Source organism: Bacillus sp. PK3-067 (assembly GCF_056738645.1).
In genome coordinates, this window is record NZ_CP096490.1 from 2,411,154 (window position 1) to 3,333,899 (window position 922,746).

The 922,746-nt window shown below is 33.7% G+C and carries 899 protein-coding genes, 53 pseudogenes, 6 riboswitches and 7 other annotated features (2 of these 965 running past the window's edge); of the genes and pseudogenes, 349 read left to right on the plus strand and 603 right to left on the minus strand.

All coding sequences use genetic code 11. From position 1 onward, the window contains the following. Window positions 1-58 carry the 5' portion of a peptidoglycan D,D-transpeptidase FtsI family protein gene (locus tag M1D73_RS12390; protein WP_000903357.1) on the minus strand. 1,703 nt of this gene lie to the left of the window's left edge, so only the first 58 of its 1,761 coding nucleotides appear in the window; the start codon lies at window positions 56-58; the stop codon falls past the left edge of the window. A gap of 382 nt (window positions 59-440) precedes the next feature. On the opposite strand from M1D73_RS12390, the gene M1D73_RS12395 reads away from it, so the two are divergent. The 7 genes from M1D73_RS12395 to M1D73_RS12425 all read left to right on the plus strand — a co-directional run bounded on the left by M1D73_RS12395 (window position 441) and on the right by M1D73_RS12425 (window position 7,898). Further along, window positions 441-2,573 (plus strand): peptidoglycan D,D-transpeptidase FtsI family protein, encoded by a 2,133-nt coding sequence (locus M1D73_RS12395; RefSeq protein ID WP_481158026.1) that lies wholly within the window; start codon window positions 441-443, stop codon window positions 2,571-2,573. A 220-nt stretch (window positions 2,574-2,793) separates the two neighbouring features. Then, window positions 2,794-3,720, plus strand: coding sequence for a class A beta-lactamase Bla1 (gene bla, locus M1D73_RS12400; RefSeq protein ID WP_002164538.1), 927 nt, complete (start codon window positions 2,794-2,796; stop codon window positions 3,718-3,720). A gap of 260 nt (window positions 3,721-3,980) precedes the next feature. Then, entirely contained in the window at window positions 3,981-4,823 is an 843-nt protein-coding gene (locus M1D73_RS12405; RefSeq protein WP_000727181.1) for a metallophosphoesterase, read from the plus strand. Between the two features lie 215 nt (window positions 4,824-5,038). Beyond that, the gene (locus tag M1D73_RS12410; RefSeq protein ID WP_000548621.1) at window positions 5,039-5,290 is read left to right on the plus strand and encodes a hypothetical protein; all 252 of its coding nucleotides are present in this window, start codon (window positions 5,039-5,041) and stop codon (window positions 5,288-5,290) included. A gap of 188 nt (window positions 5,291-5,478) precedes the next feature. Further along, window positions 5,479-6,204, plus strand: a complete 726-nt coding sequence (locus M1D73_RS12415; protein ID WP_001187059.1) for an ABC transporter ATP-binding protein — start codon at window positions 5,479-5,481, stop codon at window positions 6,202-6,204. Continuing rightward, window positions 6,201-7,220, plus strand: a complete 1,020-nt coding sequence (locus M1D73_RS12420; protein WP_001266722.1) for an ABC transporter permease — start codon at window positions 6,201-6,203, stop codon at window positions 7,218-7,220. The genes M1D73_RS12415 and M1D73_RS12420 overlap by 4 nt, the downstream gene beginning before the upstream one ends. A 24-nt stretch (window positions 7,221-7,244) precedes the next feature. Then, window positions 7,245-7,898, plus strand: a complete 654-nt coding sequence (locus tag M1D73_RS12425) for a TetR/AcrR family transcriptional regulator (protein ID WP_001168184.1) — start codon at window positions 7,245-7,247, stop codon at window positions 7,896-7,898. Window positions 7,899-8,019: 121 nt separating this feature from the next. Here the strand turns inward: M1D73_RS12425 and M1D73_RS12430 are convergent, their stop codons facing one another. Then, the gene (locus M1D73_RS12430) at window positions 8,020-8,319 is read right to left on the minus strand and encodes a WGxxGxxG family protein (protein WP_000728157.1); all 300 of its coding nucleotides are present in this window, start codon (window positions 8,317-8,319) and stop codon (window positions 8,020-8,022) included. A 233-nt stretch (window positions 8,320-8,552) separates the two neighbouring features. Here M1D73_RS12430 and M1D73_RS12435 point away from each other — a divergent pair, with 233 nt between their 5' ends. The 8 genes from M1D73_RS12435 to M1D73_RS12470 all read left to right on the plus strand — a co-directional run bounded on the left by M1D73_RS12435 (window position 8,553) and on the right by M1D73_RS12470 (window position 17,738). Next, entirely contained in the window at window positions 8,553-9,521 is a 969-nt protein-coding gene (locus M1D73_RS12435) for a YbgA family protein (protein ID WP_001248640.1), read from the plus strand. 216 nt (window positions 9,522-9,737) lie between these two features. Next, entirely contained in the window at window positions 9,738-10,883 is a 1,146-nt protein-coding gene (locus M1D73_RS12440) for an acyl-CoA dehydrogenase (RefSeq protein WP_121868528.1), read from the plus strand. A gap of 15 nt (window positions 10,884-10,898) precedes the next feature. Continuing rightward, window positions 10,899-12,236 carry an acetyl-CoA carboxylase biotin carboxylase subunit gene (locus tag M1D73_RS12445; protein ID WP_000486749.1) on the plus strand — a complete coding sequence of 446 codons (1,338 nt, stop codon included), beginning with the start codon at window positions 10,899-10,901 and terminating at the stop codon, window positions 12,234-12,236. A gap of 26 nt (window positions 12,237-12,262) precedes the next feature. Then, complete coding sequence (locus tag M1D73_RS12450) at window positions 12,263-12,478, plus strand: acetyl-CoA carboxylase biotin carboxyl carrier protein subunit (RefSeq protein WP_001987345.1); 216 nt, start codon at window positions 12,263-12,265, stop codon at window positions 12,476-12,478. A gap of 21 nt (window positions 12,479-12,499) precedes the next feature. Beyond that, window positions 12,500-13,411 carry a hydroxymethylglutaryl-CoA lyase gene (gene mvaB, locus M1D73_RS12455; RefSeq protein WP_000775436.1) on the plus strand — a complete coding sequence of 304 codons (912 nt, stop codon included), beginning with the start codon at window positions 12,500-12,502 and terminating at the stop codon, window positions 13,409-13,411. Between the two features lie 4 nt (window positions 13,412-13,415). Beyond that, on the plus strand, window positions 13,416-14,204 hold the full coding sequence (locus M1D73_RS12460; protein WP_000939818.1) for an enoyl-CoA hydratase: 789 nt from the start codon (window positions 13,416-13,418) through the stop codon (window positions 14,202-14,204). Window positions 14,205-14,206: 2 nt separating this feature from the next. Continuing rightward, window positions 14,207-15,748, plus strand: a complete 1,542-nt coding sequence (locus tag M1D73_RS12465; protein WP_000886744.1) for an acyl-CoA carboxylase subunit beta — start codon at window positions 14,207-14,209, stop codon at window positions 15,746-15,748. 49 nt (window positions 15,749-15,797) lie between these two features. Continuing rightward, window positions 15,798-17,738, plus strand: coding sequence for an AMP-binding protein (locus M1D73_RS12470; protein ID WP_017673448.1), 1,941 nt, complete (start codon window positions 15,798-15,800; stop codon window positions 17,736-17,738). A 311-nt stretch (window positions 17,739-18,049) separates the two neighbouring features. Here M1D73_RS12470 and M1D73_RS12475 read toward each other — a convergent pair whose 3' ends face one another. Further along, window positions 18,050-18,487: a hypothetical protein gene (locus tag M1D73_RS12475; RefSeq protein ID WP_170879447.1), complete on the minus strand. Its 438-nt coding sequence runs from the start codon at window positions 18,485-18,487 to the stop codon at window positions 18,050-18,052. A gap of 563 nt (window positions 18,488-19,050) precedes the next feature. Between M1D73_RS12475 and M1D73_RS12480 the strand changes: the two genes are divergently transcribed. The 5 genes and pseudogenes from M1D73_RS12480 to M1D73_RS12500 form a co-directional block, all read left to right on the plus strand. Beyond that, complete coding sequence (locus M1D73_RS12480) at window positions 19,051-19,407, plus strand: hypothetical protein (protein WP_000535577.1); 357 nt, start codon at window positions 19,051-19,053, stop codon at window positions 19,405-19,407. Between the two features lie 105 nt (window positions 19,408-19,512). After that, window positions 19,513-20,046 carry a GNAT family N-acetyltransferase gene (locus tag M1D73_RS12485; protein ID WP_000990082.1) on the plus strand — a complete coding sequence of 178 codons (534 nt, stop codon included), beginning with the start codon at window positions 19,513-19,515 and terminating at the stop codon, window positions 20,044-20,046. A gap of 45 nt (window positions 20,047-20,091) precedes the next feature. Beyond that, window positions 20,092-20,661, plus strand: coding sequence for a nucleoside/nucleotide kinase family protein (locus M1D73_RS12490; RefSeq protein WP_000513268.1), 570 nt, complete (start codon window positions 20,092-20,094; stop codon window positions 20,659-20,661). Further along, window positions 20,654-21,394: an alpha/beta fold hydrolase gene (locus M1D73_RS12495; protein ID WP_121868530.1), complete on the plus strand. Its 741-nt coding sequence runs from the start codon at window positions 20,654-20,656 to the stop codon at window positions 21,392-21,394. The genes M1D73_RS12490 and M1D73_RS12495 overlap by 8 nt, the downstream gene beginning before the upstream one ends. Before the next feature lie 2 nt (window positions 21,395-21,396). After that, window positions 21,397-21,659 (plus strand): annotated as a pseudogene (locus tag M1D73_RS12500) (DinB family protein); the annotation flags it as partial. A gap of 350 nt (window positions 21,660-22,009) precedes the next feature. Here M1D73_RS12500 and M1D73_RS12505 read toward each other — a convergent pair. Next, window positions 22,010-22,147 carry a DUF3956 domain-containing protein gene (locus M1D73_RS12505; protein WP_000376554.1) on the minus strand — a complete coding sequence of 46 codons (138 nt, stop codon included), beginning with the start codon at window positions 22,145-22,147 and terminating at the stop codon, window positions 22,010-22,012. A 165-nt stretch (window positions 22,148-22,312) separates the two neighbouring features. On the opposite strand from M1D73_RS12505, the pseudogene M1D73_RS12510 reads away from it, so the two are divergent. Beyond that, window positions 22,313-22,423, plus strand: a pseudogene (locus M1D73_RS12510) (DinB family protein); the annotation flags it as partial. Between the two features lie 60 nt (window positions 22,424-22,483). On the opposite strand, the gene M1D73_RS12515 reads toward M1D73_RS12510, so the two are convergent. The 3 genes from M1D73_RS12515 to M1D73_RS12525 form a co-directional block, all read right to left on the minus strand. Then, window positions 22,484-23,500 carry a D-alanyl-D-alanine carboxypeptidase family protein gene (locus tag M1D73_RS12515; protein WP_001160054.1) on the minus strand — a complete coding sequence of 339 codons (1,017 nt, stop codon included), beginning with the start codon at window positions 23,498-23,500 and terminating at the stop codon, window positions 22,484-22,486. Between the two features lie 175 nt (window positions 23,501-23,675). Then, window positions 23,676-24,833 (minus strand): sensor histidine kinase, encoded by a 1,158-nt coding sequence (locus tag M1D73_RS12520; RefSeq protein WP_001243307.1) that lies wholly within the window; start codon window positions 24,831-24,833, stop codon window positions 23,676-23,678. Then, complete coding sequence (locus tag M1D73_RS12525; protein ID WP_001038807.1) at window positions 24,823-25,518, minus strand: response regulator transcription factor; 696 nt, start codon at window positions 25,516-25,518, stop codon at window positions 24,823-24,825. The genes M1D73_RS12520 and M1D73_RS12525 overlap by 11 nt, the downstream gene beginning before the upstream one ends. 192 nt (window positions 25,519-25,710) lie before the next feature. Between M1D73_RS12525 and yqeK the strand changes: the two genes are divergently transcribed. From yqeK to M1D73_RS12555, 6 genes are all read left to right on the plus strand, one after another. Further along, the gene (yqeK, locus tag M1D73_RS12530) at window positions 25,711-26,319 is read left to right on the plus strand and encodes a bis(5'-nucleosyl)-tetraphosphatase (symmetrical) YqeK (protein WP_000882449.1); all 609 of its coding nucleotides are present in this window, start codon (window positions 25,711-25,713) and stop codon (window positions 26,317-26,319) included. Window positions 26,320-26,332: 13 nt separating this feature from the next. Then, a complete protein-coding gene (locus tag M1D73_RS12535; RefSeq protein WP_001176117.1) occupies window positions 26,333-27,007 on the plus strand; it encodes a DUF3885 domain-containing protein in 675 nt (224 codons plus the stop codon). After that, on the plus strand, window positions 27,004-27,741 hold the full coding sequence (mtnN, locus tag M1D73_RS12540) for a 5'-methylthioadenosine/S-adenosylhomocysteine nucleosidase (protein WP_121868531.1): 738 nt from the start codon (window positions 27,004-27,006) through the stop codon (window positions 27,739-27,741). Before M1D73_RS12535 ends, mtnN begins: the two co-directional genes overlap by 4 nt. Before the next feature lie 143 nt (window positions 27,742-27,884). After that, window positions 27,885-28,733, plus strand: a complete 849-nt coding sequence (locus tag M1D73_RS12545) for a GNAT family N-acetyltransferase (protein ID WP_000617060.1) — start codon at window positions 27,885-27,887, stop codon at window positions 28,731-28,733. 191 nt (window positions 28,734-28,924) lie between these two features. Continuing rightward, window positions 28,925-29,299, plus strand: coding sequence for a hypothetical protein (locus M1D73_RS12550; protein ID WP_001059024.1), 375 nt, complete (start codon window positions 28,925-28,927; stop codon window positions 29,297-29,299). Between the two features lie 174 nt (window positions 29,300-29,473). Beyond that, entirely contained in the window at window positions 29,474-32,155 is a 2,682-nt protein-coding gene (locus M1D73_RS12555) for a M4 family metallopeptidase (RefSeq protein ID WP_086404157.1), read from the plus strand. Between the two features lie 333 nt (window positions 32,156-32,488). On the opposite strand, the gene M1D73_RS12560 is transcribed toward M1D73_RS12555, so the two are convergent. Continuing rightward, a complete protein-coding gene (locus M1D73_RS12560) occupies window positions 32,489-33,715 on the minus strand; it encodes a helix-turn-helix domain-containing protein (protein WP_000162828.1) in 1,227 nt (408 codons plus the stop codon). A 591-nt stretch (window positions 33,716-34,306) separates the two neighbouring features. Between M1D73_RS12560 and M1D73_RS12565 the strand changes: the two genes are divergently transcribed. The 7 genes from M1D73_RS12565 (at window position 34,307) to M1D73_RS12595 (ending at window position 44,926) form a co-directional block, all read left to right on the plus strand. After that, complete coding sequence (locus M1D73_RS12565) at window positions 34,307-35,968, plus strand: SpaA isopeptide-forming pilin-related protein (protein ID WP_075677047.1); 1,662 nt, start codon at window positions 34,307-34,309, stop codon at window positions 35,966-35,968. A gap of 87 nt (window positions 35,969-36,055) precedes the next feature. Beyond that, window positions 36,056-36,859 (plus strand): class C sortase, encoded by an 804-nt coding sequence (locus M1D73_RS12570; RefSeq protein WP_168732378.1) that lies wholly within the window; start codon window positions 36,056-36,058, stop codon window positions 36,857-36,859. Window positions 36,860-37,013: 154 nt separating this feature from the next. Continuing rightward, window positions 37,014-39,251 carry an MSCRAMM family protein gene (locus M1D73_RS12575; RefSeq protein WP_134207913.1) on the plus strand — a complete coding sequence of 746 codons (2,238 nt, stop codon included), beginning with the start codon at window positions 37,014-37,016 and terminating at the stop codon, window positions 39,249-39,251. Window positions 39,252-39,407: 156 nt separating this feature from the next. Continuing rightward, entirely contained in the window at window positions 39,408-39,971 is a 564-nt protein-coding gene (locus tag M1D73_RS12580) for a class I SAM-dependent methyltransferase (protein ID WP_000225721.1), read from the plus strand. 240 nt (window positions 39,972-40,211) lie between these two features. Further along, on the plus strand, window positions 40,212-40,691 hold the full coding sequence (locus M1D73_RS12585; protein WP_000559863.1) for an SRPBCC family protein: 480 nt from the start codon (window positions 40,212-40,214) through the stop codon (window positions 40,689-40,691). A gap of 79 nt (window positions 40,692-40,770) precedes the next feature. Then, complete coding sequence (locus tag M1D73_RS12590) at window positions 40,771-43,941, plus strand: ATP-binding cassette domain-containing protein (RefSeq protein ID WP_121868534.1); 3,171 nt, start codon at window positions 40,771-40,773, stop codon at window positions 43,939-43,941. 172 nt (window positions 43,942-44,113) lie between these two features. Then, a complete protein-coding gene (locus tag M1D73_RS12595) occupies window positions 44,114-44,926 on the plus strand; it encodes a MerR family transcriptional regulator (RefSeq protein ID WP_000472617.1) in 813 nt (270 codons plus the stop codon). A gap of 69 nt (window positions 44,927-44,995) precedes the next feature. On the opposite strand, the gene M1D73_RS12600 is transcribed toward M1D73_RS12595, so the two are convergent. After that, a complete protein-coding gene (locus tag M1D73_RS12600) occupies window positions 44,996-46,222 on the minus strand; it encodes an MFS transporter (protein ID WP_121868535.1) in 1,227 nt (408 codons plus the stop codon). A gap of 340 nt (window positions 46,223-46,562) precedes the next feature. Then, entirely contained in the window at window positions 46,563-47,279 is a 717-nt protein-coding gene (locus M1D73_RS12605) for an SDR family oxidoreductase (protein ID WP_121868536.1), read from the minus strand. 353 nt (window positions 47,280-47,632) lie between these two features. On the opposite strand from M1D73_RS12605, the gene M1D73_RS12610 reads away from it, so the two are divergent. The 5 genes from M1D73_RS12610 (at window position 47,633) to M1D73_RS12630 (ending at window position 51,608) form a co-directional block, all read left to right on the plus strand. After that, a complete protein-coding gene (locus M1D73_RS12610) occupies window positions 47,633-47,971 on the plus strand; it encodes a winged helix-turn-helix transcriptional regulator (RefSeq protein WP_000365520.1) in 339 nt (112 codons plus the stop codon). A 133-nt stretch (window positions 47,972-48,104) separates the two neighbouring features. After that, window positions 48,105-48,857, plus strand: coding sequence for a class I SAM-dependent methyltransferase (locus tag M1D73_RS12615; protein ID WP_001003888.1), 753 nt, complete (start codon window positions 48,105-48,107; stop codon window positions 48,855-48,857). A 136-nt stretch (window positions 48,858-48,993) separates the two neighbouring features. Further along, a complete protein-coding gene (locus M1D73_RS12620) occupies window positions 48,994-49,827 on the plus strand; it encodes an alpha/beta fold hydrolase (RefSeq protein WP_078187929.1) in 834 nt (277 codons plus the stop codon). A 117-nt stretch (window positions 49,828-49,944) separates the two neighbouring features. Beyond that, complete coding sequence (locus tag M1D73_RS12625) at window positions 49,945-50,739, plus strand: VOC family protein (RefSeq protein ID WP_121868537.1); 795 nt, start codon at window positions 49,945-49,947, stop codon at window positions 50,737-50,739. Window positions 50,740-50,855: 116 nt separating this feature from the next. Continuing rightward, the gene (locus tag M1D73_RS12630) at window positions 50,856-51,608 is read left to right on the plus strand and encodes an aminoglycoside phosphotransferase family protein (RefSeq protein WP_098212453.1); all 753 of its coding nucleotides are present in this window, start codon (window positions 50,856-50,858) and stop codon (window positions 51,606-51,608) included. Between the two features lie 78 nt (window positions 51,609-51,686). Here the strand turns inward: M1D73_RS12630 and M1D73_RS12635 are convergent, their stop codons facing one another. Continuing rightward, the gene (locus M1D73_RS12635) at window positions 51,687-52,013 is read right to left on the minus strand and encodes a hypothetical protein (protein ID WP_002006075.1); all 327 of its coding nucleotides are present in this window, start codon (window positions 52,011-52,013) and stop codon (window positions 51,687-51,689) included. Here M1D73_RS12635 and M1D73_RS12640 point away from each other — a divergent pair. After that, a complete protein-coding gene (locus M1D73_RS12640; RefSeq protein WP_226794329.1) occupies window positions 52,004-52,816 on the plus strand; it encodes an AraC family transcriptional regulator in 813 nt (270 codons plus the stop codon). The genes M1D73_RS12635 and M1D73_RS12640 overlap by 10 nt on opposite strands. A 14-nt stretch (window positions 52,817-52,830) precedes the next feature. Here the strand turns inward: M1D73_RS12640 and M1D73_RS12645 are convergent, their stop codons facing one another. Continuing rightward, complete coding sequence (locus tag M1D73_RS12645; RefSeq protein WP_098212454.1) at window positions 52,831-54,522, minus strand: M3 family oligoendopeptidase; 1,692 nt, start codon at window positions 54,520-54,522, stop codon at window positions 52,831-52,833. Window positions 54,523-54,692: 170 nt separating this feature from the next. On the opposite strand from M1D73_RS12645, the gene M1D73_RS12650 reads away from it, so the two are divergent. The 3 genes and pseudogenes from M1D73_RS12650 (at window position 54,693) to M1D73_RS12660 (ending at window position 57,053) form a co-directional block, all read left to right on the plus strand. Then, complete coding sequence (locus M1D73_RS12650; RefSeq protein WP_098212455.1) at window positions 54,693-55,286, plus strand: DUF4030 domain-containing protein; 594 nt, start codon at window positions 54,693-54,695, stop codon at window positions 55,284-55,286. 58 nt (window positions 55,287-55,344) lie between these two features. After that, on the plus strand, window positions 55,345-56,715 hold the full coding sequence (locus M1D73_RS12655) for an aminotransferase-like domain-containing protein (protein WP_098212456.1): 1,371 nt from the start codon (window positions 55,345-55,347) through the stop codon (window positions 56,713-56,715). 113 nt (window positions 56,716-56,828) lie between these two features. Beyond that, a pseudogene (locus tag M1D73_RS12660) lies at window positions 56,829-57,053 on the plus strand (hypothetical protein). Window positions 57,054-57,185: 132 nt separating this feature from the next. On the opposite strand, the gene M1D73_RS12665 reads toward M1D73_RS12660, so the two are convergent. Together M1D73_RS12665 and M1D73_RS12670 are read right to left on the minus strand one after the other, a co-directional pair. Next, window positions 57,186-58,619 carry a 4-hydroxyphenylacetate 3-hydroxylase family protein gene (locus tag M1D73_RS12665; protein ID WP_001180384.1) on the minus strand — a complete coding sequence of 478 codons (1,434 nt, stop codon included), beginning with the start codon at window positions 58,617-58,619 and terminating at the stop codon, window positions 57,186-57,188. 18 nt (window positions 58,620-58,637) lie between these two features. Continuing rightward, window positions 58,638-59,081 (minus strand): cysteine dioxygenase, encoded by a 444-nt coding sequence (locus tag M1D73_RS12670; protein ID WP_001176009.1) that lies wholly within the window; start codon window positions 59,079-59,081, stop codon window positions 58,638-58,640. 210 nt (window positions 59,082-59,291) lie between these two features. Here M1D73_RS12670 and M1D73_RS12675 point away from each other — a divergent pair, with 210 nt between their 5' ends. The 5 genes from M1D73_RS12675 (at window position 59,292) to M1D73_RS12695 (ending at window position 62,957) form a co-directional block, all read left to right on the plus strand. Next, a complete protein-coding gene (locus M1D73_RS12675; protein WP_000279689.1) occupies window positions 59,292-59,492 on the plus strand; it encodes a hypothetical protein in 201 nt (66 codons plus the stop codon). 160 nt (window positions 59,493-59,652) lie between these two features. Beyond that, window positions 59,653-60,579 (plus strand): zinc-dependent alcohol dehydrogenase, encoded by a 927-nt coding sequence (locus tag M1D73_RS12680; RefSeq protein ID WP_098212457.1) that lies wholly within the window; start codon window positions 59,653-59,655, stop codon window positions 60,577-60,579. Between the two features lie 81 nt (window positions 60,580-60,660). Further along, on the plus strand, window positions 60,661-61,518 hold the full coding sequence (locus M1D73_RS12685; RefSeq protein WP_000689433.1) for an NAD-dependent epimerase/dehydratase family protein: 858 nt from the start codon (window positions 60,661-60,663) through the stop codon (window positions 61,516-61,518). Between the two features lie 55 nt (window positions 61,519-61,573). Beyond that, window positions 61,574-62,071: a DUF421 domain-containing protein gene (locus M1D73_RS12690; protein WP_098212458.1), complete on the plus strand. Its 498-nt coding sequence runs from the start codon at window positions 61,574-61,576 to the stop codon at window positions 62,069-62,071. A 256-nt stretch (window positions 62,072-62,327) separates the two neighbouring features. Further along, window positions 62,328-62,957, plus strand: a complete 630-nt coding sequence (locus M1D73_RS12695; RefSeq protein WP_098212459.1) for a class I SAM-dependent methyltransferase — start codon at window positions 62,328-62,330, stop codon at window positions 62,955-62,957. 252 nt (window positions 62,958-63,209) lie between these two features. On the opposite strand, the gene M1D73_RS12700 is transcribed toward M1D73_RS12695, so the two are convergent. Further along, complete coding sequence (locus M1D73_RS12700) at window positions 63,210-63,911, minus strand: class I SAM-dependent methyltransferase (RefSeq protein WP_098212460.1); 702 nt, start codon at window positions 63,909-63,911, stop codon at window positions 63,210-63,212. Continuing rightward, entirely contained in the window at window positions 63,908-64,810 is a 903-nt protein-coding gene (locus tag M1D73_RS12705) for an SMP-30/gluconolactonase/LRE family protein (RefSeq protein WP_098212461.1), read from the minus strand. Before M1D73_RS12705 ends, M1D73_RS12700 begins: the two co-directional genes overlap by 4 nt. A gap of 142 nt (window positions 64,811-64,952) precedes the next feature. Here M1D73_RS12705 and M1D73_RS12710 point away from each other — a divergent pair, with 142 nt between their 5' ends. After that, window positions 64,953-65,123 (plus strand): DUF2197 domain-containing protein, encoded by a 171-nt coding sequence (locus tag M1D73_RS12710; protein ID WP_000551042.1) that lies wholly within the window; start codon window positions 64,953-64,955, stop codon window positions 65,121-65,123. A gap of 69 nt (window positions 65,124-65,192) precedes the next feature. Next, window positions 65,193-65,449, plus strand: a binding site (T-box leader). 81 nt (window positions 65,450-65,530) lie between these two features. Next, entirely contained in the window at window positions 65,531-67,084 is a 1,554-nt protein-coding gene (gene lysS / locus M1D73_RS12715) for a lysine--tRNA ligase (RefSeq protein WP_098127267.1), read from the plus strand. Window positions 67,085-67,143: 59 nt separating this feature from the next. Here lysS and M1D73_RS12720 read toward each other — a convergent pair whose 3' ends face one another. Further along, window positions 67,144-67,572, minus strand: a complete 429-nt coding sequence (locus M1D73_RS12720; protein WP_001128402.1) for a cell wall hydrolase — start codon at window positions 67,570-67,572, stop codon at window positions 67,144-67,146. A 524-nt stretch (window positions 67,573-68,096) separates the two neighbouring features. On the opposite strand from M1D73_RS12720, the gene M1D73_RS12725 reads away from it, so the two are divergent. The 4 genes and pseudogenes from M1D73_RS12725 (at window position 68,097) to M1D73_RS12740 (ending at window position 71,513) form a co-directional block, all read left to right on the plus strand. Next, entirely contained in the window at window positions 68,097-68,906 is an 810-nt protein-coding gene (locus tag M1D73_RS12725; protein ID WP_000029414.1) for an alpha/beta fold hydrolase, read from the plus strand. Window positions 68,907-69,202: 296 nt separating this feature from the next. Further along, a pseudogene (locus tag M1D73_RS12730) lies at window positions 69,203-69,708 on the plus strand (acetamidase/formamidase family protein). Window positions 69,709-69,834: 126 nt separating this feature from the next. Continuing rightward, window positions 69,835-70,542 carry a response regulator transcription factor gene (locus tag M1D73_RS12735; protein ID WP_098212462.1) on the plus strand — a complete coding sequence of 236 codons (708 nt, stop codon included), beginning with the start codon at window positions 69,835-69,837 and terminating at the stop codon, window positions 70,540-70,542. Beyond that, window positions 70,539-71,513 carry a sensor histidine kinase gene (locus tag M1D73_RS12740; RefSeq protein WP_002164532.1) on the plus strand — a complete coding sequence of 325 codons (975 nt, stop codon included), beginning with the start codon at window positions 70,539-70,541 and terminating at the stop codon, window positions 71,511-71,513. The genes M1D73_RS12735 and M1D73_RS12740 overlap by 4 nt, the downstream gene beginning before the upstream one ends. Before the next feature lie 245 nt (window positions 71,514-71,758). Here the strand turns inward: M1D73_RS12740 and M1D73_RS12745 are convergent, their stop codons facing one another. Next, entirely contained in the window at window positions 71,759-72,385 is a 627-nt protein-coding gene (locus M1D73_RS12745; RefSeq protein ID WP_098212464.1) for a DUF6518 family protein, read from the minus strand. A gap of 708 nt (window positions 72,386-73,093) precedes the next feature. Between M1D73_RS12745 and abc-f the strand changes: the two genes are divergently transcribed. The 5 genes and pseudogenes from abc-f to M1D73_RS12770 all read left to right on the plus strand — a co-directional run bounded on the left by abc-f (window position 73,094) and on the right by M1D73_RS12770 (window position 78,997). Continuing rightward, entirely contained in the window at window positions 73,094-74,722 is a 1,629-nt protein-coding gene (gene abc-f / locus M1D73_RS12750; protein WP_000661373.1) for a ribosomal protection-like ABC-F family protein, read from the plus strand. A 20-nt stretch (window positions 74,723-74,742) separates the two neighbouring features. After that, complete coding sequence (locus M1D73_RS12755) at window positions 74,743-75,327, plus strand: GNAT family N-acetyltransferase (protein ID WP_000343078.1); 585 nt, start codon at window positions 74,743-74,745, stop codon at window positions 75,325-75,327. A 258-nt stretch (window positions 75,328-75,585) separates the two neighbouring features. Continuing rightward, window positions 75,586-76,356, plus strand: coding sequence for an ABC transporter ATP-binding protein (locus M1D73_RS12760; RefSeq protein ID WP_000404284.1), 771 nt, complete (start codon window positions 75,586-75,588; stop codon window positions 76,354-76,356). After that, complete coding sequence (locus tag M1D73_RS12765) at window positions 76,331-78,262, plus strand: ABC transporter permease (RefSeq protein WP_000144180.1); 1,932 nt, start codon at window positions 76,331-76,333, stop codon at window positions 78,260-78,262. Before M1D73_RS12760 ends, M1D73_RS12765 begins: the two co-directional genes overlap by 26 nt. A gap of 67 nt (window positions 78,263-78,329) precedes the next feature. Next, window positions 78,330-78,997: pseudogene (locus M1D73_RS12770) on the plus strand (lipoprotein BA_5634 family protein). Between the two features lie 76 nt (window positions 78,998-79,073). Here M1D73_RS12770 and M1D73_RS12775 read toward each other — a convergent pair. After that, window positions 79,074-79,415, minus strand: a complete 342-nt coding sequence (locus tag M1D73_RS12775) for a DUF3914 domain-containing protein (protein WP_098212465.1) — start codon at window positions 79,413-79,415, stop codon at window positions 79,074-79,076. A 278-nt stretch (window positions 79,416-79,693) separates the two neighbouring features. Here M1D73_RS12775 and M1D73_RS12780 point away from each other — a divergent pair, with 278 nt between their 5' ends. The 10 genes and pseudogenes from M1D73_RS12780 (at window position 79,694) to M1D73_RS12825 (ending at window position 89,035) form a co-directional block, all read left to right on the plus strand. Further along, window positions 79,694-80,935, plus strand: a complete 1,242-nt coding sequence (locus tag M1D73_RS12780; RefSeq protein ID WP_000517071.1) for an esterase/lipase family protein — start codon at window positions 79,694-79,696, stop codon at window positions 80,933-80,935. Window positions 80,936-81,022: 87 nt separating this feature from the next. Next, window positions 81,023-82,048: a homoserine dehydrogenase gene (locus M1D73_RS12785; RefSeq protein WP_000701757.1), complete on the plus strand. Its 1,026-nt coding sequence runs from the start codon at window positions 81,023-81,025 to the stop codon at window positions 82,046-82,048. Window positions 82,049-82,137: 89 nt separating this feature from the next. After that, a complete protein-coding gene (gene pdxR / locus M1D73_RS12790) occupies window positions 82,138-83,586 on the plus strand; it encodes a MocR-like pyridoxine biosynthesis transcription factor PdxR (protein ID WP_098212466.1) in 1,449 nt (482 codons plus the stop codon). A gap of 4 nt (window positions 83,587-83,590) precedes the next feature. After that, window positions 83,591-84,505, plus strand: a complete 915-nt coding sequence (ddlB, locus tag M1D73_RS12795) for a D-alanine--D-alanine ligase (RefSeq protein WP_002041179.1) — start codon at window positions 83,591-83,593, stop codon at window positions 84,503-84,505. Window positions 84,506-84,578: 73 nt separating this feature from the next. After that, window positions 84,579-84,684: riboswitch (TPP riboswitch) on the plus strand. 127 nt (window positions 84,685-84,811) lie between these two features. Beyond that, on the plus strand, window positions 84,812-85,501 hold the full coding sequence (gene tenA / locus M1D73_RS12800; RefSeq protein WP_000144517.1) for a thiaminase II: 690 nt from the start codon (window positions 84,812-84,814) through the stop codon (window positions 85,499-85,501). A 397-nt stretch (window positions 85,502-85,898) separates the two neighbouring features. Continuing rightward, window positions 85,899-86,162: a DUF3937 domain-containing protein gene (locus M1D73_RS12805; protein ID WP_002082716.1), complete on the plus strand. Its 264-nt coding sequence runs from the start codon at window positions 85,899-85,901 to the stop codon at window positions 86,160-86,162. Window positions 86,163-86,717: 555 nt separating this feature from the next. Continuing rightward, window positions 86,718-87,047 (plus strand): heterocycloanthracin/sonorensin family bacteriocin, encoded by a 330-nt coding sequence (locus tag M1D73_RS12810; RefSeq protein ID WP_481158027.1) that lies wholly within the window; start codon window positions 86,718-86,720, stop codon window positions 87,045-87,047. A 145-nt stretch (window positions 87,048-87,192) separates the two neighbouring features. Beyond that, window positions 87,193-87,327 (plus strand): annotated as a pseudogene (locus M1D73_RS12815) (site-specific integrase); the annotation flags it as partial. Window positions 87,328-87,536: 209 nt separating this feature from the next. Next, window positions 87,537-88,022, plus strand: coding sequence for a hypothetical protein (locus tag M1D73_RS12820; protein ID WP_002041181.1), 486 nt, complete (start codon window positions 87,537-87,539; stop codon window positions 88,020-88,022). Window positions 88,023-88,333: 311 nt separating this feature from the next. Then, the gene (locus M1D73_RS12825; RefSeq protein ID WP_440046388.1) at window positions 88,334-89,035 is read left to right on the plus strand and encodes a pPIWI_RE module domain-containing protein; all 702 of its coding nucleotides are present in this window, start codon (window positions 88,334-88,336) and stop codon (window positions 89,033-89,035) included. A gap of 38 nt (window positions 89,036-89,073) precedes the next feature. On the opposite strand, the gene M1D73_RS12830 is transcribed toward M1D73_RS12825, so the two are convergent. Continuing rightward, on the minus strand, window positions 89,074-90,183 hold the full coding sequence (locus tag M1D73_RS12830; protein ID WP_000675852.1) for a site-specific integrase: 1,110 nt from the start codon (window positions 90,181-90,183) through the stop codon (window positions 89,074-89,076). A 303-nt stretch (window positions 90,184-90,486) separates the two neighbouring features. Between M1D73_RS12830 and M1D73_RS12835 the strand changes: the two genes are divergently transcribed. The 4 genes from M1D73_RS12835 to M1D73_RS12850 all read left to right on the plus strand — a co-directional run bounded on the left by M1D73_RS12835 (window position 90,487) and on the right by M1D73_RS12850 (window position 93,910). Then, on the plus strand, window positions 90,487-91,725 hold the full coding sequence (locus M1D73_RS12835; protein WP_481158028.1) for an exosporium leader peptide-containing protein: 1,239 nt from the start codon (window positions 90,487-90,489) through the stop codon (window positions 91,723-91,725). Between the two features lie 565 nt (window positions 91,726-92,290). Continuing rightward, window positions 92,291-93,442, plus strand: a complete 1,152-nt coding sequence (locus tag M1D73_RS12840; protein WP_139020005.1) for an AimR family lysis-lysogeny pheromone receptor — start codon at window positions 92,291-92,293, stop codon at window positions 93,440-93,442. 37 nt (window positions 93,443-93,479) lie between these two features. Continuing rightward, window positions 93,480-93,626, plus strand: a complete 147-nt coding sequence (locus M1D73_RS12845) for a hypothetical protein (protein WP_000720927.1) — start codon at window positions 93,480-93,482, stop codon at window positions 93,624-93,626. Window positions 93,627-93,781: 155 nt separating this feature from the next. Beyond that, entirely contained in the window at window positions 93,782-93,910 is a 129-nt protein-coding gene (locus M1D73_RS12850; RefSeq protein ID WP_000836786.1) for a hypothetical protein, read from the plus strand. A 35-nt stretch (window positions 93,911-93,945) separates the two neighbouring features. Here M1D73_RS12850 and M1D73_RS12855 read toward each other — a convergent pair whose 3' ends face one another. Beyond that, entirely contained in the window at window positions 93,946-94,299 is a 354-nt protein-coding gene (locus M1D73_RS12855; RefSeq protein ID WP_440046384.1) for a helix-turn-helix domain-containing protein, read from the minus strand. A 200-nt stretch (window positions 94,300-94,499) separates the two neighbouring features. On the opposite strand from M1D73_RS12855, the gene M1D73_RS12860 reads away from it, so the two are divergent. From M1D73_RS12860 to M1D73_RS12940, 17 genes are all read left to right on the plus strand, one after another. Then, complete coding sequence (locus M1D73_RS12860; protein WP_000854271.1) at window positions 94,500-94,691, plus strand: helix-turn-helix domain-containing protein; 192 nt, start codon at window positions 94,500-94,502, stop codon at window positions 94,689-94,691. Between the two features lie 61 nt (window positions 94,692-94,752). Beyond that, window positions 94,753-95,019 (plus strand): helix-turn-helix domain-containing protein, encoded by a 267-nt coding sequence (locus M1D73_RS12865; protein WP_000522028.1) that lies wholly within the window; start codon window positions 94,753-94,755, stop codon window positions 95,017-95,019. Next, a complete protein-coding gene (locus M1D73_RS12870) occupies window positions 95,019-95,183 on the plus strand; it encodes a hypothetical protein (RefSeq protein ID WP_000390285.1) in 165 nt (54 codons plus the stop codon). Before M1D73_RS12865 ends, M1D73_RS12870 begins: the two co-directional genes overlap by 1 nt. A 57-nt stretch (window positions 95,184-95,240) precedes the next feature. Then, on the plus strand, window positions 95,241-96,296 hold the full coding sequence (locus tag M1D73_RS12875) for a DnaD domain-containing protein (protein WP_440046382.1): 1,056 nt from the start codon (window positions 95,241-95,243) through the stop codon (window positions 96,294-96,296). Window positions 96,297-96,299: 3 nt separating this feature from the next. Next, on the plus strand, window positions 96,300-96,578 hold the full coding sequence (locus tag M1D73_RS12880) for an AbrB/MazE/SpoVT family DNA-binding domain-containing protein (protein WP_481158029.1): 279 nt from the start codon (window positions 96,300-96,302) through the stop codon (window positions 96,576-96,578). After that, the gene (locus tag M1D73_RS12885) at window positions 96,571-96,930 is read left to right on the plus strand and encodes a cell division protein SepF (protein ID WP_481158030.1); all 360 of its coding nucleotides are present in this window, start codon (window positions 96,571-96,573) and stop codon (window positions 96,928-96,930) included. The genes M1D73_RS12880 and M1D73_RS12885 overlap by 8 nt, the downstream gene beginning before the upstream one ends. Before the next feature lie 18 nt (window positions 96,931-96,948). Then, the gene (locus tag M1D73_RS12890; protein WP_000717821.1) at window positions 96,949-97,116 is read left to right on the plus strand and encodes a DUF3954 domain-containing protein; all 168 of its coding nucleotides are present in this window, start codon (window positions 96,949-96,951) and stop codon (window positions 97,114-97,116) included. A 25-nt stretch (window positions 97,117-97,141) separates the two neighbouring features. After that, the gene (locus M1D73_RS12895) at window positions 97,142-97,393 is read left to right on the plus strand and encodes a helix-turn-helix domain containing protein (protein ID WP_139020008.1); all 252 of its coding nucleotides are present in this window, start codon (window positions 97,142-97,144) and stop codon (window positions 97,391-97,393) included. Window positions 97,394-97,413: 20 nt separating this feature from the next. Continuing rightward, a complete protein-coding gene (locus M1D73_RS12900; protein ID WP_139020029.1) occupies window positions 97,414-97,896 on the plus strand; it encodes a nucleoside triphosphate pyrophosphohydrolase family protein in 483 nt (160 codons plus the stop codon). Between the two features lie 41 nt (window positions 97,897-97,937). Continuing rightward, window positions 97,938-98,108 carry a hypothetical protein gene (locus M1D73_RS12905; RefSeq protein ID WP_179880369.1) on the plus strand — a complete coding sequence of 57 codons (171 nt, stop codon included), beginning with the start codon at window positions 97,938-97,940 and terminating at the stop codon, window positions 98,106-98,108. Window positions 98,109-99,543: 1,435 nt separating this feature from the next. Further along, complete coding sequence (locus M1D73_RS12910; RefSeq protein ID WP_440046375.1) at window positions 99,544-100,713, plus strand: pectinesterase; 1,170 nt, start codon at window positions 99,544-99,546, stop codon at window positions 100,711-100,713. A gap of 2,280 nt (window positions 100,714-102,993) precedes the next feature. Further along, window positions 102,994-103,650, plus strand: coding sequence for a DUF6944 family repetitive protein (locus M1D73_RS12915; protein ID WP_440046371.1), 657 nt, complete (start codon window positions 102,994-102,996; stop codon window positions 103,648-103,650). Between the two features lie 160 nt (window positions 103,651-103,810). Next, window positions 103,811-103,981: a hypothetical protein gene (locus M1D73_RS12920; RefSeq protein WP_440046369.1), complete on the plus strand. Its 171-nt coding sequence runs from the start codon at window positions 103,811-103,813 to the stop codon at window positions 103,979-103,981. Window positions 103,982-104,008: 27 nt separating this feature from the next. Beyond that, window positions 104,009-104,491: an ArpU family phage packaging/lysis transcriptional regulator gene (locus M1D73_RS12925; RefSeq protein WP_440046368.1), complete on the plus strand. Its 483-nt coding sequence runs from the start codon at window positions 104,009-104,011 to the stop codon at window positions 104,489-104,491. Further along, window positions 104,491-105,033, plus strand: a complete 543-nt coding sequence (locus M1D73_RS12930) for a site-specific integrase (RefSeq protein ID WP_440046367.1) — start codon at window positions 104,491-104,493, stop codon at window positions 105,031-105,033. The genes M1D73_RS12925 and M1D73_RS12930 overlap by 1 nt, the downstream gene beginning before the upstream one ends. A gap of 300 nt (window positions 105,034-105,333) precedes the next feature. Beyond that, a complete protein-coding gene (locus M1D73_RS12935) occupies window positions 105,334-105,678 on the plus strand; it encodes a hypothetical protein (RefSeq protein ID WP_078386093.1) in 345 nt (114 codons plus the stop codon). Window positions 105,679-105,964: 286 nt separating this feature from the next. After that, window positions 105,965-106,903, plus strand: coding sequence for a hypothetical protein (locus M1D73_RS12940; RefSeq protein WP_349917159.1), 939 nt, complete (start codon window positions 105,965-105,967; stop codon window positions 106,901-106,903). Window positions 106,904-107,102: 199 nt separating this feature from the next. Here M1D73_RS12940 and M1D73_RS12945 read toward each other — a convergent pair whose 3' ends face one another. Continuing rightward, on the minus strand, window positions 107,103-108,359 hold the full coding sequence (locus tag M1D73_RS12945) for a hypothetical protein (protein ID WP_349917161.1): 1,257 nt from the start codon (window positions 108,357-108,359) through the stop codon (window positions 107,103-107,105). Between the two features lie 30 nt (window positions 108,360-108,389). Here M1D73_RS12945 and M1D73_RS12950 point away from each other — a divergent pair, with 30 nt between their 5' ends. The 22 genes from M1D73_RS12950 (at window position 108,390) to M1D73_RS13055 (ending at window position 128,513) form a co-directional block, all read left to right on the plus strand. Next, window positions 108,390-108,566, plus strand: a complete 177-nt coding sequence (locus M1D73_RS12950; RefSeq protein WP_167320414.1) for a hypothetical protein — start codon at window positions 108,390-108,392, stop codon at window positions 108,564-108,566. Window positions 108,567-108,936: 370 nt separating this feature from the next. Continuing rightward, on the plus strand, window positions 108,937-109,119 hold the full coding sequence (locus M1D73_RS12955; RefSeq protein WP_349917164.1) for a hypothetical protein: 183 nt from the start codon (window positions 108,937-108,939) through the stop codon (window positions 109,117-109,119). Then, on the plus strand, window positions 109,085-109,420 hold the full coding sequence (locus tag M1D73_RS12960) for an HNH endonuclease (protein WP_349917166.1): 336 nt from the start codon (window positions 109,085-109,087) through the stop codon (window positions 109,418-109,420). The genes M1D73_RS12955 and M1D73_RS12960 overlap by 35 nt, the downstream gene beginning before the upstream one ends. Before the next feature lie 152 nt (window positions 109,421-109,572). Continuing rightward, entirely contained in the window at window positions 109,573-109,908 is a 336-nt protein-coding gene (locus M1D73_RS12965) for a P27 family phage terminase small subunit (protein ID WP_000124848.1), read from the plus strand. Next, window positions 109,905-111,563, plus strand: a complete 1,659-nt coding sequence (locus M1D73_RS12970) for a terminase TerL endonuclease subunit (protein ID WP_349917168.1) — start codon at window positions 109,905-109,907, stop codon at window positions 111,561-111,563. The genes M1D73_RS12965 and M1D73_RS12970 overlap by 4 nt, the downstream gene beginning before the upstream one ends. 8 nt (window positions 111,564-111,571) lie before the next feature. After that, window positions 111,572-112,735, plus strand: coding sequence for a phage portal protein (locus M1D73_RS12975; RefSeq protein ID WP_414635040.1), 1,164 nt, complete (start codon window positions 111,572-111,574; stop codon window positions 112,733-112,735). Further along, complete coding sequence (locus M1D73_RS12980) at window positions 112,719-113,495, plus strand: head maturation protease, ClpP-related (protein WP_086400965.1); 777 nt, start codon at window positions 112,719-112,721, stop codon at window positions 113,493-113,495. The genes M1D73_RS12975 and M1D73_RS12980 overlap by 17 nt, the downstream gene beginning before the upstream one ends. A gap of 19 nt (window positions 113,496-113,514) precedes the next feature. Continuing rightward, window positions 113,515-114,678, plus strand: coding sequence for a phage major capsid family protein (locus M1D73_RS12985; RefSeq protein WP_098213917.1), 1,164 nt, complete (start codon window positions 113,515-113,517; stop codon window positions 114,676-114,678). A 12-nt stretch (window positions 114,679-114,690) separates the two neighbouring features. Then, window positions 114,691-114,984, plus strand: a complete 294-nt coding sequence (locus tag M1D73_RS12990; RefSeq protein WP_481158031.1) for a hypothetical protein — start codon at window positions 114,691-114,693, stop codon at window positions 114,982-114,984. Window position 114,985: 1 nt separating this feature from the next. Further along, window positions 114,986-115,339, plus strand: a complete 354-nt coding sequence (locus M1D73_RS12995; protein WP_061457257.1) for a phage head closure protein — start codon at window positions 114,986-114,988, stop codon at window positions 115,337-115,339. A 1-nt stretch (window position 115,340) separates the two neighbouring features. Further along, the gene (locus M1D73_RS13000; RefSeq protein WP_349917172.1) at window positions 115,341-115,682 is read left to right on the plus strand and encodes an HK97 gp10 family phage protein; all 342 of its coding nucleotides are present in this window, start codon (window positions 115,341-115,343) and stop codon (window positions 115,680-115,682) included. Next, a complete protein-coding gene (locus tag M1D73_RS13005) occupies window positions 115,682-116,011 on the plus strand; it encodes a hypothetical protein (protein WP_166572199.1) in 330 nt (109 codons plus the stop codon). Before M1D73_RS13000 ends, M1D73_RS13005 begins: the two co-directional genes overlap by 1 nt. Then, entirely contained in the window at window positions 116,012-116,599 is a 588-nt protein-coding gene (locus M1D73_RS13010; RefSeq protein ID WP_086401729.1) for a major tail protein, read from the plus strand. 4 nt (window positions 116,600-116,603) lie between these two features. Continuing rightward, on the plus strand, window positions 116,604-116,966 hold the full coding sequence (locus M1D73_RS13015) for a hypothetical protein (RefSeq protein WP_086401730.1): 363 nt from the start codon (window positions 116,604-116,606) through the stop codon (window positions 116,964-116,966). Window positions 116,967-117,196: 230 nt separating this feature from the next. Continuing rightward, complete coding sequence (locus M1D73_RS13020) at window positions 117,197-118,483, plus strand: hypothetical protein (protein ID WP_481158032.1); 1,287 nt, start codon at window positions 117,197-117,199, stop codon at window positions 118,481-118,483. Between the two features lie 173 nt (window positions 118,484-118,656). Then, window positions 118,657-120,816 carry a phage tail tape measure protein gene (locus tag M1D73_RS13025; protein ID WP_481158040.1) on the plus strand — a complete coding sequence of 720 codons (2,160 nt, stop codon included), beginning with the start codon at window positions 118,657-118,659 and terminating at the stop codon, window positions 120,814-120,816. Between the two features lie 41 nt (window positions 120,817-120,857). Further along, the gene (locus M1D73_RS13030; protein WP_349917176.1) at window positions 120,858-122,321 is read left to right on the plus strand and encodes a distal tail protein Dit; all 1,464 of its coding nucleotides are present in this window, start codon (window positions 120,858-120,860) and stop codon (window positions 122,319-122,321) included. Next, window positions 122,318-126,841 carry a phage tail spike protein gene (locus M1D73_RS13035; RefSeq protein WP_349917178.1) on the plus strand — a complete coding sequence of 1,508 codons (4,524 nt, stop codon included), beginning with the start codon at window positions 122,318-122,320 and terminating at the stop codon, window positions 126,839-126,841. Before M1D73_RS13030 ends, M1D73_RS13035 begins: the two co-directional genes overlap by 4 nt. A gap of 15 nt (window positions 126,842-126,856) precedes the next feature. Then, a complete protein-coding gene (locus M1D73_RS13040) occupies window positions 126,857-127,219 on the plus strand; it encodes a hypothetical protein (RefSeq protein ID WP_271143461.1) in 363 nt (120 codons plus the stop codon). 37 nt (window positions 127,220-127,256) lie between these two features. Then, window positions 127,257-127,541, plus strand: a complete 285-nt coding sequence (locus M1D73_RS13045) for a hypothetical protein (protein ID WP_000435483.1) — start codon at window positions 127,257-127,259, stop codon at window positions 127,539-127,541. Between the two features lie 14 nt (window positions 127,542-127,555). Beyond that, window positions 127,556-127,786, plus strand: a complete 231-nt coding sequence (locus M1D73_RS13050; protein ID WP_001243443.1) for a phage holin — start codon at window positions 127,556-127,558, stop codon at window positions 127,784-127,786. A 16-nt stretch (window positions 127,787-127,802) separates the two neighbouring features. Next, complete coding sequence (locus tag M1D73_RS13055; RefSeq protein WP_349917180.1) at window positions 127,803-128,513, plus strand: peptidoglycan recognition protein family protein; 711 nt, start codon at window positions 127,803-127,805, stop codon at window positions 128,511-128,513. A gap of 427 nt (window positions 128,514-128,940) precedes the next feature. Here M1D73_RS13055 and M1D73_RS13060 read toward each other — a convergent pair whose 3' ends face one another. Together M1D73_RS13060 and M1D73_RS13065 are read right to left on the minus strand one after the other, a co-directional pair. Next, window positions 128,941-129,297, minus strand: a complete 357-nt coding sequence (locus M1D73_RS13060; protein ID WP_481158033.1) for a hypothetical protein — start codon at window positions 129,295-129,297, stop codon at window positions 128,941-128,943. A 69-nt stretch (window positions 129,298-129,366) separates the two neighbouring features. After that, a complete protein-coding gene (locus M1D73_RS13065; RefSeq protein WP_481158034.1) occupies window positions 129,367-130,320 on the minus strand; it encodes an outer membrane protein assembly factor BamB family protein in 954 nt (317 codons plus the stop codon). Window positions 130,321-130,637: 317 nt separating this feature from the next. Here M1D73_RS13065 and M1D73_RS13070 point away from each other — a divergent pair, with 317 nt between their 5' ends. The 4 genes from M1D73_RS13070 to M1D73_RS13085 all read left to right on the plus strand — a co-directional run bounded on the left by M1D73_RS13070 (window position 130,638) and on the right by M1D73_RS13085 (window position 134,177). Continuing rightward, window positions 130,638-132,320 (plus strand): RNaseH domain-containing protein, encoded by a 1,683-nt coding sequence (locus M1D73_RS13070; protein ID WP_121868614.1) that lies wholly within the window; start codon window positions 130,638-130,640, stop codon window positions 132,318-132,320. 207 nt (window positions 132,321-132,527) lie between these two features. Continuing rightward, window positions 132,528-133,292 (plus strand): DUF3959 family protein, encoded by a 765-nt coding sequence (locus M1D73_RS13075; protein WP_098212942.1) that lies wholly within the window; start codon window positions 132,528-132,530, stop codon window positions 133,290-133,292. A gap of 143 nt (window positions 133,293-133,435) precedes the next feature. Further along, window positions 133,436-133,852, plus strand: coding sequence for a DUF3995 domain-containing protein (locus tag M1D73_RS13080; protein ID WP_000905568.1), 417 nt, complete (start codon window positions 133,436-133,438; stop codon window positions 133,850-133,852). A 121-nt stretch (window positions 133,853-133,973) separates the two neighbouring features. Continuing rightward, window positions 133,974-134,177, plus strand: coding sequence for a hypothetical protein (locus tag M1D73_RS13085; RefSeq protein WP_000878369.1), 204 nt, complete (start codon window positions 133,974-133,976; stop codon window positions 134,175-134,177). Between the two features lie 329 nt (window positions 134,178-134,506). Here M1D73_RS13085 and M1D73_RS13090 read toward each other — a convergent pair whose 3' ends face one another. Continuing rightward, a complete protein-coding gene (locus M1D73_RS13090; protein ID WP_098212941.1) occupies window positions 134,507-134,719 on the minus strand; it encodes a hypothetical protein in 213 nt (70 codons plus the stop codon). A gap of 209 nt (window positions 134,720-134,928) precedes the next feature. On the opposite strand from M1D73_RS13090, the gene M1D73_RS13095 reads away from it, so the two are divergent. From M1D73_RS13095 to M1D73_RS13120, 6 genes are all read left to right on the plus strand, one after another. Further along, window positions 134,929-135,933, plus strand: a complete 1,005-nt coding sequence (locus M1D73_RS13095) for a DUF1835 domain-containing protein (protein WP_000565687.1) — start codon at window positions 134,929-134,931, stop codon at window positions 135,931-135,933. 145 nt (window positions 135,934-136,078) lie between these two features. Further along, complete coding sequence (locus M1D73_RS13100) at window positions 136,079-136,483, plus strand: hypothetical protein (protein ID WP_000282687.1); 405 nt, start codon at window positions 136,079-136,081, stop codon at window positions 136,481-136,483. Between the two features lie 159 nt (window positions 136,484-136,642). Beyond that, on the plus strand, window positions 136,643-137,878 hold the full coding sequence (locus M1D73_RS13105; RefSeq protein ID WP_121868616.1) for a cytochrome P450 family protein: 1,236 nt from the start codon (window positions 136,643-136,645) through the stop codon (window positions 137,876-137,878). 267 nt (window positions 137,879-138,145) lie between these two features. Next, window positions 138,146-139,429, plus strand: coding sequence for an MFS transporter (locus tag M1D73_RS13110; RefSeq protein ID WP_000106396.1), 1,284 nt, complete (start codon window positions 138,146-138,148; stop codon window positions 139,427-139,429). Further along, complete coding sequence (locus tag M1D73_RS13115) at window positions 139,419-140,051, plus strand: Vat family streptogramin A O-acetyltransferase (RefSeq protein ID WP_098213774.1); 633 nt, start codon at window positions 139,419-139,421, stop codon at window positions 140,049-140,051. The genes M1D73_RS13110 and M1D73_RS13115 overlap by 11 nt, the downstream gene beginning before the upstream one ends. 70 nt (window positions 140,052-140,121) lie before the next feature. Next, window positions 140,122-140,277 carry a DUF1540 domain-containing protein gene (locus M1D73_RS13120; protein ID WP_000046095.1) on the plus strand — a complete coding sequence of 52 codons (156 nt, stop codon included), beginning with the start codon at window positions 140,122-140,124 and terminating at the stop codon, window positions 140,275-140,277. A 102-nt stretch (window positions 140,278-140,379) separates the two neighbouring features. Here the strand turns inward: M1D73_RS13120 and M1D73_RS13125 are convergent, their stop codons facing one another. Further along, a complete protein-coding gene (locus tag M1D73_RS13125; protein WP_000289127.1) occupies window positions 140,380-140,877 on the minus strand; it encodes a PadR family transcriptional regulator in 498 nt (165 codons plus the stop codon). Window positions 140,878-141,017: 140 nt separating this feature from the next. Here M1D73_RS13125 and M1D73_RS13130 point away from each other — a divergent pair, with 140 nt between their 5' ends. The 7 genes from M1D73_RS13130 (at window position 141,018) to M1D73_RS13160 (ending at window position 150,600) form a co-directional block, all read left to right on the plus strand. After that, the gene (locus tag M1D73_RS13130; RefSeq protein ID WP_481158035.1) at window positions 141,018-142,232 is read left to right on the plus strand and encodes a cytochrome P450; all 1,215 of its coding nucleotides are present in this window, start codon (window positions 141,018-141,020) and stop codon (window positions 142,230-142,232) included. 109 nt (window positions 142,233-142,341) lie between these two features. After that, a complete protein-coding gene (locus M1D73_RS13135; RefSeq protein WP_000954442.1) occupies window positions 142,342-142,920 on the plus strand; it encodes a cysteine dioxygenase family protein in 579 nt (192 codons plus the stop codon). Window positions 142,921-143,095: 175 nt separating this feature from the next. Further along, window positions 143,096-143,947: a Cof-type HAD-IIB family hydrolase gene (locus M1D73_RS13140; protein ID WP_000766393.1), complete on the plus strand. Its 852-nt coding sequence runs from the start codon at window positions 143,096-143,098 to the stop codon at window positions 143,945-143,947. Window positions 143,948-144,398: 451 nt separating this feature from the next. Beyond that, the gene (locus M1D73_RS13145; protein WP_001088555.1) at window positions 144,399-146,186 is read left to right on the plus strand and encodes an ATP-binding protein; all 1,788 of its coding nucleotides are present in this window, start codon (window positions 144,399-144,401) and stop codon (window positions 146,184-146,186) included. Window positions 146,187-146,420: 234 nt separating this feature from the next. Continuing rightward, window positions 146,421-148,547 (plus strand): peptidoglycan D,D-transpeptidase FtsI family protein, encoded by a 2,127-nt coding sequence (locus tag M1D73_RS13150; protein ID WP_000743775.1) that lies wholly within the window; start codon window positions 146,421-146,423, stop codon window positions 148,545-148,547. Between the two features lie 76 nt (window positions 148,548-148,623). Further along, window positions 148,624-149,154 carry a signal peptidase I gene (lepB, locus tag M1D73_RS13155; protein WP_033666239.1) on the plus strand — a complete coding sequence of 177 codons (531 nt, stop codon included), beginning with the start codon at window positions 148,624-148,626 and terminating at the stop codon, window positions 149,152-149,154. Between the two features lie 258 nt (window positions 149,155-149,412). Next, complete coding sequence (locus M1D73_RS13160) at window positions 149,413-150,600, plus strand: macrolide family glycosyltransferase (RefSeq protein ID WP_060852098.1); 1,188 nt, start codon at window positions 149,413-149,415, stop codon at window positions 150,598-150,600. Window positions 150,601-150,690: 90 nt separating this feature from the next. Here M1D73_RS13160 and M1D73_RS13165 read toward each other — a convergent pair whose 3' ends face one another. Continuing rightward, window positions 150,691-151,371, minus strand: a complete 681-nt coding sequence (locus M1D73_RS13165) for an aspartate/glutamate racemase family protein (protein ID WP_000864372.1) — start codon at window positions 151,369-151,371, stop codon at window positions 150,691-150,693. Window positions 151,372-151,524: 153 nt separating this feature from the next. Then, window positions 151,525-151,640: riboswitch (SAM riboswitch) on the plus strand. A gap of 140 nt (window positions 151,641-151,780) precedes the next feature. On the opposite strand from M1D73_RS13165, the gene M1D73_RS13170 reads away from it, so the two are divergent. The 4 genes from M1D73_RS13170 to M1D73_RS13185 all read left to right on the plus strand — a co-directional run bounded on the left by M1D73_RS13170 (window position 151,781) and on the right by M1D73_RS13185 (window position 155,078). Continuing rightward, window positions 151,781-152,329: an ECF-type riboflavin transporter substrate-binding protein gene (locus M1D73_RS13170; RefSeq protein WP_001038210.1), complete on the plus strand. Its 549-nt coding sequence runs from the start codon at window positions 151,781-151,783 to the stop codon at window positions 152,327-152,329. A gap of 10 nt (window positions 152,330-152,339) precedes the next feature. Then, window positions 152,340-154,040, plus strand: coding sequence for an ABC transporter ATP-binding protein (locus tag M1D73_RS13175; protein WP_136363429.1), 1,701 nt, complete (start codon window positions 152,340-152,342; stop codon window positions 154,038-154,040). Continuing rightward, window positions 154,033-154,833, plus strand: coding sequence for an energy-coupling factor transporter transmembrane component T family protein (locus M1D73_RS13180; protein WP_000556372.1), 801 nt, complete (start codon window positions 154,033-154,035; stop codon window positions 154,831-154,833). Before M1D73_RS13175 ends, M1D73_RS13180 begins: the two co-directional genes overlap by 8 nt. A 137-nt stretch (window positions 154,834-154,970) precedes the next feature. Further along, complete coding sequence (locus tag M1D73_RS13185; protein ID WP_000120182.1) at window positions 154,971-155,078, plus strand: YjcZ family sporulation protein; 108 nt, start codon at window positions 154,971-154,973, stop codon at window positions 155,076-155,078. 92 nt (window positions 155,079-155,170) lie between these two features. Here the strand turns inward: M1D73_RS13185 and M1D73_RS13190 are convergent, their stop codons facing one another. Together M1D73_RS13190 and M1D73_RS13195 are read right to left on the minus strand one after the other, a co-directional pair. Then, window positions 155,171-156,439 carry a sensor histidine kinase gene (locus M1D73_RS13190; RefSeq protein ID WP_121868618.1) on the minus strand — a complete coding sequence of 423 codons (1,269 nt, stop codon included), beginning with the start codon at window positions 156,437-156,439 and terminating at the stop codon, window positions 155,171-155,173. Between the two features lie 136 nt (window positions 156,440-156,575). Beyond that, window positions 156,576-156,857: pseudogene (locus tag M1D73_RS13195) on the minus strand (tyrosine-type recombinase/integrase); the annotation flags it as partial. A 114-nt stretch (window positions 156,858-156,971) separates the two neighbouring features. Here M1D73_RS13195 and M1D73_RS13200 point away from each other — a divergent pair. Next, window positions 156,972-157,160 (plus strand): annotated as a pseudogene (locus tag M1D73_RS13200) (hypothetical protein). 69 nt (window positions 157,161-157,229) lie between these two features. Next, window positions 157,230-157,657: pseudogene (locus M1D73_RS13205) on the plus strand (nucleoside triphosphate pyrophosphohydrolase family protein). Between the two features lie 263 nt (window positions 157,658-157,920). Here M1D73_RS13205 and M1D73_RS13210 read toward each other — a convergent pair. The 4 genes and pseudogenes from M1D73_RS13210 to M1D73_RS13225 form a co-directional block, all read right to left on the minus strand. Then, a complete protein-coding gene (locus tag M1D73_RS13210) occupies window positions 157,921-158,328 on the minus strand; it encodes a magnetosome magnetite crystal formation protein family (RefSeq protein ID WP_121868619.1) in 408 nt (135 codons plus the stop codon). 301 nt (window positions 158,329-158,629) lie between these two features. Next, window positions 158,630-159,094: a hypothetical protein gene (locus M1D73_RS13215; RefSeq protein ID WP_017673491.1), complete on the minus strand. Its 465-nt coding sequence runs from the start codon at window positions 159,092-159,094 to the stop codon at window positions 158,630-158,632. A gap of 1,145 nt (window positions 159,095-160,239) precedes the next feature. Then, window positions 160,240-160,968, minus strand: coding sequence for a glycosyltransferase family 2 protein (locus tag M1D73_RS13220; RefSeq protein ID WP_240691057.1), 729 nt, complete (start codon window positions 160,966-160,968; stop codon window positions 160,240-160,242). A 349-nt stretch (window positions 160,969-161,317) separates the two neighbouring features. After that, window positions 161,318-161,781, minus strand: a pseudogene (locus M1D73_RS13225) (epimerase). A gap of 1,634 nt (window positions 161,782-163,415) precedes the next feature. Here M1D73_RS13225 and M1D73_RS13230 point away from each other — a divergent pair. The 4 genes and pseudogenes from M1D73_RS13230 to M1D73_RS13245 form a co-directional block, all read left to right on the plus strand. Beyond that, window positions 163,416-163,547, plus strand: coding sequence for a DUF3983 domain-containing protein (locus M1D73_RS13230; RefSeq protein WP_121868621.1), 132 nt, complete (start codon window positions 163,416-163,418; stop codon window positions 163,545-163,547). Window positions 163,548-163,840: 293 nt separating this feature from the next. After that, a pseudogene (locus tag M1D73_RS13235) lies at window positions 163,841-164,225 on the plus strand (ArpU family phage packaging/lysis transcriptional regulator); the annotation flags it as partial. A gap of 229 nt (window positions 164,226-164,454) precedes the next feature. Continuing rightward, window positions 164,455-164,832 (plus strand): hypothetical protein, encoded by a 378-nt coding sequence (locus tag M1D73_RS13240; protein WP_001001284.1) that lies wholly within the window; start codon window positions 164,455-164,457, stop codon window positions 164,830-164,832. Between the two features lie 548 nt (window positions 164,833-165,380). Further along, window positions 165,381-165,704: pseudogene (locus M1D73_RS13245) on the plus strand (dUTP diphosphatase); the annotation flags it as partial. 453 nt (window positions 165,705-166,157) lie between these two features. On the opposite strand, the gene M1D73_RS13250 reads toward M1D73_RS13245, so the two are convergent. Both M1D73_RS13250 and M1D73_RS13255 read right to left on the minus strand, forming a co-directional pair. Further along, window positions 166,158-166,517 (minus strand): FtsB family cell division protein, encoded by a 360-nt coding sequence (locus M1D73_RS13250; RefSeq protein WP_088344389.1) that lies wholly within the window; start codon window positions 166,515-166,517, stop codon window positions 166,158-166,160. Window positions 166,518-166,997: 480 nt separating this feature from the next. Beyond that, window positions 166,998-167,234, minus strand: a complete 237-nt coding sequence (locus M1D73_RS13255) for a hypothetical protein (RefSeq protein WP_113305000.1) — start codon at window positions 167,232-167,234, stop codon at window positions 166,998-167,000. A gap of 326 nt (window positions 167,235-167,560) precedes the next feature. On the opposite strand from M1D73_RS13255, the gene M1D73_RS13260 reads away from it, so the two are divergent. After that, window positions 167,561-167,941, plus strand: coding sequence for a hypothetical protein (locus M1D73_RS13260; RefSeq protein WP_121868622.1), 381 nt, complete (start codon window positions 167,561-167,563; stop codon window positions 167,939-167,941). Window positions 167,942-168,331: 390 nt separating this feature from the next. Here the strand turns inward: M1D73_RS13260 and M1D73_RS13265 are convergent, their stop codons facing one another. Beyond that, complete coding sequence (locus M1D73_RS13265) at window positions 168,332-169,213, minus strand: protein kinase domain-containing protein (RefSeq protein ID WP_121868623.1); 882 nt, start codon at window positions 169,211-169,213, stop codon at window positions 168,332-168,334. A 127-nt stretch (window positions 169,214-169,340) separates the two neighbouring features. Here M1D73_RS13265 and M1D73_RS13270 point away from each other — a divergent pair, with 127 nt between their 5' ends. The 17 genes from M1D73_RS13270 to M1D73_RS13350 all read left to right on the plus strand — a co-directional run bounded on the left by M1D73_RS13270 (window position 169,341) and on the right by M1D73_RS13350 (window position 187,050). Next, the gene (locus tag M1D73_RS13270; protein WP_121868624.1) at window positions 169,341-169,847 is read left to right on the plus strand and encodes a GrpB family protein; all 507 of its coding nucleotides are present in this window, start codon (window positions 169,341-169,343) and stop codon (window positions 169,845-169,847) included. A gap of 165 nt (window positions 169,848-170,012) precedes the next feature. Further along, a complete protein-coding gene (locus M1D73_RS13275) occupies window positions 170,013-171,002 on the plus strand; it encodes a zinc-binding dehydrogenase (RefSeq protein WP_000644512.1) in 990 nt (329 codons plus the stop codon). Between the two features lie 247 nt (window positions 171,003-171,249). After that, the gene (locus tag M1D73_RS13280; RefSeq protein WP_121868625.1) at window positions 171,250-171,849 is read left to right on the plus strand and encodes an undecaprenyl-diphosphatase; all 600 of its coding nucleotides are present in this window, start codon (window positions 171,250-171,252) and stop codon (window positions 171,847-171,849) included. Between the two features lie 288 nt (window positions 171,850-172,137). After that, the gene (locus M1D73_RS13285; RefSeq protein WP_001170943.1) at window positions 172,138-174,276 is read left to right on the plus strand and encodes a penicillin-binding protein; all 2,139 of its coding nucleotides are present in this window, start codon (window positions 172,138-172,140) and stop codon (window positions 174,274-174,276) included. A 175-nt stretch (window positions 174,277-174,451) separates the two neighbouring features. Next, window positions 174,452-174,710, plus strand: a binding site (T-box leader). A gap of 65 nt (window positions 174,711-174,775) precedes the next feature. Continuing rightward, entirely contained in the window at window positions 174,776-176,008 is a 1,233-nt protein-coding gene (locus M1D73_RS13290) for an MFS transporter (protein ID WP_000793348.1), read from the plus strand. Window positions 176,009-176,271: 263 nt separating this feature from the next. Next, window positions 176,272-177,297 (plus strand): serine hydrolase domain-containing protein, encoded by a 1,026-nt coding sequence (locus tag M1D73_RS13295; protein WP_000598059.1) that lies wholly within the window; start codon window positions 176,272-176,274, stop codon window positions 177,295-177,297. A 225-nt stretch (window positions 177,298-177,522) separates the two neighbouring features. Beyond that, entirely contained in the window at window positions 177,523-178,155 is a 633-nt protein-coding gene (locus M1D73_RS13300) for a VanZ family protein (protein WP_121868626.1), read from the plus strand. Between the two features lie 191 nt (window positions 178,156-178,346). Then, window positions 178,347-178,499 carry a hypothetical protein gene (locus tag M1D73_RS13305; RefSeq protein WP_000353713.1) on the plus strand — a complete coding sequence of 51 codons (153 nt, stop codon included), beginning with the start codon at window positions 178,347-178,349 and terminating at the stop codon, window positions 178,497-178,499. Window positions 178,500-178,557: 58 nt separating this feature from the next. Continuing rightward, window positions 178,558-179,064 (plus strand): DUF3189 family protein, encoded by a 507-nt coding sequence (locus M1D73_RS13310; RefSeq protein ID WP_000639421.1) that lies wholly within the window; start codon window positions 178,558-178,560, stop codon window positions 179,062-179,064. A gap of 199 nt (window positions 179,065-179,263) precedes the next feature. Next, complete coding sequence (locus tag M1D73_RS13315; RefSeq protein ID WP_000831929.1) at window positions 179,264-180,070, plus strand: DegV family protein; 807 nt, start codon at window positions 179,264-179,266, stop codon at window positions 180,068-180,070. A gap of 247 nt (window positions 180,071-180,317) precedes the next feature. Next, window positions 180,318-180,812 (plus strand): helix-turn-helix transcriptional regulator, encoded by a 495-nt coding sequence (locus M1D73_RS13320; RefSeq protein ID WP_001031007.1) that lies wholly within the window; start codon window positions 180,318-180,320, stop codon window positions 180,810-180,812. A gap of 13 nt (window positions 180,813-180,825) precedes the next feature. Next, on the plus strand, window positions 180,826-181,200 hold the full coding sequence (locus M1D73_RS13325) for a hypothetical protein (protein WP_000584711.1): 375 nt from the start codon (window positions 180,826-180,828) through the stop codon (window positions 181,198-181,200). Window positions 181,201-181,760: 560 nt separating this feature from the next. Next, on the plus strand, window positions 181,761-182,186 hold the full coding sequence (locus M1D73_RS13330; RefSeq protein WP_000472909.1) for a DUF4879 domain-containing protein: 426 nt from the start codon (window positions 181,761-181,763) through the stop codon (window positions 182,184-182,186). A gap of 504 nt (window positions 182,187-182,690) precedes the next feature. Next, window positions 182,691-183,914, plus strand: a complete 1,224-nt coding sequence (locus M1D73_RS13335; RefSeq protein WP_000703280.1) for a MerR family transcriptional regulator — start codon at window positions 182,691-182,693, stop codon at window positions 183,912-183,914. 112 nt (window positions 183,915-184,026) lie between these two features. After that, complete coding sequence (locus tag M1D73_RS13340) at window positions 184,027-185,322, plus strand: MFS transporter (protein WP_071740711.1); 1,296 nt, start codon at window positions 184,027-184,029, stop codon at window positions 185,320-185,322. 263 nt (window positions 185,323-185,585) lie between these two features. Further along, window positions 185,586-186,383, plus strand: coding sequence for a MerR family transcriptional regulator (locus M1D73_RS13345; protein ID WP_000948769.1), 798 nt, complete (start codon window positions 185,586-185,588; stop codon window positions 186,381-186,383). Between the two features lie 22 nt (window positions 186,384-186,405). Further along, window positions 186,406-187,050, plus strand: coding sequence for a methyltransferase family protein (locus tag M1D73_RS13350; protein ID WP_000274258.1), 645 nt, complete (start codon window positions 186,406-186,408; stop codon window positions 187,048-187,050). A 49-nt stretch (window positions 187,051-187,099) separates the two neighbouring features. Here the strand turns inward: M1D73_RS13350 and M1D73_RS13355 are convergent, their stop codons facing one another. Beyond that, the gene (locus M1D73_RS13355) at window positions 187,100-187,804 is read right to left on the minus strand and encodes a hypothetical protein (protein ID WP_000035355.1); all 705 of its coding nucleotides are present in this window, start codon (window positions 187,802-187,804) and stop codon (window positions 187,100-187,102) included. 511 nt (window positions 187,805-188,315) lie between these two features. Between M1D73_RS13355 and M1D73_RS13360 the strand changes: the two genes are divergently transcribed. The 3 genes from M1D73_RS13360 (at window position 188,316) to M1D73_RS13370 (ending at window position 191,171) form a co-directional block, all read left to right on the plus strand. Further along, window positions 188,316-189,116, plus strand: coding sequence for a GNAT family N-acetyltransferase (locus tag M1D73_RS13360; RefSeq protein ID WP_121868627.1), 801 nt, complete (start codon window positions 188,316-188,318; stop codon window positions 189,114-189,116). Between the two features lie 45 nt (window positions 189,117-189,161). Next, on the plus strand, window positions 189,162-190,040 hold the full coding sequence (locus M1D73_RS13365; RefSeq protein ID WP_121868628.1) for a glycerophosphodiester phosphodiesterase: 879 nt from the start codon (window positions 189,162-189,164) through the stop codon (window positions 190,038-190,040). A gap of 285 nt (window positions 190,041-190,325) precedes the next feature. Next, a complete protein-coding gene (locus M1D73_RS13370) occupies window positions 190,326-191,171 on the plus strand; it encodes an SH3 domain-containing protein (protein WP_000873738.1) in 846 nt (281 codons plus the stop codon). Between the two features lie 133 nt (window positions 191,172-191,304). Here M1D73_RS13370 and M1D73_RS13375 read toward each other — a convergent pair whose 3' ends face one another. Beyond that, the gene (locus tag M1D73_RS13375) at window positions 191,305-191,766 is read right to left on the minus strand and encodes a DUF2306 domain-containing protein (RefSeq protein ID WP_000021744.1); all 462 of its coding nucleotides are present in this window, start codon (window positions 191,764-191,766) and stop codon (window positions 191,305-191,307) included. Between the two features lie 166 nt (window positions 191,767-191,932). Here M1D73_RS13375 and M1D73_RS13380 point away from each other — a divergent pair, with 166 nt between their 5' ends. Continuing rightward, a complete protein-coding gene (locus M1D73_RS13380) occupies window positions 191,933-192,463 on the plus strand; it encodes a DUF4269 domain-containing protein (protein WP_000495197.1) in 531 nt (176 codons plus the stop codon). A 45-nt stretch (window positions 192,464-192,508) separates the two neighbouring features. On the opposite strand, the gene norG is transcribed toward M1D73_RS13380, so the two are convergent. Beyond that, the gene (gene norG / locus M1D73_RS13385) at window positions 192,509-193,942 is read right to left on the minus strand and encodes an efflux pump transcription regulator NorG (RefSeq protein WP_121868629.1); all 1,434 of its coding nucleotides are present in this window, start codon (window positions 193,940-193,942) and stop codon (window positions 192,509-192,511) included. Between the two features lie 152 nt (window positions 193,943-194,094). Here norG and M1D73_RS13390 point away from each other — a divergent pair, with 152 nt between their 5' ends. From M1D73_RS13390 to M1D73_RS13460, 15 genes and pseudogenes are all read left to right on the plus strand, one after another. Beyond that, window positions 194,095-195,009, plus strand: a complete 915-nt coding sequence (locus M1D73_RS13390) for a DMT family transporter (RefSeq protein WP_000551622.1) — start codon at window positions 194,095-194,097, stop codon at window positions 195,007-195,009. Window positions 195,010-195,147: 138 nt separating this feature from the next. Then, entirely contained in the window at window positions 195,148-196,509 is a 1,362-nt protein-coding gene (locus M1D73_RS13395; protein WP_121868630.1) for a family 8 glycosyl hydrolase, read from the plus strand. A 162-nt stretch (window positions 196,510-196,671) separates the two neighbouring features. Further along, a pseudogene (locus tag M1D73_RS13400) lies at window positions 196,672-197,596 on the plus strand (nucleoside hydrolase). A gap of 76 nt (window positions 197,597-197,672) precedes the next feature. Beyond that, window positions 197,673-198,131 (plus strand): GNAT family N-acetyltransferase, encoded by a 459-nt coding sequence (locus M1D73_RS13405; protein WP_001102671.1) that lies wholly within the window; start codon window positions 197,673-197,675, stop codon window positions 198,129-198,131. 30 nt (window positions 198,132-198,161) lie between these two features. Continuing rightward, window positions 198,162-198,509, plus strand: coding sequence for a divalent cation tolerance protein CutA (gene cutA, locus M1D73_RS13410; protein WP_001160791.1), 348 nt, complete (start codon window positions 198,162-198,164; stop codon window positions 198,507-198,509). A 16-nt stretch (window positions 198,510-198,525) separates the two neighbouring features. Further along, a complete protein-coding gene (locus M1D73_RS13415) occupies window positions 198,526-198,972 on the plus strand; it encodes an NUDIX domain-containing protein (RefSeq protein ID WP_000836832.1) in 447 nt (148 codons plus the stop codon). Between the two features lie 199 nt (window positions 198,973-199,171). Then, complete coding sequence (locus M1D73_RS13420; RefSeq protein ID WP_001071389.1) at window positions 199,172-199,438, plus strand: heterocycloanthracin/sonorensin family bacteriocin; 267 nt, start codon at window positions 199,172-199,174, stop codon at window positions 199,436-199,438. A gap of 101 nt (window positions 199,439-199,539) precedes the next feature. Then, window positions 199,540-200,632: pseudogene (locus M1D73_RS13425) on the plus strand (serine hydrolase domain-containing protein). A 38-nt stretch (window positions 200,633-200,670) separates the two neighbouring features. Continuing rightward, window positions 200,671-200,814, plus strand: a complete 144-nt coding sequence (locus tag M1D73_RS13430; RefSeq protein WP_000653680.1) for a hypothetical protein — start codon at window positions 200,671-200,673, stop codon at window positions 200,812-200,814. 279 nt (window positions 200,815-201,093) lie between these two features. Next, window positions 201,094-202,302 carry an L-lactate MFS transporter gene (locus M1D73_RS13435; RefSeq protein WP_000815119.1) on the plus strand — a complete coding sequence of 403 codons (1,209 nt, stop codon included), beginning with the start codon at window positions 201,094-201,096 and terminating at the stop codon, window positions 202,300-202,302. An 85-nt stretch (window positions 202,303-202,387) separates the two neighbouring features. Next, window positions 202,388-202,717, plus strand: a pseudogene (locus tag M1D73_RS13440) (cadmium resistance transporter); the annotation flags it as partial. Window positions 202,718-202,896: 179 nt separating this feature from the next. Next, window positions 202,897-203,211 (plus strand): GNAT family N-acetyltransferase, encoded by a 315-nt coding sequence (locus tag M1D73_RS13445; protein WP_075677086.1) that lies wholly within the window; start codon window positions 202,897-202,899, stop codon window positions 203,209-203,211. Window positions 203,212-203,400: 189 nt separating this feature from the next. Next, window positions 203,401-203,844 (plus strand): NUDIX hydrolase, encoded by a 444-nt coding sequence (locus M1D73_RS13450; RefSeq protein WP_000757601.1) that lies wholly within the window; start codon window positions 203,401-203,403, stop codon window positions 203,842-203,844. A gap of 30 nt (window positions 203,845-203,874) precedes the next feature. Next, window positions 203,875-205,005, plus strand: a complete 1,131-nt coding sequence (gene dnaN, locus M1D73_RS13455; RefSeq protein ID WP_121868632.1) for a DNA polymerase III subunit beta — start codon at window positions 203,875-203,877, stop codon at window positions 205,003-205,005. A gap of 223 nt (window positions 205,006-205,228) precedes the next feature. Beyond that, the gene (locus tag M1D73_RS13460; RefSeq protein ID WP_121868633.1) at window positions 205,229-206,152 is read left to right on the plus strand and encodes a hypothetical protein; all 924 of its coding nucleotides are present in this window, start codon (window positions 205,229-205,231) and stop codon (window positions 206,150-206,152) included. Window positions 206,153-206,215: 63 nt separating this feature from the next. Here the strand turns inward: M1D73_RS13460 and M1D73_RS13465 are convergent, their stop codons facing one another. Further along, window positions 206,216-207,178 (minus strand): MBL fold metallo-hydrolase, encoded by a 963-nt coding sequence (locus M1D73_RS13465; RefSeq protein ID WP_121868634.1) that lies wholly within the window; start codon window positions 207,176-207,178, stop codon window positions 206,216-206,218. Between the two features lie 102 nt (window positions 207,179-207,280). Here M1D73_RS13465 and M1D73_RS13470 point away from each other — a divergent pair. Both M1D73_RS13470 and M1D73_RS13475 read left to right on the plus strand, forming a co-directional pair. After that, window positions 207,281-207,775 (plus strand): annotated as a pseudogene (locus tag M1D73_RS13470) (LAGLIDADG family homing endonuclease); the annotation flags it as partial. Window positions 207,776-207,927: 152 nt separating this feature from the next. Beyond that, window positions 207,928-208,323: a RidA family protein gene (locus M1D73_RS13475; protein ID WP_001169697.1), complete on the plus strand. Its 396-nt coding sequence runs from the start codon at window positions 207,928-207,930 to the stop codon at window positions 208,321-208,323. Window positions 208,324-209,046: 723 nt separating this feature from the next. Here the strand turns inward: M1D73_RS13475 and M1D73_RS13480 are convergent. The 6 genes and pseudogenes from M1D73_RS13480 to M1D73_RS13505 form a co-directional block, all read right to left on the minus strand. Further along, window positions 209,047-209,862, minus strand: a complete 816-nt coding sequence (locus M1D73_RS13480) for a YwqG family protein (protein ID WP_000799803.1) — start codon at window positions 209,860-209,862, stop codon at window positions 209,047-209,049. 78 nt (window positions 209,863-209,940) lie between these two features. Continuing rightward, a complete protein-coding gene (locus tag M1D73_RS13485; protein WP_002204774.1) occupies window positions 209,941-210,348 on the minus strand; it encodes a DnaJ family domain-containing protein in 408 nt (135 codons plus the stop codon). A gap of 24 nt (window positions 210,349-210,372) precedes the next feature. Next, window positions 210,373-211,565, minus strand: a pseudogene (locus tag M1D73_RS13490) (alpha/beta hydrolase-fold protein); the annotation flags it as partial. Between the two features lie 88 nt (window positions 211,566-211,653). Beyond that, window positions 211,654-212,019 carry a hypothetical protein gene (locus M1D73_RS13495; RefSeq protein WP_000800305.1) on the minus strand — a complete coding sequence of 122 codons (366 nt, stop codon included), beginning with the start codon at window positions 212,017-212,019 and terminating at the stop codon, window positions 211,654-211,656. 281 nt (window positions 212,020-212,300) lie between these two features. Beyond that, window positions 212,301-212,672, minus strand: coding sequence for a YxiJ-like family protein (locus tag M1D73_RS13500; RefSeq protein ID WP_000765935.1), 372 nt, complete (start codon window positions 212,670-212,672; stop codon window positions 212,301-212,303). Window positions 212,673-212,684: 12 nt separating this feature from the next. Further along, a complete protein-coding gene (locus tag M1D73_RS13505; protein WP_000789276.1) occupies window positions 212,685-213,536 on the minus strand; it encodes a patatin-like phospholipase family protein in 852 nt (283 codons plus the stop codon). Between the two features lie 179 nt (window positions 213,537-213,715). Here M1D73_RS13505 and M1D73_RS13510 point away from each other — a divergent pair, with 179 nt between their 5' ends. Then, window positions 213,716-214,093 carry a PH domain-containing protein gene (locus M1D73_RS13510; protein ID WP_000522472.1) on the plus strand — a complete coding sequence of 126 codons (378 nt, stop codon included), beginning with the start codon at window positions 213,716-213,718 and terminating at the stop codon, window positions 214,091-214,093. 121 nt (window positions 214,094-214,214) lie between these two features. Here M1D73_RS13510 and M1D73_RS13515 read toward each other — a convergent pair whose 3' ends face one another. The 5 genes from M1D73_RS13515 to M1D73_RS13535 all read right to left on the minus strand — a co-directional run bounded on the left by M1D73_RS13515 (window position 214,215) and on the right by M1D73_RS13535 (window position 218,003). Then, window positions 214,215-214,688, minus strand: a complete 474-nt coding sequence (locus M1D73_RS13515) for a GNAT family N-acetyltransferase (RefSeq protein WP_000406643.1) — start codon at window positions 214,686-214,688, stop codon at window positions 214,215-214,217. A gap of 1 nt (window position 214,689) precedes the next feature. Then, window positions 214,690-215,211 (minus strand): YfiT family bacillithiol transferase, encoded by a 522-nt coding sequence (locus M1D73_RS13520; protein WP_000999070.1) that lies wholly within the window; start codon window positions 215,209-215,211, stop codon window positions 214,690-214,692. Window positions 215,212-215,227: 16 nt separating this feature from the next. Continuing rightward, window positions 215,228-215,755 carry a GNAT family N-acetyltransferase gene (locus M1D73_RS13525; RefSeq protein WP_000409236.1) on the minus strand — a complete coding sequence of 176 codons (528 nt, stop codon included), beginning with the start codon at window positions 215,753-215,755 and terminating at the stop codon, window positions 215,228-215,230. A gap of 66 nt (window positions 215,756-215,821) precedes the next feature. Next, on the minus strand, window positions 215,822-217,141 hold the full coding sequence (locus M1D73_RS13530; protein ID WP_000482021.1) for an FAD-dependent oxidoreductase: 1,320 nt from the start codon (window positions 217,139-217,141) through the stop codon (window positions 215,822-215,824). Window positions 217,142-217,223: 82 nt separating this feature from the next. Further along, window positions 217,224-218,003 carry an undecaprenyl-diphosphate phosphatase gene (locus tag M1D73_RS13535; RefSeq protein WP_001104301.1) on the minus strand — a complete coding sequence of 260 codons (780 nt, stop codon included), beginning with the start codon at window positions 218,001-218,003 and terminating at the stop codon, window positions 217,224-217,226. 132 nt (window positions 218,004-218,135) lie between these two features. On the opposite strand from M1D73_RS13535, the gene M1D73_RS13540 reads away from it, so the two are divergent. Continuing rightward, window positions 218,136-218,342, plus strand: coding sequence for a hypothetical protein (locus tag M1D73_RS13540; protein WP_000265473.1), 207 nt, complete (start codon window positions 218,136-218,138; stop codon window positions 218,340-218,342). A gap of 57 nt (window positions 218,343-218,399) precedes the next feature. Here the strand turns inward: M1D73_RS13540 and M1D73_RS13545 are convergent, their stop codons facing one another. The 4 genes from M1D73_RS13545 to M1D73_RS13560 form a co-directional block, all read right to left on the minus strand. Further along, window positions 218,400-218,780, minus strand: coding sequence for a nucleotide excision repair endonuclease (locus M1D73_RS13545; RefSeq protein WP_001048941.1), 381 nt, complete (start codon window positions 218,778-218,780; stop codon window positions 218,400-218,402). A 77-nt stretch (window positions 218,781-218,857) separates the two neighbouring features. Next, window positions 218,858-219,421, minus strand: a complete 564-nt coding sequence (locus tag M1D73_RS13550; RefSeq protein WP_000185966.1) for a GNAT family N-acetyltransferase — start codon at window positions 219,419-219,421, stop codon at window positions 218,858-218,860. 32 nt (window positions 219,422-219,453) lie between these two features. Beyond that, on the minus strand, window positions 219,454-220,026 hold the full coding sequence (locus M1D73_RS13555; RefSeq protein WP_001103998.1) for a YybS family protein: 573 nt from the start codon (window positions 220,024-220,026) through the stop codon (window positions 219,454-219,456). A 182-nt stretch (window positions 220,027-220,208) separates the two neighbouring features. Further along, window positions 220,209-221,639 (minus strand): PQQ-dependent sugar dehydrogenase, encoded by a 1,431-nt coding sequence (locus M1D73_RS13560; RefSeq protein ID WP_000169991.1) that lies wholly within the window; start codon window positions 221,637-221,639, stop codon window positions 220,209-220,211. A gap of 150 nt (window positions 221,640-221,789) precedes the next feature. On the opposite strand from M1D73_RS13560, the gene M1D73_RS13565 reads away from it, so the two are divergent. From M1D73_RS13565 to M1D73_RS13580, 4 genes are all read left to right on the plus strand, one after another. Next, entirely contained in the window at window positions 221,790-222,047 is a 258-nt protein-coding gene (locus M1D73_RS13565; RefSeq protein ID WP_000587696.1) for a hypothetical protein, read from the plus strand. A 91-nt stretch (window positions 222,048-222,138) separates the two neighbouring features. Further along, window positions 222,139-222,318: a hypothetical protein gene (locus tag M1D73_RS13570; protein ID WP_000026315.1), complete on the plus strand. Its 180-nt coding sequence runs from the start codon at window positions 222,139-222,141 to the stop codon at window positions 222,316-222,318. A 497-nt stretch (window positions 222,319-222,815) separates the two neighbouring features. After that, window positions 222,816-223,766: an ABC transporter ATP-binding protein gene (locus M1D73_RS13575; RefSeq protein ID WP_121868635.1), complete on the plus strand. Its 951-nt coding sequence runs from the start codon at window positions 222,816-222,818 to the stop codon at window positions 223,764-223,766. Window position 223,767: 1 nt separating this feature from the next. Beyond that, window positions 223,768-224,508 carry an ABC transporter permease gene (locus tag M1D73_RS13580; protein ID WP_000964516.1) on the plus strand — a complete coding sequence of 247 codons (741 nt, stop codon included), beginning with the start codon at window positions 223,768-223,770 and terminating at the stop codon, window positions 224,506-224,508. 375 nt (window positions 224,509-224,883) lie between these two features. Here the strand turns inward: M1D73_RS13580 and M1D73_RS13585 are convergent, their stop codons facing one another. The 4 genes from M1D73_RS13585 to M1D73_RS13600 all read right to left on the minus strand — a co-directional run bounded on the left by M1D73_RS13585 (window position 224,884) and on the right by M1D73_RS13600 (window position 228,454). After that, window positions 224,884-225,543 carry a protein kinase family protein gene (locus M1D73_RS13585; protein WP_000026539.1) on the minus strand — a complete coding sequence of 220 codons (660 nt, stop codon included), beginning with the start codon at window positions 225,541-225,543 and terminating at the stop codon, window positions 224,884-224,886. Between the two features lie 358 nt (window positions 225,544-225,901). Then, complete coding sequence (locus tag M1D73_RS13590; protein ID WP_001202590.1) at window positions 225,902-226,342, minus strand: NUDIX hydrolase; 441 nt, start codon at window positions 226,340-226,342, stop codon at window positions 225,902-225,904. 216 nt (window positions 226,343-226,558) lie between these two features. Then, entirely contained in the window at window positions 226,559-227,674 is a 1,116-nt protein-coding gene (locus M1D73_RS13595) for an NAD(P)/FAD-dependent oxidoreductase (protein ID WP_000844381.1), read from the minus strand. Between the two features lie 126 nt (window positions 227,675-227,800). Continuing rightward, entirely contained in the window at window positions 227,801-228,454 is a 654-nt protein-coding gene (locus M1D73_RS13600) for a YdeI/OmpD-associated family protein (RefSeq protein WP_000110847.1), read from the minus strand. Between the two features lie 143 nt (window positions 228,455-228,597). On the opposite strand from M1D73_RS13600, the gene M1D73_RS13605 reads away from it, so the two are divergent. Beyond that, window positions 228,598-228,780, plus strand: a complete 183-nt coding sequence (locus M1D73_RS13605; protein WP_001147158.1) for a hypothetical protein — start codon at window positions 228,598-228,600, stop codon at window positions 228,778-228,780. Between the two features lie 20 nt (window positions 228,781-228,800). Here M1D73_RS13605 and M1D73_RS13610 read toward each other — a convergent pair whose 3' ends face one another. The 5 genes from M1D73_RS13610 to M1D73_RS13630 form a co-directional block, all read right to left on the minus strand. After that, window positions 228,801-229,568: an arylamine N-acetyltransferase family protein gene (locus M1D73_RS13610; protein WP_000202744.1), complete on the minus strand. Its 768-nt coding sequence runs from the start codon at window positions 229,566-229,568 to the stop codon at window positions 228,801-228,803. 177 nt (window positions 229,569-229,745) lie between these two features. Then, the gene (locus M1D73_RS13615; RefSeq protein ID WP_001058863.1) at window positions 229,746-230,249 is read right to left on the minus strand and encodes a MepB family protein; all 504 of its coding nucleotides are present in this window, start codon (window positions 230,247-230,249) and stop codon (window positions 229,746-229,748) included. 108 nt (window positions 230,250-230,357) lie between these two features. Beyond that, the gene (locus M1D73_RS13620; protein WP_000403456.1) at window positions 230,358-230,726 is read right to left on the minus strand and encodes a DUF4180 domain-containing protein; all 369 of its coding nucleotides are present in this window, start codon (window positions 230,724-230,726) and stop codon (window positions 230,358-230,360) included. A 232-nt stretch (window positions 230,727-230,958) separates the two neighbouring features. Then, window positions 230,959-232,407 carry a serine hydrolase domain-containing protein gene (locus M1D73_RS13625; RefSeq protein WP_000751397.1) on the minus strand — a complete coding sequence of 483 codons (1,449 nt, stop codon included), beginning with the start codon at window positions 232,405-232,407 and terminating at the stop codon, window positions 230,959-230,961. A 498-nt stretch (window positions 232,408-232,905) separates the two neighbouring features. Further along, window positions 232,906-233,598 carry an HAD family hydrolase gene (locus tag M1D73_RS13630; RefSeq protein WP_000540712.1) on the minus strand — a complete coding sequence of 231 codons (693 nt, stop codon included), beginning with the start codon at window positions 233,596-233,598 and terminating at the stop codon, window positions 232,906-232,908. Between the two features lie 447 nt (window positions 233,599-234,045). Here M1D73_RS13630 and M1D73_RS13635 point away from each other — a divergent pair, with 447 nt between their 5' ends. The 4 genes from M1D73_RS13635 to M1D73_RS13650 all read left to right on the plus strand — a co-directional run bounded on the left by M1D73_RS13635 (window position 234,046) and on the right by M1D73_RS13650 (window position 237,422). Beyond that, window positions 234,046-234,711, plus strand: coding sequence for a response regulator transcription factor (locus M1D73_RS13635; RefSeq protein WP_000800727.1), 666 nt, complete (start codon window positions 234,046-234,048; stop codon window positions 234,709-234,711). A 13-nt stretch (window positions 234,712-234,724) separates the two neighbouring features. Further along, window positions 234,725-236,176: a sensor histidine kinase gene (locus tag M1D73_RS13640; RefSeq protein ID WP_033689271.1), complete on the plus strand. Its 1,452-nt coding sequence runs from the start codon at window positions 234,725-234,727 to the stop codon at window positions 236,174-236,176. Between the two features lie 325 nt (window positions 236,177-236,501). Beyond that, a complete protein-coding gene (locus M1D73_RS13645) occupies window positions 236,502-237,038 on the plus strand; it encodes a DinB family protein (RefSeq protein ID WP_001167133.1) in 537 nt (178 codons plus the stop codon). A gap of 201 nt (window positions 237,039-237,239) precedes the next feature. Further along, a complete protein-coding gene (locus tag M1D73_RS13650) occupies window positions 237,240-237,422 on the plus strand; it encodes a hypothetical protein (RefSeq protein WP_000273239.1) in 183 nt (60 codons plus the stop codon). Between the two features lie 293 nt (window positions 237,423-237,715). On the opposite strand, the gene M1D73_RS13655 is transcribed toward M1D73_RS13650, so the two are convergent. Both M1D73_RS13655 and M1D73_RS13660 read right to left on the minus strand, forming a co-directional pair. Next, window positions 237,716-238,393, minus strand: coding sequence for an ABC transporter ATP-binding protein (locus tag M1D73_RS13655; protein WP_000447856.1), 678 nt, complete (start codon window positions 238,391-238,393; stop codon window positions 237,716-237,718). 11 nt (window positions 238,394-238,404) lie between these two features. Next, on the minus strand, window positions 238,405-239,829 hold the full coding sequence (locus M1D73_RS13660; protein ID WP_001010233.1) for an ABC transporter permease: 1,425 nt from the start codon (window positions 239,827-239,829) through the stop codon (window positions 238,405-238,407). A gap of 585 nt (window positions 239,830-240,414) precedes the next feature. Between M1D73_RS13660 and M1D73_RS13665 the strand changes: the two genes are divergently transcribed. Together M1D73_RS13665 and M1D73_RS13670 are read left to right on the plus strand one after the other, a co-directional pair. After that, on the plus strand, window positions 240,415-241,431 hold the full coding sequence (locus tag M1D73_RS13665) for an alpha/beta hydrolase (RefSeq protein ID WP_121868263.1): 1,017 nt from the start codon (window positions 240,415-240,417) through the stop codon (window positions 241,429-241,431). 615 nt (window positions 241,432-242,046) lie between these two features. Beyond that, window positions 242,047-243,003: an alpha/beta hydrolase gene (locus M1D73_RS13670; RefSeq protein WP_000857937.1), complete on the plus strand. Its 957-nt coding sequence runs from the start codon at window positions 242,047-242,049 to the stop codon at window positions 243,001-243,003. A 111-nt stretch (window positions 243,004-243,114) separates the two neighbouring features. Here M1D73_RS13670 and M1D73_RS13675 read toward each other — a convergent pair whose 3' ends face one another. The 8 genes from M1D73_RS13675 to M1D73_RS13710 all read right to left on the minus strand — a co-directional run bounded on the left by M1D73_RS13675 (window position 243,115) and on the right by M1D73_RS13710 (window position 262,086). Then, window positions 243,115-244,569, minus strand: coding sequence for a pyridoxal phosphate-dependent decarboxylase family protein (locus M1D73_RS13675; RefSeq protein ID WP_000162820.1), 1,455 nt, complete (start codon window positions 244,567-244,569; stop codon window positions 243,115-243,117). Window positions 244,570-244,624: 55 nt separating this feature from the next. Beyond that, window positions 244,625-251,641 (minus strand): non-ribosomal peptide synthetase, encoded by a 7,017-nt coding sequence (locus M1D73_RS13680; protein ID WP_121868264.1) that lies wholly within the window; start codon window positions 251,639-251,641, stop codon window positions 244,625-244,627. A 32-nt stretch (window positions 251,642-251,673) separates the two neighbouring features. Continuing rightward, window positions 251,674-252,651: a SagB/ThcOx family dehydrogenase gene (locus M1D73_RS13685; RefSeq protein WP_001290968.1), complete on the minus strand. Its 978-nt coding sequence runs from the start codon at window positions 252,649-252,651 to the stop codon at window positions 251,674-251,676. Between the two features lie 871 nt (window positions 252,652-253,522). Continuing rightward, entirely contained in the window at window positions 253,523-256,081 is a 2,559-nt protein-coding gene (pulA, locus tag M1D73_RS13690) for a type I pullulanase (RefSeq protein ID WP_121868265.1), read from the minus strand. 483 nt (window positions 256,082-256,564) lie between these two features. Beyond that, entirely contained in the window at window positions 256,565-258,268 is a 1,704-nt protein-coding gene (locus tag M1D73_RS13695; RefSeq protein ID WP_481158036.1) for a M4 family metallopeptidase, read from the minus strand. 340 nt (window positions 258,269-258,608) lie between these two features. Then, window positions 258,609-260,561, minus strand: a complete 1,953-nt coding sequence (locus M1D73_RS13700; RefSeq protein WP_001171083.1) for a bifunctional metallophosphatase/5'-nucleotidase — start codon at window positions 260,559-260,561, stop codon at window positions 258,609-258,611. Window positions 260,562-260,964: 403 nt separating this feature from the next. After that, window positions 260,965-261,480, minus strand: a complete 516-nt coding sequence (locus tag M1D73_RS13705) for a DinB family protein (protein WP_000379366.1) — start codon at window positions 261,478-261,480, stop codon at window positions 260,965-260,967. 129 nt (window positions 261,481-261,609) lie between these two features. Continuing rightward, a complete protein-coding gene (locus M1D73_RS13710) occupies window positions 261,610-262,086 on the minus strand; it encodes an AraC family transcriptional regulator (protein ID WP_000869612.1) in 477 nt (158 codons plus the stop codon). A 251-nt stretch (window positions 262,087-262,337) separates the two neighbouring features. On the opposite strand from M1D73_RS13710, the gene M1D73_RS13715 reads away from it, so the two are divergent. Next, complete coding sequence (locus M1D73_RS13715) at window positions 262,338-262,805, plus strand: VOC family protein (protein WP_000589640.1); 468 nt, start codon at window positions 262,338-262,340, stop codon at window positions 262,803-262,805. Window positions 262,806-263,159: 354 nt separating this feature from the next. Beyond that, entirely contained in the window at window positions 263,160-264,464 is a 1,305-nt protein-coding gene (secY, locus tag M1D73_RS13720; protein WP_000490135.1) for a preprotein translocase subunit SecY, read from the plus strand. 85 nt (window positions 264,465-264,549) lie between these two features. Here the strand turns inward: secY and M1D73_RS13725 are convergent, their stop codons facing one another. Further along, the gene (locus M1D73_RS13725) at window positions 264,550-265,467 is read right to left on the minus strand and encodes a DMT family transporter (RefSeq protein WP_000234337.1); all 918 of its coding nucleotides are present in this window, start codon (window positions 265,465-265,467) and stop codon (window positions 264,550-264,552) included. A 148-nt stretch (window positions 265,468-265,615) separates the two neighbouring features. On the opposite strand from M1D73_RS13725, the gene pdxR (M1D73_RS13730) reads away from it, so the two are divergent. Then, window positions 265,616-267,049 (plus strand): MocR-like pyridoxine biosynthesis transcription factor PdxR, encoded by a 1,434-nt coding sequence (pdxR, locus tag M1D73_RS13730; RefSeq protein ID WP_017673309.1) that lies wholly within the window; start codon window positions 265,616-265,618, stop codon window positions 267,047-267,049. 127 nt (window positions 267,050-267,176) lie between these two features. On the opposite strand, the gene M1D73_RS13735 is transcribed toward pdxR (M1D73_RS13730), so the two are convergent. Further along, entirely contained in the window at window positions 267,177-268,103 is a 927-nt protein-coding gene (locus M1D73_RS13735; RefSeq protein ID WP_098212927.1) for an NADP-dependent oxidoreductase, read from the minus strand. Window positions 268,104-268,359: 256 nt separating this feature from the next. Between M1D73_RS13735 and mleBCA the strand changes: the two genes are divergently transcribed. Beyond that, window positions 268,360-269,214 (plus strand): BCA family alpha/beta fold macrolide esterase, encoded by an 855-nt coding sequence (mleBCA, locus tag M1D73_RS13740; RefSeq protein WP_001290783.1) that lies wholly within the window; start codon window positions 268,360-268,362, stop codon window positions 269,212-269,214. Window positions 269,215-269,325: 111 nt separating this feature from the next. Here mleBCA and M1D73_RS13745 read toward each other — a convergent pair whose 3' ends face one another. Next, the gene (locus tag M1D73_RS13745) at window positions 269,326-269,661 is read right to left on the minus strand and encodes a hypothetical protein (protein WP_098212926.1); all 336 of its coding nucleotides are present in this window, start codon (window positions 269,659-269,661) and stop codon (window positions 269,326-269,328) included. An 11-nt stretch (window positions 269,662-269,672) separates the two neighbouring features. After that, window positions 269,673-270,842 carry a ParM/StbA family protein gene (locus M1D73_RS13750; RefSeq protein ID WP_000025622.1) on the minus strand — a complete coding sequence of 390 codons (1,170 nt, stop codon included), beginning with the start codon at window positions 270,840-270,842 and terminating at the stop codon, window positions 269,673-269,675. A 208-nt stretch (window positions 270,843-271,050) separates the two neighbouring features. Between M1D73_RS13750 and M1D73_RS13755 the strand changes: the two genes are divergently transcribed. Beyond that, on the plus strand, window positions 271,051-271,455 hold the full coding sequence (locus M1D73_RS13755; protein ID WP_001093141.1) for a hypothetical protein: 405 nt from the start codon (window positions 271,051-271,053) through the stop codon (window positions 271,453-271,455). Window positions 271,456-271,499: 44 nt separating this feature from the next. Here the strand turns inward: M1D73_RS13755 and M1D73_RS13760 are convergent, their stop codons facing one another. The 7 genes from M1D73_RS13760 to sleB form a co-directional block, all read right to left on the minus strand. Beyond that, window positions 271,500-272,036 (minus strand): DUF1697 domain-containing protein, encoded by a 537-nt coding sequence (locus M1D73_RS13760; RefSeq protein WP_098212925.1) that lies wholly within the window; start codon window positions 272,034-272,036, stop codon window positions 271,500-271,502. A gap of 29 nt (window positions 272,037-272,065) precedes the next feature. Further along, window positions 272,066-273,130, minus strand: a complete 1,065-nt coding sequence (locus tag M1D73_RS13765; protein ID WP_098212924.1) for an aromatic acid exporter family protein — start codon at window positions 273,128-273,130, stop codon at window positions 272,066-272,068. Between the two features lie 103 nt (window positions 273,131-273,233). Then, window positions 273,234-273,746, minus strand: coding sequence for a GNAT family N-acetyltransferase (locus tag M1D73_RS13770; protein WP_121868266.1), 513 nt, complete (start codon window positions 273,744-273,746; stop codon window positions 273,234-273,236). Window positions 273,747-273,757: 11 nt separating this feature from the next. Next, complete coding sequence (locus M1D73_RS13775) at window positions 273,758-274,114, minus strand: hypothetical protein (RefSeq protein ID WP_000976446.1); 357 nt, start codon at window positions 274,112-274,114, stop codon at window positions 273,758-273,760. 106 nt (window positions 274,115-274,220) lie between these two features. Continuing rightward, window positions 274,221-274,817, minus strand: a complete 597-nt coding sequence (locus M1D73_RS13780) for a YhcN/YlaJ family sporulation lipoprotein (RefSeq protein WP_000854053.1) — start codon at window positions 274,815-274,817, stop codon at window positions 274,221-274,223. A 26-nt stretch (window positions 274,818-274,843) separates the two neighbouring features. Continuing rightward, window positions 274,844-276,184, minus strand: coding sequence for a germination protein YpeB (gene ypeB, locus M1D73_RS13785; protein ID WP_000943727.1), 1,341 nt, complete (start codon window positions 276,182-276,184; stop codon window positions 274,844-274,846). A 15-nt stretch (window positions 276,185-276,199) separates the two neighbouring features. Continuing rightward, complete coding sequence (sleB, locus tag M1D73_RS13790; protein ID WP_001249063.1) at window positions 276,200-276,979, minus strand: spore cortex-lytic enzyme; 780 nt, start codon at window positions 276,977-276,979, stop codon at window positions 276,200-276,202. Window positions 276,980-277,123: 144 nt separating this feature from the next. Here sleB and M1D73_RS13795 point away from each other — a divergent pair, with 144 nt between their 5' ends. Then, window positions 277,124-277,456 (plus strand): DUF3889 domain-containing protein, encoded by a 333-nt coding sequence (locus tag M1D73_RS13795; protein ID WP_000793375.1) that lies wholly within the window; start codon window positions 277,124-277,126, stop codon window positions 277,454-277,456. Between the two features lie 52 nt (window positions 277,457-277,508). On the opposite strand, the gene M1D73_RS13800 is transcribed toward M1D73_RS13795, so the two are convergent. From M1D73_RS13800 to kynU, 5 genes are all read right to left on the minus strand, one after another. Further along, window positions 277,509-278,132, minus strand: coding sequence for a Pr6Pr family membrane protein (locus M1D73_RS13800; protein WP_000650955.1), 624 nt, complete (start codon window positions 278,130-278,132; stop codon window positions 277,509-277,511). A 16-nt stretch (window positions 278,133-278,148) separates the two neighbouring features. After that, window positions 278,149-279,066 carry a serine hydrolase domain-containing protein gene (locus M1D73_RS13805; RefSeq protein ID WP_000346251.1) on the minus strand — a complete coding sequence of 306 codons (918 nt, stop codon included), beginning with the start codon at window positions 279,064-279,066 and terminating at the stop codon, window positions 278,149-278,151. 119 nt (window positions 279,067-279,185) lie between these two features. Then, window positions 279,186-280,025, minus strand: coding sequence for a tryptophan 2,3-dioxygenase (kynA, locus tag M1D73_RS13810; RefSeq protein ID WP_000661957.1), 840 nt, complete (start codon window positions 280,023-280,025; stop codon window positions 279,186-279,188). Window positions 280,026-280,057: 32 nt separating this feature from the next. Beyond that, window positions 280,058-280,687, minus strand: a complete 630-nt coding sequence (gene kynB, locus M1D73_RS13815; RefSeq protein ID WP_000858074.1) for an arylformamidase — start codon at window positions 280,685-280,687, stop codon at window positions 280,058-280,060. A 2-nt stretch (window positions 280,688-280,689) separates the two neighbouring features. Continuing rightward, a complete protein-coding gene (gene kynU, locus M1D73_RS13820) occupies window positions 280,690-281,976 on the minus strand; it encodes a kynureninase (protein WP_075677120.1) in 1,287 nt (428 codons plus the stop codon). A gap of 159 nt (window positions 281,977-282,135) precedes the next feature. On the opposite strand from kynU, the gene M1D73_RS13825 reads away from it, so the two are divergent. Next, window positions 282,136-282,747, plus strand: a complete 612-nt coding sequence (locus M1D73_RS13825) for a TetR/AcrR family transcriptional regulator (protein WP_000798536.1) — start codon at window positions 282,136-282,138, stop codon at window positions 282,745-282,747. A 35-nt stretch (window positions 282,748-282,782) separates the two neighbouring features. Here the strand turns inward: M1D73_RS13825 and M1D73_RS13830 are convergent, their stop codons facing one another. The 7 genes from M1D73_RS13830 to M1D73_RS13860 all read right to left on the minus strand — a co-directional run bounded on the left by M1D73_RS13830 (window position 282,783) and on the right by M1D73_RS13860 (window position 289,632). Next, window positions 282,783-283,220, minus strand: coding sequence for an NUDIX hydrolase (locus tag M1D73_RS13830; RefSeq protein ID WP_075677122.1), 438 nt, complete (start codon window positions 283,218-283,220; stop codon window positions 282,783-282,785). A 515-nt stretch (window positions 283,221-283,735) separates the two neighbouring features. Next, the gene (locus M1D73_RS13835) at window positions 283,736-284,833 is read right to left on the minus strand and encodes an L-dopachrome tautomerase-related protein (RefSeq protein ID WP_000803865.1); all 1,098 of its coding nucleotides are present in this window, start codon (window positions 284,831-284,833) and stop codon (window positions 283,736-283,738) included. A gap of 573 nt (window positions 284,834-285,406) precedes the next feature. Then, window positions 285,407-285,664, minus strand: a complete 258-nt coding sequence (locus M1D73_RS13840) for a DUF3977 family protein (RefSeq protein WP_000873830.1) — start codon at window positions 285,662-285,664, stop codon at window positions 285,407-285,409. Window positions 285,665-285,778: 114 nt separating this feature from the next. Next, complete coding sequence (locus tag M1D73_RS13845; protein ID WP_144572662.1) at window positions 285,779-287,629, minus strand: sigma-54-dependent Fis family transcriptional regulator; 1,851 nt, start codon at window positions 287,627-287,629, stop codon at window positions 285,779-285,781. Between the two features lie 313 nt (window positions 287,630-287,942). Beyond that, window positions 287,943-288,281 carry an NIPSNAP family protein gene (locus M1D73_RS13850; RefSeq protein WP_000499992.1) on the minus strand — a complete coding sequence of 113 codons (339 nt, stop codon included), beginning with the start codon at window positions 288,279-288,281 and terminating at the stop codon, window positions 287,943-287,945. Further along, window positions 288,254-288,850 carry a GNAT family N-acetyltransferase gene (locus M1D73_RS13855; RefSeq protein ID WP_000635680.1) on the minus strand — a complete coding sequence of 199 codons (597 nt, stop codon included), beginning with the start codon at window positions 288,848-288,850 and terminating at the stop codon, window positions 288,254-288,256. Before M1D73_RS13855 ends, M1D73_RS13850 begins: the two co-directional genes overlap by 28 nt. Continuing rightward, window positions 288,847-289,632, minus strand: coding sequence for a DeoR/GlpR family DNA-binding transcription regulator (locus tag M1D73_RS13860; protein ID WP_121868270.1), 786 nt, complete (start codon window positions 289,630-289,632; stop codon window positions 288,847-288,849). The genes M1D73_RS13855 and M1D73_RS13860 overlap by 4 nt, the downstream gene beginning before the upstream one ends. 250 nt (window positions 289,633-289,882) lie before the next feature. Here M1D73_RS13860 and M1D73_RS13865 point away from each other — a divergent pair, with 250 nt between their 5' ends. Next, window positions 289,883-290,380 (plus strand): hypothetical protein, encoded by a 498-nt coding sequence (locus M1D73_RS13865; protein ID WP_000838466.1) that lies wholly within the window; start codon window positions 289,883-289,885, stop codon window positions 290,378-290,380. A 64-nt stretch (window positions 290,381-290,444) separates the two neighbouring features. Here M1D73_RS13865 and M1D73_RS13870 read toward each other — a convergent pair whose 3' ends face one another. From M1D73_RS13870 to M1D73_RS13880, 3 genes are all read right to left on the minus strand, one after another. Beyond that, entirely contained in the window at window positions 290,445-291,044 is a 600-nt protein-coding gene (locus M1D73_RS13870; protein WP_002204770.1) for a class I SAM-dependent methyltransferase, read from the minus strand. An 89-nt stretch (window positions 291,045-291,133) separates the two neighbouring features. Then, window positions 291,134-291,535 carry an Rrf2 family transcriptional regulator gene (locus M1D73_RS13875; protein WP_000877642.1) on the minus strand — a complete coding sequence of 134 codons (402 nt, stop codon included), beginning with the start codon at window positions 291,533-291,535 and terminating at the stop codon, window positions 291,134-291,136. A gap of 85 nt (window positions 291,536-291,620) precedes the next feature. Further along, window positions 291,621-292,244 carry a DUF4085 domain-containing protein gene (locus M1D73_RS13880; RefSeq protein ID WP_000873447.1) on the minus strand — a complete coding sequence of 208 codons (624 nt, stop codon included), beginning with the start codon at window positions 292,242-292,244 and terminating at the stop codon, window positions 291,621-291,623. Window positions 292,245-292,464: 220 nt separating this feature from the next. On the opposite strand from M1D73_RS13880, the gene M1D73_RS13885 reads away from it, so the two are divergent. After that, the gene (locus tag M1D73_RS13885; protein ID WP_000914434.1) at window positions 292,465-293,058 is read left to right on the plus strand and encodes a hypothetical protein; all 594 of its coding nucleotides are present in this window, start codon (window positions 292,465-292,467) and stop codon (window positions 293,056-293,058) included. An 85-nt stretch (window positions 293,059-293,143) separates the two neighbouring features. Here the strand turns inward: M1D73_RS13885 and lpdA are convergent, their stop codons facing one another. The 5 genes from lpdA to M1D73_RS13910 all read right to left on the minus strand — a co-directional run bounded on the left by lpdA (window position 293,144) and on the right by M1D73_RS13910 (window position 298,465). Then, the gene (gene lpdA, locus M1D73_RS13890) at window positions 293,144-294,523 is read right to left on the minus strand and encodes a dihydrolipoyl dehydrogenase (RefSeq protein ID WP_000041216.1); all 1,380 of its coding nucleotides are present in this window, start codon (window positions 294,521-294,523) and stop codon (window positions 293,144-293,146) included. A gap of 15 nt (window positions 294,524-294,538) precedes the next feature. Further along, on the minus strand, window positions 294,539-295,738 hold the full coding sequence (locus M1D73_RS13895) for a dihydrolipoamide acetyltransferase family protein (protein ID WP_060852070.1): 1,200 nt from the start codon (window positions 295,736-295,738) through the stop codon (window positions 294,539-294,541). Window positions 295,739-295,765: 27 nt separating this feature from the next. Continuing rightward, the gene (gene acoB, locus M1D73_RS13900; RefSeq protein WP_000198898.1) at window positions 295,766-296,800 is read right to left on the minus strand and encodes an acetoin:2,6-dichlorophenolindophenol oxidoreductase subunit beta; all 1,035 of its coding nucleotides are present in this window, start codon (window positions 296,798-296,800) and stop codon (window positions 295,766-295,768) included. A gap of 17 nt (window positions 296,801-296,817) precedes the next feature. Continuing rightward, window positions 296,818-297,816, minus strand: a complete 999-nt coding sequence (gene acoA, locus M1D73_RS13905) for an acetoin:2,6-dichlorophenolindophenol oxidoreductase subunit alpha (RefSeq protein WP_060852068.1) — start codon at window positions 297,814-297,816, stop codon at window positions 296,818-296,820. Between the two features lie 169 nt (window positions 297,817-297,985). After that, the gene (locus tag M1D73_RS13910) at window positions 297,986-298,465 is read right to left on the minus strand and encodes a DinB family protein (protein WP_060852067.1); all 480 of its coding nucleotides are present in this window, start codon (window positions 298,463-298,465) and stop codon (window positions 297,986-297,988) included. Window positions 298,466-298,631: 166 nt separating this feature from the next. Between M1D73_RS13910 and M1D73_RS13915 the strand changes: the two genes are divergently transcribed. Then, window positions 298,632-299,477, plus strand: coding sequence for an SDR family oxidoreductase (locus tag M1D73_RS13915; protein ID WP_481158037.1), 846 nt, complete (start codon window positions 298,632-298,634; stop codon window positions 299,475-299,477). A 76-nt stretch (window positions 299,478-299,553) separates the two neighbouring features. Here M1D73_RS13915 and M1D73_RS13920 read toward each other — a convergent pair whose 3' ends face one another. The 6 genes from M1D73_RS13920 to M1D73_RS13945 all read right to left on the minus strand — a co-directional run bounded on the left by M1D73_RS13920 (window position 299,554) and on the right by M1D73_RS13945 (window position 304,124). Continuing rightward, window positions 299,554-299,937 carry a DUF4181 domain-containing protein gene (locus M1D73_RS13920; RefSeq protein WP_000528448.1) on the minus strand — a complete coding sequence of 128 codons (384 nt, stop codon included), beginning with the start codon at window positions 299,935-299,937 and terminating at the stop codon, window positions 299,554-299,556. Between the two features lie 292 nt (window positions 299,938-300,229). Continuing rightward, entirely contained in the window at window positions 300,230-301,045 is an 816-nt protein-coding gene (locus tag M1D73_RS13925) for a PP2C family serine/threonine-protein phosphatase (RefSeq protein ID WP_121868272.1), read from the minus strand. After that, window positions 301,029-301,520 carry an HIT family protein gene (locus M1D73_RS13930; protein ID WP_002197849.1) on the minus strand — a complete coding sequence of 164 codons (492 nt, stop codon included), beginning with the start codon at window positions 301,518-301,520 and terminating at the stop codon, window positions 301,029-301,031. The genes M1D73_RS13925 and M1D73_RS13930 overlap by 17 nt, the downstream gene beginning before the upstream one ends. A gap of 100 nt (window positions 301,521-301,620) precedes the next feature. Further along, window positions 301,621-301,788, minus strand: coding sequence for a glycine zipper domain-containing protein (locus tag M1D73_RS13935; protein ID WP_002197850.1), 168 nt, complete (start codon window positions 301,786-301,788; stop codon window positions 301,621-301,623). Between the two features lie 301 nt (window positions 301,789-302,089). Beyond that, entirely contained in the window at window positions 302,090-302,926 is an 837-nt protein-coding gene (locus M1D73_RS13940; protein WP_001084759.1) for an ABC transporter permease, read from the minus strand. Further along, a complete protein-coding gene (locus M1D73_RS13945) occupies window positions 302,919-304,124 on the minus strand; it encodes a quaternary amine ABC transporter ATP-binding protein (RefSeq protein ID WP_000370606.1) in 1,206 nt (401 codons plus the stop codon). Before M1D73_RS13945 ends, M1D73_RS13940 begins: the two co-directional genes overlap by 8 nt. A gap of 171 nt (window positions 304,125-304,295) precedes the next feature. Between M1D73_RS13945 and M1D73_RS13950 the strand changes: the two genes are divergently transcribed. Next, window positions 304,296-305,153: a glycine betaine ABC transporter substrate-binding protein gene (locus M1D73_RS13950; protein WP_098212921.1), complete on the plus strand. Its 858-nt coding sequence runs from the start codon at window positions 304,296-304,298 to the stop codon at window positions 305,151-305,153. A gap of 46 nt (window positions 305,154-305,199) precedes the next feature. Here M1D73_RS13950 and clpP read toward each other — a convergent pair whose 3' ends face one another. Continuing rightward, the gene (gene clpP, locus M1D73_RS13955; RefSeq protein ID WP_000991610.1) at window positions 305,200-305,781 is read right to left on the minus strand and encodes an ATP-dependent Clp endopeptidase proteolytic subunit ClpP; all 582 of its coding nucleotides are present in this window, start codon (window positions 305,779-305,781) and stop codon (window positions 305,200-305,202) included. Window positions 305,782-305,802: 21 nt separating this feature from the next. Continuing rightward, window positions 305,803-306,489, minus strand: a complete 687-nt coding sequence (locus M1D73_RS13960) for an RNA polymerase subunit sigma-70 (RefSeq protein WP_000337507.1) — start codon at window positions 306,487-306,489, stop codon at window positions 305,803-305,805. Between the two features lie 142 nt (window positions 306,490-306,631). Here M1D73_RS13960 and M1D73_RS13965 point away from each other — a divergent pair, with 142 nt between their 5' ends. The 3 genes from M1D73_RS13965 to M1D73_RS13975 all read left to right on the plus strand — a co-directional run bounded on the left by M1D73_RS13965 (window position 306,632) and on the right by M1D73_RS13975 (window position 308,165). After that, window positions 306,632-306,952, plus strand: a complete 321-nt coding sequence (locus M1D73_RS13965; protein WP_001125388.1) for a 2Fe-2S iron-sulfur cluster-binding protein — start codon at window positions 306,632-306,634, stop codon at window positions 306,950-306,952. A gap of 4 nt (window positions 306,953-306,956) precedes the next feature. Then, window positions 306,957-307,619 (plus strand): ribose 5-phosphate isomerase A, encoded by a 663-nt coding sequence (gene rpiA, locus M1D73_RS13970; RefSeq protein WP_001049982.1) that lies wholly within the window; start codon window positions 306,957-306,959, stop codon window positions 307,617-307,619. A gap of 111 nt (window positions 307,620-307,730) precedes the next feature. Continuing rightward, a complete protein-coding gene (locus M1D73_RS13975; RefSeq protein ID WP_001190865.1) occupies window positions 307,731-308,165 on the plus strand; it encodes a GNAT family N-acetyltransferase in 435 nt (144 codons plus the stop codon). A 125-nt stretch (window positions 308,166-308,290) separates the two neighbouring features. On the opposite strand, the gene M1D73_RS13980 is transcribed toward M1D73_RS13975, so the two are convergent. The 15 genes from M1D73_RS13980 to M1D73_RS14050 all read right to left on the minus strand — a co-directional run bounded on the left by M1D73_RS13980 (window position 308,291) and on the right by M1D73_RS14050 (window position 319,317). Next, window positions 308,291-309,658, minus strand: a complete 1,368-nt coding sequence (locus M1D73_RS13980) for a lytic polysaccharide monooxygenase (RefSeq protein WP_001065145.1) — start codon at window positions 309,656-309,658, stop codon at window positions 308,291-308,293. Window positions 309,659-310,099: 441 nt separating this feature from the next. Continuing rightward, window positions 310,100-311,293, minus strand: a complete 1,194-nt coding sequence (locus M1D73_RS13985; protein ID WP_098212918.1) for a macrolide family glycosyltransferase — start codon at window positions 311,291-311,293, stop codon at window positions 310,100-310,102. A 92-nt stretch (window positions 311,294-311,385) separates the two neighbouring features. Continuing rightward, window positions 311,386-312,066, minus strand: coding sequence for a formylglycine-generating enzyme family protein (locus M1D73_RS13990; RefSeq protein WP_000180354.1), 681 nt, complete (start codon window positions 312,064-312,066; stop codon window positions 311,386-311,388). A 161-nt stretch (window positions 312,067-312,227) separates the two neighbouring features. After that, window positions 312,228-312,731 carry a DNA topology modulation protein gene (locus M1D73_RS13995; protein ID WP_000720556.1) on the minus strand — a complete coding sequence of 168 codons (504 nt, stop codon included), beginning with the start codon at window positions 312,729-312,731 and terminating at the stop codon, window positions 312,228-312,230. Then, the gene (locus tag M1D73_RS14000; RefSeq protein ID WP_000434080.1) at window positions 312,728-313,657 is read right to left on the minus strand and encodes a phosphotransferase enzyme family protein; all 930 of its coding nucleotides are present in this window, start codon (window positions 313,655-313,657) and stop codon (window positions 312,728-312,730) included. Before M1D73_RS14000 ends, M1D73_RS13995 begins: the two co-directional genes overlap by 4 nt. Before the next feature lie 24 nt (window positions 313,658-313,681). Next, window positions 313,682-314,068, minus strand: coding sequence for a ribosomal maturation YjgA family protein (locus M1D73_RS14005; protein ID WP_001093458.1), 387 nt, complete (start codon window positions 314,066-314,068; stop codon window positions 313,682-313,684). A 65-nt stretch (window positions 314,069-314,133) separates the two neighbouring features. Beyond that, window positions 314,134-314,841 carry a class I SAM-dependent methyltransferase gene (locus tag M1D73_RS14010; protein ID WP_000655262.1) on the minus strand — a complete coding sequence of 236 codons (708 nt, stop codon included), beginning with the start codon at window positions 314,839-314,841 and terminating at the stop codon, window positions 314,134-314,136. 21 nt (window positions 314,842-314,862) lie between these two features. After that, a complete protein-coding gene (locus M1D73_RS14015; protein ID WP_000994621.1) occupies window positions 314,863-315,216 on the minus strand; it encodes an MmcQ/YjbR family DNA-binding protein in 354 nt (117 codons plus the stop codon). A gap of 15 nt (window positions 315,217-315,231) precedes the next feature. Further along, the gene (locus M1D73_RS14020; protein WP_000288973.1) at window positions 315,232-315,636 is read right to left on the minus strand and encodes a GNAT family N-acetyltransferase; all 405 of its coding nucleotides are present in this window, start codon (window positions 315,634-315,636) and stop codon (window positions 315,232-315,234) included. A 35-nt stretch (window positions 315,637-315,671) separates the two neighbouring features. Next, complete coding sequence (locus M1D73_RS14025) at window positions 315,672-316,088, minus strand: GNAT family N-acetyltransferase (protein WP_000680537.1); 417 nt, start codon at window positions 316,086-316,088, stop codon at window positions 315,672-315,674. Window positions 316,089-316,116: 28 nt separating this feature from the next. Further along, a complete protein-coding gene (locus M1D73_RS14030; protein ID WP_000827997.1) occupies window positions 316,117-316,488 on the minus strand; it encodes a hypothetical protein in 372 nt (123 codons plus the stop codon). After that, window positions 316,485-317,261 carry a serine hydrolase gene (locus tag M1D73_RS14035; protein WP_121868273.1) on the minus strand — a complete coding sequence of 259 codons (777 nt, stop codon included), beginning with the start codon at window positions 317,259-317,261 and terminating at the stop codon, window positions 316,485-316,487. The genes M1D73_RS14030 and M1D73_RS14035 overlap by 4 nt, the downstream gene beginning before the upstream one ends. A gap of 127 nt (window positions 317,262-317,388) precedes the next feature. Beyond that, complete coding sequence (locus tag M1D73_RS14040; protein ID WP_000617522.1) at window positions 317,389-317,901, minus strand: GNAT family N-acetyltransferase; 513 nt, start codon at window positions 317,899-317,901, stop codon at window positions 317,389-317,391. 80 nt (window positions 317,902-317,981) lie between these two features. Further along, window positions 317,982-318,983, minus strand: coding sequence for an HAAS signaling domain-containing protein (locus tag M1D73_RS14045; RefSeq protein ID WP_098771352.1), 1,002 nt, complete (start codon window positions 318,981-318,983; stop codon window positions 317,982-317,984). Next, window positions 318,970-319,317, minus strand: coding sequence for a PadR family transcriptional regulator (locus M1D73_RS14050; protein WP_000380296.1), 348 nt, complete (start codon window positions 319,315-319,317; stop codon window positions 318,970-318,972). The genes M1D73_RS14045 and M1D73_RS14050 overlap by 14 nt, the downstream gene beginning before the upstream one ends. A gap of 889 nt (window positions 319,318-320,206) precedes the next feature. Between M1D73_RS14050 and M1D73_RS14055 the strand changes: the two genes are divergently transcribed. After that, window positions 320,207-320,935: a hypothetical protein gene (locus M1D73_RS14055; RefSeq protein WP_000360493.1), complete on the plus strand. Its 729-nt coding sequence runs from the start codon at window positions 320,207-320,209 to the stop codon at window positions 320,933-320,935. A gap of 241 nt (window positions 320,936-321,176) precedes the next feature. Continuing rightward, window positions 321,177-321,733 (plus strand): annotated as a pseudogene (locus tag M1D73_RS14060) (GNAT family N-acetyltransferase). A 137-nt stretch (window positions 321,734-321,870) separates the two neighbouring features. Here the strand turns inward: M1D73_RS14060 and M1D73_RS14065 are convergent. Beyond that, window positions 321,871-323,946: a HelD family protein gene (locus tag M1D73_RS14065; protein ID WP_000065173.1), complete on the minus strand. Its 2,076-nt coding sequence runs from the start codon at window positions 323,944-323,946 to the stop codon at window positions 321,871-321,873. Window positions 323,947-324,266: 320 nt separating this feature from the next. Between M1D73_RS14065 and M1D73_RS14070 the strand changes: the two genes are divergently transcribed. After that, window positions 324,267-325,112 carry a CPBP family glutamic-type intramembrane protease gene (locus M1D73_RS14070; RefSeq protein WP_001099767.1) on the plus strand — a complete coding sequence of 282 codons (846 nt, stop codon included), beginning with the start codon at window positions 324,267-324,269 and terminating at the stop codon, window positions 325,110-325,112. Window positions 325,113-325,166: 54 nt separating this feature from the next. Here M1D73_RS14070 and M1D73_RS14075 read toward each other — a convergent pair whose 3' ends face one another. Together M1D73_RS14075 and recQ are read right to left on the minus strand one after the other, a co-directional pair. Beyond that, window positions 325,167-325,547 carry a gamma-glutamylcyclotransferase family protein gene (locus M1D73_RS14075; RefSeq protein ID WP_000274908.1) on the minus strand — a complete coding sequence of 127 codons (381 nt, stop codon included), beginning with the start codon at window positions 325,545-325,547 and terminating at the stop codon, window positions 325,167-325,169. A 25-nt stretch (window positions 325,548-325,572) separates the two neighbouring features. After that, a complete protein-coding gene (recQ, locus tag M1D73_RS14080) occupies window positions 325,573-327,690 on the minus strand; it encodes a DNA helicase RecQ (protein ID WP_000494260.1) in 2,118 nt (705 codons plus the stop codon). A gap of 263 nt (window positions 327,691-327,953) precedes the next feature. Here recQ and M1D73_RS14085 point away from each other — a divergent pair, with 263 nt between their 5' ends. The 4 genes from M1D73_RS14085 (at window position 327,954) to M1D73_RS14100 (ending at window position 330,547) form a co-directional block, all read left to right on the plus strand. Beyond that, complete coding sequence (locus tag M1D73_RS14085) at window positions 327,954-328,115, plus strand: hypothetical protein (protein WP_000682743.1); 162 nt, start codon at window positions 327,954-327,956, stop codon at window positions 328,113-328,115. A gap of 686 nt (window positions 328,116-328,801) precedes the next feature. After that, a complete protein-coding gene (locus M1D73_RS14090; RefSeq protein ID WP_000287728.1) occupies window positions 328,802-329,425 on the plus strand; it encodes a hypothetical protein in 624 nt (207 codons plus the stop codon). 178 nt (window positions 329,426-329,603) lie between these two features. Next, window positions 329,604-329,960 carry a hypothetical protein gene (locus tag M1D73_RS14095; protein WP_000606231.1) on the plus strand — a complete coding sequence of 119 codons (357 nt, stop codon included), beginning with the start codon at window positions 329,604-329,606 and terminating at the stop codon, window positions 329,958-329,960. A gap of 134 nt (window positions 329,961-330,094) precedes the next feature. Beyond that, window positions 330,095-330,547, plus strand: coding sequence for a hypothetical protein (locus tag M1D73_RS14100; RefSeq protein WP_000877572.1), 453 nt, complete (start codon window positions 330,095-330,097; stop codon window positions 330,545-330,547). On the opposite strand, the pseudogene M1D73_RS14105 reads toward M1D73_RS14100, so the two are convergent. The 4 genes and pseudogenes from M1D73_RS14105 to M1D73_RS14120 form a co-directional block, all read right to left on the minus strand. Continuing rightward, a pseudogene (locus tag M1D73_RS14105) lies at window positions 330,532-330,722 on the minus strand (hypothetical protein). The gene M1D73_RS14100 and the pseudogene M1D73_RS14105 overlap by 16 nt on opposite strands. A 217-nt stretch (window positions 330,723-330,939) precedes the next feature. Then, window positions 330,940-331,770 carry a GH25 family lysozyme gene (locus M1D73_RS14110; protein ID WP_000540604.1) on the minus strand — a complete coding sequence of 277 codons (831 nt, stop codon included), beginning with the start codon at window positions 331,768-331,770 and terminating at the stop codon, window positions 330,940-330,942. Between the two features lie 443 nt (window positions 331,771-332,213). Continuing rightward, window positions 332,214-332,948 carry an N-acetylmuramoyl-L-alanine amidase gene (locus tag M1D73_RS14115; protein WP_000135290.1) on the minus strand — a complete coding sequence of 245 codons (735 nt, stop codon included), beginning with the start codon at window positions 332,946-332,948 and terminating at the stop codon, window positions 332,214-332,216. Window positions 332,949-333,239: 291 nt separating this feature from the next. Then, the gene (locus tag M1D73_RS14120) at window positions 333,240-333,689 is read right to left on the minus strand and encodes a DUF6884 domain-containing protein (RefSeq protein ID WP_000820903.1); all 450 of its coding nucleotides are present in this window, start codon (window positions 333,687-333,689) and stop codon (window positions 333,240-333,242) included. A gap of 244 nt (window positions 333,690-333,933) precedes the next feature. On the opposite strand from M1D73_RS14120, the gene M1D73_RS14125 reads away from it, so the two are divergent. Beyond that, window positions 333,934-334,122: a DUF4017 family protein gene (locus M1D73_RS14125; RefSeq protein ID WP_000789486.1), complete on the plus strand. Its 189-nt coding sequence runs from the start codon at window positions 333,934-333,936 to the stop codon at window positions 334,120-334,122. A 318-nt stretch (window positions 334,123-334,440) separates the two neighbouring features. Here M1D73_RS14125 and ppaC read toward each other — a convergent pair whose 3' ends face one another. From ppaC to M1D73_RS14140, 3 genes are all read right to left on the minus strand, one after another. Continuing rightward, the gene (ppaC, locus tag M1D73_RS14130) at window positions 334,441-335,370 is read right to left on the minus strand and encodes a manganese-dependent inorganic pyrophosphatase (protein WP_086395547.1); all 930 of its coding nucleotides are present in this window, start codon (window positions 335,368-335,370) and stop codon (window positions 334,441-334,443) included. A 159-nt stretch (window positions 335,371-335,529) separates the two neighbouring features. Then, complete coding sequence (locus tag M1D73_RS14135) at window positions 335,530-336,195, minus strand: lytic polysaccharide monooxygenase (RefSeq protein WP_000742279.1); 666 nt, start codon at window positions 336,193-336,195, stop codon at window positions 335,530-335,532. 246 nt (window positions 336,196-336,441) lie between these two features. Beyond that, window positions 336,442-336,945, minus strand: coding sequence for a GNAT family N-acetyltransferase (locus tag M1D73_RS14140; protein ID WP_001245258.1), 504 nt, complete (start codon window positions 336,943-336,945; stop codon window positions 336,442-336,444). Between the two features lie 105 nt (window positions 336,946-337,050). On the opposite strand from M1D73_RS14140, the gene M1D73_RS14145 reads away from it, so the two are divergent. Continuing rightward, window positions 337,051-337,692, plus strand: coding sequence for an HD domain-containing protein (locus tag M1D73_RS14145; protein WP_000875112.1), 642 nt, complete (start codon window positions 337,051-337,053; stop codon window positions 337,690-337,692). 65 nt (window positions 337,693-337,757) lie between these two features. On the opposite strand, the gene M1D73_RS14150 is transcribed toward M1D73_RS14145, so the two are convergent. The 7 genes from M1D73_RS14150 to M1D73_RS14180 all read right to left on the minus strand — a co-directional run bounded on the left by M1D73_RS14150 (window position 337,758) and on the right by M1D73_RS14180 (window position 345,411). After that, on the minus strand, window positions 337,758-338,150 hold the full coding sequence (locus tag M1D73_RS14150; RefSeq protein ID WP_183128499.1) for a carboxymuconolactone decarboxylase family protein: 393 nt from the start codon (window positions 338,148-338,150) through the stop codon (window positions 337,758-337,760). A 72-nt stretch (window positions 338,151-338,222) separates the two neighbouring features. Then, window positions 338,223-339,713, minus strand: a complete 1,491-nt coding sequence (locus M1D73_RS14155) for an alanine/glycine:cation symporter family protein (protein ID WP_121868274.1) — start codon at window positions 339,711-339,713, stop codon at window positions 338,223-338,225. Window positions 339,714-339,842: 129 nt separating this feature from the next. After that, the gene (locus M1D73_RS14160; protein WP_121868275.1) at window positions 339,843-341,327 is read right to left on the minus strand and encodes an aldehyde dehydrogenase family protein; all 1,485 of its coding nucleotides are present in this window, start codon (window positions 341,325-341,327) and stop codon (window positions 339,843-339,845) included. A gap of 17 nt (window positions 341,328-341,344) precedes the next feature. Then, window positions 341,345-342,241, minus strand: a complete 897-nt coding sequence (gene dapA, locus M1D73_RS14165; RefSeq protein ID WP_061113185.1) for a 4-hydroxy-tetrahydrodipicolinate synthase — start codon at window positions 342,239-342,241, stop codon at window positions 341,345-341,347. Between the two features lie 22 nt (window positions 342,242-342,263). After that, window positions 342,264-343,205 carry a proline racemase family protein gene (locus M1D73_RS14170; RefSeq protein WP_001025560.1) on the minus strand — a complete coding sequence of 314 codons (942 nt, stop codon included), beginning with the start codon at window positions 343,203-343,205 and terminating at the stop codon, window positions 342,264-342,266. Then, window positions 343,202-344,239: a proline racemase family protein gene (locus tag M1D73_RS14175; protein ID WP_000842048.1), complete on the minus strand. Its 1,038-nt coding sequence runs from the start codon at window positions 344,237-344,239 to the stop codon at window positions 343,202-343,204. Before M1D73_RS14175 ends, M1D73_RS14170 begins: the two co-directional genes overlap by 4 nt. Next, window positions 344,236-345,411 carry an NAD(P)/FAD-dependent oxidoreductase gene (locus M1D73_RS14180; protein WP_001215261.1) on the minus strand — a complete coding sequence of 392 codons (1,176 nt, stop codon included), beginning with the start codon at window positions 345,409-345,411 and terminating at the stop codon, window positions 344,236-344,238. Before M1D73_RS14180 ends, M1D73_RS14175 begins: the two co-directional genes overlap by 4 nt. A 180-nt stretch (window positions 345,412-345,591) precedes the next feature. Here M1D73_RS14180 and M1D73_RS14185 point away from each other — a divergent pair, with 180 nt between their 5' ends. The 4 genes from M1D73_RS14185 (at window position 345,592) to M1D73_RS14200 (ending at window position 349,195) form a co-directional block, all read left to right on the plus strand. Next, window positions 345,592-347,253: a sigma-54 interaction domain-containing protein gene (locus M1D73_RS14185; RefSeq protein WP_121868276.1), complete on the plus strand. Its 1,662-nt coding sequence runs from the start codon at window positions 345,592-345,594 to the stop codon at window positions 347,251-347,253. 108 nt (window positions 347,254-347,361) lie between these two features. Then, window positions 347,362-347,634, plus strand: coding sequence for a (2Fe-2S)-binding protein (locus tag M1D73_RS14190; protein WP_000182619.1), 273 nt, complete (start codon window positions 347,362-347,364; stop codon window positions 347,632-347,634). Then, window positions 347,631-347,963: a (2Fe-2S)-binding protein gene (locus M1D73_RS14195; RefSeq protein WP_000087065.1), complete on the plus strand. Its 333-nt coding sequence runs from the start codon at window positions 347,631-347,633 to the stop codon at window positions 347,961-347,963. The genes M1D73_RS14190 and M1D73_RS14195 overlap by 4 nt, the downstream gene beginning before the upstream one ends. Then, window positions 347,960-349,195: an NAD(P)/FAD-dependent oxidoreductase gene (locus tag M1D73_RS14200; protein ID WP_121868277.1), complete on the plus strand. Its 1,236-nt coding sequence runs from the start codon at window positions 347,960-347,962 to the stop codon at window positions 349,193-349,195. Before M1D73_RS14195 ends, M1D73_RS14200 begins: the two co-directional genes overlap by 4 nt. Before the next feature lie 24 nt (window positions 349,196-349,219). Here the strand turns inward: M1D73_RS14200 and M1D73_RS14205 are convergent, their stop codons facing one another. Together M1D73_RS14205 and M1D73_RS14210 are read right to left on the minus strand one after the other, a co-directional pair. Continuing rightward, window positions 349,220-349,528, minus strand: a complete 309-nt coding sequence (locus tag M1D73_RS14205; protein ID WP_000447747.1) for a YxcD family protein — start codon at window positions 349,526-349,528, stop codon at window positions 349,220-349,222. Further along, on the minus strand, window positions 349,516-349,965 hold the full coding sequence (locus tag M1D73_RS14210) for a hypothetical protein (RefSeq protein WP_000914478.1): 450 nt from the start codon (window positions 349,963-349,965) through the stop codon (window positions 349,516-349,518). Before M1D73_RS14210 ends, M1D73_RS14205 begins: the two co-directional genes overlap by 13 nt. A 258-nt stretch (window positions 349,966-350,223) precedes the next feature. Between M1D73_RS14210 and M1D73_RS14215 the strand changes: the two genes are divergently transcribed. Then, window positions 350,224-350,988: a DUF1836 domain-containing protein gene (locus tag M1D73_RS14215; protein ID WP_000447231.1), complete on the plus strand. Its 765-nt coding sequence runs from the start codon at window positions 350,224-350,226 to the stop codon at window positions 350,986-350,988. A gap of 174 nt (window positions 350,989-351,162) precedes the next feature. Here M1D73_RS14215 and M1D73_RS14220 read toward each other — a convergent pair. Beyond that, window positions 351,163-351,998: pseudogene (locus M1D73_RS14220) on the minus strand (metallophosphoesterase family protein). Between the two features lie 63 nt (window positions 351,999-352,061). Continuing rightward, on the minus strand, window positions 352,062-353,177 hold the full coding sequence (locus M1D73_RS14225; RefSeq protein ID WP_431140532.1) for an HD domain-containing protein: 1,116 nt from the start codon (window positions 353,175-353,177) through the stop codon (window positions 352,062-352,064). A gap of 277 nt (window positions 353,178-353,454) precedes the next feature. Between M1D73_RS14225 and uptA the strand changes: the two genes are divergently transcribed. Then, window positions 353,455-354,060 (plus strand): undecaprenyl phosphate transporter UptA, encoded by a 606-nt coding sequence (gene uptA / locus M1D73_RS14230; RefSeq protein ID WP_000952913.1) that lies wholly within the window; start codon window positions 353,455-353,457, stop codon window positions 354,058-354,060. Between the two features lie 168 nt (window positions 354,061-354,228). Beyond that, the gene (locus M1D73_RS14235; protein ID WP_000558689.1) at window positions 354,229-354,453 is read left to right on the plus strand and encodes a hypothetical protein; all 225 of its coding nucleotides are present in this window, start codon (window positions 354,229-354,231) and stop codon (window positions 354,451-354,453) included. Window positions 354,454-354,493: 40 nt separating this feature from the next. Here M1D73_RS14235 and dltD read toward each other — a convergent pair whose 3' ends face one another. The 7 genes from dltD to M1D73_RS14270 form a co-directional block, all read right to left on the minus strand. Next, on the minus strand, window positions 354,494-355,675 hold the full coding sequence (dltD, locus tag M1D73_RS14240) for a D-alanyl-lipoteichoic acid biosynthesis protein DltD (protein ID WP_000782309.1): 1,182 nt from the start codon (window positions 355,673-355,675) through the stop codon (window positions 354,494-354,496). A 268-nt stretch (window positions 355,676-355,943) separates the two neighbouring features. Then, window positions 355,944-356,477, minus strand: coding sequence for a GNAT family N-acetyltransferase (locus M1D73_RS14245; protein WP_000061617.1), 534 nt, complete (start codon window positions 356,475-356,477; stop codon window positions 355,944-355,946). 114 nt (window positions 356,478-356,591) lie between these two features. After that, window positions 356,592-358,214, minus strand: a complete 1,623-nt coding sequence (locus M1D73_RS14250; protein WP_000755971.1) for a peptide ABC transporter substrate-binding protein — start codon at window positions 358,212-358,214, stop codon at window positions 356,592-356,594. Window positions 358,215-358,234: 20 nt separating this feature from the next. Further along, the gene (locus tag M1D73_RS14255) at window positions 358,235-359,236 is read right to left on the minus strand and encodes a C40 family peptidase (protein ID WP_000755417.1); all 1,002 of its coding nucleotides are present in this window, start codon (window positions 359,234-359,236) and stop codon (window positions 358,235-358,237) included. Window positions 359,237-359,275: 39 nt separating this feature from the next. Further along, entirely contained in the window at window positions 359,276-360,337 is a 1,062-nt protein-coding gene (locus tag M1D73_RS14260) for a dipeptide epimerase (RefSeq protein WP_001038462.1), read from the minus strand. Window positions 360,338-360,523: 186 nt separating this feature from the next. Beyond that, a complete protein-coding gene (locus M1D73_RS14265; protein WP_000271313.1) occupies window positions 360,524-360,850 on the minus strand; it encodes a DUF3870 domain-containing protein in 327 nt (108 codons plus the stop codon). Window positions 360,851-361,147: 297 nt separating this feature from the next. Further along, complete coding sequence (locus M1D73_RS14270) at window positions 361,148-361,504, minus strand: FtsB family cell division protein (protein WP_001228738.1); 357 nt, start codon at window positions 361,502-361,504, stop codon at window positions 361,148-361,150. Window positions 361,505-361,788: 284 nt separating this feature from the next. Between M1D73_RS14270 and M1D73_RS14275 the strand changes: the two genes are divergently transcribed. Next, window positions 361,789-362,715: an aldo/keto reductase gene (locus M1D73_RS14275; protein ID WP_000559360.1), complete on the plus strand. Its 927-nt coding sequence runs from the start codon at window positions 361,789-361,791 to the stop codon at window positions 362,713-362,715. Window positions 362,716-362,734: 19 nt separating this feature from the next. On the opposite strand, the gene M1D73_RS14280 is transcribed toward M1D73_RS14275, so the two are convergent. The 10 genes and pseudogenes from M1D73_RS14280 to M1D73_RS14325 all read right to left on the minus strand — a co-directional run bounded on the left by M1D73_RS14280 (window position 362,735) and on the right by M1D73_RS14325 (window position 372,112). Continuing rightward, a complete protein-coding gene (locus M1D73_RS14280; protein WP_000981423.1) occupies window positions 362,735-363,331 on the minus strand; it encodes a DJ-1/PfpI family protein in 597 nt (198 codons plus the stop codon). Next, window positions 363,328-363,819 (minus strand): ankyrin repeat domain-containing protein, encoded by a 492-nt coding sequence (locus tag M1D73_RS14285; RefSeq protein ID WP_000400680.1) that lies wholly within the window; start codon window positions 363,817-363,819, stop codon window positions 363,328-363,330. The genes M1D73_RS14280 and M1D73_RS14285 overlap by 4 nt, the downstream gene beginning before the upstream one ends. 533 nt (window positions 363,820-364,352) lie before the next feature. Beyond that, the gene (locus tag M1D73_RS14290) at window positions 364,353-364,583 is read right to left on the minus strand and encodes a hypothetical protein (RefSeq protein WP_000789029.1); all 231 of its coding nucleotides are present in this window, start codon (window positions 364,581-364,583) and stop codon (window positions 364,353-364,355) included. 369 nt (window positions 364,584-364,952) lie between these two features. Next, on the minus strand, window positions 364,953-365,216 hold the full coding sequence (locus M1D73_RS14295) for a hypothetical protein (protein WP_000432421.1): 264 nt from the start codon (window positions 365,214-365,216) through the stop codon (window positions 364,953-364,955). A 140-nt stretch (window positions 365,217-365,356) separates the two neighbouring features. Then, window positions 365,357-365,917: pseudogene (locus M1D73_RS14300) on the minus strand (DEAD/DEAH box helicase family protein). A 101-nt stretch (window positions 365,918-366,018) separates the two neighbouring features. Then, the gene (locus tag M1D73_RS14305; protein ID WP_000490906.1) at window positions 366,019-366,780 is read right to left on the minus strand and encodes a class I SAM-dependent methyltransferase; all 762 of its coding nucleotides are present in this window, start codon (window positions 366,778-366,780) and stop codon (window positions 366,019-366,021) included. A gap of 227 nt (window positions 366,781-367,007) precedes the next feature. Then, window positions 367,008-368,747 carry a Xaa-Pro dipeptidyl-peptidase gene (locus tag M1D73_RS14310; RefSeq protein WP_121868278.1) on the minus strand — a complete coding sequence of 580 codons (1,740 nt, stop codon included), beginning with the start codon at window positions 368,745-368,747 and terminating at the stop codon, window positions 367,008-367,010. Between the two features lie 316 nt (window positions 368,748-369,063). Next, a complete protein-coding gene (locus tag M1D73_RS14315; protein ID WP_002204764.1) occupies window positions 369,064-369,906 on the minus strand; it encodes a peptidylprolyl isomerase PrsA in 843 nt (280 codons plus the stop codon). A 189-nt stretch (window positions 369,907-370,095) separates the two neighbouring features. Then, the gene (locus M1D73_RS14320) at window positions 370,096-371,472 is read right to left on the minus strand and encodes a sensor histidine kinase (RefSeq protein WP_001037255.1); all 1,377 of its coding nucleotides are present in this window, start codon (window positions 371,470-371,472) and stop codon (window positions 370,096-370,098) included. After that, window positions 371,465-372,112, minus strand: coding sequence for a response regulator transcription factor (locus M1D73_RS14325; RefSeq protein ID WP_121868279.1), 648 nt, complete (start codon window positions 372,110-372,112; stop codon window positions 371,465-371,467). The genes M1D73_RS14320 and M1D73_RS14325 overlap by 8 nt, the downstream gene beginning before the upstream one ends. Before the next feature lie 121 nt (window positions 372,113-372,233). Here M1D73_RS14325 and M1D73_RS14330 point away from each other — a divergent pair, with 121 nt between their 5' ends. Continuing rightward, window positions 372,234-372,650, plus strand: coding sequence for a hypothetical protein (locus M1D73_RS14330; protein ID WP_000591780.1), 417 nt, complete (start codon window positions 372,234-372,236; stop codon window positions 372,648-372,650). A gap of 196 nt (window positions 372,651-372,846) precedes the next feature. On the opposite strand, the gene M1D73_RS14335 is transcribed toward M1D73_RS14330, so the two are convergent. The 10 genes from M1D73_RS14335 to M1D73_RS14380 all read right to left on the minus strand — a co-directional run bounded on the left by M1D73_RS14335 (window position 372,847) and on the right by M1D73_RS14380 (window position 381,376). Beyond that, window positions 372,847-373,341 carry a GNAT family N-acetyltransferase gene (locus M1D73_RS14335; RefSeq protein ID WP_121868280.1) on the minus strand — a complete coding sequence of 165 codons (495 nt, stop codon included), beginning with the start codon at window positions 373,339-373,341 and terminating at the stop codon, window positions 372,847-372,849. A gap of 287 nt (window positions 373,342-373,628) precedes the next feature. Then, window positions 373,629-374,333, minus strand: a complete 705-nt coding sequence (locus M1D73_RS14340) for an alpha/beta hydrolase (protein ID WP_000916870.1) — start codon at window positions 374,331-374,333, stop codon at window positions 373,629-373,631. A gap of 54 nt (window positions 374,334-374,387) precedes the next feature. Then, a complete protein-coding gene (locus tag M1D73_RS14345) occupies window positions 374,388-375,047 on the minus strand; it encodes an HAD hydrolase-like protein (protein ID WP_006922102.1) in 660 nt (219 codons plus the stop codon). A 2-nt stretch (window positions 375,048-375,049) separates the two neighbouring features. Beyond that, window positions 375,050-375,763: a 5'-methylthioadenosine/adenosylhomocysteine nucleosidase gene (locus M1D73_RS14350; protein ID WP_001079734.1), complete on the minus strand. Its 714-nt coding sequence runs from the start codon at window positions 375,761-375,763 to the stop codon at window positions 375,050-375,052. A gap of 17 nt (window positions 375,764-375,780) precedes the next feature. Then, window positions 375,781-376,530 carry a WecB/TagA/CpsF family glycosyltransferase gene (locus M1D73_RS14355; protein ID WP_006922103.1) on the minus strand — a complete coding sequence of 250 codons (750 nt, stop codon included), beginning with the start codon at window positions 376,528-376,530 and terminating at the stop codon, window positions 375,781-375,783. Between the two features lie 12 nt (window positions 376,531-376,542). Next, window positions 376,543-378,126 (minus strand): M3 family metallopeptidase, encoded by a 1,584-nt coding sequence (locus tag M1D73_RS14360; RefSeq protein WP_121868281.1) that lies wholly within the window; start codon window positions 378,124-378,126, stop codon window positions 376,543-376,545. Between the two features lie 290 nt (window positions 378,127-378,416). Then, window positions 378,417-379,277, minus strand: coding sequence for a DegV family protein (locus M1D73_RS14365; protein ID WP_121868282.1), 861 nt, complete (start codon window positions 379,275-379,277; stop codon window positions 378,417-378,419). A 477-nt stretch (window positions 379,278-379,754) separates the two neighbouring features. Then, window positions 379,755-380,207, minus strand: a complete 453-nt coding sequence (locus M1D73_RS14370; protein WP_000361676.1) for a spore coat protein — start codon at window positions 380,205-380,207, stop codon at window positions 379,755-379,757. Between the two features lie 14 nt (window positions 380,208-380,221). After that, entirely contained in the window at window positions 380,222-380,422 is a 201-nt protein-coding gene (locus M1D73_RS14375; protein ID WP_000342253.1) for a spore coat protein W, read from the minus strand. A 363-nt stretch (window positions 380,423-380,785) separates the two neighbouring features. After that, the gene (locus M1D73_RS14380) at window positions 380,786-381,376 is read right to left on the minus strand and encodes a spore coat protein (protein ID WP_243341149.1); all 591 of its coding nucleotides are present in this window, start codon (window positions 381,374-381,376) and stop codon (window positions 380,786-380,788) included. An 850-nt stretch (window positions 381,377-382,226) separates the two neighbouring features. On the opposite strand from M1D73_RS14380, the gene M1D73_RS14385 reads away from it, so the two are divergent. Next, window positions 382,227-382,658 carry a GNAT family N-acetyltransferase gene (locus M1D73_RS14385; protein ID WP_121868284.1) on the plus strand — a complete coding sequence of 144 codons (432 nt, stop codon included), beginning with the start codon at window positions 382,227-382,229 and terminating at the stop codon, window positions 382,656-382,658. A gap of 314 nt (window positions 382,659-382,972) precedes the next feature. On the opposite strand, the gene M1D73_RS14390 is transcribed toward M1D73_RS14385, so the two are convergent. Together M1D73_RS14390 and M1D73_RS14395 are read right to left on the minus strand one after the other, a co-directional pair. Next, complete coding sequence (locus tag M1D73_RS14390; RefSeq protein WP_000638729.1) at window positions 382,973-383,743, minus strand: GNAT family N-acetyltransferase; 771 nt, start codon at window positions 383,741-383,743, stop codon at window positions 382,973-382,975. A 310-nt stretch (window positions 383,744-384,053) separates the two neighbouring features. Then, the gene (locus tag M1D73_RS14395) at window positions 384,054-384,833 is read right to left on the minus strand and encodes a BC_2878 family exosporium-associated protein (protein WP_000501712.1); all 780 of its coding nucleotides are present in this window, start codon (window positions 384,831-384,833) and stop codon (window positions 384,054-384,056) included. A gap of 252 nt (window positions 384,834-385,085) precedes the next feature. Here M1D73_RS14395 and M1D73_RS14400 point away from each other — a divergent pair, with 252 nt between their 5' ends. After that, window positions 385,086-385,406: a hypothetical protein gene (locus M1D73_RS14400; protein WP_001062733.1), complete on the plus strand. Its 321-nt coding sequence runs from the start codon at window positions 385,086-385,088 to the stop codon at window positions 385,404-385,406. A gap of 54 nt (window positions 385,407-385,460) precedes the next feature. On the opposite strand, the gene M1D73_RS14405 is transcribed toward M1D73_RS14400, so the two are convergent. The 5 genes from M1D73_RS14405 to M1D73_RS14425 all read right to left on the minus strand — a co-directional run bounded on the left by M1D73_RS14405 (window position 385,461) and on the right by M1D73_RS14425 (window position 390,990). Continuing rightward, window positions 385,461-386,996 (minus strand): MDR family MFS transporter, encoded by a 1,536-nt coding sequence (locus M1D73_RS14405; protein WP_000229616.1) that lies wholly within the window; start codon window positions 386,994-386,996, stop codon window positions 385,461-385,463. A gap of 24 nt (window positions 386,997-387,020) precedes the next feature. Next, complete coding sequence (locus M1D73_RS14410) at window positions 387,021-387,728, minus strand: polymer-forming cytoskeletal protein (protein ID WP_000400903.1); 708 nt, start codon at window positions 387,726-387,728, stop codon at window positions 387,021-387,023. An 18-nt stretch (window positions 387,729-387,746) separates the two neighbouring features. Further along, window positions 387,747-388,457 (minus strand): bactofilin family protein, encoded by a 711-nt coding sequence (locus M1D73_RS14415; RefSeq protein ID WP_001258384.1) that lies wholly within the window; start codon window positions 388,455-388,457, stop codon window positions 387,747-387,749. Window positions 388,458-388,470: 13 nt separating this feature from the next. Continuing rightward, window positions 388,471-389,094, minus strand: a complete 624-nt coding sequence (locus M1D73_RS14420) for a YhbD family protein (RefSeq protein ID WP_000102240.1) — start codon at window positions 389,092-389,094, stop codon at window positions 388,471-388,473. Between the two features lie 159 nt (window positions 389,095-389,253). Continuing rightward, a complete protein-coding gene (locus M1D73_RS14425; protein ID WP_000470199.1) occupies window positions 389,254-390,990 on the minus strand; it encodes an ABC transporter substrate-binding protein in 1,737 nt (578 codons plus the stop codon). 101 nt (window positions 390,991-391,091) lie between these two features. Here M1D73_RS14425 and M1D73_RS14430 point away from each other — a divergent pair, with 101 nt between their 5' ends. Then, the gene (locus M1D73_RS14430) at window positions 391,092-392,306 is read left to right on the plus strand and encodes an MDR family MFS transporter (protein ID WP_001108463.1); all 1,215 of its coding nucleotides are present in this window, start codon (window positions 391,092-391,094) and stop codon (window positions 392,304-392,306) included. Between the two features lie 170 nt (window positions 392,307-392,476). Here the strand turns inward: M1D73_RS14430 and M1D73_RS14435 are convergent, their stop codons facing one another. The 8 genes from M1D73_RS14435 to M1D73_RS14470 form a co-directional block, all read right to left on the minus strand. Continuing rightward, window positions 392,477-393,148, minus strand: a complete 672-nt coding sequence (locus tag M1D73_RS14435) for a YjgB family protein (RefSeq protein WP_121868285.1) — start codon at window positions 393,146-393,148, stop codon at window positions 392,477-392,479. A 263-nt stretch (window positions 393,149-393,411) separates the two neighbouring features. Continuing rightward, on the minus strand, window positions 393,412-393,558 hold the full coding sequence (locus M1D73_RS14440; RefSeq protein WP_000959548.1) for a hypothetical protein: 147 nt from the start codon (window positions 393,556-393,558) through the stop codon (window positions 393,412-393,414). Window positions 393,559-393,878: 320 nt separating this feature from the next. After that, window positions 393,879-394,274 carry a hypothetical protein gene (locus M1D73_RS14445; protein WP_000834883.1) on the minus strand — a complete coding sequence of 132 codons (396 nt, stop codon included), beginning with the start codon at window positions 394,272-394,274 and terminating at the stop codon, window positions 393,879-393,881. A gap of 77 nt (window positions 394,275-394,351) precedes the next feature. After that, window positions 394,352-394,594 carry a GlsB/YeaQ/YmgE family stress response membrane protein gene (locus M1D73_RS14450; RefSeq protein ID WP_000638306.1) on the minus strand — a complete coding sequence of 81 codons (243 nt, stop codon included), beginning with the start codon at window positions 394,592-394,594 and terminating at the stop codon, window positions 394,352-394,354. 180 nt (window positions 394,595-394,774) lie between these two features. After that, the gene (locus tag M1D73_RS14455; RefSeq protein WP_001223682.1) at window positions 394,775-395,740 is read right to left on the minus strand and encodes a nucleoside hydrolase; all 966 of its coding nucleotides are present in this window, start codon (window positions 395,738-395,740) and stop codon (window positions 394,775-394,777) included. A gap of 80 nt (window positions 395,741-395,820) precedes the next feature. Next, the gene (locus tag M1D73_RS14460) at window positions 395,821-396,009 is read right to left on the minus strand and encodes a DUF3970 family protein (RefSeq protein ID WP_000621873.1); all 189 of its coding nucleotides are present in this window, start codon (window positions 396,007-396,009) and stop codon (window positions 395,821-395,823) included. 69 nt (window positions 396,010-396,078) lie between these two features. Further along, complete coding sequence (locus M1D73_RS14465; RefSeq protein ID WP_000031301.1) at window positions 396,079-396,864, minus strand: class I SAM-dependent methyltransferase; 786 nt, start codon at window positions 396,862-396,864, stop codon at window positions 396,079-396,081. Between the two features lie 196 nt (window positions 396,865-397,060). Further along, entirely contained in the window at window positions 397,061-397,429 is a 369-nt protein-coding gene (locus M1D73_RS14470) for a hypothetical protein (protein ID WP_000071478.1), read from the minus strand. Window positions 397,430-397,907: 478 nt separating this feature from the next. On the opposite strand from M1D73_RS14470, the gene M1D73_RS14475 reads away from it, so the two are divergent. The 8 genes from M1D73_RS14475 to coaW all read left to right on the plus strand — a co-directional run bounded on the left by M1D73_RS14475 (window position 397,908) and on the right by coaW (window position 404,049). Continuing rightward, complete coding sequence (locus M1D73_RS14475; RefSeq protein WP_000291905.1) at window positions 397,908-398,060, plus strand: YqbF domain-containing protein; 153 nt, start codon at window positions 397,908-397,910, stop codon at window positions 398,058-398,060. A gap of 169 nt (window positions 398,061-398,229) precedes the next feature. Continuing rightward, window positions 398,230-398,664 (plus strand): exosporium protein ExsC, encoded by a 435-nt coding sequence (gene exsC, locus M1D73_RS14480; protein ID WP_000148797.1) that lies wholly within the window; start codon window positions 398,230-398,232, stop codon window positions 398,662-398,664. 295 nt (window positions 398,665-398,959) lie between these two features. Then, window positions 398,960-400,162: an MFS transporter gene (locus M1D73_RS14485; protein ID WP_000269258.1), complete on the plus strand. Its 1,203-nt coding sequence runs from the start codon at window positions 398,960-398,962 to the stop codon at window positions 400,160-400,162. A gap of 153 nt (window positions 400,163-400,315) precedes the next feature. Next, window positions 400,316-400,615 carry a hypothetical protein gene (locus tag M1D73_RS14490; protein WP_001279463.1) on the plus strand — a complete coding sequence of 100 codons (300 nt, stop codon included), beginning with the start codon at window positions 400,316-400,318 and terminating at the stop codon, window positions 400,613-400,615. Window positions 400,616-400,784: 169 nt separating this feature from the next. Continuing rightward, window positions 400,785-401,147 carry a hypothetical protein gene (locus M1D73_RS14495; RefSeq protein ID WP_000757022.1) on the plus strand — a complete coding sequence of 121 codons (363 nt, stop codon included), beginning with the start codon at window positions 400,785-400,787 and terminating at the stop codon, window positions 401,145-401,147. A gap of 341 nt (window positions 401,148-401,488) precedes the next feature. Continuing rightward, window positions 401,489-402,688, plus strand: coding sequence for an LL-diaminopimelate aminotransferase (locus M1D73_RS14500; protein ID WP_048538289.1), 1,200 nt, complete (start codon window positions 401,489-401,491; stop codon window positions 402,686-402,688). Between the two features lie 56 nt (window positions 402,689-402,744). Beyond that, entirely contained in the window at window positions 402,745-403,143 is a 399-nt protein-coding gene (locus M1D73_RS14505; RefSeq protein ID WP_000547649.1) for a 3-hydroxyacyl-ACP dehydratase FabZ family protein, read from the plus strand. A gap of 84 nt (window positions 403,144-403,227) precedes the next feature. Further along, on the plus strand, window positions 403,228-404,049 hold the full coding sequence (gene coaW / locus M1D73_RS14510; protein WP_000442504.1) for a type II pantothenate kinase: 822 nt from the start codon (window positions 403,228-403,230) through the stop codon (window positions 404,047-404,049). Between the two features lie 14 nt (window positions 404,050-404,063). Here the strand turns inward: coaW and M1D73_RS14515 are convergent, their stop codons facing one another. The 7 genes from M1D73_RS14515 to M1D73_RS14545 all read right to left on the minus strand — a co-directional run bounded on the left by M1D73_RS14515 (window position 404,064) and on the right by M1D73_RS14545 (window position 408,347). After that, window positions 404,064-404,573, minus strand: a complete 510-nt coding sequence (locus M1D73_RS14515) for a 2'-5' RNA ligase family protein (protein ID WP_121868286.1) — start codon at window positions 404,571-404,573, stop codon at window positions 404,064-404,066. Between the two features lie 117 nt (window positions 404,574-404,690). Beyond that, window positions 404,691-405,170, minus strand: a complete 480-nt coding sequence (locus M1D73_RS14520; RefSeq protein WP_481157917.1) for a CcdC family protein — start codon at window positions 405,168-405,170, stop codon at window positions 404,691-404,693. Between the two features lie 39 nt (window positions 405,171-405,209). Continuing rightward, window positions 405,210-405,881, minus strand: a complete 672-nt coding sequence (locus M1D73_RS14525) for a DUF4052 domain-containing protein (RefSeq protein ID WP_000178199.1) — start codon at window positions 405,879-405,881, stop codon at window positions 405,210-405,212. Continuing rightward, window positions 405,878-406,750: an ABC transporter ATP-binding protein gene (locus M1D73_RS14530; protein ID WP_000560921.1), complete on the minus strand. Its 873-nt coding sequence runs from the start codon at window positions 406,748-406,750 to the stop codon at window positions 405,878-405,880. Before M1D73_RS14530 ends, M1D73_RS14525 begins: the two co-directional genes overlap by 4 nt. Further along, the gene (locus M1D73_RS14535) at window positions 406,747-407,127 is read right to left on the minus strand and encodes a GntR family transcriptional regulator (protein WP_000805185.1); all 381 of its coding nucleotides are present in this window, start codon (window positions 407,125-407,127) and stop codon (window positions 406,747-406,749) included. Before M1D73_RS14535 ends, M1D73_RS14530 begins: the two co-directional genes overlap by 4 nt. A gap of 124 nt (window positions 407,128-407,251) precedes the next feature. Continuing rightward, a complete protein-coding gene (locus tag M1D73_RS14540) occupies window positions 407,252-407,740 on the minus strand; it encodes a DinB family protein (protein WP_000424637.1) in 489 nt (162 codons plus the stop codon). 13 nt (window positions 407,741-407,753) lie between these two features. Further along, window positions 407,754-408,347, minus strand: coding sequence for a DUF4825 domain-containing protein (locus M1D73_RS14545; RefSeq protein WP_000876526.1), 594 nt, complete (start codon window positions 408,345-408,347; stop codon window positions 407,754-407,756). Window positions 408,348-408,788: 441 nt separating this feature from the next. On the opposite strand from M1D73_RS14545, the gene M1D73_RS14550 reads away from it, so the two are divergent. Genes M1D73_RS14550 through M1D73_RS14575 form a run of 6 tightly spaced genes read left to right on the plus strand, consistent with a single transcriptional unit; the run spans window position 408,789 to window position 409,800 of the window. Next, a complete protein-coding gene (locus M1D73_RS14550; RefSeq protein ID WP_000156193.1) occupies window positions 408,789-408,929 on the plus strand; it encodes a YrzI family small protein in 141 nt (46 codons plus the stop codon). 27 nt (window positions 408,930-408,956) lie between these two features. Continuing rightward, entirely contained in the window at window positions 408,957-409,100 is a 144-nt protein-coding gene (locus M1D73_RS14555; protein WP_000142712.1) for a YrzI family small protein, read from the plus strand. A gap of 28 nt (window positions 409,101-409,128) precedes the next feature. After that, window positions 409,129-409,272 (plus strand): YrzI family small protein, encoded by a 144-nt coding sequence (locus M1D73_RS14560; RefSeq protein WP_000668965.1) that lies wholly within the window; start codon window positions 409,129-409,131, stop codon window positions 409,270-409,272. Between the two features lie 26 nt (window positions 409,273-409,298). After that, window positions 409,299-409,439, plus strand: a complete 141-nt coding sequence (locus tag M1D73_RS14565) for a YrzI family small protein (RefSeq protein ID WP_000669805.1) — start codon at window positions 409,299-409,301, stop codon at window positions 409,437-409,439. 52 nt (window positions 409,440-409,491) lie between these two features. Beyond that, the gene (locus M1D73_RS14570) at window positions 409,492-409,632 is read left to right on the plus strand and encodes a YrzI family small protein (protein WP_000669806.1); all 141 of its coding nucleotides are present in this window, start codon (window positions 409,492-409,494) and stop codon (window positions 409,630-409,632) included. A 27-nt stretch (window positions 409,633-409,659) separates the two neighbouring features. Continuing rightward, window positions 409,660-409,800 (plus strand): YrzI family small protein, encoded by a 141-nt coding sequence (locus tag M1D73_RS14575; protein WP_000668485.1) that lies wholly within the window; start codon window positions 409,660-409,662, stop codon window positions 409,798-409,800. A 240-nt stretch (window positions 409,801-410,040) separates the two neighbouring features. On the opposite strand, the gene M1D73_RS14580 is transcribed toward M1D73_RS14575, so the two are convergent. Then, the gene (locus M1D73_RS14580) at window positions 410,041-411,126 is read right to left on the minus strand and encodes an AI-2E family transporter (protein ID WP_121868287.1); all 1,086 of its coding nucleotides are present in this window, start codon (window positions 411,124-411,126) and stop codon (window positions 410,041-410,043) included. Between the two features lie 149 nt (window positions 411,127-411,275). Between M1D73_RS14580 and M1D73_RS14585 the strand changes: the two genes are divergently transcribed. Beyond that, window positions 411,276-412,097, plus strand: coding sequence for an HNH endonuclease (locus M1D73_RS14585; RefSeq protein WP_000189709.1), 822 nt, complete (start codon window positions 411,276-411,278; stop codon window positions 412,095-412,097). Window positions 412,098-412,325: 228 nt separating this feature from the next. Here M1D73_RS14585 and M1D73_RS14590 read toward each other — a convergent pair whose 3' ends face one another. The 22 genes and pseudogenes from M1D73_RS14590 to M1D73_RS14695 all read right to left on the minus strand — a co-directional run bounded on the left by M1D73_RS14590 (window position 412,326) and on the right by M1D73_RS14695 (window position 429,952). Further along, window positions 412,326-412,418 (minus strand): putative holin-like toxin, encoded by a 93-nt coding sequence (locus M1D73_RS14590; RefSeq protein ID WP_001289320.1) that lies wholly within the window; start codon window positions 412,416-412,418, stop codon window positions 412,326-412,328. A 195-nt stretch (window positions 412,419-412,613) separates the two neighbouring features. Further along, window positions 412,614-413,726, minus strand: a complete 1,113-nt coding sequence (gene ssuD / locus M1D73_RS14595) for an FMNH2-dependent alkanesulfonate monooxygenase (RefSeq protein WP_000422246.1) — start codon at window positions 413,724-413,726, stop codon at window positions 412,614-412,616. A 76-nt stretch (window positions 413,727-413,802) separates the two neighbouring features. Then, entirely contained in the window at window positions 413,803-414,651 is an 849-nt protein-coding gene (locus M1D73_RS14600) for an ABC transporter permease (RefSeq protein WP_000432128.1), read from the minus strand. Between the two features lie 16 nt (window positions 414,652-414,667). Then, window positions 414,668-415,654: an aliphatic sulfonate ABC transporter substrate-binding protein gene (locus tag M1D73_RS14605; protein WP_060852027.1), complete on the minus strand. Its 987-nt coding sequence runs from the start codon at window positions 415,652-415,654 to the stop codon at window positions 414,668-414,670. 17 nt (window positions 415,655-415,671) lie between these two features. Beyond that, the gene (locus M1D73_RS14610; RefSeq protein ID WP_000218576.1) at window positions 415,672-416,427 is read right to left on the minus strand and encodes an ABC transporter ATP-binding protein; all 756 of its coding nucleotides are present in this window, start codon (window positions 416,425-416,427) and stop codon (window positions 415,672-415,674) included. A 237-nt stretch (window positions 416,428-416,664) separates the two neighbouring features. Next, window positions 416,665-417,393, minus strand: a complete 729-nt coding sequence (locus tag M1D73_RS14615) for a hypothetical protein (protein ID WP_481157918.1) — start codon at window positions 417,391-417,393, stop codon at window positions 416,665-416,667. Further along, window positions 417,390-417,980: a TetR/AcrR family transcriptional regulator gene (locus tag M1D73_RS14620; protein WP_121868288.1), complete on the minus strand. Its 591-nt coding sequence runs from the start codon at window positions 417,978-417,980 to the stop codon at window positions 417,390-417,392. Before M1D73_RS14620 ends, M1D73_RS14615 begins: the two co-directional genes overlap by 4 nt. Window positions 417,981-418,219: 239 nt before the next feature. Continuing rightward, entirely contained in the window at window positions 418,220-418,729 is a 510-nt protein-coding gene (locus M1D73_RS14625; protein ID WP_001037883.1) for a ribonuclease FAU-1 family protein, read from the minus strand. A 205-nt stretch (window positions 418,730-418,934) separates the two neighbouring features. After that, on the minus strand, window positions 418,935-419,990 hold the full coding sequence (locus M1D73_RS14630) for a hypothetical protein (RefSeq protein WP_000869230.1): 1,056 nt from the start codon (window positions 419,988-419,990) through the stop codon (window positions 418,935-418,937). A 12-nt stretch (window positions 419,991-420,002) separates the two neighbouring features. Continuing rightward, a complete protein-coding gene (locus M1D73_RS14635) occupies window positions 420,003-420,476 on the minus strand; it encodes a tetratricopeptide repeat protein (protein WP_000400636.1) in 474 nt (157 codons plus the stop codon). 141 nt (window positions 420,477-420,617) lie between these two features. Next, window positions 420,618-421,307, minus strand: a complete 690-nt coding sequence (locus tag M1D73_RS14640; protein WP_000676726.1) for a phosphopantothenoylcysteine decarboxylase domain-containing protein — start codon at window positions 421,305-421,307, stop codon at window positions 420,618-420,620. Between the two features lie 15 nt (window positions 421,308-421,322). Further along, window positions 421,323-422,126, minus strand: coding sequence for an AAC(3) family N-acetyltransferase (locus tag M1D73_RS14645; protein WP_000783346.1), 804 nt, complete (start codon window positions 422,124-422,126; stop codon window positions 421,323-421,325). A gap of 230 nt (window positions 422,127-422,356) precedes the next feature. Further along, window positions 422,357-422,758 (minus strand): GNAT family N-acetyltransferase, encoded by a 402-nt coding sequence (locus tag M1D73_RS14650; RefSeq protein ID WP_001053116.1) that lies wholly within the window; start codon window positions 422,756-422,758, stop codon window positions 422,357-422,359. A 56-nt stretch (window positions 422,759-422,814) separates the two neighbouring features. Next, on the minus strand, window positions 422,815-423,753 hold the full coding sequence (locus M1D73_RS14655; protein ID WP_000644594.1) for a DMT family transporter: 939 nt from the start codon (window positions 423,751-423,753) through the stop codon (window positions 422,815-422,817). Between the two features lie 402 nt (window positions 423,754-424,155). Beyond that, window positions 424,156-424,680, minus strand: a complete 525-nt coding sequence (locus tag M1D73_RS14660; RefSeq protein ID WP_000653845.1) for a DinB family protein — start codon at window positions 424,678-424,680, stop codon at window positions 424,156-424,158. Window positions 424,681-424,695: 15 nt separating this feature from the next. Next, entirely contained in the window at window positions 424,696-425,196 is a 501-nt protein-coding gene (locus tag M1D73_RS14665) for a GNAT family N-acetyltransferase (RefSeq protein WP_000620314.1), read from the minus strand. A gap of 33 nt (window positions 425,197-425,229) precedes the next feature. Continuing rightward, window positions 425,230-425,775 carry a GNAT family N-acetyltransferase gene (locus M1D73_RS14670; protein ID WP_001102492.1) on the minus strand — a complete coding sequence of 182 codons (546 nt, stop codon included), beginning with the start codon at window positions 425,773-425,775 and terminating at the stop codon, window positions 425,230-425,232. A 15-nt stretch (window positions 425,776-425,790) separates the two neighbouring features. Beyond that, a pseudogene (locus M1D73_RS14675) lies at window positions 425,791-426,491 on the minus strand (nucleotidyltransferase domain-containing protein). 16 nt (window positions 426,492-426,507) lie between these two features. Next, window positions 426,508-427,191, minus strand: a complete 684-nt coding sequence (locus M1D73_RS14680; protein ID WP_000923448.1) for a DNA alkylation repair protein — start codon at window positions 427,189-427,191, stop codon at window positions 426,508-426,510. Between the two features lie 232 nt (window positions 427,192-427,423). After that, window positions 427,424-428,377 (minus strand): PLP-dependent cysteine synthase family protein, encoded by a 954-nt coding sequence (locus M1D73_RS14685; RefSeq protein WP_098212905.1) that lies wholly within the window; start codon window positions 428,375-428,377, stop codon window positions 427,424-427,426. 175 nt (window positions 428,378-428,552) lie between these two features. Next, entirely contained in the window at window positions 428,553-428,942 is a 390-nt protein-coding gene (locus M1D73_RS14690) for a VOC family protein (RefSeq protein WP_000800667.1), read from the minus strand. A gap of 188 nt (window positions 428,943-429,130) precedes the next feature. Further along, a complete protein-coding gene (locus M1D73_RS14695) occupies window positions 429,131-429,952 on the minus strand; it encodes an MBL fold metallo-hydrolase (RefSeq protein ID WP_000371021.1) in 822 nt (273 codons plus the stop codon). A 292-nt stretch (window positions 429,953-430,244) separates the two neighbouring features. On the opposite strand from M1D73_RS14695, the gene M1D73_RS14700 reads away from it, so the two are divergent. The 3 genes from M1D73_RS14700 to M1D73_RS14710 all read left to right on the plus strand — a co-directional run bounded on the left by M1D73_RS14700 (window position 430,245) and on the right by M1D73_RS14710 (window position 432,677). Continuing rightward, window positions 430,245-431,072 carry a peptidoglycan-N-acetylglucosamine deacetylase gene (locus M1D73_RS14700; RefSeq protein ID WP_000551452.1) on the plus strand — a complete coding sequence of 276 codons (828 nt, stop codon included), beginning with the start codon at window positions 430,245-430,247 and terminating at the stop codon, window positions 431,070-431,072. 157 nt (window positions 431,073-431,229) lie between these two features. Next, on the plus strand, window positions 431,230-431,892 hold the full coding sequence (locus tag M1D73_RS14705; protein WP_121868289.1) for a DUF3841 domain-containing protein: 663 nt from the start codon (window positions 431,230-431,232) through the stop codon (window positions 431,890-431,892). 110 nt (window positions 431,893-432,002) lie between these two features. Beyond that, window positions 432,003-432,677, plus strand: a complete 675-nt coding sequence (locus tag M1D73_RS14710; RefSeq protein ID WP_481157919.1) for a TerC family protein — start codon at window positions 432,003-432,005, stop codon at window positions 432,675-432,677. Between the two features lie 56 nt (window positions 432,678-432,733). Here M1D73_RS14710 and ltaS read toward each other — a convergent pair whose 3' ends face one another. From ltaS to M1D73_RS14765, 11 genes are all read right to left on the minus strand, one after another. Next, a complete protein-coding gene (gene ltaS / locus M1D73_RS14715) occupies window positions 432,734-434,707 on the minus strand; it encodes a lipoteichoic acid synthase (RefSeq protein WP_000808770.1) in 1,974 nt (657 codons plus the stop codon). 527 nt (window positions 434,708-435,234) lie between these two features. Further along, window positions 435,235-436,860 carry an ABC-F family ATP-binding cassette domain-containing protein gene (locus M1D73_RS14720; RefSeq protein WP_000633864.1) on the minus strand — a complete coding sequence of 542 codons (1,626 nt, stop codon included), beginning with the start codon at window positions 436,858-436,860 and terminating at the stop codon, window positions 435,235-435,237. A 299-nt stretch (window positions 436,861-437,159) separates the two neighbouring features. After that, a complete protein-coding gene (locus M1D73_RS14725) occupies window positions 437,160-440,282 on the minus strand; it encodes an MMPL family transporter (protein WP_121868290.1) in 3,123 nt (1,040 codons plus the stop codon). Between the two features lie 209 nt (window positions 440,283-440,491). Further along, window positions 440,492-441,058: a TetR/AcrR family transcriptional regulator gene (locus tag M1D73_RS14730; RefSeq protein WP_001107309.1), complete on the minus strand. Its 567-nt coding sequence runs from the start codon at window positions 441,056-441,058 to the stop codon at window positions 440,492-440,494. Between the two features lie 229 nt (window positions 441,059-441,287). Further along, complete coding sequence (locus M1D73_RS14735; protein ID WP_121868291.1) at window positions 441,288-442,445, minus strand: GNAT family N-acetyltransferase; 1,158 nt, start codon at window positions 442,443-442,445, stop codon at window positions 441,288-441,290. Window positions 442,446-442,569: 124 nt separating this feature from the next. Beyond that, window positions 442,570-443,859 carry a 3-phosphoshikimate 1-carboxyvinyltransferase gene (gene aroA, locus M1D73_RS14740; RefSeq protein WP_000664630.1) on the minus strand — a complete coding sequence of 430 codons (1,290 nt, stop codon included), beginning with the start codon at window positions 443,857-443,859 and terminating at the stop codon, window positions 442,570-442,572. Window positions 443,860-443,876: 17 nt separating this feature from the next. Beyond that, complete coding sequence (tyrA, locus tag M1D73_RS14745) at window positions 443,877-444,977, minus strand: prephenate dehydrogenase (RefSeq protein ID WP_001228139.1); 1,101 nt, start codon at window positions 444,975-444,977, stop codon at window positions 443,877-443,879. Then, the gene (hisC, locus tag M1D73_RS14750; RefSeq protein ID WP_001197280.1) at window positions 444,970-446,070 is read right to left on the minus strand and encodes a histidinol-phosphate transaminase; all 1,101 of its coding nucleotides are present in this window, start codon (window positions 446,068-446,070) and stop codon (window positions 444,970-444,972) included. Before hisC ends, tyrA begins: the two co-directional genes overlap by 8 nt. Window positions 446,071-446,088: 18 nt before the next feature. Next, window positions 446,089-447,261 (minus strand): chorismate synthase, encoded by a 1,173-nt coding sequence (gene aroC / locus M1D73_RS14755; RefSeq protein WP_121868292.1) that lies wholly within the window; start codon window positions 447,259-447,261, stop codon window positions 446,089-446,091. A gap of 53 nt (window positions 447,262-447,314) precedes the next feature. Continuing rightward, window positions 447,315-447,534, minus strand: a binding site (T-box leader). A 9-nt stretch (window positions 447,535-447,543) separates the two neighbouring features. Next, a complete protein-coding gene (locus M1D73_RS14760; protein ID WP_121868293.1) occupies window positions 447,544-448,620 on the minus strand; it encodes a bifunctional 3-deoxy-7-phosphoheptulonate synthase/chorismate mutase in 1,077 nt (358 codons plus the stop codon). A gap of 194 nt (window positions 448,621-448,814) precedes the next feature. Beyond that, window positions 448,815-449,050: a binding site (T-box leader), on the minus strand. A 54-nt stretch (window positions 449,051-449,104) separates the two neighbouring features. Next, window positions 449,105-449,340 (minus strand) — a binding site (T-box leader). Between the two features lie 107 nt (window positions 449,341-449,447). Beyond that, window positions 449,448-452,930 carry a DUF4020 domain-containing protein gene (locus tag M1D73_RS14765; RefSeq protein WP_121868294.1) on the minus strand — a complete coding sequence of 1,161 codons (3,483 nt, stop codon included), beginning with the start codon at window positions 452,928-452,930 and terminating at the stop codon, window positions 449,448-449,450. Between the two features lie 181 nt (window positions 452,931-453,111). On the opposite strand from M1D73_RS14765, the gene M1D73_RS14770 reads away from it, so the two are divergent. After that, on the plus strand, window positions 453,112-453,549 hold the full coding sequence (locus M1D73_RS14770) for a YndM family protein (protein ID WP_000997702.1): 438 nt from the start codon (window positions 453,112-453,114) through the stop codon (window positions 453,547-453,549). A gap of 150 nt (window positions 453,550-453,699) precedes the next feature. On the opposite strand, the gene M1D73_RS14775 is transcribed toward M1D73_RS14770, so the two are convergent. From M1D73_RS14775 to M1D73_RS14790, 4 genes and pseudogenes are all read right to left on the minus strand, one after another. Continuing rightward, the gene (locus tag M1D73_RS14775) at window positions 453,700-454,230 is read right to left on the minus strand and encodes a cysteine hydrolase family protein (RefSeq protein ID WP_000709539.1); all 531 of its coding nucleotides are present in this window, start codon (window positions 454,228-454,230) and stop codon (window positions 453,700-453,702) included. A 34-nt stretch (window positions 454,231-454,264) separates the two neighbouring features. Further along, window positions 454,265-454,801, minus strand: a complete 537-nt coding sequence (locus M1D73_RS14780) for a GNAT family N-acetyltransferase (RefSeq protein WP_000898768.1) — start codon at window positions 454,799-454,801, stop codon at window positions 454,265-454,267. Between the two features lie 12 nt (window positions 454,802-454,813). Then, window positions 454,814-455,032, minus strand: a pseudogene (locus M1D73_RS14785) (YfzA family protein); the annotation flags it as partial. Window positions 455,033-455,170: 138 nt separating this feature from the next. Continuing rightward, window positions 455,171-455,272 (minus strand): YfzA family protein, encoded by a 102-nt coding sequence (locus M1D73_RS14790; RefSeq protein WP_000502345.1) that lies wholly within the window; start codon window positions 455,270-455,272, stop codon window positions 455,171-455,173. Between the two features lie 101 nt (window positions 455,273-455,373). Between M1D73_RS14790 and M1D73_RS14795 the strand changes: the two genes are divergently transcribed. Further along, window positions 455,374-455,898 carry a kinase gene (locus M1D73_RS14795; RefSeq protein ID WP_086401684.1) on the plus strand — a complete coding sequence of 175 codons (525 nt, stop codon included), beginning with the start codon at window positions 455,374-455,376 and terminating at the stop codon, window positions 455,896-455,898. 9 nt (window positions 455,899-455,907) lie between these two features. On the opposite strand, the pseudogene M1D73_RS14800 reads toward M1D73_RS14795, so the two are convergent. From M1D73_RS14800 to M1D73_RS14810, 3 genes and pseudogenes are all read right to left on the minus strand, one after another. After that, window positions 455,908-456,252 (minus strand): annotated as a pseudogene (locus tag M1D73_RS14800) (hypothetical protein); the annotation flags it as partial. 110 nt (window positions 456,253-456,362) lie between these two features. Beyond that, entirely contained in the window at window positions 456,363-457,892 is a 1,530-nt protein-coding gene (entB, locus tag M1D73_RS14805; RefSeq protein WP_086401682.1) for a cell wall-binding protein EntB, read from the minus strand. 213 nt (window positions 457,893-458,105) lie between these two features. Beyond that, window positions 458,106-458,597 carry a hypothetical protein gene (locus M1D73_RS14810; RefSeq protein ID WP_001071240.1) on the minus strand — a complete coding sequence of 164 codons (492 nt, stop codon included), beginning with the start codon at window positions 458,595-458,597 and terminating at the stop codon, window positions 458,106-458,108. A gap of 174 nt (window positions 458,598-458,771) precedes the next feature. Here M1D73_RS14810 and M1D73_RS14815 point away from each other — a divergent pair, with 174 nt between their 5' ends. Both M1D73_RS14815 and M1D73_RS14820 read left to right on the plus strand, forming a co-directional pair. Beyond that, window positions 458,772-459,152 carry a VOC family protein gene (locus M1D73_RS14815; protein ID WP_000687529.1) on the plus strand — a complete coding sequence of 127 codons (381 nt, stop codon included), beginning with the start codon at window positions 458,772-458,774 and terminating at the stop codon, window positions 459,150-459,152. Window positions 459,153-459,210: 58 nt separating this feature from the next. Continuing rightward, on the plus strand, window positions 459,211-459,501 hold the full coding sequence (locus tag M1D73_RS14820; protein WP_481157920.1) for a BBE domain-containing protein: 291 nt from the start codon (window positions 459,211-459,213) through the stop codon (window positions 459,499-459,501). Between the two features lie 96 nt (window positions 459,502-459,597). Here M1D73_RS14820 and M1D73_RS14825 read toward each other — a convergent pair whose 3' ends face one another. From M1D73_RS14825 to M1D73_RS14835, 3 genes are all read right to left on the minus strand, one after another. Then, entirely contained in the window at window positions 459,598-461,145 is a 1,548-nt protein-coding gene (locus tag M1D73_RS14825) for an MFS transporter (protein ID WP_086401681.1), read from the minus strand. 20 nt (window positions 461,146-461,165) lie between these two features. Beyond that, the gene (locus M1D73_RS14830; RefSeq protein ID WP_000517411.1) at window positions 461,166-461,741 is read right to left on the minus strand and encodes a TetR/AcrR family transcriptional regulator; all 576 of its coding nucleotides are present in this window, start codon (window positions 461,739-461,741) and stop codon (window positions 461,166-461,168) included. A 134-nt stretch (window positions 461,742-461,875) separates the two neighbouring features. Further along, window positions 461,876-462,922 (minus strand): DUF2332 domain-containing protein, encoded by a 1,047-nt coding sequence (locus tag M1D73_RS14835; protein ID WP_098213095.1) that lies wholly within the window; start codon window positions 462,920-462,922, stop codon window positions 461,876-461,878. Between the two features lie 380 nt (window positions 462,923-463,302). Here M1D73_RS14835 and M1D73_RS14840 point away from each other — a divergent pair, with 380 nt between their 5' ends. Continuing rightward, window positions 463,303-464,805 (plus strand): malate:quinone oxidoreductase, encoded by a 1,503-nt coding sequence (locus M1D73_RS14840; protein ID WP_000069137.1) that lies wholly within the window; start codon window positions 463,303-463,305, stop codon window positions 464,803-464,805. A 47-nt stretch (window positions 464,806-464,852) separates the two neighbouring features. On the opposite strand, the gene lsrB is transcribed toward M1D73_RS14840, so the two are convergent. Genes lsrB through M1D73_RS14860 form a run of 4 tightly spaced genes read right to left on the minus strand, consistent with a single transcriptional unit; the run spans window position 464,853 to window position 469,310 of the window. Beyond that, window positions 464,853-465,896 carry an autoinducer 2 ABC transporter substrate-binding protein LsrB gene (gene lsrB / locus M1D73_RS14845; RefSeq protein ID WP_000823660.1) on the minus strand — a complete coding sequence of 348 codons (1,044 nt, stop codon included), beginning with the start codon at window positions 465,894-465,896 and terminating at the stop codon, window positions 464,853-464,855. Further along, window positions 465,893-466,882 carry an ABC transporter permease gene (locus M1D73_RS14850; RefSeq protein ID WP_000878521.1) on the minus strand — a complete coding sequence of 330 codons (990 nt, stop codon included), beginning with the start codon at window positions 466,880-466,882 and terminating at the stop codon, window positions 465,893-465,895. Before M1D73_RS14850 ends, lsrB begins: the two co-directional genes overlap by 4 nt. Beyond that, the gene (locus tag M1D73_RS14855) at window positions 466,879-467,832 is read right to left on the minus strand and encodes an ABC transporter permease subunit (protein ID WP_000682145.1); all 954 of its coding nucleotides are present in this window, start codon (window positions 467,830-467,832) and stop codon (window positions 466,879-466,881) included. Before M1D73_RS14855 ends, M1D73_RS14850 begins: the two co-directional genes overlap by 4 nt. Further along, window positions 467,829-469,310 (minus strand): sugar ABC transporter ATP-binding protein, encoded by a 1,482-nt coding sequence (locus M1D73_RS14860; protein WP_121868296.1) that lies wholly within the window; start codon window positions 469,308-469,310, stop codon window positions 467,829-467,831. Before M1D73_RS14860 ends, M1D73_RS14855 begins: the two co-directional genes overlap by 4 nt. A 197-nt stretch (window positions 469,311-469,507) precedes the next feature. On the opposite strand from M1D73_RS14860, the gene M1D73_RS14865 reads away from it, so the two are divergent. The 4 genes from M1D73_RS14865 to lsrF are packed head-to-tail and all read left to right on the plus strand — an operon-like array spanning window position 469,508 to window position 473,179. Next, a complete protein-coding gene (locus M1D73_RS14865; protein ID WP_063220889.1) occupies window positions 469,508-470,440 on the plus strand; it encodes a sugar-binding transcriptional regulator in 933 nt (310 codons plus the stop codon). After that, entirely contained in the window at window positions 470,440-472,002 is a 1,563-nt protein-coding gene (lsrK, locus tag M1D73_RS14870; RefSeq protein WP_063220888.1) for an autoinducer-2 kinase, read from the plus strand. Before M1D73_RS14865 ends, lsrK begins: the two co-directional genes overlap by 1 nt. A gap of 25 nt (window positions 472,003-472,027) precedes the next feature. Next, window positions 472,028-472,390 carry a cupin domain-containing protein gene (locus M1D73_RS14875; protein ID WP_000909986.1) on the plus strand — a complete coding sequence of 121 codons (363 nt, stop codon included), beginning with the start codon at window positions 472,028-472,030 and terminating at the stop codon, window positions 472,388-472,390. A 6-nt stretch (window positions 472,391-472,396) separates the two neighbouring features. Beyond that, window positions 472,397-473,179, plus strand: coding sequence for a 3-hydroxy-5-phosphonooxypentane-2,4-dione thiolase (lsrF, locus tag M1D73_RS14880; protein ID WP_000219782.1), 783 nt, complete (start codon window positions 472,397-472,399; stop codon window positions 473,177-473,179). 109 nt (window positions 473,180-473,288) lie between these two features. On the opposite strand, the gene M1D73_RS14885 is transcribed toward lsrF, so the two are convergent. From M1D73_RS14885 to M1D73_RS14900, 4 genes are all read right to left on the minus strand, one after another. Further along, the gene (locus tag M1D73_RS14885) at window positions 473,289-473,708 is read right to left on the minus strand and encodes a VOC family protein (protein ID WP_121868297.1); all 420 of its coding nucleotides are present in this window, start codon (window positions 473,706-473,708) and stop codon (window positions 473,289-473,291) included. Between the two features lie 235 nt (window positions 473,709-473,943). Further along, entirely contained in the window at window positions 473,944-474,270 is a 327-nt protein-coding gene (hmoA, locus tag M1D73_RS14890; RefSeq protein WP_000469498.1) for a heme-degrading monooxygenase HmoA, read from the minus strand. Between the two features lie 96 nt (window positions 474,271-474,366). Further along, window positions 474,367-475,587 carry an MFS transporter gene (locus tag M1D73_RS14895; RefSeq protein ID WP_000769173.1) on the minus strand — a complete coding sequence of 407 codons (1,221 nt, stop codon included), beginning with the start codon at window positions 475,585-475,587 and terminating at the stop codon, window positions 474,367-474,369. A 51-nt stretch (window positions 475,588-475,638) separates the two neighbouring features. Next, entirely contained in the window at window positions 475,639-476,682 is a 1,044-nt protein-coding gene (locus tag M1D73_RS14900; protein ID WP_016124749.1) for an ArsR/SmtB family transcription factor, read from the minus strand. A gap of 303 nt (window positions 476,683-476,985) precedes the next feature. On the opposite strand from M1D73_RS14900, the gene M1D73_RS14905 reads away from it, so the two are divergent. Both M1D73_RS14905 and M1D73_RS14910 read left to right on the plus strand, forming a co-directional pair. After that, window positions 476,986-477,477, plus strand: a complete 492-nt coding sequence (locus M1D73_RS14905; RefSeq protein WP_063220886.1) for a DinB family protein — start codon at window positions 476,986-476,988, stop codon at window positions 477,475-477,477. Window positions 477,478-477,809: 332 nt separating this feature from the next. Beyond that, window positions 477,810-479,003, plus strand: a complete 1,194-nt coding sequence (locus tag M1D73_RS14910) for a NupC/NupG family nucleoside CNT transporter (RefSeq protein WP_086401677.1) — start codon at window positions 477,810-477,812, stop codon at window positions 479,001-479,003. 49 nt (window positions 479,004-479,052) lie between these two features. Here the strand turns inward: M1D73_RS14910 and M1D73_RS14915 are convergent, their stop codons facing one another. Further along, window positions 479,053-480,300: a glutamate-5-semialdehyde dehydrogenase gene (locus M1D73_RS14915; RefSeq protein ID WP_001006608.1), complete on the minus strand. Its 1,248-nt coding sequence runs from the start codon at window positions 480,298-480,300 to the stop codon at window positions 479,053-479,055. Between the two features lie 16 nt (window positions 480,301-480,316). Then, a complete protein-coding gene (gene proB / locus M1D73_RS14920) occupies window positions 480,317-481,420 on the minus strand; it encodes a glutamate 5-kinase (protein WP_086401676.1) in 1,104 nt (367 codons plus the stop codon). Window positions 481,421-481,559: 139 nt separating this feature from the next. Next, window positions 481,560-481,770 (minus strand) — a binding site (T-box leader). 340 nt (window positions 481,771-482,110) lie between these two features. Between proB and proC (M1D73_RS14925) the strand changes: the two genes are divergently transcribed. Continuing rightward, a complete protein-coding gene (gene proC, locus M1D73_RS14925) occupies window positions 482,111-482,929 on the plus strand; it encodes a pyrroline-5-carboxylate reductase (RefSeq protein ID WP_000360723.1) in 819 nt (272 codons plus the stop codon). 178 nt (window positions 482,930-483,107) lie between these two features. Here proC (M1D73_RS14925) and M1D73_RS14930 read toward each other — a convergent pair whose 3' ends face one another. Both M1D73_RS14930 and M1D73_RS14935 read right to left on the minus strand, forming a co-directional pair. Next, a complete protein-coding gene (locus M1D73_RS14930; protein ID WP_000049572.1) occupies window positions 483,108-484,748 on the minus strand; it encodes a M20/M25/M40 family metallo-hydrolase in 1,641 nt (546 codons plus the stop codon). 74 nt (window positions 484,749-484,822) lie between these two features. Further along, complete coding sequence (locus tag M1D73_RS14935; RefSeq protein WP_000250758.1) at window positions 484,823-485,572, minus strand: IclR family transcriptional regulator; 750 nt, start codon at window positions 485,570-485,572, stop codon at window positions 484,823-484,825. 267 nt (window positions 485,573-485,839) lie between these two features. On the opposite strand from M1D73_RS14935, the gene M1D73_RS14940 reads away from it, so the two are divergent. Both M1D73_RS14940 and M1D73_RS14945 read left to right on the plus strand, forming a co-directional pair. Further along, on the plus strand, window positions 485,840-487,264 hold the full coding sequence (locus tag M1D73_RS14940) for an amino acid permease (RefSeq protein ID WP_000079991.1): 1,425 nt from the start codon (window positions 485,840-485,842) through the stop codon (window positions 487,262-487,264). 309 nt (window positions 487,265-487,573) lie between these two features. Beyond that, window positions 487,574-488,032 carry a VOC family protein gene (locus M1D73_RS14945; protein WP_121868306.1) on the plus strand — a complete coding sequence of 153 codons (459 nt, stop codon included), beginning with the start codon at window positions 487,574-487,576 and terminating at the stop codon, window positions 488,030-488,032. Window positions 488,033-488,285: 253 nt separating this feature from the next. Here M1D73_RS14945 and desA read toward each other — a convergent pair whose 3' ends face one another. The 4 genes from desA to M1D73_RS14965 form a co-directional block, all read right to left on the minus strand. Beyond that, window positions 488,286-489,317 (minus strand): Delta(5) desaturase DesA, encoded by a 1,032-nt coding sequence (gene desA / locus M1D73_RS14950; protein ID WP_000171504.1) that lies wholly within the window; start codon window positions 489,315-489,317, stop codon window positions 488,286-488,288. Window positions 489,318-489,624: 307 nt separating this feature from the next. Then, window positions 489,625-492,012 (minus strand): immune inhibitor A domain-containing protein, encoded by a 2,388-nt coding sequence (locus M1D73_RS14955; protein WP_000727440.1) that lies wholly within the window; start codon window positions 492,010-492,012, stop codon window positions 489,625-489,627. 233 nt (window positions 492,013-492,245) lie between these two features. Next, window positions 492,246-493,076: a VanW family protein gene (locus M1D73_RS14960; RefSeq protein ID WP_001028237.1), complete on the minus strand. Its 831-nt coding sequence runs from the start codon at window positions 493,074-493,076 to the stop codon at window positions 492,246-492,248. Window positions 493,077-493,548: 472 nt separating this feature from the next. Then, a complete protein-coding gene (locus M1D73_RS14965; RefSeq protein WP_000935912.1) occupies window positions 493,549-495,222 on the minus strand; it encodes an alkaline phosphatase in 1,674 nt (557 codons plus the stop codon). A 297-nt stretch (window positions 495,223-495,519) separates the two neighbouring features. On the opposite strand from M1D73_RS14965, the gene M1D73_RS14970 reads away from it, so the two are divergent. Next, complete coding sequence (locus tag M1D73_RS14970; RefSeq protein ID WP_086401672.1) at window positions 495,520-496,002, plus strand: DUF2975 domain-containing protein; 483 nt, start codon at window positions 495,520-495,522, stop codon at window positions 496,000-496,002. Window positions 496,003-496,012: 10 nt separating this feature from the next. Then, entirely contained in the window at window positions 496,013-496,228 is a 216-nt protein-coding gene (locus M1D73_RS14975) for a helix-turn-helix domain-containing protein (protein ID WP_000974619.1), read from the plus strand. A gap of 40 nt (window positions 496,229-496,268) precedes the next feature. Here the strand turns inward: M1D73_RS14975 and M1D73_RS14980 are convergent, their stop codons facing one another. The 5 genes from M1D73_RS14980 to M1D73_RS15000 all read right to left on the minus strand — a co-directional run bounded on the left by M1D73_RS14980 (window position 496,269) and on the right by M1D73_RS15000 (window position 498,956). Next, window positions 496,269-496,580 carry a hypothetical protein gene (locus M1D73_RS14980; RefSeq protein WP_000845558.1) on the minus strand — a complete coding sequence of 104 codons (312 nt, stop codon included), beginning with the start codon at window positions 496,578-496,580 and terminating at the stop codon, window positions 496,269-496,271. Between the two features lie 252 nt (window positions 496,581-496,832). Beyond that, complete coding sequence (locus M1D73_RS14985) at window positions 496,833-497,411, minus strand: HAD-IA family hydrolase (protein WP_001024236.1); 579 nt, start codon at window positions 497,409-497,411, stop codon at window positions 496,833-496,835. Window positions 497,412-497,434: 23 nt separating this feature from the next. Beyond that, a complete protein-coding gene (locus M1D73_RS14990; protein ID WP_075677222.1) occupies window positions 497,435-498,016 on the minus strand; it encodes a kinase in 582 nt (193 codons plus the stop codon). Further along, a complete protein-coding gene (locus tag M1D73_RS14995; protein WP_000506640.1) occupies window positions 498,016-498,558 on the minus strand; it encodes a GNAT family N-acetyltransferase in 543 nt (180 codons plus the stop codon). Before M1D73_RS14995 ends, M1D73_RS14990 begins: the two co-directional genes overlap by 1 nt. A 14-nt stretch (window positions 498,559-498,572) precedes the next feature. Continuing rightward, window positions 498,573-498,956, minus strand: a complete 384-nt coding sequence (locus M1D73_RS15000) for a glyoxalase/bleomycin resistance/dioxygenase family protein (RefSeq protein WP_001049849.1) — start codon at window positions 498,954-498,956, stop codon at window positions 498,573-498,575. Window positions 498,957-499,237: 281 nt separating this feature from the next. On the opposite strand from M1D73_RS15000, the gene M1D73_RS15005 reads away from it, so the two are divergent. Next, a complete protein-coding gene (locus M1D73_RS15005; protein WP_000433602.1) occupies window positions 499,238-499,483 on the plus strand; it encodes a hypothetical protein in 246 nt (81 codons plus the stop codon). A gap of 145 nt (window positions 499,484-499,628) precedes the next feature. Beyond that, entirely contained in the window at window positions 499,629-499,922 is a 294-nt protein-coding gene (locus M1D73_RS15010) for a hypothetical protein (RefSeq protein WP_000602672.1), read from the plus strand. Between the two features lie 114 nt (window positions 499,923-500,036). Here the strand turns inward: M1D73_RS15010 and M1D73_RS15015 are convergent, their stop codons facing one another. Together M1D73_RS15015 and M1D73_RS15020 are read right to left on the minus strand one after the other, a co-directional pair. Continuing rightward, window positions 500,037-500,573, minus strand: a complete 537-nt coding sequence (locus M1D73_RS15015) for a DUF2812 domain-containing protein (RefSeq protein WP_000448311.1) — start codon at window positions 500,571-500,573, stop codon at window positions 500,037-500,039. A gap of 7 nt (window positions 500,574-500,580) precedes the next feature. Further along, window positions 500,581-500,898: a PadR family transcriptional regulator gene (locus M1D73_RS15020; protein ID WP_000991882.1), complete on the minus strand. Its 318-nt coding sequence runs from the start codon at window positions 500,896-500,898 to the stop codon at window positions 500,581-500,583. A gap of 206 nt (window positions 500,899-501,104) precedes the next feature. Here M1D73_RS15020 and M1D73_RS15025 point away from each other — a divergent pair, with 206 nt between their 5' ends. The 3 genes from M1D73_RS15025 to M1D73_RS15035 are packed head-to-tail and all read left to right on the plus strand — an operon-like array spanning window position 501,105 to window position 504,278. Then, window positions 501,105-502,034: an AAA family ATPase gene (locus M1D73_RS15025; RefSeq protein ID WP_000608784.1), complete on the plus strand. Its 930-nt coding sequence runs from the start codon at window positions 501,105-501,107 to the stop codon at window positions 502,032-502,034. Further along, window positions 502,031-503,197: a DUF58 domain-containing protein gene (locus tag M1D73_RS15030; RefSeq protein WP_001014398.1), complete on the plus strand. Its 1,167-nt coding sequence runs from the start codon at window positions 502,031-502,033 to the stop codon at window positions 503,195-503,197. The genes M1D73_RS15025 and M1D73_RS15030 overlap by 4 nt, the downstream gene beginning before the upstream one ends. After that, on the plus strand, window positions 503,169-504,278 hold the full coding sequence (locus M1D73_RS15035) for a DUF4018 domain-containing protein (RefSeq protein ID WP_086395737.1): 1,110 nt from the start codon (window positions 503,169-503,171) through the stop codon (window positions 504,276-504,278). The genes M1D73_RS15030 and M1D73_RS15035 overlap by 29 nt, the downstream gene beginning before the upstream one ends. A 56-nt stretch (window positions 504,279-504,334) precedes the next feature. Here the strand turns inward: M1D73_RS15035 and M1D73_RS15040 are convergent, their stop codons facing one another. Then, a complete protein-coding gene (locus M1D73_RS15040; RefSeq protein ID WP_001186926.1) occupies window positions 504,335-505,792 on the minus strand; it encodes an MFS transporter in 1,458 nt (485 codons plus the stop codon). A gap of 403 nt (window positions 505,793-506,195) precedes the next feature. On the opposite strand from M1D73_RS15040, the gene M1D73_RS15045 reads away from it, so the two are divergent. Further along, window positions 506,196-506,456 (plus strand): hypothetical protein, encoded by a 261-nt coding sequence (locus tag M1D73_RS15045; protein ID WP_000889743.1) that lies wholly within the window; start codon window positions 506,196-506,198, stop codon window positions 506,454-506,456. Window positions 506,457-506,539: 83 nt separating this feature from the next. Further along, a complete protein-coding gene (locus tag M1D73_RS15050) occupies window positions 506,540-508,036 on the plus strand; it encodes a glycosyltransferase (RefSeq protein WP_086401669.1) in 1,497 nt (498 codons plus the stop codon). A 143-nt stretch (window positions 508,037-508,179) separates the two neighbouring features. Here M1D73_RS15050 and M1D73_RS15055 read toward each other — a convergent pair whose 3' ends face one another. The 6 genes from M1D73_RS15055 to M1D73_RS15080 all read right to left on the minus strand — a co-directional run bounded on the left by M1D73_RS15055 (window position 508,180) and on the right by M1D73_RS15080 (window position 515,663). Next, a complete protein-coding gene (locus M1D73_RS15055) occupies window positions 508,180-508,422 on the minus strand; it encodes a hypothetical protein (protein WP_000752474.1) in 243 nt (80 codons plus the stop codon). 110 nt (window positions 508,423-508,532) lie between these two features. After that, window positions 508,533-508,733 (minus strand): hypothetical protein, encoded by a 201-nt coding sequence (locus M1D73_RS15060; protein WP_001277646.1) that lies wholly within the window; start codon window positions 508,731-508,733, stop codon window positions 508,533-508,535. Between the two features lie 305 nt (window positions 508,734-509,038). Next, window positions 509,039-511,360: a glycosyltransferase gene (locus tag M1D73_RS15065; protein ID WP_121868307.1), complete on the minus strand. Its 2,322-nt coding sequence runs from the start codon at window positions 511,358-511,360 to the stop codon at window positions 509,039-509,041. 52 nt (window positions 511,361-511,412) lie between these two features. Further along, entirely contained in the window at window positions 511,413-512,930 is a 1,518-nt protein-coding gene (locus M1D73_RS15070; protein WP_086401667.1) for a glycosyltransferase, read from the minus strand. A 221-nt stretch (window positions 512,931-513,151) separates the two neighbouring features. Continuing rightward, window positions 513,152-514,174 (minus strand): hypothetical protein, encoded by a 1,023-nt coding sequence (locus M1D73_RS15075; protein ID WP_000429609.1) that lies wholly within the window; start codon window positions 514,172-514,174, stop codon window positions 513,152-513,154. A 271-nt stretch (window positions 514,175-514,445) separates the two neighbouring features. Beyond that, window positions 514,446-515,663 (minus strand): aspartate aminotransferase family protein, encoded by a 1,218-nt coding sequence (locus M1D73_RS15080; protein ID WP_001286472.1) that lies wholly within the window; start codon window positions 515,661-515,663, stop codon window positions 514,446-514,448. Between the two features lie 301 nt (window positions 515,664-515,964). Here M1D73_RS15080 and M1D73_RS15085 point away from each other — a divergent pair, with 301 nt between their 5' ends. Further along, entirely contained in the window at window positions 515,965-517,344 is a 1,380-nt protein-coding gene (locus M1D73_RS15085) for a catalase (RefSeq protein WP_001003610.1), read from the plus strand. 218 nt (window positions 517,345-517,562) lie between these two features. Here M1D73_RS15085 and colA (M1D73_RS15090) read toward each other — a convergent pair whose 3' ends face one another. From colA (M1D73_RS15090) to M1D73_RS15205, 24 genes and pseudogenes are all read right to left on the minus strand, one after another. Continuing rightward, window positions 517,563-520,199, minus strand: a complete 2,637-nt coding sequence (colA, locus tag M1D73_RS15090; protein ID WP_121868298.1) for a collagenase ColA — start codon at window positions 520,197-520,199, stop codon at window positions 517,563-517,565. Window positions 520,200-520,688: 489 nt separating this feature from the next. Then, window positions 520,689-521,201 carry a hypothetical protein gene (locus M1D73_RS15095; RefSeq protein WP_000719372.1) on the minus strand — a complete coding sequence of 171 codons (513 nt, stop codon included), beginning with the start codon at window positions 521,199-521,201 and terminating at the stop codon, window positions 520,689-520,691. 108 nt (window positions 521,202-521,309) lie between these two features. Then, the gene (locus tag M1D73_RS15100) at window positions 521,310-523,064 is read right to left on the minus strand and encodes an adenine deaminase (protein ID WP_000517625.1); all 1,755 of its coding nucleotides are present in this window, start codon (window positions 523,062-523,064) and stop codon (window positions 521,310-521,312) included. Window positions 523,065-523,420: 356 nt separating this feature from the next. After that, window positions 523,421-524,587 carry a serine hydrolase domain-containing protein gene (locus M1D73_RS15105; RefSeq protein WP_481157921.1) on the minus strand — a complete coding sequence of 389 codons (1,167 nt, stop codon included), beginning with the start codon at window positions 524,585-524,587 and terminating at the stop codon, window positions 523,421-523,423. A gap of 258 nt (window positions 524,588-524,845) precedes the next feature. Beyond that, window positions 524,846-525,352: a DUF3902 family protein gene (locus tag M1D73_RS15110; protein WP_000843838.1), complete on the minus strand. Its 507-nt coding sequence runs from the start codon at window positions 525,350-525,352 to the stop codon at window positions 524,846-524,848. A gap of 183 nt (window positions 525,353-525,535) precedes the next feature. Further along, entirely contained in the window at window positions 525,536-526,276 is a 741-nt protein-coding gene (locus M1D73_RS15115; protein ID WP_000247497.1) for a hypothetical protein, read from the minus strand. 15 nt (window positions 526,277-526,291) lie between these two features. Continuing rightward, window positions 526,292-527,401: a DUF58 domain-containing protein gene (locus M1D73_RS15120; RefSeq protein WP_001075940.1), complete on the minus strand. Its 1,110-nt coding sequence runs from the start codon at window positions 527,399-527,401 to the stop codon at window positions 526,292-526,294. After that, window positions 527,398-528,330, minus strand: coding sequence for an AAA family ATPase (locus tag M1D73_RS15125; RefSeq protein ID WP_086401666.1), 933 nt, complete (start codon window positions 528,328-528,330; stop codon window positions 527,398-527,400). The genes M1D73_RS15120 and M1D73_RS15125 overlap by 4 nt, the downstream gene beginning before the upstream one ends. A 299-nt stretch (window positions 528,331-528,629) precedes the next feature. After that, window positions 528,630-529,877 (minus strand): PoNi-like cognate immunity protein, encoded by a 1,248-nt coding sequence (locus M1D73_RS15130; RefSeq protein WP_098213084.1) that lies wholly within the window; start codon window positions 529,875-529,877, stop codon window positions 528,630-528,632. A gap of 27 nt (window positions 529,878-529,904) precedes the next feature. Next, window positions 529,905-530,111, minus strand: a complete 207-nt coding sequence (locus tag M1D73_RS15135) for a hypothetical protein (RefSeq protein ID WP_000063994.1) — start codon at window positions 530,109-530,111, stop codon at window positions 529,905-529,907. 498 nt (window positions 530,112-530,609) lie between these two features. Further along, window positions 530,610-531,137 carry a hypothetical protein gene (locus tag M1D73_RS15140; RefSeq protein WP_001278747.1) on the minus strand — a complete coding sequence of 176 codons (528 nt, stop codon included), beginning with the start codon at window positions 531,135-531,137 and terminating at the stop codon, window positions 530,610-530,612. Between the two features lie 12 nt (window positions 531,138-531,149). Continuing rightward, window positions 531,150-531,287, minus strand: a complete 138-nt coding sequence (locus tag M1D73_RS15145; protein WP_000679167.1) for a hypothetical protein — start codon at window positions 531,285-531,287, stop codon at window positions 531,150-531,152. Between the two features lie 185 nt (window positions 531,288-531,472). Beyond that, window positions 531,473-531,676 carry a hypothetical protein gene (locus tag M1D73_RS15150; protein ID WP_227599582.1) on the minus strand — a complete coding sequence of 68 codons (204 nt, stop codon included), beginning with the start codon at window positions 531,674-531,676 and terminating at the stop codon, window positions 531,473-531,475. A gap of 368 nt (window positions 531,677-532,044) precedes the next feature. Next, window positions 532,045-532,189, minus strand: a pseudogene (locus M1D73_RS15155) (RNA 2'-phosphotransferase); the annotation flags it as partial. Then, window positions 532,178-532,372 (minus strand): annotated as a pseudogene (locus M1D73_RS15160) (hypothetical protein); the annotation flags it as partial. The pseudogenes M1D73_RS15160 and M1D73_RS15155, both read right to left, overlap by 12 nt. Window positions 532,373-532,428: 56 nt before the next feature. Beyond that, window positions 532,429-532,767: a hypothetical protein gene (locus tag M1D73_RS15165; protein ID WP_000540189.1), complete on the minus strand. Its 339-nt coding sequence runs from the start codon at window positions 532,765-532,767 to the stop codon at window positions 532,429-532,431. Window positions 532,768-532,791: 24 nt separating this feature from the next. Then, window positions 532,792-533,406 (minus strand): annotated as a pseudogene (locus tag M1D73_RS15170) (polymorphic toxin type 50 domain-containing protein); the annotation flags it as partial. Window positions 533,407-533,820: 414 nt separating this feature from the next. Next, window positions 533,821-534,135, minus strand: coding sequence for a hypothetical protein (locus M1D73_RS15175; RefSeq protein ID WP_000350221.1), 315 nt, complete (start codon window positions 534,133-534,135; stop codon window positions 533,821-533,823). Between the two features lie 20 nt (window positions 534,136-534,155). Continuing rightward, window positions 534,156-535,871: an EndoU domain-containing protein gene (locus tag M1D73_RS15180; protein ID WP_098213083.1), complete on the minus strand. Its 1,716-nt coding sequence runs from the start codon at window positions 535,869-535,871 to the stop codon at window positions 534,156-534,158. Further along, complete coding sequence (locus M1D73_RS15185) at window positions 535,868-536,230, minus strand: DUF3958 family protein (RefSeq protein ID WP_000077520.1); 363 nt, start codon at window positions 536,228-536,230, stop codon at window positions 535,868-535,870. Before M1D73_RS15185 ends, M1D73_RS15180 begins: the two co-directional genes overlap by 4 nt. Before the next feature lie 40 nt (window positions 536,231-536,270). Next, window positions 536,271-536,546: a TIGR04197 family type VII secretion effector gene (locus tag M1D73_RS15190; protein WP_000503636.1), complete on the minus strand. Its 276-nt coding sequence runs from the start codon at window positions 536,544-536,546 to the stop codon at window positions 536,271-536,273. Between the two features lie 212 nt (window positions 536,547-536,758). Then, complete coding sequence (locus tag M1D73_RS15195) at window positions 536,759-537,052, minus strand: putative quinol monooxygenase (RefSeq protein ID WP_000583805.1); 294 nt, start codon at window positions 537,050-537,052, stop codon at window positions 536,759-536,761. 46 nt (window positions 537,053-537,098) lie between these two features. Beyond that, on the minus strand, window positions 537,099-537,737 hold the full coding sequence (locus M1D73_RS15200; RefSeq protein ID WP_000185393.1) for a nitroreductase family protein: 639 nt from the start codon (window positions 537,735-537,737) through the stop codon (window positions 537,099-537,101). An 18-nt stretch (window positions 537,738-537,755) separates the two neighbouring features. Then, the gene (locus M1D73_RS15205) at window positions 537,756-538,184 is read right to left on the minus strand and encodes a MarR family winged helix-turn-helix transcriptional regulator (RefSeq protein WP_000204162.1); all 429 of its coding nucleotides are present in this window, start codon (window positions 538,182-538,184) and stop codon (window positions 537,756-537,758) included. Window positions 538,185-538,449: 265 nt separating this feature from the next. Between M1D73_RS15205 and M1D73_RS15210 the strand changes: the two genes are divergently transcribed. Then, window positions 538,450-540,393, plus strand: coding sequence for an elongation factor G (locus M1D73_RS15210; RefSeq protein ID WP_121868299.1), 1,944 nt, complete (start codon window positions 538,450-538,452; stop codon window positions 540,391-540,393). A 45-nt stretch (window positions 540,394-540,438) separates the two neighbouring features. On the opposite strand, the gene M1D73_RS15215 is transcribed toward M1D73_RS15210, so the two are convergent. Together M1D73_RS15215 and M1D73_RS15220 are read right to left on the minus strand one after the other, a co-directional pair. Beyond that, a complete protein-coding gene (locus M1D73_RS15215) occupies window positions 540,439-541,104 on the minus strand; it encodes an alpha/beta hydrolase (protein WP_121868300.1) in 666 nt (221 codons plus the stop codon). Further along, window positions 541,105-541,572 (minus strand): NUDIX hydrolase, encoded by a 468-nt coding sequence (locus M1D73_RS15220; protein ID WP_000366230.1) that lies wholly within the window; start codon window positions 541,570-541,572, stop codon window positions 541,105-541,107. It abuts the gene before it with no gap. Window positions 541,573-541,765: 193 nt separating this feature from the next. On the opposite strand from M1D73_RS15220, the gene M1D73_RS15225 reads away from it, so the two are divergent. Further along, window positions 541,766-542,557: a DUF4240 domain-containing protein gene (locus tag M1D73_RS15225; RefSeq protein WP_000449119.1), complete on the plus strand. Its 792-nt coding sequence runs from the start codon at window positions 541,766-541,768 to the stop codon at window positions 542,555-542,557. Window positions 542,558-542,621: 64 nt separating this feature from the next. Here M1D73_RS15225 and M1D73_RS15230 read toward each other — a convergent pair. From M1D73_RS15230 to M1D73_RS15260, 7 genes and pseudogenes are all read right to left on the minus strand, one after another. Continuing rightward, window positions 542,622-542,990, minus strand: a pseudogene (locus M1D73_RS15230) (SMI1/KNR4 family protein). Between the two features lie 52 nt (window positions 542,991-543,042). Beyond that, complete coding sequence (locus M1D73_RS15235) at window positions 543,043-544,068, minus strand: SDR family oxidoreductase (protein WP_000697698.1); 1,026 nt, start codon at window positions 544,066-544,068, stop codon at window positions 543,043-543,045. 100 nt (window positions 544,069-544,168) lie between these two features. Beyond that, window positions 544,169-545,104 (minus strand): serine hydrolase domain-containing protein, encoded by a 936-nt coding sequence (locus M1D73_RS15240; protein ID WP_098213080.1) that lies wholly within the window; start codon window positions 545,102-545,104, stop codon window positions 544,169-544,171. A gap of 24 nt (window positions 545,105-545,128) precedes the next feature. After that, window positions 545,129-546,019 (minus strand): AraC family transcriptional regulator, encoded by an 891-nt coding sequence (locus M1D73_RS15245; protein WP_061113180.1) that lies wholly within the window; start codon window positions 546,017-546,019, stop codon window positions 545,129-545,131. Between the two features lie 165 nt (window positions 546,020-546,184). Beyond that, window positions 546,185-546,694 (minus strand): nucleoside deaminase, encoded by a 510-nt coding sequence (locus M1D73_RS15250; RefSeq protein WP_001008618.1) that lies wholly within the window; start codon window positions 546,692-546,694, stop codon window positions 546,185-546,187. Between the two features lie 155 nt (window positions 546,695-546,849). Then, window positions 546,850-547,320, minus strand: a complete 471-nt coding sequence (locus tag M1D73_RS15255; RefSeq protein WP_001266045.1) for a GNAT family N-acetyltransferase — start codon at window positions 547,318-547,320, stop codon at window positions 546,850-546,852. A gap of 17 nt (window positions 547,321-547,337) precedes the next feature. Then, window positions 547,338-547,745, minus strand: a complete 408-nt coding sequence (locus tag M1D73_RS15260; RefSeq protein ID WP_000610496.1) for a DUF3980 domain-containing protein — start codon at window positions 547,743-547,745, stop codon at window positions 547,338-547,340. 96 nt (window positions 547,746-547,841) lie between these two features. On the opposite strand from M1D73_RS15260, the gene M1D73_RS15265 reads away from it, so the two are divergent. Then, window positions 547,842-548,309, plus strand: coding sequence for an NUDIX hydrolase (locus tag M1D73_RS15265; RefSeq protein WP_000623966.1), 468 nt, complete (start codon window positions 547,842-547,844; stop codon window positions 548,307-548,309). Window positions 548,310-548,327: 18 nt separating this feature from the next. Here M1D73_RS15265 and M1D73_RS15270 read toward each other — a convergent pair whose 3' ends face one another. Then, window positions 548,328-549,239, minus strand: coding sequence for a DMT family transporter (locus tag M1D73_RS15270; RefSeq protein WP_000832977.1), 912 nt, complete (start codon window positions 549,237-549,239; stop codon window positions 548,328-548,330). A gap of 125 nt (window positions 549,240-549,364) precedes the next feature. Between M1D73_RS15270 and pdxR (M1D73_RS15275) the strand changes: the two genes are divergently transcribed. Beyond that, entirely contained in the window at window positions 549,365-550,807 is a 1,443-nt protein-coding gene (pdxR, locus tag M1D73_RS15275) for a MocR-like pyridoxine biosynthesis transcription factor PdxR (RefSeq protein ID WP_063245365.1), read from the plus strand. A gap of 189 nt (window positions 550,808-550,996) precedes the next feature. Here the strand turns inward: pdxR (M1D73_RS15275) and M1D73_RS15280 are convergent, their stop codons facing one another. Together M1D73_RS15280 and M1D73_RS15285 are read right to left on the minus strand one after the other, a co-directional pair. After that, window positions 550,997-551,464 (minus strand): GNAT family N-acetyltransferase, encoded by a 468-nt coding sequence (locus tag M1D73_RS15280; protein ID WP_098213078.1) that lies wholly within the window; start codon window positions 551,462-551,464, stop codon window positions 550,997-550,999. 151 nt (window positions 551,465-551,615) lie between these two features. Then, the gene (locus tag M1D73_RS15285) at window positions 551,616-552,209 is read right to left on the minus strand and encodes a cupin domain-containing protein (RefSeq protein WP_001255984.1); all 594 of its coding nucleotides are present in this window, start codon (window positions 552,207-552,209) and stop codon (window positions 551,616-551,618) included. Between the two features lie 376 nt (window positions 552,210-552,585). On the opposite strand from M1D73_RS15285, the gene M1D73_RS15290 reads away from it, so the two are divergent. Further along, entirely contained in the window at window positions 552,586-553,026 is a 441-nt protein-coding gene (locus tag M1D73_RS15290; RefSeq protein ID WP_000708761.1) for a YaiI/YqxD family protein, read from the plus strand. 86 nt (window positions 553,027-553,112) lie between these two features. Here M1D73_RS15290 and M1D73_RS15295 read toward each other — a convergent pair whose 3' ends face one another. From M1D73_RS15295 to M1D73_RS15325, 7 genes are all read right to left on the minus strand, one after another. Then, window positions 553,113-553,427 carry a DUF3892 domain-containing protein gene (locus M1D73_RS15295; RefSeq protein WP_000358176.1) on the minus strand — a complete coding sequence of 105 codons (315 nt, stop codon included), beginning with the start codon at window positions 553,425-553,427 and terminating at the stop codon, window positions 553,113-553,115. 80 nt (window positions 553,428-553,507) lie between these two features. Then, the gene (locus tag M1D73_RS15300) at window positions 553,508-554,332 is read right to left on the minus strand and encodes a DUF2785 domain-containing protein (protein ID WP_000141232.1); all 825 of its coding nucleotides are present in this window, start codon (window positions 554,330-554,332) and stop codon (window positions 553,508-553,510) included. 92 nt (window positions 554,333-554,424) lie between these two features. Next, window positions 554,425-554,886: a hypothetical protein gene (locus tag M1D73_RS15305; RefSeq protein ID WP_000490272.1), complete on the minus strand. Its 462-nt coding sequence runs from the start codon at window positions 554,884-554,886 to the stop codon at window positions 554,425-554,427. 27 nt (window positions 554,887-554,913) lie between these two features. Beyond that, on the minus strand, window positions 554,914-555,582 hold the full coding sequence (locus M1D73_RS15310; RefSeq protein WP_001080563.1) for a nucleoside/nucleotide kinase family protein: 669 nt from the start codon (window positions 555,580-555,582) through the stop codon (window positions 554,914-554,916). Window positions 555,583-555,752: 170 nt separating this feature from the next. After that, the gene (locus M1D73_RS15315) at window positions 555,753-556,496 is read right to left on the minus strand and encodes a metallophosphoesterase family protein (protein WP_000357656.1); all 744 of its coding nucleotides are present in this window, start codon (window positions 556,494-556,496) and stop codon (window positions 555,753-555,755) included. Window positions 556,497-556,509: 13 nt separating this feature from the next. Next, window positions 556,510-557,439, minus strand: coding sequence for an aminoglycoside phosphotransferase family protein (locus M1D73_RS15320; protein ID WP_000661756.1), 930 nt, complete (start codon window positions 557,437-557,439; stop codon window positions 556,510-556,512). A gap of 14 nt (window positions 557,440-557,453) precedes the next feature. Then, entirely contained in the window at window positions 557,454-558,251 is a 798-nt protein-coding gene (locus M1D73_RS15325; protein ID WP_098213077.1) for a VOC family protein, read from the minus strand. Between the two features lie 98 nt (window positions 558,252-558,349). On the opposite strand from M1D73_RS15325, the gene M1D73_RS15330 reads away from it, so the two are divergent. After that, window positions 558,350-559,360, plus strand: coding sequence for a sulfite exporter TauE/SafE family protein (locus M1D73_RS15330; protein WP_121868301.1), 1,011 nt, complete (start codon window positions 558,350-558,352; stop codon window positions 559,358-559,360). A 36-nt stretch (window positions 559,361-559,396) separates the two neighbouring features. Here the strand turns inward: M1D73_RS15330 and M1D73_RS15335 are convergent, their stop codons facing one another. Next, window positions 559,397-559,846 (minus strand): GNAT family N-acetyltransferase, encoded by a 450-nt coding sequence (locus M1D73_RS15335; RefSeq protein WP_000764606.1) that lies wholly within the window; start codon window positions 559,844-559,846, stop codon window positions 559,397-559,399. A gap of 320 nt (window positions 559,847-560,166) precedes the next feature. Next, a riboswitch (Lysine riboswitch) is annotated at window positions 560,167-560,360 on the plus strand. A 112-nt stretch (window positions 560,361-560,472) separates the two neighbouring features. On the opposite strand from M1D73_RS15335, the gene M1D73_RS15340 reads away from it, so the two are divergent. The 3 genes from M1D73_RS15340 to M1D73_RS15350 all read left to right on the plus strand — a co-directional run bounded on the left by M1D73_RS15340 (window position 560,473) and on the right by M1D73_RS15350 (window position 563,163). Then, window positions 560,473-561,939: an amino acid permease gene (locus tag M1D73_RS15340; protein WP_481157922.1), complete on the plus strand. Its 1,467-nt coding sequence runs from the start codon at window positions 560,473-560,475 to the stop codon at window positions 561,937-561,939. Window positions 561,940-562,053: 114 nt separating this feature from the next. Next, a complete protein-coding gene (locus M1D73_RS15345; protein ID WP_002026004.1) occupies window positions 562,054-562,359 on the plus strand; it encodes an iron-sulfur cluster biosynthesis family protein in 306 nt (101 codons plus the stop codon). A gap of 33 nt (window positions 562,360-562,392) precedes the next feature. Then, window positions 562,393-563,163: a DNA alkylation repair protein gene (locus M1D73_RS15350; protein ID WP_000521694.1), complete on the plus strand. Its 771-nt coding sequence runs from the start codon at window positions 562,393-562,395 to the stop codon at window positions 563,161-563,163. 114 nt (window positions 563,164-563,277) lie between these two features. On the opposite strand, the gene M1D73_RS15355 is transcribed toward M1D73_RS15350, so the two are convergent. The 6 genes from M1D73_RS15355 to M1D73_RS15380 form a co-directional block, all read right to left on the minus strand. Continuing rightward, complete coding sequence (locus M1D73_RS15355; RefSeq protein ID WP_098213074.1) at window positions 563,278-564,084, minus strand: hypothetical protein; 807 nt, start codon at window positions 564,082-564,084, stop codon at window positions 563,278-563,280. Between the two features lie 49 nt (window positions 564,085-564,133). Beyond that, window positions 564,134-565,369, minus strand: a complete 1,236-nt coding sequence (locus tag M1D73_RS15360; protein ID WP_000798887.1) for a HAMP domain-containing sensor histidine kinase — start codon at window positions 565,367-565,369, stop codon at window positions 564,134-564,136. An 8-nt stretch (window positions 565,370-565,377) separates the two neighbouring features. Continuing rightward, window positions 565,378-566,076, minus strand: coding sequence for a response regulator transcription factor (locus M1D73_RS15365; RefSeq protein ID WP_001035093.1), 699 nt, complete (start codon window positions 566,074-566,076; stop codon window positions 565,378-565,380). A gap of 77 nt (window positions 566,077-566,153) precedes the next feature. After that, the gene (locus tag M1D73_RS15370; protein WP_000580036.1) at window positions 566,154-568,139 is read right to left on the minus strand and encodes an ABC transporter permease; all 1,986 of its coding nucleotides are present in this window, start codon (window positions 568,137-568,139) and stop codon (window positions 566,154-566,156) included. Between the two features lie 2 nt (window positions 568,140-568,141). Continuing rightward, complete coding sequence (locus tag M1D73_RS15375; protein ID WP_098213073.1) at window positions 568,142-568,849, minus strand: ABC transporter ATP-binding protein; 708 nt, start codon at window positions 568,847-568,849, stop codon at window positions 568,142-568,144. Window positions 568,850-568,875: 26 nt separating this feature from the next. Beyond that, a complete protein-coding gene (locus M1D73_RS15380) occupies window positions 568,876-569,613 on the minus strand; it encodes a lipoprotein BA_5634 family protein (RefSeq protein ID WP_000720910.1) in 738 nt (245 codons plus the stop codon). 864 nt (window positions 569,614-570,477) lie between these two features. On the opposite strand from M1D73_RS15380, the gene M1D73_RS15385 reads away from it, so the two are divergent. Continuing rightward, a complete protein-coding gene (locus M1D73_RS15385; protein WP_000817573.1) occupies window positions 570,478-571,239 on the plus strand; it encodes a class I SAM-dependent methyltransferase in 762 nt (253 codons plus the stop codon). A gap of 180 nt (window positions 571,240-571,419) precedes the next feature. Here M1D73_RS15385 and M1D73_RS15390 read toward each other — a convergent pair whose 3' ends face one another. Then, window positions 571,420-571,944, minus strand: coding sequence for an NUDIX hydrolase (locus tag M1D73_RS15390; RefSeq protein WP_002182860.1), 525 nt, complete (start codon window positions 571,942-571,944; stop codon window positions 571,420-571,422). Between the two features lie 158 nt (window positions 571,945-572,102). On the opposite strand from M1D73_RS15390, the gene M1D73_RS15395 reads away from it, so the two are divergent. Beyond that, window positions 572,103-572,726, plus strand: coding sequence for a cephalosporin hydroxylase family protein (locus M1D73_RS15395; RefSeq protein ID WP_265736937.1), 624 nt, complete (start codon window positions 572,103-572,105; stop codon window positions 572,724-572,726). 34 nt (window positions 572,727-572,760) lie between these two features. Here M1D73_RS15395 and lepB (M1D73_RS15400) read toward each other — a convergent pair whose 3' ends face one another. Together lepB (M1D73_RS15400) and M1D73_RS15405 are read right to left on the minus strand one after the other, a co-directional pair. Further along, complete coding sequence (lepB, locus tag M1D73_RS15400) at window positions 572,761-573,282, minus strand: signal peptidase I (RefSeq protein ID WP_002094069.1); 522 nt, start codon at window positions 573,280-573,282, stop codon at window positions 572,761-572,763. Window positions 573,283-573,363: 81 nt separating this feature from the next. After that, window positions 573,364-575,517 carry a peptidoglycan D,D-transpeptidase FtsI family protein gene (locus M1D73_RS15405; RefSeq protein WP_001249191.1) on the minus strand — a complete coding sequence of 718 codons (2,154 nt, stop codon included), beginning with the start codon at window positions 575,515-575,517 and terminating at the stop codon, window positions 573,364-573,366. A gap of 289 nt (window positions 575,518-575,806) precedes the next feature. Between M1D73_RS15405 and M1D73_RS15410 the strand changes: the two genes are divergently transcribed. Then, window positions 575,807-576,388: a hypothetical protein gene (locus M1D73_RS15410; RefSeq protein ID WP_033695849.1), complete on the plus strand. Its 582-nt coding sequence runs from the start codon at window positions 575,807-575,809 to the stop codon at window positions 576,386-576,388. A 55-nt stretch (window positions 576,389-576,443) separates the two neighbouring features. On the opposite strand, the gene M1D73_RS15415 is transcribed toward M1D73_RS15410, so the two are convergent. The 11 genes from M1D73_RS15415 to M1D73_RS15465 all read right to left on the minus strand — a co-directional run bounded on the left by M1D73_RS15415 (window position 576,444) and on the right by M1D73_RS15465 (window position 585,147). Continuing rightward, the gene (locus tag M1D73_RS15415) at window positions 576,444-577,172 is read right to left on the minus strand and encodes an NAD-dependent protein deacylase (protein WP_001183793.1); all 729 of its coding nucleotides are present in this window, start codon (window positions 577,170-577,172) and stop codon (window positions 576,444-576,446) included. Window positions 577,173-577,247: 75 nt separating this feature from the next. After that, window positions 577,248-577,895: a pyroglutamyl-peptidase I gene (pcp, locus tag M1D73_RS15420; RefSeq protein ID WP_000859708.1), complete on the minus strand. Its 648-nt coding sequence runs from the start codon at window positions 577,893-577,895 to the stop codon at window positions 577,248-577,250. A 16-nt stretch (window positions 577,896-577,911) separates the two neighbouring features. Next, the gene (locus M1D73_RS15425; RefSeq protein WP_481157923.1) at window positions 577,912-578,874 is read right to left on the minus strand and encodes a DUF979 domain-containing protein; all 963 of its coding nucleotides are present in this window, start codon (window positions 578,872-578,874) and stop codon (window positions 577,912-577,914) included. Window position 578,875: 1 nt separating this feature from the next. Then, window positions 578,876-579,571 carry a DUF969 domain-containing protein gene (locus M1D73_RS15430; RefSeq protein ID WP_000593399.1) on the minus strand — a complete coding sequence of 232 codons (696 nt, stop codon included), beginning with the start codon at window positions 579,569-579,571 and terminating at the stop codon, window positions 578,876-578,878. Window positions 579,572-579,592: 21 nt separating this feature from the next. Further along, window positions 579,593-580,354: a 5-oxoprolinase subunit PxpA gene (gene pxpA / locus M1D73_RS15435; RefSeq protein WP_000207316.1), complete on the minus strand. Its 762-nt coding sequence runs from the start codon at window positions 580,352-580,354 to the stop codon at window positions 579,593-579,595. A gap of 18 nt (window positions 580,355-580,372) precedes the next feature. Beyond that, window positions 580,373-581,362, minus strand: a complete 990-nt coding sequence (locus M1D73_RS15440) for a 5-oxoprolinase subunit C family protein (RefSeq protein WP_481157924.1) — start codon at window positions 581,360-581,362, stop codon at window positions 580,373-580,375. Continuing rightward, window positions 581,353-582,066, minus strand: coding sequence for a 5-oxoprolinase subunit PxpB (gene pxpB / locus M1D73_RS15445; protein WP_000672282.1), 714 nt, complete (start codon window positions 582,064-582,066; stop codon window positions 581,353-581,355). Before pxpB ends, M1D73_RS15440 begins: the two co-directional genes overlap by 10 nt. A 14-nt stretch (window positions 582,067-582,080) precedes the next feature. After that, a complete protein-coding gene (locus tag M1D73_RS15450; protein ID WP_000026361.1) occupies window positions 582,081-582,833 on the minus strand; it encodes an IclR family transcriptional regulator in 753 nt (250 codons plus the stop codon). A gap of 155 nt (window positions 582,834-582,988) precedes the next feature. Further along, window positions 582,989-583,540 (minus strand): signal peptidase I, encoded by a 552-nt coding sequence (gene lepB, locus M1D73_RS15455; protein WP_000662501.1) that lies wholly within the window; start codon window positions 583,538-583,540, stop codon window positions 582,989-582,991. A 23-nt stretch (window positions 583,541-583,563) separates the two neighbouring features. Next, complete coding sequence (locus tag M1D73_RS15460; RefSeq protein ID WP_000895119.1) at window positions 583,564-584,241, minus strand: copper homeostasis protein CutC; 678 nt, start codon at window positions 584,239-584,241, stop codon at window positions 583,564-583,566. 198 nt (window positions 584,242-584,439) lie between these two features. Further along, window positions 584,440-585,147, minus strand: a complete 708-nt coding sequence (locus M1D73_RS15465; RefSeq protein WP_001103807.1) for an ArsR/SmtB family transcription factor — start codon at window positions 585,145-585,147, stop codon at window positions 584,440-584,442. Between the two features lie 69 nt (window positions 585,148-585,216). Between M1D73_RS15465 and M1D73_RS15470 the strand changes: the two genes are divergently transcribed. Then, window positions 585,217-585,687 carry a DinB family protein gene (locus M1D73_RS15470; RefSeq protein WP_000991275.1) on the plus strand — a complete coding sequence of 157 codons (471 nt, stop codon included), beginning with the start codon at window positions 585,217-585,219 and terminating at the stop codon, window positions 585,685-585,687. Between the two features lie 215 nt (window positions 585,688-585,902). Here the strand turns inward: M1D73_RS15470 and M1D73_RS15475 are convergent, their stop codons facing one another. From M1D73_RS15475 to M1D73_RS15510, 8 genes are all read right to left on the minus strand, one after another. Continuing rightward, window positions 585,903-587,051: an acyl-CoA dehydrogenase family protein gene (locus M1D73_RS15475; protein ID WP_086401655.1), complete on the minus strand. Its 1,149-nt coding sequence runs from the start codon at window positions 587,049-587,051 to the stop codon at window positions 585,903-585,905. Window positions 587,052-587,205: 154 nt separating this feature from the next. Continuing rightward, window positions 587,206-587,838: a YdcF family protein gene (locus M1D73_RS15480; protein ID WP_000662215.1), complete on the minus strand. Its 633-nt coding sequence runs from the start codon at window positions 587,836-587,838 to the stop codon at window positions 587,206-587,208. 329 nt (window positions 587,839-588,167) lie between these two features. Then, entirely contained in the window at window positions 588,168-588,755 is a 588-nt protein-coding gene (locus M1D73_RS15485) for a GNAT family N-acetyltransferase (protein WP_121868302.1), read from the minus strand. Window positions 588,756-589,142: 387 nt separating this feature from the next. Then, complete coding sequence (locus M1D73_RS15490) at window positions 589,143-590,471, minus strand: YjiH family protein (RefSeq protein WP_121868303.1); 1,329 nt, start codon at window positions 590,469-590,471, stop codon at window positions 589,143-589,145. Window positions 590,472-590,582: 111 nt separating this feature from the next. Next, window positions 590,583-591,461 (minus strand): aminoglycoside phosphotransferase family protein, encoded by an 879-nt coding sequence (locus M1D73_RS15495; RefSeq protein ID WP_086401654.1) that lies wholly within the window; start codon window positions 591,459-591,461, stop codon window positions 590,583-590,585. Beyond that, entirely contained in the window at window positions 591,462-591,977 is a 516-nt protein-coding gene (locus tag M1D73_RS15500; RefSeq protein ID WP_000440749.1) for a GNAT family N-acetyltransferase, read from the minus strand. It lies immediately after the preceding gene. Window positions 591,978-592,000: 23 nt separating this feature from the next. Further along, window positions 592,001-592,465, minus strand: coding sequence for a DUF2691 family protein (locus tag M1D73_RS15505; protein WP_000820201.1), 465 nt, complete (start codon window positions 592,463-592,465; stop codon window positions 592,001-592,003). Window positions 592,466-592,681: 216 nt separating this feature from the next. Then, window positions 592,682-593,116 carry a ferritin-like domain-containing protein gene (locus M1D73_RS15510; protein WP_000282829.1) on the minus strand — a complete coding sequence of 145 codons (435 nt, stop codon included), beginning with the start codon at window positions 593,114-593,116 and terminating at the stop codon, window positions 592,682-592,684. 309 nt (window positions 593,117-593,425) lie between these two features. On the opposite strand from M1D73_RS15510, the gene M1D73_RS15515 reads away from it, so the two are divergent. Continuing rightward, window positions 593,426-593,932, plus strand: a complete 507-nt coding sequence (locus M1D73_RS15515) for a GNAT family N-acetyltransferase (protein ID WP_001139523.1) — start codon at window positions 593,426-593,428, stop codon at window positions 593,930-593,932. Window positions 593,933-594,037: 105 nt separating this feature from the next. Here M1D73_RS15515 and M1D73_RS15520 read toward each other — a convergent pair whose 3' ends face one another. Then, window positions 594,038-595,219 (minus strand): YhgE/Pip domain-containing protein, encoded by a 1,182-nt coding sequence (locus M1D73_RS15520; protein ID WP_000475844.1) that lies wholly within the window; start codon window positions 595,217-595,219, stop codon window positions 594,038-594,040. A 171-nt stretch (window positions 595,220-595,390) separates the two neighbouring features. On the opposite strand from M1D73_RS15520, the gene M1D73_RS15525 reads away from it, so the two are divergent. After that, the gene (locus M1D73_RS15525) at window positions 595,391-596,008 is read left to right on the plus strand and encodes a TetR/AcrR family transcriptional regulator (RefSeq protein ID WP_098213071.1); all 618 of its coding nucleotides are present in this window, start codon (window positions 595,391-595,393) and stop codon (window positions 596,006-596,008) included. Window positions 596,009-596,111: 103 nt separating this feature from the next. On the opposite strand, the gene M1D73_RS15530 is transcribed toward M1D73_RS15525, so the two are convergent. Both M1D73_RS15530 and ppsA read right to left on the minus strand, forming a co-directional pair. Next, window positions 596,112-598,499, minus strand: a complete 2,388-nt coding sequence (locus M1D73_RS15530; RefSeq protein WP_000728991.1) for an immune inhibitor A domain-containing protein — start codon at window positions 598,497-598,499, stop codon at window positions 596,112-596,114. Between the two features lie 242 nt (window positions 598,500-598,741). Further along, window positions 598,742-601,348, minus strand: a complete 2,607-nt coding sequence (ppsA, locus tag M1D73_RS15535; RefSeq protein WP_000094186.1) for a phosphoenolpyruvate synthase — start codon at window positions 601,346-601,348, stop codon at window positions 598,742-598,744. Between the two features lie 488 nt (window positions 601,349-601,836). Here ppsA and M1D73_RS15540 point away from each other — a divergent pair, with 488 nt between their 5' ends. Further along, window positions 601,837-602,694, plus strand: a complete 858-nt coding sequence (locus M1D73_RS15540; protein WP_000368288.1) for an MBL fold metallo-hydrolase — start codon at window positions 601,837-601,839, stop codon at window positions 602,692-602,694. Window positions 602,695-603,824: 1,130 nt separating this feature from the next. On the opposite strand, the gene cotF is transcribed toward M1D73_RS15540, so the two are convergent. Further along, window positions 603,825-604,304, minus strand: a complete 480-nt coding sequence (gene cotF / locus M1D73_RS15545; RefSeq protein WP_060851962.1) for a spore coat protein CotF — start codon at window positions 604,302-604,304, stop codon at window positions 603,825-603,827. Window positions 604,305-604,803: 499 nt separating this feature from the next. On the opposite strand from cotF, the gene M1D73_RS15550 reads away from it, so the two are divergent. Both M1D73_RS15550 and M1D73_RS15555 read left to right on the plus strand, forming a co-directional pair. Next, entirely contained in the window at window positions 604,804-605,562 is a 759-nt protein-coding gene (locus M1D73_RS15550; RefSeq protein ID WP_006920793.1) for a YqcI/YcgG family protein, read from the plus strand. Between the two features lie 91 nt (window positions 605,563-605,653). After that, window positions 605,654-606,280: a LysE family transporter gene (locus M1D73_RS15555; protein ID WP_060852530.1), complete on the plus strand. Its 627-nt coding sequence runs from the start codon at window positions 605,654-605,656 to the stop codon at window positions 606,278-606,280. 52 nt (window positions 606,281-606,332) lie between these two features. Here the strand turns inward: M1D73_RS15555 and M1D73_RS15560 are convergent, their stop codons facing one another. From M1D73_RS15560 to M1D73_RS15570, 3 genes are all read right to left on the minus strand, one after another. After that, window positions 606,333-607,676, minus strand: a complete 1,344-nt coding sequence (locus tag M1D73_RS15560) for an amino acid permease (protein ID WP_118414568.1) — start codon at window positions 607,674-607,676, stop codon at window positions 606,333-606,335. A gap of 14 nt (window positions 607,677-607,690) precedes the next feature. After that, window positions 607,691-607,843: a hypothetical protein gene (locus tag M1D73_RS15565; RefSeq protein ID WP_006920787.1), complete on the minus strand. Its 153-nt coding sequence runs from the start codon at window positions 607,841-607,843 to the stop codon at window positions 607,691-607,693. Window positions 607,844-608,063: 220 nt separating this feature from the next. Further along, window positions 608,064-608,276: an alpha/beta-type small acid-soluble spore protein gene (locus tag M1D73_RS15570; protein WP_000069660.1), complete on the minus strand. Its 213-nt coding sequence runs from the start codon at window positions 608,274-608,276 to the stop codon at window positions 608,064-608,066. A 275-nt stretch (window positions 608,277-608,551) separates the two neighbouring features. Here M1D73_RS15570 and M1D73_RS15575 point away from each other — a divergent pair, with 275 nt between their 5' ends. Then, a complete protein-coding gene (locus tag M1D73_RS15575) occupies window positions 608,552-609,028 on the plus strand; it encodes a YndM family protein (protein ID WP_121868304.1) in 477 nt (158 codons plus the stop codon). Window positions 609,029-609,063: 35 nt separating this feature from the next. On the opposite strand, the gene M1D73_RS15580 is transcribed toward M1D73_RS15575, so the two are convergent. Further along, the gene (locus M1D73_RS15580) at window positions 609,064-609,579 is read right to left on the minus strand and encodes a DUF3231 family protein (RefSeq protein ID WP_001986359.1); all 516 of its coding nucleotides are present in this window, start codon (window positions 609,577-609,579) and stop codon (window positions 609,064-609,066) included. A gap of 294 nt (window positions 609,580-609,873) precedes the next feature. Beyond that, window positions 609,874-610,086: a small acid-soluble spore protein, SasP family gene (gene sasP / locus M1D73_RS15585; protein ID WP_000517671.1), complete on the minus strand. Its 213-nt coding sequence runs from the start codon at window positions 610,084-610,086 to the stop codon at window positions 609,874-609,876. 265 nt (window positions 610,087-610,351) lie between these two features. Here sasP and M1D73_RS15590 point away from each other — a divergent pair, with 265 nt between their 5' ends. Both M1D73_RS15590 and M1D73_RS15595 read left to right on the plus strand, forming a co-directional pair. Then, window positions 610,352-611,485, plus strand: coding sequence for a zinc-dependent alcohol dehydrogenase (locus tag M1D73_RS15590; protein ID WP_000649086.1), 1,134 nt, complete (start codon window positions 610,352-610,354; stop codon window positions 611,483-611,485). 233 nt (window positions 611,486-611,718) lie between these two features. Continuing rightward, the gene (locus M1D73_RS15595; RefSeq protein ID WP_086395652.1) at window positions 611,719-612,573 is read left to right on the plus strand and encodes a manganese catalase family protein; all 855 of its coding nucleotides are present in this window, start codon (window positions 611,719-611,721) and stop codon (window positions 612,571-612,573) included. Window positions 612,574-612,833: 260 nt separating this feature from the next. On the opposite strand, the gene aspA is transcribed toward M1D73_RS15595, so the two are convergent. Further along, on the minus strand, window positions 612,834-614,264 hold the full coding sequence (gene aspA, locus M1D73_RS15600; protein ID WP_001251924.1) for an aspartate ammonia-lyase: 1,431 nt from the start codon (window positions 614,262-614,264) through the stop codon (window positions 612,834-612,836). Window positions 614,265-614,317: 53 nt separating this feature from the next. Then, window positions 614,318-615,322, minus strand: coding sequence for an asparaginase (gene ansA, locus M1D73_RS15605; protein ID WP_000722302.1), 1,005 nt, complete (start codon window positions 615,320-615,322; stop codon window positions 614,318-614,320). 184 nt (window positions 615,323-615,506) lie between these two features. On the opposite strand from ansA, the gene ansR reads away from it, so the two are divergent. The 3 genes and pseudogenes from ansR to M1D73_RS15620 all read left to right on the plus strand — a co-directional run. After that, window positions 615,507-615,884, plus strand: a complete 378-nt coding sequence (gene ansR, locus M1D73_RS15610) for an HTH-type transcriptional regulator AnsR (RefSeq protein ID WP_000893569.1) — start codon at window positions 615,507-615,509, stop codon at window positions 615,882-615,884. A 57-nt stretch (window positions 615,885-615,941) separates the two neighbouring features. After that, window positions 615,942-616,157, plus strand: a pseudogene (locus tag M1D73_RS15615) (DUF1304 domain-containing protein); the annotation flags it as partial. 103 nt (window positions 616,158-616,260) lie between these two features. After that, a pseudogene (locus tag M1D73_RS15620) lies at window positions 616,261-616,347 on the plus strand (IS3 family transposase); the annotation flags it as partial. A 125-nt stretch (window positions 616,348-616,472) separates the two neighbouring features. Here the strand turns inward: M1D73_RS15620 and M1D73_RS15625 are convergent. The 11 genes and pseudogenes from M1D73_RS15625 to M1D73_RS15675 all read right to left on the minus strand — a co-directional run. Then, window positions 616,473-616,605: pseudogene (locus M1D73_RS15625) on the minus strand (excinuclease ABC subunit C); the annotation flags it as partial. 147 nt (window positions 616,606-616,752) lie between these two features. Continuing rightward, window positions 616,753-617,832: a Ger(x)C family spore germination protein gene (locus M1D73_RS15630; protein ID WP_121868757.1), complete on the minus strand. Its 1,080-nt coding sequence runs from the start codon at window positions 617,830-617,832 to the stop codon at window positions 616,753-616,755. A 2-nt stretch (window positions 617,833-617,834) separates the two neighbouring features. Beyond that, window positions 617,835-618,917, minus strand: a complete 1,083-nt coding sequence (locus tag M1D73_RS15635) for a GerAB/ArcD/ProY family transporter (RefSeq protein ID WP_000809697.1) — start codon at window positions 618,915-618,917, stop codon at window positions 617,835-617,837. A 20-nt stretch (window positions 618,918-618,937) separates the two neighbouring features. Beyond that, entirely contained in the window at window positions 618,938-620,437 is a 1,500-nt protein-coding gene (locus M1D73_RS15640) for a spore germination protein (RefSeq protein WP_000802295.1), read from the minus strand. A 360-nt stretch (window positions 620,438-620,797) separates the two neighbouring features. Then, window positions 620,798-623,203: a PAS domain S-box protein gene (locus M1D73_RS15645; protein ID WP_059303663.1), complete on the minus strand. Its 2,406-nt coding sequence runs from the start codon at window positions 623,201-623,203 to the stop codon at window positions 620,798-620,800. Window positions 623,204-623,633: 430 nt separating this feature from the next. Then, window positions 623,634-623,861, minus strand: a pseudogene (locus M1D73_RS15650) (hypothetical protein); the annotation flags it as partial. Window positions 623,862-623,881: 20 nt separating this feature from the next. Then, window positions 623,882-625,282: a hemolysin BL regulatory component HblB gene (hblB, locus tag M1D73_RS15655; protein WP_000976152.1), complete on the minus strand. Its 1,401-nt coding sequence runs from the start codon at window positions 625,280-625,282 to the stop codon at window positions 623,882-623,884. Between the two features lie 375 nt (window positions 625,283-625,657). After that, complete coding sequence (gene hblA, locus M1D73_RS15660; RefSeq protein ID WP_000591977.1) at window positions 625,658-626,785, minus strand: hemolysin BL binding component B; 1,128 nt, start codon at window positions 626,783-626,785, stop codon at window positions 625,658-625,660. Window positions 626,786-626,821: 36 nt separating this feature from the next. Next, window positions 626,822-628,042: a hemolytic enterotoxin HBL lytic component L1 gene (gene hblD / locus M1D73_RS15665; RefSeq protein WP_121868758.1), complete on the minus strand. Its 1,221-nt coding sequence runs from the start codon at window positions 628,040-628,042 to the stop codon at window positions 626,822-626,824. A 62-nt stretch (window positions 628,043-628,104) separates the two neighbouring features. After that, complete coding sequence (hblC, locus tag M1D73_RS15670; RefSeq protein ID WP_000850223.1) at window positions 628,105-629,424, minus strand: hemolytic enterotoxin HBL lytic component L2; 1,320 nt, start codon at window positions 629,422-629,424, stop codon at window positions 628,105-628,107. Window positions 629,425-630,604: 1,180 nt separating this feature from the next. After that, entirely contained in the window at window positions 630,605-631,834 is a 1,230-nt protein-coding gene (locus M1D73_RS15675) for a helix-turn-helix domain-containing protein (protein WP_001097912.1), read from the minus strand. Between the two features lie 435 nt (window positions 631,835-632,269). Between M1D73_RS15675 and M1D73_RS15680 the strand changes: the two genes are divergently transcribed. After that, the gene (locus M1D73_RS15680) at window positions 632,270-632,398 is read left to right on the plus strand and encodes a hypothetical protein (protein WP_002026045.1); all 129 of its coding nucleotides are present in this window, start codon (window positions 632,270-632,272) and stop codon (window positions 632,396-632,398) included. Between the two features lie 679 nt (window positions 632,399-633,077). Here the strand turns inward: M1D73_RS15680 and M1D73_RS15685 are convergent. The 11 genes from M1D73_RS15685 to M1D73_RS15735 all read right to left on the minus strand — a co-directional run bounded on the left by M1D73_RS15685 (window position 633,078) and on the right by M1D73_RS15735 (window position 646,566). After that, complete coding sequence (locus M1D73_RS15685) at window positions 633,078-633,308, minus strand: alpha/beta-type small acid-soluble spore protein (RefSeq protein WP_000897399.1); 231 nt, start codon at window positions 633,306-633,308, stop codon at window positions 633,078-633,080. A gap of 166 nt (window positions 633,309-633,474) precedes the next feature. Then, window positions 633,475-634,116, minus strand: a complete 642-nt coding sequence (locus tag M1D73_RS15690; RefSeq protein ID WP_001292165.1) for a GIY-YIG nuclease family protein — start codon at window positions 634,114-634,116, stop codon at window positions 633,475-633,477. Between the two features lie 165 nt (window positions 634,117-634,281). Then, window positions 634,282-635,697 carry an amino acid permease gene (locus M1D73_RS15695; protein ID WP_000067451.1) on the minus strand — a complete coding sequence of 472 codons (1,416 nt, stop codon included), beginning with the start codon at window positions 635,695-635,697 and terminating at the stop codon, window positions 634,282-634,284. A 133-nt stretch (window positions 635,698-635,830) separates the two neighbouring features. After that, entirely contained in the window at window positions 635,831-636,649 is an 819-nt protein-coding gene (gene proC, locus M1D73_RS15700) for a pyrroline-5-carboxylate reductase (RefSeq protein WP_001041302.1), read from the minus strand. Between the two features lie 324 nt (window positions 636,650-636,973). Then, on the minus strand, window positions 636,974-638,167 hold the full coding sequence (locus tag M1D73_RS15705; protein ID WP_121868759.1) for a Ger(x)C family spore germination protein: 1,194 nt from the start codon (window positions 638,165-638,167) through the stop codon (window positions 636,974-636,976). Beyond that, the gene (locus tag M1D73_RS15710; protein ID WP_000628606.1) at window positions 638,164-639,255 is read right to left on the minus strand and encodes a spore germination protein; all 1,092 of its coding nucleotides are present in this window, start codon (window positions 639,253-639,255) and stop codon (window positions 638,164-638,166) included. The genes M1D73_RS15705 and M1D73_RS15710 overlap by 4 nt, the downstream gene beginning before the upstream one ends. Window positions 639,256-639,281: 26 nt before the next feature. Next, window positions 639,282-640,856, minus strand: a complete 1,575-nt coding sequence (locus tag M1D73_RS15715; protein WP_000119234.1) for a spore germination protein — start codon at window positions 640,854-640,856, stop codon at window positions 639,282-639,284. 681 nt (window positions 640,857-641,537) lie between these two features. Next, window positions 641,538-642,482: a response regulator gene (locus tag M1D73_RS15720; RefSeq protein WP_000274087.1), complete on the minus strand. Its 945-nt coding sequence runs from the start codon at window positions 642,480-642,482 to the stop codon at window positions 641,538-641,540. Between the two features lie 4 nt (window positions 642,483-642,486). Further along, window positions 642,487-643,803 (minus strand): sensor histidine kinase, encoded by a 1,317-nt coding sequence (locus M1D73_RS15725; RefSeq protein WP_000584789.1) that lies wholly within the window; start codon window positions 643,801-643,803, stop codon window positions 642,487-642,489. Window positions 643,804-644,036: 233 nt separating this feature from the next. After that, window positions 644,037-645,017, minus strand: a complete 981-nt coding sequence (glsA, locus tag M1D73_RS15730) for a glutaminase GlsA (protein WP_000588648.1) — start codon at window positions 645,015-645,017, stop codon at window positions 644,037-644,039. A 124-nt stretch (window positions 645,018-645,141) separates the two neighbouring features. Then, entirely contained in the window at window positions 645,142-646,566 is a 1,425-nt protein-coding gene (locus M1D73_RS15735) for an alanine/glycine:cation symporter family protein (protein ID WP_000439275.1), read from the minus strand. A 956-nt stretch (window positions 646,567-647,522) separates the two neighbouring features. On the opposite strand from M1D73_RS15735, the gene M1D73_RS15740 reads away from it, so the two are divergent. Next, window positions 647,523-648,674, plus strand: coding sequence for an anion transporter (locus tag M1D73_RS15740; protein ID WP_033695827.1), 1,152 nt, complete (start codon window positions 647,523-647,525; stop codon window positions 648,672-648,674). A gap of 165 nt (window positions 648,675-648,839) precedes the next feature. On the opposite strand, the gene M1D73_RS15745 is transcribed toward M1D73_RS15740, so the two are convergent. The 5 genes from M1D73_RS15745 to M1D73_RS15765 form a co-directional block, all read right to left on the minus strand. Then, window positions 648,840-649,100, minus strand: coding sequence for a cytochrome P450 (locus M1D73_RS15745; RefSeq protein ID WP_002204756.1), 261 nt, complete (start codon window positions 649,098-649,100; stop codon window positions 648,840-648,842). Window positions 649,101-649,443: 343 nt separating this feature from the next. Continuing rightward, window positions 649,444-650,601 carry a serine hydrolase domain-containing protein gene (locus M1D73_RS15750; protein WP_033695826.1) on the minus strand — a complete coding sequence of 386 codons (1,158 nt, stop codon included), beginning with the start codon at window positions 650,599-650,601 and terminating at the stop codon, window positions 649,444-649,446. A gap of 585 nt (window positions 650,602-651,186) precedes the next feature. Next, window positions 651,187-652,518, minus strand: coding sequence for an erythromycin esterase family protein (locus M1D73_RS15755; protein WP_025687850.1), 1,332 nt, complete (start codon window positions 652,516-652,518; stop codon window positions 651,187-651,189). Window positions 652,519-653,039: 521 nt separating this feature from the next. Continuing rightward, window positions 653,040-654,629, minus strand: a complete 1,590-nt coding sequence (locus M1D73_RS15760) for a bifunctional metallophosphatase/5'-nucleotidase (protein ID WP_000913808.1) — start codon at window positions 654,627-654,629, stop codon at window positions 653,040-653,042. Between the two features lie 408 nt (window positions 654,630-655,037). Further along, complete coding sequence (locus M1D73_RS15765; protein WP_001074301.1) at window positions 655,038-655,874, minus strand: bromoperoxidase; 837 nt, start codon at window positions 655,872-655,874, stop codon at window positions 655,038-655,040. 502 nt (window positions 655,875-656,376) lie between these two features. Between M1D73_RS15765 and ycaC the strand changes: the two genes are divergently transcribed. The 4 genes from ycaC (at window position 656,377) to M1D73_RS15785 (ending at window position 660,269) form a co-directional block, all read left to right on the plus strand. Further along, window positions 656,377-657,021 carry an isochorismate family cysteine hydrolase YcaC gene (ycaC, locus tag M1D73_RS15770; RefSeq protein WP_000131229.1) on the plus strand — a complete coding sequence of 215 codons (645 nt, stop codon included), beginning with the start codon at window positions 656,377-656,379 and terminating at the stop codon, window positions 657,019-657,021. A gap of 164 nt (window positions 657,022-657,185) precedes the next feature. After that, window positions 657,186-657,830 (plus strand): hydrolase, encoded by a 645-nt coding sequence (locus M1D73_RS15775; RefSeq protein ID WP_000067162.1) that lies wholly within the window; start codon window positions 657,186-657,188, stop codon window positions 657,828-657,830. Continuing rightward, window positions 657,827-658,420 carry an antibiotic biosynthesis monooxygenase gene (locus M1D73_RS15780; protein ID WP_000806859.1) on the plus strand — a complete coding sequence of 198 codons (594 nt, stop codon included), beginning with the start codon at window positions 657,827-657,829 and terminating at the stop codon, window positions 658,418-658,420. The genes M1D73_RS15775 and M1D73_RS15780 overlap by 4 nt, the downstream gene beginning before the upstream one ends. A 13-nt stretch (window positions 658,421-658,433) precedes the next feature. Beyond that, window positions 658,434-660,269: an amidohydrolase gene (locus M1D73_RS15785; protein WP_121868431.1), complete on the plus strand. Its 1,836-nt coding sequence runs from the start codon at window positions 658,434-658,436 to the stop codon at window positions 660,267-660,269. A gap of 306 nt (window positions 660,270-660,575) precedes the next feature. Here the strand turns inward: M1D73_RS15785 and M1D73_RS15790 are convergent, their stop codons facing one another. The 7 genes from M1D73_RS15790 to M1D73_RS15820 all read right to left on the minus strand — a co-directional run bounded on the left by M1D73_RS15790 (window position 660,576) and on the right by M1D73_RS15820 (window position 667,624). Beyond that, the gene (locus tag M1D73_RS15790) at window positions 660,576-661,454 is read right to left on the minus strand and encodes a LysR family transcriptional regulator (protein WP_000423182.1); all 879 of its coding nucleotides are present in this window, start codon (window positions 661,452-661,454) and stop codon (window positions 660,576-660,578) included. A 219-nt stretch (window positions 661,455-661,673) separates the two neighbouring features. Then, window positions 661,674-662,117: a MarR family winged helix-turn-helix transcriptional regulator gene (locus tag M1D73_RS15795; protein ID WP_000111425.1), complete on the minus strand. Its 444-nt coding sequence runs from the start codon at window positions 662,115-662,117 to the stop codon at window positions 661,674-661,676. 442 nt (window positions 662,118-662,559) lie between these two features. Continuing rightward, a complete protein-coding gene (locus tag M1D73_RS15800; RefSeq protein WP_000388923.1) occupies window positions 662,560-663,510 on the minus strand; it encodes a magnesium transporter CorA family protein in 951 nt (316 codons plus the stop codon). A gap of 305 nt (window positions 663,511-663,815) precedes the next feature. Beyond that, window positions 663,816-664,841: a ParM/StbA family protein gene (locus M1D73_RS15805; protein WP_000839441.1), complete on the minus strand. Its 1,026-nt coding sequence runs from the start codon at window positions 664,839-664,841 to the stop codon at window positions 663,816-663,818. 35 nt (window positions 664,842-664,876) lie between these two features. Next, on the minus strand, window positions 664,877-665,278 hold the full coding sequence (locus tag M1D73_RS15810; protein WP_000683216.1) for a hypothetical protein: 402 nt from the start codon (window positions 665,276-665,278) through the stop codon (window positions 664,877-664,879). A gap of 85 nt (window positions 665,279-665,363) precedes the next feature. Next, entirely contained in the window at window positions 665,364-665,750 is a 387-nt protein-coding gene (locus tag M1D73_RS15815) for a YflT domain-containing protein (RefSeq protein WP_000557320.1), read from the minus strand. A 335-nt stretch (window positions 665,751-666,085) separates the two neighbouring features. After that, the gene (locus M1D73_RS15820; RefSeq protein ID WP_000516862.1) at window positions 666,086-667,624 is read right to left on the minus strand and encodes an alpha/beta hydrolase; all 1,539 of its coding nucleotides are present in this window, start codon (window positions 667,622-667,624) and stop codon (window positions 666,086-666,088) included. 554 nt (window positions 667,625-668,178) lie between these two features. Between M1D73_RS15820 and M1D73_RS15825 the strand changes: the two genes are divergently transcribed. Further along, window positions 668,179-668,544 (plus strand): YxeA family protein, encoded by a 366-nt coding sequence (locus tag M1D73_RS15825; RefSeq protein WP_121868432.1) that lies wholly within the window; start codon window positions 668,179-668,181, stop codon window positions 668,542-668,544. 87 nt (window positions 668,545-668,631) lie between these two features. On the opposite strand, the gene M1D73_RS15830 is transcribed toward M1D73_RS15825, so the two are convergent. The 3 genes from M1D73_RS15830 to M1D73_RS15840 form a co-directional block, all read right to left on the minus strand. Next, window positions 668,632-669,342, minus strand: a complete 711-nt coding sequence (locus M1D73_RS15830) for an alpha/beta hydrolase (RefSeq protein WP_000758855.1) — start codon at window positions 669,340-669,342, stop codon at window positions 668,632-668,634. A 103-nt stretch (window positions 669,343-669,445) separates the two neighbouring features. Next, window positions 669,446-669,901, minus strand: a complete 456-nt coding sequence (locus M1D73_RS15835) for a TspO/MBR family protein (RefSeq protein WP_000749756.1) — start codon at window positions 669,899-669,901, stop codon at window positions 669,446-669,448. 111 nt (window positions 669,902-670,012) lie between these two features. Beyond that, complete coding sequence (locus tag M1D73_RS15840; RefSeq protein ID WP_001179969.1) at window positions 670,013-671,443, minus strand: cryptochrome/photolyase family protein; 1,431 nt, start codon at window positions 671,441-671,443, stop codon at window positions 670,013-670,015. A 213-nt stretch (window positions 671,444-671,656) separates the two neighbouring features. On the opposite strand from M1D73_RS15840, the gene M1D73_RS15845 reads away from it, so the two are divergent. After that, window positions 671,657-672,226 (plus strand): DUF3841 domain-containing protein, encoded by a 570-nt coding sequence (locus M1D73_RS15845; RefSeq protein ID WP_000743892.1) that lies wholly within the window; start codon window positions 671,657-671,659, stop codon window positions 672,224-672,226. A gap of 137 nt (window positions 672,227-672,363) precedes the next feature. On the opposite strand, the gene M1D73_RS15850 is transcribed toward M1D73_RS15845, so the two are convergent. The 9 genes from M1D73_RS15850 to M1D73_RS15890 form a co-directional block, all read right to left on the minus strand. Then, entirely contained in the window at window positions 672,364-673,581 is a 1,218-nt protein-coding gene (locus M1D73_RS15850) for an NAD(P)/FAD-dependent oxidoreductase (RefSeq protein ID WP_000365635.1), read from the minus strand. 299 nt (window positions 673,582-673,880) lie between these two features. Beyond that, window positions 673,881-674,402, minus strand: coding sequence for a carbonic anhydrase (locus M1D73_RS15855; protein WP_001086259.1), 522 nt, complete (start codon window positions 674,400-674,402; stop codon window positions 673,881-673,883). Between the two features lie 79 nt (window positions 674,403-674,481). Continuing rightward, the gene (locus M1D73_RS15860; protein WP_121868434.1) at window positions 674,482-677,088 is read right to left on the minus strand and encodes a DUF2309 domain-containing protein; all 2,607 of its coding nucleotides are present in this window, start codon (window positions 677,086-677,088) and stop codon (window positions 674,482-674,484) included. Next, window positions 677,088-678,620 carry an NADH dehydrogenase subunit 5 gene (locus M1D73_RS15865; RefSeq protein ID WP_000908940.1) on the minus strand — a complete coding sequence of 511 codons (1,533 nt, stop codon included), beginning with the start codon at window positions 678,618-678,620 and terminating at the stop codon, window positions 677,088-677,090. The genes M1D73_RS15860 and M1D73_RS15865 overlap by 1 nt, the downstream gene beginning before the upstream one ends. A gap of 627 nt (window positions 678,621-679,247) precedes the next feature. Further along, on the minus strand, window positions 679,248-679,610 hold the full coding sequence (locus M1D73_RS15870) for a Na-translocating system protein MpsC family protein (protein WP_000798163.1): 363 nt from the start codon (window positions 679,608-679,610) through the stop codon (window positions 679,248-679,250). A gap of 367 nt (window positions 679,611-679,977) precedes the next feature. Beyond that, window positions 679,978-681,066, minus strand: coding sequence for a GerAB/ArcD/ProY family transporter (locus tag M1D73_RS15875; protein ID WP_000703146.1), 1,089 nt, complete (start codon window positions 681,064-681,066; stop codon window positions 679,978-679,980). Between the two features lie 27 nt (window positions 681,067-681,093). Further along, on the minus strand, window positions 681,094-682,281 hold the full coding sequence (locus M1D73_RS15880; protein ID WP_086692952.1) for a Ger(x)C family spore germination protein: 1,188 nt from the start codon (window positions 682,279-682,281) through the stop codon (window positions 681,094-681,096). After that, window positions 682,278-683,870 carry a spore germination protein gene (locus M1D73_RS15885; RefSeq protein ID WP_025688055.1) on the minus strand — a complete coding sequence of 531 codons (1,593 nt, stop codon included), beginning with the start codon at window positions 683,868-683,870 and terminating at the stop codon, window positions 682,278-682,280. The genes M1D73_RS15880 and M1D73_RS15885 overlap by 4 nt, the downstream gene beginning before the upstream one ends. 343 nt (window positions 683,871-684,213) lie before the next feature. Then, window positions 684,214-685,056, minus strand: coding sequence for a polysaccharide deacetylase family protein (locus M1D73_RS15890; protein ID WP_000665165.1), 843 nt, complete (start codon window positions 685,054-685,056; stop codon window positions 684,214-684,216). A gap of 395 nt (window positions 685,057-685,451) precedes the next feature. Here M1D73_RS15890 and satA point away from each other — a divergent pair, with 395 nt between their 5' ends. Then, window positions 685,452-686,009, plus strand: coding sequence for a streptothricin N-acetyltransferase SatA (satA, locus tag M1D73_RS15895; RefSeq protein WP_001054999.1), 558 nt, complete (start codon window positions 685,452-685,454; stop codon window positions 686,007-686,009). A 79-nt stretch (window positions 686,010-686,088) separates the two neighbouring features. Here satA and menA read toward each other — a convergent pair whose 3' ends face one another. The 8 genes and pseudogenes from menA to M1D73_RS15935 form a co-directional block, all read right to left on the minus strand. Next, the gene (gene menA / locus M1D73_RS15900) at window positions 686,089-687,000 is read right to left on the minus strand and encodes a 1,4-dihydroxy-2-naphthoate polyprenyltransferase (protein ID WP_000526090.1); all 912 of its coding nucleotides are present in this window, start codon (window positions 686,998-687,000) and stop codon (window positions 686,089-686,091) included. 288 nt (window positions 687,001-687,288) lie between these two features. Continuing rightward, window positions 687,289-687,887 (minus strand): annotated as a pseudogene (locus tag M1D73_RS15905) (DJ-1/PfpI family protein). A gap of 91 nt (window positions 687,888-687,978) precedes the next feature. Next, complete coding sequence (locus M1D73_RS15910) at window positions 687,979-688,809, minus strand: GNAT family N-acetyltransferase (RefSeq protein ID WP_000562832.1); 831 nt, start codon at window positions 688,807-688,809, stop codon at window positions 687,979-687,981. Between the two features lie 165 nt (window positions 688,810-688,974). Beyond that, on the minus strand, window positions 688,975-689,379 hold the full coding sequence (arsC, locus tag M1D73_RS15915; RefSeq protein WP_000428364.1) for an arsenate reductase (thioredoxin): 405 nt from the start codon (window positions 689,377-689,379) through the stop codon (window positions 688,975-688,977). Between the two features lie 20 nt (window positions 689,380-689,399). After that, window positions 689,400-690,440, minus strand: coding sequence for an ACR3 family arsenite efflux transporter (gene arsB, locus M1D73_RS15920; protein ID WP_000826551.1), 1,041 nt, complete (start codon window positions 690,438-690,440; stop codon window positions 689,400-689,402). 18 nt (window positions 690,441-690,458) lie between these two features. After that, entirely contained in the window at window positions 690,459-690,896 is a 438-nt protein-coding gene (locus M1D73_RS15925) for an ArsI/CadI family heavy metal resistance metalloenzyme (protein ID WP_001271013.1), read from the minus strand. Between the two features lie 60 nt (window positions 690,897-690,956). Next, complete coding sequence (gene arsR / locus M1D73_RS15930) at window positions 690,957-691,262, minus strand: arsenical resistance operon transcriptional regulator ArsR (RefSeq protein WP_002026021.1); 306 nt, start codon at window positions 691,260-691,262, stop codon at window positions 690,957-690,959. A gap of 457 nt (window positions 691,263-691,719) precedes the next feature. Next, on the minus strand, window positions 691,720-692,229 hold the full coding sequence (locus M1D73_RS15935) for a DinB family protein (protein ID WP_001076326.1): 510 nt from the start codon (window positions 692,227-692,229) through the stop codon (window positions 691,720-691,722). A gap of 347 nt (window positions 692,230-692,576) precedes the next feature. Between M1D73_RS15935 and M1D73_RS15940 the strand changes: the two genes are divergently transcribed. Further along, window positions 692,577-693,122, plus strand: coding sequence for a dihydrofolate reductase family protein (locus M1D73_RS15940; RefSeq protein ID WP_000529753.1), 546 nt, complete (start codon window positions 692,577-692,579; stop codon window positions 693,120-693,122). A 228-nt stretch (window positions 693,123-693,350) separates the two neighbouring features. Here M1D73_RS15940 and M1D73_RS15945 read toward each other — a convergent pair whose 3' ends face one another. The 4 genes from M1D73_RS15945 to M1D73_RS15960 all read right to left on the minus strand — a co-directional run bounded on the left by M1D73_RS15945 (window position 693,351) and on the right by M1D73_RS15960 (window position 701,177). After that, window positions 693,351-695,207, minus strand: coding sequence for an alpha/beta fold hydrolase (locus M1D73_RS15945; RefSeq protein WP_001261126.1), 1,857 nt, complete (start codon window positions 695,205-695,207; stop codon window positions 693,351-693,353). 58 nt (window positions 695,208-695,265) lie between these two features. Beyond that, window positions 695,266-695,832 (minus strand): TetR/AcrR family transcriptional regulator, encoded by a 567-nt coding sequence (locus M1D73_RS15950; protein WP_001072324.1) that lies wholly within the window; start codon window positions 695,830-695,832, stop codon window positions 695,266-695,268. A 356-nt stretch (window positions 695,833-696,188) separates the two neighbouring features. Continuing rightward, the gene (gene colA / locus M1D73_RS15955; RefSeq protein WP_121868437.1) at window positions 696,189-699,071 is read right to left on the minus strand and encodes a collagenase ColA; all 2,883 of its coding nucleotides are present in this window, start codon (window positions 699,069-699,071) and stop codon (window positions 696,189-696,191) included. Window positions 699,072-699,986: 915 nt separating this feature from the next. After that, the gene (locus tag M1D73_RS15960) at window positions 699,987-701,177 is read right to left on the minus strand and encodes an MFS transporter (RefSeq protein WP_000064481.1); all 1,191 of its coding nucleotides are present in this window, start codon (window positions 701,175-701,177) and stop codon (window positions 699,987-699,989) included. A gap of 365 nt (window positions 701,178-701,542) precedes the next feature. Between M1D73_RS15960 and M1D73_RS15965 the strand changes: the two genes are divergently transcribed. Further along, window positions 701,543-702,121, plus strand: a complete 579-nt coding sequence (locus tag M1D73_RS15965) for a TetR/AcrR family transcriptional regulator (RefSeq protein WP_001190899.1) — start codon at window positions 701,543-701,545, stop codon at window positions 702,119-702,121. Window positions 702,122-702,572: 451 nt separating this feature from the next. Here the strand turns inward: M1D73_RS15965 and pucB are convergent, their stop codons facing one another. The 10 genes and pseudogenes from pucB to M1D73_RS16015 all read right to left on the minus strand — a co-directional run bounded on the left by pucB (window position 702,573) and on the right by M1D73_RS16015 (window position 712,293). After that, on the minus strand, window positions 702,573-703,172 hold the full coding sequence (gene pucB / locus M1D73_RS15970; protein ID WP_121868438.1) for a xanthine dehydrogenase accessory protein PucB: 600 nt from the start codon (window positions 703,170-703,172) through the stop codon (window positions 702,573-702,575). Then, complete coding sequence (locus tag M1D73_RS15975; RefSeq protein ID WP_000227607.1) at window positions 703,132-704,127, minus strand: XdhC family protein; 996 nt, start codon at window positions 704,125-704,127, stop codon at window positions 703,132-703,134. Before M1D73_RS15975 ends, pucB begins: the two co-directional genes overlap by 41 nt. 17 nt (window positions 704,128-704,144) lie before the next feature. Beyond that, window positions 704,145-704,594 carry a (2Fe-2S)-binding protein gene (locus tag M1D73_RS15980; protein WP_000592341.1) on the minus strand — a complete coding sequence of 150 codons (450 nt, stop codon included), beginning with the start codon at window positions 704,592-704,594 and terminating at the stop codon, window positions 704,145-704,147. Next, complete coding sequence (locus M1D73_RS15985; RefSeq protein WP_000611958.1) at window positions 704,591-705,430, minus strand: FAD binding domain-containing protein; 840 nt, start codon at window positions 705,428-705,430, stop codon at window positions 704,591-704,593. Before M1D73_RS15985 ends, M1D73_RS15980 begins: the two co-directional genes overlap by 4 nt. Then, window positions 705,427-707,769 (minus strand): xanthine dehydrogenase family protein molybdopterin-binding subunit, encoded by a 2,343-nt coding sequence (locus M1D73_RS15990; RefSeq protein ID WP_121868439.1) that lies wholly within the window; start codon window positions 707,767-707,769, stop codon window positions 705,427-705,429. The genes M1D73_RS15985 and M1D73_RS15990 overlap by 4 nt, the downstream gene beginning before the upstream one ends. A gap of 180 nt (window positions 707,770-707,949) precedes the next feature. After that, window positions 707,950-708,150, minus strand: a pseudogene (locus M1D73_RS15995) (serine hydrolase); the annotation flags it as partial. A 499-nt stretch (window positions 708,151-708,649) separates the two neighbouring features. Continuing rightward, window positions 708,650-708,802: pseudogene (locus M1D73_RS16000) on the minus strand (IS4 family transposase); the annotation flags it as partial. Between the two features lie 285 nt (window positions 708,803-709,087). Further along, the gene (locus M1D73_RS16005; RefSeq protein ID WP_000651402.1) at window positions 709,088-709,897 is read right to left on the minus strand and encodes a class I SAM-dependent methyltransferase; all 810 of its coding nucleotides are present in this window, start codon (window positions 709,895-709,897) and stop codon (window positions 709,088-709,090) included. 860 nt (window positions 709,898-710,757) lie between these two features. Then, entirely contained in the window at window positions 710,758-711,204 is a 447-nt protein-coding gene (locus M1D73_RS16010; RefSeq protein ID WP_000577091.1) for a hypothetical protein, read from the minus strand. Between the two features lie 324 nt (window positions 711,205-711,528). Continuing rightward, window positions 711,529-712,293, minus strand: a complete 765-nt coding sequence (locus M1D73_RS16015) for an SDR family oxidoreductase (RefSeq protein ID WP_000792651.1) — start codon at window positions 712,291-712,293, stop codon at window positions 711,529-711,531. A gap of 169 nt (window positions 712,294-712,462) precedes the next feature. Between M1D73_RS16015 and M1D73_RS16020 the strand changes: the two genes are divergently transcribed. Then, window positions 712,463-712,903, plus strand: coding sequence for an Lrp/AsnC family transcriptional regulator (locus M1D73_RS16020; protein ID WP_001178565.1), 441 nt, complete (start codon window positions 712,463-712,465; stop codon window positions 712,901-712,903). A gap of 166 nt (window positions 712,904-713,069) precedes the next feature. On the opposite strand, the gene M1D73_RS16025 is transcribed toward M1D73_RS16020, so the two are convergent. After that, a complete protein-coding gene (locus tag M1D73_RS16025) occupies window positions 713,070-714,275 on the minus strand; it encodes a M20 family metallopeptidase (RefSeq protein ID WP_065484379.1) in 1,206 nt (401 codons plus the stop codon). Between the two features lie 88 nt (window positions 714,276-714,363). Next, window positions 714,364-714,465, minus strand: a riboswitch (SAM riboswitch). 76 nt (window positions 714,466-714,541) lie between these two features. Then, a complete protein-coding gene (locus M1D73_RS16030) occupies window positions 714,542-716,851 on the minus strand; it encodes an AAA domain-containing protein (RefSeq protein ID WP_121868440.1) in 2,310 nt (769 codons plus the stop codon). A gap of 111 nt (window positions 716,852-716,962) precedes the next feature. Here M1D73_RS16030 and M1D73_RS16035 point away from each other — a divergent pair, with 111 nt between their 5' ends. After that, window positions 716,963-717,355, plus strand: a complete 393-nt coding sequence (locus tag M1D73_RS16035; protein ID WP_001145268.1) for a VOC family protein — start codon at window positions 716,963-716,965, stop codon at window positions 717,353-717,355. 391 nt (window positions 717,356-717,746) lie between these two features. Here the strand turns inward: M1D73_RS16035 and M1D73_RS16040 are convergent. Further along, window positions 717,747-717,929 (minus strand): annotated as a pseudogene (locus M1D73_RS16040) (hypothetical protein); the annotation flags it as partial. Between the two features lie 409 nt (window positions 717,930-718,338). Between M1D73_RS16040 and M1D73_RS16045 the strand changes: the two are divergent. After that, window positions 718,339-719,430: a low temperature requirement protein A gene (locus M1D73_RS16045; protein ID WP_000391548.1), complete on the plus strand. Its 1,092-nt coding sequence runs from the start codon at window positions 718,339-718,341 to the stop codon at window positions 719,428-719,430. Between the two features lie 69 nt (window positions 719,431-719,499). After that, window positions 719,500-719,680, plus strand: a pseudogene (locus M1D73_RS16050) (alpha/beta fold hydrolase); the annotation flags it as partial. Between the two features lie 568 nt (window positions 719,681-720,248). On the opposite strand, the pseudogene M1D73_RS16055 reads toward M1D73_RS16050, so the two are convergent. From M1D73_RS16055 to M1D73_RS16065, 3 pseudogenes are all read right to left on the minus strand, one after another. Next, window positions 720,249-720,601 (minus strand): annotated as a pseudogene (locus M1D73_RS16055) (YxeA family protein). 270 nt (window positions 720,602-720,871) lie between these two features. Next, window positions 720,872-721,375 (minus strand): annotated as a pseudogene (locus M1D73_RS16060) (YdcF family protein); the annotation flags it as partial. A gap of 94 nt (window positions 721,376-721,469) precedes the next feature. Further along, window positions 721,470-721,657: pseudogene (locus tag M1D73_RS16065) on the minus strand (hypothetical protein). A gap of 99 nt (window positions 721,658-721,756) precedes the next feature. Here M1D73_RS16065 and M1D73_RS16070 point away from each other — a divergent pair. Further along, the gene (locus M1D73_RS16070; RefSeq protein WP_000416932.1) at window positions 721,757-721,888 is read left to right on the plus strand and encodes a hypothetical protein; all 132 of its coding nucleotides are present in this window, start codon (window positions 721,757-721,759) and stop codon (window positions 721,886-721,888) included. 1,202 nt (window positions 721,889-723,090) lie between these two features. Here M1D73_RS16070 and M1D73_RS16075 read toward each other — a convergent pair. The 3 genes from M1D73_RS16075 to M1D73_RS16085 form a co-directional block, all read right to left on the minus strand. Further along, window positions 723,091-723,870, minus strand: a complete 780-nt coding sequence (locus tag M1D73_RS16075) for a YrrS family protein (RefSeq protein ID WP_060851934.1) — start codon at window positions 723,868-723,870, stop codon at window positions 723,091-723,093. 237 nt (window positions 723,871-724,107) lie between these two features. Further along, complete coding sequence (locus M1D73_RS16080; protein WP_002164503.1) at window positions 724,108-724,542, minus strand: hypothetical protein; 435 nt, start codon at window positions 724,540-724,542, stop codon at window positions 724,108-724,110. Between the two features lie 604 nt (window positions 724,543-725,146). Then, complete coding sequence (locus M1D73_RS16085; protein ID WP_053564025.1) at window positions 725,147-725,956, minus strand: CPBP family intramembrane glutamic endopeptidase; 810 nt, start codon at window positions 725,954-725,956, stop codon at window positions 725,147-725,149. Between the two features lie 587 nt (window positions 725,957-726,543). On the opposite strand from M1D73_RS16085, the gene M1D73_RS16090 reads away from it, so the two are divergent. Beyond that, window positions 726,544-727,134, plus strand: coding sequence for a TetR/AcrR family transcriptional regulator (locus M1D73_RS16090; protein ID WP_000169655.1), 591 nt, complete (start codon window positions 726,544-726,546; stop codon window positions 727,132-727,134). 236 nt (window positions 727,135-727,370) lie between these two features. Beyond that, window positions 727,371-728,134, plus strand: a pseudogene (locus M1D73_RS16095) (transposase); the annotation flags it as partial. Between the two features lie 351 nt (window positions 728,135-728,485). Here the strand turns inward: M1D73_RS16095 and M1D73_RS16100 are convergent. The 11 genes from M1D73_RS16100 to M1D73_RS16150 form a co-directional block, all read right to left on the minus strand. Next, complete coding sequence (locus tag M1D73_RS16100; RefSeq protein ID WP_121868442.1) at window positions 728,486-730,570, minus strand: serine hydrolase domain-containing protein; 2,085 nt, start codon at window positions 730,568-730,570, stop codon at window positions 728,486-728,488. A gap of 93 nt (window positions 730,571-730,663) precedes the next feature. Next, the gene (locus M1D73_RS16105) at window positions 730,664-731,830 is read right to left on the minus strand and encodes a serine hydrolase domain-containing protein (RefSeq protein ID WP_059304306.1); all 1,167 of its coding nucleotides are present in this window, start codon (window positions 731,828-731,830) and stop codon (window positions 730,664-730,666) included. Between the two features lie 376 nt (window positions 731,831-732,206). Continuing rightward, window positions 732,207-732,512, minus strand: a complete 306-nt coding sequence (locus tag M1D73_RS16110; protein WP_121868443.1) for a monooxygenase — start codon at window positions 732,510-732,512, stop codon at window positions 732,207-732,209. Between the two features lie 196 nt (window positions 732,513-732,708). After that, window positions 732,709-733,059, minus strand: a complete 351-nt coding sequence (locus M1D73_RS16115) for a DoxX family protein (RefSeq protein WP_121868465.1) — start codon at window positions 733,057-733,059, stop codon at window positions 732,709-732,711. Window positions 733,060-733,390: 331 nt separating this feature from the next. After that, window positions 733,391-733,810, minus strand: a complete 420-nt coding sequence (locus M1D73_RS16120) for a MarR family winged helix-turn-helix transcriptional regulator (protein WP_001048563.1) — start codon at window positions 733,808-733,810, stop codon at window positions 733,391-733,393. Between the two features lie 476 nt (window positions 733,811-734,286). Further along, window positions 734,287-734,685 (minus strand): DUF1259 domain-containing protein, encoded by a 399-nt coding sequence (locus M1D73_RS16125; protein WP_000589730.1) that lies wholly within the window; start codon window positions 734,683-734,685, stop codon window positions 734,287-734,289. Between the two features lie 402 nt (window positions 734,686-735,087). Next, on the minus strand, window positions 735,088-735,249 hold the full coding sequence (locus M1D73_RS16130) for a hypothetical protein (RefSeq protein ID WP_000441009.1): 162 nt from the start codon (window positions 735,247-735,249) through the stop codon (window positions 735,088-735,090). A gap of 152 nt (window positions 735,250-735,401) precedes the next feature. Next, window positions 735,402-736,661, minus strand: a complete 1,260-nt coding sequence (locus M1D73_RS16135; protein WP_000549725.1) for an ATP-grasp domain-containing protein — start codon at window positions 736,659-736,661, stop codon at window positions 735,402-735,404. A 14-nt stretch (window positions 736,662-736,675) separates the two neighbouring features. Then, window positions 736,676-737,920: an MFS transporter gene (locus tag M1D73_RS16140; protein WP_121868445.1), complete on the minus strand. Its 1,245-nt coding sequence runs from the start codon at window positions 737,918-737,920 to the stop codon at window positions 736,676-736,678. A 613-nt stretch (window positions 737,921-738,533) separates the two neighbouring features. Then, on the minus strand, window positions 738,534-738,857 hold the full coding sequence (locus M1D73_RS16145; protein WP_025686869.1) for a PepSY domain-containing protein: 324 nt from the start codon (window positions 738,855-738,857) through the stop codon (window positions 738,534-738,536). 20 nt (window positions 738,858-738,877) lie between these two features. Then, on the minus strand, window positions 738,878-739,348 hold the full coding sequence (locus M1D73_RS16150; RefSeq protein WP_121868446.1) for a hypothetical protein: 471 nt from the start codon (window positions 739,346-739,348) through the stop codon (window positions 738,878-738,880). Between the two features lie 267 nt (window positions 739,349-739,615). On the opposite strand from M1D73_RS16150, the gene M1D73_RS16155 reads away from it, so the two are divergent. After that, window positions 739,616-740,290 (plus strand): response regulator transcription factor, encoded by a 675-nt coding sequence (locus M1D73_RS16155; protein ID WP_001264525.1) that lies wholly within the window; start codon window positions 739,616-739,618, stop codon window positions 740,288-740,290. Further along, on the plus strand, window positions 740,287-741,660 hold the full coding sequence (locus M1D73_RS16160) for a sensor histidine kinase (RefSeq protein ID WP_086395831.1): 1,374 nt from the start codon (window positions 740,287-740,289) through the stop codon (window positions 741,658-741,660). Before M1D73_RS16155 ends, M1D73_RS16160 begins: the two co-directional genes overlap by 4 nt. A 191-nt stretch (window positions 741,661-741,851) precedes the next feature. On the opposite strand, the gene M1D73_RS16165 is transcribed toward M1D73_RS16160, so the two are convergent. From M1D73_RS16165 to M1D73_RS16175, 3 genes are all read right to left on the minus strand, one after another. Beyond that, window positions 741,852-742,067: a hypothetical protein gene (locus M1D73_RS16165; protein WP_001104104.1), complete on the minus strand. Its 216-nt coding sequence runs from the start codon at window positions 742,065-742,067 to the stop codon at window positions 741,852-741,854. Between the two features lie 346 nt (window positions 742,068-742,413). Next, the gene (locus M1D73_RS16170; protein ID WP_060851930.1) at window positions 742,414-743,859 is read right to left on the minus strand and encodes a L,D-transpeptidase family protein; all 1,446 of its coding nucleotides are present in this window, start codon (window positions 743,857-743,859) and stop codon (window positions 742,414-742,416) included. Between the two features lie 637 nt (window positions 743,860-744,496). Then, window positions 744,497-745,375 carry a CPBP family intramembrane glutamic endopeptidase gene (locus tag M1D73_RS16175; protein ID WP_002183718.1) on the minus strand — a complete coding sequence of 293 codons (879 nt, stop codon included), beginning with the start codon at window positions 745,373-745,375 and terminating at the stop codon, window positions 744,497-744,499. A gap of 358 nt (window positions 745,376-745,733) precedes the next feature. Here M1D73_RS16175 and M1D73_RS16180 point away from each other — a divergent pair, with 358 nt between their 5' ends. From M1D73_RS16180 to M1D73_RS16190, 3 genes are all read left to right on the plus strand, one after another. Beyond that, window positions 745,734-747,071: an erythromycin esterase family protein gene (locus M1D73_RS16180; protein ID WP_001036231.1), complete on the plus strand. Its 1,338-nt coding sequence runs from the start codon at window positions 745,734-745,736 to the stop codon at window positions 747,069-747,071. Between the two features lie 346 nt (window positions 747,072-747,417). Further along, window positions 747,418-747,996, plus strand: a complete 579-nt coding sequence (locus tag M1D73_RS16185) for a sensor domain-containing protein (RefSeq protein WP_000842190.1) — start codon at window positions 747,418-747,420, stop codon at window positions 747,994-747,996. A 115-nt stretch (window positions 747,997-748,111) separates the two neighbouring features. Further along, window positions 748,112-749,899: a helix-turn-helix transcriptional regulator gene (locus tag M1D73_RS16190; RefSeq protein ID WP_121868448.1), complete on the plus strand. Its 1,788-nt coding sequence runs from the start codon at window positions 748,112-748,114 to the stop codon at window positions 749,897-749,899. A 161-nt stretch (window positions 749,900-750,060) separates the two neighbouring features. Here the strand turns inward: M1D73_RS16190 and M1D73_RS16195 are convergent, their stop codons facing one another. The 6 genes from M1D73_RS16195 to M1D73_RS16220 all read right to left on the minus strand — a co-directional run bounded on the left by M1D73_RS16195 (window position 750,061) and on the right by M1D73_RS16220 (window position 756,560). Next, entirely contained in the window at window positions 750,061-751,890 is a 1,830-nt protein-coding gene (locus M1D73_RS16195) for an FtsX-like permease family protein (RefSeq protein ID WP_121868449.1), read from the minus strand. Between the two features lie 16 nt (window positions 751,891-751,906). Further along, on the minus strand, window positions 751,907-752,668 hold the full coding sequence (locus M1D73_RS16200) for an ABC transporter ATP-binding protein (RefSeq protein WP_000595170.1): 762 nt from the start codon (window positions 752,666-752,668) through the stop codon (window positions 751,907-751,909). Between the two features lie 245 nt (window positions 752,669-752,913). Then, a complete protein-coding gene (locus M1D73_RS16205; protein ID WP_000800285.1) occupies window positions 752,914-753,990 on the minus strand; it encodes a HAMP domain-containing sensor histidine kinase in 1,077 nt (358 codons plus the stop codon). Next, window positions 753,987-754,673: a response regulator transcription factor gene (locus M1D73_RS16210; protein WP_000444089.1), complete on the minus strand. Its 687-nt coding sequence runs from the start codon at window positions 754,671-754,673 to the stop codon at window positions 753,987-753,989. The genes M1D73_RS16205 and M1D73_RS16210 overlap by 4 nt, the downstream gene beginning before the upstream one ends. Window positions 754,674-754,863: 190 nt before the next feature. After that, on the minus strand, window positions 754,864-755,823 hold the full coding sequence (bla, locus tag M1D73_RS16215; protein WP_071731926.1) for a class A beta-lactamase: 960 nt from the start codon (window positions 755,821-755,823) through the stop codon (window positions 754,864-754,866). Window positions 755,824-756,131: 308 nt separating this feature from the next. Further along, window positions 756,132-756,560, minus strand: a complete 429-nt coding sequence (locus tag M1D73_RS16220; RefSeq protein ID WP_000022543.1) for a DUF5412 domain-containing protein — start codon at window positions 756,558-756,560, stop codon at window positions 756,132-756,134. A gap of 550 nt (window positions 756,561-757,110) precedes the next feature. On the opposite strand from M1D73_RS16220, the gene M1D73_RS16225 reads away from it, so the two are divergent. Beyond that, on the plus strand, window positions 757,111-759,222 hold the full coding sequence (locus M1D73_RS16225; RefSeq protein WP_000798038.1) for a TerD family protein: 2,112 nt from the start codon (window positions 757,111-757,113) through the stop codon (window positions 759,220-759,222). 210 nt (window positions 759,223-759,432) lie between these two features. Here the strand turns inward: M1D73_RS16225 and cypD are convergent, their stop codons facing one another. From cypD to M1D73_RS16240, 3 genes are all read right to left on the minus strand, one after another. Beyond that, window positions 759,433-762,630, minus strand: a complete 3,198-nt coding sequence (cypD, locus tag M1D73_RS16230; protein ID WP_000412766.1) for a bifunctional P-450/NADPH--P450 reductase — start codon at window positions 762,628-762,630, stop codon at window positions 759,433-759,435. A 569-nt stretch (window positions 762,631-763,199) separates the two neighbouring features. Continuing rightward, the gene (locus M1D73_RS16235) at window positions 763,200-764,678 is read right to left on the minus strand and encodes a DHA2 family efflux MFS transporter permease subunit (protein ID WP_142927637.1); all 1,479 of its coding nucleotides are present in this window, start codon (window positions 764,676-764,678) and stop codon (window positions 763,200-763,202) included. A 72-nt stretch (window positions 764,679-764,750) separates the two neighbouring features. Continuing rightward, complete coding sequence (locus M1D73_RS16240; protein WP_000243463.1) at window positions 764,751-764,990, minus strand: hypothetical protein; 240 nt, start codon at window positions 764,988-764,990, stop codon at window positions 764,751-764,753. 114 nt (window positions 764,991-765,104) lie between these two features. Between M1D73_RS16240 and M1D73_RS16245 the strand changes: the two genes are divergently transcribed. Continuing rightward, window positions 765,105-765,701 (plus strand): hypothetical protein, encoded by a 597-nt coding sequence (locus M1D73_RS16245; RefSeq protein WP_000554420.1) that lies wholly within the window; start codon window positions 765,105-765,107, stop codon window positions 765,699-765,701. Between the two features lie 130 nt (window positions 765,702-765,831). Here the strand turns inward: M1D73_RS16245 and M1D73_RS16250 are convergent, their stop codons facing one another. The 4 genes and pseudogenes from M1D73_RS16250 to M1D73_RS16265 form a co-directional block, all read right to left on the minus strand. Continuing rightward, window positions 765,832-766,380, minus strand: a complete 549-nt coding sequence (locus tag M1D73_RS16250; RefSeq protein WP_121868451.1) for a hypothetical protein — start codon at window positions 766,378-766,380, stop codon at window positions 765,832-765,834. Between the two features lie 260 nt (window positions 766,381-766,640). Then, window positions 766,641-767,636 carry a D-cysteate sulfo-lyase gene (gene cuyA / locus M1D73_RS16255; protein WP_048558187.1) on the minus strand — a complete coding sequence of 332 codons (996 nt, stop codon included), beginning with the start codon at window positions 767,634-767,636 and terminating at the stop codon, window positions 766,641-766,643. Window positions 767,637-767,992: 356 nt separating this feature from the next. Further along, a complete protein-coding gene (locus M1D73_RS16260) occupies window positions 767,993-769,225 on the minus strand; it encodes a DUF4073 domain-containing protein (protein ID WP_121868452.1) in 1,233 nt (410 codons plus the stop codon). A 271-nt stretch (window positions 769,226-769,496) separates the two neighbouring features. Continuing rightward, window positions 769,497-769,724 (minus strand): annotated as a pseudogene (locus M1D73_RS16265) (aminopeptidase); the annotation flags it as partial. Window positions 769,725-769,861: 137 nt separating this feature from the next. Between M1D73_RS16265 and M1D73_RS16270 the strand changes: the two are divergent. After that, window positions 769,862-770,422: a hypothetical protein gene (locus M1D73_RS16270; protein WP_049108434.1), complete on the plus strand. Its 561-nt coding sequence runs from the start codon at window positions 769,862-769,864 to the stop codon at window positions 770,420-770,422. A 149-nt stretch (window positions 770,423-770,571) separates the two neighbouring features. Here M1D73_RS16270 and M1D73_RS16275 read toward each other — a convergent pair. The 46 genes and pseudogenes from M1D73_RS16275 to M1D73_RS16500 all read right to left on the minus strand — a co-directional run. Beyond that, window positions 770,572-771,432, minus strand: a pseudogene (locus tag M1D73_RS16275) (class I SAM-dependent methyltransferase); the annotation flags it as partial. A gap of 51 nt (window positions 771,433-771,483) precedes the next feature. After that, the gene (locus M1D73_RS16280) at window positions 771,484-772,275 is read right to left on the minus strand and encodes an N-acetylmuramoyl-L-alanine amidase (RefSeq protein ID WP_121868453.1); all 792 of its coding nucleotides are present in this window, start codon (window positions 772,273-772,275) and stop codon (window positions 771,484-771,486) included. A gap of 58 nt (window positions 772,276-772,333) precedes the next feature. Then, window positions 772,334-772,621 (minus strand): hypothetical protein, encoded by a 288-nt coding sequence (locus M1D73_RS16285; protein WP_042598287.1) that lies wholly within the window; start codon window positions 772,619-772,621, stop codon window positions 772,334-772,336. A 9-nt stretch (window positions 772,622-772,630) separates the two neighbouring features. After that, window positions 772,631-778,822, minus strand: coding sequence for a phage tail spike protein (locus M1D73_RS16290; protein ID WP_243341166.1), 6,192 nt, complete (start codon window positions 778,820-778,822; stop codon window positions 772,631-772,633). A 3-nt stretch (window positions 778,823-778,825) separates the two neighbouring features. After that, entirely contained in the window at window positions 778,826-780,340 is a 1,515-nt protein-coding gene (locus tag M1D73_RS16295; RefSeq protein WP_086385031.1) for a distal tail protein Dit, read from the minus strand. Between the two features lie 11 nt (window positions 780,341-780,351). Further along, window positions 780,352-783,195, minus strand: coding sequence for a phage tail tape measure protein (locus M1D73_RS16300; protein WP_121868454.1), 2,844 nt, complete (start codon window positions 783,193-783,195; stop codon window positions 780,352-780,354). A 2-nt stretch (window positions 783,196-783,197) separates the two neighbouring features. After that, a complete protein-coding gene (locus M1D73_RS16305) occupies window positions 783,198-783,470 on the minus strand; it encodes a hypothetical protein (RefSeq protein WP_061660386.1) in 273 nt (90 codons plus the stop codon). Window positions 783,471-783,490: 20 nt separating this feature from the next. Further along, window positions 783,491-783,910, minus strand: a complete 420-nt coding sequence (locus tag M1D73_RS16310; protein ID WP_061660387.1) for a hypothetical protein — start codon at window positions 783,908-783,910, stop codon at window positions 783,491-783,493. Window positions 783,911-783,975: 65 nt separating this feature from the next. Then, window positions 783,976-784,641, minus strand: coding sequence for a hypothetical protein (locus M1D73_RS16315; protein ID WP_061660388.1), 666 nt, complete (start codon window positions 784,639-784,641; stop codon window positions 783,976-783,978). Window positions 784,642-784,659: 18 nt separating this feature from the next. Further along, entirely contained in the window at window positions 784,660-785,061 is a 402-nt protein-coding gene (locus M1D73_RS16320; protein WP_061660389.1) for a hypothetical protein, read from the minus strand. Next, window positions 785,058-785,474 (minus strand): hypothetical protein, encoded by a 417-nt coding sequence (locus M1D73_RS16325; RefSeq protein ID WP_061660390.1) that lies wholly within the window; start codon window positions 785,472-785,474, stop codon window positions 785,058-785,060. The genes M1D73_RS16320 and M1D73_RS16325 overlap by 4 nt, the downstream gene beginning before the upstream one ends. Beyond that, window positions 785,474-785,806, minus strand: coding sequence for a hypothetical protein (locus M1D73_RS16330; protein ID WP_061660391.1), 333 nt, complete (start codon window positions 785,804-785,806; stop codon window positions 785,474-785,476). The genes M1D73_RS16325 and M1D73_RS16330 overlap by 1 nt, the downstream gene beginning before the upstream one ends. A 3-nt stretch (window positions 785,807-785,809) precedes the next feature. After that, window positions 785,810-786,175 (minus strand): head-tail connector protein, encoded by a 366-nt coding sequence (locus M1D73_RS16335; RefSeq protein WP_000782183.1) that lies wholly within the window; start codon window positions 786,173-786,175, stop codon window positions 785,810-785,812. 36 nt (window positions 786,176-786,211) lie between these two features. Then, on the minus strand, window positions 786,212-787,048 hold the full coding sequence (locus M1D73_RS16340) for a major capsid protein (protein ID WP_061660392.1): 837 nt from the start codon (window positions 787,046-787,048) through the stop codon (window positions 786,212-786,214). A gap of 76 nt (window positions 787,049-787,124) precedes the next feature. Then, complete coding sequence (locus tag M1D73_RS16345; protein ID WP_061660393.1) at window positions 787,125-787,721, minus strand: DUF4355 domain-containing protein; 597 nt, start codon at window positions 787,719-787,721, stop codon at window positions 787,125-787,127. Between the two features lie 92 nt (window positions 787,722-787,813). Continuing rightward, window positions 787,814-788,014, minus strand: coding sequence for a hypothetical protein (locus M1D73_RS16350; protein ID WP_061660394.1), 201 nt, complete (start codon window positions 788,012-788,014; stop codon window positions 787,814-787,816). After that, window positions 788,011-789,051 carry a minor capsid protein gene (locus M1D73_RS16355; protein WP_061660395.1) on the minus strand — a complete coding sequence of 347 codons (1,041 nt, stop codon included), beginning with the start codon at window positions 789,049-789,051 and terminating at the stop codon, window positions 788,011-788,013. Before M1D73_RS16355 ends, M1D73_RS16350 begins: the two co-directional genes overlap by 4 nt. Window positions 789,052-789,117: 66 nt before the next feature. Beyond that, the gene (locus M1D73_RS16360) at window positions 789,118-790,614 is read right to left on the minus strand and encodes a phage portal protein (protein ID WP_481157925.1); all 1,497 of its coding nucleotides are present in this window, start codon (window positions 790,612-790,614) and stop codon (window positions 789,118-789,120) included. A gap of 13 nt (window positions 790,615-790,627) precedes the next feature. Further along, on the minus strand, window positions 790,628-791,950 hold the full coding sequence (locus tag M1D73_RS16365; protein ID WP_086385035.1) for a PBSX family phage terminase large subunit: 1,323 nt from the start codon (window positions 791,948-791,950) through the stop codon (window positions 790,628-790,630). Window positions 791,951-792,055: 105 nt separating this feature from the next. After that, window positions 792,056-792,532, minus strand: coding sequence for a terminase small subunit (locus M1D73_RS16370; RefSeq protein ID WP_061660398.1), 477 nt, complete (start codon window positions 792,530-792,532; stop codon window positions 792,056-792,058). A 213-nt stretch (window positions 792,533-792,745) separates the two neighbouring features. Then, window positions 792,746-792,848: pseudogene (locus M1D73_RS16375) on the minus strand. A 1,192-nt stretch (window positions 792,849-794,040) separates the two neighbouring features. Then, a complete protein-coding gene (locus M1D73_RS16380) occupies window positions 794,041-794,250 on the minus strand; it encodes a hypothetical protein (RefSeq protein ID WP_086385036.1) in 210 nt (69 codons plus the stop codon). Window positions 794,251-794,803: 553 nt separating this feature from the next. Then, window positions 794,804-794,944, minus strand: coding sequence for a hypothetical protein (locus tag M1D73_RS16385; RefSeq protein ID WP_153595412.1), 141 nt, complete (start codon window positions 794,942-794,944; stop codon window positions 794,804-794,806). 1 nt (window position 794,945) lies between these two features. Next, window positions 794,946-795,125 carry a DUF4625 domain-containing protein gene (locus M1D73_RS16390; RefSeq protein WP_224980107.1) on the minus strand — a complete coding sequence of 60 codons (180 nt, stop codon included), beginning with the start codon at window positions 795,123-795,125 and terminating at the stop codon, window positions 794,946-794,948. 20 nt (window positions 795,126-795,145) lie between these two features. Next, the gene (locus tag M1D73_RS16395) at window positions 795,146-795,745 is read right to left on the minus strand and encodes a DUF1064 domain-containing protein (protein WP_121868456.1); all 600 of its coding nucleotides are present in this window, start codon (window positions 795,743-795,745) and stop codon (window positions 795,146-795,148) included. Then, on the minus strand, window positions 795,732-795,905 hold the full coding sequence (locus M1D73_RS16400; protein ID WP_228496055.1) for a DNA cytosine methyltransferase: 174 nt from the start codon (window positions 795,903-795,905) through the stop codon (window positions 795,732-795,734). Before M1D73_RS16400 ends, M1D73_RS16395 begins: the two co-directional genes overlap by 14 nt. A 260-nt stretch (window positions 795,906-796,165) precedes the next feature. Further along, window positions 796,166-796,345 (minus strand): hypothetical protein, encoded by a 180-nt coding sequence (locus M1D73_RS16405; protein ID WP_061660403.1) that lies wholly within the window; start codon window positions 796,343-796,345, stop codon window positions 796,166-796,168. 10 nt (window positions 796,346-796,355) lie between these two features. Further along, window positions 796,356-796,538, minus strand: a complete 183-nt coding sequence (locus tag M1D73_RS16410) for a hypothetical protein (protein WP_061660404.1) — start codon at window positions 796,536-796,538, stop codon at window positions 796,356-796,358. After that, window positions 796,535-796,738: a hypothetical protein gene (locus tag M1D73_RS16415; protein ID WP_224980105.1), complete on the minus strand. Its 204-nt coding sequence runs from the start codon at window positions 796,736-796,738 to the stop codon at window positions 796,535-796,537. The genes M1D73_RS16410 and M1D73_RS16415 overlap by 4 nt, the downstream gene beginning before the upstream one ends. Window positions 796,739-796,745: 7 nt before the next feature. Then, window positions 796,746-798,062 (minus strand): replicative DNA helicase, encoded by a 1,317-nt coding sequence (locus tag M1D73_RS16420; protein ID WP_121868458.1) that lies wholly within the window; start codon window positions 798,060-798,062, stop codon window positions 796,746-796,748. Beyond that, window positions 798,059-798,283, minus strand: coding sequence for an NINE protein (locus tag M1D73_RS16425; RefSeq protein WP_061660406.1), 225 nt, complete (start codon window positions 798,281-798,283; stop codon window positions 798,059-798,061). Before M1D73_RS16425 ends, M1D73_RS16420 begins: the two co-directional genes overlap by 4 nt. 132 nt (window positions 798,284-798,415) lie before the next feature. Next, a complete protein-coding gene (locus M1D73_RS16430) occupies window positions 798,416-798,565 on the minus strand; it encodes a hypothetical protein (RefSeq protein ID WP_172794254.1) in 150 nt (49 codons plus the stop codon). 2 nt (window positions 798,566-798,567) lie between these two features. Beyond that, window positions 798,568-798,741, minus strand: a complete 174-nt coding sequence (locus M1D73_RS16435) for a hypothetical protein (RefSeq protein WP_153593040.1) — start codon at window positions 798,739-798,741, stop codon at window positions 798,568-798,570. Further along, window positions 798,741-798,983, minus strand: a complete 243-nt coding sequence (locus M1D73_RS16440; RefSeq protein WP_061660407.1) for a hypothetical protein — start codon at window positions 798,981-798,983, stop codon at window positions 798,741-798,743. The genes M1D73_RS16435 and M1D73_RS16440 overlap by 1 nt, the downstream gene beginning before the upstream one ends. Window positions 798,984-799,281: 298 nt before the next feature. Then, a complete protein-coding gene (locus tag M1D73_RS16445) occupies window positions 799,282-799,587 on the minus strand; it encodes a hypothetical protein (protein WP_061660408.1) in 306 nt (101 codons plus the stop codon). Window positions 799,588-799,746: 159 nt separating this feature from the next. After that, entirely contained in the window at window positions 799,747-800,409 is a 663-nt protein-coding gene (locus tag M1D73_RS16450; protein WP_061660409.1) for a Rha family transcriptional regulator, read from the minus strand. An 85-nt stretch (window positions 800,410-800,494) separates the two neighbouring features. Beyond that, a complete protein-coding gene (locus M1D73_RS16455; RefSeq protein ID WP_121868459.1) occupies window positions 800,495-801,271 on the minus strand; it encodes a hypothetical protein in 777 nt (258 codons plus the stop codon). Window positions 801,272-801,282: 11 nt separating this feature from the next. Beyond that, window positions 801,283-801,858, minus strand: a complete 576-nt coding sequence (locus M1D73_RS16460; RefSeq protein WP_061660411.1) for a hypothetical protein — start codon at window positions 801,856-801,858, stop codon at window positions 801,283-801,285. Then, complete coding sequence (locus M1D73_RS16465; RefSeq protein ID WP_061660412.1) at window positions 801,855-802,397, minus strand: hypothetical protein; 543 nt, start codon at window positions 802,395-802,397, stop codon at window positions 801,855-801,857. Before M1D73_RS16465 ends, M1D73_RS16460 begins: the two co-directional genes overlap by 4 nt. A 34-nt stretch (window positions 802,398-802,431) precedes the next feature. Next, window positions 802,432-802,740: a hypothetical protein gene (locus tag M1D73_RS16470; protein WP_061660413.1), complete on the minus strand. Its 309-nt coding sequence runs from the start codon at window positions 802,738-802,740 to the stop codon at window positions 802,432-802,434. 3 nt (window positions 802,741-802,743) lie between these two features. Continuing rightward, window positions 802,744-803,445, minus strand: a complete 702-nt coding sequence (locus M1D73_RS16475; RefSeq protein ID WP_061660414.1) for a Sak single strand annealing protein — start codon at window positions 803,443-803,445, stop codon at window positions 802,744-802,746. Window positions 803,446-803,460: 15 nt separating this feature from the next. Next, on the minus strand, window positions 803,461-803,943 hold the full coding sequence (locus M1D73_RS16480) for a siphovirus Gp157 family protein (protein ID WP_061660415.1): 483 nt from the start codon (window positions 803,941-803,943) through the stop codon (window positions 803,461-803,463). Window positions 803,944-803,954: 11 nt separating this feature from the next. Next, a complete protein-coding gene (locus M1D73_RS16485; RefSeq protein WP_086385038.1) occupies window positions 803,955-804,149 on the minus strand; it encodes a hypothetical protein in 195 nt (64 codons plus the stop codon). Continuing rightward, window positions 804,149-804,424, minus strand: a complete 276-nt coding sequence (locus M1D73_RS16490) for a hypothetical protein (protein ID WP_061660417.1) — start codon at window positions 804,422-804,424, stop codon at window positions 804,149-804,151. The genes M1D73_RS16485 and M1D73_RS16490 overlap by 1 nt, the downstream gene beginning before the upstream one ends. Continuing rightward, window positions 804,417-804,656, minus strand: a complete 240-nt coding sequence (locus tag M1D73_RS16495; RefSeq protein WP_061660418.1) for a hypothetical protein — start codon at window positions 804,654-804,656, stop codon at window positions 804,417-804,419. The genes M1D73_RS16490 and M1D73_RS16495 overlap by 8 nt, the downstream gene beginning before the upstream one ends. 248 nt (window positions 804,657-804,904) lie before the next feature. Beyond that, entirely contained in the window at window positions 804,905-805,141 is a 237-nt protein-coding gene (locus M1D73_RS16500) for a helix-turn-helix domain-containing protein (RefSeq protein WP_042598360.1), read from the minus strand. A 295-nt stretch (window positions 805,142-805,436) separates the two neighbouring features. On the opposite strand from M1D73_RS16500, the gene M1D73_RS16505 reads away from it, so the two are divergent. Then, on the plus strand, window positions 805,437-806,069 hold the full coding sequence (locus M1D73_RS16505; RefSeq protein ID WP_061660419.1) for a LexA family protein: 633 nt from the start codon (window positions 805,437-805,439) through the stop codon (window positions 806,067-806,069). Next, entirely contained in the window at window positions 806,069-807,442 is a 1,374-nt protein-coding gene (locus M1D73_RS16510; RefSeq protein WP_061660420.1) for a recombinase family protein, read from the plus strand. The genes M1D73_RS16505 and M1D73_RS16510 overlap by 1 nt, the downstream gene beginning before the upstream one ends. 26 nt (window positions 807,443-807,468) lie before the next feature. On the opposite strand, the pseudogene M1D73_RS16515 reads toward M1D73_RS16510, so the two are convergent. Then, window positions 807,469-807,534 (minus strand): annotated as a pseudogene (locus tag M1D73_RS16515) (methyltransferase); the annotation flags it as partial. A gap of 435 nt (window positions 807,535-807,969) precedes the next feature. On the opposite strand from M1D73_RS16515, the gene M1D73_RS16520 reads away from it, so the two are divergent. After that, window positions 807,970-809,082, plus strand: a complete 1,113-nt coding sequence (locus M1D73_RS16520) for an LPXTG cell wall anchor domain-containing protein (RefSeq protein ID WP_025686849.1) — start codon at window positions 807,970-807,972, stop codon at window positions 809,080-809,082. 49 nt (window positions 809,083-809,131) lie between these two features. Here the strand turns inward: M1D73_RS16520 and M1D73_RS16525 are convergent, their stop codons facing one another. Together M1D73_RS16525 and M1D73_RS16530 are read right to left on the minus strand one after the other, a co-directional pair. Next, a complete protein-coding gene (locus tag M1D73_RS16525) occupies window positions 809,132-809,803 on the minus strand; it encodes an ABC transporter ATP-binding protein (protein ID WP_000202606.1) in 672 nt (223 codons plus the stop codon). Beyond that, window positions 809,803-810,867: an ABC transporter permease gene (locus tag M1D73_RS16530; RefSeq protein ID WP_000477773.1), complete on the minus strand. Its 1,065-nt coding sequence runs from the start codon at window positions 810,865-810,867 to the stop codon at window positions 809,803-809,805. The genes M1D73_RS16525 and M1D73_RS16530 overlap by 1 nt, the downstream gene beginning before the upstream one ends. 185 nt (window positions 810,868-811,052) lie before the next feature. On the opposite strand from M1D73_RS16530, the gene M1D73_RS16535 reads away from it, so the two are divergent. Together M1D73_RS16535 and M1D73_RS16540 are read left to right on the plus strand one after the other, a co-directional pair. Further along, a complete protein-coding gene (locus tag M1D73_RS16535; protein ID WP_000805785.1) occupies window positions 811,053-811,676 on the plus strand; it encodes an ArsR/SmtB family transcription factor in 624 nt (207 codons plus the stop codon). A 69-nt stretch (window positions 811,677-811,745) separates the two neighbouring features. After that, the gene (locus M1D73_RS16540; RefSeq protein ID WP_121868462.1) at window positions 811,746-813,005 is read left to right on the plus strand and encodes an MFS transporter; all 1,260 of its coding nucleotides are present in this window, start codon (window positions 811,746-811,748) and stop codon (window positions 813,003-813,005) included. 109 nt (window positions 813,006-813,114) lie between these two features. Here M1D73_RS16540 and M1D73_RS16545 read toward each other — a convergent pair whose 3' ends face one another. The 5 genes from M1D73_RS16545 to M1D73_RS16565 all read right to left on the minus strand — a co-directional run bounded on the left by M1D73_RS16545 (window position 813,115) and on the right by M1D73_RS16565 (window position 817,807). Continuing rightward, window positions 813,115-813,585 (minus strand): DinB family protein, encoded by a 471-nt coding sequence (locus M1D73_RS16545; protein WP_000820994.1) that lies wholly within the window; start codon window positions 813,583-813,585, stop codon window positions 813,115-813,117. Between the two features lie 201 nt (window positions 813,586-813,786). After that, entirely contained in the window at window positions 813,787-815,163 is a 1,377-nt protein-coding gene (locus tag M1D73_RS16550; protein ID WP_121868463.1) for a sensor histidine kinase, read from the minus strand. 1 nt (window position 815,164) lies between these two features. Further along, window positions 815,165-815,842 carry a response regulator transcription factor gene (locus M1D73_RS16555; protein WP_000781968.1) on the minus strand — a complete coding sequence of 226 codons (678 nt, stop codon included), beginning with the start codon at window positions 815,840-815,842 and terminating at the stop codon, window positions 815,165-815,167. A gap of 152 nt (window positions 815,843-815,994) precedes the next feature. Beyond that, window positions 815,995-816,834, minus strand: coding sequence for a YitT family protein (locus M1D73_RS16560; RefSeq protein WP_000747499.1), 840 nt, complete (start codon window positions 816,832-816,834; stop codon window positions 815,995-815,997). Window positions 816,835-817,165: 331 nt separating this feature from the next. Then, window positions 817,166-817,807: a F0F1 ATP synthase subunit alpha gene (locus tag M1D73_RS16565; RefSeq protein ID WP_017673671.1), complete on the minus strand. Its 642-nt coding sequence runs from the start codon at window positions 817,805-817,807 to the stop codon at window positions 817,166-817,168. Between the two features lie 289 nt (window positions 817,808-818,096). On the opposite strand from M1D73_RS16565, the gene M1D73_RS16570 reads away from it, so the two are divergent. Then, the gene (locus M1D73_RS16570) at window positions 818,097-819,128 is read left to right on the plus strand and encodes a S66 family peptidase (protein ID WP_121868464.1); all 1,032 of its coding nucleotides are present in this window, start codon (window positions 818,097-818,099) and stop codon (window positions 819,126-819,128) included. Between the two features lie 268 nt (window positions 819,129-819,396). Here M1D73_RS16570 and M1D73_RS16575 read toward each other — a convergent pair. The 3 genes and pseudogenes from M1D73_RS16575 to M1D73_RS16585 form a co-directional block, all read right to left on the minus strand. Beyond that, a pseudogene (locus M1D73_RS16575) lies at window positions 819,397-819,498 on the minus strand (HXXEE domain-containing protein); the annotation flags it as partial. A gap of 34 nt (window positions 819,499-819,532) precedes the next feature. Then, window positions 819,533-819,748 (minus strand): DUF2164 family protein, encoded by a 216-nt coding sequence (locus M1D73_RS16580; protein WP_000403244.1) that lies wholly within the window; start codon window positions 819,746-819,748, stop codon window positions 819,533-819,535. 221 nt (window positions 819,749-819,969) lie between these two features. After that, a pseudogene (locus tag M1D73_RS16585) lies at window positions 819,970-821,088 on the minus strand (MFS transporter). Between the two features lie 36 nt (window positions 821,089-821,124). Here M1D73_RS16585 and M1D73_RS16590 point away from each other — a divergent pair. Beyond that, window positions 821,125-821,427: pseudogene (locus M1D73_RS16590) on the plus strand (hypothetical protein); the annotation flags it as partial. A gap of 176 nt (window positions 821,428-821,603) precedes the next feature. Here the strand turns inward: M1D73_RS16590 and M1D73_RS16595 are convergent. From M1D73_RS16595 to M1D73_RS16655, 13 genes and pseudogenes are all read right to left on the minus strand, one after another. Next, window positions 821,604-821,888: pseudogene (locus M1D73_RS16595) on the minus strand (carbohydrate-binding protein); the annotation flags it as partial. A gap of 252 nt (window positions 821,889-822,140) precedes the next feature. Continuing rightward, the gene (locus tag M1D73_RS16600; RefSeq protein WP_000105603.1) at window positions 822,141-822,542 is read right to left on the minus strand and encodes a DUF4279 domain-containing protein; all 402 of its coding nucleotides are present in this window, start codon (window positions 822,540-822,542) and stop codon (window positions 822,141-822,143) included. A gap of 126 nt (window positions 822,543-822,668) precedes the next feature. Further along, window positions 822,669-823,415, minus strand: coding sequence for an SAR2788 family putative toxin (locus M1D73_RS16605; protein WP_000800054.1), 747 nt, complete (start codon window positions 823,413-823,415; stop codon window positions 822,669-822,671). A 16-nt stretch (window positions 823,416-823,431) separates the two neighbouring features. Further along, window positions 823,432-824,367 (minus strand): S8 family peptidase, encoded by a 936-nt coding sequence (locus M1D73_RS16610; RefSeq protein WP_000470028.1) that lies wholly within the window; start codon window positions 824,365-824,367, stop codon window positions 823,432-823,434. Window positions 824,368-825,128: 761 nt separating this feature from the next. Beyond that, on the minus strand, window positions 825,129-826,448 hold the full coding sequence (locus M1D73_RS16615) for an aromatic amino acid transport family protein (RefSeq protein ID WP_001014209.1): 1,320 nt from the start codon (window positions 826,446-826,448) through the stop codon (window positions 825,129-825,131). Window positions 826,449-826,732: 284 nt separating this feature from the next. Then, a complete protein-coding gene (gene sdaAA / locus M1D73_RS16620; RefSeq protein WP_000281785.1) occupies window positions 826,733-827,623 on the minus strand; it encodes an L-serine ammonia-lyase, iron-sulfur-dependent, subunit alpha in 891 nt (296 codons plus the stop codon). A 22-nt stretch (window positions 827,624-827,645) separates the two neighbouring features. Next, window positions 827,646-828,344 carry an L-serine ammonia-lyase, iron-sulfur-dependent subunit beta gene (sdaAB, locus tag M1D73_RS16625; RefSeq protein ID WP_001024894.1) on the minus strand — a complete coding sequence of 233 codons (699 nt, stop codon included), beginning with the start codon at window positions 828,342-828,344 and terminating at the stop codon, window positions 827,646-827,648. A 1,004-nt stretch (window positions 828,345-829,348) separates the two neighbouring features. Further along, on the minus strand, window positions 829,349-829,492 hold the full coding sequence (locus M1D73_RS16630) for a hypothetical protein (RefSeq protein WP_000366276.1): 144 nt from the start codon (window positions 829,490-829,492) through the stop codon (window positions 829,349-829,351). An 81-nt stretch (window positions 829,493-829,573) separates the two neighbouring features. Further along, window positions 829,574-830,848, minus strand: coding sequence for a diaminobutyrate--2-oxoglutarate transaminase (gene ectB / locus M1D73_RS16635; protein WP_000261661.1), 1,275 nt, complete (start codon window positions 830,846-830,848; stop codon window positions 829,574-829,576). A gap of 78 nt (window positions 830,849-830,926) precedes the next feature. Next, window positions 830,927-833,257, minus strand: a complete 2,331-nt coding sequence (hypF, locus tag M1D73_RS16640) for a carbamoyltransferase HypF (RefSeq protein WP_098212720.1) — start codon at window positions 833,255-833,257, stop codon at window positions 830,927-830,929. A gap of 10 nt (window positions 833,258-833,267) precedes the next feature. Further along, on the minus strand, window positions 833,268-834,296 hold the full coding sequence (gene hypE, locus M1D73_RS16645) for a hydrogenase expression/formation protein HypE (protein WP_000778913.1): 1,029 nt from the start codon (window positions 834,294-834,296) through the stop codon (window positions 833,268-833,270). Window positions 834,297-834,378: 82 nt separating this feature from the next. Then, window positions 834,379-834,960, minus strand: coding sequence for a cysteine hydrolase family protein (locus tag M1D73_RS16650; protein ID WP_000872526.1), 582 nt, complete (start codon window positions 834,958-834,960; stop codon window positions 834,379-834,381). A gap of 203 nt (window positions 834,961-835,163) precedes the next feature. Then, window positions 835,164-835,604, minus strand: coding sequence for an Lrp/AsnC family transcriptional regulator (locus M1D73_RS16655; RefSeq protein ID WP_000342842.1), 441 nt, complete (start codon window positions 835,602-835,604; stop codon window positions 835,164-835,166). Between the two features lie 150 nt (window positions 835,605-835,754). Here M1D73_RS16655 and M1D73_RS16660 point away from each other — a divergent pair, with 150 nt between their 5' ends. Beyond that, entirely contained in the window at window positions 835,755-837,050 is a 1,296-nt protein-coding gene (locus M1D73_RS16660) for an APC family permease (RefSeq protein ID WP_000193978.1), read from the plus strand. 862 nt (window positions 837,051-837,912) lie between these two features. Here the strand turns inward: M1D73_RS16660 and M1D73_RS16665 are convergent. From M1D73_RS16665 to M1D73_RS16735, 15 genes are all read right to left on the minus strand, one after another. After that, entirely contained in the window at window positions 837,913-838,422 is a 510-nt protein-coding gene (locus M1D73_RS16665; protein WP_000783836.1) for a DUF4303 domain-containing protein, read from the minus strand. 143 nt (window positions 838,423-838,565) lie between these two features. Then, a complete protein-coding gene (locus M1D73_RS16670) occupies window positions 838,566-839,813 on the minus strand; it encodes a DUF1015 domain-containing protein (RefSeq protein WP_071740816.1) in 1,248 nt (415 codons plus the stop codon). Between the two features lie 13 nt (window positions 839,814-839,826). Further along, window positions 839,827-840,999, minus strand: a complete 1,173-nt coding sequence (locus tag M1D73_RS16675; RefSeq protein WP_025686842.1) for a 3-phosphoglycerate dehydrogenase family protein — start codon at window positions 840,997-840,999, stop codon at window positions 839,827-839,829. 12 nt (window positions 841,000-841,011) lie between these two features. Continuing rightward, window positions 841,012-842,094, minus strand: a complete 1,083-nt coding sequence (gene serC / locus M1D73_RS16680; RefSeq protein ID WP_016124867.1) for a 3-phosphoserine/phosphohydroxythreonine transaminase — start codon at window positions 842,092-842,094, stop codon at window positions 841,012-841,014. 208 nt (window positions 842,095-842,302) lie between these two features. After that, on the minus strand, window positions 842,303-842,494 hold the full coding sequence (locus M1D73_RS16685; RefSeq protein ID WP_000670804.1) for a DUF378 domain-containing protein: 192 nt from the start codon (window positions 842,492-842,494) through the stop codon (window positions 842,303-842,305). 89 nt (window positions 842,495-842,583) lie between these two features. Then, window positions 842,584-843,651 (minus strand): glycoside hydrolase family 113, encoded by a 1,068-nt coding sequence (locus M1D73_RS16690; protein WP_000739788.1) that lies wholly within the window; start codon window positions 843,649-843,651, stop codon window positions 842,584-842,586. A gap of 201 nt (window positions 843,652-843,852) precedes the next feature. Continuing rightward, window positions 843,853-844,092 carry a cupin domain-containing protein gene (locus M1D73_RS16695; protein ID WP_000997182.1) on the minus strand — a complete coding sequence of 80 codons (240 nt, stop codon included), beginning with the start codon at window positions 844,090-844,092 and terminating at the stop codon, window positions 843,853-843,855. A 293-nt stretch (window positions 844,093-844,385) separates the two neighbouring features. Continuing rightward, complete coding sequence (locus M1D73_RS16700; protein ID WP_136363519.1) at window positions 844,386-845,213, minus strand: helix-turn-helix transcriptional regulator; 828 nt, start codon at window positions 845,211-845,213, stop codon at window positions 844,386-844,388. A 553-nt stretch (window positions 845,214-845,766) separates the two neighbouring features. Further along, window positions 845,767-848,157 carry a penicillin acylase family protein gene (locus M1D73_RS16705; protein WP_069358124.1) on the minus strand — a complete coding sequence of 797 codons (2,391 nt, stop codon included), beginning with the start codon at window positions 848,155-848,157 and terminating at the stop codon, window positions 845,767-845,769. Window positions 848,158-848,232: 75 nt separating this feature from the next. After that, window positions 848,233-849,081: a DnaD domain-containing protein gene (locus M1D73_RS16710; protein WP_100655059.1), complete on the minus strand. Its 849-nt coding sequence runs from the start codon at window positions 849,079-849,081 to the stop codon at window positions 848,233-848,235. A 376-nt stretch (window positions 849,082-849,457) separates the two neighbouring features. Beyond that, on the minus strand, window positions 849,458-851,257 hold the full coding sequence (locus M1D73_RS16715; protein ID WP_002041482.1) for an S-layer homology domain-containing protein: 1,800 nt from the start codon (window positions 851,255-851,257) through the stop codon (window positions 849,458-849,460). A gap of 334 nt (window positions 851,258-851,591) precedes the next feature. Continuing rightward, window positions 851,592-852,050, minus strand: a complete 459-nt coding sequence (locus M1D73_RS16720; protein WP_121868260.1) for a hypothetical protein — start codon at window positions 852,048-852,050, stop codon at window positions 851,592-851,594. Window positions 852,051-852,205: 155 nt separating this feature from the next. Beyond that, window positions 852,206-853,162, minus strand: a complete 957-nt coding sequence (locus M1D73_RS16725; RefSeq protein ID WP_000992202.1) for a DUF3994 domain-containing protein — start codon at window positions 853,160-853,162, stop codon at window positions 852,206-852,208. A 56-nt stretch (window positions 853,163-853,218) separates the two neighbouring features. Continuing rightward, complete coding sequence (locus tag M1D73_RS16730; protein WP_000587853.1) at window positions 853,219-853,548, minus strand: hypothetical protein; 330 nt, start codon at window positions 853,546-853,548, stop codon at window positions 853,219-853,221. A gap of 101 nt (window positions 853,549-853,649) precedes the next feature. Continuing rightward, window positions 853,650-853,988: a DUF4064 domain-containing protein gene (locus tag M1D73_RS16735; protein WP_065212265.1), complete on the minus strand. Its 339-nt coding sequence runs from the start codon at window positions 853,986-853,988 to the stop codon at window positions 853,650-853,652. A gap of 283 nt (window positions 853,989-854,271) precedes the next feature. Between M1D73_RS16735 and M1D73_RS16740 the strand changes: the two genes are divergently transcribed. After that, the gene (locus M1D73_RS16740) at window positions 854,272-854,979 is read left to right on the plus strand and encodes a DNA alkylation repair protein (RefSeq protein ID WP_000346349.1); all 708 of its coding nucleotides are present in this window, start codon (window positions 854,272-854,274) and stop codon (window positions 854,977-854,979) included. 110 nt (window positions 854,980-855,089) lie between these two features. On the opposite strand, the gene M1D73_RS16745 is transcribed toward M1D73_RS16740, so the two are convergent. The 23 genes and pseudogenes from M1D73_RS16745 to phaZ form a co-directional block, all read right to left on the minus strand. Beyond that, window positions 855,090-855,416, minus strand: a complete 327-nt coding sequence (locus M1D73_RS16745; protein ID WP_001071909.1) for a DUF3895 domain-containing protein — start codon at window positions 855,414-855,416, stop codon at window positions 855,090-855,092. Window positions 855,417-856,048: 632 nt separating this feature from the next. Then, a complete protein-coding gene (locus M1D73_RS16750) occupies window positions 856,049-856,537 on the minus strand; it encodes an SMI1/KNR4 family protein (protein ID WP_042883736.1) in 489 nt (162 codons plus the stop codon). Next, window positions 856,534-856,629 (minus strand): annotated as a pseudogene (locus M1D73_RS16755) (HNH endonuclease); the annotation flags it as partial. The pseudogene M1D73_RS16755 and the gene M1D73_RS16750, both read right to left, overlap by 4 nt. Before the next feature lie 211 nt (window positions 856,630-856,840). Beyond that, the gene (locus M1D73_RS16760) at window positions 856,841-857,491 is read right to left on the minus strand and encodes an SMI1/KNR4 family protein (protein ID WP_000611386.1); all 651 of its coding nucleotides are present in this window, start codon (window positions 857,489-857,491) and stop codon (window positions 856,841-856,843) included. After that, window positions 857,488-858,144 (minus strand): hypothetical protein, encoded by a 657-nt coding sequence (locus M1D73_RS16765; protein WP_001112754.1) that lies wholly within the window; start codon window positions 858,142-858,144, stop codon window positions 857,488-857,490. Before M1D73_RS16765 ends, M1D73_RS16760 begins: the two co-directional genes overlap by 4 nt. Window positions 858,145-858,632: 488 nt before the next feature. Then, on the minus strand, window positions 858,633-859,331 hold the full coding sequence (locus tag M1D73_RS16770; RefSeq protein WP_000435842.1) for an SMI1/KNR4 family protein: 699 nt from the start codon (window positions 859,329-859,331) through the stop codon (window positions 858,633-858,635). Between the two features lie 13 nt (window positions 859,332-859,344). Further along, entirely contained in the window at window positions 859,345-859,851 is a 507-nt protein-coding gene (locus M1D73_RS16775) for a hypothetical protein (protein ID WP_395940477.1), read from the minus strand. Between the two features lie 27 nt (window positions 859,852-859,878). Beyond that, window positions 859,879-859,953: pseudogene (locus tag M1D73_RS16780) on the minus strand (hypothetical protein); the annotation flags it as partial. Window positions 859,954-860,416: 463 nt separating this feature from the next. Continuing rightward, window positions 860,417-860,884 carry a DUF2004 domain-containing protein gene (locus M1D73_RS16785; protein ID WP_000700048.1) on the minus strand — a complete coding sequence of 156 codons (468 nt, stop codon included), beginning with the start codon at window positions 860,882-860,884 and terminating at the stop codon, window positions 860,417-860,419. A gap of 14 nt (window positions 860,885-860,898) precedes the next feature. Then, complete coding sequence (locus M1D73_RS16790; protein WP_000258631.1) at window positions 860,899-861,519, minus strand: HNH endonuclease; 621 nt, start codon at window positions 861,517-861,519, stop codon at window positions 860,899-860,901. A gap of 229 nt (window positions 861,520-861,748) precedes the next feature. Next, window positions 861,749-862,066, minus strand: a complete 318-nt coding sequence (locus M1D73_RS16795) for a DUF6572 domain-containing protein (protein ID WP_000268335.1) — start codon at window positions 862,064-862,066, stop codon at window positions 861,749-861,751. Window positions 862,067-862,079: 13 nt separating this feature from the next. After that, window positions 862,080-862,703: a hypothetical protein gene (locus M1D73_RS16800; protein WP_000769507.1), complete on the minus strand. Its 624-nt coding sequence runs from the start codon at window positions 862,701-862,703 to the stop codon at window positions 862,080-862,082. A gap of 6 nt (window positions 862,704-862,709) precedes the next feature. After that, window positions 862,710-864,446, minus strand: coding sequence for a hypothetical protein (locus M1D73_RS16805; protein WP_121868258.1), 1,737 nt, complete (start codon window positions 864,444-864,446; stop codon window positions 862,710-862,712). Between the two features lie 33 nt (window positions 864,447-864,479). Beyond that, window positions 864,480-864,806 (minus strand): hypothetical protein, encoded by a 327-nt coding sequence (locus M1D73_RS16810; RefSeq protein WP_001198201.1) that lies wholly within the window; start codon window positions 864,804-864,806, stop codon window positions 864,480-864,482. Further along, window positions 864,806-865,525, minus strand: a complete 720-nt coding sequence (locus tag M1D73_RS16815) for a DUF5081 family protein (RefSeq protein ID WP_000514125.1) — start codon at window positions 865,523-865,525, stop codon at window positions 864,806-864,808. Before M1D73_RS16815 ends, M1D73_RS16810 begins: the two co-directional genes overlap by 1 nt. Window positions 865,526-865,547: 22 nt before the next feature. After that, complete coding sequence (locus M1D73_RS16820) at window positions 865,548-865,853, minus strand: WXG100 family type VII secretion target (protein ID WP_121868257.1); 306 nt, start codon at window positions 865,851-865,853, stop codon at window positions 865,548-865,550. Window positions 865,854-865,879: 26 nt separating this feature from the next. Further along, window positions 865,880-866,302 (minus strand): hypothetical protein, encoded by a 423-nt coding sequence (locus M1D73_RS16825; RefSeq protein ID WP_000883465.1) that lies wholly within the window; start codon window positions 866,300-866,302, stop codon window positions 865,880-865,882. Between the two features lie 645 nt (window positions 866,303-866,947). Further along, a complete protein-coding gene (locus M1D73_RS16830; RefSeq protein ID WP_000241986.1) occupies window positions 866,948-867,679 on the minus strand; it encodes a M15 family metallopeptidase in 732 nt (243 codons plus the stop codon). A gap of 48 nt (window positions 867,680-867,727) precedes the next feature. Beyond that, window positions 867,728-868,963: a CapA family protein gene (locus tag M1D73_RS16835; protein ID WP_000887591.1), complete on the minus strand. Its 1,236-nt coding sequence runs from the start codon at window positions 868,961-868,963 to the stop codon at window positions 867,728-867,730. Between the two features lie 599 nt (window positions 868,964-869,562). Continuing rightward, the gene (locus M1D73_RS16840) at window positions 869,563-869,763 is read right to left on the minus strand and encodes an NETI motif-containing protein (RefSeq protein WP_000166303.1); all 201 of its coding nucleotides are present in this window, start codon (window positions 869,761-869,763) and stop codon (window positions 869,563-869,565) included. Then, window positions 869,747-870,943 (minus strand): MFS transporter, encoded by a 1,197-nt coding sequence (locus tag M1D73_RS16845; protein WP_098213255.1) that lies wholly within the window; start codon window positions 870,941-870,943, stop codon window positions 869,747-869,749. Before M1D73_RS16845 ends, M1D73_RS16840 begins: the two co-directional genes overlap by 17 nt. A 118-nt stretch (window positions 870,944-871,061) precedes the next feature. After that, window positions 871,062-871,289 carry a hypothetical protein gene (locus tag M1D73_RS16850; protein WP_000549500.1) on the minus strand — a complete coding sequence of 76 codons (228 nt, stop codon included), beginning with the start codon at window positions 871,287-871,289 and terminating at the stop codon, window positions 871,062-871,064. A gap of 61 nt (window positions 871,290-871,350) precedes the next feature. Further along, on the minus strand, window positions 871,351-872,253 hold the full coding sequence (gene phaZ, locus M1D73_RS16855) for an intracellular short-chain-length polyhydroxyalkanoate depolymerase (RefSeq protein WP_000594877.1): 903 nt from the start codon (window positions 872,251-872,253) through the stop codon (window positions 871,351-871,353). 189 nt (window positions 872,254-872,442) lie between these two features. Here phaZ and M1D73_RS16860 point away from each other — a divergent pair, with 189 nt between their 5' ends. From M1D73_RS16860 to M1D73_RS16870, 3 genes are all read left to right on the plus strand, one after another. Continuing rightward, a complete protein-coding gene (locus tag M1D73_RS16860) occupies window positions 872,443-872,859 on the plus strand; it encodes a MarR family winged helix-turn-helix transcriptional regulator (protein WP_000343680.1) in 417 nt (138 codons plus the stop codon). Window positions 872,860-872,874: 15 nt separating this feature from the next. Next, window positions 872,875-874,074 (plus strand): MFS transporter, encoded by a 1,200-nt coding sequence (locus M1D73_RS16865; protein WP_001190318.1) that lies wholly within the window; start codon window positions 872,875-872,877, stop codon window positions 874,072-874,074. Window positions 874,075-874,174: 100 nt separating this feature from the next. Beyond that, on the plus strand, window positions 874,175-875,434 hold the full coding sequence (locus tag M1D73_RS16870) for a serine hydrolase domain-containing protein (RefSeq protein ID WP_121868256.1): 1,260 nt from the start codon (window positions 874,175-874,177) through the stop codon (window positions 875,432-875,434). A gap of 91 nt (window positions 875,435-875,525) precedes the next feature. Here the strand turns inward: M1D73_RS16870 and M1D73_RS16875 are convergent, their stop codons facing one another. The 3 genes from M1D73_RS16875 to M1D73_RS16885 are packed head-to-tail and all read right to left on the minus strand — an operon-like array spanning window position 875,526 to window position 877,452. After that, window positions 875,526-876,314, minus strand: a complete 789-nt coding sequence (locus M1D73_RS16875) for an ABC transporter permease subunit (RefSeq protein WP_121868255.1) — start codon at window positions 876,312-876,314, stop codon at window positions 875,526-875,528. Continuing rightward, entirely contained in the window at window positions 876,311-877,216 is a 906-nt protein-coding gene (locus M1D73_RS16880; RefSeq protein ID WP_208755724.1) for an ABC transporter ATP-binding protein, read from the minus strand. The genes M1D73_RS16875 and M1D73_RS16880 overlap by 4 nt, the downstream gene beginning before the upstream one ends. Next, window positions 877,213-877,452: a PLDc N-terminal domain-containing protein gene (locus M1D73_RS16885; RefSeq protein WP_121868253.1), complete on the minus strand. Its 240-nt coding sequence runs from the start codon at window positions 877,450-877,452 to the stop codon at window positions 877,213-877,215. Before M1D73_RS16885 ends, M1D73_RS16880 begins: the two co-directional genes overlap by 4 nt. Window positions 877,453-877,577: 125 nt before the next feature. On the opposite strand from M1D73_RS16885, the gene M1D73_RS16890 reads away from it, so the two are divergent. Beyond that, window positions 877,578-878,123 (plus strand): transcriptional regulator, encoded by a 546-nt coding sequence (locus M1D73_RS16890; protein WP_001060889.1) that lies wholly within the window; start codon window positions 877,578-877,580, stop codon window positions 878,121-878,123. A gap of 250 nt (window positions 878,124-878,373) precedes the next feature. Here the strand turns inward: M1D73_RS16890 and M1D73_RS16895 are convergent. Further along, window positions 878,374-878,855 (minus strand): annotated as a pseudogene (locus M1D73_RS16895) (hypothetical protein). A 348-nt stretch (window positions 878,856-879,203) separates the two neighbouring features. Here M1D73_RS16895 and M1D73_RS16900 point away from each other — a divergent pair. Further along, on the plus strand, window positions 879,204-880,550 hold the full coding sequence (locus M1D73_RS16900; protein WP_000490030.1) for a short-chain fatty acid transporter: 1,347 nt from the start codon (window positions 879,204-879,206) through the stop codon (window positions 880,548-880,550). A 40-nt stretch (window positions 880,551-880,590) separates the two neighbouring features. Here the strand turns inward: M1D73_RS16900 and M1D73_RS16905 are convergent, their stop codons facing one another. The 4 genes from M1D73_RS16905 to M1D73_RS16920 form a co-directional block, all read right to left on the minus strand. Continuing rightward, the gene (locus M1D73_RS16905; RefSeq protein WP_001006479.1) at window positions 880,591-880,944 is read right to left on the minus strand and encodes a hypothetical protein; all 354 of its coding nucleotides are present in this window, start codon (window positions 880,942-880,944) and stop codon (window positions 880,591-880,593) included. After that, on the minus strand, window positions 880,941-881,516 hold the full coding sequence (locus M1D73_RS16910) for an NAD(P)H-dependent oxidoreductase (protein ID WP_001101572.1): 576 nt from the start codon (window positions 881,514-881,516) through the stop codon (window positions 880,941-880,943). Before M1D73_RS16910 ends, M1D73_RS16905 begins: the two co-directional genes overlap by 4 nt. 23 nt (window positions 881,517-881,539) lie before the next feature. Next, window positions 881,540-881,929 carry an SWIM zinc finger family protein gene (locus tag M1D73_RS16915; protein ID WP_000271531.1) on the minus strand — a complete coding sequence of 130 codons (390 nt, stop codon included), beginning with the start codon at window positions 881,927-881,929 and terminating at the stop codon, window positions 881,540-881,542. Between the two features lie 261 nt (window positions 881,930-882,190). Next, window positions 882,191-882,448, minus strand: coding sequence for a hypothetical protein (locus tag M1D73_RS16920; RefSeq protein WP_000171476.1), 258 nt, complete (start codon window positions 882,446-882,448; stop codon window positions 882,191-882,193). A gap of 100 nt (window positions 882,449-882,548) precedes the next feature. Then, a riboswitch (SAM riboswitch) is annotated at window positions 882,549-882,647 on the minus strand. Between the two features lie 131 nt (window positions 882,648-882,778). On the opposite strand from M1D73_RS16920, the gene M1D73_RS16925 reads away from it, so the two are divergent. After that, complete coding sequence (locus tag M1D73_RS16925; protein ID WP_000554032.1) at window positions 882,779-882,970, plus strand: hypothetical protein; 192 nt, start codon at window positions 882,779-882,781, stop codon at window positions 882,968-882,970. A gap of 30 nt (window positions 882,971-883,000) precedes the next feature. On the opposite strand, the gene M1D73_RS16930 is transcribed toward M1D73_RS16925, so the two are convergent. The 7 genes from M1D73_RS16930 to rraA form a co-directional block, all read right to left on the minus strand. After that, window positions 883,001-883,723: a YwiC-like family protein gene (locus M1D73_RS16930; protein ID WP_481157926.1), complete on the minus strand. Its 723-nt coding sequence runs from the start codon at window positions 883,721-883,723 to the stop codon at window positions 883,001-883,003. A gap of 182 nt (window positions 883,724-883,905) precedes the next feature. Then, a complete protein-coding gene (locus M1D73_RS16935; RefSeq protein WP_000044904.1) occupies window positions 883,906-884,607 on the minus strand; it encodes an ECF transporter S component in 702 nt (233 codons plus the stop codon). After that, window positions 884,580-886,241, minus strand: a complete 1,662-nt coding sequence (locus tag M1D73_RS16940) for an ABC transporter ATP-binding protein (RefSeq protein WP_121868251.1) — start codon at window positions 886,239-886,241, stop codon at window positions 884,580-884,582. The genes M1D73_RS16935 and M1D73_RS16940 overlap by 28 nt, the downstream gene beginning before the upstream one ends. After that, window positions 886,214-887,092, minus strand: coding sequence for an energy-coupling factor transporter transmembrane component T (locus M1D73_RS16945; RefSeq protein ID WP_078386288.1), 879 nt, complete (start codon window positions 887,090-887,092; stop codon window positions 886,214-886,216). Before M1D73_RS16945 ends, M1D73_RS16940 begins: the two co-directional genes overlap by 28 nt. Before the next feature lie 22 nt (window positions 887,093-887,114). Next, window positions 887,115-887,951, minus strand: a complete 837-nt coding sequence (locus M1D73_RS16950; RefSeq protein ID WP_121868250.1) for a DUF4430 domain-containing protein — start codon at window positions 887,949-887,951, stop codon at window positions 887,115-887,117. Window positions 887,952-888,008: 57 nt separating this feature from the next. Continuing rightward, complete coding sequence (locus tag M1D73_RS16955; protein ID WP_121868249.1) at window positions 888,009-889,847, minus strand: DUF4430 domain-containing protein; 1,839 nt, start codon at window positions 889,845-889,847, stop codon at window positions 888,009-888,011. A gap of 339 nt (window positions 889,848-890,186) precedes the next feature. After that, entirely contained in the window at window positions 890,187-890,666 is a 480-nt protein-coding gene (gene rraA, locus M1D73_RS16960; RefSeq protein WP_000266037.1) for a ribonuclease E activity regulator RraA, read from the minus strand. A 200-nt stretch (window positions 890,667-890,866) separates the two neighbouring features. Between rraA and M1D73_RS16965 the strand changes: the two genes are divergently transcribed. After that, entirely contained in the window at window positions 890,867-892,297 is a 1,431-nt protein-coding gene (locus tag M1D73_RS16965) for a YfcC family protein (RefSeq protein WP_025686826.1), read from the plus strand. A gap of 157 nt (window positions 892,298-892,454) precedes the next feature. On the opposite strand, the gene M1D73_RS16970 is transcribed toward M1D73_RS16965, so the two are convergent. From M1D73_RS16970 to M1D73_RS16980, 3 genes and pseudogenes are all read right to left on the minus strand, one after another. Further along, entirely contained in the window at window positions 892,455-893,282 is an 828-nt protein-coding gene (locus tag M1D73_RS16970; RefSeq protein ID WP_121868248.1) for an endonuclease I family protein, read from the minus strand. 499 nt (window positions 893,283-893,781) lie between these two features. After that, entirely contained in the window at window positions 893,782-894,138 is a 357-nt protein-coding gene (locus tag M1D73_RS16975; RefSeq protein ID WP_001229415.1) for a hypothetical protein, read from the minus strand. A 287-nt stretch (window positions 894,139-894,425) separates the two neighbouring features. Then, window positions 894,426-894,512: pseudogene (locus M1D73_RS16980) on the minus strand (transposase); the annotation flags it as partial. Between the two features lie 139 nt (window positions 894,513-894,651). On the opposite strand from M1D73_RS16980, the gene M1D73_RS16985 reads away from it, so the two are divergent. Beyond that, window positions 894,652-894,981, plus strand: coding sequence for a hypothetical protein (locus M1D73_RS16985; protein ID WP_000566269.1), 330 nt, complete (start codon window positions 894,652-894,654; stop codon window positions 894,979-894,981). A 671-nt stretch (window positions 894,982-895,652) separates the two neighbouring features. On the opposite strand, the gene ybaK is transcribed toward M1D73_RS16985, so the two are convergent. Beyond that, entirely contained in the window at window positions 895,653-896,129 is a 477-nt protein-coding gene (ybaK, locus tag M1D73_RS16990; RefSeq protein ID WP_000710860.1) for a Cys-tRNA(Pro) deacylase, read from the minus strand. A gap of 340 nt (window positions 896,130-896,469) precedes the next feature. Between ybaK and M1D73_RS16995 the strand changes: the two genes are divergently transcribed. From M1D73_RS16995 to M1D73_RS17005, 3 genes are all read left to right on the plus strand, one after another. Further along, on the plus strand, window positions 896,470-897,747 hold the full coding sequence (locus M1D73_RS16995; RefSeq protein WP_121868247.1) for a histidine--tRNA ligase: 1,278 nt from the start codon (window positions 896,470-896,472) through the stop codon (window positions 897,745-897,747). A gap of 160 nt (window positions 897,748-897,907) precedes the next feature. After that, entirely contained in the window at window positions 897,908-898,219 is a 312-nt protein-coding gene (locus M1D73_RS17000; protein ID WP_000860725.1) for a hypothetical protein, read from the plus strand. A gap of 256 nt (window positions 898,220-898,475) precedes the next feature. Further along, window positions 898,476-899,075 (plus strand): hypothetical protein, encoded by a 600-nt coding sequence (locus tag M1D73_RS17005; RefSeq protein WP_121868246.1) that lies wholly within the window; start codon window positions 898,476-898,478, stop codon window positions 899,073-899,075. 82 nt (window positions 899,076-899,157) lie between these two features. Here the strand turns inward: M1D73_RS17005 and M1D73_RS17010 are convergent, their stop codons facing one another. After that, window positions 899,158-899,538 (minus strand): winged helix-turn-helix transcriptional regulator, encoded by a 381-nt coding sequence (locus tag M1D73_RS17010; protein ID WP_000340580.1) that lies wholly within the window; start codon window positions 899,536-899,538, stop codon window positions 899,158-899,160. 129 nt (window positions 899,539-899,667) lie between these two features. Between M1D73_RS17010 and M1D73_RS17015 the strand changes: the two genes are divergently transcribed. Together M1D73_RS17015 and M1D73_RS17020 are read left to right on the plus strand one after the other, a co-directional pair. Continuing rightward, on the plus strand, window positions 899,668-900,351 hold the full coding sequence (locus M1D73_RS17015) for an NAD(P)H-dependent oxidoreductase (RefSeq protein ID WP_121868245.1): 684 nt from the start codon (window positions 899,668-899,670) through the stop codon (window positions 900,349-900,351). 154 nt (window positions 900,352-900,505) lie between these two features. Beyond that, window positions 900,506-900,787 (plus strand): DUF1292 domain-containing protein, encoded by a 282-nt coding sequence (locus M1D73_RS17020; RefSeq protein ID WP_002026117.1) that lies wholly within the window; start codon window positions 900,506-900,508, stop codon window positions 900,785-900,787. A gap of 50 nt (window positions 900,788-900,837) precedes the next feature. Here M1D73_RS17020 and M1D73_RS17025 read toward each other — a convergent pair whose 3' ends face one another. Continuing rightward, entirely contained in the window at window positions 900,838-901,896 is a 1,059-nt protein-coding gene (locus M1D73_RS17025; protein ID WP_000151079.1) for a pyruvate kinase, read from the minus strand. Window positions 901,897-902,178: 282 nt separating this feature from the next. Here M1D73_RS17025 and M1D73_RS17030 point away from each other — a divergent pair, with 282 nt between their 5' ends. Both M1D73_RS17030 and M1D73_RS17035 read left to right on the plus strand, forming a co-directional pair. Further along, complete coding sequence (locus tag M1D73_RS17030) at window positions 902,179-902,655, plus strand: hypothetical protein (RefSeq protein ID WP_001056353.1); 477 nt, start codon at window positions 902,179-902,181, stop codon at window positions 902,653-902,655. A 71-nt stretch (window positions 902,656-902,726) separates the two neighbouring features. Next, entirely contained in the window at window positions 902,727-903,665 is a 939-nt protein-coding gene (locus tag M1D73_RS17035) for a hypothetical protein (RefSeq protein WP_121868244.1), read from the plus strand. A 62-nt stretch (window positions 903,666-903,727) separates the two neighbouring features. On the opposite strand, the gene M1D73_RS17040 is transcribed toward M1D73_RS17035, so the two are convergent. The 5 genes from M1D73_RS17040 to M1D73_RS17060 form a co-directional block, all read right to left on the minus strand. Continuing rightward, entirely contained in the window at window positions 903,728-904,444 is a 717-nt protein-coding gene (locus tag M1D73_RS17040; protein WP_121868243.1) for a hypothetical protein, read from the minus strand. Between the two features lie 338 nt (window positions 904,445-904,782). After that, on the minus strand, window positions 904,783-905,541 hold the full coding sequence (locus M1D73_RS17045; protein ID WP_000716965.1) for an SDR family oxidoreductase: 759 nt from the start codon (window positions 905,539-905,541) through the stop codon (window positions 904,783-904,785). Window positions 905,542-905,598: 57 nt separating this feature from the next. Continuing rightward, on the minus strand, window positions 905,599-907,257 hold the full coding sequence (locus M1D73_RS17050; protein ID WP_000036884.1) for a putative ABC transporter permease subunit: 1,659 nt from the start codon (window positions 907,255-907,257) through the stop codon (window positions 905,599-905,601). Then, window positions 907,250-907,975 (minus strand): ABC transporter ATP-binding protein, encoded by a 726-nt coding sequence (locus M1D73_RS17055; protein ID WP_086692880.1) that lies wholly within the window; start codon window positions 907,973-907,975, stop codon window positions 907,250-907,252. The genes M1D73_RS17050 and M1D73_RS17055 overlap by 8 nt, the downstream gene beginning before the upstream one ends. 88 nt (window positions 907,976-908,063) lie before the next feature. Next, window positions 908,064-908,258 carry a hypothetical protein gene (locus M1D73_RS17060; protein ID WP_000958863.1) on the minus strand — a complete coding sequence of 65 codons (195 nt, stop codon included), beginning with the start codon at window positions 908,256-908,258 and terminating at the stop codon, window positions 908,064-908,066. Between the two features lie 179 nt (window positions 908,259-908,437). Between M1D73_RS17060 and M1D73_RS17065 the strand changes: the two genes are divergently transcribed. Continuing rightward, window positions 908,438-908,797 carry a DUF3796 domain-containing protein gene (locus M1D73_RS17065; RefSeq protein ID WP_121868242.1) on the plus strand — a complete coding sequence of 120 codons (360 nt, stop codon included), beginning with the start codon at window positions 908,438-908,440 and terminating at the stop codon, window positions 908,795-908,797. Then, complete coding sequence (locus M1D73_RS17070) at window positions 908,785-908,985, plus strand: helix-turn-helix transcriptional regulator (protein WP_000896307.1); 201 nt, start codon at window positions 908,785-908,787, stop codon at window positions 908,983-908,985. The genes M1D73_RS17065 and M1D73_RS17070 overlap by 13 nt, the downstream gene beginning before the upstream one ends. 79 nt (window positions 908,986-909,064) lie before the next feature. On the opposite strand, the gene M1D73_RS17075 is transcribed toward M1D73_RS17070, so the two are convergent. The 6 genes from M1D73_RS17075 to M1D73_RS17100 all read right to left on the minus strand — a co-directional run bounded on the left by M1D73_RS17075 (window position 909,065) and on the right by M1D73_RS17100 (window position 914,873). Then, window positions 909,065-910,030 carry a tubby C-terminal domain-like protein gene (locus M1D73_RS17075; protein WP_069355961.1) on the minus strand — a complete coding sequence of 322 codons (966 nt, stop codon included), beginning with the start codon at window positions 910,028-910,030 and terminating at the stop codon, window positions 909,065-909,067. Window positions 910,031-910,359: 329 nt separating this feature from the next. After that, the gene (locus tag M1D73_RS17080; RefSeq protein ID WP_078438847.1) at window positions 910,360-911,070 is read right to left on the minus strand and encodes a YjjG family noncanonical pyrimidine nucleotidase; all 711 of its coding nucleotides are present in this window, start codon (window positions 911,068-911,070) and stop codon (window positions 910,360-910,362) included. 44 nt (window positions 911,071-911,114) lie between these two features. Then, window positions 911,115-912,029, minus strand: coding sequence for a phosphotransferase family protein (locus M1D73_RS17085; protein ID WP_121868241.1), 915 nt, complete (start codon window positions 912,027-912,029; stop codon window positions 911,115-911,117). 121 nt (window positions 912,030-912,150) lie between these two features. Next, the gene (locus tag M1D73_RS17090; protein WP_000437797.1) at window positions 912,151-913,170 is read right to left on the minus strand and encodes a tyrosine-protein phosphatase; all 1,020 of its coding nucleotides are present in this window, start codon (window positions 913,168-913,170) and stop codon (window positions 912,151-912,153) included. A gap of 89 nt (window positions 913,171-913,259) precedes the next feature. Continuing rightward, entirely contained in the window at window positions 913,260-914,099 is an 840-nt protein-coding gene (locus tag M1D73_RS17095; protein ID WP_098213138.1) for a hypothetical protein, read from the minus strand. A gap of 51 nt (window positions 914,100-914,150) precedes the next feature. Beyond that, the gene (locus tag M1D73_RS17100) at window positions 914,151-914,873 is read right to left on the minus strand and encodes a GNAT family N-acetyltransferase (RefSeq protein ID WP_000207419.1); all 723 of its coding nucleotides are present in this window, start codon (window positions 914,871-914,873) and stop codon (window positions 914,151-914,153) included. A 123-nt stretch (window positions 914,874-914,996) separates the two neighbouring features. Between M1D73_RS17100 and M1D73_RS17105 the strand changes: the two genes are divergently transcribed. Together M1D73_RS17105 and M1D73_RS17110 are read left to right on the plus strand one after the other, a co-directional pair. After that, window positions 914,997-915,836: a DUF2785 domain-containing protein gene (locus tag M1D73_RS17105; protein ID WP_000355451.1), complete on the plus strand. Its 840-nt coding sequence runs from the start codon at window positions 914,997-914,999 to the stop codon at window positions 915,834-915,836. 17 nt (window positions 915,837-915,853) lie between these two features. Further along, on the plus strand, window positions 915,854-916,300 hold the full coding sequence (locus M1D73_RS17110; RefSeq protein WP_000540459.1) for an NUDIX hydrolase: 447 nt from the start codon (window positions 915,854-915,856) through the stop codon (window positions 916,298-916,300). 8 nt (window positions 916,301-916,308) lie between these two features. On the opposite strand, the gene M1D73_RS17115 is transcribed toward M1D73_RS17110, so the two are convergent. After that, the gene (locus M1D73_RS17115) at window positions 916,309-917,307 is read right to left on the minus strand and encodes a tryptophan--tRNA ligase (protein ID WP_098213137.1); all 999 of its coding nucleotides are present in this window, start codon (window positions 917,305-917,307) and stop codon (window positions 916,309-916,311) included. 44 nt (window positions 917,308-917,351) lie between these two features. Then, window positions 917,352-917,559 (minus strand) — a binding site (T-box leader). 138 nt (window positions 917,560-917,697) lie between these two features. Here M1D73_RS17115 and M1D73_RS17120 point away from each other — a divergent pair. Further along, window positions 917,698-918,855, plus strand: coding sequence for a 1-deoxy-D-xylulose-5-phosphate reductoisomerase (locus M1D73_RS17120; protein ID WP_000241787.1), 1,158 nt, complete (start codon window positions 917,698-917,700; stop codon window positions 918,853-918,855). Between the two features lie 29 nt (window positions 918,856-918,884). Here the strand turns inward: M1D73_RS17120 and M1D73_RS17125 are convergent, their stop codons facing one another. Beyond that, a complete protein-coding gene (locus tag M1D73_RS17125) occupies window positions 918,885-920,006 on the minus strand; it encodes an AI-2E family transporter (RefSeq protein WP_000411484.1) in 1,122 nt (373 codons plus the stop codon). A 63-nt stretch (window positions 920,007-920,069) separates the two neighbouring features. Next, on the minus strand, window positions 920,070-920,318 hold the full coding sequence (locus tag M1D73_RS17130; RefSeq protein ID WP_000539733.1) for a GlsB/YeaQ/YmgE family stress response membrane protein: 249 nt from the start codon (window positions 920,316-920,318) through the stop codon (window positions 920,070-920,072). 209 nt (window positions 920,319-920,527) lie between these two features. Between M1D73_RS17130 and M1D73_RS17135 the strand changes: the two genes are divergently transcribed. After that, entirely contained in the window at window positions 920,528-920,989 is a 462-nt protein-coding gene (locus tag M1D73_RS17135) for a GNAT family N-acetyltransferase (protein WP_000601228.1), read from the plus strand. A 38-nt stretch (window positions 920,990-921,027) separates the two neighbouring features. Then, window positions 921,028-921,170, plus strand: a riboswitch (cyclic di-AMP (ydaO/yuaA leader). Between the two features lie 96 nt (window positions 921,171-921,266). Beyond that, window positions 921,267-921,410: a hypothetical protein gene (locus tag M1D73_RS17140; RefSeq protein WP_000945243.1), complete on the plus strand. Its 144-nt coding sequence runs from the start codon at window positions 921,267-921,269 to the stop codon at window positions 921,408-921,410. Window positions 921,411-921,483: 73 nt separating this feature from the next. On the opposite strand, the gene M1D73_RS17145 is transcribed toward M1D73_RS17140, so the two are convergent. After that, window positions 921,484-922,746: the 3' portion of a BC_3345 family exosporium-associated protein gene (locus M1D73_RS17145; RefSeq protein WP_481157927.1), read on the minus strand. The gene runs 1,251 nt beyond the window's last position; 1,263 of the gene's 2,514 nt are visible here — the last part of the coding sequence; its start codon lies off the right edge, out of view — the gene reads right to left on this strand; the stop codon is at window positions 921,484-921,486.

The following is a 922,746-nucleotide window of genomic DNA, read 5'->3' on the forward strand; positions in this document are numbered from 1 at the left end:
AAATCAAACCTACAATAGAAAGAACCGCAAATAATCTCCATCTTTTTGTATGTAACATATAACCCTCCCTTATGTAGCCTACTTCATCTTATATTTAATTATTTTTTTTGTAAATGTGGAACAACTGTATTGTTTAGGTTGTCTATTAAGTATTACAGCATGAAGAAAGGAATAATTAGCATGAAAAATTACTAGCACGTCTATATGTAAGTTTAATAAGAGTCATTATACAGTTTAGCACTTCTAATGCAAGTGGCAAAAAATAGAGAGTAAACAAGAAGGGAGAGTTATTAATTCCATAGTTAAACGAAAAGGAATGGATGCTTACAAGGATTAAGCAAAAAAATGAGGCGATATTTATAACCGATTATCGGTATCTAATATATAAGGAATGCTTTTAGTATTTGTAGCAATTCCTGAAAGGATTAAATGGAGGATTTATGAAAGAACAAAAAGGCAAGAAGCAGAAGACATATATATCTATTCGATTAAATATAATGTTCCTTTGTATATTTGTACTATTCTCAGCTATTATTATGCAGCTAGGAAAGGTACAAATCGTTGAGGGAGAGGCTTATAAGAACCAAGTGGAAAGTAGTCAAAATGCAATAACTAGTATTCCAGTTCCACGTGGACAAATTTTAGATCGAGAAGGGAAAACAGTTGTTAATAATAAATCTCTTCGCACAATTACGTATACAAGGGTGAAGGGAATTACGAGTGAAGATATTTTAAAAACAGCAAAAGACTTGGCGAAAGTACTTGAAATGCCTGAACAAGATATAAATAAATTAACAGATATCGATAAAAAAGATTTTTGGATGCAGTTGAATTTGAAACGTGCGGAGACAAAGATTACTAAGAAAGATATAGAAAAGTTTAAAGAAAAGGGTATAGAGGGAAAAGAGTTAGATAAAAAAATAGAAGACTTAAGACGAGGTCGTGTTACAGAGGTAGAATTAGCAGAATTAACAGCACAAGATTTAAAGGTGTTAGCTATTAAAAGTAAAATGAGTTCAGGTTATCAACTAACACCACAAATTATTAAAAAAGATGTAACAGATGAAGAGTATGCGCGGATAAGTGAAAACCTTGCGAATTTTCCAGGAGTAGATGCAACTGTTGATTGGGAACGTAATTATATAAATGGTAATTTATTTCGTTCTGTATTAGGAAATATTACGAGTAGTGAAGAAGGATTACCGAAAGAAAATTTAGATTCTTATTTAGTACGTGGATATAACCGTAATGATCGTGTTGGAAAAAGTTATATTGAACAACGATATGAAGATGTATTACACGGCACAAAAGAAGAAGTGAAAAATATTACTGATAAATCAGGAAACATTGTTAGCACAGAAATAATCTCTAAAGGAAAAAGTGGTAATAGTTTAACATTAACGATTGATATGGAATTACAAAAGAAAGTGGAAGAAAGTATAGAGAAAAACTTGAGAGCTTTTAAGAGTTCAGAGCCACTGCTCGATCGAGCTTTTGTTGTCATGACGAATCCAAATAACGGACAAATTTTATCAATGGCAGGCAAAAAGATTGTAGAAAAAGAAGGAAGAATAGAGGTTGAGGATTTGGCATTAGGTAACATGACAACTTCGTATGAGCTAGGGTCAGCTGTAAAAGGTGCTACTTTATTAACTGGATATGAGACAGGGGCAATACATCCAGGAGATCAATTTTATGACGCGCCGATGAAATTTAAAGGTACACAAGCTAAGAAATCGTGGAATGTATCCGGATTTGGTAATATTAATGATTTACGGGCTTTACAAGTATCTTCGAATGTATACATGTTCCAAACAGCTTTAAAAATTGCGGGAGTTAATTACGTACCAAATGGCTCATTGGATATTAAACAAGGAGCATTTGATACGATGCGCTATTATTTCAAGCAATTTGGTTTAGGTGTCCCAACAGGTATTGATTTACCGAATGAAATAATTGGACAAACGAGAAAAGTAGATAGTCAACCTGGTTTTTTACTAGATTTTTCTATCGGTCAGTATGATACGTATACGCCGTTGCAATTAGCGCAATATATTTCAACGATTGCGAATGGTGGTTATAGAATGCAACCTCAAATTGTACAAGAAATACGAGAACAATCAATAAAAGAAGAGGTTGGCAAAGTTATACGTTCCATAGAGCCTGTCGTATTAAATCGAATTGATATGAAGAAAGAACATATTGATCGGATAAAAGAAGGGTTTAGATGGGTATTCCAAGAAGGTGATGGAACTGGCGTGAAATATTTCAAAAACGCGCCATATAAACCAGCAGGAAAGACAGGAACAGCCCAAACTGTATATGGTGGAGATGACCCGATTGGTAGAAATGCAAAAGGAGAACGTATGGAATGCTACAACTTAACGTTAGTTGGATATGCTCCATATGATAATCCAGAAGTAGCATTTTCCGTAGTAGTTCCATGGCTTCATGATGATAAAAATGGAATTAATTCTATAATTGGAAAGGAAGTATTAGATGTATACTTTGATTTAAAACAGCAACGTATACATGGTGAAGCTACTAGTACAGGTAGTTCTAAGCAAAATTAAGATACTTTTCTCAGGGAAGAGAACCTGTTTGTATAAAGCCATTTATAAGAAAAAATGAAATGTGAAATAAGAGATAGCGGCGATCATAGCTACTATCTCTTATTTTGTTAATAACTCTCATACTAGCTATAAAATTTTTTTCAGTTTATGGAACAAATTTGGTTCGGTGATTGTCTATTATGTGTACGTATAAAAAGGTACTAAAAATTTGGAAGGAATGATGATTTTGAAAAATAAGAGGATGCTAAAAATAGGAATATGCGTTGGTATATTAGGTTTAAGTATTACAAGCCTAGAAGCTTTTACAGGAGGGGCACTGCAAGTTGAAGCGAAAGAAAAGACTGGACAAGTGAAACATAAAAATCAGGCGACGCATAAAGAGTTCTCTCAACTTGAGAAAAAATTTGATGCTCGATTAGGTGTATATGCGATTGATACTGGTACAAATCAAACAATCTCTTATCGATCTAACGAAAGATTTGCCTTCGCATCAACCTACAAGGCTTTAGCAGCAGGAGTATTACTACAGCAAAACTCAATTGATTCATTAAATGAAGTAATCACATATACGAAAGAAGACTTAGTGGATTATTCACCTGTTACAGAGAAACATGTAGATACTGGAATGAAACTAGGAGAAATTGCTGAGGCAGCTGTTCGTTCAAGTGATAATACTGCAGGGAACATTTTATTTAATAAAATAGGAGGACCTAAAGGATATGAAAAAGCGCTTAGGCATATGGGGGATCGGATTACTATGTCTGATCGCTTTGAAACAGAATTAAACGAAGCTATTCCAGGAGACATTCGTGACACTAGTACAGCGAAAGCTATTGCTACGAATCTTAAAGCTTTTACGGTCGGAAATGCACTTCCTGCTGAAAAACGTAAAATTCTTACAGAGTGGATGAAAGGAAATGCTACAGGAGACAAACTTATTCGTGCAGGCGTACCAACTGACTGGGTAGTTGGAGATAAATCAGGTGCTGGCAGTTACGGGACAAGAAATGATATTGCTATCGTTTGGCCTCCAAATAGAGCACCAATTATCATCGCAATTTTATCTAGTAAAGATGAGAAAGAGGCAACTTATGATAATCAACTCATTGCAGAGGCAACTAAAGTTATAGTTAAGGCTCTTAGGTAATAGTATTTTAGTTTTCGCATTTTTAACATGAAAGTATTAAAAGTATAAAGTTAGAAAACGACTCTTTTCGTGTGATAAGAGTCGTTTTTGTATTCTTATTATTAAAAAGGTAAAAGTAAAAATATAACGAATATATATGACATATCTCATATGAAATTTCATGTACTGTATTATTTTATTAATTTAAATAAATTTCAAGAAAGTATAATATAATTCAGTTAGCATATAGAAGTGTTTGATGAGAATGTAAAGGAGAAAATATGAAAAAGAAGATTAATAGAATTGTAATGATTATTTGTATATTAGTAGGTTTTACAATCTTTTTATATTTACAGAACAATTTAATAAGTATAACTGAGATTAAAATAACCTCTAGTAAAATACCATCCTCTTTTAAAGGGTATAAAATTCTACAAATTTCAGACTTACACAATAAAAAATTTGGCGATAATCAAGATGTGTTAATTCAAAAAATGAAAAGTATAGACCCAGATATTATTGCAATTACGGGTGATTTAATTGACAGTAAATCATACGATGCAGAAGTTAGTATGCAATTAATACGAGAAATGGTAAAGAAGTATCCTGTATATTTTGTGACAGGAAACCATGAACAATGGTCTGGAAAGTATAACAGTTTAGAAAAAGAGTTGAAGAAATATGGTGTCAATGTTTTAAGGAATGAACATGTAGGCATTCGAAAGGGTGAGCAAGAGATAAACTTGCTAGGTATTGATGATCCAGAGTTTGGTACTGGAAACCGTGATGAAGGAAATATTATAATAGATGAAATTAAAAAAGCAAAAATTGAAATGCAGCCAGATAGATATAATGTATTATTATCCCACAGGCCTGAATTTATAAAGGAATATACGAATGAGCGGTTGGATTTGGTTTTATCGGGACATGCTCATGGAGGGCAAGTTAGATTGCCATTTATCGGAGGATTAGTTGCGCCAAATCAAGGTGTTTTACCTAAATATACAGCGGGTTTATATGTAGAACAAAATACATCAATGGTAGTGAGTAGAGGATTAGGAAATAGTATCATTCCGCAAAGGATTTTGAATAGGCCAGAAATTGTAGTCGTGCAGCTAAATTAAGCTGTACGATTTTTTTTATACAAAAATGAGTAAAGGGGCTTTCTGTATTTTGCAGGAGTAAACATTACAATTTTGTTAAAAATTTTCTACGTTACATAAAGTAACAAAATTTGACCCTCAGTGTTTGTTATAGTGTAAATAATCAAAAAACTTAAAATTTGTCGAGTGAAAATTGTGATAAGTAATTCATATAAAAAACTTAAAGGGGTGTACACATGCATAAAGAATATGAAATTGAAGAATACACGGCGATTGAGGAACAAATCCATTATTATTGTAAATGTTTATTAGTAAGTCATCCTGATCAAATAATAAAGTATTTAGAAAAAAGGTTAGAAAAATATGCAGAAACATTACAATATGCACATTTATATCCTGACACAGTTATTTTACCGTTACAGCAATTAGTTATCGAATATTCTTTAGACGTTGCTAGAATTCGGAAGTATATGAATTTAAAAACGTAAAGTGAAATTTATAGTTTAAATGAAACAGAGTCGACTTTAGGAAATGAAATTCTAATGTCGACTCTGTTTCATTGTTTAATATCGGTGATTGAACATACATACTAATCAACGAAGTTTGACATATAATTAAGCAAGAGTAAAATAAAAGTGAGTACTCACTCATTTTTATTGGAAAAGGAGGATGAAACGTGCAACAACCTTCAATTATTTTACAGACTGTATCAAAAAGTTTTGGAAAAAAAGAAGTGTTACACAATCTTTCATTGCAAGTTGAAAAAGCAGAGATTTTTGGTTTTGTTGGACCTTCTGGATCGGGGAAAACAACGCTCATTAAAATGATTGCAGGTATTAATGAGGCAACGAAAGGTGAAGTGCTTGTTAATAATACTAATATGCCTAATTTAAATGAGATGAAACGAATTGGTTATATGGCCCAGGCGGATGCATTATACGAAGAATTATCAGCATATGAAAATGCAGATTTTATAGCAACGATGTATGGACTAAAGGGAAAACGTAAAAAGACAAGAATTGCAGAGGTTTTTGAACTTGTACAATTGTCACAGTATATGAAAAAGCAAGTACAACAATTTTCAGGTGGAATGAAAAAACGCTTATCATTAGCAATAGCGCTCCTTCACGAACCAGAAATATTAATTTTAGATGAGCCTACAGTGGGGATAGATCCGCTTCTTAGAAAAACGATTTGGGAAAAATTTTATGATCTTAAAAAGAAAGGCACAACGATTATTGTAACGACGCACATTATGGATGAAGCTGAATTTTGTGAGCGTCTAGGGTTAATTAGAGAAGGGAAACTAGTTGCGGTTGGAACAACTGAAGAATTGAAAAAACGCGTGTCATCTGGACGGATTGAAGATGTCTTTTTGCTAGAAGAGGTGGTGCCATCATGAGAGTTACTGGTGTAATCATACGTATTATTCGTCAATTTTTTCGAGATAAGCGTTCGTTAGCAATGATGTTTGGAGCACCGATGTTATTACTTTGGCTTTTGTCACTAGTGTTTACACAGAAAGACTATATACCGCAAATTGCTGTTGTTGATATGCCCGCTCAAATAGTAAAAGTGATGAAAAATCAAGAAGCGTCAATTTATGAATACAGTAAAGAAAAGGCGATTTTTGAGTTGGAAAAACAAAAGGTAGATGCAGTATTTCGAATAGAGAATGGAAAAATGAAACTTCTGTTGGAAGGTAGTGATTCGTCAAAAAATCGTGCTGTACTTCAAGTATTGCAAAAAAGCACAGAGAAGAATGATGTATCGATTATGAAACCTGAAGTAAATTATTTACATGGCTCTAAAGACTTTACGATGTTTGATGGGCTTGGTCCTGTATTAATTGGTTTCTTTACATTTTTCTTTGTATTTATATTATCAGGTGTATCTTTCGTAAGAGAACGTTTAAGTGGTACGCTAGAAAGGTTATTATCCACCCCAGTAAGAAGATGGGAAATAGTCGCAGGTTATATTATTGGTTTTGGAATCTTTGCCTTTATACAATCCATTATTATCGTAAGTTTTTCCGTTTATATTTTAGATTTATACGTAGCTGGCTCCATATGGCTAACGTTACTTATTACATGTATGCTCTCTTTGACTGCACTAACATTAGGTACGTTTTTATCGGCATACGCAAATAATGAGTTTCAAATGATTCAATTTATACCGCTTGTTATTGTGCCACAAATCTTCTTTTCTGGATTGTTTCCAATGGAATCTATGAATAAGTGGCTACAAATGTTAGGGAAAGTATTTCCACTCACATACGGCGCTGACGCAATGAGACAAGTGATGATTCGGAATCAAGGGTTTACAGAGGTTGTATTAGATCTTACTGTATTATTACTTTTTTCACTATTATTTGCAGTAGGAAATGTATTTGCTTTAAAGAAACATCGCAAAATATAATAATGAAAAAAAGGAGCTTTATAAATGCAGAAGGATTGGCTGGAGGAATTAATAGCTGCAACTAATACGGATAAACGAAATGAACGTCAAATGCGAATATTAGAGGCGGCTGTTGATATGTTTGGAGAAAAAGGATACGCTTCAACTTCAACAAGTGAAATTGCAAAGCGTGCTGGTGTAGCGGAAGGAACCATCTTCCGCTACTATAAAACAAAAAAAGATTTATTACTAGCGGTCGTAATGCCAACTTTAACTAAGTTCGCTGCACCATTTTTCGTACAAACCTTTGCAAAAGAAATATTTAAATCGGATTATGAATCATACGAAGGACTTTTAAGGGTTGTAATTCATAATAGGTTTAAATTTGCTCAAAAACACTTTCCTATGATAAAAATATTAATTCAAGAGGTGCCATTCCAACCAGAACTGAAAAATGAAATACAGCAATTAGTAGAAACAGAACTGTTTTCACATTTCAAAAAGTTGATTGTGAAATTTCAAGAAGAAGGGGAAATTATTGAGATACCACCATCTTCCGTACTACGTCTTACTTTATCAGCTGTATTAGGTTTATTATTAACACGATTTTTATTATTGCCTGAAGAAAAATGGAATGATGAAGCGGAAATTGAAAATACGATTCAATTTATATTGTATGGATTAACTCCACGATTTTAATCGTTGAAGTGTGAATTACATACATTACTTTTAAGTAAAAATAAATCGCCTTTAAAAAGGCGATTTATTTTCATTATATATTTTTGATAAATAAGTACTTGTTTACTAAAAACATTCTAAATCAGCGTGTTTCTTTGTCTCTTCTTCTAAGACCTAATAATCCTGCTAGTCCTAATAAACCAAGCCAAGCCCAATTATTATTTTTATCACGATTATCATTTAAATCATTTGTTGTATTTACATTTCGAGTTCTTACATCATTATTAACTCTGTCTAAGTTATTGTCATTTACTCGAGTTGAAATATCAGTGTTATTAACTCTATTCATATTATTTCCATCGTATTCAGCTTGCGTAGATGTACCTAAAAACATAATAGATAGTGCTAAAACACTTAAGATAGATGATAATTTCTTTTTCATAACAATCCCTCCTTTCTTAATCATTAATTTCTCCGAAGCATGTGTGTATTATTCATTTCACAATATCTAAACCCTCATTAATAGGGCGCACATTTATAGAAAATAGAGTTGAATGATTGTTAATATATCATTGGATATATATTTCTCATAAAAATAACTGAATCAAACTTTGCTTAAAATGTTAATCTTAGTACAATTTATATTATACGGGCTAGCAATAAGGAGGTAATAAGATGCGACAATTTGCAAAACCTACAATCGTCGTAAGTAAGTGTTTAGAATTTGATGCTTGTCGTTATAATGGAGAGATGATTCCAGATGTAACAATACGAAATTTGCAGCCATTTGTTACATTTATACCTGTTTGTCCAGAAGTGGAGATTGGATTGGGGACTCCTCGTGAAACGATACGAATTGTAGAAGAAAATGGTGAGAATAGACTTGTGCAACCGTCGACACGAGAAGATGTAACTGAAAAAATGGAGCAGTTTTCAAATGACTTTTTACAAACGATACCGGATGTGGATGGTTTTATTTTAAAGAATCGTTCACCAAGTTGTGGTACGCGTGATGTGAAAATTTATTCTGGTTTTGAAAAAGCGCCAGCAAAAGGAAAAGGAGCTGGCTTATTCGGCGGAGCAGTAGTAAAAAATTTTTCGCATCTTCCTATTGAAGAGGAAGGTAGATTGTCGAATTTTATTATTAGAGAGCATTTCTTTACAAGGTTATTTACAATCGCATATTACAAAATGATTAAACACAATAAAAATATGAAAGAACTTGTATCGTTTCAGTCGGACAATAAATATTTATTTATGGCATATAATCAGGTGAAACAAAAGGAATTAGGTCGTATAATTGCAAATCAAAAAAATGAAAAGATTGAAGTGGTATTTGAAAACTATGAGAAGACTTTATATGAATTATTTATGCGTGCGCCCCGTTATACATCGAATGTAAATGTATGCGAGCACATTTTTGGATATTTTAAAACAAAGTTAAAAAAACAAGAAAAAGATCATTTTATAGAACTGTTACAAAAGTATGCAGAAAAGAAAATACCACTTAGTAGTTTACTTACAATATTAAAATCATGGGCTATTCGATTTGATGAAAAGTATTTATTAAGACAAACGTATTTCGAACCATACCCTGAAGCATTAGTAGAAATTTCTGATTCGGGAAAAGGTAGAGATTATTAAACAATAAATTACATAATTCGACACAAAATCTCCTATGTTGTTGTAGAACAATGTAGGAATTTTTTTGTGCATTAGTACAGAATCTGTTTTAAAATTAAGTTATGACAGAATTGTAGGAATTGTCTAACTAATATTCTTGTCTTTTAAGTTGTTATGTTTGTAGTAGAAACTCGCACGCTGTCGAAACTCAATATTCGATAAGGGGTGTGTAGCGGAATGGAATTTACTCTAACTCGCGAAAAACAAATGATTAAAGAAATGGTACGTGACTTTGCTGAAAAGGAAATCGCACCGAAAGCTGTATATTATGACAAAACTGCAGAGTTTCCATATGAAACATTTCAAAAAATGGGCGAACTAGGATTATTAGGCATCCCATTCCCAGAAGAGTATGGAGGTTCAGGTGGCGATACGGTATCGTATGCGTTAGCAGTTGAAGAAATTGGTCGCGCTTGTGGTGGCACCGGTTTAAGCTATGCTGCAACAATTTCATTAGGTGCTTCTCCAATTTATTATTTCGGTACAGAAGAACAAAAACAAAAGTATTTAGTTCCGATGGCGTCAGGTATAACATTAGGTGCCTTCGGATTAACGGAGCCGAATGCTGGATCAGATGCAGGTGGTACTCAAACGAAAGCGGTATTAGATGGTGATGAGTATGTAATCAGTGGTGAGAAGTGTTGGATTACAAACGCAGAGTATGCAAATACAATTATTGTAACCGCTGTCAACGGTATTGAAGAGAATGGTAGAAAACGTATTTCTGCATTTATCGTGCCTACTACGAGTGAAGGATTAACGATTTCAAGTCCTTACGATAAGATGGGTGTTCGCGCTTCTAATACTTGTGAAATCGTACTTGATGGCGTTCGTGTACCGAAAGAAAATATTCTTGGTGATGTAAATAAAGGCTTTAAACAATTTTTATATACACTTGATGGAGGGCGTATTTCAATCGCAGCATTGGCAGTTGGTATTGCGCAATCAGCCTTTGAACGTGCATTACAATATGCGAAAGAACGTCAACAATTTGGAAAGTCAATCTCTAATTTCCAAGCGATTCAATTTAAATTAGCTGATATGGCGACTGAAGTAGAGCTAGCACGCAATTTAGTACATAAAGCAGCTTGGTTAAAAGATAACGATAAACCTTTCGGCAAAGAAGCGGCAATGGCAAAACTATTTGCATCGGAAGCAGCAAGCCGTATTGCGAATCAAGCAGTACAGATTCATGGTGGATATGGTTATATGCGTGAATATGAAGTTGAACGACATATTCGTGATGCGAAACTATTAGAAATTGGTGAAGGAACTTCTGAAATTCAACGTCTCGTAATTGCTAGGCATTTAGGATGTAGATAAAAGGGAGGAATCACTATGTTTCAAAAAATATTAATTGCGAATCGCGGGGAAATCGCTGTTCGTATTATGAAAACTTGTCAAAAACTTGGCATTCGCACTGTTGCTATTTATTCTGAAGCAGATGAAAATGCCCTTCATGTGAAAATGGCAAATGAAGCTTACTTAGTAGGTGGACCGCGTGTTCAAGAAAGCTATTTAAACCTTGAAAAAATTATTGAAATAGCTAAGAAGACAAATGCAGAAGCCATTCATCCGGGTTATGGTTTATTATCAGAGAATCCGTCTTTTCCGGTTCGCTGCAAAGAAGAAGGAATCGTATTTATCGGTCCTTCAGAAGAAATCATTACGAAGATGGGAAGTAAAATTGAATCACGTATCGCAATGCAAGCAGCAGATGTCCCAGTAGTCCCAGGTATTACTACAAATATTGAAACTGCTGAAGAAGCAATTGAAATTGCAAAACAAATTGGTTATCCATTAATGCTTAAGGCATCCGCAGGCGGCGGAGGCATTGGTATGCAGTTGATGGAAACTGAGCAAACGCTCACCAAAGCGTTTGAAAGTAATAAAACAAGAGCGCAAAACTTCTTCGGTAACGGGGAAATGTATTTAGAGCGATATATAGCAGATGCGCATCATATTGAAATTCAGCTTTTAGCAGATACACATGGTAACACAGTGTATTTATGGGAGCGTGAATGTTCGGTACAGCGCCGAAATCAAAAAGTAATCGAAGAAGCACCTTCACCATTTTTAGATGAAGGTACACGAAAGGCGATGGGAGAAGTTGCTGTACAAGCTGCCAAAGCACTTGGCTATACAAATGCAGGTACAGTTGAGTTTCTTGTAGATAATCAGAAAAATTTCTATTTCTTAGAAATGAATACGAGATTACAAGTGGAGCATCCAGTGACAGAAGAAATTACGGGATTAGACCTTGTAGAACAGCAACTCCTTATCGCAAGTGGAGAGAAACTATCATTTACTCAGGATGATGTAAAACGTAGTGGTCATGCCATTGAAGCTCGTATTTATGCAGAGGATCCGAAAACATTCTTCCCGTCACCTGGGAAAATTACAGATTTAACATTACCGTCAAATGTACGAATTGATCACTTCTTAGAAAATCATGTAACGATTACACCTTTCTATGATCCAATGATTGCGAAAGTCATTGCACATGGCGAGACTCGTGAAGAAGCAATTTCGAAATTACATGATGCTCTAGAAGAATTAAAAGTAGAAGGTATTAAAACGAACACGCCAATGCTACTGCAAGTTTTGGAAGACGAAGTGTTCAAAGCGGGTATTTATACAACGGGTTTTGTAACGAAACAACTCGTTAAAAAATAAGATCTAACAATATTAAGGGGGAAAAAATGATGACGAAAGTATACGCATCGATGGCAGGAAACGTTTGGAAGATTGTTGTAGGAGTAGGAGATACAGTAGAGGAAGAGCAGGATGTCGTCATTTTAGAATCTATGAAAATGGAAATTCCAATCATTTCAGAAGAAGCCGGCACAGTTATGAAAATTAATGTGCAAGAAGGCGATTTTGTAAATGAAGGAGATGTATTATTAGAAATTGAATAGGGAGATATAGGGGGAAGCGAATTGAAACTACCTAATTTTGCTGTCATTAAAGAAGTAGGACCACGTGATGGTTTACAAAATGAAAAAAAGATTGTTGGCACAAAAGATAAAGTAAAATGGATTCAACTACTTACAGAAGCAGGATTGTCGTATGTTGAAGTTTCCTCATTCGTTCACCCAAAATGGGTCCCAGCATTAGCGGATGCAAATGATGTGTTTTCTGAGCTGAAAAGGGATCCAAATGTTACATATGCTGCGCTTGTTCCGAACCAAAATGGTTTGGAACGAGCTTTTTTGCAAAATGTAGATGAGGTGAATGTTTTTTTATCAGCAAGTGAATCTCATAATAAAAGTAATATTAATAAATCGATTAAAGAAGCGTTAGTTGTAATCGAAGATATAACAAAACAGGCATTATTCGAAGGGAAAAAGGTAAGAGGCTATGTTTCTACTGTATTTGGATGTCCTTATGAAGGGGATATAAGTGTCACAGCAGTTGACGAATTATGTAATCAACTATTTTCATACGGCATTTATGAAGTTTCTCTTGGGGATACAATCGGTGTAGCGAATCCATTACAAGTAGAACAAGTATTAGAACATCTATTAAAGAAGTATGATGCTTCGCAGTTTGCCATGCATTTTCATAATACGTATGGAATGGCTCTAGCAAATGTAGTTAAATCATTAGAATACGGTATTACAACATTTGATAGTTCTTGTGGTGGACTCGGGGGCTGCCCTTATGCACCAGGAGCATCAGGTAATGTTGCTACTGATGACCTAGTACATATGCTCCATAAATTAGGAGTTCAAACGAATATAGACGAAGAAAAGTTATTGCGAGCTAGTCAATTTATTCAAAGTAAGCTAAATATCCAATTACCGAGTCATGTGTATAGAGCGCTTCAACATAAAACGATAAGTAGGTGAGAAGATGCTACAATTACAAAACATTTCAGTTGATTATGTAACACCTCACGTTGTAAAGATTTCGTTATATCGTGAAAGACAAGCAAACTCATTATCTTTAGCGTTATTAGAAGAGTTACAAAACATATTAACTCAAATAAGTGAAGAGTCCAATACGCGTGTAGTTATTCTAACAGGTGCTGGTGAAAAAGCATTTTGTGCTGGTGCTGATTTAAAAGAACGTGCTGGTATGAATGAGGAACAAGTTCGCCATGCTGTTAGTATGATTCGCACGACTATGGAGATGGTTGAACAATTACCACAGCCAGTTATTGCTGCTATAAATGGAATCGCACTTGGTGGTGGTACGGAATTAAGTTTAGCTTGTGATTTTAGAATTGCTGCTGAATCTGCCAGTCTTGGTCTTACTGAAACGACACTTGCAATTATACCAGGAGCGGGTGGTACACAGCGCTTACCGAGATTAATTGGTGTTGGTAGAGCGAAAGAATTAATTTATACAGGTAGACGTATTTCAGCGCAAGAAGCAAAAGAATATGGTTTAGTAGAATTTGTTGTACCAGCTAATTTACTTGAAGAGAAAGCGATTGAAATAGCAGAGAAAATTGCTAGTAATGGACCTATTGCTGTTCGATTAGCAAAAGAGGCAATTTCAAATGGTATTCAAGTTGATTTACATACCGGATTACAAATGGAAAAACAAGCGTATGAAGGGGTAATCCATACGAAAGATAGATTAGAAGGATTACAAGCATTCAAGGAAAAACGCACACCAACGTATAAGGGGGAGTAAATATGTTAGATCAAAAACAACAATCTAATTCATTTGAAGAACGAGTTGAAACGATTAAACAAGGCGGCGCACCAAAGTATCATGAACAAAATAAAGCAAAAGGAAAATTATTTGTTCGAGATCGTTTAGCGCTTCTATTTGATAATGGCGAATATGTAGAAGATGCATTATTTGCTAACTGTGAACAAACAGGCTTACCTGCGGACGGCGTTGTAACGGCAACGGGTAAAATACATGGTCGTACTGCATGTGTAATGGCCAATGATTCTACTGTAAAAGCTGGATCATGGGGATCACGCACAGTTGAAAAGATTTTACGTATTCAAGAAACAGCTGAAAAACTACGTGTTCCGTTATTTTATTTAGTCGACTCTGCTGGAGCGCGCATTACAGATCAAGTAGAAATGTTCCCAGGGCGCCGTGGTGCAGGAAGAATCTTCTATAATCAAGTGAAATTATCAGGTAAAGTTCCTCAAGTATGCTTATTATTTGGACCTTCTGCAGCTGGTGGTGCCTATATTCCAGCCTTTTGCGACGTTGTAATGATGGTAGAAGGAAATGCATCTATGTATTTAGGATCTCCTCGTATGGCTGAGATGGTTATCGGTGAGAAGGTAACTTTAGAAGAGATGGGCGGAGCTCGTATGCATTGCTCTGTATCAGGATGCGGAGATGTTTTATGCAAGACAGAAGAAGATGCGATTACACAAGCAAGACAATACATTTCATATTTTCCAAATAACTACTTAGAAAAGACTCCATTGGTTACACCTCAAGAACCGAAACAATTCGATAAAACGTTAGAACAAATCATTCCAGAAAATCAAAATGCTCCTTTCAATATGAAAGATCTCATTAATAGAGTTATTGATGAAGGTTCCTTCTATGAAGTGAAAAAATTATTTGCTCAAGAGCTAATTACAGGCTTAGCACGTATTGATGGTAAGCCTGTTGGTATTATTGCAAATCAGCCGCGTATGAAGGGCGGCGTATTATTCCATGATTCAGCTGATAAAGCTGCTAAGTTTATTAATTTATGTGATGCATATCATATTCCATTATTATTCCTTGCGGATGTACCAGGATTTATGATTGGAACAAAAGTAGAGCGTGCTGGTATTATTCGCCATGGTGCAAAAATGATTTCTGCAATGAGTGAAGCAACTGTACCGAAGATTTCTATCGTTGTTCGTAAAGCATATGGTGCTGGTTTATATGCGATGGCAGGTCCAGCATTTGAACCAGATTGTTGCCTGGCATTACCGACAGCCTCTATTGCGGTAATGGGTCCAGAAGCTGCGGTTAATGCTGTATATGCAAATAAAATTGCAGCTTTACCAGAAGAAGAGCGTGCTAGCTTCATTGCTGAAAAACGTGAAGAGTATAAGAAAGATATTGATATTTATCATTTAGCATCAGAGATGGTGATTGATGGTATTGTTCATCCAAACAATTTACGTGAAGAATTAAAAGGACGTTTCGAAATGTATATGAGTAAATATCAAGTATTCACGGATCGTAAACATCCTGTATATCCAGTTTAAAAGCCCTATTTAGGGCTTTCTTGCTCAAAAAGTTAAGGAGGGGAAAACATTGAAACAAGCAGTTTGGTTTCCAACAGAAGAGTACAAGGAAAAAACACGTTTATATGGTTGGATGAAATCATTGGGATATGAAGATTATGAAACTTTTTATAATAAATCTATCGAGGAAACAGCTTGGTTTTGGGGAGAGGCAGAAAAGGCAGTAGGCTATCAATGGATGAAACCTTATACAGACGTGTTAGATTTAGAAAATGGTACACCGTTTGCACAGTGGTATAATGGCGGAACATGTAACGTTGTAGAATCAGCTTTATCCCGCTGGCTTGCGGATGAAGAGACGAGAATACAGCCAGCACTTCAGTACGAAGGGGAAAATGGAACTTCAAAATCATTTACATATGAAGAGCTTGACAACTGGGTAAGTCGTGTTGCAAATGGTTTGAAACACGCGGGTATTGAGAAAGGTGACCGTGTAACAATTTATATGCCGATGATTCCAGAAACAGTTGTTGCGATGCTAGCTGTAATGAAAATCGGAGCAATTATTTCACCAATATTCTCAGGCTTTGCGTCTGATGCAGTCATGACACGTGTGCAAGCGGCAGGTTCAAAAATGATTATTACCGCAGATGGATTTTCACGCCGCGGTAAAATTGTTTCTTTAAAAGATGAAGTAGATAAAGCTTGTGAGTATTGCCCAACTGTTGAAAAAGTTGTTATCGTTCGTCATGCAGGAAATGATTTTACACCACATAACTATGATTTTTCGTGGAGTACGCTAGAAAAAGAAAAACCATTCATACATGCCGAGGAAATGCAAAGTGATGATCCATTAATGCTCATTTATACATCAGGAACGACTGGTAAGCCGAAAGGAACAGTACACACGCATGCAGGATTTCCTTTGAAAGCAGCTTTTGATGCAGGATTTGGAATGAATATTAAACAAGGTGATCGTGTATTATGGGTAACTGATATGGGCTGGATGATGGGGCCGTTTCTATTATTCGGTTCACTCATTAATGGAGCAACGATGGTTATGTACGAAGGTGTTCCAGACTTCCCAGAAGCAGACCGGTTATGGGAGACAGTTGATAAATATGAGATTACTCATCTAGGTATTTCGCCAACGTTAATCCGAGCATTGATGGCAAAAGGTGATGAGTATGTCAATAAACATTCTTTAAAGAGTTTGGAAGTATTCGCATCAACAGGAGAACCTTGGAATCCTGATCCATGGATGTGGCTGTTTGAAACAGTTGGAAAAGGAAATGTCCCAATCTGTAACTACTCAGGTGGAACTGAAATCTCTGGTGGGATTTTCGGTAATGTTCTTATTAAGCCAATAGCACCGATTAGTTTTAACGCATCTTTACCAGGAATGGCAGCTGTCGTACTGGATGATCAAGGTAAACCAATTCGAGATGAAGTCGGAGAATTATGCTTAGAGAAACCTTGGGTAGGTATGACGAAAAGCTTCTGGGAAGATGATGAACGTTACGTAAACACATATTGGTCGCGTTTTGAAAATAAATGGGTCCACGGTGACTGGGTCATTTACGATGGTGAACAATATATCATCACAGGGCGTTCAGACGATACGTTAAATATTGCAGGTAAACGTATTGGACCTGCTGAATATGAATCTATTCTTGTGAAACATAACGATGTAATCGAAGCTGCTGCAATTGGTGTACCTGACGAAGTAAAAGGTGAAGTTTGTCATTGTTTTGTAGTGTTAAGAGATCATGTAACATTCACAGGAGAATTAAAGAAAGAATTAATGAGTTTAGTAAACTCTCATATTGGAAAAGCGTTGTGTCCTAAAGACATCCACGTTGTAGAAGATTTACCGAAAACACGTAATTCTAAAGTAATGCGCCGTGTTATTAAAGCAGCTTACTTAGGAAAAGAATTAGGTGATTTATCATCGCTTGTAAATCCTGAAGTAGTTCCGTTTATTCAGGGGTTACAGTCTAGTAAATTATAAAGTTAGAAAGGATCTCTATATAAATAGAGATCCTTTTTTTTATGTTTATAAAAAGAAAAGAAGTGAATTTGATGAAGAAGAAAAATTTTACTATTAGTGTTAAGTATGTTTTTTAGTTTTAATCAAAATACGATATTATGGAATGTCTATTCAATGTAGAAATACTAATTTACAACAACAAGGTGATGACAAAGCGTGACTGCTTATATGTCTGTTTAAACCTTTACGTGTTAATATATAAAAAGCTGACTATAAGCAGTCAGCTTTTTATATATTACATTCTAGTATTTGCCGGGCAGTAATGCCCCCATCTAAAAATTCAGCAAAAGCAAGGAAGTAGGTGAGGGATCAACTTTCCGGAAAAGCCCGATTGGTTCCAAAAGACATATTCTTTCCTTTACGTTGACATTAAAAATATTACCAATTTTTTCTTTTACAATGGCAACAAATAAAGAAACATTTACAACGACACTTATTTCGTTTAGAACTCCAATCATCATCACGATGACACTTTTCTTTAGATTTCCACCAATCATCATTACAATGTTTTTCCTGAGAACTCCAATCGTCATCACAATGACACTTTTCTTTAGATTTCCACCAATCATCATTACAATGCTTTTTCTGAGAACTCCAATTATCATCACAATGATGCTTTTCTTTAGATTTCCACCAATCATCACAACAATGCTTTTTCTGAGAACTCCAGCAATCATTTTTCCAGGACATTTATTTCTACCTCCTTTCAATAGTGTTCATATTATTCTATGTTTTAATAAAAAAATGGCTTGTTTATTAACCTACTATTTTATCTTTATATGATAGAGTGTCTTCTACTCGATATAGAATTCATACAAACTATGCTAATTTTTAAGAGAAAGTGGAGAGAACTACTACTAGTTATGGTATTTTTCAATAAACACTTGTTGAAGAAAATGTTCTGATTACAAATAATATCTTATTTTCGAGTACGCTTTTTAAATGTATATTTCACAATGAAAAATGGGAAATCCACAAATAAAGTCTATGTATATGTGAGTTAATGGGGAAATCTAGTGTGTTTTTAAGGGGCGTCTTATTTAAAAGAAAAAAGGTTTGTTTTAGAAAGTGGTGTCTAAACATTAAATGGAGTAGGACTAAATTCACGGCCGCTCATTAAAAAGCTTTTAATTAGGAGAAGCCTGTTTTTATAATGAATAATGAAAAGAAAGTTTGGTACAATTGTTTGTTTTTTTCTTTTTATGTGTTTGCCTCGTACCCTTTTAAGCTAGTGGACATACTTTACTAATAGAAAGGATTAGGGGGTGAGGTATTGGGTTCTCGATTTAATAATTGTAAAAAGAAGTGTACATGTAAACAAGATGATTGTTGGGAAGTATTCGAAGAGTGTAAAAAAGAACAGCATGAGAAATGTGATAATTCTTGTGTACAAGGAATTAGAGATGAACTTAAGAAATTAATTAATCGAACAGTTCAAATTAATACAGAGGGACGTACTTATGTAGGTACTGTTTCGTCTGTAAGTTGTGATGTAGTTAGGCTTGCGGCTATTCCTGGATCGGTTGGAGTAATTATTTCCATTTGCAAAATTGAAGCAATTTTCCCACCGGTTACAACGGTTACTGCTGACTTTGATTTTAATGGTATTGATGTAGCAAACAAAGCATAATTATGCTGCTTTTTTGTAAAGCCATTCACATGAATGGCTTTATTTTAATTTTATATAAAAGGAGAATATATTCTTTATATAGAAATAAGTTTGAGGTTATAAAGTATGATGTACGAAAGGAGCAAGGAAGTGATTAAACTAGAAAGTTTTAAGAAATCTGATTTTAAACAATTAATAAATTGGATTAATTCCGAAGAATTTCTAATACAATGGTCAGGAAATGCATTCACATTCCCTTTAGACGAACAGCAATTAGAGAAGTATATAGAAAGTGCAAATACACTCGCTTTCAAAGTGGTAGATGAAGAGACTTCAGACGTTATTGGTCATATTTCGCTTGGGCAAATAGATAATATTAATAAGTCCGCTAGAATTGGAAAAGTATTAGTTGGTAATACGAAGATGAGAGGACGTTCTATAGGAAAACATATGATGAAAGCAGTACTTCATATTGCTTTTGACGAATTAAAACTACATAGAGTAACTCTTGGTGTGTATGATTTTAATACATCGGCCATTTCATGTTACGAAAAAATAGGGTTTGTAAAAGAAGGCTTATTAAGAGAGTCAAAAAGAGTAGGAGAAACGTATTGGAATTTATGGGAAATGAGTATGTTAGAATATGAATGGAAGAAGTAGCAACAATAGTAATTTATAATTATATTATGTTAACAAAGGGGCTTGGTGGGTATAGTGGATAATAAAACAAAAATAATTTCAATTGCAGCTGTTTCGGGGGGAGGTAAAACTACAATTACAGAAAGATTAAAGCATAAGTTTAAAAACTCAAAAGCTCTATATTTTGATAGTTATACATTTGATAACTCTCCTGCTGATATTTGTAAATGGATTGATGATGGGGCGAATTACGACGAGTGGGTATTAACACCATTAATTCATGATATTGAGCAACTTATACAAAATAATACCTTAGACTATATTATTGTAGATTATCCTTTTGCATACTTAAATAGTGAGATGCGAAAATTCATTGATGTAACTATATTTATTGATACGCCTTTAGATATTGCGATGGCTAGAAGGATTTTGCGAGATTTTAAGGAAGGTACAATAGATGAAATACATAATGATTTGGAACATTACATGACATATGCGAGAAAAGCTTATTTAGAGGCAATTCATACTGTTAAGCCGAATTCAGATATCATATTGGATGGTTCTTTATCTGTAAGTGAAATAATTAATCACGCTGTAGAGGAACTTGGCCGAAGAGAAGTGATTGTCAATGGTTAAATGTATAGAGGAATATATACAAGTTGCTGATTTTAAAATGTATACGAAAATATTCCAAGGAAAGAAGCAGCAGCCTGTTATTATATTGGAATCAGGCTATGGTGATTATTCGAAGGCATGGAATCAAACTGCTGAAGAACTGACGGAATATGGTACGGTACTTACATACGATCGGGCTGGATTAGGCAAAAGCGGGAAGAGTTCCAAGAAACGTATTAGTTCTGAAATGGTAAAAGATTTGAGAACATGCTTAAATCTTTTACAACTGAAGCCACCTTATATTTTTGTAGGACATTCTTTTGGTGGTATAAATGCACGTTTATTTACTGATTTTTATCCTGAAGATATGTTGGGAATAGTTTTGGTTGATTCGACACCAGAAAATTATAAAGAAGCATTTTTGCCAATCATGTCTCCAGAATTTCAAGAAGCTTACTATAAACAATTTGTACATGAAAGTTCTTATGAAGAGTTTATGTTTAGTCTGGGTGAAGCAGATAAATATTGTCAGTCGACGAGAGATATTCCACTCGTCGTGTTAGCTGCTGGTAAAAAAGCTTTTTATTCGCAAGATGCACAAATAAAATGGTTACAATTGCAAGAAGAATTATTAAGATTATCAAACAGAAATAAACTAATAATTGCAGAACAAAGTGGTCATTATATTCAAAAAGATGAACCACATTATATAACAGATGCTGTTAGGTGGATAATTGAAGTAAGGGAGAGATAAATGTGTACACTTTATTTCAATATAATTGGCAAGTAAGAGATGATTGGTTTAAGTGGTGTGAACAACTTTGAGAGGAAGATTTATTTTGCAAACTGGGGGTATGTTAGAAACATGATTTCATATTGTAGATGTAGAGTATAGTTGGATTAGTGCTCTTCAAGGAGAAGAAGATAGCGAACCGCAATTTAAAGATTATCAATCGATTCAAAAAGTGAAAGCGTTATCTGATTTATATAAACGAGAACTTGAAGTTTTTTTTGCAGTCATGATCATCTAGCCTAGAATGCTAGCACACTTAAAATAAGCCGTATAAAAAGTTAATCATTGGTGCTTTGATTATATAACGTCTGCGAAATAAATAGTGTGAAGGACAGCTATTCTAACAAGTATTTTATGTAACGTTTGTATATTTAAATTTTTTTGTAATTAATCGAATTCTAATTTTTTAGAAACGGATAATGAGGTATGGGTGGTGCTCTTTTTATTGAATAAAATGAGTTTATTTTTCGGAATTTCCTTACAATATAAAAATTAAAATTTTATTTGTTGTTAAGAAAATATATGAGGAAAATAAAAAAAGAGGGCTAATGCCCTCTTTTTCTTTTAATTTGGTAATTAATCACAGATTGGTATCCCAAGCACTCTTAGAGCTAATGCTACTTGAAGGGAAATCTCTAATCTAGCAATTTCAATACCAGCTACTGAAAGAACTAAAAAAGGTTGTCCGTTTACAAATACAACGCAACTATCCATAGTTAAGCCTCCTTTCTAGTAATCTACTATAGTATATGAGTAGAACTTTAAAGTGTAATAGTTCAATTGTTGGATTTAATAGAATTAATAGATTAACCCATTTAAACTAAACAAACGAACACAACGAAAGGAAACAGAGATGGATGTATGCCTCAAAACACATAGGTTTTAAGACATGTAATGGGATATTAAATTTATCATATTGGTCAGCTATCTATATGGGCGAGAGAGTTAAACTTGCAACCAGTTTCAGCAAATTTGCTTGGAAGAGGATGATAGAATTAAAAACCGACTTGCATCTCAAGCGCAAGTCGGTTTTATATATAAGAAGATTTCTTAATTGAAATCCTCGGATTTTTTCTGACGTATATGTAAAAACATTAAGGTGGTAATGATTAAAAAAATCATTATAGTTTGTATAATTAAATTTTTAAACTGAAGCAATATTGTCCAAGATGTAAGGGCGTCTTTAAAAGCCTGGAGTGCAGAGTACGAGGAAGGATCAAAACCATACTGGAGCAACTTTTTTGTTTCAATAAATGAAATGTTTTCTTCATCTGCATCTAATATTACTGAAATTAGTCTAGTATCTCCAAGTTTTGCTGTACTGACAAAACTATAATTACCGTTAGTTGAAAAACTAGTTTGTAAGCCATCAACACCTTGAAGTTTAATGTTTTCATTAAGGGAATATATCATTTTATTCGTATTGAAAACCTGGGAATCTTTGAAGGTAAATTGGTAAGAGGTTAGTTTCGTAATATTCAATACATCTGGAAAATCTTTTACTAATCGTGCTGCTAGTTTAGCTGCGTCTATCGCTGTTGTAGTTGATTGTTTATTTGTATTATTATTAATTCCAGTAGAGTTTAGAAATGGAGATGGTTGTAATAACTTTAGTTCTTTTGCTTTTTTATTCATTAATACTGTAAAGTTATCTTCATTTCCAGCAATGTGTTCTGCTAGGGCGAGTGCAGAACGATTATTCCCTGCCAGTAGCAATGCATGAAGTAAATCACGAACCGTTGTTTTATCATTCGATGTTACTTGTATAGGGCTTGTTTCTACTCGGAAAACTTCGTTACTTATTTGTACTAAGTCATCTAACTGTATTTTTCTATCATTTAGTTGCTCCAATACGATATATTCTGTCATTAATTTAGATAAAGCAGCTGATTGTACTGGAGTTTCTTCATTTTTTTTATAAACAATTTCACCTGAATTAGCATTTATTAAAATAGCTGATTTAGCTTGAATAATCGGACCATTTACATAAAGATAAAAATATAAAACGATAAGTGCAGTAATAAAAAAAGATAATAATAAAATAGCGAATTTCTTTAAGAATTGCATAAGCGATCCTCCTATTATGACATCAATAATAGTATTGTAAAAAGGAATGCTTAATTAGGAAGAAAGAAAAGGTAAAGAATTTCTAAAGAATTATAAAGGATTATTAAATTTAGGGTAATTATGGAAAAAGTTCAATTTCTTATATGGTAAGAAATTGAACTTTTTATTTGTAATATTAACATTTGTATGGGAGTAGTTTTACAGTGAATGTTGTTTTTTCGTCATCACTATATACTTCAATTGTTCCTTTATGCAATTCGACTATACTTTTTGCAATTGCTAATCCAAGTCCAGATCCACCAGTGTTTGTAGAGCGAGATTTCTCAACGCGATAAAAACGTTCAAAAATATGAGGTAAATCCGTACTAGGAATAGGTTGTCCGTAATTTGTTATATCAATTGTAATCATATTATTGCTTTCATAAGCAGTAAGGTCAATATAGCGACCTTCGCTTCCATAAGCGATAGCGTTTATAATAAGATTTTCAAACACACGCACTAATTTGTCACCATCAGCTAATACCATGAGCTTTTGAGACGGGAAAGAAGGCCGACATTCTATATTAGCTTCTTGAAATTGTATACGGAATTGAACAGTTAATTGTCCAAGTAACTCTACAATATCAATAGGAACAGAATACAAGCTTAATTCTTTATTTTGAACACGTGTATATTCGAACAAGTCATTCATTAATGCATTAAGACGAGTTACCTTATCGTAAATGACTTGAATATAGTATCGCAATTCCACTTCATCTCTATAATTATCATGATGGATTAAATTTACGTATCCAACTATAGAGGTAAGGGGAGTGCGTAAGTCATGTGATACATTTGTAATAAGTTCACTTTTTGCTTGTTCAGCTTGTCTTTCTTCATCAATGGAGACTTTTAATTGTTCAACAATTTCATTGACCCCGATTGCTAATTCTTCTAGATAATTATGATTTACAATAGAAACTTTATGATTGAAGTTTCCATTTGCAATATAACGAATTTCTTCTATCATTTTTTTTATACAAGTTTCATAATAAAGTTTTTTCTCGTGACGATAAAAAATGTAAAGATAGGATGAAAAAATAGAAAATAAAAACAAATAAGATACAATCATCATCCATAAAGACTCTTTAATCCCTTTATACTTTTCATAACCAAAAATTCGAATGAATTCTTTACCGAGTTCGGTTAGAGTAAGTGAACTTTCAATTACACTCGTAACGAGGCGATAAATAATTAATTCAGTAATAGGAGTGAGTGTGATAGCTAATAAAAGCCAAAAAATAAGTTTCCATTTAGGAATATCTTTTAATATATCAAATGCTTCATTTCTCAATTTTATAGCCAACTCCCCAAACAGTATGAATAAATTTTTCTCCATTTATTACTGTTTCAAGTTTATCTCGTAAGTTGCTAATATGGACCATTACCGTCTTATTTGAACCATAACCATCTTCATTCCAAACGCGTTCGAAAATTTCTTCTGAACTAAATACTCTTCCTGTATTACTCGCAAGTAAATATAAAATATCGAATTCAATAGAGGTTAGTTTAATGTACTCTCCATTTACTTTAACTGTATGATTATGTTTGTGTATTTCAACAGAGCGAATACGAATAATACCATCTTCATTCTTTTGCGAAGTAGCATTTTGGAAAGAGGATCTTCGTAATAAAGCTTTCACTCTAGCTACTAATTCTAATGGATTGAATGGTTTGATCATATAATCATCGGCACCTGTCATAAGGCCTAATATTTTATCCATATCTTCTGCTTTTGCACTAAGCATTAGAATTGGTACAGTATTATTTTCACGCACTTCCTGACAAACTTCTAATCCGTTTCGTTTTGGCATCATAATATCCAAAATCATAAGGTCAACTTCATATGTAGAAACCTTTTGCAATGCTTCATCGCCATCATAAGCTTTATAAATGTTATAGCCTTCATTTCGCAAATAAACAGCAAGTAATTCAACAATTTCTTTATCATCATCAATAATTAATATGTTTTTATTCATTGTGTAGTTCCTTTCCTTACAAATCATCAACATTACTATAATATCAAACATTTATGTACTTGTAGCGATGATTCTGTATAAAATTTCATGTAACGTATTAAAAAGGAGTAAAAAGATTAATATCGAATATAAAATAACAAAGATATTTAGATTCTACATTATAATGAAAGGTAGTTATAAGGGGGATTTTCTATGTTATGTAATGATAAATATTCATTTACTCCAACTGGAAAAATAGAAAATGATATTAAAGCTTTTCTACTAAAATATAATAAAGAGTTTACATATAAACATTCAATTCGTGTGGCAAATGAGGCAAAAAAGATTGCAGAAAAGTTTCACGTAGATAAAGAAAAAGCAGCAATTGCAGGATATTTACATGATATTAGTGGCATTTTTCCAAACGAGGAGCGGATTGCAGTTGCTGAAGAATTTGGTGTAGAAATAGTGGAAGCGGAAAGAAAGTTTCCTATGATTATTCATCAAAAATTATCGAGGGTAATCGCAAAAGAAATATTTAAAGTCGAAGATGAAGAGATTTTAAATGCAATTTGTTGCCATACAACGTTGCGTAAACATGCAACGAAGATGGATTTAGTATTATTTGTTGCAGATAAAATAGAATGGGATCAAAAAGGGACACCACCATATTTAATAGAAATAAAAAAAGGATTGGGAAAATCTTTGGAAAAAGCAGCTTTTGTATATATTTCATATTTGTGGGAAAGGAAAGATACATTGAAAGTTATACACCCGTGGCTAGAAGAAGCATATTGGGATTTAAAAAGAATTGTACAGTAGAAAGGACAAGGAAATGCAATTAAAAGAATATATGAATCAAACATTTCCAGAAGTTACATTAGGACCCTACTTATTATCTCAGTGGGAAAATCATTTGCATTTTGATTTCGGAAAAGATAAATATCAAATTGTAGAAGGAACCAACGATTTAAATATGGAATACTTTTCTCAACTATATACATATAATAAATTCTTATTTGAAGACATATTTTCAAAAGAAGATGTAGTGTTTGTAGTGACAAATGTTTATAGATTTAAAAAGGAAAACATAAAAACTCCACAGAAAATAAATGTATACAATAAATATATTAAGAAAAGAGATTTAAGATTTCATATAAGACAAGAAACATTACCGTTTCTATTTGAAGATGAAGAAGCAGAGTTATATTGTACATATCAATTTTCTTTAAAATGTCTCGTAGAAGATATTAAGTATGAATCGCTTATACAAGCTGCTAATCATGAGGATTTTTCTGATTTGTATCCTCGATTTGGACGAAAAAAAGAAATTTTTTATCCAGATGTATTTCTCATTAATGCAACGAAAGATATTGTCATGTTTATGTATGATGATAGAGGATGTGAAGTAATTGCGAAGAATAAAGAAATAATACGAGATTTATATAAGAAATACAAAGAATGGATTCCAGATTATGAACGAGAAAGTATAGATAACATATTTAAATGACAATAGGGGAAGTGAATCGTGTAATGAAACGTATTGCAATTGTATCTGCATGGGAACCAGAACTGACGTATTTGCATCAACATTATCCGAGTGAACGTGTTGAAAAAAGGGCAGCTTGGGAATTTCATTTTCATACTATTAATGAGCTGGAAATTATATCAGTTGTTACTGGTGTCGGTAAAGTAAGCTGCGCTAGTTGTGTACAATTGTTAATTAGTGAGTTTCAGCCAGATGAGTTGTTTATGACAGGAATATGCGGAAGTTTATCAAACAAGGTGAAAAACGGTCATATTGTAGTCGCACTAAACGCAATACAACATGATGTTACTGCTGCTGGTTCAGGGGAAGATGTTTTTAATTTATATAACGGTAGAACAGCACCTATTGAAACAACAAAATCACTTGTAAGAAGAATAAAAAAAATACGATCGTATGATCCGATACATTTCGGTACATTTTTATCAGGAGATCAACGTATTCGTAGTTCGGAAATGAGATATTTACTCCATACCGTATATGGAGCATTGGCAGTTGATCAAGAAGTAGCAGCTTTCGCCTATGTATGCCAAATAAATAAAAAACCATTTCTCTGTTTAAAAGCTGCTTCAGATCAAGCAAATGATAAAACGAAAGAAGAACAAAAAATCTTTAAAATGCTAGCATGTGAAAGAGCATGTGAGCATTTAATTGCTTTTTTACGTGTTTATGAGGTTAATGTAGTAAATAATAGATAGTTTGTTATAAAACAAATCAATAGTGAGTTATATGTAGGGAAATGTCCGCTTATTTCAAATTAAGAGCTGAAATTTATAATAGATGGAATATATTATATGGGTACACGTTGAGTTTAATATAAGCAGTTGGAGGGCAATTTTATATGATTCAATATAAAAGGTGTAGTGAAGTAAATATTGATTTAGTATATGAAGCTTTTAAAGATGGATTTTCAGATTACATTATTAAGATGGAGGTTTCAAAAGAGGATTTTATACAACGTTTTTTGGGACCAGAAGGTAATTTGCTAGAACATTCTTTTCTTGCTTTAGAAGAAGGCAAACCTGTTGGCGTAATACTAGGTGGTATAAAGGATTATGAAAGTATAAAGACTATGCGCTGTGGAACATTAGCGGTTCATCCTAATTACCGCGGTATTGGTGTAAGTCAAAAATTATTTGAACTGCATAAAGAAGAGGCGATTCAACATGGATGTAAGCAACTTTTTCTCGAAGTCATTGTAGGAAATGACCGAGCGATTCATTTTTATAATAAGTTGGGCTATGAAAAAGTGTACGATCTTTCTTATTATAATTTAAATGATTTGACTAAAATAATGAATAAAGATTGTAAGGATAGTGAAGTAAAACAATTAGAATTTCCAACTTTTAAAGATGAAATTCAGAAATGGTTAAACTTCCATATAAATTGGCAAAATGATATTGATTATATCAAAAAAACAAATAATGTATTTTATGGTGCATATGTCGATAATGACTTAAAAGGCTCTCTATGTGTAAATAAACAAGGTAAAATTAGTTTTATTTTCGTAGACAAAGATTATAGAAATATTGGTGTTGGGATGAAATTATTACAAGTAGCAAGAGAAGAATTAAATTTATCAAGTTTATCAATTGGGTTTCCTAACAATAATTTACTGGAAGGTTTTCTTAAGAAATGTGGATTTGAAAAGAATTCTTTAGCGCAATATGAAATGTATTTATTACTCTAAGAGCGGAAAGATTTATTCTTTTCGCTTTTTATTTTGCTGTTATGTTGGTAAATGCTCCGCAACTATAATTTATAATGAGAGGGATTTTGTTTATCCTTAAGTTATTTTTTAAATTGTCAATTTCATGCTAATAATTTTCTTTGTATAATATTCTAATTTTATGTAGAATAGATACGATGGGAGGGGATGAAATGAATAATGGATTAAAGTTTAAGATTTTTGAATTGCATTGTCTCGTTCAAAAGACTTATTCTGATATTAAAATAGCGTGTGATATTGCTATTTATCAAGAAAACACTTCTAAATATTTAATTTCATTAGGATTTTTAAATAAATCATATATGACTTATATAGAAGCAAAAAGATTCTATCGCGAAAATGAAGAGCTTGTAAGTGTAGAATTTGATAATTTCTTTGATATGTATGAAAAATTAGAAAACGAATTAAAACAAGTTATTTCAACTGAAGATAAAAATCCTTCATTGTTACATAGCAGACTTGATCAGTTTCAGCAGAAAGTTGAAAATATAAATGACCTAATAAAAGTATTGCAAAATGCTCGTTAATGAATGCTTTTTTCTGTTCGTATAGAAATTATGTATTAAAAACATTTTAGGGATATTACATATTGAAGAGGTGGCTTTTGTAGATTACAAAAGTCATCTTTTTATGTTAGGAATAGATTGTATACATTTTAGCAGTTTCATATAAATAATAGAAATTTATACGAGGTAAATATCATGGGAAATAAAAAAGAAATAGCTATAGTTGCATTAACAACAGGATTCGTTTTAACAAGTGTAACACCATATGGAGTAGGTCATGCAGAGGAACCTGGTCAAATGCAAGTTGAAATTCAAGAGGATTCGTTCCGTACAGGTGATCTGACACAACCATCAAAAAAGGCACCAGAGAATGTAGTGAAAGATGCACTTAAGGAAAATACGGAGCATGCTTTGTCTCCAAAACAAGTTAGTGCAGAAACAGGAGTAGATTACAAGGTTCTTCAAAAACGTGGTTCTTATGATGGAACTACACTTGTGCGCATGCAACAAATATATGAAGGAAAAGAAGTATATGGCCACCAGTTGACTGCTCACGTAGATAAAAAAGGTATTATTAAAAGCATTTCAGGAGCTAGCGCACAAAATTTAACACAAGAAGATTTAAAGAAACCTATTAATTTATCAAAAGAAGAAGCAAAACAATATATTTATAAAAAGTACGGAAACGATACTAAATTTATTTCTGAGCCAGAAGTTAAGGCAGTTATTTTTGTTGATGAAAATCATGGGCAGGCTAGCAATGCATATCAAGTTACATTTGCTGCTACAACACCAAATTATGTATCTGGAACTTATTTAGTGAATGCTCATAATGGTGAAATGTTAAAAGATATGGTACAAGAATCAAGTTTGAAAATAAGTGAAGAGTATGTTGAATCCGTTAAGGAAAATAAAACTAGCAATTTTACATCATTAACTGGAACAGGAAAAGATGATTTAGGCGTAACTCGTACATTTGGTATTTCTACACAGACCAGTGGGAATTATGCGCTTGCTGATTACACAAGAGGACAAGGAATTGAGACATATGATGTAAATTATAGAGATATTACAAATGAAGAAAGTTATTATCCTGGTATACTAGCAACTAGTGTTTCAACAACATTTAATGATCCAAAGGCGGTAAGCGCTCATTTCTTAGCAACAAAGGTATACGATTTTTATAAAGAAAAATATAAGCGTAATAGTTTTGATAATAAAGGAAAAAAAGTAGTTTCAGTTGTACATGCATGGGATTCTGGAGGGACAAATGATCCTGAAAATTGGGAGAATGCATTTAGTACTAATATTAATAACATTAGTATGCTTTTATATGGAGATCCCATGGTAAAAGCGTTCGATATAGCCGGTCATGAATTTACACATGCAGTTACATCAAGTGAATCTAACCTTGAATTTTCAGGAGAATCTGGGGCAATTAACGAGGCATTATCGGATATTATGGGAACGGCTATAGAGAAATACATAAATAATGGGGAATTTAACTGGACAATAGGAGAACAAACTGGATCGACTTTTCGTAATATGAAAAATCCAACTGCAATTAATTTTTCAGAAGGACTACCGTATCCGGATGATTATAGTAAATATAATGATTTAAATGGAGAGGATTATGGAGGCGTTCATTTTAACTCAAGTATTATTAATAAAGTTGCGTATTTAATGGCACAAGGTGGTACTCATAACGGTGTAAATGTAAATGGTATTGGTGAAGATAGAATGTTTGATATTTTCTATTATGCAAATACTGATGAATTAAATATGACTTCTAATTTCTCTGAATTGAAATTGGCATGCCTTAAAGTGGCAACTAATAAATATGGAGCGAACTCAATTGAAGTTCAAGCAGTCCAAAATGCTTTTGATGCGGCAAAAATTACAGGAACGGTGAAAGAGAACGAAAAAACAGCAGAAAACCAAGCTCCAGAGTTAACTGTACCGTTTACGATTACACTACGTGTAGGTGATACGTTTGATCCAATGAGAAATGTAAAAGCTGTTGATAAAGAAGATGGTGATTTAACAAATAAAGTAAAGCATAAAGGCGATGTAGATACTTCAAAACCAGGTACATACATTGTGGAATACTTGGTCGTTGATTCCCAAGGGAGAAATACAACGGCTAGACAGACTGTAATTGTAGAGGGAAATGGAGAAACATCAGATTTAGAACCTAAATTAACAGTGCCTGTTGGAGCGACAATTCATGTAGGAGATTCATTTGTTCCAATGGCAGAAGTATTAGCTATCGATAAAGAAGACGGCGATCTCACTTCTAAAATCAAAGTTGATGGTGAAGTAGATACAACTAAAGCCGGTACTTACGTATTAACGTACACGGTTACAGATTCTAAAGGTCATGAAGTAACGGCGAAGCAAACTGTAACGGTCAAAGTTAGAGAAGAAGTTAAAAATGATAAACCAATACTAAAAGTACCTGCTACAACTTCAATTACTGAGGGTGATCAATTTGATCCATTGGTAGGGGTATCAGCTACGGATAAAGAGGACGGTGACCTTATTTCTAAAGTAGCGTATGAAGGAACTATAGATACAACTAAAGCTGGTACTTATGAAATAATATATAGTGTTAGAGATTCCGTGGGTAATGAGGTAAATGCAATACAAAAAGTATTAGTGAAAGATAAAGAAACTAGCAAAGCTAATGGCCTTGCTAATAAGGAAAATAAGAGTAATATCTCAAACAACAGTAATAGCGATAAAAAAGAATATACATATAAGGAGCTACCAAAGACGGGTGTAAGTACAACTAACAGTGCAGCAATCGGCATATTGATGATTATTACAGGCACAGTACTCACTTTTGTTCGCAAATTTAGAAAGATACAAAAATAATAGTAGGGATCATTCGTTTGAAGAAAAGAGTTCATTATTCAAAAGAAATAAAGTAGAAAGTAAGTAAAACAAAATATGGATTTTTTACTTAATAAGATTTTAGTAGTTAAGCGGTGCATTTGGCTTCTATAAAAATTTGTAGTTGGATCATGTTCTGTCTACAAAACTACATTACATAAAAAAACACGTTACTATTCTCATTAAAATATAAGAATAGTAACGTGTTTTTTGGTTTGGAAAAAGCATAAATCCTATAGTTCATGAATCTGGGAGTGCTTCTAATCTGCCATTGATGAGTTACTGAAAACATTTTGTTTTAATGGAAGTTTCACTCTAAATGACAACATGAGATTTCCGATATTTACCAGGCGTTTCATTGGTGAATTTTTTAAAAATTTTAGTGAAATAACTTTGATCGCTAAAATTAAGCGAAGCGCATATGTCTGATAAAGGATAGGTGGTGAAAGTTAATAATTTCTTTGCTTCTTCGATTCGTTCACGTTGAATGTACTCAATTAATGAAATACCGACTTCTTTTTTAAATAATATAGATAAATAATCTGAATTCACATTTGCAAATTTAGCAACTTGTTTAACAGATATTGGATTGTAAATATTTTTAAAAATGTAGTTTTTGCAAATAGCAATAGTCTGTGAATGTTGCTGTGTTTTTTGTGCCTTTACACGGTCTGCAAAGGTACAAAAAGCATTTTTTAATAAATCCCAAACAGATTCTTTGTCTTTTAAATCTTCTGTTCTTTGAATATGTAAATCATAAATTTTGTAAGCAATCCCAGATGGAAGTCCCCCTTTTATCGCATATCTAGTAGCGAGCGTGATGGATGAAATACAAATGTTTTTATGACGTCTTAATTGATGGAATGAAGATAAAGATGAAAGAGTCTCTTGTTGGAATTCGTAATAATATTTGAGTACGGTTTCTTTATCCCCGTGTTCTATAGAACTAAGTAGTTGCTGCTCTATATATAAATTATGATAAATGGATTCGTCTTTTTGCATTGAAATATATACATCTTCGTTTAAGATGCTGCTATGACTTATATGAAGTGAGTCACTGTTATTTGAAAAGGTGCTTACATCTGAATTTTTTTTATAGAGAATGTTATAGAACAATATCGCTATATTTACAAAGAAATTTTGATCTTTGACTGACAATGAAAAATAATGGTCTCTTGTTCTTTTATAATTTGGAATAAAATTAAGGTTACTATCCGCTTTACTTGTAGAAGAATTCACATGTGTCAAGGGCCCAATAATAACAGTACCGTTCACCATATAATCGCTCTTTATGTGAATTAAAATAAAGTGCCCTAGATATTCGTGAGTTCTGAAGATGGGGGAATTATATGTATCATTTCTCTGAAAAAGCATATGTAACTCTTCTATTTTTGATGTATATAAAGAATGTGAATCATTTTTTGATTTAAATTCTAAAAGAATATTTTTGTTACAATCTAAAAAACAAACTGGAATTTCGAAAGATTGAAAAAACATATTGCAAATGTACTCTATCTCAACTAGACTGAGTTTTTTAGTCATATTCTTCCTCCTTACAGTTATGCGTAATAGTTAAATAAACATATATTCCTTTTTCATAAGTAGATACGGAAAACCTTTATCAATAAAAAATATAAATAAAAGTTATAAACTTCTAAGAATAATACCATAATTTAACATGAATAGCACATATTATTTGAATATACAGGTAATAGTTTTGGACAGTAACGTAAAATATGAATCGTCACACTTATTTGTTGGTTATTACTTATATGTATTAAAAAATGATTAAGATTGGATTTTAAATCGGGATAGGAAGTGAGAAATGAATAGATTGACAGTAAGTGAATAGTCGAAATTAGCGGTGAAAGCTATTATGTAACAAATGTAATGATTCTTGAAATAGGGATATACGTGTAATTTAGGGGAGAAAATTACATATATCATGTGGAGAGACAACGTAATAATAGAAGATAAGAAAAGTGAATAAGTGATTGTAAACAATGGATTGTTGGACGACTATGTTTTATGTTATTCGTTTAAATCTGATACTTGGCACACTATTGCTTTTAAGAAGGTAATAGTAATAAAGAAATTTTTAAAATGATAGAAGTAGTAAAGGGGATAAGAGAAATGAAAAAAATATTTAGTGTGCTTTTAGTGTTATTCTTAACATTTTCTACATGGTCTAGTGTATTAGTAAAGGCAGATTCACCATCTAAAGGTACTTTAACGATTCATAAGTATGAACAAGAAAAAGATGGAGCGCAGGGACTAGAAGGTGACGGTTCTGCAAATCAAGAGGTGCCAAAGGATGTGAAACCATTAAAAGGTGTAACGTTTGAAGTAAAAAGGGTTGCTTCTTTTGAAAAAATTTCAAACGATGGGAAAATCGTAAAAGAAGACGTGAAACCTGTAATGGGAGCCACTCCAAATCAAGTAGTAACAGATGATAACGGACAAGCTGTATTAAAAGATCTTCCGCTAGGACGTTATGAGGTGAAAGAAGTGGCAGGACCTCCACATGTTAATCTAAATCCCAATACGTATACAGTGGATATTCCATTAACAAATAAAGAGGGTAAGGTGCTAAACTATGATGTTCACATGTATCCCAAAAATGAGATTAAACGTGGTGCAGTGGATTTAATAAAAACTGGTGTAAATGAAAAAGCATTAGCAGGTGCAGTATTCTCTTTATTTAAAAAAGACGGTACAGAAGTGAAAAAAGAGTTAGTAACAGATGCTAATGGTCATATTCGCGTGCAAGGATTGGTGTATGGAGAATACTATTTCCAAGAAACAAAAGCTCCGAAAGGCTATGTAATAGATCCAACTAAACGTGAGTTTTTTGTTAAGAACTCCGGAACAATTAATGAAGATGGAACTATTACTTCTGGTACAGTAGTTAAATTAGAAGTGAAAAACTATGAAGAACCAACAATTGATAAAAAGATTAACGGAAAATTGGAAGCGTTACCAATCAATCCGTTAACTAATTATAATTATGATATTAAAACATTAATTCCAGAAGACATTAAGGAATATAAAAAATATGTGGTAACAGATACTTTGGATAATCGTTTAGTGATTCAAGGAAAGCCAATCGTGAAAATTGATGGAGCAGAAGTAAATGCAAGCATTGTAGAGGTAGCTATAGAAGGTCAAAAAGTAACAGCTACAGTAAAAGATTTCACAAAATTAGATGGTAAAAAAGAATTTCATTTGCAAATTAAATCTCAAGTAAAAGAAGGAGTACCATCTGGTTCGGAAATTTTCAATACAGCAAAAATACATTTTTCAAATAAAAATGATGTAATTGGAGAAAAGGAATCTAAACCCGTAGTTGTTATTCCGACAACTGGAATAATTGAGTTAACAAAAATTGATGGTGCTAATAAGAATAAATTAAAAGGTGCAGAGTTTGTACTTAAAGATAATAATGGAAAAATAGTTGTCGTAGCAGGAAAAGAAGTAACAGGTGTATCAGATGAAAATGGTGTTATTAAATGGTCTAACATTCCATATGGAGACTATCAAATTTTTGAAACGAAAGCACCAACATATACAAAAGAAGATGGTACAAAAGCATCTTATCAATTATTAAAAGACCCCATTGATGTAAAGATTAGTGAAAATAATCAAACAGTTAAATTGACGATTGAAAATAATAAAAGTGGATGGATTCTTCCGGTAACGGGTGGTATAGGAACGACTCTTTTTACTGTAATAGGCCTTACTTTAATGCTTACAGCGGCATTTGTTTTCTTTAGAAAAAAGTTTGCTAGAAATTAAGATTTTAGGAACATGTAACCATATGAAAAGGGGAGAAGCAAAATGCTTTCCTCTTTTCGATATTTAAGCGTATACAGAGGTGGAAATATGAAACGAAATCTTGTTTTGGGAGGTATTTTCTTATTTGGATTAGGTATTTTTTTATATCCTACTATTAGTAATTGGTTGGCGACCCGTGCACATTATTCTGAGATTAGCTCTTACGATAAGAAGATTAAAGCATTACAAAAGAAAGAAGTCGAACGTAGGGAAAAAGAAGCAGCCGAATATAATAAACAAGTTCAAACTTCTGCGAAAACATTTACAGATCCATTTTCTGAAAAAAAAAGTAATCATCAAGCGTATGCTGATGCGTTAAATTTAGGAGATGTAATGGGGTATATTGAAATATCGAAAATTAATATAAAACTGCCAATCTATCAAGGGACCTCTGAGGAAGTATTAAGTCGCGGGATAGGTCATTTAGATTTTTCTTCGCTCCCGGTAGGTGGAGAAAATACGCACACTATTTTAACAGGGCATCGTGGTTTACCATCAGCAAAATTATTTACAGATTTAGATAAGTTGAGTGAAGGAGATCTTTTTTATATTCATTCTTTAGACAAAGTTCTTGCTTATAAAGTAGATCAAATTAAAGTAGTGTTACCACACGAAATGGAAGATCTACAAATTGTAGAAAATAAAGATTATACAACTTTAATTACGTGTACGCCTTATGGAGTAAACACCAATAGATTGCTAGTTCGAGGTGAGCGTGTGGAGTTAAACGAGAAAGAAAAACAAAAAGTGAGTACAGAGATATTTATGTTTAATAAGTGGACTGTAATAGTTCCACTCCTATTGTTATGTGTGTTTATAGTCGTAATTTATAAGAAAAGGTTTACTCGATAGAATGTATGTATTTATCCTGCATTAATGGGAAGTGGGACCGTAAATTCAGAGATAAGTAAAGAAGGTATATAGGGGATTGAAGTAAATCATCATTAATAAAAATTTCATTTTATTCGACTATAGAAAAAATACGGTAAAGGTGGGAACAAAGGAATTGAGGCTACGATTAAAGCTGGTAAGTATTCATTTTATTGTTTTGTTAATGTTAAGTGTAAGTTTTGTCATATATGTACCAAAAGAAGTATATGGATCCACGACAAACTTAGAAGGTCTAGGTGATATATCGCGCTATAATGCTGTTGTCTTTGGTAACCATAAAGCAATAGGTGGCGACATTGAAGGAGCAATTGCAGTTCAAGGTGATATGGATGCATCGGGGTATACAATTGTAGGTGCTGCAGCGGGAACATCTAATATAGTAGGTGAAAAATGGGTTGATGAGGGATATCCGTCCTTGTTATTGTCTGGAAAATTTAAGAAATCAAGAGAAGAATCTTTTATCATTCAAAACGGAATAGTCGTAATGACAAAAGAGAGTGATCCAGATCGCATCATACAATCCTCTTATGATCGTATCGTTTATAAAGAAAAACTAGAAATTGACGCGAAATTTAATGAATTTCGCAATATAGTGAACCAAGTCAGTAAAAATGCAGGTCAATATAAAACAAATACCCCAATTCCAAATATGAGTCATGGAATCGGAAAAGATATAAACAATCCTAATATTTATGTTTCATCAGAATTGACAGGGAAAATTAATTTAGATATAAGAGATGTATTTTTACCGAGTGCTAAGGACAAAGATTTTATTGTTATGTATTCGGATGCAACAGAGGTTACATTTAAAAATGGGTCTATTCTATATGACACGAACAATATTGGAAGGGCTACAGATATAGTTCCTACATCACAACCATATTCTCCTAATTCCCCGTTTACTGAGCTATATGGGAAAGTGATTTGGGTTTTTCCAAATGCGAAAAAAATTATAACAGAGGGATATGGTGTCGTTGGTAGTGTGTTTGCCCCCAATGCTGTATTAGAAACAAAAGGCGGTTCGATTAATGGACAAGCATTTGTCGGTGCGGTACAACAAACTGGTGGATTTGAATTTCACAATTTCAAATTTAACTGGCAACATTGGAACAAGCCTAGTACAGGAAAAATAAAAATAAAAAAGGTTGATAGTAATAATGTTAATAAAAAATTGATCGGAGCAAAGTTTCATATAGAAGATTCAAATAAAAAAGTAGTTGGAGAACTAGTAACAAATGAAGAAGGAGAAGCGATATCAAAAGACTTACCAAAAGGAAACTATACCCTTGTAGAAATAGAAGCGCCAAAAGACTATGAATTATTAAAAGATAAAATAGCTGTAAAAGTAGAAAAAGATGCAGTAGTAGAAATTAAAATAGGAAATAAGAAATTGCCAGATCCAATGGGAAAAATGAAGTTAGTGAAAGTAGACATAAGTGATAAAAATAAAAAGCTAGCAGGGGCAAAGTTTCATATAGAAGATTCAAAAGGAAAAATAGTTGGAGAACTAGTAACAAATGAAGAAGGAGAAGTAATATCAAAAGACTTACCAAAAGGAAACTATACCTTAGTGGAAGTAGAAGCACCTAAAGGTTACGAATTATTAAAAGAAAAAATAACTGTAAAAATAGAAAAAGATGCAGTAGTAGAAATTAAAATAGGAAATAAGAAATTGCCAGATCCAATGGGGAAAATGAAGCTTGTGAAAGTAGACATAAGTGATAAAAATAAAAAACTAGCAGGGGCAAAGTTTCATATAGAAGATTCAAAAGGAAAAATAGTTGGAGAACTAGTAACAAATGAAGAAGGAGAAGTAGTATCAAAAGACTTACCAATAGGAAATTATACCTTAGTGGAAGTAGAAGCACCTAAAGGTTACGAATTATTAAAAGAAAAAATAACTGTAAAAGTAGAAAAAGATGCAGTAGTAGAAATTAAAATAGGAAATAAGAAATTACCAGATCCGACTGGACAATTTGAAATTGAGAAAGTTGATGATAAGGATATCAATTTAAAACTACAAGGCGCTATATTTCAAGTCTTAGATAAAGAGGGTAAAGAAGTGGCTAGATTAACAACGGATGAAAAAGGAAAGGTGATTTCCAGTCAATTAGTACTTGGAAAATATACGATAAAAGAAATAAAAGCGCCAAACGGATATATGTTACTTAGGGATCCAATAGAAATAGAAATTACAGAAGCAGTAAAGACACAAAAAATAACAGTGAAAAATGCGAAGAATAATTGGGTAATTCCTAATACTGGTGGGAGCGGAACAACAATTTTTTACGTAATTGGTATTATGCTAATGTTTGGTGTGCTATATTTCTGTAAGAAAAATCGTATATTATGAACTAATTTTATAGAGTTAGACAGATTGTTACGTTAGAGAGTTTTTAGGACATGAGTTCGGTATTGTACTGGACTCATGGTACTAAATTTGTTAAAGGAGGAAGGATAATAGTAAACATAGAATATATTAATGAATTAAAATGTTTAAGAGGTGAACATGGTGGCAATAAAACAAGACGAAATTAAAGTAGTTGTCGGAGCTGGAGTGTTTAATAATAATCCAGGTTGGATTCAAACGCAAGAAGATGAACTTAACTTACTAGATAAAGCTACGTGGGAAGAAAGATTTGAATACAACTCTATTTCAGCTATTTTAGCTGAGCATGTATGGGAACACCTTACTTTTGAAGAAGGTGTAAGAGCAGCTGAAATTTGTTATGAATTTTTAAAACCATCTGGTCATATTCGGTGCGGAGTCCCTGATGCATTCTTTCAGGATGAGGCATATCAAAATATAGTTCAAATAGGGGGCCCCGGTCCGAAAGATCATCCAGCAGCAAGTCATAAAATCGTTCATAATTATATAACATTAACGAAAATGTTTGAAACTGCTGGATTCGAGGTAGTTTTACTTGAATATTGTGATGAAAATGGTCGGTTTTATTACAACGAATGGGATGCAAACGACGGTGTTATTTTCCGTTCGAAAAGGTATGATTCTAGAAATAAAGGCGATAAACTTGGTTTTCCATCGCTAATTGTCGATGCGATTAAGCGCTAATCATTCAACAAAAAAAGGAGTTAATCCTATGATTTCATAAGTCGCAAATGCGGCTTTTTTATTTGTACATAAATCTATATTTAATTTTCAATATTATATAATTCGATTTAGAAAATATTTAAGTTTTTCTCAGCACCATTCACTTTAAATTAACACTTCGTTGACATAAATATTTATTTTATATTTATATTCGTGTAAAATGAAATGGGAACATATATTCTGTATAAGGAGACAATCAAAATGATAGCTGAAATTAGGAAACTAACTGATGGATATATTGTAAAATTTGAACGCCAATTTCCATATACGGCAGAAGAAGTTTGGTCTGTATTAACAGAAAACAGTAAGCTGAAAAAATGGATGCCCAATTTACAGATTGAAAGCCTTAAAACTGCTGGAATAATAAAGTTCGACATGATGGACGGTTCATTCATAAATATTGATATTTTAGAGTGTCAACTAAACTCAGTACTTGAATTTACTTGGGATAAAGACCGTGTCAGATTTGAAATACATAATGAGGAAAATGGTACTCTTTTACTTCTTAAAGAGTACATTCATGAATTAACAGATCATACACCGAGAGATGTAGCTGGTTGGCATATTTGTTTAAATCTTTTTTCTTTCGTTTTAGAAGGAGAAGAGAAAGAATTTTCTAAAGATGAATGGCAACAGTGGTTTGAAATATACAAGGATAAGATTCATGAAGTGAGAGGATAATTGCATAATAGGTAATATTCATTATGTAATTATTATATTGTAAAAATGCTTTTGTGAATAAATAAGAATAGAGGTTAATATGAAAGTAAATCAATTAATTGCTAATAACATAAATAAATTAGATGCAACTATACCGTTTAATAAATCGTTTGGAATTGCTGGTTTATCTGGATCGGGTAAAACAACTTTTTGCCAAACAATTGGTGAAGAATCAAAAAAACGATTAGTTTCTTTATTACCAAAGGCTGAATATCAATATTTATTTCCTAACATTATGGAAACAAATTTTAGTGCCATTAAGATGGAAGAAATGCCTTTAGTACTTTTTCTAGGAAAATCATCGATTTCGTCTAATCCGCGTTCAACGATTGGTACTCATACTGGTGTTTTTACAGAGGTTCGGGAAAAACTTGCTGAAGTATTTAATCTTTCTCCAGAGGTCTTTTCATTTAATAATCAATTAGGCTGGTGTACTGGTTGTAAAGGCCGTGGTACTACAAAAAATGTTGAGTGTAAAAAATGTAAGGGAAAACGTTATAGTGAAGAAATTGAACAACATGAAATTGATTTGTTGGCCAAGCCACATTCAATTTCAAATATTAATGATTTAAGTGTTGAATCTATTCTTTCACTAGCAAAAGAGTTAAATATTAGTGAAGAAAAACAGCATATACTGCAAAATATTATTAATATGAACATTGGTTATTTAACATTAAATCGAATTATGGGTACGTTATCAGGTGGAGAGTTAACACGACTTTATTTGGCCGAATTCATGGCAGTAAGTGAAAATGCTGTAATTATTATTGATGAGATTTCAGTTGGACTTGATCATGAAACTTTATTACAAATTTTAGAAGAGATTAAACGATTAGGGTGTAAAAATCAAATTTGGCTTATTGATCATTCAGATACAGTACTAGATACATCTGATGAGCAATTGTTCTTTGGACCTGGTAGCGGAAAATATGGCGGGAAAATTGTGAAAGAATCACCAAGACCAAAGTCAATACTGTGGGATCGAAATAAAGAAATACCAACAGAATATTATACATTCTATGATTTATATTGCCGTAATATCCAAATGGAGGAGTTTCAAATTCCTAAAAACAGGCTTGTAACGGTTACAGGAGAATCAGGATGTGGGAAATCTACACTTGTCAATGAATGTCTAGCTACAGATTTCTTGAAAAGATATCCAAAAGATAAATTAGTTATGGTGGGACAAGACCGAAATCAATCAATTACAAGTCGATCAACTGTAGCAACTTTCCTAGATATTAAAAAGAAACTAACAAAGTATAGTGAAGACATTGATGATATTTTTGAGCGCTCGATTGAGGATATTATTGATGAACTTCCAAATGAAGATATCGCTTATAAACGTTTGAGCCTACTAATTAAATTAGGACTTGGCTATTTAACATTAGAGAGAAAAACACAAACATTATCGACAGGTGAGTTTCAATGTGTTCATTTAGTTTCGGAATTATTTGCAAACACTAGAAATCCACATACATTATTCATTTTTGATGAGCCTTCAAAAGGTTTATCACAAAATATTTTAAATCAATTTATCGATAGTATTAGAGGTATTCTGCAAGATGAATCAGTTTCTATCATTATGATTGAGCATAATCGTTACATGTTAGAAAGCTCTGATTATATAGTTGATTTTGGAAAAAGGCAGAATGAATCTGTAGAGCATTTGGATGTTGTTAATCATGAGGATTACTATCGTCAAAAAAGTAATGTGAATAGCACAAAGAAAATAAATATCTCTTCAATGCTTAAGCAGAAAAAAGGAGTTCACTATTTAGAAGAAAATCATATTAACTATTTTAAAAATGCCGAAAATGTTTATAAGGGCGGTATTTTAAAAAGTTTATCATCAATGGCTAGGTTAATTTATGGTGAATATGAATCTGATACAATCGCACCTGTTATTGCTATTGATCTTGAAAGACATTTATATAGTCAATATAGTTTCTTATATGAGATTGGTGGATTAATTAATCATATTGTAGCTACTCATCCAATTAATAAAGATACGAGAAGTTTTGATTTCTATTCACAGGACAATCATTGTCCATCTTGTTCTGGACGTCTTCAAATTGAAGTTTTTGATAAAGATATTGCCATTCAAGATAAAAGTGTTCCATTTTGGGATGGGCTATTCGATCCAGAAATCATGAAGGTATTAAAATTTTATCAGCATGAAAAAATAGAATTTCTATTCGAAGAAATAAAAAATGAGATTGGTCACGATTTGTCAAAGAGCTATAATGATATGTCAGAAGAAGAAAAGCATACGTTTTGGTACGGATATTTTGAAAAATCATTTTATGATAAAAAAGGAAAGACACGCAGAACATGGGTAGGATTTAATACAATTATTGGTGGATATATTGTTATTTCAAAAGCACCTATTAAAGAAGAAATTAAGAGTTCAAAAAAAATGATGAAATGTCCAATTTGTGAGGGGACGGTTTTAAATCATCATAAGCCACTTAAATTTGGTAACGTAGATATTCGTGAAATAATCAATCAGCCTATTAATAAAGTATTGAAAACAGTTGGTGATTTACCGGCACTTGTTAAATTGAAGTCTATTGTTGGTGGCGATATGGTATTGACAGAAGATGTTTCTTTATTGCCAAGAAAAGCACAAGTTGCACTGAAGATGTTTGAATTAGAACAAGCAAGCTTTTCAAACTATGAAATGGTGTTACAAAATGTCTTACCATTCTGGGGCGAAATAAAAGGAAATATCGAATCCATTAGTATTAATAATCAAGTAACTGTTTGTGATTTCCCTAATGTTTATGAAACGAGAGAAACCATTATAGATAAGTATTTCACAAATGGTAAATATAAAAAACTTACGTATGTATACGAAGCGTTTGGATACAAAAAATTAGTTACCCAAATTAATAAAATTAAAAAGAGTAATCCATGTCCATTTTGTAAAGGTAAGAAAGTGATAACCGAAGATAATCTACATGATGGTGTCTTTAAACTAACAATTCCATGTGTAACTTGTAATGCAAGTGGTATTAATGACGAAGGGTTAAAAGAAGTTGTTGAGGGCGTGGATGTACAAACGTGGTTAACTGGAAAAGTAAGTGATGTTGTGAATGAAAGCTTATTAACAGAAGCTGTTGGACAAATACCAATTTTTAATCGCATACGTGAGTTGGATAAACGAGATATGATGGCGGTTTATGAATGTCTTGAGAAAAATAACTAGTGATGGATTGTCAATTGCAGTAGTCATAAAAATAGGAATATAGGTTTTTAATTATATAAATATAACATGTTAAATTGTTATTTAAATCGTTAAAAATAGTTGACCCTCACACAATGTCATTGTTTAAGATAAAGTTGAGCTTCAAAGTAGATGTAACTTATAGGAGGAAATCATGTTTAAAATAGGGGATTTTTCAAAACTATCTTCCATTAGTATACGAATGTTGAGACACTACGATAAAGTGGAATTACTACAACCAGTAAAAGTCGATGAGCAGAGTGGATATCGATTTTATTCAGCAGACCAATTAAAAAAAGTAAATCAAATTCAAACGTTAAAAGCTATGGGGTTTAATATTGCTACCATCAAAGAAATAATAGAATGCGATAATATAGATAGCATAAAAGAGCAATTTTTAAATCGTAGTGCTCAAATTAAAGAAGACATGAATAACCTCCAAAAACAATTACGTCTCCTCGAAGACTCAATGAAAATGATGAGAGAGGATGTTGTTGAGATGAATTATCATGTTTCAATAAAAGAAATTCCAGAAAGAACTGTAGCTAGTGTTAGAAAGATTATTCCATCGTATAATTGCGAAGGTGATTTATGGAGTGTATTAATGCAAGAAATTCAAATGAAAAATATTAGTATTGCCCAACCGAGTTATAGTATTGCGGTTTTCCATGATCGTGAATACAAAGAAAATGATGTAGATATAGAAATACAGCTAAGTATTCTAGGTAAGCACGAAAATACAAAAGACGTTACATTTAAAAATATGGAATCGACTAATGTAGCTTCTATAACAGTTAATGGAAGTTATGAACAGATGACAGCTGTAAATGAGGCTGCGGCAAAATGGATTGAGACAGAGGGTTACAAATTAGCAGGCCCGATGTTTAATATTTATCATGTGAGCCCAGCGATGGAAGCGGATCCTAATAAGTGGGTTACAGAAGTTTGTTATCCAATAAACAAATAAGTAATAAAAAAGGCATGTTTTATGCCTTTTTTATTTTATGAATATCTCAAAATATATAATTTTTCCTCTTTACAGTTTTCGTATCGGACTACATAAGGCAATAAATACTTCAATTATTTTAGTAAAAGCAGCTAAAGCAAATATAAATACAGGATTGTAGGCTGAAATAATTCCACCTACTAATGCCCCCAATGGCATAGATAATCGTGTAAGTACACGAGAAAAACCTAAAACACGTCCTTGCAAATTGGATGGAACAGTTTCCTGCCGAATTGATGTAACAATCGTATTCCATGTGATATTACATGTCATCGCGATTCCGAAAGCAATTCCGGGAGCGAGCCAATATGTACTCCACAAAGCAAATGTTAATCCAAGCGCTCCCAAAAATAGGAGTAAAGGAATAAGTATACCACGTCGAAATTTCTTTTCTAAAGGAACGGCAATTAAGCTTCCTAAAAGCCCACCTATTCCTATTAAAGTATAATTATAACCACTTTGTGCGGAGGTAAGATTTAATGTCGATAATAAATAATACATAAGTACACCTAAAACAGCACTTGCTCCAAAGTTACCTACCATAGCTTGAAGTGACAAAGCTATATTTAACCGATCATTTATGAGCCATTTAAATCCATCAAACAAATCATTTAGTACATTTTGCAATGTCTTTTTATCAGTATTCTTTTTATTTAAGTTTTTCATAGAAGGTAATATAATCACAGCAATTAATGTAGCAATGAATGAAAGAACATTAATCCAAAGTACTTGAAAGCCGCCAATAAAAGATATGAAAAGCCCAGCTATGATTGGACCAAACAAACTAGCCAATTGATTAACCATTTGATATAAAGAATTAGCCTTCGTTAATAATGCACCTGCGATGTGTGGAATGACTGTAACTGTTGTTACATCAAAAAGCATGGACATAACTGCTAAGATAAAAGTAATTACGTATAAATGCCAGACTTCTAATAGATGTAATGCATGTAAAATTGGTACGAGACTTACTAAAATAATATTGGTAATATCCGCCATCCAAAGTAACTTTTTTCGATCATATCGATCAACTAGTACACCAACTAAAGGGCCAAATAAAACGATTGGCAATACGTTAACAGCAAATAAAGAACTCATAATTACAGCTGAACCAGTTAATTGATAGGCAATCCAAGGCAGTGCAAAAGTATATAGTGAATCCCCGATTCGTGAAATGAGTAAACCAAAAATAAAAATCTTGTATTCTTTTGAAAAAGTTGTCTTGACAGTTAATCTTCGTTCTTGTACAAATTTCACAATTGTATGACCTCCCTTTTTTATAGAGGAATTTGAAAATAATCCGTCCAATATGTATTAAATATAGAATTCTGTAAGAAGTTGTTGAATCCTACTTTATAATATTGATTTTATATAAAATTGTAGGGAATAGAAATTAGGGCGGTTTTTATGCGAGGAGGCGGAATGATTCGAGAACAAAAGGGGTTGCTGGATAAAGAGTTAATCTTATGACCTTTTCCGCAATTATTGTTGTTAGCAGAACTTTTGAAAGAAGATCCTACATTAATATATCCCTTTTTTAGTTAATACTAGCCTCCTTAATACTAGTTAATACAAGGAGGCATTAAATTTTTAATAATTAATGGTATGTGTATCCTCCATCAGGAAACAATACATTACCCGTAGTAAAACTATTTTGCATTAAATATAGGACAGTATGTGCAATTTCATCATTATATCCAGCTCGTTGTACAAGTGAAAGAGATTTATAAGCTTTGTAAGCAACTAGTCTATTTTCGTTTTGTTCATTTTCTCTTTGTATTGTTCCAGGAGAAACCACATTAACTCTAATAGGAGCTAATTCCACAGCTAAAGCCTTCCCTAAACTTTCAATAGCACCATTGCAAGCTCCATAGGCAGGTGCGCCTTTAAGTGGTCTTTGACTAAATGCACCAGACATTAACACAATCGATCCAGAGTTTGAAAGAAAAGGAATTGCATATTTTACGGCATAATATTGAGGCCAAAACTTTCCGATGAAGCTACTTTCAGCAATTTCCTCTGTAGAGGTAATTGGTCCAAGTGTGTAAGAGGCTCCCGGTGTGAATAAATGATCAAAGTTCCCAACTGTCTTGGAAAAATTTTGTAATTGCTCTTTATTTTGATTATCCAATATATAAGTTTGAAGATGATTGTTATTTATTACTTCTCGAGCAACTTTTAATTTTTCTTCCGAGCGTCCGGCAATAATAACATGTGCGCCTTGTTTAATTGCTTGTGTTGCTGTTGCTAATCCAATACCAGAACTCCCGCCAATGATAACAATACGGCTATTTTTTAATGTAGTAATAGACATATTTTAGCCACTCCTTTAATAAAAAATTTAGAATATAACTAACTGTGCTATGCTTTTATTATTCGCTAAAAGGGAGCAAGTGAAAAGTACGCACTTTATATGTACATAGTCGCAAATTTCGTACTAATCGCTATACATGCGGATAAGTAATAGGAAAAATTTCTAAATATGGTTTATCCGGCATTAACGGGCAGTAAAACTCTCACCTCAAAGTTAGGAAAATGCAAGGAAGTTAGGTAAGAGATCAATAGCCCGTAAAAGCCCGATTGGTTCAACTAATAATCAGTGTGGGATGAACAAAACCCCCACTGATTAAAGTTTCACTTTATGATATCTGAGGAGAGGTGAGAAAAATGGATTTACAAGAACCGAAGTTAAAAGGGGTAATAGCAACATTACAAATAATCGGTGGGAAATGGAAGCCACTCATTTTGTTTATTTTGCTAACAGATGGAATGAAACGTTTTGGTGAATTAAAGCGATTGATACCAGATATATCTCAAGGGACGTTAGCGAAGCAATTACGTGAATTAGAGCAAGATCAACTAATAAAACGCGAAATTTATCAAGAAATACCACCTAAAGTAGAATATAGCTTAACTGAACATGGAAAAACAGTCAGTACTGTTTTGGATAGTATGTGTAGTTGGGGAAGAGGGCATTTAGAATATATAGATAAAGATAAACCATAAAAATGTTATGTAAACTTATTGTAGTGTGAAGGGAAATATTGTTTTAATAATTTGTATTTTATAATATATAATTAAGGAGTGTCGTAGGTTATTATACATATTTAATTTATTTTTACAAAGGGGAAGTAATAAGATGAACGAATTAGAGTATAAAAGCTTCTATAATAAAGTAGGAAGATTAAATGGATGGGATTTTAGCAAAATAAAATGTGAAACTGTAGGAGATACATGGGACTTTTATAGTGAGGTAAAAGAAAGGTGTAAACCATCACATATTTTACTTGATGTTGGTACAGGCGGAGGAGAAAATGTACTTAACATAGCATCATCAGTTAAATTGTTGATTGGAATTGATAATTCTAACGGCATGATTGCAACGGCACATTCTAACTTGAAAAAATCAGGTGTACAAAATGTTGAGTTTCTTCAAATGGGTTCTGAAGCTTTAACATTTCCACATGCACATTTTGATATTGCTTCAAGTTGTCATGCCCCGTTTCTGGCATCTGAGTTAGCGAAAGTAATGAAAAAGGGTGCCTTTTTCTTAACACAACAAGTAAGTGAGAATGATAAATTAAACCTGAAAGAAGCATTTGGTAGAGGACAATGCTTAGGTGAACGGGATGGTACTTTAAAAGAAAATTATATGAATGAACTTATTAGTGCAGGATTTGATCTCGTGCAAGTACGTGAATATGATGTTACTGATTATTACAGTAGGTCTGAAGATCTCATTTTCTTATTAAAACATACCCCTATTATTCCTAGATTCGGAGAACAGGAAGAGGATTTTACTATTTTACAAAAGTTCATTGATACGTATAGTTCTGAAAAAGGGATTCGTACTAATTCAAAAAGATTTATGATTATTGCTGTTAAATTATAATGTATTTTAGTGTAAAAGCTGCTTTTCATTTAAAGAAAAGCAGCTTTTTGTGTGGAAAAGAATACAGGAAATACTTGAAAATAATAGAAATAAATAAAATGTAAATTAAAAAATCAAAATATGGAGGATAAATGTTTTGAAACGTTACTATATTAGCAATGAAAAAATAAATGTACATATTACTGAATGGGGGAATAATGACAAGCCCGTTATCTTTTGTTTACATGGATTAGGTAGTACGAGTTTAAGTTTTATAGAAATTGCTGAGGAATTAAAAGAAGAGTATAGATTTATCTCCGTTGATGCACCTGGACATGGTAAAACACCCCCATTTGAAAGAACAGAAGATTATGAGATGCACAATTTAGCAAATTGGTTAAATGAAATAATAAATGAATTGAGAATCGAATACTTCTATTTTCTATCACATTCATGGGGAAGTTTTGTAGCGTTATTTTATTTGTTAAATCATCCAGAAAAAGTACAAGGAAGTATTCTTATTGATGGTGGATATCAAACAAAAAGGCTTCGAGAAGAAACGTTGGAAGAAGAAATTGCTTATTATGAAAAGGACTTTGATGAATACGTTTTTAATAATTGGGACGAATTTTTCAAAAGTGAAAAAGAAGCTTATACTAGGTGGTCTTCATTGTTAGAAGTTGCTGTAAAGGATCTAGGGATCGAAATGGATAATAAAGTATGGTGGCATGCCAGGGGGAATACAGCTAGTAATATAATAAGAGGTATGCATAAAGATGAAACAATAGATATATATGAGAAGCTACCGGCTAATATTGTATTACTTCGAGCTACAGTCCCACAAGTTTGGGCGGATTATAGAGATAAGACAGCAAATGTTTTTAAAGAGAAAACGGACAGTATAGTAAAAGTAATTCCTGATACTACCCACATGTTGCACTGGGATAAACCGGAAATTGTTATAGCGGAAATAAAAAATAATTGGAGCTAACATATTCATACTAAAGTTGTAGTTTCTATATGAAAAATCCATCCTTCCGTTTGATTTTATCTATTTATAAGTGTAATACAATACGAATAGATAATAAGAAATGAAGGGGAATGTAAAGTGATTACACATATATCAGATATAAAACTACAGACGGTTTCCATAGAAGGGGTAAAACAAGTTTATAAGGACATATTATCTTTTCCAATAAAAAAAGAAACAGCATCCTTCATTCAATTTGAAGTAACAACTTATACAACAATTAGTTTTCAAGAAGTGTATGAACCAATCGCACCTGCACATTTTGCTTTTGAAATTCCATATTCAAAATTCCATGAAACAGCAAAATGGTTAAAGGACTCTGGATTACTCATTGTAAAATGGCAAAATGGAAATGTAATTGGTGAAGAAAATGGTCTATTCAATTTATACTTTAAAGACGGAGATGGAAATCTACTCGAAATTATCGCACATAGTTATGTTAAGGAGGATGTATTAGTACCACACTCACCTTTAAACATTTTATACGTAAGGGAAATTGGTCTTCCTGTTAAAAGTGTACCTATTTTTAGGGAATGGTTAAAATCAAATCTAAATATGAAAACGATGGAAGACGGGGATATTTTTAACTTTGTAGTTGGTGGCACTGCTTATGTCGTCGCAACTTGGTGGCAGCGACCTTGGATTCCAATCGCGATGAAAGCTCTATCACCGAAAGTACACGTTTCTTTCGGAACACCAGACGTCGCATTTTTACAGCGAATCCAAAATAACTTTAAGAAAAATAGTGTATCATTTGAATGTAAACGTAATGAAGTATCATTTATTGAGCAAGGATATACATTTTCAATTGTGCATACATCAGAGTTTCATTCTGATATTCCTAAACAATTAAACTTACCGCTTTCTATTTAAGGATGAAAAGCGGTAAGTTTTTTGTATATTCGTGAAGAAGGTTTTAGCTAGGGTTACAGTGAATTTAAAGAGAAGTACAAGGTGTTATTTTAATTTATGTTAAGGGGAGAAATGAAGTGGTTTTAGGTAATCCAATTGCAAAAGGGAATACTGCAGAAATTTATTTAACTGATGATAAGGTTGTAAAATTATTTAAAGATTACCTCCCAGATACAGAGTCTATGAATGAAGCAAAAAAACAAAAATATGCGTATTCATGCGGGCTGCCAGTTCCAAACATATTTGAAGTAATAAAGATACAAAATAGACAGGCAATTATTATGGAACATGTAAAAGGGGACAACATTGGTGATCTTCTGCTTAATAATTTAAATGAGGCAGAGCGTTATATCAGCCTTTGTGTGAATGAGCAAAAAAAGATCCATGCTATACATGTAAATACAGATGAAATGGAGTTAATGAGGGAAAGGTTAGAGCGTCAAATTAAATCTGTGCATAAATTGGATGAACGCAAAAAGAAGGATATATTACAAAAATTAGATTTTATTACATTTGATTTTAGGCTATGTCATGGAGATTTTCATCCATTTAATTTGATTTTGAGTAAGGAAGAGAAAGTGAAAGTTATAGATTGGGTAGATGCTAGTTCAGGTGATATTCGCGCAGATGTATTTCGAACATATTTGTTGTACTCACAATCTTCGGTAGAATTAGCTGAGATGTATTTACATATATATTGCAGTCGTACCGGCATATCAAGAGATGAAGTTTTTCAATGGGCTCCTATTATTATTGCAGCTAGATTTTCTGAAAAAGTATCACCGCAAAATGAAGTGTATTTGAGAAGATTATTGAATCAGTATTTATAAGTCATAAAAAAGGTTGTCAGCTAATTAATAAATGCTGTTGTTTAACCAAAGTTTCCTTGCAGTTAAACAACGGCATTCTTAAATATTGATATAGGTATTCTTATTTTCGATCTTCATCCTATAAAGGTTCATAATCCGTACTTGTTCCTCCGTTAATTCTTCTTTATCCCAATACATATGCATTAAGCTATATTCAAAAATCTCCTTTAATTTAATAAATAACGGAAACTTGTCTTTCATCTCTTTTGGTAGCTCATTTTCCTCTTGGTAGCCTTCAAATAGTGCTTTTGTAATAGAATACTCATAGTCAACGATATTCCCATTTCCAGCAAATGAATATTCTATCGCACTATAAATAGGAACGGCTAAATCGAATATGTAAAAATGTTTTTGGAATGAATCCAAGAGAATATCAACTTAACAAAATGCCTATTCAATCATTTGTTAAACTAAATTTAAATAAAGAAGGGGCGTTTAAAATGAATATTTCTAGAAAAATAGAGGTTGAACAGTTACGAGACAGGAAGAGTGAGCTATTTGATAAAGAGGTACTTAACATATTAAATGGTCAAGTTATGTATGAAGAATTTAAAAATAAAAAGCTAATGGGTGATTCTGATTATGCACCATTTAATGAGGCAATGTGTGTGAACTCGGCTACTACTCAAGTTTTTAATGAAGAGTTTATTAAAACAAGAGCGAAAGGACATAACAGTTCAGTAGAAAGTTATATAAAAAAGGTTATAGATCCGTTAGAAAACCTTTTTACGAAAAAGTATAAATGTATTGTTCTATGGTTTGGTGAAGATATGTTTTGCCAAATGAACTTACTTACCATACTTTCTCACCTTGAACAGTCTGCTTATGAAGGGAAGGTATACTTAAATAGCTTTAGAGAGGATGAATTTAAAGTAAATCAAATTGAACTTGAATTGGGGAATTATTCTTCTATATACAATGAAGTACTAGTAAACCATAAAAAGACCTCTCATAAGGTGCCACCTGTAATGTATCAGGCTATAGACTTATTTTTAGAAATGTTAACAGAAGATAATGCAGTAATGAAATTCATCTCTAAAAATAAAGATTTATCAACTCGTGAATTATTAATAAAGTTGTTTTATCTTTTTCCAACAATCGGATATGGAGATACTCAGTACATAGAGCTGATTAATAAAATAAAGAAGAAAGCTACACCAAAAATATAGGTGCAGCTTTCTTCTTATAATTGCTCAAGTAATTCTAATTCTTTTTCTACAAATAGCATTAGTTCTTTAATTGTTTCACCAGAAAAATCAAAACGAATACCGGCTGCATCATACACTTCTTTTATAGATTGCGAGCTTCCTAGTGATAATGCCTTTTTATAATTTTCTAGCGCTTGCTTAGGATCCTCTTTATATTGTTTATACATTTGTAATGCACCAAGTTGGGCGATCGCATATTCAATATAATAAAATGGTACTTCAAAAATATGGAGTACAGGTAGCCAACTCGTTGCTATCCAGTTTTCGTAGCCATCAATATGTATGACGCTAGACTGATAATGTTTTTGAAGTTGTAAGTATTTTTCATTTCTTTCTTCAGAAGTATGACTTGGATTTTCATACAGCCAGTGTTGAAATTGATCGACAATAAGCATAATAGGTAAATATGAAATAACATCTTTAAAGAAGTTAATTTTTGCTTGTTTTAAATCTTTTTTGTCTGTATAGAAGGTATCCCAATAATTAAGCGAGAATAACTCCATTGTCATACTGGCTAGCTCAGCTGTTTCAGCTGGAATTTCTATATACTGTCGTAATTTTAATGGTTTTATGAGTTCGTTATGAATACTATGACCCATTTCATGTATAAAAGTGACAATATCATCTTGTGTATAATTTAAGTTCATAAAAATATAAGATAATTGTGAAGCTGGTAAGTACTCACAAAAGCCACCAGCTGCTTTTCCTTTGCGGCTTGTTAAATCAAGACAATTGTGTTTATACATTCGGTTTAAAAGTGCTGAAAATTCAACATCTAGTTTATTAAAGATATGAGTGCTCTTTTCAATTAAATCATTTTCATTTGCAATAGGTTTAAGTACTTTTTGATCTGGAGTTACAGCTGATACATCCCACGGGCAAAGCATATCCAATTGCAGTTTATCTTTTTTCTCAAGCAATATTTTATCTTTAAGAGGCACAACATACTTACGTATGGATTCAGCTAGTTCATAGCAATCTTTCGCTGAATAATCAAAACGCTCGTATTTTTTGAACATATAATCGCGATAATTCTCTAGTTGAATATTTTTTGCTTTTTGATGGCGAATTTCAATTAATTGATTTAATATGTTTTGGAGTTCTTTTTCAACAGATAAAAATTGTTCAGAAATAATGGTTTTTGCCTTTTTACGGGTGTCACGATTCGAATCTTGTAAATAGGATTGTAATTCTGTTATCGTTTTTTCTTCTCCGTCCCAAATTCCACTTAATCCTCCAGTGATTTCAAAGTACTCTGTGACTAATTTGTCTTCCTGTATTTCTAATTCGATATTTTCCTCACAAAATAACTTTTGAGCATTTTTTATTTTTGTATCTAATAAACCATATACGTTAGAATCTAATTCCATTCGAAAAGGTGACTCTAAATATTTATTATCCAATAAATTTTGGTACCGCTTTAAAAGTGGCTTTACAAATTGTTGATCATGTTCAAAAGTATCCTTTATTTCTTCATCATCCGTATTACATTGAAAGGCGATGTAATGTGATCTTAATTGTTCTTCGATGTCCCAAATTACTTTTGACTGCTCTTTTAACCAATTTTCAAGGTCTAGTTTTGAAGAAATCATTTTATTTAATAAAGTCGAAAGAGTTTTTTCCAATTGTAGTACATTACTAATATCAATCGTATTTACATGTTGCATTATATATCCCTCACTTTTTATTTATTCATAGAGATATTCTATTTATTAATTGTAATTCCCTTGTTAAGTGGGGTAAATGTGAAATAATGTTAAATTTAATAATTAAAGAAGGTATTTATATGTCAAAGTAAAAAGTTTATCGTAAATGAAAATATATGGAGGGGTGCTGCATGAGAAAGGGAAAGAAGTTACTTGTATTTTTATTTCCACTTGCTTTATTATGTGCCTGTGAGAATGACATTGAAGATGCTAAAAGTGAAGAGTCTATAGTGATGGATATTGCTACAGCCGCGGTAAAGGAGGAATCTTTTTTTAGTGCTGCTATAAGAGATGAAAAAGAAAGAATATTAGATTTAGAGATTGCTGATAGCGAAGATGGTAACGAAATAAAAAATGATATTAATAAAAGATTGGTGATACAAGGTGTAACGTCTTATAAAATCAATATAACTCAAAGAAATAGAGAAGTTGTAAAGGCAGAGAGTAGATGGAATCAAGTTTTTGGACATATATTTGATGACGTATTCAGAAAAAATGGATATGAAGGGTTTGGTATTCAGCAAATAAATTATAAAAAGAATCAACCTGTTACCATTGATATAAAAACTAAGATTAGCGATGATGAAGTAGGGGCGAGAGGACTTGGACAGAAAATAGAAAAAGAAGTTGAAGGGGTACTTAAAACAGAAGAAGTAAAGAAATGGATTGAAAATGATTCATATGCTATTGGGATTTACGATATAGATGATCGGAAAATTAACTAATTGAGGAATGAATGCTATATGAATAAAAAATCTATATAATTACTGGAGGAGGTGTAATATGTATAAGTATTTACATATTTTAAACGACATAGAAAATATGATTCAAAATGGAGAAATAAGAGAAGGAAAGAAATTACCGTCTATACGGTCACTCGTTACGCAATATGAATGTAATAAGGCAACAGTTATACGTGCTCTTCATGAATTAGAAAAGCGTCACATTATATATTCTGTCCCTCAAAGTGGATACTACGTTGTTAAAAAATCAGAGAGTACTATAGAAAATAACGAGATAATTGATTTTGCCTCCTCAGCACCAGATCCAGATGTTTTTCCGTATTTAGATTTTCAACATTGTATTAATAAGGCTATTGATACGTATAAAAATGATTTGTTTGTATATGGAACGCCGAAAGGCTTACCATCTTTAATACCAGTTATTCAAAAACAACTAGCAAATTATCAAGTCTTTACAAAAGAAGAAAATATTTTTATAACATCCGGTGTTCAGCAGGCACTTGCTATATTAACTTCTATACCATTTCCGAATGGAAATGAAACTGTATTAATTGAACAACCAACATATCATCTATATATTGATTATCTAGAAATAAATAAAGTTCCTGTAATCGGTATTAAACGTACGAATGAAGGTATCGATTTGAATGAATTGGAGCAAATATTTCAAACCGGAAAAATAAAATTCTTCTATACGATACCGAGATATCATCATCCGCTTGGAACGTCTTATTCTAAAGATGAGAAAGAAAAAATCACACTATTGGCTAAGAAATACAATGTATTTATAGTGGAAGATGATTATTTAGCAGATTTAGAAACTGATTCAAAAGCAGATCCATTATATAGCTTGGATAATTGTAGTCATGTCATATATTTGAAAAGTTATTCGAAGATTATTTTTCCAGGTTTACGGGTTGGAGTTGCGGTCATTCCACCATCCATTGCAAATGCGTTCTATACATACAAAAAGATACTAGATATTGATAGTCCGATGATTTCTCAAGCGGCTTTAGAAATTTATATAAAGAGCGGTATGTTTGAACGTCATAAAAGTAAAATTAATTCTTCCTACTATAATAGATCAATAAAACTAGCAGAAACATTAGAAAAAGTGCAAAATGAAGATCCATCATTATTTACATATAATAGACAAAACACATTTGGAATACACACTTGTTTAGAAATGCAGAAAAACACAGTTACAGAAACATTTATACAAAAATTAGGTGACAGGCAAATAAGTGTCGATACTATTGATAAGAATTATATGAGGAATTTTCCTAAAGAAAAACTGTTAAAGTTAAATGTTTCGAATGTAAAAGAAGATAAGATTGAAGAAGGTATTCGTAAAGTAATTGAGGAAATCAAGCAATTAAGACAGTTTAATTTTCAGTTTAGAAAAGAATAATTTGAATTAGGAGGTTCGTTGTGAGGCGCAAAATCATTCTCTTGTTTGTATGTAGCGCTATAGTGGCAGGTGCAATTGTTGTGATTACATATTATAAAAAAGAGGATTAATGCATAGCAGTTGCAAAGTATTCAAGAGGTATTATCGTAGATTAAAATAACGAACCTATAACTAATGTGAAAATTTATGAAGATTCAATTGAAAGTAATATGCGTAGTATTTCAAATGCACAAGGTGAATTTGAAATACCACATGGAGTTTGTGGTGAAATTGCATTAAAATTAGTTACTCAGAATGGGGAAGTCTATACGAGAAAATATGATAAGAATCATGTGTAAGAAGAAAACTAAAGGTGAATAAAATGAAACCATTACAGAGAAAAGTAGCAGTTGTGGACGGAGCAACTATATATGTAACTGAATAACTATATGTTTTTTAAGAGCGCTCTTAGAAAAGAGTGCTCTTTTTCATTAATGTAAATATTTACTTAGCATCTTTTTAAAATGATTTTTATCATAATTTACATATTGCGTAGCTGTATTTCGTATTGGATCTCCGGCATAAAATCTTTCATACAATTCGTGTCTAGATCCTAATGGACTTCCAATGATATCCCAGGCTAACTTAAATAATTTTGTGCGTTGTTCGGCATCTATATTCGTTCCTTTAAAGTGCTTTTTCAATAAATTAGCTATCGGACTTTGGAAGTCATTCGAGCTCGAAGGAAGTTGAATGAACCCACCTGCTCCAATTAATTGTAAAATTTCTATTGCACGGGGATAATATTTGGAACCAAGATTCCTTGCAGTTTCGATATATTTAAAATTCGGCAAATAAGTTTTCGTTTCATTTGTAGTACCTTCAACTTCTGCAGCAATTAAAAGTGCGCGAATTGTTTCGATTTGCATAATTAATTCCCCAAGCTTCTCTTGAACATGCAAATAAGTAGTAGCACCGATCGCTTCAGCAATTTCACAAGCAATTGCAGTTATAAATTCTAGCTTTACTACTAATCGTACAATTGCTTGGTGATAAGCTAAACTACTAGAAGCTACATCTGACTTTATTGCCCATAACGCTTCAGGGTTGTTATATAGTAAGACTCGTTCCCATGGTACAAATACATTATCAAAGATTAATAGTGCATCCATTTCATCGTACTGTGAGCTAAGAGGGGAATCAACTGTAATTGAATGTGTATTCGCAAATGGTTCTCTACAAACCATATGTAATCCAGGGGAATTGGCTGCCACGATGAGAAAGTGAGCTAAATCTTTTTGAGTATCAGTCAGTTTTGCTAATGGATAGATTAATAAATCATTTGAATAAGGAGAAGCAGTACCAATCATTTTAGCACCACTTAAATAAATTCCATCAGAAGTTTTTTTCGTAACTCTTAGTAATCCTAAGTCGTTTGTATTCAACATTGATTCTGTAGATCGATTTATTTGTGGATCACGTTGAACTACGCTTAAGAATAAGTGATTATCTCTTGCTTCTTCATAATAAGATGTAATTTTATCTGGAAACTGTGCATCGAATTTTTTATAAAAATATTTTGATACGTACCAGCCAGTAAGTCTCGATCTTGCGTAATCAGATAGTCTACTCATTACACCGTCTGTAGCATAACTCCACGTTTCAAAAGCGGTTCTCCTCATTAATAATTCGTTATAGGAATTCGGAACTAAAAAGGCTGTATGGACAAATTCTTTCGTTTTTGGACTAACATATCCAACAGAATCTCTTCGTATTGGATCATCAAACAATGTAAATAAATTAGAAATGGTACTTAATGTTCCTGCAAAATGTTTGTCTGTAGTTACATCTACTTTTTGTCCATAGAGCCAAACGTTACGACCATCTTGTAAGCTCTTTATATAGTAATCTTTCAAATTTTGCATATTTCCTCCTTCTAAAGACTATTCATATATTTGGACATCTTTTAATGGTGGGGAATATACGTGGAAAGTTATTACTGCTGAATCTGTAGCATTATACATTTTATGCACAGTATCTTTTTTTACTGTGAAAATATTTCCCTCTGTAAACTCTTCAATCCGCTCGCTATTATTTTCGTACGTTATATTTTGTAACGTACCATTGACTATTAGTATACATCCTACAGATATTCCATGATCGTGCACAAAGGTCTTTGCTTTGCTGGGGAAATTTAATACTAAAATCTCTACGAATTCAGACTGATAGATAACGTTCCTTCCGTATTCAAGATTAACTGGTGAAGTAATAAAAGGAGCTATTTTATGAAGTGAAATATTTAATGATTGAATAGTGTGTATTAAATTGAACGTATCGTAGTTACATAGGTTATTAAATGCCTTTCTTATGTTATGAATCAATTGCATGTACAACTTCCTCCTAAGCATTTGCAGTGAAAGAAAGTAATCTCCTATTATATCGTGTGTAGTCGATTACATAACATTGTATTGAATAAATTCAAAAAGGTGACTGGTTTTAATTGGGTAATATTTGCTCTGGACTACATGGTAATTAATTCCTTTTTTATGGTATGCTTGAACTATAGCCCGCTTTCTATTGGAAAGGTGATGAAATAAATGGCAGTTCTTTTAGTGGATAATCTATATCAAATGTCTATTGTTTTACTGATCTTATGTTCATTTTGTTTTTATAGATATTTAAAGAAAATAAAAAGGGAAAGAAAGCTTACAGGTTTTGAAATTACGATGTATATCGTGACGCAACTTGCGTATTTCATTTGGGCGGCAACGACTTTTCTTAAAATGTTATCAGAATAGTAATCTTGAAGTATTAGACGCTGAACAGAAAGGTACAGGAGCATTAAAGGTATAAACGTGGGCAAGGGTAATTTATCATCTATTAGGTAAATAAATTTAGTCGAAATTTAGATGGATAACAATATTACTTATAACATCTTTATAAAAAGAGAGGATATAAATGGAACAATATAAGTTAATTGTAAAAGGGCCTAAACAACTTGAGTGGGAAACAAATGAAATTAAGGACATACAGGACGATGAAATTATCGTTAAAACAATCGCAGAATCGATAAGCATTGGGGCCGAGTTACCACAGTATAATGGATCCGATGTTACAGATCCGCATCCTTTTTATCCAAGAAAAACTGGATATGAAAGTTATGGTGAAGTGATTGAAGTTGGTAATCAAGTAACACATGTAAACGTAGGTGATAAAGTAGTTTCTTTTTATGGACATGAAACGATAGGGATAGTTAAGGCGCATAAAGTAATTCGAGTGCCTAGTTCTATACAACCTAAAATTGCTTTATTATCTATTCTTTCATGTGATGCCGCTAAAGGAGTATTGAAACTAAACCCGCGACAGGATGAAAAAGTACTTATAATTGGAATGGGAGTTATTGGTTTACTCGCTTGTTATTTCTTAAAATACTATGTAGGCATTGAGCACGTGGATGTTGTTGAGCCTAATAAAAATAGAAGAGATTTTGCAAAGAAGTTTGGTACGAAAAACATATATGATTCAGAAGAGAAAATAATAGAAACATATGATTATGGTTTCGAATGTTCTGCTACAAATAGTGGGTTCCATACTTTGCAAAAAGCTCTTAAAACTAATGGTAAAATATGTATACTGTCTGATGGCAATATAGAAGAACTAACATTAACTGCTAACTTTTATCAGAAAGAATTGCAAATCATTGGATCAAGTGATGGATACGATTATCAAAAGCATGCAGATTGGTTTTTTGAAGAAATAGGAAAAACACCATTTATAGAAGAGATCTTTCAACATGAAATTCATTATACTTCACTCATACAATGCTTTGATGAATTGAGTTTAGGGATAATTAAACCATTAAAAGTATATGTTTCATATGAATAACGAAAAAAATGAGAAAATATTTGTCACATACCTTACAAATGTTTCGTCACATTTATGATTATTAAATGAGGAGGAACACATATGAAAATATTTGTAGCAGGTGCAACGGGTGTAATAGGACGTTCTTTATTGCCAATGTTAATAAAAAATGGGCATACAGTTTTTGCGATGATCCGTAATACTTCGCAAGTAGAAGCAATGAAAAAGGTTGGTGCCATACCAGTAATAGCTGATGTATTTAATAGAAAGGCTGTATTTTCTGTATTAGAAGAAACAAATCCCGATGTAGTTATTCATCAATTAACGTCATTATCTTCATGGGATTTTGAGGATAATGCAAAAATTAGAACAAAAGGCACTCGTAACCTTGTCGATGCAGCTAAAAATGTAGGGGTACAGAAAATAATCGCTCAAAGTATTTCATGGGCGTATGAACCAGGGGATACATTTGCGACTGAAAAAGATTCACTACATATTACTGCTTCCATGCCTCGACAAGTCACTGTTAATGGCATATTGAAATTAGAAGAAGCTGTTACTGAATTACCTGAATCGGTAATACTTCGTTATGGCACATTATACGGACCAGGAACATGGTATGCGGAAAACGGATTAATAGCAAATCAAGTTCGTAATAATGAAATTATTGCATCAGACGGGATAATCTCGTTTATACATGTCGAAGATGCTGCAAGAGCTACTATGCTATCCCTTAATTGGCCTTCAGGAATCGTAAATATTGTAGATAATTATCCAGCAACTAGTAAAGAATGGTTACCAATATATGCAGCAGCGATAGGGGCACCTAAGCCTAAAGTTCAAGATGGGAAAAATAGTTGGGAAAGAGGAGCTTCCAATAATAAAGCACGTAAAGAGTATGGTTGGATACCTTTATTTCCATCATGGTCTGAAGGATTTAACAACTTAATAGGTAAGTAAAACACACCTTTAATGGGAATGATAGTAAAATACACCATTAAAGGATTGGGTTATTATGAATATAATTTGGGAAAGTATTATATTAACTTTTACTGGAATAATTGTTTTGAAAATGACAGGTAGTACATCTGTCAGCCAAATGACAAGAGCTGAAATCATTATAGTTGTATCAATTGGCCGTATTATTGTAGAACCTGTATTAAGTAGAAAAGTAGTCCCATCTATATTCGCGGCTATCATATTTGCAAGCATATTACTTATCATTCATTTCTTTGAATTGAAATCAAGGAAGGTGGAACAATTTTTAAATGGAAGTAGTATTATAATTGTTGAAAACGGAGAGGTTGTAAAAGAGAATTTGATGCAGGCAAAAATGTCGGAGCAACAACTATATATGCAATTAAGAGAAAAAGGAATTCATGATTTGAAGATTTTACAAAAAGTTACAGCGGAACCGAATGGTCGTATTGGTTATCAATTAATAAAAGAAGCACAACCAATAACTTTAGAAATGTTAGAAAAAGTATTAGATCGGTACAATATAAAAAGATAATTTCTCGTGAGAAAAAGCCAATACTATAACGGAAGTATTGGCTTTTTTATTTTTCTACAAACGTAAGGATTAATAAAATAGGATGGATTTTAAACCAATCATTATAATAGATATAGGCTTATAATTGTGCTATATTCAATGGACTTATAGTGAATGTGGTAAAAAATTAATTTGGCATAGGTAGAAGTAGCGTTAAGATTTATAAGTTTTTCATGTGATACTAAAAATGGATTGAAAATAAGGAGATAGATACATAATGGAATTTTGGGAATCAAGTTTTATCGAAAAACAAACGATGTGGGGATTTGAACCTACAGAATCTGCAATTTTGACAAAAGATTTTTTTCTTGAAAAGAACGTTAAGGATATATTAGTTCCGGGTATTGGTTATGGAAGAAACGCAAAGGTATTTATCGAAAATAGTATAAATGTAACAGGTATTGAAATTTCGAAAACAGCGATCGATTTAGCAAGAGAAAACGGACTAGAAGATGTTAGTATGTATCACGGTTCAGTAAACGAAATGCCTTTTAATAATAAACTGTATGATGGGATATTTAGTCATGCACTTCTTCATTTGTTGAATGAACAGGAAAGAGAGAAATTTATTGAAGATTGTTATAATCAGTTAAAACCAGGCGGATATATGGTTTTTACAACTGTTTCTAAAAAAGCTCCCATGTACGGAAAAGGAAAACAGTTGGATAAAGATTATTATGAGATAATGGAAGGTGTAAAAATGTTCTTTTATGATTCTGAATCTATAAAAAAAGATTTTAATCAATATAGATTAGTAAAAGTTTCGGAAATTGATGAACCAAATAAGAACATGGCAAATAAACCTTCAATCAATTTCTTAATGATAAAATGTAAGAAAGAACGATAACTAAAAGTTATTAAGAATGATTAAAGATGTTTATATATTGATTATGCACAAATAAAAAGGACAAGCATATAATATAAATACCTTTTAACTTTAAGTAACCTTAACTTTCGTTAATAGGGTATCTCAAAATCCCCAAAAGAGCACTTGCGGAAACAAGTGCTCTTTTATTTTTTGTTTCATAAATATTTATAGTTGCAAATTTCGTGCAATAAAAATAAATCTGAGAGAAATAATCATATCTTTATTATACGATTATTTCTGAACTACAAACGATATAGCATTTGTTTTTAATTGAATGTGTCTTTCATTTCGAACAATATCATAAGCTAATTCTTTTATTTCAACTTTTAGTTCTTTCCATTCTTTATAAATGCTTTTTAAAGTACTTATCATTTCTTCGGTTGAAAGATTAATTTCAATTAAAGCTTCTAATTCTTCATTCGTTATTGAATCAATTTCTTGTATGTTAGAGTTAATAATTAAACAATTAATACCGCCGTTTTTTGTACCTCTTTTCATAGAGTGGAGTACATTTTTAAAATCTTCTTCTGATCTGACATGTTCTAAACTTGATAGTGCAACGATATAATCATAAGCGTTAGAGTCAATATGATAGTTTTCAATTGCTGCTTCTTCTGTTTTTATAGCCTCGAATACATCATGTTCTTTGCTATAAATTTGTAGCTTTGTTAAAGCGGAATTAAGTAAATCAACACATGTAACGGTGCCGCTAGTATTTTTTATTTTTTTTGCAATGGGAATGCTATTTCTCCCAACGCCAGAGCCAAGGTCAAGTACTTGCAAGTTGTTTTGTCCGTCAAAGTGGTTCATCAAGTCCATAACCGTTTTAACTGGTTTGAAAAGCCAAGAGCCAGCTTCAAACAGTTTATATTGTTCATAGCAAAGGTCGTGATATTTCTTTTCTTCTTGTCTTATGTAATCGATACGGTTCACATTGTTTCAGCTCCAATATTTTTATTGCAAAATGAATAGGTGGGACAGCCTTTAACATTTGTTTGAATTCGAAAAATACCACCAGCATGTGGATACTCTTTTAATTCGTTATCACTCATTCTTGTTCTGGCTGTTGTAACATATAAATCTGTTAAATTAGGCCCACCAAATGTACATGATGTTACATATAACGCGGGAATTGGAATGCTTAATATTTGTTCTCCAGTAGAGGGATTCCATCTAGTTATTTTTGAACCTCCCCAATGTGCAATCCATAAACAACCTTCTTCGTCAATTGTCATACCATCAGGTAGACCATCATTTTCAGAGAAATTGATTACATCACTTGGATTATGAATGTCTCCAGTACGTATATTATATTGATAGCGAACCACTTTTTTAGTAGGTGTATCTATAAAGTAAAAGTATGTATGATCAGGTGACCAAGCAATTCCATTTGATGTATTTACATGTGAAACTTTTTTCTCTACACTTAAATTATGATGTAAACAATACAAGGAACCTGCAGCATTCATACCGTATGTATCTGTAGAACCTGCCCAGAAACGACCAGCTGGATCACATTTTCCATCATTGAAACGATTTTCTATTAAATGTGGTTCAGGGTCAAAAATATGTGTCAGTTTTTCGGTATTTACATTAATAGAATAAAAGCCTTTTTCCATAGCTAAGAGTAGTACATCCTCTAAATATGGAACAACACAGCCAATTTGTTGATTGAGAGCAATTACTCGGTTCGTATTAGCGGTAGGATTGTATATGCATAATTTTCTCTCCATAATATCAACCCAATATAAAAGTTGCTTTTTTCCATTCCAACATGGTCCTTCAGCTAAACTTGCTTTAGCATCTAAAACTAATTCTATATTACTGAACAAGATGTTCACCTCGCGTTATAAGATATTAATATAATTCGATAAGAATAGAGGTAAACCTTTTAGTCAAAGGATATTAAAATTTATACTGTAGAAAAATGACCTTCTCAAGTGATTAAAAAAGTGTATAAACAAGGAGAGGAAAATGCATATGATGTTTTATGAGATTGTTTGCTTTTCTTGTAAGAATATATTTCGTGTTTACGAAGGCAGTGAAAAATATAAGCGATTTAAAGAGAAACCAAAAGGGGCATATTGTTGTGATGAGTGTAGCCACAAAATTCAATTAGAAGCGATAAAGAATTTTTTTAGATAATTTTACGATTTCGATTCGGAAAAGTTTGACAATAAAAGTGTTATAAATTATCATATTAAAAAACTAATATTTAAGGCATAGAAGAGAAGAGTAGTTAAGAAAGAATACGTACAGAGAGCTCTGGTAGCTGAGAAAGAGCGGTATACATCTTAATGAAAAAAGACTTGGAGCTGCGCAAGGAACTAATTTATTTAGGGATGGTGCGACGGGTTCTCCCGTTATAGAGATAGGGTATAAGCATATTTTGCCGTACCTGAAGAGGTTAATATGGTGACATATTAACAAACTGAGGTGGTACCGCGAAGCTAACAACTCTCGTCCTCAAGATGAATAATCTTGAGGGTGGGAGTTTTTTTGTTGCATAAAACTGGAAATGAGAAACAAAAAATAATTGAGGTGAGTAATATATGCATTGGGCGTATGAAGTAGCACATGAATTAATTAGGAAACATCCAAATAAAGAAATGTTTGTTTGTGCATCTGGAATTAGTCCGTCAGGTTCTGTTCATATTGGGAACTTTCGTGAAATCGTAACGACTTATTTCGTAGTAAGAGCACTTCAAGATTTAGGGAAAAAGACTCGTTTTATATTTTCGTGGGATGATTATGATAGGTTTAGAAAAGTTCCAAAAAATATTGATCCATCTTTTGCAAAGTATATTGGTATGCCATACTGTGATATTCCAGATCCGTATGGATGTCATAACTCGTATGCGGAGCATTTTGAAAAAGAGTTTGAAAAATCGCTTCAAGCATTTGGAATTGAAGTAGAATTTATTTATCAACATGATGAATATAGAAGCGGAAGGTATAACGAAAATATATTAGAGGCCTTGTATAAACGAAAAGAAATATATGATATTTTAATGGGTTTTAAAACTAGAGAGTGTAGTGAAGAAGAGCGAGAGAGCTTTTATCCAGCTACATTATATTGTGAGAGATGCGGAAAAGATACAACAACTATTACACATTTTGATGAAGTATTAAAAACAGTCCGGTATGAATGTGAATGCGGAAATGAAAAAGAGTTATCCGTATTAAATACAAATAAAATGAAACTAAACTGGAAAATCGATTGGCCGATGAGATGGATGATAGAGGATGTTATTTTTGAACCGGGCGGTAGAGATCATTCATCAGAAACGGGTAGTTATAATGTATCAAAAGAAATTGCAAGGAAAATATTCAATCGAGAAGCGCCTCATTACGTTGCTTACGATTTTATTGGTATTAAAGGGAATCATGAAAAAATGTCTAGTTCTTCAGGGAATAGTATTACACCAAGCAATTTATTGAAAGTGTATATACCAGAAGTAATTCTCTTTATGTTTGCAAAATACAAACCAGGCGCTGCTTTTCATATTGGGTTGGATGAAGATGTGATTCGTAATTATACAGAGTATGAGCGATTGAAAGATAGTTATGAAAATAAAACGCTCAAAAATGAAGATTTATTTGATGCAATTAAAATCTCTAGAGTTGATAGTGAGATTAAAGAATATCCGAAATTTAATCAAGTAGCAGGAACGTTACCATTATTAAATTTTGATTCAACTATTTTACAGGGGATATTAAAGAAAATAGATAGGAGCTATGCATTAGATGAAATGAGAGCGATAAGTAATCGCGCAGAGTATTGGATAAGAAACTTTCAATCTGAAAAATTAATCGCGGTAAATGAGGAGAAAAATGCAGAGTTTTACTACACATTAGATGAAAGGCAGAAAGAATGGCTAGTAGAAGTTTGTAAAATACTTCGTTCTAATAAAGATTACTCTAACTTAATGGAGCAATTATATGCGATTTGTCATCATGAAAATAAAAAAATAATGAAAGAAAATCAAAAACAATTATTCACTATTATATATAAGCTCATTATGAATCAATCAAATGGTCCTCGTATACCATTATTAATACATGTAGTAGGCATAGAAAATTTCATCACACTATTAGATTTCTAAAACACAGTTAAAAGCAACGCAAGTACCAAAATTTCTAAGTACTTGCGTTGCAAATTTTACTATCGTGAATACATTTTCGGACATTCATCACCACTTGGTTCATAAAAACAATGGCTTTTAAACTGTCCTACAAATGGCTGATTATACCATTCAGGCGGACAAGCTCCAACTGGACGGAAATACCAAAGAGCCCATCGTGCAGGCCAGCGCCATTGACCTTGTAAAACTTTTCGTGCAATTTCTTTTTCTGATTCACGAGCGCGTTGATAAAAATATCCATATTGTACTGCTTCAAATCCGCCGGGGCTTTGATATACAGCGTCTCGTACGGTACGGAGTTGTTTAAAATCTAAGCAATCACAAAATACACGGTTTACTACAACGCATCCAACTAACTCCTCACCTTGGCGACCTTCGCCTTCAGCTTCAGCACGAATTAATCGAGCTAGTAAATCAACATCACTTTCGTTGTATGGAATAAGGGGCATAGTGATACCACCTTTCTGTTATAGTAAAGAGTGTATGTTATAAAACAATCTGCGTGCTTTTTTACATAAAAATAACATTTAATTTTAAGAGGAGCTTGTATAAAAAGAGCTAATTAGTAATAGTAGATAAATATAAAAGGGAGAGGTATTATGTATCGAATTCATAAAGACCATATTATTTACGCGATGTCATCAGAGAATAAACCATGTATGGTGTAGTTTTGAAATAAAGTTGCGATGCTGTATCTCTTTAATCAAAGAATTGTAAATATATGATCAAACTTTTTTATAAAACATAAACCTGCTGGATAAGAAACCATTTGGATTAAACTTTTTTCAAAATGGTTTCTTTTTATTCAACATAGAATACGGTTTAACACAATATTTTTAATCAAACTTTATTTTAAAGCCACACATTGCTTTTTCTTATGGTGAATTTGTTTCTTAGTTATTTCCTGCATTTTATATCATTCACCAATCATGTAATGTTAAGGGAGATGACAAAAGAAAGGAAGGATGTACAAATGAGTATAGTAAAAAACGGAACATTGCAAGTAATTGGAGCAAGCATCTATTATGAGGTGCGTGGCTCGGGTCCAATTCTTCTTTTGATTCATGGTGGGGGTGGTGATGCCGACAAGTTCCATAATATTGCCGACCATCTTGCTAAATGGTATACCGTTGTTACTTACGATCGTCGTGGTCATTCCCGTAGCAATCTCGTCAATAAAACTGAGGATTACCATGTGCAAACACATAGTGAAGACGCTCACCGGCTGCTAGCCAATTTGACCAATGAACCGGCTTATATATTCGGAAGTAGTTCTGGTGCTGTCATCGGACTTGATTTGTGTATACGCCATCCTGGGCAGGTACAGTTACTAATCCCACACGAACCGGTTTTATTACAACTTTTACCTGAAAATGAGTTGAAGCAGGCTATAAATTTCATGGAAGACCTTAAAGGGAATCATAAAAGTGAGGTCATGAAGTTATTGTCAAATATCGATGATAGCAATTCCGGACTATCGAAGGATATGCTAACAAAGCGACTACTCGGCAATTCGTTTTATTTCACTGAGTATGAAATCCCGGGAATTCTCAGCTATACTTTAAACATCGATGCATTAAAGCGCTCATTAAAACCTGCATCGATACAGGTACGTCCAGCCGGTGGAAGTATTTCACGAGAATTTTTTCCTTACCATTGCGCATTCAACTTGGCAGAACACCTCGGAACAGAATTCGCAGAGTTTCCAGGAAACCATGTGGGCTATAACACAGTGCATCATAAAGAGTTTGCTGAGAGGTTACACGAAATTCTTGAGAATTAATCCGGAAACGTATCAATCGGTAGTGTATGAGCACACCAAAGAGTTATAAGACACTTCGTAATTTAGGGTTTTGTCTTTATGTCTAAATTATAATACGATGCATGTTGTTCAAGAAAAGGGCGCGTTTGTTGAAGAATAAAGATAGAAAATGACCAAACTTTTTATAGTATAGAAACTTAAATTTGTTAGATAAGAATTCATTTTGATCAATCTTTTTTCAAAATGAATTCTTCTTGTTTACCATAAATTACGAGTCTGTGAGGTATGTTTAATCAAAGTTTATTTCAAAGCAACATATGGAAGTAGAAATTGGGAGTCGTCTTATATTTGGAACATATGATTGCTTTGAGAATCAAATTGACTCTGAAGATGTTGCGTTTCAAGAATTTGATTGAAACCGAATTAATCCGACGAGTGGACCTGTATATATCAGTGGTGCAGAACCTGGTGACATATTAGCTGTAACGATTGAAAAGATAAAAATTGCAGAGCAAGGTGTTTTAACTACAGGGGTGAACCTTGGCGTAATGGGTGAAGATCTACATGAAAATACAATAAAAATCGTCTTAATACATAATGAACATGTTTTGTTTTCAAATGAACTATAAATTCTGATTAATCAAGTAATTGGTGTGATTGGTACTGCACCGAAAGAAGAGAGCATTTCATGTGCCACACATCAGCTGCCGATGATTTAAAAGTTTGTCAAGTTGTGGATCCACTTAAAACGGCACGAATGGAACTAAGTATGGATTATGTGGAGAAGCTAGGTTTTAATTGCAGTAACTTTCATATCAAGTAAGAATAATAGAAGAAGAATACTTTTGTATAAAAGCATCCTTTTTTTAATTTACGGATTTTGTGAAAAGAGGTAGTATTTATTTTATATAAGTATATTTGAGATTGTGGATTAAAAAGGAGTTCAATAATGGTCAAAATTATGATTGTAGAAGACGATATGAAAATTGCAGAACTATTATCAACATATGTTGCGAAATATAGTTATCAAGGAGTTATTGTATCGGACTTTCAAAATGTATTAGACATTTTTTTAGATGAACAACCAGAGTTAGTTTTATTAGATATTAATTTACCGAGTTTTGATGGTTACTTTTGGTGTCGTCAAATTCGTAGTGTTTCTACATGTCCGATACTATTCATTTCGGCTCGTGAAGGTACGATGGATCAAGTTATGGCGTTAGAAAACGGTGGCGATGATTTTATTCCGAAGCCTTTTCATTATGAAGTTGTAGTGGCGAAAATTCGTAGTCATTTAAGACGTGCATATGGAGATTATGCACCGAAACTAGAAGAGCGAATGATTGAGCAACAAGGCCTTTGTTTATATCCTGAAAGACTTGTATTGAAACTTAGAAACGAAGAGATTGATATAACGAGAAACGAAGCTATTTTATTAGAGACATTAATGAAAAATTATCCGCGTGTTGTGAGTAGGGAAGTGTTGTTAAATAAATTATGGGATAGCGAATCTTATGTTGATGATAATACATTAAGTGTAAATACAACACGTGTGCGTAAAAAGTTACAAACGTTACATATAGAAGGTGCGATTGAAACGATTCGTAGTGTTGGATATAGATTGCATATTACTTGGGATACTGGTATAGAAAAATGATAAGGTTGTTTATACGTGATCATATACCACTTATTTGCTTTACTATAATTCAACTACTAGCTATATTTCTCGTATATTGGTTTGATGGGCATAATCATATTACAACGGCGTTATATGCAATGTTTCTAGGTGTTTTCTTTATGGGAAGTTATTTAGTGTTTCGTTATTTTACACATCGTTCTTTTTATGAGCGCTTAGCAAACCCGATGCAATCTTTGGATGAATCTGTTCAAAAATCTGATTTTGCAGCTGTATCGGCTGCTCTTCAAGAACTACTTGAGGTGCAATATCGACATTATCAAAATCAGCTGCAAATGCAAGAGAGAAAAAATAATGACCATTTAACCTTTATGAATCAGTGGATTCATCAAATGAAAACACCTTTATCTGTAATAGAATTAATTACACAGGATGAAGTAGATTCACGTTTTGAAAGTATAAATGAGGAAACTGATCGATTAAAAAAGGGATTAGAAATGGCTCTGTATGTCGCACGTTTAGAAGCATTTACACAAGATTTTTATGTAGAAAGAGTACAACTATATAAAATAGTGAATGATTCGGTACATGAGCATAAACGGTTCTTTATCCGGAATTTTGTATATCCAGAGCTTGAAATTGATAAGGACATTACAGTAGAAAGTGATGCGAAATGGTTACAATTTTTAATTGGACAAATACTATCGAATGCGATTAAATATTCATCTGGTAGTAGAGAGAAGATTAAAGTGAAAGCTTGTAAGGAAGGTAATAATGTTATACTTGAAATTGCTGATAATGGTGTAGGAATACCGAAGCAAGATTTACCAAGAGTGTTTAAACCTTTCTTTACAGGAGAAAATGGTAGAGATTTTAAAGAATCAACTGGAATGGGGCTATATCTCGTACATGAAATTACGAAGCAATTAGGACATAGTGTAGAAATCCATTCAGAAGTTGGTAAAGGTACCGTTGTACGTATTAAATTTTAAATGTGTAAAAATGACTCAGGCTAAAGAACTTTTGAAATAAGTTTTTTAGCCTTACTTTATATGGATTAAATAAAATGATATAAAAGACTGGTATGATCCTAATAAAAGGTCGTGTAAGTATGTGTAATGACACAATAATAAATAAGGCTGTTAAATGAGAGGTTTTTAATAATTTATTAATATTTAAATAGTTTTTTGTAAGAAAAAAGCTCGCCCTTTGATAGAGCTAGCTTCATGAATTTTAATTAAGTAAACAAACTTAATAATTTATATCCAATTAATCCTAAAATAGTGATAGGAACCATCATTAAGAAAGAAGAAATTCGATTAGCATTAGAGCGTTCTAATACAAGAATCAAGATAATCCCGACTATGACTTCGGTATATCCAACAGGTAACACGTGACTATAGTCTTCAAAATTTAAAAGAATGTGAAGTCCATCCGTTACAAAAACGCCACTAATAAGCGCGCTTCCGAATTTATGAAGTGGATCCGTAGTATCTTTCCATAGAAAACCTGCAACTCCAAAGATAGTTCCTCCTATACATGCACATACAATCCATACGGATATAAAATAAATAGAGTGAGCTACATTTTTAATAACTATTGCATAACCATAGTAGCCTAATACCATACCGAGTAGTGCAAGGATACCAGAAAGTATAGCTGTACGCTTAGAATAACTAAAGCTAGCCACAAAAAAGGATGGAACTAACCAAACGCTTCCTAGATTAGCTAATGAATTCCAATGTCCAGGAAGTATACCTTGCCCCAATTTAGTTAGTATACCAACAATTATCCCTACTATAATCGGGACGAGAAAAATCCTTAAAAACATATTTAACTTTGTGATTTTTAATGTCCTGTCCATAAATTCAATCCTTACATTAATATTTTCTGTAAAAATATAATAGCTTATTACAAGGGAATAATCAATAAAAATTTATCGAAAAACAATAAGTGATTATTGGATAATGAATAACATTTTGTTTTTATACAAAATTTATCCCGCTTTAATGGGCAGTAAGACCCCCACCTCAAAATTCAGCGAAAGCAAAGAAATTAGGTGGGGGTCGGGCTGCCCATTAAAGTCCGATTGGTTCAACTAATAATCAGTGGGGATGAAGAAAACCCCCACTGATTAAAGTTTCACTTTATATAATAGAGAGTGCTTAGAAGTTTACTACTGGGGAAATCTAAAGGACGTATTACAATCAATGTAACTTGTGCTTATTCAACATGAAGTTAAGGAATGATAAATAAACCTAAAAGAAAGCAATCTTTTTAACAGCACATATAATTGCATTTACTCATACAGTACTAGTATGGTACAATATGGTTATTAACGACGGAAAGGAATGATGGGTGGACGATGATTAACTAATCTTATTTTTAAATGTTGAAATTCAATAAATTTCAATTTCTAAAAAATAGGATTAGTCTGCCCAATTTCCATACAACGGTATTGCTATTTATATTGCGCAATAGCTTATTTGGGTATAAATAATGTAATGACTAATCCTGCCAAATTTATTTGGGAGGATTTTTTATTCTCCCTTAATGAAAGGGATCGGTATTTATGAAAGAACTATTAAAATTAAATGATGTTTATGTTGAAATAAAAGAAAATATGTTGTTAGAGAAAATGAATGTGACAGTAAAACAAGGGGATGTTATCGGATTAATCGGTAAAAATGGTGCTGGTAAATCAACGTTACTTCAATTAATAAATGGGAAGATTGAACCTTCAAAAGGTACTGTTGAATGGATGCAAATGAATATGACAACAGCATATGTTGAGCAAGAAATAGAATCTTTTATTAGTAATGATGTAATTGCAAAAGAAGCAGAACTTCTTGCAAAATGGGGCGTGCCAACGAACGATTTTCATACTTTAAGTGGTGGTGAAAAGCTGAAAATTCGATTAGCAAAAGGATTTGCTGAAAATCCTAATGTCTTAATATTAGACGAACCGACAAATCATTTAGATGAGATCAGTACGGGATTTCTCATTAAACAAATAAAAAACATGAAAGGTACAGTTATCGTTGTATCGCATGATCGATATTTTTTAGATGTTGTCGCAACAAAAATATGGTCAATTGAGGACAAAAAATTAATTGAGCATAGTGGTAATTATACGAGCTACATGAAAGCACGTGAGCAAAAAAGAAAGTCGCAGCAGCGTGAATATGAAAAGCAGCAAAAAAAGATAGAACAAGTAGAAACACATATAAAAGAATTGAGTTCATGGTCACAAAAGGCACACGCGCAGTCTACAAAACAAGAAGGTGTGAAAGAATTCTATCGTGTAAAAGCGAAGCGAATGGATGCACAAGTGAAGTCAAAACGAAAACGACTTGAAAAAGAGCTGGAGAAAGCGAAAGTAGAACGTGTGAAAGAAGAGTATTCAGTTGAGTTTTCTATTCAAGCGAACAAAAAAGTAGGAAAACGTTTTTTAGAAGTGAAGCAATTAAAAAAAGACTTTCATGGGAAAGTATTATTTGAAAACGTTAATTTTACAATTCAGCACGGTGAGAAAGTTGCGATTGTTGGACCAAACGGTAGTGGGAAAACAACATTACTGAAGATGATTATGGGAACGGAAACTGCTGAAGGAGAAATATGGATTTCACCATCTGCGAACATCGGCTATTTGACACAAGAAGTTTTTGATTTACCGCTTGATAAAACACCAGAAAATTTATTTTTTAAAGAGACGTTTGAAGAAAGAGGAAAAGTCCAAAATTTAATGAAACATTTAGGGTTCCAAGCTTCTCAATGGAAAGAGCCGATTGAGCATATGAGTATGGGAGAAAGAGTAAAATGTAAGCTAATGGCTTATATTTTAGATGAAAAAGATGTACTCATTTTAGACGAACCGACGAATCACTTGGATCTACCTTCACGTGAACAACTTGAAAATACATTAGCTGAGTATAACGGAACATTAGTAATTGTATCTCACGATCGATATTTTTTGGAGAAAACAACTAACACAAAACTCGTGTTTTCAAACAATACGATACAAAAGCAGCTAGAAGAACCTACGAAAACAAGAGATGATATTGAAGAGCTACGTTTAACGTTAGAAACAGAGAGACAAGAAGTACTAGGGAAATTAAGCTTTTTAACTTCTAACGACAAAGAATATAAAGCACTGGATGAACGGTTTATGGAACTTACGAAGCAGATTAAGGAGCTTTAATGTAAGTAAGGGGGATTAACATGGATGAAGAGAGATTCACTAAGTTATTTAAAATAGATTGTGGAGATATATACCTACAAGAGTTTACGGTCAAAGATGCAGAGAGTATTTATAACATATCCAATCAACCGGAAATAGAAAAATTTTTACCGGACTGGAAATCGATGAAAGAACAAAGGGTTAATTGGGTTGTAAATTATGAAATACCAGAAAATAAAGCGTTTCTTCATGCAGTGAGAACTACGACTAACATAGATGATCACATATTAAGACTAGGAATATTTAAGAAAACCACAAATGAATTTATTGGATGGTGCTGCACAGGTATGAAAGAAGAACTCTCTTCACCAAACAGAGAGATAATGTATGCTATCTCAAATGAACATCAAAATCATGGCTATGCTACAAAAGCGACTAAAGGTTTAATTGACTTTTTGTTTAAAGAAACAAATTTAAATGTCCTTAACGCAATTGCTTTAATTAACAATGTAGCATCAAATAAAGTTATTGAAAAATGCGGGTTTATTTATAAGAGCCAACAGAGGATAGAAAATCAAATATATAATCATTATATATTGAGAAAATCTGAGTGGATAAAAATATAACGTTGGGTAGTAAAAGACCGTTAGCAATCGGTCTTTTACTCATTTATATAATAAAGATTTATTATACATTGTATTTCCTACTACTATACAATTATTATAAGATAGTTATGCGCTAATTTTAGTTTGAAAATAGTTTTATTATCAGTTTTTTTAGAAAACTTACAAGCGTGTAAGATAAATGAAAGACGAATCAATATGAGCTGTAAGACAATTCATTTACACTCTGTTATGAGACGTGCAAATGAAGGGAGAATATACATGGAAATTTTACATGCAAAAAGTATTAGTAAAGTATATAAAGGGAAAGTACCTTATAAAGCATTAGTTGATATTGATTTATCAATTCAAGAAGGTGAATTTGTAGGGATTATGGGGCCATCTGGTAGTGGAAAAACAACGTTATTAAATATGGTATCTACTATTGATTCTCCATCATCGGGAGAAATTTTAATAAATGGTACAAATCCTTTCCAATTATCATCAGAAGATTTAGCGTTATTCCGCAGAAAACAATTAGGATTTGTTTTTCAATCATTTAATCTTCTTAGCACACTTACTGTAAAAGAAAACATCGTATTGCCGATGACTTTAGATGGTGTTTCCGTGCAAGAAATGAACAAGCGATTGGAAGAGATTGCAGAGAAGTTAAATATTACAGATATCTTGAATAAAAGAACATTTGAAATATCAGGGGGACAAGCTCAAAGAACAGCAATCGCTCGTGCGATCGTTCATAAGCCGCAATTATTACTTGCAGATGAACCAACAGGGAACTTGGACTCTAAATCTTCAAATGATGTAATGGAGATGCTTGATACTCTTAATAAAGAAGAAAAAGCAACGATGATGTTAGTTACACATGATCCGTATGCTGCGAGTTTTTGCAGTAGAGTAGTATTTATTAAAGATGGTCAACTATATAACGAAATTTATTGTGGTGAAAGCAGACAAGCCTTTTATCAAAAGATTATGGATGTTCTTTCTTTGTTAGGAGGGAAAAGGCATGACTTTTCGTCAGTTCGCATTTAATAATATTTTTCGTAATAAGCGTACATATGCTGCCCATTTTTTAAGTAGTACATTTTCTATTATGGTTTTCTTTACGTATGCTCTTTTATTATTTCATCCTGATTTACAAGGGGAATTAAAATCAACAAGTGCAACAATGAGTGCATATGGTACGATGGGATTTACAATTTCGCAAGGTTTGATTTTTGTATTTTCATTTTTCTTTATTTTATATTCAGTTAGTTCATTTTTAAAAACTCGTAAGAAAGAATTTGGCATATTAATGATGCAAGGTATGTCAATGAGACAGTTTAAGAAATTATTATTAATTGAAAATATGTTGATTGGACTTGGTTCAATTTGTATAGGGATTTTCATTGGACTCATATTTTCTAAACTAGTTTTATTGATAAGCGCAAGTGTATTAATGATTAATAATGGTTTGCCTTTTTATACACCAGTGAAGGCTGTATTATTAACAGTTATCACTTTTCTTTTCTTATTTTTCATTGTTTCACTATTTACATTTAAAATGGTAAAAATAACGGAACTTGTCGAACTTATTCGAGCAGAGGAAAAACCAAAACCTGAACCGAAATCTTCAATTTTATTATCACTGCTTTCTTTAATTAGTATAGGATATGGATATTTCTCAGTATTTCGCTTTATTTCAATTTCCAGTTTTACTACACTTGGAATGGGTGTCTTACTAGTAATTATAGGAACGTACTTTTTATATACACAGTGTAGCGTTTATATATTACATCTTGCTAAAAGGAGAGAATCTTTCTTTTTAAAAAGAACAAATATATTAACGTTTTCTGAATTAATTTACCGTATGAAAGATAATGCAACGATGTTTTTTATTGTATCTATTATTTCAGCAGTTGCATTTACAGCTATTGGTACAACAGCTGCTATTGGTAATAGAAATTTAGTGTGGATGACAAACCCATATACATTTCTGTATGAAAGCTCTGAAAACAACAAATTGGTAGATAAACATCTCTCTATTATAAAAAAGCATCTCTTGGATGCAAATATTCCGTATCGAATGGCTTCATCTTCAAGTAAATTTACAGAAAGTAACGTAAATGTATTGAAATTAAGTGAATATAACGAACTTACGAGAGCACTCGGGTACCAACATGAAACGATTGAAAAAGAAGATGAAATTTTACTAATCCCTGGGAGGGTGTCACAAAAGCAAGAATTTAAAAATGGTGACTACAAAAAAAATATTGAAGTCATTCAAGGAGATTGGACAAAGACATTTCGTGTGAAGAAAACTGTAGAGAATTTAGTTTTACCACATGATTCTAGTAGTATTTATATTGCTGTTCAAGATCATGTGTATGATGAAATTCCTCTGACGAGTAATCCAGAGGATGAAGATATTCAACATCGTACTTACGGATTTGTTGTAGATGATTGGATAAGAACGAAAGAGATTTCAAATCAATTAAAAAGTATATTCGATAAAGATCTTAGGGACAGTGATTTCTACTTTGAAGCTTTAACATTAAACTTGTTGGAGGCAAAGCAAAAAAATGGTTTATTACTTATGGCAAGTGTTTTAGTCGGAATCGTTTTCTTTACATTTGCTGCTAGCTTTATTTATTTCCGATTATATACAGATTTGGACCGTGATCAACAACAATATAAAATGATTTCGAAAATGGGATTAAGTAAACAAGAGTTAAAAAAAGTTGTAACGAGACAGTTATTATTAATGTTCTTCTTACCGATTGCTGTTGCGGTGATTCATACTGTAGTAGCGTATACGGCACTGCAACAATTAGTTAGTTTTTCTATTTTAAATAGCTCGATTTTTATTTTAATTTCATTTATATGTATACAAGTTTTATATTTCTTTATTACTCGTTGGCGTTACCTACAAAAGCTTTATAAGACTATGGAGCAATAAAGGATATCAACTAATAAAATTACAGAAAAGCATGTAAAAAATGATATGAATTATGAAAGGAACCGTGATGAAAAGAACTTTAACTATTTTTTGTTAGCTATAATACTTTTAATAAGCTTTAGTTCATGCTCTAAAAAGGATAACTCATTTCCTGCAAACGGTGTATTAATTATTGGAGATGAAAATAATATTTCACCAATTATTAATCGTTATAAGGAAATTACGAAAGAAAATGAAGTGTTTTCTGTGAAAAAAGGTGAAGTTGGAAATGGACATGTATTAATTTTAAATGAATCTACAGCACTAGCACTGATTAAAGAAAAAATTTTTCATAAACGAGGTAATGGCTCCAATTATATTTTAGATACGTTACCAAAATTCCCAAAAGAAGGATCACTATTGTTTACAAATGAAGACGAAAAGAATATGAAAAGTATTAAAATAGAAGGAAATGAGATTCCTGTTACATACGATAGTGACACTTGGATAGGAAACACTCGTAAATATCCAACGCAATCGTATGTGATTGTAGCAAAAAATAGCGTATATAAGGAAATAAAAGCAAATGAAACGAAAATGCACCTTCTTCAATTAAAGAAATCTCTAGGTGATGAAAGACCTAAAATGTCGACAGATAATACAATGGTTAATGAAAATGTCAAAGTAAAAAAGCTAATTAAAGGTTTGGAAGGAGAAGTATCTTTTCAATTTGTAACGATTGGCGAAAAACCTTAAAAAAGAGTTCGGAGTTGATAAAAATTTCATCAGCTTCGAACTCTTTTTAGTTTATAGACAAATCAATTATTATGCTTTACATTACTTCATTTAATCGAGTCTCGTTTGTTTCCTCAATCCCATTTGAATTTTGAACTGAATTATTTTGGGCTTCTTTTTCTTTACGAGCCTTTTGTAGCATTTCAAGGATGATCCATAAGGGAACACCTTTATCCTTTAACATCTTCCATAAATCTAATTCATTAAATTTATGCTCAGGCTGTTTCATTTCTTTTTCAGATAAACGAATATCAAACTTGATAGGATCACTTATTTTCTTACTTTCAAGTTTAGTAGAAGAGATAGTATTATGCTCAAGATGAGATGGAGTTATTTTAGTAGGTTGAGACAATGTATGAATATTTGATCCGATTTGCATGATTTTTCCTCCTTTTCAAGCAATGAGATTAGTTTTCTTATGATTTTTAAATCTTTTTAACATGAGGAAACTATATCTAATTATAAATCTAAATAAATAGATTTACAAGTTATATTGTAAAAAGTAAATACTCACTTGAATTAATATTTATCAACATTTTTATATGTTTTCTATATATACAACGTATATAAAATACTTTACATTATGTTTAAGTTGTTAAATTATTCTGTTAATTTTTTAAAAAGAAAAATGTAAACGTTTTATTAGGGGGAGAAAGTATGGGGAAGTTATTTTTAAAAATATGTTTTTTTGCATTAGTGACCGTATGTTCATTCGCAGCGAAAATATCATACGCTGAAGAGAGGCAACAAAATAATTATCCTATCATATTGGTGAATGGATTTGCTGGATGGGGTAGAGAAGAAATGCTTGGCGTAAAATATTGGGGTGGTGTTCATGATATACAGGAAGATTTGAAACGAAATGGTTATACGGTACATACCGCAGCTGTTGGACCTGTTTCTAGTAACTGGGATCGTGCATGTGAATTGTATGCACAAATTAGCGGTGGGACAGTAGACTATGGTGCAGTCCATGCTGAGAAACATGGACATAATCGTTTTGGCAGAACTTATAGTGGTTTTGCGCCGAATTGGAGTGAAACAAATAAAGTTCATTTAGTTGGACATAGCATGGGTGGACAAACGATTAGAACATTAGTACAGCTATTAAAAGAAGGTAGTTTTGAAGAAAAGAATTATGTAAAAAATCACCCAGACACCAAAATATCACCACTATTTGAAGGCGGAAAATCATACGTTCATAGTGTTACAACATTAGCAACCCCTCACAACGGTACAACACTTGCGGATGGTAGTCTTCTACTGCCGTTCGTTAAAGATTTACTCATTACAGCTGCAAGCTTTGGAGGAAACAATAATTTATCATTATATGATTTTAAATTGGATCAATGGGGTATAAAGAAGAATGCTGGAGAGTCCTTTTTCCAATATAGTAATCGTATTCTAAATAGTTCACTTTGGAAAAATACAAAAGATATAAGTCAATGGGATTTAAGTACAGATGGTGCAAAGGAGTTAAATAATTGGGTAAAGACGCAACCAGATGTGTATTATTTATCCTATAGTGGACATGCATCACAAGCAGCACCTATAACAGGTTTACATTTGCCTCATATAACGATGAATAAAGTGTTAATGGGAAATGCATTTTTCTTAGGTTCTTATGCGAGATATGAAGAAAACCGTCCACTAGTTGATACTTCTTGGTGGCAAAATGATGGTGTAGTAAATACAAATTCTATGATTGCACCCTCTTCTAATGTTACTGTAAATAATAATGAGTCATTACAGATTGGAAAATGGAATCATATCGAAACGAAAGCGAATTGGGACCATCTCGACATGGTAGGGTTAAGTGTTTCAGACTCGTTAGGTTTTTCTAGCATTCAAGAGTTTTATAGAACAATTGCTGAAAAGCTATCACGTTTACCGAAATAGGTAATAATAAAGCGCTCTCGATGGAATTCGAGAGCGCTTTATATTATATTGAAAGAGGGATTTGGTAGAAAAATATGGGGGGATATTATGAAAATTCAAGTTGTATTATCAGGATACGGAACAGTAGGCAGAGAGTTTATAAAATTATTAAATGAAAAATATTCATATATATATGAAACATATGGGATTCAATTAGTTGTAAGCGGCGTATTAGGGAGAAATATTGCAATACATAATGAAGACGGCTTATCACTTCATCATTTATTAATGTATGGTGGCGGTACCGCTGCAATTGAAAAATATTTAGAGTATCATCCGAAGGAACGTGCAACAACTAGCATAAGTGGTACTGTATTGGTAGAATCAACAGTTACAAATCTTAAAGATGGAAATCCAGGGAAACAATATATGAAACAAGCGATTGAAAAACAGATGGATATAGTAGCAATTTCTAAAGGTGCGCTCGTTACAAATTGGAGAGAAATAAATGAAGCAGCAAAAGGCGCAAATATACGAATTCGATATAGCGGTGCAACAGCCGCTGCACTACCGACACTAGATATCGGACAATTTAGTTTAGCCGGTTGCAGTATTGAAAAAATAGAAGGAATATTAAATGGAACAACTAATTATATTCTTACGAAAATGTATGAGGAAGATATGACATTTGAAGAAGCACTGAAAGAAGCACAAAATAAAGGAATTGCTGAGACAAACCCTATATTAGATATAAGTGGTTCAGATAGTGCGTGTAAATTGTTACTTTTGACAAACAGCTTAATGGAAACAGAGAAAACACTTACTGATATACATATAAAAGGAATCGAGCACGTTACAAAACAGCAAATTCGAAATGCTAAGGAACAACATAAAATTATTAAATTAATAGCATCAACATATAAGGATGAGGGAGGCAATGTGAATTTAAATGTTGAACCGTGCCAAATAGAAAAAGATCATCCGTTAGCAAAAGTAAATGGAACCGAAAAAGGAATTACGTTCTTTACAGATACGATGGGACAAGTTACTACAATTGGTGGGGCTTCTAATCCAAGAGGCGCTGCAGCTGCAGCTTTAAAAGATGTAATAAACTTATATCGAAAAGATTTGTAAGACCGTACCGCCCTTTATAAAAAATACATATGCCGTGGACCTTTTGAGAATGAAATAAATATGCAAAAATGATTGCAGGGGGTAAGAAATTGTTTAAGGATTTTAAAGTTGTTAAAGAACGTCCCGTTTATATTCAATTGAAAGATTATTTGAAGAAAATGATTATGAAAGGGCATTTGCTCGGGGATCAAAAAATCCCATCAACAAGGGAACTAAGTGAATTACTAAGTGTGAGTAGAAACACTGTACTCGCTGCTTATGCAGATTTAGAGCAAGAAGGACTCATTTATGCAGTTAAAGGAAAAGGGAACTTTGTTGCCAAGGTGGATATATCTAACACTTCGTCTGTTGAAATAGATTGGAAAAATAAACTTAATACAGTGACCGCATTAGCGGACGAATTAGATTTAATGAAACATGGTGTTCGTTGGGAAAAGGGAATGATTGTTTTTAATAGTATAGCCCCGGATGAGAAGCTATTTGATGTTGAAAATTTCAAAAGAGCTTTTCTTACTCGTATGTCCATTGAAGGGGACATCGTATTGAACTACGGATATGCAAAGGGATATAGACCGTTAATGAATTATTTACTTCATTACATGGAGATGAAAGGTGTAGACATTTCGAATAAAGATATTCTAATTACAAATGGATTTACAGAAGGATTGGATATTGTACTCTCTTCTTTATCAAAAAAATCCGGTCGTGTCATTTGTGAGAATCCAACTCACCATGCTGCACTTAAGCTTTTCCGTTTGCATGGACTTGAAGTTCATGGGATTGATATGCATGAGGATGGTATTGATACGAATGCAGTTGAAAAAAGTTTGCGTGAAAAAGATTTTGATTTTGCTTATTTAATTCCTTCTTATCATAATCCAACCGGTATTGTTACGAGTTCAGAGAAAAGAACGGAATTGATGAGGTTATTCTCAAAATACAACGTTCCTATTATAGAGGACGGATTTAATGAAGAATTACGTTATTCAGGTTCACATTTAGCTCCATTATTAACTTTTGCGGGAGCTGGCAATAATGTGATTTATATTAGTAGCTTTTCAAAGGTACTTTTCCCTGGTTTACGTGTAGGCTGGATTATTGCAGATAAAGAGCTGATTCATTATTTAGAAAGCGTAAAAAGAGCAAGAACGATTCACACATCTACGCTAGATCAAGCTGTTCTGTTTCAATATTTACATGAGGGATATTTTGAAAAATATTTAAAAAAGGCAAGGTCTGTTTATAAGAAAAAATATGAGTTAGCTGTCGGGGCATGTAACCAGTACATTCCTTTTAAAAGAATGACTGGAGATGGTGGACTTCATTTATTTATAGAGCTAGAAGAGCATATGAATGCCCGCACACTTTTACAAAAGTGTTATGAGAAAGGCGTTACGTTTTCACCTGGAGATGTTTTTTACTCTGATGGAGAAGGAGCAAACACTTTCCGATTAGGGTTTTCGCGCTTGAAAGAAGAAGAAATAGTTCGTGGAATTAAAATAATTGGTGATACATTAAAAAATGAAATTTGGAGTTGAGAAAATGAAAATCGGTGTTATTATGGGCGGGGTATCGTCTGAAAAACAAGTTTCAATTATGACGGGGAATGAAATGATTGCTCATTTAGATAAAAATAAGTATGAAATAGTTCCAATTACATTAAACGAAAAAATGGATTTAATTGAAAAAGCGAAAGACATTGACTTTGCATTGCTCGCATTACACGGAAAATACGGAGAAGATGGGACAGTTCAAGGAACACTGGAGAGTTTAGGGATTCCTTATAGCGGAAGTAATATGTTATCTAGCAGTATATGTATGGATAAAAATATTTCGAAAAAGATTTTACGTTATGAAGGTGTAGAAACACCAGATTGGATTGAACTTACAAAAATGGAGGATCTAAATCTTGATGAGTTAGATAAGTTAGGATTTCCATTAGTGGTAAAACCAAACTCTGGCGGATCGAGTGTCGGGGTGAAAATCGTTTACAATAAAAATGAATTGATCTCAATGCTAGAAACTGTATTCGAATGGGATTCTGAAGTAGTAATTGAGAAGTATATAAAAGGTGATGAAATTACATGTTCTATTCTGGATGGAAAACAGTTACCTATAGTTTCAATTCGACATGCAGCCGAGTTCTTTGATTACAATGCAAAATATGATGATACTAGTACGGTTGAGGAAGTTATCGAACTTCCAGCAGAAATTAAGGAACGTGTAAATAAAGCTTCACTTGCTTGTTATAAAGCATTAAAATGTAGTGTTTATGCAAGAGTTGATATGATGGTGAAGGACGGAATTCCATATGTAATGGAAATTAATACATTACCAGGGATGACACAATCAAGCCTATTGCCCAAAAGTGCAGAAGCAGCGGGAATTAGTTATAGCAAACTATTAGATATGATTATTGAAACATCATTAAAAGTTAGAAAAGAAGAAGGGTTTTAAGGGAATTATATAACGAATTTTTTTGACAGTTTCACGAAGTATGCTATGATGAATACATTATAAAAACAAAATATTTATCCACTAGGGGGGCCTTTTATAGGCTGAGATCAAATGTGATTTTGAGACTCTTAGTACCTGATCTGGTTAATGCCAGCGTAGGGAAGTGGGAAAGACGTTGCTATTTAATGAGTAAATAAATACTGTCAATTTCACTTTCTTTACGCCTGTAAAGAAAGTTTTTTTATTTTACAGCTTTAATAATTGTGGATAAATACTTATATTTTATACATTATTGGAGGGATTTAAATGACTTTTTCACAATCATTACGTAAAGAAGTAGATTCAATTTGGGAAGCGAGTTTTAACCATCCTTTTGTAAAAAAACTTGGTGAAGGAACATTAGATTTAGCTAGTTTTCGCTATTATGTGCTTCAAGATTCATATTATTTGAGTCATTTTGCTAGAGTACAAACTTTAGGAGCTGCAAAAGCTCTTGAATTAGAGACGACAGCTCGTATGGCACATCATGCTCAAAATACATATGAGGCCGAGTTATCTTTACATGAGAATTTTGCTAAAAAACTAGGGATAACGAAAGAAGAAAAAGATAATTTTATTCCTGCGCCAACTGCATATGCGTATACTTCACATATGTATCGTGCTGCGTATGAAGGGCATTTAGGAGATACCATTGCAGCAATTTTACCTTGCTATTGGTTGTATTATGAAATTGGCGAACGCTTAAAAGAGTGCCAGCCGGAAGAGCCAATTTATAACGAATGGATTTCTGCTTATGGATCTGATTGGTTCCGTACGCTAGTTGAAGAACAAATTACACGTTTAGATATTATCGCTGAAAAAGTAACAGAGGCAGATCGCAAACGTATGAAACAGCATTTTATTATTAGCAGTCAATATGAATATTCATTTTGGGAAATGGCTTATACATTAGAAAAGTGGCCAGTGGATACAGACGTAAAAGACGTAATTGGATAAAGAATAGAAGTAATGTTATAGATAGGTATGGATCATACCTATCTATATATTTTTTCTTGTCAAATTTGCGTAAAGTCATTAGTGCTACGGAAATGGCGAAATAGAATATCGATAATTTAGCTCATTTACTTGTCTACGCATTAACTGGATAAACTTCTGTCACATTTATTTTACAATCAAAGAACGTAAATGTTGGTGGTATGAAGTTAAATAAGAAAAGAAACCCGAGCTGTTAGCTGTAACGGAGTTGTTTTTTCTTTGCAGGAATTTCTATATTATCATGGAGTGTTGTTAATACGATATGCAAATATGCATATCGTATTTTTTTGAGTTCCTCATGTGTTAAAATTAGATATAAAGATATAAAAATATAAAGAAGCAAAAGCAGGAATATCCAATGAATTTTGAGAGGTGTTATATGTTTACAAATAAGAAATTAATTCGATTTGGTTTATCGTTGTTTGTATTTTTAGGAATCATTAATTTTACAATCAGCTATTTCCAAACATATCTTGAAACAGCAGCAGATATCAAATGGGTAATTCCAGAAATTTGGAAAACTATTTTGCTAGATGTTCCTCAAGGTATACTTGTTCTTTTAGGCGCAATTGCTTTATATGATTTCACAAAAGAGGCATCACAAAAAGACGCATCAATCTAAGTGTGTCTTTTTTCAATTAGCAATTTCATAGAGAGTTTTGCTGGAGAAATAGAATGAAAAGCCCTAATTAGGGTTTTTTTTGTTGGAATTTCATATCCGTCATAGAAACCGGTCACTTGGAGGTGTTATAGCGAAAGCCATTTACAGTACAGAAAAATCTAAGCAGCAGACGGAAATATATAGGACATGGCATCATAATTATTGAGAAATTAATTGAACTTAGTAAGTATGAAGATATGACGCTAGAATTCATATTTTTTAATTTTTATTTATCCCGCTATTTGCCGGGCAGTAAGCCCCCCACCTCAAAATTCAGCGGAAGCAAAGAAGTTAGGTAGGGGATGAACAAAACCCCACTGATTAAAGTTTCACTTTATAAAAATGAGCCCATAGTAAAAATAGGTATATGAACAAGGTGCATCATCTAGTGATAAGTCATACTTTGTTGGTGTACGTATTGAACTTAGTTTATAGCGCTATTTCTACTTAGATGTAACGAACAGGAATATAGGGAAGTATCGATGAGGTTGTATTTTATAAACGGAGGTTATGAAAATGAATCAGTTTCAACAAGAACTACAAGCGTTAAGCCTTAATGATTACCGGTCTGGAAATATTGTCTATTGGGACCAGCAAAACCAATATCCATATTACTATATTGAAGATGCTGCTCGTCGCTGTGGCGGTTGTGGTCGTTGTGGCGGTTGTGGTGGAGGTCGTTGTGGCGGCTTCCGTTGTGGTGGCTTCCGTTGTATTGGTTGCTTCGGTTGTATTGGTTGCTTCGGTTGTTTTGGTTGCGGAGGCTGTGGCGGCTGTGGTGGTTGCTCTAACTGTTTTGATGGTTTTACTGATACTACCGGTACTATTGTAACGTATGAATATTGATAACATCTATCTTGCTAGTTGCGGGCAGTAACATCCCCCAAAAAATTCAGCGAGAGCAAAGAGAAGTTAGGTGGCGGACTGCCCATAAAAGCCCGATTGGTGAGAGCTGATTAAAGTTTCACTTTATCAATAAAAAAACATTAGTTATATGTACGTGCCGACAAAGAATATAGCCATTATTAATGGACATATTCAATCATTCAAGTGAAAGAGTAACAATAAGATATATAGATGTAATCAAGATGTGATGGATAAAGCAATGACTAGATTTAAAATCTAATCATTGTTTTTTTCTTATGGTTTTGTCATTAAATATCTGTCTAGTTTGGGCATTGCTTCCTTCTAGCTAACGAATTTATTACAACTTTGTAAGGTTAATGTAATGTTAATCGATAGTAAATGAAGATGCTTGAGTGTAATTTAAATAAGATTAAAAAGTACTGTTTATCTATAAAATAATCGGGTAAATAATATGTAATTAGGAAGTGTATGAATATGATTGAACTAAAATCTATTATCCATTCGTATAAACTAAAGAGAAAAATAGCTAAAGATTTATACGGAAAAAGAGATGAATTGACACTGTTATTAAATGAATTTAATAAAATGAAATGTACAGTAACATCTGAAAAGAAGAAAAACAATATATTATCTCGTTTGCAACTAATTTATCAAAATATGAAATTAGATAAGCAGTATCCTCTATCAGTTGCTTTTGATAGTAAATTATTGGAGCGATTAGAAAAAGAACCTCTACATACTATTGAGGATGGTGTAACATGTTTACATCTAATGTTAGATGTGAATTATGAGAAAATAAAACAATATGGTTCGAGTACAAGTAGGTCATTTGTTCCATTATCACAGTCTTCTATTTGTCTTGCTGATTGTATTTGTTTAACAGGAGTTGTAGTAGGTTTACTAGGAGCAATTTCATTTGGGGGATTACTGTTATCTATATGTTCAATTACATAAAGGTTGATATTTGTAAAAAGGGCACCGAATTAAGGTGTTCTTTTTTGGTTTTTTTGTAAAGATATTGTAAATGATAAGTACAATGCATTAATTATAATGTATAATTTGAATGTATCGAAATTCAAATATAGTAGAGGTGTTATACATGATAATTACTTTGAATTTTTAAAAGAGTCGGTTTGATAATAATTTATGTAGATAAACAGTTTTTACGTTTCTTTTAAATACTTGGTTTAAATGGATTAGATTAAGTAACTATTGTTCTAGCTTTTTGATAATCAAGACAACTGAAGAAAGGAAGCAATCATTTTATGAAAAAATTAAGGCTGCTAACATTTGAAAATATAGTAGAACCCCTTTTAAATGAAAAGGTATCATTTATATACTTTCCTATTGAATGGCTGGACATCGTAGAGATACATTATAAGACATTTTTATTAACGAGTAAGTTGAAACGTTTGAATGAAAGATTGTATGATATGTTTTCGGATATATTGTTTATTCAGCATAACCCGTACGTATTAAATGAAAATACACCATGGATTGTATCGAAAGAACCTATTAGACAAGAGCAGCTCGATTATATTTTTCAAAGTTGGTATGAGATTATTCATGATTGGAAACCAAATAGATTAGTAGAACCACCAAAATATGAATGGCAATCCGATTTGATTTCTAATTTGCCAGTACTACAAGATAATGAAACGTATTCTAAGTGGGTGCCCGCTTTAATCTCACATATTTTTTGTGAGCGTCCTATATATTTAAAAAATACAAATGAAGAAGAAATCTATTTTTCCCCTCTTAGATCACAAAATATTTGTGAGGCGATGTCAGGGCCGATAAAAGATGAAAAAACACAAGATTTTTTCTCCTATGTATATCGATTCGAATGCATAACCCGCGGTGGTGAGAACGCTCCATTATTAAATATTTCAATAGGGATTCGGAGATTTTATCAAGAATATAAGATGATAGGTCAAACAAACTTTGATATGACAACGTTTGTTTGACTTTTTTTGATAAAATGCAAACATTTTGCAAACATAGGTTATCCAAAGATACTTTTACCGAAGTTTTTAACTGCTTCTTCCTGCATATTCGGTAAAACATGTGAATAGACACTTAATGTCATTGAAATATCTGTATGACCTAATCGCTCACTGATGATTTTAGGGTTAACTCCTTGTTTCAATAGTAGAGTTGCGTGTGTATGTCTTAAATCATGGAATTTAATTTCTTTTATACCTACTTTGTGTGTCATCCTAATGAAACTTTTTCTGAAATGTGCTCTTTTTATTATTCTTCCAAACTCATTACAATTTATTAAATCTTGATCTAGATAAGCAGAACCAAACCTTAATTTCTCTTTATTGATTAAAATTTTATGTTTTTTTAAGGCTGCTATTGTTTCATTAGGTACAGGAATTGTGCGTTTTGATGAATTTGTTTTTGCAGTTTTTTTGATTTTATTGTCATGACCAGATGTTTGATTTATTGTAACAGTATGTTTTTCAAAATCAATGTCCTGCCATCGTAAACCTAGAACTTCTCCTAAACGCATACCTGTAGTTATTGCAAGTAGATACCCAATGTGATATCGTGATTCTTGTGAATGAGCTAAAAACTTTTTTACTTCTTCCTCTGTCCAAGTCTGGATAGGGGTTTTTTCTTTTTTAGGTATCTCAGCAAAATCTGCTGGATTTCGAGAAATAATATTTTGTTTTACGGCTAGGTTTAAAGCGCTCTTTAAAATTCTATGCATAAGCAGAATAGAATTGTTTGCAATCCCTTTATCTATCGCAGTCTTATAACATTTTTGAATGTGTATAACATTTAGTTTATGGAGCGCAACCATTCCTATACTAGGTATAACATGTTGGTTGATAAATGCCTTATAGCCAGCAAAGGTACTCTTTTCTATGCTCATACTTTTAATTTCTAGCCAATGATTTAGATAATCTTTTAACGTAACTTTAGATGGTTCTATAAAAGTTCCTTCATTCAACTCGGTAATCTTCTTTGCCACATCAGCCTGTGCTTCTTTTTTTGTCTTATATCCAGAAAACCACTTCTGTCTTCTTTTTCCTGTCTCTGGATCAGGACCGATATCAATAACGATACAGTATTTATTTCCTCTTTTTCGAATATGCCCTTTCACTTAAAACACTCCTTCATTTGTTTTGAATCATGTTGTATAAGTCTAGTTGTAATTTTGCTGCTATGAAAATTACATGTTTGGACATATCAGCGATGGATATATTTTACCATATATGAACAGAATTGATTATTTAATATATTTGTTGTTTTTTACAAAAATTAATTTTATAAAAGAATTTTGTATATTTAAGGAAATATTTTCATTTAGAATATTTTATTTGGAATAGTACATCTTATATATATCATATTTTGTACAATTAATATTTTCTTAATTGAGAAATGATTTTTATTTGGAGTGAGATATATGGAGAGGAAAAAGAAATGGGAAGGATTAAACTCTAAAAATCTATCTGCTAGTTCAATGGATTCGAGTTTAATAGGACCGACATTGCCACCGATTTCCTCATTTACTCTACCAACGGGAGCAAGTGGAGCAACAGGTCCAACAGGTCCAACGGGAGCAAGTGGAGCAACAGGTCCAACAGGTCCAACGGGAGCAAGTGGAGCAACAGGTCCAACAGGTCCAACGGGAGCAAGTGGAGCAACAGGTCCAACAGGTCCAATGGGAACAAGTGGAGCAACAGGTCCGACAGGTCCAACGGGAGCAACTGGAATAACAGGCTCAACAGGTCCAATGGGAACAAGTGGAGCAACAGGTCCGACAGGTCCAACGGGAGCAACTGGAATAACAGGCTCAACAGGTCCAACGGGAGTAACCGGAATAACAGGCCCGACAGGTCCAACGGGAGTAACAGGAGTAACAGGTCCTTCAGGAGGCCCGGCAGGTCCAACAGGTCCAACAGGTCCTTCAGGAGGTCCAATAGGTCCAACGGGAGCAACTGGAATAACAGGTCCAATAGGTCCAACGGGAGCAACTGGAATAACAGGCCCAACAGGTCCAACGGGAGCAACTGGAATAACAGGCCCAACAGGTCCAACGGGAGCAACTGGAATAACAGGCCCAACAGGTCCAACGGGAGCAACTGGAATAACAGGCTCAACAGGTCCAACGGGAGTAACCGGAATAACAGGCCCGACAGGTCCAACGGGATTTGAATCTGCATTCAGAGCTTTCAAATCTACTGATCAGTCCGTTACTGCTAATACACTGTCTATAGTAACATTTGAAACTACACAATTCGATTTAAATGGTGAATATGATGGTGTATCAACATTTATACCGCAACAAGATGGAGTATATTTAATTATTACTACTATAATTTTTAGTCCTACTGATGATACTCTAAATTATGTAACGGAAGTGTTTATAACAGTTAACAGTGCTTTAATAGCAGGAGATGATAGCTTTTTTGGTGGAAATACTGGGCTTTTAAATGCGGTAACAGTTTCTACCATTGTACAATTGAATGCAGGGGATATGGTGCAAGTCCAAGCCGGTAGTACCATAGATGGCGTTATTGCATCTCCGCTTCTTACAAATTTTCAAGCTGCGAGGTTTCCATCACCAGTTCCAAATACACTTTTCTTGTTAAATAATGTATCTGCAGATTGGAGTAAAAGGCCGTTTAGCAGAAAATCATAATTATATTCATTTTAAAAATAGCGTGAAGAAAATGATGAATTTAAATTAATATTGTTTATTAAGAATAAGAAAAGCCACTTAGGTGAGTGGCTTTTCTTATTTTTAAATTATGGGATATACATGTAAAACTAGGCAATCCTCTACATATAAAGTTTGAGTTAAAAGAAAAATATAATTAGTGTGGTTACAACGAAAAGGATTATCAAATGCAATATTGCATAATTTATTTGAAAGGGTAAAAAACTAGGTGTTTATAACTATATTTAACTTTCTCAAGTTTTTTCAGAATATGAGAGAATAGCTGTTTGGGTTATTTGTGATAGAATATTCTTAATAATATAATTTGATGGAACGAAAAAGACCCATAGCGTGTGTAATTGTGCTGGGAACACTTTTACACCGTTTGCCCTAATTGTAGTAGGGAAAACATTTGCCATGAGCCTTTCAGTTACGACTATACGTAACATATACGGCTAGTATAACACAACTTTTAGATGTAATTCATCATTGAGGTGCGTTTTCATGATAGGGAAGTGTGTCTTGTTCCAATAAGGGGGGACAAAACATGTGGAAAGCTCTAAATCAAATTGAAAAAGAGTTATGTGCAGCTGGAATAAGGAAAAATAAACTAGCAGATTATTGGGGAGTTAAGCCTAGTACTGTTACAAAAATTTTTAAAGGTAACACAGACATGAGTTTTGGTTTTCTTTCCAAGACCATCATCCTATTAAACAAAGGCATACAGGTTCAAGAAAAATTATTAACAGATTATATACATATAACGAAACCGAAATCAGAAAACTTACGTGAGGCAATGGAGGATTTAGCTTTAAGAGGAAAGTTTAATCTATTAATTAATATTATAAATAGTGAATCACAATCAAAGGTAGCAGAAAATAGAGAATTCGCTAATGTGTATCGAATTATATATAGACGATATATAGGTGAAATTGATGCTACACAGTATCATAAGGCATTAAGCTTGGAAAGTAAATCAATAAAAACTTCAGAGATGGAGGTGTTAATTGAAATTTTATTATGCCAAGCGCAATATCAATCGGGTAACTTTACTTCTTTAAATGAGCGGTTAAAATCTCTTGAAATAAAAATAAATACAATAAGTAATAGGTACATTCAAGAATGTTATAAATTACGATATAAAGAGGCCATTGCCGTTACTTCGTTGCAGGGTGGTGAAGTCATTGAAGCAAGGCATGTTAGTAAGGAACTATTAGATGATCTTGAATGGGATAACTTTTTTTCTTTTCCAAAAGTAAATGCATATTTAAAGTTAGGAGAATCGTATATTTTTTCAGCGAATGAATATGAAAGGGCGAAATATTATTTGGAAAAGACCTTAGAAGTGATAGGGGATAGTAAGACTAACGGAATTGAGAGAAAAAGAAAAATGGTACAACATACATTATCATTTCTAAAGATTCATCATGATAAAGAAATTAGTAGCTTAGATGTTGTTCATTCAGGTGAACTAGCATATTTAAGGATTAAACAAGGTAAGAAGATGGAAGCGAGAAAACTTTTGGATCAATTAAAAGAGAAGAATGGAAGATTAACAGACATACAGACTGCATATTTAGGTTTAACATATGAAGGTACTAAAAAAGAAGAGTTAATGAAACGATCTCTTTTGATGTGTCAAAAATCAGGTAATATATTTTATTCGAATTTACCAAAAATACACTTGGGTTTAATTTGAATAATTGGTATAATTGTCTTTGGAAAGAGGTGAAATAATGAAAAAAATAATTACAATCCTTCCTGCACTATTAATAGCTGCTACATTATTCATTAACACTGATTCTATTAAAGAAAAACCTAGTACAAATGATTTAAAACCTACAGTCCAACACATGATGGTTGACCCTGGTGGCGGTTGGTAAAATACATAATAAAGGTTTATATATATTACAAATGGCATCGTCTTAATTGACGGTGTCATTTGTAGTTTTAGGAGAAATTTCTTTTTTTGCTAAAAGAAGAAAAAAGAAATTTTTGTAAAAAAAATACAAAAATACAAAGAGGGGGATCGTAGAAGATGAAGAGCAAAGAAGGGGAAGTTAATCTAATTAAACGAGCTTTATTACTTTTAAAAGAAGAGGATAATCCGAAAGAGAAATTATTTTCTATCTGTTTGAGTGAACCAAAAAAAGAAAAAGTTATGTAAAAAAGACTATCTAACTTTTGGATAGTCTTTTTACACTACATATTTTCTTTAGATTTCTCGTAGTTCACAAACATCTCTAATTGTTCTAATGCTTTTTTTCGTTGTTCTTCAGGTAAGTCATTAATGATCTGAAGAATTTCGTGTGCTTCTTTTGTTAACTGTATATCCTCGCCGGCTGTTAAATCTGGTGAATCAGATAAATCTAACAAATAATCCGTTGTTACTTTTAAATAATTTGCTATCTTCTGAAGTGTACGTGTACCGGGTGCTTTTTTCCCCTCGACATAATTATAAACAGAAACATGACTAACACCAATTGCATCAGCTAACTGTTGTTGGGTAATGCTCTTCTTTTCAATTAATGATTTCAACCTCTTATGACTAAACATAATAAAAAACACCCCAAGTTTATTTTATATGAAATTATTGTTTCTTAATTACTATTATGGTGTCACACTGTCATTATATATTAACTATCAGTTAAGTGGAAAGGTAATTTTTTTGGAAAAAGATTTGGGAAACACTTGAACTTAACCTAAGGTTAAGTTATTATGTAATTAACAACAAAAACGGAAGAGAGGAGTTGTTTATGAAAACTCTAAAGCAGCTACGTGTAGAGCAGGGGTATACATGTAGGGAAGTAGCTGAAGCCGTGGGTATTACTGAAGTTTATTATTGGTATATAGAAAACGGGAAGCGTCGACCTTATTATGATTTAATTGTGAAAATTGCTGAGTTTTTTAAAGTGAAGCTAGATGCAATTAAAATTTTTTGTCCTTAACTTAACTTAAAGTTAAGTTAAGTTATGGTTAGTTAAGTAAATAAGAAAGGAGCAAAACAAAATGGGATTAGATCAAATCATTAAAGAGTCAATCCGCGAAGTTGTTCGCGAAGAAATTCAAGCAGCTTTAGCGTCATTCCAACAACAATCACAACCAAACAAGGTAATGCGAGTGAAGGAAGCAGCAGCTTTCTTAAACATAGCAGTTTGTAGAATGTATGAATTAGCAAATCATCCTAAGTTTCCAGTAATAAGAGAAGGGCGTAAACTACTTTTTTTACAAAAGGATTTAGAAGCCTGGCTTGAAGCACAAAAGGAGGTGATTTAGTGGAAGATACAACATCATTAGCTATATTAGCGATATTAATTGCATGTGGTTCATTTTTATTTTACATAACTTATGAGCCAATAAAACAATGGGCTTGGAGTGATGTGAAGCAAAGTAAAAAGACCCATGGCAGTGGGTCCTTTTCAAAAAACAAGTTGTTATAAGTATACCACGGAAAGTAGGAAAATAGCACATTGGTTTTATTGAAAGGAGTGAAAGCTATGAACAACAAGGTATTACAAATAGGGCAAATAAATTTTCGTGGAAATGTTATAGATCATGGATGGTTTAAAACACTTACATTAGGTAATGGTAAACCTAATATTGTTGCAATTACTATCTTAGGAGAAATTGTTTATTGGTATAAACCTACTGAAGTAAGAAGTGAAGAATCTAGTCAAGTTCAATATAAACAAAAGTTTAAGGCAGACACGCTTCAAAAGAGTTATCAACAATTAGCAGATTCATTTGGATTTACAAAAAGACAAGTAAAAGAAGCATGTGACTTTCTGAAAGAACGTGGACTTATAAAAATTGAATTTAGGACGATTCTTGTTAACGGAACTAGGTGTAATAACGTTATGTATGTTGAACCTGTACCTGAAATGATTCAGAAAATATCTATTATGTATTGGGGAAATGCTAACCCTCCTACACTGAAAAGTAATAGTCCTATTACTTTAGAAAGCAAGAGTGTCTTACATTCTAAAGTAATACCCTCCTACGATAAAATGGAAGAGTCTCTTACACTAGAACGTAAGACAAATACAGAGATTACTACAAATATTACTACAAAAATAAATGATGATGATGCTACTTCATCTCAGAAATTAATTGATCAAGAATTTAAAACTAGTTACAACTTTTTACTTGACAAGGGGATTCCGTTAAGTGAAATTGCAATTCAAGAATTAGGTGAGTTTTGCGATAGATTCGGTAATGAATTAGTTATTCACGCTGTTAATAAAGCAATTGATGAAAATGTGCCAAAGTGGAGATATATTCGCAGTATTTTAAGTAGTTGGGAAAAGGAAAAAGTAAAAACATTAAATGATGTTGCTGCTTTAGATACTCGATTTGAAATGAGTAAGAAAAACAACAAACGTACTGGTAAAGGTTATTCCAAACGAACGGAAGTTGTACCAGATTGGTTACGTAAACAAGAAGAACAAGAGCCAATACAGCAGCCACACCAAACTCAAAGTGATGATCTTAAAGATAATAAGAAACGTTTGGATGAGATTCTAAATAAATATAAAAATCCTAAAGGAGAGTAAGGTATGAAAAACACAGGCGTTGCAAGAAAAGTGGACGAGCTAGGTCGTGTAGTAATTCCAGTAGAGTTACGCAGAACTTTAGGGATTGTCGAAGGAACGGCACTAGATTTTCTTATCGATGGTGAAAACATTGTTTTAAGAAAACATGAAAAGTCATGCTTTGTAACGGGTGAAGTTTCTGAAACCAACATAGAGTTGCTAGGTGGCCGAATGTTTTTAAGCAAGGAAGGGGCAAGTGAATTACTGGATTTTATTCAGAAGAGTGGGCTGGCGCATGGCTAAGCAACTAAATATTTTTGATGTAGAGCCAGCAATTTGTGAGTTCGATGCAATGAAGGCAAATGTGAAGAGAGGAACTGGACGCACTACATACGCTGACGTACGCGTCCAAGTTCCAACGAATGCAAAGTGTACGGATGAATTACCACGCACAACTAAACAAGATGATCGCTATGATATTTTTGAACAGTATGTAATGGCAATATGGAGATTTCAAAGAGCTGTAGATAAGTTTTTTAATTGGGATACAGCTGAAGAATTGTGTAGGGCAGCAAGGGATAAAAAAGAAATAATTCCGGTACGGGTTTATTTAGGAAGTGGTTTTAAACCTGATGTTGTCGAGTACATGCGGTAGTAAAAAGGAGAGGGACATATGAAAAAAATAGAAATTGATGTTAGTAGCAACAAACTTTTAATAGTGAAGGATGGAAATGTTACAGCATTCAATCCACCGGAGAGTGGTTTTGGTGAGCAAGTTGCTGTTTGGATAAACGGTAAAGTTGATCGTGTAGATACTAAGTTTACTGAAAAGATAAAATAATCATTTTAAGAAAGAAGGTTCGCTTATGAGTGTAGCGAGAAATCATGAAGTGATGAAGGAATCACGGTTGAAGGTATACATCGCTTTAGAAGAAGCTAACTTCATTTGGGATGAAAGAGATGTAGTTCGTTTTCGTAAAATGTGGAGTCAAGGTATGAGTTTGCCGAAGATGGCAAAAGCGTTAAGGAGACATCAAGCGGAGGTTGCTCTCCTTGTAATAGATCAGGCTGATAAGTATTTAATTGAAAATCGTCCGATAGGATTAGGAATTTGCTAAATAGGAAGGGGAAATCAAAAGTGAACATTATGGAAAATGGTGTATTAGAAGCAACTAAACTAATGAGTGAAGCAAAAAATGAGGATCAAGTTATAAATGAAGCTACAGTTTTACAGATTGCAAGTATCTTATCGATTGATGAATTAAATGATTATCAGGAAGCAACTTTACGAACTTGGAATAACAAAACTGATTTTGGAGGACGAGTTTCAAATGCAGCTTTAGGACTTACAGGCGAAGCTGGTGAAGTTGCCGATATTGTTAAAAAAGCAATTTATCACGGACATGGTTTTCAACCATCGCATTGTCCAGGAGAAGAAGACGGAAACACTTATAAGTTAGCCTTAGAGCTTGGAGATATTCTTTATTATTTATCAATTATGGCGCATGAACTGGGATATACGTTACAAGATATTGCTGAAATGAATATTGCAAAATTAGCTAAAAGATATCCTGATGGTTTTAGTCGAGAAGCAAGTCAAACACGTGTAGATGTAAAGTAAGACAAAATTTGAATTTTGTATGAAAGTAGGTGGGTAAGGCTGTGAGCAGAGAAGTAGAAAAACTGTTAAATAGAGCAGGTCTTTGGGAGACGAAATCAAAGAAAGCGGCTTTAAAAGGAGATCATGATAGAGCGGGGAAACTCCGAACAAAATCCCTGCAATTAGCAACTGAAGCTCGCAGGATTGAAGAAAGAAATAAAGCTGATAAATGAACTTAATAAGCGTTAATTTTTAAACAAAAGCGTTATTTTAATCGAAAAGAGAACCATTAGGGCGAATGGTTCTCTTGGACCAAGAACTATAATGTTTATTTTTTATAGTCCGTATAAGTATATGTACTTAAAAAAAAACAGTGAATCAACTGATATGTATTAACAGTTTACTTTTAATTAATGACTTTTTGCTTTCTTGCAAACAAAGTAAATTGACCCAGCAAATACTAATAAAATGGGAATCTATGCTCCAACTGACATTTCTGAATCTCCTTAAATTATACTGTTCTTATATTTTAATACATTTGTATTTTGAAATGTAAGAAAATAAAAAAAGAGAGTTTTTAACAAAATAGTTATTTTGTGTTTATCAAAAAATAGAGAGCTCTTTTTAAAGAGCTCTTGACCAAAAGTGATCTTGAATATGAATACGCACAATATTGTATGCGTGCTATTCAGGTAGGTGCAAATTTAAAACAAAATTCTTATTGTATGAGCAAAAATAAAAGAACCCGTTTGTTATAAACGGATTCTTCCCACAAGGTGTGCAAGAAATTCAAGGTAACTGGACCAGAGCTATCTGTGGAATTCCTTGTGATAATACTGTATGCAAAGGAATCAATAAGGTTAATGAAATTTAAACAAAATCTTTATTTAAATGAAGAAGCTCTAGAGTTAGGGCTCTAGAGCTTCTTGTGTTGGTATATCTCACACGATTTTATAAAAAGAATAGAACGTACTGAAGATAACACATGAATGTTTCATAAATATATCAAAAAAGTGAAGAAAAGCGTTATTTAGACATAAAAAAAGAGCACATATATATTGTGCTCTTGGACAAGAAAGGTAGATTTTTATGAGTGGAGAGTTTCTCCATACAATAACATATGCTTGTCCAGTTAAAAGGTGAAAAGTATTTTTCGAAACCAATAATAAATGAATAGAGCGCCTTGGGAGAACTAAAACGAAAACTTTATTTGAAAGTAAATAAAAAAAGAGCACACATATAAGTGTACTTTTAGCCTAAAAGGTTTGAACGTATGGACTGGAGTGCCCTACACAATAATATATGCTTGTCTAATTAATAGGTGAAAAATTTTTTATAAAAACGCTATTTTGTACTCAATAAATGATAAAGTAGCTAGATTAATGAGCTAAATAGAAAACATTATTTTAGAGTAAAGGGGGAGTTGAGCAATGGAGTTAAAGGAGTGCGCTCAACATTTGAGCGTACTTTCTAAGACAATCCTCTATTATAAAATAACAGCTAATAGAAAGAGAGTGGCCAGTAGAAAGAAAGCTCGTAATTATTTAACTGTTACGCTGTTAGCCGAGGACGAATATGAAAATTTTATTTGCATCTAATTGGTTTCCCGGCTCATAAGATATTAATGTGCAAAAACGAAATAAAGGATGAAAGGGGAAATAACGGTAGATGAGTTTACAAGAGTTGCTAATATCAAGGACCAATACAGCGGTGGTCATGAAATCGGGAAATGATTCAACAGCATTTATTGGAGGGAACCCTTTTAAAACAATTAATGGTGCGATTACAGCGATTAATACTACAGGAGCTACAGGGATTACAATTTTTGTGTTTCCTGGAATTTATGACGAAAAGGTAGTTATCCCTAATGGAAATTCATTACGAGGAATTAGTCTATGGACAGTAATAATTCGTCAACAGAATGCAACATCAAATACTACTGTACTCACAATGGGAGAAAATACAAGAGTAGAAGATATTACGGTATTAGGAACCTCTTCTATCCATGTGGATTTAACAGGGATTGCTTTTCCTGGAACAACATCACAAACTTCTAGATTAAGAACAGCAGTTATAACTGTGGATAATTCTACAGCATCAACAAGTGGAACTTCAAATGTTTATGGAATTCATTCTTTTGGAACAGGAATTCCAGATGAAAGTATAAGTACTGTAAGAGCAACAACGATAACAGTAAAATCAGCCGGTTTAGGGAATAAAAGAGCCATATTGGTTAATACAAATTCACATAATTTTCATTGCCGTGATGTTAATTTAACCACTACTAGTTCAGTTGGAGCAGGATCTTATATTGGGGCAGAAGTAAATCGAATAGGAGCGCAATTAAGTTTGCGTTTAGCGTCGATTCAAGGCACTACAGCGGATATATCACAATCAGCTGGAACATTGATTTTAAGTTCAGCGAATCTTATAAATTCTAACGCTAATAATTTGGGCTTTTCTACAGTTTTACAGCCTACTACTATTATTTGGGCAGACCCGTCAGGTCTGCCCACTGGTGGGACTCGTTTTTATAGACCAGGAACAGCAGCTGTTTCAAATACAGAAGTATTTATCCGATTAAGTCAAAAATCTGTTGTAAAATCACTATCGATACGTGCTCGAGTTGGTCCTGGAGGGACAAATACTGATACTTGGACTATTCGAAAAAATGGTGTGGATACACCTCTTGTAGTTTCATTAACTGGTGCTCAAACTTCTAATATAACTAATAATATTTCAACAACATTCCAAGCGGGAGATAGTATCTCGTTAAAAGTAACGGTTTCTACGCTAAGTGCGATAACCGATACTGTAATCCAAGTTGATATTTTTTGAAAATTAACAAATGAAGTGTTGTGTTAATGCAATGTCAAGTAATGAAACATATTCCTTTTAAAAAATACATTTATATAAGTGAATCTTTTAAGAGGGATTCTATTAGACGATAATTTTTGTATCATAATCTATAAGAAATATATTTAAACATGAAAAATCAATAAAAATTTCATTTTATCGTAATGAAAAAAAGAGTACATATTCGATATGTACTCTTGAAAAAAAGGAATGTGATGAAACGTAACACTATAACATATGCTTGCCTCGTTTGAAATTGTAAGGAATGTAACAAAATGGTTATTTTGTTACATAAAAACATGCAAAAAATTTGTGTATGTTTAATAAAAAGCTATGTCTTGTCTATGTAAATATATGCTTAATTTATATAAATCGTGTGCATGTTTGAACGAAATGGTTATTTGCAAATATAAAGAGCTTTTTTAAGGTGCTCCATGACCAAAACTAATATTGAAAAAGAATATTGCATTATATTTTATGTATGTTCTCAATACATGTGCAGATCTTTCTTTTGCACAATAAAGCAGCTAGTTAATAAAACTAACTGCTTGTTGTATAAAAGAAACGCTGCGCTTACAGAAATAGTTTGTAACTTTAAGTTACAAAAATAGTATGAACAAGGTTGAAAATGTTATGCGGAAATGAAAGAAAATAAAATGAAAAAGAGCATCGTTTGTAGATGCTCTTTGACCAAAACTTTCAGGAGAAAACAAGTAATGTGAGTTCACTCACTATAAGGTATGCGTAATATTCTTTTCTTGTGTAGTGAATATAAAAAAGAGCACCTTTAAATGGCGCTCATACGATAGGAGGTAACTTTTGGGGCTAACTGCTGAGGTTAAATTTATATGTTTTATCAAGAAAAAAAGAACAAAATTTCATTATTATTTCAATGTAAAAGAGCAGCCAGAAAAAGATAACTGCTCTCACAAGCACTGCCAAAAAGGACTACTTTGGGGAAAAAGTAGGTTGCACTTAGTGTTACCGTAATATTGGGATTTATTCGAGAAAAAGAAAAATTGAATTATTGAATAAAGTCCATATAAATACCAACACCTACTATTCCAATTAAAAAGATAGTCCCAATTAAGAAGCAAAGAATTTTAACCATGTTCAATAAAAATTTCATTTTATATGCTCCTATTTAGATTAGTACTGAAAAAGAGCAGCTAGTAAAAGCTAACTGCTCACCTCTCGACCAAGAGAGCTAGAGTGGGAAGAATTTAAAATAACCTTTTAAATTCTTTCATAGTATCGGAATAAAATAGAATTCTATTCACTTAATACTTAAATTAGGAAGTTCAATAATTGAATGTATCTATAGCATAGAGCGGATCTCAAAATTTTTTAAAGGTGAATAAAGAATGGGTACTTATTGGGAAAAAGGTAGTCAAGGAGTATTTCAAGAAGCGAGAGTTGGAACGCAATAAAAAAGCAGTTAGCAAAAGCTAACTGCATAGTGAATAAGAAGTACATAATGGTCATTCGTATTCAACCTTGGTGTACCTATATTATTAACATGTTCTAGAAATTTATTCAATAATAGAGCAGCTAACAAAAGTTAACTGCTCACGTAAGGAAATCAGAGAAAAGATTACCGTGTCATTTGTAGTATTGACGGAATGTTGAGTTCTATTCAAGTGTAGAAACTCTCTTTAAAAAAGGATATGATTTATCCTAGCAATTCATATAGGGTATACGTACATGGACGAATTTACTAATATTATAACGCAATAACTCACTGTTCGAGATGTTAATGTTATTAATTTTTTGTGAGATAATTACATTTGTAAATTGGGAGTAAAGTTAGAACTGAACAAAATAATCCTTTTAATATGAGCGGTATGTAACTGAAAGTTACATTTAGAGTATAAACAGAATTGGAAGAGTTATATGGGAATAGAACTTAATGAAAGGTTTATTTTATAAGAAAGTGGTGATACAAATGTATATCTGTCCAAAATGTTTAGATTGTTTCGCTGATCAGTATGAGTTATTTGAACATTTAACATTGTGTGGAGTGGATAATGATTCTTACGTATTTTAATAAATTTAAAGATGTAGTTGGTTTATGAGGTTGATTCAGTAATATGTATAAAATCAATATAGAAGTATGTTTAACAAATTCGCATAATTCCTAAAAATACTTTTATAAGACGTTATTATAAAGTGAGAAAGTAAAGAGAAATTTAAAATTATTAACAGTGAGATGGGGAATTGAATAGGATTATATTAATTACTTAATGCTGGGATATGTTTTTAATGGAAAATCAATTTAAAGAGATATTTGGTGCATGGATAGCAGCAATAGGAACTATTACTTCCGCTATTGGAAGTACGCCTTTTGAGTTTATAAGCAGTAATGTAAGGAAGGATTTAAATGTTTATGGAAACGTATTGCAGGCTGTTGGAAATGCTTTAGAGGCTGATGGTCAAGGAGAAGTGTCGCTTGAACAAATCGGTAATGAAATCCAATCAATCGGTAATGTTACTGTAATATCCGGATTGATTATTGAGTTTAAAGAAGAAACACAAATTAAATTAGTGATTGCTGGGAATTGGACACAGGCTTTGGGTGGACTTACAGCATTAGCAGATGAATTTGAGGATACATCCGATAAAGATGAATCCTTAAATATTATAGGAAACTTATTACAATCAATTGGGAATTCATTACAGGCAATAGGAGGTATTGAAGAATTAAAAAGTATCAGGAATGAAAACCGGTCTAATATAGAAGGTAATGTAAATGATGTGGAGAAAGATATAGACACTCAGGTAAATAAAAAAACTAATGAAAATGAAGAAGGGAAACTAATAGATATAATAGGAAGTTGGGTTCAAGCAGTTGGTTCTGTAATTTCATTAATTGGACAAATTCGTGAAGAGAGTGAGGAATTGGAAGGAAGCGATGAATAGAGTGAATTAATAGAACAGCTAACAAATAATTATTTTAAAGTGAAAGCAAACAGAATACAGTCCCGCTAGAAAACTAGAGGACACCAATTCATTAAAGCAGCAATTAAAGCTGTTTTAGGAATCGGTGTCCTTTTTATTTTGAAAAGGGAGATGGGGGAATATGAAGGTACTAAAGGACCAATTACGTGAGTGGAAAAAGCAATTGAATCATACAAAAAAGAATACTAAGAAAAAACGAAAAGAGAAGTTAAGCACTCGTGACATTGAAGGTTTAATGGGAATTCATGGCCCGCGTTATGAACGTAGACGTGGAGCATTAAGACAAAAGTGATTAAAAAATAAAAAGGAGTGGTCTTACATGACTAAACAATTATCTTTCTTACCAAAAATTGATAGAACAGCGACACAAGAGGAATTAGAAGGTTTGTTGGAAAGCGTACGTATACATAGACAATTTGGGGTTATGCGTAAAGAAATGAAAGTCACTCCTTCTTATGAAATACGTGAGCACGGTCCTACACATACTGTTGGTAAGCCATTAGAAGGTGTTGCTATAGCAAATATCCAACAAAGTAAACGAGAAGAGTGGCTAGAAAGAATGTCAGTACGTGTTGATCAGTTTCTAAATCGATTAGGAAACGGACGTGCTGGAAGCATTCAAAGAGATATTATTTTTAAACGTTATTTAGAAGAAGAGGACGTATGTGATTACATGGTTTATAACGAAATAGGAATGTCAGAGCGTACTTATCGACGTTGGAAGTCTAAAGCATTTTATAAACTTGCTTTTGCACTTGGATTAGAAGTTTACGAGACAGAAGAAACGGGAGGTAATGAATAATGAATTTTGTTCAACCGATACGTGATCCGGAGCAAATACAGCAGTTAAAAGATTATTTTAAGGAAAAGAGCTTACGTAATTACATTCTCTTCATTATGGGCATTAATACAGGTCTTAGAATATCTGATATTTTGAAATTGAAGGTAGGAGATGTCAAAGGCAATCATATATCTATGAGAGAAAAGAAAACAGGGAAACAGAAACGAATACAAATTACTGCAGCACTGAAAAGAGAACTTAAATGGTTTATTGAAGAAAGAGAAGATAAAGAGTATTTATTACAAAGTAGACAAGGTAAGAATCGTCCAATTGGCCGTAGCATGGCATATAAGATATTAAGTGGAGCAGCAGCAGAGTTTGGATTAGATGAAATAGGTACACATACGCTTAGAAAGACGTACGGTTATCATATGTACATGCAAACAAAAAACATAGCATTACTTATGGAGATATTCAATCATTCGTCAGAGAAGGTCACGTTACGTTATATAGGAGTAAACCAAGATGCAATGGATAAAGCAATGACTAGGTTTAAAATTTAATAATTGCTTATCTCTTTTTAAATCTAGAGTTATTGCAGCATTTTTGAAAAAACTACGCTAAGAGTATGTAAGGTTTTATACAGTTCCAGTAACAAACAAGAACCCTAAAAACGTGTTAGGATAGGAATATATATAAAATGCATAGATCCATAGAACAAAAAAAGAAGGTTCCTTGGTGAGCGTACGGTTTTCTCTTTTCAGTGATACCGATAATATTGCGTTATGTTAACTTTCTATGAATATCATATTCAACCAAAATTTCCCTTATTGATGGTATAATTAAAGTCTTGGAGGGGTATTATGGAATTTATTGTGGATATTGTATTTTATTTTGGGTTTTATTTTGGATCACTGTTTCTTATAATTGGTACCGCATTAGTTTTATTTATTATGGCTGCATTACCAAAAATCTGGAGTAAAAATCTATCATTCGTAATGCTCGGTTTAGGGATAAATATAATTACTATTCCGTTGTCTTTTTTTATAGGTGGGATGGCAACAGATTCTCCTGATAGTACTAGGTTAGATTTTTGGAAAGGATTTTTCTTTATTCAAAAAATACCGCTCTTTTTACTGATTTTTTTATTATTTTTAACTGTGGTGTTGTGGTTTATTCGTAAGAACAAGAAAAAAGTAAACATGTAGAATTTTAAAACGACTTCCAATAACGATAATTATTTAAGTAAGCTGTCCAGGTGGACAGCTTATTTTATTTTTCCGCATAGCGTAGGTTGTTTTGCAAAATGCTGATGGTATCCCTATACAGTTACTCATAATTTTCGTACTGTGTAACTCAAAAGAGAAAGTGAAACGAAATCAATGATACCAAACGATTCAGAGAAGGGTTCAGTTACACACAATATAAGATATGGGTAACTTAATCAGTGATATGGTAATATTTAATTATTATAATGAAAGTGGTGAAAGAGAAATGAATAAGGAATGTCCAATATGTTCAAATAAAAATGCAATGATTTATCCTACAGACAGAGGTAAAGAAATAGATTGCCCAAGCTGTGGTCTTGTTATGCTGCCAATAAGAACAGAGTTGAAGTTAAATGTGGATAAAAGTAAATATATAAAATTAGCCTCTGTATTAAGAAAAAGAAGTATGAACAATAGGATGGAGATATGCATATTTGTTGAAGGTAATAGTAAAGAGGGGCTACAAGAAAGATATCCAATGGTCTCTTTAGATGAATTATTGAGTGCATTTCCTAACAAAGTATCTGATAGAATTGATCAGTCTTTAGTTAATCTTGCGAAACTTTCTGAGTATCCAGGACATGAAATTTATATAGGGATTTCAGATTCAACTTTATTTTTTGTACAAAGTGAAAATTTAGGGGAGGTGGAATTTCTAATGCAGCAGTTAAAAGACGATGGCTATATTACTGGCTCTGTAGCTGGACTGCCTACTTCTTTGAAACTTACAGTTAAAGGGTGGAATAGAGTTGCTGAATTAGAGAGAAACACTATTAAAAATAATGAAGACGCATTTGTAGCGATGTGGTTTGATACAGAAGTTGAAAATGCTTATGAGGAAGCAATTGTGGTAGCGATAAAAGAGGCTGGATATAATCCTATTCGAATCGATAAGGTAGATCATAATAATAAAATATGTGATGAAATTATCGCGAAGATTCAAAGAAGTAAGTTTGTAATAGCGGACTTCACAGGACAAAGAGGTGGGGTTTATTTTGAAGCAGGATATGCGATGGGTTTAGGTAAACCCGTAATATGGACATGTAGGCATGATCATTTAGATAAAGTCCACTTTGATACAAGACAATATAGTCATATCGTTTGGGAAACAGAAGAGGATTTAAAAGAGAAATTATTTAATAGAATTAGGGCAACAATAAATTAAAAAAATAGTGGCAGAGCCGTGACCGCTTTTTGGCAGTAAATATGCCGGTTGTTTTGGAATTATCATGTTATATTTGTATTGTGAGAAGTGGTGGAAAACAATTTTGTTCTATAATTAGTACATTTATCAAAAATAAAAAAGTACAACCCCTTTATTTTATAAGAGGTTGTACTTTTTTTTATAATCCTACGAATAGGTATTATTTAATAAAGGGCATGATAAAGTTGATAAAATCGTCATATTTTTCTTGAGTTGGTTGTTTATTTTCAATTTCTTCTGACTTGTTTTTATGCAAAATTCTTATATTTGCGGTATTAAGAGAAAATTCTAAGTTCACTATAGCTGTTCCAGACTCTAATCTTTTTATAATTTTTAAATATTCAATTGCCCTTCTGTTTAAGAGGACAGGTAGGTTTAGCCAATAAAGATTGTTAGAAGATATACATTTATCACCATTGTCAGTGATTTTTATCTCAGCATAGTTTAAATCTCTATCACTTTTTGCATTTCGAAATCTTATCCCTACTACATCACCTAAATCACTAACATCCAGAGTTGTTGCGATAATTGATAACACGCCATTTGAAATATAATCTTTAGGAGATATATCCGTGTTATCGGGTGGAGTAAATTCTTCGCAAACTATATTTGTGAATTTCTCAATTTCTGTATCAAGTATTTCTAATTTTTCATATGCTTTTTTTCTTTTGTTACTTAATAGTGCTTCTTCTAAAGAAAAGAGATTGTTTCGGAAGCTTTCAACTCTTGAATAATTAATTGCTGGCTTAAAATGATCTAAAAAATTCAAGGTATTTTCAACTCGTCCGGACATTGTACTAAGTTCGGAGGACTCACTTACTATATTATCTACATCTCTTAAACGAATGTGTAGTAATTCTCTTCTAAAATCAATGTCTACAATAGTTGGGAAAATAATTTGTTTAGAATCACCGTTTTTGAATTTCGTACTAACTATCTTTGAGTCTAATAGAAGAATTCGAAGAGTGTCTAACTTTCCATCATTCAACTCTCTATATCCACAAATAACAAAATCTTTATCAACAGATAGATTATTGATGTTACTTAGAATTTTATGTTGCTGTGGTATACCCCAAGATTTTAAAAGTTGTTTGGAAAAATTAACATCATCTAAATTAAATGCACTTGTATTAAGCTTAAATAAATAAGAATTTAAAAGTGAATCTTCTAAAAGCGCAAAGAGGAGATCATCTAAATCTAATTCGTCAATAATTTTCTCTTTTATTCCGTGAACCAATGTCTTAGCTATAATATCAGCTGTTGAATCATCTTTATTTTCTTTTCGTATACTAACATATGTTGAGTTGAAGTTAGGGAATTTATTACATTCATTAAATTGTTCTGAAACTGTATTCTTTTTCAAGTAAGGATAAAAAAGTAATATTTTTTCTAATGTATCTAGTTGCTTTTCGTTCATAATATCTTCCTTTCATAAGGTGGTGAGAACATGTGTCCTCAAGTTTTTAGTAATACAACTTTTTTAGGAGAACATCCAATTCAAAGTATTTGTCGTGAAGATGGTGTTGTAGCTGTTGGAACTGTGTTACAAATTCACAATAAGTCTTATTGTGTTGGCAATATAATGATAAAAACGGATGGTACAATAATTATTGAGGTTTATTAATCACCTCCTAAAAGAAGGTTCTCCTAAATATGTTATAATTCGACAAAAAAATATTTTCACCTTTAATTTTAATATTAATATAATAGGAATTTAAAAATGTGGGATTTCCTTCTGCTATATCTTTACTTTAGGAGAATAGTTTATGAATGATATAGTTGTTATTAATTTTTTAAGGTCATATGTGTACTTCGTGCGTTTACTCTTAAATTGATTCCAAAAAAATTGCATGATTCAAAATAAACAGTATCCATTTGGGTGCTGTTTATTTTGAAGAGAAAAGGAGTGAGGATAAATGGAAGACTAGTTAAACTTGAGAAGAATATTACCTTTGACACAATGCTGCATATCGTTAATAGGGATGCAGAATTGCGTGAGTCTAGAAAAATTGCCAACATTAATTGAAGTGCTAAATGAATTACGCAATAATACGACACTAAAAGAAAAGAAAGAAGCTACAGCAAGTATAATCAATAAACTGCTTGATGATTTATTAGAAGAGAAACGATTGGTGGAAAATGATGAAGGAATACAAATCCAAACAACAGAAGCGTAAATTCTATGATAGTGGTGAATGGAAACAGTTACGTGAACAAGTAAAGAAGCGCGACAACTATGAATGTCAAGAGTGTAAGCGAAACGGTCGCGTTCAAACTGATACGAATGAGTACAGTGAGAGTGCAAAGCGTAAGAAGATTCAACTCGTCGTCCATCATATAAAAGAACTAGAACATCATCCAGAACTTGCATTAGAAACAGATAATCTAGAAACAGTATGTGTGGATTGCCACAACAAAGAACACGGAAGAACATTTAAAAAGAAACAAAATAAATGGGAACATGATGAAAAGTGGTAAAAATGAATCAGAAACAATCCCCCCCCTTAAAATATTTCAGCAAAAAATGCTCTAAGGGGCACCGGAGGAGGGGGTCGATTTTTCAAATTTAGAACCAAATTCGCGCGTTATATCAAATTGGAAAACGATGTAAATCAGAAGGGAGGGATATTGTGGCTAGAGTGAAGCGTGAAACAATGAGAAAAAGGATTGAAAAGGATCTAACAAATCAATTAAAAGAAAAAAAGATTGTAGGTAATCATTATACTGACTTAATTCAAGACTATTTATCGTTGTGGGATTTAAAGTGTGTTCTTGTTGATGATATTGAAGAAACAGGAATAAAAGTATCTGGCATGCATGGTCCGAAATCCAATCCTTCTATTAATGATTTACATAAAACAAATGATCGAATGATAAAGATTTTAGATGCACTTGGATTAGAAGCATCGGCAGAAGAAAAGAAAGTTCCTTCAAAACCTGTGCGCTCAGTTAAAGATTTAACATGATTCAAAATAATTATGTCACTGAATATATTGAGATGTATCGCGCAGGGAAAATTAAGCTGAATAAAGAGCGCATAATGCTAATTGAGTACCTGGAGAAATACATTTTAATACGCGATGATTTGTATTTCGATAATGAAATGCATGATGACTATATAAAATTCACTGAGAAATGGTACTTTGAATTGCAAGCATTTCAAAAGTTCCTAACAGCATTCGTTTTTCTTTTCTATAAAGAAGATGATTCTGTTTTTTACGAGCAATTTTTAATTATGATGGCTCGTGGTGGTGGTAAAAACGGTTTAATTTCATCATTATGCCATTTCTTTATTAGTCCGCTGCACGGAATAGATCGATACAATGTTTCAATTGTGGCGAACAACGAGAAACAGGCCAAAGTTTCTTTTCGTGAAGTCTATGATGCTATTAAAGGAAAAGAAATACTAGAAGATATGTTTTATCGAACCAAGGTAGAGATACTGAGTAACGATACGCAAAGCATTATTCAATATCATACATCTAATGCTGGTTCTAAGGATGGACTTCGTGACGGTTGTGTTATTTACGATGAAATACATCGATATGAAAACTTTGATGTAGTAAATGTATTCTCTAGTGGACTTGGAAAAGTGCCAAATGCTAGAGAATTTTTTATTGGTACAGATGGCTTTGTCCGCGATGGATTCCTGGACAAAACAAAAGAGCGGGCGATGAATATTCTAAAGGGGAAAGATTTAGAAGATCCATTATTCCCTTTCATTTGCAAGATAGATAATCCAGAAGAAATTGATAATCCTGATGTATGGGAAAAAGCGAATCCGATGTTTAGCGAGCCGAGAAGTTCTTATGCTAAACAATTATTTAAAAAGGTATTAACTCAATATAAACAATTAGAAAATAATCCTTCAAACCGTGAAGAATTCATAACAAAACGTATGAATTATCCTGAAACAGATTTAACAAAGTCTGTAGCTTCATGGGAAGAAATCATGCGTACTGGTTTTGAAGAAGATGGGGAAACGCTCAGAGAGGTTCCAGATTTAAAACATAAAGTAGCTGTAGGCGGACTCGACTTCGCCAGCATTAAAGACTTTGCTGCGGTTGGTCTACTCTTTAAACATGGTGAAGATTATATATGGAAAGGTCATTCATTTGTACGTAAAGGATTTTTGGACAAGGTGAAATTAAAAGCACCTATATATGAATGGGCTGAAAATGGCTTACTAACTATTGTGGATGAACCAGTTATTAATATCTCTCACATTGTAGATTGGTTTGTAAAAATGCGTGAGTTATACGGTGTTAATACGATTGTAGCCGATACATTCCGCCTTGATCTTGTCAAAACGGCACTTGAAGCTGAAGGATTTATATTGTTGTATATCCGTAATCCAAAGGCAATACATTCTCTTTTAGCACCAAGAGTTGAAACGTTGTTTGCAAACAATCGCATTATTTTTGGAGATAATCCATTGATGCGTTGGTACACTAACAACGTCTACGTCCACATCAAAAAAGACGGCAACAAAGAGTATCTGAAAAAAGATGAATTTAAGCGTAAAACAGATGGATTTCAAGCTTTTATTCATGCGCTATGGCAAGCGGATAACATTCTTGTGGATGAATTCGACTTTATGTTAGATGGTATTAAATTCTAATAAAGGGGGTGATAATCATTGGATGGCTAGATGCAGTATTTAAAAGAAATAGTGAAGTAGGATTTATGTTTGATGTGGAAATGTTTATTGAGAAAGCCAATAGAGTACACATGAAGCGACTGGCGATTGATACCTGTATATCCTTTTTAGGGAGAACAATTAGTCAGTCAGAATTTAGAGTGAAAAATGGTGAAGAATTTGAAAAGGATGAGCTTTACTATCGATTAAATGTCAGACCGAATAAGAATATGACAGCAAGTACCTTTTGGGAGAGTTTCATTTACAAACTTATTTATGATAATGAAGCTTTGATTATACAAGCGGATGATGGTGATTTACTTATTGCTGATGACTTTGAACATAATGAATATGCTGTGTTTGAAGATACTTTTACAAATGTCACTGTAAAAGATTATCAGTTTAAGAGAAGTTTTAAACAAAGTGAAGTTATTCATTTAAGATACAGGAATGATAAGTTATCACCTCTTATCGATGGTTTGTTTACTGATTATGGTGATTTATTCGGTAGAATATTAAGTTCTCAAAAACGTAAGAATCAAATTCGCGGAACAGTTGATATGGACATGCTCGCTGCAAAGAGCAAAGAACACCAATCAAAACTGCAAGAGTTTATTGATAACATGTACAAAGCGATTGGAGAAAAAGATGTCGCTATCATTCCACAACAACCAGGTTTTAAGTATGCTGAAACGTCAGGTGGAGCGAGTTCTGGGCAGAGTGTGGAGGAAATTAATAAAGTAACAAATGGCTTCTTAAATCAAGTAGCAATGGCTTTTGGTATTCCAACTGCTTTGATATATGGCGAAATGGCTGATGTGGAGAAGCAAACGAAAAATTATATGCTTTTCACAGTGAAACCTCTATTAAAAAAGCTTTCTGATGAAGCAAACGTTAAATTTTTTGAAGAAGAAGAGTATCTTTCAGGACAAAAAATTGAAGTTAAAGCTGTTTCTTATCAAAGCATATTTGATCTTGCGACAAGCATCGATAAACTCATTTCTTCAAGTGCATTTACAGGGAATGAGATTCGATTAGAAGTAGGATATGAAGTTTCTGATGATCCTAACTTAAATACACATCATATTACGAAAAACTATACGAAACTAACTGAATCTGAAGGAGGTGAGAATACAAATGACGGTGAAAATTGACGTTAAAGGGCCAATCATTTCGAATGATGAAGCTTGGATTTATGATTGGTTTGAAATGGATGCGACAAGCCCAGGTAAGATTACAAAACAACTGGATAATGCAAATAGTGAGGATTTAATTGTATCAATCAATAGTCCTGGCGGTTATGTAGATGAGGGTTCGGAAATTTACACAGCATTAAAAAATTATCCTGGTCATGTAGAAGTTCAAATTGTTGGTTTGGCAGCAAGTGCAGCTTCTGTAATTGCGATGGCTGGTGATAAAGTTCGAATTTCTCCAACAGCAAAAATCATGATTCACAACGCTGCTAAGTGGCATGGTGGAGATCATCGTGACATGGAAAAGGCAGCCGAGATGTTAAAAATAACAGATCGAGCAATTGTAAATGCCTATGTCATTAAAAGTGGTAAATCTGAGGAAGAACTACTTAACATGATGGCTGAAGAAACTTGGATGGGTCCGCAACAAGCATTAGAAAACAATTTCGCGGATGAAATCATGTTTATGGAGAATCCAGTTAAAATGACGGCTTCAACGGCTACTACTGCCATGCTTCCGCAGAAAGTAATCGATGGCTTTAGAAATGGAACCATGAACAAAGGCCAAGGAATTACAAAAGAAGATTTAAATGCAGCATTATCAGGATTGAAAAATGAAATCCTGAATGATTTACAAAACAATATAGAAGAACAACCAAAGGAGCCGAATCCTAAACCTGTAAAAAACAGTGGGATTAAAGGGCTCCTTTTAAAATTATAAAAAACGGAGGAAACACATAATGGTTATTAAATTTAATAAATCTGAAGCATTTAATAAGGCAAAAGCAAAATTGACGGATACTTTAACTAACGCGGAAAGCACAGAACAAGAACAGACGTCAGCGTTTGAAGGTTTCTTTGATGCACTACAAACAGATGTAGCAAATACAGTTCGTGAACAAGTAAATAACGATATGCTTGATCGTTCCATTTTACAGCAACGTGGTCAAAATGTTTTAACTTCATCAGAAACAACATTCTTTAATGCAGTTGTTAAAGAAGGTGGATTTACAGATGGCTCAATCCTTCCTGTAACGACGCAAGAGCGTGTGTTTGAAGATTTAGTTACAGAACATCCCTTATTAGCTGAAATTGGTTTGCAAGACTTAGGAGCAGTTACGAAGTTTATTTACTCTGATGCAACGAAGGCGTATGTATGGGGCGAATTATTCGGGGAAATCCGTGGACAAATTGATGCTATCTTCAAACAAGAAAAAATTGGTCAACTTAAATTAACTGCATTCGCAGCTATTCCGAATGATATGAAGGAACTTGGGCCGGAATGGATTGAACGCTATGTTCGAACTGTTTTAGTAGAAACATATTCTGTTGGTCTAGAATTTGGTTTTATTAATGGTGGCGGATCTGTAGCACATCAACCAGTTGGTTTAATGAAAGATGTAAATCCAGAAACAGGCGCTGTTACTGATAAAAAATCTTCTGGCAAATTAACATTTGCTCCGTCTGATAAAGGGGAAATTGTAGCAGGCGAACTTTATGAAGTAGTAAAAGCTTTATCTGTTGATGCGAAAGGGAAATCCAGAAAAGTATTAAATAAAATTGTAATGGTAGTTAACCCGATTGATGCGATTGGCGTACAAGCACGTAATACAATCCAGACCGCAACAGGTCAATGGGTAATGGCATTGCCTTATAACATTAAACCTGTAGAGTGTGAGGAAGTTCCTGTTGGTAAAGCATTATTCTTTGTAAAAGGACAATATATTGCTGCAATCGCAGGTGGATACAAGCTAAAAGAATTTGATCAAACATTAGCTTTCGAAGATGCTACTCTTTATACAATTAAACAATTTGCTAATGGGAAACCGAAAGATAATAAAGCGGCTCTTGTTTACGATTTAGAAATTTCATTTACACCACCAACTCCACCAGCAACTAAATAAGGAATGATGTAAATGGAAACAGTAATTTCAAATGAAATATTACAGGAATTTAAAGATAGGATGCACTTAGGAGATGAGGAAGACGATAACCTAAAGCGTATCCTTTCTACGTCCAATAAGGCTTTATTAAGAGTTTGTGGCGATTATGGTTTAAATAATAACGAGGAGTTCAAGGAATTAGTCTTTGAACGCTCTCGTTATGCCTATAACGATGCCTTAGAGTATTTTGACAAGAATTTTTTAAGTCAGATTAATAGTTTAGGTGTTGATAAAGCGTTAGAAGAAATTAAATTGGACGGTGATTAATATGCGTCCTTTTCAGTACAAAAAACCACTGAATACAGGTGATTGTAGAAATCGAATTATCATTGAGCAACCTGAAGTAATAAAAGATGATTTGAATCAAGAAGTTGAAACAGGTAATTGGCAAGAAGTAAAAAAAGCATGGGCAATGATAAAAACGGTAAAAGGTTCAGAGTACATTGAAGCTTCGGCTTCACAGTCTACACGAATTTATCGGTTTGTAATTCCCTATACAACAGGAATTACAGAATTAATGCGAATTAAAATGAAGGATCGTATCTTTGACATTATCGAACCGCCAATGAATGATGATGAATTGTATCAAACATTGACTATTATCGCAAAGGAGCATGTTTAATATGAATGATTTTGCGAGCGAACTTGCTAGAGAATTGCAAAGATATGCAAATGTTGTGGAAGAAGAATTACTGACAGCGCAGGAAGAAGTTGCTGATGTTGCTGTGAATAAATTAAAGCAAAATAGTCCTAAAAAAACAGGTGCTTACCGTAAAGGGTGGCGTAAGAAAAAAGAAGATAATGGTGTTGTTATTCATAATACTCAAGGAAAATTAACACATCTTTTAGAAAAGGGACATGCGAAAGTTGGCGGTGGACGTGTTCCGGCTCAAGTGCATATTCGTCCAGTTGAAGAGTATGTAATTAATGAATTACCAAGACGGATTGAAAGGGCGCTTGAATAATGACATTAGGTGAATTAATAAAAATTCTTGAAGCTACAGGATATCCTGTGGCTTATTCGCATTTCACAGCAACACCAGGTAACCCAGTTCCAGCGCCACCATATATATGTTTCCTTGTGGATGGATCAGCAAATTTAATGGCTGATAACAAGGTGTATCACAAAATAAATGATTTAAATATAGAGCTTTATACAACTAAAAAAGATGTAGTCACAGAAGCAAAACTTGAAAAGGTCCTGGACGATCATGAGATACCTTATGACTCGTATGGGACATTTATTGAATCTGAAAAAATGTATCAAAAAATATATGAAACGAGGTTGATATAAATGAATGAAAATAAAGTAGCTTTCGGTCTGAAAAATGTCCACTATGCACTCTATGACATTAAAGATGGTGTAGTTACATTTAGTACACCGATACGATTACCAGGTGCGGTTGAATTAACATTTGATCCACGAGGGGATTTAATTGAGTTCTATGCAGATGACATGCTTTACTACGCAGCAAGTAATAACCAAGGTTATGATGGGACGTTATCTATTGCGACTATTCCAGAGCAATTTGCAGTTGATGCATTAGGAGAGGAATTAGACGCAGAAGACGGTGTATTAAATGAATTAGCTGACGCAAAAGGAAAACCATTTGCTTTATTGTTTGAATTTGATGGCGATGTACGAGCGACTCGACATGTTATGTTTAACTGTTCAGCAAGTCGTCCAACGATTGCATCTAAAACGAAAACTAATTCAGCGGAGCCAAATACAAATGAGCTTAAATTTGTATCAAGCCCTATTGATATTAATGGAAAACGTATGGTTAAAACGAAAACTACAACAAAATCAAAACAAGAAATCTATGATAATTGGTACAAAAAAGTGTATACAAAAGTACCTGCATTAGCAAAAGGGGCGTAAGTGAATGGAAAAGACAATTACAATAGATGGAAAACAAGTTAGATTAAAAGCTACAGCAGCAACAGTTAAACGATATAAAGCACAATTCAGACGTAATTTATTTGCAGATTTGATGGGTTTAGGGGCAATTAGTACATTAACTTCACCAGATGGCTCACAACAACCTCTTGATATGTCTAATGTTGATTTAAGTAATGTAGATTTTGAACTTATTTATGACCTAACTTGGTTATATGCTAAAACGGCTGATCCAAATATTCCTGATCCTATGACATGGCTAGATGGATTTGAAGAATTCCCAATTGAAGAAATTATGCCTGAAGTTATGGAATTAGTTCAGGTCACTATGGGAGCAAAAAAAAAATAAAGAAAAACAATGGAGAGCAAGGGACATTCAGTGATGAAGAATTTACCACTGAATTGTTTCTTGCTCTTTGTTATAAAGCAAATTTAACACATGGTGACTTAGAAGAAATGACCGTAGGTGATTGCTTTGATTACATTGCTGAATTCGCTGAGTTAGAGAATCCAGATAAAGAAAAAGTTAGAAAAGCAGGTCAAAAAGACTTCGATTCATTCTAAGAAAGGGGTGAGAAAATGGCAGGAAGAATTAAAGGGATTACGATTGAAATTAATGGTAACACTCAACCGTTACAAAACGCTCTAAAAGATGTTAATAAACAAAGCGATTCTTTAGCTAAGGAACTAAAAGATGTCGAGCGTTTGTTAAAGTTCGATCCTGGTAATGTGGAGGCACTTTCTCAAAAACAAAAATTACTTACACAACAAATAGAAAATACAACGCAAAAGCTAGATAAGTTGAAAGCAGCGGAACAACAAGTACAAGCTCAATTTCAAAACGGTAAAATTTCTGAAGAACAATATCGTGCATTCAGACGTGAAATTGAATTTACAGAAGGATCGCTTAATGGTCTGAAAAATAAACTTGGAAACATGAAAGCTGAGCAAGAGAATGTAGCGAGTTCTACAAGGCAATTAGAAACATTGTTTAGAGCTACAGGAAAAAGCGTTGATGATTTTGCAGGAGCATTAGGAAATCGTCTTGTGAATGCAATTCGAAATGGAACAGCTACAAGTCGTCAGTTAGAGCAAGCGATTGGAATTATTGGCCGTGAAGCGTTAGGGGCAGAAACAGATATAGAGAAATTACAGCGAGCACTACGATCTGTAGATGCTGGTAATTCAATTCAGCAAGTACGAAATGAACTGAGAGATTTACAACAAGAAGCCGGAAGAACTGAGAAGAAGTTTGAAGGTCTAAAAGTTGGATTAGAAAATGTTATCGGTGGAATGGCAGCTGGTGGCGGAATGGCAGCAGCTGTTGAAAAAGCACTTGATATGTCAAAGTTAAAAACAAAAATTGAAATAGGATTTGATGTTCCTGAATCCTCAAAAAAATCAGTAGAGGATGCTGTGAGAGGAATTTCAGCCTATGGATTAGATGCAGAAGAAGCACTTGAGGGTGTAAGAAGACAATGGGCTTTGAATAAAGATGTTAGTGATGAAGCAAATGCTTCTTTCGTAAAGAGTGCAGCTGTTATTTCTAATGCTTATGCTGGCATTGATTTTACTGAATTAATTCAAGAAACGAATGAAATCGGTAATGAATTAGGCATTTCACAAGAAGGCGCTCTTGGTATGGCTGATGCCTTATTAAAAATGGGTTTTCCACCGGAACAATTAGATATTATCGCCGAATATGGTGGTCAGTTAACGCGAGCAGGATACAACGCTGAAGAAGTACAAGCTATTATGGCAGCTGGGGTTGAAACAGGAACCTGGAATATCGATAATTTGCTAGATGGACTGAAAGAAGGTCGTGTAAAAGCGGCTAATTCGGTCAAGGTGTCGATAAAGCAATGACAGAAGCCCTTGAAGGTACACAAATTTCAGCAGAACAAGTTCAAAAATGGGGTCAAGCTGTAGCTAATGGTGGTAAAGAAGGTTCAGTCGCAATGACCGAGATTGCACAAGCTCTATCGCAAGTTGATGATGAAACAAAGCGTAATGAATTAGGTGTTAAGTTTTTCGGAACAATGTATGAAGATCAAGGGCAAAACATAATTAATACTTTGCTAGGTGCGAAAGAGAAAACAGTAGATTTTGGGAAGCAACAAGATAAACTGAATGATTCTATTAAGAAAATGGATGCAAACCCAGCAGTTAAATTTCAAAAAGCGATGCAGGATTTACAAGTTGCGCTTCAGCCAGTTCTTAGTGTCATAGCGGATGTCATCTCCAAAATAGCTGAATGGGTTTCAAACAATCCAAAGTTAGCAGCCACATTAACAGCTGTCGCAATGGCTATTGGTATAATCTCAGGTGCAATTATGGCGCTTGCTCCTATAGTCATGACAGTCATGAGCTTTTTTGAAATTGGAGCTTTAGCAGCAGCCGGACTTGTTGCTATTGTCCCTATTATAATCGCAGCTATAGTGGCTCTAGGAATTGCTATTTATAAGAATTGGGATTCTATAAAACAGTGGACAATAGATACATGGAATTCTATTAAGGAATATTTAATAGAGCTTTGGGATGGGATAGTTCAATCTTCTAGTGAAGCTTGGAATTCTTTCTTAGAAACAATGCATTCATTCTTTGATCCAATAGGGCAATTTTTTAGCGATTTATGGACAGGGATAGGTGAAATATGTAGTAGTACATGGAATTCTATTGTTGAATTCTTTTCAGGAGCTTGGGCCTCATTCACTGAAATGATGCATAGTTTCTTTGATCCAATAGGTGAATTCTTTAGTAATTTGTGGTCAGGTATTGTGGAAACGGCGTCTTCTTGGTGGACTTCTTTAGTTACAACAGCTTCTGAATTGTGGGGGACACTTGTACAAGCTTGGCAGGAAACGTGGAACACTGTACTTACGGTCTTAGACCCTATCATTTCATTGATTTCTACGGTCCTTGAGGCTGGTTGGTTATTAATCCAAGCAGGGGTACAAATTGCGTGGGCAGCGATAAGTCAGTATATTATTCAACCAATCCAAGAAGCTTACAATTGGGTGAGTAAACAAATTGGCGAATTGGTTACATGGCTTGGTACACAATGGGAAATTGCAAAAGCCGTGGCTCAAGTTGCATGGGGATTACTTAAGCAATATATCATTCAGCCAGTCCAGGAAGCTTGGAGTACAACAAAAGAAAAATTCAGTGATTTGATTTATTGGTTAAGCTCACAGTGGGAACTTGCTAAATCGTATACTCTTATGGCTTGGAATTTGGTTAAACAGTATGTAATTCAACCAGTTCAAGACTTGTGGAATACAACCAAGCAAAAACTTGGTGAATTAGCAAATTGGATATTAAGCAATTGGGAATCTATAAAATCCTATACACTTTCAGCTTGGAATTTAGTGAAGAAATACGTGATTGATCCAGTAACTGAAGCTTACAATTCAGCGAAACAAAAATTTACTGATTTATATAATTCAGCGAAAGAAAAATTCGATTCCGTAAAGAGTGCAGCACAAGAAAAATTTGAAGAAGCTAAACGATTTATTATTGATCCAATAAAAGATGCGGTTGGGAAAGTAGAAGAATTCATTGGGAAAATAAAAGGATTCTTTAGTGATTTGAAGTTGAAAATTCCAAAACCTGAAATGCCACCTCTTCCACACTTTAGCTTGCAAACTAGTACGAAAAATATTTTAGGGAAGGATATTACATTCCCTTCTGGACTTAATATAGATTGGCGTGCAAAAGGTGGTATCTTCACTAAACCGACTATCTTTGGAATGAATGGCGGAAACTTGCAAGGTGCAGGAGAAGCTGGCAAAGAAGCGGTTTTACCTTTGAATAAAAAGACACTTGGAGATATTGGCGCAGGAATCGTAGCAGCCATGCCACGACAACAATTTGCTATATCAGGGGAAATAAATCAACTAATGAGCGATATGAGCCGTATGATGACTAATTCTGCAAACCAATTAGCGGGATTAAAAACCGTTATGAGTGGTGTGTATGGGAATATGTCAAACAGCAGACAAGCCATGACAAACAGTGTATCAAATCAAGTCATTAATAACTCTTTTGGTTCGTCAGGTGGTGGAGTCATTCCAATGCTTGGTGGTGATTTAGTTGTGGAAGTTCCTGTTAGTTTAGAAGGAAGAGACGTGGCGCGCGGTACTTATCGTTATACAACCGAGTATCAAGAAAGAGAAACAAAAAGAAACTCAGACTTTTAGGTTTGGGTTTCCTTTATTTTATAAAGAAATGGGGTGACAGTATGAGCTCTTTTACATTTAACAATATACGTAAGGATTTTATTCAAATAGAAAAGGGATGGAAAAGACCAGCGTGGGCACCGGTGAAAAGGAATTTTCTAAGTGTCCCAGGATATACAGGAGCAAGACTATTAAACACCCAAACGGAAATGCGTGTTTTATCTATTCCTGTAGGAATTATAGTTCCTGAGGGTTCAGATTTGGAAACTATGAAAGAAGAAATTGCAGAATGGTTAATCACAGGCCAACCAGCAGAACTTATTTTTGATATAGAACCAAATAGAACATATTTAGCAGTTGTGGAAGATAGCTTTGATCCAGATGAATTTGTAACACTTGGAATAGGGACAATTAAGTTCATTTGTCCAATGCCATATAAATTAGGCCCTACTCGAACAGTAGATTTTCAAACAGGTGCAAGCGGGTTAATAGCAAATGTTCAAAACAAAGGCAGTGTAGAATCCAATCCAATTATAGAAGTTGAAGTAACGAATCCTTCCACATTTCTTGATGTATGGAATGGAGACAATTATTTTCGTATCGGATGGCCACTTAGCGTAAATCAGATACCTGTCGAAAGAAATCAGCGGGTAATGTGGGATGAAATGTCTACCACTATAGGATGGACGGATGTTCCGAATGCAGAAGATATGGTAGGGGGCGGGGCTTTTAAAGTGGATGCAGGCTCACGCCTAGTTCCGGTTTATTTAGGTGAAACAAATATAAAAGGATGGCATGGTTGCATAGCTAAAAAGAACATCCCACAAGGCCCACTACAAGATTTTATTATGCAGGCGTATGTTGGGTTAAGAAGCTCTCACCCCGATCAAATGGGGCGTGTTGAAATAGGTTTATTAGATGAAAATAGCGACTATGTAGCTCGTATTTCTATGAATGATGTTCATTGGCAAGCAGAACAGAATACAGGGTTCGCTAAGCTTGGTAACAAAAAGAAACCAAACGGCGAGCGAGTGCTTATAAATGAACCTGGAGATCATCCTACTACATGGAATCAATATCGTGGTCGATTATGGTTAGCACGTACCGGCAATAGGTGGGAAGCTTATATTTCTAAGTTTTTATGGAATACCGAAAAGGATGATTCAGAGCGCTTTGTCGTGTGGGAAGATGAAAACAATGTGAATATGGACAAAGTAGCACAAGTTCAAATAAGCATCAGTCAATTTTCGGATAACATGTTTTGTACAGACATGAGCATCGATGATTTGAAAATTTGGAAAGTCAATATGAATACCCAAGATAATCCACCTTATATTTTTGATGTTGGAGATAAAGTAATTATCGATACCGAGCGAAGCCTTGTATCAATCAATGGTAAAAAAGCTATAAACTTAAAAGATATATTCAGCGATTATCCCGTTATTCAAAAAGGAACGAACAAACTTGAGATTATGCCTCCTGATGTAGGAATAGCCAAAATAACGTATAGGGAGCGATTTAGATGAGAACACCAAGCGGAACATTACATGTTGTTGATTTTAAAACGAGTCAAATCGTTTCTAATATACAAACAAAAGATTATTGGGATGATAAACGACATTGGGAAATTAAGAACAATATAGATACATTAGAATTTAAAGTGTTTGATAATACGGAACATGCAGCTACACTCATGCAGCAAAATTTAGTATTAAAAGAAGTGCGTGACGGGCGTATCGTTCCGTATGTTATTACTGAAACCGAAAAGGATTCTAATGATAGATCAGTCATTGCTTATGCATCTGGTGAATGGATTCAACTTGCGAAAGCTGGCATTATTACTCCGCAGAAGGTGGAAGGTAAAACAGTAAATGAGTTTATTGATATGGCTCTTGCAGGTACGAAGTGGAAAAGAGGTAGAACAGAATACGCTGGTTTCCATACAATGACGATTGATGAATTCATAGATCCACTGAAATTTTTAAAAGATATCGCTTCTTTGTTCGAGTTAGAAATCCAATACCGTGCTGAAGTAGTTGGTTCTCAAATTGTCAGTCGCTATGTGGACATGGTAAAGAAACGCGGTCAAGAAACAGGGAAAGAAGTAACACTTGACAAAGATTTAGTAGGAATTAAACGTGTTGAGAACTCACAAAACATTTGTACAGCATTGCTTGGTTTCTCCAAAAAAGAAGGGGAAGGGTTTATTACAATCACCGACATAAATGACGGTATTCCTTATCTTGTGGACAGTGATGCTTTCCAACGATGGAACGAACGTGGTCAACATAAATTTGGCTTTTATACACCAGAAACAGAAGGCGATATAACACCGAAACGTTTAATGACTCTTATGAAAACAGAATTAGCCAAACGGATAAATTCCTCTATTTCTTATGATGTTCAAGCACAAAGTATAGGTCGTGTATTCGGACTAGCTCACGAGCTGATTAATGAAGGTGATACAATCCGAATAAAAGATACAGGATTTACTCCTGAACTGTATTTAGAAGCTCGTGCAATCGCTGGAGATGAGTCATTTACAGACCCTTCACAAGATAAATATGTATTTGGTGATTATCGTGAAATTACCGATCCGAATGAAGAAATGCGAAAACTATACAATAGAGTACTTGTTTCTTTAGGTAATAAAGCCAATAAAGAACTATTAGAACAACTAGAAAAGTTAGCAGAAGAAGCGAAGGGTACAGCCGAACAAGCTCAAAAAGAAAGTAAAGCAGCAAAGGATATAGCAGAAGAGACTAAAGATTATATGAATCAAAACCTTGTAGATATCATAGTGGGAGCTAATCCACCTATTACTAATCTCAAACCAAATAAAACATTATGGCGTGATATTAGCAATGGTAAGCCTGGTATTTTAAAAATATGGACTGGCACAGCGTGGGAACCTGTCGTCCCTGATACAGGACCATTACAGCAAAGTATTAAAGATGTTAAGAAAGATATTGAAACAGCTAAAACGGAGCTAAATCAAAAGGTTCAAGAAGCACAAAATCAAGCGACAGGACAATTCAACGAAGTGCAGGAAAACTTACAAGGTGTCACCCGTACAATTTCTAATATCGAAAATAAACAAGGTGAAATTGATAAGAAAGTAACTAAGTTTGAACAGGATTCTAATGGATTTAAAACTTCTATTGAATCGTTAACAAAAAAAGATACTGAAATAAGTAATAAATTAAATACGGTTGAATCAACTGTAGAAGGTACAAAGAAGATAATTTCTGATGTGCAGCAAACAACAAGTGAGCTTAAGAAAACAACAACTGAAATTAAAGAAGAAGCTGGACATACCAAAGAACGAATGGAACAAATTAATAGTAAAGTTGAGAATATTGATATTGGAGTTAACAACCTTGTTATCAATTCATCTTGTGATAACGAAAAACCTCGAATGTTTGACCAGCCAGGCGAAAGTCAAGTTGGTGGTGTTGATGATATTCGATACAACGAAAAACATCTTGCTATTAAATGCAACAGATATACAGATGCATTTTACCAAATTGGCGGTTATGAGAAATCATTACATGGTTTAGAACCTGGTAAAGAAGTAACCATCTCTGCTGATATCAATTGTGAGTCAGTCGATTATCACTTCGAAATGTTCTACGCAACAAATGCAGAGGGTAGCAACTGGAGAGCATTTGTTGGCGAACTTTACAAAGAATTGAGGATTTGGAAGAGAAGAAGTTTCACATTCAAAATCCCTAATGACACCACTTCTATTATGTTTCGTATTTATTTCGGACGCGTAGTAACATCAAACGGCACGTGGCTTAACTTCAAAAACGTACAGATAGAAAGAGGTAATATTGCGACAGGATATAAACGAGCTTACCAAGATCAAGTAACAACTGATGAATTCACCAAGAAAGCAACCGAGATTGAGAAAAGTGTGGATGGTGTAAAAATTACTGTATCAACTGTTCAAAAAGATCAAGGTACAATGCAAACTACCTTGAATCAAGTTAAACAAACAACAGATTCTAATTCACAAACCATTACAACTCTATCTCAAACACAAGGCAAACAAGGAGAGGTTATTCAACAAAACACGAGTGATATCACACAGTTGAATAATCAAATCAAATCCAAAGTAACAGATACTCAAATGCAAGAATATGTAGGTGGATTAGGAAGCACGAACTTACTGTTTAATGCTGCATTTGAAGACCGAGTAATAAACGCTACTACAGGAGTTGTAACAAGCAGAAAACCGAGTATTTCTAAATGGAGTGTCGGTCCAAACAGCAGTAACTTTACAGCTGTACCAGAAACAGCGAGAAACCATGACGGTATGAATTCCGTTAAATTAGAATCGTCCGGGCAAACGGTAGATAGAAATGCATCTTTCTATCAATCATTACCTGTATCTCCTAACTCCGGTGATTATGTGTTATCTGCATGGTTTTTCACAGATGCAGTTGCTACGATAGATAATACAGCATTTGTAATGATTGAATTTTACAATGGTTCTACTTGGGTTACGAATAAAGTTGTACAACTTGTACCATTACTGACTAATGGATCATGGAAATTTGTTAGTGTAACTATGCCAGCTCCTGCATCAGGTGTTACAACAATACGTTTCGTAGTGGTTATCAGAAAAAACGGTAGACTTTGGGTATCACAACCACAATTACAACAAGGTATTACACCTTCTAGTTTCATGGAGAATCCGAAAGACTATGCCAACTATGACCAACTTGTTGGTGAGATTGCCAAGAAAGTAGCAACTGCTGATTTTGATAGTAAAGTTTCTAAAATGGAAACTACAATCAATCAGCAATCTAACCGTATTGATTTTAAGGCGGAAACTGAAAATGTTTACTCGAAAACAGATGCTGACGGACGTTTTGGAAGTAAAGCAATGGTAGAGAGACATGAAAGTTCTATTACATTAATGTCTAATCAAATTAATTCTACAGTCAAAAAAGGCGATATTATTTCATCTATTAATCAAACAGCAGAGAAAATAACAATTGATGTTTCAAAGCTTGCTATTAATGCTGATACAATGGTGCAGTGGTTAACTGCAAAGGGTATTGATACGAATATTATCAAAATTAATGGCGATAAGATTACCATCGATAAAAACGGCGTTACTATTAAAATGTTAGACTTCCTTTTTGAAGATGAATGGGGAACGAAAACAACCGTTATGCCAAAACGAAATTTAATAGCCGATCATGATTTTTCTAGTGTTCCAAAATTGAACATAGGTAACCCCAATTATCAGGGGTTTGGTGCTGGATACGGTTTACCTTGGAAAGTACAAGGAAACAGTGTAGTGATAGAAAATAACACTTTTATATTTAACTATGAACAAATGGTAAATGCAGTCCGTGTCGACACGTATAATTATCCAGAAACAAAGGTTCAAAACGGGATTCATCCAGGAAACTCTTATACTTTGTCAGCACATTATAGAACTGCACAGATTAACGGTGTGCGTACAACTGCAAAACCACGATTGCAGGTATGCTTTGTTACGCCATTGGATGAAGTGAGTTATAAAATTTGGCACGAAATATATAAAGATTTTCCAGAGCCATCTACATTTTATGGTGAAATTAGAAGGTATAATTTCACGTTTACCGTTCCTAACAATTACAATCCACAAGAACATATGATTGTAATTAAAGTTACAGCTGCAAATGCGCAAGTTTCTGCGGGTAGAGCTGTTTGTGTTTCAGGGATAACATTAGTTAGTGGTAACTATGCTTGCATGTATAACTGGGATCGTACGGCAGCGGAAAGAGCAGACGGTATTCAGCCGTTTCGTAGGATTGCGCTAGGTGATGCCAATACGAATATAGGCATATCTGATGATGGATACACAGTGGATTTCACTACCAACAAAGAGTTTAAATTTTTTACCAATATACGAGCAGTCCAAGGAGTAAATATGGGAGGCAATCAGTTCCAAGGCTGGGGTCATATCCGTTTTGCAGATGGTAATCTTGGACCAGGATTTTATGTGAATACTCCAAATGGTTGGAAATTTAACGCACTTGGATAGGAAGGGGAAGTAAGAATGAATGAGAATCAAATGATGCCACTCCAAGCAGGTGAAAGCTTTCCTTTTATGGGGAGGCTGGTAGGTGCAGAGCGAACAGAGACAGGGATTTCTGTTCAAATACCTGCTGATATGTTAAATAATGCAGGTATTCCAAAAGGTATTAGTAGGGTTGAAGTATGGAGAGAGATGGATGGGACAATAAAGTTTCGAATTGCTACGCTATGTGAAATATGTAAACGCGGAGCTCGTCTGTACGCACTAGATATGGGGTTTGCGAAAAAGAATATTTGTTTAGAGTGTTATACATCACTTACAGGGAATTATCCGTCACAAGAAACTCAAACAACTGAAAATACAACGCAAATAGAGCAGTCATAAGCTGGTCTTTTTTTATTGCCTAAAAGGAGTGTTCGCCATGGAACAAAAGGAGTACGAACGTATTACAAAACTTGAAGTAAAGATTGAATCAATGAACGAAACTATGATGCGAATTGAAAAAAACTTAGAAAGAAATCACAGCAACTATATGGTTCGTACAGAAGTGATTGAGATGTTTAAACTTCGTGATCGTGAAATTGACGACTTAAAACAAGAGCAAGAAAAAAATGATGCTAACAAAAAAGCTCATATATCCATGTGGATTTCAGGACTGTCATTGGCGGTCCTGTTTTTATTTAACATCTTAAATTACATGAAATGAAGGGAGGTGAGAGGATGAGGAACTTTGATACAGCTTCAATTAGCCGTTATGTCGTATTAGTAATTGCTGTAATTAATAGTGTTTTAAATCTTGTCGGATACCAAACGATTGATGACAAAATCACAAATGATTTAGTAGCCGTTATTACAGGGGCATTCACTTTGTATATGGCGTGGAAAAACAACTATTTAAGCAACAAAGGATTACAACAAAAAGATGTATTAGAAAAAAATGACTTACACTAAAAGGAGATGTTCAATAATGGAAATCAGAAAAAAATTAGTTGACCCAAGTAAATATGGTACAAAGTGTCCTTATACAATGAATCCGGAATTCATTACAGTCCACAATACGTACAACGATGCTACAGCAGAAAACGAAGTATCTTATATGATTCGTAATGACAACCAAGTATCGTTTCATATCGCGGTAGATGATAAGGAAGCTGTACAAGGAATTCCTTTAGAACGTAACGCCTGGCATACTGGCGACGGTAACGGGAATGGTAATCGTAAATCTATTGGGGTTGAAATTTGCTACTCTTTAAGCGGTGGAGATAGATATTATAAAGCGGAAGACAATGCAGCTATCGTTGTAGCTCAACTAATGAAACAGTACAATATTCCAATTAGTAAAGTCCGTACACACCAATCGTGGAGTGGAAAGCATTGTCCTCATCGTATGCTTGACGAAGGACGATGGAATAGCTTCATTGAAAGAGTACAAAATGCATATAAAGGTGGAGGTAGTAATATGAAATGGACAATGAGATCAGGCGGATTAGGAGTTAGCTTAGCTCAAGAAATTATGGATAAACTCGCTGAATTCAAAGTGAAGGGGAACTTAGTTTATGAAGCAGATGGTATTTTCTATCTGCAATGTGAACCTGTTGATGACCGTAATAAATTAGGTGCTATCACATGGTATTTTAGAGATTATAAAGGATGGTATTGCGAAGTTTATCAAGTATAAATTGAATATAATAAAAGAATAGTTTGATAGGGAAAATAGGAGCCGTCCTGTTTGAAGTGCACCCCAATTGTTAGACACGAAAGAAAATTGGAGGTGTACTTTTTTATGGTTAAATTTTCACCAGAAGAAAAGAAGCGTCCGATAAACGAACGCCCCAAACACAAGGAAGGTAAAATCATTCCTCTTCGCATATTCTATTATAACCTTAAAACCCAATACATATTAATATAAGGTACACAATAGCAAAGGTAAACCATACTATGTAAAAGCAATGAAGCCTATGTATATGTGAAGTAAAAGTATATTGTCTTGTATTTGTATTAAAATTACTTAGTATTAGGAAGCATCCTTCTTCAGTATCTTCCTGGATAACAACATTTTGTGGTTGCTGATTTTATGAGACAAAATATTTTATAGTATAGGGATTTTATTTTTTTGCTAATTTATTTAAGGTGTTTAAATCTTCTGTTAAGCGTTCTTGAGCTCTTTGGATTTCTTCAGATGTAAGGTCACCATTTTTCATTTTATATTCAAGCCATTCAATATAGCCATTTCCTTCAGTTGGGGTAGGGCAAATATTATCAGTGGTTTTACCTATGGACATAATCGTATTATACGATTTACTATTATTATCTTCTAGCTCTTGAGCGAACAAATAAAGATTTCCTAATTTATCCATAGACAAAGAATTATTATTAGAAAATACAGCTTGTGAAGAAGAAAGGTCAACTTTCCATTTTAGCGAACCATCAGGATTTAATACGTGTATCCCATCGTTTCTCACTCCAGTATAGATTATCCCATTATTATCTAGAAGTGGAGAAAGAGTAACCAAATTATTAGTCGGGTATTTTCATTTGATAGATCCGTCTTTGTTTAATGCAAATAAATTTTTAGTACCACCAACATATATTACTTCATCTTTTTGGGATATGATAGGAGTTCCATATAAATTTTCATTTAAGTCCCATTCAGCTTGTATCGTCCCAGATGGGGAGACAACAAGTATTTTTTTAGAAAGGGTAATATAAATTTCTCCGCTTAAACCTATAGAATAGTTACCTTTTATCTCTTCAGGTAGTTTAAGCTTCCATTTTTCTTCACCGTTATTTTTATGTGCATATAAATAACTTCCAGTTATGGTATAGATTGTTCCGTCAGCAGCAATTAAATTTCCTGTAGAATATAAAGTGCTCCTCCCTAACATACTATTAGATTTCCATTTAAGTGAACCATCAGGATTATATGCTTCTAAACTAGAACCATTAGTACTATAAACATAAATAGTCCCATCTTTTCCTATAGCAGGAGTTTGATAAAACCCTTTATTTTGAGACTTCCATTTAAGTGAACCGTCAGAATTTAACGCATACAAGGGGCCAGCAGAGAAATAGATAGTATTATTTGCCCCAATAGATGCTGGGGATTTTATATTAGATTCTTGAGATGTATATTCCCATTTAAGTGAACCATCAGAGTTTAACGCATATAATTTGTGATTCATATTCCCAGCATAAATAGTTCCGTCATTTCCTATTACAGGTTGTCCTAGAAATGAATTCATACCAGTTATTCTATATTTCCATCTTATGTTATTTACATCCGTACCGTTATATGGTGAGTTGTTGGACCAATTATAAGCTAAAGGTTGATGTGCTCTAGAATCATATTCTCCTTGTTCATATTGAGAACCTTGTGGGAAAGAATTCTCGTATTTTTCTTTTTCGGCACTAATATTAGAAGAATGCGTAAAAGAAGTAATTAGTATCATTACTAAGCTTAGTAATATAATTTTTATTTTTTTCATTAATATACTCTCCTTTTTTATTTTAATTTTTATATTTTAACATTTTTATATAGAGATTTAAATAAGAGAGAAATTAATGAGAATTTTATTATTTATCTGTACCGCAATTTTAATAAAAAAAGTGCTAACAAATTTGCAAACAAACTTGCTAACACCTATAAGAAATAGACATAAATTATCGCTGATATGTCTTCTTTGAAAATAGCTTTAATCAGTAAAATCACACTTATACGAAATGTTCATAAAAATCGTCTTAATATCAAGAATATAATCATCCAGATATTCCTTTACTTTTAAGACGAAAACGAGGCATGATATTGATTTCTACCTCAGAGTTTGCGTCAAATAATAAAAAAATACGGTTTGTAAAACTAAAAATACAACAAGCTACAACCGGCATGAAATGGATTAAGATATTTAGAAATTTAAAAGATGATTTTCAAATAGGGGGAGAGGTGGATTTAGACCATATTCTCCAATATCCGAAAGATTATATTGTAGGAGAAAATAAAAGGGTGTTATTTCCATACAATGAGAGAATTTATAAAGTTCAAGGTACTAAAATAGAACCGGGTATAACAGTAAAGGAAAGAGAGTATTTATTTAAAGAATTTCAGCGTAAATTCTCTTATTTCACAATACTTCCAGAATGTAAAAAGGTAGCTACAAATAACAAAAATGAATTATTTCCTTTATTTGCACCAAAAGGATTAGAGACATTAACATTAGAAGTTTGGTCTGAAGATATAGTGCTGGAAATAGAACAAACATTACTTGAGAGTCAAATTGTTTTGACTAAAGTTGGTGAAAATTCTTATGTATTGAATACAGATTTTCCAGTGTTATTAAAGATTGTGAGATACAATATTGAAAAGGTGTTACAAAATCCATATAAAATGCAATATTGCCAAAAATATAAAACAAATCTTGTAGATGATGTTACGAAAGCTGTCTATGCTACCGCGGGCGAGCGCAGTGATGCGACATTAGCATTAATCGCATTGAAAAATTGTGATGGACGAGAAAAAATTGATCCAAAACAAATCATTAGAGAGGGATTTGCACGAGCAAACCGTATTTCAACATTTATTAATTTATTTATAGGCCAAAGTGTATCTCGTAAAACAATTGTAAATAGTGTTTTTAGTTTATTAGAGCAAAAAGGATTTTTGAAGCGTAGTTGGAATAAGATAAATTTACCTTGTATATATGTTAATTTATCAATTGAACGAATATCGAAATTTGATTTCTTACCTATTCTTTCAAAAATAAAAGGAAAAGAAATTTTATATAAATTATATGGGAATACAGAATGGCAAACGATTGATTACGTATTATTAAATATAAATAAACATAATGCATTTTTATCACAACCATCAAAGAGAAATGATATGGGAGCTCTTTTTAAACAATATGTTTCCGAAACATTAATGGAAATTGTACAATATGCAAAAGAACAAAATGAACAAGTTTATTTCATTGTAGATGCAAATTTGAGAAGGTATTGGATAAAAGAGTTACAAAATAAAGAAATTAATACAGATATTTTACCTGATATTGTTCCAGAGGTGTTAAAGGTTCCAAATTTAAATATTATTAGAATAAATACAGGTTTTGATGTACCAAGTTACGGTGTAATAGAATCTGATGATGCTCTAGATAGCATTGGCTTATATACAGATCAAAAAGGGATGTATTATAGCACTGGTGAATATTCACTTAATTGTAGTGGGATTTTTCAGCGATATATACTTGAAATTTTACCATTGGGTGTAAAACCTGTAGAAAGGGATTATATCGCTAAAATGATACATTACATGTGCTGTAATTCTAGTATGCTTTCGAAAAAGAATGTACACATTACATATTCCATGCATATGGAAAAAGTAATAAAGAGTTATATTACTGACATAGATGCAAGAGAGTTTAAAGAATTTGATGATGAATTGGATGTAGATGTAGTAAAAGTAGAAAAGAAAGATTCAATTATTCTACTTTAAATACTAGTAAACAAATCCTGCTCGTTATATCGATCAGGATTTGTCATTTTTTTATGTAAATAAGGATATCCTTTGTCAAGTATCTTTTCGTTTACATATTTACTTTATGTGCAGACAGGATTAATATGTTTTTTAGAAATACAAAAACTATTTCATATGGAAAAACGATTTTTATTAATTGAAAAAATTTGAAAGGAATGGGGAATTGTGAAGAAATTAGATGTGCTCTTAATGCTATTGAGCGGCCTCTTTCCAATTGCAGGAATTACAAAGCAAATCCCTCTAGAACAATCTATATATATTGGAGGGCTTTTATTTTTTACTAGTTTCGGTAGTTATTTTGCTAAAAAGATGTATTCACGTATATGCAGTTGGATAGCGTATGCGCCATTTATAACACTACTGTTAGTTATTTGGCATCAAGATATTGCAACAAGCTCAATCATAGCAAATGCGAAAATTGCTGCATGTGTCGCGTTAATTCCATGTTTATTCCGTTTTCGTACATATGGACTTACTTTGGGCTTATTCTCATTATGGGCCGCTTTACTATGGGATATAAAAGAAGTACAGTCGTTAGTCATACTTGAACGCATAACGAGTTTAATGACAAGCCATTATGTATATATATTGCTATTAATTGGAGGACTTGTATTAGGAGGATTACTTGCGATGTTCATTCACCGCAAAGAGAAAGATAATCAAGAAAATATAAATCTACTTGGACTAAAAAAGAAACGCAAAAGATTATCAATTAAGATTCGACTTCCAAGATTGCCGAAATTAAAGATGAAACTATTTAAGTTTGGTGGGAAAGAATCTAAAAGTAAAATGCCAGAAAAGATCCATGAGTATAAGTACGAAGAACCAGTTGCAACATATGAAATGACAGAGCAAATAGATCCATACAAAGAAAATGCAGTTCAAGGTCAAACAAGGATGGAACGCCGAAGAAATAGGTATAATGCATAATGAGGTTTAATAACCCCGTAATGACTTATCTTAATATTGATAAATCATTACGGTTTTTTTATGTAATGAAATGAAGGTTGCTAATGTGGGGGGAACAGCATATTTTATAGGTGGGAACCAAAATGAAATAAGGGGAGGATAAAATGCTTATCATTACATATATATCTGCTTGTATATTATTCTTAGTTAGTTTTTTACATGTATATTGGGCTTTCGGAGGTAATTGGGGGACAAATAGTGTTATTCCAACTAAAGCAGGGGAAAAGGCGTTTACACCTCGTGCCGGAATGACATTGGTCATTGCATTATTATTAAGTATGGCAGCAATAATTTTGTTGCAACAAGCAAATATTGTTCATTTTGCAGTTCCTAATGTTATTATTCAAGTCGGTTCCTGGATTTGTATGATCGTCTTTTCTATTAGAGTAATTGGTGAATTTAACTATTTTGGTATCTTTAAACGACAAAAAGATACGCACTTTGCAAGAATGGATACCGGTTTATATATTCCACTTTGTGCATTTTTATCTTTATCTTTCTTATTAGCAATAATTTTGTGAGTGAATAATAGTAGTTTCCGTTCTCAAAATATATATAAACGTGAGAAATCTAAGAGGTAAATAAAAAGGATGTAAGCGCCTTCTTGTCGAAATGTAAATTATTATGAAAGGCGGTGACACTATGAAGTATGTAAAAGTTAGTATGAATGGTGGAAGTGAACACAAATTCTCAATGACTTTAGATCGGTTTGAAGAACTTATTACTACAGAGAATGGGATATTAGAAAATAAATTAGTGTGTATTGAAAATGTAATGATTAATCCTACTAATATATCTTCTGTAGTTGAAAAAATTGGTGTACCGGCTAAGTTTATGGAAGCTTAAAATCGTTAGATAAAAAACATCCATTGAGGATGTTTTTTTAATTTATAATTATGAAATTGTGCAGTGAAATTTTGAGTAGATTTTTTAGCAATGACTATGCATATATTAAGTACCTGAACATGTTGCTTAATACATGCACGAAATAATAAGTACAAGCATATATTATGTAGTAGGACAAGATCTTCGTGTCCTACTTAATACTCAGAAAAAACCTCTAATCACATAAGAGCAGCCAATTGCAGGGTGCTCTTATTTTTTATGAAAATCTACTATGAGCCTTATTTTATAGTAGGATGCAATAATAAAGGGCTATTTTGAAATAGTGTTTTTTAGCCTTTAATTTTAAATTTATCTTTAATGTTAATAAATATTAAAAATAATATGATAGCAGAAATTAAGTTAGATAAGTAGAAATTTTGATGAAACAGTAGTTCAAAGATGACATCGAAAGTAACGAATAAGGCAATAGCAGGTAGTATGCAAATAAATATAAATCTCCAATTTTTTAAGTAATGTTTATAATTTGTAAGTACTTTATCCATAAATATAGCTCCTATATTTTTGTTTTTATATAATTATACATTTAGATACAAGGATTTTCAAAGTAAAAATATTTAGCAATTCAAAAATATAAGGAGAGCTTTTGTTGAAAATCCAGATTGCTGTAGTAATCTGGATTTGACTTTAAAGAACTATACTAAAATGATACACTATAATCTACGTTATTTTTGAAATGAATAGAGGGATTTGTGTGATAGATAAAATTAAAAATGCTGTAGAGGATATGTACGAAGATGAGGCTAAAGATTTACTTCAAAGTATTCTCATACAGTTAAACTTATTAGAAGAAAACTATAGTGAAGATACAATTAAAAATTTGATGGATATTCCGAAACAATTAACAAGTAATCCTACTTATAAAAGGAATGTAAAAGAAAGTACGCACGTACATATTGCTTTTGATGATTCAACGGCTGGTTGCTTAAAATATATGTTAAGTCAAGAAGAATTATTTGAAGAGAGTGTTGTTGCTTTTTCGGAATTTTTTTCAATTGGACCGATATATAGGTTGCATACGAATGAGGGGCAACTAGCAAGACAGGAGTGGTTAATAAATAACTTAACTGCTTATGATAGTTATTTTGAAGAAGAATATTTATCAAGATTTATAGCAACTATAGAAGAACTACATACTATTCCTGTTGAAACACCTATTACAATTTGGAAGGCTGATAATGCACATGAACATGTAGGCCTAAGTTTTGTAATAGCACAATTAAAGGATAAGAAAAACATTCGAGTTATTAATACGTCTGAAGCAAGTAGAGAAATATTAAAACAAGAGTATGATATTCGTGGAACGGGAGAATTACCACCTGAAAGTTTAGCTCTATTCCAAAAAAGTTTTATAAAGTTACCTTATTTAACTGAAGAGAAGCGAATGAAGTTTGAACATGAGTGGGATAGATTATCGGAAAGCATAGAATGTTTAAGAGTGTGGAAAGAAAATGAAGTGCATTTTGTACAAGAAGATTATTTTGATCAATTTATAATTGAATGCGCGAAAAGTGTGGGTGCTGATCGAGAGTTCCTCAAAGCTCCTAGAGTAATTGGTGAAGCACTTGGTCTTGTTGAACAATTGGTTGGAGATACATTCTTAGAATATCGCTTGAAACAATTAATTAAACAAGAAGTATTTGAATTTGAAGGTTCGTTAGATGAAATGCGTTTTTATAGTGTGAAGTTAAGGAAATAATAAACACATTCTATTTTTGAAAGGCTCGTATTTTTAATAATACGAGCTTTTTAAGTTGAATTTGGGCTATACATAAGCTTCCTAGAGAGGGCATATCACATATGAATGATAAAGGTAATGAATGAAAAGAAGGTGATTTGTTAATATGTATAACCAACAAAATTATCCATATGATCAAGCGATGTATTATAATCCACAAAACTACGGGTATGAACCTACAAATGAAGTGAGAGATATTGAACAAGAAGATTACAGACCAGATGATGCGGAGGATGCTCCAACGTCACCACCACCGTCACAAGCGCCATCGTTACCGTCTACATTTGCTTCTCCAGCACAACCAGGCAATATGAAATCATGGATGTGTAACTGTTTAGGAAGATGGGGCTATTTACGTTTACATCGTCCTGGACCTTTTGGAAGGGATTTATGGTTCTTTCCGACTGAAGTGAGAAGAAACGGAGTATCAGGTTACACTTGGCAAGGTGGTCGTCGTCGTAAAGTAAGTTATCGCTATCAACAAATTAGTAATTTTATGTGCTTCGCATAAAGAGAGGTGGGAGAGTAAAACGATTGTACTCTCTCACTTTTTTATTTTTCAATATACGAAGTAAGATTTTGATTAAAAATTTACAATTTTCACGTTTTTATTAGAGTATAATGCATATGTTGGTTGGTTTTCAAAAACAAATGAGAGTGAGGGAATACATTGTCAATGAAAAACAAAGTTGGGTTAAGCATAGAGGATGGCATTAATTTAGCTTCAGCTCAGTTTAAAGAAGATGCGTATGAAATTTATAAAGAATCGCGAAAAAAACAACCTATATTATTTGTAAACCAAGTTGAAATCGGTAAAGAATGGCTCATTACTAGATATGAAGATGCTCTGCCACTTTTAAAAGATAATCGTTTAAAAAAAGATTGGACAAATGTATTTTCTCAAGATACAAAGAACATGTATCTTTCCGTTGATAATAGTGACCACTTAACAACACATATGCTAAATTCAGATCCACCTAACCACAGTCGTTTACGATCTTTAGTTCAAAAAGCTTTTACACCGAAGATGATTGCACAATTAGACGGAAGAATTCAGAGAATAGCAGATGATTTGATAAGTAATATAGAGCGAAAAGGTACATTAAATCTTGTGGATGATTATTCATTTACATTACCGATTATTGTAATAAGTGAGATGCTCGGTATTCCAAAAGAAGATCAAGCGAAATTTAGAATTTGGTCTCATGCTGTTATTGCATCACCAGAAACACCTGAAGAAATAAAAGAGACCGAAAAACAACTATCTGAGTTTATTACATATCTTCAATATTTAGTTGATATTAAAAGAAAAGAGCCAAAAGAAGACTTGGTGAGTGCTTTAATACTTGCAGAGAGTGAAGGGCATAAACTTAGCGCTCGGGAACTATATTCAATGATAATGCTATTAATTGTCGCAGGACATGAGACGACAGTGAATTTAATTACAAATACGGTATTAGCACTTCTTGAAAATCCAAATCAATTACAGTTATTAAAAGATAATCCCAAACTAATTGATTCGGCTATTGAGGAAGGATTGCGTTATTATTCTCCAGTTGAGGTTACAACTGCAAGATGGGCAGCGGAACCTTTTCAAATTCACCATCAAACAATACAGAAAGGAGATATGGTTATTATTGCATTGGCTTCAGCGAACCGTGATGAAACAGTATTTGAAAATCCAGAAATATTTGATATTACACGGGAGAACAACCGTCACATTGCCTTTGGTCATGGTAGTCATTTCTGCTTAGGAGCTCCACTTGCGAGGTTAGAAGCAAAGATTGCTATTACTACTTTGTTTAATCGAATGCCTGAACTACAAATAAAAGGGAATCGTGAAGAAATTAAATGGCAAGGTAACTATTTAATGCGTTCTTTAGAGGAATTACCTTTAACTTTCTAGAATAGTTAAAAGGAGACATGCATACATCAAAAATGATTTACATAGAGTATGTATGTGTTATTTAAATTCGAAACGGAAGGGTGAAGACATCCCAATGATCAACTAATTCTATTTGTAAGAGATCTTCGTTAAAAAACGAAATATTCTTCTGAATAGGGTTAGTCTGTACATTTATAGAAAAGGGATGTATTTCGCTCTGCGAATATATAGTCTTTTTATATGATTTGTGCTGCCTCCTGTTCAGAACATGAAATAGGAGGCTTTTTTATGTCGACAAATGTAGTAACGAAACAAAACAATGGGGTATCACAAGTATTAAAAAATCGGTTTGTACAAGGGATTTTAGCATCAGCATTATTTTTACAAATAGGAATATGGGTTCGAAACTTTGCGGTATTACTATATGTAATGGAAATGACAAAAGGTGATGCTTTTGCTATTTCTATGATTTCAGTTGCTGAATTCGCTCCAATTTTTATTTTTTCATTTATTGGCGGTACCTTTGCTGATAGGTGGAAGCCAAAGAAGACAATGATATGGTGTGAAACGTTAAGTTCCATTTCAGTATTCGCTGTATTAATTACGCTTATGTTTGGAACGTGGAAAATTGTGTTTTTTGTGACACTCATCTCTGCAATCCTTTCACAGTTTTCACAACCATCTGGAATGAAGTTGTTTAAACAACATTTATCAACGGAACAAATTCAATTAGCGATGTCTATATATCAAACGATATTTGCAATATTTATGGTATTAGGACCAATTCTAGGGACATTTATCTTTCATAGTTTTGGAATTTATATTTCAATCATCATAACAGGTATCTCGTTTTTACTTGCGGCAGTTGTATTGTTATTTCTTCCGAAAGATCTTGAAAACGACGTAGAAAAGAAAGATATCACTCTGCTACAGGAGATGAAGGATGGTATTAAGTATGTCAAAAAGAAAAAAGCATTAACTTTGCTAGGGCTTTGCTTTATGGCTGCAGGACTAGGTATAGGATTAATTCAACCATTAGGTATATTTATTGTGACTGAGCAGCTAGGATTATCAAAAGAGAGTTTACAGTGGCTACTAACAGTAAATGGTGCGGGAATGATTGTTGGCGGAGCATTAGCAATGGTATTTGCGAAAAACGTTGCTCCGCAAAAGATGTTAATTATCGGTATGCTTGGTCAAGCAATTGGTATTGGCATTATAGGATATTCTACAAATTTATGGGTGACACTTACAGCTCAGCTTTTTAGTGGCTTAGCTCTTCCTTGTATCCAAATTGGTATTAATACGCTTATTATTCAAAATAGCGATACCGATTTTATAGGTCGTGTAAATGGTATTTTAAGTCCGCTTTTTACCGGTTCAATGGTAGTAACGATGAGTATAGCTGGTTCATTAAAAGAGATGTTTTCATTAAGTATGATGTATGAAGGGACGGCTTTACTTTTTATAATTGGATTATTGTTTATTTTACCTATATACAATTTAAAGCCAGTAATAGCGGTAGAAAGTGAAATAAGTGGTAAAGGAAGTGCCGTACAAAATGAATCCTAATCCAAATGTTAAATACCCTATTGAAGGAAATCAAAACGTTCAATTTATAAAAAATATAATAACAAAACCTAATATACTTGTTGGTGACTATTCTTATTATGATGCGAAAGATGGAGAAACATTTGAAAATCGAGTATTACATCATTATGAATTTCTTGGGGATCGCCTTACTATTGGAAAGTTTTGTTGTATTGCATCTGGAGTTAACTTTATTATGAACGGAGCGAATCATCGGATGGATGGATTTTCGGCATATCCATTTAATATCTTTGGAAATGGGTGGGAGAAGTATACACCTAGTTTGTCTGATTTACCTTACAAAGGCGATACAGTTATAGGAAATGACGTTTGGATTGGTATGGACACAACTATTATGCCCGGAATAAAAATAGGAGATGGTGCAATCATTGCAGCTAAATCTGTTGTGACTAGAGACGTCGCACCATATACAATTGTTGGTGGAAATCCAGCAAATAAAATAAAAGAGAGATTTTCAAATGAAATAATAGAAGAATTATTACAAATTCAATGGTGGCATTTTGACATTGAAAAAATAACTGAAAATATAGATGTGATTGTACGAGGAGATATTGAACCATTAAGAAAGCTAAAAAGGGAATAAAAAATGCATGACAAAGAGTATCATACCTCCGAATTTTGTTAATGATAATAGAACAAGGAGGTGTGATACTATGGCACAAGACGTTTTATGTGAAGTAAATAACTGTAAATTTTGGGCGAACGGTAATAAATGTAGTGCAGAGGCAATTTACGTAGTAAGTCATAAAGGTAAACATGCATCTACAACGGAAGAAACAGATTGCAAAACTTTCGATCCAGAAGTATAAATGTTTGAAGGGTAGCCAAATCGTGGTTGCCCTTTTATTAATTATAGTATTGATAATAAATATCATTTTCATTCATTGTTTTTAACTTTTCTTGTTATTTTTTCATATTTTTTTCATAAGTGATGTAATCCAACTCAATTCATGTTCAATTCGTGATTTACTAAATTCAATGACTTCAGTAATAAAAGATGAGGTAACATCTAGAGACTGAATAGCAGTAAGCTGATTATATAGTACGTTTTGACGTACAGTCAAAATCTCTTTTCTATCCTCATAGTCAAGTTTTTCAAATAGCGCAATACGAACAAGAAATTCTGTATTGTTTGTCGCAAGTTTTTCGGGAAACTCTCGTAACATTTCAGAAAAAATTTCTTCTCCTGTTTCTGTTATATCGTACATATTTCGGTTTGGTTTTCCGACTTGTTTATGTATTTTTTTCGTTATAGCACCCATATTTTCAAAGCGCCGAAGGGCAGGATAAAGCATGTTGTGATTTAATTCGAAATTTTCACCTAAACGATTTTGAACATTTTTTTTAATTTCATATCCATGTTTTGGTCCTGTCGTTAATTCTGCTAGTAGTAAAATGTCAACGTACATAAAAATCCCCCTTATATATTTCTCAAGTTCTCTAATGAAAAATCCCCTTTGGTATATGTTAAAATAACATATGATAGTTTATACAACTTTGGACTGCCGACCTATCACTTTTATTGTAAAAGAAAAGGGAGGAAAGAACTATGGCTTCACCTGAAAATGTTATTTTAGTTCATGAAATTTCAAAGCTGAAAACAAAAGAAGAATTATGGAATCCATATGAATGGTATCGTTTGATGAGGGATAATCACCCAGTTCATTATGATGAAGAGCAGGATGTATGGAATGTTTTTTTATATGATGATGTAAATCGTGTTTTATCAGATTATCGCTTATTTTCAAGTAGAAGGGAGCGCAGACAATTCTCAATCCCTCCTTTAGAAACTAGAATAAATATAAACTCTACAGATCCACCAGAACATCGCAATGTACGTTCCATTGTTTCTAAGGCATTTACTCCAAGAAGTTTAGAACAGTGGAAACCTCGAATACAGGCTATCGCAGATGAACTTGTACAACATATCGAAAAATGTAGTGAAGTTAATATCGTTGAACAGCTTGCTGCACCTTTACCTGTTACCGTTATTTCCGATTTATTAGGAGTCCCAACAACAGATCGTAAAAAAATGAAAGAATGGTCTGATATTTTATTTATGCCGTATAGTAAAGAAAAGTTTAATGATCTGGATGCCGAGAAAGGGATAGCATTACATGAATTCAAAGCATACCTTCTACCGATTGTTCAGGAAAAGAGATATCATTTAACCGATGATATCATTTCTGATTTAATTCGAGCTGAATATGAAGACGAAAGATTAACCGATGAAGAAATTGTAACCTTTTCATTAGGTTTACTAGCGGCTGGGAATGAAACCACTACAAATTTAATTATTAATAGCTTTTATTGCTTTTTAGTAGATTCACCTGGAATTTATGAAGAGTTAAGAAAAGAACCTAACTTAATTTTAAAAGCGATTGAGGAAGTATTACGCTATCGCTTTCCTGTTACATTGGCCCGGAGGATTACAGAGGATACAAATATATTTGGTCCTTTCATGAAAAAGAATCAGATGATTGTTGCGTGGGTTAGTGCAGCGAATTTAGATGAGAAAAAATTTTCACAAGCCTCTCAATTTAATGTACATCGAACAGGAAATGAAAAGCATTTAACCTTTGGGAAAGGTCCTCACTTTTGCTTAGGAGCACCACTTGCACGTTTAGAAGCTGAGATTGCATTAACTACCTTTATAAATGCTTTTGAAAAAATAGAGCTATCTCCATCTTTCTGTTTAGAAAAATGTATATTGGAAAATGAACAAACATTAAAATACTTACCTATTCGATTGAAAGCCAAATAAAAATCTTAACAAGGTGCATACATTTGCATCTTGTTTTTTTGTTTCTCAATTGTGAGTTTTCGGCAATTACCTTAATATGGAATTGTATAAAACGTAGAGGAGGATTCTTATGTTGACTTGTAATGGAAGTAAATCATTTCAAAAGTTTATTAAAGGTGTTACAAATCTTATGGAAAACGGTTTATTTGAAGAAGAAATAGTGTGTGGCATTGAAAAGTTACTAGAAGAACTTTTAGAAAAGAAAACATGGCTTCCGTTAGATAAACAGAAGGCCAATTTGACTCAATATGCACGACATTTATTGTATGAAGATCCGCTCAAACGTTTTGAAGTACTAGCTCTCGTATGGAAAGATGGACAATCTACACCTTTACATGACCATGACGGCACATGGGGAGTAGAAGGCGTTTTTTCAGGAAGGATTATGGTGAAGAACTTTATACAAACGAAACAACTTGGAAATTCACTTGTTTATTTAACACATACAGGAAATCTTTATTTGGGAGAAGGAGAAACAGATAAAGTAATTCCACCAGCGGATTGTCATATTCTTGAAATTAGCAAAAATGAAAGCGTTATTACGATTCATGTCTATGGAAAACGGCTAGAAAAGTTTAAAGTATATATCCCAACTGAAGAAAAAAATGTGTACATGTGTGAGACAAAATACATTAGTTATAATTCATAGTTTAAAATCCAAAGCTTTTTTAAAAAGAAAAGCTTTGGATTTTATTTTTAATTATTTCTTGACCTGAAACGCTTTTCATAAATTATAAATAAGAAGTACCTCACGAGGATTGTATGAAAACGATACCTAATAATTAATTAGAACTCGTGTATTTATAGAAAGTGGTGAAGAAATAATGAAATTAATCGCAATTGATTTAGATGGAACTCTTCTTTCGGGGAATAAAATGATAAGTAAAGAAAATGCAGAAGCAATTCGAACATGTCAAGAAGCTGGCCATGTTGTAGCAATTTGTACAGGACGTTCTATTGTTGACATTGAGCGATTATTGTTAGAAGTTAATTTAGAGTGTCCAATCATTGCGGAAAATGGGGCTCTTATATATAAAGATAAAAAAATGATGAAGAGATATCCAATTCAAAATATGCAGGCACTTGAAATTGTAGAATATCTTGAAGAGAATGGTTTATATTATCAGCTTTATACTGATAAAGGTGTGTATGTACCGGATTATGGAGTAGAGAGTGTACGTAATGAAATTGAGTATGTGAAGAATTCAAAAGAAAATTTCGACTTGAAAGAGTTAGAAACAATCGCAGCATTATATCTTGAGCATACAGCGTTTCATAGTGCGGAAAGTTGTAAACCAATTGTAGAAACAGATATACATGTGCATAAACTATTACCATTTTCTTATGATATTGAGAAATTAAAAAAACTAAAAGAAACATTTCTTCATAATACAGATTTAGCAATTACATCTTCATATTGGCACAATTTAGAGATTAATCATCGAGATGCTCAAAAAGGGAATGGATTATATACTTTAGCAGAACATCTTAATATTCCGGTTGAAAATACTGTAGCGATAGGTGATGGACTAAACGATGTTTCTATGATGGAAAAAGCGAACATATCAATTGCAATGGGGAATGCAGTAGAAGAAATAAAAGCAATGTGTAAATACGAAACGTTATCAAATGAAGAACATGGTGTGGCACATGCTTTATATAAATATGTAATGTAAATAAAAAAGAAAAAAGAATCCATTTGGATTCTTTTTTCTTTTTTATTAGGGGTAAGGTATTCTATGAGATTCATAGAAGCCTTATTACATTTTATTATATAGAATATATTGGAATAAATGTTTATATTTTTCATAAAAATTGTGAATATTTTATGAACTTTATACTTATTGCATGTTTATATCGCTATTAGTAACGTGTATGACTCTCGAGTAAAAATTCAGTGAATGTAAGAAGGAATTCAAGTTATCTAGATAATAAGTGAGGAATCAACGAAATATATACTAATTAAAGGTATATTCAGTATATATATTCTTTTCTTGTTTTAATTGAAAAATAAAATTTGTTCGAATAATTATTCTACAGCTATATACCTACACTAGCTTTCTTCGTATAATGGAGAAGTATGAATTTTAGATTTGTATTAATTTTACATATTGAGGTGAAAAAGGAATGAATTCGCGGCTAATGGAACTTATTGATGTGAGTACAATAGAAACCATGGCAGAACAATTTTATAAATTAACTAACATATCACATCAACTTCTTGATGCTGAAAAAGAGTGTGTTTTTTCATTCGGAATGAATGAGATAAAAAAGAGTAAACTTCCAAAGATTGAAATCCCCATTTTCTTATACAATCAACATTTAGGATCTTTTGTTGTATGGTCCAAAAAAAGTGAAATTTTCAGTTGTCAAAAATACTTTGAAATGCTCTCAAGTTTAATTTTAGATGGTGCAATAAAAGTATTTCAAAGTAAAAATACAACGTTGCTTTCTCGGAAAGAAGAGGAACTACATACGATTTTACAAAACATGCCTGTTATGGTCGATGCGCTTGATTATAATGGAGATTTTGTTTTGTGGAATCGAGAATGCGAAATTGTAACAGGTTATACCGCTGAAGAAATAATTGGAAATCCCAATGCACTGCAATTATTGTATCCTGATCATAATTATCGCCATCAAATACAAAAGAAATTTTTAACTTGTGGAAAAAATTTCAGAGATTGGGAAATGCACTTAACATGTAAAAATGGTGAAATCAAAACAATAATGTGGTCGAATATATCAGAACAGTTTCCTGTAACAGGATATAGTTATTGGGCTGTTGGTGTAGATATTACACATTTAAAAGCGATAGAAGAGCAGTTAAAACAACAAACATCTGAACTGGAATTAATTTTTAAAGCTTTACCAGATTTATGTTTCTTAACAGAAGATGATGGCACAATTATAGATTACAAGGCAGGATCTCCTACAAAGTTTTACGTACCCGCAGAAACTTTTATGGGAAAAAAGTTTTATGAAGTATTACCAACGTCAGTAGCACAGCAGTTTCAGGAAGCCATTAATCAAGTGAAGGAAAAAGGAACGAATGTAATTGTAGAATATCCACTCACACTTAATGGAAGTATTGATTTCTTTGAGGCTAGGTGCTTACCATTATTACATGATAAAATTATGATTATTGTACGCGACATTACAGAGCGAAAAAAGACAGAAGAATTGCTAAATAAATCAGATACGCTTGCAGCAATTGGTCAATTAGCAGCTGGCGTGGCTCATGAAGTAAGAAATCCTTTAACTGTAATTAAAGGTTTTATACAGTTATTCCAAATTAATAAAGAAGATCAAGAAAGATATTTTGATCTTATGCTTTCTGAAATTGAAAGGATAGAAGCAATCCTGCAAGAATTTCTATCAATCGCTAAAACAGATGAGATAAATACAGAAAAGAAAAATATTTATCGAATTTTTAAAAATGTCGTATCGTTAATGAATACAAAAGCAATTATGAAAAATATTCAAGTTGAACTATTTACGGATGACAAAGATATAATTATTGAATGCTCAGAAAATCAATTGAAACAAGTATTTATTAATATTTTGCAAAATTCAATCGAAGCTATGCCAAATGGTGGGGAAATTTCAATTCACATAAAAGAAATAAATGATGATGGTGTCATCATTCATGTAATAGATGAAGGAATAGGAATACCTGAAGAAAGAATTAAGAGATTAGGTGAACCTTTTTATAGTACGAAAGAAAAAGGGACTGGTATTGGATTAATGTTAAGTTATAAAATTATTGAAAGTCATCGAGGGACAATTAGTATCATGAGCGAGGTTGGTGTCGGGACAACAGTAACTATTTACTTACCGAAAGTACTAAGTAAACAATCTCTTTCTAATTGTGACGACAAATGTATAGCAATACGCACTAGTAGTAATTCTTAAATCAATTAATACCCAATAACAAAGCGATTAGTGAAAACTAAGCTTTTTGTTATTGGGTATTTTTTATATTTAATTTAGTAAACTTTACCTTTTCTTTACCTTTGTTTTAATTTCTATTAAGTTTTAAACATTATATTAATATTTGTACAAAGCAATGTATAGAAATTGTACATTACTTTTAATATAGAAATGTGATTATTATTTGAAATATTGTAAGGAGGAGATTATGACAAGGTGAAAAAGCAAGAGAAGAAAAGTGGTAGAGTAGTACCTCTCCGGTTAAATATTTTATTCCTTTGTGTATTTTTATTATTTTCTGGCATTATTATTCAGTTAGGGAAAGTGCAAATTTTTGATGGAGAAACATATAAAAATGAAGTAGAGAAGAGAGAAAATGCAACCGTGGGCCTTTCTGTACCACGTGGGAAAATATTTGATCGTGAAGGAAATCCAGTAGTTGATAATAAGTCTTTACGTACGATTACATATACAAAGGTGAAAGGTGTAAAACAAGAAGAAATATTAAAATCAGCAAGACAACTTGCAGATATTATTGAAATGCCACAAGAAGATATAGATAAGTTAACTGAGACTGATAAGAAAGACTTTTGGATGCAATTAAATCCAGAACTTGCTCAAGACTTAGTATCAAAAACAGAAATAGATAAGTTCCGAGATAAGGATATTACCGGAAAAGAGCTAGACAAAAAAATAGAAGATTTAAAAAGGAAACGCGTTACAGATAAAAATCTTCAAGAACTAACGGCTAAAGATATAGAAGTGTTAGCTATTAAAAGTAAAATGACCTCAGGTTTTCAAATGGCACCTCAAATTATTAAAAAGGACGTTAGTGAACAGGAATATGCGGTGATTAGTGAAAATTTAGCGAACCTTCCAGGAGTAGACGCATCAGTTGATTGGGAGAGAATCTATGTAAATGATGGATTATTCCGTTCTGTCCTTGGTAACGTTTCAAATGCTGATGAAGGATTGCCACGTGAACGATTAGATTATTATTTAGTGCGTGATTATAGCCGAAATGATAGGGTCGGCAAAAGTTATATCGAACAGCAATACGAAGATGTACTTCATGGTACAAAAAAAGAAGTAAGAAGCATTGCTGATAAACAAGGAAATACTATTAGAACGGAAACGGTTTCGGAAGGGAAAAGCGGTAAAAATTTAACTTTAACAATAGATATGGAATTGCAAAAAAAAGTAGAGGAGAGCATAGAAAAAATATTAAAACAATATAAAGGATCAGAATCAATGTTAGACCGTGCTTTCGTAGTAATGATGAATCCGAAAAATGGCCAAGTATTATCGATGGCTGGGAAAAGGCTTGTAGAAAAAGACGGGAAAATGGAAGTTGAAGATTATGCTTTAGGCACGCTGACAAGTTCATATGAGCTTGGATCAACGGTTAAAGGTGCGACAGTGTTAACAGGGTTTGAAACAAATGCAATAACTCCTGGAACACATTTTTATGATGCACCTATGAAATTTAAAGGAACTAAGGAAAAGAAGTCTTGGAAAAATTTTGGTGATATAGACGATCTAAGAGCGTTACAAGTTTCTTCAAACGTTTATATGTTTAATATAGCATTAAAAATTGCTGGCGTGGGTTATGTGAAAAATAGTTCACTAGATATTAAACAAGAATATTTTGATAAAATGAGGTATTATTTCAGGCAATTTGGACTAGGCGTACAAACTGGTATTGATTTACCAAATGAAACCGCAGGGCAAATTGGAAGAAAAGATAATCAGCCTGGTTTCTTATTAGATTATTCTATTGGACAATATGATACGTATACACCACTTCAGCTTGCACAATATATTTCGACTATCGCAAATGGAGGGTATCGAATGAAACCACAAATTGTTCAAGAGATTAGAGAACAAACCGTTCAAAAAGATGAGGTTGGTAAAGTAGTACAATCAATAGAACCCGTTGTTTTAAATAGAATCGATATGAAACAAGAATATATTAATCAAGTAAAAGAAGGATTTAGAAAAGTATTTCAAGAGGGAGATGGAACGGGAGTAAGAGCATTCCAAAAAGCACCATATAAACCAGCTGGTAAAACAGGGACCGCACAAACTGTATATGGTGGAGAAAATGAAATTGGGCGAAATGCGAAAGGTGATCGTAGAGAATGTTATAACTTAACATTGGCTGGATATGCGCCATATGATGATCCAGAAGTAGCATTTTCTGTTGTAGTACCATGGGTTGAAAATGATAAATCGGGCATTAACTCCGATATTGGAAAAGAAGTTTTAGATGCTTATTTTGATTTGAAAAATAAGAGATTAACTGGTGAAGCGCCAAAAACAGATGCCTCTAAAGAGAATTAAAATGTACGAAACGTCTCTAGCATTCCTGTAAACTAGAGGCGTTTTTATCTGGGAATAGATTAGAAATGGGGTATATATGAAGCTGTTTATTCTAAAATATTGGAGGAACATATGTAGCTACATATTCATTATAATAGGGGTTATTTTTATTAATAAGTCCTTTTTATTTTGTATGGTAGAAGGAATTTCGATGCAACCTACTTTGAATGAAAAAGATTATATACTTGTTAATAAGGTAAACGTCTGTTTATCGTCTTTTCATCATGGAGATGTTGTCATTATAAAAAAAGAAGACGCGCCTACTTACTATGTGAAACGAATTATTGGATTATCGGGGGATAACATACAACTAAAAGAGGATGAGGTATTTATTAACGGTAAAAAGCGTGATGAGTCGTATATACATTTAGATATGTCACAAGTATCCAATCGTTTTTCAAATTTTAGAGAAATAAAAGTTCCTACGCATAAATTATTTGTGTTAGGTGATAATCGTAATCATAGTAAAGATAGTAGGAATACACTTGGACTTATTGATGAATCAAATATAATAGGTAAAGTAGAAATGGTATTTTATCCATTTGATCATATAAAATGGATAAAATAATTCTATTAACGATTCACATTTTATAAAATAAATCATATATTGATAGCATAGGACAAGCAGAAACGCTTGTTCTAACCTCACAGAACACTCCTTATCACGGTTAGGCATCTACATAGGTAGATGCTTTTTTTATGTTGATGACTGAAAATTATTTATCAATATAATGTAGCAAGCATATTAGGACTATTAGGGGAAGATTACTTGTACAAATAACAGTATGCTTAATTAAAACAGTGAAATGTAAGGAGTGAGGAATAAGTGCTAAATATTTTAGTAGTTAATTTTCCAGCAGAGGGGCATGTAAACCCTACATTAAATTTAGTAAAAGCCTTTACTGAACGAGGCGATAACGTACATTATATTACAACGGCAAACTTTAAGGATAGAATTGAAGATTTAGGAGCTACTGTACATACTCATCCGGATCTATTAAAAGAGATTTCTATTGATGCTGAAACCTCATCTGGGTTAAATGCTTTCTTTCATGTGCATGTTCAAACTTCTTTATATATATTAGAAATTACGAAACAATTATATGAAAGTATAAATTTTGATTTCGTAATTTATGATATATTTGGCGCAGGAGAGTTAGTAAAGGAATATTTACAAGTTCCAGGTGTAGTGTCCTCACCTATATTTTTAATTCCGCCAGAATTTTTGAAGACATTACCTTTTCATCCAAATGCAGATATGCCATTTCAACCAGAGGAAATCTCTGAAAAATTACTAAATCAGATGGAACATAAATTTGGAGTAAAACCAAAGAATAATCTTCAATTTATGAATAATAAGGGTGATGTTTGTCTCGTATACACAAGTCGTTATTTCCAACCTAATAGCGAATCGTTCGGGGAAAATAACATTTTTATTGGACCGAGTATTTCAAAGCGTAAAACAAATATAAAGTTTCTACTGGAATCACTTAAAGAAAAGAAAGTTATTTATATTTCAATGGGAACACTGCTTGAAGGACTCGAACCATTCTTTAATACTTGTATTGATACTTTTTCAGATTTTGATGGGATAGTTGTAATGGCAATTGGTGATAGAAATGATATTTCTAAAATTAAGGAAGCACCAGATAATTTTATAATTGCTCCATACGTACCTCAATCAGAAATATTAAATGAAGCAGATGTTTTTATTACACATGGTGGTATGAATAGTGTACACGATGCCATTCATTATAATGTCCCATTTGTAATAATACCGCATGATAAAGATCAGCCAATGATAGCGCAAAGATTAACTGAGCTTGAAGCGGCACATAGACTATTGAAAGAACATGTTAATGTACACACTTTAAAAGAGGCCGTAACAGATGTACTTTCAAATGAAAAGTATAAATATGGTATAAGAAAACTTAATGATAGCTTTTTAGAATGTGGTGGTTCAAAAGAAGCGATTGCAGTTATTGAATCTCTTTTAAATAAAGTAAAACTTTAATTGGTGGGGCTTTACTGCCTGCAAATAGCGGGATAAATAGTCGTAACTGTATACAAGCATAGAGGTTCTCACCTTTATGCTTGTGTATTCTTATCCAGCAAATTGTACAGCAGTATTTGCATGTAAAAAAGCAGTATCAAAAACGGGAACAGTAAGATCATTTTGGGAGATGAGTAAAGGTATTTCAGTGCAGCCTAATAATATACCTTCAGCACCGTTTTGAATTAATGATTTTGTAATTTGTAATAACCTTTTTTTAGATGTTTCTGAAATGATCCCTCTACTTAATTCATCTAATATGACATGGTGGATAAAAGTTCTTTCCTCGTCATTTGGGATAATTGTCTCAATGTTATATTTCGCTAATCGTGATTTATAGAAATCTTGCTCCATCGTTTGTTTTGTTCCTAATAGTCCGATACGTTTTATATTCTGTTCTACCATTTCTTTAGCACTTACATCACCAATGTGAAGAAGCGGGATAGATATTGCTTGTTCTACCTCCTCGGCAAATAGATGTACAGTATTTGAACACATTAATAAACATTCAGCCCCAGATTTTTCAACTTTCTTTGCAACTGTAACTAGTTCATTTTTCACTTCTTCATATTGATGGTTTTGTAATAAAGTAGTTACTTCACCAAAGTCCATACTATATAAAATTAGCTTCGCATTTTGATCGTATTGAGAGAGTGTAAGTGTATTAATATGTTTATAGTATAATGATGTAGATTCCCAACTTAATCCTCCAATCAAACCAATAACTTTCATAATGCAGTCCTCCCGAAACGATTTTGAATTCATTATTTCATAATTCCGATAAGAATACAATGATTTAAATGTGCTATTTAATAAAAAATAAAAATAGTAAGAAAAGTGTTGAAATTTACATTCTTTAGTGCCATAATACGAATTACAAATTAATACTTATCCAGAGAGGTGGAGGGAACGGCCCTAAGAAACCTCAGCAACCCCTATGCAATTTTATAGGAAGGTGCTAATTCCGCAGAGGACACGATGTGTTTTTTGAAAGATAAGAGGATTCTTGAAAGTGAAAGAAAGTGACCTCTTATGTAAGAGGTCATTTTTTTGTTGTATAGAAAGGGAGTGTCGATGCATAATTCATTTTTAAATTAAATATAGAGTAATAAAAGTTGACTAATATGAGAGGGGAATTGTCATGAATAAATTATCAACAAAGTTAGTAGTAGCAATCGGTATTGGAGCAGCATTATACGGGATATTAGGACTTTGGGGATTTTCTATTGCACCGAATACATTTATTAAACCAGCATTAGCTATATTAACTGTTTTTGGAGCATTATTTGGTCCAGTGGCAGGACTGTTAATCGGACTTATCGGTCATACCGTAACAGATACGATTGCTGGATGGGGTATTTGGTGGGGATGGGTTATTAGTTCAGGAATTATTGGTTTTTCAATGGGGCTTATTCAAAAAAGAGTTGGTTTTAGTGTGAAAAACGGGTCGTTTAACAAGGGGGATATTTCTTATTTAGCAATTACTGGGCTAGTTGGTATTGTCATTGCTATTATATTTGCTGGGGCATTCGATATTATTGTGATGGGAGAACCATTTGACAAAATTGTTATACAAGTATTAGGAGCAACAATTTCCGATGTCATCGTTTTCTTAGTACTTGGATTGCCACTTACAATTGGTTTGGCGAAATCCAATAAGAAACATACACATTTAAAAATTGAAAAGTAGGGATGTTAACATGCAACCAATTATTTCGTTTGAACAATTCACCTTTCAATATGGGCATGCTGCGCAGCCTACTTTAAGTGATATTACCTTTCATATATACCCTGGGGAAAAAGTGCTAATTGCTGGACGAAGTGGTTCAGGAAAGTCGACATTAGCTCATTGTATAAATGGGCTAATCCCATTTTCTTACGAAGGGAATAGCACAGGTAACGTTTTAATTGCCGGTAAAGACCCAAGGGAAGGAAGTATTTTTGAACAAAGTAAACAGGTAGGAACAATTTTACAAGATCAAGATGCTCAATTTATTGGTCTGACAGTAGAAGAAGATGTAGCTTTTTATTTAGAAAATGAATGTGTAAAGCAAGATAACATGAAAAAGATTGTTTCGGACTCATTAAGAAAGGTGAAGATGCATACGTTTCATAAACAAAGTCCACATGAATTATCAGGAGGTCAAAAGCAAACAGTTTCTCTTGCTGGTTTATTAACAACAAATGCGGATATATTATTGTTCGATGAACCATTAGCGAACTTAGATCCACTAAGCGCCATACATACGATAGAACTTATGAAAGATATACATGAGCAGTATAATAAAACGATTGTTATTATCGAACATAGGATAGAAGAAATTTTAAAACTGGATTTAGACAAAGTTATATTAATTGATGAAGGTAAAGTCATTGCGATGGGAACACCAAAAGAAATCTTAGCGTCAAATATATTACCACGTATTGGCTTAAGAGAGCCTATTTACATCGAAGCATTAAAGAGATTACATTTTGATCGTAATAATGACGTAATATATCCAATGGAAAACCTTCAAAAAGAAAAGGTAAGCAACGTTATAAAAGAGTGGATGGAGAAACAAGTCATATTAGAAAGGAATGCTAAAAACAAGGAATTACTTAAAGTGGAGAATTTATCATTTTCATACCCTAATAAACAAAAAGTATTAGAAAATGTAAACCTTTTAATATATGAAGGAGAAATTGTGGCACTGTTAGGACATAATGGAGCAGGGAAATCAACATTAGCTCATAGTCTTATAGGTATAAACAAAATGAAAAATGGGAAAATTGCGTTAAAAGGTGAAGATATTAGTTCTTGGTCTATTCGTAAACGTGGGGAAATCATATCTTACGTGATGCAAAATCCAAATCATATGATTACACAGCCTACTGTTTTTGAAGAAGTTTCATTTACATTAACATTACATAATTTTTCTAAGGAAGAAATTAAGAATAAAGTAGAAGGGATTTTAAAAATTTGTGGCTTATATCCATTTCGTAATTGGCCAATTCAAGCACTAAGCTATGGGCAAAAAAAGAGACTAACAATCGCATCTGTATTAACAACAAATCCTAAGCTTATCATATTAGATGAACCGACAGCAGGACAAGATTATTATCATTATAAACAATTTATGTCGTTTATTAAAAACCTAGCTAAAAAGGGAATTTCATTTGTTGTTATCACTCACGATATGAATCTCGCGCTAGAATATACAGACCGTGCAGTAGTTCTACATGAAGGGAAAATTATTGCGGATAATACAGTGTTTGATGTATTAGGCAATCAAGAAACGTTACAAAGAGCCAACTTAAGAGAGAGTTCTTTAACCAAGTTTATTAAATTTAGTGGGATTGCATGTCCAGAAAAATTTATGGAGCTTTATTTAGACAGTAATAGGAGGGAGGAAGGTGCATAGTACATATTTTCATCGTATGGATGGGGTAGTGAAATTGTTTTTATTTATTTTTTGTATGACGCTTACTTTTTTGTTTTTTGATTTTCGGGTGTTGCTAATATTATTTATTATTGGGTGTATCGGACTCAGCATTGCTAAAATTCCATTTCGTAAAATTTTAATTGTTTTTAGTGTCATATTTACATTTAGTTTATTAAACTCTGTCATGATTTTATTTATTACACCAACTCATGGATCTGAATTAACTGAATCATATACCGCGTTTTTACATGTTGGATATGCAACGATTACATATGAAACATTATTTTATGCAGCTACACTTTCATTAAAGTATTTTACGTTATTACCATTTACACTTCTTTTTATTTACACGACAGATCCAAGCGAATTTGTAAGTAGCTTAAGTAAACTTGGTATTCATTATAAGATTACATATGCAATAAATATTGCACTACGTTATATTCCTGACATCCAGTCTGAGTATAAAATTATTAAACACGCGCAAGAAGCGAGAGGAGTGGCTTTTGAAAAAGGAGAAGCAAGTTTATGGGTTCGTATGAAGAACCGTGTTTTAATTTTCTGGCCACTAATCATTCATTCTCTAGAAAGAATAGATACGGTTTCAAATGCAATGGATTTAAGAGGATTTGGAAAGAAGGATAAACGTACATGGTTTTATACAAGTAAGGCGAAACGTGAAGATTTCATCGCTTTATTTGCCGGTATTTTCATATTTATTGTTGCGGTATATTTAAAATTAAACGTATTTCAAAACTTTTGGTATCCATTTTAAAGCACTCTTTAAACGAGTGCTTTTACTTATTTTTATGTAGACATGCTCAAAAAAGGGATATATACATAATGTATAATACGAACCAGTTTAAAATGATCAACTACCTATTAGTTTTCAAACCAAAAGGAGGAGAAAATATGAGTTACGGTGGTTCTTGTGGTTTTGGTGGAGGTTTCGCTTTACTAGTTGTGTTATTCATTCTATTAATAATTGTAGGATGCAGCTGCTGGGGCGGAGGATACTAATTTTTAATTAGTCTTCACAAATGTAAACTAAAAAAACATTGAAGATACTTATGTATCGAAACAAATAAAAAAGGAGCAACTATGCTCCTTTTTTATTTGTTTAAATGCGTATTCTCACTATATTTCGGGAACGTAATCGTTAAAGTCGTTCCTTTACTAACGATACTCCGGATCTTTAAACTTCCATGCATCGTCTCAATAATCTTAACAGCAACCATTGTACCTAAACCGGTTCCTTTTGTTTTTGTACTAAAATACGGTTCACCGAATCGATGTATTTGCTCCTGTGACATTCCAACTCCGCTATCTTCAATTCGTATTTCAACTTTACTATTATTGATAGATGAGGAAATATTTAAGGTACCACCATTAGGCATTGCTTCAATACTGTTTTTTATTAAGTTTAAAAAACATTGTTGAAAGTGCTGTTTATTACCAACAATGGTTGCCTCAGAAAAATCCTGTGTAATATGTATCGTATTCATATTACACAATGGCAATATCATATTAATAACTCGATTTAACTCTTGTTTTACTGAAATTTGATCTAATTTTTCTGGAGCAGGTTTGGCAAACGTTAAGTAATCATCGATAATTTCTTGGGCACGATTTAACTCTTCAAGTATATGTTTAATATATTCGTCTCTTGATTCAGGAGTTAAATTTGGTGTTTTTAAAAGCTGTGTAAATCCTTTTACAACCGTTAAGGGATTCCTTACTTCGTGCGATATACTTGCAGCGAGTTGGCTAACAATCTCCATTTTTTCCATTTTAATTAATTTTGAGCGCATTAATACAGCATCCTTTATAACTTCATTTATATAAACAATAAATAACATTAAAGTAGTCGGTAATACCATGAAATAAATAATATACAAATTATTCACTTCAAAATCTGATAAAGTTAATACAATTAAAGTTGTAAATATTGCTAGGAAAAAGGTTAAAAACATGGAAAAAGCTACTTTAAGTTTTCTATTATATGTATTAAATTTTGAAGATGCGAGTGCTGTAACGATGAACATTATTCCGTAAACAACGACTGTTAGCATATTAAATCCATAAAATATAAATCTTGTAATTAATAAAATTGTAAATAATATGATACCGACAGGGAATCCACCATAAAGCGTAGCTATTATGACCGGAATTTGTCTTAAATCATGAATACAACTTTCATCCATATAGATAGGGTATCGCATACATAAAATAAGCGGAATACTAGAACAAAGGGTAATCAGTAGTATTTTATATTTCTTTAAATAGTGCCGGCTATCATATATGAAATAAAAAACAAATATACTACATAAAATGTATAGAAGATTATTTAACACGTTTTGATTAATATAAACAAAGTCCATAATATTTGCCTCGTTATTCTGAATTTACTTAACATATGTATTATACATGATAACATATGTTAAAGTGAATAAACCTTGTTAATACAAGATTTGTTTGGCTTTTTGATATAAAATGCAAACATTCTGCAAACGTTAGCTATCCAAAGATATTTTCACCAAAATTTTTTACGCCTTCTTCCTGCATGCTCGGTAAAACATGAGAATAAATCTTAAGAGTTAATGAAATGTCTGTATAACCTAATCTCTCACTGATAATTTTAGGATTAACTCCTTGTTTCAATAGTATAGTTGCGTGTGTATGTCTTAAATTATGAGTTTTAATTTTTTTCACTGCTGCATTTTTTATTTCCTTATAAACCTTTTCCCTGAAAGCATTTCTGTATAACCCCCCACCCGATTTATTACAATTAATTAAATCCTAATCTTGATAAGCAGAACCCATTCATAATAAGAAACGTTTGGATGAGATTCTAAATAAATATAAAAATACTAAAGGGGAGTAAGGTATGAAAAAACAGGTGTTGCAAGAAAAGTGGACGAGCTAGGTCGTGTAGTAATTCCAGTAAGGGTTTACATTGATTTAGAAGAAGCTAACTTTATTTGAGATGAAAGAGATGTAATTCGTTTTCGTGAAATGTGGAGTCAATGTATGAGCTTGCTAAATATGGAATAAGCGTTAAGGACGTATCAAACGAAGGTTGCGCTCCTCGTAATAGAATAGGCTGATAAGTATTTAATTGGAAATCGTCCGATAGATTAGGGATTTGTTAAATAAGAAGGAGACATCAAAATGAAAGCAATAGAAAACGGTGTGTTTGGAGTAACAAAATTAATCAATAAATCAAAAGGAGGACCAGCTGTAATGAATATCAATCAGATTAGTGAATTAGATCAATATCAAGAAGCCGCATTACGTACATGGAATACAAATAACGATTTTGGTCGACGTGTTTTAAATGCAGCATTAGGGCTTACGGGAAAAGCTGGAGCTGGTTAGGTAGCTGATGTTGTAAAAAAGCTATTTTTCATGGTCATAGATTTGATCGAGCTCAGTGTCCAGGAGAAGTAGGAAATACGCATAAAATCGCTTTAGAGCTAGGAGGGGACATCCTGTACTACATTTTAATCATGTCTCACGAAACGGGATATACCTTGGGGTATATTTCCAAAAAGAACATACCTAAATTAGCAACAAGATGCCCAGACGGATTTAGTTGAGAAGCTAGTCAAAATCTTGTAGATGTGAAGTGAAAATCGTAATAAAAAAGAGCCATGAGTGGAAAGGCTCATAACTCCTTGTATGAGGGTAATGATATTATAGTTAAATATTATCATGAAATCCCAAAAAATTCAATGTTAGTCAATTAATTGGTATGAAATTGGATTTTATTAAAAAGAAGGAATGAAGGAAGATGTAAAAGATTTTGAAAGAGCCATAAAAAAAGAATTCAGTAAAACTCTGAATTCTTCTACACATATTTTTATTTGTTAATCCATTTAGAAATAATAGGATAATGAAAGTCTTTTTCTTGTAGCACATATAAAATTCCTTTTATAGGTCCAAAAATTAACAAGAGAAACAGTATTAGATATAAAGGAGCTACCCCGAAAATAAACAAAGCGTTATTTGAAGCCAAGTCTAAATTAGACCAAAATAGCATTAAGATTCTTATTATAAAAAGATTCCAAATTACTGTAATTATCCAAATGAATAGTTGGTAAAAAACAGCTTCAAGGATATTTTTTCGAATGTTTTGTGATTTACATACAAAATAGAAAACCAAAGGTATATAAAAAATTGTGACACCAAAGAAAATAAGAATAAAAAAAGATAATGATGTAAGAAAATGCATAATTAATTTTATGTTCTTTTCTTGAGTTAGGATCATTAAGGTCCTCCTATATTTATGAGATTTGTTGTGCCTATTAAAATATGTACTGTTGGTAATTATAACATGAAAATGAATTGTAATAGAAAAATGCATTAAAAAGAACAAGTAATAAATTAAACAAAAGCTTTATTTTGTTATAGATAAATAGGTGACTCAGCTATTGTGCTAGCCGAGTCACCTATGACTATCGAACCAAATAATGTTCTTTTTCTCTATGTAGTTATGTGGAGTTCTTAGAGGCTAGCACAATAGACAGTTAAGGGACAAATAAAATCATTTTAGAGAGTTTTACATTTTATTATGTTAATGCTACAACAGCAAGAGTTAAGCCTAATGTATTTAATGGACTAGAATATGGGCCTACATTAACAGTAAGTGTACTTGGTAAACCTGGAGGTGTAGTGAAAATGGCGGGTGCTGATACAGAAGTAAATCCTGCAGTATATCCTAGAGAAGTACCTGAGCCAATGATTGGATTATTATTCAGATACATAGTGATACCTGCCGAATTACCTCCTGGTTGAATAATAACTTGCACTTCATAGATTACCAAATAGGTTCTTCCACCTTCAAGTAAAACAGTTGTTGGTGGTGTGAATAAGATTGCCGTTCCATTAGAATTTACCACGGTATCTAGTGGAATTGCAGAATTTACAGAAACTATTGTTGGGGTAGTTTGAACAACATTTAAACTGTTAGCCGTGGGAGATGGACAAGAACAAGGTTTGTGAATGTTAGAGTTGTTATCATTTTGATAATTCACAAATAATCAAGCTCCTTTACGTAAGTTAATTTTTTATCCTATATAAAATGTACCTTTTTTGTATCTAAGTTATTTTTAATTAGTTTTTAAAGATAAGTCGAATATTATTGGTCAGTCAACTCTTAAAAGTATTTGATACTCTGGGATTTAAAAGTGCATCTGATAAATATATATGAATGTTTTTTAAGGACATTACTGTAAGTTAGGAAACATAATAAGATAGTTATTTGGGCATAAAAAAGAGCACAATATATGTGCTCTTGGATAAGAAAGATAGATTTCTATGAGTGGATGCCTCCATACAATAACATATGCTTGTCCAGTTAAAAGGTGAATAGATAAAAGAACCCGTTTGTTATAAACGGATTCTTTCCACAAGGTTTGCAAGAAATTCAAGGTAACTAGACCGGAGCACTTATTGAATTTCTTGTGATAATACTGTATGCAAATGAATTAATAAGGTTAAAGAAATTTAAACAAAATCCTCATTTAACAACAAATAAAAAAGAGCGCTAATCAAGAGCACTCTTTATACCTCATTATAACGAAAGTGACGAACTCATATAATACAGAAAGGTAGTATTAAAGTATGTAAAAGTATGAAATTGGTGAATGGGTTCAAACAAACTCTTTATTTAAATGAAGAAGCCCTAGAGTTAGGGCCCTAAGGCGTCTTGTGTTGGTATATCTCACACGATTTTATAAAAAGAATAGAATGTACTGAAGATAACACATGAATGTTTCATAAATGTATCAAAAAAGTGAACAAAATCGTTATTTTAATTAGTTCAGCCCCTTGAAGGGCGCTCCAAGGGACTAAGATTCGAGAACTTGTAAACTCTTGTTTAATTACATGAAAACTCCCTAAGGAGAATCTATGATATTTTAACACTCAACAAACTATTTTGACAAATATATATTGATAAAAGAACCCCCGATTGTCGACGGGGCTTCTAAGGGTAAGTGCCAAGTAATGATGTACTCGACTAATTAACCATATCATGAATTTTCCCGGTAAAAATACTGGTAAATTTGCCTAATTTTATGGTCGTTAATTTGAACAAAAACACTATTTTAATAAGAGTTGGTACTCACTCAAAAGCAAGGGTTGCATAGGGAGTTCCAAAATGTTCTTTTTAGATGTATTAATGGTTAGGGAAACATAAATCTGGGAATAAAACTTGATATTCTGAGATTAATCGAAGGTCAACAGTTGTACTTGCAAAGAATTTATATTTTGTTTCTAATTCAGCTAGTGTAACTAGGTGATGCGTACCTAATCCCTTCTGTATGCTATGTTTAGAAAGGGTTGGACCAATTTGTAATTTTCGATTTTTCATAGCTATGTTCCATGGACTGTAAAAGAATTTTAAAACGAAAGCAGGGCACATGTAAACGATAAAGGAATGATTTGACCAATGCCTTCCGGCTATATAGTTACCATGCGAATAATTGTGGATTAGTCTACCTCCGTAGTAAGGGGCAGGTGGAGTAGGGTGGAGTATTCTCCCATGATAACGCTGTTTGACAAGGGGAATTCCGTATCTCGGATTGGAATAACCATGAGTAGGGTCATCTACCATCAGAATAGTCCTAATAGCATACATGTTTTTCCTTAAAGTGACAAGAGATGAGAAAAAGGCTTCCTTATCAAAACAGCAAAGAAATTCAGTGGTATTTAAAACCATTTTCCACCCCTTAATTTCTTTTTCTATTTCCATTATCTCTTTATCAACTAATATAGCATCAAACTCTAATACTTTTGAATCTCGGATTTCCCAATGAGGCGCAAATAATTTACATATTTCTACTGAGCGATCAGTAGATCCTCGATTAATAAGAATACCGTGATCAAATAGTTTTGTATGGTGCATTAGCCACCATGGGAGTAGATACTCTTCATTGTAGAAATGGGAAATTAAAGTTGTCTTAATAAAAACCCCTCCTTATAAACATGGATAAAATAATTCTTGCTCTAGTATAATGCTTATCCTAGTAAATACATATGTTTTGAGTATATTTGAGCAAAATGTTTATTTACAAATAAAAAGAGCGCTTTGGGAGGAAGGTGCTTTATAACCAAATCTTTTTTTGAAAAAAGGGTTCATATCATATTGTATGTATGTTTCTTAGATAGGTGTGGTTTTATACAAAAATCTGTATTTCATAACAAGAAAAAAAGAGCACATGTTTATATGTGCTCTGAGATAATCTTTTTAATATCTATTCAAGTGTTTCATTAGCATAAGTTGTATCAAATTTATCAATCAGTTTAAATAATGTCTCTAAAAGAATTGTAGATAAAATCGCAAAGATTAACACGGCATGTGGTGTTAATTGCACTGCTGTGAAATTAAGTTTTACTAGCCAAAAATATCCGACATACATTGTCAGGAAGGTACTAACAATTGAAATTGTAAACCCTAAGAAACCTAATTCTTTTAGCTTTTCTTCAGATAGTTTGAATACGCGTAATACGAAAGAGAAGGTGATCCCAACTATGAAAAATCCAATACATAATGTCAATAATGACATTATGTATTGGATTTTTCATTAGGCATTAATTGTTTCATTCCAATAATAATAACTGAAGAGACCAAGATAGGTATTAATAGTGGTGATAACAATAGGGAATTTGCCAATAGTCTATTGATTTTGTTTGTTTCATTGTTGTTTTGATTATTCACAAAGCCTCCAAAAATAAATTTCAAATAAATATCCTAGTGGATTTTAATACAAAAGTATTAGTAAATTCAAATTCAAAAAAAAGGTGAATTTAAATAAAAAAGCTATTTTAATAGGGAGCAAGTTTAAAAGGCCCTGATTGACACAGGACCTTTTAAAAGGGAATAACATTTGACATGTTAAAAATTATGACTGAAAGTTACTTTCATATTACCATTATTGGGATTTTAATTCCAATAATGGTTGTTGAGAAATAAAAATCTTCTTTTGCACAACAAAGCAGCCAGCTCTAATTAGCTAACTACTTGTTGTACAAAAGAAATTAGGCCCTACAAGTTTGGATATGTAACTTTAAGTTACAGTTATAGTATGCACAAAACTCAACATGTTATGTGGGTGCAACTTAATAATAATTTCATTTTGTAGAAATAAGGAAATTAAAAAAGAGCACCATGCATCAGTGCACTTTCAGATAGGAGGTAACTCTTATGAGCGTAACGAGTAGGTATGAAGTATGTGGCTTGAAAAAGAAATAAGAACAAAATTTTATTATTTGCTCAATACAAAAGAGCAGTTAACAAGCGCTAACTGCTCATCCCTCAGAGAAAGGGAAAGAACATTACAGAGGTCACTGCGAATTCAAGCTGTATCAGCTCATTTATAGTATGGGACATAATTTGAAACTTTATTCGGGTAAACTAAAAAAAGGCAGCTGCAAGAGCTAACTGCCCTAGTGAATAAGAATAACGAAATGGTCATTCGTACTCAACCTTGGTGTAGTTATATTGTTAACACTTTTTAGAAATTTATTCAATAAAAGAGCAGTTAGCCCAGCCTAACTGCTCCATACAGAGGTAAAAAATCTAGATGCATAGATATTATATGCCAAATTATTTATTTTATTCGAGACGGATTAAAGAATTTGTCCTTATTAGGGAAATATAGTTAAAGAATTTCTTTAAGAAATAGAAGCAGTAACTAAATAAAAGAGTAGCTAATAAAAACTAGTTGCTAAGCCCTCGGGTATTAAGGGAAATCAGAAACTGTATTTACATTATTAATGGAATAGTGGGTTTTATTCAGGGGGGGCAGAAATAGTATATGTACAAACTGTAGACTGAATTAAATAAAAAATAACAGAGTTGCAGCGTAGCAAGATAAAACTGAAATGATAGAAAACCTGGTTTTAAGTTTTAGGCGTTCTTTTTCATCTTCCGTGGCAAACAAAATATATTTTCGTATTCCAAATACGAATAGTCAATTGCCAAAGGTTAATCCGAACATGCCAACAAAGAAATGAAGATTAGGGAATGAAGTAGAGATAGTAGCGGATAAAAGTACAGTTTTAATAGATAAATAAGAAAATGTTGTTAAAAGAGAACAATACATGATAGCGATAATCGATTTTTTCATAATATTTTCTTTTACAAAAAATAGTTGATTTATGTAAAAGAAAATATTATATCATGAAGCACGTTTATTGTATGTAATGGAGACAACTGAACAAAATAATCCTTTTGAAGTTAAATAGGTACCATTCACATTCAATCAGTTTTTTGAATGTAATAAGGTATTAAATTAATGAAAACACCCAAAAATGGAGAGTAAAAGTGTTTCGTAAGAAGGAGTGAGAGGATTGAATAATTTAAAGAAGAAGAAATTAAAAAAAGCAATTTCTCGTCGCACAAAGGCTATACAAAAATATGAGAAAGAAAGATTAGATAAAGCATGGATGAATCTTTTCATACAGTCAATTATCCCAAAATAAATACAGTCAGGCTAGAAAATTAAAGGAAACTAATTCATTAAAGCAGCAAGTAAGGCTGTTTTAGGAATAGGTGGTCTTTTTATTTTGAAAAGGGAGATGGAGAAATGAAGGCGTTAAAGGATCAATTACGTGAATGGAAAAAGAAATCTAAGTAAGGAAAGAAGAAAAAACGAAAAGAGAAATTTAGCACTTGTGAAATTGAGGATTTAATGGGGATGCATAGACCTTGTTATGAACTAAGACGTGGAGCATTAAGACAAAAGTAATTAAAACATAAAAAGGAGTGGTCTTACATGACTAAACAATTATCTTTCTTACCAAAAATTGATAGAACAGCGACACAAGAAGAATTAGAAGGTGTGTTGGAAAGCATACGTATACATAGGAAACTTGGGATGATGCGTAAGGAAATGAAAGTCACTCCTTCTTATGAAATACGTGAGCACGGTCCTACACATGCAGTTGGAAAACCATTAGAAGATGTTGCTATAGCAAATATTCAACAGAGCAAACGAGAAGAGTGGCTTGAAAGAATGTCGTATTGATCAGTTTCTAAATCGATTAGGGAACGGACGTGCAGGAAGCATTCAAAGAGATATTATTTAGAAACGTTATTTAGAAGAAGAGGACGTATGTGATCATATGGTTTATAACGAAATAGGGATGTCAAAGCATACGGTTTCCTCTTTTCATTGCTACCGGTAATGAGACGTTATGTTAATTGGGTTTGAATATTGTATACAGGCTAAAAACAGAGAAAACTACCTGTCGTGTAGGTTGTTTTTTCTGTTTTTTTGATGATAGTTGTTAACTGATGTCTCACATTTCAAAAAACAACTTTTTTGTTTGCTTGTCCACACCATTTCACCTCTTTATGAATTATATAGTATTAAAGGAGGTGAAAAGAATGAATGAAGATATTATTTCAATTGGGGCAAATTGTATAGTGAGAATTAGAAACAGATTCTTTCTTCTAGTAGAAATTGAAGTGGAAGTTGGAAATGTAGCCATAGAGGAATTTGTTTTTATTCGAATATCTGAGCAAGAAGCTAGAACATTGTTAGCAGGGGGTATTCAACGTTGTACTATTTCTAATTGTATTCCTAGGTCTCATGATGATTTAGAAGTAGAATTCATTTGTGTTTTAATCGTGGGTGGGGAAGCATTTGCGGTTTTTGATGTAGAAGACGATGTTGATGAAGCTGTACTTGTTCCAATTTCATTAAGAGAAGCCGAGCGTTTAATCTGTAGAGGAGCAAGACGATGTACAGTTATCAATAGATAAGAGTAAACCTTTTGGGAGCTAAAGAGGTTTCATTTTGTGTGGCTTCTTTTAAGAATAATTATGTAAATATAAATATCCTCCAGAGTACTTAACTGGAGGATATTTTTGTAGACTTCTAGATGTATTAACTACCAATAATCGATAATTATGTAAATAAGCTGTCCATATGGGCAGGTTATTTTATTTTTCCGCATAGCGTAGGTTATTTTGCAAAATGCTGGTGGTATCCCTATACAGTTACTCATAATTTTCGTACTGTGTAACATGAGTGATGGACTCTTTTTTTACTGTCTACCTATAGGGGATAATACCATAGGGCCTCTTTTTTACTGTGTTCATGGAAAAAAATTAAAAGCGTTTGATAAATAGCTGCAATAGTACATGTGGTTTCTAAAACACTAGCTAACCATCTTGGAGCATGTGCTTTTAACATTAAGACATAAACTAATCCAAAAGTAACCAAGCAGAGGTTTCTCTCCTTGTAATAGATTAAGCCGACCAGGATTTAATTAAAAATCGTCCGATAGGATTAGGGATTTGCTAAATAGGAAGAGGAAAAATCATTTTACAATTTAATCCTTGCTTTACAACTTGAAATTGGAGAGCTTGCAAATGAAACAAGTTGCTTTAAGCATTGGAGTAATAAAGGTCCTAGTGAAAAAGAAGTCATTTTAATGGAATATGTAGATGGATTCCATTTTATAGCTTCATTAGGGAACCGCATTGGATTCAATCATAATGAATATAACCTGAAATTATTAGAACATAATGCAAACATTTATACCGCAAGTACGTTAGTCAATTAATTTAACAATGTATATGTACCTGTGTCGGAATTTCGTGCAACTCAAGATACTGAGCTTTATGAAGAATAGTTGTACTCGTTCTTAGGTTTAGGTAAGAAATTAGAATAGTAAATGTAGATGTTAAACAAGGTGAAATGGACAAGTGAGGAATTTAGCAATGAAATTTTATAAAAGCGTTATTTTAAAATTAAAGAGTATCTTGGAAGAAAGGCGCTTGATGACCAAGGAGTGTAGTGAAAATGATACTCAATGAAAATAATGAGATGATCAAGAGTATTGTATGTATATTTCTAATGTATGTGAAGTCTTTATATACATTCAAAAAGAGCACGCATATAAGCGTGCTCTTGGACAAGAAAGGTAGATTTCTATGAGTGGATGACTCCATACAATAATATATGCTTGTCCAGTTAAAAGGTGAAATGTTTTAATAAAATAGTTATTTGATAGAATTTTGATAAAAAGCGATGATCATTAACTCACTCCTTAATTCATGACAATCGCTTATGTATTGAAAAGTTATTCAGCTATTTGAAATATAGTTTCATTAGGTCTGGAGAATCCATATAGTTTCCTTGCGAACTTTAAAATACCTTCTTCGCTCTCTGTTAAAGTTTCAACATCGTTTTCAAAATAACGTCCTATTAGTTCTAATTCAGACAATTTTTTCTTTTCTTTATTAATTGTAATTTGTTTTTCTTGAATCATATCTTCTTGTTTGTAAATGCAGATTTGAATGGAAATAACCATAGGTAGCATAAAAGCAAGTGTTAATAACAGACGACGTCTTAGCTTTTTATTCGTTTGTTGATTCTTATTAGGGTTCATTTGTTTTTTTGAGATTGATTGTTGTGGTGTTAAATTTGGGACACTCCCCATTTTAAAGCCTCCATTACTTATGTATAGAATTTAAATTGTTTAAAAGTATTATATATGCTAAATAGATAATTTTGAATCTATTTGGATAAAGGGGGGGATTAAATATAAATAAAAACGTTATTTGAATAGAGAAGTCCTAGATTTAGGGGGGCTAGGGCTTCAAATCTGAGCATATCTCACACGGCATTATAAAGAGAAAAGAACGTACTGAAGATAACATATGAATGTTTCATAAATGTAACAAAAAAGCGAACAAATTCTTTATTTCAAAACTAAAGAGCGCTTTTTAAAGCGCCCTATGACTAAGATGTATATTGAAAAAAAGGTTCACATCATATTTTATGTATGTTTTTTATGATGGTGCAATTTTGAAACAAAATCGTTATTTGAATTATCAATGCGAGTTTTACATTATTAAAGGAGGGAGAAGGGTGGGATAGAAGTATAATTCTACTTTTCCCTAAGAATAAATAGATTTGATTAAGGTTGAGTTATATTCGTTGTGACGCAACTTGCTTCGGAATTATTATTAAATACAAGTGTACCTTCACCAGTAAATGGCACTCTAATAACTAGATTCTTACTATCATAATCAAATTCTGTTGATAGTGAACATGATCCGCACTCAACGGAGGAGGATACAAGTTTACCGTTAGAAATATTATAAATAAGAGTTAAACAAAGTGGCTGAGTTAACCCTGTGATAATGCAAGACATTCTATTTACACCTCCTATCTTCTTACTTATTAATAGCGTATGCAAATAGTACAAGCTTTGGCACAGTAGAAGCAGATAGGGAATGATGTAAAGATAGAAACTTTTAATAAAAGCGCTATTTTAATCAAAAGGGAGAATGAACATTGATCGTAAAGGAGTACGTCGTTTATAAAAGTTAGAGAAATGGTGTGATTAAGTACGGACATTGAATACGGAATGTTTGTATTAAAAAAGAGCAGACTTTAACCTACACATAAAAGTGCTGAAATTGTTCTAAAGGAAGGAATATCTGAAATATAAATATAATTGAGAGGAGTGAAATAATAATGGAAACTAGTTCTTTTTTAGGGCTGTTCTGGGGATGGATGACGGTTATCGTATCGGGAATACTTTTCGTCCGTCCATCGGTGCTACGTGACTTGAAAAGATTAGTGGTTGAAAACAGAGGGTTTGGTATTATATATGGTTTTCTATCGATTTTCCTAGGATTAGGTACTGTAATTCTACATAATGTATGGGGATTCAACTGGCAGGGATTCCTAACGGTTATTGCATGGCTTGCATTATTAAAGGGAATTTACATAATTGCATATCCTGAACTCTCCAAGAAAACAGACTTTGAAGTAAGGATACTATCTACACGTATAGTACTCGCTATTATTGGTGCTTTGGCTTTATGGATGCTTATAGTAATCTACATAAAATAATCTTTTTTTATAAATAAAAGAGCCTGATGTGAGAGAATAGGCCTTTTCAAAAATTGCAATAGAAGGAAAAAGAAATATTTATATTGTCATCACCCTGTACCATCCATTTTGTTTAAAATATGGGGAGTTAAACTCACACATTAGTACACAATTGGAAGTATAATCAGTATGTAAAGAAAGAATGTGTGAATTATTTAAACAAAAAAGTGCTAACAAGTTTGCAAACGAACTTGCTAACACTTATACAAAATAGACATAAATTATCGCTGATATGTCTTCCTCAATAATAGCCATAATCAATTAGAACACACTAGTACGAAACGCTCATAAAACTATTTTTAATATACATGACAATAGTATAAACTCTATATTTCTTTTAATAATTTAGGGTTATATCTTTACTGCGTTAGCTGCTTTTAACCACGCTTCGTAGAATTCTGTAACTGATGCATACCGTTCTGCGCGACCTTTATTTACAGCACGATACGCTACCTCATATAATTCCTTACTTGCTTCCCATTTTATAAAAGAACGATCTTTTTCGCCGCCTAAAAGTGAGAAAGCCATTGCTCCCATATTAAATACATTTGTTCTTTCATCAATTGTTGCGTTTAGTTCAAATTCCTCTGGTGACATAAAACGGGAGGAACCCCATAGCCGGCCCATTCTATTTATGTAAGGTTTCTTACTGTATAAATCTATATCACAAATTTTTGTCTCGTTTGTATTAAAATTATATAAAATACTACCGTCATAAAAATCTATTGCTACATAGTTTTTCTTTTCTACATAAGTATGGAAAGAAAAAATGGAATGTAAGGAATGAATTCGTTCTATAGCAGATAAATGTCTAAATTTATAAAATGGAGAGTTTGGATTTTTATATTTTTCAGGAGGTGGGAAACTCCAATGCGAATGAAGACATTCACCATCAAACCAATCGAAAATTAATACATATCCAGATTGAACTGGAAAATGATCAATTAGTCTTATGAGCGATTCATGCTTTAAATCTTCATAGATAGTAACTGAATTTTTTAGCCTTTTAATAGCATCACCCGTTGTTCCTTCATATGTAATTGTTTGTGCTCCTGCGTATTTGATAAATTTCTTATGCCCATCTTTTTCTACACCAAAACTTATATTCCCTGAATCTTGCTGGTCAAAAACTGCAAATACGGTCCCTAATTTAATAAGCCAATCAAAATTATGATATTCTTTTAATTGGAATGTTACGTTATTTAACTGAATTTCGACTGAATTATCTTTCATAGATTACCTCACATTTAATATAATTAAGTTGTACATTCCACTATTCGACATATTTTATGGAAATCCTATGCTAATAATATAAAATTTTATAAATATAATGATAAATACTTATAAAGAGGTGAATACAATGGATCAACAAATTGTTATTAAAGCATATCAAAAAGACTGGGGTGAAGAGTATATAAAAGAAAAAGAGAAATTTTGTTCCTTGTTAGGACAAGAAATAATTGCTGTTGAACATATAGGGAGCACAGCAGTAGAAGGATTAGGAGCTAAACCTCTTATTGATATGATGATTGGCGTAACAGGATTGCAAATAGCTGAAAAGTGGATTGAAGTTCTATCGGAAATTGGATATGAGTATGTTCCAAAAGATGCAACGAATTGGCGTTTTTTTAGAAAGGGAAAATGGAGAGCGGGTACTCATCATTTGCATATTTATATTTATAATAGTGATGAGTGGAGAAACAATATTTTATTTCGTGACTTTCTAATAAGCAATGAATGGGCACGTAAAGAATATAGAGAATTAAAAGAGAGGCTTGCTATTACATATGCTTTTGATCGTGTTTCATATACAAAGGCAAAAGCGCCGTTTATTCGAAAAATATTAGAATTGGCTAGAATTCAATAAATTTATAGATTCTTATCTAACTAGTTTTGAAACCTCTTCCTATACTTTTTATAGGGAGAGGATTTTTTTCATAACAAAATATATAATTTCTAATTATTGGAGGCAAACTATTTTATTTATTTTGATATTTCTAGTACATTGGAAATATTAAGGGGGAATTAAGCAATGAAAGCTATTGTACATCAATATGAAAAAGGATTAGAGGGGTTAGAATATAAATTTTCACCTGAGATAAGTCCTAATGCAGGTGAAGTGAAAATAAAGTTAAAAGCTGCAGGGTTGAATCATAGGGATTTATTTATTATAAACAATAGAAAAGAAATGGATCTACCATTAGTAATAGGTTCAGATGGCTCAGGAATTGTTACAGAAATAGGAGAAGGAGTTTCAAATATTACACTACATACAGAAGTTATTATTAATCCTAGTATTGGATGGGAACATGCTACTGAAGTACCGGAGTTACCGGAAGTACTAGGTGGGCCGAAAGATGGAACGTTTGCTGAATATGTAATTGTACCAGCTGAAAATGTAGTAGAAAAGCCGTCATATCTTACTTGGGAAGAATCAGGTGTTTTATCTTTATCTGCATTAACTGCATATAGAGCGCTTTTTACAAAAGGGAGATTGAAGTGCGGTGAACACGTTTTAATTCCGGGAATAGGCGGTGGTGTTGCTACATTTGCCATGTTATTCGCGAAAGCAATCGGCGCAAAAGTGAGTGTTACTTCAAGGGTAGAGAATAAAAGGGAACTTGCTGAAAAATATGGTGCAGATATTTCTTTTAATAGTACCGGAAATTGGGAAGAGAGCTTACAAGGTGAAAAAGTAGATTTAATAATAGATAGTATAGGCCCGGCAACTTTCTTGAAATATTTTGATGTATTAAAACCAAATGGAAGAATCGTGAATTTTGGTGCAAGCTCAGGAGATAAAATTGAATTACCATTACGCGCATTATTTTATAATCAAATTGATATTATGGGAACATCCATGGGTAGCCGTGAGGAATTTAATGAGATGATAAAGTTTATTGAAAAATATCAAATTAAACCAATTATTGATAAGGTTTACTCGTTAGAAGAAGCAATTCGAGCACTAAGCCGTATGGAACATGGGGAACAATTCGGAAATATTGTACTTCAAATGAATTAAAAAATATGATTTTGCAATTAGTATATTTAAATGAATATGTTATGTATTTCAAACATGAAAAAAATACGAACCGCCTTATTATAAAGGCTTACCGGCTTTATACATAAATAGCGTATAAAATTTGTTTAATAATTGTCACATGAGTAATAGTAAAATGAGAATTAGATGAAAAAAGTTTAAGCCTATTTTCATAATGGTATTGTATACTGTGTAAATCAAGAACACTTGTATGTAAGGAGAGAGTTTAATGAATTACACAGTATTTCAGTGGTTTAATAATTTTGCTGATTCATCCAAACTATTAGATACGTTAATGATTGCTATTACAAATAGCGCTGCATACGTAGCCGTTCTATTTATGTTTATCTTATGGTTTAATAATGGAAAGAAAGAAAAGGCAATTAGAAAACAATATACAGTTTTATATACGACGCTTTCGGTTATTATTGCATTATTAGTAAATGTTCTTATACACGCGGTATATTACCATCCGCGTCCGTTCGTATCACATGATGTACATCAATTAGTACCACATGCAGCAGATTCATCATTCGTTAGTGATCATTCTGTACTTGTATTTTCAATCGCCTTCGTATTTATTCTTAGAGGAGAAAAACTGAAATATATCGCGCTATTATGGGCAGTACTAGTCGGTATATCACGTATGTACGTAGGTGTTCATTATCCTTTAGATATACTTGGTGCAGCATTCTTAACACTTATTACGAGTGCTTTAGTAATGCAAAGTACACGTATGTTTGAACCAATAGCGAAACTTGTATTCAAAATGTATGCATTAGTAGCGAGACGAATTCCTTTCTTAGCGAAATATAAACATATCGCATAATTTTCCTATAAAAAGTTCCCCTTTGGACATCCAGAGGGGAATTTTTTTATAGGAAATACGAAAAGAGTTTAGAGTGCTCTGTAATCAAGTTGTACTAATTAATATTCTGAAATTTCACGCACCGTATTTTAAATATATAAAATAATAACACAAAATAACAACAGTTAGTTTTGCATTGTTTTAAAGGAATTAAAAAGAAAACTTCGAAACATATAGTATCGTAAACAAAAACTACAAATTTTAAAACGGATCTTCGTACGAATCCATTCCAAAAGAGAGGAGATAAGTATGCAAAAACTCCAAACGAATAAAGGCGCTCGATATATGATGATTGCTTTTATTGTTTTGTTTCTTATTATGATTTTGCGTATATTCTATATTCAGGCAGTAGGAGTCGTGCATAATGTGAATGTAAAGGATCTCGCGAATGAACAACATAATAAAAAAGGTGTTTTAGAAGCGAATCGTGGCACTATCTATGATCAAACCGGAAAGGTGTTAGTACAAGATTCTACAACGTATCGAGTTGTTGTGAATTTAAAAGGAAAAGATAAAGTGAAAAATAAAGATGAAACCGCACAACAATTAGCCGATGCGCTTGAAATTGATAAAGAAGAAGTATTAAAAAACTTTCATGAAGGGCGTACGCAAGTTGAAATTGGTAAAATTGGTCGGAACTTATCTAGGGAAAAGAAGGAAAAAATTAATGATTTAAAAATACCAGGTGTATCTTTTATGTCGGAAAAAGCAAGAGTGTATCCGAATGAAGACTTTGCATCCTATATACTTGGTTTTGCTAGACCAGATGATAAAGGGAATACGGAAGGGAAGTTTGGGCTTGAAAAGAGTTTGGATAAATATTTGCACTCTACAAACGGAAATATAGAATATGTGGGTACACGAAGGGGAATTCCGCTTACAAATGATATAGGTAAAGTAGAACCAGCTAAAAATGGGAATAACGTATATTTAACGCTTGATAAACAAATTAATAGTTTTTTAGAAGAAGCGATGAACAAAGCGCAAGAACATTATGATCCTTCTATGTTAATTGGCATTATTGCTGATCCAAAAACAGGAAAGGTTTTAGCGATGTCTAGTAAACCTAGTTACAATCCTAATGTAGGTGATATCGAATACTTTTTAAATGACCCGATTGCAAATGCATATGAACCAGGTTCAACAATGAAAGTTTTTACATTAGCAGCTGCCATTAATGAAGGTGTATATAACGGAAAAGAATATTTTCAATCTGGAAAATATTCCGTTGGTTCATCTGATATAAAAGACCATAATGGTGGATTTGGATGGGGATCAATTACATTTGATGAAGGATTTGAAAGGTCATCAAACGTAGCTTTTTCTATTTTAGAAGATCAGTTACTGAAACCAAATAAATTTAAGCAATATATGAATAAATTTGGATTCAATCAAAAAACAGGGATAGATTTACCTGGAGAAAGGAAAAATACTTTATTATTAAATACACAAATTCAACAGGTTACAACTTCTTTCGGTCAAGGTTCTACAGTAACTCCGATTCAATTAATCCAAGCGGCTACTGCTATAGCAAATGACGGGAAAATGATGCAACCATATATCGTTGATAAAGTTGTAAATCCAACAAACAAAGAAGTTATTATGGAAAATCAACCGAAAGAAATTGGGAATCCGATAAAAAAAGAAACAGCGGACAAGGTTAGAAGCTTAATGGAGCGTGTTATAACATCTTCAAAAGGAACTGGTACAATGTATAAAGTGGATGGTTATCCAATTGGAGGTAAGACAGGAACAGCACAAATCCCGAATCCTGAAAATGGCCGATATATGGAAGGGAAAGAGAATTACATTTTCTCCTTTTTAGGAATGGCTCCAATTGACGATCCGGAGTTAATCGTATACTTAGCTATTAAGCAGCCAAAGTTAAAAGGAGATGAGTATGGAGCTCAGCCTCTTGCTGAAATATTTAAACCTGTTATAAAAAACAGCCTTGAATATTTAAAGGTGAAACCGTATACAGAAAAACAAATAGCTGATGCAGCGAAACAATCTCAATTAAAAGTACAAAATTATGTAAATCAATCGATGGATACAATAGAGAAAAGTGTAGAAAAAGAGAAGCTACAGCCGGTAATTTTAGGAGAAGGAAAAATAATAAAACAATATCCACAGTCTGGCGAGGTAATGAGTGAAGGTGATCGTATATTTTTATTAGGGAATAACGCACAAATGCCAAATGTAAAAGGGTGGTCCATGCGTGATGTTATGCATTTCTCTAAACTTTTGAAATTAGATTTGAAAACTTCTGGTACGGGTTATGTAACGAGTCAAAGTATTGAAAAAGGACAAGATTTACAAGAAGGAGATACACTAGAACTAGAATTAGAACCGCCGTTACAACCGTTAACAGAGGCGAATACGAATTAATCCAGGCATTTGGAAAGAGTTATATGCAAATAGCTCTTTCTTTAGAGTTGCGAGTAATTTCACGCACCGTAATTTTTAGAAAAAATAATAAATAAAAGAACTAACAGTGACACGTTGTTAAATATCTGATTATTGTTTATTTACAGTTAAATTTATATGTGATAATATGGAAAAAATAAATGCAGTGAAGAGAAGAGTAAATAAAATGAATTTTTCACAGAGAGCTCCATGTAGCTGAAAAGGAGTAAAAATTCTTTATTGAACCAAGCCTCTGAGCAGCACATCGGAACCTATTATTAGGGGATGGTGTGACGGGAGCTCCCGTTATAGAGCTATGGTATAAGCATGAATTAGAATGCAGTACCTGATAAGGTTAGTATGGTGACATATTAACAAACTAGGGTGGCACCGCGATGATAAATCTCGTCCCTAAGATTAAAAGTCTTGGGGGTGGGATTTTTTTATTGTTGTAAAACAATTTTGAAAGCGGGGGCCAAAAATGAAAAATTTACTTAAAGATTGGAAATATCCTTTATTACTATTGTCCGGAGTTGGTATTGCGAATTTAGGGGCATGGATTTACTTAATAGCACTGAATGTACTTGTCTATAATATGGGTGGCTCAGCCTTAGCTGTTGCTACTTTATATGTAATAAAACCATTAGCCACTTTATTTACAAACGCTTGGTCTGGGAGTATGATTGATCGTTTAAATAAACGGAAATTAATGATTCACCTCGATATATATCGTGCGTTATTTATCGCTATTTTACCTTTACTTCCGTCACTTTGGATTGTTTATGTATTCGTATTCTTTATAAGTATGGCCAGTGCAATTTATGAGCCAACTGCTATGACGTATATGACGAAATTAATTCCAGTAGAGCAAAGACAACGTTTCAACTCATTACGTACTTTAATAGGATCTGGTGCATCATTAATTGGACCAGCAGTAGCGGGGGGATTATTAATTGCAGGTACACCAGAGTTTGCTATATATATGAATGCTATAGCATTTCTCTTATCAGGATTCATTACATTACTTTTACCGAATCTTGATAAGAAAGAAGATTCGGATACAACTAGTAATACATTATCACTTACAGTATTAAAAAAAGATTGGAACACTGTTATAAATTTTAGTAGAAAACATGTGTATGTCGTATGTGTGTATTTCTTATTTCAAAGTATGTTCGTATTAGCAACTGCTACTGATTCACTTGAACTATCGTTTGCGAAAGAGGTATTACTACTAACAGATAGTGAATACGGTTTTCTAGTTAGTATAGCTGGTGCAGGATTTATTTTAGGTGCCATAACAAATACAATTTTATCAAAGAAATTAGCACCTTCATTTCTAATTGGAATAGGATCATTATTCATCGCAATTGGTTATTTAATTTATGCTTTTTCAAATGTATTTTTAATAGCTGCTATTGGATTCTTTATTTTATCTTTCTCTATGGCATATGCAAATACAGGATTTTATACATTTTACCAAAATAACGTTCCCGTTCATATAATGGGACGGATCGGGAGCATATATGGACTTGTTATTGCGTTAGTAACAATCTTTATTACAATACTATCTGGTGTTGCGACTCAGTTCATTTCTATACAACTTGTAGTTATTGTAGGGTCATTAATAATGTTATTTATTACTATCGTCTTGTGTGTGTTTACTTTATTCCCATCACAATCTAAGTTGTATTCTACTGAGTCAATAAAGTGAAATTTTAATCAGGGGAGCATCCCCCACTGATTATCAGCCCTCACCAATCGGGCTTTTACGGGCAGCAGTGTCCCCACTTAACTTCTTTGCTTTCGCTGAATTTTGGGATGGGGGTCCTACTGCCCACAAATAGCGGAGTACATTCGAAATGAACTTTGTGTTCTCATTAACAATTTATCGTATTTAATAAAAGGGTTCTTTCCCCTTTATATGGAAAAATTAATAAGGGTAAAGAACAATACCGAAAGACAAGGGTGGTTGTCGTGATAAAAACAAAAGATGAAATTAATAGAATTGTAAAAGAAATACAAAAGAAAATAGATTTCTCTGGAGTAGTTTTAGTAAAAAAAGAAAAAGACTTAATCTATGAAAAAGCAATGGGTTACGCAAACAAAAGTGAATGTATAAACAATACGATACAAACAAGATTCGGCATTGCCTCAGGATGTAAAATTTTCACTGCAATTGGAATCTGTCAACTTGTTGAAAAAGGTGTTATTTCTTTTCATACAAAATTAAAGGATTGTCTAGAGATAAAACTTCCAAACTTCGATGAAGATATTACAATACATCAACTACTAACGCATAGCTCTGGTATACCAGATTATTTTGATGAAAGTATTATAGATAACTTCGAGGATCTTTGGAAACAAACACCTATGTATCTATTAAAGAGCTTAAAAGACTTTTTACCATTATTTCAAAACAATAATATGATGTTTGCACCTGGGAGTAAGTTTCACTACAACAACGCAGGTTTTATCATACTTGGATTAATAATAGAAGAACAGACGGGACTTAAATTTACGGAGTATATAGAAACAAACATTTTTAATTCGATTGGCATGAATGATTCTGGCTATTTTTCATTAGATAAATTACCAAGACATACAGCTCTAGGATATATAAAGGACGAAACCAACCAAAATTGGAGAACAAACGCTTACTCTATACCAATAAAAGGAGGGGCTGATGGAGGTGCATATGTTACTGCACCAGACATGTTGAAATTTTGGGCGGCACTATTTAATAATGAAATTTTAGGAAAGGAATATACAAAGTTACTTTTAACTCCCCACATTTATGTAAATGATAAACAGTCTTACGGATATGGAATATGGATTGAAACACGAGAAAACAAGGTATTCAAATATCATGTAATGGGATATGATCCAGGCGTCAGTTTTCGCTCGGCCATATATCCAGAATTAGGAATCACTTTAGTTATTCCATCGAATAAAGAGGCAGGACCTGAAAAATTAATGACAGAAATAGAAAGAGCTTTTTAATTATATGGATATAAAAGAAGAGATACGAAAATAATTTAAACGGGTTTATGATTGTTTCTGTTCTGAAAAATATTTTAGTTAACGAGGAACCCTTTATTTATTAAATAAGGGGTTTTTGTAATTCTGCACAATTACATATGTTTATATGGATTTTTAAATTAAAAAATATTACTATATAATTGTAAATTTAAATTATTAATTCATATGAAAGGATGTGTTAACAATTTGTATATGATCAACGGTAGTTTGTTTATTATTTTAGGGGTTATTTGTTATTTAATTGTACGTGGAATATTAATTGGTACCAAAAATAAAAAACATGTGATTTGGTGGAAAGAAATAGTAAGTTTTTTATTCGTGGTTTACATTTGTATGGTTGTTGCAGTAACTTTATTCCCTTTACCAATCGGTTTTCCTTCTAATATTGAAAATCTGAATCGCTCGGTCAATATAATACCATTTGCATCAATTATTAAAGACATCAATCAAATTGGTAGTGCTTATGATGGAGATGCCCTATTTATGATTGGGCTAATTGTAAGAAATGTAGGCGGGAATATTTTATTATTAATGCCTTTAGGATTTTTAGCACCTATCCTATGGGATAAATATAAGAAATTCAAAAATACAATTTTATTAGGATTTTCTATATCAGCTAGTATTGAATTGCTACAATTAATTGAGTCTTTATTTAGTGGAGTGGGACGTATTACTGATATTGATGATGTGATTTGTAATGTTCTAGGTTCTATTTTTGGATATTGTATTTATAATATCTTTTTAAAAGCCATTAATAAATTTAACATTCGAGTGTTGGATAAAACTAATTCTAAAGGTGTGGAATTAGTTGATAAATAGGAGTTTAAACGAGTTATTAAAGGCGTACGAGTAAAAAGTACGTCTTTTTTATTTTTATAAATAATGCTTAAGGCTGATGAGAAATCACATTTTCCATCTTACACTTGAAAGTAGCTATCGTATTTCAAGTATGGAGTGAAAAGAGGAGAATATAATCTTTAAAGATAAGCAAGTTTATAGGAGGATTCTAAATGGATATTTTACTTGTTGTTCTTATTATTGTTTTGATGCAAAGTAAAGAACGAAAAGTGAAAATAAACCGTATTTGGCTCATTCCGGCTTTGTTGTGCTTTGTAACAATCCAGTCCATTATTCATATGGGACAAATAACATCCCTTGTTTAACATTGCTAAGAACGGTAATACTAATTAACATTGAACTTTTACAACAAGGGATGATAATATGATATACATTTACACAGATTTTGGTGGAACACATACTACCTCACTAGCTGCAGCGTATCATTTAAATAAACTACCAACGGATCGTAAGTTAACGAAAGAAGAAATTTTGAATGTAGATTACTTTAATAAATTGAAAACAGAAGATATGGGAAAAATTATTTTTCATGGAATCGATGAACATGGTCATCCTGTATATACGATTGGATGCGGCGCATCAAAAGTTGTTGTACCTGCGATGAAGCATTTAGGAGAAATCTTGCAAAAACATTATCAAAGCCATGAAAAGATTATATTTTCTAATACATCACCAACAGTGCCTTTACCGATGACTTTCGGTGGGCTGTTTTCTAGAAGGTTCCATATTGATTTTATTGGCGTACCGTTACTCGTATGGGGAGCAAAAATTTGCTGTGATAATATACAAAGGCTTGTTAGTTATACAAAAGAAGCTGGACGATTAACGAATGATTATGTAGTAATTTTAGATAATGAAACTTTTAAATAGTATATGATAAGAAGAAAATCGAGCAAATTCCTTGATTTTCTTTTTTATTTGTGAAATAGACAAGAAATAGTCACAATTAATATGCATCTACTATAGCCAAAACAATAAAGTCCTGTTACTATTACAGGGATATTCTCTTTTCGTAACATAAATATATAGAAAAGTCAGAAAAGAGGAATTGAATTAAGGGAGGAACAACATGAAGCGTGTTGCTTGGATTACTGATAGTACAACTGCGAGTTTTAAAACAGAAGGAGATAACTTTGTTATCCCAATTGAAGTTATTATTGATGGTGTGTCGTACAAAGATTGTGAAGAAGGTGTGCGTGAGCGCGTTTATAATGCTTTGAATGAAGGTAAAACTGTCACTACATCACAGCCTAACATAGGGGAAATGGTAGATTTATTTTCGAAATGCAAAGAAGAATATGAAGAGGGATTTGCAGTTGCTATTAGCGGAAAAGTAAGTGGAACCTATCAAAATATGAAGCTAGCTGCAGAAATGGCAGGTTTTCCATTAACGGTATTAGACAGTGAAACAACAAGTTATCCAATGGATGAACTAATTAGAAAAGCGAAATCGTTATACAATGATGGTATGACTTTACAAGATATACACAAAACATTAGTAGATGAAAAAAGAAGACCTTTCCACGTATTCCCGAAAAGTTTAAAAGGCCTTTATGCAAGTGGTCGTGTAAAGGGCATTCAATTTTTACTTGGAAGTTTATTAAGTGTTAACTTAATATTAGAAGTAAAAGGTGGAGAGCTTTTACTTGAAAAGAAAGTTCGTAAAATCCAAAAATGTCGAGAATATATTAAAAATGAACTTGAAAAAGAATTACCAAAAGTACTTCATATGTTCCATGCTAATGATAAAGATGGAGCCGAGGAATGGATTGCAGATATTAGACAAGCATTCCCTGAAATGGATTTCAAATTATATCCATTACCAATTTCATTTGCGGTTCATGCAGGTGAAGGTACAATTGCAATTAGTTATTAAAGTAAAACCCGTGAATAATTCACGGGTTTTTTATTTAATTAAAATGAAATGTGATCTCGACATATCTCCATCGAGGTTAGAAATCGATGGTCGAGCTACCTTCTCATAGATAACTGTGGAATGCCTTTTTTATGACTTATCCAATTATTTCTTACAAGATTTAAGGAGGATTGAGTTGAAAATGAATTGATTAAAGTGTAAAATTACACTAAATAACACATTAGTTACTTTTTGAGGGGGAGGTAAAGTGAATAAGGAGCATGCAATTGAACTTATTTCAACGAAAATAAAGTTAATACGCACTGAAAAAAGATATACACAAGATAAAATGGCTGAAGTTCTCGGCATATCAAAAAAAACGCTTGTTCAAATTGAGAAAGGGAGAACGAATGCAGGTTGGACCAACACTGTTGCTATTTGTGCATTGTTTAGAGATAGTGAAGTTTTACAGAATACTCTTGGGGATGATCCATTAGTAGTAATCGAAACAATGGCCCACAATAGCACTAACAACTTCAAAGAAAAAACATTGGGAGGAAAAGTCTGGTGGAAACAGATTCAAGAAAAAGGGAATTTTCGCTTACAACAAAATCTAATTAGTCAGCATTATCGTATTCTAGACAGACAGGATTACCGTTGGTTTAATTCGTTTGATTTAGAAGAAACGCTAAATCAACTTAATAAATTAGCAACGAATTCAGAACATCAAATAACCAGAACTACAATGAGCGAAAATAAATAGGAGGAAATTACATATGATCATCTTGCATTTTCTTTGGATTTACTTTATGCCAATTTACTGGTTATGTGGATTTATAGGTGGAATCTATTTAATTATTGCAGGTATCAAATATCTTAAATTACTTGTAAGTGTAATGGGATTACTTTGTCTTACCCTTGTCGTGTTACCTATTGTTTGTTGGGGGACAGGGATTAATGCGGAATTTCTTCTTACACCCGTTTCCAACTTTTCACTATTCTCTTTAAGTGGGTTAATAACAGGATTTATTGGATTTTGGTCAAAAATTAAAGGCATAAGAAATATGGGAGTTACTATTTTTACTTGTGGAGTAATAGGTGCCCTATTCTATTATTTAATGTCTATACCCGATTCATACTATATAGGATAGTTTTTCAAAACTCAGTTCATTTACAAACAAAAGGATAGTGAAACAAGAAAAACATTATTTCTATTCTTTCTGTCTAACTTATTAAATAAAAAGGAGATGCTATAGAACTGGTAGCGTCTCCTTTTTCACATGAATCATTTACCTATCAGATAGGTTGCGCTCCAGTACGTAGTAGGTAACATATCAATAGCTAGCTATAATTTCTACATTCTCTGACTTTAAATGATAAAGGAGATGTTATCACAGTTGTTCCTGCAAAGAAAAAATGAATAGCTGTAGTAAAAACATTCTAGAATACAGAATCTTAGGAATGTTGGATATAAAATATGATAAATACGAGGCGTAAGCCAGTTTACAATTTTTATGTCAACACTACAAACTTGACATGTGTGTATTTCGTTTTGCACTGTAAATCATTCATATTGAGTAATGGAATTGTAGAAATATATAATAGAATATTCGCACTAATATTTATAAAACTACAATCTATTTACATATAAGGTTATTAGGATTATATTGAAAATGAAAGAGAAAACAATAGATGGAAGGGGATGTTTTTTATGTTTAAAAAAGCAGCACTAGGGATTTCATCGTTAGCAATCACAGCGTTCGTCGGATTAGGAATGGCAACAGAAGCTTTAGCTGGACCAGCAGCACCACTTACTTCACTAAACGTCGTACAAGTAGAGTCTGAGCTAGGCGGGGTAGAAACAATTAATCAGAACAGCTTCAGTACATCGCGTAACCACGGGGGAAAATACTTATATATTACAACGAAAGAAATGGGCTATGGCCAAAACCCATTTGCTAAAATGAATGGTTCTAATGTAAAAAGTATTGATTCCACTATAATTGGCGGAAGACCAATCGTTGGCTGGTATTATAAATGGGATGCGTCTGGACACCAACAAGGAACTTTTGAGTACCAAAAGACATCTATAAATGCCCCATTTAATACAATGCGTACATCAATTTATATCCAATAATTTTGAAAGCGTTCGCACATGTAGAATAGTAAAAAAGGTACTTCTAGGAGTACCTTTTTTTGATTTGAATCACGTTCATCTATATTTACAATCCTGATTTCACAGCAAGAATACTTACCATAAAACAAAATCCTTAAACGTCTATAAAATTAATATGAACGCGTAGTACAAGTCCGCTACAGTTAAAGTACGTAACTTTACATATTTCAACTCAATGAAAAAGGAAGAAACTGCAGTACTTACGCCGCAGTTTTAAATTCATCCATGAACTCACAGTTTTTAGATATATAGACATAAACGTAATACCTGCGCCTCTTTTTTAAATTCAAGATTAAAAAAGAGGAGCTAAACTTATATAAGCTTAGCTTAATGGGGATGTGGCGGAACTTTAAAATTAATTACATCTTTTTCATAGCATAAATAATTTTGTATAGGGAGATGAAAGGATTTTTTAAAGTAATAAAGAAGTATGTATAAACAAATATATAAATGGTAGTGATTAGGATGAAAATCAGTAAGTTTGCAGAAGTAAATAATGTAAGTGTAGATACGATTAGACATTATATGGATCTCGGACTCGTTATTCCTGAGAAAAAAGGAAGTCACTATTTTTTTGACGAGTATTGTCAAAAGGATATAGAACTTATATTAGAGTACAAATGGATAGGGTTTAGCTTGAATGAAATTAAAGAACTGTTTCTTTATAAAAATTTAGGGAAATCCTTAGACTATGAAAAGGATATTTTTTATCAATCTTTATTTAAAGTAAAATATGAAAAGATTGAGCAAGAGATAAAAACCTTAAAGGAACGAAAAGATAAATTAAAGAAAACGTTAAATAATTTATCTATAGAAACTGAAATTTCGAGTTCAATTTTAGGGGTAGATTTAAAAGTACTTCATTTATTTAAATGTGTTAAGTGTAACGGAAATTTAATTCTTGAAGATGGCATTATTAATAAAAATCAAATTGTTGAGGGGAAATTAATTTGTAATTGTGGTGAAGAATACGCGATTACTTCCGGAGTTTTAACAGCTGGAAAATTATTTGAGGTGTATAAGAGGAAATCACTTGAAGATTCTATTTCAGATTATATCCATGAAACGGATACTGCTTTTTTGGAAAATGTTCAAAGAGGAGGAGAATGGGCGAAAAAGAAACTAATGCAATTAGATTTAAATGAAAAAATACTACTTGATTTAGGGTCTGGTATTGGGTTCTTTTTACGAAATATTTATGAAGAACTACCGGAAGAGTGTTTATATATTGCTGTTGATCGAGATTTGAATAAACTTTTACTTTTAAAAGATGTAATTGAGAGAAGAAATGTGAAAAGAAATATTGTATTTATCTGTGCCGACTTTCTAAACATACCTATTCAGAATAATTCTGTTGATATTGTAATCGATCAATCAGGTACAAGTAATTATAGTTTTGAATATGAGGAGTTCTTATTGTGTGAATTAAATTCCCTTTTTAAACACAATTGTTATTTATTAAGTTCATTTATTTTATTTAATAAATTCAGCATAAATAGCCAAATTGCACCTAGACTCAGAGAGAATTTTACATCTGCAAAAGTAACAAAAGAAATCGAAAATTTACAGTTTCAATCTATTGATGAAAGTACTTCAAATTATTTGATACGAGGGGGAAGGTACGAGGATTTCTTTGTTCAAGGAGAAGAAATTTATACATATTCATTTTTCGGAAAAAGATGGGGTTAACCCCATCTTTTATTTATTTCCCCTTAAAACTTTTCAAATCGTACATATTGCTATTGGGTTGACCCAAGAACTTACAATGTACGTAACACAAAGTTAGGTAGGGGGAAAAGTGATGGGAAGTTTACGATTACATATAGAAAATAAAAAAAGAAACCAAGAACTAAGAAATATGTGTCTCTATTCATTCGGGAAAACAGTATCAATATTTGGTAGCTCTATTTATAGTTTTGCATTAGGATTATATGTTTTACATATAACCGGATCAGCATTAAATTTTGCCATTACGCTTATTTTAGGAACTATTCCGATGATTGTTATGAATCCATTTGCTGGTGTAATTGCAGATAAAGTTAATAAAAAGAAATTGGTCATTTGTATGGATTTACTAAGTGGAAGCTTATTAATTACTGTTTATATATTTAGCAGTAATTATGGATTAGACTTATTCACCATTTATGCTACTACCTTTCTTATAACGGTATTTACAACATTTTTTGGAATAGGATTAGAAGCTGCAAAACCAAATATCGTCTCCAAAGAGAGGCTAATGAGTATTAACTCTATAAGTAAAATTATCGATTCTATATCTTTAATTCTAGGTCCTATGTTAGGTGGTATTGTTTTTGCAGTCTTTGATATTAAAATTTTTATAATTATAAACGGTATTTCATTTATCCTTTCGGCTATTTCCATATTATTTATTAACTTTAAATTGTTTGAGCAAAACATAAATGAGGAATGTTCAATTAGAAAAATTAATTTTATTGAAGATATAAAGGAGGGATACTCTTACTTAATGGAGCGGAAAAGCTTAAAAAATACGTTCAGTATTTTAATTTCACTTAATTTCTTCTTAGGGTTTGCTGTAACTGTTCCATTGCCATACATTATTAATACAGTTCTCGATCTTGGTTCTAAACAATTTGGTATGATTCAAGGGACTTTTCCAGTAGGCATGATAATTGGTGCGATTTTAGTAAAAAAGATAACCGATCGTTTTTCTTACGCTTATCTTTTGAAAAAGTTAAGCTTTATGTTGGCGGTTTTTATGATTATTTCAGGAATTCCAGTTTTATTCAAAAGTTTTGAGGTAAATGATTTTGTATACGTTATTACCTATTGTGTTGTTATGTTCTTTTTAGGACTAATTATAGTGCTTATTGATATACCTATAGCTTATTTCATGCAAAAAGAGATTCCTGATGAATATAGAGGGAGGGTTCTCAGCATTGGATTAAGTATAAGTAAAATGATGCTTCCTATAGCAATGGCGCTATCCGGTCTATTATTAAATTATATTCCAGCCTACATGATTACAATTGTAGGGGGAATCTTATATTTAATAGTAATTAAAGTTTCATCGAATTGTTTCATATTAGAAGTTCATTCGAAAGATTATAGCGCTTAGTAGATCTTAGATTATTTATATAATGGATACTGCTACATTTTTCAAGATAAGAAATGCAAATACTATAAAATGAAAAAATCGGCTGATTTCCCATGAACAATTTTGAAAAGATTACATATTCGTTTTGGAGACTACTTTAAAATTGTAGGTTGAGGGGGATGAATATCGTTCTAAATACAATAAGAAAATTTAACTTTGTTGATTGACCTTCCCCTTACAGGAAGCAGTATATTTAAAATAATTAATTACAGGAGGGGAGTGTTATGCTTTCAATTGGAGAGTTTTCAAAAATATCTCATCTTACAATGAAGACGCTGCGCTATTATGATGAAATTGGGCTTTTAAAACCAGCTTTCATAGACCCTAAGAATGGATATCGCTACTATGATATTTTCCAATTAGAAATAGCTTTATTGATTACACGATTAAAAACTTATTTATTTTCGCTGGAAGAAATTAAGGATATTTTAGAAAATCGGGAGAAAACTGAATTGCTTAACTCTAAAATGAAAACCAAACAAGAAAATCTAACACAGCAGATAACATATTATTCTTCTTTATTAAAAAAATTAAAGCGTGATATTCAACAATTAGATGAAGAAGAAAGTATCATAGGTTACTTAAATCATATTGAGATTAATCTTGTAAATCACTTAACCTATAATATATCATCTCAGCGAAAACAAATTAATACCGTTGATTTCCTAACACACTTTAATGAGTTGTTTAGTAAAATTTCATTTGAAAATTTATTACCTATTGCAAAACCACTTGCTATTTTCCATAGTTCAGAATATGTACCTGAAAATTATGATGTGGAAATTGCGATTCCCCTTGCAGAAGCCACAAATAAAACAAAAGTGTTTAATCCCGGTCTTTGCGCAATGGCTACGCTTATTGGTTCTTACGAAGAATTACCTTTTATTCATACAAAGCTACACGTTTGGATTGAAGAAAATAACTATAAACTGAATGGAGCTCCGTTTGAAGTTTATAAAACGAATCCTTATAGCACACAGGAGGAGAATAATATCATAGAAGTTTATTTTCCTATAAAATGAATAAAGGGAGGAGCGTATCACAATGTATGGTATAAACCGGCCAACAATAAAAGAAAAAATATTAATTTTAGTTACTGAGATTATCTATCTAATCATTGCGTATTACTTACTTTTCATTACTTATTTCAAACCAGGCATTTCAATAGGGCTGTTTATAGCTTTAATTATCACCGCTTTACGATTAACGGCTATGATGTTTATATGGTTGCCTAGAGGGATTTCATGGCAAGAAGCCATTATGAACAGTATTGCTTTTGGAATTTATTATTTAGGTTTTCCAATCTTAATGATTACTAGTAATCAGGATCCTAATTTAATATTACTTACAATAGGTTGGATATTGTTTTTAGGAGGAAGTATGTTAAACACAGTTTCAGAGCTACTTAGAAAATCCTTTAAAGACAATCCTGTAAATCAAGGTAAGCTATATACAGGTGGTTTATTTAAATATGCGATTCATATTAATTATCTGGGGGATTGCCTTTGGGTGTTAGGTTTAGCATTTATCGCTAGCAATATTTATAGTTTATTTATACCTCTAGGCCTGTTCTTTGTATTCGTTTTTGAATATATTCCAAAATCTGATGGTTACTTACAGAAAAAGTATGGAGAACAATTTACAGTCTATAAACAGAAAACAAAAAAATTAATACCGTTTATTTGGTAAATCAGTTTCATAAATTATAAAAAGCGCAGGATTAGCATCCTGCGCTTTTCTATCGTAATTCAGCGGTTTTTCTAATGACAATCTTATCAATATCATCTTCTTCATCACCAATAAATAATCCGCGTTCTTTTAAATATGCTTCAAAATATAAATCTGCTTCAGCACGTTCGTCATATGGCTTTACAGAGAGAACGAAACCTAATTTGTTTTGTTCTTCTAAGTGAGAAGTGGAGATGTAAGCCGGTACATTATGGCGTAAAAAGAGTTCTTTAACTGGAATAATCATATCTTTCATTAATTTCGTTAGCATACCCATTTCAAACTCGAAATTAAAGCGATCTATACTAGATAAATCAGCGAATACTACACCGATAAAACCTGTATTAAATACTTCTTGATATTCTACATCTTCATCATGGCCGCCATAAAAATTCTTTTCGATTAAATAATTTACAAAATAAGCAACGCCATCACTTTGTTCAAATGGTTTCGTTGAAAGAACAAAACCAATTTTCTTTTGTTTATGTAAATACACACATGACATGTATGCTGAAATGTTATGTTCTTTAAATAAAGCACTTGTTGCTCCAGAGAGACCATCTAGTACGTGATGAACAATTTGAAGTTTTTTACGAGCGAAATAATAGGATTTCTTTTGTAACTCCAATGTATCAATAAAGACAGAGCCGATAAAGCCTGTATTTGAAATAATAGGTGCTTGCTTTTTTCTTCCTCTGCGCTTTAATGGAGCCATTGTTAAAATCATCCCTTCATGTACGTTTAAAATAAAAAAGAACATTTGTTCGTATATTTATATTTTACTATTAAAACGCTATAAAGTAAAGGGTTTTTGATGAAAATATAACAAAAAAGACACCTTATAAAAGGTGCCTTAAACGCTGTAAGGGATAGGGTTTACCCTAACTATTTATATTATGATACAGAAACAATCTCTTCTGTATCTTCTACATCTAAATGACAGTCCATAGTACGAACATCTTGATCTTCATGACTTCCGAAATAAATAGTAATTTTCATATGTATCGCTCCTTTATTCTAGGAATACCTAAAATAATTACTAGTAATGTTAATATTTATTATATACCACTTTTTTCATTCCGACAACGTTATATCATTTTTAATTATTTTAAACTATAGAGCACAATTTAAAGAGGTACTTTTTATAGAAAATGGTAAATTTCTAATATGTTATATTTAATATAGAAAAATTCGAGTGTTACTTTTTATGAAAAGGAGAACTATTGATGAATTATAAACAACTACTACTAGATAACTTTGCATTTAAAACTTCATATGTTGCACAATTTGTGCCCGGAATGAGTATAAAAAAAACGAAAGATTATATTGCTGTTGATTGTGGATTACCTGCCGATACATTTAATATCATCACTCTACTAAACAATAATTTAACGGAAGGGGTCCAGAAATTATATAAGGAGGTAGAATACTATAATCAAAAGAAATTTCCAATGAGTGTTTGGTTATGGGATGAGGAGCAAGAGCGGGATATAAAAAGTGAGTTAATTAAAATCGGTTTAAAAGAAGTGGAACAGAATATTGCGATGGTAGCAGACTTAAAAACAATTTCCCCAACAATAAACATGCCAGTAAGTTTTACTATTCAACAAGCATCTTCACCTGGACAAATAAATAAATTTGGAGAAACGTTAGCTGATCTATTCGGTACATCAGAAGAAGGTATACATGTACAAGCATTCTATAATCAAATTTCTAATCTTGATATATGTAACAGTGAGAATCTGAAATTATTTTTAGGGTTATATGAAGGTGAAGTCGTAACTGTTGGTTCATTGATATGTTCAAAAGATAGTATTGGTATTTATGACATAGCAACGAAAGAAGGAATGAGAGGACGAGGGTTCGGATCTGCTATGTTCAATTTCCTGCTGCAAGAAGCACATAAATTTAAAAATACGTATTGTGTATTACAAGCTTCACCCGATGGAATCAATATTTATAAAAAATCGGGATTTCAAGATATCGGCAAAATGACTGTATTGGAAAATCGACATTTAATTGAGTAAATCATTCAAGTTAAATCGTCTTTATATAGGAGCTTATAAATCGTTATGAAAAAGATATATCTCGTTACAATAATTTGTGCATTTATAGTAATAAGTATCTTTGTTTTTCAGAAAATAAATGAACATAAGTATACTAAAGCTATGAATCAATCAAATCATATAAAAAATATCGCACATAGAGGTGCTTCTGCGTTCGCGCCTGAACATACAATAGCAGCATATCGATTAGGCCAACAAATGAATGGAGATTATATAGAAATTGATCTCCAAATGACAAAAGATGGACATTTAGTGGCTATGCATGACGAAACCTTAAACCATACAACAAATGGTACAGGGCTAATGAAAGAGCATACATTAGAAGAAGTAAAGCAACTAAATGCAGGTTCTTTTTTTAATGAAAAATATCCGAACTTAGCAAAGAAAGAATTTGAAAATGTTAAAGTCCCAACATTAACAGAAATTATTAAAACGTTTGGGCATAATGCGAACTATTATATCGAAACAAAATCACCTAATGAATATCCAGGAATGGAAGAAAAATTATTAGAAATTATTAATCATTATGAAATACAGGATAAAGTTATTATTCAATCGTTTAGTGAAGAAAGTCTACAAAAGATTCATGGCTTAAATAGTAATATATCCTTAGTACAATTATTATCTTATAAAAAAGCAGTTCAATTAACAGAATTAGAGATAGAAAAGTATAAAACGTACTGCATAGGTCTTGGTATGAATTACAAATATATTGATTCAGATTATGTAAAGAAAATAAAGAAAAGCGGATTAGAAGTTCATCCATTTACAGTAGATAATGAAAAAGATATGAAAAAGTTACTTTCATGGGGAGTCGATGGGATGTTTACTAATTATCCAGATCGTTTACATTCAATATTATTGGATTTGAAAAGTCATGAATAAGAAGTGTTATTCATAAAGGGAAAATTTACAAAACCTGCATATTAGGATTATCAATGCAAGAAGGCATGTAGCATATAAAAAGAAAATACCAAAAACCGCAACTTGAAGACTTAGGTTGTGGTTTTTTTATTGCCTCGATTTCAACTTACAAAGTTTGAAGCTAGAAGTGAAAACCTTTTTAGCTGAATTGGCTTCCTATGTATTTGTACTTCGTATCGTTCTAGGTATATGTACAACCCGTGAGACGAGTTTTGCATAGGATAATAGAAAAGGAGATGTTGCATATTGAAATACCACAATAGAAATGTAAGTAATCTGAATAAATTAGCGGATAATACGAAAGCTGCAGCTTTTAAGTGGTATCAGTACTGTATCGACAATGGAATTGAAGTATTAATTTATGAAACAATCCGTACAGTCGAGCAACAACGTGAATATGTTCGTAAAGGAGCATCACAAACGATGCGCTCATATCACTTAGTAGGACAGGCATTAGATTTTGTTCCAATTCAGTCGAATGGTACAGAAGATTGGAATGGCTATAATAAAGAACCGTGGGCTTCAGCAATTCGTTATGCTAAACAAATTGGTTTCGAATGGGGCGGTGACTGGAAAGGATTTGTGGATAGCCCGCATTTGCAATATAACTACAAAGGGTATGGAACGGATACTTTTGGAAAAGGTGCTCAAAACGTAGTGACTCCTCCCACGTCGAATGATAATGTAGGGGTTGCTTATATTAACGGTAGTAATGTAAATTTACGAAAAGGACCTGGTACTGGATATGGCGTTATTCGTCAATTAGGGAAAGGAGAGTCCTACAAAGTATTTGGACAAACAAATGGTTGGTTAAATCTAGGTGGCGATCAGTGGGTTTATAACGATCCATCATACATCCGTTATACGGGAGGAAATGTACCAGCAACTTCACAATCATCAAATGATGGTGTAGGTGTAGTTACTATAATCGCGGATGTATTGCGTGTTCGTACCGGCCCTGGAACAAATTACGGCATTGTGAAAAACGTGTATCAAGGTGAAAAATATCAATCGTTTGGATATAAAGATGGTTGGTATAATGTTGGTGGAAATCAATGGGTTTCTGGTGAATATGTTACGTTTGTAAAGTGAAAATAAGAGCCGTCCAGTTGGGCGGCACTTTATTTTAAATATTCATAGGGCGAGCACTTATAATATCATTCGTGATGCATAGAGTATAATTTTTCATTCTAATAATCAGAAAGTAATCAAAATGTAATTAATTTCAACTACGCTTTTTATATTTTTTTGATACACTGGCTACGAGGGGGATACCAATTAAGGTCGGTAAAAACCAAAACCATATTGGCGGAAGTAAATTTATAATGGGAATATGGATGCCGACATTTACTAAAAGTGCGGTGACTGCACCAATATAAGAACCTAACATGCCTCTAATGTGGTGATGGAGCCAATTTTTCCAACGTTTTTTTCGTGCAAGGTATCCATAAATCGCAAATGAATAAGAGAAGATTGCTACATAAAATAAATATGCGATTTTATCCCAGTTGATAATGGATAATATTATTGCCGTAAGGGTAATGACAACATAGGATGCATGATATATTTCGCCCCATTCGGTATGTTTTCCTTTCTTCTTTTGGGCAACCATCGCTACAATACCAGTGATTAAGCATATTGTTCCAAATAGGATGTGTATGGTTAAAAGAATGTTAAAAATGCTCATAATAATTCCTCCTTTTTTATTTTTATAGTATTGCAGTATAGGAGAAAAGTTGAAAAATATAGTTAGTTCGGCTTAATATATTGAAATAAAGGTACTCCTAGAACAAAACCCAATGATTTAAATATTTAGTGAGATGATTATTATGTTAAATGAAGGAGAGACTTCTATGTTTACATCTATTACATATTTACAATCTGGCAATGAGAAACAACAAAAAATATATGATGTTTTGAATAGCCTAAACATAATGGAGGATTTAGCTTTATATAATCCCGTTCTTTGCGGGACAATCCCTATAAGAATTGATACTCCTCAATCTGACTTAGATATTGTAATGGAAGTATATAATTTTGATGTTTTTGAGCAGGAAATGAGATCTTTATATGGTTCTTATGGAGGGTTCAACATAAAAAAGAAAAAAATTAAAGGTACTGAATCGATAAAGGTGAATTTTGAATTCGAAGGTTTTGAATTTGAATTATTTGCTCAACCGAAGCCAGTGCGTAATCAAAATGCATATAGACACATGATAGTGGAGCACATGCTATTAATGCAGCACCCCCATATAAGGGAAGAAGTTATTCGCTTAAAGGAACAAGGTTTAAAAACAGAACCTGCTTTTGCTCAAGTATTAAATATTGACGGAGATCCTTATGAAGAGCTTATTTTATTAGGGCAGGAAATGAAATTGTGGTAAATAAGATACATAAAAAAATCCTCCAAAAACAAAAGAGGATTTTTTTTATGCCGTTAACTTCCGAATTAATTCACTGAGCAATTTAATTCCGTTAGTCATTTGTTCTGGAGTAGCATATCCATATGATAAACGAATGTACTGATTTGATTCTTCTTCATAAATACGTCCCGGATTTAAAAGAATTCCTTTTGATAGTGCCTCTGAAAATAGTTTTTTCATCGGAATGTTATGTATAACCTTTAGCCATATAAAAAATCCACCACTAGGAATATCCCATGATGCAATATCTGCACAATATTTATTTAAAGCTCGTATCATTATTTGTCTTCGTTCTTTCAGGTTCATTCTTACGTTTGCTACATGTTCTTCATAAAAACCTTCATTTATCCATTCAGCAGCTACTCTTTGAGATAAAGAGCTGGATCCATAGTCTGTTTGCATTTTTATATCTGACAATCTATCAATAACAGGTTCTGGTCCGATTATCCATCCAATTCTAAGTCCTGGGCTAAGTGTTTTAGAGAGACTACCAATATATAATACATGTCCATGTTTATCCATCGACTTTAAAGGAGCTGGAGGTGATTCATCAAGCCATAACTCTCGGTATATATCATCCTCGATGATAGGCAATTGCTCTTTTCCACATATTTTTAATATTTCTTTTCTTCGCTCTTTGGACATCAATATCCCCGTTGGATTTTGAAAACAAGGGATTGAATATAAAATATTATTCTTTTGACTATATTTAATTCGTTTTAATAAGTCGTTAGGTAAAATACCGTGATGATCCATTGATATACCGGATAAATTTATATTTGCTGATTGAAAAACATGAAGTGAATATAAGTAAGAAGGTTGTTCAAGTAAAACAGTTGATTTTCTATGTAAAAGACCAATCGATATTAATTGTAATGCTTGGAGTGCACCAGAGACTATTAATATAGAATCCGGTGATGCATGTATTCCAAATGATCTTACATATTTGCTTATTGCTTCACGTAACGGATAAATACCTTTTTGTTCTTCGTATCCGAAATAATCTAATTCCTCACTGACGTTTTTTATTATAGATTGCATAGTTTCGAGCGGGAAAAGATGAGGTGCAAGTTCACCTTTACTAAGATGGATAAGCGTTTTATTTGCTTCTGCTTCATTTATTTCTCGCACCATTAACTTACTTGGTTTATGAATACCGGCTTTTACATATTCACTCCAATCGGGCGGAGGATTAGTTGCTAATAATGACCATGTATTATTCATTACAATTGTTCCTGCTCCGATTTGTCCTTGAATTAAACCATCTGCTATAAGTTCATCTAGCGCAGTAATTACAGTACTTCGATTTACATGAAATAATTTTGCTAACTGCCGCTGACTAGGGATTTTACTTCCAATTGGCCATTCTCCGTTTTCAATTTTTTCTTTCATATAGTCTATTATCTGCTGATATTTGGGCACTTTTTTATCGGTCGTCATATAAAAAACTCCTTCGTTTATTTAAAAGATTCAAAGTGGTTGGTTTTTCCGATAAATAACTGGTTGAAGACATTGTATCAACTATTAAATATGATGAAAAGAAATAATTGGTAATTTAAAATTGGTTGGTTTTTTAGGGAAGGAGAAAAAATATGCATAATAAAAAATGGGATTTACGCATTATATGTGCTCACGCTTTTACAATTCTTATATGGGGAACTGCTTTTCCAGCAATTCGTATGGGGCTTGAATCTTATACGCCTGAACACCTTACTTTACTACGCTTATTAATCGCTTCATTTATACTTTTGTTATTTTCATTTATATACAAACTACGACTACCGGATTTAAAGGATATCCCAGCAATTTTTATATTTGGTGCTTTAGGGTTTACTATTTATCACATCGCATTAAATTACGGCGAAAAAACAGTAAATGCTGGATCTGCAAGTTTAATAATTTCAGTCACTCCAATAGTAACGGCAATTCTTGCTTCTGTTTTTTTGAATGAAAAAATGAAATTAAATGGTTGGCTTGGTGGTGTAATTAGTTTTGCAGGAATTGCCTTAATTTCATTTAGCCAGGGCGATGCTATTCAATTGAATAGCGGGGGATTATTTATATTATTAGCGGCGATTTCAGAAAGTCTATTTTTCGTTTTCCAAACATCTTACTTAGAAAAATACGGCTTCTTACCATTTACCATATATACAATTTTGTCTAGTACTGTATGTATGCTTATTTTCTTACCCGGAGTTTATCAAGAAATACTAGCAGCTCCTCTTGAAGTTAACTTGAGCGTTATATATTTAGGTGTCTTTCCAACAGTACTCCCGTATATTGCATTGGCCTATATTATATCTCGTGCTGGTGCTTCTGAAGCAACAAGTTCTCTATATTTAACGCCAATAACTGCGTGTTTCATTGCTTGGATATGGTTAGGAGAAGTGCCAACTTTAGTTTCGATAATTGGCGGAGGAATTACTATACTTGGAATTGTGATTGCTCATATACCAATATTAAGAAAAGAAAAACATAGGAATTTAGCAAATAATCAATCCGTATAATGTAATTCAATAATAATTTTATGATACTTTTTTATATAGTTTCTTTCTTATGTTGATAAATATAATATTTTGTATTTCAGTTAAATATTGTATGTTACATTTTATGTAGTAAGCATTTTAAAAGGAGCTGACAACATAATGAATGGAAAAAGAAATATTTTTACATGTATTTCTATTGTAGGAATCGGACTAGCTAGTTTTTCTAATTCTAGTTTCGCAGCAAGTGTAACGGACAATTCAATACAAAATTCTATTCCCGTAGTTAATCAACAAGTAGCTGCTGCAAAGGAAATGAAACCATTTCCCCAGCAAGTTAATTATGCAGGTGTTATAAAACCGAATCATGTTACACAGGAAAGTTTAAATGCTTCTGTAAGAAGTTACTACGATAATTGGAAAAAGAAATATTTGAAAAATGATTTATCTTCTTTACCTGGTGGTTATTATGTAAAAGGAGAGATTACAGGTGATGCTGATGGGTTTAAGCCACTTGGAACTTCAGAAGGTCAAGGGTATGGGATGATAATTACAGTATTAATGGCTGGTTATGATTCGAATGCTCAAAAAATCTATGACGGTTTATTTAAAACAGCAAGAACTTTTAAAAGTTCTCAAAATCCTAATTTAATGGGATGGGTTGTCGCAGATAGTAAAAAAGCACAAGGTCATTTTGATTCTGCTACTGATGGAGATTTAGATATTGCGTATTCTCTTCTTCTTGCTCATAAGCAGTGGGGATCTAATGGAACAGTTAATTATTTGAAAGAAGCACAAGACATGATTACAAAAGGTATTAAAGCTAGTAATGTTACAAATAATAATCGACTAAATTTAGGAGATTGGGATTCTAAAAGTTCACTTGATACGAGACCATCTGATTGGATGATGTCACACCTTAGAGCATTTTATGAATTTACAGGTGATAAAACTTGGCTTACTGTTATTAATAATTTGTACGATGTTTATACGCAATTTAGTAATAAGTACTCTCCAAATACAGGACTTATTTCAGATTTCGTTGTAAAAAACCCACCACAACCCGCACCTAAAGACTTCTTAGATGAGTCAGAATATACAAATGCATATTATTACAATGCTAGTCGGGTACCATTGAGAATTGTAATGGACTATGCGATGTACGGCGAGAAAAGAAGTAAAGTCATTTCTGATAAAGTCTCTTCATGGATTCAAAATAAAACGAATGGAAATCCTTCTAAAATTGTGGATGGTTATCAATTAAACGGATCCAATATTGGTAGTTATTCAACTGCTGTATTTGTTTCACCGTTTATTGCTGCAAGTATAACGAGTAGCAATAATCAAAAGTGGGTAAATAGTGGTTGGGATTGGATGAAGAATAAGAGAGAAAGTTATTTTAGTGATAGTTATAATTTATTAACTATGTTATTTATTACAGGAAATTGGTGGAAGCCTGTACCTGATGATAAAAAAACACAAAATCTAACAAATGATGCGATTTATGAAGGATACGATAATTAATTAAATTTGAGAATGGTTACTGAAGAAAGGAATTAGCATTCGCTAGTTCCTTTTTAATGTTTTGTAAAACATTATCCATTCTAAAATTCGCATAGATATACTTGCTTTTTTCATATACATAGTTATTGATGACTCTATGTTTTTATGAAGGGAGAGTATTTCTTGGAAAAAGTATTATTTTTCGGAGATCCAGGTATTGATGACTCATTTGCCATTATGTATGGTTTACTGCATCCCGAAATTGAAATTGTCGGTATTGTAACCGGATACGGAAATGTTGAGCATATACATGCTGCACATAATGCAGCGTATATTTTACAGTTAGCAAATAGACAAGACATTCCTGTCATTAGTGGTGCAACAAAACCACTGACAGAAGAAATCACTACGTACTATCCTGAAATTCACGGAGCAGAAGGATTAGGGCCCATCCATGTTCCAGGAAATATATTATCTATTCCAATATATAATTTCGGCAGTATTGCTGCGATTCTTATAAAGTACGGAAAAGATTTAACGATTGTTGATGTAGGAAGATCTACCTCGTTAGCAATTGCTTTTAATTTATGGAATGATTTAATGCTAAATGTAAAAGGAATCTATTTCATGGGTGGTGTTTTTTTAGAAGTAGGAAACGTTACGCCATTAGCAGAGGCAAACGTGTATGGAGATCCGATAGCAAGTAAAATTGTTTTCCATCAAGCAAAGAATTTATTCATATTCCCTTTAAATGTAACAAACAAAGCTGTGTTAACACCAAATGTATTTAACTATATTCAAGCTAATGCAAAGAATCCATTTCATATGATAATGAAACCAATGTATGACTACTATCTATCCGCATACCAAAAACTTAATCCATCTATGGAAGGACCTTTGCTACATGATGTGGTTGCAATAAGCGGATTAGTAAAATCCAAGTTTTTTTGAATTTGTGCATCGTACAGTAAATGTAGATACATACGGAGATACGAAAGGACAAACATTTGCTGATTTTCGCCCTAACTCTAAATCTGAAGGAGCCCGTATAGCTTTAGAAATAGATGCAGAAAAATTCATTCAAGATTTTATAAAAATTATGTTATAAGTTGCTGTCGAAAAAGGGAATTATTTCAATGCGTTGAATATAAAAATACATCCTCTAGATAAAGGAGCTTACAATATTGAATGTCCAGTTAAAGGTTGTTACGAGAGACAATTGGGAAGATGCATTAAAGTTACAAGTTAAAGAAGATCAAAGAAAATTTGTCCCCGCTGTAGCAGTTTCACTTGCTAAAGTATATATAAAACCAGATGGTGACAATGTAGAGTACATACCATTCGCTATATACGATGGTGACCTTATGGTTGGTTTTGTTATGCATGCTGTTGTAATAGAGACATCGGATATGTATTGGATTAACGGATTTATTATTGATCAATCGCAACAAGGTAATGGTTATGGAAAAGCAGCATTACAAGAAAGTATTGATATAATAAAAAATACTTTTAAATCGTGTAAAGAAATAAGATTAACCGTACATAAAGATAATCTCTCTGCAAAGAAATTATATGAACGATATGGTTTCATATCATTAGGACAGGAGTATGATGGTGAGCAAGTATACCGTTTATTTGTTTAACTATTAAGAAGTAAAGGTGTGAAATGAAATATGCAATTTACTGAAGTGAAAATTGAAGTGTTCATTCCTGAAGAATATATTGAAACATTAAGGGATGAATTAAATAAAATTGGAGCATGTAAAACGGGCGAATATGACCATTGTCTTTCCTATAGTTCAGTGAAAGGATATTGGAGACCTTTAGAAGAGGCATCTCCTTTTAATGGAGAAATTGGTCAAATATGCGAAGGACAAGAATGTAAAGTTGAAATAAAGTGTAAACGAGAACTTGTAAAAGATGCTCTTGAAGTTATTAATGATATTCATCCGTATGAAACACCTATGATTTATATTATACCAATACTAAATGACTATTTTGAGAAACTATACATTAAATAACTAGGAGGAATATCAATTGAAAAGTAAATTTCATCATATTGTACGAGCAGTCATGATAAAAGATGAAAAATTATTAGTTGCTGAATATATCGGCCATCATTATTTTTTACCTGGTGGCCATGTTGAAATTGGAGAATCAGCAGAGAATGCATTAAAAAGAGAGTTAAGAGAAGAACTTGGAGTAAACTGTAGTATACAACAATTTTTAGGCGTCATAGAAAATCAATGGCAAGATAAAGAAGTGCTTCATCATGAAATTAACCACATTTTTGAAGTAGAGTCACAAGATTTACATACGGACTTAACACCGAAATCTAGCGAGTCTCATTTAGCATTTCACTGGATAGATTATAATAAAGAAGCCTTAAATCATTATGAAATCATGCCAATGCCTTTAGTGAAGGAATTACTAGAAAGAAAGTTAAGTGATGAACTACTAAATTGTTGGATTAGTAATTTTTAAATCACTTTATTTATAGTAAATACGTCCATCGAATGAATATAAAGAAAATAGGCTGAAAAACAAGGTACATCACCTAGTGTAAGTTCATATTTTGTTGATGTACGCATTTAGTCTATAGTCTTGTTTCTACTTTGTTTAAAAGAATTTATTAACTTTAATATTTGGACGGAATTTACATTTATAAATGGAGGGTTTCATAATGAATCAGTTTCAACAAGAACTACAATCATTAAACCTTAATGATTATCAAACTGGCAATGTTGTGTATTGGGATCAACAACAAAGTCAATATCCATACTATTACATTCAAGACGATGCACGTCGTTGCGGCGGATGTGGCGGTTGTGGTGGACGTTGCGGTGGATGTGGCGGTAGATGTGGTGGTTGTGCAGGTCGTTGCGGCGGATGCATAGGATGCGCAGGATGTTTCAGTTGCTTTAATTGCTGGAACTGGTGGATTATTTAAGTATAGAAAATTCAAGTTATTTTATATGAAAGAAAGGTGTAAAAACTATTTTGCACTTTTCTTTCATGCTGTAATTTTGATGTGTATTAAGGGGGATTTATTTGTATACATATGATAAGTTGATTTCTTGGGTAGAGGATATAAAAGAAAAAAATCATAGTTCTGCTACAGCACTTTGTATTATAAAAGATAATAAAATCGTACTAGAGCATTATAGTGGTTATCACTCAAATACATCTACAACCAAGAGAGTAACAGCATCTTCACAATTTAACGTTGCTTCTGCTAGAAAAAGTTATTTAGGATTAATGATAGCGTATGCGCTTTATGAGGGGAAAATAAACTCTATTGATGATGAAGCGATAAAATATTTTAAAGACTTTGATCCTGCATTGCTTAGTAAAACGACGATAAGACATTTAGTAACACATTCGCATGGATTAGAAGAAACGAATGACAGGACAATTTTTCGTGAATTTGCATCGGGGCAATCATGGGCGTATAGAGATATTAATGTAAGAATGATGACACGTCTTATTTATCAGCTATATAACAAAAGTTTTCCTGAATTGTTAAAGGAGCGTGTGTTTAAGCCTGCTAATTTTCAAGAAACAGGTTGGAGAGTTCAGCGAGATGAAAATTTAGTTGACGTTGTTAATAATCCAAATGAAGACGCAATTAGTGAAATTGGTACGGTAGATGACGGTACTGAAAAAAATTTGTTTGTCTCAGCTAGAGAATTTGCGCAGTGGGGCAATCTTCATTTAAATCAAGGTGGGATAGATGGTAAACAAATTGTTCCAAAAGAAGTTATAAAAATCGCTACGAGTTTGCAGAGTCCAACATATAAATCAAGGTGGGATAGATGGTAAACAAATTGTTCCAAAAGAAGTTATAAAAATCGCTACGAGTTTGCAGAGTCCAACATATATAAACAAAGAGCTACCACAAAATGGATTGTTTTGGTTCATCCAAAATGAGCCTGCGCAATTAAGCGAACTTGGTGAACGTGTTCCAAAAGGGTCGTATCAAATATTAGGGATTACTGGATCGACCATTTTAGTAATACCTGAATATAATGTAGTTGTTGCAAAAATGTATAATAAAAGATATAACTACGGTGGTGATAATTACTTATATTATTTACGTGAATTTAGTAATTTAGTCGCAGATACATTTAGTAACGGTAAATAGGGCATAATTACTCCTATAACGAAAAGGAGTGATTGGAAGTGAAAGATAAAGTGAACAAAAATAAAAAGCAAAATATAAAAGATGTAAATACAGAGCAAAATGCAATTTATAGCGATCCTAAAGATGCAGCTAATATGCAAACTGTACCGCAGCCGAAAGATTTTGATGAAATCGAATATTAATTTTTCATCCGACTATATGATGAATGAAAAATACGTCTTAAGTCTCATAACATTTAAGAAATTATTTGATAACATATATACATAAGCATTTGAAAATGTCTTATCTTAACAAAGCTTTCTTTAGAAATATCTGATATAACCTGCAAAAGGCACTTCTTTATGAAGTGTCTTTTTGTGTATATGAACTTAATTACCATTTTCCGTACAGTATCTTGCAATTTATGATGGATATACTAACTGTGAAAATTCATGTCAAGATAAAAGAAGGGGACAGTTAGCATGAAACAAACTTCTATAAATCCGTTACTAATTGTTCTAGGTACAATCATTGTTCAAATTGGACTTGGAACAATTTATACATGGAGTTTATTTAATCAACCCCTTGTAAGTAAGTTTGGATGGAATCTTAATGCAGTAGCGATAACTTTCTCTATAACAAGTTTTTCTTTATCATTCTCAACTTTATTTGCAGCAAAGTTACAGAAAAAATTAGGACTTCGGAAACTTATTGCTACTGCAGGAATTGTTTTAGGACTCGGCTTAATACTTAGTTCTCAAGTTTCTTCTTTACCACTATTATATTTATTAGCTGGTGTCGTTGTTGGTTATGCGGATGGAACAGCTTACATTACATCACTATCTAATTTAATTAAATGGTTTCCAAATCGGAAAGGGCTTATTTCAGGTATATCTGTATCAGCGTATGGAATGGGCAGCTTAATCTTTAGATATATAAACGGAAATCTTATCGATAACCTTGGTGTATCACAAGCATTCTTATATTGGGGTATTATCGTGTTACTTTTAGTGTTAATCGGATCGTTCTTCTTACGCGAGGCAATTGTAAGTAATGCTGTAACTGAAACATTACACAATGACTATACTCCGCGTGAAATGATGCGAACGAAACAAGTATATCTGCTATTTTTTATGTTATTCACCTCGTGTATGGGTGGTTTGTATTTAATCAGTATGGTAAAAGATATCGGTGTACAACTCGTTGGACTTAGCGCAGCAACCGCTGCAAACGCCGTTGCTATGATTGCGATCTTTAATACAGTAGGTAGAATCATTCTTGGGACGTTATCAGATAAAATCGGCCGAATGAAAATTGTCTCTGCAACGTTTATTATTATAGGTTTGTCAGTCTTTACTTTAAGTTTTATTCCGCTAAATTACGGAATCTATTTTGCTTGTGTAGCAAGTGTCGCCTTTTGCTTCGGCGGTAATATAACTATATTCCCAGCTATTGTCGGAGATTTCTTTGGATTAAAAAACCATAGTACAAATTACGGGATTGTCTACCAAGGTTTCGGATTTGGTGCGCTTGCAGGATCATTCATTGGAGCGATACTTGGAGGATTTCAACCAACTTTCATTATAATTGGTGTTTTAAGTGTTATTTCCTTCATTATTTCAATATTAATCCGTCCACCAACTGCAGAGAAGACAAAAGAACTAAAACATCTACATCGGAAAGTGGCGTAATACTAAAAAGAGTCCTAATATAGGGCTCTTTTTAGTATAGAGAGAATAGAGTTATTTAATTTAAAATGAAATGATTTGAGAAGCCTCGATTCGTTCTAACAAAAGTAATGAAGTCATTGATAACACTTCTGAGTCATTATTTAAAGTAGCTACGATTACATTGGCTAATGGAGCTGACAATATCTCAATTTATATACCAATGTTCGCTAGTCAATCCTTGGAAGCAAATATCGTTACATTAATAATCTTTTTTTCCATGATAGCGATATGGTGTTTTATTAGCTACAAATTGATAAGAACTCCTATTCTAGTTAAAGTACTTGAGAACAATTGTCATATTATTGTTCCAATTGTTCTAATTGGTTTAGGAATGTTCATTCTTTTTCGCAGTGATACAATTGAATTATTGTACTAATATGTTGAAACTTGAATTAAAAAGAATCAAACGCGGTAAAAAGCCATACTACAGATAAAATGTAGTACGGTTTTTTAAAATTTTAGTGAAATGAAACAGTGCACTACGACTATTAAGTTAGACAGGATATTACGATTATTAAATTGAATAGATACTTTAAAAGGAACGTGATAATTAAAATGAAAATAGTAAAACAATGGGTCCAAGAAGATAGTGATTACATAAGAGAAAAAGTAATTGAATATAACCAAAAACATATTTCAGATGAAGAGAAAAAGCCTTCAGAAAAAATTAGTTTTATAGTGAGAAATGAAAAGGGAAAAATTGTAGGTGGAATAACTGCAATTACATTTTGGCACCACGTACATGTTGATTTCCTGTGGGTTTCTGAAGAATATAGACACGAAGGTTATGGAACCAAGTTAATAAAACTTATTGAAGAATTTGCAATTGAAAAAGGGTGTAGGTTAATTAATTTAGATACTTTATTCTAAAACTGCAAGAACGTACTTTGGATAATCTTCCTAAGGTACGTTCTTTTTTTATATCAGTAGCCTATTCTTATTAACTCCACTAATAGTGGTAAAGGCAAGACTTAACTAACTTATATATATTAAAAGGAGTTAATGGTAGAATGAATAGAAGACAGAAAATTCCTTTTATTAAAAATAGAGGAGGTACATATGAAAAAAGTTAATGTTACATACGCGATTTTGTACGATAAAACTAATGAAAAGATTTTAATGGTAAAAAACAAAGGGGAAAATGGTTCTTATTATACATTACCAGGTGGCGCAGTTAAATTAGGAGAAACATTGGAAGAAGCAGTAATTCGAGAAGTAAAAGAAGAAACAGGATTACATATAAACGTAAAAGGGATTTGTTCTATCAGCGAAGCCTTTTTCGAGGAAAGAGATCATCATGCAATTTTCTTTAATTTTCTAGGTGAAATAATTGGCGGAGAGACATATATATCAAGGCCGAAAGAAATTGAAGAGATTACTTGGATGGAATTACATATAGCAGCTCCATATTTACGCATACCAGAACATTTACTAGATTTATTACAAAAGAAAGAAACAGTACCTTATTTTTTTAACGGAACAATCGTTCATCAATCTTCATAAAAATATTATCTCATGTAAGGCGGGGAAAAAATGGAGTTTATCGTTAATCACAAACAATTCACTCAAGCACTTTCAGAAGTCAACAAAGCAATATCAACAAAATCTTTAATTCCTATATTATCTGGTATAAAAATAACTGCAGATCAATCTGGAATTACTTTAATTGCAAGTAACTCGAATATTTTTATTGAAAAATTCATTCCTGTTTTAATTGAAGACGAAAAGATTGCAACTATTTTAAAGGCAGGAACTATTGTTGTACCTGCAAAGTATTTTATTGAAATAATAAAGAAAATGCCAAGTGATATAGCAATAAAAAGTAAGAATGAGCAAATTATTAAGATACAATCAGAAGAAATCACATTAAGTTTAAATGGATTTCCTGCAGATGAGTTTCCGAATGTACCGCTTATAGACAATCATGCAGAAATCAAAGTAGAAACAGAGCAATTGATTGAAGTATTTAAACAAACAGTCTTTGCGGTAGCAAAAAATGAATCTAGACCTGTTCTTACTGGGGTGCATATAGAGTTATCTAATAATAAGTTTATTTGTGCTGCAACTGACTCACATAGACTAGCGATACGTGAAACGCGACTTTCCTCAGATGTAAAAGCAAATTGTATTGTACCAAGCGCAACCATTAATGAACTTCTAAAATTAATGAACAGCAATTCGAAATTCGTATATATCTACCTTTCAGAGAGTCATATTATATTTACGTTTGGAACAACTACATTATATTCAAGACTAATTGAAGGGAAATATCCTAATATTTCTAACCTTATTCCAAATGACTTTAAAACGATTATTAACATAGATAGAAAAAAGATATTACAAGGTGTAGACCGATCAAGTTTATTAGCAAGTGAATGGGCCAATAACAATGTTAACTTAGAAATCATAAACGAATCTACAATTAAAATTTCTTCAAATGCTTCTCAAATTGGGCAAATATCCGAAACGCAACAAATAGATGCGATTCAAGGTGAAAAACAATTAAATATATCTTTCGATGGGCGTTTTATGGTTGATGCTTTACGAGCAATAAAAGAAGAAACGATTACTTTAAGCTTTGGCGGTTCTATGAGACCGATATTGATTGAAGCAGGAGAACAATCTGCAGCAGTACATCTTATATCACCAGTAAGAGCGTATTAGGGATAGAGGAAGGAATTACATTATGTACAAGCAGACTATTGATTTATGAAATCATAAATCAATACATTATAAGAATGATGTATTAGTAAAGCAAACAGTTTACTAAATCCTACATAATATAATTCAATCATAGACAAAGCAGCAATGGTAATCTGAAATACAAAGCAAAATAATAATAACCTCAATATAAAAGCCATAGATTAATCGATATGGGGTGAGTATGATGAAGAAAATAATTGTTTTACTCATTGGTATAGTTTTAATTACTTTTGCTTTTTATCAATACAACAAAAAAGACTATGCAGCTAAAAGTACTAACTTGTATGTAGAAAACTTTAAAGGGGAAAATGATTCAATAAAAATACAATCTGCTATTAATAAAGCAGAATCTAGTAAAATTAAAACGGTATTACTTGATGATAAGAAGTATAAAATTACGTCACCAATCATTGTTAAAAAAGGTGTGAAATTATTATTTGGTTATGGATCCCAATTTGTAGTTGAGGGAAACTTTAGAGTTCTAGAACTGGAGAACAACGCATCCATTGAAGGAGCGTATATAGCTATTGACGATCCTAAATTTAGCTCTGAAGTTATTTATTTAGACGGTAAAAATAAATATTATAACACTTGGAACAAAACACAAATAAAAGATATAAATATTATCAATTGGACGGAAACGAATAAAGGTACCGGAATTTCTTTATACTCTGCTGGAAAAGAAAATGAAATTTCGTTTGTTAACTTCGAAAACATTAAAATTGTAGGAATGGAAACCGGACTAAAATTAGTAGCAAAAAAACCGAGCACCGGACAAGCTTGGATAAATGCCAATCGTTTTATGAACTTTTCTTTAGAAGACTGTGTAAATATGATTTATATGGATAGTCAAGTAACTACGCCAAATGAAATTAGTGGGAATCAATTTACAAATCTTCAAATACAGCCTTCAAATAAAACAAAAAGCATTATACAGGTAAGTGGTCAGCATAATGAATTTCATGGGATGGTGTGGGATTTAAATAAAATAAAACATGAAACCGAACTCATTGAACTGACTGATAAGAGTATGAATACAGTGGTTGAAATGTCCAGTGTACCAGCAAATAGAGTTTTAGATAGTGGGAAATCCAATATTGTGAAATAAGTTTAAATACAGAAAAAAGAGCGAATTCTTTATAAGAGGATTCGCTCTTTTTATATTTTAAAATTAAATTTCCTTCCACCAAGCGGATGAAGGATAATTTGTAGATTTTAACGTAATAGATTCACCAATTTGAGGCGTTGTAATTTTAACTCCTAAACGGTTAGCTTCTTTCGTAACACGTTCTATCGGGTCACTCCATTCGTGTAATGCTAACGTAAAGGCACCCCAATGAATCGGAAGAAGTAATTCTCCTTTCACATCAATATGAGCTTGTACCGTTTCTTCAGGCAACATATGAATAGCAGACCACCTCGGATCATATTGCCCGCATTCCATTAATGTAAGATCGAATGGACCGTATTTATCACCAATTTCCTTAAAGTGAGGGGCATAACCGCTATCACCACTAAAGAAAATTTTAGTCTCTTGACCAAGAATAAGCCATGAACACCATAATGAACGATTTCTATCTGTCATACCACGTCCCGAGAAATGCCTTGCAGGCGCACATACTAACTTAATATTATCAAACGTAATTTCGTCCCACCAATTATGTTCACTAATTTTACTAGGCGAAACACCCCATTTAATAAGATATTGTGCAACTCCAGTTGGAACATAAAAGTGCTTTGCGCGATCTTTTAACTGCATAATACTTTTGTAATTCAAATGATCATAGTGATTATGAGAAATGATAATCGCATCAATTTCTTGAAGGTCATCACGTTCTAAAGAAAAAGTACCACTATAGCGTTTACTATTAAACAAAGGAAATGGGGAAGAGGCATCTCCAAACATAGGGTCTAATAATAGTTTTTTACCTTCTATTTTCAAAAGAGAAGCAGAATGGCCAAACCATGTAACACTCTCTAACGATTCATTATCTTTATTTGATAAAACGATAGGCAAATCCTTTATAGGACGCAGCTTTGATTTTATTTTAAAGTAATCCGTCATTAAACTTATAATATCTTTCGGTTTAAAACTCATATCAGTATGAATTTGATTTGTATATTTCTTATTCATTCGTTCTCCTTTTTACGATTAACAATTTATGTATGTTGTTATTGTAGCTATTTGTAGTTTAAACTATATTATTTTACCTTTCATCTAAATTGCCTTGTATTTCATATTGTTCGTGGATATTTTGATGGGGATGGTTACGTCAAGTATGAAACTTATACAGTTAATTTCGTAGGTGGATCATATAACTTTATGAATTCTTTACATCAAATTCTTCAAAATCGCAATTTACGAGCCGATTTACTAAATCAAAACAAACATTATCGTGTTATTTTATCTGGAAGAAAATCAATACAACTATTTTCAAATTGGATTTATAAAGACAAAGATATTTATTTGCATAGAAAATATGAAGTGTTTCAGAAAGAAAGTCTGAGTTTAGATCAATTACAAGATCGAAAATTAAAACAAACTCAAACTGCTGTTAAGCAAAGAAAACAAAGTTTCCTTGAAGAATATATGAAAAATAAATGTAATGCTATAACTTGTTCAAATTTAGAAATAAGCGAATCGGCTTTCAAACGTTGGCTAAAAAATGATAATCAATTTAAAAGAGATTATGAAAAGATTAATTTAACAATGTCCACTAGCGATAACTAAATATAAAATCCTAAAAAACCTTAGAATAGGTATGAAGATAGCTATTCTAAGGTTTTTTATTTTTAAATCATAAAGGATTCTTAATTTTATTGATTGAATATAGTAAATACATAGATTTTACAATTGTCTTGATAAAAAAGGAGAGAGCCACCTTGCAAAAGAAATTTATCAATCCAGAAACGATCCCACCAACTTCTGGATATTCACATGTAGTGGAAGTTAGTAACGCTAAACGAACAATTTACATATCTGGACAAGTAGCGATTAACACTGATGGTCAAATAGTTGGCATTGGTGATTTAGCTACACAAACGCGACAAGTTTTCGAAAATATTAAAAGTGCATTAGAAACTTCGGAATTAAGATTTAATGATGTAGTAAAATTAACATTTTTCCTAACAGATATTTCTCAAATGGCCACTGTTAGAGATATACGAGATCAATACATTGATACTAAAAATCCACCAGCAAGTTCAGCTGTAGAAGTTAGAAAGTTAATTAACGATAACTTTTTAATTGAAATCGAAGCAATTGCTGTAGCAAACTAATTTTAAAAACTTATTATGAATCATATCAATGCAATTCGTTTAATGTGTTCAGTTAAAATGAATTGCATTTTTTATTGTCTTAAATATAATTTATATCTGGAGACATTTTCATCAACAACTTATAAAACAAATAACTAAACAATCCATCACACAGAATGATTAAAAAGAACGAGGGGAGGCTAATCACAAAAAATAACTTACCTATAATGAGTTTATTATTTAAAGTTAGTTAACATAATATATATTATAGGCAGTTGTAGAAACAAAGCAATACCAGGTATCAAAACCCAAGTAAACTATACTTAATGAGACGAAACGGAGATTTTTGGTGAGATTTACATTAAATCTTATCTAAACAAATTTCTTCAGTTTTTATCGTTTTTATTTGTTATAAATTCATCACAGCAAATCTTAATCAATAATCGCTTAAGATTTAACGAATTAAAAACATTTTTGATTGGCAAGAAATTTTTATACAGAAAAATTATTTCTATACAAAATATAAATTAGTAATTTTATTTTATGTTTTACTTAATGAATTAATTGCTATTTGCACATGTTTTACAACTTTACATTATTTGTTGTTATTTCTGTCATTTAGACTTGACTTTCATTACACTCATTGTTTTTTATTCTAGTTAACATAACGCTTATTTTTAACATAAAAAAATCCTCCTCACCTTCAGGAAGATTTTTTGTTTGCTATTATTTTATTTATATCTTCTAGTAACAATCCCAATTGTAAATGACATTGGAAAAATCTAGATTTAACAAATCTTCCTTACGTATAAAGAAATTAGCAACCCCAGAATCACCCCACATAATATTTAATGAATCGTCTGTATCGATTTGCATCAATAATATGTCATGTTGCTGGTATTTTTCTTCCCATTCCCTTGGATCTGTCTGTGTGAAAAATGGATAACCACCAATTTTATGTCCTTGATCCTTACATAAATCATCATACAGTTCGCCTAATTCTGTATTATTTTCTTCATCAACAATTTCTTCCCAATCAATGTTATCATTAAAAATCATTTCAAATCGATAATCTCTTGGTGTTACTGGTTGATATGCCAACTCAAACTTTAGTTTTGCTGCTTTGGGTATGATAAAATTCTCTAAATCTAAAGTGTTTAAATAACTAAAATCAGTAATCACCTTAGTTAAATCCGCTGTGATTGTAGAATGATAAACAATTCGAAAGTCTTTTTGGCTTGTGGGATGATCAAAATCTGCTCCAAAAAGATCTTCTTCAGCACTTATGAAAAACTGTAACATTCCATGTTGAGGCATATGTTCAATGTTTGGTATTTCTTCAAGGTTTAACTGCGCAAGTAGCATCATAGGTTGTCCGTTTGAGTCTTTAGGATGCTCTTGATCTATAGGTAAATACGGATATCCACCAAACTTACTTTCAAAAAGCGTTGTCTCTGCTAATGTTCCAGACACTTTAACATACGGTTTCACACTTTCTTCTAAAATACTACGATACTGTTCTAGTTCTTTCGGAATTTGAAGTTGATACGTATTCTTCACTATATTTGCCTCCTTTTAGTAATGAATTGAAAATACCTAACTTAATTATATAGTAAGCGATAGCTTAATTGAAAATCGTTAAAAATCCATTTTCACCCTCATTTTTTGCGCGCTTGGTGGACAAAGTAGATTATGTTCTAATACCTTTTTATTAATAGTTCGAATTAAATCCGCTGCTTCTGCAGTATTTGTATTTTCTTTTAGCTTTTCTTTTAAATCATCAATTTCTTTTGAAAGCTCAATCCACCTAGGTAAAACGTGATTATTTGCTAAAGTTCTATAAAGTTGCTTTTCAGGATTGTACGAAAGATCTTTATCAAGATTAAGAGGTTTCCCTTTACCAGGTAAATGATCAAAAGCTCCTTTCTGTTCTGCTTGTTTAACGATAGAACTAATATGATCCTCATACGTATAAGACCAAACTTTCTCATCTTTTACTAAAATCTCTTGTTTTTTTAGTTTTTTATCTAGTTCTTCTTGATTCATAGATTCTCTCTCCTTTTTATTTTCTAATGTCGTTTTTGTAAATTCTAATGCCCTTAATCCATCGAATAGCTTTTCTCGCCACCATACGCTATCATGTCCACCTTGAAACTCTTCGTAAGTGGTTTGGTATTTCTTTGCTTCTAAAGCTTTATATAGCCGTCTATTAGCCGTTAAAAGAGGTTCGTTTTCGAGTTCGCCTACTGCTATGTAAGAATGTAGATGAGTCGCATTAGAATTTATTGATGAAATTTGATTTTCAATCCAAGGAATTGTATTTTCATAATTATCCTTTTTCCAATGTACGGATCCAGACATTGACAACACATTTCCGAAAATATGTGGATTTTGAAGTGCTGCATAAAAAGCTGCTAAGCCACCAAGACTGAAACCAGCAATTGTTGTATGATTCTTTTCTTGATAAACGTGATACTTAGCTTGAATCCACGGAAGTAATTCCTTCGTTAAAAATGCATTCATTTTATCGTTATAAGTTAGCTCTTCTAATCGATCGACAGGATCTATAGCAACAGCAATGCAAGATGGGATTTCTTTTTCGTAAATTAAATAATTAAGTGTTTTTTCAATTGAAAGGCTCTGAATGAATGAATGAATTCCCATCAAATACAATGAGAAGTTCTTGAAGATGTGGAGTGTGAGAATAATCATGAGGCGTATAAATATGAATTTTACGTGTGTTATTTAAAATCGAACTATGAAAAGAATATGTTTCAATTCTCCCAGATGGATAATGATTTGAAGGGAAACGACTGCTATACTGCATGTCCATACTTATTTTTAACACAGACGCTTTATTGGTACCTTCTCCAAATGTATTTTTATTAAATGGGTCTAATCGATACTGTTCACTACGCTTTATCCAATTATTTTCGAAAAAATCATTTACTGTAAAATAATAAGTTGAAATAAAACTCTTATTTGTTCTAAACGTAACATACCAAATATCTGTCTGTAACAATCGTTGTAATTGATTTACAGACAGATCCCAACCAGGAAAACTACCGAATACATAAACATTTTCAGTATTTTGATTGCCTAACCATATATACGTTATAAGTTTATACTGATTATCTATAGGGCATAGTTCTATTAGTGGTGTATGATTTGATTTCATGCAAAAAAGTATAAAGAGCTTTTTCGTTTCCATTCTTTAATTGATTTTTAAGCTGCTCTAACTTATGACTAATGATCGAAGTCACCTCTCTTCCTCTTTTGTAGTACTCTATATGTAGTTTTTTCATTAGAATCCCTATATAAAAGTAGTCGTAAGTTATTTGTTTAGCGAAGTTATTTATTAGAAAAATAATCAATTGCCTGAATAGAAAGTTCTAATGATTTTATTCTTCTTTCTAAAAGCGTTCTTTGAGGACTCCCAAGCTTTGACTTAACGTAAATCTTTTCAATTGATGGAAGCAAACCAATTAGAACATTACGAGCTTCTGCTAAATCTTCCTGAGTATAATGATGAGTTTCTTGCTTCCAAACACTTTCTAACATAGCTAAGCCGATACTAGCTGCTTTGAGTCTTTTTTTCACTAAAGTAGTATTTGATCCTTTTTGAGTCATCTGTGATAAGGCATTTTCAAGTTTACTAATTGTTGACTGTAAAGATTTTATTGATTCTACTTTATCTATATTTGATACGTTTTTCATGTTAATGTTATCCCTTCTACGTTGCTAACTTGTTTTGTTTAATGTTTAATGAAATCCTTAAAAGCTTGATTTCACTCGAAATATTTTAACATAAATAACTAACTGTATTCGAGTTGGACAATAACTTAAAGTAAAACAGCTATTCCTCTCTCCTCCCCTGTATCATTCTATTATCTTTACTTCTTTCTTCTCATTAGAATTCCTATATAAACTAGTTGTTAATATTGAATGTTTTATGAACAAAAAAACGTACAAGTAATGTAACCTGTACGTTTTCGCTTTTATTCAATAAGGTAATAAAGTAATAGCTTCCTGGTCTTCTCATAACTTATGAAATCTCTATACAAAATGGGATAATTCACAATTTCTGTTTCTAGAAAACGATATTGCGGAAACCACTCAAAAAACGATTTTCTTAACCACTTTATTTGTTGAAACGTAATGTTCTGTTCGTTTCCATTTAGTATAGAATTTAAAGTAGCTGCTGTATGCATCCAATAATGATTAAAATCAGCGTTTATACAGTCATCTTCGGTAAATTTACTTTTTAAGTCTCGCTGCAATTTTGCTGTAGCACGATAAGGAAACGGTTTATGAAGTGGACTATGCATTTTCTGCAATTCCTTAAAAATAATTCGTTTTCCTAACTTCAACTTTCCACCCCTTTATTTATCTATCCAATTTAATAAGTTTTCATAATGATATTGAGCATCGATATACCCAAGATTATATAGATTAACGAGCTTTTCCTTATTTCTTTCTATTCCGCTTATAGGAAGCTGTACACTTGGTTGAATTACATAAAAATTATCTTTTTGTTCTTCTCGATTCATATAAGATATCGTCTCATTATAAAAACGATAATGGTCTACTAAATTCTCTGCGATTTTCGGATATTTTCTATATAAAATTTTAGCCAGGCCTGAAAATTTATTTCGCTGCTTCTCATATCCTTCTGGCTTTGTCATAATGACAACGTTCTTTTCATAACCATCCTTTTGGGCTTTCAAAACTGGTATAGGGTCTATAATCCCTCCATCTAATAATTTTCGATTATTATATTCTACAGCAGGTGCTATAAACGGTACAGAGCTTGAGGCGCGAATGATTTTTAAAATATCATTTCCATGTTCTGCTTTATTATAATAAATGGCTTGTCCTGATTCGCAATCAGTCGTCCCTATGACAAACTGTTCATTACATTTTAAGAAAGTTTGAAAATCAAATGGTACAATTTTATTAGGTACTTCATCAAATAAAAAATCCATTCCGAATAATTCACGTTTTCGAATTAAGTTTCGATAAGATATATACCTGTAATCTGATACTAGCTCTGTATTTACTTTCTTATTTCTACCTTTTTGACGTGACAAATAGGTTGCTCCCATACAGGCTCCAGCTGATACGCCGACTACATACGGAAAGAATAAGTTCTTTTCCATGAAATATTCGAGTACACCTGCAGTATATAAACCTTTCATTCCTCCGCCCTCTAATACTAAACCAATATTCTTCATGTTATATCCCTCTGCTTCTTTTTTCTTAATTTCATATTAGCATAAGATTTTAAGATGAGGTTATATAAACTAATTACAACAATAACCAGAAACTACTAAAGTAATGTCATAATATCTTTGTGAGTAACATGTTACAATATAAGTAATTCATTCCACATATATTAAAGGAGGAATTTAATATGGGTTTATTTAGCGGTATTTTAGGAAATGCATCAAATACGAGTTCTGAAAGTGTAGAACGTGATTTAGAGAAGATTATGCTAGATGATGAAAAAGTAGAGCATGCTTATAAATTAATTCGTGATCTAATCGTATTTACAAATCGTCGTCTTATTTTAGTAGATAAACAAGGAGTAACTGGCAAAAAAACAGAATACCATTCTATTCCTTATAAAAGTATTACACAATATAGCATCGAAACGGCTGGGCATTTTGATTTAGATGCAGAACTTAAAATTTGGGTGTCTAGTATGGAGGATCCAATTACGAAAGAATTTAAAGGTGACGATAGTATTTTAAGCATTCAAAAAGCGTTAGTAACCTTTACGACAAAGTAGTGGTTTTTGTATTTTTATTCATTTTTTAAAATTACTAACCCGAGTATTTTGGAAGAACATACATTGTTTTTGTATATTTAATCTAAAATAACATAAAAAGGTAAAGCGTATTTTATATGCTTTACCTTTCTTTTTTGTAATAAATAAGTGTAGTTTCATCATTTAATTTCTTTATAACTTCTGTTCTTTTATACTCCATCTTTTCATACAAAAAACAATTTTTCTCTTCTTCTAAAATAGTAGCAAGTTCCCAGCTCGTTGCTTCAGGAAACATTTCCTCAATTAATGTAAGTACCTTTTGGGCAATTCCTTTTCCTTGATAACTCGGGTGAATAAACATTGGACTGATCCAAAATTTAGAGGGTGTTTCTTTTTGTGAAATGCATATCGCTCCAACAAGATTCATTGCCACTATTATTTTATAGAAGCCACCGTCTACATGATTTATTCTACAAATAGTTTTTTCGATAGTTTCATTTGCTGGATTTGTTTCATAGTCTTTATATTTATGTAATAAAGGGCTAAATGAGTCTATTTGCATTTGAAATATAACTTCTGCATCACTTTCTGTCGCCTTCTCTAATGTAATCTCCATGTTACCAATTAAGTCGCTTTCTTAACGAGGTAATATGAGCGGTATGATGACGACCATGCCATGCGTATAGTCCTATTGCAACAGCAAGTTTTGTTTCACCAGTTTCAGGATGGTTAAATGTCTTTTCTAAATCTTCAATTTCTAGAGAATATAAAAGGTTAACCCATCTTTTATGTAATGAATCTAGCATTACTAGTGAAACATCTACCGGTAATTTTGAATCGGGTAACTCTGCCCACTTCTCTTCTTTATACGGCTTAATAGTGGGATTCTTTTCTGTCAGTGCTAATTTAAAGCGTATGTAGCTATTCATATGACTATCAACGACGTGATGAACTACTTGACGTACAGTCCAACCTCCAACGCGATATGGTGTATCTAACTGCTTCTGATCTAAATCTTTAATTGCCTTTGTTAGTTCATTTGGTAAATCTTCAATTTCTTGAATCCATGTATCAATCATTTCTTCAGTTATAGGACGTTTGTATGTAAATTGGCCAATTGGATAACGTAAATCATTCATGAATAAGTCCTCCTTATTATAAGCGTGAAGTATTTCTCCAAATATAGTGTACAAACTTCACATGTTCTCCATTTAATTCTACAGAAGTTGTATCTGATTCGTTTTGATAAGAAGAAAATCCGCTTTTTTCTAGTACAATTTGTGATGCGAGATTATTAGTCGTTGTTTTAGCATGAACTTCAGTAATTTCATTATTTTTCGCTACATCTAAAATTAATTTTACGGCTGCTGTAGCAACTCCTTTTTTAGTAAATTTTTCTCCGACCCGATACCCTAGCGAACTAATTTGAGTTTCCGTATCTATATCTACTAAATTAATTCGCCCTACAATTTCTTTTTCTTCATTACGAATTAAATAAAAATAAGAATCTCCATCTGCTTGTTCTATTAATAAATCGTCTAGTAGTTTTTGGAAATATTCAAATTCAAAATATTTTGAGCCACGATTTGGCACCATTGTTTCAAAAAAAGATTTATTCGTAAGTTCAAACGTAAATAAATCCTTAGCATCTTGTTTCTTTAGTTGCTCTATGTATATTTCCATCCCGTATTCTCCTTCTAGATTTACTAACTGTTATACATTCTTTTTTAATCAATTATATTCCTGCTATTACTTTCGATTAAGTAATACAGATAGTAGCACTTTCGGATGAAAAAGATGAAATGGACTACGAATTAAATTCATCACTCGTACTAACCGAATATAAACATCAGAATTACTTGCGGATAGTCGATATATTTGTTTCGTATACCATAGCTGAAATTTTTGTTTTGTAGTTAATTCTCTCTTTAGTTGCGGATGACGTGATATTTCCGTTGTTGTCATATCCCATGGGGTTTCTATTATATTAGCTGCCTTTTTATAAAATTGTTGTGTAAATGTTTTATCAAGTTGTTTTCTACCTTGCAGAAGTAATTGCAACTGGTGAGCCTCCATAGCAGCAACTGATACGCCTTGGCCGAAAACGGGATCAAAACGACATTGCGCATCTCCAACAACTAATAAGCCTTCTGGTACATTATTCACTAAATCAAATCGCCGGCGTACTTGATAGGGAATTTTGTATGTCTTTATATCAGTAATTCCCTCAGCCTTGTTTAGGAAGTCTGTAACATTAGAAATTGATAGGTTTTCAGCAAAATCATAAAACTCATCATCTGTTTGTGGTGCTTTCTCGTTTGCGTATCCACTGAAAGTAACAAAATAACGATTATCTTCTATCGTTTGAATAAGAACGCCATAAGGGTTATCAGGGAAACTCGGAGACATTAGCACATTGCAACAGTCTAATTTCTCATTTTCTTTAAGTTTGAACATTTTCGTTGCGTAAAATAAATCAATACGAACTTTCTCTTCTTGTACTTCAATTTCGTATTCTCGTAACCACTCTATACTTTTTGAGCCAAATCCACTCGCATCAACTACAAGGTCTGCATGAACTTCTTCTTGTATGTCTGTCTCTAAATATTTAACTTTTACTCCACACACTTTGTTAAGCTTTGCATCTACCAATAACCCTTTAACCAATGTTTCATATTTAATGGTAATATTTGAAATTTGATGTATTCGTTTTTGAATATGCCATTCTAGCAAAGGACGACTTTGTTGAATCATATGTACTTCCCCTATGAATGGCTGTTTCCATAAACCAAATTGATGCCATTTTAAATCACGAGTAAAGTTATTTACGATACTACCTGCTTCTATTAATTCATTCGTAATATTAGGAAACAATTCTTCAATTGCGTTTTCTCCACCTTTTAATAACACGTGAGGATGATTACTTTGTGGAACTCTTTTTCTCGAAGACTTTCCATCCCACCTTTCACCAGCTTCTATAATGATTACTTCTTTAAAAGAAGTTGATAATGCTTTTGCTGCAAACTTTCCTGCTATACTTCCACCAATAACGATAGCCTTATTAAACATATTTTCCCCCTTAATAAAAAGAGATCCTGCCTTGTATGAATGAAACAGGATCTTAAACTAATTAACTTCTTTATCATTATACTTAAAATACATCAGTAAATTGCAACATTAAAATTAAAATACCTAATCCCCATACGTAATACGCGAATACTTTTAAAGAGTGACGTTTTAAATATTGAATCATCCATGAAACGGCTATGTATCCAAAAAATGCTGCTGATAACGTTCCGACAATTAAAGATGTACTAGAAATAGATTCTGCTTTCCCTTGAAAAACGTCTACAAATTGCAAAATGATAGCTCCAACAATGGCTGGTGTCGATAGTAAAAAAGAAAAGTAAGCAGCAGTTTCACGGTCTAATTTTCTCCATAATGCAGCGACAATTGTCATTCCAGAACGGGAAATGGCTGGAAAAATAGCAGCAGCTTGAAATGAACCGATAATTAATGCGTCTTTATATGTTATGTCATCCATTTTTTTACAACCATTCTTTTGTTTATCTGCCGTGTAAAGAAAGAATCCGGTCACTAAAAACTCCCAACCGATCGTGATTCCTGTTTTTGAAATATCTTCAAAGAAATCTTTAAACAATAAACCAATTACAACTGCGGGTATTGTCCCAACGATAAGTAATAACATGAGCTTTGAAAATGGGTTTTTAATTAAATATATAAATTCTTTTTTATAATAAATAAAAACCGCAAGTAAAGTCCCAATATGCAGCATCGTATCTAAAAATAAGCCAGCCTCATCTAATCGGAACAAATGCCTTCCTAAATAAAGATGTCCGGTACTACTGATTGGTAAAAATTCTGTTAAACCTTGAATTATACCTAGTATGAAAGCTTCTAACCAATTCATGATGGTCTCCTTTCTCTTTTGCTTGTACCAATATATGAGGGTTAAATTTTCGATATGAAAAAAACTATATTTCTCTATGAATTTACTTTTCATTTATGGATATATATGTAAAGAGGGTTAAGGAGGGTTATTATGTGGAAGCACACAAAATTCGGTAATGTATTACTTTGGGTGGGCCCTATCCTTGTATTTTTAGGACTATGTATGACAAAGGTTATTTCAGATATTCCTTTCTTTGAGGGAAAACATAAAACGGTTGGTATTGTACTTATATTTATAGGTGTAATCTGTTTTGTTGCTGCTAATCATTTGAAAAAAGGAGAAAGATATGAAGAATAAATCTAAATAAAAAACAATCCTGGCATATTAGCTAGGATTGCTTTTTATTAATGTTGATTATTTGTAGAATACTTTATCAACGTTATATTTCGCTTTGTATTCATTAATGATATATGTTTCGTAAATTTCTCTTTCTGTTGGATCTTCTACGATACATGCATCAATGCGGTATACTTCATCACGGTGATTTTTAATTGGTGAAACATTATCTTCAAAATGCTTCTTAATACGTTGTCTAATTTTACGAGCTTTACCTACGAAAAGAAGTTCGTCATTAATATTGTAAAACATAAAAATGCCGCCTTTATCTCTAGGGAACAAGTGGAAATCGATAAATCCATTAATTGGAGTAATGATTGGCTCGTCTCCTTTAATAACTTGTTTACGTTCAGTAATTGAAACATCAGCTTCAGGAATATTAATTTTAATCAAGTTCATTCACGTCCTCTTTTATTATAAAGATAAATAATAGCATACATAAGTAAGAAAAGCTATGTTCAGAGGCATATTTCATTTTATAATTCAAATATTATAGGTGTATCATGTAAACTTTTCTTCCAAATCATATGATCGCTGGATTCTCCCCAGTAATCTTTCAATACATAGCTAGGTTTTCCAAACTTTTTCGTCCATATACTTTGCGCATTTTTATATCCACTATCTAAACAATATTCTGTTATCCCTCTGCTAAGTAATGTAAGAAACATTGTATGTAGTAATAAACTCCCTATTCCCTTTCTCTGATACTCCGGAAGTATGAATACAGTTCCTATTTCATACAAATTTTTAAGTACACCACCTGTACAACTATTAATCAATGTACTTGCTGGACCGATTTCGATTGTTCCAATGATTTTATCGTTACTTGTATCAATTGCTAATAAAAAGTAACGACCTTCTCCGTTACTATCAAAATCACTTTTCAAATACTGCTTTTTTGAGTTAATTTCATTTTCTATGTCATCCAATGATTGTGACAATCCTTCATTTTTGTATGTATTCGTAATAACGATACGGAAAAATAAATATAGTTCATCTACATCATTCAAATTCGGTCTTCTAACTGCAACGTTAGTCATGAATTCAATCTCCAATCCTCATTATGCCATTGTCAATACAACACTTTATATAATCTATTCATCATTATTCTGCAAAAACCTGCATAAATCCAACAGTATAGAAAGCTCATTATAGATATTGATAAAATAATTTTTATATCCATAGTTGTATGAACAGCAGGACCAAGTACCGGAAAACGGAAAACATCGAGAACAATCATAATACCAATAATTAGACAAGTTGCTGAAAAGGAAACAATCCAAATTCTCCTCTTTAATTTTAAAAAGGATACTCCTAAGGCTAGACCTAATAAGCCTGTAGTAAAAGGAAAGACAATTAGTTCACTTGGCTCAATAATAAATAATAGAAAAATAGTAAGAATATAAGAAAGTATTCCCTCACGAATAGAATAGAAAATAGCAAAAAAAATCGGTAATGTCGAAAATGGACTAATGAGCAAACCTATACCAGGAACTAGGTTTCCTGCTGCTTGAAACATGGTGGCTAATGTACTCATCAAAGCTGTAAGTACTAACTTATTCGCAAGGGACAATTTTCTTTTATGAACAAAGCTCGTATCATGTTCTATCATCAGTTGATACCAATAACGTACAAACCAATTCATCAATATCTCCCCCTAAAGATGCCTCATTCATTACTTTCTATATTATTCATACACTAGTGGTTTATGAGCTGCTTTCTACTTGTTATGAATTACTATATAATAAAAGGCTTTTAGGGGGATAAATTGTGCGTTTTGAAACAAAATAAATTCCTTGGATTATTAAACTACGAGTGTGTATCGTATCAGGGAATAATTTCAAAAATGGTACCTTTATTAAAATCAGTTACTTTCATAGAACCGTAAACTCCTAAATATAATTTAGTTTGATTCAAATTTGTTCCTAAACTCATATAATAAGCTGCTTGCGTACCAAAATCATAATTGGTTTCAATAGCATGAAAGTCAGTATGTTTACCGTCTGTACCTGCTCTAGTATAGGCTAAAACACCTTTAACTGGCGGTCGAGAATCTTCTTTCTTAGCAAGGTCAGTAAACACTACGCTACCTGTTAAATTTGGAATTGCATTTCCCATATATGGCTGAACTCCTGTAAGGGAAGTTCCTCCAAACTTATCGGGTCTGGAATCTTGATGAAAATAACTAAGTAGAGGCAGAATACGCCTCGCTGAAGTTTGTATTGTTTCATCATAATAAGTCATTGTTCTTTCATCCAAAGTCTGATTTTCGGAACAATGCCGTATAAAAGAAGTAGGTAAATCCCCTTCCCATCCTCGCCACCCAAAATTGATAACCCCATCTTGATTGGGAGTTAACCTCATAAAATGCATTTGAACAAGTTCTGTAACCGGTATAGGTTTATATTGAATAAATGAAAAAATAGACTCTACAATATCTTGTCCGACATTTCCGGCGTATTTGATATATTGATTATAAAACCTTTGAAATGAAATGCCGGTTATATTACGTACTCCTTTTGCAATTACTGTAAGTGTTTCTTGTATAGATAAAGGGAGTTCATTAAAGCGTGTAACTACAGGAGGGTTATTTATAAATGTATTTTTACTTACATCGATTTCAATTATTTTACCTGCTATTTCTAAATCATCTTGGCTTAAATTAAATGGATCATAACCTGATCCGCCATCTCCATTTGTAAAAACAAGTTTTCCAGTCTCAGGTGAAAAGTTTAAACTATTGACTCCGTTATGATTAAAAAATGGTCTTCTTACATTCAGTAATGTTCGTCGCTTTTGAGCTTGACCATTAGATTGTAAAGTCCATTCTTCTACTGTATCAATGTGATCATATTGCGTATTTCTATTAACCCACTTTAAATTTAACGTTTTAGGGTCACAAGGATTCGGTTTAAATTGCTCAGAAAATGCACCTGGTCCTTGAGTTCCAGCTACTGAATAATGAAGATAAAATAACCCATTTTGATAAAATTGTGGATGGAACGCAAGTCCAAGCAATCCGCGTTCATCATAACCGCTACTAGAAACACCTTCTTCAAATGTACCTAATTTAATAATTAGGTGACGAATATCTAAAAATATCTTTATAACTCCATTCCCTATGTAAAAAATCTCTCCTAATTGGGTTGCGATAAATAGTCTTTCGGTCGATTCGCCTGGAAGTATTGTTGTTTTCAATACGGTTGGTAAATTTATATTATGAACAATGGGTCGTAAACTAACTTTAACTTTTGTCAATTAACTGTACACCCCTTTTTCTTCTTTTTATAGAAGAATATGATTAGAGTAGTTCTGTTAGTATCAAATAAGTCGTATTCCTTTTTATTACAATTTTGTATATAATATAATTATAAATAATATAATTATAAATAATATGGGGGACGAACTATGATAATCGTACTACAAATCATCTTACCACTAATTTTCGCAGTCTATTTATTTACCCTCTATCATAACGGGACGTATGGATCAGCTTCATTCATTTTAGCAGTCATGATAGGAATTTTCGGTTTAGAGAATATTTTTCAATATGCTAGTCTAACAGATCATGCTATTTATCCATATTGGGGCAGTTTGAAGGCTGTTGTTATCGTTTTATCAGTCGTATTTCTATTTAAAAAAGGTGGTTTAACAGGGAAATATTGATTTTTAATGCGTTACATATTTTCTTGTTAAATTGCTTTTATTTTATAAAAGCAGAAATATTTATGTAAAAACACGAAGGGATGTGTTACATATGTCTATAAATATTATTTCAATAGTATCTATCATAATATGGATTTTGTTAATTACAGAACTTATAAAACCTTCAAAAGAACAGAATGGACGAAAAATAGTAACTTTAGTAACTGCTGGTTCCGTATCAACACTTATTTTAACGGTTTCATTTATTCAAAATATCCCGTTTTGGAATTGATAGTGATATAACTAACAAAAATATGTATAAATAAAAAGATTAGGATTCACTCCTAATCTTTTTATATTTTGAGGTAGCACCATATGCCCAGTAAGCTAAGATTTTAAGACACCCCCTTAACGAGAACTTTACATTTTCACAATTATTTATGAGAATTCGGCTCGTTTTTCCGTTTTGGGGAAGAATCAATTTCTTAAGTTGATGACGATGTGGATAGTATCCCAGGTATCACAAAATGATGTGAAAAATGACAAAACTGTAAGATAACGAACTATTTTGTAAGGGAAATCACTCGTTTCATTCGCCAATTTTTTCTATAGTAAGGATAAGAAGAAAACAAATAAGATGATATGAAAATGAGTGTTAATGAAGTAAAAGGTTTAACGAAATTTTATCAATCAAAAGGTGCGGTTGCGACAAATCTGATTTTTCTTTACAGGCTGTTCTTAATGAATTCATGAAATGGGATTGTACTTATATTGTAAGGAGTGGGACTATTGAAAACAGTACTATCGGTGCAACACCTAACGAAAGAAATCAAGGGCAAGTTGATTGTACAAGACATATCGTTCGATATGGTAGCGGGAGAAATTATTGGACTACTTGGTGCGAACGGAGCGGGCAAGACAACCACGATGAAGATGATAGTTGCTCTAAGCACAATAAGTGCCGGGGACGTGCAAATTGCAGGTTACAGTATTAAAAGTCAGTTTTCTAAAGCAATCCTCAATGTAGGGGCTGTGATTGAAGCACCTGCATTCTATCCTTATTTGAGTGGGTATGAAAATTTACGACAATATCAGCGTTTGCACAAAAATGCAAGTAAGGACTGGTTGCTGGAGGTAGCCAGTCTAACCGGCATAGAACATGCGCTTGATCAGCGAGTAGGCACGTATTCCATGGGAATGAAACAACGCTTGGGAATTGCACAAGCACTACTGCGAAAGCCAAAGTTGCTTGTGTTAGATGAGCCGATGAATGCACTTGATCCTGCTGGTGTCCGTGAAACCCGGAACTATTTAAATAGAATTGCGACAGATTTGGGCGTAGCAATTGTGATTTCCAGTCATCAACTGTCTGAGATTGAGCAGATGGCACGTCGAGTGGTTATTATGCAGAATGGCTGCTTAGTGACAGAGCAAAGGATTGATGATGGCTTAAATGATGGGGAATTCTGTATCACTCTTCACATTGATAATGTTGAGCTTACAAGCGAAGTTTTGGTTAACTTGTTTGGGGAAGATCATCATGCATTGGATTATATGCAGACAGAGAAATTATCTAACGGTGTGCATACTATAACAGTAGCTCTTGATGAAGGGCAAGTTCCAATGTTGATTCGAGCATTGTGTGCTGCCGGGGTGGAAGTTCATCGGGTGTTGTCGACACATACGAGTTTAGAGGATAAGTTTTTAAAATGGACAACTGCGCGTGGTGAGGTGAGTTAAGTTGTTATGGAATGAATGTTTGAAGATAGTGAATAAAAGAATCTTTATTCTTTCACACATTGGTTTTATTGTGATGACGGTACTGTTATCTTGGGCATACACCAGTGATCTCAAGGCTGATGATACGGTGGCTCAAATAGTAAATGCTTTGCTTGGCCTATCGGGAATGCTTGTTATTCTACCTTGGGCGATTGTTTTGTCACCTCTTATTTGGACGGATGAGTATCAATATGGAACTTTGAAACAACTGTTCCTGCATACGTCCTCGCGCTCACGGTTGTATGTTGCAAAAATTGCTGCGATGATTTTGCTCATCATTACGGGTATTGTTAATATATGCATTGTTTCTTTGTTAGCGAATCTTCTGATGGCTCCCCAAAACATACAATGGGGCGACATGACGGATGTTATATATTCTATTGGAGCAATCGCATTGCAATGTTGCCTATATGCAAGTCTAGCATCCTTGATTGGCGTGTGGACGAGATCAGCTGCTATCGCAGTAGGCAGTAGCTTAGTGCTATACTTTTTACAAATGATATTTGGAGGTAGTCTCTTATCTACATCATGGACACACATTCTATTCATTCATCATGATGATTTAAGTGTCTATTGGAGCACGTCACAATATAAATCGGAATTAGTTGGCTTACTTATGTCGTTAGCGATAGATATCACCTATATTTTGTTTTTCTTTGCAATTGGATTATGGATGTTCGTCAAAGAGAGAGGAGCAGACTAAACATAACACGGAGCTAAAAATGAGCAAAATAGAATACAGTTATGTCGCTTATACCAATACTCGGGATAAGGATATGGAAGATAAAATAATGAATGTGAAACAATGATAAGTGATAAGTGATTACGCTAGTCTAGTTAACCAGCAGCAATCTAGTACTTTATTTTTTTGTCAAAGACTACCGCTGATTTTACATTAAAGTCAATAATTGAAAAGTTAGAGAAAAAGAATAAAGAGTTTGAAGAAGAAAATAAAGCCTACTGATTACTTCATGAAGTTATAAAATTAGTACCGTACATATTAGACATATCTGAAATATACGGTACTAATTTTACTATTGATTCACTTATCTAACTTAAAGATAAGTATGTGGTCCTTTTACAATTTGAATTTCTTTTTAAGCTTCTTATATTTTCTATACGAACGTCTAACAATGTTTAACATAAAATACGGTATTTTAACCGGGAAAGGTAATTTATATATGAAAGGAAAATAAAAGGTGAAATATGCCTTTTCTAGGTCTCTCCACTTACTATCTTCTTTTGTTTTTAAGAAATCAGATACATCGACTACATATCCCCTTCCTTTTTCCATCATCACATTTTTCCCGTGAACATCACAAGGAGTTAACCCTTGTTCCCTCGCATACTCTAAAGCCTCATTAATATCAAGTATTACTTGCTTAGGAATTTTAATACCCTTATGAATAGCATCGTATAAGGTAATTTCTTTTAAACGTTTCAATACTATGAAATTTTCTCCTTTATATATAAGCTTTGAATAAGAAGGATGATTTCCAATTCTTCGGTATACTTCTGACTCTTTTTCAATTCCTTCTCCTTCTCGCACGTAAACTTTCACTACCCAATCTTTGTATTCTCTGTGCATGAATACTGCGGCATAATTACCTGTTCCTAAACACTTCCAAAGTCTAGGAATATCTTTAACTACTACAGGCTCGAATTCATCCTCACTTCGGATGCTTACCTCTTTTAATAATTCGTCATTTATCAATCCCACAAAACTATTTATACTCATCATTCCCACTCCGGTTTTGCTAAAAGGGGGCCCACCCACATTTTAACGAAAATATACACTAAGCGAATTTTAGCATAAAACGAGTCATCTTTCTTCTTAAAATAAAAAGCTAACTCGTTTTATTTAAACTGTTGAATACTTAATATTTATTCCGTTATTCATAGCCAAAAACCGTACGATATAAAAATATTTCTAATTATTTTCATTTTTTCAGAGTCAACTGTATAGGGCTTTTCTTAGTACAAGTTCTCTTCGTTCATTACCCATGCCAAATCTATAAAACATTGTTTAGAAGTGTAGCAAAGGTTTGTTAATGGTTCAATTCTTGTTCCACTACTATCTTTGTTAGCTAAAACTTTTATTGTTTTAATAGTCTTTTGTTTAATTCCCACAATGCTGTTTTGTTGCTATCCCATTTCAAAAACGTTACTGCTTCCTCAAAGCATAACCATTTATAATTGAAGTGTTCTTTAGATAATGATATGTTTTTTGTAGGGACTTTAACTCCAAAAGAAAATTCTTTTATTACATAAACCTCTTCTCCCCAAAGGAATCCTCCAACTACATCTTCTACTGATAGTGAAGACACAGAATCTAATTGTATATATGGACATTCTCTTGTAATACGAGCCTCTTCAAACGCTTCCCGTTTTGCTGATTCAATAGGAATCTCACCGTCTTCTCCGCCACCAGCTATTCCTTGCCAATAACCATAATCACTTCGGTTAAAAATGGCATATTGAATAGAATCGGCAGTTTTTATATAAGGAAATATCAATACTTGATATGGTGCTCTCATTACTTAACCTCCTCTCGAAAATAAGTTTTAAATCAATATGAATAAAGAGCCGCCATCACAATTCTACATTATTAATGCAGGTTTATAATGTCGGCCCTCTATTTTTAAATAATTTTATTTTTCATAAACAGGCTTACTCTTAACAGAGGAAAAACTGATTATTTCTTGTCGAATTTGTTTAGCATGGTTTTTCCTAAATGTTAGCAGTACCCTATATTATTCAATTGCGCCAGCAACATCATAATCATTTAAATCTAATTCAATCGTTTGTCCGAGCGCTAGTTTAGCAAGTTCCGCTCCTAGATATGGACCAGCTGTTAAACCCGAAGCTCCTAATCCATTCGCAACGAGAATTCCTTCAAAGTTAGGTAGCGGTCCGATAACAGGTAAGAATCCTGGTGTAAATGGTCTGAATCCAACTCTCGTTTCAAGCATTGTAGCATTTTCTAAGCCAGGTGCAACTGTTAATGCCTTATGAAATACTTCATGTAAACCACCTGCTGTTACACGATGATCGAAACCAGTATCATTCTCATGTGTTGCACCAATTACGACATGCCCATTGTCAAACGTTAAAATATATTGATCGTTCGGTGGCATAACAACTGGCATATTTTCTGTTGCTGTATTCTCGATTTGCAGATGAACAATTTGTCCTTTTTGGAATGTAACTAAGAAATTAATTCCTAATGGTTTCAAGATTTCATTCGCCCATGCGCCTGCAGTTACAATAACCTTTTCCGCTAAAATTGTTTCATCGTTTACTGTAACTCCCGTAATATGATTTCCTTCACGGACTAATATAGCATCGCCTTTTATGAAAGTTGCACCATGTTTTTTCGCAGCACTTATTAATGCATTGCGTAATAATCTTCCATTTACTCGTGCAGCACCACTAATATGAACAGAACTATATTCGTCTGATAATGCTGGGAATAATTTTTTTGTTTCTTCAGCTGATAAGCGAGTTATTTCACCAATCTCCGGGGCATCTTCACGTCGTTTATAAGCTCGCTCTTCCATTTGATCTAACTTTTTCTCGTCAGTATGTAAACTAATTGCACCTACACGATTATATCCTGTGTCAGTTTCACCGTCTTCTTCTAATTGCTGAATTAACGAAGAATAGTAACGTGCACCACCTTTAACGATTTTATACCATGCTTTATTACGGCGCTGTGATAGCCATGGACATACAATACCTGCTCCTGCATCGGTTGCTTGCCCTAATTGTTGGCGATCCACGATAGTAACATTCGCACCTGCCTTAGCAAGATGATAAGCAGTAGACGCTCCTAAAATTCCTGATCCAACTACAATATACGATTTCATTTCAAACACCTTTTCTCTTTTGCTAATTATATAAATATAAGAACATTCCTTAGTATAATGGAAGGAATGCTTTTTTCAATGTACTCATCACAATTAATTGTTGCAGCATTGTGACTTCCTTAATCATTATTTTTTCTTCTTACGGAATAATTCAATTGTTTTATAGCCTTGTGAAAGGATTTCTATCATTTTCTCTAGACGTTTTTCACGTGTTTTTTCTTGTTTCACAGAAAAAAGATTACGTGCCCAATCTTTTTGGTATCCAGGCGTTAAACTTTGATAAAACTTAAGTTCATTCGGATGATTAGCTAATAATGCTTCAACATCTTTAATTCGATCGGTATAATCGGCAACACATTGACTCATAGCAGATGTTTTTGTTGTTTTTTTCTTTTCACGTTTTAAACCAACAACAGTAAAGACTTCATCCATACTTACCATTCGTGCAAATTTAATATCGCTTTCTCCCACATAACCATCTTCTCCAACGTTTAATGCCGGAAACATTTCATCACGGTGAATAAACGTACTATAACGCGCATTACCTTTTTTCGGATATGCGAAGAATACGTAACCTTTTTCAATTAGTAATTCTTCATTACTAATAATAAAATTCGTTTGTTTCACCATTTCATCAAGCGTTTCTACAAATATAAAGATAGCATCGTGTTCTTTTGAGAATGCAGTTTCTTTACCTGTAAAAATGTCATAATCACTTGGTTCGTTAATAACGACCATATTTGTATACTTATTAAGTTTCAATTTATCAATAACTGACATAATAATCTTCCTTTACATTCAAAATTCATTGTACATACTTTTTCGTACTGTTCTAGTGTATTATATGTATTAAGAAAATCAAACTTTAAATCGTATTATTCTGCTGCAAAAGAACATAATTCTTTACTAGATGGGGTGGTTTTATGCCATATGTAATCCGAGATGAAGGGCTAGTTTTACAAGGGGATGATGGAAAAGAACCAATTTTTCATACATATGAAGAAGCTGAGGAAACATTAAAAACATTAACTATACCGCAGTTTCCGAAACATATTAGAAGAAAACCATTTACACCAAAAATAATAAAGATAGCCGCTTCTGAATAAGAACCGGCTATCTTTATTATTCATAACTTAATAGCAAATAAAGTATATAAAAACTCTTTATATTGATCTTCTGTAATTTCACGCTTAGTTTTTTCCCCATGAATAATTTCGGTTAAACTTGTATTCGTTAATGAAATATGGCCAGAGTTCGTCAACTTTACTGCAATTGGTCCTTTATTAAAAATAGACTTCTCATCTTCTATCACTCTTCTTTGAACATCATTTACTACTATCTCATCAATAATATGTTTATAAAAAGCATGACAAACTTTCCATTCCCCAGCAGCATCTATTCTTTCTAAAACATAATTTCCTTTATTCGTATCTTTCCGTCTCACCCGGTACGAACCATTTTTTGAAGAAACCGACTCGCCCGTAAAAGGTACAGGAACAAGAGGTACTAACGAAGCTATACCTACATCAATTAAATACTGTACATTATCATAAGTTAAAATAATTGTTATATGGCCATCCTCAAGTGCCCATGCATTTATATCGTTTTTATAAACCGTACCTAATGCCAGTTGTACATCATAGCCACAGTCTCTTAAGAAATAGTAAAAAAGAGTATTTAATTCGTAGCAAAGTCCACCATGGGAACTAGTTAAAATTTTCTCTCGTAAGTTTTCCAGAGAGATTTGATTCGTATTTCGTGCTATAACATCTAAATTCTCAAATGGTATAGTGTGCGCAAACGAAAAGAGTATGGTAGGTAATTCTTCAAACGTTACATCATTACGTTTTTTAAGATTTAATCTTGTGAAAAGCTGATCTTGTAAACTTGTCATATTTAGCACCCCTTAAAAATTTATAAGTTTAAATAATATATGCTGATTGTAAATTTTAAGGGGCACTGTAACAATGTACATTTCATTTAACTGTACCGGTACAAAAATTACGATTCACATAGGAGGTGTCATTACACATGTTTTTTGTAATCACTTCTTTTTGGGGCAAATCAAAAGCTACGAATATAAATTTAATAGTTTATCTATAGGCAAATTATTACTATCACTTAAATCAACAAAATATTGAAGTTGCCACGTTTGGCTCTTTTTAGCTTGATTACTAACAGTGGTATCCCAAACAGGATAAATTCTCATTGCCATTTTCCCTGTTTGACTTTGTGTTCTCAATATTTTTTCTTTAAGAAGAATCTCTTTAGGAAAAATAAATTGCCCTAGTTTATTATCAGCAATACAAGTGATTACTAATAAATCAGGAGCAGCTTCATAAGAGAAAGCTCTATTTCGCATATTTTCATCTTTCTCCCAAAAAGAAACAAATTGACCAATTTTATTAGGTGTAACTTTTGATTTTCTAAAACGAATGGTTTTGTTATTTAAGTGGAATAAACATCCGGCATATTCTGCGTTTTGCTTTTCTTCTTTTAGATTCGTAATCATTAAGTTGTTAGGTTTGTAAACTATATTATTTAAATTTTGGATTATATTATTAAAATTGTTCAAAAAAACTCCCCCTTTATTCATCTCTTAGTTTACCACAAACATCAGTTCTTCTATATCGTATATAATTATGAACTAAGTGAAATGGGGGAATTTAGCAGGATATAATTATTACTTTAATGTACTTAGTTTTTCAATTGCTTGTTGTTCAGTTGCTAAGTAAAAAATGTCATTTCCTTTATTACATTCATAAATAAAATCTTTTAAGCTTTTACTAGTATACATAGAGAAATCTCCAACAATAGCAATCTTTACCTTATAGTTTATAAACTTTTGAAGGATATCGCCCGCAAGCCGTGTTTTTAGGTCAAAGAAATCTTCACTTATTAAAGATTTATGGATAATAATATGTTTCGCATCTACCTCATTTTGAACTGTTGCCATAGTATCTAATGCAGACTGAACATCCGATATTAATACCTTATCGTTCCTAATGACCGCAATATTGATTCCATCGATTACTACTTTCTTTATTTCCATAGTCCCACCTGTACAGAGATAATAAAGTTGTTTAATTTACAATAAAGTCATTTAAAAAATAATATAGTAGTTTAAAAATCCTTCTTCTACTAACGAGGCAGGTTAGTGGAAGAAATAGCAAGTGGGTTTAACTAGGAGAAGTGTCGATGACATTACAGAAGACACCGAGGTGTCTTCTGTTTTTTAAATTAAGGATATCGATAAATTAAGATTTATTTACTTAACATTGTACTTATTTTCGGACCGAGGCATCTAATCGGTGAGTATATACAAACCAAGTAATGCTTGCTGTTAATAATGTTGACGAAATTAAAGCTGTAAGAACACTATATGTTTGCCAAATAAGTATCGTTGACCAATCGAAGGCAAAAAACATTATACACTGGGCAATAGTAGCGATTAGGAAAATAATTGTTACGATTGTTCTCTTTTTTGTCATTGGCTGCTGCTCATTCGTTTTCCCTTTTCTTAATCCTAAGAAAAATAACAGAACGGCTAATAGGCAAAGAATAATTGTGGTAGACGACAAAATGATGTCCAAAAGCTGTGTGCCACTTATCTCATATGACTGAGTTAGATTGCCGTTTAATATATTTTTAACTTGTAGTACCAGGTTTATATTGGTATTTGCGCCGTTGCTCAGTAAGCAGATGGCTGTTCTTTCATTTGGCAGTATGGCTACTTTGGTACTAAAATTTGGATTACCCCCAGTGTGTTCTATAAACGTTTGTTCGGCGTTTACCGACCAACCTGCCGCATAATACATATCATTGACAGCCGAAACAGACATATCACCTCTATGTGATTTTTCGATGGCCCTGTGAAATATTTCGGGTATGTCCTGCACGATACCCATCTGTATGCCCATCCAACGCGCCATATCTTTTGTATTAGAAATGATATAGCCGGCAGGTTTATTCCCGGTATAATACGGAGCGTTAAATGGAGTTGTTATAAAAAAGGAAGAACGGTAACCCTGTGCTAACTGTCCAGTGGCTTGAGCATCTTCTTTATAAACATACGTCTGGTGAAGACCTAAGGGTAGAAATACTTGCTCCTTCATAAAGTCTTCATAGCTTTGTCGTGATACAATCTCAATAACCAAACCCAATACGTCATAATTAACGGTTCCATAGTTATATTGTTCACCAGGAGAGAACGCCAATTCTGCATCTACCAGCGTTTCCACAGTCTTTTGCAACATATCAGGCGTATTACCTTGTGGAATATTTTGAAGATGTCTAATATTTGTTAGGCCGCTGGTATGGTGAAGAAAGTTATTTAGTGTAAGGTTTTGCATATCAACAGGTTTACCTTGATACTTTAACGTAAACCAAGGTAAATATTTTTGGATAGGGTCAGTCATTGATAGCAGCCCTTGCTCTTCCAATAGCAAAATCCCCATACCAGTAAAAGCTTTACTCACCGAGGCCAACTCATAGAGTGTATTTTCACTTGCAGACAGTCCCTTTTCAAGATCTGCATACCCAGAAGAAAAGTAGAACACTTCACCATCAGCAAGTATTGAGAGTGACATTCCAGGCACACCTGACGTACGACAGGCATCATCTAGCAATGCTTGTATTGCCACAGATTTCGAATCTGACAACGCATAACTTTGTGTTACGAATCCTGAGAATAATATAAATATCGTTAATACAAAAACAATAGTCTTTTTCATACACTCTCCTTTCTGAAGAATTATAAGGGTATAAATAACTTGTTTTTATAACTATAAACTAAATTCTGATTTATATTTCTATTTATCTATATAATATCAAATAATTGTGAAGAGTTACACTTAAACTAACGGGGGCGTTAGTTTAATAAGAAGTAAACAACTTTATTATTCATTTTTTAAGCATTACATAAGCAGATGGATATAATTTGAAACAACTTTAAAGAGCCTTGCTGCATATAGAATGTAGTAAGGCTCTTATCTTTTTTAATCAAAATTCAATAACTTTATTATCACTATACACCACCCCTTTATAATTTACACAGTATGAGTAAAATTGTTTTACAAAACTTCGTATTAATCATAGATTAAATTAGCCACAGCTATTAAAATCGCCTCTATTTTTTGTTGTAAATATCTATTTTTTATTACTAATACGGTCAATGAAATTAATGATAGTTTCTCTTTTTTATATTTTTTAATATATATATGGGATTACTTTTACTTGTTATAAAAATATTGTGGAGTAACATAACTTAACAAACTATCCAAAGTGTTAATCTCGGCATATGGTTGTATTTTGGTAGTATTCTTGATTTTCTGAGGGTTAAACCACACACCTTTTATATTTGCATTTTGAGGACCAGCAATATCCTTTTCTAAGTCATCCCCAACAAATAAAGTATTTTCCGGTTGTAAATTTAACTTATTTAATGCTAGTTCGAATATACGTTTATCAGGTTTACTAAATCCCACTTCTTCAGAAATAATGATTGTTTCAAAATACTTATTTAAATTCGTGTTAAATATTTTAGCTTTTTGCCTCTGAGTTGAGCCATTTGTTATAATTCCAACTTTACAGTGCTTCTTTATTTGATTTAAGAAATGAATAGTATTTTGGTCTATTGAAAAACATCTAGGGAAATTATTATTCCAAAAATCTTGGATGTAATTGCGTGGCAATCTATACCTTGGCGTGAATTCATCAAACAATGATTCTAAAACTGTCGTTTTATTACTTATGCCATATTCTCTTTTATCGTATTCTTTGAATTTCTGTAACATGTTGCTTTTAGCCGCACCATCTACATTTTCATAACACTTTTCTAAAACAATTAAAAATAATGCCTCTACTGCTTTATCCCTATCAAGTAATGTATCATCTAAATCAAACAGCATCGCTTTATAACCCATCAAATCATTTCACAACCTTTCTAGCATTATATAAATCTCTCCAAGTTTGTACCTTTAAACTTTTGGTTTAGCAAGAACATTGTTATGTAGTGATTAACGATTAAATAGAAACTAGATGAAAGAAATCCAAAGTTCTCGGCGCACACTCTAGTATTACGGTAGCTTCTTCTATATTGAAATTCCTTTTCCTCTTTTGGTAAAGAAGCAAAAGTATATTTTCGCGAATTTTAAGAAACTACATACAATTCACGTTATTATACATTAGTTTTTCGTAAATATTAATCGTACATCAATTCATACGATAAGTTTTTTAAAACAATTATTTCTCCATAAAAAAGTAATATAGCTAATAATATTTTTTAGTAGTAAACGTCCTATGAAGTTTACTACTGTATCTCCACATAAACTCCAGATAGTACGGCTATAATGACTACCAGAGGTGATATTATGAAAAACTATCATATTCTCGTGGTAGAGGACGATCAAGAAATTCAGGAATTAATTAAACAATTTTTAATGACACAGCATTATACAGTGGTAGTCGCTTCAGATGGACTAGAGGGTATGACACAATTTAATAAGCAATCATTTGATTTAATTCTTCTAGATGTCATGATGCCCAATCTTAATGGGTTTGAAGTTTCTAAAATGATTCGAAGTCAGTCAAACGTACCAATTATTATGCTAACTGCGTTGGAAGAAGAGGAAGATCAAATGAAAGGATTCGACCTTGGGATCGATGATTATATAACAAAGCCCTTTTCATTTCATGTTTTGATTAGACGAGTCGAAGCTGTACTTAGAAGAAGTTATGATAAAAATGTAAATAATCATTTGATATTTAAAGAAGTGCGTATCGATGTGGATGCATATAGAGTATATGTAAATGACGTTGAAATTATATTAACGACAAAAGAGTTTGAAATTCTACAACTACTATTTCAAAATGAGAGAAAAGTACTTACAAGAGAAAATATCGTAGAGAAGGTTTGGGGGTACGATTATTTTGGAGAAACACGAATAATTGATACACATATTAAAAATCTACGTAAAAAATTAGCTATCCCTTATATTAAAACAATAAAGGGTATTGGTTATAAAATTGATGAATAGTATTGTGAAACTCATGAAGATGAAGCAAATTACTTACAAACTCTTTATGACTACATCTCTCATTTTGTTATCCTTTGCAGTATTGATTTATTTAACTTTATACTTCTTTCTCCCTACGTTTTATGAGCAATATAAAACAGATCAACTTCAAACAGGGATAAACGAAATCATTGATAAATCTAAAAATCTTACGTTTCAAGATGCGATACCACTTTTTGATGAATACGCAAAAAAAAATAATGCGATGCTTTATCTTCAAAATAAAGAAGGAGTAATTATTTACTCTCCTTCATTTTCTTTTATTCAAAGTGGTACGCAAAAAACAGTAGTTACTAAAGCAACACGATTCGAGAATGCAAGTACCCTTAGCAATTCATATAACGCTACGAAACCAATTCAATTTCAAGATGGTAGTTTAACGCTTGTAGTGTTTGCTACATTTCAACCGATTGATGAAGCTTCACAGGTTTTAGTACGCTTTCTCCCCTATATTAGTATCATTGTGCTCGTTATTGGTATAGGGAGTGCTTATTTTTATTCCAGGTTTATTACAAAGCCACTTATTTATATTAATGAAGGTGCACAAAAGATGGCAAATTTAGATTTCTCCGAAAAAATTGAGGTTCGCTCTACAGATGAGTTAGGAGAATTATCTAATAGTTTGAATGACATGTCTATTAACTTGCAACAAGCTATGTTTGATTTAAAAAAAGCAAATGAACAATTAAAAAATGATATTGAAAAAGAAAGAGAAATAGAAACAAAACGCAGAGAGTTTTTTGCGATTGTAGCACATGAATTAAAGTCCCCTCTTACTGTAATGAAAGGATACTTAGAAGGAATGATATACAATATTGGCCCTTATCAAAATCGCGATCAATATTTAAAGAAGAATCATCAAATTATTGAAAGTATGGAACAATTAGTTCGTGAAATTTTAAGCGTATCGAAATTAGAACAACACACCTTCAAACTAAAAGTAGAGAAAGTTAATCTTTCAAAATTAATAGGGACAATTACAAAAGATCTCGAATTTTTTGCTTCTCAAAAAAACATCGAAATAATAAAAGAAATTGATTTTGGCCTTGCTATTTATACAGATTGTGCCCTTTTAGAAAAAGCATGTAAAAATATTGTCCATAATGCGGTTATGTATTCACCACATAATGAAAAAGTCTATATAAAGTTAAGTGAGGATTCTAAACAAAGTCAAATCGAAATGCAAATTATAAATACAGGTGTCAATATTAAAGATGAAGAGATACAACAAATTTTCAAACCATTTTATCGAATTGAAAAATCAAGGAATCGAAATACTGGAGGAAATGGTTTGGGGCTATATATTGTTAAACAAATTCTTGAAACGCTAGATATAAATTATTCAATAAAAAATATGGAACATAGTGTACAATTTTGCATGAGTATTCCATTATCTAAACACAAAAACAAACAAACTCTCCTTTAAATAGGACGAGTTTGTTTGTTTTTGTGGTAAGTATAAACTTATTAACAGGTTTTTCGTTTAATGATATATATTGCTTCTTAAATGGTAATTATCATAAGTGGTGACAAACTGTATTCAATTTACATATTTATCTTTTACTATAACAGCAAAAACGAAATTCCGCTTAGCAGCAAATTAGATTCTCTTATTTGAGATGCATTTCATCTATGAAACTGAAAAGGAAGATGAAAAATGCATATTTCCCTCCATTTTTCAGATTAATTTAAAATTCTTTTATGGTAAGCTATATGTAAAGATTAAACATAAAACATAAAGGATGATTCGTATGCAAATAAGGCCACAAGTAAGTGAATATAACTCCTATTATGCAACGTATACCAACTTGGTATCAGACGGAAATATCATACATATTCTAGAACAACAAATGAAGGAAACGAATCTCTTATTAAAGGAAATTTCTGATAGTGAGGGACTTTTCCGGTATGTTCCTACTAAATGGAGTATAAAAGAAGTAATGGGTCATATAGCAGATACAGAACGGATTATGGCGTATCGATTGCTATCTATCGCTCGAGGCGAGACAGCAGAACTTCCAGGCTATAATGATGATATGTATGTTCTTAGAGCTGCTTTTGATAAGCAATCTATGCAAGATCTTCTTGAGAATTTAATAGTTGTTCGCCAATCTACCCTGTATTTACTTAGAAGCTTAGATAAAGAAGCTTGGTCACAAAGAGGAAATGCGAATAATTCTGAAGTTACAGTTCGTGCATTAGCATACATCATTGCTGGTCATGAGCTTCATCATCTTCAAATTATAAAAGAACGTTACCTTGGTTCTGATGTATATCCAGCAACTTAATATTTGAAGAAAAAGAGTCCTATTTATGTAGGGCTCTTTTTCAGAATTTATAACGGATTAGCGCTTAGAACCATGGCAATTAAATGTCTTTATTTATAAAATTCACCACATAATATATATGTTATCCCCTCTTATTCTGTACATAATTTTATTTAGGCTGATATACTATAAACACAATAGTTCTGGAAAGGTGATGATATTATGTATGAACAACAAAATAATAGAGATAGAGATCAAAAAATGATGTTTTCTATGCAAGGAGTTCCCACAAATAAAATTAACATGAATCAATTACCTAAATGGATTAGTATTTTTGGCTATTGTGCCTTTGGTTGGATGATAGTATTTAGTTTAATTATGATTGTAGGTTTGATTCTACAATAACTATACAGATACACAGGTAAATGGGACAGCATTTAGATTATATATCTAGGTATTGTCCCGTTTTTTATGTGTAATTATCCCATGATAGGTAACCAATTATAATAAAAAGAACTTGTAGAATATCCTACAAGTTCTTTTAAAAATATTATTAAAACGGGAACGACAAACTATTTTAACATTCAGTACAGGGAGACCATTTTGATTATGGCTTGATTTTATTATAAATCAAATATAAGCTTTTGAAAGGTCTAGTTTTTGAAAAATATGTGAATTAAACAGCTACGATGTTTATATTAGATTTCATTTATGACTAACTTCTTCTTACTTAAATACACTGCACGATCTGATTTTTTAGCAACCTCCTGTGAGTGAGTCACAACAATAATGCATTTATTCTCTTTATGTGCAAGTTCTTGAAACAGTTCTATTATATCCATTGCGGTTTCCTCGTCGAGGTTTCCTGTCGGCTCATCTGCAATCAGTAAATCAACATTACAAGATAGTGCTCGAGCAATTGCTACACGCTGTTGTTGTCCACCGCTTAGTTGCAATACGTTTCGTTTCGCTTCAAGTTCTGTGAGTCCTACCCTCTTTAATAATTCTAATGCTCTTGCTGTTTTATTTTGCACTTTAACACCTGTAATTTCCATTGCTGTTAAGACATTTTGAAGAGCGGTCATATAGGTAATTAAGTTATAAGATTGGAAAATTACAGATACATTTTGATTACGGTATCGATCCAAACCAATTTTTCTAATATCTTTGCCATTATACAGTACATAACCATTTTTAGGGACATCCAGTCCACAACCTAAGCTCAGAGTTGTGGTTTTACCAGATCCAGATGGTCCTAAAATCGTGTAGAAATGTCCTTTTTGAAAAGAAAAGTTAACATTATCTAGTATCGCTACATTTTTCCCATTACTTTCATAATAATAATCCAAATTTTTAAACTGTAAAATCGTCTCCATATCGAGCCTCCTCATTCATCTTTTAAAAGAATTTGTTTTGGGTTTAAACGTAGAATAGATAATGCTGGAAGAAGCGTTGCTATTATAGCAATACCTAGTCCAATCCCCCCCATTTTCCCTACATCTTCTCCTGTTACACTTACATCAATTTTATCAATTGGATCTTCTTTTTGATTTTGTAGAGTACCACCAGGTCCAGCCATCATTACAGTACCATGTTGCGAGGTATCTGTTTCTTCGCTCGCAGTAGCTATTTCATTCGAAAGTAAATTATCCCCGATATATTGAGAAACTTTAGCTCCTGTTGTTATGGATAATCCAAATGCTAAAATAGCGACACATACTACTTCTACTACGAACTGTGCCATCAGTTTCCACTTTTTCTCTCCAATGGACAATAGAATTCCCATTTCTTTACGACGTCCTTTAATTGATAGCATAATGATTAATCCTAAAATAATCGCACCTGCAATCGATACAATATAAATAATCATTTGAGAAGTCGAAGAGATATTTTCGATAGGACCAATCATTTGCTTGTACAATGAATCATGCGCATCTAATTTATAATAATTAAAATCAATATTAGATTTTTTTGCTTCTTTTTTAAATGCATCAATATATTGTGGGTCATTCAAGAAATACACGACTTGAACACTACTTATACCTTGATCCACTTCTAATTTTTTCATAGTTGAATGTGGCATATATAGTTTATTAGCCGGATCCATTATAGGAGGAGCCTGTTGACTCATTGCTTGCTCATTGGTTTCGTAAATACCGATAATTTCAACCTCAAGGGTTTCCTTCTTATCCCCTGATTGTACTTTAACTTTGTCTCCTACTTTCAAATTGTTTAATTCCGCTAATCGTTTTTCCATTAAAGCTACATTCTGATCCTTCATTTGCTCTGTAATTGGTTTTCCATCAATGATTTTACTTTTTCCGTTTTTAAAGCTTTCTTGTAATGCAGTCTTGCGAACTCCCTCAATCATAAAAGAAGCATTCATATCTATTTCTGTACCAGAGCTTGAACCGCCTCGCACAGCCGCCATTCCCGCTTTACCTTCTTCTTTTCCTTCTGAAGCTCCTACTAGTTTAAGTCCATCAGAAATACCGAAAGTGTTAGCTATGTAATTATAGTCTTTTACATACTTGTACTTTGCTAATTGATCTGTTTCTTTTGTATCGAGCTGCGGCGGATTTGGCATTTCTCCAGTTTCCTTAGCTTTTTGACCTAATTTGTCGAAATCAAGACCTAAAGTAACATCTGCACCAAGTTTTTTTCTTGCAGCATCCGCTGCTTTTTTTGATGCATTTTGGATTGTGTAACCTGAAAGAACCAAATTTGTAACAATCAGAAAAACTGCCATCAAAATTAATGATGTTCCTATCCTTTTTTTCATACTGAGAATTGCTCGTTTCATAAAATTCATTTTTTCTTACCTCCTTGATATCTTGTATTCTATATAGGTTATCTAGAGTTTATATGGAGCTAATCGGTAGTTTAACTAGAGATATAAGGAGTTTATGTGTAGTTATTTACCTGTTTCAGAAAAGCTAGAACACAAATTCAAAAACGCAGCCGTTTTTGAATATTGGTAAGGAGTTATTCCGTTTAATAAATTTATATAAAAGAAAAGGTTAAGATTAATTTAATGTATGTAGCACAAAAAATATTTACTGTGTAATTTCTATACAATAAATATAGAGAAACCTATTTGGATATCTATAATAGGGATTTTAATATAGTTACTGTATCTCATACAAATCACGTCACTTTAAAAGGTGCATCTTTTAATACGAAAATAAGCAATTTAATATTCTTTTATATGAATAAGAATATTAAATTACTTTTTAGATTTTAGTATAATTTATTTATAGTTTTATTTTATTGCAAGCTTTATAATATGATATGCAAATTTATCACCTACTATTAGGAAAAGAGAATATTTTATAATTAATTTACACCATAAATTTTGTCCATGTTTTAAACAATATGTATTTTGGAGGAGGTTAATTTGATTTTTTCAAAACTCATTGATCGGTACGCCTTATATGATTTACACAAAAAAAGAAGTGTAGCGTTTCAGTATACTTCCCTTTCTAACACTTCATTAAATATAAAGGACATAGAATCTTTTTATAAAGTAAAACCATCACATATTCATTTTGACATTAAGCATTCAAAACAGGAAAAGGAATACATGGCTGGGCAATTCAAATATAAAAGCTCAGTTCAATCCGGTGATTCACGCAACGACTCTGTAACTGGGGAATTATTCTTACATAAAAATGAAAATGCACCTCATATTATCTTTGTTCACGGTTGGAGAATGGATTCTAACGAACGTGTAAAAAAAATATTCCACGACCATATGACCAACCTGAAGTGGAATATGTATTATTTCACTCTACCCTATCATTTTGAAAGAAAACCCGATCAATCCTTATTCAGTGGAGAGTATATGGTAAGTGCAAATATTGAACGAACAGTACAAGCAACTAGACAAGCGATAGCTGATTTACGAGCTTTGATTAAATGGATTAAAGCAAATAAAAATGGTCCCCTGATTCTAATAGGGATTAGTTTAGGCGGATTTATTACTAACTTAACCTCTCTTGTTGAAGAAGAAATTGATGTGTTAGCATCCATTTTCTATGCAAATCGACTTTCTTATTCTATTTGGAATACAATTCCGGGTAAATTTATTAGAGAAGACTTGGAACATCATGGTGTTACGTATGATGATTTAATAGATTATTGGAAAATCACTGAACCGAGTCAAGCATTGCCAAAAGTAAAAAAAGAAAATATTTTATTAATTTCAGGTAAGCATGATCTATATGTGCATTCTGAGGATACAGACTACTTGTGGGAATCTTGGGAAAGACCTCCACGATATATTTATACATGCGGGCATGCCGGGATCGTTCTTAAACGTAAAAAAATTGCAACTGATACTATTGATTTTATTCAAAATCGATTGAACTCCCCACACTTATCAATGTCATGCCTTAAATCGCGAGATTACTAAGTACAAAATCTTATACTTGTATTGTTATATTTTTTACTAGTCACCTTTGTAAATCTTAGCCCCAAGCCTTACACGATTGAAAATAAAATAAAATAAATAACTAAGGAACTAATTTACCATATGGAAAAACATTGCTCAGCATTTTCACCAGTGGTCCCTGTATATGAAATATTACATACAAAAATCTTTATGTATTACGTTATTAATTTAAAAATAAATTATTCATCCATTAATCTATACCATCCATATTTACAGTTATGGATACCCTAATTACATATGAAAAAGAGAGAAGAACATTGGTTAGTTCTTCTCTTTTTGTTTATTTTTAAGATAACCATCTATAAAATTTTGCTTTTCATAATTCTTCATGAGTCTAGAAAAGAAATTTTTCTAATGTACATAATTACAACGACATTAAACCTCTTTGCTCTTAAATCCACTACTTGTATTATTGATTGCATGAAACTCCTTCTTGAGAAAGGTTTTAATTTCCGAATATTCTGTTGACCGTTATAACATATCCAATTTACAATTTAATTGTGGTGTTCTTTCACAATTAAACTACTTAGAATACACTTCATTTATTTGAAAACAATTACAAATAGAGGTGCTAAAATGAAAACTAGAGTAAATCCAGAATTATTACAAGGGTTAGAGATGTTTCCGGATCTCGATTTACGCCCAGAAAATTTGCAATCAATCAGAGAAGGAATAGCTCAAATGAGACCACCTACCGTTGTTGATGACTCTCTTTCTTTAACAGATAAAGTCATTGTTGGGCCTGATGATAATCTGTTACCATTACGAATTTATCGTCCAAAATCAAATCATGAATCTTTACCTGTCTTATTATGGATACATGGTGGAGGTTATATCTTAGGGTCTATAGATGATAACGATGATACTTGTATGAGGTTTGCAAAAGAAGCTAGCTGTGTGGTCGTGTCTGTAGACTACCGCTTAGCACCTGAACACCCTTACCCAGCACCAATTGAGGATTGTTATTCAGCTTTAAAATGGATTGCTGATAATGCAAAGTCATTAAACATTGATTCGAATCGAATTGGGGTTGCAGGAGTAAGCGCTGGCGGTGGACTAACAGCAGCATTATCATTATTAGCACGAGATCGAAAATATCCTTCAATTTGTTTACAAATGCCACTATATCCAATGATTGATGACAGAAATGATACACCTTCAGCGAATGAAATTAAAGAGGGATTTGTTTGGAACCAAAAGGCAAATGAAGCTGGCTGGAAAATGTATTTAGGAGAAATGTATGGAACGGATCAAATCCCTGCCTATGCAGCACCTTCTCGAGCTGAGGATTATAGTGACTTACCGTATACTTACACATTTGTTGGTCAATTAGATCCATTCCGCAGCGAAACATTAACCTATGTAAGCAAACTAGCACAAGCTGGTGTTGATGTGGAGTTTCATTTATATCCAAATGCCTATCACTGGTTTGAAGGGTTAAATCCAAATGCCGATGTATCTATTTATGCTGTGAACGAAATAGTACAAGCAATAAAGACTGGTTTCAAACGAGTATCCAAGGTTGAGGCTTAATCCCATTACAAGAGAAACACTTATAAATAGTATATATGTATTTATCATTTAAATATAATAGCCGATTCTAAATAAGAATCGGCTATTAATATGTAAAATCCGCCTAATATATCAAGGTTGAGAAACAGATATAAGATGTTTAGGCGATGTGTTTATTTCCTCTGCTAATGCTTTTATGTTCATCATGATTTGAAGTATTTCTTCTTTTGTTGTTCTTGGGTTGATAGAGCAAAGTCGAATTACTACTTTTTCTTTTAATTTAGTCGTACTTAGCATAGCAAATCCTCTTTGATTAATTTCTTCCACCAATTTTTTGTTTATTTCATGAATTGTATCTGTAGATGTTAGCTCACATGGAATATAACGAAAAGTAACAATTCCTAATTGGGCAGGTGTTACTACTTCCCAATCTTTTTCTTTCCTTAAAAACTCTTCAACTTGTTCAGCTAGCATAATGCCATGATCAATTGCCTCACGAAAAGCTGTAACTCCGAATGCTTTAAAAGAAAGCCATACCTTTAATGCTCTAAATCTACGAGAAAGTTCAATTCCACGCTCCCCAAAATTCACTTTTTCTTCTATATTAGTTTCTGTATCCTTAATATACTCTGGGATCATACGGAATGTTTCACTTAAATATTGGCTATTTCGAATAAGTACACAACCAACATCATAAGGCTGAAAAAGCCATTTATGCGGGTCTAACGTTAAAGAATCGGCACGATGAATTCCACTTAATAACTCCCTTCCTTTTTCACTGAGAATTGCTGCAGCCCCATAAGCCCCATCCACGTGTAGCCATATATCTTCATCACCACATACATCAGCCAATTCATCGAGGGAGTCCACCGCTCCGCAATTCGTTGTCCCTGCATTAGCAATAACACAGAATGGTTTTTTCCCTTTTAATCGATCTTCTTTTATTTGTTTTCTTAAAGTACTAACTGAAATTTTTAAGTCTTCATCTGTCTCAATTCGGCAAATTTGATGCTGTTTAAAACCTAATACTTTAAGTGCTCGATCTACAGAAAAATGAGTTTGGTTAGAAAAATAAACAATCGCATTTTCTATGTCATTATTCAGCTTGACCTGTCTCGCTACAGTAAGTGCAGTCAAATTAGCCATGGAACCACCACTGACAAATAATCCTTCAGCTGAATCAGGGAATCCTAGCATTGATTTTAACCAGTTAATTGTCGTTAATTCAATTTGTTCGGCACCTGCACCTACTATCCAAGCTGTAGGAAATACATTAAACCCACTTGCTAAAAAATCTGCTAATACACCAACATAATTATTAGGACCTGGCACAAAAGCCATAAAATGAGGATGATCCACATGAGTAATTTGATTAAACACATTGTTATTAAGAAAATGAAGTAATTCTTTTGGATTAGATCCGTTTTCCGGAATCGTTTCAATTAGCTTGTCTCTAAAAATATTACTATCAATCGTTTCTGAAACTGGTTTACTTTTTAAATGATTCATATGATCAACAATTAAGTCAACCGCTTGATATCCTAACTGACGCATTTCTTCGGCTGATAACTGTAATTTTTTTGTCATTTGATTTACTCCTATTCTATTTAAAAAGGCGAGTTCTTGCTCGCCTTTTCATTTTTTATAATTTGTAATCACAAATTGTTTGTATTGGATTTTGAAGAATCGTGTTGATTAACCCCTGGATGTGATTTAATATTTCCTGTATTTTCTCTGTTTCATATACCATTTGATCATATCCAAACTTTATTGTAAGTCTTTCTTCAGGGAAGCACATAATTCCATACTTTACATGTGGCTCATCAACAACTTCGTAATCCGTGATAGCAAAATGTCTGTTTTCATTTGAAGAAAAGATTGCTGGATTAGTTGGATAGTTTTCAAAAACCCAAAGATGGTCAGTCAACTCAGTTTTTAATTCACTTTGCTTTTGTATATCAACAAATGAATAGTATGCATACTCATTACATTTCAATGTCTCTAGTTGTACCTTTTGCAGGAAGTCCACAAAAGATTGCGTTTCTGTCCATGCTAATCGGATAGGCAAAACATTTGTGAACAGACCGAACATATTTTCAATTCCTTCTACTTCGGGAGGTCTGACTGATACTAGGTTAGGCAATACTACTTCTCTCGTTCCGTTGAATTTGCCAAGCAATATTCCCCATACAGCTAGTAATGCCGTATTCATAGTTATATTATTTTTAGTTACAAATGTTTGTAACTGATCAGTCAAATCCTTGTCTAATGTTAAATCCATAAAAGTGAAGTTTAACCCTTCACTTTTAGATGGGACTTTCTTTTTAGGAATACTAATTTTCTGATTGTATCCTGATAAATAATCTCGCCAAAAATGACGTGCTTTCTCATGATCTTGTGCCAAAGTCCAATCTATAAATGTTTCAAAAGGTTTTACTATGGGTAACCCCGCCGTAGTTCCGGCATTTGTAGTTTCGTAGAGCTGGAATAATTCGTCTATCAAAATGCTGACGCTCCAACCATCACATAATAGATGATGGGAACTCCAAATTACTTTATGCTCGTTATTACCTAGTTGGAATATACAGAGACGTGTCATAAGTTCATCATTTTTAAATCCTCGACTTAAATTTTCATTCATCCACTGTTTTAGGAATTCTTGCTGTTCTTGTTTCGTCATCTCAATCAAGTTTTTTATTTCTGAATTTATTTGAACATCATATAGAACAGCTTGCCAAGGTTTTGCTTGTTCATCTTGCACAATTATTGTTCTTAAAGAATCATGACGATCAACTAATTGTTGGAAACACTGAATAAAGAGTTTAATATCCAGCTCCCCCTCAAGTGCCCAAATTGTTTGTTCAAAATATGCATTTGTATCAGGTTCATTCGTAGCATGCTCATAAATAACTTCCTGGAAAGGTGCTAACGGGTAAATACGTTCTATTTTTATATCCGGCATTTTTTCTTGTATTTTGTTAAGTGTATGTTGATTAAGTTGTTTATCTTTAACATTTAGTAATGTAGCTTTATTATCGTTCATTATGTTTACATCATTTGTTTGTGAACTTGAAAACTGGTCTAGCTTTTTAACAAATTGAACCATGTCCCTTAATATAGGAAATGAAAATATATTTTTTGGTTCAAGCTCGAATCCTTGTCGATACAGTCTGACGGACACTTGAATCGCTTTTATCGAATCTCCACCTAAGGCGAAGAAATGATCATTTACTCCAACTTGATCTATTTTGAGTACTTCTTGCCAAATACTAGTTAATATTTTTTCCATTTCAGTTTTTGGGGCAATAAATACTTCATTTTTTTGTTTCTCCGGAGTAGGGAGCGCTTTTCTATCTAATTTCCCGTTTGGAGTCAGGGGTAATTGGTCCAAATAAACAAAATAAGAAGGAATCATATAATCTGGCAAGTGATCTTGCAAATGCTTTCGTAGTTCTGTTGTACTAATATTTTGCTCAGTTACCACATATGCAACTAAAAATTTTATTCCGTTCTCATCTGTTTGATCAATTACGACAGCATGTTCGACTTGTTTATAAGTTAGAAGACAATGAGAGATTTCTTCTAACTCTACTCGATATCCCTGAATTTTCACTTGGTAATCTTGGCGGCCTAAAAATTCAATATATCCCTCAGAATGCATTTTTCCACAATCCCCTGTTTTATATATAAGACCAAAATCAGGATGTGACACAAACGCTTCATTTGTTTTCTTTTCATCATTTAAATATCCTTTAGCAAGGCCCACTCCCCCGATATATAAATCTCCAATTACACCAACAGGGCACATTTTCTTTTCATAGTTCAACACATAATACGTTTGGTTTGCCAAGGGCATCCCGTATGGAATACTATTCCAATGTGATTCCACCTGTTTGACCGGATAATAAATTGACCAAATCGATGCTTCTGTTGCCCCTCCTAGTGAGACTACTTCTGCAATCGGAAAATGTCGTTTTATTTTTTCTGGTAAAGAAAGCGGAATCCAATCTCCACTATGTAAAACTAAACGTAAAGAAGGATATTCAAAATGAGAACCTACTTGCTCCAATGCCAAATCCATGATTGCAGGCACTGTATTCCAAATTGTAATCCCTCTACGTTCGACAGTGCGGATTAATTCTTGCATGTCTCTCGGATCACGAATCATTACTAACATTGCACCTGTGCTTAAAGCTCCGAAAATATCGTATACAGATAGGTCAAAACACATGGAAGAGATACCAATAATACGATCATCTTCATTCACCTCATATTTTTGATTTATGTCTTGAATAGTATTTGTAACCGCTTGGTGAGTAATAATTACTCCTTTTGGTTTTCCTGTACTTCCTGAAGTGTATATAATATAGGCAATATCTTCTGGACCAGCAATAGCGGGCATATCTTCTGTTGTATAAAATGACAAATGATTTTCTTCATAAAGACTAGGTTCTAATAAAAGCTTGCATGAGCTATTTTTTAAAATATATGTTTGGCGATCTAAAGGATGATCGGGATCAATCGGAACATAAGCGGCACCTGATTTTAAAACACCTAACATATTAACAATTGTGTCAACTCGCCTTTTTGCTAAAAGACCCACTTTGTCACCTAGACCAATACCTTGCTCTTTTAAGAAGTGGGCAATTTGATTAGAACGTTTATGAAGTTCCGAGTATGTTAACCATTCTTGTTCAAATACCACTGCTACTTCATCCGGTGTACGTTTTACTTGGTCTGTAAATAATTGATACAGAGTAGTTGAAGGTATTTTTTCTGTTGTTTCATTGTATTGCTTAATTAAAGTTTGATCCGATTCTTTCATCTGCAAAGATGTTATATCGCTTTGTTTCACCAATTGTTCCAATAAGTCAACAAATTGGGAAAACATTGCTTCTATTACATCAACATCAAACAACTCTTCAACATAGTTCCAGCTAATTAATAACTCTCCATTTTTTTCAATTACTACATTATCCAAATACACTTGTGGAGTCTGAGCATGAATATAGCGAAGAGAACCAAGTTGTTCCCAAGAGAAAGCACCTGCACCTGCTAACATCGAGGTGAAAACGATTGGCATAACTGCTTTTGGCGTCATTTGATGATATCGAGTAAAATCTCGAATAAAGTTAACTCCATCGTAATGACGATGTTCAAGGCCATCTAATAAAGTAGCTTGCGTTTCTTTTACTCTAGTAAAGAAAGTTTGCTCTGGTTTTACATCAACATCCAATAAAATAAGTGATGTGAAATCTCCAACAATCTGTTCTACTTCATCATGAACAGGATAACGGTTAAATACAGTCAAGTTAATTGCTAATCGACGTTGATTACTCCAATGTGCCAACACATCACCATATATTGTACAAAGTAGAGCGGAAGGCGTTACCTCTTTCTCTTGTGCTAACTTTCGTAGCTTTGTCCATTTTTTATTATCCAGGATTTTTGTAAGTGATTGGAATTTAGGAGTAGCAATCTCTGCTGGATCCTTTTTTAACAGCAAAGAAGGTGCAAACGGAAAGTCAGGAAGCTTACTTGTCCAATAATCTTTTGCTGTTTTATATTCTTCACTTTGTTCCATTTCATCATAGATAAACATATAATCTTGAAAATCAAAAGATAAAGATTCTAATTTTTGATTTGGTTTATAATAATAATGCAACAAATCCTGTCCAACAATGTTCATGCTTGCTCCGTCCATTAATAAAGCATCGTATCGAAAACATAATAAATACGTGTCTTCTTTTAAAAGAAAAGCTTTCAATTCAAACAAAGGCCATTGCCCCAAAGGGAATACATGGTTAGTCATTCGAGAACGCTCTTCTTGTAAGCGAGCATGTTGATTCCTATCATCTAAATCTATGAGACTCACTATTTCAATCTCGTAATCAGGAACGCTTTGTAATATTTGCTGTTTTCCCTCTGGTAAAATTACAGCTCGCAACATTGGATGACGATGAATTACCTTTTGAAAACTTTTTGAAAGACGATTGATATCCAAAGCTGTTTCATATTCAAAATATGTTTGAGGGGAAATACCACTTAATTCAAACTGTGAATTCCGTCCTATCATATACGCTGTCTGAACTTCTGTTAAGGAAAATGGCTTAGACAAATCTTTAACATGAGTTGGTCTACTTTCAAGGTTTTCCTCTTTATGCTCTAGCTTTACACAAGAACTCAGTTGAGCGATTGTGGGGTGCTTAAAAAAATCTGTTGTACTTATTTTTAAGCCGTCTTTTCTTAATAAATTAATTACCTGAAGTGCTTTAATAGATTCTCCTTTTAATGCAAAAAAATTATCATGAATACCGATTCCCTCGATCTCCATAACTTTTTCCCATGCACGCACTAATTTTTGTTCAATTTCATTGCGCGGAGCAACGTATGGAATTGATACATAATCCGTTTGTGTTATATCCAACAATCTTTTTCTATCCACTTTTCCATTTGGATTCAATGGAATCTCTTCTACCTGAATCATTTTTTCAGGAATCATAAACTCAGGTAATTTATCACTTAAATATTTTCTGATTTCATCAAAAGACACCTTGTTATCCGATACATAGTAGGCAGCTAATAATTTCCTATTTCCATACACTTGATCAACAACGATAGCCTGGTTTATTTCTGGATATTCCCTTAATTGAGTTTCGATTTCTCTTAATTCAATCCGATACCCCCGAATTTTCACTTGATGATCCATTCTACCTAAATATTCAAGTTCTCCATCAGGCAACCAACGAACGAGATCACCTGTATGATACATCATTTCCCCTGCCGCAAAAGGACTCGGTACAAACTTTTCATCTGTCAGTTTATTTTTACCAAGATACCCTCGTGCTACCGCTACGCCAGCAATGCAGAGTTCACCGGGAATTCCAAATGGTTTTAATTGGCCATACTTATTCAATATATAGGAATGATAATTCGGGTTAGGTTTGCCAATCGTAACTTCTTTGGAAGTGCTCAAGTCTTTTACTGTTGCGCAAATGGTTGTTTCTGTGGGACCATAAATATTTAAAATTGTTGCTTCACTGATACAACGAATTTTTTCAACCAAATCAATGGAAAATGATTCTCCTGCTAATAAAATAGATTTTAAATCTTTTAGAAAAATCGCCCCTTCTGGATCACTCAAAATCACTTCCATTCGCGATGGCGTTGATTCCCATAAATCCACCTTATGTTTTTTGACCAAATGAGCCAATTCTTTTGTTGCAAACTGGTCCTCTGTAGCAATTACTACTTTTGAACCTTGCGTTAAAGGAAGACATATTTCTAACAAGGAAATATCAAAAGATACACTAGCAAGAAACAAGAATGATTGATTAGCTTTTACTTTTTCTCTCATTACATTTAAAAAATGAACTAGTGATTTTTGTTCTATCATTACCCCTTTTGGATTTCCTGTCGATCCTGATGTGTAAATAACATAAGCTAAATCATTAGGATTATGTTCTCGTACTAAATTACTTTCTTCACCTTGAAAAAGATATTCTTTATCAAGATACAGTACTTCACCTGCAAATTGTGGCAATACTTCCTCTGTTCGCTTACTAAGTAAATATTTTGCTTGACTATCTTGTAACATATATTCAATTCGTTCAGTTGGGTAGTTAGGGTCGATTGGTAAATACGCTGCTCCTGCTTTTAAAACCCCCATCATACCAATAATCATTTCTAATGACCGATCTACCATAACGCCAATAATACTTTCTTTTGAAACACCTTTACTTTGAAGAATAGAAGCCAATTGATTCGCTTTCTTATTCAATTCTCTATATGTCAAAGATTGATCATTACAAACAACAGCAATTTGTTCTGGAGTTTTTAATACTTGCGCTTCAAACAAATCTTGAAATGATTGAAACAAGTCTATGCCCGTTTGAAAAGTATTCAATCCTTCTAACAACTCTTTTTCTTCTTCTGCAATAATACAAATATCTTTCAATGCCAAATTCGGATTTTGTGAAACTTGCTTTAAAACATAACAATACGAATTGGCAAACTGTTGCAAAGAAGAGAATGAACGGGACTTGCAAGAAATTTGAAATTCAAATTCATTATGTATTTCATTCCATTTTCTTCGTATCCATAGGGCTAAATTATTCTCTGCGTATTCTTCTAGCGAATTTTCATTATGTAATCCTTCCATCCCGATTACAATTTGAAAAGGAGTTAAATTGTGTTTAACTAATAATTCAGAGAGCGGATACTCCTGATTTTCATACCCGAATAAAGTCGTGTGTTCAATCTCATTTACTAATTGTTTAAAGGTGTGATGCGGCTGGATTTCACTTCCTAAAGGAATCAACTTATTAAGATTCTCACTTTGTTCAAGATTCTTTTCAATTATAGGAATACCAATAGTAATTCTTTCTTGATCTGTATAATGTGCCAAACAAACCCTTAAAGCGGCTTGAAACCAGCTAAATAATAATAAATCTTGAGACTTACTTATTTTTTGTATACTTTTACTAAATTCTACATTCACTATGACTTGAACGTATTCACAAGGTGTTTCTTTATTTAGTCGGTAATCGCTATTAAATTTAAATACAGAAAAATCGAGAATCTCGGAAGATAATTGCTCCTTCCAAAACGCTTCTACTTCTTTATTTTCATGAATCGAACTTCGATCTTTAATGTGCATTTTTATCTTTATCCCCCTAATATTCATTTCTTCTACTCGTTAATTTTCAAGCCAACTTCAAGCCCATGGAGAAACACTTGATGATTATCCAAACATAAAAATTGCTGAATCTCTTCAAATTTCATATGACCGACTGAACAAACCCCTAAATTTAATGTCTCAGCAACCATGTTTAAGGTAGCAGTGATAATGCCTGACTCAATACAAGCAAATAAATATCCATCTGAACCGTATTTCGGGATGGAAGCGTTCGCATTATAAACCAAATAAACTGAGAAGGCAGATTGAGTAAATAAATCCTGATTAATTAACTCATGATCACTTTTGATTACTTGATCAATGTTGTTTACAATCACAAGACTATTTTTTGATGGGTTATAATAATAAAATCCAGCTTTCATATCCTCTATACGTTTTGGTTTTACATAAACAAAGATATCAATGGGATAGAGCCCGCCTGCACTTGCGTAATGATAGTATATTTTTTCTTCCCTAACCTGTTTTAGAGTTGATAAGAATCGGGAAAATTCCGAAAAACTAATATGTTTTTCCATATCAAATTGACGACAAGACCTACGTTCCTTGATTATAGTAGGTAGCTCATTTGTTGTTTCAAGTTGAATTTCGGTCGACCGTGCAGCAACGTGCGTGCGATTTAATTGTTTACTCATATACTTATCTAACTTTTCTTTAGAAAAGCGAATCTGGTTGCTATATGGATTTGAAAAAATCTTTTCTTGTGAAGAAAATACTTCTCTTGGGTGTAATATATTACTTACTAACACACGATTTTTTATCATGAGCTCTATGTTTTTTTGTGTCTCTTCTACATTTCCTAACGAAAAGCGCTCTACTAGTTCACTAATTTTCACACCTTTTTGAGCCATAAAATAAAAATCTGGAAACCACTCAGACAGAATACCTGTAAATCTCATTTCCCCTATCAAAACTTCATTATGCAACTTCTCCCAATGCTTAATCGGAGACCAGTAATAAATTTTCTCGCTCATATAACCCTCCATAAACGTTTAACTTATTTTTGAAATGCAATTTTCTAATTTACAAAAATTTTTTCGGATTCTGCTCCTTGTCTCATAGTGATTATAAATACATGCACTTTAACGAAACTTGAAAATAATGAAATAACTTTTTCTTCATTAAAATTTTTTATTTCATCATAAAAAATGATTTCTTTTTGGATATTTCACATCCTTTCCCATAGTAATCCTATAAGGTATAAACCATTTATAACATTGAGAATATTCATGTATTTCCAATGTGAAATTATTGTAATGGATTGGAGAGCGGTTGAATATAGTTATTAAATCAAATAATGTTGAGAAAGTTTTATTTATTATATCAATAAAATTTTATGATGTAATTTATTACAAATAGATTAAGAAAAGAGTTTTAAATTTTTCTTAATCAGTTAGTGTGAAAATATCACATACTATTACATACAATCGAGTTACTTACATTTCATATTCAAAATAGAGAAAAGACACCTTGAATGGTGTCTTTTCTCTATTTTAATTCCATATACTTTTTACGCCTTTGTTATTTTTAAACGATTTGTAGGAGTTAATACAACTCGAACATCTAGTTCGTTATATGTTCGAATATATAATAAACATTATATGAATTACGAATGTATTTCAGGTAATTTTATAAATAAACTCAAAGATATCTTCTCCTCCTACTGTCATAAAAGAAATAATCTATTGCTTATTTCTTTTATTAAATTGTAATATAATTACAGTATGTGAAATTATATTACATTAACTTTAAAAGCGAAGTGAGAATAATCTTCACTTCGCTTTTTTCATTTGCAATCCTTATTAACTTTGCTCAATTCAGTATTTATTTCCACACTCTTCGCTTTTATTTAATTGGTTTTTCTGATTTTAAAACAATGGAACTTAATGCAGGAACTTTAATTTTATTGTCATGGACAACATAAAGTGGTTTACTTCCCGCCTGCTTGCCATCTACTAGTACTTTCCAAGGCCCTTTCGATGGAAGTGTTATTTCAACAGCTTCTCTATTTGCATTGTGAGCCACTGTAAAGTATTCATGTTTATTCCCCTCTATTATATAAGCTACAGTATTTTTTGGAGCATCAATAAATGATACGTGTGTTTTTATTTGCTCTGCAGATGTCATTCGAAAAGCTGAGTACTTTTTGCGTAATTCTATTAAACCCTTCATATAATCTACTTCATTATTAAACGTTGCACGGCGCAGCCAATCCATCTGGTTAATTGAGTCTGGAGATTTGTAACTATTATGATCACCGTATTTCGTCCGCATAAACTCTTGCCCTGCATGTAAAAATGGAATTCCTTGTGATGTTAATAAAATCGAAGAAGACAATTTGTGCATTTGTGTTCGCACTTCATCGCTGTCACCTGGATTAGTTAACTCAAGTTTATCCCATAATGTATGATTGTCATGTGCTTCCACATAAGTTAGCACCTGTTCCGGATCTTGATAGGTAGACGAATTTGTATCGTAGTCAATACCTGCCGTAATACCTTTTTTAATACGATCTTCCATATTTTCCTTTCCATTTATAAAACCATTTTCTTTTTCCTCAAATACACTACCTTTTAACCCATCACGTATATTATCGTTAAAATGAGCAATCCCTTTCATTTTCTCTGCATTTTTTTGATTTGCTTTCAGCTCAGCTGCAAGAGGTGTATTTAAATCCCATCCTTCTCCGTGTAGTATAATAGAAGGGTCAATTTGATTAACAGCTTTACGTATTTCATTCATCGTTTCATAATCATGAATACCCATTAAATCAAAACGGAATCCATCTAAATTGTATTCTTTTGCCCAATATGTGACGGAATCTATCATAAATTTCCTCATCATTTTTCTTTCTGAAGCAGTATCATTTCCTACTCCAGTTCCATTTGCAAATGTTCCATCTTCATTGTAACGATAATAATAACCTGGAACTAACTTATGGAAATTAGATTCAGCAGCGTTATACATATGGTTATATACTACATCCATCACCACTCGAAGATTATTATCATGTAGTGTTTGAACCATTTGCTTTAATTCAGTTATTCGCACAGTTGGCTCATAAGGATTTGTAGAATAGGAGCCTTCTGGAACGTTGAAATTTTTAGGATCATATCCCCAGTTATATTGCGGTTCATTTAAAGTCTCTTCATTTACAGAAGCATAATCAAATATCGGTAAAAACTGAACGTGAGTAACACCGAGATCCTTTATATGATCAAGTCCTGTTTTTACACCTTCTGGCCCTTTTGTTCCTTTTTCTGTTACACCTAAATACTTCCCTTTCTGTTTAATACCACTTTCAGGTTGAATGGAAAGATCGCGTACATGTAACTCATAAATAATAGCATCTTCCGGATTTTTAAATTTTGGCTTTTTGTTTGCTTTCCATTTTTTCGGATTTGTTTCTTCTAAATTAACGACTGCACCTTTATCCCCATTTACAGAAGCAGCACGCACATATGGATCAACCGCTTCAGTCCACTTATCACCAATTTTGACCTTATACGTATAAAAGAGCCCTTTTTGGTTCCCCTTTAGTTCTGATGTCCAAGTTCCCTTTTCACCTTGTTGCATGTTTATTTCAGCACCTATTTTATCGCTCCATTTTTTATATGTAACTAACTTCGCTTCGCTTGCAGTAGGAGCCCATAAACGGAACTTTGTATGTTGCGGAGTATATGTATTTCCTAAATCGTTACCACCATAATAAAATAAATTATCAAATTCTTCGCTACGAATGACTTTACCAATTTCAGTATTCGTATCAGCTAAGTTTTCTATTTTAACTTTGTATGTTTGTTTTAAATCAATTTTCTGTTCCGTAATTATTTTGACCTTATTAGTAATATCGCCACTGTTTATATCATAAGGAGTAATATTCTTAATTTTAATGCCTTCAATTTCAATTTTCTTTTCCTTAATATTAAACGGGACATTAGTCGTTACAGTAATTTCATGGAAACCATCAATAGTTGCTTTTTGAATTGAGAGATCCGATGAAGGCTTAGAGTTATATACTTTTTCATCACCCGAAAGGATCCATACTTCAGCACGACCGTCCTTTATATTTTCAATCCAACGATCCCCACCATCTTTTTCCCATTCATTTGTTCGAACTATAAATCCTACACGATTATAGTCACCGTCTATTTTTATCTTAGCGTATTTTCCAAATTCATCTTCACCAGTAAATTGATAAGATGTACCATTTGCATTTTCTCCCCATAACCAAAGATTCCAGTCTTTTGTATTTCCAAGCTTTTCTTTGTAATGAATGATAATTTCAGTTGTTTTCGAATTTGAAACTGCCTTCACACTCTGAAAGGAGAAAACAGATGATAACATAACGATTAAAGTAAGTAATAAAACTGTTTTGTTAATTAATCTTTTTGTAATTTGCATCACATACACCCTTTCTTCAAATATTACTAACGATTTATTATGCTTACACTGAATAACACTGCTTAAATTAATCTAGAAATCTCTTTTACTTCACCTCCATATCGGCTATTTTCACGTATGTATTTCAATGACCTTTTAATACGAAAACGTTTGCATTATTACTTAAAAAAATAGATTTGTTTATGCCTTCATATATTTGTAAATACTAAAAGATCAGGGAAAACATTTTAAAGCAATCGTTTGTTATCGCTTTCATTTTATAGACTTTCTATCAAGAGGTCAATATATTATTAATTTTCTGTTTTTATATATTTTAAACCTTATTTATTTGTCACAACTTCTTACAGATAAAGTGCCTCATTATTGCTTAGTCAGTTTATTTTCAACGATACATTGCCACGTAAAAAACAGCTAATATCCTTAAAATGACATTAGCTGTTTTTCATAATGTATTAATATATGAATGATAACTATATTTCTAAATTACTTAATTTTTGCTGCATCAAATGCTTTTTGAACTGCTTGAACTTCAGCTGTATTCGCACCATATTTATTAGTTGCCACTCGAATACATGCTGATCTCAATTCTTTGAAATTAGAAGTCATGTTTAACTCATCTGTATTTGCATAATAGAAAATATCAAACATTTTATCTTCACCAATTCCTTTAACAGTTACTCCGTTATGAGTTCCGCCTTTTGCAATCAGATACGCAACTTTATTAATAATACTTGAATTAAAATGAACACCGCCTTGATCCCATCCATTAAAATCGTTAAATTCACTGTAATCATCTGGATAAGGCACTCCAAGTGAAGATGGAACAGAAGCTGGGTTTTCCATATCACGGAAAACAGATCCCGTTTGTTCTCCCATTGTCCAGTTAAAGTTTCCATTATTTACGTATTTCTCAATAGATGTTCCCATAATATCAGATAGCGCCTCATTAATCGCACCGGATTCCCCGTAATATTCAAGATTAGATTCGCTAGAAGTAACAGCATGTGTAAATTCATGTCCAGCTACGTCATATGCTTTAACAATAGGATCGCCATATACAAGCATACTTCCATTATTAGCACTTAATGCATTCTGCCAATTTTTCGGATCATTCGTCTCTTCAGAATCCCAAGCGTGTACAACTGAAACTACCTTTTGTCCCTTATTATCAAAGCTATTACGCTTGTATTTATCTTTATAAAAATCAAATACTTTTGTTGCTAAGTAATGAGCACTTACTGCTTTTGGATCGTTAAATGTTGCCGAAGTACTTGTCGCTAATGTACCAGGATAATAGCTTTCTTCTTTAGTAATATCTCTGTAATTCACATCATATGTTTCAATGCCTTGCCCTCTTGTATAATCAGCAAGAGCATATTTGCCATTACTTTGTTTAGAGATACCAAATGAACGATTAATACCTAAATCATCTTTTCCTGTTCCGGTTAATGATGTAAGACTGCTTTGTTTACTTTTCTTTAAAGCTCCAACTAGTTTGTCACTGGCCTTTAAGTTAGATTCTTGTACCATATTTTTTAACATATCACCATTTTGTGCATTTACTAAATAAGTACCAGAAACATAGTTTGGTGTTGCAGCTTTGAAGGTAACTTGGTATGCATTGCTAGCTTGTCCATTATTTTCATCAACAAAAATAACCTCTTTAACTTCTGGCTCAGAAATAAACTTGATATCGTTCCCGTATTTCGTATAAATATATTGTTTTGCTTCATCTTTTGATAGATTAATAGGTTTTTTCAATTCTTCTTGTTTTAAATTTTGCGCGCTATCACCTGAAACACTTTTAATAACACCCTTATTATCTACGTGTGCAGTTAATTGATGTCCATATACTTCTTTTCCTTCGTATGTTTGCTGCATACGCACAAGTGTAGTTCCATCATACGAACCACGTTTTTGAAGGACTTTATAATCTACTCCTGCTTCTCCATTGACTTGTTTTTGGGACAGAGCTTGTTCTGTTTTCTCCTTAAGTGCATCCTTTACTACATTTTCTGGTGCCTTTTGTGACGGCTGTGTAAGTTCACCCGAACGGAACGATTCCTCCTGAATTTGAACTTGTAGTTGATCTGTTTCCTCTGCATGACCTACCCCATATGGTGCCACAGCTGTTAAAGCTAATCCTGTTGTTAATGCTACCTTAGTTAATGTCTTTTTGTTTTTCATTATTTCACCTCGTATAATTTTTGAAATAAAAAGCTTGTACAAAGTATACTGTCTATTAATGTCTAAAAAAAGAGAAAATACACAATTTATGTAACATTATGCAAAATTACATAAATTGTGGTCAATATTATAAATAATGAACGGAACACATATGTACATTAATTTGAATAAAAGAGAGTCCTTATAGGTGCTCACCCAATTGGTTAGTTATTAATTATCTATATTCATTGTAATAAAAGTATACTTACCTCTAAATAACAACATAAAAACCCACTCTTTACTATTGTAAGAGTGGGTTTAATGTTATTAAAATAACAATTACTATAAGAAATTTTATAATTTATATTCTTTTAGTAATCCTACTAAGTTTTTTGTAAAATTCACCTTTTGTCTTTACATGATTAAACTGATTTGGATTAATATTTGCTTTTTGTGAGAGTAATATAATCTCTTCTTTTGAAATTGAGTCTTTCGTATTTATAGATGCTATATTTGTGTATTTTCCGTCTTCTGTTTTTGGAATTTCTAAAATCCCTTTATTCACAAGATCAACTACCGCCTTATGCTCTGAAGAATGTAAATCTACACCAGTAATTTTCCAATTATGCATAACTTTTGGTGTGTATACACCGTTCTTTACCTCTTTTAAATATGTAATAGCAAGGTTACGAATGGTTCCGCCTGTTTCTCCAAATGCATTCTCTTGTTTAGATGACCAAATTTGTTCAAACTTACGCCCCTCTAAAGCTCCACCTTTTGCCTGAAGAGCCTCCATTCTATATGCATTCATTCCCAACGTCATAACATCGCTCATTTTGATTGGTTTGTTTGTACGAATAGAGCGTAAATTTGTAATTCTGCTTCCATATGGTTTTGTTAAGTCAATTTCGTATTTTACGCCTCCAAAGAAATCGTTCGTACTGTATTTAGATGCACGGCGGGTTTTATCAAAGCTAACGGTTACATCTCCGGCACGAGATGAGTTAAAATATCCTGCTGCCCATTCCATATAGTCTTTTAAATCTTTTCCAGAAATCTTATATACTGTAATTTCTCCCAAGGCATATTGGTAATTGTACGCAATATCTTTTTTCTTAATAGGGCCTGTATCTAAACGGGCATAATCATTATCAATTTGATGGGCTACTACATCTGCTTTACTGTAGTAGAGCATAACTTCATGAAAGAAATCTGATAAAGGTGTTTCTTGAATCTGAACACTTGGAATACCCTTTATTTCATTTTCAGGAACAAGATTTCTACCCTTTAATTGAGCGACTACAACATTTGCATCTCCTCTCGCATATTCGTGAAAAGGTGTTAATGTTTCTTCAAGTGTAGGATCGGATAATATCGTTGTCCCATCAGCATTTTTTACAGGTATAGCGGTAGCAGTTTTATTTTTTAAAGCCAACTTACCATCTTGCTTTGTAAAAGTAAGGTCAATACGTGAAATATGTGTTCCATATTTATCTGGTTCTGTAATAATTACGCCATTTACAACTTCTTTTTTTACAAGTTTATGCATATGAGCCGCAAAAATAGCACTTAGTTCCGGACAAGCATTTGCAATATCTTGAACACCAGTACCAGGGATACCATTCTCATTTTCTAGTCCCATATGCATAACTCCTACCATTACATCTACTTTACCTTCTAATTCCTTAATTGCCTTTTTCGTCTCTTCTACCGGATTTTTCACCACTAAACCATTTAAGTGATCTGTCCCTTTTTCAAAATCACTAATCATTGGTGTATTCATACCAATAATCCCAACTTTAATTCCACCTTTTTCTACAATTGTATATGCAGGAAGAAAGCGCTCTCCATTTTCCTTATAAATATTTCCTGCTAACGTTTTTCCCTTATATTGCTCACTAACTTTTTTCAATGTATCTAATCCAAAGTTGAATTCATGATTTCCAAATGCCCAGGCATCATATCCCATTGTATTCATCGCTACCATCATTGGCGATTGTGGCTTATCGTTGAATAATTCTACTGAGTTTCCTTGAATTGTATCCCCGGCATCTACTAATATGGTATTTGGATTTTCTTGACGGATCTTCTTTATAACCGTATAAAGCTGCGTCAAACTTCCACTCATATTTGCTCCATCAAGCGCATAATCCCAAGGCATAAATCTACCATGAATATCTGCAGTACCTAACAATGTAATATTAACTTCAGATTCCTCAGCCTTAGAGATAGATGGTTTGACTATTACTGCCGTTCCAAGCAGTAATAAAATTACAAAGTAACATACATAGTTCTTCCATTTCATTTTTTGCATAATAATTATATTTCTCCCCTTTTTGTACTTTCATAAAGTTGCTTGAACTTTAAAAATGTAACTTATTATTCAGGAAACTTCAACTACAAAAGATAATTTTGAAGGTGGTTCTGTTGCAAAAATAAAGAGAATAAATTGCATACATCCCCTAACAGAATTGTATTTTATCGTTTTCTGACAGAATACTCCTTCCTTAAGCGTGTGAAGTGTACTTTCAAAAAAATAACCCCGCTCTTCATTTAAGACGGGGTTACACTTATACAGAAAATCGGATAGTTTCATATTTTCTTAAGCTTATTGGTCACTTTCAACTAATTTTATTCTATTTTTGTTTTCTTCTGAATCAATATGAATCAACCGTTTCCCCTGTTTATAATACGTATCAATAAATAGGGAATAATTTTTACTTTTCAATTTCACAAAGCAATTTTATCTCTTTTATTTGTGAAATATGACGCTGTTCATGTAAATAGATCAATTCTATCCACTGATCAAGGGATAATTCTCCAAGAGCTGGATGCATCACTGATTTTTTCGCTAATATAGACTCATCTTCTATTGTACTCAGGAAACGCATCAATTCTTTTCTTGATTCGTTTAGCATATTGAGCATTTGCTCCACTTCAAATGGTTCTATACTTGGTTCAATCATTTCTGGAGCTATAAACTTTTTCGTTCTATCTAATAAAATAGTGTGAATTTCTTTACGCTCATTTTGGGTACTATCTAACTTTTTTAACCCTGAGGAAATAACTGTTATCACTCTCTCATCTAATAAAACTAAATGATGACAAACTTGTGCAATACTCCATTTATCCTTATCTGGTTTCCTATTAAATTGAGCATCACTCAACAAAGTAATTTCCTCAAATAATTGATCTCTCGTTTCATAAAACTTGTCATTTACAAATGTATCCATGTGGATTCTCCTTTCATTGCAACCTACATACTTAAATTTCTACGCTAGAGATATTATCTTCAAAAAAAGTTTTTCTTTCACTACTATTCCAATTTTATTTTAAAGCCACAAATGAACTTATTTGTTTTTTTATATCTTTTTAATTGGCACAAATAAATCAACCTTTAACTTTCCGTCTAGATCTTCAGCAACATTATTTAAGCAAAACTCTAAATTATCTCTATCATAATCTGCATCATACTCACTATTTGGTAACCACTCTACATACATGTATTGATACGCTTCACTTAATTTATGAGGTTCATCATAGAACTGGTATAGACCATATGTACCTCCATCTAATTTTTTAAATTGCACATCATGATACTTTTCTTTATCGAAGTTTTCAGGAATCGTAACACATGCATCATGCCGGCACTTATGACTTGCAACAAGTTCAGGATTATCCAATGATATTCCGATAAATGATTGCTCTGGTGGATACAGTTTATTTTCAATTGACCAATTCAGTAACTTTCCCCAGTGATCTTGCGGTTCAAAGTAGCTACCAGTTCGTCTTATATACGCTACTTCTAATGGTGGTAATTTTTTTATAACAACTTTCATTTATATCTTCTCCCCTATAAATATGTACACTGTTTAATTAGCTTTCTTTAACATTTATTCCTTCTTAAATAAAAAGAATTCTCTAATCATATAAAGTGAAACTTTAATCAGCGGGAGATGAATTTGAATTGAAATATAATTGATTACTATTACTACTAAAGTAGTATGTACTTTCATACTTTTATTTGATTTTACATTCTTTTTAAATCGATATATTAATTGTAAGAAAATAAAAAGGTGGAGGATTTTAATTGATTAAAGGAATATACGAAGCGCATTTACCAGTGAGTAATTTACAACAATCTATCGAATTTTATGAAAAACTAGGGCTGAAGTTAGCCTGGAGCGATGAATCAACAGCATTCTTTTGGATTGAGGAAGGGAAAAGTTGGCTAGGATTATGGGCGGGCTCTGAATACGAAACAAAATATCATCCTTCTTTACGTCATATTGCATTTAGAGTTTCCTATGAGGATTTAAAAGAATCATTACATTGGTTACACTCACTTCAAATTAAAGCTGTTCCGTTTGGGAGTAATGAATCTATTGAACCCTTTGTCCGTCCACATCAAGGTAATGCATCTGTTTATTTTATTGATCCAGATGGTAATAGCTTAGAACTTATTTGTCATATTGTTGTACCTAACGCACTAAAACATATAACTGATAAATTATCCTTTAAAGATTGGGAGACGCTATTAGCTGACACATTTGAATGAATATTAGTTATAAATCATAATGGCTCGCTTTTATTTTTATAACATGTATAACAATCTTGAATAATAATGTCCTATCAATTTATCATTAAATAAATGTAAAAAATGACCCTATTTATTCATTTTTAATGCGTATGTATGTACATTTGTTAATTTATTCGATATATTATGGGTATTGAATGATTACGTAAAGTGTATAGGTCGCTTATATAACACCTTATATTTTTATATCCGTGAAAACTACAAAGTGTATGAAAATCCATTTGTCAAATGAATTTAGTGCGGAAGGAGGTTTGTGGTTACTTCATAGGGTATAATAATCAGTTTTTTACTGATAAAAATATAGGAGGCGACATAATGTTTCGTACGATTTCAAATTTCATGAGAGTAGCTGAGATAAGAAGGAAAATCCTTTTTACACTAGCGATGTTAATCGTTTTTCGAATTGGCACGTTTATTCCAGTTCCTCATACTAACGCAGAGGTATTAAAAGTACAAGATCAAGCTAACGTTCTAGGTATGTTAAACGTATTTGGTGGAGGAGCATTGCAACATTTCTCAATCTTTGCTGTAGGTATTACACCATATATTACAGCTTCCATCATAGTACAATTACTACAAATGGATGTTATACCTAAGTTTTCGGAATGGGCAAAGCAAGGAGAAATGGGCCGTAAGAAATCAGCTCAATTCACTCGATACTTTACAATCATTCTCGCATTCATACAGGCCATCGGAATGTCTTATGGCTTTAATAATATAGCAGGTGGACAATTAATAACAGATCAAAGCTGGACTACATACTTATTTATTGCGACAGTTTTAACTGCAGGTACTGCATTTTTACTTTGGTTAGGCGAACAAATTACCGCTAACGGAGTTGGTAATGGTATTTCGATGATTATCTTCGCAGGTCTCGTTGCCGCGATTCCAAATGTTGCAAATCAAATTTATTTACAACAATTCCAAAATGCTGGCGATCAGCTATTTATGCACATAATAAAAATTGTTTTAATTGGACTCGTAATTTTAGCGATAGTTGTTGGTGTTATTTACATTCAACAAGCTGTACGTAAAATACCGATCCAATATGCAAAAGCTGTTTCAGGAAACAATCAATATCAAGGAGCAAAAAACACTCATTTACCGCTTAAAGTAAATAGTGCTGGTGTTATACCAGTTATCTTTGCTTCTGCATTTTTAATGACGCCGCGTACAATTGCGCAGCTCTTCCCTGATTCAAGCGTATCAAAATGGTTAGTTGCAAATCTTGATTTCGCACATCCAATTGGAATGACACTTTATGTCGGTCTTATCGTTGCTTTCACATACTTCTACGCATTTATTCAAGTAAATCCTGAACAAATGGCTGAGAATTTGAAAAAGCAAAATGGATATGTTCCTGGTATTCGTCCTGGTAAAGCAACTGAACAATATGTAACTAAAATTTTATACCGTTTAACATTTATCGGTGCAATTTTCTTAGGTGCTATTTCTATATTACCGCTCGTATTCACGAAAATTGCTACGTTACCACCTTCTGCTCAAATTGGTGGTACAAGCTTACTTATCATTGTCGGTGTAGCACTAGAAACTATGAAGACGTTAGAAAGCCAGCTTGTAAAACGTCATTATAAAGGCTTTATTAAAAAAGTGAATTAATTATCAAAAACACAGTTGGTTATTTTTCCAACTGTGTTTTTGATTTTATCAGTCCTGTAATATACAGGGCTGTTGCTTTATTAAACTACATCTCCTTCTCTAATAACCGCCCTTTTTTGAAATAAGTCCGTAGCGTTGAACGATTGGCCAAAAATACACCAATCAATATAAGACAAGCCCCCATTCCCATTGTAGGATTTAAAGGCTCTCCTAAAATGATATATCCCACAATTATTGCAATTAATGGTGATACATATAACCACGTCGATGGAAATACTGGATTTGTTTTTGATAAGAGCCAGTAATATAATCCGTGTCCACCAATCGATCCGATAAATATGAGATATAAAATAGGCCATTGCACACTCCATGAAGTTAATACAGTTACATTTGGTTGTTCTACAATAATAGATGCGATTAGTAGTAAAATCCCTCCATAAAACATTTGAATTCCGTTAATAAGAAATGGTGATACATTTGATAAATCTGAAAGTATTTCTTTCGAACGAATAGAGCCTATTCCGTAAAATAACTCTCCTATAACTAAAACAATACAAGCAATACTCCATATGAAACTTACTTGTTGATGCATTCCTGGTAAAGAAACAAATATAACACCTATCAGTGCAATAACTAAAGCAACGAGTTGTTCCTTTTGTAATTTCTCCCTATTCCTCTTTGCTTGTATTAATAAAATCATCATTGGTCCCGTAGCAGAAAGAACAGCAGCTAATCCCGAAGAAATATATTGTTCTGACCAATATAAACTTGCGAATGTCATAAATGTTAAACAAAATCCAGCATACATAATACGTTTTGAAAATATATGTGGCATAATTTCTTTTCGCTTTAATTTAAAAATAATCATAAGGATTATACCCGCTAAAAAGAAGCGAATTCCTGCTGAAAACAACGGTGGCGCTCCTGCTTCAATTCCAATTTTAATCGTTAAAAATGTTGTCCCGAAAATAATACATACTAAAATGTAATTAAAAATGACCATTTTACTTCCTCCTTTTTACTCTTAAAATGAGTATAGAGGCTATGGTGTATAACAGTGTATCGGTACATATAACAGTTACTTCAAGTTGTAGTTGATTCCCTATATATTTTTCGCTTTAATTAAATTAAAAAGAAAAATAGGTGAACCTATGAAGATTGTATTGCGTAAAGAATCAAACATACCGTATTACAAGCAAATATATATGCAAATTGTTGAAAGAGTACAAAGTGGTATGCTTTCACATGGTGAATCCCTTCCTTCTTTACGTTGTATGGCCACAGATTTACAAATCAATGTATTAACTGTTCGTAAAGCTTATAAACAGTTAGAAACGAAAGGGTATATACGCATCGAACAAGGAAAAGGTGCTTACATATATAAACGTGTAAAGAAAGATTTCAAACCGATACCGTATAAATGGCAACTATCAAGATCTATTAATGTTATGCGTTCTCAATATGCAATGAATAAACACCGTAAATATTATGATTTTTCACAAGCAATTCTGTATCCCCGTCTGTTACCAAATCCATTTTTGGCAGACGAAATGCATAAATTGCTGGATAAAAATCCGATGTTGTTAGCAACTTATGGGCCAGTTCAAGGCGATTATGAATTGCGAGTTGAAATAGCAAATTACTTAAATGAACACCAGAAATTAGTGACGGACCCATCTCAATTATTAATTACAAGCGGAGCACAACAAGGAATTGATTTAATTGCTCAAACATTATTAAAACCTGGAGATACTGTATTAGTAGAAAGTCCGTGTTACAGTGCCGCGCTTGATGTTTTCATCAATAAAGGTGTTCAAATCATTCCTGTTTCTCTTGATAATCATGGAGTTCGCTCCGACTTAATTGATGATATTTGTCAAAGTAAAAATCCCGTTTTATTGTATACGAATCCGACCTTCCAAAACCCGACAGGTACAGTAATGAGTAAAGAACGAAGAATGGAACTTATAGAACTAGCGGGGCTATATCAATTTTTTATCATTGAAGATGATTCTTTCGGAGAAATATATTTTGAAGATGCTATAATCCCGCCCCCAATCAAAAGTTTTGATAAGGATGGCCACGTAATATATATAAAAGGATTTAGTAAAACGTTAGCACCAGGACTGCGTATCGCGGCGCTTATTGCCGATGGTCCTATTTTTGAATGGCTATATGCAGTAAAAGGTTCAATGGATATCGGTAGTCCTTTATTAACACAAAAGGCACTTCTACCGTTTTTACGTGCAGAACGTATGAAAAACCATTTAGAAAAATTACGTACAGCTTTACAAATGAGACGTGATTTAACAATTGATATATTATCGCCATTAAAAGAACTACACTTTGAAATACCAAATGGAGGTTTTAATTTATGGGTGACACTACCTGATTCGATAGATCCCTTTACCTTATTACAAAAAGCAAATGAAGTAGATGTCTCTTTTTTACCAGGAACAGCTTGTCTATTAAACTACGAAACAAATGATAACCAATTAAGAATTAGCTATTCAATGTTAAACGAGAAAGATATGGAAATTGGATTAGAGAAATTACATGATACAATACGAAAAAGTATTTGTTAGAAGCAATATTACATTAGCCAACAATAAATAATGCCCGCAAATGAAAATGTATAGTATGGGATATTATCTATTGTTGAGCTTTTTCGTTATTCAAATCTAGTTACTCTATAAGCTGTAATCTTTATTATCATTCCACTTTAACTACAATCTTTCCTCTAACATGTTGTCCTTCACTCAAAATATGAGCTTCTCGAACTCCTGCTTCATTAAATGGCACCACTTTACTTATGATTGGTTTGATTTTTCCGTTTACAATTAAAGCTGATAATTCTTCTAATTGTTTTCCATTTGGTTTTAGCCATAAAAATCCTGATTTTATTCCTTCTACTTTTTGTAGTGGTTCATGAACAATGGAAACTAGAACACCACCAGGTTTAATAATTCGAAAACTTTTTTCTTGCACTTCGCCACCTATTGTATCTAACACAATATCAAAATCTGATACTAGTTCTTCAAATTTATCTTTTTTATAATCAATAACGAGATCCGCTCCTAAAGACTGTAAAAATTCTTTATTTTTACTACTAGCAGTCGTGGCAACAAAAGCTCCAAATGATTTTGCGATTTGGATTGCCAAACTTCCAACGCCACCAGCTCCAGCATGAATGAATACACGGTCATTCTCTTTTATTTTTGCGTAATCTACAAGACTTTGCCACGCTGTAAGTCCTGCAAGAGGAATAGAAGCTGCTTCTTCGTAACTAATATTATTAGGCATATGTGATACTAAATCTAATTGTACTGCAATGAATTCAGCATAAGAGCCGCTTCCTATATTTTCAGGTTTCGTAAACACTTTATCTCCTATATTGAAACACTCTACATCTTCTCCAACTTCTTCAATAACTCCAGCTACATCTAATCCTAAAGTGATTGGAAATAAAAAGCGTAACTGTTCTTGTAAGTCACCTTTTCTTATTTTCCAATCAACTGGATTAACAGATGTTGCATAAATACGTATTAATACCTCATTATTCTTAACAACCGGTTTTAAAACTTGTCTTTCTTTCAATTCTTCAACACTGCCATATCGATCAATAACGATTGCTTTCATTTCCTCTCCTCCTTGCTGTTTATTTTAATAACATACAATTATTTCTCAAAATTTTTTGCCTTGAATTACCATATACTTATTTTTGGGGGTAATTATGCAAAAAGCATTATAAAGTGAAACTTTAATCATTCCTCACCAATCGGGCTCTTACTGCCCGGCAAATAGCGGGATGAATTTCAAAAAGAATCTTACACACATCTTAGAATTATTCAAAACTGTATTATTAATTAAATTCAAAAGAAATGGGGCTAACTTTATGAGTGAAAAGATATTTAAAATAAACGGTATTGATATATGTACAGAAAGCTTCGGTAACTCTAATGATCCCGCTATTTTATTAATTATGGGAGCTACTTGTTCAATGATATATTGGGATGAAGAATTTTGTGAACAGTTGGCGAACACAGGAAAATTTGTTATTCGCTTTGATAATCGCGATGTTGGACGCTCTGTTACATATGAACCTGGCACTTCAAATTATTCAGTAACAGATATGGCTGAAGATGCAATCGGAGTATTAGACGCTTATCATATTGATAAAGCCCATCTTTTTGGTATGTCATTAGGTGGTATGATTGCTCAAATTGCCGCTGTAAAACATCCCGAAAGAATTTTGACGCTAACTTTACTAGCGACTAGTGTAATAGGATCTGATAATAATACTCGCGATTTACCCCCAATGGATGAAAGGATTTTAAAACATCATGTAAAGAGCGCAAGTATAGATTGGACAAATAAAAATGATGTGGCAGAATATTTAGTTTCAGGATCTCGTCTATTATGTGGATCAGAACGAATATTTGATGAAAATAGAGTTTATACACAAGTAAAACAAGAAATAGAACGCGCAAACAATTTATTAAGTATGTTTAATCACGCTTTACTTCAAGGTGATGATGCATATGAAGGTGTACTTCACTCCATACAAGCACCAACATTGGTTATTCACGGAACAGACGATACAGCACTCCCATTTGAACATGGCCTCGCACTAATTGATGAAATTCCAAACTCAGTACTATTAACTCTTAAAGGGGCAGGCCATGAAAACCATCCAGATGACTGGGAAAGCATAATTAACGCTGTTTCTAAACATACATCTAAAATTTAGATAAATAACTAATGGAAGGGGGCACAAATTGTGCCCCCTTCTAGTTACAAACAAAAACCCATCACTGTATTCGTATGTATAGTGATGGGGACTTTTTATATTTTTCTATGTTTAAAAAAATGGACAATCTAATTGATCAACAGATTCCCATAATTTTTTTTTTGCATTTTCGGTGGATGTATATGTGTCTAGTGTCATGTTTTTAAAAGGGTTTACTTCGACTTTTAATAAGGATGAAGGCTCCACATATAATGAGAAAACATGGCTGCTTGGTAAAGCTTTTGAAACGTCAATATCTCCAACTTGTTTAAATAGTTGCTGCGCAGCAAAAAAGAAGAAATTAGTTGGATTTGATTGTTTATTCAGCCACGCAAGCATTTCAGGTGATACCGATTTATGAATATTGATTTTTACTCGATCACCACGTTTATATCGCCTAGATCGCATACTTCCACCAACTAACTTATCGTTAAGTTTGTAAATCCTAACTCTTTTTGCTTATGCTCTCTATATTTTGGCGAACAAGTATAAACTAATAATCCTCGTGCATTTGTAAATAACGGATTATCTACAAAGATTACATTTTTGAGTCGTCCTTTTTGCTTTAAAATCATTTTTAAACTATTTTTAATAATTACTGCACCCCCGCCATAAATAAACACGTATGGATCGTCTTTCATATCATCAATTTTATTTATAATATCTGTTGCAACACGTGCTGCTAAACCTAATAGCGCTGGCTGTGATTCCTCAACTAATAAGGTATTTCTCGGATGCTTATCATTTAAATAAATTTGATTGAATTCTGTAATACTATCAATCGTTTTAGTTGGATACTTCCGGTTCCATCTCGTAATGATTTGTAGTAACGTCTCTTTTACACCATAAGATAAACCTTTACTTAGTTGCGGACGGAAATTCACCCCTAATGAAACGACTTCTTCTGTCGTCCCTGCACCAATATCAAAAGAGAGTAGAGTTTTATCTACAAAATCAATTTCAGAAACTTGATTTTGCTCACATTCTATTTTATGTTTCACAACATTTCCTTCTTCATCGTATACAATGCCCCACGTACCAGAAGCGCCCTCAGGCAGGCATTTACAATACTCAATTGAAACATTAATTGTCACATCGCGTCCGTTCGGATAATGGAAAATAACCTTATGATTTCCCATATAACGTTTTGCATTTTCAGCAGCTATTTCTTGTGTAATAAGCTGCATAGGAAGAGCGACAGATAAATCATAACGAATATTAATATGGCTAGAAGTTGGACTTTGACGCATAGCGCTTACCGCCAAACCTGATAGTATTGTAATAACCATTAACTCATCCGTTGACTTATTCGATTTCTTCTCTACCTCAGTACCTTTTAATTGATCTTGAATAACTTTTTCTCCAACGATATATCGTACATTATTTAGCATTAACGATGGCGAACTTATAGTCACATCAATGTGGTTTTCTAATTCAGATAATGAAACATCTACCTCATCTAAGAGTCCTGTAGGCTCACCTATATATAAAGAATAAATACTCGGAATAAAAATAGGGTCTTGCCCTTTCACCATTAACTTCAAACCGTTGTTTCCTGCATCTGCACCAGCTTTTAAAAGTATAGACATAACTACCCCCTAAATTAATCTGACATCCCTTCCAAATATATGCGAGCCCATTCTTTTACATTCAAATGTATTGTAATTTTTTATTTATCATAAAAACAAAATATTGCATACTTACATATTGTATGTAAAAAATATTTGACATGACACTTTTCCAATTTTATACTTATATTTGTAAAGAGTTTTTTACAATCGAGGGGGCAATTATTTATTGAATACTAAAAAAACTATTTTTATAATCATTGTTTTAGCATTAATTGCAATACTAGTACATGGCACATATAAATACATAACTGAAGGTTCTATTTTAGGTGGTACGATTTTTGCTATTTCGTTAATACTTAGTAATTTAATTAATCACATTACTTGGGGAGATCCCCACGGTGTGTCAGAAGAAAGTCAAGATGAGATGGGACAACAAATTACATATAAAAGCTTTAAAATTGCGTATTTTGTGCTTGTAGTTGTAATGTTCCTTTTATTAATCTTCTCCGAAGGATTTTCTATGGGGGCTAATTTAGATGGAGTAAAAAACCTCCCCCTGTTCATCGCAATTTGCTCTTCATTCTTTATTTATCCTATTGTCGAACTCATAGTTGCAAAACAATATAAGTAAAAAGATGAGGTTTTCTACATGTAGAAAACCTCATCTTTTTATATTTACATACTCTCTACAATTGCTTTTAATTTATTCACAGTCCGCCAATTCCTAACTGTAGCTGGTGTATGTAACTTCTGAAACTGGTTCATTAATTTAGAATTTCGAATGCTATTTTTGAAAAATAAATAAACGACCTTCTCATCTATATAGCAATCTTCAAGTTCACTTTTAAATGTAAGCAATTGACTACTCTCTTCTTCAGAAAGTACATTAGCTAAAAAAGCAATATGAACACTTTCTCCTTCTAACAATGAATGAACTTCATATGGACATTGTTTAATAATATTTATAAATTCATCATGTGTTCTTAGCATGACTGGAACATCGAAATCAAATTCTTTTTTTATTTCAGATTGTATTCGGTCCTTTAGAAAGTTTATACCTTCCTCAGATTCGAACACAATATTACCACTTTGTATATATGTTTTCACTTGTTTTAACCCTTTTGATTCAAACACTCGTTTTAAATCAGCCATTTTGATTACTTTATGGCCACCGACATTGATTCCTCTTAGTAATGCAATATAAAGTGTCATATTATCCCCCCCACAGTAAAATGAACTTATCAATTGAATCGGTTTTCCCACTCATATTTCTCGGATATTTGTTTTAATTGTTTTAATTCTTCTAACATATCATGAATAGATAATACCTCAAATAAAATAATAGATTCACTTGAAAAATGGTGATGATAATGATTTGGTTTATAATCTTTTAAATCATTTTTATAACTCCAAAATTGCTTGTCTAATTCAGCAATAAGTTTGAAATGTTCCTCATCAATTTCATTACAACGGTTTCTCAATATAGCAATTATAGAATGAATTGTTCGTTGTAATATTTCTCTTTCACTTTGTGACCAGTCACAAGTCTCAATTGATACCCGAGCTAAATTATCTATATGGTAAATGATTTGCTGTAATATATGAAGTTGCTTCTGCATCGTTAAAAAGCTTCTCATTTCCTTCTTTGTATGTTGATGATATTTCCAATCTTTCTGCTCATATTGAACAAATTGTATCGCCTTATGCAATAATAAAGTCAATTTAGATAAATCCTGAGCAGTCTCCTTTTTCACACCTTTTCCTGCAACTAATGCAGTAATCCATTCTTTCATAATATTTGCTGTTTTAGCAAATAGATCCTCTGTACATCCAAAAATCATTTTCGTGTAGTGGGGTGGAAAAATGAAAAAATTCACTAAAGTAGATACTATAATACCAGTAGATGTAGTAGCTAAACGAATTAAAAATGCAGTAAAATAATGATTTGCCGTAATTGGAATCATTGCTACGGCAGTTAAAGTTGCAACTAAAGTTCCCGCATGTAACCTTAGTTTTTGACATGTAACGATCGTAAACATTGCAGCTAATGCATAAGAAATTGCTTGGTGGCCTAGGAAAAATGTGAAAGTCATGGCATATGCCGATCCAATTGTTGAGGCCGGAAAGCGAATAAGTCCTTTTTTTATTGAGTCTGTTGCAGTTGGTTCAATTGTAACAATTGCTGTTATTACAGCAAAAATAGTTGGGATGTTAAAAAAATCACAAACTAACACTGTAAGAAAAACTGCAATTCCAGTTTTAATCACTCTTCCTCCAACGATATTCCATTTTCTATCTTGATTCATTTTTTATATCCTTCATTCCTGTTTCATTTTATATATATATATTATATATTGTTAAAATAAAAAACCTACTACTTGAATATTCAAGAGTAAGTTTTCTATCTCATTATTTCATTATAGATAAATGCATTATTATTTGTTGGCCAATTGGTCCCATTCTTCTAAAACCTTTATCTTGGAAACCAACTTTTGCATATAAATTTTGTGCAGGAATATTTCTTTCATTCACAGCAAGTACAACTTCATTTTTTATTGGAAAATAACGTTTTACAAACTCTTCTAATAATATCAATGACTTTTTAGCGAATCCTTTTCTTTGTCTATTGTGATTAATAGAAAATGACGTTAAAAGTAAAGCATCCTCATTATCTGTGAACTCCTTTACTCTATCTCCCGTTTCCAATGCGAAAAGACCCACCGGTACCCCATTGTGATCTAAAATAACAATCACATTTTTTGTATGATCACTTTTTGCTTTCTCCAGTAATGCGCTTGGATCTGATGTAAACTGAACTTGTTCACTTGGTAAAGTAAATGTTTGTATAACTTCTTTATATTTCTCCTTATACGGAGCTAATTGAATTTCCCCTGTGTGTATGTTCATGCTAAACTCTCCCATTTTTTAGCTTATTAACTTATACCTTGCTGTGCTTTTGAATGCACTCTTCCATCTAAAAAGGTAATTTCAACAAATGAATTTGGATCGTTCCCTTTCCAAGCAAAAATTTGTTTAATTTGTGTAGAATGCTCTACCCCTTCTTCTATAAGTAAATCTCCTTCAAAACCAATTAAATCTTTCACTTCTGTATAAGTCATTCCTTCATTTATACTCGAGAAATGATTTATATTGATAGACTCTTTCTGTTGCCTTTCCATCACAGTAGAAGAAGTTGCTGTTTGGTTTTTCACTTCTTTTCTCTGTTCACACGCTGTCATACTGAAACCTAAGCATAAACTAAACAATATACATGCGCTTTTTTTCATCATAACAGTTGTCCCTCCCATGATAATTAAACCATATATTCCCTTAAAAATAAACTGAATATTTAATATTGTATTTAAAAACCTCGTACAATTAAGTACGAGGCTAATTTCATTTATTCAAATGATTATTTGATTGATCATCCTGTTCTTTTCTTAACTCTTGTTCTTCATCTTTTGGTAATTGTTTATCATTATCTTTAATTGGATTCGTTTCTCTATTTTCTATCATATCATTTGGAACTTGTGGCATTACTCGGCCCACAATAGCGGCTAATTCATCTAGTATACCTTCACCTGTTTTTCCTTTTTTAATTTGCTTTCCGATTTGTTTGAGGCGTTCATACGTATCAACATCTGCTACAACGACTGCATTAGCACCGTCAGGGTCATTTTTTAAACTTTCTGCAACAGAGTATTTAATTGATTCAACTCGAGTTCGATCAAGTTTTGCTTTTACATCAATACCTACAATAGCATATTTTCCAACAACGACCGCTGTTGCATCATTCACACCTGGCACACTTGCTGCTAAAGATGCTAAATGATCTGCTGCTTTTTCATTTGGCTTATTTGATTTATTCGTATAATTAACATTTTTCATTGAAACATTTTTTTGTTCCGGCTTTTCGTTTGGATTGTCTTTTTTTCCAATACTGCATCCAGTTATAACGAAGCAAAGCATCAATATATATATTAGAGTTTTCATTATTTTCACCACTTCACTATTAAGGTTTAATCATAAATTTTTTCAACAGCTTGCATTTTCTTTACCTTTTCCTCGGCCCCGCTATTAGCATTAATGAATATTTGGTACGTATCTTTTCCTAAAGTGCCTACAAATTCATAGCAAAGCACTTCATTATGCAAATCATTGACTACTAAAGCTTTACGTTCTTCCATGACTTTTACATCCGGATTGATTTTCTTTCTTGCTTCTGCTGCAGTTAGCTTTGCCGATGGAACTGTTCGCTTTTGATGTGACGCTAAGTATTCTTTTGCGGAGAACCCAACGATAGAACCATCATCTAAAGCAATTTTCATTTGGATTGCTTCTGGATAAATTCGTACTCCATTTTCATTTACTACATACGTAAATACACCAACATTATCATATTGAGAGCTATCATAAAGCTCCATATTATTAAACTTATGGTCCTTTAAAAATTTCAAACCTTTACTACCTGCATCGTTTAAACTAACTTTCTGTTCTTTAATTTCGCGGTTATTCATAACCCAAATTGGATATCCGCCTTTTCCGGTAATATCCATATAGAACTCATTGTTCGTTGCTTCATCTTTAATTTTCACACTATAGAAGGATTCTTTCGCACCTTTTCCACTTTTCTCTACATCTACTTTTTCATTTCCTTTTAAATTCAAAAACGATTTGGCAATTTTCGCTGCTTCATCTTTAGAAATTGCCTTTCCTTCCGCTTCAAATCCGCCTTTTTTATTTTTTTGCGCACTTGTAAAGGTCGGTCCGAAGTTTGTAGAAGAATATGATGTTACGTTTTTCTCTACAGTTTTCAATCCATCAATAATTGTGTTATCTGCTGGATCACGATTTGATGCAAGTGCCATTTCTACATCCATCCAGCGTAAATTATTTTTCAAAACAAGATGTTGTACTTTTCTTAGTTCATCTTGTATATTTCCTGCATTTGAATATAAAGTTTGTAGCGTTTTATATTCTTGCTCATTTAACGGCTCTTTTTCTAAATCACGAATGGCTGCACGGTAACTGAAATCACCGATATTCGCTAAAAATTCTTCCGTTTTATTAAATGGCATTAATGTTAAAGGAAGTTGTCCTACATCTGAGCGAGCTTCAGATGTTAAACGCCATACATCCGCTAATGCAGGTGATAAAGATGATCGTGAATTCATCGCAAGTGTTGTACCAATTTTATCGTGTAATAAATCGACTTCGTATGCTAAATCATGGAATGCACGTTGATAGCTATTTTCCGCTCGAATTAAAACCGCATTTTTCTCTTGGTGCTCTTTATAGCCCCAATAGCCTGTTCCTACTACACCGACTGTTAATAATACAATGATAATACCTCGTAACATTGTCCCACCTCCGCTCTATTTACAGAAAATATGTTTACCGATTTTTTTAATTTGTGGACGAGTCCAAATCCATTTACTAGTCGCAGTATCTGGATTGAAATAATATAAAGCATTTCCTGTTGGATCCCATCCGTTAATCGCATCTAAAACTGCTTTTTTTGCTGTTTCATTTGGTGTTAAATATATTTGTCCATCGGCTACCGCTGTAAATGCTCTAGGTTCAAAGATTACACCTGAAACAGTATTTGGGAATGACGCACTTGTAACACGGTTCAAAATAACAGCAGCTACTGCAACTTGTCCTAAATACGGTTCACCACGTGATTCTCCGTATACTGCGTTTGCCATCAGCTGAATATCATTTTGAGAATAACCGTTCGGAACATTTGTCCCTTTATTTTGAGGTGGTTTATTCTCTTGTGCAGTGCCACCACTATTTCCTTTATTCGTTGTCGTTCCTTTATTAGCAGTTGATTTGTCATACTTCGTTGCCTTCACGAGCATTTGCTTCGTTTTAGCTCCAGCTAAACCATCAACGGGTAATCCAAATTTCTCTTGAAAATTCCGAAGTGCCCAATATGTACCCCATCCGAAAACACCATCTACTTTTCCCGTATAAAATCCGTTATATTTTAAACGAGATTGCAGTTCAATGACATCTTCGCCCGATGCTCCTCTTTGAATGACTTGATTAGAAAATGCTTCTACATTCTTTAGTTGTATACTACTGACCATTAAAGACAGTCCTATGAACGCAAGTAAAACCGCTATTTTAAACATAGCTTTTTGGCGCATAATTTTCCCTCCTTAATTATGTAAATGATTTCTTGGTTATGTTTTGTAAAAGCCTCGCTTTTATGTAAAGAAGACAAAAAATCCAAACTAATATCGTAGAAAGAAAATGTAAACAATATAAAAAAAGGATAAAAGGAGTTCATCATGAAGAATTTGTTAAAGCGTGTCGCACTCGTCCTTCTGTTCCTAACAACATGTTCAAATGTATATACAGGCTCATCAATTGTTCAGGCGCAGCCGCCGTATGCAAAATGGGGTAAGCTTGCTGTAGAGAAAACGAAAGAACAGTACCCAAAAGCAGAGATTATTGATTACCTTCATATAGGTAGAAAACCAAAAACCGTTCAAATAACAGTTGAAAAATTCAAATTGTGGCTACGTGAAGACGGAAAAGAATATGGTGTTTTTGTTGATGTGGAATTTGAAACGAAGACGGAGAAATTTATTAAAATGTCGTTTCAGAAGACGAGTAGATAAAATGAAAGAAACCCGGCTATTTAGATTCATAACAGCCGGGTTTCTTTCATTTCTAAAATTCTTTTCTAAAATATCGATTCCCTAAAAATCTTACCAATATACAAATAGTGCCAATTACAACTGCTATCCCTATACTGTATAAAAGTACTCTACCATATCCACCTATTCTCGGATCTAAAAATGGATAAGGATACCAATTCACGATTGGACCACGAATTAAGCTATATACAACGTAAAAAAACGGGAATAAGAGCCAACTTGAAGCTTGTTTCCAAGTGATTTTCTTATTTGGTGGATTTAATATCCAATCTAAAAGCATAGCAATTGGCATGATATAATGTAACACCGTATTTACCCATGGTATTGCCGTTTGAAGTGATTCTTCTAACCCTCTTAATAATAAAAAATAAATGAGTCCAGTCGTAAGTATGTATACCGTTGCTGCACCACGAAGTATACCAAACTGTTCTGATCGACCAAATGTAGCTGTTCCGATACTACTTAAAAGGAGAATACATGCAACTAAAATGTTACTTTCGATCGTGAAGAAACTAAAAAAGTTAACTGGATTGAACGGTTTCACTTGTGCCCGTATTATAAATTGCGTAATGATTGCACTAAATGCTAGAAGGCTTAAACATAGTCTAAATAAAGATAAAATTTTTTCATCCTTCATACATTCCCTCCTTTTCTTATATATAATTAGAATTTCCCTGTACATGCTCAATAAATAATTTTAACGGAACGAGCCCACGTTTTGGCATATGACTACTTATAATAGATACTACTTCTAATTGAGGAATGATAACGATGTATTGTCCGCCGTATCCCATAGCGAAATATATACAATACGGTATGTGAAATCTTTCGTTATGTAATACCCACCAGTGATATCCATATGCGCCGACATGTTCATATGTTTCAAATTGCGCCCTACTTGACTCTTTTAACCATTTCGCTGATACAATTTCTTTTTCATTCCAATATCCATTTTGCAAACATAATTTTCCTAATTTTAATAAATCGGTAGATTTCATTTTCATACCGAAGCCACCTACATATATACCCTGCGGATCTTGTTGCCACTCGTATTCGTTAATTTTTAATGGATCAAATAAATATTTCTTTGCAAACCGCTCTGTCGACATTCCAGTAGCTTCTTGAATAATATAGCTCAGTAAATGAGAAGAACCTGAATTATAATTCATTTTTGTAGCAGGTTCTTCAATTATTGGCTTTTCTAATATGTACTGTACCCAGTTCTCTGATTCTACAAAGTCATTTGGGAATACTACTCCATTCCCAAACTCTTTCCAGTCCTCACCAGTAGTCATTGTTAATAAGTGATATAGCGTTAAATCATGTTTTTCCCCAGGTACATTTTCAATCCACTCTGTAATTGATGTATGTATATCATTTATATAGCCCTTATCAATTGCAATACCAATTAATAAAGATACGATACTTTTTGTAATCGAATTTATTTTATATAAGTTATTTGCACATTCGGGTGTTTTATAATACTCCGTTGTTAATTCCCCTTTTTGATAAACAAGAAATGTATTCACTTTTTTCTTTTCGAATTTATTTTCTAGTTGCTTGAAATCCAAAAACTTTACCTCCATTTAAATAGTTACTCCATTTATTATATCTTGTTCCTTCATTTTAAACATAATTGTGTTCAAATAAAAATAAACCTGTCAGCCATAATGAACTGACAGGTTTATTTTTATAATTTCGTACGAACATTCCAAAGCTCTGGGAAGAATTGTTGATCAAGTACTCGCTTTAAATAAGAAACACCGGAGGATCCACCTGTACCCATTTTATGTCCAATAATTCTTTCTACTGTTTTCATATGACGGAAACGCCATTGTTGTAGCCAGTCTTCAATATCAATCAATTTTTCAGCAAGCTGATATAAATTCCAATATTTTTTCACATCCGCATACACTTCCAACCATGCTGCTTCTACTGTTGCATCTTCTTCATAAGGCTGCGTAATATCACGGTTTAACACATCTTTATGAATAGGGAATCCTTCTTTTACTAATGCTTGAATCGCGACATCATATAGACTTGGTGCATGTAGCGCTTTATGAAGTCGTGCATGTAATTCTGGATCCTTTTCATAAATTTTTAATGCGTGTGGCGTTTTATAGCCAAGTGCATACTCAATCATACGATATTGATACGATTGAAAACCTGAAGCTTGACCGAGTGAATCACGAAACTCAATATATTCTGATGGTGTTAATGTCGCAAGAATATCCCAAGATTGAATAATTTGAGACTGAATTTTTGATACACGTGCTAACATTTTAAAAGCTGGTTGTAATTTATCTTGTTTAATAGATTCAATCGCCGCATTTAGCTCATGTAAAATGAGCTTCATCCAAAGCTCACTTGCTTGGTGAATAACGATAAATAACATTTCATCATGATGGTCCGATAATCTTTTTTGAGAAGATAGTAAACTATCTAATTGTAAATACTCCCCATACGTCATATTCTCTTTAAAATCCGTATGAATCCCTTTTTCCATAATTACTTTTTCATTTTCTTTCATATTAGCCAAACGCCCCTTTTATATGATTCTACTTATATTGGTCTAATAACGGCTCGAACTGGACTTCCATCTGCATCAGTTAATGCAAGTGGTAATGCAATAAGTTCATAATCACCGTCTGCTACATGATCTAGTACGACATTTTCTAAAATATGAATTCCATGTTTAAATAATTGATGATGCGCTGCTAATTCTTTATCATCTAGCGGATCAACTGATGGTACATCTACTCCGATTAAACGAATACCTTTCTCTGAAAGAAACGACGCTATGTCTGCACGTAAATGAGGGATCACCTCTGGAAATTCTTCAGCTTTTCCATGTGAAGATGTACGTAATAATAATCGTTCTACACCTTCTAAATGAAAGCTTTCTAATTCCTTTTTCCCGATGCTTTCAAGATTAGAAACGTCAATAATCCGTGCTGGGCCAACATAAACTTGAACATCTAAATCCAATACTTTCTTTCCATCATTATCAAAATGAAATGGTGCATCAATATGAGTGCCTGTATGAATACTCATCGTTAACTTTCCGACATTTACTGAGCCACTTTCTTCTTTTGACCATGAAACTTCATACGAGAACGGTGTGTCTCCTGGCCACGTTGCAATATTATTATTTAGCGGTTGTGAAATATCAATCCACTCTGATGTTTTCATATTTATGCCACAACCTCTCGCTTATTTTCAAACTGCTTATACTCTTCATTTTTCATAATTTTCTTTAATATTTGTACAGATTTCCACACTTCTTCGTATGTGTTATATAAAGCGACCGGCGCAAGTCTCACCCCATTTGGCGCTCTAAAATCTGGAATTACTCCATTTGCTTTTAGTGCTTTACATATACGTGCTGCTTCTGCATGCTCTAAATAAATGTGCCCGCCTCGTTTTTCATCCTCTAATGGATTTCCAATTGTAAATTCGAAACCTTTTAATTCATGTCCAATTAAATTCAGCATGTATCTCGTAATATGTAAAGATTTTTCACGTAAACGTTCAATACCAGCATCTTTGAAAATTTCAAGTGAACCAATTAATGGTGCTGTACTTAAAACGTGCGGTGTACCAATTTGATAAGCACCTGCATGATCAGCAGCTGTTAATGTATGCTCCATATCAAACTGCTTATCTTTTCTAGAACTAAACCATCCAGACAACCCTGGTAGTCTATTAAAATGTTTATTATTCACATAAATTCCTGCAACGCCACCCGGTCCTGCATTTAAATATTTATAATTGCACCAAACAGCAAAATCGACATCCCAATCTTTGAAATGATGCGGAATAGATCCTATTGAATGGCATAAATCAAATCCAATGTGAATGCCGCGTTTATGAGCTTCCGTTGTTAAACGTTTCATATCAAGAATTTGACCACTTCTATATAAAACAGAAGGTAATAAAATTAAAGCGATATCATCTTCCATCGTATGGATAATATCTTCTTCAGAAAGTGTTCTACCATCTCGGCTTTTCACTCTTACTAAATGCTCCTCTGGATCTAATCCTTTTAAACGAATTTGACTTTGAAGTGCATAAATATCTGATGGGAAAGTTAATTCATCCGCAAGTATTTTTGTACGTATTCCTTTTGGTTCGTAAAACGTCGCAATAACTTGGTGTATATTTGTAGTTGTAGAACCGGTTACAATAGTTTCTTCCGGTAAAGCACCAATAAGAGGGGCTGTAAGTTTACCTAATTTCTCTGAAAGGAAAAACCACGGGTGCTCACCTTCTGTCCAGCCGTCAATGCCATACTCTTTCCACGAATCTAGCAACGTAAGTAATGATTTCTCTGCTCTTTTTGAAAGTAGCCCTAATGAGTTTCCATCTAAATATATAGTACCTTCTTTTTTATAGAATTCAGTTTGAAAATCTTTCAGTTCATCATGTTTATCACATTCAAGCGCATACTCATAAGTTGGTTGAAATGGTTCTTTATACATGGTGTCACCTTCTCTTAATTTTCTTTTTATTCTAACTAATTGAAATATATCACCTTAATTGATACAACGTCAATGATATTATGTCAGTTGACTTTATATATGAACTTCTTTTACAATACAGTTATATTTTCAGATATTTCAGTATAAAGAGGTGATTCTTTGAAAAACTCTACTCTTTCATCAAGAAAACACCGCTCCTTAGAAACGAAGAAGAAACTATTACACTCTGGTTACACTATTTTTATAAATAATGGATTTCAAAAAACGACAATTACACAAATTATTAAACATGCAGAAACTGGTTATGGAACAGCATATGTATACTTCAAAAACAAAGATGATCTCCTAATTAGTTTAATGGAAGATGTTATGAATCAATTTTATAATATTGCTGAGCGCTCTTTTTCTCCACAAACAAAAGAGGAAGCACGTATAATGATCCAAAATCAAGTTAGAGCATTCCTGCAATTAGCAGATGCAGAACGCGCTATTTTGCAAGTTGTAGAGGAAGCGATAGGATTATCAAGAGAAATACGGCAAAAATGGGATGAGATTCGGGAACGTTTTATAACAAGTATTAAACAGGATATTACTTACTCTCAAGAAAGTGGATTAGCACAACCTAATTTAAATAAAGAGATTGTAGCACGCGGTTGGTTCGCGATGAATGAATCGTTTCTTTGGACTATTACGCAAAATGATAAAAAGATTAACTTAGAGGAAATTGTGTATACGTTAACGGAGATGTATACGACCGGGTTATATAAATAACACACCGTCAATAAGTAAGGTGTGTTATTTTACATCTATAAAAATATATTATCTGGGTATGGTAGCGCTAAAGTAGGCTTTTCAGAAAATGAGAAATATTGTAGTTTTAAAGATTCACCATCTATCGATTTCAGTTTTCCACTAGTAATTTCACATTCAAACACAACAACAATATATTCTACTTGATCGCCATTCGGATATATATGACGGAACCTTTCCCCTCCAAATACCCCTTTTTGTTTTTTTACTCGTACTTTCAATCCTGTTTCTTCCCACACTTCACGAACTACCGCTTCTTCTGGAGTTTCTCCAGGCTCAATTGCTCCAGCTGGCAAACTCCAGTATTCCCCGCCAGGATATTGAAACAAAATATCTCCCTGCCCATTCTTTATAACGGCAGCTACACTCGGTATTAGAATTAGTTCATGGCCTAATTGCTCACGGATTTTTTTATAATATAGCGACATCGACATATAATTCTCTCCCACTCCAATAATAAACAACTGTATTTTCTGACACCTATTGTATAATAATAACAATAGCAATTTCTATATAGAAAGGATAAGAAAATTACTCCCCTTTATATCTGCTACACTAGATAATTTATACAGTTCTAAACCTCGCGTTTTCCATTCTTGTGAATCTTGTTTAATTATCTTTTTAAAATATTTTAGTAGTGGTCATAAAGCATACTCCTTATGATCTACATAACTAACAACATCCCATTTTAACTTTTCATTAATTTCACTCATAAGTTCGGGTATTACTACTTCACCATATTTTTTAAAACATTCATGAGTTTCTTCGTAATTTTAAAATAAAGTTTGATTAAAAATATCGTGTTAACCCGTATTCTATGGTAAATAAAAAGAATCCATTTTGAAAAAGATTGATCAAAATGGATTCTTATCCAGCAGGTTTATGTTTTGGTTTTATAAAAAAGTTTGATCATTTTCTATCAATGAAAACAATTAATTGACTATTTTTATTATGAAAAGGTCGGAGCAGGAAATTCATCAATTTTGATACGAAGTAAACTATAAGGTTTCTGTCGTAAGTCTTTTCCATAATGAAATCTAGGCTGTCGATGTAATTGGTTCACAATGACATACAAATATTGATCCGGACCAATTGAAAAAGTATCCGGCCACAAAATTCTCGGATCATGTGCGATAGTTTCCATTATGCCATTTGGCAATATCTTACGGATACTGTTGTTTTCATAATCTCCAGCATAAACAGTTCCCTTTGCATCAGTGATCATTCCATCAGACGCACCTTTTTCTCCCCAATACTCCACATGATAAGGTAAATTCATGTCCGGTATCGTTCTGTTTCTCAGGGCTTCTGTTGAGATCGAGAACAAATGCCGACTGGTTAGTGGAGCAAAAAATAATATCTTTCCATCGGGAGAAATCGCAAGACTATCAGACGCCAACCTAAATGGAGAAGTTGAACCGTCTTTGTTTCGATTCATTAAAATTTGACCTTCTACTTTCGGTAAAAAATAGGGATCGGGTGAAGTTGAATTTGCTCCATTTAACCGTCTAAACGCGTTTCCATTTGATAAATCTACGACGATAATAGCTCCTGGTCCTCTCGAAGAAGAATCCGTTATATAGGCATAACCTGCTTTTCCAACACGAAAATCAAAACGGACATCATTCAGATAAGTTGTAGGCAGGACAACATCTTCTGTAAAGGTATATACTTTTCTTATTGTATTGGTTTCTAAATCAACAGCGACTAATTTTGCTCCCCCTTTAATAGGTTCAGAAAAATTGGGTGCCGCTGTATCTAATATCCAAAGCGTTCCCCTTCCATCAGCAACTACACTTTGGACACTGATGAAAGTCATTGGGATATTCTCGGGGTTAGCCAAATTGGTTTGTAAATTAGGATAAGGCTGCAATTTATCCTCAAAAATTTCCGCCACCGTAAATTTAACATCGTCTCCCCATTTCGGAAAGCAAATGAAAATACGACCGGTTTCTGAAACAGTAACACCTGTAGGCATAGCCCCATAAAATGCATAAACTAGTTCTAAATTACCGAAATATTTTTCACTAGGTAACATAGGTTTCATAATATCCTCCTCAAGCATTCAAACGGGATATCTCCTATATATGATTTATATTTTTTCTAGTGCATGTTTCTTAATAAGTTTTTCTATACGAAAAGATGATTGAATTGATTGTTTTCGAAATTTAATAAGTCTGTCAGAAGAAAGGAAGCATTTTAATTTAAAGGTCTCCAGATGAAGTAGAATTCAATTAGCAGGTAGCGAAGTTCAATATTCCCGAATCAACGTTAAGCTGGTATAAAAAATGGGGAAATTTCCCCATTTAAATTTGTGAAAAAATGTACTTAAGCTAAACTGCCCGTTAGTTTAAGTGTAACACTTCACAAACAATATTTTGAGTATTCTTATTATTCCTGTTTCCTCAACAATCTGGCCCTTTAATTGAACAATAAAATAAAGGTGAGTACATATTAGTCATGTATAATATGCGCTCACCTTTATTTTTTTAGGATTTTTAGCTTTTAGGTCTTGATAATAATTTTTAGTGGTTTTATTAACAATTTATATTTAGTAAATGTGCTTTTCATGAATTTGATATAAGTCAAAAGAATTTCCTGTCCAATATAACTACGCATGTTAGCCCACTTCTTCTTTATCCAGTCTGCTTACAATTCCAACTATAAATTTATATTCAATCCTCCTCTTCTTAACCTTTTTAAACCTTTCTTTCGTATCAAAAATTAAACACGTTTTCCGAAACCACACTCGTACATATAAAGACTCAAAATAAATAGGTTTTATAATTCCTCGTTCTTCAAATTCAGTTCCATCTTTATTTTCAGTTTCTGTTCGAACGAACCACCTATTTCCGAAGCCAATTTCAATATACTTCACACACTAACCCCCATTAGGAAATTTCCCTTCTAACAATTCTATTATTTCCCCGGTAAGCGCACATTCCGACAGAACATGAGCCCACAAAGAAAAAGTAGATTACAAAAATCTACTTTATAACTTATATTTTTGCATTCGTTTATAAAATGTACTACGGGGTACATCTAATAGTTTTGCAGCTAATGAAACATTTCCGTTTGTCTTTTGTAATGCTTCAATCATGCTATCACGCTTTATTTTTTCGCGAAAATTCAATGTATGTTCGGTTTTATTTTTAACTTGTAACTCAAGTTGTTGTTGATTTCCCATCATTGTTTGTATCAAAAGAGCGACTTGTTTTTCGCATATTTCCCGTCCTTGCGACAAAATGTAAATGCGTTCTAATGCATTTACTAGTTCTCGAATATTTCCGGGCCATGTATGTTGTAAAAATTGATTGCAAATACTCTTCGGAAATACAACATTCCAATTCTTCTGTTCGCAAAAGTGTTGTATAAAATATGGGATATCCTCTTTTCTTTCTATTAACGATGGAACATATAACGGATAAACGTGCAAACGATAATATAAATCTTGACGGAATTTCCCTTCTTCTACTAACCGTAGTAAATCTTTATGTGTGGCAGTAATAATACGAATATTTACTGGTACCTCTTTTGAACTTCCTATTGGAGTTATTGTACGTTCTTGTAAAACACGCAATAATGCTACTTGCATCTCTGGTGGTACTTCACCAATTTCATCTAAAAATAATGTTCCTCCATTCGCTTGTTCAAATTTCCCTTTATATCCTTGACGTCGCGCACCTGTAAATGCACCTTCAGCATAACCGAACAATTCACTTTCTATTAATTCTTTAGGCAAAGAACCGCAGTTAACAGCTATAAAGGGCCCGTCTTTTCTTGGACTATTTTCATGAATCGCTCTCGCGACATATTCCTTCCCTACTCCTGTCTCACCACATACATACACACTAACATCAGTCGGTGAAACAAGCTTAATTTCTTCTAGTGTGTGTTGAAATGCTTTGCTTGTCCCGGTAACTCCTGGAAAAGTAATTCCTTTTATAAATGTGAAAGCAGAATATGTATTCATTTGTTTGTTTTCCTTTAAATACATACATTTCCCGATCATTCTTTCATTACTATATACCGGTATCTCTAATTTAGTTTCCAATCCATGGTGCACTAAATCTTCAAGTTTCATTCTTGACCAATTAGTTACTCGTTCCCGAACGCTCTTACTCGCAGAAACGATAACATCACGATGATTACAAATAACTACTTGTTCATCACTATCAATGACATCTAAAAAACGATGGATTAAGTGTAATTCATTTTGATGAACTCTTATGCTACATTCACGTTCAATCGCATGTGCAATTGAAGTTACCATACCGAGCATATATGGATGTGAAAATTCAATTGGACAGGAGAAATCTAGAATACCAATTAATTTCCCGTCATCGTTATGAATGGGAGCAGCCGCACAACTCCAGCTATGAGATGCCACGGAGTAATGTTCAGTACCACTTATCATAATAGCTTCTTCAATTTCTAGCGCTGTTCCTATTGCGTTTGTCCCCACAGCTGCTTCCGTCCATTTTACACCTTCAATAAAATTAATATGTTTCGCTCGCTTTAACGTTTGTTTATTTCCACTTAAGGATAGAACATAACCATCTGGATCGATTAATAATGCCATCATTTGTAGTTCATCAATGGTTTTTCTCAAATTTTGTATTTGGGGTAATGCTATATCAAGGAAAATTTCACTCTTTTTCTTTTGTTCTCGAAAAATATTAGAAGACAAAACTTTCTGACCTTTATTCATGTGAGGATTAACATTAGCCTGTTTACATCGATGCCATGATTCTGAAATTCTTTGATTTATGCGATTTGAATCAAGAACACCTTCATTAACAAACTTTTTCCATGCATGTAAGTAAAACGGTGAAGCTAACATTGTATCATCTCCCTTTTAATTGTTTTGGAGATTTATAAAACATACTTTTATTATAAAACTGAATAAAAGCGTTTTCAATACAACTAGCAATACGACACAAATATGTTAATAATTTGAATATCCTAATGCACTTCTTTATTCTTTTTTAGTAGCACTATATTTTGTATAATGGACGCAAACAAAATACATAACCAAAACCACTTTTGTGGATTACCATTTATAAAGAAAACAATCACGGCTATTGCAAATAAAATAGCGGATGCTAAACTAAAATATAATTTTGTTTTAATTTCTATTATCCCTCACCCCTCTGTTACTTTACAGTACATACTAACTCTTCATTTTTCATCTCTACTATGTACTCCTGTAAAACATATTCTTTCCCGCCATGGTTTTCATACCATTCATGTATTCCTTTAATATGCCTCTCGTCACTTCTAATTTTCGATTCTATTTCATTATACTGTTCATAACTATCATATTCCCATATGGCAAATACTTCAGACGTACCATTCTTATTATCTTTCATCCAGCGTCCTATTAGCCTAGAACCATGCTTTAATTGATTAGGTAAGTTCGTATTATTGAAATGATCATTAAATACTTCTATGAATTCATTTTTCACTACATAGTACTTCCTTCTGTAAAACATACTTCTTCACCTCTTTCATGAAAAGTATTAGTAAATCTTCCCATCAATACCGTATTATAATACTTTCCATCCGATAGTCTTTTGTCATTTTTCAAAATGCCTTCTACTTCAAAACCTAATTTTTTATACAGATGAATAGCTTTCTCGTTTGTCTCTAATACTTGTAAAGATATTTTATTTACTGCATTTTCGTCAGCCCATTTAATAGATTGTTGTAATAGGCTCTTCCCCATTCTATATCCCCAAAACTCTTTTAAAATGCAAACGCCAAACTCCACTTTATGAGATAATCTCTTAAAATTTGATCCTTCACATCTTGAAAATCCAACGATTCGATTGTGCACTTCTGCAACTAAAAAGAGATTCTTAGTCTCTTCACTATCTGTTTTTATTATTTTTTGAAACCCTAGGTCATCTATAAATCCCTCTCCAGCATCTCTATCCATATTTTCAGTTTCTCCATCAATCTGAACTCTAATTTTCGATAACTGCTCAGCATCTTTCTCAGCTGCAGAACGAATTGTATAAGTTAATCCATTTATATAAAACTCTTGCTCTTTTACAATCATGTCAAACTCCTTTCAAATGAATATAATGGTGCTATTACAACTTGTTTACCTTGTTTCTCAAAGTCCTGAACAGTTTCTTTACTAGCCTCTTCGTCAGTTATAATAATGTCAATTTCTTTTAGAGACTCTCCTCTTATAAAACAATCTATTCCAAGTTTATTATGCGGAACTAAACAAATATTTCTTCTAGCAATTTCACTTACTCTTTTACTAAAATAAGCAACTTCAGGTGTTGCAGTACTAATACCTTGTAATGAAATGCCTCCACCTGTGGAGAAATAAAGGTCAATAGAAAATCTACTTATCAATTCAGAGGCAAGTGTATCAGTAATATTCCCTGAAGGTTTTACTTTTCCGCCAATTAAATACGTATCAATATTCTTATATTCTCGTAGATAACCAGCTATTTCTATAGAATTCGTAATAACCGTAAATGATACTTCCGGTAAATATTTCAGCATCGCATTATGAACGGGAGCCCCGCCAATAAAAATTGAATCACCTTCTTGTATATAAGATACCGCAACTCTTGCAATTGTGTCCTCATATATTGAGCTATCACTATAACGTTTAGTTGGTTCCGCAGCTAAGTTTCTCACTCGCGTAAGTTCAATTGCACCTCCGTACGTTCTTTTTAATAAACCATCCTTTTCCATAATAGACAAATCTCTTCTTATAGAATCAATAGACATATCAAATCTTTCCGCAAGATCCTTTGCTATTACTCTTCCATCTGTATTAAGTCGTTCTAAAATTTTCTCTCGACGTTCTTCAGTAAACATGTTATCACCACCGTTATTGAAGGTTCAGAAACTTAAACTTTATTTTAATTATATGCATGCCTCTTCCGTTTTACAATATTTTCAATTCTTATTTATTCCGTTTTATACAGTCTTCTCCCTCTTTCTATCCTGTTAACTTGACAACCGAATAAATGTATATCTGTATATTACGCAAAAACACTTCCATTTACCTTCCTATTGATGTAAAATTATTCCTATGTTTTACTTTTTAATACAGAAAGGGATTACTATGAAATCATTAATCAAAACGACATGTACAGCATTATTATTTACTGGAATATTAACAGGATGTAATAGCAATACTACATCAAAACAAGAAAAGAGCGCTCTCGAAAAGAATGCAATGCACTATGGAGAAATAGTTAAAAACGAATACTATAGAGCGACAGTTGAGAATGCAAAGTTTGAAAAAATAGACAAAGAGCGGCGCCTTACTACTCGTGTTATGATTAATAATGTTCGAGACGATGGACAAACTATTGATCTTTCGGAAATAAAATATTTCATACAAGATGAAAAAACTGGTGAGAAATATGAAGGTGAAGCTCATCCGATAGATGACGAGCACTATAAAAATGTTCCACACGAGTTCTCTTTAACTACTGACGTTGTATTTGAACTGAAAACTTCACCAAAAGATTTAAATAATATGTATTTATACATAGATAGCAAAGCAGCGCCGTTAACAGATACATATTGGAAGCTTGATAATTTAGTATCTAAATAGAAAGACCAGTCTTACATGACTGGTCTTTTACATTCATACATTTAACTTTCATTAACACTTATATTCATTTTCTAATAACAACTTGAATAACATCAGCTAAACCAGTGTGCCCTTTCCCTTCAATTCGCTCTTGTTCGCCATTAAAGAAATGAATTACCTTATGTTCTTCACACCAAGTAAGGATATCAATTGGATCATACAGCATATCAACATCTTTTGGTCCACCAGTACCATAGTTTATTTGTTTTTTTGAGTAAACTTCAAACATAATTAAACCACCAGGCTTTATCGTTTGTATCATTTTACCTAATATCATTTTTTTATAATCATCATGAAAATGTCCAAATACCATAATTGCTGCATCATATTCATTTTCTGCCAAACTATCAGCCAATAAATCTACTTTTTTTGTATGCACGTTTACGTTATGCTTCTCTGCCAATTTTTTTGTCTTCTCTAATCCATCTTCCGAATAATCAATAGCTGTTACTTCGTTCCCTTGTCTTGCTAGAAATACAGCATTTCTACCTTCTCCCTCCGCGAAAGCTATTACTTTATTGTGATTTGCTAAACGAAATGCTTGTTCTTTAATAAATGTATTAGGTTCTTTACCGTAAAAATATTCATCTGATTTATATCGATCATTCCAAAATTTAGTCATCATCTTCTCTCCTTCTTCATATCATTTTCTAACTAAAATTAAAGATATCAAAGAGTCTTTTTATCCTTAATTAATTTAAAAATAAAAGCAGATTAAAAATCCACTTTTATTTTTTTCGCAAGATCTACGATTTTTTGATTTCGTAACTCTTCTTCCATTTTCTCTTCTGCTGCAAGCATTACTTCATTAATTAAACATCCAGGTTTGTCATGTAAACAACATTCAAACAATGATGTTTTACCTTCAATTGCATGTATAATATCTAAAAATGAAATATCTTCCCAATTCTTACTAAGCGAGTAACCGCCCTTTGGACCAGATGATGAATGTATCATCCCTTCCTTCGTCAACTTAGTTAGTATTTTAGACAAGTACGTTGGTGAAACATTTTGCATTTCTGCTAATTGGTGAACACTAACTAACTTATTTGGTGTAGCCTTTGCCAGAAAAAGTATTGTATGAAGAGCATAATTTGTAGCTTTAGAATATTTCATAGTACAGCCCCTATTGTAGACTTCATGTATCTACAATAACTTTATTTTTTTATTATGTCAAACGTTTGTAATGCTCCATAAAAAATTATTTATTCACAAGTAATACATCTGTCGCACAAATCGTCACTTCTCTAAATGGACAGTCAAATAAAACACCTAGTTCAAAACCATCTTCAGTAATAGCTATTTCATGATATAACCACCAAGCATTTTCAAAGTTTTCCGGCATAGAACAATTTGTTACTCCTATAAAGGTTACTTCAAGTTTATCAAATTCACTAAAAGTACCACTGCAATCTAATACGATAGACAAAGTATCTTCTGATTCTCTCTTTATTACTTTAATTACACTATCGTGTAGTGATGTCTTGTGTAACTGAGCGACATTTGACGGAAGTTTTTTCTCAATGGAATTAAAATATTCTACGTATGATTGATCTAATTGTGCCATTCTTTTCTCATAATCTGTTGTCCACTCTTGCATACGTTTTTTCAGTTCACCTAATGGATATTCTGAATTAATTGTGATGTTTTGTATAATTGAGTATATCGATTCAGGAAGGAATTTTAATAAATCTATTTTCCTTTCCTCTATTTCTTCCTTTAAACTTTGTATATCCATTTCCGACCATTCTTTTATAGACTCTATAAAACTTACAAATTCTAAAACTTGCATTTTTTTATACCATTCTCTTGTAAAATATTTCAATGACACCTCTCCTAAAATATCTTTACATCCAGTAAAAGCAATACATCCACTTATTATATCATTCCAATAACCATTTTTTCTAAAGAAATAATGTAAAAATGTAAATATTCCGCCTATTATTTCTAAAACTTCAGAATATTTACAAAAGTATAAAATTAGAATACATTTTAGCTGTACAAGATTCACCTGTACAAAAATTCAAACAAAAAGGGATGGTTATATGTTGAAGAAATTAGTAGCAGGGACATTAGTAGCGGGTTTTGCACTAACTGGAGGACTAGGTGCGGTAAGTGCTGAAGAAAAAAGTAACACAATTAAGTCATTTGATTATTTAAAAGTGGATGAACAAAATGTTAATTCATTTGCAAAATTAAGTGATCAGGATAAGAAAGATATCCAAATTACTATGGTATTACCAGAGCAAAATGAAAATGGAGATTGGCTAGCTTATGGTTTTACTAGCCGTGAAACATTAGATGCGTATATTGAAAAGGATAAAAAAGCAATTAAAAATAAAATTAATCCTTTAGGTAGCGGTGCTGGTAGTACTGATTTTTATGAACATAAAGATAAAGGTGGCCAATATATTTACTGGAGTAGCGGCTTTAAAAACTTACCATCTAGCTGGAATGACAGAATTTCTTCTGTAAGTACAGCGTCACCTTCTGCAAGTTATTCAACGACACTTTGGGAGCACACTTCAACACAAGGATATGGAAAAGGCGTTTTATTTAAACATGCTGATTGGTACGGTAAAACTGCTAATTTAGCTGCTGATTGGAACGATATTACTTCAGCGATTGAAATTAAATAGTAATAAGATATTTAATTTCTTCTATAAAAATTCAAACCACTATTCTCTCTTTCGTTTAGAGAATAGTGGTTTATCATATTTCCATTTAAGCATGTACAGCATGTCCTACCGCTTGCATTAACGCTTCATGAATCGCCTCAGATAAAGTTGGATGTGCTGCAATATAATCTCTCATTATATCAGCGGTAACTTCTGTATGAATCATTACGGTTCCTTGACCAATAAGTTCAGTTGCATAAGGACCGATAATAGAAATCCCTACAATTTCTTGGTATTTAGGTTCCACAATGACTTTTACTTTCCCTACTTGTTCTCCTAAAATAAGAGCTTTTCCGTTCGCTGTAAAAGGAAATTCTCCGATGAGAATATCACCATATTGTTCTCTTGCACCTTTTTCACTTAACCCGACACTAGCTATTTCTGGAGCTGTGTATATACATCGAGGCACAGCGTGATAATTTACTTTCACGTCTTCTCCACTTGCGTGTAATGCTGCTGTCGTTCCTTCATGGAAGGCAACGTGAGCAAGCTGAATCCCACCGATTACATCACCAGCTGCGTAAATATGCGATACGTTCGTTTGCATATGTTCATTCACAGAAATCCCTTTATTTGAAAACTGAACCCCTGCCTTTTCTAATCCTAATTGTTGCACTCGTGGTTTTCTTCCTACAGAAACAAGAACAAATTCTGGAGTTACTTCGTGAGTAATTCCCTCGTACTCAAATGAGGCTTGCTTCTTATAGTTATTTAATCCTTTTAAAACTGCTCCCGTAAAAATTTTCACACCATCTTTTTCTAATTTCTCTCTTAAAATATTCGCGATATCTTCATCTTCACCAGGTAGTAATTGCGGTGCCATTTCAACTATCGATACTTTTGTGCCAAGTCTACTATAAATACTTGCAAACTCACATCCTATTACACCACCGCCAACGATTAACAATGAAGATGGTACACTCTCAAGAGACATGGCATGGCTACTATTTAAAATCCATTTTCCATCAAACGGAGCGAATGGTAATTCTGTAGGTTCGGAACCAGATGCGATAATAAAGCTCTCTCCATCAACTACTTCTTCTTTATTTCCTTGTACAACTCGCACACGATGATCCGTTTCGAATTTCGCTTTTCCTTTTACAACTTTAATTTTATTTTTCTTCATTAAATATTGTATTCCTTGGACGAGTTGCATTACGATTTGTGATTTTCTCGCCTGTATTTGATCCCAATCAATTGATATACTTCCTGTATTAAGCGTAACTCCATAATCATTCGCTTTTCTCACAATGTCATGTATTTCAGCACTTTCTAACAGTGATTTCGTAGGCATACAACCAACATTTAAACACGTTCCGCCAAGTTCAGCTTCATCAATAAGAGTGACACCTTTGCCATTTTGAGCCGCGGTAATTGCGGCTACATATCCAGCTGGTCCGCCTCCAATTACAACTAGTTTACTCATTCTCTCACCTTCTCTTTATAAAAGAATTGTTATAGGTTCTTCTAAATAATGTTTAATTGTGCGTAAAAATGCAGCTGCTGGTGCACCGTCTAGTACACGATGATCGAATGTTAAACTTAAAGGTAACATACTACCTTTTTTTAATTTTTTCCCTTTATATACAGGAACATGTTCAATTGCGCCAATACCTAAAATGCCAGTCTCAGGTGTATTTAATACCGGTGTGAAATATTCAATACCAAAGCTACCTAAATTACTAATTGTAAATGTCGTTCCGTGCATATCATCACTACTTAAGCTACCTGCTCGCGCCTTTTGTGCCACATTCTTAATCTCTTTAGACAATTCTACTAAAGATAAATTATTTGCAAAGCGAATAGCTGGAACGATTAACCCTTTTTCTAATGCGACTGCCATGCCTAAATGCACATGTTCAAATTGATGAATTGCATCATCTATATAAGCGCTGTTCATTTCTTTATGCTCTCTAAGTGCTAATACAGCAGCACGCGAGACAAAATCCGTAATGGTTAATTTATTATCATCTCTTTTTTGTACAACTTTCGCTATTTCTTTATGTAAAGCAACTAAATCTGTTACATCTACTTTCATCGTTAACGTTAATTGTGCGCTATTTTGTAAGCTTGCGTGCATACGATTTGCGATCGCTTTACGCATACCAGTAACAGGAATCACGTTACTTTCTTCTTGTTCAGATATTTCCAGAACGTTTACTCTTACCTCAAGTGCTTTTAATACATCTGCCTTTGTAATCCTTCCGCCAGGACCTGTACCAACTAATGCCTTGATATCCAGATTTTCAGACTTTGCAATTTTCTTGGCTACAGGTGAAATTTTAATTCTTTGCTTCGATACTTCTTTCCCATTTGCTTCTTGATTTTGTACATTTTGTACTTCTATATTAGATGTTTTTTCTTCTACAACATGTGTGCTTTCCTGCATTTCTACCTTTTCATTCGGTTTACCGATGTAGCAAATTACAGTACCAGGCGGCACTCCTTCATCTTCACTTACAGCTATATCAAGTACTGTACCATCAGCTGGCGCTTCAATTTCCGTTTCAATTTTTTCTGAATTAATACTAGCAATTAGTTCTCCTTTTGCTACATTATCGCCTGCTTTAATATTCCAGCTCGTAATAATACCTTCTTTCATCGCCATACCTAACTTCGGCATTACAACTTCTACAGCCATGTCTCTCTCTCCCTTCTCATCGTTTTATTACACATGTAATAAAGATTGGTCTCCGATCATTTCTGATACGGTTTCAATTACTTTTTCTGGTGTTGGCAAATACAACTTTTCAAGTGGTGGTGAGAACGGAACGGGTGTATGTGGTGCTGTAATTCGTTTAATAGGTGCATCTAACAAATCAAAACCTTTATCCGCTACAATTGCCGCAATATCTGTTGCAATACTACATCTAGGATTCGCTTCGTCAATGACGATAAGACGATTTGTTTTTTCAACAGATGATAAAATAGTATCTTCATCAAGTGGTGATAAAGATCGTGGATCAATTACTTCTACTTCAAGCCCCTTTTTCGATAATTGCTTTGCAGCTGCAAGCGCTGTATGAACTTGCTTTCCGATTGCGACAATTGTTACATCAGAACCTTCCCGTTTAATATCTGCTTTTCCTAATGGAATTGTATAGTATCCTTCTGGCACTTCACCTTTCATATTGTAAAGTGTTTTATCCTCAAAGAAGATTACTGGATCATCATCTTCAATTGCCGCTAATAATAAGCCTTTTGCATCATACGGTGTGGAAGGAACAACAACTTTAATACCTGGTATGCTCGTAAATAATGCGTACAAACTTTGTGAATGTTGAGCTGCTGCACTAAAACCAGCGCCATGCATCGTACGTACTGTAACGGGTACTTTTGCTTTACCTCCAAACATATAACGGAATTTCGCACCTTGGTTTAATACTTGGTCAAGACAACTACCGATAAAATCATTAAACATTAACTCAGCTATTGGACGTAACCCAGTTGCAGCAGCTGCCATCGCAGCTCCCATATAACCCGCTTCAGAAATTGGTGTATCCAATATACGATTTCGGCCAAACTCTTGTACAAGTCCTTTCGTAACACCAAGAACACCACCCCAAGCTTCATCATCTTGCAGGTGATCAACTTGTGCACCGCCTGCAACATCTTCACCTATTAAAATTACATTTTCATCACGACGCATTGAGATTTTCATCGCTTCATTAATTGCAGTTGACATACTTACTGTTCTAGTCATAATTTTTCACCCTCCTCTTATTTGTAAGAAACGTATACATCTTTTAATAATTCTTCATCGTCTGGGTATGGACTATTTTCACTAAATTCAATGGATCTTTGTACTGCATCATCTACTGCTTTTTCCATATCAACAAGTTCAGATTCTGTTAATAAACCTTCATGAATTAAATGCTTACGGAAATTCACAATTGCATCTTTTTCGTTTAAATGTTCTTCTTTTTCTTCTGATGTTTTATATGTTTGCGCTTCACCTTCGAAATGACCATAATTACGATATGTCATACATTCAATAATTGTTGGACCATCACCATTACGCGCACGTTCAACTGCTTCTGCAGCAGCTTTATATACAGCTAGAAGATCTTTTCCATCTACTTGAACACCTGGAATATTATAAGCTTTTGCGCGATCAGCGATAAAATCACAACTTGAAGCATATTCAAATGTAGTTGCTTCACCGTAACCGTTATTTTCTGCAATAAAAATAACTGGTAACTTCCAGATCGCCGCTAAATTAACCCCTTCATGGAATGTTCCTTCATTATTTGCTCCGTCACCGAAGAAGCAAACACTTACATCTTTTGTTCCTTTATATTTAGCTGTTAATGCTGAACCGCAAGCAAGTGGGAAACCCCCGCCTACAATGCCATTCGCACCAAGCATTCCTTTATCTAAATCGGCAATATGCATGGAACCGCCTTTACCTTTACATAATCCTGTCGCTTTCCCGAAAAGTTCAGCCATCATACCATTTAAATCACAACCTTTTGCGATACAATGTCCATGACCTCTATGTGTACTTGTAATACTGTCACTATCCGTTAAGTGGGCACATACACCAACCGCTACCGCTTCTTCACCTGCGTATAAATGAACGAAACCTGGCAAAACGCCTTGCGCGAACAATTCATGCACCTTATCTTCAAACTTACGAATTTCTAACATTTTTTCGTACATCCAACGAGCTTGTTCTTTCGTAATTTCATTCCCTTTACTTTCAGTTGTTTTTAACATGTCCAGCCCTCCTATTTTCTTGTTCGTCCTTTATATTGCAAGTATTGTGCCAATTTCGAATCCTTGTTTTAATAGGTTTTCTCTATCTTTTAACAATAAAAAAGTGGACAAAATGAGACGTTTGTCTCGTTTTGTCCACTTTTGTTCCCTTAATAAGAGAATTGTTACTTTATTCATTATCAAAGTTTTTCTGTAATTTTCGGATGTAAATAATTTGACCAATATGATATGCATTATGAGTTGTTACATTCGCTAGCACTTCCCACCACTTTGCAGAAACAGGAAATCCCACTACATCACTTTCAACCTTTTCTTCATTTATGAGATTTTGCCATTGTAACAGTTTTTCTAGTAGTTTTTCCCGTAATTCATCGAAAGTTTGATTATCTGAGAGCATAAAACTTTTGTTATTATCTCCTATAGCGGGTACTGCATTCACATTTGATTCTTTATACCTAGTTTGCCACGTAGAGTTCCAATACAGTAAATGTTGTACGATTTCAGCTATACTATTACTCTCTTCATTCGGTTTCCAGAAAGCTTCCCTCTCAGATAAATCCTTAACTGCATCTGAAAATGGCATATACCAACTGGGATCATTTGCATTCGCTAATAGCTGATCTGCTAATACAGCTTTTACATGGACCATTTTTCTTCCCTCATTTCATTATCATATTAATATACACTACTCTATATACGCTGATTCCCTATAATCCCCTTTTTTTACATACAAATTGATTTCATAATGAATGTAAGAATAATAGATTTTCTTATCATAACTCGTTATGATAAAAGAAAAAGAAAGCTGGCGAAAAATGAATAAAAAAATCGCAATAATTACTGGAGCCTCAAGTGGATTTGGACTATTAACTACACTCGAACTCGCAAAAAAAGATTATTTAGTTATCGCTACAATGCGAAACCTTGAAAAACAAGGAACCTTACTATCCCAAGTTACTCAACTTAACTTACAGCACAATATAAAAGTTCAACAATTAGATGTAACAGATCAAAATTCTATACATAATTTCCAATTATTTTTAAAAGAAATTAATAGAATAGATCTCCTTATAAATAATGCAGGATATGCAAATGGGGGCTTTGTAGAACAAATCCAAGTAGACGAATATCGAAAGCAATTTGAAACGAACCTTTTTGGAGCTATATCAATTACCCAGCTTGTTTTACCATATATGAGAAAACAAAGAAGTGGAAAAATCATTAATATAAGCAGCATTAGCGGCCAAGTTGGATTCCCTGGTTTATCTCCTTATGTATCTTCAAAATATGCATTAGAAGGCTGGAGTGAATCGCTTCGCTTAGAATTAAAACCTTTCGGAATAGATGTCGCTTTAATTGAACCTGGTTCTTACAACACAAATATATGGGAGGTTGGTAAACAACTAGCTGAAAACCAATCTGATACAACATCTCCTTACAAAGAATATATGGATAAAATACAAAAACATATTAATAGCGGTAGTGATACATTTGGTAATCCGATAGATGTTGCTAATAAAATCGTTGAAATTGCTGAAACAAAGCGTACTACTTTACGATATCCTATTGGAAAAGGTGTAAAATTTATGATCTTTACGAAGAAGATTCTTCCTTGGAGATTGTGGGAATACCTTGTTTTGAGAAGCTTTAAGAAGATGTAAATATAAAGAGTAACTATCAAGATAAATAATGGTAGCTACTCTTTTTAAATATTCATCATGAAAAACCAAAACGACATTAGTATGTAGAAAGAGGATCAAAATAAAGTAACATTGAAACCATAAAAACAAATGCAAAGAATCCAATTATAGAAAGAATATATTCCTTTGTCTCTCTGCTATACTTCCATTCCATCCATACGCGTAATAAGGAAATTGCTCCAAAATAAGTAAGTACAGCAATTCCTATATTAGCATTTTCTACTTTGAACAGATAAATAAAACTTACTATAAGATATACGATAAAAAGACCTATTTCTAATTTTACATGTAAACTATTTACATGCTTATATATCCAAGCATTGCCCTTTGGCATATTTAGTTTTTTTCTTAAAAACTTTTCTAAAAAATATCCTCCAATTATCATAATAATAACTATAATCCAAATAGTAGAGTTGCCCATTGCATTCCCTCCTATTAAATTAATTATGTTTTCGTAACAAAATGGATTATATATTTTTTAATATGTAGATAATGTATTCATTTTCTTTATCTTCTTTAGTAGTAGTTTTATCAAGACATGTTTTATGTATTGTATAACAACAATCTATTTCCCATCCCTTTTGTTTCGGGATGTTTAATCCTTTTTCTTTCTATTTTTTCAAAAACGAATATAGATAGTACCGATAAAATTAATAGAGTTATTTTTATAATTGACAGAAAACCCTATCCTTTTATTTTCTTACTTGCATTTTCTACGGCTGATCACTCGGATACGTGGCATTCCTTTTATTTTCTACGTCCCAACTAATAATTGTCGCACTATCACGTCCCAACTGATGATGCACGTGTTCTAAAACATTGTGAATATTTTCTTTAAGTGTTTTATCATTTCTGTTCATAGCATTATACAAATTTACAGGTGTTTCATATCGGCGTTCCCCGCATTCTAATACTCCATCTGTCACCATTACAATTCGGTTCTTTCCAGTACGTAATTCACGAATACCTGATGAATAACAAGGAACAGGTAAATCAAATGTGTTTACATTTCCAATCCATTCGTAAAAATGACGTTGATTTAATGCATATTGTCCTAACTTATGTAACTCTTCATGAAATACATAAACTAAACAGTCTCCAATAGATAGCCACCATATATAATTTTCTTTTCTTACACATAGTAAGCAAGCTGTTTCACCTTTAATTCTTTGACACTTTTCCTTAAATGAAGAAGATTGAAAGATAGTAAGAATATGATTTTCAATAGATCGAAATACTATATCAATTGATTCATTCATCATTTCTTTTATATTTTCATATTCTTTTTGAATTGTATTTACTACTAAATCAACACTTTCTGCACTATTATGTCCATCTAATATAGCTGCAAATTCCCAATCACCATTTGACAAAACTAACGCACCATCTTCGTTCTTTTTTGCTCCAGCACTTATATTCCCACCATATGTACCGAGCACGATGTCACCATATTGTTTTACTGAAACTTCGTCTAAACACATTTCACTACTTCCAACCCATGAATGTTGTCTATTATTTGTTGTATGCATATTCACTCACCATATACTTTCGTAATCTTTCGCATAGTTTTTTGATTTTTCCTGCGTCACCATAAGGCGCACCGTTCCATTTCGCTACTTCAGTCGGTGACCAAAACTCTTTTGGTGTATTTTCATAACGCGGTATGATGTGCATATGCATATGTGGTACACCATTTCCTGAAACAAAAGTGTAAATATGTTCCGCACCTTCACTTGCTTTTAGCGCTTTACTTACTCTACTTGTTATAAGTCCGAACGCTTTCGCTTCTTCATCTGTTAGTTCAGCGAGGCCAGGTACATGCCTTTTTATATCTATCATTACATAACCCAAGTATGTTTCTTCACTACCCCAGTGGACATGTCCAACGTAAACGAGTTCATCTTCGTAAATAGCTCCACCTGGAACTATAATATTTCCTTTATGCTTTTCACAAATAAAACAGTTTAGTTTTACTTGATCGTTTGTTGACATATTCATCACCATCCTTTTCATATATAATATCATAAAAAAAGGAAAAACAGGATTTATATTCCGAAGATTCACTCTTTTGATACAGCAATTTTTGAAATGAATTTAAACCTCATTATTTCTTCAAAACCACAACTCCAATTACAATCCCAATCACAATTCCGATTACTAAATTATTTGTAAAATAACCTTGGACTACACCGATTACAACCCCTATACCGATGCCTATTGCCAAGGCATCATTGCTTTTTTTCTTTTTAGACAAAATAGCATCTCCTCTCATAATTTCTTCTAAAATAATATCTATTTACATGACTTCACTGTCTCCTAATATATTCGCTATTCCACTTAATAATTTCCAAAAAATGTACTTTATTACTTATACTTTTCCAGCACATAATCCTCTTCTTAAGAAGAGATTTTCAAGTCGCTATTAAACAAACATATCGTTATTCATCGAAGAGTTAAATCAATGAAATAAAAAAACAAGTTTGTGCGCCAGCTGGAGGTTCTGTTATCGTTCATATGTGATCTGGATGCAATAAAAAACACACTTTGTATTATAAAAGTGTGTTTTTTGGTCATTATTTTCTTTTCGTATGGAACCCTTGTGTAATACGGTCTAATATAATTGCGATTACTACGATAGCTAATCCAGCTTCAAAGCCCATTCCGATATTAACTTGTGTTACAGAGCGATATACATCAACTCCAAGTCCTGGAGCTCCTACAAGTGATGCTGTTACAACCATCGATAACGAAAGCATAATGCTTTGGTTCACACCAGCCATAATCGTTCCGGTTGCAAGTGGTAATTGTACTTTAAATAGTTTTTGTGATGCAGTGGATCCAAATGCATTCGCTGCTTCAATTAAATCTTCTGGAACTTGTCTAATTCCTAAGTCCGTAAAACGAATTGTCGGTGGCATTGCAAAGATTACTGATGCAATAATTCCAGGTACTACACCTACTCCGAAAAATGTGATCGCTGGAATAAGGTATACGAATGCAGGCATTGTTTGCATAAAATCTAGTGTTGGTTTTAAAAATTTTGAGAAACGTTCATTTTGAGATGCTAATATACCAATTGGAATTCCGACAATAATTGAAATAATAACAGACGTAAGTACGAGTGCTAATGTTTGCATCGTTTGTGCCCAGTAGTTAATATTCAAAATGAATAATAATCCAATAAGCGTAAAAATGACTAAAGATAATTTCCTCGTTGTGTACCAAATGAAGAAACACAAGATAATAATCATCAATATGGCTGGTATTATTGTTAAAAAATTAGTTAGTAAATCAACGAATCCACCAATAATATAAGAGAATCCTCGGAATAAGCCTTCAAAGTGCTCATATAAACTTGCAACAAATGAGTCGACCCATTCCCCTAATGGAATACGTGGTATACTATTCATCGTCTTTCACCTCTTCCTCAATGTTTCCTGCAAGAGCTTGAATGACACTTTCACGTTTAATAATTCCTCTTAGCCTTTTCTTCTCATCGATTACTGGTAAGGGATATTTCATCTCTGCCATTTTTGCATATGTCTCTTCCAGTAAAGTATCCAAATACACATGCGGAATATCATTAAGTAATAAATCAGCAATCGGCCACTGTTTTTGTACTGCTTTACTCGCATCATCCGCAGTTAATATACCTAAAAACTCATACTTTTTGTTTACAACATATACAGTTGAGACGCCTGCATTCCTCATAATTTGAAGAGCCACACGAGGTCCACGATCAATTAATAAAGTTTCTGGTCGTTTTAAAATAGACTCAGCCGTAATTACTTTTCCTAAATTCACGTCCGCAACAAACTTTTCTACAAATTCATTTGCGGGGCTCATCATAATTTCTTCTGGCGTTCCAATTTGGACGATTTCTCCATCTTTCATTAATGCAATACGATCTCCAATTCGAAGCGCTTCATCTAAATCATGCGTAATAAATATAATCGTTTTTTCCATTTTATCTTGTAACTCTAACAATTCATCTTGCATTTCTTTTCGAATAAGTGGATCTAATGCACTAAATGACTCGTCCATTAGTAATACATCTGGATTATTCGTTAGTGCCCTTGCGATTCCAACGCGCTGCTGCATACCACCACTAAGTTGACTTGGATAATTATCTTTATGATGATCGAGTCCTACTAACTGTAGCGATTCTAACGCTTTTTTCTCTCGCTCTTCAACCGGAACTCCTTGTATTTCTAAACCATATGCAACATTTTGTATAACTGTACGATGCGGAAATAGAGCAAATTTCTGAAATACCATACTCATTTTCGTTCTTCTTACTCTCCGTAACTCTTCTTTTCCCATCGTTGCGATGTCTTCACCATCTATGTATATATGACCTGCAGTTGGTTTAATCAATTGATTTAACATACGAACTAGCGTAGATTTCCCGCTGCCAGACAAACCCATAATAACGAAAATCTCTCCAGAGTAAACTTCAAACGTTGCTTTTTTCACCCCAACGTTCATTCCTGTCTCTTTTAAAATTTCCGATTTACTTTTTCCTTCTTTTAATAAGGAAAGGGCTCTTTGCGGATGTTTCCCGAATACTTTTGTTACGTTTTCAACACGCACCTTTGTATTATCCATGTCACTACTCCTTTTCTACCCATCTATTCACATAGTGTTGCGATTTTACAAAGAAATATTACATAAAAATGACATTCATAAGATTTCTTTAAAATTCTCGTTTCCGTTCATAATAAGAATGCTTACTTATACATTTATTTTATAAGGCAAACGTTACTTAGGAGGTTTTCGATGCGAAAGAAAATTTGGTTTATATGCCTTGCATTATTTATTACTATGATTTTCACTTCATGTAATGCAACAAATGCAAATTCGAAAGGAAAAATTAAACTTGGTGTAACAAGTTGGAAAGAAAATATTGCAACTGCAAACATGTGGAAAGTTTTATTAGAAGAAAAAGGCTACAAAGTTGAGCTCATGTATTTAGAAAAAGCCGCAATTTGGACTGGTGTCGCTCGTGGCGATGTTGATGCGAATTTAGAAGTATGGCTACCAGTTACAGATAAACCGCTAAACGATCGTTATAAAGATGATATTGTCTTAAAATCAAAATGGTACGAAGGTACTGGACTAGGTTTAGTCGTCCCTTCTTATATGAAAAACATAAACAGTATCGAAGATTTAAATGCTCATAAAGATGAACTAGATAATAAAATTGTCGGTATCGAACCCGGTAGTAGTCTTATGAATTTAACGAATAAAGCAATGAAAGAATATGATATAAAACTAAAACTTGTCCAATCTTCTGAAGCTGCGATGATGAGTGAACTAAAGAAAGCATATACAAAAAAGAAACCAATCGCTGTTACGCTTTGGAATCCGCATTGGGGTTTTTCAGAATTTGACTTAAAATATTTAAAAGACCCTAAGAAAGTATATGGTGAAAAAGATGACATTTATTACTCCGTTCGTAAAGGTTTCGAAAAAGATCACCCGGATATCATAAAATACTTTGATAAATGGAAAATGAACGATGAACAGCTCGGTACGTTAATGGTCATGTTAAATAAAACAAAAGATCCTGAAGAAGCTGCGCGAAAATGGATTAAGAACAATCAAGCGCTAGTTGATGAATGGGTAAAAGATTAATAAAAATAGGCTAGAGGGTTCGCATATCCTCTAGCCTGTTTTTAACTTATTTTTTCGTAACAACATCATCTACAATCCCATATGCCTTTGCTTCTTCTGCGGTCATAAAATAATCTCTTTCTGTATCATGTGCTACTCTTTCAATCGGTTGCCCCGTTTTTTCTGCAATCATTTTATTAATATCATGCTTTAACTTTAATATTCTCTTCGCAGTTATTTCAATTTCTGTTGCTTGCCCTTGTGCACCACCAAGCGGCTGATGAATCATAATTTCACTGTTAGGGAGCGCAAACCGTTTTCCTTTTGCTCCAGATAATAATAGCAATGCACCAAATGATGCCGCAAAGCCCATGCACAGCGTTTGCACATCTGGTTTAATTAAATTCATTGTATCTAATATAGCAAATCCCGCTGTCGTTGATCCGCCGGGGCTATTAATGTATAAAAATATATCTTTCTCTGCATCTTCTGCTTCTAAAAATAATAATTGAGCTACGACACTACTCGCTACTTGATCATTTATTTCTGAACCGATAATAATAATACGATCTTTTAATAACCTTGAATATATATCATAGGAACGTTCTCCTAATTTCGTTTGTTCCACTACATATGGAATTGCATTCATTTTATATCCCTCCAATAATTGTTATGCTGCTAAAAGCATACAACTGTAGGAAGAAGGTTTTTTCGCATTAAATAATAAGACTGGCTGTTTAGATGGTAACTTAGTAAAATCTATTGTCGGAAGCAGTTTCGTTAATAATTCCGGTCTCTCCTCTCGAATAGACGTTACTACAACTTCCATATCATCTGTGAATTCAACTATCTCAATCCCTTCTTCACTTACAGTTTTCAGCCTATTTCTACTACGAAACAAAGAAGCTTTTACTGCCCCTTCTGATACAGAACACACTTTAGCAATATCAGCGATACTATATTGAAAAACATCTTTTAATAATAAAATTGCGGATTGCTGTACATTTAATGAAGACAATACTTTCCCTACCATTTCATGCAAATCTGCAATGTTCTCATGTGGTTCTTCAAAAGTGATTTGTTCTCTTATTTTTTCATGAACAGACTTAGACTTTATCTGATCTAACCAACGATTTCTTGCTATTTTATAGACGAGTGTCATACAAATATCTTTATTTCTATATTTTTGAAGCACTTTACACACTGTTTCTTGGGCGAGATCTTCCCCATCCCATTTGTTTTTCGTTAAAAAAGTACAGTATCTTTTTAACTCTCCATATTGTTCAATTAAAAAGTTTATATTTGAATGATTCATATCGATATGGTTCTTTAAAACATGAGTTACTTTTGTGCACAAAATAACCACTCCTTTTCAGCGCTTACTTAATAAACGATTCAACATTAAAAAAAGTTACGGGGATATAAAAAAATAATGTTTATGTTCAATAATTCGCGGTCATAAATATGTTATGTACAATTTTACGTGAGGAGGAACAAATTTGCCAAAATTAACAATTGAAGGTGCGGGAACTTTTGATGTGAAAGAAGGAACAAAGTTAGTATTAGCAATTGAAGATAGCGGTGTCAACATTCTTCATCGTTGCGGCGGGAATGCACGTTGCACAACTTGTAGAGTAGAAATACTAGCAGGTGATTTCTGTGAAGCGAGTGCGAATGAGAAACATGCAATGACGGAAAAAGGGATTGAAGATCATTTACGATTATCTTGTCAAATGCGTGTACATAAAGATATAGTCGTTCGTCCGGTACTTACAGTTGAAAATTCAGGTCTTGATGCTGGACCGCGTCCGGCGGAGTAAAGCGATGAATTTAAAACAGCTCGCTGGCGAATATGCCGCTAACTTTGTAAATGATGGCATGAAGATTGGGCTTGGTACAGGTTCTACTGTATATTGGACAATACAAAAATTAGGTGAGCGTGTAAAAGAAGGATTATCATTTCAAGCTGTACCGACATCAAAGGAAACTGAAGCATTAGCACATCAACTAAATATCCCCCTAATTTCGTTAAATGACGTACAAAGTCTTGATCTTACAATTGATGGAGCGGATGAAATTGATTCAAATTTACAACTTATAAAAGGCGGTGGCGGTGCATTACTTCGTGAAAAAATCGTTGCCTCTTCCTCTAAAGAACTAATTATCATTGCTGATGAATCGAAACTTGTAACACATTTAGGTACTTTTCCATTACCTATTGAAATCATCCCTTTTTCATGGAAACAAACCGAAAATAAAATTCAGTCTTTAGGATGTCAAACAACATTACGTTTGAAAAATAATGAAACCTATATAACCGATAACAATAACATGATTATCGATTGTATATTCCCTAATCATATTTCTAATCCTGCCCATTTACACACTCAATTAAAAATGATTACTGGTGTAGTTGAAACAGGGTTATTTATAAGTATGACGAGTAAAGTAATTATCGGCGCTAAAAATGGGATAAAGGAATTGTAATAAAAGCTAACTTTTTAAAGTTGGCTTTTTAGTATGTTCTTCTCTTTATAGCGCTTTATTATGATATACTATGAAAACACAAGCTGATTACATTAGAAAGGACTGAACATTTTGCAATCCAAACTTATAACAGAACTTGCTGATTTAGAAACTGCCTTTCATATTCGAAAAGAAGTATTTGTAAAAGAACAAGGTGTCCCTCTTGCAGATGAATTTGATACATTCGATGAAATCGGAGAGCAATGTAAACATATTTTAGTTTATTATCATGAGCTTCCTGTAGGCACAGGGCGTATACGATTTGTTGATGGTGTCGGAAAATTAGAACGTATTTGTATTTTAAAAGATTATCGTACATACGGATTAGGTAAAGTCATCATTCAAACGTTAGAAGAACTTGCTCGTAACAAACAAGTTACAAAAGTGAAACTACACGGTCAAACACAAGCTGAAGGATTTTATACAAAACTAGGTTATCAAACTTCTTCTGATATATTTATGGAAGATGGCATTCCACATATACTTATGACGAAAGTATTATCATAATAAAAAGGTAGTGTATGAATCTTATGTATTCATACACTACCTTTTTTTATTAATAGAAAAGTGAATTCTCAAGATTTCCTTTTGCATCAAAGCCCATCATCTCTTAGTTCATACCTAAGTAAAGCTTACACTGTTTTCCATAATGATAATGCATAAATCCAGTTTGGATCACCATTTCCTTGATAACTCTGGACTGCTTCATATACTTTTCCTTCGTGCAGAACTCTATCTCCCTTTTTATATGCTTTTTTTGCATCCCACGCTTCATATGAAGCGTTTTCAGTTTTTGTAGTAATTGTGAATATATCACTCTGTACGGATTCATTTCCAGCTACATCAACAGCTTTCACTACATATTTATAAGTAGTATTAGCGAGCAGATTTTTATCCAAATAAGAAGTTGTATTGGATGTTGCAATCTTTTTCATTGCCCCTTCTGTTTCTCTATAAATATCATAATGGTCTACACCAATATTATCGTCAGATGGACTCCACATTAAATCCACACTTGACGCTGTCGTTCCCATACTATGTAATCCTTTTGGTTGTGTTGGTGCTTCTGTATCAGGAGTCTCAACTGTCGTTTTTACTGTAAGCGCTGCACTTTCTTTCGATACATTGCCAGCTGCATCAATTGCTTTTACAGTATAAGAGTATTCTGTACTTGGTTGTAATTTCTTATCAATAAAATGAGTGCCTAGTACTGTATCAATCATCTCTCCGTTACGGAAGATTTGATATCCTTTTACCCCTACATTATCCGTAGAAGCGTTCCATGTTAGTTCTACACTATTCGCTGTTACTTTTTGCGTCTGAAGTCCATTTGGAATACTTGGCGCTTCTATGTCTGGTTTCACATCATTAATAAGATTAACATCAATTACATTATAGAATGCATTTGCTGTATCAGCTACATCCCATACTGCTAAAATCACATGATATCCACTACGATCAGTAGGTACATTGATTTTATGAGTTAAATTATTTGAAGCTGCAGAACCATCATGTTGTACTGTTCCAATTGGTTCAAAATCTGCTCTTGTTAGCGCTTTATTTGGATTCCATCCTTTTTTAGTAATATAGTAATGCCACTTACTCGTTAAGTGAGGCGCAGTATACTTCCAAGTAAATGTATTTTCCCCACCAGTGATTGTATTTTTAAACCAACGATTTGCTGTTTGTTGATCTAAAATACCACCAAATTTTCCGCCTGCTGAAGCAATTTGTCCATCTACTGGACCACCTTGTGGGAACCCTTTTGGAGCTTCTAAACTTTGTGGTTCATACATAACACTTCCACAGTTTACATTTAGCGCACCATAAGTTGGACTACATAAAGCAGATCGGCTACCAGGCTTTTCAACAAAACCGTGCGCATAAGCATTTTGAGGAATAAGTGTCGTACTAATAATTCCAGCTGTTAATGCTACAGCTCCTAAACTTTTTTTGTTCATTTTCATATTTTGTAGTTGTTTTAAAAATCGATTATTCATGTTCATGTCTCCTTCTTGTTATACTTTGTAGTGGAATGTGGGCTTTGATGTAAAAGAATAACAAGAGACAAACTTGTACCGATGTATGTGTTAATTATGCATACACCGTAGTGAAATTATATTTTTCTTGTGAAATATTTCACTTTATGAATATATCATGACATAGAAATTACCTGAGTATGTGCAGAAGTTGTGCAGAAACAGTGAAATTATTACTAACATGTAAAACTAAGTCCTAACATTTTAAAATAAAATTTGAATATATTTATCTATCATCTTTACTTCATAATTGACAATACATTTAACTAGTTAACTTTTATTCTTATACTTATATCTCTCAGTGCCTTAGTTTTAACCATACTAGATATTAAAAATAAGAATTATAAAGTTAAATAAAAAGCATCCTATTTAGATGCTTTTCTAATGTATAATTTCATTTTTTCACTGACCTACAAATATAAAAATTTCATCAACAGCTTCCTTATATCCATCTGATTTTTGGAAAGATTTCTTCAAATTCAAAGCAACTTCTTTAAATGACGGATTATTTAATACCATTTCTACACTTTCACTTAGTTGATCCGCAGTTAATCCTTGCATTTGTAATTTTATTCCTGCTCCAAGACTCTCCACTTGCTTTGCGACTACTGGCTGATCTGCACTTTGCGGTATTACAACGAGCGGAACCCCGTTATACAGTCCTTCATGCGCACTGTTCATCCCGCCGTGTGTAATAAATAGTTTCGTATATGTAAGCAGCTCAGTTTGGGGTACATAGTTTTTCACAATGAAGTTTTTAGGAATTTCGCCTAGATCACTTATTTTTGTTTCACTACCAATAGACATAACAATTGTATGCTCACTATTCTCAAAGGCCTTCATACACAGTTTATAAAAGTCAATCGCTTCATTAAAAACAGTACCTAATGAAATATAAATCGGACTTTTTTCTTCAATTGAAGTAAAATCAACGTCTCTGTTTTTCATTTGTGCAGAGATAGATGGTCCTACAAATTTATATATTTCATCAAAAGTATCACCAAAAGGCTGGAACTCCTTAATTGTATATACAATAGTAAGGGGTGCAGGATTACAGAAAACTTCATACGATGATTTTATTTCAACACCATATTTTTCAGCAATTCCCTTCGTTAAGTTTTGAAAATCATTCTGTATTTTATCATAAATTTCTACTGGGATATTTTTTGATAGATGACCTAACATTTGCTCAAAAGATTTTTCATCCTGCGCAAAAGATGTGCATGAATTTATGGCTGGAAGTTTAAGGATTTGAGCAATTAAATGGCCACAGCCAAACATAGAATCATGAATTATGTAATCAAAATGTTCACCTTCAATTTGTTCTAAAACGCTAGGTATTACAATATCCGCTGTATGTAGAAGGCCATTTATTCTTTCCTGTAAATAATTTCTGCCTCCAGATAGAAACGCTTTTATAAATTTTTGATCATCAATCGTTCGTACAGTAGCACCTGTCTTCTCAATCCGCTCCCTGAAAGCTTCTATTGAAAAATAAATGACCTCTTCACCACGAGAAATCAATTCATCTACAACTTGTAAAGTTGGATTTATATGTCCTTCTGATCCAGCATTAATAAATAAAACACGCGCCATAATAAACACTCCTTACGTTAAATCATTTCTATGTTGGCAAGAGTACGGATTCTCTCCATACTCTTTTCCTAGCTGTTCGTATCATGTTCCTACTAAATTGACCTAGCGAGTCTAAAACCGAGATCATCTATATGAAATGTAGGATGGCTTCGACGACGACAAGTAGCGCCGCACCCTCTCGCTGTTTCAGCCCAACTACCACCACGAAAAATACGGTATGATCCGTACACTGTTTCATCATACAAATCATAACACCATTCCCAAACGTTCCCTAGCATATCATAAAGTCCCCATGCATTCGGTTCTTTTTGGCCAACGTCATGAATCTCTCCATTTGAATTTTCATTATACCACGCTATATCATGAAGTTTCCCGTATGTATATCCGGTTGTACTTGCTTTACATGCATATTGCCACTCCGCCTCAGATGGTAATCGGTAGCCATTTGAACCTAAATTACATTTCACAATTTGACCACCATCACTAATAGAATAATATTCTTTTAATCCCGCTTTTTTTGAAAGTACATTACAAAACGAAATGGCATCGTTCCATGAAATATTGACAACTGGTTTATGATTTTCATCAAAATTATTTAATGTACTATTTGTAATAGCATCATATAGTTCCATTGTTACAGCATACTTTGCAAGAAGAAATGGTTGAATTTGTACTAGCCATTCTTTTTTTATTCGATCATCTCTTAATACTACCTCTCCAGCTGGAATATTGACCATTAATGAATTGATTAGTTGAATTAAATCGTTAGTCATTTTCTATTCCTCCAAACGTTCATTTTATATGAACTTAAAGTCATATACTCATTACAAAATAGAATTTTCAAAAAGCGTTAAATTTTTCATAATAAAAAACGATTAGTTTTATTAAACTAATCGGTAAGATTCACAAAGAATTTTTGTGTTACATTCTATAATTATATGTGCTCTAAAAATTTCCGAACCTCATTTGGAGATTTTAAAACAATAACCTTTTTCTCTTCCGGCAATTGCTCTAACCCTTTTAAAATTGTAGGTCGTTTAGCATTAGGATATTCCCATATCCATTTAAAAAATTGCAAATCAAATCTTTCTTCACATCCCGCGCCCATATCTGGTCTTGTTTTATTCCGGTATTTTACAATTCTTTTAAAAGCACGATAAATACAAATTGTTCTATGAATATCAAGGAAGATAATTGTATCAGCTGCATTCAGTCTTATACCCATCGTCCCGCCATAATTCCCATCAATAATCCACTTCTCATCTTTAATTAAGTTATTTTGAACTGCTATTTGTTCTTCTCTCGGAACACCTTCCCAATTCGGTTTCCAAAATAATGCATCAAGATGATGCACCTTAATATTTAATTTATTTCCTAACTGCCTTGCTAATGTAGATTTTCCTGAACCACCAGAACCAATTAATATTATTTTTTTCATACCTTTACGATACCTTCTATAACTTCTTCAATAGTTTCCTTATTAGCTAAAATCCAGAAGAACATTTCTTCATTTAACTTTAATGAATCTGGTAACTGGACAAAATAAGCAATAAAGATAATTTGAATTGAAAGCATAACATACCAAATGGCTTTTAGTTCTTCTTTCGTTAAATCATTTTGTTTATAATAACCTTCAAAGACTTTGCTAACGATATGTAACCCTTTCCCTCTTAATCTTTCATCACTAAATAGCTCGCTTAATATACTTGTACAGCAATAACATAAATCAAATATTTTTACATTATTTTCTAAAATCTCAAAATCTATAAACCCTTCCAGTTTATCATCTTTAAAGATTACATTTGATAGATGCATATCACGATGAATAATTTGTCTCGGTAATGGATGGACCGTTTCCTTGAAAGCTGCGTGCATTCGCTCCATCTTTTGAATTACCTCTCGATGAACATACTCATTCTTTTCTAAAATCGGTATAGCCCATTCAAATACCATCCTATATAAATCTCTTTTTATTAACTCATGGTCACTATTCACCGAATGTAATGCTTTGTGCAGATTAGCTATTTCTTCTCCAATTGTACTTGCTAGCCTTTCCAGCTTATTCGTATCTTTTATTTCTAAAACACTTCCGGCAACATACTCATATAAGCAATAATATTTTTCTTTATATAATACATATTGTTCATCATTTTCTGTCTTTACTACTCTCTGTACTTTAATTCCCTTTTCATACAGTTGCTTCAAAACATCGAATTCAACTAGAAGTTGCTTTATTGATCCTGTTTTCTTTAAAATATACTCTTTATTCTTGCATATAACCTTCGCTACTTTTTGTTGAATTACAGTAGCTGTGACATGTTCATTTTGAAACCAAAACTTTGCAATTTCCAGTGCTTGTTCCATTTACAAATACCCCTTTTACAATTCTTATGTCTTCCGAAAAATAACCTCACACAGTACTCCCACTCCAACACCAATTGTATAGGCCACTAAATCACTCCACAAAAAACCGTATCCCAACACGAGTCCGCCCAAAGTCGTTGCACGCATGCTATCTATCCATTCCGCATGATACAATTGGCTCGCTTCAATCCCGTAGCAAAACATTAAACTAATAAAAGCCAACTTCTTCGTCTCTGTTTTAGGAAACAAAAATCCAAAGCCAGTGAAAATCATTAATGCCCATAAAGCATCGCCTAAGTAATTATTTAATAGATGTGGTAGTGCAAAAGAAAACTTTCTTGAGCTAAGACCTAAAATAATAATAACTATAGTAAATAGTGCATATACTACTCTATTTCGTTTCGTATTCATTTTAAAGTCCCCTAATATGTAATGTAAAACTGTAAATAGCTAGTAAAACAAAGTTATTTTACTAGCTATTTATTAGTTGCTTTAATGATAAGAAAATGTGGATTCGTATTTAGATAATAATATGATTTTTCGTCTACTTCTTTCATTTTTTCAATTGCCTTCGGTTCTACTATCTCTTCTAATACAAAATAATTTGTAGTTTCATTTAGTATGTCTTGTAATGATCTTCTAAAAAACTTGACTTCAATAGTAATATTCGGTTTAACCCAAGTATCTATTAATAACTGTTTTTCAAAATAATTTTCACATGGAAACTTTGTGAAATCCATAAAAGGATGATGAATAGAATATATAAGTTCTCCACCTGGCTTCAATACACGACGAAATTCTTGAAATACTTGATTCCAATTTTCTATATAATGAAGAGTTAATGAACTTACAATCACATCATATGTATTATCTTTAAATGGCAATGTTTCTTGCAGATCATGACAAAGGAACGTTGCTTCTTCTCCTATATTTTCTTTTGCTGCTTTTACCATTTCAGGACTTACATCAATTGCTGTAACATTTGCTCCTCTTTTTATGAATTGAGAAGTATACCATCCAGCTGCACATCCAGCATCTAGTATCTTTTTTCCTTCTAGTTCCTTTGGAATAAGCTCCATCATCGCCGGTCTTTCATAATAACTGTTATATGGATTTGCGAAATCTAGATTTTCTTTATATGTACTCGCTAATTTATCATACGTATCTTTAATCGAATCTTTCATTACACACACTCCTAATACATATTAATCCATTAACTCCTGCTGCTTTTTCTTTGAAAATGATTGTAGTACTAAATCATACGACCAATCAATCATTTTATTAATTTGCTCCTGCACTATATCCTTATGAATATAAACAGTATTCCAATGTTTTTTATTCATATGATACCCTGGAATAATGGTTTCTGGATAATCTTCTCTTATTCTTAATGCGACTTCTGGATCACACTTCAATGTAATCGCAGCTTTTTCGCCTTCTTCATGATTTACTATCGCAAATATTTTATTATTAAGCCTCATACATGTTGCACTCCAACCATCTGGAGAATCTTCTGTCGCTTTTCTTTTCGATAAACAGTATGCTCTTGTTGCATTCATTTTAATTGGCACCTCTTATTCTTTCCCTGTTTGATTACGATGCATCACAATTTGCTTCGTTGCTTGAAATTGCTGCTCACCGTAAAACTTTATTAGCTTCTCTCCGCAAAATAGACTAACAATATGAATATGAGATATTTCTCGAAGTAATATTGTAAGCATCTTCTCTCCAATACCTTTATTTCTTACACTCTCATGTACGACAACATCTTCAATGTATGCTCGAAAAACACCATCAGAAACGACTCTAGCAAATCCAACTAATTCATTTTCTTCCCATACTCCAATGGCTATACTATTCTTTAACATTTTTTCAATATCGACTTCTTTTCTTTCTGGCCACCAACCGACAGAATCATAAAGCTTCTTTATTTTTTCTGCACAGATTGGTTGTTCTTGTTGCAATTTATACGTGTACATATTCTTTCTCCTATCAAACAGTATACATAATATTATTATAATCTCTTTTCAAAAAAGTGCTGACTATGACCTTTCGGATGATCTTCAACGACACCATACTCCCTGTAACCGTGCTTTTTATAAAATTCTGGTGCTTGAAAACTAAATGAATCTAACAATATTAATCTACACCCTTTCTCCTTCGCAATCCCTTCAATTTCATGTAAAAGTTGGCTGCCATAACCGTCATGACGAACTGATTCATCAACCCATAAAAAGTCGATATGAAGGTGATAAAAATACATCGTACCTGTTACGCCACCAAAAATTTTTCCTTCTTCATTTTTTACTACGAGGCGTACTTCTTCCATCGTCTGTCTTGCCTCATCTGTTAAGATGGACATATTATATTGAATAACTTTATTTTTAATATATTCTCCTTCAGTACGTGTACCGTTCTTTATATGTTTCATTTATATTGCTTCCTTTCAGCTTAGTAATCTACATTTTATTTTTTCTCTTTAAAATACTAATACATACGAATCCACCATATGTAACAAAGCATGAAAAGCCAATTATACCTGGTACAGAGACATATCCTACCCTTATGTAACTTATAACCGCAAAACAAACGATAGACAATAAAATAGATGGCCAAAATATAAGAGCTGTTTTTCTTCTTCCTCGTTGCGATGTACTTTCTTTCTCTCCAGAAACACGTGTGCCAAAAAGCAATACAATACAAATAAGGATCGCTGCAAAGTAAATTGTATCTAATGACAAATTGTGATCATATAGTGCGATTCCAACTTCAAGAGCAATAATCGTTAAAATTAAAATAATGATTGTTGAAGTCTTTAAGTTTCTTTTCAATCGCTCACTCCTAGCATGCTTTCACTATATTCTTTGTATATGTACTTTAAAACTGCTGCAAAAGCTTCATCTACCTCTTTATTTTCACTTCGATTCGGTAAATCTTTTCCCCCTATCACATAAAGAAGCGGAAATTCGTTAAACATTCCTATAATACCAATATTTATTGTAGCTGTGAGTAATCCACCTGTCATATGAGCTAAATGATAATATGGGATTTCTTCATACTCTCCTTTCTGTCTTACCATGCCGCTAATAATTGGTTCCCATAATTCTGGTTCTGATTTATAACCTTGAAAGGTTTGTATGAAAAGGGCAAGAACTTCACTTAATTCTCCAACATTTTTCTCATCTCTAGCATTCTCTTGTATATAAATTTTTGAAAAGTACGTTTGTGCGTACATTTTCACAGCATCCCATCCACCACAGTGCATTACAACTGACTGTGCAACGCAACTATCATGACAAGCAATCATTACCTCTACCGCTTGACTAAGTGTTAAAGAAGTTCTTCCTTGTAAATGCGGATATAACTGCGCACTATCTTCATGCGGATTAAATTTAATGTGATGAAGTATATCATTCCAATTATGTTTATTTTCCTTCACCATTTGCGTTACTACAAATCCAATGACTAATTTTGCTGCTGATGCTAACGGAATATTTAATTCATTATTATATGAAGCAACTATCCGATTATCTTTTGTAGAATAAATTGCCATTCCCACATAATTAGATTGTACCTCTTTTATTTTATTTATAACAGTTTCCATTTCCATCCCTCTTTTTATATCGTTATATTAACTTCTAATATTTCAACATTGAATGTAAAAAAACTTTTCATTAGCTATTAAAATAAGAAAAAGGTAGCATGAATTTTTTCTTGCTACCGAAAAATATTTATTCTTCTATAGGATTTTCAGGACCGTTAAGTTCCAGCTGATAAAAAGCTAAATCTAGCCATTTATTAAACTTATAACCAGCTTTTTTTATTGTTCCTGCATGAATAAATCCATAGTTTTGATGCAAGGCAATACTTTTCTCATTCTCTGCATCAATTCCAGCAATTAAGGTCATATACTCTCTTTCCTTTGCAATTTTGATTAATTCTTTCATTAATGAAGACCCAATGCCATTTTTTCTATATGCCTTATCTACATACACAGAATGTTCAACTGAATATTTATAAGCAGGCCACGCTCTAAATGGGCCGAATGTCGCAAATCCTACTACTTTATTATCTAATTCATATACGAAAATTGGATACCCTTCAGCCTTTTTTTGTTCATACCAATCTATTCTATTTTCAAGGGTTACAGGTTTATACGCATATACAGCTGTTGTATAAAGTATCGCATCGTTATAAATATCTAAAATGTATGCTAAATCTCTTTTCGTTGCTTCCCTTATCATTGTTTTCTTCCTTTCATCATGTTCATCTTATTTCACTATCTTTTCAATAGTTTTATTTTATCGAAATTTCCGATTTTTATCTACATACGAATACTAGCTTTTCGGAAACCATCAAGTATATTTATTGCAGCAGATAACATGTAGAAGAAAATTCCTCCCCCAATGAGCCACGTTTTAAACTCCTCTGGGGAAATAGTAAATGCATTTGCCAAATACGTAATAAATCCTGCGTTTAATAAATGTGGATTTACTACAATTACAATGAATATGATTGTTCCGACTACTTGAAGAATAGCATTTCCAATTGCCAACCTTTTCGTCCATTGTCCCTGTACTAACTTATAAAGTGATATAGCTACTTCGAAAACGATCATAACCAAAATTAGGGGCCAGTATTGAAGCAAAACATCTTGATTAAACGTTGGCGCGACAAACTTCAATCCGTTTTCTGTACCATGATATACGCCTACAAGATGATTCGCATAAAAGTAAAGTGTAGCCCATATTGCTGTCCACATTAAACCTCCAAAAACTTCAAACTTTGAAATCGCCTTTTTCTTCGGGATATACGAAACATTTTTCAAGTCATCTGGTGTCCATTTTTTTAAGCTTGTTGTTAATGGGTGTGGATCCTTTTCTTTATCAGTTCTTTCTAAAATAGCAAATACAAGTGTTAACCAGAAAAATACATGGAGACCCACTTCAAAAATTTCCCCTATACCTTTACCTATCAATTGTAAAATAACATTTAATACCGCTTGATCACCATTATAGCCTATAAAATTTTCTGCAACCATTGAAATGAGCGCAATAACAGCTGCAATTGGTATAATCATTTTTAATAGCGTCGTATATACATCAAAATAACGTGGTCCAATTAAATGCATTGGTCTATCCAAGTACCCATTAGCCAATGAAACTGGACTTCCCAATTTTTCGAGTATACTCTTCACATCTTCCTCATTATAATCGTCCGGTAACATATCCTCTATTGTTGACCGTAGTTCAAGTGTAATATCTTCACGATTTTGTTCAGGCAATCTCTTCGCAACTTCATGGACATACATATCAATCAAACTCATTTTCGTCCTCCTCCTTTAATAAGTTATAAAGTTCTTTCGAATCCTTTACCCACTGCTTTTTCAATTGTAAAAATATCTCTAATCCATATTCACTTAAAACATAATACTTACGAGGTCTACTCTCTGTTTTATCCCAACTACTCGTCACTAACTCCTGCTTTTCTAATCGGCGAAGTAGTGGATATAAAGTACTTTGATCAATTGTAATCCCTGATTGCTCCAATAACTGGACAAGTGAATATCCGTACTGCGGCGTTCTTAATTGACTTAAAACAGCTAACGTTAATGTCCCTCTTCTTAACTCAGTAATTAACGAGTTTAATAAAGTATCCATTCACTCACCTCATTTTCATTACTATATGTCATACAGTATGTGTTTTATACTATGTATCGTACAGTATTAATGTGACAAAAACTATAATCATTTACCAAAAAACGGATAATAAAAAGCGCAAATTATATGATTTTTGCTTTTTTAGCTAAGTTATATATCTATAGCACTCTAAAAGGTAGCAACCTTAACTACTAATTTTGAAGTTCCAGTAATGCTATATTAAGTTACAAATATCGTATACATATGATGTGAACATAACATTTCACTATAGGAAGCTATAAAAATGGCGAATTACCATGCTTGAATGATTCCCGTTTTCAGCACCTAATCAACGTTATTTCCTTCATAAACTTCATCTTGTTCAAAATCTTTATTTTTGTTTGGTTTATTAGAGAAAAATAAAAAAACAATTAAATTAGGTTAATTGTTTTTCAAATGCAAAATCTTTATTTTTTTAAATAATCTATGATATTCGAAAAGACAAACTCTCCAAATGCAAGTGGTATATAAATAAACCATAACTTTAATATTGCCTTTGTTTCTTTGTGATCAGAATCCCCCATTAAAACCAACTCTATCCTTTTTCTTCTAATATTTTCATTTTAATTCCAATAACAAGGAAATTATACCATTTATTAATGTTGTAGTCTATGTTTTCTAAAAATTAAATAAATACTAATATTTCATTACCTTAATATCCAGATAAACATAATATTTTTTTACGTTTCATCTTCAAAGTCTATAATGAGTCCTGTTAGAACTGCTACATTACCAATCAATTGGATCCCGCGACCAATAAAATCCATCTTAAATTCTTCCCACTTTAATTTATGTAATGATATAATAACACTAAATTTTCAACACGTGCTTAATAGATTGGGGACTTATAATGGATAAACCTCTCACTGCATTACAAACTATTATTATACATATGAATACAAATGAACATTGGCATGATTTTATTTGTTACTGTCAGCATCGCGAAGCGGGACTTCGAAAATTAGCTTATAAACATTTAGAGACATTTATTTCAAATGCAAAGAAATGGGAATCAAAAGATCAAGAAGAGTTTGCCATTTCGTTGTTTACTATTTTAGATGCATTAAACGAAAAAGATGAGGTCTTAACTTTCTCACTAAATAGTTTTCTAATTGACATTCTATATAGATGGACAGAAAACAACCCGATTGATTCAAGACCTTTTAGATGGATAGGAATTTATATGGACTCTAGCAATAAAGATGACGATTTAGAAAAATTCCTTCGAAAAGCGATTGAATTAGGTGGTGATACCGAACAAGAAGCTATGATATACCTAGTTTCTAATTACATCCATACTTTAGAATTTGGTACACATGAATTCCCTTCAGGTTATTGCGGAGATTTAAGCGAATGTATAGAAAAACTTCCCTATATGCTTCAATTAATTAATAGAATTCAGAATAAGAACATAAAGGAGCAAAACATTGGTCAAATACAAGAACAACTACACTTAATTCTAGATTGGTTAAAACATACACAAATTCCAGTAGATGCTGTTCGTGTACGGAAAAAAGAACAAACTAAGGAATTAGAAAAGGTCATTGTATATTATTTACACAACAGCTCAAGTCGTTAGTTCATCTTGTACAGAGATAATAAAGTTGTTTAAAACATAATAAAATTGTTTAAAAAACGCCAGTCATATTATTAAACAATCAGGCTATATAACGGAATAAATTCTTGTAAAAATTAAAAATATCTGAAATAATCGTCATTAAGTTGAAGCAGAGCGATTGAAGAAAAAGGTGATACGACTTTTTCTTACTTAATAATCGTACGATAGTTAAAAAATTCAACTAATTATATTCCGAAAGGGTGTGTGTAGTATCTTATCAACTAATGTTTTTACTTATAAATCTAAGGATGGAAAAACAATACTAATTAGAGAAGCTAAAGAACAGGATGCAGAAAGAATACTAGATTCTGCTTCAAAAGCTTTAATAAACGCTCCATACATGCTAAGTACGGTTGAGGATGTATGGAGCGTATCGATGCTATTCAAAAAACGTTAAAAGCTTATCATGAAAATCCAAATTATGTACAGTTTATTGCTGAAGTTGATGGTAAGTTAGTCGGCTCAATAGATTTTAAGAACGGAAACAAAGAAAAAATTAGTCATCAAGGGGCTTTTGCGATGACCATACTACCTGAATATCGAAATTATGGTATCGGAAGAGCTCTTCTAGAAACGTTAATCAATTGGGCTAAAAATAACAGTAAGATTGAAAAAGTTTGTCTTGAGGTAATGGAAGATAATCTAGGTGCAATCCAGTTATATAAGAATCTAGGCTTCTTTGAAGAGGGTAGAAAAGCAAAGGGTGTAAAATTAGATGATAGCTACCAAAATTTAATATTAATGGCTTTATTCGTTTAAAATTGAACATTAATTTCAATATAAAAAGAGGATCTTCATGGTCATCTCCCTGTTAAGTAGACAGTAATAGAAATCCTCTTTTTATATTTATCCCACATTAGCTTGCAGTAAAACTCCCCACTGATTATAGTTCCACTTTATTTTAATCCTTTAATTAAAGGTGACGCTTCCCCACTATGGAAAATCCATAAGTCATGAAGTGATCTCGTACATCCGACATATAGTAATTTTGCATCATGTTTTGTGTTTTTGTAATGTTCTTCATCCACATCAATTAAAAGCACCGCATCAAATTCTAAACCTTTCGCTAAATAGACAGGTACTACTGATATACCACCTTCATATTTACTTTGGTTTGCTTCAATTACGTTGACCGTTAATCCTGCATTTGTTAATTTCACATATATATCACGGCATTCATCTTCTGTTCTTCCGATTACCGCAATTGTTTTCACATCTGCATTTTGCAAATGTTTTACCGTCTTCACAATTTCAGTAAATTGATTTTCTGCATGAATTACTTTCACATCTTCTCCACTGCGGAAGACTGGTGTTGCGAGTCCTACTGGGATTTCTGCATTTTTAATTATTTCATTTGCAAATTCAATAATTTCTTTTGTAGAACGATAACTTCTTGTCAATTCATAATAACCGGTTTCTTGGAATACTTCCTTAAAAGCATTCCAATCTTCAATTCCTTGGTAATCATAAATCGCTTGCGATAAATCACCTAATATAGTGAAAGAATTACCTAATGTAATTTCTTTTAATACATAAACTTGGAAAGGCGAAAAATCTTGCGCTTCATCAATAACAACGTGATGAAACTTCTGCCCGATTTCAATCCCTGTTATACGATGATGTATGTATATTAAAGCTGGTAAATCTTCTACATACACTTCTTTTTTACGACAACTCTTTTCTGTTTCTTTAACAAGTTCTTCAGGTAATGCCTCAAGTATTTCTTTACTTTTTACTATTGAACTATACAGTGAAAGAGCACTCATTTTCGGCCAAAACTTCATATATGCGTTCAGTCTCTTAGTCGCTTCTTTTTTTAGTAATTTTTTCTCGTTTGTTTCCCCGAATTTTTTAAGCTCAATTTCAATCCAGCGCTTCATTCGTCCTACTAATCGTTCTCTTCTTTTCTGTAAAGGATAATGTTTATATTCAACTTGCATCCATTTTTTAATATCTTCTACTGGAATAATCGCGCTATCCCACGCCTCAAAATCTTTTGTCGGAACTAACTCATTTTCAAATTGGATCATTCTCTCTTCAATAAACGTCTTAAATTCCAACGTACCCTTTAATTTACCTAGCATTACCTTCTTTTCATCACGATTAATTGAAAATGCTTCTTTCAATTTTTCTTCTGTCTGCTTTAGTTTCACTGAATCATCTAACGTACGTAATGCCCAATCCGGAAACGTTGTTTGATTAATATTCCCTACACCTAATTCAGGAAGTACACTCGAAATATAGTCTAAAAACAGACTATTCGGCGCAAATACGATCATTCTTTCTGCTTCTAGTTGTTCACGATATTCATAAATTAAAAAAGCAAGGCGATGTAAAGCAATTGTTGTCTTTCCACTCCCTGCAACCCCTTGAATAAGTAATGGTAAATTTCTTTCCGCTCGAATAATATCATTTTGTTCCGATTGAATCGTTGAAACAATATCCTTTAGCTTATTATCTTTATTCTCACCTAATCGATATAGAAGAAAATCATCGGCATGCGATACATCTTCATTTCCTTTTACATATGTATCAACAACACGTTCAAGTTCTCTTTTTCGAATGGAAATGTTTCGTTTTAAATACACATCACCTTCTACTAGCCCATCTGGTGATTGATAAAATGCTAATTCGTCTCCACCGGTAAATGAATAAAACATACTTGCGACAGGTGCCCGCCAATCGATAATGATTGGCTTCATCGTGTCCATATCCGAAACCCCTACTTTTCCGATATAAATCGGCATAACTTCTTCTTTTCCATCTTCCTGAAAATCTAACCTTCCAAAGTACGGCTCTTGCACACCAATACGTAAGTTTTGTCTATTAGACTCCCTCATACTTTCAAGAATTTGCTCTTTAAAATCTTCTCCATAATAAACTGGGATTTTTTCAAGCTTATCCAATTGCTCATCCATCGTATGTAAAGTATCCTTCATTTTTTGTAACTCATCTTCAAATATGTTGCTCATTTCGACGATTCCCTCCTGTCCGTTCTAATTTTTCAGTCGAAGTATCATTGTATTAAAAATCCAATCATAAAGTCAATAGTTTCTATTTAAATTTTCCGAAAAAACTTACTTTTCATCTTTCTAATTTAAAAAGAATATGCAACATCTAAATCACACAAATACACATATAGTATAATGATGCATGCAAAAGATACTACTTTCTATTTGTCTCCTATTTAATTTATCTATTAAAAAACATTGTAAAAATTAAAGAATTTAATCAATGGGCGTTTTACTGCCCATAAATAGTAGGATAAATAAAAGTAAAGGAGGCTCTTCAAATGAATGTCGCGAAAAAGAAATCACTAAAGTTATATTTACTTATTTTTGTATTCACTGTTTTGGCCAGTGGATGGATTGGGGTATTTCTAGATTCTCTTCTAACAAATCAACCTGAAGGAAACACTTTAGGTATGGGATTATGGCTAATATTACCTTTCCTCGTAAGCATTTTACTTAGAGTTATTAGCCGAGATTGGAATGATTTTGGCATCAAACCAAATTTGAAAGGAAACTTTATATGGTATTTCACTGCACTACTTATTTATCCATTCGTTACAGTAATAACGATAAGCATATCGCTCATTTTTGGAGTAGCTCATATTTCTAGTTTTGATATATCCACGTTATTGTCACTCATAGTCATGTCTTCTATTGGTAACTTTATTAAAAACATTTTTGAAGAGTTTTCTTGGCGCGGTTATTTAACTCCAAAGTTGATTGAACTAAATCTAAACGATTGGTACATTTATATTATTTCTGGTTTCATTTGGGCACTTTGGCATGCTGCATATTATATAGTCTTTTTGCCAAATGAATATTTTGAATCTATCTCAAGATTAAATATGCTTTTATCTGGCTGTATCCTTATGGTTTGTTGGTCAATTATGTATGTTGAAATATATAGACTTACAAAATCCGTCTGGCCATGCGTTATCATGCATGCGATTGAGGATGCTGTTCCTACTGTTTTAGTTACCCTAACAGGGATTATTACCCTTACAAACAGTAGTGATTTTTGGTTAAATCCTATTAGCGGGGTCGCTGCTACTGTTTTATTTCTCGGAATTGGAATCGTACTAAGAACTATAAGAATAAAAAGAGAACGACAATTATTCACACAATAAAAAGCAGATAATGAATTCGTCATTATCTGCTTTCCAATTTTTAAAACTACCTTATTATATTTTTTGATACATAAGCCAGTCACCAGAGTCTATCACTTTCTTTAACATCTTTTTATCTTGAGCGATATACACATATGCCTCAATTTCCCTATCAGCAACATATACTGTTTGCGTGATTCGATCATATAAATCAGTCTCCGCATTACCTGTATATTCTTCTAGTTCATCTAACTTACACAATATCTCATCATTTACTACATAAACTTCTCCATACACCTGTTCTTCAATCGAATAAGTCATGGCCGGATATCCTTCGTTCGTATCAAATAATTTGCCATATGTCCAAGCTCTGTCTGCGATGCATGTTGCACCTAGCATATAATGAGCATTCGTTTGTCCTCTTCTTAACGTGCCATAAACGAAAACATGATACATAAATTCTTATCCCCTTTATATGCCTCTACTTTCTTATTTGTAAATAAGCACGAATCATAAAGTAACTCACTTCATTCGGAAGCTGTTCTTTAATAGATTTCAGACCACCATCTGCATTTTGAACAGCAGTTTCAATAAGAGATTCATACTCTGATGGAACAAAGCTTTTCCAATCTACTTCCATTCCATCCTCATAGCAGCGAATTAAATGGTTTTCGATTGTTTGTCTTGATAAGTTACGTTCTTTTGCAATCTCATTCAAATCAATACCTTGTTTATACATTTCATACGTTTCTAAATGAGAATTTGCGGACGCTTTTCCTGACTTTTTACGCTCTGAAACTACTTCTGTCTTAATCGTTTCAGCATAATTTGGATTTTCCTCAATAAAATGCTGAACTGCTTGTAAGAAGTGCGAGCCATATTTCACAAGTTTGTGTTCTCCGATACCTTTTACCGTCAACAATTCGGAATCACTTTGCGGCATTTTCACACACATATCTTTTAATGTTTGGTCAGAGAAAATAACGAACGGAGGTACACCTTCTCCTTGTGCAATTTCTTTACGTACTTCACGAAGCACTTCAAATAAAGGATGGTCTTGAACAATTTGTCTTGTCTCTACTCGTTCTTTTCGTAAAACATTCTCTTTACCAAGTAATACTTCTTTCCCTTTTTCAGTTACTTTTAACGTCGGATAAATGCCATGCTCAACTGCAATTAACTCGTCTGAAATTAAAAACTCAATAAACTCACTGACCTCTTTTACACTACGGTTCGATAAAAGCCCATACGTTGGTAAAGTATGAAAATTAAATTCAATAACTTTCTTATTCTTCGACCCAGTTAATACTTGCGCTATCATTTGCTTTCCAAAGCGTTGGTTCGTTCTAATCATGCATGATAAAACCATTTGTGATTCCCTTGTCACATCGATGCTCTCGCGATTGTCTGTACAATTACCACAGCGTCCACAATCTTCTTTCGGTTCTTCTCCAAAGTATTGCAAAATGAATGATTGTAAACATTGTTCTGTATGACAGTAATCGGTCATATTTTGCAATTTTTCAAGTTCATTTGAAAAACGTGATTCTCCAGTTGATTGATCAATTAAAAAACGCTGTACTTGTACATCTTGAGAAGAATATAACAATATACATGTACTATCTAATCCGTCACGACCAGCACGTCCTGCTTCTTGATAGTAACTTTCCATATTTTTTGGAAGCTGATAATGAATTACGTAACGAATATTCGATTTATCAATACCCATCCCGAATGCAGATGTTGCTACCATTACACTTACTTCATCTCGTAAAAAGAGTTCTTGTTGCTCATTGCGATCAATATCACTCATACCAGCGTGATATTTTGATACAGAAACTCCTGCCTTCATTAAATCTTCATATAACTGATCGACTACTTTTCTAGTAGCTGCATATATAATCCCAGATTCCTTTTGATTTTGACGAATATAATCCGCCAAATATGCATTTCGATCTTGCCCTTTAATAACAGAAAACGATAAGTTCTCACGCTCAAACGTTGTCATAATTGTATTTTCTTTATTAATTTCAAGTGTATTACAAATATCATCACGTACTTGCGGTGTTGCTGTTGCTGTTAATGCTAATACGAGCGGCTTTTCTGGAAGATAATCTAATATGCGATGTATATGTAAATAACTTGGACGGAAATCATGTCCCCACTGTGAAATACAGTGTGCTTCATCAATCGCAATCATAGGGATTTTCATATCGATAAGTTGGTCAACAAACTCCATCGAATCAAGACGCTCAGGCGCGACATAAAGTAATTTGTAATGTCCTTGTTTCGCTAATTGAATTCGCTGATTTGCTTCAGCAATAGAAATAGAACTATTAATATATGTAGCTGAAATGCCATTTTGTACCAATGTATCTACTTGATCCTTCATAAGTGATATTAAAGGAGATATAACCAACGTCGTGCCTTCAAATACTAATGCCGGAATTTGATAACAAATTGACTTACCGCCACCCGTTGGCATAATACAAACTGTATCTTTCCCATCTAGTACATTTTTAATTGTTTCATCTTGTCCTCTTCGAAACGAAGAATAACCAAAGTAGGACGCTAAAAGTTCTTGTGCTTTAGTAAACAAAAAAGAGTCACCTGCTTTTCTTTATCTTTCATCTACTTCTATTATATCAATCACTTATGCGACTTGAAAGGGATGGATAAACGCTTATTGTTTTTTCATTATTCTATATTTAATATGAATTAGCATCCGTGTTTTATATGTTTTACAACATTTATAACGTAAATCCAGTACACAAGAAGAAAGAGTTTCAATTTAAATGTTCATTTTATTTCCCTTTCTTGAATACTACTAATCGTATACATATAAATTCAGGAGGTTACTATATGAAGCATCGTAATATGAGTTCCATCACAGCGAAAACGAAAACACAAAAACTCCAATTCTCTAATAATGATGCGTGGAAATATGAATCATACTATAAGTATCAGCCATTATTCTCTTATAAAAAGCTTTTTAATTTTCTTTCTCAACTTTTTAGACGTTAATATATGCGCAAAAAATATATCATTCACAGAATTTTTCTCAATATTAAATGTATAGACTTACTACAATTCAGTTGTTACCATATATAATAATCTGTTGGATAAACCCCTTAAGTTGACCTGCTTATATTAGCAGGTCTTTTTCATGATTACATACTTCTGTGTACCTCGATCTCACTTCCAAGTCTTTTCTCCATTTTATAACCATATTTAACTCCCAACAATTCATGATAATCATGAATTGTTGGGAGTTAAATTGTTCACATATAATTATGCAATTCTTCTTTCTCAATACACAAAAGACATTTTACTTGTTACTATAAAAGTACTCCAGATGAGTTTTTTGCTCATCGACATTATCTAGTTATTGGGGCCTGCCGCGGGAAGCAGGTCCCTTTGACTGTATGAAGGTCCTAATTTCATTTGGACACATTTACCAGGGTTTTTCAAAAGAATTTTATGATAACATTACGTAGTCGAGTCCGACATCTCGGCAATACCCTTTTGAGGGTCTGCAACTTCCCTTGCAGACCCTCTTTTACTTTATATTCAATTTATTCATATATACCACAACATCATTCATTGAATTTCTCCATTTCAAATTCCCTAAAAATAATCTAGGACACGTAACTAAAAATAAATCTTCATCATACTTTGAGTTATACATGTTCAAAGGAGTGTTACTATTTATGTATTCTTATTGGCAATCGTATTACTCCCCCTACCATAACCCTTATGTAAACTATGATTTATCCGTACGGAACTACCGAATTAGTAAAAATGAGAATTTTTTAAAAGGGTATATGCGTTCTTTATGGGAACAACACGTCGCTTGGACGAGATTGGCTATTATAAGTATAGTCTTTAATTTACCAGATGTTAACGTTACTGTTGGACGACTTCTACAAAACGCAACACATATGGGACTATCACTTGAACCATTTTACGGTGAGGATGCAGTGAAAAAATATAGTGCATTAATTAAAGATCACTTAGTAATTGCAGCGGATCTTGTTAAAGCCGCAAAAGCTGGTAATCAAAATGCAGCGGCCGCTATAGAGAAAAAATGGTACGCTAATGGTGATGAAATTATTGAATTTCTTAACAGTATCAACCCATATATAGATAAAGAAGAATTTAGAAAAATGTTTTATGAACATTTAGCACTAACGAAAGCAGAAGCACTTGCCTTCCTAAATAAAGATTATGAAGCAGGAGTAAAACTTTACGATAAAATTGAAAAAGAAGCATTAGAAATGGCCGACATGATAACAAACGCAATCGTAAAACAATTCCCGCAAGTATTTCAATAAAGTGAAACTTTAATCAGAGTAGATATTACTACTAAGTAATACTTGATAAAAATAAGTCGGTTTCCAAACATAAATCGGCTTATTTAGTTTTCTCTCCATGATATTTCACCTCTCCTCTTTACATTTAGCTTATATCGATATATTTTATTAATATCCGTTTTTTATAGGAGGAAATAGTTTGATTAACGCGATTGGTCTCGTTTTTATACTTACAAATAAACACGAGAAAAAAAAGAAAGTTTACTTAAATGAAAAATTTGCACTAATAGATATTATTGATTCTAAAGAAGTATTTGATGATGAAGGGAATCCTTTAGTAGAACTAACATGTAAATACAGTATATATTTAGATGAAAAATATTACTGTAAATCTCTTGATGATTATACCGGACAAGTATTTCCTTTCTTAAGTGCAAAAATAGGAAAAGGTCTTCTAAGAAACTTAAACTACTACTTTTCTTACGTTGATGCCTATGATAAGAAACCACCAGTTAAAGAAATAAGACCACTTATGAAACAAGTAACGAACAGATAGCCAAAAATACAAAAAAAGAAAGCATCTAACTCTGGATGTTTTCTTTTTTATTGAAAACTCATTAACTTTCATCCTCTTCTAAAAGTATGTATCCAAGCATATTTTAAATTAAAAACATTGGAGGATTAGAGTGAATGAAATACTCAGAAACAATTATAAGCAAACGACTTCGAATACTTAAAATGACGGGTATGTTTTTCATGCTAGTATTAATAGCATGGATTGGCTATACAAAATTACTTTATGAAAACGGCTTTCTTCAAGAAAAAAAGAATTCAGTAGAAGTAATGAACACTAGCATTACAGGAGAAATAGAGCAGCTTTTTCATATAAACTTGCAAGGTTATCGAAAAACAAGCCTTGATGCTGTTATAGAAGCAAGCAAAACCGATCCAAGTGAACTATCCCTAATTGAACTGGTCAACAAATCCTGCTCGCGAGATTGCATAGGCGAACCAGTAACATATGTAAACTCAAACAATGGATATATCTTTTATAAGGAATCTAATGGAACTAATGTAGCTATAACGGTTAAAAAGAAAGACACATGGGTAATTGTAAAGAAATCTGTTCAAGATGGAATATAATCACCCAAAAAAAGAGTACATAATCGTACTCTTTTTTATTATTAATACCCTTCCTCTTCATGAATACAATGGCATTTCGGTTTTGTTTTACAATGACATTTTTCACACTCACATTTCGGTTTCTCTTTGCAACAACATTCGTGAAAATCATTGCGTTTACATCTACATCTCCCAAACATTAAATTATCCCAAAATGTATTACAATTTCGGGAATGCCCACAATGACAAGTATTTCCCATGAATCTGCTTCCTCCTTAATAGAATTCATCATATTCTATGTTTGAAAGTATACAAAGGCTTGTTTATTAGTCTATTTTCTCCATATTATAAGTAGAGTTAAAAGATTACATAAAAATAAAAAAACGTCACATGACGGCTTTTTATTTAGCAAACTACTCTTTTGTATAAAAATATTTAATTCCTTTCGTATCTAACCAAGCAGTTGCTTTGTCCAGTTCATTCCCTTGACGATAATCTGTTTCGAAATACACAAGCCCTTGATTATCTCCACGAGATATTATTTTAGAAGTATATCCAAGCTTATCCATCATTTGAATCATGTCAGGAATTAAATTTACACCAAATTCATAAGTAACTACTTTGTTATATTTATTCACTATAATTCCAACCCCTTCTTGTTTTTTTATCGGCTCAACAATTTGATTTGTAAACCAAGCTAACGGCTTATTTCCAATCAGCTTATTTAAATCACATTTGCCGATACCAGCCACATTGCCTGTTTCTGTGTATTGCCAAATATCACATGGATATGCCGGTTTGTTACCACCATAACGAGGAATCCATACAAAATCAGAATTGACATTTGCCATTCCAAATGGAGCATACATATGATGAGCAATATATAAACCAGCCTTCTTAGCTCCTAATCTGCGTAATTCATCAATAAAAGCTTGTGCACCCGCTCTCATATCGTTCATTGTTCTTACTTCTACGTCAGCTACCCAAACTGTTGCATTTTTATCACCACGGTTCCAAAAGTCTCTTGCTTCTATCTGTGCATCCTCTACTGAAACGAAACGACAGAACGCATAATTACCAAACGGAATATTCCGTGCTTTCATTGCTTGTACATAATTTTTATATAAAGGATCTACATAGTTTGAACCATCTTGCACACGTGCAATTACGAAATCCAATTGTGGTGCTGCGATATCCCAGTTAATGTCGCCATTCCATTTCGAAATATCTACAATATAACCCATTATTTAACATCTCCTTTTTCATTATTATATTCAAAGCTTGTTTTTTTGCTATTATCAACTAATAAATAGTATGAGAGGTAGTATATTATTGGGTAATAATTTAAAATTCGGCTTATGTATTGAGAAAACAAAATATTATTACAGGTTTAACAAGTAAAGATTTACAAAGCTCTAAACTATATAAAGTGAAACTATAATTAGTAGGAGGCTACGAGCAGTGAAATTCCCACTTAATTTCTTAGCTTCATCCGAATTTTGAGATAAGAATTTTACTGCCCACAAATAGCTAGATAAACAAAACCACCTTTCTGACAGGTGGTTTTGTTTACTAATTTACATATACATTGTCCATATTTTTATAGTTACATAATTATTAGTTACTTAATATAGTTGTTAACTAAATATAAGACAATTTTTAGTTTTTAATCAAACTAATTTTCATTTTATCTCACGTACTCATAGTACCATTTTCGTGCATCTAACCAAGCTGTAAATTTATCGATATTTCCAGACGGATAGCCATTCGTTATAGCATAACCAATGCCATCTTTCTGAACGACAATTTGTCCATCAATACCCGCATCTACCATAGCTTGAGCCAAAGCTTGTAAATTACTAAATGCTACACCACCAGTTTTTACTTTGAGCAAATCCGCTGCACCTCCTCCAGTTTGTCCTGTAAGAGCAAATACAACAGAATTAGCGATTTTATCAACATTCCATTTTGCCATATCAGATTCATTGTCAATAAATCCTAATTCTATAAGAATAGCAGGTGCTTTCGTCCCATTTAATACCGCTAAATCTGTACGCTGTTTCGCACCTCGATCACGCCATCCAATATCTTTTGCTAGTTGAGCTGAGATTTTAGCCGCCAAATCTTTCTGATCATAATACAAAACCTCAACACCCTGTCCATTTCCATCACTTGCATTAAGATGAAAAGAAATAACTAAATCCACAGCATGGGAATTGCTATTCCGAATGATATTATTTAAATTTTGTGATTGAGTTGCCCCTACCTCGTCCGTATCGTCATAAACCGTGTGTCCTAGGGATCTTAACTTAGCCGCCACAGCATCTTTAACTTGCCTATCTAAAACGTGTTCTTTCCGATTCCCAAAATTAGCACCTTGAACAATACTATTGTGTCCTCCGTGCAAACTATATCTGGCCATTATTTATCAACATCTCCTTTCTTAATATCCTATTCAAAACTTGTCTTATTGCTATTCCCACTTACAATCTTAACTGTACCCATATGTCCTACATTTTCTAGAAGTGAAGCAATTTGTTATCGATATAAAAAAGCTATCGCTTCATAAATCGAATGATTTATTCTCTAAATTACTTTTACATGAATGACGACACGAACAAAAAAAAGCATCACCCTTTCGGCGATGCCTAAAAACTCTATTTTACTTTTCAGCTCTCTAAATAAATAGAGTTTAAAATCACTGAAACTACACCTATATTTCCTCCCCTTCCTTCACAGCTTCTTTCAACCTCTGCAACATATATCCAATCCCTTTACACCCCTCTAGCGGATATGTAATCATTTCTTCTGGATATAACTTTGTCACTACTTTTTTATGCTTCTTCCCTGCTAGTAAGACGATTTCGTCAAACTGTAATAAACTTTTATCTACCATCTGTTTTTGTAATTGCTCTATATTTATTACCTCATCGCTTTTTGAATCAAATGCAAGATCATAGTTTTCTAATACAATATCATTTGGTCTTAAAAATCCATGTTTCGCCGATAATATAACCCAGTTTTCGAAAAACATAGTTGCGTACGCCTGACATGCTTTTCCGAACGGACTAATATACACATCTTTTGCTTCCATCGGTCCGTAGTCTGAATGTTTATCCCAAATTTTCTTTTTTCCACATGGAATTATACATATCCTTTTCATATATATTTCTACTCCCTTTACTTTGGTAAATAAAATTCATTATTTTGTACATTTTTCTCTCAAAATACTATATAATAATTCTGAAAAGTTTAAATTACACATTTTACCATATATGTACTATGGATCACTCTCATTGCAAATATTATAATACCATAAAAATTTTTGCATTTTTTTCTTCAAATTTTTTATAATTAAATTGAAATATTATGATTTATAAATTAAATTAGGAAGGAGGTCCATAAAAATGAAAAATATTATCCCTGCACTATTAGTCTATTTTATTGTTTGCGTTATTTCCGTTATCATCCCAGCATCTGAAGGCTATAATTATGTCGGCTGGAAGTTATTTGTTGGGCAAGTGTATGCGATACCTATTTTCTTCATTACTACGATAATCACATTTTATATAAACAAGAAAAAATCTTACGAATAAACGATTATAAGGATAGCTAACGCTATCCTTATTTTAATTCGTTAATCAAAACTTTATATCCTTTCTTCTAAAAAGTTAAACGCAACATCTGTATTTCAGCGTTTAAACGCAGTTCCTCCGAAATCCAGCTCTCTAATTTTGAAACAGATGCAATATTTTTTCAAAAAGCCCCTGTAATTTACTTTTCAATACTTCCATATCATTAAGCATACACAATGCGACTGTTTAAAAGTTAAAAATTTCTGCTTATTATAAATAAAAAAGGACAAGTAGCCAATCTGACTACTTGTCCTTACTGTTCATCTGTACGCAATACGATTAAGCTTGGAATGCTTCTGTTAATACTGGTACGATTTGTTTTTTACGAGATACAACACCTTTTAAAGTAGCTGTATTGTTTTCTAGTGATACGTTGTATGCTTTCTCAACAACGTTTGCTGCTTTACCGATCGCAAGACCGACAGAATCGTTAGTTAAGATATCAGTTACAACGAATAAGAATAGGTCTAAACCTTTTTCTTCTACTACTGCAGAAATTACTTTTTCAAGTTCCGCTTGGTGTACAAGAACGTCGTTTGTATCAACAGCGTTTACTTGTGCGATTTCAACTTTCGCATTATCCATTTGGAATTCTTTAGCGTCAAGAGAGATTAATTGCTCCATTGTTTTTCCGCTTAAGTCAGCACCAGCTTTTAACATTTCTAAGCCGTAGTTATCTGCATCTACACCAGCGATTTGCGCTAATTCACGAGCAGCTGCTACGTCTTGTTCTGTGCAAGTTGGAGATTTGAATAGTAAAGAATCTGAAATGATTGCAGATAACATTAAACCTGCAACTTCTTTACGAATTGTTACGCCATTTTCTTTGTACATTTTGTTTAAGATTGTAGCTGTACAGCCAACTGGCTCACAACGATAGTATATAGGATCGCTTGTTTCAAAGTTAGCAATACGGTGATGGTCAATAACTTCTAACACACGAACTGATTCGATATCGTTAGCACTTTGTTGACGCTCGTTATGGTCAACTAAAATAACGTTGTCCACTTCGCTTGCTACTGTCTCAACAAAACGCGGTCCTTCTACTTTAAAATAGTCTAACGCAAATTGAGTTTCACCGCTGATTTCGCCTAAACGTACAGGCTCAGCATTCATTCCTAATTCTTTTTTCAATTCTGCATAAGCAATTGCAGAACAAATTGCATCTGTATCTGGGTTTTTATGCCCGAAAACTAGTACTTTTTCCATGTTTTCCACCTCTTCATGAAAAGGATATCTTAAAGAAGCAAATATGACAATATTTAAAGCATATTTTTTTATAAATAATTGCACTTTCTTCTATATTTTTCATCATTTTCATAAAAAAATCATCTAAAATGAATTAGATGATCGAAATGTATGTTTCAATTAAAATAGTGTAGGAGCTTGCACTACATTGTTAAAAGCGAAATTTGAGGATAAGCCATTATTCAAAAGGTTTACATCTATAACTTGATAAAACGCATTTCCAGTGTCTGCAATTTCCCAAACAGCTAAAATAAGATGGTATCCACTACGGTCAGTTGGTACATTTGCTTCGTGCGTTACTGTCGTCCCTGGTCTAGCTCCACCGTCATTTTTCACATAGAATGGCACTAAATCTAAATCCGATCGCGTTAAAGGTTTATTTGGATTCCAACCTTTTTTCGTAATATAATATTTCCACTCTTTTGTACTATGAGGAGCCGTTAGTTTCCACTTGAATGTATTCGTCCCGCCATTTAACGTAACTTTCTTCCACCTATCTACAGTTTGAACATCTAAAGCGGGAAAATGACCAGCCCCTGCAATTTGTCCATCAGAAGGTCCTAGTTGCGGAAATCCACCTATCCCTTCTACGCTTTGTGGTTCATATTGAATCGGTCCACAATTTACATTTACCCCTTGCTTACATAAATAAGATCGGCTCGCTGGTGATTCTACATATCCATGAGCTGAAGCCTTTTCTGAAAATCCAAATGTTAATAATCCCGTAAGTAATACTCCACCACTTAAAATAACTTTCTTCATCTTTTGTAAACTATTCTTTTTCATACTTTCATCCCCTTCCGATAATAAAGCGAAAATAACTATAGTTGGCTAGTCATCTTCTCTACATTTATTATAAGACGAGAATCATTACTAAAAGAACCCTCTAAAAAATTTCTCAAATTCATTTAGTGCGTTAATTAGATTATAATTAACTATTTTAACACCGCCAGAAAAATATAGACTGTGTTAAAAATAGTTGTTTATTATTCACTTACTAATAATTAAGCACTCTCCCCGTTTGATTATACCTTAAATGTTTTTATAATAAATAACCGTAGCATCTAACTTACCATTCGGAGAAATTGCATACCCTGGTATTGTTCCAACTTCTTGGTAGTCTAGTGATTTGTACAGTTTATTGGAAGGATCTCCTTCTCTAGTATCTAATACTAAAAGAGACCTGTTTTCTTGCTTTGCTCGTTCCTCTGCTTTTTGCATAAGCGATCGTCCAATACCGTTACGTCTAAAGTTTGGATGAGTCATTAATTTGCAAATCTCGGCTCTATGAATTCCGTTAGGCTTAGTAACTAATTGTAATTGAATACTCCCTGCTACTTCGTTGTTTATTTTAGCCACATACAATATCACTTCTGGCGCTAATACTGTTTGCCAATACTTTGTTGCGTCTTTTTGTTCCAGTGGAGGCAAAAAACCAATTGATGCCCCATCATTTACAACCATTTTCAAAAGTTTCGAAAGTTCTTCCATATCATTTTCTAGTTGCTTTATTTCTTCAATTACTAAATTTCGCATTACTTTTCCCCCTTTTGTTTCATTGTAACAATTTTTAAAGAAGGAATAATGAAATAATAAGATGAATTTATAGAAAGATATGATTTTTTGTGAAAGGATAACGATATGAAATATATATTAGATAGAACGTACGCAAAAGAATTACTCGAATGGGCATATGAACAAAACCCGGGCCCTTGGTTTGAACATTCACTACATGTTGCTCATGCAACTGAAAACATAATTATAGAACTTATTAAAAATGGGTATAACCTAGATGCTGACATAGCATATAACGCTGCCCTTTTGCATGATATCGGAAGATACAAAGGTTTTACCAAATCGGTCATTCATTCCTATGATGGTTATATGTATATGAATGATTTAGGGTATACAGGAAACGCTGTTATTTGTGTGACACACTCATTCCCATGCAAAAATGAACATATAGATATCGCAGCGGAATGGAGTCTCGTTCCTGACCATATGAGAAGCCGGTTAGTTGAAATATTAAATGAACATTGTAACTACGACTTATACAATAAAGTAATTACTCTTTGTGACGCTCTTGCTGATGCGGGTGGCTTTACTACGCTGGAAAGAAGATTAATTTCTGTTGGTTTGCGTCATGGTACAACATCTCATACATCTTTACATTGGAAAGGGTTTTATGCGATTAAGAAAGAATTAGAAGCTTTAATCGGTAAGAGTATATACACAGTTCTTCCTGATGTAGAAAAATCTATTTATGAAGATATAGAATATTAAATTGAATACAAATTTAATTTCAAATAAAAAACGTTTTAAACATAAAGTTTAAAACGTTTTTTTATTCAATGCTTTTGATTTTTCAGTTCTGTTAAACACTCTTGCACTAAAGTTACCGCTTGACTCATCGCAGCTCCGCCAGCAAATGCTGCTGAAACACCACATGCTTCCAGAATCTCTTTATCCGAACATCCTTGATCAAGACAACCTTTTGTATGATAAATTGTACAATACTCATCTTGCGTTGCTAAACTAATTCCTAATGCAATAAGTTGCTTTTCTCTTTTTGTTAAAGCATCCTCTTGAAAACAAGCTTGCGTGAACGCATTATATGTCTCAGCGATTTCAGGAATTTGATTTGTAAAACTACCTATACCTTCTTTATAATGATGTAGAATATCATTTATCGAACTATGTTGCTCATGTTCCATCTTATTCCCTCCAGTCATATTATCCATACTTATTGTAGTATGTGATGAAATGGAGGCAATATACCTTCTTTAGAATTAAGAATTTTCAGTTAATTTAAGTTATAATTTTAAATTATCATCTACAATAACTTTTTCTCTAGAACGTTTTCTTTCAACCTCTTTACTTCTTTCTTCCCAAAAGGTTAATCCTTCAATCCCCACATTTTTAGGATTAAATACTGGATCTTTCCCTTCTTTTTTCTGCGTTTCATAATCTTTTAACACTTTTAATGCGGTTTTACTTAAAAGTAAGATTGCGATTAAGTTTAACCATGCCATACTACCAATTCCTAAATCTCCAAGATCCCATAAAAGCGACGCTGATTCAACACTACCGATGTAAACCATAATTAAAAATCCAAATTTTAAAACTGGTTTTAACCAGCCATACTTCAGTTGACGATCTAAATAAGTAAGTGTCGTTTCAGCGATATAGTAATAAGCGAGTAGCGTTGTAAATGCAAAAAAGAAAATCGCAATTGAAATAAATATTGGACCAAACCCTGTTATCACAGTTTCAACTGCTTGTTGTGTATAAATTGGACCAGCTTCCACATTTCCTATGTTTTGTACAATAGCGGTTTTCCCTTCAGGTATAACATTATACATACCTGTTATTAAAATCATAAGAGCTGTCGCTGTACATACGACAATTGTATCGATATATACGGAAAATGCTTGAACTAATCCTTGTTTTGCAGGATGCGATACTTCAGCAGCAGCCGAACTATACGTCGCTTCTCCGACACCAGCAACGTTTGAAAATACAGCGCGTTTTACGCCCCATGCAATAGCTGCACCAACAATTCCACCAAACATTTCATTTACACCAAATGCGCTAGAGAAAATTAAAGCAAACATACTTGGAATCTCCGTTACATTCGCAATTAATATGATACATGTAACAATTACATAACCAATTGCCATAAATGGAACAAGCATTTGAGAAACGCCAGCAATTCTCTTTACACCACCAAAAATAATTGCTGCTAGTAACACGACTAAAAATATACCAGTTATATATTTGCTAATACCATTAGAGTTTTCGAATCCAACTGCGATACTACTAGATTGAATACCTGGTAATAACACTCCATACGAAAGTGTTACAACTACCGCTACAATGACTGCAAACCATTTCATTTTTAAACCTTTCTCAATAAAATATGGAGTACCGCCGCGATATTCATTCCCTACTTTACTTTTGTATACTTGAGATAATGTTGATTCTACAAACGCACTCGCTGCCCCTAACAAAGCCATGACCCACATCCAAAATACAGCTCCAGGCCCGCCGAAAGCGATAGCTGTCGCTACCCCTGCAATATTACCAATTCCAACTCTTCCCGATAAGGCTAAACAAAATGCCTGAAAAGATGATATTCCTGTCTCTGAACCCTTTCCTTCAAATAATAGTTTAATCATCTCTTTAAAATAACGAATTTGCAAAAAGCGTGTTGCAATCGTGAAATATACGCCTGCCCCTAATGCAAAAACAACTAAACCGATACTCCACACTTGCCCTACTAACCATTCTACTAAATTCTCCATCCAAATCCCCCTTATCATTCTTTGGAAAAGCAATTTTGTATATAAAAAACGGACAACTATTATCAAACTTTCTAGTTGTCCGCATCTTTCATTATTTCATCCCTCAATTATTTTCAGTAAAACGTCCTATTACTTTATATTTACCCAAACACTTTTCACTTCTGTATAATTATCAAGCGCATATGAACCTAACTCGCGACCAATACCAGATTGTTTGTATCCACCAAATGGTACAGCTGCATTTTCTAAGTTATAATCATTAATCCATACTGTTCCTGCTTTTAATTTATTTGCCACTTGATGACCCATTTTGATATTTTGCGTCCATACACCCGCAGCAAGGCCATAGGATGAGTTGTTCGCTCGTTCAATTACTTCTTCTGTCGAATCAAATGGAAGTACAACAACAACTGGTCCAAATATTTCTTCCTTAACGATTGTCATATCGTCTGTAACGTCTGTGAATACAGTTGGCTTAACGAAATAACCTTTTTCAAGCGCACGTTCGCCACCAGCCGCAACTGTAGCACCTTCTTTCTTCCCTTGCTCAATGTAATGTAACACACGCTCTTGTTGTTTCTTAGATACGAGTGGACCCATTTCCGTTTCTTTATCCATACCTGCTCCAAGTTTTACGGTGTTCGCCATTTTCACAAGTGCATCTACTACAGTTTCATAATGTTTACGATGAACAAACACACGTGATCCTGCGCTACAATTTTGACCGTGATTATACATAATACCTTGGAATGCACCATTAATTGCTTCTTCCAAGTCCGCATCTTCTAAAATGATATTTGGTGATTTTCCGCCAAGCTCTAACGTTACATGCTTAATCATTTCTGCAGACTGACGCATAATATACTTTCCAGTAACAGTAGATCCTGTAAAAGCAACTTTATCAATGTCATGGTGATTTACAATTGCCGTCCCTGCTTCAGGACCAAATCCTGGTACAAAGTTTACAACACCGTTTGGAAATCCAGCCTCTTTAAAGAGTTTCGCTGTATACAGTAAAGATAAAGGCGTTTGCTCTGCTGGCTTTAATACGATCGTACAACCTGTCGCCAGTGCAGCTCCCATTTTCCAAGAAGACATAACGAGCGGAAAATTCCACGGAATAATCTGACCTACAACACCTACAGGTTCATGTCTCGTGTAATTTAAGTAATCTTTTGAAATTGGTATGGTTTGCCCAATAATTTTTGTAGCCCATCCTGCGTAATAACGATAATTTTCTACAGTCGCTGAAATATCATCATCAAGTGCTACTTGATATGGCTTTCCATTATCTAAAGCTTCTAGTTGCGCTAATTCTTCTCTATGTTCTTCAATTAAATCTGCTAACTTATAAATAAGATGCGCTCTTTCAGCAGTAGTCATTTCTGCCCACGGACCAGATTCAAATGCAGATCTTGCCGCTTTTACTGCAGCATCAATATCCTCTTCTTGCGCTTCACATACGACAGCTAGAACATCTTCTGTAGCCGGATTATACGTTTCAAACGTCTTTCCGCCAATAGCAGAAACAAATTCGCCATTAATAAACATTTTAATTTCTTCATTTAGAAACACTTCCACTTTTGGTTTCAGCTCAATATTTGTCTTTAACATTATGTTCTCCTCCTTATTTAAACAGCTGCATGAGCTGCAATATTTGATAAAATCATTTGAAGCTTTTGATCTTCGTCAGCAGTTAACCCTAGTCTTGGATAGCGAGAAGGTCCTCCGGCTTGCCCATGTAATTCCATAGAACGTTTAACGATTTGAACATATTTCCCTGATCCTTCAAGAAACTCGCAAAGTGGTAAAATAGCATCGTTTATTTCCCACGCCTTTTCTAATTCACCATTTTGAAAATGCTCATACATTTTTGTAACGAGACCGGGAACGATATTTCCTGCTACTGAAACCCATCCCGAGGCACCAACTAAATATGATTCCATAACTAAATCTTCAGAACCACAGAAGACTTGGAAAGCCCCTTCACTTTGTCTTACTAAATCTCTTGCTTTTCGAATATCTCCGCTAGATTCTTTAATATGTGTAACATTTTCACACTCTTTTCCAATACGGAGCATTAGCTCTGTACTCATATCAACACCAGAAGTAAATGGATTATTGTATAACATAATTGGTATATTTACAGAGTTTGAGATTTCTTTAAAATGAAAATAAATCTCCTCTTCCTTCGGTTTACAATAGTAAGAGTTTATAATTAATGCACAATCCGCTCCGTGCGCTTCTGCATGTTTCGTATATTCAATTGTTTCTTTCGTCGTCTCTGCTGCAGTTCCAACAATGACTGGAATACGGCCATCAATTTCTTTCAACACGGTTTCTACCATTTTAAATCGTTCTTCTTTTGATAAACTTACAAATTCTCCTGTACTTCCATTAATGATGATACCTGCAACGTTTTGTTCGATAAAGTAATTTACATTTTGTTTTACCCCATCCCAATTAATTTCCTGAAATTCATCCATCGGTGTTATTAATACTGGAAATGCCCCTTTAATTTTTTGCATATTTATCTCTCCTTATCACATTTTATTTTAATAAGAAACCTGCCGGAAATGGATCCGTAGGGTCTAATAGAAACGTCTGCATTCCTGTAATAAATCCTCTACTTTCAAAACGGAAAATGTATCCTAGTTCCTCCTTCTTCACTTTTTCCACAGTTATAAAACTATTAAATATACTTTCATTTTTAAAAGGTTTATCCGCCATATAATCATTTTTAAATAACGCATGAACATAGGAAACGATAGTAGAAACAAAACCTGGCGAACGTACGATAAAGTTATCTTCATGAAATGTAATCGACTTTATATGGTTCTTTTCTTTTTGCGAAGGATCTACTAAAATAAGCCTTTTTATTAGCGACTGTTTTTGTATAGCCTGCAGTGTAGCTTCTCCCCATCTTTTCAATTCTGAAATGTTTTCAACACGAATTTCTGGCGAATACGCACCTTTTTCTACAACTGCATATACTTTATCTGCTTGTATGAGAGAATAACTTACATTACCAACCTGTAAATTTTCCTCAATCAAATAGCATAGTTTGCTTTCAAACGAAACCGATATAACTTCATCATTCTCTACATACGCATGAACTAAAAATATTCCAGATAACGTTTCAATTTTGTATTGATTGGACTCTCTCTTTTTTAAATACCCACTTTCGAGTAACATCGTTATTACTGCAACAATGCCTCCATAATGAAGCGGAATCGAACCTTCATGATTAAAAAATAATACAGCTGCATCCACTTCATTATGGATAGATGGAACGACAATGCACCCATTCAAACCGATAAAACCACGTGGTTCATTTAATAAAAGCTTCATCTCTTCTGCTAATTCACCTGAAAATTGTTCATTTAATTGCTCCAAACTGTAGTAGTATTTGCATGGTACGTCTTTCATTACACGAAATGCCTCGCCATTTACATGTACGTCTACTGCTGTATACATTTTTTGAATGTTCATTTTATATCCTCCGTTTCATGTTCCATCGGCGGAATTAGCAAAAATCCTTCTTTAAGTGGATCCATTTCATTGTAAAAAAATCTATGCATACCCATAAGCCAAGCTGATCCCGTAATTTTCGTTATGACAGCTTCAATATTTTCAACATGTGTCGTATTCATGACATATCCTTTAAATAAAGAACCAACGATACTCTCATGAATGAACTCTTCACCAATTTCGATTTCTTTCTGAGCGTATAATACAGCTAGCTTCGCAGATGTTCCTGTACCGCATGGAGATCGATCTATTCCGCCTGGTGGTACAACAACTGTATTTTTCACATGCGCACATTCATGAGTAGGATCTGTATAAAATTCAACATGTGTTAATCCTCTTATAAACGAATACTCTGGATGAGTGATTTCAAACTTCTCATTAATTGTGTTTCTTATATGAATCGCCTTATCGATGATTGTAGATGCATTTTCTGGTACTAATTCTAGATCTACTGATTTCGCATCAATAATGGCATAAAAATTCCCTCCATACGCAATATCAGCTTCTATAGTTCCAATGTCTTTCACTTGTACAGTAATATTTTTTAATAAAAAAGCTGGTATGTTACAGAAAGATACTTCTTTTGCTTTTCCATCTTGAACAGCAATATCTACTTCAACTAAGCCAGCCGGTGTATCTAGTTTTAAAGAAGTAATTGGTTCAACTACCGGAATTAAACCTGATTCAACTAACGCTGTACATACACCGATTGTATCGTGACCACACATCGGTAAATATCCACCTGTCTCTATGTATATAACACCTATATCAGCCTCAGGATGACACGGGTCTGTTAATAATGCCCCTGACATTACATCATGACCACGCGGTTCATTCATTAACAATTTTCGAATCCAATCATACTCCTTTTTCATATGTAACATCTTCTCTGCCATCGTCTCTCCAATCAACTTTGGAAGTCCACTAATTAATGTCCTCGTTGGATTCCCACCCGTATGTGTATCAATTGTCGTAAAGACTCTTTGTGACTTCATCCGTTTAACACCCTTTCTGTAAAACGACTCAAACGAAGTGGTTCAATAGGAATAATTGTCTCTTTTTCATTTAATAACTCTTCAATTACTTTCCCAGTAACTGCTGCAAGACTAATCCCATCCCCTTCATGCCCAGCGGCAATGAAATAATTTGGAATATGTTCCACTCGTGAAATAATCGGTAAATGATCTTCTGTCCACGGACGTAAACCAGCGTAAGAACGAATTACCATCATATCTGCCATTTTCGGATAAAAGCGAATCGCTCTATTTGCAATACATTTAATGACTTCATTGTTTATTCTCGTATGAAACCCTACAAATTCACGGCTACTTCCAATTAAGAAATTTTGACTTTCAGTAGGCTCAAATACGAGCGCAACCCCGTATTTTTCAGTTAAAGCATCTACTTTTCGTTTTCCGCCAAATTTAGAAATTAAATAACCGAATTCCATTACTTTACGGCACCCTACGTGTTGTTGCCTTGAAGCTACAATAATATGCCCTTTTCTCGGTTCAATTGGTATATTTATATTTAACATCTGACCAATCTTAGGAGCCCACACACCGGCTGCATTTACAACTTGTTGTGCTGTAAAAGTTCCATTCGTAGTTTCTACAACAAATGAACCATTCGTATCTATGTTTATACTCTTTACTTCGGTCTGTTTAAAGGCTTTTGTGCCAAACTTTTGTGCCTCTGACAGAAGCGAGAATGCAAGGAGATATGGATTCACAGTTGAATCCGTCGCACATTCTAAACCGCCTAATAAATCATCAGCAAAAAAAGGCGACTCTTCTCTTATATCTTGCCTATCAAGCATTCGAAACGGTAATCCAGCTTCTTTTTGCCGATTTACCCATTGCTGCGCAGCTTCCATCTCTTCGTCTGACTCACATACGAGAATACTTCCTGGTGCCCTATATTCAAATGAATGCTCTAATTCTTCACTTAAATCAGTTACTAATTTTTGACTTACTAAAGACATTTGACTATCAAACCCTGGGTCTTTATCAATGGCCAAAATATTCCCATCACACCGTGAAGACGTCCCGCTGACAAATTCTCCTTTTTCAATGATTGTTACATCTCTTCCGTATTTTGAAGTGTAATAAGCGATAGAACACCCTATTATTCCACCACCTATAATTAAAACGTCGCAGTGCCTCACACTATACTCCTCCTTTCCCTAAACCTCTCACTTTCTTTTATGCAATTGACGTGCCAATTCTGTACATATACAATTTTTATAAATAATATTTTTATTTGTAAAAATATTTTAAATTTATAGTAAATATGTGTATTATTTTTTTATCACTGTCAAAATTTTTATACATAACAGGAGGACATTATGGCATTTTCATTTCCGACTATACAAGAATTTTTGGAAAGCGCTTTAATCAATCATACATGTAGCCTTGATCGCATTAAGAAAATAAACGAAAGGTTTTATTATCTCCCTTCTACTACAGAAGAATATAATTGCGCAATTATTTATGTAGATGACTCATTCACTGCATTAATTGACGCTTTTTCTTATGAATTAGCTGTTATCATCCTTAACGAAAACAATGAGCCGCTATGCTGTATAACTTCTCAGCAAATGATTCCATTTCTTTATAAGTCCTACAATGAACTACAGTCATTTTATGACACTGTAATACAAACAACTGACTCTTCTGTTACAGTCATTGATAGTAAAGAATACGTTCGAACTTGGACAGATGGCGCTGAAAAAATATTTTCAGTCAATCATAATGAGATTATTGGGCAACCGATTACTCGTTTTTTTGATTATAAAGACTTGGAAATTTTACAATCTTTACATGATGGAAAAAGCATAGTCGCTCAGTTCCATCAGCCTCGTCCCGATTTATTCGTATTAATTAATTCAAATCCAGTTTATTGTAATGATGAAATTATAGGAGCAGTCGTTTCAGAAACAGATGTTACAAATCAAGTCGCTTTAAATGAAAAACTATTTAATATGTCACATGAAATGCACCGTTTAGAACAAGAAGTGGCAAAGTATAAAGATGAATCCGATCCATTCCTTGCGATGAATGGGAAAAGTCCTGTTATACAAAGAACGATACAATTAGCTAGAAAAGTTTGTTCGGTAAAATCAACTGTTTTAATACTTGGGGAAAGCGGAGTTGGAAAAGAAGTATTTGCGAAAGCAATTCATGAAGCAAGTGAGGCAGCGAAGGCGCCTTTCATTTCGATTAACTGCGGGGCAATTCCAGAAGCGTTATTTGAAAGTGAATTATTTGGTTACGAGCGTGGGGCGTTTTCTGGAGCAAATAGTAAAGGAAAAAAAGGGAAAATTGAACTCGCGCAAGGCGGTACTTTATTTCTTGATGAAATAGGTGAAATGCCACTTGATATGCAAGTAAAACTGTTACGTGTACTGCAAGAGCGAAAGTATTACCGAGTTGGTGGTGAAAAAGAAATTAATATTGATTTCCGCATTATCGCTGCTACAAATCGTGATTTACAAGAAGAAATGAGAAAAGGAACTTTCCGAGAAGATTTATATTACCGCTTAAATGTAGTTAGCTTGCATATTCCACCGCTGCGCGAAAGACGCGAGGATATTATTGAATTAACTTATTCTTTCTTAAATGATTTTTCAATCAACTATAACCGACCAATTCGTGACCTACCTTCAAGCATTATGCATGAACTGCTTCATTACAATTGGCCAGGTAATATTCGCGAACTTCGAAACGTTGTTGAACGGCTTGTGGTATTCGCAACAGACGGAATTATAAAACAAGAATATCTACCATTTCATACGACTGAAACTTTAGACAACCATACAGCTCATTCCCTATTACTCAGCAACAATAATACAATCCTTTCTTTACAAGAAGAGATGGATGAGCATGAGAAAAAAGTTATTGAAAGGGCTTTACGAATTTTAAATGGGAATAAATTAGAATGCGCAAAACAACTTGGTGTAACAAGGGCTACTTTATATAATCGTTTAAAGAAACTTGGACTTCAATAAAGAATCAGTATGCACCGATCAGGCGTTTACAGGTAGCCATCTCCTCTCTATATTGGCATGATTTTTGCATATATAATTTGTGAAAATCGAACTAGAGGAGGAATACACATGACAAATAAAAACAACTTAATCGTTTGTCGTTGTGAAGAGGTTACATATGGGCAACTTCAATCGACAATTGCTGAATATAACTGCTCGGCAAGAGAATTAAAACTAAGAACACGTGCTGGCATGGGATTTTGCGGTGGGCGCACATGCAGAATAATGATAGATCGAATGATTGAAAATGCGAATCCTGACGTAACTCTTAATGAACTACCGTTAAAATATCAACCACCAATACGTGCAGTTACTTTTGGATCAGTAGGTGAAAGTAAATGAGTAGAATTACACATCACCCTATTTTAGGTACTTTACAAAGTAGTGAGCGTATTACCTTTCAATTTAACGGTCATCAATACGAAGCATATGAACATGAAACGATAGCTGCTGCCCTGTTAGCAAATGGAATACGGACATTAAGAGTTCATGAAGATAGCGGAACACCGCGAGGTATTTATTGTAATATCGGGCACTGTTCCGAATGCCGCGTGACAGTAAATAATCAAACAAATGTACGCGCATGCTTAACTGTTGTAGAAGAAAACATGGTTGTTGAAAGCGGGAAACAGCATCCGAATATCGTGAGAGAGATGGTGAAAAAGCGATGAGTGATGTAATTATTATAGGTGCAGGGCCAGCGGGATTATCTGCTTCTATCTCTTGTGCTCGTTTCGGACTAAAAGTGCTCGTTATTGATGAATTTATGAAGCCGGGCGGGAGATTGTTAGGACAGTTGCATCAAGAGCCTACTGGAGAATGGTGGAACGGAATAGAAGAATCGAAGCGACTTCATGAAGAAGCAGAATCACTTTCAGTACATATCAGGTGCGGTGTTTCGGTCTATAATTTAGATAGAGATGAAAACAATTGGTTTGTACATACTAATATCGGTACGTTAGAAACACCTTTCGTACTACTTGCTACTGGAGCTGCGGAATATTCTATTCCCCTTCCTGGCTGGACACTTCCAGGAGTGATGTCAATTGGAGCAGCTCAAGTTATGACAAATGTTCATCGCGTGCAAGTTGGAAAAAAAGGAATTATTATTGGTGCTAACATTTTGTCTTTCGCCATTTTAAGTGAATTGCAATTAGCGGGAATTACAGTGGATCATATTGTACTCCCTGAGAAAAGCGAGTTAAGTCAAAAAGCTGGTGAACCTGAAGAAGTTTTAAACTCTCTTTTAAATGTAGCTCACCTCGCTCCTTCTGCTTTCTTGCGAATAGGTAGCCACTTTATGAAATTTGATTGGATTCGAAAAGCTGGATTAACATTCTATCCAAACAACGGAATGAAAATAAACGGAACGCCACTTCACCTTCGGAAAGCAGCTCTTGAAATTATCGGAACAGATCAAGTTGAAGGTGTACGTATTGCTAATATTGACTCTAAAGGAAATGTTATTAATGGAACAGAGAAAATATATGAAGCAGATTTTGTATGTATTGCCGGGGGATTATACCCACTTGCCGAACTTGCAGCTGTAGCCGGTTGTCCCTTCCATTACATTTCAGAATTAGGCGGACACGTTCCTCTCCATTCCGAAACAATGGAAACTCCTCTTCCTGGTTTATTTGTAGCTGGCAATATTACAGGCATTGAAAGCGGAAAAATTGCGATGGCGCAAGGAACAGTTGCAGGTCTATCTATCGCAAAATATGCAAGTAAAAAACGTGATATAGTCGACCAACAATTATCTCACGCCATGCAAAACGTTCACTTTGTTCGTCAGAAAGCTGCAATTCAGTTTAATCCGATGGTAGATATCGGTAGACGAAAAATGAATGAAATTTGGCGTGATTATTCTTCTACATATGCACATACTAAAAAGAGCTGCTGAGATTATTCTCAACAGCTCTTTTCTCTACTCATCTGAGTTATTAAATTTCGCTAATGCGTAAATTCCTTCTTCATCATCTAATTCAAGTTGCAATCTCGCTGCGAATGGATTGACATTATATTCTCTGTCAAGCAATAAGCGTAAAGCTTCGATTAAGTTTGCTTGAATTAAAATTTGCTGGCGACCATTTACCTCTACTTCCGCAGAGAAACCGTAGTCATCATCATACATAAGTTCAACTAATACTTCTTCTGGACCCACTTGTCTTTTTTCAGCGATATATATACAAAGCGCATTTATAAGCTCTTGTTCAGAAATTTTTATTGTTTCCATGCTACTTCATCTGCCTTCTTCTTACGTTGGTCTTTGAAGTATTTAAATGCACGAACTGCTAACATTACGATACCAGCCATTACTAACATATTTACCATAAACGCTAATACAGAACCAAGAGCTCCCATATTTGCAAATAAGCTACCCATTAGTAAACCACCAAGACCACCTAGTAATAAACCTTTCATAAAGCTTCCTTTATTACTTTTTGGTGCTGTATTTGTTGCTTTCGTTTTTGAATCTGGAGTCGTTTTTTGAGAATTTACATTTGAGTCTTTTTTGTTTAAATCAACTTTTGACTTTTGACCTGAACTTGGTGTAAATGATTTTTTACCAGATTTGTAACTTTTCGCTGCCGCATGATCTACGAACATAAAGCTGCTAGCCCCAAAGATAACCATGAATGCTGTCATTACTGCTACAAGTTTTTTCAACATATTATATCCATTCTCCTTTTATATAGATATATGTGAAATCTATCTTTCTAGTAAATTCAGAATGATAGATTTGTTTTTAAGAACATTTTAAAGGTTCTTATGAACTTATTATATGAACTTTTGTCGAAATATGCAAGTATTATTTACTTCCGACAGTTTGGTGACAAAGGAAAAATTAAGCAAAACAGAATTGACTTTAAATGAAACAAAACATATTATAAGTTCATAAGAACTTTTTATTATTTTGGAGGTGAAAAGATGGAAACATTTCATCTCACACGAAACGAAATGGCTACCCTTCTTCTATCACTAAGAGGATGGAATACGAAAAAGCCTCTCGGTATTTTACAAGAAGCTTGGGCAAAGTCACATAAAAAAGATATTGAAAGCGGACAAAGCGTTACAGCTTTTATTACTACCGCACTTTCACCTATTTTTGAAAAGCTGATTAAAATTGACGATACTGATGTCGGTTTTTCTTTAAATGAAATAGTTGCGCTTGGCAATCAGATTGAAAACACAAGTTTCTCTGTAACTGCTATGCAAAACTGGGTGAAACGAGATATAAAAGAAATGATTGGCTCTCCTCAAAAGGGGAAAAAATATTCAATTGAACAAGCAGCCTTACTATTTATTGTCGAAGATTTAAAAACAGCACTTGATTTTGAATCCATTCGTAAGCTATTACGCCTTATTGTAAATGACCCAGCCGATCGAAGTGATGATTTAATCAATCCTGTTCATTTATATGTAGCATACTCTTCTCTATTTGAAGAACTCAATCAAGGGAATTGCTTACAATTAAATGCAACAGATACCGTTCATACAATTGAAAACATCGTAAAAGAAAAAGCTGATAAAATCGCAAGCAAGTTCGATCAAATTAATAACGAACAACGCGAAGCAATTCGTAACGCTATTATTATTGCGACCCTTTCTGTACATACCGCATATGTACAAATGTTAGCAAAACGTTACGTAACAGCAACTTTATTTTTACAGAACTTAGATGTGAAGCCTTAAAAAACAAGCATCCCCCCGTCATATACGTAGTACAGGGGGATGCTTGTTTTCAATCAATATAAAATACAAAAATCATTTTACATCTAAGTTTCATTCTACAATAGCTCTTGATTATGTAAAAATCATGACTAACCTAACATTCAACAATGTTCATTTCTTTTTATTAAATTCCCATCAGATTTTCTCAATAAACTTAATTACTTCATCTTTATAATTATATTTGTCATTAATTTCTTGTAATAATTCAATATCATGCGTATGAGTTTTTCCTGTCTCTAACAGCTCACGATATAAATCAATATAAGGAAGATTTTTATTTATGGCATTTTTATATTCCTTTTCTACATCGTAAAAAACCTTTTTAAACCTCACATCAGTAATCCCTGCCTCATCAATTTCAAGAATTGCATACTGAGCACGTAAGTCAGAGTTTAGCTTATTCCACTTGTAAAAAGTTGTCCAACTGTTCCTGGGTTAATAATTAATTGATCATTGCTACTATAGCGCAATAATTGATGGTGGGTATGAGCGTAAATCGCAATATCATAATCACGATCAAATAACCGATCAAACTGTCCCTGATTATTAGTGGGCCACAAATCTCCCCCGTAATTTTTATTTTGTAGATTATGACTAATACTGATTGATAAATCATTAACCTGTTTTGTTATATGTAATGGTAAATTTTTAACATGCTTAATATAGTTTTCATCCAAGTTTTCACATTGATACTGAACTAATCTAGAAACATAAATATCAGTTGCGTTATCAATATCAATATTTTTATTAAGAACGTCAAGAAAACTATCTTCCCAGTTTCCTTGTACATAAGTATCAACGTTAATACTTTCTAATATTTCAAATAAATCATTCGATCCAGGACCAGGCATAATTAAATCTCCTAAAAACCAATAATCAGTCACACCTTCTTTCATAGAATCTTCGATAACTGCTTTTAAAGCAGTTGCATTTCCATGTACATCTGCCAGTACAGCAATTTTATGTTTCATGTATTTTATTCCCTCCTCTAAATTTACGTTTCCATCTCATTCATTTTTTATTTTCGAACCAAATCAAATTGAATAGGCATATTCTTTTTTAGGCAATTTTACTATCTCTTGAATGAAATTTGATTTCTCTAAAATGTCCTCTAACTGCCCCTCATTATAGACGTAAATACCACCTACATATGAACTGTACGCCTTTTTCTCAGTTATTACTGCTAAGGTGCTATTTTCCTTTTTAAAATCACCCTCTAGTCCTTTTTCAAAAGATAAACTTTTGGCTTCTGAAAAATAAAGGTGAATTAACGTCGCTAATTGTACGTCCTCTGATTTTGCAAAGTACTTTATTTCATTTAAAATCATTTCATCTTGTAACGGAAGAAAGTCTTCTACTTCTAACTTCTCTCCTTTATGAAAGAAGTTTTGAAGTTCAGGAGTATAGAACGAAAGATTTTTCTCCTCTATCATTTTTAAAATTGTTTGCAGCAATATGTCTTTTCCTATCACAAACGGGTGGCCAAATCCATTATTGTAAAGCTCTTCTTTCATTTTCATTAATTGTTCGATGAAGGGGATTCCTGATTCTTCAATAACAAGTTTATCGTCAATTAAACGCATGTTAGCAATCAATTCTTCTATCTGTAAACCTTCTAATTCAAGCGATGAGTAATATAAATCTCTATTCCAAAAATCTAATTGATCCATTCCTAATGAATTAAATAAGAGCTCATCTATAATTGGAAAAACTCCATCTTCTGTTAAAGCTTTCGTTACATCATCTAATAATCTATGTGTTTGATTTAAAATCGTACGTATTTCTTCGTCCTCTTGAATGATTCGTACCGTCCACTCACCATGATCTTCACCCGATATTTGCTGAAAACAATGTGAATATGGCCCATGTCCAACATCGTGTAGAAGGGCTACAGTAGATACTAGCTTTCGTTCATATTTCGATAAATGTATGTCACCAATCTCAGTAAGATGTTCTATCACTTTATTTACTAGCACATATACACCTATCGAATGTTCTTCCCTCGTATGCATTGCGTTCTCATGTAAAAAATAAGTATGTCCTTGTTGTTTAATATTCGCCAACCTTTGAAATGCTTTTGTATCTATCAATCGAAGGATATCTCTATCACGAATAGAGATTGGTCCATAAATCGGATCTGTAATATACATACGTTCTCCTCCTATTTTTGTAAATGAAAGACCTATACCATTATACTTAATTTTCAGTCTATTATCATTGATATATGAGAAATTTTTAATAATCTTTTCATTAACTCTTCATGAAAACGCGGCTTATATCTTTTACTATAATAATTATGAGAGACATAAAAGAATTGAAATAGCAATCCCCTATGTAAATAAGGTATAATCTACATATAGTGAACCTTTTACGTCATTAAATAAAAGGTTCTTATACTCAAAAATTCATAAACTAGAAGGTGCAACAATGTTAAGTAGTTTTATTCATTCAGTATTAACGTTTTTTGAAGGATTAGGTTATTGGGGCATTATGCTTGGACTTATGATTGAAATTATCCCAAGTGAAATTGTCCTTGCTTATGCAGGATACTTAGTATTCAATGGAAGTATCTCATTTATAGGCGCTGTTGTATTCGGTACAATTGGCGGTGTTATTGCTCAAATCTTTATTTATTGGCTTGGACGATACGGCGGACGCCCTATATTAGAACGTTACGGAAAATATATTTTCATACATAAAAAACAAATAGATGCTGCAGAAGATTGGTTTAATCGTTACGGAACTGGCGTCATTTTTACAGCACGCTTCATTCCAGTAGTGCGTCATGCGATTTCAATTCCTGCTGGTATTACAAAAATGCCATTACTACGTTTCACTACATTAACAGCACTTGCGATTATCCCTTGGTCTATTATTTTCATTTATTTAGGTGAAAAACTAGGTGAAAATTGGGAGAATATAAATGATATTGCTGGTCCGTATGTGAAATCATTCGCAATTGGTGGCGTCGTACTTATACTTTTATACTTCGTTATAAAAAAATGGACAAAAAAGCGTAAAAATCTCGCTTAAGAATATAATAAAAACCGCTATAAATTCATTCGGAATTATAGCGGTTTTTTATTTATATATGAATTAATCTTCAGGAATTATATAATACCTTTCCATCTACATTTACATGGATAAGCAACCATTTGATCATTTCTTTCGTATATTATCTCAAAAAGGAGTGATTCCCCTATGCATTGGCAGCAAAAAATACCGTACTTAATCGGACGCCCTATCGGCATTTCCTTCATAAATGGGCAAGGAACTTCTGGTGTATTATGTTCAGCGCATGATGGTCAATTATATGTGTATGAATACCTTTATCAAGCTCAGTTTGCAATGAAACATTATGATTATAGACAGATTCAAGATATACATGCATTCCCAAATTGTCCTCACCAAAATCCTCTATACTAAAAAAATCGGAACGGCTCATAGCCATTCCGATTTCTATACTTTATTTCTCAGAATAAAATTTCTGCACTGCTTCATCAAAATAAATCCAACCTTTCCAGCCCAAATGAATCGTATCTTTTAAGAAATACTTATCATATTCATGACCAGAGAAATCAATTACTGGATATCCTGCTTTCTCAACCTGTTCTCGAACTTTTTTATAATACACTTCACGGCGTTCTTTCGGGAAGCCAGTATAATCATACCAGGGCCCATTTACAGGTACAGAAATAAAGAGTGGTTTGACATTTTTCTCTTTAAATAACTCTAAAATAATTTGTAAATCATCGTATTCTGGTGATTCATCATATGTTTCATTTGCTCTAAAGTTTTTTAAACCTTTTAGTTTTTTCTTCAGATTATTCTTATGATAATACGGATTTTCAATTCCGAATGTATTTGTAGTAGACTCAGCTTTCCCTTCTTGTTCTGCGTGTTTACGTGCGTCTTCCCAAGAAATTGAACGAAGTCCGATATTTGTTTTCTCCTTCATCGGTTCGATTTTAAATAAAGAGTTAAATATATCTCTATGATCTAAAATATTTCGATGCATATAAGCAAGTGGTTTAACTAAACCTGCTTTTATGTTATGTTTCGTATCATTATATACAATACCTTCTAATGAATTTTTTAATATATCATCTTCTTGAACAACTTTATAATCTAATAGCCGTTTCGCGATTTGCTTTTTCATTTCTGGATTTATCTTATCATTAAAAATAAAATGATATGCTTGTTGTTTGGAGAAATTATTAGTGAAATCCCCTTGTGAGACACCAGTCTTTGTAAACCATTGTGGTGAAAGAACAAAGACTACTTTTTTACCTTCTAATTCATCCATAGTAGATGTCATATTTAAAATATGAGCTAAACTTTGTGTACCGCCAGTTCCAATTAAAAACGGTGTAAAACCAGCTGGATTTACTTTGAAATAATTAGACGGATGATATGCATCCATTCGTAAAAATTCTGATGAACCGTACATCGGTAAATACTGTGAATTCTCTAACATTTTTTGCTGTAAGAAAACACTTTGTAATTTCTCTTTTTGTAAAGAAGTTGCCGCATCTTCTACCTTCTTATCACTAATAAGCGATACTAAACTTTTCGATGGGATTAGAATGATAATGAAAAAAAGCACACATGCTAAAATTATAGGACCAAAAGCATGCTTCATTTTCATCTTCTGTCCCTCTTTCTATCGTTATTAAATTGTAACCCTTGTTTTTGACACGTCATCTTTTCTCTCCTTTGTCTCTATACATGTTCCATTCTATTTATCTATTATATACATGTATGTATTTCCTTCCTTGTTCTATTAAGCCCTATATAAATAGCGCAAGAAAATGTTTCCATAGAAACATGTTAATTATACAAGATTCTACATAAATTTCACACTGGAATTTTAGTAATAATTTTATTTTTTAACAATAAAAAAACATATGAAATGTCTAGAATTCTTCGGATGATGTATGAAGTTCAAAATATGATAATAAACGCCCGCTATGATTAACTTCATGAGTATATATAAACCCGAGCTTTCGTAAAAGTTTTTTCGAGCTCTCATTTGCTACTTTAACTCTAGCAATTATTCTTGTTACATTCAAAGTCTCTATTGCATATTTAATGGAAGCCTCTGCTGCTTCTAATGCATACCCATTCCTCCAATGTTCTGGGTCAAGGAGATACATAATTTCTATTGCACCTGTTTCATCTACCTTTCTTAAACCACAATGTCCTAAAAGCTTTCCTGTTTCACTATTAAATAACAACCATACCCCGAAGTCATACTGTTCCCAATGTAAGATAAGTTGCCCAATATAATCATTTGTTTCTTCCTTCGACATTCCTCTTGATTTAGCCAACCATTTGCCAACAGTATCTTTTTTTAATATGTTATAAAACTGATTAATATCTTCTACAATTGGTTTCCTCATAAATAATCTTTTTGTATAAATTACTTTCTCTTCTTCAAACATAGACATCATTTCCCCTCCAAATACTGTTTACAGACTAATAAATTATACCATGAACTATTTTTCTAACTTTAAATAAGAAAAACAGACTATCACATACATGAAGTCTGTTTCTCCATTCTTTTATTTTTGTACATCTGCCCATTTTAAACTTGTAGCTGGACCAAATTGATGTACATATAAATCTTTCACATATGGTTTTTGTAAGTAAGATAATCCGCGCTGGAATACCGGTGCAATTACTGCATCATCAAGTAGCATTTTTTCAGCTTCTTGCATTGCTTTCCAGCGAGCCTTTTCATCATTACCTAATTCCGTTTTAATCTTCTTAATTAACGCATCATATTCTGGGTTTGCATATTCTGTATTATTGACGCTACTTCCAGAAAGGAATACTTCTAAGTAAGTCATTGGATCTGGATAATCTGGTAACCAGCGTGATAACGACATTTCATATTCTTTCTTCTTCTCAAGTGCTAATTTTTGCGTATGTGGTTGTAATTTCACATTCACTTTTAATCCTGGTAAGTTTTTCTCAAGCTGCTCTTTAATGTACTCTCCAACTTTTTTAAAGTTTTCCAAGTCATAATTTAATAGTTCTAACGTCACTTCATCTGTACCTGTTTCTTGCTTTGCCTTTTCCCAATATTCTTTCGCTTTTTTTACATCAGTTTTATTAAACTCACCTGCCGTACTTCTAAAATCTTTTTTATCTGGTCCCTTTAAAAATCCTTTTGGTACGTAATAGTTTGCTGCAACCGATCCATCATTTAAAAATGAATCTGCGAGTCCCTTCTTATCAAAAACTGTACTTAGCGCAAGACGTGCATTTTTATTTTTAAGAATCGGTACATTTTCATTAAATCGGAAGAAGTACATAACTGGATCTGTATATTGTTTTAGCTCTTTATTATTTTTATATTTATCTACGAATTCTGTAGAAATAACAGCTCTATCAACTTTATCTGTTTCATATAAATTTACCGCAGTTGAAATTTCTTTTACAATTTGATAGTTTACTTCATCTAACTTCACTTCTTTTTTATCCCAATACTTATCGTTTTTCTTCATTGTAAAGCTAGCTTCATGCTTCCACTCTGATAATGTAAACGGTCCATTATATACCGCTTTATTTGCTTCTAATCCATATTTATCACCTTGCTCTTTCGCATATTTTTCGTTAATTGGATAGAAGGATGGTAAAATTAATAATTTCGTAAAATACGGTACAGGATGTTCTAGCTCTACGACGAATGTTTTATCATCCTTCGCTTTTACTCCTAATTCATCTAGACCTAGTTGTTTTTTATTTATCTTCTCAGCATTTTTTACATCGTACGCAATGTATGCATATTGAGAAGCAGTATCTGGATTTATCAATTGCTTCCAAGCGTATACGTAATCATGAGCGGTTACTGGCTCTCCGTTAGACCATTTCGCATCACGTAATTGGAATGTATATGTTTTTCCATCTTTACTCACTTCATATTTTTGTGCGCCGGCTTCAATTACTTCATCATTTTTCGATAGACGGAATAGTCCTTCCATTACGTTATTCAAAACGTTAAACGAGACTGCATCTGTTACTTTCCCTGAATTTAACGACGGAATTTCACCTGTTTCTAGTAACTGTAATACTTTCTTCTCATCTTTCGGCTTTGTTGCAGTTTTTTCTTTTGCGCAACCAACTAAAAATGAAGAAACTAATAGAGTACTAACTAATGAGTAACGAATAACTTTTTTCATTTAAAAACCCCCTTCTATTTTTAAGGTAAGTAACGACGAGCACCAGCGTATTCTTCTATATATCCTGGTGTATTTAGCGGTATAATCTCTACCGACCTTTCAGCTCTTGGTGAGTGAATCATATTGCCATCACCAATATACATTGCAACGTGATGGACACTACCTTTCCCTTGATCATGTGCAAAGAAAATTAAATCTCCTTTTTGTAGATTTTCTTTATCAACTGCAACCCCTGCTCTTGATTGCGGTCCAGAATCTCGCGGAATTGTAATGCCGTGCGATTTATAGATCGTATGTGTGAAGCCAGAGCAATCAAATCCAAAACCACTTGTACCAGCCCATATATACGGTAAGCCTAAAAACATTTTCCCTGTGTTAATTAAATCATTGGCCGCCGGAGTTGGAATATCAGTTTGAGATCGGTAAACTGTTCCATCATTTTTTCGTAGCCATGCTTTCTGACCATTTGGCAACAATACACGGTATGAAATTGTGTCTTCACTTAATAGCGGCAGTCTTGTATTATAACTGACTTCAAGTGATTTATGTTTTTCAGAAGGATTTATATATAAAATCGCTGTTGGTTTGGTTATTAAGACAAAAGGTTCATTTGTTTTATCTGCAAATTCTTGATTATATGTTAATTGTTTTTCAGGCATCCAGCCCGGATAACCTTCTTCATTTCGTGGTGTTGGCTGTCCATGCACTAATACCTTCACCCATTCGCCTTTCTTATCAATAACAGTTACTTCTTGACCGAGTAAAGCTTGTGTTTCTAATTTATTTGCATTTGTTAACCATAGTTTCTCGTCAAGTGTCATTGATTTCGTCCATTTCCATAGATCCACTGGATTTGTTGCACTCGGTGTATCGATTGGTCTTAATGAATCAGGTGCTGTCCATAACGTTGCAGCAGATACATCTATAAATGCTTTATTATCCTTCTTTTCTTCAGCATTTGCCGATGTAAACGATGAAAATATAAATAAAGTTGTTAAAAATGCAGTTCCTACTTTTTTCATATATATCCCCCTTAAAAGATAGTTTACTTGTCTCTTCTCCTAAGATTTACTATTCACTGTCGATTGAAGGTTTACCTTTGATCCAGAATAAGTCATTCCTTCTGGCTCTTCCATTAACCAAAGCGGTGCATCAAGATCAAAATAATGAATATTAGGATGCGCTGCCGCTAAATGCGCAACAGCACTAACGGAAAGTGAAGACTCCATCATGCTGCCCACCATACACTTCACACCAGCTGTTTCTGCGATATCAGCAATACGCCATGCTTCACGTATGCCACCACATTTCATTAATTTAATATTAATGAAATCTGCATATCTTCCTTGAACGAGCTTTAATGCGTCACTTGCTGAAAATATACTTTCATCGGCCATAATTGGCGTTTGCACACGATCTTTGACGTACTTTAACCCATCCCAATTTTTCGCGTGTACTGGTTGTTCAATAAATTCTATATTTAAATTACGATTTTCCATCTCTTGAATGATAGAAACCGCTTCTTTTGGACTCCAACCTTGATTCGCATCTAAACGTAATGTCGTATTTCTTGGTACCACATTTCGAATTGCCTCAATACGTTCCAAATCTAAATGCGCCTCTTTACCCACTTTAATCTTTAATATTTGAAATCCTTTTTCTATATGTTTCTTCGCTTCTTTTGCCATTAATACAGGCTCATCCACACTCACTGTAATATCGGTATGAATTTCTTTCTTCCCGCCTAACAATGCATATAACGGCACATTTTGATATTGGCAATATACATCATATAAAGCGATATCTACCGCTGCTTTCGCACTTGAATTTCCAATACAACTCATTTGAATGCGCTGTAGTAACTGCTGAAATTGAATGATATTTTGACCAATTAAACATGAACGCATCGGCCCTAAAATCGCTTCTTCCATTCCGCTGGTGAAATCCCCCGTAATAACTGGCGTTGCGGCTGCAGCCCCCTTACCAATCACTCCTTCGTCTGTATGAATATAAACATCTATACTTTCAATTTCGGTTACAGTACGAAGCGCGGTTTTAAACGGTGTATGCAGTTTTACACGTCTACGATTTACTTTTACATCTGTAATTTTCATTTTGTTCATCCTTTCGTTCTCCAATGAAGTGAAATTTTAATCCACCGGAGATTTATACCCACGGATTATTAGGTAAACCCATTGGGCATTTACTCTCCTATCTCTCTACTTTATTTTCGTTTACTTTTAATGTAGGACGATAATGTGAAATAAAAAAATCCAGCCATAAGAATGATTCTTACGGCTGGATTTTGTCTATGATTGAGTAGACAAAGCAGCAAGCTGATTATATTTTTTCTGTGCATCTTTTAGCGCTACAAGTAACGCTTTTTGAGAAGAACCGAAATATCGGTTCTTTACTTCCATTACTAACGCCGGGTCATTTATATTTTTATGTAGAAATAAATATTTAACAAATTGAGATGTTAATGCAATTGTCGCTGAGCAGTCTGCATCTACAATTTCCCCTGTATCCTTAACAAGGATAAATGCTACGAAATAGCTTTTAAACTTTTCAGTAATGGGATTATTTTGAGGTGCTTTCGCATCCCCTACGATATAAATTGTATTTGAAGCGTACACAGCTATCTTCCTTTCTTATACGAGGATAACGGGTTTCTTAATAGTCGTATGAGCGAGGAACTCAACGTTGATTAAAAAATGTATCCGCTTACCTTGTATTATAATATAATTGACAGAATTTTAACAACATTTATTTTAGTGTATATTCCATATTTATGAAAACAGCTTAAACTCTTCATTTTTACAATATGTGATTGTTCCTTGTACCATGACATTCATACATAAAAAACTGCACCTCCACTTGTTAGACGCTGCCTAACAAGTGGAGGTGCAGTTCAATGGCTAACTGTTTTTTTATTACTTTGGCATCACAAATATAGTTTCATTTGACTTAGAAAATTGATACTCTTTTCTCGCTAACTTCAAAATTTCTTCCTCATCGTCTGTTAAATTTTCTATGTTAGTCTTTAAAGAATCTTTATCTTTCTTTAAAGATACTAATTGTTTCTTTTGATCCGTAATCGTATCTTTCTTTTTATCAATTACTTCTTGTTGTTTCGTTAAAATATATTGAACGTACAGAGTAGTTGCTGCAATAAAAAGGACCATTAAAATAAGACGCCTTAACTTCTTTTTATTTATCTTACGCTTGTCACTAGGTTGTGATGATTGTTCTGGTATATTAGGAACATTTACTCGTTTGAGTTTCCTCATTCAAATCCCCCTAACCCATATTTTTCACTACCATCGGCACGTTTTCTTACTAAACTAAATTCTATTCTTATAAAATAAACTCCTTCACAAAAATATCCCATAAATTAACCAATTAAAGATAGCATTCGACGACATTTCTACATTTACACCGTTTTTTTTTATACATGCTGCTATAAAATAGTAGTTTCTGTAATTCTTTTTCTACTATTGTAGAAGAGTTTTTTCACACACAAAATTCTTATCCCACATATCCATGTTATAACATGCTTACAAGGAGGAGAAATATGCATTACCGCACATTAGGTAAAACTGGAATAACTGTTTCTGAAATAGGTTTTGGCGCATGGGCAATCGGTGGTGATGAATGGGGACCTGTTAACGATAAACAATCTATAACCGCTATAAAAAAAGCAATTGAGTGTGGTGTGAATTTTATTGATACTGCGGATGTGTATGGTTTAGGACATAGCGAAAAGTTGGTGGCTACCGCGATTAAAGGACATCGCAATGATATTATCCTATCAACGAAAGGTGGTTTAATCGGGCATCACTACGACCCTAATGGAGTTCCTGTATATGATACTCCCGAAAAAATCATCGCCGTATTCGAAACAAGTTTACAACGTCTTCAAACAGATTATATTGATCTTTATTTTTGTCATATTTGGTGGCATAATCGTAGGGAAACAGAAGCATTTCTACGTGCATTTGACATATTAAAACGTGATGGCAAAGTAAGAGCAGTCGGTGTTTCGACTCATGATTTACAATACATTCATCATTTCAATAACAACAACGAAATTGATATCGTACAGCTTGATTACAATATATTAAATCGAAAACCAGAAAAAGATATATTACCATTTTTACAAGAGAAAAATTTAGGAGCTGTTATTCGTGGTCCATTAAAAATGGGCATTTTAACTGGAAAATTCACAAATAAAACAATTTTTCCGGATGGAGATTTACGCAAAGATTGGCCAAATGAAACTTGGTTTCAAGAAGACTTACAAACTGTAAAGAAACTTCGGTTGCTCTCAAATAAAAATCAGACCTTAGGGCAACTTGCACTTCGCTATGTACTCTCTCATCCGGCAGTAAGTGTTGTAATTCCTGGTGCCAAAACAGGAATACAAGCACAAGAAAATGCAAATGCATCTGTTCGCCCTATGTTGAGTGATGAAGAGCTTAACTATATTCATTCAATATAAAAAGCCCAATTCGGGCTTTTTAATTTGGGAAACTAATATCATACTCCATTCGCTTCGCTGTGTCCTCCGCAACATGCACACCTAACAAGTTTTTCACAATATGAAATGCCATATTAATTCCAGCTGAAATTCCGGCAGATGTTATAATATGTCCTTCATCTACAAACTTTACATTTTCTATAACTTCAACATTTTGAAACTCATTTTTAAACTTTTCAATACTAGCCCAATGTGTTGTTGCTTTTAAACCTTCCAGTAAACCTGCTTTCGCCAGTAATAGCGCTCCTGTACAAACTGAAGTCATCAGCTTTACTTCTTTCATTTGTTGGCGAATCCATTTTATTACTATTTCATTTTTTATTTCATATTCTCTAGCACCTAGCCCACCCGGAATTATTAAAATATCCACTGGTGGTAAATTTTCAATACTATAATCTGGCTGTACCTTCAATCCGTTCCTTGCTGTAATCATTTCCCCATTCTCGCTAACTGTATAAACAGTAAATGGTTTTTCTTCATTCACCTCAGTTACAGAAAAAACTTCAAATGGCCCTGCAAAGTCTAACACTTCTACTTCATTAAATAAAAATATACCAACACTCCATTTATTCATCATAAGTTCACTTCCTGTTTCAAATGATGTAATAGATGATCATATCCTTTTTCTAATGCAATATCATACGCTGTTTTCCCATCATTTTTCTTTATCATCTTATTAGCTCCATTTTTAAGGAGTAACATAATTATTTCTTCATTTCCTAATAATGCCGCTTCGTGAAGTCCTGTCCAGCCACCACTTTGCATAATATTTACATCTAATCCTTTTTCAATTAAGAAAGCAACAAGTTCACTTTGCTTGTTCGCAATTGCTGCTTGCAAAGGCGTATTTTCATTTTCGTTTTTCGCTCTACTATGTATATCTGCACCACTTTCTAAAAGAAAACTCGCTATTTCTTTCTGTCCAAAATAAGCTGCTAAATGAAGTGGTGTCCATCCATCTTCACTACATTCGTTAACAATACTTGGACTCGCCTTTATAAACTTCACTACTTTTTCCTTATTACCACTTATAACAGCTTGTGCTATTGATTGTAAATGCTCCATAATAATCTCCCATCCTTCAAAATATTTAAGCATCTCCTTCTACATGTTCTATTCATTATTATATTTTCCTTTTAAAACCTTAAGTTTACATAATAATATTATATATCACTTTTTGTGCTTAATGCTGAATAGCAATAATGTTAAAAATACTGCCTTTAAACAATGAAGACCATGATTTCATTAGAATGACTGAAAAAGCAAGCAAAAAACTATACACATAGTTTTCATCATATTTGTTCAGTTGCATGAACTAAAACAGGTAATGTTTATTCTGCTATTTATGCTTTCAACATATCAAATAATATTATTCCAATAAAAAAACAATCCATTTTAAAAATGGATTGTTTTTTTATTTCTGTTTTATGCGGTTTATTTTATTTTTGTATTTTCAATGATAGAATAATTATATTTACAAAAATGAAACGCTACTATCTTAGCCCCTCTTATAGTAAATTTTTCGTTCGAAAACAAAAATACAATTTCACCTTACAATTGAAAAAACATATGTAAAAGTTTCTAAAACAGCTGCCTTATCATACTAATCTATAGCAATTCTGTCTTCTTCCCTTACCTGTTTCCTTTAACACATACGATTTTAAAACTAGCGCCGTTAATGCATCTGTTAATGTTTTATATGATAAATTTGATAATGCCAATAGATCGTTCGTATATAACATTCTATGCTTCTCTAATAATAATAGTACTAATCGTTCAGACGGTTTTAATGCCTCGTCACTTTCTAGTATAAAGTCTATATTTTTCATTTCTCTAATTACTACTCCTTATATAAAAAAATACTTTAGGTGCTAATTTAATATGAAAATAATACATAACAAAATTATAGATATATTAAAATAGTACCATCTAAAAACACTATTATACTATAACATAGAAGTAGTGTTTCCCCAAATAGGAAATGCTTTTTTATATCGCTGTAAGATTCTTGCAAATGTACATAATATTTTGTACCATTACCCGCCAAGTTTTCTTCTAATTTCGCTGCTCATCTCGATGTATTGGTAATCAATGAAGTTCTTCTAAATTTATAAACAAATAAAAAACGGTTCGTCTATCATGCCCTAAACATGAATGACAACCGTTTTCTAGTTTCTTCTTAATTAACATGCTCTATCTTAAATATTTCTTGCAATATGCGGCTTACTGTAATGACTTGTTCCACCGCCACCTACAACTACTTTACCGCCTTTTTCAAAAATTAATAATTTACTTGAACCATCTGCAAGAAGCACTATTACTTCAGCATTATTACTTGTTGCTATATAAATTACATAACCACTCTTTGATATACAAGTTTCCCAATTCGCATCAAATTCTGATCTTACTACACGATTTGAATACACTTGATTTTCAATTCTATCTTGTTCTACGTTTTCCAAATTTATTCTCCCCTCTTCCCTGCATAGTTATATATATTAAAATAGCACCATCTAAAATAGTGACCGATTTTAACATAAATAGTATATGTAATTAGTAGGAGAATGCTTGGACAATAGAAACGAAATAGACTTCGGGAATTTTACAATTGAAACTTCTCTTTAATCATTTCCGCTACTTCTTTTGCACTCAAATACGTGTTATTAATTTTTATATACTCTTCTTTTTCAATTTCACCATGAAGAGAGTTTAATCTATGCATTTTCATCGTTTCTTTCAAATTATTTTTAGACCACTCAATATCTCTTTTTTTCGGTTTATGTTCTAATCTATTCGGGCTTTTATTTCGTTCTAATCTTTCATCTAATTCCGCTTCCGGCTCTACAAAATACACTGTCCCACCTTTTGATTCAAAAATACTTTCTACATGATGTATATAATCCTAATCCGCTTGGAGGTCAAATGCCCATATATACGTAAAAATCATTCCAGATAAATCACTTTTAGATACTTCTTCAAATATTTTATTACGAAATAAACTTACTAGTCTTTTTGCTTCTTTCGTACTGTAATCAAAAATTAGACTTACTAAATCAATTGTCATGTGGTTATGAAAAAATTTTAAACCGGTTAATGTTGCTAATTCTTGCCCCACTGTCATTTTTCCAACTGCTTGTGGGCCAAATATTAATATAAGTTTCATTTATTTCCCTCCAATCTTTCTCTATAAACCACTACATAAAATTAAAAATAAGGCAGCCGATTTTTAATCGATTGCCTTATTTTTTATTCATAGTTTTAGTTCTATTCTTTTCGCACAGCTTCAAAAGTAATCATTTGATTTGCATTTGACGGTTCTTTTTCATAAACATATTCAGCAGAGCAAGTAATGTTTGAGAAACCTATACTTTCTAAAAGAAGTATAAACTCTTCTATTCCATACCAGCGCAGCGCAAAGCGTTGCAATTCTGTTTGTACTAACTGTCCTTTACTCCACTTTTCATATTTCAAATATGATACAGTAACTTGGTTCAGCCAATCTATTTCAATTGATTTATTTTCTAATGTGATTCCGTCTCCGCTTGGCAAAGAGAAAGTCGATGTATGAATTTCCCCAGTCTTCCATTTATGCGGGAGCATAATATCTACGATTAATCGTCCACCTGGATTAAGATGTTCATAAAAACATTCTAATGCATTTATAGAATCCACACGATTTTCAATTAAACAAAAAGATCCAGTAGGAATGATAATTGCGTCATATTTATGCGGAAGTGAAAATTGTTGCAAGCTTCCTTCATACAAATTAGGATGTAAGCCTCTCTCTTTACAGCGCTTACGGCAAGAATCTAGCATTTCAGGTGAATAATCTATCCCATCCACTTTAAAACCAGCCTCTAGAAGCGGAATGATGACACGCCCTGAACCTACTGCAGCTTCGAGGATTCTTCCTCTACAATCTTTTAAACGTTCTTTGTAATACTCAATATCACCATTTAAAGAATAACCGACTGGTTTTGTGTAATCATACAGTTCCGTACAAAGTGTACTATAAAAGCTAAACATTTATTTTCTCCTCCGTTTTTACGTACGGAAGATTTCAATTCAACTAATCTTCCTGTACCTCTAATTTTAATGAGATTTCGAAAGAGCTGACTGTCATAATATATCACTCACTTTCCATAGAATATAATGATATTGTATTACATAACCTTCCAATTTGAAATATAAAAATTAAAAATTCAGACTACAAATTAAAGAGCTTACTTTAGTAAGCTCTTTAGAAAAAATATTTATTTCACAATCGGCAATGTCACTTCACTTAATTTCACAGTAAGTTTTGTACCAGCTTTCGGTCTAATTGTATAATCATAATCACTTGCAATTAAAACAACTCCGATTTGATGCCCCGCTTTAAATACATAATCATCTGGCTGCATGTCCCATGTGAATGTATAATCTTTGCCCGGTTGAATCGCTGTTGAATTTTCTATACTCTTTACGTTTTGTGGGTCCATCCAGCCTCTCGTTACGATTTCCGGCTTCGCTCCTCCATAGTCAACAAGTAACGCTGTTAAATTTGATACAGATCGATCAATATTTCCTGTAATTGAAATCTTTGGTGTACCACTTATACGCGTATCTTTTTGCAGTACAGGCATTGTATATACTAATCGATTTGCTACTTCTAATTCTGGGTTTGCTACTAATTGGTTTGATTTTATTTGTGCATCATCTAAGAATGAGAAAACTTTATTAGCCGATCCCATACTTAGTGGCAAATTGACTGATTTATTGCTTAAATACATACGGATTTTTGAAGGTACAGCTGCTGGATCTGGCCAATTTTTTATCTTTTGCCACGTTTTATTTTCTCTTTGCACATCAACCATTGGTTCATCCATAATTCCATTTTCAATTCCGTACAACCAATAATCTAACCATTTATTTTGTGTTTGCTGCCAGTTATTACTTGATGTCCCACCATGACCACCTTGGTGTAGCCACATTTTACGCGGAACATTATTTTCTCCAAGTGCTTCCCACCATTGCGCGAACTGTTTCGTTTTAACATTCCAATCGTTTAAACCATGAACAACAAATACACTCGCTTTTACATTTTTAGCATCTTTTACATAGTTACGTTTATCCCAAAAATCATTATAATTACCTGTTTTTCGGTCTTGTCCAGCCGTTAACTCTTTTATAACTTGTCCGCAAACTTCAGGGTTTTCCCTTGTCAGTACTGCTTCTGCCATATTATCTGTATCTTCTCCTTGATATCCGCCTGGAGCAATGACTGCACCATTTGCACGATAATAATCATACCAACTACTAATTGCTGCGATTGGAATAATTGTTTTTAAACCTTCAACTCCAGTAGTCGCAACAGCATTTGGTAATGTACCATTATAAGAAACTCCAGTCATACCTACATTGCCTGTAGACCAATTTGCCTGAACTTCCTCACCCTGTTCTGTAAATGCTTTCGCGCGACCGTTTACCCAATCAATAACAGATTTTGTCCCGAGTATCTCTTGTTCATCTCCAGTTGTAGAGCATCCATCTGATTTTCCAGTACCGATACTTTCGCCTAAAATAACTGCATAACCTCTTGGCACGTAATAGTTCCCATACGAACCAAGATTAATCGCTCCATACGGTTTTCCTTCATACGCATACAATTCTTCATCTACATTATATACAGGAACATCTTTTAATCCAGATCGATATGGACTCATTTCATAAATAACAGGAACTTTCACATTCGGATCTGTCTTTGGACGCATAACTTTTATCGATACTCTGTCTTTCTTACCGTCTTGATCACTATCAACTTCTGTCTCTACATATAAATTTTCGATAATAGCTTCATCGAGAGAATAAATCGGTTTTGTCATCCCATTTTCTAATTCAATTTTCGTATTTTTAGTCTCTTCCTTCTTCTCTGCATGCACATCCATAGTAAAGCTAGGTATAATTGTTGCAGATAGCATTGCTGACAGTGTAATTGCCATTTTCTTTTTACTCAAAATATTCCCTCCCCTTATTCGTTCTCTTTTACTATATAACAAAATAACTGAAAATTCAGTTTTATTTTTATATAAAAGTTGAGAAACTCAAAGATTTCTTATTAAGTAAAATTTAATGGAGGTGTGAAATTATTTTCCCACTCCCACCTTCTTTAAAGTGAAAATTTAATCAGCCCTTATCAATCGGGCGTTTACGAGCAGCAGGGCCCCACCTAACTTCGTTGCTTCCGCTGAATTTTGAGTTGAGGGTCTTACTGCCCGGCAAATAGAGAAAAAGACAACCGATATTTCTATCGCTTGCCTTACATTCCATTTATTATTTTTCTAACTCTTTAAAGGTATCTTTCAAGTCTTTATCAGATACCTTTATATCTGCATTTTTAAGCAGTTCTCTAGTAACTTGTTGATGGAATTGAGGATCTTGTATACGTTGCTGTTCTAATTCTTTACGAATATTCTCTTTCTCTTCCTCATACGGTTTAAGCTCTTTTTTATCCGTTAGCTTAATAATATGATATCCGAAAGAAGATTTAACAGGTTCACTCAATTGACCAACTTCTAACTTATACGCAGCATCCTCAAATTCTTTCACCATCATACCAGGTCCAAATTCAGATAGTTCCCCACCTTTTTCTTTAGAACCTGGATCCTCTGAATATTGTTTAGCCAATGCCGCGAAATCTTCGCCACTATTTAATTTTTCTTTAATTTCTTTTGCTGTCTTTTCATCTTTTACTAAAATATGGCTAACTTGAAGCTTTGGCTTATAATGATCTTTAATATCTTTTTCCGTTACGGTTGCTTTAATAGCTTTTTCAAAAGCAAAAGTAAGCTTTAATTTCTCTTTCAACTGATCTTCATTTTTCACACCATTGGATTCCATATATGTATTAAAATTATCGCCCATCTTGTCTTTTAATTCTTTTAGTTGTTTCGTTACCTCTTCATCCGTAACTTTATATTTATCATGTAATACTTTTTCTACTACCATTTCAGATAAATTCTGTTTACCGTAGTTTTCTTTTAATTTTTTGTTAAAATCACTTTCTGAAATGCTTCCTGATTTTGTCGTTACAATATTATCTGATGAACCACATGCAGATAAAGATAACGTCATACCCATTAAAATGCTACCAATTACTAATTTCTTTCTTTTCAAATCTGAATACCTCACTTCATTAAATTCAAATATAACTATGTAAATATAACGTTTTCCTGTGAACTTCACGTGAATTTAATGAAAGTAGAACATTTGCTAATTCTCCATTTAATACATCAATTTCGAAAATTATGGTGATTCATCCTATATCGCTAATCTCTAAAGCTGCAAAAAGGACTAATATTTTCATTAGTCCTTTTTCACATTTATATAAAATTGAATTTCTCCATCTATAGAGGAAACTCCATATTCAAAACCATGCCTTTCTAAAATACTTTTCACTATCGCTAGTCCTAATCCTGTACCTGATTTTTCTTTACTACGAGAAGATTCTAGTACATAAAAAGGCTCCCAAATTTTCTCGATATCCTTAATTTTATCCGTAGGAATGCCGTTTTTTATTTGGAAATATATACTTTTATTTCTATCTTCTAATGTAATTATTATGTTTTGATTTGCTGTATATTTTATCGCATTAGAAATTAAATTTTGAAACACCATTCTCATTTTATTTAAATCTGCATAAACGATTGTATTGCCCGTATTACAATTTACTTGCAAGTTAATTTCTTTCGAATCCAGTTCAATCTGATGCTTATCTAATATACTCTGAACCAGTGGTTCAATGGGGAATTCTTCTTTTTGTAAAATATCTCTTTCTAGTTTAGAAAATCGTAATAGTTCTTCAATTAAGTTTGATATTTGATCTGTTTGTTTAATAATTGTATCTACATAAGTCCCATCATCTAATCCATCTTTAATCCCCATAGAGTATGCTTTTACTAATGCGATCGGTGTCTTTAATTCATGCGTTACATCACCCATAAATCGTTTTAAATGTTCATTACGATCAGTTAAGTCTTGATGTGCTTCATGTAGTTTTTCACTCATGATATTAATACTATTGGCCAACTCTCCTATTTCATCATTCGTTTTCACTTTCGTTCTTTTAAACTGCAAATGTGAAATATCCTGAGCCACATCACTTAACTCTTTCAGTGGTGTCGTTATTATTTTTGAAAGTATCCACACAAGTAAAATAATAAGAAGGAGCGAGAAACATAGGATATATAAGTAAAATGTATTTAACGTATTTATAATTTCATTTGAATTCGCAATGGAAGTCCCAATTAAAATTATCGTATCATCTTTCGCAATATATTTAGCAAAAAAACTCGCTTTTACCTTTCCTTGATCATACAGTTTATTCGATTGCCCTTCCGTCTTCACTTTCATAACTTCGTCTTTCGTAATCCAGAGCTTATTTAACGTTACTTTCTTTTTCGTAAGTTGCATGCGTAACGCGTCGTTCATAGCATCTTCTGACTGATTAATTGGCGTATACGCAATTGTAACGTTATTTTCACTTTCAATTGTATGAATAACATCTTCTAAATCATTGACTGGCGCATTTTGTATTTGAGTTGTAAATTCATTTAAGTTTTCACGTGTTTTATAAATATTATATTTCGGCAGGAGAAAGTTAATTAATAATAAAGAAATTGTAAATATAAGAATAACGGTTAAAGAAATGCTGAGAAATAGCTTTTTCCCAAGTTTATTCACTTTGTTCCTCCAAACTATAACCCAGCCCACGATGCGTCTTAATAATATTTTCTCCAATTTTTTTACGCAGCCTTCTTACATGTGTATCAACCGTTCTCTCTTCTCCAAAATAGTCAAATCCCCATACAATGTCTAACAATTTTTTACGAGTTAAAATCGTTCCTTTATGATTTAAAAAGCATTTTATTAATTCGAGCTCTGTTTTTGTAATTTCTAACTCTATATCATTTTTATATACTTTATTTTTGGCGAAATTTATCTTTACATCTTGTACTTGAATAATATCATCATGCTGAATAAGTTTTTTCGCTCGCGTAATTAGTACTCCTGGATGAAATGGTTTTTTCACGTACTCATCTGCCCCACTTTGAAGCGCTGCTAATTCATCTTCGCTTTCACTTTTCGCCGTAAGCATTAATACTTTCACGCTTGAATTCTTTTTTATTTCCTGACAGACAGTAATACCACTATGTTTTGGCATCATCCAATCCAAAATAGCTAAATCAATTTTTTCATCATAAAATATTTGAAGTGCTTCCTCTCCGTCTTTTGCTAAAAAAACTTCGAATCCTTCTTTTTCAAAATAAGCTTTTAAAATCCTTAACATATCTTGTTCGTTATCTGCAATTAATACTTTCATATTTTTTCCTCCATTGCTTTTAAACAAAAACCAATTGTATCATACAACATCTTTGTTACATGAATGTGACAGAAAAATATTTAAAGCTTTTGAGGGGATAGTAATGTTGAGGTGTTGTATTATGATAAAAAAAATCGGGGTCATTTCTCTTCTTTTATTTCTATTATCAACAAATGTGTTTGCAAATACAAATCAACAAATTGAAGTATTTGATTGTCAAAAAGAAATGGTCATTCAAAAACAATCTTTAGATCCAGTAATCCAAAAAGAAGCAGTTCAATACGCTAAAGCAATAACTGGTCCATTTAAAAACTTAAATGTCGTTCCAAAAGATGGCTATATGATAAAAATCCCTTTATCTAAGCCAGTTTCTATTACTAATCAATGGTTACACACTACAATAGACGAAGTACTTATACTGCTCCCACTAAATGAAAAGCCTTATATTATGCTTTATGATGATGAAAATAATCCGCATTTTTATTATGTAAAAGGTAAACCAAGATTATTATTGAAACAAATGAACGTTAAAACGTAATTGACTGAAAAGGAGTCACCTTATAAGCTAAATTTTAAAAGCTAAGGTGCTCTTTTTTATAATAACAATTTAGTAAATGAAATTATAAAAGTTGGTTTTTAATATAAGGATCGCAACTTCATATATCAGCGATTTTTAAGATATATCGATTTACCAACAAAAAACCTGTTCGTAGCTATTCTTTGGATAGCAATTTCTATAATAGTTTGTAGTGACTCGATCCCTTATATAATCCCCCTTTTACAAATCCATTCGCAGTATAAAACACATCCCCTTGCTTCGTGTCAGTATGTAAAACAATCACTTCAAAATACTTTTCCGCATGACATAATAGTTGGTTTAATAATAAGTTCCCTAACCCTAAACGCCGATAATCCCTTGAAATATAAAATCTCCTTAACCGCCCAATCTTATTGTCTTTTGTGTACGGATCCTCATTTAAACCTCCAACTCCAATTAACATATCACCTTGAAAAATACCATATAAACATTCTCCAGTTTTATTGAATACATTTACTTTGTTTTTATATTCATTTATTAGTCTTATAAGGAAATTAAACCCTTCTTCTTCACTGTCTTGAACGAGATGACTGAATTCATATTCCATTAAATTTTCTATTTGTTGAATATGTATATCTTTCAAGTCCATTCCCCCTAAGTACGAAAATACATAAAAATGCTCGAGAATCATTTATTCTGAGCATTTTTATGGTTGTTACTTTATTTAGTTCATAGTATGCATATACTTCACTTCATATGTAAATCGATAATACAGTTAATTAATTTTATTATGAAAATATAAGAGCCTTGCTACAATCTAGTGTGTGGTAAGGCTCTTTAAAGTTGTGTAATTCTTATTGAACTAAAGCACCTGTTTACTTAAATGAATACATATACATTTATAATGTCTCTCAAATATAATATCAGTTTATAAATTCACCATTCTTCTCTAGCAGGTATAAGTTAAATTATAATTTGTTAATTGATATGCTTGTGTAACCACTGTTCAAATATTTTCAACTGTTCTTCAGTATGAAAGTAATGTTCACCCGTCTCCATAACTTCTAATTCACAACGATGTTTTTTTGTAAAATAGTTAATAGTTTCAAATTCGCACAGCTCATCCTTAGCTCCGTACATAATATATGTATCTGTATTCCATGTACTAATAGGATGCTCTTTTACATAGCATAAATAATCCCAATATAACTTTTGACCAATAGGTGTCTCTATAGTCATTTCTTTTTGTAAAAGCTCCGGTGTTACATTAAACCATTTCATCATATTTTCGATAATTCGTTCCATATTAACTACTGGTGATAAAAATAATGCCTTTTCTAGCACATCATTTTGATAAGCTAAAAGACTAAAATACGCTCCCATACTACATGCAAACACATTTATTTCTTTCCAATGTACTTTTGCGTAGTTCATAATTATAGATAATTCACTAACACAAAACTGTACTTTGCAAGGAGTGTTATCATTTTTTCTTTCTCCATGCTCAGGTAAATCAAAGCTTAATACTTGATAGCCTTTTTGATTGGCTTCTTCAGCTAATATTTGAATAACTATATCTTCCTTATTTGACATATTTCCATGTACTGCAATAAAAACTTTTTCACTCTTCTCTCCCCATAAAACCGCAGGAATATTACTAATTTTAAAATTATTTTTAAGCATACTCCCTCCATAAAATAAGACATATAGGACTTGGAAAAAATGCACACACTTTATTTATCTCTGTACAGCAGGCAGTATCCGCTTTAACTCTATTAAATCATCTATTACTATATCAGCCTGAGCAAGTTCCTCTTCTTGCGCAAAATCAAAATTGCACCCAACTGCAAGTAAACCGTTGTCTTTCGCTGCATTTATATCAGATAGCCGGTCACCAACTACCGCTGCCTCTTTTATATCATATTTGTTCATAATACTTTTAACTAAATCACCTTTATTTAGCGATTGTATTTGTTCAATACTAAACGTTTCAGTCACCCACTTGTCTAAAGCATAATACGTTACGATTGCTCGTAAATATTCTTTCAAACCATTACTAGCAATGTAAATGGAACAATTATTTTCTTTTATATATGTAAATATTTCTTTTACATTTGGATATAAAGCGCCTTTTCCGCTTTTTATGTTTTCAATTAGTCTATCTAAAAAATATGCATCTGTTTGTTCTCTTATTTCAATAGAATGGTCCGGTAATAAAGCTTCCCAAACTTTCGGTAGCGGCACACCCATAATTTCACGGTATTTTTCAATCGGTGTTACCGTATCCCATAATTGAAGTGATCTTAAGTGATCAAAAGTATCATCTAACGATAATTCTAAAATTTTATCTGTTTGAAATAATGTTCCATCCATATCAAAAATTAATGCTTGTAACATTCCTATCTCTCCTTTTGGACTATAGTTTTACCAGATATATTTTTAAGCATCTCAATAATAATTTCTGAGCAATAATTCGCAGCAGTTTTCGCGAAATCATCATAAGAAACTTGAGCTTCATCATCTGCACTGTCAGAAATACATCGTATAACAAGAAACGGTATATCATTTATGTAGGCAACATGTCCAATTGCTGCACCTTCCATTTCTGTACAATGAGGTGCGTATTCATCTATTAATTTTGCCTTTAACTTTGAATCTTCAACAAAACATTCACCACTTACAATTCTTCCTTCGTGAGCTTGAATATTTGAACTATTACTGTTACATGCTTTACGTGCTAACTCTATCAATTCCTTACTTGCAATAAATTCCTCTTGGAACGGAAATAAGTTTTTCATTTGAGTTTTACTTACATCATGATGAGTAACATTCGTTGAAATAACTATATCGCCGACTTTTACATCTGAATGTAATCCGCCAGCAACGCCCGTATTAATGATAGAGTCTACATCAAATTTATGAATTAATGTTTGCGCGCATGCAGCTGCATTTACTTTCCCTACACCAGAACGTGTAATAATTACTTCTATTCCCATGAATTCTCCAATATAAAAAGGCATTCCCGCTATTGTCTGTTCCTCTTGTATAACTAGTTTTTCTAAAAGTAAATCTATTTCAATTTGCATTACTCCAATAATGCCGATTCTGTTCATGTATGTAGTCCCCTTTATTAATTAATCCCTTTAATCCTCTCTGACATAACCGACAATAAAAATTTCGGAAGTACAAGTTGTCTCTTTAATCTTTTCGGCTGTGAGAGTAACCTATACAGCCATTCAGTTCCAGTATCCCTCATTATTTTCGGTGCTCTTTTTACAGTACCAGATATTATATCAATCATTCCTCCGATACCAATAGATAGCGGAACGTTTAATGTTTGTATGTTTTCATAAATGAACTCTTCTTGTTTTGGTGAACCTAGTCCTACAAGTAATAAATGCGGCTTGAATTGCTTAATTTTCATTTTTATTTCTTCTATTTCTTCACCATTTACAAATCCATGCTGTCCTTTAAATTGTGCTCCTGGGAACTGCTCATTTAATTTTTCTAATGCCTTTTTATTACTTTCTGGCGCAGCTCCAAAAAGAAAGACACGATATTCATTGTCGTTACAATATTTTATTAAATCGTGAGTTAAATCCGCCCCAGTAACACGTTCTTTCAAAGTTCCTTTTAATATTTTCGAGCCAATTATGACACCAATCCCATCCGCTGTTATTAAATCCGCAGATAGTAACATCTTTTTAAACTCCTTTGATTTTTCCGTATTTTCCTTTGCAGACATAACAATTTCAGGATTTGCAGTTACTACAAACCTTGGTTTCTCTTGTTGTTCATGTACCCAACCTTTTAATAAACTTATAGCTTTTGCATATTCTAAAGTTGAAAAAGGTATACCTTTTATAAACTGTTGATCCACTATACTCTCCCCTTATATAAGCTGCAAATATTCATCAATGTCTTTAGAAATTTGAATAAAAGCTTTATTCCAAAATTCATAATTTCTTATATCTATTTCAAAATGTTTTTTCATAAGCTCCTCTACTGGAGTCTTTCCTGTTTCTCGTAAGAACTCTTTATATTTCAAATGAAAAGTACTTTTACCTTCTTGAGCTATTTCTAACAAGCTAAAACTTACTAAATATCCAAACGTGTATGGATAATTGTAAAAAGGAACATCTGCTATATAAAATTGAATATATTTCATCCATACAAACGGCTGGTATTCACTTAAAGCATTTCCATAAGCTTCTTTTTGTGCAATTATAGATAATTTCTCAATTTCATCAGCACTTAAAGGACCCTCTTTACATTTTTCATAAAATGTTTTTTCAAACTGATACGATGCTCGTATTGCCATTACATAATTAAAACTATTTCTTATTTTCCAGCTAAGTAATGACTTTTTCATATCTTTACTATCCGTTGTTTCAATTAGATAATTTAAGAGTACCGTTTCAAAGAAAATAGATGCTGATTCAGCCGTACTCATTGGCAAATAATCATCTAAAAAAGATGTAGATTGTTCAAAACTCATATTATAAAAATGCCAAGCATGTCCTAATTCATGAGCGAGCACTCTTACACTATTTATACTCCCATCATAACGAATGGAAATTCGCGATTCTTTCTCACTGAAAAATGAAGCACAAAACCCGCCTGGTGGTTTATTCTCTCTCGGTTCAGCATCTACCCAACCACTTTCTATCGCATTACGTGCAAATTCTGCTAATTCTTCATCAATATTCTTCCATGCATCATAAACGTTTTGTATTGCTACTGAAAAAGGAATCATGACCTCATTACTTTCCTTTACCGTCATAAGTGCATGCCATGTAATTGAAGCTTTCCCTTTCTTATACACGTTTAAAGCACTTACTAATTTATCAAGGTTTTCTTCTGTCGCATTCCACATTTGGAATAATACAGTTTCTGAAATGCCATTCGCATGAAAAGATTGTGTTAAAATCTCTCTATCTTCTATTTCATTACTCTTTGCATTACGCAATCTCCCTACTTGATTTAATACAGTAGCAAAGATTTCTTTTTCCTTATGTAAAGCACATGTTAATGACTCGAATACTTCTAATCTTTCCTTTTCATTATCACTATTCATTGCAATAGTATTTGCTTGTCCAAAGGATAATAGTTTATTATTGTGCTCTATTTCTATCCTATCCCGTAATTGTATGTACATATTTTCCCACGCATTAAGTTCATCTTTTATTAACTTAGTATTATCTGAAGTTTCCACTTCGTTATGTTTTATTACTTGCTGTAATTCACTTTTTAGTTCCTTCACTTTCACGGTCAATTTAGTAAGGTCAGATGGAACACTTTCTTCAACCGATCGACAGTACAAATAGTATTCTGCTTTTTCAATAGCTTGTATAAGCTTTGAAAGAATCTCTACATCTTTTGTTACAAAATATTGCTCTTTCAACTCCAAAATCGGAAATAGAATATCCTCATTCAAATACAAGCGATTTAAATCCCATCTAGCACTTTCTTGCATTTTTATAGCCGCCTCCTATTTTTACAAATAGTTACAGATATTTCTCCACACACAATTATATATGAAATGGAAAAATTTTGATATCTTCAAATATTTAAATTCCTATAAATATATTCTTATTTATACTCTTTTCTTCTACCATTAAGTATCATTACACATATAAAAAATAATCCCTCTACAAGATTGCATTTGATATAGGAAAACTTCAAAGATTTTATCTTCATCAATACCATATCGACCGATTATCACAGATTAAAAAATAAAAAAGGATTGATCAAAAGATCAATCCTTTACTCTACTTCATTTAAGAAAAATAACGTTATAACGCCAGGTCCTGTATGTGCACCGATTGCTGCACCAATTGTATTTACGATAAATACTTCACAGCCAAATCTTTTCGTAATTAATGATTTTAATGCTTCCGCTGTTTCTAAATCGTCACCGTGAGTCATACCGATTGTTTGACCTTTAAGGTCTTTACCACGTTCTTCCATAATATCAACAATACGGCTTAATACTTTCTTTTTCCCTCGTACCTTTTCAAGTGGTACAAGTTTTCCTTCTTCCACGTTTAAGATCGGTTTAATGTTTAGTAAACCACCGATAAATCCTGCGACTTTGCTTAAACGTCCACCTCTCACTAAGTACTGTAAGTCAGCTACAGTGAAGATATGTTCCATATGGCTCATTAGAAAATCAACACGCTTTAAAATATCTTCTTTTGATGCGCCGTCTTTTGCCATTTTAGCAGCTTCTAAAACGACAAGACCTTGACCAAGCGAAGCACATTTCGTATCAATAATTTCTAAATCTAAGTTAGCATATGTTTCTTTTACTTCCTCTTTAATGACAACTGATGATTGATATGTACCAGACAGTTCAGATGAAAAAGCTAAATATATACAAGGATTACCTTCTTTTGCATAAGAAACAAATTTTTCTTGGAACGTTTCAAGTGAAGGCAATGACGTTCTATAAACAGCGCCTTCTCTCATTTTTTGCAATAATGTAACTGACTCTAATGTTACTCCATCTAAATACTCTGTTTCTGCTTCATCATATACACGGAGTGGAATTAAATCAATATCATATGCTTGCAGCAATTCTACTGGTAAATCCGCCGCACTATCCGTAATGATTTTAACACCCATTTTTAAACCTCTATTCTGTTATAAATATAAAATAATAAAATAAAAATAGTACTTTTAAATTATATACGTAAAACTTAAATGAAGAAAGGAAAACACTTTATATTGTATGCACTATTCTTCAAAACTTGAACTATTAATGAAAATGATTCTATTTTAAACACCTTTTTCTTATTATTTTTCTAAAACACGAATAATTTTATAAGTATTTTGTATCATTATATTTTAATTCTTTATCTTAATATAATCTTTTCAAATTCATACTGTTTAAAATGTAAAAGCCAAATCCAATAAAGGAAATGGCTTTTACATTTTCATAAAATAACCAAACTTTATTTTCCATCAAATTGTTTGTTTACATTCATACTTTGGTGATGTTGAATATTAGTCCAGTTATGATAAATATTTATAGCCTGTACTATAATTAAAACAGTGAATATTCACCTGTAAGAATCACTAGATAAAAACAAGTTAAACATTTTATAAAATATTTAATTTTACTAGTAAAGCTAATAAAATTTGGAGAAGAATTTGAACATTTACTGCTATGTCTGTATCCGTAGTCGTAACTGTAACATTTCTAGAATTTCTAATAACAGTTTCTTGTTTATTAATTTGTTTAATAGATGATTTTTGAAACAATTCTTGTGCTACACGGTCAGCTTTTTCACTATCTGCTATAGAAATACTTATTATAACCACGATAGCTGCTTGTAATGCTGCTTGAATAGATAAAGCAGCTTTTGTATCTGTAGTAGTAACTTCTACATCTGCGGAATCTACAATTGTAATAGATTCTTCAGAAATTTGATACGTTTTACTTTCTTGCGCAGCTGCTTCTGAAACGCTAGCATTTTTAAAAGATGGATGAGGATTTGAGGAATCTAATGCACTCCACTTTTTATTTTCATCTGAATGACATGTTTTGTCCATGTGTTCACCCCCTTTCAATCTAAATAATTATTAACTTGTGATTGTATTTCAGAAACAATACTTTTAATTTGCTGCTTTTTTTCTGGTGATAAATTTTTTAGTTTTTCTTCATTTATCCCATGCCTATTAAAAATATCTGAGAGTAAAAGGTCTATAATTATATTCTTTTGATCCTTATCAAACTTAAAGGAAGAAAATTTATTTAAATCATCCATTTACAATATTCACTCCAATCAATTTTCTATAAAAATTTTAAATATCTACGAGCATTATATGTAATGAAATAAAAATTGCTTGGACAAGTAACTTAATCTTCTATTTTCACTTCTTTTTGCTAATAAAATCAAAAGCTGACTTCTAATAAGAAGACAGCTTTCCTTCACTTCACATAAATATAAGTTTCATTACTGTTAAATCATGTATTTTATCTTTATTTGTAGTTTTCCACACTTGCCTTACCATTAATCTTGAATATTAATTCAGTCATAATAAAAAGTCCAAGCTTGTACCACGTATTACAACAAAAAACATTTACTTAGAGTGAAAACTTATAGCTAAATATCAATAGAATAGACACTTTATAAAATGTTTAGTTTAACTAATAAAGCTAATAAAATTTGAAGAAGGATTTGAATATTCACTGCAATATCTGTATCAGTAGTTGTTACGGTTACGTTTCTAGAATTTTTAATAAATGTTTTTTGTCTATTAATTTGTTTAATAGCTGATTTTTGAAATAATTCTTGTGTTATTTTATCTGCCTTTTCACTATCTGCTATAGAAATACTTACTACAACTACGATAGCTGCTTGTAATGCCGCTTGGATAGATAGCGCAGCTTTTGTATCTGTAGTAGTAACTTGTACATCTGCTGAATCAACTATTTCAATATATTCCTCAGAAATTTGATCGATTTCATCTGTTTGTATAGCTTCCTCTAAAAAATTTGCATTTTTACTAAACGAATAATCATTTAATGATTCGCAATCTTCTTTTTTCGGATCGCAATCCTCTCTTTTTAGCTCACAATCCTCTTTTTTTGGCTCACAATCCTCTTTTTTTGGCTCACAATCCTCTTTTTTTGGCTCAGGAACTCGTTTTTTCGGCTCAAACTCCCGGTTTAATGGATCCCGATTTTTCTTTCGTCTACAAACTTCACATTCACACATAAAATCACCCCTTTTAGTCTTAAAAATTAGCAATATTAAAATATTGACTAACTAATAGCATTTTATGTATTTTTTAAAAATTTGTTTGGACAAGTAACTTAATCTTCTACTTCTTTTTCTAATAAAAAAAGCTGCCTTCTAATAAGAAGACAACTTTCTTTGTGACTACTCTAGAATAGATTTCATACAATATAATTGTTCCTTCCTTATAACCTGAGTTCGTCACTTTAGTTATAAAAATGTGGGTATATCCTATACCTTTTTTAGGGACCATCCATAATTTATTTCATAAAAAGTGCTTTGTTTTACTGAAAGGTGGTTGCGGAAACAACCGCCTTTTTATTCGGAACAAAATAAAACTTTTATATAAAAGCCCCATACTTAAATACACTAAACTTCATATAATATATTGCATCCTTTCTTTTTAGAATAAGTAGTCGTTTACTGAAGGGCACTTTTCGAAGTGCTCTTATCTTTAATCCCCCTCTTTTTCAGGAAGAGTTTTTTTACTAAACCCTAATATGATTTGTATCACTAAGGCTAGGGATTACGACATTTCCTTAATAACTTCAATGAATATAGTAGCTACTAATTAAAATACCCCTATGATCTTCTCTACACTTAAACCATCGTGCATTACCGAACACATGAATTAATTTTTATTTTGACTATGTAACACTAAATTCACAAGATTATTATCCTATGTTTGATGAAGCCATCATTTCAATGCCAGCAACCCCACACTTTTAACTAATAACTTAAACAAATGGGCTACCTCAAGGTTCCTTTGATATAGTATGTTATGTTCTATATAATGAAGAGAGCGCTAGTATTCCGAAGGAGGATATATATGAGTATTCAATTGGCCACATCTAACGATTTAAAATGGATTAATAGTCAATATGACTCAATAGGATTTGTACGAAGTGATTTAAAGAGAGATAAAGTTGCAATTATTACATATAACAACGAGTATGCAGGTGTTGGCCGATTAGTCCAAATAGATGAAGATACTTTAGAAATGGGCGGGATTTTTATTCTGCCTCAATTTAGAGGGCTTCAATTAGCTGGTGAGCTTGTTTCATTTTTAGTAGAAACTGCGAAAAAATCACAAATACAAAATGTATATTGTCTTCCTTTTGAGGAATTAGAAAAATTTTATAAGAAATATGGATATACTGAAGTCGATACTACGACAGAAGCAGTCCATCCAATTATTCTAAAAAAATATAATTGGTGTTTGGAGAACTACGATAAACACGTTCTACTATTTAAATTGTAAATGTAATAAAGTGAAACTTTAATCAGTGGGAGTTTTAATCAAACCCCTTACCAATCGGGCTTTGATTAAAACTCTATGTTCCGTCAATACTATAGATAATATGATTGTATTTCTCCATTCCCCCTGAGAGAGGAGCAGTTGGCTTTTGCTAGCTGCTCTTTTATTTTTTCAAAAAGTCACATAAATATCTTTAATTCCAAACATTCAAAAGATAAAATATGATATGATTGTTATGAAGATATTTACCAACTAATAAATGCGCCCTAGACTTACGTACTAGGGCGCATTTGTTTTTTAGTATGTAACTCCTTCACTCATCTATTATCCACAAAATAAGTATCATATGCCTTATCAAATTCATATCCTAACTTTTCTGCTAGTTTAGCAGATGTAGTATTCGCTGCGTCCCAGTTTGGATACTTTCCATTTTCTAAGCAATCCAATATAAGAGCTGCACTTACTACAGTTGCCAAGCCCTCTCTTCTATGATTGTGATTAGTCGCAACTTCAATTTCAATCCCATCATTATAAATACTATACGAGGATGCACCGCATACAACTTCTCCGTTATATAAAATGCTATAACCTATACCACGGTTTATATAATCTTCTACCGAATGAAATTGACTTGTGAAATCTTCAGATATCTTATGTAATGTAGGGCTATTTGCGATATGCTCGTCTATTCTTCTTAACTCATATTCTTTTGGAAGTGCTGATATAAAAGATTTTAATTTTGAACGATTAAAAACTTCTGGATTTCGTTTGAATTTATAACGTAAAAACTTATCTATTTTTCTTTCATGGAATGTTTCTAAGCGTTGTTTCCACTCTTCACTATTTACGATAACTAAAATTCTTTCTGGAATATTACGTAATAACTCTTCTGTTTCTTTCGTATTTGGGTCTCCAGCGTAAAATGTAAAAATCCCTACCGTAACTTGTGCTACTTTTGGATTTTCAAGATCATTTACCCAAGCAGTACCCATATGCCCTTGTAAATAAGAAAGTAAAACAACGTTATTGAAATCCTCAAACATAGAAACTAGTTTTTTTCTTGTATGTATATTCGCTTCATATATCATTTACATTCCCGCCTTCTTTAGAATCAACTACTCTTAACATTTTCATGAGCGCTCCATAATTCGTATTCATATACATACCCACCTGTTCATCATAAAAGCAATTGACTATTAAATTAAAACTTCGAATATTTATAAAATATCAGTAAACATAAAATGATTATAACATCTACTAACTATGAAATGATCAACATATAAAATAAGGCAACAATAAATATATTTCTTACCCGTTAACAAACGGTTTGAAGGACCAACATAATTAATTATGTAACAACCCTCAACAATAGTTTGAGGGTGCATTTAAATACATGTGTTATAACTCATTTTTATAAATAAAAGATTCCGTCTCACCGTTCTTATATACTTTAGTCAATTTAACAAATGATTTGTACGTGTTAACGTCATCCTCTATCATTTTTTTCATCTCTTCTATTTCGGCATCACCAGTTCCGCCCTCTATTTTTAAACAGTTCGAAATGGAAAGGTATCCGCTTGATGCCAATATAAAAATAAAAATCGTATCAGGAAAATTAATAAATAATAATCCGTAGTTTAAAGGGTCTCCAGCTGGATGTGATAAAAGTAATCGAAAACCTACCAGTTCAGGTACTTGAACAAAATCTCTAGAAACTCTCGCCTCACCTACTATAGTAATTTGCTTTACTACATTCCCGAGATCATCTGTAAATTCAGTACATCTAGGTGGATTAATTGTTGTTGCTTGGAAAGACACATTTAATTCAGGATTGTTAAAATCGAAAAAGATTGTACTCCCCTCTGTTAAACAATGCGGGCAAACATTTCCTAGCAAGCTAAAGTCCTCTTCAATATATTTAACTTTTGTTTTGCAGCTACATACTTTCCCTATTCGAATTGCATCAATCTTTGAACAATCGACAAATATAACCTCATTGTCTTCTTGTACGAATGATACGATACCTGTTTTCTTATTAAATGAAAGAAAATAAGATACAGCAATTTCGTTTCCTTCTATTATGATACTTTCAACTTTAGTATACGGTTCTAGACTTTGTAAAAACTCACATATACTATTTTGGCAACACCCACAATTACGTTTCGGTTCACACCCCACTTACACTCCATCCCTTCTCTATATAGAATTGCTACTACATATATATGAGAAGAAAATAAGAAAAGCTTGGACAATATAACGTTAACGTAGCAATATCGTTACCTAATCGTACATTTATATGGAAATCACACCATTTTTGAGTAAGGACACATAATTTTTACTATAAATACATATAACAATTTCATCTTTCATGAAAAAAACGTTATAATAAGGTGTAGCCTCTACGATTACGTTATAAAGGAGATTAAAACAATGGCTAAAATTAAAGTATACCAAGCAAAAGAGGAAAATATGGAAGCAGTAAAAAACATCATTGATGTTGAGGAACAAAACCCAACTGCTGAAAACTTACAAAATCTATACGCATGTGTATTAGATACTGAAGATATGGCATTGCCTGAATCATACATTGAAGAAGATATCTTAATTGATTCTATTGAAGTTATGGTTAACGCTTCTCAAAGCAAAGTAAGAGACTTAGGTGCTTACGATGTAATCGAAGTTCAAAACAAAGGTAAGAAAACACAAATTTTACTATTAGCAGACGAAGAATACGAAATTATCGAAGGCTAATCTAAATCCGTACATACGAAAAAGCTCCTTTCCAATTAGAAAGGAGCTTTTTCATTATGCTTTTGATGTTTCACTCTTTTTATTCGTTTGTTGTTTCTTAATTACCATGCGCTCATTTCCCATAAAGAAAATGAATATGAATGCTAATCCAGCTGGTACCAATGCCCACATGAATGTTTGAACAATTGAACTAGAAAGAGCGTCAATAATCTTATCTAATATTTGCGGAGGGATTTGAGATCTTGCCGATTCTGATAGAATAGCTCTTGAATCCCCTAAAGCGTTTGTATTCATTCCCCCGCTCATCCCTTTAAATGCTTCTTCTAATTGATCTTGGAAACCTGTTCTTTGGATCATTCCGAAGATTGTAATGCCTAGTGTCATTCCTAACGAACGAATGAAGTTACTCGTTGAAGTCGCAGACCCGCGCTGTTCCATACCGAAGTTGTGAATAGCTGCCATACTTAGTACAGAGAATGAGAAACCGACTCCAAATCCGATAATAATCATATAAACTGTTAATAATGCACGACTTGTTTCTGGTGTTAACGTGCTTAATAAGAATAGTCCAATTAGCATAATAACCGCAGAAATAATCATAATGTTTCGGTAGCTAAGTTTAGTTGTTAAAAATCCGCCTAACTGCGCTGTTACGACTGATCCTAACATCATCGGTAAAAGTAATAATCCTGAGTTTGTTGCGGTACCACCGTATACACCTTGAATAAATAACGGAATGTACACAGTTGCTGACATAAATGCAGCACCGTAACATAAAGCAATAATTGTACTCATTCCGAATAAGCGCTGCTTAAACATCTCAAATGAAATAATTGGTTCTTCTACTTTTCGTTCAATAAAAATGAATGCGATGATTAAAATAGCGAATCCACCAAATAAGCTTAAAATAAAGCTAGAATCCCAATCATATTTTTGTCCGCCTAGTTCAAGCGCAAACATTAAAGAAACTACTGCACCAACTAAAGTAATTGCACCAAACCAATCAATCTTTTGCTTCCTATGAACGCGTGATTCTTTATAAAAGAATGTAATAAAAATAAGTGCTAAAATGCCAAGTGGTAAGTTAATATAAAATACCCAGTGCCAGCTAATGTAGTCGGTAATATATGCGCCAAGTAATGGCCCGAAAATACTAGATAATCCAAATACCGCTCCGAATAAACCACCCATTTTCCCGCGTTTTTCAGGTGGGAAAATATCAAAAACGATAGTAAACGCGATTGGCACTAATGCCCCGCCGCCAATACCTTGAATGGCACGATAAATACCTAACTGTGTAATATTTTCAGCAGTACCACAAAGTGCCGAACCAATCATAAAGACAATTAAACCGAAAATAAAGAATCTCTTTCTACCATACATATCTGATAGCTTACCGAAAATCGGCATGCCTGCCATTTCTGCGACCATATAGGCAGAAACGACCCATACAAAGTTTTCGAGGCCTCCTAAGTCACCAACGATTGTTCCCATCGCCGTTACGACAATGGTATTATCCATCGATGCCATTAAAATACCTAGCAATAAGCCCGCCACAACAAAGCCGAGCTTATTATTCTTCTCAACCATATCTCTTGCTCTCCCTCATACTACTTATATTTGTTTATGTTCTTTTACGACTGCATTACCTTTTTGATTAAAACTAGTATGATATTCTACAACACTAATTTCACATCCAGGACCAATTGTGACGTTGTTGCCTCTTACAACTTCAGCAATCGTATGTTCTAAATAGATATCATCTCCTTCAACAATCGAAGTTTGGAGGTTTCCAGCATGACTAGTAAAAGGAATAAATCTCGCTTTTTTACGCACAGTAATCTTTTTACCACCAATTTCTCTTACCTTACTGCCTTCATAACGAAGTGAGATTTGAATATTTTCAGCATTAAGTAATCCATCACTTTCAAGACCACCAGTTAATGATAAATCTTCTACTTCAATATCTCCCTTCACATTTAAAGCACCTTTTACATCTACGAAATCACCTGAAAACTTTCCTTCAATATCTATCATACCTCTAACTTTTGTTTTTTCAATATGAGCATCACCATGAATTTGTGTATTACCATATACTTTTACATATTCCGCATCTACATTTCCTTGTACTTCGTTATCTCCATACACGACATAGTTTTTCACTTTCACATTACCGTGTACATCACTCGTTCCGTACGTTTTAAACTCATTGCAACTCATATCATTGGTAATTGTTCCTTCACCGCGAATCTTCACTTTATTATAATCTCCGCCTGCTGAATTACCAGAACCATTTACTGTGAGACTATGTGGATGTTCCATACTGATTTCTCCCTTCCGTTAAACCTGCTTAATTTCTTTTACATTTGCATTTTTATCAACAGTAAGAACACCGGTATATTCAATCAATTCAATCTCACAGTTTGCTCCTACTGTAACATTGTTTCCTCTTACCGTTCTTATGTGAGCATAATCAATATCGATATTGTCACCTTCTAATAGTTCAGCTTCTAACTGCAAGCCAAACACTGTTTTAAATAACCTACTAAATGTACCTGATCTATGTCTTACTTTAATCGTTTGACCACCAATTTCTTTCGCTCGACATGTACCGTGAATATTTATATTAATTTCATCTGCGCTTAATAAACCACCGATTGTAAATTGTCCTTCTGAAGAAAAAGTATCCACTTCACAATTACCGTCAATTGTAGCTTGACCATTGACTTTAAATTCTTCACCAGTGACATTTCCACCTATCGTACCTTTTCCTGCGATTTTCAAACTGTTTGCTTTTACATTTTGCGTAATTGTTGCTTTTCCATCAATTCGCATCGTTTCAGCATGAACTGTACCATCAACTTTACCAGATCCGCTAATTCGTGCACTGCTACTTTTCAAATCACCAGTAACTGCACCGTAACCGTTACATTCAAATTGCTCACATTCAACATTTCCATTCACAGTTCCTTTTCCGTTTAATTGCACTTTATGAAACTCGCCGCCATTCGATGAACCGTAACCATTTATAATCAAATTATCTGTACGCATACTTTCTCCTCCACTAGAACAATTTAGTTTTTAATGCTTCGGTATATTTCATAATCGCTTCGCGTAAAACGATTTTGGTGCCTTTTTCAAAAATTAAATCGTCCACGTTTGAAACTAATAAACATGTAGAAATCCCTAACTTTCGGACAATGATTAAGTCACAAGTTTTATGTTTCATTGCTTCATAATTTTCACGTAAAACTTGCAAGACCATTTTTCCTTCTTCTAAACTAATCTCTCCTGATTGTAGTAATTCTTCTAACATGTACACATAAAGAATGTCTACAAATTGAAACTCTGCTGTTTTATTCGTTTGTTCTATGAAAAATTGTAAAACTGGTTCTGATGCAATCCCCTTGCATAAAATGTCTTCCTTTGTTAAAAGAATTTCTCTCACACTCGGTGAAAACATGTTAGCTAGTTCATCAAGTGATAAATCCTCTTTCATCGTTTGGATTTTATCGATACGCTCTAATATCTTTTCTTTCGGAAAAAATGTCTCTTGACCTGTAAACGTTGATTTTCGTACAAACCAATCTTCCGGGATTAAATTTTTTCTTTTCCACCTATATAACTGTCCGTATGAAATACCAGTTAGTTCTAATAAATCTTTTTTTGAAATTAAATCTGTACTCAACTGTATAACACTCCTTCCTGATAACAATGTAACATAACACTGTTACGCTGTAAATAGACTTTTATCACAAGTAGCGTAACAATGTGTAAAACAAACCTATTCCTACATACAAAAAAGGCTCTTACACACCTTATGAAAATGTGCAAAAGCCCTTATATATCAAGACTTAAACCAAATATTATAAAAATCAATCCAACCTTGTGAATTAATCATTATATTTTGAACTTTTTCATGTGTACTTACCTCTTGTTTATTACGATATAAAGGAATAACATGAATTTGACGTAACAAAGTATCCTCGATATCGCGTAACAGTGTAACTCTTTTCTCTAATTCTTCTTGTCTAAAATAAGGAGACAACTTTTCATGAAAGTCCATGCTGCTTTGTCCATGAATAAAACTATTTTTTGTAAGAAACATATATAATAGACTATCTTCTATTCGTTCACTAATTGTGGCACTATCATGCATCATATCGGCCTTTTTTATCGTACTTATTTCCAATAGCTCTTCTATATCAAGAAAATTATTTTCTACACGAATCCCGTATTTCGCACACTCTTTTTGTATCCACTGTGCATCTTCAACATGATCTCGTCCTGTAAATGTGTAGAGTTGTAGCACTTCATTATGATAAGTACTCCTTTTAATTAAACTTTCTACATCTTCCTCAATCTCTACAATGCTTTCATTTGCTAATATTAGTTTTTTTGCCACTTCTCCACGTTCTCCGCCGAGTTCTTGAACGATTGTATAACCATGAATGATGTTATATAACGCTTTCCGAAATAACGCATCTTGCATTGGTCCTTCTTTCGTAAGATTACATGTTATATATGTCACGTTCGACTCAAGCCGGGACAATTCTTTATTATGTTTTTCTTTATCTTTATACTGCGCCTTTACTAAAACATCGTATGTACTTACACCTTGTTCTACATTCCACAACTCAACACGATCTAAAAAAGGTCTTTCACGAAAATATAAAGGATGTCCTTCTAAAATGAACAGATTTTCATTACTTTTATATAATTGAAAAGGCCCGGTTCCAATTAGCCCTCCTGCTTCATCTTCATTCAAGATAGAACACTGTTCTGCACTTAGCATATGTAAAAACATTCGATTTTCTGTATGTAATTGAATTTCGAAAACGTAGTCATCCACTGAACGGATACTTTCAACGTGTTGTAACATCCATGCGTGTGCATTATTTTCCAGCTTCATAAATCGATTCAACGAGTATATAACATCATGTGCAGTAAGTTGTTTTCCATTATGAAAGTGAACTCCTTTTCGTAAGTAAAACGTCCATATTTTTTCAGCGTCATTATATTCCCAGTGAAATGCAAGTCTTGGCTCTATAATGTTTGTATTACCGTCTACATACACGAGTGTGTCGAATATATGTTTTACCATATGGCATTCTGAGCGCATTGTAGCGTATACAGGATCTAATGTGATATCTAAATTCATTTGTACTTGCAACCGGAGTACATCTCTTCTCCCTTCAGATGTCATTTCAACCTTATGACCAAATATTGAATCCACCCAGGAGTGATATTCTCCCTTTACCGATGGAAAATGTGAGCTATAGCGTTCCACAAATATGCTTCCGCTTTTCACATCCCCTTTTTTCGTTATTTCTTTTCCTCTATCTAAAATTAAAGATATCGGGTGCTTTTGAAATATTAACTTAGACCGATTTCCTCTGCCGCGACCTGGAAACCACTTAATCCAATTTAACTCATCTAATTTTTTTATAATTAATTTACTATTGCGCTCTGTACAAAATAATGTACCAGATATATTTTGCACTGTTACTTCCAATCGTTCTCCCTCTTTTTTTCCTTTTCCATAAGCAATCCATAGTTCAATGTATTGATCTAAAATAAACATCATACTCCCCCTAAAAGGTGAAAAATTCTCCCTATAGTTTCTACCCTTTTTCCAACTCTCCTTTCATCTTATCATTTCAATATAGAAAGGAGGAATTAATATTGAATTATCTCTTACTTCGTTACAATAAACCTATTTTCATTAGATTGTGTGGTGAATTATTAACCCGAACGACTGAATCTATGTTAGCTCTCATTATGATTATTTACGTCAATAAAATGTTAAACGGCAATGTAATAATAACTATGCTAATTTTCGGATTACAGCCACTTTCAGACATTTTATTTACACTTATTGCTGGAGGAATTACTGATAAATATGGCCGAAAAAAGATTATGTTACTCGGATTATTACTACAAGGTGTTGCAATCGGTAGTTTCGTTTTCGCTCAATCCGTTTTTATATTTGCACTGTTATATGTCATTAATGGTATTGGCCGTTCCTTATATATTCCAGCTCAACGTGCACAAATTGCTGATTTAACAAAACAAGAGCAGCAAGCAGAAATTTTTGCTCTCCTACAAACGATGGGAGCAATCGGATCCGTAGTCGGCCCTTTAATCGGTGCAAGTTTTTATAATACTCACCCAGAATATTTATTTATCGTGCAAAGTGTAACTCTTACGATATATGCCGTTGTTGTTTGGACCCAGCTCCCAGAAACTGTTCCACCTATAAGTAAGTCGAAACAAACAGTTGAGGCAAGTTCACCAAAGCAATTTGCTTTTAAACATTACGCCATATTCGGTCTTATGGTTTCTACACTTCCTATTAGCTTTTTTTATGCACAAACTGAGACGAATTATCGTATTTTTGCAGAACATGTATTTCCTAATCTCGTATTCATACTCGCATTTATTTCAACATGCAAAGCCATTTTGGAAATCATTCTACAAATCTTCCTCGTAAAATGGTCTGAACGATTTTCTATGGCGAAAATCATCCTTATTTCTTACGCCTGCTATACAATAGCTGCAGTTGGCTTTAGTTATTCAACGACGATATTGTCGTTATTCTTCACCTTACTCTTTTTAGTCATTGGAGAAAGTATTGCTCTAAACCATTTATTACGATTCGTTTCAGAAATTGCACCTCATGATAAACGTGGTTTATATTTTTCAATTTACGGTATACACTGGGATATATCTCGAACGTGTGGACCAATTATTGGTGCAGTTATATTAAGTAAGTTAAATGGAAGTATACTGTTTTATATTTGTGCTAGCTTCTTATTAGTTGGAGGTATTGTTCAAGCGCTATTTGTTCAAAGTTTGGAACGTAAAAAAATCGTGAACCATCCTACACATAATTTATAGGTTACTACTTTTTCAGTAGATCAATATTTCTTATTGGATGAATATTAAAAAACAAAAGTGAAGTATTTTGCATATGAAAGTATGTTTTATATGACAGGAGACGTTCCTTGTTTACAACTAAAAACACCTCACTTCAAGAAAGTGAGGTGTTTTTGAAATCACTTAATTTCTTATCCTGCCATTTTATTCATACTATCCTCTGGCGAAAATACGGAAATATGATCGACCTTACCAGTCGATTTTGGAATGACAAATTTCAATTCATACTGGTTATTTACTTTGTATACATATATTTTATCTTCACCATTCTCTTTAACTGAAGATGGTTTTCCTAATGCTTTTTCAATTTCTTGTAATGTAATCAATTTTAGTTCTGCATGATATGAGCGTACATCAAAAACTTGTGACCCTTTATTAAATCCGAAAACAACATTTTTATTTGTAAAAGTTGCGTACATTCCATTCCCTGCATATTCGGTTTTATTTGCTTTCCCCCACGCTTTTTCAATTTCTTCAATATCCCCTGTATGGGCTCCAAATGGCACATTAGGTACCTTTCCTTCTTTTGCTAGTTCAAACAAATCTTTAACGTGGTTAATTGATTTTTGATTAAGTGTTCTATCTTTCGAATCTTGCTCAGCTGATGGTTTTATTGTTTTTTCATTACTTGGTTTTGCTTCAAGATTTTTCTTTTCTTCTGAAGAATTGCTTTGTTCATTTTTATTATTTTCCGAGGCTGGATTTGCTTCCTTTTTTTCGTCTGTCCCTTTACATGCTGCTAATGCAAATGTGCATGTAAAAGTAAGAAATAACATAACTATTTTCAAATATACCTTCATCATTTTTACCCCCTATTGTATTTTATTCATTTCGATAATCAACCGGATGCGAAGTATAGTATTAATTAAGGACTTCTAATTCTAAATCGTCACTTTCCCATAATTTTAAAAAACTTGGAATTATATTGTTAATCATCGTATTCATCTCCTTCTTTAAACCTTCTCTTCTCAATGATAATATCCTCTATCTATACTGTCACAACAGCTCCTTGAAACAAAAAAACCAGTAGGAAGTGATTACTCTTTTCCTACTGGTTGAAATGAAATTAAACGGTAAATCTTAGCTTCTTAAAAAATGTAGCGATAGTGTTTTTTACTGTTTCAAAATTATAAGCAAACGTGTTATCTCCACTTAATGATGAAATACATGTTAAACCTGCAGCTTTAATAAAAGCTTTTACATCTACAAGCATAGAATTAGCCTCCAAGAATTTAATTACAATCATTATAACAGGTGTTTTACGACGCTAACATGAAAGTAATAAATAAATTTCTATTATTAATTTATCTCGCTATTTGCCGGGCAGTAAGATCCCCACCTCAAAATTCAGCGGAAACAAAGAAGTTAGGTGGGGGCCCTGCTACCCGTAAAAGCTAAATTGGTGAGGGCTGATAATCAGTGGGAATGAACAAAACCCCCACTGATTAAAACTTCACCTTATTTAGCTTACAGTACACCATTTCAATGTCATATAAAAAAGCTGCCCAAAAAGAGCAGCTTCAAATATGTATATTACACTTCGATTGATTTACCATCTTCAACAATATGATAAAGTAAATGCGCTAAATGATGAATTGGACCGTATTCTTCCTCTTCCTCATCTGTTTCGCCTTGGAATTCAAGATCGTTTAAGTATAGTGCTAAAAATTGATAGTATAGTTTTAAATCAAATCCGTAGCATGCAGTTGGTTCTTCATGATCCCCTTCATATTGTAACATTAAGTATTGATCATTTCCTTCTGCATCTTCTGCATCAAAGAATACGAAGAAGCCAACGTTTGTATCTAAATCAAATAAATGACGAGTACCTTTTTCAGTTGCTTTATTGAAGTCCTCTTCACTTAATTTATGTACTGTTGTCGCTTTTGCATTATCTTCTTGATGGAAATTTACTGTAAATGATTTCAATGCTGACACCTCCTGATTGTATAATACTAGCATAACATATAAAAAGGACTGCTTACAAATGTAAACAGTCCTTACATTCATTTTCGCATTGCTCGTAATAAGAAGCTTACGATGAAAATTAAAATAATCGCACCGATTAAAGCTGGAATAATTGCATATCCGCCAATGACTGGACCAAAACTACCAAGTAATTTCGAACCAACCCAAGAACCGATAATACCAGCAATAATATTACCAATTACACCACCAGGTACGTCCTTTCCAGTAATTAAGCTCGCAAGCCATCCTAATATACCACCGACGATTAAAGACCAAATCATATAATAACCTCCTTTACATTTCACCAATCAAAATATAATTAGAAACAATTGCTTACCATTAGTTATGTGACATTTTTCATAAGTTATTCATGTTGTTCAACTTTAAGATTTTTGAGAATAATACACACAGATTAAACCTTTTTTTGAACTAACGATTTATCCGACTTGTTATTACACACATTAAGAACAATCTGGCTTCAATATTGTTCGCATAAACTCTTCTTTAAAAGCTGCATAGTTAAAACCAACAGCAATTCTTTGAATCGGCCGATCATCAAACCTTGTTGGCTCAGCTATTTTTCTAAAGTCTGCTACACTTTGGCCCCTAGTCACATCATTTGTCGTACTAATCCACACTGCCGATTTTTTATATTCGAAAATACTGTCATTTATAAACGAGATAAACGGTAGTAAATCGTGTATAGGACTTCCACCAATACCCGGATATTCTTTTTTATAGAAATTCTCATAATAAAAATCAATCATTGGTTTAATGAGTTTCGCCTGTCCAGTTCCTTGTTTATCTATTATATTGGCCATTTCAGGCGTAATAAGCGCGCCCTGTGTTACATTTAACGGGTATATGCTAGCGTTTTTCGCATATTTCATAACAATATTTGCTGCAATTGGATCACCATAAAAATTCGCTTCAGATACTGGTGTAACATTACCTGGAAATAGGAAAGCGCCGCCCATTATATAATACGAACAAATACGATCCATTATATTTGGATACAATAAAAATAACGTAGCAAGCGTCGTTAGTCTCCCTGTCGCCACAATTATAATATCTTCTGGACAAGGTTCGATTAATTTGATTAATTCACAAAAATTTTCTCGTTTACAAATTCTCATCTCAGGTGGAATAATAGGACCTAAACCGTGATCCCCGTGGATTTCAGGGAAAAACAAAGGCTCTTCAGCTGTCATCGGTCTACTCGCACCTTCAATAATTTTCACTTGTGTAGCATAGTACCTTTCTAAAAAATAAACATTTTCCGTAACGATATCTCGTGATACATTCCCGTACTCAGCAACAATACCTAGAATATCTAATTTACATGTTTTATTTGCATAAATTAACGCTACGGCGTCATCAATACCAAAATCTCCAAAAAAGATAATTTTCTTATTAACTATTCTCACCCCTCTTAAGCATAATCTACTATTATTATTATTATGTGAAAAAGACAAGGCGGTGAAACAGCGCAAACTAAAAAAGTCGCCTATTTATTGGCGACTTCAATCTTTTTATAAGACAAATATGCAAGTACATTTTTACTTGAATCGTATTTCGGGTTATTTCCTTTTCTCGGCTCTCTCATATGTGTCTTTTCAAATCCAGGAATGTCTGGCATTTTCCCCATAAATTCAAGCATTTCTTCCTCAGAACCTTCAATGCGTACACGAATCATTATAACTATTCCTCAATTCTCAGTTTCTCTGTACTAAGTATATCGTACTTCAGAAAGACTGCAACACATTTATCTTTTTAACGTTGTACTTTTTTTACATATAAACATAGCCATTTCAGTATAGAACGATTCTACTTTATTATTTTTAAATTGAATATTAAAATATCCCTTCATTTCGTTTGGTGCTTTCATCATACATTCTGTTAATTTTTCACGCTTTTGTAAAGGGACATCCATCATATTACACCACCAGTCAAAATCAAACTTCTTATCAAAAGTAAGACATGACTGCATTTGCAAACCGTTTTTTTCTAATAAAGTAAGCCATTCTGTCTTTTTTAGAGCTCGTTCATGACTTGGGTCTCGCTTTTTTTCTATAAAATTATAAAATGTATCATATTCATTATTTTCTGGCGAAACATTATCTGTTAAGATGAATAATCCATTATCCTTCAATGTACGATTTACTTCATAAATAAATTGAGCCGGATTCGTAAAATGATGGGCTGCAATCCGGCATGTGATTGTATCAAAAAAATGGTCTGCAAATGGTAAATCCTCTGCGTTTCCTGCTACAAAAGATACATTTTCATGCCCATTCTGCTTTATAAAAACTTTTGCTTTTTCTAACATCTGTTCTGTTAAATCAAGTGCAACTACTTCTTCAAACATGGGTGCTAACATATTTGCCACATGTCCGCCACCAGTAGCAACATCAAGAAGACGATTATTATGACGAGACTCAACTTGTTGAACTACATATTGTAAATCCAGTCCTTTAGCATGTATTTTACTATTTACATATTTATCTGCATTACTGCCAAACTGTTTTTTCACAAGCTCTTCTTTACTCATATTATCATCTTCTTTCTATTGTTATTTACATATACGACTCATATAATTATTACAATTCTCTTCATGTATTTTCAAATCCTCTTTTCATCTCACTTCTCATCACGTTCCCGTATAATCAAAATAATATGATTATACGTTATTTCATTAAACAAAAAAAGGCTACGGGAACTTGCCCCCTAACCTGACTAAATATTTACTACATTTTTATTTCTTCATATATATCTATATAATATAAATCCTCTTTCAACTTCATAATAACATCTACTTCGTTATAAGTAGCCTCACGAGCATGTAAACCAAATTGATCCATACCAATCCATATCCACCCAGGTGTAAGATATAAAACATCTATATTAAAATAATCTAACTTAGTAAGCTCCGATGTAATAAATTTATCTTTATTAGCGATTTGTTTATCTATTAAACCATATTCTTTTCCATTTTCAAATAGCGATATAAATTTCCCTACAATCGGATGTTCACGAACAATAAAATGATATTCTTTTTCCTCTATATTTACCACAATCAAACGAGAAACAGATAAATCAGGCCCTGAATTCGACATATTTGTTTATTCACCTCCTTATATAGGCTTCTTAAATATGATAACAAATGAATATTCAAATCAAGTTAATATAATGTAAAAAATAAAAAAGCTGAATCCCCTTTAGAAATCAGCCTTTATAATTCGATCAACTTTATTCTTTTACAAATTATTATAATGTTTCTTTTTCCTCATCATTTCCGGAAACTAAATTTCCTATAGCATCCGCTGTTACTTCTACTATAAATTCACAAATACCTGCTACAACTTCTCCAATTACTTCATCCATCTTTTTACCCCCTTATTTTATGTAACTTATTTGTAGTATAGAAGAAATTAGCGAATGTAAACTATCGAAAAAGGTGACATAAACCTTACAGAATTGTAAGCTCTTTCATCCCTCTGCTTATCCCCTTTGAAACTCCAAGTATTTTTAGCAGACATATAGGCCATCATAAATATGAAGCAAGTAATAATCTAGTGTCAGGAGGCGTTTAATATGTATTACGTAAAATTAATTAAAGGTCAATCTTTCTACGCTTTTGATCATCGTTTCTTGGTGTCTGAAGAAGAAGAGGTTTCAGAGAAAATTTATAATTACTTACGACGTAATGAATTTTTTGAAGTACGTAAAGAAGAATACTCTGCTTAATTACAAAAAGCATTAAGAAGAATATCATCTTATTGTGATATATTCTTAATGCTTTTATGTGAATTTCTTCTTTTCAATAATTGTTGTTGACTCTATTAAATAATCTAGTATTTGTCCAAGCTAATTCTTCACTATTTTCATATTCTAGTATATGAAAATAGTGAAGAATATGACTCATATCATTGATTACCAAGCTACTCAACCTATTAGTAAAACTGGTGAAACAACTTTTGCAATCCCAGCTTCTCCAAATAAAGCAATTTTAGCAAATTTGAAATTGAGAATTTCAAGTAGAGATTCACGTAATAATCGAGTAGAATTAATCGCTACAATTGGTGTAGAAGGTATAACTGAGACTTCACAAGTTTTATTCCGAATTTTCCGTGATAACATTGAAATTTTTAATGCGCAAGTAGGTATTGAATCTACAGATTCTGAACAATTCTACGTACAAACATTTCAAGCTATAGATCAAAACGTTAGCAGTGGAACACACGAATATTCATTAACTGTAGAAAACCTTACTAGTGGTGCAAGCGCAGAAGTTGTTGGCCCACTATCTTTTAGCGCTTTAGCTATTGGACAAGAGCGTAAATGTTGCTAAGTGAATCTAATATTTAATTTTGTACTTGAGAAAAGCGAGGCGTAGTTATACGTTCTTGCTTTTTTATATGTATCCTTACTTTCTATTAGCTTTAATCATAATTTTTTTACGTTTTGATTCACTTATTTCATCAATTAACACATCAAATTTTTGACAAATCAAAAAGATTGAAATCCACTTATGAAACACGTAATATAGACTCTGACTCTAAAAAAGTTCGTATAAAAACACTACATAAATAAGGAGGTTTTATATACGAGTTTTTCATTTTAAAAGACGGAGAGGTTTTAATGTTATGTGGCGTAATAAAAACGTTTGGATTGTTTTAATTGGGGAGTTTATTGCAGGTCTAGGATTATGGCTTGGTATTCTTGGGAACCTTGAATTTATGCAAAAATATGTCCCTTCTGATTTCATGAAATCAGTTATATTATTTATCGGACTATTAGCCGGTGTTCTAGTTGGACCTATGGCTGGCCGTGTCATCGATCAGTATGAAAAGAAAAAAGTTCTTCTTTACGCTGGGTTTGGTCGAGTTTTAAGTGTTATTTTCATGTTTTTTGCTATTCAATTTGAAAGTATCGCATTTATGATTGCATTTATGGTTGCTCTTCAAATTTCAGCAGCATTTTATTTCCCTGCATTACAATCTGTAATTCCACTCATCGTACGTGAGCATGAGTTATTACAAATGAACGGTGTACATATGAATGTTGGTACAATTGCTCGTATTGCAGGTACTTCACTAGGTGGAATTCTTTTAGTTGTGATGAGTTTACAGTACATGTATGCCTTCTCAATGGCAGCATACGCCTTATTATTCCTCTCGACTTTCTTCCTACAATTCGAAGACAAGAAATCAACAACACCAAGTAAACAAGCTGCAAAAGATAATAGCTTTATGGAAGTATTTCGTATTTTAAAAGGAATTCCTATTGCTTTTACAGCACTTATATTAAGTATCATCCCTCTATTATTTATAGCTGGGTTTAATTTAATGGTTATTAACATTAGCGAAATGCAACATGATCCTACGATTAAAGGGTTCATATATACAATTGAAGGTGTCGCATTTATGATAGGTGCCTTCGTAATTAAACGTCTATCTGATCATTTCAAACCTGAAAAATTACTATATTTCTTTGCAGTTTGTACTGCTTTTGCACATCTGTCATTGTTCTTTAGCGATATAAAATGGATGGCTCTTACATCATTTGGGTTGTTTGGGTTTAGTGTTGGCTGCTTCTTCCCTATTATGTCGACGATTTTCCAAACGAAAGTGGAAAAAAGTTATCACGGTCGCCTCTTCTCATTCCGTAATATGTTTGAGAGGGTTATGTTCCAAATCGTCTTACTTGGCACAGGCTTCTTCTTAGATACAATTGGGTTACAATATATGGTTCTCATCTTCGGAGTCGTTTCATTATTGATTATTTCTATTTCCCTCTCTAAGCAGAAACATTATGAAAAACAGCATTCGCAATCTGCGAATTTATAAAATAAACAAAGAAGTATGGATCTAATATTGAATCCATACTTCTTTGTTTTATAATACGCCTATTTATTACGTTTATTGAAATTACCTAAAGGAGTATCCTCCTTTAATTTCGAATAGATTATAAAAAGTACTCTTTATAAAAGGAGTGGTAAAATGTCTGATGGCATCGAAGTATTTATTGTCCTTCTCTTTGCAATTGCTCTGTTTAGCATCCTAAACTTTTTAGCCATTTCCTTATCTGGACATAGTTTTAAAAAAAGAATCGTGGCAGGTTTCATATTTTTACTACTGACTCCCATTATCTTTTTGACTATCGCAACATTTGCTTCTATATTCGATAAAGCAGGATTTGGCGCAGGTACGTTAGCCTTTATGATCGCAAGCGTATATATATTAAATGGAATAGTGATTCTGCTTTCCTCTTTATTTATGCTCAAAAAAGACATAACATAGGCTATGGTACTAGCATGAATCTGACTTTACACTAGATTCATGCTTATTTAATTTCTCCTAAATTTTTATATGAAATTAAATAATTCTTTAAAAAAATTTAAACTTTATTTATTATAATATCCCTATCGTATTCGCACGTTTATTCAAATTTAAAAGAAAGGAGCACAAAATGAAAAAGGTTCTACTTACAATTCCTATACTAATCATCCTACTTAGTGGATGCAGCAATAACGATATATACGGTTCTTGGGAAGTCGTTGACAATAAAAATGGTGAATGCCCTGTATATTATAAATTTGAAACAGTTGTCAAAAAAGAAAATAAAGAGGAAATTGTGCAAAATTTAGTAGAAATGCAAACAACAAAGAATAAAGACGATTTATATAAAGGCTCATTTGTCAAAAATTCTAATGTATATCACATTGATTATGGTAATTCATTTACATCGGACCAAACTTTAAAAGTTGCCGACGGTACACTAAATGTATACTTTTTGACAGCCGAAAAATTATGCACATATAAAAAGAAATGATTACATTTCAGAGGAGACGCAGAAAATATTTTCTGCGTTATTTCACTTTAGAAATCGGCCACAAAAATAGCCCTTGTTTTCGTATTCTTTTTCATTCAAAACATGAGAAATATACTTAATAAAAACTAGAGAATACCTTAAGTTATATAAAATGAATCCTATAATAGACATTTCAATTAACGCATCTACGCTATTTACATCGATACTTTTCAAAATAGGCTAATCCTTCCTCTAAATTTGTCAATCATTTTAATTTTCATAAAAAAATGATAAAATATAAACATGTGTTTTCAGAATAATTAAAAATGCAGAATGAAAGCACTGTTTTAGGAGGGGTTTTGATGACTTACACGTTAGCAACTAGAATGAAAGCATTCCAATCTTCTATATTTAGTGAATTAGGAGCCTATAAAAAAGAAAAAATTGCAGCAGGTCATAACATGATTGATTTGAGCATCGGAAATCCTGATATGCCGCCCGCTGATTTTGTAAGAGAAACAATGGTACATACAGCGAGTGAGAAAGAGAGCTACGGGTATACATTATCAGGTATTCAAGAATTTCACGAAGCTGTAACTGAATATTACAACAATACTCATAACGTTTTATTAAATGCGGATAAAGAAGTTTTATTATTAATGGGTTCACAAGACGGGCTCGTTCATTTACCTATGGTTTATGCAAATCCAGGTGATATTATATTAGTTCCTGATCCAGGATATACAGCTTATGAAACAGGTATTCAAATGGCTGGTGCAATATCTTACTACATGCCTTTAAAGAAAGAGAATGATTTCTTACCAGACTTAGAAGTCATCCCTGAAGAAATTGCCGATCAAGCGAAGATGATGATTTTAAACTTCCCAGGGAATCCCGTTCCAGCAATGGCTCATGAAGATTTCTTTAAAGAAGTAATCGCATTCGCGAAAAAGCATAATATTATCGTTGTCCATGATTTTGCTTATGCCGAATTTTATTTTGATGGTAATAAGCCAATTAGCTTCCTCTCTGTACCTGGTGCTAAAGAAGTTGGCGTAGAAATCAATTCTTTGTCAAAAAGTTATAGTTTAGCAGGTAGCCGTATTGGATATATGATTGGAAACGAAGAAATTGTTCGTGCACTTACTCAATTTAAATCTAATACCGATTACGGTGTATTTTTACCAATTCAAAAAGCGGCATCTGCAGCACTAAGAAATGGCGCTGCATTTTGTGAGAAAAACCGCAATATTTATCAAGAACGGAGAGATACTTTAGTCGATGGATTCCGAACATTTGGCTGGAATGTCGATAAGCCAGCTGGTAGTATGTTTGTCTGGGCAGAAATTCCACAAGGATGGACTTCTCTAGACTTCGCTTATGCATTAATGGATCGTGCGAATGTCGTTGTTACACCTGGTCATGCATTTGGACCTCACGGAGAAGGCTTCGTACGTATTGCACTCGTTCAAGATAAAGAAGTGTTGCAACAAGTTGTTGAAAACATTAGAAATAGCGGCATTTTCGTCCTTGAAAAAGTAAATGAATTAGTTAAAAATTAATTCCGGCTCCCCTGCTTAACTTTAGCAGGGGTATTATTAATTGGAGGTACTTTCATATGCATATTAAAGACACACTTCCCCATCGTTATCCATTTTTAATGATTGATAAAGTAACAAATGTAAAACAAGATGAATTCGTTACAGGATATAAACTCATTACAAATAACGAATGGTTTATAAATGATAGTCACAAACATATGCCTCATATGTTAATTGTAGAAGCACTTGCTCAGCTTAGTGCATTTGTACATACAAGTGATTCTGAAGGACTAGGATTCCTCTCCTCTTTAGATGGAGTTGAATTCCACGGAAAAGCATATCCCGGTGATAAACTTGATTTACATTATGAGCTAACGCGCAATCGCCGAGGTTTTGTTCTTGGTAAAGGTATTGCAACTGTAAACGACCAGCCTATTGTAACTATAGAAAAACTATTAATATATCAAGCAGATTAAAGTGTTCCTTATATCAGTTGGAAATATCTATTCTCAACCGATTAAGTAAATAGGAAAACATATTACGTAGTTAGGAGCAGGAAAATGGAACGTACTATCGGTATCGATGCTGGAGGCACATTAACGAAAATAGCTTATTTTAACAAAAAAAAGCTATTAACTTTTGAAAAATTTTATTCGCATGAACAACATAAAATAATAGATTGGATTAAAAACAACAATGGCATAAAACAAATATGTATTACGGGTGGTAAATCGAAACTATTACAGCAACTGCTTACAGGTTCATATAAAATAATAGAGCTAAGCGAATTTGAAGCTACTCTTGCAGGTGTCCAATTCATATTAAAAGAAGAACAACATACTATAAACAATTTTATTTTAACCAATATCGGTACAGGTACTTCTATCCATTATGTTTATAATGAACAATATATTCGCGCTGGTGGAACCGGAGTTGGCGGTGGGACTATTATGGGACTTTCAAAATTGTTAACAAATATAGATCATTTTGAAGATGTAATCCCTCTAACAAAGGTAGGATCTAGAAAAGAACTAGATATTACGGTTGGAGATATTTATGGTGGTATTCTTTCCCCTATCGATAATAACTTAACTGCTAGTAACTTCGGAAAAGCAGCCATTACAGAATCAAATAATAGTAGCTCCGATATACTAGCTACTGTACAAGGACTTGTTGGTGAAGTCGTTACTGCATTAAGCCTTCAATTCGCTGAAACAAAAAACATTGAACATATTATTTATATTGGTTCGACTTTATGTAATAACGTACAACTTCAACATATTATTAGTAGCTACACCGAATATCAAAATAAAACACCAATCTTTTTACAAGATGGTGGTAATAGCGGTGCAATTGGTGCATTACTTCATGCTACGAAATAAAAAGCTGACTTTTGTCAGCTTTTTAGAAATGGCACTTCAAATTCAATAATTGATTCCCCGTTCTCTCCAATTCGCTCCACGCTTATTCTATCAATCACACAATTTAACTTCCCAGGAAAACTAGGAATCTCCTTCACTACTTCAGCAGCTAATTCGGCACTTTCTTTTCTTCCGACTGTTACATGCGGGATGTACGGAATGTCTTCTTTCAAAAATTGTAATAAAGGTCCTGTATATAGAATATTATGTAGTTCCTCTATTTGTTCTTTCCCCTTTTCAACTCGTAAAAACAAATATTCTCTTTCACTTGTAATTTGATTCGTAAATTCAATTTCTATATTCTGTATCGGTTTTGATACATTTATAATATGTAATTTCAGCTCATCATTTGAAATCGAACTTTCAAATGGGAATACAATTGTAATATGCGGTGAAATTAATCCAAATAAAGGATCATATTTTTGCCTAATGTCCTCGATTTCGCTAATGAACATGTTGTTTAGAAAAAGTAAAATTGTACGCATTTTTATCCCCTCAACTTTTCCTCATTATAATATGTATCATATTCTATGACAGCCTGCCCTTCAACAACTTGTTTTGCTTACCTGTAAAAATAAAAAAACTTCTCAAATGAGAAGTTTTCATATAGCATGATTATTATTTTCCCGGCAAACTTTTCTAAACTTTATATAACAGGCAATTCTCCAAGGAAAAATATACGATACTGCAACAACATAAAATAATAAACCTATTGTTTGCTGATCTAAGTCAACAATATATTTTCTTGAACTGTATCTCAAAACGACAAGTGCAATAAAAGTAATTAAAAAAGCTGCACTTTTTTTCGTATAAATATTCCCATCATCTCTTCGTTCATAATTTGCTAATACTATAAGCGGCACAGCAAAAAGTACACCAATGAATACCGCTATAATTACTTGCAATATAGCTGGATGTACGGGACTTAAAAACCATACAATACCTGGTGTTAAAAATAGTAATGGCCATAAAATACGTTTTCCCGATCCCTTTATTGACTTATGCATGGAGCGATAACGACGCCAAAATATTAGTAGTGCAATGCATAAAAAGACGGTTATTAGTGAGGACGTGTCTCCCATATATTTTCCTTCTCCCTAAAAAAATAATCTATCACTATTTTAAACTGTTCGTTCAAATGATACTTTACGAATAAATATACTACTAGTTATGATATAAAGAATTGTTAATCCAATTGAAATAACAATAAAATAAGGGATATCTATTAAAGATACATCATTTGTAAATAACAATCCTTTTATCCCTACTTCTCCATACAGCACACTATTTGTTGAAAGGAAAAGCGACCCACCAATCATGAGACCAATCCATTGAAATCTTTGCTTAAAAATTACTACTACTTGAAAGAAACATGCTATCGTAACATAAAATAAAAATTGTAAAATAAACTGTTGTATTAATTGCTCTCCAAAGTTAATATTTACTAAGTTATATTTTATATCTTGTAAAAACAGTATTTGAAGGAATGAAAACAATGCGGATTGCAACACAATATAACAAATCGCTCCGATAAAATATTGTATTCTCGTTATACCAAATGAAACTGCTAAACGAAATAAATCATCTTGAACAATGAAAACACTCCCTACTATAAAAATCATAATTGCAATTGAAGGATTATTGATAATTTCGGGTAAATAACCAACTTTCGCTTCATTTAAATGAGCAGCATATAAAGCTCCTTTTATTAATAAAGCTACAATCCAAAATATTAAAATTGCTTTATAATGAAAATTTATATGTAACCTCAATTGTTTCATTAACATCGTCATTCCACTTCACCACCAGTCATGTGAATAAATAGTTTTTGTAATGTAATTCTATCAATTACTAAACCTTCTTTTTCAAGAGAGTAACAATCTTCATTAGAAAGCTCTTCCCATATAACAGCAATGCCTTTATTCCCATAAATTTCTTTATTTATAACTTTTTTATTAATCAAGAACTCCTCCACTTTACCTTTTTGCCCTGAAATAATATGACCTTGTTGCAATAAATCTTCCACTGTTGATTGAACAACAAGTGCACCTTCTTTTATGATAATTACTTCTTCAATAACATGGGTTACTTCTTCTACCAGATGTGTTGATAATATAATTGTTCTGGGATACTCCCCGTAATCTTCTAGTAGTAAACTATAAAATAACTCACGATGTGCTGCGTCTAATCCTGTAGTTGGTTCATCAAAAATAGTAATTGTCGCTCTGCTTGCTAACCCTTTAATAATTCCTACAACTGTTTGCATGCCATGAGATAGTTTATGGTATTTCTCTGTTATATTAAGCTGAAATTTACCCGCCAGTTCTTCAGCAAACTTCTGATCCCAATTTTTATAAAACATGTTACATATCTTAAAAATTTCTTTTACGCTATAACTTAAATGAGACTCTTCTTTTACTCTAACGAAACAAATATTTTGCATCGCTTTACTATTTTCAAAAACATCTTCACCAAATATTGATACACTTCCACTACTTGAAGTAATTTGTCCTGCTAGTAAATTTAATAAAGTCGTTTTCCCTGCTCCGTTCCTTCCAAGCAAACCATATATTTTATTCTCTTCCAATGAAATCGTTACTTCATTTACAGCTATTTTCTTTTTATACTTTTTCGTTACATCTTTCGTTTCAAGTGCAATCATCCCTCTTTCCCCTCCTTCGTAATCTTTTGAATCATATCCATCAATTCATCTTTTGATATTTCTAGTACTTTCGCTTCTTCCCACACTTTAGGTAAATATTCAGTCATAAAAGTATTTTGTCTTTTTTTTAGTACAACTTCTTTTGCTCCTTTTGCAACAAACATCCCGATCCCTCTCTTTTTATATAAAATCCCCTCATCCACTAATACATTCACCCCTTTAGCTGCGGTAGCCGGATTTATTTGTAACATCTTCGCAAATTGATTTGTCGATGGAACTTGTTCTTCTTCAAGCAATATGTCTTTTAAAATATCAGATTCAATCGTTTCTGCAATTTGTATGTATATTAATTTATTTTGTTCTAGAGTCGGCTTCACATTTTCACCACCTTAGGTTCATAGGTTCATTACTTATGTAATTAACCATATCACATAGAATTATTTTTTTCCATAAATTTCTTTTACAAAAAAGAGAGTCATTCAATTAAGAATGTCTCTCTTTCTAAAAATTCGAAGTTTCAACTCTTGTTCTCAAATTCTTTTCATTTATACCATTTTGACAAAAATTAAACTGTTGTCCCTCAATACATTTTGTACGATCTACTACTTGCCCTAAATGATAGCTTGTATGCTCAACCAAATGTAATAGACTTTGAAGATCAATATGCCTTTTTTCTTCCCAGACCTGTATATATGCTTTGCCCCACTCATCAAATATTTCTTCAACAGTTTTTAACAAAGCTTCAGAGCTTATTTGTTTCACTGGAAAATATTCTTCAATTCCATTTTCAAAAACTGTATTTGGATCCTTATAACGCCTTGTATTTCTCTGTAAATGTTCACAAATATGTAGTACGATTCCACCAATTGAATTAACAGAGGTCTCTTTTTTCCACAAATCTTCTTCACTAACGAGCCTAATTGCCTGTACTAATTTAGGTAAATAATGATCCTGCATTCTATGATAAGAAATTTTGTATACTAACTCCATCTTCTCCCCTCCATTATTTCAACTGGCTCACTGGATATTTAGCAAATAAAGACTTCCGAAAATCTTTATCTTCCACAAGCATTTTAATTTTTTCTTCATTGCCGTTAAAGAACTTTATAACTTTATTTTTATCCCATATATCTTTTTCTTTTGGAAAATCATCGAATTCCCTATGCAAAATTGATAACATTTCTTCCCTCGTTATCTTAAAGTTTTTATTTTCCATTTGAAACTCATAAGCTTTTGCGTTTGGTACTAAAATTACTAGATAGGTAGCATTAAAGAGAAAATTCTTCTTCATCGTATCTTTCTCATCAAACCAATACGTCTCAATCATTTCTTCTGTAAGAGCTCCACTCTCTTTTGCACCATAGTTCACTTTTATATTTTCATTTTCTAAACTTATACTTTGAACTGTTCCACCACCGGGTAAATGATTAACAATTGCAACCACATCTGAATTATTACCAACGTATGTCCCAGTATATTTCTTAAAATCATCTGACCTAACATCATATATATCTTTTATTCTTTCTCCGTTAGAACAAGCCGCAATGAATAAAAAAATTGTTAGCATAACGATTATGTTATGATGCATATATTTCATTTAGCATCCCCCATTTTTATCGATATTTCGTTAATTACAATATTTACTTTCAAATCCCTTTTTAAATATACGCATTTTAATCAAAATTAAAAATTTTCATTTTTTATGTTTACAATTATCCATTAATTGTATATACTTACTAACGTAAGAAAAAAATTCTAAAAGGAGGTCGAAGGAAATGATGAAATTACAATTACATGCATTAACTTTAGCGTTAACTGCACCTGTGTTTTCTGGACAATTAAATATGAATTCGACCACCCTAATGGAGAATTGAAAATCGTACTTTATTTCATTTAATTCATAAATTCGCCACAGGAGGTCGTATACTTTCCTGTGGCTTTTTCACGCCCAGCCATAGGAGAACTGTATCTTCCTGTGGTTTTTTTGCGCGATTTTTTAGTCTCTTACATTATTTTTCTAAGAAAGGAGCAACATTCAATGACTATTAGCGTATTGTTTTTAAGTATTACGATTCAAAGAAATACAATTTCCAAAGATGAAATTCTTCATAATGAGCAAATTGAAAAAGCTATGAATGATGTTAAGGAGCGCCAAGCACTTTACTGTGATCACCTGTAATTCCTTTTTGAAAGGAGGAATTCATTTATGACTTTTCATATTTTCTTTTTTACGACTGTGCTTCAAAAACATACTTTATCTGAAACTGAAATCAATCGTAAACAACAGTTAAAACAACTGACTGATAAAATAACTGACATTAAAAGTTCATACTACACTCAAATGTATTAAAAATATATTTTAAAGGGGTAATATATTCATGAAATTTAAAGCATTCTTTTTAACAATCACCATTCAAAAACGTAAGCTTTCACAGAAAGAGATTTTACGTGAACAACACATCCAAAGCATTATGGACGAAGTAAAAGAGCGCCAATCTTCTTATTACACTCGTCTTTTCTAAATCACTTATAAAGGGGTAATTATTTTATGAAATTTAAAGTATTCTTTTTAACCATTACCATTCAAAAAAATAAATTTTCCGAGTCTGAAATGCTTCATGAGCGACAAATTAATCAGGCTATGGATTCTGTAAAAGAAAGACAAAGTCATTACTGTAGTCACCTATAATTTCTTATTACACTCGTTTTTTCTAAATCATTTATAAAGGGGCAATTATTTTATGAAATTTAAAGTATTCTTTTTAACCATTACCATTCAAAAAAATAAATTTTCTGAGTCTGAAATGCTTCATGAACGACAAATTAATCAGGCTATGAATTCTGTAAAAGAAAGACAAAGTCATTACTGTAGTCATCTGTAATTCCAATTCGAAAGGAGGAATTCACATATGAAGTTTCACCTTTTCTTTTTAACCATTATCATTCAAAAAGAAACAATATCTCAAAATGAATTAAAACAAGAAAGACAATATAAACAAGTTATTAATGAAATTCGAGATCGTAGAAGCAAATACTACACTCACCTTTAATCGTTTAACTATATGGAATTGAAAGGAGTCGATTATGATGTTGATAGCACGCTGTAAGGAAATGATTTGGATAGTTCAGAGGGATTCCACATAGTTTTATAGAGCTTATACCACACAAGTTTATCACTGAATTTGATGTATAAAAAATATATAATAAAATCAAATCAACCCAATGTTAATTATTTATTTATAAACAAAAGATACACCACTTAAAAAGCGGTGTATCTTCCTCAGTTTTTACTATTTTCGGTTACTTCTCTTCGTCTTAAACAATCTCATTAAGTTCGAAACAACTGTTTTTGTTACTGCATAAACTGGTACTGCTAAAATCATTCCGATGATTCCAGCAAAGTTTCCTACCCCTAAAATTAGGATAATAATTGTTAATGGGTGGATGTTTAATTTCGAGCTCATAATACGTGGTGAAATAATATTACTTTCAAACTGTTGTACAATTGTTACGATAATAATTACGTATAAGGCTTGCATCGGAGATACGAACAGTCCTACAATAACAGCTGGTGCTGCCCCGATAAATGGACCTAAGTTAGGAATGATGTTTGTAAATGCTGCGATAATTCCTAAAACGAAAGCGTACGGTAAATCGATAATTAAATAACCGATAAAAGTAAACGCACCTACAAATATACAAACGAGCGCTTGCCCTTGAATATATGCAGATAATGTTTCGTTCGTTTCCTTAATGATACGAAGCCCCTCTTCACGGTAAGACTCTGGTAATAAACTTACCGCTTTTCCTGGAAAGGCATGTCCATCTTTAAACATGTAAAATAAAATGAACGGTACAGTAAATACAACTAATGCAACGTTCGTGATAATACCAAATAAAGCCGTTGCACTCGACGTAATTGTATTTGGTATATCTTTTAAGTATTCAATCGCATTTTTTTCAATTGTTTCAATGGAAACGTAGTTTTGTGTAGATAACCATTCAAACAACCTATGATGTGATAATTCTTGTATGTATACTTTTCCCTCTTTTATGTAGCCTGGCATATTTTTTACTAAGTCCATTAGCTGTTGTGAAATCGTAGGAACAACTACTCCAACGCCAACCGCAGTTAATGTTATGATAAAAAGATATAACAGCAATATCGCTAAATTTCTAGGTACTTTTTTATTCTCCAAAAAGATTAATACAGGATTAAATATGAAGTATAAAAAAAGCGCGATTAAGATTGGGAAAAATAATGTTGATATGAAGATACCAATCGGTTGAAATAAAAATGATATTTTTGTGCAAATAAATATGATTCCTACAACCATTAGCACTTCTAATGTCCAAAAGTGCACTTTTGATTTCAAAAAAACGGCCTCCTTTAAACTAGCACTTCTCTTCATTGTACCAAAATAAGTATGAATTTCACATAATATTTTCCTTTACAATATTCCAAAATACCGATAAATACACTACAATGAGATTACATACAAATTTGCAGGTAAAGGTGATAAAAATGACACAATGCATCATATGCAGAAAAGATACGAAAGAACTTAGTGAACAATATGTCATTCCAGAAATATTATGTGGATATTATTTCACAAACTCAATTTGTGATACTTGTCATGAACAAATGACAACAAATATTGATCGTCCTTTAATTAGGCATAAATTGAGTCAATTTAAGATTGAACAAATGAAAAGACAAATTGATTCCCCACTCTATACGAATGAGCACGGTGAGGAACTTGCGGCTGCTGAGACTGATGTTGTCGAAGTAAGCGACGAAATTCTTTATTCTAATGCATTAATTATGAAACTATGTAAAAAGCACGATATTTCCTTACATAATGAAATTTGGAAAGAGGAACGTGTAACGAAAGTAGCGAGTTCTATTCAACGGGAATTACTATTAGATAACCGTAAATATAAAATGAGTATATTAAAAATGGCTTATACATTCGCTGTACAAGCAGTTGATGGCTACTTTGAAGATCAAGATGCGATTGATATTTCTACCATTCTCTCAAATGCAGATTTCGTGGAACTAAAAGAAAAAAGTATTGTACGTGATTTAAGCAAAAGTTCTTTATGGAATACGTTAAATACAAGTAGTGAAAATCATTACTTTATTTTACTTAGCGATAAAGACGGTCTGTTTTGCTTCATTCGTTTGTTTGACATCTTTGATGTTGTCGTTCATTTATCAGAAAAAAGATTTGACCTTCCATCACCCATTGTCGGTGTAAATAATGTGAATACACAGAAATTTTATGTCCAAAGTTTAAAACAGTATATGGATGGGCTGTTCAAAGAAAAAGCACCTACTATATAATAGATACCAGAACATACGGTCTCCTTTCTTGATGAAAAGACACTGTGTTATAATGAGTATGAAAAGAACAATACAATCACATAAACCAATTATAAATTGTATATAAATAAAAAAGACTAGTGTGCGGCTACACACTAGTCCACGTAACTTAGCAGATTGGATTGTTCATTTATCCTATTTGTTTCTTACAAACAAAACAACCCACATTCTATAGGCATAGGTGGGTTGTTATTTTTTGAGCTTGTCTATTAAAACGACGACGAACGTTAACAATGCAACGAGAAACAGTCCACCCTGCAGTAGCAACGCTATTTCACTCACGTATTATCACCCCCCTCCTACTCGGAGAAGTGATAATTGAACAACCAACCGCACCTTAAGTTACCCTTTGATTTTACCATATTTTCTAATAATTTACGATGAAAACCCGCAAGCGAATAACTTGCGGATTTTTTATACCCTATTAACAGGCAGTAAACAAAATGAAGCAATAAATAAGTGAAACTTTATTTCTCACTATTTTTTTAATGCATATGCATCAGCAATCATTTCACCAACAATTTTATTTTCTTCTTTCTTCTTGTCTTTCAATAATGGGAATAACAATTCTGCCACTTCATACGCTTCTTCTAAATGCGGATATCCTGATAAAACAAACGTATCAATTCCTAACGACTCATATTCTTTTATCCTTTCTGCTACTGTATGCGGATCGCCTACAAGTGCAGTACCTGCCCCACCTCTTACAAGTCCGATACCAGCCCATAAATTAGGGCTTATCTCTAACGACTCTCTCGTACCTTTATTTAAATGTGTCATCCGTTTTTGACCAACCGAATCATATCTTGCAAATGTCTTTTGAGCAAGCTCAATTGTTTCATTATCCACATATTGAATTAAACGTTCGGCCTCTTCCCATGCTTCTTCTTCTGTCTCTCTTACAATTACGTGTAATCTAATGCCAAATCGGACTGTACGCCCCTTCTCTTCTGCAAGTTTTCTTACTTCTTCTACTTTTTCTTTTACTTGCTCTGGCGGCTCTCCCCACGTTAAATATACATTACTATGTTCAGCTGCTACTTCTTTTCCAGCAGCTGATGATCCTCCGAAATATATAGGAGGATATGGCGTTTGAACTGGTGGGAATACAACTTTACTATCTGTAACTTGAATATGTTTTCCTTCTAAAGAGATCGTTTCACCTTGCAATGTCGATTTCCAAACTTTTAAAAATTCATCCGCTGCTTCATACCTTTCATCATGATCAAGATATAATCCATCTCCTTGTAGTTCAACTGGATCTCCTCCAGCTACTACATTAATAAGCAGTCTCCCATCTGAAATTCTATCAAATGTAGATGCCATCCTCGCTGCAACTGTAGGGGACATTAGTCCTGGTCTCACTGCTACTAAAAATTTTAATTTTTCTGTTTCAGCAGCAAGAGCTGAAGCTAACACCCAAGGGTCTTCACATCCTTGACCAGTTGGAAGTAAAACACCCGTATATCCTAAATAATCAGCTGCCGCAGCAACTTGCTTATAATAACCATATTCAGCTGCTCTTCCTCGTTTTGTCGTTCCTAAATATCGACCATCTCCATAAGCCGGAATAAACCATAATAATTCCATGCCTTTACACACCCCTTATTTATTTTGAATCGTATACTAACACATTCTATATAAATTACCCCTAATAATTTATATGTTAATTCCCAGTCTCACCTTTAAAATTATCTCGCCATCTTAAAAACTTCGCTTCTAGTAAACGTACTAGAGAGTCAGAAAACTTCCCAACAAATGCAAAGATAATTATGCCGACAAATACGATATCTGTATTTGAAAATTGCCTTGCATCCATAATCATATAACCAATACCTTCTGTAGATCCCATAAGTTCTGCTACTACTAAACTCACCCATGCAACACCTAACGATAACCTTGCTCCTAGTAAAAGGTTAGGCAATGCAGATGGTAAAATGAGTTTCGTAATTAGTTTTCTTTTGCTAAACTCTAACACTCTCGCTACATCAAATAACTTTGAATCCACACCTCTAATACCTAAAAATGCGTTTACGTATAAAGGAAAAAATGCACCATCTGCAATTAATAACACTTTCGATGTTTCACCAAAACCGAACCATAATACGAAAAGTGGCGCAACAGCTAGATGAGGTACAGTTCTTAACATTTGCACAGATGGATCTAAATATTGCTCACTTCTCGTTGAAAATCCAACAATCGTTCCTAAAATGATTCCTAAGCCCCCACCAATAAAGAAACCAGCCGCAGCCCTGAATACACTAATACTTAAATGGCCGAATAACTCTCCTGTTTTAATAAGCTCTTGGAAAGCTAAAAAAATATCTAATGGTGTTGGTAAAACTGTTTTAGAAACAAGGCCGAATACGCCAGCTAACTGCCAAATTATTAATATAATAACCGGTATAGTAATTGCCCTTACTAAAACTTTTACATTTAACTTTCGCACATTCTTAACTCTGTTTTTCTCAATCGTTATACTCGCTGGTTTCATAACAGCTTTCGTATTTTCCACTTTACAAAACCTCTTTTCACTTCGCTTTCAATGCTTTTTCTACGAAAGAATTATCTACAACTTTTTCCGCCTTAGTTTCTTTCTTTATAGAACCAAGCTTATATTGAAAATCCGCTGTCTTTTGTTGTTCTGCTATTATTTCCTTCGTTACCGGAACTAAAATTGGTTTGTCGTGATTAAACACTTCTTTTACGATCTCCGCATCTATCTTTTTTACAGAAGTATATACTTTTATTGCTTCATCTAAGTTAGCATCTTGCCATACACGTGCTTTCTCATAAACTTTGAGGAATTTCTCAACTAATTCTGGATGTTCTTTCGCAAATTTTGTTCTCGTAATTAAAAATTCTGGTGAAGAGACATTTAATGTTTCACCGTCTGCAATCACCTTCGCACCTTTATTTAACGTATGTAATGATATGAAAGGGTCCCAAATCGCCCATGCATCTACTGATCCTGATTCAAATGCAGGCTGCGCTTCATCTGGTTGTAATTGAATGACATTTACCTCTTTTGCATCAATCCCTTCTTTATCAAGTGCTCGATACAATAAATTAAAGGCACTACTTCCTTTTGCTACTGCAATTTTTTTACCTTTTAACTCTTTTACACTCGCAATCTTGCTATCTTTTTGAACGAGAATTCCAGTTCCTTTTCTCGCATAACTTGTATTGGCGATTTCGGTAAATCCAATACCTGCTGCTTGCGCTGAAATGACTGGAGAATTCCCTACTTCACCAAAGTCTAATCGGTTTGATGCGATTGCTTCAAAATAAGGAGGTCCACTTTGGAACTCTGTCCATTTCACTTTAACTCCTTCTTTTTTAAACTCCTCTTCAAACCACCCCTTTTTCTTTGCTAGTAATAGCGGGCTTAACCCTTGCTGTATACCAATTTGTATTGTTACATCTTCTTTCTTACTACTTGCTGTACTTTTTTCACATCCTAATAAACATACTGATATAGCTAAAGCAAAAGAAAGAATTTTAAATTTTTTATACATATAAAATCACCCTTTTCCTATATACTTGTTTGAATCAACCCTCCATATTCAAACTGCTGTAATACTTTCGTTCGAAGTTGTTGGAACGATTGAGAAGTTTTATTTCGCGGATAAGGCAAATTATTTTCAATCACTTTATGTATTTTCCCTGGTTTTGCACTCATAATGATGATTCGGTTTGAAAGATATATCGCTTCGTCTATATCATGTGTAACGAATATCATTGTTGTTTTCTTCTGCTCCCAAATATTTAGCAATACTTCTTGTAAATGACTTCGAGTAAAAGCATCCAGCGCTCCAAAAGGTTCATCAAGTAATAATACATTTGGATCTCTTAATAACGCTCTCGCTATCGCAACACGTTGTGACATCCCGCCTGAAATTTCTTTCGGATACGATTTTTCAAAGCCATCTAACCGAACGATTTCAACCCATTCTCTCACCTTATCTTTCACATACTTATCTTTTAACGACAAATCTGCCGCTATATTTTCTTCAACTGTTAACCATGGAAAAAGCCTATGTTCTTGAAAAATAAAACCTTGTTTCTTGCTCGTTTTTAAGATAGGCTCCCCGTCAATAACAACTTCACCTTCAAAATCATTATCTAGACCTGCAACAATTTTTAGTAATGTACTTTTTCCGCACCCACTCGGACCAATTACTGTAACAAAATCCCCTTCCTCTAATTGAAAATTAATATTCTCTAGCACTTGAACCGTACCAGTTTGTTTCAAAAAATATTTTGATACCCCATCAATTGAAACAGTCATTTCTTCCCCCCCTTAAAATGATTCATATAAATGAACAGATTCAGTATTTGTGCAATAAAAAAACCAAAGGCATTTTATCTGTTGATAAAATGCCTTTGGTTTCTCCAATCAGCAATACGTTATGGAATTAAGTACATATTATACAAATATTTCCGATAAGTCAACTAGGTTTTATTAAAACATACATATGATTTGTTTGAACATTTTACTTTTGTTTATTTAAACGACGTTTACTTACTATTTTTTCTGATCTTTAATCCACTGTAACCAATAAGAAAACTCACACGCTAAATGCATTTGATGGGATTTAATTAGACTATTAGGACAAAGGGCTGGGAACTCAACAACTAGACTTACTTCTATCCCTGTATCAGTATCTTTAAATTGATGTCGAACTCCACCAATAGTAGTACCATCTTTCATACGTGCAACACCTGTTGATTGGTATTGATAAGATTTATCTCTCGGTGTTTTCAATCCGGTTTCGTCACCAAAAACAATGAAAAATTGAACTGGAAACGGAGAATTACCAGTAGTTTCGATAACCTCTAATTCATTTTCCCCAAAGGGTCTTAGTACATAGTAATCAGGACAAGCAGATAAATTCACTTTGTTATTTTCACGTGATTGTTCAAGCATCAAACTATCAATTCCATGTATGGCTTCTTCTGCTGTAATCCCATCTAAATAAATACTAGTTTTTGAAAATTTTCGTCTATCGCCAGATAAAAGAGTACAGATACGCATACCTATTGCACTTAATCTAAGTTTTGATTTCAACTTTTCGTACATTTCATTGTATGTATATCGCAACTTTATTTCCGTTAGCTGTTTTATCATGACGTCTGTATCATTTATTTCAGGCTCTTTATGTCCTAATATATATAATACTTTTTTTATCCGTTCTCTTTTCCATTTTATAAGTTGCTCTTGGGAGATATTATTTCCATCGATAATAATTTTCATAAACTTTCTCCTTCCTTTTGATTGTATCGTAGTGTAGTTAATACTAAATTAACCATTTCATGTTTTGTATCTAGATTCAACTTTACTTCTGAATGAGCAATACTGCTAAGACCGTATAGAATAAACCCAGAAGCTAATAATGAGTTATCAGTATAAAAAACCTCTATGTTTACTCCCTCTTCAATTACTTGTCTAATTAACGGTTGCATACGTGCGAATAATTTCTGTTCCAGTTGAAAATGTTGTTCCGTCTGAAACGAACTCACATTTTTATAGGGTGCTAACTTTTCAATAAATGTCCAAAATATATCTAGTGAATCTTTCATCTTTTGCATGACAGACCGTTCATTTGAAACAAGTATTTCTTCAATTAACTCCATATTTTTCACAATACAGTCATTTAAAACTTCATCAACAAAATTCTCTTTAGACTTGAAGTAATAATAAAATAAGCCCGTTGCTACACCTGCATGATTCACAACATCTTTTATGCCAAATCCTTTCATACCATTTTTCATATATAGTTCAAAACCAATATCCATTAACTCTTGGCGTCTTACATCTGGTTCTTTTGATATTCTTTTCATACGTCATCTCCTACAATGTTTTCACCACGACTGAATCTGATTCAATCATAAACGACTGAACTTGATTCAGTCAATATTATTTCATAAATTTAAAATCGATTTAATAACTAAGCGACGAAATTTCTACAAAAAAAGAGTAATCTCAAGAGATATGCTACTAACCTTAGATTGATCAAAAAAGTTAGATCATATAACTTGAGACTACTCATTTCCATTCAAAATATTTATGTAATTAAATTTTATTTCCTCCGCACCCTGGCTGTCTCCAAAACTATTGGTGGAAGCTCTTTTTGAATGATTTCTTTTAATTCATAAAGAGCTTTCTTCACATAACCACCTTCGAAATTTCCTAATGGTTCTGGTAATTCATCCTCATCCAATATGAAATATTCTCCATTTGGAAGTACCATAATATCGATGATTAAATCTTCAAAGGAAACCACTTCATCTTTTATTTGTGTGTTTTTTACGATATTAAAATAGGAACCTAAATACTTTCCTTTTATATCTCTCCATACGTATAAATTGTACGGACGATCTCTCCAGTAATATGCGATTGTATAACTCCCTTTTGGGATTGTTAACTTAGTATCATTTGCAGTCATTGTAAATGAATACTGCACCTCGTGAAATAAAACGATACTTTGTGATTGCTTTTCAAGTAATAAGCAATTGTGATCTACTATTGTTGAGTTATACCGGATTTTTCTTTCTATAATTTCAATTTTCGATGTAAGTAACTTATTCATTATTTTGTTTCCCCTTATGCTAGTTCTATCCTCAATTATATCTATTTATGTAGTGATAAAGAAGTGTATAGTTTTTTATATAATGATTTATACAAGTACATAATAAAAACTCCTTCTTATTTAGAAAGAGTTTTTCACTATCCATGTTTCATATTTTTTCACTTCTAACGGAAACTCATTTGTTTTCATGCAACTAACAGTACTATTACTCATGTTTTAACTTTTCCTTAACCGCATCATAAAATTTTCGTTCTTCATCAACATTTAAGTAAACACGACTTACTGTTTTAGAAAAGCCGTATAACAACTGCGCTTTCACTGGCTCTTTTAATGTTATTTCAAAAGTAGCAGGTTCTTTTATGAACTCCATAACAGTTGCATCCAATACCTGCTTCCCTTCTTTTGCCGTTAGCAATTCACCCTTGTAGAACGCAATATTATCAATTTGTGTAAATGGCATAACAATTTTCTTTCCTAATCCGATTTGAATGATTACTTGTTCTTCTGTTACGACAAGTGGATTTTTGCGCATCGCTTGTATTTCAGCTATAAAATAAATCATCGCGTATACATTTAAAATAAGTAAAATCCATGCTATTACTGGATTCCACTGATGTAGTAAATAATGAAAACCAATGCTTTCAATTGCTGTTGCGTGAATAATCATGATATACACACCTATAGCACCAGTCTTTTTATGATATGAGTATACAGATTTACCTGTTGGTACTTTTTCACGCCACGATAAAAACGCATAATAGATTAACTTACACTCTGTTAGAATGACATCTATTAACTTACCTCTTTTCATAGTAGTGTCAAACGCTGCATCAATTGCATAAGAAAAGGAATAATTTTCTCTTCTATATTCTTTATATTTTTTTATTATTTTAGGAAGCACTCTAACAATTTTATAGAGAAGGAATAATTCTAGACCTACAAATGCAATTTCAGCCGCAACAATAATATAAGAGATGAATGAAAAAGCTTGTAAATAATCACTTGGAATAATAAATCTTGCAAAAATATAACCAGCTATTACAACAGGAACTATATATGTTAACGAGTATCTTTTTCGAATAATGAAGAAATATGTGATGATTGGAATGACAAACAAGCAATCTAATAATGACCCAAGCACAACTTCTTTCGGCGCAACTGGTACAATTGGAAGGGCATACAATAAATAGTTTGATAGCATAATTAAAGAGACGAGTCCAATCCAAATACCTTTTCGCCTTCGTGATAGTGTAACCTTCATACGTTCACTCCTTTATTTAAAAACCTCATTTAAATGGTCTTTATAAAATGAAATGGCACGTTCAAATTCTTTTACTTCCTCTACTTTCACGACAGTTTCAAGTAATAATTTCATCGCTGATTCGTGATCGTTTACGTTATATTTTGCTAATGATAAAAATACTTTCATCGGAGCGTTCTCTGGAAATTTTTTCACCCCAGCTTCTAATACTGTAATTGCCTTTTCATATTCCCCTATACAACGATATGTACTTCCTAAACCAATATAAGCACCGCAAAGCGATTCGCCATCAAGTCCATTTGCGATTGCCTGCTCATAATACGGAACTGCTTCTGTTTCTAGCCCCATTACATCATGTATCCACGCACACTGATACAGTACTTCTGCATCCTTTGTAAAGTTTGTTAATCCTATAAGCATCTCTTTAGACTGCGCATATTTCTTTTCATTTCTAAGTTTAATAGCTTGCTTTAATAAATGTTCCATAGAATCCACTCCTCACCAATTATTCTGTGTATAGCTCTTGATTGGTATACGCTTCACATTCGTGTAAAAGTAAAATTCCCACCAATTAAAGTTTCGCTTACTTATTACTATGCGGATTCATTCTCATCTAAAAACTTAATTTTAAAAAGCAGTGACACGATTACATAATACCTCTAAGCTTTTGACAATTTCTTTCGCTGTTTCATCTTTCCCATTACACAACTTCCCTTTACCATCCTGTCCAATTACATAATGCACAGCCCCGCGCGAATATAAAGAATGTGGTGAATTCGCAATCATTACATTCGCCCTTGCTTCTTTCATTCTATTTTTTGCTCTTTCAAACAGTTCTTCTTCATTTAAATCACTTTCAAGTTTAAAACCAACAAGTACTGTTTCTGGGTCCCATTCTTTTATTTGTTTTAATACCTTTGGAGCCTTTTGAAAGTGAATAATCGGTGCTATATCACTTGAAATTTTTCCGTTCATATTAAGAACATTACCATCTTGATCACAAATTTTCTCTACAATCCAATCTGATCCAGCCGCTGCCATAATGACTGCATCAACCTTTTCATGTGATATGATACTTTTCATTTTATCTTGTAAATCAACGATTCCTTCAAATGGATGTAATTCTAACCCTCTATGTACATCACTCGGTTTCTCCGCAAAATAACCGTGTAAATATATAACATGTGCCCCTTTAGCTAGAAGTTCTTCTGCGATTATCCTTCCGATTGTACCTTTGGCCATATTCGTATGCCCGCGTACTTGATCCCATTTTTCTAGACAACCACCGCTCGTAATTAATACCTTTTTCCCCTTCATTGTAACCATCCCTTACTAATTTTTCTTACGAAACCATTCTGTTCCAAAGTCAACTATATCACGCTGTTTCATTAGACGACACGTTGCATTCCCTATCTTCCCATTTTTTACAGTTCCTTTTCGCTCAAACTCCACACCAATTTCTACAAACTTCTCAGATTCGTAATCCATTTCAACAAACTCTTTCCACACTCTTTCACCGTTTTCTATAATAGGTGCTCCTACTTGTATTAACTCACATGCACCAGAACGCACCTCGGATAAATGAACAGACGTATTGGAATCATATCCAACACCAATTAATAATACGTACCCGTCTAAATCATATATTTTTCTTAATGGAGATTCTTCTCCAAAGCTCATTGATAACGAATGGTTCATTGTTATTTCTACTGCATGTTTTCCCCATGCAGCAAAACTTCCTAACGGATGATTACTACGTACTACATTCGGATATGTACGAAAACATTCAACTATTTCACCCATTCCCCTTGTTGGGGTTATACGTGAATCAAATGCTGGGACGTTATCTCGGATAATTTGCCACCAGTCTTCCGGTACAGGTGGTCTTGACCAATGTTTCGGATCGGACAAATCCGAAGATTGCGTTGGCATTATTATCGTTCCTTCTTCCGTAACAACTTTCATTAATGCTTCTACTACAGCAACGGCACCACCAGATATCCACCCGATAGAACTTAGTGATGAATGAACGATAATTGTCATTCCTTTTTCGACTCCTAATGCTTTTAAATCTTTTGTTATTGTTTCGATTGTATTTGGAAATTGTGTACTTGCTACTATTTCATTCATTTTCATATTGGTTCCCCCACTAGCCACGTAAATTTAAACTTTTATATAAATATATTATCATATTTTTCTTAATTTTTAACTTAATCATATTCATTACTACAAAAATATGTATATTATTATACTGAAGCCTCAAAACTCTATTAAAATCGTAGATAATGATGAGCGAGAGTTTTTTTGAAATGAAGAAAAATGTAAATCCTATTTTTTCAAACTATACTCCATATGCATATTTTATACTATTTTTCCATGTAACAATGAAGTCTTTCTATCCCTGGATATTTTTCTCCTAAACTTTTAACTTGAAAACCAATTCTTTTATAAAATTCTACCGCCCCATCGTCTGTCTCCGCTTCTATATAAGTCAATTGATATATCCTTACCACTTCTTTAATCATTTGCAGTGCAATTCCTTTTTGACGATAATCTGGAGCCACTGCTATATGACATATGCGTGCTTTAGTTTCTCCGATTATTTCAATACCTAGACAAGCTTTTTCTTCATATTTGTACAAAGTCCCTTTATTACTTTGATAAAATATTACTGCTTTCTTTAAGCTTATTTCATTTGGACCGACGGCATATTGTAGCACATTTAATATTGAATCTTTCTCAATTTGTTTAACACACTGTAAATTCATACTTTCATCCCTTTCTATGAAAAAAGACTAGCTCTTAATAAAAAGAGCTAATCTCATTACGCCGTTATTTTTTCTTCTTTTTTTACAACGACAGCCACATAACTATGAAGTATCATTCCAATAATAACGAGACTCATACCAATCCAAGATAATGATGATGGAATTGGTGCAGATAACCAAATCAACTCTCCTACTAGCGCAAATAAAACTTCACCAGACTGCGTCGCTTCCACTGTTGCTAATTTTTGCGGATCATCTTTCACAAGATCTGTTGCAAAGAAAAATAATACTGTCGCGATTAACCCAGAGCTAACTGCTACAATAAAACATTGAAAAACTTGGCTACTTGACGGTAATCCGCCTGTTGATACTTCGTAACCAGATAATAAAAACCAAAATGGTAAACTTGCTAATGTCATACCGAGTACTCGCTGAAATACATCTAATTCCCCTTTACAAACTTGCATCATTTTTCTATTTCCAAGAGGATACGCAAATGCTGCAATAAGTACAGGAACTACACATAAAACGGTTTCACGAATACCTAATGAAGAAGCATGTTCTACTTGCATGAGAACGACACCGAATAAAATAATGCCCGACATTACTAATTCCTTCATCGGAAGTTTTTTATGTAGTGGATCCACCGCAAAAAATGGTGTTAACAAAATCCCTGCAACGATTGTAATTTGCCATGTTGATGCAACGAGCCAACCTGGTCCGAACGCTCCAGCAAAACTAAGCGGTGCATAAAAGAGACCAAATCCAACGATACTCCACACTAACCATTCTTTCGGATTGTTTTTCATATATTGAAAGAGTTGCTTTAAGTTCCCTCTATACATAACAATAAGTAATAGCATTGGAACCATAAAATAATACCGTAATGATGCACTCCAAATCCAGCTTCCACCTTCTAAGTCCATTGCCCTGTTCAAAACAAAAGTAAAGGCAAAGAAAAATGATGCCAGTATTCCTATAACAATTGCTTTCATTGTAAAACCCCTTGTATTTAATTTTTTATCTCTATGACATATATTTTAGTATACGCGATGAAAAATCTACATTCAAACTTACATTTCACTTTGGGATGATGAAGGAATTGTAGTAGATTTACATGGGAATAAAGTGCATTGGTATGAAATCGAGGCCATTACATGTCAAAATTTTCAAGGGTCAAAATCTACTTTAATCTCGACCCACTATACTCACCATGAAAATATACGCATCCGCTATAAAAGATGGCTACCAACTATTGCACATTCAATTTACTGGTTTTCTATTGAGAAACCAAAAGATTATCATAAAAATTTAATGATAGCTTGGGAAGAAAAGCGAACGAATAAAAACAAACGCCTCCTTTAATTATTATTTAGGGGCGTTCGTTCATTCAAAAATTAAAGAATATGTAGTTTATATTCTCTGTATAATTTCCTCAATCGACTTATATGAGCTTGATGATACCGATTATGATCTGCTATATGCCATATTCCCCATCTTATTGTCGCAGTTTCGCCTTTTTCATACAAAACTTCCCGCGTTAAATCAGTTTCTGTTAGTTTCATACATTCTTCATAAAACAATTTTTGCACTGCTTCATAATCTTGCATTAACTCTTGCAATGTGTTTTTTCTTAAACTTGGTAATTCTCCTACTTCATTTAACATAGGACCATATTTATTTTCAAATGCTGGCGGAACATCTTCTCCCTTGAAACGATACACCCAATGTAAATCAACAACTGCTAAATGCTGAAGTAACTGCCCAATACTATTTTCATTATTTTCAGACCCTTTATAGGATAGTTCGTTCTCTTCAGTACCTTCGACTAACCTTTGCAATCTATTAAACGTATCAGCAACCGTCGCATACAAAATCGCTACTTGAGGGTCCATTTTTCTTTCTAAATGGAGATCTTTCATACAAAACTTCCTCTCTTAAAAGAACAACACCATATGTTCATCATCACTATACACACCATTCATTTTTATAGCCCTTTTTTCAATTCCGTATGTTTTAAATCCCATTGATTCATATAATCGTTTGGCTGGTTCGTTCGTTGACACAACCCCTAAATTCAATTGCTCTAGCTTCATCTCTTTTGCCCTTTCAATTGCTTTACGTATTAAATCACGTGCAAGACCACTTCTTCGATTTTCAGTATCTACATACATTGCAACGATATGTCCTTTATGCTTATATGCGTCTTTTTCTTCTGTTAATAAAGTAACAACCCCAACTAAACGATTTTCATTATTAAAAGCACCAAATGTAAAACTACTGTTGGATGAAAGATTACTAGCAACTCGTTCAAGAGGGTTTTCTTGACGTACTGCTTCTTCATAAGTCGTTATAAATGCTTCTGGATTTACTTGTAGTGCTTGTAAACGCAACTCCCAATATTTTTTTGCATCCGCTTTTGTAAGTAATCGAATCATTTTATTTTCCCCTTTTTAATTTACATAATATTTTTATAGGTTATTATTTTTTGATTCATACTCTTCTTTTAATATACTGTAACGATAGCGATGAATGAACTTTCCCTGTCTCAATCGATCATTTCTCATTAACCCTTCGCATACAAATCCGGCACTTTCATAACTCTTTTTAGCTTTTGTATTATCTTCATCTACACGTAACCAAATTTTCTCCAATTCAAACTGAGAAAAACCTATTTGTAACATGCTGTTTAGAGCTGCCATTCCAAATCCTTTACCCCAATAGTCTTTATTTCCAATCGCAATTCCTAGTTCAGCATTTTTATTTGTTTTATCAAAATTTTTAAGGTCTACCCATCCAATATGTATACCTGTCTCAGTAACGATTGCCCTTTGTTCATAACCATTTTTTCGGCTTATACAAGCTTCAATCCAGTTTCTCGTATCTCCACGAGTGAACGGAGGATATTGATCTGGTAAAACTAAATGCTTTGTTACATCTCTATCTAATGACCATTGATAGCGATCTTCTACATCATCTAGTGTCAATTCTCTTAATTGAACATATGGTACATTCATTTTTTTCTCCTCTCTTTATTTACCAATAGAAAATCCTTCGAACACTCTTCCACCATACTGTTCTAACGTCTTTTCTATAAAATGAATTAATTCATTTTTCTCTCCCGTTTTATAAAAATGATCAAAAGCGGCTACAAATTTGTTTGCATATTGCTCATCATATCTTTTTAGCACTCTAATAAACCATTTTGAACTCCCAAGCCACTTACCATTTACTCTTAATACATATTCATGTACTAAATCGGCTAATAAATTAGCGATAAACAATTCTTCTTCTCTTTTTGTTGCACCAATAAAGTCATCTAAAGTATCCGTAATAAAATATCGCTTCTGCTTAATCGTTTCTTCGGTCCATTTAGCTGGTCCTTTATGTAGTAAATCATTCGCTTCTTTTTTAATTTCCCAACAATTTCCTGTTCCCCTTTTAAGGCAATCCCTTCTGAAACTAATTGTGGTAACGACGGCCTCCCTCGATCACAATCCATTTTGAAAAAGGTTTTATATGTTTCGAAATTATGAACAAACACCTCAACAGGCCATCCATTACTATAGAAAGATTCTCTATAGCAAGAAGTTAAACTTTGATCGACTATTACAATGTCAAGGTCAGATGTTTTCGTCGCTTCTCCTCGTGCAACGCTTCCGCCGAGTAAAGCTACATCACAATTCGGAAATTGTAATGTAATTATGTTTTGTGCTGCTTCAATTGGTTTCATAACCGATCCTCTTTTCTTATTTCACTTTCTTTTTTTCAGCTCTTTCTCTCGCTTTTTTTATATAGCTTTCTGCATCTGGTGTTTTACATGATGTTGCACCATGATCAACCTCTATTTTTCCAATTTCACTTGCAATTTCAATCGCTTGTCGCTCTAAGTCTTCATTACGAATTCCTATTGCGATTAAAGCACTATTCATCGCTTCTTTTTTTCTATTTTTTTCATTATGTATATTTTCTTTAATCTCTTCTAAGTACGGAGAGAAGAAATCATCATGTAACGTTTTATTTTTAATCGCTATATTTGCTAATAAAGACCAGCCAGCTCTTCCAATCCATTCATCATTAGACTTTATCCACTCTTCCATTCTTTCTATTGCAATTGGCGAAGTACATATAGATGTCATCAGAACATCCATTAAACAGTAATAATCAACATCCTGAATCCAACTATTAAGCTGTTCTGTCGTTATTTTTTTCGGGTCTAAAATATAAGTTGCTAATGTCATTGCGTCCATATTTTTCGTTTCCCACAATTCAACTGCTAAATCGTGATCTTTTTTTATCTTCTTTTTTAACAATTTTAAATTCGCAAAACTAACTCCAAATAACGGCTCTTTCGCTCCGTGGTTTTTATACGTTTTTCGATTTTGTTCTGTTCCATATTCCTCTAGTTGCTGCATTACTTCCTCAAGTAACATATACCCACCTCTTTATCTTTTATGTTGACTGTATATATGTATGTACGATATATTCTACATTACTTTTTGTTTTTCCTATATTCATTTTTAAAATACGGTATGTGAAATTTCTAAACATTGCACAGCTATACCATCAAAAAACTGTACATGTTAAACATACAGTTTTTTGATGGTATCAATTTTGCGTAGAATAAAATATAAACTACGAAAGAACTTTTAATGGTCCTCTCAATCACCTATTTTTTTCAACTGAATTTTTTACATCTGACCACTCTTCTATTGACCCTGCGTCCGGAAAAACTGTAACTACATTAAAATTCGCACCTTTTTCTTTCCCAATTTGTTTAGCTGCTAATAAATTCGCTGCCGCAGAAGTTCCTATTTTTATACCAGTATCTTTGTAAAAACGTGCCATTTCATACAGGGTATCTTCATATGAATAAGTCCATTGTTTTTCTATCAAATTTTCTTCCTGTTCTATGAAATGTTGTTTCCTTCCTAAGCCGAACCCACCTGATCCAGCATATTTCTTTAAATCATTTGGTGGTTGTTCCGAACCATAAGGCAATTCAGCAGGCATTACTAAATGTAGTTCAACATTTTTTGTATAATTCTTTATTGCTGTATAGACTCCCATTAGAGTTCCACCAGTACCAGCAGATGCTACCCATGCATGTATTGGTTTTCCAATCATTTGTGCAATAATTTCTCGCCCTGTACCTTCTATATGACTTACTAGATTTGCATTATTATAATGTTGGAATAAAAAATATAATTCTGGCTTTTGTTTGCTAATCTCTATTGTTTTCTCAATTACTGCGTAGAACCCTTTACATTTATCAACTAAGATTACGTTAGCACCATAACGATCAAGTTCATTTAATAGAGATTTATCGGTTCCAGAACTTAAAACTAACGTGCATTGAATCCCTAAATAATTACAAATACACCCAATTGACCTCGCTAAGCTTCCACCACTATACTCTAAAATATTTTGTTTTTTGTCCGCTTCTTGTAAATATTTATTAATCATTCCAAGTGCTGCCCTATCCTTAATCGATCCTGTAGGGTTATGCCATTCACATTTAGCATAGATAGAAAGATCCTTCGTTTCTTTGCATTCTAATTTCACGAGCGGTGTATTTCCAACATGTTTAGAAAACGCTTCAAAATGGTTTACTATCATACTTTTATACCTCCTTCATAAATTATGTTTACTACATTTGTTCTTAGCCAAAATACTTTCTACATTTTAATAACTCTCTCAATAAAAATTTCTTATATAAAAATCCCTACAAACACTGTAGGGATTTATGTCTAAATCATTTTGTTACACTCTATTTCATATGAAAATAGTTTTCTTATTCAGATGCATTCATAAGCACAATTCTCCAACCGTCTGGATCCTCTATTGTGGTTCCTTTCTCTATCCAATACGGGTTTTCAGGTTCTACCTCATGATAGCCCATATTACTTAATCGATTCACTATCTTTTCAATTTCATCTTTAATAGGCATATAAAAAACTAGTAAATTATCTTTTGTCGGTGCCGGACATGGACTTCCATTAACATGTGTAGTAAACTCCAAATGATACTCTTCATCTGGTAAGCCAAACATAACCCCATCATATCCTTCATGATTGTGAAATTCCCCTATACGTTTTAAACCTAATCCTGTTTCATAAAAACTTATCACTTCTTCAAATTTATCTGTTGGTCTTGCAATTCTAAATTGAACCCAATTCTTCATGCAAATCTCCTCCTTTTCATTTTCCAAAGCTTTATAGTAATTAGTATAGGTTACATATATTCCCTTTAACATCCCTCATTAGTGTGAACTTCCTAAGTTGAAAGACCTATTAGTTAATAAACAATAGGACTTTAGTATAAAATTCATATAAAATTAGTTATATAAATATAGAGATGAATTACAAGCTATTACGTATGAAATAGTTCTCCTTGCAGGGCCTTTATATACCGATCAGCAGATCTTTGTACAGCTTTATTCGCATCTTCCACCACACCATGAAATGCATTATATAGTCGACTAAATTGGATATCTTTTACCTTCTCTGCCATATCTCTAACTTTATTCGCTGGTAATGGAATGAGATTGGGATAACTATACATAAAACTTACCCATTTCCGATCCGAAACTACTTGTATAATATCACCTGATAACAAAATACCTTTCCCTTCATTACCGTCTTTCCAATGTATAACAGTTCCACCCTTAAAATGGCCTCCTAAGCGATGCAATGTAAGTTCTTCCGATAATATCAGATGCTCCCCAGACCAAAATTTAATTTGCTTACTCGGACGAACCACCCACTCTTTATCATCTTCATGAATATAAATAGGTACATTGAATGTTTCCGCCCATTTAACTTGTGTAGAGTAATAATGTGGATGAGAAAGTGCTATTGCTTGAATACCACCTAAATCATATATACGTTGTATCGTTTTATCATCTAAATAACTAATGCAATCCCACATAACATTTAGAGTTTTACTTTGTATTAAAAATGCTGTTTGTCCAATCGCAAATTTAGGTTTAGTAGTAATGCTATACAAACCGCTTTCTTCTTTTATTATTTCGTTTTTGTATAAATTGCTATTTTGCATCGTTTCTAATGTTGTCCATGACTGCCCAATTGGATTAACATATTGTCTTTCCTCATTACAAATTTTACAGCGAGAAGGTGCTTCTTCATTTTCGGGATACTGTACTCCACATGTAGTGCAAATATAATTATCCATATTCCCACTCCTTTTTTCATGTAATTGTTTCTTTACCAATATTTTAATAAAAAACAAAAATATTCGAATCAATAATTGGAACGAAAATGAAATGATACGAAAGTATGATTTGGTGATTGAAAGTTTAAATAATAAAGTTTAAATTCATCCTATTTTTCAAAACTGCAATTGATATAAAATCTTGCATACTTTTGAGTAAACTTTTTTACACTTGTAAAAAAGTTTTTTTGCATTTCCCTACCTATAATTGCTAATATAGTAGAGTAGAACTTTTATAGAGAGAAGGAAAATTATGCACAATGGAATTCGAATGACAACTTTAGTAAAAAGGGCTATGTTAGTTTGTGCGGGGGTATTATTCACATACGAAGTGGCTTTTGGATCAGTACATACTGCTCTAGCTAGTACAGAGGATGAAGCAAAATCTGTTCAACTTGTAAGTGAGATTCAAACATCTCTTGCTCCGAAAGAAGCTCCAAAACATTATAACGGGCAAGTTAGAAAAGTCGCTTATTTAACATTTGATGACGGTCCTGGAAAATACACAGCTGAGCTTTTAGATATGTTAAAGAAAGAAAATGCAAAAGCAACATTCTTCCTAATTGGTTCAAACGTAAAAGCTTTCCCTGATCTTGTAAAACGCGAAGATGCTGAAGGTCACTACGTTGGGATGCACAGTATGACTCATAACTACAAGAAACTTTACACTGAAGGTCATTACGTAGATGAAATGAAGGAAGACCAAGGCTTAATCGCTGGTGTTTTAGGTAAATCACCAGTATTAACTCGTCCATCTTACGGCTCTATGCCAGGATTAAACGAAGCTCTTCGCAACAAAGTTGTAGAAAATGGCTTAAAAGTTTGGGATTGGACAATTGATTCTTTAGACTGGAAATATAACAAAATGCAAGTTGATGCTGCATCTGCTAAAATTGTAGAAAACGTGTTACATGGTGCTACAAATCCAACAGAAGTTATCCTTATGCATGATATTCATCCACAATCAGTAAAAGCAGTTCCTGGAATTATTAAAGGACTGAAAGAAAAAGGATATGAATTAGAAGCATATAATGAGAACGAACACTTCCCATTAAACTTCTGGCATGATAATCGTATGTAATGAAAAGACTTGATTTCCTTTAGCTGGGAATCAAGTCTTTTTATCATTTTGGGAATTACTCCTCGTATATTCGACTCAAACTCCCCCTTCTCTAATATCAATAAAAATTCAAAATCACATGTTATACTATAATTTAGTTTAAATAAGTAGGTGCCATATGATCGTATATACAGTACAAACTGAAGAAGCATGGAAACAATTTAAGAAACTTGGTTATTTAGAAGGTAATAAAGAATTCATCGATCCAGACGATGTATATTCATATGACTGGATGGTGCGCGTCGCTAAAACAAGATTGCCTCATTACGAAGGTAACTATCCTATTTCGGTCTGGGAAGCAAATAATTACCCAAATCGAAATCATAAAGCTTGGGGTAGAACAAATTCAAAAATGGTAATTTTAACACTAGATGTACCGAAAGAATGGGTACTATGGAGCTATTTTGACTATTGGTGCTGTGCTATGACTGATGGATCAACATATTTACATACAAAAAATAAGTGTACTTTAGATGAATGGTATACATATATGGATAAAGAATACGGGATAATATTTGATTTCGACTATTTATTATCTCATCCTGATTGGTGTCTAGGTAAAGAGGATTCGTTAGAAAAACAAGGTGTTATCGGCAAAACACCCCTTTCCTTCGTGAAAAAAGTAAGACGTTTTCGTGCTAAGACAGATAAGTCTATTAGTAAAATTCGAAGTGATAACTGGGATAATAGAAAAGAAAACCGCATTAAAAAGATGAATCGAAAATTAAGAAAGCGAAACGATAAACAAAAAAGAATACAAAAGCGACTTATACGAAATTAAAACATATATCAAAATACAGTAAGAAATTATGGATTGAATATACAAATTCAATCCTATTTTTTATATTATCAACACTTTAGCACATATTACTCTTAAGGAGTGATGTGTATATGGATTTTCTTTCAGCCGAATATTTGTCCGCCCTACTTGCCATCATTGTAATTGATTTAGTGTTAGCCGGTGATAATGCCATTGTAATTGGATTAGCAGCAAGAAGATTACCGAAAGATCAGCAAAAGAAAGTTATTATATGGGGAACTATCGGGGCAATCGCGATTAGAGCCCTCGCTACCTTAGTTGTTGTTTGGTTGTTAAAAATACCAGGGCTACTTCTAATTGGTGGTGTACTCCTTATATGGATTGCTTATAAATTAATTGCTGAAGGCAAAGATCATGATATTAAGGCCGAAGAAGGATTTTGGTCTGCTATTAAAACCATTATTATTGCTGATGCGTTAATGGGCATCGATAATGTACTCGCTGTTACAGGAGCTGCCCATGGTAACTTTTCTTTAGTAATCATCGGATTATTAGTGTCTATTCCAGTAGTCGTATGGGGCAGTACATTGATTTTAAAATGGGTAGATCGTTTTCCTGTCATCATTACGATTGGAGCAGCCGTTTTAGCTTATACTGCCGCGAAAATGATTGTAGATGAGAAATGGTTCGCTGGATTTTTCGAAAGTAACCCTTTGGTTAAATGGGCATTTATCATTATTATCATCATCGGCGTAGTTTTCTTCGGAAAGGCTAAACAAAAAGCAACAGCTGGTTCTGTCTCATAATGATGGTATATTTACAAATAAAAGGCGCTATTCATATGAATAGCGCCTTTTATTATTTATTTAGCTTCCCCTTCCGGAGTCGTTTTTACCTTCGTTTTGTTTTTATCGCGGTTGTTATAGTTATACTTCGAACGATCTACTGGAGTGAATCCTTCCGGTGTGTAGAATCGTAATAAGTCACCATTCACGACTTGGTCAGAGTATTTTAGTGAGTTTTGAACCATTTGTTCATTTTTCTTTATTTCATCTGTAAATTCTACAGGTTTTCCAGTAGTTGTATCATAGTATTTGCCGTTTAGTGCAGTAACTGTTGGGCTTACGTAGTTACCGTTACGGAACGCAACGACTTGTTTATGATCTGGTGATAATAAATCAGAACCGAATTGAACATAATTCTTTGTATCTGTACCTAGTAAGTGTAATAGCGTTGGAAGAACGTCAATTTCACCACCGTATTGATGTTGTACGCCACCTTTCACTCCTGGTACACGAACGATTAATGGTACACGTTGTAACTGTGCATTTTCAAATGAGTTCATTTCTTTACCCATTACTTTTGACATTGCTGCGTTATGATTATCTGAAATACCGTAATGGTCTCCGTACATAACAATAATTGAGTTATCATATAAACCAGATTGTTTCAAGTAATCGATGAAGCCTTTTACAGATTCATCTAAATAGCGTGCTGTTTGGAAGTACGTATCTACTGATGAATCACCTGTTGTTGCTGGTTCAATCGTTGCTTCTGCCTTATCGATTGGATAAGGGAAATGGTTCGATAACGTAATAAACTTCGTATAGAACGGTTGTTTCAACGTTTGTAATAACGGAATAGATTCATTAAAGAACGGTTTATCTTTTAACCCGTAGTTTACTACGTCTTTTTCATTCATATCGTAGTATGACGCATCAAAGAATTTATTAAAACCAAATGATTTATAAATATCGTCACGGTTCCAAAATGTTTTGTAGTTACCGTGGAATACTGCTGATGTGTATCCTTGTTGTCCTAAAATAGCTGGTGCTGATTGATACGTATTATGAGATTTCGTTGTAAAGACAGAACCTTGCGGTAAACCAAACATTGAATTCTCTAACATAAACTCCGCATCAGATGTTTTCCCTTGTCCTGTTTGATGGAAGAAGTTATCAAAATAAAGTGTATTCGCATCTTTTGTAAATGAGTTTAAGAACGGTGTAACTTCTTGACCATTTAATTTGTAATCAATTAAGAAGTTTTGGAATGACTCTAAATGAATGTAAATTACGTTCATTCCCTTTCCTTTACCGAAATACTCAGGATTTGGACTTGCATAAGTTGATGTTAAATAATTTCGTACTTCTGTCATATTATCGCCATCAGCTAATGCTCGTTCTGTCGATGCTTTCGCACTTTGAATTCCATCATAAATTGTGTAGTTGTATGCACCTAAATATTTCACAATATAATTACGGTCAAACGTTCTTGTTAATAATTCAGGACGGTCAGACTCTGCAAGACCTAAGTTAACACTGAATAATAAAATACCTGCTACAAATACTAGAGATAATTTATGCTTCGCAACACGAATTGGTTTTGGATTTGCAAATTTTGTTGCGACTAACACAATTAATATAATCGTGTCTAAGAAGTATAATGGATCATAAAGATGTAGCAACGCAAGAATACTACCACCTAAATCTCCAAAGTTATTCGTTTGTGTTAATGTCGGGAACGTAATAAAGTCACTGAAAAAGCGATAGTATACTACGTTTGCGTATAAAAGAATCGACAATAACAAATTAATGATAATTAACCAAATATAAGATCGTTTCCCTTTTGCAAATAATGCAAGTCCTAAAAATAGAACTGCTGAACTAAGCGGGTTAAAAAACAGCAAGAATTTTTGAATTGTGTTTGAAATTCCTAAATTGAATTCCGTTACATAAGCTGCATATGTTTTGAGCCACAATAAAATAACGGCAAACAGAAAGAATCCAAAATGATTGCTTAACACGCTTTTGCTCTTTAATAAGAACTGTTTCATTTCTCCACCTCTTTTGATCATCCAAGGCTTATTTTTTTATAAGTCTGTCTCTCTATTCAAATTTTCTTCTTCAAATAGATTATCTTTATTTAACTATATGAAGAATATTAGTAATTATAATTTGAAGCTAGTATTTATTCAACTATTTCTTTCTAGACATTTTGACCTTGGTTTCTATTTAACAAAATAAATTTGTAACATTTCCTGTTTTCTCCCAAGATTCATCCACTAATTATGACAACCCATACTATATACCTTTATAAACTCATTCGCAAACTATTCTATCTCCAAATTTGGTACATATTTCACATGACAAAATAATACGATTTGATTATATTACTCTACTTACATTTCCCTTCTTCAACTAACTCTTTAAATCTTAAAGTCATTACATCCCTTCATACATGAAAAAATTCTCCTGTTCATTAATATTATATTTGAATAATTATTCATTTGACCGACCAGCGATGTTACGTTTTCTCGACAAAAAAACTCGCTCTAAAAAGAGCGAGTTTTTTCATTATATATTATTGACCTTTGTACATTGCATCTACTTGTTTTTGAAGTTCCTCATTTTCTAAGAACTCATCATAAGTAGCCTCTTTATCGATTACACCGTTTGGTGTTACTTCGATAATGCGGTTTGCAATTGTTTGCACGAACTGATGGTCATGAGATGTGAATAAGATTGTACCTTTGAATGCAATTAAACCGTTATTTAATGCTGTGATTGACTCAAGGTCTAAGTGGTTCGTTGGATCGTCAAGTGTGATTACGTTCGCACCACTTAACATCATTTTAGATAACATACAACGAACTTTTTCGCCTCCAGATAATACAGAAACGTTCTTCTTAACTTCTTCACCTGAGAATAACATACGGCCTAAGAAACCACGTAAGAAGCTTTCAGACTCATCTTGTGGAGAGAATTGACGTAACCATTCAACTAAGTTGTAATCACTGTTCTCAAAGTACTTAGAGTTATCTCTTGGGAAGTAAGATTGAGAGGTTGTAACACCCCATTTGAATGAACCGCTATCCGGCTCCATTTCACCCATAAGAATTTTAAATAATGTTGTCATCGCAATATCGTTACGGCCGATAAATGCAACTTTATCACCTTTATTTAAAGTGAAGTACACATTATCTAACACTTTTTCACCATCAATTGTTTTAGAAAGACCTTCAACAGTTAATAAGTCATTTCCTACTTCACGCTCAGGTGTGAAGCCAACGAATGGGTAACGACGTGATGACGGTCTAATATCATCTAATGTAATTTTGTCTAATAATTTTTTACGAGAAGTTGCTTGTTTCGCTTTAGAAGCGTTTGAACTAAAGCGTGCAATGAAGTTTTGTAACTCTTTTACTTTCTCTTCTTTTTTCTTATTAGCATCTTGTGTTAATTTTAAAGCTAATTGGCTTGACTCATACCAGAAGTCATAGTTACCAACATAAAGTTGAATTTTACCGAAATCAAGGTCAGCCATGTGCGTACATACTTTATTTAAGAAGTGACGGTCATGGGATACTACGATAACTGTGTTTTCAAAGTTCATTAAGAAGTTTTCTAACCATTGAATCGCTTTTAAGTCCAAGTGGTTGGTAGGCTCATCTAATAATAGAATGTCAGGTTGACCGAATAAAGCTTGAGCAAGTAATACTTTTACTTTCTCTGCCCCAGTTAATTCTGACAATTTCTTATCATGAAGATCTTCACCAATACCTAAACCTTTAAGAAGAATTGCAGCTTCTGACTCAGCTTCCCAACCGTTAAGCTCAGCGAACTCACCTTCAAGTTCAGCAGCGCGCATTCCATCTTCATCACTAAAGTCTTCTTTCATGTAAATAGCATTTTTCTCTTGCATTACTTTGTAAAGTTGCGTGTGACCCATAATTACTGTTTCTAATACTGGGAACTCTTCATATTCGAAATGGTTCTGTTTTAATACTGCTAGACGCTCACCTGGCGTAATATGTATGTCACCTGTTGATGGTTCAATTTCCCCAGATAAAATCTTTAGAAATGTAGATTTACCAGCACCGTTTGCTCCGATTAAACCGTAGCAGTTACCTGGCGTGAATTTTATGTTAACATCTTCAAATAATTTGCGATCCGCGAAACGCAAACTAACGTTACTTACTGTAATCATTTGTGTCCTCCTACTAATACCGCTTATTTCAGCGTTTTCTCACCGATTGTCTTAAAAAATCGCATATTACGACTCAATTATTGTAGACTATAGCTATTATATAGTAGAAGCTGGATGAATAGCAACGGTTGATTACCTTTCTACAATGAAATCGGATAGTTTTTGTCCATTCCCCTAGCTATTGTATGTATATCATCGACCTCTTTCTCATATAACCTTTCACTGCTCATTCTGTCATACATCGGATTCATTTTCATCTGAAATATTATATACCGAAAAAACTGTAGAGAAATCATTCCCTACAGTCTCTTCTTATTTCTTATTTTCTCTTTGTAACTCTTCATTTTACTCGTTAACCCTATTAACGCCGGTAATAATATCGGCATCACAATTAAAGCTAATAGAAGAAGTGCAACGCCAACTACGGATGCTACTTGTATAAGCGTTAATACACCTGAAGGGATTAATGCAGCAAATGTACCACCTAAAATAAGTGCCGCTGATAATACGACTCCTCCGATATGACGAGAAGCAGTTACAATTTTCGTCGCTGGGTCCCCTTCTAACTCATTGTATCTCATCATTACAAAAATACTATAATCCACTCCTAAAGCGACAATCATTATGAAACTAAAGAATGGAACATTCCAGCTTAATGAATCTACATGTAAAATATGCGTACTAATTTGTTCACTTATCCCTAATGATGCAAAGTAAGCTATTAGTAACGATCCAATAATAAAGATGGTGTTTAATAATGAACGTGTAATCACAATTAATACAATCGCGATTCCAATTAACATAATTGTAGCTGTACGTAAGAAATCTTGCCCAGTTACTTCTTTTAAATCAACGTTTCTAGCTGTCGTTCCTCCGATTGCTGTTTTCGCATGATTTAATTCCGACCCCTTCAAAGTACCATCTATTGTGTTATTGATTTCTTGAATAATTGGCATCGCTTCTTTTGAATACGGATTTACATCTAAAATGATTGTCATTTTAGCAGTCTTTCTATCATGTGACATGTACGTATTCAAAGCTTTTTGGAAATCTTCTCCCTCCAAAACTTCTTTTGGAATATAGAATTTCTCAGAGCTTTTTGATTCGTTCAGTTCTCCTAAATATTTCTGAGCATCCCCTAGGCCATTACTTACCTTTTCAAGGCCTTCTGTACTTTTAGTTAGTCCGGATTGTAATTGACCCATCTGTTCTTGCAAGTCTTTCAGTCCGGTTAATAGCTGACCTTGCCCATCGTTTATTTTCGTTAATCCGGTTTGTAACTCAGATGACTTGTTCGCAATTTGTTTTGAACCTGAAGCACCTTCATTTAATCCATTTTTAAGATCAGCTGCTCCTTTTTGTAACTTAGTAACTCCATTGTTCATTTCTTTTAAGCCATTATCCACTTTCAATAACGATTGATTCGCTTCTTTAAATGATCCCATCGCCGCATTATGCTGCGCTTTCAATTTATTTAATTCATTTGAAAGCCCACCTAATTGCTTTTGAGCCTCTTTAGCAATTCCTATCGTCTGCAGAATGTTAGGATCATTTGCTAATTCTGGTTTCGTTTGAATGAAATTGGTCATTAACATTTCAATTTGTTCATAACCTTTCTTCGCACCGTCAATCGCTTGAGAAATACTTCCGAAGTATTGATCGTAAGAACTTAAACCTTTTTCTAACTGTGTATAGCCAGCATGAAGTTGTGAAGTTGCTTGAGATAATACACTTATATTTTCATTTACTGAAGTTAACCCACTCTCAATTTGCCGCGCACCTTGTGCTCCGTCATTTATGCCATTGGATAGTTGATTTAAAGCTGTTCCTAATGCTGATACACCACTTTTCGCTTCATTTGTTCCATCAATTAACTTTTGAACGTTCGCAAGACTATTTGAGTCCTTATTACCCATCTTATCTTTCGCAGTAGTTAATCCATCATTAATTTCCTTTATACCACCATTGGCATCTCCTAAACCTGTATTTAGTTCACCCGCTTGTTTATTTATATATAGTTCTTTAATCCTATCACCAGTTGCACGTGTCGGTGAATATACTTCTGAAACACCTTTTACTTTCAAAATCTTATCAGTTAGTTCATCTAAAGTTTGAAGCGAACTCGCCTCATCTAACTTGTTATTCGATTGAATGACTAACGTACTTGGTGAAGAAAAACCAGGTGGAAAATGTTCTTCTATTACGTTAATCCCCATTTTCGACTCATATTTATTGTCTACTTCAAATAAATCGTTGTAATTAAGTGTATTAGAATACTTTAATATAAAAGGAATTGATATCACGAATACAATAATTAAAGCTACAAATGGTCTCACTACTGAGTTTTTCGCAAAGAATCCCCATAGACGACTGTCTTCATGACCTTTAAATGTTTTAACGGGATAAAACATCCCTTTTCCTAAAAGCACCATAAAAAACGGATTTAACGTAGTTAATACTAGTAATAAAACTGCGACACCAATTGCTACCGCTGAAGTAGATTGATATAGTTTAAAACTCGCTAAAGCAAGAGATGCAAAACCAATTAGTACTGCTATCCCGCTATATAAAACGGTTTTCCCTGCCGATTTAAATGTTTCTTTCGTAGCCAAAAATGCGTTTTCTTGTTTACTTAATTCTTCTTTAAATCTCGTAAATAATAAAATGTTATAGTCTGTTCCAACCCCAAACAGGACAACAACGACAAACACTTGTGTAAAGTTAGAAAATGGAAAATTAAATTGATCTACTAAATGAGCAATAATCCCCATTGAAACTAAATATGATACCCCAACAGTAAGAAGAGAAACAATTGGAACAATAGGTGAACGGAATACAATGATTAATATTACAAGAATGAAAATGATTGAAATAACTTCAGTCTTTTTCACTCCCTCTTGAGAAGATGTAAGGAAATCTCCTGCTATTAAATCACTTCCTGTTAAGTACGTTGTTACCCCTTTCGTTTTCACTTTATTATGAAGGTTATTTGTAACTTTCGATATTTCACCATGCTTTTTATCTATCGATATTTGCGTTAAAATAGTCGTATTATCTTTAGAAACTAATTGTTTCTCTAATTCTTTATTATCTAAATGTGAAACAACTTCTTTAATTCCTAATTGTTCTTTTTCATTTTGCAAAGCGTTGATTGTTTTTATTATTTCCTCTTTTTGCTCAGTCGTTAAAGCTGTTTTACTGTCACTATTAAAAACAACTATAATGTCATACTTTTCTGTCCCGTCTTTATCCATTTCTTTTATCATTTTGTCAGCAATACTACTTTGTTCTGTATTAGGAATCGTAATGTGCCCTTTTTCTTTCACTAATTTATCCATATTAGGCATCGTTACGATCATTGTAATGGTAATAACTATCCATAATAGAAAAGATAAACTTCTCCAATTTTTCAGCTTGCTCATTTGCATCATCTCCCGCGATTAAAATTTACATTAGTTACGGAATGAATATTCATTCCTATTATTCTATTACATTATTTGTAAACTCTATTGAACTAGTCTTTCCGGAATGAATATTCATTCCTTTAGTTGCACAAATACCCTCTCCTACTCTCATTTTTTAATTCTATTTAGGAATGAATATTCATTCCTGTCCTTATAAAGCTATAGAATCAAATGATTCTAATAGCGTTCCAAGAGCTTTCTTCCAATTCTTTTACTAACTCTTTCGAGTATTCTAATTGCCCTGTTGCAATTACTTTCGTTAATTTTTCTAACGGTTGATATACAATAATAATTAAAGCAACTGGAGGCAATGGACGAAGCAAACCTTTTGCGATTCCATCTTCAATAATATTCATAAAGAAGCCTATAAAATCGTCAAATATTTTCTTACTCTGCTCATCAAGAAAATAACTATCACAGTGAGAATTTGTAAATAAAAAAGCATCCACATTGTTTCTCGCAAATTCAAATAAACGGTTATACGTATGACTAAACTGTTCACGAATATTTGCTTCAACAGGAAAATCCGTTTTTATCATTTCAGAAAGCTGTAACATACTTTTTGAAAATAATGAGTTAACAAGCGCCTCTTTATTTTCAAAATAGCGATAAATAGTACCCGCACCGACATTTGCTTTTTCAGCGATCATTGGAATTGTCGTACCATCGTAACCACGCTCTGCAAAAAGTTGCATCGCAGCATCAAAAATATCCTCTTGTTTGTTTTTAGCCATTTTTTCCACCTCTATTTTCAGGAATGAAAATTCATTCCGTTTTTAATTATAAATTACAGGGAATAAAAGTCAAGTGCGTGACAACGTATAGTTGCGATTCTATTCTCTTGTATGTGAATAAAATTATATCAGCGATTTTCAGGATATATCAACTTACCGACAAAAATTAATACAATGAGATGGAGCTATCCCAAAATTTTGTTCGAAACAACTCCATCTTATATGCAAATTAAAAGAAATCATAAATAAACGACTTGCGCACTGGTACTACATTCTCAAATGCCCGTATTTCCTCTTCGCTTCCGCTAATTAATTCTAATTCATTTAGTTCTAATGGGCGTTTGTATCCAAGCAGTATTGTAGATAGTGCATTTATATCTAGGTTGATCCCTTTATCCATTGGTTCTTCTATAATTGCTATTTCATAATTTGCAAGTCTCACCGATACATTATTCCACGGTGCAAATGAATCTGTAATATGTAAAATGACTTCTTGTTGTACATTGTTCCAGTTTAACTCATACTGTTTTAAGAACTGCTCTACATCTACAATTCTTCCCATAAAATATGGTTTTATTTCTGTTTTCACACGTGGTTCTTGCAATGTATATAACAACTGTTCGTTTTCACTTACTGTCATTTCAAGCTCTTTAATCATAGAATCATGCTGGCAAATAAAATTCCATAGACCATTTCGTGCTTCATTATGCAGTGGAACAAATTCATCTACTGTCATTTTATAGTTTTCTATTTTATATAACATATAGCCGGCTGCAGTTTTATTTTCATCGTAATAAATTGCTAATGTTAAATCCTCATAAACAGCTTGTAACCACCATTTTTCATTGCGAACTAGCATACCAGAAAAACGTTCTGCAAATGTTTCATAAAGCTTCTCGACCTCTTCTGGGTGATTTTCTTTATTGAAACGTTTCACAGTACCATTCACTTGTTTTTTCATAACTAAATCACTCTTTGTCAAATGACATACGAGAAGATTCGCACAAAGTTCCCAGCCGTATTTACGGTAAAATGTAACAGCAAATGGGTGTAACATAGAGACTGTAAAGCCATCTTTTTTCATTGTTTGAAGTGAATGTTGAAGTAGCTCTTTTACATACCCACTTCTTCTGTACTCTGGATACGTCGCTACTCCTGCAACGCCACCCATTTTAAATTTTTCTTTACCTATGTAAATATGAAACGGGATGAGGTGTAGTTTTGCAGCTAAGTCCTCACCTTCCATAATACCGTATACTTCATGACTTTCCTTCATTTTTGTAAGTTGTTGCTGTAATCGTTCCTCATCTACTTTATATTGAAAAGCGTATTCTGATAAACGTAATGCTTCTCTGAATTTATCTTCTTTTAATTGTATGACATTCATATAATTCTCCTCCATTCCCTTTTTGAATTGTATCATAATTCTCACTATTATAGTTCGGTAAGTGAAATTACAAGGACGTTTTAACAAAAAAGCAGATACATCACGTATCTGCTTTCCACCCTTTTTATTTAGCTAACTTTTGAAGTTCGTCAAAGAATGTAGGATATGATACACCTACTGCTTCTGCATCTTCAATAATTGTTTTTCCTTCTGCTAGGCAGCCAGCAATTGCAAGCATCATTCCGATACGGTGATCACCATAACTATTTACTGTATTGCCTTTTAGAGCTGATTTTCCGTAAATGATCATACCGTCATCAGTTGCTTCTATGCGAGCTCCTAGTTTCGTTAACTCAGCAACTACTGTATCAATACGGTTTGTTTCTTTTACTTTTAATTCGTGTGCATCTTTAATTACTGTAATTCCTTCTGCTTGCGTTGCCGCTAATGCGATTACAGGAATCTCATCGATTAATCTAGGGATAATATCTCCGCCAATTTCAATTCCTTTTAATGAAGATGTTTCGATTGTAATATTTGCAGCTGGTTCTGATGCCCCTTCGTTAATTAGGTCTACAGTGAACGTAGCACCCATTTTTTCTAAAACATCAATAATACCTGTACGGGTTGGATTCATTCCTACATTTTGTAATACTAGTTTACTATTTGGGATGATTGCACCTGCTACTAAGAAAAATGCTGCTGATGATACGTCACCGGGCACTTGAATATCTGTTGCTGTTAATTTTTGTCCACCTGACAGCTTCACTGTTTTCCCTTCGCGAGTTACTTTAACACCAAATGCTTCGAGCATTCTTTCCGTATGGTCGCGTGAAATATGTGGTTCTGTAACAGCTGTTACACCTTCTGCACGAAGACCTGCAAGTAAAATAGCTGACTTTACTTGTGCACTTGCAACAGGAGAAATATATTCAATTGCTTTTAAATCTCCGCCACGTATTGTTAACGGTGTAAATGTTCCTTCTTCTCGGCCGTCTATATTTGCGCCCATTTGTTTTAATGGGTTTGTTACACGCTTCATCGGTCTTTTTGCGATAGATTCATCACCTTGTACGCAAGAGAAAAATGGTGTGTTAGCTAATATACCTGACATTAATCGGATTGTTGTACCAGAATTACCAACATCTAATACAGCTTTTGGTTCTTGTAAACCTTCTAATCCTTTACCAACTACAGTAACCTCATCACCGTTTTGCGTAATTTCTACTCCCATTTCTTTAAAACATGAAATCGTACTTAAACAGTCTGCACCGGGCAAGAAACCTTTAATTGTTGTTTTCCCTTCTGCAATAGAACCGAACATAACAGCACGGTGTGAAATGGATTTATCACCTGGGATTGTAATATTGCCATTCAATCCGTTATTAACAGGTTGTATTGTTCTTTCTTTCACGTTTTTCACCTTCTCATTTAAATTGTTTCATAAGTTTGGTATTCTTCTTCTCCAAGCGCTAGTTTTGCTTTCATACGATCTTCTTCCCTTTGGAAGCTAATACGTAATACCCCAAGCAGTCCTTCACGCGCTTCTAATATTTGCAAGTTCGTAATACTAATTTCCTCGCGCGCCAAAATACTCGTAATATGAGCCAATGCCCCCACCTTATCTAATACATCGACGTATAAGTCGTGATAGGCAGGAATTGCCCCTCTCTTTCTTACTGGTAAAGAATCACGGTATTCTTTCGCATCTGCAAAATAGTTTTGAATCTCGCATGCATCTCCGGTAGAAACTGTTTTATATAAATCTTCCATTTCAGAGATCCACTCTTTTAATAATACCATTAAATGCTCACGATTTTGCTTTACAATATCACTCCACATTTTCGGACTACTAGATGCGATACGTGTAATGTCTTTAAACCCTCCAGCAGCTAGCTGATGAATGAGCGGATTATCTCCTGCATGTTTCTCTACTTGCTTCACTAAACCTGCAGCGATAAGGTGCGGGAAATGACTAACGATCCCTGTTACATAATCATGTTCTTCTGTATTTAAAACAAGGAAATGTGACCCTGTTCCTTTTAACCAATCTTTTAACTCTTCCACTTGTTCATTTGGCACATGATGCATCGGTGTTAAAATGTAAAATGCATTTTCAAATAAATGCGCTTTTGCACTTTCAACTCCCGTTTTATGAGAACCTGCCATTGGATGTCCACCAATGAAAGATACTTCCTTTGAAAATAAAGTTTCTGCTTCATTCATAATCGTGCCTTTTGTACTACCAACATCAGTCACTATAACATCTTCTCGTAAACGGAATGACGCAAGTTTGTGTAATAGCTTCTTCGTTTCTTCAACTGGAGAAGCAAAAACAATTAAATGTGCCTCTTCACATGCATGCTGTAAATCAACTGCTATTTCATCTACTACGTGTAATTCTTTTGCACGCTCTACTTGTTCTTGAAATATATCATAACCTGTTATCGTTACATCGTGCTCTTTCTTAATTGCTAATGCGAGAGAGCCTCCGATTAAACCAGTTCCAATTAATACTACCTTTTTACGCATTTTCCTCATCTCGAGACTTTCTTTTTTTATTTTCAAAGTGTTGTTGTAACACTGAAATCACCCCTTCATTTTGCTCCCTTGTTCCGACTGTAATACGGATACCATTCGGGAACGGACGAATAATAAATCCTGCATGTGCACAAGCTTCATAAATCTCTCCAGCATTCTCAACTGGCAAGAAGATGAAATTTGTTTGCGATGGATAAAATGGAATATCATTTTCCCTACAAAAGCTCTCGTATTGTTGTAATCCTTCTGTATTCACACGAACTATTTCTTCAATAAACTCGTCATCACCAAAAGCAATCGTCGCTGCTTTTTGCGCTAATGAAGATACGTTAAATGGCAAACGAACGACATTTAATTTTTCGATTAACTCTTCCTGTCCAACCGCATATCCAACGCGGAAAGAAGCTAATCCGTACGCTTTAGAAAATGTTCTAAGTACAAGAATATTTTTATGTTTTTCTAAAAGCGGTAATGTCTCTGGGAAATCTTTTGCTGTTACGTATTCATAGTACGCTTCATCAATGACAATTAACGTATTTTCACTAATACCTTCAATGAATTGAGTCAATTTTCGGTCATTCACATATGTGCCTGTTGGATTGTTCGGGTTACAAATCCATACAATTTTTGTATCGTTATCTACTACTGAAGAAATTTCTTCTAAGTCGTATACACCGTTATTTAACGCAATTTCCTTCACTTCGCAACCTTCTATAATGGCATGATGACGATACTGTGGGAATGTTGCACCTGCTGTTACAATGTTATCTCCCGCTCGTAATACGGCGCGGCTTATTATTTGAATGATTTCATCTAAACCACTACCACAAAGTACTTGTTCCATTTTCACATGTAACTTATCTGCGATTGTTTGACGGAGCGTTGTAGCACCTCCGTCAGGATATAAAGCATGTTCCAACCACGATTTTTGCAACTCATCTAAAACACGTGACGAACAGCCGAATGGATTTTCATTCGATGCTAATTTCACAAACGAATGATCTCCGTACACTTCTTTCATTTGTTCTGGTGATTTACCTGGTTTATATGGTTGTAATGATGATAGTTGATCTTTTACTTGCACGTTAAACCCACCTTTTTATTAAAATTCTTTTGCGTAGTTATTGTGTTGCATAATGTTTTGTTTTAATAATTCCATACGATCTTTTCCGAATTGTTCGACTAGTGCATCTGCAAGTTCCCATGCCACAACAGATTCAGCTACTACACCTGCTGCTGGTACTGCACAGCTATCAGATCTTTCAATACTCGCTTGAAATGCTTCTTTCGTATCAATATCAACACTTGCTAACGGTTTGTATAATGTAGGTATTGGTTTCATTACACCTCTTACGACAATTGGCATTCCCGTTGTCATACCGCCTTCTAAACCGCCGGCATTATTCGTTTTTCTCTTGTATCCTTGTTCTTCATCCCATAAAATTTCATCATGCACTTTACTTCCTGGCTGTCTTGCTGCTTCAAAACCAACACCAATTTCAGCACCTTTAAATGCATTAATACTCATAATTGCACCAGCAAGTTTTGCATCTAATTTACGATCGTAATGGACGTAACTACCGACGCCAATCGGCATACCTTCTGCAATGACTTCCACAATACCACCGATTGAATCTCCACTACTTTTTGCGTTGTCAATCGCATTCATCATTTCTTGCTCTACTTCTTTATCTAAACATCGAACTGGTGAGTTTTCAGTAATTGTTTGAATTTCTTCAATTGATAAGTTTGAAATATGTTTTGCTTTTACTCCACCAATTTCAAGAACATGTCCTGCAATTTCCACGCCTAATTCGCTTAAAATTTGTTTTGCAACTGCACCAGCAGCTACACGAACTGTCGTTTCTCTTGCAGATGACCGCTCTAATACGTTTCTTATATCACGATGACCATATTTAATTGCTCCATTTAAATCTGCATGTCCGGGTCGTGGTTTTGTAATTGTACGTTTCATGTCTTTACTTTCTTTTTCCGAAATTGGCTCTGCACCCATTACTTTCGTCCAATGTTTGAAATCATCATTTTTTACAATTAACGTAATCGGTGATCCAAGTGTCATTCCGTGACGAACACCACTTACAATTTCAACTGTATCTGTTTCAATTTGCATACGTCTTCCGCGTCCATGACCTTTTTGTCTTCTTAATAATTCTTTATTAATATGTTCCGCCGTAAGTGTCAAACCTGCTGGTACACCTTCTAAAATAACTGTTAACTGCGGTCCATGTGATTCTCCAGCTGTAATGTATCTCATTTCTCTTGCCCCTTTACTATTTTTTTGTACAAAAAAGTCCCTACTGAGCGCTCAGTAGGGACGATGTTTATCGCGGTACCACCCTAGTTGTAGACTTCTTTCGTCTACCTCTCTTCTTCTTTAACGATCGTTTGACCGTCTTCCCCTCCAAAAGTTGTCGGGAAAGATGCTCCAAGGCTGTAATTCATGCTTACCTTTGTACTGATTCACACCGACCATCAGCTCTCTTTAACAGTGAGATAAGCACTACTGTTTCCTCTTCAACGCATATATGATATGGAATTAAGATAATTTATTTTTGAAACCTTTTAACGCTTCCATGAATTTATGGAATTCTGGAATATCCATTTGTTGTGCAGAATCTGATAATGCAACTGCAGGGTCTGGATGTACTTCAGCCATTACTGCATCTGCGCCAATTGCAAGAGCCGCTTTCGCTGTTGGTAATAATAAATCTCTACGTCCAGTTGAATGCGTTACGTCAACAACAACTGGTAAATGTGTTTCTTTCTTTAAGATCGGTACTGCTGAAATGTCTAATGTGTTACGTGTTGCTCTTTCGTATGTGCGGATACCGCGCTCACAAAGAATAATTTGGTCGTTACCTTGTGCAATGATGTATTCCGCTGCATTAATGAACTCATCAATTGTTGCTGCTAATCCACGTTTTAATAATACCGGCTTGTTAACTTTACCTACAGCTCGTAATAAATCGAAGTTTTGCATGTTACGTGCGCCAACTTGAATTACATCAACGTAGTCTAATGCCATTTCAACATCGTTCGGATTTAAAATTTCACTAATAATTGCTAAGTCAAACTCGTCTGCTACTTGACGTAAAATTTGAAGTCCTTCTACTCCTAAACCTTGGAAATCATATGGAGAAGTTCTCGGTTTGAATGCACCACCGCGCATTAATTTTAAGCCTTGGTCTTTCATCGCTTGCCCTACTTGACGAACTTGTTCTAAACTTTCTACTGCACAAGGTCCCATGATGAACGTTTGTGTTCCGTTTCCAATCAATTCACCTTTTACATCAACGATTGTATTTTCTTGTTTCTTTTTACGTGATACTAGTAACGCTTTACGGTTATCATCTTCTTGTAACTCTAAGCTTGCTTTGAAAATCGTTTTGAAAATATGTTGAACTGTTGATGTTTCGAATGGTCCTTCGTTATGCTCTGCGATCATATCAAGTACTTCACGCTCACGTACTGGATCAAAGCGTTTCGTGCCTTGTACTTGCTTTTGCTCTCCAATTTTTTGAACAATTTCACCACGTTTGTTTAAAAGGTGTAATAGTTGTAAATTAATTTCATCTACCTGTTTACGTAATTGATCTAATTCATGATTTGCCATTTGGAAATCCTCCTCTAATGTTTTAAAAGTATAGTAAGAGAATAAAAAATTCTCTATTTTCTGAACTGACTAATTATACAAATTTATAGCGGAATCGATACCTCTTCTTATTTTAAACTAATAATTCGTACACAGACATAAACTACTAGTTAAAAATCCACTTTTTTGTACAAAAAAGCCCTACTGATCCAATCAGTAGGGACGATATTTATCGCGGTACCACCCTAGTTGTAGACTTCTTTCGTCTACCTCTCTTCATTGTTAACGATCATCTGACCGTCTTTCCCTTCATAAAGACAATACTATCTTTACTACGAAAAAGATGCTCTAGGACTGTAATTCGCTCTTGTTTATGTACTGGTTCGCACCAACCACCAGCTCTCTGTTACAGGGAAACAACAACTACTGCTTTTCCTTTCAATGCATGACTATTTAATTTTCAAGTTGGACCACTATAATACAAAAAGTCCCTACTGAATAAATCAGTAGGGACGATATTTATCGCGGTACCACCCTAGTTGTAGACTAACTTTCCGTCTACCTCTCTTCACTGTTAACGATCAATTGACCGCTTTTTCCTCATAAAGAAAAACTATCTTTATTACGAAAAAGATGCTCCAAGACTGTAATTCATGATTATCCCTGTACTGGTTCACACCAACCACCAGCTCTCTGTTACAGTAAGACTAACCACTACTGTGATCTCTTCATTGCACTTTGTTTATTCAAATGTTTTTGAAATTGAATAAGTATGATTCGTATTATAGAACGCTTTTCAAAACACTGTCAACAACTTTTTATATATTTTTTAAAATTCCACTTTCGTCCTATAATTCTTTTTGTAAATCACCCATTACAATTCCTATGCGAATTATTTCATTTTCTAGTAAATGTAAAACATATTCCTCTACTTCATACTGAACTAATAATTCTTTTATTTGTATGATTTCTTTTTCAAATAAAACGGCTTCATGACATGTTTGTAGTAAAATAAAAAACACATTTGCAAATATTTCTTTATGCGCTTTCATACTTTCTTTTTTATGAAGCATTTCAATCAATAACCGCTTCATTTCCTCACCTGCACATTTACCATGTACACTTGAAAATGCACGAGACATAATACATAATCCTTTTTCTAATATTTCATCCATGTATAAAATAATACGTAAAAGCATTACATATTCTCTTGCAGTTATCTCACCCATTTTTGGTCGTTCTCGCAAAAATACACTGAGCCAAGCTGTCCAAAATTTTTGTTGTTCTTTTACACTTAATGTTTTGACGTAATAGCATAAAAACTGCATAAACTTAATTTTATTTTCTTCATTTTCTAGTATGAGTAACGGGTATAACCAATCTGTTTTTTGCTCCCAATATAGTACACATTTAATAAATACAAAGCTAAGCCATTTCAAGAAAGCTTCTCTCGTATGCGGATGTAATACTTCCAAATGTTCTATCGCATACTTAATAAATCGCTTCATTTCTGTAAATAAAGGTAGATTTATTTGCGTGTAACATAAGCCGGCCCATGCATATTCCGTAATCTCATTTTGTTTTTTTAAATCTAAGTATGGTAACAAATATTTTCGGCACCATTGTTTTTCAATATGATATAGGAATGTAATATCTGCTATTAAACGAGCAAACATAAAGTTTGTTCGTTCCGAATTAACTCTTACTTGTTCTTCAAATAAAAATAAATATTCATATACATTACGATCGTATAAATGATCATATGATAACAACTTTAATAATACAGCCGTCATTTTTCCAACTGGATGCTGAATTGATTCATTATAAAAATCTTGTTTCCCAAGCTTAAAGTCTGTATCACTCTTCATAACTTGAGGAAACACTGAAAAAGCAAATCGTTTTACAACACGTATACTATTCTCTTCTAACTCTTCTAGTCGATTACTAATTTCATATAGAAAACTACTAATTAACCAATGAAAAGCAGTATTTCTAACAAATTTCTGCAATAGCGGAATAATTTTTTGGATTTGCTCATTCGTCAATCCCCGATTATTTCGCCATTCTCTAATACAAACAAACCATACTTCATTACTTATTTCTTGCACTCCTACTAATTGGTATGCAAATGAAATACTCCACTCTGTGTTTAATTTACATGCTTTTGATAACATCTCTAAAAAATGGCGTTGTTCAAAAACACCATCTTGCGAAAATTGCTGAACTTGCTTCATAATTTCAACATCTTTCAGCTGCAATAATCCGTCAGCAGTTACATTACAAGTAATGCTTTCTGCTGTATCCTCTTTCTTTTGTACACTGTATCGTTCAGAATGAAAATGAGGATGCTTTTGCTTCATTAACTCATACCCATTTGCCGTAGATGGGCTATTCGAATCACACTTGAATAATAAGTCTAATACGAGACATGCATCAAATACCCTCTCTTCTGTAAGATGCTTTATTACAGTTCGAGTGACTTCTTCTTTTGTTTTTTCTAAACAATGTGCATAATGCCTTTTTAAAAGTTGAAAAACTTCGTGTTTATAAGTGAAATCTAAAAGAAGTCCTTCATGTAACAACCATTTCATTTTGTCATCTACACGAACAAAAATATTTTTATTCATCGCATCAATTGCAATTCGCTTTTGAAGTACACTATTTGCTTCTATCATTTCTGTAATATAATAATCCGCTTTTTTCTCATTGTTTTCGCATAAATAAGTTAGACACTCTTTTACAATTCGTATTAAAAATGCAAGGTCATTTTGATGAAACTCTTTCTCTACATTTTCCTTATTTCTTTTTTTCAGTGCCGTTTGTCTTAACGACAACATTCTCAATTTTTCTAATCCAATCATCATAATTGGAACAGCATAATAAGCGATATATGGCCTCATCTTTTCGTTCCAAATTTGCTCCACATGAGAAAATGTAGATACTGGTAAGCGACTCGATTCCTCGAGTTCTATTGATTCTTGCGTATCATTTCCCCATTTCCTTACACGTTTCAACTTCAGTTTTCCGTCTAAAATAAAAGTTAGTAACAATAAGGCAATTTCTTTATGCTCAGGAAAAGAACATTTTTGCAGTAACTTAGAAATCTTTTCTATAGAGCTACTATCTTTTTCAGCTGTTTCTAATAAAAGGAGTGTCCACCTTGCAAACAACAACGGGTCCATCTTACTCTTCGTTTCGTTTAAGTAGTTACAAATTGTTCTCCATAATAACGGTGATATTTTAGAATAGTTTTTATAAATTAATTGAAATAATTCTTTCTGATGACTAAAAAGAAATTGTTCCACTAACCATTCTGCAAGTAATTCATCTACTTCATTATAGTTTGGCGTAAGCATAAACAAATTTTGTAATTTACCTTCTGCTTCTAACCATTCGACCCATTCATAATCATGAGCAAATTCCACAAAGTAACGTACTGTTTCAATTTTTTTAATTGATTGCTTTATGTATGATAATTGTTCCTGTTCTACTGACGGGGGAACCGTTACAATATCCCGAATACGCATTCTTTTCGTAATATAATTATCACCCATTAATTCAGCCCAGCGTTTTACCGCTTTTACAAGGGATTGATGATTATTCACCTTATTCGGATACACAATTGGTCTTATCCCTAAATGTTCCCAGTGGTATGTATTTTCTCCTTGTGCGACAAAAGCAAATCGTCTTGTACTTGGCGGTAAACCAGTTGCTAAATATTTCATTACTGGGTCATTATGACTATATCCAACGAATAAAACGGTGTAATTTGAGAATAGATCAACTAAAAACCTTCTCGCCCACCCTTCCGTTAAGTAAGCCCTTCCAAAATCACCATCTGTTAAAATTAAAGCCTCTTTCTCCTGTTCTACATTACCATGTATGTAAGCAAGACCTTTAAAAGCTCTCCCAGTCGGTAAAGCTGGAGCGTAATAAACATTGATATCTCTATTTATTTCTTTAATTGCAGTTGTAAAATGTTGATCAAAATTTGTTGTTACAATGCGGATATCTGTATCTAAAGGAAATAACCTTGGAATTGCATAATGCAATGGATTCGGTTTTGATTTCTCTATATGAACGAGATCTCTTGCGACTTGATGTACATCTTTTGTTTTCGCAATTTTACCAAGATAATAATCATGTGGCTCTGTTATTTCACGTTTTTCGACATATAACGTTTTTGCAATTTCATCAACTAAATCATCAAAATTCGGTAAGTTTGATTTCCCTTTCATAGAAACTCCCGCTCCAACAAATAACACTAACTTTCCTTGCTCAAGGTGATCAATTAACTCATCTGGAATTTCTACTTCTGAAGTAATCCACATCTTGGATTCCCCCTTACCTAAAAATGTCATACACTCTCATTTTACTATAACATTTTTTCATTGTTTTTATAATATTTAGACTAAATTCCGAACATGAAAAAGTTTTATGTAAATAAATCCGTTACAATGTATGAACTCCAGAATTTATTGAAAAACTATGTATAAATCGGAGGTGTAAATTTTGAATGATTTCACAGTAGTGCTTATCAAGTTTATATCGTGCATTATCGCATTTAGCATTGGGCTTGCTTTATTTTTCCCTGCAACGTTTGTTCAAATTATTTCATTCAGTCTCTTTGTTACAATCGTATCCTACATGTTCGTTGATAAAATTATTTTAAATCGAATTGGCAATACTGGTGCCATTATGTCGGATTTCTTATTAACATATTTAAGCGTATGGATTTTCGGTAATATTTTATTAGACAACTATATGCAAATTGCATGGGGCAGTATCCTTTCTGCCATCGTCTTCACTTTATCTGAAGTAATCGTTCATCGCTTCTCTAACTCTCATACAAGGCACAACAATGATAACATTCGTATTAATCGCCGCTTTGCATATGGTACAGAGTTTGCTGAAGAACAAAATATATTGGATAAAGATAAGAAAAAGTAACGTTTTAATGCAGGAGCGCCCTTTTTAATTATGTGGTGCTCCTTTTTTGTATTTTTTCATTATGGTACGTGAAATTATATAAGTGATTATTTCAAAATACCGACTTACTAACAATATTTGACGCTATTTTTTCTAATAAAAAACTGCCTCTTATTTAGAGGCAGCCACTTTTAAGTCTTTTACTGCAACAACATCCGCAAACGCTCCCAATACTGCGTTATGATGTTTCACAATATCTTCAGCACGTAACACTTCTGTATTAAATGTACTATGCGCATCACTCACTAACGTTACTTTATACCCTTCACTACATGCTCTGCGCGTTGTCGTATCTACACAATACTCTGTTTGCATTCCCGAAAGAATAACGTGTTCAATTCCTTTCTCTTGTAACACTTCGCTTAAGTTTGTATTATGGAATGAATCTGGAGTTGTCTTTTCAACTATATTATCTCCTTCTTGCGGAGCGATGGCCGCATGGATTCGCCATCCATCCGTACCTTTTTCTAACGGATGGTCTTTAGGACCGTTATGTTGGATATAAATAACTGGAATATCATTTGAACGACATTCCCTAATAAGCTCTTGCAATGTTTGTAAAAACTTTCCCCCATTATGTACTGGCATTCCAGCTGTATACATACCCGCTTGCACATCAATTACGATTAATGCTTTTTTCATTTCACACATCCCCCTTTATTTGTATAAGCCATTATTATTGTTTATATTCCATCATCCAACAATCTTCTAATTTCCCCTCATGCAACTCATGTTCCTTTAAAATCTTTACTTTTTTAAATCCACTTTTTTCATAACACTTTATTGCTCGTTCATTATTTACTTTCGGATCCATTGCAATTGCTTCTGCTCCCATTTCACCCATAATATATGTAATTGCTGCCTGAACGAGTTTTGTTCCAATTCCCTTTCCCCAATAGGCTGGTTCACCGATAAATTGGTCCATACCCCATACATTTTGTGATTCTTTATAGCCATATAACGCTTTCCACTCTGAATCCACTGGGTACATTTGTATGTAACCAATCGGAATGGTATCAAATTCTATTAAACATCTTTTTTCATTACTGTCTGGACTATGTATAAAATGATCAAGCACCTTTTCTACAGATTGCGGATTATCTCGTCCTTCGTAATACCGCAGGACTGCTGGGTCCGTTAACCATTTAGAAATGATAGATGCATCATCTTCCATTACGTATCTAATCAATAAACCTTCTTTTTGAAAAAGCATATTATACCTCTATTATTTCTTTATATTTTTTCTTGCTGTTACATCTTTCATTGCACCTACTAATGCATATGGTAGTAATGTAATCGCAAAAAATGCTGTAAATACGTTAAGTTGCGGGATTGTATAGAGTGTGAACCATTCAGTGAAAAATTGAGAATTTAATATTCTATTAAAAAACTCTCCGCCTGGCCTAAAGTTTGGCGCCCACGCAGTGATTTCACACAAAATAAAGTGAAACTTTAATCAGTGGGGGTTTTGTTCATCCCCCACTGATTATTAGTTGAACCAATCGGGCTTTTACGGGCAGTTGATCCCCCCACCTAACTTCTTCGCTTTCGCTGAATTTTGAGGTGGGGGTCTTACTGCCCTTTAATGCGGGGTAAACAGTAACTGAACAATAAAAAATGCCCCTAGATAACGAAACCAAGTCCGTTTCCATATAGGTTGTGCATTTTTTAATATATCTCCCATCTTACCCCCTCCTTAAATATCCATCATATTAATTATACACTTTCCTCACTTTATTTGTTAAAATTTTCTATATAATTAATGCTGTTGGGGGGAAATACATTATGTCTAGTCCTATACTTACATCCACTTTAATCATTCTTAGAGGAAACTCCGCAAGTGGTAAAACAACGATTGCAAAACAACTACAAGAACATTTCGGACAAGGAACACTTTTAGTATCACAGGATGTTGTACGTAGAAATATGCTTAGAGTACACGACACAATGGGTAATTTATCACATGATTTACTATTTGAAATTACGAAGTACGGAAAAGGAAAATGTGAATTTGTTATTTTAGAAGGTATATTGAACAGTCATAGGTATGGTGAGATGTTAAAAGAATTAATTCGTTATTTTGATGAAAATGCATTTGCATATTACTTTGATTTATCATTAGAGGAAACTATTAGACGACATAACACAAGAGACAAACGACATGAATTTGGTGAGGATTCCCTACAAAAATGGTATAATCCGCACGATACAATTGAGGTTGCCAGAGAAACTATTTTTACAGATAACTTTACGCAAAAAGATATATTTGATGCGATTCTTAATGATGTTGCGATACAAAAACAAGACTAATATAATATGTTAGGCTTGTTTTGTATTTTGTATTTCAGTTTTTATAATTAAACAATCTATACATAAATAATAGTATATATTCATTTCCCCAAACTGGAAATCAACTACTGAAATAAGTCCACGTTCCTCAATATCTTGAGTAATTGTAGCAACATATTTCATCTCTTTCGCACAAGTTGGACACGCCAAATCCTTTGGAAGATTATCATATAACGGTACCCCTAATAATCTACATACATATTCAGAACCGAACAAGTCAAAAGCTTCCCAGTAACTATCTTCATCTGTAGGTATATCTTCATTTTTCATATTTATAAGCTTTACCGTTGTTTTTGGTAATGAAGCTGGTAACTTAATTACAGATTTAGTAATAAGCCCTTTAAAAATCCTATTATCCTTCTACTAACAAAATAAAAGCCAGCCTCAATAAAGAGAACTGACTTCTATTTGGATAATTATTGTTATTATAAAATTTTCACTTTAACAGTTTGTCTTCCCCAATTCATAGCTTTACTTTTTGAACCCATTAAAACATCAATACGATTACCTTTAATTGCACTTCCAGTATCACCAGCGATCGCTTCTCCATAGCCTTCTACCCATACTTTAGATCCTAATGGGATTACTTTCGGGTCAACTGCAATAATTCTCATATTCGGATTTGCCGTTAAATCATGCCCCATCGCAGTTAATACGCGTCCACCATATGTACCATTTTCACTTGGATCAGCAGTATACGCTGTCGCTACTACCGTTAATTCACGTTTAGCAGACTGTATGTTGTTTTTAGATACTTCTTTCGCTCTCTCTTCTTCTTTAGCCTTTGCTATTTCTCTTGCTTTTTCTTCTTCTTTAGCTTTTGCTATTTCTCTTGCTTTTTCTTCTTCTTTAGCTTTTGCTATTTCTCTTGCTTTTTCTTCTTCTTTAGCTTTTGCTATTTCTCTTGCTTTCTCTTCTTCTTTAGCTTTTGCTATTTCTTGCGCTTTTTCTTCTTCTTTAGCTTTTGCTATTTCTTTTGCTTTCTCTTCTTCTTTAGCTTTTGCTATTTCTCTTGCTTTTTCTTCTTCTTTAGCTTTTGCTATTTCTCTTGCTTTTTCTTCTTCTTTAGCTTTTGCTATTTCTTTTGCTTTTTCTTCTTCTTTAACTTTTACTTCTTCTTTAGCCTTTACTATTTCTTGCGCTTTCTCTTCTTCTTTAGCTTTTACTTCTTCTTTAGCCTTTACTATTTCTTGCGCTTTCTCTTCTTCTTTAACTTTTACTTCTTCTTTAATTTTTGCCTCTTCTTTAGCCTTTGCTATTTCTTGCGCTTTTTCTTCTTCTTTAACTTTTACTTCTTCTTTAATTTTTGCCTCTTCTTTAGGTTTTACCATTTCTTGCGCTTTCTCTTCTTCTTTAACTTTTACTACTTTTGCCTCTTCTTTAGGCTTTACTATTTCTTGTGCTTTCGTTGTTTCTTTCGCTTTTGCTACTTTCTGCGTCTTTATTTCTTTCTTTTCTTTAACTGATTTTTGTACTTTCGCTACTTGCTTCGTTTTCTCTTCAGTTTTCTTTTCAGTTGGTGCTGTACTTGATAGGAAAGAAACGTTTGCATAAGCAGTTTTTCCTTTATACTCAAATTGCAGCCATCCGTCTTTTACTTGATGCGTTGATTCAATTACATCATCTTTTTTTAGTCTGCCAAGAATTTCTGAATCCGTGTTTGCTTCAGTACGTACATTTAACAAATTCGCCGTTACATGATATACATCTTTTGTAAACTCCGAACTTACAAACACTTCTTTACCATTCAACTCAATTTTTGACCAGCCATCTTCGGTATTTATGACTTTTAACTCTTGCCCATTCTTTACTTTTTCGACCACTTTTGATTCTGTAGTCGGTTTTTCACGTACGTTAAGTACATCTGCTGTTACGATTGTTTCTGCGGTAGCAGTTGTGGTAAACGCTCCTAATCCAAAAACAGTTGCTGTTGCTGCGCCAATTACTTTTTTCATATTAGCCTCCATTAAATTTTTTTGAATTTTATCAAATGCCTCCGTAAAATTGTATAATTTTACATAATATCAAAACATTTGCAACAGTATATTAATACGGCTTAATATACTGTTATTAAAAATCCTCACTTCAATACTAACAAATTCTTATTTCTAATTCTATATATTATAAATCTCCTTATCTTTTATAAAAGCTCCATGCCCTTCTTCACACTAAATAGTTGTGGCAATTCCCGCCAAAAATAAACTTACGATTGCTAAAATTTGAGTAGCGACTATAGCCCCTCTTAAATGAAACTTATAATCTTTATATCCTTTCATACCTTCCGTACTAGGAATCACAACAAACCTTGGAGTAATCCAGCAAAAAATTAGCCAATCAATTATAAGTAAATCTACTAAATTGAAAATCATTAAAATACCAAAAGTGTGTAAATAGGCATCCATATACATTAACTTTTCATGCTTATGTAGTATATATGTAGAAACGAAAGGACTACCGAAAAGAATAGTATTATATACAATATTAAAATAAATGGTTTGCTTTTTTTCATGAATCGATTTTGGAAAAACTACTTTTTGAATATCTTTCGGATAATCAGTTAAAGAAAGTCGTGGATTATAATATAAGGACCCTAAAATCATTACGGATAGTACAATAGACATGATGACACCAACGTACATCATTTGCTCAAATTGATTCATAAGCTTCATTCACCCTTTTCTGTAATTACTATGATGGTCATTCACTTAATTACATATTGTATGTACGTACATAATCAAAAATTAACAACTAGCTTTAATAGCGAAGCAAAATTGTTGCAATGCAAATTTAATACAGTGGAAGCCTAATTGATACAGATAGGATTGGTGAAACCTATGAAAATTGAACATATTGCAATTTGGGCAAATGACTTAGAATGTATGCGTGATTTTTATATGAAATACTTTAATGGTAAAGCAAACTCTTTATATTATAATAAAACGAAACAATTTGAATCTTATTTTATTACGTTCGAATCTGGAGCAAGACTTGAACTTATGCGTAAAAAAGGGATTGAAAATAAGCCTAATTTAAACATAACTGGCTATGCTCATATGGCTTTTTCTGTCGGTAGTGAAGAACGTGTGAATGAACTGACAAAGGTGATAAAAGATGCTGGTTATCCTTTATTAAATGGACCACGTTTTACTGGAGATGGCTATTATGAAAGTGTAATAGGCGATCCAGAAGGCAATCAAATAGAAATTACGATTTAACTTACCCTTTTCCACCACCTCCGTATTTTTCCACGGATTAGGCGGTGCTGTTGCTGAGGTGCCAAATGAGGCAACTGCTTACTTTTACCGAAAAGCACTATCAAACATGTCAATATTCGCTACTTGGGAGCAACCAGAAGGTGCCGCTGGAAGTATTCGATGGGTTGAAGACTTCCGCTTAGCGATGCTTCCATTTACAAAAGGTGTCTACGTTAATACGCCTGACCTATCCATTAAAAATTGGCCAGATGCATACTTCAGTTGCAACTTTGACCGATTAATGAAAGTAAAAGCGGAATATGATCCGAAAAATGTCTTTAACTTTCCGCAAAGTATTCCGCTTTTTTAACTGTTTAAATATTTTTTCAAACTGCTAAATAAACATTCATTTTATATTGTTTATTTAGCAGTTTAGTATAAAGACTCTTTTGTTTACATAATAATATTAAGGATTATAAGATATTACTCTTTTACTTCTCTTTTTACTTATAATTACTCTTCCTATATTAAAAGCAAAAGCGATAAAAAAGATAATACTACCCATTAGAAACACTTCATTATAACTACGAATAATTCCTTGCTTATATTTCTCCTTTAGTTGTTTGTAAATCTTGCTCTCCTCATCAGTTTTTAATACTATCTGTTGTTTTTTATTTATTGCTTGCAATACTTTTTCCCTTTCTAAATTTGACAAATCACTTTTTTTAATCACCGTCACTACTTCCCTATTTATCTTCTCTTTTTCAACTAACAACTGATGATTCAGAAACATCACCAGTATTGCTACCCCAACAATACTTCCAACTGTTCTAGAAATATTACATACACTTGCAGCAACACCTGACTTTTCAATCGGTACACTTAAAACTGCTGTTGTTGTATACGGTGCTAATGTGCACCCAGTTCCAATCCCAACGATTATTAATCGCCAAATATAATCCCATGTAGTAAAATTTGAATCTATTTGACTAAATAAATATGATGCTACGATAAATGTTAATAGCCCTATACTACCTACTAATGAGCTTCCCCGATTTGCTGCAATTGGTGTTACGATTACTGTAACAAGCATTGAAACAATCGCTAGTGTGCTAATTATTAAACCTGACTGTAATTCAGACATACCTTCTACTTGAACGAAATAAAAAGCAAGTATAAACAAAAAGTTCATTAATCCCATTCCAACAAAGAATAAAGAAAAATTCGAAATTGAAAACTCTTTATTTGTGAATAACTTTAATGGCAACATTGGATTTACACTTTTCTTTTCAATGATAAAAAATAATATAAAACCTATGAGTGAGAGCATAAAAAGAAGTATTAAGCTTATCGTGCTTAAATGGTTTGTATTTACTTGTATGAGTGCATATACAAGTAAGCATAGTGCAGATGCAGAAGTAATCATACCTGCCCAATCTATTTTAGAGCTTGCAGCATGATCATAGGATTCCTTAATACAAAGAATCACGAAGATGAAAGATAATATACCAACTGGAACATTAATAAAGAACACCCAGCTCCAATTCAATTTGTCAGTTAAAATGCCTCCAAGTGAAGGGCCAATTGCCGCTGCTAATCCCCCAAAAGCTCCCATGATGCCTCCTATCATACCTTGTTTCTCTCTCGGTACTAAATTAAGACCTAGCGGCATAGCAACTGGTACGATAACTGCTGCGGAAATTCCTTGTATTATCCTAAAAGCTACTAATGTATGAAAAGAAGTGGCTATACCACACATAAACGAACTAATAGAAAATCCCAATAAACCAATAATATATAGCTTCTTGCGACCAAACTGATCCGCCAGACGTGCTGCAATTAATAAACACGATACAAAGGCAACATTATAAGTATTAGCAACCCAAGAAATTGTATCAATTGAAGTATGAAATGTCTTTGTCATTTCTGGTAATGTGATATTCACAATATTTGAATCTAAAATCGCCATAAAAAATCCTGCAATTAAAGCTATTAATGCAAATTTATTCCTCATTTCTGCCACCCTTATTCGTTTTATTGATTTAAAATGCCACTCACAAATAAACTTACACATGTCTCTATATACTCTTCTAATTGAATTTCTTCTTCCGATATACTTACATTCATAATGTATAAAAACAATTGTCCATAAAACATATTCGCTATCAAACGGTAATTACAGGTAGAAATGTGTCCCTTCTCACCAAGTTGCTTTAAATATTTTTCTAAGTGATTCACTAGATGTGAATTCAACTCATGTAGTAATGCTTTCATCTCACTATTTTGTCTTGATTCTATTAATGCAGCCCAAATATAATTTAGCTTTGGTAAATTGGTTTGAATATATGTTTCCGCCACTTTCGTAAGGTCCTTATGTAAATCACCAGTAAATTGCTCTTCTATTTCCTCTAGCAAAGCAACTGGTGTCGTCCGTAAAATAATACTCTCCCTAAAAAGATTTTCCTTATTTTTAAAATTACGGAATATCGTTAATTCGCTTACTCCTGCTTTTTCTGCCACTTCACGAATGGTTGTCGCTGTATACCCCTTTTCCCCGAATAATAAAGTAGCAGCTTCCATAACTTTTTCTCGTGCTGTTAATTTCCCCATCTATATTCCTCCATTCAATATGTAAGTAAGTAATTACTAACATATTATCACAAAAGAAAAATGAAAGTAACTAGTTACTTTCATTTTCTGGAATTTCATTATCTAATTTCTTGAAAATAAAAATTTCTCAAATATTAACAAATCGTCTCATTTCCAATCTTCCAGCTAAACCATCTCCCGTGCCCTTCTGTTTCTCCAACCGTTTCACGATATTCGTTTCCGTTAATATAATAATCAATATGAAGGTCACGATCCCACATGTTGTTATACAGGTGGAATACATCACGTTTTGCGCCAATTTCTTGTATTTGTTTTTCTAACTTATGTTTTACTTGTTCTGGTATTTGATTTGCAACATGTGTATGGAAAATACAAATAACAGCTTCTTCACTTATTTGTTCAATAATAGATGATAATAGCTCTACACCGTCTCCTTCTATTAATTGGACAGATTCATTTTTCACTAAAGATGCAGCTTGATCAAACATCTCAAGCCTTTCTTTATGTTCTGGCCAAATTAAAGCACGTAACCATAAATAATCTTCCTCATTATGTAAATCATTCACATGTAAGTCCAGTCCAATTCTTTCTACGACAGATGGGCTTTCTTTTAGAAAATGCGGCACATTTTCCCCTCTTATTTCAGAAGTTACATGCACATTTGAATTTATATTTCCGTACATTTCATCCGTCCCGTACGAATAACTATATTGGTCCCAGAACAGTTGCAACCCAGAACTTGTCCCAATTTCAATTAACGCTAACGGCTTCTTCACTTTGTTAAATATGTAGCAGAAACTTGGGTATAAGTATGCGCACCGTCTTACTTCATTTGTTTGAACCAGTTTCGTTTGTAACAAAGTAATGATTTCTTCTCGGTACTCTTTACAGAAATCTTTAAAATGATTAAAAGCTTTATCTAAATTTGTATCAGCATTTTCAACTAAACTACTATAATACGTTTTTAAATGATGTTCTTTCCCTGCTAGCAATAAATAATGTACTGCACCTAATAGTAAGTTTGGGACTGGTTGACCTACCTGAGCATAGGACGATAGTGTAAGTACTTCCTCATCTTCAGCAATTTTCATTGATAAATATTCATATAAATCACTTGACCCTTTACATTCCTTTATTGAAAAGTTTCGAAATAAGTTTGAAATTTGTTCTTTTGTACACATTAGAGTCCCTCCTTTTTATTTTTCAGAATAATCTTACCATTATAGAAAGAATAATCCTATAAAAAGGTACTCGATTTAGTCACTTAAGGATACGTAAGCTTTTTCGAGATAATTTCAAACTGTAATTTTTTTCTATTTATCACCTTAAAAGAGCTTGTTAAATAAGATTTTTAGCGAATAAAACGTTAAATAGTTTAAAATTATCAGATAACACTAGATATTTTAGTCTATTAATTATTATAATAGAGTATGAGATGGTTATATAATTGAGACAAAAAAGGTATACACCTAGGTGGGGCCTAGGCGGTGTTTCTCTTTTACGGCTTAGACATAGAAAACACCTACACTTTTTTGCCAATATAGGGGATGGAGAGATTATCATGAGCAACATGCAGCAAAAAACAGACGTTATCTTAATTGGTGCAGGAATTATGAGTGCAACGTTAGGCTCATTACTAAAAGAATTAGCACCAGAATGGGAAATTAAAGTTTTTGAAAAACTCGCAAGTGCCGGGGAAGAAAGCTCTAACGAATGGAATAATGCAGGTACAGGGCATTCTGCGCTATGCGAACTGAACTATACTTCCGAAAAAGCTGACGGATCTATAGATATTAGTAAGGCTGTAAAAGTGAATGAGCAATTCCAGCTTTCAAGACAATTTTGGGCATATCTTGTAAAGAGCAAATTAATTCGTAATCCACAAGATTTTATTATGCCACTACCTCATATGAGTTTAGTACAAGGGGAAAAAAATGTTGAGTTTCTAAAAAACCGTTTTGAAGCGCTTTCAAAAAATCCACTGTTTCAAGGAATGGAATTTTCTGATGCTCCTGAAACATTAAAAAAATGGCTTCCACTCATTATGGAAGGCCGCACATCTAATGAACCGATGGCGGCAACGAAGATTGACTCTGGAACAGATGTTAACTTCGGTGCATTAACACGTATGTTATTTGATTACTTAAAAACAAAAAATGTCGAGCTAAACTACAAGCATAGTGTCGAAAATATTAAGCGCACGAAAAATGGTTTGTGGGAAGTAAAAGTACACGATATGAATAGTGGTAAAATTGAGCATCATACTGCTAAATTCGTCTTTATTGGCGGCGGTGGCGGTAGCCTACCTCTACTTCAAAAGACTGGTATCCCTGAATCAAAACATATCGGTGGATTCCCGGTAAGTGGACTATTTATGGTATGTAAAAACCAAAAAGTTGTAGAGCAACATCATGCGAAAGTGTACGGTAAAGCTAAGGTTGGTGCTCCGCCAATGTCTGTACCTCATCTAGATACGAGATATATAGACAATAAAAAAGCTTTACTGTTTGGACCATTCGCAGGCTTCTCACCTAAATTCTTAAAAACAGGTTCAAATCTTGACTTAATCGGTTCTGTAAAACCGAATAACGTCTTAACGATGTTAGCCGCTGGTGTAAAAGAAATGGGACTTACAAAATACTTAATTCAGCAAGTTATGTTATCACATGAAAAACGTATGGAAGAATTACGCGAATTCATTCCGAACGCGAAAAGTGAAGATTGGGATATTGTAGTTGCTGGGCAACGTGTACAAGTAATTAAAGATACTGATGCTGGTGGTAAAGGGACACTTCAATTTGGTACAGAAGTAGTAAGTGCAGCTGACGGCTCAATCGCCGCATTACTAGGCGCATCACCAGGTGCTTCTACTGCTGTTCACGTCATGCTTGAAGTATTAGAAAAATGTTTCCCAAGCCGCATGATAGAATGGGAAGAAAAAATAAAAGAAATGATTCCTTCATATGGCATTTCACTAACTGAAAATCCAAGATTGTTCCAAGATCTTCACACTTCTACTGGTCGTACACTTGGATTAAACGAAAAAGAAACTGTTCATAATTAATGAAGAAATAAAAAAACGTCCGATATATTCGGACGTTTTTTTGTCTACTAAAAATTATACTTATCAATATTATCTTTCGTAAATACAACTCGTTCTGGTAATACGATAATTCCATTCCCTTCTGCCTCATAATCATATCCTTGAATGGAGTTTGGCTCTACCTTCACTTTTCCAATTCCTTTTACTTCGAAGCTATCCCCTACTTTTAACTTCTTCCCTTTTACAACAATTTCATTTGCTACATACGTTGCGAGAGCACCTTGTTGTTTTACATCCCATAAACCAAATTGTGCTACTGTTCCTCGTTTTACGTAATCACGCATAACGTTTGGTGTAGAGAAGCCAGTTACGACAACCTTTTTATCCATTTTTAAATTTTCAGCTGCTTGTGCCATTGCCGGAAGTGCCGTTGCATCTGGACAAATGACTGCATTAATATCAGGATACGTTTTTAAAATATTCTCTCCTACTGACAAAGACTTTTGCGCATTATTTTCACCGTACTGCGTCGTTACAATTTCCCAGTTCGGATATTTCTTTTTAATAATTTCTTTCGCTTTCGTTACCCATTGGTTTTGATCCGTTACTGTCGGGCTAGAATAAAAGAAGGCTACTTTTCCTTTATCTCCAATTTGCTTTGAAGTCATTTCTATTAATAAATTAGCAAGTTGGTCTGGTGTTCCTTGGCTGATATAAAAAGAACGATCTTTCGGATTCACATCAGAATCCCATGTTAACACCGTCATCCCTTTTTTCTTAGCACGTTGCAGTGATTGCGATAACCCATCCACTGACGTAGATGAAACCATAATCGCATCATAGTTTTGATTAATGAAATTGTTTATATATTTAACTTGCCCTGAAACACTCGCTTCAGACGGTCCATCATACTTCACTTGCACGCCTAACTTATCTCCCATCTCTTTTGCCCCTTCACCACCCGATGTGAAGAAACCAACTCCTGTTAATTTCGGAATAAATGCAAATTTCACATCATCAACCTTTTTCTTATCTGCTGTTTGGCTAGAACACGCAATTAAACCGATTAAACAAATACATACAATCAATACAATCCCCAGTTTTCTCTTCATGACATTTCCCCCTTATGCAAATTCTTTCTTTTCTCCGCTAAGAATTGATGTAATTTGAAATGTCTCATAATAACTGAAAGAATAAGGATAATACCTATTACTACATTGGATTGTTCATTTGTTAAACCCGTCATTTGCAAGCCATACTGCATGAGCCCAATGAAAATACTCGCCAGTACAGTACCAATAATGCTTCCTTTTCCGCCTGTAATAAGTGTACCGCCTAAGACGACTGCTGTAATGATTGGTAAAATTGTTTCACTTCCCATATCAGCACGTGCGGAACCGAAGTAGGCAGTTAAGAAAGCGCCTCCTAATCCACCTCCTAACCCTGAAAGTATGTAAGCAATAATGACTACTTTTTTCGTTTTAATCCCGGTGTATTTTGCTGTATTTTCGTTCGCACCTGTTAATTTTACATGGCGCCCGTATATAGTTCGGTGAAATAATACAGTACATAAAACTGTTAATACGATCAGTAGCCATAATAAATTCGGTATTCCTATAAAACTACCATTTGCCAGTTGTACAAATGTGTCAGGTAAACCGCTTATTCCTTCGTACCCAGAAGCACCTGCCCCTCCTGAAATGACGAGGGCAATTCCCCCGTATAAAAACATCGTTCCGAGTGTAACGACGAGTGGTTCTACATCCGTCATTTTTATAATGAGTCCGTTTAAAGCGCCTGCTAAACAACTAATTATTAGGGCGATTATAACAGCAAACAAAATAGGTATTCCGTTCATCCAAAGTACACCGATTAAGATTGAAGTGAGCCCCATTATTGAGCCGATCGATACATCAATTCCTCCTGTTACTATAACAAAAGTCATTGGTATCGCCGCAATTGCGATAAATAGGAAATCATTTGTACTAAAAAGGAGATTACTAATATTTAAGAAATCACTATTTATTAAACTAAAAAGGATGAATTCTACAAGAAGTAATACAATTAGAACCCCTTCCCATCTATATACATACTTCATAGATTCATCCTCCTTTCTGCCTTCCACTTTTTCATAACACTATCTAATATGATGATAAGTAATAATAAAAAACCTGAAATAGCATTATTCCAAAATGCTGGTATTTTTAAAAAGACGAGTGAGCTACTTATTGTTTCTAAAAATAACGCTCCTAATGCAGCTCCAAATAAAGATCCTGTTCCTCCTTTTAACTGAATTCCTCCTAGTACAGCAGCTGCGATTACTTGTAATTCTAATCCTGTACCTGTTTGATTTGGCACGAAACCGATATTCATAACAAATATGCAACCAGCGAGCGCAGCGCTTATGCCTGAAATCATAAACGCATATATCTTCACTTTATTAACAGGTATACCAATAAGCCTCGCGCCATCTTCATTATCACCTACCGCATAAAAGTATCTTCCCAATGGCACTTTTCTTAAAAAGAAGTATAGTAGTAGTAAAATAATAAGAACGAACCATACAGTTATAGGTAAACCAAGAATGATGATAGATGACAGCTGCTTAAAATCGTTTGGAATATCTTCAATCCACTTCCCGCCTGTGAAAATTAACATTGTACCTCTAATAATTCCTAACATGCCTAATGTCATAATAATGGCTGGTACCCGAAACTTCGCAACTCCAATACCATTTACGAAACCAATAATGGCCCCAAGTATAATAGCTACAAATATCGACAAGAATGCACTATACCCATTCGTTAACATCATTCCGCAAACTGCTGCACTTAACCCCATGCTTGAACCAACTGATACATCTATATTTTTCGTAAATAAGACGAACGATTGACCGATTGCTAGCACGACTAAAATAACGCTTGATTTCATCAGTAAAGATAACGAGTTAAATTGAATAAAACTAGGGTTTATCATTCCTACAATAGCTATATAAATTAGTAGTAACAGTATGATAGACGTTTCATGCATTTTTAACATATGTTTCATTCCGCTACACCTCCGTATGCAAGGCGTGTAACTTCATTCACACTCAGTTGTTCTTTTTCCAAATGAGAAACAAATTGCCCATTTCTCATTACATATACACGGTTTACTAATTGGACAATTTCTTCAACATCTGAAGAGATTAATAAAATTGCGAGTCCTTCCCTTTTCATTTTTTTTATCGTCTCATACACTTCAAGCCTTGCTTTCGCATCAATTCCTCGAGTCGGCTCATCAAGAATAATAATTTTAGGATTACATGCAAGATACTTCGCAAGCACGACCTTCTGCTGATTACCTCCTGATAAAGATGCCAGTTCTTTATTCATATTCTGTACAACAATTCGGAACTGTTCTATAAATGAATTAACTAAAGCGCTTTCTTTTTCTTTATTTATAAAAAAGCGATTATTTTGATATAAACTTGCTGCTGCAATATTTCCTTTAACAGAAGCAATTGAGAAAATTCCATTCCTCGCCCTATCCTCTGGCACATAAACTAGTCCTTCGTCTAGCCTTTTATGCAAAGAACACGTATCAATTGATTTTCCACCCAATAAGATAGACCCTGATTTTATAGTTTTCAATCCAAATATCGCTTCTGCTAATTCCGTTCTGCCAGATCCTATAATGCCAGCAACACCTACAACCTCACCCGCATGTACAGTGAATGATATATTTTCGAATGCGTGACCATTTATATCAACCACTTCTAATATTTTTTTCGTCTTTACTGTCTCTTGAACTACTTCTATTTTCTCTTTCTGTTTATATCCTTTTGGCAATAGTCCCTCCATCAGCATGTCATATGTATAGTCACATACATCACCTTGGCTTACAACCATTCCATCACGTAGTATTGCTACTTTGTTGGCAATTTCAAAGATTTCTGGAAAACGATGCGTAATATAAATCATCCCAATTCCTTTTTCTTGTAAACTTTTCATCAACACAAAAAGACTCTTAATTTCGTGTGTTGTTAATGTCGATGTTGGCTCATCTAGAATAAGAATCTCAGCTTCTCTTATTAATCCTCTAACGATTTCTACTAACTGTTGTTGCGCAATCGATAATGTTCCTCCTAGTTTATTAAGGTCAATATCCCATCCTAAGCTGCTAATCAATTGCTGAATCTGTACTTTTAGTTTCTTTTTCTTTTCTTTTAACCCGATACATATATTTTCTTCAATAGTCATATGCGGAAAAATGAGTGGTTCTTGCGGTATTAAATAAATACCTTTTCGGTGTGCTTCTGATGGATTTGAAAACTGTTGCTTCCTTCCTTTTACATACATCTCTCCATCATCATACGAATATAACCCCGTTAATATTTTCATTAATGTTGATTTCCCGGCGCCATTTCCCCCCACTAAAGCGTATATATCTCCGCGCTCTACTTGTAAGTTCACTTCTTTTAATACAAGTTGATTTAAAAACGCCTTACTCATTTTCTTTACTTGTAATAAAGGTACGTTCTCCACATGATGTCACCTGCCTTTATCCAGAACATTTTTTGAGAAAATGATTATTTGTTCTACTTGTTTTGTAGCATTGTATATTCCTTTTTTTATATCTAGAACACTTTTTTCTACGTACTATTAATCGTTTCAACTGGAATAAACAAAATATATGGTACATATGTTTAAGCTGTGGTCAATTGTTGAAAGGGATGAAGAGTATGACTCAGCTGAACTTTGAAGAAAATTTATTAACTAAAGTAGCTTGGTACTATTATAAAGACCAATTAACACAACAGGAGATCGCGTCACTTCTTCATATTTCAAGAAATAAAGTCGTCCGGTTATTAGATAAAGCGCGAAGTGAAGGTATCGTTACATTTCACGTAAAAGGGACTGGTTTGCACTGTTTAAGTATTGAGCGTGACCTAATGAAAAAATTCCACTTAAAAGATGCTTTTATTATCCCTACCCCAGTAAACAATTATCACGCTTCTCTCGGAAAAGCTGCTGCACAATATTTAGAAACTCATCTCCAGCAAGGCGATTTACTCGGTATTGGCTGGGGAGAAACAATTAGCAAAATGCTAGAAAACATTCATTTTGAAAGTTCTATCAACCTTTCAATCGTAACGCTCACAGGCGGGGTAAATCACTATCTCCCGAGAAAACAAAACTATTTACACTACATGCAAGGCGAACTTCACATTATCCCTACGCCGTTTCTAGCGTCTACAACCGAAATGGCACAAAGTATTCTATCAGAACCGAGTGTAAAAGATATGCTTCAAGTCGCTTCACTTGCTCATACGGCTGTTGTCGGTATTGGGGGATTATCTCAAGACGCTACGATTGTAAAAGAAGAAAAATTAACACTACGTGAGATGACATATATTCGTAGTCAAAACGGTGCTGGCGATATTTTAGGACAGTTTTATAATACAACTGGCGATTTATTAGAACTCTCGCATCACAATCGTCTAATTGGCACGCCCCTCTCTATTTTGCGCAATATGAAGCATGTCGTCGGTGTTGCTGGAGGTACTGAAAAGATAGATGCAATTTATGGTGCCTTAAAAGGAAAGTTTATTCATTCATTAATTACCGATGAGGAAACTGCCCTCTCCTTATTACGAAAGGATGGTGATTGTTAATGTCCCATTTATTAGCTTTCGATGCTGGTACAGGGAGCATTCGAGCAGTTCTTTTTGATTTACATGGTAATCAAATTGCAGTAAGTCAAAAAGAATGGATTCACAAATCTGACCTTCGTTATCCAGGCTCTATGAACTTTGATGTAGTAGAAAATTGGAAGCTAGTACAAGAATGTACGAAAGAGATGCTTCAAAAAAGCAACACTCCTGCCTCTTCTATTCTTGCTATTAGCGCTACAAGTATGCGAGAAGGATTTGTTTTATATGATCAAGATGGGCAAGAAATATGGGCGTGTGCAAATGTTGATGGGCGCGCATCCGTCGAAGTTAGTGAATTAAAAGAAATTCGGTCACATCTTGAAAAAGATTTATATACAAAGTCTGGTCAAACTTTTTCATTAGGTGCTTTACCACGCCTACTCTGGATAAAAAAACATGAACCCGACGTCTATAATAATATTTACTCTTTTACAATGTTAAACGATTGGATTTTATATAAACTAAGCGGCGTACTACAAATTGATCCCTCAAACGGATGCACGTCAGGTATTTTTGACTTACAAAATAGAGTGTGGGATAACGATGTCGCTAAGGAGTGCGGTCTATCTTTGCCATTTTCACCAACAGTAAATGAAGCTGGTACAGTAATTGGCAACGTTACAAAAGAGTGTGCAGCATTAACTGGATTACGTGAAGGGATTCCTGTCGTCGCCGGGGGTGGAGATGCTCAAATGGCATCGCTCGGAACAGGAATCGTGAAACCAAATCAAACGTTAATATGCGGGGGTAGCTTTTGGCAACAAGAAGTGAATGTTACTGAGCCAATAACAGATCCACATGCTGCGATTCGAGTAAATTGTCACGTCGTTCCGAACCTATGGCAATATGAAACAATCGCCTTTTTCCCAGGTCTCGTTATGCGCTGGTTTCGAGACGCTTTTTGCCAAGAAGAAAAGAAACTTGCTGATAAACTTGGTGTAGATGCTTATGAATTACTAGAAGAACAAGCGAAAGACGTACCTGTCGGTTCACATGGCATTATCCCTACTTTTTCAAACGTTATGAACTACATTTCTTGGCGTCATGCCGCACCTTCATTCTTAAATTTAAGTTTAGACGCTGACAAATGCGGAAAAAAAGAACTGTTTCGTGCTATTGAAGAAAATGCAGCCTTCATTACACTTGGAAACTTAAAATTAATAAAAAATCTAACTGGCACATTCCCTTCTGAAGTTATTTTTGCTGGCGGTGCTGCTAAAGGAAAACTATGGCCACAAATTCTATCAGACGTACTCGGTATTCCTGTAAAAGTACCTGTTGTGAAAGAAGCAGCTGCTTTAGGAACTGCGATTGCTGCTGGAGTTGGTGCTGGCATATATTCATCTATGGAAGAAACTGCCGAAGAGTTTGTACAGTGGGAGCAAACATTCGAACCAGTTACTGAAAATCACGAACTATATAAAGAGTTCTATGAAACATGGAAAACTGTATATGACAGTCAGCTCGCTTTAGCTGATAAAGGGCTCACCTCACATATGTGGATTGCGCCTGGTGCACTGTAACACATTACATAAAGGAGTGAACTGTATGTTAAAAGCGAATGAAAATGACTTCTCCTATCGCTTCGGTGATAACGGGCCGAAATATTTAATACAAGGGCCAAATATTGATCTTGGCCTTGTTGTCATTCAACCGGGCCAGGAGTTTCAAAACCATTATCATACGACGTGCGAAGAGGTCTTTTATGCATTAGAAGGTGAAATAGACTTCTATGTAAATAACGAAAGAGTTCCGATTAAACAAGGTGATGTCCTGCAAGTTCGCCCTCATGAATCTCACTATCTGATTAACCATTCTGACAAACCTTTTAAAGCTGTTTTTATAAAGTCACCACATTTACCAAATAAAGATACGGTACAAACGGAAAATCCAACATTAACGAAGGAGTGATTTTGAATGACTTGGGGATTTAAAAATCGATTAAATACAATTTTACCTGATGGTAGAGCGGTTATGTTAGCAATAGATCACGGCTACTTTTTAGGGCCAATTCACGGGCTAGAACAACCACTTGAAACAGTTAAAAACTTACTTCCGTATACAGACTCCCTCTTTTTAACACGCGGTGTACTTAGTTCCTGCATTCCTGAAAACTGCAGCACACCGATGGTTATGCGTGTATCTGGTGGCGCTACTGTCGTCGGTAAAGATTTAGCGAATGAAACAATTGTTACACCTGTAAAAGAAGCAGTGAAGCAAAACGCAATTGGCGTTGGCGTTTCTGTTTTTGTCGGATCAGACTATGAAACACAAACTGTTACAAATCTCGCAAATGTAGTTTCTGAAGCTCATGATTACGGCCTACCAGTACTCGGCATTACCGCAGTCGCAAAGGAATTACAAAAACGTGAAGCTCGCTTTCTAGCACTTGCTTCCCGCGTATGTGTTGAAATGGGTGCTGATATTATTAAAACGTATTACTGCGAAGGATTCGAAAAAATAACGAGCACATGCCCTGCCCCAGTCGTCATCGCGGGCGGCCCAAAACTAGATTCAATTGAAGACGCATTAAACATTACGTACAATGCATTGCAAGAAGGAGCAATTGGAGTAGACATGGGCCGAAACATATGGCAATCCGAGCACCCAGCTGCGATGATCCAAGCAATACATGGCATTGTGAAAAATGGATTGAATGTGAAAGAGGCACTTGAACTTTATGATGATGTGAAGAATTAATGTGAAAAGACAGACTATTTATTAGTCTGTCTTTTTTACTTTACAGTGAAACTTTCATAATCCGTCTTCTAATATGATACATACTTAAATTTTATACACCTTCAAATGATTACTCTTGTTGATCGCTATTAAGCTTTGAAACTTTCTTACCTTCTCTATAATCAAGACAAGACACTTCAATTAATAAGCCATTAAATACTGTAAAATAAAAACCATAACTACTACCTCGCATCGAATAAGGTTCCTTATCTATTTCAATGCCGCCTGCTACTAAACGATTATACGCTTGATCAACTTCATTTGAAGTATCCACTAAAAAACCAATATGAAAAGCTTCAGGATACATCACTTCCTTACTCCCCTTAAATGCTTTGGGGTCGCTTAGCACCAGTATAAATCCACTCTCATCACTCATTACTAATAATGCCTTTCCCTTTTGCTCTAAAAATTGAAAATCAAAAAATGTTTCAAAGAAATGTCTCGCTTCTGATAAATCATCAACACATAAATTCAAATGATTTAACTTCATTCACTCATCTCCTTTTAAGCAGAGGGTATGTAGACTCATTTTCATAACACTTAAATATGAAAGGTAAGATATTCAAGCGTTCCGTCTAAGACTATGCTTTATAAGTCTAATACTTTTCTCCATAGCCTAGAACGTTTTTTTAAATGAATGAAAGATTTCCTATCATTCCCATCCCCCCAGTCATAAAAAAGAGGATACATGATTGCTTCTACAACATGTATCCTCTACTTATATATTACGACTGTTGATAAGCCGATTTCGATGATTTCACATAATAAACTGCATGATCCACATTAATAATATGATCTGGCTTTGGTTTACCACGGCCCGCTCTATGTCCAGCTAAGTGTTCTTCACTTGTTTCCCAGTTTTTCCATGCTTCTTCAGATTCCCAGCGAATCATTACGACAACTTCTTCGTCGCCGCGTCTTACTTTTTTCACGAGAACACTTAAATCGATGAAGCCTTCAAATTTTTCAATAATACCTTCTCCAGTGAAACGTTCTACAACTATATTTGATGTACCTTCTTTTACTGTAAATGTTTTCGTTTCGATAAACATATATCCCACTCCCTCTTTGTTATACGAATACTAGTATTCTTCTATTATAATTGATTATGATAATTATTTTCAATTGTAAAGTTTTAATTTTTTGAATTATGCTGATTTCTTTTCTATCGCCTCATCTAAAAATTTGAAATATGGAAGTAACATCCCTATTAAAGATGTAACACATATAATTGCACCGATGATTACATATAGCGCTCTTACTCCCCACATTTCACTCAATATCCCCCCTACTAACACACCTAATGGCATAGCGGATCGTATAAAAAATAAACGCACTGAAAATACTTGTCCTATCATATTATTTGGGACGGTTTGTTGGCATATTGTCGTGTTATGAACATTGAAAAATGCAATACAAATCCCTGCTATTACTTCAATTATTATTGCAATGATAATACTATGATTGAATCCTAATGAAATGTATGTGAGTCCCCCTATAAACAATCCTCCAAGCATAAGTATACGCCGGCTTTTATATGTTACTTTTCCGACTAATACTGAGCCAATTACGTAGCCAAGTGGAAAACCTGCCATGAAATAACCGTACTCTGCATATCCCGCTGACAGCTCGTCTTTTATATAAGGAAGATTTGTGACCATCGTTACCCCTACTCCAAACTGCACGAAAGTAAGAAATATACCGAGCCAAACGATGATTGGTTTTGTGAAAAAATATGTAAAACCGTGAAAAAACTGTTCTAGCCACGTTTTCCGAATAGGTTGCGACGTTCTATTTTCTTTTATATAAAATAAGAAAGTGCCACTAACAAATAAACATATGCATACGAAAGATAATGTAAGTTCTGTTCCAATCAAATGAATGACTACTCCGCCTAATACTGGCGCAAGAAACATCATAAGGCGAGTCATTCCATCAATGTACGCATTTGCATCTTGAAGTTGTTCTTTCCCTACAATGCTCGGTGTAATTGCTTGACTTGCAGGTGTATAAAGTGGTGTAATAAGTCCCACTACAATTTGAACAACATAAATGTGCCAAACTTCTATACTACCCGAAACTAGCATCACCAAAGGTAATAAAAATACGGACGCTCGTATCCATTGTGAAAATATCATAATCCACTTCCGGCTCCATTTATCAATAAATGGGCCACTTATTAATTGCAATATGAGTGATGGGATGAAATATAATAACCACATACTACTTAAAGCCATTTCTGATCCTGTTAACTCATATACTAGAATTGAATTACATAACGTTCCGAAAGCCCCTCCTAATTCAGAGATTGCACTACCAATCCACATAAAAAAGAACGAACGATTTTTCAATATATTTTTCAATTTCACACACCAACTTTTCTTTTATATTCCTCCCTTTATGTACATTCTCGTTGTTAATTATCTATTCAAAAACATATCTAATTCTTTCGCTAACGACTGCACTGCTTTCTTCCTTAATACATACTTTCCATCATGTATATCAACTAACTTCGCTGCACGTAACAATTTCAAATGATGGTGTACTGTCGATTTACCAAGCTGCAATCTTTCCGTTATTTCCTGTAATGTACGTTCTTTTTCAAACAACATTTTTACAATTCGCAATCTCGCCTCATCCCCAAGAGCCTTATGTTTTTGAACTAAAAAATAATTCGGTTCATACGGATCTTCAGGATGAATGCTTTCATTCGCAACTGGATAATGAAATACTTTCGTATCATCAATATCTGCTTCAATATTCCACGGTCTGTACGTCATTTGCGGAATAAGAAGTACGTGATGAACACTTGGCTCTGGCATATAGTTTACGCCACCAGTCGCCCACTCGACAAACTCTTCCGGCTTCATCTTTTTATTCATTTCATTTTTTGCTTCATAATCTCGTTTTAATATAGAAAGTATTTCTTCTTCCTCACTCTTAATTACACTCTCATACCAACCTGTCATTACAGCAATTAAATGAGATTTCAGCACTTGTACATCTACATCACATATAAAGCGAATGTACGTAGAGAAAAACTGATGATCATGTGTTAATTCCTTTAGTTCATGTATTGCAGTTCCATCTCTACTTGCGGCTAAACGTCTTTTTTTCTCATATTTCTCCCCTAAAAACGGTAAACATATATACTTCAAATCTTCTTCTGAAAGTGAATCGATTTTAACATGAAACTGTGATACATCCTGTATGTCTTCTTCATACAACAATTGAAGCAATGCTTTCCACGTATTATTTTCTTCGACAAATTGTAAGTGCTCTCTCATTTCTTCTGTTAATGATTTCTTAATTTCTTCCCATTCATTTTGACTCTTTTCAAGTGTATCAATTAACCTCTTATGAGTAATTGCTGCAATGCCAAGCGCACATTCGAAAAGTATCGAATATTTCACTTGAACGTTATAAGTTTCCCTCTTTCTACTCGTTATGTGATAGACCTCCATTTTTATCCCCTCCTTGTTTGCTATATATCAAATTCTATTTTTATCGAATTTAACCTTCTATATTTTTAGAATTATTTTGCGACTTCAAAAAAACTCTAATCCATGAGCAAATAGAGAAAGGTTTATACTCTTTTTCATTCTGACTCAATTAAAGCCTTGATTATTAAGTATCATATTAAAAAGAAGTTTTTTAATGGCTCTGTTATAAGTTGTCTTTCACCCTCTTGTGCAACTATAGAAAAGGTTTATTGAAGAGAAAAGAGAATTGGTTTTATTAAGAAAAATGAACAGGAGGCTATACGAATGGGAAGAAAAGAAATGTTGCAAAATGGAGTCCAACAAGTTTTTTACGAAGAAGAATGGTACCCACCAATATCAGAAGCGGTAAAGAATCTTACGGTTGAACAAGCATGTTGGCAACCAGAAGGTGCTGCCAGTAATACGATTTGGGAAAATGTGAACCATTTATTAATCTTTAAAAAACGCCTACTTTCCCGCTTACATGAAGACGACACATTTGTTGCTCCACAAAATAATGATGAGACGTTTATCCAAGGTGGACCTAATGATGATGCCGCTTGGCAGCAAACCGTAAAGCGAACGCTTCAAGTACATGATGCCTTACAATCTTCATTAACCGCCCTTCAAGAAGCAGAACTAGATCAACTAAGTCCTTCTCTACCAGTTTGGCAACAATATATGAATATCCTTTTGCATGATGCTTATCATACAGGACAAATTATACAGCTTCGGAAACTTCAAGGTTCATGGCCAACTCACCGTTCTTATTTATAAAGTGAAATTTTAATCAGCTCTTACCAATCGGGATTTTGCGGGCAGCCCATCCCCACCTCACTTCTTTGCTTTCCTTGAATTTTGAGGTAAAAATCTTACTGTCCGTTAATCCGAAATAAACGATGTTTAAAATCGCATACGTTTAATATCCAACAAAACAATTGAAAACAGCTAATTGTTCGATAATTACTGCGATTTCTCAAAATAAAGCAAATTAAAATACATTGATTCCTAACATAACTTACATGCTTCATAACTTCTAATCATAATCCAAATTTGGAAGAATAGATGCTTTTTTATATACAAATAATAACTCTCAAGGAGTTGTTGACATGTATTTCATATTGAATATGTTAGGGATTTTCGTTGTCATATTAATCATTTTCTTATGTTCGCCTAATAAAAAACATATAAAATGGAGACCAATTGTAATTCTCATCCTATTGGAGCTTTTTATTACGTGGTTTATGTTAGGCACAAAGCTCGGCAGTATTATCATTAATAAAATTGCGTCATTTTTCAGTTGGCTACTAGCATGTGCGAATGAAGGTATTCGATTTGCATTTCCTTCAGCTATGGAAAGTCAGCACATTGATTTCTTCTTTAGTGCGTTACTTCCTATCATTTTTGTTATTACTTTTTTCGATATTCTTTCTTATTTCGGAATCTTAACTTGGATTATTGATAAAGTAGGTGCAGTTATTTCAAAGATTTCTCGTTTACCAAAGTTAGAAAGTTTCTTTTCGATTCAAATGATGTTTTTAGGAAACACCGAAGCACTTGCGGTTGTTCGTGATCAATTATCTGTTTTAAAAGAAAATCGATTATTAACTTTTGGAATTATGAGTATGAGTAGCGTTAGCGGATCCATTCTTGGTGCTTATTTATCAATGGTTCCAGCAACATATATTTTCAGCGCAATCCCATTAAACTGTATTAACGCATTAATTTTAGCCAATGTATTAAATCCTGTGGAAGTTTCGAAAGAAGAAGACGTTGTTTACACACCTTCAAAACATGAAAAAAAGGATTTCTTTTCTACTATTTCAAACAGTATGTTAGTTGGGATGAATATGGTTATCGTTATTTTAGCTATGGTAATTGGTTATGTAGCTTTAACAGCATGTTTAAATGGGATTTTAGGATTTTTTTTAACAGGGTTAACAATTCAAAAAATCTTCTCCATTATCTTTAGTCCTTTTGCATTTTTACTCGGTTTATCAGGCAGTGATGCTATGTATGTAGCTGAATTAATGGGGATCAAAATAACGACGAATGAATTTGTTGCAATGATGGATTTAAAATCAAACTTAAAATCACTACAACCGCATACGGTTGCGGTTGCAACGACATTTCTAGCTTCTTTTGCTAACTTTAGTACAGTAGGTATGATTTACGGAACTTACAATTCATTATTTGGCGGAGAAAAATCATCAGTCATCGGTAAAAATGTTTGGAAGCTTCTTGTTAGCGGGATGGCTGTTTCTTTATTAAGTGCTATGCTCGTTGGGCTATTTGTATGGTAATTAATTTTTATAATAAAAGACACCCAAGCCAATTGAGTGTCTTTTATTATTATTTTCGAATTTGCCCATTTCCACGAATCACATATTTTGTAGAAGTTAATGCTGGAAGCCCCATTGGTCCTCTTACGTGTAACTTTTGTGTACTGATACCAATTTCCGCTCCGAATCCAAATTCGGATCCATCTGTAAAACGAGTCGATGCATTATGATAAAGTGCCGCGGCATCTACAGAAGTAAAAAACTTGCTGACGTTTTCCTCGTTTTCAGTAATAATTGCTTCAGAATGCATAGATCCATACGTATTTATATGATGAATCGCATCTTCAACAGTGGAAACCACTTTCACTGCTAGTGTGAGAGATAAAAACTCAGTTTCCCAGTCTTCTTCTGTCGCAAGTAAGATAGAAGAATCAATCGCCACTGCTTTATTATCACCACGTAGCTCCACTCCTCTTTCCTTCAAGGAAGAAAACAACTCGCTACCATATTGCTCTGCCCAATTCTCATGAAGTACAATCGTCTCAATTGCATTACATACAGATGGACGCTGTGTTTTTGCATTTATAATAATATTAAACGCCATTTGTTTATCTGCTGTTTCATCAATGAATATATGACAATTTCCCGCACCTGTTTCAAGTACTGGAACAGACGCTTCTCTCACAACAGTATCGATTAATTGTTTGCCACCTCTTGGAATAAGAACGTCTAGATAATCCTTCATTGTAAACAACTGCTTCGCGCTATTTCGCGTTGTATCTTCTATAAGCTGTACACTTTCTTGAGGTAAGCTTGTTAGTTTGAGCGCTCTGTGAATAACGGCAACGATGGCCTTATTAGAATGAATAGCAGAAGAACTACCACGTAATATGACTGCGTTTCCTGTCTTCAAACAAATTGTAGCTGCATCCACTGTTACATTCGGTCTTGCCTCATAAATCATGCCTATAACACCAAGTGGTACGCGCATCTCCTGAATAGATAGTCCATTTGGCCTTTCCCATGCACTTACACATTCTCCTACAGGATCACGTAATTCAATTAGCTGCTTAATCCCCTCTGTCATATCAATAATACGATTTTCAGTTAGCAGAAGACGATCAAGGAGTGAATCAGAAAATCCTTTTGCCTTACCTTCTTCAATATCCCTCTTGTTTTCTTCTAAAATATAAGCTGTTTCTAATATTAACTGATCAGCTATTGCGGAAAGTGCTTCGTTTTTTTGCTCTGTAGATTTAAGCACAAGCTCTCTAGCAACCTCTTTTGCTTTTATCCCCTTTGCCAACACTTCATTCATTTTTATTTCCTCCTTTTTAAAGTGAAACCCAATGATCCCTATGGATGACTTCATAACTATGTCTCTCGCCTCTTACTTGAATATCTTGGCTTTGCATACCTTTTACATCTCTTAGTTCCTCTGCACTATATGTGCATTGTCCTTTTCCTATTACGCGCCCTTGTTGCGTTACAACCTCTACAACTTCACCCACTTGGAAAAATCCTGATACATTCGTAACACCAGCTGGAAGTAAACTCTTACCATGCTGAATGATGGCAGTAGCTGCCCCAGCATCTACTTCAATTTGTCCGCTAACAAGCGAATGTAAGGCAATCCATTGCTTGTTCATCTTCATTTCTTTTTGAGGAGCATTACCAACATACGTTCCATCACCCTTACCCTTCAAAACATCTACAAACTTTTCCTGTCCACGTCCTGTTCCGATAAATACACTCACACCAAGAGAGAGCGCTGTCTTTGCAGCGTCGATTTTTGATTTCATACCGCCAGTCCCAAGTTTTGAGCCAGCATCTCCTGCAAGAGAAGAAATTTCTTCCGTAACTTCAGGAAGAAAATAATATTTTTTTGCATCCGGATTTTTCTGAGGATTTTTGTCATATAACCCGTTCACATCCGTAAAGATCATAAGCATATCCGCCGAAACAAGCCCGCTTACTAAAGCTGACAGCATATCATTATCACCGAACGTCAGCTCCTCTAAAGAGATGGAATCATTTTCATTAATAATTGGAAGAGCGGAGCGGTTTAATAATTCTCCTAACGTAGCGTAAGCATTACTATATTGTTCTTTTCTAGAAAAATCACTCCTCGTCAGCAAAAGTTGCGCAGTAACGATGCCATATTTACGGAATTCCTCCGTGTACGCCTGCATTAACAAACTTTGTCCGACAGCTGCTGCAGCCTGTTTCCCTTTAATCGTTACAGGTCTGCTAGGATATCCTAGCGCTGAAAAACCTGCAGCGACGGCTCCAGATGTAATTAACACAACCTCGTGCCCATCTTCTTTCAACCGAGCCAATGCGGCAACGTGATCTGAAAGCTGTTCTGTAGAGATGCCTCCGTGACTATCTGCCAAGGAACTACTCCCAATCTTTACAACAACTCGTTGTTTTTTCACTTTTTTATCCCCCAAGTCTAAAATCAAAGTTTTTTATAAATTACACTTCATTCACTTTGTAACTATATCTATTCTCATCAATGCTGCAATGAGGTATTTAAGAGCAAAATAAAAATGACCGCTTCGCCCTTAATAAAATAAAAAGGACGAAACGGTCATTGTTCCGCGGTACCACCTTAATTGATATACATAGATATCCACTTGGTGCCTATAACGCAGGCGAACGCCTAAACTTTCATTTAAGACTCAGGGATAGGTTCGATATATTCTATACGAGGAATCTTTCAGCCGGTGAATTCCACTCTCTTTCGCAAGAAGACATATGTACTAGTTCCCTTCAACGATTTTCAATCTAATTTTTTTATATTATGCGATATAGTTCGATTCGGTGTCAAGAGGTATTTTTAAAAATAAATAGAGCCGCAAGTTATTTGTATGAAATTATCGCCCTACTGAATGAAAATACAAAATGATATAAGTTTAACTCATATTCATAAACATAAAACCTTACATTATAGTGTATATATTTACATAATGTCGAATATAATTAATTTTTATCTTTTAGTGTTGCAAAAAGGAATATATTCTCTTAGAATGTTTCTTTATATTGCACAGGGATGTTATTCTTATTCTAAGAAAATAATATCAAACAGATATAATTGATTATAAAAGGAGCAAGATTGAGTTATTATGGATAAACAAATTGGATTCATCGGTTGCGGAAATATGGGAATGGCTATGATTGGCGGAATGATAAACAAAAATATAGTGTCTTCAAATCAAATTATTTGTTCAGATTTAAACACTGCTAATTTAAAAAATGCTAGTGAAAAATATGGGCTAACTACAACTACCGACAACAATGAAGTAGCTAAAAATGCTGATATTTTAATTTTATCAATCAAACCAGACCTATACGCGTCAATAATTAATGAAATAAAAGAAATAATCAAAAACGATGCTATCATCGTTACGATCGCTGCTGGGAAAAGTATTGAAAGTACTGAAAATGCCTTTAATAAAAAAGTAAAGGTTGTAAGGGTAATGCCTAATACTCCTGCTCTTGTTGGAGAAGGAATGTCTGCATTATGCCCGAATGAAATGGTGACAGAAAAAGATTTAGAAGATGTACTAAACATTTTCAATAGTTTTGGTCAAACAGAGATCGTAAGTGAAAAATTAATGGATGTTGTAACATCTGTAAGTGGTTCTTCACCAGCTTATGTATATATGATTATAGAAGCGATGGCAGATGCTGCTGTACTAGATGGTATGCCAAGAAATCAAGCATATAAATTCGCTGCTCAAGCTGTGTTAGGCTCTGCAAAAATGGTACTAGAAACAGGAATACATCCAGGTGAATTGAAAGATATGGTTTGTTCTCCTGGCGGAACGACAATAGAAGCTGTAGCAACATTGGAGGAAAAAGGACTGAGAACAGCGATTATTTCAGCTATGCAGCGTTGTACGCAAAAGTCTGTTGAACTATCTGGTCAAACTAAAAAGTAAAACTGTAAAAGAGATCGCGTTAGCTATGAATTCATATGAATTTAATTAGAAATTCACTACATGATAAACGGCCAAACTCATATATAATTGAGTTTGGCCGTTTCAGTTTTAATTATATTAAAATAATTTTATTCAAATCTTCTTTACAGGTTCTGTTTTATCCCTTACCTATTCCCTACTATGATTGTGTAATTTTATTAGAAACTAATAATTTTTCAATGCACTTCGGTAACATATCTAATAGCGTTTCAAATGCGTAGTTTACATCTAGACGTTCTGTCCATTGATGTGCATCTTTTCCTACCGGCCCCATATTTAATACTGGAACATCAAACTCTTCTAATTCCTGAAGCGGAATTGAATAACCTTTATCCCATAATGGCATATTGTCTACAAGCGAACTCATTGAATCCAGTGGATACTGCAAGCCTACATAACTTAAATCTGAAATCCCCCCAAAATAATTTTGGTTTTCAAATGTAATTTTATGATTGTAGTGTGCATACTTTTCCATTTCTACAACTACCTCTTTTATTAAAGGATTGTTGCGTGAACTCACAGCTGGATAGTACGGCGGAGCGAAGAAAAGTACAATCATCGGTGCCTTTTCTTTACATAAAATCGCTAATTTATCTACTAAATCAATGGTTACCGCACGATCATCTTTATCTCCTCTATTTTTTATAATATTAGATTGAATATGATTTATTTTTCCTCGTCCATGTTGCTCAATTGCATATGTGATAAGCTCTTCATAAGTTAATACATTTACTTTGAGATTAGGTGGTATAAATGGATTATATTTAGAAAAACGATATGCATGTTTTTCATACGACTCTTCTATTTTCTCTGCTACTTTCGTTACTTTTTGACGTAACAATGAAACTACATCTGTCATTGATTTTTCTAATAAAAACAAATTAAATAATGTAACTGCACGATGCGGAATTTGTACAGAATAATCCTCTTTTAAGTCCCTTTGAAGTAAGTTAGTTGGCGGAGGACTCGCTTCCCCTTCTACAATATCACAAAGGTCTGTGTTTAACTCTAATTCTGCTGTTATTAATGAAGCCATATAACTCCCATTTAACCCTGCAAAAGGTTCACCTACATGTGTCTCTTTTCCGTAGCAAAGAAAACCAGGTAACACTTTACCAATAGAGCCAGTGTAAATATACTTATTTTGGTCACCAGGATGTCTTGAAAACATAGGCTCTGAGTTTAGTACCGTTTTATACTCTAAATCATGTTCTCTTGCTAACTCTAGTAATCTTGGAACAGCAGCTCTCATCCCTACAGAGTTTACTTCTTCATCTGGTACAGCCAATAAAAGAACATTCCCATCAAATCTTTCTTCGCAAGCTTGCTCAATCATTGCCATTTGTAATGCGAGGCCGCATTTCATATCCATTGTTCCTCTACCAAACAGCCATTCTCCATGTTCTATATCTTCACGTACATGGTCTGGAAGTTCATCTTTATGAGAATAAAACATAGATGTTAACTTTTTAGGATTAAATGCATCTTCTTTCCACATTCCGTAATCTTGTACATCTACAACATCAAAGTGACTTACTAGAATTACAGTATTTTTTGTACTATCGCTTTTCTTTACTAGTGCTGTAACAAAATATCGTCCGTCCCCTGTCGGATTTTTTTGCAAATGGTGCGGGTTTTGTTTGAAATACTGTAAGTCAGATAATTGTTCCACAACAAAGTCTGGCAATATTACTTCAGCTTCTGAACCGGTAATACTAGGAATTTCAACAAGACTGCTTAATAATTGAACCAATTGTTCTTTTGATTGCCACTTTGACATATAAATCCCCCTATTTTCCGCATTATGAAAACTAATTCCAGTATATGAATAAAAAATGACGACAGCTATCAAAATTATAGTTCTGATGTACTGCCGATTTTTATTGATATTTCATGAGCCGCTTGTTTTACCTTGCTAATAAGAAAAGATAGTCGATCATCATTAATACGATGACTAATTAACCCAACACTTAATGCTCCTACTACTTTATGATTAAATCCGATAATAGGTGCAGCTACTGAAGCTGTCCCTTCTGTTTTTTCACCATAACTGACAGCATATCCTTCATTTTTTATTTGCTTTATTTGATTAAGAAGAATTTGCTTTTGTTCTGGTAATGAAGGAAGTAAATACTCTACAATATGTTCCATTTCATTCGTTTTCATATTGGCAAGCATCGTTTTATTTGCAGCACCAATTGAAAGTGGAATTTGTTCTCCTAGATTATCGATAACTCGAATTTTTAAAGGACTATCAATTCTTTCAATGATAATAGAATGTGTTCCGTTTGGAATATTCAAATAGACACTTTCTTCCACTTCAGAAGCCAAACGTTTCATCACTTCTCTTGCAACAGATCTATAGTCTACCTTCTCCAATTGACGCAACCCTATTTCCATCCACATTGGTCCAATTTTGTACTGTTTTGTCTCTGTAATTTGTGTAACTAACCCATGCTCCATTAGAGAGTTAAGTAATCTATGTACTGTACTAACCGGGAGATGTGTTCCATCAGCTATATCAGAAATAGCCCAATACTCTTTTTCATTTGTAGAATTCAATAATTTAATAATACTTATCGCTCGATCAATGGACTGTACCATAACTCGCCTCAACTTTACTCGTAATATGTTAGTACGCTTAATTAACTATCAATTTAGCAAACATTCGAAATGAAATCAATATATTTATTTAATTTTCTAACAATAAAAACATATCACTAACAACGAATTGAAAACGCAAACAAAAAAATATTGACTTTTCTTTTTAATTATCTGAAAATTATAACAAGATTTCACATCACGGAATACATTCCATAATACGGAAAAACATCAAACGTTATTCTATCAACTACGAAAGTGAGGAAAACAATGGCGCAAGTAAGCAATACAAACAATGAATTAAAACGTACGATGAAAAGTAGACACTTATTCATGATTGCACTCGGTGGTGTGATTGGAACCGGGTTATTTAACGGATCTGGCTTTATTATAAGTCAGGCTGGACCTGGTGGATCCGTACTTGCCTTTATTGCTGGTGGATTATTAATGTATTTCGTTATGCTATGTCTTGGTGAACTTGCTGTAGCCATGCCTGTTTCAGGTTCCTTTCAGGAATATGCTACTAAATTCATCAATCCTGCAACTGGCTTTACAATCGGATGGTTGTATTGGTTAAGCTGGGCGAATACGACCGGTCTTGAATTTACAACTGCCGGTATTACAATGCAGCGCTGGTTTCCTGATATTCCTGTTTGGGTTTGGTGTTTAATATTTGGCGTTACCATCTTCACTATTAACGCATTATCTGCTCGTAGTTATGCAGAAACAGAATTTTGGTTTTCAAGTATAAAAGTATCTGCCATTATAGCTTTTATAATTCTTGGTGGCGCCGCTATGTTCGGTTTTATTGATTTAAAAGGCGATGAACCAGCTCCACTTCTTTCAAATTTCGTAAATCATGGTGGTTTATTTCCGAATGGACTTGCAGCTATTCTATTAACAATGGTTACAGTCAATTATTCCTTCCAAGGTACAGAGCTTGTCGGAATCGCAGCAGGTGAAAGTGAAGATCCAGCAAAAACTTTACCTCGTTCTATTAGAAATATTATATGGCGCACAATGTTTTTCTTCGTCTTAGCAATCTTTGTTCTTGTTGCTTTAATTCCTTGGGAAGAAGCTGGATTAACAAAGAGTCCATTCGTTGCTGTTTTTGATAATATCGGTATTCCATATGCAGCTGATATTATGAACTTTGTTATTCTTACTGCTGTTCTTTCTGTCGCAAACTCAGGACTATACGCTGCTACTCGAATGCTTTGGTCTTTATCAAAAAACGAAATGGCTCCAGCATTTTTAAAGAAATTATCATCACGTGGGATTCCTCTCAACGCTTTAATCATGACAATAGCTATTTCTGCTTTTTCTCTTTTGACAAGTGTAGTAGCTGCTGAAACTGTTTACTTGTGGCTCATTTCAATTTCCGGAGTCATTACCATTATTGTTTGGATGTCAATTTGTGTTTCTCAATTCTTTTTCCGCAAACATTATTTAGCAGACGGCGGAAAATTAGAAGACTTAAAATTTAAAACGCCACTTTATCCACTCGTACCAATTCTTGGTTTTGGATTGTATGGCATTATATTAATCAGTCTTATTTTTATCCCAGAACAACGACTTGGAATCTATTGCACTGTCCCATTTATCATCTTTTGCTACACTTACTATCACTTTAAAGTTAAGAAAAGAAATTCTACTAACACTCATAGTGAAACTAAAATTAGCGAGACTTCGTAATATTTGACTATACATAAAAGACTACACATGGCGTTTCACTTCATGTGTGGTCTTTTTTCATCATTTTAATATGATTTCATCTGAATTTAATGAATATATCCCCTTTCCTACAAAAGTAGTAGAGTGTTCATTTAAACACTTACTACCTCAGTGGGATTTATCACATTCCAATTTCAATATAATAGTAAATAGGTATATCGGATATAGATGTACATTACTAGGCTTATACATATTTCAACTTTAGAATTATATTCACTATTGAATTGGTAGTTACCAATAAAGAAAGAAAGAAAGAAAGGAATGATCATAATAATACAGAACATATACGAAACTCATTTACATGTAAGAAATTTAGAGAAGGCAATAAATTTCTATCAAAACAAGCTAGGATTAACGTTAGCAAGAAAACTCTCCAAAAGAAGAGTGGCTTTCTTTTGGGTCGGAGAAAATAAACAACAAATGCTTGGACTATGGGAAGTACATAACATTGAAGACTTTGAGCCGAGACATTTTGCTTTTGGTGTAAATTTAGAGTTTTTAATGACTTCTAAAGCGTGGCTAGAGGAACGTGGAATAGCAGTGATAGGAAGTCAAGGAAAAGGAAATCAAGAGCCAATTGTCCAAAGGTGGATGCCTGCTGCAAGTGTATACTTTCTAGATTGTGATGGAAACAAATTAGAATTCATTTCTATGTTACATGAGAATCCAGATGAATTAGAATATGCGCCCTATTTAAGTGTATGGAATGCGGAACACCAAGAAAAATGAATGGAATTTTCGTTCAAGTCTTTTCTTATTTTTGGATATAATGTTGTACGATCCCCCCTTTTACTATGAATTTGTTAACATAATGCATTTACTGTCATCTTATATTTGTACTTACGTACGAGCAATTCCTAATCTGCTTCAATTACAATTTGAATTATGTAAATTTTCCTCTTATCTGGTCTGGCATCTACTCTTTAAACACAAACTCCCCTTAAATCGAAAATGATTAAGGGGAGTTTTATATACGATGCAATTATAGTTCAGATTTCACTCGAACAGAAACATTATTTTTAATTATATTTTTGACATCTTTAAAGCTAACAAAATTGTTACTTTTCTCATCCCAAAGACGGAAACGTAGTGATTGTAAGCTTGTAGCAAGCGTAATCGTTGGTACATTTTTTAACGGAAGCGTATTATTGTGTGCCTCTTCTAGTTTATAGTTAGGTACCCTTGGGCTTAAATGGTGAACATGATGGAATCCAATATTACCAGTTAAGAATTGCAAAATTTTAGGAAGCTTATAAAAAGAACTTCCTTCCACTGCCGCTTTCACATATTCCCAATCTTTATCCTCTTCAAAATAAGAATCTTCAAATGTGTGCTGTACGTAAAACAGCCAAATCCCTACTGAACCTGCTATTAAGAATATAGTACCATGTACTAACAGAAACGATTGCCACCCAATTGCCCAGCAAAGTATAGCTACTACAGCAACAATTATAATATTCGTCAAATAAGTATTCATACGTTCTTTCTGCCTTGCACCTTTTCGGTTAAATCTATTTTTAAGCAAGAAAACATAAATCGGACCTAATCCAAACATAACGAATGGATTGCGATATAAGCGATATGCTAAACGAAGTCTAAATGGTGCAGCTACATATTCATCAACTGTAAGCGTCCAAATATCCCCTGTACCCCTCTTATCCAAATTACCACTCGTAGCGTGGTGAATAGAATGTTCATGCCCCCACTGATCAAATGGGAATAATGTTAAAACACCCATACACGTTCCAACTATTCTATTTGCACGTCGACTTTTAAAGAACGAATAATGGGTGCAATCATGAAAAATAATGAAAATTCTTGTCATAAATCCAGCGGCTAACAGTGCTGGAACTAATGTTAACCAATAAGAAACTGACAAACTTTTATAAGCAAGGTACCATAAAATAATAAATGGCACGATTGTGTTGATCAGTTGCCAAACACTTTTTTTAATCGTTGATTTTTCAAAAGGAGCAACTTGTTTTTTTAAATTTTTAGTATTTTCTAAGGTCATTGTTCTAATTCCTTTCCTTTTTGTTGCTAATTCATATTATAGCACACTATTAGTATCAGGTGTTAAAAGTAGCTATAATAAATATTATATACTATGAAAATCTCTTTTTTCTTACTCATTACTTACAAATTACTTACGCCCAAAATAGCTTCTATAATTGGACAGGCGGAGTATTTTATTTATAAAAGAAACTTCGAATTTTTCCAATAAGTACATAAAAAAACAGCAAGTTTTTTCACAAGAAGAAAAAAGCTGCGATAAGTCAGTTTCACCGACTTATCGCAGCTCCTCTTCGTTTTACCTTATTTTATCGATGAAGCCACACTGCACCTGCAGACTTGTCTTCAGCTTGGCCTACCACTTCAAACTTCAGTCCTAGTTTCGGTAACTTACGTCCTGCATCAGGAATAATGCTGTTGATGTATTGCTTAGAATCATCAAATTTTGCCACTCCTGGTAATCCTTTATAATCGAAGATACCGCGAGTTGGTGAATTTACTTTCCATGCTGGTGTTTGATCAAATGAGAATGCCGCATCGGCAATTTGGTAACGCGTACTGCTCTTCACAGTAGGTTGTCCGTTTAATGTCCCTACAATTGCCTCTGGATGAGAATCTACTACTCCTAAGAACCCTTCACCTGGATGAACGCCTACCCAGTTATCTGTAAAGCTTTGATCCGCATACCATACAACCATTCCTGTATTAAATACTGGACCACGTGCATGTTGTAACGCAGTGTCAGAACCAGCGTAATTTCTCCACTCTACATAGTAATTATGTTTTTTCTGTTCAAATCCGTTAGACACAGTAAAGCCTTTTAACGTCATTGCTGGCTGACCTTCTGCATCATCAGAGAAAACAACTTTTCCATCTACAGTTAATGCTGCATTATCTAACGCAAACCCTTTATAAGCTACTGCAATATCTGTTAAGTACTCAAATTGCAGTTTTACTTTTTTTCCTTTGAATTGGCTTAAATCGTATGATTTATCAACCCACTTACCATCAGTTGTATCCGCGCCGCCTTTTACATCTTTTTCGCCCATTCTATCAATGCGTGTCTTCGTTCCATCTTCTGCAATCGCATATACGTCAAGGAAATCATACTTCGCTTCAAGTTCGTAAAATGCCTTATAATCGAACTTAGCATCCTTTGCATTTGTTAAGTCAAATACTGGTGTCTCAAGTGTTGTATGAATGTCATTTCCTTTTGTACTGTAATAGAACTTCTTACCAAACGCTGATTCGATATTTTTTATATCTTTGTCCGGTAAGTTAACACGAACGATTCCAGGTCGTTTAGATTTTGTAGTACTTTGATCTACATATGTCGCAACACCGATTCCTTTGCTAAGTTTGTCATAATCTACTTCAAGGATATTCGCCCAGTTCCCCTTCATATTCTTTTGGAAAAATTCTTTATTTTGTGGTGAGAAACTCGTTGGCTCTGTTCCTGCAATTTTTCCAGCCCAGCTACCACCACTCATAATAGACCATGACTCAACAGGTTCACCTTGTCCTGAGTACTTTGTATCATATTCATCTGGTAAGCCTAAATCATGGCCATACTCATGTGCAAACACACCAACTGCCCCGTCTTCAGGCTCGATTGTATAATCATATGCAGCCATCTTTCCGCCCCAGTTCGAAACAGAAGATTTCGTGCCATCAATTGCATATGGTTTTGAACCTAGTTTTGAACGATGTGACCAAATCGCATCATCTTTCAATTTACCGCCGCCAGCTTCTTGACCAACGCCAGCATGTACAACCATTAAATGATCAATAATGCCATCTGGCTCATTTTTATTTCCATCACCATCTTGATCGTATTGATCAAATTGGTCATAGTCTGCTAAATTGATTCCTTTTGCTACCGCTGCTTTTAATGCTTCTTTCACAAAATCTTTTGGTCCTAAAGGCCCCTTGTTATCATGCCCAGTACCCGCATCAGCACCATAATCTGATGCTTTTCCTGGAACAGTAAGCCATTCTGTTACAGTCCCATCAACTGTGTAGCTACCACCAGATTGTTCTTCATAATATTGCTTAAATGTGTTAATCTTCGATCCATCAAATAAAGTAAATGGTTCATCACCAAATAACATTTTTTGATAATGTTCACGATTAAAGTCTTTAGAATACATGTATCCTGGCTCTTGATCAATATTGTTATGCTTAAAATCGCTAAATTCTACAAGTAAAACAAGTACTTTATCTTTTCGAACAGCTCCATTGTATTCTTCTTGCTTCGCTGATGTAGTAGGTACTTTTCCATTTAATTTCCCAGGGTTCAATGCTGCACCTTGTCCAGCTACTGGGCCTACTTCAGGCTGCTGCGCCTGTTCATTTTCCTTCATTTTTGCATCTTTTACTTTTTTCATAAAATCAGAAGCTTCTTGCGTAAGACTATCTCCTGTTAAAATTTCTTTCCCAGGGTTTTCCCCTTTCTTTTTCTCAACATATTTTTCGACAGCCTTTGACGTCTCAGCTTGCGATGCAGATTGATCAATTACCCCCCGTTGTTTTAGCGCTTCAGCCAAGCGCTCCTCCGGTATTAAGTGCTCATCTATTGGTAGAGATGATGTTGGTGTCTCAGCATGCGCTGCGTGACCTCCAAAAGCAAACGTACTACTTAGTACTGCTGCTGTTGTTAATACCGCTAATGGTTTTAATTTCTTTTTCTTTTTCAATGTATTTCCTCCCCAGTGTCTGCAAATTATCGTTTTTTGCCGATAACAACATAATATTCGTTATAATACGAATATTCAATCTTTTTCAACAAATAAAATGTTGAGAAATATTTTTTATGAAGGGTGAAATACATACGATAGAAAAACAAACTCACCTATAAATAACAGTGAACTTTTTTAGTAAAAATAAGAATTAAATATTCTCTATACTATTTAATCTATGGGTTACCATATTACTCACTATTCTCATTATTACAAGCTAATAGTGGTTCGTACATCATTATAGCGTGATTCTCTGTTACATATTGATCTTCTATTAACTGTTTCTGTAGATTATATACTTTACGTTGAATCACATTATGTCGTATATAACCGCCCCAGTATGCAGGTTGAATTGAGTGTTCTTTCTCATACACTTCATATTGATAAAGTTGCGGATAGACTGTTCTCCATTCACCAACTAAATGTTCATCTGTCATATAAAGGTGAAGTTGATACGGTTGATCCGTTTCATTTTTAATTTGTAAATCCAAATAGTTATAGGAACAAGTTGCCCCACTCCCAAACGGTTGAGTTCGCCTAGAATCAGGAAAGACATCAAAGCTATGACGATATCGTTCGGTTACTGTCAGTGGTGTATGTAGAGTCATCCAATATATTAAATTTGAAAGCTGACAAAGACCTCCTCCAATACCTGATTGAAAAGATCCGTAGTGTAATACCATACCTTCTACATACCCTTTTTTCCTCGTTGGCTTACCTATTAAACGCCAGTAAGAAAATGTTTCTCCCGGTCTAATGACGATACCATTTAGTTTTTTAACAGCAATTTTCAAATTAACAACCTTATTCTGTTGATACCACATATCTACATCTTTAAGCTTACGAAGTAATATTGTTTGGTGCTGAATTGCTGTACAAGGTAGCTTTTCTTGTTGGAACCTTTTTGCATATGTTTTTCCGTCTGCTAACCACTGAATGTGCCTCTTTGTAGAGTAATACCACTTACCTAGCATAATGCGATACTTAGACCGCTGTTTAGGACGTAAGTGCACTATATTCATTTTATTCCCTCTCTCTTTCTTCAACTAAATTCTAATATATTTCTAATTCAATAAATTACAGTTTTCTTAACTGCATAATAATTTCCGCAAAAAAATAATAAATTTACTCTAGTGGAGATTTTATTTTGATGATTGCTTTATAATTATATAAAACTGAGCTTCAATACAATAAATTGAAATAAACACATTATAAATATAACGGATAACCTTAAATAAAAAATAATGAACATTAAAGAAATTCTAAAGTATTAATATATTTTTCGTAAATATTAATTGATAACCCATTAGACTTTACTATATGTATAACTTCTTATTCTACAAAACGAAATTTTTTAATGTAAGAAAAAACTATACTTTCCCTTTAACATTGATACCAGTCTCATATGGAAAACTTTACAAAACAATTCGAACACTTGCATTTAGAATAAACACAAAAAATTGCCACCAGTTAGCTTAACTGGTTGGCAATTTTTTAACGAGAATGCTTTACAAATAGTTGAATTGCTTCTTCTGGTACATAGCACTTTCCATTACTCTCTACAATAATACTTCTTAATTCATACCCTTTACCATTGATACGAATTATATTTTTGTTACCAAATAATTGTGCTTCTACTTTATTATGTTTTACTACGAGTAACGGGTTTGCTCCTTCGGTTTTGTTGGCTGTTACAGTTGCACCGATCTTCTTAAAGGCTTGTTCACTCTCTAAAAATATTTTATTCGTTACTTCTTCTAAGTTAAAGCCCATCGCTTTCGCCATCGTCTTCGCAATGTCTGTATTTTGGATTAAGCCTTCTGGTTTTTGAGGTCCATAAGAATGTAAGAATACATCCTCACCTGTATGTCCTCCTGTCGTAAAGCCGATATTTGCACGATTAGCCAATAATGTAGTAAGAATTCGTCCTACATCCATTTTCTTTTTTGCCGCTTTTAATTTTTCTTTTTCATCATGAGTTAGATTATCCAAACCGTATAGTTTAGCTACATCTTCTACATTTGATAAATCAGATTTCAGTTTATTTATAGTTCCTTCAAGTGTCATTTTCGCCTTTTTCAATGGATCAATGTATGCAGAAACCGGTGTAGTATTGTATCCTTTTGTCGTATTCCTATTCCCTATAGAGATGCCGCTGTTACCATGATCAGTTAAAGCGATGAGCATCGTATCCCCATCTTTCTTCGCAAATTGTAACGCCTTTGCTACCGCTTCATCAAATGCCAATATATCACTAATCATCCCAATTGGATCATTAGCATGGGCTGCCCAATCAGGCTTACTACCTTCTATGAATAAAAAGAAACCATCTTTATCTTTTGATAATGTTTGAATTGCTTTTTCTGTCATTTGAGAAAGTGTTGGTTGTTCTGGGTTTGTTGCTATACGATCCGTATCAAACGCAAGAGCATGATGTGAGAAAGAGCCCCAAATTTTATTAGATTTGGAGTTCAATAACGCATCTTTCGTTTCAACAAAATCGTATCCTTTGTTTTGAATCACCTTTACTAAATTTTCACCATCTTTTCGGATTCCATTACTTTTCATAGGTAACAGCGCCGCTTTTCCCCCGCCTAATACGACATCTATATTTTGATATACTTGCTGCTTCGCAATTACGTCAAATTGCTTGCGATTGACATGGTGAGCCGAGAATCCCGCCGGAGTAGCATGCTGAATTTCAGATGTAGCAACAATTCCAGTTGCACGGCCAGTACGTTTTGCACCTTCCAATACGTTTGCGACCGGCCGTAACTTGTCCTCTTCTTTTATTGGCTTTAAGCTAGGCGAACTTACAATAGAAGGTAGTACGCCTACATATCCTGAATTCGATTTATTTCCAGTTGCTAATGCTGTTGCTGCTGGCGCTGAGTCTGTAATAGCTGATTCCGCCGAAAACGTACGAACTCCTCCTGTTACAATTTGATCTAACGTAAGCGGTGCCCCTTTATACCAGCGAGCCAATGTTGTCGCCGTTGAACTCGTTCCGTCCATAACCATCATAATTATATTTTTAGGCTGATGTTCTACTTTTTTCACCTTAGCTTTGGCCGCATGATAATTCATCATACTTTCCATACTTAATACGCTTACTATTATAGCTGCCACTAATAGCAACTTTTTCATCTTCACACCATAATTCAACATGATTGTTCCTCCATAAACTTTGCATTCATTTAAATACACACTATTTCCTTTTCCATACCAAAACCTACATATGTTTTATTAGTTCCCAATTCTCATAAAGCTAACAATAGTTACTTTCCCTTTCTTTCCTTTATTAAATATCGGTATGTATCATCTATCTTATAAAAAAGATTTAACATCCTTTTCATTAATTACTTGTTTAACAATAAATCCTCGATCAAAAGAAATAAAAATTTATTGTTAAACAATAAATTTCGTGTTAAATTAATAAGATATTAAATAAATGAGGTGCTTTTTATGAAACAAGGATCCACACTCTTTTTAAAGACCGTTGTGATTCTGATCGGAATCCCCGTTCTTGCTATGTGCATTTTTTTAGTCCCTAAAATAGGAGCTTTCGCTGCAGAATTATATCCAGATATTGCATATATTAAATATCTTGTATTTATCAATTTATATGCAACAGCAATACCTTATTACTTCGCACTGTACCAAACATTTAAGCTTTTAAACTATATTGATAAAAATAACGCATTCTCAGAGTTATCTGTTCAAGCTTTAAAAAATATTAAGTACAGCGCATTGGGAATTAGTGTATTATATGTATTAGGTATGCCACTTTTCTATCTCGTGGCAGAGAGAGATGACGCCCCTGGCATTATTATTATCGGAATGATTATGATTTTTGCTTCAATGGTAATCGCGGTCTTTGCTGCCGTTCTCCAAAGACTATTAAAAGATGCTATAGATATAAAATCAGAAAATGATTTAACGGTCTGAGGTGAATAATATGGCAATTATTATTAATATTGATGTAATGTTAGCGAAAAGAAAAATGAGTGTAACAGAGCTTTCGGAGAAGGTTGGAATTACAATGGCTAACCTTTCTATCTTGAAAAATGGAAAAGCAAAAGCAGTCCGTTTTTCAACTTTAGAAGCAATATGTAAAGCATTAGAATGCCAACCGGGGGATATTTTAGAATATCAACCTGAAGATACCGAGTAAAAAGAGTCCTTCATACGAGAAGGACTCTTTTTATTACACATTACGGTGCAAAACTAATTTGACCAGTAAACAATAGGATAATTGCTATGATCCAAAATATAAAAAATGATGAGGACAGTATTAATGAAAGAATAGCAATTCCCTTCTTCTCTGTTCTTTTCGTCATTGTGATTATTGAAAGTATGATACCTACACCTGTCAGGGCAATTGTAATATAATCTCCAACTATATTACCTGCATTGGCTATCCTTGTTGGCGTTATAAAAACGAATAGAAAACACAAAATGCCGATGAGTAAAGATACATAGCTTATTATACTGTACTTCTTTTTAGGAACTATTTCAGTTTTCATACTAACCCCACCCCTTCTATATAGCTATGAGTTTATATTAGCATGAATAACCATAATTTGGTTATGATAAAAAGCAGATAAAACGGACACTATCACTTTATCTGTCTATTTCTATCTAACAACTAACCTGACTATTTCTTTACTAAAGATATACAATCATTCTTTAATCCACGGCAATTGGTATATAGTAGCTCTAAAAAATAAAGACTGTACCTTTAAAATGAAAGATACAGTCTTTATTAATAACTTTTTTTATAAAGAAAACTCTCTATCACTCACTACCTTAAAAAACTCCGAGTAATGTGATAAAGAATAATCCGCTACATCACAATTACCTTGAAACATACATGTTGAAATACCTAATTCTTTTGCAGGTAATAAATCTAATTCTCTATCTCCAATAGCTAAATCAATATTGTATTTTTTATGCAGATGATTATAAGCTAAAGAGTTTGGCTTTCGAGGAAAGCCATCGTCAATTGTAACCATATCTACGAAGTATTTTTCCCAGCCGTAATATTTTAAAATGCCCATAACCCCTTCCCTATGTTTATGGGTCATAATCACATTTTTATTTGCAAATTTCAAAACCTCTTCGACACCTGCAAAAGGTTTCATATCTTTTGGCGTGAATTTCTCCTTCAAAACTTTAATCTTTTCTTCCTGCTCGCATGAAATATTATAATACTGAATTGCATGAGAGTATGATATTTTTAAGTTTTTGTATATTTCTTGTTTTTCTACTGAGTCACCTAATATTTCAGAAAGCATCATTGTATATGCAGGATACGTATCAAATAACGTCCCATCAAAATCCCATAAAATATTCATTCTATTCACCTTCTATTTTCAAATCATTCAATGACTAAATCCGCCCTATCCCTCGGCAATTCCGTTTCTAAGTAATAATCCTCTGCTTTCCAATACCTATTTTCAAATTTTGAAAGGTTTTTCTGTGTCTCCTCACTCTCACGTAGAAACCTTGTCTCTCTTGGACAGTCCAAATAGACCATATAATGAAAGAAATCTCTCCATTCTTTTCGCTGCAGAAAAACTCCTTCAATAACAATTACGCCTACAATAGGAATCTGTACTTTTTCCATTTCACATATATCTGTTTCTTCATGAAAGAAAGGTAATTTCAATTTTGTTTCATGTTGTAGCTTTTGAAAAAATTTCCGCCTTAGCCATTCAATGTCCCATTGTAAATAATAATACTCATACCATTCTTCATATCCAGTATGATATCGTTTATTACGCTCCACTATATGATCATCAATATGGAAAATACGAAACGGAATGCCTTCTTGTTTCATATTTTCTTTTAAATTGGCTACGAATGTTGTTTTTCCAGATCGACTTAAACCATCTATACCTAAAATGAATCTATTTTCCCTATGCTTCTTCATAATCGTTATAAGTTCGTTTGTACTCATTACTTCTTCCACTCTTCTTTTAATAAAGAATATAAAATGGTATCATGAGCAACTCCATTTTGAATCATATGTTTTCGAAGGAATCCTTCTTCTTGAAATCCTGCTTTTATTAATAACTTTTGAGAAGCATTATTTTCTACATATACAATCGCTGCGATTCTTATTAGTTGCAGTATTTCAAATCCGTAAGCTAAAATTGCTTGTAATGCTTCCAATGCATATCCTTGTCCCCAATATGTATCATCTAATTCATAACCAATTTCAGCTCGTTTATGATGATTATTAATTAAATGAAATCCGCACGTTCCGATTAATTGGCCCGTCCCTTTTTTCTCGACTCCCCAGCGAAATACACTGCCCTCTTCATAACGATTTTTGAACGTTTGAATCGTTGTTTTCGCTTGCTCAATATTTTGGAAAGAATCCATTCCGAAATAACGTATAACTGATTCTTTCGAAAAATATTGGAACATCGTTTCTGCATCTAATAGTGTAAGTTCTCTTAAGAATAAACGTTCTGTTTCTAGTTTCGGAAATCCCATCTCTCTTTCTCCCTCTATTCTAATGAACTGCAAATTTCAATATAATTTCCATCTGGATCAGCGATGTAGGCAATTGTTTGTCCCCACGGTTTTACAATTGGCTCCACTAAAATTTTTATACCTTGCTCTCTAAATTGCTCAATCGTTTCTTGTACATTCTCAACAACGAATCCTAACTCGAAATGAGAAGACTGTAATTCACCTTCTGTAAGCGGTAATCCTGTTAATTCTTTCACATCTTGCCGCGTATTCATCGCTAAAATGGTAGTTCCAGTATTAAATTCAATATATGTTCCGTGCTCTGCTTTTATAGGTAACTGTAAAATATCTTTATAGAACTTTAAACATTCCTCAAACTTTTCTACATATAAAATGATGTACTTCATTTTCAAATTCATTTTACATCCCCCTTTGTATCTATCCCTAAAATTTCGACAAAAGTCTCATAAAAACCTTGTTCCTTGTAGTAATGAGCAAAAAAAATGAGGCCGATTTCTCGGCCCCCCAGCTTATTGGCATAAAACAGGAGATTTGGTTTGGACATAACCAGTTCGTACTTTTATTATATTTTATTTTTTCTGAATTTTAAATACATTAAACACCTATTTATATTGAGAAAGTTTTTTGCTTGCATAAAATTAAAGATTTTAAGAAATGATACAAATGGAGGTGTATACATATGGAACCAATGCTATGTCCAAGTTGTAAAACGAACCGTACTCGCTTTAATATTCTTGAGCAACAAGTAAAACCAGTCAAAATAAATCCACAAACTGGTCAAGTGGAAGAAGAATACACAAATGAAACGATGAATGCTTTTCATATGGCTTATCAAGGACCTACATACCGTGTCCAATGTGCTGTATGCGGACTTGTTGAAAACCCTGAACAATTTATTAAACCTGCGCAAAATCAGTCTTTCTAATAAAAATATGGTTATCCCTTGTAGAAATAGATTTTTCTATAAGGGATTTTTTCGTTTAATACGTTAATTAAAAATGTATTTCTTCCTTATTATATTTTAAATTCCACACCATTTTAGTAATATTTATATAAGGGAGGTGAAACAAATGATTTTAAATAAAAAGATAATGCTTCCATCAACATTTCTACTATTAACTTGTCACATAATCATCTTTTACTTTTGGATTTCCGATTGGAAGAAAATCTCGAGTTCTTACGGTTTAGCTATATGGATACTTTCTACTATTTGTGGTCTTTTACTTTATTTCCTTTATAAAAAACAAAAATCTAATAAAGTGATATTCATTGCTAGTTCGTTATTATTAATTACTTCTTCATTTATGATTTTTTTAGGTATTGTTACTGGTATCATCTTTGTAACTGTTAGTTCTATGCCTTAAATATACAATATTTTATTATATAAAAAATACCCAACAAAACAAGGATATATAGAAATTAAAGAAGATGATTTCCATTCAATATACAACCATCTTCTTTAATAAACCCAATCTTTGTTACAATATTTCATTTTTTAACTTTTTAATCTTCCAATATACATTAATAAATATATATAAATACATACAACCTATAAATCCTATCATGCCTTTAAATATATAAGGAATTCTAGATTCTGATGGTCCAAGAAAACATAAGTAAAGCGCTGGCATTATTGTTACAAACATAATTACAAAAAACTGTAACAACTCAGTAAGTTTTTGTATCCTCGTTTCCTTCTCTGAATATATATCAGGTAACTCATTTTCCTCTTCTACTTCTTTACAAAAGTAATTCCACTTCGCAAAACTCGTTACATGTTTCCAGCCACACATTTCATATATTTGGATATATTCTTTTTGTTTTTCTGTCGAATCTTTATACTCTAATCTAAAGTCTGCTTTATATACTACATCTTTCGGCTCAGTTTTCTTAAACGTATACATTACGTTATACTTTTGTAACGCCCAGCCTTGTTGATGCATTTTACGTAAATACGCTTCTTCTTTTTCTAAGCTCCATACTGCGAAAGGTTTGAATATCTTCTTTGTCTCCATCTCTCATTCACTCCCCTAATATACTATTTCCATTCCTTACAGATCTCTGCAATCTGTTATACTCGAGCTCTAACACTTCTCTCCCAAACGGCGTTAACTCATAGCACTTCTTTCTGTCTGTAGAGGCAACTTCAACAATTAACTTCTCTTTTAGTAATTTCGTCGTATTTCCATATAAAGTACCAGGGCCGAGCTTTACTTCCCCATTTGTCATCTCTTCTACCATTTGCATAATTCCGTAGCCATGCAACGGCTTCACGAGTGACAATAATATGTAATATGTCGCCTCAGTTAACGGAATATATTTTTGCGCCTTCGCATTCATTATAACTACCTCCGATACATCGATATACGATATATCGACTCACGATACATCGTATATCGATATTGTATAATTATATTCCAAAATATGCAAGAGTAATTTAATAATTAAATATCCATTTCTTTGAATTAAAAAATCATACCAATTTTCTGAATAATTTGTTAAAATATAGAAATATTAGCTCTTTTATAATGAAAGGAATGGTACATATGATAAATAAATTGAAAGAAAACATCGGATCTGTGTTTGTTGGTAAAGAAAATGTTATTGATCTACTGCTCGTTTCACTTCTTGCTGATGGACATGTACTACTCGAAGACGTGCCTGGTACTGGGAAAACGTTACTGGCGAAAACCATTTCAAAAAGTATTGGTGGTAGTTTTTCTCGCGTTCAATTTACCCCTGATGTACTTCCAAGTGATGTAACAGGTATTGAATACTTCAACCCAAAAACAAGCGAATTCGAATTAAGAATTGGACCAGTTATGACAAACATTTTGCTAGCAGATGAAATTAACCGTGCAATGCCGAGAACGCAGTCGAGTTTGTTAGAAGCGATGGAAGAACGACAAGTGACGCTGGAGAAGCAGTCAACTCCTCTTCCGAAACCGTTCTTTGTTATTGCGACGCAAAACCCAATTGAATCACAAGGGACTTTCCCTCTTCCAGATGCACAGCTTGATCGCTTTTTAATGACGATTTCAATCGGTCATCCAACTCCTAAAGATGAGTTACAAATGATGCGACGTTTTCGGAACGATTTACCATTAGAAAGTGTCACATCTGTCATCTCATTAGAAGATATTTTAGAAGCTCAAAAACGAGTAAAAGAAATATTTGTTTCGGAACCGTTAGAACATTACATTATTAAACTTGCTCATGCTACAAGAAATCATGATTATATCGCTAACGGTGTAAGCCCACGTGCCACATTAGCTTTAGTACGTGCTGTTCAAGCTTTAGCCTTTTTACGCGGGAGAGAATATTGCACACCAGAAGATATACAATTGTTAGTTCCTTCTGTTTGGAATCACCGTATCGTCTTATCAATGGAAGGTGCCCTGCGTACGACAAAGAATGATATTATGCAAAGTATTTTAAAAGAAGTTGACGTACCTGTGGAGATTGAACAAGCATGAATGGACAGCGTGTTGTAACTGTGCCTTTATTTTTTCAACTCCATATTATTCAACTAACCGTTCCAATCGCATTACTTTTCACATTCTTTTTCCCGCAACGAATGCTTATGTTTCTCTTTTTCTTCTATTATTTATTTGCGATTTTTATTTATAAATATGTCGCTTTCATAGAGAAGAAGTTTCAAATCATAAATGAGAAACAAACTACACGGATTTTTCCTGAGGAATCTGGACAGTTTTTTATTCATTTAAAAAATGGAGCCAGCATACCAATCGTTAATGGTGTTTGTTACTTTCATTTAAATTCGTCCCTTATACCGCATAAAGAGCAAGGCATTGAACAAATATCAAAAACGTTATTCTCTTTCCCATTTTCACAACCTGCACATTCGGCACAAAAATGGGGGTTAACATTAACCGCCACGAAGCGTGGTGTGTTTCAAATTGAACAATTTGAATGTGTATTAAAAGATCCATTTCATCTATTAACTGTACATTTACCTGTTTTTGATAAATTAAGGACTGAAATTATTGTGTATCCTTCTCCTAAAGAAGTAGCAGGTTTGCAAGAACTTCAGCAACTTTTGAATGGATCTTATCGAACGAATTTTTCTTTTTACAATGATGAAACATCTATTATCGGTGTAAAGCGATATGAGCGTGAGTCTTTCCGCTCTATTCATTGGAAGGCATCTGCTAAAATGCAACAATTACAGGCGAAGCAATATGAACCTGTAAAAAATTATAGTTGGACGATTTGTCTTTCTTTAGCTGCCGATCGTGGATTTGGTTGGAAAGATAATGTAGAAGAACTTATTTCATATGCAACATACATTTTCCAGTATGCAACGAAGCACCACATTCCGTTTGAATTGTTTATTAGTGTATTAGCAGAAGGCGGTGCATTACATGTACCGTTAAATGAAGGACAAACACAATATGCAAAAGCTTTAGAAGAATTAGCCCGTATTTCAGATGATAGTACGTTACTTCCGAAACAAGGATTCCTTCATTATGTAAAGAGAAAAAGAGAACGATCGTCTACAATGATATACATTGGTTTACAAAGAAATGAACTCCCTCTTCTCTCGCAGCCAACGTTTCTCATTACTAGTGAAGGGATGGTGGAACCAGTTGAAAACTTGGCTATATCACATTCATGATTTCATTCTGCTCCTTCTGCTTTCATTATTAACAGAAAGAGATGAACTAATTAGTATTGCAATATTTTTAACAACAGGCTATATTGGAGTATTTCTTATTCATAAATTTATGCAAAAAAAAACAACAGGATTTGTAATACTTTTAGTTCTTCAAATCGTTCTTTTCTCTTTATTTTTACCTTTTTCTCTATTTGGCACAATCATATTACCACTATTTTTCTTTATCGTACATGTGGTCGGACCTGGATATCCAGTTCAAAAATCTTTAGGTGGTATTGTATGGTTTTTCGTTTCAGCTATATTTTATGCACCCTTTCCACCGTTGTGGAAACTATTAATGTTAGCCTTGCATCTTATGATTACATTTTGGTTAACCGGGGCCAATCGCAAACAACAACTATTACGTTTTTCTTCTATCATTACGATTGGCTTAATGAGTATATTAATTGTTCAAGTATTTCCTTTCATTCGACTTATTTTTGGTTTTATAACGGAAGTAGTCGCATTAGGCGTCGGCTATGCTTTAATGCCATTAATTAAAGCAGCGGAATTAAAAGATACTGAAGATGTTTGGGCAAATAAAGGACATCTCTTAAAACCAAAAATTGAAGACGGAAAAAAAATTCCTGATTTTGATCCAATACTCATAAATAGCACTACAATAATAGTCTGTACAGCTATCGCTATTTACGTCGTTTGGAAAATAGTAAAAAAACGAAAACATTTAAGTTTACCAAATATGCCCGCCTTCGAATCTACTATCATTACTGATAAAGAAGGAATGAGCCAAAATCGTTTTAAACGAAATAAACCGCCACATAACGAAATTCGGAAGGAAATTTTCAAGCTAGAGAGTAAGTTAACCCCTCCTTTAAATAGAAAACGGGGAGAAACTGTTGAAACTTGGCTAGAAAGAATAAACGATGAAGAAGATGTAAATATTCAAAGTGCTATTATTATAGATGCTTATAATACGGTGCGTTATTCAAATAGTGCAAACACTGTACTTCTACATGAATTTAAGGAAGAGATTCATAAGCTTTATGCATATCAAAAAAGTTTGAAGAAACGAAAGAAATAACGTAACAAAAAGACTCCTATATTCATAGGAGTCTTTTTGTACTTCTACGTTGCTTTTTAAATGGAAGCATTCTTCCCTGCTTCAATTTCTAATGACTCTTCATGCCACCAAAGTGTTTCTTCAGGGTCTTCTTTAGCGATTTGGTGTGCTTCTTTTTTCGTTTCTACTGTAGGATATGAACCTTTTAGCGCACGCCCTGAAGTTGTAACGAATAGTACACTAAATACAACTAATCCAATAATACTTACACCTGCTAAATAAAATGCCGGTGCGAGCGGGTTACCAGTTGCATGAACTAAGTATGAACATACAAGCGGTGTTGTTCCACCGAATATCGATACAGAAATATTAAATGAGATCGAAAGTGCTCGATAACGTACATCAGTGAAAAAGAGTGATGGTAATAATGAAGGTAATGTTCCTTCATATACACTTAAGAAGAAACCTAGTACGAAAATACCTGCAAATATAGCTGCAATATGTCCGTTACCTATTAGTAAAAATGCTGGAATTGCAAATACAGTTAAACCAAGTAAACCAATTTGCACAACGCGTTTATTACCAATTTTATCACTTAATTTACCGAAATATAGTGCTAGTGGAATCATAAGTGCCATCGTAATAGAAATAATTAATAAGCCTGTTGTTTCTTCGACTTTAAGTACTTGAGTTAGATAAGAAGGAATATACGAAAGAATCATATAATTTGTAATATTAAAGAAGGCGACAATTACTGTGCTTAATAAGAAGTCTTTTTTATGATATTTAATAATATCCATGAATGAAAATTGTTCATTGTCTTCAGATTCCTCTTGTGCTTTTTCCATCTCTTCAAAGATTGGAGATTCATCTAGATGACGGCGTAAGTATAAACCGACCAAACCAATTGGTGCAGCTATTAAGAACGGAATACGCCATCCCCAGCTGAGCATTTGCTCATCTGTTAACAATAACGTCAAAATGGTAACAATTACCGATGCAGCAATGTAACCTGAGAGTGTTCCAATTTCAAGACCACTACCGAGTATACCACGCTTTTTATCTGGAGAAGATTCTGCGATATAAACCATTGCTCCTGAATATTCGCCGCCTGTAGAGAAGCCTTGAATCATTCGGGCAACTAAAAGTAGTATTGGTGCCCATACACCAATTTGTTCATAGGTTGGTAGTAATGCGATGAATAATGTAGAAAGTGCCATTAAAATAATAGTAGTACTTAACACGATTTTTCGGCCGTACTTATCTCCTATTCTACCAAAGAATACACCTCCGATTGGTCGAACGAGAAAGGCTGCTGCAAATGTACCGAATGTAAGTACAAGTTGCAATCCACTATTATCAACACCAGAGAAGAATAATTGACTTAAAATTACCGCTAAATACGCGTATAATCCGAAGTCAAACCACTCCATTGCGTTCCCTATACCAGTAGCAATTACTGCTTTCCTGGCTTGTTTAGGATTAACAATATTAACGTCTTGAGGTTCAAAATTTAAATCATTATTTTGTTGCATATAATAAAACAGCTCCTTATTTAATTTAACTTCTTTAAGCACACCTTCTCTTATTGAATAAAATTAATTCGAAGCACTTAAGGAAAAGCAACGTCTCCTTATCTGTTATTATTATTTCACATAATTAATTATTTGTCCAATTAAATGCTCTTTTTATATAAAATTAAACCCTGTTTAACTTGTTATAGAATGACGTTCAGCTTATATAACACATACCTTTACACTACAAATGAAACTTTCATTTATTTATATTTATAACGTTTCTATAATTGCTTCCTTTAACCTAGAAATTAGTAACTTTTACTAAAGATTTGCATATATTTAAAAAGTGAACTCATTAGCTCGAATTTTGTCTTATTACATTCAACTATAGTATTATTATAGATTTAAAGGAGGCTATTTTATGTTGGAAATAATACTTTTACTTGCTACTGTTTCTTTTCTCTTCATTATTTCTGGATTTTTCATTACCTTAAAACAATATAAAGAAATAAAAAATATAAAGACTATATTAACTACAAAAAAAGAAAATGAGAAAACTACATCCAAAAACTCAATCCCTATGCAATTAGACCTTAGCGTTCTCAATAATTTACTCGCGTCTGGAATAAATAAAGGTTCCAATTCAAGTAATGAAAATTCTAAGTCAGATAAAACTAAATAGTGGTTACGTATATAATAAAATATATATCTCCTATTTTATCTAACCTTGTTAATAACTACCTCTGATTAAAAAGGAGACTACTTATGTGTAAAAATCCGATTTCTATTATTATTCGTATACAGCATAACATAAAAGTTTTACCTGAAATTTTGAAAGCCTGTGAACAACTACAGCCTTTAGAAATTATCCTTACTATTAACGGATGTATCGATGATTCCATTGATATTTCACAATCTTACAATTGTAAAATTATCACACTAGAAGTACCGACAGAATCAAATAATTGTTATGTAATTGGTGCAAAAAAAGCAAAGGGTAAGTACCTCTTATTTTTAGATGCAAATTACATTATCCAATCTTCCTTACTTACACAATTTCTTCAACCATTACTAGACGAATCAGCTGACATAGTATTAAACAATTTAGATGACTTTTTTTATCAAAAGCAAAAGCCAACTATAGAAATGATTTGGCAGCAAGTTACGAATCATTTTTTTCATCGTCCAGATTTACATGTTAACTCACTATTATTTCCTCCCTATGCAATAACAAAAGAGATTCTTGATGCAATTACTCCAGAAAGTTTATTAAATCCGATATTAGCACAAATGAAAATTATTAAAAATAAATTTCGCATTAGCAATCATTTCAAAATTTCTATACCGCAAATTCCCTCCTTCCCCTCAAAACAACTCATTCGTTATCACCTAGAAGCAATTGAAAATTGGGTAAATATATTACAAGATTCAAGAGGAAACTATACTGATAATAATCGAAGGCGGGATGTTATTTTAGAACTTCAAAACGGCGAACAAAGAGCTATATCCAAAATAATTACAGGTAAAGAGTTTTATTCAAATACTTATGGAAATAAACAATTATCCATCATTATCCCTGTTCAAAATGAAGAAAAAACGATAGAATCTATCATTTTTGAGGTGCAGAAATTAAAACCTTTAGAAATCATCATTATTGTTAATGGATCAACAGATAAAACAGAGGAATTGGCGAAGAATTGCGGTGCAACAGTTATTACTTACAAAGAAGCACTCGGCATTGATACCGGACGTGCCGTTGGTGCATATTTTGCAAAAGGTGATATATTATTATTTATTGATGGTGATTTCTTAATTCCTAGTTCTGATTTATTACCATTTGTACAATCTGTTCAAAATGGAACCGATTTAGCTTTAAATAAATTAGAGCACTACTACATGTATCGTGTTCCTTATACTATCGTAACTGCATGTAAGCATGTTGTTAATTTAGCATGTAATCGAAAAGATTTAGGTATGGGCTCCACAACTGCTGTCCCTCATGCTTTTAGTCGAAAATGCATTGATACAATTGGGTTTGATTCTCTTCTTTCACCAACCTTAAGTCAAGTTAAAACAATTTTAGCAGGATTGCATGTACAAAATGTTCATTCTATCGACGTTGACAAGATAAATCGAGTTCGACCAGAAAAACACTTCTCGCAGGAAGGCTACCTTTCATTAGCAACGCAACAAATCATTGGTGATCATATAGAAGCAATTTCTTACCTCATTGAACAAAAAAGAAACACTGAATGCTTTTAATTGTATATTCTTACCACCAAATAATATATGAATTCATTTTAAATATATAGCAAAATAAAAAAAGATGGTTGTAACCATCTTTTTTATTTTTACATTAGATCAAAAGAAAAGTAGCAGGCAGGCTTTTCATTTCTGTATCTTTCTTAAGAAGTTTGAAAATAGAGGCTTGTTAATGAAGAGTCAACACTTAAATCATCTTTTAGTGCAATTGAGAAACATGCAACTAATGGTAAAGTAATAACAATTGATCCACTAGGACTAATTACAATAGTAGGACTTGTCCCACATGTGCCTCCACAATCGACTACTGCATCAATTCCACTACCAGGGGTAATTGTAATTTTAAGACACACATCTAAACAAACATTATTCGTAGTACATGCCATAACTCTCCCTCCTTTCTTTTAACAATATATGCAGTTAATTAAATTCGGACACGACTCTCTTACTAAGTCTTATAAATTAGATGTTATTTTATTATTAACTGCATAGAAAATTAACGTTTTATTAAACTATCTAAATCAACTAAAAAACTCAAATCATCCTTTACTGAAATAGAAACACATGCAATAAACGGTATTACATTAAAATTAGATAAACATTCATCATTGCACCTTACGAATATTTCTGCCCCACCATTTGGATTGACTTTAGTTTCTAAAGAAATATGAAAACAACTTTTATTGATGCAAGACAAGATATTCCCTCCTTTCTTATATCTAATATCAATTTATCCAAAAATAAAAATACCGTTACAACTTTATTTACTCTTTACCTTCCATACTTAAAATAAAAAAGATAAAAGCTTCTTCATATATATAAAGAAGCCTTTACCTTTTAGTTACTTGTTCATTTACTATCAGTCAGTGAAACATGCTCTTCACTTGTACCTGAGCTAAAAATAATAAAAATTTTTGATTTTAGTTTCATTGCAATACTAAATATCGTCAAGTTGCATAAATGAAATGTTTAAGTTACTCATTCAATAGACAAATTTACCTTTTAAAATAAATCTTTAAAATCCTTATTCTTCAATAAATATGAAAGTCCTTCTAAATGATCCCCAGTAATTCTCAATACAGCTGGTGGATGTCCTATCGTCGCAAAATGCTCTTGTGGCCGAATACGATTTGGTTTCATTACATCTACAAAATGGACACATTCGACTTTATACCCTTCTAATATTGCCTTTACTTGTGCAACACACGCTGTGTGAAGAGTGTCCCAGCCAATTCCCTCTAAACATTTTCTACTAATAGCATGGGGAACAGCAATTGTAGATCCTACCCCTAAATCTTTACGGTTACAAGCAATATTCAACATATATTTATATAAACTTACAATATATAGAGGAAATCTAAGATTTAAATTTAAATCATTTAAAACCATATCAACACCATCCGCAACAGCTTGCGTTAACGGATGAAGATCTTTTGCTGGAATAGCAAAATCAGCATCAATAAAGAGAAGTATATCTCCTGTCGCTTCTTGTGCACCAATTGCCCGTCCTACATCATGCCCTAATCTTTCTTCATAAACAATTACTGTTGCCCCTGATTGCTTAGCAATTGCTTCTGTTTGATCTGTTGACCCATTAATGACAACAATTATTTCTTTCGGTTCAATTTTTCTTGCCTCAAGAATAACTTCTTTAATCGTTGATTCTTCATTTTGTGCTGGTATAATAATTGATAACTGTTTTCCATTATAAATAGAGGAATTCATTCCCCATCCTTTATGGAAACGTGAATAATTCTTTTGGTTTTTTAACTGCTCTATAATTTCTCTTTTTCTTCCTCCATCTGTATAATTACCTCTATCATCTTTTCGTTGTAACCAACTCTCCAAAGCTTTTATATTTTCTTTAATCTCATATACTTCTAATTTAGTTAATCCATTTTTATAGAAAGAGGTTTTGTTTGCAGGCATATTATTCAAGGAGGTGTTAGTGATGGCTGACGAGGATTGTAGTCGCCACCCTTTCTCAATAAGAGTTACTTGGGACAGAATAGGGTTCTGCAAGATATCATATCCAATGTCTTCAATTGCTTTTTTAGTAATAGCATATGGCATAGATAACATCGAATCATATTTTAAATCCATACGCCCCAATACATCGTTTACTATTTTTTTATACACCATAGCAATGCTTGGCCATTCTACTCTCATCTTTTCAAAACAAACCGAGTCTATATTATTTAAAATTACATCCTGTTCCTTTTTTAGTAGCGGTTCTATAAATCGTTCTAATTCTACCGAAAAAATAACATCTTCTCCATTTAAAAATAAGACTACATCACCATTGGCGACTTTTGCCCCATGAACTGGTGCTTTCCATTTACTTTTCTCCTCAATCACAACAACGTTACTTTCAACAAATGTTGGTATAGATTGTATCGCACTCATTCTATCATCAGCTACAATAATAATTTCTAGTGGTTTTATATGCTGCACTTTATTTAAAATTTGATTCAATTTTGATTTTTCTTCTCCTAAAACTATAACAACTGATAGGTCCACTTCTTTTTGTTCTTCTTTTACAGTCTGATTAGGTTTTACTTTTTTTATATATTCAATTGTTTCACTCTTCCCTACAGCTGCATGCCCTGCTTTTTTATCAAAATATAAGTCAATTATAATTTGATTTACTTCCGTGTCTTTATCAAGTTGCTCTAATTCGGAAATAAATGGTAGCAAATGATTTTGCACATCAAATTCACACGCGAAATTTTGCAAAAAATAAATATTCGGTACATATTTAATGTGATTAAAAAATTTCATAACATTAATTCTTTCGCCAAATTTCTCTTCAACTTCTTCTCTTGATAAATTTGGATAAGACAAATCGAAAACTAGATTTATTGGTACAGGTATCCATTTTAATAAATTTGTTTGAGGATTATTAATGAAAGCTGTGGAGCCCTTAACGAATCCAGCTAAAATTAAAGACATAAATCCTCCCCCAGAACTGCCATAAAACAACACATTTTTCGAATCAACTTTTAACTTTACAAATACTATTTCTAAAATATTTGCTATATCTTGTAAATAAAATCTATTTAACTCTCCCTGTCCCCAACCTAAAGATAATTTTCCAAGATATAACGTAGGGTCATTATAATATATAACAGTATCTTCAAATTCATCCATCCAAGAATGTCGATGAAAAATAGGTGGACCAATTGGCTGTTCTTGAAACCCACCTGCTCCGGATCCAAAAACAATAGTGTTAGAAGCATCGGGCTTAATACGAATTAAAAATTCATACGTTACTTTATCCCAATCAACCTTGAGTATAAATGGTTCTGTAATTTGAAAATCCATTTGCCATAATTGTTCATATGAAATGTTAATTATTTTATACTGGTCTAACAGTTTAATCACCCTTTCCATCCATTTCGAGTTGTTCTATCAAGTAAGAGAGAGCTTCAACGTGATCACCAATGATTCTTAATACTGCCGGAGGATGCCCATTGTGACTTACATTCTCCATTAAACGAATTCTATTCGGTTTTACAACATCAACGTAATGTACACATTCTACTCTATACCCTTGTAATATTGCTTTTACTTGTGCAAGACTAGGGCATAGTAAGCTTTCCCAGCCTATTGCATCTAAACATGATCTACTCATAGCATGTGGAATTGCTACTAATGAGCCATTGCTTAATTCTGGACGATTATATGCTAAATTAAGCATATATTTTACGACGTCTACAACATAAAACGGAGGGTGTAACATCGGATTCAAATCATTTAATGCTATGTCTACACCAGCTGAAACTGCTTTTGTAAAATGATGCAAATTACTTCCTGAAACACTAAAATCACCATCAATAAATAAAAGAATATCTCCTGTAGCTTCAAGCGCTCCAATAGCACGTCCAACATTATGACCAAGTCGTTCGTTATATTCAATAATAGTAACACCAAGTCTTTTAGCAATATTAGCCGTTTGATCTGTCGAACCATTTACAACGACGATGATTTCTAGTGGTTCTATTTTTCTCGCCTCAAGTATTACTTGTTCTATAGTCTCTTCTTCATTTTGTACTGGTATAATGACAGAAAGTTGCTTCCCATCATAAATTGAAGAATGCATTCCCCACCCTTGATGATAGGAAGGGTATCGCTTACATTCACCTAGTTTTTGAACAATATCTCTTCTTTTTCCTGCATCAGTAAACCCTACTCTTCTTCCTTTTTTCTCTATCCATTTAGCTATACCGCGTAAATATCTTTCTACTTTCTCTTTTTCATTTTTGGATAACTCTTTTTTTATTAAATATCCTCCTTCCTCTATAGTCTCATCTTTAGATAACGTATTGATTGCATATTGATCGTTAATCCGCCACCCTTGATTCACAATCTTCATATGAGATAGAACGATATCTTCCATATAATTAAAGCCGATATTTTCCACTACTTCCTTCGTAAGCGCATATGGTAACGAAAGTATTGAATTGCTTTTTAAATCTGGTCGACTTAAAATTTCATTTAACATTTTTCTCCATACAATATCCATATTTGGACATTTACCTATTTCTATCAATTTATCTATTTTATTTAAAACTACATCGGCTTGATTTGTAACAATTGGCTCAATAAATCTCTGCATTTCATTTGTGGATAATAAAAAATTACTATCTACAAATAACAATACATCTCCTTTTGCTGCCTTTACAGAAGCTTCATACCCATCATAATACGTACTATATTTATCCATCAAAACAATATGGCATTTATGTTTCTTTGCTATTTCATACAAATTACTTCTATCGTTAGGAACTAAAATTATAATTTCACGAGGATTTAGCTTCCATATAGATTGAATTGACTCTTCTAATATTTGCTCTCTTTCACTGTACAAAATAATAACCGTTAACGATTTCATTACACGCCCCCTTTACACATCATGTGACATAAAATATTAAGTATTACCATTTCCTATGAATTTGCTACTTTATTAACATATTCAAAAGTGAATTATACTGTGTGAAAACAAACGTCTATTTTTAAAAATATAATTCTGCACTTACCTCCTTTCTCTTATCATTGTTTGTTACAACTCTCACCATAAAAAACAAAAAAAGTCCTAATTTCTTTAGGACTTTTTTAAATAAATTTATCAATATTATTAATTTTATATACTACCTTTTTCCATGTTATACCGCGATCTTTTGTAGTAAATATTTCTTTTTTATTACACGCCCAACCTTTACGCCGATTAAAAAAATGCAAACAAAATACATTTTTTAACAATGGATTACTTGATACTTTAATCCATTTTGCTCCTTTTTTTATTATTTGATACACACTTCCATTTTCACTATTTATAACCCAGCCATAATAGGAACTAAAAAACGAAACAGCCACTTTACTAGTATTTATTGTTTTATTTGAAATATGCCACGAATTCCCCTTATCAAATGAGTAATTCATTAAAAATACATCATCATTCTTTTTAGTTGGTATTACTAATAAGTTATTTTTATAGATTGCTTTATAAGCCATAGCAGTCCCATTATTAATTCCTTCAAGACTTGGAATATCTTTTATAGGATGCCAACTTTCCCCACCATTTATTGTTTTAAATACCGTTGATGTTTCATAATGTTTTTGTAATGAAATAAACCCAATTAGATCGTTTATAAATGTTATCCCTGAAATACTATCACTAATACTTATATTTTTTATTACTTTCCAAACTTTCCCTTTCGTTTTCAAATAGTATAAATTATGTTCAAATTTATTTGATGCGAGCTTTCTAGATAATACAATCCATATACTATCCATATTCGTAGCATGCAATTGTACTTGAACATCAGTCGATTTCTCCCAATCTTCTTCAACCGGTAAAATAAACTCACTCCACCTTTCTCCTCTATTAACTGTATAAAATATAGCTGGCAATAAATCGTCATTCTTTTTTGTTAAACCATATGCCCAAGAGCTTCGAGCGTTTATTGGATACCCAAATAATACAATTGAATTAAGAGGATTGACAACATCCCATTCTACTCCTCTATTTTGAGTATATAAGATAGCCTGCTTTTTATTTGTATATTGAATACTAGCCCAACCATATTTATCCGTTCTCATTTGTAAAGAAGTAAATTGAATATCATTATTTTCCAATATATCACCTCATTCTTATTATTTATATATTCGTATGCTATTATTTTCAAAACGTTCTATCATTAGTTATTTAAACCACCTGCTTTATCTACTATCTTTATACTTACTTTCCCTTTTCTTCACCACTCAAATATAACGAAATTCCTTCTATTTTTCCGTTATCATATACAAACGACTGTATTTTACAAAATTCAACTATAAAAAATGCACCCCAATTGTAAACTATCCCCAACAATTAGAGTGCACTTTATATAAAATATAGCTTTAATTTTTAAGCACTTACTACAGCAGCAACTTTATCTAAACAAATAATAAACTGATTCATAAATGCGTCAATTTCCTCTTTCGTAATAATATACGGCGGAAGTAATCGAATAATATTCCCTTGTGTTACATCGACTAACATTCCTTTATTCATTAGCTCAACCTGTAATTTCTTCACATTTTCATTCGTATCATTCAGACTAATTCCAAACATCATGCCAGCATGACGCACTTCCTGTATATAATAAGAATTTTCTTTCTGAATGTCTTGCAGTTTGTCATTCAAATATAGTGACGTTTCATAAGCTTCTTGCATTAACCCATCATCAAGTAATGTATTTAATACCTTTAAACCTAAAGCTGTTCCCATTGATGAATGAGCAAACGTTGTCCCGTGATCTCCTGGTGAAAATACATCACATAACTTTTCACCTACAATAATTCCTCCTAGCGGTATCCCGCCTCCTGCTCCTTTACCAATTTGAATAATGTCCGGTGTGATATTAAAATTTTGATAAGCAAATAGTTTTCCCGTTCGACCCATACCACTTTGAACTTCATCAACGACAAGAAGTACATTATATTTTTCACATAAATTTTGAACACCATGCAAATATTTACTTGATAAAGGATAAATTCCCCCACTTCCTAAAACAGGCTCTAGCATAATCGCAATTGGTTTTTCTTTAATAATGGTCTCCTCTAATTGGTCTATATTCTCACGCTCTACTTCGTATACAGGAATAGATGTTTTAGGGAAATTTTGATATACCTTTTCTTGTCTCGTAAAATGTAGTGCCCCTAACGTCCTCCCGTGAAAACTATCTTTTAACACAACTACTCCGTCACGCTCTTCATTCGCAATAGATCTATATTTATCAATTAATTTTAATGTCGTTTCTGTCGCTTCCGTACCAGAGTTTGTAAAAAAGACTTTTCCGCTTTTTAAAGTACACTCTACTAATTTCTTTGCATACTCAATTGCAACTGGGTTTAAGAAATGAAACGGTAAATGCAACGATTTCACAACTTGCTCCATTGTCGTTTGTACAATTTTAGGATGATTGTATCCTAGTACATTTACTCCTACGCCAGAAAATAAATCTAAATACTCTTTACCATCTACATCATATAGTTTACATCCTTCTCCTCTTTCCATTGCAACCTCTGTCCGACAATATGTAGACATCATATATTCTTTATCTAATTGAAACCAATCCGACATGTTAAATTCCTCCTAGTTATTTTTCCTTTTTTAACGTTTATTCTCTATATAATCGTTTATAAATTAAGTTTTAAGATTGAAATTTTAATAGTGGTTTTCTTCCACATTTTTTATTAAAACGTGTGCTTTCTCTTCCCGATATTCATTTTTCCATAATTTCTTCTATTTCAACAGGTCCACTACATATGTGTTTTTTTCATCTAGCGGTATGTTACTGCTTTGAACTTTGTATGTCATACATAATCGAGACTATAAAATCATATTTAGTAACAATCGACGAAAAAATTTGGAGGCTATATCGATGAATGAAAAATATGATAAACATAGGAAAGAATTATTAGAAGAAGACTTTAATAAACATCGAGAACTTACTGAACCAGCTAAATTTCACTCTCAAACAGTTGGTTCACGTGGACCTGTACTAGAGCAAGATAGTGTACTGCATGAGTCATTACAACAATTTATTCATGAAAAAATTTTAGAAAGACCTGTTCATGTAAAAGGATTTGGTGCGTTCGGTTATTTTCAAACGATATATTCGATGTCTGAACATACTAAATTAAGTTTTTTACAAAATTCTAATGAGAAAGTTCCTGTTATGGTTCGATTTTCGTTAGCTGTTAGTACGAAAGGAACACCGGATACTGCTAGAAATGTACGCGGTTTTTCCACAAAATTTTATTCAAAAGAAGGCATTTTTGACCTTTTATGTAATCACATTCCTGTTTTTTCTGTCCGTGATCCAATGCGTTTCCCTGAAACGATTCAAGCATTATTGCCTTCACCTAAAAATAACTTAATAGACCCTAATAGATTTTGGAGTTTTGTCGCTAAAGCACCTGAATCTATTCATTTTGTTGTCCGTTTATACTCTAATAATGGTACGGCCAAAAGTCTTCGCCACATTCCAGGACATAGTGTTAATACATATGTATGGAGAAATGCGGAAGGTAATCGAAAGTATGTAAAGTATCATTGGTACCCATTTGAAGGTGTACAGTACATTACTAGTAAAGAAGCAATTAAATTAGCTGCTGAAAATCCTGATTATAGCGGGAAAGATTTATATGATGCTATTGAAAATGGTAAACCAGTGGAGTATGGTTTATACGTCCAGCTCATGGATCCGAAAGATGAAGCGCACCTTTCTTATGATCCTTTAGATGACACAAAAGTATGGGATGAACAGACGTATCCTCTCATACCAGTCGGGAAAATGGTATTAAATAAAAATCCTGAAAATTTTATGGAACAAGTAGAAAAGGTCGCATTCTCTCCTTCTAATTTACTGGATGGTGCAGAACTATCAGATGATAAAATGCTGCAAGGGCGCGCTAACATTTACAGTGATTCACAAAGAAGAAGAATTGGTCCAGAATTTCGCAAATTAACGATTAACCAGCAGCAAGATTGGACACCTGCTAATCAAATTACAACCGGTGAAGGAAGGTACGTTGAAGGTAAACTTGAAAGAACTTCTATAATGAAACAGGATGACTTTACGCAGGCTGGTGAATTTTATACGAAGTTACAGCCAATAGAAAAAGAACATCTCGCTGAAAACTTAGCTAGTGATTTGAAAGTTATATCCGATGATATTAGGGAGATCGTTTTGGGGTATTTCAATCAAGTATCAACTGATTTGAAAACAAGCATTGAGACAAAAATGAAAGAGCATTAAGAAGATTAAAACATGCTTTACGAATGAGAATTCAAATCTATATTAATTATTTTCTTGTCAAAATCCAATGAGGTTATTTAATTTGAAAATATAAAGCCAACATATCCCTGTTCTATAATTAGAACAGGGATATGTTGGCTTAGTTTAATGTTTAACATTACATACTTTATTTCGCTAAAAAATGCGATAAGTAGCCTTTCAAAACAAACTATAGTAAACTATTTTACTTGTACCGTATAATTCCCTGTTCCACCACCATACTTATATACACTTAAGTAATATTTCCCTGACTTTGCATTATAATTTCCAAGCAATTTGTTTCCATCACGTTTTGTTGCATAAGCTACATAATTATTTAAATCTGATTCAGAATATAATACCCAGTTCAGTCCAAGATTTTGTTCGTTCGTAACAGAAATTTGTAAATCTTTTTGATCCTTTACATCAATAACAAATTTATCCCCCTGATCTTGATCGCTCAAGGTTCCTCTTAACAAAATATTCAAAGATAGTGGGTTTGCTGTTTCAAATGAATTATTTGGTTCTTTTTCTACAGCCGTACCTTCTTCCGTATTCACTCCGCTAAACACAACATCATATTCAAATTGCCCAGCATTATTTACACGGTAATTTACAAAATAAGCAGTCAATGTTTTATATCCAGTCCACTCTTTTCCTGAAAGACGTTTCAACATATCATTTGTTGCTTCATTCATCACTTTCCAGTCCTCAACTTCTCCTTTAGCCACACTTCCTGTATATGTTCCCTGTAGTGTAAATGTATTAAAGAATTGTGATTTATTCTTTGTTACTTTCACATCTTTTAATTTCGCTTCATTCGTAATATCTGAAGTAACGTCCGAAAGCGATTTTGGATCATGTTGAGTTAAATATTCATCTGATACTTGTGGAATCGTATACTTATCGCGATTATCAATAAGCATTTGCATATAAGATTGATATTCTTCATTTAACTTATTATCTTTGCTTAATGTAGCACGGTATGCATCGTAACTTGAAACATCATTTGCGCGAATTAAATCATGTACTTTATCGAACATTTCTGGGCGCTTATTATACATATATGATTGCAGCGCAAACGAATAATTATAAAAATCCCACGTTCCATATTTCGCATTTAACGTTTGTGATGCTGTATAACGTTTTGCAGGATCATTAGATAACCCGCCAATTATACTTTTTCGCGGTACTACACTATCTAATCGAGTTGCACCTGCAAAGAACTCTGCATTCCCTTCTTCAAACCATGTTAAACGTTCATTTTGATACATTTCCCCTTGGCCCCATAATTCCTGAACTTCGTACCTTCCCTGTAAGTAGTGCGTAAATTCATGGCGGAACAATTCTTCCAGACTATAAATACTTTGCTCTGGTGTACGTTCATATGTAAAGAAAGTTCCTGTCCCTTCAATATAAATCCCACCATTATTCGTTTCATATCCGTACAGTTGACGATTAAATTGATACTCATCTGGGCTATTATAAATAACCATCGTTAACACATCATCAGCATGTCCACTTTCAAGTGGTTTATCGCTACCAACTGTACGATAAAATTGAGAACGCACCTCTTTTGCCGCCCAGTATAGACGTTTAATTTTCTCTTCGCTAACTTTATCCCCAGCTTTAAAGACAATTGCTCCATCATCAAACGTATACGTTTTCGGTAAATATTTCTTTTTACCTTCTTCTCGAATTTGATCTAAATTTACAGTTTTTCCATTCGCATCTATTCCTCCATAATTTGTAGTAATTTGTTCTGCCGCAACAAAGTATTGCTCTCCTAAATATGGGTAAATTCGCATTGCATCTGTAACAACTTGTTGTCCTTTTGTCGGCGTGCTATGAAGCTTGCCCAATCGGCCAGCATAATAAATTCCATTATTAATTAACCATCCGTTTTTATTTGTTACTGTACCAAGTAGTGCAAAACGATTTACTTCATTAATAAAGTTATCGATATTCCGAAACCACATCGTATCTTTTGGCTCTTTTCCAGTCGTGTACATATCCGTCTGAATATCAAAGTCAATTCCCTTCATCAACTCATATATAGCGTCTCCTTTTGTTCGGTCTTCAATGAAAGTTGCAAGATTATCGTTATATTGTTTAAAAATTTCACCTGCATATAAAACCGTTTCAACATCTGCTGATGCATTTCCAATTAATTTTCCATATGATGCAATTATTTTATTTTGTTCTGATGTACCAAGTTTGAAATTTGGATTTTTTGCAATTGTTTTTAAAGCTGGTAAACACTTATCATGGTAGCTACGCTCATTTAGTTTGCTTAATTCATCATGGTAAAAACCTAAATAAAATGCTGCACGTAGAGCTTCTACTAATGTTTCAATCCCTTTTGAATCATCTTTCGTATAAGCTTGTCCTTGTTCTGCTAGTTTATTAATAATTGCTTGCATTCGGCTATCATCTTGATAGAATTTAAGACTATCACTATTAAACTGAAATAATTCCGGAATTTGATACCATTTAATTGTCACAAGAAGATCAGTTAATTGTTTATTATTTAATTGATTTAACTCAGCCATTGAATACTTTTTTTCTTCAGCTAACGGTTTAATATTATCGGTTGGTGCTAGTGGGCGCTGTGATAAATCCGCTAATTTTAACCGTTTTGTAAAAGATGCATTTTCTTGTACTTTTGAAGGGTGCGCCAATTCATCAACAGATTTCTGTATTCCTACCGGCTCCATTTGTAATACGTTCTTCACATTTTGCTCTTTTGTCTCTGCTTGAATTTGCAAACCATTACATGTTATTGTCACTAATCCAACACCAAGAATCCACTTAGAAATTTTCGAATATTTAACCATCCCATTGCCCCCTAATAACTTAAAAGAAAATTCAGAATTTTAAATTCAAAAAAACCACTTATTTGTATGTATTTACAGTTCCGCTATAAATACAACTATGATTAATAATGCAATAGTAGCTTGTTTTATACTATTACGAGTACAGATTCCTTACATACAATCTCCCTTCCTTACATGTAATACAAGCAAAAACCGTGCCAATCATATTTCTTATGAATAGCCAACATTCTTTTATAAATACTGTAGAATAAAATATACATAGGTGGTTCGGTAATGTATAAATCATTTGACACAAAATCTAATGTTTATGAAGAACAAATTCATTGAATATTATAAGTTCATTAGCCAGTAAATAATCCCCAATTATTAAATCTCTCAAAAAAAGGTAAACAAACATATTCCATAAAGCTAATATGTTCGTTTACCTTTTTCTATTTCACATCAACAGCAAAATATCGTTGAATAAAAACAGTATGAATAAGTATTTTGTTATTCATTTCTCTTTTTCATATAATCTTTTTCACATTGCAACAGCTTGAATTTCACTTTTTTCCCTTTCTTCTTTTTCGTTTTTATAACGAGCCATTCCCCTTTTTCAACGTCTAGTTTTAGGCGTTTCATTACATTGATATTATCTTTTTCTTTATAAAGTAAAAATGCTTCTTGTGCCCTCACAAATAAGCTGGGCTGTTCGCTAAATCCACCACTATCATAAATTTTAGTTAGCGAATTATAATAAGAATCATTTTCCTTTCCACCATACATCAAATGAGCAGCCTCCAGATCTCTTTTACTTACTTCCCAAAAACTATGTTCATCAATATTTAAATTAAATGTGGATTTAATGTCCTGTATTATATTCTTCACATGCTTTTCATCTCTAACTTTTCTTTCTTCGAGACAATCCGAAGATAATTCTGGTGCATCTGATTGGGAATGTACAACGTGTTGTATCGATACACACAGAATAAATACGCTTAAAATGTAAAATATTTTTTTCATATTTACATATCACCTCAAATGATTTAGATACTATATCATTTGAGGCTTACAATATTCTTATGCTAATAATGAGAAAGATCCTATAAAATTTTTATAGGATCTTTCCTTTTAATATTGCTTTATCAAATTCACGGGCGGGGCAACTACCTTACTACTTTTCACATCATATAATCCTATAGGTGTTACTCGTATAAAAGGCAAGTGCGTCGCAGAAAAGAATAAAATTGTAAATGCTGGATCATCATGCGCGTAGCCACGCTCTTGTAGTAATTTCACCATCTGTTTCTCTTCCTGTATTAATTCTCTCATTTTTAAATTAGACATAATCCCGAGCAATGGTAATGCTATTTCGTGTAACACTTCATTGTTTTCTGCTATGACCATTCCACCACCGAGCTCTTTTACTCTACGAAAAGCTGTGAGCATATCTTCTTTTCTTTTTCCGATAAGAATGATGTCACCTGTACCAGAATAAGAGCTAGCAAGCCCACCTAGTTCTTTCGCAAAACCTTTCACAGCTATATTCACTTGCCAACTGCCATCACGAGCAATCATCATAAAGAAACATTCATCATGATCTGTGGACAATTCATCACAGTCTATATTAATTTCACTAGTGTATGGTTTTGTAATAACGTTGTTTAATAAGTGTATCCCCGTTTTATTAGAGAAAATCATATCCTCTTTTTCTATTGACCAATCTAATAATAATGGAGTTACTTTATGTTTACTCCAGTCTATATGTAATGCTTCATGTGTATTTACACCGTCACGCTTCACCCATTTCCCCTTTGCAAGGACACTGATTGGTACTGGGTTTTCTTTACTTTCTAAAATATTGATATTAGCAATTCTACCTGTCGCAATCGAACCATGTACATGTTCCATATTATAATAGCGAGCAATATTATAACTTGCCATATCGTATGCATCTATTACTGGCACGCCTTGTTTTATCGCGGTAGAAATCATAACGTTTGTCATTCCATTCTCATAAAACGAAGGATGTGAGCCGTCTGTTGTAAAAAAGAATCTATCAAACTGCTTTACGCCTAGTTCCAACAATTCTTTCAGTAAAACTTCTAAATCTGGGCGGATTGAAGAATTTCTTAGGGAAACAGTGTAACCTTGCATAAGACGAGTGAAAACTTCCTGCCCTGTCATCGCTTCATGATCACAATCTGTACCTAACAGTTTTAACTTCGCTAAAGTCGTTTCAGATGCACCCGGAAAATGTCCTTCTACTTTCTTTTGCAATCGCTTTGTTTCCTGCACCCAAGTTAACATTTCATCATCGCCATGTAATAGTTTTGGCCATGCTGTTAGCTCGCCGCCTTGAAGAACCGCTTCATGCTGCAGCCACTCTATTATTTCTTCACGATTAAACAAAGATTCTCCGTTTTGCAATTCAGTCTGTCCATCAAAACGGCACCACCAATACATACTTGCTGGAATCTTATTGAATTCATCTAATAAACGAAATGCTTCTTCACGCTTTAATGTGAAAAATAAAGTTAAATTATCATTAATAAAAGTTGTTGTCCCAAACTGCATCGCATGATTCGCTAGCGTCTCTGGGTTATACAACTGATACGGATGTGCATGTGGTTCTATGTAACCGGGTACGACATACTTTCCTTCGCAATCAACAACTTCACACTCCGTTAATTGCTCTGGCAGCTGCTCCCCTACGTATACAATTCGATCATTATATATCCAAATGTTCGCTGTCATCCACTCGCGCATATAAGAATTTAAATATGTTGCATTCTTTAATAATATGTGTGTGCTTCTCTTACCATCTAGTACTTCAACATGTTCTCGTAATTGTTTATTACTCCATTTATAATGATTTTTCCCCATTGTATTCAACTCCAAATCAACTCATAATTATTTTGATTAAAACGAGTAATATTTAACTAACTAAAGTATTTTCCATTCATAACTCCCCTATTGGTGCCCCTATATCCTTCATTATATGTAAAAATTTAAAAAATAACAATTTTCAGAACTATATACATACCTCTTTTATCCAAAATAAAAAGAATGTCATGTAACTGACATCCTTTTTTATTTTGTCGTAAGCATTAAGATTGATTTTCACTTTGGAATACACTTGATGTCATATCATAAATGCAACTACTGTCCATAGTTGCGAACTTAAAAAAGCACCTCTTTTAAATACAACTATAACAAAATTCTATTCATTTTCTTTTCATCTATTTATTAAATTCAATTTGCATCATTTTATTTAACTGCGGAACAATATCGACCCCACCTATTGAGTTAAGACTGATAGCTAATGTATGTTTGCCTCCAATTACTCCCCCAGCAAAAGTTGCAAATCCAGGAATTCCTCCTCCATGCCCCCAAACTGAAACACCGTTTGGAAGTTTAGTCTCATAGATTCCAAGACCGTATGCGTCACCAACCCCTTTGCCTTCTATAGGAACTGTAGTAAGCATTTCTTTTAGCTCGCGTTCCTTCAGTAACTTACCACCAAGTAAAGATGAAAAGAACTTATTTAAGTCATCCGCATTAGAAATCATATCTCCAGCTGCATTAGCTAAACTCGGATTATAATACGTAATATCTTTGAACTCGCCTGTTCCTTCCATTTTCACATATCCACGAGCATGATTCTTTCCTGGGATGACGGGTGAATTTCCTGGTAAAAACGTATTTGATAGATCCAAAGGTTCAATAATTCGCTTTTCGATTTCTTCCGCATAACTATTTCCAGTTATTTTTTCAATAAGCATTCCTAGTATTACGTATCCTGTGTTTGAATACAACCAATCTTTACCCGGCGAGAAATCTGGAGGCAGCGAAAGGCCTATTTTCACTATTTCTTCTGCTGTATACGTTTTTTTCGAATTCATTATGTCCGCGTCTTTTGACTTTAAGTATTCAGCGATACCACTCGTATAATTCAAAAGTTGTCGTATCGTAATTTGATTACCATCATACCCATTTCCTTGCACGAGACCCGGTAGCCACTTTTCAATTGGATCGTCAAGTTGTAAGCGATTTTCTCCTACTAATTGAAGCACAGTCGTCGCAGTAAACGTCTTCGTCACACTACCAATCCGAAAGCGATAATCCGAATTCACCGGTTTCTTTGTACTTAAGTCCGCCACGCCAGCAGTAAAACTACTAGTTTTTCCGTTGTTAGACGCCTTAGCTAATATTCCTACAGCACCAAGCTGTACTGTTTCCTGCATTACTTGTTTCCAGCCATTACGATTCTTTTGATCATGTACTTGTGACGAACTAGAAATATTTTGAGTTGACTCTGCAGTCACAGTAAAACCAGGTGTGAATAGAACCGTACCCGCTAATAAAACTGCAAAACTTGCTAACTTAATTGAATTACATTTTTTCATAAGGCTTTCTCTCCTCCATTAATATCGGATTGATTCAAGCTATACTTTCATCCTATATGATAAATCTCTCTTTTTTCTTATCCATTCCTTACGAAATACTTACGTTTAAATTTAAATACGGTAAACTGAGGAAGAGTTATGCATGCAAATAAAAAGAGAACATGTTTTCATTTTTTATGTAAACATGTTCTCTTAAACATTTAAAATTCTATATCAACTTTTCATCCTATTCTTTACACAACTAATTTATATTCCTTTTTACCAGCCCGCACTAGCATTCATACCATTTCCAATAATAGAAAGTAATAGCGGCCATAATACTGGTCCTAGTGTAAGAAATATATTTAGAAGTATGAGCATTCTATATCCAACGGTGAAATTGTGATTTTTACGATTAACAAATACTAAACTGATTAATGATATTATAGTTGTTAAAAATAATACTAACATTAGCAACCAATACCACACCATTAAACTAAGACTCCACGGTGTTAATAGCTCATGTATGATACAAAATGAGATTCCTAATACAGCAAAACTAAAACTAGTCACCGATGTTTTTATAAGCCATTTATTTATTTTTTTATCGTATGTATTTTTACAATATAAATCTATTAAAGTATATAAAGATAAATATGCCATTAATACACCTATCCAAGACAATAACCAGTCTCCGTCTCCTTTGAATAATACGTACAGTAACCAACACATACCTACTGCTGAAAAAACAAAGGAAATAAGTATGCTTTTTAATACCGATTTCATTACATTTTCACACCCTTAAAAAATCAAAAATTAATTATAATTTATAAAAATTAAGTATAGGTTAACATGTAATGAAGTATAAGTAAATAAAGTTAATTTTGTTTACCTATTTGAAGACGGTTTCATATAAGAAAATAATTCATGTTAATCAAATTTCCGTATAAAAATAGAAAAGGTGGATATTTATGTATCCACCTTCCCGTCTCCCTCTACCCACTTCATTATTTCTTCCACATCTAAATCCGTATACGTCTTTTCACCATAACGAACAGACTCATATAACGAGATAATATCTCTTGTTCTACAAATTCTTTTTAACCATTGTTGTATCGTTTCATAGGACCTTCTCTGTTCATGAAATGGTAATGTTCTTTCCCATTCAACTAACGTTTTTCTTATCTTATCTGTCGGTAACGGCCGTTCTAACTGATGAATGACTTTTTCATTCTTTATGCTTCTTACCGCAGTTTGCTTTGTGATCGATTCTTTCTCCTGTACTATTTCTGTTCTCATCAATTTGTTCCTAATATACTTGTAGATGGCATATATAATTAATATTGCGATTATCACATAAAAAACTATAGTAATCCATACATTTGAAAGAACAGAAAGCACGTCACTCCATAGACTTTCTCTTTCGAAAGGTTGAAATTTTTTACCCGTTTTCGTTCTTATACCCGTATCTTTTACTTCTTCATATTCATCTTCATCTATTTTGGAATCATCAAAATTTTCACCTATACTAGTAAAGTCATAATTTCTTTCCGATATTGTCTTAGTCTTACTGAAAAAACGCTCTTTTACTATGTCTTGTACATACACAATACCTTGTGATAACGTTATCGCACTAATCGCAAAGAAAAGTATGATTAAAGTTCTCACACTCCATAACTTCACTTTCATATGTCGCTTTTTATTCACCATGACATAAGCCCCTTCTTATTCTTTCATTACAATCCATTTATTCGTTCTACTGTATTTCTTTGGTGAAGTACCAATAATTAAAGGAACCGCATCCAGTTCCTTTCGACGAAAGCCTGCTGTGTAAAAGTAAGAAGAAGATATAGGCGTATCTTGGTCTGATATCGAGGCAAGTATCCTTAATACATTTTGCAAATGTTTCCGATTATCCCCATTTTTTATATGTAGCAAACCGTTATCTTTTACACTATTGATCCATACTTCAAACGAACAGTTTTGCATAAGAAGTTGTTTGCATATACCTGCTGTTAATTCAATTAGTTCCTCTATATCATTTCGCAAAGAAACACCACTTTTATTTTGCAAGTTGAGATAAATCGCGTATTTATCACATTGTGTTCGCTCATACTTTTTCGCAATTATCGTCCCTGTTTTCGCTGTTGCACTCCAGTGGATGGAACGAAAATCTTCATTTTCATAAGACTTTACTCCCATTACTTTCGTTTCATCATATAAGGGTGAAGACATCGCTTTTCGAAATCCTCGTGACCATTCTTGTAATTCAGGAACTTGTATTTTCGGAACAGCTGGTAAGACTAAATAAGAGGGCGTATCAACTTGTTTATATGTTATATGGTTCGTTATAAATCCAAAGAGATCAGTAATAACAATTTCAACTTCTTCCCATTTCGCGATGCCTCTTTTTAACGCTACAGCTTGCAAATCAAATGAAACTGACTCCCTTCCTTTTAAATTAAAATTCATATAATAATTTGAACCTGTACTATGATTTTTGTTTATTTCATCATGATTCCAAGTTAGCTTATTTTCACATTTAAATCGAAATACGATATTAAGAATAGGAAATATCGACTTGTTTGAAATTTTCATTTTGCACATATTCGTTTCACCTATAAAAACATTCGAATTCCCTTGACTGTATTCCCATTCAACACGAGATACTTTACGTATATATACATGCATAGCACCTATTAAAATTACATATAAAAATACGAGAGATAAAAACAGTAGATTACTTGAAAATACACTTAAAATAACGGCTACAACTGACATAACCCCCATTACGAAAGGCTCCGCTAAAGGTGTATACACAAGCTGTTGATTCATCGTACATTCTCCACTGGCACACTAATCGTATGAAGAATTTCTTTCATAATTTGTTCTTTCGTCGTTTTCATCTCTCCCTCAATCGTTAACGTTAAACGATGAGCACAAACTGATGCAGTGAGCGTCTTAATATCATCTGGCGTACAGTAATCTCTTTCATTTAATATTGCCCGTGCTTGAATCGCTCTCATAAATGCCAACGTTCCCCGAGGGCTTACACCAATTTCAATTAACTCATGGTTACGAGTTGCTTCAATAATTTCAAGAAGATAATCTTGCACATCATTCCCTACTAACACTTCTCTTGCACGCTTTTGCATCGTAATAATTTCTTCACTTGAAATAATAGAGTGTAATGTTTCTAACGGATCATTCATTTGAAACCGATTCATCATTTCCTTTTCAGCTTCTCTCGTAGGATAACCTTGGCGAATCGTAAGTAAAAATCGGTCTAATTGAGCATCTGGTAAAGGAAATGTGCCCGCTGATTCGAGTGGATTTTGCGTTGCTATAACTAAAAAAGGTTCTGGTAATGAATGTGTCTGTTTCGCAATTGTAACCGTACGCTCTTCCATAACCTCAAGTAACGAAGATTGTGTTCTCGGTACAGCTCGATTAATTTCATCCACTAATACGATATTTGCAAAAATGGGTCCTAACCTTGTTTTAAAATCCGATTCCTTCACATCAAAGTATTCAAGGCCAATAACATCCCCAGGCAAAGTATCCGCTGTAAATTGTATTCTTTGAAATTTAGCGTCCACACTTTTAGCCAAACTTTTCGCTAATGTTGTTTTTCCTGTCCCAGGTACATCCTCTAATAAAATGTGTCCTCTTGCTATAAGAGCTATAGCTGCCAGTTCAATCGATTCATCTTTTCCTATAATAACTTTCGAAATATTGTTAGTAATCTTGTTTAATGTACTCATATATTATCTACCACCTTTTAATTTTCTAAAAATTAAGAATATATTTTTCCAAATTATAACATGTAATTCAAATATGAAATAGAGCAAAAAGAAAACTTATATTTTTTCTTCACTGCACGCAAAAAAGCACCTATTGTCGTATATTGACAATGAGGCGCTTAACTCAATCCAACAGCCTTCTTTCCCTCTAATTTTTAGTAACAATACATCCTTTTTTCTCCCACGCATGCATTGTTTTCAATTAACTAGTAAAATGCATTCTAATATTACATATAATAAAAACCATTTCGATTTGTTCGTTATAGAACTTCCTCTACATCGACACTCTCAATCTTCACTTCATACATATTTGGGATGTTTGCTTCTTTTGGTACCCATGCATAATAATTTTGATCATTCTCTAACATAAATTGAATTAACTTTGTTTCTGATCCATTCCAGAAATTTTTAAGATTATCAATGTAGTCTTCTAAATCTTCTTTATAGTCCAGTTGTAATATATAATCTCTTACCGTTAGGGCAAACACAATTAAACTTCCTAATAGATTTTTTTGCTCATTTTCTTCTTCATACTCTTGTGGTAAGAACCACACTTGACCTATTCCTATCGTTTTTTTGTATTTTTCATAAAAACTACTATCATCCATATTCTCATAGTCATGTATTAATTCATTGACCAATGAATGCCATCTTGGCGGAATAATATTTTCCAATGTAGGATTATGTTCAATTCCTTCTACTATATCCTCGATTTCTTCTGTCTCATCTTCATAGTGATATTCACTTAGGTCTATATGCTTAAATTTCATTTCATTTTTATAATGTGCCAAATCATATGGATAATGGTTATTACCTTTTAAACTTGTATCATCAAGTCCGAGTATCTTTACTATTGCAGCTGTCTCAAAGCTCCAATACCCCACATATCCAGGTTCTTTATGTGCATTTTTCCATTCATAATCATAATGGCCTTTAAACCATTCTTTCTCCATGTACGTTTGCAATCTTTTAGACGCTTCTTTTTTATCTGTTTGTGCAAGTTCTATAATCTCTCTTGTTTTTGCATATGGATTTTCTTTATAATATCTGTTCGTCATGTTTGTGTATCCAATATCACTAGCGCATAAGAGGAAATCAATTACTGCGTCATTCATATTTTTTGTATCAACTATCTTTTTTAATCTTTCTATATTCTTTTTATCCGTTTCTAACAAAATTCCTAAGGAAATCATCCAAATCAGACTTAAATATCCAATTTCCCTACTTCCTGTATTCTCTAAATCATAAATTGCATTATGAAAATCTTTTTCTATTACACTAACATCTTCCCCTAAAGAATACTTTGCCCTAATATCCTCCATCTCATATCTAAAATTGGCTAGATATGTCCCTTCTATAATACTCTTATTATCTTTAGAATATCTTTGAATTCCATTTTTAGTATCTTCTTCTAAACTTTTAATATCTTCTCTATTTTCCTCTATAAACTCTTTATGATATTCAATTCCTTCTCTACACTTTTCTTCTATACATAAATAATCTCTCATACCATTCAATTCCTCCTCGCTTCTAAATTATGGCCATTCTCCAACAATGTTACCCTTTGCATCTATTCTAAATGTTTTCACATTTCCACTACTATCAACCTTTGATAACACTCTCTCAACTTCCTGATCTTGTAATGCTTTCGTAATCTTTGATGCTAATTTTGCATCTCCATCAACTGCCTTCAATATTCTACTTTTTCGGGTCTTCGCACCATTCAACCAATCATTTGACATTTGTCTTCCATCTTTAGTTTTACTTAGTTTAGCACCACCACATAATCAATTTGAACAGACGAAAGGTGAGCCCACATTTCTCGCAAGCCCACCCTGTCTATTTCTGATGCTTCTTCATTCATTTTTGCGCAATTAATTTCTTTATCTCTAAAAATATACATCGAGTACAATCCTTGTTCTTCACAGTATACTTTAATTTCATCTTTTTAATATCTGAAGCTACATCCACCTTTAACTTGCCCTAGTGTTGAAACTGGTTTATCCCTAGAAATTTTTAACTTTCATCTTCCTATTACATAAATTGTAATTTTCGTAACGATTTTTAACAAATATTCGGACATTTACCCTATGGAGTACACTCATAAAAGTTTTCTAAAGAGGGTCACTCTTTTTAATGAGACTACATTTTCGAACTGTACTCACTTCTTAACAACTACTAATCTACCTCTATTATTTGTATCCCTTCTTTGGTTTCTGGACAATCATTAATGCTTCTTTTTAATACTCATCTTCAAATAAACAATTATATATAGTAACACCTGTTTCCTTTAACTCTAACGAAACATCCTCCACTTCAATACTTAACGTTTCTTTATCAAGATTCTTTATTCCGTTACTATCTAATAATTTTAAAATACTACTTCCTATTTTCTTAGATTCATCATTGTATGGCGAGGACTCTTCAACTAGCTCGATTGTACCATTAGTGTATCTATATCTTAAATATTTAACCACTGCATATGGCGCGATTGCCGAAATCATTAGCATTACACAATTAATTTCTGATTGCTTCCGAACATACTCACTGAATTCTACACTACCAAAACGAAATTTCACATCTAGTGGTAGAAGAATGTAAGAAAAACATGATGAATAACTAAAATCAGTAATATTATCAACGTTTATATTTGATATTTTATTAATTTCTCCATCCCAGAAATGTTTATCAACAAATTTCCCCAAAACATATTGGAAATCACCTTGTTTATATAATTTATTAACAACTTTTAGTATCTCATCACTCATAATTATTCTCCTTTATTGTACAGGGTATCCATGTATATTTCCTTTACCATCCATATGAACCTTTACCCTCGTTTCTCCATTTGGACCTATTGGCTTTCCAAAATCATGCACTCTAACACTTCCGTCTGGCTTTACTGGTGTTCCTTTCACCCATGCTTCTTGTGTCTCTACTACTCCATTTTTCCCTGCTCCCCACTGCGATTTGGTTGAGACATTATTCCCATGACCAGGAACATGTTTACCCTGTTTTCCTGCATCAACTTTTGGAGCACCTGAAACGCCAGCATCAACATGCCCTTGACTTGCTAGTTTATCATTTTTCCCAATGTTCCCTGCTACACTGGCTCCCTGACCATCAACACCTGTACCCTTACCCCACCAGAAGACTGGATTTTTTGAAGAGTATCCTTAGCATTTTGAATCGATTTATTCCAAACAAATCCACCATGCGCAAAAAGACTAGCCCCAGCAGCTGTTGCTGCTATATCTAATGGAATAACAATTGGTGATGCTAACCCGCCAGTTCCTACTTCTGCCACGATAGTTAAGAAATTAGATCCGCCTATGAGCGAGATACCTTCAAACATTTCTAGAATGGACCCGGCTATTTAATAATTTTGCCCTGTTTTTTTTAATGTTTTTTGACATTGAAAAACATACTATATAGCATCAATTGAAGCCTATGTGCCTGTGAAATGCAAGGTACGAAAGTGCATTCGCTCAAATAATAATTTTCAATTTAAATCAACAAAAGAGACCTCAAATGTGAAGTCTCTCTTGTTGATTATTTTCCATAAGTAACTCGCCATTTATTTGTTTATTTTAAGACAGATAACATGGTTCATTCAAATATATATCCTAAAGAAAAAATTTTTCCTGCCGTCATAATCTAGTAGAATAGATTCAATTAATTCTTATTAATTGCGATAAACTCACTAGGAATCTCATCTGCTAACCAAACTTTTTCATTTCCTAAATAAAATTTAACGCCTTCTTCTCTAGCTTTTTTCAGTATTAACTTCTAAAATAATAGGATGCTTATCTTTTCTTTGTTCAAAGCCTTCAGAAGCAAAATCATGAATAAGTTGAACTTTACTTCCTTTGCCGATTTCAAAACATGCAGTATCATCATTATCAACTCTTTTAGCAAAAGGAATCAGCTTACGATTAGGATATCTTTTCTTCATACCAGAGTATATGTTAGTAGCCTGTTCTGATTCCTTTAAAAACCATATATCAAAATTAACTAGATCTAATTTGACTAATAAGGTAACAGTTTAAATGCCACCTATTATTTACACATTTTTCTTTCCCATACTCTTTTTCCGTCAGTTAAAAACACTGCACTTGGCGGATCATCATAGAGAGAAATTTCAACCAATGAACTTTTTTCTTGTTTTAACCAATTATATACAGTACCTTCGTTTGTATTAGGTCGAGATAAAATATTATTTACTCTAAATACAGCTGCATCATATTCTGTATAATTTATATCATCCTCATCTAGTCCATTGTCTGTTTCAAAAACTGTATCTAGTTCTCCAATAATCCTCAATCCACTTTTCCATTCTAGTATCATGTCACTATGTTCATAATTTATTAATGTTCCAATTAAAGAATCGTACCCCATTTGCATCCTCTTTTCTTATGATTTTTATGGTCTTGATGGTACTATATGAGCGCCATCTTTTCCATAATGGATCAACCCTTTAGTAGTCTCATAGTATTCACCAGTATTGCGGTCATAATATTTTCCTATTGGCTCACCAAAGTCTACTCTTTCTCTACCGTTTTTTAATAGTTCACCTTTCCCGGCGAACTTATCAAGCAATTCTTGCGCTATTTTATTATCGCCATAGAAAATGCTCTTATTTTTTCCATTTGCTAATTCTTGTTTATAGTTCGGTGTATCAGGAATATGCTTTTCTTGAGCTCCTGCTTTCACTTTTATTGGATAACCATTTACTTCACGGTATGGGCCTTTAGGTACAGAATCTTTTCCATAAGAAGGTATTCGATTACTCGCACCCTTACCTCCACCAGAAGACTGGATTTTTTGAAGAGTATCCTTAGTATTTTGAATCGATTTATTCCAAACAAATCCACCATGTACAAAAAGACTTGCCCCAGTAGCTGTTGCTGCTATATCTAATGGAATAACAATTGGTGATGCTAACCCACCAGTTCCTACTTCTGCCACGATAGTTAAGAAATTAGATTCGCCTATGAGCGAGATACCTTCAAACATTTCTACAATGGACCCGGCTATTTAATAATTTTGCCCTGTTTTTATTAATGTTTTTTGACATTGAAAAACAAACTATATACCTGCAATTGAAGCCTATGTGCATATTCTGTTAGCTTTAATTCATAAAAATAATTTCGATAAATTTATAGCTTACCTTTCAATTAAAAAAGCACTTATTGTCTCAAATAGACAACCAAGTGCTTTAAGTTCATATATTTTTAAGTAGCATAAATTTGTAAATTTTTTCCCATTCCAAGTCTTTAATATTCGTCGTACAGTAAAATGTCATCTCGCCTAAGCTCGTACCTCGTTTTCTATTTTCTATCATTGCACATAACACTCTATGATGGTACAACCATCATGATCTATGAATTTCAAGAAAGTATCATTATATCCCATGGTTCTATACTTAAGCACACCAACTATTCCTTTAATTTAAGGATTTTCTATATAACTTTCTGCAATATCAATATCATTTGTCATTTCTAATTCTGGAAATTTTCCATCTAATTTTCTTAAGCAATTAATTAGTTCTTTACTTTGTATAATTTCTACTATATCTTCCAAAACTTCACTTATCCAATATAACTCTTCTTTACTACAGTTCTCTAAATATCTTATAGTATTTCCCTCATTTTCTGAGAGAACTTCTATTATTTCATTCCAACTTTTTTGTATCCCATAGTCATCATTCAAATTTAATTTTTTTCTTTCATTTAATATAACTTCCATTTTATTTGCTATATCCATATTAATCCTCCAAACTCTATCTACGGTTGTTTAGTCGCATCTGGAAAAATAGTCCCTATCTCTCCATTTGTTTTTATAACTCCAACCCTAACCCCATTATACTCTCCAAAAATAGCCACACCATTTTCTGTATTCGCAAATCCGGGCAATTCAGCAATCTTAGCACCTGCTGCTGTAATATCAGACTCTGTCCAGCTTTCTGGAAACCATGATTGATTGGAACCTGTTCTTTTTGCTTTCACCTTGTGTCCAGGCACATTACCTACCCTAACACCGTTTTCGTATACTTTATTTATATTATAATCTACATTATTTTTTTCCAAAAATTCAATATTACTTTGTCCATGTCCTCCACCCTTCATTTTTGAAATATCTCCTGTTTTAGGATGTGTTGTAAAGTCACCTACATTTGAATGTTTAATGCTACTTTCGGGTATATTAACCTTGTTAGCCCGACTAGTTCCATTACTGAATCCACCCGTACCCTTACCACCATCTTTAGACTTCGCAAACTTATAATAAGCTTCTATCAATTCACCTTGTGGTATTTTGGTTATGATAGTTCCACCAACACTAGAGAATGCATAGGAAGCCTCTCTCTTAAATGATTGTAACATTTCAAGCGTAGGCTTCAATTCTTTTGCTAGTTTTACTGCATTAGCAAATGTACTTACTCCACTTGATGCTTTTGCTCCTTTTGTGATATGGCCTACTTTATTTAGTGCCCTATCGCCTAATATTGTGGTAGCTATTTGTGTTAATCCATAGGTAGTCAATTCTGTACGACTCTCTGCATCTCCCTCTATCATATCTCGTTTTATTTTATTTGAAAATGCATGCCACATATTTTTTACAGTTTCATCCAAATGGAAAAGTGCATAGGTTACATTAATAAAAGTTCCTATGTCCATATTACTTAAAGCTATTGCGGACTCGATTTCATCACCAATAGCTTTCCCCGAGCCTCTTTGAATAGCTTCCCACATCTTTTTCGCTGTTTCAAACGTGCCAACTATACCGTCTGCCACATCGTCCCAAGCATTTCTAACCGGAGATTTCTCCTCAATTATGTTATTTGTTTCTATATCTTTAATTGACTGATCATTTTTTCGAGCTGTTTCTTCTATAATCCCCTGAATCGAACTCACCCAATCCATATTCAATCCTTGTATACTAAACGTCCCACTCACAGGGCTAAATCCTTTCCCACTTTGCACTTCAGCGAGTCCGGCTGTGATGCTAGCTGCTAATTGGAGAGCGGTGCTGTAGTTGTTGCTGGATGAATGATTGAATTCATATAAATGCTCTAGTTTTTCTTCCAGTTTTTTTCTCATTGCACCTAATACCGTTACAATTGCACCTACTCCGGGCATTGGTGTAAGTACTTCTATTGCTTCTATACTTGTAATCGATTGATTAATTCCCCTTATTTGTTCTCTTATTTCTTGTTCAATCACATCTGTCGAAGCAACTTTCGCTTGGAACTCATTTGGAAATGCTTCGTTTTGGCGAATTAATTCTTCACATAAGCATATAATTCCTTGCGCTAATGGCCGAAATGTTTGGACAAGGTAGGATTTTGCACTACTGTATGTTTGTCCTTGTAATACTGTGTCTATCGCAAAGGCATCAATAGATTGAATGACTTGTTCCATACTTTGAATCGTAGCATTACATATAGCGTTCATACTTTGAGTTTGACTTTGTACTTCTCCCAAATACATGTTTAAACTCATGTATTGGCCTCCCTTTGTAGTTGCTGCTGTTCATAGGAAAGGTCGTTTTCTTTCTCACTGAGATGCCGTTTTTCTTTAAGCAACGTCTCTTTTTCATTTTCTAATTCGAATGTAAGTTTTCTTTCATACTGTCCGATTTCTTGCCGCATATTCGTAAAAAGGTGAAACACTTCTTTGTCGCCGTGCCAAGTTTCTAGTATTCGGTTAAATAAACGATTACTTCTATTTTTCCATTCATGAAAACTAGCCTCAGCTCGTTCTTGATTTTGCAGCGCGATTCGGTTTTCATTTTGTTCTTCAAATATAATTCGTAATTTTTGATTACATTGATTGATTCTCGTTTCAATTCCTTGACTCATCTTTTCCCCCTACCTTTTCCCCTTTACGTAGGTTGTTACATTATTGAAAAGTCTTTTGAAGTCCTGTATCCATTTTCTCAAATTCATTTGCTACGGAATGGATATTATCAATTGTTTGTTGAAAAGCAGTACAAAATTGTTTCGTGATCTGTAAATTTTGTTGATTTGCTTCTTGTGCCTTGAAGTTCGCAGATAGTGTAGTACGCGTTGCCTTATTTATAGAGCGACTAGTAGCACTTTGCATTCTATCTGAAGCATTTCTCATTTTCGTTGCAAGTTGCGTTGCCGTATGCAAATTACTTTGAAATTCTCCCATTACTTACTCCCCTCTACCTTTTATTTACAAGAAAATTATACCACGGAAAAATATCCCAATAAACCGAATGTTCGAATTTAACATACAATTCAGCACTGTTACTGAGGATGCGAGCAACGCTTATCTATCAACATAACTGAGTCCAAAATGGATTCTACTTATACAAAAAAGATGACTTCAGCCATATGCTAAAGTCATCTTTTTCTACCTTATTATTTTACTAATTCTCCATTATAAGCTTTTATATTAAGCGGAGCAGTTAAAAATTGTGCTGCTTTACTAACGAAAGATGTGAAGTGTTCACTCGTATTATGGCTCGCAACTGCTGCTTCATCTTTCCATACTTCTACCATCGTATAAACACTTTCTTTTTCTGTATCTTTATATAAGTCATAAGATACATTGCCACTTTCTTCTCTTGAACCATGAATGAGTGGCTGAATTTCTTCTAAAAATGCTTGTTGTTTTGCTGGGTCTACTTGAAATATTGCGTGAATAATAATCATGGTGCTTCCCCTCTCATCTTTCACTTATTGAAGTTCTTTTATAAAATTATTTCCACTCTGCAACTTTTTCAATTGGAAGACGTACTGATTGGTAACCACTGTCTGCAGCTTTCCCGATTGAAATTAACATAACTGGTACGTAGCTTTCTTTATCTAGTCCAAATGCTTCTGCGATTTGATCTTTCTCAAATCCACCAATTGGACAAGTGTCATAACCGTGCGCACGAGCTGCTAGCATAAATTGCATTGCTACAAGACCACCGTCAATTAATACCGTATCTTTCATTACTTCTGGTGTAACCATAGAGAAGTAAGCTGAAAGTTTTTTCATTTGATCTTCTTTTACTTCTGCTGGCATAAGTCCACGCTCTACTGCTGTACCGTAAATTTCTTCTGCGTTATCAAAGTTGTTTAAATCACCAAATAAAGCAATCATTGCTGAAGACGTTTCTACTTGAGATTGATTGAATTTCGCAAGTGGCGCAAGTGTTGCTTTCGCTTCGTCACTTTCAATCACTACGAATCTCCATGGTTGCATGTTTACTGAAGATGGTGCAAGTGTTGCTTCTGTAAGAATTTCTGTCATTTCTTCTTTGCTAATTTTCACTGAAGGGTCGTACTTACGAATTGAACGACGTCCTGTTAAAATTTCGTTAAAATCATTTGTTTTTACTGAGTTAGTCATAGTTGTATTCTCCCTTTTTTATAATTCTTTTATATTTTCTTGAATGTGATTTAACATATTTAAAAGATTATCGCGTTCTTCCTCACTTAATCCTTTAAATGCAGATGCGGCAAAACGTTCTTTTTCCTCTTGAAACGCCTGAATTTTATTTCGTCCCTCTTCAGTAAGAGAAACTAACGTAATTCTGTTATCATCTGGATTTTTACGTCTTACAATCATTTCATTGGCCTCAAGCTGCTTTAAATGCCTTGTTATCGCAGCATTATCAATATTCACTTCTTGCTGAAGTGCTTTTTGACTAATTTCACCTACTTCAAATAATTGAAGTATAAGCTCTAATCGAGACTGGCTCATACCCGTACACCCTTCAAATTTCGAACTTACTTCTTTATTTAGAAAGTGTAATTTATATAAAATAATCGCTTCTTTTGAGCATGAACTTGTCAAATTAACCCTCCTTTACAATCAAAATAAAAACATTTGATGTATCAATAGTTGATATGTCAATTAATATAATCTATATCGATTTAGAATGCAAGCATTTTGTTTTCATTTTATTTTTTCCAAATTAAGGCGCTTTGTAGCGTTACAAATAATGTTAATTGCACTATAATAATACTAATTTAAAGAACTGGAGAGTGATTGATAATGCGGCAATATACAAATAGAAATGAGGAATTGAAAATGGAAAATGAAATGAGGATATTCACAAATGACAACAATAAATATAGGGATTGTCGCGCACGTAGACGCTGGCAAGACGAGTTTGACTGAGCGTATTCTTTATGAAACGAATGTGATTAAAGAAATTGGCCGAGTTGATAGTGGTAATACACAAACTGACTCAATGGAATTAGAAAGACAACGCGGAATTACGATTAAAGCATCTGTCGTTTCTTTCTTTATTGATGATGTAAAAGTAAATGTCATTGATACACCTGGACACGCTGATTTTATCGCTGAAGTGGAGCGATCATTCCGCGTTCTAGACGGTGCGATTTTAGTTATCTCTGCCGTTGAAGGTGTGCAAGCACAAACAAAAATTTTAATGCGAACATTACAGAAACTAAACATACCGACTATTTTATTTGTTAATAAAATTGATCGTAGTGGCGCAAACACTGAAAAAGTTATGAAACAAATAAAAGAGGTTCTTTCAAATGAAGCATTCCCCTTCTATTCTGTTCTAAACGAAGGAACGAAAGAAGCCCGGATCATTGAATACAAATCATATGACGGTTGTATGGAACTGTTAGCATCATTTAATGAATCATTACTTGAATCATATGTAAATAACGAAATAATACCGGACGCACTATTAAGAGAAAAACTAGAACAGCAAATACAGCAAGCAAATGTGTATCCAATCTTTTTCGGTTCAGCAATGACAGGTATAGGAGTAACTGAAATACTTGAAAAACTTCCGGCCCTAATGCCAGCTCTTACATCGGCACAAGAGGAACCATTATCCGGTGTTGTTTTTAAAATTGAACGTGAACCTTCTGGAGAAAAGGTTGCGTATATAAGAGTTTTTTCAGGTAGCTTACATGTTAGAAAATATGTTGATATACAGCGCGATGAGTCTCTACCACATAAAGAAAAGATTAAAAAAATGTGTATGTTTCATAGAGGAAATGCTGTTCAATCTACTATCGTTCCTAGCGGAGAATTTTGCAAAGTGTGGGGACTGAATGATATAAAAATTGGTGATATTATCGGTGAACGTACGGATTATATAAAAGATATTCACTTTGCCGAACCACAAATGGAAGCAGCGATTGATGCGGTACCTAAAGAGCGAATTCATGATTTATACGCTGCACTTATGGAACTCTGTGAAGAAGATCCACTTATTAAAGTGTGGAAAGATGATGTTCATAATGAACTTTATATTCGCCTTTTCGGTGAAGTACAAAAAGAGGTTATCGAAACAACACTTTATGAGAAATATAACTTACAGGTTACTTTCTCAAATACGCGAGTTGTATGTATTGAAAAGCCAATTGGCATTGGGAATTCCGTTGAAGTCATGGGTGAAAAAGCGAATCCATTTTACGCAACAATTGGTTTTAAAATTGAACGTGGTGAACTTAACTCTGGCATAACGTATAAATTAGGTGTTGAGCTTGGTTCATTGCCTTTAGCATTTCATAAAGCAATTAAAGATACAGTATTTCAAACGTTAAAACAAGGTTTATATGGTTGGGAAGTTACAGATGTTATGGTCACGTTAACACATACTGGTTATGCTAGTCCTGTTACAACAGCGAGTGACTTTAGAAATTTGACACCGATCATATTAATGGATGCTTTAAAGCAAGCTGAAACATATGTATATGAACCAGTAAATGAGTTTGAATTAACTGTACCGGAGCAGGCAATTAGTACCGCAATATATAAGCTCGCTGCCGTTCCAGCAACTTTTAGAGAGCCTATATTAAGTAATAACTCTTACCAGTTAACAGGATCATTACCTGTTGCGAAAACAGGGAATTTTAAACGCATGCTTCATTCATTTACAGAAGGAGAAGGCATATTTACAACGAAGCCAGCTGGTTTCACAAAGCTTATGGCTCCCTTCCCTACTCGAAAACGTGTTGATTATAATCCGCTGAATCGTAAGGATTATTTACTTCATGTTTTGAAGGCTTATTAAAGTAAAAGAGGTGCAATTCGCACCTCTTTTGCATGTATTAATAGGTTAGTTTGTCCTAACAACTTCTTTAAGTTTTCCTATTATTTTCGCTATAGCCTCAATTGAATTTTCCGTTTCATATCCCCCAACATTTACAGAATGATTTACATTTTTGACAACTTCAATCTGTAAATTCGTTTTATATAACTGATCAATTTGACCTGCATTGTATTGGTGATCTTTATCCCCAATAACTAAAAACCCTTCGTGTCGACTATGTAAGATAGAATCAAAAATTGTATCAAACGTCAGTAAAGGTGTAAATAGTATCATTTTTGACTGCGCGAATTCTTCTCTCCTCATTAAATCATTTGCAATCGGAATTGTTCCGAGTGACTTCCCTAAAAACATAGTCTCGTTGTATTGCTCATCTTTTAATACTTCATTTATTACCGGATTAATATCATCCATCATTACTTTCGTTACTTCTTCCATTGGTTTATTCATTAATTGTCCATCATAAGAATAATGAATATGTACAACATCTATTTTATGTTCAAGCATTAACATCGTCGCGTAATAAAATAACGGCTTATCATAATTGTATCCTGAACCTGAAAACATAAAGCAAACGGTACTAGAACCTTTTTCGATATGTGTGTAATAAATTACTTTGTCATTTATATGTACCTCTTTTTTAGTTCCCTTCACCATTTTCCCCTCCGAATACATTTACTTTTGTAATACGATATGTTCTGTGTGAACTGATACATCCTTTACTTTCTCTTTTATAAATGCAGGCTGTAAGTTATATGTATGCAGTTCTTCTACTGGCACCCATCTAAACAAATACGTTCTACCCTCTTCTTCCAAAATATATTGATCCGCTCCACTCGCAGGTAACTCATGTAGCTCTACTTCATAATAAAAACTAATTTCATGAAACTTTCGCTCAGAAAGTGTAAAGAAATTTTCTACTGACCATATTAACCTTTTCCTTTTAATAGGAACACCTATCTCTTCCGCAAGCTCTCGTTTTAATGCATCTTCACTATTCTCTAGCATTTTTACTCTACCGCCGGGTACATACCAAAAATCTTCACCGTCACCTTGCAGAATGAGTATTTTATTATCATGTTTACAAATTGCTCCAACGCGGTAATTAAAACATGTTTCCTCAACTTTAAACGTAAGATCCATCCGTAACGCCCCCTTATATAAATATCGAATTATTACAAAACAATTATGTAATTACTGTACAAATAAGGTTACTAAATTTATCCACTCCATTCAATGGTTTTTGAATTTTCTAAACTATTATTTTTCATCATTACAAGTGTATATACATATGTTACAATCATATTGCACACTAGAAAACATTATGGGGGTACGGATGGAAACGTTATTAATCCAGCAAACTGAGAAATCAAATAAGTTTTGGAAAATCGTTGTGAAAGAAAAAGACTATGTTGTGTTTTACGGAAAAATTGGCACAGCTGGCAGTGTGAAAGCGAAAGAGTTTGAAACAGAAGAAGAATGTATGAAAGAAGCTAATAAACTAGTTGCTTCCAAACGTAAAAAAGGATATACAGACCCGTTGCCTGGGGAAGATTACATAAAAGAAAAAACGATAACCGAAGAAGAATTTTGGGAGCTACTTCATCGTGCAAAAACGAAAGGTGAGGACCAAGAAGAACAAATAGAATGGCTTACTTCTCACCTTGCTAAACGTACAGTACATGAAATTGTAGCTTTTGATACGCATATGCATCGCCTTTTGAAAGACTCCTATACCTCCCGTTTATGGGCAGCAGCCTATATTATTATGGGTGGCTGTTCAGATGATACTTTCGATTACTTCCGCGGATGGTTATTATATCAAGGAAAAGAGACATACGAAGCTTGTATTGAAGATCCAGAACGATTAATTCCTGTATTAGAAAATTTGAGTGAGTATGACGTCCCAGAGATTGAAGAACTTACTCTATATTTCGGGCAAGAAGTTTACATGGAGAAGACTGGGGATGAAGATGATACATACTTTACACTATACCATGTCTTAACAAATGAAGAGTTTGAGGAAGTTGATATCGAGTTAGATTGGGATGAAGACGATGAAGAAGGTTTAAAAAAGATGTTTCCTAAGCTATGGGAGATGTACGGGGAAGAACCGATTGAGTGGTAGATTAATTATTCGTGAAAAAATGCCTTGTTTCTTTAGTAACAAGGCACTTTTTTTGATACTATATTTAAATTATCATCTTTCCCTCTCCCACCACTCCATAAAAGTCTTTAAAGAAGGAGCAACCCACGTTCTACTATCATTTTCATGGTTCCATACATATATGTCATCTCTTTGTACTTTTCCATTCAAAATGGAATAGCCAAACAAATCACCATTTCCCCCATCAGCAAAAAATAATAAACAGTCAAAAGGCATGTATAAATCCTTAAAATCAACTATATTTCTCATACTCATATTTTCAGTTTTAATTTTTGAAGCAGACCATATAAAGTCACCGTATTCACCTTCTATACCGTTTGTTTCCTGTAATAATTGATATAAATCATTCGGTAACTCCATTTGATGAGATACTGTGAATGGTGTCTTTCCACATCACCTTTTCCCCCTTATGTGCAATCAAGCATATTCAAAGAACTCCGCTAAATTTATTGATACCATCTTTCTAACAATTCCTTCTCCCTCTCGCCTGAAATACCTGCTTTTAATTCCCATTCTTCCGTACTCTCCATCCACTCATACACATCTGTAACTGTCTCTTCTATTCTTCTAAAAGTAAGCCCTTCATTAACCGCACTTTCGATACAAATAGAAAACCCGCCTCTCCACGGCTTCGTCTCACCATCTAATGGGAAAGTTTCTGGAATCCACAAAGGCATTTCTGTCCAAGGCTGCACATTATGTTCACTCATAAACGCTTCGTCTACCCAAACAAATTCAGCATCGCTATTCGTAACCTTTTTACACGTATTTAATAGCTCTTCCATCGTCAATTCATCATTCGGACCTGTTATATTAAATGTTCCTGCTTTATGATGTTCTGCCATATTTAGCCCCCATCTCGCGACATCTTTTATATCAACTAATTGCACGGGACGAATTTTTCTTCCTGGTACTAATACTTTCCCACCCTTTGCTACACGCTGAATCCAGTATGGAAGTCGATCTGTATAATCAAACATTCCTGAAAGAAGACCTGCTCTTACATGTAACACACGCCCCGGCCAATACTTCTCTGTTTCTTTTTCACATAATACTTTCAGTGCACCATAATACTCATAAGGTGAAACTTCACCATTCTCTATAGCCTTTATTTGATCATCCGTCGGTTCGGGCTGTAATATATAATCTTCTTTTATGTCATGCGGAATCCAATCTTTATATACGGAAAGGCTTGAGATGAATACATAGTGTTCAATATTATCTTTGAGCACTTCTCCAACATTCCTAATATGATGTGGAGAAAATCCACACGTGTCTATGACAACATCCCACTTTCGATTTTTTAGACTTGATACATCGTTATTTCTATCACCGATTAACTGCTCCAATTCAGGAAAAACTTCTTTGTTTGTTCCGCGGTTAAATAACGTAACTTCATGCCCTCTCTGTAAAGCCTCATCTACAAATGCTCTTCCTAAAAATCGTGTACCGCCTAGAATTAATATCTTCATAGTTCTCCCCCATTCGTGATTAATAACCCTTCCTAATGTTTAACGATTTTTTATTGAGGAAAGTTACGGGGAGCGTTTAAATTTTTCTACAAGCTCACCATTACTCTGTTAAAAGTATATACTCTTTGATTAATCTCCATCTATCCTTTGCTTCTGGCACAACTTCAGAAGCCATCACCACCACCAATTCCTTCTCTGGAATACAACAAATCATATTCCCCCCATCACCCATAGCACAGTATGAAAAGATTCCATCTTCTTCTCGTAACCACCATAAGTAACCATATTGATTTTGGTTCATTTCTGTCGATTCTTTTATCCATGATTTTGATAGAACTTGTTTTCCATTATGAATACCTTCATTCAAATACATCTGTCCAAACTTAGCCATATCCCTAACCGTTAACGTTACTCCCCAGCCGCCCGTCGAAATACCATTTGGATCGTGAACCCATCCTTTCACATCTTTTCCGAATAAGTCATCGAATCCAAATGCTTTCATATTGTAGTTTGGAATTTCGCTCATGCCGAGTGGTTGAAATAAGTACTCATTCGCAAATTCACGTGCACTTTTCCCTGTTGCATTCGTAATAATTGCTGATAGTACATGCGCTCCTGCAGATGAGTATTTAAAAGATCCAATTTCTCCACCGTTCCCCATTCTATTAAGTGTATGCTGTACCCAATCCTCTTGTACACATAGTTCTTCTAACGGTTCCTGCCAGTCTACAAAAGGATATGGCGCTGTCATTGTTAGAAGATGGCGTACGGTTACTTCAGATTCCTTACATTTATATTCCGGGAAAAATTCTATTACTTTTTGATCAACACTTTTTATATAGCCCTTATCTATACATATCCCAATTAACGCAGAGATTATCGTTTTTGTAACTGACGCTACATGAAACGCATTATCTGGACTGTAACCATTATAATAATTTTCAAAAACAACATTACCTTTCTGCACTACTAACATGCCATTCATATTTTTATATTCTTCTTGTATAATTTGATCTAACTTTTCAGCAGTTTTCATTATTCCTTCCCCTTTAACCTATAATTAAAAAGGTTCGATAGGTACATATATATCAACTATATGTTTATTTTCCGGGTGCTGCTTTGGATCATTTCTATATACTTCAAAAGGATACGAGTCTCTCGGTTTATATCCGCTATTTGGCAGCCATTCACCGTATAAGAAATCCCATGCTCCTTTATATTCATTTTGAAATATTTCAAAATGTCCTACTACATACTTGCCTGAAGGTATTACCATTATTCCTATGTCGTTCGTTTCTATTGCGGACGCCTCCGGAATTGTTATACATAAACTTGTTCTTAAATGATAGTCCTCAGTAAATTCATGATGATCGTGGTAAATGGTTAATACTTTAATATCATCAAATACATGATAGTTTTGCTTAGCTGCGTAATGAAATAGTTTTTCTATCATTTTTGGAAAAGCTATAGTTAACTCTCCATATGTACCGATATGTCTTATGTATGCGACGTTTATATCGTCCGCTGTTACAATTTCAACATTTCCTCGAACCTTCTTACATTCATTGTATTGAGAAGTTCTTCTTACGTCTTTGCAATTCTTGCTATTATCGTTTCGATATTGAGATGGACTTACGCCGTAATAATTTTTAAATGTTCGGGAGAAAACTGCTGAATCTGTGAATCCGAAGTGATACGCAATATCTGTAATCGTCATATCTGTCCGATATGTAAGTAGATGTGTGGCCCTTTCTAACTTCAATCGGTTTACATACCGTGATAATGACTCGTTTACTATCCCCTTAAAAATCCGATGAAAATGAAACTTTGAAAATCCTGCTACATCCGCTAACTCTTCAATTGAAAGTGAATCATTTATGTTTGATTCTATATAATCTTGCACTTTATAAATGCGTCGTAAGTATTCATTTCTACTTTGTTTACTCTCCATACTTTTAGCTCCTCACAACAAAAAGAACCATCCTAGAATACTTTTAGGACGGCTTTCTATTCGTAATAGATTCTTCCATATTTTATTGTTAAATCGATATAATTTCACTATATTTTTTAAGCTGATGGTAATGTGGCGTTATCCTAATTTAATTTAAAGAAATAACTATTTTTTTATAGCCCTACGCAAGTTAATAATATTATTGGGATTTAGCTCCCATTGTCTCATAAGTTCTCTTTGTCTTGTTTTTAAGTCTTCAAATGGTTCTTCCACCATGTCGATTTTATTAAATTTCCCTTCGAAAACTAAAGCATTTTTTATCTTTTTATATCCACCAAAACCTAAGTCATCATTTAGTAACCAGACTACTCTCTGTATTTTTGCAAATAAAATACCACCTGTACACATTGGGCACGGTTCCAACGTGCTATAAATAGTAAACCTCTCATTTTTTATTTTTGCATCAAACATTGCTTCCCCTGCATTGCGAATAGCGTCTAACTCTGCGTGAGCTGTTATGTCTTTTTCTGGATGCACTCTATTCCTTCCTCTTGCAATGACATTATTATTTCCATCAACAATAACTGCTCCTACTGGATATGTGTTTTCTTTTAATGCCTTTTCTGCTTCTTCCAATGCCATCTGTAAAAAATATCTATCCCTCTCAAAATTCATATAGATCCCTCTTTTTTAGATGAAATTATGTTATGGAAATTCCTTTCGACTATCATACTAGCTTCTATCAAGCTAACAAAGTCAGCTATTCTTTATGCAACGGATAACATTTTCATATACATTTAACTCAGTGGGTTTTGGTAAAGCTTATTTTTCTACACATTTTTCAAAAATAAAACTCTACTACCGCCATTCCCATCATAATTTGTATGTACCGATACACCCTCTATCTCATCATCCCCAGCCTCAATTTGAAAGCCAATCTCCCTATGAAACTGTATCGATTTTTTATTAACTGGTGACGTAATTGCTTTTACAACTTTACAATTATTTGCACGTGCGACATCAAAGAAATACGAATACAATGTCGATGCAATTCCTCTTCTTCTATACTTCGGATTTACCCCGATAAAATGAACGTACGCTTCCTCTTTATGCGTTTGCGAAAAGAATCCGCATAAGAAACCTAACGTTTCGCCATCTTCTTCAATGATAAAACTCGTTTCTTGAAAGTGAACGAAAAACAATTTTGGCAACATGGCAGCCATGTCTCTCCCGCCCCACCAATCATTTAAAACAGAATGAATCTTTACATAATCTTCCCCTTGGATGTTTCTTACTCGCATATGTTTCTCCCTCTCACTCACTTCATTTTTTCATAAATTTTAATGACTGTTTCTACTAAAAGGATGAATACCCATATCCCGCAAAATACAAGAACAGACTGGAATAAAGAACCTAGCATAACAATACTTATTAAACCTAATTCTGGGCCTGAAATGGACATTTCATCAAATCCTATATTATGTATAAATGGACCGGTTGAAAAAGCCATTAAAATAGATGCTATTAAATAAATCACACTCATTATTTTTAATATTTTTATAGAAAGATACGAAGTTTGTTCTTGCTCCACTTGTGATAATTCGATTTCACCGCTCGCAATTCCTTTTTGTAAACAGTCCTCACATAGAAATTCTTCCTTAATTTTTTTACCACCGTGCAATGTACCTGTAATTTCTTTACAGCGCGAACACTTTCGATTTATCATTTTGTTATCACTCCAATCTCGTAAGATTATACTTATACAATTCTATTTTTACCTTATTATTCCTTTTGTGTATTTTATAGAGAGGTGACGTGTCTTATGATATCTAAACTTATTTTTGGTTATAAAAAGCCTACTGAGCAATATGTATTACGGCCTAGTTGTTATGCAATTATTTTTAACTCAACTTCTTCAAACATTGCTATTATCCAAAAAGGAGACCGTTATTTTTTACCTGGTGGCGGTATGGAAGGTACCGAAACAAAAGATGAATGCTTACATCGTGAACTACTAGAGGAATTAGGATGGGCAATTGAAATTAATCAATATATCGGTAATGCAATGCGATATTTTTATGCAGAAAAAGAAGATACATATTATTTAAACGATGGATTTTTTTATATTGCGAACATGGTGCAGACACAAACTGAAAACTGTGAGGAAGATCATGTTTTGCGGTGGATGTCTCCTTTACTTGCTGTAGAGCTTCTCATTCATGATCATCAAAAATGGGCTGTTGAACAAGCGCTTTTATTACAAAAACCAAAAGGATCTCCTTCTATATGAAAGAAATCCTTTTTATTGTTAACTTACTTTTTTCAAATTGAGAGCTGGCTTTTTGATTCCACCTTTTTTTACAACATATAGACCCACAAAGATAATAAGTCCGCCAACCAGTTGCATCATATTGATTTGCTCCCCTATTGTTACTGCCGCAAAAATAACTGCGAACAATGGTACAAGATACATATAAACCATTACTTTCGTTGAGCCTATTTGACTAATACCGACATACCACATTGCAAGTCCGAAGATTGTCGCGAAGACGATTGAATATGCTAGAGACCCCCAGCTTGGCATGTCTACTGGCCACGTTAATGTATTTACGTTGAATAAACAATATACAACGAGAGGTACAATTCCAATTAAAGTTGACCAAGATGTGACTCTCATTGCGGAATATTTTGTTATAAGAGGTTGCGCTAATATTGGATACCATCCCCACGCAATCGCTGCGACTAATCCAATTATGTTTCCGAGCCACGCATATTCGTAAGTAGTTCCTCCTGTATGTCCTGTTAATAAAACGAATGCTGCACCAATAAACGCTACTATTGAACCAATTTGTACTTTCATCGAAAAACGTTCTTGTTTGTGCAATACTGCTAATATCCCTGTAAAAATAGGTGACATCGCAATTAATAATGAGGCGTTCGTTGCTGAAGTATATTTCACAGATAGCATAAACATCGTTTGATACATTGCCGTACCAACGATACCGACTGCTACTAATCGTAACCAATCTTTTTTTTCAATACGTAATGAGCGTTCCATCATAAAAGTGATAAGTAATAATACCGGTGATGCTACTAAAAATCGTAAACTATTAAATTGAATGGATGACATATATGCCACTCCATACTTTCCTATTGTATAATTTGCTCCCCATACTAATGCAACTGATACTAGGAGCCATTCCATTTGCCATCGTTTCATCCGAATCTCCCCTTCCCTATTTAGCATAGTAAAATTGGCTGGATATAACACCGTCCAATTGGCTGTTTTTTTACCCAGCCAATTTGCTATACTTGATGTATATAAGAGATACGGAGGCGTTTTTTATGGAATGGAAACTAGATAGTGACAGTAAAATCCCTATTTATCAGCAAGTTGTTGACTTTATTGAAAAACGTATTACATATGGAGAACTTCCTCCAGGAAGCTTCCTCCCTTCAGAACGGAAATTAGCTACGCAGTTAAATGTAAACAGAAGTACAGTAACGACTGCTTATAATGAACTACGTGCTATGGGAATTGTAGAGAGTACGACTGGTAAAGGAACACGCGTGAGTACACATATGTGGGGTGTTTCTCCAACATTAACGCCGAACTGGAGAAATTTCGTAGAAGGTGGTACTTTTTTACCAAACTTACCACTACTTCGCCATATTCGGGCAGAAGTACAACAAAATGAAAATATTATTGATTTTGCAAACGGAGAGCTCGGTTGTAATCTTTATCCCCACGATCAACTACAAGCGATTTTACGTGAACAACCGTTAACGCATTCATTAAGTTACGATCATCCGCAAGGCTATCTCCCGCTAAGACAAGCGGTCGTAAAATATATGAAAGAATATTTAAAAGTTGAGGCGACTGAACAATCCATTATGATTACATCTGGCGCACAGCAAGCACTTCATCTTATCGTACAATGTTTATTAAATCCAGGTGATGCTGTTGCTTTCGAAAGTCCTTCACACTGTTATTCCCTGCCTCTATTCCAATCAGCAGGTATTCGTATTTTCCCATTACCTGTTGATGAACATGGGATTAACCCAGATGATGTACAGGAGTTATATAGAAAACACCGTATTAAAATGATCTTTTTAAATCCAAATTTCCAAAACCCTACGGGAACGATGCTTCATCCAAACCGTAGAAAAAAACTATTATCACTTTGTGCAGATTTACGAATTGCAATCGTTGAAGATGATCCGTCTAGTTTACTTACGCTAGAAAAGAAACAACCTTGTCCTACTTTGAAATCAATAGATGAAAACGGAACTGTCATTTATGTACATTCTTTATCAAAAATGATTGCACCAGGCTTACGAGTTGGTTGGCTTGTTGCCCCGCAGTCTGTAGTAGAAAGGTTATCCGACGCAAGACACCAAATGGAATTAGGTATGAGTATTTTCCCGCAGTGGCTTATGCAGCAATTTTTCGAAACTGTGCCATTTCAGTCGCATATCGTACCGTTACGAAAACAATTAGCGGAAAAAAGAGACGTTATCGTTCGCGCCTTAAATGAGCAACTTCACGACAAAATCTCTTTTTCAAACCCTACTGGTGGTATATACATTTGGGGGAAATTAAAAGAACCTATAAACGAAAAACAACTCATTATGCAAAGTTTAAAACAAGAAATCGCCTTTATGCCGGGTAGTATTTTCGGCGCGAAAGATGGTTATATTCGTTTATCTTATGGAAAAGTGAATATTGATCAAATTGAGGAAGGGATTTCTCGTTTGCGGGAGGCTATTTTGGTTTGTGGGAAATAAAATAACTTTTTAATACATTTAAAACTTCTTTATTCATTAACTCCAGATAATAAGTAAGCAAAAAATAATGAAAAGAAGCTTCATTCCAAAATTAAATTATAAGAAAGCTCCTGATGATTGATACAGGGGCTTTCTTTTCGAAATTTTTCGTTTTTCTTTATCTTTCTTCCCTACTTCTAAGAATGATTCTTATAAATTGTAACTCATTATGATTAATTCACCTTTCCGCCCCATCCTTCTAACCCCATTATCACAAAAACCACATTTTTCATATAAAGATTGTGCAGCTACATTTTTAACGTTTACTGCTAAAATAATTTCATTTATACCTAAGAAGTTATTTCGGACAAAGTCAGGTAATATCTTTAAAGCTTGTTTTGCATATCCTTTCCCTTGATGGTGAAAATCTGTTGAAAATGCTCTTATTAAAATAGATTTTTCATTATTTGTATATGGTTTAACCCCGTCATTTTTATGTAAAACAAAAAACGTTACAAGCTCATTATCTTTCATAGCTAAAATTGAATACCGATCTGAATCCTCACTCGATAGTTTTACAAGCTTTTTAGGTAAACCTGTATAACAAAGCTGCTCTTCTGACAATGTATATTGATTTATTGTATTTCTGAAGTTTTCATTATAAAAATATAACTGCATATAAATATCGCTCTCCTCAATAAATGGTCATTTCTATTTCGTTGTCTACAAGTTAAATAATAAAACCCACCCCCTATTTTCTGTAAAATATTCCTCTTTAATATTCTTAACTACATATCTATTATAAATACAGAAAAGCAACTCTCCATTCTCACAATCTAGCTGTATACTTAATAAATACTATGGGATTTGAAGTTTTTATCTCCACATTCTCACCCTCAAATATATACATTTGTTTATTTTCGATATCAATAAACACCATAAGTCCATTCTCATTATATGCTTCTGAATATTCACCATCTATTTTTATTCTTTCAAAAGAAGAAAAAGGGGAATGTACTACTTGATATTCGGAAAGCTTCATTATTCGCTTTTCTTCCGGTACGTGCACAATTTTTGGATCATCATCAGGTAAATATTCTAGCCCAATTTTATTCGGCGCAACGAAAATTAATAGATGCAAGGGTTCTGTTTCATTATTTTTATAGCCATGTATATGGTTCTTCCACCCAAACACAATCTCTCCTTTTGATGCACGAATCATTATTTTATTTGAAATATAATAATCCAAATGACCTGACAACACAACTGCACAATCTTCTCCAAATGGATGGCTATGAGGTGGTATGCCTTCATGCGATTGAAAAATCACTTCATACACCCAATACTTATTATCATTCGTTTTATAAATAAGATCATTTTTTGATATATTAATAGTTGTTTGTGATAAATCGAAACTCCTCATTCGGCCCTCCTGATTAATTTCAGACTTACTTATCTTTTGAAACCATTGCATAGAGCAGTAACATGAAATGATCCTCTAATTTAAAATACATTTTATTTATATATTCTATTGCTATTTTATCCAAATAAACACTATTAAAAATCAATCCGCAGAATGAAATTCAAATAAAACTTCCTAATACTTTCGTATTAAGAAATTTTCACATCACTACATATAACCACTTATTAAAATCTATAGTACATTCGTTATTTAGTTCGAAATATCCGTTTATTTTATAAAAATACATACGTATTAAATTGAGGAAGATATTACTCATTTGACAAAACCTAAATCTACCATTATTATCAACACGAACCTATTTATAGGAGTGATAAAAATGAAAATTTACGTTGATGCAGATGCTTGTCCTGTAAAAGATGTAATTATTTTTGAAGCTACGAATGCGGAAATTCCTGTTACACTCGTTACTAGTTTTTCTCATTATTCTAATGCAGAGCAGCCGAAAGGTGTGGAAACAATATATGTTGATTCCGGAGCAGATGCTGCTGATTACCGAATTATGCAGTTAGCAAAAAAAGAAGATTTAATCGTAACACAAGATTACGGTCTTGCTTCGCTCGCTTTAGCAAAAGGCTGTATCGTACTACACCATAAAGGCTATAAGTATACGAATGATAACATTGAACAATTGTTACAAACACGATATTTAAGTGCAATGGTTCGAAAAAGTGGTAAACGTACAAAGGGACCGAAACCATTTACAGCAGAAGATAAAGAGAAATTTAGAGCGCTCTTTAAAAGTATGATCGCACTTTAAAAATGAATCGTCTATTTGCTAGGAAAACTTCGCAAAACAAAGAAGAGAATATCGTAATGAACATTCTCTTCTTGAGGTTTACCCGTTTAAAATGAAGGTAAATTATCTAAGTTATTTTCTTTTATTCCATCCGGTTCACTACGTATAATATCTCTGCCATACTTATGAAATACGTCCACATGAGCTAACTTCCCTGATTTCGCTTCATTAAGAGCAGTCATATAATCTAACTCTCTCCCGCTACTTGTTTTAAACGCTATTAAATCTCCATCATCATTTTTACGAACAGCAACAATTTGTTCTGCTCCTGTATTGACTTCATGGCCTACTTCAAATTGAGCTTGCTCTTCTCCTTGATGTAAATAATCATTATACACCTTTTCAAAGTCTTTTTTGTCCATAAAACTCACCTCCAACACATTTTATTAGTATGGTTGGGAGGTAGTGGTTTTATGTACTTTTCTCTTAGAAAAACGTATTTTTAATACCTACGCAACCCTTTCAAAGTCTCCAATATATCATCTGTAAAGGCTGTGCTACCCTCTGTCTCTAAAACTCTGAAATATAAACTTCTTAAGAACGATCTAATATTTTGTACTAAAATAGCATGCTGCGGATGTCGGATGTCCTCAACAGTTGCTATACTATGTAACCAGTTGCTCCACTCTTCTTCAGTTAAAAGATTTTGGTTACGTAACGACATAATTGGTGCTACTAATCTCTCATCCTCAAAGTGAATGTAAACGTAGTCATGTAAGCGTACCTTCTGACGAACGGCAGCTAGTATTGCATATGAGAACTCACGATTTTGTATTGTACGTGCTAAAGCATCAAGTGCATCTGCTGCATGTGCAGTAGAGTGTGCCCAGCCTTTTCCTTCTACATAGCCCCTTACATCTTCTTCTAAATATACATATTCCAACACTTGTTCTGCCACACTGTACAATTGTTCTTCCGATAACAACGGTTCTCTTTCATGAACAGATAAAATAAGTGGTGGAATTAATACAGAGAATGCACGTTTAAAAACAGAGTCTGTTCCCTTTTCACCGATTTTATAAAATAAATAATCAGGGCTAATTGCTTGTAGCATTAACCCTCGTAATTCTTTTTGTCTAAACACATCATTTGTAATCCATGTATGAAGCGTACTATAAATTAAATCATCACGTAATTCAGCATCTGGTGATCCGATATAATCTAGCATCCACTGCGCATATGGATATGCATCTACGTCTTCTGGTACAGCATAATTATTATTTTTAATTTGTAGTAGTTCTTCTTTTAGTTCTAGTACTTCTGTCATTTTTTTATCCCCTTTAAATTTCTCTTCCTAAATTATTCCCTATTAGTATCATAAAATTAAACCCATTCTTAACGCAATATAAAATGGAATCATTAATTATCTTCACTATGTAACAGTTCTTCCAATGTTACTTTAACTTCTTCTTCTAATTCATTAATCGTTCCGCTATAAAGTGTTCCTATGCTACTACTTTTTCGATATCCTTGGTGATAGTACCAAAGCGAAATAGTACAGACTTCCCATGATTTTGAAGCATCATATTCAAAATTAATTTCTGATCTATATTCATAGTCTAAACAATTGTTAGATGTTAGTCCTTCTAATTCATCACCGTCTATATCTCTTTTAATTGACAGCTTCAAATTTAATTTACCATTTTGCGCAAAACGTTCTTCATATATTTTTTGATACTTACTGCAAATGTCTTCACTTATACTCTCTAGTTCCATTATTTTTTGTTTTAACTGTTCATTTATCTGTTCATTTTTGATTTCTAAATATTGTCCATCCTTCTCTTCATTCACTTTATTATTTTTTTGAAACCATCTAAACAAATGTTCATTCCTCCTATATAAACTGTATTAATGTCTTTTAAATAGAACTACTGGATCATCAAATTTACTATTTTCAAATAAAACATCTGCAAGTTCTTTCGGATTATGCTCATCTATATACAACTTACAGGCCGCATGATATCTGTTCAAAAACATCTTCTCTGCTTCTTCATAACTTCCAAAAGCTTCAGTTTCCCGCTTAGCACCACGTTTTCTCGCAATCTCAAAATTTGTATCTACAAAGATTTTGTAATCAAATAAATACGCAACGTCTTTTTTCAATAGAAACGTTCCATCTACTATTAATATCATATTTTGCGTGGCCAATAGCGGCTCATTATGTACAGACATATCCGTTATTAAGTTATGAGAAATCGTTTCATACTGTAAATTCCCGTTAGGTCCTAAAGGCATTAATAATCTTTCTTTGAAAGCTGTATAATCGTGTGCATCTTCATAATACCCTCTTGCAGATTCTTTTCCTTTTGCATAGCGAATCACTCTTGGATTATGAAAATCATCAATGCTGGCGCGTGTTACTGGTAATCCTCGTTTTTTTATTTCTTCCGCTAATTCGTTTGCAAATGTTGTTTTTCCTGATGCTGTAATACCACTTACTCCAACTCTTGTTGGATAGGTTAAGTTTAGCTTTACAATATGATCTGCAATTTCTTTGATTCGTTGTTTTCGGTTCATGATATCTCCCTTTATAATTAGTTTACATAATATAATTATAAGTAACAATTCATGTCACTATTTGTCGGTAAATCGATATCCTTTGTCGAATCGTTGATATATCGAAAAAATCGTTGATATATTTTAAGTTATGATAGATATATTTGAAAAATCGTTGATATATTATTAGCTTACTTCCCCTTAAACCCCCGATATAAGGCCGTCCGTAACTCTTGCTTATACTCTTCAATTTCTGGCATTTCGAGTTCTTCTGCTAATCTGATAGCTAATTCAATATCATACGGTACTCGTACAAGTTGAATAGAAAAGCTCGCCGCTTCTTTTTCATTATATGTTCCTTCAAATATTAAATAGGAAGCTTGCGTTATTTCAAGTGGGTTTCCTACGCTACCGGCATTACATAACGTTTTCCCTCTGAAATTTTGAACGAACGCTTGGTGAACATCGCCGTAACAAACGACATCTGGTTTTCTTTCTCCTTCTATATTTTCTGTCAGATCACTATTTTCGAACATACTAATACGTTCTTCTCTTGAAGCGTGTGGTTGAATTCTTTCATATAAACTTCTCGGTGAAGCGTGAAACATACGAATGAGTTTTCCACTCATAAAAAATTCGATTGAAAATGGTAAACTTCTTAAATAATCATTTTGTTCTTCCGATAATTGTTTTTGATGCCATTTTAATGCTTCAAATTCAGTCGGCTTTGTAATAAAATCATCCCAGTTTCCCATTACGACTACTTCACATTCTTTACGAATGATTTCAATTGCTTCACTGGAATGAGGTCCTTTTCCTACTAAATCTCCAAGGCAAATAATGCGCTCGATTCCTCTTAATTTAATATCATTCAACACGGATTCTAATGCTTGAATATTACCGTGAATATCTGAAATTACTGCTATTTTATCCATATAAATTACTCCTTTATTTATTAAATTCGCTTGATTGATACCATTTTGGAATATAGGATGAAAAATCATTATGATCTTCTAAAATTCCATTTAATCTTTCCTTCATATCATCTAATAAATATGGTGTGCTTCGGTTTGTCCATACGATATCAGCCGGGAATATCATTGCTGCATATAATGAGTACAGTTTCCAAAAATGTAGATCAGGTTCTCCTCCGCAATAACCGTGAACTTGTCCAACCGCAAATGGTTTGCTTATATTCGTTGTAAATAGTGCTACTTTATAAAAATCATGAATAGGATCACCAATATCGAATCTAGCAAAATCAATGACAGCCCGAAACTCATTTTGGTCAATCATTATATTAGCCGGATGAAAATCGTCATGTAAAAATACGATGGGACGATTTTTTAATAAATCTTTATGATTTCCTACAAAATCTATCACTGTATTTAAACGAAAAAAGTCTACTTCATATTCTTTCAACGCTTCTAAGTATCTCTCATATTTACTCCATATAGACATTTCCCATGAATTACTTTTATCTTCTTTTTCAACTAAATGAATCTTTTTTAGTACTTCTCCAGCCTTTTTTCCAGCCCTATACTGCTCTTCTGTAGACAACGTTCTTAATATATCTTCACCATCTAATCCATCAATCCATTCAAAAACTTGTACACATTTATTGAATTTAGTAAGACTAATAAAATGAATTAATTTTGGCATAGGAATATGTAAAGAATCTAGCTGCTGCATATATTCATATTCTTCCTGCTTCCGTTCAAAATATGATGAATCGCATACTTTAATAAAATACGAGGCCCCACTCTCTAATTCAATTTTATATTTCTCATCGAATGAAAAGCCTTTTGAAATAACAGTCGCTTTTAACATACGAGGCCATTCTAGTATTCTCTCTATCTCCCTAAGCATTTCTTTCACAACGTTCACCTCTATTAATATATGTACAAACTACCTAGCACTTCATGCTCTCGTTTATCTCCACCTTTAAACTCTACTGCAAATGGATATTCGCCATTCTTATTCAAATGTTCTAGTACTAGCCCTTCTCCAATCGGTTCACAAAACTGCACATGAATATTTCCAAACACTACACTTTGACTCTCAGCATTCCATTTTTCATTTTTCACAACTGAGCTTGTAGATAGTCCCATTACTTTTTTCCATTTCCTTACTGTTTCTCGAACGTTTTTTACTGCGTAATGAATCGTTTCAATTTGTTGCACTTTGTTTTTATGTTCAGTGATCATCCCACTGTTACGTAAATCGTTTCTTCTTTCTTCGTCCGTTTCATTCCACTGTATAAAGAAAGGTAATTTCGGTCCGTTCTCTTCTTGCTTAACAAATAACATTTTCCATTCTAAAAGCCGGCCATCTTTTCTCATGCGTTTCCCTTCAAATGGCCCTATCGTATGTAAGCCGTACTTATTAAAGTTAACTGCTAGCTCCTCAATTGCATCTGTTCGGATCGCGATTTGTAGCATTCCTTCTCCATTTTGTAGTTTCACCACTGTTTCTTGTACTAATGGATTTTCTGCTTCTTTCGCTTTTTCTTCATGCTGAACTACTAAAAATTCTATGTATGATAAGTCAAAATAACTTAAACTATTCCAAGTACCCCAAGTAGTATGCTCTCCGCCTAATACAGTATGAAATCCAAGCTCCTGCATTTGTTTTGCCGCTTCCTCCGGTGTATATTGCACTGCGTGAACGAGATGATCAAATGCTAACATATTCTTTCTCCCCTTTCTCTCCATCCTTTTATTGTATATTTTATTTTTCTTTCATTCAATTCAAAAACTTTAAAACCTAGTTGATTTATACGATTAATATGTATTATAATGAAACAAATTTAATTATTGCTGATTGGAAAAACCAAAGGCACTTTTCTCATACGGGAAAAGTGTCTTTTTCATTTATTATTACAGGGGGATTATTTATGCAGAAATTAATTGTCTTTGCTATTATTGGATTTTTCGCTCAACTGATCGATGGAGCACTCGGAATGGCGTATGGGGTAACGTCTACTTCACTATTATTAATGTTTGGTATTGCACCGGCTGTAGCTTCCGCATCGGTTCATTTAGCTGAAGTCGTTACAACTGCAGCTTCTGGCGCATCTCATATCAAATTTGGAAACGTTGATAAATATACAGTTTCCAGGCTTACATTACCTGGGGCAATCGGCGCATTTGTTGGGGCATGTTTTTTAAGCAATTTACCTGGTGATGTAATTAAACCGTACATTTCCGTATTTTTATTTACTTTAGGGGGTTATATTTTATTACGATTCATCATTCAAAAACAAATTGTCACTTCAAATAAGCGTATGTCTGCAAAACAACTTGTGCCGCTTGGTTTATTCGCTGGATTCGTTGATTCAACTGGTGGCGGTGGTTGGGGGCCGATTACGACACCTGTTCTTCTAGCAAGAGGAAATGAAGCTAGAAAAGTTATTGGATCTGTAGATACGAGTGAATTTCCTGTTTCACTCGCTGCAACAATCGGCTTCTTCATCTCACTTGGCTGGGAACAAGTAAGCTGGATTTGGGTATTTTCTCTCATGCTCGGTGGTATCGTAGCGGCACCAATCGCGGCATGGCTAGTTCGCATCGTTCCTTCTCATTTACTTGGCGTATTAGTTGGTGGTCTTATTATCTTTACAAACATTCGTACACTGCTTACTACATTTAAAGTGGATCCAACTATTATTTCACTTTCTTACGTTGCAGTTGGTCTTGTCGTTATTATTTCTATTTTCATTGCTGTTCGTAATCATTCCAATCGTCCTAATACGTCAACGGCTGAGTATCCGAATGATCAGAAGCAAATGCTACCATAACTATAAAAAATACCGCTCAATTTAGAGCGGTATTTTTTATTTTTCTATTTTCCAATTAATCATCATTTCTGTAGCATTTACTCTCTTCATATGTAACTTTTCTAAAACACGCATCGAACTATAATTATCTAGAAGTGTCTCTGCAATTATTGTTTCTACCTCACCTGTTTTGAAAGCCCAATCGATTAGTTCTTTTACAGCTTCTGTTGCATAGCCCTGATTCCAATATTTCTCAATGAATCCATAGCCAATTTCTACTGTTTGATTCTCGTTTGGTTTCCCTTTAAACCCAATATCACCTAAAACGCTATCATCTTCTTTTCGAAGAACATACCACGCCCCCCATGGTAATAAAGTTGCATCTTTTTTTACATTCTTTACATGCCCTACAATATGCGGGCCGCTATTGTATCCTTGCTCGTTAGCGACTTGAATCCTCTCTTCTGTACACGGCACTATATAGAGCCTTTCTGTTTCTAATTTCATTTTGATTTCCCCTTTTTGCTTAAACGTTACCCTAATTATAACAAATAATATGACTTTATTATGAATGTCGAATTATATTTTTCTGAATTTTCTTTTAATTTAGAGGGTTTTTCAATATTTTTTGCGAAACATTTGTATAACAATTTTTTCTTTGCTTATTGCTACATAATAGTAGGTTCGGGTGGAGTTTTGCAAGCGTTTCCTATACAATAACCGATATTTTTTGACTTTTCCTAACAAAATATCTTGCAATATATTCAGAAAGTCATTACAATTGCCATATATTAAAAATCTTAGCAATATATAAATCCTCATCAATCCGATGAGGTAGAGGTTGCGACTTTTAATAGTAAAACGGACGAGACACAGAGAATGTCAGCTGACTCCGTTTGAAAGGAAAAGTTGCCGAAGTTTATATTTCTTCTCTGGAAATATGAGCTGGGGCTGTCTCCGAAAGGAACAGAACTGTCACGTTTACAAAATTACCGTGTAAACGTGGGGTGCTATCTTAACGGAAGGGTATGATGGGGTGGTTATTTGTGAAACGTTCCGCCAAATTCCTTTGGCGGTTTTTTGTATTTTTCTCCCCCGCTCCTTCCTAACCTACAAGAAAAGGAGTGTTGAACATGAATAGCGCAACAAATCAATCTACCTCTAAAACGCAAACTACACAAGGACAAGGTGAATTAAAACGCGGATTAAAATCTCGTCACCTTACGATGATTTCTCTCGGTGGTACAATTGGTACCGGACTATTTCTTGCCAGTGGTGGTGTCATCCATACAGCTGGACCTGGTGGCGCATTAATTGCATACGCCGCAATTGGAATTATGGTTTATTTTTTAATGACAAGCTTAGCTGAACTTGCAGCTTACATGCCTGTTACTGGATCTTTTAGTACGTATGCAACAAAATTTGTTGATCCATCACTTGGCTTTGCACTTGGATGGAACTATTGGTATAACTGGGCAATTACGATTGCTGCTGAACTTGCAGCCGTAACATTAATTATGAAATTTTGGTTCCCAGATACCCCTTCTCTTATTTGGAGCGGATTATGTTTAGCTATTATTTTCCTTTTAAACTATTTATCTGTTAAAGGGTTTGGTGAATCTGAATATTGGTTCGCACTTATTAAAGTAGTTACGATTATTATCTTTTTAATTGTTGGTTTCATGATGATTTTTGGAATTATGGGCGGTGAAACGGTTGGATTTAAAAACTTCACTGTTGCAGATGCACCATTTAACGGCGGTATCATGGCAATTATCGGTGTGTTTATGGCAGCTGGTTTCTCATTCCAAGGTACTGAACTATTAGGAGTAGCTGCTGGTGAAACTTCTGATCCAGAGCGTAATATTCCGAAAGCGATTCGTTCAATCTTTTGGCGTATTCTTTTATTCTATATCCTTGCAATTCTCGTTATCGGTTTATTAATTCCTTATACAACTGAAAGCCTTGCTGCAAGTGATGTTACAGTAAGTCCGTTTACACTTATTTTTGAAAAAGCGGGCGTTGCCTTTGCTGCTTCTGTTATGTACGCTGTTATTTTAACGGCAGTACTATCTGCTGGTAACTCTGGTATGTATGCATCAACTCGTATGCTTTGGGATTTAGCTCGCCAAGGAAAAGCACCAAAGTTTCTTGGTAAATTAGATAGCCGCGGTGTACCTGTTAACGCATTAATCGTAACATCAATTGTCGGTAGTATCGCTTTCATTGCTTCTTTATTCGGTGACGGTGTTGTATACATTTGGTTATTAAATGCATCAGGAATGTCTGGCTTTATCGCTTGGGTCGGCATTGCAATTAGTCATTACCGTTTCCGTAAAGCATATATTGCACAAGGAAAAGATTTGAAAGACTTACCATATAGAGCAAAATGGTTCCCATTTGGTCCAATCTTCGCATTTACACTTTGTATCATCGTAATTTTAGGACAAAACTACGGCGCATTTATGGGTGAATCAATCGATTGGAATGGCGTACTCGTTTCTTACATCGGTTTACCACTCTTCTTAGTACTATGGTTAGGATATAAATTTACGAAAAAAACAAAAGTGATTCCACTTGATAAATGTGAACTAAAATAAAGTGAAACGAGCAAACAAATTTGTTTGCTCGTTTTTTGTTGCAAACCTCTTTCCTTCCCTATTGCTCCTGTTTTTGCCATAATAGAAGAAATATAAATAAAAGGTTGGGATACAATGAACATTCGCATTACTGATGAAGCAAAAGCAGCTATACATAGATTAGAACGTGAAGACAAAAAGATCATTCGCATTAGAGGAACAATGACAAACTCTTGTAGTATTTTCGTTGATGTCGATTTAATTTGGGATACATTTAACGCAGATGATGTTGTATATGAAGATGCGGAGCTTATCGTACAAATGGATTCATTTACGAAAGACTACACTGGTGATACAGTGAAGCTTGACTATAAGACGACAGGTTTTAGTATTACGACTCCGAGTGAGACTTTGGTTTATGGATTGTCGATTAAAAAATAAAAATTGTTTTCATTTGACCACCGAGGTGAAAAAATGGGTAAATATGTTCCGTTAAAATTTTTATTTAATGAAGAATTAGCAGAAAAAATAGCTGATTCTATTTGTAAACACGATCCTTGTTTCTCTAAAAGCATCTTTGTAGATTCTGTAGCTTGTAAAGTTGAAAATTTAGAGTTAAAACAGCGTATTGAAGTAATTGCAGATGAATTACACAATGCTTTACAAAAAGATTTTAATGCCGCAATACATATATTACTGAAAACATTAGGACCAGAAAATACAACCGGAGTAGGCACATTTACAAATGGATATATGTACATGCCTGTTGCAAAATACGTTGAAAAATATGGGCTTAACGATTTTAAAATCTCGTTTAATGCAATGTATGAAATAACGAAAAGGAATACTGCTGAATATGCCATTCGGCCCTTTCTTGAAACATACCATGAAGATACACTAAACATATTACAACAGTGGATTCATGACGAAAACAGCCACATTAGGAGATTAGTTTCTGAAGGTACAAGACCAAGGCTTCCTTGGGCTAAAAAAATAGGAGCTCTAAAAGGTGATTTTCAGTACAATTTACAACTTCTTGAACCATTAATGAATGACCCTTCTAAATATGTTCAAAAATCTGTAGCCAATCATATTAACGATATTACGAAAGAAGATAAAGAACTCGTTTTTCAGTGGTTACAGCAATTACGTGATAAACAGCATCCTATTAATCCTTGGATTATAAAACATGGGTTAAGAACAGTTATTAAAAATGGTAATTTACCAAAAGATTTTTGTTTTTGAGTATATTAAACAAAAACGCTATCTTTTCCTATGATTCTAGAAAAAGAATAGCGTTTTTTTACTCGTCCAGTATTTAGTAGGTATAACTTTTTATATTTCAAAAGACTTTTCTCTCTAAAAATATTTTTCATACAAATTTTCACATTCTAAAAAATCTATAAATTTCTTATAATGTGTCACTGTTCTTTCTAAAGCAATCATTAAAACAAAAATAAAATAAATTGCTTGGATTCCATTCATATAATTAAAGAGTGATTCAAATATATATACAATACTTGCAATCATAGAACAAAACCATAAATAAAACTTCATTTTCAGCTTTTTAATTTTTTGCTTAGTTGTCTTACAATACTGGCCATGAACTCTTATAAACAAATAAATTGCTGTATGTAAAATAATAATTGAAAATTGAAAACTTCGATTGTCCTCCGAACTAAATTCAGAAAAATCTATTTCTAATGAATGTAATACTATCCAAATAGAAAATAAAGATAGCAGAAATACATATAAAAAACCAATTAATAATTCAAAAATAAAGAGCCAAGGTTTATTTATGATTGAGTAAAATGGATTTAGATATTTTATGGTTAATAAAAATTTTCTCACTAAATCAGTAATAATAATTGATGTATTAGTTATATTCATATAGAAAAGTAATGTTATTGGAACTAATAACATTATAGTGATGCCCCAAACAGTAATCTTAATGCCTGATATAAAGAAAACAGCTCCATAAATTATAACTGAAAAAATAAAAGTTGATACTGGAACAAACACTAAAAATGTAAAAGTTCTTATTAAGATTAAATCCCCTAAAAAATCTTTTATTATGGAAACGTGTATTTTTTCCTCCTTGTATTTTTTCACAGTATCAACTATGTCTTTCTCAGATAAAAGAAAACACTTCAATCTATTAAACATAAAAAAACCCCTTTATATTAAAAAGATTAAAATATATACCAAACTGTTATTAAAATTTCATAAAAATAATTGTAAATCTTGTATAAGCATTTTTTTCACTTTCAACTGTAATTAAGGCGTGATGTGCCTCTATAATAGCTTTGACAAGTGCCAATCCAATTCCGGTCGATCCGTGCTTTTTAGAACTACTTGATTTATAGAATCGTTCAAAAATATGGGGTAATTCTTCAGCTGAAATTCCCTCTCCAAAGTCTTGGATTACTAGTTCTGTATAGATTGGAGAATTTTTGGCCTGAATCATTATTTTACCACCGGGTTTAGAATGTTCGATTGCATTCTTCAACAGGTTTAACAAAGCTTCCTGCATCCATAATTTGTCGTGAATAACGACTATTTCTCTTGGTGCATTCCAATCAATCAAAATATTTTTATCACTTATCATGCTTTGCAAGCGATTTAGTACTTCCTCAGTCGTATCTACTAAATTCCCTGGCTCTTTATCAAACGAAATCGCTTTTGCATCAATTTTTGCTACTTTTAACAAATTCTGAATTAAGATATTCATTCTAGAAATCTGAATATCATTATTTTGTAGTAATTGAGCTTGTTGCTCTCGGGATAGTTTCTCATTTAACAACATTTCATTATAGATAGAAATAGTTGAAAGCGGCGTTTTTAACTGATGAGATATATCCTGCAACATTTCTCCTAAAAACCGTTTCTCTTCAAGCAAATCATGCATATTTTTTCTAATGATATCCCTCATTGAACGAAATGAAATCGCCAGTTTCGCGAAATCCCCCTCTTTATTTTCATTGATGACAACCGAGTAATCTCCCTCGATTATCTTTTTTGCAGCTCTAGTAAGCTGGCTAATCTTATTGAAAATAATTTTTTGTTGCATGTAGTTTGCAACAAAAAGTAAAAATCCAAAAGCAATCAATCCCCACATCATAAATTGATTGTGATTAATAATTAGATTATTTAAGTGAGGAAAAAATTTTGAATCCAAGTCTTCATATAATCCATATTGCTTTAGGATCTCTGTCCCTTTTTCCTGATATTTACTTGAGTGAGACGAATGACTTGATAAGACTTTCATAATTTCCGCTTCATTTTCTGGATTCTGCTCTACCAACCTAGCTGTAATTTCCCCCCATGTTGCAATAGAGTCTCTTTTCAAATGATCATAAAATAATTGTTGAATAATAAATTGGTAAATCACAAATATAGATAAAAGGACGGCTAGTATCGTCATATAGCTTTTTAACTCGGTATTTTTCATTATCTTGCTCACCCAATCACGTCCTTGCTCCAACGATAACCATATCCTCTTTCGGTAACGATAAACTGTGGTTTTTGAGGATTGTCTTCAACTTTAGCTCTTAAACGCTTTATGTATACAGATAACGTGTTTTCATCAAAAAAAGCATTTTCTCCTTCTGTTATTTGTTGTAGGAGTTCATCTCTTTTTAATGCTTTGTGAGAATTCTTCATGAAATTCAATAGCAGCTTGTATTCTAAATTCGTCAATGTAATACTTTCACAATTTTTATAAACCTTGACTAGGTTCGTATCGATTCTTATATTCTCAGATCTTAAAATTTGAGATGGCGTTTCTAGCGACGCTTGTTTACGCAATTGTACTTTCACTCTGGCCATGAGTTCCCTAACCCGAAAAGGTTTGGTTATATAATCATCACCGCCTATATCCAGCCCCATTACCACATTTGCTTCTTCATCTAGTGCAGTTAAGAAAATAATAATCGAATTCTCGTTTTTCTTTTTAAAATACAAACATAAGTCATAACCATTACCATCTGGTAGGCCGATATCAAGGATGGACAAATCAAATGTATTGTGAACAAACTGGTGTTTAGCTTCTTTTACACTGGACGCTCTAATCACCTCATAACCTTCATTTCTCAATGAAAATTCGATGGCTATGCCAAGAGCTTCATCATCTTCAACTAGTAATATTTTTTTATTCAAGTATGCCCTCTCCTTTTTTCCCCTAGCTTATACTCCAATTACAATAGCCTGGCTATAATCTAGCCAGGCTTATAATATTATTGTTCTCTAATATTATCAATAATATTATCTTGTTGAATTTTTTTCAATGGATTTAAGACTGATAAATAACTAATTATTAAAGCTGAAACAAACGTAATGATACAAGCCTCATAGGGAATCGTCCATGTCATTTTCAACATATCAGATATAGCTAAATATATAATATAAGACAATATACAGCCAAAAAAGATTCCTTGTAAACTTCCAGAAAAACCGTAAATCAAAGCTTCATAGGTAATCATTTTTTTCAAATCCTTTTGTGACATACCAATGGATTTCAAAGCGGCCAATTCTTTTCGTCTAGTCATGATACTTATAGTTATAGTATTGAGGATATTAACGCTACTAATTAAAGAAATGACTGTGATGAAACCATATGCAAGCACTTGTAAAGTAAGTTTTTCTTCTTTTTTTGTTTTATTTTCTTGATAATTATTTACGATTGTAATGGTATAGCTTTTTCCAATCGTGTTTTCTATTTCCTTTACTGTCGCGGAAGATTGAGTTACATCCTTTAATTTAGTTTCAAAGCTATTCTCCTGTTTTTCGTATACTTTAGATATATTTTCAAGTGATTTCAATTGATGCAAAACTTGTTCACTTTCAGCTAAATGATCTGGATTATTATCCACTATCTTAATTGTAATATCCGATTTAACAGATAACTTATCAAAAGATTTAGATGCAAATGCAACACTCATTAAATACGAGAAAGTAATAAATAACACACTACTTATAATAATTGATAAGATTGTAATGGTATAGCGATTTTTATTTCGCTTAACATTTTTCATAGCCATGCTCAAAGGAATAGATAAAGGTTTTTTCACCATGGAATTCTTTTGTTTTTTGATTTGTTCCTTTTTAATTGACAACCTGCTACTAATTGCCAACAAAGGGGAGATTTTCCCTGCAAAATAAGCTGGGTACAAACTTGATGCTATTACAGAAAGCAAGGTAATAATCGAACTGATTATTAAAATATTCCAATCAACATAAAATATCGAGACCGCTTTACTATTTTCCATTAAAAGTGAAAAAGTGAACTGCAGAGAGGCAAGTGCTATTAGGCTACATATAATTCCAATTGGTATAGCGATAACAGCCAGAAAAGTAGCTTCTCTCAGAACGATTTGTCTAATTTGCTTTCGTGTTGCACCAATGCTTCTCAACAAGCCAAACTGCCTCGTTCGTTCTACGACACTGATTTGAAAAGCGTTGTAAATCACAACAATTGTCGCTATCACAACAATGCTGATTGTAATAATTAGCGTAGCCATAATCGAATTATTGTAACCTGGTTTCTCTAATTGAATTAATTCATTACTTATATTAATATTATTTTCTCCGGAAATGGCCTTGAGTCCCTCTAAAACCTCATTAAAGTTTGCTTTTGAGCTAATTCCAACTAATATTTTTCCTTCACCAGCGCTAAACTTACTCTTATAGGTTAGTAACCGTCCCACCTTATTTTCCTGTGTATATGTACTATCACTTAGAAAACCAACCAATTTGTATTTTTTTTCATTTAATTCGAATGAATCACCTATTTGAATATTTTCTTTTATATAAGGTAATACCCAGGGATCAACAGCAACTTCTTGATCATTAGATGGCAATCTGCCCTTAATAATACTGTATTTTAAAAATTCCAAGGCGTTATCATCAGCAAAATTCATTTGTACAGCAGCCTCTCCAACTTGGACTGTTTCTCCCTGTGACATTAAACCAAATGATTCAATTTGCGGGTTATATTTAATTTTTTTCAATATCGATTCATCGTAATTTAATACAACGGCATGAAAAGAATACCCTTGCCTCTTTTTCGTATTCTCGATTTGAGAAATCTGAGTACCGTTCATAAATAGGCCGATTGTAGAAATTAACGATACAGAGAGTACGATTCCTATCAAAGTTAAAATTGTTCGTTTCTTATTTCCCTTTAAGTATCTCCTGCTTAATTGTTTATAATTACCAATCAAGATTAGTTTCCTCCCGTCTTAGGCTTATTCGTGGATAGCCACTGATCGGAAATGATTTGGCCATCTTCAATTGTAATAATACGGTCAGAAGTTGATGCAATTTTTAAATCGTGAGTAATCAATACAATAGTTTGATTATATTTTTTTGCTGTCAATCTTAATAAATCTATGACTTCTTTTGTATTTTGAGTATCCAGATTTCCTGTAGGTTCATCAGCTAAGATTAAATGTGGGCGATTTATAAGTGCCCTCCCAATCGAAACCCGTTGTTGCTGACCTCCTGATAATTCAGATGGTAAATGATTTCGTCTTTCATGAAGTCCCAGAATTTCAATAATTTCGTCCATATAAGGATTATCTACAGGTTCATTATCTAGTAAAGTGGGTAAAGCTATATTCTCTTGTACATTCAATACAGGAATTAAATTAAAGAACTGAAATATAAAACCAACTTTTCTTCTTCTAAATATCGAAAGTTCATTATCTGAATAATTATAAATATTGTTCTCTCCAATAAATACTTGTCCTGAACTCGGACGGTCCAACCCTCCCAAAATATGTAACAATGTACTTTTACCTGAGCCAGAAGCTCCTACGATTGATACAAATTCCCCTTGCTGTATAGAAAGATTTATGCCCTTCAAAGCATCTACCCTACTATTTCCTTCACCATAACTTTTGACTACATTTTCTATTCTTACGATTTCCATTTATATCACCTTCTTATCATTTTAAGTTAGTCTTGTACCTCTACAAAGTTTATTTTATACTGATTATTCGATGAGACCTTATCAATCTGTTGTAAAACTTTATCTACTTCTTGTTTGTTTTTATAATCAAAATCACGTTTTTTAAATTGAATTAATTTCATTATTGACTCTGATTCAGAAATTGCATTATAGTCTTGGTCTTTTAGAATAACAAGGTTCATTGGGGCATACCCAATCCAAATTTGCTGTTTAACATACTGGGCAGATACCATCTTACCGTTCAAATTCAACTGGTTATTTTCAAAATTATCAACCATAGAATCCTTAGCCGCATAAGAAAATAATAGATTCTGATCACTAGATACTTTATTTTTATCTTTCACCCTCTCAGAAATAATAGATGCTAAATTTGGATCTTTTCTAGCTCTTAGAAGTCCCTTATTAAATAATTTTACCGCGGTAGAACTATTAATAACTGCATATTCTGTAGTGTTGATTTCAAATTCTTCATTTGTATCATTTTGTTTCTTATCTTCTTCTGATAATGGACTCCTTTTTGTTGTTGTGACGTACTTTACCTTATAGTCTATTGATTGTTTAGTGTCATCTTTAAACTCTTGTTTAACTTTTTCTACGTCAGTTGCAGTACCACTAACTAGAATCCCATCGACTGGTTGTCCTGGACCTTGCACATAACGTTTTACTCCTAATCCTATTCCTATAAAAATAGCAATAACAACCGTATAACTTATAATTTTTTTCATTAGAATACTCCTTTAGTAAATGATTTATATCTGGATTATAGATGAGTTTTTTTCATAAGTTAATGACTTCTATCTAACTATGTGACTTCTAATCTTACAATTTTGTAAGATTAGTATTCCTCATGCTCAACAAGCTAAATTTATATAATAATAATCTTATACGTTATTATTCTCTTTTTTTATTGAAACGGGTCGAATCACAGGCAATAACCCGACCTATAATGATTAATGTTACAGATAATAACTTAAGGCCCGTCTTATATATAATCTAAATCTTTAAAATAAACAAAGGATATTACTCCTAATACAGCACCAACTACCCCCAGCATCAAACCCTTATACTTTTGTATAAACATCTTATTCCTCTTTTCGTACAAATAAATTATTCCATATATAACAATACTAAATTATGGAATGTTTCAAAGAATTAAAACGTTTTTATATTCAGTTTATATGTCTACTTCTTTACTTATCCCATAGATAAGTAAATACAAAGGGATACAAAAACGTCACTTCTTTTATAAACAGTACGACTTTATTGTTACTTAATAGTAGTGAGAAATATCACATATCTCATAAAAGGGCTGGGCGGAAATTTAAGTTTACTAAATACCTTTTCTAAAGTTTGAGTGCAACCTTTTTCTGTACACTCCATCCAATCTTTCATCAAACAACTACCTTATCCCATAATTTCAAAGGATTCCCACTCGATTATCCCGAATATATAAATTACTATTCTCACAAGGAGCGAATTTATATGAATCTATTCGAACACGAAATGTAAAACCGTTCCCCTTTCATAAGAGGTCCTCCTTTTTTCTTTTCTCACCATATCATTTACTTACAAAATAGGAGGATACAATTATGAAACGTGATCCATTATTTTTAACTTTATTAGAAAGTGCAAATACACATTTTAGCGGTTGGGATTTTTCTTTCATTTCAGAAACGGGTCGAATGAAGAGCGAGCCTTTATCGTGGTCGTACGGCAGTACTGCTTTCCAACTTATGCAACGCGCTAAATCAATGCTAGATATGGGAACTGGCGGCGGAGAGTTTTTATCTATGTTACAACCGTTCCCGTCAACTATTTATGCTACTGAGGGCTACGCTCCAAACGTGCCAATTGCTCGAAAGAAATTAGAGCCTTTAGGGGTTACTGTTGTAGAGGTGAACGATGATACTGCATTGCCATTTCAAGATGGTCAGTTTAATCTAATCCTAAACCAACATGAATCATATGCTGCTTCTGAAGTAAAAAGAATCCTTTCTCAAAATGGGATTTTCCTTACACAACAAGTTGGTGGTCTCGATTGTGTGGAACTTAATGAGCAATTTAACGCACCGCTAAATAACGAATTTGCAAGTTGGTCACTTGAAGCAGCATGTAGTGAGTTAGAGGAAACTGGATTTACTATTTTAGAAGCAAAGGAAGAATTCCCTTTCCAACGCTTTTATGATATTGGCGCTATCGTCTACTATTTAAAAGCGATTCCGTGGCAAATTCCTGATTTTACTATCGAAAGGTATTATGAGGAGTTATATCGTATACATGAAATTATCTTACAAAAAGGATATTTTGATGTGAAGCAACATCGATTTATGATTAAGGCGATTCACAGCTAACAAAAAGGAGGCGGCAAAGCCACCTCTTTTTTGTTCCGTTTACGTATGTTCTCTACGCTTTCACCATAAGAAAAGTTATATCATACATATTACAATTCTGACCAATAAATTGTATTTCTGAAACATATAATCACTTCGTATATATAATGAGAACAAAACGTGATTTTTCACTATCCTCTTCTATTGAGAAATGAGTTGTTTTTCATATCGCTTGTTCGCATCATCTTCTGTCAAACATGCAGTTGTGTAATTAATAATATTCCGGTTATCGTACGTGAATATATGTTTTAACTTATTTTCTTCTGTTATTACTGTCGGTAAGTATTTTGGTAAGTTGCTAACTACACCTCTATTATCACCATCTAATATCCAATCAATTTCTTTCCATTCTAATAATCCTTCAGCCGTACGTAATGGTGTATTCATTTGCATTCCATCTGGAAAATCAGCAACGAACACATACATTCCTTCACTAGCCTGGGGCTCATCTTTACCTTTAAAAACAACAGTCCCTTTATACGTTACACTTGAAAGTTCTATACCCGTTTCCTCAAACGTTTCTCTAATTATTCCTTCGTATGGCGTTTCATTCTCTTCTATTTTTCCTCCAACACCATTCCACATCCCCATATTCGGCTTTTTATTTCTATTTAATAGCAGTATTTTATCGCTTTTTCTAATAAAACAAATTGTGTATTTGTACATACGATCATTTCCTTTCATTTTCCACATGAGTTATTTGGCTTATTTTCAAGTAAAAACACTCGCCTTACAATTCCTTACTACATAATATATAGTACAACTTTCATGCGTAAACACTTTACGTCAAACGAGAGAATCCTTTTTAGAAAGGAGAATTTAAAATCGATAATATAAGCAATGAATTTCTAAACCAATATTACAACAGCCTCGTGTGGTTAAACGATACACACTGGTTCGGGGTTCCAATCTGTAAACTTCCCTCTGATCTCTTTTTGTATCAAGAAATTATTTATGAATTAAAGCCCGATTTAATTATTGAATGCGGGACTTTTCACGGTGGTAGTGCACTGTATTTAGCTTCTATGTTAGATTTAATTGGAAAAGGTCACGTACTTACTATCGATATAACTCCGCAGCCAAATCGGCCATCACATAATCGGATTACGTATTTAACAGCATCTTCTGTTTCTGTGCAGGCCATCCAAACAATTGTAAGCATGCGCAAACCTGATGATGTGGTTTTAGTTATTTTAGATTCTGATCATAGTAAAGAACATGTCTCCAAAGAACTATTACTATATAAATCTATCGTCACTACTGGCAGTTATATGATTGTAGAAGATACCTCCATTAATGGAAATCCGCTTCTTCCCGATTGGGGTCCTGGCCCGATGGAAGCTGTGGATGAGTTTTTAACTAAAAATAATAACTTCATAATCGACGAGTCTAAACATAAATTTTTCATATCATTTAATCCAAAAGGTTTTTTAAAGAAAATAAAGTGAAACTTTAATAAGTGGGGTTTTGCTCATCCCCCACTTATTCTATCATTTTCATTTTTGAAAAAGGATAATATACAAATTCCACCTTGCCTATTATGTTATCTTCTTCAATATATCCTAAGCCATTTCGACTATCTCTACTTACTTCGCGGTTATCTCCCATTACAAATAACTTATTTGGCGGAATTTTTGTCTTTTGAAAATTATAAAACACTTGTGTGTTGTTAAATAAATCTTTGTTTGTATATGGTTCTTCTTGCTTTTTATCGTTCACATATACCTTTCCGTTCGTTATGTTAATTACATCACCAGGAAGCCCTATTACACGTTTCACATAATATTTCGATTCATCCTCTTCTTTTATAATGACAATTTCTCCGTGTTGTAAATTAGAAAGACGTACTACCGCTTTATTTACAAATACGTAGTCTTCTTCATATAAAGTCGGCTGCATCGATTCCCCTTCCACCTTACATAAAGTAAAAGAATGGTAGCCTATGACTATCACCAATATAAATAGTATGTACTTTCCCCAGCCTCTCTTAATCTCCTTTTTCATATCCATTCCCACCTTATAAAGCGCTTTTTAACTCAAAAAATATATCACTGCACAATATGTTTCCATGCAGTGATACTATTTTTACTGTGCCTTGTTCGGTTGTTCTACTGGAATTGAATTTGCATTTGATCTATTTGTTTTTAATTCAAAATACGCATCCAAAATCTCTTTACCAATCGCAGAATTAATTCCTGATTTATCATCATTCACCCATGGTACAACAACTGAAAAAGCTACTTCCGGATCAGCATCATATGGTGCATAACCGGCAAGAGTTAAATTATAACATTTTTTTCGGTTGTTGTTCTCATCTCTTCCAATATCACTTTCTCCACCATATACTGTCTCAGCTGTTCCTGTTTTTCCCGCTGGTTTATATGGTAGACCTTTAAACGTTCCGGTACCTGTTCCGTCAGCTTCTTGAAAAACTCTTCTAAATCCTTCTTTTACATGATTAATGTACGAAGTGTCCATATCCACTCTATTTAATACAACTGGTTCAATCGACCGAACGACTTTTCCTACATCCTCTGGTCTATTCGGTTGCTCTCTAACTTCTTGTACAATTTGTGGTTTCATTCGGTAACCGCCATTTGCAATTGTGGAAATATATTGTGCAAGCTGAAGCGGCGTATATGTATCATACTGTCCAATCGCGTAATCAAGTAAAAATCCGGGTATGTTATCAGTTCTACCTACTTGACCAATTGATTCATTTGGCAGGTCAATACCAGTCGACACACCTAGGCCAAATTGTCTAAAATAGTAGCGCATTTTATTAAATGTTTCTTGTTTAATGTCTAATGGATTGTTTGGGACATAATTAATGCCTGCCATTTTTAAAGCCGTATTAAACATATAAACGTTCGATGACACTTGCAAAGCTCTTAAATCATCAATATCCCCAAATTCTTTCCACGATTTCTTCGGCTTAGAACTTCCTTTAAAATACATTGGCGCATCAAAGAAATGTGTATACGGCTTAATCGCTTCTGTTTGATATCCAGTTAATAAAGTAGCCCCTTTTACAGTTGACCCTAACTCATAAGAACTTGTCATCGTTCCTAATGCATAATCTTCTATTTGCATACCGCCATCTTTATTTACAATTTTCTTTCCTGCCATTGATAAAATTTGACCGTTTTTCGGATTCATCATTACTACGAACGCACGATCCATCATTGGCTCTGCAGCATGAAAGGCTCGTAAATTCTTTTCAAGGCTGCCCTCTACTCTTTTCTGTAAATCCATATCGACTGTTAACATCAAGTTATTTCCACTTTTTCCTTCAGTCACTTTTTCTGTTCGAACAATCTTCCCTGCTTTATCCATAATATTTTTAGACTGTTCCTTCGTTCCATGTAGTGCATCTTCATATTGTTTTTCAATGTAACTTTTACCAATACGGTCGTTTCGATTATAATCACGAACTAAATAATAATCTAATTGTTCTCTTGGCAATCCTTCATTTTCATTAGAAACGCTACCTAGTATAGAGCGCAGTATTTTATCATTTGGGTATTCACGTTCCCAATCTACTGTCGTATCTACCCCTGGTAAGCTTGCCAACCTTTCACTAACGACAGCATATTCATTTTGACTTACATCTTTTTTAACGATTTGCGGCGTCATTTTATATCCCGCATTCATTTTGCTTTTAATTACTAATACTTCTATATCTTCCTTTGAAAGCTCATTTAGTTCTTCTTGTGTAATTCTTTCCCGGCGCAGTTCTTCTACTTTTTTATCTAACTCTTTTCCTTCTATTTCTTGCTTTCTAAATTTACTCTCATCTTCTTTCGTTACTTTCGCCGCTGCCCGCTTTTCATTTAACTGCATCCAAAAATCTTTCTTATCTGTCTCTGTTAACTTATCCATGTCCTCTTGCGACATTTCAATTAGCTTAGCTAAATCTCTTGCTACTTGTAAAACTTCTTTCGAGTCTACTCCTCTCATTTTCGTATATGTAACGGTTCGTAATGGTTTATTATTTACAATAACGTGACCTTGCCGATCAAACATTTTCCCTCTAGGAACGGGAGTACTTACCGTTACATCTTCCTTTTTGTTTACTTCATTTCTATACGTTTCTCCATCAATGATTTGTACTTTACCTAATTGAATTATAATAGCTGAAAATAAAAGAAAGACAATAAAAAATAGTACATTTAACCGAAATGGAATATGAGTCTTTTTCTTTTTCGATTGTTTTTTCTGCTCCTTTTTCTGTCTCATTTCGCTCCCTCGCTTCATTCTATTAACATTTCTACGCAAAATCATTATGTATCAAATTTATTTATATGATATATATAGAATTTTATATTAATTATAAAAGAAATAAAAGATTTAATTTTCAGTTTTTTGTTTTTACATCCTATTTATTACCATTCCCTTAATGCACAATAACATGAATATTATTCTAAAAGAAAAATGGGGCAAATTGATTTTTATACCATTAGTTTACATTTCTTTGTATACTAAAGAAATAAATTCATAAAAGACATTTCTTAAGGAGAGAACGGAAATGACAGATTCGTTTATCATACATACTCATACACCACATTGTTTAAACTTTATGATCTACATTCAAAATATTTATCTCAATCAAAAAGGAAAAAAAGAAAATTTTCGTTTTCCTTACATAACAAAAACATTACATTTCTCCACTGACTTTAAAACAAATTTCAAAGAATTATGGCTGACTCTTCGTAAACAAACTGCTAACGACAGATATGATTTACAAATTTTTCACGAGGAGAATCATATATTTTATAAGAAGCTTTTTGACGCTAATTTATGTGATGAGGAATCATTTAAAGAATTAATATGTAGTTTTAAAGTATGGTGGACTAGCATAGCAGGTCAGCTTTCAATAGAATATTCCGTAAGTAATTATAGTGAACAACTTTATAATGACTTAGTTTTATACTTAAAGCAAAACGAAATAAATCCTTTACAACAGCTACATATTAGCTTACTTTATGACGATTGTGTATTCGCTAAAGATAATATTACTTCTTACTCTGCTATTTTACCTACGAAACAATTTTTTATAAATTATAGAGATGTTGTTACTACGTTATCAAAATGTTTTCATATGGCTTAAAACAGTGATTACTCAAATAAAAAACTGAGGCAGATACCTCAGTTTTTTCGATAACTTATTTCATTGAAGATAACCCTTCAACAAACTCACCAATCTTATTTTGAAAAACAAAATCAAAGTTATATTCCTGTCCTGTTAACTCTTCATTTACTAAAATAGTTGTTGCTCCTACTTCCCTCTTTGCAATTTGCGGGAATGAAGCGACAGGCTGTACTTTTAGTGATGTTCCCATAACGATAAGCACATCTGTTTCATATAAACGTTTGATAGCATTTTGATATTGCGGCAATGTATCTCCGTATAAAACAACGTCTGGATTTAAAATGAAATTACACTTCTCACAACGCGGTACTTCATGATCAATCATATACTGTAAATCATAGCCTGATTTACATTTTGGACAATGTGCTGTTTGAAGTGTTCCATGTAAATCGATGACATGCTTACTGCCACCTAATTGATGTAAACCGTCAATATTTTGCGTTAAAATCGTAATATCTTTCCCTTGTTCTTCTAGCGCAGCTAAAAAGCGATGTCCACGATTTGGTTTATATTGATGGAACGTATTAATTTGAAAGATTTCTTTATAATGCTTCCAAAACTCTTTCGGACTTCGATTATAATACCCTCTTGATAAATACATCTCCACATTCGCATCAGCATACAACCCATTTGCTGAACGAAAATCTGGAATACCACTTTCCGTACTTGCACCAGCGCCTGTTAATACTGTAATTTTCTTCGCTTTTTCTAAAATTGAACGTACTTCTTCAAATTGTTGCACAAAAATCACCTCTATGTATTTTCCTATTCTTATTATACCAGTTGTTTACAGGAGGTGTTGTACAATTCATTTTACTTAATGCGTTGCGCCCCCAACCTCTACAATATCTACCTTAACTGTCGTCGTTACTTCGATTGCCAATTCTATCCCCTTACGAATAGTAGAAAGTGACATACTCGGTTGCCCTGGATAATTACTCGCTTGTTCTGGTAAAAACGGAATATGAATGAATCCGCCTTTTATTTTCTTATCATGTTTCTCTAGTTCATGCATAAGTCCATAGAATAAGTGATTACAAACGAATGTGCCTGCCGTCTGTGAAACAGATGACGGTATACCCTCTTCGCGAAGTTTTTTTACGATTGCTTTCATTGGAAGTGTAGACCAATACGCAATCGCTCCTTCTTCTACAACCGGTACATCTACCGGCTGATTCCCTTCATTGTCAGCGATTCTTGCATCATCAATATTAATTGCGATACGTTCTATCGTAATATCTGGTCTGCCCCCAGCTTGTCCAATGCATATAATAATTTCCGGCGCTAGTTCTTCTATATACTCTTTTAATACGCTTATTGATTTATGAAATACAGTTGGTACTTGTTTGCTTATTATCTTGTATTCTCCAATTGTTTTTTCATGCAAACCTTTTGCTACTTCCCAAGCTGGATTGATATTTTCTCCGCCGAACGGATCAAACCCTGTTAATAATACTGTTTTCATAGTTTTATCCTCCTAATTAGAAACGATATACTAGGCCGTACATAATAAACATATTTATGATAAAAATTGAAAGAGCAATTGGTACTTGCGCTTTAATAACCGCATTTTTATCCTTTAGCTCTAAAAGCATCGCAGGTACGATATTAAAGTTTGCTGCCATTGGAGTAAGCAGCGTTCCGCAATATCCAGCAAACATACCGAGTGCTGCCATAATTGCTGGGTTTCCGCCGTGCATTTGAACTATTAAAGGTAAGCCAATTCCGCCAGTAATAACAGCAAACGCTGCGAATGCATTTCCCATTACGACTGTAAATAGCATCATGCCTAAACAGTACGCCATAACGGCAACGAACGGATACTCTGTCGGTAGCACTTGTCCGACTAAGTCTGAAACAACTTGTCCAACGCCAGACTTCGCGAATATACCGCCAAGTGCTGCTAACATTTGTGGTAAAATTACAGCCCAGCCAACAGCTTGTAATAGTCTGCTTCCTTCTTGTACAGGTGTTGTTATTTTTGATTTTGTAATACGCATCGCCGCAACAAATGCGAGTAATGCACCAAGCGCTAGTGCAACTAATGTTACTTTATCTGGATCAACAAGAGAGACATTTCCCCATTTAATTTTCCCTAAGGTCAACGTACCGATAATTGTAAAAATAGGAATTAATAGTGCAGGCATAAAAATTTTATTTTTTAATTTCTCAGCATGTTTCACACGTTCTTGTACTGGAACTTCTTTTTCCTCTGATTTTGTTACTTTATTTAGCGAGGCTAAAACGACCATAGCGAGCACGATACAGCCAACGTAAAACGAAGGAATTACATTTCCAAATAAAAATGTAACTGCAAACAATGCCCAAAATAAACTAGAACCGAATCTGTTTGGATGTTCACGATCGAATGCGATACAAACAGCGATAAAAGCAACGATTATCCCTAATACATAATAGATTGTATCCATTGTGATGATGTTCATATTAGATTGCCTCCTTCTCTTCTTTTCCTTCTGCCTTCATTGTTTTCTCTATATATTTATCAAACCTTCTAAATCTAATCCAGCTTACAATAAGTGCAGATATTGCTGTCGGAATGCCCCAAAGTGCCATATCCCATACTCCGACATGCATACCTACTGAATCGAAGAATCCTTTCATTAATAAAATAGCTCCAGTTGCGATGAAAATATCTTCTCCGAAAAACCAAGCTGTATTTTCAGCAGCTGCTGCGTTTGCTTTAATCTTTTCTCTTAATTTTTCAGGAAGTTTACCGTATTTACCTTGCGTGGCCCCTTCTGCCATCGGTGCAACGAGCGGCCTTACTGTTTGCGCATGCCCACCAATATTAAGCCCTAGTGCTGCTGATGATTCTCTTATCGTAAAATATGACATTAATACTCTTCCAGTTGTTGCTCCTTTTGATTTCGTTATAAGTGCTTCTGCTCTTTCTTTTAAACCGTAACGCTCTAAAATTCCGATTACCGGTAAAGTTAATATAATTGGCATAGACATATATCTATTTTCTATGAAAAATTTACCGAACATGCTGATCACATCATAAAAACTTAATCCTGAAACCATACCAGTAACAATACCTGCAACCATAACTACTAAAAGTGTATTTAATCTAAATAAAAAGCCCACTGCAACAAGTAGTATTCCGATTAATTTAATCATCCCAGCTCTTCCCCCTATTTTTTATTTCGGTGCACAAATAGAAATATCATTAAGTTTGAATGTTCTGTATATTTTTTTTGCAAATTGCACTGCTTTTTCCCCATCACCGTGTAAACAAATTGTTTGCGCCTGAACTGCTACTTTCTCTCCATTGACCGCATTTACATGGCCTTCTTTCACCATTTGAAGTACTTGCTTTATCGCTTCGTCTTCATCTTTTATAAGCGCATTTTCTTCTGTACGGCTCGTTAATGTACCATCTTGCTTATATGTACGATCCGCAAAAGCCTCTTGTACAAGAGTTACTTTGTATTTTTCTGCAGCCTGTATAAACGCCTCGCTATTTGCTAATCCATAAAGTAATAGACTTGGATTTATATGATAAATTGCCTTTGCAATTGCATCTGCAATTTCCGGATTAGACGCCGCCATATTATATAAGGCACCGTGCGGCTTTACATGCTGCATTTTCCCGCCTGCCGCTTTCACAAATGCGTCTAATGCGCCTGTTTGATATAGAACATAATCGTATACTTCACTTGCTGAAACATTCATGTTTCTTCTACCAAATCCAATTAAATCAGGAAATCCAGGATGCGCCCCTATTGCTACGTTATGCTCCAAAGCTTTTTCAACAGTTTGACGCATAATAGACGGATCACCCGCATGAAAACCGCAAGCAACGTTTATAGAGGAAACGAACGGAAGAATCTCATCATCATTCCCCATTTTATAAGCGCCAAAACTTTCTCCTAAATCACAGTTTAAATCGATTGTAGTCATAATGTATTCCTCCTAATTTCAGCTTCGTAAAGCGATGAATTTCTTTAATAAATTCATATTTACTTCTTGTTCTATGTACAATTGTTCCGCTTCTTCAAGCGTAATTTTCTCAAAAGAAACATAGTCCCCCGGCTTTAGCTGGGCAAGAAGAGGTAAATCTACTAAAATGATATTTCCCATTCTCGGATAGCCACCTGTCGTTTGCCTATCTGCCATTAATATAATCGGCTGTCCACCATTAGGAACTTGAATGGTTCCAAATGTAACAGGACTCGATAAAATCTCTTTTTCTTCATTCCTATTTAAAACCTCTCCCTCAACCCTATAGCCCATACGGTCAGCATAATTAGATACCTTATACTCTTTCGTAAAAAATGCCTTTCTACTTTCTTCTGTAAATTGATCGTATTCAAAGTCAGTTATGACACGAAGCTTTGGATGTTTCTTATACTTTGGTAGTACGCTGTTGCTAATTGCCCATTTCGTTTTTATTCTCGCATCTTTTTGTAAGTCTAGAATGAAACGACTCGCCATTTCTGGTTGTGCACCAATTTGGAAGTAGTCACCCTTTTTCAGCATTCTTCCTTCTATACCACCAATCGCAGCACGTATGTACGTACTTTTGCTTCCCATTGTACGCTCAATATGTATTCCACCCGCAAAGGTCACATACGCTCTGCAACCACTTTTCACTTTTCCAAAACAAAGCATACTACCTTCTTCCGCTAAAATGGGACGCCATAAGGGGATACGTTCTCCATTCAATAACGGTTCCATATCTGCTCCGCCAATCGCAAGTAAAGTCGTTTTCTTTATTAACAATTTAGGTCCCATAATCGTCATTTCGAGTCCCGCTTCATTCTCTTCATTACCAACTAACATATTGATCATCCGAAGTGTACTTTGATCCATCACCCCGCCAACTGGCACACCGTATTGTTGATAATGAGATCGCCCTAAATCTTGGACTGTTGTAAACATTCCCGCATGCAAAACCTCTACATCCATTTTTTAGCCCCCTCAAGCGATACGTACTCTTCCTTCGTTATTGGGATAAATCGTAAATACATACCGCTTTGAATAAAGGTTGGTGTTTCTTCTTCCGGATTAAATAAGGAGATTGGTGTTCGACCAATAATATTCCATCCACCCGGTGTTTCAAGTGGATAAATACCTGTTTGATTTCCGCCGATTCCTACCGAACCAGGTGAGATTTGTAACCGTGGTGTTTTTTTTCTAGGTGTTTCTAATTCTTTTGAAAGTCCTCCTAAATACGGGAACCCTGGTGTAAAACCTAGCATATATACAAAATATGTAGTTTCACTATGTATTCGAATCACATCTTCTACTTGTAAACCGTGATAATGCGCGACTTCTTCTAAATCAGGTCCATATTCTCCCCCGTAGCACACTGGTATAGAAATATGTTTCACATCCTGTTTTACTTCTTCTTTATAAGAATCACACAGCTCCTTTATATACTGGCGAACGTAATCATGTGACCTTTCACTTCTCTCATTTCCCTTCCATACTTCGTATACATTGTAGTAAACAGCTAATGAAGTAAACGACGGAACGCACTCTATCATTCCTGCAAACGGATGTTGCTGCAGTGCTTGAAATAACCGCTGTACTTTCTCATATATATCCCTCTTAATTTCTTCACCAAATGTAACAATAATTGCTTGATCCCCTAACGCAGAAAATTTCATCCTACTCCCTCTTTCTATGCCAAAAAGCCGAGTTCTTTCGAAATGCGATGCGCTGTTTCTTTCACCTTCGCAATAAAATATGAAATGTTACTTTCGTTGTACTCAATTGCTAATCCCGAAATACTAATGCCTGCTACAACCGTTCCATCGCTCGCGAAAATGGGTGCTGCTATCGCGGCTGTATGATTTTCTAACTCAGAATAACTAATGGTGTAGCCTTCCTTTTTTGCCATTTGCAACACTTCTAACAATTGTTTCTTATCCACGATTGTTCCATCTGCAAACTGTTTTAAATCCACTTCCTCTATGTATCTCCGTTTCTCTTCCTCAGAGAAATACGATAGTAAAATTCTTGGACATGCGCCAGCATAAAGCGGTGCTCTTCTTCCAACCGCCGTATACACGCGTACCGGCTGAACACCTTCCATTTTTTCAACATAAATTGCGTCATTTCCATCCTGAATTATTAAATTAACTGCCTGTCCTAAACTATCTCTAAGTTCTTTCATATAAGGAATTGCTATATTTCTTACTGATAATCGGTGTGAAACAAGTTGACCGAACCGTAAAAATACGACCCCTAAACGATATTTCCCCTTTTCGTTTTTTTGTAAAAACTCCATCTCTTCCAACGAACCAATTAAACGATAAACAGATGTTTTCGGCATATTTGTAAGCTGAACCATCTCAGTTAAACTTAGCTCTTCATGCTCATAAAACAACTCTAAAATATCCATTGTCTTAACTGCCGTTTTATTTATACTCATTCTATCTCCCTTTCGTTCCGAATTACGGAACTTAAATTCCGTTTTTCGAAACAAACATATAATTTAAAATTATAAAATATTCTTTCAATTCAATCAATAGATTTTAAGCAAATAAAAAAGTATGGAAGAATATCTCTCCCATACTTCACCACACTTTATAACGCTCTTACTTGTTCCAACGGCCAGAAAACAGCTTGTCCTTTTCCGACAATTTCATCTTCTGAAATAAAGCCAAACATGCGACCATCCTTAGAAACTTCACGATTATCCCCTAAAACAAATACTTGGCCTTCTGGCACTTTCGTTTTCCCAGTGATTTGTTCTAACGTAAAGTCTGGAGTTAATACACGGCCTACTGCTTTTTCTTTAAACTGTTTTAAATATGGTTCTTCCATCGCTTTTCCGTTTACATATAAAACATCATTTTTATACTCAACTGTATCGCCTGGCAAACCAATTACTCGTTTTACTAAATCGTATCCTTCTTTCCCGTGGAAGACGATAATATCAAAGCGATCTAATCCACTTATACTATAACCAATCTTATTCACGAGAACTCTTTCGTTATTTTTTAAAGTGGGCATCATTGATTCACCTTGTACTAAAGAAGGTGTAAATAAAACACCGCGAATAATAGCAATTAATACAAGGGTAAAACCTATCGTTTTAGCCCAAGAGAATAATTCTTTCTTCGTATTTTCCTTCATCGTTTCTCCTCTTTCTTAAGCACTTATTTTATTATTTCAACTAATTCTTGTACTAAATTAGGATCTATTTCAGAAAAACATGATTTTCCTTCTCTTACCGCTGTACCGACATGCGCCTGCGTGATTCCAGTTTCATCTAGCAATCGCTTTATATTTTCTTTCGTCACGCCAGCTCCAGCTACAAGCTGAATTTGACCATCACTTACCTTTTGCATTTCTGTAAGCACCGGAATATTCTCTACTATATTTCCTTGTCCACCTGAAGTTAAAACGTGAGTCACTTTATGAAACTTCTTTAAAGTGCTCATCGCTTCTACTGGATTTTTTATATCATCTATCGCACGGTGGTACGTTACATTTATTCCATCTACAACAGATAGTAAATCCGCTAATTTCTCTTCATCCACTTCATTTCGTTCGTTTAATACGCCTAATACTACACCAGCTGCTCCTAACTTCTGTGCAACTATAATATCTTCTTTCATCATTTCAATTTCTTCTTCCGTATATGTAAAAGACTTCGCATGCGGACGAATCATAACATGAATTGGTATACTTACCACTTCTACCGCTTTTTTTATAAAAGCATAACTCGGTGTTAAACCACCTTCTGTATAAGATGAAATTAATTCAATCCGCTTCCCGCCAGCACTTTCAATTCGTTTTACATCTTCTAAACATGTTGCAATAACCTCTAGCATGAGATGACCTCTTTTCGTGCTTTTTTCTTATTATAACATTAGTAAAAATAAGAAGCCTAGCTTTCTCCTTTAAAACTTAAAAAAGAAGAATGAAAAGAAAGATTTTTTATTGGCAACGATTATTGGTAACATCCTATTATTCATGTACACTCCTACCATAATGAAAAAAGCCCTTCATTTTGACGGATTTTTCTAATTTCAAGCTTTTCTTTCCTCAGTTTTCATATCAATGCCTAATTGATCTTCCAATAACTTTACACCTTTCTTTGTAAGATGGACAGCTCGGTTCTTATCCGTTTTCGTAATCCATCCCTGTTCAAAAAGCAGTTTTGCAATTGCAGACCCTAACCAACCAGAAATATGGTAACGCCGTTCACTCCAATCAAGGCAAGGTTTTGCAAATACCCTCCTTTTTGTATCTGCCTCATCAACATTTATTCCAAAATTCAGAAACCATTTCTTACCTTGTTCCGTTACAATGTATTCTCCATCCTCTAAAATTATAAATTGCCTATCTAGTAATTTTTCAGTTATCTCTACACCGAGTTTGCCTGCAAGATGATCATAACAAGTTCGAGCATAACGAATTTGTTTTAGTTGGCTTGATTGTTTTAAAGAGCGAACTTGAACTGTTGGTGCAATTGTCCCTAACTTTTCAAGCACTTCTGCAACTTCTTGATTAGCAAGTCGATAGTAACGATGTCTACCATGTTGTTCAACTGTAAGTAAATTCCCTTCTACTAATTTAGAAAGATGCGAACTAATTGTTGGATGTGACACTTTTGCCATATAAGCCAATTCACTAGCAGGTAGTGCCTGATTATTCATTAGACAATCTAAGATGATTGCTCTTGTAGGTTCAGCAATTAGTTTAGCTATATATGAGATATTCGGATATACATTCATATTTCGATGATACCCTAACTATTAAATTGATACAATTATTTTAAGTTTAATAGTAAAGGAGAATGTATTATGAATGCAATTGATCTTAGTATATTAAATTTAAAAGAAACGAGAAGGCGCTCAGAAAAATTATGGAATTCTCTTCCCGATAATTTTCTTAATTGGAAGCCTGATTCTGAGGCTATGTCCTTTGGTGAAATGATTCGTCACGTATGGAGCTCAACTTTTTACTATCATATGATTATAAAAAACAACGGTTCAATAAACGACATACGTACCCCGTATGATGACGAGCCAATTACTTGTGTAAAAAAAGAAATTGAATTGGCACAATCACACTTTACTGACTTCATAGAATATGTTCAATCAATAAGCATAGCCGAGCTAGATTCAAGACTTATTGATAGAAGTGATGTTGGCTATCAACGATATTTAGGTGATATGCTATTACGAATTGCCTATCATGATGCGGTCCATGCGGGTCAATTTTTACAATATTTGCGAATGGTTAACTTGGAAAGACCTTTAATTTGGGATTAAATACGAAAAATGTTTATACAGCCTCCAAACTGGCATTACAATAAGAATTTTTCAACAAGAAACAATCACAACACCATGATAATCATTTATATTAAAAACCTACATCTCCATTAAGTACTTCATACACATAAAAAGCACGGGTTTGATTACTAATCAAACCCGTGCTTTCAAAACAACTATAATATCCATAAACAATAAAATGTAAACTTCAAAAATCACGACCGAAACGCCGCATCCGCCAGCATAGACAATGTTGCATCATCCATCGGTGGATTGTGTAATCCTGCTCTGACGTTTAAATAGTAACGATGGAGCGGATTTTTTTCTGATAAACTTTTTGCTCCTACGATGCGCATCGATTTATCCACTATAGATATCGCCGCATTTGTTACAGCATATTTCACAGCTGCTAATTCTGCTTGCAGTGATAGTTTATCTTCTGCCTCATCGTACTTTTTCGCAATTTGATATAAAAAGACACGAGCTTGCATAAGCTCAAGTTCTAACTCTCCAACTAATTTTCTAACATTCGGCAATAAACTAATAGAATGATTTAAACTATTTGGCTTGTATGATTCCGCAAATTGAACTGCATAATTTCTTGCTGATTGTGCAATTCCTAAATAACATGCTGGTATATGTAGCAACCAGCCAATACCCTTTTGTTTCACTTTCCCGCCTTTTACATCCGTAAAAAAGCGGTTGTCTATCTCTACATTTTGTAAGACAAGGTCGTGGCTAGCAGTCCCTCGCATTGCAACGCTATCCCACGTTTCTTCAATAGATACACCGAGTGTATTTCTTGGAATAACAAACTCACCAACTTCTTCACGGCCTTCCATACTTGCTGAAATAATAAAATAATCAAGTACTGGCGCCATCGTTGTAAAATTTTTTCTTCCATTTATAACCCACTTCTCGCCTTGTTGAACCGCTATTGTTTCTGGTTTGCCGCCACGCGTCGGACTCCCTGTTTTCGGTTCTGTTGCTGCCCTGTTAAAGAGCGCACCATTACGTACTTCTTCGCAAAACCATTTGAACATCTCATCATTCCAAGAGCGATTTTCCGCTAGCTCCTTCACAATGCCAAGATGCCAGCCAATCGATAATGCAGTAGCTCCACAGCCTTCCGCGATTTTCTCTTGAAATAAAACGAAGTCATATAAAGAAATGGCACTACCACCAAATTCCTTCGGTAACGTTAATTTCGTATATCCGATATCTTTCAAATCATTTATATTTTCATACGGAAATGATCCTAATTCACTTAGCTGATGCTCCCTTTCCATGAACTTCGGAATCAATTTATTTATTTTCTCAATAATTAAAGACTGTTCTTCTGTTTCAACAAATGAGAGTGCCATACTATAATCTCCTTTATGCTCGATTCATAAACCGTTCATTTTGTCATTATGATTATATGAAGCTACCTCTCTATTGTTTCACTATTCCGATAAAAATACAATGTTTTTGACTAATAAGAAAAGTTCCTATTTAAGGATAGATCCTTTTCTTATATTAGTCCCCCTTCAATGCTTTTAATGGCAAAGAGGTTACATATCCAATATACGAGAATAATTCTTTAAAGAAGAATGGTATTTCTGTATCTAACGTTTTATATGCTGATGTCGGCGTTGGTGAAGCATACGCTTCAATATTAATATGTTTTGCGATTCTCATTGCGCGTTTCATATGAAGTGGATCACTTACAATCGTGTATGTTTGTATGCCGTTCTCTATTCCAACTTGCTTCGCATTTTTTAAATTTTCTTCAGTGAAAAGGGATTTAGTTTCAATTAAAATATCTTCCTCTTTTACACCTTGTTTCATTGCATATACTCTTGCAGTACGTGCTTCCTCAAGTTCTGCCTCGAACTTTGTACCACCTGTAAAAATAATCTTTTTAATATTTCCGTTCTTATATAAAGAAATCGCATGATTAATTCTTTCTTTAAATACAGGAGATGGTTTTCCGTTCCATGAAGCTGCTCCTAGTACGATACCAGCATCCGTTTTCACGTCATCATTTGCTTTAAAACGATAACTCCAAATATCGTAAGCTGCATAACTTACATATAAAATAGCAGAACAAATCATTAGTAAAAATACTTGAAAGATTCGTCTTTTCTTACTCTTCTTATTTTCTTTCATTTGTAATTGCCTCCGTACATCATCCATACTTCTATAAAAAACATTTATATCAAATCGTTTTGTTTGAGTTTATTTAAAAGAAGGAACTTTACTTGTTATTTATGTATAAAAGGGTTTTCATTTAAAATTGAGGATTATCAATTCATTTTCATTTGCGGTTTTCATTACATTTTTTAAATTCATAAGTTTATTACCATACAACTACATTGTAACGAATTTTTTCTCAGAAGGGAACGATGAAACAAAAGGAATTAAAATAAAGTAGCATTTTGTAAGAAAAAAGGTATATTTTTCATATCTCACGAACAATATACCTTTCAAAACACGAATTATAACTTTTCTTTATACAACTCTAATTTTTCTAACAATTGTTCTTTTACGCCTGGCCATTCACTCGAGATAATACTGTACACCACCGCATCTCTCACATAACCATTCGGTAATTTTCTTTCATTTCGAAGCACACCCTCTTTTACTGCGCCTAACCGTTCAATTGCTCGTTGTGCTTTTTCATTTCTTGCATCCGTCTTAATTTGCACTCTCAGCATATGCAATTTTTCAAAAGCATACTGAAGAAGCATATACTTACACTCTGTATTTATACTCGTACGTTGCACACTCGGATGATACCACGTTTGCCCTAACTCAACTGTCTTATCTTCTACTGAAATATTATATAAACGTGTACTTCCTACAATCTTATTCGACTGTTGATCTACGACTATGAAAGGTATTTGAGTACCTCTTCCGTAACCCTTTATCGCTTTTTGAACGTATTGTTGCATATCTTGCACACTATCCATTTTAGAGATTAAATACGCCCAAATATCCCGATTTCCTTCTACAATCGAAAACAAAGTTTCGACATCAGTATTATCCATTAACCGCAACTTTGCTCTTTCCTGAATAATTTCCATTTTTAAGCCCCCTTTGTTGTTACTATATCATAAGAATCAAAAACGCATTATAAGAATAAAAAAATATAAAGAAAAGAATTCTTTTCAAATATATTCTTCTCGTATAAGGTAGGAAGACTCATCAGTAATCATTATATAGAATTTTTTGATAATTTCTAATAAATGCTATATAATGATAAACGGGAGGGGATAAAAAATGCTAGATCAAATTACTTGGGGAACGCCAGGCAGCTTATTATGCTTAGGATTCTTTTTTGCAGGACTAGGAATCTTCTTAAGAAGCGTTACGTCATATACGAAAAATAAATAAGAATATCCCGCTTTTAAACAAAAGAAGCCCTCTTTTTACAGACGGCTTCTTTTGTTTAACTTTATCTTATTAAAACTTCAAAGCAACAAATAAGCAATCGGCGTAATAATAAGCAACGTTAAAATCGTTCTCTGCACATATAAAATAATGAGTTCAGATACTTTTAACGGAATATCTGTTGATAATATACAAGGAATGGAAGCGGAGAAAAACAAAATAGATGATACGGAAACAACTGCAATAACAAACTTTGTCACGAGTGGTGCACTTACTACTAATAATGACGGTAAAAACATTTCTGCAATGCCAACTGATGCGGCTTTAGCAGCTAAGTCTGCTTCTGGTAATTGTAATAGCCATGTAAACGGATAGAAAATATAACTAATCCAATCAAATGTTGGCGTGAACTTCGCTAAGACGATACCAATTAATCCTACTGACATAATGGATGGTAAAATTCCCATTGTCATAATAAATCCGTCTTTTAAATTCATTGCAATATTTTTCATAATGCTCGGTGCAGACTTTGATACTTCTAACGCATCTTCCCAAGCACGTTCTAACATTTTCTCTTTATAAACAGGCTCTGGGAACCCTTCTTCTGTTACATATGTATCTGGTTTTCTACTAAGGGGCGGGATTCTTACGGTGATAGCAGTCACGATGAATGTTACAACAAGTGTAGTCCAAAAATAAACATTCCATAAATGCATAATATCTAATGTTTTTGCGATGATGATCATAAATGTAGCGGATACTGTAGAAAATCCTGTAGCGATAATCGCCGCTTCTTTTGTCGTATACTTTCCTTCTTTATACACGCGATTCGTAATAAGGAGAGCAAGCGAATAACTTCCAACGAAGGACGCAACTGCATCAATCGCCGATCTCCCCGGCGTATTCCATAATGGCCTCATAATTGGACGACAAAATGTACCGATAAATTCAAGTAATCCATATCCGACTAATAACGCTAAAAACGCCGAGCCAATTGGAACGAGCAAACTTACTGATATGACTAGCTTCTCATATAAAAACGGTCCAACATCTGGCGCAAAGAACCAAGCTGGTCCTACTTTTAAACAATATAATATGCCAAAAACAACGCCAACTACTTTTAAAATAGAAAAACAAATGTCTACGATAGATGCATTCCATTTCTTCGTATAAAATGGATAAATCGCACCAATCGCCATAACAAATAATGCATAATAAGGTACTACGCCAGGAACCGAAGCCCTAATCCACGATACGATATGATCAATCATAATAGACGATGCACCATTTATCGTAACAGGAACGAAAAACATAAACACCCCAACGAGACTAGCAAGTATAAACCGAAGAATAATCCCCTTCTCTTGCCCTGTCTTAATTACATTACTCTTTAATTCAATTTCACTCAAAATTCGACACCTCCTATTATCTAAATATTCTGTATAATAATGTTGTATTCCTTCTTTCCATTTCTACTATTTAATCATATGAAAAAGCCTATTTTAAAATAGGCTTTTCTATTACCTCTCATAATCATCCACAAGCACTTGAATGATACGATAAGATTCTTCTGCTACTTTTTCATTACTATCCCTATTCGTATCATATGTAATTAACGCCTTCCAAAGTGCCCATCCTCTCGCTCTATTCCACGTTTCTTCATCCATGCGTAATACTTCTTTAAATACATTTCTACTATTTTCATCAAAAAACGTCCAAGCCATCGCTGCATCACAAGCAGGATCTCCTACACCTAAAATACCAAAATCAATTACAGCACAAAGTTTTCCATCTTTAACGAGTAAATTCCCCGGTGCTACATCTCCATGAATCCAAACTGGCTTACGGTCCCATATTGAACTAAGTGCTACATTCCAAAGGTGCTTTAATAATGCCTCGTCAAAAACATCCTTATTATTTTCAATAGCAACTCTCGCCTCTTCATCATATACAGATATAAGTCCGCCTCGGTAAAAATTATGTGTTCCAGCTAAAGGTCCGTTACTCGCATTAATAGATTGCAATTCTACTAAAAAAGATCCTAAGTCCGCCGCAAATTCATTTAAATCCCGAACGTTTTGTTTCGTAACTGTTTCTCCCTCTATCCACTTATTAATAGACCAAGGCAATGGATACGCTTCAGACGGATTTCCTTTCGCAAGTGGGGTAGAAATCGGTAAAGAAAGCCCCTTATTTAATATAGGAAGCCAACTATTTTCTTTCTCTACTTGCGGTGCATATGCCACATCACTTGGCAATCTTACACTCATCTCATCCCCTAAGTGAAACGTCCTATTATCATACCCACTAAACTTTACAGGTTTCACTTCTAAATGGGCCCATTCAGGAAACTGTTCCTGTATTAACTTTTCAACTAAACTTACGTTAATTGGATGCATTCACATTCTCCTTTTCTTTTGAAACTTACTAAGCCCATCCGTACTTCCAACATATTCAAAACTATTTTTCTTATAAAAATCATTCAACGTACGATTATGCCCCACGCAATCTAACTTCAAATACTCTTTATCACATTGCACATTCTCTTCTACCCACCGTAAAATCCATTCTCCTATTCCATTTCCCTTATACTTCCGTTTCACCGCAAATCTATGAATATATAATGAATTAGAAACTTCCTCTTTACCAAAAATATGTTCATCCCATTCATTTTGTTTAGGAGAAACTGTAACCGTACCAACTATTTCAGCTTCTTTCAGAACAACATATGTATATTTCTCTCTTATACATTCTAGTATTTCAGCCGTAGCTTCCTCTCCTAAAAGATACTGCCACTGATCCACTTCTTTATATTGTAGCCATTGTGCTACCTCTTTTAATAAAAGGATAATACTATCACTTTCATTTTCAGTAGCAATTCGAATTGCATATTCTTTACTTATATTTCTCTCCATATTGCCTTTCCCCTTTCAAATTGCTACCATACTGACAAACGAGTCCTTCCATCATTTTCATCTGTAATATATTCTACATAAAATCCTTGATTCACTGCGTTTTCATACATTAATTCAATCGATTTTTGATCTTTCGCATAAATTTGTATGTATTGAGCATCCACCGCTAATACAACTACCTCACACTTGCTTTCCTTAAACTCTTCGTATGTTTCAATATCTATCGCTATTTCTCCTTTAGGATATGCTTTTAAATCTGCAAAAATAAGATAATATATGTTGTCTTTAACTAACTTTTTCAACGCTAACCCTTCCACTACACTTGGTTCTTCTGGAAATAATGCCTCATCCAATTCACCACGTGCTATTAAGTAGGACTCCTCATCCCTCACTCGCCAATCAAATACAGTAATATCAATTGGCTTTAATACTTTCCAAAGTAAATTATCATATCCATCTAGAATATCTACTGTAATCCCTCTTTTCATATGCTTGCTCCTAACTTATTCATTTTCGTTTCATACATTATATATGAAATGTAATTACTATATTTTGTCGATACATAAGTACATCATAACAAAACCGCTCCACGACTAGCGAAACGGTTTCCTTCTGCTTACATTTAAATATTTCATTTAATTGTTGCACTACGTTTTAAAATATTTTTTAATATATGCACCACATCAGTCGTTCATTCTTAATGCTCACTTCGACTTTACAAAGTAATATAAAAACCATACTGCATGATTTTGTTCATCCGCAGCTATTCTCCGTAACAACTCTTTCAAATGTACATCCGATGTCTCATCTGAAATTTCCAAATAAAAATCTACTGTTTTTTGTTCATCTTGTATAGCGAACTCTAATCCTTGTAAATACGTATTTGGGCAGTCTTCAGTAATTTGTGGTTTTGGCTGCCTACCAGTTAAGTTCATATAAATTTGTACAAAGTTGTGGAAATGCTTTATTTCATCATTACGAATTTCAAGAATTTGTTTTTGTTCTACTTGATTTGGAGCCATATTCGCTAATTTTGCATAGCAGCTTATAGCGCTATACTCTCCATTTATAGCTTTTTCAATATCACTAATTAACTTATCATTCTGCCTATACCAATCATAATAATTCGAATTATACATCATATCCCCCCATACTTTCGCTTAACATTTTATGCATTTAGAAATAGTAGGAGCCTGTGTATATAACGGGACGGCTTTAGATTGAAAGAAAAGTTTGAGAAAAGGGTCTATTTTGTAAAGGAATTGCTTATTCATAAAGTGAAACTATAATCAGTGGGGATTTTACTACACGGCAAATAGCGGATAAAATATCACTATTTTTTTGTACGCTGTTGCTATAAATTCGCGAATGAATCAGGTTTCCAACCAGATGTGGTGTTGAGATGCGAAGCTATTATGAATCCAGTCATATAACTAGGAGGTACCACTATGCCATCTTTATTTAAAACTATGGCCTTCCAGCTGAAAACCGAAAGACTTGAGCTTAGTATGTGGGAGGAATCCGATTCCGTTTGGCTGAGCAAATTAATTGGCGAACGTGGCGTGGACATTCCAGCCGTTGATTCCGTTCGTAACCGGCTTATTGAGATGCGCAAGAAGGCAGACGAAAATGGTATTTCCCTTCTCACTATTCGAAGGAGAGACGAAGGCGATTTCATTGGGTACTGTGGCTTAATTATCGGTCGTTCCACACTTGAAGAGCCGGAGATTGCATACGAGTTGTTCCGCAGCGCTCATGGTAAAGGTTATGCGACTGAGGCCGCATCTGTTGTACTGGACGCGGCGATTGCTACTGGGCGCCAAAGACTTTGGTCGACTGTAGGTGCTTGGAATATCGCTTCCCTCCGGGTACTAGAAAAGATAGGATTTAAGCGACATCACAGTACGTGGGATGATGAACGTGGTGAGATTGTTTGGAACGTACGCGATCTTTAAAGATTTCGCCTTAATTCTAAACACTACACTTTTCAACAATCAGGCATTTACATTGAGAAAAAATCACAAACAAGCCGTTTCACTAATTAGTGAAACGGCTTGTTTTTAAGCGTTCAATTCTGTTTTATGCCCTTTTACTACACTACGTTTGAGTGCAGTTGCTAATATAGTAACCATACTTACTATACCAATCCAAACGAGTACAGTAACAGGTGTATTCCAGCTTAACCCTTTTCCGAAGAAGAAGATTTCTCTTAGGCCTTCAATCATAAATTTCATTGGTAACCATGAGTAAACCCAGTCTTGATAAAACGGAGACAACATCTCAGGTGCTAATGATAATAACGGTGCCCCGAAGAATAGTAATAAAGCGAATAAACCGATTCCTTTTAGCCCAACTAATGATAGTACTGCAGATATCATTAAGAAGAAACTAAAAGAAGTAATGGATAAGAATAGAGCTGTATCCGTGAAGTTCGAAATATTTAACCCTACCATCCCATCTGCAATCCATGTAAGACCAAACCCAATTACAAGTGTCGCAATAGCTCCTGTTACGATTTGTTTTACTTTTAACAGAAAGTTTTCTTTTCTTGAGCTTACTGGCATTTTACTAATCGCAATAAAAATAATCGCTGCACTAGCTAAACTTGCAATCCATAACGGCTGGAATAATGATATTGGTGAGTTACCGTTCGCACTATTTTTGCCGACCTCATTCACATTTTTCACGTTCTTTACAATAGGTGTTACTAATTTCTCAGCTTGATTTGTTGTTACAGTAGCTCCTTTTGCTTTCAACCCTTCTAATATTTGTGTACGAACAGTATTGTTCATATTATCAACAATCGCCTGTAATATTTGCCCTGCCATAGTTGATGCAGCCGTATTCATTCCTTGATTAATATATATTTCTATCTCAGGTGAAGATGGCTGTGGTGTTCGTAACGACGCTTGTTTTGCGCTAAATTCTTTCGGGATGACTAATGCCGCGTAATACTCTTTATTGTTTAATCCCTTTTGAACGGCTTCTTTATTTTTTACTTCTACCCACTTCACTGCGGGTTCTTCCTCTGATTTCGCTGTTTTTTTCATGTTATCAACGATCGTTTGCCCCATATTCATTTTCGGTTGATTTGGAATTTCTACACCTTGATCCTCATTTACAATTGCAATTGGCAAGTTTTTCGGCTGCGGTTGAACAGTTGGAAATAGCGTTAATGAAAAAATAAAAACAACAAGTAGTGCAATAACTGGTGATAAAAATAAAAGTTTATTTTTAAACATTTTCTTTTCTCCTCCCTTAATTTGATCTATAATAACCAACAACGTGTTGTTTATTTATATTTTGAATTATATGTTCGAGTTGAACCTTATACAATAATCAAAAATCGTGAATGTGTTGGTTATAAGACACATTTTCCAAATGTGTTGAGTAAAATTAAGGAGGAATATGCTTTGCGCGATAATAATTTAGATTTGCGTGTTGTTCGTACGAAAACTGCCATACGAAATGCATTGGTGGAGCTAATTGAAGAAAAAGGTTTTGACGCCATTACAGTGAAAGATATTACAACGAAAGCAAACATTAATCGCGGTACTTTCTATGCGCACTATCAAGATAAATTTGATTTAATGACAAAATGCCAAGAAGACATTATGTACGAGTTTTCTAACATTGCTAAACAGAAATTCCCGGAAGTTATTGCTGACCTTGGATCAAATCCTTCTCCAACAATGCCATTTATACTTATCACTTCTATTCTTGAATTTCTAAATGAAAATAGTGATTTTATGAGAGCTGTACTAAGTCCGAAAGGAGATTTATCTTTCCAAACAAAACTGAAAGACTTTATGTGGAAAACATTATTTGAAGATACGAATGGTCCTCTCATTAATAAGGACAATTTACTTGTTCCAAGCGAATATTTAACTTCTTATATGGCATCTGCACATATAGGTGTCATCCAACAATGGTTAAATAATGGACAAAAAGAAACACCTGAGGAGATTGCTCGCTTTTTATCAACAATCGCAGTTCATGGACCTTTTTATGCTGCTGGCTTAAAGAAATAAGCCCGCTTGCTTAGTAATTTCTATTATTTTATTAATAACTTGAAATTTATGTTTCTGTAAAAAAAGCTGTTGAAAGGACTCCCCTTCAACAGCTTCTACATTATTAACGATATAAACGAACTGCACCTGCCGAATTATCATCTGCTTGTCCAACTACTTCAAATTTCAATCCAAATTTCGGTAATTTACGTCCTGCATCTGGGATTAAATCATTTATATACAATTTAGAGTCATCAAACTTCGTTACACCTGGTAATCCTTTGTAATCATATGTTCCGCGTGTTGGAGATACCACTTTCCATGCTGGCGTTTGGTTAAGGGAGAACGCAGCATCTGCGATTTGGAATCGTGTACTATTTTTAACAGTTGGTTTGCCGTTTAGTGTTCCAACAATTGCCTCTGGGTGAGAGTCAACAACTCCTAAGAAACCTTCACCTGGATGTAAACCAACCCAATTATCTGTAAAGCTAGAGTCTGCATACCATACTAGCAGACCTGTATTATATGGTACACCACTGCTATATTTTAACGCTTGATCAGCACCAGCATAGTTTCTCCACTCTAAATAGTAGTTATGCTTCTTCTTATCAAAACCGTCTGCTACAACAAAACCATTTAATTTAAATTTCGTTTCGCCTTCTGCATCATCAGAGAACACAACATTTCCATCTACAGTTAATGTAGCATTATCAAAAGTAAAACCGGTCGGCGCTAAACCACCATCTGTAATGTATTCGAATACTAATTTTACTTTTTGACCTTTAAATTTGCTTAAGTCATAAGACTTATCTACCCATTTACCATCTGTTGTGTCTAGACCATTTTTCACATTTTTTTCACCAATTCGATCCACTAACGTTTTCGTACCATCTTCTTTCACTGCATGTACTTCAAGGAAGTCATAATCCGTTTCAATTTCATACATTGATTTATAATCAAACCTCGCATTTGTTGCATTTGTTAAATCAAACACTGGCGTTTCTAATGTTGTATGAAGGTTATCACCTTTTGTACTATAGTAGTACTTCTTACCGAATGCAGGCTGAATACCTTTCACCTCTTTATCTGGTAAGTTAACACGAATCAGACCAGGACGATTTGATTTCGTTACACTTTGATCTAAATACGTCGCATAGCCAATACCACGATTTAATTTATTATAGTCAACCTCTACAATATTGGCCCAGTTTCCACCTATGTTCTTTTGAAAGAACTCTTTGTTTTGCGGAGAGAAACTCGGTGGCGTTGTTCCTGCAATTTTACCAGCCCAGCTACCGCCACTCATAACAGACCAGGAGTTAATTGGCTCACCTGCTCCTGTGTACTTCGTATCATACTCATCTGGAAGACCTAAATCATGACCAAATTCATGTGCGAATACACCAACCGCTCCGTCTTCTGGCTCAATTGTGTAGTCGTATGCTGCCATCTTACCGCCCCAGTTATCAACTTTTGCTTTTGTTCCTTCAATTGGATATGGTGTTCCAAGGTGCCAACGATGTGACCAAATTGCATCATCACCTAGTCTACCACCGCCCCCATCTTGCCCAACTCCAGCGTGAATGACCATTAAGTGATCAATCAGACCATCTGGTTCATTTTTATTGCCATCACCATTATTGTCATATTGATCGTATTCGTCAAATTCAGATAAATCAATACCACTTTCTACAGCCGCATTTAATGCCTCTTTTACAAAATCACGAGGTCCTTTTGGTCCCATATTATCATGACCGCCATCTCCTGCATCTGCGCCATAATCTGCCGCATTACCAGGAACTGTCAACCACTTTGTTACTGTGCCATCTACTGTATAACTACCACCAGATTGCTCTTCATAATATTGTTTAAATGTTGGTACTTTTGAACCATCAAAGAGTGTAAATGGCTCATTACCAAATAACATTTTTTGATAATGTTCTGGATTAAAATCATTTGAATACATATAACCTGGTACTTGATCAATATTGTTATGCTTAAAGTCCGCAAACTCTACTAGCAATACGAGAACTTTATCTTTACGAACATCACCGTTATATTGTTTTTGCTTCGCTGAAGTAGTTGGTACTTGGCCGTTTAATCCCCCTTTAACCGGCTCTTGTCCCGCTACTGGACCACTAGCAGGTTGATCTGCTTTTTCTTTCTCATCTGCTTTTGCATCTTTAACTTTTTTCAAAAAGTCAGCCGCTTCTCTCGTAACACTATCCCCCGCTGCTGGTTCTTTTCCCGCATTTTCTCCTTTTTTCTTCTCTACGTATTTTTCAACAGCTTTTAATGTGTCTTCTTTCGACGTAGATTCATTAATTACACCGCGTTTCTTGAGCGCATCTGCTAAACGCTCCTCTTGAATTAAATTTTCATCAATGGGACTTAAAGTTCCTCCATTAGACGGCGTTGCCGCATAAACAGATTGACCCCCATACCCAAATGTGCAACTAAGCACAGCTGCCGCCGCAAGCGTAGACAGCACTTTAAAAGGTTTTTTCTTCATCCCTATTCCTCCCCAATATTAAATACGATACAACGTTTATATATTACGGAAAATTCAGAAAATTATCAATGCATTGTCTGAATTTGTAATATTTTTGAAAAAATCCTTTGTTTTAGATGAACATACATTCTGATTCATCAATATTTCAGAAAATATTGATGAAAGTTGATAAAACTATTAAAATCATAAAGAAATCGTCCACTATATTTAGTGGACGATTTCTTTATTTATCTAAAATACAACTACAACACTTCAATATATCCTTCTGTTCCATGTACCCGAATTCGTTGCCCGTCTTTTATTAGTTTCGTAGCGTTCTCTACTCCAACAACTGCTGGCAGGCCATACTCACGTGCAATCACTGCTCCGTGCGTCATAAGCCCGCCGACTTCAGTGACTAACCCTTTTATAGAAACAAACAAAGGTGTCCACCCAGGATCGGTAAATGCCGTAACTAATATATCTCCATCTTCCAAATTCGCGTCTTCCATGTTTAAAATAACGCGTGCTCTCCCCTCAACCACTCCAGAAGAAACAGGCAAACCTACAATTGCTTCAGCCGGGAGATTTTCGCGTTTGTACTTACCTGTAATGATTTCTCCATCAGACGTGATAACACGCGGAGGTGTTAGTTTTTCATATAATTTGTACGCATTTTTTTGTTTATGAATAATCTTGTAATCTAGTTTATTTGTGCGGACGACTTCGTGAAGTTCTTCAAAAGTTAGATAGTATATATCTTCTATTTCATCCAGAACATTATTTTGCACAAGTTTCTCTGCTTCTTTCAGTAATGCCTGCTTATATATGAAATAACGATGAATCATGCCGTATTTCGGATATTCACGATAACCGATGAAATTGCGGAGGTTACAAATCATTCTCTTCGTCTCTTCTACTTTTTGTTCCCCATCCGGCAAGTGCTGCAATCGCTCTAACAACTCTTTTTCTTTTTTCAAAGCTTCCTGTAGCCCTTCTTCAAACTTCCGCTTACTAGCACCATATTCAAAGTCTCTTATATGATTTAAAATCATCGGTATAATTGTAGCTGGCTGTTCACTCCAGCGCGTTTTCGTAATGTCGATTTCTCCGCTGCATCTCATTCCATATTTATTTAGAAAAGCATCGATTGCATCCCGAACTTTTTCCCCGCCTTTAAACTGAATTAATTCATCTAAAAAGCTGTCATCTTCTACATGCTGTAAATACGCAATGACTTCCAGATACGGCCGAATCACATCTGCCACATCCAATAACGCTAGCCCCATTTCTGACGTAATATTATGTTGTACAGATTGTGAAAGTACATCTGCTGCATTTTTTTCTCCTAGCCACTGCTCCATCTTTTCATTAATCCATGATGAAGCATTCATACCTGCCATAATGATAGCTATACTTTGCGAGTTAAATAATACTTTCTTTAATTGCTGAATGTCTTCTAAAATAAAATCAAGTACATCCACCCCTGATTTCGTTTGCATGTTTCGTTTTAATTCTTCTATTGATAATTCACTATTCTTTATTAAATTCGTAACGATTTCCGGATCGTTTTCAGGTTGTTGTTGCGAACTTGCAGGTGGCACATTTTTACTAAGATCCTTTTCTTTTTCATCATCCGATAACAATTTAATAAAATTCTCTCGCTCAATTACAGTCGTTAATGCATCTCGTATGAGCGGATCCGATTTACCTAAAGTGTTTATTAAGTAATCTCTGCTAGCAGGTGAAGCTAGTCTTTGCGTAGCATCAACAAATAGTCTTCCTCCGGCTTTACACATAGGTGCACTAGTCGTTAACAGGAAAAAAGATAAACCTAATGGTTTCATCGCATCGGTCATCATTTGTTGGTGACCAACTGATATATACACGTGATTTTCCCCATCATTTACTTCTGGAATTGGATATAAAGTCGTAATCGGTCTGCTTTGGACTATATAAATTGTATCATCAACTAAGCACCATTCAATATCTTGCGGACAACCAAAATAAGCTTCGATTTGTCTTCCGATGCGTGCTAGTTGTAAAATCTGTTGTTCAGTAAGTGTTTGAAATTTTTGCTGATTAGGAGCAATTTTCTTTCTCTCTGTTCCGCCTTCTTTTCGTCCATAGATGGCTAATTTTTTCGTTGCGATGACCTTTTCGACGATTTCGTCTTCTTTTACCTTATAATTATCGGCAGAAACCAATCCAGATACTAGCGCCTCGCCAAGTCCAAAGCTGGCATCGATTGACAACACCTTCCTATTCGAAGTAATCGGATCCGCAGTAAATAAAATCCCTGAAGCCTCAGGGAAAACCATTTTTTGAATGACAACACATATAGAAACTTGATTATGATCAAAACCGTTTTGCATTCGGTATATAACCGCCCGATCTGTAAACAAAGAAGCCCAGCATTTTTTAATATGCTGCAAAATGTTTTCTTTTCCAATAACATTTAAATACGTATCTTGTTGACCAGCAAACGAGGCATACGGTAAATCTTCAGCAGTAGCACTCGAACGCACTGCATATGCATGTTCATCGCCAAAGTGCGAGAGATAATGAGCTACTGATTCCACTACATCAACTGGAATTTCCACCGCCATAATGACTTCTCTAATCTGCTTACTAATTTCACCAATTCGATCTCGTTCCTCAATTTTTAGCATTGCTAATTGATTCAATAAAGTTTGAAACGCTCCATTTTTTCCGATGACCTGTTCATACCCTACCGTTGTAACACAAAACCCTTCTGGCACTTGTATCCCTTGAATATTGGATAACTCCCCTAAATTCAATCCTTTTCCACCAACGAGAAAAAGCTGCGTTTTTTCTATTTCCTGAAAATCGAGAACGAAAGAACTCATTTGGCACCTCTCCTTACTATTCATGTGTTCTTGATTGTAACAGTAGTAAATGAGAAGAAACAGTCTATTTCGAACGTAAATTACATGATATAATTAAGTTAGGAAGAGATCATCACTTCTATTTCCCCTCTAATTCACTTCAATTACATCACCAAACTTAAACATTCTTTTATTATGAAAAGCAATCATTAGACATAATGGATTTCTATCGAACTTTGTTATGTATTTTTTATATAAATCCATATTGTAATATCTTTATAAATCTTTTATTAAGCCATAAATTCGCCTCAAAAAATAGTAGAATCTGTGACTTTAAAAGCAATATTTTTTGTTTGCACTTTATATAAATTGATATGAATCCCTCTTAATTCTAGGACTAAATTATTGTTTTTAATCCCACATTAATTCTTTTCTCAAATTCGCCAAAATGAATTTTCAAGATTAGGGAACTATAATGTCGTATTAAAATATATTAAGGGGGAGAAAAATTGGACAATGAAATGAATTACGGAAGCGATTACAAGTTTATTCCAGCAACTTCAATTGAAAGTGGTCACGGCATCGAAGTATTACGTGATTTATTTTGTTACACGATTCAAATCGTCAATATATGCTTTGTTGGAAATCCTGAGACCAATGATTTTGTTTTAGTTGATGCTGGAATGCCTAAATGTGCAAATGAAATTATCTCTATCGCTAAAGATCGATTTGGTACCAATAGTCGCCCAAAAGCAATTATTTTAACTCACGGCCATTTTGATCATGTTGGGGGAATAATTGAACTCATCAAGCATTGGGATGTTCACGTCTATGCACATCAAATGGAGATACCGTTCCTGACTGGACAACAAAGCTATCCAGAACCAGACCCAACAGTTGAAGGTGGTATGGTAGCGAAAATGTCTCCTCTGTTCCCAAACGAACCAATTGACTTAGGAAATAACGTAAAAGCGCTACCTACCGATGGAACTGTTCCCCATATGCCAGAGTTTAGATGGATTCATACACCAGGACATACTCCAGGGCATATTTCATTATTCCGAGAAAAAGACCGAACTTTAATCGCTGGGGACGCTTTTGTTACAGTGAAACAGGAGTATCTATATAAAGTAATAACTCAAGAACAGGAAATAAGCGGTCCGCCTCGTTATTTAACAACAGACTGGAAAGCCGCTAAAGAGTCAGTTCTTAAGCTAGAAAAGTTAAAGCCTCTAACCGCCGTTACTGGACACGGGATACCGATGTCGGGTGAATTGCTATCAACAAGCCTCAAAACACTCGTTCAAGAATTTGATAAAATTGCTGTACCTGATTACGGAAAATATATAGATAAAAAGATGCATTAAACGCGGAAATACTTTGTTTATTTTTATATTAATGAATCAAAGTATAATGCAAAATCATCCTTTAAAAGCTTTTAAACTTAATCTGTTAAAAAACTGAATGTAGGCAATATCTATTTTCTAAGAATAGCACTACTCTTTTGGAATAAAAATTGAAATTTCGCAAACACTATATATAATAAAGTCTGCTTCTTACCCAGGCTTTATTTCTTGCCATTAAAGAGCAGTCATAATCAATAACTGCTCTTTTTAATTTTTTAGTATAAGCTCAATTTTTTTGTTCATACTATACTTAACCCATGAGATAGTTATACTCCTTAATTTCATGGATGTAAATTTCTCACTGCAGTTAGCTTTTGCTAACTGCTTTTTTATTTATAGAACAATTACATAAAATTTGTTTTTGAAAATAGAATTATAAGTAGATTGTTATTGAGGGGAGAATCTTAATTATGAAAAACAATATACATGTTTATGTAGGATTGATTTCATCTATAAGTATCTTTTTACTTTCGCTATTATTTCTATATTTTAATCCGTATAGCGATCAACTATCTAATAAAGACTTTTTCATCACGGTTCTTTTCATGTTATTACTCCCCTCTTTTTGGGCGTTCATTTCAATAGTTAAAAGAGAAAATATTTTGATTTTAATTTGCAGTATTTGGTTATTACCTGGAGGAATCTATTTCGGAATATCTACAATTCCAAGTGTTTGGAATTTATATATTTTATTTCTACTTTTTTATTTTTTGTTTGTTTTTCAAATGAAAACTAAACAAAGTTAATTCAAAATGAATGACTCTCCTGTTTAAAACATGTACAAACATCCGTTATAGCTTGTACTAAAAATTCTAGTTCAAGAGATTCCCGATAACAACTTTTTTTACCAATAATCACCACATATTATACAAACATCTATTTCTATTTAGAAAGTAATTCTCTAACAAGTTCTTAAATAGGGGGGCTCGTATTCTAAAACAGACTTTGTATAATTTCTTAAATATTTTAGAATGAATTTATATTAGTAGAATTTAATCAATTTATTAACAATGGAAATTACCATTTAGTCTTAACTGTTTGACCTATATAAACTATAGTTTTTCTCTAAAGATAATTTCCATATCTTCATTTTAATATTGCATTTGTATCGCCTTTTGCACATTCTGCACATCATTTTTTAATAGCTGCTTTAAATCATAAGCTGGATAGTAACCACGTTCATACATAAAATTAAAAACCTGTGCGTGTAATTGTATAGCACTATTTATTTGACGGGTTAAAACTTCTCTAAGTCGCGGTGTTGCAGTTTCAGTAATCGCTATTGCATAATTTCGAACAGATGTCTTTGCTAACCCAAGCAAATCTCCAGCGTAAAATCCAGTGTCATCACGATGTTGCGATTGAAATCCAGGAGCATATGGATAAAACTGTACTAACTCTTGTAAATTGTTTTGTATAGCATTTATAGCTTTAATATATAACGATTGAAGTGCTTGATCTGGTACATTTCTAACTGATTTTTTTAATTTAATTAAACCATTCGCTTGGAATGCTACTAATTCATGTAAATCCAATGTTTCATGCCAAGCTAATTGATTAGGATAAGACATAGATGTTCCTCCTTAATATGCATTCATTCTACATTATGCAAAAAAAATTCAAAAAGGGCCTATACTATATGAATTCATTTCAACCTAATTTATCATTTTTTCCATTCTTCTATGTTAATCACAATAAAATAGACCTAATTCCTCTTCCCTACTTTTTTATATCCTTAATTTTGATTTTCAAAATGACTTCTTCGCCTTTACAATCTATAAATTTAATTTTTTCTTCTTTAAAAATCCACATCATAATACATCCTTTCTTATTTCGTTATAAACCATACTAGTTAGAAAATATAAATGTGAACATTGTACCTACATATTTTTTCAAATTTTATAGTTACTTAAATTTATACATTATTAGATATTAAAGTAACTCGTTGCAGGGGGTACCCATTAAATTATTTCATTTTAATAAAACGAAAAACAATTATTCTTGCTGTGTTAGTCACCTATTTCTAAGTAATTAATAGGCTATATATTATGACTTAGGAGGGATAAAAAGATGACTATACTTTATGATAAAGACTCTTTACAAAAAATTTTTACTACCCTTCCACATTGGCAACAAGAAGCTTTTCGTTCTTTCAAATTGAAAATGACAGATAAAAATAAACCTTTCCCTTGTATACCAGCCCAACACGGTTTTACAGCCAATCACCTCAGATACGGATTCATTGGTGATCCTAGAGATATGAGTACTAGTGCGGATTTTGCTGCATTACTTAAAGAATATACTGAATGTTCTAGAGAAACAGGTCAATACGCCTCATTTATTGTTTTTATTCATACACCAATAGATTTAGAGCGAGAAACTACAGTTGAAGATTTTGAACATATTTATTGGTCTCTTCTTAATACAACTAGCCGTTTGGACGAGATGGAATGGCCTACACACATTCCAAATGACCCTATGGAAAACACTTGGGAATTTTGCTTTCATAATGAATCATATTTCGTTTACTGCGCTACACCCGCCCATGTCAATAGACAAAGTAGACATTTTTCATGTATGATGCTCGCTTTAACCCCTAGATGGGTTTTACAGGGGATTATGAGCTCTGAGAAACGCAGTAGAAAACTAAAAAACTTAATACGTCAACGTCTAGCCGCTTATGATAAAGCTCCTATTCATCCTTCTCTCAAAGATTATGGTCAAAAAGATAATTATGAATGGCAGCAATATTTTTTACGTGATGATGAGACAATTCCATCAAAGTGTCCATTTTCTCGAATAATAAAATACTTGCATAAAAATAAATAATCCCCTCTGCTTTTTATTATTTAGTTGTACAAACTTTAACCACTGAATAGATTTAATATAGATCAAATTTAGTGGGAGGAGCATGTTATACGTGGGGATATTTTTAAGCTATGTTTTCTTGGGTTTATCATTATCTGCTCCAATGGGGCCTATAAATGCTGCACAGTTAGAAAAGGGTATTAGAAGTGGGTTTTTTCACGCTTGGATTCTCGGCATAGGAGCCTTACTTGCAGATGTTATCTACATGGCACTTATTTATTTAGGGGTAATTCATTTCCTTGAAAAAGATATTATAAAACTTTTCTTATGGTCTTTCGGAGCTTTTGTTTTAATCTATACAGGCATCGAAAGTTTAAAAAATGCGAATCAAATTAGCATTAGTAATACTAAAAATGACGATTCAATTATTAAAAGCTTCTTTTCTGGTTTCTTTATGTCTTTATCTAATCCATTAACAATCCTATTTTGGCTTGGCATTTTCGGCTCGATATTAGCAAAAGCCGCTTCTTCTTATAATAAAGAGCAGCTTTTGTTATATAGCTTAGGGATTATTTTAGGTATTTTTATATGGGATATTACGATGGCAAGTACATCTAGTATGTTTCGTAAAATTTTGAATGCTCGTATATTGTCTCTTATAACGGTAGTATCTGGCATATCACTTATTATTTATGGATTATATTTTGGTTTTCAAACTTACCAAATTATTTTTCAATAACTTCTATTATTTATTTCTGACATACTATTCCTATTGTGAAAAGAAAGATACTTCATATAGCTGTATTTCTTTTTCTTGAGATAAAATGAACAATTATAGTAACAAGAATAACTATTCCTAAAAACAACAAACTCACTAGGAAACCGAAACGGGTTGTTTTTTGCAATAATGTTCCACTAACAGCTAATGCAATCATAATAAGACCAATAATACTTTTTATCTGCATCCAACCTTTGGGATTCATTAATTTCCAAAATGAAAGAAGAATTAAACTCCATGTATATAACAACATTAATCCAGCTGCAGTTGTTACATATTCATATATATTTTTGGGTAGGAATAAAGCACTAAGGATAGAAGCACCAAGTCCAATTATAATAAGAATTAAGGCTGGAAAAGAGATGTTTTTTTTATTTTTTTTAGCAAACATTGCAGGTGCATCTCCCTCTTCAGCTAAATTCATTAATACACTTGTCACTGCAAATAATGAACCAACTAATGTTGAAAAACCCGCTAAAATTAATACCACATTTAAAATAAATGGCACGTACGGCAAATTATAATCTTGTAATGCTATTACAAAAGGACTTTCTTTCGTATTAAACTGGTTTAATGGAACCATCATAATTGCCAACCCTAAAGAGACTACGTAAATAATCGTTAAAATCATTAACATTACTCTTCCTGATTTCTTTGCATCTTTAGGGTCTTTAAGCCTTATTGTCATTAACCCCATAATTTCAATTCCTCCAAATGCATAAAATGCATAAATTAGAGAGGACCATGTGCCTTTTAATCCATTTGGAAACCAATCTTTAAAATTCCGCGGAATTTGTGCTTTATATAAACCACCCTTTATAAATCCTAAAATAACCAAAATAGCAATTACAATAAACCCCATAATAGCAGCAATCTTTATAATAGCCATCCATTTCTCTAAACGTTCGAATATTTTTACCCCTATAAAAATAATTAATATAGCCGCTACTCCATATATAGTAGCAAATATCCATAATGGTATTTTAGGAAACCAATAGCGTGAAAAGATTCCTAACGCACTTAACTGGCTACCCATAATAAGCAGTTCAGAACACCAATATGTCCACCCATGACTAAAACCCGCCCAATTTCCAAAAGCTTTTCTTGAATAAATGCGAAAAGATCCTTTTTGTGGATCTTCTACAGCCATTTTTGCCAATGCCTCAAATACAATATATGTAGTGAATCCAGTTAAAATAAGAATAAGAATAATTGAAGAACCACCTATTTTAATTCCTATACTAGATCCTAAAAAAAAGCCCGTCCCTATCGTACAACCAATCCCAATAAGTGAGAGTTGCCACCATTTTAAATCTTTTTTTTCTTTCGTTTCATTATTAACATCATGACAGGTCATATTACTATTCTCCTTTATTCATTTCGAGAATGTCCCTCATGATTACTTAAATACTTCTCAGCAAGCTTTTCAACAACATCAACGACATCATGAGCCTTTATTTTATGGTTTGCTACTCTTTCACTTCCTACAGAAATCTCAACTGTAAATAACGCTTCATATTTCATTTTTTCTGCCCCTTTCGCATCAAATATAACCTCTTATCTTTTATTTCACAAAAATTAATTATGTATTTAAAACCTCGAGAGTATAAAATTTAAACAAATAAATTCGAGTTATAGTTGTAAATCTAAAAAAATTCTAACGCTACTAAGCTTATTTACTAAAAAAATGTATGAGAAAGGAGAGACAGCATGCCTCTCCTCTATATCCATTTCGTATATAAAATTAACGAGTAACGCCACCGCCAAGTTGTTGCTCAGCTAATGATACAAGACGTTTTGTAATTTCACCACCAACAGATCCGTTTGCACGAGCTGTTGCATCTGCACCAAGTTGCACTCCAAATTCTTGAGCAATTTCATATTTCATTTGATCAAGAGCTTGTTCAGCGCCACGTACTAATAATTGGTTGCTGCTTCCACTGTTATTGTTTGACATGTTAATTCACCTCCTTCTTTCTTTAATATGTTAAATTACATGATAAAATATATAGTTAATTAATTGGTAATTACGACCACGAATTCAAAGGTATAATTGATGCTCTTTAAGCCCAAAATAATAGTGTATAGGAGAACGAAATATAACATACGTGCCATGGGATATCATAAATAGACCTCCATTACAATATAAAACGGGTTACGCTATATAAAAGCATAACCCGTTTTTAATGGAATGTTTTATTCAATATACTTTTAAATAGTGGAGGAAAAAAGATGAAACATATTGTTGCTTTATTAATTAAATATACAGCCGTAACTGCGGTATTATTAGTCATACTCGGTATTTTCCAAGGCATTTCAATCCCTAGAGTATTACTAATTTCTCTTTTTCTGACGGGAGCTGCCTATTTAATCGGAGACCTCTTCATTTTACCTAAATACGGAAATATGATTGCTACAATGGCAGATTTCGGCTTAAGCTTTTTCGGAACTTGGTTACTAACATCCTTGTTTACTAATTTAGATGCTACTCGTAATATTGGATTTTCTTCATTTTTAGCTGCTTTAATTATTGGCGGAATAGAAGTTTTCTTCCATATTTATATGCAGAAGTTAGTACTGCGTAATGACAATGAATTAAGAGAACATAATCATATTCACCATGATAAATACGCTATGGAGATATCAGATGAATATATGGATTCTTCCACAATAAATAAGTCCAAGCTTGAGGATACACCTAAAAAATAAAAAAGTGGCCAACGCCACTTTTTTATTTTTGTTTATTACGCTTGGTCAGAATTTCTTACATGTAATGGAGGTGGAACTACCCATCCCTTTTTCTTACTTAAACGTAGCAGAGTTACACCTGCCTGCGCTTTTTTCATATGAAATTGTCCGAATAGCATACCTACATCTTCTCGAAGGCATTTTCCCATTACTTGACTACATGTCACAAGTCCAGCTGCTAATCCTGTAGAAACAGCTGCAGCAATTTCAACATCATTAATACGTGCTCCAGGAGGAATGTCTTCGATAGATGCAACTGGTCGTTCTGGAGGAGCAGGCGGTAAAGCGACCCCATTAATCTTTAAAAGAGCTTTTAATTCTTCTATTTCCGAATTCATATCATTTTCAATTAAGCCTTCTAAAAACTTCTTCAAATCTTCATCACCTGTGTGATTCATAAACACTTGATGGCTTGCAATTGCACCCTGTGCAGCAAGAAGATAACTCCAAATGTCAAATACTTCTCCGTAATGTAAAGGTTCATTTTGAGGATTTCCACTTAATATACCCATTTTTAAATTCCTACCTTTCGAAAATATCATAATAAATATTGATTTCAATATTGAAATCAAATTTTTAAGTATGCTTTTTCCTGCAAAAGATTTTCTACTATGCATGGAAAACACCTTTCCAACGCTGCGTGTTTATTGTTTAGGAAAGTAGTTTACAAATTAAATACTCAAAGATTATGAAAGAAGATTATCAATAATCTTTGAGTGAGAATCTGTTTAATATAAGGTTTTTTATTTTTATGAATACACAAAAGAAATTGATTTACATATTTGCTATATTTTAAGCCAATTTACTTAGCGGTTAGCTCTACCACCAAGTTGTTGTTCTGCCATTGCTACTAAACGTTTTGTAATTTCACCACCAACAGATCCGTTTGAACGAGCTGTTGTATCTGCACCAAGTTGTACACCAAACTCTTGTGCAATTTCATATTTCATTTGATCAAGAGCTTGTTCAGCGCCTCGAACTAATACTTCATTACGACTTCCACTATTATTTTTTCCCATATTGTTTCACCTCCGATGTTTTTAATATGCTACAAATTATGAAATAATAATTATCCTTTTTATGGAAATTAGATTATGAATAAAAATTGATTTTTTTCTTAAAGTAGGGCAAAACATATAAGAAAGAATAACTGATATAACATACTTTCATAACAACACTATGTATACTTTCTAATTCCCTTCAGTAAACAAAAGAAAGATTTCTATTTCACCAAGAGATTAAATAAAATTATGTTTTGAGACATAATCCAAAAGGAGATATGAGATGAAAGCTGTAACCTATCAAGGACCAAACCAAGTACAGGTTAAACAAGTGGATGATGCAAAATTAGAGAAAAAAGATGATATTATTGTAAAAATTACTTCAACCGCTATTTGCGGTTCTGATTTACATTTATATCAAGGCAACATGCCCTTACCTCAAGGATACATTATCGGCCATGAACCAATGGGAATCGTTGAAGAAGTCGGGCCAGATGTCACTAAAGTGAAAAAAGGCGATCGTGTTGTCATCCCATTCAACGTTTCTTGTGGACATTGTTTCTATTGCCAACATGAAATGGAAAGTCAATGTGATAACTCAAACCCTCATTACGATTCTGGTGGATACTTTGGTTATACAGAGAAATTTGGTAATCATCCGGGCGGACAAGCAGAATATTTAAAAGTTCCTTTTGGAAATTTCACTCCATTTGTTATACCGGAATCATGCGAACTTGAAGATGAATCCCTACTATTTCTATCAGATGTTTTACCAACAGCCTATTGGAGTGTAATAAACGCAGGCGTTAAGCCAGGTGATACTGTTATCGTCCTTGGTTGTGGACCTGTTGGATTAATGACACAAAAATTCGCTTGGATGCAAGGTGCTAAACGTGTAATTGCAGTGGATTACTTAGATTATCGGATGAATTATGCAAAAAAGATTAACAATGTTGAGGTATTTGAGTTTACAAAATTCCCCGATATGGGAGAACATTTAAAGGAAATTACACGTGGCGGTGCTGATGTAGTTATTGATTGTGTGGGGATGGATGGAAAAAAATCGCCTCTAGAATTTCTGGAACAAAAATTAAAATTACAAGGTGGAACTCTCGGTCCTATTCAAATCGCTACGAAAGCCGTAAGAAAATATGGAACGGTTCAAATGACCGGCGTTTATGGTGGCAATTATAACGCCTTTCCACTCGGTGCATTTTGGGTTAGAAATATTAATCTTAAAATGGGACAAGCACCTGTCATTCATTTTATGCCGGAACTATTTGAAAAAATAACAAATAAAGAATTTGATCCAAAAGAGATTATTACACACAAAATTCCCCTTGAAGAAGCGAGTTATGGTTATCAGATTTTTAATAATCGTGAAGACGACTGTATAAAAGTCATTCTGAAGCCTTAAAGCTACAATTCATTATTCTTAATGAAAAGATAAGATTACATTTCGTAATCTTATCTTTTTTTATTAAATGCTAAGTATCTATCCCCTATTTTCATCTCACATCTAAAATAGTTATTTTCAAAAACTTTGCATTTTGAGGTAATAAATAATTGGTAAAAACATGAATTAAAGTATTAAGTAACCAAATAGCGGACACGATAACAATGTTAACTAACTTAAAAGAGGTGTACTTCATGTTTTATTATAAAGAAGAACTGATTAATATTATCAAGCCGGACAAGCCAGATCCAGCTGCCGCAAAAGTTTTACAAGAAATATTAGGTGGGCATTATGGCGAAATGCGTACAATGATGCAATACTTCTTCCAAAGCTCAAATTTTAGAGGGAAAGAGAAGCAATATCGTGATTTACTTCGAGGTGTTTTTTTAGAAGAAATAAGCCATGTAGAACTTGTACAACATACAATTAATCAACTATTAACTGGATCTGGTGAACCTACACCAGGAAATGCAGGTGTTGACACAGCACCACTTGATGAAGCGGTTAAACATGCCAATCCTCATCACTTTATTGTAGGTGCTCAAAGTTCATTGCCCGTTGATGCAGCTGGCAACCCATGGAATGGATCTTGGGTATATAGCCATGGGAATTTAATTAGCGATTTATTAGATAACGTAGTACTTGAATCTACAGGTGTACTTCAAAAAACTAGAATTTATGAAATGAGTTCCAATCAAACTTTTAGAGAAACACTTGCATTTTTAATTGTACGTGATAATGCACATCAAAATGCTTTCGCAAAAGCTTTAGAGACATTGGGTGTTGAATGGGGGAAACTCTTCCCTGTGCCGAACTATGATATTAATAAATACCCAGAGTGCAGAAAGTATGTAGACATGGGATTCCATAACGCACAATTTAATTTTAGCTTAGATCCAACAAGAATGGGAGAAATATTCCAAGGTGAATCACCAAGTAGAAACAAAGGAACATTAGCAGTAACGGACCCGCCAAAAGGTTTTCCTGTACCAGAACTTCCTGAAATGCCAAATGAGCATAGTCCTGGATTAAAAGATATGGGTCTTTGAGATTATTATGGCCAACTATTGATTCATGGTTGGTCATAGTTTTTTATAAAGATTCATGTAAACTTGTTGTTAACATGATAAGATGTTTTAATAAATCCTCTTTATTTAAAAGTGATGTTGATTATATTGCTGCTCCTCTTAATTTTGTTTCTATGAACTATTAAACGCCACTGTTACTTACTTATAATCTCCCTACCTCTATTCACATATAAAATCCCTATATTGTAAACAAAGAGGAGGGACTTGTCCCCCCTCTTCTTTTAATTTTTCTTTAAAAGAGTTGCTCCTGCAATCCCTGGATGTGTCATTTCGAATGGATCTAGAATTAACTCTAAGTCTTCTTGTGACAATACACCATTTTTCACACAAAGTTCTCGAACGGATTGCCCTGTTGCAATTGCTTCTTTCGCAACGCGAGCTGCTGCTTCATAACCGATATGAGGGTTCACGGCTGTAATAATTCCTACACTTTTCTCAACATACTCTTTTAAGCGATCTTCATTCGCTTCAATTCCTTTTAAGCAATTATCTGTAAAGGCACGGAAACCGTTATTCATAATGCTAATTGATTGCAGTAAGTTGAAAACAAGTACTGGTTCCATCACGTTTAATTCTAATTGTCCTGCTTCTGAAGCAAGGCAAATTGTATGATCATTACCTATTACTTGGAACGCAATTTGATTAATAACTTCTGGCATAACAGGGTTTACTTTCCCTGGCATAATAGATGAACCTGGTTGACGAGCTGGTAACATAATCTCTGCTAAACCAACACGTGGACCTGATGCCATTAAGCGAAGGTCATTCGCAATTTTAGACATATTCATCATACATACTTTCAGTGCTGCAGATACTTCTGTGTATGCATCTGTATTTTGCGTTGCATCTACTAAGTCTTCTGCACCAACTAGTGGTAGTTCACTAATTGCAGCTAAATGTTTTACAACTGCTTCAATATATTCTGGGTCTGCATTTAAGCCTGTACCAACTGCAGTTGCTCCCATGTTCACTTCATATAAGTGTTGACGTGATTGCTGAATTCGTTTCATATCACGTTCAAGTACACGAGAGTACGCCTTAAATTCTTGTCCAAGGCGAATTGGCACAGCGTCTTGTAAATGTGTACGACCCATTTTAATCACATGATCGAACTGTTCTGCTTTTAATTCAAATACATCGTGCATATAACCCATCGTTTGTAATAAACCTTCTAATGCGTTTAATGTAGCGATATGAATCGCTGTTGGGAATGCATCGTTTGTTGATTGCGCCATGTTTACATGACTATTTGGACTAATATAATGATAGTCTCCCTTTTCCATCCCTAATAATTCAAGAGCACGATTGGCAATGACTTCATTTGCATTCATGTTCATTGAAGTACCCGCTCCGCCTTGGATTGGATCTACGATGAAATGATCATGCCATTTTCCATCAAGAATTTCTTGAGCAGCCTCTGCGATCGCACCGCCCTTGTTCAATTCCAATCTTCCTACATCTGTATTCGCAAGCGCTGCTGCTTTTTTTACAATTGCGAACGCTCTAATTAAACTTTCATGAATTTTATACCCTGTAATCGGGAAATTTTCAACAGCGCGTAAAGTCTGAATTCCGTAATATGCCTCAATAGGTAATTCCTTTCCTCCCAAAAAATCATTCTCCACTCGCACGTTCTTGTTTGTCATTGCCATTTTAATTTCTCCCCCATATTAAATGTAAAACCTAAATAAATCATATGAAGTCATTACCAATCCTTATCAGATTTTATTGTTAAATCGTAGGCTAAAGGCTCTTCAATAATTTTTTTAATCTCTTCTAATTTATTAGTTTTCCCAAGCGCCCACATCAATTTTGCTATGATGGCTTCCGTATTCATATCTCCAGACAATATTACTTGATGTTGCGCCACTTTCCGTCCTACTTCATAGAGAAGTATGTCTTCTCCTTCTTCCAGGCATTGAGTAGTAATCACTACAGCAATCCCCATTTCAGTCAACTCTTGAATTTTCGAAAGCAAGTTCCTTCCTTCAAAAGGTAATCCACCGTTTCCAAAACTTTCAATAATAATCCCTTTATACAAATCTTTTAAACAATCAAATACCTCAGGCTTTGTACCTGGATACAATTTCATAAGAAAAACATCCGTACATAAATTAGTATTTATTGAAAGTTCACTATGTGAGGAAGTTGGCTTCCAATGATATTTCACTTCATCTTCATTTACCTCAGCAACATATGGATAATTCACACTTTCAAATGCATCATAACTTTTTGTTCGCATTTTAACTGCTCTCGTCCCAATAATCACCCTACTATCAAAAACAATAAACACACCGCCAACATCCTCACAGGCAAACCTAAGAGCATCAGCTACATTTTTTTTTGCGTCTGTCTTTTTAAAACTAATAGGTACTTGTGAACCTGTTAAAACAACTGGTTTTCTTAAACCTTGCAGCATATAAGATAACGCAGAAGATGTATAAGCTAACGTATCCGTTCCATGTGTAATCACAAACCCGTCATAGTCATCATAGTGATTAAAAACAGCATTAGCTATTTCTTTCCAGTGCTCAGGTTGCATATTGGTACTATCAATATTCATTAAGATTTTGCAATCTATTTCTAAGTTTCGAGAAGACTTCGAAAAATAATTCAATAATTCCTCAGCGGACAATCCTGGAACAAGCCCCTCATTCCCCTCCACAGATGCAATTGTCCCACCAGTTGCAAGTAATAAAATTTTCTTCATACACAACCCCTCCATAAAATAAACAACGATATATCGTTCGCGTAATGCGTATTTATATTTATCATTATAGAACTTAATTTGAATTAATCAAGATTTTGTATTCAATACGCGTACTTTTTTTCTATTCTTGATTCTTTTTCTATGTTATAATTAATTTAATAAAATTAGATGGGGTATGAGACGAATGCTGGAACGTTTATCTAAATTAAGAAAAAATCAAAAATGGTCCTTACAAGAGACAGCAGATCGACTTGGGATTGCGAAAAGCACCTATGCCGGGTATGAAAATGGTTATAGATTACCTTCATTACAATCTTTATCAAAAATAGCCGATTTATTTGATACATCTGTAGATTATATATTAGGCCGAATTGAACATTCACATCAAAACAAAGATGTAATTGATATTACAAGACTCCTAAACGATCCAGATCCAACACTTTTAATAGATGGAGAAGCACTGTCAACAGAAGAGATAATAGATTTTATTGCTTTTGTGAGAAGTAAACGAGAACTAAGTTCCAAGAGAATAGAAAATATTGAACCAACATGTAAAAGTTGATTCAATAAAAAACGAAGACACTGTACTCTTTAAACTTAGAAATACTTAGACAATTAATTTGCAAACGGTTTATATAATGAATTCTTAGCAGCTGGCCTCATTCGGGGACTTATACTTGGAAACAATCCCATTGGTTATATGATTCAATTATTTTTCATCATTTGTATAGTGGTAGCAGCTATTTTCGGAGGTTTCACATCCAATAAATCAATTATCATGAAACAAGGATTTCTCGCTATTTTAGCGTTACTTGCCCTTTTATCTGTCATATAGAACTAAAACTTTTCAATAAAGGAACTCACTTTTGAAGAATACGCCATTCTTTCTGTAGATTTATAAGAAAGAATGGCGTTTTTGTATGTCTATTTCTGTATCGAAAGAATTTGAAAGTATAACAGAATTTAAACAAGAATTAGCAAAGTATATAAAATACTATAATCATGAAAGAATCAAGGAAAAATAAAAGGAAATGAATCCAGTATTGTACTAGGCTCATTCCCTAGAGGCTACTTAATAAACCGACCTTTCTAACTTTCGGGGGCACAGTCTAGCTGAAGTGCTACAAGCAACGAATTTACTACTTTAAAGTTAAGTGTTTAACCTTGAAGTACTGAAATTCTTTTTTTCCAGACAAAACATACATTATATCTTGATGCTTTATTGTCCTCTTATAATTATGTAGTATCGGGAATTTGTTTCGTTGTTCTTTTATTATAATTATGATTACTATAAGTGATAAAGCTACAGGTATAAAAACGATTAACAAAGCATCTTACTATTTATGAAATTCTTTGTTAATCGTTTCTCTTCTCCCTAATCTCCTGCGAGACTATATTTTTTTGTTAAAATTTTCCATATCTTATTTGATTTATTCTGTAACACCAGATTGGGTTACTTTTACATCAGCTGTTACACGAAAACGTAAATGTTTATAGGATTCTTCCCATTCTTGACTGTTCCATTTTCTTACGTGAGTTCTACCAAGCTTTCTAAGTCCTATAGGATCTGTGTCTTTTTTAATAAATCTCTTTATCAATGTAGTTGCTTTTTTTTCTATTTCTTTTTCCATAATTTTTTCTAATTTTTTTATTTCTTTAGGATTATCTAGATTTTTTGTTTTTGTAAATTCTTGAATTTCAGCTTTAACTTGAATATGAGCATTTATGAATGGATGCTTACTATTCCCCTCCATCTTATATTTTGTTCTAGCTTTTATATTCTCTATCGTGGCGTAAGTATTTGAGGAACCAGGTAGTTTGAATTGGTATGTACCTTGTTTAAAATTATCTGTCAACAATTTAAATACAAATAAATCTTTAGGGTTTACTTTATCAACCATTTTACATCTTTTAAAAAGTGCTATTCCATCTAACTCCAACACATTACCTTTTTTAGATACTATCGGTAAATATGAATCTCTCGCATCATCATTAAGTTGGTTTAAAAACATAAAAAAATTTGTTTTTGGCTGCGTTCCATTATCCATATTTTGCTCCAGTAAAGAGGATAGATAGGAAGCAATTTCTTTTTCTTCAGAATAATTCCCCTTTAATAGTGATTCCCCTTTTACATTTGTAATTGCTAAATAAATTGCATTTCCTACACTAGGATTTCGGTTCAAAGTCTCTAAAATTTCCTGCATTCCCTTATCAATTATTTTTTCATTAAATATAATAACACGCAATTGCCCCAACTCTAGAGGTCCAGAAGATTTTTCGGATGCTCTTGCAAGAACTTCTCTACCAGTCTGGCCTGATGCTGAATAGATTTTCGTTTCACCTTCCCCGCCTCCTTTATAAGCTGAAATCGCAAAGGTTCCTTTTAGCTTACCTTTTGCTTCGGTATCATATGCCGCAACTTGAACTAAGTCAATGTCATCCACAATTTTCGTTTTAGCACAACCTATTAAGAAGACACTTACTATAAGGAAAAGTATCCATCGCTTCATGTTTATCTCCTTAACTTTATTTTGGCGGTTTGAATTAGCCATAATATAGGTAGGTATACATATATATATACAAAGCCAATTTGACCTGTCCAAGTATTTAATAAGTTAATTTTATTACGGTTATTCAAGAAAAATGATAAAACAAAGATGAACAGGATGATAACTGGCAAAACATATTTTTGCTTTATTCCCAGTGCCTCTTTTATACCACGACTTACTCCCCATAATGTAAAGGAAACATTGGGTAATATAAAAAAAGCCCAAACAGAAACAATAATGTATTCAAACCGCTCTATAAAGGGAAATTGTATAATTTTAATCATGCTTAAATATGCCCATATCGCGCTCGCTAGTTGTTTTTCACTAAAAAACGCAAGAGTTAAAATCATAAGGTATGTGTAGACAATAGTCGTTACTAAATTTGCATAGTGCGCATATTTTTGAGACGTTCTTGCCTTTTTAATAAATGGGTAGTATAACAATAACATTTCAAATCCAAAAAAACTAAACATATTTCCTTTCATTCCTTTCATAATTTCTAGGAATGAATGCTGTGCAATTGGAAATAAATTTTGGAAATCTGCATACTGCAAAGGATAAAAAAATGTGAAGATTAGAATGCTTGGGATAACGATTCCAAAGAAGCCGATTCCAGCAACTACACGAAATCCTCCAGTCACAATGTAATAACATAGACCCAAAAAAGCCCCTGCTATAATCCAAGATGAAATGGAAGGAAACATCCAAACATGTACTACTTCGATATAGGTATGTAGTGTTGTTGCACCTAACAATACAATATAAGATAAAAAAATGAAGTTGAACAATCCACCAATCCATTTTCCAAGTACGTCTTGATTGATTGCAATGATATCTCCATTACCCTGATTTAAAATCTGATATATGATCCAAATCATAAGATTAACAGATATTCCAAAAAGCAGCGTGCTAATCCACGCATCATTTCCAACTAATTTTGCACTAATCCTTTCAAAACCAAGCATACCAACCCCCATCTGTATAGTAATAATTAAAAAAAACACCATATATGGAGAGACTTGATACTCAATTGGGATCTGTTTCATAATGCTCCTCCCTGTTAATTTCAATCATCAAAATCATTTCGTGATTTAATTTTATTTTTCTCTACCTCTTCTGGATTAAAACGAAAACGCTGTTTAGATCTTGAAAAAATAGGACGTCGAAACATCGCTGAGATCGGCAAACGGATAATGCTGTCTTTCCAATCTGTAGGGCGTGTAGGATAAAAAGGAAACAAATAAGGACGTCTTAATGATTCTGTACGTAATAAACGTGCTAAAAGCAAAGAGCTTGTTAAAACAATTCCTAATAAACCCAACAGGTGTGCAGATATTATAAAAGGAAAACGAATTACTCGAATTGTATTACCAATTCGATATATTGGTGCTGTAAATGAGCTAAGAGCTGAAAGTGCAACAATAATAATAAGTACATTACTTGTAAGACTTGCCTCTACAGATGCCTGTCCAATTACAATACCACCTACTATACCGACAGTTAGACCCACTTTAGTTGGTAAACGTGCCCCCGCTTCTCTCAGTAATTCAATCGTTATTTCTAAAAAAAGCGCTTCAATTAATGGAGGAAAAGGTACTTTACTTCTCGATATGATTAACGTTTCAAGAAGTTCTTTTGGAATAAGCTCGTAATGATATGTTAAGATTGCAACATATAATGGAGTCGTTAAGACAGAAAACATAAAAGCAAAAAGCCTTAATAGACGAAAAAAAGAGGCAATAATCCAAGGCATGGTGTAATCTTCTGTGGTAGAAAAAAAGTCAATTAATGTTGTTGGAAGAGTGATTGCATAAGGTGAGCCATCTACAAAAAGTGCAATTTTCCCTTCTGCCAATACAGCTGCTACACGGTCTGGTCGTTCTGTATTCAAAAATTGAGGAAATATAGAATTCGGGTTGTCTGCAATTAACTGCATCAAATACGTGCTATCCAAAACGTGGTCTGTTTTTATTAGACTCACCCTTTTTATAATTTCTTGTAGATTTTGATCATTTACAATTCCCTCAATATATACAATCGCAACGGTTGTGTTAGATAGAGAGCCTACTTTCAATTCCTTCATTTGTAAATAAGGTGTTGGAAGCTTTCTACGTACTAAATTTAAGTTTACATCTAAATCTTCAACAAACGCGATTTGTGGACCCACGATATTGTATTCAATTTCAGCTTTTGTAATATCTCTTTTTTCTTTCTTTGCCACATTGATTAACAAGCCATTTAATTTATCTGTATCGAACTGAATAAGTATATAGCCGTTTAAAATACTATCCTGAATATCTTCCATTTGATTTGTTATTTTTGAATTTTCAAAGGGTAAGACAGACCGAATATCTTGTAATGAATCGAAGCTCTTCTCTTTTATATAAGTTAAAACCTCTTCATGAAATATATTTACATCGATTAAGGTTCTAAAATATGAAATGACTATAGAGGATTTGTTTGAAGCGATCTCCAACGTTATAAAATCTTTAGATTTTTTTAGTAATTGCATTAATTCCTGCAAAGATTTTATAGAGTGAACAGGTACTTTTTCATGTGGTTTCAATTGATAATACCCTTCCTTTCAAAAAGAACCTATATATAGTTTTTAGAAATTTCTATTTTAAAAATGAGGGATATTTATATGTCAATATGCTCCTTAAAAACAATGCCTTTTTAACTAACTTAACCAAAATTAGTTAAAAAATGTATTACAAGTAAAAATTTGAAATGTCTCCAAGAAAAATTACAATATTAAAAACATCCTTTCTTTTGGTTCTAAAGAAAGGATGTTTTTATAACAGGCTTTTTCAAGTGTCTATTCTATAGGGTACATTTACCAGTGTTCTTCTCTTTATTATTTCATTAAGTAACATTGGCATTACATTCTGTATGGTTTCTTAAAAAATTTCAGTAAGAGAATATCTTAATTTTGAAGTGTACAAATAGGGAGAGTGACTTCAACTGTAGTCCCCTTATTCATTTCACTCTTAATAAATATCTTTCCCTGATGTGTTTCAATGATTTTATAACAGATCATTAATCCTAAGCCAATCCCCTCTTCTTTAATACTATAAAAAGGTTCTCCGAGGTATGGTATACGTTCTTTTGGAATCCCACACCCTTGATCGATAAAACGAATGCTTACTTGATTATTATCAAGTATATTTATTTGAATCAGAATTTCCCCTCCCATCGGCATAGATTCAATTGCATTTTTTAATATATTAACAAATACTTGTTTTAATTGATTTCCTTCACATGAAATCAATGGAATACCAGGGTTAAGATCGATTCTAAATTTTATATTATGCATCATTGCTTGAGGTTGTAGTAGCATTAAAACTTGATCCATTAGCACACTAATGTTATTAGGTTGCATTTTTACTACCTGTGGTTTGGCTACCGCCATAAATTCAGTTGTTATGCTCTCTATACGCTCAATCTCTGATGATACTATATTAATATAACCCTGATTATTCTCATTTTCCGTTGATTTTAGTAATTGCATGAACCCTTTCATTGCAGTTAATGGATTATTAATCTCATGAGCCATTACAGTCGCTAATTGTCCTACAACAGCAAGTTTTTCAGATTTTCGTAATAATTCTTCTGTTTTTAGCCGTTCAGTGATATCACGAGAAATACTTAGAAAAACTTTTTTACCATTTAAGTTAAAAACACGAACACTAAACTCAGTTGTTATTACTTTTCCTGTTGGAAAAACATATTCATCTTGCAAAGTGAAGGAAGTTTGTCCTTTTTTAATTTTTTCTAATAACCTTACGATTATTTGAGAATCTTGTGGTACTATATTTGAAAATGATAATGAAAGCAACTCTTCTCTACTATATCCAAATCTTCTACACCCAACAGGGTTTACCTCAATAAATCGACTTGGAGTATTATCTTCATTCAGCTCTACTACATATACCGCATCAGTTGCTTGTTCGATTAGTGCACGGTACTTCATTTCACTATCTCTTAATTGCTGGTGTAATTGATGCCGTTCTCTTTCTGCTTGTTTTCTTTCAGAGATGTCTCTACATATTGCTGATAAAGCTATCACATTTCCTCTTACATCTAGTATAGGAGAAACTGTCAGACTGATATCAAGAAGACTCCCATCGCTCCGTTGTCTAACAGTTTCTAATCTAGTAACCACCGATTCTCCTGTTAGAATTTTCTGAATATTTTCAAGTGATTCTTCCATTAAAAAATCTGGTACACAAGGTAATCTCTTACCTATGATTTCTTGTGATGACCACCCAAATATCTTTTCATAAGCTTTGTTGGCTTGTAAAATATGCCCTTCTCGATCAGAAATGGTAATAGCATCTAGATTGTGCTTTATAAATGATTCCAATAATTCTTTGGTAGCGCTTAATTCTGATTCTACCTTTTTTCTTTCGGTTATATCAACTGTAGAACCAACAACTTCAATAACTTGTCCATTTCGTTTAATCGGCCTAAGCGCAATAAGAATAATAGTTTTATCATTTGGCCAAGGTAATTCAAATATAATTTCTTTTCCTTCCCATGCCTGAAGATAGTACTTCATCAATTGTGGAACTAAATGTGGAGGAACAATAGAAGCATCAATAGTACGTAAGCTTTTTCCTACCACCTGTTCAGAATAAAATCCGTTTTGATAATAAAACTGTCCATCACATAAAGTGTGTATAAAGTGCTTATCCACTTTTTTAAATTTAAAAATTCCTCCTTGAAGCTCATGTACGGTATCTGCAAGTTCTTGCTTCGATTTTTTTAATTCTCGATTCATTTTAGATAAGTCCTGTGTTAAATAATACAATCTCTGGTAGGCTTCCATAAGAAATAGCCCAATTAAAAGTCCTAACGCTATATATAATAGGCCTCCTGTGTAAAGTAATGTAGTATTAAATAATACGCCAACTAACCACTTTATTCCAATAAAAACAGAAAAATATAACGATGCACTTTTAAAAGGATGTAGTTTTTTAAAATAAGTTTTAAAAGTAGAAAATAGAATCCCCATACATAAATAAGCAATCACAGGAGGTTCCCAATACTCTCCAATGTAAAAAATACGCATTAATATTATGCTAATTAGCGTAATCCAACCAGCAATACGACCAAAGTAAATAAAAGATAGAATAAGAGGAACAACTCGAAGATCGTAAGAAAATCCCATGTATGGAAAAGAAAAGAACATTAACGTAACTGCAATAATCCCTCCATAGAGCTTTTCGAAATATCGACTAGAATTAATTGTAAACACTTGAATAAATATTGCTGCGCTAACTAATAAAGAAAAAATAGAAAGGTTGATGAAATAATCTTTAATAATCATGTAATGTCCCTCCTTGCATTAAGTGTATTCGACAAAAAAGCTAAAAATCCTACAAATTGTATAAACAGTTCAAATGCATAAATTTTAAACTAGGATAAAATCTGGAAAAGTAAATAAGGAACACAGCAGATGGGATATTTTAATGAAAAATAGTTCAAAAAAGATAATAGTAACCGTTGACTACTATTATCTTTTTTCTTTAAGTTATCGTAATACGTATGAAACTCTAAGGGACGTGGTATGTCATTTCATCAAACAATGATTATATACTGAGTCATGAATATAGAAATTTCAGCAGTAATTTTTGAAAAATAACATAAAAAACAAAACTATCTTTGAAAAAGGAAAAAATCTATATGAATGTCAACTAATCTATGTACAAAAACGTTCACTTAATTTTGCATAAAATCACTCGACTTAGGAAGCTAAGTAGTTCTTCAAGGTCGATAAGAACACCTGTAGATGCTTCAGGATAACTACATAATTGTATGGGTAATGTACTTGAAACCTTTCGGTAAAACCATACACATAATACAACTAACTCCTTGGTTCAATATTTACTTTTTCGCTGAACAAATTCTTTTTCTTGAGCAAAATATTCTAGGATATAAGGAGATTTTTCGATTAACTTGGTGTCTAGTTTATTCTCCAGCTCCAATTACTTCGTTACTTTCAGATTCAGTTCATTATATTTTGTACTTTGTCTTTATACACAACATATTCTTTACCATCCACTACTGCTACTACCGCAAATTCATCATTTGGATTGAATGAAAGCCAATCAGCCCACATGTTAGTATTAGCCCCTCCACTCCACATATTATGAACAGTGTTTTTCGTTAAATTCATAACTTTATAAGACGCATTTGGCGCATTTGTTCCAGTCTTTATTTCAAAAGTGTATGCGTTATGAATTTTTTTATAAAAGTAGAAAACGTTTGATGGACGAAGCTGATTCAAAAAATCCTGTTCTTTTTTCTCTGCAATTTTTATCCCTTCTTGCAAAGTGACAACATCTGTTTTTAATGTTTTCCAACTGTTTTTCGCTGCATTCAAGCTAGGGGTTAAGAATTTATATTTATTTTGATCAGCTTTTTGATCAGCTTTATCAATATGTCCCAGTACACCCGAATATTGAGAATCTAAATCCTCCCATTGCGTAGACATATAAGTAAGAGCAGTGATAGCACTATCAAGCATACTATGCATATCACTAATATTATGAAATGCAACTCCAACTACACGATTCAATGTTATTTTATAATCTACAGTCTGACGCAATTTTGCTAATTCAGGTTCTAGCCAACCTAACTTACCTCTTGCATCACCTATCATTATGCCACCAGCAATCAAGGTTGGAATAAAGGGGATTTTCACCATGTCTAACCCCTTAGATTCTATGTCTTTCTGATATTTTACTTGTCCTAAAAGGTCCTCTAGACGCTTTTGGTCAGCCTCCACATCGGCACCTTGGTTTTTTAAAATCGATTGCAATGTCTCTTTATGACTTCCAAATGTTCTAACATCTTCTCCAATAGCATTTTTTAATTGCATTAATTCTTCTATTAATGCTTTTGCAGACTTTTGATTTTGTTGAATTCCTCCCTGTAAATCTGTAATCCCTTTTTTTAAAGTATCTCCATTTCCAGTATTGATCGCCTCTACTAATGTTTCATAATAATTTTCAAATTTTGTATCGTATTCTATAATGCCTGTCAATGTATCTAAAAGCTGTTTTTTTACTTGTGTATTCCATGTAACAGCATGTGCTCTTGCATTCTTTTGATCTTGTACAATTTTACTAGGTAAATCCGCATTTCCATTAATAGTTATTCCTTCAAAACTCACATCTGGATTATTAATTAGCAAATAAGAATATTCATTCATAGCTTTTGCAAATAAACCAGCATCTTGCAAAGCTTTTTTCATCTGTTCTTCATTTGCTGAAAGAGACATATTTTCAGTGTTCGTTTGTTCAATTTCAATTGCAAAAGTTTCTAGTGGTATGACTGCATAAGTAGTTGTTATAGTTAAAAACGCTGATATAGCGAGTAGTTTATTAGGGATTTTTTTCATCATTTCGTATTCCTCCTATATAAGGTATGGTTTCAAGTTCTAATCTTATTAAAAAGCGATGTCTTTCAAAATGAGTTCTACATCTTTTATCAGTATCGTTTGAACTTTCTTTAGCATCCTTCAAATCATTAAGTATTAAAGAAAATGTATATAATCTACTTCAAATTAACCGATTCTGTTGCAAATTTAAAAAAAGCAATTAAACTACAAGGTTATTTTTTATTCGAATCATACTTATATATAATTGAAAGGCGAAGTCTTTAATGAGACTCCGCCTTTCTGTTATATAAGGATTTATTAATTATTACTTTTCTGTTTAACAGTGTAATCATAGACTTTCCATGTTTTAGTTCACTTTACAACAGAATTAATATTTCCCTATTTTTGTGGAGTAACAGTTTCCACTTTTAATTCCTTTATTCCTTCTTTTAATGTAACAGCATCTGTTCGTAATGTTTTCCAACTGTCTTTCGCTGCATTTAAATTAGGCTTTAAGAATTTAAATTTATTTTGATCGGCTTTTTGAGCTGCATTCTCAATATGCCCTAGAACGCCCGAATATTGAGAATCTAAATCATGCCACTGCGTGGACATATAAGTAAGAGCGTTAATAGCATCATCAAGCGCCTTGTGCATTTCATTAATATTACTGTAAGCAACTCCAACTACACGATTTAAGGTTACTTTATAATCCACGGTCTGACGTAATTCTGCTAATAAAGGCTCTAACTTACCTAAATTATCCCTTGCTACTCCGACTATAATACCGCCAATTATTGGTAGACCCAAAATAGCACCCTTCATTACATTAAACCCATCAGATTCTAATTGTTTATAATAGTTTACTGATCCTAATACTTCTTCTAGACGCTTTTGATCGGCATCAACATCTGCACCTTGATTTTTTAAAATTGACTGCAAGAGCTCTTTATTACTTCCAAAAGCTCTAACATCATGTCCAATAGAGTCTCTTAATTTAGTTAATTCTTCTATTAGTTGTTGTGCATACTTTTGATTTTGTTGAATTTCACCTCGCAAATCTGTAATCCCTTCTTTTAAAGTTTCTCCATCCCCTGTATTAATCGCTTCTACCATTGTTTCATAATAATTGTCAAATGTTGTATCGTATTCAACAATACCATTCAATGTATCTAAAAGCTGTTTTTTTACTTTCGTATCCCAAGTAACAGCATGTGCCCTTGCATTCTTTTGATCTTGTACGATTCTACCAGGTAAATCTACATATCCATTAATGGTAATTCCCTCAAAATTCACATCAGGATTCTTAATTAACATATAAGAATAGGCATTCATAGATTTTGCAAATAATCCAGCCTTTTGCAAGGTCTCTTTCATTCTCACTTCATTTGCAGAAAGAGCCGTATCTCCATTGTTCGTTTGTTCAATTTCACTTGCAAAAGTTGTTACTGGTGAAACTACATTAGCAGTTGTAATAGTTAATAGCGTCGATACAGCGAGTAATTTGTAAGGGATTTTTTTTATCATTTCATTTTCCTCCAATTTAGGTGTTAAATTTCAGTTCTACTCCTGTTTAAAAGCAATATCTTTTGAAATGAATTCTGCATCTTTATGAATATCATTCCAACTTTCTTTAGCGGCTTTTAAATCATCTGGTATTAAAGAGAATTTGTGGTCTTGCATAGAATCGATATTATCCAGTAAATCTGTATAATTTGCGCCCATTGTATTCCATTGCTTTTGAATATTTGTTAGAGACAATATCGCTTGATCTACAGTCTGATATAAATATGCCAATGTTTCTTTCGCGTTAGTAAGCGAAAGAACTGCTTGATTAGCACGATCTGCTTTCATACTTAATTCTCCGATTTTATTAGAAATTTCATTATAGGAGTCCATATGCTTAGATGCTGTGACACCAGCCGCAGTTCCTAGACCGATACCAGCTGCACCAAGAGCCGAGAGTCCACCAACAACAGCCGGTGTTGCTGTACCGCCAGTTACAACAATAACTACCGCTCCTCCAATAGCTGCAATAACTAAAATAGCTGCTCCCAATCCACCACCAATTGACCATGCTAATACATCATCAAAATGTTTTTTCTGAGTAGAACGAAGTTGCTCAATTTCAGCTTGAAGTTGTGGAATCGTTGCCTGTTGACCTGCTAATATTGCAGTTAATCCACCTTTCCCATCTGGACCACCAACATTATTTTTAAAATCTGTAGAATTTTGATATAGTTTCCCTTTGAAGTCTTGTAGCATCTTAATCACATCTGTAACTTCTTTTGAATTTGTATTGATTGTAGTAATTAAATCATTTATACCCTCTTTTAGACCTGCCTTATCTTTCTTTTGTACAGTTTCTACTAATGTGTCGTAATAATTTTGAAATTGTTCATCGTAATTTACAATATTACGAGCAGTTTTTTGAATCTGTGGCTTCGCTGTATCTAACCAGTAATTCGCATTGATTCGTGACAGCTCTTGATTAAGGTGAATATTTTTGAGCAACTCTCCCCCCTCTGAGCCTAAATCGATATTAGATAAATTTACATTTGGTTGCTTAATCATTGTTTTTGCGTATAAATCCATTACTAGAATATGAGACCCTGTTTCAGCTAATGCTTTCTTCAGTCCTTCGGGGCCTAATGCATAATTGCCTATTTTTTGTTCTTGAGCGGTCGTTTCTTGTGCAAATGCATGAATAGTGTTACCGGTAGTAGCAGTTATAACAGTTGCTAATGTAGCTAAAGTTAGTACTTTGAATGGAAATTTTTTCATGACTATTCTCCTTCTTTCGCTAAATGCTTATAATCTTTATGAATTCCGAAAAAAACGAAATATTAAAATTTATATACTTGTTCTTCAAGGTAACTTATTACATTTTTTAATTGTCTTAATGTATCTTTTTGAGACTGCTCGCTAGTTGTATCAACATTAGTAGATAATTTTGTAATGCTATTTTTTATTAGATTTAAATCTTCTTTATAGCGCTTTAGTAGATCAAGTTCTACATCTACTTGATTTGCAAACGTATGCAAATCATTTTGTGTAAGAAGAAGCATTGATTTTTGTAAATCAGCTATTGATAATTTCGTTGTTAAATCATATATTTTTTGATTTTGTTTCTCTAAATCATCTAAATATGCTCGCTGTTCTGCTGTTAATTTATTTACTTCAGCAAAAACGCCAAATGTTTTCTTAATCTTTTCGGTATCAATGACCTTCATCAGGTCATACTCTTGTGTTTTTGCTGCGGCTGCGGCTGCTATTTCACCTTGTTTGCTTTTCTCAATTGCTTCACGAGCTGCTTTTTTTGCTGATTCAATCTCTAGAGCAGTTTTACCTTGTTCTGTCGCTTCTTGCGCCGCTTTTTTCTCCGCTTCTAAAATAGAGTTGTTAATTTCTTTTCCTTTGTTATACGCTGCCACCCCTGCTTGAGCAGCCGGTTCAATAATTTCTTTTGAAAGACTATAAACTTCTTTGAATATAGCAAATCCCTGTTCATTTAAAGCCCCTGGTATTAATGCAATTTGCTGTAAATCATTTTGAATTGCTTTTTTGGTATTTAATATTTCATTTTTTAACTGGTCTATTTTTCCTGTTCCGTCTGTACTTAGTATGCCTTGAGCAGTTGCCACATTGGTATCAAAATCTTTTAATTTTTTATCAAGCTGTAATTTAAGATCTGTTAATTCATTGATTTGCCGTTGCGTATTTTCTTGATTCGTCATAGCCATTTCTTGAAGTACTTCAAGTCTATCCGAAAACCCTTCTCTATCTTCTTTATTGTCTACAAACGATTTTAATGTCGGGTAATAGCTATTAAATTTTGTTACAAATCCTTTACTTTTTGAATTTAATAGAATTAACTGTGGATAGAGTTCCGATGACCATTCCTTCATATCTTGTTTGATTAGGAATTGATTGGTATTTAAAGCTGGGACTTCCTCTAGCTGTACATTAGGACTCATTAAAGATTGATCAATATACGTTTGGATTAATTTAGATTGCGCACCTAATTTTCGTAATGATGAAGAAATATCCATGCCTTCCTGTTGAGTTTCCGCTTGAACGATTGGTGTTGCGAGAGTATTGATAGGAATAGTTGCTCCAGTTACTATGGATGTTATTAAAAATCCTGTCATTATTTTAGTTTTCATTCCGTACACTCCTTTACCATTGTTTTTATAACTTAATTCATATAACTTGTACGACCGCTCTCGTTGTAAACTGGATAAGAAGGAAAAATCTTTCAGATACGTTAATATCGTTGTTTTTTATTTCTAATAGGATGTAAAGATTTTATTTATCTCTCATTTCGATACTCTATTTTTTTAAATATAAATAACAAAAATTTATTAACTATATTTGAATCAGGCACCCTATGAGTAGTAAATTATTAATTCTTTCCTAAAGTTGCGGTTTAACTTACAGAATCGTGAGGATCAATAAACCAATGCTTACAGTTAATCTTGTCATAACATTGTTTAATTTAAATTTAATAATATTACTCTTAGTTTTATCAGCAAACTCCTTACTAGACTACAAAAGATGGAATTATGCTGTACATCGCTTATACTTTTATTGCGGAATAACTTCACTTTTGTTATGCAGAAACTTAGAACACGTTTATTACAAATTTGATTCTTGACCTCTTGTGGATAAATTTACTATTTAGAAAATTATTAACAACATAATGTTACTTACAACTTCACTATAATTCCTATTAGCGTAACCTTCTCCTTTCTGTCTGGTCATACCAGTTATGTTGTTCATTAAAACATTAAATTTTTAATGCGTAAATAGAAAAATTTTGTCGATTAAGCTCGATAATTTACTGTTAAATAAAAATATGCCCCGAAAAAAATTATATAAATATAGTTATTCATAAATTTCATTTCTGTAATTGTAATGATTACAAATTAATGTGTATACGGTTAAAAATAACTATTTTAGCTCAACCAAGAAATTTTATTTTAGAAAAAATACTTATAGAATAATATAATAGGTCTTTTTATACTTTTTTACCTTTATTTAGTTATGTATAATTGCATAAAATGTAGATATATTTAGTAATATATGTTATATTGTTGATTTTTTTACAAAACATTTTAATATCATTATTAACAAATATACAATATGAAGATATTAGTCTATAAACTTATCATCGTTATAAACATAGGTTTTAAATTACAAAAAAGCTGCAAAGCTTACTTGGAACACTTTGCAGCCTTCTGTCTTTTTGTTTTCTTTAGCAAAATAATGGTTAGTGTATTTTCATTTTTTGGGATACTTATACCCATGTTTAAGTCTTTACATTGAAGACAGCAGATAACAAGCTTATATTACTGTATATTTTTCACGGTACTGCCTAGGAGTCATACTAGTGATTTTTTTGAAAACTCTTATAAAATAACTTTGGTCATTAAAGTTAAGCCACGCACAGATATCTGATAACGAATAAGTAGTGAGTGTTAATAATTTTTTTGCTTCTTCCACTCTTTCCCTTTGAATATATTCGCTTAAAGTAATTCCCATTTCTTTTTTAAATAGTTTAGACAGATAAGTAGGCGTAATTTCTAAATGATTAGCAAGTTCATTCAGAGATATTCCATCGTAAACATTTTTATTAATATGTTTTATACATGTAGTAACCGCGTAAGAATACTTTTTTGCATTGTATTCTTTCACACGATCTGCAAAGGTACGTAAAGCGTCCCCTGACAATCGCTTTACAGATTCTACATTATCTAATTGTTCTAGGGTTTGTATATATAAAATACTATGGGCAAAAGCAATATCTGGTGGCAGGTTTCCTTCTATTGCATATCGAGTGGCTAAGGTAATCGCAATAATTCCAAGGTTTTTTTGATTCCTGAGCGGATCCTCTATTAGCATAAGTTCAACATCTTCTTGCGAAACCGCATACATATACTGTATTAACTTTTTTTTATTTCCTTCTTTAATAGTCGAAAAGAAATCATTTACTAATGCCATATTGTGCGTTTTAGGTTTGTTTTGTCGGCGTTTTAAAATATATAAATCCGGTTTCACAATTTTATTAGGAACTTCCTCTAGTACTTTATTTTTTTCCAAGACAATATCTACATCTAACTTTTCATTGAAAATCATGTAATGTAATAAAATTCCCATATCAATTAATGTAGTTTTTTTAATCTCAGATAAACACTGATAATAGGCAAGTCTTTCTTGAATGTTATCATTTGCTTTAAATTCTTTCTGAAATTTTATGATCATATCATCTGAATCTTTTGGATGTATAGTAGGACCGATTATAATAGTCCCTTTAATATCATCATGATTTTCTATATGAATTAGAACAAAATTTTCAAGATAGTTGTTACTTCGGAAAAGTGGCAAGTTAAAGGGATCGTTTTCTTGATAAATATCAGTAAGATGTTCTTCTTTTGAAGAATAAAAAGGACTACAAACATTATCAGATGTAGAATGATATAAAATTTTTCTGTCTGCAGATAAAATATGTACAGGGGCATTAAATGCTTTATGTGCAAGATCACACAAGTGTTGTATATCGATAGAAGTATTCATTACATTCTCCTTTATAGATCTATAAAATATATTCTGTTAGATATAATTCACGACAAATAATACTATAAAATATCAAATTAGTACAATTCACAACAAAATATTACTATATCTTTTTTATAAAAATCATATATTATTTAATTGTAGTTAGCATCTAAATATCAGAGTAGATAAGATAAGTAAAGGAAATAAGCTAAGTTCTTTTCTTAATTCTACAAGATATAATTATTGAACTTGAGAAAACAGTGAAATACTACAAAATACAGTGGTAGTCAATGCGAGGACCAAGCTGGAAAAAGATTTAAAATACAGCGAAAATAACAGGAGATACTGTACCACCGCAAGAAACAACAGTCAAAGTTCCAATTCAATCACTTATACAAATTGAATTCAAAAAAATAAATACTGCTAATTTAAATATGAAACTGAAAAACTATTTTGCTCCAAATTTTAAAAAAAGATAATAAAGAAGTTGTGAAATTGGAAACAGATGAAAGCGATATGGCTATTTTTGAAGCACTATGCTTTGAAAAGTATAAGGTGGAGGAAATTCAAGTACTCAACTAAACATTTAATTGAGAGAAAGGTCTTTTCATCAACTAAAAATAAAAAAACGAATGGAATTTTCAAAAAAATGACACTATATTACTGGTCGCAACATTAGCTTACTTTCCACAAAAGAGGAAAATATATATAGACTTTACAAATACTAAAAATAGCAAACTAGATAGTTTTATTACCGCATCACATAAAGTGAAACTTTAATCAGTGGGGGTTTTGTTCATCCCCACTGATTATTAGCCCACACCAATCGGGCTTTTACGGGCAAATAGCGAGATAAACTTATTATTAATTTCCAAATACAATAGTTGTTAATCAACCAAAAACTTCAATAACCAAGGTGCACAGTAAATTGACATCAAAACAATTCTTACTACAATATCAGGTTTTGCTTATTCTATAAAAAAAGAAATATCACTTAAAAACTATTCCTTTATATCGATTTAGACATAAAACATTTTATTATATCGGCTTAAGTATTATGGAATTAAAATTGCAAATAACACCAAAACTCTTTAAAGGGTTCATACATCGCTCGTATCGAATTTATCACCTTTCGATACCTACGTCATTAACATAACTAAAAAACATCATTACAAAGGAATCTGAGAGGTTTTTTCAATTCCGAAATTTATTTTTTTGTAAATTAAAGGAAAAATAATCCGTATATATACGGATTATTTTCTTAGTGTAGTCTGTATTGACCTGTTAACTGTTTTTCAGCCATTCGAACTAAGCGTTTTGTAATCTCTCCACCGATCCGAACCATTTGCAGATGATGTGATGTATCAGGTCCCAGTGTGACTCCTAGTTCAAAAGCAATTTCATACTTCATTTGCTCAATAGTACTTGTAGTAGCAGAAATAAGAATTTCATTTGTATCACTTTCGTATCTTTGAATATTTATAAATAACATGTGCCTAATTATGCTATTTATGCATGATCAACCTAATTTATTCCAGTATTTTTATAGGAACCCTTTCCCTCCCCTTATTCCACCAATTAAATTTGAAACACAAATGTACATTGCATTTCAATATAACAATAAAAGCTACAAAAGCAACGAATTTACTACTTTAAAGTTAAGTGTTTAACCTTGAAGTACTTAAATTCTTTTTTCCAGATAAAGCATACATTATATCTTGATGTTTTATTGTCCTCTTATAATTATGTGGTATCGGGAATTTTTTTCGGTATTCTTTCATTATAATTAAAGTTTGAAGTTCTATGCTCAATACTTTTGCGAGGATATGATAGTTATATCCATTGTTTAACAGAGAAATTATGTCATAAAACATAGTTTTTCCACCCACTAATTTTACTAATTTATTCTTTAACTCATCCCCCTTTTCTTTAGCTTTATCAATTTCTAACAACATAGATTTTTTATTTGTCTGCTTAATGTATTGAGTATACAACTCTGGGAATTCTTTTTGTACTTCTTTGTTTAATACTGGTCTATATTTAATCATATAAGTAACTTGTAACAAAGAGCGTTTTAACAAACTATCTTCAATGAGATACGCTACTTTATTAAATAAATGTACATATTCCTCAATATTGGAATAACTATTAAAATGAGCTAATACTCTACTTTTTATACTAAAAGCCTTGCCTACATAAATAATATTGTCATTATAGTCTTTAATGAAATAAATACCACTGTCAGATTTTTTCAATTTATTATCCAATTCTTCTATACTCATAAAATGCAATTCACTCATACTTCTCTCTCCTTAGCAGTGTTAAATCGTAAAAAACAAGCAAGGTTTCTAAAAAAGTACTTAGCTGCCCTAGCATCTCTTATTTTATCTCTTGCTAAATGTCAAAAAACTGTTTCTATGTTACTCAACTATCAATATGATTATTAATAAAATTTTTGATCGTTATTATCTCGCAATTTTATCATGTAATTTCGAGATCGTTTCCTCATTTAAATTACTGTATTTTATCGAATAAAGGAAATATACTACTACCCCAATAGTAATCCAAATACTAAAGTACACCCATGTCCTTAACGGTAAATTTAGCATTAAAAACACACAGCATACAATTGCAACGCATGGTAATACAGGTACAAAAGGTACCATAAATCCACGTTTTAAATTTGGGTGTGATTTACGAAGGATAATAACTGATAGACAAACTAACGCAAATGTCACCAAACTACCGATATTAACTAAATTAACTAATTCTTTCAAATCAATAAACCCAGCTATTATAGAGCTCCCTATTCCTGCTAATCCAGTTATAAAAGTGGGTGCTCCAGTTTTCTTATTAACTTTCGCAAATGATTTCGGTAACAATCCATCACGACTCATTGCAAAGAATACTCGTGTTGCCGCATACATATTGGAAAAAATAACAGCCATAAGGCCAATTACAGCACCTGCAGCAATTGCACCAGCGACTTTTCCTTGTCCTACAACTTCCATTACATAAGCCATTGCCTCAGGAACATTTAATTCTTTATAGGAAACCATTCCTGTCATAACAAGGCATACCATAACATAAATAATTGTACATATGATTAATGATGCAATAATACCGATGGGAAGATTACGTTTCGGATCTTTTACTTCTTCTGCTGAAGTTGCTAATATATCAAAACCCGTAAAAGCGAATAAAATAGCTGCTCCACCCGTAAAAACTCCACTTAAACCGTATGGTGCAATTGGTATCCAGTTCATTGGTTTTACATAGAATATACCAACCGTAATAAACAACAAAATCATTCCAATTTTAATCAATACCATTATATTATTGATTCGTTTACTTTCTCTCGTACCACGAGATAACATCCATGCCAATATCAATGTAATAATTACTGCTGGTAGATTCACAATACCACCATGCGAAGGAATCGTTACTAGAGCTTTAGGTATCTCTAATCCAAATCCCTTTATTAAATTGTGGAAATAGCCTGTCCATCCAGCAGCGACAGCTGCTGTTGCCACGATATATATTAACAGCAATGACCAACCTACTAGATGAGCAACAAACTCACCAATTGTTGCATATGAGTACGTATATACACTACCAGACGCCGGGAGTGTAGAAGCAATTTCCGCGTAACATAATGCTATAAATCCACATATAATTGCTGCAAGTATAAATGAAAAAACAACTGCTGGACCAGCATTTCTTGCTGCTACTAATCCAGTTAACACAAGAACACCCGTTCCAACTATCGAGCCTACCCCTAACATAATTAAATCAAATGCTCCTAATGTTTTCGTTAAAGTCTTGCTTTGATTATGCTCTAACAATTGTGTAACGGATTTCTTTTTTAGTAAATTACTCATATTTTCTGTATCCCCTTTAAAATAAGGTTTGTTCTTCTCGTTAGTGTTGTATATAAATTTACTTAGTTATTAACTAGCCTCATAATATTTCTTTTACATTAAATAGATTTGAAATATTATATAAATTCGCTTCTCACTTACTAGTTAAACTAGACATTTCCATAGATTTTTGCGTACAACGTTTCATAGCTGAAATGATAGCTGTTCTTAAACCTTTTTCTTCTAGCGTTACTACAGCTTCTATCGTCGTTCCACCTGGAGAACAAACCATATCCTTCAATTCACCTGGATGTATTCCTGTTTCCAATACCATTTTTGCAGAACCTAATACAGCCTGAGCCGCAAATTTATAAGCTTGTTTTCTCGGCATACCGCCAAGTACAGCAGCATCTGCCATGGCTTCTATAAACATATACACATATGCTGGAGAAGAACCACTAATAGATGTAACAACATCCATTAGTTTTTCATTTATGACCTCCGTCTGGCCGAAAATATTAAATATGTTCAGTACCTCTTTTATATCTTTTTCTGTAACCATTTCATTAAAACATAACGCAGACATTCCTTCTCCAACAAGTGCCGGTGTATTAGGCATTACTCTAACAACCTTTAACTTTCTACCAAATTCATTCTCAGTGCTCTTAATACTTTTTCCTGCAGCAATAGTTACAACGATTACATCATTTTTTATTTGATCTTTTATTTGGTTAATTACCGATGAGTATAAATCTGGTTTGATTGATAAAATTAAAATGTCAGCACTGTTAGCGACTTCATTGTTGTTAGTAGTTATAGTTATGCCATATTCATTACTAGCATTTTTTAAATTAATGACGTTTAAATCTGAACAAATTATTTGATCTGGAGAAACTATATATTTTTTTATCATCCCACCTATCATAGCGATACCCATGTTTCCACATCCGATGAATCCTATTTGTTTATTCATAATAATTTGCTCTTGCTCCTTCTACTCTAAATTTTATTGATTTTGAAATTATTATTCTAAATAAGGGCTATTACAATTACTTGGTTTATCAATAGAATTTCAAAATTCTCCTTCCTATATAGAGCTTACATATACCTCTAATAACTTCTTTGCTTTCGCTGAATTTTGAGGTGGGGGTCTTACTGCCCGGCAAATAGCCGGATAAAATCATTTCTTTAATCTATAATAAGAAGGACATAAAAAAACAAAAAGTTACAAAAATTTTCAAATTAAAACTTTTATAACTTTTTGTTTTGATGCAAATATAATATTAATTAAGGTATCTCACCGTTTTAAACTTGACGCTCCATAATCTTGTATAGTTACATTTATATGATATTTAATCGGTACCTTACTAAATGTTTGATCCCAATTTTTTTTGACTTTCTCCCATGTTCTCGGGTGTTTAATTCTTAATTGGTTGCCAAAACCCGCAATATCGACTTGGTATTCTTTTTGTATTTTTTTTGTAACATGATGTACTAAGTGCTTTACTTCTTTTTCAATAGCTTTTTCTTCCCTTTTTAAAAATTCATTTTCAAAATCTTTTCCTGATTGCATCCAATTTTCAGACAAACGCCCTTCTGATTCAATGTTTACATCAAAGGAAATATTATTTCCGTTAACATGTGGTATGATTTTGCTTTTTATTGACTTTATTTCGTATATAATGAGTTTCTTTGATTCTTTATCAAAAGTTTTTACCACACCACCATTCCTTTTTCCGTTTATCCATACTACTCCTTCCAATTCCTGCTCATTTAAAAAGCCCATCAACTTTTTTGTCTTCCCTTTAATTACAGCAGCTCCTGCAAATTTTGTTTCCCCATTTATCGAGATTACATTTTGCAAAAGAAAACTGGCCCCTGACCGCATCTTTCCTTCCAATTTAGCGAGCGATACAGGAGGTAAAATCCTTGTTGTTCTATTTCTATTATCTGCAATTCCAGACAAACGAAATGCTGGGATTTCTCCTTTTTTGTTTGATTCCAGTACCTCCTTCGCTAGACCCTTGCTAATTAAGAGCATACAGCTAAGCCGAACTTCATTGTCACGGAGATACTGTTCAAGTAATTGTTCTAAACTGTATGTACGTACAAGACTATCGCTAATAACAATATTTTTTAAATGTGGGCTGAACATTGTGCTCTCTCTTTTCAATGAAAACTCACGAACAATTTGATGAATGGAATCACCGGTCTCAGAAACATTTATATAACGTTTTTGTTGTCCATTTCCTTTACTTTGTGCTTGCGAACTAACAATTTGATAAGTAGCTGTTATAAGGTTTCTTTTAGGATAACCTCCTTCCTCATCCTCTTTCTCAATTGTTGAATCCTTCCCTTTATCTAGTGCTATACCTGCAGTTAAACTCAATTCTTCTACTTCTTTACTGCTCCAACACCCTGTTAAAAATAGAAGAAAAAGCGTCCATAACAAAGCCAAATAGAACCGCATATAATTAAATTTATGTTTCACACTACTCCTCCTTTTAATCGCGTAATAATAAGAAGAAGCAGTGGCAGTAAACCAAATAAAAATAAAGCAGCATTACCGAGCATATCCCCCAATTTAAGTAAGTCATTTATATTTTTCGAAGTCATAGCAATGATGTAAATGATTGGAATCAAAGCAAAAATAAATGGATGAATACTCTTTTTAAAGAGTTGCGCTAATCCTAATGCAGCTGCATAATAACTAATCGTATAGGTAGCAAATATTTGCATAATCCATATTACAAGCAGTAAAGATTCAAAACGTTCAAATATCAAACCAGAAATTTCAAAACTGCGCATAAGGTCAATTGTCGGCCATGTTCTTGTTACAACCCCATCAATTGATAATGCACCAATGACCATTACAACAGTTATTACATAAAAGATTAACGGAATAGAAATTCCAACTAAAATAGCTTTTACTGCTTTCTTTCGTTGTTCCATAAATACCAAAAGAATTAACATAATTTCAGGACCTGTATATGCGAGAGACGTTGTTTTTATCCCATCTAACACTGGTTTAATTCCCAAACCTAATACGGGACGGAGATTATCTATCTCGAATATTCCGATACTCATAAAGGAAATGATTAAAAAAATAAAAACAGTAATAGGAAATATTATTTCAAACATCCGTGCAATTGAATTAATACCACCCATAATCAAATAGAGACCTATCCACATAAAAGGCATAACAATAGCCCATGTGGGGGTTCCTTCTAGTAAAAAAAAGCTTATTACTTCTGCCATTGAACGAATTTGAAATGCTGAAGTTGTAAGAAAATACCCTATAATAAGAAAACTAAGCAATCTCCCTATCCATTTCCCTACAATATCTTGACTGTATTGGTAAAATGTTTTTTCTGGAAACTGCTGACTTAATTTGACCATAATTACTCCTGAAACCATTGCCAGTATCCCACCTAATATCACACTTAACCATACATCTGGTGTTTTCACTTTTTCCACAGATGCTCTGGGCAAAGTAAGAATTCCTGTCCCAAGTATGTAATTTACAATAATAACAACTGCTTGTGAAGTTGTTATTCGGTCTTTAGGTATAGTAATCACTGAAGGCCACTTCCTTTCGTCATCAGCTACCTTTTGCGGATAGTTTTTTTGGTATGCATTATTTTCGGTCGACGTCTCATTATTTTTAATGGCATGCGAACCATAAAATCTTTCCAATCACTGAATCGATATGGAACAGCAGGGCTGGTATAAGGAACGCCAAAACTTTTCAGTTTCACTAAATGACTGCAAAGTAAAAGAAAGAAGAGAATAACTCCATACAATCCAAATATCGCAGCACAAAACATAGCTACAAAACGAAGAATGCGTAACGTAATTCCCACACTATATTGCGGAATAGTAAAAGAAGAAATAGCTGTTACCGCAACAACGATAACCATTATTGGACTAACAATTCCTGCTTCTACGGCAGCCTGACCAATTATTAAACCGCCCACAATTCCCATTGCCGGTCCAATCGGTTTAGGCAGACGTAAACCTGCTTCTCGTAAAACTTCGATAGCTACTTCCATAATTAACGCTTCTATTAAAGCGGGAAAAGGAACTCCTTCTCGCGATCCGATAATAGAAATAGCGAGCTTAGTGGGAATTAATCCTGGATGAAATGAAATAAAAGAAATATACAGTGCTGGAGCAAATAATGAAACAAAAGCTGTCATGAAGCGTAATAAGCGGAGAAGCGTACCAGGAAGCCACCTTTCATAATAATCTTCTGGTGATTGCAGCAGCATACTAAATGTAACTGGAGCAATTAAAACAAATGGTGTTCCATCTAACAAAATAGCTACTCGACCTTCCATCAAAGCACTAATAACACGATCAGGTCGTTCTGTATTTTGAATCTGCGGAAAAGGACTGAGATAATTATCTTCAATAAGTTGCTCTATATAACCAGATTCGAGTACACTGTCTATGTCAATTTTCTGAATTCTGTTTTTTATTTCATCCACCAATTCTGTACTAGCAAGATCTTTAATAAATGCGACGACTAACTCTTTCTTTGCACGTTCTCCTACTGGTAGCTTTACTAATGATAAGCTCTCATCCGCACAGTGTCGTCGCAAAAGTGAGGTATTATCACTTAATACTTCAGTAAAACCGACCCGTGGCCCTCTGACTAATGCCTCCGATACTGGTTCTTCAATGTTTCGTTTATTTGCTTTTGTTGTACCAAGAATAAACACATCTGCTAAACCATCAATTAAAAGAGCTGTTGAACCTATCAATACTTTGGGTATTAAATCTTTTATGTAATGGACTTCTGCTACTTCACTAATTGTAAGAACTTTATTTTTAATATATTCTTTTGAAACAGTCCCCTCCACATAAGAAGATTCATTTTTATATTCATCAGAAAAATCATCCATTAGTAATTTCATAATATGTTTGTCAATTATCTCTTTATCTGATAGACCATCAACAAAAACGATCCCAGCCTGAATATCTGTGCGTCCAATATTAAACTTCCGAAATCGAACATCAGAATTATGTCCGATTTGTTGCTTTATAAGTTCTAAGTTAGAGGCAAAATCATTTGTGAAATGAACGTTTGTATTTTGAGATGGTTTATGCTCTTGTTTCGTTTTACTTTGAATATTATTTTTTTTCACTTGTTTGTCTCTTGACTTCCACCAACTCATTCTTCCCACTCTTTCTCTGACATACGAACCCAATGAAAAAATCTTGAGATAGTATACGGAATTAAAAACAAGATAAAAGCTTGTACAAAGACTTTCCAATCTGGAAGATAAGAAGTAATTATGTTCCACATTTTTATCACCCAATTTATATACTCTGCTAGGATTGAGATTTCTAAAAAACGATATGTACTTAATAAAAAATAACGATAAGATTAAAGAGCAGAAAAGCGAGACATTATGCTTATTTAGTACCAATAACCTAATTAGTATAAAAACATTTCTGACCTAAAATACCATTTCCAATTATAATTTGTTAAATATTATCTCCTTTTCCCTTATTTATATGCCCGCATTTGAATTTCAAATAATATAAGGATCAATGATATTTCCTCTTAAAGAAAAAAAGATGCCAGAAGATAGCATCTTTTTTTCAATTCAACTTACTATGTATTTATATTTTATTGTGAAAATACTCGTTTTTTTTAATGAATATTAATGTGTAAAAAATACATATTCTTTTGTTTTAAGTTCATACACTTCTACCGAATCGATACGGAATTTTCTGATTTTAAAGCCAATATGAAATAAAGGAAAATCCTCTCTTAGAAAAACTATATAAAACCAATAACATAAAAACAATTATCAATCTATCAATTGAAAATAATACTTAGCAAGAGTTTATCATCTTAACTCCAAGTGTATTCGTTTTGCTTCAAAATAAAGAACTTGAATAAATTTTTTCGTATCAATACGAGCAGGTAATGTTGGTTCATTATTCAATTCTGTCATCTTTCTCCTTACGGTAGTAAAATCAAAAAATCTAGAAGCATAATTTTCGAACTTCGGGTTTAAAAAATCAGTAAGTCCAAGGGATGCTAAATGGTTTAATGATTGATAAATTGCTCTCCGAATCCGTTGTTTGGAAGCTTCTATGAACCTTTTTAATTCGGCATCTTCAGCTGAATCCCCAAGTTTTTTTTGAGCTAAATTCATAAAAATCTCTTTTAGTGAGGGAAAGCCTTGTTCCAACGTGTTATCTTGTTCATATTTATATAAATAATCTAGCATATCCATTAAATCTTTACTTCCACTTTCACTGGCTATTCCTAATTCAGACAAAAGAAAATGAATGGAATTTTGAAAATGATTGAAAGTATTTAAATGTTTTTCATTACGGTATTTTTCTTGCACAATTGAATTACTATCCAATTTTAGTACCATATTAAGCGATTCTTGAATGTTTTTTATTGATTTTTCCAAACGAATTCGTTCAATGACTTTCCGAACAACTGTTAATACTTCAATCCGGTTAATTGGCTTAATAATATAGTATTCAACACCAAGCGAATAAGCTTCAGCAATTAATTCTTTTGATTCTACTTGAGAGACCATGATGATTTTCCCTTTAAACGAAGGCTTTATTTGACGAATTGTTTTTATTCCATCTTGATTCGGCATTAACAAATCGATAAATAAAATGTCTATATTTTTAAGGATTACCATTTGTTGCTCTAAAGATAAACCATCCTCAGCTTCTCCTATAACCTCCCCAAGATCTTCATCCTCGATAATTTGAGCCAACATTGAGCGAACCGCTTTTTCATCATCTACTATATAAAAATACATAGAATCACCCTTTCGAAATTATATGATCAATCCCTAATCTAATTATAAAAATTGATCCTTTTCCTTCGGTTCTGTCCTCAAACGTAACATCACCTTCAAGTTGTGCGACCATTTCTTTAACATACGATAATCCGATACCTGTCGATGGGTTGCCTAAATCATCATATTTAGAAGTAAACCCAGGCTCAAAAATTGAATCTTTATATTTTGAAGAAATACCAGGACCATTATCGCCTATTTGAAATTCAACAAAATGGTGGTCTTTATTAATGTCAATTGTGATGGTTCCCATACCTTGGATAGCTTCTACAGCGTTTGTAACGATATTATTTATAATAGATAAGATTGTGTAAATATGATAATGAGGATGCACACCATCAATTTTATACACAAATTGGATGTCTTTCTCTAGCAACCGTGCATATTTCGTATTTGCCCGTATAATGATATTTACTAGTTCATGCACAGACATATAATCTGTAAAACTTTCATCAGAAATTAATTTTGAAAGTCCCGCAAAAATACGTTGGTTATCCTTTTTAACATCATGGACCTCACCAGCAATTTGTAATGCCTGTTGCCTTAAATCCTCAAACTGAAAATCCATCTGTTTGTGCTCAAAAGAGTCTAAGGTTTTATATAAATCATAGGATTTTTTTGTTATATTCTCAGCATCTTGTAATGTTTTCTTTAAATGAACAGCATCTTCATATAAATTAGAGATGAGCATGAGCATGTGTTCATTTTGCTTCTTTATATGTCTCTCCCTTGATTGTGCTTCATACAATTTCATCATATTGAAAAAGCTTAGAACTATAAAACTATGGGAACATGCGATAACAATGATCTCATTTATTGCCTCGGATGTGATCGATGTTTTTAATACGAAATATTGAATCATTAATTCCACACAGTCTGACAGTATTTCAATCATGCAACCAATAAAACCAATCATTAGTGGTTGATGATAAAAACGTTTAATTTTTGCTAAATGAAAGAGATACGAATAAGTAAAATAAAAGAAAAAACTAGGATAGTGAGTATGAAAAGCGGCTAGCCAATCCATATTTCCCTTTATAATGACATCCATTGAGATACGAAATACTACCACGACTATCGCTGTTAAAAAACCCGGTAAAAATGCTGGAATTCGTCGAAACAATAACAAAAAAAAGAAAAATGTTGGTGCGCCAAAGCTCATTCTAAATGTTTCATTTAAAGGAAATGACTTTATTTCACCTACTAAGGGTACTGTAAGTATCATTAAAACGAGAATATAGATGTCTTTTTTTACTAAATTACTAAGATTCAAAATAATCACTTCTCACTTTCGCCTAACAGTCAGTATACAAACCTATTTGCATTAATACAATACTTACTCTATTTTTTTCAAAAGCTGATAAATAAGATATAAACGAAAGCATTATAGATTGTGAGTATTCATTACACCCTTCTACTTTAGAAAGATACTTTATAACTCAAAAATGTTCAGACACAATATAAGGTCTGAACACTTTTGGACTCGCTCTAACACCAAAATATCTGTGCTCCTTTTTAAAATATACTTAAATCCCATTCTTTTGCAATATGTTCTAACAACATAATTCCTGGTAAACTATTCCCATATTCATCAATGGCTGGTCCGTAAATACCAATACCACATCCATCTTGGAACGATAAATCCTTCCTAGATTTTGAGGGAACAAGTGTCATAATTCCGCCGGATACCCCACTCTTAGCTGGTAATCCAATGAAAGCAGCAAATTTTCCAGAAGCATTGTACATTCCACAAGTTAGCATTAAAGCTTTTGTTAACCTAGCTACTTCTTTAGGGAGCACTTGTTCTTTGCGAATAGGATGATATCCATCATGTGCTAGTATAAGCCCTATTAAGGCAATATCTTCTGTATTTATTTCAATCGAACATTGTTTTAGGTAAACCTCTAGTGTCTCCTCCACATCTGATTCTAGAAAACCATTCTCCTTTAAATAGTATGCTAATGCTCTATTACGATGAGCCGTTTCCCATTCTGATTGAAATACTATTTCATTAATAGCGGGACGCTTCTCTATCATTTTTTCAATTAATACGTATAGAGATTCTAATTTTTCTTGCACCGATGTCCCTGGCAAAAGTGAAGCTATCGTAATCGCTCCAGCATTGATCATAGGATTAAAAGGTTTTCCTGGTTTATGTATCTCTAAACGAATAATTGAATTAAAGGCATCTCCAGTTGGCTCTACGTCAACTCGTTCTAATACATAAGAAATACCGCGACTTAAACAAGCGGCTATAAAACCGATTACTTTTGATATACTTTGTAATGTGAAAGGTATCTCCCAATCTCCTGATTTTATCATTGTTCCATCTGGCTTTACTATACAAATACCTAACTGCGATACATTTATTTCCCCCAGAGCGGGAATATAACTGGCGCTTCGTCCCTTAGCTGCATACGCTCGATAATGAGCTACCCATTGATCTAAGCAAACTTTTTCTTGACCCTCAACTTGAACGCTAGAATCCTTTATCATTTAATCATATTCCCCCGTACTATTAACTTTATATAGAATGATTTTTTCTTTACTATAATCAATAATATTTGCACTAGAACCAAGAAAAATATTCAGACATATTGCAGTCTGAATATCCTTCTTATTACACACTTTTCTTTTTTGAAGTTTTCTCATAACTATCCCAACATTCAATATTTTCAAGCCCTTTAATGTTTTCTTTATAAAAAATAGGATCTTTACCAGCTTTTTTCTGGTTTATATAATCTTGTAACGCCGCAAATGCTACTTTTGAAAGTAAGGTAATAGCAATTAAATTAATAATAACCATAAAGCCCATAAATAAGTCCGCTAAATCCCATACAATTTGAATCTTTGCAACAGAACCAAATACAATCATAGCCAACACACTTATTCTGTATATCATTAACCACACTTTACTTGTATGTAAGAAGCGAATATTTGTTTCACCATAATAATAGTTGCCAATTAACGCACCAAATCCAAATAAAAAAACAAAGATAGCAAGACAACCCGATGCCCAAGGACCTATGTGTTCACTTAATGCTGCTTGTGTAAGTGCAATACCATTTAATCCCGGTTGTTTATATGCATCAGACAGCAAAATAATAAAGGCAGTGCTAGTACAAATGATCAGTGTATCCGTTAATACACCAAATGCTTGAATCAGTCCTTGTTTCACCGGATGACTTGTTGTTGCTGTTGCGGCAACGTTTGGTGCACTTCCCATACCAGCTTCATTTGAAAATAAACCACGTTTAACTCCATTCATAAGTGCTGCACCAATTGAACCGCCTGCTATTTGTTTAAAACCAAATGCGTTTTGAACAATAAGAGAAAGAACTTCCGGCATTTTTGATATGTTGGTAACTACAACAAATAATGCAACTCCAATGTATAATACCGCTAAAAATACCACCTTGTATTCAGCCATTTTTGCAATACGTTGTACACCACCAAAAATAATCGCAGCGAAAGCAATGGCCATGATTATCCCAACTGTTAGACGATCTGTACCAAATGAGTTTTGAAAAGCAATTGTAACTGTATTTGATTGTACTGAATTGAATACAAGTCCAAAAGTAATTGTGATTAAAATAGAGAATAATACTCCCATCCAACGTTTATTCAACCCTTTTTCCATATAATAGGATGGACCACCGCGGAAACCAGTTTTATCTTTTACTTTATATATCTGTGCTAATGTGCTTTCGACAAAACTGGAGGCCGAGCTAATAATAGAAATAATCCACATCCAAAATACAGCTCCAGGACCACCTAATGCAATTGCAATCGCAATTCCTGTAATATTCCCTGTTCCAACGCGGGCTGCCATACCAATACAAAACGCTTGAAAAGGAGAAACTTGATCTTTAGCACCACTTTTTCCCTCCATTAATACACGGACCATCTCTTTTAACATTCGAAACTGTACAAAATTCAATTTAAATGTAAAATAAATTCCGCAAATAACAAGCATAATAATTAACAATTTAGACCATAAAAAATCATTTGTTGATCCGACTAAATCTACAAAAAACCTTTCCATATCATCACTCCATACCAAAATTTATCTATCATAATCTATATAAAATCACCTATATTTCCTGGTATAAATACCTCTTTCATATTCAAATACAACAAGGATAAAAATTTTCTATATGAATCGGATTGGCCTGTTTAAGCAAACATCACAACATGTAACCGTAAAACTGAAATTTTGAAGTACTTAACAATTATACAAACGGATGCTCTACCCCTTTCTGCAAAACTAATATTTTTATCCACTAACATTGTTGTACTACTATGTTTGTTTCGTTTACCGGTGATTTAAATCATAATAATCAATAGTGATTAAGTGGTTTTTTGTTAATCTTCTCAAGAACATGGAAATATCTCCTTTCTCACTACTAATCTCAAAAATAGGCTAGGTAAAAACTTCGCGAAAAACTCTATAAAGCGCTTTCACTATTCAACTAAGAAAATCTTGTCTTTAATTTATAATTAAAAGTACAGAATGTTACGAAAAAGTACAGATTTTTATAAAAACAAAAAATATTTTAAGTTTTTTCCATCTAAAAAACACTGAGATTTTGTAAATTTTATACAGTATCCAAACGTCGCAGATTCTGTTCTACCTAACCTTTGACAAGCCTCTATTTTCTTCATAAAAAACATGCATACTTTTTCTCTTTTAGAACTTCTTATAAAGTATTTGAAATCAAGAATCAATAGAATATTATAAGAATATTAAAAAAATAAAGCATTTAATTTATTTATGGTATCATACAAAAAACATTTGTTTTCTCAATTAATCCCCCTAGCTGGATTCGTCTATATTGCACATATTTACAACATGAAAGACACTAAGCAAAAAAGGATTTTATTGAAGGGATGAAACATTACAAAACTCTTATTTAGGAACTTATGACATCCTCTTTTCTAGCAATATCGAGTTATCCCAAAAAACGTATATTTACTAACATAGATTACAGGTGGTGTATTGTGAAAGAAATAGTATTCGTTCAAAATAAAAAAAGACTCCTTATGAAATTCGGATTTTTAAAAAAAGATTTAGTACTTACCATTTCACTAATACTAGCAATTGTAAGCTGCTTAATACATTCGCCAAAGATCGAATATATTAACTTTGAAGTGTTAATTAGCTTATTTAATCTAATGGTGGCCATTAAGGCCTTGGAACAGCTAAAGATATTAGACAAACTTGCCGTTGCCATTTTAAATAAATGCAATAACAGCAGGTCAATATCTATTATTCTAATTTTGTTATGCTTTATTTGCTCCATGTTTGTAACAAATGATGTCGCTCTTCTCACTTTTGTACCAATAACACTTGTCATTAGTAAAAAAACACAAATGAACATGATGGATACAATCATCCTGCAAACAATTGCGGCAAACATCGGTAGTAGCTTGATGCCTATGGGAAACCCACAAAATTTATACCTATACTCTTACTATGGAATTAAGCTCATCCCATTTTTAGGTTCAATCCTGCTTTTAGCTGTACTTGGAATTAGTTTGTTATTTATATGTACTCAAAAACTTCAAAAAACAGATTTGAAAATAGAACTACCTGTTATTACCGTGAAAAATCGAAAAAAAGCTACCGTCTGGATTTTAATACTTATCACTATCATTGCATCTATTTTTGGTGTCATTAATTATTACATTGCGCTAATAGTTACATTAGTGGCAGCATTTACATTAGATAGAAACTTACTATTTAAGATCGATTACTTTCTTCTAATAACCTTTGTCTGTTTTTTTATTTTCATCGGAAACATTTCACATTCGGATGCACTGGAGACATTTGCTCGCGCTAATTTAAGAGGAGATACTTCAGTCTTCTTTAGTTCCATATTTTTGAGTCAATTGATTAGCAATTTTCCTACTTCAATTCTTCTATCAAACTTTACTTCTGATTGGAAAGCTTTATTACTAGGAGTAAATATTGGAGGGCTTGGAACAATTATCGCATCTTTAGCCAGTGTAATCTCCTATAAACTATTCATTCAGGCCAATGTTAAAGAGAGTAAGGCGTATTTAATTAAATTTAGCATTTACAACTTTTCATTTTTAATCATACTTACATGTATACAATACTTTATGTTTAAATTTCTAAAAATTTTTTAAAAAATTAATTCCTTTAGAAAAACCCAAATTTCTCAATTTAATGCTGAGATATTTGGGTTTTAATATAGGTATGTTTAAAGAGCTACAACAAAGTTACCATCAATTTAATATTTTGAGATGTTCTCACAGCGAAAATCTTTTAGCTTTTACGTTGTTTATTAGATTTCAGTTCATTTTTGAAGTCTTCTTCACAAAATCCTTAATGTCCCTCAATTTTTTCCTGCTAATATTATCTTTAATGGTTGAATCTATTTCAATTTTTAATTTTGCAAATGCTGCTCCTACACAATTATAGATACTTAATCCAAAAGCAAGATGTCTTGCAGTACCACTAAATGCCTTTTTAATATCAATGTCAGGACGATAAACGTTGAATTTATCAGGCCTTTCAAATACGTTAGAGTCACAATTTGTTGCACCAATCATACAGTAGTATCCACATAACTAGTTACATTCTCCTTTTTTCTATTGTTAATAGCTTCGTAATAAAAGCTGTTAAACAGCAAAAGTGCGAAGTCTTAAATTAGACTTCGCACCTTATACAAATTTACAATCCGTGAAGATACCAATACAAATGCAATACTAGATACATACTAATCACTCATTATATCTGTTGCTCTTTTAATTGGCCAATGTATAAACAAATCCTTTTACTTAGCCATTCTTCATGATTGGCTTGATTGTTTCTAGATACTTAATCCCTCTATACTCTTTCAAGCGGTAATCCATTCCGATGGAAATTACAAATGACAAAATTTATCCGTTTTTCCTACTTTCTAAATTCAGCAAGTAAAATGTTCTTAAAAACTTCCGGGTTATTAAGGTTTAAACTGTTCGAATTGATAGCGAGTGTATGTTTACCTCCAAGTGTTCCACCAGCAAAAGTGGAAAACCCTGGAACGGCACCCCTGTGTCCCCATACCGAGACACCGTTCGGAAGCTTAATTTCAAGTATTCCAAGACCATATCCGGTTCCCTCTCTATTTGTAGGAACTGTAGTAAGCATTTGTTTTAACTGCTGTTCCTTCAGTAATTTGCCACCTAGTAAGCAAGAGAAGAATTTGTTTAAGTCGTCAGCAGTAGAAATCATATCTCCATCCGAGCTACCTGGGTTAATATAAGTAACATCTTTTAGCTCACTCGCTCCGTCTAGTTGCAAGTAGCCACGGGCATGCTTGGTGCCTGGAATCACGCTTGAATTACCAGGTAGAAATGTATTTGACAAATCAAGCGGTTCAATAATCCGATTTTCAACCTCTTCCGCATAGCTGTTTCCTGTTACTTTTTCAATAAGGATTCCTAGTATTACATATCCTGTATTTGAATAAGACCAACCCTTTCCTGGTGCAAAGTCTGGGGGAAGTGAAATCCCCATCTTTACAAATTCTTCAGCCGTATACGATTTTTTTATATCCGTAATATCGAAGTCTTTTGAATTTATATAATCAGCAATACCACTTGTATGATTCAATATTTGACGGATCGTAATCTGGTTACCATCATATCCGTTTCCTTGAATAACGCCAGGTAACCATTTTTCAATGGAGTCGTCTAGATTCAAACGGTTCTCTCCAGATAATTGAAGTAGAACTGTTGCAATGAACGTTTTCGTCACACTGCCAATGCGAAAGCGAAAATCTGCTTTCATTGGTTTCTTAGTTCTCAGATCCGCTATCCCAGCCGTATAACTCCAAGTTTTACCACCCTTAGAAATTTGAGCGAGTATTCCTGGGTATCCAAGTTGCAGTTCATCTCGCATTGCTTTCTTAACGGAAGTACGATCGCTTTGCGTACTTGTTTGTAACGAACTAGATACATTTTGCGTAGGTTCTGCTTTTACAACTGATGTTGGTGTTATGTATAACAGGGAACTTCCACCTATTAAAAGTGCTAGACTTGCACATGTAATTTTACTGCGTGTTTTCATAAAGAATTCCTCTCTTCTATTTAAATTGTATTGATGGCTAATAGCTGTCTCATATACGAACCACACAGCTATCAACTCTCCCAATGATAAAAGTCAACACTGAATTTGCAATCAACGTACTAATCATTATTTTCACAAACACCATTGTGTTCTAACAATCTCTAAATCACTCTTTTTCCACATACATATTAATCATAGAAATTACTTCTTTTCCTTAAAACACTCTTGTTACTGATTATTTGTTTTATATGTAGGCCGTACTTGTTCCCCCCTTCATGCCTCCTTATATTTTTATCCTACACAATGAAAATCTCTTTTTTCTTACCTATTCCTTACAAATTCCTTACATACAAAATCACTTCTACAATAGGATTGAAGTAGCATCTGTGCCCGAAAGCGCAAAAAACACCGATGCTTTTCGCTTCAGTGTTTTTGCGCTTTACATATTGTAAGATTCGTTTTACTCTTAACAGGTTAAACTGCTGATTTTTTCTAATGCGATTATTCTTCTTGCTATATAAAACAAATTTCATTGTGTTATATGAAACACTATGAAATTTGTCATTAAGGCACATGATTCTAAATTTATTGATGTACTTGAGATGGACTCACTTTTTGAATTTGAACAAGTATATCAAACGCTTTACCTAATGATATATCAACAGTTTTTGGTATATCAGGCCCTTCGGTAGTTATTCCAGCGAAAATTGGATGTTGTTCGTTTAACCAAGTTTTTGTCACGCCGTTCGCCTTACGTAAATCAATAAAAAATTGATCTTTTTTAACTTGTCCAAAGATGTAGTTATAACTGTTTGGATCATCCGATTTTAATGTTCCATAGGGGCCAAATTCACCATTGCTATTCTTCACATTGTATTGTCCTTCATAAACTGACGTTCCAATAGATACGTACCGTTTTCCGTAATATTCTGCTAAATGCTGCCCTGCTACTTTAGGGTATATAAAAGAAAGCATATTTGTTTTCGAAACGTGTCCATTATGTCCCCATACAATGGTTTTTCCTAAATGTTCTTCAGTCCACTTCGCATTTTCATACATTGCAATATCATGTTTCAAATAAAAATCCGCTGGTTTATCAGGAGGTGTCGCTAACATTGTAGTAAACTGTTCAATAATACGAGCATTTTGCTTTATCCATACGAACTCTTTAGATTTCCCATTTAAATGACTTTTATTTTCCTCTAATAAAGCACTAATTTGTTTAGCATCTAAAACATACTTTTCTTTTTCTTCTTTCGTAAGGCTTTCAAAAGTATTCATATCCTTTGTTACAGGAATAAGCCCTTTTATCTTCTCTTCTACTCTAGGCAACAGTTTTGAATTATTCGCTTTAATATATTCTATTATATTATTATAAACATTTTCGTTTACTGATTGAATGTCCATCCCGATGACACGTACTTTCGATTTATGTTTTGGATTAGCATTATATTGCCGAATCCAATCAAGTAAATCTAGCATTTCTTTCGTCTTAAATACAGGTGTTAGATGTTGGCTTGGGTTTCCCTTACCAGTAAGAACATATCGATCAAGTTCCAAGGCCCTGTCCCATCCCTCTTCTAAAACTAGATTGGTAAAGCCCTTTTCAGATACTAAATACTTAACAATGCGGTGTTTCATCGTAAAAACTTCATGAGCCCCATGCGTAGCTTCACCTAAACCTACAATTGAAGCTGAACCTACCATATCCTTAAGTGGTTTCAAATCATTAAGAGATGCAGTTGGATTAGTTGTTTTTAAAGGCTTTGCATGTGCTTCTAACCATTTCGCTATTTGATTTGTATTATAGGGAGCTGTAACAGAAACCTCTGTTTTCGAATCTGCATAAGTATTTCCTACAAAATGAGTCATTGTTATAGCAGAAACAACAATTGCAATAATCATTTTCTTTTTCATAAAAAACCTCCTGAAATATTTACTTATAGCTTTTTGACATACTCTGCCAACTTCCGTTTAAAACATTCATTTTCTTATTACTGTTAAGATACATTTATTCTAGTTCCTAAAACTCACTTATTTCTTAATAGGTTCTTAAGAAATTCTTAATTCATTTATACGAATATAAAACTAAATAAGCTTCAATTCATTGTATTGTAAATTCCTCATTGCATAACATTATAATGTACAGATATTCGTTATAAATGATGTTATCTAAAGTATTCAATTTCAGTATGTATTATTAACGTAGTTAATATATGGTTAATATGAAGTTCCAAATTTTGATTGTTTGTAGTCTCTTTATCATAGAGTTAATTTAGGGGTTATTTTTTGTTCACTTCATTTTTTTCGGCACTCTGCATCTAGACGGTATACCCATTGGCCACAGTTAGACTATTTCAAATCAAAAAAATAGATTACCTGCACACTAAAGAGTATAGCGCACAGGTAATCTAGTTGTTTTTGAGATTAATAAAAAACTAATTTATCTTTTGAATTCTTCCATCAATAATAGACTGAATTGGTTCTTTTGATTTTTTTATATAATCTACTAATGCTTCAAAATCAGTTGGTCCTGTTTCAGCATCTTTACCGTTTTTAAAGGATACAAATCCATCTCCACCTGAAGCTAGAAATGCGTTCGCAACGACGCTGTAAGTTTTAGAAGGAATAATTTCTTCTCCATTTGTTAAGCGAATACTTGTTACTTTTTCTCCATTAGGCTTGTTCGCATCCCAAGTGTATTGGATACCTGAAATTTGAAGCATTCTTGTTATGTCTTTTTGCCATTGTTGATTTAAAATATCACGAATGTCTTGACCTGTTAAATTTACTTTTATTAATTGATTTCCGAATGGTTGAATACCATATATCTCTCCCCATGTAATATCACCAGCATCTAAGTCATTACGAATACCACCAGGATTCATAAGTGCAATTTGGGATTGCATTGTTGTACGCTGAGCATCAGCAACTAAATTTCCAAGAGTAGATTCACCAGCCATATTTTGTTTGCGATCTAGTGGAGCGATAGACTTACCTACAACTTCATTAACAAGAGGTGCGATTTTTGCTTGATATTTCTCCATCTTCTTCTTTATTTTTTTATCAGGCTCTATGCCTTCATGATAAGTTGTAACAATTTCTGCTTTTTTCTCAACAATATCTTGTGTCTTACGATCAATCTTTACATCAACATCAGCAAAAGCCATACCATAAGAATTTGCTTGTACGACAAGTTTATTATTAACAGTTCCATTTACATAGGTGTGGCTATGGCCACCAAAAATAACATCGACTTCTGGATCAGTCTCATTTGCTAATCGGACGATATCACCATTTGTTACGCCGTTCCCATCTGTTATACCTCCGTTATGTGCAAGAACAACGATAGATTTAACGCCTAGTTTTTTTAATTGCTTTACGGATTTGTTAATAGCTTCAACTTCATCTGTAATTTCTACATTCTTTAGCATAGTAGGCATAACAAGGTTAGGAACATCCGTTGTTACGACTCCGATAAAGCCAACAGGAACTCCTTGTACCTTTTTTATAGTGAATGGTGGTAAAAATAAACGACCGGTGGATTTATTATAGAAATTTGCAGCAACATATGGGAATTTTGCTCCTTTAAAATTTCCTGTTTTCTCATGGTATCCACCATAAATAAGGCGGTTCATTTCTTCAACACCTTCATCAAATTCATGATTTCCTATCGTTCCAACATCGAATTTCAAATCATTTAGAAATTCAATTGTAGGTTCGTCTTGTAATAATGCTGAAACAGGAGTACTTGCTCCAACAACATCTCCAGCATGTACCTTTAATGTATTTGGATTTTGTTTTTCACGATCACGTAAATAAGCCCCTAAGTACTCAATTCCCCCTGCATCTTTATTGTTAATTTTTTTTACAGTGTCTAGTTGCCCATGAAAATCGTTAATACCGAGCATTTGTACATCTATGTAGCGATTTTGTTCTGTACTTGCTTGGATTGAAGGCGCAACAAATACACTAGTAAAAGTAACTGTACTTAATGCTAAAGCAACTGGAATAATTTTTTTCAACATAAAATTTCTCTCCCCTAATTAAAATCTGACATAATACGATGTTATTTTAATATATTAAGAGAATTATTTCCATAAAAATTCTACCAATTATAAAAATTAATAAGATTTTATTGTTTTCTGACAAGATATTTCTTCCTCAAAAAATGTACATTTCTTTGTTTTGAGGATTATTCAAAATATTATCTTGACAGTAATATAGCAATACATCTAAAAGACCTAAAAAACTCTAAACAATAAATTTTTGCTGTTAAGAAGAATATTCAATTCGAAACTAATGAAGATTTATCAACCTAACATATCAATACCACCATTTAAAAAGATGCTCCTGGATTTATCCAAGAGCATCTTTTATAAAGCTTTATTTTTTACTTATTTATAATTTATCAACTAACAATTATATAGTTGTAATCAGTCCTTTAAAAATAATAGGAGTGCTTCATTAAATTCTTTAGCATGCGTTGCATTTAGCCCATGTGGACCACCCTTTATTAAGGCTACTTTAGAATTAGGAATTGCTTCATGTGTTAATTTCCCACTATATTCATATGGTACAGTTGCATCAGAATCACCGTGAATAATAAGAGTAGGTATATTAAACTTCTCCAAGTCTTTTCTAAAATCTGTCTTACTAAAGGCGGTAATACAATCAAGTGTTCCTTTAGGTGATGCACTGGCTGCAATATCCCAATTATATAAACGGAATGGCTCACTAACTAAATCTGTTCGATTACCAGCCGCGAAAAATCCCTTAGTAAATTCATCAAGAAATGCAAGGCGGTCATTTATCACACCACTTTTGAATGCTTCAATTGTTGCATCATCTAAGGCCCCTTCAGGATGATCCTCTGATTTGTATAAATACGGAGGAACTGCCCCAGCAAAAACAGCCTTTTCAATACGATCTGTTCCATACGTACTAATATACCGGGCTACTTCGCCTCCACCCATAGAAAAACCAACAAGTGTGACATTTTGAAGCTCTAAATGTTCTAATAGTTGATGTAAATCAGAAGTAAAGGTATCATATTCATACCCTTCCCACGGCTGAGATGATTGTCCAAATCCTCGACGATCATATGTTATAACTCTGTATCCAGCCTCAACAAGAGCGGGAACTTGGTATTCCCAAGATCGACCACTTAACGGCCAACCATGAATGAGTACAACTGGTTTTCCTGTGCCATGATCCTCATAATACATCTCAATTGGTTCTTGCTTTTCGGTTCCTACAGTAATTTTAGCCATGCTTCTACCTCCTAAAAATATTCCAATATGTATCCTTTTCTTCAATAATCTGGATGAACGTCATAACCTATTCATGCACGTTTATGTTGTGAATTCTAAGTATGAAACTCTATTGTTCCAATGCATTCATTTTCTCCTTTTGGAACAATCCCCCCTCTAATACCTTTTGCATCATAAAATAATTACTGAACATTACTCCTATTCAATTGTAATAACAAAAATAGGTGACTATCAATATCGTTCTATCTATAGGATGTATAGGTAAAACCAATCTATTTTATAGTGAAAACAACTATAGTTACGACCTATACAAATTATAGATAATTTAGAATTGATTAACGAATCAGTTTTCAAATACTATAAATTTGTATAGCACTTCATGTTCTGTGAATGCTGCTATAACCAATATTATTGGTCAGCTTAGTTATAAACGAAGAAACTTATGATAGTATCCGACTATTTAAACTTTCTTCGATTACTTAATTTTTAGGAGGAATACATAATGACTGATCTCTATTCTCGTATTAACAAAGATGATGCTGTTGTGCTTTTAGTAGATCATCAAACTGGTCTTATGTCCGGACTAGTACGTGACTATGGTGTTGATGAATTCAAGAACAATGTTTTAGCTCTTGCTCATACTGCTAAGTTTTTTAATTTACCAGTTATTTTAACAACAAGTTTTGAAAACGGGCCTAATGGACCTTTAATGCAAGAATTGGTTAATCTCTTTCCTCATGCACCAAAAATAGCTCGACCTGGACAAATTAACGCATGGGATAATGATGATTTTGTAAAAGCAATCGAAGAAACTGGAAAAAAACAACTTATCATCGCAGGCGTAGTTACGGACGTTTGTGTTGCTTTCCCGGCACTTTCCGCTATAAAAGCTGGATATGAAGTATTTGCTGTTACTGATGCTTCAGGAACTTTCAGTAAACAAGTTGCAGATGCTGCCAATACACGTATGGCACATAGTGGCGTGCAACTTATGAACTGGTTTAGCGTAGCTTGCGAATTACAACGCGATTGGCGCAACGATGTCGAAGGTTTTGGCAATTTGCTTGCTAGCAATCTTCCAGGCTATCAAAATATAATTGGAAGCTATAGAGGAGCTCAGCGAGATCTTAGTAAACAAAATGCATAAATGTATCTCAAGGAAATAGCTTTAAATCACCTTTTTTAAAGTAGATAGTATAAATTTAGTGCTGATTAAATCAGCACTAAATTTAAATTAAAAAGTATAGTAGAGTTTCAATTGACAGAAGATACATTACTTTCAATAAACAATTGAAAAAGGAGCGTTTTATTATGAGTAATTTAGAATTGTTAAATCCGGAGAACAGTGCCTTAATTTTAATTGATTTTCAACCTCAAATGACTTTTGGAGTTGCAAGTATTGATAGACAAACATTGATTAATAACGTTATGCTACTTGCTAAATCAGCAAAAACTTTTAACGTACCTACTATTCTTACTACAGTTGAAACACGCAGCTTTTCTGGTTATTTTTGGCCACAAATTCTTGATATATTCCCAAACCATGAAATTATAGAACGTAGTTCAATGAACTCTTGGGAAGATCCGAAATTTGTTGAGGCAGTTAAAGCAACCGGTAGAAAGAAATTAATATTTGCAGCACTTTGGACTGAAGTTTGCCTTGCATTCCCTGTGCTTGAAGCAATTAAAGCTGGCTATGAGGTATATGCAGTTGATGATGCTTCAGGTGGTACTAGTTTGACAGCACATAACGCTGCTATGCGTCGTGTAGAACAAGCTGGTGCAATTCCAGTGACAGCAATTCAAGTTTTACTTGAATACCAACGTGACTGGGCACACAAAGACACTTATGATGCTGTAATGGAGATTGTAAAGGAACACACTGGTGCTTATGGTCAAGGTGTAGAATACGCATATACTATGGTGCATGGCGCGCTTCCAAGCAGGAAAATATGAAACAAGAAGGAGTAGCTGTCGAAGAGACTTATACAGGGAACACGATGGATGCCGGCAATCCAGTAACAACGATTGTTACATGGGAAATTCAAGAAGGTAGAGAAAAACAGTTTGAAACATGGAGACATGAAATTGAGGCTGCGGCTACTAAATTCCCAGGACATTTAGGTGTAAATCTAATAGTCCCAAGTAACGAATCCAGAGAGTATACTGTTATTTTTCGCTTTGATACGTATGAGCATCTACGTACTTGGCAAGAATCAGATGTTCGCCGGGATTTGTTAAAAACGGCGGAGCAATTTCAAGCCACTAATCCAACTTACAAAACTGAAAGCAGTTTGGCTTATTGGTTTGTTACTCCGAAAACGCCAGTTCCACCGCCAAAATGGAAAATGTCTATCGTTACCCTTCTGGGTGTATGGCCTCTTAGCATGTTAGTTCCTAAAGTGATAGGACCTATTATAAAACATATGAATCCTATTATATCAGCTTTTTTTGTTTCTGTATGTATAGTGTCCTTGCTATCATGGGTAGTCATGCCGATTTTCGGTAAATTATTTCATCCATGGTTACAAAATAATAGAAAGTAGACGAGGTGTGAACATGAATTTACCGGATATGATTTTATATAACGGAAAAATTACTACCCTTGACCCTTCTCAGCCTGAGGTATCTGCTATCGCCATAACTGATGGTTTAGTCACTGCAGTAGGTGGAGATGAGCTTCTTAATAGTGCCACGGAAAAAACAAAAAAAATAGACCTTAAAAGAAAGAGAGCTATTCCAGGCCTGAATGACTCCCATATACACGTGATTCGTGGTGGTCTGCATTATAATATGGAATTACGTTGGGAAGGCGTGCCATCACTTTTTATTGCTCTAGAAATGCTCAAAGAACAGGCAAGGCGTACACCTGCTCCTCAGTGGGTAAGAGTAGTTGGAGGTTGGTCTGAATTTCAATTTAAAGAGAGACGGATGCCAACATTAGAAGAGATTAATGCTGTTTCTGAAGACACGCCTGTCTTTGTGCTACATCTTTACGATAGAGCACTTGTAAATCGTGCAGGGCTACGTACACTGGGATACACGAAAGATACCCCAGACCCTCCAGGCTGTTTAATTCAGCGGGATAAAAGAGGTAATCCAACGGGCCTTTTAATTGCTAACCCTAACGCTTCTATTCTTTATTCAAGTTTGGGTAAAGCTCCAGTACTTAATCTTGACGACCAGATTAACTCAACTCGCCATTTTATGCGTGAATTAAATAGATTAGGTATTACAAGTGCCATCGACGCAGGTGGTGGTTTCCAAAATTACCCTGATGACTACAAAGTTGTTGAACATTTAGCCGAGAAGGAACAATTAACTTTGCGTATTGCTTATAATCTATTTACGCAAAATCCTAATCATGAATATGAAGACTTTGCTTCATGGGCAAACATTGTTTCTCCCGGTCAAGGAAATGATAAGTATAAAATGAATGGTGCCGGAGAAATGTTAGTATTCTCGGCAGCCGATTTTGAAAAATTTCAAATGCCACGGCCCGAACTAGCTACAGTAATGGAAGCCGACTTAAAGAAAGTAATTTCTCTATTGGTGGAAAACCGTTGGCCATTCCGTTTACATGCAACTTATGACGAGTCAATCACACGTTTCTTAAATGTATTTGAGGAAGTTAACAGAGAAATTCCTTTTAATGGGCTACGCTGGTGGTTTGATCATGCAGAAACAATCTCAGATCGTAGTATGGAACGTGTTAAGGCTTTAAATGGCGGTATTGCCATCCAAGACCGCATGGCTTTTCAAGGTGAATACTTTGTTGACTTATACGGAAAGGAAGCTGCAAAGCATACTCCTCCGATTTATCGTATGTTAGACCTTGGTATACCTGTTGGCGCCGGTAGTGATGCAACCAGGGTTTCCAGCTATAACCCTTGGGTTGCTCTTTACTGGATGGTTGCTGGAAAAACCATTGGTGGGCTTTCCATATACGATGAAAAAAATAAACTTGATAGAAAAGTAGCCCTGGAATTATATTCAAAAGGAAGTGCGTGGTTCTCTGGCGATGAAGGTAAAAAAGGAACCCTGGCAGTAGGTCAGTTTGCTGATATTGCTGTATTGTCTGCTGACTACTTTACTGTGCCGGAAGAAGAAATCAAAGACCTTGAATCATTGCTCACCATTATGGGTGGGCAGGTTGTTTATGGAAATAATGAATTTAAAAACTTATCACCTGAATTGCCGCCAGCATCACCTGATTGGTCACCGACGGGCGTTTATGGTTATGGTGGTGCTAACCTAGCCAACACTATACTTTCTCACGATTCCCATGATAACAAGTTACATAGTTGTAGTAACCCTCTCCATCAACACACTCATACCGTAATAGGAAAAGATGGAACTAAATGGGGTATTGGTTGTACTTGCTTTGCTTTCTAAATCAAAACCACCGGTATAATGCCGGTGGTTTTCTTTCTACAATAAGGATATATAAATTCAAAATAGCAGTGTATATCCCTACATGGAATCTGTTACTATGCGATAAGACCGAAGAATTGATTGATTAACTTAACTTGTTTTTGATAGCCTTCTCTCCTTGCAAAGTCTGTCCTTTTTTCCTTAATTAAAAGTCAATGGTATCCCCCTTTTTGATCGACTACACCACACATATAAATCCACTGTCCTTCGACTTTAATATAGATTTTAATTTTTTCAATTGTTACACTAGGATCATTATTATTTCTATTACACTGATACTTTTTGAGAATCATTTAACTTCTGCATAAAGATGCGTGCTGCAAAACTTAAAAATTTATCATCAAAGTGTATAAGATTAATATCTTGACTTGGTGTTGGATCAGTAATACGAACTATGCTCAAAGTATCATTATTAACAAAGTTAACCAGTGAAAGAGGTATTATGGCAACACCATGTCCATTGTATACAAGGCTCAATAGAGAAATAGAAGATTTTGTTTCTATATTTGCTTCAGATAAAGATAACCCTAAACTCTCACAATATATCTTAATAGATTCACGACAACTACATGAAACCATTACTCTACTGAGCCCTACTAATTCTCGAAAAGAAACAAATGATTTTTCATTCAAAGGATGATTTTTGGGAATTACAAGGACGAGCTCTTCACTATACAAAAGGGTGTTTGTTAATGTGTCTGGAATTTGAGCACTACGTGTAATCCCGAAATCAATATTTTTGTCAACGATTTGATTTACAGCAACTTCGGATTCTATAATCTTTACTACAATGTTGGGATAATGTTGTTGAAACTTCATAATATAGGGTGTTAAATAAGTGAGATCCTCTAATAAACCTCCTATAGTAATCACACCTCTTTTTACACCCTTTAATTCAAAAATTTCATTATAAACGTCATCAAATTGTTTCATGATAAATTTTCCTTTATCAAATAGCAGCTTACCCGCTTCTGTCATTTTGATACCTCTTCCAACTCGATGAAACAAGGGTGTATCAAGTTCACCTTCTAAAACTCGTATTTGTTGACTTAAAGTCGGCTGTGAAATACCTAGAACTTCCGCAGCTTTAGTGAAACTATTATTATTACAAACTTGAATAAAATACTCTAAATGACGTAATTCCATTCTTGATACCCACTCTCCGCTTTATGAAAGATTTATAATTTAAAGGACGATATGTATACATTAACATAACAACTTTATTTCATATTATACCGATTGAAATTACACGCTTTATTCATTTTGTATTATAATAAATTTACTACCATTTATTAATTTTTCCTCCTATTTATTTAAATTATATTTAATTAGGACATTACTAATTCGAGATATATTTCTAAAGATTTATAGTTCTAGTGCATAATACCCTAATTTTTTCAACTTTTCGATTATCATTTTTTTCTCAGTATAGTCCAAACCACCAAATATTTGCTGAATCGCCTCTTTATGCTGGGGAAAAATAATATCCATTAGTTCAATACCTTCTGAAGTAATTGACGCATACGTGACACGGCGGTCTTTAGGACATGGTTTTCGTATTAAGAACCTCTTCTTTTCCAACTTATCCACTACATACGTGATACTACTACTTGCAAGTAATATTTTGTCTCCAATTTTTTGTATAGGCTGATCGCCTTTACTATACAGTAGCTCAAGCACTGCAAATTCAGTTGGATTAAGTCCATAACTTTTTATATCCTCTTCAATACGCTTAGTAATTGACTGTACTGCCCTTGATAATATAACAAATAACTTTAAAGATAAGCTCTCATCGTTAATCACGCTCATAATTACCAATCCTTTACAAGTTATCTTGAATTCGAGATTCATTATATTATCGTCAAAATATTATGTCAATCATTCATTTTAGCTTTATCAATCCATTTATAATTTATTTCTCAACATATGACATATGGAATTAGAAGAAAACAATTGTTACTATATAAGTATCTCAATTACGTTATTTCTTTTAAAGAGAGCTTGTTTTTAATCGCAAGTTCTCTTTTGCCATATTCTAAATTGAATCCGGACAAATTTCAGAGTATATGATATAGTTTTTAAATAAAGATTAGAGCTCTCCTACAGGAAGGAGAGCTCTAATCTTTCATATAAATATTCACCATTTTTATCATTGTGAGGACATCAAAACTTTAACTTGATGGGGATATGGTGCTATCTCAATTAATAAATATTACAAACCATATATCTATCATATTTTTTATAAACAGGATTAATTAGATTTAAAAAAAGATTTCTTTTTCTTTACTCGTAATAAGTCACCTGTCCATCCTTTGAATCGCATATACATATACATACCCGCTGTTGTGAAAATAATAAATAAGAGAGCGATTAAATAGCTATATTTCCATTCTAGTTCAGGCATGTATTTAAAATTCATACCCCATAATGCTCCTAAGGCTGTCAAAGGCGTACTCACAGCAGTTAATACAGTAAGAGCTTTCATAATTTCATTCCCACGATGAGAAGAAACAACTTCTTGTAAATGAATCATCGTGTCTAATTCTTCTTGGTACTCTTTAACAAGTTGTAATCCACGCTCTAATTTTACGTATGTTTGTTTATAACAAAGGGTGTTTGTTAGTTTTTCTAACCAAGCTTCTTTTAGGCCTTGTAACACTTCTTGTATTAAGCGAAACACATGTGTGTTCATAAATAATTCATGACGAATATGATAAATCCTTTCTAAAACTGCTATGTTATTATGATGATAAAAATCCCATAATACATTTCTGAAATTGTTTTCAAAGTAGTCAACCTTTCGCAAATAATGAGATATAAACATTGATAAGATAGCACATAATCCTTCAGCGGAACTATTACAATTTTTTGTACCCATAGGGAAATTATGTATTATTTTTTGGAAATCCTCTTCCTCTTTTTCCTGAACTGTTATCAGTATTCCATCAGCTACGAAATAATGAAGAAATTTTTGAATTTTGGCGTCCTTTTTATCTTGATCATATAAAAACGAACCATATACACAAGTTTGACTTGGTGATAACGTATAAACATATAATCCATTTTCACAAGGAGAACTTATTTTCTTTACAAATTGAGCGAAATAAGATGTTACATCACGAGGGATTATAGAAGAAAGTTTTTCAAGCTCACTAGTTTTCACATGATACCAACTCCATTTCGTCATTTTTATGCATTCCATATTATTCTTCCTTTCTAAATAGTTTTATGTTTGATTGAATCATATCCGTAATACGAAATTTGTATGTAGGTATTCATGTCTTGGAGGAAGAGTTTTTAGATCATCTAAATTACAAAATAAATAACATAGGAGGTCTTATTCTTTTAAAAGGAAGACCCCCTATATATTAGTTATTTTTATTTTCAATTTTAAACATTTCCTCTATACAAGCACTTTTTATCTTTTCTTATAAAGAATTTATTATATGTGGAAAATAAGCTACATAATTTGGCACGTCTATTCAACGAACTCCATTTCATTCGTTATTATAATTTGGATTCATATGCAGATTGATTGGTAATGTCCTCAAATACTTGACTCCCAATAATGTAGTATCCATGGAGTGCAGCCTCTTTCGAAGCGTCTACCATACGGAAAGAAGAAATTTCACTTTGCATTTTTTCAATTCGTTTTTTGTGGAGATCTACTATTCCTCCTGTCCAAATAATAGTGTTATACTGTTCTAACTTAAATTGTTCTTGTAATACACGCATGACGTCTTGGAAGTGTGCATCCAACTCTTTTTGAATCAAAGTATGAACCTGACTTGTCTCATGATTTTCTTCTCGACATTCATATCCTTTTTCTAATATGTTTGGCATGTCGTTAATATGCAATTGATTACTTTCACCCTCATGATTCTGCACGATATTCTTAATATTTTTCAAAGGCTTGCTACATCCTAGTTCCGCCTCATAATGATTTAAAATGACATTCTGTTTCATATCTGTCATTTCTACTGTACGAAATCCGCCATCAATAATTAAGATGCGATCTCGTTCCTGAATGATTCCCTCTTTTAAGAAATAGGCATGTAAAGCGACCGGTTGCTGAAGAATCAAAGCATTTTCCACCGTAATATGAATAAATTTCCCATCAATTTGTACGGAAGTCTCTTTTTTTAGTGCACGTTGTAATTGCTCATGCTGACTACCAAAACAAGTAACGGGGAGCCCAGTAACAACTAGAGGTAACACGACATTTTCTTTATAATCCTTTGCAATGCAACCAAATATTTGTTGTTTAAATCGTTCGCTTTCATAATAATTTTCTATTTCTTCGTCAAATGGAGGAAGAAACGAAGCGTCAGATTGATGTGCTTCATTTCCCATGTAGTATGCAAAATCTAAGTCTATAAAACTTACCTTTGTTAAATCTTCACTTTCAGCATGATTAGGTACAGGGGCTAGTGTGGAAGCTTCACTCTTGATTGTCATCTCAGAATCTACATCCTGTCGATATGCCCTTTTGGTAAAGCCAATTCCTACATCAATTGCATACAGAGATTTCATACTTTTTTCCTCACTTTCTATTTTTAGAATTAAATCTAGGCACTCTCTTCTTTCCCTTCTTTCACATATTTCTTTTCATTTTTCGTTTTTTCCCCGTCTAAGTTCTTACTATTTTCATTTATTTCGTAATCCTTTTCACCTGTTTTCTTTTTATTATTTTCGTTTTCTGTTAAGTCTTTAATGGTAGAAATGACAACTGGTGTGGCTGTAAGCAGTTGTGGTAATGTTTGTTTTGCAACATTAGCTGCAGTTACAGAAAATTGTTTACTTGTCTCAGTTACCTTCTCCAATGTTTCCTTTATGTTTCCTTCTTGTAGTTTTTCTTTTACGCTTTTTCCTTTTGTTTGTATAGCTTTCCGATTTTCTTTTTTTAATAGGGAGACTATGACTCCGGTCGTAATTCCAATCACAGCATATTTAAATATTGTATGTTTCATTTTTCTCATCCTTTTCTATTTTTATTTTCTTCCATGCTACAAACTAAAATAATTCCCTTACCTATTTATCAGATGTTGCAATCTATTACAGAGAATGATAGTTTTGCGGCTGCCTAGCATTCGCCATTGGTACTTCAGCTGTTACTAGGAGTAAAATCTTCCCTTGATCTAGTTTTTCTTCATATAAGTTAGCTTCCTCCTTCGACAACCCCATTTCTTCCATTTGATTTCGAAGTTCGTCCCCTTTTTTGGAGAAAAAGTTGATAATACTTGTTCCCAATCCTTGTTCTTTTACTCCAATCGTATTTGTGTTTGTATCATCCGCAATCCTTTTTGTTATATGTTTTTCATGTGCTAAAACATAAATGTCATCGTGGCGAACCCCTTGCAATTCTAGCTCTTTTACTTTCATAACTACTTCCTGTTCATTTTGATATTCATAAACTACCGTTTTTCTTTCATTCGTATGCATCGTATCTTTCCTCCTTTAGATTTTTTATTTTTTTATTTAGTTGTTATGTAATATGTAATACACCTATTTTAAAGATGTTAAACCTAAATTTTCAAAAAATTTTACACAATAGGTTATTCATGTTTTTAATATCAAAGAAATGTCACAAGCACTTTGCTTTGATAAAAGCGCTCCAAATAACGATTTGTTTGGAAGGTAAGCCCATTGTTTTATAGAAATCATAGCAAAATAAAAAAGCACTCCTTTTCAAAGAGTGCTTTAAAAAAACATACAACCTAATCAAAATATTTCTATTTTGATTACGGAAAGAAAGTCCTTATTAAAACATATGGTTGCTAATTTAATTGCGATCTGCCTTGCACCCAAGCAGCAATATCATTTATAACATACTCAGGGATATTAGCAGGACTATAATATTCATCTGGCTTACTTATTTCCCCATCACCCTCTGTAAAGAAATGATTTAACTTTGGATATAGTCGATAATCTACGTTATCTCGTTCTTTTAATTGTTCTTTCCAAAGAGGAATTTCAATTTTTGATTGAACTTGATAGTCTCTTTCTCCTTGAATAATAAGAAGCGGTGTCTTTTGTTCTTTTGACATTTCTGCCGCTTTAATTTTCCGTATAGAATCCCAAAATACTGCTGACCCTAAGTAAAAATCTTTTGGGGGATTCTGACCAGAGAAATTGGGATCATTTAATAATTCAAATTGCGATTTGTAGAATTTATATTGATCCAGGTTCATTGCTCCAATAGAGAAAAGGTACTCAAATTGATCTAAAACAACGTCTTGGATCGTACGAGCTGGCCCTCCCATTACAATTGCTCCAGCAATATTTTTATTTTGGTCTTTTTCAATCATTTTCGGAAGCATCATTCCACCTTGACTATGACCAAGAATATATATTTGATTCTTATTTATTAGAGGCTCATTTTTAAGAAATTGAGTTACAAGAAGAGCATCATCTGTTGTCTCTTTATCAACTGTATAAAAGGGACTGAATTGTGTTTTCAACCCATGTTCATACGTTCTTTTATTATAGCGAAGGACAGCAATTCCCTTCGATGCAAGACCTTCAGCTAAATCGCGAAATGGTTTTAAAGCAAACGCTGTTTCATCCTGATCAGTTGCTCCTGATCCTTGAACAAGAATAACCGCTGGAAAAGGCCCCTTTCCTTTTGGAACCGACAATGTTCCTGGTAATGGAAATGCACCACTTCCAACTACTACTTCTTTATCAACAAATGACTCAGGCTTACTATATGATGGACGCTCTGCAACAGGACTAAACGACATGCTGAGTTGAAAATCGTCTATTTTTCCAGATGGATCTAGTTTAATTAGTAAAGGTACAGTCATTTTTTCAAAAACTAATTGAATCTCCACATTTGTATGAACAGGATTTGTCTCTTTTTGTGTAACCTCTCCAATTTCTATAAAAGAACCTGCTTGTAATTGCACTGGGAGTCCCTCCCAATAGCTTTTCAGCCATTCTTCGGATATTATTTTCTGTAATGACCTTGAGGTTAAATCAAATGCAGATTTATAATCTTCACTATTCATATGGCGAATAAATGAAAGAGTAGTAGATATAATAGGATTTTCATCATCACTATTGTCTACTTTTTTTATAGTTGTGTTTGCTTCCTTTAATTTCGAACTAAATTGGTAGTTAAACGGATAGTTATATGTATCAGGATATAAGCTTGTTTTCAATACTTCCGTATTCCGTCCCTCATACAAACTTGAAGAACTCGTAAAATTTTCAGGTGAAATTACTTCCTCCGCATATGTGACTGAAGGAATTGCTATTGTAAAAATTGCACTGACAAGTAATAACTTATTACTTATTCTTCTTTTCTTACCCATAATTATTGATTCTCCTTCCAAAATTTAAAATTTCTAATAGAACATGCCAACTATAAGGAAAATAAAAATTATTAAAGAGATTAATAATCTATTTTACGATCCCCCCTAACTAGTTAAAAATCTATCATTAACAAACTTCAATAAAAAATGCCTTCCCCCTCTTTTTTTATCATTGGATTTTTCAGTGACATAGAAGCGCAGCGCTGCATTACATGTAACTGACCCATGGGGTTCTCTATTCTAAAAGAAAGCAGCACCCCACAAGATACTTTCTTTAATTGTTCTCACTCTAATTTATTTAGATAATTCTCTTATTACTGTAAGATACATTTATTCTAAATCCTAAAACTCACTTATTTCTTGATAGGTTCTTAAGAAATATCAAAAAATAAAGAAAAAAGTTATTTGGTTATTCATTCCGCAAGCTTAATGCTCAAGTTAGTTTTTTTCACATGGTGAAACTTTATTAAGAAAACTTTAAGGAATTTCCCTCTATATTTATAAGAATTTTTTTCTATACTGAAGCATGTAAATGAACAAGAGGAGAAACGATAATGAGAAAATTTGTAATTTGCATATTAGGAATAGGCCTTCCTATATACTTACTACCTTTCATATTACGCGGGGATTTAGACAGATTTAATCCGTTTGCTGAAGAAAAAAATGTATATGCCGTTGCGAAAGGATATGGTGTTCCGGATTATCATCAAAAAGGAAAAGCTATGTACTCACTAAAAGCTGTTGATGAATTAAGCAATGAAAAAGAATATAATGTTGGAACGAACACGCCTAATGATTTTATAAGAAAAACTTACTTAAAAATTCATGTGAAAGGAAAGTATGTGTATTCTTACGATATTATTTCTAAAGAGGATATTCCGGAGAAAATAAGGGGACAATTGGAGATAGCAAATAAATAAAAGAGCCAATTCATACGATTTGGCTCTTTATTCTCTCTCCCATCTACCGTTTGGATAATTCTTTCGGTAGATTTATTAAATTCGTTATCATTGTTTCAATAACCATTCTTCAATTACTTTCACTGTTTCATCTCGTTGTGCTTTTGCCGTAATTAAACTCGCATTATCACCTTTTTGCTCACCATACATGCCAAAATGAGCATGATTGCCCCCTTTTATCATGTGCATAGTTGTATTCTTTGACATGAACTTTTTATTGTTCTCTATTTTTTCTACAGTTGCTAAAGCATCTACTTCCCCGTAAATTGATAACATTGGAATCGACTTAGTAGAGAAGTCATCTGCAGGATACGAACCTAAGAAAATAATCCCGTCTACCTTTTCTTCATGTTGAAAGGCATACCTAGAAATCATAGCTCCACCCATTGAATGCCCAGCAACATACCATTTTTGAACTTCCGGATACTGTTCAATTACACTATCTACCTCATTTATTCCAAATATCGCTAAATTTAATGGTAACTTAGGCATTACTACAAAATGCCCATCTTTTGCAAGAGCTTCTCCTAAGTAACTATAAGCCTCGGCTTCTACTTTAGCTCCTTGATAAAAAATAACTCCTATTTTTGCATCTTTCTCTCCAAAAACTATATAATCTGCATCTTTTTTATCATCTACTAAAGACAAAGCCTCTTTCGTTGGTTTATAAGTAAACTGAGACCAAGTTAAAAAAGTAATACTTCCGATCATTAAAATACCTACTACAGAGTACAGAACAATTTTTATCCATTTCTTCACACATATGACCTCCCTAAGATGTGTATATTCTATACTTTAGATTATCATTAATAAACATAAAAACTCGAGCATTTTCTTTGTGCTCAAGTTTTCATTTACGTCTTTAATTTATACTATAAATTGTCCAAGATAAATATGTAGCAAATGCAGACCATAAAAAATATGGGATTAGCAACCATGCCGATACTTTAGATAAATTGGAAGAAAACATAATGAGAAGTAACGTAGTAATAGCGACTAGTAAACAATCTACTGTTGCTAAAAATAAATTTTTTTCACTAAATTGAAAGTAGCTGAACGCTTGATTACATATATAATTTAAAAGGAATAAAAACCAAAATGTTTTTGACTTGAATCCATAGTTGTTGTAAATAATTGCAACTGATAATGCAATAAGTCCAAATAATACAGCCCATATCATTCCGATTGTCATACCAGATGGTGTCCAAGACGGCTTTTCTAACGCATCATACCAAGTACGATCAATAGGGAATAAAACACTAGAAACATAAAACAAACCATATGTTAGTAAAAATACTATAATACTAGATTTTTTCATAAACATTCTCCTTTTTACTAGAAGATTATAGAAACTTTATATGATTAGTATGTCCTTGTAATGGATAAAATTCTAATATTAAAATTCAAAATACATATTGTTTAACCTATTTCATACAAATTCTTTCATACTTTTATATGCACAAAGGGCTCTCTCCCGTGCTGCCTTATGATCAACAATCGGAAAAGGATATGTATCCCCAAGTTTTATATTGGATTTTTGTAAAATATGCTCAGGTGCTTCCCAAGGCTTATGTATATATTTGTTTGGGATATCTCTTAATTCTGGTACCCATCTTCTTATATACTCTCCATTTTTATCAAACTTTTCTCCTTGTGTGATTGGGTTAAAAATACGAAAGTATGGTGATGCATCTGCTCCACTTCCAGCAACCCATTGCCATCCCATTGTATTATTTGCAATATCAGCATCTAGTAGTGTATCCATAAACCATTTTGCTCCTTCTTGCCACGGAATTAACAAATGCTTTACAAGAAAAGAGGCTACAGCCATTCTTGCCCGGTTATGCATAAAACCTGTTTGCCATAGTTCTCGCATTCCCGCATCAATAAACGGATAACCCGTTTTCCCCTTTTGCCATACTCTTAATAACTCCTCTTCCTTATCCCACGGGAAATTTTCAAAGCTCTTATTAAGAGGTTTATATACTGTAAATGGATAATGATATAGTAAATAATAAGAAAACTCTCGCCAAATTAATTGACGTATAAAGCTATTAACTTGTTTTTCAAAAAGACTACATTGTCTTTCGGTACTTTTATTTATTAAGTAATGAAACATTAGCTTTACTGATATTTGACCAAATGAAAGATACGGTGCCAACATCGAATGGACATTTTGACCTGGAAAATCTCTTCCTTCACTATAAGAGACTAATTTACTAGAGAAAAATTTCTTGAATGTTTTATATGCCCCTTCTTCTGTCGGATCCCATATTACTTCCATATGAGATGTCCACGGTATAATCGGCAACAATTGTAATTCTGAAACAGATAAGCTTGCTGGTAAAGAGTTCCCCCACTTTATACTCTGCACTCTGCTAAAAGGTTTAGGTATTACCTGCTTTTGAAATGCATTGTAAAAAGGCGTAAACACCTTATATTCAGTGTTATCTTTCTTTTTAATAATCCACGGTTCTAATAATAAATGCGAATTAAATTCTTTACAGATAATACCTTTATCCTCTAACATCATTTTCATTTTTTGATTAGATTGTAATCTGTCCGGATCATAACAAATATTCCAATATACAGCCGTTATATCTAATTGCTCTATGAGAGAAAGTATTTCTTCCTCCGTACGTCCTTTACGAATTATTAAAGTAGAGCCCAATGCCTCAAGTTGCTTCTTTACATCTATTACAGCATGGTGCAACCACCACTTTGACGCACTTCCTATTGAAAAAGTTTCATCTTGTATATATACAGGAAGAACCTCACCAGACTGAACAGCCTCAAATAGAGCTGGGTTATCATATAAACGAAAATCTTTTTGAAACATAACAATAATTTTATTTTGCATGGCTATCCTTTCTAATTCTTAAAGCACAATTCATTCTTTATTAGAACAAATACTTCTGTTATTTTTAAATGATTATAAGAATCATTTTTTGTAATTGCAAACAAACTCTTCTATCTTTAATGGATTTTTCCAACTCTTAATAAAGATAAAAATATAATGCACTTTGTACTTATCTTAAACTCTTATAAAATAAAAAAGAAAATGGAGAGAAAGATGAAAAAACAATTTTATAAACAATCAAACTTAAATACATCTATAGATTCAACAATCCTATGGACTTTTCAAAACCAAAATGCCATAAATACACTTTTGAATGAAGGTAAGCTTATAGCCGATCCTATTTTTGTTAGTAAAGAAGATTGCACAGCATATAAATACATTGTAAGACGCATGAAACAGAAAGGTATTGACTTTATTATAGATTTACCCATTTGGGCATGGCATTCATGCAATGGTTACCAAAAGAAGCCTACTTATGAGACTGCAAGAGAATTACTATCAGATATTCAATTAGAGAAAGAAATATACCTCATCGAATTCACATGTCCTAATTTTTTATTCATGTTAACAAACTATAGCCGATGGTGCGACATTTATTTTAAACTTACTGGCAATCCTAAAGCAAGTGTAACAAATGATGAAGAAAAATACTTATTTAATCTTTACCCTACCATTGAGGAAGAATGGGAATATCATCATATCCAAGCAACTCTACCCTACCTAAAAAAAGAATGGATTATACAAATAACTGAACTTAGTAAAATGAATGGATTTAACAAATAATATTGTTTATGAATGCTTTATTTAAGCATTCATAAACATAACAAATAGTCACATGAAACTAATACATTTAAAATAGCTTTTTTTATAATGGAATCCTAAATAAGCTCCTTACTACTATGATTTTGTATACATGCAGTTTACTCATTTAGTTTTGGTCTAGTTTGTAAATATAAACTCAAATCTGGACTTGAACCGTTAATAATTATATCTCGAACAATTTTAGAAAGTACCATACTATAAACTAATCCATTATCTCCATACGCATAGATAAAGTGACAATTTGGAAACTCTTCATACATTCCAATTATAGGTAAACCATCATGAGTACCACCATAAAAAGCACTTAAATAAAATTCAGGTTCAACTGTTATATTGGGAAAGAGCTTATTAAATTCATTCACTAATTTCTCTTTTTTATGGATTAATTTTGAATCTCTTTCTTGAGCAATGTTTGTATCTTCATCTAATCCACCTATAATAATCCTATTATCTACAGTAGTTCTCATATAAATATATGGTCTCGCAGTTTCCCAAATGAGAGTGCGTTTATACCAAGAAGATAAATCTTCCACAGGATTAGTAACAATTGCATATGAGCTAATCAGTGTAGCGTTCTTTTCCTTTTTAAATTCCAATCCTTCATATCCTGCAGCCACAATTACTTTATTGGCAGTAATAGAATTGCCCTCCTTTGTATAAAAGATAGCACATTCTTTCTCTAACTTTTTGCCAACAATCTCTGTATCTTCATAAATGTGAACTCCTTTATTAGAGGCTTGTTCTAATAAACTATGTGTAAATTTATAAGGATTTATTTCACCATCATTATACGTATAAATAGCTGCACGTTTTTTAAATGGATATCTCTGTCCAATTTGTTTTTCTGATAACCAAGCCGCTTTAAAATCATGCTTATGTAAATAATACAGTTCCTTTTCTAATTTCTTTATATCCTCTTCATAACTTGCATAATATAAGCTGTCACGTCGTTTAAAGTCAGAACAATAAGGCAAGTTTTGATCAGCATATTCAATATCATTAATAGCTTGTTCACATAATTTCATATGCTTAACTGCATACTCTTCCCCAAATGTATTTACAAGTTCATAAAACATCTTATCACCTAAATATTGAATAAGTGCTGTATTTGTAAGGTTACTTCCATGTCCTACCTTTCTTTTATCAACGATAACAATATTTAAATCTGATTCACTCAAATAGTATGCTGATTGAGCACCCGAACTTCCTGCTCCTATTATTAGTACGTCACATTTTATATCTTCGTCCAAACGAGGATAAGAAGGTGTATTAGAAAAAGTCGTGTTCCAATATAATTTCCCTTTCTGTAAATCCATTTTAATTGCACCGTCCTAAATAAAATAGTTATATCCCCATCGGTATCTCCAAATCATTCTTACTATATACTTCTTATCAAAATTATCTTGCTATCATGAATAAAGGTTTTCATAAACCTAAAAGCCTTGTCTTAAAAATTTTTTCGAAAAAACGTCAAATAATTTTTTATTTTTATTATAAAAAGAGCAAAAGATCTCCATTTATAGAAGATTTCTTTTACTCTTTTTAAAGGAAATAACTCCAAATATTTAACATATTATAGTATCTACCAAATAAAAGTTGCTTATCTATCGATAACTTACACATAAGAATACATTTGTTTCACTACTTTATTAACAGAAACTTTAACAACCGTTTCTTTTTCCCCTGTTCTATCAATCTTGAAACCATGAACTTTAACATCAGACGGTACTAGTGGATGATGACAAATCATATCTATACTCTTCTCAATATTTTCACTAACATTTTCTTTTCCACTTAGCCATTCATCAAGGCTACCACTTGAAAATTCAGGCATGCAATTTTCAAAGAGATAGTCTAGTTCCCTTTTATTTTTTATGGAATCACGTTGAATTTGTAGATTAACTACCTCAGTTTCTTTATCCTCTATTCCTACAACAAAAATTTCTTCAACATTTTCTTGATAAATAGCAATAATAATAGATCTCATTATATCTCCATAAGGATGTACAATTACAGAATCGTAGCTGTGTATAGTCAACATGTTTTCTTGTTGAATGTTAGTTACTTGTTGGATAATAGGCTCTATTTCATGTTTAATGTCTGTTAACAATAAAACTTTTTTATTCTTTGAATTCATATGGAGCACTCCTTCTTCATTATTGTATTTATGCAACTTTTAAGTTAGTAACAATAGTTGATAATTCATTACATGATTGTTACCAGTTTTTCCAGTGTCCCTCTGGATCAACACTTGCAAGTCTAACCCATCCATTTTGAACTTTTTCTCGAAATGTGAAATCATTATTTAGCAAACGTTCTATATATTGACTAGGCGCTTGAATTACAATTAGTAAACGAAGTGGTGAATGATACGTCTCACTATCTGACTGCATAACGGATTGCCAAGGTAAGCCTGGCAACAAATCACTTGCATTTCCCTGCATAACACCTAGACCCGCGGTTACGGTTTGGGTTGTTTTGTTTCCACTACCATAATAATGAGGAGCTACAGTTGAAGCGTAATATTGTAGATTTATCCACTGAGCTACTGTTCCTGGTCCTGCAATAATGTTAGCTAATATATCGCCACTTTCATCCTGTTTCCAATCATAATTATGAAGGAAAGCCCTACCGTCTAAGTCACAATCCTGAGTTAATTCTCGTTGCCCGATAATAAAAGATGCATTACGAGCTAATCCCCATTCTGGACGTATTTCACTCCAATCTTCTGCAAATCGATGTGCCTCTTTACTCGCATTTTTTATTTTCGTTTTAAAATTTGGTAATTGCGTTAAACGCTCTCTATTTGCATGTTGGCTCACATTTGGCATAATCGATTCGATACAATCAAATGCTTCTTGCGCAGTTTCCGAAAGTTCTGGGACGTAAATCCATTCCAATTCATCCACTGTTGTTTTATGTTCAGCTGCTGCAAAAATGGTATCCTCAGGAATTTTAATACCTTCCACAAACAACGCCTCTCTCACTTCTGGGAGATTACATAAAGTAGCAAAAACTCTTGCATTGAATCCTCCTGCTGCTCCGCCACAAGCACCACACTCAAGTGCTGCAGCATAAGGATTGTTCGTACTTTGACTACTATGTCCGCACATTACAACTAAAGGAGCAAATTTTTCTGTCAGTCCCACCATTTTTAAAGCTTGACGCACATAGTTCACTTTTTCTTCTTTCGTAAAACCGATAGGTATCTCCCCCTTTGTGTCATGAACATGATTAAGCGAGAATGTTGTATCAGGTTTTTGTAACATAGTTTTACGAAGGTTACGAATGAAACCACCAACTCCTCTTGGGACAAAGCTTCTTGTCACCATCTGTAGACCAAGTAAAGGACCACTTAACTCAGGTAGCGCCATACTTGTCAGTACGTTCTGTTTCATCGTTTTAAAAGTATAACGTACCGAACTGCCTACCCTCTTACGTTGCTCATAAGATTTAAGTTCATTTTCATTTGTGAGCTCTTTTATTTGATGTTTCGGTTTGAGTATAACTGGCAAAGAAGGATGGTTGTTATTACTACCTAGTTCACTAGTTGCAATTGGTAACCCAAAGAAACCAGCTATTCCAAATGTTTCAAACGGACCTAATTTTTCAAGGTGGCGACGAAACGGTTCTGAACGTACATCAATACAGAATGCTAATTGAGCTAATACACGCTTTTTATCATTGGTTGCACGTTGTGTAGAAGCAATCTTCTCCCTTAATTGCTCTGCATGCGTTTGTTCCCAAGCTTCCAGCCAAAGTTTCTTGCGAATATTTTCATCAAAACGATAAGCGAATACTAATAATTCACTTTGTTCAGTAGCAGGCATTTGTAACCATTCCCGTGTTGAAATATTCCCCCAATAAATCCAAGAAGCTATAAGTGGGACGATCGAAACTTTTTTCTCAACCTTTTGATTTTTTAAAGGTAAATAAGGTTTTACAATAGCCAGCTCCATAGAAATTCGAACTGCTAAATATTCTATGAGAAGTTCCTGTTCCTGAATTGATTGTTGTGAGCGCCATCGTATCATTCCTGCCCACCCAGGCAAAGAAAGTAAGTGCCCTTCAAGGTAAGATTGTATGTTAGATTCAGAAATTCCTAGTTCAGATAATGCTCTCGCTAAAGCTACTTCGGCATCTTGTGGCCAATTTTTTAAAACTTTACGCTCATTTTTACTGAGCGCTGGATCAAATTTAATAAGGTGTTGCCATGCGCGATAAAAACCTTTCTCACGATTTGGCATCGTCCAATTTGATCCGGAGTCATCAAGATATAATTTACACCATTTAATGATATGATAATTAAGAACATCAGATAGGTTTTCACTATTTTGATTCTCTATAAGCGAACTTATTGGCTGCATAACAGAGGCTTTCATACTTGCTGTATTTATATAACTCATTTCTTCTGCCAATTTATTTAATTCTGGCGATGATAATAGACTAGAAGGTAATTTTTCTAACTTTAAAGCTGCTTGGCAAAATCGCTCTGCTTTCTCTCGCGGAATATTAAAAGATTGTGAATCCAGCCAACGAGACAAACTCATTTGTAAAAATGATTCCTCAATCTCACCTTTTGCTTTTGCCGAATGAATCATGGAGGCACTAGGATAAATATCCACATTACGAGCTTCTTTTAACCAATTTGCGACTTGTTCAAATGATTGCTTTTCAAGTCCCATCCAAGGGTGGTGAGCTGCAAACGTAGAGATAGGCCAAAGTGGTGCAATAACTCGGCTAGCAGATGCAACTAAATCATTTATATTATTTTCTTGCATATCAATGTTTGTATCTTTCTTTAATATTGACGGTATGCTCATCACGAATTACCTCCCTTTGATACATAATGTTTCAGATAGCTTGGGTGACTTTCTACTGACTTTCGTCTCGCCTCACCTACTCGAACTAACCAAAGATAAAGTACAGCGAATAAAGTAGAAGATTGATGACGAGTAACGAAAGTACTAATAACACTACTAAATAGTAAAATACATATAACAAAGATAACGGCTGGAGCTGAAGGTTGAACACTTTGATAAATATCAGTATGCAACCATTTATAAAGAGAATTATGAACGGTAAAGTAAATGAGAGAAAATCCAATCAAAACAATTACGCCAGCAATTCGTCCCATTCTTCCCTCTCCAAAAACAACAAGCTGTTTCCATGAAAAGTATAGTGACCAGCCTAAGATTAACGCACTAACTAGTTGATACCCCTCTCCAGAAGTCATAAACCAGAAAGTAATTGCTATAAATAATCCTAAAACACGCCCAACTATAATCCATAAATTGGACATCTTTTCATTAGACTGATTCACTACCCCAAAACGTTGCACGGAAGAACCAGCTTGTAAAAATAGTGTAGCTTTAAACAAACCATGTAAAATTAAATGAATAATAGCCGCTAAATAGGCGCCTAATGCACATTGAATAAGCATAAATCCCATTTGTGCAATAGTTGAACCTACTAGCTGACGTTTATAATCAACTTGGACTAAACTAATTCCTGTACCTATTAAGATAGAAATACTAGAGAAAATTAGTAAAATTATTTGTGCAATATCATCATGAAAAAGAGGTGAAAATCTAGTTAACATGATACCACCAGCATTTACTAAACCCGCATGCATAATAGCTGAAACAGGAGTTGGAGCAACAGCAGACTCAATTAACCATCTTTGAAAAGGCCATTGTGCTGCTGGAATCATCACCGCTAATATAATTAATAAGTTAATTCCTGTTCTCTCCAATGTTCCATGTAGCACTACATTTTCATTCGTTAAAACTGATGTTAACTGCCACTGTCCTGTTACTTGAAAAAGCCAAATGATAGCTGATAGTAAGGCAATCCAACTTATTGTAAATAGGTAGCCAGAGATTTTAGTTGCTTCACTAACTACTTTCCACCCTTTATTTAGCCCTATAAGTAGAACCAATCCTATAAGCGTTGCTCCCCAACAAATGAGCATTAAGCGAAGATCATCACTTAACCATGCAACCGAAGATACACCTGTAGTAAATGTAAAAAGTGCAAAGTATTTTCGATATGAACGATCTCCCATTAAATAACGTACAGAGAAACGCTGAATGATTAAACCAATTGTAAGAACAAAGAAAGCCATTAACCAAGCTAAAGTATCTAGATGCCAAGGCCCCACAACTCTATCTCCATTGTTATTAACAAGTGCGAGTAAAGAAACCAATGAAGGTAAAGCAGCGATACCAATATGGATATGAACAAAACGTAAAGGTATCCTTGCATTTAAAAATAATAATCCACTTAGCCAAGAAGCACTAAGCGCCATAAAAAATAAAGTTAACAGTGTTGATGAACTCAGCGAAATTAACATGTTAAATACTCCCTTCTAAGCGAAAATAGCCTATAAAAATTCCTTTTCATTACGATAGTTTTTTAAATTTCAATTTTCATTCACTCTTTTTCGTGCATCGTTTTTTCCCATAAAAAAAACCGACAACTTCCATAATTCAATGATTTTATATCATCATTGAATTATGGAGATTGTCGGTTTCACTTCAACTAACTTCAATAAAGTTTTTTGAAGAGCTCCCATTTTATAGAGGATAGTAATGTATGTATTACTCCTATTAAAAATAACAGTATATCTCTGATCTCCTAGATTATGCAATCAATATATCAATTTATGTTATGCGCTATCTTTCAATTAAGAAACTTTTTCATTTAGTCAATATTACATATTAAAAAAATGCTAAAGCCTTAATTATAGCAAACAGTTAAAATAAGCATCTATTAATTTTTTAAAACAATTATAAGATAAACTATATTAAGCAGTTTGTCAATTTATTTATCAGTTTTTTTGAGCGTTATTCCAATTAAAATTCAGTATACGTAAATAATTTCAAGTTATTAATTATTATCATGTTAATAAATTTAAATAAAGCGCAAAACTTTTAGGTTTCTTAATTATCTCCCACTAACCCTACGGTGGTTTTAATTTTTAAAATTTTCCCTCAAGATTATGAAACAATTTAAAAATCATTACTCGTTCACCAGTACGGGAGCTTATATCCGTATGAAAACTTTTCACTTTTTCTCCAGTTAATTCTAGTATAATCTCTTTCAAATCTTCAATTCCAGATTCAACTAGCTCCGAACGATTTTTCTTTATCGTTAGCATACCGTCTTTTGTTTCGCAAACCGTATATTCAGCCGGCGTTAAAATACCTTGTAAATTTACGATAATCATATCCCGTAATATATCTGTCTTAACGGATATAGACCCGCGTCCTAGGTAGTCCTTTTCCCAGTGAGTAATTGCTTTGCTTATCTCTGATTCAATAGAGCCTTTTGAGTTTTTCATCTTTGTATCCTCCTTCAATAAAATGTAATTACATTTATAATTACAATAACAATATAATAATCTGGATTGATTTTATTTTCAATTATTGAGAAGAATTTATAGGAATCGTTGTCATGTATCCTTTAGTATTAAGATGAATTTTTATATTGTAATATACATTTTTTTGATTATTCCCCGATAAAATACTCTTACTATAAAGACTCTGTTGCATAGATTTCAAAAAAGGACATTCCAGAGAAAATAAGAAAACTCTTGTAACGTAATATACAAACAAAAAATCCTACACTTATGAGTAGGATTTTTCTCTTTTTATATTAGTCAAAAAACTAAAAGTATACCTGCCCTCCAAACATATTACCGATTGGGTTTATGCATATTTCCTTCGAATTTTGCCAACCACCAATAACAGTAAAGGAATCCCTAGCTCATAAACAGGAAATGCAATTGGAATTACGAAAAATATGTAGTAATAATGGGTAAATGTTTGGATATTTTTAACTGACACAGCTATGATGAACGAAATAGGAGCAAGAACTAACGCTACTTTTCGCCAATCCTTCAAATGAAATATTTGTGCTGTTCCATAACAAGCGATAAACATGTATAACGCCAATTTCACAAAAATACTAAAAAACCAAATAATAACTATCAAAATATCCACATTTTGAATGAACTCCATGACAGATATGTATCGGCTCAAATCGTAAACCGGATACAAAAAACTTGAAGATAAATTCGGACCGAATGTTAAAATGACCGCTAATGTTCCAATCGTTACCATGAAAACGGCTAATCCTACCCCCAACATCGCCCTTGATGACGCTTGCTCTGGTTTATCCATAAAGAAAACGAACATCATCATCATAACAGCCTCTCCAAAAAATGCGGCTACAGGAGTATAGGAACCTTTAAGGATGGGAAGCCAGCCAGAATCGTGATAAATAGGCCGCATATAATCCCAATTCATATTGCCAACATTCAAAATGATTACAAACGTTATCATTAAAAGTACAATTGGCCCTATGATTTCACTTAAACGTCCAATACCTTCCACCCCTCCTTGGTAAATGATAAAAATGAGCAATAACATCGCAGTAAAGACAATGACCCACAAAGGTGTATTATGAAACAAAGCGATAATAATGAACTCACCAAATTCACGGACGGTTATCCAAATTATCATGTACCACCCAAAGAAGTAAGGAATCATCAGTAGCTTTCCTAGCCATTTACCAAGAATAGTTTGACTAAATTCAATGAGAGTTTGTTTCGGATAAAGCGAACCAAGTGTAGTTGCCAAAAAAGTAAGAGCAACCCCTATCACTCCTGCAATCAAAATCGAGATCCACGCATCTTGTTTGACAGTACGAATCGTCGCTGGAATAACTAGAAGGAGTGATTGTCCCACTTCAAATGTGAACATCATCCAAAAGATTTGCCTGCCAGAGATTTTCATCGAATTTCTCACACTCTATATTCCTCCTTATTTTTTCATTTCATTTTTCTTCAACTGCAACGGTGGTCCAGTCAGTCCTACTCGCCGAATAGTAAGCTTTGTATGAAGAGAAACCTCCACTTTTCGAAATTGTTTACTCCAATTCTTTTTTAACTCTTTCCATTCGGATGGATATTTTTGATGAATGGCTTCTCCAAATCCAAAGATATCGGTTCCGTATTGTTTTTGAACCTTTTTAATAGTTTGGAGAGCTTCCTTTTCGGACTGTTTTTCCAATACACGTTCTAAAAGAGTAAGATTTTTTGGCTGCGAAAGATCTAAATTCGTATTGTTCTCCTGAATTGTTCCTTCACCAGAAAAAACAATGTCACACTTAATTGTGTCCCCTTGTATAGTAGGTATGATTTTTCTATTGATCTTTGTCATATATAAACTTGCACTACCATTTCCTTTAGAGGCCGTTGCTGTAACTGTCTGTTTACTTAAACGATTCACTATCCAAAGAGTAGTTAACCATTCCTGCATGTTCAAGTATCCTACCAATTTGAAATCGTTGTTAAATATAGCACCGCCTACAATTTGAAACCCTTTGACCTCAGTTTTTCCTTTTTTATGAGACATATTTAGTTTAATAACGGGTAAAATCGGAGTGATTCCATCACTCGTACCAGCAATAAGAAAATTTAATAAAGACATATCTCCCGCTGCCTCTATTTGCATATGCTCTTTAAGTGCCCCAAGTGCCGGGATAGACTCTAAAGGGATGGATGCTTTCAGAAAATCTTTTGCAGTATTCCCTTTTATGACAAACACACCTGCTCGTAATCGAATATCAGGATCGCGGCTATATGCATCTAAAACTGGAGCAAGACCACTTTTAGCCATTTTTTCTCCAATCAATATTACACGCTGGTGCCCTCGAAAAATTTCTCTCGACATTTTTGTTTGCATCATTTGTATAGCTTCATGTGTATCCCTTCCCGTTCCCGATTCTGTAAAAAACGCTTTTCCTGCATTACTTCTTCCGCTCTGTCCCATCCCCATTTTTGATGGAATAATAAACTGAGCACTAATTTCAATCTTATTATTCTTCGCTTGATCAAGTCCCCATCCTAATTCTATTGCCAAATCATTTAATTCTGTCCGATCCCAACATCCCGTCAAGAAGCATAAAGAAATGACCAGTATCATACAGAGTGCCTTGTGCAGGCTCATTCTGTTTCCCCTCCCCGTTTCTCATCTGGCTTTTGTCCACCTGGAAAACGGACTTTCTCTTCACCAGATACCATTATTGGGCGGTGGGTCATATTCCAACGAGGTGTTCGGAGAAAAACATCCTTTAAATCACGAGGAGTCTGTGGTGCAACTGGACTTAAATACGGAATGCCAAAAGAACGAATGTTAGTTAAATGAATCAAAATCGCAAGGGTACTTATTGCAACACCGTATAGCCCGAGCATCCCTGCCAATAACAGCATCGGAAAGCGTAACATCCGGTAAGCTGTTCCTAAGTTGTAGCGCGGGAACGCAAATGACGCAATACCGGTCGTCGCCACAACAATGACCAAAGGTGCGGAAATAATACCTGCTTGCACAGCAGCTTGCCCGATAACAAGTGCTCCGACAATACTAACTGCTGATCCAACAGGTTTTGGTAACCGAACCCCCGCTTCCCTCAAGCCTTCAAATAAAAACTCCATCATTAGCGCTTCTATGACAGCCGGGAACGGAATGCCTTCTCGCGCAGCTGCAATACTAATAAGCAAATTTGTCGGTATTAATTTAGGATGAAAGGTTGTAATAGCAACATAGAGAGAAGGAAGAAATAATGAAATATTAATTAATATTAAACGTATCCATCGAACAAAAGTTGTGTAGATGGAGCGTTCATAATAATCCTCCGCTGCTTGTAGACCAGTCCAAAATGTCATAGGAACAATCAAAACGAAAGGTGTGTTATCTACTAAAATGGCGACTTTCCCCTCTAATAAACTTGCACAAACCGCATCTGGCCGCTCAGTATTTTGAATTTGTGGAAAGGGTGAAAAGGGTTGGTCCTCAATAAACTCTTCAATGAAAGCTGACTCCAATACTCCATCAATTTGAATTCGCTTTACCCTTTGGCGAACTTCATCCAAAACCGAATCAGGTGCAATTCCCTCAATATAAGCAATTACCACATCTGTCTGTGACAATTCCCCAATCGAATAAGGTTCCATTTTTAGTTTTTGGCTTCGAATTCTTCGGCGAATCAGGCTCGTATTGACCCTTATCGTTTCCGTAAACCCGTCCCGAGGGCCACGAACAGAGATCTCGGCAGCCGGCTCTTCAATACCTCGTTTTTCAAAACCTTTTAAATCAGCGACTAGAGCTTGACTTTCTCCTTCTGTTAAAATGACAACATTCGCTTTCAATACTGCTTCTATAACCTCACGAACTTTAGAGATTGTCTTTACTTGAGAAACCGCAATTAGCTGATTTTGTATAATTTCTCCTACCGAATCCACACTCTTTACTCCACTAGGCAGACCTTCGAACATCATTGGTTTCAAAACAACTTGTTCCACAACTTTAGTGTCAATTAATCCATCTATATAAATAAAAAGAATTTTATTTTGACTATCTATGATTATTGGACGAAAAACAATATCGGAACAATTTTCAAAAACTTGTCTCAAAACTTCTTCATTCGCAGATACACTCTGCTTGAGTTCGCACTCTTGATCATTTTGGAGCAGCATACTTGCACTCTCAAGTTCCTGAATATCTTTTCTCAAACGCTTTCTACTAAGTTTTTTCATCATACTACCCCATTTATCGAGTGGTTTATGTTTTGAACCCAATTGTTAGTAATTTCTTGACAGAATAGCTTTAAAAAACCGTTCCACTAAATGTTTTTTTGTAAGTAATCATTTATCTAGAAAACAAAAGGAAAATATCCCCTCTATATCCTTCTTAAAATTTCCTTACACATGAAAATTATTCAATTTTTTCTATAAGTTAGTTATTCTAAAATGAGGTATCCATAAAGTAACTTGTAAATTCTGCTTTGTTAAATTGGTAGTAATAAGCTTATAGAAGCGAGCAAAAAAAGCATGTTCTGAAGAAAGATAAATCAGAACATGCTCTTAATTTATTTATTTGATACTATAGACGTTGATCTTTCTGGAAGTTTAGTTGAAAATGATCCGCTTCATTGTATACCCCGAATTCATATCCTTTTTCCTTATAAAATTTAATAATTTCCGGAAGCGCTTGTAATGTCTGTAGTTTTTCATGCATTAGAACTACTTCCACATCTTCTGTTGTTGTACGCTTTACATTTTCTATAATTTGCTGTGGGTTACCTTTTAATTTCCAATCATTTGAATCTATCGTCCAATCCCAAACTTTTATTCCTGCTTCTACAATTTTGTTACGAATGTCCTGCCCCTTTAATCCTGGTGCAGATCCGTATGGGGGACGGACTAGTTTAGGGGTTGTACCTGTAATATTATGAATAAGAGCTAACGTTTCTTTCATCTCCGTTACAAATTGTCCTTTTTTGTATAGCTTATCACTATTATGTGTCATACTATGTGCACCAATATAATGTCCTTCTTTTACTGCTCGTTTTACATTTTCCTGAAAACCGGTATTCTGTAAATTGCTACCTTGCATAAAAAATGTCGAAGCAACATGTTGCTCTTTTAGTACATCTAAAAATTTGCCAGTTAATTCGCTAGGACCGTCATCAAATGTTAAATAAACAACCTTTCCTACTGGTTTTCCATCAGCTCTTTTCTGTTTTGCCAGCGATGTGTCTTCTTTCTTTCCTTGTTGTTGCGTATTAGCTAGCCTAATATTTTCATTAGCTACCCCTTTCGCTGGGATAGAGTTCCATTTCCCTATTAAAAAGAACGTGAAAAAGGTCGTTGCTAAAACAACTCCTAGAGATAGTATTGCCTTAGTTACTACACTTGTTTTTTTCTTATTTTGTGATTCTTTCATTATGTTTCGATCCTTTCCCTACTCATTTTCATATTCATTATTTATGCAGCTAAACATTAACTTCAGCTGATATTTACAATAAATAGATTAATAGAGGAAGGTGAAGATAAAATGCAGATAATGTCGAAATTAGTTAAAGAATAGCCTATTACATCCACTCTTTAAAAAAATATTTGTTTCTCTACTACAGTTAAATTTGAAAACTGGATATACATCCAAAATAAAAAATACTACTCTTTCTAAATAACATTTTCACCTCAAGATAATAGCATACCGGTATAAAGATAAAATACAGAGATGGCCGTACTATTGAAATTCTATTATAATTTTGTAATTGGAATTCATTTGAACCAAATGAAGAACTAGAAGAAATATTATTATGTGGAGGTACTCCGATGAACCTTGTAATTAGAGAGTTAGAAACAAATGATTTAGATAATCTCCCGGAGATTGATGACAGTTTTATAGTGAATGCTCGGTTAATTCTTTCTCTTTCCAAAGGAAATAGACGCATAGAATATACAGTAGAAGACGTTCCAAGTTATGAAAAAAGTTATTTACAAAATCAAGATGATAATGAAGAACTGGCTTACAATGAATATATGAATAAACCTAATCAAGTCATTTACATAGCTCTGTTACATAACCAAATCATTGGATTAATGGTATTAAAAAAGAATTGGAACCACTATGCTTACATAGAGGATATAACGGTAGATAAAAAATATCGTACAATCGGAGTTGGCAAAAAATTAGTTGATCAAGCAAAGCAGTGGGCAAAAAAAGGAAATATGCCAGGTATCATGCTTGAAACGCAAAATAATAATGTCGCAGCATGTAAATTTTATGAAAAATGTGGATTTGTAATTGGTGGGTTTGATTTTCTTGTTTATAAAGGTTTGGATAAGACAAGTGATGAAGTTGCAATTTATTGGTATATACATTTCAAATGATAATAGTTTATAACGTAAAAAACTCAAAATAAAACCCCAATTTCTCTATATTAAAATCGAGAAATTGGGGTTAAGTTATTTAAAACAAATAACTAATTAATAATCCTGCTGACAACAAGAAGCCGAAAATCGTATTTGTCATCGCTGTTGATTTCATTGCGATGCGCATATATCCAGGATCCTTTGCCCCTTTTTGGAAACTTTGAATCGCAGAAATTGGCTTTCTCAAGCCTAAGAACATAACTAATGCCCAAGGGCTTATATAACCCATTAATACAATTACGGCAATCCATAAATACGCAATGAAAAAAGCTACCGCTAGTGTTACCACAGCTTTTTCTCTCCCAAGGAGGATTACTAATGTCTTTCTTCCACCTTTAATATCTTCTTCGATATCTCGGATGTTATTTGACATATTGATTGCACCTACTAAAATTCCAATTGGAATGGAAATCAATACACTTTCAATCGTTACAGTATTCGTTTGAATAAAGAAAGCAATGAGCACAAAACATGTCCCCATTAACAACCCAGAAACTAATTCTCCAAACGGGGTGTACGCAATTGGTAATGGACCGCCTGTATATAAATAGCCAACTGCCATCCCAATTAAACCAATAACCACTAACCACCAACTACTATTCATACAAATATAAATGCCAATAAAAGCTGCTACGACATATAATAAAAGCGCAACTGTTAACACATTTTTTGGCTTCAATCCATGACGGACAATTCCGCCACCGATGCCAACGGATTCAGCGGTATCTAATCCGCGTTTGAAATCATAGTACTCATTAAATAAGTTCGTTGCTATTTGCAGCGCTAAACATGCAAGCATCATCGCAATAAATAAAAGCCAATCAATTTTGGCAACATAAAGTGATGCCACTGTCCCTAAAATTACAGGAGAAAACGTCGCCGTTAATGTATGCGGGCGCGTCATCTTCCATATTAATTTAGCGGAACTAATTTCCTTTTCATTCCCCATAACTCTGTTCAATCTCCCTACATTTTAAGTATAAATTACTAGCAGTATCTTTCTATCTATTTCCTGCCACGCATCCATTCATTATAGCAATAAATGATTATCCTTTCTAACAAATCAACTTTTAATAAAGTAAAATTTATAAAATGAAACTTTAATCAGTAGGAGTTTTGTCATCCCCACTGATTATTAGTACATATCCATTGTTTTTTTACGGGCAGCCCTCCCATTCGCTGAATTTTGTGGTGGGAGTCTTACTGCCCGTTAATGCGGGATAAAAAAGAAGTCAAATTACTTCCAAACAACACCTCGCCTCTCATATTCCATTCTGTATTCAACAGCAGCCGCAATTTTAGGACTTGCGAATCTTTCCGTGATCCAAAGTCCCAAATCAACTCCTGAAGTGACCCCTCTTGCAGTGATAATATCCCCTTGATCCGCAATTCTGTAATGAAGAAGCTCTGCCCCGTATTCACTCATTTCATCCTGTGCAAAACAGTGCATCGTTGCCTTTCGACCGTTCAATATACCAGAGGCAGCTAATAGCATCCCCCCTGTACACACACCAGCAACGATTGTTCCTGCATTGTGCATCTCGCTAATCATTTTAGTCAAAGTTCCAAGCTCTGCTTGTTTTCGTGCCCCATGCTCTGCTTTATGATTCCAGCCACCACCAGGTACAATTAACAAATCTGGACGATTCTCCTTCGTAAAAAATCATGTAGTTTAACTGTAACTCCAAACGAGGTAGTAACTTCCTTCTTTTGTTCACTCGAAACGAATTCAACTATAAATTGAGCCCCTTCTTCTATCGCTCTTTTCAGTACCTCAAACGGTGCGAAAGAGACAAGTTCTCCGAAACCATCAAACCATACTATTTGTATTTTCATTTTCGCACACCTCATATGCTTTCTTTTTTAAATTGTAGATATATATAATAATTGGACAATCTCAAAGTGTAAATTGTAAAGTATACCTAGATTATTCAAATAAAAAATAATATCCCACATAGTTAAATACATTTGTAAACCCTACATTTTCTACAACTGCAACAGAAGGCTTGTTCAATTCCATACAGTCCCAATATGGAATAATATCATTCTCCAAACAATCTTTCACAAAACTATGCGCTATCTTTTGAGCTAATTTTCTCCCTTGGTGACCTTCTATCGTTTCAATATCTATACAGTGTATATTTTCAAAGACGAATCCTGAAAAACAAACACTCACAATTACATCATCATAAACAATGCAATAGCCAATCCCCTCATTGAAAAAAGAATCCGGTGAAGACCAAAACTCTAAAATTTTTGATTGTAAAAAATCAATGTTCTTAAATGTATTATTATTATTTTCATAGAGAGCTTTACTCATTTTCAGTACAGTATATCTCTGTTCAAATTTAGGCTCATGATGATTTTCATAATCCTCTTTTCCTAGCATATACACTCTTTGATTCCAACTCTTTAATTTACGATGCTGAAATATTCTTTCGATTGTTTTATTCCACTTCGAATGATTCCCGATTCCTTCAAAGCAATCTAATCCTACTTTCCTCGCCTCAGGTACTATTACATGATTAATAAAACGATTCACTTCTTTATTAAACTCTTCATTTTCAGCATCTCCAATAAAGAAGAAGCCATCATTATTACCTAACCAAATGAGTCCCGAATTAGGAGAAGTCACGTTATCTACAAATATACGACCAGGATTCACTCCTGCAATTACAGCACGTACCTCTAATTGACCTTGTTCATTCACTAAACGATTACACCTATAAAAATCATCCTTGCTTAGTTCACAGATCATACGTTACACCCCTTTTTTAAACTGTTCTATTCTAACTTTACCATTTTTACATAATATTCTGTATTTTTACTAAGAGTAGTTTTAAAGCGATGCGATAAGTAAATGAAATACATAATAAAAAAGAGCCAATCTCCAACACAATAGAAGATTGACTCTTTCCTTTATTTACTCACCTGTTTCAGAAAATCGTTTTATACGTTCACCAATTTCATCGCGAACACGTTGAAATTCAGACCATTCTTTTCCTGCCGGGTCATCAAATCCCCAGTGAACACGATTTACGTGCGAAGGTGTCGAAGGACAAACAGAATCCGCATGACTACAAAGTGTAACGACTAAATCAGCATTATTTAAAATGTTTGTATCAATCATATCTGATGTTTGATTTGTTATATCGATATTCACTTCATTCATTGCTTTAATCGCATTGGGATTCACTCCATGTGCTTCGATTCCTGCAGAATATACATTCCACTTACCTCCTAAATATTGTTTACCCCACGCTTCTGCCATTTGGCTTCGGCATGAATTTCCTGTACATAAGAAATAGATTGTTTTTTTGTTTTCCATGTTGTTTTCCACCTTTGTTTTTAAGTTGATTGATCATTAAAATATTTACGTTTAAACCAAAAAGCGACATTTACAAGTGCAATCATGACAGGTACTTCGACTAACGGTCCAATGACAGCTGCGAATGCTGCGCCCGAATGAATACCAAACACACCAACTGCTACAGCAATTGCTAACTCAAAGTTATTACTACCTGCTGTAAATGCTAACGTTGTCGTCACCGGATAGTTTGCACCAATGTTTCTTCCCATAAAGAAAGAAACAAAAAACATTACAATAAAATAGATTAATAACGGAATCGCTATTCTTACCACATCTAGTGGCACGCTAACAATCATCTCTCCTTTTAAAGAGAACATAACGATGATTGTAAATAGCAATGCAAGTAATGTAAGTGGACTAATTTTAGGTATAAACACTTTTTCATACCACTGTCTTCCTTTTAACTTAACTAGTACAAAGCGTGTCAACATACCTGCTATAAAAGGAATTCCTAAATAGATACATACTGATTTTGCTACTTCTATCATTGTAATATCGACAATAGCACCTTCAATCCCTAACCATTCTGGAATTACAGTTACAAATACGTATGCATAAACTGAGAAAAAGAGCATTTGGAATACCGAATTAAAAGCAACTAAACCTGCCGCATACTCTTTATCCCCATCAGCAAGATCGTTCCAAACAATTACCATTGCAATACAACGTGCTAACCCAATCATAATGAGACCAACCATGTATTCTGGTTTATCAGGAAGAAAAATAATTGCTAACACAAACATAAGTATCGGACCAATAATCCAATTTTGTACTAAAGATAGCACTAACACTTTTACATCTTTAAATACTCGGCCCATTTCCTCATAGCGAACTTTCGCTAACGGTGGATACATCATTACAATTAAACCAACAGCAAGCGGAATAGACGTCGTTCCAACCTGTAATGTATTCAGTCCGTCTACTACACTAGGGAACACAAACCCTAAACCAATCCCAACAGCCATCGCTAGAAAAATCCATAGTGTTAAATATCGGTCTAGAAAAGATAAACGTTTCATTTTATTTTCCATCTCCTATTAACAACAAGAATTTTTAGCTACCTCATTTGAAGTCGCGCAACAAGATGACTCTTCAATTTTGTGAACATTACTATCTGCTTTCGTATAAAAGAATTCCCACTCATTCCCATCTGGATCTGTTACCCAAAACTTATCTTGCACTGCATAGCAACAAGTCGTATCCATCTCATCACGCGCGAAGAAACCTTCTTTTTCTAATCGTTCTTTATGCAATGTAATTTCTTCAGCTGTATCCACTTGGAAACCAAAATGATTTACCTGATTTCCCTTCACTTCATCTCGCACGTTCAGCGTAAAATTAAGTCCTGGCGTCTCTAATAAAAATTTTGCATAATCTGTTTTCACTTTAACTGGTGAAACACCAAATACCTTTTCATAAAATTCAATAGACTTCTCTAAATTCGTAACGTTTATACCGACGTGAACATATCTCATACCTTATTCCTCCTTTTTATATATCATTAATCAATTTTTTTTGATTAATAACTCAAAATTTTAACAGCAACTACCTTTCCCTGTTTTTCTAAAGATACAGCACAATTCTTCTGATAATAAATTATTCACTTCCGCATCATTTAAATCATAATAACTCCACGTACCTTTTGTTTCTTTTACAATCAAACCTGCATCTAATAAAATTTTTAAATGATATGATAATTTAGATTGCGTCATTTCAAAAACTTCTGTTAAATCACATACACACGTCTGTCCTCGCTGGCAAAGTTCATACATGATTTCTAAACGTTTCTGATCCGCCAACGCTTTAAACTTTTTCTCATAGAGCTGAAAATTTTGTGCCACTGTAGTTCACTTCCCTTCATCAACTTTTTTTGATGTTTATAGTATATACGTAGATGAGTTCTATATGCAACTTATTAATCAAGTTTTTTTGATTTATCTAAAAAACTTCCTCGCATCATATCTTTGTTACAATTAAAAAAGACCATAACCTTTTCAAAAATGAAAAACTATGGTTCTTTTTACAACTTAATAGTTACAATATTTCCGAGAAATGGAGTCTCTATAACTATTTTAAATTTTAATTTGATCATTATAGAGTAGTGCCCCATCACCCTCAATCTAAGAAAAACAAATACCCCAAAATGAGAAAAATCGATATGCTCTTGTTTTTGGTGCATATTCATAAAAATAGTCTAAATCCTTAAGTTGATGGTTGTGGGGCGGGCCCCCCATAAGAACGGTATCTAAAAGATTGTATGATAGGTGTTAGTTCCATTCCAATGGCCTCAGCCGGCGATTAACTCAAATACCGATTTCGGATGACCGCCATGTGATGAAGTTCGTGTCCTGCGACGCCGTATGCGAGGGCGCGCGCCGTAATGCTTAGGTTGTTGGCTGTGCCCTTGCGGGTCCACGCCTCCGCTGGTAGCCCGCGCAACAATGTAAGCGTTGATTGCCGTACGGCCCGGTAGTCTTCGGCCAATTGCGCGGTTGTCCAGCTTCCGAAAGGAGGTATGAATAATTCCTGATCGAAACCGGTCAGAGGCGTCTGGTCCCCTCTTGCGAACCGGAGCAGGCGGTAGGTCATGACGCGTTCCGCGTCTGTAATGTGGCCCACGACTTCTTTCAGCGTCCATTTTCCTTCCGCATACCGATATGTGGCCTGGCTTTCGGTCAACGATGCCAGGAGCTCGGTCATTTGCTTTTCCTGGGCGAGCAGAATATCGATGATGTTACCGTCCGGCACCAAACGGATATATTCGCCGGAGCTCCCGGCATATTCTACTTCTGACGGTCTTTGATTCATGCGTAGTCACCTCTTTATGTAGATATAGAAAATTATAGCACTCGTCTATGTCTAATAAATTCGCGAAATAATAGAACTTCCCTTCTAATAATTGAGGATAAGCAACTATTTAGTCAGTCGCCACACTATCCTGATTCGTTAGCACAATAAGCAACGCTAATCAATAATGCATAAAAATTAGAAGTTATACAATATTTCAAAGTTATTAATATATATTAGATTATTCCGAAACATATATAAATACATTTTGTCGAAACTATTAAAAAGGGAGAATTTCTCTAGCTGGAGAATTAATAATTGTGTTACCAATATGTAAAAATCTCAATTTAAAATTAAAGGAGAACAAAATGGGACAAATAATTGTATCGATGTACCTCTCACTAGATGGTGTCATGGAGGAACCAGCTTGGACTGCTCCATACTTCAATGAAGAAGTAGCAAAGTTTCAATCCGATTTACTGTTTGAAAGTGAAGCGCTTCTACTAGGGCGAGTAACCTATCAAGGTTTTGCAGCTGCCTGGCCTTCTATGACTGATGAAGAGGGTTTTGCTGATAAGATGAACAGCATACCTAAATTTGTTGCTTCAACAACTTTGGAAAAAACCGAATGGAATGCAAATCTTATCAAGGGTAATATTGTAGAAGAAATATCGAAACTGAAGGAACAGCCCGGTCAGAACCTTTTAATTTATGGTAGTGGTGAGCTTATACAGACATTGATGCAACACGACCTCATTGATGAATATCATTTTATGGTCAATCCTGTTATCGTGGGAAGCGGAAAGCATCTCTTTAAAACCGGAAACGATACAAAGGCTTTAAAACTGATCGAAACAAGAACGACCAGTTCAGGTGTCGTTATTCTTTCCTATCAGCCGGAGAAAAAAGAATAATTATTGATAAATTATATAAACAAAAAAAGATTGACTCTTTCAGATCAGGAAAAGTTAAAAATAACTTCCAATAACAAGAATAATGTAAATAAGCTGTCCATGTGGACAGCTTATTGTTTTTTTGCTTAGCGTGCAAAATTCGCGTCTTGTTCGCGTGACCCCAAACAGTACGATTTTATTTCAAAGACACAACGATCTTACTACACACTTTTTATTTATCCCACACTCTCATCTACTAATATTACTATTTTTTATTACTAATGTTGCCGTTTCACTCGGATGGCTAAGAGGAAAATGATGGCCATATGGAACAAAATCAACCTTACCAAGATGCGATGGAGCAGAATAGCCTCTGTCATACTCCCCCCAAATAATGTGAAGATTATACTTTGTTACTTCATTGAAATCACCTTGATCATTTTTTAGTAGTAAACTGTTAAGCTGAACCGTAGTATTTAAAATTCTAGGAGAAGTAAAACTGTTTCTTATTTTTTCAATATAATATTCAGGGATGCTCTCCATACTTTCAAACAAACCATTACTTAATAAATATCGCCCTATCAAATTAGTAGTTGCCAGTTTTAATTTCCATTTGTTCATAAATTGAGGAACTTTTAGCGATTTAGCATTTTTTTTAACAACAGGCGGCTGAAGTAAAGTGATTGAATACTTCTTATCTATGTACTCTTGTACCAATGCTTCCAGAAGAATAAACGCACCGAATGAATGGCCAATTAGATGTGCACCATTAGTAGCTTTCTCCAATAATTTTTTCACTACATTCAAATAGATATCTAGAAGATTTTTCTCTCGTTTAAAAGGAGAACGTCCCAAACCTGGAAGATCCAAAATCCATACAGGTTGACCAGTTTTTTCATGAAGCTCTTGTGCTAAAGGAAATAAATCCTCTCCATCACTCAATAAACCATGTAATAAAATAAACGGTTTACCCTTTCCTTGTAATTGGTAAAGGGTAGTGTTATCGCATAATGTTCGTTTAAATAAATGATTATGCCGGCCATTTTGATACATCATTCGATAATCCAGATCAGCTACTACGGCAGGGAAAAATTTCATTACACTCGTCTTCTTAAACCAATCTCCTCCCATAATTTTTTTCGCTGAAACATTTAAAAATTTTTGTCTTGTAATAAAATTCAGTCCATCAGAAGGAATTTTTGTTATTTTACTTCCTCCACTATTCATAATTGCTTTCATAAATGGCATTGGAACAGAGATTTTTGGTGCCCTCATATTCATACTTTCCGACATAATACTTAATAATTCAGCAATGTTCTGATCGTGCTGTTTGTCTTCAACAAGTGTATATGTTTGAATAGTCGGTTGCTCCAATCTGAAAACCTGCACAATAAACTTCGCAAGCTCATCGTTTGAAATAAGTGGTAACCTATATCCCTTACCTCCAGGAATCACTGGCATGAGCCCTCTTCGCATACTCATCACAAGCAAACCTAACCCTGCTATCTGCTCTGTACTCCCTGTTTTACTACTACCGACTACAGTTGGCGGATTAATTACAGAAAGCGGATAACCTACTGCTGATGCCTGCTGACGGATATAAAGATCTGCTAAAAATTTTGTTCTCTCATATGGATTTTTTATTTTCAAATAATTGTTTCCTTCTTTAAACACATCAATTGCAATCTTGCTATTTTTATCATCAAAAGGACTCATATAGCCTACAACATGAATAAATTGTTGCAAACCCTTCAATTGATGAATACTTTTAGCTAATTCACTAATATGTTTGGCGCCATTTAAAAATACGGAAGCTGCCTCTTTACTTGTCGCTTGAATATCCATGGGGCCTCCTGCGTGAATAATCACATCCGTTTTCAATACCCTCTCCTTATCTTCAGCACTTAGACCTAAATCTATTTTCGTCAAATCACCTTCAATAAAGTGCATAACTTCCTTTTTTAAGATGCCTCTTTCTTGAAAAAGGCGTGTTGCTTTATTTTTCGACCTCACTAAAAGAAGAATTTTAACATCCTCTTTGGCTAATTCTTTTACCAATTGCTTTCCAATAAAGCCTGTTCCGCCAGTTAAAAATACTGTTCTCATATAAAATCCCCCTTTTAGTACTACTTAGTACTAATTTGATGTAAAAAAAATGCTTCTTTTATCGAAGCAATTTTAAAAAATGATCTGCTGTTTTCGTAATTACAGTTGCATCCTTCAATGTTTCTGAAATAAATAACGCTCCTTCAAGATTTGTAATAAAAAGTGATGCAACCTCATCAATATTAATCGTATTTCTGAATTCTCCATTCTCTACCCCTTGTTTAAGTAATAGAGAAACTTTCTTTTGTAATCCTGTAAAAAAAAGACCTATTTTTTCTTTTATTTGCGTGGCCTGTGTAGGACTTTGAATATAAAGAGTAATAAATGGACAGCTTCCCTTATACTCTCTCGATTGAACTCCTTGTGATAATTGCTTTAAAAACAGTTGGATACGATCTTCAACTAAAAATTGGTTCTGAGAAAGTACGTCATCAATTGCAGATTGATACATTTCAATCCAATAATCAACAACCCCTTCTAATAATACTTCCTTATTAGAAAAGTGATAATACACATTAGACTTTGAAACTTTGCTTACACGTACTAATTCATCCATACTTGTATAAGCAAACCCTTTTTCTAAAAATAATGTTGCAGCTACTTCAATCACACGTTTTTGATTCATTAATTTTACCTTTGTCATAACTAGAACTATATAGTACTAATTTAAATATTGCAAGTATTTATGTTAATTTAGAAAAAAGTTGAACTGAACCCCGAAATTGTTCATTCACTATCGTCTAATAGAAGTCACCATACATGCCCATCAACTTAAGAAAAAGAAATGCCCCCAAAACGAAAAAATGAGCGGCTTCTCAGAATAATTATCTGTAGAGAAAGAAAATTTTAATTTAGGAGTATATGAAAATATTAGCTTGATGGTGATGTGGTGCTCCCCCAATATGTAAATAAAAAGTAGGAGGAGCCTATATTAACAGACTCCTCTTTAAAATAGCCATTCTATACATGTTAGAAATAAATTCATTTTACTAATAATGAATATTCACCGTTTTTATCATCGAATTTATATACATTTAAATAATATTTACCTGGTTTCGCTGCGAATTTCCCCTTTATAACATTTCCTTCATCTTCACCACAAGCTACATAATTTTGCATGTCTGATTCATGATAAAGCACCCATGTCATCCCAATATTTTGTTCATTTACCACAGAAATATCTACTTCTTTTGGATCTGTAACATTAAACGTATAAACATCTGTTTGATCAGGAGTAATCAGATTTCCTTTTACAAGCGTATTAAACGGGAGTACCTTCTCCTCTTCATAAGATTCACTTGTTTGCGGATCTTGTTTTACAGTAACTTTTGTTTGTTCTTTGCTTTCTTTTCCTCTACTATCTTTTACTGTTAGTTCCACAGTGTATGTTCCTTTTTCTCCATATACATGGGTAGGATTTGCTTCTGTACTTGTAGTACCATCTCCAAAGTTCCATAGATAAGAAATAACTTTTCCATTTTCACTTTTTGTACCATCGCTATGAAATTGAATCTCTTCATTTACTATCCCGCTGTATGGTCCATTCATATTTACTATAGTAGTTGTTTTTTCCTTTTCCTCTGTCGCAACACCATGAAAAACAATATCATATTCAAACTGGTTAGCTGCATTCACACGATAGTTTACGAAATAGGCTGTAACTGTTTTATAACCACTCCAACCTTTTTGGGATAACTGCTCTAAAGTTTGGTTTACTTGTTTACTCATCGCTTTCCAATCTTCAGACTCACCTTTTGATGTACCACCTGTGTACTTGCCTTCCACGGTAAATGTATTAAAGAATTGCGACTCATATTTTGTAATTTTGGCATCTTTTATATTTGCTACATCCACAATTTCGTTTTTCACTTCAGCTAGCGGCTTTGGTGCATGTTGAATTAAATAATCATTTGTTACTTTCGGTACATTATATTTATCTTGATTATCAATCAACTGCTGCATATACGCTTGATATTCTGCATTCAATTGTGTATTGTTGCTCAATGATTCACGATATGAGTCATAATTTTTCACATCGTTTGCACGGATTAAATCTTGAAGCTTATCAAATGTTTCAAATTGATGATTATACAAATATGACTGTAGTGCAAAGGAATACTTATAAAAGTCCCATGATCCATATTTTGAGAACAAAGTTTGCTTTGCTGTATAACGACTTGCTGGATTAGATGATAAGCCACTTATCATACTTTTACGCGGAACAACATTATTTGTACGTGTAGATCCTGCAAAAAATTCTGCATTTCCTTCTTGGAACCAAGTTAATCGTTCATTTTGATACATTTCTCCGCTTCCAAATAAACCAGGAACCTCATACCTTCCTTGTAAATAATGAGTGAATTCATGACGGAATAACTCTTCTAAACTATAAATACTCTGCTTTGGCGTACGCTCATATGTAAAGAAGGTCCCCTTCTCTTCAATATAAATTCCACCGTTGTTTGTTTCATATCCATATAATTGTCTATTTAATTGATATTCATCTGGATTATTATAAATTACTATTGTTAGTACATCATCAGCGTTACCTGGTTCTAGCGCTTTATCATTACCAATTACACGGTGATATTGTGCTTTTACTTCTTTGGCTGCCCAATATAATTTCTTAATTTTTTCTTCTGTTACTTTATCTCCCGTCTTGAAGACAATCGATCCGTCATCAAATGTATATGTTTTAGGTAAGTATTGTCGTTTCCCTTCTTCACGTATTTTCTGTAGATCTACTGCATTTCCACTATAATCTTTTCCACCATAGTTTGTTTTCATTTGTTCTACTGCTACAAAATAAGGTCCACTTAGACGAGGATACAAGCTCATCGCTTGTGTAATAACTTCCAATCCTTTGTATGGATTACTATGAAATTTCCCTAAACGACCTGCATAATAAATGCCATTATTAATTAGCCAACTATTTTCATTTGTTATATTCCCCACGAGAGCAATTCTACTAACCTCATTTATAAAGTTATCAATCTTTCCATACCACATTGTTTCATTAGGTTGCTTATTCGTATCCTGCAAATAAGACTGTATATCATAATCAATTCCTTTTACAATTTCATATACGGCTTGTCCTTTCGCATAATCGCTTACATACGTAGAAAGATTATCATTATAGTGTTTTAAAACATTTACCGCATACTGTACTGTTTCAGTATCACTAGAGGCATTACCAATTAATTTTCCATACGCAGTTACTACTCTATCTTGCTCAGCTGTACCTAATGTGAAGTTTCGATTTTTCGCGATTGCTTTCAATGCTGGTAAACACTTGTCATGGAAGCTTCTCTCTTTTAAGTAACTTAATTCATTATTATAATATCCCACATAAAAAGCAGAACGTAATACTTCAACAAATGTTTCAATGCCCTTTGAATTTTCTTTCGTAAACGTCCTTCCTCGTTGTCCTAATTCATTAATGATAACGTTCATGCGTTCTTTATTCTGATAAAATGCTTTCGTATCTTGATTGAATTGAAATAAATCCGTAATTTGATTCCAAGAAATTTTTGATAATGTATCAATGAGTTCGCTATTAGGCATTTTATTCAGTTCTGCCAAAGTATAGCTTTGCTTTAATTGAATTTCATCACGTTTCATAACCAGAGTAGGACGTTGTGAAAAATCTCCTATTTTTAAACGCTCTTCAAAATTCAAAGTTTCGTCCGCTTTTGTAGCATGTACAATTTCATCTTTTGAAGTTTCTGTCCCCATTGGTTTCATCTGTAAGATATTATAGGGTGCTGTTTCTTCTGCTGATACCTGTGTTTGAATACTTCCAAATGATAATGCCATTGTACTAATCCCAATCATCATTTGGGTAAATCTTAAATTCTTGTTCATTACATTTCCTCCATTTATATATTCCACCCAAAAATATAACATTTTATCTTAATAAATTATTATAATATGTATTATTTCATATTTAATTACATGAATTTCCCTATAAAATGATATTAAATAAAACATTATAGAATTTTTTTCTTTTTTCATTCTTACTCATGAATTGGGTATATCTTTTGTTTGAAATTTACGAGTTCATCGCAAGAAACCAAACTCTCTGGCAAAATTTCGTAAGATATTTGACGATAAAAATCTTTGAATTTCTTAAGTAAATAGTTGTAATTCATCGGATACAGAAATAGATATACAAAAACGTCATCCTTTCTTATAATTTTACAAAAAGAATAACGTATTTTTTTATAAAAAATACTCGTCAAAGTGTAAAACAAAAAGGGCTATCTCAGCCCTTTTTGTTTTATAAATCCTCTATATTATATTCGGTATATTCCTCATAATAGTAACTAATATTAATACTTTTCATGAATATTTCATGACTATTTATTTCATCTACTAATGCATTTTGGAGTAAATGCTTAATTTCAATATCTTTAATTGGGCTGCGTTCTATTGCAGTAAATAATCTTCTTTATCAATTTTATTGCAGTCGATCACCTGATGAAGTTCATTTTTAAAGATTAAATCTAGCCATATTCTATTCGCTCTACCGTTTCCTTCTCTAAAGTGGTGGCTATATTCATTTCAACTTAAAGAGAGTCTGTGTTTTGGCACAAGCTCTTTTTTATTACATTTCAAATATATTCAACAAGGTGAGTCTTTTGCAATTACAGCAATATAGAAAAAAAGTCTGGTTCTGATATAAAAACTTCAAAATAAACGCAATTAATCTATAAAGCTCGGACATACCAATGAAGAAGCATTCAAACGAATCCGGGCTGTTTAAATTTGATTATAAAACTATTCTTCTCTAGCAAAATAAAGCAAGGCTATGGTCGGAAAAGCGATTCCTATCCATAATGTTAGATTCCATCCTCCTAAGGCATATGCCCATCCTCCAATAAAGGATCCAACAGCACCTCCTAAAAAGAAAATAGCCATAAATAGCCCATTTAATCGACTACGAATTTCTGGACTCAACGAGAAAATTAAACGTTGGCTAAGCACAAGGTTTGCAGATACTCCCATGTCCAACAGAATTGCAGCAATTACTAAAACAGCTATTCCAAAGGACGAGCTACTTTGAATAAAAAGTGGGAGTATTAAAGAAATAATAACAACAGTGAGAGCTATCCCAGTGGCGGGTCGTGTCCAGCCAAGATCAGCTAGACGACCACCTATTGGAGCGGCTATTGCACCTGTAATTCCGACAAGTGCATATAATGCTATGGCAGTCTGAGAAAAATGAAAAGCAGGACTAAATAATAATAATGGAACAGTGGTCCAGAATAAACTAAAAGCCCCAAATACACAAGCATGATAAATGGCGCGACGGCGTAAAATTGGAGTAGTACGTAGCAGTTGCCACATTGAATTAAGTAAGGCTATATAATTTGTTTTTGCCTTTGGTTTCCTAGTAGGGAGTACTTTCGATAATACAAACGCTAAAACAATAATTACAGTAGCAGATAAAGCAAATATTGCATTCCATCCCCACATATCGGCTACTAGACTAGAGATCGGTCGCGCAAGCATAATACCTAATAACAGACCACTCATGACATTGCCAACTACGCGACCGCGTGCATTCTCAGATGAAAGATATGATACAAGAGGTACGAGCACTTGCGCTGCGACCGAACCCAGTCCGATAAAGAATGAAGCAATTAACAACAAGGTTGCGCTTTTTACAAAAACCATAGAAATGAGTGCAAATGCACTTAAAAATAACAATATAAGTATCAATTTTTTATTCTCAACAATATCCCCCAAAGGCACAAGAAATAATAAGCCAACAACATATCCAATTTGAGTTAGCGTTACAATTAATCCAGCGCTACTATTAGAAAGCCCAATTTCATTACTAATTAGCCCAATTAAAGGCTGTGCATAATAAAGATTAGCCACAATAATACCACATGCAGTTGCTAAAAGAATGATTAAACCTGATGAAATGTCCTTATCAATTGCTTTATTTTTAAAATTAGACATAAGTATTTCCTCCCATACTTTTATTTCAAAATTACTAAATCACTTTGGCAAGTACTACTGCGATGCCATTTTTTATTGTAATAAATTAAGTCTGAGCTAATTTCCATTCTGCTTTTAAAAGGTCCAATTTCCTCTCTTTTCCCCCCCCTTTTCTAAATGTTTTTTAGCAATGTAATTTGTGATTTTTGGAACCTAAATATATCCATACCATTACAAGATGTTAGTTAATTAATAAACTGAACGTACAGTTCATTAATTAACTAAAATATATACTAGACGTTCAGTTTTGTAAATAGGATATTTCGTTTTTTGTTTGTATTAAGTATACTAAACGTATAGTTTATGTTTTGAAAGGAATGATTAATGTGCAAAGTAAAAGAGGTCGACCACGTAATATTGAAACCCAAAAGGCCATCCTGTCTGCGTCCTATGAGTTATTATTGGAAAGTGGCTTTAAAGCAGTCACAGTCGATAAAATTGCAGAACGTGCTAAAGTCAGCAAAGCTACGATTTATAAATGGTGGCCAAATAAGGCTGCTGTGGTAATGGATGGTTTTCTTTCTGCTGCTGCCGCCAGATTGCCTGTACCTGACACAGGTTCAGCGTTGAATGATATTTTAATTCACGCCACAAGTTTAGCCAATTTTTTAATCAGTCGAGAAGGAACCATTATCAATGAGTTAGTTGGCGAAGGACAATTTGATTCGAAACTAGCAGAGGAATATCGTGTTCGATACTTCCAGCCACGTCGACTGCAAGCAAAGCAACTTCTGGAGAAGGGAATTAAAAGAGGAGAATTAAAAGAAAACCTCGATATTGAATTAAGCATCGATCTCATTTACGGACCAATTTTTTATCGTTTGCTAGTAACTGGTGAAAAGTTGGATGATTCCTATGTACATGATTTGATTATAAACGCCTTCGAAGGGATACGTTTGAGGTAATTAACATATAAACAAAGATTTAGATTTCCACTGTTTCCTATACTGATGTAACTAGTATTAACTTGGTAAATAAAGTATCTAATGTTTTAAAACTGATGTATATGGGGTTTTCCCCCATATGCATCAGTTTTAAAAAAGGCTTAATCTACAAGCTATTTTGATAACGTAGTATTAACACATCCAAGCTTTATTTAATACCGTTTTTATCATTATCAAAAACCCTGATTTTTGCTAACACAATTAAGTCTTATTGCCGTTCTTGTTCCATTACTACAAAGACCCCAAGTTCCGCTATGATATATTGGAATGAAGTGAAAGATAACATGTTTGTAATAAAATTGTGTACAATGCTAGGATTACCAAAATTAACATTCTATCTTTTGAAAACACTTTGTGATTTTTGAATGATAATTAAATTGTATAGACTCGAAATTAAACATATAAATATCCTTTACAATAGCGAATTCTTAATTACATTATAATCCTCTATTGTATTCACATCATAAAATAATTTAGCATCGCTATATACAGTAATCTTACCTTGGAAATATTTGTCAAAGAAAATGGAGCGCGCACCTTGATCCCCTTTTAGTTTTTTTAAACTCGGAAAAATCCCCTTTGAAAATAAAATTGGTGGCTGTGGGATACCTTGAAAGCTAGCAGCTACATAATCAAGCTGTGGGAGGTGCTCATAACTATCTATTAATGAATTTAAAAGCTTAACTGTAATAAAGGGTTGATCTGCAAGCATTACTACTACTCCATCAGCATTCATACTTTCTGCCTTTTCTAAACCACAATGGAGAGAGTAAGATTGACCCAGACATGATTTTTCACAAGAAAGAATATGAACCCTTTCAACTTGTGTATAATGTAACAACCAAGACGGTTGATTTGAAACTACTATAACATCACTCAAATTGGAAGAAAGTGATGTATGTAATGCTTTATTCCCAAGTAATGTATTTCCAGTTGGAAGGTACAGCTTATGTAACCCCGGACCTGTTCTTCTACTCTTTCCAGCTGCTAGATATATTCCTACTATTTTCATCGTTCTTCATCCTCATTATTTGTATCATTTCTGCCAGAATGCTTATAGCAATTTCCATTGGTCCCTCGGATCCAATGGATAAACCAGCAGGAGAGAAAATCCATTTAGGTTTATCCAGTCCTCCTAGCAAACGTACGGTACGATATCGGGACCCTAAAATACCTAGGTAACGACAAGGATGGTTCTGCAATAGACTAAGTAGTTCTTGATCCCGTTTGAAATGATGTGTCATTATCATTATAAAATCCTGTTTCTTTATAGATATCCTGGATAGAATCTTTTTTGGAAAACCGACAACATGCCTATCCGCTTCTGGAAACCGTAGCGGTGTGCATAATCCCTCTCTCCAATCACAAATAGTAACAAAAAACCCTGTTTTTTTTGCTAAGGAGACAAGTGGCTTGGCATCTTCTCCTGCACCAATTACAAACAATTTTGGTCGTGGTTCGAAGCAATATACATATAGATGTTCATACCAACCATTTTTCAATTCAGGAAGTGCTGGAATTTCTCCTTCCCAATCTCCAAATTCATCTCCTTCTTCGCTAAAAAAAAGAGTCTTCGATTTTAATAAATCTTTTATCATCCAGACACGTAGCCCTTTTTCTGTATATTCTCTTACTTTTCGTAAATACTCTTGATATATATAATTCACTTTTTCTAATAATATATAAATAATTCCATTACACCCTACTCCCCATGATAAATCATTTTCTTCCCTCATATCGAATTCATGTATGCTCCATTTTTCATTAATTAAATCTTTAGTATAAAGATAAAGTTCTTCCTCAATACACCCCGCGCTGAGCATTCCAACCTTTGTCCCATCTTCTCCAAATACCATCATTGAACCTTCTTTCCGGTATGATGAACCGGCTACCCGAAGGATGGTTGCAATAGTGTAACCTTGTGGGCTTGCTATTACTGTCTCTAATATCTCATGTATATCAACCATCACAATTCTCCTTTCCTTTAACTTTGAAGAAGGGATTTTACTGCTTCTCTAATTTCTTGATAGCTTGTACATCGGCAAATGTTTGATTCTAACCACTCCTCAATTATTTTGTCTGTTACTTTGGGATAATTTACTATAAGAGCATGACAGTTTACAATAAACCCCGGCGTACAGTACCCACACTGAAATGCCCAATGTTCTATAAATGCTCGTTGTACAGGAGATTCATGTAAACCTTCAATTGTTGTTATCCTTTTTTCTGTTGCTTCTACTGCAAGCATGATACAAGATTTTATCGGCCATCCATCCACTAAAACCGTACAAGTTCCACAGTCCCCATTTTCACATCCACGTTTTGCACCTGTTAGATTAAATTGATCTCTCAATGTATCTAAAAGGGTATCAGCTGTTCTCACTATTCCCTGCCGATTTTCTCCATTTATATAAAGGGTAAGCTTTTTAATCAAAATATCCCTCCTTCAAAATGCTCTAACATGTCCCGTAATATATTTCTTAATACAAACAACCGATATTCTCTTGATCCACGAATATCATCTAGTACAGGTGCTGGAATACGTAACACAGTATTTTCTATCCTCTCTTCAACTGACATCTGATTATTATTAATAGCAAATTCCATAGCAGTAGAACGAAAAGGAAAAGCACATAATCCACTAAATGCCATACGAATTTTATTTCCTTTTTTCAAAGCAGCTAGTGTAATTAATGGGTAATCAATTTTTTCAAGTTTTCTCTTTTTCACACTATAAAAAGGTAGTCCAACATACTCTATATCAGTTAAGACTTGTAAAAGAAATTCTCCCTTACTTAATTGTAGTCTTTCTATAAATAGAGAATGGATAGAGACGTAACGTATACCTTTCATTCCTACAATTCCCAAAGTGCTGTCTGCTAATAAAAACGGAAGCACTGCCTCTCTATAACAGATTTCCCCTGCAATGTTTCCACCTAAAGTAATTTTGTTCCGTGCTGTACGGTCTGCTACTCTTGACGCTGTTTTACTCAAAAGTGGAAACACATTCGAATCTGAAACATGAGTTAAAGTAAGTGCTGAACCAAGAACTACATAACGCTGATACCTTCCAAGCACATTACATTCCGGAATTTCCTTTATATCAATTACAGACTTGAGAGAAAGATTCCCCAATCTACCAAGGGTAATAATTTCAGTTCCACCGTTGTAATATATCGGCGTTTTCCCTTCTTGATAAAGCTTAGAATATAGTTGTAATGCTTCTGTTATAGAGTTGGGGCGGTAATATTCAAAGTCAAATGGAATCATAATAAAGGATTCTCCTTTTTCAGTTTCGTTCGCCAAATTAGTTCTGGAGTAATCGGTAACTGATGCAAAGAAACCTGCGCTGCAACTGATAAGCAATTTGCAAGAGCCGCTGGCATTCCAAGGATGCCATGTTCGCCAAGAGCACGGGAACCAAACGGAGAATCGTCATGAGGAGTTTCTATAAATTCTACTTTATATTCAGGTTGTTGACCGTAGTGGGTTACTTTATATGAACGAAATTGATTGTTTAATACTTTCCCTTTTTTGTCATAAGTAAATGCTTCTCGTGTTGCAAAGCTAAGTCCCATACTCATTGCGCCCATTATCTGGGTCTCAGCTCCTTTCAAATTTAATACCTTTCCAGCATCTATTACACTAAAAGCACGAATTAATTTATATGTATAATCTTGCGTGTCAAATTCAACCTCTACTGCCTGTGCTGCAATTCCCCACTCCGGGCCTGGTTTTCCTTTTCCAGTTTCCTTGTCAGGTTCTGTGATTCCTTCAAACGTATATGCTCCTCTTCCTATAATCTGTTTGTTAATTACTTGTCCGTTTGAGGAGACATATCCTAACGCAATATGAGCTATTTCTATAGAAAGACCAGGAGATTCTTTAACATATACTTGTTTATTAGCAATTTCTAAACTCTCTATCGGATACCCTAATAAAATAGAAGCAGATTTTTTCAACTGCGAAATGATATCTTCTGTTGCTGCTAGCACTGCATTTCCTACTAAATATGTAGTTCTGCTTGCAGCTGTTTTCCAATGCTTTGGCGCAACTTGTGTATCCACTTCCATTTTGATATGTATATCTTCCATCTTCAATTGCATTTTTTCTGCTACCATTTGCGCAAGCACAGTTTTTGTACCCGTTCCAATCTCCACTGCACCACAATGGATATTTACACTACCATTTTCATTAAACGTTATTACCGCCCCTGCCCCTGCATCTGGTGGTGTTGTAGAGTTTTTCCATGCAAAAGCAATACCCTTTGCGCGCACTTTTCTATCTGAAATTTGTATATACTGTCCTTTATTCCAATTAATAAGTTTTTTTAATCTTTCTAAACATTGTTTCGGATTTCCCATATTACTTCTTGTTACTGGAACTTGTGTAGGTGTCATATCTCCTGGTTTGATTGCATTTTTTAATCGAAATTCAAGTGGACACATACCTAATTTGTTAGCCATAATATCTATAGTTCGTTCTACAACAAAAGTATATTCAGAATGTCCAAATCCACGGAATGCTGTAGCATAAGGATGATTTGTATACATACAAAGCGAGTCACACTCTACATGCTCAATTGAATAAGGTCCTGTACAATCTAGACCCGCCGCTTTACTGACAACTACAGCTCGATCCGCATAAGCTCCACCATCAAATAAAAAAAGGAATTCTGCAGACTTTAAAATCCCTTCTTTCGTACAACCTAGTTTAACTTTTGCTTGCAAACCAATATGAACGGGCGAAGTAATAAAATCCTCTTCTCTGCTATTACGAAGTTTTACCTTTCTTCCTCCTACAGCTTTGGAAGCAATGTAGGATAATATTTCCAATTGAACCATGGTTTTCCCGCCATATGCTCCGCCTACTAAAGGTACGCTAACATGTATATTGCCTTCATCTATACCAAATGCTTCACTCAACTGTTTTCTAATCTCAAATGGTGCCTGAGATGTTGAAGTAACAAGAACAACTCCGTTCGACTTAATCTCGACTTTTGTACATCTCGTTTCCATTGCAGCATGATCAGATTGCGAAAATGAAAAAGATTCTTCTACAATTACATCGCTCTGGTTAAATCCATTTTTAATATCACCCTTCCGAACTTTTGTCCGTGTAGCAATATTTGTATTGGGCTCTGGTTTTGCTTCTTCTATGATTCTATATTCTCCTAAACGCTCATGAACAAGAGGAGCATTATTTTGATATGCCTGTATTGGGGAATTAACAACAGGAATTTCTTTGTACGTTACATGTATTGAAAAAACCGCTCTTTGAGCTGCCGATTCACTGTCTGCAATCACCATAGCAACCGGCTCACCAAAGTATCGTACCTTCTCAAAAGCTAACGGTGGCCGATCCACTATACTACTACCGACCAGATAAGGATAGTCTCTACCCGTAACAATATTTCGAACACCCGATATTTTCCAAGCCTCACTTGTATCAATGCTCTCTATATACGCATGTGCATATTCACTAGTTAAAAGCTTTACATGCAATATTCCTGTTTCATTTTCATCGTCAATATACTTTGCTCGTCCCGTTACTTTTTCCATTGCTTCTTTCCTGGTGATACTTTTTCCAATGATATGATATTGACTCATAAGTCTCCTCCTTTTTTCCTACTCTATACTATTAGTCTTCTCCTATTTTTAGTACATGGAAGAACTTTCTCTACAAATACCTTTTATATTTCTATGCGAGAATAAGTTTTGGTTTATTTTATGCATTCCTAAAATTTAATGCTTATTTTTAAAATTGTGGGGGCTTCCTATATTTATCAAGCTAACCTTAAAGTCCTTTGACCTTGAGTATTTAACAATACCACTTGTATGGTTCAATATCTGCCGGATAGTAATCTGGTTACCATCATATCCGTTTCCTTGAATGACACCAGGCGACCCCTTTTTAATAGAATCATCTAGATTCAAGCGGTTCTCTCCAGCTAATTGAAGTAGAACTTTTGCGGTGAACGTCTTCGTCACGCCGCCAACGCGAAAGCAAAAATACTTTAATTACATTTTTCTAACATCCATTTTTTTAATAAAAAAAGAGAGCCCATATATTAGGTACCCTTTCATAAAAGAATTTTTTATTATTTTTTCTAATTTATATTTTGCTTTTAGGCATATCTTCAGGTTTCACTTCTTCGTATCTATCGATTCCATAATAAGAGTCACCGCTATATTTCCCACCTATTTCAACACGGAGATACACATTCACTTTTAATTTTTTCTTTCCATAAAACTTATCAAAAGTATTCAATGTTAAAAGAAAAATAAACGTTTTTGAAATCTTCCAGAATTGCGCGCTATTGTTGAATAAATCTTAGATTTCCAAATGACTTTATCGTTATATTTTTAAGTACAGTGAAGTATTTTATATCGAAAATTAAATAACTATATTTTAACCCCGTCCTAAATTTAGAACGGGGTTATGCTTGTTTTAGGTTTTAAAATTAAATAGTTTTTTTGTCTATTTACAGATACAAATGGTAGCTAAATCTGAACCAGAAAACTTTCGTTTTCGTTTTACAAACTCAAGTTCTCTTGCAAGTTCTTCTAAAAATACAGGTGTAATATATCGTTGTAATTCTTCCGCAAATGGTTGTAGTTCTTCTTGAAGCGAGAGATTCATAAGAAAATGTCATCCTTTCTAGTCTAGCTTTTTTAGAAAGAATAACGTTTTTTTACTCTTAGGGGTAGTGAAAATTCTTAAGTTGATGGGCATGGGGTAGCACCACATCACTATCAAGCTAATACATTATATTACCCCAAAACGGAAACAACGAGTTGCATTTATATAAATAGATTTTGGAAAATTGATAATTTTGTTTAAGGATACTTTAAGATTTTAGCTTGAATGACATATAGTGCTACCTCATAATGAATGATTAGGATATTGAACTTAAACGTGTTATTTTTAGCATTCTAAATAATCGGGTTCAATGTATTTTTCTGTTTCAGGTGAGCTTTTAATTTCTATAGGATATTTCTTAAAAGCTACAACAGTAATTCTATCTTCTTGAACTAAACTTCTGGATTCATTTATAGAAGAGAAACCTGTTCGCTTTAAAAAATTGTATAAAGAAGATTTTGTCATCCAAAAACTATTAACGTTATCTAATGATGCCCATTTTGATTGTAAACGTTCTTCTAATGATGAATTAGCAGAGTGCTCCAGCATTGTGTGCCCCTTATATTCATAATTTTTATAAAGTACTGATACATTGGGAGTACAAGTGATATGAGTATCAATTATTACAAACCTTTTGCATACTTCATACACTTTTTCTAAAAAAGGGAATACATCTGAACTGTCTAAATGATATAAAATACCAGAACATAAAACAATATCAAATTGACCGTATTTTTCAGCACTTAAATTTCTTACATCATCTTGATAAAAGGTTAAGTTTTCTAAATTTAATATGTCTTTAGCAAATATAGCTTTTTGTACGTTTGATTCTCTTCCTTCTATCCCTACAACGGTTGCTCCTTGCATAGCAAACTCAATAGCGTAATGCCCCTCTAAACAAGCTAAATCTAAGATTCGAAGATTTTTAAAATCACATTGTGTGATATCTTGAATCATTGTCACAATTTTTTTTAATGCAGGATTTGGTTGTCGAATATCTCTTGTATATAGAGTATCCGTTAATTTAATATCATAAGCGGTCCATTCACCATATTTACGAATAATGTTTTCTTTCTCGAGAACAAAATCTTTCATGATACAATTCGCCACCTTTAACAAAATATTAGTGTAATATATACCTTTATAAGATCAATATATGTGTGTATAACTTGTATTTAGACGAAGGTAAACGTTTTACGTATTCTCCGAAAGAATTCTCCTTCCTCAAGCGGGTGAAGGGCGTAGCCCAACGATAGGTGGGCGATGAATTTCGGTTTGGCATAGCCAAAAACTTTTGATAAACTAGCTATATGAAGTTCTTTGATAACTTGATATAGAAGGTTGCAGGAAGAAAATAGAGTGCGAAAACCAAGCCATTCGGTTCCTGCGTAAAATATCAACCGTACCAAAAGAGCATCCATGCGTTGGACCTAGGGGCGGAACACCCCGAAGTAACGCTCAGGGAGACGAAAGGTTACTTTCGTCGTGGAACTGAGAAGCTCCCACTTCAAGCTTTGCTAAGTGGCGAGTAGTTCACAGCTTGTCACTTTATCATGTGATATGTCAAAGATTCCTTCTTTTTGGGAGCCACTCGCAAATTTATAACAATAGGCAGCTCAAAATGAAATAACTAAATTAGACACGTTAAAGCTCTTTCAACTTATTAAAGCTATTGAAATTGTTAAAAGCATATCATTTGAACAAGATAAACAAGAGGTTTCATGAATAAGATTGTAGTTTTGCGGTACTGATGCTATAAGTGTGAGTAATGAAAAACTCATTTTTTTATTTTGGGGTAATTCTAAATTCTTAAGTTGATGGGTATAGGGTATCGCCAGTATTTTGGAAAAATCCACGCTAAGCAAAATATTAGTAACATTAAGTTATGACACCGTTTGTTATAAAAAAATCCCCAAAAACCGATTTCTAAATTAGGAAACCGACTTTAAGACATCTTATTCAATATTTAATAATCGTTTATATCTTTCTATTCTTTCCTTTGCTACCCTTAATCTTTCGTTTTTTAATAAACTCTCATGCCTCTGTTGTGATGAAAAACCAGTCACTTCGAGAATATTTATTTCAACATTAAAATTCCAATCATTTATTTTATAATCAATGGGATACTCAATTTGACCAATATCCTGTTCAGCGTCTACTGCTATATATTTACCATCTTTTAAAAAGAACTTATAGCTTAACCCAATTGTATATATCCCTAACAATTCTCCTAATTCAGAATGCGTTATCTTTAATACCTCTCCACGCACTTCAATGTCCTCATTGTTAATTAAATTATTTGCAAATGATTTTTTATCTTTAACAAGATAAAAATAATCAGTGTTACCTACAACTACAGTTTGATCTAATTCATACCAACTTGGTTTCCAGTTAAAAATCATAATACAACACCTCTAAAAGTGATTATTCAACTACTTAGGGGACTGGTGGCAAAACGCGGATTTTATCCGCTAAGATAGTTACTAAAAGTAAAATGTAATCTTTACTACTGTAAAAAAATAAATAGTTCCACGCAAAAGATGTTAGTTGACGTAAAATTCGTTATAGGAAACTAATTTTTAATATTAAAGCAAACTCTTCCCCGAACAGAGAGGAGTTTGCTTTTTTAGCATGCTTACCTTTCTATAAATTACTAGTTATGAAACAAGGATCGTTTCATAACTAGTAATTTACTTGATTATCTTGATGGGTATGGAGTAGTGCCCCTATAAACAAAACCCTCCAGAGACATCTATAATCTGCCCTGTTACCCAGCGGCTATCAGAAGAAGCAAGGAATGCTACTGCATCTGCAATATCTTCAACTTGCCCTATTCGTCCGAACACAGATGAGTTTTTAGCAAAATTTCGTATTTCCGGATCATCTAGCAATTTTGCATTGATATCTGTCTTCGTATATCCAGGCATAATTGTATTCACTGTTATACCTCTTTCTCCAAGATGTTTAGCTAGAGGCAGTGTCATCGTATTTAATGCACCTTTACTTAAGCCGTATGCAATGGACCCTGTAAAACCAAGTCGTACTTCAGCTGATGAAATGTTAATCACACGGCCCTCTGCTCGTATTAATGGTAATGTTTGCTGAATTAAAAAGAATGGTGCTTTCATATTTACAGACATAATTTCATCAAAAACTTCTTCTGTCGTATTTTCAATCGTTCCTTGTGTACCTATCCCTGCATTGTTTACTAAAATATCAATCTCTGATGTACCAACTTTTATTTGTAATTCATTCTTTAACTGTTTTACTAGCTTTTTGACACCATCAATTGAATTAAGTTCAGCTTCAATTAAGAACGCTTTTCCTCCATTAGATTCAATCTCACTAATCGTTTCATCTGCAGCTGTTTTATTTCGGCCGTAGTGAATCGCAACTAATGCTCCATCTTTCGCCAATCTCATCGCAATCGCACGGCCAATTCCACGACTCGCTCCTGTTACTAACGCTACTTTTCCATCAAGATTCTTCATTTTTTCCATCCTTCCTAAATTTCCGTTTGATAAAAACCTATACTTATATTTTCATGTAAACACCAATCATTTTAAATATAGATTTATAGGTAATTTAGTCCATTCGCTTATGATATTATAGTTATAATTCGTAATTTACTTTAGAAAACAAAAATAAGGAGGCTACACAATGCAAAACGCCGTAAAACTGGATGAAATCGATCATAAAATTATGAACTTGTTGTATGAAAATGCGAGAATTTCTGTTTCAGAAATAGGACGAATTATATCCATGACGCAACCTGCTGTAAAAGAACGTATTAACAAGCTTGAAGATCAAGGAGTTATAGCGGCTTATCGAACGAAATTTGAGCCTTCCAAAATTAATAAAAACATTCAAGCATTCATCATGTTTAAAACGAGCCAATGCTCTGATTTTATTCAATTTTGTAATGCCGCTCCTGAAGTAACAGATTTATATCGAATTAGTGGGGAATTTAATTATATGATGAAGGTCATGAGCGATTCGATGGATTCCCTCGCTGCGTTTTTAGACTCGTTAATGCAATTCGGATTATCATCTCCTTTAATTGTTTTAAAGAGTGAGTTCGAGGAGAAATTGTCATTCTAATAAAGGGATACGTATTATCCTCACTAACAGTAAAATTTTCTCTTTCTTGAGAAAAACCAACAAAATCAATGATTAGTAACAAAAAAAGAACATTGATTTTCAATGTTCTTTTTTATATCTCTACTTATTAATTAGATTGCTATTCGAAAAAAGCACCTTAATCCCCTTACCCTTGATTCCTCTGCGCCTCTCTAAACTCCTCCTTGACCTTCTCTAACAACCCTTCTTCCGTAATTAATCGATACGCCGTATTTGCTAATGCTTTTGCCGATGTAATTAATGCTTTATCTCCAAGTTCTGAACGTGCTGCTTCTCTAAATTCATTCGTATGTGCAATTAAATCATCTGGTCCGATTTTAATGTACGGATGAATTGTCGGTACAACTTGACTTACGTTTCCTGCGTCGGTTGAACCAATACCCACTCTTTCTTTACGGTTTACGTCTTCGCCTAATAATTCTAGTTCTTCTGCTACGACGTCGTTATATGTTTTTGTTACGAGTAGTTCATCGATTTCATTTTGGAATTGATGGATTTTCACTTTTGTGCCTGTTGCTAACGCTGCTCCCTGTGCGATATTTCTTACTTTTTCTGTTACTTCCGCACATCTTTTTCTCGTTGCTGCGCGGATGAAGAATCTTGCTGCAGCGTAGTCCGGAATAATGTTAGGTGCTTTTCCGCCCTCTGTAATAACACCATGAATTCTTACATCTGACGGAAGTTGTTGGCGAAGTGCGTTAATACCGTTATAGAGCTGAATAACCGCATCTAATGCGTTAATCCCTTCTTCTGGCGAAGCTGCAGCGTGAGCTGTTTTTCCGTAAAAATGAAAATCAAGTGGATCGACTGCTAGTGAAGGACTCGTTGTCGCTGTCTTTCCGCTCGGATGAATCATAAGCGCCGCATCAATGTCTTTAAATAAACCTGCCTTTACATAACTTGATTTCGCGCTACCATTTGGCCCGCCTTCTTCTGCTGGTGTACCAAACACAACAACTTCCCCGCCAATTTCTTCAAGCGTTTCTGATAATGCGATTGCTGCTGCAACACTAATTGTGCCGATTAAATTGTGACCACACGCATGGCCTAGTCCTGGTAAAGCGTCGTACTCCGCTAAAAATGCGATTGCTGGTCCTTGTTTTCCAGAGCTTTTTCGCGCGATAAATCCCGTTTCATGTCCAGCTATATTGTGCTGCAACTGAAATCCTGCACTGCCTAGCAATAAACTTAACGTTCTAGATGCATAAAACTCTTGGTTACCAATCTCTGGATTCGCATGAATATCATGACTTGTTTCTATGTACTTTTCCTTATTTCTTTCGATACTCTCTTCAATTGTTTTTCTTTGTGACGTTACTCCTGTCGCTCCCATTGTTCTTCCTCCTTTTATTTTCACGTAAAAAAGCCTCTTTCTAAAAGATAGAAAGAGGCTTCTGTATATACAGTCAAAATGAGCTTCTTTCTTATCTTTCAAGTTACCTTGCTGGAATTGGCACAGTATTCATAACGAATCCGCTGCCGAGGTATCATAGGGCCAGTCCCTCCACCTCTCGTGATAAGAATTTTCATAAAATTATATTAAATTATTTTTTATTCTAAGTTCATTCCAAGTAAAAGTCAAGGAATTCCTATCCGAATTTACCGAATATCTAAAAATCCTTTTAATACACCAATTGTTTCTGGTGCTTGCAGTCTTGCACATACGTACGGAAATTCCGTGCTACCTTCAAATATCATTTGAGATGTGAGCGGTGCGCCTGCCCAGAAGATTTCATCATCAATTACGATAAACGGGAATGCTTTATTTTGTCTTTGTAACTTTACATTTTTCAGTGGAACTGGTCCATCACTATAAACTATTATTTGTGCATTTGTACGCATGAACGCTTGCCATACTCGTTTATCTACTTGTTTTGTACTTGGAAGTGAAATAATAATTTTTCGTTTTGCGGCTAAAATATCTTTTAATAGCCCTTTCGGCTCTTCAAGATTCATTTCCATAAACCAGCGTAAACGTTTCGAAATTTTCCGTTCCCACAATTGTCTTGATGTCGTGCGATCACACACATCTCCATGACGTTCTATATGAGCTGTTAATTGCGATAACGCTTGTTTTCTAGAAAGATTTTTACGCATATAATGGCAATCTGATAATTGAATGAACTTCCCTCTCGCTCTTGTCACTGCTACATTGACGAGGCGATGGTTTTTATGGTCAAAGAATAGTACGCCAGGTCGTTCTTGTGGATAACTGTCAACCGTATCAAAGATCATCATATCTCTTTCAGAACCTTGGAACTTATGAACTGTAGCCGCTAAAACTGGTATGTGTTGATATTTCGTTCTCTGCAACATTTCTCTAATACACGTCGATAAAAAGCGTGACTGCGCCCTGTAAGGTGTCACAACACCAATTGATTGAATACCGTCTAACAATCCGATTAACATCATTTGCATCGCTACTAAACCAGACATAATGTTAAAACGTGAACCAGAAGCAGCATCTTTTAACGAAAAAGCTCCCATTTGGCTCGTATCAAATAAAACACTCGCTTCATTTGCGAACGGTTGCAATTGCGCAAGTTCTTTACGCTCTGAAACAGACGGATGATCGTATACTCTATTTTTATAAATAAACGAATTCGTAAACTTCGATATATCCGCATGCATACGTCTTTGTTCCTGCAACATAAATAGGTTTGGGTGTGCTTCTGATTTATTAACAGACTCAACAATCCCAGCGTGGTAAAACATATCTTCCCCAAGCCATTTGCGAACAAGTTCATGATTTGCCATCGCAATTGGAGGTAACTGTAAAAAGTCACCGCAAACGACGATACGTTTCCCAAGTGAAGCAGCTAATGCAATTTGCGGAACGAACGCCATACTCACCTCATCTACGACAACTAAATCAAATGTACGCTCATAAATTAGCGCATCAATGGCACATTTCGATAAAGTTGCGCCGATTACTTTCGCATTTTCAATATATTCTTTTTCTACTTCTTTAATTTTAGCCTTTTGCTTTCGAAGATCACTTTCAATCTCTTGTATACGCTTCTTATCAGCAGATGTTGCTTTATACGATAAGATTTTTTCACGAAGATCTTGGCGTGTCTCTTCTAAGTAGAGTCTTTCCTCACCCCATGATCCGTTCGTCGTTTCAACTAACTTAGATGCAAGTAACGTTTCATGATTTCGTATATGTTCATGCTGACTATAACCGTAACGAACAATTTCGCCAGGCGTCCATTTCTTTTTCTTTTCAATTTGCTTCGTTACTTCACTCATTAATACGTCTACTGCCGCGTTACTATGAGCTAACACAAGTACCGATTTTCCTTTTTGATAATGAGCCGAAATAATACGTGATAAATTGTAAGACTTCCCTGTTCCAGGTGGTCCCCATACGTACGTTGTCGGATTGTAAAACGCGCGATATGCCAGTTCATTTTTCGGATTTTTCATCTTCTCAATATGTTTCGGACTGCTCGTCCCATCAACAAGACGCTTTATACGATTACGTTTTAGCTTGTCTTTACGTGCTTCTTTCAATCGCTCTTGCAGTTGCTCTAAAAGTTGCCACGGTTCACTGTATAAAACCGCTTCTCTTATTTCACCTTGTATATAATCATTTAATTTCAGTTCTATTTCTAATCCATGTACAGATAATACTTCTCCTGTCGCTTCCTCACCATCGAACTCAATTCGAATCGGTGAACCTTCAGGTAAGCTTACTTCCGAAATAAGCTGAAATACGTATACTGTACTTTCATAATCTGTATATAAAAAACGACCATTCATGATAGAAATTTTACTACCACCTATCGTTTTCCAATGTTTAATTTCATATGCTAATGCATAATGCCACTCTTTCATCGTTTCCGATAATGAAGGAGTTTGAGTAGTTGTATTCATCGTATAATCTCCTTCCTTCTCCCCAAACATACTTTCTCACTATACCATATAACACGCTAAAATTTGTAAGGTTTTTATCTTGCTTATTTTCTTAATTTTCAATAATATATTGTATATAATTTTCAGAAAGAAGGAATCTACATGCCAGTTAGAAGAATAGAACACGTTGGACTTATGGTTGCAAACTTAGAAGCATCTATCTCATTTTATGAAGAAGTAGTCGGCTTACAGCTCCTTAAACGTATGGGGCACCCGAACCCAGACTTAAAACTCGCTTTTTTAGGTGTGGAAGAATCGAAGGAAACGATACTCGAACTCATTGAAGGTTATAACTCTTCTCTTCCGGCAGAAGGAAAAGTACATCACATTTGCTTTAAGGTAGATTCATTAGAGGATGAAATTGAAAGAATACAAAAACACGGCGTAACCTTTTTACTAGGAGAAGAAATCGAAACATTACCAGATGGAACACGTTACATATTCTTCGCTGGCCCTGATGGAGAGTGGATTGAGTTTTTTGAGACGGAGAGATAAAGTGAAACTTTAGTCAGCCCACAATAAACGGGATAATAACTTTATGATTCACATAAGGAGTAGAAACTGATGAATACAGTTTTTATTATCGTTTTTTGGGTACTTATACTATTTCCACTTCTTAATATAATTCTGATAAAGAAGTGGAATATAAGTCCCATTGATCTCATGGGGGTATTTGGCAATTTAAAAATGCTGTTTACTTATAGCACTTTTACGAATGCAAAAATAGCCAAAATACGCAAGCAGTTTCGCATAAAAACTTGCATATTTTAGGCTGTTTAATTGTACTCCTTATTTTGTTAAAGTTACCCGTCGGTTCAATTCCAAAGATCTCAGCTGACGATTAACTCAAGTACCGATTTCGGATGACCCTCATGTGATGAAGTTCGTGTTCTGTATCCGTTACACTATCTGTAGCAACAGTTGCTATCTCATTTTCTTCAACACTTGACATTGCTCGATTTATAGCCTGTTCTAGCTTTCCGTTCTTCTTGTTCATAGCTGTTACTAAGCGTTCTATAGTTGCTACATCTTTATGATAAAAAATTCTAGAATTATTATTGCTACATTCTTTCATTTTATTAATTAGTATGATATACCATCACAGCACCAGAAAGACTAATATAAGCTAGTATCATCCATACGTTATCATTTCTAATCTATCCTGTTTAGAAATGATAACGTTTTTTTGTACTTAAAGGTATTAAAATTTCTTAAGTTGATGGGAATATAGGGTGTCCCCTATATGGTGGAGATAGAATCGTAGCGGATAACAAAGGAGAAAAACTAAACGGTCTAAAAGTATTGTATTTTAATATTGAAATTTTAAAAGTAGCCAACTATATAAAATGTAACACTGACGTTCCAGGGGATTATGTTGAATACAATAATGAGGAAAAATGGTTTATGTCTATATTATTTTCTCTTCCAATTACTATATCTTTTTAGCATACTATTAACTATAAGGAGGGAGTGCAGAAATGGAAGAAAAGAAAGTGACGTGGTTAGAACTCTTTTATGATTTGTTATTTGTGGCGGCAGTGACGGCTGCGACTCATGTTTTACTTCATGTTGAAGATGGTCAAATCCATGCAGAGTATTTAGTAAAATTTGTCTTAATTTTTATTCCGATCTGGTGGGCTTGGGTAGGGCAAACCATCTTTGTTAACCGGTTTGGAAAAGATTTATTTCATCAAAGAATTTTTTTGATCCTGCAAATGTTTTTTGTCCTAATAATGACATCAAGCTTATCAGCTGATTTTGATCCTTATTATCTTTCTTTTTTAATTGGCTATATTGGCTTAAGGGTCGTGACTGCAATTCAATATCTTGTTGTCCAGCGTATAGAAGAGGGGGCTCGAAAAAAAGCAGCACTCTTTTTAGGAAGATATTTTTGGATTGGAATCGTTATTTCGTTATTATCCGTCTTTTTTGATTCTTGGATTCGATATGCTGTGTTATATTTTGGGATTCTTATCGATATTATTGTCCCACTGCTTGGAAGGAAGTGTTTAGAAAAGGTTCCTACAAATACAGCCCACTTGTTAGAGAGATTTGGTCTATTTTCCATTATTCTCTTTGGGGAAGCTCTTGTAAGCACTCTTGTGGTCATTCAACCTAAACAAGGAAATTGGGATTCAATAAGCTTTGCGATCATTTCATTTATCCTCATTATTTCGATGTGGTGGCAATATTTCGATAACATGGAGAAGAAACTCGACAAGTCTAGACAAACTTCTGGTCAAATTATTATTTACGGTCATCTATTTATTTTAATGTCTTTGAGTATGGTTGCAGCATCCATTAGATTATTATTTTTACATGAGGTCTATTATTCTTTTATCTTATATTTTGTTTTTGGTTCTGTATTGCTCTATTTCCTGTCAACTACAATTGTTTTTCATCAATACAGGTTTGAACAACACCGCTTGAACATTTATCATTTGTGCTTGTTTTTAGGAATTTTAGCAGTCTTTTTTGTTATTAATTTAATTATAGTAGTGCCGAATATTGTGATAATAGGACAATTAACCTTATTTTTTATCATCTATGCTAAATTAACAAGCACATAAATAAAAGAATCAAATAAATTAGTATCAAACTATAATACTGGTTTATATATATTGGTAAATTTTATATTTATATTAAATCTTATAATTCACGGTGACTCTGATGCAACTGTACCTTTTGAGTTAAGTGGAAACGCACATATGATTCCATTCCTGATAGTAAACTTGCTCTAATACAAGTTGTCCTCATGGATTAAACGCAACTCCTACAAAAGAATTTAATGAAGTATTATTAACATTTTTAAAAGAATAATCTTTGAGGAACTACCAGAGGCGGTTCAACAGCAATATCAAGAATAATAACACGAATTTATCGATTAGGGTTTTCCAAAAAGAGTAGCGCTATGCCTAATCTTTTGGAAAACCTTCTTTACATAGTTTTTTTAGGTCTCTTAGGGGAATCGTCACAGTGCTATCAAGTTAAAAAATACATTCTTCCCATAAACGAAAAAACGAACTGAACTTCTATGGACAACTATGAAAGAATGAAATTTTCGTTTTGGGGATAATTCAAAATCTTAGGTTGATGGCGATGTGGCAGTACCCCAAATCCAACATCTCTAGCTAGATTCTGTAAGGTATTTGGTGATAAAAGACTCTTAATCTCCTGTGCAAATAATTGTAAGTCGTCAGATACAGAATTAGACATAAAAAAACGTCATCCTTTCCTATAATTCTACCGTAAGAATAACGTCTTTATGGCGATATGGTGGTATACCTACTTAATTTAGCTTATTCTCCATTTTCGGGGATTTGGGCAAAATTACCCCACAAAAAAACAGCGAACCCTTCGAATATGTGGGTTCGCCATTATAAATCATTTATTTCACGTCTAATTTTTCTTTCACCTTCCCAGGAAGCTCGTCTTTCTTCACCTCTTCCCAAGCAGTTACACCTTTTTTTCGGAGTGGAATACGCGTAAGAATGCTTCTTTACGAAGCTCTTTAAATCCATTAAATTTCACTGTTTTTTCATTACCATTTTCGTCAAATCCTTGTAATTCATAATTATACTCTGTGTATTTATTTCCTTCTTTAGATACCCCTGACTTTATTTTCGCATCAGTTGTAATTTGAACATAGTATTCATCTTTTCCCATACGATTCACATCGCAACCAACTAACATTGTAGCAAATACAACTAGAATACTAAAAAGTGTAATATATCTTTTCACGTCATTCACCTCATGTGTTTTTTATCATGCTGTTATCATAACCCCTTTTTATTTGAGAAGAAATTCAAGAACATGACATGAAGATTACACTTTTGTAAGATAATAAAAAGACGACTACAACAGCTGCCTTTTTAATCAACATCATAACAATCACTTGCATTGTAGTCTAACATTTAAATAAACCAACCCATATAAACACAAAAAAGAGGAGTCACCCTAAGGTGACTCCTTACCTAAGATAACTCCCAAAATATAAGTTATACAACACCCTTAAAAAAATAAATAATTTACTCCGGTTGCTATGATAGAGAATCCCATAATAATTGCTATTACAATACTGTGACGTACACGATTCATAACGAAGATTGCGATATACTCTCGAATCATCGCATTTGGCCAATAATAGAAGGCTGTTTTTGAGCCAATTCCTTGGCTATTTAATCCTACTATTTTAGCGTATAATCCGGCGCGAAACACATGGAAGTTGTTTGTAGAAAAAATGCAGTTATACTGTGTTCCTTTTAATGATTCCATAATTCTCTTTGAAAAAAGCATATTTTGGTATGTTGTAGTAGAACGGTCCTCTTTTATTGTATTCTCTAGAGGAATCCTATTATTCACAGCATACTCCTGCATAGCTTTCGCTTCAGAAATATTTTCATCTGATCCTTGTCCACCAGAGAAAATAATCTTAGGTGGTGAGGAAACTGCTTCTTGTTTCTTATAAAATTCAATAGCTCTATTAATTCTGCTAGCTAAAAGTGACGTAACCTTAAATATTTAGAAATTTAAAAAGCCCCCTAATATTGTTAAAGGGGCTTTACTCATACGAATGATAATTTTTATAAATAATTGCTAAATAGTGAATTTACATAAATGCTTTTAGAAGCTCTTGAACTAATGGGATTGCTCCACCTATAAATTTTAAAACTGCCATTGCGATTTCCATATTATTTCCTCCTCTTTTGTTAATACTGGGATGTGATTAAACTTTATACCTTCATTATAGTAAACGCTTACATTTGTAACAATACATTTCTGTATGCAATATTGCATATTTATACGTTTTGACAATATTTGACCTCTATTAGCCATTCTTTAATGGTACCATAACGAAGTGAGAGTCTTTAAGGGTTCTCCTTAATAGGAGGAAATATGGAAAAAGTTCAAGATATTTACAGTAATATAAAATTTAAAAGTTGGTTTAAACAAGTATTAGCTGTAGGAGGAATATTAGGATTCTGCTACTTGGTGTTATATGGTTTTTGTTTTTTAGTTGATATGTAAATATTATACAACGATACTAGTGGAGTCTTGCCTACAGAGGTAAGACTCTTTTATTGTACTTGAGATGAACAAACTACATACAATAGCTTTCAGGTTCTTCAAATTTCTCTGTATGGTTCTTTGTTCCTCTATGTTCTAGACCCACTATTTCCTATCATTGAATATAAATGAACTTCCATTTATATTGAAAATACAATTTTATTGATAAAAAATGTCTTTTTACTAGATACATATTAAAAAGAAAAGTATAAGTTGTATTCCATTTCGGTACAATCTTTTTATCTTTGAAAAGGACTTAAATCTTATTAATAGATTTGAGTCCTTTTTGTATACATCAATCTCTATATAACCATATAAATATAATATATTAAAAATAATTTAAATGCAAGAATACTTGTAGAGGAACCGCCAGCACTTCGAAAAAAACAAGCTAAGCCAAAAAATACAATAAGCTGCCCATATGGACAGCTTATTTACACAATTTTCTTTATGGGAAGTACACTTAAGGTCATTTTTAACTTAATAGGAGTCTAATATCTCAAGTTTCTTAGCTAATACCCAGCTATTTAGGCCTAAAGATGCATAAATATTGTAATAAAAATAATTCCCGTTTCTCAATGTTTCCTATAATTCTTTAGTATCTTCATAGAACATAGGCCAACCTTGCATTAAGATATTATATATATATTTCTTACTACAAATATGGACGGTATTATCCTTGTTGCAGTTTTAATTTTAACCAAGTCTATTGTAATTACACAGATTGAAATATCTATTCAATTTTAAAAATAGTAAAGGAAATGTATATAAAAAGATCACTTGTCTTAGAAACAAGTGATCTTTTTATTAGATAAACTGCAACTTGCTAACAGCAGGTAATTGTTATCCTATTCATATGTTCAATAGATATCATAATACATTTTTTAGTTATATAGACGGAATTGTTTCTAATAAAATGAGACCAAAAATATTTCAAAAGGTACCATTAATTATTTAATGCTTTAAAAATGCAATTTTGAACCTTTCGAAGCACTAAATTAGGTAGATTTTAATAAACTTCAAACTTTGTCTGCATCAGGATCTCACAATTGAGTCTGAGTAATCAATGCTGTCAACATAACAAAAGAGTCCTGATTGAAACAAACTCTTTTATGAGTTTTTACAAGAGTAAACTTTTAAGCACATAATTACATTTCTATTATTTATTTTACCACTTGTACAGATACTGGTTTCCACCCTTGATTCTCTACCCAATCAATATTAACCTTATATTTTTTATTACTTTGTTTATCTCGTACATTACCGTAGGCTTTATTATTACCATTATTTCCAATAAAATCGAAAATCAATTGGCTCTCTGGAACATCAACAGCATAAGAGATTGCTTTTTTCATCTCACTCCAATCTACTGTTCCTTCTTTAAATTTCATATCAGGTTTTGCTCCTTGCTCTGTACCAATTGGCTTCCATGAAGGATTAGTTTGAGGATCCTTTTCTTGAGATACCGTTTTTTCTTCCTCTTTATTTTCAGTTCCGTTCGTTTTTACCGATTTTTCTACTTTTTGTTTCCCTTCTAACTGTGCTGCTTCTTTATCTTCGCTTTTCTTTTCTTCTATCTTTGCTGTTTCTTTATCTTTAGTTTTCTTCTCTTCTAACTTTGTTGCTTCTTTATCTTCAGTTTTCTTCTCTTCTATCTTTGCTGTTTCTTTATCTTCAGTTTTCTTCTCTTCTATCTTTGCTGTTTCTTTATCTTCAGTTTTCTTCTCTTCTATCTTTGCTGTTTCTTTATCTTCAGTTTTCTTCTCTTCTATCTTTGTTACTTTCTTTTCTTGAGCAATTGCTTTCGTTGATGTATTAGAAGGGGTAAACAATTGGTATGTCACTATACCAACTGTCACTAATACCAAAGTAAATGCAATATTAAAAATTGCCTTTTGACGACGATTCTGTTGTTTTTCTTGAAATCTGCTTACTTGTCCCATTCTTCAAACCTCCGTGTTTACTTTCTCCTCTACTCTTTATGTATTATCCCTAAAATTCTTAATATTTTTATTAAACAATAGAAATAAACTACACTTTCCATACAGGATTTCATATCATAATAAAATTTGTGTTTTTTCAAGTATCTGACATATGTTATTCAAAATAGTTTAATACATTAAAAATTGATAAGCTTCTGCACTTAAGAAACCTTCAATTTTATTCAAAGGTGATTCCAATTACGTCCACATTAGATCTCCTGTAGAAAGCTTTTTAACAATTAAACCTCTTCTTCCCTTATTAATAATTTTAAAATTAAATTTCCCTCTATAGTATAATAAAGATGTTTCGTTTTCTAATGGGGTATGTCGTAAAATCAAAAGAGATTTTATCTCTTTTACCTTCTTTTCAGAGTAAAGTTCACCACTAGGAAATTCTATTATTCCTAATGTAATCTTTAATTCGCTCTCATCAAAAGCCCACTCTTTATTAAGTTCTCTTATCTTTTGTATAAAGCTTCTTTTAGTTTGTCCTATATAGAGCAATGTTACATTCTTAGCATATACTCTAGAGATTGCAAATATCCCCTTCTTAGAAGCTTCTTCCCTATTATAAAAGTCATTTATACTATACATGCCATACCACTTAATATGTACTGTTTCTATGAATCTCACCTCGTTTTTAGACAATATTATAATTTCTGAATGTTCAAATTATTATGGGTACATATGCTTGATTACTTGAATTATAAATTGTGCTTTTCAATAATACATTTTATTATTACTAATTTCAATAATGAAGAAAAAATACAATATTATAGTTTAATTACAAAGCTGTATAAAAACAAAGTCATGTCGTGCCACATATTTTCTTTTTTTACAATTTCAAACTATCGTGAACAAAATTTTAAAATTTATGGAATAAAAATATAATGTGTATGTACATACATTTCTATTAATTGAAGAAACCTTCTTAATTGAGGTCGTACCACATGCCCATCAACTTAAGAATTCAGAATTACCCCAAAACGAAAAAATGAGCTTTTTTGCTACAAGTTAAAACAAAATTTCGTTCTGAGGGTATTTACCTTTCTTAGCTTGATAGCGATGGGCTTTACCTCTATTTAAAAAAGAATCCATTTTAATCAAAATGGATTCTTTTTTGCTTATATAATATTTTCTCAGTTTTCTTGTCTTATTTATTTTCTATAATATAAAATTCAGTTTTATATGTATAAATTACTTTTAATATCTTTATGATTAACTAAAGGTTCTAATCTTACTTTATATTTAAGTTTAAATCATTAACTTCAGCAAGTTTCTTCTTGCGTAAATAAATCATCGCAAATACAAAAACGATGCCTGATGCCACCGCAATAGCAATAAGAGCCTTTCTAACATCATCTCCTGCGCTAACATGACCCGTAACTTTCTCTGGATCGATGCCCATATCTTGTAATACACCACTGAAATTTATCACGAAGTGACCGATAATTGGTATTAATAGATTGTTTGTTCTTAAATACACAGCCGCGAAGAGGAAGCCCATTGCTGTTGTATAAATAAGCTGTAATAAAGTTGCATCTAAAGGTGCGCCAGAAAGTAAGTTTATAGCATGCACTAATGAGAAGAGCACACTTGACCATATAACAGCTAACAAAATACCGTTCTTTTTCTGGCTCCAAGCTTTTAACAATCCATTTAATAGAAGCCCACGTAATAGAATCTCTTCATATGAAACAGCAGCAATTGTAGATACTACCGCTATTAGATAAGCTTGCATACTTGCTTTCATTAAATTATCAAATTCAACACCTATTAAATTTAGTACAACATAACTTAATCCTGGAAGTAATAACAGAAGGCCTAATCCAATTCGATTCATCATATTTCCAAATTTCAGTTTGAATACTGTCACATTAACTAGCAACATAATTACAATTAGAACAAAACGCGCTACTAATTGCGCTACATTATCATCAGTAAATATAATCGAGAAAACTGAATCTACTACGATTGTAAGTACCATAATTACTGCAAAAAAGCTAAGTATTACACCGGCTGGTGACTTTTCAAATAATTTTTTCATTAAATATCCTCCATTTTAATATATATATAAATAATTCCTCGAACCGAACGGTTCGGTTCGGATTCTAATGATACTATAAGTTTCTAGTTTTTTAAACCCTTTCTACAAATTATTAACATAGTAAAAACTAAATGTAATTATATCTCAGTTGCTTATTTACAATCAAATTCCAGTAATCATTAATGATTACTGATTACTGATTACTCTTTTATAGAATGAAATGAAGGTGTGAGTAGCTCGCTCACTTTAGATAAACATATTAATAAAAATTATATATAATAGTTAAATGTCTATACATTAAAATTAACTATATATTTTTACTTTTTCTATGATTTTAGGTGAAATTAGTTGTATAACATGACTGAATTAACCAACTGGTCAATTATTATTGACAGAAAATTCTTTCATATGGTAAAGAATATATAATTTAATGAATCTCAAACTGTATTGTTTTAGGTTCCTATAAGATAGGGATTGATATGATAATTTTGCTTCAAACTTTTTTATACTTACAATAAAAATTCAAAAAAATTATAGTGAAAATCACCCTAAATATTAAGTTCTTTTTATTAGGAGGACCACAAAGCATGACTAAAGTCGATAAGGTAAAAGAAAAGATCATTGAAACATCTTTATATTTATTTAATACTAATGGGATAACTTACACATCCATTCAGGATATAATGACAGCTACTGAACTATCTAAAGGAGCTATTTATCGTAGATTCAAAAATAAAGAAGAAATTGTGCTTGCTGCCTACGACAAAAGTGGTGAGATTATGTGGGGGCATTTTCATAAAGAAATGGAAAATAAAAAGACAGCAATCGATAAAATCCTTGCAATTTTCCTTATATATCAAGATGCAGCTAATAATCCTCCAATTGCTGGAGGCTGTCCATTACTTAATAGCGCAATTGAAAGTACTGGAGTATTTCCAGAATTACAAAAAGCAGCAGCAAAAGGTTATGATGATACAGTAATGTTAATGGCCTCTCTCATAAAGGAAGGAATAGAGAAACAAGAACTTAAAGAAGATATAGACATTATATCGCTCGCTTCTTTTCTTGCATCTTCAATGGAGGGAGCTATTATGGCAAGTCGAGTATCTAACGATAATATACACCATCAATATTTTATTGAACAAATAAAGCATCATCTTTACTCTTATTCTAAATAAATGAGTACTTGCATCGCCTTCATTCAATTTTTATAAACTTAAATTGAATAAATACTCCTCATAAAAAGTATTTTCTGTTTATGAGGGAGGGATCATTTTTTAGCAGAGGTAGCTTACAGAAGAAATAGGGTAGTTTAATTAGACGAATAGCAATTACAGGTATTTTGGAATTTCTATACCTAGTTTATGGCTAAGTGACCAACTAAAGAAATTCACGCTAACTTTGTATCTATATGTTGAATACACGCATTTATATCAAGAACCCTGAACCAGAATACTTCAACAATGGTACATTAAAAAAGCAAACAGAATACATCCAGCTTGATATGACACAAATGATGTCTGATCTAATCCCTGGTGAAACGATAGAAATCCCCGAGGCATACATTGGCCAAAATCAGAAACTTCCAGCACGTGTTATTATCCATCGTTTAACCGATGATCAAACGCAAACACGTCTGAAAAACCAGGCTATACGTGAAAAGAAGAAAGGCATTATCATGAAGGATAAAAGTAAACGTTTAATGGGCATGAATGTATATATCACGAACACGTCGCTAGAAGAAGTACCGACGAACTACGTGCATTCATTATATTCACTTCGTTGGCAAATTGAAATTTTGTTTAAAACGTGGAAGTCATTCTTTGGAATTGATGAATGTAACAATATAAAAAGAGAACGCCTAGAGTGCCATTTATATGGACAGCTCATCGGCATTCTCCTCTGTTCTTCTACGATATTTCAAATGCGACAGTTTCTACTTGAAAAGAAAAAACAGGAGCTGAGTGAATACAAAGCGATTTATATGATTAAAGATTACTTTCCTTTACTGTTTCAAGCGATAGCCGTTGGCACAGAAAAACTTTTAAAAATTCTGCATCCCCTTTATCAGCTGCTCAAAAAAACGGTCGTAAATGTCATAGGTATAAGAAGATGACGGTCTTTGATATTCTAGGGATTGTGTATAAAACGACGGTGAAGCAAAGACAAGCTGCCTAGCGAAAAAATTACGTTTTAATAGGCTTCTTTAGCATGCCTAATTTTTTATCACTTGCTAGTTTTGAAACAAAGGTCATTTCGTATCTAGTAATTTACTTGGTTAGCTTGATGGGTATGAGGTCGTACCCCAAAAAGAGTAGAAATTTAATCTCTCTACGCTGTTAAAATTATTCAACTCAAAAAAAACTGTACATCTTCTAGAGATACTAATTTTCTAGTTTTGATGTTTTTATAGTGCTTGAGAGTGATATTATTCAAGTTTTTTCATTGATAATGCATAAATACAAACAAAACCAGTAATACATCTTTTCTGTGCCGTACTGGTTTTGTTTAGATCATCTTAAATTGTAGCTAGTTCACCGAGATTGCAAATACCGATTTCGGTGCCCCAGCGAATACGATTGTTCCGTTCTTCGGCAGTTTCGCCTTGTTATTGCCACTCACGATGCTAAAGTTGACACAAACTCCCTTCTCATCATACACCGCAAACGAACCCTTTGGTGGCAACGTCACGGTCATTCTTTTCTCTGCTGCCGCTTGCGGAATTGTAAACCATTTCGCATGTCCATTTGCTCCCAGCGTAACTTGGGATGATTGGCCTATATCAATTGGTTTTACATTTGATTCACTTACGTATAACAACCCAGCCATCTTCATATATTCATTTCCACCTTCTGTATAGAAGTGTGTTTCCGTTGTATCACGACCATTCATTACAGGAATTTGGAGCTGATGCGTTGCGGTATTCGGACCTGTAATTTTTCTGCCCCCCCAATAACCTGCTGGGCCTTCCTTGCGAGTAATTTGTGTACTAAGAAGTTTCGGTTGAACGAGATATTGAATAGAACTAAATTTCTCGTTTACAAGATAGAACTTGACACCTTCCCTCTTTGCCCATGCAGCAGCGGTTTTCTTCGATAGCACGTTGTCTTCTAGTTTCTCAGCTAAATAGTGGGTCATCACACTTTGCTCTAAACCTGGATGCGATTTATATGCGCTCTCCTTCAAATAAGTTCTTCCATTTTTCTCGGTTACGAAGTTGAGCTTGGAAGTCCCCTTCTCATTAATAAAGCTTCCATCAGTAGTATATACATATTTTTCTTCTGGATTAGATGGTAAGAACAGTTCTCCGTTATTCGTAATTTCAATTTTAAAATGAGTTTCGCTATTGCCATAAAATCCAGCTTTCTTTGCTACGCCTTGAGGCATTTTGACTTTGACCGGCTTACCAAAGGATTTGTTCGGCTTGATTTCCTTAATAGTACCTTTTTCTTTAAGCGTAGCGAGCAGCAATTCAGTTGCCATTAGCTGATTTGTAGAGCTCCGTCCACCAGATGTCAATACAGCCGCTGCTATTTTCTGTTCCGGAAGCACGACTAATATAGCATGTTGCAATGCCGTATCGCCGCCCTTAGCCAAAGCTTTGATCCCATATTCACTGAATGGGTATAGTTTCACACTATCCCAGCCAAGACCATAGTTAAAAATATTCTCGCCAGCCCCCGGCCACATTCCTTTTTTATATTCCTCTTGCTCCATTGCCTTAACTACCTTATCAGAGAGGATTCCTTTTCCCTGTCCCATAAATAGTTGTGAGAATCGCACCATATCTTCTGCCGTGGAAGATATGCCTCCCGTACCAATAACATTCACCGATTCAATTGGAAGTTGCCCTTGGTACGCCGAGTAATATAGTCCAGCCCGATTTTCATCCCTCCATTTGTCCTGTGGCGTTTTCGTATGATTCATTTTTAAAGGCCCTGTAAAGTTTTGATGTAGAAATTCAGTAAAGCTCATACCACTAACTCTTTCCACCAAAATTTCGGCCAGCGTAAAACCATCGTTACAGTATACTGAGAAAGCACCAGGGTCCGCCTTCAAGTTTTGATTTGACAATTGCTGTAACAAGGTATCATGGGCATAGGTATCATTATCGTTAAATAAAAATGCATTACCTAACGTAGAACCTTGCAATCCAGAGGAGTGATTCAATAACATACGCGGTGTAATACGTTTGTATCGACCGTCTTTCATCTTAAAATCAGGAACATAGCGGACAACAGGAGCATCCAAATCGACTTTTCCTTCATCGACCAATTTCATTACAGCCGCTGTTGCATACATTTTACTAACTGAACCAATCCCGTATAAAGTATCTTTGGTTAGCGGCTTTTCCCCTTCCATATCGTTATTGCCAGCCTGACCCGACAAAATAAGTTTTCCATTATCAATTAGTGCATACTGCACGCTAGCTGCCCCATGGGACTTCGTAAGTAGCTCCGCCTTCTCTGCTGCAATCTTCTTCAGTTCCTGACTAACTACTTCTTCACCAGTTACAACAGTAGTCTTACTTTCAGAAAATGCTTTCGCTCCTGTTGGTAGAATCATAGTTACCGCTAATGCAGTGGCTAACACACCAGCTAGCTTATTTTTCATCACGAAATTACCTCCTTAAATAATTGATCGTTTTCATCATTCATTTGTGTAACTATGAAACTATGATAAATTTTACCCGTTTTTACTTTTAGACTACTTGCTAAATTCAGCAAGTAAAATATTTTTAAAAGGATCAGGAGTATCAGCTTTAAGGCTGTTCAAATTGACTGCCAATGTATGCTTGCCTCCAAGTGTGCCTCCAGCAAAAGTTAAAAAGCCAGGAATGGTTCCTCCATGCCACCATATCGATACACCGTTTGAAAGCTTCATTTTGAAAATTCCAAGCCCGGAATCACCAAGCTCATCTACTCCTGTAGGGACTGTTGTAAGCATTTGCTTTAGTTGCTGTTCTTTCAATAATTTGCCCCCAAGTAAATAAGAAAAGAATTTGTTTAAATCATCAGCTGTAGAAATCATATCTCCGGCTGAGCTCCCCATACTTGGGTTATAATAAGTAACATCTTTCGGCTCACTTGCTCCGTCTAATTGGATATATCCACGGGCATGCTTGGTTCCTGGAATGACGCTTGAATTTCCAGGTAAGAATGTATTCGCTAATTCAAGTGGTTCAATAATTCGATTTTCAATCTCTTCCGCATAGCTGTTCCCAGTTACTTTTTCAATAAGAATTCCTAGTAATACATATCCTGTATTTGAATACGACCAGCTCTTTCCTGGAGCAAAATCTGGAGGCATGGATATTCCCATCTTTACTAATCCTTCAGCAGTATAAGATTTTTTTGTATCCATCATATTAAAATCCTTTGACCTTGTGTAATTAGCGATACCACTTGTGTGGTTCAATAATTGGCGGATAGTAATCTGTTTATCATCATATCCATTTCCTTGAATGACACCAGGTATCCATTTTTCAATAGAATCGTCTAGATTTAAGCGGTTTTCTCCTGCTAATTGAAGTATAACTGTTGCAGTGAACGTCTTTGTCACGCTGCCAATTCGAAAACGAAAATCTCTTTTCATTGGTTTCTTAGTACTCAGATCAGCTACACCAGCCGCATAACTCCATGTTTTTCCACTCTCAGAAGTTTTAGCAAGTATCCCTGGATATCCTAGTTTCAATGTATCCCGCATTGCCTCTTTGACGGAATTATGATCTCTTTGGGTGCTTGTTTGTAACGAACTAGATACATTTTGAATGGACTCCGCTTTTACACTTGAGGTTGGAGTTGTATAAAACAGGGAACCTCCAGTTATTAAAAGGGCTAAACCTGTACATGTAATTTGGCGATGCTTTTTCATCAAAATATTCCTCTCCCCTATTCATATTGTATAAATGGTTATTTGCTGTTTGGAACTAATCACACAGCTTTCTTCTTACCCCACTGCAAAAGGACGACATTGAATCTGTAATGTCTCTTTTCCTCCAAACAAGTCTTATTAATTGATTTGTTTTTTATAGAAATATATAGTATTTTTCTCCTCTCACTCTTCTTTACATTTTCATCTTACACAAGGAAAATCTCTTTTTTCTTACCTCTTCCTTACAAATTCCTTACGTTCAAAATTACTTTTATAATTGATTATTTTTTATGCGAGTCCCCTCACCATCAATTTAAGAATTAAAAAAAGAAGGGGATTATCCCCCTCCTTTTTACACTTGCTCCGACTGTCGGAATTATTTAATATAACCACGATTCAATTTAGTTAAAATTTCATTGATGTTAAAAATTCTTACTCTAATATCTTTAACACCAGCTGCTTCAAGTCTGTTCTTGTGCATTTCCGCGTATTTTTCAGCATCTTGTTTTTCTTCAAATACATAAATGCCTCCAGCTTCTTTTGTTTCTTCATTCTCAGTCCATATTTTCCAGTGGAATCCTTCTTCTTCGTTAATACTATTTGCTAAATCCCAAAATCCTTTTTCCATTTCTTCACCAAAAGGACCTTCAAACGGAAAATCAACTTGTAATAAATATGCCATTTTCACTCACTCCTATTTTTAATATAAAATTCTTGCCATTCTTTTACTGATTATGATCCGAATGATCGTAATGTCTAAATTCGTATTGCTATTATTATTCAAGCACTAATTGGAGAATCCCCCTATTTGTAACATAATCACAAAACGATAGTAACTTGAACGCATAAAGTGAAAGTTTAATAGTTTTCAGTTATGTTTAAAAAATATGATACAAACTTACCCCTAAACTAAGGACAAACAAAACAAGTGCAGGTATTGCTTTCTTAAAGGGATCTCTCGCTAATACAATTAGAGTTAATGCGGCTGCAAGCATCGTACCGCCTAATAACAATCCTGCTAATAAAGCTATTGTTGGAATCCAAATTCCTATCAACATTCCAATCGCTCCTACAATCTCAAAAGCTCCAGTTAAGAAATTAAAAAACGAAGGTAAACCAAATCGTTTGAATTCATCTGCCATTTTCCCCGATATAATTTTCGTTCCTGTCATTAAAAAGAACAGAAACAACACTACTTTTACAATATTGATGAAAATTAAAATAGTAATCACACCTTTCTTATTATTTGATAAAAACTCAGTATTGTTCAGGTAGTAGTCACTACCTTTACCCTATTTCCTGAGATTACCCGTATGGAAGTCGCTTCAATTTACATTACCCTTTTCAATATTAAAGGGCCGAAAATTATATGCTATAGCATATATAATACAAAAATTTGACTGGTACTAGGCAAAAAAGTGAACCTGAATCAGATATGATACAAAATAAAGTTATCTTTCCATTCGTCCAAACAAACAAAAATTATATGCTATAGCACATATAATACCTAAAACAAAGTTTGTTCCTTATGAATAGCATAGCATCAATAAGGAACAAATATTAATAGTGTGTATCATACAATTTGTTTAATAACGATTGTAATACTTTAATTTCTTCCTCGCTCAAATTACTCGTAACAAAATGGTGAGCGTCTTTCACTACAGGCAAGATTGTTTTCTTTAATTCGTCACCTTTTTCAGTTAAAAAAAGGTTATGTGAACGCCTATCTTGGTCATTCAAAGCCTTCTTTACAATCCCTTTTCTCTCCATTGACTGTATCATTCTAACAACAGTAGTTTGATCTTTATCAATAGCTTCCGCCAACTCTTTTTGAGTAGTGCTCCTTTGGCTACAAAGAACACTAATGATCCCCCACTGCTCTGGCGTAACTCCATACGGCTTTAATTTCTTCGTAAAATAATTGGTCATTTTCACATCAGTACGATGAACAAGATAGCCTATTAAATCATGTAAGTTCATATATCACCTCTATAAATTAAGATATAAAAGGATATAGCATACCAGTCAATCATTCACAATGAATGTATTTGTTTCACCATATATATGCTATGGCACATATAATAAAGTAGATTATTTTAATTGTCAAATGATTTACCTATTATTTTTCGAAAACAAAATCGCCCCCCTTAGATTATAGAAGGAATGACTAATTTGACGTATTTCTCTGGCGATTTCTCCCTTATCATTTTATGATATGCTAATAACATTTGATAAAATATGGTATCTACAAATAGTCAAACACCTTTAAAGATACCTCGTCCAGTTCTTGCTGTTACAAGATAAACAGCATATAATCAGTTAACCACCCACATTAGCAACGAAAACATAAAGAAAAGGCATTCCAAATATGAAACACCTTCTTTCGTTTTATAAAACCATCCAACACGCTGAACTTTTCAATTTAATATAATCACTCGTTTAACTAAAGAAATTGATTACGTGCATAACGCTCTTCTCACTTTTCTTGCAAAATTTAGTGGATCATCAACGTCTTCGATATTAACGTAAATCAAATTTGGATCATCACATAACCACTCATTGTGTATAGACGAAACGATTATTCCTTGTTTAATAATTGTCGCCACAAATTCAGTGACTTCTTTTTGTAAGAGTGCTACTCGGCCTAGGCATAATGCCCGTCCAGTTTTATTGTCTCGTGATTCGAATGAAAAGGAAGTTGTTACTCTAAAACGTTTTCCTAAGATTGTTGCTCGTATTTCATCCCTGTTTATTGTTGCCACGCATTTCCCACCGGCGAATCCTTCTTGCCCGCCGATAATTCTTGCAAACTGTTGACAAATTAATTCATCATTAAACGCCATACCTTTAATCATCCCCCCTTTTACTGTTAGGTTATGAATGAATACATAGGTCTGAAACGGTAATGAATCTAATCTATAAAAAAATGATGGCAATCTACCGAGAGCTATTAGCTCAATTATTCTTGATCGTATGAATTGTTATCAGAGTTTAAATGGTGCAGAATTTTCATTTTATGTTTAATGGGCATTGGAGACTGAAAGCAAAACTCAGCTATTATATGGTAAGACATTTTTAAAAAGCATAAAAAAGACACCCTAAGGTGCTATCCTCCGACTTGAGAATCGTATCTATGTATGGAGAAATTTTGAAAAGACAAATACAAAAGAGAAGATTCTAACTATAATTTATAGAACTCTTATGCCATGAATTACTTACATATTTCCTTATTTACCAGAAGAAGAATCTCAGTTACATTATTTTCTGAACAGTCTCGTTAAAGCCATCCCAAGAAATCCAATGCCCATTCCTATTAGCCATCCAGTTTGGGCATTACCTAACATAGATCCCACTCCTCCACCAAGAAACATACAGCCAACGAATACTAATCCTCCAATTCCCCAATTTGGCCGTTCCATAATTCAATCACATCCTTTCAATAAAACATATGCGATTAGCTCCCTCAACTTTCTTCCATAGGATAGTTCATTATTTTGCTTAGGTTTAGCACTATCAGGGAATTCTAAAATTTCTCTTTTTTATATAGACCATTTATTTGCCACATTTCTGTTTACTTATATTTTTTAAAAGAAGGTTTCCATTCTGTTAAATCCTGATAAACAAACGTTATATTGTTACATATTTCCTCTACAACTTCGTACATACGTTTCATATCACTAGTCGTAAATAATATAGATCCTTTGCGTTGAGTGCTATCTACAATAGGTGGTATGATGTCTCCCTCTTTTAGTAATAGATCAATTAATACGACCTCGGATATGTTACTTAACTCCTTATACTTGATTTCTTTTAAGCAACCTGGTTTTGGAATCAAGCTTAAAGACATAGCATGACATTTTGAAGATACACATCTAAATTCATCTATAGTCTCAGTAGCTAACGCATCATAATAGTATCCAAATTGGGATATGCCGGTTGTTAGTTCCACCATATTCCAGATATTACCACCACCTATTCTAACTTGAGATTCTATAATTATCGGCTTATTTTTTTTGTCTATCTTTACTTCTGTATGAGTAATGCCGTTTTCCATTTGCATGTCGTCCAAAAATAGCATTACTTTTTCCATAATTAATTGTTTTTGAGATTCATCTATAGGTGCTGGCATAATAGTATAGTTTATTATAAACGTACCTTCTTTAAATACTTCAGCTGATATCGCTAGTATAGAATGTTTTTTGTTATAAGAAACGGCTTCGACCGTATAAACTACATCACCTTCAATGTACTCTTCCACTAAAACAGGTAGTTGAATACCATTTTCTTCAAAAAATACCTCTACGTCATCTCCCGTGTCTAGCTTAGATACACCTTTACCACCTGCGCCAATCGGGGGCTTTATTATAATACTATCTTTTTTGTTCAAAAATTCATTAATATCTTTAATGTTATTGCAAACTGTCGAATCTATCGAAAAGTCTTTACCTGCTAGCATTTCACGCATCATGTCTTTATTGCGGGTTATCATATTAGCATTGTAAGAAGGCCCTTTAACATTAAAAATCTTTGCAATTATGCAAGCCGTATCTAATGCTGTTTCGTTGAAAGATACAACCACATCAAATGGTTTCTCTTTGAATAATTCTTCAGCATAGTATATAGACAAGGGTATATTTGTCGTGTCTAATTCTTTTTTATAGAAACATTTTTCTAAGATAGTCCCATCAAAATATATGTGTTTAGCGTACGATCCTATGTACGAAACAATATAGCCACTGTCTAATGCATCTTGTATAGGCTTTGTCCATCCCCCTATAAATAAAATGTGGGGTTTATTTTCTATGTCAGTTCCTTTTAATACCTTATGCATCACAATCATCTCCTCTAAAATGAACTCGTATATTCAATATCATTTCCTTTTGATACGCCACGTCTTAACAACGCCACTAAACACAATGTTGTTCCGAATCCCCCTATGAATAACGTAGTTTGAAGCCCAAATATAGAAACTAAAAATGCACTAGCAAAACTTCCTAATGCCCAAGCCCCCCAATTCAGCGTACGTTGTACAGCATTTACTCGGCCTAGCATGTGACTTGGTGAGGCAAGTTGTCGTATGGTTGCAGCGTAAGGGCCAAATACACCTTCTCCCATACCATGTATGATACTTGCAGCTACTATACCGATAATGGTTCCCATATATCCCATTATCGGTATAAAGGCCAAACCAGTAACTGATACAGTAGCGCTATAAATAAGCATTTTTGTATTATTAATTTGTTGACTTTTTTTCATGAGTATCGTGTTACCTATTAAAAATCCCACCGCTGCTGAGCCTACAACAAACCCTATTTCAAGTTCAGATAGACCCATTACCTTATACAGGAATATTACTAAAATACTATTTAGTATGTATTTAAAAAAACCGTAAACAGCGCCACAGGTTACAATTGGTTCTAATACAGGGTGTTTTTTAAAATATACCAAGCCTTCATATATGTTTTGGTATATGGATTTTATATTTACGTCTTTTAAAGAGCCCTCTGTATGCGGTTTAAACTTGGAAATAAATAATACAAATGCAAAACAAACAAAATACGTTACTGCGTCAATAGTAAAAGAGCCTGTTAATCCAAATAGAGTAATGATGATTCCTGCTAGCATAGGACCAATTACTACAGAAAGAGACTCCGAAAGTGCTAGTTGAGCATTTCCTTTTTTTAACTTGTCTTTATCTGTTACTATTTCCGGTAAGAAAGAAGGAACAGCAATGTTATAAAATGTAGTAAATATTCCATTTAAAAACATGATAAACACTAATAAAGGGAACGTTAAAATATTTGTTACAGTCAGTATGAATACTGATAAAAATAATACTCCTTGACATATACTACAAATTAGCAAAACATTTTTCCTATGAAAGATGTCTATCAAAGCACCGGCTACTAACCCGAAAATTAGGTAGGGTACAAATATAATCCCACGAAGCATGGCAGCATCTGCCTCGCTTGTTTGTAGCACCTCTAATGCAAAAAGAGGCAAAGCTACCATTGTAAGCTGGGTACCTAACAAACTTATAGACTGTCCTAGCCAAAGCTTGTGAAAATTAAAACGTTTGCTATCTTTCATAATATCCCCCCACTAAATTCATATTTATAAATTATCAAGTTAACGATATAAATAAGAACAGGAAAAGCCTATCTTTCAACTAATGTCTGTACCACATAAAAATTCGAAGCCTAATATAAAAGCGATTTTAGTTTCAAAATGAAGACTTGATCTTTAAAGCTCTCTTGACTATTAAAAAGCTCATTTTCCGATTTTATGTCACTTTGAATCACCTCCAGCATCAGTATAACCTTGAAGGCACGCTGTTGTATGCATTTTGGAATGTAACAGCAAGATATCAAAGTTACGATGACAAGTTTTTATGTAATTATACGTAATCAAATCTGCACGATTTGAGGAAAAGAACAATCTGTGAATCTAAGGTATCAAGTTTGAATTCAACTCGTCACAAATATACACTTGGATTGGAACGATACTTTTATAGCGGTGATATATCAAGTTACCCTTTCCTAGGATTCTTCAGAAAGAACAGCGTATTTTTTCATATTAGGTGTTATTTTGTTTTGTTAGTTTAATAGCGATGTAGCACTCCCCTTTCAAAATAGTAAAGTATAAACATGAAAAAACTCCAAACAAATTTTGTTCGGAGTTTTTTCAAATACGCGATATTTATTTAATCTTCATTATCAATTACTATTGTACCTGTCCTTGCACTAACTTTTAAAATATTTAACAGATTATCAGGTGTCTTGATTTCCACTTCATATTCAAATTTTGATTGTGCTAAGTTGTCATCTTCTAATTCGAATTCTTTTTTCACATTAATAATTTCTCCATTTGTATGAGCTAAAGAAATTTCACGAACTTGTTTCTCTGTGTAGTTTTCATTCTTTTTTGCATAATTGTAACCCATGCCATAATATCCACTAATAATAGCAATACCACTTACTAAAATAGCAATTATACTTATCATTATTTTCTTTTTATGTTTTAACATTTCCATCCACTCCTTAATGATTAATCCTCTATTCCAAATCTTGCTTCAAGTGCATTTTCTGCTTGTTCTAATTGATCTTCCAGTATATCGTGTTCTCTTTCTTGCGTTTGATATTGTTCAACAGTTATCGTTCCAGCGTGATAATCTGCTTCTAGCTGATTATCAGATAGATCTATCTTGTCATCCAGTTGGTCAATTTCTTTTTTTACTGCTAAGTACGTATTTAGGTTTTCTTCTTTTGCTCCAACTGGTTTCGTGTTATTTGCCTTTTCTACAATAGATGAGACTTCGTTTTTGAAATCTTGTATTTGTTTCTTATCATTTGTAACAGCTTGTGTTTTGTTTGGTTCTTGTTGTAGTTGAGCAACTTCTTTTTGTAATTTATCATTTTCCACTTTCAGTTGTTGTACTTCTGTATTGTTATCAGCTTGAGTAGAACAAGCTGTTAAGAATAAACAGGACATTGCTCCAATCAGCATCCATTTTCCCATTCTGTTTTCCTCCCTTTACATGTGCACCTTATCCTTGCCTTTATATTACTGAACAAACATTAAAGGAAGATTAATGTACAAAAAAATAAAGTGAAGGCTTTTACAGGCAGTTAATCCCTACCTACCTCGCATTCACCGAATTTTGAGGGAGTAGTCTTACTGCCCGTTAATGTAGGATAAAATGATATAATTAACTAGTTTCTAATCTTTCTTTAATGTTTTTGAATTATAGTGATACATACTAATAAGAAGAAAAGGAGAATGTTAATGCGAGTTCTTATCGTCGAAGATGAACAAGACTTACAAAATATATTGGTGAAACGATTAAATGCAGAACATTATAGTGTCGATGCATGTGGGAATGGAGAAGATGCCCTGGATTATATAAACATGGCTACCTACGATTTGATTGTACTTGACATTATGATTCCAGGAATAGATGGTTTACAAGTATTACAAAGATTACGCGCGGACAATAATACAACTCCTGTCTTGCTTCTTACAGCTAAAGATACAATTGATGATCGTGTAACAGGACTCGACTTAGGTGCGGATGATTATTTAGTAAAGCCGTTTGCTTTTGACGAACTGTTAGCAAGAATTCGAGTGTTAATGCGAAGAAAAACAGGAAATACATCGAATGTGTTTGAAATCGCTGATCTAGTGGTAGATTGCAATATGCATAAAGTAACACGAGGAGACCAAGTTATCACTCTTTCCAGTAAAGAATTTGCTATTTTAGAATATATGATTCGTAATAAAGAAGTTGTGCTGACACGAGATAAAATTGAGCAACATGTGTGGAATTACGACTATGAAGGCGGCTCGAATATTATTGATGTTTACGTCCGCTATCTTCGTAAAAAAATTGATAGCCAGTTTGAAACGAAGTTAATTCATACAGTGCGCGGAACTGGTTACGTATTGCGAGTAGAACCATGAAAAGACTATCAATAAAAATGAGAGTGACCCTGTGGTATACGGGGCTAATTGTAATTATTATGGCACTCGTGTTAGCTTTTATTTTAACTTCTTCAGATAAAGTTTTACTTTTTAATATGAAAGATCAATTGAAGAGCACAGTAAAAGAAAGCATGGAAGATATCGAATATAAGCATGGGCAGTTAAAGATTGACGATGATTTTGAAACCTTAGAAGATGGAGTAAATATAAGCATTTATAGTAAACAAGGTGAGCTGTTGGTAGGACATAGTCCAACAAGCTTTAATAAAAAGATATCCCTTAAATCCGATGAAATACAAACCATTAAAGACGGCAATAAAGAATGGATAGTATATGATTTTCTCCATAATGCAGGCGGCGATGAGCAAGTCTGGGTTCGTGGAATAATGACTATGAACCAATTATCCTCAACGATGAATACGCTTATCGTGGTAACAATCATTTCATTCCCATTACTTATTCTTATTGCGGCATTCGGAGGATATTTTATCACGCAAAGGGCGTTTCGACCTGTGCAACAAATGAGTGATTCCGCCAGTAAAATTGGTGATGGTAAAGACCTTTCGAAGAGAATTAATTTACAAGGTTCACCGAAAGACGAAATGTATCATTTAGCACAAACCTTTGACAAAATGTTTGTGCGATTGGAGACATCATTTGAAAGTGAAAAACAATTTACATCTGACGCATCTCATGAATTAAGAACGCCAACATCTGTTATTATTTCACAATGCGAATACGCTTTATCGCAGAGGAATAACCCGAAAGAAATGGAAGAATCGTTAGAAGTAATTTTAAAGCAATCACGTAAAATGTCCGCTCTAATCTCACAACTCTTATTATTAGCAAGAGCTGACCAAGGAAATCATAATACTTTCCAATTTGAATGTATCAATATGAGTGAATTAACGGAAATCGTTGTAGAAGAACTTTCATTAATGGTTCAAGAAAATTCGATTGAAATAACAACTAATATAGAGGAAGACCTATTTATTAAAGCCGATCAAACATTGATGATGCGTTTATTAATGAATTTACTAACGAATGCGATTGCTTATAGCAAAGCGAGTGGAACTGTGAATATGCAACTATTCCGTGATGAAACCAACATAATAGGTAAAGTCTCCGATAATGGCATCGGCATCAGCGAGCAACATATTACTAAAATATGGGACCGCTTCTATCGAGTTGACGCAGCACGAACATCTTCAAACATCGGAAACACAGGTTTAGGATTGTCGATGGTAAAATGGATTGTCGAACTACATGGAGGAGAAATTACGGTTGAAAGTAAATTAGGAGAAGGCAGTACTTTTACATTTAAACTACCAATTGAAAAAAGAGCATAATTTATACGTATCTGTCGCTTCAGAATAAAGATTGATTCAAAGGCTCTCTACAATCCTTATGTAAAAATAACTGACGCATTTTAAACATCATCGATTTTATCATTTTGGACAACCTATTCTGTTAAATTAATATACATGCGAAAACACTATCAAAATAAAACCCCAGAAATCCAATGGTCTCTGGGGCTTCATTATATATTTAGCTCTTTTTGCTTTTTGTTTTGTTTATGTCTATAGAGCAATTTACGACTTATTAGAGAAATCACTAATAAGGTCAGAATTAATAAGATAAGTTGCATAAATGATAAATCAAAATATTTAGCACCTGTAACGATTAAAAGTGTAGAAATCGTGCCTTTTACAACGAAAAAAATAATAACCCATAATCCGCCTTTTTTCCAGTTCATTTTATATTACCCTTTCCTACGTTTAAATTCTTAAAATATTTAATGATAGTTCGTAAATATGACAACTTAATAGAAATCTATTATATTAACAAAAAATTCATGTCTAATTAAATGCGACGATTCTATATTAAGTGAAAATGATATTCATTGTCAATTTTATTGATTATTTGAATACTTATTCTTAATCTCTTTCTACTTTGTTTCTTATAAGCAATACACTCTTGTATTCAAACAAAAACACCTCCATTGCATTTGCACACTTAGTATGCGAATGCAAGAGGTGTTTTTTCATATACCATCAGATAAGATTTCCTGCTTTGTTTATTTCTTGATACGTAGCTATTTTCTAGTACACGATAACTGGATCATACGTGTTCAAACTATCATATACAGTTTTTGCAACATTAGGAAGAAGGTTCACACATCCACCTGATCCTCCTGTTAAATAAGCATTATTTCCCCAGTCTTTTCGCCAGCCGGCATCGTGGAATCCTTGACCACTATTTGTGAATGGAACCCAGTAATCTACTTTAACCGCATAATCAGCTTTTCCTACTGCGTTACCTCTTAGCGTATATGGTGTTCGTTTATATAGGACGTACCACACACCTGGTGATGTATCTTCACCAGTACTATGTTTACCAGTTACTACATTTGTTGTAACAACTAATTTTCCATCTTTGTAAATCCAAATTTGTTGCTCTGCAATTGAAACTTCCGCATACGTGTCTCCGATGCCATTATTCGCTGTTGTTTTATAACCGATACCTTCCTTCTCCCAACCATTTCCGTGAATGTTAGAAGCAGAAAGCGACTTTTCGCCTTTCTCAAAGGCTTGTTGAACTTGTTTAGTTTCTTTTTCAACATCTAGTGCCCAGCCGTAGCCTTGCCCTTTTACTGATATGACTGAACCAGAATGCGTTTTAAATGAGAAATCTTTATTTAATGTTGATTTGGCATTATTAATTTCAGTAATTTTATTCTTAATGTCGCTCGCGTCAATTGTAACTTTCATATCCTTTGACATAGAAGCATTTTGAATTAAATCTTTTGCTTTTAAAGGATAAACTTCATTCTGCACTTTATACTCAACAGACTGCCCAAGAAGATTCTGTAGTGCTTTCTCCTCTTTTTTGACAATCGGATCGTCTTCTTTAATAGGTTTTATGTATGCAGACTTCAGATGAATTTCGCTTTTATATTTTTGCTTATCGTAATCTTTCAGTAGACTAGTAACGTCATACTGTTTTCCTTCAACACTTTTCGAAATAACAATTTTTCCTTGTTCTAGCTTCGCCATAGCATCTTGAGGCGCTTTTAACTTTTCATTCATTGAGATGAGCGTTTCTTCTACAAGTTTTTTCATCGTTTCACTACGATACTGATCTGCCTTCTCTGGTAGCAATGAATAATTTTCTCCCTTTGAGGAAGGGAAAAATGTCCACTGACTTTTTAATAGTTTCTTAACTTGAGGCAAATCTTTTTCCGTAAGTTCCGTTTTTGTATCTTTTTCATCTAAAATTTGTTGTTGATCAACATAGACTTTGTTTGCTAGTCCAGATGTCTTTAATTTTTGTATTGCCTGATCAGCGCTCAGACCACCAACTTTTGTGTCATTAATTGTAACATTCGAATTGAAGTGAGTTGCCTGATAATAACTCATTCCCCCAATAAGAAGTGCAATTACACCAATACCCGCTGCGATAAACTTCCAATTTGTATAACGTTTTTTTGATCTTACTCGTTTTTGATCAATTTCTTCAACTGATTCATTTGTTGTATTGTTGTTCATCAATCTTTCCCCCGTATGCATTAACGTCAAACGATTTTCAACTAAAATCATAGACTAGTGTACCTTATTTTTCCTAAAATTTCATTATTTCCGACCACATTTTATCGCAATTTAATAATTAAATTTAGATTTTTTAATAGTACGATGCATTGAACAGCCCTTTACAAGTCATAAAGTGAAACTTAAATTAACCGTCACACCAAGAGATTTAGCTTAATATTCTAGGGGAAAATTTTTCTCTTTACGTAAAATACGAATTATATTATCCATTTTTATGAACATCAATCCCTAATTTTGTCAAAAAAATAAACGATAGTCCTTCTACATTTTTGATAAAAGGACTATCGTTTTTTCAGTTAGAGTATTTGTATAATCGTTTAACTTTTTATTTCCTGAAGGTCTAATGTGATGAAGATGATGAAATTTCATCTCATAGCCTTTAAATGAAAAACATTATTTTTTTATGACAATCAAGTTTATTTTTATAAATTAAACCCTTAGCTTGATGCCTTCCATATGTCCAGCAGCCTAAGATTAAGTAAGAGTCCGTTCAACTAGATTTTTTCTAATATTTTTAGGAGTATCTTATTTCAGCCTCGTCATATTACACTAATTGAATTTAAAACAAATCCGTATGCTATTTAGTAAAATTTACGATTCGAGACATAATTATTGCAGTAGCCAAGATAATAATAGCGGTTATCAAACCAGATTCTCCAATCCAAATCTCAGTTTGATCTCCTGTACTTGCACGTGCGAAAGGTCCTTGAATAATGGCATTCCAAGTAGTATGAATGATAACCGAAGGCCAAACGCTACCTGTGATAAGTCGTAAATAAGCTGTAATATAACTGAATGGCACAATACAAAAATAGATGCCAAGTACTGAAAGTAGGGCAGATGTTCCTTCTACATATAGACCAGCAATAACAATTGGAACATGCCACGTTGCCCAAATCAATCCGCTAATAAGGATTGGGCGTGAAAACTCTGCATCGATTAGTCTTGTAAGCATATAACCTCGCCAACCCATTTCTTCTCCCATAACTGGAATTAAGTTAAGCAAGCTACCTAATACTCCGCTCAATACTACTATAAAAATGAAACTTAATGGTATCGGTAGATACTGAAATCCAAGTATATTGTAAATAGGTTCTAGCATACCACCTTGCGGGGGCTGAAACTTCGCAATTCCGCTCAACCAGGCGATAGAATAAGTAATTCCACAAATAATCATAGGTATTAGCAGAGCAAAACCAATCCCCTTCCATATCTTTAAGTTACCGAGACTAAAAGATACATCTTTAAACCCTTCTTTCAATATTATACGAGTCAAAATAGAAGAAAATGCCGGAGTAAACATATATACCACAATAAGCGGCATACTTTTAGTAATCATTACTAGTACATTTAGGATAATAGAAGTAATAGTTAAGATACTTAGAAAAAGTTGAAGTCCTATTTTAGCACGATGGATTTTATCTTTATTGTGGAACGATTTTGCGTGTAATAACATTGTAATCCGCCCTTCCCCTTTATTCATTTGTTTATCAAATTTACTTCCTGTCATTTCAACAGCTACAACTTAGAATAAAAATATTTTGACATACAGATCATTCATCTTTAAAATCCCTCCCAAATTCATAATCTAGTCTTACTTGCGATTCAACAATTTAATTATTATTTATAAACTGTCATAGCCGATAGTACAAAAGTGTAATGATTAACCTATGACTTGTGTCAATTAATCTTATGACAATATGTAACTAGAAAATATGATATGGAATAAATAACAATTGAATTAAGGCAATTGATTCGTGCAAGTACATGAATCAATCTTGCTTTTGAAAATAATTCAATTGAGGTGGGCAAAAATGAATAAGAAAAGAATGATTGCAATGGTTAGTACAGCTTTATTAGTCACAGGATGCGCGGAAGTAGGAAACGCTCAAACTGTAGCAGTCGAAAATTCAGGTCAATCAGTCCAAAAAAATATAGTTAAATCAATACAATCACAGGCTAACCCATTAAAAACGATAGAGCCGTCAAAACCATTTGAAGATTTAAAACCACTTAAGAAAATGATTGGGAACGCGCAATATGTAGGATTAGGAGAGAATACTCATGGAAGCTCTGAAATTTTTACTATGAAGTTTCGCCTTGTGAAATATTTGGTTACTGAAATGGGTTTTACGAATTTTGCAATGGAAGAAGATTGGGGAAACGGCTTAAAACTAAATGAATATATCCAAACAGGAAAAGGAAACCCTAGGGAATTTTTAAAATTGTTATATCCTACTGATGAAATTATAGCCATGATTGAGTGGATGAAAGATTATAATGCTGATCCATCCAATAAAAAAAAGATCCAATTTATTGGGCTCGACTTAAAGGCGTTGGACCAAGGTAGCTTTAATAAAGTAATTGATTATGTAAGACTGCATCGACCAGATTTGCTGGCAGAAGTAGAAGAAAATTATAAAGAATTGTCTTCTTTTACTGGAAGTATACAGGAATATATGAAACTTGCTCCTGAAAGGAAAGAGAAGTTTAAAGCAAACGCTGAGAGAGTAGCCCGATTACTAAAAGATGAGAATGAACAAGCCAACACAGAAATAATTCCATCCGAGTACATCTGGGCGAAAGCAACGGCAAGTGCAATAGAGAAATTTACCACAATGCTACTCCCTAACGACTATCCAAGTATAATAAAACTACATGAACAATACTTGGCCGATCATGCAATGTGGGCACAAGAGACATTTGGTGGTAAAACGATGGTATGGGCACACAATATTCATATAGCTAAAGGAATTATCGATGAGAAATTATACCCTTATGTTGCGGGGCAGTTTTTGAAGGAACGTTTAGACAATAATTATGTCACAATTGGTAGTACAACTACGGAGGGGAATTTTACCTTATACAGCGAATATAATCCTTCCACTGGAGGTAAGATTACAACAGACACTATTCCACAAGATGTAAAAAGTTTCAATTATACTCTCGGAAAAGTGCCATATAAAATGTTTTTATTGGATAACCGTCACCTTAAAGGACAAGCAGAAAAATGGGTTAAAGCAAAAAGACCATTACTAAGTATAGGGGGACAAATCCTCCCGAACAGTTCGGTGTATTTTGATACTTCATTGCTTGAGCAATTTGATATTATTTTTCATATTCGAAAAACAAGTCCATCTCATATTAAATAAAAGTACAAAGCAATCCCGTTCTTGCAGATGTAAGAACGGGATTGCTTTGTGGAGGAGTAATAAAGTGAAACTTTAATCAGCAGGTTTTTGTTCATCCCCCACTGATTATTAGCCTTCACCAATCGTGCGTTTACCGGCAGCCCGCCCCCCACCTAACGCTGAATTTTGAGGTGGGAGTCTTACTGCCCAGTAAATAGCGGGATAAAAGCATCTTTTTTAACCAGAAGTAAGCTGCTCTCCCCTTTTTAACATCATTTAGAACTGTCATATGACACTTTTACACTAGTGAGAATGACAAAAAAAGCAGTATGATTCGGTTATTACACAGATAGGAGCGATGAACTTTATGAAATCAAGATTCATCCATAATGGTTATTTTTTATTGCTAACTTTCGGTACAGGATTGTTTTATTTTTGTTTTTACCTAATAGCTCTGCTATTTAGTTTAACCCTTTCATTTACTGTTGTTGGGATTCCATTAATTATGCGCGTACTACAGACTACCACACCCTTTATCCAATTCGAGCGCATACAGACGAAAATTTATACAGATATTTCAACAGACTCTTACGATAGAAGTATAACAATGGATACATCGAACTGGTCTCAGGTGAAATTAGTGCTAACAGATCGTCGCACTTGGTGTGCTGTCTATTGGCTAATGCAGAAATTTACGATTGGCATTTTCAGTCTCATTAGTGCAATCATTTTTTACGTAATGCCACTTATGTTCCTGTTGGCACCACTACTGTATCGATACATCGATATGAATATTATATTTATACAAATAGATACTTTTGCCAAGTCACTCTTTGTAATGTTTATGGGTATAGTATTTACCGCCATAAGTATTAGAATAGTCGATGGTTTGACAAAGAAAATTGGGGGCTATACACGTAGTATGATTCGGCAACTAAATCAATAGAAGTTTGCAGTCTGTGAGTAGTATCGTAGTTTTAAATTAAAAAGTATAATAAGGCAGGAAGGATTAAATTATTATATAGGAAGTAAAATGGTAGGCTATTTAGGGGGTAAAGGACTTGTTAGATATGGTTAAGTATTGGTTTTGGTATGATTGGATTATGTTAGGGGTACGCCTACTTGCTAGTGTGTCTATCATTCTAGCTACATTAAATTTTCAGGATGGTTTAACATTACCACTTTGGATTATTATTCTTTGGGAAATTATTGCCTTCTCAATTCCTTGGGTAGCCTTACTATTCAATTATAAATATTATTTATTCACAGAAATACTGCTATATGGTGGACTATGTATATATTTAACCTTGTTATTTCCAGAAGCTTACAACACATTTCTTATATCGGTGTTTCTAATTGCTGCGAATAGTAAGCATTTGTCCTATTATTGGACAGCTCCAATAACGGTTTTTATAACAACTGGAATTTTCTATGCGGTTGCGCCAAGTAATAGCTATTGGATTATGGTCACCTATTATGGATTCGCATATGTAATGGGCTTCGCTTTTCATTTATTAATCGTCAATCATAAACAAAATGAATCAATTCGTAAACAAAACGCGGTACTTGAGCAATATATGTCTCAGATTGAACGCATTACACTGGCGGAAGAACGAAACAGACTGTCGAGTGAGCTTCATGATACAGTTGGTCACGCTTATACTTCTATTATTATGGGGATGGAAACGTTGCGCACCGAACTTGCTACTGAAATGGGTATACAGAGGCTAGATTCTCTGCTTGAAATGGGACGTAAAAGCATCGAGGACGTGAGAGGTTACCTACATCAAATGGAGTCTCCTTGTCAATCGCCTTCCTTAATTCAATCTCTCCAAAATCTTGGAGCCGAATTTCAGGAGCACGCTCTGGTTAATGTAAGTTTTCGGGCATACGGAGAGGAATATGAATTGTCTCGGCAAGCGAAGATAGCGTTCATTCGTTGCTTACAAGAGTCCCTTACGAATGCAGTACGTCATGGTCAGGGAACTGAAATTATAGTTTCATTGCAGTTTGAACAACAATATACGAGATTAGAAGTTCAAGATAATGGAAAAGGAAATGTAGAATGGCAAGAAGGCTTCGGTATGAATGCGATGAAAGAACGAGCAATGAATTTGCAAGGTCAATTGTCTGTATATACAAAGCCAGATGAAGGAATGCTTGTTACATGTACCATACCGCGACAAACTGAAATAAAAGATGGACTTATTCGTTTGTTAATTGTAGACGACCAGCCATTTGTTCGGGAAAGTTTGAGGACACTACTCGATAGATATGAAGATTTAAATGTAGTCGGTTTGGCCGAGGATGGCAATGAAGCCATCGATTTGTGTGGGCGCCTTCAACCTCATGTTATACTTATGGATTTAGATATGCAACACATGGATGGAGTCGAAGCAACCAAAAAGATTAAGCAACAATGGCCACATATCCGCATATTGATTTTTACCACTTTTCAGGATACCGAACAGGCGTTGGAATCGCTTCGCAACGGTGCGGATGGTTTTTTACTCAAATCTATTGAAACATTGGAGCTAGCTAATACGATCCGACTTATTCACAAAGGTGGGACACTGATTGATCAGGGAATGTCTCACAAAATATTTGAAAAGTTTGATGCGCAAAAAGAGACACCACAATCAAAAGCAACCGCTTATGAGCTAACAGCTAGGGAGATAGAAATATTGCAACTAGTAGCCAAGGGACTTCGATACACTACCATAGCATCAAGGTTATATTTATCGAATGGTACGGTCAGAAATTATGCTTCCACAGCTTATACAAAGCTAGGAGTCCGCAACAAAGAAGAAGCTGTGCAAAAGGCTCTAGAAATTGGAATTATTGAATAAAAAAACGTTTTTTGTTTCTTTACAGCAAGGTAAAATGTAGTTACAAGGTACAGTAGAAGATAAAGTGAAACTTTAATCAGTGGGGTTTGTTCATCCCCCACTGATTATGAGCCCTCACCAATCGTGCTGCCCGTTAATGCGGGATAAACAACATCATTACATTAATCTTTTTTAGGGAGTACAATTCCTTTAAATAATTGAACAGTAATCCAGTAATACATCGAGTAAATTACTACAAAAATAACAAGTGGTAACCAAATGCGAGAGTACGGATCGATTACAAGAGGGCTAAACATGTTCATACCAACTAATATATGAGTAATCCCTACAATTGCTGGGAATAAGAATATGAAGAATAACTCTTTATAAATCGATTTTGTTAATAACTCTCGGCGAACACCAATTTTATGAAGCATTTGATAACGTGTTACATCTTTTGATGCTCCCGACAGAACTTTAAACATTAAGCAGCTTGCCATCATTGCTAAAAATGCAATTCCAACGAAGAAACCCATAAACATTAGTCCGCTGGCAAAATCATGACTCATAATATATGTTTGATACTTACTACCCAATTCTTCCGCTTTCACATTTTTATATTTTGCTATCTGTAATTCATCAAGTTTTTTCCATTCTTTTATGTATGATCCAAAATCATCTGTTTTCCCCATAAACACAATACTTTCTTTCCCCTTCAATCCATTGTATATGTTATAATCTACAATTTTTATTTCATAATCAGGATATAAATAATTGGGCTGGATCGTTCTGAAAACCTGAATCCATTGTTTTGTGTCTGTCTCTCCTTCAGCCCGTTTTATTGAAAATGCACCAATTGGTATTTCCTCTGAAGCTTTCTCTATTTTCATACCTTGCAAGAAAGGGCGATTTTTCTCTACATCTTCTTTAAGATAATAAACATATCTATCATCAACTTTGTAATGATATTCAAGTTTTTCTTGAAATAAGATACTACCCAAAATTGTCTTTTCTTCCACTGTTGGATTATGAATGACTGAATCGTAAATTTGTATTTGATCTGTAATTTTTAGGATGTTGTTTTTAAATGCCATACCACAAGCAATTCCACCAGCACCAAGAGCCACTAAAATTGCTACTGTTGCAAGCGCATTTGTTAGACTATTAATGCGGAAATTTAATTGTGCAAAAGTAAAAGCATTGAGGCCTTTTTCACTACGTTTTTTATTACTCTTTAGCTTGTTAATCATAACTGGAAGAAGTGATCCAAATATAAGGTAAGTACCAACAGTTGCTGAGATTAATCCAACAGCCATTAATCCCAAAACAATTAGCGAATTTGCATATGATATATAAATAAGTGATGCATAACCAATACCCAATAAAAGAATACCAAGGAATGCAACTACAACTGTCATTTTTCCTTTTATGGCAACACGTTCTGTTTGTTCATCAGCATGTACAAGTTGCAGTACAGAAATACGAGATAATTTAATACTATTCATAATTGCAGATAATACAAAGAGTGCAAAGAAGAAGATGCAAGTAATAGCTATAGATGGCAGATAAAATGCTTTATAACCTTCGCCAGCAAACTCGAGTTGTTTCATTAATAGCTGACCGATACCTTCTGCAAGTCCTACACCAATTGTAATTCCAATCAAAAGAGAGGTGGCACCTAATATGATTGTTTCAATGAACATAAGTAAGGTAACTTTATGCTTTTTTGCTCCTAACATCATATACATACCAAATTCTTTTTGACGAAGAGCTGATAAGAAAGAGTTTGCATATAAAATATAGAAAAATGTGATAATCGCTAACAAAACGGAACCAATTTTAAAGACAGCCACAATATCCCTAATAGAAGAGTTAGATTCAAGGAACGTTTTATTGGATGCTAGCGTTTGAAACATATAAAAAGTTGAAATAGAGACAATAAGACCAACAAGTAAAACAATGTAATCTTGCAACTTACTTTTTAGGCCTGACATAGAAAGCTTAAATAACATGATTGAACTTCCTTCCTTACGCTTTTTGTGTGCCTAAGTTTGCAAGCACATCTAAAATTTCTTTATAGAATTCTTCACGGGTACTACCGCGATGAATTTCTTTATATAACTCACCATCTTGAATGAATAAAATACGTTGACAGTAACTTGCGCTGTAAGGATCATGCGTAACCATCATAATGGATACACCTTGCTCTTTATTTAAGCTTGTCATGGCATTAAGTAAACTCGTTGCATTTTTAGAATCTAGAGCTCCAGTCGGCTCATCTCCCAAAATAATTGCTGGTTCATGAACTAACGCACGTGCTGCTGCGGAACGTTGCTTTTGTCCACCAGATACTTCAGAAGGATATTTTTGAAGTATCGCTGTAATGCCTAACATATCAGCTACTTTTTCTACTTTCTTTCCAATATTACGAGATGAAACACCTTGAAGTGAAAGTGGGAGTGCGATATTTTCATAGATAGATAAATTCTCCAATAAGTTAAAGTCTTGGAAAATGAATCCTAACTTTTGTGAACGAAAATCAGAAAGTTCCCCCTGCTTCATCCTCGTAATATCCGTTCCTGCAATTTCAACAACGCCGCCTGTCGCTTTATCTAACGTTGAAATTACATTTAATAATGTTGTTTTACCAGAACCAGAAGGCCCCATAATACCAACAAACTCTCCCTCTTGAATTGAGAATGATACACCTTTTAATGCGTGTGATTGATTCTCACCTTTTTTACCGTACAATTTTTGAATGTTTTTTACATCTACAACTGGCTTTATCATTTATATCCTCCTACATTTTTTTATTTCATTACAATAAGCTACTAAATTTGTTTACTACTAACAAAATAGACATGTTTCCTCCACACTTAAGCTACAATGAAATCTTTCCTTTTATCTTCTTTGCTCACCTCATCACTTTGAATACACCCATGATAAACTATGAAAATTAGGAAACACCCCGTAAAATCCTTAAGATTTCTTAAGTTTTAAAAAAAGCTTATGGAACCTGTAGTTCCATAAGCTTTCTATCTAATTGAATGTTCAACAATAAAAGACATCCAACCATCTTTATATTCTGCATGTATATTACCATGATGAAGTTCAACAATTCTTTTTGAAATAGCAAGTCCCAGTCCATTTCCCTGGTCATCTTTTCTTGCCTTGTCCCCCCTGAAAAACCTTTCAAACAATTTATTTGGATCGCTAACAGGCGGTTTCTCGACTTTATTTGATACTTTCAACATTGCCTTGTTACCTATTAGTTCAAGACATATAGATAATTCGGATGGTTTCATGCTGTACTTTATCGCATTCATAAAAAGATTTTCATAAACACGTACCATTTTTTCTACATCTATGAAGATAGGTATTGTTTCTTGCGTAATTGATTTTTGAACGATTAAACTTTCCTTTTCAAATATAGGTATGTATTCTCCAACTATTTGTTCCAACAAACCTGATAAATCAACTTCATTAAGGTTTAACTTAGCATCTATACCTGATAAACGAGTATACTCAAACAGCTCATCAATTAAATATTTCAGTCTCTGTGACTTTGAATACGTGGTTTCAAGGTATTCCTGTAATTGTATGTTACTGTTGTATTGCCCTCTTTTTAATAAATCTATATAGCCAATAATAGATGTTAAAGGTGTGCGTAAATCATGAGATACATTGGTGATAAGTTCATTTTTTGTACGTTCTAATTGTCTTTCTTGTTCAAATGTATTCTCCAATTCCTTGGACATATAGTTGATATTTTGAGCAAGTTGGGTCAATTCGTCCTTCCCCTTAATCCCAATTGTTAAACCCAGTTTTCCATTTGCAATATCATTCACATTTTCCGAAATGAGCTTCAAATATACTATTTTCTTTCGAACCAATAGCAAAAAGATTACTATAAAGTTTAAGATTGCGAACGTAAATAAGAACAACATTGCGAGTCTCACTTCAAACATGCCAAAATCTTCGTGTTTTATAAAAAATGGATCTATGACGTATTGCACAATGAGGATTGTTAAACCAAATGAAATAAAAAAACTAATTGCAACAGCACCAAGAAGTTTTATAATAATCTTATTTCTGAAACTAACATTCTTCATATTTTATACCCAATTCCCCAAACAGTTTTAATATAAATGGGATGTTTAGAATCTTCTTCAATTTTGTCTCTTATTTTTGTAATATGCACCATGACGGTATTATCTGATTTATAAAAAACCTCTTTCCAAACTGCTTCATATATTTTTGCTACACTCAGGACAATCCCTTTGTTACGGGCGAGTAGTTCGAGAATAGCAAACTCTTTTGGAGTTAACCTTGTTTCTTTTCCCCTTACCCATACTTGACGAGTATCTGTATTCACGGTTAAGTCACCAATTTCTAGAATACTTTTATTATGTTCTATGGACGTATTGTATTTTTTAAACCTTCTTAATTGGGATTTTACCCTAGCAATTAATTCTAGTGGGTTAAACGGTTTTGATAAATAATCGTCTGCACCAGAGGCTAGGCCCTGAATTTTGTCTATATCCTCAGATTTTGCAGATAGCATAATGATAGGCATATTGCGATCTTCCCTAATTTTCATACATGCTTCAATGCCATCCATATTCGGCATCATAATATCTAAAATAATCAAATCAAATTCCTTTTCTTCTAACAGTTGTAAAGCTTGTATAGCATCTTCTACCTTTTGAGTTTTTAGGCCTTCATTTTCCAGATATACAGAGATAAGATTTCTAATCTCTTTATCATCATCAACAATAAGAATTTTTGACTCCATATTATTCCTCCACATTAAATGCAATAAGTATCCAATAAAGCATATATTTGTTGTTACTTAGTTAATAAACTTAATAGAGATGGTTTCTATCTTCTTTCTTTACTTAAGACGATCTTTTGTAAAATACACAAAAAGACCGTCACAGTATTGTGACTAAAAAACAAGAAAATTTCAATAACTAATACTATTATTATTTATTTTTAGCTTTTAAGACACCCAGCGCTATTTTGGTTGCTTCTGCAATAAGCTTATCATCGTATTTAGCATCCTCTTTATCATGATTAGAAAGTATCGCAAGAACAATTGGCTTTTTATTTGGTGGCCAAATAATTGCGATATCATTTCTGGTTCCATAAGATCCTGATCCAGTCTTATCAGCTACTTCCCATCCTCCTGGAACTCCAGCACGAATTAAGTTGTCTCCCGTAGTATTCCTTTTCATCCAATCTATTAATAAATCCCGTTTCTCAGTTGAAAGTACATCTCCTAGCGCAAAAGCCTGAAGACTAGTAGCTAATGCCTTTGGGGTACTAGTATCATGTACGTCTCCTGGATGCACTTCGTTTAACTCTGGTTCAAAACGTTCAGGATTTGTAACGGTATCTCCTATTTCTCTCAGTGATTTTTTGAATTCACTAGGTCCACCTAATTGTTTAAGAATAAGATTTTGGGCAGTATTATCACTATATCGAAGGGAAGCATCTGCAAGCTCTTTCAGAGTCATACCCCTATCAACATACTTTTCTGTAATTGGATTGTAATTAACAAGATCTTCACGAGTATACAAAACTCTTTGATTTAGATCTTCTATTGATTTCTTTTGTAAAAGTACTCCCACAGCTAAAGCTTTGTGGGTAGATGCGTATGCAAACCGTTTATCTGATTGATACGTAACGGTTTGATTCGTATCAGTGTCCAATGCATAAATACCGAGTTTAGCATCAAATTCTTTTTCAAGTTTAGCAAAAGAATCATTACCAGTAGTTTCTTGTTTGGTTTGATTTGTTTGTTTCGTTTGTTTTGTTTGTTTAGGTAATTCAGACTGAGTATTGCCATCGGAACAGCCTATAAGCGTTGCACACGAAAGAAATACTACAGGTACCATCTTTTTGTAATGTAAAATGTTAAAAAACTTGTTTAAGACTATCATATATTTTCAACCTCTTTCAAGAATATATAGTTTTTCTAGGTGTTATACATATCGATACAATTAAAGAGTGTATCGGATATCACTCTTCTTGCATCTCACTTTTCATAAAATGATTGAACTATCATGAACACCTGTTTTATACGTATACTTAATAGACAACCTAAGTAACAAGTTTGTTCCATTTTTATCAGTAGTCGTATCTAGAAACCTAAAAGAGTCCATTTAGAAGATTTAAATGGACTCTTTCACTCATATAATACTATCTATTGTTAAACAAATAAGATTAAATACATTTAAATTTTCTTGTTTTATCTACTAAACTGTTTAGGCATTTCTTTAACGTGCTTATCATCATCACGCCAATCATAGGTTTCTTTCTGCGAAACATCTAAAGTTTGATCTCCAATTCTAACAATATTCTTATTTACCCATTCAATATATGGATCGGTATCTGGATAATTCCAATATATATTTTTCTCTGAATCTGTATCAAGGTTAACTAATTCACCCCTAACAGCATCCGCACTTAATGATCCTGCATTATGAAAATAAGTCTTGATGAGATATTTTCCATCTGGAGATTTCACTGTTCGAATTAATTCCCCTTTTGGAACACCTTGCAAACTAAAAAGTTTCCAATATCCAAATCCAATTATAATTACTAACATAGTAAGTATAGTTAGTAATACTTTTCTTTTTGTTTTTTTAATTTCACCTTTTGTATTTATAATACTCATTCAACTCCATTCCATAATATATCAAAAATAAAAATCCTCCGTTAATACGGGATAAACATGAAAATTCCCATTTAGGAAAACTTTAAAAAATCAGACTGTATACTTGAATTGCTCTTCGCAAGAGAATATACTAATAAAGCAGGCTATGACGTTCCTTCCTTCTAACTTCTTTGGCGAAATAGGGATGTTACTTTCCTGCTAAACACATAGGCTATGACAATTCTTCCTTCTTTGTAGAAATTTCAAATTGTTTTAGAGTTGTCAATTTCCTATGAAAATAATTAGACTATAAAACCTCTTTCTTCTTTGGGTTTGAATAAACTTTAGTTTATCAACCATTGATGTAGAGGTTTTCTTTTCTTAATTAACAAATTACCACTTAACAACTAAATGTTACACCCCTAATTTTTCACTAAAAAATAGCTTTATACCCTCAGTGCATTTCTCTACAATTAGTGTGTTTATGCATGTAAAAATAAAAATCTACCACTGAAAGGAGGACAGTCGGACTATTCCCCTCTTTTATAAGGAGTGAATAATCGGCGTTCTCATGAAAAATTCTATTTACATAAGAAGAAGTTTGAAAGTAATTATAAAAAGAGAAGAAAATAAACTACCGAACATGTATTTAGCCACTGCTTTAAAAAACTTGGAAAGTTTAGGATTTACTTTTTCTGAGCCTTTAATAGAAGAGTTGCAAACACTTTCGGTTGGTGCATTCACATCGTTTTACAAAGAGTTGGTAAAACATTTAAAAGAAATGGTTGGTGCACATATTCAGTTTACTCCTATGTATCCAAACTTTCCGCAACAAATGATGGATTTAAGTGACGCTGATTTATACATCAATGCCGTTATTCATTATGTGACGTTGCGCCTACCTGTATCAAAAGTAGAAGAACGACTTCCTCTTTTAGATAGCGTTGATTTGAAAGTTATTGACTTAGGAAGTGAAGAAGATTTCAATCAAATGATTTCTCAATTGATTCGTGCAAACAGCTCTATTTCCTCAACTGATAAGACAGATGTAGAATGGGCTATTACACACACTGAAGATGTTTCCTGTTTTCTACCTAATGTAATTCCCCATAAGGAAAATATGTCTTTTATAATTGGGGTTTTATTAATAAACAGAAAAATATCAGCCGATGCTGCTGCAAAGTATTTTAAAACAGCAACTGATGTTCTTCGCCTTGCAGTTGCTTTATCTGAAGGTGATGTGAGTTTAGCATCCTCCGTTCGATTCAAGAAGTTTAACCGAGTAGAAAGACGCTTTCTTTTAGGATTGTTAGAGCAATGCGGAAACATTACCGAAGATATGATTCGATACAAAAAACGTTGGATTCGTTTAGGTGAAATTCTTCATCCAGCAGAATATCATACTCGTTTCCCAAAAACCCACCGAGCATTTGAGATGCTTCGCAACAACATTAAAGTTGAAACATTTAATGGAAAAATAGAAGCAGCTTTGTTGAATCGTGATATCATGACAGCGAAAAATCTTTTAAAAACTCGCCCGGGGGAATTTGCCAGACGCTTGGATCATTTAATCCGTTTATGTAGTGATACGTCAACAGATGTTTTCAATATTCTCGAAGAGTTTCTAAATATAATAGGAAATGTTTCTACTCCTGTATTACTTCAACTCACGGCTCATTTTAAGCATCGAAATGATAAAAATGAATTTCGCACCTTTTTTCCAAAGGGAAATGTAGCAAAAGCTATAGGTATTGAAAATACACTTCCATTTATCTCAGAGGATATTTGTTTAATGATTGTAAAAATGTGTGAAGATACTTTAAAAAATCGCTTCGCAGAACTTCCAAGTCTCGGAAAAGTATTTTTGGATGAACAGTTAAAAAATCACTTAGTTCCCTTCTCTCAACGTTCAGCCAGCAAAGCGCTTCGCACATTATCTCGAGGAAGTAAAGTAGATTTGCCAGAAGGAGATACGATTCGTTTTTTCCTATGGTGGAAAGAAGGCTATGTGAATGGACAACATACAGGACGTGTTGACATTGATTTGTCTGCTGCAATGTACGACGAAGATTGGCAATACAAAGAACATGTATCCTTCACGAACTTACGTTCAAAAAATTTCAAAGCCTACCATAGCGGAGATATTACTTCTGCACCAAAGGGGGCATCTGAATTCATTGATTTCGATATTCCGTCTGTGCTGAAATATGGTGGACGCTATGTAGTTATGACTTTGCTTTCTTACACAGACCAACCATATAAAGATTTACCAGAATGCTTTACTGGTTGGATGGTTCGTCAATATCCTGGTTCAGGTGAAATATTTGAACCTTCTACTGTTCAAGATAAAGTGGATATTACTGCCGACACCCAAATCTCTATTCCAGTTATTTTAGACTTAAAGGAACGAAAATTGATTTGGACAGATTTGTCTCTTACAAGAGATCTAACTTATGATAATACCATCGAGGCTAATCAAAAAGGTATGATACTAGTTGGAAAGGCTTTAACTAATTTAGTTAAACCAAATTTATATGACTTGTTCCGATTACATATTGAAGCTAGAGGTGAACTCGTTCAAGACATCGAAGAAGCAGAAACTATTTTCTCTTTGAATAAAGGGATTACTCCTTTCGATATCGAAAAAATAATATCTGATTTTATAGCTGACTCAAAAGGCTAACTACATTACAAACATTGATAATGTGTGGAAAATATCGATGTATAATGTCTATGTGAAACAGGACCTGATAGATGTTATCAGGTCCTGTTTTTTATTTAGTAGATACTAAATAATCTGGTTAATCACTATTCATCTAAATACACTATACTAATAAAGTGAAATTTATTCGAAAGAAGTTCATTAGTTAATATGTATCTAATTAAGAAACATTCATATACCAGCCCAAACATCTTTTCCATATCGCCCTTCATCTTGCACACGATTCAACCAATTTCTTGCTTCTTGTTCACTGACTTCATGAATTTCTTGATATGCTTGACAAAGGGTATCTTCTACATCCGGAGCCATTTTACTTCCATCACCACATATATAAAGATGAGCTCCATTATCTAATAACGAAATTAAATTGATTCTATCTTGTTTTATCAAATGCTGTACATATGTTTTTGGATGTCCCTCTAAACGAGAAAAAGCTGTGTGTAAAGAGATTAATCCATCTCTTTCATCATTTTCTAGTTCTGTACGATAAAGATAATCTTTTTCAGGATGACGACAACCAAAATATAGATGCGCTTGTCCTAAGTTCATACCTTTTTGCTTTTGAACACGACGCGCTTGCAAGAATCCACGGAATGGTGCAATTCCAGTACCTGGCCCAACCATAATAATTGGTGTTTCTGGATCTTTAGGTAATTCAAAGTTTGATTGTGGCGTTCGAATGAAACAGATAATCTCATCTTTATTATGACGCTGAGCTAAGTAATTAGAAGCGACTCCTTCATATGTCCCTTCCCCACTCCATGCAGGTGCATTAACAACACCGACCGTAATGCTCAGACGATTGTGTGCAACGAGTGGAGAGCTTGAAATAGAATAGTAACGCGGTTTGAGCGCAGGGAGAAGTTCTAAAAAGCGTTCAAATCGGATTTCACAAGCCTCATACTTTTCAAGAAGGTCCAACATTGAAATCCGTTTCTTTAATATTTGTTCATGATAAACTCCTTCTTCTAATAATGCTTCCAATTCTTTTTTATGAGGAGGACATGCTGTGAATGTTACCATTTCTCGTATTTGTGCTCGAGTGGCAGCTTCTTGAACTTCAACACTATAACTAAGAAGGTCCAATAAACTAACAGGACTGTCTAAAGGTATGTGATTTATACTTCGTCCACTTGCACTCAGTATAACTTGATCCTTCCCATTTAATCCAAAACGTTTTAAAATTCGGTTGATATTTTTCTCGCTATTAACTGGCAACACTCCAAGGTGGTCTCCTTCTTTATATGTAGCGCCTTCTGGCAAAGATACCTCGATATGTCGTGTACTTCTATCACTGCTGGATGATTGGAGTTCACGATTTTCTAGTATAGATGCATAAACTGCTTCATATGTTCGTGCAAGAGGAGATCCTCCAAGACGACTGACAAATTGCAGACTCAAAGTACTGCGCTCTTTTTCCATATTTTTGTTGAGCTCCAATCCAAATGCCTTCATCGCATCAGACCACATGTTTTGTTTCCATTGCTCAAGCTGTTCCTCGAAATCACCACTTGCATCTGCTTCTCCGCGTTTAGAAAATCTTGTTGCTCCTTTTTGAGCCATTTGCTCATCAATGTATCTTGGAATCCGTTGGTAGGTACTGGCCCAATTATGATCTCCACAACCAAAAACTGCGTATTGAACCCCTTTTAGCTCATCTGGTTTTAGTTCCTCCAACCATTGCACAAACTGCCCTGCATTACTTGGCGGTTTTCCATTATAAGAAGAAGTCACAATAAGTACCGCTCCTTCTTTTGGCAAACTTCCAATTCGATCGTTAAGAGCTACCACTTCCGTTTGAACTCCTTCTAAACTAGCTGTATCTGCTAATTCTCTTGCAATACCTTCTGCTACACCTGTATCCGAGCCATACAGAACAAGAAGTGAAAGATTATCGGCCCCAATAATAGAAGGTGTCTTCTGGACGTGTTGCTTAATTTCATCGTTTTTCAGCTTGTCCTCTGTAGGTGCAAGAACAGTAGGATGACTAATAGTTTGTTTTCGGGGTAGAATCCTAATCTTAAAATCACCGGGCTTTAGCGTTAATGTTTGTTTTACGTCCAGCTGATAGTTTTGATAATCGATTAATTCAAAATGTTGAAGAAGCATTCCCATTACAAGAGTGGCTTCATGAAGTGCAAATTGCATACCGATACATGCTCTCTGGCCATTTCCAAATGGCTTATAAGCATGATGAGGAACCTTATCCAGCTCTTCAAATCGTTCAGGTTGGAATTCTTCCACATTGTCTCCCCATGCATCTTTATCCCTATGTAGCTGTGGAATAAGAACAGAAATACGATCTTCTCCTTTCTTAATTGGGTATTTCCCGCCAATCACTGTATCTTCTTTTGCATAGAGACTGAATGCTGGAGCGGTAGGCCATAGACGTAGCGATTCATTTAAAATCATCCGTATATACTTCAGTTTCATAACTTGTTGGTATGTTGGAGTAGGATCTGTCAAAACACGGTCTACTTCTTCATAGGCTTTTTTCAATTTATCCGGATTCTTTAATAAGAAGTAAATTGCAAAAGATAACAATCCACTTGTTGTCTCATGTCCAGCTATTAAAAAAGTAATAATTTGGAAACGAATGTTTTCATCATCTAATTTTTCACCAGTTTCCGGATCTGGCACATTTAGCATACGGGAAAGTAAATCATTTTCTTCCTGATCTCCACTACTTTTACGTTCAGCAATAATATTATCTACTAAAGAAAACATAGATTGAATATCATGCTGAAATTGACGTTTCGTTCTCCACATAAGTTTGTCTTCTATATCCAGCCGCTGCAATTGGTGCATCGCCTCATCTAGAGCACGGGTCATGCTAGTAATAAAAGGATGAGGGGTCTCACGATAAAAGCTATTGAATCGGTAATTAAAACCACATAGACCAATTGTATCTAACGTAAGACGAGTCATATCCTCCGGAACATCTACGTTTTCATTCGGATTAAGCCGTGCCCATTTTTGAACGAGTTGTACAGCAATATCGACCATCATGGCATGGTAATCTTTCATTGCCCGTTGGCTGAATGTAGGCATCAAAATATTATGAGCTTTTTTCCAGTTAGGCTCGTGAGTCTCGCTAGTAAATAATCCGTCCCCAGCAAAGGCACGAACTTTTGCTAAAGCACCCTCTATACTTTTATCGAACCGCGTTTCGTCACAGACTTCTGCTACCAATTCATGTCCAGAAACGACAATGATGGTATCACTTAAAGTTTGAATTTGAAAAATGGGACCATACTCTTCCGCTATCTTGATAAAGGATAGGGTCGGTTTATCTTTATCGATTAATGGGAGATTACCCAGCGGTCCATATGTTTTCGGCTGAGGAATGGCAGATACTTTTTTTTCCATTTAAAACACCCTTTCAAAAAAGCATGAAATAAAGATATGTAATTGATTACCTTATTTTATCTTTTCCCTAACTATTCATGATTATGATATTGCGTATAAGCTTGGCAATTAGATTTATAACTTGTAGAAAAATACTAAATTAAAATGAAGCGAATAAATATAGTTGGAGCCTTTTAATGTTGGTATTAAAAGATAATCTAAACTTGTAATGTTTATGAGAAATTGCAAACGGATCTCATCTCTTGTATTTGTTCATAAAAATGATTATTTTGATTCATTTTCTTCTAAAACACCCCAAAATAGAGAAGTTGACGAGCTTAAGATTGTAGTATTTGAAAAATCAGTGGTTTAGTTAAACCAATACAATAAGCAATATACCGTGTTACTAATGAAAGAGGACCTGATATGAACATCAGGTCCTCTTTCACTATATAATTATGTCACTGCTTCTTTCAGTTCTTTTCCCATTTTAAATACCGGCGCCTTAGTAGCAAAAATTTGTATTTCTTTATAGTTTATCTAATCAGCAAACAACTTGTAGGAATCATTATCTAACGTTTTATTCTTCTCTACCGATTTAACTTCTCGACGGCTTCCGCACTTGTGTCTACACGTTTAACGAAAAAAACTAATAGTAGTGCAACAACATTCATGCCAAGCGCTACATAGAATGAATATTGAATTCCGGATAATAAAGCCTTCTGAGTTACTATTGCCTTCGTAGTTTCTGTGAAGGTTGTTGGATCTATATGAGACATTAAACTTTCAGCTTTTGTTTTTGTTACAGAGTTCATAATCGTAACAAGAATAGCAGTACCAATCGAACCGGACACTTGTTGAGCTGTATTATTAACAGCTGTACCGTGTGGATTTAGGCGAGTTGGCAATTGATTAAGACCATTTGTCATAAGTGGCATCATCACCATCGCCATCCCAAACATCCGCAGTGTATAAATAAGAATAATATGTGTGTGACTAGAGTCAATTTGCAGATTTGCCAACATATAAGTTGAAACAGCTGTAATGGAAAGCCCTACTATGCCAAGAATCCGAGGACCATATTTATCAAATAGTTTACCTGTAATTGGTGACATAATCCCCATTATTACCGCACCTGGAAGCATCATCAGCCCAGAGCTCAGCGGCGAAATGCCACGGACGTTTTGTACATAAGCTGGTGTTAAAATCATACCCGAAAACATGGCCACCGCGTTAACAATTGCAATTACAGACGCAAGTGCAAACATTGGGTACTTGTAAACACGTAAATCCAATAACGGCTCATCCATTTTTAATTGACGGATAATGAAAGCAATTAAGGCAATAGCGCCTATGATTAAGGCTGTTAAGACAACTTTATTCGTCCAGCCATCGGAGCTTGCAGAACTGAATCCATATAACAGACCGCCAAAACCGACAGAAGATAATAGTAATGAGAGATAATCAAGTTTTGCATTTTTGTTTTGTTTCATGACATTCTCAGATTTCCAAATCCCTAACAGTAAGCTAATGATTGCTAACGGTAAAATCATTTCAAAAAGCAAACGCCAGTCATAATACTCTACAATATAACCTGATAGTGTCGGCCCAATTGCTGGAGCTGTAATCATAACTAGTCCAAAAACCCCCATTGCTGTTCCCCTTTTTTCTCTCGGAAAGCTTACTAGCATAATATTCATTAACAAAGGTCCCATAACTGAAGAGCCTGCCGCTTGAACCATCCGACCAGTAAGTAATAAACCAAAATTCGGTGCTACAGCCGCTAAGGCAGTACCAAGAATAAAAATCACCATAGATGTAATAAATAGGCTCCTATTTGAAAAACGCGTTATTAAAAATGCTGAGGCCGGAATTAATATACCACTTACAAGCATATACCCTGTAGAAAGCCACTGGATCGTTGAATAATCTTGAATGTTTAAATCTTTCATTATTGATGGCAAGGCTACATTTAAAAGGGAGTTATTTAGAAATGAAACAAATGCCCCAATAAAAAGGATTACAAGCATTAAATATGGTGGTTTTCTTTTATGTAATGTTTCACTCATATATTTAATTGCCCCTTCATTATAAATTTCATTGATTCGTTTAAATCGTTTACATATTTGCACAAGAAAACATTACCCTTGCAGTATTTTGCCAAACTCTTCGAATGGATATTCTCTTTTTAGCAATTCCACTTGCTCAACATACCATTTTAAAATCTTTTTGTTGATGAAACCTTTATAAAAACGTTTGTTAACGGAATTTAAATTAGGCTGAAATACAAAAAGAAGCAACTGAAAATACCCTTCTAAAATAAATTGAAACTTTAAATCAATGGGAATTTTACAGGCAGTGAGAAAAATCAACAAGACCACGCACCCATTCCTTTAAATACAGGCTTGTAGATCTAGTTATGTAACCATCCCAAAAAAGGAATATTACATAGGCTAAGTCTAACATTACATTTTTAAAGTGAGGGGAATTAGCGTATGCACCAATATTGGTATTTGAAGTCACAGGGAAACGGGGAACAATATAATAACCAAATTTCATTATATTCACAGCCCGAAATAACTAAATCTGAGGTAATGAATGATTTGAAGCTTCCTGAGAATTGGAGTTACCGAGTTTATCCAGTTAGTTGGGATTCATCAGCCAATTATACGGGGTTCAATCCCCAACCTCCTCCTTTCTCTTTGGGGCAGCAGCCAATTAATTATGCAGGGATAATACCACAAGGTCACCCTGCTAATTGGACTCCATTACCAGGTCATGCAGGTTTTAATTTTCAAAAACCTCCCTTCCCCTGGGCGCAACCATTCAATCATACAGGGATGTTCGCACAAGGTCATCTTGCAGCTTTACTATCGCCGCCAGCCAAGCCTTTTCATTTCAATACCAATAACTCGGGTGTTTTTGGAAACCCTCCAGGATGGGGTGGTCCGTGGGCCCCAATAGGATGGGGAAATAACGGAGGTAACGGTCAGCTAGGACTGCTTGGAAACTTACTTACAGCAGGAAAAGGCACCATGAGTGGAATAGGAATGATCAGTAGTTTAATCGGGATGGGGAAGTTCTTCTTTTAGTTAATTAGAACAGGAGAATGTGGCTGTAGCTTTAATCAGCCACATTTAAGGACAGTAATCTCCCACCTAACTTCCTAGCATAGCATTCGCGGAAATTTTAGGTGGATATGTATTGTTACAAGTTACTGTTTTACTTTGAGTACTCCTTTACTTTCTTATCAAGTGCCTTACTATAAGCATCTTTGTTTTCCTGTGATAACTCATAAACTGCTTTTTTCCAATGCTCTCCGTCTACACCTGATAAAAATTCAGTACCTTTCATTGCAGCTTCTTGAATCTTCTGTTTATCTTCTTTACCAGCATCCTTAATTAACTTCGTTGCTTTTCTTGCCTCTGTTACCCCTTCTTGTATGGATTTGTGAATGTCTTTGTATGTATCAGGTACTTTTATGTGTTCCATATTATCTAAAATTTTATCTATCTCGTTTGATGTTTTTAAAACAGCTTTTGCTTTTGCTTTATCCTTTAAGGATTCTCCTAAGTTTAGTAATAGTTCATCCTTCTTAAATTGGAACTCTACCACTTGCTCACATATGTAGTACGGATACTGTTGTTCGGAAAGTATTGTTATTGCTTTACTAGTTTGCTCAGTCTTATGAGTAGAATCTTTATCTCCTACCTCGCATCCGACTAACAGCATAAATGGAACTGCTAACGTTACTAGTTTCTTTGCTCTCATTATGTATTCTCCTTGTGGAAAGTATTGTAAGTAATTAACATATCAAACTATAACATACATTACATTATGGTTCACTTCCATTACGCTTTTAAAATGTAAAATAAGAATACACCCCATAAGCCACAAATAAGATTAATAGAATAGAAATGCCGAGTACCGTATATATAATCCATTTTAAATTTGAATTCATATCATCCTCCTACCTCTCAATAATTCCAGTATATAACAAAAAAGCATTGGATACCCAATGCTTTTTACACTTACGCAAATAAAGAAGTATTCGCATATAAAGCTGGTGAACCACCTGAATGTACGAATAAAATATTGTCTTCCTTATTAAAATTACCTTTTCTAATTAAGTCGATTAATCCCGCTACTGCCTTACCTGTATACACTGGATCAAGTAAAATACCTTCTGTTTTCGCAAGTAACTGAACTGCCTCTACCATTTCCGGCGTTGGTAACGCATAGCCTGGTCCTACATATTCATCAAAGCACGTAACAGCGTCGCGCGAGATAAAGTTTGGAATACCAACATGTGCTGAAGTTTCATCTACAAGTTTTGCTACTTTCTCTTCTTGCTCAGCTTTTCCTCTACTTACATTAATCCCGATTACAGGAATATGGCTTTGTGTTCCAGAAAAACCAGTAATTAAACCAGCATGCATACCGCCGCTACCACTTACACAAACAACTGAACTGAAATCAATTCCTTGCTCAAATGATTGCGCCATAATTTCTTGCGCACAAGCAACGTATCCCATAGCGCCTGTAGGGTTTGATCCACCAACTGGAATTACATATGGTGTATTTCCTTTTTCACTTACTTCTTTTGCTACTTTATGCATTTCTTCCATCAGGTCTGCTCCGTTCGGTACAACAATGACGTTTTCAGCACCTAATAAGTGATATAAGAAATAGTTTCCGTTAAAGTCTCTCTTCTCTTCTGGCTCAAGCCCTTCCTCTAATACAAGAATACATTTCATTTTTTCTTTTACCGCAGCTGCCAGTGTCAGGCGGCAATGATTTGACTGAATACCACCAGCTGTAATTAACGTATCTGCACCCTTTTCCTGTGCATCTGCAACTAAAAATTCTAATTTTCTCGTCTTATTGCCACCGGCTGTTAAACCAAGTAAATCATCTCGTTTAAAATAAATAGTCGGACCACCAAGTGCTTCAGAAAAATTGTTTAACTTTTCAATTGGTGTATATAATTCTGTATATTTTTTTCTCGGGAATTTAGCTAAATTCATTGTAACGCTCCTTTTGTACTTCTTTCACAATATATGTAACGTTACTATTATTACACGTAAAAATGGTGAAGTCATCTTTCTGGGTTAAAAATGTATTAGAATTTCATTTTGATAAGTAAAACCGTATTAATGATTTTAACTCAATTACGGTACATGAAATTTATATCAACGATTTTTTAAATATATCGTTCATTACTTACAATATATCAACGATTTTTCAAATATATCGATCGTAACTTGCAGTATATCAACGATTTTCTTAATATATCGATCTATCGACAAAAAACGACAGACAGGCAACCCCTTTCTCATCAACAAAAAAAGAGCCCACACATTCAAATGCAGACTCCCTCCAATCACTTATTTACCGAAAAACGAAGTAACTGCGTTAATCCCGGCTCTAAATTCATTTCACCTTTATGGCGTACGTATACGACTTTATCTCCATCAAATTTCGGAGGATTTGCTTTACTATACGTATGCCACTTATTCGTTCCTTCTATAGAATACTCCATATATTCAGTTGCTCCGACAATTATATTTTTACTATCATCTGCCGTTACATTTGGTGCCATCTGCGCAATTTTTGAATCACTAATTAATAACTTCTTTATATCCTTATCACGTTTGTAATCGTAAGCTGTCACAATTACATCGTTACCATATGCTTTCACTTGTAACCCTTGTTTAAATGAATAGCCATCTGGAGCAGTTTTCTCTCCTCCATTTGGTCCTGCTGACATCCAGCCTGTTTCAATCCCGCCCGTATTTACAACAGTGAAACCTTTTTCATCTCCGCCTTTAATTTTCTTTTTACCAGCCCAGTCCGGTAAGTTTAAATCCCAATGCGTATGACTCGTAAAGAAAACAACTTGCGGATAGTCTTTTAATATATCGTACAACTTATCGATATTTAAATAATCTTGTAAGTACGGTGATTGTCTTGATCCAGATACTGTATCAGGTAAAACGTGATGAGAGAAAATAAAGATTGGCTTATTTTTATCTTTTTGACTATACTCTTCTAAATTTTGTTTTAACCAACCTAATTGCTCATCACTCATATATACTTCGTCCCACATTTTTGAATCGTGGTATTTCATATATTTTTCAGTTCCTAAAAATAAAAGTGGATACCCATCTAATTCTTTTTTATGATATACCCTTTCTTGTCCACTAAATTTCAGATAGCGGTTAAATAAAGTTTCCTCATTTACACCATTTGGCCATGTACTTTGGGAGAGTTTTCCATCTGCTGTCCATTTACCAGCATAAAACTCATGATTCCCAACAGTAGACCATACATTTTCTGGATGCTTATTTTTATTTAACACACGCTTTACATCATCATATTGTGACTGTTGTCCAGTCGGCGTTATATCCCCATTCATAATAAGCGCTCTAGAAAGTGGCGTCACTTTGTTCATATCTTTTAGCACATGATCAAAATCCCCTAAATCCCCTTGAATATCACTAATAACGTTTAAAGTTGTAGCTGATTTTCGGACTTGCTCTTTCCCTTCCGCATGCACTGAGAACGTCGGTAATAATGCCGCCATAACTGCTAACGAAGCAACTGTCTTTTTCATACAAATTCTCCCCCTAATAATAGAATGTACAAACTGACATGTTCTGCTTTCTCTTAGGTGCTTGTCCAATTCACATTATAAAGAGAGATTGTAAAGATAGATGGAGTAAAAATTTAAGTTTTTTTTAAGAGATTTTGTCTTTTTTACACACTCCATAGCGCTACCTTTTCAAGTATCCTATTAATATTAAATGAATGTAAAGTTACACGATAAATCTCTTGGTTTGGTATGTTGTATTTTAATCTATTTTACACTCTCTCAATAAAGCGCTTTACCCCTTCAAATTTTCTTCATTTAATCTGAATAACTCTTGTAAAATAAAATGTCCATTTTTTCTTATCAGTACATCATCAAACCAAATTTCACCACCTCCATACCCTGGTTTTTGAATGTTTACTAAATCCCAATGTATCGATATTCCCGTTGTCTGCATCATATAATAAATCTCGCATATTATTCATGGATGTAGTATATAAGGATTAAAAACTAGAGCATACTCTACAACTAGATAGATTTATTAAATGAAATAATTTTCCTACAGGGCGAAAAAATATTTTACACTGAATTTTCTGTTTATTTACCCCTTTAAGTTATATAATTAAGTAGTAATATACTTCACAAAAAAAGGATGGTGCCATGTATATGCAAAAGGAAGAATGGGTTCAAAGATTAAAAGAGGGTCGATATTATGTAACTTCTTATGAAAGTATCATGAAAAAGATACACAAACGTCCTAGCCGTATACCTGGGATATTAATTGCATTCGTATTATTGATGATCTTACCAGGAGGATTATTTAGTTATAATGATACAAGTAGTATGTTTATTATGTGGGTTTTTTTAATTGTATTTGTTGCTGCGTGGCCATCTATAATACACGTGTTTAGAAAATTTACTGCTTCTAAATATGACCCTCAAATTCAAGAATATGATCAAAAATTTCAAAGTAGTATACCAATCCCAATTAAGTATTTTTCAGTCAAAAAAATTGATGCATGTATAGTAGCGCTAGAAAGCGGAGCAGCAGATGATTTAAAAGAAGCTTTAGCAATCTGGCAAGTTACTGAAACAAGTACAGTGCAGCATACTTTGTTAGAAGAACAAAATACTCTTTTGAAACAGCAAATACGTACAACAAAACAGGCTGCAAATGCGGCAAGGGATGCGGCAGATGCTGTAGATCAACTCCGCCGTTAGTAATAGAAAACATAAAAAAAGATTCCTTCTGACAGTAGCACTCTACCATACTTTCTAACTCAGGACTTTTCACGTTGGTTAAAAGTCCTGAATCCGGTTATATCATTAGAAAAAAGACACAGAGATTCCTCTCCATGCCCACAAATCATCTACCTCTTCACCGCATGCACATAATATACCGTCTCGAAAGCTTTCAAATAATCATTTCTTCCGGCAAAATATAATGTATTTATATCCTCTGGTGATAAGTGCTCATAAATGAGTAAACCTGAATTCTCTAACAATGCTTCCATTTCGCGATAAGAATAACATGACTTCATCGGTTCTCCGCCTATTGCAGCCATTTTTACCATATTTTCAACTCGGTTAGACAACCCTTTTTCCGTAAATAAATTTTCATCGGGATAATCGAAAACGATAGAACTCCCTTCTGTAACCATCTCAAACAAGCACTCTATTAAACTAGCAAGTTCCTCTTTCGTTAAATAGTACGTAACACCTAAAAGGCTAAAGAAAGTCTTTTTATGTTCAAATCCTTCATTGCGTAACTGTTCATAGGAAAATCCTTTCGTAAAATCCATTGAAACAAAATGAAGGTTTTTTGGAACTTCAAGTTCTGTTTCTTTTATTCTTTCCTTCTTAAACGCCTGCGTAGAAGGATGATCCACTTCAAATATTTCTATTTTATTTTCTAATTCTTGGTGTCTAAAACTGAACGTATCTAAGCCTGCACCGAGTATGACGTATTGTTTCGCTCCCAGCGTAATCTCGTGTAGTAATACTCTTTCACAATATGCCGCACGTGCTAAAGGTGTTGGTGATAATTGCACTTGTGTAATCCATTTTAATATTTCTTGTGGATTATCTTGAAACTGCTGTGCAATGTCTGTATTGAAGAAATGTATTCCTTGAACCATATTCGTTTCAATATTAATTCGTTCTTTTGGCGAAATGAACTCTTTAGCTACATAATCATCAAAGATTTTCGGATTATCAAATTCACTAGTAAATGTATTATTAACCCAAAAAAAAGAGTCTTCATTATGAAGACTCTTTTTCTTTTATTTAAATGACCCCCAATAATCTACACGCTTTCCGTTTGCGCTCTTACCAGTTGCCATGTAACCATATGTTCCGTTTGCTCGTGGTTGTCTGATCCAAACGTGACCATCTTGCTCAATGCCATAGCCATCATATGAAACTGATTGACCCTTTGAAAGAGTCGCGATTAATGGCGCGTTACTGAATGGAGCTGTACGTAAATTGATAGTTGTATTCAACGTGAATGCTCCGCGCTCCCTAGCAAACCAACTAGAGTCATATTGTCCAGAAGGTAATTGTGGTTGAGGTTGTGGTGTTGGTTCAGGTGGTACATAATCGCCAGAAACTAACTGTTGTTTAAACCACTCCACACGACCCTCAGCCAACATACGATGAGGACAATATTTTCCGTTTCGTTCCTGGTGTGTTTTAACGCGGTCGATTGGAATATTGAACTGATCCATTAACTGTCTAATGACAATGATCGCATTTTTTACAGCCTGTTCATAGCGTGAGCCACCAGATTTAGAATAACATATCTCAACTCCAATAGAATGGCGGTTACCGTGTCCGTTTGCGCCGTCTCCAGCGTGCCACGCGTTGCGATTGAATGGAATTAATTGAATTGCTTCATTATCGTCTACAGCAATGTGAAAACTTGTTCCGGTTGAGTTATTAGCGACATTGTTTCGCTCATTAATTGCTGGGGCGTCATTATAAGTATTATGGAAAGTAATTTCCGTTGGCATCATAGGATTAGGACATAAAGTAGGGTAACGGCTTTCTGGTACTAACATTTGTTTGATTTGCATGTAATCAACCTCTCTAATTTCGTTTAATAGAATTGGATTAAAGTGCACTGATATTAAATCAATGCACTTCGTCCACTTCTTTTTCTTTCGTTTTAATTTGTAATATATGTTTAATCTCGCCAATATCTCGAATTGATTCGGCTTGTTGTTTCATAATATCTTGATTATCTCTAATGACTGTTACATATTCTTTTTCTCGTTCGACACCTCTTTCGATAGTGTTTTCTAGTTTTTCTTCCCTTATCTCGTTACGCTTTAAGACATAGCGGAAAAGCCAGGCAAACCCACCGATACACAAGCCGACAACACCACCGCTTGCAAGTTGCTCCATGATGAAATTTTCCATTTTAGTTTCTCATTCCTTTCCTAATAATTCTAACACCTGGTTTAACTTTGTTTCTAGAGTGGAAATTGTATCACTTTGATTTTTCATAGTAATTTCTAAATCTTTCATTCTAGTTTCTTGATCATTTAAACGTTTGTCTTTATCTTGTATATCTTTGTGATTCTCCTGTATTCCTTTCCAACCTAGTGAAATCATCGCGTAAAGATCGACAGCAGAACCATCTTCATTAGCAATTAATTTTGGCGCGAATTCGGAAATAACACCTACACGAACAGGGCCGTATGCTTCGCCGATTTCTTGATCTGATTCAATCACATTCCCTTCCACATCAACAAACGGGGCTGACTCAATGTTCTTGTAACGGTATGTCATGATGTCAGTTTCTAGAATTATTTCTAATGCTGATCCTTCAAAGTTGCTAATGTCTTTTTTCCAAACTAGTGAAGACGCGTTTTGGAATGATCCCGCCGTAGCGTTAGACCAACCGCCGTCGTCACCTGTACGGAATTCAAAACGTCTTGCATTATTTTGCCATTTGAAAATGGCGTGTGTTCCAAATTGTTGCATCCAGTTAGCGCCTTGAATCCACATTGCACAAAGGCGTGTTCCGTTGTGGTTAAACGCATGACCGCCACCATATGAAGAGTATTCCGTTGTTTGCGATGATCCGACACCGACGCCCGTTATATATTTAAGTCTACCTTGTGCGTCTTTGATAGACCATGTAGACCAATCCTTTGCATATTTACCGCCTACGATATTTCCGAATCCATCAAAGTAAATGGCTTCTGGAGGGTTGAATTGGATTGTTGGACGCGTTGATCCTTGCGTTGCTTGTACCATGATTCCCTCTGGAGCAGTTAAACGCAACCCGTAACCATCAGTTGCAAGCGGTACTTCACCTAATGCGATTGTTGCCAGGTTATTCGGGGCCCAGATTCTAAACTCACTAGGCTCTATAGCTGAAGACCAGCGATCACTAGTAACATTTAAACGGCCCGGCAATGCTTCAACATGCTTCCCGCCATAAGGTGAACCGTTCGGCGCTACTTCGTAAACCTTTAGGCCACCTTCTTTTAACTCGGCATAGTTTTGAGCGTTTCTAGATTTGTCCAACGGGCCAAAACTTTTAATGATACTGTTGAATATTTCAACTCTGTTTGTTGCGTCTTTAGCGTTATGACTTTCATATTTAACACCCTTGATAGTGTTAGCCTGGAAATGTTGGGCCGTAATTGCACCGATAAGGTTTATCTTACTTGCCTGGATTGTTGCTGTTTCTTTTGTCAAGTTAATACTTGCGATTAGGTTGTTTTCTTTTACTGATAGATTGATATTTTTTTCGTTAACCTGGATTCTACCCTCTAACGTTTTTACATGTGCGTCCTTCGCAAAAGTTCCGTCAGCTTGTACCCTTGTGTAAACTTCTGTTTTCGTTGCCCTTAGATCAATGCCGTCTTTATTTGCTTTGATTGATCTTTCTAACTCTGTGACCTTCTGGTTGTATTGTTCTGTTGCGATACGTTTTGCAAGTTCTTCACGCAGATAGTCAACGTCGGTAATGTCTTTTGGGTTTTCCATAAACTCACTTGCAACTTTACCACGTTGCAACATAGGGCACGCCATCCAAAAACGGCCGTTACGCTCATTGTAAACACGGAATCTTATGAAGCCTGTATTAGCTGGCGCTTTCGTTGTTATTTCGAACCTTCTCCAAATGTGATTAGTAAGCTCAACCCTAGTTCTATTTGTCGCTATTCTAGTTTTCTTGTCAGCGCTCCACCATTCTATTTCAATAAAACAACCTGTTCCAGCGTCGAAAGCTGGTGGTTTTCCGTCAGTAATGAAATATGCAGAAGAAACAAAGTCTTCGCCAGATTGACAAGGTATAAACTCACCAGTAATGCCGAACCACCTGTTTTGTGTTAGCCCTGTAGAAGTGAATAAGAACGACGCATTCCCTTTGTATGTTAGATTTTTATCTATACTAGATGTTGCGCCTTCTGTTTTATTGAATATCCAATACTTTTCGTTTTGTGAAAATGATGCATTTCGCAATTCGTTTGTAGAGCCAACGCCCGCAACGTAGTCTTCAACCTGTTTAGATGTCATTTTTGCGCTCAATTCATCTGACAATTGTTTCATTTGAGTTTCTGAACTTGTGATCTGTTGCCCCTGTTTCGTTGTTAGTTCAGTCAAGTTTTTCACGTTCGTTTTGATCCCGTCAGCGTCCTTCGTGATCTCCGTTACTTTTTCGTTGAACAATGTCTCTTTCACTCCGTCTTCTGGTGAGGGCGCGAACGTTTTCGGCATTAATCCTTTTAATACAGATACATTTTTGAAATAGCACTCACTACCATCATTTGAACGATCACCGTAAACATATAAATTAAACGCCTTCGACATGTCTGTTCTGGCTTCTAATTTTCCTGTAAAATGAATTCTAACCCACTTTTTAACAGGGTTAATCATTAGTTCTGGACAACCACTGTAGAAACTTTGTGTGTTATTTCCAGTAATAAAGTGATGGAAGCCTATTGCCAGTTTATTGTTTGCTGTTTCTGTCCATACATCTACAGCGATTGTAAATGTATCACCTGGCTGGAAATCGTTGACGAAACTTTTTGGCATGCCTTGAGATAACCCAAGCCACCTTTTACCGCCTACGATCGGGCCATTCTTATTAATTACAGCAACTACAGGATAACCAAACTTTTTATCATTTACGTGCATGTGATAACCCTTTGTAGGGTCTGTAGTACCGTTGTTATAACCTGTAGACCAGTTTCCAGAGCGCAAATTGCCGTTTAGGGCTTTGTCCCAACCTAAATCATTGTCAGCCCAATAGTGCGTAAAGTCTCCATTGCGTACATAGTTTCGATCACCAGCGTCATTAACAATAGACTCTGTTTTTGTTATACGCTCTGTTACACCGTCAACACTTTGTTCTAACTCATAAGTTGACTTGCTAAAGTCCGTCGGTACTGATCCCTTTTCCAGTTTAGGACGTTTAAAGCCGAACTTCTTACCTTTAGACGCTTCTGATCTCGCAAACCTTAAACGCATACCCCAACCCGTGGCGCGTCCGTCTATCTGGAATGTAAATGATCTTCTTGACCAACCGCCAGCAGGGAAGCCAGTTTGAAGGTTTTCTGTCCATGATCCATTGATAAATTGGAATACAAGAAAATCAACATGAACATCATTCTGTAGATCGACACTGAATGTCATATCTTTCCCTTTTTCATAGTCTCCCATTTTCGTATTATCTAAATGGAATTGATAGAAAGAGTCGGTTTGATCTGTACATTCGACAATCATGTAATCCTCGTGGAACGAGTGGCCAGCCTTATTAAGCATTGCACCGCCGACCATTCCGATTGTTTGTGGTCTTTGATTTCGACCTGTATTAATGATCCAGTTTTCACCGCCGACCGTGCGCGCTTCAACTTTTTCTAACTTTGTAGAAATTCTTCCCGCTTCTTCTTTGATCTCTGTTGTAACGCTTGTGAATTTCCCCTCACTTACTGTATCTTCTGGCGCTTGTCTCCACGGGTACGCCTTTTTAGTTACTGATAACATAGGACTAGACTGTTGATAAACCCACCCTTTAGCGTGCGAACTTTCCCAGGCTTCAACACGAATAACATTATCTTTAGAGTCAAGGTGTTTTTGTTCAATCTTAAATGATCCACTAACCTGTTTCCATTGGTTTGTGGCGCTCTCTACCTCTGGGCCGAAACCTAAACCATCATACATGCTTTGTTGCATTCTCTCGCCATCTTTAGCGCCTTTTATCCTAACCCAAACGGAATATGTTACCGTGTCGCCTAAATTCAATTTACCTTCATTTTTAAGGGTTGTGAAGTGATAGGCCAGGCCGTGCCATGCTCCCAAAATATCGACTACAGCATTATCATTAAAACGATCTTTAGAAAGGGCAACTGATTCACCTTTAAAATAAGTTGGTGGTATTAATTCCTTTGTACCTCTCATAAGGTTAATTACATCAGTGTCCATGTTCTTGACGTCTGTTTCAACTTTCTGGATCAACTTTTTATTTCCGTCAACTGTACTTTCTAGCGTGTTTATTTTTTGCGACTGACCACTAATGTTTTTGTTAACTTCAACAATAGAATTAGAAATACCCTTGATCGACTGTTCTTGTTTTACGGTGATTTCTTTTAGTTCTCCGTCAGTTTTCTTTAACTGGCTGATCTCATTTGTGAACCCGTTTAAAGATTGCTGGTGTTTAACTAACGTTTCGTTAATTTCTCCATCTTTCTTTTTTAACTGGCTGATCTCATTTGTAAAACCATTTAAAGATTGTTGCTGTTTAACTAATGTTTCATTGATCGTTTTATCAGTGGTTTCTAGTTTCTGAATAGACTGACTAAAGCCGCTTATTGTTTGTTGCTGTTCCGCTACTGTTTTGCTAGTCGTTTCCGCGTCTTTCTTAATCTGACTAATAGAAGTGTTGAAACCTTCTAAAGACTTTCCGATCTGTACAATTGTTTGATCAACTTTTTGGCCGTTAACCTTCAATTCCTTCAATGTTTCTTGTGTACCGCGTTCCGTTTCTTTTATCTCTTTTGTGATCTGATCTAAAGACTGTACACCACCCTTTAAACCTTCTATTTCTTTGTTTAGATCGTTAGCTTTAGTTTCTAATGATTCAGCTTTCTTTTCGACTTCTCCAGCGCGTTTTTCCATATCTGATACACTTTTGTTTAATTGATTTGTCTTTTCTTGCACATCTTTTGCAACCTGGTCACGGATTTCCTTCTCCAGTCCAGAAAAATCTTCTGTTACATCTTCCCACTTACCACCACGCCAGATTTTCAGAATGCCAGGTTTTCCGTTTGAAGTGTCCAACCATAATGATTTCCCTTCTTTTAACCCTTCTGTTGGCGCGTTTGGGCCGTCGTGGATCGTAACTGAATTATTTGTAACCATTTCATTTAACTTCTCTGTAATCTCTGTTACACGCTTGTTAGTTTCAATAACTTCATTCATTTTGCTTTCTTGTTCCTGGACAAGTTTGTTGAGCTGATCCAGCATAGGTTTACCAGCTTTATTTTCAAGTAATCCTTGAACACGGTTATACATTCTTCTCATTTCCGCGTCATAATCAACGATTTCATGATATTCACCGAAAGTATATTTGTTTCTATCTGGATTAGTATTAGACTCTTTCCCACCGATCGCTCGCGCTTCTAAATACAAGGCAGGTGTAAACGCCGTGTCTTTAATTCCGATCGTATCACCTTTCATGATCAATTCATGACGTAGGCCGAACACTTCAGCAATATCTAACGCGTCCACCTCATAACCGACTGAAGAATTCTTTCTTTTCTCCATTTCAGTTTTCATAAGAGTCATTAAACGTTTTGCGTCAATTTCTCCTTCTGTTTCTGGTTGATAGAAACCGTATTTATGTTGGCCGTTCTCACTCCAGCGCTGAAATGCTTCATTATCAACAATGTAAGGTGATCCGTTGTTGATCTTTTCTATTGTGATAACTTCATTATCTTCACCACGCGCGAAACCAAGCAGGGCCGTACAAATATTTTTAGTGTGTTCAATACGTGTTACATTGATCAAGTCTTTTCCTAGTTCGATTTCTTTTCGTGTAACGCGTCCAATCTTTTCGACTAGATCAACGAACCAACCTGTTATAGTGTTTCCGTCTACTTCTACACGATAATTCAATTCTAAGTTAAATAAAGTTGCTGTTTTCTTTAATAGAGTTAGAGGGTCTGTGAATTCGTCTAGTGTCATTGTTCTAAAGGAAGCATAAGCAATATTCCCTGGTTGCCACTTAGTACCAGCAGTTGCAAGCGCTACATATTGATGTGCTGTTAACCCTTCTAACTTTTGTGGACGAATAAAGTTGGCCTTTCTTAATCCTGTCCATGATCCGACCGCCCTAACTGTAATAGAACGATCACTTGCCGTTTTTTCAACTTCGTCTTCAATAGTGTATGGAATTACATTTCCTTCACGATCCTGGCGCAACACTAAGTTTTGTTGCTGTAATGCTATAGCCTGGCGCGTTCCGTCAAAGACTTTGAATTCTAGAATGTCAACATTGTTTTTTAATTCCCACTCGCGCATATCATCCCAATAATCTTGATCCTGGAATGTTGCCACGATTGATTGTGTTTTAAAATCTATTATGTGAAGTTCGGTATTTTGCATTTATTATCTGTACCTCTCTCTATATGTTACTTTTGCCTTTATATCTGGTGGCATAATTGAAAGTCTGTTCTCCCCTCTTATGATCTTAGGGAATGAACTAAAAATATCTTTAGCGGAAATAGCGTCCTTTCCATTGATCGTAACAAGCGAACGCTCTGTATCTATTATAATTTTGTCGCCAGTGTCTAGCAAATAAGGCTTGCCACCTGTTCCGACCTTATTAACCTTCCAAATTTTCAGATCATCAATTCTCATATCATTGACAAACCTGTGATCTTGCCAGCGTTGAATACCAATAGCGATTTGGGCCACTCTTCGGCCTGTTACCGTCATAGGGTTGTTTTCATCGTCTGTAAAGAATTGCACCGCGCTTGCGTCGTCTATTTCCGTTCCTGTTCTAAACCTAGCAAAGTATACAGACCACGTTTTCCCGCGTCTAGCTAAAGAGATACGGCCATAAAAGTTATTGAATGCTGTATTTCCACCACCAGCAGAATCATACATTTTTCTAGTGTTGTTCGGTTGCATACTATTTCCGATCCTTGCATATCCGTGCGCGCGTTCTACAGTCCAATAAAGATCATTCATGTTAATATCGGCCACTAAATCACCTTGTTCATCCAATAAGAATAGTGATACACGGCCCATTTCTCCAGGGTCTTTACATTTTAGCGTTACGTATGCTTCAACTTTAAAGTCTGTTAACGGCCCGCCTGGAATTGATCGTTTTAAAATAGGGCCTGTGAACGCTCCCTGTTTAGGCGTCCCAAAATCTTCAACTTCAAATGCATATCTACCAGAATTAACTCTAAATTTACCCGTACTTTCCATTCCTGGTACTGTCTTCCCCGCGTCAGTCCATCCGACCAGGTTGTTCATTTCGTCCCACAATACGCGTTCATTCTCCTGGACAGGTTTGTCATTGATCGACATAGGTTGACCGATACGGAAATACTGGCGTTCTTGTGGATATTTACCAAACCATACATCAAGATTTGTCGCGGGCTTAGTCATTTCTAATTCGATAATAGGCTTAGCTTCTATTGTACCTTTATTGCGAAAATATGCGTTTTGTTCCGTCGTCCAGTCCTGTTTAAAATCAATGGTTTGTACAGCGCCTAATTTATAAGGCATAGGACATATGAACTTCAACGTACCTTGTCCAATATCGACTAATTGATCTGGATCAAGTTCATCGTCAATAACAGCTAAATAAGTACGATCTTTTTCGTCATCGAAAATTAATTCGGCTGGCTGATCCGTATAAAGCCAATCGGCCAATTCTTCTTTTAACTTTTCACCTTGTTCCGATGTTTCATACATAAATGCTACTGGTATTAAAATTTCTCTCATTTTCGTTTCTGTACGCAATAAGCGCCCGCCAGGATAATGTGGTACTTCTAAGAACGATCGTTCAATAGGCGCCCATGCAGGACGTTTAACGCCCTGTAATGGAATCACCTTATCATTTCTTTTTCCATTAAAACTAAAGAATGCTAATTTATCAAAACACTTCATTCTTTCACCTCTTAAAATAGTTTTCTAGTTTCTTTCTTTCTAGTGTTTACACGTTCTACAGTGTCGGCCACCAATTCACCTACAGCCTTTCCATCCATTTCTACAGTTGCTCGCAAATGAATTTCCTTGTCTTTGTCGCTAACACCGCCTAACGATTCCGCTACACCGTTTCCGATCTTCTGGAATACATCGTCATTTAATGGCATGATCGCTTCATCGTAGCCTTTAGCGTCACCGATTTTAACCATACGTTCCATACCTGGTTTAAATACACCACCGTTTGCGAAACCGCCAACACTAGCGGATACAGCCATACTACGGCCACCACCAGATGCAGGAGCAGGAGCAGAAAAACCTAGAGCGCCAGCGACAGCACCGCCAACAGCCTTTGCAGAATCTGCTATACCACTTATGAAACCTTTCACTTTATCTACAGCTTTTCCAATCCATCCGACAACTTTATCAACAATCTTCCAAGCGTCTTCAAATGGCCCGCCTATAGCTTTTGTTACAACTTTGAACACTGTACCTATTGTGTTAACAGTACCCTGAAAAAATGATAACAGGCCGTTTAAAACACCGTCAGCAACATTCACTATCGTATCCCATGTTTGTTGGAAGAATGTAACTATTGAATTCCAGACACCTTCCCAATTTCCAGTGATCAAGTTTAAAACAAGTGATATTACTAATTGTATCGCGTTCATTACCGTTTCGATAATACCACGAACTACAGGAAAAACAGTTGTTATAATGCCCAGGATAACGTTTAGTGCTGTTTGGAATACTACCGAAATTACACCCCAAATAACTTCAGTTATCTGTTTTATTGCCTGGTTGTTGTTATCCCAGAATGATTTCACACGGCCGATTACCGATGTTACAACAGAATTCACCTGGTTTACTATAGTTGTTACATATGGAGAAATGGCACCCCAAACAGCATTAGTAACCTGTAAAATGCCATCCCAGCACATAGATATGAATGATCCGATAGGGCCGATAAGAGACATTACACCGCTAGCTAGGTTTGTTACAATACTGATAACGCCTGTTACAACGTCAGCTATCGTTTGTTGAGTTTCTGGCGTTAGTCCGATCTTTTCCGCTATCTTGCTAGCTTCTCCCCAATCACCCGTAACCAGGGCCATGATCAAATCAATACCCTGTTTAACACTTTCAATAACAGCCATTGCCATTTCTTGCGCTTCTGGAGATAGCCCCATTTGTGTGAAAATCTCTTTTGCACTATTCGGGACACCTTGACCAGACTTTGCATTCCATAAATCAACAAAGGCAGTACCTAAAGTTTGCAAAGGCCCCATGATCCCCTCAATTACAGCAGACCATTGCGCTTCCTTCTCCTGGGCCATTTGCACGGCTTCAGCGCGCTTTTGCATTGTTACTTCAGCTTCTCGCATTTGTTGGTCATATTGCTCTTGTGTGATCAATCCCGCATCAAGTTGCTGGGCCAATTCTTGTTCTTTAGTCGCTAACATACCTTTTGCAGTTAGGTTTTCTTGCATGACCTGTTCTGCTTGTCTCTTTTTCTCTGTGTATTCGTCTTCATTTATGATCCCTTGTTTCAGTTCATTCTGTAAAATCAATTCTTCCATTGCTAACTGGTTTTTTGTACCCGCCAGCAATTGCGTTGCTTCTACAGCTTGTCCAGTTGGGTCAAGGTAGTTAGTGATCGTTCCGATAAGTCCAGTCGTTCCGTTTGTGGCGCTTAGTAACGCTGGCGTCATTTTGTCATATAAAACTAACCCCAGGTTTGACGCACTTGACATCATGCCTTTAGTCGCTCCATCAAGGTTGTTTGACATGACTTTGGCCATCATATCAGCAGACCCGCTTGACATATCCATGTAACGTTTTAATCTATCAAATTCCGCTGTACCACCTTTAATAACTGGCAACCATGCAGAAAAGGCTTCTTGTCCAAAAATAGCTTTTGCAGAAACGATTTGTTGTTCTTGTGATAAATTGCTGAAACCTTTTGATAAATCGCCGACAATATCACGTATATTTCTCATTGATCCATCAGTGTTAGTTGTTGAAACCCCCAACGCGTCAAGGGCTTTGCTCGCTTCTTTAGGTGGCCCAGCTAAACGAGATAAACCAGCACGCAAAGCAGTACCCGCCATTGATCCTTTTGTACCAGCGTTAGCAAATTCCCCCAGGATAACGTTTGTTTCTGATAAGTTCATACCGAACGCACTTGCAACTGGCGCAACATATTTCATTGCTTCCCCTAATTGATCAATACTTGTATTTGTTTTTGACTGTGTAACCGCGAATAAATCAGACGCTTTTCCAGCTTCGTTCGCTTGCATGCTAAAACCAGTCATCGTATCGGTTACAATATCGGTTGCCCGTCCTAATTCCATGTTTCCAGCCGTGGCCATGTTCAACAGTGGGCCGATCGCGCTAATCTGTTGACTAGCATTCCAACCAGCTAAAGACATAAATTCGAAACCTTCAGCAACTTCAGTAGAGCTATAGCGTGTTGACTTACCTAATTCACGGGCTTTTGCGGTTAATTCTCCCATTTCATGGCCAGATGATCCACTAATAGACTGTACTTTACTCATTTGTTTTTCAAATGACATACCTTCTTTTACAGCGCCAACCAATCCAGTTGCTAAACCTAAAGAAGCGCCAGCAACTCCAGCAAGGCCAATCCCCATTGCTACAGTGCTAGCGCCTACCATGCCAAATGTTTTATTAACAGGATTAAAGCCATTAGAGATAGATTGAGAGGCTTTTCGCCCCTCGTTCTCACTCCTTCTTAGGCCGTTCCTGTATTCAGTATCTTTTAAACCTAGTGTTCCAAATATCTTGAATACTTCCAACCTTATTCCCTCCTAAACTGTTTACTTAACTCACGCGCGTTTTTCATGACTTGTTCAACAGGGATTGTTTCTTTTTTGTATTTGTTACCCCTATCGCGGTAACCTGTTTCAATTAAGTAATCACTAAATGACTTATCACGGAAAGGATTATTTATATAAGCGTCCCAGCGCATATCGTATTCAATAGCCTTGTCCGTTACAGTCATATATAAATCTATTAAGAAACTCCAGGGAAGTTCTAACACATCTTTTAACGATCCGTAACGTTTGGCCATGCGATCAATAATAGTACCTATTACATGCTTAGGTTCGTCACGGATTTCATAAAAGCCGAAATACCACCAACACGCTTAAATGCATTGAATACAATGTCAAAATCTGATCCACATAACTCTTTCATTTCACCTTTAGGAAGGTCTGACATACCCGCCATAAGGTTGAACATTGCTTCAGCATCTTCACCCATCATCATCAGAATTTTGTTGTTTAACAGCATTGCAAAGTTGAACATACTTGAATTCTCTTTATCAGTTAGCTTTTTCCCTTCAGCTTGCTTTCGCGCACTTTTAAAGAAGTTATCAACGTCACTCGCAGGTACGTCACCTAATAATTGATGTTTACCAGCTAAACCAGCAATAACCATGCGTTGCATTGCGTTAGGCTCTTTCATATTGTATTTATTACCGTTTAATAGTTCGAATTGTACTGATTCCATTTATATAACACCCTTCTGAGATAAGTATTTTAATATTTAGAAAGAGGGCCTAAACCCTCTGTTATTTATTCTTCGATCTTTTCAGCGTCTATAAATACGCGCGCATGATTTTTTTCAAAGTCTGGCCCGCACTTACCGTCTGGCTCAAAGATTTCAATTTCAAATGGTGGTGTCATTGGATCGTTTGGATCGTTATGTCCTGTGAATTCCACCTCTGGAGCAACTTCAGCTTCACTGAATACAGCTTCAAAACCAGATGTAGGTAACGCGTTAAACATCGTGATTCGATAAACGTTACCGTCATTACTTCGACCAATTACAGTAATGTCATCAATGTAAACATCATCCCCACAAGCGTTCATAAGGTTTTCATTTCCACGAATGATTACGCCTTTACCTTTTACTTTTCCTGGCCCCGTTCCATCTTGTGTGTACTCTTGAATTTGGGCATTTAACAAGAAGTGTTTGATTAAATCTTTTCTGATCCACTCCAGGAAGCCCGCTTTCATTTTTGTTTCTGATTCAGATACATATTGTAGGCCTTTCACCTTACCGCGCACACCGCGTGCTTTAATAGCTTCTAAAGAAGGTGCGTAAGTAAATGACAAGTCACCTTGTGTAGCGCCTACGTCGATCATTTTTTCTTCGCCTTGTTTCCAGTTAAAGAAAATGCCTGTACCAGATCCCAATACAATGTTTTCTGGCGTGAATTTATTAAATTGTGCAATCATGCTTTGTCACCTCGTGAGTTATTTTGTGTCGTGTCCCGACGTTCTATATTTAACTAGGCTGAATCTAACTTCTTTACACCTCATTTCGAGATCATCGACAGGAAGATTCATTCTAGATATAAAATCAGTTTGGATCGTTAGCGATTTACATGCATTGATCAATGTACGATTTACAACCGCGTCATAGATTTCCTGGCTCGCAACGTCCAGTTTGTTGAAGTGTTCTGAAACACCCCATATATTTACGGTTACCGTAAACTTTTCACTGTACTTACTCATAGTAGCGTCACTTTGCAGATCAAATACCATGTAAGGTAGTTGTATATTTTCGTCTACAGCTTCCTCATAATGCACATCAATTCCGAGTGGATCAGCAATGTCCCACAACAATTCATTGACGTACTCAACAACCTGGATCATTTATCCATACCACCCTTCATTGTTTGCGCAATAATTTGTTTTACTTGGCCTTTTGAACTCTCTCCAGCTTTACGCATGGCCCGTGTTCCTTTTTTACCGCGTGTAACGTACCATTTACCTGTGGTTTTATCCTTGTACTTCCACGGTGTTTTTCGACCATTTTTTTCGGAATAAATACCCGTTCCGAATTCTTCGTATATTAAATTGTCATCGTTCCCGCCCACAATCGCCTGTAAGTTTTGACCTTCACCAGTTACTTTGCTTGTAATTGTTCTGGCTGTTGCGCCACTCTTTTTCCTGGTGTTTATCTTCGCTTGCGCTTCAATATGTTTGATCGCTCTTTGAAGGGCCACTTTTTGCAATTGCGCCGTTCTTCTTTCACATTCAGCGCGCCTTGATATGAATTCGCCCATTATGACCACACATCCAGCGCGACCTCTATATGATCGTTAGAGTTATAAGGGTTTGACGCTTTAGTTGCACGGTACTCTTTCCCATCTTGTATAACTTTATCGCCAGCCCTTACATCAATAACGGAACAATACATAATAGCGTCAGTTGAGTTAACAATGCGATCCTGTTTAAAGCCCGCTGGTGATCCTGTTACCAATTCATCAACAATGGCTACAACCTCATTAATCTTCTTAAATTCGCCTTTGTCATACGGGTTTTTCTTGTCCCGTTCGCCTTTACGCTGTATTTCCGTAGGTTTGCCGTGTTTGGCCAGTAATCCCGCGATACGCATTTGTTACCTTCCTTCTGGCCTACGTCCGCGAATACGCACACTTGGTGTTCTCATTCGCCTTGATAGCCCTGTTAATAATGTTTTGGGATAAATCCCTTCTGGCCCATATTGAACGCGATACGATCCCATTTGTTCACTTACAACGTCAGCACCTTCGCCAGATAAGTGATAAGTTATTAATCTAAACGCTACAACCTCATAAGATTTAGGGAATTCACGCCCTTCAGCTTCAAAATCAACGCCAGTATAACCAACGATAAACTCTGTCACTACAGGGATAAGAATGTCTTCAATGTATTCCTTTTGCATGGCCGTATACTCTTTTTGAGTAGATTTAGCGTAACGATCAAAAGTAGTTATCATTTTCATGTGTTAATCTCTAAAAAAGGGAGAGCCAAAACCCTCTTAATTTTTAGCAGTAGCCTTTTCAACTTTTCCAGCGTGTGCATAGATTGCGTTTTTCTTCATGTCTAACACGAATGCATCATAGTAGAAACGGCCCTCTACTAACGTTCCAGAAATTCCTGGTGGATCAAGGTGTACTTTTGTTTCAGCCAATTTAACAGGCGCAACAGTTGCCGACTTATGAGTGATAATGAATTCTTGACCATTCATAAATGACTTTGGTGTTTTGATGATAGCAACGCCGTCAACCTCACCGACTTGACCTTTTAAAAGGATTGTTCCTTGTGCTAAATCACTAGCTTTCGTGTAGTTATCGTCTAGCTTTAATTTATTGATATATGCAGGTGTTGCATGACACACGCGGTTTTCTGGTACAAAGTGATCATCCAACGTTTCTTGGCCAGCTAGGAAGGATTCATAAGCATTTGTCTTAGTAATAGCACCGTCTACTTTTGTTCCAGCACCTTCAGACATAACTTTTAAGCGGTATGTTTCAATTTCTGGAATAACAACTTCACGCATTTGACGCGCGATCGCTGGCGCAACCTTTACTTCACTTTCTTCTTCGTTCATTTTGTCCATTGTGAATGTGAATGAGCGGTCTTTTTTCATGATTTCTTCCTGTAGATCGTTGCCTAATTCATCAGCTTGACCGTATCGACCTTGACCAGAACGCTTATAATCATTCATTTCTACAGTTTGAACAGATGTAATTTTGATTCCTTTTGCTCCAGTGAATTCATAATCCTGGTTTGTTGAAGCAGTTGTAACAGCAGACGGCGCGAAACGCTCATCTACTAAAGGTGAAAACTTATGTGTTAGATTTAATGTAGTCATTCTATAAATCCTCTCTCTTTGTTTAATAGTTTTGGAATAGCTTTTATAATGACGTCAATTCCGTTGGTCATTATCCTTATTGCCACTCTTTCATGAAAGCGTCACGGATCGGATCACTACCGCCTTTGTCACCAGCGCCTTTTGATCCACCTGGTGTTTTATCAGCTAAACTCGTTTTAACACGCTTAGTTAATTCACTGTCAAGATTTGCTTTGAATGCTTCTACATTCTTTGCAATCTCTTCTTCAGTGTCGCCGATCACGTTCATAGCAAAGCCAGCACCAAAACCAGCTCCTGCTAACTTAGCAACGGCAACGTCTTTCATTTTAAGATTGTGGGCCGTTTGCTTCTCCTGGTCACGCTCTGTTTTGATCTGGCGCATTTCGTCCATTAATGTTTCCACTTCTGTTTTATTCTTTTCACCGAATTCCTTTTCGGCACTTTCGCGGGCTTTTCGTTGTTCCTCTTTTCGGATTTTACCCGCAACGCGATTTACTTCAGCTTGAATTTGCGCTTCCACTTGCTCTTTAGTAAATGTTTCTGGTGTTCCTCCACCATCTCCAGCAGGGTCATCACCTTCGCCACCTTCAGAAAAGAATTGTAGGCTGTTCTTAAGATCAGATAATCGAATTGCAGGTTTTACAATCCCCGTACTAACTAAAAATTTTTTCATGATATTACCTCCACATTTTAAGTCGGTGTGTGACTATGTTTGCCTCGGTTTTTCGCGTCCGTTTCCACACTTATTATATAAAAATTATATAGTTATAGACTTTCTAATAAGTTAGTCGTAACTTTTTTAATAGTTTCTCTACGTTGTTTCGGTGTTGTTTCGTCTGTCATTTCGTTTAACACAACAACTTTGTCATTAAATAAATCTTGATCAATTTCTTCCTGGTGTTTTCCTAGCACTCCTAAAAGTACACTAATCAATGCCACCTTCTCTTTTTGATCTAAGTTTTTCATGTTATCACCCCTTTTTTCGGCTGGAATAACTTGTCATATTGCTGATAAGTCATTTCCACATCGTTTGTTTCGACGCTCTTTCCGTTCTTATCTCGTACCATACGTATATTTGCGTATCGTATGCCCTCAAGGTATGGAATAGCTAGCGTTCGACAGCGTGCATGTAATGGAGGGTAGTTGCTTCCTGGGCTTGCATCAGCCGTTATATAAATCTTTCCAGTGTCTAACGATCTACAGCGGGTAGAAGTCCTAGCATCGAATATTACATGTAGTTTGTATTTATCAATGTCAGCTTCTTCATAACTGTCTAACGTGGCCTTTCCGTAGAAATAGGCTTGTTCTGTATAGATCATAGTAATGGCATTACGCAACGGCGCTTTCATCTTCTCCGCAAACCGTACAGCTATTTCATCAGCGTGTAGGCCCTGTAAAACACCTTGTGTCATTTCGCCTCGTAAATGGAATAATAGTGTTCTCTTATTCTCCCATAAACGATCACTGAATTGGTTACCACTCCAAGGGTGACTTAACACATTTTCAATCATCTTGTCATTAATTTCATAGACCTTACTTTGTATACCATGTCTGTAAAAGTCGTATTTATTACTGATCAAAGTGTCCTTAAACGTTGTTGTAAATAGGCTGCAAAGGCTTTTTTCTTCTGTCAACGCTCTTTTTCCTAACTTGATTAGCATTTCACTTTGTACGGCTTCTAATCTACTAAGTTTTTTCATGTCCAGATGGGCTTTCACATCCTGGGCAATGTTCGGCGCTATGATCTGATCACTATTCTGTAATTCATTCAGAAACTCTACTAAACTAATACGCCTGTCATGTTTCTCACGCTTATTAAGAGCCTTGACCAATTCGCTATAGTCAAAACCCTTTCGCGATAGATAGGCCCTCATTTCGGCCGTTACTTCCTTTTCAGCGCGTGCGAATGATTGACGCATACGCTTTTCTAGTTTCTCGGCTTCAATGTATCCTTTCGCTTCCTGGGCTTCAGCACGTTTGGCCCAATATGCTTCACTGTTCATAGGCCACCAGCACCAGCAAGGGCAATAATAGAATCAATCTCTTTTTCTGTAGGTTCGTAGCCTAAACTATTTCTGATTGATCTTTTTACTGTCTCCCTGTCCTTTTCCTGGCGTTTGATATTTGTCACCGTCAGATAGTTGTCGCTCTTGTGTAGCATCGTTCTTTCCTTGTTCTTCCACGTTATCATTTTCCCCACTGAAAGCATCTTTGTACGAGTCATACTCTTCTTCCTCCTGTTCTTTCTTCATTTCTATTAAGTGTTCAATGTCTTGTACAGCAGATAGATATTGATAGATAAACTTATCTGGCAGTCCAGCTTGACGCAATTTCACAACAAGATCAGCTTCTTCTAAATAGTTAGCTGGTAAGTTAGGTGTAAATTGGATTTTAACGTCTTTTAATCCAAACTCTTTTGATCCTGGTAATTTATCAAGGTATCCTTTGATGATCCCTAATTGATCTGTTAGCGCACGATTAAACATACGCTCTTTTTGCCCGCGTACTTGCTCCAGGGCCAACAATTTATATTTAATAGCGATCCCAGACAGGTTACCGCCGAATTCCTTGTCATTCATGTTCGGAACGAATGTATATTTGTGTATATCGTTTTCTACACGGGTTTTCATGTTTTCGTTGAACGTGTCATTGATCTGTTTTACAAGCCATTCAGCATCCCCATTTTCATCTAACAGCATTACTTTATCTTCTTTTAGGCTGTTTATATCATCCTGGTTTGTTTCGTTCATGTTAACTAACTTTAGGATCGCGTCAGTGAAGTCAGATAAGTCTTCCATTGATCCAGATTGCAGATCATTATACGCGTCAATAATCGGAAGAATATCTTCATAGTCTCCTAATTCAAACTTATTGTTCTGTATCTTAATAACTGGAATACGTGGGTTTCCGTCTTCATCTACAATGTTGTGTGCCTGTTCTTCTTGGCTCATGTTCTCAATGGAAATGTCCAGGATTTCGTTTAATGGTTGTCCTAAAATCTTTCCTTCATACACAAACGAGTATTTAATGTATTGCACTTTGTCATAGATCGTCATTTCTACCTTGACTTCATTATCTTTCGTTACTGTCTCACTAAAACGAATAACGTCTGTAATCTTAGGTTTGATAGAGTCATCATAGACAGCAATCGTATGACGCGGATCAATGTCTTTATAATTCAATTCGCCTTCTTCATCGTGATAGAACAAGCGGAATGCACGGCCATAAATAGACATATCAAGGGCATTATCATAATCTACTGTCTGTCCGTCGTTTTCATCCATTATGTCAAGCGCTGGCTCTAACGCTTCAGTTTCCGTTGTATTATACGTTACAGGCATTCCCATGAAATAACCCGTGCTGATCGTTGCTGTGTACTTAGGGAAGTTGTGAACGATCCTAAACGTCTTGTTACCGTTCTTCCTATCCTTCTTATTCTTTATTTCATGATGTCCCATGTAGTATTTGTATAGTTTTTGCAGGGCCAAATACCCCTTACTATTCCCAACTCCTTCTTTGATACGAAAATCAAAGTAAAATTCTTTTGCTTCTTCAAATGTAAGCATCTTATCTTCCTTTCTAGAATCCTAATTGTAATCTGGACATACTTCTTACTTTTCCTTGTTTCTTCATGTCCTTTTCCATTGCATAACGCACCATATCAATTGTGTGATTATCTTTATCTTGTAATCGTGGTCGCGGGTTTCCGTCTTTGTCCGTTTCCCAATCAGCATTTTCAAACTCTTTTAACGTGTTAGGGCAACGTTTCGGATCAATAACGATTGCGTATAGATCGCCTAGCCATTCTGTGCCGTACTCAACGCTATCTGGCCCTTTTTTAGCGCCTTTAACCTTTCGTATGTCATGTTCATTCTTTAACTCGGCTATAGACTTCGGCTCGGCGCTATCACATGTTATTTCAATGTCCTGGTATCCCTTTTTCTTGATCCATTCAGCCAGCTTTCTATTAGATATTTGAACGCCGTATAATTCATCGAATATGTATAACGTGTTCTTCTTTTTATCAAAGTGCATACGGCCAAAAGCTAGCGGATCGGTTGCATAACCAAAATCGACACCTTGACGAATGTTATCAAACTGACTAATCTGTTCGTCTGTTATTTCAGCGCTAACAATATTATCGAATGGTACAACGCCAGACCCTATTGCTTCACCGAGATATTCCCAGCGATATTTTAGCGGGTTCATTTCCTTTTCAATTTCAGCTTCTTCATAGAATGCCTTTGTTAAATGCTTGTTATCTAAATACGTTGAATGATTTACGTGTGTGTTATCTGGTATGAAAGAACTGTTATATTTCTTGTTCAGCCAGTGCGCACGGCGTTTAGGTGGGTTGTAGCTGTAGAAGAATGTATATTCATAGTTTGGTAACTCTGGTCTATGCTCTGGATTGATTTCGAATTCACCACGTAGCACCGACTTTTCAATGATAGATATTTCTTCTTCCGTTCTAAACTCGCCAATTTCTTCCACCCATAAGCCCATGATAGGGAATTTAGCGTCTTTAATAGACTTGATCCTTTCTGGTTCTTCACATCCGAGAAAATATATCTTATTTCCTCTGGGCTTGTATTCAATCACCAGGCGTGACGGAATGCAACGGAATAGATGACTAATGTTTAATATCTCCATTGCTTCTTTTAGCTGTTCAAATACCGATCTAACAACTGTATTCTGTACTTTACGTAATACCAGCCAACTAATCGGATATTCCATAATGTCCATCAATATGCGGAATGGTATGAAGTAACTCTTACCTGAAGCACGACCACCTTTCAATATATACCGCAGGTGTTTCTTCATTTCTGATAGATAATAGACTTTCTTGAAACGCGGTGAAATAACGTTTCTCATGTCAATATGATCAACGTTTTCGTTCATGCTCTTCCCGCGCTTTCTTTTCGTATTTGTCTATTAGCGCCATCGGTACAGTTACTATCAATAACGCAGAGAGAGTTAGTAGCAAGCCTTGATAGTTTTCAATCATTAGCATTCACACTCTTCATAATGTTTTCCGCACTCTTCGCACGTATTACCAATAGAACCGTTGATAATAACTTGTGCAACACCTTCAATTTCGTGTTTTTCAGTCCATAGTCGATAACGTTTACCCAATTGGACAGCAGCATCTTTCCGTTCTCCAATTGACGGCTCTATATCACTGATAACTTGTTCACCCATGCCCACACCCCGTAACGTCTTTCCTGTTGCTTCTCCGCGCATTACCGATGTAAGAAACTCTAAAACTTCATTTGCATCAGCAATACGTTTAGAATCCACGCCAGCCATGTGAGAATCAATATATACTGAAACATTAACATTCGCTAACAGACGAGAAGAACCAGCGGTAATAACCTTTTTATTATCGCTCTTGTATCCCGCCCGCATGTAAGCTTCTGAAGCGTTCCCTGTTTCAATGTAATAATCCGCGAAACGTTTTTGACGTTCGTTTAATTCATGCATGTTACCACCTCTCAATATTTAGTTATACGTTCTTCTTTTCAATATAACTCATATCGTTTAATAAAATTGAATATTTTCCATCATTGTTAAATAGATTTAAAATAGGTTACACATTAAGTGCAACCTATTTCTTTTTATATCCTCCTTCTGATAAAGAAAAGAAACAGAAATGGCGAAATCTCTGCTTCTCAACTTGTAACTATAAAAGATAAAAGCCCACGACTGGAATCGAACCAGTATAACTATAATCATTGACGCTTCCCAGACATTGCCCCAGATGTTTAATTATTCGCGTTACCAAGTTGCGTACATAGGCACGATAAAGGGTAATTAGCCCCTTCAATCGGTTTATAGTCCGTAGACTCGCAATTCATACCGTTATCGTACTTCATGCAATTTAAGTGATGTTATATTCGCTTAGTTATCATATTTTGCAGCTTCATTGCTGCTCTTTTATGATATTTAACTACCAATTGTTTGATAATAACCTTTGATAGTTATTTCACTTTTAAGGGAAGTGATTACCCGTTTTGTGTTTATAAGTCAGTAATCAGGTATCTGAAAACAGCTTAAAAGGCTTCCACGCCTCATTAAACGCATAAGAGAAAAAGGAGGACGGCTCTATGCCCAAAGCCGCTGTTCACCGTTCCGCACAGCAAACATAAAAAACTCTTATACGCTTAATGAGAAGAAGAAGAACTTCTCATATATGTGTTGGATTCAATAAATGCAGAAACTCTACATCAAGTAATAAAAACTACCTTTACTAACTTTTACAAGTAGATATTCAATAGTTTTATTTGAAGTTATTCACTTCTTTGAAAGTAGGAAGGATTTTAACCTTCTATGCATTGCAATGCTCATTTTTATTCTACTCTCAAAGAAGGGAAGAACCCTTCTCACAATTTAAAGGAGTTTTTACAATGTTTAAAACAAGTATTGAAGTAAGCAAGTTTATCAAAACAGATAGATTGGAAAGGTGTTATAATCCCCCTGGAAGGTACAAGTACGGTTATGTGTGAGCAAAGTAGGTACTTGAAAGATTAACGTTCTTTTGGAGGTGAACAAGTTTTCAGTACGCCTTATACCTTCCAGGCAGCTTACAGACTGCCTTTTTTGTCAGTTCATTCAATCAGCGTGTCCACTGCTCAAACTAATGACGACCCATTGTGATAAAGACCTGTTAGTTAAAACAAGAAATCAAGACTATTTACATAAACTTAGAACATTTCAGAACAAAGGATAATTTATGTATCTACACTAGTAAGAATGTGAGTAATTACCATGTATCAATAAGAGCAAGGAACCACGTTTATAAAGAAATAGAATAATTTGTATGATACAAAATTTATTTTTATTTACGCGTTTTCCGACGCTTGTAAGATATCCTCATGTCCTACAGTTACTATTGTATAACGTTCCAAATCTATTTAACAAAGATTGTCTAATGATATCTATTGCGTTTTTCAGAATAGGTTGAAAAGCTTTTTGAAAATAAAAAAGAGTCCTCAGACTCCCCCGTTGCTTTCGCCTTCTTTATATTCAGTATAAGTAGGTAAATTAAAATATAGGATAGACTCTATTCTCGCTATATCTTCATTATACTTTTTGCAATAAGCCATCATTATTTTCATCATATCGAACTCACTTAATTTATCTTCATAAATGTAAACATTATATGTATGTTGCAATTGTTTAAAATCTTTTTTTTTGTCCATTATTTTCTCCTTTTCCTCTTAAACCTTGATATCATGCATTTGTTCACTGTTTTTAATTGTTTTCTTAAAAGAATAGAGTTGTCCTTAAACCGTTAAAATATATGATGGTTTCACCTCGTTCTAAAAAACTTAAAACATTTAAGGTCAAAAGAACGAGGAAAGCACAATATTAAGACTTTCCTCTAAACCATTATACATAAGAATCTAGGAACTCATTTACTATTTTGTATCGTTGAAAATAGACAACATTTGTTAAATAGAATTGGATTGCGTAAAATTATACATCTTATTTTAATAAGTTAGCCCATAAAGTCTATTTCCACAATGAACATCACAAAAGCCATACTTCACTTGCTACCCGTTTCTCGATCCCATTCGTTCCCTGCATTGCTCACAAAATATAGGTATCTTAGTAAACATATAACGTTTGTTTTTATATTGGCTCCAATCACTATCACTCATAATCATTTTTTTACCCATTCTCTCATTTCCTTGATATCTTTCATACTAGGTTTATTTGTTCTTTTCGGCAACTCTACTTTAATTTATCTCATTAAAAACACCCCTCATGCACTTCAAATATAGAATAAATACTAATCTCTTTATCTCGTTTATCTAGTGGTTTCCCACACTCTAAACAAGGATATCGTTTACCTTTCGTGAAATAACGTTTAATTCTCGTTCTTCTATTCATCCTATCTCCTCCATATAGCCTTTTGTGCTAACTCACGTTGTTTAGCTGTTGTTTTTTTATCTAATCCACCATGATAAACATAACGGAACATTACGAACGTTTTAGTTAGGTCCCAGTCTTCTATTTCTTCACGGCGCTCCCATCCTAATTTATCTGTTAAATAGACTTTCATGTGATACATATGCCTTTCATCCTGATAACTCAATGGAATTTCCACCCTTCCTTTTTATCAGGTGTAACAATAACTAACTGTATTCCGTATTTAGATTCAAATAAGTGCCTTCTTAATGACAGGTCACGCGGTATAGATTTGATAGAACCTTTAACTTCAAATGCAATTTCTTCACCTGCCATTAAACATACGAAATCAGGCGTATAACGTTTTTCGCTGACTTTCCTAACACCTTTCTTATTAACGATGCTAGGTATTTCATAACCGTCTAACAGGTGGTATCTGTTATGAATTTCTATGCGCTCGGCTAATTTATTGTTTTGTAGATAGATATAAAAATCACGTTCTGTAATAGAATCAAATTCTTTTCCGTCATACTCTACTTTTGTAGACATTACACGCCTACGTGGTAACTTTTTAATCTTAAATTGACCTTCTATATCAAAATGCTTCTTTAACTCTTTCCGCGCCTGTTCCTTGCTTGTGAAACCATCCACAACGCTGTTCTCATTACCGTTTGCCGCTATAATAACCGCATACTCGTAATGTAAAACGTTTTTATCCCTCCTTTCCCTTATCTCGAATGTTAATTGACCTGTAGCATTGGTCCACGTTTTATTCAGTTTCAATTTTCATTCTCTCCCCTATAAATCTAGCTACGTCCACAGTTAGACCATTCCCAGCCTGTTTGTATAATTGATTGCTAGATGTAACTTTTTTCGCTCGATTGAAATACTCATCAGGTATCCCTTGTAATCTCCACGACTCTCTTTCTGTGAGCCACCTCATACGCCCGTCCTGGATTACGATTTGCTCACGAGAAGTAAGTAATGTTTGTGCTACCCCTTTCTCTACATGCCCACGCCGTGTCTTCGATTTAGGGTTTGATACGTTTATTGCATCACCTTCACGTCCGATATCCCATCATTCATTGTTTTGTAGCCTGTCTGACTTTCACTTCTTTTCCATTAAACTCAAGAATGCAATCGTGACCGCTTGTTCGAGTCCGATTCGCATCATGCCTACACCTCCAAAGAAATCCATAAACCTCATTTGATTTTTCCCTCGCATCTAAACACTGTTACAAATGGATCGTATTGCATAAATTTAGCCCAGGCATTAAACATATCTAATGCTTCTTTACCTGTTGGTGCATTTACCTTTACTGTTTTAAATTCGCTGCTTGCATCATTTTTGTTTACTCTAAAATTAATATGCCAATTCTTCATTTTTTTCACCTTAGTTAAATAGATTTGGATATATGTCTAAAATTTTATCTCGTCTTTTTTTAAGAACCCTAACTTCTCTAAGTTCGCGTTCAGTTTGTTCTTTGTAGAACTTATGCGCTCTATCATGTTTTATAATCTTATCAGTTAACTGATTTACTTCAACTTGTAACTGTACCTTTGTTTCTTCCTTCATGCTGCAATACCTCTCTTTCTCATTTCATTTATTATAATCCTGTTCCATTTCTCTTTATTTGTACTCATATAGAACATTAAAAGCCCCGAATCATCTTTCCACTTTATCTTTCCATGCTGTAATAGTAAGTCTATGATAACGATTAAAGACATAAGTTTATCTTCCTTCGCGCTCATATAGACTTCTTTAACCGTCACCACAAATGTTTTACTCCTTATCTATAAATATATTTGTCACGGTGTCAAACGTTTGAATAAATGTTCCAGCGCGTCCGTTTCTGTACTTATCAACGATTATCTCCATTTCTTGGTATCGTTCACCTTTTGTTTCGTTGTCGTAATAGTTCTCTCTGTGTGGCATTATAATCATGTCAGCAACCTGTTCAATTTCTCCACACGCTCTTATGTCTGCCATTGTCGGGCGCTTGTCTTCTCTGTTTGTATTCGCTCTGCTCAACTGCACTAGTAGAATGATAGGCACTCCTAATTGTACCGCTGTATGCTTCAACTCGCGTACGATGTGAGCGAACTTGATAATATCCTCTTTCACTCCATCTACGTTAATATGCGAAATATGGTCAATCATAAATACGTGTTTCTTGTCAGGATTATTTTTTACTTCTTTTCTCATATCCGCTTTTATCATGCGTAAATCTTTTTCTTCACTAATATCTAAAGGCATTTGACTTAAATTACCTACAGCCATTTGATACTTAGCAAAAGCCGTTCCTGGTTCGCTGTTCGTATTCTTATCGAATATTGGTAGAAATCTATTAGGATTCTTCATACAAGCTACAGGAAGTTGCGACTGTCCCGCTATCCACCTATCAATACACTGACCTTCAGGCATTTCGGCGGAATAATATTTCCCTTTGTAAATACCTTTTTGGTCCCGTCCGGCGGCTCTGCGCATACTATCCAGGGTCCACGCTGTTTTACCCATACCAGGACGACCGCCAACTATAATCAAGTCGCCTTCTTGCCAGCCATCTGTAAAGTTGTTGAATTTATCCCACCCTGTATCGACTCCTGACAAACCATCTACTTTCATTTGCGCATGTTTGTCTACACGTATAGACAGCTTTTCCATAAACGTTTCCTTACTTACTACCTTTTCTTCACTCGTTTTCATAACACTGTTTATAAAGCGTTCTGAAGCTTCTAAAACATTTCTTTCTTCAGTGTCGCTCAAAAATGTTGCTGCCAGCTTTCTAATCTCTTCTATTTCGATGAAATCAAACATTTTTCGTTGGTAAAATTCAAAGTTAGAAGTCAGAGAGCCATTTGACATAACCCTCATAACATCTTTAATTTCTAATTCACTATGACTTATAATCATTTGCGGGTTGATATCAATCTCTTTATCATTTAATTCGCAAATTGTTTTATAAAGTTCTTTGTTCTTACTGTCCAGGAAATGCTTTTGATTCAAACGACATTCGTCAATCAAAGTATTATCCTCTAGCATTGCTTCCAGGACGCTTATTTCCATTTCCTCATGATTTGAGTATTTAGTTGCGATCATTCCATCACACCTTTCATCATTCTAGCTTGTTGGATTGCTCTGAAGTTCGCCGCGTCTACATCATTGTTAATACTAAATATATCAATGAATAGCCCTATAAAAAAACAGTTAGCTGTAAATAATTTTGTAATCGCGCTAATAAAGTTCCCTGTATAGAACTTGTACGCTCCGAACACTCCTAAGAATAACCATAATAACCAAGCTGTACTTTTTTGTTTCAATGTAATTCCCTCGGATGTATGTAACAGTCATCGGCTTATAGGTTAACGATTGCCCAACTTAATGCATAACCTGCCGCCCATAAAACTGCTAACATACCTGAACTGACAAATAAAGCTTCTTTAAAGTCTTCTTTAATCATTATCAATTACCTCTTGCATATCTATCGTTCTCTCGTAATCACATTCTATAAGTTCGCATTCAAAATGTGCTTCTTCTCCATCAAAATGAATGTATAAGCTGTTGCTACATTTAGGACAAGATAAAGCTGTTGGTTCCCACATAATCAATTCCCCTTTCCGTTCACAATGCTGTATTCTATTTTGAATCCACGGTCAAAATCTATTGATTTACACCAGACAATAAAGTCATTCATTGACTCGACACTTTCGTTTTCTTGTGTATCATAGTATTGAATCTTTCCGCTTTCTAAATCGACTTGTTTAATAAATTGCGCCATTATGCTAACCACCAATCAGTGTTTAAATCTTCAATAATGTCAAACAACGTATTCTTGCACACACGATTGTTAGCCCTTTCAAAATCTTTAGAAAATACATCTTCTGCAAGAGCTACAGCCTTACGCGGCTGCACCCCAACTCTTATTCCAGCGCCCATTAATACCTGAATAAATTGCGCCCTAGTTTCCACTACTTCACTAACTGCTTTACGGATAGCTTTTATAATTTCGTGTTTTCTCATTGTATATTTCTCCTTTTAAGTTAAATAGAATTAGATTTATTCGGTTAACTTGCTATGTATCATTTCTAAACGCGGCTGATCAGTGCCGCCGATACTTCTAAAACGCCTTGCATACTTTCCTGAAACCGAATAAATCTCAAAGTGTAGTTTCTTTTATTACTTCGTTAACTCACTTCTGTGATACGCCATAAAATACCGCTATATCTTTCACACTTACCATCATATCCACTCGAAACCAATCAGGTTGTAATTCCATTACGTTCGGTCCTTCAAGTTCAATATAGTTAAATAGATTTGGTTATTCAGCCAATTCAAGTTGATCAGGTTCAAATGGAGCCTTTTCTTTTTCCTTGATTTCCTTGCGTGGACCCCCAGCCTTTTGTAGAACATCTACTTTCCAATAGTCCTGTTCAATTGTTGTAATGTGTTTAAAGCCTTCATTACCTAACTTTAAAACCAATGAACCGCGTTCTTCTCTATGTTTACGATCATACATGTTGTATTTAATCGTTGTTACCGTTGTTAATTCATCTATATGTTTTGTTTGCACTTCTACCTTCATTTTCGTTTCCTTCCAATTAAGTGAGTGGCTTTTCTTGTCCATAACCACCCAGGCATTTAATTACCTTGTCCTTTTGACAAGATTTATCTTACACCACTTTTTTAAACATGTAAACCAATATATTAAACTTCTTACCCAATTAGTTAAATAAATTTGGAATTGACTGTATCTTAGCCTAATCCGAAATCTATTATATTTTATTTAAAACAAACTAGGACGCCACGCCTTAGCGTAATTAATGGCTTCTTCAAAGTCTTTTGCTGCAATATCTCTGTAACTAGAAACAGCGAATGCGTTCTTTAAATCTTTACCAAACTTAGCATACATTTTCCTTTTTGTATCATAGACACGAATCCCTCCGAACTCTTCCCACATCTTTTCAACTCGTTGCATTTTAATATTGTTTAAAACTTGCTGCTGTCCATAATCAATAGTCATAGTGTTCCGTAATATTGCAACGTTACTTTCTACAGTAGATAGACGTTCTTCAGTATCTAGTGAGTTCGCCATTAATAATTTAATCTGATCAATTGGTTTTAGTTGTTGTGGTTGTTTAATGTGTTCTTCCATACGGTTAAACTCTTCTATATAAGCCATTTTAAATTGAAGTGCTTCTTTGCCATTGAATCCCATAACAAGCAAAGTGAAGCCGTCTTTTGTTAAGTCGTATTTCAGTTGCTCTCTATTGAAACTATCTTTGTAAGAGGTCGGCTGAAAAATCAGCTTACCTTTTTCTCCTAACTCGGAATGTAAATTATGTATTGATTGGATAACATTTTTATGCTGTTTTCCGAATACTTCAGCCACCATTAAAGAGTCTGTTACCGCTTCATTGTTGTTGTTTAAGAATACTAAGTTTGTCATTTTGCTTACCGCCTTTTTATTTATTTTTATTTTAATTTCGTTTAATAGATTTGGATTTGTAGAGCCTACTCATCCATTGAATAACCTACCATAATGTTATTTCAGCTCCTTGTTTAGCTTCTGCTACTTTTTGTTTCACTTCGTCCATACGTTTATATTCTAAGTATCTTTCATCATTTAGGAAGCCTTCTAACATCTTTATATACTGCATATCTTTATTCGTGCATTCTTCAGCGTATTTAGTTACACCATATAGAATTACCTCATGACTATGATGTTTTGCTCTAACTTCATTATATCTCTGATAAGCTTTAGGTTTGTTTCTTTTTTTAGGATATACAGACCATACTTCTTCAAATTCAGGAGAATAAGTTTTCTTGTTTCTTTTCGTTTTAACATCTTTAACGTTTATATTAGAAGTAGTTTCTGTTATTCTCTGTGTAGTTTCTGTTATTCTCTGTGTAGTCTCTGGTAATGGTTTAATCATATTGAGCATATCCAATTGTTCATTTTGATTAGTTGCCATTTTATCATTTTGATTAGATGGATTACTCAATCTTTTATAGTCGATAGAATACCATTTTGTACGGTCGATTTTTAATTTATTATAGTTTCCCACCAGCAATAGCCCACTGTTTTCTAACTTTGTGAATGTGCGTCTTATAGTTGCGATTCCCCAAAAAGGAAATTGTTTCTTCCATTCTTCTGCTGAATTGTAAATCCATTTACGCCCATCATATTCATGATTAGATTTCTGAAGCCAGTAATGTATTTGCTGCACTATAATAGCTTCATTTAATCCAATCTCCACCGCTAAAGACGGTAATACAATTAATGGATGTTCATTTAATAAGTTGCTCATTGTGATTCTCCTTACTTGCTTTTAATCTCTTTGTAAACTTTGTACCCTACCTGGTCTTTGTAAACTACGCCTTTGTTACTTCCCATTTCAAAGGTTAAATAACCGTCACTAACTAACGCGCTTAAAGCTTTTCTTACACCCTGTTCCGAAATAATATCCTGGGATTCTTCTATTAAAATTCTAACTAAAGCCGCTTCGTGTAGTTCTATTTCTTTAGGGTAAAGATCACACAAAAGATTATGAACGTAATTACGTTTAATCCCCTTATTAGAAAGGTATTCAACATGAATGTTATTGTCAGGATTCACACGCTCTTTTGTGAGTTTGAAAGAAGGTTTCCTATGTTGACCTGCTCCTTTTTTTAAAACTCCATATCCAGTGTCATGAAGCTTCTCAACAGTATTCTTAAAATGTATTCTGTTGTCCATGTATTCAGGTATTCCAGGTAGAATACTTTCTTTGTAATCAATCACGATTTCAGGACCTTCAACCTTCGAACGTTCATGAAACCTTTCTAATAATATTGCTGCATGTACAGAAAGTGTTTCCTGTGCTACTACTGAACTGAACCATATATATTTACTCATGCTGTTACCTCTGCAATTTTGAACTCAATTCTTTTACCACTTATTCCACTTCCCTTTTTCATTTTTGTTGCATCACGTTTTAACAACTCGCCTTTTCTAAACATGCTGTTTAGTGCCGCATTAGCTGCGTCTTTTGTAAAAATACCTTCAGATGCATCGCCTACTTCAACAGAATTCATCCAACCACCATGTTCATGAAGGATTGTCAGTATCAGCATTCTTTTGGGTGAAAATTGACACTTTAAAGGAAACTTCAACAAATTATTATCAGCTTGAGGAGTTTTTTTGCACATTCTAAAACAGAACTGATTTTTATTAGGATGTGAAGAATATGTAAACAAGCCCGTGTCCCTAACTTTTCTCAATGCCCTTTCAGTTGCTAGTGGTTTAATCCCCATTGCTTCCTCAAATTCTGCACCGGTAATTGTTACCTTCTTTTTCCCTTCTAACTCACAAATATCCCTAATGTATTCCGCTAATAAAGCCGTTGTTAAACTCGCTTCTTTTGCTAATTCAGTGTTAAAATATAGTTCATTCATTGTATTTCCTCCTTTTTAGTTGAATAGAATTGGATTAATTAACTTTAATCATCATGCATTCATAATACATAAGTTCTTTTAACATTCTTGTTCTTATTCCAACATCGCTATTATGTCTAGAAGACTGGTTAAAACGTCTTCTATTTAAACCAACGTTTTCGTTACGTCTAGTTTCAATAACTTGATAGAATTGTGTTTTAAAATCATACCCGCGTTCTAGAAGTGCATTAGTTTTCTTAATCAGTTCCGGAACTGTCGCACCCGTTACAGCAAACGGCAAACCTTTATCATTCGCTGGATTCGATTTACCTCTATTAGAATAGTTTCTTACAACTGTCTTCATTGTTTACACTCCCCAGGATTGTAATAAGTCTTTAGCTTGCTGTAATAATGAAGGGTCTTTAGTATACGGAACCCAACCTACAATATTTTGTGCTAATACTTCATTAACTTCTGTTTCTGTTTTTCCGTGTTTCTGTTCTAATGCTTTTCGTTTTGCATAAACTATTTTCCCTAACTTCTCCTTATCATCATTACGAGAACCTACATTAGCCTTTTCGCTAATAGTCTTTTTGCCGCCTTCTGTATCTTCAGGTAAGTCTTCGCCCGCGTATATATAAAGACCTAAACCGTGTAACGCGATAGCTTTAACCAGGCAACGTTTCTGATTTTTATTTAGTTCAAACGCGTTAGGATTTGCAATAGGTTTATTTCTGTGATCAAGTACAGGTAACATTTCTGTTTCTGTATGTCCATGAATAGTAACCGATACTTGAACAAAATAACCATTAGGCGTTTTAAGATAAGGTACTTGAATATCATGATTTCCTTCATACGGGAACCAGTGAATTTTTTGTACTGCAAACTGATCAATTTTTTTGGTTTCAGCCCATGCCCACGCCCATGAAAGATAAGTTAAATTTTGTTTCTTTTCTACTACATCATTTACATTGATTCCAAACATTCTTTTGAAGCTATAAAGTTCTTCATCTGTTACCCCCACTTCATCAGGTTTGACTTCTTCAACCGCATTTTTTTCTTTAGTCATTTTCATTTCCTCCAATTATTTAATTTGTAATGTTTTAGTTCGTTTTGTTGTTACACCTTCTATTTGAATACCTTTTTTAACCGCATCTAGCAATTGCTTTCTATCTAATGAGGGTTCAACTGACTTGTAATACATTTGCGGTATTTGAGCACCTTCAGCTATGTCTAATGACGGTGCGTTAGTTCTGAATTTAAGTGTGAGAGTTTCGTTTTTCACTTCATCCATTTCAGCCGCTTTTAATGATTGTTCTAAGAATGAATGTAAGTTTTTCGCATTATTTTCTAAAGTTCTTCTTCTTGCCGCTAAACGTTTTTCTTCTATTTTAATAGTTTCTACGTTTCCCTCAATAGATTTGATGATGTAAGCCGTGTTTAAAGCCTTTTGTTCAATAGCTTCTTCAACCGCTTCTAATGTATCTTGAATCACTTCAGGGTCTACTCCGTCAGTAATCATGTTTTGAATGTTTAAAAATTGACCAGTTAAATTATATAAGTTCATTTTATTTCCTCCTAGAATTCAATATATTTGTTTGGTTTACCAGTGATAGTTGATAGAAGTAAATGTAGTTGCACTGCTTCAGCCTTAACTTGAAAGTTACTTCCGAATAACTTTTCGTTTTTAGCTAATGTTTCAAGACGTATATTTATTTGACGTTCAGCTAAATCAAGACGTGCTTGCATGCATTCTTTTTCGAAATTTTTCATTACCTAATCAAATCCTTTTTGTAATTTTCAGATGATACAACTAACTTTTTAGCTCCCATACCGCCACTATGTAGCACTATGTCACCTGTTCTATGACCTTGCACAGCGACACAATCAACAAACCACGTTATTTCCCTGTTTCTATATTCAACCGCTAGGTGATCACAACCCACATCCCAAGCTTCTTGTAATGTGGGTTGTTTATGAATTTCAATTACCTTTTCAACTACTTTAACTTCAGGTTGTTTAGTGCAGTGACGTTTCTTCTTAGCCATTAATAACACGCTCCATTTTTCTTAATTGTAATGTTACTTGCTTCAACTCTTCATTGACTTCTCTTTCTTTGTCCAGCCAGTGAAGCATTGATTTAGCATAACCTCGCGTAACCTCTAAAGGTTCGTTTCTCGCCTTCCTTGCTTGCATTTGCACTAAACGTTGATTAGCAATGTAACTGTTTTTAGCTTGCTTTAACTCTATTACTCGTTCCCTTAATCTTTCGACTCCCATCGTCTTCTCCACCTTCGTTAAATAAATTTGGATTATCTTGTATGAACTTTATGATCGGTTTCAAAAATTGTTGCTGCTGTTCGGTTGTTAAAATTAATTTTTTCATTAAGTGTACCTAACTCCTTACATAACTTTTAGTTTGGTAGAATAATTGTGATTAGTATATAAATTATTATCTCCTAATTTGTTAAATAAAAATGGATTTCAAACTAACATAAGTTGTCGCACACTAACAGCAAGTGCAAGTGTTACCTTGCTAAAAACTCGCTTTTCACTTGTTTTATGTAATCTTCCTCTTTGCCATAATAAAGCTTGAATGGATCAATATAATAAATGTCAGCCAGCTTCTTAGCAATTTCCATTTTAATTTTAGAAGTATCGCCTTCTAACTTTTGTAAGGTATTATAGCCAATACCAGCCGCTTTTGCTGCTTCTCTTAATGATAAACCTACGCGCTGACGCGCCAATCTAAAAGTTAACTCCATGGAACTTCCCCCACTATTCTATTATTTTTGTAACATAGTGATGTTCAAATATCCCAATATCAGATATGCAAACAGACCTCGCTCGATACGAACACTTGTTCACCTCTGCTACATGAGTAATCTTACCATGCAAAAAAATCAAATGCAATACTTTTTTGTCCAAATTTATTTAATTTTTTGGGTAAAAAGTTCATTTTTATGAGTGAAAAGTATAGATTTTATTGTTCTTTCTATTATATAATGAATTAAGTAATACTGAGGTAATAACAATAGATGCCAAAAGGAGAAATTTACTATGCCTAGAAATTTCAAGACCGCCAATGATGATATGATGGCTAAAAAAATGAGTGAAAACATTAAAACCTTAATGAAAAGGAAAGGTTTAAGACAAATTGACTTATCTGATAAGACTGGTATAAAACGTTCTACTATAAGTAATTATGTTAATGGAAAAACAATAATACCGATGGTTGCCCTACAACGTATAGCAAATGCATTAGGAGTTACTAAGTCTGAAATCGTTGAATTAGATGAATCCAAAACTATTGAAGTAATTGGGATTAAAAAGGTTCCTGTATATGATGCTATAAAGAGTGAATTTGGATCCACTTCATTTAGTGACCCTATTGAATATATTGATACTCCTTTCAGTTGGATTAGTGAAGGTGACTTCTTCTATATAAATGTAAAAGATAATTCTATGCCTGGTATATTTGAAGGTCATAAAGTTTTAGTAATGCAAACATCAAGTTTAGAAAATGGGGATATGGCTCTTGTTTCTGTAAATAATGAAATTATAATAAGAAGAATTTATAAAGATGGTAATTCAATAACATTAGATTCAATTTATAAAAAAGATATTATAGATGATAGGAAAACACTATTTTCGATAATTGGACGTGTAAAGAAAGTTATTGGTGATTTCTAATGAGATGCGCTATATATAGAAGGGTCTCTACAGATGAACAAGCGGAAAAAGGATTCTCTTTAGAGAATCAGAAATTAAGACTTGAATCCTTTGCAACTTCTCAAGGTTGGGAAGTTGTTGAGGATTATGTTGATGATGGTTTTAGCGGAAAAGATACAAATCGACCTGCATTACAAAGAATGTTCAGTAATGTTGATAAATTCGATGTAATACTTGTATACAAATTAGATAGATTTACTAGATCAGTTAAAGATTTAAACGAGATGTTAGAAACAATAAAAAAAAATGAAATAGCTTTCAAAAGCGCTACAGAATCTATAGATACCACTACCGCAACAGGACGAATGATATTGAATATGATGGGAACAACCGCACAATGGGAACGTGAGACGATTTCAGAAAGAATAAAAGATGTATTTGGAAAGTTGAGAGAAAACGGCATTTTTTCAACAGGTCATCCACCATACGGTTATAGATGCAGTGGTAATAAATCAATTGAAATAGTTGAAGAACAAGCGGAAATGGTACGCTATATATATGAGCTATCCAAGACCATGGGACTATTTAAGATTTCCGTGGAATTAAACAGGAAAGGTATTAAAACAAGGCGGAATAATAAGTTTGGGCAGTCGGCGGTAAAAAGAATACTGCACAACCCTTTCTATTGCGGATATATGGAGGTTGATAACAAATGGGTTCCGATTAAGAATGAAGGTTACACGCCTATAATAAGTGAAGAAGAATTTAAGACGACTCAAAAAATATTAACGAAACGTACTAAGGCACAGACAAGATCGAGAAGCGTTTCTTATTATCCGTTTAGTGGAATTGTACTTTGTCCTGAATGTCAACGGGCAATGAGGGGCGATAGAGCTAAATACGGCGATTATTATTATCGTTACTATCGCTGTGTATACGGACGAGAAAATATTAATTGCACTAACAGAAAGCGAATTAGAGCCGAACAAGTTGACAAAGCTTTTGCTGAATACATTTCAAGGTCTTTTGAGAATACTACAATAAAACTAGATTCCAGAGATATTAAAAGCGATATAGAGTATGAACTGAAACACTTAGATAGTAAGATAGAAAGATTGAGTGATATCTATATAGAAGGAGATATCACTAAAAGTAAATACAATGAAAAAATGAACTCCCTTCTAAATGAAAAAGAGAAATTAAAAAAAGATTTGACATCATGTAAGGAACATGTTGACGCCGAATTTGTTCGGAATCAAATAAACAAACTGGAAAGTATTTGGAACTTAATAGACGATAAAACCAAATCCGAATCTATAAGAAGTATTTTTGATACTATAAAAATAAAACAAGACAAGAATACGGTGACTATTATGGATCATACCCTACTTTAATTTTAGGTTAATGGTCCATTTCCTCTATGATATGCCCTGCTGAAAGCTGATACTAACGACGTTACACTTGCTTCACCTTGTTTCACGCACATACACTCTCCTTCATTTTCACAACAAAAATAGGGTTCCCCTGGCCAGGAGAACCCTATTATACACCTTATTTTTATATTGGTAAATTATAGCATAAATAAGTTTTTTTGTCAAGTTTCCAGCCTGCTACGCTCCAACAATTTTTGTAATCTCTAGCAGGAAGACTTCGATCTACACCGAATATTCCAGTTTATAACAACACAAATGGAGGGCGTCATGAAAAGATTAGTTATCATTACAGTTGGAAAAACTACATTTGCTAAAGAGTACTCCCCTACCCCAAATAAGAGATTATAAAAATTACATAATCATAGATTATTATGTAAATACTTCCTCTAGGCGGCACAGATGGTATATAATGATGGAAGAATCTACTTCTATATGCTCAATTTTACACAAAACAGCTCATGCATATGAAAGAAAAGAGGTACAAAAATATGAAAACAAAACAAACAATTGCTGCGTCTACACTAGCTTTAGCAATGATTGCTGGCGCGAACTCTGCTCAGGCGGAAGTAAATGATGCTACTCCTCAGCAAAGTACGGGAGATCGATTAGCTGAAATTAAGCAACATAAACAAGAGTTAGATGCGAAATTGCAGCAACACAAAGAAAACGTGGATCAAACATTAAATGAACTTAACAAAGTTAAGGAAAATGTTGATACGAAGGTGAATGAACTACATGAACGTAAACAAGTTGCTGATGAAAAAATTAACGAGATTAAACAACATAAACAAGAGTTAGATGCAAAACTTCAGCAAGACAAACAAATCGCCGAAGATAAAATCGCTGAAATTAAAGAGCATAAAAAACAAGTAGAAGATAAAGTTGCTGAAGTAAAAGAGCATAAACAAAATATCGATAACAAAGTGAATGAGATTAAAGAACATAAACAAACTGTCGATGAAAAAGTGAATGAAATGAAGCAACATAAAGAGAACATTGATCAAAAGGTTAATGAACTTAAGGAAGTTAAAAAACAAGTAGATGAAAAATTAGCTGAGTTAAAGAAAGCGAAACAAACTGCTGAAGACAAACTAGCTGAACTAAAAGAAAACAAGCCGAATACTGGTAACACGTTAGAGGAACTTAAGAAAATTAAAGGCAATTTAGACAGTCTTTCCGCTAACTTAGAACTAGCTAAACAAGATGTAAAAAACAAACTAGCTGAATTACAAAAGGCTAGAGAAGATTTACTAAATAAAATTAACGAAATTAAACAATCGAAACAAACTGTTTCAGACGATTTAACAAAGAAAAAACAAGACTTAGATATTAAAATCAACGACTTTAAGCATACTGAGAAAAAAATTGACGACAAATTAGCTGAGTTACATACAACGAAGCAAAATGTTGATAACAAGATTAATGAAGTATCACAGTCTAAACAAACGCAAGCAGATAATGGTACTAAAAACAATAACGCTAAAGAACTTCCTAACGCTGGTAGCGAGCAATCAAACAATATGGCTCTAGGAATGCTATCTGTATTAGGCGGGATTTTATTACTTACTCGTAATAAAATTAAAACGTTATTCTCTAAATAAATCCATTAAAAAAAGGAAAACCGCACATACATGTACGGTTTTCCTTTTTTTATATTAACTGTCCATCTCGAAGCGTCAATATACGATCACATACATCAAGCATTCTTTCATCATGTGTAATCATAATTGCTGCTTTTTGGCTCTCTTTCACTTCACGTTTCATCATTTCAACAACTTCACGTGCGCGTTTTGAGTCTAAGCTTGCCGTTGGCTCATCCGCTAATATTAAATCTGGGTTGTTCATGAACGCACGAGCAATTGCTACCCTTTGTTTTTCCCCACCAGATAGTTGATTTGGATAATGATTTTTTCTTTCTCCTAATCCAAATGCCGCTAATAAATGATCCGCACGCTTTTCTGATTCTTGTTTACTTTCTTTTTTTAACTTAGCAATGTAAAGTAATTGTTCTTTCACATTTAAATATGGAACAAGATTTGCGAACTGAAAAATGAAGCCGATTTTTTTCAAACGAATGTCTGTCATTTCCTTTTCTGATAGCTTCGTAATATTTTGCTCACGAATGTAAATATCCCCTTTTGACGGTGATAATAGTGCACCCGCGATTGATAATAATGTACTTTTCCCTGATCCAGAAGGACCGACGATTCCGATAAACTCTCCAGCTTTCACATCAAGCGACATCGGATGAAGGGCTGTTACTTCCGTATTCCCTTCTCCGTACACTTTACTTACTTTGTCTAATTTCAATAATGAAGTCATTACATCCCGCCTCCAATTGCTTCTAATGCATCAACTTTTAATACTTGGTATAACGAAATAAGTGTTCCTAAAATACTAATTACGATAAAGATTGCTGCGTATTGTGCAATCATCGGTGTTGTTAATAAGAACGGCATACCCGCTGGTAAAATTTGTTCTAACCCTTGTACAAGAACGATACTAATTACCATCGCAACGACTGATAAGAATAACGCCTGTACGACTAAGCTATTTGCTAAATATGAGTTCTTTGTACCAATTGCTTTTAATACACCTAATTGCTGTGTTTTTTGTAGTGTAATAACATAGAAGAATACACCAATTAATAACGCAGCGATCACAAGTAAGAACGCAATGATCATCGTTAATGTTCCTTGCTCTTCTTTAAATCCTGGAATACTTTGCAGTACTTCTTTTTTATCAATAACGTGAGCATTTTTAATTTCTTTATCTGTGTTAAGTGCAATTGCACTATAATCTTTTTGGTTTGGTTGTGAAATAGATCCCCATACGTCTTCATTTACATAAACGACTGGTGTATGGCTAAACATTTGATCTTTCGTAAATCCGACGATTGTAAATTCTTTCTTTGAAACAGGATCGATAATTGTATCTCCAATATCGATTCCCTTCTCTTTAATCGATTCATCAGCAACCATCTCGTTGTTTGCTGTACCTAATTTCTCCCCTTTTACAATGTTCGGTTCTAAAAATGAATCTCGTTCGCTTGAGAAAATAGCGATATCAACCTTTTTCGAGCTATCTTTCTTTTCATATGTTGAAACTTTCACACGAAACGGAACTGCCTCTTTCTCGCCTACTTGACTTACTACGTTATCTACATCGTCTTTCTTAATTTGTGAACGAAGTAATTTATTTTCCGCATCATCTGCTAAAACGAACTTATTTGCCTCCATATTTTGAATCGATGAAGCATTATCATATGATAATCCATTTGCTAATCCTGAAATAACAAGGACTAAAAATGATAATAACACCATAATCAATCCGATTAATCCGTATCTTAATTTTGATTGTTTTAATTCACGCAGAGCTAAAAACATTTCGCTCGCTCCTTCCTCTTTCTTTCTATGCACTTATCATAAAAAAGAAATATGAACGGAATATGAACAGAAGATTACAGAGATTAAGATTAAATTTTCAGAAAGTATTGAAAATATTTGAGATCCTTGATACAATTCAGTCAAATAATATTGACCGAGTAATTTAATTTAAGGAGTTGATCATTTTGAAGCCCGTATTAACACTAACTACTTATAGCCAACTAAAAGCATTAAGCGATCCACTACGTGCCGAAATGATGATACGTCTATGCGAACGTCCTTATACTGGACAATTACTATCTGAGAAATTCGGCATTTCAAGGGCGAAAATTCATTATCATTTAAAAGAATTAGAAAAGAATGGTCTTATAGAGATCGTTTATACAGAAGAAAAGAATGGGATTATTCAAAAGTTTTATCAATCTGTCGCGAAAGGCTTCACCCCTGCTGCAGATCTATTACCTCATTTAGAAATATTAAGTAAATCAGGTCGCCAAATCTTTTTACAAATGATAGAAAGAACGAAAAGCCAAATTCTCGCTGCACCAGAAGAAGCTTTTACATTACGAAAAGAAAGCGAAGATCCTGCTGATTGGAATTACGTTTCATCTTGCTGGGAGTTTGATGCTACGCCAGAACAATTTCAAGTGTGGGTGAAAAAGTTTCATCAATTGATGGCTGAATTAAACGAAATTACAAAAGGTGCAGATAAAGATCCGAATAGTAAACCTTATTATATTTCTACTACTGCACTTCAAATCGCTGAGAGAACAATGCAGCAATTTATTAAAGAAGAAGAAAAATCGTAATACGATTTTTTTTACTGAGACGGTCAAATTTATTTTACCGAATAAATTTATTATAAAGGAGTAGATAAAGTGGACATATTAAAAAACCGGAATTTCCTCTTATTATTTTTAGGGAGAATTTTTACAAACATAGGAGATAGTTTGTATTATGTAGCCGCGATGTGGCTCGTATATAAGCTAAGTGGTAATCCTTTTTATTCTGGATTAGCTGGTTTTCTTACATTATTACCTTCTGCACTTCAATTTCTTACTGGTCCATTCGTTGATAGATGGTCCATTAAACACACCCTCGTCATTACACAAGTTCTGCAATGCATTCTTATTTTAATCATTCCTATTACACACTACTTCGATCTATTAACAGTCCAACTACTACTCATCATTATGCCTATCGTAGCCTTTATCGAACAATTCGCCTATCCCGCACAATCGAAAGCTTTACCACTTCTACTGCATAAAACACAATTATTAAAAGGAAACTCTCTCTTCACATTTGCGTATCAAGGCATTGATTTAATTTGTACGACGCTTTCTGGAATATTAGTAGCACTATTTGGCGCGATCACTTTATATGTAATTGACTCTTTCACATTCGCGATTACTGCCCTTTTGTTCTTTTCATTGAAAATACCAAAGCAAACCGAAACGGGCACATCACTTTCAACTAAACAATATTTCTCTGATTTAAAAGAAGGTTTTTCAATTGTCTTCCGTTCCTTAATGGGCGTATTCTTAATCGGTTCCGTTGTCGCTAATTTTTCAATTGGTATGACGATGGCCATACTCCCTTCTTTCGCTGATTCTTTAGGGGGCGTGAAATCATATGGCTTCTTCTTAGCTGCTATATCAGCAGGTAGTCTCATCGGTGCATTATTCAGTTCATGGGTTGGTAAACGTAATGTTGGCCGTGTCTCTATTATTGGCTTTGCGACTGGCGCTACCTTTTGGTTTCTCTCTACAATCGTACCGTTTCAATGGCTATCTATTCTCTTATTCGGCCTAGCTTGGATTCCAATTGGTGCAACCAACATATTATTTGCGACAATTAGCCAAATTGTAATTCCAAATCAATATATTGGCCGCATCAATTCAGTCATGCGAAGTATGAGCACAATTGCTATGCCGATCGGTTCTTTAATTGGCGGATACACTGCAAATGTATTTAGTAGCCAACTCATTTTCGCGCTCGCTAGCATCGGTATTTTATTTATTTCTCTCGTATGGCTACTTCATCCGAAATTACGAGCATTGCCAAAAGCTGATGAGATTACAGCGGATACTTTTGGAGTGCAGTTTAGGGAGGAGCGCGGGAAAGGTGCTGCTTTATAGCCAGCAAACATAACCCCGTTCTAAATTTGGGACGGGGTTAAAAATATAATAATAAAGTCGTTTGAATATCTAAATTTTATTCAACAAAAGCACCAACCTAAAACGGCAGTTAACGCTTTGATGGCCATGCCCCCTGCATTTTCCTTAATTGAATAATTTGGCCTGTATGATAAGCATCATGAAGCATGATGTCCAGTAATTTACCTTCAAGTGAATTTTGTTCAAGCTCTCTTTCAGAAATTGCACTTAATACCTGTCTTAAATTACGCTGAGCATTTTCAGAGCGTTCAACGACTTCCTTCCATTCCGTATCATTATTAGATTGCTTAGTCAGATAAAAGGTGTCATTACCGTCAAGATTATGTGTCCATTCACATCCTTCCAAGTTTGCAGCAAGTCTTTCTTTGTAATAAGTGAGATGATTAACATTCTCCCAAATGGTATTCGTTGTCTCTCCAGCTGGTTTCCACATAGCCTGTTCAGCTGTAAGTCCTTCTATAGCATGTTTAAACGGTGCATACCAACTCTCTTTATCGAATGTTGAATCTAGTTTATTTAATAACAAGTCAATTCGTTTCAAAGTAATTTCCTCCCTACACAGTTCAAGTTTTAATACACTTCCTCTAACTCTGTAGAGATTCTACATTTTTAAATAAACTTCCTCCTAATCCCACTCCATAAACTCATCCGATTATGCAATTAAAATGACTCATATTTTTTCATGTTACACGTATACTAGCGACAAAAAAAGAAGAGGCTGTTCCCAAACAGCCTCTTTCATCTATTTAGGAAGTTCCACCCGAACAGTAGTCCCTTCCCCCTTCGTACTATACACTGAAACGTTTCCGTTATGCAGTTCAACAATCTTCTGCACAATCGACAACCCTAAACCGCTACCTTCTACATTTCTTGCTCTTGCTGTATCCACCTTATAAAAACGATCAAAAATACGATCCATTTCTTCTTGCTCCATACCGATTCCGTTATCGGATATAGAGATTATAACGCTAGACTCTAACTCTTCGACGAAAAACTCAATGGTCCCACCATCGTTTGAAAATTTAATGCTATTCGTAAAGATATTACTCCATACTTGATGAAGTAAGTTTTCATCACCTTGTATTGTAATGTCCGGCACATCAAACTCAACAGCGATATCTTTTTCACGCCATTTCCATTCCAGCATAAAGATGACGTCTTTAATTTGTTTTTGCAAATTGAATTCTTTTATTTGTAATACTTTCTCTTCTTTATCTAAAGAAGCTAGCGTAAGTAATTGTTTACATAAACTAGACATTCGCTTACTTTCACCTTCAATAATTTGTAAGTAATAATTTCTTTCTTCTTCACTCATCTTTTCTGTTTGCAACGTTTTCGAAAAACCTTGTATAGAAGAAAGCGGCGACTGGAATTCATGTGAAACGTTCGAAACGAATTCTTGTCTCATTTCATCTAACTCTTTTATACTTTTCGTCATCTTTTGGAAACTTGTAGATAATGTGCCTATTTCATCTTTTCGTTTTACGTCTAATTCAATTTCATATTCCCCACTCGCAATTTTTTGCGTAGCCTTCGTAAATTTACGAATGGGACGAACGATATATCCTGCGGCAATTGCTATAAAGATAATGCTTAATAGTACGATAAACCCAAGTAATACCGCTAAGAAAATTCGCATCTCGCCAAATTGGTTCTGAATATCGGGACGAATAAATAAAGCGTACTGTTTATCACCGTGCTTTACCGGTACACCGACACTATTTATTAATTCATTATCGAAAAAACCGGTAATAAATAGGCGAGTCGGATATGTGGAAACACCATTAAACGTTTCGCCATTCAACACTTTACGGACGGTATCATCACTTATTGTCGTCTTACGAAACGCATTACCGATACGCTTTCCATTCTTTTGATCATCGACAATATAAATTTCATATCCTAATTTTGCGATAGAATGTAAATATGCCTCTTGATTTCCTTCACTTTGCTTTTCATATAATGACTTAACTTCTTCCGCATATGTTAAAATCTTCTCACTGTTATACGGTTTTAACTTCACTTGATAATATACGTTCGTTAATAAAAAGCCAATAATACTACTAAGTAGCATAATACCGACCGTCATAAAAACAAATCTAGAGTATAATGATTTCATTTTATTTCAACTCCAACTTATAACCGAGTCCGCGCACTGTTGTAATTTGAAAATCATCCGTTCGTTTGGAGAAACGATCTCGGAGCCTTTTCACATGAACGTCAACCGTTCGTTCATCCCCTTCAAAATCCATTCCCCATACTAACTCAATTAACTCTTCTCTTGAAAATGTTCTCCCAGGATAACTAGCTAATTGTGATAATAATTCAAATTCCTTTAATGGAAGCAAAATCGTCTGCCCATTACACTTTACTTCAACACCTTTACGATCAATTGTCGTCCCGTGAAGTGTAATTATGTCCGCACTCAGCATTTGATAACGGCGCAATAATGCTTTCATACGAAAAATGACTTCAGCTGGTTCAAATGGTTTTACGATATAATCGTCTGTACCAGAAATAAATCCTCTTTCTTTATCGACTAACTGATCTTTCGCCGTTAATAAAATAACAGGAATATCATGATACTTACGAATTTCTTCACATAACGTATAACCATCAACGAACGGCATCATAATGTCTACGATCGCAAGATGAATATTTTCCTTCTCTAATACTTCTTGCGCTACCTTTCCATCTTCTGCTTCAAAAACTTTAAATCCCTCTTTTTGTAAATGGTAATGTAACAACTCTCTAATATGCTTATCATCATCAGCTAATAAAATATGTATCATCTTCATTAAACCCTCTCTTGTTCATCCTTATACATCACTACATTAAAAAACAATTAGATTTTTTGCAAGAAAAAGAAAAAGAATCTATTTTGAAAAAAGACTATTCAAAATAGATTCTCACGTTTTAGTATTAAGATTATTTTAATCAAAAATAATTTTTAAGCCTTCGAAATATCAACAAATCCTTCTCCGAACACATCACGAACATCGTGGATAGCAATGAACGCAGCTGGATCCGTAGTTTGAACAATCCTCTTTAGCTTCACTACTTCTTGCTTATTAATAACAACATATAGAATGTCCTTCGGCGTTTTCGTGTAATAGCCATGACCTGAATACACGGTAACCCCTCTGCCCATTAAGGTTGTTACCTTCCCGGCAATTTCATCCGGATTATCAGAAATAATTGTAATGGCCTTTTTCGGATTTAAACCTTCAATTACAAATTCCATTACTTTCGTTCCTACATATAGCATAATAATTGTCAGCATCAATTTTTCTGCACCAATGATGAAATAAGATGAAAATGCAACGATTAAATCGAAGAACAGTAGACCATAGCTAATGCTCCAGCCTAAGTATTTATGTGTCATCCTCGCTAAGATGGTAGTTCCTGCTGTCGTTCCACCAACGCGAATGATAAGACCAATACCACACCCGATAAATATTCCACCGAAAATGGCATTTACGAGCATTTCATCAGAAGCAATCGTCCAGCCTTCTGTTAAATGAAGAAATAGCGAGTTAGTCACTACAGCGATAATCGTATAAATCGTTGTAATCTTATTTAAAAATTTATAACCGACTATTAACAAAATCGCATTTAAAATTAAGTTAACTAAACCTGGTGACCACTCAAATAAATAGTACGTAATAATCGTGATACCTGTTACCCCGCCCTCACCAAACTCGTTCGGAATAACAAATAAATTGACACCTAACGCAAAAAGAAATGCACCGATAATAATAAAAATAATGTCTGTCGTTCTTTTTTTCATACAGTACCTCACTTCTTATGTAAATATTTATTCTGCCATAAACTCTCACTATTATATCGTGGAATATTCAAATCGAACAGTGGTTTGTTTTTATTTTAATATAAGATAAAAAATCAACATTATTTATTATGTACTACAAATAAAGTTTTGATTTCACCCGTAATTTACTCTTAAAAAGAAATGCTGAACATTGACTTGCACAAATTTCAAATAAAAAAGTACCCATCTAATTGTCATACACAATGATAATTAGATGGGTACTGCATGATACATTTAGTTTTTACATATATTGTTTGGAGAAAATTGCAAATAACGACTTATACTCGCCTTATTAAGACCAAATCCATACATCATCATTATTTTCAACGTTCGTCTTTGCTTCATGAACTTTTTCAATATGGTCAACTGTGTTCCAGTTAATAGAACTTCCGCCCCAGCCTACATACTTCATATCAATTTCCACTTTCTCACCCACATTAAATACTTGTCCCTTTGTTAAGAAAACATCAATAATATCTTTCTTCCCATTTAACGATGGATACTCAACTACAACATATTTAGTAGCACCGTCTCCCTCATCTTCCATCGTTCCTACTTTTGATACTTCTCCAATTACATAATTAGGTGAGCCATCTTCTTTCATGTGCATACCTAACTTGTTTGTTGTATTTTCAACTGCAGTTGCAACCATATATTCTGTAAAATTACGCATCATAGATCCAGTAGCTTTTACTTCATCTCCTACCTTCACGTTTGAAAGTGAATCAATATACACACTAACAGGTTCCTCATATTGCTTAGATTTTACAACAATCACACCGTTATCTACTTCTACTACTCGTCCTTCTAACGTCGAGAAATTCGATTCAATAGAAGCTGCACTCGCTTTTGTTAGTTCTAATCCTGGTACATTTGTTCCTGATAATGCTGCGATCCCTAAAGCACCTGCTAAAATTATTTTTTTCATACCCATATGTAACATCTCCATTCATGATGATTTTATTTTTGATTGGATACGACCAATCTGTAACTATTATAGTTACAGGTTATAAAAAATAGCAACCCTCTTTCTCATGCAATGATGCATAATGTGATTTTTACATATAAATCGATTGTTTCTATATTCAACAATACTGCCAAATTCTTGCATAACAGCAGGGAAACGAATTGATGATGAAGAAACTAATGTCATGCATCATATTTTTTCAATGCTACAGTTTGTAGAATCGTAGTCCATTACATTATGTAGGAGCGGAGTTAACATGTTAATAAAACCAAAGAGGTTACAAGCAGGAGATATCGTGGCGACAGTAAGTCCTTCGTGGGGCGGCGCAGGTGATTCTGACATACGATGGCGTTATGAACAAGGCGTAAAAAGATTAGAAGAAGTTTTCGGTCTTACTGTTATTCCAATGCCAAATAGCTTAAAAGGTAGCGGATATCTTTATAACAACCCAGAGGCCCGTGCAGAAGACTTAATGACAGCATTTAAAGATTCCCGCGTGAAAGCAATTATTGCGAATATTGGCGGTGAAGATAGCATTCGCTTACTTCCCTATATAGATTTTAATGTGATACGTGAAAACCCGAAAATTTTTATGGGGTACTCTGACGTTACTATTTCACATTTATTTTGCCATAAAGCAGGTCTTTCCTCTTTTTACGGTCCAGCCATTTTAACGGATTTTGCTGAAAATGTAGAGATGGATCCATATACAATTGAAATGGTAAATCGAACTCTCTTTTCCAATGAAATGATTGGCGAAATTCAACCAGCTCATGAATGGACGAGTGAGCGTTTAGAATGGATAGAGATAAATAAGGATACAAAGCGTACAATGCGGCAAAACAATGGATATGAGTTACTTCAAGGCTCTACCACTGTACAAGGGCACTTAATTGGTGGTTGCATTGAAGTACTGGAATTTGCAAAAGGAACGGAACTTTGGCCTGAGAAAAAACATTGGGAGAATAGTATTCTCTTCTTTGAAACTTCTGAAGATCATCCAGAACCAAGTTATATAAAGTATTGGTTGCGAAATTATGCAGCGCAAGGCATTCTGCAAAAAGCAAAAGGTATCATTTTTGGTAAACCGAAAGATGAACAATATTATGAAGAATATAAACATGAAATACTGCAGGTTATGAAGGAACATCATTTAGAAGATTTGCCGATCCTTTATAATTTAAATTTCGGCCATACTGAACCGAAGTTTATTTTACCTTACGGTGCGATGGCGGAAATTGATTGTGAAAATGTATCTTTTTCTATTTTAGAGAGTGGCGTGGAATGAAGTGTAACTTTAATCAGTGGGGGGGCCATTCACATCGCTATCAAGCTAACATTTTGAAGTACTCCCAAAACAAAAATTTATTCTTTTCATAGGTAACCAAGGACATTTAGTTTATTTTTTCGTTTTAGGGAACAATTAATTTCTTAAGTTGATAGCGATGTGGCGCTATCCCAAAATATAAAAATCTCCTTCAAAAAAGAAAGGCGCCTACGCACCTTTCTTTTTTAACTCACTTGTACTCTCTTCAGCATCCAAAATCCCTTCGGAATCACTTTAATACATCATTGTACGGATCTAATTGCTTTTTAGAAAAGTAATGGATTGTCTCCTTACTTTTCAGTAACATATTTCCTTTTATAATTAAAAAAAAATGATATTATAGTTTTTCAATTCTCATATAAAGTCTATTGACTGTATATATCTTTCTCTATATTCTTTAACAACATTTCCAACCTATCCCTAGTAACTTGATTAAAATGTGGATTTAATTCCTTTATTATGAATTCAAGTAACTCATAGCTTATGTATTCACCCAATTCCAGTGAATATTGTTCAGCTAAAAAAGACTTTAATTTTTTAGAGATATCAATCTTATCCTTTTTACTAATTTTTATCTCCATTCGATAACAAACCCCTCTTAGATTAATCTGAAAAGCTAATTAAAATAACTTTTTATTACCTGAGAACTGGTCACTGTTGCATATCTTTTTTTGAAGTATCTCTGTTTTATATATTACACAGCACAATATATAAAACAAAGCCCAAATACAGAATTTTTAACTTTATCAACTTTTTTAGGAATTCCAAATAAAATTAACTTTTTCATATTATTAAATTTTTTCTATAAATTTTTCATACCTTCTACCTTTTTGGCACTTTCGTTACCGTAAGTTGCAATTTTCCTCATTTTTAAAATAATACAACCTAGACTCAATGCAAAAAGTGCAAATATCCCAAAAGTAACAGTTATAGTATTTAATGATAGACTCCAGCTAATTAAGAAAGATACTAGTGCCCCCCCCTAAACTGGCCGATGCGATAAATAGACTAGTCACTTGATCAATATTATTTTCCATAATACGGGAATCTATGATTAATGTTATTGGAAAAACACCCGCTATGACTAAACCAATAATGAAGATGACAAACAAATACATACCTGTACCTCGAACAAAGGGAAATAGAGATAAAAGAATCACTAATGTAAAGCAACTAGATGTAATATATGTCCAATAATTAAATTTATGGGCTAGCTTACCTACAAGTATTCTTCCTATAACTATTGCTAGCCAAAAACAAGATATACTTACTGAACTGATTAATTCATTCTCGGTAAGAATCATTATTGTAGATAAAAAATTTGCATTTTTCTATGCCTGCATATAAAAATGCAAAAAGTGAAATGAATAATATAACTGTAATCTTTTAAATTTTAGAGTAAATGAGGAAAGGGATGCTCCTCCCTTTCCATTATTTTGAGGAGAAAAATTTAGAAATTTTGTACGTCCAAAGATGTACCAAACAAATAGTGTAAAAATAAAGAATAGTAATATCCCATAAAGAATAAAATACCATTCATAAAATTTTATAATATAATTAACTAGTAACGGAAACCCTAGCGTCCCAACCCCAAACCATACTTCGAGAATGCTAAATTTAGCAGCACTATTCCTTTCTGCTGAAATAATAAAGGAACCCACCGTAGTTTCTAACAAACCCCTAATACAAAGCAAATAACAGTTAAACATGCCCATTCTTTAATATATATAAAACCTCCTAGAACGATGGACATTACTAAAACACCTAATGTTATTGTTTTAAAATAATGATACTTTCTTACTAGTATGGGTGAACTTAGAACACCAAATAAAAAAACCGTAAATTGAAAAAATATTAAAACGCCTAATTGATCAGGGGTTCTTCCATAATATTGTATGAATGAAGGAATTAAACTACCTATGCAAACATGTATTATTCCTACAATAAAATAAAACAAGCAACCATATCTAGTCCTTTATCCGGACAAAAAAATCGATCCAGTCAAAACTTTAAAATTGATAGTTTACCTGTAGGTACCAAAGAATTGAAATGGGTTATTGTGCCTTCAGAAAAAGATCATCCTTCTACTATCTCTTTCAATGTAATGATTGATGTTCCCCTAGGTACTGATTCTATTCGTTGGAAAAATATTTCACATGAATCTAGGACTGAAGCTTACACAAATACCAAATATTATATCGCAAGTCCAATTGGTGCCACTAGCAAATTCACTGTGCAAATTTATGCTATTACAAATTAGAAAATAAAGAATCCCAATGGAGTACCATTAGGATTCTTTTTCGATTTCATTTCGTAAACAATAGATGGAGATTAAATTTATTTGCAAATCATTTAAACCATTTGAGAATTTATATTTTGAACGGCCGTTTATTTCCAAAGAAAAATCCAAAAATATTAACTACATTTTCCTGCTTATCATTTACTCAAAACTGGCTTCCAAAGCGATAGGGCAAAAATCCAATTTGTGTCACCATTGCCTTGATAACCTTGAACTGCTTTATACACTTTCCCCTCATATACTACTCTATCACCTTTAGTATATGCTTTTCTCGCATCCCATTTTTCATATGTGGAATCCTCTGCCTTTGTTGTTACATCCAATACATCACTTCTACTAGATTCATTTCCAGCTAAATCAACCGCTGTTACTACATATTTATACGATGTATTAGCCTTCAATTCCTTATCCATAAAGTTAGACTCTTTATTTTAATACTAGTAGAATCATTTCGTTCATAGAGACTATCTTCAATTAATATTAAAAGCTACTTTCTGGTTGCTGTTGTCCATCTTCACCTATACAATTAGTTTGTAAGAACCCTCCTCTTAAGGAAGGCCCTATCTTTTATCAGAAGTAGAATTCAATTTAATGCTTAGGGCAAACATTTTATCGCAGACACTATCAAAGGTACATTGCATCATTTAACAAATATTTTAATCCTACCGCTAGACTTACAATAAGTATAGACAAATATCAATTTCCGCACCAATACTATTGATAAAACCAATAGTATGTTGATCAAAACATAAAGAAGGGACTTCATTATTTTCTATTTTTACAACAACAGATAATTTGCATTTTAGATTATGTTTACTTTGCATATTAATTATTTCATTTTTTTTATGTTCCAATATGGAAATTAACTTTTTTACAACCTCTTCTGCATTAAGAGATTCTTCATACCCTGTTTCAATACTCCAGTTTGTTTCTTCCCGAATAAATAACGAATTACCTCTAATAAACTCACCTTTTTTATAAGTCATCGTTGGTTCTAAATTAAATTGTTTAGTTAGCTCTTCTGGATTAAATATTTCTCCGAAAATGGCTAGTTCTACATTTATTAATGTACTCAAATTATTTAACACATCCCTATTAATATTTGAAGTAAAGGATAATAAATTTTATCCTTTACTTCATACTTATAATTCATTATAACTAAAAATCTAAAGTCATTTTTTCACAAATGACTTTAGATTTTTTTATTTTATAAATGAATCAGTTGGTATCGGAGTTCCTTTTCCACCTTTTAGGTAAATCCAAAGTCTTCCTGTTTTCTTATCCACATAGATATCATATTTTGAAATACTAACACTTCTACCCAAGTAGTCTCTTTTTAATTCGTGAGCATCAATACCTTTTCTTTTAAGGAATTTATCATCAACCTTATTTATACTCTTGGGAACCTGTTTCATTGCTGAAGTTACTGCTTGTTTTCCATACTTTTTTATTGCATATTGTATACCATATCTAGCCACAGCCGCTACTACTACAGGCCAAATAGAAGCACTTGCTTTTAGGGTATTAACTTCATATTCTTTTCCTGTTTCTTGATCAACGAATGTAGCTATAAAGTCATTTCCTTCAACTTCTTGTACATAAACATCAAAGTTTTGTTGGGTTTCTTCACCATTTTCATCAACCGTCTTACCGAATACAGTAATTCCCCCTGTTTCAAGGTTCATGTCGATATCTGTTGAAACTGATAAATCTGTTGTGTCTAAAGTTGTATTAACTACGACCTTTTCGTCTGTTTCTTTTTCTATATTAATCTTTAATTCATTTGAAACTTCAATTCCTAATTCTTTATTTACTTCAGATTCCACTTTACTTACATCAACGGAAGTTACTTTATCTTGTATTCCTGTATCTGCTTTTACATATTGTATATTAGGAAGTAAAGTAAGTAACATAGAAAACACTAATATTTTAACAATTACGTTTTTCATTAATCGATCTCCTCTTTCAATCTATCATTATTAATCCAGAACCATATTCAGAATCATATCCTTTTTCACCTAGATCTTTAGTTTTATCATTTAAATAAGTTTTAATATTCTGACCATTGAAAATTATATCTTTTTGTGCTAATAGGACTGCTACAGTACCCGTAACATACGCAGTAGCAAAAGAGGTACCACTATAATATGAATAGTCACCTTTATTATCAGTAGTTAAGATATTTATTCCGGGAGCTGCATAATCTATTTTCCCTTTTGCAGATACACCAGATCGTTTTAAATTTTCTTTTATTGCTGAAACAGATATTACATTTTCATATTTAGCTGGATAATCAACTGATAATCCTAATGTATTTCCTGAAGCTGCAACAATTATGATTTCCTTGTCTAATGCTTCATCTATAGCTTCTTTTAATTTCGGATTATCTGATTGTACACCGAAACTAATATTCATTATTTTCACATTTTCTTGAATGCACCATTGTATACCTTTAATTAATGTATCAATATCTGCTAAACCTTTGTCATCGAGAACTTTAACGTCATAAATCTCTGCATTAGGGGATATTCCAGTGAGACCTAAATCATCATCATGGGCGGCTATGATTCCAGCAACTGCAGTCCCATGTCCATAATTATCAACATTTTCGTTTCCTGGATTAATAGCATTATAATCTTTTACAATTTTTCCTTTTAAATCTTGATGATTTTTATTAATCCCACTATCCAATATTGCTACTTTGACTTTAGGTAATGACTTATAGTCATTAATCTTAGTCTCATCAGAATATATTGCTTTAAATCCCCAATTCTTTTGTTTAGTAATCTTTGCTTCGTCACTCTTCTCTTTTTTAGATGCGGGTTTGCTGTTTGAGCTAAAACAAGAACATAAAAAAAAGAGACAAATTATACTGATGGAACAAACTTTTTTTATAAACATCACTCCTTTATCTTGTATGTCCCAAAATATTTTTTCTCCTAAAATGAAAGGGCATACATTTTGTAGTAAAGTTAAAGTTCTTATGACCCTTTAAATACTAAGGTCAATAGAAATTAATAACAAGCCTATTATTCTCTTTCTTTTTTTTGTATAATCAATATGAATAATCGGAATATTACACCTCGTTTAATATTGTTTAATTTAAATATACAGTTTTTAATTATTTGTAAATGTACTATTTTCATATAGTCTTTAACATCAGAATTAATGAGAAATTTGCAACTATATATTATGCAACCTTTATTTTCCGACCATTTATGATGTGCTAAAAACCGAGTTTAATTTAACCTATTCCCCGAAAAAATTCTCCTTCCTCAAGGAACGCGAAATGAGTAAGTGGGAGATACAATGACTTCGGACATGTGATGAAATAAAGCCATTTTAGTTGTCCGCCATACATGGGGTACCGGCCCATTCCCATCAACCTAAGAAAACAAATGTGGGATACTTCAAAATATTAGCTTGATGCACATGGATCAGCACCCTAATAGGCTTGGATTAAAATCATAACAACCAGCTAAAAAAAGATTGCTGTAATAGAAGTTATGCATATAATCAAAAAAGGACAAACTATCCCAGATGAATAGTTTGTCCAAAACCAGAATCTCTTTGGTTTAACACTATATAATTTAGTTCCGCTAGGAATCTTTCATTCTCATTTCATATCCTATTATTTTTGCATCAGAACTAACTACAGTAAATTAGAATAATGACTTAATACTTGCTAGAACAGTAAGTATCCCTATAACAATTACAAATACATTACTCATTTTCCCTCTGTATTTTGCTAGTACTGGTACTTTACGAATCGCATACATCGGTAATAGACATAAGATAGCAGCGACTAACGGACCGCTAAGAGCATCAATGATTCCAAGAATACTTGGATTTGTATAAGCGACATACCAGCATGTTAGTACAACAAAAGTAAGAATCATTGTCTTAACTGTTTTTTCTCCTATATCTTTCCCACGTTTTTTACCAGACTTGATAATCATGTCACGCATTACCTCATACGCTCCTATATAATGGCCAAGGAAAGACTTTGTAATAGCCACAAACGCAATGATAGGAGCTGCAATCGTGATTACTGGCGAATTAAGCTCATTAGCAAGATATGATAGGATTGACAAGTTCTGTTCTTTTGCTACCTTAAGATCATCTGGAGTCAAACTTAAAGTACTGCTCCAAACAAAAAACATAACAACAGCGAATGTCATAATATAACAAACTTTTTGTATTTGAGCACACTTGGCATCAGTAGCGTCTATTCCATACGTAGCTCTCTGTTTCATAACAAATGACGAAATCATAGGAGAATGATTAAACGAGAATACGATAATTGGTAGTATCATCCAAATCGTTCCGAAATACCCTGTTCCAGTTGAAACAGTAGAAACACTTGAAAAACTTAGCATTGAAGTATTCCATTGTGGAATTAAAGATATTGCAATAAAAAGTAGAGAAGCAATGAAAGGATATACTAGCATGCTCATTATCTTTACAGTAATATCCTGACCAAAATTTAGTATAGTGATAAGACCGAGTACTAATACAAGTGATAAAATAGCCCTTGGAGGCTCCGGCATGTGCAATTGGTGTACAATAAAACTACTTGCAGTATTTGTAAGTGCGACCGAGTACATCAGCACGATCGTATAAATGGAGACGAAATATACGATGTTAAAAATGATACTTGCTTTATTTCCGAAATATTCTCTTATTGTACCTGTAATCCCCTCATCGGCAGAATTCGAAGCGTAAATCATTTTAGCAAGCGCCCTATGTGAGTAGTACATAACTGGATATGCAAGTATGGTAATTAACAGCAATGATAATAAACCACCTGAACCTGCATTAATCGGTAAAAAGAGTACCCCTGCTCCAATTGCTGTTCCAAAAAGGCTCAATGCCCAGGTAGTATCCTGTTTATGCCATTTTTTAGGGTCTAGGTATTTTTCATTTTTTACTGCCGTATTATCAGCTTGAAATTCTATGTTTTTTGCAGTATTCCCATTCATATATTAATTCCTCCTTGTTTCCTATTCTTACGTCTTTATTTAAGGTATAGGAATATAGACCGTTCTTTTTGTTTATAAAGTGCGCCACATCGTATATCCTTCTTCTAAGTTGATCAGACTCAAAAAATTAACGAAGCATCAACCTGACGAGTTTGTTACCACTTACAAAATATTTCAATTATATAGTAGGATATTTTATTGATAATTCCCCCAATATCCAGAAATCCTTAAGCGAACAATAGAGAATAGATTGTTAACTTTTTCACAATATAGACGTTAACTGTTCATTGATTTGATTGTTTCTCCCCAAATATTTTATTTTTAATGGCAATCCCTGTAGGTGTAGCCGCAATTCCACCTAAACCTGTCTCTCTTAATTCGCGAGGAATCTGTCTTCCAACTCTATACATCGCTTCAATAACTTCGTCAGCATTGATGATATTGTTTACGCCAGCTAATGCGATGTCCGCTGCTGCTAAAGCATTTGTCGCTCCAATGGCGTTTCTCTTTACACAAGGAATTTCTACCAAACCAGCGACCGGATCACAAACTAAACCGAGTAAATTTTGTAATGCAATCGAAAAAGCTTCAGAAGATTGCTGTGGCGTTCCACCTGCAGCTTCTACCGCAGCTGCAGCCGCCATTGCTGAGGCACTGCCTACTTCAGCTTGACATCCTCCATACGCTCCTGAAATACAAGCGTTGTTTGCTACTATCGTTCCAAATAACGCTGATGTGAATAGAAAATGTATCATATCTTCATGACTTAACTGCAACGTATCCTTAATACTAAATAGGACTCCCGGAATCGTCCCACTCGCACCCGCTGTTGGAGTTGCACAAATAGCTCCTAATGCAGCATTTACTTCATTAACGCCGATAGCACTTTGAATCCCTAACACCATCAAATCTCCAGAAAGAGTTTTCCTATTTTCTCGATAGTTTTTAATTTTAACTGCATCACCTCCGGTTAAACCGGTTGGAGAAAATACACCGTCGCCCTCGATACTTTTATTTATAGCATTTTGCATAGTCGCTAAATTTTGTTCCATTTTACTCCAAACTTCTTCATAAGAAGTTTTAGTTTGTTCGATTTCCTGTTCAATTGCTAATTCATAAATTGTCTTTTGACTTTTATTAGCTGCATCCACAATTTCTTTTATGGCCATATACATATTTTTTCTCTCCTTAATGTAACTAAAGAATAATAAGATTAGCTATATTGCTTAAATTCCCTAATTCCTTCTGAGCATTACCAGGCAATAGCGAATCCAAAGCGAATGCATATAAATATTTTGTTTTATCTTTCAAACTATGAAAGTTGTTAATTTCAACATCATATTGTTTAAAGATCCTGCGTAAGACAAATTCAAAGTCAGCTCTTTCTGAAATTGCAATAACAACTGGCAATGGTCCCTGCAGTTCTAAGCTAAATCCGTCAATTTCAACATGTTTGACTTCGATCAATCCACCACCGACTGAAATACCCATCGTTCTAATACTTCGACTGTCATCCTCTACATATACATCTGCCGTATTTGGATGACCCGCAGGACTATCACCTGATTTTTCAATAAAAGTAATGTCAATCCCTTTAGATTCTGCTATTTTAATAGCATCTGGCACTTTGCTGTCATCGGCAGCAAAGCCTAATATACCAGCAATTATTGCAAAATCAGTTCCGTGACCTTTATGGGTTTCAGCAAATGATTCATAATACGTTACCACAACTTTTTTTGGAAGACCTTGAAATAATTTATTAGCAACTGTTCCAATAGACAAAGCACCTGCAGTATGTGAACTTGAAGGACCTATCATTATGGGCCCAATCACATCAAAACAACTTTTGTATTTAACAACCTTTTTTTCTTTAATAGATGCTACATTTATGTTCATATAAGCACCCCCATGGTTTATTATTTTTAATTACTGTTGAATCTAAGTTATTAGCATAATCAATTCAAAATAAGACCCCTTTTGATAGCGCTTTCTTTCTTGAGTTGAATAGACTTTCCTTTTGTTCCACAACCCTCCATATAGTAATCATATCAGTATGTAAAATTTTAGAAACTCACTGGCAAGTTCTTTAGAATTTTCGAACCAAAACGAGGTTTGATATTTTCGCTAGAGGTCATATATTATCTCTCGACGCCCTCATTATAACTTGTATATTTATGAGTTCAATCTTTTTTTATTTTCAGAAAGATTGAATAGGCAGAATTTTGAATGGGTAATAAATTTCACTTAGTATGTAGCAATTATGTCCTTTGTTTGAAGCTGTATTAGTTAATAGAAAAGTAAAAATAACACAGAATTACTTTCATTAACACATTGATTATATTGAAAAATCATTATAAAGATACTTATATTGTCCTATGTTGGAACATCTTATTTTGGACGTTAAAGCTGTTGTAATAAATGATTATTGAAGATGGAAAGTAATAAGTTAATAAAATATAAAAACATTTTGTTTAATAATAAAATATCACGAATTTATATACATTATTCAGAAAAAAAGAACTTTTCTTGATGAATCCTAAAGTACTAATTTATAACTATCTACTACTATAAAACAGGATGTTAACTCTTCTATATAGGTTATATATTATTTATCCCAAAACCCTAATGAAATTGGATATTTAGAAGTGTTATCTTCATAAATAGAAATTTCACTTGCTGTTTTAATAGTTGAATAGATCATTACAATTCAACTACCTTATATATTATTCCCTCATTTATTAATTCTCTCCCCACCTATCGATTTGAGGTAAAATAAGGGGATTATATATAAATAATATCATCATCAACGTGCAATTTATAAAAGCAATTAAAAAAACAAATTCAAAACACCTTTCTTTAATGGTGAATGAAAGGTGTTTTGAATTTTAAAATATCATATATTATTTAGAATGATATACTAGCGAAAGAGATGCACTTACTTCTTCTGTGCCGGCAGATATCTCTTCTGTTAATGCAGAAACTTCTTGAATTTGACTTATTATTTTATCTAAATCTCTCATAATAGATGAGAATGTTAGATCCACTTTGTGGGCCGCTTCTTTTCCTTCTTCTACCGCAACTACTGCAAACGGTTCGCAAGGTTATTAAGTGCGAGTCGTTCAAACTTAGTGAGTTACCTCTTTTAAAATAGTAGAAATACTATCCTCTAACATTTCCAATCCTTTACTTAATCCTTCTAAGTCTATTGTTAAAGAAGGTAACAACTTAATAACTTCATCATTAGGTCCAGATGTTTCAATAATTAGACCATTTTCAAATGCAACTGAGCAAATCTTTTTAGCTATTCCAAAAGTATTACACGCTATGCCCTGCATAAAGCCTCTCCCTCGTACTTCTCCTTGAAGTTGGGGGTATTTCAAACAAATCTCATTAAGAAAGCTAGTGATTTTTTCACTTTTCCATTTTAAAGCATTAATAAACTCTATATCTTTCCAATAACTCAATGCTTCTGTAGCTGCTAAAAATGCTAGATTATTCCCTCGAAACGTTCCATTATGTTCTCCTGGTTCCCACTTATCATATTCCGGTTTAATTAGTGTAATAGCCATCGGAAGGCCAATGCCACTTATAGATTTTGACAAACAAATTATGTCTGGTTTAATGCTCGCAGGTTCAAAGCTAAAAAATGTCCCCGTACGTCCGCACCCTGCTTGAATATCATCGACAATCAATAATATATTATATTTTTTACACAGTCTGTCAATTCCCTTTAACCATTGGGAACTAGCCGTATTTAAACCACCCTCACCTTGAACTGTTTCTAGAATAATTGCAGCAGGTAAATCCACTCCACTTCCACTATCGCCTAATACTTTTTCTAAATAGGATAAAGAATTAAGGGAATCTAAATAATTTTCATACGGCATGATAATACTATTATTTAGTGGTACTCCAGCACCCTTTCTCTTAAAATGATTACTCGTTATCGAAAGTGATCCTAAACTCATTCCATGAAAAGCATTTGAAAAACTTATGATATTTGTTCGTCCAGTCACTTTTCGAGCAATTTTCAGTGCACTTTCAACAGAATTTGTACCTGTTGGACCAGGAAACATAATTTTATAGTTTAAATCACGTGGTTCCAAAATAATTTTGTTAAAGTGCTTTAAAAAATTCACTTTAGCACTTGTTCCCATATCAAGACTATGAATAATACCATCTTCTAAAAGATAATCTATTAATACCTGTTTCATTTTATCATCATTATGTCCATAATTAAGAGCACCAGCACCTGAGAAAAAGTCAATATACTCTTTTCCATCTACATCCCATAATTTATATCCTTTAGACTTAGTGAAGATCGTTGGAAAGCTTCTGCTATAACTTCGAACTTGGGATTCTAGTTCATTAAATATATCCATTTTTGAACTAACTACCATAAAAGAGCACCTCCTAATTTTTCGTTTTTACTATACTCACAAAGAATAATGAAAAGTTATATAATTGCTATTGTAAATTTATACCGAATGCATATCTTTATAGCGATGAGCTGCTATTGCTGCTTGACCAAGAGAGATTCCCCCATCATTGGTAGGTACTTGTTTGTGCATGTAAACCTCGAATTTACAAGCCTTAAGTGACTTATAGGTTTCTACAAGTAAAAACTTATTTAAAAATACTCCCCCACTAAGAACTAGTTTATTAATCCCTGTTTCTTGACGAATTTGTTTACAGGTTTCTGTAATCGTTTGAACCATTGTATAATGAAAACGATAGCTCAATTCACCCTTGGTATACTTATCTTTAAGTATCAAAGATACCAACTCTTTAAACATAGGTTTTATATCGATTTTTCTAATTCCATTCGAAGCAACTATTTCATATGATAATAAAGGATTGGAAGAATTATTGATATCAATCGCTTGCTCCAACTCAATAGCAGCCTGTCCTTCATATTGGACTGTTTCACGGACACCCAATAGTGCTGAAACAGCATCAAAAAGCCTTCCCATACTTGAAGTAAGAGGAGAATTAATTCCTTTTTGAATCATTTTTATAAGTACATCTAGTTCAAAACTATTTCGCTCTGAAATTATCTTTATTGGTAATTCTTTGACTTGTTCACCATATATTTGCGTCAATATTCCTAAAGCAATTCTATACGGTTCTTTAACAGCTTTATCACCGCCTGGCAGCTGAAAGTAATCGATATATGCCGCTCTTTGATAATTAAGAAAATCACCGATTAAAAACTCTCCACCCCAAATATTCCCATCATCACCATAACCCGTACCATCTAAAATAACTCCTAAAACAGGACCATCTAATTGATTATCAACCATACAAGAAGCCATGTGGGCATGATGATGCTGAACCTGTACAACTGGTAAAACTTTTTGATCAAATGCATATTTTGTACTATAAAAATCAGGATGAAGATCACTTGCAATTACAGAAGGACTAATTTCAAAGATTTTTTGTAAGTGAGCTATAGTATTTTTAAACGATTCATAAATTTTATAGTTTTTTAAATCACCAATATGATGACTAATAAAAGCTTTTTCGTCTTTAGTTAGGCAAATCGTATTCTTTAATTCTGCTCCTAAAGCAAGTACATTAGTTGATCCTTCTTTAAAATCAATTGGGTTTGGTACATAACCTCTAGCGCGACGAATTATTTGTAGTTTTATTACTTCATCATCTAAATCAATACCCCTAACAATAGAGTCATCTACTCTAGTGAATATCTCCCTATTGTGTACTAAATAATAATCTGCAATTCCCTTTAGCTGCTCAATTGCATCTCTATCTTTATATACAATAGGTTCATCAGAAACATTGGCGCTCGTAGCTATTAATGCAATAAAATTCCCTCTTAAAATAAGATGATGAAGTGGTGTATAGGCTAACATTACCCCATAATTATTATTATTTGGTGCAACATCTAAAGAAATAAACTCATTATCCTTTTTGTTCAATAACACAATTGGTCGTTCTTTAGAAACTAATAAAGTTTCTTCATTTTTTGTTATTTCAGCAAAATTTTTCACATCATCTAATTGAGATGACATTAAAGCAAAAGGTTTTTCATCCCGTTTTTTTCTTTTTCTTAATTCTTTTACAGCTTCATGATTCATTGGATCTACAACTAAGTGATATCCACCTAACCCTTTAATAGCTAGGATTTTCCCCTTTTTCAACAAATCAATTGTTTTTTCTATTGGATTATCAGTGGAGACATTTGTACCATCTGTTGTTTTCAATTGAACTTGTGGTCCACATTTCCAGCAAGCATTTGGTTGGGCATGGAATCTCCGATCCAATATGTCTTTGTATTCTTTATCACACTCTTTGCACATAGGAAATTTGGCCATTGTAGTATATGGTCTATCATAAGGAATATCTTTTATTATTGAATATCTAGGTCCACAATTTGTACAATTAATAAATGGATAACGAAACCTTCTATTCGTTGGATCAAATAATTCGTCTAAACATTCATTACATACATAAGTATCAGGAGATATTAAAGTTTGCCTACTACTATGTTTTTGGCTACTCAAAATATCAAAAGAGCTATAACGATTGTTGGATTCTTGTTCCTCTATTAATTTAACCTCTTGCACATAAGCCAATTCTGGGGAATTAAATTCAATATCATGAATAAAATGCGTAATATTATTTTGTTCCCCTTCTACTTCTATAAGCACTCCATTTGAATCATTTAACACCCATCCGTTTAGATGATACTTTTTTGCTATCCTATATACGAAAGGTCTAAAACCAACACCTTGCACAATGCCTTTAACTTGATACTTTTTTATAAACATATTTATTACTTTTTTCATAAATTGTCTCCTAACATAATCGAGGTAATTCTGCCCCATATAATAACTCAATGAGTTTCAATTCACCTGATTTTGCTTCCATGAGCACTTGTCTTTCTTTTGTTTGATTAACTTTACCAATTACCGCAGCTTCTTTACCATATTTAGTATTTTTTAATACCCTCACGACTTCCTCACTTACCTCTGGAGAGACAAACATACAAACATTGCCCTCATTAGCTAGATACATTGGATTAACACCTAACATGTCGGCAGCCATAATAGTTTCTGCTAACATAGGAATATCTCTTTCTTGTATTTTTATTCCAGTATTAATTGTTTCTGAGACTTCATTTAAAACTGTACCTAGCCCGCCTCTTGTAATATCTCGCATACAATGTATAGAATCACCAAAAAGATTTTTCAACTCTGATATCATATGATTTAATGGTGCACAATCACTATTTATTCTCTGTTCAAACCCTAATCCTTCTCTGATAGAAAGGATATGTATACTATGGTTTCCTAGTTGTCCTGTTATAATGATATCGTCACCTTCTTGAATAGAGTTTACCGAAAACGGTGATACATCTCCTTCAAAAACTCCTATTCCAGTTGTATTAATAAAGATTTTGTCTACTTCACCTTTTTTAACAACTTTTGTATCACCAGCAACAATATACACTCCAGCTTCTTTCGCGGTCTCTCTTATAGAATCTAATATTTCTTCCAAATCTTTAATTGGAAAACCCTCTTCTAGTACTAATGCCAATGATAGATAAAGTGGTTTTGCACCACTAACCGCTAAATCATTAACCGTTCCACAAACTGCTACTTTACCTATATTCCCTTCACCAAAAAAGATAGGATCAATAACAAAAGAGTCTGTTGTCATCGCCAATCTTCTACTACTTACCTCAAGAATGGCACTATCCTCCATTTTTCCAAGGTGAACATCTTCTAGTTTTGCAGTAATAATTGAACTAATTAAATCCTGACTCAATAGTCCTCCTGTTCCATGGTCTAAAATTATATTTTCTAAATCTTTAGTTAATTTCATTTATTAAAACTCCTTTTCATTTTTATTTTTGAAAAATAATATCACTTGCTACATAGAACAAGTGATATTACAACGTATTTACTTACGGAATTGCAACTCCATCAAAAGAAATATCTTCATTTTTAGAAATTGAATTGCAGATTTCCTCGATACTCATAATCTTTGCACAATATGAACCTAACCATTTTAAAGCTCGTTCCTTATCTTCAGCCTTCGCTGAAACAACTGCATCTTCTGGTACGATTACATTATAACCACGGAAAAATCCATCCGCTGCAGTTGTTTGGACACAAATTTGAGTTTGCATACCCGTAATAATAATTGTATCTACTCCTAATTTTTTTAAGGTTTCATCAAGATTTGTCTCAAAAAAGCCACTATCCTTATTTTTCTCCATAATAATATCTTTTTCATGAAGAAACTCAGGTAAGATTTCTGCACCTTTAGATCCCTTTGTGACTGGTAAAAAATCACCATATCGTTCAGCTTTCGGATCATCTTCTAAGTTAATTAACTGCAGGTGAATAATAGAAACATCATTTTCTCTCATAGTATCTAAGAAAGACACCATTTTAGGCGTAAACGCCTCCACAGCTGCAATTCTATCCTCATTTTTATTAACCAAATCGTACTGTAAATCATTTGTGAGCACTGCATATTTCATAATAATCCTACCTCCAATTAACTAAGAATTTAATTTTTCTAAAATACAATGTTCATTATTCCACCAGTAGTAAGAATATGTCAAATATTATTTTTTATCTAAATTTTCTAAATAATTTTCTGAAAATTAATACCTAATAGGACTCTATTTCCTATTAGGTATTAATTTAACGCTTTTTATTTTGAATAATCACTCATATGTAATTAAAGTTTTTCACTCTCTGTAAAAAATGATTTATGTTCTACTGGAGAAGAAAGCACTATTAAGGTTGTAGGCTTTCCATACTCTAAGCACAAATTAATATAGTCTTCGAGTGTATGTACAGATTCCGTGACTACCTTTGTTAGATAACTATACATACCGGCAATCCGGTGACATTCAACCACATCTGAATGTTCCATTGCAAACTTTTTATATTTATTGCAATCCCTTGGTTCCATCAAAACAAACGCAGTAATATGTTTTTTTAATTCTTTCGGATTAACAATCGTGCGATAACTTATAATTACCTCTTGTTCTTCTAGTCTTCTAACTCGCTCTGTAACAGAAGGAGAACTCAAACCTACCAGTTTTCCTATTTCAACCATACTTAAACGTGCATTTTCCTGAAGATGAGAAAGAATCTTTAAATCTGTATCATCCATTGCTTGGCCTCCCCTTGATTAATTAAGAAAACATTTAATAATTCTTAAATTCTTTAAGAAAATTATAATTAATACATAAATTATAGCATGTTATCTTTTTTTTAAACTTTATATAATTAATATCAATTAACGAAAGAGAGGCTGAGAATCTTGACACAACAATCATTGAAACGTTCAATTACTTGGGTACAGGGGACCGCATTAACCATCGGAGCTGTGTTAGGTTGTGGAATCCTTATTTTACCTTCAATTACTGCAAATAGCGCTGGACCAGCTTCAATTTTATCTTGGGTTATCATGTCTATATTAGCTTTTCCTATTGTAGCGACTCTAGCGCGTCTTGCTAAAATGATTCCCAGTGCTGGAGGAATTACAGCTTATGTTCAAATGGCATTTAATGCAAATACAAGTGCCATCCTAGGCTGGATTATGTTAGGTTCTATTCCTATTGGAGTACCTATTATTGCTTTAACAGGTGCCCATTATATTGGATATGTTTTTCCAATAAGCAATCTTAGTGTTATAGGAATTGCAGCATTAATTTTAATTACCTCTTTACTCTTACATATAAAAGGGATCGAGCTATCATCAAAAGTTAGTGTGTTTGTAATTTGTATTATTTCACTTTTAATAGTTGTCGCTGTTATCGTTTCTATACCATATGTAAAATTAAGTTCTTTTACACCATTTGTACCAAACGGGTGGTCTTCTGTTGGCGCTTCTTCTGTAATTATCTTTTTCTCATTTGTAGGGTGGGAAATGATAACCCCATTAGCTGAAGAATTTAAAAGGCCCGCTAAGGATATTTCGATTAGTTTATTTTTAGGAGCAATTTGTATCTCCATTATGTACATTGCAATATCTTTTGTAACAATAGGGACCCACTCATATGGTGATAAGGATCAGATAGCTTCCCTTAGTATTCTAATATCAAAAGGATTAGGACCGATAGGTACATATATAACAACTATTTTAGCAATTTTCATTTCGTTTAGTGCTGTACATGCTAACATTGCAGGTTTTTCAAGAATGATTTACGCTCAAGCTAGAGAAGGACATTTCCCTTCCTTCTTTGCTAAGTTACACTCTCAATTTCAAACTCCAACTAGGGTATTACTAGTTCTAGGAGGCATTTTTAGTTGTATTTTAATTTTTTACGGTATGGCACGACCAAATTTAGAAATGCTTCTTAAAGGTCCTAGTGTAATATTTATTACTTCATATATTTTTACAATGCTAGCTGCTCTTAAATTATTAAAAGTGCGTGATATAGGTTGGTGGATGGCCTTCCTATCTCTAATTATATGTATTATTGTATACTCATTTAGTGGTTGGGCTATTTTCTATCCAGTTATCTTATCAGTTATTGGTTGGATTTATATAGTTATGAATAAGAAGTATAGTACTATAACCAATCATTCAATAAATACATCAAATGAAAATTAGGTTCTACTCCTATAAACTAATACCACAACTTATATACTGTTATTAACACTATCCAAGTTGGAAGAAGTACAGTTTCAGCTGACTTATAACTAGGTCAAAGTAATTTAATAAAATATGAATGATTAATAGAATTTATTTTTCAACTTTCAAATAACAACCCTTTTTTATAACGTATCTCTGCAAAGAAATGTTATAAAAAAGGGTGATTGATTATGTGCAGACCCTCTTTCACCTTACTTCACATATACATAAGCTTCATTTGCAATTACAAAGTAGGTTTTATCCTTATTGTTGTGTATTTTAACAGTATAAATATAGGTTCTCGTGCAGCTTTTTTAAACTATAATAAACTCCGAAAAACCAACTAAGGAGCATAATAGATAAGATATGTTAAAGAAAAGTAGTTTGAAAAAGATAATATGTCTGAAATTCTAAAGGAACGTGGTATTCCAATTTATCCAACAATCATTATGCACTAAGTTCGTAAATATGAAAATTTTATCCGTTACTTTTGAAAAACAACAAAGCAAAAATACCTTTTTATCTTTATACTCAACATATTCTTTCCCCTCCACTACCGCTACCACTGCAAATTCATCATTTAAAACCAATGAACCCACATGTTTGCATTAACCACTCCACCTATAGTGATATATTTTATGCTACCTAGCCTTATCTCCCCTGCATTACTTCTTTTCCAAGTTGATTCATACATATAAACATCGTAATTATCTTTGGACGTTTTTTCATCAGGTTCTAATTGTTCAATGCTTACGTCACAACGAATGGTTACTATTAATTGGTGACTTTCTATTAAATGAAAATCGCCTCTTATAGAGCGCAGTTTTACTTATGTTCATTCTTATGCAAATTCTGAAGCATATTCTTCGTATGTCTTTAATGTATTAAGCAATCGAGCTGATTCAATCATGATTTCGTTCGATGAATCAGTTACACAAATGACAATAAATCGATTATCATCTCTATCTCCAAACAACCCTTCTGATTCAAGTTCCATTAACACATTTAACGTTTCTTTCAACAGTGTATGTACTCGTATGTTAAAGTCATCTTCGACGATATTATGATATTTCTTAATAATTTTGTTCACTTCATCAAACGTTCCAAAATCGTTCCATTCGCTCCACTCAACAGCTCCGTATCTATAATAATTGTATAAAGGGTCTGATTTATTAACTTTGATTAGTCTTTCTTTATTTGCCACTGGTCCAATGCTATTGACACAATCGTCTGTTAATATGGAGTACCCGTATATTGTGTCAACACCGCATCTTGTTAAAAGTTCGTTATAATGACAACGAATTGCATTTTTCAATTCAACATAAAAACTTTTTTGCAGCTGCATTTTCATCGTATTTCCTCCATTTTTTTGTAGCGACCTGTTGTTACATATTTCAATCTTAACATTAAAATCAACATTAAACGTTTACTGAGCCAAAATAAGAAAAACCGAAACTAAAAATCATTTCGGTTTTTCTAACTAAAGAAGTCTATTTATTTTAAAGAATGAACAAACAACCCACTACGCAGTTTCGGTTCAAACCACGTTGATTTTGGCGGCATGACTTCACCGGCATCTGCGATTGCTAATAAATCTTCCATAGATGTCGGATATAATGCGAATGCTGCTTTGTATTCGCCGCTGTTCGCAAGTCGTTCTAGTTCTTCTAGCCCCCGTATTCCGCCAACAAAATCAATGCGTGAATCAGAACGCGGATCATGTATTTCAAGCACTTGGCTTAATAAATGGTCTTGCAGAATAGATACATCTAAACCTCTAACAAGATCATTCGCATCAAACGTTTCTTCTTTCACTGTGAGCTTATACCACTTCTCATTTACATACATACCAAATGTTTTTGGCTCATTTGGTTTATACGGAGAAACAGGTGCTCCTTCTACATAAAAGTACTGCGTAATTTGATTTAAAAACTGTTCCTCTGATAAGCCATTTAAATCTTTCACAACTCGGTTATAGTCCCAAATCGATAATTCATCATGAGGGAATAGAACCGATAAGAAGAAATTAAATTCCTCTTCTCCTGTGTAATTTGGATATTGTTCTCTTCGCATAAGTCCTACTTTTGCAGCTGATGCAGAACGGTGATGCCCATCTGCAATATAAAGATTAGGAATATCTTCAAATGCGTTTACTAAAGTCGTAATTACATCTTCATCTGCAATCTTCCACGCAACATGCTTAACACCGTCTTCTGCTGTAAATGTATAAATTGGCGCATGCTCTTCTTTCCAGCTTCTAATTAAATGCTTTACTTCATCTTTTGTACGGTACGTTAAAAAGATTGGGCCTGTATTGGCGTCACACACATCTACGTGGCGAATACGATCTAGTTCTTTTTCATGACGTGTTCTTTCATGTTTTTTAATTGTATCATCTTCATACTCATCAATAGATGTACAAACAACAAGACCTGACTGCGTTCTTCCTTGCATCGTCAGTTCATAAATATATAGCGCTGGCTCTTCATCTTGTATGAACACTTCTTCTCGTATAAATTGCTTTAAATTGTCTCCCGCTTTTTCATACACGCGATCATCGTACGGTGACAGTTCAGGATCTAAATCAATTTCTGCTTTATCAACATGCAAGAAAGAATATGGATTCCCTTTTACAACTTCCCTTGCCTCTTCACTATTTAATACGTCATACGGTAAAGCTGCCACTTGTGCCGCTTTTTCCTCTACTGGACGAATGGCCCGAAACGGTCGTATTTTTGCCACATTCCTCTCTCCTTTACACAATCATTCGAACGGCTACAACACCTGTAATTTTGCTTATATTTTCTACAATATTCTCTTTTATTATATCATCAATTCCGTTATCGATATCAATCATTGTGTATGCCCAAGAATGTTTACTACGATTAATCATATCGGCAATATTAATATGATGTTCCGCTAAGCATCCTGTAATTTGCCCTACCATATTCGGGACGTTTTGATGCATAATTGTAATTCGTTTCTTTCCGATATACGGCAATTCTACGTTTGGATAATTTACTGAATTACGAATATTTCCTGTCTCTAAATATTCACGTAATTGACGTGCTGCCATTACTGCACAATTTTCTTCCGATTCAGACGTAGATGCACCAAGGTGAGGCGTCGCTGTTACATTTTTCATCTTTATTACATTTTCATTCGGGAAGTCCGTTACGTAATGTGTAATAATATCTTCTTCTAATGCTTTTTGAAGAACCTTTTCATCTACAAGTTCTCCTCTAGAGAAATTAAATAGACGCATCCCTCTTTTCATCTTCTCTACAGCGTGTTCCCCAATAATCCCCTTCGTTTGATTCGTAAGAGGAATATGCAGTGTAATATAATCACACGTTGCAAAAATTTCATCAAGGCTAAATGCTCTTTGCACATGTGTAGAAAGACGCCAAGCTGTTTCAACTGAAATGTAAGGGTCATATCCGATAACATCCATCCCTAACGCTAACGCATCGTTCGCAACTAAAGCACCGATTGCGCCAAGTCCGATAACACCTAGACGTTTCCCTGCAATTTCTGATCCAACAAATTGTTTTTTTCCTGATTCAACAAGCTGTGGTACTTCTTCACCCTCTAAGTTTTTCGTCCAACTTACACCATTAATAATATTACGTGAAGACATAATAAGACTGGCAATAATGAGTTCCTTTACAGCGTTTGCATTTGCCCCCGGCGTGTTAAATACTACAATTCCTTTTTCTGTACATCGCTCGACAGGAATATTATTTACACCAGCGCCAGCTCTTGCAATCGCCTTTAAATCTTTTGAAAACTCTTCTTGATGTAAAGAATAGCTACGAAGCAAAATTCCATCTGGATGCTTGATTCTATCTCCTACTTCATAACGTTCTTCAGTAAAAACTTGCAAACCTTTTTCTGCAATTTGATTTAACGTTTGAACACGAAACATATCCCCATCTCCCTATCTATTCTCAAGCTCAAATTCCTTCATATAATTTACTAATTGCTGTACGCCTTGTACTGGCATCGCATTGTAAATACTAGCGCGCATACCACCGACTGATCGATGCCCTTTTAACGTAACAAGTCCTCGTTCTTTCGCTTTTTGTAAAAACTCACTGTTCAGCTCTTCTGACGGTGTTGTAAACGGAATGTTCATAAGTGATCGATACGTAGGATCAACTGGTGAAGTAAACAATTTTGATTCATCTAAGAAATTATAAAGAAGTGAAGATTTCATTCTATTTTGTTCTTCAATCGCAGATACTCCGCCTTGCTCTTTCAACCACTCTAGTACAAGTTTCGTTACGTAAATACTAAAGGACGGCGGTGTATTATATAAGGAGTTATTTTTACTGTAAGTTTCATAATTTAACATTGTCGGACAAGAGCGATCTGCTTCCCCAATTAAATCTCTTTTTATAATAGCAATCGTTAAGCCCGCAGGTCCTAAATTCTTTTGCGCCCCCGCATATATAAGACCAAACTTCGAAACATCATATCGCTCTGATAAAATATTTGAGGACATATCCGCAACGAGCGGCACTTTTTCTACATGTGGAATGTCCACATATTTTGTCCCCTCAATTGTATTATTCGTTGTAATATGTACATAATCTAGTTTTTCATCACTTAATAAACCGTCCAGTTTAGGAATCTTAGTAAACTTCTCTTGCTCGGAAGAAGCAATCACTTGTACTTCCCCAACTTTTTCGGCTTCTTGCAATGCCTTTTTAGACCATGAGCCAGTTAGTACGTATCCAGCTTTTTTATACGTATTCATTAAGTTCAACGGTATCATAGAGAATTGTAATGACGCACCGCCTTGTAAAAATAAAACTTCATACTCATCAGGGATGCTCATTAATTCACGAAGTAAGTTACTCGCTTCCTCTATAATACTTTGAAAATAAGAAGATCGATGACTCATTTCCATAATAGACATGCCTGTCCCGTTATAATTTAATAGCTCCTTTTGCACTTTCTCTAAAACTGGCAAAGGGAGTATTGATGGTCCTGCTGAAAAATTATAGACTCTCTCCATTACCCTCATAACCTCCCTATTTCTCATCGGATTATTTTTTAAACTTTCTGAATTATAACCTAAAATATAATATGTGGTCAATTTGTTTTCTATTATTAGGGCGCAAGACGCGATGGAATCGCTTGCAAGTGCAGACTTTTTTATGGACATATAAAAAAGTGTTAAGTACATAATCGTACTTAACACTCTAATAATGAAAGAATAATAGCTAATCGTTCGTAAAGAACCGATCAAAAATTTGATAAATAGCAGAGAGACCAATGAGCCAATAAATAGTGTCCACAAGCGCCGGCATAGAACCAAACCATTTCTCAACTACATTGTAATCTAACGCTACAAATAACCAATTCAAACCGCCAAGAATCACCAAAATTACTGTAAGGTAAGACAAAAATTTCATTATGATTGCCCCCTAGGTGATAAGATGGTGAAAGGCCTTTCACTAGAAATATATGTAGTAAACTTTAAAACTTACCTATTTTATAAAATTTATTTTCTGTACCACCCGTTAATAACTGCCTCTGCTTCTTTACTATGTATTTGATACGCATGTGTACTATCATTAGAGCCAATAAACCAAATTGAAAAACCTTTAAAATATGGTTTCGGTTCTAATACATCGCGGTAAGCACGCCATCCATTTAATTGCACATCCTTCGAAAACACATTTGAAACATCTGGATTCCATGGATTTTGTAATCCAAGTTCACGTGCTGGAACGTTAAATCCACCGAAGTAAACTGGCTTTCCTGTTGCATTATGTAATTGTTCCAATTGCTGAACAACATTTTGCCCACGATTATATACTGTTGTCGCAAATAAACTTTGCTTCACTTCTTCATATGTTGGATTTCTTTTTCCTGAAACTTCAAACCAACTGTCTATGCTAACAATATCCACCTTTTTTAAATACGGGCGATTGATTTTCTCTTTAAACTTCGCTTCATAAGAAGGGTCCCAGCTTGCTGTTAACCACCAGTTCATTTGATACAAAACATTTCCTTTATACTGATTACGAACAAAATCAATTGTATCGCTCCAGTATCCTTCTGCATACTCCATATTCACGAAATTAGAAGCAATCTTTAGTCCATACACATTGTATTTACTTGTAATGGAATTAAAAATATCTTGCAGAATAACCGTCTTCCAATTCCAGAAGAAATCATTAATGTTACTTGGGTTCCATTCTGTCTCTCCAACATTCCCCTGCTGAATATACGGGAACGGTTCCACTATAACTTGAATATTACGCTTTAATAATTCTTGAATTAAAATAATAGCTTGTTGCTTTTGCGCTTGATTAATTACCATGTTCGTAGAAGTCACATTTGGGATATCTACTTGAATCGGTACATTTACTGTATTTAAATTTAAACGCTCTACATCAGCTAACACTTTCGCTACATTTCCAACTTCCCATACTGTTACGTTTCCTGATTTGATTTTTCCAGATTGAACAGTATTTACATCTGCCTGTACATTTCCTTGAAAACAAAAAGAAAACAACATAAGAAACACTCCTAAAAAACTTATTAAACTCTTATTTTTCTTCACAACTTTCCCCCTATAATTTTTGGCTTTCTTGATTATTTTATACAACGTTTCATATATATTCCACAAAAAATCCAATAAATTTTTATTGATAAAAATGCTATTCATCCTTTATTCACATCTTACTCATACTAAGCTCCTAAAAATAGTAAGATAAATAAAAAAGGAACGGATTTCCGCTCCTTTTTTATCTTTTTACAATTATCAATCCATTTCCCTTTTAGGCTCTACCAACATGATATGGGATTCCTTTTCAGTGAAAGGTTTATGCTCAACGCCTCTCGGGACAATAAACATCTCGCCTTTAGAAATTTTCACCTGTCCATCACGAAAATCGATGAACATCTCCCCTTCAAGCACAATAAATAGCTTATCTGTATTAGGATGCTCATGCCATATAAAATCTCCATTAGCTTTAAAAAGCTGAATTTGATCGTCATTCATTTCACCAATCACTTGTGGATACCAATAATCGTTAATTTTAGATAACTCGTCATTTAGTTTAATAGGTTGGTAATGGATAATAATCCCTCCTCAATTTCAAATTCCACTATATTACAGTAATATAAGTAAAAAAGTCGTTATTACGCTTAAAAAGAAATTGCTCCGGCCAGAACTTTTCATTCAGATAGTACAAAGGAGTGATTTCAATGAAAGTACTTTCAATCCAATGTTTCCTTTAACTCTCCATAAGTATAGAACAGTGATTTTCAAATAAGAATGGACCCCTGTTGACATTAGTATGGATTATTGATGAACTTCTCGCGATATTTAGTAGGCGAAATGCCAACTCGCTTCTTGAAAACTCTACTAAAATAAAAAGGGTCTGCGATTCCAACAGCCTGCGCAATTTGTTGTACAGGCACATCACTTGTACATAACATTTTTTGAGCCATCTTTATACGATAGTTCAATAAATATTCTGCTGCCCCCATACCTGCATGCTTTCTAAACACGTAAGAAAGACGATTTCGATTAACATTATTTTGTTCTGTAAGTGTATGAATTGTAATATCTTTATAATAGTATTTACGAACGTAACTAGATATTCGTTCGAATAAAGTATGCGACTCATAATTGCTTTCTCTATTGAAAACACTTAATAAAGCTTCATTCAACGCTTCGCGAAACAGCATTTCGGTCTGAAACATCGAAATGCCTCCACGCTGATTATATACATCCCAAAGACGCATAAGTAATTCGACAAGACGAGGAGATTGTCCTGTTAATAATTCAAAATGCTGATGAGTAAAGCCAGAGTCTTCTCGTTCTGAATTGCTTATCCGATATAAAACAAGAATATATTCCCAGTTTATTTCACCAAGCATTTTATGGGCTAATGTCATTTTTGCACCCCCATGTATAACTTTTCCTGGGGAAAGAGTATACGGCGTACCATTAAATTGAAATTGCGTCTTCCCTGTAATTGGAAATACAAATCCTGGGAAAAAATCTGTAGACTCAGCAAAAGGCACACCTGGATTTTTAGCATAACGATATACTCCTTCTACTCGGAAAGGAGTATTGGCAAGATACTCTGCTAACTCATTCACGTCTAACTTCACAATACACGCCTCATTTCAATAATAGTTTTCTTGTAATTCGCGAGATTAATTGGTGTACATTCTGGGAAACGCTAAACTAAAAATAGTACATACAACTTAACAAGATCTGGTTATTAACCTATAAATATATTGTTTTTCATTTATTGACCAAAGTATCCTCCCTATATTATTGATAATGATTTTCATTGTAGTTTGATAAAAAAACATTTGTCAAGTTGGCTGGCCTAGAAAAATGATGAAACAAGGGGGATAGAGGAACAGTTCTGTTGCAAATAATACCTAGTCTTTGTTAACTAATTCCCCTCAAAACTGGAATGATCATGTTAATAGTTGTAATGACTTTATTAGTTACAGCACTTACAGCATGTGGAAATAATCGTAATCCTGAAGAAGTTGCTACAGCGTATTTCGAAGATGGAAACAGCCTACTATCAAATTAAATGATAGTAGGCTGGCTGTTAAAATTATTTAAGAACTGGGTTATGTTCTAAATGATAAGCTTTCATTATCAAAAAGAGTATTACTAGTTCCCTCCACAAACAAAAACACCCTATCACTTCGGTTCTAAATTTAGCACCTTCCCCTCTATCCCCTCCGTATTCAATGTAGTCGTATGATACGTGCCATTTACCCAATCATCTATTTGATCATGATACCAATCGCTTCTAAAATGGCCCGACTGTCCTGGCCCTACGATATGATAACCGTTTGACATATCTTTCGTATCAATAATGAATCTCCAAGACGCCCCGTGATTTACAATGCCGTTTTCGCCGTAACTCGCTGCTTGCACGGTAACTTGGCTCCCACCAATCGGAACTGGTTTCTCACGATTAAAAGCGAGTAATGCTAACATACTCGATGATTTCGAAATTGGATGTGTAAAAGCGAGTTGATGGTAATCGCCCCACTTCCACTCTCCAATATCGGGTCCATATTCCTTCTGCAATTTCTTCATTACATTCTCGTACGATGTATGCACAACTTTTGTGAAACCTCCGTACTTCGTAAACCAAACGCTATTTTCTCCCGCTACTTCTTTTCGAATCAATTCATCAACAACTTGTGACTTCCCTTCAAATAACTCCATTACATCTTTCGGTATTTCTTTTGAAAATAACGTATTTGAAATCTCTTTCATTAACAAATGGAATATTAATGGTGCCGCTTCATCTTTACTATCGTAAAAATTCCACTTTGTTAATTGGTCTACGCCTTCTTTCTCTACCTCATTTAAAGATGCTTTATTTAACTCTTTTAAAAATATAGGAGTAAACTCTTTCCCATATAAATTCTTTTGATCCATCTGTAACTCTTCTAAATCTTTCACCGTATACTTTTCCTTCTCTTGCAAAAATTCTTGAATACGCATTTGCCTATATGGCTGCGCCCACGTATTGCTAATATGATACGGATAATCATCATCAACAATTTTATTATTCGCAGTTGAAATAAACCCTTGTTTTGGATTAATTACTTTTGGAAGTTGATCAAACGGGATATACCCTTCCCATTCATATTCATCTGTCCATCCTGGAACAGGTAAGCTACCATCACCTTTTTTACGCACTGGTATATTTCCATTCGCTTTATAAGCAATTGTGCCATCGTTTGATGCAAACACAAAGTTTTGGGTTGGTGTATGAAAATCTTGAAGAGCGGTTTCAAACTCATTCCAGTCTTTTGCTTTGTTCATATTTAATACAGCTTTTAACTCAGCTGACGGTTCTAAAGCTGTCCACTTTAAAGAGAATACTGTTTTCGTTTTCTCCTTCCCCTTATCCGCAAACTCTGAAATTACTGGTCCATGCCTCGTAATCGTAACGTTATAAGGAATTGTCTTCCCGCCTTTTACTTTAATAGACTCGTCTACAACGGTAGCTTTCTCCCATTTATCGTTATACAGAAATTCATTTTCATTATTAGGATTTCTCTTCTCAATATATAAATCTTGCACATCAGGCCCTGTATTCGTAACACCCCACGCTATTTTGTCATTGTGTCCTAATATAACACCTGGTACTCCAGCGAAAATAACGCCACTCACATTTAAACCTTTCATTTCAAGTCTCGTTTGATACCAAATAGAAGGCGTCGCAAGAGATAAATGAGGATCATCTGCTAAAATTGGCTTACCTGACGCACTCTTCTCACCGCTCACAACCCAGTTATTACTACCGTTAAACTCCGGCGGAATTATCGTTTTTGAAAAACTTTGTGCTACGTCCACATTTGTATTTTTCAGTTCAGCTAGCAATCTAGGAGCATCTTTCGGATATGCAGGAAATAGCTCATTCGCTTGCTCTTTCGGAAGATTTTTCAGCGCCCAATATCGAAATGCCTGTCCGTGCCAATGTCCTCCTAAGTCAAACGCCATATACTTCCCAATCGTTAAAGTATCAACAATTGACCACTCAGCAGGTTCATAACCTAATATAGTAAACTCAACTGGTAATTTCTTTTCCTTTTTCGCCTCACGTATAAAAGCGTTCACCCCATCAGCAAATGACTGCAGGGCATCTTTCGCTTCTCCATTATATTGACTAACTGAAGCTTCGGCCGCTCGCCGTAAACCGAGTGTTCGAAACAATTTATCTCGGTCAACAGCTGCTTCCCCAACAACTTCACTTAACATACCAGAAGCTTGTCTTCTACTTAAGTCCATTTGAAACAAACGATCTTGCGCTTGTACATATCCTTGTGAAAAATATAAATCATGTGCATTTTCCGATTTAATATGCGGGACACCTTTACTATCACGCTTCACCGTAACAGCGTGTTGTAAATCCTCTAGCTTTATCGTTCCATCTATCTTTGGCATAGATTTCAGCGTATATATGTTCAAAAAAATCGCAGCGGAAATAACTAACAAAAGAACGATACTACTAGCCCAAATAAAAATTCTTTTTCCCCTTTTTCGTTTCTTCTTTATAACGACTTCCATATAACCACCCCTTTCTCACACTATTCGCTTCTATAGTAAAAGAACCTTTTAGACTAGAAAAAATCCTTATCCAAACTATGGATCATACGAACCAAATACTTCTCTCCTATGCATTCCTTCACTAAAATCTACTCGTCCTTTCTTACACCAATTCCTCAAAATCCCCTTCACATAAGCTAACGTTTTCTTATTATTTTCAAACGCAATTTTAAGTGCCTCTAACACTTTCTCTCCAGAAAGTCTTTGTATCCAATTCTTCAATTCCTTCACAATATATGGGGATAAACTACTAATATTTTGTTCATAAAACTTATAAACTTCACTATTTGGAACGTCCTCTTCTATGGTTTCCACCTCTATCTCTTCCGCTTCTTCTTTCTCTTCAATAACTACTTGTGAACTACTATTATCCTCTTCTTTTGGCATACCAAAATGCTGCAGTACTAATGGAATCTTGTATTCTTTTTCAAGGCATTTACGTAAAAATATATGTATGAACTCATTACTTTTTATAGTCTTTAACTCACGTAATACGCACTTCTCCACATTCGTATTTGAAATAGGGTTATAGTGTAACCAATTTATTATGAATACCTCTTTCGTTTCCGTATCATATAGAATCTTTCCATACTCAACAAACCTGTTTAGCAACTTCTCAACAGTCTCCATACTATAACCTGTTTCAAGCTCTGCCACACGCTTCGGTAATATGTAGATACCACATTGCTTCGTTTTCGTACCAGTTAACAAATATATGTAAAAATAACGCTCCTCTGGCGTTAAATCTAATATGAATTCATCTTGCCAAAAGTTCACCTGCACATTACGGTATACCGCCATATGTTTCCCTCCACTCTTTGCTAGTAAATAGGAAAATTTTAATCCTTCATTATAAAGATAGGAATGCGGGAATGGTTTTGGCATTCGAATTACAATTTTTTTACTACTACAACGCCGGTTTCATTTTTTCGCGCTTGTTTTGTTCTTGTAGTTGTTTTTGTTTTTGCTTTTGTTTTTTCTTAGTGATTTATTACTTGGTAGGGGCTTATGAGGGGCTTGGAAGGGCATTCTACATTACAATCTATCAAATACAATTGTTCTTCCTACTAAATAGGAGCTATTCCAAATTATTATTTTGGATAGCTCCTTTCAAATTCTTCTTATTTTTTACTTCTACCAATGTCAGCTTCTACATACAATTTCTTCTGCTATTTGCGGGCAGTAAAACTCTCATTTCAAAATTTGGTGAATAAACTGCTTGATTGCAATGCGAGTGGCCCTCACTGATTAAAGTTTCATTTTATTTTTGCATTGAATCTAACATCTTCACAATAAAGGCAGCCGCCTGACCACGAGTTGCTGTGCCTCGAGGATCAAACTCATTATTTCCAATACCATTAACTACCTTTAAACTATATAATCGTTGAACCGATTCTTTGTATGTTATTAAATGCTTATCTGTAAATGGTAATGCTACTAACTCACCTGTAATTCCTTTATATCGTAATGCTTTGTCAATCATAATAGATACTTCTTCACGAGTAATTGGTGAGTTAGGATCAAAAATCCCTTCACCACGACCATTAATAATTCCTGCACTTGCACAACGTTTAATACCGTCATGAAGTGATGGATGTGCCTCATTGATATCTACAAATGACTTATTTCCCTCTGGTAGTTTAAGAGCATTCGAGATTAATTTCGCAAACTCCGCTCTCGTTACATTTCGATATGGAGCAAATACACCATTGCCTTCGCCTTGCATAATACCTAGACTGTTTAATTTACGAATATGCCCTTCAAACCATCCACCTGTAATATCATCTTTTGGTTTTTGTACTTCTTCCTTAGGCTTTTGCACTTCTTCCTTTGGTACATTGTAGTTAATTTTAATCCAACTTGGGTCATAGAAAATCCATTCTCCAATACCTACTTTATACCAACCATTTTTAACCGCTAATACTTTGTAACGATCTCCGTTTGAAGCTTTACGTACAACACGATGTTCAATGCCCGCATCACTACGTACATTGATGCCACTACCATTTACCACTAGTTCCATGCTAGGTTCAGCTGGATTATTTTCATTTGGATTAAATGAGTCATTTTTATCTTGTAAAGGCGTATCAATCTGCGCATTTATATTTGCATACCACTGAATTCCTTGTACGAAACCAGCCCAATTACCTCGTGAAATTAAAATGTCAGGACATTTTTTCCCGCTCCATTGTTGATGCTTGTATATATGATCTGCACCAATTCCTTCTTTGTTCATTAAATAACCTGCAAGTCGTTTTGCATTTTCTAACGCTTTATTGTAATCACCGTCTTGGTTAACCGCAATCTCGATACCGATAGACTCCCTGTTTCCTGAACCATCTCCATCTCCTGCATGCCAACCATTTTCGTTTGTTGGTAAGTGTTGATAAATTTGTTTATCATCTACAGTAAAATGCCATGAAGCTGTTCGGAAAGTGCCTTCAGTTGCTTGCTTGTATAAATATTTCGCATGATTTTCAGCATTAGCACCAGCAGCTGTATTTGCGGTCTCATGGATTGTAATGTAACGTGCTTTCATCGGATTCGCAGGACGAATATCAGGATTTCCTGCTGGAACAATCCACTCCACAAATGGAACTCCTGCAAGTGTTCCATATTTCTTCGTACTCTGTGCACTATATTGAATACCTCTTGGCTTTGCAACAGGTTTCATTTGACGATCAGATCCATCATTTCGACCATCTACAGATTCAAATGCCTTTTCAATGTTTGAAATAGCTTCCTTTTCTGCTACTTGTCCCTTCTTAGCATCTTGCATTTTGTTTAATTCTTCTGTTTCAACATGTTTATGCTTATATTCTTCTAAAAGCATTTTTTCATTTCCAGATACTTCTGCTTCGTTAATTTGTACATGATCAGGAACTTCCAACTTGAAATTAGAATAATTTAATCCGCTCGTTCCGTGTTCTCCTTGGGCAATATTAAGTTGATCAGTTTGAGATTTGTTGATCTCTTCTGCTGATGCTGATAAAGGTACGCTCCCTAAAATCACTAGACTTGTTGATAGTGCGATTACTTGTTGTTTGATTGTCTTATTCATTATTATAATAAATACATACACACTCCCACCGTGTATGTATCTCAACCTCCCTTTATTGTCACATTAATTTTTAAAAATATGAATCTACTATGTAATCCTAATATATTTTCTTTTTATTTATATATTTAAATTATCATATTTTATACCCATTAAGAAAATATTTATATGTCATCCCTACAGATGAATTTCATCTAACATACTTTTTATAAAATTCATCAACAAACATTATTTTACAACTAATTACAAATACCGTCAAAATAATCAATTTAAACTTAGACAAATAACTGGCATACAATTTCATAATAAGAGATCCTATACTATCGAAATACATCTATTACAAATTCCCTTTAACGTTTTCAACAATCTCATTTATCGTATTCCGATCAAACTTATCACTAATTTCATATGACTCACGATCTCCTACGAATTGCACGCCTACGATATCATTGCGATCCTTACCGTATTGCACTTCAATAATAGATCCTCGCTCTATTTGTTTCCAAATGAGACCTGCTTTATCTTTATTATCTAAAATAATGCAGTCTTCAATATTTTCATCAATCCCAATTAATTTATTATCATCCATATATCCAATCTCGTATTGTTGCCGTTCTTTCGCTTTGCCACTTACTAATATACCTTTGCTACCATATGAGTAATCCATATAGTCCTTTTTCTCCGTTTGTACCGCTTTCGACTTTTGTGCTTCAGTTTTTTCAGCAGTCCCACAACCTGTAATAAGACTGATTGGGATAACCACTATTAATACGAATCTAGTAAATTTCTTTATCATTTGTAACCAACCTCATATATTTAATGCAAAACTCCATTTATTACTCTATTAAAGAATAACATGATATTAAGTAAACAGAACGAAAGATAACATATTATTTACATACTCGCACTTTAATGAAGGACTAGGCCATTTAAACCTAGTCCTACATAACTTTAACTTTGCTTCACATACTTAATTGTATGAAATGACGTCTCATTAAATAATTGCAAGTTTTCCCCATCATAATCTTGAACTTTATATGCTATTTTCTTTTTTTGAATTGTATCTTCTACACCGTCTACTAAACGTTTATTGAGATGTAAATAGATTGTAAAAGCTTCCTTATCATATTCCCAAGTGCCTTCAATATAATTCTTTTTATTTGGATACTCACCTTTACCATACGTTTCAAATGTCTTATCACCTTTTAGAATAAGTGACATAATGAAACCGTCTGTTCCTTTGAATCCCCAATTACCGATTAATTCCGTACCATCTTTCACATTCTTCATAACGTTATCCGTATTAATTCCAGCTTTCTTATCTAACTCTTTCAAATCTTTCACAGATACTGTACCGTCACCGATTTTAATATCCCCTTCAAGATCTTTGAATGCCTTAAGCCAGTAAATATCTCCTTCTTTCACTAACTTTTCGGATTTCTCCATTAACTCTTTATCAGTCTTATCGCCTTTTTCTCTTTTTTCTTTTCGGGTGAATACTTCATTTATTAAAGAAAAAGACTCTCTAAAATAACCAATTGCTTTTTCAAAATCCTTTTGTTGATTTACATACTCTGCAGGGGGATCTATCGACTCAAATTTATCTAACACTTTATTTAATTCTTTCACACTATCTACTATATCTGATTTCTTTTTCTTACCGTCAAAAACCTCTCTTGTAATATTGTTATGCTCCGCAAACAACTTATCAAACTCTACCCCTAATTTATACACTTTATTAGGATAGTCTTCCTTTGAAACTTTTTCTTTCTTACTATTAGACTTCGATTCTTTTACTTTAGACTCTTCCGTTTTCTCCTGTTTAGAAGTGTTCGTTTTCTCAGAAACTCCACAACCAAATAACAACATGACCGGAACTGCTACCCCTAGTAGTTTCTTTGCATTCATGACTGATTTCTCCTTCTACTTGAATGGATTACTCTTGCTATACCCATCCTCTTTTTTTATCTTGTAATTAAAGTTACAATCGCAATAACTCCTAGAATCGGTCCCCAATATTCCATTTTTATAAAAAATAATGAGTGCTTTTTGTTAAACATAACTTTTTCACCAGTTTCGGCATCTATATAAACTTTCCCATCTGGCTTATTAATATATTTACCTAAATACCAAGACATAACCCCTGATATAATAAACATTACCGCCATTGGCCAACTATGGTCTTGAAAATATGTAGCGTCCCCCGTTATAGATCCAAAGATAGCCTTACCCAAAAGAGTATTAATAATTACAATAATTGCGACTAAAAAACCCCAACCAGACCAAATAATCATTTATTTCTCCTCCTAAAGCATACAACTTTGTGCTTTATGTTAATTTGAACTGCAAACGAAAATGTTTAAAAAACCGAATATTCAGACGTTAATAATTATATTTAGCTTACATTCGATTCTAACTGTAATGTTCTAAATGCAAATGAACCAGATATAATTTGTAAAATTGTCGGAATAAGTAAAAAGAATAATGACATAAATAACATAACTATAGGAATCACAATCATACAAACTCCATAAACTTTATTATTAACCTTGTTTACTAAACACGCTAAAATGAACAACCCTATTTGAACCGTTAAAATAATAGAGTAATAAGCTAAAAGTTCGTAATCAACACCTTCCATAATATTAAACGCTACAACTATTAATATTATAGAAATAATAATTCCCAAAATGCCACCAATTAAACCTAATACAAATTCAGGTGTTCTTTTCAATTCAATCCCCCTTTTTTGAAAAACTAACAACTTGTATATTTTTCCCATTCACCATCATACCAAATATTTATTGGAAAAACTATACAAATCATTTTTATTCTACTGTACTTTACTTCTAACTATAGATAACTTGTAGCAGTTACAAAATCAAAAGCTTCAAAATTACTAACCGGTTTCGATACTTTTAGAAAGTAGACATACCCCTTGAATACAATTAGTATTAACATATGAAATACGAAAGGCTTAAAAAGGCTTTCACATGAAGAAAGGAAGTTGCACAACTATGGATTTTAAAACAGTTATGCAAGAACTTGAATCTCTAGGTAAGGAACGAACGAAAAAAATATACATATCTAACGGTGCGCATGAGCCAGTATTCGGAGTAGCTACAGGTGCCATGAAACCAATCGCTAAAAAAATAAAATTAAATCAAGAATTAGCTGAAGAACTTTATGCCACAGGCAACTACGATGCTATGTACTTTGCAGGTATTATTGCCGATCCAAAAGCTATGAGTGAGTCTGATTTTGATCGCTGGATAGACGGAGCGTATTTTTATATGCTATCTGATTATGTTGTAGCAGTAACTTTATCGGAGTCAAATATTGCGCAAGACGTTGCTGATAAATGGATTGCAAGTGGGGACGAGCTTAAAATGTCTGCCGGCTGGAGTTGCTACTGTTGGCTATTAGGAAATCGCAAAGACAATGAATTTTCCGAAAGTAAAATTTCCGATATGCTTGAAATGGTGAAAGATACAATTCATCATTCTCCAGAACGAACAAAATCCGCTATGAATAATTTCCTAAACACTGTGGCAATCTCATATGTACCACTACATGAAAAAGCAGTCGAGATTGCAAAAGAAGTTGGTATAGTTGAAGTCAAACGTGATAATAAAAAAAGCAGTTTGTTAAATGCTTCTGAAAGTATTCAGAAAGAACTTGATAGAGGAAGACTTGGTTTCAAGCGTAAGTATGTAAGGTGTTAAAAGTATGAAGGTGTCAATCTAGGAGAGATTGACACCTTTTTAGTGGACATTACTAGACTAACGGAGCTGCAAGTTAAAGGGAACCAATCATTCATCTCCCACTATACATCTCAAACTTCTTCTTTCAATTTATATACCCTATCTCTTTTCTCATCATCTTTGATAAAAATAAGTTTTCCTTCTGTAACAAAACCTTCTAATAGTAAACATACTTGTCCATATGCTTTAGGCTTATTCGTAGTGAATCTTTCATCGGGTATTTTACCAGATCGTATTAATCGTTCACATAGCTCAAGCGCACTTATTTCTTCAGAATCAATTAATTCTAAAATATCTTTTTGTAATGGTGATAAAGGGGCTGGTACCTTACATACCTCAGCTACCTCCACCTTTTCTTTTTCTTCTTCAAATAAATCTTCAAATGAAATTTGATTCATTACATCTGTTCCTTTCTAACGATTGATTTGTATAATATGAACTGAATCCTATAGCGTATTTATTATTATGTATTGCTTACCTTTTTTCATAAATCTCAAACTCATGTACATCGTTTCATATAGTATGTTTTGATTATACCAAATATATGTTCTGTTTTCTATTGTAGAATTTTCATAACAGAAATGAAAGTAATAGTGAACATTTTTCTTCTCTTTAGTTGTATAAAAAATCACGCAAAAAGTTTACATAATAAAATTATAGTGCTCTGTTAAATTTCTACGCTAAAACGCAAAAAAACACTCGTTGCCTTTAATCGACAATCGAGTACTTTAAGTTCATCTATTTTTAAGTAGCATAAATTGGTAAGTTTTGTAGTAACAGTATGACACCTTTTACATGTCATGACAACTACTACGTTAAAACTTACGAGTTTGTACGAGTTCGTTAATTTAATATACATTCCATGCGTTTTATATTCATCACACAGTAAAATGTCATCTCGCCTAAGCTCGTACTTCGTTTTCTATTCTATCATTGCACACAGTACTCCATGATGGTACAACCATCATGGAGTATCAATTTTCAAACACCCTATTATTTTTTCTATCCACTTCACATAAACTTTATTTTTTTAATCATGTAATTTATTTAAAAAATCAGTAAATGTATCTGCAATGTAAAATACATTCTCTCTTGCACGTTCTTCCACTTGTTCTTCTGTTAATCCTTCTTCTCGCAGCAACATTTCTTTTTCACCAGCATTTTCATGTTCCCAAAATACCACAACAGGGTTATTTTTGTCATTTTTATAGTCAAAACATATTAAATTTCCCGCTGGGTCAAAAGCAAAAGGAACTAATTCTGCTGGTAGTGTATCCTTGTAATCATCAAATACTTCCATAATATTTTCATCATCTTCCATATCGTAACTTAATAACGTTCCAAAAACCTTTCTTTTCCCTTCAACTTCAAACACCTCTGGACTAACATGCGCTCCATTATTATTCATCACACATTCTATATAATCTAAAGGAAAATTAATGTTCAATTCCTGTTCAACATTCTTTACATCTTCTCGTATAATAGGTTCATCTGGTGATCTCCATTGTACCTTACTCATCTGATTCCATCCCCCCATAATGCATTTCCACCTAAATGGTTAACTTTATGCGTTTTAGACACTACTAACTGCATTTTACCAGGTACTTGATGATCCATGTCTATCTAATAAAAAAGCACTCGTTGCCTTTAGTCGGCAATCAAGCACTCTAAATTCAAATAATATTTTCAAAGAGTTTAATTTATTGATTATATAAGACACACACGGAACCAATAGCAATTTTTCAACAATATTATTTTGAATTAATAATTGTATTAAACGGTTCTTAATTCAAATACCCTCTATTTTAAGCCCTAAAATCAGTTAATCAGTACTAGATATTTTCAATATATCCCCTAATTCGCCTAACAGTTCTATGTTTTTTAAAGCCAACTCAACAGGTATGTCTTTCATTAACACGAATGGTAATTGTTTTGATCCTTTTAATAAGTCAAACAATCCCTTTTTGATGATAAATACCTCTTGTATTTTCTTTAAATCCATAGCCCCTCCTACTGGTGGACTTACCAATATAAGATTACACAGTTTTTCCTTAAACACTTCCTGTTCTTCGTCCACACAGTCAATATCTATCGCTCCGTCATTTATCCACTGTATTAAATTCTCACTTACTGTGGTTGCATAATTCGGATCCATAATCCCCGAATCAACTTGTACTAACTCTGTTGCGTTTTCATTTGCAGTCATTAACAGTATTTTGCCTCCACCATTACTTCCTACAGCAACATAACCCTTTGCATATTCATGGACTTCATATGTTTTATTCATTTCATCTATTATATCCACTCCAAATATAACGACTCCATTATCGGACACAAAACCATTTGTATGCTTTAGTAATTGTTTATAAGCATTAGGGAGTATTAATCCCATTTCCTCTTCAATTTTTTTAATTTCATTTTCATCAACTGGAGAATATAATTCATAAGTCGACAATTTTTGAACATTTATCATTTAAATCCTCCTAATCCATCAAAATATCTATATGCTTCTCGCATTACTTTTTTTGCTACTTTTAAATCTACACCCACTTCAATCATTTCTTTATAGCTAATATTAAATTCGTATATTATATCCGTACTAAAACCTTCATTCCTTCTTCTAGCTCTTTGAAGAGCGGATATTATAGCATGTGGTTCACCAGAGGTAGATTTGAGTAATATTGATGGTGCTTGTCGACTGCTATAATTATTACCGCTTGTTTTAGCCCATATCTTAGCCCATTCATCTTGTATTGCATGATGCGCTTGTACCAATCCATCATTTTTGGTATTCCGAAAACCTAGAGCACGATTCTTATTTGGACTCATTTTTTTATACAAGTCAACATCTTCAACAATATAACCTCCATTTTTAAGTTGACTCCTAGTGGACCTTTGCGGAAATGCAATACCAGCCCTTTCATTAATATTAGCATGGAGCTGTTCAGAAGTTAATTCGCCATATTTCCCTCTCAAATATTCTAATCTGGATTCTCCCGTACCCTTAACCCCACCACTCTCCAAATTCGAGATCCTACTCTGAATACTCGCCTTCGAGGCATCATGGGCTTCTTGGAATTTCCCGCTATAGTTCGTTCCAGATCTAACGACACTTCCATCTGGCATTATTTCTACACCTTTAACGAATGGGGTTACGGTTTCCGTGTCCACAACTTTTACTAATTATATAATACTGGTAATTTATGTTAACTTTAATTTACAAAAATATTTTTTAAAATTTTATAGTATGCCTATCTATAAAAAAAGCACTTGTTGCCTTTCGTAGACAATCAAGTGCTTTAAGTTCATATGTTTTTAAGTAGCATAAATTTGTAAGATTTATAAGATCTGTAAGTTTTGTATTAACATTACGACACCTTTTACATGCCATGACAACTACTAAGTTAAAATTGACGAGTTTGTACGGGTTCTTAGTTTAATATACTTTCCATGTGATTATATTCATCACCCAGTAAAATGCCATCTCACCTAAGCTCGTACTTCGTTTTTTCGACGTACAATGAATTAGAGAATCTATTCAAAGTTGTATAAACTCTACCTACTAAATTAGGATTTTTTTGTTTATATAAAAACTTTGCAACAGAACCTTTAAACTAAACTTCAAATCCAATTACTATCCATTCATCTACAATGTCCCAAAAATTTATATTATATCTAGGCTCTTTATTCGTCCACCATAAAGTCGCATTATCATTATTAGAATTCTTATAATCTACTGCAACATAACCACCCATACCACTTTTAAAGAAACCAAAAGTAGTTTGTAAATCAATTTGTAAAGGTTCTTCTAACTCCTCAATAATACCCCATTCATCATCATCAAAAAAAGTTACATTTTCTAAAGGAACTAAACCCATAGATTGACTCGCATAAAAATAGAAACCATTATGAACAGTTCGATAAAAATTTCGTATTGTTGAAGGAATCTTATCCCAAGATTTTTCTAATTCTTCATTATTAAACTCATCTTTGGGATTTCCCCCTTCATAATATAGAATTTCCCCATTATCTGTTTTGATAGTGTATAAAATTGAATATCTACCATTTGTGTTCATAAGCTCTACTTCTTCAAGGTGCTTAGACAAATAAGAAATAGTGTTTCTTAATTCCACTCCTACTTGCTCTTTCCATATCGATAAAATACTCTCAACTCTCTTGTCTACATTTTCTTCTTGAAACAATTCATACCATGAATTTGGTATTTTCCCACTATCAAGTTTATTAATCCCATGGCATGATATAAGTTGTGCATTTCTTTTATATTTTCTTAAAAAACCAAGTTTTTGTTCCATAATTCTATCTCCTTTATTTATCTATATCCTTTTTATTTCCTTCAACAAAATCATCAATTTGTTTTTGTAATTTCATTTCTAATTTTTTTTCCTTCTTTATCATTTCTTCTCTAAACTTAGGATCAACTTCAATTTTTTCTTTCTTATAAATTGTCCAATCAGAATAAGATTTAGACCCCTTAGATTTATTGGCTGCTTCACTTAATCCTAGAAAATTCTCTTCATTATTTAAAACCTTAAGTTGTTGTTCTTTCGTTAATTTATAAAATTTTTCCATATTTGCTATATTTTTCATTGATACGATATGATCAGCTTGAAGCCTGTCTGTAATATACTTACCAGGTAAAGCAGGGTCAGGCGTTCCTATTTTATCCTCAATGCCCTCATTAACTTTTTCCCGTAGCTTTGCAGTAGGCGTTCCATCTCTTAATTCATCATATAATTCCTTTGAGATTCTTCTTTCCCCGTATCGAGGCGGTGTTCCAATATCACCCGTACCCTTAACCCCACCACTCTCCAAATTCGAGATCCTACTCTGAATACTCGCCTTTGAGGCATCATGGGCTTCTTGGAATTTCCCGCTATAGTTCGTTCCAGTTCTAGCGACACTTCCATCGAGCATTATTTCTACACCTTTAAAGATTGGGGATACGGAGTCCACACCTTTTGCTAGTTTAATTTCAATTATATAATACTTGTAATTTTTGTTAGCCTGAATTCACAAAAAATAATTTCTAAAAATTTACAGCATGTTTATCTATTAAAAAAGCACTCGTTGCCTTTCGTAGACAATCAAGTGCTTTAAGTTCATATGTTTTTAAGTAGCATAAATTTGTAAGATTTATAAGATCTGTAAGTTTGGTATTAACAGTACGACACCTTTTATATGTCATGACAACTACTACGTTAAAACTTACGAGTTTCTATCAGTTCGTTAGTTTAATATGCATTCCATGTGTTTATCATCATCGCCCAGTAAAATGTCATCTCGCCTAAGCTCGTACCTCTTTTTCTATTCTATCATTGCACATAACACTCTATGATGGTACAACCATCATGAAGTATGTACTTTTTAACAGCCTATTTTAAATTGCAACGTCTTGATAACCTACTTCAGTTACTTTTTCATTTAGCAAACGAATCCCTAGCCCATTTTCTGTATCCCATGTACAATTAAATGTAATTCCAATATCCCGACCGTCAAAAATACCTGCATAGGGAACAACAATCCCATCTAAACTTATCATTTCTAATATTTCATTAGTTGTTTCAACTAATGGATAGTTTTCATTTACTTCAATATCATAACCTAGTTCCTGACGCTCTTGTTTGTAATAGTCTAATATTGATTGCAAAAAGCTTTGTTGTAATTGTTCCCAATTTTGCATGAGTGAAGTATATGCTACATATTGTTCTTCATCAAACTTACCATCCTCATCACCTTTTACTATTAGTGCTATCTCGACTTCATTTCCCAAAAATTTAATGCTAGTATCCTTAGACCACACAAAATCATATTCAAGCTCACCAAAAACCGCATCATTTATTTTCATCTTACTTCTCCTTTTTATTTTTTAGCAAATCCTCCTGGCTCAAACGCCCCTGCGTTTATCTCACCTACTCCACCAAGATGCCCAAATCTTTTATTTATCTCTGTCGGTACAAGTTGCATTATTTTCACATCATTTACTTCATGCCATGTTAATTGATTTTTTGTTCGATATTTGTCTATGTCTTTCGCGGTAATCCCACCAGGTTCCATTCCAAATTGGCGAGCTAGTTCAACTGAGTCATTTAGCTTATCTGCTAACTTTTGGTCTGCTTGAGCAAAATTGTATGTCCTAGCCTTTGTACCATAATTTCCTTTTCCTCCAAGCATATAGTCAATTTCAATTTGAGCCTTTGATACTGGTGAAAAATCAGGAACTCCGTTTTTATATTGAATACCTTTAATGCCAGCTTCATCTAATATACGTTTCAATTTAGGGTCTGGTGGTGGTTTAAGCGTACTTAAAGATTCTCCTCTGATTCCTTCAAATTCAACCTTCGAATTAATTGGTGAAGGTGTCTGATTATACCTTGCTTCATAAGAACTAGCAAAATCAGTTTGTCTAAAAGCAGGTGGAACTTCAGCCTCTCTATTACCCGTACCCTTAGTTAAAACAAAAAGCGGTAACTGGGTTACCAATTACCGCTTACTCTTCCTTACTTACAAGTATTCTCCCAATTAAAGTTAAATACTTCTTCAACATCATTTTTCATTAACTTTTGTAATTATACATCAAGCCCATCTGTTACTTTCCCTTCGCTTACTCAAAGCTAGGTAAAATAGTTTATTAAATGTACAATTCTACAAAACTTTTCCTTGTTTCAAAGATCTAACAAAATAAATTAGAACGTAAACAAGTCATAAAAAATTATTCTCCTGGTAAATGAATATTGATGAATATGTCAGTATCATTTAATTGACTGGAAACTACGTTCAGAAATTTCATTCCATTTTCCGAAATACTATGTTGAAATTTTATATCAATTATTTTTTTCTCAAAGTTGTCTCCATAATCTTTAAAATACTGCTTATCTTCAATATACACTAAGTAATTATTAATTTTTTCTTGTAGTACGTCTAGATGCATGTCTTCATATTCCCAATCTAGATAGTCTATTATTAACAACTTTAGATTTTTACCTTCTACTCCAATTGCATCTATCTGATCCACATCTATAACTGCCATATTTTCTCCTATCCTATATATGTCTATTGCAATAATCTACAATGTACTCATATATATTTTTTTCTTCATTAATAAATCTTCCATATTCGTGTTTTTCTATTAGATTTTTTGCAATACTTTTAGCTTCTTTATACTTTCCTGTATTTATTAATAATAACATATCAACAAGGTTACAATCATAAAGTTGATTTTTATCCGAAGATTTCGAGAAAGAAAGGAAATCATCAAAACCTTCAAAAGACTCTACAGTCTGCTCCAAATATTCACAGCATTTACCTATTAATTCATTAGCAACATCTCCTAAACTTTCTACATCACCATATTTTACATCATTGTAAAAAGCCTCAAATCCGTCAACTTTGTATGCACCGTTTGCTCGTAATCCAATAGGTTCATTACTATTAGATTCCATATTAAAAACTTCCCAAAAAATATCATCTGTTATATATGGCTTCACATACCCTCTAATTCTAACAATATCATTTTCCAAACCAGTCGCACCAATATGCATATATATAAAATATTGTCCTATTTTCTTATAATAAATTCCACCTCTTGATTTTAGTTTATATTTTTTCAATTCTTTTTTTATCGAGGCACTAATCCTCTTATCTAAATCTTTTCTTTTAAGTTTCATATTATATCACTCCCTTATGTTGGGTCTAACGATTTTAACAGCAGTCCCAGGCGGAATCTCGACTCCATTAATAAATATTCCCTTCCCTTCTCCTACAATAACTCCTCCACTTTCAAGTAATTCCACAAATCCATCTCTTTGATTTGAAGTTAGTGGAGCTGTAGCAGAAGATTTATATTCTTCTATTAACAATGCTCCTGTTTTTTTATCATATCCAATTGCATCTACTCTAATTTTTGTTCCGTCCTTAGTTACAATTGTTATCTGTTCTTGAACATCAGTAGCCACTTTCTTAAATTCATTTATTGCTTCTATTTCAAAATCTCTTCCTTGATTCCGTAGTTTCGCCCACTTATCAGAAGCTTCTTTCCAATCTAATCGGTCACGAATATTTTTACCAGATTTAGTATTTCTATTTACATAATCTTGATACTTAGATTCTAATACATCATCAAAAAATTTCCCACTTGAATCAAGTCCAGCGACCTTATTACCAGTATTATCTACTCTTTTACTAGCAAGAGAAGCTTCTACACCCTTAATCTTATCATCTATAATCTTATTACTTTCTGTATGATGCTTATTCACCCAGCTTTGGAAATCTGTACCACCTTGTTTAGATATTAGTAAGCCATTTCCGTCAACTTCAAAACTTGCCGATTTGGCTGTCCTATCATCTATGCTTTTGGCTATTTTTTCGCCAAGTTGATACATCTTTTCATTTCCGGATTTCTCCATTTTAAGGCTTACTAGTTTCAAACGGTCAAGCATAATAGCTTTATTATCACGCAATGATTGTACCACATTTTTACCCAAATTTGGATTAAAACCAGGCATTCCTTCTTTGAATTTTAATAATTTCGCTAAATCAGCTAATTCACTCGTGCCTTTGAATGCTTTTACTCCTTTTCCTACTGCTCCAACAACTGGGATTGCATCTAATCCGCCAAAAATGATGTTTCCTACCCGCTCTTCTTGGCTCAATTTCCTATGTGTTCCCCAGTCTTCTCCGTCGATACCACTTTTTATTTGTACAGCGCCGTATACTACTGCGGCAGCGGCCCCGAGTGGTGGACAAAGGATTGTTGTGATGATGATTCCTACGCCTATTCCTATGTCTCGCACCATTTCTAGTTTTTTCTGTTCATCTTCTATCGATTTGTATTCAAATCCTCGTGTGGATGGGACTACTTTCTTGTATTCTTCATAATTTAATTTTGCATCTGGATTTTGTTTTTTTAGTTCTTTGTATTCCCCTCTCAGTACGTTATCAAATGCAGGTGAATCTCTAAAAATATCTTCTACTGTTATTTTATCTTTCTTCTTCTGTATTGTTTGTGGTACACTTCCGTAGCCTGCATGCGCACCTGGTAATACTGTCGTTGTTGTAGAGCCAATTCGGTTATTTGTTTCAAAACTGAGAATAGATGTATCTCTCATTTTTTGAGCGAATTTATCCATTTCTACTAAAAAAGGTTTATCTATATGTTCAGACACCAATCGCCCTGCTTCTCCGCAATATTTTTGTAATGTCGTATAACTATCAAGTAATTCCCCGATTTTTTGCGATTGATCTTTAGGATTAAAATGTATACTACCATCCGAGTCTAAATCTCGTATTCTTCCATCAATTCTTTTTAATGATTCATTTGCTTCCCGTAATTTCATGAGTGCATCTTTTGTAATTCGATTCATACCACCCCCCATGTTTTGCCATGGTTCAGGTCTATATTTCACATCCATCTCGTTTTCATCCCCCCAGCCGTATGGTGATTTCTACAACTTACTTAATATTTCACGTAATTGTTCGTCCTTTTCAAGCATTTCTACACATACATTCCCTACAACTGTCGCTGACCTAGAATAGTGTTCAGCCAATTCTAGTGTTTTGTGTAATATATCAGGATATTTTTCAATTACTCTCATCGCTTCACCTTTTTGATAAAAATCACAGCTTAATAAACTCTCAATATTCGTTCCAATGACGTCTACATGGATTTTATATATATTTTCTAACTTCATTACTATATCTAGTAGTTCTTGAAAATTAACTAATACTTCTTCTCCACCACCAGAACCACTATCTCCCATTGATACTTGCATTATTGAATACCTCCTAACGAGAATTGTCTCGGGTCAATTAACTTTTTATATGGCATTTTTAACACGTCATACAATTTCTTATTAACCGCATAGAGGCTCACCCAGTCATATCGATTACGATCTACATCTATTTGAACGAAATCTTCTCCTTCAGTGAAATATAAGAAACATTCCCATTTTCCTCCTCTATTACTTCGAGGCCTCGTATACGTTTCTATCGCTATAACGTTTTTATTTGATAAATCTTTTTCCTCAAATGTTTGTTGTTCTTCTTCTGTCATTCTCTTTGAGAAAAATGTATCTTCTATTTCCCTCGGTTCTCTCAATAAGAAAGGGATGCGTGTTAATAAGGAAAAATATACGTCTGGCTTTGGTATGTAGTCGATCTCGTATTTTTTATTTGGTTCTATTTCCGTTAATACAGCCACTCGGTCTTTATCCTCTTTCAAAAAGCCAATTAATACATTATTCATTCTCGTGTATTCATGACAACTTTCATATTCCTTTAATAGTTCAATTATTTGAAAAGCTGCAGGGGTAATTCCATTTTCACTTGTAAGTAGGCCTTTTTCTTTTAAACTCGTAGTTGCTTTCGTGACACATTCTGCATCAAGTAAAATAATTGCGTCACGGTTTGGCAATCCAAATATATCGGTAACCCCAGCTGCACCTGCGAGAACATATAATTCAGCAGGTGCAAAACTCATTTCTTTCCCCATTCTTTTATCCCTCGTTTCTCCATCACAGTTGTTTTATCGCCATTACTTCCGATTTATCTCCGTACGTTTGAATGCTTTTATCTAACTCTTTCAAAGCTTTCGTATGTCCTTCAAATGCCTCTACCATTTCTGAATTATATTGAATGATCAAATCAAGATAACTTAAAAATGCATCTCTCGTTTTTCCATTCCATTTCGCACCTGTGACATATGCTTTTAAGTCTTTCGCTTGGTTTAAAGAATCCTTCATACCATTTTCAATGTTTTGTGCGTAAGAAATGGCACTTGCAGTGTTACTTCCTATAATTTCAACCTCTTTACCACTCATGTTGGTTCCCTCCATTCTTTGTATGCTTAATGGATAAGTTTTTCAAATTCCTTTTTCTTTTCTTCAAAAGCCTTGGTCGCTGCAGCGTATGCTGACGCTTTCTCTGATTCTGCTTTCGCTTTATATTCCAAATACTTTGCATAAGCTGTACTTTTTGCAGATCCAACATCGCTTAATGCACTTTTAAAATAGGATAATACTGTATTTAAGTCTTCATCCTTTTCATGACGTTTTTGTTCAAATTCAACTGCCGGAATTTTATTAGCTTCTAAGCCATTACTTTTACTCTCATACTCTCTCTTCGCTGATTCAGCCTCTTGAATGAATTGCTTTAACTCTCTTTCTTTATCTTTTAAATAATCATGTAAATCATCATACCGATCTCGTTTCCTCGCACTTTCTGTAAAACCAGACGCATTTAAAAAAGCATTGTATAATTCATCTAACATCTTTCTCCCCCTTTAGCGCAATAACTATGTAGTTAAATTCGTATATTTAAACATGAATATTCATTACATTAAGAATTAACAAATAATTATTTTTACATATTGCTATTTTATCAAAGGGATTTTAACATTTCCATATTTTATGAATGGCTTTCGCATTTTTCTTCAATAAAGTGAAACTTTAATCAATATGACTATGTATTTATGTGCAGAAATAATAAAAAACACTGCCAGGCGCAGTGTTTTTTATTATTACCTTTTATCCAATTCATTCGTATTAAATCCTTGCTTGAGAGTAAGACCAGTTCTTTCTTATTTCATCAACAACTATTTCTGGATAATCCCAATGAAGCGTACGAGTAGGCTCCCGGACTCGTTTTACTATTCCTTGGGCTGTTTTGTTTCTATATTCATTCCAATATTTTGGCTCAGTCGCGCTTAAAAGAACAATAGAAAAAGGATCTGATATGAATATCAGATCCTTAACTTTAATTTCTTAATACATACATCTTTTTACACGATAACTGGTTCATACGTGCTCAAATTATCATACTCAGTTTTTACAATACTAGGCGGAAGGTTAACACATCCTCAGATTCACCTTTTCCTGTAGCAGTGCATAATGTTTAATAAAATTACAGCATATTTTTACTTACCAGACTTAATTTTTTCGTTATATTCTTCTAAAGTTAACCCTTTTTCTTTTAGATAAACAGCAACTTCTTTTCCTACATAACGATAGTGCCATGGCTCATACTTAATGCCAGTAATATTCTCTTTATCTTTTGGATAGCGGAGAGTAAACCCATATTCTGCAGCATTCTTATCTAACCATTTGAATGCATCGGTAGTTTCAAATTTTGCATTTAAATCTTCTACAGTATTCTGCCATTCAACTGAAATAATGTCTAACGCTAATCCAGTATGATGTTCACTTGCACCAGGATACTGAAGATATTCCAATGCCTTAGCACTAGCCTCTTTATCCGACAAGCCTTGAGATTTATAGCTTTTAACTGAAGCATCATAATAAGTTTGTTGTAATTTTATAGCTCGATAACCTGATCTTAAATAAAGATTGATTCCCTCTTTTTTTGCAGCTGCTACCATATCCTGATAAGAAGTTGCAATTCTACTATCTATTTTCATATTTGGCTTCGCATTTTGGGTGATACTTGTTAATTCAATTCCTAGTTCCTTTGATAACATATGCTCTCTATTTACAAGGATAATTCTCCAATCATTAACATCAGAGATAGGTAAAACATCTTTTTTCTTCGCATGTATTTCATTTTTATTTTTATCGTTATTATTAGTAGTTGCCTGAGATGTTTGCTTTCCACTACAAGCAGCAAGACTCCATCCCATTGCTAATACCAATGCTAAAATTATAAATTTTTTAATTGTATCTCATTCCCTTTTTGTTTATTAGTCTTTATACCAATTTCCCAACACGTCTCTAGGAATCTCCTTGAAATCCTTCAAAGAAACGGGGCCGACAAATTTTTTAATTCCATGTTTTTTAGAATTTTCATCCGAATAATCTTTTAAAAATTGAATTTTAAATTGTTTCTTACCATCAGCATAGTCGGTTACTGTCGGTACGATTGCCGCTTGTCGTATACCAAAAGTTTTATCTTCATACTTAACAAATTGTACATAAGATAATCCTCCAACCAATGTTTCTAATTTTTCTTGCGCAGAAATAAGATTTCCAAGAGAATAATAGATTAGCGTTTCATGTCCATCTTTATTTTGTTTCCACTCAATTGGTTGAATTACATGTGGATGATTTCCAATTACTACATCTACACCTAAATCTGTTAAATATTGAGCAACTTCTTTTTGTTGCTTTGAAGGTGTTGAGGTATATTCTACTCCCCAATGCACCATAACAATCACCATATCAGAGCTACTCTTCGCCTTTTCCACATCATTTTGTATCGCTTTTTTATCAATTAAATTTAAAGCCCAAGACTTATCAGCTGGAATTTTAATTCCATTCGTACCATATGTATAATTGAGTAACGCAAAACGAATACCATTTTTTGTAATCGTTTTTATTTCATTACGCTCGTTTTGACTCTCATTAATACCTACCGGGATAACATCCGGATATTTCTTCCAGTATTCTCTTGTATTCGCAACACCTTTAATACCCATATCCATAGCGTGATTTGTCGCTTGCGTCACTATATTGAATCCAGTGTCCACTAAAGATTGGCCTACTTCTTCAGGTGTATTGAAAGTCGGATATCCTTGTACTTTTAAATTATTTCCGGCAATCGGAGTCTCCTGGTTCACTATAGCAAGATCGCTTGATTTAACAGCTTTTTTGATATTTTCATAAATATAATTATAATCATATGAACCATCTTTTTGTTTGCCATCTTTAATTACTGCGTCATGATATAAATTATCACCCGTTGCTATTAAATTCACAACCGATTGTACTTTTTTATCTTCCGTAAAATTAGGAGACTGTTGGATAGGACTTTTCTCTACCCAATTCGGTGCTTTTAATGATGTATCTATATTGGATTCAGCCGGTGGTAATGAAGCTTTAGATGTCTTAACATCTGTATTACCACAAGCGGTTAAAAGCACTAAAAAAATAAGACATACTAAAAAAAACTTTTTACTTTTCTGTAAAGTATCTAACATGTGATCCTCTTTTCTGTTTTATTCCTTATAACCTGTTCTAACAAATCATTCTTTAAAAAAACGTATTTTGGTTTTACCCTTAATTATGGAAGGACACTCTGTTACACCTGCTTCGGAATATATTAATAATTGTTTTCCGCTTTCTAGCAATCTATCGATTCCATCAGAAGTAATAGATTACTAGAAAAACATAATCCATCAGGATGTCGACTAGTTTGATATACCTGTTCCAATTGCAGTAACTCGTTTAATATTTAAACAAGATAGGAGAATCGTTCATATAGCCTCTTCTCTCGCTTTATGTTTAAGGTGCCTCCCAAAAAGGGGATCGTTGCTGTACCCCTTTACATAGTGCGAAATTTTTGCAACTAATTTCTTTCATTCAAGCGACAAACATTATACCGATAACAATAAGTAAGACCCAAGAACTTATTTTACCAATATACGAAAAAAGTAGCAATCTTTTGCCCCATATAAAGAAGCCAATTAGGAGAAATGAACGAGAGATTCATTCTATTCAATTCCTTCATTGATTAATAAAAAAACAAGCCACCCAACTATTGGATGGCTCTATACTATAAAGAGAATTTGTTATTGGATTACTTCAATTTCCCTTCAAAAACAATCTTCCTACCGCACGGCTCAACTACTGTTTTGCCGTCTTTCTTTACTTCATGAAAGATTGGCTCTTCCATACGACGAGACGGAGCGTAGCCTTCTTGTTCCATACGTGCTAAGCAGTCTGTAATTGTTTCATTTTCAAGTACTTCAAATTTCTTTTTATTAGGTTGTTTTGTCATGCCCTAACCTACTTTCTATTTTTCTTGATGCGAATTGATTTTTCATGTAGACCATATATAACATTGCGAGAATTCCCATTATAATCATAACCGCAATAAAAAAGCTTGTATACTGTATTTTTTCTATAAATACGCCGCCTAATACAGGTCCCATAATACTTCCTAAACTAAAAGCGATTCCGGATAATATATTACCTGCCGGTAGTAAGTGTCTCGGTAATAAGTCAGTCATAAATCCAAGCCCTAAAGAGAAGCACGATCCAATAACCATACCCGCTAAAAGCATGCAGGCAAAGACAATCCAGTAATATTGATCAAATACGGCGGCAAGTAGAAAAATGCCCGTACTTATGCTAAACGTCCAAGTTAATATACGGTCCCTTCCGTATTTATCACTTAATATACCGAGCGGAATTTGTGTAATAATACCCCCAACTGCAAATGCTGGTAACAAGAAGGATACATCTGAAACAGACCACCCTTTACGAAGTGCGTATACTGGTAAGTTACTGTTTAACATTGCTTCAAGTACGCCATATGCAAGTGGTCCCAGCAGTGCAATCCATCCTAATCCAATAACTTGTTTATAACGAGAAAATGATGATTCACTCTTCGCTTCTCTTTCATCTTGCGCTGGGAATGCATTTTTTGTTGGAAGTAGTAAAAGCCAACCTATTAGACAAAGTATAGTAGATATAATAAATGGTGTTGCAAGACCGTACTGCACAGTGCTTGCTAAATACGGACCAACGGCAAAACCAATTCCGAAGAATACACCGTATATCGATACTTGTCTCCCTATTTTACTTGGGTCTGATGTTGTCGTGATCCATGTTTGTGTTCCGACATGAAGCATATGATCTCCAACTCCAACTAGAAATCTAAGGATAAACCATACCCAAAATGAAAATGTTTGTGTAAAAAAGAATAATGAAATAATAACGAGAAACCCACCTATAACAATAATCGGCTTCATTCCAAACCTTTGCATCGGTTTTTCAAGAAACGGCGAAATAACTAATATTCCAATGTACAATGCCGTCGCATGAATACCATTAATACTTGAACTAACCCCTTCTTGTTCAAAAATCATTGCAATGGCCGGTAAGAGCATTCCTTGTGACAAACCCGAGATTGCTACAATCCCAACCATAATCCAAAAAGTAAAACGCATTGACATCCTCTGTCCCTCTCCTTCTCACGCTTCCACTTTTCATTATAAACTGTTTCTTCAAATGCGTGTACGAATATTCGCAATAAAAAACAAGCTAAAAGAATGAACCTTTTAGCTTGTTATCTTATCCTTCCCAAACTTGCGCTTTCACATTGTAATGAAAGTGTTTAAAATATGGATTTTCATAAAATGAAGGTCCATATAAGTAATGTTGCATATGAGCTGTTAGTGGCTGCTGCATTTGTAAAGGAACTACAGCTGGTGAAACTTGCATATACATCGGATCTATCATTATTTTTGTATAGATATGATGATTATATGGCGAATAAGCGATTAAGGATGGTTTATGCATTGTTAATCTCCCCTTATACATACAAATGTTATAGTATATGCAACACTTCTCATTTCGGGGATTATTTCTGTTCTAACCAATCCTCTACATGTTTTATAAATACATCTAAACAATCAATAAACGGCGAGTGTCCGCAATCTTCTAATACCTTCAACTCTGCATTTGGCAAATGTTTCGCTAATTCCTCACCGACTACTTGCGGTACGACATAATCTCTATCACCTTGTATGACGAGTGTTGGCGCTTTAATACGATGAATTTGTTTACTTCCCTCTACAACCCCATTATGTTCATCTGAAATATTAAATGTAATGAGCGCATAATTCACATCTACGAAATTACGTTGCGTTAACATATCATCTAAATACTTTTCATAACGATCCGGTTCAGGTTGATTATGTGTATATATTAATAGATTCCATACTGTACGGTAATATAGTTTGTTCATATTTTTTATCGCATCTAATACGGGAGCGATTTGTACTGGATCTTGCGCAATTTCTTCTTTCGTCTTTACTAAACTTGATACAATCGGCTGCCCATTCGTATCTTTTTTAAAGATTGGGTATCCTTTCATTCCTACTGATTCTACTAAAATTAACTTTTCTACAAAAGTTGGGTGATTCGCTGTAAATTGCATCGCAACGCCACCACCCATTGACCAGCCCATTAATGAAAATTTCTCTAGCTTTAACTCGTCAATAAATAATTTTACATCGTCTGCAAAGTCTTGTAATGAATCTATCGACTGATTATACGTTGATTGTCCAAACCCTCTTAAATCAAGAGCGTAAATATGGTATTGATCTTGCAACTTTTCAATAACTAAATCCCAATGTTGTGACGATGTCATGTTCCCGTGAATGAGTACAAGAATATCTGTATTTCGCCTTCCAACTTCCTGATATGCAATCGTTTCTCCGTTCGATAGTGAAACAAACTCCATTGTTGCAGGCTTAATCATCACAAGTTCCCCCATTCTATTTAATAGAAAGAAAATTCTTTACTTAATTAAAGAATAGCACGTAGAATATACGTTCGCAACATAAAACCTATAAGAATTTTTTACATAAATCAACATGTCTATTACTAGACAATTATTATAAAAAAGTATATAGTTAGCTAGGTAACTAATTTGAAAGGATCAACATACATGGACGAAAAACAACATTTTTTTCACATCGTCAGCCAGACTTCTCGAAAGTTTACGAAGAAATTTAATGAACGTGTATCTCCAACAGGGTTATTTAGTGCGCAATGGGCTGTTATTTTCCGCATTAATCAAACTGGTTCTTGTACGCAAACAGAATTGTGCCAGTATTTAAATGTTGAATCACCAACGATGACTCGTACGTTAACACGTATGGAAACGATGGGATGGATTATTCGTACAGAAGGTAAAGATCGCCGCGAGAAGCTCATTTCTTTATCCGAAACAGCGATAAAGATGATTCCAGTATGGCAAGAAGAAGTTGATACTTTCGAAGAAAAAACGCTAGAAGGTATTAATGAAGATGATTTACATCAAGCATTTCAAGTGTTACAACAAATTATTAAAAATTTAGATTAAATTGGAGGGATGACGATGCAAAGTGAGAAACTTTGGACGAAGGATTTCCTCGGAACTTGTTTTAGTAGTCTATTTCTCTTCTTAACATTTTACATGCTTATGACTACTCTGCCTGTCTATGTCATAGACGGCCTAAAAGGAAAACCTGAGGAAATTGGTTTAGTTGCAACTGTGTTTCTTATTTCTTCTGTTTTATGTAGACCATTCACAGGAAAATGGCTCGATGATTTAGGAAGAAAGAAAATATTATTTATTTCACTTTCATTATTTTTAGCCGCTACTGTTATGTATTTCGGTGCGCAAAGTTTATTCTTATTACTTGCCCTTCGCTTCTTGCACGGTATTGGGTTCGGGATGGCAACGACAGCTACTGGTACGATTGTAACTGATGTTGCGCCAGCTCATCGACGAGGCGAAGCGCTTGCATATTTCGGCGTATTTATGAGTCTGCCGATGGTAATTGGTCCTTTTTTAGGTTTAACAATTATTTCTCATTTTTCGTTTACTGTATTATTTATCGTTTGTTCCGTATTTTCATTACTTGCATTTTTATTAGGACTACTTGTAGATATTCCGCACGAAGCACCTGTTAGCAAACAAAAACGTGAAAAAATGAAATGGAAAGACTTAATCGAACCATCTTCTATTCCGATTGCACTTACAGGATTTGTTTTAGCCTTTTCTTATAGTGGTATTTTATCCTTTATTCCTATTTATGCGAAAGAACTCGGTTTAAGTGAAATTGCAAGTTACTTCTTTATTTTATACGCACTTGTTGTTGTCATTTCTCGTCCATTTACAGGAAAGATTTTTGATCGCTTCGGTGAAAATGTACTCGTTTACCCTGCTATCATTATTTTCACAATCGGAATGTTCATATTAAGCCAAGCACAAACTTCATTTTGGTTCCTTGGCGCAGGTATGCTAATCGGTTTAGGTTACGGGACATTAATTCCAAGTTTCCAAACGATTGCGATTTCTGCCGCTCCAAACCATAGACGTGGTTCTGCGACAGCTACGTATTTCTCATTCTTTGATAGTGGTATTGGTTTTGGTTCTTTCATTTTAGGTATTGTCGCAGCGAAATCCAGTTATCATAATATGTATTTTATCGCAGCTATTATCGTTGCGTTCACTTTACTTTTATATTATGGATTACACGGACGAAAACAAAAATTCAAGAAACAACCTACAGACGGAAAAATTTCCGCTTAACGTTAATAAGGAAAGTAAACTTCCCCGTTTACTTTCCTTATTTTGTATTTCTTTCAAGACGAGCGTATACTTATAGTAGAAATAAAAAGGAGGGCCATATATGAAACTAAAAAAATCTCCCCTACTCTTACTTATACTAACATTCATATTTGTAATTACAGGGCTTGGGTTTACTTACTTCAAACAAAATAAAACGACCCCATCAAAACATAATGTGACAAAAGAAAACTGGTTAAATGACCCTTACTTACGTTGGTCGTACACACACATGAAAGAATTCACTTTAGTTAATGACGTAAAAAACAATCCTGACCAAATTGCTCACTTCCCTTCCGCATTGCAAAACTTAGACGATTTTGCTGTGGAGCGTAGATTCGGAAATACAACTCCTCTAAAAAAACTTTTAGATGATAACAAAACAGATGCTTTTGTCGTTGTACATAATGGACAACTTGTTTACGAACGATATTTCAATGGGTATAAACAGAATGAACCTCATGGTATGGCATCATTAGCAAAAGTCTTTACCGGGGCAATTATACAATCTCTCGCTGAAGAGAATCGTATCGATTTAGAGAAAACAGCTGACACTTACATAAAAGAATTAAAAAACACACCGTTCGGTAATGCCACACTTCAGCAATTAATGGACATGCAAGTTTCAGCTGAATATCCTACTCATGGATATGAGCAACCTGGGCTAGAAAATCAAGATGCACAATTATATTTAGCTAGCAATATTTTACCCCGCGGCAAAAATTACGACGGTCCGATGAAAATTTATGATATGTTACGGGAAGCCGAAGAAACTGCACCGCCTGGTTCTTCCTTTTCTTACAATAACGGATCAACAGAAACGCTCGCTTGGATTATTAGAACTATTACTGGTAAATCACTAGCTGAAAATGTAAGCGAACGAATTTGGTCTCAAATTGGTATGGAAGAAAACGCGTATTACGTTACAGATGAAACAAAAGTAGAACAAGCTAGTGCTGGATTAAATGCAACTGCTAGAGATATGGCGAGATTCGGGCAATTACTATTAAACAACGGGGAATATAACAGAAAACAAATTCTCCCTTCTTCTATTACTAAAGATATAAAAAATGTCCAAGAAGGTGAACTTGCAATTGGCCCTGGAGCTTCCATTTCTTATCATAATCAATGGTGGATTCCGCACAATGAACAAGGTGCTTTCGAAGTGTTAGGTAGTTACGGACAAACACTTTACATCGATCCGAAAACAAATATGGTAATCGTTCATTTCTCTTCTAACGCAACGCCAAGTAATGAAATACATTCGACTTACTCAAATATGTATATTGATATTGCACATCATTTAGAAAAGCTTCCACAGTAGTGGAAGCTTTTTCTTATTTCGGTGTTTTATTTGAATCCATTATATTATTCCAGGTTTAAAAGCATTCGTAAATCTACTATACTCATCATGGTTATTCATCATTAAACTTTTTATTAGCAATCCAATAAAACGTTACGAAGAGTGTCAATAAAATCCATACTATAGTTAGTAATCCATTGATTATTGCGTTTGAATTTACTCCCCCCGTGACTAACATTTCCATTGCATACTTACTCATACTGGCTGGATTAAGCTGATCCATTATTGGATTCAAACCGACGATTACTCTACAAGCTAAAAGGAAAACAATTGAAATTAATGCAATCATACCTTGACTTTGAAAAATAGCACTTATCATTGTTGTGAAAGATACGATAAAAAGAACCCAAATTAAATAAAATAGTAATCCAGTAATTAGGTGTGCGAATGGAACAACAGTAAAAAGATAATTTACATATATATAAGAAGTAACGAATCCAATTGTTACACTAAACGCTACCATTAAATAGTTCGACACTATTTTCCCACCTACATATGAAGGAACAGTAACAGGCCTTGTTAAAATAAAGGCCAACATACCATTAGCTTTATCTGTTTGAATAGCACCCATCATAGAAATCACTAGAATCATAAGTCCAAGCTGATCAAACTGGGATCCCAAAGTACTCGCTAATACTTCGCCCCCTTTTTGCGTTGCCATACTCGAATCAATGGTAATTCCCTGTCCTCCACCTAACGCTTCTAAAATTGATGGCAAATAATGAGTTACTATCGGTTGTGTTGCGCCTAAAAATATAAAAACAATTGGTAGCCAAATAATCTTGAAATCACGTAACATTTGAACACATTCTTTTTCTATCAATACAATTGAGTTATTCATTTTTGCACCACCAATTTCAAGAAGATTTCTTCTAAAGTATCGTTGCTCATTTCAAATTTAACGATGTTCACTTTATGTTCGAGTGCATTTTGCAATAACATATTTTTATTTATTTCAATGCTTTCAACCTTCACTTTGATTTTAAGCCCAACCACTTCAACGTCCTTCACATACGGTAATTTTTTTACAATTTCAATCCACTTTTGATCTTTAGCTGTTATTTCAATCATTAATTTATTTTCACTATTACGATGTAAAAGTTCCGTAATCGTTGTATCTTCTATTTTTGTTCCATCTTTTATAATGACAAATCGTTCACAGATTTCTTCCACATCGCCTAATATATGGGTTGATAATAAAATGGTTGTATCTTTTTTTATTTCTTCAATTAAATTCAATACTTCCCGTCGGCCGATTGGATCTAATGCGGATACCGGTTCATCCATGACAATAAGTGACGGTTTATGCAATAATGCTTGTGCAATACCAAGTCGTTGTTTCATTCCACCAGAAAATGTACTAACCTTTGCGTTTTCTTCGTCCTTTAGTCCAACTTTCTCCAAAATCTTTGGAATCGACTTTGACAATTCTTCTTTTTTCAATCCCGAAAGTTGGCCCATAAAGGTAAGCGTTTCTCTCGCTGTCATCCAATGGAAAAAATTAGGATATTGCGGTAAATAACCAATTTCACTTTTCATTTTTGATATTTTTATCCCATTCAATAAAACTTCACCAGCAGTTGGATGAATAATATCCGAAATTACTTTTATTAATGTGGATTTCCCTGCTCCGTTCGGTCCAATTAATCCGACGCATTCCCCCGCTTGCAGTTCCATCGAGAAATTATTAACCGCAATTTTTCTTTTAAATACTTTTGTTACATTTTTAATCTCTAATTTCATAATTTCTCACTATCCTTTCTCCCTATAACGAAGTAGAAAATAGGTCCCAATACATTAATGAAAAGAATAATGAACGTCCATACAAGTACATTTTTTCTTGTTTTTCTATGTCGGTATAAATCAATGAATGCAATGAAAACTAAAAGTACTCCCACTGTAATAACTGGCAATATAATGGGTAGAAAAGTCATAATATCAATGTCTTTAAGATCATTCAATCCATAATGTAGTTGCATTATTGTCATTCCTCCCTAAATTCATTCTCATTATTGATAATGATAAAACATAAACGAATGAATTGCAAACTTTATTCTCATTATTTATAATGAGAATAAAAATACATAATAAATAAGGTGAGCGAATGAATAATAAAGTTGAAATTTTAATGCATCCGGTAAGAATGAAAATTTGCCAAGTGTTAATGAGAAATAAGGAAGATGGGCTAACACCATTAGAAATGGTAAAAATCATTAAAAATGTACCACAAGCCACACTATATAGACAGCTACAAACTATGGTTGATTCTGGTATCGTCCATGTAATTAAAGAAAAAAAGGTGAAATCTGTTTCTGAAAAATATTACGCAATCAATGAAGAAGATGCAAAAATTGAAGGAAGTGAATGGAAAGGATTATCTGATGATGAAAAGTTAAACTACATTTCCTATTATCAGTTATCACTTATGACACAATATCAAAGTTACCTTAAGAAATTAGAGGAACAAAACAGTCAAGAAGATACTGCTACTTTTTCTGTAGTAGAATTAAAGCTAGATGAAGAACACTTTGGAAAATTTCAAAACGAACTTAACGAATTAATGATTAAATACTACAATAGCCAAAGTAAAGGCGACGAAATAGAGACTCCGGTTCGGACTGTCGCTATTACAATTATTCCAGAAACTTAAATTTACTCGATATAAAAATGCAAATCAATAATTTGAACTAAATCCTGAAAACAGGATACCTCTCAAAACACCTAAACCATCTGCTTCCTATATTCTCTTTAGGGGCTAGGTGGTTTAATTTTTCTTGAATTCACACACAAATGTAGTAATGAATGTATTACTTTTGTTATCTTTTATAAGTAAAAAGCTTCATCTTTTTAATGAAGCTTTCTATCACTTTATTAAAAAGATAATAAATTAATCGTTTCCTTTAAAACACTTCCCTTACAAAGATTGTCTGTTCATATTGGTCGAAAATTTCTTCTATAGATGAAAATAAAGTTTCTTCCGGTATGATGAACTTTATTTTTTGATCATTTTTTAACATAAAGGAAATTGTTCCATTATCATTAAAACCTGTATGAAACGTTCATCGTTTATTAATAGTACCTCTTCAATTATATTTATTTCAATTGAAAAGTTATTCTTTAATTGCAAGAGTTCATGTACATCGCCAGTATGTATTTTTGCATCTATTTCAGTTTCTAAGTTTAATTGTTTTTTCTCAATTTTTTTGAACCAAAACAAAAACAATAGCTCTGAAATACCAGGTAATTGTTTTTTATAAGCATGTCGGCTATGAAACTGTCCGCCAATCTTTATAAAATATATACAGTCACCTGTAATAAAAACTTTATAATATATATCTGCCGTAAACATTTTAGGCTTTAAAAGATAAAAACTTTTGATCATAATTCCCCCATCAATTTTAAATGTATTTGTATAAACATTTTTAGCTAGATTTGTGCTAAAACATATTTCTCATGTAATGCAACACTATTGTATTTAATCTCCTCTCCCTTTGCAACAGTTGCTTTGAAGCCAGCTAGTAACCTTTCTCTATACTATCCCTATAAGTGCTACCCCATTTCCAACCGTTTTTCTTCTAGTATATTAAAAGCAGAATTTGATACGAGGCTCTATATCAATCTATCAATAAATTACCACTCTGTAAATATCTGAATTTTCTTTATATTGAAGGTTATCTCCTAAACAACCTCGAATAATTGTAATACATATACATAAGGAGGTTGATCTATTTTGTTTCGTTCCTTTACAAATGGTTGCGTCGCCTTAGTGCAACGCTTCTTGCCAGAACCGTTTATTTTATCATGTTTACTAACTGTTTTCGTTATCTTCTTTGGTATGTTTGCGACTCACCAAACACCTGTAGAAATGATTAATCACTGGGGTAATGGAATTTGGGGACTCCTCGCCTTTTCTATGCAAATGGCACTTGTACTCGTGACTGGATCTGCTTTAGCAAATGCTCCTCTTATTAAAAAAGGATTAACGAAAGCTGCCAGACTACCAAAAACAACTGGACAAGGCATTATTGCCATTTCAATTGTAAGTTTACTCGGTGCATACATAAACTGGGGCTTTGGAATTGTTGTATCTGTTTTATACGCAAAAGAAGTGGCAAGGCAGCTGGACGGATTAGATTATAGACTAGCAATCGCCTCTTCTTACTCTGGATTTCTCATTTGGCATGCCGGTCTTTCTGCCTCTATTCCTCTTACGTTAGCAACAGGCGGTGAAACGTTAATTAAAACGACTGCTGGAAGTATTAAAGAGGCGATTCCAATAACAGAAACGTTATTCTCACCATACGCTCTCGTTCCAGTTATTATTTTTCTCATTACGATGCCTCTCATTAATAAAGCGATGCATCCAGATGAAAAACATACGATTACAGTAGATCCTAGCGTGTTCCATGAAGAAGCTGCTGCTCAAGAAGTAGAAAAAAATACGTTCGCTGAAAAGATGGAAAATAGCATTATTATTACACTTTGCGTTGGATTGTTAGGTCTCATTTATATTTTCAATTACTTTTATACGAAAGGTTTTAACCTTACTCTCGATATCGTGATTTTTATGTTATTAATTGCAGGTCTTATTTTCCACCGTACTCCGATTCAGTATATTCGTGCTTTTTCAGACTCTACGAAAAGTGCTTCTGGCATTTTACTTCAATTTCCGTTTTACGCAGGAATTATGGGCATGATGATTGGAGCAAATAGTGAAGGACTTTCACTTGGAGGAGCTATTTCTAATTTCTTTATTAGCATTTCAAATGAAACGACTTTTCCGCTCTTTACATTTTTAAGTGCTGGCATTGTTAACATTTTCGTTCCATCTGGCGGCGGTCAATGGGCTGTGCAAGCACCAATTATGATTCCAGCTGGCGCTGAACTTGGTGTACCTGCTGCAAAAACAGCAATGGCAATTGCATGGGGCGATGCTTGGACGAATTTAATTCAACCTTTCTGGGCATTACCAGCATTAGCGATAGCTGGTTTAGGTGCTCGTGACATTATGGGATTTTGTGTTGTGAACTTACTATATGCGGGTTTTATCATTAGTCTATGTTTCTTATTTATTTAAACAAAAAGCTAGTTTTATACTAGCTTTTTTACATAATAAATCACTTATTTCCCACGCAATTTATAATCTTCTCCCACTCTGATTCCGTAAGATGTAATGACTCAAATGCAAAAAAATCTTCGCAAATTTTTCCGATCAGGTGTGGATGTTCCCTCAAAAAATTCCACTGTAACGCTTTAGGAAGAAAATATGTTTCATATTCTTTACTTCCCCTTACTACCTGATCAACTTCTCTTTCACAAATTCCTCTTATTAAATAATCATTTCTTAACTCTATTTGAATTTGCTGAAATGTTTCGCTGCATTTTTTCAATTGAAGTAAACACGTAACATACTTCCGAAAAAGTTCGCCATCATACTGAACACAGTTTATAATACGATCGACTTCATTCATAATGCACGAGCCTTTTCTTCTATTTGTAATAACCATTTCTCACGCTTTGATACTTTACTCGTTTTCACAGATTGAAACACTGACCGTTTTATATCGCGAATGCCACAAAAACGTAAAATACCTCTCTTCATCATAATCCAATCTGCTGATCGATATAACAATGCGACGTACCATAGAGGCGAGTCTAACGTATTAATAACCCATGCTTTTTTCCCTTGCAATAATCCTTTCGGCAGAGCCCCTTCATATTTATAAGCAAATCCAGCTACGAAAATACGATCGATAAATCCTTTTAAAATTGCTGGCATCCCCCACCACCATATTGGATAGATGAATAGAAGTGTATCTGCTTCTTCTACTAACGTTCTATACCGAGCTGTTTCCTCTTCATTTACTAAATCGCGTCTTTTCTTCTCTTCATTAAATACGAGGACTGGATCAAATTGTTCTTTGTATAAATCAAGTACGGTAACTGAATGATTTGTTTCCTGTAGTCCTTTTTGCACATGATTGAAAATCGCCGCGTTAAAACTTGAAGGGTTAGGATGAGCATATATAATTAGTACGTTCACTACAAAACAACTCCCTCTATACGTTAAAGTTTCTCCTTCTTTAATAACTTCTCTACAATTTGTACGTTTTTCGAACTTTGCAACAATCGATTTAATAATATAAGTAACTCTTCTTTTTCTAAATCTTTCAGTTTCTCTTTAACTGCACTCTCACCAGCACCTTGCATATCATAAACAACTGCCACCATATGTTTACAATAATTTTCATAGGGACACTCACAGTTACTTTCTGAAAAATCTTCGAGATCGATAACTACTTCATAATTCCCTGCATTTCCAGTAACGAAAGCAAACACTTTTTTATCTTGTATTTCAACATCTTCTACATGCCCATCTTCATAATATTCATATCCCTTATCTACAATGTACTTTGGGATCCATTTCGTTATATCTTTTAATAAGTAAGCGTACATAATTGTACCCCTTCCTTTAATTCCCTTTTGACTTCAAAAATCCTGCATGTTATTCTAATTACTGTTAAGTAGCAAGTCTACGTGACAAAACGACTGACACCTATTCGGCGAAGGTGTCTCTTTTCATTTGCAGCCGATATGAATTGCCTCTTTCAGGCACATTCAATTTTTGACACTACACACTCAACACCATTCCCTGTATCAGGCTGCTTTAGCAGTCTTTTACTCTACATACTCCGTTATTTTAAGAAAAAAGAGAGCTTAGCTCCCTTTTCTCGCCTTATACAATACCCCTTTTTCAGCATAGAGATATTCATCAGCTAATGTAATTTTCCCATCCAGTTTTAGTTCGTCTAATAATCTTGATAAATAAAATTGATGCAACATCTTTTTCGTGAATTTTCCTTCATGATGCGAAACGATATGTTCTTGAATATCTAACAATGATATCGGCTTATCTTGCTCTATCATATATTCATAAACTGTACTACGCAGTTTTACGTATTTTTCGAGTGTCACAGTAATGCGCAACCCCTTTCTTCTTAATATAAATTTTCGTAATCGGTTTTTTTGCAATAAAAAAACCTCTCCGATAAGAAGAAGTTACGTATATATCTTCGTCTTATCTCCCAGAACAAATATGTTCTGCTGGAATTAGCACCTGCATCGCGGTTGCTGGGTTTCATCGGGCCAGTCCCTCCACCTCTCTGGATAAGAAAATATTCACTTAATTCTTACTATACGTAATTCCACTTCAATTGTCAAACAAATATAATAAATATAACAAATTATATTTTCTTCCTTACTGTTCATACTACCCATATACGAACATGCAAGGAGGATTATGAAATGCATCAAAATGCTCGCGGATATGTACAAGATTCTTTTCAATCATTACAAGAAGCTAAAAATTGTTTAGAAGAAGCGCTCGAAACAGTTGAAAAAGATTTTAATCGCGCTCGTATTGAACAATCACTTTATGCTGTTGAACAAGCTATTCAACGTTGCGAGTACACCGTTCACATTTTAGAAAAAGATTAAAAACTTCCCATCAATTGATGGGAAGTTTTTTCAAATGGCATACTTCATAATTATTGCCGTTATGATTAAAAAATATACAGAATTAGCAATTTCTAAAATTCCTACTTTCATAATAGAAATTTTTTTGCCATACAACACAATTGCTCGAATGACACTTGGTATAAAAATAAGAGAACACCACGGATTAATCACAAATATGATTATCGTTAATACGATATGATATCCCCAAGATACAAGACGATACTTCGGGTTATTTTTTTCACGAATCATCGTTTTCACATAGAACGTACTACCTAAAAAGTATAAAAATGAAATAAGCGCAATGAATAATGCTGTATGATCGATTTGCTTCATTGAAAAGTAATAACTAATTAACCCACCGATACAAAACACAATAATCGCACAAATATCATTTAATAGTGCTCTTTCATTTTTTTGACGAGCGTAATACATATTCACTATAAATAATGGAATCATTACTATTACGAATAAAAGAATTCGCCACTCATATAATAAAGAAATCATCCCAAATAGGAACGCAATAATAAAATAAATAATGGCAACTTGTAAAAACTCTTTTTTTCGTCTTTGCTTTATGTACGTAAGAAATGGGTACGTAGCTAAATAGATAAAGAACCACGCTAAAAACAATGGAATATGATAAATAGTAGGTTTCCCAAGTATGACACTTAATAAAAAAGGAATAACAAGCATGGCCCATGCACCATGTTGTTTCGGAATAACTAACTTCATTAACTATACACCTCCCTTTTGAAAAAAGTTCTCACCTACAATTATACAAATAATTTTATATAATAGCGGATGCATATTGAATCGATTTTTTGACAAAAAAATGCTCCTTACATTATGTAAGAAGCATGAAAGAGGCAAACGAATATGTAAGTCGCGACCCTACCTTATATGAGTATGCTTTTCTATGTCACGTTATGCTCATCTAATATACCGTATTTCTTTTTAAATCTTGTAAGAATCGTAATCCATGAAGTACTAAATAGTAATAAGAAAATAACATTCGAAATCGCATGGCTCAAATCAAAGTAAAAACTTGCGATATAATACGAAATGACAGTTTCCCATGTTGCTTCTCGTATAAAACCGAGAAGGCCCCAGAAATTCATAATCCAGCCAAATAAAAAGCCAACAATTACTCCGTAAAGAAGTCTTCCCCATAGCTTTTTCATAAAAAATGTATTACGAAGTAAACCTGCTATAAAACCAATCATGCCCCACGAAAACATTTGCCACGGTGTCCATGGACCTTGTCCTAAAAAAATATTAGATACGATTGCTGCTGTAGCACCAATCATAAAACCAGTTTCACTTCCAAATACAATTGCAGAAACGATAATGACAAAAGAAGTTGGTTGTACACTTGGTAAAATAGAAAATGGCACCCGGCTTACTGCTGCAATTGCCGCTAATACAGCAACGAGAACAATTTCACGTGAAACAAACGCCTTTCTTTCAAAACGGATATAGAAAGGTAACATAATAACCGCTAATAGAAACAAACTACTTAACATGTAATAACCGTCCATAACAAGTGTCGTAAAGAGTAATGTGCCGATTATTACTGCAAAGATACATATTATGAATGCAACATATCGTTTGGACAAGCTTCGTACACATCCTCCCACGTTAATGCATATGGCAATTCTTTTCGAATGAATCGATTAATAGATGTTGTATAAAAGAAGTTGCCGCTAAAAAATTCTTTCGGTGCATCATTCATAATGACTGTTCCATCAAATAACATCATACATTGATCCACGTATTTCGCTGCAAACTCAATATCATGCGTTGCCATTACAATTGTTGTACCTTCTTTTTGCAGCTTCCTAAATAGTTCTCCTACTCTTTCTTTCTTCCATGGATCCAATCCCTTTGTCGGTTCATCAAGTAATAATATCGTTGGCTTTGATAATAACGTCGTACATAACGCAAGTAATTGTTGCTCTCCTCCGCTACAATCATGCGGATGGCGTTCTTTAAGCGAGTACAACCAAAACTGTTTTAGCGTATCTTCTGCTATTTCTTTTCCTTGTTCTCCATATAATTCACGTGCACGTTCATAAACCTCGTCCCATACTGTATCAAATGTAAAATGGTAATACGGATGCTGCGATACATACCCAATACTTTTAAACCGTTCTTTCGAATCGATTTTATGTACCACTTTTCCGTTCCACTTTACTTTTCCTCTTCTCGCTTTTTGTAATCCTGCTAAAATCGTTAACAGTGTAGACTTACCTGTACCGTTCTTCCCAACGAGCGCTACCCATTTTCCTTTTTCAATCGAAACTGATAAATCACGTAAAATAAGCGGACTATTTTTTTCATATTGGAACGAAATATGCTCTGCGCTTAAAATTACCTCTTGCTTTTCACTTTGTGCTATTGGGTCATTTACATATGATATCGCTGCAAAATCATTCATTTTCATTTGCGCCTCTCGCACTGTAAACGGAATATCTCTCACATTCCACTCTAAAAATAGCCTTGGAATTTGCGGAATAAATGGACGGAATGTTTCTACTCCCCACATATCCGTAATAACAATTTTAGGACTACCATCATACATAATACGGCCATTATCCATACAAACAACGCGTGTTGCAAGCGGGATAACTTCATCTAAACGATGTTCACTTAAAATAATCGTAATTCCAAGTTCTTCATTAATCCGTTTTAATAATCCTAAAAACTCTTTTGCAGCGATTGGATCTAACTGCGCTGTCGGTTCATCTAATAATAGCAATTTCGGCTGCATAACTAATACCGCAGCTAAATTGACAAGCTGCTTCTGCCCACCAGATAACGTATGAACAGATTGATGCAATAAATCTTGAAATCCTAAAAAGCTAATAAGCTCTGCTATTCTTTTTTGAATAATATGTGATGGTAATCCGATATTTTCTAAAGAAAATGCTAATTCTTGAATCACTGTATCCATAACAATCTGGTTTTCTGGGTTTTGAAATACCATCCCAATTTCTTGGGCAGATAACAAATCAGCTACTTCCTCTATTAAAACACCCTCATAAAATATCTCTCCAGAACGCGTACCAATTGGAAGTAACTCCTTTTTAAAATGTTTTAATAACGTCGTCTTCCCAGATCCCGATCCTCCAGCAAGTGCAATAAACTCACCTTTTTGAACAGAAAGAGAAATATGCTGTAACGCTTTTTTATTTTCATCAGCATATACAAATGATAAATTGTTTATTTCTGCATGCGCCACCATATCCATTCCCTTCCTTCCATCATAATTGGTAAACTAATAAACAGTGTAAATAATACAAACATCATTCCATCGTATTGCTGGAATAAAATAGATTCGACTTTCGGATAAATAATCAATTTCCCTCCGCCATAATTACTACATACAATAGCAGCTATAAATAAAATGATTAAATAACTGAGCGTATACCAATCACGCCTTTCCATTCTATAGCGAATATACGTCGTACGCTTCGTTACACCAAATCCACGAGCTTGCATAGAATCTGCCGTCTGCAGTGCATCTTCTAATGAACAAATTAATAATACTTGCAGCAATTGCATACCATTTTTGACGCGTTCTATTATCGAACCTGAATCTACCTGCACACCTTTCGTTTTTTGGACGAGTGTGATTTTCTTTAATCGCCTTATAAACAAAGGAATAAATCTCACTGTAATCATCGTTAACAATGCAACTTTCGGTGAAATTCTTGAAAACAAATATAAAAATTTATGACTGGAAATAATATCATTGTATGACGCAAACGTAAACATAACTGCAACTAGTAATAACCCCATTACTATTCCAAACATAATCGCCTCAAGCTTAATACGGCTATCACCTAACCAAAATAACGTAGTTCGACCTCTATGCGTTAATAACGAATTAAATAAAATCACCATAAAAAAGAAAACAATTGTGCTCGGTAACATCTTTCTTATCTTTTCGCTATTTCCTTGCATCACATTTAACATAATAATTAATACTATTGCTCCAATTAAAAAAAGAGGATGAAGACACATCGTACATAGTATCATCACCCCGATATAATAGAAAAAATTCACAAAAGGATGTAAAGAAGAAAAACTTATTTTCATAGCCCTTTACCGAATGCCTTTCTTATTGTAATACGTATACCCACTCAATTGTATCGCCTGGTTTTACCGTAGCTACACCAGCACTATGGTTTGGAAAAGCACCGTTCACACGATATTTCCATCCACTAGTATCCGCAATATCTTTTTCATATAAATCATTAATACCTTTCACATAAATACTATCTCTAGATCCGCTTGCATCAACATCTAATCCTGTACGTTGTAATACTTTATACACAGTATCGCCATCTTGTACATCCATCTTTTTCGCACCCATTATATATCCGTTATTTCCTTTTACCGAGATTGTTACTTGTTTTGCTTTAGGTACTGGTGGTACTGGTGGTGGCACTGGGTTTGGTGGTGGTACCGGTGTTGGTGGAGCTGGTACACTATTGTTCTCTTCTGGCTTTTTCTTTTGCTCCTGCTTCGGTGTTTCTTTCGGCTGATTCACAACCTTTGCTTCTTCTTTTACTTCTGGTGCTTTCGGTTGTTGTTTCTCTTCTTGTGCTTGTTGCTGCTCTGGTTGCTTATTTACAGCCGGCTGTTCTTTCGGTTGTTCCTGTTGTTTCTCTTCTTTCTTTACCTCTGGTTGTGCCTGCGGCTTTTCCTCTTTCGCCTTCTCTTCTACTTTTTGTTCTTGTTTCTCTTTCTGCTCTTCTTGCTGCTTTTGCTCTGATTCAGCTTGCTTTTCTTCTGTTTTTTCTTCCGGCTTCGCTTCATCTTTTTGTACTTCTTGTTTCGCTACCTCTTCTTGCTTCGGTTCTACCTTCTTCTCAGGCTTTACAGCTGCCTCTTCACATCCGGCAAGTAGCCCGAGCGAAAGCAGTAAAGAAATGAACCATTTCATCTTACTCATCCTATCTCTCACCTTTCATACGAAAATTAGGAGCAAATAATTGCTCCTAATTTTTTGTTAAGCTGCTTTACGTCTCCATAATACATATGCAGAAGCAATACATAATACGCCCATACCTACTTCTGTTGCTGCACTATGAGAAGATGCTCCTGTTTTTGGTAGACTGTTACCGTTTCCGATTTTTTTATTCTTAACCGGTTCGTTATCTACAACTACTTTTAGATTTTCATCTTTTGTTTCTTGTTGTACTTGTTTTTGTTCTTTCGGTTCTTCAGTAACTTCTTTTTCTACTACATTATTTTCTGGTTCAACGACCTTTTCTGGCTCTTCAATCGGTTTTGGCTTAATTACATTACCAGCGTCTACATTAGACCAATCATAAATAGATTTTCCCATTTCCTTAAATTGAAGTAATGCTAAAAGAGCCTGTTCTGTAGCCATTCCGTTACCATTTTGATCACTTGGTAACCATTTAAATTCACCATTTGAAAGTTGATATGATAATAGGTTTTGCATTGCCTTATGAAGACGATTTTGATCTACATCTTTAACAAGCGATAATCCAATAATTGCTTGCGCAGTACTATTTGAATTTTCTTGTCCATCAGCTGAAAAACCACCATTTTGCAGCTGTTCATTATATAAATATGCAACAGCTTTTTGTATAGCTGGTTTCACATCTGATCGCTCTTGATAAGGAGCTAATGCTGATAAAACCATACCTGTTACATCAACGCTACTAGCACTATCTTTACTACCTGAACTATTATAAGTCCATCCACCGTCTGTATGCTGATTATTTAACAGTGCTTCCACTAGAGCAACTCTGTTCCATTTTGATTCAACTGGAATCTCATACTTCTTCGTATCAAATGCAAGTAAAGCAAATGCATAACCTGTAACAGAATTCACTTTATCTGACTCATACAATTTTTGAACTAAATTATGTCCACCTACATTTTTAGGGTCTGCACTCATTGCATTCATCATAATAATTGTTCTAGCTAAATCTGTCGCTGAAAAACGATTAATGCGCTTTTCTACTTTTTCAGTTACTGACTTAACATAATTTAATTTCGCCTCAATTGGCACATTCTTTCCAGAACGAGAAAGCGCTACAGCTACCCAGTCACTTTCAATTCCATCTTGTAACATCTTATCTGATGTTTTAGAAATGGCTTCGTTTAATTGTGCACTTGGATTTTGAATGTTCTCTTGCTTTGGTTGTTCTGGTTTTTCATCATTTGTTTTTGTACCATCTGGTTTTTCTTGTTTTGAACCATCCGTCTTTGGTTCTTCTGGTTTTTCTTGTTTTGGATCATTCGTCTTTGGTTCTTCTGGTTTTTCTTGTTTTGGATCATCCGTCTTCGGTTCTTCTGGTTTTTCTTGTTTTGGATCATCCGTCTTTGGTTCTTCTGGTTTGCCACCGTTAGGTTCTTCTGTTTTACACGTCCCGAACTTATCTAACGTTTCTTTCAATGTTTCCTGGCTTATATTGCTCCAATCTGAAACAAAGCGAAAGACAACAACATCTCCAGATTTTAATTTATAACTATCTGCTCCGACTTCTGCAGACTTATCATTTACATCATATAGCCAAGCACTTGTAGCCCCGGCCATTAAACCATCGATTCCTTTTACATATGTTCCAAACGACATCGTTTCAGATTCTACTTTGTCCCCCATGACCTTTTGCAGCAAACTTAAAGCTGTTTCCCCATCTTTAATTTGCTCTTCTTTCGGACATAACATAATGCCCTTTTGTGATTCCCCAATAATTGCAAGTTTTGCTGTATTTCCTTCAGCAAATGTAATATGTACTGTATTCGCAAAAGAAACAAATACAAGTGTCACTGCCATTAACGACGTAAGCAGCCACTTTTTCAACATTGCCATCCCAAAATTTCCTCCCTTACTACCATTTACACAAAAAAAGGCCCTTCAAGGGCGTGCGATTGACACTCTCTTTTTGTAAGTGTCGAACAAAAATGTACAACACCTCCTACCCGCATTATTCGCGGCTATATTTGTATAGGAAAAATAATTTTGTTTATGAACGTATCATTGTGATAACATTCACTTTTCTTGGCACAACTTACTTCCATTTAAGTTATCGTAAAACGATAAACCTATACATTCTGTAAATTTTAAATTTCTGTATTATTTTACTATTGACAAAGAATTTTGTCCATGCTTTATCGGATTTATTTTCTAAGAATAATAACTTATTAACTCTTAACGATGTAAACTCTTTTCACTAATAATGACGCCATCTTCATCCGCATAGACATATTCATTTGGATTCCAATCCACTTGTCCAAAGTGCAATGAAATATTTCGTTCTCCTTTTCCTTCTTTCACACTTCTATTTGGCATCGTTCCTAACGCTAAAATACCAATATTAATATTCTTTAGTTCACTAGAATCACGAACATACCCATTCACAATAATTCCTGCTAGCTTTCTTTCTTCCGCAATAGCTGCCAAATTATCACCAAGTAACGCACAATTCGTAGACGCTCCGCCATCAACAACTAATACTGTTCCTTCTGGTAATGTTTGCAATCCTTCCTTCACTAGTACATTATCATCTTTCACTTTTACAGTTGCAATTTTCCCGTGGAATTGTTCTTTCTTCCCAAAAGACCGAAAAGACTGGCGACATATTTGTAATTCCTTTTCAAATTCATCACATAGATCAGTAGTTTTCCACATCTTGTTCCCTCTTTTCCTGTTTCTTTCTACATAACATATTCTTGGCTTATTATCGTTTCCCTGTCTAATATTGCAATAATTTGTACGTGCGGGAAAAGGATACAAAAACTATTGCCTTAAGAAGCTACCTTTATTATAATCTATTTCACAGATTAAATTCAGAATATTAAAAATTAACCAAGTGAAGAAGGAGGGATTTTATGCAAATACAAACTGAGGCAAAAAAACAACCTAGTAAACAAAAGTTTAAAATGCCTGATGCGTACGTACTACTATTTTTTATTGCCTTACTTTGCGCCATTGCTACGTACTTCGTTCCTGCTGGAGAATTTAAAAGGGTTACAAACGGGACCGTTACAACGACAATACCAGGTAGCTACCATTCTGTTCCGCAATCACCTGTAGGATTTGTTTCTTTTTTTACCGCTATTGAAAAAGGAATGACACTTGCTGCTCCTATTATCTTTCTAATTTTATTTACAGGTGGAGCTATTGCAATTCTTGAAAAAACAGGTGCTCTTGACGGTTTAATCTATCATGTTATTAACAAATTTCGTAATCAGCAATTACTTTTCATTTGTATAGTTGCTGCGCTTTTTTCTATTCTTGGAACGACTGGTATTATCGTTAACTCAGTTATCGGTTTTATCCCCATCGGCATCATTGTTGCACGCACGTTAAAATGGGACGCTATCGTCGGTGTAGCAATTATTTATTTAGGCACTTATGCTGGTTTTAATGCTACTATTTTATCTCCCTCACCTTTAGGCATTTCACAAAAGATCGCAGAACTTCCGATGTTTTCCGGGATTGGTTTACGCACCGCAATCTATATATCTTTTTTACTTGCCACTATCCTTTATATAAATTGGTACGTAAAACGCTTGAAAAAATCAAATAAAGGAAGCATCCTTGGCGACAACTGGTTTCCCAGTAACGCTCTTTCAAGCGAAAAAGAAACAGAGAAAAAAGAAGTCCCTTGGACGATACGTCATAAATTAATTTTACTCGTTTCAGCTTTATCATTAATTGCATTTTTAATAGGCGCTTTTCGTCTACATTGGACGGACGCAGAAATGACCGCTACTTTTATTTTCATAGCAATTACAGCAGGAATAATAGGTGGCATGAAAGCAAACGATATCGCATCCACTTTTCTAACTGGCTGCCAAAATCTTATCTACGGTGCTTTAATCGTCGGAATGGCTCGCTGTATTTCAGTCATTTTAGAACAAGGCAAATTACTTGATACTATCGTTAACCAGCTCGCACAGTCTCTTGAAGGACAAAGCCCTGTATTTGGCGTTATCGGTATGTACGTAAGTAGTGCTGCATTACATTTCCTTATTTCATCCGGGACAGGAGAATCGGTTATTTTTATTCCGATATTAGCTCCATTAGCTGATTTCATGCACATTACACGCCAAGTTACAGTACAGGCTGTTATGCTCGGAGAAGGTGTAGTAAACTGCTTAAATCCAACTTCCGGTGTTTTAATGGGCGTTCTCGCAGCAAGCGGGATTTCTTATGGAAAATGGATTCGTTTCATGGCTCCACTTGCACTCATTTGGTTTATCATTGGACTTGTTTTTCTTATTGTTGGGGTGAATATTGAGTGGGGACCTTACTAAATACTTAACTAGATAAATAAGTACTATCGTTCCATATAAATATCTATTCTATTTCCCTCACTAGTCCTATAAAAATCATTTATTCTAGTAAAAATATAAGAAGGGATTGATCATAATGATCAATCCCTTTTATCAAAATATAATACCTTTAAAAATCTTAGTTCCAGATTTTATTTACCCATTCTGGATGATCAATAAAAGGGTTGCGGTTATGTTGATATTTTGTAAAAATCACTTCATTACGCTTTCGCTCTAAATCATCGACCGGGTCTTGTTCATTCCATTTTAATAAGACAGATTGTTTCCCCATGTATGGATCTTTATTGTTATTCACTTTTTCATTTAGTTCTAAATCTATTTCGCCGTTGTCTCCCTCGTAACGAACAGCCATATAAAACAGCATTCTAGCAATATCTCCTTTTACACTATCACGAGGTTCCCAAGAATCACTATCATATTTACATTCTGTCGCTTCAGAATGATTTACACCACCGTTATCAAAATCTAGATTTCCACGTGAACTATTTACAGATACATCCGTCGCTCTTAAATGATGTAGATCTGTTCCAGGTCCTGCAGTCGTTCCAAAGTCACCGTGAGATTTTGCCCAAACATGCTCTCGGTTCCAGTTATTTACTCCTGATCCATTCGTAAGTTTCCCTTGCGAACGACCAGTATATAAGAGTATCACATTATTTTTATTATTCGGATCTTCATCAGTATCTCTTAACGCGTCCCAAACCGCACTGTATGATAACTTTGTATGATTATCAATAATATTATGCAATTCCTTCTTTAATTCTAACCCCGTTTTTCCTATTGCGTTATTATAATATGTATCGTCATAATTTTTTACAATAATCTCCTGTGCTGATGCAGGAACCACTTCACCATGTATAGTATCTGTGAATGATAGAGATGCAGAACCTAAAATAAAAAATGAAGATAGTGTAACCATAGCAATCTTTGTATTTCGAAACTTCATATACCCATTCCCCTTTAAAATATAATTTAAAGCTATTAACTAAAAAGTGCTTTCTAACCCCCGAAACCTTTTAGAAACCCATACCCCTTTTCTGTTTATTTAATACAAGACTCTATCCAGTCTGTATCACTTCTAAACTTTTTGTTTATTCACATTCCAAACAATTTCACTTTTTACAAGGAATATCCTTTTCTTATAAAGATTATTAACATATTCTTTACAACTAAAAAGTAGTTTAATATTAACTTATAAATTTAAATTTATTTATGCAATAATGCATATTTGATAAATACTTTAAAAAACAGTTTGAATAAAATGCATTCAAAGAAAACCGTGCCACAAAACAGATACGGTCTAAGACAGAAATAATAAAAATTAAGATGATAGCTCGACTTTTCCCTTTTCCATAACTATCTTTATTTTTGTGTAAAACCTTTCTTTCTCTGAATAATACGTACAAAAATAGATTGGATACCATGTAGGCACCAATCTATTTTAATTAAAGAAACTGTGTCAATTCTGAGTTCACAACACGTTGTGCAGTAATAATAACATTTTCAGCTGTTAGTCCATAAACACTATATAGTCCACCAGGTTGATTAGGAACAATTTGAACTTCATATTCAAATGCTTGTCCAAGAGCAGGATGAACTAAACTTAGAGTTGCAAAAGTAGAAGCATTAGAATTCACATTGAAGTTTACCTGTTCAATTAATACTAATGAACCGTCAAGTCTAAAAACTCTAGCTACTCCAGTAAGTGGGCCCGCAGTACGGTTAAGGATCTTCACCCTAACTTTATTTGCATTAGCAGGTTGATTTCCTACGTTTTCAATTGGTCCTGTAGTAAGAGCCATATAACATCACCTCCATTATATTATTATTATATTCAACGATAAACATTAATGTTATAGTCTAATTACCCAATTTACTTAAAATAAAAAGAAGCTCCAAATTCTATTATATTTAGGTCATAGATATTAAACTTAATAAAATCAAAGGCAGGAACATATTTGATATGTTCCTGCCTTTTTATTGTGAGAAACCGATAAATAGCCCTCTAGCTAAGATTTTAAAGTGCTACAAAATCAAAAATTTTATCTCACCAAAGTTTTCTATGAGAATCCAGTGAACAGCTTATTTACATAATTTTTGTTCTCAGAAGTTGATCTTGTAGCGCTCTTTCTCGTAATTCACTATGTTTTCCAAAGAAAATAGTGAAAAACAGGGCGGTGAATACATTTACAAAATGACAAAACTGTAAGAATACACGAATGTTTGTAAGAAAGTTCGATGTTTTCTTTTTCCTTTTTTTATTATAGTGAAAAAGAAGAACAAAATATTCTCTTATGTAGGAAAGGAAGATAATAATGATCGATCTATTAAATAAATGGATGTTAGAAAGTACAGCCAATTTTAATATCGTTGTAGGACTTACAGCACTTCTATTTTTTGGTTCAGTAATTGCACTTATTATTATTTACAAAAAAATTGGTAAACCGGTTGAAAGAACAAATACTATTTATTTAAAAATTACTTCTCGTATGTTTACTACTCAAATTCTAATGAATGCTATATTTATTTCTTTAGTTGGTAAAGATATTGAGAATTTTCGTCAAATCTTTATATTATTTGAAGCTTTTGTATTCTTTATTGGAGCTATTTATTCGTTTAAATTATATAGACAGGAGTACAAATGATTCACTTATAAGAAACAATAAAAAACAGTAGTGATTTTACATTACTGTTTTTTATTGTTCATTTTTAATTGTAAACTTTTCATTTTTAGTTAACTGTATATTCTATACATATGAGGTTAACATAACCCATCATTAGCGTTAGCGAGGAAAAAGGACAACCCTGCTCTCACAAGTGAACCCTTTTTTAGTTCTATGAATCTATACATATTATATACATTCCTATCCTAACGTGGTTTTAGTGCTCTTGTTTGTTACTGGATTAGCCAAAAAACTGTATAAAATCTTGCATACTATTAGCGTGTTTTTTCAAAAATACTGGCATCCCCCAATTGGTGCTTTCTTATGGATATTGCTTGACTCCTCATTAAACACTCTCCGGTTCTTTGTCTATCTTTAGGAATAAACCCTGCTTGTTTATTTCAAGTTCTTGCATCGAGGTTTTACCTTCTCCCAAAGCCAAACAAACAATTCAGATTACATGCCTATATCAAACTAAACATTCAATCTTTATCCAGTTTGTAAATAAAAAAGGACAATCAGCCCTCACCAATCGGGCTTTTACGGGCAGTTGATCCCCACCTAATTTCTTTGCTTCCGCCGAAATTTGAGATGAGGGTCTTACTGCCCGGCAAATAGCGGGATAAAACTAGAACTTCTTTTCCTATGTATATTTACTTCGTTACCTCTCCAAACTGCGCTCTCGTCACTTTCGCCAAGTCATCTACTTTAAGCTCAATTTGTATACCAATTTTCCCGCCACTTACTATCATCGTTTCAAGTGATTGGGCACTTTCATCAATACATGTAGAAAATAACTTCTTCATTCCGACTGGTGAACAACCACCGCGAATATATCCTGACACTTTCGTAATATCTTTAACAGGAATCATTTCAATTTTCTTTTCACTTACTGCTTTTGCGGCAGCTTTTAAATTTAGTTCCTCATCTACCGGAATAATAAACACATGATAATTTTTACTATTCCCTTGAGCGATTAACGTTTTATATACTTCTCTCACTTCTCGTCCAATTTTCTCGGCTACTGATACGCCATCAATTTTCCCATCGTCTGGATCATATGACATCATCGAATATTCAATTTTTTCTTTATCTAATATTCGCATCGCATTTGTTTTATCTTTTTTCATAGTGATCTCCTTAAAAGGTTATTTCATATTATTAAGTTTTATTATACACCCTTTTCCATTTCTCCTACATAACTTCACGTATATTTCAAAACTAAAAATATTGATAATTCAAAAATCATCTGATATAATTTGGAAAAACTTACGTTAAGGAGAGATTTGTAATGCGAAATTTTAATACTTCTTTCCAACTTCATCATCATACGTAACGCCGTGTATCCGAAGAAAAATTTTTCTTCGTGGGTACAGGGCTTTTCCTGTTGACCCACGAAGCGTTCATAAAGCTATGTGGGTATTTATATACCTGCATAGCTTTTTTTAATTTGAAAAAGGAGTGATTATGATGGAAATGAGAAATGTAAAGGGAACGAAAGACTATTTACCAGAGGAGCAAGTGCTGCGAAATAAAATTAAAAGAGCTTGTGAAGATACGTTTGAACGATACGGATGCAAACCGTTAGAAACACCAACGTTAAATATGTATGAGCTTATGTCATACAAGTACGGCGGTGGTGATGAAATATTAAAAGAAATATATACACTTCAGGATCAAGGAAAACGCGACCTTGCCTTACGATACGATTTGACAATTCCATTCGCAAAAGTCGTGGCAATGAATCCGAACCTCCGCCTCCCTTTTAAACGTTATGAGATTGGGAAAGTATTTCGAGATGGGCCAATTAAACAAGGAAGATTTCGTGAATTTATACAATGCGACGTTGATATCGTCGGTGTTGAGTCTGTCATGGCAGAAGCTGAACTTATGAGTATGGCGTTTGAACTGTTCCAAACGTTAAACTTAGAAGTAACGATCCAATATAACAACCGAAAATTATTAAACGGTATTCTCGAGTCTATTAACATCCCTACTGAGTTAACGAGTGACGTCATTTTGTCATTAGATAAAATCGAAAAGATTGGGATTGATGGTGTACGAAAAGATGTATTAGAGCGCGGGATTTCTGAAGAAATGGCTGATACGATATGTAATACCGTATTATCTTGTCTAAAGCTTACTATCGCTGACTTTAAAGAAGCTTTCAATAATCCACTCGTTGCCGATGGAGTAAACGAATTACAACAATTACAGCAATATTTAATCGCCCTTGGAATAAATGAAAATACGATATTCAACCCGTTTTTAGCGCGAGGACTCACAATGTATACAGGTACTGTATATGAAATCTTTTTAAAAGATAGATCGATTACATCTAGCATCGGTAGCGGCGGCCGTTACGATAACATTATCGGAGCATTCCGTGGTGATAATATGAACTATCCAACAGTCGGTATTTCATTCGGTTTAGACGTTATTTATACAGCACTATCGCAGAAAGAAACAATCTCATCTACAGCGGATCTATTTATCATCCCACTCGGGACAGAGTTACAATGCTTACCAATTGCCCAGCAATTACGTTCTACCACTTCCTTAAAAGTCGAACTAGAACTAGCAGGACGCAAATTAAAACGTGCCCTTAATTATGCCAATAAAGAGAATATCCCTTATGTGCTTATTATTGGGGAAAACGAACTTAGTACAAACACTGTTGTGTTGCGGAATATGCAGGAAGGTAGTGAGGTGAAGGTTCCGATTTCTTCTTTAAGTAATTATTTATAATACGAACCACCCTCGTTTGGGTGGTTTTTCTATTTTATAGATACCCAACAATTAGTTTACATAAAATTATTATATTCTATTAAAAATACAAATAAACAATATCCAATTATCTATTTTTTTTGGTAATATATAGATACGAATTGTTTTAGGAGGATTCACTTTGAAAACCTACATTCAAGCACTAAAGTGGACTACAGGGATCTATCATCTTTTATTACTTCCTTGTTATTATGTATTTCCAAGTCTTGTTAACCTATATGGGTTACCTTTACTACTATTGATTGTTTTACATATCAATACTATTTTATTAGCTAAAAAAGAAGGCATGAATACGTACCCTCATTATATCGGTATTATCGTTACTCTAGTTGCCTTCTTTCCTTATATAGACATCTTTCTACATATGATAGCAGCCATTTTCCTTTTATTAGATGCTGCTTCTACGAATGCAAAAGAAGTGTATGATTCATAACAGGATGAAATGAAACTTTAATCAGTAGAGTTTTGAAGTCGGTTAGCAAATTGCAAAACTTACACAATAACTTCATTGCTAACACCCAAAAAGGATTTACTTTTTAAGTAAATCCTTTTTTAAATTCCCCTCCTTACTCCAGAATAATAAAAGAATATTCTGTTTAATTTTTATAAATTTCTAAATATTTATAATACATTCGAATTAACATACATTTTAGTTATGTAAAAAATCTAAGTTTTAAGGAGATGAATCCATGCTTAAAAAGTTGGTAGCAGGTGCATTATTAACTGTTTCGTCGTTAACTGGAGGAATGGGATTAGTATCAGCTAGTACCGAAAAAGATTATACGATTTCCTCTTTCGAATATGTAACTGTAGATGAAAAGACTGTTGATTCGTTTAACAAATTGAGTGCTCCATCAAGGGAAGACGTAAAAATAACGTTAGTTCTACCGAAACAAAATCAAAATGGAGACTGGTTATCTTATGGATTTTCGAGCAAAGAAAGTTTAGAGTCTTTTATTGAAAAAGATAAACAAAGGTTGAATCATTCAATCACTCTCCTTGGTGTTGGAGGAAGCGGACCTGGTAGTACAGACTTCTATAAACTCACAAATCAAGGTAGCGAGTATTTTTCACTAAGTAGCGGTTATAAAAACTTGTCTGCTAGTTGGCAAAATCAAATTGTTTCTGTACGTACAGCAGCTCCTACTGCTAGCTATTCAACAACACTATGGGAACGTACTTCAACTGACGGATATGGAAAAGGTGTTGTTTTTAAACATGCTGATTGGTATGGTCAAACTGCAAACTTAAATAACTTTCCAACTTCAGCAGTTGAAGTTAAAAAGTAAAAAATATAGAAATAAAAGGTGTTTTCACGTATGAAAGCACCTTTTATTTCTACAATTATTTCTTCTATAACAATTTCAACTCTTAATTATTATTTTTCGTATTCCTACTCTCCAAAACTTTCTCCATATTATGAGTTGCCCATTCCATCATTAATAGAATCACTGGACGTAGTGATTCACCAAGCTCAGTTAACGAATATTCAACTTTAGGTGGCACTTCACGGTATACTTCACGATGTATAATGCCATCAGCTTCAAGTTCTCTCAGCTGCAGCGTTAACATTCTTTGTGTGATATTTGGTTTTAATCTTTTTAATTCATTAAAGCGCTTTGTACCATCTAATAAATGATACAAAATTACCCCTTTCCATTTCCCTCCAATCACCTCAACCATAGCTTCAACTGGACAAGAATATTTATTTAAAAATGGGTAATTTATATTATTTTCGTTTGGACAATCCATAATAAATCCCTTCCCTTAACAATAGTATCTTTTTTGATACTATACCACATAAATGTGCGTACTTGTATCTATGTTACTTTAAAAATATAATTTACTTACAAAAATAAATTCATGAAAAGAGGAACTTTTATGACAAATACAAACGAAATTACAAAAGAAAAGATTATGGAGGCTATTCATTTCAGACATGCATGTAAAGAATTCGATCCTATGCACAAAATTTCAGAAGAGGATTTTAAATTTATTTTAGAAACAGGCAGATTATCTCCTTCTTCTTTTGGATATGAGCCTTGGAAATTTATTGTCGTACAAAATAAAGAATTAAGAGAAAAACTACAACCGTATTCATGGGGCGCTGGTGGGCAACTTGCAACAGCTAGTCATTTTGTTATTGTTCTTTCAAGAAACATTAAAGATATGCATTATGATGCAGAGTATATTAAATATATGATGAACGATATTATTGGATTGCCTGAAGACACTCAAAAAATTAGATATGAATTCTTCAAAAAGTTCCAGGAAACAGATTTTAACTTATTACAATCCGATCGTGCTGTATTTGATTGGGCATCTAAACAAACTTATATTGCTTTAGGTAATATGATGACGAGCGCAGCTCAAATCGGTATTGATTCTTGTCCAATAGAAGGATTTGATAAAGAGGAAGTAGATTCTTTACTTCGTCAAGAAGGCATTATACAAGACGATAACTTTGAAGTATCAGTTATGGTTGCCTTTGGTTACCGTAAAGAAGAGCCAAAGCGTGATAAAACAAGACAGACTATGGATACAATTGTTGAATGGATTAAGTAATATAGCACAGACAAATAATGCTCCTAATAGCTGGATACTTATACTAAAGAACTATCAGTCGTTTTTCTTATGTATGAATTTGGTTTTTCATGGAAAGATATGTTAGTATGTATACAGTTTGAGTGCTCTATTTTTAGAGTCGAACAGGAGGAGAATGAATATGTCTGATATTGAAGTTGGCGAAGTGTTTACTCTTAGTGATGAGAATAACGAAGAGCAAGAAGTAGAAGTACTTGGAGCGATGGATGTCGAAGGTGCAGAGTATATTGCTGTTGCCTTTGTTGAAGATATCCAAACAGAAACTGAGGAAGACATTGATATTTTCTTTTTAAAAGTAGAAGAAGATAATGAGTTTTCATACATTGAAAATGATGAAGAGTTTGATAAAGTATCTACTGCGTTTGAAAAGATTTTGGATGAGCAAGAGCAAGAATAGTATGAATGAAAAACACGCGGGCGGATGTATATCCGCCCTCTTTTTATTTATTACTCATCCAGAGACTCACGCAGTAATTGCAGTACATCTTTCATCGCAAAAGGTCCATCTTTTTTAACATGTTCCGCAAATTCTGAAACGAGACGTAATGTTCTCACACTTTCGATTGGATGCTCTCCTGATGCACTTTCAGCTGAAAGCATAACTGCATTCGTCCCGTCCAGTACAGCTTGAAACACATCAGTCACCTCTGCCCTTGTTGGAATAGAATGATCTACCATAGATTGAAGCATTTGTGTTGCTGTAATGACATATGTATTCGTTCGATTACATTCCTGAATCATCATTTTCTGTAAAAGCGGAATGCATTGATACGGTAACTCTACTCCTAAATCGCCCCTTGCAATCATAATTCCATCTGCTTCTTTACATATATCTTGAAAATTCTCGATTGCTTCCATCGTTTCTATTTTTGCAATTACATTAGGTGACGTTTCTTTATACTGTTGTATAAAATCTCGTATTTCTTTTATATGACTAGGTTTTCTTACGAAAGAACACGCGATAAAATCAACATTCTCTTCTAAAAGAAACTGAATATCTTTTTTATCTTTCTCTGTAATAGCTGGTAAACGAACAGCCGCATCTGGTAAATTAACTCCTTTATGAGATGAGATATTGCCACCTGTTTTTACCTTCGTTTCTATTTTGTCCGTACTTATCTTTTCAACAATTAATTCAACTTCTCCATCATTAATTAAAATTCTACTGCCTACTTTCACATCATTCGCAATTCCTTCATAATCAACACTCGCTTCTGTATTACTCCCTGTAACTGGTTGTGTATGTAAAATAAAAGAATCTCCTGCCTGAAGTGTAATTTGCTCTCCCTTCACTTCACCTAATCTTATTTTAGGACCTTGTACATCACCCAAAAATTTAATAGAGTCATCTAATGATTTCACTAAACGAATGATGTCTTTATGACTTTCATGCGTGCCATGCGATAAATTCAGTCGAACAATTTTCATACCATTCTTTATTAACTGTGCTAATGTTTCTTTATTATTACTTGCGGGTCCAATTGTACAAATTCGATCGATTGTCATTTTTGTCACCATCCTTTTTTTAATAAGTTTCCCATATGGACTTAAAAATAACAGAGATTCTGACATGAATAGATTTAAATTTACATGAATTTCATAAAATTAAACCTGTATCCCTTGCTGGCTAAGCATTAGAAGATATATTCGCTTTTTTGCAAATGAAGACATGTTGAATCGAAAGTAAAAGAAACGTTAAGTATGGGATAAACCATTGAGAGTTTCGAAATTTTCATATATTGTATGAATTGAGTTCGAACTCAAAAATTTAAAAAGGTGGGAAAATTAGTGAATATGAAAAAATCTTTATCGGTGACAACTTTAGGGTTAGCGGTTTTAGGTTTTGGTTTTACTAATAACGCAAGTGCTTCAGAGGTCGATACTGTAGACAAGCAGCCCGTTTTAGTTGACTTTGATACAATTCAATCAACAAAAACATCTAGTGTTCCTAGTTTGACTATTGCAGCTGCACCTAAGAATGACTCTAACATTAGCGTATATACTCCCTTTTTTGGTAACCCATATGCAGTTGCTAAATCGAAATCAACTACGACCGAAGACTATGTTTATGCAAAAGCAAGAACTTTCAATGGCGATGGCTCATTAGTGAATACGAAAAGTAATAGTGCAAAAAAATCATCCTTTGTAAGTGCTACAGCGACCAACACAAGCATTTATTATGGAGATGATTACGCTATCGGTAATCATACCTATAAATTAAGTGGTTATAATGATGTGAATCACGAAACAAAAGCTTTCTGGTAAGAAAGAGAAAAAAGATATGCATCTTGCATATCTTTTTTCTCTAATATTTTACATATATTGAGGTGCTATTTATGAAACAAATATATATTATTAGCGGTGTTTTACTTATTTCATTACTTACAATTTATATTTTGTTCAATACTTCATTCATACAACCTCATCCACCTTCCATAGAAAATAAACGAGAGCAACAAACCAATACTATTTCTTACGGATTGAAGGATAATCAAGGCCAACATATTAACAATGGTAGTACAATTACTAGTGAGGATAATAAAATTAATGTAACATTATCATTCGTACATACTATTAATGAAAACCGAAAATATGGATTAATTGTTCTAGAAGATTACGAACAAAAACCTTTTAAAATAGAAGATACTACTACTGAAATATCACACTATTTTTTTGATATGAAACCAAACAGTTCAATGACTACGAAAATCTCTTTACACACTTCTCCTAATGCAAGTGAATTAACCTTTTTAATAATTAAAAAACCTGAATACAAATTAAAAGATAATAACTTAAATAAAGCAGCTATTTTAGAAGATATTCTAAGTATGCGATATTCAATGCATCCTCTTCAGAAAGAAAACGAAAAAATAAAACTCTCCCTTATAGATCCAGATGCTATTCTAAAAGATGGTCTTTACGAACCATTATTTGTTACGAACCGTGAAGAGAACTTACAAACTGTCTTCTTTGAAAAGGAAGGCAAGCAATTAATTTTATCAAACGGTAATGAAACAAATGATGAAATGACTTACGCAATCGTGGCTTTTAAAGATTGGAAACAAGTTGAAATATTTAACAATAGAAAAGTCGTTTATACTAAGGTTGCACCTGAAACGAGGCAAATCTTTAATTTCACATTGCCTTCAGTGGATCAGGAAAGTAATTTGCAACTCGTCGCTTTTCCATTTCCTTATAAAGTTAGCGAAGAAGATTATATCAGTCAACAAACATTCAATTCCTTTCGCATCGTAATTGAAAATGAAAATAAATAAGTTATACTATGCACATTACAACAACCTAAAAAAGGCCTACTCACACGAGTAGGCTTTTGAAACTATGAAAGTTTCGTCAATAACTGATTTAAATCTTTTTTCGTTTTCATCGTTAATGATTTCATTTTATTAATATCGATTTTTTCTTTCTCCGCTCCTACAATTAACGGATACATACTTTGACCGATTGTTTTAGAATCCGTCGGATGTGATGCTTCTAGCTCTTTTTCAATCACATCCCACTTTTCATTAATTTGTTTGCCAAGCTTATTCACTGTTTCCAATTTTGGATTAGCAGCTAACTGCTTGTCCAAGCTATCAATTAATGCTACAACTTCTTTAACATTCGTTTTCACAGCAACACTTTTCTTCGGATCTTTCGTTGTCTTTCCGTTATTGTTTGTGCTTGTACTTGTGCTTTGATCTGTTGTTTTCCCGCTAGTCGTTTGATCATTCGTTTTTCCTGTCGTCTCTTTTTCTTTTGTTTTTACATTTTCGTTTTGAGTTGACGTTTTGCCGTTACTTTCTGTCCCTGATGATTCTTTCGTATTTTTTGCATCCTTATCTGTTTTTTCATTTGAAGAAGTATTAGTTTCTTTTTCAGTATCTTTCGTTGTTTTTGACGCTTCATCTGCACTTGTCGTTTTTGCTTCTCCATCATTTTGCGCAGTTACTTGCTCTTTCTTTTCCGTTTCTTTATCTGATGAAGGACTACAAGCTGCCATAGTAAGCATTGTACCAATTGTTATCGATGCGATAGCGACCTTTTTCATTTTCATATAAATCCCCCTATGTTTTACATAATTTATCCTCCCCTTTACGATTCGATTCCCCCTTAAAAAATCCCTTTTCATAGGAATTATCATCTTTCCGACAGTAATCTTCATAATAATACGTACAAAAACTGATAAACTCATTTTAATATTCGAGTTTCTTCTACTTCATTTTTCTACTCGCAAGTAAAAGAAAAAGAGTATATTGTCACATTAAGAATTACTATCTTCATATGACGATATACTCTTCTATCAAATTTTTATCTTTCTTGACATTTTATTTATACAAAAAAATAAAATTTTCTTTCGTTTTTTGTTTCTCAACGTTTGTTAACATAATATTTTTATGAGTAACCACCATTCGAGTGAATGACTTGCCCAGTAACCCATTTCGCTTCTTCACTTACTAAAAAAGAAATTAAGCGCGCAGCATCCACCGGTTCTCCTACTTTACCTTGTGGGAACTTCCATACTAAATGATGCTTCAGCTCCTCTGTAATCCATCCTGTATTCGTCGGTCCTGGATCTACAGCATTCACTGTAATCCCCTTCTCCATCGCAACTGGTGCTACTGACTTTGTAAATGCTTCAATTGCCCCTTTCGTTGCTGCATATGCTAGTTCATCTGGCATTGGACCTACTGACTGTCCTGAAGTAAGATTAATAATACTCCCGCCCGTTTTAAGTGAATAATGTTTTATAAACAATGAACTTAATAGCATAGTAGCTCGAACATTAACTGTATAATGTTTATCCAACTGCTCTACATCTAATTCCTCAATCCTCGTATGAGTAGAATATACTGCATTATTAACTAGAATAGATGGATCACCTAACCGTTCTGATACCATATAAAACAAACGATTTGGCGAATAAGACTGCGATAAATTAATTTCTGCCATTTCACATCGAACATCGTAACTTTCAATTTCCTTTTTCAGCAAAAAGGGTTCTTGATCACTCATTCCCCATGGCATCGCTTTATCATACTTTGGCCAGTACGTGAAAAAAATGTCTATCCCCTTTTGAGCAAGCACCTTGCATACAGCTGCACCGATTCCATTCAGACGAGTTGCCCCTGTTACAATTGCTATTTTCTTCACCTTTTTCTCCTCCATCTATACACAGATCCCCTGCATGAATACAGAGGATCTATCTTCTTATTGAATATTTGACAGTATACGTTCAGCACCTAATTTTAACATTTTAATAAAGATATAATTTACAATCGTAAACATTACAAATAAAACGATAAACATAACCCATAGTCCGACATGAAGGAAGAAGTATAATACACTTACTCCCCCCACAATAATTAAAGCTATTAAAATATTTGCTAAAAAATTCCACAAAGTTGTATATCGACTTTTAAATAATTTCTGCTCTGTATCCCAATGAATATCTGCAGTTTGTGCGTCCCAGCGTGTTCCGATTAAATTAATTAATAACAACCCGTTCGCACTTAGTAAAAACCACAGTATCATAAAGACTGGAGAAATCCCAGCTACAACTGCCATCGTAATACCGAATACTGCTAAAATGATTACATTAATTAACCAAGCAGTGATTGCTTTCGCAAAAAAGATATCCGAAGCCTTTACTGGTAAATAACGATTCACAAACCAAGAGCTTCCATCTCGCGAAAATGACGTTGTTGCAATGACGTTACTACCCATTAAAAATAACGATGCACAAAGGCCAACACCAATTGCAAATCCCGTTGTCTCTGGATTGTTAATATACTCTGTAATAAACTTTAAATTTCCATCTTGCACAAATAAAATAAAGAACAACATAATTGGCATAACGAAAGTTTGTACAATGCAATTTAAGAAAAATTGTGGTGTACGGAATAACGTTTTAAATTCTTTTTTCACATACGCTTTTAAATGCGAACTTTGTACTGTTGATTTCTGTAAACCTTCCGCCGAAATAACTTGTTTCTTTGCTGTACTCGTTGAAAGTCCAATAACCCCTTTTAAATATGTACGCTCTGCTATGTAATAAAACAACACAAAGAAGACAAATGAAATAACTGCAAAGATTATTACATATAAAGGTCCCTTCCAATTTGCATTTTCTACTAATGCTACTGCTCCAAAATATGTAGTTGGAAAATAGTTTGTCATTTGTACTAAAAGAGAAGACTGGTTGTTTGCAAGGTAATCCGCAATTGCATCTTCAGAAAACGAACTTTTATTTTTCCACTGCAAAAATACGTTAATTCCTACAATAAATAGTATACTTACGATTCCAATAAATATATTTCCTCGGTCTTTATTTTTCGCTATATTTGTATACCTCATAATAACTGTCATCAGTAACGAAGCTAGTACTAACGGCACAATTGGGAAGAGTAAGTAAATGAAAATCATATATATGTAATATGTAATAAATGCGCCACTTTTTAAACCGTACGTAATAAAGATCGGTAATAAAATAAATGAACTCATTACGTATTGTGTAATTAATACTGTTAAAAATTTGGCTGAAATAATTTGCGCTGGTTTTAATGGTAATGGTAATAACATTTCAATGTCATTGCTGTAGTAAAATACAGTTAAAATGTTCGTAATACTCATTAAAAATACCCATATACTCGCAATCGCAAGTCCCATTGCGATAATCATTCCTGGATCTTGCCCTAAATGTATCATTCCCTCATACATTGCATGCGTGATAGAACCAAACAGTAAAAAGCCGACAAATAAAATAGCTGCAAATGAAAATACATACGCCCATCGCTTCTTCTTATCTGTTATAAAATCTGCGTAATTTAACTTTAATAGTACCTTCGTTAACGTCCAAATTTTACTCATTGCCCGTCATCTCCAAGAACATTTTTTCAAGTGATTCATTGGATTTAAAATGATCTCTCATTTCATCTAAATTTCCTTTAAACTGCAAATTCCCCTTATTAATAATAGCAACCCGGTCACATATTTTTTCCGCTACTTCTAATACGTGTGTAGAGAAAAATACAATCTTTCCTTTATCCGCATGCTCTCTCATCATTTCTTTTAAAATATATGCAGATTTCGGATCAAGCCCAGTTAATGGTTCATCTAAAATCCATACATCTGGCTCATGTACGAGCACACCAATAATAACGATTTTTTGTCTCATACCGTGCGAATAACTTTGAATTTGATCAGATAAAGCATTATAAAGATCAAACTTCTTCGCTAAAGACTCTATTCGTTCTTGTCGTACTTCTTTCGACACTTCATACATATCGGCCATAAAGTTTAAATATTCAATTCCTTTTAATCGTAAAAACATATCTGGACTATCTGGTACATAACCAAACGTCTTCTTCGCTTCCATCGGCTCTTCCATAATATTTTTTCCGTTAATCGTAATAGTCCCTTTGTCCACCCCGTGAATACCAGTAATCATCTTAATTGTCGTTGATTTACCCGCACCATTCGGTCCTAAAAATCCAAAGATTTCGCCGCTAGGTACAGATAAACTTAAGTCTTTTACTGCATAGGTAGACCCATTATAACTTTTTGACACATTCGTAATTTCAATCATTCCATCCAATCCTTTCCTTAATTACCAAATAACTATATTGATATTATAGCATAGTTCTATTTTAAGATTTTTACATTTTTCAGTATATTTAACCTTTAAAATAAATATACACCCCTAATCCAACAACTAAAACGACAGCTAGTATAATATAAATCATTGTTAAGCGTTTAATATTCCCCTTTGTCGCTTTGCTATAATTTGCATCACCATTCCGCCCAATTAACACCGTCGCAATGACAGTAATCACTACAAGTAATACAACGATCATAATCCAAGTTAGCATTTCTTCCTCCCCCTCCTTACAACCATTTTACAATATTATCCTCTTTATTTCGCAGCATATTTCCTCTTTTTACTATTATTATGAAGCAAACTGGAAAACTATTATTACCATTCCTATCCAATTGTGATATATTTGTAACATAACGTGACTTATTTCTAACAACGTAAGGAGGACCTATCATGAAAACAACTTGGATAAAATATTTAGGATTTCTCAGTTTCTTCGGTTTCCTCGGATTTTTTTATGAAAAAGGATTGTTTACTATGTTCTGTTTCTTCTCCTTTTTCACATCGTATAGAACAGTTCAACACGATGAACTGTTTGAACAAATTGTCAATAAATCGTGCCGCAATGCATTTATCATTACATTACTAACTACTGCTATCATTATATTTATTGAAATGTTATTTCCAAACTCTACGCTACAAGAGATTGATATCGCTCTTATTTTCGGCACACTCATTCTTACATTCGGTTTTTCTATGTTCTTTTATGATAAACCTGTTGATGAAATGGAAGATGCACCATGGCGTTCGTAACGAAGATAAAAGAATACCGCGCAAAATTGAACATGACACAAGAAGATTTAGCGAAGAGCGTTAGTGTGCGACGTGAAACAATTAGTCATCTCGAAAAAGGTAAATACAATCCTTCCTTACAACTTGCTCACGATATAGCGAAGGCATTACATAGTACGATTGATGAGATTTTTATTTTTGAGGATTGATTAAAGACGTCCAGTCACAAGAATCACATAAAAAAATACCGTCATTCTTTCCAAGAAGAATGACGGTATTTCTTATTGATTATCCATATAAAACCGCATGAAATACGCCTAATAGTAAGTATCGATCCTGCATGTAATCTTCATCATATACATTCATCTCAATGTAATACATATCTTCCTCAAGACGAATATTCCAATCTGCAATTACATAGCCTTTTCGTAATAATTTTCCCATTCCAAATGAAGTTTTATGAACAACATATTCTTCTGCCTTATATGTAAAGGTAAATAAGAAATTTGCATCCAATAACTTTCCGTCACATACAAGTATTTCATGCTCTGCATCATGATTATCTTTGTACATTACTAAAATCCTTCTTTGGCGCTGCCTACTTACATCCTTTGCAATGACGCGAATATTGTCCTTACTATCCTTTATTTCATAAATAATATTACTACCAATTTTCGGAATAAAATCCAGCACTCTCATCAGCGTATTTTTATAATAGCCCCTTACTACACCTACTTGCTCACTTCCATTATAAACCTCTATCGGTGTCGTATCTGCTTTGCTATCACACGGTCGTTTGTAAGAGAGCTGCATCATTCGCTCTCCTCTTAAGTACTGATCAAACGTCACAGGATATTCTATCATGCGCAGTTCTTTATTTAACTCATACAAATAGCGTTGAACACTCTCTATTAATGTTGTAGTAGCTATACGCTCTTGAAGTTCAAATTCTTGCCAGCTGGAAAAAACATTCCATTGATTATGATCCTCTTCATAGAAGAAACCAAGAATTACCTCTTCACGGTCAGCCGTTTCATATTTCATAGGCACGTTCTGCCCATGTTGAACTTGTTCCATCCACTGACCTAAATAAATCCCCAGCTCTGCAACCTTCATACATGATTTTTGAAAAAATACGCTGTCACTCGCGCAAATCGTTACATCTCCTTCGATAAAGCCCTTTGAATAAGCATCATACCGTGGCTCATCCTTCTGCGGGAGATTCTTGTCTAACTCAAATAAAAACTTTAACATTCTTTATTCACCTCTAGTTGTTACACTAATCATACATGACATCGCATCACGCTAGGAAACTATTTATATACGCATATTTAATTCACGCATTATAACACGTGAATGACCTTGTATAGTAGCTCTATTTTTTTGTTCTATATCTTAGTATATGAATTTATATGAGCGATTTTTCAAATATATCTATCGCAACTTACAATATATCAACGATTTTTCAAATATATCTATCGCAACTTACAATATATCAACGATTTTTTCAATATATCTATCACAACTTACAATATATCAACGATTTTTTCAATATATCGATTTTTCGACAAATATCAGCATGATTAAAATGAAGCTACCTTTTCTTCCGCCACTTCTACAATTTCTAAAATTTGTAGCAGACTCTCCACTTCATAAGTCGGGTTAACATCTGTCCCGTTTTCTTTCAAACTCGGATTATACCAACACGTATCAATGCCGTAATCTTCTCCGCCTTTCATATCAGAAGTTAACGAATCTCCAACCATTAGTACGCTTGATTTATCAGTAATCCCAAACTTCTCAAACGCATAATCAAAAATCTCACGTGCTGGTTTTTGATGACCAACTTCTTCAGAAATAATAATGTGATCAAAGAAATTACATAAAGGCGAATTTCCGATTCTTGATTGTTGCACCTTCGTATATCCATTCGTAATAATACCTAACTTGCAATCTTGTAGATTTTCACATAATTGTACTGCGCCTTCTATAAGATGTACTTCCTTCCCTAAATTTTCAAGGTATACATCACTAAATTGCTGCGCATCTACGTCTATATTATGAATTGCAAATAATTGTCTAAATCGCTCTACGGCTAATTCACTTAGCGTAATCATTTTATTTTCTAAATCTCTCCATAATCCATTACTAATCTCTTTATAACTTGCAAGATAATCATTATACCCTGTAGACATACCAAACTGTACAAACGCATTATGTAATGCGTGTCTTTCCGTTTCAGGGAAATCTAATAATGTATCATCTACGTCGAATAATATAACTTTGTATTTCATGATGTTCTCCTCAATTCCTATTTTAAAAGCTTCGTTCTCATTGCTTATAAATTTTTATATATTTCGTGATGAAGCGCTTTAACCCGCTCTTTATAGAATACACCTTTATCTTTTATTTTCAAATGTGCTATAAATAAGTTTGCTAGCATGACTGCTGTATCTAGTCTATAAAATAAACTAACAATATGAGGAGTAACATTAAAGATACTATCATTCTTATATCCATCTTTAAATTCATCCCAACTAACCTCATTTGTTTCAGCTATTCTCATAAGCTCCAGCAATGGATGACCAATTAAAGCGTTATCCCAATCAACTATTGCTTTAACTTCTCCATTATACCCGATTAAATTGGCTGCTCGAATGTCCATATGTAATAAACATTTTACATGATCTGCTGTACTAAGAATATATTCAATTGTTTTTGTATTCGGAAGATTAATTTTACAGTCCGTGATTGTATTAAACCCTTCTATCCGTTTCACAATTCGTTCTGCTATATACTTACTAATGGGCTCTCTAATATTTTGTTTGTAATACAAACCATCAATTGGCATACTATGAAGCTTGCTCACTAACTCCCCTATTTTGCATGCGGAAATTGGCGTACGATCAGCATACACACAATCCGAAATTAAAAAATCAAGTTCGGTTGAAAGATGCAATCCGTGTATCCTTGGTACTGGAATACCTTTTGAATGACAATACTTAGACAGCTCCGCTTCCTTTTGCAACGAAATCCGACTGTTAAATAAGTCTTCATTTATATTTTCCACTTCTCTTTCCCACGGTACTCGAAATGCTAAAGACCCCTTTTCTGAATCTCCTTGAAAAACAATATTTTGCACTCCTGTTCCAATCACCTTTAAATCTTGAATAGCTAGTTCCTTATACTCTTGACTTAGTATTGTTGCCAGCTTTTCTCTTAACCCCTCTGCTTTTACACGTGTATAAATCATTTTCTCCCCCGATTCTTAAGTTCTTTTCATCCATTTTCTCCTCGGTGCACAACATCCTCATTAACAAAATTATAGCAACAATAGTAAAAGGAGGCTAATCCGCTCAGCCTCCTTTTACTTATTAATCTTCTAGTAATAACTCTTTCATTTCCTCTAACGACTCTTTCGTAAAGCCAAGAGCCCTTTCAGCGTATGCTTCAACTGATTCGTATTGCTTTTGAATTTCACCAATCGCAGCTTGCAAGTATTCAGCACGTGCTTCAAACATCGCACCTAATATCTCTCTACTCTCATCGTTTTGTAGTTTTGCACCTAAAAAGGCCATCATTTTCTCGTTTAACTTTTCACGGAAACCGTTACTTAGTAAATAATCTTCCATTACTGTTTTCTCTGGTACACCTAGTAAAAGTAATAATAATGCTGATCCAAATCCAGTACGGTCTTTCCCAGCTGTACAATGGTTTACTAACGGTAAGTTTTCCGGGTTTTGCGCTAAGTTTAAGAAGCTTACGAACGCCTCGTTACCACTTACGAAATCTTGATTCATTTTCACAAGATACTCACCTGGTTTTCCTAACATAGAAAGGTCACCAACTTGGAAAAACTCATTTATATTTAAGTCTTTCGCTAAGTCTTGCATAACTGGTAAGCACACTTGACGAGCACCTGTAATCTCAGGATTTGGCTTATGCTTTACCTCAAAGTCTGTACGATAGTCACAAATTAACTTTAAACCAGACTTTTGTAAATAGTCGATATCCCACTCTGTTAGTCCTGCTAATTCTTCAGAACGGTATAATTTGCCCCATTTCACTTTACGTCCATCTCTCGTTTCATATCCACCCATATCACGGAAGTTAAACGCACCTTGTAATGGCAATCTACGCTCAGCTACTGTCACTGCTTGTCCATTACTTCCTACTAGTCTAAAATATGGACGTTCATTTTCACTCGGGTTTTCAATTGTATATGATAATCCTCCATTTACAGTTGCAAGTAGTTCTCCATTTTCTTCAATATGATCTGGTGAAGTACTCCAATAAATACGAACTTCTTCTATATTATTTGCCCACTTTATTTGTAACGTATTATCTTCAATTCTTTCTACAGTTGCTTGTAGCCAATTTCTTTGCTGCTCCATTCTTTCACCAACGCTTTCTCTTATAATCGAATCTCACTCTATTGTATTATACAAATATCTACTTTGTCGTTCTCATTTTTCTTTTTATCTTACAAACAGGCAAAAAGTTCTTTTACTTGTTCAAAATTTGTACATGGATTACCGCGAAATACGTATGCGATTTGTTCATTACCTAAATCTTCGTATACAACTGTTCCGCGATTAGGGTGCGAATAAAACTCTAACCCGTTTATAATTTGTTTTGGGCCATAGTTCATTGTCCATGAAGAAATAGGATAATACGCTTTGTTTTTATGTCTACAAACCCAAAGTGCATATAGTTTATTAACTTCGTCCCAGTATACATACTGCGTTTCGTCATTTCCGAAACCGACCGATTCAAGTTTCCAATTTAGTTTTTCATGAATTAACAAATTTACATAGGATACGTCATCTGGAGCATTCCACTCTCTACATCTTCCTATCTCACCCATTTCACTTCTCTTCGCTTGAAAGCTTAATAAGTGAAATGATGTATGTAATATCGTTTTCCCAAGCTCCATATTTACTGGTTGTAATTCAAATAGAAATCGTTCCATTTCGTCTTGGTTTACATATCCATGATCAACAGAAATTTCAACTTGTGTTTTCCATATAGATGTAACGTAACTTTCTTTTCCTTTATAATTTACACCTTTCCAATACACAAGCCCTTTATATTGAAAACAATCTCCTTTTGCTTGAGAAATACAGCTATCCGGAAATACTGGTTCCATTATATCGAGAAAAAATTCCTTTACTCGAAACATCCCAGTTGGAGTAACAACCTGAAACCAAAAAGTTCCCCACTTTTCACCTTCATAACGTTCTGAAACTTTGTCAACATTCCAGCCTTCTAACAATACATTTGGATACAATAACACGAATGAATGCATGGATTGCTTTAACATATATAGTCCCCTCCCGCTATACGAGTTCGAGAGTATACATCATTCATCCTCCTAAAACTTTCTCACATATCTCTCAGTTGAACTAAGCAGCTGACATCCGTTCTTTTCAAAAACATCCTTCATCCACTCATTTTGCATATTTGTCTCACCAATATAATAAGATGCACCTATTTCCTTTAAGACAAACATCGCACCTGCAAATAATGCGGCTTCATATCCCTTATTACGCACATTTGGAGTAACTGCGAAGTACATAAGTTTTCCTTCTTCTAACGTACCTCTTTCAATATGCGGGATTACAATTCCTATCGGCTTTTCATCGACACTCGCTGTTAAGCAATGTTCTTTCCATTGCTCACCAATTTCTTCTAGCATCATATGCACAAATTGATCATGAGCGACTGGTTCTCCCGTTGCTTCATTCCACAGTGAATAAAAAGCCTCTTCTCCAACTTCTTCAATAAGCTTAAAATCAATTTCACTTTCTACATCTTCTACTTCGTATATATCTTTAAATACAATCATGTTTTCCGTAACATATTCAAATGAATACGTTTCAAAACATTTTTTATACACATCATAATTTGGACTTTTTGAAGAGATTTCAAAATGTAGTTTTTCTAATCCATCTTTTTTAGCTTCAGCAACGTAATATTGCACCATCTCTTCTAATTGCTCTTCTGTAAAAACCTCTGCATTATTTTCTTTTATCATAATAGAAGAAGCACTTCTTCTTATTTTAAAATGTTTTTCTAACTGTTCTATCGTCGTCATATTCTTCCCTCATCTATATCATACTCGAATTTCTAATCGTTCTCCTTGCATGAGCAGGATTGTCCTTGAATATATAGAATACTAGAAAAGATCGCATCTTTAAAGTGCGGAGGAGGTTCTCCATTGGATATTACAGCATTGCAACAACAGTTAGAGCTTATACAACAAAATGACTACACGCAACTGCAACATATAGACGTAAATGAGTTAACTTTGAACATGCTTCAGTATATCGGAACAACTGATAGCTACGTTCGTTACCAACTTATATATAAATGTTTTGCGCATTTCATTCATCATGAATTCCTTATGGACGATCAGCTGAAATTACTTCTGCAAACTTGTTTAAGTGATGAGTATTTATATTGTGACATTTACTCCCCACATACAGATGGGGTTTTCACACGTTCTTACACTGTTTCGTTAATTGCGTTAATACTCCAATTCGCTAATTCGCACTACTTTTGTACAGAGGAGGATATCGAAGAAATAAAAAATAAACTCATTACATACACAAACTTAGAAACGGATTTTCGGGGCTATATTGAAAATAAAGGATGGGCTCATTGTCTTGCTCATGTATCTGATGCCTTTACTGAAATTGTTCATAATACGTATACAACTTTTGAATGGTACGAAGAATTAATTCATTGTTTATTAAATAAAATCTTTATTCCATCTGACCTTTTTCATAATAACGAAGATGAACGCATTGTTACTCCATTACTAGCAATGCTGTATCATGATTTTCCTCAGAACGATTTAATTTCTATTATTCATAAAAAAATAAAAAGGCTTCCTCAAATTAGAAAACGCCTTTCGCTTAATGAGTATTGTATTTTATGTGCCAATATTAAAACCTTTTTACGCACATTATTTTTCAGAACGAAAGATGACCATAACTTAGCCTTTACAGCACGTAAAACAGAAAGAATGTTAAAAGAACTTCCTAACTATTATTAAATACAAGGAGCAATGACATGGGTTATATTGAAGATATGAGAAATCTAGTAGGAAATCATCCACTTATTCTAATAGGATCACACGCCATTATATTAAATGAAAAAGATGAAGTATTGCTGCAGCTCCGTACAGATTTTAACCGCTGGGGCATTATTGGCGGTGCCTTAGAATATAACGAAACGTTAGAAGATGCTTTAAAACGAGAAGTGTTTGAAGAAACTGGACTTATTATTAAAAATCCAGAACTATTCCGTACATACTCAGGACCAGATTTCTTTCAAATCTATCCAAATGGCGATCAAGTACACGGTGTACTCGTTGTTTATATTTGCCGAGAATTTTATGGTGAACTTGTATGCGATCAAAGTGAATCAAAAGAACTACGCTTCTTTTCACTTGATGAATTACCTAATAATCTTCCTCCTGTTATCGAGAAGATTATTACAGATTATCTAAAAAAATAAGGGAACGCTTAACGTTCCCTCTCAAATCCAATCCGTTTTTTAATTTCTGCTAAATTTATCTTCGCAATAGCGCGTGCCTTCTCAGCACCGTTTTCTAATGCTTCATATAATAAATCCGGCTCATTCATATACATTGCGTACTTTTCACGAGGTCCAGCTAACTCACGATCTACAACGCGAAACAACTCTTTTTTCACATCGCCCCATCCGATTCCAGTCTCATATTTTTCACGTAATGACTGTACTTCGTCTTCTGTCGCAAATTCTTTATAAATTGTAAATAAGGTTTCTAGTTCTTTCGGTTCATTTGGAAGTGAAGAGTCTGTTTTGATTTTAAACATTAACTTTCGAAGTTTTTCTTGCTCTGCAAATAATGGGATTACATTTCCGTAACTTTTACTCATCTTCCTTCCATCAAGACCAGGTAAAATAGCTCCTTCTTCTTGCACTACATACTCCGGTAGTGTAAATGTCGTGCCAAATGTATGATTAAAATACGTCGCAATATCACGCGCAATTTCAATATGTTGAATTTGGTCTTTTCCAACTGGTACATGAGTAGCTTGAAATAATAATATGTCAGCTGCCATTAAAATCGGGTACGTGTATAACCCCATATTCACTCCCGCATCGACCTCTAACCCTGCTTCTTTATTTTGCTCCACCTTCGCTTTATACGCATGAGCACGGTTCATAAGACCTTTCGGAGTTAGGCAAGCTAAAATCCAAGCTAATTCTAGAATTTCCGGTACTTCTGTTTGCCGATAAAAAACAACATCTTCCCCAAGTCCAAGCGATAACCAAGTAGCTGCTACCTCTTTCGTATAACTGCTGAACTTTTCTGAATCATGCACAGCATTTAATGCATGATAATCAGCTATAAAGTACAATGCTCTTCCTTCATTATTCTTTGACATTTGTAATGCAGGTTTAATCGCACCAATATAATTCCCTAAATGCGGATAACCTGTCGGCTTAATTCCTGTTAACATTATTTTTTCACTCACACTAACTCCTCCTTTCTCAAAATAAAAAGAGCCCCTCATCCTTAAAAAAGGACGAGAGACTCCCGCGGTACCACCTTAATTAGCTATCATTAGCTCACTTCATACTTCAATAACGTGAAGTAACCGTCTTTACCTACTCATTTCAGTTAGAAGCTCCAGAGCCCATTCCATATTCATCCCTTACTGATTTCCACCACACATCAGCTCTCTAAAAAGTTTCGAATATGTACTCTTCTCTTTCATTGCTTTTTCGTTATTTTTTACAGTTTATCACATTTCACTTCCAAACAAACCCTAATTTTCTATTTTATATAGCAGGAATTTCCACTTCAATTGTCTAATGTTATATAGGTTTGTTGAAATATTCGAAACAACTTTGGAGGTTTTTTCATGGTAAAATATATATCAATTTTAGGTTCAACAGGATCCATCGGCACATCTGCATTAGATGTCGTTTCAGCTCATCCTGAACATTTTAAAATCGTCGGTTTAACCGCAAATTATAATATCGATCTTCTTGAGCAACAAATCAAAACGTTTCAACCTCGTATTGTAAGCGTTGCGACAAAAGACTTAGCAGACAAGCTTCGTACGCGTATTTCAGCAAATACAAAAATCACACACGGGACTGATGGCTTAATTGCAGTAGCTACTCACCCTGATTCAAATCTTGTATTAAGCTCTGTTGTAGGTGTTTCAGGATTACTTCCAACAATTGAAGCATTAAAAGCGAAGAAAGATATCGCTATTGCTAATAAAGAAACTTTGGTTGCAGCTGGACATATCGTAACTGAACTAGCGAAACAAAACGGATGTCGCTTAATTCCAGTAGATAGTGAGCATTCAGCTATTTTCCAATGTTTAAACGGAGAAAATAATAAAGAGATTGAGAAGTTAATTGTAACAGCTTCCGGTGGTGCTTTCCGTGATAAAACACGTGATGAAATGCAAACATTACAAGCAAAAGATGCTTTAAAGCACCCAAACTGGTTAATGGGCGCAAAACTAACGATTGATTCTGCCACATTAATGAATAAAGGGTTCGAAGTAATGGAAGCGAGATGGCTATTTGATATTCCATATAAAAAAATTAATGTAATGATTCATAAAGAAAGTATCATTCATTCTTTAGTAGAATTTATTGATGGATCAGTTATGGCGCAGCTCGGTGCTCCTGATATGAGAATGCCGATTCAATATGCGTTTCACTATCCTACTCGGCTGCCTTCTTCCTATGAAAAATTAAATTTATTAGAAATCGGTAGTTTACATTTTGAAAAACCAGATTTAGAGAAGTTCCCTTGTCTACAATACGCATATGAGTGTGGCAAAATCGGTGGTACTACTCCCGCTGTATTAAATGCAGCAAATGAAATTGCGAATGCGCTATTCTTAAAAAATGAAATTGCCTTTTTCGATATTGAAAAAACAATTTACAAAACAGTTGAAGCTCATCATAACGTAAAAGATCCTTCACTAGATGCTATATTAGAAGCAGATCAATGGGCACGCCAATATGCAAATGAATTGTTAATAAAAAAGCGCTAAAACAGTTCCCACTGTTTTAGCGCTTTTTTTCACGTATTCAACTTAACAAATCTATAACCGTGTGTAACTAACACTTTTAATATCGCATATCCTGGAATGGCTAAAATAATGCCCATAATCCCGAATAAGTTTCCGGCAGTTAAAATGATAAAAATGATAGTAATCGGATGAATATCTAACTTTTTACCCATAACTTGCGGAGAAATAAATTTACCTTCTGCTAATTGTACAACCATCATAACGATAATTACTTTTAACACCATTGCTGGCGAGTCGATAAATGCGATAATTAACGCTGGTGTAATCGCGATAATTGGTCCTACGTACGGAACGATATTTACAATCATCGCTAAAATCGCAAGTAATACCGCATATTTAATACCAATAATAAGATAACCAATTAATAGCATAATACCGATAAATAAGCTGACGATAATTTGACCTCTAATATACGAGCTAATCGCATAATGCATATCATCTAGTATTCTCATTGCTGCTGGTTGTCTTTGCTCTGAAATAAACTTTAAAAAGTGATTCGGCAATTGCTCACCATCTTTTAAAAGATAGAACAATATAAATGGAACCATTACAAATGTCAAAACAACCTCTGTAACAGTACTCAAAAATCCAGTTACATTCCCAGTTACTGATGATAATGACTTTGTAAAATCAACTGTGTATTCTTTTACCATATTCGCAACATTAATATTTAAATTCTCCTGAATTTTACCGAGTAAATTACTTTCCCCGAATCTACGTGCTGCTTGTTCAATCTCATGGCCAAAATACGGTAAGTTATCAATTAATGCATCAATTTGATCTTTAATAATAGGGATAACCGTTACAACTAAAAATACAAATAATCCTAGTACGATTAAATATATGGAAGCTATCGATACGATTCTTGAAACACCTTTCTTTTCTAAAAGCGAAACGAATGGATGCAAAATATAAAATAGCACGCCTGCTAATAGTACTGGGAAGAAAATTGTTTTTAAAAATACGATAAACGGTGTAAAAACAAATGATATTTTTGTTAGCAATAAAATATTAATGAACAATAACGCAAATCCAAGTAATACCGCCAAATAATTTTGTTCTCTAAAAAACTTTCTTAACTTATCTCTTTTTCTTATATTTATTTTCTCCAACGAAACCACCTCTTCGAATGATGAAAAGCCCTTATTCAGGGCTCTTCATCATAATCTATATCTCTATTTCCTTGCAGCTTTCACTACAAATGATACAATAAGAATTAACACGATTGCACCTAATAATGCCGGCACGACATGAATCCCACCAAATGATGGCCCAAAGGATCCAAATAATCTACCACCTAACGAAGCACCTAATAAACCTGCGATAATATTTCCGAACATACCACCTGGGAAATTTTTACCTGTTATAGAACTAGCAATTGCACCTATAATAGCACCAACTATTAATGTGATAATCCATCCCATTTTTAGTCCTCCATTTCTATTATAGTTTGTATGATTTAATACAAACATATGTATTTATCATTGCTAATCATATTTCACTATAGAAATATATTTACTACTATTTTACATATGGAGATACATATATTATATGCAAAAAAGAAAAATATTGTCAAACTCACCCATAAAGCAATTATATTCATATACCATATTTAAAGGAGGCTTCATTGTCTATGATTCTTAAGTTAAATTCCACTTCTTTTGAAGTAGCAACATCCATTTTACAGGTTCAAATTCCAGCTTATAAAGTTGAAGCAGACTACTTAAATAGTACTGCCATACCTCGTTTATATGATACTGTAAACGATATTCAAAATTGCGTTGAAACATTCTATGGATATTTTTCTGAAAATAAACTTGTCGGTTTTATTTCTTTTGTACAAGAAGAAAAACTAATCGATATCCATAGGCTAGTTGTATCGCCCGATTTTTTTCAAAAAGGAATCGCAACGAAACTCCTAATTTATATATTTAACATGTTTCCCTCTTCAATGGCATACATTGTACAAACAGGTAAAGCGAATACCCCTGCTATTACTTTATATAAAAAACACGGATTCATTACAGTATCAGATACAATACTTCCTGACGGTATGATTCTTACGCAATTAAAAAAGACAGAATACACAAAATAATTTGACTTGTTCGCTCCTTTATGTTATTTTTTACTTTATAAAACCTTTTGCTGAGTCCAAATTTTGGAGCGGGGGAACCATTTTTGTAGCTATGCTACTTGGGGCGAATCTTTTTTAAGTAGGGAAACTCTCACTTCCCGAGTCCGACAGCTAACCTCGTAAGCGTAATGGGAGAGGAAGGTGCTTTTTGCCTATGTTACACATTTTGCCTCCTTAATTATAAATATGGGATCGATATCAAATAGTCACCTATATTTATAGAAAAGGAGAATGTATTATGTTACGTTTATCTGATCACGCAATTAAAATGATGGAGCAAAGACTTCGAATTGAAAAACAACGCACATATCAAGCAAATAAGGTTGTAGATAACTTACATCACAAATACTTCTTTCAGCATATTTTTCAACCGAAAAGATAAAGAAAATGTTTATTTAATATTAAAAAACACAAGGTGTGTCTTACAAAGACATTCCTTGTGTTTTTTATATTCTTTATAAAATTCTCACTACATTTAAGCTTGCTGTAATCGCACCTGCTATAGTAGTCACATGCCCTACACCTAACGGGCCATTTTGTAATATTAATGTTGAATTGGCACTCGTCACATTCACAAGAAGTGTATTTGAAATGGCTGGTTCGATTACTACAGTTGATGTCGTTACGTTTTGTATAAAACTCCCTGTTAGTTGCGTTCCATTTAATAGCAATCTAACAGATACTGTCTCATTCCCACCATTTGCATCCCCTTGAAAATAGTAGCTTACTAAATATATTCCTGGCGTCGTTACTGTGACTGTCGTAGCACTAGTTAAAGATACACCAGTTCCATATACAGTGGATCCAGAATTAATTGGGATGTTGGCATTTGCTGCAATTGTGCTTGTTGATGTAGAAAAGAAATATCCGCCACCTGTCGATATAGCAGATGATCCTGTTGCTCCAGTTAAGCCTGTTGGACCCGTTGCTCCTGTTGGGCCTGTTACTCCTGTTCCCCCTGTCGCTCCTGTTATTCCTTGTATGCCTTGTATTCCGGTCGGTCCAGTTGCACCAGTCAATCCCGTCTGGCCTGTTGCTCCCGCCTGACCCGTTACACCTTGTGGACCTTGGATTCCCTGTGGACCTTGTAGACCAGTTGCTCCAGTCGGGCCGGTTGCTCCAGTCGGACCCGTTATCCCCTGTGGACCTTGGATTCCTTGAGGACCTTGTGAGCCCGTTGCTCCTGTCTCGCCGGTTGCTCCAGTTGGACCGGTTGCTCCTTGTGGTCCTTGAATTCCTTGTGGACCTTGAGGACCCGTTGCTCCCGCCTCGCCGCTTGGACCGGTTGGACCGGTTGGACCCGCCTGACCAGTTATTCCTTGTAGACCTTGAGGGCCTGCCTGACCAGTTGGGCCTTGTGGACCTTGCACGCCTTGTATCCCCTGAATTCCTTGGGGGCCGGTTGGACCAATTGGACCTTGGATTCCCTGAATTCCTTGAGGACCCGTTGCACCCGCCTGACCCGTTACACCTTGTGGACCTTGCACACCTTGTATTCCTTGAGGACCAGTTGGGCCTATACTTCCTTGTGGTCCCTGAATACCTTGTATTCCTTGAGGACCAGTTGGACCTGTTATGCCACTCGGACCTTGTATGCCTTGCACTCCTTGAGGACCGGTTGAACCACTCGGACCTTGGATTCCTTGTAGCCCCTGTAAACCAGTTGGACCGGTCGCTCCCCTTACTCCTTGCTCACCTTGTATGCCTTGTATCCCTTG

Excerpts from the sequence above, each read along its gene's own strand:
- M1D73_RS12395 (WP_481158026.1), top strand. The coding sequence starts at position 441 with ATGAAAGAACAAAAAGGCAAGAAGCAGAAGACATATATATCTATTCGA.
- bla (WP_002164538.1), top strand. The coding sequence starts at position 2,794 with ATGATTTTGAAAAATAAGAGGATGCTAAAAATAGGAATATGCGTTGGT.
- M1D73_RS12405 (WP_000727181.1), top strand. The coding sequence starts at position 3,981 with ATGAAAAAGAAGATTAATAGAATTGTAATGATTATTTGTATATTAGTA.
- M1D73_RS12410 (WP_000548621.1), top strand. The coding sequence starts at position 5,039 with ATGCATAAAGAATATGAAATTGAAGAATACACGGCGATTGAGGAACAA.
- M1D73_RS12420 (WP_001266722.1), top strand. The coding sequence starts at position 6,201 with ATGAGAGTTACTGGTGTAATCATACGTATTATTCGTCAATTTTTTCGA.
- M1D73_RS12425 (WP_001168184.1), top strand. The coding sequence starts at position 7,245 with ATGCAGAAGGATTGGCTGGAGGAATTAATAGCTGCAACTAATACGGAT.
- M1D73_RS12430 (WP_000728157.1), bottom strand. The coding sequence starts at position 8,319 with ATGAAAAAGAAATTATCATCTATCTTAAGTGTTTTAGCACTATCTATT.
- M1D73_RS12435 (WP_001248640.1), top strand. The coding sequence starts at position 8,553 with ATGCGACAATTTGCAAAACCTACAATCGTCGTAAGTAAGTGTTTAGAA.
- M1D73_RS12440 (WP_121868528.1), top strand. The coding sequence starts at position 9,738 with ATGGAATTTACTCTAACTCGCGAAAAACAAATGATTAAAGAAATGGTA.
- M1D73_RS12445 (WP_000486749.1), top strand. The coding sequence starts at position 10,899 with ATGTTTCAAAAAATATTAATTGCGAATCGCGGGGAAATCGCTGTTCGT.
- M1D73_RS12450 (WP_001987345.1), top strand. The coding sequence starts at position 12,263 with ATGATGACGAAAGTATACGCATCGATGGCAGGAAACGTTTGGAAGATT.
- M1D73_RS12460 (WP_000939818.1), top strand. The coding sequence starts at position 13,416 with ATGCTACAATTACAAAACATTTCAGTTGATTATGTAACACCTCACGTT.
- M1D73_RS12465 (WP_000886744.1), top strand. The coding sequence starts at position 14,207 with ATGTTAGATCAAAAACAACAATCTAATTCATTTGAAGAACGAGTTGAA.
- M1D73_RS12485 (WP_000990082.1), top strand. The coding sequence starts at position 19,513 with ATGATGTACGAAAGGAGCAAGGAAGTGATTAAACTAGAAAGTTTTAAG.
- M1D73_RS12495 (WP_121868530.1), top strand. The coding sequence starts at position 20,654 with ATGGTTAAATGTATAGAGGAATATATACAAGTTGCTGATTTTAAAATG.
- M1D73_RS12505 (WP_000376554.1), bottom strand. The coding sequence starts at position 22,147 with ATGGATAGTTGCGTTGTATTTGTAAACGGACAACCTTTTTTAGTTCTT.
- M1D73_RS12515 (WP_001160054.1), bottom strand. The coding sequence starts at position 23,500 with ATGCAATTCTTAAAGAAATTCGCTATTTTATTATTATCTTTTTTTATT.
- M1D73_RS12525 (WP_001038807.1), bottom strand. The coding sequence starts at position 25,518 with ATGAATAAAAACATATTAATTATTGATGATGATAAAGAAATTGTTGAA.
- yqeK (WP_000882449.1), top strand. The coding sequence starts at position 25,711 with ATGTTATGTAATGATAAATATTCATTTACTCCAACTGGAAAAATAGAA.
- M1D73_RS12535 (WP_001176117.1), top strand. The coding sequence starts at position 26,333 with ATGCAATTAAAAGAATATATGAATCAAACATTTCCAGAAGTTACATTA.
- mtnN (WP_121868531.1), top strand. The coding sequence starts at position 27,004 with ATGACAATAGGGGAAGTGAATCGTGTAATGAAACGTATTGCAATTGTA.
- M1D73_RS12545 (WP_000617060.1), top strand. The coding sequence starts at position 27,885 with ATGATTCAATATAAAAGGTGTAGTGAAGTAAATATTGATTTAGTATAT.
- M1D73_RS12550 (WP_001059024.1), top strand. The coding sequence starts at position 28,925 with ATGAATAATGGATTAAAGTTTAAGATTTTTGAATTGCATTGTCTCGTT.
- M1D73_RS12555 (WP_086404157.1), top strand. The coding sequence starts at position 29,474 with ATGGGAAATAAAAAAGAAATAGCTATAGTTGCATTAACAACAGGATTC.
- M1D73_RS12560 (WP_000162828.1), bottom strand. The coding sequence starts at position 33,715 with ATGACTAAAAAACTCAGTCTAGTTGAGATAGAGTACATTTGCAATATG.
- M1D73_RS12565 (WP_075677047.1), top strand. The coding sequence starts at position 34,307 with ATGAAAAAAATATTTAGTGTGCTTTTAGTGTTATTCTTAACATTTTCT.
- M1D73_RS12570 (WP_168732378.1), top strand. The coding sequence starts at position 36,056 with ATGAAACGAAATCTTGTTTTGGGAGGTATTTTCTTATTTGGATTAGGT.
- M1D73_RS12580 (WP_000225721.1), top strand. The coding sequence starts at position 39,408 with ATGGTGGCAATAAAACAAGACGAAATTAAAGTAGTTGTCGGAGCTGGA.
- M1D73_RS12585 (WP_000559863.1), top strand. The coding sequence starts at position 40,212 with ATGATAGCTGAAATTAGGAAACTAACTGATGGATATATTGTAAAATTT.
- M1D73_RS12590 (WP_121868534.1), top strand. The coding sequence starts at position 40,771 with ATGAAAGTAAATCAATTAATTGCTAATAACATAAATAAATTAGATGCA.
- M1D73_RS12595 (WP_000472617.1), top strand. The coding sequence starts at position 44,114 with ATGTTTAAAATAGGGGATTTTTCAAAACTATCTTCCATTAGTATACGA.
- M1D73_RS12605 (WP_121868536.1), bottom strand. The coding sequence starts at position 47,279 with ATGTCTATTACTACATTAAAAAATAGCCGTATTGTTATCATTGGCGGG.
- M1D73_RS12610 (WP_000365520.1), top strand. The coding sequence starts at position 47,633 with ATGGATTTACAAGAACCGAAGTTAAAAGGGGTAATAGCAACATTACAA.
- M1D73_RS12615 (WP_001003888.1), top strand. The coding sequence starts at position 48,105 with ATGAACGAATTAGAGTATAAAAGCTTCTATAATAAAGTAGGAAGATTA.
- M1D73_RS12640 (WP_226794329.1), top strand. The coding sequence starts at position 52,004 with ATGAATCCAAGAGAATATCAACTTAACAAAATGCCTATTCAATCATTT.
- M1D73_RS12645 (WP_098212454.1), bottom strand. The coding sequence starts at position 54,522 with ATGCAACATGTAAATACGATTGATATTAGTAATGTACTACAATTGGAA.
- M1D73_RS12650 (WP_098212455.1), top strand. The coding sequence starts at position 54,693 with ATGAGAAAGGGAAAGAAGTTACTTGTATTTTTATTTCCACTTGCTTTA.
- M1D73_RS12655 (WP_098212456.1), top strand. The coding sequence starts at position 55,345 with ATGTATAAGTATTTACATATTTTAAACGACATAGAAAATATGATTCAA.
- M1D73_RS12665 (WP_001180384.1), bottom strand. The coding sequence starts at position 58,619 with ATGCAAAATTTGAAAGATTACTATATAAAGAGCTTACAAGATGGTCGT.
- M1D73_RS12670 (WP_001176009.1), bottom strand. The coding sequence starts at position 59,081 with ATGCAATTGATTCATAACATAAGAAAGGCATTTAATAACCTATGTAAC.
- M1D73_RS12675 (WP_000279689.1), top strand. The coding sequence starts at position 59,292 with ATGGCAGTTCTTTTAGTGGATAATCTATATCAAATGTCTATTGTTTTA.
- M1D73_RS12680 (WP_098212457.1), top strand. The coding sequence starts at position 59,653 with ATGGAACAATATAAGTTAATTGTAAAAGGGCCTAAACAACTTGAGTGG.
- M1D73_RS12685 (WP_000689433.1), top strand. The coding sequence starts at position 60,661 with ATGAAAATATTTGTAGCAGGTGCAACGGGTGTAATAGGACGTTCTTTA.
- M1D73_RS12690 (WP_098212458.1), top strand. The coding sequence starts at position 61,574 with ATGAATATAATTTGGGAAAGTATTATATTAACTTTTACTGGAATAATT.
- M1D73_RS12695 (WP_098212459.1), top strand. The coding sequence starts at position 62,328 with ATGGAATTTTGGGAATCAAGTTTTATCGAAAAACAAACGATGTGGGGA.
- M1D73_RS12710 (WP_000551042.1), top strand. The coding sequence starts at position 64,953 with ATGCATATGATGTTTTATGAGATTGTTTGCTTTTCTTGTAAGAATATA.
- lysS (WP_098127267.1), top strand. The coding sequence starts at position 65,531 with ATGCATTGGGCGTATGAAGTAGCACATGAATTAATTAGGAAACATCCA.
- M1D73_RS12720 (WP_001128402.1), bottom strand. The coding sequence starts at position 67,572 with ATGCCCCTTATTCCATACAACGAAAGTGATGTTGATTTACTAGCTCGA.
- M1D73_RS12725 (WP_000029414.1), top strand. The coding sequence starts at position 68,097 with ATGAGTATAGTAAAAAACGGAACATTGCAAGTAATTGGAGCAAGCATC.
- M1D73_RS12735 (WP_098212462.1), top strand. The coding sequence starts at position 69,835 with ATGGTCAAAATTATGATTGTAGAAGACGATATGAAAATTGCAGAACTA.
- M1D73_RS12740 (WP_002164532.1), top strand. The coding sequence starts at position 70,539 with ATGATAAGGTTGTTTATACGTGATCATATACCACTTATTTGCTTTACT.
- M1D73_RS12745 (WP_098212464.1), bottom strand. The coding sequence starts at position 72,385 with ATGGACAGGACATTAAAAATCACAAAGTTAAATATGTTTTTAAGGATT.
- abc-f (WP_000661373.1), top strand. The coding sequence starts at position 73,094 with ATGAAAGAACTATTAAAATTAAATGATGTTTATGTTGAAATAAAAGAA.
- M1D73_RS12755 (WP_000343078.1), top strand. The coding sequence starts at position 74,743 with ATGGATGAAGAGAGATTCACTAAGTTATTTAAAATAGATTGTGGAGAT.
- M1D73_RS12760 (WP_000404284.1), top strand. The coding sequence starts at position 75,586 with ATGGAAATTTTACATGCAAAAAGTATTAGTAAAGTATATAAAGGGAAA.
- M1D73_RS12765 (WP_000144180.1), top strand. The coding sequence starts at position 76,331 with ATGACTTTTCGTCAGTTCGCATTTAATAATATTTTTCGTAATAAGCGT.
- M1D73_RS12775 (WP_098212465.1), bottom strand. The coding sequence starts at position 79,415 with ATGCAAATCGGATCAAATATTCATACATTGTCTCAACCTACTAAAATA.
- M1D73_RS12780 (WP_000517071.1), top strand. The coding sequence starts at position 79,694 with ATGGGGAAGTTATTTTTAAAAATATGTTTTTTTGCATTAGTGACCGTA.
- M1D73_RS12785 (WP_000701757.1), top strand. The coding sequence starts at position 81,023 with ATGAAAATTCAAGTTGTATTATCAGGATACGGAACAGTAGGCAGAGAG.
- ddlB (WP_002041179.1), top strand. The coding sequence starts at position 83,591 with ATGAAAATCGGTGTTATTATGGGCGGGGTATCGTCTGAAAAACAAGTT.
- tenA (WP_000144517.1), top strand. The coding sequence starts at position 84,812 with ATGACTTTTTCACAATCATTACGTAAAGAAGTAGATTCAATTTGGGAA.
- M1D73_RS12805 (WP_002082716.1), top strand. The coding sequence starts at position 85,899 with ATGAATTTTGAGAGGTGTTATATGTTTACAAATAAGAAATTAATTCGA.
- M1D73_RS12810 (WP_481158027.1), top strand. The coding sequence starts at position 86,718 with ATGAATCAGTTTCAACAAGAACTACAAGCGTTAAGCCTTAATGATTAC.
- M1D73_RS12820 (WP_002041181.1), top strand. The coding sequence starts at position 87,537 with ATGAATATGATTGAACTAAAATCTATTATCCATTCGTATAAACTAAAG.
- M1D73_RS12825 (WP_440046388.1), top strand. The coding sequence starts at position 88,334 with ATGAAAAAATTAAGGCTGCTAACATTTGAAAATATAGTAGAACCCCTT.
- M1D73_RS12835 (WP_481158028.1), top strand. The coding sequence starts at position 90,487 with ATGGAGAGGAAAAAGAAATGGGAAGGATTAAACTCTAAAAATCTATCT.
- M1D73_RS12840 (WP_139020005.1), top strand. The coding sequence starts at position 92,291 with ATGTGGAAAGCTCTAAATCAAATTGAAAAAGAGTTATGTGCAGCTGGA.
- M1D73_RS12845 (WP_000720927.1), top strand. The coding sequence starts at position 93,480 with ATGAAAAAAATAATTACAATCCTTCCTGCACTATTAATAGCTGCTACA.
- M1D73_RS12850 (WP_000836786.1), top strand. The coding sequence starts at position 93,782 with ATGAAGAGCAAAGAAGGGGAAGTTAATCTAATTAAACGAGCTTTATTA.
- M1D73_RS12855 (WP_440046384.1), bottom strand. The coding sequence starts at position 94,299 with ATGTTTAGTCATAAGAGGTTGAAATCATTAATTGAAAAGAAGAGCATT.
- M1D73_RS12860 (WP_000854271.1), top strand. The coding sequence starts at position 94,500 with ATGAAAACTCTAAAGCAGCTACGTGTAGAGCAGGGGTATACATGTAGG.
- M1D73_RS12865 (WP_000522028.1), top strand. The coding sequence starts at position 94,753 with ATGGGATTAGATCAAATCATTAAAGAGTCAATCCGCGAAGTTGTTCGC.
- M1D73_RS12875 (WP_440046382.1), top strand. The coding sequence starts at position 95,241 with ATGAACAACAAGGTATTACAAATAGGGCAAATAAATTTTCGTGGAAAT.
- M1D73_RS12880 (WP_481158029.1), top strand. The coding sequence starts at position 96,300 with ATGAAAAACACAGGCGTTGCAAGAAAAGTGGACGAGCTAGGTCGTGTA.
- M1D73_RS12885 (WP_481158030.1), top strand. The coding sequence starts at position 96,571 with ATGGCTAAGCAACTAAATATTTTTGATGTAGAGCCAGCAATTTGTGAG.
- M1D73_RS12890 (WP_000717821.1), top strand. The coding sequence starts at position 96,949 with ATGAAAAAAATAGAAATTGATGTTAGTAGCAACAAACTTTTAATAGTG.
- M1D73_RS12895 (WP_139020008.1), top strand. The coding sequence starts at position 97,142 with ATGAGTGTAGCGAGAAATCATGAAGTGATGAAGGAATCACGGTTGAAG.
- M1D73_RS12910 (WP_440046375.1), top strand. The coding sequence starts at position 99,544 with ATGAGTTTACAAGAGTTGCTAATATCAAGGACCAATACAGCGGTGGTC.
- M1D73_RS12915 (WP_440046371.1), top strand. The coding sequence starts at position 102,994 with ATGGAAAATCAATTTAAAGAGATATTTGGTGCATGGATAGCAGCAATA.
- M1D73_RS12920 (WP_440046369.1), top strand. The coding sequence starts at position 103,811 with ATGAAGGTACTAAAGGACCAATTACGTGAGTGGAAAAAGCAATTGAAT.
- M1D73_RS12925 (WP_440046368.1), top strand. The coding sequence starts at position 104,009 with ATGACTAAACAATTATCTTTCTTACCAAAAATTGATAGAACAGCGACA.
- M1D73_RS12930 (WP_440046367.1), top strand. The coding sequence starts at position 104,491 with ATGAATTTTGTTCAACCGATACGTGATCCGGAGCAAATACAGCAGTTA.
- M1D73_RS12935 (WP_078386093.1), top strand. The coding sequence starts at position 105,334 with ATGGAATTTATTGTGGATATTGTATTTTATTTTGGGTTTTATTTTGGA.
- M1D73_RS12940 (WP_349917159.1), top strand. The coding sequence starts at position 105,965 with ATGAATAAGGAATGTCCAATATGTTCAAATAAAAATGCAATGATTTAT.
- M1D73_RS12945 (WP_349917161.1), bottom strand. The coding sequence starts at position 108,359 with ATGAACGAAAAGCAACTAGATACATTAGAAAAAATATTACTTTTTTAT.
- M1D73_RS12950 (WP_167320414.1), top strand. The coding sequence starts at position 108,390 with ATGTGTCCTCAAGTTTTTAGTAATACAACTTTTTTAGGAGAACATCCA.
- M1D73_RS12960 (WP_349917166.1), top strand. The coding sequence starts at position 109,085 with ATGAAGGAATACAAATCCAAACAACAGAAGCGTAAATTCTATGATAGT.
- M1D73_RS12970 (WP_349917168.1), top strand. The coding sequence starts at position 109,905 with ATGATTCAAAATAATTATGTCACTGAATATATTGAGATGTATCGCGCA.
- M1D73_RS12980 (WP_086400965.1), top strand. The coding sequence starts at position 112,719 with ATGACGGTGAAAATTGACGTTAAAGGGCCAATCATTTCGAATGATGAA.
- M1D73_RS12985 (WP_098213917.1), top strand. The coding sequence starts at position 113,515 with ATGGTTATTAAATTTAATAAATCTGAAGCATTTAATAAGGCAAAAGCA.
- M1D73_RS12990 (WP_481158031.1), top strand. The coding sequence starts at position 114,691 with ATGGAAACAGTAATTTCAAATGAAATATTACAGGAATTTAAAGATAGG.
- M1D73_RS12995 (WP_061457257.1), top strand. The coding sequence starts at position 114,986 with ATGCGTCCTTTTCAGTACAAAAAACCACTGAATACAGGTGATTGTAGA.
- M1D73_RS13000 (WP_349917172.1), top strand. The coding sequence starts at position 115,341 with ATGAATGATTTTGCGAGCGAACTTGCTAGAGAATTGCAAAGATATGCA.
- M1D73_RS13005 (WP_166572199.1), top strand. The coding sequence starts at position 115,682 with ATGACATTAGGTGAATTAATAAAAATTCTTGAAGCTACAGGATATCCT.
- M1D73_RS13010 (WP_086401729.1), top strand. The coding sequence starts at position 116,012 with ATGAATGAAAATAAAGTAGCTTTCGGTCTGAAAAATGTCCACTATGCA.
- M1D73_RS13015 (WP_086401730.1), top strand. The coding sequence starts at position 116,604 with ATGGAAAAGACAATTACAATAGATGGAAAACAAGTTAGATTAAAAGCT.
- M1D73_RS13020 (WP_481158032.1), top strand. The coding sequence starts at position 117,197 with ATGGCAGGAAGAATTAAAGGGATTACGATTGAAATTAATGGTAACACT.
- M1D73_RS13025 (WP_481158040.1), top strand. The coding sequence starts at position 118,657 with ATGTATGAAGATCAAGGGCAAAACATAATTAATACTTTGCTAGGTGCG.
- M1D73_RS13030 (WP_349917176.1), top strand. The coding sequence starts at position 120,858 with ATGAGCTCTTTTACATTTAACAATATACGTAAGGATTTTATTCAAATA.
- M1D73_RS13035 (WP_349917178.1), top strand. The coding sequence starts at position 122,318 with ATGAGAACACCAAGCGGAACATTACATGTTGTTGATTTTAAAACGAGT.
- M1D73_RS13040 (WP_271143461.1), top strand. The coding sequence starts at position 126,857 with ATGAATGAGAATCAAATGATGCCACTCCAAGCAGGTGAAAGCTTTCCT.
- M1D73_RS13045 (WP_000435483.1), top strand. The coding sequence starts at position 127,257 with ATGGAACAAAAGGAGTACGAACGTATTACAAAACTTGAAGTAAAGATT.
- M1D73_RS13050 (WP_001243443.1), top strand. The coding sequence starts at position 127,556 with ATGAGGAACTTTGATACAGCTTCAATTAGCCGTTATGTCGTATTAGTA.
- M1D73_RS13055 (WP_349917180.1), top strand. The coding sequence starts at position 127,803 with ATGGAAATCAGAAAAAAATTAGTTGACCCAAGTAAATATGGTACAAAG.
- M1D73_RS13065 (WP_481158034.1), bottom strand. The coding sequence starts at position 130,320 with ATGAAAAAAATAAAAATTATATTACTAAGCTTAGTAATGATACTAATT.
- M1D73_RS13080 (WP_000905568.1), top strand. The coding sequence starts at position 133,436 with ATGCTTATCATTACATATATATCTGCTTGTATATTATTCTTAGTTAGT.
- M1D73_RS13085 (WP_000878369.1), top strand. The coding sequence starts at position 133,974 with ATGAAGTATGTAAAAGTTAGTATGAATGGTGGAAGTGAACACAAATTC.
- M1D73_RS13090 (WP_098212941.1), bottom strand. The coding sequence starts at position 134,719 with ATGGATAAAGTACTTACAAATTATAAACATTACTTAAAAAATTGGAGA.
- M1D73_RS13100 (WP_000282687.1), top strand. The coding sequence starts at position 136,079 with ATGTATAACCAACAAAATTATCCATATGATCAAGCGATGTATTATAAT.
- M1D73_RS13110 (WP_000106396.1), top strand. The coding sequence starts at position 138,146 with ATGTCGACAAATGTAGTAACGAAACAAAACAATGGGGTATCACAAGTA.
- M1D73_RS13115 (WP_098213774.1), top strand. The coding sequence starts at position 139,419 with ATGAATCCTAATCCAAATGTTAAATACCCTATTGAAGGAAATCAAAAC.
- M1D73_RS13120 (WP_000046095.1), top strand. The coding sequence starts at position 140,122 with ATGGCACAAGACGTTTTATGTGAAGTAAATAACTGTAAATTTTGGGCG.
- M1D73_RS13125 (WP_000289127.1), bottom strand. The coding sequence starts at position 140,877 with ATGTACGTTGACATTTTACTACTAGCAGAATTAACGACAGGACCAAAA.
- M1D73_RS13130 (WP_481158035.1), top strand. The coding sequence starts at position 141,018 with ATGGCTTCACCTGAAAATGTTATTTTAGTTCATGAAATTTCAAAGCTG.
- M1D73_RS13135 (WP_000954442.1), top strand. The coding sequence starts at position 142,342 with ATGTTGACTTGTAATGGAAGTAAATCATTTCAAAAGTTTATTAAAGGT.
- M1D73_RS13140 (WP_000766393.1), top strand. The coding sequence starts at position 143,096 with ATGAAATTAATCGCAATTGATTTAGATGGAACTCTTCTTTCGGGGAAT.
- M1D73_RS13145 (WP_001088555.1), top strand. The coding sequence starts at position 144,399 with ATGAATTCGCGGCTAATGGAACTTATTGATGTGAGTACAATAGAAACC.
- lepB (WP_033666239.1), top strand. The coding sequence starts at position 148,624 with ATGAAGCTGTTTATTCTAAAATATTGGAGGAACATATGTAGCTACATA.
- M1D73_RS13165 (WP_000864372.1), bottom strand. The coding sequence starts at position 151,371 with ATGAAAGTTATTGGTTTGATTGGAGGATTAAGTTGGGAATCTACATCA.
- M1D73_RS13170 (WP_001038210.1), top strand. The coding sequence starts at position 151,781 with ATGAATAAATTATCAACAAAGTTAGTAGTAGCAATCGGTATTGGAGCA.
- M1D73_RS13175 (WP_136363429.1), top strand. The coding sequence starts at position 152,340 with ATGCAACCAATTATTTCGTTTGAACAATTCACCTTTCAATATGGGCAT.
- M1D73_RS13185 (WP_000120182.1), top strand. The coding sequence starts at position 154,971 with ATGAGTTACGGTGGTTCTTGTGGTTTTGGTGGAGGTTTCGCTTTACTA.
- M1D73_RS13190 (WP_121868618.1), bottom strand. The coding sequence starts at position 156,439 with ATGGACTTTGTTTATATTAATCAAAACGTGTTAAATAATCTTCTATAC.
- M1D73_RS13210 (WP_121868619.1), bottom strand. The coding sequence starts at position 158,328 with ATGATCCTAACTCAAGAAAAGAACATAAAATTAATTATGCATTTTCTT.
- M1D73_RS13220 (WP_240691057.1), bottom strand. The coding sequence starts at position 160,968 with ATGCACCATACAAAACTATTTGATCACGGTATTCTTATTAATCGAGGA.
- M1D73_RS13240 (WP_001001284.1), top strand. The coding sequence starts at position 164,455 with ATGAATGAAGATATTATTTCAATTGGGGCAAATTGTATAGTGAGAATT.
- M1D73_RS13250 (WP_088344389.1), bottom strand. The coding sequence starts at position 166,517 with ATGGGGAGTGTCCCAAATTTAACACCACAACAATCAATCTCAAAAAAA.
- M1D73_RS13255 (WP_113305000.1), bottom strand. The coding sequence starts at position 167,234 with ATGTCTTGCATTATCACAGGGTTAACTCAGCCACTTTGTTTAACTCTT.
- M1D73_RS13260 (WP_121868622.1), top strand. The coding sequence starts at position 167,561 with ATGGAAACTAGTTCTTTTTTAGGGCTGTTCTGGGGATGGATGACGGTT.
- M1D73_RS13265 (WP_121868623.1), bottom strand. The coding sequence starts at position 169,213 with ATGAAAGATAATTCAGTCGAAATTCAGTTAAATAACGTAACATTCCAA.
- M1D73_RS13270 (WP_121868624.1), top strand. The coding sequence starts at position 169,341 with ATGGATCAACAAATTGTTATTAAAGCATATCAAAAAGACTGGGGTGAA.
- M1D73_RS13275 (WP_000644512.1), top strand. The coding sequence starts at position 170,013 with ATGAAAGCTATTGTACATCAATATGAAAAAGGATTAGAGGGGTTAGAA.
- M1D73_RS13280 (WP_121868625.1), top strand. The coding sequence starts at position 171,250 with ATGAATTACACAGTATTTCAGTGGTTTAATAATTTTGCTGATTCATCC.
- M1D73_RS13285 (WP_001170943.1), top strand. The coding sequence starts at position 172,138 with ATGCAAAAACTCCAAACGAATAAAGGCGCTCGATATATGATGATTGCT.
- M1D73_RS13290 (WP_000793348.1), top strand. The coding sequence starts at position 174,776 with ATGAAAAATTTACTTAAAGATTGGAAATATCCTTTATTACTATTGTCC.
- M1D73_RS13305 (WP_000353713.1), top strand. The coding sequence starts at position 178,347 with ATGGATATTTTACTTGTTGTTCTTATTATTGTTTTGATGCAAAGTAAA.
- M1D73_RS13310 (WP_000639421.1), top strand. The coding sequence starts at position 178,558 with ATGATATACATTTACACAGATTTTGGTGGAACACATACTACCTCACTA.
- M1D73_RS13315 (WP_000831929.1), top strand. The coding sequence starts at position 179,264 with ATGAAGCGTGTTGCTTGGATTACTGATAGTACAACTGCGAGTTTTAAA.
- M1D73_RS13325 (WP_000584711.1), top strand. The coding sequence starts at position 180,826 with ATGATCATCTTGCATTTTCTTTGGATTTACTTTATGCCAATTTACTGG.
- M1D73_RS13330 (WP_000472909.1), top strand. The coding sequence starts at position 181,761 with ATGTTTAAAAAAGCAGCACTAGGGATTTCATCGTTAGCAATCACAGCG.
- M1D73_RS13335 (WP_000703280.1), top strand. The coding sequence starts at position 182,691 with ATGAAAATCAGTAAGTTTGCAGAAGTAAATAATGTAAGTGTAGATACG.
- M1D73_RS13340 (WP_071740711.1), top strand. The coding sequence starts at position 184,027 with ATGGGAAGTTTACGATTACATATAGAAAATAAAAAAAGAAACCAAGAA.
- M1D73_RS13345 (WP_000948769.1), top strand. The coding sequence starts at position 185,586 with ATGCTTTCAATTGGAGAGTTTTCAAAAATATCTCATCTTACAATGAAG.
- M1D73_RS13350 (WP_000274258.1), top strand. The coding sequence starts at position 186,406 with ATGTATGGTATAAACCGGCCAACAATAAAAGAAAAAATATTAATTTTA.
- M1D73_RS13355 (WP_000035355.1), bottom strand. The coding sequence starts at position 187,804 with ATGGCTCCATTAAAGCGCAGAGGAAGAAAAAAGCAAGCACCTATTATT.
- M1D73_RS13360 (WP_121868627.1), top strand. The coding sequence starts at position 188,316 with ATGAATTATAAACAACTACTACTAGATAACTTTGCATTTAAAACTTCA.
- M1D73_RS13365 (WP_121868628.1), top strand. The coding sequence starts at position 189,162 with ATGAAAAAGATATATCTCGTTACAATAATTTGTGCATTTATAGTAATA.
- M1D73_RS13375 (WP_000021744.1), bottom strand. The coding sequence starts at position 191,766 with ATGAGCATTTTTAACATTCTTTTAACCATACACATCCTATTTGGAACA.
- M1D73_RS13380 (WP_000495197.1), top strand. The coding sequence starts at position 191,933 with ATGTTTACATCTATTACATATTTACAATCTGGCAATGAGAAACAACAA.
- norG (WP_121868629.1), bottom strand. The coding sequence starts at position 193,942 with ATGACGACCGATAAAAAAGTGCCCAAATATCAGCAGATAATAGACTAT.
- M1D73_RS13390 (WP_000551622.1), top strand. The coding sequence starts at position 194,095 with ATGCATAATAAAAAATGGGATTTACGCATTATATGTGCTCACGCTTTT.
- M1D73_RS13395 (WP_121868630.1), top strand. The coding sequence starts at position 195,148 with ATGAATGGAAAAAGAAATATTTTTACATGTATTTCTATTGTAGGAATC.
- cutA (WP_001160791.1), top strand. The coding sequence starts at position 198,162 with ATGCAATTTACTGAAGTGAAAATTGAAGTGTTCATTCCTGAAGAATAT.
- M1D73_RS13420 (WP_001071389.1), top strand. The coding sequence starts at position 199,172 with ATGAATCAGTTTCAACAAGAACTACAATCATTAAACCTTAATGATTAT.
- M1D73_RS13435 (WP_000815119.1), top strand. The coding sequence starts at position 201,094 with ATGAAACAAACTTCTATAAATCCGTTACTAATTGTTCTAGGTACAATC.
- M1D73_RS13445 (WP_075677086.1), top strand. The coding sequence starts at position 202,897 with ATGAAAATAGTAAAACAATGGGTCCAAGAAGATAGTGATTACATAAGA.
- M1D73_RS13450 (WP_000757601.1), top strand. The coding sequence starts at position 203,401 with ATGAAAAAAGTTAATGTTACATACGCGATTTTGTACGATAAAACTAAT.
- dnaN (WP_121868632.1), top strand. The coding sequence starts at position 203,875 with ATGGAGTTTATCGTTAATCACAAACAATTCACTCAAGCACTTTCAGAA.
- M1D73_RS13460 (WP_121868633.1), top strand. The coding sequence starts at position 205,229 with ATGAAGAAAATAATTGTTTTACTCATTGGTATAGTTTTAATTACTTTT.
- M1D73_RS13465 (WP_121868634.1), bottom strand. The coding sequence starts at position 207,178 with ATGAATAAGAAATATACAAATCAAATTCATACTGATATGAGTTTTAAA.
- M1D73_RS13485 (WP_002204774.1), bottom strand. The coding sequence starts at position 210,348 with ATGAATCAAGAAGAACTAGATAAAAAACTAAAAAAACAAGAGATTTTA.
- M1D73_RS13495 (WP_000800305.1), bottom strand. The coding sequence starts at position 212,019 with ATGAAAAACGTATCAAATATAGATAAAGTAGAATCAATAAAATCTTTA.
- M1D73_RS13505 (WP_000789276.1), bottom strand. The coding sequence starts at position 213,536 with ATGAAGAATATTGGTTTAGTATTAGAGGGCGGAGGAATGAAAGGTTTA.
- M1D73_RS13510 (WP_000522472.1), top strand. The coding sequence starts at position 213,716 with ATGGGTTTATTTAGCGGTATTTTAGGAAATGCATCAAATACGAGTTCT.
- M1D73_RS13515 (WP_000406643.1), bottom strand. The coding sequence starts at position 214,688 with ATGGAGATTACATTAGAGAAGGCGACAGAAAGTGATGCAGAAGTTATA.
- M1D73_RS13520 (WP_000999070.1), bottom strand. The coding sequence starts at position 215,211 with ATGAATGATTTACGTTATCCAATTGGCCAATTTACATACAAACGTCCT.
- M1D73_RS13525 (WP_000409236.1), bottom strand. The coding sequence starts at position 215,755 with ATGGAAATATACATAGAGCAACTAAAGAAACAAGATGCTAAGGATTTA.
- M1D73_RS13530 (WP_000482021.1), bottom strand. The coding sequence starts at position 217,141 with ATGTTTAATAAGGCTATCGTTATTGGTGGAAGTATAGCAGGAAAGTTT.
- M1D73_RS13535 (WP_001104301.1), bottom strand. The coding sequence starts at position 218,003 with ATGAATTGGTTAGAAGCTTTCATACTAGGTATAATTCAAGGTTTAACA.
- M1D73_RS13540 (WP_000265473.1), top strand. The coding sequence starts at position 218,136 with ATGTGGAAGCACACAAAATTCGGTAATGTATTACTTTGGGTGGGCCCT.
- M1D73_RS13545 (WP_001048941.1), bottom strand. The coding sequence starts at position 218,780 with ATGAACTTGATTAAAATTAATATTCCTGAAGCTGATGTTTCAATTACT.
- M1D73_RS13550 (WP_000185966.1), bottom strand. The coding sequence starts at position 219,421 with ATGACTAACGTTGCAGTTAGAAGACCGAATTTGAATGATGTAGATGAA.
- M1D73_RS13555 (WP_001103998.1), bottom strand. The coding sequence starts at position 220,026 with ATGAATTGGTTTGTACGTTATTGGTATCAACTGATGATAGAACATGAT.
- M1D73_RS13565 (WP_000587696.1), top strand. The coding sequence starts at position 221,790 with ATGATAATCGTACTACAAATCATCTTACCACTAATTTTCGCAGTCTAT.
- M1D73_RS13570 (WP_000026315.1), top strand. The coding sequence starts at position 222,139 with ATGTCTATAAATATTATTTCAATAGTATCTATCATAATATGGATTTTG.
- M1D73_RS13585 (WP_000026539.1), bottom strand. The coding sequence starts at position 225,543 with ATGAGTATAAATAGTTTTGTGGGATTGATAAATGACGAATTATTAAAA.
- M1D73_RS13590 (WP_001202590.1), bottom strand. The coding sequence starts at position 226,342 with ATGAGAGCACCATATCAAGTATTGATATTTCCTTATATAAAAACTGCC.
- M1D73_RS13595 (WP_000844381.1), bottom strand. The coding sequence starts at position 227,674 with ATGAAATCGTATATTGTAGTTGGATCAGGAATTTTAGGAGCGTCTACT.
- M1D73_RS13600 (WP_000110847.1), bottom strand. The coding sequence starts at position 228,454 with ATGTCAGTTATTGATAAATTGAAACTTAATAAGTATACAAATATGGTC.
- M1D73_RS13605 (WP_001147158.1), top strand. The coding sequence starts at position 228,598 with ATGCCATATGTAATCCGAGATGAAGGGCTAGTTTTACAAGGGGATGAT.
- M1D73_RS13610 (WP_000202744.1), bottom strand. The coding sequence starts at position 229,568 with ATGACAAGTTTACAAGATCAGCTTTTCACAAGATTAAATCTTAAAAAA.
- M1D73_RS13620 (WP_000403456.1), bottom strand. The coding sequence starts at position 230,726 with ATGGAAATAAAGAAAGTAGTAATCGATGGAATCAATATTGCGGTCATT.
- M1D73_RS13625 (WP_000751397.1), bottom strand. The coding sequence starts at position 232,407 with ATGAAAAAGACTATTGTTTTTGTATTAACGATATTTATATTATTCTCA.
- M1D73_RS13630 (WP_000540712.1), bottom strand. The coding sequence starts at position 233,598 with ATGGGTTATAAAGCGATGCTGTTTGATTTAGATGATACATTACTTGAT.
- M1D73_RS13635 (WP_000800727.1), top strand. The coding sequence starts at position 234,046 with ATGAAAAACTATCATATTCTCGTGGTAGAGGACGATCAAGAAATTCAG.
- M1D73_RS13640 (WP_033689271.1), top strand. The coding sequence starts at position 234,725 with ATGAAGATGAAGCAAATTACTTACAAACTCTTTATGACTACATCTCTC.
- M1D73_RS13645 (WP_001167133.1), top strand. The coding sequence starts at position 236,502 with ATGCAAATAAGGCCACAAGTAAGTGAATATAACTCCTATTATGCAACG.
- M1D73_RS13650 (WP_000273239.1), top strand. The coding sequence starts at position 237,240 with ATGTATGAACAACAAAATAATAGAGATAGAGATCAAAAAATGATGTTT.
- M1D73_RS13655 (WP_000447856.1), bottom strand. The coding sequence starts at position 238,393 with ATGGAGACGATTTTACAGTTTAAAAATTTGGATTATTATTATGAAAGT.
- M1D73_RS13660 (WP_001010233.1), bottom strand. The coding sequence starts at position 239,829 with ATGAATTTTATGAAACGAGCAATTCTCAGTATGAAAAAAAGGATAGGA.
- M1D73_RS13670 (WP_000857937.1), top strand. The coding sequence starts at position 242,047 with ATGAAAACTAGAGTAAATCCAGAATTATTACAAGGGTTAGAGATGTTT.
- M1D73_RS13675 (WP_000162820.1), bottom strand. The coding sequence starts at position 244,569 with ATGACAAAAAAATTACAGTTATCAGCCGAAGAAATGCGTCAGTTAGGA.
- M1D73_RS13680 (WP_121868264.1), bottom strand. The coding sequence starts at position 251,641 with ATGCACATTAAAGATCGAAGTTCGATTCATGAAAATAAAGAAGTAGAA.
- M1D73_RS13685 (WP_001290968.1), bottom strand. The coding sequence starts at position 252,651 with ATGAGCGAGAAAATTTATTACTGGTCTCCGATTAAGCATTGGGAGAAG.
- pulA (WP_121868265.1), bottom strand. The coding sequence starts at position 256,081 with ATGCAAATTACAAAAAGATTAATTAACAAAACAGTTTTATTACTTACT.
- M1D73_RS13695 (WP_481158036.1), bottom strand. The coding sequence starts at position 258,268 with ATGAAAAACAAAAAGACATTAACTAAGGTAGCATTAACAACAGGATTA.
- M1D73_RS13700 (WP_001171083.1), bottom strand. The coding sequence starts at position 260,561 with ATGCAAAAAATGAAATGGAAGAACTATGTATGTTACTTTGTAATTTTA.
- M1D73_RS13705 (WP_000379366.1), bottom strand. The coding sequence starts at position 261,480 with ATGGATACATTTGTAAATGACAAGTTTTATGAAACGAGAGATCAATTA.
- M1D73_RS13710 (WP_000869612.1), bottom strand. The coding sequence starts at position 262,086 with ATGAAAGTTGTTATAAAAAAATTACCACCATTAGAAGTAGCGTATATA.
- secY (WP_000490135.1), top strand. The coding sequence starts at position 263,160 with ATGTTTCGTACGATTTCAAATTTCATGAGAGTAGCTGAGATAAGAAGG.
- M1D73_RS13725 (WP_000234337.1), bottom strand. The coding sequence starts at position 265,467 with ATGGTCATTTTTAATTACATTTTAGTATGTATTATTTTCGGGACAACA.
- pdxR (WP_017673309.1), top strand. The coding sequence starts at position 265,616 with ATGAAGATTGTATTGCGTAAAGAATCAAACATACCGTATTACAAGCAA.
- M1D73_RS13735 (WP_098212927.1), bottom strand. The coding sequence starts at position 268,103 with ATGAAAGCAATCGTTATTGATCGATATGGCAGTGTTGAAGAATTGAAA.
- mleBCA (WP_001290783.1), top strand. The coding sequence starts at position 268,360 with ATGAGTGAAAAGATATTTAAAATAAACGGTATTGATATATGTACAGAA.
- M1D73_RS13745 (WP_098212926.1), bottom strand. The coding sequence starts at position 269,661 with ATGCGATCTAGGCGATATAAACGTGGTGATCGAGTAAAAATCAATATT.
- M1D73_RS13750 (WP_000025622.1), bottom strand. The coding sequence starts at position 270,842 with ATGTCTATACTTTTAAAAGCTGGTGCAGATGCAGGAAACAACGGTTTG.
- M1D73_RS13760 (WP_098212925.1), bottom strand. The coding sequence starts at position 272,036 with ATGACACTTTATATTGCATTACTAAGAGGAATCAATGTCGGTGGCCAT.
- M1D73_RS13765 (WP_098212924.1), bottom strand. The coding sequence starts at position 273,130 with ATGAATCAAGATAGAAAATGGAATATCGTTGGAGGAAGAGTGATTAAA.
- M1D73_RS13770 (WP_121868266.1), bottom strand. The coding sequence starts at position 273,746 with ATGGGAGAGTTTAGCATGAACATACACACAGGGGAAATTCAATTAGCT.
- M1D73_RS13775 (WP_000976446.1), bottom strand. The coding sequence starts at position 274,114 with ATGATGAAAAAAAGCGCATGTATATTGTTTAGTTTATGCTTAGGTTTC.
- M1D73_RS13780 (WP_000854053.1), bottom strand. The coding sequence starts at position 274,817 with ATGAAAACTCTAATATATATATTGATGCTTTGCTTCGTTATAACTGGA.
- ypeB (WP_000943727.1), bottom strand. The coding sequence starts at position 276,184 with ATGTTACGAGGTATTATCATTGTATTATTAACAGTCGGTGTAGTAGGA.
- sleB (WP_001249063.1), bottom strand. The coding sequence starts at position 276,979 with ATGCGCCAAAAAGCTATGTTTAAAATAGCGGTTTTACTTGCGTTCATA.
- M1D73_RS13795 (WP_000793375.1), top strand. The coding sequence starts at position 277,124 with ATGAAGAATTTGTTAAAGCGTGTCGCACTCGTCCTTCTGTTCCTAACA.
- M1D73_RS13800 (WP_000650955.1), bottom strand. The coding sequence starts at position 278,132 with ATGAAGGATGAAAAAATTTTATCTTTATTTAGACTATGTTTAAGCCTT.
- kynA (WP_000661957.1), bottom strand. The coding sequence starts at position 280,025 with ATGAAAGAAAATGAAAAAGTAATTATGGAAAAAGGGATTCATACGGAT.
- kynB (WP_000858074.1), bottom strand. The coding sequence starts at position 280,687 with ATGAAAACATCAGAGTGGATTGATATTTCACAACCGCTAAATAATAAT.
- kynU (WP_075677120.1), bottom strand. The coding sequence starts at position 281,976 with ATGTATAAAGAACCATTTCAACCAACTTATGAGTATGCGCTTGAATGT.
- M1D73_RS13830 (WP_075677122.1), bottom strand. The coding sequence starts at position 283,220 with ATGTCGATGTCGCTATATTATAAAAAAATCCGTGAGCAATTAGGCCAT.
- M1D73_RS13835 (WP_000803865.1), bottom strand. The coding sequence starts at position 284,833 with ATGAAACCTATGTTACCTAGTGAAAAATATTTCGGTAATTTAGAACTA.
- M1D73_RS13845 (WP_144572662.1), bottom strand. The coding sequence starts at position 287,629 with ATGTTAGCTTCACCGTTTTACTTACATGCATGGAAAAAGTTTGTTAAT.
- M1D73_RS13850 (WP_000499992.1), bottom strand. The coding sequence starts at position 288,281 with ATGTTTTACAGAAGGAAGTACTATGTAGTGAAAAATGAATTCATAGAA.
- M1D73_RS13855 (WP_000635680.1), bottom strand. The coding sequence starts at position 288,850 with ATGATTGTAAAAGAGCAAGAGTTTTATATAAATGGATTAACTTATACA.
- M1D73_RS13860 (WP_121868270.1), bottom strand. The coding sequence starts at position 289,632 with ATGTTTACTGAAGAACGTCGAGAGAAAATTTTAGAACGACTTAATACA.
- M1D73_RS13865 (WP_000838466.1), top strand. The coding sequence starts at position 289,883 with ATGAAATCATTAATCAAAACGACATGTACAGCATTATTATTTACTGGA.
- M1D73_RS13870 (WP_002204770.1), bottom strand. The coding sequence starts at position 291,044 with ATGATGACTAAATTTTGGAATGATCGATATAAATCAGATGAATATTTT.
- M1D73_RS13875 (WP_000877642.1), bottom strand. The coding sequence starts at position 291,535 with ATGAAATATTCTAAAGCTACAAATTATGCTCTTCATACAATACTTTTT.
- M1D73_RS13885 (WP_000914434.1), top strand. The coding sequence starts at position 292,465 with ATGTTGAAGAAATTAGTAGCAGGGACATTAGTAGCGGGTTTTGCACTA.
- lpdA (WP_000041216.1), bottom strand. The coding sequence starts at position 294,523 with ATGAGTAAACTAGTTGTAATTGGAGGCGGACCAGCTGGATATGTAGCC.
- M1D73_RS13895 (WP_060852070.1), bottom strand. The coding sequence starts at position 295,738 with ATGGCTGTAGAAGTTGTAATGCCGAAGTTAGGTATGGCGATGAAAGAA.
- acoB (WP_000198898.1), bottom strand. The coding sequence starts at position 296,800 with ATGACTAGAACAGTAAGTATGTCAACTGCAATTAATGAAGCGATGAAA.
- acoA (WP_060852068.1), bottom strand. The coding sequence starts at position 297,816 with ATGTTAAAAACAACTGAAAGTAAAGGGAATGAAATTACGAAAGAACAA.
- M1D73_RS13910 (WP_060852067.1), bottom strand. The coding sequence starts at position 298,465 with ATGGTCCATGTAAAAGCTGTATTAGCAGATCAGCTATTAGCGAATGCA.
- M1D73_RS13915 (WP_481158037.1), top strand. The coding sequence starts at position 298,632 with ATGAATAAAAAAATCGCAATAATTACTGGAGCCTCAAGTGGATTTGGA.
- M1D73_RS13920 (WP_000528448.1), bottom strand. The coding sequence starts at position 299,937 with ATGGGCAACTCTACTATTTGGATTATAGTTATTATTATGATAATTGGA.
- M1D73_RS13925 (WP_121868272.1), bottom strand. The coding sequence starts at position 301,045 with ATGCATACAACAAATAATAGACAACATTCATGGGTTGGAAGTAGTGAA.
- M1D73_RS13930 (WP_002197849.1), bottom strand. The coding sequence starts at position 301,520 with ATGGTGATGAATATGTCAACAAACGATCAAGTAAAACTAAACTGTTTT.
- M1D73_RS13935 (WP_002197850.1), bottom strand. The coding sequence starts at position 301,788 with ATGAGAGGAGATGCTATTTTGTCTAAAAAGAAAAAAAGCAATGATGCC.
- M1D73_RS13940 (WP_001084759.1), bottom strand. The coding sequence starts at position 302,926 with ATGAATAGTATACCACGTATTCCATTAGGGGAATGGGTCGACTCATTT.
- M1D73_RS13945 (WP_000370606.1), bottom strand. The coding sequence starts at position 304,124 with ATGGATAATACAAAGGTGCGTGTTGAAAACGTAACAAAAGTATTCGGG.
- M1D73_RS13950 (WP_098212921.1), top strand. The coding sequence starts at position 304,296 with ATGCGAAAGAAAATTTGGTTTATATGCCTTGCATTATTTATTACTATG.
- clpP (WP_000991610.1), bottom strand. The coding sequence starts at position 305,781 with ATGAATGCAATTCCATATGTAGTGGAACAAACGAAATTAGGAGAACGT.
- rpiA (WP_001049982.1), top strand. The coding sequence starts at position 306,957 with ATGAATTTAAAACAGCTCGCTGGCGAATATGCCGCTAACTTTGTAAAT.
- M1D73_RS13980 (WP_001065145.1), bottom strand. The coding sequence starts at position 309,658 with ATGAATAATCGATTTTTAAAACAACTACAAAATATGAAAATGAACAAA.
- M1D73_RS13985 (WP_098212918.1), bottom strand. The coding sequence starts at position 311,293 with ATGGCGCGTGTTTTATTTATTAATGCTGGATCAGAAGGACATATAAAT.
- M1D73_RS13990 (WP_000180354.1), bottom strand. The coding sequence starts at position 312,066 with ATGACTAACGATTTAATTCAACTAATCAATTCATTAATGGTCAATATT.
- M1D73_RS13995 (WP_000720556.1), bottom strand. The coding sequence starts at position 312,731 with ATGAAAAAAATAATATTAATTGGTTCTGGTGGTTCAGGAAAATCTACA.
- M1D73_RS14000 (WP_000434080.1), bottom strand. The coding sequence starts at position 313,657 with ATGGAACAAGCACTGGAAATTGCAAAGTTTTGGTTTCAAAATGAACAT.
- M1D73_RS14005 (WP_001093458.1), bottom strand. The coding sequence starts at position 314,068 with ATGAATACGAAACGAAATAGAGTAGTATATGCACTATTTACTATAGTT.
- M1D73_RS14010 (WP_000655262.1), bottom strand. The coding sequence starts at position 314,841 with ATGAAAGATTCGATTAAAGATACGTATGATAAATTAGCGAGTACATAT.
- M1D73_RS14015 (WP_000994621.1), bottom strand. The coding sequence starts at position 315,216 with ATGAATGCAACAAGAGCATACTGTTTATCGAAAAGAAAAGCGACAGAA.
- M1D73_RS14020 (WP_000288973.1), bottom strand. The coding sequence starts at position 315,636 with ATGTACACGTATAAATTGCAACAAGAACAACCAATCTGTGCAGAAAAA.
- M1D73_RS14025 (WP_000680537.1), bottom strand. The coding sequence starts at position 316,088 with ATGAAACATATAAAGAACGGTACACGTACTGAAGGAGAATATATTAAA.
- M1D73_RS14035 (WP_121868273.1), bottom strand. The coding sequence starts at position 317,261 with ATGGAAACTGTTATAAATAAAATAAAAGAGGTACAATCTAATTATGTG.
- M1D73_RS14040 (WP_000617522.1), bottom strand. The coding sequence starts at position 317,901 with ATGATAAGGGAAGCAACGAAAAGAGATTTAGCATACATTTTAGATATT.
- M1D73_RS14045 (WP_098771352.1), bottom strand. The coding sequence starts at position 318,983 with ATGAGTTTGATTGATATGTATGTCCATGAAGTTGCGAAGAGATTGCCT.
- M1D73_RS14050 (WP_000380296.1), bottom strand. The coding sequence starts at position 319,317 with ATGGATACTTTATTAAACTCGTTAATTACTGAGTTAAGAAGAGGGACA.
- M1D73_RS14055 (WP_000360493.1), top strand. The coding sequence starts at position 320,207 with ATGGATAAACCTCTCACTGCATTACAAACTATTATTATACATATGAAT.
- M1D73_RS14065 (WP_000065173.1), bottom strand. The coding sequence starts at position 323,946 with ATGAGCAACATATTTGAAGATGAGTTACAAAAAATGAAGGATACTTTA.
- M1D73_RS14070 (WP_001099767.1), top strand. The coding sequence starts at position 324,267 with ATGAATGTCGCGAAAAAGAAATCACTAAAGTTATATTTACTTATTTTT.
- M1D73_RS14075 (WP_000274908.1), bottom strand. The coding sequence starts at position 325,547 with ATGTATCATGTTTTCGTTTATGGCACGTTAAGAAGAGGACAAACGAAT.
- M1D73_RS14085 (WP_000682743.1), top strand. The coding sequence starts at position 327,954 with ATGAAGCATCGTAATATGAGTTCCATCACAGCGAAAACGAAAACACAA.
- M1D73_RS14090 (WP_000287728.1), top strand. The coding sequence starts at position 328,802 with ATGTATTCTTATTGGCAATCGTATTACTCCCCCTACCATAACCCTTAT.
- M1D73_RS14100 (WP_000877572.1), top strand. The coding sequence starts at position 330,095 with ATGAAATACTCAGAAACAATTATAAGCAAACGACTTCGAATACTTAAA.
- M1D73_RS14110 (WP_000540604.1), bottom strand. The coding sequence starts at position 331,770 with ATGGGTTATATTGTAGATATTTCGAAATGGAATGGCGACATTAACTGG.
- M1D73_RS14115 (WP_000135290.1), bottom strand. The coding sequence starts at position 332,948 with ATGGCCAGATATAGTTTGCACGGAGGACACAATAGTATTGTTCAAGGT.
- M1D73_RS14120 (WP_000820903.1), bottom strand. The coding sequence starts at position 333,689 with ATGAAAAGGATATGTATAATTCCATGTGGAAAAAAGAAAATTTGGGAT.
- M1D73_RS14125 (WP_000789486.1), top strand. The coding sequence starts at position 333,934 with ATGAAAAATATTATCCCTGCACTATTAGTCTATTTTATTGTTTGCGTT.
- ppaC (WP_086395547.1), bottom strand. The coding sequence starts at position 335,370 with ATGGAAAAAGTACTAGTTTTCGGGCATAAAAACCCAGATACAGATGCA.
- M1D73_RS14135 (WP_000742279.1), bottom strand. The coding sequence starts at position 336,195 with ATGAAAAAGAATAGTTTACAAAAGATGAAGAAAGTTATTTTAAGTGGT.
- M1D73_RS14140 (WP_001245258.1), bottom strand. The coding sequence starts at position 336,945 with ATGCGAAATTTAGTAATTGAAGAAATAAAGCAACTAGAAAATGATATG.
- M1D73_RS14145 (WP_000875112.1), top strand. The coding sequence starts at position 337,051 with ATGAAATATATATTAGATAGAACGTACGCAAAAGAATTACTCGAATGG.
- M1D73_RS14150 (WP_183128499.1), bottom strand. The coding sequence starts at position 338,150 with ATGGATAATATGACTGGAGGGAATAAGATGGAACATGAGCAACATAGT.
- M1D73_RS14155 (WP_121868274.1), bottom strand. The coding sequence starts at position 339,713 with ATGGAGAATTTAGTAGAATGGTTAGTAGGGCAAGTGTGGAGTATCGGT.
- M1D73_RS14160 (WP_121868275.1), bottom strand. The coding sequence starts at position 341,327 with ATGTTAAAGACAAATATTGAGCTGAAACCAAAAGTGGAAGTGTTTCTA.
- dapA (WP_061113185.1), bottom strand. The coding sequence starts at position 342,241 with ATGCAAAAAATTAAAGGGGCATTTCCAGTATTAATAACACCGATGGAT.
- M1D73_RS14170 (WP_001025560.1), bottom strand. The coding sequence starts at position 343,205 with ATGAACATTCAAAAAATGTATACAGCAGTAGACGTACATGTAAATGGC.
- M1D73_RS14175 (WP_000842048.1), bottom strand. The coding sequence starts at position 344,239 with ATGAAGTCACAAAGAGTCTTTACGACAATTGATACACATACGGGTGGG.
- M1D73_RS14185 (WP_121868276.1), top strand. The coding sequence starts at position 345,592 with ATGGCATTTTCATTTCCGACTATACAAGAATTTTTGGAAAGCGCTTTA.
- M1D73_RS14190 (WP_000182619.1), top strand. The coding sequence starts at position 347,362 with ATGACAAATAAAAACAACTTAATCGTTTGTCGTTGTGAAGAGGTTACA.
- M1D73_RS14195 (WP_000087065.1), top strand. The coding sequence starts at position 347,631 with ATGAGTAGAATTACACATCACCCTATTTTAGGTACTTTACAAAGTAGT.
- M1D73_RS14200 (WP_121868277.1), top strand. The coding sequence starts at position 347,960 with ATGAGTGATGTAATTATTATAGGTGCAGGGCCAGCGGGATTATCTGCT.
- M1D73_RS14205 (WP_000447747.1), bottom strand. The coding sequence starts at position 349,528 with ATGGAAACAATAAAAATTTCTGAACAAGAGCTTATAAATGCGCTTTGT.
- M1D73_RS14210 (WP_000914478.1), bottom strand. The coding sequence starts at position 349,965 with ATGTTGAAAAAACTTGTAGCAGTAATGACAGCATTCATGGTTATCTTT.
- M1D73_RS14215 (WP_000447231.1), top strand. The coding sequence starts at position 350,224 with ATGGAAACATTTCATCTCACACGAAACGAAATGGCTACCCTTCTTCTA.
- M1D73_RS14225 (WP_431140532.1), bottom strand. The coding sequence starts at position 353,177 with ATGTATATTACAGATCCGATTTATGGACCAATCTCTATTCGTGATAGA.
- uptA (WP_000952913.1), top strand. The coding sequence starts at position 353,455 with ATGTTAAGTAGTTTTATTCATTCAGTATTAACGTTTTTTGAAGGATTA.
- M1D73_RS14235 (WP_000558689.1), top strand. The coding sequence starts at position 354,229 with ATGCATTGGCAGCAAAAAATACCGTACTTAATCGGACGCCCTATCGGC.
- dltD (WP_000782309.1), bottom strand. The coding sequence starts at position 355,675 with ATGAAAATGAAGCATGCTTTTGGTCCTATAATTTTAGCATGTGTGCTT.
- M1D73_RS14245 (WP_000061617.1), bottom strand. The coding sequence starts at position 356,477 with ATGTCTATGTTTGAAGAAGAGAAAGTAATTTATACAAAAAGATTATTT.
- M1D73_RS14250 (WP_000755971.1), bottom strand. The coding sequence starts at position 358,214 with ATGAAAAAAGTTATTCGTTACTCATTAGTTAGTACTCTATTAGTTTCT.
- M1D73_RS14255 (WP_000755417.1), bottom strand. The coding sequence starts at position 359,236 with ATGAAAAAAGTAGGAACTGCATTTTTAACAACTTTATTTATATTTTCA.
- M1D73_RS14260 (WP_001038462.1), bottom strand. The coding sequence starts at position 360,337 with ATGAACAAAATGAAAATTACAGATGTAAAAGTAAATCGTAGACGTGTA.
- M1D73_RS14270 (WP_001228738.1), bottom strand. The coding sequence starts at position 361,504 with ATGAGGAAACTCAAACGAGTAAATGTTCCTAATATACCAGAACAATCA.
- M1D73_RS14275 (WP_000559360.1), top strand. The coding sequence starts at position 361,789 with ATGCATTACCGCACATTAGGTAAAACTGGAATAACTGTTTCTGAAATA.
- M1D73_RS14280 (WP_000981423.1), bottom strand. The coding sequence starts at position 363,331 with ATGATGAATAAATGGAGTGTTGGTATATTTTTATTTAATGAAGTAGAA.
- M1D73_RS14285 (WP_000400680.1), bottom strand. The coding sequence starts at position 363,819 with ATGGAGCATTTACAATCAATAGCACAAGCTGTTATAAGTGGTAATAAG.
- M1D73_RS14290 (WP_000789029.1), bottom strand. The coding sequence starts at position 364,583 with ATGAAAAATATAGACTTTATACTAGAAAGTGACGAGGCATTAAAACCG.
- M1D73_RS14305 (WP_000490906.1), bottom strand. The coding sequence starts at position 366,780 with ATGTTTAGCTTTTATAGTACACTTTGTACGGAACTGTATGATTACACA.
- M1D73_RS14325 (WP_121868279.1), bottom strand. The coding sequence starts at position 372,112 with ATGAAAGTATTAATTGCAGATAACGAACAAGATATGTTAAGGATTTTA.
- M1D73_RS14330 (WP_000591780.1), top strand. The coding sequence starts at position 372,234 with ATGATAAAAAAAATCGGGGTCATTTCTCTTCTTTTATTTCTATTATCA.
- M1D73_RS14335 (WP_121868280.1), bottom strand. The coding sequence starts at position 373,341 with ATGATTCTCGAGCATTTTTATGTATTTTCGTACTTAGGGGGAATGGAC.
- M1D73_RS14340 (WP_000916870.1), bottom strand. The coding sequence starts at position 374,333 with ATGCTTAAAAATAATTTTAAAATTAGTAATATTCCTGCGGTTTTATGG.
- M1D73_RS14345 (WP_006922102.1), bottom strand. The coding sequence starts at position 375,047 with ATGTTACAAGCATTAATTTTTGATATGGATGGAACATTATTTCAAACA.
- M1D73_RS14350 (WP_001079734.1), bottom strand. The coding sequence starts at position 375,763 with ATGAACAGAATCGGCATTATTGGAGTAATGCAAATTGAAATAGATTTA.
- M1D73_RS14360 (WP_121868281.1), bottom strand. The coding sequence starts at position 378,126 with ATGCAAGAAAGTGCTAGATGGGATTTAAATCGCTTGTATTTGAATGAG.
- M1D73_RS14365 (WP_121868282.1), bottom strand. The coding sequence starts at position 379,277 with ATGGGTGTTAAAATCATTACGGATAGTGCGGCGGATTTACCAGTAGAA.
- M1D73_RS14370 (WP_000361676.1), bottom strand. The coding sequence starts at position 380,207 with ATGGACAAAACATGTCATTCAGATGAAAATAAAAAGTGGAGTGCATTA.
- M1D73_RS14375 (WP_000342253.1), bottom strand. The coding sequence starts at position 380,422 with ATGGATGATTTAAATAAATTTTCTTCCTTTAAGTTTGATAAGGATCAA.
- M1D73_RS14380 (WP_243341149.1), bottom strand. The coding sequence starts at position 381,376 with ATGTGTGAATGTGAAGTTTGTAGACGAAAGAAAAATCGGGATCCATTA.
- M1D73_RS14385 (WP_121868284.1), top strand. The coding sequence starts at position 382,227 with ATGAGTATTCAATTGGCCACATCTAACGATTTAAAATGGATTAATAGT.
- M1D73_RS14390 (WP_000638729.1), bottom strand. The coding sequence starts at position 383,743 with ATGATATATGAAGCGAATATACATACAAGAAAAAAACTAGTTTCTATG.
- M1D73_RS14400 (WP_001062733.1), top strand. The coding sequence starts at position 385,086 with ATGGCTAAAATTAAAGTATACCAAGCAAAAGAGGAAAATATGGAAGCA.
- M1D73_RS14405 (WP_000229616.1), bottom strand. The coding sequence starts at position 386,996 with ATGGTTGAGAAGAATAATAAGCTCGGCTTTGTTGTGGCGGGCTTATTG.
- M1D73_RS14410 (WP_000400903.1), bottom strand. The coding sequence starts at position 387,728 with ATGGAACATCCACATAGTCTCACAGTAAATGGTTCTGGTAATTCAGCA.
- M1D73_RS14415 (WP_001258384.1), bottom strand. The coding sequence starts at position 388,457 with ATGCGTACAGATAATTTGATTATAAATGGTTACGGTTCATCGAATGGC.
- M1D73_RS14425 (WP_000470199.1), bottom strand. The coding sequence starts at position 390,990 with ATGTTTATTTTAGATCAATACATTGAACTATGGATTGCTTATGGAAAA.
- M1D73_RS14435 (WP_121868285.1), bottom strand. The coding sequence starts at position 393,148 with ATGATGAAGGTATATTTGAAAATAGTTATGTTATTTCTTACTTTTACA.
- M1D73_RS14440 (WP_000959548.1), bottom strand. The coding sequence starts at position 393,558 with ATGCTTGTAGATGTAAAAGCTTTTATTAAAGCTGCAGGTTTAACATGT.
- M1D73_RS14450 (WP_000638306.1), bottom strand. The coding sequence starts at position 394,594 with ATGATTTGGTCTTTAATCGTCGGTGGTATATTAGGATGGCTTGCGAGC.
- M1D73_RS14460 (WP_000621873.1), bottom strand. The coding sequence starts at position 396,009 with ATGATTCGTGTACGCATTGAAGGTTCTGAGGAAGAAATGCTTGAATTT.
- M1D73_RS14465 (WP_000031301.1), bottom strand. The coding sequence starts at position 396,864 with ATGAGTAAAGAAGAGCTTGTGAAAAAACAGTTTGGCAGTAATGCAGAT.
- M1D73_RS14470 (WP_000071478.1), bottom strand. The coding sequence starts at position 397,429 with ATGTCGAATTCAGGGCCTGATTTATCTGTTTCTCGTTTGATTGTGGTA.
- M1D73_RS14475 (WP_000291905.1), top strand. The coding sequence starts at position 397,908 with ATGTATTACGTAAAATTAATTAAAGGTCAATCTTTCTACGCTTTTGAT.
- exsC (WP_000148797.1), top strand. The coding sequence starts at position 398,230 with ATGACTCATATCATTGATTACCAAGCTACTCAACCTATTAGTAAAACT.
- M1D73_RS14485 (WP_000269258.1), top strand. The coding sequence starts at position 398,960 with ATGTGGCGTAATAAAAACGTTTGGATTGTTTTAATTGGGGAGTTTATT.
- M1D73_RS14490 (WP_001279463.1), top strand. The coding sequence starts at position 400,316 with ATGTCTGATGGCATCGAAGTATTTATTGTCCTTCTCTTTGCAATTGCT.
- M1D73_RS14495 (WP_000757022.1), top strand. The coding sequence starts at position 400,785 with ATGAAAAAGGTTCTACTTACAATTCCTATACTAATCATCCTACTTAGT.
- M1D73_RS14500 (WP_048538289.1), top strand. The coding sequence starts at position 401,489 with ATGACTTACACGTTAGCAACTAGAATGAAAGCATTCCAATCTTCTATA.
- M1D73_RS14505 (WP_000547649.1), top strand. The coding sequence starts at position 402,745 with ATGCATATTAAAGACACACTTCCCCATCGTTATCCATTTTTAATGATT.
- coaW (WP_000442504.1), top strand. The coding sequence starts at position 403,228 with ATGGAACGTACTATCGGTATCGATGCTGGAGGCACATTAACGAAAATA.
- M1D73_RS14515 (WP_121868286.1), bottom strand. The coding sequence starts at position 404,573 with ATGCGTACAATTTTACTTTTTCTAAACAACATGTTCATTAGCGAAATC.
- M1D73_RS14520 (WP_481157917.1), bottom strand. The coding sequence starts at position 405,170 with ATGGGAGACACGTCCTCACTAATAACCGTCTTTTTATGCATTGCACTA.
- M1D73_RS14525 (WP_000178199.1), bottom strand. The coding sequence starts at position 405,881 with ATGACGATGTTAATGAAACAATTGAGGTTACATATAAATTTTCATTAT.
- M1D73_RS14530 (WP_000560921.1), bottom strand. The coding sequence starts at position 406,750 with ATGATTGCACTTGAAACGAAAGATGTAACGAAAAAGTATAAAAAGAAA.
- M1D73_RS14540 (WP_000424637.1), bottom strand. The coding sequence starts at position 407,740 with ATGGAGTTAGTATACAAAATTTCTTATCATAGAATGCAGGATCATTAT.
- M1D73_RS14545 (WP_000876526.1), bottom strand. The coding sequence starts at position 408,347 with ATGAAATATATGCATCATAACATAATCGTTATGCTAACAATTTTTTTA.
- M1D73_RS14550 (WP_000156193.1), top strand. The coding sequence starts at position 408,789 with ATGACTATTAGCGTATTGTTTTTAAGTATTACGATTCAAAGAAATACA.
- M1D73_RS14555 (WP_000142712.1), top strand. The coding sequence starts at position 408,957 with ATGACTTTTCATATTTTCTTTTTTACGACTGTGCTTCAAAAACATACT.
- M1D73_RS14560 (WP_000668965.1), top strand. The coding sequence starts at position 409,129 with ATGAAATTTAAAGCATTCTTTTTAACAATCACCATTCAAAAACGTAAG.
- M1D73_RS14565 (WP_000669805.1), top strand. The coding sequence starts at position 409,299 with ATGAAATTTAAAGTATTCTTTTTAACCATTACCATTCAAAAAAATAAA.
- M1D73_RS14570 (WP_000669806.1), top strand. The coding sequence starts at position 409,492 with ATGAAATTTAAAGTATTCTTTTTAACCATTACCATTCAAAAAAATAAA.
- M1D73_RS14575 (WP_000668485.1), top strand. The coding sequence starts at position 409,660 with ATGAAGTTTCACCTTTTCTTTTTAACCATTATCATTCAAAAAGAAACA.
- M1D73_RS14585 (WP_000189709.1), top strand. The coding sequence starts at position 411,276 with ATGACACAATGCATCATATGCAGAAAAGATACGAAAGAACTTAGTGAA.
- ssuD (WP_000422246.1), bottom strand. The coding sequence starts at position 413,726 with ATGGAATTATTATGGTTTATTCCGGCTTATGGAGATGGTCGATATTTA.
- M1D73_RS14605 (WP_060852027.1), bottom strand. The coding sequence starts at position 415,654 with ATGTATAAAAAATTTAAAATTCTTTCTTTTGCTTTAGCTATATCAGTA.
- M1D73_RS14610 (WP_000218576.1), bottom strand. The coding sequence starts at position 416,427 with ATGACTGTTTCAATTGATGGGGTATCAAAATATTTTTTGAAACAAACT.
- M1D73_RS14615 (WP_481157918.1), bottom strand. The coding sequence starts at position 417,393 with ATGAAAATTATTATCGATGGAAATAATATCTCCCAAGAGCAACTTATA.
- M1D73_RS14620 (WP_121868288.1), bottom strand. The coding sequence starts at position 417,980 with ATGAAAAGAATATCAAAAGAACCAGATGTAAGACGCCAAGAGTTAATG.
- M1D73_RS14625 (WP_001037883.1), bottom strand. The coding sequence starts at position 418,729 with ATGAATAAGTTACTTACATCGAAAATTGAAATTATAGAAAGAAAAATC.
- M1D73_RS14630 (WP_000869230.1), bottom strand. The coding sequence starts at position 419,990 with ATGAAGGTTACACTATCACGAAGGCGAAAAGGTATTTGGATTGGACTC.
- M1D73_RS14635 (WP_000400636.1), bottom strand. The coding sequence starts at position 420,476 with ATGGAACATTTATTAAAGCAAGCTATTAAACTTAGAAATGAAAAGAAA.
- M1D73_RS14640 (WP_000676726.1), bottom strand. The coding sequence starts at position 421,307 with ATGAAGGGGAAAAAGGTATTAATTACGAGCGGTGGTTGTCTAGAAAAA.
- M1D73_RS14645 (WP_000783346.1), bottom strand. The coding sequence starts at position 422,126 with ATGAAAATGAATGAAATAGTAGCAAGTACACAATTTCCAAATACAATC.
- M1D73_RS14650 (WP_001053116.1), bottom strand. The coding sequence starts at position 422,758 with ATGAATTTACAGTGTGTTAAACAAATTGAGAAAGATTCAATATTAAAT.
- M1D73_RS14655 (WP_000644594.1), bottom strand. The coding sequence starts at position 423,753 with ATGAAAGCAATTGTTATAGGAATACTGGCATCATTTTTCTTTGCCTTT.
- M1D73_RS14660 (WP_000653845.1), bottom strand. The coding sequence starts at position 424,680 with ATGAAAGATCTCCATTTAGAAAGAAAAATGGACCCTCAAGTAGCGATT.
- M1D73_RS14665 (WP_000620314.1), bottom strand. The coding sequence starts at position 425,196 with ATGATTCGATTACTTACAAAAGCGGATGCAAAAAAATATTGGGAGTTG.
- M1D73_RS14670 (WP_001102492.1), bottom strand. The coding sequence starts at position 425,775 with ATGAATGTACCATATGTTCAATTAAGAGAATTGACACTAGATGATGTA.
- M1D73_RS14680 (WP_000923448.1), bottom strand. The coding sequence starts at position 427,191 with ATGTTACTTGAGGAAGTAATGCAGCAACTAGAGGAATATGGAACAGAA.
- M1D73_RS14685 (WP_098212905.1), bottom strand. The coding sequence starts at position 428,377 with ATGATAGTAAACCATTTTGAAGCGTTTTCTAAACATGTTGGAAATACA.
- M1D73_RS14690 (WP_000800667.1), bottom strand. The coding sequence starts at position 428,942 with ATGAAGAATTGGGTTCAATTTAGAATTGCAAGACCAACAGATAAATTT.
- M1D73_RS14695 (WP_000371021.1), bottom strand. The coding sequence starts at position 429,952 with ATGGATAATTATATTTGCACTACATGTGGAGTACAGTATCCCGAAAAT.
- M1D73_RS14700 (WP_000551452.1), top strand. The coding sequence starts at position 430,245 with ATGCACAATGGAATTCGAATGACAACTTTAGTAAAAAGGGCTATGTTA.
- M1D73_RS14705 (WP_121868289.1), top strand. The coding sequence starts at position 431,230 with ATGATCGTATATACAGTACAAACTGAAGAAGCATGGAAACAATTTAAG.
- M1D73_RS14710 (WP_481157919.1), top strand. The coding sequence starts at position 432,003 with ATGGATTTTCTTTCAGCCGAATATTTGTCCGCCCTACTTGCCATCATT.
- ltaS (WP_000808770.1), bottom strand. The coding sequence starts at position 434,707 with ATGAAACAGTTCTTATTAAAGAGCAAAAGCGTGTTAAGCAATCATTTT.
- M1D73_RS14720 (WP_000633864.1), bottom strand. The coding sequence starts at position 436,860 with ATGATTACAGTAAGTAACGTTAGTTTGCGTTTCGCGGATCGCAAATTA.
- M1D73_RS14725 (WP_121868290.1), bottom strand. The coding sequence starts at position 440,282 with ATGAGCAAGCTGAAAAATTGGAGAAGTTTATCTTTTCTATTATGGATA.
- M1D73_RS14730 (WP_001107309.1), bottom strand. The coding sequence starts at position 441,058 with ATGGCTAAAAACAAACAAGAGGATATTTTTGATGCTGCGATGCAACTT.
- M1D73_RS14735 (WP_121868291.1), bottom strand. The coding sequence starts at position 442,445 with ATGAATGTCATACAATTAAAAGAAGATAAATTCAGAGAAGCATTACGT.
- tyrA (WP_001228139.1), bottom strand. The coding sequence starts at position 444,977 with ATGCGTAAAAAGGTAGTATTAATTGGAACTGGTTTAATCGGAGGCTCT.
- aroC (WP_121868292.1), bottom strand. The coding sequence starts at position 447,261 with ATGAGATACATTACAGCTGGAGAATCACATGGACCGCAGTTAACAGTT.
- M1D73_RS14760 (WP_121868293.1), bottom strand. The coding sequence starts at position 448,620 with ATGGCAAATCATGAATTAGATCAATTACGTAAACAGGTAGATGAAATT.
- M1D73_RS14765 (WP_121868294.1), bottom strand. The coding sequence starts at position 452,930 with ATGTGGATTACTTCAGAAGTAGAAATTCCAGATGAGTTAATTGATCAC.
- M1D73_RS14775 (WP_000709539.1), bottom strand. The coding sequence starts at position 454,230 with ATGAAAAAAGCATTAATCGTAATTGATGTGCAAGCGGGTATGTATACA.
- M1D73_RS14780 (WP_000898768.1), bottom strand. The coding sequence starts at position 454,801 with ATGCTTTTTCAAAAAGAAGGTTTATTGATTAGATACGTAATGGAAGAT.
- M1D73_RS14790 (WP_000502345.1), bottom strand. The coding sequence starts at position 455,272 with ATGGGAGATATATTAAAAAATGCACAACCTATATGGAAACGGACTTGG.
- M1D73_RS14795 (WP_086401684.1), top strand. The coding sequence starts at position 455,374 with ATGTCTAGTCCTATACTTACATCCACTTTAATCATTCTTAGAGGAAAC.
- entB (WP_086401682.1), bottom strand. The coding sequence starts at position 457,892 with ATGAAAAAAGTAATTGGCGCAGCAACAGCAACTGTTTTTGGATTAGGA.
- M1D73_RS14810 (WP_001071240.1), bottom strand. The coding sequence starts at position 458,597 with ATGAATCAATTTGAGCAAATGATGTACGTTGGTGTCATCATGTCTATT.
- M1D73_RS14815 (WP_000687529.1), top strand. The coding sequence starts at position 458,772 with ATGAAAATTGAACATATTGCAATTTGGGCAAATGACTTAGAATGTATG.
- M1D73_RS14825 (WP_086401681.1), bottom strand. The coding sequence starts at position 461,145 with ATGAGGAATAAATTTGCATTAATAGCTTTAATTGCAGGATTTTTTATG.
- M1D73_RS14830 (WP_000517411.1), bottom strand. The coding sequence starts at position 461,741 with ATGGGGAAATTAACAGCACGAGAAAAAGTTATGGAAGCTGCTACTTTA.
- M1D73_RS14835 (WP_098213095.1), bottom strand. The coding sequence starts at position 462,922 with ATGTGTACAAAAGAACAAATTTCAAACTTATTTCGAAACTTTTCAATA.
- M1D73_RS14840 (WP_000069137.1), top strand. The coding sequence starts at position 463,303 with ATGAGCAACATGCAGCAAAAAACAGACGTTATCTTAATTGGTGCAGGA.
- lsrB (WP_000823660.1), bottom strand. The coding sequence starts at position 465,896 with ATGAAGAGAAAACTGGGGATTGTATTGATTGTATGTATTTGTTTAATC.
- M1D73_RS14850 (WP_000878521.1), bottom strand. The coding sequence starts at position 466,882 with ATGAAGTATGTATATAGATGGGAAGGGGTTCTAATTGTATTACTTCTT.
- M1D73_RS14855 (WP_000682145.1), bottom strand. The coding sequence starts at position 467,832 with ATGAAACATATGTTAAAAATGCATGAAACGTCTATCATACTGTTACTA.
- M1D73_RS14865 (WP_063220889.1), top strand. The coding sequence starts at position 469,508 with ATGACTCAGCTGAACTTTGAAGAAAATTTATTAACTAAAGTAGCTTGG.
- lsrK (WP_063220888.1), top strand. The coding sequence starts at position 470,440 with ATGTCCCATTTATTAGCTTTCGATGCTGGTACAGGGAGCATTCGAGCA.
- M1D73_RS14875 (WP_000909986.1), top strand. The coding sequence starts at position 472,028 with ATGTTAAAAGCGAATGAAAATGACTTCTCCTATCGCTTCGGTGATAAC.
- lsrF (WP_000219782.1), top strand. The coding sequence starts at position 472,397 with ATGACTTGGGGATTTAAAAATCGATTAAATACAATTTTACCTGATGGT.
- M1D73_RS14885 (WP_121868297.1), bottom strand. The coding sequence starts at position 473,708 with ATGAAGTTAAATCATTTGAATTTATGTGTTGATGATTTATCAGAAGCG.
- hmoA (WP_000469498.1), bottom strand. The coding sequence starts at position 474,270 with ATGTTTATCGAAACGAAAACATTTACAGTAAAAGAAGGTACATCAAAT.
- M1D73_RS14900 (WP_016124749.1), bottom strand. The coding sequence starts at position 476,682 with ATGGAGGTCTATCACATAACGAGTAGAAAGAGGGAAACTTATAACGTT.
- M1D73_RS14905 (WP_063220886.1), top strand. The coding sequence starts at position 476,986 with ATGGGAAGAAAAGAAATGTTGCAAAATGGAGTCCAACAAGTTTTTTAC.
- M1D73_RS14910 (WP_086401677.1), top strand. The coding sequence starts at position 477,810 with ATGTATTTCATATTGAATATGTTAGGGATTTTCGTTGTCATATTAATC.
- M1D73_RS14915 (WP_001006608.1), bottom strand. The coding sequence starts at position 480,300 with ATGAATGAAGTGTTGGCAAAGGGGATAAAAGCAAAAGAGGTTGCTAGA.
- proC (WP_000360723.1), top strand. The coding sequence starts at position 482,111 with ATGGATAAACAAATTGGATTCATCGGTTGCGGAAATATGGGAATGGCT.
- M1D73_RS14930 (WP_000049572.1), bottom strand. The coding sequence starts at position 484,748 with ATGTCAAAGTGGCAATCAAAAGAACAATTGGTTCAATTATTAAGCAGT.
- M1D73_RS14935 (WP_000250758.1), bottom strand. The coding sequence starts at position 485,572 with ATGGTACAGTCCATTGATCGAGCGATAAGTATTATTAAATTATTGAAT.
- M1D73_RS14940 (WP_000079991.1), top strand. The coding sequence starts at position 485,840 with ATGGCGCAAGTAAGCAATACAAACAATGAATTAAAACGTACGATGAAA.
- desA (WP_000171504.1), bottom strand. The coding sequence starts at position 489,317 with ATGACCTTAGAAAATACTAAAAATTTAAAAAAACAAGTTGCTCCTTTT.
- M1D73_RS14960 (WP_001028237.1), bottom strand. The coding sequence starts at position 493,076 with ATGAATATAGTGCACTTACGTCCTAAACAGCGGTCTAAGTATCGCATT.
- M1D73_RS14965 (WP_000935912.1), bottom strand. The coding sequence starts at position 495,222 with ATGTTGAATTATGGTGTGAAGATGAAAAAGTTGCTATTAGTGGCAGCT.
- M1D73_RS14970 (WP_086401672.1), top strand. The coding sequence starts at position 495,520 with ATGAAACAAGGATCCACACTCTTTTTAAAGACCGTTGTGATTCTGATC.
- M1D73_RS14975 (WP_000974619.1), top strand. The coding sequence starts at position 496,013 with ATGGCAATTATTATTAATATTGATGTAATGTTAGCGAAAAGAAAAATG.
- M1D73_RS14980 (WP_000845558.1), bottom strand. The coding sequence starts at position 496,580 with ATGAAAACTGAAATAGTTCCTAAAAAGAAGTACAGTATAATAAGCTAT.
- M1D73_RS14985 (WP_001024236.1), bottom strand. The coding sequence starts at position 497,411 with ATGAATATTTTATGGGATTTTGATGGGACGTTATTTGATACGTATCCT.
- M1D73_RS14990 (WP_075677222.1), bottom strand. The coding sequence starts at position 498,016 with ATGAGTACAAACGAACTTATAACGATTATGAAGAAGCATAGGGAAAAT.
- M1D73_RS14995 (WP_000506640.1), bottom strand. The coding sequence starts at position 498,558 with ATGGGATTTCCGAAACTAGAAACAGAACGTTTATTCTTAAGAGAACTT.
- M1D73_RS15000 (WP_001049849.1), bottom strand. The coding sequence starts at position 498,956 with ATGAATTTGAAAATGAAGTACATCATTTTATATGTAGAAAAGTTTGAG.
- M1D73_RS15005 (WP_000433602.1), top strand. The coding sequence starts at position 499,238 with ATGGAACCAATGCTATGTCCAAGTTGTAAAACGAACCGTACTCGCTTT.
- M1D73_RS15010 (WP_000602672.1), top strand. The coding sequence starts at position 499,629 with ATGATTTTAAATAAAAAGATAATGCTTCCATCAACATTTCTACTATTA.
- M1D73_RS15015 (WP_000448311.1), bottom strand. The coding sequence starts at position 500,573 with ATGGAGACAAAGAAGATATTCAAACCTTTCGCAGTATGGAGCTTAGAA.
- M1D73_RS15020 (WP_000991882.1), bottom strand. The coding sequence starts at position 500,898 with ATGAATGCGAAGGCGCAAAAATATATTCCGTTAACTGAGGCGACATAT.
- M1D73_RS15025 (WP_000608784.1), top strand. The coding sequence starts at position 501,105 with ATGATAAATAAATTGAAAGAAAACATCGGATCTGTGTTTGTTGGTAAA.
- M1D73_RS15030 (WP_001014398.1), top strand. The coding sequence starts at position 502,031 with ATGAATGGACAGCGTGTTGTAACTGTGCCTTTATTTTTTCAACTCCAT.
- M1D73_RS15040 (WP_001186926.1), bottom strand. The coding sequence starts at position 505,792 with ATGCAACAAAATAATGATTTAAATTTTGAACCTCAAGACGTTAATATT.
- M1D73_RS15045 (WP_000889743.1), top strand. The coding sequence starts at position 506,196 with ATGTTGGAAATAATACTTTTACTTGCTACTGTTTCTTTTCTCTTCATT.
- M1D73_RS15050 (WP_086401669.1), top strand. The coding sequence starts at position 506,540 with ATGTGTAAAAATCCGATTTCTATTATTATTCGTATACAGCATAACATA.
- M1D73_RS15055 (WP_000752474.1), bottom strand. The coding sequence starts at position 508,422 with ATGGCATGTACTACGAATAATGTTTGTTTAGATGTGTGTCTTAAAATT.
- M1D73_RS15065 (WP_121868307.1), bottom strand. The coding sequence starts at position 511,360 with ATGGATTTTCAAATTACAGAACCATTTATACTCAAGGTTGATTGGGAT.
- M1D73_RS15070 (WP_086401667.1), bottom strand. The coding sequence starts at position 512,930 with ATGAAATCGTTAACGGTTATTATTTTGTACAGTGAAAGAGAGCAAATA.
- M1D73_RS15080 (WP_001286472.1), bottom strand. The coding sequence starts at position 515,663 with ATGTCGGATTGGTTTCAATTAGATAAAGAATATATGATGTCTACATAT.
- M1D73_RS15085 (WP_001003610.1), top strand. The coding sequence starts at position 515,965 with ATGAATGAAAAATATGATAAACATAGGAAAGAATTATTAGAAGAAGAC.
- colA (WP_121868298.1), bottom strand. The coding sequence starts at position 520,199 with ATGGTTAAATATTCGAAAATTTCTAAGTGGATTCTTGGTGTTGGATTA.
- M1D73_RS15095 (WP_000719372.1), bottom strand. The coding sequence starts at position 521,201 with ATGAAAAAAATATTTTACATTTTAAGCGTATTTATTCTGTGTGTATCG.
- M1D73_RS15100 (WP_000517625.1), bottom strand. The coding sequence starts at position 523,064 with ATGGGGAAAAATCATTATAAATGGAGTAATAAACAATTACGAGAACAT.
- M1D73_RS15105 (WP_481157921.1), bottom strand. The coding sequence starts at position 524,587 with ATGAAAAAATGTAATTCAATTAAGTTAGCAAGTTTTGCAGTTTTATTA.
- M1D73_RS15110 (WP_000843838.1), bottom strand. The coding sequence starts at position 525,352 with ATGAAATCGGTATTAAAAAGCATACTTATTTCCTTTGTTTTTTCAGCA.
- M1D73_RS15115 (WP_000247497.1), bottom strand. The coding sequence starts at position 526,276 with ATGGTGAATAAAAAGCGACATATGAAAGTGAAGTTATGGAGTGTGAGA.
- M1D73_RS15120 (WP_001075940.1), bottom strand. The coding sequence starts at position 527,401 with ATGAATCAACAGCTTGTGTATACACCTTTAGCGGAGCCTTTCGTAATG.
- M1D73_RS15125 (WP_086401666.1), bottom strand. The coding sequence starts at position 528,330 with ATGAGTACATTAAACAAGATTACTAACAATATTTCGAAAGTTATTATA.
- M1D73_RS15130 (WP_098213084.1), bottom strand. The coding sequence starts at position 529,877 with ATGAGAGATTATTTATGTATAGAAGAAAAGTGTAGAGAAGGAATTGAA.
- M1D73_RS15135 (WP_000063994.1), bottom strand. The coding sequence starts at position 530,111 with ATGTCAAATGATTGGTTGAATGGTGCGAAGACCCGAAAAAGTAGAATA.
- M1D73_RS15140 (WP_001278747.1), bottom strand. The coding sequence starts at position 531,137 with ATGAGTGATGAGATACTAAAAGTTGTTAATAAATTATATAAACAAGGT.
- M1D73_RS15165 (WP_000540189.1), bottom strand. The coding sequence starts at position 532,767 with ATGGGGTACGATTCTTTAATTGGAACATTAATAAATTATGAACATAGT.
- M1D73_RS15175 (WP_000350221.1), bottom strand. The coding sequence starts at position 534,135 with ATGGATATAGCAAATAAAATGGAAGTTATATTAAATGAAAGAAAAAAA.
- M1D73_RS15180 (WP_098213083.1), bottom strand. The coding sequence starts at position 535,871 with ATGAGTTTAAACATGTATTTGGGAGAAGTACAAAGTCAAACTCAAAGT.
- M1D73_RS15185 (WP_000077520.1), bottom strand. The coding sequence starts at position 536,230 with ATGAGTCAAGGAATTGAAACGAGAATCAATCAATGTAATCAAAAATTA.
- M1D73_RS15190 (WP_000503636.1), bottom strand. The coding sequence starts at position 536,546 with ATGGGAGAATTTCAAAGTAATTTGCATACGGCAACGCAACTTGCAACG.
- M1D73_RS15195 (WP_000583805.1), bottom strand. The coding sequence starts at position 537,052 with ATGATTATTATTCACGCAATATTTCAAGTAGACCCAGCAAAACAACAA.
- M1D73_RS15200 (WP_000185393.1), bottom strand. The coding sequence starts at position 537,737 with ATGACTAACTCAGTAAAAACAAATGATTTTAACGAAATTTTAACAGGA.
- M1D73_RS15210 (WP_121868299.1), top strand. The coding sequence starts at position 538,450 with ATGACAACAATAAATATAGGGATTGTCGCGCACGTAGACGCTGGCAAG.
- M1D73_RS15215 (WP_121868300.1), bottom strand. The coding sequence starts at position 541,104 with ATGTATTCGGAGGGGAAAATGGTGAAGGGAACTAAAAAAGAGGTACAT.
- M1D73_RS15220 (WP_000366230.1), bottom strand. The coding sequence starts at position 541,572 with ATGGATCTTACGTTTAAAGTTGAGGAAACATGTTTTAATTACCGCGTT.
- M1D73_RS15225 (WP_000449119.1), top strand. The coding sequence starts at position 541,766 with ATGGAAACGTTATTAATCCAGCAAACTGAGAAATCAAATAAGTTTTGG.
- M1D73_RS15235 (WP_000697698.1), bottom strand. The coding sequence starts at position 544,068 with ATGAAGATATTAATTCTAGGCGGTACACGATTTTTAGGAAGAGCATTT.
- M1D73_RS15240 (WP_098213080.1), bottom strand. The coding sequence starts at position 545,104 with ATGAAAACTGCTGAAAAGTTAGATCAAATTATACAAGAAGAATATAAA.
- M1D73_RS15245 (WP_061113180.1), bottom strand. The coding sequence starts at position 546,019 with ATGGAGAGTAAACAAAGTAGAAATGAATACTTACGACGCATTTATAAA.
- M1D73_RS15250 (WP_001008618.1), bottom strand. The coding sequence starts at position 546,694 with ATGAATTTTGAGAGGGATAGATATTTTTTACAGATGGCATTGGAAGAA.
- M1D73_RS15255 (WP_001266045.1), bottom strand. The coding sequence starts at position 547,320 with ATGCGAGTAAGAAACATCCAAGGGGAAGATTATGTAAAGATTCATTCT.
- M1D73_RS15260 (WP_000610496.1), bottom strand. The coding sequence starts at position 547,745 with ATGATAAATCGAAAGTGTTCGCGCTGTAAAGAAATTACAGGTACATTG.
- M1D73_RS15265 (WP_000623966.1), top strand. The coding sequence starts at position 547,842 with ATGATATCTAAACTTATTTTTGGTTATAAAAAGCCTACTGAGCAATAT.
- M1D73_RS15270 (WP_000832977.1), bottom strand. The coding sequence starts at position 549,239 with ATGAAACGATGGCAAATGGAATGGCTCCTAGTATCAGTTGCATTAGTA.
- pdxR (WP_063245365.1), top strand. The coding sequence starts at position 549,365 with ATGGAATGGAAACTAGATAGTGACAGTAAAATCCCTATTTATCAGCAA.
- M1D73_RS15280 (WP_098213078.1), bottom strand. The coding sequence starts at position 551,464 with ATGCAGTTATATTTTTATAATGAAAACTTCAGAAATACAATAAATCAA.
- M1D73_RS15285 (WP_001255984.1), bottom strand. The coding sequence starts at position 552,209 with ATGAGGAGTTTCGATTTATCACAAACAACTATTAATATATCAAAAAAT.
- M1D73_RS15290 (WP_000708761.1), top strand. The coding sequence starts at position 552,586 with ATGAAAATTTACGTTGATGCAGATGCTTGTCCTGTAAAAGATGTAATT.
- M1D73_RS15295 (WP_000358176.1), bottom strand. The coding sequence starts at position 553,427 with ATGGACAAAAAAGACTTTGAAAAGGTGTATAATGATTATTTACATCAA.
- M1D73_RS15300 (WP_000141232.1), bottom strand. The coding sequence starts at position 554,332 with ATGACAGAAGTACTAGAACTAAAAGAAGAACTACTACAAATTAAAAAT.
- M1D73_RS15310 (WP_001080563.1), bottom strand. The coding sequence starts at position 555,582 with ATGAACCGAAAACAACGAATCAAAGAAATTGCAGATCATATTGTAAAG.
- M1D73_RS15315 (WP_000357656.1), bottom strand. The coding sequence starts at position 556,496 with ATGGATAAAATAGCAGTAATTTCAGATATTCACGGTAATATTCAAGCA.
- M1D73_RS15325 (WP_098213077.1), bottom strand. The coding sequence starts at position 558,251 with ATGTTAGCATTTGATCATCTCGTTCACGCAGTGCAATATACACCGGAG.
- M1D73_RS15330 (WP_121868301.1), top strand. The coding sequence starts at position 558,350 with ATGTATTATAATGAAACAAATTTAATTATTGCTGATTGGAAAAACCAA.
- M1D73_RS15335 (WP_000764606.1), bottom strand. The coding sequence starts at position 559,846 with ATGAAATTAGAAACAGAAAGGCTCTATATAGTGCCGTGTACAGAAGAG.
- M1D73_RS15340 (WP_481157922.1), top strand. The coding sequence starts at position 560,473 with ATGAATAGCGCAACAAATCAATCTACCTCTAAAACGCAAACTACACAA.
- M1D73_RS15345 (WP_002026004.1), top strand. The coding sequence starts at position 562,054 with ATGAACATTCGCATTACTGATGAAGCAAAAGCAGCTATACATAGATTA.
- M1D73_RS15350 (WP_000521694.1), top strand. The coding sequence starts at position 562,393 with ATGGGTAAATATGTTCCGTTAAAATTTTTATTTAATGAAGAATTAGCA.
- M1D73_RS15355 (WP_098213074.1), bottom strand. The coding sequence starts at position 564,084 with ATGTTTAATAGATTGAAGTGTTTTCTTTTATCTGAGAAAGACATAGTT.
- M1D73_RS15360 (WP_000798887.1), bottom strand. The coding sequence starts at position 565,369 with ATGAAAAATACCGAGTTAAAAAGCTATATGACGATACTAGCCGTCCTT.
- M1D73_RS15375 (WP_098213073.1), bottom strand. The coding sequence starts at position 568,849 with ATGGAAATCGTAAGAATAGAAAATGTAGTCAAAAGTTATGGTGAAGGA.
- M1D73_RS15380 (WP_000720910.1), bottom strand. The coding sequence starts at position 569,613 with ATGAAAAAAATTATAAGTTATACGGTTGTTATTGCTATTTTTATAGGA.
- M1D73_RS15385 (WP_000817573.1), top strand. The coding sequence starts at position 570,478 with ATGAAACGTGATCCATTATTTTTAACTTTATTAGAAAGTGCAAATACA.
- M1D73_RS15390 (WP_002182860.1), bottom strand. The coding sequence starts at position 571,944 with ATGTACAAATACACAATTTGTTTTATTAGAAAAAGCGATAAAATACTG.
- lepB (WP_002094069.1), bottom strand. The coding sequence starts at position 573,282 with ATGAAAAAGGAGATTAAGAGAGGCTGGGGAAAGTACATACTATTTATA.
- M1D73_RS15405 (WP_001249191.1), bottom strand. The coding sequence starts at position 575,517 with ATGAGACAGAAAAAGGAGCAGAAAAAACAATCGAAAAAGAAAAAGACT.
- M1D73_RS15410 (WP_033695849.1), top strand. The coding sequence starts at position 575,807 with ATGACAGATTCGTTTATCATACATACTCATACACCACATTGTTTAAAC.
- pcp (WP_000859708.1), bottom strand. The coding sequence starts at position 577,895 with ATGAAAACAGTATTATTAACAGGGTTTGATCCGTTCGGCGGAGAAAAT.
- M1D73_RS15425 (WP_481157923.1), bottom strand. The coding sequence starts at position 578,874 with ATGAACATCATCACAATGGATACAATCTATTATGTATTAGGGATAATC.
- M1D73_RS15430 (WP_000593399.1), bottom strand. The coding sequence starts at position 579,571 with ATGATTAAATTAATCGGAATACTACTTGTTGCAGTGGGCTTTTTATTT.
- pxpA (WP_000207316.1), bottom strand. The coding sequence starts at position 580,354 with ATGACTACAATCGATTTAAACTGTGATTTAGGAGAAAGTTTTGGCGCT.
- M1D73_RS15440 (WP_481157924.1), bottom strand. The coding sequence starts at position 581,362 with ATGGATGTAGAGGTTTTGCATGCGGGAATGTTTACAACAGTCCAAGAT.
- pxpB (WP_000672282.1), bottom strand. The coding sequence starts at position 582,066 with ATGAAATTTTCTGCGTTAGGGGATCAAGCAATTATTGTTACATTTGGT.
- M1D73_RS15450 (WP_000026361.1), bottom strand. The coding sequence starts at position 582,833 with ATGAGTATAAATAAAACGGCAGTTAAGACAATGGATATTTTAGAGTTG.
- lepB (WP_000662501.1), bottom strand. The coding sequence starts at position 583,540 with ATGAAGGAAAATACGAAGAAAGAATTATTCTCTTGGGCTAAAACGATA.
- M1D73_RS15460 (WP_000895119.1), bottom strand. The coding sequence starts at position 584,241 with ATGCTAGAGGTTATTGCAACATGTTTAGAAGATGTAAAACGAATTGAA.
- M1D73_RS15465 (WP_001103807.1), bottom strand. The coding sequence starts at position 585,147 with ATGAATGTATATCCGAATATCTCATATATAGCTAAACTAATTGCTGAA.
- M1D73_RS15470 (WP_000991275.1), top strand. The coding sequence starts at position 585,217 with ATGAATGCAATTGATCTTAGTATATTAAATTTAAAAGAAACGAGAAGG.
- M1D73_RS15475 (WP_086401655.1), bottom strand. The coding sequence starts at position 587,051 with ATGGCACTCTCATTTGTTGAAACAGAAGAACAGTCTTTAATTATTGAG.
- M1D73_RS15480 (WP_000662215.1), bottom strand. The coding sequence starts at position 587,838 with ATGAAAGAAAATAAGAAGAGTAAGAAAAGACGAATCTTTCAAGTATTT.
- M1D73_RS15485 (WP_121868302.1), bottom strand. The coding sequence starts at position 588,755 with ATGGAAATTATTCAGGAAAGAGCAAAGTTGCGGTTAATGGATAATACT.
- M1D73_RS15495 (WP_086401654.1), bottom strand. The coding sequence starts at position 591,461 with ATGCATCCAATTAACGTAAGTTTAGTTGAAAAGTTAATACAGGAACAG.
- M1D73_RS15500 (WP_000440749.1), bottom strand. The coding sequence starts at position 591,977 with ATGGAGAGAAATATAAGTAAAGAATATGCAATTCGAATTGCTACTGAA.
- M1D73_RS15505 (WP_000820201.1), bottom strand. The coding sequence starts at position 592,465 with ATGAAAAGAGGGATTACAGTAGATATTCTAGATGGATATGATAATTTA.
- M1D73_RS15510 (WP_000282829.1), bottom strand. The coding sequence starts at position 593,116 with ATGTATAATTCGAATTATTATGATTGGTATAGGCAGAATGATAAGTTA.
- M1D73_RS15515 (WP_001139523.1), top strand. The coding sequence starts at position 593,426 with ATGCCATCTTTATTTAAAACTATGGCCTTCCAGCTGAAAACCGAAAGA.
- M1D73_RS15520 (WP_000475844.1), bottom strand. The coding sequence starts at position 595,219 with ATGTTTAAAAATAAACTTTTATTTTTATCACCAGTTATTGCACTACTT.
- M1D73_RS15530 (WP_000728991.1), bottom strand. The coding sequence starts at position 598,499 with ATGAAGAAAAAACCTTTTAAAGTGCTGTCTACGCTTGCGGCGGCAGCT.
- ppsA (WP_000094186.1), bottom strand. The coding sequence starts at position 601,348 with ATGAGTTCTTTCGTTCTCGATTTTCAGGAAATAGAAAAAACGCAGCTT.
- cotF (WP_060851962.1), bottom strand. The coding sequence starts at position 604,304 with ATGTCTTATCCTAATCAATTAGCTTGGCATGAAACATTGGATTTACAT.
- M1D73_RS15550 (WP_006920793.1), top strand. The coding sequence starts at position 604,804 with ATGACTATACTTTATGATAAAGACTCTTTACAAAAAATTTTTACTACC.
- M1D73_RS15560 (WP_118414568.1), bottom strand. The coding sequence starts at position 607,676 with ATGACCTGTCATGATGTTAATAATGAAACGAAAGAAAAAAAAGATTTA.
- M1D73_RS15565 (WP_006920787.1), bottom strand. The coding sequence starts at position 607,843 with ATGAAATATGAAGCGTTATTTACAGTTGAGATTTCTGTAGGAAGTGAA.
- M1D73_RS15570 (WP_000069660.1), bottom strand. The coding sequence starts at position 608,276 with ATGTCAAACAATAACAGTGGAAGCAGCAACCAATTATTAGTACGTGGC.
- M1D73_RS15575 (WP_121868304.1), top strand. The coding sequence starts at position 608,552 with ATGAAACATATTGTTGCTTTATTAATTAAATATACAGCCGTAACTGCG.
- M1D73_RS15580 (WP_001986359.1), bottom strand. The coding sequence starts at position 609,579 with ATGGGTATATTAAGTGGAAATCCTCAAAATGAACCTTTACATTACGGA.
- sasP (WP_000517671.1), bottom strand. The coding sequence starts at position 610,086 with ATGGGAAAAAATAATAGTGGAAGTCGTAATGAAGTATTAGTTCGAGGC.
- M1D73_RS15590 (WP_000649086.1), top strand. The coding sequence starts at position 610,352 with ATGAAAGCTGTAACCTATCAAGGACCAAACCAAGTACAGGTTAAACAA.
- M1D73_RS15595 (WP_086395652.1), top strand. The coding sequence starts at position 611,719 with ATGTTTTATTATAAAGAAGAACTGATTAATATTATCAAGCCGGACAAG.
- aspA (WP_001251924.1), bottom strand. The coding sequence starts at position 614,264 with ATGGCAATGACAAACAAGAACGTGCGAGTGGAGAATGATTTTTTGGGA.
- ansA (WP_000722302.1), bottom strand. The coding sequence starts at position 615,322 with ATGAAGAAAATTTTATTACTTGCAACTGGTGGGACAATTGCATCTGTG.
- ansR (WP_000893569.1), top strand. The coding sequence starts at position 615,507 with ATGCTGGAACGTTTATCTAAATTAAGAAAAAATCAAAAATGGTCCTTA.
- M1D73_RS15630 (WP_121868757.1), bottom strand. The coding sequence starts at position 617,832 with ATGAAGCGATGGATACTTTTCCTTATAGTAAGTGTCTTCTTAATAGGT.
- M1D73_RS15635 (WP_000809697.1), bottom strand. The coding sequence starts at position 618,917 with ATGAAACAGATCCCAATTGAGTATCAAGTCTCTCCATATATGGTGTTT.
- M1D73_RS15645 (WP_059303663.1), bottom strand. The coding sequence starts at position 623,203 with ATGATTATTAAAGATTATTTCATCAACCTTTCTATTTTTTCTTTATTA.
- hblB (WP_000976152.1), bottom strand. The coding sequence starts at position 625,282 with ATGATGAAAAAAATCCCTAATAAACTACTCGCTATATCAGCGTTTTTA.
- hblA (WP_000591977.1), bottom strand. The coding sequence starts at position 626,785 with ATGATAAAAAAAATCCCTTACAAATTACTCGCTGTATCGACGCTATTA.
- hblD (WP_121868758.1), bottom strand. The coding sequence starts at position 628,042 with ATGAAAAAATTTCCATTCAAAGTACTAACTTTAGCTACATTAGCAACT.
- hblC (WP_000850223.1), bottom strand. The coding sequence starts at position 629,424 with ATGAAAACTAAAATAATGACAGGATTTTTAATAACATCCATAGTAACT.
- M1D73_RS15675 (WP_001097912.1), bottom strand. The coding sequence starts at position 631,834 with ATGAATACTTCTATCGATATACAACACTTGTGTGATCTTGCACATAAA.
- M1D73_RS15685 (WP_000897399.1), bottom strand. The coding sequence starts at position 633,308 with ATGTTATTTATAAATATTCAAAGATACGAAAGTGATACAAATGAAATT.
- M1D73_RS15690 (WP_001292165.1), bottom strand. The coding sequence starts at position 634,116 with ATGAGTGAATTGCATTTTATGAGTATAGAAGAATTGGATAATAAATTG.
- M1D73_RS15695 (WP_000067451.1), bottom strand. The coding sequence starts at position 635,697 with ATGAGTAATTTACTAAAAAAGAAATCCGTTACACAATTGTTAGAGCAT.
- proC (WP_001041302.1), bottom strand. The coding sequence starts at position 636,649 with ATGAATAAACAAATAGGATTCATCGGATGTGGAAACATGGGTATCGCT.
- M1D73_RS15715 (WP_000119234.1), bottom strand. The coding sequence starts at position 640,856 with ATGAGTTGGTGGAAGTCAAGAGACAAACAAGTGAAAAAAAATAATATT.
- M1D73_RS15720 (WP_000274087.1), bottom strand. The coding sequence starts at position 642,482 with ATGTATTTTTATATAGTAGATGATGAAAAAGCGGTTCGCTCAATGTTG.
- glsA (WP_000588648.1), bottom strand. The coding sequence starts at position 645,017 with ATGATAAAGGATTCTAGCGTTCAAGTTGAGGGTCAAGAAAAAGTTTGC.
- M1D73_RS15735 (WP_000439275.1), bottom strand. The coding sequence starts at position 646,566 with ATGGAAAGGTTTTTTGTAGATTTAGTCGGATCAACAAATGATTTTTTA.
- M1D73_RS15745 (WP_002204756.1), bottom strand. The coding sequence starts at position 649,100 with ATGATTGGTGCAACAAATTGTGACTCTAACGTATTTGAAAGGCCTGAT.
- M1D73_RS15750 (WP_033695826.1), bottom strand. The coding sequence starts at position 650,601 with ATGAAAACACGCAGTAAAATTACATGTGCAAGTCTAGCACTTTTAATA.
- M1D73_RS15755 (WP_025687850.1), bottom strand. The coding sequence starts at position 652,518 with ATGAAAAAGAAAATGATTATTGCAATTGTTGTTTCTGCTATAACAATG.
- M1D73_RS15760 (WP_000913808.1), bottom strand. The coding sequence starts at position 654,629 with ATGTTGAAAAAAATTATTCCAGTTGCTTTAGCATTAAGTACAGTTACT.
- M1D73_RS15765 (WP_001074301.1), bottom strand. The coding sequence starts at position 655,874 with ATGGCTAAAATTACTGTAGGAACCGAAAAGCAAGAACCAATTGAGATG.
- ycaC (WP_000131229.1), top strand. The coding sequence starts at position 656,377 with ATGACTGATCTCTATTCTCGTATTAACAAAGATGATGCTGTTGTGCTT.
- M1D73_RS15775 (WP_000067162.1), top strand. The coding sequence starts at position 657,186 with ATGAGTAATTTAGAATTGTTAAATCCGGAGAACAGTGCCTTAATTTTA.
- M1D73_RS15780 (WP_000806859.1), top strand. The coding sequence starts at position 657,827 with ATGAAACAAGAAGGAGTAGCTGTCGAAGAGACTTATACAGGGAACACG.
- M1D73_RS15785 (WP_121868431.1), top strand. The coding sequence starts at position 658,434 with ATGAATTTACCGGATATGATTTTATATAACGGAAAAATTACTACCCTT.
- M1D73_RS15790 (WP_000423182.1), bottom strand. The coding sequence starts at position 661,454 with ATGGAATTACGTCATTTAGAGTATTTTATTCAAGTTTGTAATAATAAT.
- M1D73_RS15795 (WP_000111425.1), bottom strand. The coding sequence starts at position 662,117 with ATGAGCGTGATTAACGATGAGAGCTTATCTTTAAAGTTATTTGTTATA.
- M1D73_RS15800 (WP_000388923.1), bottom strand. The coding sequence starts at position 663,510 with ATGGAATGCATAAAAATGACGAAATGGAGTTGGTATCATGTGAAAACT.
- M1D73_RS15805 (WP_000839441.1), bottom strand. The coding sequence starts at position 664,841 with ATGAAATCTCTGTATGCAATTGATGTAGGAATTGGCTTTACCAAAAGG.
- M1D73_RS15810 (WP_000683216.1), bottom strand. The coding sequence starts at position 665,278 with ATGAAACATACAATATTTAAATATGCTGTGATTGGAATTACGACCGGA.
- M1D73_RS15815 (WP_000557320.1), bottom strand. The coding sequence starts at position 665,750 with ATGCATACGAATGAAAGAAAAACGGTAGTTTATGAATATCAAAATGAA.
- M1D73_RS15820 (WP_000516862.1), bottom strand. The coding sequence starts at position 667,624 with ATGGGTAAGAAAAGAAGAATAAGTAATAAGTTATTACTTGTCAGTGCA.
- M1D73_RS15825 (WP_121868432.1), top strand. The coding sequence starts at position 668,179 with ATGAGAAAATTTGTAATTTGCATATTAGGAATAGGCCTTCCTATATAC.
- M1D73_RS15835 (WP_000749756.1), bottom strand. The coding sequence starts at position 669,901 with ATGAAAAAATCTAGTATTATAGTATTTTTACTAACATATGGTTTGTTT.
- M1D73_RS15840 (WP_001179969.1), bottom strand. The coding sequence starts at position 671,443 with ATGCAAAATAAAATTATTGTTATGTTTCAAAAAGATTTTCGTTTATAT.
- M1D73_RS15845 (WP_000743892.1), top strand. The coding sequence starts at position 671,657 with ATGAAAAAACAATTTTATAAACAATCAAACTTAAATACATCTATAGAT.
- M1D73_RS15850 (WP_000365635.1), bottom strand. The coding sequence starts at position 673,581 with ATGGATTTACAGAAAGGGAAATTATATTGGAACACGACTTTTTCTAAT.
- M1D73_RS15855 (WP_001086259.1), bottom strand. The coding sequence starts at position 674,402 with ATGAATTCAAAGAATAAAAAAGTTTTATTGTTAACAGACATTAAACAT.
- M1D73_RS15860 (WP_121868434.1), bottom strand. The coding sequence starts at position 677,088 with ATGAGCATACCGTCAATATTAAAGAAAGATACAAACATTGATATGCAA.
- M1D73_RS15865 (WP_000908940.1), bottom strand. The coding sequence starts at position 678,620 with ATGTTAATTTCGCTGAGTTCATCAACACTGTTAACTTTATTTTTTATG.
- M1D73_RS15870 (WP_000798163.1), bottom strand. The coding sequence starts at position 679,610 with ATGAAAAACTCAAAAGGCTCTATTGAATCAGAGATAAGCAAAGCAATT.
- M1D73_RS15875 (WP_000703146.1), bottom strand. The coding sequence starts at position 681,066 with ATGAAAATCTCTGGCAGGCAAATCTTTTGGATGATGTTCACATTTGAA.
- M1D73_RS15880 (WP_086692952.1), bottom strand. The coding sequence starts at position 682,281 with ATGAGCCTGCACAAGGCACTCTGTATGATACTGGTCATTTCTTTATGC.
- M1D73_RS15885 (WP_025688055.1), bottom strand. The coding sequence starts at position 683,870 with ATGATGAAAAAACTTAGTAGAAAGCGTTTGAGAAAAGATATTCAGGAA.
- M1D73_RS15890 (WP_000665165.1), bottom strand. The coding sequence starts at position 685,056 with ATGAAAGAATCACAAAATAAGAAAAAAACAAGTGTAGTAACTAAGGCA.
- satA (WP_001054999.1), top strand. The coding sequence starts at position 685,452 with ATGAACCTTGTAATTAGAGAGTTAGAAACAAATGATTTAGATAATCTC.
- menA (WP_000526090.1), bottom strand. The coding sequence starts at position 687,000 with ATGGGGAATGAAAAGGAAATTAGTTCCGCTAAATTAATATGGAAGATG.
- M1D73_RS15910 (WP_000562832.1), bottom strand. The coding sequence starts at position 688,809 with ATGATCTGTGAACTAAGCAAGGATGATTTTTATAGGTGTAATCGTTTA.
- arsC (WP_000428364.1), bottom strand. The coding sequence starts at position 689,379 with ATGGAAAACAAAAAAACAATCTATTTCTTATGTACAGGAAATTCATGC.
- arsB (WP_000826551.1), bottom strand. The coding sequence starts at position 690,440 with ATGAAACGTTTATCTTTTCTAGACCGATATTTAACACTATGGATTTTT.
- M1D73_RS15925 (WP_001271013.1), bottom strand. The coding sequence starts at position 690,896 with ATGAGATATGTTCACGTCGGTATAAACGTTACGAATTTAGAGAAGTCT.
- M1D73_RS15935 (WP_001076326.1), bottom strand. The coding sequence starts at position 692,229 with ATGAATCAAAGACCGTCAGAAGTAGAATATGCCGGGAGCTCCGGCGAA.
- M1D73_RS15940 (WP_000529753.1), top strand. The coding sequence starts at position 692,577 with ATGGGACAAATAATTGTATCGATGTACCTCTCACTAGATGGTGTCATG.
- M1D73_RS15945 (WP_001261126.1), bottom strand. The coding sequence starts at position 695,207 with ATGAGAACAGTATTTTTAACTGGCGGAACAGGCTTTATTGGAAAGCAA.
- M1D73_RS15950 (WP_001072324.1), bottom strand. The coding sequence starts at position 695,832 with ATGAATCAAAAACGTGTGATTGAAGTAGCTGCAACATTATTTTTAGAA.
- colA (WP_121868437.1), bottom strand. The coding sequence starts at position 699,071 with ATGAACAAGAATTTAAGATTTACCCAAATGATGATTGGGATTAGTACA.
- M1D73_RS15960 (WP_000064481.1), bottom strand. The coding sequence starts at position 701,177 with ATGTCTAATTTTAAAAATAAAGCAATTGATAAGGACATTTCATCAGGT.
- pucB (WP_121868438.1), bottom strand. The coding sequence starts at position 703,172 with ATGAAAATAGTAGGAATATATCTAGCAGCTGGAAAGAGTAGAAGAACA.
- M1D73_RS15975 (WP_000227607.1), bottom strand. The coding sequence starts at position 704,127 with ATGGTTGATATACATGAGATATTAGAGACAGTAATAGCAAGCCCACAA.
- M1D73_RS15985 (WP_000611958.1), bottom strand. The coding sequence starts at position 705,430 with ATGATTCCATTTGACTTTGAATATTACCGCCCCAACTCTATAACAGAA.
- M1D73_RS15990 (WP_121868439.1), bottom strand. The coding sequence starts at position 707,769 with ATGAGTCAATATCATATCATTGGAAAAAGTATCACCAGGAAAGAAGCA.
- M1D73_RS16005 (WP_000651402.1), bottom strand. The coding sequence starts at position 709,897 with ATGAAAGATTTTGTTCTCGAGAAAGAAAACATTATTCGTAAATATGGT.
- M1D73_RS16010 (WP_000577091.1), bottom strand. The coding sequence starts at position 711,204 with ATGATTTTTAACTGGAAACCAAGTTGGTATGAATTAGATCAAACTGTA.
- M1D73_RS16015 (WP_000792651.1), bottom strand. The coding sequence starts at position 712,293 with ATGAAGAATCTTGATGGAAAAGTAGCGTTAGTAACAGGAGCGAGTCGT.
- M1D73_RS16020 (WP_001178565.1), top strand. The coding sequence starts at position 712,463 with ATGCAAAACGCCGTAAAACTGGATGAAATCGATCATAAAATTATGAAC.
- M1D73_RS16025 (WP_065484379.1), bottom strand. The coding sequence starts at position 714,275 with ATGGGAGCGACAGGAGTAACGTCACAAAGAAAAACAATTGAAGAGAGT.
- M1D73_RS16030 (WP_121868440.1), bottom strand. The coding sequence starts at position 716,851 with ATGTTTGGGGAGAAGGAAGGAGATTATACGATGAATACAACTACTCAA.
- M1D73_RS16035 (WP_001145268.1), top strand. The coding sequence starts at position 716,963 with ATGCCAGTTAGAAGAATAGAACACGTTGGACTTATGGTTGCAAACTTA.
- M1D73_RS16045 (WP_000391548.1), top strand. The coding sequence starts at position 718,339 with ATGGAAGAAAAGAAAGTGACGTGGTTAGAACTCTTTTATGATTTGTTA.
- M1D73_RS16070 (WP_000416932.1), top strand. The coding sequence starts at position 721,757 with ATGGAAAAAGTTCAAGATATTTACAGTAATATAAAATTTAAAAGTTGG.
- M1D73_RS16075 (WP_060851934.1), bottom strand. The coding sequence starts at position 723,870 with ATGGGACAAGTAAGCAGATTTCAAGAAAAACAACAGAATCGTCGTCAA.
- M1D73_RS16085 (WP_053564025.1), bottom strand. The coding sequence starts at position 725,956 with ATGAAAAAATTATTTGAAAAGTCACCAGCCGGTGTAATACTTAGCTTT.
- M1D73_RS16090 (WP_000169655.1), top strand. The coding sequence starts at position 726,544 with ATGACTAAAGTCGATAAGGTAAAAGAAAAGATCATTGAAACATCTTTA.
- M1D73_RS16100 (WP_121868442.1), bottom strand. The coding sequence starts at position 730,570 with ATGAAAAATAAGCTAGCTGGTGTGTTAGCCACTGCATTAGCGGTAACT.
- M1D73_RS16105 (WP_059304306.1), bottom strand. The coding sequence starts at position 731,830 with ATGAAAAAGCATCGCCAAATTACATGTACAGGTTTAGCCCTTTTAATA.
- M1D73_RS16110 (WP_121868443.1), bottom strand. The coding sequence starts at position 732,512 with ATGGCATATTTATTACAAGTTGATTTTCCGTTTGAAGGTCCTTTTGGT.
- M1D73_RS16120 (WP_001048563.1), bottom strand. The coding sequence starts at position 733,810 with ATGAACTTACATGATTTAATAGGCTATCTTGTTCATCGTACTGATGTG.
- M1D73_RS16125 (WP_000589730.1), bottom strand. The coding sequence starts at position 734,685 with ATGATTAAAGGTATGGCGTTTAATGATGAATTAATTTGTCAACAGTTT.
- M1D73_RS16130 (WP_000441009.1), bottom strand. The coding sequence starts at position 735,249 with ATGGAACGGCCAAATTGGGGAATTGGAGGATTAGTATTCGTTGGCTGT.
- M1D73_RS16135 (WP_000549725.1), bottom strand. The coding sequence starts at position 736,661 with ATGCATAAGGTATTAAAAGGAACTGACATAGAAAATAAACCCCACATT.
- M1D73_RS16140 (WP_121868445.1), bottom strand. The coding sequence starts at position 737,920 with ATGAAAGATAGCAAACGTTTTAATTTTCACAAGCTTTGGCTAGGACAG.
- M1D73_RS16145 (WP_025686869.1), bottom strand. The coding sequence starts at position 738,857 with ATGTTAAAACATAAAAAGAAAATAATGATAAGTATAATTGCTATTTTA.
- M1D73_RS16150 (WP_121868446.1), bottom strand. The coding sequence starts at position 739,348 with ATGGGAAAATGGATGCTGATTGGAGCAATGTCCTGTTTATTCTTAACA.
- M1D73_RS16155 (WP_001264525.1), top strand. The coding sequence starts at position 739,616 with ATGCGAGTTCTTATCGTCGAAGATGAACAAGACTTACAAAATATATTG.
- M1D73_RS16160 (WP_086395831.1), top strand. The coding sequence starts at position 740,287 with ATGAAAAGACTATCAATAAAAATGAGAGTGACCCTGTGGTATACGGGG.
- M1D73_RS16165 (WP_001104104.1), bottom strand. The coding sequence starts at position 742,067 with ATGAACTGGAAAAAAGGCGGATTATGGGTTATTATTTTTTTCGTTGTA.
- M1D73_RS16170 (WP_060851930.1), bottom strand. The coding sequence starts at position 743,859 with ATGAACAACAATACAACAAATGAATCAGTTGAAGAAATTGATCAAAAA.
- M1D73_RS16175 (WP_002183718.1), bottom strand. The coding sequence starts at position 745,375 with ATGTTATTACACGCAAAATCGTTCCACAATAAAGATAAAATCCATCGT.
- M1D73_RS16180 (WP_001036231.1), top strand. The coding sequence starts at position 745,734 with ATGAATAAGAAAAGAATGATTGCAATGGTTAGTACAGCTTTATTAGTC.
- M1D73_RS16185 (WP_000842190.1), top strand. The coding sequence starts at position 747,418 with ATGAAATCAAGATTCATCCATAATGGTTATTTTTTATTGCTAACTTTC.
- M1D73_RS16195 (WP_121868449.1), bottom strand. The coding sequence starts at position 751,890 with ATGTTATTTAAGCTTTCTATGTCAGGCCTAAAAAGTAAGTTGCAAGAT.
- M1D73_RS16200 (WP_000595170.1), bottom strand. The coding sequence starts at position 752,668 with ATGATAAAGCCAGTTGTAGATGTAAAAAACATTCAAAAATTGTACGGT.
- M1D73_RS16205 (WP_000800285.1), bottom strand. The coding sequence starts at position 753,990 with ATGAAGAATGTTAGTTTCAGAAATAAGATTATTATAAAACTTCTTGGT.
- M1D73_RS16210 (WP_000444089.1), bottom strand. The coding sequence starts at position 754,673 with ATGGAGTCAAAAATTCTTATTGTTGATGATGATAAAGAGATTAGAAAT.
- bla (WP_071731926.1), bottom strand. The coding sequence starts at position 755,823 with ATGATAGTCTTAAACAAGTTTTTTAACATTTTACATTACAAAAAGATG.
- M1D73_RS16220 (WP_000022543.1), bottom strand. The coding sequence starts at position 756,560 with ATGAGTATTATAAATACAAAAGGTGAAATTAAAAAAACAAAAAGAAAA.
- M1D73_RS16225 (WP_000798038.1), top strand. The coding sequence starts at position 757,111 with ATGAAAAATTCTATTTACATAAGAAGAAGTTTGAAAGTAATTATAAAA.
- cypD (WP_000412766.1), bottom strand. The coding sequence starts at position 762,630 with ATGGAAAAAAAAGTATCTGCCATTCCTCAGCCGAAAACATATGGACCG.
- M1D73_RS16235 (WP_142927637.1), bottom strand. The coding sequence starts at position 764,678 with ATGAGTGAAACATTACATAAAAGAAAACCACCATATTTAATGCTTGTA.
- M1D73_RS16245 (WP_000554420.1), top strand. The coding sequence starts at position 765,105 with ATGCACCAATATTGGTATTTGAAGTCACAGGGAAACGGGGAACAATAT.
- M1D73_RS16250 (WP_121868451.1), bottom strand. The coding sequence starts at position 766,380 with ATGAGAGCAAAGAAACTAGTAACGTTAGCAGTTCCATTTATGCTGTTA.
- cuyA (WP_048558187.1), bottom strand. The coding sequence starts at position 767,636 with ATGAATTTAGCTAAATTCCCGAGAAAAAAATATACAGAATTATATACA.
- M1D73_RS16260 (WP_121868452.1), bottom strand. The coding sequence starts at position 769,225 with ATGAAAAAGACAGTTGCTTCGTTAGCAGTTATGGCGGCATTATTACCG.
- M1D73_RS16270 (WP_049108434.1), top strand. The coding sequence starts at position 769,862 with ATGTATATGCAAAAGGAAGAATGGGTTCAAAGATTAAAAGAGGGTCGA.
- M1D73_RS16280 (WP_121868453.1), bottom strand. The coding sequence starts at position 772,275 with ATGCAAATCAAACAAATGTTAGTACCAGAAAGCCGTTACCCTACTTTA.
- M1D73_RS16285 (WP_042598287.1), bottom strand. The coding sequence starts at position 772,621 with ATGGAAAATTTCATCATGGAGCAACTTGCAAGCGGTGGTGTTGTCGGC.
- M1D73_RS16290 (WP_243341166.1), bottom strand. The coding sequence starts at position 778,822 with ATGCAAAATACCGAACTTCACATAATAGATTTTAAAACACAATCAATC.
- M1D73_RS16295 (WP_086385031.1), bottom strand. The coding sequence starts at position 780,340 with ATGAAGTGTTTTGATAAATTAGCATTCTTTAGTTTTAATGGAAAAAGA.
- M1D73_RS16305 (WP_061660386.1), bottom strand. The coding sequence starts at position 783,470 with ATGGCCAAACGTTACGGATCGTTAAAAGATGTGTTAGAACTTCCCTGG.
- M1D73_RS16310 (WP_061660387.1), bottom strand. The coding sequence starts at position 783,910 with ATGGAATCAGTACAATTCGAACTATTAAACGGTAATAAATACAATATG.
- M1D73_RS16315 (WP_061660388.1), bottom strand. The coding sequence starts at position 784,641 with ATGATTGCACAATTTAATAAATTCACGCCAGAAAACATTGTATTGGGA.
- M1D73_RS16320 (WP_061660389.1), bottom strand. The coding sequence starts at position 785,061 with ATGATCCAGGTTGTTGAGTACGTCAATGAATTGTTGTGGGACATTGCT.
- M1D73_RS16325 (WP_061660390.1), bottom strand. The coding sequence starts at position 785,474 with ATGGGCGAATTCATATCAAGGCGCGCTGAATGTGAAAGAAGAACGGCG.
- M1D73_RS16330 (WP_061660391.1), bottom strand. The coding sequence starts at position 785,806 with ATGCGTATCGCGGGATTACTGGCCAAACACGGCAAACCTACGGAAATA.
- M1D73_RS16335 (WP_000782183.1), bottom strand. The coding sequence starts at position 786,175 with ATGAAAATGATAACTACTTTTGATCGTTACGCTAAATCTACTCAAAAA.
- M1D73_RS16340 (WP_061660392.1), bottom strand. The coding sequence starts at position 787,048 with ATGACTACATTAAATCTAACACATAAGTTTTCACCTTTAGTAGATGAG.
- M1D73_RS16345 (WP_061660393.1), bottom strand. The coding sequence starts at position 787,721 with ATGAAAAAATTTTTAGTTAGTACGGGGATTGTAAAACCTGCAATTCGA.
- M1D73_RS16350 (WP_061660394.1), bottom strand. The coding sequence starts at position 788,014 with ATGAAAAACTTAGATCAAAAAGAGAAGGTGGCATTGATTAGTGTACTT.
- M1D73_RS16355 (WP_061660395.1), bottom strand. The coding sequence starts at position 789,051 with ATGAACAGTGAAGCATATTGGGCCAAACGTGCTGAAGCCCAGGAAGCG.
- M1D73_RS16360 (WP_481157925.1), bottom strand. The coding sequence starts at position 790,614 with ATGCTTACATTTGAAGAAGCAAAAGAATTTTACTTTGATTTTCGTATC.
- M1D73_RS16365 (WP_086385035.1), bottom strand. The coding sequence starts at position 791,950 with ATGAACGAAAACGTTGATCATATTGACATGAGAAACGTTATTTCACCG.
- M1D73_RS16370 (WP_061660398.1), bottom strand. The coding sequence starts at position 792,532 with ATGCATGAATTAAACGAACGTCAAAAACGTTTCGCGGATTATTACATT.
- M1D73_RS16380 (WP_086385036.1), bottom strand. The coding sequence starts at position 794,250 with ATGGACAAAAAAAAAGATTTTAAACAATTGCAACATACATATAATGTT.
- M1D73_RS16385 (WP_153595412.1), bottom strand. The coding sequence starts at position 794,944 with ATGAATAGAAGAACGAGAATTAAACGTTATTTCACGAAAGGTAAACGA.
- M1D73_RS16390 (WP_224980107.1), bottom strand. The coding sequence starts at position 795,125 with ATGTATCACATGAAAGTCTATTTAACAGATAAATTAGGATGGGAGCGC.
- M1D73_RS16400 (WP_228496055.1), bottom strand. The coding sequence starts at position 795,905 with ATGAGGTGGCTCACAGAAAGAGAGTCGTGGAGATTACAAGGGATACCT.
- M1D73_RS16405 (WP_061660403.1), bottom strand. The coding sequence starts at position 796,345 with ATGAAGAATTGGCATATTAATTTTAGAGTAAACAAAAATGATGCAAGC.
- M1D73_RS16410 (WP_061660404.1), bottom strand. The coding sequence starts at position 796,538 with ATGAAGGAAGAAACAAAGGTACAGTTACAAGTTGAAGTAAATCAGTTA.
- M1D73_RS16420 (WP_121868458.1), bottom strand. The coding sequence starts at position 798,062 with ATGATCGCAACTAAATACTCAAATCATGAGGAAATGGAAATAAGCGTC.
- M1D73_RS16430 (WP_172794254.1), bottom strand. The coding sequence starts at position 798,565 with ATGTGGGAACCAACAGCTTTATCTTGTCCTAAATGTAGCAACAGCTTA.
- M1D73_RS16435 (WP_153593040.1), bottom strand. The coding sequence starts at position 798,741 with ATGGCGCAATTTATTAAACAAGTCGATTTAGAAAGCGGAAAGATTCAA.
- M1D73_RS16440 (WP_061660407.1), bottom strand. The coding sequence starts at position 798,983 with ATGAGAAAACACGAAATTATAAAAGCTATCCGTAAAGCAGTTAGTGAA.
- M1D73_RS16445 (WP_061660408.1), bottom strand. The coding sequence starts at position 799,587 with ATGGACAAGAAAAGCCACTCACTTAATTGGAAGGAAACGAAAATGAAG.
- M1D73_RS16450 (WP_061660409.1), bottom strand. The coding sequence starts at position 800,409 with ATGACAAACTTAGTATTCTTAAACAACAACAATGAAGCGGTAACAGAC.
- M1D73_RS16455 (WP_121868459.1), bottom strand. The coding sequence starts at position 801,271 with ATGAGCAACTTATTAAATGAACATCCATTAATTGTATTACCGTCTTTA.
- M1D73_RS16460 (WP_061660411.1), bottom strand. The coding sequence starts at position 801,858 with ATGAGTAAATATATATGGTTCAGTTCAGTAGTAGCACAGGAAACACTT.
- M1D73_RS16465 (WP_061660412.1), bottom strand. The coding sequence starts at position 802,397 with ATGAATGAACTATATTTTAACACTGAATTAGCAAAAGAAGCGAGTTTA.
- M1D73_RS16470 (WP_061660413.1), bottom strand. The coding sequence starts at position 802,740 with ATGAAGACAGTTGTAAGAAACTATTCTAATAGAGGTAAATCGAATCCA.
- M1D73_RS16475 (WP_061660414.1), bottom strand. The coding sequence starts at position 803,445 with ATGACTAAAGAAAAAAATGCGGTTGAAGAAGTCAAACCTGATGAAGTG.
- M1D73_RS16480 (WP_061660415.1), bottom strand. The coding sequence starts at position 803,943 with ATGAACTTATATAATTTAACTGGTCAATTTTTAAACATTCAAAACATG.
- M1D73_RS16485 (WP_086385038.1), bottom strand. The coding sequence starts at position 804,149 with ATGAAAAATTTCGAAAAAGAATGCATGCAAGCACGTCTTGATTTAGCT.
- M1D73_RS16490 (WP_061660417.1), bottom strand. The coding sequence starts at position 804,424 with ATGGCTAAGAAGAAACGTCACTGCACTAAACAACCTGAAGTTAAAGTA.
- M1D73_RS16495 (WP_061660418.1), bottom strand. The coding sequence starts at position 804,656 with ATGGGAGTCGAAAGATTAAGGGAACGAGTAATAGAGTTAAAGCAAGCT.
- M1D73_RS16500 (WP_042598360.1), bottom strand. The coding sequence starts at position 805,141 with ATGGAGTTAACTTTTAGATTGGCGCGTCAGCGCGTAGGTTTATCATTA.
- M1D73_RS16505 (WP_061660419.1), top strand. The coding sequence starts at position 805,437 with ATGCCTAGAAATTTCAAGACCGCCAATGATGATATGATGGCTAAAAAA.
- M1D73_RS16510 (WP_061660420.1), top strand. The coding sequence starts at position 806,069 with ATGAGATGCGCTATATATAGAAGGGTCTCTACAGATGAACAAGCGGAA.
- M1D73_RS16520 (WP_025686849.1), top strand. The coding sequence starts at position 807,970 with ATGAAAACAAAACAAACAATTGCTGCGTCTACACTAGCTTTAGCAATG.
- M1D73_RS16525 (WP_000202606.1), bottom strand. The coding sequence starts at position 809,803 with ATGACTTCATTATTGAAATTAGACAAAGTAAGTAAAGTGTACGGAGAA.
- M1D73_RS16530 (WP_000477773.1), bottom strand. The coding sequence starts at position 810,867 with ATGTTTTTAGCTCTGCGTGAATTAAAACAATCAAAATTAAGATACGGA.
- M1D73_RS16550 (WP_121868463.1), bottom strand. The coding sequence starts at position 815,163 with ATGAAATCATTATACTCTAGATTTGTTTTTATGACGGTCGGTATTATG.
- M1D73_RS16555 (WP_000781968.1), bottom strand. The coding sequence starts at position 815,842 with ATGAAGATGATACATATTTTATTAGCTGATGATGATAAGCATATTAGA.
- M1D73_RS16560 (WP_000747499.1), bottom strand. The coding sequence starts at position 816,834 with ATGAAAAAAAGAACGACAGACATTATTTTTATTATTATCGGTGCATTT.
- M1D73_RS16565 (WP_017673671.1), bottom strand. The coding sequence starts at position 817,807 with ATGGGTATGAAAAAAATAATTTTAGCAGGTGCTTTAGGGATCGCAGCA.
- M1D73_RS16570 (WP_121868464.1), top strand. The coding sequence starts at position 818,097 with ATGTTAATAAAACCAAAGAGGTTACAAGCAGGAGATATCGTGGCGACA.
- M1D73_RS16580 (WP_000403244.1), bottom strand. The coding sequence starts at position 819,748 with ATGGAGATAAAAATTAGTAAAAAGGATAAGATTGATATCTCTAAAAAA.
- M1D73_RS16605 (WP_000800054.1), bottom strand. The coding sequence starts at position 823,415 with ATGAAAAACGTAATTGTTAAAATATTAGTGTTTTCTATGTTACTTACT.
- M1D73_RS16610 (WP_000470028.1), bottom strand. The coding sequence starts at position 824,367 with ATGTTTATAAAAAAAGTTTGTTCCATCAGTATAATTTGTCTCTTTTTT.
- M1D73_RS16615 (WP_001014209.1), bottom strand. The coding sequence starts at position 826,448 with ATGAATGGGAATACTGCAAAAAACATAGAATTTCAAGCTGATAATACG.
- sdaAA (WP_000281785.1), bottom strand. The coding sequence starts at position 827,623 with ATGTATATGGCCATAAAAGAAATTGTGGATGCAGCTAATAAAAGTCAA.
- sdaAB (WP_001024894.1), bottom strand. The coding sequence starts at position 828,344 with ATGAACATAAATGTAGCATCTATTAAAGAAAAAAAGGTTGTTAAATAC.
- ectB (WP_000261661.1), bottom strand. The coding sequence starts at position 830,848 with ATGGTAGTTAGTTCAAAAATGGATATATTTAATGAACTAGAATCCCAA.
- hypF (WP_098212720.1), bottom strand. The coding sequence starts at position 833,257 with ATGAAAAAAGTAATAAATATGTTTATAAAAAAGTATCAAGTTAAAGGC.
- hypE (WP_000778913.1), bottom strand. The coding sequence starts at position 834,296 with ATGAAATTAACTAAAGATTTAGAAAATATAATTTTAGACCATGGAACA.
- M1D73_RS16650 (WP_000872526.1), bottom strand. The coding sequence starts at position 834,960 with ATGAAATATGCAGTGCTCACAAATGATTTACAGTACGATTTGGTTAAT.
- M1D73_RS16655 (WP_000342842.1), bottom strand. The coding sequence starts at position 835,604 with ATGGATGATACAGATTTAAAGATTCTTTCTCATCTTCAGGAAAATGCA.
- M1D73_RS16665 (WP_000783836.1), bottom strand. The coding sequence starts at position 838,422 with ATGAAAATGCAGCTGCAAAAAAGTTTTTATGTTGAATTGAAAAATGCA.
- M1D73_RS16675 (WP_025686842.1), bottom strand. The coding sequence starts at position 840,999 with ATGTTTCGTGTTCAAACGTTAAATCAAATTGCAGAAAAAGGTTTGCAA.
- serC (WP_016124867.1), bottom strand. The coding sequence starts at position 842,094 with ATGGAGAGAGTCTATAATTTTTCAGCAGGACCATCAATACTCCCTTTG.
- M1D73_RS16685 (WP_000670804.1), bottom strand. The coding sequence starts at position 842,494 with ATGAAATTTTTGTCTTACCTTACAGTAATTTTGGTGATTCTTGGCGGT.
- M1D73_RS16695 (WP_000997182.1), bottom strand. The coding sequence starts at position 844,092 with ATGAATGACGATCAAATTCAGCTTTTTAAAGCTAATGGAGATTTTATA.
- M1D73_RS16705 (WP_069358124.1), bottom strand. The coding sequence starts at position 848,157 with ATGGAAGTCGTTATAAAGAAGAAACGAAAAAGGGGAAAAAGAATTTTT.
- M1D73_RS16710 (WP_100655059.1), bottom strand. The coding sequence starts at position 849,081 with ATGCCAAAACCATTCCCGCATTCCTATCTTTATAATGAAGGATTAAAA.
- M1D73_RS16715 (WP_002041482.1), bottom strand. The coding sequence starts at position 851,257 with ATGAATAAGACAATCAAACAACAAGTAATCGCACTATCAACAAGTCTA.
- M1D73_RS16720 (WP_121868260.1), bottom strand. The coding sequence starts at position 852,050 with ATGATAAAGAAATTTACTAGATTCGTATTAATAGTGGTTATCCCAATC.
- M1D73_RS16725 (WP_000992202.1), bottom strand. The coding sequence starts at position 853,162 with ATGAATGCAAAGAAACTACTAGGGGTAGCAGTTCCGGTCATGTTGTTA.
- M1D73_RS16730 (WP_000587853.1), bottom strand. The coding sequence starts at position 853,548 with ATGATTATTTGGTCTGGTTGGGGTTTTTTAGTCGCAATTATTGTAATT.
- M1D73_RS16740 (WP_000346349.1), top strand. The coding sequence starts at position 854,272 with ATGGATTTTAAAACAGTTATGCAAGAACTTGAATCTCTAGGTAAGGAA.
- M1D73_RS16745 (WP_001071909.1), bottom strand. The coding sequence starts at position 855,416 with ATGAATCAAATTTCATTTGAAGATTTATTTGAAGAAGAAAAAGAAAAG.
- M1D73_RS16750 (WP_042883736.1), bottom strand. The coding sequence starts at position 856,537 with ATGAGTAAGGTACAATGGAGATCACCAGATGAACCTATTATACGAGAA.
- M1D73_RS16760 (WP_000611386.1), bottom strand. The coding sequence starts at position 857,491 with ATGATAAATGTTCAAAAATTGTCGACTTATGAATTATATTCTCCAGTT.
- M1D73_RS16765 (WP_001112754.1), bottom strand. The coding sequence starts at position 858,144 with ATGCCAGATGGAAGTGTCGTTAGATCTGGAACGAACTATAGCGGGAAA.
- M1D73_RS16770 (WP_000435842.1), bottom strand. The coding sequence starts at position 859,331 with ATGGAACAAAAACTTGGTTTTTTAAGAAAATATAAAAGAAATGCACAA.
- M1D73_RS16785 (WP_000700048.1), bottom strand. The coding sequence starts at position 860,884 with ATGAAAATAAATGATGCGGTTTTTGGTGAGCTTGAATATGATTTTGTG.
- M1D73_RS16795 (WP_000268335.1), bottom strand. The coding sequence starts at position 862,066 with ATGGCAGTTATAGATGTGGATCAGATAGATGCAATTGGAGTAGAAGGT.
- M1D73_RS16800 (WP_000769507.1), bottom strand. The coding sequence starts at position 862,703 with ATGAAACTTAAAAGAAAAGATTTAGATAAGAGGATTAGTGCCTCGATA.
- M1D73_RS16805 (WP_121868258.1), bottom strand. The coding sequence starts at position 864,446 with ATGGATGTGAAATATAGACCTGAACCATGGCAAAACATGGGGGGTGGT.
- M1D73_RS16810 (WP_001198201.1), bottom strand. The coding sequence starts at position 864,806 with ATGCAAGTATCAATGGGAGATAGTGGTTCTGGTGGTGGAGAAGAAGTA.
- M1D73_RS16815 (WP_000514125.1), bottom strand. The coding sequence starts at position 865,525 with ATGGGGAAAGAAATGAGTTTTGCACCTGCTGAATTATATGTTCTCGCA.
- M1D73_RS16820 (WP_121868257.1), bottom strand. The coding sequence starts at position 865,853 with ATGAGTGGTAAAGAGGTTGAAATTATAGGAAGTAACACTGCAAGTGCC.
- M1D73_RS16825 (WP_000883465.1), bottom strand. The coding sequence starts at position 866,302 with ATGTTAGATGAATTATACAATGCTTTTTTAAATGCGTCTGGTTTTACA.
- M1D73_RS16835 (WP_000887591.1), bottom strand. The coding sequence starts at position 868,963 with ATGTTAGATACTTTACAGAAAAGTAAAAAGTTTTTTTTAGTATGTCTT.
- M1D73_RS16840 (WP_000166303.1), bottom strand. The coding sequence starts at position 869,763 with ATGACAAAACAACCTAATAAAAAGAAATTTGAAGTACTTGAAAATGAA.
- M1D73_RS16845 (WP_098213255.1), bottom strand. The coding sequence starts at position 870,943 with ATGTCAATGCGTTTTACTTTTTGGATTATGGTTGGGATTGTAGCAATC.
- M1D73_RS16850 (WP_000549500.1), bottom strand. The coding sequence starts at position 871,289 with ATGCATAAACCATCCTTAATCGCTTATTCGCCATATAATCATCATATC.
- phaZ (WP_000594877.1), bottom strand. The coding sequence starts at position 872,253 with ATGATTAAGCCTGCAACAATGGAGTTTGTTTCACTATCGAACGGAGAA.
- M1D73_RS16860 (WP_000343680.1), top strand. The coding sequence starts at position 872,443 with ATGGACGAAAAACAACATTTTTTTCACATCGTCAGCCAGACTTCTCGA.
- M1D73_RS16865 (WP_001190318.1), top strand. The coding sequence starts at position 872,875 with ATGCAAAGTGAGAAACTTTGGACGAAGGATTTCCTCGGAACTTGTTTT.
- M1D73_RS16870 (WP_121868256.1), top strand. The coding sequence starts at position 874,175 with ATGAAACTAAAAAAATCTCCCCTACTCTTACTTATACTAACATTCATA.
- M1D73_RS16875 (WP_121868255.1), bottom strand. The coding sequence starts at position 876,314 with ATGAATAACTCAATTGTATTGATAGAAAAAGAATGTGTTCAAATGTTA.
- M1D73_RS16880 (WP_208755724.1), bottom strand. The coding sequence starts at position 877,216 with ATGAAATTAGAGATTAAAAATGTAACAAAAGTATTTAAAAGAAAAATT.
- M1D73_RS16885 (WP_121868253.1), bottom strand. The coding sequence starts at position 877,452 with ATGCAACTACATTATGGATTGAATGATCTTAAAGACATTGATATTATG.
- M1D73_RS16890 (WP_001060889.1), top strand. The coding sequence starts at position 877,578 with ATGAATAATAAAGTTGAAATTTTAATGCATCCGGTAAGAATGAAAATT.
- M1D73_RS16905 (WP_001006479.1), bottom strand. The coding sequence starts at position 880,944 with ATGAATGAAGTCGATCGTATTATAAACTGTGTTCAGTATGATGGCGAA.
- M1D73_RS16915 (WP_000271531.1), bottom strand. The coding sequence starts at position 881,929 with ATGTACGCTTACTTATTAAAAGATATAACGAAATGGATCCCAAAGTAC.
- M1D73_RS16925 (WP_000554032.1), top strand. The coding sequence starts at position 882,779 with ATGCATCAAAATGCTCGCGGATATGTACAAGATTCTTTTCAATCATTA.
- M1D73_RS16930 (WP_481157926.1), bottom strand. The coding sequence starts at position 883,723 with ATGAAGTTAGTTATTCCGAAACAACATGGTGCATGGGCCATGCTTGTT.
- M1D73_RS16940 (WP_121868251.1), bottom strand. The coding sequence starts at position 886,241 with ATGGATATGGTGGCGCATGCAGAAATAAACAATTTATCATTTGTATAT.
- M1D73_RS16945 (WP_078386288.1), bottom strand. The coding sequence starts at position 887,092 with ATGAAAATAAGTTTTTCTTCTTTACATCCTTTTGTGAATTTTTTCTAT.
- M1D73_RS16950 (WP_121868250.1), bottom strand. The coding sequence starts at position 887,951 with ATGAGTAAGATGAAATGGTTCATTTCTTTACTGCTTTCGCTCGGGCTA.
- M1D73_RS16955 (WP_121868249.1), bottom strand. The coding sequence starts at position 889,847 with ATGGCAATGTTGAAAAAGTGGCTGCTTACGTCGTTAATGGCAGTGACA.
- rraA (WP_000266037.1), bottom strand. The coding sequence starts at position 890,666 with ATGTGGAAAACTACTGATCTATGTGATGAATTTGAAAAGGAATTACAA.
- M1D73_RS16965 (WP_025686826.1), top strand. The coding sequence starts at position 890,867 with ATGCAAATACAAACTGAGGCAAAAAAACAACCTAGTAAACAAAAGTTT.
- M1D73_RS16970 (WP_121868248.1), bottom strand. The coding sequence starts at position 893,282 with ATGAAGTTTCGAAATACAAAGATTGCTATGGTTACACTATCTTCATTT.
- M1D73_RS16975 (WP_001229415.1), bottom strand. The coding sequence starts at position 894,138 with ATGGCTCTTACTACAGGACCAATTGAAAACGTAGGAAATCAACCTGCT.
- M1D73_RS16985 (WP_000566269.1), top strand. The coding sequence starts at position 894,652 with ATGATCGATCTATTAAATAAATGGATGTTAGAAAGTACAGCCAATTTT.
- ybaK (WP_000710860.1), bottom strand. The coding sequence starts at position 896,129 with ATGAAAAAAGATAAAACAAATGCGATGCGAATATTAGATAAAGAAAAA.
- M1D73_RS16995 (WP_121868247.1), top strand. The coding sequence starts at position 896,470 with ATGGAAATGAGAAATGTAAAGGGAACGAAAGACTATTTACCAGAGGAG.
- M1D73_RS17005 (WP_121868246.1), top strand. The coding sequence starts at position 898,476 with ATGCTTAAAAAGTTGGTAGCAGGTGCATTATTAACTGTTTCGTCGTTA.
- M1D73_RS17010 (WP_000340580.1), bottom strand. The coding sequence starts at position 899,538 with ATGGATTGTCCAAACGAAAATAATATAAATTACCCATTTTTAAATAAA.
- M1D73_RS17015 (WP_121868245.1), top strand. The coding sequence starts at position 899,668 with ATGACAAATACAAACGAAATTACAAAAGAAAAGATTATGGAGGCTATT.
- M1D73_RS17020 (WP_002026117.1), top strand. The coding sequence starts at position 900,506 with ATGAATATGTCTGATATTGAAGTTGGCGAAGTGTTTACTCTTAGTGAT.
- M1D73_RS17025 (WP_000151079.1), bottom strand. The coding sequence starts at position 901,896 with ATGACAATCGATCGAATTTGTACAATTGGACCCGCAAGTAATAATAAA.
- M1D73_RS17035 (WP_121868244.1), top strand. The coding sequence starts at position 902,727 with ATGAAACAAATATATATTATTAGCGGTGTTTTACTTATTTCATTACTT.
- M1D73_RS17040 (WP_121868243.1), bottom strand. The coding sequence starts at position 904,444 with ATGAAAATGAAAAAGGTCGCTATCGCATCGATAACAATTGGTACAATG.
- M1D73_RS17050 (WP_000036884.1), bottom strand. The coding sequence starts at position 907,257 with ATGAGTAAAATTTGGACGTTAACGAAGGTACTATTAAAGTTAAATTAC.
- M1D73_RS17055 (WP_086692880.1), bottom strand. The coding sequence starts at position 907,975 with ATGATTGAAATTACGAATGTGTCAAAAAGTTATAATGGGTCTACCTAT.
- M1D73_RS17060 (WP_000958863.1), bottom strand. The coding sequence starts at position 908,258 with ATGCTAACTTGGATTATGATCGTTGTATTACTTGTAGTGATTACTGTC.
- M1D73_RS17065 (WP_121868242.1), top strand. The coding sequence starts at position 908,438 with ATGAAAACAACTTGGATAAAATATTTAGGATTTCTCAGTTTCTTCGGT.
- M1D73_RS17070 (WP_000896307.1), top strand. The coding sequence starts at position 908,785 with ATGGCGTTCGTAACGAAGATAAAAGAATACCGCGCAAAATTGAACATG.
- M1D73_RS17075 (WP_069355961.1), bottom strand. The coding sequence starts at position 910,030 with ATGTTAAAGTTTTTATTTGAGTTAGACAAGAATCTCCCGCAGAAGGAT.
- M1D73_RS17080 (WP_078438847.1), bottom strand. The coding sequence starts at position 911,070 with ATGAAATACAAAGTTATATTATTCGACGTAGATGATACATTATTAGAT.
- M1D73_RS17085 (WP_121868241.1), bottom strand. The coding sequence starts at position 912,029 with ATGATTTATACACGTGTAAAAGCAGAGGGGTTAAGAGAAAAGCTGGCA.
- M1D73_RS17090 (WP_000437797.1), bottom strand. The coding sequence starts at position 913,170 with ATGGAGCAGCAAAGAAATTGGCTACAAGCAACTGTAGAAAGAATTGAA.
- M1D73_RS17095 (WP_098213138.1), bottom strand. The coding sequence starts at position 914,099 with ATGTTAAAGCAATCCATGCATTCATTCGTGTTATTGTATCCAAATGTA.
- M1D73_RS17100 (WP_000207419.1), bottom strand. The coding sequence starts at position 914,873 with ATGACGACGATAGAACAGTTAGAAAAACATTTTAAAATAAGAAGAAGT.
- M1D73_RS17110 (WP_000540459.1), top strand. The coding sequence starts at position 915,854 with ATGGGTTATATTGAAGATATGAGAAATCTAGTAGGAAATCATCCACTT.
- M1D73_RS17120 (WP_000241787.1), top strand. The coding sequence starts at position 917,698 with ATGGTAAAATATATATCAATTTTAGGTTCAACAGGATCCATCGGCACA.
- M1D73_RS17130 (WP_000539733.1), bottom strand. The coding sequence starts at position 920,318 with ATGGGATGGATTATCACATTAATAGTTGGTGCTATTATAGGTGCAATT.
- M1D73_RS17135 (WP_000601228.1), top strand. The coding sequence starts at position 920,528 with ATGATTCTTAAGTTAAATTCCACTTCTTTTGAAGTAGCAACATCCATT.
- M1D73_RS17140 (WP_000945243.1), top strand. The coding sequence starts at position 921,267 with ATGTTACGTTTATCTGATCACGCAATTAAAATGATGGAGCAAAGACTT.